The 883454-nt window shown below is 69.2% G+C and carries 851 protein-coding genes, 19 tRNA genes, 2 pseudogenes and 1 riboswitch (2 of these 873 running past the window's edge); of the genes and pseudogenes, 388 read left to right on the top strand and 484 right to left on the bottom strand.

Going from position 1 to position 883454, the window contains the following annotated elements; all coding sequences use genetic code 11:
* The 7 genes from I8E28_RS06740 to I8E28_RS06710 all read left to right on the top strand — a co-directional run.
* A protein-coding gene (locus I8E28_RS06740) for a YdcF family protein (RefSeq protein WP_200787225.1) crosses the window boundary here: on the top strand, positions 1 to 460 show its 3' portion. It extends 311 nt beyond the left edge of the window; the window shows 460 of its 771 coding nt (coding positions 312-771); the start codon falls outside the window, past its left edge; its stop codon occupies positions 458 to 460.
* Between the two features lie 104 nt (positions 461 to 564).
* Complete coding sequence (locus I8E28_RS06735; protein WP_200787224.1) at positions 565 to 1254, top strand: TetR/AcrR family transcriptional regulator; 690 nt, start codon at positions 565 to 567, stop codon at positions 1252 to 1254.
* The gene (locus tag I8E28_RS06730) at positions 1251 to 2414 is read left to right on the top strand and encodes an efflux RND transporter periplasmic adaptor subunit (RefSeq protein WP_200787223.1); all 1164 of its coding nucleotides are present in this window, start codon (positions 1251 to 1253) and stop codon (positions 2412 to 2414) included. Before I8E28_RS06735 ends, I8E28_RS06730 begins: the two co-directional genes overlap by 4 nt.
* A gap of 3 nt (positions 2415 to 2417) precedes the next feature.
* Positions 2418 to 5618 (top strand): efflux RND transporter permease subunit, encoded by a 3201-nt coding sequence (locus I8E28_RS06725; RefSeq protein WP_200787222.1) that lies wholly within the window; start codon positions 2418 to 2420, stop codon positions 5616 to 5618.
* Between the two features lie 17 nt (positions 5619 to 5635).
* The gene (locus I8E28_RS06720; RefSeq protein WP_200787221.1) at positions 5636 to 6325 is read left to right on the top strand and encodes a protein-L-isoaspartate O-methyltransferase family protein; all 690 of its coding nucleotides are present in this window, start codon (positions 5636 to 5638) and stop codon (positions 6323 to 6325) included.
* A 4-nt stretch (positions 6326 to 6329) separates the two neighbouring features.
* Positions 6330 to 6665, top strand: coding sequence for a rhodanese-like domain-containing protein (locus I8E28_RS06715; protein ID WP_200787220.1), 336 nt, complete (start codon positions 6330 to 6332; stop codon positions 6663 to 6665).
* Positions 6666 to 6696: 31 nt separating this feature from the next.
* Positions 6697 to 8034 (top strand): TolC family outer membrane protein, encoded by a 1338-nt coding sequence (locus I8E28_RS06710; RefSeq protein ID WP_200787219.1) that lies wholly within the window; start codon positions 6697 to 6699, stop codon positions 8032 to 8034.
* Here the strand turns inward: I8E28_RS06710 and I8E28_RS06705 are convergent.
* The 3 genes from I8E28_RS06705 to I8E28_RS06695 all read right to left on the bottom strand — a co-directional run bounded on the left by I8E28_RS06705 (position 8024) and on the right by I8E28_RS06695 (position 11916).
* Positions 8024 to 9340, bottom strand: coding sequence for a 3-deoxy-D-manno-octulosonic acid transferase (locus I8E28_RS06705; RefSeq protein WP_239027195.1), 1317 nt, complete (start codon positions 9338 to 9340; stop codon positions 8024 to 8026). The two genes, I8E28_RS06710 and I8E28_RS06705, sit on opposite strands and share 11 nt — an antisense overlap.
* Entirely contained in the window at positions 9340 to 10305 is a 966-nt protein-coding gene (gene waaC / locus I8E28_RS06700; RefSeq protein WP_200787217.1) for a lipopolysaccharide heptosyltransferase I, read from the bottom strand. Before waaC ends, I8E28_RS06705 begins: the two co-directional genes overlap by 1 nt.
* Before the next feature lie 228 nt (positions 10306 to 10533).
* A complete protein-coding gene (locus I8E28_RS06695; protein WP_200787216.1) occupies positions 10534 to 11916 on the bottom strand; it encodes a phosphomannomutase/phosphoglucomutase in 1383 nt (460 codons plus the stop codon).
* 113 nt (positions 11917 to 12029) lie between these two features.
* Between I8E28_RS06695 and I8E28_RS06690 the strand changes: the two genes are divergently transcribed.
* From I8E28_RS06690 to I8E28_RS06635, 12 genes are all read left to right on the top strand, one after another.
* Entirely contained in the window at positions 12030 to 13529 is a 1500-nt protein-coding gene (locus I8E28_RS06690; RefSeq protein WP_239027194.1) for a DNA-3-methyladenine glycosylase 2 family protein, read from the top strand.
* Positions 13526 to 14020, top strand: a complete 495-nt coding sequence (locus I8E28_RS06685; RefSeq protein WP_200787214.1) for a methylated-DNA--[protein]-cysteine S-methyltransferase — start codon at positions 13526 to 13528, stop codon at positions 14018 to 14020. Before I8E28_RS06690 ends, I8E28_RS06685 begins: the two co-directional genes overlap by 4 nt.
* The gene (locus tag I8E28_RS06680; RefSeq protein WP_200787213.1) at positions 14017 to 14940 is read left to right on the top strand and encodes a DMT family transporter; all 924 of its coding nucleotides are present in this window, start codon (positions 14017 to 14019) and stop codon (positions 14938 to 14940) included. The genes I8E28_RS06685 and I8E28_RS06680 overlap by 4 nt, the downstream gene beginning before the upstream one ends.
* A gap of 160 nt (positions 14941 to 15100) precedes the next feature.
* The gene (locus tag I8E28_RS06675; protein ID WP_200787212.1) at positions 15101 to 15382 is read left to right on the top strand and encodes a hypothetical protein; all 282 of its coding nucleotides are present in this window, start codon (positions 15101 to 15103) and stop codon (positions 15380 to 15382) included.
* Positions 15379 to 16869, top strand: a complete 1491-nt coding sequence (locus I8E28_RS06670; RefSeq protein ID WP_200787211.1) for a lipopolysaccharide biosynthesis protein — start codon at positions 15379 to 15381, stop codon at positions 16867 to 16869. The genes I8E28_RS06675 and I8E28_RS06670 overlap by 4 nt, the downstream gene beginning before the upstream one ends.
* Positions 16866 to 18224 carry an O-antigen ligase family protein gene (locus tag I8E28_RS06665; protein ID WP_200787210.1) on the top strand — a complete coding sequence of 453 codons (1359 nt, stop codon included), beginning with the start codon at positions 16866 to 16868 and terminating at the stop codon, positions 18222 to 18224. The genes I8E28_RS06670 and I8E28_RS06665 overlap by 4 nt, the downstream gene beginning before the upstream one ends.
* Positions 18221 to 19189, top strand: a complete 969-nt coding sequence (locus I8E28_RS06660; RefSeq protein WP_200787209.1) for a glycosyltransferase family 2 protein — start codon at positions 18221 to 18223, stop codon at positions 19187 to 19189. The genes I8E28_RS06665 and I8E28_RS06660 overlap by 4 nt, the downstream gene beginning before the upstream one ends.
* The gene (locus I8E28_RS06655; RefSeq protein WP_200787208.1) at positions 19186 to 20256 is read left to right on the top strand and encodes a glycosyltransferase family 2 protein; all 1071 of its coding nucleotides are present in this window, start codon (positions 19186 to 19188) and stop codon (positions 20254 to 20256) included. Before I8E28_RS06660 ends, I8E28_RS06655 begins: the two co-directional genes overlap by 4 nt.
* Positions 20253 to 21446, top strand: coding sequence for a glycosyltransferase family 4 protein (locus I8E28_RS06650; RefSeq protein WP_239027193.1), 1194 nt, complete (start codon positions 20253 to 20255; stop codon positions 21444 to 21446). The genes I8E28_RS06655 and I8E28_RS06650 overlap by 4 nt, the downstream gene beginning before the upstream one ends.
* On the top strand, positions 21443 to 23044 hold the full coding sequence (locus tag I8E28_RS06645; RefSeq protein ID WP_200787207.1) for an FAD-dependent oxidoreductase: 1602 nt from the start codon (positions 21443 to 21445) through the stop codon (positions 23042 to 23044). Before I8E28_RS06650 ends, I8E28_RS06645 begins: the two co-directional genes overlap by 4 nt.
* On the top strand, positions 23041 to 24006 hold the full coding sequence (locus tag I8E28_RS06640) for an NAD-dependent epimerase/dehydratase family protein (RefSeq protein ID WP_200787206.1): 966 nt from the start codon (positions 23041 to 23043) through the stop codon (positions 24004 to 24006). The genes I8E28_RS06645 and I8E28_RS06640 overlap by 4 nt, the downstream gene beginning before the upstream one ends.
* Positions 24007 to 24079: 73 nt before the next feature.
* Entirely contained in the window at positions 24080 to 24964 is an 885-nt protein-coding gene (locus I8E28_RS06635; RefSeq protein WP_200787205.1) for a hypothetical protein, read from the top strand.
* Between the two features lies 1 nt (position 24965).
* Here I8E28_RS06635 and I8E28_RS06630 read toward each other — a convergent pair whose 3' ends face one another.
* On the bottom strand, positions 24966 to 25154 hold the full coding sequence (locus tag I8E28_RS06630) for a hypothetical protein (RefSeq protein WP_200787204.1): 189 nt from the start codon (positions 25152 to 25154) through the stop codon (positions 24966 to 24968).
* 128 nt (positions 25155 to 25282) lie between these two features.
* Here I8E28_RS06630 and dmeF point away from each other — a divergent pair, with 128 nt between their 5' ends.
* Entirely contained in the window at positions 25283 to 26260 is a 978-nt protein-coding gene (gene dmeF, locus I8E28_RS06625) for a CDF family Co(II)/Ni(II) efflux transporter DmeF (protein ID WP_200787203.1), read from the top strand.
* A 10-nt stretch (positions 26261 to 26270) separates the two neighbouring features.
* Here the strand turns inward: dmeF and I8E28_RS06620 are convergent, their stop codons facing one another.
* The 12 genes from I8E28_RS06620 to I8E28_RS06565 all read right to left on the bottom strand — a co-directional run bounded on the left by I8E28_RS06620 (position 26271) and on the right by I8E28_RS06565 (position 39254).
* On the bottom strand, positions 26271 to 27674 hold the full coding sequence (locus I8E28_RS06620; RefSeq protein WP_200787202.1) for a phospholipase D-like domain-containing protein: 1404 nt from the start codon (positions 27672 to 27674) through the stop codon (positions 26271 to 26273).
* A gap of 9 nt (positions 27675 to 27683) precedes the next feature.
* The gene (locus I8E28_RS06615) at positions 27684 to 29114 is read right to left on the bottom strand and encodes a hydroxysqualene dehydroxylase (RefSeq protein ID WP_200787201.1); all 1431 of its coding nucleotides are present in this window, start codon (positions 29112 to 29114) and stop codon (positions 27684 to 27686) included.
* A gap of 138 nt (positions 29115 to 29252) precedes the next feature.
* A complete protein-coding gene (locus I8E28_RS06610; protein ID WP_200787200.1) occupies positions 29253 to 29576 on the bottom strand; it encodes a hypothetical protein in 324 nt (107 codons plus the stop codon).
* A 25-nt stretch (positions 29577 to 29601) separates the two neighbouring features.
* Entirely contained in the window at positions 29602 to 30708 is a 1107-nt protein-coding gene (locus I8E28_RS06605) for a glycosyltransferase family 2 protein (protein ID WP_338050735.1), read from the bottom strand.
* Positions 30709 to 30848: 140 nt separating this feature from the next.
* On the bottom strand, positions 30849 to 31628 hold the full coding sequence (locus tag I8E28_RS06600) for a WecB/TagA/CpsF family glycosyltransferase (RefSeq protein ID WP_200787199.1): 780 nt from the start codon (positions 31626 to 31628) through the stop codon (positions 30849 to 30851).
* Positions 31628 to 32536 carry a chain length determinant protein tyrosine kinase EpsG gene (gene epsG / locus I8E28_RS06595; protein ID WP_200787198.1) on the bottom strand — a complete coding sequence of 303 codons (909 nt, stop codon included), beginning with the start codon at positions 32534 to 32536 and terminating at the stop codon, positions 31628 to 31630. The genes I8E28_RS06600 and epsG overlap by 1 nt, the downstream gene beginning before the upstream one ends.
* Positions 32533 to 33939, bottom strand: a complete 1407-nt coding sequence (gene epsF, locus I8E28_RS06590; protein ID WP_200787197.1) for a chain length determinant protein EpsF — start codon at positions 33937 to 33939, stop codon at positions 32533 to 32535. Before epsF ends, epsG begins: the two co-directional genes overlap by 4 nt.
* Before the next feature lie 20 nt (positions 33940 to 33959).
* Entirely contained in the window at positions 33960 to 34799 is an 840-nt protein-coding gene (gene epsE / locus I8E28_RS06585; protein WP_200787196.1) for a polysaccharide export protein EpsE, read from the bottom strand.
* Between the two features lie 59 nt (positions 34800 to 34858).
* On the bottom strand, positions 34859 to 36184 hold the full coding sequence (locus tag I8E28_RS06580; protein ID WP_200787195.1) for an outer membrane beta-barrel protein: 1326 nt from the start codon (positions 36182 to 36184) through the stop codon (positions 34859 to 34861).
* 93 nt (positions 36185 to 36277) lie between these two features.
* On the bottom strand, positions 36278 to 37738 hold the full coding sequence (locus I8E28_RS06575) for an undecaprenyl-phosphate glucose phosphotransferase (protein WP_200787194.1): 1461 nt from the start codon (positions 37736 to 37738) through the stop codon (positions 36278 to 36280).
* A complete protein-coding gene (gene epsA / locus I8E28_RS06570; protein WP_200787193.1) occupies positions 37731 to 38519 on the bottom strand; it encodes an XrtB/PEP-CTERM-associated transcriptional regulator EpsA in 789 nt (262 codons plus the stop codon). The genes I8E28_RS06575 and epsA overlap by 8 nt, the downstream gene beginning before the upstream one ends.
* A 426-nt stretch (positions 38520 to 38945) precedes the next feature.
* Positions 38946 to 39254 carry a hypothetical protein gene (locus I8E28_RS06565; protein ID WP_200787192.1) on the bottom strand — a complete coding sequence of 103 codons (309 nt, stop codon included), beginning with the start codon at positions 39252 to 39254 and terminating at the stop codon, positions 38946 to 38948.
* A 99-nt stretch (positions 39255 to 39353) separates the two neighbouring features.
* Here I8E28_RS06565 and I8E28_RS06560 point away from each other — a divergent pair, with 99 nt between their 5' ends.
* The gene (locus I8E28_RS06560; protein ID WP_200787191.1) at positions 39354 to 40109 is read left to right on the top strand and encodes a hypothetical protein; all 756 of its coding nucleotides are present in this window, start codon (positions 39354 to 39356) and stop codon (positions 40107 to 40109) included.
* Between the two features lie 163 nt (positions 40110 to 40272).
* Here I8E28_RS06560 and I8E28_RS20835 read toward each other — a convergent pair whose 3' ends face one another.
* The 5 genes from I8E28_RS20835 to I8E28_RS06540 form a co-directional block, all read right to left on the bottom strand.
* Positions 40273 to 40407, bottom strand: a complete 135-nt coding sequence (locus I8E28_RS20835) for a hypothetical protein (RefSeq protein WP_275403451.1) — start codon at positions 40405 to 40407, stop codon at positions 40273 to 40275.
* Positions 40408 to 40423: 16 nt separating this feature from the next.
* Positions 40424 to 40582 carry a hypothetical protein gene (locus I8E28_RS06555; RefSeq protein WP_200787190.1) on the bottom strand — a complete coding sequence of 53 codons (159 nt, stop codon included), beginning with the start codon at positions 40580 to 40582 and terminating at the stop codon, positions 40424 to 40426.
* Positions 40583 to 40584: 2 nt separating this feature from the next.
* Positions 40585 to 40746, bottom strand: a complete 162-nt coding sequence (locus I8E28_RS06550) for a hypothetical protein (protein WP_200787189.1) — start codon at positions 40744 to 40746, stop codon at positions 40585 to 40587.
* 98 nt (positions 40747 to 40844) lie between these two features.
* Positions 40845 to 41126, bottom strand: a complete 282-nt coding sequence (locus tag I8E28_RS06545) for a hypothetical protein (protein WP_200787188.1) — start codon at positions 41124 to 41126, stop codon at positions 40845 to 40847.
* A gap of 73 nt (positions 41127 to 41199) precedes the next feature.
* A complete protein-coding gene (locus I8E28_RS06540) occupies positions 41200 to 41688 on the bottom strand; it encodes a septal ring lytic transglycosylase RlpA family protein (RefSeq protein ID WP_200787187.1) in 489 nt (162 codons plus the stop codon).
* A gap of 152 nt (positions 41689 to 41840) precedes the next feature.
* Between I8E28_RS06540 and I8E28_RS06535 the strand changes: the two genes are divergently transcribed.
* Complete coding sequence (locus I8E28_RS06535; protein ID WP_200787186.1) at positions 41841 to 43244, top strand: MFS transporter; 1404 nt, start codon at positions 41841 to 41843, stop codon at positions 43242 to 43244.
* Positions 43245 to 43311: 67 nt separating this feature from the next.
* On the top strand, positions 43312 to 44760 hold the full coding sequence (locus tag I8E28_RS06530; RefSeq protein WP_200787185.1) for a sensor histidine kinase: 1449 nt from the start codon (positions 43312 to 43314) through the stop codon (positions 44758 to 44760).
* An 8-nt stretch (positions 44761 to 44768) separates the two neighbouring features.
* Here I8E28_RS06530 and I8E28_RS06525 read toward each other — a convergent pair whose 3' ends face one another.
* Positions 44769 to 46001, bottom strand: coding sequence for an MFS transporter (locus tag I8E28_RS06525; RefSeq protein WP_200787184.1), 1233 nt, complete (start codon positions 45999 to 46001; stop codon positions 44769 to 44771).
* A 69-nt stretch (positions 46002 to 46070) separates the two neighbouring features.
* Between I8E28_RS06525 and I8E28_RS06520 the strand changes: the two genes are divergently transcribed.
* Positions 46071 to 47018, top strand: a complete 948-nt coding sequence (locus I8E28_RS06520; protein ID WP_200787183.1) for a hypothetical protein — start codon at positions 46071 to 46073, stop codon at positions 47016 to 47018.
* A gap of 52 nt (positions 47019 to 47070) precedes the next feature.
* Here the strand turns inward: I8E28_RS06520 and I8E28_RS06515 are convergent.
* From I8E28_RS06515 to folC, 9 genes are all read right to left on the bottom strand, one after another.
* Positions 47071 to 47147, bottom strand: a tRNA-Asp gene (locus tag I8E28_RS06515).
* A gap of 83 nt (positions 47148 to 47230) precedes the next feature.
* A tRNA-Glu gene (locus I8E28_RS06510) sits at positions 47231 to 47306 on the bottom strand.
* A 57-nt stretch (positions 47307 to 47363) separates the two neighbouring features.
* Positions 47364 to 47439 (bottom strand) — tRNA-Ala (locus I8E28_RS06505).
* A gap of 35 nt (positions 47440 to 47474) precedes the next feature.
* Positions 47475 to 48857 (bottom strand): glutamate--tRNA ligase, encoded by a 1383-nt coding sequence (gltX, locus tag I8E28_RS06500; RefSeq protein WP_200787182.1) that lies wholly within the window; start codon positions 48855 to 48857, stop codon positions 47475 to 47477.
* The gene (locus I8E28_RS06495; RefSeq protein ID WP_420850238.1) at positions 48854 to 50068 is read right to left on the bottom strand and encodes an O-succinylhomoserine sulfhydrylase; all 1215 of its coding nucleotides are present in this window, start codon (positions 50066 to 50068) and stop codon (positions 48854 to 48856) included. The genes gltX and I8E28_RS06495 overlap by 4 nt, the downstream gene beginning before the upstream one ends.
* A gap of 4 nt (positions 50069 to 50072) precedes the next feature.
* The gene (purF, locus tag I8E28_RS06490) at positions 50073 to 51593 is read right to left on the bottom strand and encodes an amidophosphoribosyltransferase (protein ID WP_200787180.1); all 1521 of its coding nucleotides are present in this window, start codon (positions 51591 to 51593) and stop codon (positions 50073 to 50075) included.
* Between the two features lie 16 nt (positions 51594 to 51609).
* Positions 51610 to 52098: a CvpA family protein gene (locus I8E28_RS06485; RefSeq protein ID WP_200787179.1), complete on the bottom strand. Its 489-nt coding sequence runs from the start codon at positions 52096 to 52098 to the stop codon at positions 51610 to 51612.
* A gap of 3 nt (positions 52099 to 52101) precedes the next feature.
* A complete protein-coding gene (locus I8E28_RS06480; RefSeq protein ID WP_200787178.1) occupies positions 52102 to 52887 on the bottom strand; it encodes an SPOR domain-containing protein in 786 nt (261 codons plus the stop codon).
* 22 nt (positions 52888 to 52909) lie between these two features.
* Positions 52910 to 54199 carry a bifunctional tetrahydrofolate synthase/dihydrofolate synthase gene (gene folC / locus I8E28_RS06475; protein ID WP_200787177.1) on the bottom strand — a complete coding sequence of 430 codons (1290 nt, stop codon included), beginning with the start codon at positions 54197 to 54199 and terminating at the stop codon, positions 52910 to 52912.
* Positions 54200 to 54251: 52 nt separating this feature from the next.
* Between folC and I8E28_RS06470 the strand changes: the two genes are divergently transcribed.
* The 4 genes from I8E28_RS06470 (at position 54252) to argG (ending at position 57177) form a co-directional block, all read left to right on the top strand.
* Positions 54252 to 54602 carry an arsenate reductase gene (locus I8E28_RS06470; RefSeq protein WP_200787176.1) on the top strand — a complete coding sequence of 117 codons (351 nt, stop codon included), beginning with the start codon at positions 54252 to 54254 and terminating at the stop codon, positions 54600 to 54602.
* A 105-nt stretch (positions 54603 to 54707) separates the two neighbouring features.
* Entirely contained in the window at positions 54708 to 55394 is a 687-nt protein-coding gene (locus tag I8E28_RS06465; protein ID WP_200787175.1) for a glycine zipper 2TM domain-containing protein, read from the top strand.
* Between the two features lie 123 nt (positions 55395 to 55517).
* Positions 55518 to 55835, top strand: coding sequence for a pyrimidine/purine nucleoside phosphorylase (ppnP, locus tag I8E28_RS06460; RefSeq protein WP_200787174.1), 318 nt, complete (start codon positions 55518 to 55520; stop codon positions 55833 to 55835).
* A gap of 7 nt (positions 55836 to 55842) precedes the next feature.
* Complete coding sequence (gene argG, locus I8E28_RS06455) at positions 55843 to 57177, top strand: argininosuccinate synthase (protein WP_200787173.1); 1335 nt, start codon at positions 55843 to 55845, stop codon at positions 57175 to 57177.
* Between the two features lie 13 nt (positions 57178 to 57190).
* On the opposite strand, the gene I8E28_RS06450 is transcribed toward argG, so the two are convergent.
* The 3 genes from I8E28_RS06450 to murB all read right to left on the bottom strand — a co-directional run bounded on the left by I8E28_RS06450 (position 57191) and on the right by murB (position 63896).
* Complete coding sequence (locus I8E28_RS06450; RefSeq protein ID WP_200787172.1) at positions 57191 to 60895, bottom strand: translocation/assembly module TamB domain-containing protein; 3705 nt, start codon at positions 60893 to 60895, stop codon at positions 57191 to 57193.
* Positions 60896 to 60906: 11 nt separating this feature from the next.
* Entirely contained in the window at positions 60907 to 62712 is a 1806-nt protein-coding gene (locus I8E28_RS06445) for an autotransporter assembly complex protein TamA (RefSeq protein WP_239027192.1), read from the bottom strand.
* A 119-nt stretch (positions 62713 to 62831) separates the two neighbouring features.
* The gene (gene murB, locus I8E28_RS06440; protein ID WP_200787170.1) at positions 62832 to 63896 is read right to left on the bottom strand and encodes a UDP-N-acetylmuramate dehydrogenase; all 1065 of its coding nucleotides are present in this window, start codon (positions 63894 to 63896) and stop codon (positions 62832 to 62834) included.
* A gap of 44 nt (positions 63897 to 63940) precedes the next feature.
* Here murB and I8E28_RS06435 point away from each other — a divergent pair, with 44 nt between their 5' ends.
* Together I8E28_RS06435 and I8E28_RS06430 are read left to right on the top strand one after the other, a co-directional pair.
* A complete protein-coding gene (locus tag I8E28_RS06435; protein WP_200787169.1) occupies positions 63941 to 64444 on the top strand; it encodes a YajQ family cyclic di-GMP-binding protein in 504 nt (167 codons plus the stop codon).
* Positions 64437 to 65093, top strand: coding sequence for a retropepsin-like aspartic protease family protein (locus I8E28_RS06430; protein WP_420850206.1), 657 nt, complete (start codon positions 64437 to 64439; stop codon positions 65091 to 65093). The genes I8E28_RS06435 and I8E28_RS06430 overlap by 8 nt, the downstream gene beginning before the upstream one ends.
* Before the next feature lie 161 nt (positions 65094 to 65254).
* Here I8E28_RS06430 and plsY read toward each other — a convergent pair whose 3' ends face one another.
* The 3 genes from plsY to I8E28_RS06415 form a co-directional block, all read right to left on the bottom strand.
* Positions 65255 to 65887, bottom strand: a complete 633-nt coding sequence (plsY, locus tag I8E28_RS06425) for a glycerol-3-phosphate 1-O-acyltransferase PlsY (RefSeq protein WP_200787168.1) — start codon at positions 65885 to 65887, stop codon at positions 65255 to 65257.
* Between the two features lie 21 nt (positions 65888 to 65908).
* Positions 65909 to 66400 (bottom strand): aminoacyl-tRNA deacylase, encoded by a 492-nt coding sequence (locus tag I8E28_RS06420; protein ID WP_200787167.1) that lies wholly within the window; start codon positions 66398 to 66400, stop codon positions 65909 to 65911.
* Positions 66401 to 66547: 147 nt separating this feature from the next.
* Positions 66548 to 67609 (bottom strand): aldo/keto reductase, encoded by a 1062-nt coding sequence (locus I8E28_RS06415; RefSeq protein WP_200787166.1) that lies wholly within the window; start codon positions 67607 to 67609, stop codon positions 66548 to 66550.
* 50 nt (positions 67610 to 67659) lie between these two features.
* Between I8E28_RS06415 and I8E28_RS06410 the strand changes: the two genes are divergently transcribed.
* Both I8E28_RS06410 and I8E28_RS06405 read left to right on the top strand, forming a co-directional pair.
* Positions 67660 to 68394, top strand: coding sequence for a DNA-formamidopyrimidine glycosylase family protein (locus tag I8E28_RS06410; RefSeq protein ID WP_200787165.1), 735 nt, complete (start codon positions 67660 to 67662; stop codon positions 68392 to 68394).
* Positions 68395 to 68424: 30 nt separating this feature from the next.
* The gene (locus tag I8E28_RS06405; protein ID WP_200787164.1) at positions 68425 to 69411 is read left to right on the top strand and encodes an NADPH:quinone reductase; all 987 of its coding nucleotides are present in this window, start codon (positions 68425 to 68427) and stop codon (positions 69409 to 69411) included.
* Here the strand turns inward: I8E28_RS06405 and I8E28_RS06400 are convergent.
* The 6 genes from I8E28_RS06400 to I8E28_RS06375 are packed head-to-tail and all read right to left on the bottom strand — an operon-like array spanning position 69408 to position 74880.
* Complete coding sequence (locus I8E28_RS06400) at positions 69408 to 71393, bottom strand: hybrid sensor histidine kinase/response regulator (protein ID WP_200787163.1); 1986 nt, start codon at positions 71391 to 71393, stop codon at positions 69408 to 69410. The genes I8E28_RS06405 and I8E28_RS06400 overlap by 4 nt on opposite strands.
* Positions 71390 to 72235 carry a sensor histidine kinase gene (locus tag I8E28_RS06395; RefSeq protein ID WP_200787162.1) on the bottom strand — a complete coding sequence of 282 codons (846 nt, stop codon included), beginning with the start codon at positions 72233 to 72235 and terminating at the stop codon, positions 71390 to 71392. Before I8E28_RS06395 ends, I8E28_RS06400 begins: the two co-directional genes overlap by 4 nt.
* A 3-nt stretch (positions 72236 to 72238) precedes the next feature.
* Entirely contained in the window at positions 72239 to 73249 is a 1011-nt protein-coding gene (locus I8E28_RS06390) for an ATP-binding SpoIIE family protein phosphatase (RefSeq protein ID WP_200787161.1), read from the bottom strand.
* Positions 73240 to 73644 (bottom strand): anti-sigma regulatory factor, encoded by a 405-nt coding sequence (locus I8E28_RS06385; protein ID WP_200787160.1) that lies wholly within the window; start codon positions 73642 to 73644, stop codon positions 73240 to 73242. Before I8E28_RS06385 ends, I8E28_RS06390 begins: the two co-directional genes overlap by 10 nt.
* Positions 73634 to 74008: an STAS domain-containing protein gene (locus I8E28_RS06380; protein WP_200787159.1), complete on the bottom strand. Its 375-nt coding sequence runs from the start codon at positions 74006 to 74008 to the stop codon at positions 73634 to 73636. Before I8E28_RS06380 ends, I8E28_RS06385 begins: the two co-directional genes overlap by 11 nt.
* Positions 74008 to 74880 carry an STAS domain-containing protein gene (locus I8E28_RS06375; protein WP_200787158.1) on the bottom strand — a complete coding sequence of 291 codons (873 nt, stop codon included), beginning with the start codon at positions 74878 to 74880 and terminating at the stop codon, positions 74008 to 74010. Before I8E28_RS06375 ends, I8E28_RS06380 begins: the two co-directional genes overlap by 1 nt.
* Positions 74881 to 75010: 130 nt before the next feature.
* Between I8E28_RS06375 and I8E28_RS06370 the strand changes: the two genes are divergently transcribed.
* The 3 genes from I8E28_RS06370 to I8E28_RS06360 are packed head-to-tail and all read left to right on the top strand — an operon-like array spanning position 75011 to position 78106.
* Positions 75011 to 75403, top strand: coding sequence for a response regulator (locus I8E28_RS06370; protein ID WP_200787157.1), 393 nt, complete (start codon positions 75011 to 75013; stop codon positions 75401 to 75403).
* Between the two features lie 34 nt (positions 75404 to 75437).
* Positions 75438 to 76502, top strand: a complete 1065-nt coding sequence (locus I8E28_RS06365; RefSeq protein ID WP_200787156.1) for an Ldh family oxidoreductase — start codon at positions 75438 to 75440, stop codon at positions 76500 to 76502.
* Between the two features lie 38 nt (positions 76503 to 76540).
* Entirely contained in the window at positions 76541 to 78106 is a 1566-nt protein-coding gene (locus I8E28_RS06360; RefSeq protein WP_200787155.1) for a UxaA family hydrolase, read from the top strand.
* A 58-nt stretch (positions 78107 to 78164) separates the two neighbouring features.
* Here I8E28_RS06360 and I8E28_RS06355 read toward each other — a convergent pair whose 3' ends face one another.
* Positions 78165 to 78545 (bottom strand): high-potential iron-sulfur protein, encoded by a 381-nt coding sequence (locus I8E28_RS06355; protein WP_200787154.1) that lies wholly within the window; start codon positions 78543 to 78545, stop codon positions 78165 to 78167.
* 99 nt (positions 78546 to 78644) lie between these two features.
* On the opposite strand from I8E28_RS06355, the gene I8E28_RS06350 reads away from it, so the two are divergent.
* The 4 genes from I8E28_RS06350 (at position 78645) to I8E28_RS06335 (ending at position 82404) form a co-directional block, all read left to right on the top strand.
* Positions 78645 to 79847 (top strand): RtcB family protein, encoded by a 1203-nt coding sequence (locus tag I8E28_RS06350; RefSeq protein ID WP_200787153.1) that lies wholly within the window; start codon positions 78645 to 78647, stop codon positions 79845 to 79847.
* A gap of 181 nt (positions 79848 to 80028) precedes the next feature.
* On the top strand, positions 80029 to 80277 hold the full coding sequence (locus I8E28_RS06345; protein WP_200787152.1) for a hypothetical protein: 249 nt from the start codon (positions 80029 to 80031) through the stop codon (positions 80275 to 80277).
* A gap of 73 nt (positions 80278 to 80350) precedes the next feature.
* Positions 80351 to 81874 (top strand): MATE family efflux transporter, encoded by a 1524-nt coding sequence (locus I8E28_RS06340; RefSeq protein ID WP_338050734.1) that lies wholly within the window; start codon positions 80351 to 80353, stop codon positions 81872 to 81874.
* A 92-nt stretch (positions 81875 to 81966) separates the two neighbouring features.
* Complete coding sequence (locus tag I8E28_RS06335; RefSeq protein WP_200787151.1) at positions 81967 to 82404, top strand: hemerythrin domain-containing protein; 438 nt, start codon at positions 81967 to 81969, stop codon at positions 82402 to 82404.
* Positions 82405 to 82506: 102 nt separating this feature from the next.
* Here I8E28_RS06335 and I8E28_RS06330 read toward each other — a convergent pair whose 3' ends face one another.
* Positions 82507 to 84306 carry an acetate--CoA ligase gene (locus I8E28_RS06330; RefSeq protein WP_200787150.1) on the bottom strand — a complete coding sequence of 600 codons (1800 nt, stop codon included), beginning with the start codon at positions 84304 to 84306 and terminating at the stop codon, positions 82507 to 82509.
* Between the two features lie 26 nt (positions 84307 to 84332).
* Here I8E28_RS06330 and I8E28_RS06325 point away from each other — a divergent pair, with 26 nt between their 5' ends.
* The 10 genes from I8E28_RS06325 to I8E28_RS06280 all read left to right on the top strand — a co-directional run bounded on the left by I8E28_RS06325 (position 84333) and on the right by I8E28_RS06280 (position 98736).
* Positions 84333 to 85238 (top strand): alpha/beta fold hydrolase, encoded by a 906-nt coding sequence (locus I8E28_RS06325; protein ID WP_200787149.1) that lies wholly within the window; start codon positions 84333 to 84335, stop codon positions 85236 to 85238.
* Positions 85239 to 85545: 307 nt separating this feature from the next.
* Positions 85546 to 86475 (top strand): SEL1-like repeat protein, encoded by a 930-nt coding sequence (locus I8E28_RS06320; RefSeq protein ID WP_200787148.1) that lies wholly within the window; start codon positions 85546 to 85548, stop codon positions 86473 to 86475.
* 126 nt (positions 86476 to 86601) lie between these two features.
* On the top strand, positions 86602 to 90048 hold the full coding sequence (locus tag I8E28_RS06315; protein WP_200787147.1) for a response regulator: 3447 nt from the start codon (positions 86602 to 86604) through the stop codon (positions 90046 to 90048).
* Entirely contained in the window at positions 90049 to 90882 is an 834-nt protein-coding gene (locus I8E28_RS06310) for a CheR family methyltransferase (protein WP_200787146.1), read from the top strand.
* Positions 90879 to 91475 carry a chemotaxis protein CheB gene (locus I8E28_RS06305; RefSeq protein ID WP_200787145.1) on the top strand — a complete coding sequence of 199 codons (597 nt, stop codon included), beginning with the start codon at positions 90879 to 90881 and terminating at the stop codon, positions 91473 to 91475. Before I8E28_RS06310 ends, I8E28_RS06305 begins: the two co-directional genes overlap by 4 nt.
* Positions 91472 to 92596 (top strand): hybrid sensor histidine kinase/response regulator, encoded by a 1125-nt coding sequence (locus tag I8E28_RS06300; RefSeq protein ID WP_200787144.1) that lies wholly within the window; start codon positions 91472 to 91474, stop codon positions 92594 to 92596. The genes I8E28_RS06305 and I8E28_RS06300 overlap by 4 nt, the downstream gene beginning before the upstream one ends.
* 74 nt (positions 92597 to 92670) lie before the next feature.
* A protein-coding gene (gene prfB / locus I8E28_RS06295) for a peptide chain release factor 2 (RefSeq protein WP_200787143.1) occupies positions 92671 to 93775 on the top strand; the annotation gives its coding sequence in 2 pieces (ribosomal slippage) (positions 92671 to 92751 and positions 92753 to 93775; 1104 coding nt in all).
* 10 nt (positions 93776 to 93785) lie between these two features.
* Positions 93786 to 96425: an aminopeptidase N gene (gene pepN, locus I8E28_RS06290; RefSeq protein WP_200787142.1), complete on the top strand. Its 2640-nt coding sequence runs from the start codon at positions 93786 to 93788 to the stop codon at positions 96423 to 96425.
* 11 nt (positions 96426 to 96436) lie between these two features.
* Positions 96437 to 97696, top strand: a complete 1260-nt coding sequence (locus tag I8E28_RS06285; RefSeq protein ID WP_200787141.1) for a 6-phosphofructokinase — start codon at positions 96437 to 96439, stop codon at positions 97694 to 97696.
* Between the two features lie 26 nt (positions 97697 to 97722).
* Entirely contained in the window at positions 97723 to 98736 is a 1014-nt protein-coding gene (locus I8E28_RS06280) for a class 1 fructose-bisphosphatase (protein WP_200787140.1), read from the top strand.
* Positions 98737 to 98865: 129 nt separating this feature from the next.
* Here the strand turns inward: I8E28_RS06280 and I8E28_RS06275 are convergent, their stop codons facing one another.
* The 6 genes from I8E28_RS06275 to I8E28_RS06250 all read right to left on the bottom strand — a co-directional run bounded on the left by I8E28_RS06275 (position 98866) and on the right by I8E28_RS06250 (position 103658).
* The gene (locus tag I8E28_RS06275; protein WP_200787139.1) at positions 98866 to 99192 is read right to left on the bottom strand and encodes a 2Fe-2S iron-sulfur cluster-binding protein; all 327 of its coding nucleotides are present in this window, start codon (positions 99190 to 99192) and stop codon (positions 98866 to 98868) included.
* A complete protein-coding gene (locus I8E28_RS06270) occupies positions 99189 to 99887 on the bottom strand; it encodes a pseudouridine synthase (RefSeq protein WP_338050733.1) in 699 nt (232 codons plus the stop codon). The genes I8E28_RS06275 and I8E28_RS06270 overlap by 4 nt, the downstream gene beginning before the upstream one ends.
* Positions 99888 to 99918: 31 nt before the next feature.
* On the bottom strand, positions 99919 to 100386 hold the full coding sequence (locus I8E28_RS06265) for a hypothetical protein (RefSeq protein ID WP_200787137.1): 468 nt from the start codon (positions 100384 to 100386) through the stop codon (positions 99919 to 99921).
* A gap of 175 nt (positions 100387 to 100561) precedes the next feature.
* The gene (locus I8E28_RS06260; RefSeq protein WP_200787136.1) at positions 100562 to 101551 is read right to left on the bottom strand and encodes a DUF1839 family protein; all 990 of its coding nucleotides are present in this window, start codon (positions 101549 to 101551) and stop codon (positions 100562 to 100564) included.
* Between the two features lie 17 nt (positions 101552 to 101568).
* Positions 101569 to 102486: an amino acid--[acyl-carrier-protein] ligase gene (locus I8E28_RS06255; RefSeq protein WP_200787135.1), complete on the bottom strand. Its 918-nt coding sequence runs from the start codon at positions 102484 to 102486 to the stop codon at positions 101569 to 101571.
* Complete coding sequence (locus I8E28_RS06250; protein WP_200787134.1) at positions 102486 to 103658, bottom strand: acyl-CoA dehydrogenase family protein; 1173 nt, start codon at positions 103656 to 103658, stop codon at positions 102486 to 102488. The genes I8E28_RS06255 and I8E28_RS06250 overlap by 1 nt, the downstream gene beginning before the upstream one ends.
* An 82-nt stretch (positions 103659 to 103740) precedes the next feature.
* Between I8E28_RS06250 and acpS the strand changes: the two genes are divergently transcribed.
* From acpS to I8E28_RS06225, 5 genes are all read left to right on the top strand, one after another.
* Complete coding sequence (acpS, locus tag I8E28_RS06245; protein ID WP_200787133.1) at positions 103741 to 104196, top strand: holo-ACP synthase; 456 nt, start codon at positions 103741 to 103743, stop codon at positions 104194 to 104196.
* Positions 104197 to 104211: 15 nt separating this feature from the next.
* Positions 104212 to 104469 carry an acyl carrier protein gene (locus tag I8E28_RS06240; protein ID WP_200787132.1) on the top strand — a complete coding sequence of 86 codons (258 nt, stop codon included), beginning with the start codon at positions 104212 to 104214 and terminating at the stop codon, positions 104467 to 104469.
* 8 nt (positions 104470 to 104477) lie between these two features.
* Complete coding sequence (locus I8E28_RS06235) at positions 104478 to 106982, top strand: glycoside hydrolase family 2 protein (protein ID WP_200787131.1); 2505 nt, start codon at positions 104478 to 104480, stop codon at positions 106980 to 106982.
* Entirely contained in the window at positions 106979 to 108793 is a 1815-nt protein-coding gene (locus I8E28_RS06230; RefSeq protein WP_200787130.1) for an alpha/beta fold hydrolase, read from the top strand. The genes I8E28_RS06235 and I8E28_RS06230 overlap by 4 nt, the downstream gene beginning before the upstream one ends.
* A 15-nt stretch (positions 108794 to 108808) precedes the next feature.
* A tRNA-Thr gene (locus tag I8E28_RS06225) sits at positions 108809 to 108884 on the top strand.
* A gap of 70 nt (positions 108885 to 108954) precedes the next feature.
* On the opposite strand, the gene I8E28_RS06220 is transcribed toward I8E28_RS06225, so the two are convergent.
* Positions 108955 to 109569: a DUF1326 domain-containing protein gene (locus tag I8E28_RS06220; RefSeq protein WP_200787129.1), complete on the bottom strand. Its 615-nt coding sequence runs from the start codon at positions 109567 to 109569 to the stop codon at positions 108955 to 108957.
* A 158-nt stretch (positions 109570 to 109727) separates the two neighbouring features.
* On the opposite strand from I8E28_RS06220, the gene I8E28_RS06215 reads away from it, so the two are divergent.
* Positions 109728 to 110519 (top strand): DUF2182 domain-containing protein, encoded by a 792-nt coding sequence (locus tag I8E28_RS06215; RefSeq protein WP_200787128.1) that lies wholly within the window; start codon positions 109728 to 109730, stop codon positions 110517 to 110519.
* A 31-nt stretch (positions 110520 to 110550) separates the two neighbouring features.
* On the opposite strand, the gene I8E28_RS06210 is transcribed toward I8E28_RS06215, so the two are convergent.
* A complete protein-coding gene (locus I8E28_RS06210; RefSeq protein WP_200787127.1) occupies positions 110551 to 111333 on the bottom strand; it encodes a PAS domain S-box protein in 783 nt (260 codons plus the stop codon).
* Positions 111334 to 111452: 119 nt separating this feature from the next.
* Here I8E28_RS06210 and I8E28_RS06205 point away from each other — a divergent pair, with 119 nt between their 5' ends.
* Positions 111453 to 111845, top strand: coding sequence for a hypothetical protein (locus I8E28_RS06205; RefSeq protein WP_200787126.1), 393 nt, complete (start codon positions 111453 to 111455; stop codon positions 111843 to 111845).
* Between the two features lie 129 nt (positions 111846 to 111974).
* Here I8E28_RS06205 and I8E28_RS06200 read toward each other — a convergent pair whose 3' ends face one another.
* Positions 111975 to 112262, bottom strand: coding sequence for a hypothetical protein (locus I8E28_RS06200; RefSeq protein WP_200787125.1), 288 nt, complete (start codon positions 112260 to 112262; stop codon positions 111975 to 111977).
* 208 nt (positions 112263 to 112470) lie between these two features.
* On the opposite strand from I8E28_RS06200, the gene I8E28_RS06195 reads away from it, so the two are divergent.
* The 4 genes from I8E28_RS06195 (at position 112471) to I8E28_RS06180 (ending at position 115648) form a co-directional block, all read left to right on the top strand.
* Positions 112471 to 112608: a DUF3096 domain-containing protein gene (locus tag I8E28_RS06195; RefSeq protein ID WP_200787124.1), complete on the top strand. Its 138-nt coding sequence runs from the start codon at positions 112471 to 112473 to the stop codon at positions 112606 to 112608.
* Between the two features lie 207 nt (positions 112609 to 112815).
* The gene (locus I8E28_RS06190; protein WP_200787123.1) at positions 112816 to 113661 is read left to right on the top strand and encodes a class I SAM-dependent methyltransferase; all 846 of its coding nucleotides are present in this window, start codon (positions 112816 to 112818) and stop codon (positions 113659 to 113661) included.
* Positions 113662 to 113786: 125 nt separating this feature from the next.
* The gene (locus tag I8E28_RS06185) at positions 113787 to 114929 is read left to right on the top strand and encodes an SGNH/GDSL hydrolase family protein (RefSeq protein ID WP_239027191.1); all 1143 of its coding nucleotides are present in this window, start codon (positions 113787 to 113789) and stop codon (positions 114927 to 114929) included.
* A 23-nt stretch (positions 114930 to 114952) separates the two neighbouring features.
* Complete coding sequence (locus I8E28_RS06180) at positions 114953 to 115648, top strand: OmpW/AlkL family protein (RefSeq protein ID WP_200787122.1); 696 nt, start codon at positions 114953 to 114955, stop codon at positions 115646 to 115648.
* 64 nt (positions 115649 to 115712) lie between these two features.
* Here the strand turns inward: I8E28_RS06180 and I8E28_RS06175 are convergent, their stop codons facing one another.
* From I8E28_RS06175 to I8E28_RS06165, 3 genes are read right to left on the bottom strand one after another with little or no spacing between them, the layout of a single operon-like run.
* Positions 115713 to 116816 carry a response regulator gene (locus tag I8E28_RS06175; protein WP_200787121.1) on the bottom strand — a complete coding sequence of 368 codons (1104 nt, stop codon included), beginning with the start codon at positions 116814 to 116816 and terminating at the stop codon, positions 115713 to 115715.
* Complete coding sequence (locus I8E28_RS06170) at positions 116813 to 117565, bottom strand: SapC family protein (protein WP_200787120.1); 753 nt, start codon at positions 117563 to 117565, stop codon at positions 116813 to 116815. The genes I8E28_RS06175 and I8E28_RS06170 overlap by 4 nt, the downstream gene beginning before the upstream one ends.
* Positions 117562 to 118869, bottom strand: coding sequence for a hemolysin family protein (locus I8E28_RS06165; RefSeq protein WP_200787119.1), 1308 nt, complete (start codon positions 118867 to 118869; stop codon positions 117562 to 117564). Before I8E28_RS06165 ends, I8E28_RS06170 begins: the two co-directional genes overlap by 4 nt.
* A 25-nt stretch (positions 118870 to 118894) precedes the next feature.
* Here I8E28_RS06165 and I8E28_RS06160 point away from each other — a divergent pair, with 25 nt between their 5' ends.
* Entirely contained in the window at positions 118895 to 119731 is an 837-nt protein-coding gene (locus I8E28_RS06160) for a symmetrical bis(5'-nucleosyl)-tetraphosphatase (RefSeq protein ID WP_200787118.1), read from the top strand.
* Positions 119732 to 119771: 40 nt separating this feature from the next.
* On the opposite strand, the gene I8E28_RS06155 is transcribed toward I8E28_RS06160, so the two are convergent.
* Positions 119772 to 121220 carry a DEAD/DEAH box helicase gene (locus tag I8E28_RS06155; protein ID WP_200787117.1) on the bottom strand — a complete coding sequence of 483 codons (1449 nt, stop codon included), beginning with the start codon at positions 121218 to 121220 and terminating at the stop codon, positions 119772 to 119774.
* Positions 121221 to 121289: 69 nt separating this feature from the next.
* Positions 121290 to 122162, bottom strand: a complete 873-nt coding sequence (gene ypfJ / locus I8E28_RS06150; RefSeq protein WP_200787116.1) for a KPN_02809 family neutral zinc metallopeptidase — start codon at positions 122160 to 122162, stop codon at positions 121290 to 121292.
* Positions 122163 to 122187: 25 nt separating this feature from the next.
* Between ypfJ and pcp the strand changes: the two genes are divergently transcribed.
* Genes pcp through I8E28_RS06115 form a run of 7 tightly spaced genes read left to right on the top strand, consistent with a single transcriptional unit; the run spans position 122188 to position 127934 of the window.
* Complete coding sequence (pcp, locus tag I8E28_RS06145) at positions 122188 to 122856, top strand: pyroglutamyl-peptidase I (protein WP_200787115.1); 669 nt, start codon at positions 122188 to 122190, stop codon at positions 122854 to 122856.
* Between the two features lie 49 nt (positions 122857 to 122905).
* Positions 122906 to 123757: a 3',5'-nucleoside bisphosphate phosphatase gene (locus I8E28_RS06140; protein WP_200787114.1), complete on the top strand. Its 852-nt coding sequence runs from the start codon at positions 122906 to 122908 to the stop codon at positions 123755 to 123757.
* Positions 123754 to 124659: an EamA family transporter gene (locus I8E28_RS06135; protein WP_200787113.1), complete on the top strand. Its 906-nt coding sequence runs from the start codon at positions 123754 to 123756 to the stop codon at positions 124657 to 124659. Before I8E28_RS06140 ends, I8E28_RS06135 begins: the two co-directional genes overlap by 4 nt.
* Position 124660: 1 nt before the next feature.
* Complete coding sequence (locus I8E28_RS06130) at positions 124661 to 125296, top strand: L-threonylcarbamoyladenylate synthase (RefSeq protein ID WP_200787112.1); 636 nt, start codon at positions 124661 to 124663, stop codon at positions 125294 to 125296.
* A 25-nt stretch (positions 125297 to 125321) separates the two neighbouring features.
* Complete coding sequence (locus tag I8E28_RS06125; RefSeq protein WP_200787111.1) at positions 125322 to 125990, top strand: site-2 protease family protein; 669 nt, start codon at positions 125322 to 125324, stop codon at positions 125988 to 125990.
* A gap of 2 nt (positions 125991 to 125992) precedes the next feature.
* Positions 125993 to 127279: a tryptophan--tRNA ligase gene (locus I8E28_RS06120; protein ID WP_200787110.1), complete on the top strand. Its 1287-nt coding sequence runs from the start codon at positions 125993 to 125995 to the stop codon at positions 127277 to 127279.
* Positions 127280 to 127325: 46 nt separating this feature from the next.
* Positions 127326 to 127934, top strand: a complete 609-nt coding sequence (locus I8E28_RS06115) for a response regulator transcription factor (protein ID WP_200787109.1) — start codon at positions 127326 to 127328, stop codon at positions 127932 to 127934.
* A gap of 12 nt (positions 127935 to 127946) precedes the next feature.
* Here I8E28_RS06115 and I8E28_RS20920 read toward each other — a convergent pair whose 3' ends face one another.
* Together I8E28_RS20920 and rpoN are read right to left on the bottom strand one after the other, a co-directional pair.
* Positions 127947 to 129434: an ATP-binding protein gene (locus tag I8E28_RS20920; protein WP_200787108.1), complete on the bottom strand. Its 1488-nt coding sequence runs from the start codon at positions 129432 to 129434 to the stop codon at positions 127947 to 127949.
* Positions 129435 to 129456: 22 nt separating this feature from the next.
* Positions 129457 to 130836 (bottom strand): RNA polymerase factor sigma-54, encoded by a 1380-nt coding sequence (rpoN, locus tag I8E28_RS06105; protein WP_200787107.1) that lies wholly within the window; start codon positions 130834 to 130836, stop codon positions 129457 to 129459.
* 162 nt (positions 130837 to 130998) lie between these two features.
* On the opposite strand from rpoN, the gene I8E28_RS06100 reads away from it, so the two are divergent.
* Entirely contained in the window at positions 130999 to 131361 is a 363-nt protein-coding gene (locus I8E28_RS06100; protein ID WP_200787106.1) for a hypothetical protein, read from the top strand.
* Entirely contained in the window at positions 131333 to 132658 is a 1326-nt protein-coding gene (locus I8E28_RS06095; RefSeq protein WP_200787105.1) for a sigma-54-dependent transcriptional regulator, read from the top strand. The genes I8E28_RS06100 and I8E28_RS06095 overlap by 29 nt, the downstream gene beginning before the upstream one ends.
* A gap of 12 nt (positions 132659 to 132670) precedes the next feature.
* Here the strand turns inward: I8E28_RS06095 and I8E28_RS06090 are convergent, their stop codons facing one another.
* Positions 132671 to 134251: an amidase gene (locus I8E28_RS06090; protein WP_200787104.1), complete on the bottom strand. Its 1581-nt coding sequence runs from the start codon at positions 134249 to 134251 to the stop codon at positions 132671 to 132673.
* An 84-nt stretch (positions 134252 to 134335) separates the two neighbouring features.
* The gene (locus I8E28_RS06085; protein WP_200787103.1) at positions 134336 to 134620 is read right to left on the bottom strand and encodes a hypothetical protein; all 285 of its coding nucleotides are present in this window, start codon (positions 134618 to 134620) and stop codon (positions 134336 to 134338) included.
* A gap of 198 nt (positions 134621 to 134818) precedes the next feature.
* Between I8E28_RS06085 and I8E28_RS06080 the strand changes: the two genes are divergently transcribed.
* The 3 genes from I8E28_RS06080 to ku all read left to right on the top strand — a co-directional run bounded on the left by I8E28_RS06080 (position 134819) and on the right by ku (position 136517).
* On the top strand, positions 134819 to 135043 hold the full coding sequence (locus I8E28_RS06080) for a KGG domain-containing protein (RefSeq protein ID WP_200787102.1): 225 nt from the start codon (positions 134819 to 134821) through the stop codon (positions 135041 to 135043).
* Between the two features lie 99 nt (positions 135044 to 135142).
* Positions 135143 to 135433 (top strand): hypothetical protein, encoded by a 291-nt coding sequence (locus I8E28_RS06075; protein WP_200787101.1) that lies wholly within the window; start codon positions 135143 to 135145, stop codon positions 135431 to 135433.
* A 106-nt stretch (positions 135434 to 135539) separates the two neighbouring features.
* Positions 135540 to 136517 carry a non-homologous end joining protein Ku gene (gene ku / locus I8E28_RS06070; RefSeq protein ID WP_200787100.1) on the top strand — a complete coding sequence of 326 codons (978 nt, stop codon included), beginning with the start codon at positions 135540 to 135542 and terminating at the stop codon, positions 136515 to 136517.
* Positions 136518 to 136583: 66 nt separating this feature from the next.
* Here the strand turns inward: ku and I8E28_RS06065 are convergent, their stop codons facing one another.
* Positions 136584 to 136811 carry a hypothetical protein gene (locus I8E28_RS06065; protein WP_200787099.1) on the bottom strand — a complete coding sequence of 76 codons (228 nt, stop codon included), beginning with the start codon at positions 136809 to 136811 and terminating at the stop codon, positions 136584 to 136586.
* A gap of 233 nt (positions 136812 to 137044) precedes the next feature.
* On the opposite strand from I8E28_RS06065, the gene I8E28_RS06060 reads away from it, so the two are divergent.
* The 3 genes from I8E28_RS06060 (at position 137045) to I8E28_RS06050 (ending at position 139870) form a co-directional block, all read left to right on the top strand.
* Entirely contained in the window at positions 137045 to 137425 is a 381-nt protein-coding gene (locus tag I8E28_RS06060; protein WP_200787098.1) for a TraR/DksA family transcriptional regulator, read from the top strand.
* A gap of 244 nt (positions 137426 to 137669) precedes the next feature.
* Positions 137670 to 138557, top strand: a complete 888-nt coding sequence (locus I8E28_RS06055) for a universal stress protein (RefSeq protein ID WP_200787097.1) — start codon at positions 137670 to 137672, stop codon at positions 138555 to 138557.
* 47 nt (positions 138558 to 138604) lie between these two features.
* Positions 138605 to 139870, top strand: a complete 1266-nt coding sequence (locus I8E28_RS06050; RefSeq protein ID WP_200787096.1) for an MFS transporter — start codon at positions 138605 to 138607, stop codon at positions 139868 to 139870.
* Positions 139871 to 139888: 18 nt separating this feature from the next.
* On the opposite strand, the gene I8E28_RS06045 is transcribed toward I8E28_RS06050, so the two are convergent.
* The 11 genes from I8E28_RS06045 to I8E28_RS05995 form a co-directional block, all read right to left on the bottom strand.
* Positions 139889 to 140440, bottom strand: coding sequence for an acyloxyacyl hydrolase (locus tag I8E28_RS06045; RefSeq protein WP_200787095.1), 552 nt, complete (start codon positions 140438 to 140440; stop codon positions 139889 to 139891).
* A gap of 416 nt (positions 140441 to 140856) precedes the next feature.
* On the bottom strand, positions 140857 to 141465 hold the full coding sequence (locus I8E28_RS06040) for an SRPBCC family protein (protein ID WP_200787094.1): 609 nt from the start codon (positions 141463 to 141465) through the stop codon (positions 140857 to 140859).
* A 16-nt stretch (positions 141466 to 141481) separates the two neighbouring features.
* Positions 141482 to 142444: a Bug family tripartite tricarboxylate transporter substrate binding protein gene (locus I8E28_RS06035; RefSeq protein ID WP_200787093.1), complete on the bottom strand. Its 963-nt coding sequence runs from the start codon at positions 142442 to 142444 to the stop codon at positions 141482 to 141484.
* A gap of 24 nt (positions 142445 to 142468) precedes the next feature.
* Positions 142469 to 143506 (bottom strand): 2,5-dihydroxypyridine 5,6-dioxygenase NicX family protein, encoded by a 1038-nt coding sequence (locus I8E28_RS06030; protein ID WP_200787092.1) that lies wholly within the window; start codon positions 143504 to 143506, stop codon positions 142469 to 142471.
* A complete protein-coding gene (locus tag I8E28_RS06025; RefSeq protein WP_200787091.1) occupies positions 143503 to 144330 on the bottom strand; it encodes an alpha/beta fold hydrolase in 828 nt (275 codons plus the stop codon). Before I8E28_RS06025 ends, I8E28_RS06030 begins: the two co-directional genes overlap by 4 nt.
* Positions 144327 to 146630 carry a xanthine dehydrogenase family protein molybdopterin-binding subunit gene (locus tag I8E28_RS06020; RefSeq protein WP_200787090.1) on the bottom strand — a complete coding sequence of 768 codons (2304 nt, stop codon included), beginning with the start codon at positions 146628 to 146630 and terminating at the stop codon, positions 144327 to 144329. The genes I8E28_RS06025 and I8E28_RS06020 overlap by 4 nt, the downstream gene beginning before the upstream one ends.
* Positions 146631 to 146665: 35 nt before the next feature.
* The gene (locus I8E28_RS06015; RefSeq protein WP_200787089.1) at positions 146666 to 147172 is read right to left on the bottom strand and encodes a (2Fe-2S)-binding protein; all 507 of its coding nucleotides are present in this window, start codon (positions 147170 to 147172) and stop codon (positions 146666 to 146668) included.
* A complete protein-coding gene (locus I8E28_RS06010) occupies positions 147169 to 148056 on the bottom strand; it encodes an FAD binding domain-containing protein (protein ID WP_200787088.1) in 888 nt (295 codons plus the stop codon). The genes I8E28_RS06015 and I8E28_RS06010 overlap by 4 nt, the downstream gene beginning before the upstream one ends.
* Before the next feature lie 13 nt (positions 148057 to 148069).
* Positions 148070 to 149269: an FAD-dependent monooxygenase gene (locus tag I8E28_RS06005; RefSeq protein WP_200787087.1), complete on the bottom strand. Its 1200-nt coding sequence runs from the start codon at positions 149267 to 149269 to the stop codon at positions 148070 to 148072.
* On the bottom strand, positions 149266 to 149967 hold the full coding sequence (locus I8E28_RS06000) for an isochorismatase family protein (RefSeq protein ID WP_200787086.1): 702 nt from the start codon (positions 149965 to 149967) through the stop codon (positions 149266 to 149268). Before I8E28_RS06000 ends, I8E28_RS06005 begins: the two co-directional genes overlap by 4 nt.
* 33 nt (positions 149968 to 150000) lie before the next feature.
* Positions 150001 to 151062, bottom strand: coding sequence for a tripartite tricarboxylate transporter substrate binding protein (locus tag I8E28_RS05995; protein WP_200787085.1), 1062 nt, complete (start codon positions 151060 to 151062; stop codon positions 150001 to 150003).
* Between the two features lie 31 nt (positions 151063 to 151093).
* Here I8E28_RS05995 and I8E28_RS05990 point away from each other — a divergent pair, with 31 nt between their 5' ends.
* Complete coding sequence (locus I8E28_RS05990; protein ID WP_200787084.1) at positions 151094 to 151795, top strand: IclR family transcriptional regulator; 702 nt, start codon at positions 151094 to 151096, stop codon at positions 151793 to 151795.
* 266 nt (positions 151796 to 152061) lie between these two features.
* On the opposite strand, the gene I8E28_RS05985 is transcribed toward I8E28_RS05990, so the two are convergent.
* Together I8E28_RS05985 and I8E28_RS05980 are read right to left on the bottom strand one after the other, a co-directional pair.
* Positions 152062 to 153258 (bottom strand): ABC transporter substrate-binding protein, encoded by a 1197-nt coding sequence (locus I8E28_RS05985; RefSeq protein ID WP_200787083.1) that lies wholly within the window; start codon positions 153256 to 153258, stop codon positions 152062 to 152064.
* A 113-nt stretch (positions 153259 to 153371) separates the two neighbouring features.
* Complete coding sequence (locus I8E28_RS05980) at positions 153372 to 154331, bottom strand: LysR family transcriptional regulator (RefSeq protein ID WP_200787082.1); 960 nt, start codon at positions 154329 to 154331, stop codon at positions 153372 to 153374.
* A 190-nt stretch (positions 154332 to 154521) separates the two neighbouring features.
* On the opposite strand from I8E28_RS05980, the gene I8E28_RS20915 reads away from it, so the two are divergent.
* The 5 genes from I8E28_RS20915 to I8E28_RS05955 are packed head-to-tail and all read left to right on the top strand — an operon-like array spanning position 154522 to position 158427.
* A complete protein-coding gene (locus tag I8E28_RS20915) occupies positions 154522 to 155385 on the top strand; it encodes a carboxymuconolactone decarboxylase family protein (RefSeq protein ID WP_200787081.1) in 864 nt (287 codons plus the stop codon).
* Between the two features lie 13 nt (positions 155386 to 155398).
* Positions 155399 to 155779 carry a cupin domain-containing protein gene (locus tag I8E28_RS05970; RefSeq protein WP_200787080.1) on the top strand — a complete coding sequence of 127 codons (381 nt, stop codon included), beginning with the start codon at positions 155399 to 155401 and terminating at the stop codon, positions 155777 to 155779.
* A gap of 10 nt (positions 155780 to 155789) precedes the next feature.
* Positions 155790 to 156197, top strand: coding sequence for an AraC family ligand binding domain-containing protein (locus I8E28_RS05965; protein WP_200787079.1), 408 nt, complete (start codon positions 155790 to 155792; stop codon positions 156195 to 156197).
* Positions 156198 to 156232: 35 nt separating this feature from the next.
* Positions 156233 to 157864, top strand: coding sequence for an FAD-dependent oxidoreductase (locus I8E28_RS05960; protein WP_200787078.1), 1632 nt, complete (start codon positions 156233 to 156235; stop codon positions 157862 to 157864).
* Positions 157861 to 158427: an SRPBCC family protein gene (locus I8E28_RS05955; RefSeq protein WP_200787077.1), complete on the top strand. Its 567-nt coding sequence runs from the start codon at positions 157861 to 157863 to the stop codon at positions 158425 to 158427. The genes I8E28_RS05960 and I8E28_RS05955 overlap by 4 nt, the downstream gene beginning before the upstream one ends.
* A gap of 25 nt (positions 158428 to 158452) precedes the next feature.
* Here the strand turns inward: I8E28_RS05955 and I8E28_RS05950 are convergent, their stop codons facing one another.
* From I8E28_RS05950 to I8E28_RS05930, 5 genes are all read right to left on the bottom strand, one after another.
* Positions 158453 to 159256, bottom strand: coding sequence for an FCD domain-containing protein (locus tag I8E28_RS05950; protein WP_200787076.1), 804 nt, complete (start codon positions 159254 to 159256; stop codon positions 158453 to 158455).
* Between the two features lie 15 nt (positions 159257 to 159271).
* Positions 159272 to 160537 (bottom strand): TRAP transporter large permease, encoded by a 1266-nt coding sequence (locus I8E28_RS05945; RefSeq protein WP_200787075.1) that lies wholly within the window; start codon positions 160535 to 160537, stop codon positions 159272 to 159274.
* An 8-nt stretch (positions 160538 to 160545) separates the two neighbouring features.
* Positions 160546 to 161073 (bottom strand): TRAP transporter small permease, encoded by a 528-nt coding sequence (locus tag I8E28_RS05940; protein WP_200787074.1) that lies wholly within the window; start codon positions 161071 to 161073, stop codon positions 160546 to 160548.
* 106 nt (positions 161074 to 161179) lie between these two features.
* On the bottom strand, positions 161180 to 162091 hold the full coding sequence (dctP, locus tag I8E28_RS05935) for a TRAP transporter substrate-binding protein DctP (RefSeq protein ID WP_239027331.1): 912 nt from the start codon (positions 162089 to 162091) through the stop codon (positions 161180 to 161182).
* A gap of 115 nt (positions 162092 to 162206) precedes the next feature.
* Positions 162207 to 162995 carry an HpcH/HpaI aldolase family protein gene (locus I8E28_RS05930; protein ID WP_200787072.1) on the bottom strand — a complete coding sequence of 263 codons (789 nt, stop codon included), beginning with the start codon at positions 162993 to 162995 and terminating at the stop codon, positions 162207 to 162209.
* 132 nt (positions 162996 to 163127) lie between these two features.
* On the opposite strand from I8E28_RS05930, the gene I8E28_RS05925 reads away from it, so the two are divergent.
* From I8E28_RS05925 to I8E28_RS05885, 9 genes and pseudogenes are all read left to right on the top strand, one after another.
* Positions 163128 to 164150: an asparaginase gene (locus I8E28_RS05925; protein ID WP_200787071.1), complete on the top strand. Its 1023-nt coding sequence runs from the start codon at positions 163128 to 163130 to the stop codon at positions 164148 to 164150.
* Positions 164151 to 164153: 3 nt separating this feature from the next.
* Entirely contained in the window at positions 164154 to 165335 is a 1182-nt protein-coding gene (locus tag I8E28_RS05920) for a CaiB/BaiF CoA transferase family protein (RefSeq protein ID WP_200787070.1), read from the top strand.
* Between the two features lie 10 nt (positions 165336 to 165345).
* Positions 165346 to 165498, top strand: a pseudogene (locus I8E28_RS20625) (aldolase/citrate lyase family protein); the annotation flags it as partial.
* Positions 165499 to 166023: 525 nt separating this feature from the next.
* Positions 166024 to 166962 carry a DUF4007 family protein gene (locus tag I8E28_RS05910; RefSeq protein ID WP_239027189.1) on the top strand — a complete coding sequence of 313 codons (939 nt, stop codon included), beginning with the start codon at positions 166024 to 166026 and terminating at the stop codon, positions 166960 to 166962.
* Positions 166955 to 170296 carry an ATP-binding protein gene (locus I8E28_RS05905; RefSeq protein ID WP_200787068.1) on the top strand — a complete coding sequence of 1114 codons (3342 nt, stop codon included), beginning with the start codon at positions 166955 to 166957 and terminating at the stop codon, positions 170294 to 170296. Before I8E28_RS05910 ends, I8E28_RS05905 begins: the two co-directional genes overlap by 8 nt.
* Positions 170289 to 171134 carry a phosphoadenosine phosphosulfate reductase family protein gene (locus I8E28_RS05900; RefSeq protein WP_200787067.1) on the top strand — a complete coding sequence of 282 codons (846 nt, stop codon included), beginning with the start codon at positions 170289 to 170291 and terminating at the stop codon, positions 171132 to 171134. The genes I8E28_RS05905 and I8E28_RS05900 overlap by 8 nt, the downstream gene beginning before the upstream one ends.
* A gap of 65 nt (positions 171135 to 171199) precedes the next feature.
* A complete protein-coding gene (locus I8E28_RS05895; protein WP_200787066.1) occupies positions 171200 to 173560 on the top strand; it encodes a sensor histidine kinase in 2361 nt (786 codons plus the stop codon).
* Entirely contained in the window at positions 173560 to 175608 is a 2049-nt protein-coding gene (locus I8E28_RS05890; protein WP_200787065.1) for a hypothetical protein, read from the top strand. The genes I8E28_RS05895 and I8E28_RS05890 overlap by 1 nt, the downstream gene beginning before the upstream one ends.
* A 23-nt stretch (positions 175609 to 175631) precedes the next feature.
* Positions 175632 to 178238 carry a type I restriction enzyme HsdR N-terminal domain-containing protein gene (locus I8E28_RS05885; RefSeq protein ID WP_200787064.1) on the top strand — a complete coding sequence of 869 codons (2607 nt, stop codon included), beginning with the start codon at positions 175632 to 175634 and terminating at the stop codon, positions 178236 to 178238.
* A 13-nt stretch (positions 178239 to 178251) separates the two neighbouring features.
* On the opposite strand, the gene I8E28_RS05880 is transcribed toward I8E28_RS05885, so the two are convergent.
* The 7 genes from I8E28_RS05880 to I8E28_RS05850 all read right to left on the bottom strand — a co-directional run bounded on the left by I8E28_RS05880 (position 178252) and on the right by I8E28_RS05850 (position 191940).
* Complete coding sequence (locus tag I8E28_RS05880) at positions 178252 to 183678, bottom strand: FtsK/SpoIIIE domain-containing protein (RefSeq protein WP_200787063.1); 5427 nt, start codon at positions 183676 to 183678, stop codon at positions 178252 to 178254.
* Positions 183678 to 185204: a methylation-associated defense system protein MAD7 family protein gene (locus I8E28_RS05875; protein ID WP_200787062.1), complete on the bottom strand. Its 1527-nt coding sequence runs from the start codon at positions 185202 to 185204 to the stop codon at positions 183678 to 183680. Before I8E28_RS05875 ends, I8E28_RS05880 begins: the two co-directional genes overlap by 1 nt.
* Positions 185201 to 187093: a hypothetical protein gene (locus I8E28_RS05870; protein WP_200787061.1), complete on the bottom strand. Its 1893-nt coding sequence runs from the start codon at positions 187091 to 187093 to the stop codon at positions 185201 to 185203. Before I8E28_RS05870 ends, I8E28_RS05875 begins: the two co-directional genes overlap by 4 nt.
* Positions 187094 to 187479: 386 nt before the next feature.
* Positions 187480 to 188352, bottom strand: a complete 873-nt coding sequence (locus I8E28_RS05865) for a hypothetical protein (protein WP_200787060.1) — start codon at positions 188350 to 188352, stop codon at positions 187480 to 187482.
* 311 nt (positions 188353 to 188663) lie between these two features.
* Complete coding sequence (locus I8E28_RS05860) at positions 188664 to 189611, bottom strand: GIY-YIG nuclease family protein (RefSeq protein WP_200787059.1); 948 nt, start codon at positions 189609 to 189611, stop codon at positions 188664 to 188666.
* A 178-nt stretch (positions 189612 to 189789) separates the two neighbouring features.
* Entirely contained in the window at positions 189790 to 190548 is a 759-nt protein-coding gene (locus tag I8E28_RS05855; protein WP_200787058.1) for a hypothetical protein, read from the bottom strand.
* Between the two features lie 108 nt (positions 190549 to 190656).
* Entirely contained in the window at positions 190657 to 191940 is a 1284-nt protein-coding gene (locus I8E28_RS05850) for a hypothetical protein (protein ID WP_200787057.1), read from the bottom strand.
* A gap of 397 nt (positions 191941 to 192337) precedes the next feature.
* Here I8E28_RS05850 and I8E28_RS05845 point away from each other — a divergent pair, with 397 nt between their 5' ends.
* The gene (locus tag I8E28_RS05845; RefSeq protein ID WP_200787056.1) at positions 192338 to 192580 is read left to right on the top strand and encodes a hypothetical protein; all 243 of its coding nucleotides are present in this window, start codon (positions 192338 to 192340) and stop codon (positions 192578 to 192580) included.
* Between the two features lie 42 nt (positions 192581 to 192622).
* Here I8E28_RS05845 and I8E28_RS05840 read toward each other — a convergent pair whose 3' ends face one another.
* The 10 genes from I8E28_RS05840 to serS form a co-directional block, all read right to left on the bottom strand.
* Positions 192623 to 193354, bottom strand: coding sequence for a hypothetical protein (locus tag I8E28_RS05840; RefSeq protein ID WP_200787055.1), 732 nt, complete (start codon positions 193352 to 193354; stop codon positions 192623 to 192625).
* A 509-nt stretch (positions 193355 to 193863) separates the two neighbouring features.
* Positions 193864 to 194262: a hypothetical protein gene (locus tag I8E28_RS05835; protein ID WP_200787054.1), complete on the bottom strand. Its 399-nt coding sequence runs from the start codon at positions 194260 to 194262 to the stop codon at positions 193864 to 193866.
* A 276-nt stretch (positions 194263 to 194538) separates the two neighbouring features.
* The gene (locus I8E28_RS05830; RefSeq protein WP_200787053.1) at positions 194539 to 194901 is read right to left on the bottom strand and encodes a YdaU family protein; all 363 of its coding nucleotides are present in this window, start codon (positions 194899 to 194901) and stop codon (positions 194539 to 194541) included.
* Complete coding sequence (locus I8E28_RS20910) at positions 194894 to 195730, bottom strand: toprim domain-containing protein (RefSeq protein ID WP_200787052.1); 837 nt, start codon at positions 195728 to 195730, stop codon at positions 194894 to 194896. Before I8E28_RS20910 ends, I8E28_RS05830 begins: the two co-directional genes overlap by 8 nt.
* Entirely contained in the window at positions 195727 to 197199 is a 1473-nt protein-coding gene (locus I8E28_RS05820) for a DEAD/DEAH box helicase (protein WP_200787051.1), read from the bottom strand. Before I8E28_RS05820 ends, I8E28_RS20910 begins: the two co-directional genes overlap by 4 nt.
* A complete protein-coding gene (locus I8E28_RS05815; protein ID WP_200787050.1) occupies positions 197186 to 197914 on the bottom strand; it encodes a ParB N-terminal domain-containing protein in 729 nt (242 codons plus the stop codon). The genes I8E28_RS05820 and I8E28_RS05815 overlap by 14 nt, the downstream gene beginning before the upstream one ends.
* 2 nt (positions 197915 to 197916) lie before the next feature.
* A complete protein-coding gene (locus I8E28_RS05810; protein ID WP_200787049.1) occupies positions 197917 to 198186 on the bottom strand; it encodes a helix-turn-helix transcriptional regulator in 270 nt (89 codons plus the stop codon).
* 289 nt (positions 198187 to 198475) lie between these two features.
* Positions 198476 to 199663: a tyrosine-type recombinase/integrase gene (locus I8E28_RS05805; RefSeq protein ID WP_239027188.1), complete on the bottom strand. Its 1188-nt coding sequence runs from the start codon at positions 199661 to 199663 to the stop codon at positions 198476 to 198478.
* A 150-nt stretch (positions 199664 to 199813) separates the two neighbouring features.
* Positions 199814 to 199904 (bottom strand) — tRNA-Ser (locus I8E28_RS05800).
* A 53-nt stretch (positions 199905 to 199957) separates the two neighbouring features.
* The gene (serS, locus tag I8E28_RS05795) at positions 199958 to 201268 is read right to left on the bottom strand and encodes a serine--tRNA ligase (RefSeq protein ID WP_200787048.1); all 1311 of its coding nucleotides are present in this window, start codon (positions 201266 to 201268) and stop codon (positions 199958 to 199960) included.
* A 168-nt stretch (positions 201269 to 201436) separates the two neighbouring features.
* Here serS and I8E28_RS05790 point away from each other — a divergent pair, with 168 nt between their 5' ends.
* Both I8E28_RS05790 and I8E28_RS05785 read left to right on the top strand, forming a co-directional pair.
* Positions 201437 to 202609 carry an L-lactate dehydrogenase gene (locus I8E28_RS05790; protein ID WP_200787047.1) on the top strand — a complete coding sequence of 391 codons (1173 nt, stop codon included), beginning with the start codon at positions 201437 to 201439 and terminating at the stop codon, positions 202607 to 202609.
* Position 202610: 1 nt separating this feature from the next.
* Positions 202611 to 203429, top strand: a complete 819-nt coding sequence (locus I8E28_RS05785; RefSeq protein ID WP_200787046.1) for a 2-keto-4-pentenoate hydratase — start codon at positions 202611 to 202613, stop codon at positions 203427 to 203429.
* Between the two features lie 12 nt (positions 203430 to 203441).
* Here I8E28_RS05785 and I8E28_RS05780 read toward each other — a convergent pair whose 3' ends face one another.
* From I8E28_RS05780 to I8E28_RS05770, 3 genes are read right to left on the bottom strand one after another with little or no spacing between them, the layout of a single operon-like run.
* The gene (locus I8E28_RS05780) at positions 203442 to 203789 is read right to left on the bottom strand and encodes a GFA family protein (protein WP_200787045.1); all 348 of its coding nucleotides are present in this window, start codon (positions 203787 to 203789) and stop codon (positions 203442 to 203444) included.
* A 55-nt stretch (positions 203790 to 203844) separates the two neighbouring features.
* Positions 203845 to 204294 (bottom strand): RrF2 family transcriptional regulator, encoded by a 450-nt coding sequence (locus I8E28_RS05775; RefSeq protein WP_200787044.1) that lies wholly within the window; start codon positions 204292 to 204294, stop codon positions 203845 to 203847.
* An 11-nt stretch (positions 204295 to 204305) separates the two neighbouring features.
* On the bottom strand, positions 204306 to 204731 hold the full coding sequence (locus I8E28_RS05770) for a group III truncated hemoglobin (RefSeq protein WP_200787043.1): 426 nt from the start codon (positions 204729 to 204731) through the stop codon (positions 204306 to 204308).
* A 158-nt stretch (positions 204732 to 204889) separates the two neighbouring features.
* Here I8E28_RS05770 and I8E28_RS05765 point away from each other — a divergent pair, with 158 nt between their 5' ends.
* The 3 genes from I8E28_RS05765 (at position 204890) to I8E28_RS05755 (ending at position 207625) form a co-directional block, all read left to right on the top strand.
* Positions 204890 to 206074, top strand: a complete 1185-nt coding sequence (locus I8E28_RS05765) for a Y-family DNA polymerase (protein ID WP_200790311.1) — start codon at positions 204890 to 204892, stop codon at positions 206072 to 206074.
* Between the two features lie 148 nt (positions 206075 to 206222).
* Positions 206223 to 207329: a hypothetical protein gene (locus I8E28_RS05760; RefSeq protein WP_200787042.1), complete on the top strand. Its 1107-nt coding sequence runs from the start codon at positions 206223 to 206225 to the stop codon at positions 207327 to 207329.
* Positions 207330 to 207331: 2 nt separating this feature from the next.
* Positions 207332 to 207625: a hypothetical protein gene (locus tag I8E28_RS05755; RefSeq protein WP_200787041.1), complete on the top strand. Its 294-nt coding sequence runs from the start codon at positions 207332 to 207334 to the stop codon at positions 207623 to 207625.
* On the opposite strand, the gene queF is transcribed toward I8E28_RS05755, so the two are convergent.
* The 4 genes from queF to I8E28_RS05735 are packed head-to-tail and all read right to left on the bottom strand — an operon-like array spanning position 207593 to position 210533.
* Entirely contained in the window at positions 207593 to 208438 is an 846-nt protein-coding gene (queF, locus tag I8E28_RS05750) for an NADPH-dependent 7-cyano-7-deazaguanine reductase QueF (RefSeq protein ID WP_200787040.1), read from the bottom strand. The two genes, I8E28_RS05755 and queF, sit on opposite strands and share 33 nt — an antisense overlap.
* A complete protein-coding gene (locus tag I8E28_RS05745) occupies positions 208435 to 209325 on the bottom strand; it encodes an alpha/beta fold hydrolase (protein ID WP_200787039.1) in 891 nt (296 codons plus the stop codon). The genes queF and I8E28_RS05745 overlap by 4 nt, the downstream gene beginning before the upstream one ends.
* Before the next feature lie 13 nt (positions 209326 to 209338).
* A complete protein-coding gene (locus I8E28_RS05740) occupies positions 209339 to 210199 on the bottom strand; it encodes a 2OG-Fe(II) oxygenase (RefSeq protein WP_200787038.1) in 861 nt (286 codons plus the stop codon).
* A 58-nt stretch (positions 210200 to 210257) separates the two neighbouring features.
* Positions 210258 to 210533, bottom strand: a complete 276-nt coding sequence (locus I8E28_RS05735) for a hypothetical protein (protein WP_200787037.1) — start codon at positions 210531 to 210533, stop codon at positions 210258 to 210260.
* Positions 210534 to 210594: 61 nt separating this feature from the next.
* Between I8E28_RS05735 and hemA the strand changes: the two genes are divergently transcribed.
* The 5 genes from hemA to I8E28_RS05710 all read left to right on the top strand — a co-directional run bounded on the left by hemA (position 210595) and on the right by I8E28_RS05710 (position 215398).
* A complete protein-coding gene (gene hemA / locus I8E28_RS05730; RefSeq protein WP_200787036.1) occupies positions 210595 to 211866 on the top strand; it encodes a glutamyl-tRNA reductase in 1272 nt (423 codons plus the stop codon).
* Between the two features lie 75 nt (positions 211867 to 211941).
* Complete coding sequence (gene prfA, locus I8E28_RS05725) at positions 211942 to 213039, top strand: peptide chain release factor 1 (RefSeq protein WP_200787035.1); 1098 nt, start codon at positions 211942 to 211944, stop codon at positions 213037 to 213039.
* Positions 213036 to 213863, top strand: coding sequence for a peptide chain release factor N(5)-glutamine methyltransferase (prmC, locus tag I8E28_RS05720; protein ID WP_200787034.1), 828 nt, complete (start codon positions 213036 to 213038; stop codon positions 213861 to 213863). Before prfA ends, prmC begins: the two co-directional genes overlap by 4 nt.
* A 44-nt stretch (positions 213864 to 213907) precedes the next feature.
* Positions 213908 to 214240 (top strand): Grx4 family monothiol glutaredoxin, encoded by a 333-nt coding sequence (gene grxD / locus I8E28_RS05715; RefSeq protein WP_200787033.1) that lies wholly within the window; start codon positions 213908 to 213910, stop codon positions 214238 to 214240.
* 162 nt (positions 214241 to 214402) lie between these two features.
* Positions 214403 to 215398 carry an AAA family ATPase gene (locus tag I8E28_RS05710; RefSeq protein WP_200787032.1) on the top strand — a complete coding sequence of 332 codons (996 nt, stop codon included), beginning with the start codon at positions 214403 to 214405 and terminating at the stop codon, positions 215396 to 215398.
* 6 nt (positions 215399 to 215404) lie between these two features.
* Here the strand turns inward: I8E28_RS05710 and I8E28_RS05705 are convergent, their stop codons facing one another.
* Both I8E28_RS05705 and I8E28_RS05700 read right to left on the bottom strand, forming a co-directional pair.
* Positions 215405 to 216058 (bottom strand): lytic transglycosylase domain-containing protein, encoded by a 654-nt coding sequence (locus tag I8E28_RS05705; protein WP_420850237.1) that lies wholly within the window; start codon positions 216056 to 216058, stop codon positions 215405 to 215407.
* Positions 216058 to 217803 carry a proline--tRNA ligase gene (locus tag I8E28_RS05700; RefSeq protein ID WP_200787030.1) on the bottom strand — a complete coding sequence of 582 codons (1746 nt, stop codon included), beginning with the start codon at positions 217801 to 217803 and terminating at the stop codon, positions 216058 to 216060. The genes I8E28_RS05705 and I8E28_RS05700 overlap by 1 nt, the downstream gene beginning before the upstream one ends.
* Before the next feature lie 89 nt (positions 217804 to 217892).
* Here I8E28_RS05700 and I8E28_RS05695 point away from each other — a divergent pair, with 89 nt between their 5' ends.
* Together I8E28_RS05695 and I8E28_RS05690 are read left to right on the top strand one after the other, a co-directional pair.
* Complete coding sequence (locus tag I8E28_RS05695; protein WP_200787029.1) at positions 217893 to 218549, top strand: RNA pyrophosphohydrolase; 657 nt, start codon at positions 217893 to 217895, stop codon at positions 218547 to 218549.
* Entirely contained in the window at positions 218539 to 219051 is a 513-nt protein-coding gene (locus tag I8E28_RS05690; RefSeq protein ID WP_200787028.1) for a CNP1-like family protein, read from the top strand. Before I8E28_RS05695 ends, I8E28_RS05690 begins: the two co-directional genes overlap by 11 nt.
* On the opposite strand, the gene proB is transcribed toward I8E28_RS05690, so the two are convergent.
* The 4 genes from proB to rplU all read right to left on the bottom strand — a co-directional run bounded on the left by proB (position 219048) and on the right by rplU (position 221910).
* Positions 219048 to 220181, bottom strand: coding sequence for a glutamate 5-kinase (gene proB, locus I8E28_RS05685; protein WP_200787027.1), 1134 nt, complete (start codon positions 220179 to 220181; stop codon positions 219048 to 219050). The genes I8E28_RS05690 and proB overlap by 4 nt on opposite strands.
* 2 nt (positions 220182 to 220183) lie before the next feature.
* Entirely contained in the window at positions 220184 to 221263 is a 1080-nt protein-coding gene (gene cgtA / locus I8E28_RS05680; RefSeq protein WP_200787026.1) for an Obg family GTPase CgtA, read from the bottom strand.
* 62 nt (positions 221264 to 221325) lie between these two features.
* A complete protein-coding gene (gene rpmA, locus I8E28_RS05675) occupies positions 221326 to 221586 on the bottom strand; it encodes a 50S ribosomal protein L27 (protein WP_200787025.1) in 261 nt (86 codons plus the stop codon).
* A gap of 12 nt (positions 221587 to 221598) precedes the next feature.
* Positions 221599 to 221910: a 50S ribosomal protein L21 gene (gene rplU / locus I8E28_RS05670; protein ID WP_200787024.1), complete on the bottom strand. Its 312-nt coding sequence runs from the start codon at positions 221908 to 221910 to the stop codon at positions 221599 to 221601.
* 211 nt (positions 221911 to 222121) lie between these two features.
* Between rplU and I8E28_RS05665 the strand changes: the two genes are divergently transcribed.
* The 8 genes from I8E28_RS05665 (at position 222122) to I8E28_RS05635 (ending at position 228769) form a co-directional block, all read left to right on the top strand.
* On the top strand, positions 222122 to 223051 hold the full coding sequence (locus I8E28_RS05665; RefSeq protein WP_200790310.1) for a polyprenyl synthetase family protein: 930 nt from the start codon (positions 222122 to 222124) through the stop codon (positions 223049 to 223051).
* Positions 223052 to 223080: 29 nt separating this feature from the next.
* A tRNA-Pro gene (locus I8E28_RS05660) sits at positions 223081 to 223157 on the top strand.
* Between the two features lie 156 nt (positions 223158 to 223313).
* Entirely contained in the window at positions 223314 to 225056 is a 1743-nt protein-coding gene (pilB, locus tag I8E28_RS05655; RefSeq protein ID WP_200790309.1) for a type IV-A pilus assembly ATPase PilB, read from the top strand.
* A gap of 38 nt (positions 225057 to 225094) precedes the next feature.
* Complete coding sequence (locus I8E28_RS05650; protein WP_200787023.1) at positions 225095 to 226315, top strand: type II secretion system F family protein; 1221 nt, start codon at positions 225095 to 225097, stop codon at positions 226313 to 226315.
* Entirely contained in the window at positions 226315 to 227154 is an 840-nt protein-coding gene (locus I8E28_RS20615) for a prepilin peptidase (protein WP_239027187.1), read from the top strand. The genes I8E28_RS05650 and I8E28_RS20615 overlap by 1 nt, the downstream gene beginning before the upstream one ends.
* Positions 227155 to 227165: 11 nt before the next feature.
* Positions 227166 to 227762 (top strand): dephospho-CoA kinase, encoded by a 597-nt coding sequence (gene coaE, locus I8E28_RS20610; protein WP_338050729.1) that lies wholly within the window; start codon positions 227166 to 227168, stop codon positions 227760 to 227762.
* Positions 227763 to 227798: 36 nt separating this feature from the next.
* Positions 227799 to 228554: a cell division protein ZapD gene (zapD, locus tag I8E28_RS05640; RefSeq protein WP_200787021.1), complete on the top strand. Its 756-nt coding sequence runs from the start codon at positions 227799 to 227801 to the stop codon at positions 228552 to 228554.
* A gap of 8 nt (positions 228555 to 228562) precedes the next feature.
* Positions 228563 to 228769: a DNA gyrase inhibitor YacG gene (locus I8E28_RS05635; RefSeq protein ID WP_200787020.1), complete on the top strand. Its 207-nt coding sequence runs from the start codon at positions 228563 to 228565 to the stop codon at positions 228767 to 228769.
* 3 nt (positions 228770 to 228772) lie between these two features.
* Here I8E28_RS05635 and I8E28_RS05630 read toward each other — a convergent pair whose 3' ends face one another.
* The 6 genes and pseudogenes from I8E28_RS05630 to I8E28_RS05610 all read right to left on the bottom strand — a co-directional run bounded on the left by I8E28_RS05630 (position 228773) and on the right by I8E28_RS05610 (position 233295).
* Positions 228773 to 229252, bottom strand: coding sequence for an NUDIX domain-containing protein (locus I8E28_RS05630; protein WP_200787019.1), 480 nt, complete (start codon positions 229250 to 229252; stop codon positions 228773 to 228775).
* Positions 229249 to 230121, bottom strand: coding sequence for an ATP-binding protein (locus I8E28_RS05625; protein WP_200787018.1), 873 nt, complete (start codon positions 230119 to 230121; stop codon positions 229249 to 229251). The genes I8E28_RS05630 and I8E28_RS05625 overlap by 4 nt, the downstream gene beginning before the upstream one ends.
* Positions 230118 to 231344: a bifunctional glutamate N-acetyltransferase/amino-acid acetyltransferase ArgJ gene (gene argJ, locus I8E28_RS05620; RefSeq protein WP_200787017.1), complete on the bottom strand. Its 1227-nt coding sequence runs from the start codon at positions 231342 to 231344 to the stop codon at positions 230118 to 230120. Before argJ ends, I8E28_RS05625 begins: the two co-directional genes overlap by 4 nt.
* Positions 231345 to 231372: 28 nt before the next feature.
* Complete coding sequence (locus I8E28_RS20905; RefSeq protein WP_338050819.1) at positions 231373 to 231810, bottom strand: rhodanese-like domain-containing protein; 438 nt, start codon at positions 231808 to 231810, stop codon at positions 231373 to 231375.
* A pseudogene (locus I8E28_RS20900) lies at positions 231805 to 232488 on the bottom strand (MBL fold metallo-hydrolase); the annotation flags it as partial. The pseudogene I8E28_RS20900 and the gene I8E28_RS20905, both read right to left, overlap by 6 nt.
* Before the next feature lie 15 nt (positions 232489 to 232503).
* Positions 232504 to 233295, bottom strand: coding sequence for a fumarylacetoacetate hydrolase family protein (locus tag I8E28_RS05610; protein ID WP_200787015.1), 792 nt, complete (start codon positions 233293 to 233295; stop codon positions 232504 to 232506).
* 173 nt (positions 233296 to 233468) lie between these two features.
* Between I8E28_RS05610 and I8E28_RS05605 the strand changes: the two genes are divergently transcribed.
* The 11 genes from I8E28_RS05605 to I8E28_RS05555 all read left to right on the top strand — a co-directional run bounded on the left by I8E28_RS05605 (position 233469) and on the right by I8E28_RS05555 (position 246973).
* Entirely contained in the window at positions 233469 to 234614 is a 1146-nt protein-coding gene (locus I8E28_RS05605; protein ID WP_200787014.1) for a TRAP transporter substrate-binding protein, read from the top strand.
* 78 nt (positions 234615 to 234692) lie between these two features.
* Complete coding sequence (locus tag I8E28_RS05600; protein ID WP_200787013.1) at positions 234693 to 235346, top strand: TRAP transporter small permease subunit; 654 nt, start codon at positions 234693 to 234695, stop codon at positions 235344 to 235346.
* Complete coding sequence (locus tag I8E28_RS05595; RefSeq protein WP_207794004.1) at positions 235343 to 237370, top strand: TRAP transporter large permease subunit; 2028 nt, start codon at positions 235343 to 235345, stop codon at positions 237368 to 237370. Before I8E28_RS05600 ends, I8E28_RS05595 begins: the two co-directional genes overlap by 4 nt.
* A gap of 88 nt (positions 237371 to 237458) precedes the next feature.
* Positions 237459 to 237824, top strand: a complete 366-nt coding sequence (locus I8E28_RS05590; protein ID WP_200787012.1) for a PA2779 family protein — start codon at positions 237459 to 237461, stop codon at positions 237822 to 237824.
* Between the two features lie 126 nt (positions 237825 to 237950).
* Positions 237951 to 241244 carry a fused isobutyryl-CoA mutase/GTPase IcmF gene (icmF, locus tag I8E28_RS05585; RefSeq protein WP_200787011.1) on the top strand — a complete coding sequence of 1098 codons (3294 nt, stop codon included), beginning with the start codon at positions 237951 to 237953 and terminating at the stop codon, positions 241242 to 241244.
* A 180-nt stretch (positions 241245 to 241424) separates the two neighbouring features.
* A complete protein-coding gene (locus tag I8E28_RS05580) occupies positions 241425 to 242198 on the top strand; it encodes an ABC transporter ATP-binding protein (protein ID WP_200787010.1) in 774 nt (257 codons plus the stop codon).
* Between the two features lie 2 nt (positions 242199 to 242200).
* A complete protein-coding gene (locus I8E28_RS05575) occupies positions 242201 to 242908 on the top strand; it encodes an ABC transporter ATP-binding protein (RefSeq protein WP_200787009.1) in 708 nt (235 codons plus the stop codon).
* 34 nt (positions 242909 to 242942) lie between these two features.
* Entirely contained in the window at positions 242943 to 244145 is a 1203-nt protein-coding gene (locus tag I8E28_RS05570) for an ABC transporter substrate-binding protein (RefSeq protein WP_200787008.1), read from the top strand.
* Between the two features lie 68 nt (positions 244146 to 244213).
* Complete coding sequence (locus tag I8E28_RS05565) at positions 244214 to 245098, top strand: branched-chain amino acid ABC transporter permease (protein ID WP_200787007.1); 885 nt, start codon at positions 244214 to 244216, stop codon at positions 245096 to 245098.
* A gap of 84 nt (positions 245099 to 245182) precedes the next feature.
* Positions 245183 to 246124, top strand: coding sequence for a branched-chain amino acid ABC transporter permease (locus tag I8E28_RS05560; protein ID WP_200790307.1), 942 nt, complete (start codon positions 245183 to 245185; stop codon positions 246122 to 246124).
* 75 nt (positions 246125 to 246199) lie between these two features.
* Positions 246200 to 246973, top strand: a complete 774-nt coding sequence (locus I8E28_RS05555; RefSeq protein WP_200787006.1) for an SDR family oxidoreductase — start codon at positions 246200 to 246202, stop codon at positions 246971 to 246973.
* Positions 246974 to 247003: 30 nt separating this feature from the next.
* Here the strand turns inward: I8E28_RS05555 and I8E28_RS05550 are convergent, their stop codons facing one another.
* From I8E28_RS05550 to I8E28_RS05520, 7 genes are all read right to left on the bottom strand, one after another.
* On the bottom strand, positions 247004 to 247888 hold the full coding sequence (locus tag I8E28_RS05550) for a carbohydrate kinase family protein (RefSeq protein WP_200787005.1): 885 nt from the start codon (positions 247886 to 247888) through the stop codon (positions 247004 to 247006).
* 22 nt (positions 247889 to 247910) lie between these two features.
* On the bottom strand, positions 247911 to 248969 hold the full coding sequence (locus I8E28_RS05545) for a DUF3426 domain-containing protein (RefSeq protein ID WP_200787004.1): 1059 nt from the start codon (positions 248967 to 248969) through the stop codon (positions 247911 to 247913).
* 37 nt (positions 248970 to 249006) lie between these two features.
* Positions 249007 to 249888, bottom strand: a complete 882-nt coding sequence (gene prmA / locus I8E28_RS05540; protein WP_200787003.1) for a 50S ribosomal protein L11 methyltransferase — start codon at positions 249886 to 249888, stop codon at positions 249007 to 249009.
* 7 nt (positions 249889 to 249895) lie between these two features.
* On the bottom strand, positions 249896 to 251245 hold the full coding sequence (gene accC, locus I8E28_RS05535; RefSeq protein WP_200787002.1) for an acetyl-CoA carboxylase biotin carboxylase subunit: 1350 nt from the start codon (positions 251243 to 251245) through the stop codon (positions 249896 to 249898).
* Between the two features lie 19 nt (positions 251246 to 251264).
* The gene (accB, locus tag I8E28_RS05530; protein ID WP_200787001.1) at positions 251265 to 251723 is read right to left on the bottom strand and encodes an acetyl-CoA carboxylase biotin carboxyl carrier protein; all 459 of its coding nucleotides are present in this window, start codon (positions 251721 to 251723) and stop codon (positions 251265 to 251267) included.
* A 127-nt stretch (positions 251724 to 251850) separates the two neighbouring features.
* The gene (locus tag I8E28_RS05525; protein ID WP_200787000.1) at positions 251851 to 252402 is read right to left on the bottom strand and encodes a TlpA family protein disulfide reductase; all 552 of its coding nucleotides are present in this window, start codon (positions 252400 to 252402) and stop codon (positions 251851 to 251853) included.
* Complete coding sequence (locus I8E28_RS05520; protein WP_200786999.1) at positions 252395 to 252991, bottom strand: hypothetical protein; 597 nt, start codon at positions 252989 to 252991, stop codon at positions 252395 to 252397. Before I8E28_RS05520 ends, I8E28_RS05525 begins: the two co-directional genes overlap by 8 nt.
* Positions 252992 to 253073: 82 nt before the next feature.
* Here I8E28_RS05520 and mpl point away from each other — a divergent pair, with 82 nt between their 5' ends.
* A complete protein-coding gene (gene mpl / locus I8E28_RS05515; protein ID WP_200786998.1) occupies positions 253074 to 254450 on the top strand; it encodes a UDP-N-acetylmuramate:L-alanyl-gamma-D-glutamyl-meso-diaminopimelate ligase in 1377 nt (458 codons plus the stop codon).
* 541 nt (positions 254451 to 254991) lie between these two features.
* Here the strand turns inward: mpl and I8E28_RS05510 are convergent.
* Both I8E28_RS05510 and I8E28_RS05505 read right to left on the bottom strand, forming a co-directional pair.
* Positions 254992 to 255993 (bottom strand): phosphatidate cytidylyltransferase, encoded by a 1002-nt coding sequence (locus I8E28_RS05510; RefSeq protein WP_200786997.1) that lies wholly within the window; start codon positions 255991 to 255993, stop codon positions 254992 to 254994.
* A complete protein-coding gene (locus I8E28_RS05505) occupies positions 255993 to 256604 on the bottom strand; it encodes a lysophospholipid acyltransferase family protein (protein ID WP_200786996.1) in 612 nt (203 codons plus the stop codon). The genes I8E28_RS05510 and I8E28_RS05505 overlap by 1 nt, the downstream gene beginning before the upstream one ends.
* A 96-nt stretch (positions 256605 to 256700) precedes the next feature.
* Here I8E28_RS05505 and I8E28_RS05500 point away from each other — a divergent pair, with 96 nt between their 5' ends.
* Positions 256701 to 257525: a CAP domain-containing protein gene (locus I8E28_RS05500; protein WP_200786995.1), complete on the top strand. Its 825-nt coding sequence runs from the start codon at positions 256701 to 256703 to the stop codon at positions 257523 to 257525.
* Here the strand turns inward: I8E28_RS05500 and I8E28_RS05495 are convergent.
* Genes I8E28_RS05495 through I8E28_RS05475 form a run of 5 tightly spaced genes read right to left on the bottom strand, consistent with a single transcriptional unit; the run spans position 257517 to position 262627 of the window.
* Positions 257517 to 258266: a transglycosylase domain-containing protein gene (locus I8E28_RS05495; protein ID WP_200786994.1), complete on the bottom strand. Its 750-nt coding sequence runs from the start codon at positions 258264 to 258266 to the stop codon at positions 257517 to 257519. The genes I8E28_RS05500 and I8E28_RS05495 overlap by 9 nt on opposite strands.
* Positions 258263 to 259111 (bottom strand): shikimate dehydrogenase, encoded by an 849-nt coding sequence (gene aroE, locus I8E28_RS05490; RefSeq protein WP_200786993.1) that lies wholly within the window; start codon positions 259109 to 259111, stop codon positions 258263 to 258265. The genes I8E28_RS05495 and aroE overlap by 4 nt, the downstream gene beginning before the upstream one ends.
* On the bottom strand, positions 259108 to 259959 hold the full coding sequence (locus I8E28_RS05485) for an energy transducer TonB (protein WP_200790306.1): 852 nt from the start codon (positions 259957 to 259959) through the stop codon (positions 259108 to 259110). The genes aroE and I8E28_RS05485 overlap by 4 nt, the downstream gene beginning before the upstream one ends.
* 2 nt (positions 259960 to 259961) lie before the next feature.
* A complete protein-coding gene (locus tag I8E28_RS05480) occupies positions 259962 to 262013 on the bottom strand; it encodes a ribonuclease catalytic domain-containing protein (protein WP_200786992.1) in 2052 nt (683 codons plus the stop codon).
* 23 nt (positions 262014 to 262036) lie between these two features.
* Positions 262037 to 262627, bottom strand: a complete 591-nt coding sequence (locus tag I8E28_RS05475) for a YqiA/YcfP family alpha/beta fold hydrolase (protein ID WP_200786991.1) — start codon at positions 262625 to 262627, stop codon at positions 262037 to 262039.
* 308 nt (positions 262628 to 262935) lie between these two features.
* Between I8E28_RS05475 and I8E28_RS05470 the strand changes: the two genes are divergently transcribed.
* Together I8E28_RS05470 and I8E28_RS05465 are read left to right on the top strand one after the other, a co-directional pair.
* Positions 262936 to 264687 carry a hybrid sensor histidine kinase/response regulator gene (locus I8E28_RS05470; protein ID WP_200786990.1) on the top strand — a complete coding sequence of 584 codons (1752 nt, stop codon included), beginning with the start codon at positions 262936 to 262938 and terminating at the stop codon, positions 264685 to 264687.
* On the top strand, positions 264688 to 270795 hold the full coding sequence (locus tag I8E28_RS05465; RefSeq protein ID WP_200786989.1) for a GMC family oxidoreductase N-terminal domain-containing protein: 6108 nt from the start codon (positions 264688 to 264690) through the stop codon (positions 270793 to 270795). It begins immediately after the preceding gene.
* Here the strand turns inward: I8E28_RS05465 and I8E28_RS05460 are convergent.
* Positions 270785 to 271471: a response regulator gene (locus tag I8E28_RS05460; protein WP_200786988.1), complete on the bottom strand. Its 687-nt coding sequence runs from the start codon at positions 271469 to 271471 to the stop codon at positions 270785 to 270787. The genes I8E28_RS05465 and I8E28_RS05460 overlap by 11 nt on opposite strands.
* A gap of 135 nt (positions 271472 to 271606) precedes the next feature.
* Here I8E28_RS05460 and rodA point away from each other — a divergent pair, with 135 nt between their 5' ends.
* The 7 genes from rodA (at position 271607) to I8E28_RS05425 (ending at position 282604) form a co-directional block, all read left to right on the top strand.
* Complete coding sequence (rodA, locus tag I8E28_RS05455; protein ID WP_200786987.1) at positions 271607 to 272761, top strand: rod shape-determining protein RodA; 1155 nt, start codon at positions 271607 to 271609, stop codon at positions 272759 to 272761.
* A 95-nt stretch (positions 272762 to 272856) separates the two neighbouring features.
* Entirely contained in the window at positions 272857 to 273717 is an 861-nt protein-coding gene (locus I8E28_RS05450; protein WP_338050727.1) for an NAD(P)-dependent oxidoreductase, read from the top strand.
* Positions 273717 to 275783, top strand: coding sequence for a protein kinase domain-containing protein (locus tag I8E28_RS05445; protein ID WP_200786985.1), 2067 nt, complete (start codon positions 273717 to 273719; stop codon positions 275781 to 275783). The genes I8E28_RS05450 and I8E28_RS05445 overlap by 1 nt, the downstream gene beginning before the upstream one ends.
* 37 nt (positions 275784 to 275820) lie before the next feature.
* Positions 275821 to 277281 carry a metalloprotease TldD gene (gene tldD / locus I8E28_RS05440; RefSeq protein ID WP_200786984.1) on the top strand — a complete coding sequence of 487 codons (1461 nt, stop codon included), beginning with the start codon at positions 275821 to 275823 and terminating at the stop codon, positions 277279 to 277281.
* 307 nt (positions 277282 to 277588) lie between these two features.
* Positions 277589 to 278716, top strand: a complete 1128-nt coding sequence (locus tag I8E28_RS05435; RefSeq protein ID WP_200786983.1) for a 3-deoxy-7-phosphoheptulonate synthase — start codon at positions 277589 to 277591, stop codon at positions 278714 to 278716.
* Between the two features lie 99 nt (positions 278717 to 278815).
* The gene (locus I8E28_RS05430; RefSeq protein WP_200786982.1) at positions 278816 to 279850 is read left to right on the top strand and encodes a hypothetical protein; all 1035 of its coding nucleotides are present in this window, start codon (positions 278816 to 278818) and stop codon (positions 279848 to 279850) included.
* Between the two features lie 120 nt (positions 279851 to 279970).
* Positions 279971 to 282604, top strand: coding sequence for a M1 family metallopeptidase (locus tag I8E28_RS05425; RefSeq protein WP_200786981.1), 2634 nt, complete (start codon positions 279971 to 279973; stop codon positions 282602 to 282604).
* Positions 282605 to 282723: 119 nt separating this feature from the next.
* On the opposite strand, the gene I8E28_RS05420 is transcribed toward I8E28_RS05425, so the two are convergent.
* From I8E28_RS05420 to I8E28_RS05390, 7 genes are all read right to left on the bottom strand, one after another.
* Positions 282724 to 283119: a hypothetical protein gene (locus I8E28_RS05420; protein WP_200786980.1), complete on the bottom strand. Its 396-nt coding sequence runs from the start codon at positions 283117 to 283119 to the stop codon at positions 282724 to 282726.
* The gene (locus tag I8E28_RS05415) at positions 283116 to 284102 is read right to left on the bottom strand and encodes a formate dehydrogenase subunit gamma (protein WP_200786979.1); all 987 of its coding nucleotides are present in this window, start codon (positions 284100 to 284102) and stop codon (positions 283116 to 283118) included. Before I8E28_RS05415 ends, I8E28_RS05420 begins: the two co-directional genes overlap by 4 nt.
* On the bottom strand, positions 284099 to 284332 hold the full coding sequence (locus I8E28_RS05410; RefSeq protein WP_200786978.1) for a hypothetical protein: 234 nt from the start codon (positions 284330 to 284332) through the stop codon (positions 284099 to 284101). The genes I8E28_RS05415 and I8E28_RS05410 overlap by 4 nt, the downstream gene beginning before the upstream one ends.
* Entirely contained in the window at positions 284329 to 285009 is a 681-nt protein-coding gene (fdh3B, locus tag I8E28_RS05405; RefSeq protein WP_239027186.1) for a formate dehydrogenase FDH3 subunit beta, read from the bottom strand. The genes I8E28_RS05410 and fdh3B overlap by 4 nt, the downstream gene beginning before the upstream one ends.
* A gap of 1 nt (position 285010) precedes the next feature.
* On the bottom strand, positions 285011 to 287842 hold the full coding sequence (locus tag I8E28_RS05400; protein ID WP_200790304.1) for a molybdopterin-dependent oxidoreductase: 2832 nt from the start codon (positions 287840 to 287842) through the stop codon (positions 285011 to 285013).
* Positions 287843 to 287906: 64 nt separating this feature from the next.
* Positions 287907 to 288116: a formate dehydrogenase gene (locus tag I8E28_RS05395; RefSeq protein WP_200786977.1), complete on the bottom strand. Its 210-nt coding sequence runs from the start codon at positions 288114 to 288116 to the stop codon at positions 287907 to 287909.
* The gene (locus I8E28_RS05390) at positions 288113 to 288718 is read right to left on the bottom strand and encodes a TorD/DmsD family molecular chaperone (protein ID WP_200786976.1); all 606 of its coding nucleotides are present in this window, start codon (positions 288716 to 288718) and stop codon (positions 288113 to 288115) included. The genes I8E28_RS05395 and I8E28_RS05390 overlap by 4 nt, the downstream gene beginning before the upstream one ends.
* Before the next feature lie 186 nt (positions 288719 to 288904).
* Here I8E28_RS05390 and I8E28_RS05385 point away from each other — a divergent pair, with 186 nt between their 5' ends.
* Together I8E28_RS05385 and I8E28_RS05380 are read left to right on the top strand one after the other, a co-directional pair.
* Positions 288905 to 289426 carry a hypothetical protein gene (locus I8E28_RS05385; protein ID WP_200786975.1) on the top strand — a complete coding sequence of 174 codons (522 nt, stop codon included), beginning with the start codon at positions 288905 to 288907 and terminating at the stop codon, positions 289424 to 289426.
* Between the two features lie 194 nt (positions 289427 to 289620).
* Positions 289621 to 290871: a glutamate carboxypeptidase gene (locus I8E28_RS05380; protein ID WP_200786974.1), complete on the top strand. Its 1251-nt coding sequence runs from the start codon at positions 289621 to 289623 to the stop codon at positions 290869 to 290871.
* 74 nt (positions 290872 to 290945) lie between these two features.
* Here the strand turns inward: I8E28_RS05380 and I8E28_RS05375 are convergent, their stop codons facing one another.
* Positions 290946 to 291452, bottom strand: coding sequence for a hypothetical protein (locus I8E28_RS05375; RefSeq protein ID WP_200790303.1), 507 nt, complete (start codon positions 291450 to 291452; stop codon positions 290946 to 290948).
* A gap of 176 nt (positions 291453 to 291628) precedes the next feature.
* Between I8E28_RS05375 and I8E28_RS05370 the strand changes: the two genes are divergently transcribed.
* The 4 genes from I8E28_RS05370 to I8E28_RS05355 are packed head-to-tail and all read left to right on the top strand — an operon-like array spanning position 291629 to position 294404.
* Positions 291629 to 292180, top strand: a complete 552-nt coding sequence (locus I8E28_RS05370; RefSeq protein ID WP_200786973.1) for a cytochrome b — start codon at positions 291629 to 291631, stop codon at positions 292178 to 292180.
* Positions 292177 to 293106, top strand: a complete 930-nt coding sequence (locus I8E28_RS05365; protein WP_239027185.1) for a beta-propeller fold lactonase family protein — start codon at positions 292177 to 292179, stop codon at positions 293104 to 293106. Before I8E28_RS05370 ends, I8E28_RS05365 begins: the two co-directional genes overlap by 4 nt.
* Positions 293107 to 293145: 39 nt before the next feature.
* Positions 293146 to 294066, top strand: coding sequence for a DnaJ C-terminal domain-containing protein (locus tag I8E28_RS05360; RefSeq protein ID WP_200786972.1), 921 nt, complete (start codon positions 293146 to 293148; stop codon positions 294064 to 294066).
* Positions 294063 to 294404 (top strand): chaperone modulator CbpM, encoded by a 342-nt coding sequence (locus I8E28_RS05355; RefSeq protein WP_200786971.1) that lies wholly within the window; start codon positions 294063 to 294065, stop codon positions 294402 to 294404. Before I8E28_RS05360 ends, I8E28_RS05355 begins: the two co-directional genes overlap by 4 nt.
* Positions 294405 to 294418: 14 nt before the next feature.
* Here I8E28_RS05355 and I8E28_RS05350 read toward each other — a convergent pair whose 3' ends face one another.
* Positions 294419 to 296569, bottom strand: a complete 2151-nt coding sequence (locus tag I8E28_RS05350) for a TonB-dependent receptor family protein (RefSeq protein ID WP_200786970.1) — start codon at positions 296567 to 296569, stop codon at positions 294419 to 294421.
* A 90-nt stretch (positions 296570 to 296659) separates the two neighbouring features.
* Between I8E28_RS05350 and I8E28_RS05345 the strand changes: the two genes are divergently transcribed.
* Positions 296660 to 297766, top strand: a complete 1107-nt coding sequence (locus I8E28_RS05345) for a helix-turn-helix domain-containing protein (RefSeq protein ID WP_200786969.1) — start codon at positions 296660 to 296662, stop codon at positions 297764 to 297766.
* Between the two features lie 12 nt (positions 297767 to 297778).
* Here the strand turns inward: I8E28_RS05345 and I8E28_RS05340 are convergent, their stop codons facing one another.
* From I8E28_RS05340 to I8E28_RS05310, 7 genes are all read right to left on the bottom strand, one after another.
* On the bottom strand, positions 297779 to 298060 hold the full coding sequence (locus I8E28_RS05340; protein WP_200786968.1) for a hypothetical protein: 282 nt from the start codon (positions 298058 to 298060) through the stop codon (positions 297779 to 297781).
* A gap of 143 nt (positions 298061 to 298203) precedes the next feature.
* A complete protein-coding gene (locus I8E28_RS05335; RefSeq protein ID WP_200786967.1) occupies positions 298204 to 299181 on the bottom strand; it encodes a Bug family tripartite tricarboxylate transporter substrate binding protein in 978 nt (325 codons plus the stop codon).
* A gap of 94 nt (positions 299182 to 299275) precedes the next feature.
* On the bottom strand, positions 299276 to 300046 hold the full coding sequence (locus tag I8E28_RS05330) for a CPBP family intramembrane glutamic endopeptidase (RefSeq protein ID WP_200786966.1): 771 nt from the start codon (positions 300044 to 300046) through the stop codon (positions 299276 to 299278).
* 37 nt (positions 300047 to 300083) lie between these two features.
* Positions 300084 to 300251 (bottom strand): hypothetical protein, encoded by a 168-nt coding sequence (locus tag I8E28_RS05325; protein WP_200786965.1) that lies wholly within the window; start codon positions 300249 to 300251, stop codon positions 300084 to 300086.
* A gap of 174 nt (positions 300252 to 300425) precedes the next feature.
* A complete protein-coding gene (locus tag I8E28_RS05320) occupies positions 300426 to 300593 on the bottom strand; it encodes a hypothetical protein (protein ID WP_200786964.1) in 168 nt (55 codons plus the stop codon).
* Positions 300594 to 300773: 180 nt separating this feature from the next.
* On the bottom strand, positions 300774 to 302909 hold the full coding sequence (locus tag I8E28_RS05315; protein WP_200786963.1) for a peptidase domain-containing ABC transporter: 2136 nt from the start codon (positions 302907 to 302909) through the stop codon (positions 300774 to 300776).
* Positions 302909 to 304162, bottom strand: a complete 1254-nt coding sequence (locus tag I8E28_RS05310) for an HlyD family secretion protein (protein ID WP_200786962.1) — start codon at positions 304160 to 304162, stop codon at positions 302909 to 302911. Before I8E28_RS05310 ends, I8E28_RS05315 begins: the two co-directional genes overlap by 1 nt.
* 299 nt (positions 304163 to 304461) lie before the next feature.
* On the opposite strand from I8E28_RS05310, the gene I8E28_RS05305 reads away from it, so the two are divergent.
* The 5 genes from I8E28_RS05305 to I8E28_RS05285 all read left to right on the top strand — a co-directional run bounded on the left by I8E28_RS05305 (position 304462) and on the right by I8E28_RS05285 (position 309692).
* A complete protein-coding gene (locus I8E28_RS05305; protein WP_200786961.1) occupies positions 304462 to 305754 on the top strand; it encodes a M20/M25/M40 family metallo-hydrolase in 1293 nt (430 codons plus the stop codon).
* 260 nt (positions 305755 to 306014) lie between these two features.
* Positions 306015 to 306425, top strand: a complete 411-nt coding sequence (locus I8E28_RS05300) for a DUF2844 domain-containing protein (protein WP_200786960.1) — start codon at positions 306015 to 306017, stop codon at positions 306423 to 306425.
* Entirely contained in the window at positions 306422 to 307654 is a 1233-nt protein-coding gene (locus I8E28_RS05295) for a DUF3443 family protein (RefSeq protein ID WP_200786959.1), read from the top strand. The genes I8E28_RS05300 and I8E28_RS05295 overlap by 4 nt, the downstream gene beginning before the upstream one ends.
* Before the next feature lie 101 nt (positions 307655 to 307755).
* Positions 307756 to 309018, top strand: coding sequence for a PQQ-dependent sugar dehydrogenase (locus I8E28_RS05290; protein WP_239027184.1), 1263 nt, complete (start codon positions 307756 to 307758; stop codon positions 309016 to 309018).
* Positions 309019 to 309020: 2 nt separating this feature from the next.
* Positions 309021 to 309692, top strand: coding sequence for a c-type cytochrome (locus I8E28_RS05285; protein ID WP_200786958.1), 672 nt, complete (start codon positions 309021 to 309023; stop codon positions 309690 to 309692).
* A 108-nt stretch (positions 309693 to 309800) separates the two neighbouring features.
* Here the strand turns inward: I8E28_RS05285 and I8E28_RS05280 are convergent, their stop codons facing one another.
* The 10 genes from I8E28_RS05280 to I8E28_RS05235 all read right to left on the bottom strand — a co-directional run bounded on the left by I8E28_RS05280 (position 309801) and on the right by I8E28_RS05235 (position 320129).
* A complete protein-coding gene (locus I8E28_RS05280) occupies positions 309801 to 310208 on the bottom strand; it encodes a VOC family protein (protein WP_200786957.1) in 408 nt (135 codons plus the stop codon).
* Positions 310209 to 310408: 200 nt separating this feature from the next.
* A complete protein-coding gene (locus tag I8E28_RS05275; RefSeq protein WP_338050726.1) occupies positions 310409 to 310912 on the bottom strand; it encodes an ureidoglycolate lyase in 504 nt (167 codons plus the stop codon).
* 2 nt (positions 310913 to 310914) lie between these two features.
* Entirely contained in the window at positions 310915 to 311445 is a 531-nt protein-coding gene (locus I8E28_RS05270) for a histidine kinase (RefSeq protein WP_200786956.1), read from the bottom strand.
* Between the two features lie 137 nt (positions 311446 to 311582).
* On the bottom strand, positions 311583 to 312317 hold the full coding sequence (locus tag I8E28_RS05265) for an ABC transporter ATP-binding protein (protein ID WP_200786955.1): 735 nt from the start codon (positions 312315 to 312317) through the stop codon (positions 311583 to 311585).
* The gene (locus I8E28_RS05260; protein WP_200786954.1) at positions 312314 to 313066 is read right to left on the bottom strand and encodes an ABC transporter ATP-binding protein; all 753 of its coding nucleotides are present in this window, start codon (positions 313064 to 313066) and stop codon (positions 312314 to 312316) included. The genes I8E28_RS05265 and I8E28_RS05260 overlap by 4 nt, the downstream gene beginning before the upstream one ends.
* A complete protein-coding gene (locus I8E28_RS05255) occupies positions 313063 to 314010 on the bottom strand; it encodes a branched-chain amino acid ABC transporter permease (protein WP_338050725.1) in 948 nt (315 codons plus the stop codon). Before I8E28_RS05255 ends, I8E28_RS05260 begins: the two co-directional genes overlap by 4 nt.
* Positions 314007 to 314903: a branched-chain amino acid ABC transporter permease gene (locus I8E28_RS05250; RefSeq protein WP_239027183.1), complete on the bottom strand. Its 897-nt coding sequence runs from the start codon at positions 314901 to 314903 to the stop codon at positions 314007 to 314009. The genes I8E28_RS05255 and I8E28_RS05250 overlap by 4 nt, the downstream gene beginning before the upstream one ends.
* A 12-nt stretch (positions 314904 to 314915) precedes the next feature.
* Entirely contained in the window at positions 314916 to 316130 is a 1215-nt protein-coding gene (locus I8E28_RS05245; protein ID WP_200786953.1) for an ABC transporter substrate-binding protein, read from the bottom strand.
* A 561-nt stretch (positions 316131 to 316691) separates the two neighbouring features.
* Positions 316692 to 318758: a FecR family protein gene (locus tag I8E28_RS05240; protein WP_200786952.1), complete on the bottom strand. Its 2067-nt coding sequence runs from the start codon at positions 318756 to 318758 to the stop codon at positions 316692 to 316694.
* A gap of 9 nt (positions 318759 to 318767) precedes the next feature.
* The gene (locus I8E28_RS05235) at positions 318768 to 320129 is read right to left on the bottom strand and encodes a tetratricopeptide repeat protein (protein WP_200786951.1); all 1362 of its coding nucleotides are present in this window, start codon (positions 320127 to 320129) and stop codon (positions 318768 to 318770) included.
* Positions 320130 to 320357: 228 nt separating this feature from the next.
* On the opposite strand from I8E28_RS05235, the gene I8E28_RS05230 reads away from it, so the two are divergent.
* Complete coding sequence (locus tag I8E28_RS05230) at positions 320358 to 320732, top strand: H-NS histone family protein (RefSeq protein ID WP_200786950.1); 375 nt, start codon at positions 320358 to 320360, stop codon at positions 320730 to 320732.
* Between the two features lie 123 nt (positions 320733 to 320855).
* On the opposite strand, the gene I8E28_RS05225 is transcribed toward I8E28_RS05230, so the two are convergent.
* The 6 genes from I8E28_RS05225 to I8E28_RS05200 form a co-directional block, all read right to left on the bottom strand.
* Positions 320856 to 321653, bottom strand: a complete 798-nt coding sequence (locus I8E28_RS05225; RefSeq protein ID WP_200786949.1) for a WecB/TagA/CpsF family glycosyltransferase — start codon at positions 321651 to 321653, stop codon at positions 320856 to 320858.
* Positions 321654 to 321655: 2 nt separating this feature from the next.
* Positions 321656 to 322213, bottom strand: a complete 558-nt coding sequence (locus I8E28_RS05220; protein ID WP_200786948.1) for an NUDIX domain-containing protein — start codon at positions 322211 to 322213, stop codon at positions 321656 to 321658.
* A 21-nt stretch (positions 322214 to 322234) separates the two neighbouring features.
* A complete protein-coding gene (locus I8E28_RS05215; RefSeq protein WP_239027182.1) occupies positions 322235 to 324493 on the bottom strand; it encodes a polysaccharide biosynthesis tyrosine autokinase in 2259 nt (752 codons plus the stop codon).
* A gap of 11 nt (positions 324494 to 324504) precedes the next feature.
* Positions 324505 to 324939 carry a low molecular weight protein-tyrosine-phosphatase gene (locus I8E28_RS05210; RefSeq protein ID WP_200786947.1) on the bottom strand — a complete coding sequence of 145 codons (435 nt, stop codon included), beginning with the start codon at positions 324937 to 324939 and terminating at the stop codon, positions 324505 to 324507.
* Positions 324939 to 326102 (bottom strand): polysaccharide biosynthesis/export family protein, encoded by a 1164-nt coding sequence (locus tag I8E28_RS05205; RefSeq protein ID WP_200786946.1) that lies wholly within the window; start codon positions 326100 to 326102, stop codon positions 324939 to 324941. Before I8E28_RS05205 ends, I8E28_RS05210 begins: the two co-directional genes overlap by 1 nt.
* Positions 326103 to 326264: 162 nt before the next feature.
* Entirely contained in the window at positions 326265 to 328523 is a 2259-nt protein-coding gene (locus I8E28_RS05200; protein WP_200786945.1) for a YjbH domain-containing protein, read from the bottom strand.
* Between the two features lie 134 nt (positions 328524 to 328657).
* On the opposite strand from I8E28_RS05200, the gene I8E28_RS05195 reads away from it, so the two are divergent.
* The gene (locus I8E28_RS05195) at positions 328658 to 329230 is read left to right on the top strand and encodes a hypothetical protein (RefSeq protein ID WP_200786944.1); all 573 of its coding nucleotides are present in this window, start codon (positions 328658 to 328660) and stop codon (positions 329228 to 329230) included.
* Between the two features lie 246 nt (positions 329231 to 329476).
* Here I8E28_RS05195 and I8E28_RS05190 read toward each other — a convergent pair.
* Positions 329477 to 329563: transfer RNA gene (locus I8E28_RS05190), tRNA-Leu, on the bottom strand.
* A gap of 42 nt (positions 329564 to 329605) precedes the next feature.
* Here I8E28_RS05190 and cysM point away from each other — a divergent pair.
* Positions 329606 to 330517 carry a cysteine synthase CysM gene (cysM, locus tag I8E28_RS05185; protein WP_200786943.1) on the top strand — a complete coding sequence of 304 codons (912 nt, stop codon included), beginning with the start codon at positions 329606 to 329608 and terminating at the stop codon, positions 330515 to 330517.
* A gap of 14 nt (positions 330518 to 330531) precedes the next feature.
* On the opposite strand, the gene I8E28_RS05180 is transcribed toward cysM, so the two are convergent.
* The 12 genes from I8E28_RS05180 to I8E28_RS05125 all read right to left on the bottom strand — a co-directional run bounded on the left by I8E28_RS05180 (position 330532) and on the right by I8E28_RS05125 (position 344263).
* Positions 330532 to 331704, bottom strand: coding sequence for a glycosyltransferase family 4 protein (locus I8E28_RS05180; protein ID WP_200786942.1), 1173 nt, complete (start codon positions 331702 to 331704; stop codon positions 330532 to 330534).
* Between the two features lie 6 nt (positions 331705 to 331710).
* A complete protein-coding gene (locus tag I8E28_RS05175; protein ID WP_200786941.1) occupies positions 331711 to 332787 on the bottom strand; it encodes an acyltransferase family protein in 1077 nt (358 codons plus the stop codon).
* The gene (locus tag I8E28_RS05170; RefSeq protein WP_200786940.1) at positions 332784 to 333914 is read right to left on the bottom strand and encodes an O-antigen ligase family protein; all 1131 of its coding nucleotides are present in this window, start codon (positions 333912 to 333914) and stop codon (positions 332784 to 332786) included. Before I8E28_RS05170 ends, I8E28_RS05175 begins: the two co-directional genes overlap by 4 nt.
* A gap of 58 nt (positions 333915 to 333972) precedes the next feature.
* Complete coding sequence (locus I8E28_RS05165; protein ID WP_200786939.1) at positions 333973 to 334977, bottom strand: glycosyltransferase; 1005 nt, start codon at positions 334975 to 334977, stop codon at positions 333973 to 333975.
* 236 nt (positions 334978 to 335213) lie between these two features.
* The gene (locus I8E28_RS05160) at positions 335214 to 336518 is read right to left on the bottom strand and encodes a polysaccharide pyruvyl transferase family protein (protein WP_200786938.1); all 1305 of its coding nucleotides are present in this window, start codon (positions 336516 to 336518) and stop codon (positions 335214 to 335216) included.
* A gap of 8 nt (positions 336519 to 336526) precedes the next feature.
* Complete coding sequence (locus I8E28_RS20985) at positions 336527 to 337378, bottom strand: glycosyltransferase (protein WP_420850236.1); 852 nt, start codon at positions 337376 to 337378, stop codon at positions 336527 to 336529.
* A gap of 301 nt (positions 337379 to 337679) precedes the next feature.
* Positions 337680 to 338939, bottom strand: coding sequence for a lipopolysaccharide biosynthesis protein (locus tag I8E28_RS05150; protein WP_200786936.1), 1260 nt, complete (start codon positions 338937 to 338939; stop codon positions 337680 to 337682).
* 179 nt (positions 338940 to 339118) lie between these two features.
* Positions 339119 to 340246 (bottom strand): GDP-mannose 4,6-dehydratase, encoded by a 1128-nt coding sequence (gene gmd / locus I8E28_RS05145; RefSeq protein WP_200786935.1) that lies wholly within the window; start codon positions 340244 to 340246, stop codon positions 339119 to 339121.
* 78 nt (positions 340247 to 340324) lie between these two features.
* Entirely contained in the window at positions 340325 to 341023 is a 699-nt protein-coding gene (locus I8E28_RS05140) for a sugar transferase (protein WP_200786934.1), read from the bottom strand.
* Between the two features lie 175 nt (positions 341024 to 341198).
* Positions 341199 to 341756 (bottom strand): dTDP-4-dehydrorhamnose 3,5-epimerase, encoded by a 558-nt coding sequence (rfbC, locus tag I8E28_RS05135; RefSeq protein ID WP_200786933.1) that lies wholly within the window; start codon positions 341754 to 341756, stop codon positions 341199 to 341201.
* Positions 341753 to 342661 (bottom strand): dTDP-4-dehydrorhamnose reductase, encoded by a 909-nt coding sequence (rfbD, locus tag I8E28_RS05130; protein ID WP_200786932.1) that lies wholly within the window; start codon positions 342659 to 342661, stop codon positions 341753 to 341755. The genes rfbC and rfbD overlap by 4 nt, the downstream gene beginning before the upstream one ends.
* Positions 342662 to 342811: 150 nt before the next feature.
* Positions 342812 to 344263, bottom strand: a complete 1452-nt coding sequence (locus I8E28_RS05125) for a mannose-1-phosphate guanylyltransferase/mannose-6-phosphate isomerase (protein ID WP_200786931.1) — start codon at positions 344261 to 344263, stop codon at positions 342812 to 342814.
* Positions 344264 to 344707: 444 nt separating this feature from the next.
* On the opposite strand from I8E28_RS05125, the gene I8E28_RS20605 reads away from it, so the two are divergent.
* Positions 344708 to 345589 (top strand): S1C family serine protease, encoded by an 882-nt coding sequence (locus I8E28_RS20605; RefSeq protein ID WP_338050724.1) that lies wholly within the window; start codon positions 344708 to 344710, stop codon positions 345587 to 345589.
* On the opposite strand, the gene galE is transcribed toward I8E28_RS20605, so the two are convergent.
* Positions 345586 to 346605 carry a UDP-glucose 4-epimerase GalE gene (gene galE / locus I8E28_RS05115; protein WP_200786929.1) on the bottom strand — a complete coding sequence of 340 codons (1020 nt, stop codon included), beginning with the start codon at positions 346603 to 346605 and terminating at the stop codon, positions 345586 to 345588. The genes I8E28_RS20605 and galE overlap by 4 nt on opposite strands.
* A 205-nt stretch (positions 346606 to 346810) precedes the next feature.
* Positions 346811 to 347104 carry a GIY-YIG nuclease family protein gene (locus I8E28_RS05110; protein ID WP_200786928.1) on the bottom strand — a complete coding sequence of 98 codons (294 nt, stop codon included), beginning with the start codon at positions 347102 to 347104 and terminating at the stop codon, positions 346811 to 346813.
* 455 nt (positions 347105 to 347559) lie between these two features.
* Between I8E28_RS05110 and fcl the strand changes: the two genes are divergently transcribed.
* From fcl to rfbB, 5 genes are all read left to right on the top strand, one after another.
* Positions 347560 to 348531, top strand: a complete 972-nt coding sequence (fcl, locus tag I8E28_RS05105) for a GDP-L-fucose synthase (protein ID WP_200786927.1) — start codon at positions 347560 to 347562, stop codon at positions 348529 to 348531.
* A 230-nt stretch (positions 348532 to 348761) separates the two neighbouring features.
* The gene (locus tag I8E28_RS05100; RefSeq protein ID WP_200786926.1) at positions 348762 to 349928 is read left to right on the top strand and encodes a nucleotide sugar dehydrogenase; all 1167 of its coding nucleotides are present in this window, start codon (positions 348762 to 348764) and stop codon (positions 349926 to 349928) included.
* Positions 349929 to 349979: 51 nt separating this feature from the next.
* Complete coding sequence (locus I8E28_RS05095; protein ID WP_200786925.1) at positions 349980 to 350996, top strand: acyltransferase; 1017 nt, start codon at positions 349980 to 349982, stop codon at positions 350994 to 350996.
* 82 nt (positions 350997 to 351078) lie between these two features.
* Complete coding sequence (locus I8E28_RS05090; protein ID WP_200786924.1) at positions 351079 to 352134, top strand: acyltransferase family protein; 1056 nt, start codon at positions 351079 to 351081, stop codon at positions 352132 to 352134.
* A 17-nt stretch (positions 352135 to 352151) separates the two neighbouring features.
* A complete protein-coding gene (gene rfbB / locus I8E28_RS05085) occupies positions 352152 to 353207 on the top strand; it encodes a dTDP-glucose 4,6-dehydratase (RefSeq protein ID WP_200786923.1) in 1056 nt (351 codons plus the stop codon).
* 6 nt (positions 353208 to 353213) lie between these two features.
* Here rfbB and I8E28_RS05080 read toward each other — a convergent pair whose 3' ends face one another.
* From I8E28_RS05080 to I8E28_RS20895, 6 genes are read right to left on the bottom strand one after another with little or no spacing between them, the layout of a single operon-like run.
* Positions 353214 to 354317, bottom strand: a complete 1104-nt coding sequence (locus I8E28_RS05080; protein WP_200786922.1) for a glycosyltransferase family 4 protein — start codon at positions 354315 to 354317, stop codon at positions 353214 to 353216.
* On the bottom strand, positions 354314 to 355444 hold the full coding sequence (gene wecB, locus I8E28_RS05075) for a non-hydrolyzing UDP-N-acetylglucosamine 2-epimerase (RefSeq protein WP_239027181.1): 1131 nt from the start codon (positions 355442 to 355444) through the stop codon (positions 354314 to 354316). Before wecB ends, I8E28_RS05080 begins: the two co-directional genes overlap by 4 nt.
* Positions 355437 to 356447, bottom strand: a complete 1011-nt coding sequence (locus I8E28_RS05070; protein ID WP_200786921.1) for a polysaccharide biosynthesis protein — start codon at positions 356445 to 356447, stop codon at positions 355437 to 355439. The genes wecB and I8E28_RS05070 overlap by 8 nt, the downstream gene beginning before the upstream one ends.
* An 18-nt stretch (positions 356448 to 356465) precedes the next feature.
* Positions 356466 to 357326 carry a dTDP-4-dehydrorhamnose reductase family protein gene (locus I8E28_RS05065; RefSeq protein ID WP_200786920.1) on the bottom strand — a complete coding sequence of 287 codons (861 nt, stop codon included), beginning with the start codon at positions 357324 to 357326 and terminating at the stop codon, positions 356466 to 356468.
* Positions 357327 to 357376: 50 nt separating this feature from the next.
* Positions 357377 to 358594: a glycosyltransferase family 4 protein gene (locus tag I8E28_RS05060; RefSeq protein WP_200786919.1), complete on the bottom strand. Its 1218-nt coding sequence runs from the start codon at positions 358592 to 358594 to the stop codon at positions 357377 to 357379.
* The gene (locus I8E28_RS20895) at positions 358591 to 359676 is read right to left on the bottom strand and encodes a glycosyltransferase (RefSeq protein WP_200786918.1); all 1086 of its coding nucleotides are present in this window, start codon (positions 359674 to 359676) and stop codon (positions 358591 to 358593) included. Before I8E28_RS20895 ends, I8E28_RS05060 begins: the two co-directional genes overlap by 4 nt.
* A gap of 52 nt (positions 359677 to 359728) precedes the next feature.
* On the opposite strand from I8E28_RS20895, the gene I8E28_RS05050 reads away from it, so the two are divergent.
* On the top strand, positions 359729 to 361435 hold the full coding sequence (locus I8E28_RS05050) for a hypothetical protein (RefSeq protein WP_200786917.1): 1707 nt from the start codon (positions 359729 to 359731) through the stop codon (positions 361433 to 361435).
* A 39-nt stretch (positions 361436 to 361474) separates the two neighbouring features.
* Here the strand turns inward: I8E28_RS05050 and I8E28_RS05045 are convergent, their stop codons facing one another.
* The 16 genes from I8E28_RS05045 to I8E28_RS04970 all read right to left on the bottom strand — a co-directional run bounded on the left by I8E28_RS05045 (position 361475) and on the right by I8E28_RS04970 (position 376067).
* The gene (locus I8E28_RS05045) at positions 361475 to 362290 is read right to left on the bottom strand and encodes a 2OG-Fe(II) oxygenase (RefSeq protein WP_200786916.1); all 816 of its coding nucleotides are present in this window, start codon (positions 362288 to 362290) and stop codon (positions 361475 to 361477) included.
* Positions 362291 to 362375: 85 nt separating this feature from the next.
* Positions 362376 to 363734 carry an oligosaccharide flippase family protein gene (locus tag I8E28_RS05040; RefSeq protein WP_200786915.1) on the bottom strand — a complete coding sequence of 453 codons (1359 nt, stop codon included), beginning with the start codon at positions 363732 to 363734 and terminating at the stop codon, positions 362376 to 362378.
* Positions 363735 to 363773: 39 nt separating this feature from the next.
* Positions 363774 to 365129 (bottom strand): hypothetical protein, encoded by a 1356-nt coding sequence (locus tag I8E28_RS05035; protein ID WP_200786914.1) that lies wholly within the window; start codon positions 365127 to 365129, stop codon positions 363774 to 363776.
* Positions 365130 to 365135: 6 nt separating this feature from the next.
* Positions 365136 to 366062 (bottom strand): glycosyltransferase, encoded by a 927-nt coding sequence (locus I8E28_RS05030; protein ID WP_200786913.1) that lies wholly within the window; start codon positions 366060 to 366062, stop codon positions 365136 to 365138.
* Positions 366062 to 366907: a GumC domain-containing protein gene (locus I8E28_RS05025; protein WP_200786911.1), complete on the bottom strand. Its 846-nt coding sequence runs from the start codon at positions 366905 to 366907 to the stop codon at positions 366062 to 366064. Before I8E28_RS05025 ends, I8E28_RS05030 begins: the two co-directional genes overlap by 1 nt.
* Before the next feature lie 91 nt (positions 366908 to 366998).
* Positions 366999 to 368147, bottom strand: coding sequence for a dTDP-4-amino-4,6-dideoxygalactose transaminase (rffA, locus tag I8E28_RS05020; RefSeq protein ID WP_200786909.1), 1149 nt, complete (start codon positions 368145 to 368147; stop codon positions 366999 to 367001).
* The gene (locus tag I8E28_RS05015; RefSeq protein WP_200786907.1) at positions 368144 to 368590 is read right to left on the bottom strand and encodes a GtrA family protein; all 447 of its coding nucleotides are present in this window, start codon (positions 368588 to 368590) and stop codon (positions 368144 to 368146) included. Before I8E28_RS05015 ends, rffA begins: the two co-directional genes overlap by 4 nt.
* 1 nt (position 368591) lies before the next feature.
* On the bottom strand, positions 368592 to 370148 hold the full coding sequence (locus tag I8E28_RS05010; protein ID WP_200786905.1) for an amino acid adenylation domain-containing protein: 1557 nt from the start codon (positions 370146 to 370148) through the stop codon (positions 368592 to 368594).
* Positions 370148 to 370927: a GNAT family N-acetyltransferase gene (locus I8E28_RS05005; RefSeq protein WP_200786903.1), complete on the bottom strand. Its 780-nt coding sequence runs from the start codon at positions 370925 to 370927 to the stop codon at positions 370148 to 370150. Before I8E28_RS05005 ends, I8E28_RS05010 begins: the two co-directional genes overlap by 1 nt.
* A complete protein-coding gene (locus tag I8E28_RS05000; protein WP_200786901.1) occupies positions 370908 to 371648 on the bottom strand; it encodes an SDR family NAD(P)-dependent oxidoreductase in 741 nt (246 codons plus the stop codon). Before I8E28_RS05000 ends, I8E28_RS05005 begins: the two co-directional genes overlap by 20 nt.
* Positions 371638 to 371877, bottom strand: a complete 240-nt coding sequence (locus I8E28_RS04995) for an acyl carrier protein (protein ID WP_200786899.1) — start codon at positions 371875 to 371877, stop codon at positions 371638 to 371640. Before I8E28_RS04995 ends, I8E28_RS05000 begins: the two co-directional genes overlap by 11 nt.
* A 1-nt stretch (position 371878) precedes the next feature.
* On the bottom strand, positions 371879 to 372544 hold the full coding sequence (locus tag I8E28_RS04990) for an acetyltransferase (protein WP_200786897.1): 666 nt from the start codon (positions 372542 to 372544) through the stop codon (positions 371879 to 371881).
* On the bottom strand, positions 372541 to 373494 hold the full coding sequence (locus I8E28_RS04985) for a glycoside hydrolase family protein (RefSeq protein WP_200786895.1): 954 nt from the start codon (positions 373492 to 373494) through the stop codon (positions 372541 to 372543). Before I8E28_RS04985 ends, I8E28_RS04990 begins: the two co-directional genes overlap by 4 nt.
* Positions 373491 to 374465 (bottom strand): class I SAM-dependent methyltransferase, encoded by a 975-nt coding sequence (locus I8E28_RS04980; RefSeq protein WP_200786893.1) that lies wholly within the window; start codon positions 374463 to 374465, stop codon positions 373491 to 373493. The genes I8E28_RS04985 and I8E28_RS04980 overlap by 4 nt, the downstream gene beginning before the upstream one ends.
* On the bottom strand, positions 374462 to 375157 hold the full coding sequence (locus I8E28_RS04975) for a class I SAM-dependent methyltransferase (protein ID WP_200786891.1): 696 nt from the start codon (positions 375155 to 375157) through the stop codon (positions 374462 to 374464). Before I8E28_RS04975 ends, I8E28_RS04980 begins: the two co-directional genes overlap by 4 nt.
* Positions 375132 to 376067, bottom strand: coding sequence for a glycosyltransferase family 2 protein (locus I8E28_RS04970; RefSeq protein ID WP_200786889.1), 936 nt, complete (start codon positions 376065 to 376067; stop codon positions 375132 to 375134). Before I8E28_RS04970 ends, I8E28_RS04975 begins: the two co-directional genes overlap by 26 nt.
* Positions 376068 to 376201: 134 nt before the next feature.
* Between I8E28_RS04970 and I8E28_RS04965 the strand changes: the two genes are divergently transcribed.
* Positions 376202 to 376897 (top strand): WbqC family protein, encoded by a 696-nt coding sequence (locus tag I8E28_RS04965; protein ID WP_200786887.1) that lies wholly within the window; start codon positions 376202 to 376204, stop codon positions 376895 to 376897.
* Entirely contained in the window at positions 376894 to 378540 is a 1647-nt protein-coding gene (locus I8E28_RS04960; RefSeq protein ID WP_200786885.1) for a hypothetical protein, read from the top strand. The genes I8E28_RS04965 and I8E28_RS04960 overlap by 4 nt, the downstream gene beginning before the upstream one ends.
* Positions 378541 to 378547: 7 nt before the next feature.
* Here I8E28_RS04960 and rfbA read toward each other — a convergent pair whose 3' ends face one another.
* Positions 378548 to 379432: a glucose-1-phosphate thymidylyltransferase RfbA gene (rfbA, locus tag I8E28_RS04955; protein WP_200786883.1), complete on the bottom strand. Its 885-nt coding sequence runs from the start codon at positions 379430 to 379432 to the stop codon at positions 378548 to 378550.
* 19 nt (positions 379433 to 379451) lie between these two features.
* A complete protein-coding gene (locus I8E28_RS04950) occupies positions 379452 to 381437 on the bottom strand; it encodes an SDR family oxidoreductase (RefSeq protein WP_200786881.1) in 1986 nt (661 codons plus the stop codon).
* 272 nt (positions 381438 to 381709) lie between these two features.
* Here I8E28_RS04950 and I8E28_RS04945 point away from each other — a divergent pair, with 272 nt between their 5' ends.
* The 5 genes from I8E28_RS04945 to I8E28_RS04925 all read left to right on the top strand — a co-directional run bounded on the left by I8E28_RS04945 (position 381710) and on the right by I8E28_RS04925 (position 385522).
* Positions 381710 to 382240: a phasin family protein gene (locus tag I8E28_RS04945; protein ID WP_200786879.1), complete on the top strand. Its 531-nt coding sequence runs from the start codon at positions 381710 to 381712 to the stop codon at positions 382238 to 382240.
* A gap of 115 nt (positions 382241 to 382355) precedes the next feature.
* On the top strand, positions 382356 to 383540 hold the full coding sequence (locus I8E28_RS04940; RefSeq protein WP_200786876.1) for a patatin-like phospholipase family protein: 1185 nt from the start codon (positions 382356 to 382358) through the stop codon (positions 383538 to 383540).
* A gap of 1 nt (position 383541) precedes the next feature.
* Entirely contained in the window at positions 383542 to 384207 is a 666-nt protein-coding gene (locus I8E28_RS04935) for a TetR/AcrR family transcriptional regulator (protein ID WP_200786874.1), read from the top strand.
* A 19-nt stretch (positions 384208 to 384226) separates the two neighbouring features.
* Positions 384227 to 385000: a tetratricopeptide repeat protein gene (locus tag I8E28_RS04930; protein WP_200786873.1), complete on the top strand. Its 774-nt coding sequence runs from the start codon at positions 384227 to 384229 to the stop codon at positions 384998 to 385000.
* 63 nt (positions 385001 to 385063) lie between these two features.
* Positions 385064 to 385522, top strand: a complete 459-nt coding sequence (locus I8E28_RS04925) for a hemerythrin domain-containing protein (protein WP_200786871.1) — start codon at positions 385064 to 385066, stop codon at positions 385520 to 385522.
* Positions 385523 to 385633: 111 nt separating this feature from the next.
* Here I8E28_RS04925 and I8E28_RS04920 read toward each other — a convergent pair whose 3' ends face one another.
* Positions 385634 to 387151: a wax ester/triacylglycerol synthase family O-acyltransferase gene (locus I8E28_RS04920; protein WP_420850204.1), complete on the bottom strand. Its 1518-nt coding sequence runs from the start codon at positions 387149 to 387151 to the stop codon at positions 385634 to 385636.
* Positions 387152 to 387237: 86 nt separating this feature from the next.
* Here I8E28_RS04920 and I8E28_RS04915 point away from each other — a divergent pair, with 86 nt between their 5' ends.
* Complete coding sequence (locus tag I8E28_RS04915; protein ID WP_200786869.1) at positions 387238 to 387489, top strand: acyl-CoA-binding protein; 252 nt, start codon at positions 387238 to 387240, stop codon at positions 387487 to 387489.
* Between the two features lie 126 nt (positions 387490 to 387615).
* Here I8E28_RS04915 and I8E28_RS04910 read toward each other — a convergent pair whose 3' ends face one another.
* The 4 genes from I8E28_RS04910 to I8E28_RS04895 are packed head-to-tail and all read right to left on the bottom strand — an operon-like array spanning position 387616 to position 392299.
* Positions 387616 to 388809: a CaiB/BaiF CoA transferase family protein gene (locus I8E28_RS04910; protein ID WP_200786867.1), complete on the bottom strand. Its 1194-nt coding sequence runs from the start codon at positions 388807 to 388809 to the stop codon at positions 387616 to 387618.
* Between the two features lies 1 nt (position 388810).
* Entirely contained in the window at positions 388811 to 389179 is a 369-nt protein-coding gene (locus I8E28_RS04905) for a polyhydroxyalkanoic acid system family protein (protein WP_200786864.1), read from the bottom strand.
* Positions 389172 to 390272: an aminopeptidase gene (locus I8E28_RS04900; RefSeq protein ID WP_420850203.1), complete on the bottom strand. Its 1101-nt coding sequence runs from the start codon at positions 390270 to 390272 to the stop codon at positions 389172 to 389174. The genes I8E28_RS04905 and I8E28_RS04900 overlap by 8 nt, the downstream gene beginning before the upstream one ends.
* The gene (locus I8E28_RS04895) at positions 390269 to 392299 is read right to left on the bottom strand and encodes a molybdopterin-containing oxidoreductase family protein (protein WP_420850235.1); all 2031 of its coding nucleotides are present in this window, start codon (positions 392297 to 392299) and stop codon (positions 390269 to 390271) included. Before I8E28_RS04895 ends, I8E28_RS04900 begins: the two co-directional genes overlap by 4 nt.
* Before the next feature lie 105 nt (positions 392300 to 392404).
* On the opposite strand from I8E28_RS04895, the gene I8E28_RS04890 reads away from it, so the two are divergent.
* Positions 392405 to 393538, top strand: coding sequence for an ABC transporter substrate-binding protein (locus I8E28_RS04890; protein ID WP_200786862.1), 1134 nt, complete (start codon positions 392405 to 392407; stop codon positions 393536 to 393538).
* A 142-nt stretch (positions 393539 to 393680) separates the two neighbouring features.
* Positions 393681 to 394025, top strand: coding sequence for a hypothetical protein (locus I8E28_RS04885; RefSeq protein ID WP_200786860.1), 345 nt, complete (start codon positions 393681 to 393683; stop codon positions 394023 to 394025).
* Positions 394026 to 394156: 131 nt separating this feature from the next.
* Here I8E28_RS04885 and argE read toward each other — a convergent pair whose 3' ends face one another.
* Complete coding sequence (gene argE, locus I8E28_RS04880; RefSeq protein ID WP_200786858.1) at positions 394157 to 395332, bottom strand: acetylornithine deacetylase; 1176 nt, start codon at positions 395330 to 395332, stop codon at positions 394157 to 394159.
* 81 nt (positions 395333 to 395413) lie between these two features.
* On the opposite strand from argE, the gene I8E28_RS04875 reads away from it, so the two are divergent.
* Positions 395414 to 396601: a M20 aminoacylase family protein gene (locus I8E28_RS04875; RefSeq protein WP_200786856.1), complete on the top strand. Its 1188-nt coding sequence runs from the start codon at positions 395414 to 395416 to the stop codon at positions 396599 to 396601.
* Between the two features lie 93 nt (positions 396602 to 396694).
* The gene (locus tag I8E28_RS04870) at positions 396695 to 397786 is read left to right on the top strand and encodes a M14 family metallopeptidase (protein WP_200786854.1); all 1092 of its coding nucleotides are present in this window, start codon (positions 396695 to 396697) and stop codon (positions 397784 to 397786) included.
* Here the strand turns inward: I8E28_RS04870 and I8E28_RS04865 are convergent, their stop codons facing one another.
* Positions 397787 to 399112: an MFS family transporter gene (locus I8E28_RS04865; protein ID WP_200786852.1), complete on the bottom strand. Its 1326-nt coding sequence runs from the start codon at positions 399110 to 399112 to the stop codon at positions 397787 to 397789.
* Positions 399113 to 399340: 228 nt separating this feature from the next.
* Between I8E28_RS04865 and I8E28_RS04860 the strand changes: the two genes are divergently transcribed.
* Both I8E28_RS04860 and I8E28_RS04855 read left to right on the top strand, forming a co-directional pair.
* The gene (locus I8E28_RS04860) at positions 399341 to 400513 is read left to right on the top strand and encodes a GGDEF domain-containing protein (RefSeq protein WP_200786850.1); all 1173 of its coding nucleotides are present in this window, start codon (positions 399341 to 399343) and stop codon (positions 400511 to 400513) included.
* Positions 400514 to 400576: 63 nt separating this feature from the next.
* The gene (locus I8E28_RS04855) at positions 400577 to 400783 is read left to right on the top strand and encodes a DUF6494 family protein (protein ID WP_200786846.1); all 207 of its coding nucleotides are present in this window, start codon (positions 400577 to 400579) and stop codon (positions 400781 to 400783) included.
* Positions 400784 to 400789: 6 nt separating this feature from the next.
* On the opposite strand, the gene I8E28_RS04850 is transcribed toward I8E28_RS04855, so the two are convergent.
* The 5 genes from I8E28_RS04850 to I8E28_RS20590 form a co-directional block, all read right to left on the bottom strand.
* Positions 400790 to 401818, bottom strand: a complete 1029-nt coding sequence (locus I8E28_RS04850; protein ID WP_200786844.1) for an AI-2E family transporter — start codon at positions 401816 to 401818, stop codon at positions 400790 to 400792.
* A gap of 139 nt (positions 401819 to 401957) precedes the next feature.
* Positions 401958 to 402902 (bottom strand): hypothetical protein, encoded by a 945-nt coding sequence (locus I8E28_RS04845; RefSeq protein WP_200786842.1) that lies wholly within the window; start codon positions 402900 to 402902, stop codon positions 401958 to 401960.
* Complete coding sequence (locus I8E28_RS04840) at positions 402902 to 404812, bottom strand: S9 family peptidase (protein WP_200786840.1); 1911 nt, start codon at positions 404810 to 404812, stop codon at positions 402902 to 402904. The genes I8E28_RS04845 and I8E28_RS04840 overlap by 1 nt, the downstream gene beginning before the upstream one ends.
* Positions 404813 to 404855: 43 nt before the next feature.
* Complete coding sequence (locus I8E28_RS04835) at positions 404856 to 406070, bottom strand: NAD(P)/FAD-dependent oxidoreductase (protein WP_338050722.1); 1215 nt, start codon at positions 406068 to 406070, stop codon at positions 404856 to 404858.
* 23 nt (positions 406071 to 406093) lie between these two features.
* The gene (locus tag I8E28_RS20590; protein ID WP_239027180.1) at positions 406094 to 408325 is read right to left on the bottom strand and encodes a hypothetical protein; all 2232 of its coding nucleotides are present in this window, start codon (positions 408323 to 408325) and stop codon (positions 406094 to 406096) included.
* Positions 408326 to 408448: 123 nt separating this feature from the next.
* On the opposite strand from I8E28_RS20590, the gene I8E28_RS04830 reads away from it, so the two are divergent.
* On the top strand, positions 408449 to 409138 hold the full coding sequence (locus I8E28_RS04830) for a haloacid dehalogenase type II (protein ID WP_200786836.1): 690 nt from the start codon (positions 408449 to 408451) through the stop codon (positions 409136 to 409138).
* Positions 409139 to 409312: 174 nt separating this feature from the next.
* On the opposite strand, the gene I8E28_RS04825 is transcribed toward I8E28_RS04830, so the two are convergent.
* The 3 genes from I8E28_RS04825 to oxc all read right to left on the bottom strand — a co-directional run bounded on the left by I8E28_RS04825 (position 409313) and on the right by oxc (position 414603).
* Positions 409313 to 411439, bottom strand: a complete 2127-nt coding sequence (locus I8E28_RS04825; protein ID WP_200786834.1) for an acetate--CoA ligase family protein — start codon at positions 411437 to 411439, stop codon at positions 409313 to 409315.
* Positions 411440 to 411587: 148 nt separating this feature from the next.
* Positions 411588 to 412835: a formyl-CoA transferase gene (gene frc / locus I8E28_RS04820; RefSeq protein WP_200786832.1), complete on the bottom strand. Its 1248-nt coding sequence runs from the start codon at positions 412833 to 412835 to the stop codon at positions 411588 to 411590.
* Positions 412836 to 412878: 43 nt separating this feature from the next.
* Positions 412879 to 414603, bottom strand: coding sequence for an oxalyl-CoA decarboxylase (oxc, locus tag I8E28_RS04815; RefSeq protein ID WP_200786830.1), 1725 nt, complete (start codon positions 414601 to 414603; stop codon positions 412879 to 412881).
* Between the two features lie 164 nt (positions 414604 to 414767).
* Between oxc and I8E28_RS04810 the strand changes: the two genes are divergently transcribed.
* Together I8E28_RS04810 and I8E28_RS04805 are read left to right on the top strand one after the other, a co-directional pair.
* The gene (locus I8E28_RS04810; protein ID WP_200790292.1) at positions 414768 to 415376 is read left to right on the top strand and encodes a Crp/Fnr family transcriptional regulator; all 609 of its coding nucleotides are present in this window, start codon (positions 414768 to 414770) and stop codon (positions 415374 to 415376) included.
* Between the two features lie 112 nt (positions 415377 to 415488).
* A complete protein-coding gene (locus tag I8E28_RS04805) occupies positions 415489 to 416235 on the top strand; it encodes a sulfite exporter TauE/SafE family protein (RefSeq protein WP_200786828.1) in 747 nt (248 codons plus the stop codon).
* A gap of 189 nt (positions 416236 to 416424) precedes the next feature.
* Here the strand turns inward: I8E28_RS04805 and I8E28_RS04800 are convergent, their stop codons facing one another.
* Positions 416425 to 416685, bottom strand: coding sequence for an HAD family hydrolase (locus I8E28_RS04800; protein WP_200786826.1), 261 nt, complete (start codon positions 416683 to 416685; stop codon positions 416425 to 416427).
* A gap of 104 nt (positions 416686 to 416789) precedes the next feature.
* Between I8E28_RS04800 and I8E28_RS04795 the strand changes: the two genes are divergently transcribed.
* The 4 genes from I8E28_RS04795 to I8E28_RS04780 all read left to right on the top strand — a co-directional run bounded on the left by I8E28_RS04795 (position 416790) and on the right by I8E28_RS04780 (position 421341).
* A complete protein-coding gene (locus I8E28_RS04795; RefSeq protein ID WP_200786824.1) occupies positions 416790 to 417740 on the top strand; it encodes a LysR family transcriptional regulator in 951 nt (316 codons plus the stop codon).
* Positions 417741 to 417792: 52 nt separating this feature from the next.
* Positions 417793 to 418452 (top strand): response regulator, encoded by a 660-nt coding sequence (locus I8E28_RS04790; RefSeq protein WP_200786822.1) that lies wholly within the window; start codon positions 417793 to 417795, stop codon positions 418450 to 418452.
* Positions 418449 to 419816 (top strand): ATP-binding protein, encoded by a 1368-nt coding sequence (locus I8E28_RS04785; protein WP_200786820.1) that lies wholly within the window; start codon positions 418449 to 418451, stop codon positions 419814 to 419816. Before I8E28_RS04790 ends, I8E28_RS04785 begins: the two co-directional genes overlap by 4 nt.
* A gap of 67 nt (positions 419817 to 419883) precedes the next feature.
* Complete coding sequence (locus tag I8E28_RS04780; RefSeq protein ID WP_200786818.1) at positions 419884 to 421341, top strand: DegQ family serine endoprotease; 1458 nt, start codon at positions 419884 to 419886, stop codon at positions 421339 to 421341.
* Between the two features lie 14 nt (positions 421342 to 421355).
* On the opposite strand, the gene I8E28_RS04775 is transcribed toward I8E28_RS04780, so the two are convergent.
* The gene (locus I8E28_RS04775) at positions 421356 to 422279 is read right to left on the bottom strand and encodes a methionyl-tRNA formyltransferase (RefSeq protein ID WP_200786816.1); all 924 of its coding nucleotides are present in this window, start codon (positions 422277 to 422279) and stop codon (positions 421356 to 421358) included.
* Between the two features lie 24 nt (positions 422280 to 422303).
* Here I8E28_RS04775 and I8E28_RS04770 point away from each other — a divergent pair, with 24 nt between their 5' ends.
* Positions 422304 to 422507, top strand: a complete 204-nt coding sequence (locus I8E28_RS04770) for a hypothetical protein (RefSeq protein WP_200786813.1) — start codon at positions 422304 to 422306, stop codon at positions 422505 to 422507.
* Positions 422504 to 423976, top strand: coding sequence for an ABC transporter permease/substrate-binding protein (locus I8E28_RS04765; protein WP_200786810.1), 1473 nt, complete (start codon positions 422504 to 422506; stop codon positions 423974 to 423976). Before I8E28_RS04770 ends, I8E28_RS04765 begins: the two co-directional genes overlap by 4 nt.
* 35 nt (positions 423977 to 424011) lie before the next feature.
* Here the strand turns inward: I8E28_RS04765 and I8E28_RS04760 are convergent, their stop codons facing one another.
* Entirely contained in the window at positions 424012 to 424665 is a 654-nt protein-coding gene (locus I8E28_RS04760; protein WP_200786807.1) for a DUF3313 family protein, read from the bottom strand.
* 189 nt (positions 424666 to 424854) lie between these two features.
* Between I8E28_RS04760 and I8E28_RS04755 the strand changes: the two genes are divergently transcribed.
* From I8E28_RS04755 to I8E28_RS04740, 4 genes are all read left to right on the top strand, one after another.
* Entirely contained in the window at positions 424855 to 425415 is a 561-nt protein-coding gene (locus I8E28_RS04755; RefSeq protein ID WP_200786805.1) for a type 1 glutamine amidotransferase domain-containing protein, read from the top strand.
* Positions 425416 to 425446: 31 nt separating this feature from the next.
* Positions 425447 to 426019 carry a flavin reductase family protein gene (locus I8E28_RS04750; RefSeq protein WP_200786802.1) on the top strand — a complete coding sequence of 191 codons (573 nt, stop codon included), beginning with the start codon at positions 425447 to 425449 and terminating at the stop codon, positions 426017 to 426019.
* Between the two features lie 103 nt (positions 426020 to 426122).
* Complete coding sequence (locus I8E28_RS04745) at positions 426123 to 426464, top strand: hypothetical protein (protein WP_200786799.1); 342 nt, start codon at positions 426123 to 426125, stop codon at positions 426462 to 426464.
* A 62-nt stretch (positions 426465 to 426526) separates the two neighbouring features.
* Positions 426527 to 426745, top strand: coding sequence for a hypothetical protein (locus I8E28_RS04740; protein ID WP_200786796.1), 219 nt, complete (start codon positions 426527 to 426529; stop codon positions 426743 to 426745).
* On the opposite strand, the gene I8E28_RS04735 is transcribed toward I8E28_RS04740, so the two are convergent.
* Entirely contained in the window at positions 426742 to 426999 is a 258-nt protein-coding gene (locus I8E28_RS04735; RefSeq protein ID WP_200786793.1) for a DUF3297 family protein, read from the bottom strand. The two genes, I8E28_RS04740 and I8E28_RS04735, sit on opposite strands and share 4 nt — an antisense overlap.
* A 92-nt stretch (positions 427000 to 427091) precedes the next feature.
* On the opposite strand from I8E28_RS04735, the gene I8E28_RS04730 reads away from it, so the two are divergent.
* Positions 427092 to 427541 carry a hypothetical protein gene (locus I8E28_RS04730; protein WP_200786790.1) on the top strand — a complete coding sequence of 150 codons (450 nt, stop codon included), beginning with the start codon at positions 427092 to 427094 and terminating at the stop codon, positions 427539 to 427541.
* On the opposite strand, the gene I8E28_RS04725 is transcribed toward I8E28_RS04730, so the two are convergent.
* The gene (locus I8E28_RS04725; RefSeq protein ID WP_200786787.1) at positions 427538 to 428578 is read right to left on the bottom strand and encodes an adenosine deaminase; all 1041 of its coding nucleotides are present in this window, start codon (positions 428576 to 428578) and stop codon (positions 427538 to 427540) included. The genes I8E28_RS04730 and I8E28_RS04725 overlap by 4 nt on opposite strands.
* A gap of 94 nt (positions 428579 to 428672) precedes the next feature.
* Between I8E28_RS04725 and I8E28_RS04720 the strand changes: the two genes are divergently transcribed.
* From I8E28_RS04720 to I8E28_RS04710, 3 genes are all read left to right on the top strand, one after another.
* Positions 428673 to 429026, top strand: coding sequence for a hypothetical protein (locus I8E28_RS04720; protein WP_200786784.1), 354 nt, complete (start codon positions 428673 to 428675; stop codon positions 429024 to 429026).
* A 14-nt stretch (positions 429027 to 429040) separates the two neighbouring features.
* The gene (locus I8E28_RS04715; RefSeq protein ID WP_200786781.1) at positions 429041 to 429460 is read left to right on the top strand and encodes a hypothetical protein; all 420 of its coding nucleotides are present in this window, start codon (positions 429041 to 429043) and stop codon (positions 429458 to 429460) included.
* A gap of 370 nt (positions 429461 to 429830) precedes the next feature.
* Positions 429831 to 432914: a S8 family serine peptidase gene (locus I8E28_RS04710; protein ID WP_200786778.1), complete on the top strand. Its 3084-nt coding sequence runs from the start codon at positions 429831 to 429833 to the stop codon at positions 432912 to 432914.
* A 59-nt stretch (positions 432915 to 432973) separates the two neighbouring features.
* On the opposite strand, the gene I8E28_RS04705 is transcribed toward I8E28_RS04710, so the two are convergent.
* The 5 genes from I8E28_RS04705 to I8E28_RS04685 all read right to left on the bottom strand — a co-directional run bounded on the left by I8E28_RS04705 (position 432974) and on the right by I8E28_RS04685 (position 438286).
* Entirely contained in the window at positions 432974 to 433342 is a 369-nt protein-coding gene (locus tag I8E28_RS04705; RefSeq protein ID WP_200786775.1) for a hypothetical protein, read from the bottom strand.
* A 90-nt stretch (positions 433343 to 433432) separates the two neighbouring features.
* Positions 433433 to 434602: a BMP family ABC transporter substrate-binding protein gene (locus I8E28_RS04700; protein ID WP_200786772.1), complete on the bottom strand. Its 1170-nt coding sequence runs from the start codon at positions 434600 to 434602 to the stop codon at positions 433433 to 433435.
* Positions 434603 to 434643: 41 nt separating this feature from the next.
* A complete protein-coding gene (locus I8E28_RS04695) occupies positions 434644 to 435564 on the bottom strand; it encodes an ABC transporter permease (RefSeq protein WP_200786769.1) in 921 nt (306 codons plus the stop codon).
* Complete coding sequence (locus I8E28_RS04690) at positions 435564 to 436625, bottom strand: ABC transporter permease (protein WP_200786766.1); 1062 nt, start codon at positions 436623 to 436625, stop codon at positions 435564 to 435566. Before I8E28_RS04690 ends, I8E28_RS04695 begins: the two co-directional genes overlap by 1 nt.
* Positions 436622 to 438286, bottom strand: coding sequence for an ABC transporter ATP-binding protein (locus I8E28_RS04685; protein WP_200786764.1), 1665 nt, complete (start codon positions 438284 to 438286; stop codon positions 436622 to 436624). Before I8E28_RS04685 ends, I8E28_RS04690 begins: the two co-directional genes overlap by 4 nt.
* Before the next feature lie 6 nt (positions 438287 to 438292).
* Here I8E28_RS04685 and xdhA point away from each other — a divergent pair, with 6 nt between their 5' ends.
* The 3 genes from xdhA to I8E28_RS04670 are packed head-to-tail and all read left to right on the top strand — an operon-like array spanning position 438293 to position 442500.
* Entirely contained in the window at positions 438293 to 439747 is a 1455-nt protein-coding gene (gene xdhA, locus I8E28_RS04680) for a xanthine dehydrogenase small subunit (RefSeq protein WP_200786761.1), read from the top strand.
* Positions 439744 to 442134, top strand: coding sequence for a xanthine dehydrogenase molybdopterin binding subunit (gene xdhB, locus I8E28_RS04675; RefSeq protein WP_200786758.1), 2391 nt, complete (start codon positions 439744 to 439746; stop codon positions 442132 to 442134). The genes xdhA and xdhB overlap by 4 nt, the downstream gene beginning before the upstream one ends.
* 36 nt (positions 442135 to 442170) lie before the next feature.
* On the top strand, positions 442171 to 442500 hold the full coding sequence (locus I8E28_RS04670) for a hypothetical protein (protein ID WP_200786755.1): 330 nt from the start codon (positions 442171 to 442173) through the stop codon (positions 442498 to 442500).
* A 10-nt stretch (positions 442501 to 442510) separates the two neighbouring features.
* Here I8E28_RS04670 and I8E28_RS04665 read toward each other — a convergent pair whose 3' ends face one another.
* Positions 442511 to 442708: a hypothetical protein gene (locus tag I8E28_RS04665; protein ID WP_200786752.1), complete on the bottom strand. Its 198-nt coding sequence runs from the start codon at positions 442706 to 442708 to the stop codon at positions 442511 to 442513.
* A gap of 112 nt (positions 442709 to 442820) precedes the next feature.
* Positions 442821 to 443108 (bottom strand): hypothetical protein, encoded by a 288-nt coding sequence (locus I8E28_RS04660; protein ID WP_200786749.1) that lies wholly within the window; start codon positions 443106 to 443108, stop codon positions 442821 to 442823.
* A 209-nt stretch (positions 443109 to 443317) separates the two neighbouring features.
* Between I8E28_RS04660 and I8E28_RS04655 the strand changes: the two genes are divergently transcribed.
* Entirely contained in the window at positions 443318 to 443686 is a 369-nt protein-coding gene (locus tag I8E28_RS04655; RefSeq protein ID WP_200786746.1) for a hypothetical protein, read from the top strand.
* A gap of 37 nt (positions 443687 to 443723) precedes the next feature.
* Positions 443724 to 443975 carry a hypothetical protein gene (locus tag I8E28_RS04650; RefSeq protein WP_200786743.1) on the top strand — a complete coding sequence of 84 codons (252 nt, stop codon included), beginning with the start codon at positions 443724 to 443726 and terminating at the stop codon, positions 443973 to 443975.
* A gap of 7 nt (positions 443976 to 443982) precedes the next feature.
* Here the strand turns inward: I8E28_RS04650 and I8E28_RS04645 are convergent, their stop codons facing one another.
* Positions 443983 to 445128 carry a S9 family peptidase gene (locus tag I8E28_RS04645; RefSeq protein ID WP_200786740.1) on the bottom strand — a complete coding sequence of 382 codons (1146 nt, stop codon included), beginning with the start codon at positions 445126 to 445128 and terminating at the stop codon, positions 443983 to 443985.
* Between the two features lie 107 nt (positions 445129 to 445235).
* Entirely contained in the window at positions 445236 to 447353 is a 2118-nt protein-coding gene (locus tag I8E28_RS04640; RefSeq protein WP_200786737.1) for a hypothetical protein, read from the bottom strand.
* A gap of 146 nt (positions 447354 to 447499) precedes the next feature.
* On the opposite strand from I8E28_RS04640, the gene I8E28_RS04635 reads away from it, so the two are divergent.
* Positions 447500 to 449218, top strand: a complete 1719-nt coding sequence (locus I8E28_RS04635) for an MFS transporter (RefSeq protein WP_200786733.1) — start codon at positions 447500 to 447502, stop codon at positions 449216 to 449218.
* Positions 449215 to 449625, top strand: coding sequence for an acyl-CoA thioesterase (locus I8E28_RS04630; RefSeq protein WP_200786730.1), 411 nt, complete (start codon positions 449215 to 449217; stop codon positions 449623 to 449625). The genes I8E28_RS04635 and I8E28_RS04630 overlap by 4 nt, the downstream gene beginning before the upstream one ends.
* A gap of 10 nt (positions 449626 to 449635) precedes the next feature.
* Here I8E28_RS04630 and rsgA read toward each other — a convergent pair whose 3' ends face one another.
* The 5 genes from rsgA to I8E28_RS04605 form a co-directional block, all read right to left on the bottom strand.
* Complete coding sequence (gene rsgA / locus I8E28_RS04625) at positions 449636 to 450697, bottom strand: ribosome small subunit-dependent GTPase A (protein ID WP_200786727.1); 1062 nt, start codon at positions 450695 to 450697, stop codon at positions 449636 to 449638.
* A 252-nt stretch (positions 450698 to 450949) separates the two neighbouring features.
* On the bottom strand, positions 450950 to 451369 hold the full coding sequence (locus I8E28_RS04620; RefSeq protein ID WP_200786725.1) for a response regulator: 420 nt from the start codon (positions 451367 to 451369) through the stop codon (positions 450950 to 450952).
* Between the two features lie 107 nt (positions 451370 to 451476).
* A complete protein-coding gene (locus I8E28_RS04615) occupies positions 451477 to 452817 on the bottom strand; it encodes a glycerate kinase type-2 family protein (RefSeq protein ID WP_200786722.1) in 1341 nt (446 codons plus the stop codon).
* Positions 452814 to 453230, bottom strand: coding sequence for a secondary thiamine-phosphate synthase enzyme YjbQ (locus tag I8E28_RS04610; RefSeq protein WP_200786719.1), 417 nt, complete (start codon positions 453228 to 453230; stop codon positions 452814 to 452816). The genes I8E28_RS04615 and I8E28_RS04610 overlap by 4 nt, the downstream gene beginning before the upstream one ends.
* Positions 453231 to 453267: 37 nt before the next feature.
* A complete protein-coding gene (locus I8E28_RS04605) occupies positions 453268 to 453459 on the bottom strand; it encodes a hypothetical protein (RefSeq protein WP_200786716.1) in 192 nt (63 codons plus the stop codon).
* A gap of 90 nt (positions 453460 to 453549) precedes the next feature.
* On the opposite strand from I8E28_RS04605, the gene I8E28_RS04600 reads away from it, so the two are divergent.
* The gene (locus tag I8E28_RS04600; RefSeq protein WP_200786713.1) at positions 453550 to 454485 is read left to right on the top strand and encodes a M14 family metallopeptidase; all 936 of its coding nucleotides are present in this window, start codon (positions 453550 to 453552) and stop codon (positions 454483 to 454485) included.
* Between the two features lie 15 nt (positions 454486 to 454500).
* Here the strand turns inward: I8E28_RS04600 and I8E28_RS04595 are convergent, their stop codons facing one another.
* Together I8E28_RS04595 and I8E28_RS04590 are read right to left on the bottom strand one after the other, a co-directional pair.
* On the bottom strand, positions 454501 to 454749 hold the full coding sequence (locus I8E28_RS04595) for a hypothetical protein (protein WP_200786710.1): 249 nt from the start codon (positions 454747 to 454749) through the stop codon (positions 454501 to 454503).
* Positions 454750 to 454856: 107 nt separating this feature from the next.
* Positions 454857 to 456011 carry an MFS transporter gene (locus I8E28_RS04590; RefSeq protein ID WP_207794003.1) on the bottom strand — a complete coding sequence of 385 codons (1155 nt, stop codon included), beginning with the start codon at positions 456009 to 456011 and terminating at the stop codon, positions 454857 to 454859.
* 164 nt (positions 456012 to 456175) lie between these two features.
* On the opposite strand from I8E28_RS04590, the gene I8E28_RS04585 reads away from it, so the two are divergent.
* A complete protein-coding gene (locus tag I8E28_RS04585) occupies positions 456176 to 457510 on the top strand; it encodes a tetratricopeptide repeat protein (protein WP_200786707.1) in 1335 nt (444 codons plus the stop codon).
* Between the two features lie 27 nt (positions 457511 to 457537).
* Here the strand turns inward: I8E28_RS04585 and I8E28_RS04580 are convergent, their stop codons facing one another.
* Genes I8E28_RS04580 through xdhC form a run of 3 tightly spaced genes read right to left on the bottom strand, consistent with a single transcriptional unit; the run spans position 457538 to position 460257 of the window.
* Positions 457538 to 458281: a phytanoyl-CoA dioxygenase family protein gene (locus I8E28_RS04580; RefSeq protein ID WP_200786704.1), complete on the bottom strand. Its 744-nt coding sequence runs from the start codon at positions 458279 to 458281 to the stop codon at positions 457538 to 457540.
* Positions 458278 to 459480 carry a urate hydroxylase PuuD gene (locus I8E28_RS04575; protein WP_200786699.1) on the bottom strand — a complete coding sequence of 401 codons (1203 nt, stop codon included), beginning with the start codon at positions 459478 to 459480 and terminating at the stop codon, positions 458278 to 458280. Before I8E28_RS04575 ends, I8E28_RS04580 begins: the two co-directional genes overlap by 4 nt.
* A gap of 3 nt (positions 459481 to 459483) precedes the next feature.
* Entirely contained in the window at positions 459484 to 460257 is a 774-nt protein-coding gene (gene xdhC, locus I8E28_RS04570; protein WP_200786696.1) for a xanthine dehydrogenase accessory protein XdhC, read from the bottom strand.
* A gap of 134 nt (positions 460258 to 460391) precedes the next feature.
* Here xdhC and I8E28_RS04565 point away from each other — a divergent pair, with 134 nt between their 5' ends.
* Positions 460392 to 460907 (top strand): hypothetical protein, encoded by a 516-nt coding sequence (locus I8E28_RS04565; protein WP_200786693.1) that lies wholly within the window; start codon positions 460392 to 460394, stop codon positions 460905 to 460907.
* Between the two features lie 2 nt (positions 460908 to 460909).
* Here the strand turns inward: I8E28_RS04565 and uraH are convergent, their stop codons facing one another.
* Positions 460910 to 461263 (bottom strand): hydroxyisourate hydrolase, encoded by a 354-nt coding sequence (gene uraH / locus I8E28_RS04560; RefSeq protein ID WP_200786690.1) that lies wholly within the window; start codon positions 461261 to 461263, stop codon positions 460910 to 460912.
* Between the two features lie 60 nt (positions 461264 to 461323).
* Between uraH and puuE the strand changes: the two genes are divergently transcribed.
* The 3 genes from puuE to I8E28_RS04545 are packed head-to-tail and all read left to right on the top strand — an operon-like array spanning position 461324 to position 465322.
* A complete protein-coding gene (gene puuE / locus I8E28_RS04555; protein WP_200786687.1) occupies positions 461324 to 462304 on the top strand; it encodes an allantoinase PuuE in 981 nt (326 codons plus the stop codon).
* Positions 462305 to 462306: 2 nt separating this feature from the next.
* Positions 462307 to 464082 (top strand): 2-oxo-4-hydroxy-4-carboxy-5-ureidoimidazoline decarboxylase, encoded by a 1776-nt coding sequence (gene uraD, locus I8E28_RS04550; protein WP_200786684.1) that lies wholly within the window; start codon positions 462307 to 462309, stop codon positions 464080 to 464082.
* A complete protein-coding gene (locus I8E28_RS04545; protein WP_200786682.1) occupies positions 464075 to 465322 on the top strand; it encodes a M20/M25/M40 family metallo-hydrolase in 1248 nt (415 codons plus the stop codon). Before uraD ends, I8E28_RS04545 begins: the two co-directional genes overlap by 8 nt.
* A gap of 49 nt (positions 465323 to 465371) precedes the next feature.
* Here the strand turns inward: I8E28_RS04545 and I8E28_RS04540 are convergent, their stop codons facing one another.
* Positions 465372 to 465638, bottom strand: coding sequence for a GlsB/YeaQ/YmgE family stress response membrane protein (locus tag I8E28_RS04540; protein ID WP_200786679.1), 267 nt, complete (start codon positions 465636 to 465638; stop codon positions 465372 to 465374).
* A 350-nt stretch (positions 465639 to 465988) separates the two neighbouring features.
* Between I8E28_RS04540 and I8E28_RS04535 the strand changes: the two genes are divergently transcribed.
* The 5 genes from I8E28_RS04535 (at position 465989) to I8E28_RS04515 (ending at position 470514) form a co-directional block, all read left to right on the top strand.
* Positions 465989 to 466489 carry a hypothetical protein gene (locus I8E28_RS04535; RefSeq protein WP_200786676.1) on the top strand — a complete coding sequence of 167 codons (501 nt, stop codon included), beginning with the start codon at positions 465989 to 465991 and terminating at the stop codon, positions 466487 to 466489.
* A 115-nt stretch (positions 466490 to 466604) separates the two neighbouring features.
* Entirely contained in the window at positions 466605 to 466835 is a 231-nt protein-coding gene (locus I8E28_RS04530) for a hypothetical protein (RefSeq protein WP_200786673.1), read from the top strand.
* A gap of 221 nt (positions 466836 to 467056) precedes the next feature.
* Positions 467057 to 468205 carry a glycosyltransferase gene (locus I8E28_RS04525; RefSeq protein WP_200786670.1) on the top strand — a complete coding sequence of 383 codons (1149 nt, stop codon included), beginning with the start codon at positions 467057 to 467059 and terminating at the stop codon, positions 468203 to 468205.
* 20 nt (positions 468206 to 468225) lie between these two features.
* Positions 468226 to 468852 (top strand): hemerythrin domain-containing protein, encoded by a 627-nt coding sequence (locus I8E28_RS04520; protein ID WP_200786667.1) that lies wholly within the window; start codon positions 468226 to 468228, stop codon positions 468850 to 468852.
* A gap of 75 nt (positions 468853 to 468927) precedes the next feature.
* Positions 468928 to 470514: a hypothetical protein gene (locus I8E28_RS04515; RefSeq protein WP_200786664.1), complete on the top strand. Its 1587-nt coding sequence runs from the start codon at positions 468928 to 468930 to the stop codon at positions 470512 to 470514.
* 15 nt (positions 470515 to 470529) lie between these two features.
* On the opposite strand, the gene I8E28_RS04510 is transcribed toward I8E28_RS04515, so the two are convergent.
* Positions 470530 to 470617: transfer RNA gene (locus I8E28_RS04510), tRNA-Ser, on the bottom strand.
* Positions 470618 to 470698: 81 nt separating this feature from the next.
* Here I8E28_RS04510 and I8E28_RS04505 point away from each other — a divergent pair.
* Positions 470699 to 471025: a hypothetical protein gene (locus tag I8E28_RS04505; RefSeq protein WP_200786661.1), complete on the top strand. Its 327-nt coding sequence runs from the start codon at positions 470699 to 470701 to the stop codon at positions 471023 to 471025.
* Here I8E28_RS04505 and hemW read toward each other — a convergent pair whose 3' ends face one another.
* From hemW to I8E28_RS04480, 5 genes are read right to left on the bottom strand one after another with little or no spacing between them, the layout of a single operon-like run.
* Positions 471026 to 472201: a radical SAM family heme chaperone HemW gene (hemW, locus tag I8E28_RS04500; RefSeq protein WP_200790288.1), complete on the bottom strand. Its 1176-nt coding sequence runs from the start codon at positions 472199 to 472201 to the stop codon at positions 471026 to 471028.
* 14 nt (positions 472202 to 472215) lie between these two features.
* Positions 472216 to 472821: an RdgB/HAM1 family non-canonical purine NTP pyrophosphatase gene (gene rdgB / locus I8E28_RS04495; protein WP_200786659.1), complete on the bottom strand. Its 606-nt coding sequence runs from the start codon at positions 472819 to 472821 to the stop codon at positions 472216 to 472218.
* Positions 472822 to 472854: 33 nt separating this feature from the next.
* Complete coding sequence (rph, locus tag I8E28_RS04490; RefSeq protein WP_200786657.1) at positions 472855 to 473580, bottom strand: ribonuclease PH; 726 nt, start codon at positions 473578 to 473580, stop codon at positions 472855 to 472857.
* Between the two features lie 11 nt (positions 473581 to 473591).
* Positions 473592 to 474494 (bottom strand): PP2C family protein-serine/threonine phosphatase, encoded by a 903-nt coding sequence (locus I8E28_RS04485; protein WP_200786655.1) that lies wholly within the window; start codon positions 474492 to 474494, stop codon positions 473592 to 473594.
* A 10-nt stretch (positions 474495 to 474504) separates the two neighbouring features.
* A complete protein-coding gene (locus I8E28_RS04480) occupies positions 474505 to 475503 on the bottom strand; it encodes a serine/threonine protein kinase (RefSeq protein WP_200786653.1) in 999 nt (332 codons plus the stop codon).
* Positions 475504 to 475568: 65 nt separating this feature from the next.
* Between I8E28_RS04480 and I8E28_RS04475 the strand changes: the two genes are divergently transcribed.
* The 4 genes from I8E28_RS04475 (at position 475569) to I8E28_RS04460 (ending at position 479756) form a co-directional block, all read left to right on the top strand.
* On the top strand, positions 475569 to 476483 hold the full coding sequence (locus I8E28_RS04475; protein WP_200786651.1) for a YicC/YloC family endoribonuclease: 915 nt from the start codon (positions 475569 to 475571) through the stop codon (positions 476481 to 476483).
* 2 nt (positions 476484 to 476485) lie between these two features.
* On the top strand, positions 476486 to 477106 hold the full coding sequence (gene gmk / locus I8E28_RS04470) for a guanylate kinase (RefSeq protein WP_200786649.1): 621 nt from the start codon (positions 476486 to 476488) through the stop codon (positions 477104 to 477106).
* Positions 477107 to 477128: 22 nt separating this feature from the next.
* A complete protein-coding gene (gene rpoZ / locus I8E28_RS04465; RefSeq protein WP_027101973.1) occupies positions 477129 to 477332 on the top strand; it encodes a DNA-directed RNA polymerase subunit omega in 204 nt (67 codons plus the stop codon).
* Between the two features lie 159 nt (positions 477333 to 477491).
* Positions 477492 to 479756, top strand: coding sequence for a RelA/SpoT family protein (locus tag I8E28_RS04460; RefSeq protein WP_338050817.1), 2265 nt, complete (start codon positions 477492 to 477494; stop codon positions 479754 to 479756).
* Here I8E28_RS04460 and greB read toward each other — a convergent pair.
* Positions 479745 to 480302: a transcription elongation factor GreB gene (gene greB, locus I8E28_RS04455; RefSeq protein WP_200786647.1), complete on the bottom strand. Its 558-nt coding sequence runs from the start codon at positions 480300 to 480302 to the stop codon at positions 479745 to 479747. The genes I8E28_RS04460 and greB overlap by 12 nt on opposite strands.
* Positions 480303 to 480461: 159 nt before the next feature.
* On the opposite strand from greB, the gene I8E28_RS04450 reads away from it, so the two are divergent.
* The gene (locus I8E28_RS04450; RefSeq protein ID WP_200786645.1) at positions 480462 to 481199 is read left to right on the top strand and encodes a hypothetical protein; all 738 of its coding nucleotides are present in this window, start codon (positions 480462 to 480464) and stop codon (positions 481197 to 481199) included.
* 6 nt (positions 481200 to 481205) lie between these two features.
* Here the strand turns inward: I8E28_RS04450 and I8E28_RS04445 are convergent, their stop codons facing one another.
* The gene (locus I8E28_RS04445; protein WP_200786629.1) at positions 481206 to 483632 is read right to left on the bottom strand and encodes a bifunctional diguanylate cyclase/phosphodiesterase; all 2427 of its coding nucleotides are present in this window, start codon (positions 483630 to 483632) and stop codon (positions 481206 to 481208) included.
* Between the two features lie 157 nt (positions 483633 to 483789).
* Here I8E28_RS04445 and I8E28_RS04440 point away from each other — a divergent pair, with 157 nt between their 5' ends.
* On the top strand, positions 483790 to 484197 hold the full coding sequence (locus tag I8E28_RS04440; protein WP_338050720.1) for a response regulator: 408 nt from the start codon (positions 483790 to 483792) through the stop codon (positions 484195 to 484197).
* Between the two features lie 7 nt (positions 484198 to 484204).
* Here the strand turns inward: I8E28_RS04440 and I8E28_RS04435 are convergent, their stop codons facing one another.
* The 3 genes from I8E28_RS04435 to I8E28_RS04425 form a co-directional block, all read right to left on the bottom strand.
* Complete coding sequence (locus I8E28_RS04435) at positions 484205 to 486064, bottom strand: putative bifunctional diguanylate cyclase/phosphodiesterase (protein ID WP_200786627.1); 1860 nt, start codon at positions 486062 to 486064, stop codon at positions 484205 to 484207.
* A 181-nt stretch (positions 486065 to 486245) separates the two neighbouring features.
* A tRNA-Arg gene (locus I8E28_RS04430) sits at positions 486246 to 486322 on the bottom strand.
* A gap of 42 nt (positions 486323 to 486364) precedes the next feature.
* Positions 486365 to 486901, bottom strand: a complete 537-nt coding sequence (locus I8E28_RS04425; RefSeq protein WP_200786625.1) for a hypothetical protein — start codon at positions 486899 to 486901, stop codon at positions 486365 to 486367.
* 167 nt (positions 486902 to 487068) lie between these two features.
* Here I8E28_RS04425 and I8E28_RS04420 point away from each other — a divergent pair, with 167 nt between their 5' ends.
* Positions 487069 to 487443, top strand: coding sequence for a hypothetical protein (locus tag I8E28_RS04420; RefSeq protein ID WP_200786623.1), 375 nt, complete (start codon positions 487069 to 487071; stop codon positions 487441 to 487443).
* Between the two features lie 33 nt (positions 487444 to 487476).
* Here I8E28_RS04420 and I8E28_RS04415 read toward each other — a convergent pair whose 3' ends face one another.
* The 3 genes from I8E28_RS04415 to hrcA form a co-directional block, all read right to left on the bottom strand.
* Entirely contained in the window at positions 487477 to 487881 is a 405-nt protein-coding gene (locus I8E28_RS04415; protein ID WP_200786621.1) for a hypothetical protein, read from the bottom strand.
* 220 nt (positions 487882 to 488101) lie between these two features.
* Positions 488102 to 488178: transfer RNA gene (locus I8E28_RS04410), tRNA-Ile, on the bottom strand.
* Positions 488179 to 488273: 95 nt separating this feature from the next.
* Entirely contained in the window at positions 488274 to 489278 is a 1005-nt protein-coding gene (gene hrcA / locus I8E28_RS04405) for a heat-inducible transcriptional repressor HrcA (protein ID WP_200790282.1), read from the bottom strand.
* 45 nt (positions 489279 to 489323) lie between these two features.
* Here hrcA and I8E28_RS04400 point away from each other — a divergent pair, with 45 nt between their 5' ends.
* From I8E28_RS04400 to rapZ, 3 genes are read left to right on the top strand one after another with little or no spacing between them, the layout of a single operon-like run.
* The gene (locus I8E28_RS04400; RefSeq protein ID WP_200786619.1) at positions 489324 to 490220 is read left to right on the top strand and encodes an NAD kinase; all 897 of its coding nucleotides are present in this window, start codon (positions 489324 to 489326) and stop codon (positions 490218 to 490220) included.
* On the top strand, positions 490217 to 491869 hold the full coding sequence (gene recN / locus I8E28_RS04395) for a DNA repair protein RecN (RefSeq protein ID WP_200786617.1): 1653 nt from the start codon (positions 490217 to 490219) through the stop codon (positions 491867 to 491869). The genes I8E28_RS04400 and recN overlap by 4 nt, the downstream gene beginning before the upstream one ends.
* On the top strand, positions 491866 to 492747 hold the full coding sequence (rapZ, locus tag I8E28_RS04390; RefSeq protein ID WP_200786615.1) for an RNase adapter RapZ: 882 nt from the start codon (positions 491866 to 491868) through the stop codon (positions 492745 to 492747). The genes recN and rapZ overlap by 4 nt, the downstream gene beginning before the upstream one ends.
* Here rapZ and mutY read toward each other — a convergent pair.
* Genes mutY through mutM form a run of 3 tightly spaced genes read right to left on the bottom strand, consistent with a single transcriptional unit; the run spans position 492744 to position 496608 of the window.
* Positions 492744 to 493781 (bottom strand): A/G-specific adenine glycosylase, encoded by a 1038-nt coding sequence (mutY, locus tag I8E28_RS04385; protein WP_200786614.1) that lies wholly within the window; start codon positions 493779 to 493781, stop codon positions 492744 to 492746. The genes rapZ and mutY overlap by 4 nt on opposite strands.
* Positions 493778 to 495742 (bottom strand): dynamin family protein, encoded by a 1965-nt coding sequence (locus I8E28_RS04380; RefSeq protein ID WP_200786613.1) that lies wholly within the window; start codon positions 495740 to 495742, stop codon positions 493778 to 493780. Before I8E28_RS04380 ends, mutY begins: the two co-directional genes overlap by 4 nt.
* Positions 495743 to 495792: 50 nt before the next feature.
* Positions 495793 to 496608, bottom strand: coding sequence for a bifunctional DNA-formamidopyrimidine glycosylase/DNA-(apurinic or apyrimidinic site) lyase (mutM, locus tag I8E28_RS04375; RefSeq protein ID WP_200786612.1), 816 nt, complete (start codon positions 496606 to 496608; stop codon positions 495793 to 495795).
* A 38-nt stretch (positions 496609 to 496646) separates the two neighbouring features.
* Here mutM and I8E28_RS04370 point away from each other — a divergent pair, with 38 nt between their 5' ends.
* The 8 genes from I8E28_RS04370 (at position 496647) to I8E28_RS04335 (ending at position 502942) form a co-directional block, all read left to right on the top strand.
* Entirely contained in the window at positions 496647 to 498383 is a 1737-nt protein-coding gene (locus I8E28_RS04370) for a tetratricopeptide repeat protein (RefSeq protein ID WP_200786611.1), read from the top strand.
* Positions 498380 to 498865, top strand: coding sequence for an outer membrane lipoprotein LolB (locus tag I8E28_RS04365; RefSeq protein ID WP_200786610.1), 486 nt, complete (start codon positions 498380 to 498382; stop codon positions 498863 to 498865). The genes I8E28_RS04370 and I8E28_RS04365 overlap by 4 nt, the downstream gene beginning before the upstream one ends.
* Complete coding sequence (gene ispE / locus I8E28_RS04360; protein ID WP_200786609.1) at positions 498865 to 499719, top strand: 4-(cytidine 5'-diphospho)-2-C-methyl-D-erythritol kinase; 855 nt, start codon at positions 498865 to 498867, stop codon at positions 499717 to 499719. Before I8E28_RS04365 ends, ispE begins: the two co-directional genes overlap by 1 nt.
* A 34-nt stretch (positions 499720 to 499753) precedes the next feature.
* Positions 499754 to 499830 (top strand) — tRNA-Gln (locus tag I8E28_RS04355).
* Positions 499831 to 499931: 101 nt separating this feature from the next.
* On the top strand, positions 499932 to 500909 hold the full coding sequence (locus tag I8E28_RS04350; RefSeq protein ID WP_200786608.1) for a ribose-phosphate pyrophosphokinase: 978 nt from the start codon (positions 499932 to 499934) through the stop codon (positions 500907 to 500909).
* Positions 500910 to 501011: 102 nt separating this feature from the next.
* Positions 501012 to 501695: a 50S ribosomal protein L25/general stress protein Ctc gene (locus I8E28_RS04345; protein WP_200790279.1), complete on the top strand. Its 684-nt coding sequence runs from the start codon at positions 501012 to 501014 to the stop codon at positions 501693 to 501695.
* Positions 501696 to 501810: 115 nt separating this feature from the next.
* Positions 501811 to 502419: an aminoacyl-tRNA hydrolase gene (gene pth, locus I8E28_RS04340; RefSeq protein ID WP_200786607.1), complete on the top strand. Its 609-nt coding sequence runs from the start codon at positions 501811 to 501813 to the stop codon at positions 502417 to 502419.
* Between the two features lie 31 nt (positions 502420 to 502450).
* Entirely contained in the window at positions 502451 to 502942 is a 492-nt protein-coding gene (locus tag I8E28_RS04335; protein ID WP_200786606.1) for a hypothetical protein, read from the top strand.
* Here the strand turns inward: I8E28_RS04335 and I8E28_RS04330 are convergent.
* On the bottom strand, positions 502939 to 503226 hold the full coding sequence (locus tag I8E28_RS04330) for a YfhL family 4Fe-4S dicluster ferredoxin (RefSeq protein WP_200786605.1): 288 nt from the start codon (positions 503224 to 503226) through the stop codon (positions 502939 to 502941). The genes I8E28_RS04335 and I8E28_RS04330 overlap by 4 nt on opposite strands.
* 57 nt (positions 503227 to 503283) lie before the next feature.
* On the opposite strand from I8E28_RS04330, the gene I8E28_RS04325 reads away from it, so the two are divergent.
* The 7 genes from I8E28_RS04325 to I8E28_RS04295 are packed head-to-tail and all read left to right on the top strand — an operon-like array spanning position 503284 to position 510566.
* Complete coding sequence (locus I8E28_RS04325) at positions 503284 to 504234, top strand: ABC transporter permease (RefSeq protein WP_200786604.1); 951 nt, start codon at positions 503284 to 503286, stop codon at positions 504232 to 504234.
* Positions 504231 to 505103 carry an ABC transporter permease gene (locus tag I8E28_RS04320; protein ID WP_338050719.1) on the top strand — a complete coding sequence of 291 codons (873 nt, stop codon included), beginning with the start codon at positions 504231 to 504233 and terminating at the stop codon, positions 505101 to 505103. The genes I8E28_RS04325 and I8E28_RS04320 overlap by 4 nt, the downstream gene beginning before the upstream one ends.
* Positions 505104 to 505107: 4 nt before the next feature.
* Positions 505108 to 506100, top strand: coding sequence for an ABC transporter ATP-binding protein (locus I8E28_RS04315; RefSeq protein ID WP_200786603.1), 993 nt, complete (start codon positions 505108 to 505110; stop codon positions 506098 to 506100).
* On the top strand, positions 506097 to 506879 hold the full coding sequence (locus I8E28_RS04310) for an ATP-binding cassette domain-containing protein (protein ID WP_200786602.1): 783 nt from the start codon (positions 506097 to 506099) through the stop codon (positions 506877 to 506879). The genes I8E28_RS04315 and I8E28_RS04310 overlap by 4 nt, the downstream gene beginning before the upstream one ends.
* Positions 506880 to 506923: 44 nt before the next feature.
* Entirely contained in the window at positions 506924 to 508414 is a 1491-nt protein-coding gene (locus I8E28_RS04305; protein WP_200786601.1) for an ABC transporter substrate-binding protein, read from the top strand.
* 13 nt (positions 508415 to 508427) lie between these two features.
* A complete protein-coding gene (locus tag I8E28_RS04300; RefSeq protein WP_200786600.1) occupies positions 508428 to 509867 on the top strand; it encodes an amidase in 1440 nt (479 codons plus the stop codon).
* A gap of 15 nt (positions 509868 to 509882) precedes the next feature.
* Positions 509883 to 510566: an alpha/beta fold hydrolase gene (locus I8E28_RS04295; protein ID WP_200786599.1), complete on the top strand. Its 684-nt coding sequence runs from the start codon at positions 509883 to 509885 to the stop codon at positions 510564 to 510566.
* Here I8E28_RS04295 and coaD read toward each other — a convergent pair.
* The 4 genes from coaD to I8E28_RS04275 all read right to left on the bottom strand — a co-directional run bounded on the left by coaD (position 510563) and on the right by I8E28_RS04275 (position 514675).
* Positions 510563 to 511069, bottom strand: a complete 507-nt coding sequence (coaD, locus tag I8E28_RS04290) for a pantetheine-phosphate adenylyltransferase (protein ID WP_200786598.1) — start codon at positions 511067 to 511069, stop codon at positions 510563 to 510565. The two genes, I8E28_RS04295 and coaD, sit on opposite strands and share 4 nt — an antisense overlap.
* A gap of 24 nt (positions 511070 to 511093) precedes the next feature.
* Positions 511094 to 511693: a 16S rRNA (guanine(966)-N(2))-methyltransferase RsmD gene (gene rsmD, locus I8E28_RS04285; protein WP_200786597.1), complete on the bottom strand. Its 600-nt coding sequence runs from the start codon at positions 511691 to 511693 to the stop codon at positions 511094 to 511096.
* Positions 511694 to 511868: 175 nt separating this feature from the next.
* Positions 511869 to 513221 carry a M16 family metallopeptidase gene (locus I8E28_RS04280; protein ID WP_200786596.1) on the bottom strand — a complete coding sequence of 451 codons (1353 nt, stop codon included), beginning with the start codon at positions 513219 to 513221 and terminating at the stop codon, positions 511869 to 511871.
* Positions 513222 to 513232: 11 nt separating this feature from the next.
* Positions 513233 to 514675 carry a M16 family metallopeptidase gene (locus I8E28_RS04275; protein ID WP_200786595.1) on the bottom strand — a complete coding sequence of 481 codons (1443 nt, stop codon included), beginning with the start codon at positions 514673 to 514675 and terminating at the stop codon, positions 513233 to 513235.
* A gap of 30 nt (positions 514676 to 514705) precedes the next feature.
* Between I8E28_RS04275 and ftsY the strand changes: the two genes are divergently transcribed.
* The gene (gene ftsY, locus I8E28_RS04270; protein WP_200786594.1) at positions 514706 to 515881 is read left to right on the top strand and encodes a signal recognition particle-docking protein FtsY; all 1176 of its coding nucleotides are present in this window, start codon (positions 514706 to 514708) and stop codon (positions 515879 to 515881) included.
* Here ftsY and senA read toward each other — a convergent pair.
* Complete coding sequence (gene senA, locus I8E28_RS04265; protein WP_200786593.1) at positions 515844 to 517040, bottom strand: selenoneine synthase SenA; 1197 nt, start codon at positions 517038 to 517040, stop codon at positions 515844 to 515846. The genes ftsY and senA overlap by 38 nt on opposite strands.
* On the opposite strand from senA, the gene senB reads away from it, so the two are divergent.
* Complete coding sequence (gene senB / locus I8E28_RS04260) at positions 517025 to 518014, top strand: selenoneine biosynthesis selenosugar synthase SenB (RefSeq protein ID WP_338050718.1); 990 nt, start codon at positions 517025 to 517027, stop codon at positions 518012 to 518014. The two genes, senA and senB, sit on opposite strands and share 16 nt — an antisense overlap.
* Positions 518011 to 519078: a selenide, water dikinase SelD gene (gene selD / locus I8E28_RS04255; RefSeq protein ID WP_200786592.1), complete on the top strand. Its 1068-nt coding sequence runs from the start codon at positions 518011 to 518013 to the stop codon at positions 519076 to 519078. The genes senB and selD overlap by 4 nt, the downstream gene beginning before the upstream one ends.
* Here selD and cutA read toward each other — a convergent pair.
* Positions 519046 to 519402, bottom strand: coding sequence for a divalent-cation tolerance protein CutA (gene cutA / locus I8E28_RS04250; protein WP_200786591.1), 357 nt, complete (start codon positions 519400 to 519402; stop codon positions 519046 to 519048). The two genes, selD and cutA, sit on opposite strands and share 33 nt — an antisense overlap.
* Before the next feature lie 50 nt (positions 519403 to 519452).
* Between cutA and I8E28_RS04245 the strand changes: the two genes are divergently transcribed.
* The 4 genes from I8E28_RS04245 to I8E28_RS04230 all read left to right on the top strand — a co-directional run bounded on the left by I8E28_RS04245 (position 519453) and on the right by I8E28_RS04230 (position 523855).
* On the top strand, positions 519453 to 519911 hold the full coding sequence (locus I8E28_RS04245; RefSeq protein ID WP_200786590.1) for an Mpo1 family 2-hydroxy fatty acid dioxygenase: 459 nt from the start codon (positions 519453 to 519455) through the stop codon (positions 519909 to 519911).
* Positions 519912 to 520052: 141 nt separating this feature from the next.
* Positions 520053 to 520982 (top strand): RNA polymerase sigma factor RpoH, encoded by a 930-nt coding sequence (gene rpoH, locus I8E28_RS04240; RefSeq protein ID WP_200786589.1) that lies wholly within the window; start codon positions 520053 to 520055, stop codon positions 520980 to 520982.
* A 94-nt stretch (positions 520983 to 521076) separates the two neighbouring features.
* Positions 521077 to 522798 carry a 7TM diverse intracellular signaling domain-containing protein gene (locus I8E28_RS04235; protein ID WP_200786588.1) on the top strand — a complete coding sequence of 574 codons (1722 nt, stop codon included), beginning with the start codon at positions 521077 to 521079 and terminating at the stop codon, positions 522796 to 522798.
* Between the two features lie 46 nt (positions 522799 to 522844).
* Complete coding sequence (locus tag I8E28_RS04230) at positions 522845 to 523855, top strand: Bug family tripartite tricarboxylate transporter substrate binding protein (RefSeq protein ID WP_200786587.1); 1011 nt, start codon at positions 522845 to 522847, stop codon at positions 523853 to 523855.
* Here the strand turns inward: I8E28_RS04230 and I8E28_RS04225 are convergent.
* Genes I8E28_RS04225 through I8E28_RS04200 form a run of 6 tightly spaced genes read right to left on the bottom strand, consistent with a single transcriptional unit; the run spans position 523842 to position 528673 of the window.
* Positions 523842 to 524681 (bottom strand): HEAT repeat domain-containing protein, encoded by an 840-nt coding sequence (locus I8E28_RS04225; RefSeq protein WP_338050717.1) that lies wholly within the window; start codon positions 524679 to 524681, stop codon positions 523842 to 523844. The genes I8E28_RS04230 and I8E28_RS04225 overlap by 14 nt on opposite strands.
* 5 nt (positions 524682 to 524686) lie before the next feature.
* On the bottom strand, positions 524687 to 525283 hold the full coding sequence (locus I8E28_RS04220) for an SCO family protein (RefSeq protein ID WP_200786586.1): 597 nt from the start codon (positions 525281 to 525283) through the stop codon (positions 524687 to 524689).
* Between the two features lie 10 nt (positions 525284 to 525293).
* Positions 525294 to 526160: a heme o synthase gene (gene cyoE / locus I8E28_RS04215; protein WP_200786585.1), complete on the bottom strand. Its 867-nt coding sequence runs from the start codon at positions 526158 to 526160 to the stop codon at positions 525294 to 525296.
* Entirely contained in the window at positions 526157 to 527299 is a 1143-nt protein-coding gene (locus I8E28_RS04210; protein WP_200786584.1) for a COX15/CtaA family protein, read from the bottom strand. The genes cyoE and I8E28_RS04210 overlap by 4 nt, the downstream gene beginning before the upstream one ends.
* Entirely contained in the window at positions 527296 to 528003 is a 708-nt protein-coding gene (locus I8E28_RS04205; RefSeq protein ID WP_200786583.1) for a hypothetical protein, read from the bottom strand. Before I8E28_RS04205 ends, I8E28_RS04210 begins: the two co-directional genes overlap by 4 nt.
* A complete protein-coding gene (locus tag I8E28_RS04200) occupies positions 527960 to 528673 on the bottom strand; it encodes an SURF1 family protein (protein ID WP_200786582.1) in 714 nt (237 codons plus the stop codon). The genes I8E28_RS04205 and I8E28_RS04200 overlap by 44 nt, the downstream gene beginning before the upstream one ends.
* Positions 528674 to 528697: 24 nt before the next feature.
* On the opposite strand from I8E28_RS04200, the gene I8E28_RS04195 reads away from it, so the two are divergent.
* Positions 528698 to 528919, top strand: coding sequence for a twin transmembrane helix small protein (locus tag I8E28_RS04195; protein WP_200786581.1), 222 nt, complete (start codon positions 528698 to 528700; stop codon positions 528917 to 528919).
* Positions 528920 to 528989: 70 nt separating this feature from the next.
* Here I8E28_RS04195 and I8E28_RS04190 read toward each other — a convergent pair whose 3' ends face one another.
* The 7 genes from I8E28_RS04190 to I8E28_RS04165 are packed head-to-tail and all read right to left on the bottom strand — an operon-like array spanning position 528990 to position 535021.
* On the bottom strand, positions 528990 to 529871 hold the full coding sequence (locus tag I8E28_RS04190) for a cytochrome c oxidase subunit 3 (protein ID WP_200786580.1): 882 nt from the start codon (positions 529869 to 529871) through the stop codon (positions 528990 to 528992).
* A gap of 40 nt (positions 529872 to 529911) precedes the next feature.
* Positions 529912 to 530502, bottom strand: coding sequence for a cytochrome c oxidase assembly protein (locus I8E28_RS04185; RefSeq protein ID WP_200786579.1), 591 nt, complete (start codon positions 530500 to 530502; stop codon positions 529912 to 529914).
* Between the two features lie 4 nt (positions 530503 to 530506).
* The gene (locus I8E28_RS20585) at positions 530507 to 530620 is read right to left on the bottom strand and encodes a cytochrome oxidase small assembly protein (RefSeq protein ID WP_239027178.1); all 114 of its coding nucleotides are present in this window, start codon (positions 530618 to 530620) and stop codon (positions 530507 to 530509) included.
* A gap of 21 nt (positions 530621 to 530641) precedes the next feature.
* Entirely contained in the window at positions 530642 to 532339 is a 1698-nt protein-coding gene (gene ctaD / locus I8E28_RS04180) for a cytochrome c oxidase subunit I (protein WP_200786578.1), read from the bottom strand.
* 34 nt (positions 532340 to 532373) lie between these two features.
* Entirely contained in the window at positions 532374 to 533537 is a 1164-nt protein-coding gene (gene coxB, locus I8E28_RS04175) for a cytochrome c oxidase subunit II (RefSeq protein ID WP_200786577.1), read from the bottom strand.
* Positions 533538 to 533584: 47 nt separating this feature from the next.
* Positions 533585 to 534067: a DUF2244 domain-containing protein gene (locus I8E28_RS04170; RefSeq protein WP_200786576.1), complete on the bottom strand. Its 483-nt coding sequence runs from the start codon at positions 534065 to 534067 to the stop codon at positions 533585 to 533587.
* A gap of 51 nt (positions 534068 to 534118) precedes the next feature.
* A complete protein-coding gene (locus tag I8E28_RS04165) occupies positions 534119 to 535021 on the bottom strand; it encodes a methyltransferase domain-containing protein (protein ID WP_338050716.1) in 903 nt (300 codons plus the stop codon).
* 24 nt (positions 535022 to 535045) lie between these two features.
* On the opposite strand from I8E28_RS04165, the gene I8E28_RS04160 reads away from it, so the two are divergent.
* Together I8E28_RS04160 and I8E28_RS04155 are read left to right on the top strand one after the other, a co-directional pair.
* Entirely contained in the window at positions 535046 to 535744 is a 699-nt protein-coding gene (locus I8E28_RS04160) for a ComF family protein (protein ID WP_200786574.1), read from the top strand.
* Between the two features lie 2 nt (positions 535745 to 535746).
* Positions 535747 to 536217, top strand: a complete 471-nt coding sequence (locus I8E28_RS04155; protein ID WP_200786573.1) for a tRNA (cytidine(34)-2'-O)-methyltransferase — start codon at positions 535747 to 535749, stop codon at positions 536215 to 536217.
* Positions 536218 to 536220: 3 nt separating this feature from the next.
* On the opposite strand, the gene I8E28_RS04150 is transcribed toward I8E28_RS04155, so the two are convergent.
* A complete protein-coding gene (locus I8E28_RS04150) occupies positions 536221 to 536676 on the bottom strand; it encodes a MaoC family dehydratase (RefSeq protein WP_200786572.1) in 456 nt (151 codons plus the stop codon).
* A gap of 29 nt (positions 536677 to 536705) precedes the next feature.
* Positions 536706 to 537323 (bottom strand): ParA family protein, encoded by a 618-nt coding sequence (locus I8E28_RS04145; protein ID WP_200786571.1) that lies wholly within the window; start codon positions 537321 to 537323, stop codon positions 536706 to 536708.
* A 56-nt stretch (positions 537324 to 537379) separates the two neighbouring features.
* On the opposite strand from I8E28_RS04145, the gene kefF reads away from it, so the two are divergent.
* Together kefF and kefC are read left to right on the top strand one after the other, a co-directional pair.
* Positions 537380 to 538009, top strand: coding sequence for a glutathione-regulated potassium-efflux system oxidoreductase KefF (gene kefF / locus I8E28_RS04140; protein WP_200786570.1), 630 nt, complete (start codon positions 537380 to 537382; stop codon positions 538007 to 538009).
* The gene (gene kefC / locus I8E28_RS04135; protein ID WP_200786569.1) at positions 538009 to 539850 is read left to right on the top strand and encodes a glutathione-regulated potassium-efflux system protein KefC; all 1842 of its coding nucleotides are present in this window, start codon (positions 538009 to 538011) and stop codon (positions 539848 to 539850) included. The genes kefF and kefC overlap by 1 nt, the downstream gene beginning before the upstream one ends.
* 105 nt (positions 539851 to 539955) lie before the next feature.
* On the opposite strand, the gene I8E28_RS04130 is transcribed toward kefC, so the two are convergent.
* Complete coding sequence (locus I8E28_RS04130) at positions 539956 to 540714, bottom strand: sulfite exporter TauE/SafE family protein (RefSeq protein ID WP_200786568.1); 759 nt, start codon at positions 540712 to 540714, stop codon at positions 539956 to 539958.
* Positions 540715 to 540725: 11 nt separating this feature from the next.
* Positions 540726 to 541991, bottom strand: coding sequence for a serine hydrolase domain-containing protein (locus I8E28_RS04125; protein WP_200786567.1), 1266 nt, complete (start codon positions 541989 to 541991; stop codon positions 540726 to 540728).
* 81 nt (positions 541992 to 542072) lie between these two features.
* On the opposite strand from I8E28_RS04125, the gene I8E28_RS04120 reads away from it, so the two are divergent.
* Positions 542073 to 542540, top strand: coding sequence for a YybH family protein (locus I8E28_RS04120; RefSeq protein ID WP_200786566.1), 468 nt, complete (start codon positions 542073 to 542075; stop codon positions 542538 to 542540).
* Between the two features lie 169 nt (positions 542541 to 542709).
* Here the strand turns inward: I8E28_RS04120 and I8E28_RS04115 are convergent, their stop codons facing one another.
* From I8E28_RS04115 to I8E28_RS04105, 3 genes are all read right to left on the bottom strand, one after another.
* The gene (locus I8E28_RS04115) at positions 542710 to 543156 is read right to left on the bottom strand and encodes an SRPBCC family protein (RefSeq protein WP_200786565.1); all 447 of its coding nucleotides are present in this window, start codon (positions 543154 to 543156) and stop codon (positions 542710 to 542712) included.
* A 28-nt stretch (positions 543157 to 543184) separates the two neighbouring features.
* Entirely contained in the window at positions 543185 to 543535 is a 351-nt protein-coding gene (locus I8E28_RS04110) for a DUF1304 domain-containing protein (RefSeq protein ID WP_200786564.1), read from the bottom strand.
* Between the two features lie 65 nt (positions 543536 to 543600).
* Positions 543601 to 543903: a hypothetical protein gene (locus I8E28_RS04105; protein WP_200786563.1), complete on the bottom strand. Its 303-nt coding sequence runs from the start codon at positions 543901 to 543903 to the stop codon at positions 543601 to 543603.
* 78 nt (positions 543904 to 543981) lie between these two features.
* On the opposite strand from I8E28_RS04105, the gene I8E28_RS04100 reads away from it, so the two are divergent.
* The 3 genes from I8E28_RS04100 to pcaF are packed head-to-tail and all read left to right on the top strand — an operon-like array spanning position 543982 to position 546553.
* A complete protein-coding gene (locus tag I8E28_RS04100; RefSeq protein WP_200786562.1) occupies positions 543982 to 544683 on the top strand; it encodes a 3-oxoacid CoA-transferase subunit A in 702 nt (233 codons plus the stop codon).
* Positions 544683 to 545327: a 3-oxoacid CoA-transferase subunit B gene (locus tag I8E28_RS04095; protein WP_200786561.1), complete on the top strand. Its 645-nt coding sequence runs from the start codon at positions 544683 to 544685 to the stop codon at positions 545325 to 545327. Before I8E28_RS04100 ends, I8E28_RS04095 begins: the two co-directional genes overlap by 1 nt.
* Positions 545328 to 545344: 17 nt before the next feature.
* Positions 545345 to 546553: a 3-oxoadipyl-CoA thiolase gene (gene pcaF, locus I8E28_RS04090; protein WP_200786560.1), complete on the top strand. Its 1209-nt coding sequence runs from the start codon at positions 545345 to 545347 to the stop codon at positions 546551 to 546553.
* A 101-nt stretch (positions 546554 to 546654) separates the two neighbouring features.
* Here the strand turns inward: pcaF and I8E28_RS04085 are convergent, their stop codons facing one another.
* From I8E28_RS04085 to I8E28_RS04070, 4 genes are read right to left on the bottom strand one after another with little or no spacing between them, the layout of a single operon-like run.
* The gene (locus tag I8E28_RS04085) at positions 546655 to 547386 is read right to left on the bottom strand and encodes a ribonuclease activity regulator RraA (protein ID WP_420850234.1); all 732 of its coding nucleotides are present in this window, start codon (positions 547384 to 547386) and stop codon (positions 546655 to 546657) included.
* Between the two features lie 30 nt (positions 547387 to 547416).
* A complete protein-coding gene (locus I8E28_RS04080; RefSeq protein WP_200786559.1) occupies positions 547417 to 548349 on the bottom strand; it encodes a dihydrodipicolinate synthase family protein in 933 nt (310 codons plus the stop codon).
* A 20-nt stretch (positions 548350 to 548369) separates the two neighbouring features.
* Complete coding sequence (locus tag I8E28_RS04075) at positions 548370 to 550403, bottom strand: TRAP transporter permease (RefSeq protein ID WP_200786558.1); 2034 nt, start codon at positions 550401 to 550403, stop codon at positions 548370 to 548372.
* Between the two features lie 7 nt (positions 550404 to 550410).
* Entirely contained in the window at positions 550411 to 551367 is a 957-nt protein-coding gene (locus tag I8E28_RS04070) for a TAXI family TRAP transporter solute-binding subunit (RefSeq protein ID WP_338050715.1), read from the bottom strand.
* A gap of 143 nt (positions 551368 to 551510) precedes the next feature.
* On the opposite strand from I8E28_RS04070, the gene I8E28_RS04065 reads away from it, so the two are divergent.
* Both I8E28_RS04065 and I8E28_RS04060 read left to right on the top strand, forming a co-directional pair.
* Complete coding sequence (locus I8E28_RS04065) at positions 551511 to 553250, top strand: IlvD/Edd family dehydratase (protein WP_200786556.1); 1740 nt, start codon at positions 551511 to 551513, stop codon at positions 553248 to 553250.
* 12 nt (positions 553251 to 553262) lie between these two features.
* On the top strand, positions 553263 to 553697 hold the full coding sequence (locus I8E28_RS04060) for a DUF1841 family protein (RefSeq protein ID WP_200786555.1): 435 nt from the start codon (positions 553263 to 553265) through the stop codon (positions 553695 to 553697).
* Positions 553698 to 553755: 58 nt separating this feature from the next.
* On the opposite strand, the gene I8E28_RS04055 is transcribed toward I8E28_RS04060, so the two are convergent.
* On the bottom strand, positions 553756 to 554475 hold the full coding sequence (locus I8E28_RS04055; protein WP_200786554.1) for a c-type cytochrome: 720 nt from the start codon (positions 554473 to 554475) through the stop codon (positions 553756 to 553758).
* A gap of 91 nt (positions 554476 to 554566) precedes the next feature.
* Between I8E28_RS04055 and I8E28_RS04050 the strand changes: the two genes are divergently transcribed.
* The 4 genes from I8E28_RS04050 to I8E28_RS04035 are packed head-to-tail and all read left to right on the top strand — an operon-like array spanning position 554567 to position 558141.
* Positions 554567 to 555409, top strand: coding sequence for an AAA family ATPase (locus tag I8E28_RS04050; protein ID WP_200786553.1), 843 nt, complete (start codon positions 554567 to 554569; stop codon positions 555407 to 555409).
* Positions 555409 to 556002 carry a GNAT family N-acetyltransferase gene (locus I8E28_RS04045; protein ID WP_200786552.1) on the top strand — a complete coding sequence of 198 codons (594 nt, stop codon included), beginning with the start codon at positions 555409 to 555411 and terminating at the stop codon, positions 556000 to 556002. Before I8E28_RS04050 ends, I8E28_RS04045 begins: the two co-directional genes overlap by 1 nt.
* Positions 555999 to 556943 carry a CPBP family intramembrane glutamic endopeptidase gene (locus I8E28_RS04040; protein WP_200786551.1) on the top strand — a complete coding sequence of 315 codons (945 nt, stop codon included), beginning with the start codon at positions 555999 to 556001 and terminating at the stop codon, positions 556941 to 556943. The genes I8E28_RS04045 and I8E28_RS04040 overlap by 4 nt, the downstream gene beginning before the upstream one ends.
* Positions 556944 to 556950: 7 nt before the next feature.
* Positions 556951 to 558141 carry a vWA domain-containing protein gene (locus tag I8E28_RS04035; RefSeq protein ID WP_200786550.1) on the top strand — a complete coding sequence of 397 codons (1191 nt, stop codon included), beginning with the start codon at positions 556951 to 556953 and terminating at the stop codon, positions 558139 to 558141.
* A 180-nt stretch (positions 558142 to 558321) separates the two neighbouring features.
* Here the strand turns inward: I8E28_RS04035 and I8E28_RS04030 are convergent.
* Positions 558322 to 558396, bottom strand: a tRNA-Arg gene (locus I8E28_RS04030).
* A 122-nt stretch (positions 558397 to 558518) separates the two neighbouring features.
* On the opposite strand from I8E28_RS04030, the gene I8E28_RS04025 reads away from it, so the two are divergent.
* The 3 genes from I8E28_RS04025 to I8E28_RS04015 all read left to right on the top strand — a co-directional run bounded on the left by I8E28_RS04025 (position 558519) and on the right by I8E28_RS04015 (position 560233).
* Positions 558519 to 559289, top strand: a complete 771-nt coding sequence (locus I8E28_RS04025) for a CPBP family intramembrane glutamic endopeptidase (RefSeq protein WP_200786549.1) — start codon at positions 558519 to 558521, stop codon at positions 559287 to 559289.
* Between the two features lie 66 nt (positions 559290 to 559355).
* Positions 559356 to 559547, top strand: a complete 192-nt coding sequence (locus I8E28_RS04020) for a DUF3606 domain-containing protein (protein WP_200786548.1) — start codon at positions 559356 to 559358, stop codon at positions 559545 to 559547.
* A gap of 452 nt (positions 559548 to 559999) precedes the next feature.
* Positions 560000 to 560233: a hypothetical protein gene (locus I8E28_RS04015; RefSeq protein ID WP_200786547.1), complete on the top strand. Its 234-nt coding sequence runs from the start codon at positions 560000 to 560002 to the stop codon at positions 560231 to 560233.
* Between the two features lie 16 nt (positions 560234 to 560249).
* On the opposite strand, the gene I8E28_RS04010 is transcribed toward I8E28_RS04015, so the two are convergent.
* Genes I8E28_RS04010 through I8E28_RS03985 form a run of 6 tightly spaced genes read right to left on the bottom strand, consistent with a single transcriptional unit; the run spans position 560250 to position 564732 of the window.
* The gene (locus I8E28_RS04010) at positions 560250 to 560984 is read right to left on the bottom strand and encodes a lysophospholipid acyltransferase family protein (RefSeq protein ID WP_200786546.1); all 735 of its coding nucleotides are present in this window, start codon (positions 560982 to 560984) and stop codon (positions 560250 to 560252) included.
* Positions 560981 to 562267, bottom strand: a complete 1287-nt coding sequence (locus I8E28_RS04005) for a dihydroorotase (protein ID WP_200786545.1) — start codon at positions 562265 to 562267, stop codon at positions 560981 to 560983. Before I8E28_RS04005 ends, I8E28_RS04010 begins: the two co-directional genes overlap by 4 nt.
* On the bottom strand, positions 562264 to 563232 hold the full coding sequence (locus tag I8E28_RS04000; RefSeq protein WP_200786544.1) for an aspartate carbamoyltransferase catalytic subunit: 969 nt from the start codon (positions 563230 to 563232) through the stop codon (positions 562264 to 562266). Before I8E28_RS04000 ends, I8E28_RS04005 begins: the two co-directional genes overlap by 4 nt.
* Positions 563232 to 563723, bottom strand: coding sequence for a bifunctional pyr operon transcriptional regulator/uracil phosphoribosyltransferase PyrR (gene pyrR, locus I8E28_RS03995; protein WP_200786543.1), 492 nt, complete (start codon positions 563721 to 563723; stop codon positions 563232 to 563234). The genes I8E28_RS04000 and pyrR overlap by 1 nt, the downstream gene beginning before the upstream one ends.
* Positions 563720 to 564139: a Holliday junction resolvase RuvX gene (gene ruvX / locus I8E28_RS03990; RefSeq protein ID WP_200786542.1), complete on the bottom strand. Its 420-nt coding sequence runs from the start codon at positions 564137 to 564139 to the stop codon at positions 563720 to 563722. Before ruvX ends, pyrR begins: the two co-directional genes overlap by 4 nt.
* Positions 564136 to 564732: a YqgE/AlgH family protein gene (locus I8E28_RS03985; protein WP_200786541.1), complete on the bottom strand. Its 597-nt coding sequence runs from the start codon at positions 564730 to 564732 to the stop codon at positions 564136 to 564138. Before I8E28_RS03985 ends, ruvX begins: the two co-directional genes overlap by 4 nt.
* Positions 564733 to 564751: 19 nt before the next feature.
* Between I8E28_RS03985 and I8E28_RS03980 the strand changes: the two genes are divergently transcribed.
* Positions 564752 to 566242, top strand: a complete 1491-nt coding sequence (locus I8E28_RS03980) for a cryptochrome/photolyase family protein (RefSeq protein WP_200786540.1) — start codon at positions 564752 to 564754, stop codon at positions 566240 to 566242.
* Positions 566243 to 566365: 123 nt separating this feature from the next.
* On the opposite strand, the gene I8E28_RS03975 is transcribed toward I8E28_RS03980, so the two are convergent.
* The 6 genes from I8E28_RS03975 to I8E28_RS03950 all read right to left on the bottom strand — a co-directional run bounded on the left by I8E28_RS03975 (position 566366) and on the right by I8E28_RS03950 (position 576251).
* Positions 566366 to 572341, bottom strand: coding sequence for a hybrid sensor histidine kinase/response regulator (locus I8E28_RS03975; protein WP_200786539.1), 5976 nt, complete (start codon positions 572339 to 572341; stop codon positions 566366 to 566368).
* Between the two features lie 51 nt (positions 572342 to 572392).
* Positions 572393 to 574669, bottom strand: a complete 2277-nt coding sequence (locus I8E28_RS03970; protein ID WP_239027176.1) for a methyl-accepting chemotaxis protein — start codon at positions 574667 to 574669, stop codon at positions 572393 to 572395.
* 25 nt (positions 574670 to 574694) lie between these two features.
* Entirely contained in the window at positions 574695 to 575225 is a 531-nt protein-coding gene (locus I8E28_RS03965; RefSeq protein WP_200786538.1) for a chemotaxis protein CheW, read from the bottom strand.
* A 16-nt stretch (positions 575226 to 575241) separates the two neighbouring features.
* A complete protein-coding gene (locus I8E28_RS03960) occupies positions 575242 to 575607 on the bottom strand; it encodes a response regulator transcription factor (RefSeq protein ID WP_200786537.1) in 366 nt (121 codons plus the stop codon).
* 35 nt (positions 575608 to 575642) lie between these two features.
* A complete protein-coding gene (locus I8E28_RS03955) occupies positions 575643 to 576032 on the bottom strand; it encodes a response regulator (protein WP_200786536.1) in 390 nt (129 codons plus the stop codon).
* A 66-nt stretch (positions 576033 to 576098) separates the two neighbouring features.
* On the bottom strand, positions 576099 to 576251 hold the full coding sequence (locus I8E28_RS03950) for a rubredoxin (RefSeq protein ID WP_200786535.1): 153 nt from the start codon (positions 576249 to 576251) through the stop codon (positions 576099 to 576101).
* Positions 576252 to 576364: 113 nt separating this feature from the next.
* Here I8E28_RS03950 and thiD point away from each other — a divergent pair, with 113 nt between their 5' ends.
* Together thiD and hemL are read left to right on the top strand one after the other, a co-directional pair.
* Positions 576365 to 577297: a bifunctional hydroxymethylpyrimidine kinase/phosphomethylpyrimidine kinase gene (thiD, locus tag I8E28_RS03945; RefSeq protein ID WP_200786534.1), complete on the top strand. Its 933-nt coding sequence runs from the start codon at positions 576365 to 576367 to the stop codon at positions 577295 to 577297.
* Positions 577281 to 578588: a glutamate-1-semialdehyde 2,1-aminomutase gene (gene hemL, locus I8E28_RS03940; RefSeq protein ID WP_200786533.1), complete on the top strand. Its 1308-nt coding sequence runs from the start codon at positions 577281 to 577283 to the stop codon at positions 578586 to 578588. Before thiD ends, hemL begins: the two co-directional genes overlap by 17 nt.
* A 152-nt stretch (positions 578589 to 578740) precedes the next feature.
* Here hemL and purH read toward each other — a convergent pair whose 3' ends face one another.
* The 3 genes from purH to dusB are packed head-to-tail and all read right to left on the bottom strand — an operon-like array spanning position 578741 to position 581614.
* Positions 578741 to 580333: a bifunctional phosphoribosylaminoimidazolecarboxamide formyltransferase/IMP cyclohydrolase gene (gene purH, locus I8E28_RS03935; protein WP_200786532.1), complete on the bottom strand. Its 1593-nt coding sequence runs from the start codon at positions 580331 to 580333 to the stop codon at positions 578741 to 578743.
* Positions 580334 to 580337: 4 nt separating this feature from the next.
* A complete protein-coding gene (locus I8E28_RS03930) occupies positions 580338 to 580577 on the bottom strand; it encodes a Fis family transcriptional regulator (RefSeq protein WP_200786531.1) in 240 nt (79 codons plus the stop codon).
* The gene (gene dusB, locus I8E28_RS03925) at positions 580574 to 581614 is read right to left on the bottom strand and encodes a tRNA dihydrouridine synthase DusB (RefSeq protein ID WP_200786530.1); all 1041 of its coding nucleotides are present in this window, start codon (positions 581612 to 581614) and stop codon (positions 580574 to 580576) included. The genes I8E28_RS03930 and dusB overlap by 4 nt, the downstream gene beginning before the upstream one ends.
* A gap of 131 nt (positions 581615 to 581745) precedes the next feature.
* Here dusB and I8E28_RS03920 point away from each other — a divergent pair, with 131 nt between their 5' ends.
* Positions 581746 to 582237, top strand: a complete 492-nt coding sequence (locus I8E28_RS03920) for a YqaA family protein (protein ID WP_200786529.1) — start codon at positions 581746 to 581748, stop codon at positions 582235 to 582237.
* A 15-nt stretch (positions 582238 to 582252) separates the two neighbouring features.
* Here I8E28_RS03920 and ychF read toward each other — a convergent pair whose 3' ends face one another.
* Entirely contained in the window at positions 582253 to 583347 is a 1095-nt protein-coding gene (gene ychF, locus I8E28_RS03915; protein WP_200786528.1) for a redox-regulated ATPase YchF, read from the bottom strand.
* Between the two features lie 64 nt (positions 583348 to 583411).
* On the opposite strand from ychF, the gene I8E28_RS03910 reads away from it, so the two are divergent.
* Entirely contained in the window at positions 583412 to 585157 is a 1746-nt protein-coding gene (locus I8E28_RS03910; protein ID WP_200786527.1) for a sensor domain-containing diguanylate cyclase, read from the top strand.
* On the opposite strand, the gene I8E28_RS03905 is transcribed toward I8E28_RS03910, so the two are convergent.
* Positions 585154 to 586017 carry an MOSC domain-containing protein gene (locus I8E28_RS03905; protein WP_200786526.1) on the bottom strand — a complete coding sequence of 288 codons (864 nt, stop codon included), beginning with the start codon at positions 586015 to 586017 and terminating at the stop codon, positions 585154 to 585156. The two genes, I8E28_RS03910 and I8E28_RS03905, sit on opposite strands and share 4 nt — an antisense overlap.
* 77 nt (positions 586018 to 586094) lie before the next feature.
* Here I8E28_RS03905 and I8E28_RS03900 point away from each other — a divergent pair, with 77 nt between their 5' ends.
* Genes I8E28_RS03900 through I8E28_RS03885 form a run of 4 tightly spaced genes read left to right on the top strand, consistent with a single transcriptional unit; the run spans position 586095 to position 590802 of the window.
* Positions 586095 to 587204, top strand: coding sequence for an FAD-dependent monooxygenase (locus I8E28_RS03900; protein WP_200786525.1), 1110 nt, complete (start codon positions 586095 to 586097; stop codon positions 587202 to 587204).
* Between the two features lie 24 nt (positions 587205 to 587228).
* Complete coding sequence (locus I8E28_RS03895) at positions 587229 to 587951, top strand: DsbC family protein (RefSeq protein WP_200786524.1); 723 nt, start codon at positions 587229 to 587231, stop codon at positions 587949 to 587951.
* Complete coding sequence (locus I8E28_RS03890; protein WP_200786523.1) at positions 587948 to 589714, top strand: M61 family metallopeptidase; 1767 nt, start codon at positions 587948 to 587950, stop codon at positions 589712 to 589714. The genes I8E28_RS03895 and I8E28_RS03890 overlap by 4 nt, the downstream gene beginning before the upstream one ends.
* Positions 589696 to 590802, top strand: a complete 1107-nt coding sequence (locus I8E28_RS03885; protein ID WP_200786522.1) for a DUF3108 domain-containing protein — start codon at positions 589696 to 589698, stop codon at positions 590800 to 590802. Before I8E28_RS03890 ends, I8E28_RS03885 begins: the two co-directional genes overlap by 19 nt.
* A gap of 9 nt (positions 590803 to 590811) precedes the next feature.
* Here I8E28_RS03885 and paaK read toward each other — a convergent pair whose 3' ends face one another.
* From paaK to I8E28_RS03870, 3 genes are read right to left on the bottom strand one after another with little or no spacing between them, the layout of a single operon-like run.
* Positions 590812 to 592107: a phenylacetate--CoA ligase PaaK gene (paaK, locus tag I8E28_RS03880; RefSeq protein WP_200786521.1), complete on the bottom strand. Its 1296-nt coding sequence runs from the start codon at positions 592105 to 592107 to the stop codon at positions 590812 to 590814.
* On the bottom strand, positions 592104 to 592535 hold the full coding sequence (gene paaI / locus I8E28_RS03875) for a hydroxyphenylacetyl-CoA thioesterase PaaI (RefSeq protein WP_200786520.1): 432 nt from the start codon (positions 592533 to 592535) through the stop codon (positions 592104 to 592106). Before paaI ends, paaK begins: the two co-directional genes overlap by 4 nt.
* The gene (locus tag I8E28_RS03870) at positions 592535 to 593338 is read right to left on the bottom strand and encodes an enoyl-CoA hydratase-related protein (protein ID WP_200786519.1); all 804 of its coding nucleotides are present in this window, start codon (positions 593336 to 593338) and stop codon (positions 592535 to 592537) included. The genes paaI and I8E28_RS03870 overlap by 1 nt, the downstream gene beginning before the upstream one ends.
* A gap of 105 nt (positions 593339 to 593443) precedes the next feature.
* Here I8E28_RS03870 and I8E28_RS03865 point away from each other — a divergent pair, with 105 nt between their 5' ends.
* Entirely contained in the window at positions 593444 to 594223 is a 780-nt protein-coding gene (locus I8E28_RS03865) for an enoyl-CoA hydratase (RefSeq protein ID WP_200786518.1), read from the top strand.
* A gap of 10 nt (positions 594224 to 594233) precedes the next feature.
* Here the strand turns inward: I8E28_RS03865 and I8E28_RS03860 are convergent, their stop codons facing one another.
* Both I8E28_RS03860 and I8E28_RS03855 read right to left on the bottom strand, forming a co-directional pair.
* On the bottom strand, positions 594234 to 595271 hold the full coding sequence (locus I8E28_RS03860) for a hypothetical protein (RefSeq protein WP_200786517.1): 1038 nt from the start codon (positions 595269 to 595271) through the stop codon (positions 594234 to 594236).
* Complete coding sequence (locus I8E28_RS03855) at positions 595268 to 595882, bottom strand: sigma-70 family RNA polymerase sigma factor (protein WP_200786516.1); 615 nt, start codon at positions 595880 to 595882, stop codon at positions 595268 to 595270. Before I8E28_RS03855 ends, I8E28_RS03860 begins: the two co-directional genes overlap by 4 nt.
* Before the next feature lie 123 nt (positions 595883 to 596005).
* Between I8E28_RS03855 and I8E28_RS03850 the strand changes: the two genes are divergently transcribed.
* A complete protein-coding gene (locus I8E28_RS03850; protein WP_200786515.1) occupies positions 596006 to 597457 on the top strand; it encodes a vWA domain-containing protein in 1452 nt (483 codons plus the stop codon).
* A gap of 29 nt (positions 597458 to 597486) precedes the next feature.
* Positions 597487 to 597563: transfer RNA gene (locus tag I8E28_RS03845), tRNA-Met, on the top strand.
* Between the two features lie 42 nt (positions 597564 to 597605).
* Here the strand turns inward: I8E28_RS03845 and I8E28_RS03840 are convergent.
* Positions 597606 to 598763, bottom strand: a complete 1158-nt coding sequence (locus I8E28_RS03840) for a tetratricopeptide repeat protein (protein ID WP_200786514.1) — start codon at positions 598761 to 598763, stop codon at positions 597606 to 597608.
* 84 nt (positions 598764 to 598847) lie between these two features.
* On the opposite strand from I8E28_RS03840, the gene I8E28_RS03835 reads away from it, so the two are divergent.
* Both I8E28_RS03835 and miaB read left to right on the top strand, forming a co-directional pair.
* Complete coding sequence (locus tag I8E28_RS03835; RefSeq protein ID WP_200786513.1) at positions 598848 to 599243, top strand: hypothetical protein; 396 nt, start codon at positions 598848 to 598850, stop codon at positions 599241 to 599243.
* A gap of 5 nt (positions 599244 to 599248) precedes the next feature.
* On the top strand, positions 599249 to 600586 hold the full coding sequence (miaB, locus tag I8E28_RS03830) for a tRNA (N6-isopentenyl adenosine(37)-C2)-methylthiotransferase MiaB (RefSeq protein WP_200786512.1): 1338 nt from the start codon (positions 599249 to 599251) through the stop codon (positions 600584 to 600586).
* Between the two features lie 18 nt (positions 600587 to 600604).
* On the opposite strand, the gene I8E28_RS03825 is transcribed toward miaB, so the two are convergent.
* From I8E28_RS03825 to ffh, 3 genes are all read right to left on the bottom strand, one after another.
* A complete protein-coding gene (locus I8E28_RS03825) occupies positions 600605 to 601567 on the bottom strand; it encodes a Bug family tripartite tricarboxylate transporter substrate binding protein (RefSeq protein WP_200786511.1) in 963 nt (320 codons plus the stop codon).
* 13 nt (positions 601568 to 601580) lie between these two features.
* Positions 601581 to 602774 (bottom strand): M20 aminoacylase family protein, encoded by a 1194-nt coding sequence (locus tag I8E28_RS03820; protein WP_200786510.1) that lies wholly within the window; start codon positions 602772 to 602774, stop codon positions 601581 to 601583.
* 141 nt (positions 602775 to 602915) lie between these two features.
* A complete protein-coding gene (ffh, locus tag I8E28_RS03815; RefSeq protein WP_200786509.1) occupies positions 602916 to 604286 on the bottom strand; it encodes a signal recognition particle protein in 1371 nt (456 codons plus the stop codon).
* Between the two features lie 79 nt (positions 604287 to 604365).
* Here ffh and I8E28_RS03810 point away from each other — a divergent pair, with 79 nt between their 5' ends.
* The 9 genes from I8E28_RS03810 (at position 604366) to I8E28_RS03770 (ending at position 615267) form a co-directional block, all read left to right on the top strand.
* Entirely contained in the window at positions 604366 to 605157 is a 792-nt protein-coding gene (locus tag I8E28_RS03810) for a cytochrome C assembly family protein (protein WP_200786508.1), read from the top strand.
* 1 nt (position 605158) lies between these two features.
* Positions 605159 to 605401 carry a PP0621 family protein gene (locus I8E28_RS03805; protein ID WP_200786507.1) on the top strand — a complete coding sequence of 81 codons (243 nt, stop codon included), beginning with the start codon at positions 605159 to 605161 and terminating at the stop codon, positions 605399 to 605401.
* 2 nt (positions 605402 to 605403) lie between these two features.
* Positions 605404 to 607095, top strand: coding sequence for a sensor histidine kinase (locus I8E28_RS03800; protein WP_338050816.1), 1692 nt, complete (start codon positions 605404 to 605406; stop codon positions 607093 to 607095).
* Positions 607092 to 608582, top strand: a complete 1491-nt coding sequence (locus I8E28_RS03795) for a sigma 54-interacting transcriptional regulator (protein ID WP_200786505.1) — start codon at positions 607092 to 607094, stop codon at positions 608580 to 608582. The genes I8E28_RS03800 and I8E28_RS03795 overlap by 4 nt, the downstream gene beginning before the upstream one ends.
* On the top strand, positions 608563 to 609141 hold the full coding sequence (gene ampD / locus I8E28_RS03790; protein ID WP_200786504.1) for a 1,6-anhydro-N-acetylmuramyl-L-alanine amidase AmpD: 579 nt from the start codon (positions 608563 to 608565) through the stop codon (positions 609139 to 609141). The genes I8E28_RS03795 and ampD overlap by 20 nt, the downstream gene beginning before the upstream one ends.
* Before the next feature lie 399 nt (positions 609142 to 609540).
* Positions 609541 to 612468, top strand: a complete 2928-nt coding sequence (locus I8E28_RS03785; protein WP_200786503.1) for a ribonucleoside-diphosphate reductase subunit alpha — start codon at positions 609541 to 609543, stop codon at positions 612466 to 612468.
* A gap of 144 nt (positions 612469 to 612612) precedes the next feature.
* A complete protein-coding gene (locus tag I8E28_RS03780; RefSeq protein ID WP_200786502.1) occupies positions 612613 to 613824 on the top strand; it encodes a ribonucleotide-diphosphate reductase subunit beta in 1212 nt (403 codons plus the stop codon).
* 192 nt (positions 613825 to 614016) lie between these two features.
* A complete protein-coding gene (locus tag I8E28_RS03775) occupies positions 614017 to 614544 on the top strand; it encodes a histone H1-like DNA-binding protein (protein WP_200786501.1) in 528 nt (175 codons plus the stop codon).
* Positions 614545 to 614673: 129 nt separating this feature from the next.
* Positions 614674 to 615267: an alpha-ketoglutarate-dependent dioxygenase AlkB gene (locus tag I8E28_RS03770; protein WP_200786500.1), complete on the top strand. Its 594-nt coding sequence runs from the start codon at positions 614674 to 614676 to the stop codon at positions 615265 to 615267.
* Here the strand turns inward: I8E28_RS03770 and I8E28_RS03765 are convergent.
* From I8E28_RS03765 to I8E28_RS03755, 3 genes are read right to left on the bottom strand one after another with little or no spacing between them, the layout of a single operon-like run.
* Positions 615264 to 615905: a hypothetical protein gene (locus tag I8E28_RS03765; protein ID WP_200786499.1), complete on the bottom strand. Its 642-nt coding sequence runs from the start codon at positions 615903 to 615905 to the stop codon at positions 615264 to 615266. The two genes, I8E28_RS03770 and I8E28_RS03765, sit on opposite strands and share 4 nt — an antisense overlap.
* Positions 615902 to 616879, bottom strand: coding sequence for an MlaD family protein (locus I8E28_RS03760; protein ID WP_200786498.1), 978 nt, complete (start codon positions 616877 to 616879; stop codon positions 615902 to 615904). Before I8E28_RS03760 ends, I8E28_RS03765 begins: the two co-directional genes overlap by 4 nt.
* A complete protein-coding gene (locus I8E28_RS03755) occupies positions 616879 to 617682 on the bottom strand; it encodes an MlaE family ABC transporter permease (protein WP_200786497.1) in 804 nt (267 codons plus the stop codon). The genes I8E28_RS03760 and I8E28_RS03755 overlap by 1 nt, the downstream gene beginning before the upstream one ends.
* Positions 617683 to 617754: 72 nt before the next feature.
* Between I8E28_RS03755 and gorA the strand changes: the two genes are divergently transcribed.
* Positions 617755 to 619122 carry a glutathione-disulfide reductase gene (gorA, locus tag I8E28_RS03750; RefSeq protein WP_200786496.1) on the top strand — a complete coding sequence of 456 codons (1368 nt, stop codon included), beginning with the start codon at positions 617755 to 617757 and terminating at the stop codon, positions 619120 to 619122.
* Between the two features lie 78 nt (positions 619123 to 619200).
* Here gorA and I8E28_RS03745 read toward each other — a convergent pair whose 3' ends face one another.
* A complete protein-coding gene (locus I8E28_RS03745) occupies positions 619201 to 619464 on the bottom strand; it encodes a hypothetical protein (RefSeq protein ID WP_200786495.1) in 264 nt (87 codons plus the stop codon).
* A 161-nt stretch (positions 619465 to 619625) separates the two neighbouring features.
* On the opposite strand from I8E28_RS03745, the gene I8E28_RS03740 reads away from it, so the two are divergent.
* On the top strand, positions 619626 to 621128 hold the full coding sequence (locus tag I8E28_RS03740; RefSeq protein ID WP_200786494.1) for an AMP nucleosidase: 1503 nt from the start codon (positions 619626 to 619628) through the stop codon (positions 621126 to 621128).
* Positions 621129 to 621131: 3 nt separating this feature from the next.
* On the opposite strand, the gene asd is transcribed toward I8E28_RS03740, so the two are convergent.
* A complete protein-coding gene (gene asd, locus I8E28_RS03735; RefSeq protein ID WP_200786493.1) occupies positions 621132 to 621995 on the bottom strand; it encodes an archaetidylserine decarboxylase in 864 nt (287 codons plus the stop codon).
* Positions 621996 to 622063: 68 nt separating this feature from the next.
* Between asd and I8E28_RS03730 the strand changes: the two genes are divergently transcribed.
* Genes I8E28_RS03730 through I8E28_RS03715 form a run of 4 tightly spaced genes read left to right on the top strand, consistent with a single transcriptional unit; the run spans position 622064 to position 625600 of the window.
* A complete protein-coding gene (locus I8E28_RS03730) occupies positions 622064 to 622993 on the top strand; it encodes an ATP-binding cassette domain-containing protein (RefSeq protein ID WP_338050714.1) in 930 nt (309 codons plus the stop codon).
* Positions 622993 to 623790, top strand: coding sequence for an ABC transporter permease (locus I8E28_RS03725; protein WP_200786492.1), 798 nt, complete (start codon positions 622993 to 622995; stop codon positions 623788 to 623790). The genes I8E28_RS03730 and I8E28_RS03725 overlap by 1 nt, the downstream gene beginning before the upstream one ends.
* Positions 623787 to 624272: a hypothetical protein gene (locus I8E28_RS03720; protein WP_200786491.1), complete on the top strand. Its 486-nt coding sequence runs from the start codon at positions 623787 to 623789 to the stop codon at positions 624270 to 624272. The genes I8E28_RS03725 and I8E28_RS03720 overlap by 4 nt, the downstream gene beginning before the upstream one ends.
* Entirely contained in the window at positions 624269 to 625600 is a 1332-nt protein-coding gene (locus I8E28_RS03715) for a GAF domain-containing protein (RefSeq protein WP_200786490.1), read from the top strand. The genes I8E28_RS03720 and I8E28_RS03715 overlap by 4 nt, the downstream gene beginning before the upstream one ends.
* Here the strand turns inward: I8E28_RS03715 and I8E28_RS03710 are convergent.
* Positions 625597 to 626331: a hemerythrin domain-containing protein gene (locus I8E28_RS03710; RefSeq protein ID WP_200786489.1), complete on the bottom strand. Its 735-nt coding sequence runs from the start codon at positions 626329 to 626331 to the stop codon at positions 625597 to 625599. The genes I8E28_RS03715 and I8E28_RS03710 overlap by 4 nt on opposite strands.
* A gap of 208 nt (positions 626332 to 626539) precedes the next feature.
* On the opposite strand from I8E28_RS03710, the gene I8E28_RS03705 reads away from it, so the two are divergent.
* The 4 genes from I8E28_RS03705 to I8E28_RS03690 are packed head-to-tail and all read left to right on the top strand — an operon-like array spanning position 626540 to position 629587.
* On the top strand, positions 626540 to 626992 hold the full coding sequence (locus I8E28_RS03705) for a MarR family winged helix-turn-helix transcriptional regulator (protein ID WP_200786488.1): 453 nt from the start codon (positions 626540 to 626542) through the stop codon (positions 626990 to 626992).
* 32 nt (positions 626993 to 627024) lie between these two features.
* Entirely contained in the window at positions 627025 to 627441 is a 417-nt protein-coding gene (locus I8E28_RS03700; RefSeq protein ID WP_200786487.1) for an organic hydroperoxide resistance protein, read from the top strand.
* A 9-nt stretch (positions 627442 to 627450) separates the two neighbouring features.
* Positions 627451 to 628533 (top strand): DUF2855 family protein, encoded by a 1083-nt coding sequence (locus I8E28_RS03695; RefSeq protein ID WP_200786486.1) that lies wholly within the window; start codon positions 627451 to 627453, stop codon positions 628531 to 628533.
* Positions 628534 to 628576: 43 nt separating this feature from the next.
* Positions 628577 to 629587 (top strand): serine/threonine protein kinase, encoded by a 1011-nt coding sequence (locus I8E28_RS03690; protein ID WP_200786485.1) that lies wholly within the window; start codon positions 628577 to 628579, stop codon positions 629585 to 629587.
* Between the two features lie 13 nt (positions 629588 to 629600).
* Here I8E28_RS03690 and I8E28_RS03685 read toward each other — a convergent pair whose 3' ends face one another.
* The 12 genes from I8E28_RS03685 to I8E28_RS03630 all read right to left on the bottom strand — a co-directional run bounded on the left by I8E28_RS03685 (position 629601) and on the right by I8E28_RS03630 (position 645224).
* Positions 629601 to 630794 (bottom strand): FAD-dependent oxidoreductase, encoded by a 1194-nt coding sequence (locus I8E28_RS03685; protein WP_200786484.1) that lies wholly within the window; start codon positions 630792 to 630794, stop codon positions 629601 to 629603.
* Complete coding sequence (locus I8E28_RS03680; RefSeq protein ID WP_420850202.1) at positions 630778 to 632067, bottom strand: glycosyltransferase family 4 protein; 1290 nt, start codon at positions 632065 to 632067, stop codon at positions 630778 to 630780. The genes I8E28_RS03685 and I8E28_RS03680 overlap by 17 nt, the downstream gene beginning before the upstream one ends.
* A 247-nt stretch (positions 632068 to 632314) precedes the next feature.
* Positions 632315 to 633562, bottom strand: a complete 1248-nt coding sequence (locus I8E28_RS03675; RefSeq protein WP_200786482.1) for a right-handed parallel beta-helix repeat-containing protein — start codon at positions 633560 to 633562, stop codon at positions 632315 to 632317.
* Positions 633563 to 633720: 158 nt separating this feature from the next.
* Positions 633721 to 635070, bottom strand: a complete 1350-nt coding sequence (locus tag I8E28_RS20830) for a right-handed parallel beta-helix repeat-containing protein (RefSeq protein WP_200786481.1) — start codon at positions 635068 to 635070, stop codon at positions 633721 to 633723.
* 411 nt (positions 635071 to 635481) lie between these two features.
* Positions 635482 to 636579 carry a right-handed parallel beta-helix repeat-containing protein gene (locus tag I8E28_RS03665; protein ID WP_200786480.1) on the bottom strand — a complete coding sequence of 366 codons (1098 nt, stop codon included), beginning with the start codon at positions 636577 to 636579 and terminating at the stop codon, positions 635482 to 635484.
* A 40-nt stretch (positions 636580 to 636619) separates the two neighbouring features.
* A complete protein-coding gene (locus I8E28_RS03660) occupies positions 636620 to 637933 on the bottom strand; it encodes a hypothetical protein (RefSeq protein ID WP_200786479.1) in 1314 nt (437 codons plus the stop codon).
* Positions 637920 to 639218, bottom strand: coding sequence for an oligosaccharide flippase family protein (locus I8E28_RS03655; protein ID WP_200786478.1), 1299 nt, complete (start codon positions 639216 to 639218; stop codon positions 637920 to 637922). The genes I8E28_RS03660 and I8E28_RS03655 overlap by 14 nt, the downstream gene beginning before the upstream one ends.
* Positions 639219 to 639221: 3 nt before the next feature.
* Positions 639222 to 640121 carry a polysaccharide biosynthesis tyrosine autokinase gene (locus I8E28_RS03650; protein WP_200786477.1) on the bottom strand — a complete coding sequence of 300 codons (900 nt, stop codon included), beginning with the start codon at positions 640119 to 640121 and terminating at the stop codon, positions 639222 to 639224.
* Positions 640122 to 640126: 5 nt separating this feature from the next.
* The gene (locus I8E28_RS03645; protein WP_200786476.1) at positions 640127 to 641536 is read right to left on the bottom strand and encodes a hypothetical protein; all 1410 of its coding nucleotides are present in this window, start codon (positions 641534 to 641536) and stop codon (positions 640127 to 640129) included.
* 30 nt (positions 641537 to 641566) lie between these two features.
* On the bottom strand, positions 641567 to 642670 hold the full coding sequence (locus I8E28_RS03640) for a glycosyltransferase family 4 protein (RefSeq protein WP_200786475.1): 1104 nt from the start codon (positions 642668 to 642670) through the stop codon (positions 641567 to 641569).
* Positions 642671 to 642802: 132 nt separating this feature from the next.
* Positions 642803 to 643666, bottom strand: coding sequence for a glycosyltransferase family 2 protein (locus I8E28_RS03635; RefSeq protein ID WP_200786474.1), 864 nt, complete (start codon positions 643664 to 643666; stop codon positions 642803 to 642805).
* Positions 643659 to 645224: a glucosamine inositolphosphorylceramide transferase family protein gene (locus I8E28_RS03630; protein WP_200786473.1), complete on the bottom strand. Its 1566-nt coding sequence runs from the start codon at positions 645222 to 645224 to the stop codon at positions 643659 to 643661. The genes I8E28_RS03635 and I8E28_RS03630 overlap by 8 nt, the downstream gene beginning before the upstream one ends.
* Positions 645225 to 645305: 81 nt before the next feature.
* Here I8E28_RS03630 and I8E28_RS03625 point away from each other — a divergent pair, with 81 nt between their 5' ends.
* Complete coding sequence (locus I8E28_RS03625; RefSeq protein WP_200786472.1) at positions 645306 to 646463, top strand: glycosyltransferase; 1158 nt, start codon at positions 645306 to 645308, stop codon at positions 646461 to 646463.
* Between the two features lie 50 nt (positions 646464 to 646513).
* Here the strand turns inward: I8E28_RS03625 and I8E28_RS03620 are convergent, their stop codons facing one another.
* From I8E28_RS03620 to I8E28_RS03610, 3 genes are read right to left on the bottom strand one after another with little or no spacing between them, the layout of a single operon-like run.
* A complete protein-coding gene (locus I8E28_RS03620; RefSeq protein WP_200786471.1) occupies positions 646514 to 647554 on the bottom strand; it encodes a GNAT family N-acetyltransferase in 1041 nt (346 codons plus the stop codon).
* Between the two features lie 4 nt (positions 647555 to 647558).
* A complete protein-coding gene (locus I8E28_RS03615; RefSeq protein ID WP_200786470.1) occupies positions 647559 to 648974 on the bottom strand; it encodes an undecaprenyl-phosphate glucose phosphotransferase in 1416 nt (471 codons plus the stop codon).
* Complete coding sequence (locus I8E28_RS03610; protein ID WP_200786469.1) at positions 648971 to 649123, bottom strand: hypothetical protein; 153 nt, start codon at positions 649121 to 649123, stop codon at positions 648971 to 648973. The genes I8E28_RS03615 and I8E28_RS03610 overlap by 4 nt, the downstream gene beginning before the upstream one ends.
* Before the next feature lie 236 nt (positions 649124 to 649359).
* Here I8E28_RS03610 and I8E28_RS03605 point away from each other — a divergent pair, with 236 nt between their 5' ends.
* Positions 649360 to 650913, top strand: coding sequence for a mannose-1-phosphate guanylyltransferase/mannose-6-phosphate isomerase (locus I8E28_RS03605; protein ID WP_200786468.1), 1554 nt, complete (start codon positions 649360 to 649362; stop codon positions 650911 to 650913).
* A 13-nt stretch (positions 650914 to 650926) separates the two neighbouring features.
* On the opposite strand, the gene I8E28_RS03600 is transcribed toward I8E28_RS03605, so the two are convergent.
* Together I8E28_RS03600 and I8E28_RS03595 are read right to left on the bottom strand one after the other, a co-directional pair.
* Positions 650927 to 651244, bottom strand: coding sequence for a hypothetical protein (locus tag I8E28_RS03600; protein ID WP_200786467.1), 318 nt, complete (start codon positions 651242 to 651244; stop codon positions 650927 to 650929).
* Between the two features lie 47 nt (positions 651245 to 651291).
* A complete protein-coding gene (locus tag I8E28_RS03595) occupies positions 651292 to 652167 on the bottom strand; it encodes a fumarylacetoacetate hydrolase family protein (RefSeq protein ID WP_200786466.1) in 876 nt (291 codons plus the stop codon).
* 67 nt (positions 652168 to 652234) lie between these two features.
* Between I8E28_RS03595 and I8E28_RS03590 the strand changes: the two genes are divergently transcribed.
* From I8E28_RS03590 to I8E28_RS03580, 3 genes are read left to right on the top strand one after another with little or no spacing between them, the layout of a single operon-like run.
* Entirely contained in the window at positions 652235 to 653200 is a 966-nt protein-coding gene (locus I8E28_RS03590) for a tripartite tricarboxylate transporter substrate binding protein (RefSeq protein WP_200786465.1), read from the top strand.
* Positions 653201 to 653219: 19 nt separating this feature from the next.
* Entirely contained in the window at positions 653220 to 654194 is a 975-nt protein-coding gene (locus tag I8E28_RS03585; protein ID WP_200786464.1) for a tripartite tricarboxylate transporter substrate binding protein, read from the top strand.
* Positions 654191 to 654895 carry a molybdate ABC transporter substrate-binding protein gene (locus I8E28_RS03580; RefSeq protein WP_239027175.1) on the top strand — a complete coding sequence of 235 codons (705 nt, stop codon included), beginning with the start codon at positions 654191 to 654193 and terminating at the stop codon, positions 654893 to 654895. The genes I8E28_RS03585 and I8E28_RS03580 overlap by 4 nt, the downstream gene beginning before the upstream one ends.
* Here I8E28_RS03580 and htpG read toward each other — a convergent pair.
* Positions 654892 to 656805, bottom strand: coding sequence for a molecular chaperone HtpG (gene htpG / locus I8E28_RS03575; protein ID WP_200786463.1), 1914 nt, complete (start codon positions 656803 to 656805; stop codon positions 654892 to 654894). The genes I8E28_RS03580 and htpG overlap by 4 nt on opposite strands.
* A 229-nt stretch (positions 656806 to 657034) precedes the next feature.
* Between htpG and I8E28_RS03570 the strand changes: the two genes are divergently transcribed.
* Positions 657035 to 657271, top strand: a complete 237-nt coding sequence (locus I8E28_RS03570; RefSeq protein ID WP_200786462.1) for a hypothetical protein — start codon at positions 657035 to 657037, stop codon at positions 657269 to 657271.
* 15 nt (positions 657272 to 657286) lie between these two features.
* On the opposite strand, the gene I8E28_RS03565 is transcribed toward I8E28_RS03570, so the two are convergent.
* Both I8E28_RS03565 and I8E28_RS03560 read right to left on the bottom strand, forming a co-directional pair.
* A complete protein-coding gene (locus tag I8E28_RS03565; protein WP_200786461.1) occupies positions 657287 to 658687 on the bottom strand; it encodes an ATP-binding protein in 1401 nt (466 codons plus the stop codon).
* Positions 658687 to 659367: a response regulator gene (locus I8E28_RS03560; protein ID WP_200786460.1), complete on the bottom strand. Its 681-nt coding sequence runs from the start codon at positions 659365 to 659367 to the stop codon at positions 658687 to 658689. The genes I8E28_RS03565 and I8E28_RS03560 overlap by 1 nt, the downstream gene beginning before the upstream one ends.
* Before the next feature lie 386 nt (positions 659368 to 659753).
* Between I8E28_RS03560 and I8E28_RS03555 the strand changes: the two genes are divergently transcribed.
* The 5 genes from I8E28_RS03555 (at position 659754) to I8E28_RS03535 (ending at position 664348) form a co-directional block, all read left to right on the top strand.
* Positions 659754 to 660260 carry a Csu type fimbrial protein gene (locus I8E28_RS03555; protein ID WP_200786459.1) on the top strand — a complete coding sequence of 169 codons (507 nt, stop codon included), beginning with the start codon at positions 659754 to 659756 and terminating at the stop codon, positions 660258 to 660260.
* Between the two features lie 123 nt (positions 660261 to 660383).
* Entirely contained in the window at positions 660384 to 660779 is a 396-nt protein-coding gene (locus tag I8E28_RS03550; RefSeq protein WP_200786458.1) for a spore coat protein U domain-containing protein, read from the top strand.
* Positions 660776 to 661528, top strand: a complete 753-nt coding sequence (locus I8E28_RS03545) for a fimbrial biogenesis chaperone (protein WP_200786457.1) — start codon at positions 660776 to 660778, stop codon at positions 661526 to 661528. The genes I8E28_RS03550 and I8E28_RS03545 overlap by 4 nt, the downstream gene beginning before the upstream one ends.
* A 17-nt stretch (positions 661529 to 661545) precedes the next feature.
* The gene (locus I8E28_RS03540) at positions 661546 to 663879 is read left to right on the top strand and encodes a fimbria/pilus outer membrane usher protein (protein ID WP_200786456.1); all 2334 of its coding nucleotides are present in this window, start codon (positions 661546 to 661548) and stop codon (positions 663877 to 663879) included.
* Entirely contained in the window at positions 663860 to 664348 is a 489-nt protein-coding gene (locus I8E28_RS03535) for a Csu type fimbrial protein (protein WP_275403450.1), read from the top strand. The genes I8E28_RS03540 and I8E28_RS03535 overlap by 20 nt, the downstream gene beginning before the upstream one ends.
* 106 nt (positions 664349 to 664454) lie before the next feature.
* Here the strand turns inward: I8E28_RS03535 and I8E28_RS03530 are convergent, their stop codons facing one another.
* Both I8E28_RS03530 and I8E28_RS03525 read right to left on the bottom strand, forming a co-directional pair.
* Positions 664455 to 665228: a pseudouridine synthase gene (locus tag I8E28_RS03530; RefSeq protein ID WP_200786454.1), complete on the bottom strand. Its 774-nt coding sequence runs from the start codon at positions 665226 to 665228 to the stop codon at positions 664455 to 664457.
* The gene (locus I8E28_RS03525; protein ID WP_200786453.1) at positions 665218 to 665961 is read right to left on the bottom strand and encodes a Crp/Fnr family transcriptional regulator; all 744 of its coding nucleotides are present in this window, start codon (positions 665959 to 665961) and stop codon (positions 665218 to 665220) included. The genes I8E28_RS03530 and I8E28_RS03525 overlap by 11 nt, the downstream gene beginning before the upstream one ends.
* 104 nt (positions 665962 to 666065) lie before the next feature.
* On the opposite strand from I8E28_RS03525, the gene I8E28_RS03520 reads away from it, so the two are divergent.
* The 9 genes from I8E28_RS03520 (at position 666066) to I8E28_RS03480 (ending at position 676723) form a co-directional block, all read left to right on the top strand.
* Positions 666066 to 668012 carry an AMP-dependent synthetase/ligase gene (locus tag I8E28_RS03520; RefSeq protein WP_200786452.1) on the top strand — a complete coding sequence of 649 codons (1947 nt, stop codon included), beginning with the start codon at positions 666066 to 666068 and terminating at the stop codon, positions 668010 to 668012.
* A gap of 2 nt (positions 668013 to 668014) precedes the next feature.
* Positions 668015 to 668851, top strand: a complete 837-nt coding sequence (locus I8E28_RS03515) for an ABC transporter ATP-binding protein (RefSeq protein ID WP_420850233.1) — start codon at positions 668015 to 668017, stop codon at positions 668849 to 668851.
* 11 nt (positions 668852 to 668862) lie between these two features.
* Positions 668863 to 669792: a branched-chain amino acid ABC transporter permease gene (locus I8E28_RS03510; RefSeq protein WP_200786451.1), complete on the top strand. Its 930-nt coding sequence runs from the start codon at positions 668863 to 668865 to the stop codon at positions 669790 to 669792.
* An 11-nt stretch (positions 669793 to 669803) separates the two neighbouring features.
* Entirely contained in the window at positions 669804 to 670880 is a 1077-nt protein-coding gene (locus tag I8E28_RS03505) for a branched-chain amino acid ABC transporter permease (protein WP_200786450.1), read from the top strand.
* Between the two features lie 91 nt (positions 670881 to 670971).
* The gene (locus I8E28_RS03500) at positions 670972 to 672294 is read left to right on the top strand and encodes an ABC transporter substrate-binding protein (RefSeq protein WP_200786449.1); all 1323 of its coding nucleotides are present in this window, start codon (positions 670972 to 670974) and stop codon (positions 672292 to 672294) included.
* A gap of 73 nt (positions 672295 to 672367) precedes the next feature.
* On the top strand, positions 672368 to 673231 hold the full coding sequence (locus tag I8E28_RS03495; protein WP_239027174.1) for an ABC transporter ATP-binding protein: 864 nt from the start codon (positions 672368 to 672370) through the stop codon (positions 673229 to 673231).
* A gap of 11 nt (positions 673232 to 673242) precedes the next feature.
* Complete coding sequence (locus I8E28_RS03490; protein ID WP_200786448.1) at positions 673243 to 674490, top strand: phenylacetate--CoA ligase family protein; 1248 nt, start codon at positions 673243 to 673245, stop codon at positions 674488 to 674490.
* Positions 674491 to 674598: 108 nt separating this feature from the next.
* Entirely contained in the window at positions 674599 to 675588 is a 990-nt protein-coding gene (locus I8E28_RS03485) for a tripartite tricarboxylate transporter substrate-binding protein (protein ID WP_200786447.1), read from the top strand.
* A gap of 136 nt (positions 675589 to 675724) precedes the next feature.
* Positions 675725 to 676723, top strand: a complete 999-nt coding sequence (locus I8E28_RS03480) for a Bug family tripartite tricarboxylate transporter substrate binding protein (RefSeq protein ID WP_200786446.1) — start codon at positions 675725 to 675727, stop codon at positions 676721 to 676723.
* A 130-nt stretch (positions 676724 to 676853) separates the two neighbouring features.
* Here I8E28_RS03480 and I8E28_RS03475 read toward each other — a convergent pair whose 3' ends face one another.
* Together I8E28_RS03475 and I8E28_RS03470 are read right to left on the bottom strand one after the other, a co-directional pair.
* Positions 676854 to 677177 (bottom strand): DUF1840 domain-containing protein, encoded by a 324-nt coding sequence (locus I8E28_RS03475; RefSeq protein ID WP_200786445.1) that lies wholly within the window; start codon positions 677175 to 677177, stop codon positions 676854 to 676856.
* Positions 677177 to 678442 (bottom strand): class I SAM-dependent methyltransferase, encoded by a 1266-nt coding sequence (locus I8E28_RS03470; RefSeq protein ID WP_200786444.1) that lies wholly within the window; start codon positions 678440 to 678442, stop codon positions 677177 to 677179. Before I8E28_RS03470 ends, I8E28_RS03475 begins: the two co-directional genes overlap by 1 nt.
* A gap of 136 nt (positions 678443 to 678578) precedes the next feature.
* Between I8E28_RS03470 and I8E28_RS03465 the strand changes: the two genes are divergently transcribed.
* The 4 genes from I8E28_RS03465 to I8E28_RS03450 are packed head-to-tail and all read left to right on the top strand — an operon-like array spanning position 678579 to position 682863.
* Positions 678579 to 679058: a MarR family winged helix-turn-helix transcriptional regulator gene (locus I8E28_RS03465; protein WP_200786443.1), complete on the top strand. Its 480-nt coding sequence runs from the start codon at positions 678579 to 678581 to the stop codon at positions 679056 to 679058.
* 14 nt (positions 679059 to 679072) lie between these two features.
* Complete coding sequence (locus tag I8E28_RS03460) at positions 679073 to 680701, top strand: AMP-binding protein (protein WP_200786442.1); 1629 nt, start codon at positions 679073 to 679075, stop codon at positions 680699 to 680701.
* A 48-nt stretch (positions 680702 to 680749) separates the two neighbouring features.
* Entirely contained in the window at positions 680750 to 681967 is a 1218-nt protein-coding gene (gene gspF, locus I8E28_RS03455) for a type II secretion system inner membrane protein GspF (RefSeq protein ID WP_200786441.1), read from the top strand.
* Positions 681967 to 682863 carry a 5'-nucleotidase gene (locus tag I8E28_RS03450; RefSeq protein WP_200786440.1) on the top strand — a complete coding sequence of 299 codons (897 nt, stop codon included), beginning with the start codon at positions 681967 to 681969 and terminating at the stop codon, positions 682861 to 682863. The genes gspF and I8E28_RS03450 overlap by 1 nt, the downstream gene beginning before the upstream one ends.
* On the opposite strand, the gene I8E28_RS03445 is transcribed toward I8E28_RS03450, so the two are convergent.
* Entirely contained in the window at positions 682864 to 683805 is a 942-nt protein-coding gene (locus I8E28_RS03445) for a DMT family transporter (RefSeq protein ID WP_200786439.1), read from the bottom strand.
* Between the two features lie 90 nt (positions 683806 to 683895).
* Positions 683896 to 684044: riboswitch (FMN riboswitch) on the top strand.
* A 110-nt stretch (positions 684045 to 684154) separates the two neighbouring features.
* Here I8E28_RS03445 and ribB point away from each other — a divergent pair.
* On the top strand, positions 684155 to 684817 hold the full coding sequence (gene ribB, locus I8E28_RS03440) for a 3,4-dihydroxy-2-butanone-4-phosphate synthase (RefSeq protein ID WP_200786438.1): 663 nt from the start codon (positions 684155 to 684157) through the stop codon (positions 684815 to 684817).
* Here ribB and I8E28_RS03435 read toward each other — a convergent pair.
* The 5 genes from I8E28_RS03435 to I8E28_RS03415 form a co-directional block, all read right to left on the bottom strand.
* On the bottom strand, positions 684798 to 686444 hold the full coding sequence (locus I8E28_RS03435; RefSeq protein ID WP_200786437.1) for an autotransporter outer membrane beta-barrel domain-containing protein: 1647 nt from the start codon (positions 686442 to 686444) through the stop codon (positions 684798 to 684800). The two genes, ribB and I8E28_RS03435, sit on opposite strands and share 20 nt — an antisense overlap.
* An 11-nt stretch (positions 686445 to 686455) precedes the next feature.
* On the bottom strand, positions 686456 to 692062 hold the full coding sequence (locus I8E28_RS03430; protein WP_200786436.1) for a DUF11 domain-containing protein: 5607 nt from the start codon (positions 692060 to 692062) through the stop codon (positions 686456 to 686458).
* A gap of 7 nt (positions 692063 to 692069) precedes the next feature.
* On the bottom strand, positions 692070 to 693281 hold the full coding sequence (locus tag I8E28_RS03425) for a hypothetical protein (protein ID WP_200786435.1): 1212 nt from the start codon (positions 693279 to 693281) through the stop codon (positions 692070 to 692072).
* A 229-nt stretch (positions 693282 to 693510) separates the two neighbouring features.
* Positions 693511 to 694014, bottom strand: coding sequence for a DUF11 domain-containing protein (locus I8E28_RS03420; RefSeq protein ID WP_200786434.1), 504 nt, complete (start codon positions 694012 to 694014; stop codon positions 693511 to 693513).
* Between the two features lie 26 nt (positions 694015 to 694040).
* Positions 694041 to 694997 carry a DUF11 domain-containing protein gene (locus I8E28_RS03415; RefSeq protein ID WP_200786433.1) on the bottom strand — a complete coding sequence of 319 codons (957 nt, stop codon included), beginning with the start codon at positions 694995 to 694997 and terminating at the stop codon, positions 694041 to 694043.
* Between the two features lie 590 nt (positions 694998 to 695587).
* Here I8E28_RS03415 and I8E28_RS03410 point away from each other — a divergent pair.
* Together I8E28_RS03410 and groL are read left to right on the top strand one after the other, a co-directional pair.
* On the top strand, positions 695588 to 695881 hold the full coding sequence (locus I8E28_RS03410; RefSeq protein WP_200786432.1) for a co-chaperone GroES: 294 nt from the start codon (positions 695588 to 695590) through the stop codon (positions 695879 to 695881).
* 36 nt (positions 695882 to 695917) lie between these two features.
* The gene (groL, locus tag I8E28_RS03405) at positions 695918 to 697561 is read left to right on the top strand and encodes a chaperonin GroEL (protein ID WP_200786431.1); all 1644 of its coding nucleotides are present in this window, start codon (positions 695918 to 695920) and stop codon (positions 697559 to 697561) included.
* Between the two features lie 87 nt (positions 697562 to 697648).
* Here groL and pgi read toward each other — a convergent pair whose 3' ends face one another.
* On the bottom strand, positions 697649 to 699199 hold the full coding sequence (gene pgi / locus I8E28_RS03400) for a glucose-6-phosphate isomerase (RefSeq protein WP_200786430.1): 1551 nt from the start codon (positions 699197 to 699199) through the stop codon (positions 697649 to 697651).
* Between the two features lie 2 nt (positions 699200 to 699201).
* Positions 699202 to 700149 (bottom strand): transaldolase, encoded by a 948-nt coding sequence (gene tal / locus I8E28_RS03395; RefSeq protein WP_200786429.1) that lies wholly within the window; start codon positions 700147 to 700149, stop codon positions 699202 to 699204.
* 95 nt (positions 700150 to 700244) lie between these two features.
* On the opposite strand from tal, the gene zwf reads away from it, so the two are divergent.
* Entirely contained in the window at positions 700245 to 701699 is a 1455-nt protein-coding gene (gene zwf, locus I8E28_RS03390; RefSeq protein ID WP_200786428.1) for a glucose-6-phosphate dehydrogenase, read from the top strand.
* A 10-nt stretch (positions 701700 to 701709) separates the two neighbouring features.
* Here the strand turns inward: zwf and I8E28_RS03385 are convergent, their stop codons facing one another.
* From I8E28_RS03385 to I8E28_RS03350, 8 genes are all read right to left on the bottom strand, one after another.
* Entirely contained in the window at positions 701710 to 702708 is a 999-nt protein-coding gene (locus tag I8E28_RS03385) for an ABC transporter ATP-binding protein (protein WP_200786427.1), read from the bottom strand.
* The gene (locus I8E28_RS03380; RefSeq protein ID WP_200786426.1) at positions 702705 to 703691 is read right to left on the bottom strand and encodes an ABC transporter ATP-binding protein; all 987 of its coding nucleotides are present in this window, start codon (positions 703689 to 703691) and stop codon (positions 702705 to 702707) included. The genes I8E28_RS03385 and I8E28_RS03380 overlap by 4 nt, the downstream gene beginning before the upstream one ends.
* On the bottom strand, positions 703688 to 704599 hold the full coding sequence (locus I8E28_RS03375) for an ABC transporter permease (RefSeq protein ID WP_200786425.1): 912 nt from the start codon (positions 704597 to 704599) through the stop codon (positions 703688 to 703690). Before I8E28_RS03375 ends, I8E28_RS03380 begins: the two co-directional genes overlap by 4 nt.
* Positions 704600 to 704652: 53 nt before the next feature.
* Complete coding sequence (locus tag I8E28_RS03370) at positions 704653 to 706230, bottom strand: ABC transporter substrate-binding protein (protein ID WP_200786424.1); 1578 nt, start codon at positions 706228 to 706230, stop codon at positions 704653 to 704655.
* Between the two features lie 28 nt (positions 706231 to 706258).
* Positions 706259 to 707485, bottom strand: a complete 1227-nt coding sequence (locus I8E28_RS03365) for a M20 aminoacylase family protein (protein WP_200786423.1) — start codon at positions 707483 to 707485, stop codon at positions 706259 to 706261.
* On the bottom strand, positions 707485 to 708465 hold the full coding sequence (locus I8E28_RS03360; protein WP_200786422.1) for an ABC transporter permease: 981 nt from the start codon (positions 708463 to 708465) through the stop codon (positions 707485 to 707487). Before I8E28_RS03360 ends, I8E28_RS03365 begins: the two co-directional genes overlap by 1 nt.
* Before the next feature lie 75 nt (positions 708466 to 708540).
* Positions 708541 to 709146: a DUF3047 domain-containing protein gene (locus I8E28_RS03355; RefSeq protein WP_420850201.1), complete on the bottom strand. Its 606-nt coding sequence runs from the start codon at positions 709144 to 709146 to the stop codon at positions 708541 to 708543.
* 256 nt (positions 709147 to 709402) lie between these two features.
* Positions 709403 to 710605, bottom strand: coding sequence for a porin (locus I8E28_RS03350; RefSeq protein WP_200786420.1), 1203 nt, complete (start codon positions 710603 to 710605; stop codon positions 709403 to 709405).
* A 285-nt stretch (positions 710606 to 710890) separates the two neighbouring features.
* Here I8E28_RS03350 and coq7 point away from each other — a divergent pair, with 285 nt between their 5' ends.
* Positions 710891 to 711508, top strand: coding sequence for a 2-polyprenyl-3-methyl-6-methoxy-1,4-benzoquinone monooxygenase (gene coq7, locus I8E28_RS03345; protein WP_200786419.1), 618 nt, complete (start codon positions 710891 to 710893; stop codon positions 711506 to 711508).
* A 1-nt stretch (position 711509) separates the two neighbouring features.
* On the opposite strand, the gene I8E28_RS03340 is transcribed toward coq7, so the two are convergent.
* Positions 711510 to 711959 carry an OsmC family protein gene (locus I8E28_RS03340; protein ID WP_200786418.1) on the bottom strand — a complete coding sequence of 150 codons (450 nt, stop codon included), beginning with the start codon at positions 711957 to 711959 and terminating at the stop codon, positions 711510 to 711512.
* A gap of 203 nt (positions 711960 to 712162) precedes the next feature.
* On the opposite strand from I8E28_RS03340, the gene ilvA reads away from it, so the two are divergent.
* Complete coding sequence (gene ilvA / locus I8E28_RS03335; RefSeq protein WP_200786417.1) at positions 712163 to 713707, top strand: threonine ammonia-lyase, biosynthetic; 1545 nt, start codon at positions 712163 to 712165, stop codon at positions 713705 to 713707.
* A gap of 4 nt (positions 713708 to 713711) precedes the next feature.
* Here the strand turns inward: ilvA and I8E28_RS03330 are convergent, their stop codons facing one another.
* Positions 713712 to 714167, bottom strand: coding sequence for a type II secretion system protein N (locus tag I8E28_RS03330; protein WP_200786416.1), 456 nt, complete (start codon positions 714165 to 714167; stop codon positions 713712 to 713714).
* A gap of 39 nt (positions 714168 to 714206) precedes the next feature.
* On the opposite strand from I8E28_RS03330, the gene gspG reads away from it, so the two are divergent.
* The 10 genes from gspG to I8E28_RS03280 are packed head-to-tail and all read left to right on the top strand — an operon-like array spanning position 714207 to position 723196.
* Positions 714207 to 714644, top strand: a complete 438-nt coding sequence (gene gspG, locus I8E28_RS03325; RefSeq protein WP_200786415.1) for a type II secretion system major pseudopilin GspG — start codon at positions 714207 to 714209, stop codon at positions 714642 to 714644.
* Between the two features lie 16 nt (positions 714645 to 714660).
* A complete protein-coding gene (locus tag I8E28_RS03320) occupies positions 714661 to 715095 on the top strand; it encodes a pilus assembly FimT family protein (RefSeq protein WP_200786414.1) in 435 nt (144 codons plus the stop codon).
* Positions 715092 to 715448 carry a type II secretion system minor pseudopilin GspI gene (gene gspI / locus I8E28_RS03315; protein WP_200786413.1) on the top strand — a complete coding sequence of 119 codons (357 nt, stop codon included), beginning with the start codon at positions 715092 to 715094 and terminating at the stop codon, positions 715446 to 715448. The genes I8E28_RS03320 and gspI overlap by 4 nt, the downstream gene beginning before the upstream one ends.
* On the top strand, positions 715448 to 716149 hold the full coding sequence (locus I8E28_RS03310) for a PulJ/GspJ family protein (protein ID WP_200786412.1): 702 nt from the start codon (positions 715448 to 715450) through the stop codon (positions 716147 to 716149). The genes gspI and I8E28_RS03310 overlap by 1 nt, the downstream gene beginning before the upstream one ends.
* Positions 716146 to 717105 carry a type II secretion system minor pseudopilin GspK gene (gene gspK / locus I8E28_RS03305; protein ID WP_200786411.1) on the top strand — a complete coding sequence of 320 codons (960 nt, stop codon included), beginning with the start codon at positions 716146 to 716148 and terminating at the stop codon, positions 717103 to 717105. Before I8E28_RS03310 ends, gspK begins: the two co-directional genes overlap by 4 nt.
* A 40-nt stretch (positions 717106 to 717145) precedes the next feature.
* The gene (gspL, locus tag I8E28_RS03300) at positions 717146 to 718348 is read left to right on the top strand and encodes a type II secretion system protein GspL (protein WP_200786410.1); all 1203 of its coding nucleotides are present in this window, start codon (positions 717146 to 717148) and stop codon (positions 718346 to 718348) included.
* Positions 718349 to 718353: 5 nt separating this feature from the next.
* Positions 718354 to 718827, top strand: a complete 474-nt coding sequence (gene gspM / locus I8E28_RS03295) for a type II secretion system protein GspM (protein WP_239027173.1) — start codon at positions 718354 to 718356, stop codon at positions 718825 to 718827.
* Between the two features lie 16 nt (positions 718828 to 718843).
* The gene (gspN, locus tag I8E28_RS03290; RefSeq protein ID WP_200786408.1) at positions 718844 to 719641 is read left to right on the top strand and encodes a type II secretion system protein N; all 798 of its coding nucleotides are present in this window, start codon (positions 718844 to 718846) and stop codon (positions 719639 to 719641) included.
* 5 nt (positions 719642 to 719646) lie between these two features.
* Entirely contained in the window at positions 719647 to 721803 is a 2157-nt protein-coding gene (gspD, locus tag I8E28_RS03285; protein WP_200786407.1) for a type II secretion system secretin GspD, read from the top strand.
* A 4-nt stretch (positions 721804 to 721807) separates the two neighbouring features.
* The gene (locus tag I8E28_RS03280) at positions 721808 to 723196 is read left to right on the top strand and encodes a GspE/PulE family protein (RefSeq protein WP_200786406.1); all 1389 of its coding nucleotides are present in this window, start codon (positions 721808 to 721810) and stop codon (positions 723194 to 723196) included.
* On the opposite strand, the gene I8E28_RS03275 is transcribed toward I8E28_RS03280, so the two are convergent.
* Positions 723193 to 723396, bottom strand: a complete 204-nt coding sequence (locus I8E28_RS03275; protein WP_200786405.1) for a hypothetical protein — start codon at positions 723394 to 723396, stop codon at positions 723193 to 723195. The genes I8E28_RS03280 and I8E28_RS03275 overlap by 4 nt on opposite strands.
* Before the next feature lie 81 nt (positions 723397 to 723477).
* The gene (locus tag I8E28_RS03270; protein ID WP_200786404.1) at positions 723478 to 724179 is read right to left on the bottom strand and encodes a haloacid dehalogenase type II; all 702 of its coding nucleotides are present in this window, start codon (positions 724177 to 724179) and stop codon (positions 723478 to 723480) included.
* 173 nt (positions 724180 to 724352) lie between these two features.
* Here I8E28_RS03270 and I8E28_RS03265 point away from each other — a divergent pair, with 173 nt between their 5' ends.
* Positions 724353 to 724895, top strand: a complete 543-nt coding sequence (locus tag I8E28_RS03265) for a porin family protein (RefSeq protein ID WP_200786403.1) — start codon at positions 724353 to 724355, stop codon at positions 724893 to 724895.
* A gap of 272 nt (positions 724896 to 725167) precedes the next feature.
* On the top strand, positions 725168 to 725761 hold the full coding sequence (locus tag I8E28_RS03260) for a porin family protein (protein ID WP_200786402.1): 594 nt from the start codon (positions 725168 to 725170) through the stop codon (positions 725759 to 725761).
* Positions 725762 to 725837: 76 nt separating this feature from the next.
* On the opposite strand, the gene I8E28_RS03255 is transcribed toward I8E28_RS03260, so the two are convergent.
* The 30 genes from I8E28_RS03255 to trpE form a co-directional block, all read right to left on the bottom strand.
* On the bottom strand, positions 725838 to 726230 hold the full coding sequence (locus I8E28_RS03255) for a nuclear transport factor 2 family protein (RefSeq protein ID WP_200786401.1): 393 nt from the start codon (positions 726228 to 726230) through the stop codon (positions 725838 to 725840).
* 72 nt (positions 726231 to 726302) lie between these two features.
* Positions 726303 to 726378, bottom strand: a tRNA-Gly gene (locus I8E28_RS03250).
* A 53-nt stretch (positions 726379 to 726431) separates the two neighbouring features.
* Positions 726432 to 726507: transfer RNA gene (locus I8E28_RS03245), tRNA-Phe, on the bottom strand.
* A gap of 41 nt (positions 726508 to 726548) precedes the next feature.
* Complete coding sequence (locus I8E28_RS03240; RefSeq protein WP_200786400.1) at positions 726549 to 727253, bottom strand: response regulator; 705 nt, start codon at positions 727251 to 727253, stop codon at positions 726549 to 726551.
* A 30-nt stretch (positions 727254 to 727283) separates the two neighbouring features.
* Positions 727284 to 729572 carry a sensor histidine kinase gene (locus tag I8E28_RS03235; RefSeq protein WP_338050712.1) on the bottom strand — a complete coding sequence of 763 codons (2289 nt, stop codon included), beginning with the start codon at positions 729570 to 729572 and terminating at the stop codon, positions 727284 to 727286.
* Entirely contained in the window at positions 729569 to 730126 is a 558-nt protein-coding gene (locus I8E28_RS03230; RefSeq protein WP_338050711.1) for a DUF4390 domain-containing protein, read from the bottom strand. Before I8E28_RS03230 ends, I8E28_RS03235 begins: the two co-directional genes overlap by 4 nt.
* Before the next feature lie 22 nt (positions 730127 to 730148).
* Positions 730149 to 731471, bottom strand: coding sequence for a 16S rRNA (cytosine(967)-C(5))-methyltransferase RsmB (gene rsmB, locus I8E28_RS03225; protein WP_200786399.1), 1323 nt, complete (start codon positions 731469 to 731471; stop codon positions 730149 to 730151).
* A gap of 7 nt (positions 731472 to 731478) precedes the next feature.
* On the bottom strand, positions 731479 to 732135 hold the full coding sequence (locus I8E28_RS03220; protein ID WP_200786398.1) for a peroxiredoxin: 657 nt from the start codon (positions 732133 to 732135) through the stop codon (positions 731479 to 731481).
* Positions 732136 to 732195: 60 nt separating this feature from the next.
* Positions 732196 to 732768, bottom strand: coding sequence for a LemA family protein (locus I8E28_RS03215; protein WP_200786397.1), 573 nt, complete (start codon positions 732766 to 732768; stop codon positions 732196 to 732198).
* Between the two features lie 80 nt (positions 732769 to 732848).
* Positions 732849 to 737069, bottom strand: a complete 4221-nt coding sequence (gene rpoC, locus I8E28_RS03210; RefSeq protein WP_200786396.1) for a DNA-directed RNA polymerase subunit beta' — start codon at positions 737067 to 737069, stop codon at positions 732849 to 732851.
* A gap of 19 nt (positions 737070 to 737088) precedes the next feature.
* Positions 737089 to 741201 (bottom strand): DNA-directed RNA polymerase subunit beta, encoded by a 4113-nt coding sequence (gene rpoB / locus I8E28_RS03205; RefSeq protein WP_200786395.1) that lies wholly within the window; start codon positions 741199 to 741201, stop codon positions 737089 to 737091.
* A gap of 283 nt (positions 741202 to 741484) precedes the next feature.
* Positions 741485 to 741865 (bottom strand): 50S ribosomal protein L7/L12, encoded by a 381-nt coding sequence (gene rplL, locus I8E28_RS03200; RefSeq protein ID WP_200786394.1) that lies wholly within the window; start codon positions 741863 to 741865, stop codon positions 741485 to 741487.
* A 42-nt stretch (positions 741866 to 741907) separates the two neighbouring features.
* Positions 741908 to 742408 carry a 50S ribosomal protein L10 gene (gene rplJ, locus I8E28_RS03195; RefSeq protein WP_200786393.1) on the bottom strand — a complete coding sequence of 167 codons (501 nt, stop codon included), beginning with the start codon at positions 742406 to 742408 and terminating at the stop codon, positions 741908 to 741910.
* A 244-nt stretch (positions 742409 to 742652) separates the two neighbouring features.
* Positions 742653 to 743354, bottom strand: a complete 702-nt coding sequence (gene rplA, locus I8E28_RS03190) for a 50S ribosomal protein L1 (RefSeq protein ID WP_200786392.1) — start codon at positions 743352 to 743354, stop codon at positions 742653 to 742655.
* On the bottom strand, positions 743355 to 743786 hold the full coding sequence (gene rplK, locus I8E28_RS03185; protein ID WP_200786391.1) for a 50S ribosomal protein L11: 432 nt from the start codon (positions 743784 to 743786) through the stop codon (positions 743355 to 743357).
* A gap of 116 nt (positions 743787 to 743902) precedes the next feature.
* Positions 743903 to 744496: a transcription termination/antitermination protein NusG gene (gene nusG, locus I8E28_RS03180; RefSeq protein WP_200786390.1), complete on the bottom strand. Its 594-nt coding sequence runs from the start codon at positions 744494 to 744496 to the stop codon at positions 743903 to 743905.
* On the bottom strand, positions 744497 to 744880 hold the full coding sequence (gene secE / locus I8E28_RS03175) for a preprotein translocase subunit SecE (protein ID WP_200786389.1): 384 nt from the start codon (positions 744878 to 744880) through the stop codon (positions 744497 to 744499). It abuts the gene before it with no gap.
* A 98-nt stretch (positions 744881 to 744978) separates the two neighbouring features.
* A tRNA-Trp gene (locus I8E28_RS03170) sits at positions 744979 to 745054 on the bottom strand.
* Positions 745055 to 745070: 16 nt separating this feature from the next.
* On the bottom strand, positions 745071 to 746261 hold the full coding sequence (gene tuf, locus I8E28_RS03165) for an elongation factor Tu (RefSeq protein WP_200786388.1): 1191 nt from the start codon (positions 746259 to 746261) through the stop codon (positions 745071 to 745073).
* Between the two features lie 41 nt (positions 746262 to 746302).
* Positions 746303 to 746377 (bottom strand) — tRNA-Thr (locus I8E28_RS03160).
* A 53-nt stretch (positions 746378 to 746430) separates the two neighbouring features.
* Positions 746431 to 746504, bottom strand: a tRNA-Gly gene (locus I8E28_RS03155).
* Positions 746505 to 746615: 111 nt separating this feature from the next.
* Positions 746616 to 746701 (bottom strand) — tRNA-Tyr (locus I8E28_RS03150).
* 65 nt (positions 746702 to 746766) lie between these two features.
* A complete protein-coding gene (locus I8E28_RS03145) occupies positions 746767 to 747528 on the bottom strand; it encodes a uracil-DNA glycosylase (protein ID WP_420850200.1) in 762 nt (253 codons plus the stop codon).
* Positions 747529 to 747530: 2 nt separating this feature from the next.
* Complete coding sequence (gene trpC, locus I8E28_RS03140) at positions 747531 to 748322, bottom strand: indole-3-glycerol phosphate synthase TrpC (protein WP_200786387.1); 792 nt, start codon at positions 748320 to 748322, stop codon at positions 747531 to 747533.
* Between the two features lie 2 nt (positions 748323 to 748324).
* On the bottom strand, positions 748325 to 749356 hold the full coding sequence (trpD, locus tag I8E28_RS03135; RefSeq protein ID WP_200786386.1) for an anthranilate phosphoribosyltransferase: 1032 nt from the start codon (positions 749354 to 749356) through the stop codon (positions 748325 to 748327).
* 14 nt (positions 749357 to 749370) lie between these two features.
* The gene (locus tag I8E28_RS03130; protein WP_200786385.1) at positions 749371 to 750018 is read right to left on the bottom strand and encodes a LysE family translocator; all 648 of its coding nucleotides are present in this window, start codon (positions 750016 to 750018) and stop codon (positions 749371 to 749373) included.
* Between the two features lie 2 nt (positions 750019 to 750020).
* The gene (ltaE, locus tag I8E28_RS03125) at positions 750021 to 751067 is read right to left on the bottom strand and encodes a low-specificity L-threonine aldolase (RefSeq protein WP_200786384.1); all 1047 of its coding nucleotides are present in this window, start codon (positions 751065 to 751067) and stop codon (positions 750021 to 750023) included.
* Entirely contained in the window at positions 751064 to 751636 is a 573-nt protein-coding gene (locus tag I8E28_RS03120) for an aminodeoxychorismate/anthranilate synthase component II (protein WP_200786383.1), read from the bottom strand. Before I8E28_RS03120 ends, ltaE begins: the two co-directional genes overlap by 4 nt.
* Positions 751633 to 752055 carry a GxxExxY protein gene (locus tag I8E28_RS03115; protein WP_200786382.1) on the bottom strand — a complete coding sequence of 141 codons (423 nt, stop codon included), beginning with the start codon at positions 752053 to 752055 and terminating at the stop codon, positions 751633 to 751635. The genes I8E28_RS03120 and I8E28_RS03115 overlap by 4 nt, the downstream gene beginning before the upstream one ends.
* Positions 752052 to 753551, bottom strand: coding sequence for an anthranilate synthase component I (trpE, locus tag I8E28_RS03110; RefSeq protein WP_200786381.1), 1500 nt, complete (start codon positions 753549 to 753551; stop codon positions 752052 to 752054). The genes I8E28_RS03115 and trpE overlap by 4 nt, the downstream gene beginning before the upstream one ends.
* 289 nt (positions 753552 to 753840) lie before the next feature.
* Between trpE and I8E28_RS03105 the strand changes: the two genes are divergently transcribed.
* On the top strand, positions 753841 to 754419 hold the full coding sequence (locus I8E28_RS03105; protein WP_200786380.1) for a chalcone isomerase family protein: 579 nt from the start codon (positions 753841 to 753843) through the stop codon (positions 754417 to 754419).
* Positions 754420 to 754429: 10 nt separating this feature from the next.
* Here I8E28_RS03105 and I8E28_RS03100 read toward each other — a convergent pair whose 3' ends face one another.
* The gene (locus I8E28_RS03100; protein WP_200786379.1) at positions 754430 to 756586 is read right to left on the bottom strand and encodes a catalase; all 2157 of its coding nucleotides are present in this window, start codon (positions 756584 to 756586) and stop codon (positions 754430 to 754432) included.
* A 380-nt stretch (positions 756587 to 756966) separates the two neighbouring features.
* On the opposite strand from I8E28_RS03100, the gene I8E28_RS03095 reads away from it, so the two are divergent.
* Positions 756967 to 757278, top strand: a complete 312-nt coding sequence (locus I8E28_RS03095; protein ID WP_200786378.1) for a hypothetical protein — start codon at positions 756967 to 756969, stop codon at positions 757276 to 757278.
* A gap of 7 nt (positions 757279 to 757285) precedes the next feature.
* Here the strand turns inward: I8E28_RS03095 and rpe are convergent, their stop codons facing one another.
* The gene (gene rpe, locus I8E28_RS03090) at positions 757286 to 757966 is read right to left on the bottom strand and encodes a ribulose-phosphate 3-epimerase (RefSeq protein WP_200786377.1); all 681 of its coding nucleotides are present in this window, start codon (positions 757964 to 757966) and stop codon (positions 757286 to 757288) included.
* Between the two features lie 41 nt (positions 757967 to 758007).
* Between rpe and apaG the strand changes: the two genes are divergently transcribed.
* The 11 genes from apaG to I8E28_RS03035 all read left to right on the top strand — a co-directional run bounded on the left by apaG (position 758008) and on the right by I8E28_RS03035 (position 766987).
* Entirely contained in the window at positions 758008 to 758388 is a 381-nt protein-coding gene (gene apaG / locus I8E28_RS03085; protein ID WP_200786376.1) for a Co2+/Mg2+ efflux protein ApaG, read from the top strand.
* Positions 758389 to 758485: 97 nt separating this feature from the next.
* Positions 758486 to 759721 (top strand): cation:proton antiporter domain-containing protein, encoded by a 1236-nt coding sequence (locus I8E28_RS03080; protein ID WP_200786375.1) that lies wholly within the window; start codon positions 758486 to 758488, stop codon positions 759719 to 759721.
* On the top strand, positions 759714 to 760892 hold the full coding sequence (locus I8E28_RS03075; protein ID WP_200786374.1) for a YbdK family carboxylate-amine ligase: 1179 nt from the start codon (positions 759714 to 759716) through the stop codon (positions 760890 to 760892). The genes I8E28_RS03080 and I8E28_RS03075 overlap by 8 nt, the downstream gene beginning before the upstream one ends.
* Positions 760893 to 760994: 102 nt before the next feature.
* On the top strand, positions 760995 to 761252 hold the full coding sequence (locus I8E28_RS03070; RefSeq protein WP_338050710.1) for a GlsB/YeaQ/YmgE family stress response membrane protein: 258 nt from the start codon (positions 760995 to 760997) through the stop codon (positions 761250 to 761252).
* A gap of 36 nt (positions 761253 to 761288) precedes the next feature.
* On the top strand, positions 761289 to 762263 hold the full coding sequence (thiL, locus tag I8E28_RS03065) for a thiamine-phosphate kinase (RefSeq protein WP_200786372.1): 975 nt from the start codon (positions 761289 to 761291) through the stop codon (positions 762261 to 762263).
* A gap of 47 nt (positions 762264 to 762310) precedes the next feature.
* Positions 762311 to 762808 (top strand): thermonuclease family protein, encoded by a 498-nt coding sequence (locus I8E28_RS03060; protein ID WP_200786371.1) that lies wholly within the window; start codon positions 762311 to 762313, stop codon positions 762806 to 762808.
* A 26-nt stretch (positions 762809 to 762834) separates the two neighbouring features.
* Positions 762835 to 763755: a LysR family transcriptional regulator gene (locus I8E28_RS03055; protein ID WP_200786370.1), complete on the top strand. Its 921-nt coding sequence runs from the start codon at positions 762835 to 762837 to the stop codon at positions 763753 to 763755.
* Entirely contained in the window at positions 763752 to 764279 is a 528-nt protein-coding gene (locus I8E28_RS03050) for a phosphatidylglycerophosphatase A (RefSeq protein WP_200786369.1), read from the top strand. Before I8E28_RS03055 ends, I8E28_RS03050 begins: the two co-directional genes overlap by 4 nt.
* Entirely contained in the window at positions 764276 to 764767 is a 492-nt protein-coding gene (locus I8E28_RS03045; RefSeq protein WP_200786368.1) for a CinA family protein, read from the top strand. Before I8E28_RS03050 ends, I8E28_RS03045 begins: the two co-directional genes overlap by 4 nt.
* 76 nt (positions 764768 to 764843) lie before the next feature.
* Positions 764844 to 766451, top strand: a complete 1608-nt coding sequence (locus tag I8E28_RS03040) for an FMN-binding glutamate synthase family protein (protein ID WP_200786367.1) — start codon at positions 764844 to 764846, stop codon at positions 766449 to 766451.
* A gap of 50 nt (positions 766452 to 766501) precedes the next feature.
* Positions 766502 to 766987, top strand: a complete 486-nt coding sequence (locus tag I8E28_RS03035; protein ID WP_200786366.1) for a hypothetical protein — start codon at positions 766502 to 766504, stop codon at positions 766985 to 766987.
* Between the two features lie 27 nt (positions 766988 to 767014).
* On the opposite strand, the gene I8E28_RS03030 is transcribed toward I8E28_RS03035, so the two are convergent.
* The 9 genes from I8E28_RS03030 to argS all read right to left on the bottom strand — a co-directional run bounded on the left by I8E28_RS03030 (position 767015) and on the right by argS (position 775517).
* Positions 767015 to 767770, bottom strand: a complete 756-nt coding sequence (locus I8E28_RS03030; protein ID WP_200786365.1) for a YecA/YgfB family protein — start codon at positions 767768 to 767770, stop codon at positions 767015 to 767017.
* Positions 767767 to 768192: a putative toxin-antitoxin system toxin component, PIN family gene (locus I8E28_RS03025; RefSeq protein ID WP_200786364.1), complete on the bottom strand. Its 426-nt coding sequence runs from the start codon at positions 768190 to 768192 to the stop codon at positions 767767 to 767769. The genes I8E28_RS03030 and I8E28_RS03025 overlap by 4 nt, the downstream gene beginning before the upstream one ends.
* A 1-nt stretch (position 768193) precedes the next feature.
* On the bottom strand, positions 768194 to 769405 hold the full coding sequence (locus I8E28_RS03020) for a THUMP domain-containing class I SAM-dependent RNA methyltransferase (RefSeq protein WP_338050709.1): 1212 nt from the start codon (positions 769403 to 769405) through the stop codon (positions 768194 to 768196).
* The gene (locus I8E28_RS03015; protein WP_200786363.1) at positions 769406 to 770959 is read right to left on the bottom strand and encodes an RNA polymerase factor sigma-54; all 1554 of its coding nucleotides are present in this window, start codon (positions 770957 to 770959) and stop codon (positions 769406 to 769408) included.
* An 18-nt stretch (positions 770960 to 770977) separates the two neighbouring features.
* The gene (gene lptB / locus I8E28_RS03010; protein ID WP_200790238.1) at positions 770978 to 771766 is read right to left on the bottom strand and encodes an LPS export ABC transporter ATP-binding protein; all 789 of its coding nucleotides are present in this window, start codon (positions 771764 to 771766) and stop codon (positions 770978 to 770980) included.
* A 2-nt stretch (positions 771767 to 771768) separates the two neighbouring features.
* Positions 771769 to 772407: a lipopolysaccharide transport periplasmic protein LptA gene (gene lptA / locus I8E28_RS03005; RefSeq protein ID WP_200786362.1), complete on the bottom strand. Its 639-nt coding sequence runs from the start codon at positions 772405 to 772407 to the stop codon at positions 771769 to 771771.
* A gap of 103 nt (positions 772408 to 772510) precedes the next feature.
* Positions 772511 to 773161 carry a DsbA family protein gene (locus I8E28_RS03000; protein ID WP_200790235.1) on the bottom strand — a complete coding sequence of 217 codons (651 nt, stop codon included), beginning with the start codon at positions 773159 to 773161 and terminating at the stop codon, positions 772511 to 772513.
* Positions 773162 to 773217: 56 nt separating this feature from the next.
* A complete protein-coding gene (locus I8E28_RS02995; protein ID WP_200786361.1) occupies positions 773218 to 773832 on the bottom strand; it encodes an SPOR domain-containing protein in 615 nt (204 codons plus the stop codon).
* Positions 773833 to 773843: 11 nt separating this feature from the next.
* On the bottom strand, positions 773844 to 775517 hold the full coding sequence (gene argS, locus I8E28_RS02990) for an arginine--tRNA ligase (protein ID WP_200786360.1): 1674 nt from the start codon (positions 775515 to 775517) through the stop codon (positions 773844 to 773846).
* Positions 775518 to 775665: 148 nt separating this feature from the next.
* On the opposite strand from argS, the gene I8E28_RS02985 reads away from it, so the two are divergent.
* Complete coding sequence (locus tag I8E28_RS02985) at positions 775666 to 775869, top strand: PsiF family protein (protein ID WP_200786359.1); 204 nt, start codon at positions 775666 to 775668, stop codon at positions 775867 to 775869.
* Between the two features lie 24 nt (positions 775870 to 775893).
* Here I8E28_RS02985 and I8E28_RS02980 read toward each other — a convergent pair whose 3' ends face one another.
* On the bottom strand, positions 775894 to 776352 hold the full coding sequence (locus tag I8E28_RS02980; RefSeq protein WP_200786358.1) for a DUF2214 family protein: 459 nt from the start codon (positions 776350 to 776352) through the stop codon (positions 775894 to 775896).
* Position 776353: 1 nt separating this feature from the next.
* Positions 776354 to 777415, bottom strand: a complete 1062-nt coding sequence (locus tag I8E28_RS02975; RefSeq protein ID WP_200786357.1) for a LysR family transcriptional regulator — start codon at positions 777413 to 777415, stop codon at positions 776354 to 776356.
* A 269-nt stretch (positions 777416 to 777684) separates the two neighbouring features.
* On the opposite strand from I8E28_RS02975, the gene I8E28_RS02970 reads away from it, so the two are divergent.
* Entirely contained in the window at positions 777685 to 779907 is a 2223-nt protein-coding gene (locus I8E28_RS02970) for a malate synthase G (protein WP_200786356.1), read from the top strand.
* A 125-nt stretch (positions 779908 to 780032) separates the two neighbouring features.
* A complete protein-coding gene (locus tag I8E28_RS02965) occupies positions 780033 to 782363 on the top strand; it encodes a DUF1631 family protein (RefSeq protein WP_200786355.1) in 2331 nt (776 codons plus the stop codon).
* Here I8E28_RS02965 and I8E28_RS02960 read toward each other — a convergent pair whose 3' ends face one another.
* The 3 genes from I8E28_RS02960 to I8E28_RS02950 are packed head-to-tail and all read right to left on the bottom strand — an operon-like array spanning position 782364 to position 784085.
* Positions 782364 to 783032, bottom strand: a complete 669-nt coding sequence (locus I8E28_RS02960; RefSeq protein ID WP_200786354.1) for a glutathione S-transferase N-terminal domain-containing protein — start codon at positions 783030 to 783032, stop codon at positions 782364 to 782366.
* Entirely contained in the window at positions 783025 to 783639 is a 615-nt protein-coding gene (gene gstA / locus I8E28_RS02955) for a glutathione transferase GstA (protein ID WP_200786353.1), read from the bottom strand. The genes I8E28_RS02960 and gstA overlap by 8 nt, the downstream gene beginning before the upstream one ends.
* 29 nt (positions 783640 to 783668) lie before the next feature.
* Positions 783669 to 784085 carry a DoxX family protein gene (locus tag I8E28_RS02950; RefSeq protein WP_200786352.1) on the bottom strand — a complete coding sequence of 139 codons (417 nt, stop codon included), beginning with the start codon at positions 784083 to 784085 and terminating at the stop codon, positions 783669 to 783671.
* A 68-nt stretch (positions 784086 to 784153) separates the two neighbouring features.
* Here I8E28_RS02950 and I8E28_RS02945 point away from each other — a divergent pair, with 68 nt between their 5' ends.
* The 4 genes from I8E28_RS02945 to I8E28_RS02930 are packed head-to-tail and all read left to right on the top strand — an operon-like array spanning position 784154 to position 787496.
* Positions 784154 to 785041: a LysR family transcriptional regulator gene (locus I8E28_RS02945; RefSeq protein ID WP_200786351.1), complete on the top strand. Its 888-nt coding sequence runs from the start codon at positions 784154 to 784156 to the stop codon at positions 785039 to 785041.
* 9 nt (positions 785042 to 785050) lie between these two features.
* Complete coding sequence (locus tag I8E28_RS02940; RefSeq protein ID WP_200786350.1) at positions 785051 to 785263, top strand: cysteine-rich CWC family protein; 213 nt, start codon at positions 785051 to 785053, stop codon at positions 785261 to 785263.
* Positions 785260 to 786726, top strand: coding sequence for an MFS transporter (locus I8E28_RS02935; protein ID WP_338050708.1), 1467 nt, complete (start codon positions 785260 to 785262; stop codon positions 786724 to 786726). Before I8E28_RS02940 ends, I8E28_RS02935 begins: the two co-directional genes overlap by 4 nt.
* Positions 786727 to 786734: 8 nt before the next feature.
* Positions 786735 to 787496 (top strand): class II glutamine amidotransferase, encoded by a 762-nt coding sequence (locus I8E28_RS02930; protein WP_200786349.1) that lies wholly within the window; start codon positions 786735 to 786737, stop codon positions 787494 to 787496.
* Here I8E28_RS02930 and ltnD read toward each other — a convergent pair.
* The 3 genes from ltnD to I8E28_RS02915 are packed head-to-tail and all read right to left on the bottom strand — an operon-like array spanning position 787493 to position 790059.
* Positions 787493 to 788383: an L-threonate dehydrogenase gene (ltnD, locus tag I8E28_RS02925; protein ID WP_200786348.1), complete on the bottom strand. Its 891-nt coding sequence runs from the start codon at positions 788381 to 788383 to the stop codon at positions 787493 to 787495. The two genes, I8E28_RS02930 and ltnD, sit on opposite strands and share 4 nt — an antisense overlap.
* Before the next feature lie 13 nt (positions 788384 to 788396).
* Positions 788397 to 789353 carry a glutathione synthase gene (gene gshB / locus I8E28_RS02920; RefSeq protein WP_200786347.1) on the bottom strand — a complete coding sequence of 319 codons (957 nt, stop codon included), beginning with the start codon at positions 789351 to 789353 and terminating at the stop codon, positions 788397 to 788399.
* A 1-nt stretch (position 789354) separates the two neighbouring features.
* Positions 789355 to 790059, bottom strand: a complete 705-nt coding sequence (locus I8E28_RS02915) for a glutathione S-transferase N-terminal domain-containing protein (RefSeq protein WP_200786346.1) — start codon at positions 790057 to 790059, stop codon at positions 789355 to 789357.
* Between the two features lie 144 nt (positions 790060 to 790203).
* On the opposite strand from I8E28_RS02915, the gene I8E28_RS02910 reads away from it, so the two are divergent.
* Positions 790204 to 791085: an amino acid ABC transporter substrate-binding protein gene (locus I8E28_RS02910; RefSeq protein WP_200786345.1), complete on the top strand. Its 882-nt coding sequence runs from the start codon at positions 790204 to 790206 to the stop codon at positions 791083 to 791085.
* Between the two features lie 107 nt (positions 791086 to 791192).
* Here the strand turns inward: I8E28_RS02910 and I8E28_RS02905 are convergent, their stop codons facing one another.
* From I8E28_RS02905 to I8E28_RS02845, 13 genes are all read right to left on the bottom strand, one after another.
* The gene (locus tag I8E28_RS02905; protein WP_200786344.1) at positions 791193 to 793061 is read right to left on the bottom strand and encodes a KUP/HAK/KT family potassium transporter; all 1869 of its coding nucleotides are present in this window, start codon (positions 793059 to 793061) and stop codon (positions 791193 to 791195) included.
* A gap of 142 nt (positions 793062 to 793203) precedes the next feature.
* The gene (gene gshA, locus I8E28_RS02900; protein WP_200786343.1) at positions 793204 to 794499 is read right to left on the bottom strand and encodes a glutamate--cysteine ligase; all 1296 of its coding nucleotides are present in this window, start codon (positions 794497 to 794499) and stop codon (positions 793204 to 793206) included.
* 107 nt (positions 794500 to 794606) lie between these two features.
* Positions 794607 to 795620 (bottom strand): DUF6352 family protein, encoded by a 1014-nt coding sequence (locus I8E28_RS02895; RefSeq protein WP_207794000.1) that lies wholly within the window; start codon positions 795618 to 795620, stop codon positions 794607 to 794609.
* Positions 795620 to 796900: a glutamate-5-semialdehyde dehydrogenase gene (locus I8E28_RS02890; protein WP_200786342.1), complete on the bottom strand. Its 1281-nt coding sequence runs from the start codon at positions 796898 to 796900 to the stop codon at positions 795620 to 795622. Before I8E28_RS02890 ends, I8E28_RS02895 begins: the two co-directional genes overlap by 1 nt.
* The gene (gene holA, locus I8E28_RS02885; RefSeq protein ID WP_200786341.1) at positions 796897 to 797985 is read right to left on the bottom strand and encodes a DNA polymerase III subunit delta; all 1089 of its coding nucleotides are present in this window, start codon (positions 797983 to 797985) and stop codon (positions 796897 to 796899) included. The genes I8E28_RS02890 and holA overlap by 4 nt, the downstream gene beginning before the upstream one ends.
* A 27-nt stretch (positions 797986 to 798012) precedes the next feature.
* Positions 798013 to 799245, bottom strand: coding sequence for an ornithine--oxo-acid transaminase (rocD, locus tag I8E28_RS02880; protein WP_200786340.1), 1233 nt, complete (start codon positions 799243 to 799245; stop codon positions 798013 to 798015).
* A 140-nt stretch (positions 799246 to 799385) separates the two neighbouring features.
* The gene (locus I8E28_RS02875; protein WP_200786339.1) at positions 799386 to 799868 is read right to left on the bottom strand and encodes an Lrp/AsnC family transcriptional regulator; all 483 of its coding nucleotides are present in this window, start codon (positions 799866 to 799868) and stop codon (positions 799386 to 799388) included.
* 4 nt (positions 799869 to 799872) lie between these two features.
* Positions 799873 to 800364, bottom strand: coding sequence for an LPS-assembly lipoprotein LptE (locus I8E28_RS02870; RefSeq protein ID WP_200786338.1), 492 nt, complete (start codon positions 800362 to 800364; stop codon positions 799873 to 799875).
* 2 nt (positions 800365 to 800366) lie between these two features.
* Complete coding sequence (gene leuS / locus I8E28_RS02865) at positions 800367 to 803006, bottom strand: leucine--tRNA ligase (protein WP_200786337.1); 2640 nt, start codon at positions 803004 to 803006, stop codon at positions 800367 to 800369.
* Positions 803007 to 803040: 34 nt separating this feature from the next.
* Positions 803041 to 803460, bottom strand: a complete 420-nt coding sequence (locus tag I8E28_RS02860) for a biopolymer transporter ExbD (RefSeq protein ID WP_200786336.1) — start codon at positions 803458 to 803460, stop codon at positions 803041 to 803043.
* Between the two features lies 1 nt (position 803461).
* A complete protein-coding gene (locus I8E28_RS02855; protein WP_200786335.1) occupies positions 803462 to 804112 on the bottom strand; it encodes a MotA/TolQ/ExbB proton channel family protein in 651 nt (216 codons plus the stop codon).
* Positions 804113 to 804155: 43 nt separating this feature from the next.
* Complete coding sequence (dapB, locus tag I8E28_RS02850; RefSeq protein WP_200786334.1) at positions 804156 to 804956, bottom strand: 4-hydroxy-tetrahydrodipicolinate reductase; 801 nt, start codon at positions 804954 to 804956, stop codon at positions 804156 to 804158.
* A gap of 5 nt (positions 804957 to 804961) precedes the next feature.
* The gene (locus tag I8E28_RS02845; RefSeq protein WP_200786333.1) at positions 804962 to 805507 is read right to left on the bottom strand and encodes an outer membrane protein assembly factor BamE; all 546 of its coding nucleotides are present in this window, start codon (positions 805505 to 805507) and stop codon (positions 804962 to 804964) included.
* Positions 805508 to 805583: 76 nt separating this feature from the next.
* On the opposite strand from I8E28_RS02845, the gene fur reads away from it, so the two are divergent.
* Complete coding sequence (gene fur / locus I8E28_RS02840; protein ID WP_200786332.1) at positions 805584 to 806024, top strand: ferric iron uptake transcriptional regulator; 441 nt, start codon at positions 805584 to 805586, stop codon at positions 806022 to 806024.
* Positions 806025 to 806043: 19 nt separating this feature from the next.
* Here the strand turns inward: fur and hprK are convergent, their stop codons facing one another.
* From hprK to I8E28_RS02815, 5 genes are all read right to left on the bottom strand, one after another.
* A complete protein-coding gene (hprK, locus tag I8E28_RS02835) occupies positions 806044 to 806994 on the bottom strand; it encodes an HPr(Ser) kinase/phosphatase (protein WP_200786331.1) in 951 nt (316 codons plus the stop codon).
* Between the two features lie 16 nt (positions 806995 to 807010).
* Positions 807011 to 807478: a PTS sugar transporter subunit IIA gene (locus I8E28_RS02830; protein WP_200786330.1), complete on the bottom strand. Its 468-nt coding sequence runs from the start codon at positions 807476 to 807478 to the stop codon at positions 807011 to 807013.
* A gap of 136 nt (positions 807479 to 807614) precedes the next feature.
* Positions 807615 to 807944: a ribosome hibernation-promoting factor, HPF/YfiA family gene (hpf, locus tag I8E28_RS02825; RefSeq protein WP_200786329.1), complete on the bottom strand. Its 330-nt coding sequence runs from the start codon at positions 807942 to 807944 to the stop codon at positions 807615 to 807617.
* 202 nt (positions 807945 to 808146) lie between these two features.
* The gene (locus I8E28_RS02820) at positions 808147 to 808323 is read right to left on the bottom strand and encodes a hypothetical protein (protein ID WP_200786328.1); all 177 of its coding nucleotides are present in this window, start codon (positions 808321 to 808323) and stop codon (positions 808147 to 808149) included.
* 24 nt (positions 808324 to 808347) lie between these two features.
* Positions 808348 to 808536, bottom strand: a complete 189-nt coding sequence (locus I8E28_RS02815; protein WP_200786327.1) for a hypothetical protein — start codon at positions 808534 to 808536, stop codon at positions 808348 to 808350.
* Between the two features lie 171 nt (positions 808537 to 808707).
* Here I8E28_RS02815 and I8E28_RS02810 point away from each other — a divergent pair, with 171 nt between their 5' ends.
* From I8E28_RS02810 to corA, 3 genes are all read left to right on the top strand, one after another.
* Positions 808708 to 809307, top strand: a complete 600-nt coding sequence (locus tag I8E28_RS02810) for a cysteine hydrolase family protein (RefSeq protein WP_200786326.1) — start codon at positions 808708 to 808710, stop codon at positions 809305 to 809307.
* Positions 809308 to 809353: 46 nt separating this feature from the next.
* The gene (locus I8E28_RS02805; RefSeq protein WP_239027172.1) at positions 809354 to 810556 is read left to right on the top strand and encodes a patatin-like phospholipase family protein; all 1203 of its coding nucleotides are present in this window, start codon (positions 809354 to 809356) and stop codon (positions 810554 to 810556) included.
* 131 nt (positions 810557 to 810687) lie between these two features.
* On the top strand, positions 810688 to 811677 hold the full coding sequence (gene corA / locus I8E28_RS02800; protein ID WP_200786325.1) for a magnesium/cobalt transporter CorA: 990 nt from the start codon (positions 810688 to 810690) through the stop codon (positions 811675 to 811677).
* Between the two features lie 4 nt (positions 811678 to 811681).
* Here corA and I8E28_RS02795 read toward each other — a convergent pair whose 3' ends face one another.
* From I8E28_RS02795 to I8E28_RS02745, 11 genes are all read right to left on the bottom strand, one after another.
* Positions 811682 to 813265, bottom strand: a complete 1584-nt coding sequence (locus I8E28_RS02795) for an NAD(P)-binding protein (RefSeq protein WP_200786324.1) — start codon at positions 813263 to 813265, stop codon at positions 811682 to 811684.
* Positions 813262 to 814761 carry a polyamine aminopropyltransferase gene (locus tag I8E28_RS02790; RefSeq protein ID WP_200790224.1) on the bottom strand — a complete coding sequence of 500 codons (1500 nt, stop codon included), beginning with the start codon at positions 814759 to 814761 and terminating at the stop codon, positions 813262 to 813264. Before I8E28_RS02790 ends, I8E28_RS02795 begins: the two co-directional genes overlap by 4 nt.
* Before the next feature lie 43 nt (positions 814762 to 814804).
* Positions 814805 to 815023, bottom strand: coding sequence for a DUF350 domain-containing protein (locus tag I8E28_RS02785; protein ID WP_200786323.1), 219 nt, complete (start codon positions 815021 to 815023; stop codon positions 814805 to 814807).
* Between the two features lie 37 nt (positions 815024 to 815060).
* Positions 815061 to 816557: a DUF4178 domain-containing protein gene (locus I8E28_RS02780; RefSeq protein WP_200786322.1), complete on the bottom strand. Its 1497-nt coding sequence runs from the start codon at positions 816555 to 816557 to the stop codon at positions 815061 to 815063.
* A 37-nt stretch (positions 816558 to 816594) separates the two neighbouring features.
* On the bottom strand, positions 816595 to 817632 hold the full coding sequence (locus tag I8E28_RS02775) for an SPFH domain-containing protein (protein ID WP_200786321.1): 1038 nt from the start codon (positions 817630 to 817632) through the stop codon (positions 816595 to 816597).
* Positions 817633 to 817691: 59 nt separating this feature from the next.
* On the bottom strand, positions 817692 to 818063 hold the full coding sequence (locus tag I8E28_RS02770) for an S-adenosylmethionine decarboxylase (RefSeq protein WP_200786320.1): 372 nt from the start codon (positions 818061 to 818063) through the stop codon (positions 817692 to 817694).
* Positions 818064 to 818065: 2 nt separating this feature from the next.
* Positions 818066 to 818764, bottom strand: coding sequence for a 5'-methylthioadenosine/adenosylhomocysteine nucleosidase (locus I8E28_RS02765; protein WP_200786319.1), 699 nt, complete (start codon positions 818762 to 818764; stop codon positions 818066 to 818068).
* Positions 818765 to 818799: 35 nt separating this feature from the next.
* Positions 818800 to 819834, bottom strand: coding sequence for a S41 family peptidase (locus I8E28_RS02760; RefSeq protein WP_200786318.1), 1035 nt, complete (start codon positions 819832 to 819834; stop codon positions 818800 to 818802).
* Positions 819835 to 819906: 72 nt separating this feature from the next.
* Positions 819907 to 820596, bottom strand: a complete 690-nt coding sequence (locus I8E28_RS02755) for a Vgb family protein (RefSeq protein ID WP_200786317.1) — start codon at positions 820594 to 820596, stop codon at positions 819907 to 819909.
* 43 nt (positions 820597 to 820639) lie between these two features.
* A complete protein-coding gene (locus I8E28_RS02750) occupies positions 820640 to 821860 on the bottom strand; it encodes a helix-turn-helix domain-containing protein (RefSeq protein ID WP_200786316.1) in 1221 nt (406 codons plus the stop codon).
* Positions 821861 to 821910: 50 nt separating this feature from the next.
* Positions 821911 to 822333: a GFA family protein gene (locus I8E28_RS02745; protein ID WP_200786315.1), complete on the bottom strand. Its 423-nt coding sequence runs from the start codon at positions 822331 to 822333 to the stop codon at positions 821911 to 821913.
* A 218-nt stretch (positions 822334 to 822551) separates the two neighbouring features.
* Between I8E28_RS02745 and I8E28_RS02740 the strand changes: the two genes are divergently transcribed.
* Positions 822552 to 822908 carry a DUF1428 domain-containing protein gene (locus I8E28_RS02740; protein WP_200786314.1) on the top strand — a complete coding sequence of 119 codons (357 nt, stop codon included), beginning with the start codon at positions 822552 to 822554 and terminating at the stop codon, positions 822906 to 822908.
* Entirely contained in the window at positions 822908 to 823297 is a 390-nt protein-coding gene (locus I8E28_RS02735; protein WP_200786313.1) for a VOC family protein, read from the top strand. Before I8E28_RS02740 ends, I8E28_RS02735 begins: the two co-directional genes overlap by 1 nt.
* 86 nt (positions 823298 to 823383) lie before the next feature.
* Here I8E28_RS02735 and I8E28_RS02730 read toward each other — a convergent pair whose 3' ends face one another.
* The 3 genes from I8E28_RS02730 to I8E28_RS02720 are packed head-to-tail and all read right to left on the bottom strand — an operon-like array spanning position 823384 to position 828118.
* Positions 823384 to 825060 carry a long-chain-fatty-acid--CoA ligase gene (locus I8E28_RS02730; protein WP_200786312.1) on the bottom strand — a complete coding sequence of 559 codons (1677 nt, stop codon included), beginning with the start codon at positions 825058 to 825060 and terminating at the stop codon, positions 823384 to 823386.
* Between the two features lie 47 nt (positions 825061 to 825107).
* Positions 825108 to 826520, bottom strand: a complete 1413-nt coding sequence (gene pntB, locus I8E28_RS02725) for a Re/Si-specific NAD(P)(+) transhydrogenase subunit beta (protein WP_200786311.1) — start codon at positions 826518 to 826520, stop codon at positions 825108 to 825110.
* Positions 826521 to 826537: 17 nt separating this feature from the next.
* Entirely contained in the window at positions 826538 to 828118 is a 1581-nt protein-coding gene (locus tag I8E28_RS02720) for a Re/Si-specific NAD(P)(+) transhydrogenase subunit alpha (protein WP_200786310.1), read from the bottom strand.
* A 107-nt stretch (positions 828119 to 828225) separates the two neighbouring features.
* Here I8E28_RS02720 and I8E28_RS02715 point away from each other — a divergent pair, with 107 nt between their 5' ends.
* Both I8E28_RS02715 and I8E28_RS02710 read left to right on the top strand, forming a co-directional pair.
* A complete protein-coding gene (locus tag I8E28_RS02715; RefSeq protein ID WP_200786309.1) occupies positions 828226 to 829332 on the top strand; it encodes a metallophosphoesterase in 1107 nt (368 codons plus the stop codon).
* A 91-nt stretch (positions 829333 to 829423) separates the two neighbouring features.
* A complete protein-coding gene (locus tag I8E28_RS02710) occupies positions 829424 to 830146 on the top strand; it encodes a hypothetical protein (protein ID WP_200786308.1) in 723 nt (240 codons plus the stop codon).
* On the opposite strand, the gene I8E28_RS02705 is transcribed toward I8E28_RS02710, so the two are convergent.
* Entirely contained in the window at positions 830143 to 830667 is a 525-nt protein-coding gene (locus I8E28_RS02705; RefSeq protein ID WP_200786307.1) for a diguanylate cyclase, read from the bottom strand. The genes I8E28_RS02710 and I8E28_RS02705 overlap by 4 nt on opposite strands.
* Before the next feature lie 62 nt (positions 830668 to 830729).
* Here I8E28_RS02705 and I8E28_RS02700 point away from each other — a divergent pair, with 62 nt between their 5' ends.
* Positions 830730 to 831200 (top strand): NUDIX hydrolase, encoded by a 471-nt coding sequence (locus tag I8E28_RS02700; RefSeq protein WP_200786306.1) that lies wholly within the window; start codon positions 830730 to 830732, stop codon positions 831198 to 831200.
* A gap of 40 nt (positions 831201 to 831240) precedes the next feature.
* Here the strand turns inward: I8E28_RS02700 and I8E28_RS02695 are convergent, their stop codons facing one another.
* The 5 genes from I8E28_RS02695 to I8E28_RS02675 are packed head-to-tail and all read right to left on the bottom strand — an operon-like array spanning position 831241 to position 836555.
* Positions 831241 to 832200: a Bug family tripartite tricarboxylate transporter substrate binding protein gene (locus tag I8E28_RS02695; protein WP_200786305.1), complete on the bottom strand. Its 960-nt coding sequence runs from the start codon at positions 832198 to 832200 to the stop codon at positions 831241 to 831243.
* A gap of 25 nt (positions 832201 to 832225) precedes the next feature.
* Entirely contained in the window at positions 832226 to 833008 is a 783-nt protein-coding gene (locus I8E28_RS02690) for a class II aldolase/adducin family protein (protein ID WP_200786304.1), read from the bottom strand.
* A gap of 11 nt (positions 833009 to 833019) precedes the next feature.
* Positions 833020 to 834165 (bottom strand): tricarballylate utilization 4Fe-4S protein TcuB, encoded by a 1146-nt coding sequence (gene tcuB / locus I8E28_RS02685; RefSeq protein WP_200786303.1) that lies wholly within the window; start codon positions 834163 to 834165, stop codon positions 833020 to 833022.
* Complete coding sequence (tcuA, locus tag I8E28_RS02680; protein ID WP_200786302.1) at positions 834152 to 835558, bottom strand: FAD-dependent tricarballylate dehydrogenase TcuA; 1407 nt, start codon at positions 835556 to 835558, stop codon at positions 834152 to 834154. The genes tcuB and tcuA overlap by 14 nt, the downstream gene beginning before the upstream one ends.
* 58 nt (positions 835559 to 835616) lie before the next feature.
* Positions 835617 to 836555, bottom strand: coding sequence for a LysR family transcriptional regulator (locus tag I8E28_RS02675; RefSeq protein WP_200786301.1), 939 nt, complete (start codon positions 836553 to 836555; stop codon positions 835617 to 835619).
* Positions 836556 to 836642: 87 nt separating this feature from the next.
* Between I8E28_RS02675 and mnmA the strand changes: the two genes are divergently transcribed.
* Positions 836643 to 837773 (top strand): tRNA 2-thiouridine(34) synthase MnmA, encoded by a 1131-nt coding sequence (gene mnmA / locus I8E28_RS02670; protein ID WP_200786300.1) that lies wholly within the window; start codon positions 836643 to 836645, stop codon positions 837771 to 837773.
* Here the strand turns inward: mnmA and I8E28_RS02665 are convergent.
* The 4 genes from I8E28_RS02665 to I8E28_RS02650 are packed head-to-tail and all read right to left on the bottom strand — an operon-like array spanning position 837770 to position 840672.
* Positions 837770 to 838435: a hypothetical protein gene (locus I8E28_RS02665; RefSeq protein WP_200786299.1), complete on the bottom strand. Its 666-nt coding sequence runs from the start codon at positions 838433 to 838435 to the stop codon at positions 837770 to 837772. The genes mnmA and I8E28_RS02665 overlap by 4 nt on opposite strands.
* 47 nt (positions 838436 to 838482) lie before the next feature.
* The gene (locus I8E28_RS02660) at positions 838483 to 838929 is read right to left on the bottom strand and encodes a hypothetical protein (RefSeq protein WP_200786298.1); all 447 of its coding nucleotides are present in this window, start codon (positions 838927 to 838929) and stop codon (positions 838483 to 838485) included.
* A gap of 5 nt (positions 838930 to 838934) precedes the next feature.
* Complete coding sequence (gene ssb / locus I8E28_RS02655; protein WP_200786297.1) at positions 838935 to 839426, bottom strand: single-stranded DNA-binding protein; 492 nt, start codon at positions 839424 to 839426, stop codon at positions 838935 to 838937.
* 37 nt (positions 839427 to 839463) lie between these two features.
* Positions 839464 to 840672, bottom strand: coding sequence for an MFS transporter (locus I8E28_RS02650; protein ID WP_200790221.1), 1209 nt, complete (start codon positions 840670 to 840672; stop codon positions 839464 to 839466).
* A gap of 163 nt (positions 840673 to 840835) precedes the next feature.
* Between I8E28_RS02650 and uvrA the strand changes: the two genes are divergently transcribed.
* A complete protein-coding gene (gene uvrA / locus I8E28_RS02645; protein WP_200786296.1) occupies positions 840836 to 843814 on the top strand; it encodes an excinuclease ABC subunit UvrA in 2979 nt (992 codons plus the stop codon).
* On the opposite strand, the gene I8E28_RS02640 is transcribed toward uvrA, so the two are convergent.
* Entirely contained in the window at positions 843798 to 844376 is a 579-nt protein-coding gene (locus I8E28_RS02640) for a carboxymuconolactone decarboxylase family protein (RefSeq protein ID WP_200786295.1), read from the bottom strand. The two genes, uvrA and I8E28_RS02640, sit on opposite strands and share 17 nt — an antisense overlap.
* A 68-nt stretch (positions 844377 to 844444) precedes the next feature.
* Between I8E28_RS02640 and I8E28_RS02635 the strand changes: the two genes are divergently transcribed.
* Positions 844445 to 844780 (top strand): winged helix-turn-helix transcriptional regulator, encoded by a 336-nt coding sequence (locus I8E28_RS02635; protein WP_200786294.1) that lies wholly within the window; start codon positions 844445 to 844447, stop codon positions 844778 to 844780.
* Positions 844781 to 844847: 67 nt separating this feature from the next.
* Positions 844848 to 845048: a DUF3606 domain-containing protein gene (locus tag I8E28_RS02630; protein WP_200786293.1), complete on the top strand. Its 201-nt coding sequence runs from the start codon at positions 844848 to 844850 to the stop codon at positions 845046 to 845048.
* A gap of 97 nt (positions 845049 to 845145) precedes the next feature.
* On the opposite strand, the gene pyrF is transcribed toward I8E28_RS02630, so the two are convergent.
* A complete protein-coding gene (gene pyrF, locus I8E28_RS02625) occupies positions 845146 to 845970 on the bottom strand; it encodes an orotidine-5'-phosphate decarboxylase (RefSeq protein ID WP_200786292.1) in 825 nt (274 codons plus the stop codon).
* Between the two features lie 36 nt (positions 845971 to 846006).
* Between pyrF and I8E28_RS02620 the strand changes: the two genes are divergently transcribed.
* Entirely contained in the window at positions 846007 to 846891 is an 885-nt protein-coding gene (locus I8E28_RS02620; RefSeq protein ID WP_200786291.1) for a DMT family transporter, read from the top strand.
* Positions 846892 to 847000: 109 nt separating this feature from the next.
* Here I8E28_RS02620 and I8E28_RS02615 read toward each other — a convergent pair whose 3' ends face one another.
* Positions 847001 to 847834 (bottom strand): M48 family metallopeptidase, encoded by an 834-nt coding sequence (locus I8E28_RS02615; protein ID WP_200786290.1) that lies wholly within the window; start codon positions 847832 to 847834, stop codon positions 847001 to 847003.
* 110 nt (positions 847835 to 847944) lie between these two features.
* Here I8E28_RS02615 and I8E28_RS02610 point away from each other — a divergent pair, with 110 nt between their 5' ends.
* Complete coding sequence (locus tag I8E28_RS02610; protein WP_200786289.1) at positions 847945 to 849243, top strand: AmpG family muropeptide MFS transporter; 1299 nt, start codon at positions 847945 to 847947, stop codon at positions 849241 to 849243.
* A gap of 3 nt (positions 849244 to 849246) precedes the next feature.
* On the opposite strand, the gene I8E28_RS02605 is transcribed toward I8E28_RS02610, so the two are convergent.
* On the bottom strand, positions 849247 to 850701 hold the full coding sequence (locus tag I8E28_RS02605; protein WP_200786288.1) for a class I adenylate-forming enzyme family protein: 1455 nt from the start codon (positions 850699 to 850701) through the stop codon (positions 849247 to 849249).
* A 66-nt stretch (positions 850702 to 850767) separates the two neighbouring features.
* Here I8E28_RS02605 and I8E28_RS02600 point away from each other — a divergent pair, with 66 nt between their 5' ends.
* From I8E28_RS02600 to I8E28_RS02590, 3 genes are read left to right on the top strand one after another with little or no spacing between them, the layout of a single operon-like run.
* Entirely contained in the window at positions 850768 to 851496 is a 729-nt protein-coding gene (locus I8E28_RS02600; RefSeq protein ID WP_200786287.1) for a response regulator, read from the top strand.
* On the top strand, positions 851492 to 852658 hold the full coding sequence (locus I8E28_RS02595; RefSeq protein ID WP_420850232.1) for a sensor histidine kinase: 1167 nt from the start codon (positions 851492 to 851494) through the stop codon (positions 852656 to 852658). Before I8E28_RS02600 ends, I8E28_RS02595 begins: the two co-directional genes overlap by 5 nt.
* 38 nt (positions 852659 to 852696) lie before the next feature.
* Entirely contained in the window at positions 852697 to 853215 is a 519-nt protein-coding gene (locus tag I8E28_RS02590) for a GAF domain-containing protein (protein WP_200786286.1), read from the top strand.
* Between the two features lie 4 nt (positions 853216 to 853219).
* Here I8E28_RS02590 and I8E28_RS02585 read toward each other — a convergent pair whose 3' ends face one another.
* The gene (locus I8E28_RS02585) at positions 853220 to 853378 is read right to left on the bottom strand and encodes a hypothetical protein (RefSeq protein ID WP_200786285.1); all 159 of its coding nucleotides are present in this window, start codon (positions 853376 to 853378) and stop codon (positions 853220 to 853222) included.
* Positions 853379 to 853580: 202 nt separating this feature from the next.
* Between I8E28_RS02585 and I8E28_RS02580 the strand changes: the two genes are divergently transcribed.
* A complete protein-coding gene (locus tag I8E28_RS02580; RefSeq protein WP_200786284.1) occupies positions 853581 to 853871 on the top strand; it encodes a hypothetical protein in 291 nt (96 codons plus the stop codon).
* A gap of 103 nt (positions 853872 to 853974) precedes the next feature.
* Here I8E28_RS02580 and I8E28_RS02575 read toward each other — a convergent pair whose 3' ends face one another.
* Genes I8E28_RS02575 through I8E28_RS02565 form a run of 3 tightly spaced genes read right to left on the bottom strand, consistent with a single transcriptional unit; the run spans position 853975 to position 856534 of the window.
* Positions 853975 to 854706, bottom strand: a complete 732-nt coding sequence (locus tag I8E28_RS02575; protein ID WP_239027170.1) for a hypothetical protein — start codon at positions 854704 to 854706, stop codon at positions 853975 to 853977.
* Between the two features lie 18 nt (positions 854707 to 854724).
* Positions 854725 to 855336, bottom strand: a complete 612-nt coding sequence (locus tag I8E28_RS02570) for a carboxymuconolactone decarboxylase family protein (protein WP_200786283.1) — start codon at positions 855334 to 855336, stop codon at positions 854725 to 854727.
* Entirely contained in the window at positions 855326 to 856534 is a 1209-nt protein-coding gene (locus tag I8E28_RS02565) for a YbfB/YjiJ family MFS transporter (protein ID WP_200786282.1), read from the bottom strand. The genes I8E28_RS02570 and I8E28_RS02565 overlap by 11 nt, the downstream gene beginning before the upstream one ends.
* A 66-nt stretch (positions 856535 to 856600) precedes the next feature.
* Between I8E28_RS02565 and I8E28_RS02560 the strand changes: the two genes are divergently transcribed.
* The gene (locus I8E28_RS02560; RefSeq protein WP_200786281.1) at positions 856601 to 857461 is read left to right on the top strand and encodes a LysR family transcriptional regulator; all 861 of its coding nucleotides are present in this window, start codon (positions 856601 to 856603) and stop codon (positions 857459 to 857461) included.
* On the opposite strand, the gene waaF is transcribed toward I8E28_RS02560, so the two are convergent.
* From waaF to I8E28_RS02530, 6 genes are all read right to left on the bottom strand, one after another.
* A complete protein-coding gene (waaF, locus tag I8E28_RS02555; protein WP_200786280.1) occupies positions 857440 to 858450 on the bottom strand; it encodes a lipopolysaccharide heptosyltransferase II in 1011 nt (336 codons plus the stop codon). The genes I8E28_RS02560 and waaF overlap by 22 nt on opposite strands.
* Positions 858451 to 858539: 89 nt before the next feature.
* Positions 858540 to 858749 (bottom strand): zinc-finger domain-containing protein, encoded by a 210-nt coding sequence (locus tag I8E28_RS02550; RefSeq protein WP_200790213.1) that lies wholly within the window; start codon positions 858747 to 858749, stop codon positions 858540 to 858542.
* A 17-nt stretch (positions 858750 to 858766) separates the two neighbouring features.
* On the bottom strand, positions 858767 to 859702 hold the full coding sequence (locus I8E28_RS02545; protein ID WP_200786279.1) for a branched-chain amino acid transaminase: 936 nt from the start codon (positions 859700 to 859702) through the stop codon (positions 858767 to 858769).
* 49 nt (positions 859703 to 859751) lie between these two features.
* On the bottom strand, positions 859752 to 860180 hold the full coding sequence (locus I8E28_RS02540) for a glycerate kinase (protein WP_200786278.1): 429 nt from the start codon (positions 860178 to 860180) through the stop codon (positions 859752 to 859754).
* 20 nt (positions 860181 to 860200) lie between these two features.
* Positions 860201 to 861574, bottom strand: coding sequence for a DNA repair protein RadA (radA, locus tag I8E28_RS02535; RefSeq protein WP_200786277.1), 1374 nt, complete (start codon positions 861572 to 861574; stop codon positions 860201 to 860203).
* A gap of 115 nt (positions 861575 to 861689) precedes the next feature.
* Entirely contained in the window at positions 861690 to 862412 is a 723-nt protein-coding gene (locus I8E28_RS02530) for a DUF1223 domain-containing protein (protein ID WP_200786276.1), read from the bottom strand.
* A 115-nt stretch (positions 862413 to 862527) separates the two neighbouring features.
* Between I8E28_RS02530 and hpaR the strand changes: the two genes are divergently transcribed.
* The 11 genes from hpaR to I8E28_RS02475 all read left to right on the top strand — a co-directional run bounded on the left by hpaR (position 862528) and on the right by I8E28_RS02475 (position 871596).
* The gene (gene hpaR / locus I8E28_RS02525; protein WP_200786275.1) at positions 862528 to 863010 is read left to right on the top strand and encodes a homoprotocatechuate degradation operon regulator HpaR; all 483 of its coding nucleotides are present in this window, start codon (positions 862528 to 862530) and stop codon (positions 863008 to 863010) included.
* Positions 863007 to 863609 (top strand): fumarylacetoacetate hydrolase family protein, encoded by a 603-nt coding sequence (locus I8E28_RS02520; RefSeq protein WP_200786274.1) that lies wholly within the window; start codon positions 863007 to 863009, stop codon positions 863607 to 863609. Before hpaR ends, I8E28_RS02520 begins: the two co-directional genes overlap by 4 nt.
* Complete coding sequence (locus I8E28_RS02515) at positions 863606 to 864352, top strand: fumarylacetoacetate hydrolase family protein (RefSeq protein ID WP_200786273.1); 747 nt, start codon at positions 863606 to 863608, stop codon at positions 864350 to 864352. The genes I8E28_RS02520 and I8E28_RS02515 overlap by 4 nt, the downstream gene beginning before the upstream one ends.
* 4 nt (positions 864353 to 864356) lie before the next feature.
* Entirely contained in the window at positions 864357 to 865814 is a 1458-nt protein-coding gene (hpaE, locus tag I8E28_RS02510; protein ID WP_200786272.1) for a 5-carboxymethyl-2-hydroxymuconate semialdehyde dehydrogenase, read from the top strand.
* A 139-nt stretch (positions 865815 to 865953) separates the two neighbouring features.
* The gene (hpaD, locus tag I8E28_RS02505) at positions 865954 to 866880 is read left to right on the top strand and encodes a 3,4-dihydroxyphenylacetate 2,3-dioxygenase (protein ID WP_200786271.1); all 927 of its coding nucleotides are present in this window, start codon (positions 865954 to 865956) and stop codon (positions 866878 to 866880) included.
* Between the two features lie 4 nt (positions 866881 to 866884).
* Positions 866885 to 867289, top strand: coding sequence for a 5-carboxymethyl-2-hydroxymuconate isomerase (locus tag I8E28_RS02500; protein ID WP_200786270.1), 405 nt, complete (start codon positions 866885 to 866887; stop codon positions 867287 to 867289).
* 11 nt (positions 867290 to 867300) lie between these two features.
* Entirely contained in the window at positions 867301 to 868098 is a 798-nt protein-coding gene (hpaH, locus tag I8E28_RS02495; RefSeq protein WP_200790211.1) for a 2-oxo-hept-4-ene-1,7-dioate hydratase, read from the top strand.
* A 10-nt stretch (positions 868099 to 868108) separates the two neighbouring features.
* Complete coding sequence (locus tag I8E28_RS02490) at positions 868109 to 868915, top strand: HpcH/HpaI aldolase family protein (RefSeq protein WP_200786269.1); 807 nt, start codon at positions 868109 to 868111, stop codon at positions 868913 to 868915.
* 20 nt (positions 868916 to 868935) lie between these two features.
* Positions 868936 to 869706, top strand: coding sequence for a class II aldolase/adducin family protein (locus I8E28_RS02485; RefSeq protein WP_200786268.1), 771 nt, complete (start codon positions 868936 to 868938; stop codon positions 869704 to 869706).
* Positions 869703 to 870677 carry a 2-dehydropantoate 2-reductase gene (locus I8E28_RS02480; RefSeq protein WP_200786267.1) on the top strand — a complete coding sequence of 325 codons (975 nt, stop codon included), beginning with the start codon at positions 869703 to 869705 and terminating at the stop codon, positions 870675 to 870677. The genes I8E28_RS02485 and I8E28_RS02480 overlap by 4 nt, the downstream gene beginning before the upstream one ends.
* A gap of 1 nt (position 870678) precedes the next feature.
* Entirely contained in the window at positions 870679 to 871596 is a 918-nt protein-coding gene (locus I8E28_RS02475; RefSeq protein ID WP_200786266.1) for a DMT family transporter, read from the top strand.
* An 88-nt stretch (positions 871597 to 871684) separates the two neighbouring features.
* Here I8E28_RS02475 and alr read toward each other — a convergent pair whose 3' ends face one another.
* Entirely contained in the window at positions 871685 to 872779 is a 1095-nt protein-coding gene (gene alr / locus I8E28_RS02470) for an alanine racemase (RefSeq protein WP_200786265.1), read from the bottom strand.
* Positions 872780 to 872906: 127 nt separating this feature from the next.
* On the opposite strand from alr, the gene lplT reads away from it, so the two are divergent.
* From lplT to I8E28_RS02455, 3 genes are read left to right on the top strand one after another with little or no spacing between them, the layout of a single operon-like run.
* Positions 872907 to 874196, top strand: a complete 1290-nt coding sequence (gene lplT, locus I8E28_RS02465; protein WP_200786264.1) for a lysophospholipid transporter LplT — start codon at positions 872907 to 872909, stop codon at positions 874194 to 874196.
* Positions 874183 to 875097, top strand: coding sequence for a DMT family transporter (locus tag I8E28_RS02460; RefSeq protein ID WP_200786263.1), 915 nt, complete (start codon positions 874183 to 874185; stop codon positions 875095 to 875097). The genes lplT and I8E28_RS02460 overlap by 14 nt, the downstream gene beginning before the upstream one ends.
* Complete coding sequence (locus I8E28_RS02455; RefSeq protein ID WP_200786262.1) at positions 875094 to 875579, top strand: glutathione peroxidase; 486 nt, start codon at positions 875094 to 875096, stop codon at positions 875577 to 875579. Before I8E28_RS02460 ends, I8E28_RS02455 begins: the two co-directional genes overlap by 4 nt.
* Positions 875580 to 875585: 6 nt before the next feature.
* Here I8E28_RS02455 and I8E28_RS02450 read toward each other — a convergent pair whose 3' ends face one another.
* The 4 genes from I8E28_RS02450 to I8E28_RS02435 all read right to left on the bottom strand — a co-directional run bounded on the left by I8E28_RS02450 (position 875586) and on the right by I8E28_RS02435 (position 879468).
* Positions 875586 to 876101 carry a phasin family protein gene (locus I8E28_RS02450; RefSeq protein ID WP_200786261.1) on the bottom strand — a complete coding sequence of 172 codons (516 nt, stop codon included), beginning with the start codon at positions 876099 to 876101 and terminating at the stop codon, positions 875586 to 875588.
* Between the two features lie 68 nt (positions 876102 to 876169).
* Complete coding sequence (gene glcF / locus I8E28_RS02445; RefSeq protein WP_200786260.1) at positions 876170 to 877402, bottom strand: glycolate oxidase subunit GlcF; 1233 nt, start codon at positions 877400 to 877402, stop codon at positions 876170 to 876172.
* A 1-nt stretch (position 877403) separates the two neighbouring features.
* The gene (gene glcE, locus I8E28_RS02440) at positions 877404 to 878489 is read right to left on the bottom strand and encodes a glycolate oxidase subunit GlcE (RefSeq protein ID WP_200786259.1); all 1086 of its coding nucleotides are present in this window, start codon (positions 878487 to 878489) and stop codon (positions 877404 to 877406) included.
* A gap of 37 nt (positions 878490 to 878526) precedes the next feature.
* Positions 878527 to 879468, bottom strand: a complete 942-nt coding sequence (locus I8E28_RS02435; protein WP_200786258.1) for an SMP-30/gluconolactonase/LRE family protein — start codon at positions 879466 to 879468, stop codon at positions 878527 to 878529.
* Between the two features lie 61 nt (positions 879469 to 879529).
* On the opposite strand from I8E28_RS02435, the gene I8E28_RS02430 reads away from it, so the two are divergent.
* Positions 879530 to 880207, top strand: coding sequence for a hypothetical protein (locus I8E28_RS02430; RefSeq protein WP_200786257.1), 678 nt, complete (start codon positions 879530 to 879532; stop codon positions 880205 to 880207).
* A 92-nt stretch (positions 880208 to 880299) separates the two neighbouring features.
* On the opposite strand, the gene I8E28_RS02425 is transcribed toward I8E28_RS02430, so the two are convergent.
* The 3 genes from I8E28_RS02425 to I8E28_RS02415 are packed head-to-tail and all read right to left on the bottom strand — an operon-like array spanning position 880300 to position 882970.
* Positions 880300 to 881808, bottom strand: coding sequence for an ammonium transporter (locus I8E28_RS02425; RefSeq protein ID WP_200786256.1), 1509 nt, complete (start codon positions 881806 to 881808; stop codon positions 880300 to 880302).
* 28 nt (positions 881809 to 881836) lie between these two features.
* The gene (gene glnK / locus I8E28_RS02420; protein WP_200786255.1) at positions 881837 to 882175 is read right to left on the bottom strand and encodes a P-II family nitrogen regulator; all 339 of its coding nucleotides are present in this window, start codon (positions 882173 to 882175) and stop codon (positions 881837 to 881839) included.
* Positions 882176 to 882199: 24 nt separating this feature from the next.
* Complete coding sequence (locus I8E28_RS02415; RefSeq protein ID WP_200786254.1) at positions 882200 to 882970, bottom strand: TorF family putative porin; 771 nt, start codon at positions 882968 to 882970, stop codon at positions 882200 to 882202.
* A 210-nt stretch (positions 882971 to 883180) separates the two neighbouring features.
* On the opposite strand from I8E28_RS02415, the gene I8E28_RS02410 reads away from it, so the two are divergent.
* On the top strand, positions 883181 to 883454 hold the 5' end (the start) of the coding sequence (locus I8E28_RS02410) for a YifB family Mg chelatase-like AAA ATPase (protein WP_200786253.1). It continues 1250 nt past the right edge of the window; the window shows 274 of its 1524 coding nt (coding positions 1-274); the start codon lies at positions 883181 to 883183; its stop codon lies off the right edge, out of view.

The raw sequence follows: 883454 nt of genomic DNA, 5'->3' as shown, positions 1-883454 counted from the left end.
CGGCTACCTGTTGGCGCGCCTGCGCTACGGCGCCCGGCTGGCGCGCTCGAGCGGCAAGCCCCTGGCGTTTTCGGGCGGCATCGGCTGGGCGTCGATCGGCGGCGACATCGCCCCCGAAGGCGACGCGGCCCGGGCCGCCCTGCAGCGGGACTTCGGCATCACCCCGCGCTGGGTGGACGGCGAGTCGCGCGACACGCATGAGAACGCCCAGCGCAGCTGGGAGCTCCTCCAGCCCGCGGGCGTGCGCCGCATCGCGCTGGTCACGCATGCCTGGCACATGCCGCGCGCGCAGCGCGAATTCGAGCGTGCCGGGTTCGAAGTGGTGCCGGCGCCGACCGGGTTCCTGACCCCGCAGATGCGGCCCCTCCTCCTGTGGATTCCCTCGGGCGAGGGACTGGCCGATTCGCGGATCGTGCTGCGCGAAGCGCTCGGCCTGCTGGTGCAACGCCAGCCACTTTGAGCCCCTGAGCGGAAGCGTCCGCTCACATGCGGCCGCCTGTCTTGACCATCGAATCGGGTGGCGGGTACATTACTAACCAGTCAGTCAGTAGATAGGCAGGACCGATGGCTTCGACCAAACCCCTGAGCCGGCCCGCGGACGCCGACGAGCCGGCTGCCCGCCGCGAGCGGCGCAAGGAAGCACGTCCCGGCGAACTGCTGGATGCGGCGCTGGACCTGTTCGTCGAGAAGGGCTTCGCTGCCACGCGCTCCGAGGAAGTCGCGGCACGTGCTGGCGTGTCCAAGGGCACGCTGTTCCTCTACTTCCCCAGCAAGGAAGAACTGTTCAAGGCCGTCGTGCGCGAGAACATCTCCGGCCGCTTCGGCGAGTGGCAGGACGAATTCGAGAAGTTCGAGGGCACGTCCGCCGAGATGGTGCGCTACTGCATGCGCGTCTGGTGGGAGCGCATCGGCGCCACCCGCGCATCGGGCATCACCAAGCTGATGATCAGCGAGGCGCGCAACTTCCCCGAGCTCGCCGCCTTCTACCAGCAGGAAGTGATCCGCCCGGGCACCGAGTTGATCCGGCGCATCCTGCAGCGAGGCGTCGACAGCGGCGAGTTCCGCCCGCTGGACGTCGACAACTCCGTTTACTCCATCGTCGCGCCGATCGTGTTCCTGATCATGATGAAGCACTCGCTCGGGCCCTGCTCGCCGCAGGACTACCAGCTGGACCCGCTGCGCTACATCGAGGCGATGGCCGACAACCTGCTGTCGGGCGTCTGCGCCCGGCCCGCGCAGGAGCAGCGCCGATGACTCGGTCCCGCAAGTGGTTGCTGGCGGTCCTCGTCGTCGGCCTGGTGGTCGTGTTCCTCGGCTGGCGCGCCATCGGCGCGCGCAAGGCGCGCGAGGCGGCAGCACCCGCGGCCGCTGCGAAGGCCGAGGTCGTCGTCGAACTCGCGCAGACCGACGTCGTGCGCGCGCAGGAGCTCGAGCTCACCACCGGCGTGCCGGTGTCCGGCTCGCTGCGTGCCGTGAACAGCGCCGCCGTCAAGGCGCGCGTGGCCGGCGAACTGCAGGGCCTGACGGTGCGCGAAGGCGACGTCGTCAAGGCCGGCCAGGTGCTGGCGCGCATCGACCCCACCGAATCGCAGGGGCGCCTGCGCCAGGCGCAGCAGCAGGCCGACGCGGCCAAGGCGCAGATCGAGATCGCGCAGCGCCAGTACGACAACAACAAGGCGCTGGTCGACCAGGGCTTCATCTCCAGGACGGCGCTCGACACCTCGCTGGACAACCTCAACGCCGCGAAGGCCACGTACCAGGCTTCCACCGCCGCGGCGGACGTCGCGCGCAAGACGCTGGACGACACCGTCCTGCGCGCGCCCATCGACGGCGTCGTGTCGCAGCGCGTGGCACAGCCGGGCGAGCGCGTCGGCATCGACGCCAAGGTGCTGGACATCGTCGACCTGCGCCGCCTCGAGCTCGAAGCGACGCTGGGCGCCGCCGACTCGGTGCAGCTGCAGGCCGGCCAGGCCGCGCAGCTGAAGGTGGAAGGCCTCGAGCGCCCCGTGCCGGCGCGCGTCGCGCGCATCAACCCGAGCGCGCAGGCGGGCAGCCGCAGCGTGCTGGCCTACCTGTCCATCGACGACCCCGCCGGCCTGCGGCAGGGCCTGTTCGCGCAAGGGCGCGTGCTGACCGGCGCGACGAAGGCGACGGCCGTTCCCCTCGCCGCCATCCGCGCCGACAAGCCGTCGCCGTACGTGCAGGTCGTCGAAGGCGGCCGCGTCGTGCACAAAGCCGTGCAGCAAGGCGCGCGCGGCGAGGCCGCGAACGAAACGTGGGTCGCCGTCGACGGCGTGCCCGCGGGGACCACCGTGCTGAAGGGCCACCTGGGCCAGCTGCGCGAAGGCACCGCGGTGCGCTTCACCGGCGGCACCACCGCCGCGCCCGCGGCTTCCGGCGCGAAGGCAGCCTGACCCATGTGGTTCACCCGCGTCAGCCTGAAGAACCCGGTGTTCGCCACCATGGTGATGCTGGCGCTGGTGGTGCTCGGGCTGTTCTCGCTGCAGCGCCTGAACGTCGACCAGTTCCCCAACATCGACTTCCCGGTCGTGGTCGTGCAGACCGAGTACCCGGGCGCGTCGCCCGAGGTGGTCGAGAGCGAGGTGACGCGCAAGGTCGAGGAAGCCGTCAACTCCATCGCGGGCATCGACTCGCTGACCTCGCGCACCTACGACGGCCTGTCGGTCGTGATCCTGCAGTTCCAGCTGCACATCGACGGGCGCAAGGCGGCCGAGGACGTGCGCGAGAAGGTCGCCGCCATCCGGCCGCTGTTCCGCACCGAGGTGAAGGAGCCGCGCGTACTGCGCTTCGACCCGTCGGCGCGCGCCGTGTGGTCGGTCGCGGTGCTGCCGGACGCGAAAGCGACCAGGCCGATGAGCGCGGTGGAGCTCACCAACTGGGCCGACCAGGTGCTCAAGAAGCGGCTGGAGAACGTGCGCGGCGTCGGCTCCGTCACGCTGGTGGGCGGCAGCAAGCGCGAGGTGAACATCTACCTGGACCCGCAGGCGCTGGAAGCCTTCGGCATCACGCCCGACCAGGTCGCGACGGCGGTGCGCAACGAAAGCCAGGACCTGCCCGTCGGCGCGGTGCGCTCGCTGGCGCAGGAACGCGTCGTGCAGGTCGATGCCCGCATGCAGCGGCCGGAGGAATTCGGCAAGCTGATCGTCGCCCGCCGCAACGGGGCCCCCGTGCGCCTGGAGCAGGTCGCGCGCGTCAACGACGGCCCGCAGGAAGTCGACAGCCTGGCCCTCTACAACGGCCAGCGCACGCTGCTGCTGTCGGTGCAGAAGGCGCAGGACGAGAACACGATCGCGGTGATCGACGGCCTGAAGGCCACGGTCGCCGAGATGCAGGCGCAGCTGCCGCCGGGGGTGCGGCTGGAACAGATCCAGGACGGCTCGCGGCCGATCCGCGTCGCGGTGGAGAACGTGCGCCGCACGCTGATCGAGGGCGCGATCCTCACCGTGCTGATCGTGTTCCTGTTCCTGAACTCCTGGCGTTCGACCGTCATCACCGGCCTGACGCTGCCCATCGCGCTGATCGGCACCTTCCTGTTCATGAACTGGTTCGGGTTCACGGTCAACATGATCACGCTGATGGCGCTGTCGCTGTGCGTGGGCCTGCTGATCGACGACGCCATCGTGGTGCGCGAGAACATCGTGCGCCACGTGCAGATGGGCAAGACGCCCTGGCAGGCCTCGCTGGACGGCACGCAGGAGATCGGGCTGGCGGTGCTGGCCACCACCTTCTCCATCGTCGCCGTGTTCCTGCCGATCGGGTTCATGCAGGGGATCATCGGCAAGTTCTTCCACGAGTTCGGCATCACCATCGTGGCCGCCGTGCTGATCTCGATGTTCGTGAGCTTCACGCTCGACCCGATGCTGTCGTCGGTGTGGCACGACCCCGAGATCGAGGCGCACGGCAAGCCGCGCGGCAACTCCCTGTACGACCGCACCATCGGCCGCGTCACCGGCTGGTTCGACCGCGCGACCGAGTCGATGGCCGAGGGCTACCAGTCGCTGCTGCGCTGGGCGCTGGGCCACAAGCTCACGACCGTGCTCGTGGCCACCGGCATCTTCGTCGCCAGCGTCTTCATGGTGCCGCTGCTGGGCACCGAGTTCGTGCCGAAGGCCGACTTCTCCGAGACCAGCGTCAGCTTCTACACGCCGATGGATTCCTCGCTGGAGCTGACCGAGAGCAAGGCGCGCCAGGTCGAATCGATCATTCGCGAGTTCCCCGAGGTGCGCTACACGCTGTCGACCATCAACACCGGCAACGCGGCCGGCAAGATGTACGCATCGATCTACGTGCGCCTGGTGGACCGCAAGGACCGCGCGCGCAGCGTCGACCAGATGTCGGGCGTGCTGCGCCAGCGGCTGCAGCAGGTCCCCGGCATCACCGTCACCCACGTCGGCCTGCTCGACGCCGTCGGTGGCAACAAGCAGGTGGAGTTCTCGCTCCAGGGTCCGGACCAGAAGGAGCTGGAGCGCATCGCCCGCACGGTGATGGACCGCATCCGCGGCATCCCCGGCCTGGTCGACCTCGATTCCAGCGCCAAGCCGGCCAAGCCGACGGTGCAGGTGCAACTGCGGCGTGACGCCGCCTCGGACCTGGGCCTGTCCGTGGGCCAGGTCGGCAGCGCGCTGCGCACGCTGGTCGCGGGCCAGACCGTGGCCACATGGCGCGCCCCGGACGACCAGACCTACGACGTCAACGTGCGCCTCGCGCCCGAGGCGCGCACGTCGCCGCAACAGCTGGAACGCGTGCCCTTCGCCGTCGGCACCAACCCGGATGGCAGCATGCGCATCGTGCGCCTGAACCAGGTGGCGGACGTGCGCGACGGCACCGGCGCCAACCAGATCAACCGGCGCGACCTCACGCGCGAAGTCGCCATCAACGGCAACGCCGCCGGCCGCGGGGCGGGCGAGATCTCCGCGGACATCAAGCGCAGGGTGGAGGAAGTGGGCCTGCCCCCGGGCTACCGCTGGCAGTTCAGCGGCTCGGCCAAGAACATGGCGGAGTCGTTCGGCTACGCGGTGTCGGCGCTCGTGATGGCCGTGATCTTCATCTACATGATCCTGGCCAGCCAGTTCAAGAGCTTCCTGCAGCCGCTGGCGCTGATGACGTCGCTGCCGCTGACCCTGATCGGCGTCGTGCTGGCGCTGATGGCGTTCGGCTCCACGCTGTCGATGTTCTCCATCATCGGCATCGTGATGCTCATGGGCCTGGTGACCAAGAACGCCATCCTGCTGGTGGACTTCGCCATCCGCATGCGCGAGGAGGGGATGGAACGTGCCGAGGCGCTGCTGCTGGCCGCCCGCGTGCGCCTGCGCCCGATCCTGATGACCACGCTGGCGATGATCTTCGGCATGGTCCCGCTCGCCTTCGCCCTGAGCGAGGGATCGGAGCAGCGCGCCCCCATGGGGCAGGCCGTGATCGGCGGCGTCATCACCTCCTCGCTGCTGACGCTGGTGGTCGTGCCGGTCGTCTACTGCTACCTGGACGACCTCGCCGCCTGGGCGAACCGCAAGCGCCGCCGGCCGGCCGCGGCCCCCACCTCGGGAGGCGGTGGCCCATCCGGGGCCGTGCCCGCTTCTAAAATGGACGGTTTGTCCTGAACGCCACGCGCACCGCCATGAGCAGCCAGCCTTCCATCGACCAGCTCCGCTTCAACATGATCGAGCAGCAGATCCGCCCCTGGGACGTGCTCGACCTGGAGATCCTGGACCTCCTGTCCGTCGTCAAGCGCGAGGAGTTCGTGCCGCCGCACCACAGGGGGCTGGCCTTCGCGGACATGATGATCCCGCTGCGCGGCACCCTGGAGGACGGGATGCGCACCGGCCAGGTGATGCTGGAGCCCAAGATGGAGGCTCGGCTGCTGCAGGAGGTCTCGCCGAAGCGGCACGAGAAGGTGCTGGAGGTGGGCACCGGCTCCGGCTACATGGCCGCCCTGCTGGGCGCCCGCGCCCAGCGCGTGGTCAGCCTGGAGATCGAACCGGAGCTGGCCCGCATGGCGCGCGAGAACCTGCAGCGCGCCGGCGTGCGCAACGTGGAAGTGCGCGAGGCGGACGGCTCCCGCGGGCTGGCCGCGGAAGGCCCGTTCGACGTCATCGTGCTGTCCGGGTCGGTCGCGGAAGTGCCGGCGGCGCTGGTGCAGCAGCTGAAGGTCGGCGGCCGTCTGGTGACGATCGTCGGCGACGACCCCGTGATGCGCGCCACGCTGGTCACGCGCACCGGCGACACCACCACCACGACGGCGCAGCGCTGGGACACCATGGCCCCGCGCCTGCTGCACTTCCCGGCCCCCTCCCGCTTCAAGTTCTGAGCCCATGATCGACCAGGTCCGCCCGTCCGATGTCGATGCCTGGCTGGCGGCCCAGGGCGGCGACGGTGTCGTCCTCGACGTCCGCGAGCCCGCCGAACTGCAGGCGGCCGCCGTGCAGCCTGGCCCCTTCCACGTGCTGTCCATCCCCATGGGCGACGTTCCGTCGCAAATCAGTCGACTGGACCCGGACCAGCCCATAGCATGCTTGTGCCATCACGGCGCCCGCAGCATGCGGGTGGCCATGTTCCTGGCGCAGAACGGCTTCACCCGCGTGGCCAACATCGCGGGCGGCATCGATGCCTGGTCGCGCGAGCGCGACCCCTCGGTGCCGAGGTACTGAACGACAACGACACACGACAGACGGAGAAGGCATGAAATCGAAGCGGCTCGTTCCCCTCGCGGCAGCCATCGCCGCGGCCCTGTCCGCCGCGCCGGCCTCGGCCCAGAGCCTGCTGGCGCTGTACGAGGCGGCACGCGGCCAGGACGCCGCATGGCAATCGGCCAAGGCGCAGTACGACGCCAACCTCGCCCGGGCCGACCAGGCGCGCGCCGCGATCCTGCCCTCGGCCAGCCTGTCGTCCAGCTATTCGCGCTCGCATTCGGACATCGGCGGCATCCCCACGGGCCCCGGCAACCCGAACGCCTACAACACGTTCAACACCACGCTCACCGCCACCCAGCCCCTGTACCGGCCCGCCAACTGGGCGACCTACGAACAGGGCAAGCGACAGGTGCAGCTGGCCGAGGCGCAGCTGACCGGCGCGCAGCAGGACCTGATCGTGCGCGTCAGCCAGGCCTACTTCGACGTGCTGGCGGCGCAGGACACGCTGGAATTCGTCAAGGCGCAGAAGGCCGCCGTCGGCGAGCAGCTGGCCAGCGCCAAGCGCAACTTCGAGGTCGGCACCGCCACCATCACCGACACGCGCGAGGCGCAGGCCCGCTACGACCTGGGCAACGCCCAGGAGATCGCGGCCGAGAACGACCTGCGCGTCAAGAAGCTCGCGCTGGAGTCGCTGGTCGGCCAGAAGAACGTGCAGCCGGTCTCGGTCGCCGCGCCGCTGCAGCTGGCACCGCCGGAGCCGGCCGATCCCGAGGCGTGGGTGGCGCTGGCCGACAACGCCAACCCCACCATCCAGGTCGCGCGCACGAACCTCGAGATCGCCAAGCTGGAAACCGACAAGGCCAAGGCCGGCCACAAGCCGACCCTGGACGCGCAGGCCAGCTACACCAACCTGCACAACATCGGCGGCTCCTCGGGCAGCAACCTGGGCACGCAGCCGCGCGTGGCCACGGCCGGCGTCGTGCTGACGGTGCCGCTGTTCGCCGGCTTCGCGACCCAGAACCGCGTGCGCGAGACCCTGTCGCTGGAACAGAAGGCCGAAGCGGACCTGGACAACGCGCGCCGCACGGTGGCGCAGGCCACCCGCGCCGCGTACCTCGGGCTCGTCTCCGGCCAGGGCCAGGTGCGCGCGCTGGAAGCCGCCGAGGCGTCCAGCCAGAGCGCGCTCGACGCCAACCGCCTGGGGTACCAGGTCGGCGTGCGCATCAACATCGACGTGCTGAACGCGCAGAGCCAGCTGTACCAGACCAAGCGCGATCTCGCGCAGGCCCGCTACAACGTGCTGCTCGGCCAGCTCAAGCTGCGGCAGGCCAACGGGACGCTGGTGCCCGAAGACCTCGCGCGCCTGAACGCGCTGCTCACGAAGTAAGCCGGCGCCCCTGCCGCCGCAGCAGCGCGAGGATCGCGTCCGCGGTCTTCGCCGCCGCGCCGCGGTGCGCCTGCGCGAAGCGGGTGGCGTTCGCCACCACCTCGCCGCGCCGGGCGGGGTCGGCCACCAGGGCCTGCGCGGCGCGCACCCCCTCCTCCATCGTCGCCACGCGGACCGCCCCGCCCTCGGCCTGCGCGCGCTCGGCCGCCTCGGCGAAGTTGAAGGTGTGCGGCCCCATCACGACCGGGCAGCCGCAAGCCGCCGCTTCGATCAGGTTCTGGCCACCCAAGGGGAGGAAGCTGCCGCCCAGCAGCGCAACGTCCGCCAGGCCGTAGTACAGCGGCATCTCGCCGAGCGAATCGCCGATCCAGAGGTCCGCGTCCGGTGGGCCGCCGGCACCCCACGCGCTGCGGCGCGCGACGCGGAAGCCCGCCTGCTGCGCGAGTTGCGCCACTTCGTCGAAGCGCTGCGGATGGCGCGGCACGAGCAGCCAGCGGGCCGCGGCGGCTTCGCCATCCGTGGCGCGGCGCGCGAAGCCGGCGCCGGACAACTCGCGTTGCGCCGCCAGGATGCGCAGCAGCTCGGCCTCCTCGCCTTCGCGCGAGCTGGCGAACATGATGACCGGCGCGGCCGAGCGGGCGCGCCAGTCGCGGCCCTGCTGCAGCAGCGCGGCGTCGGGCTCGGCATCGAACTTGAGGTTGCCGTAGACGCCGCTCACCTGCGCGCCCGCGCGGCCGAGGCGCTGCGCATCGGCTTGCGTCTGCGCCCACACGGCGCCGAGCGACCCATAGGCAGCGCGCGAGAGGCGCTGCAGGCGCAGCGTCTTGCGCAGCGACTGCTCCGACAGGCGCGCGTTCGCCAGCAGCAGCGGCACGCCTTCGCGCTCGCACGCGTCCGCCAGGTTGGGCCAGACCTCGGTCTCCATCAGCACGCCGGCGGCGGGGCGGAAGTGGGCGAGGAAGCGCGCCACCGCGTGCGGCGTGTCCCAGGGCAGCCAGGCCTGCTGGTCGCCTTCGCGCAGCAGGCGCGATCCCTCTTCCCGGCCGGTCGCCGTGCCGTGCGTGAGCAGCACGCGCAGCGCCGGATCGCGCTCGCGCAGCGCGGCCAGCAGGATGCCGGCGGCACGCGTTTCGCCGAGCGACACCGCATGGATCCACAGAGCGCCGGGCGTGGCCGGCTGGTCGTAGCGGCCGAAGCGTTCGTCGACCGCGACCAGGTAGCCAGGCTCGGCCGCGCCGCGCCGGCGCAGCTTGCTGCGCAACAGCGGTTGCGCGCCGCGCATCACGAGCGAGTAGAGCTTGCGCATCACGCCGCTCCCCGCACGGCCAGCCAGGCGTTCCATACCGCGTCGAGCGACGGCGCCGGCTGCGCGTACACGCTGCGCTGGTGCGGCGCCGACGGCCCGGTGCGCCAGGCCGTGTCGAAGTTGTAGACCTGCACGTGCGGCAGGTCGAGGGCGACGGCGATGTGCGACAGGCCGCTGTCGACGCCGATCACGCCGGCGCACGCGGCCAGGCGATCCGTCAGCGCGCCCAGGTCCATGCGCGGCCACACCTGCGCGGCGGGCCCGATCGCGGCGGCGATGGCCTCGCTGCGCGCGAGCTCGGCGTCGCTGCCGTGCGGCAGGCCGATGGCGTGGCCCTGCTCGACGAGGCACCGGCCGAGCGCGATCCAGTGCTCCTGCGGCCAGCACTTGTCCTCGCGCGAGGTGCCGTGCACGAAGGCGACCTCGGCCGCGCGGCGAGACGTCGGCGCCGCGCGCAGGCCGAAGCGAAGGGGCGACGGCATTCCATAGTCGAAGGCTGCGGCGCACAGGAGGCGCGACCGCGTGACGGCATCGGTGCGCGGCGTGATCGGGACCGCGACGTCGGCCACCCAGCGCGTCGGCGCTTCCCAGCCGGCACCATCGGTGCGGTTGCCGAGCGCGAAGCGCCGCCCCGATTCGCTGGTGCGCGCTGCACGGGCCACGAGCGCCGACTTGGTCAGCCCTTGCAGGTCGAGCACCGCGTCATAGCGCGTGGCCCGCAGTGCCTTGCGAAAGGTGCGCCACTCCGCCCGCGTCTCCGCAGCCAGCGGCGACCGCGCCCAGCGCCGCAACTCGCACGGGATGACCAGCGACACGCCCTCGCAGCGCTCCACCAGCGGCGCGAACGCCCGCTCGACGACCCAATCCACCTGCACGCCCGGCACGCAGGCCAGCACGTCCTGCACCGCCGGCATGGCATGAACCACGTCCCCGAGCGAGGACAGCTTGACGATCAGGACTCTCACTGGGCGGGCATTGTCGCCGCAGTCGCCTGCCGGGGACCCATGCGGCGGTGCGGGATGAAGGACAGGGGGCGCTTCGCGCGGCTCAACGCAGAGGACGCAGAGAGGGGACAGAGAACACAGAGAAGACAGGACAGGAAGGAATCAAGTCGTTCCCTCTGCGTCCTCTGTCTTCCCTCTGCGTCCTCTGCGTTGGAAGGTGCCAGCGGCGCGCAGCGCGCCGCGCACGACTCAGTGGGCCGCCGCGCCGATCTTGGCGTCGGGCTTCACGGACCGCAGCAGCTCCAGCATCTCCTTCTCGATGCGGTGCAGCGCTTCTTCGGTGTGGCCCTCGAAGCGCAGCACCAGCACGGGCGTGGTGTTCGACGCGCGGACCAGGCCGAAGCCGTCGGGCCAGTCGACGCGGACGCCGTCGATGGTGGACACCTCGGCGGGCTTGGCGAAGTTGGCCTTGGCCATCAGCTCGGCGACCAGGCGGTGCGGCTCGCCTTCGGCGCACTGCACGTTCAGCTCCGGCGTCGAGAAGCTGGTGGGCAGGCCGTCCAGCACGGCGCTCGGATCCTGCTCGCGCGACAGGATCTCCAGCAGGCGGCAGCCGGCGTAGGTGCCGTCGTCGAAGCCGTACCAGCGCTCCTTGAAGAACACGTGGCCGCTCATCTCGCCCCCCAGCGGCGCGCCGACTTCCTTCATCTTCGCCTTGATCAGCGAATGCCCCGTCTTGAACATCAGCGGCTGGCCGCCGGCTTCGCGGATGGCCGGCGCGAGGCGTTGCGTGCACTTGACGTCGAACAGGATGGTGCCGCCCGGCACGCGCGACAGCACGTCGCGCGCGAACAGCATGATCTGGCGGTCCGGGTAGATGGTGTTGCCGTCCTTGGTGACGATGCCCAGCCGGTCGCCGTCGCCGTCGAACGCGAGGCCCAGTTCCGCGCCGCTCGTCTTCAGCGCCTCGACCAGGTCGCGCAGGTTCTCGGGCTTGCTCGGGTCCGGGTGGTGGTTCGGGAAGTTGCCGTCGACCTCGCTGAACAGCTCGATCACTTCGCAGCCGAGCGCGCGGAAGATGCCGGGCGCCGATGCGCCGGCCACGCCGTTGCCGCAGTCGACGACGATCTTCATCGGCCGCGCGAGCTTGATGTCGCCCACGATGCGATCGCGGTACGGTTGCAGGATGTTCACGTTGCGGACCTTGCCGCCGCCCTGGGTGCTCCAGTCCTCCTGCTCCATCGTGCGGCGCAGGTCCTGGATTTCCTCGCCGTAGATGGCGCGGCCCTTGAGGACCATCTTGAAGCCGTTGTAGTCCTTCGGGTTGTGGCTGCCGGTCACCTGGATGCCGCTCTGGCACAGCGTCGACGCGGCGAAATAGAGCATGGGCGTCGTGCAGACACCGACGTCGATCACGTCGACGCCGGCGGACGTGAGGCCGCGCACGAGGGCGGCCGACAGCGACGGGCCGGACAGGCGGCCGTCGCGCCCCACCGCGACCGTGGTTTCGCCTTCCGCCAGCGCGGCCGTGCCGAACGCGCGGCCCAGCCCTTCGGCCACCTGTTCCGTGAGCGTGCTGGGCACGATGCCGCGGACGTCGTAGGCCTTGAAGATCGAAGCGGAGACTTGCATGTTCTGGGACTTCCCTGAGGTGCTGCGGAGGACCCGCATTCTAGGAGCGGCGGGTCGGGGCACAGGTCCGGAAACGGCGAGTCTCCATGGTCGCGTTCTCTATGATCCGGGGCATGCGATCCGACACCGAAGCGCTCCAGCCCGACGCCTGCTACCTGGCGCTGAAGGCACGCGACGCGCGCTTCGACGGCTTCTTCTTCACCGGCGTGACGTCCACCGGCATCTACTGCCGCCCGGTGTGCCGCGTGCGCACGCCCAAGCGCGAGAACTGCCGCTTCTTCCCCAGCGCCGCGCAGGCCGAGCGCGCCGGCTTCCGCCCCTGCCTGCGCTGCCGGCCGGAGCTGGCGCCCCACGCACCGCGCTGGTCGATCCAGGACGCCACCGAACTGCTCGCGCAACAGGCCGCTCGCCTGCTCGACGAGCCGGAAGCGTGGCCCGACGCGACGCCCACGGTCGAGCAGCTCGCACGCCGGCTCGGCGTGAGCGGCCGCCACCTGCGGCGCCTGTTCGAGGCGCGCCTGGGCGTGTCGCCGCTGCAGTACCTGCAGACGCGGCGGCTGCTCACGGCGAAACAGTTGCTCGCGGACACGGACTTGCCGATCACGCAGGTGGCCCTCGCGAGCGGCTTCGCGAGCCTGCGCCGCTTCAACGCGGCCTTCGTGCAGCACTACGGCCTGAGCCCGAGCGGCGTGCGGCGCGAGGGCGGTCGGCGCGGCGGCGGCGCGCTGGTGCGCCTGGCGTACCGCCCGCCGTACGACGTCGACGCGATGCTCGGGTTCTTCCGTGCGCGCGCGATCGACGGCGTCGAGCTCGTCGAAGGCCGCCGCCTCGCACGGACGCTCGCGATCGACACCGCGGGCACCACGCTGCGCGGCTGGATCTCGACTGAATTCGATGCCGACGCGCCGCACGTCATGCTGCAGGTGAGCGACTCGCTGCGGCCCGTGCTGCCGCTGGTGATCCGCCGCGTGCGGGCCATGCTCGACCTGGACGCGGACCCGGTCGCCATCGACGCCGTGCTGCACGAAAGCTTCCCCTGCTGCGAGGGCCTGCGCGTGCCGGGCACCGCGGCCGGCGACGAAGTCGCGATCCGGGCGGTGCTCGGGCAACAGATCACGGTCGCCGCCGCACGCACGCTGGCGCGCCGACTCGCGGAGCGTTTCGGCGAACCGGTGGAGACGCCGATTCCCGGGCTGCACCGCCTGTTCCCCCATGCACGCGTGCTCGCACAAGCGAGCGGTGACGACCTGGGGCAACTGGGCATCGTGCGGCAGCGGCAGGCGGCGATCGTCGCCATCGCGAAGGCGGTGGCCACGGGCGACCTGCGGCTGCACGCCGGCGCCGAAGTCACGCCGACGCTGGACAAGCTGCGCGCCCTGCCCGGCATCGGCGACTGGACGGCGCAGTACATCGCGATGCGCGCGCTGCGCTGGCCCGACGCGTTCCCGTCCGGCGACATCGCGCTGCAGAAGGCATTGGGCGTCACGCCCGGGACGCGCGCGGCGCGCGATGCGCAAGCGGCCTCGCTCGCATGGACCCCGTGGCGCAGTTACGCCGTGATCCGCGCGTGGTCACGTGGCGTCACGCCGACACAACGGAAGGCAACAGCATGAAACACATCTCCAGCCTGGTCGCGGCGCGCCACGCGAGCGCCCTGGGCGACATCCTGCTCGCGGCCTCGCCGCGTGGTCTCGCGGGCCTGTGGTTCGACGGCCAGAAGCACCAACCCGACAGCGCGGCGTGGCCACTGCAGCCCTCGCACCCCGTGCTCGTGCAAGCGATGCGGCAACTCGACGAGTACTTCGCGGGCCGACGCACGCAGTTCGACCTGCCGCTGGACTTGCAGGCGGGCACCGCGTTCCAGCAGGGCGTGTGGCGCGCGCTGCTGGCGATCCCGCATGGCGCGCACTGCACGTACGGCGCGCTCGCGCAGCGCATCGATGCGGTTCGCGCGGTGCGCGCGGTGGGCGCCGCCGTGGGCCGCAACCCGCTGAGCATCGTCGTGCCCTGCCACCGCGTGCTGGGCAGCACGGGCGCGCTCACCGGGTACGCGGGCGGGCTGGAGCGCAAGACGGCGCTGCTGCGGCTGGAAGGCGTGCTTTGACGGGGCGTGCGCGCGGCCCGCGCGCGTGGGTCGTCGACTTCCTGCTGCTCGCCGCGATCTGGGGCGGCTCGTTCCTGTTCATCCGCCTCGGCGTGGTCGAGTTCGGGCCGCTGGCCACCGCGTTCATGCGCGTGGCCATCGCGTCGGCCTTCCTGCTGCCGCTCGTGGCGTGGAAGGGCCGGGCGGGCGACCTGGTCGCCCACTGGAAGAGCATCTTCGCCATCGGCGTCTTCAATTCGGCGCTGCCGTTCGCGCTGTACTCGTTCGCGCTGACTTCGATCGCCACCGGGCTGTCCGCCATCCTGAACGCGACCGTGCCGCTGTTCGGCGCGCTCGTCGCGTGGGGCTGGCTGCGCGAGCGTCCGGCTCCGTGGCGCGCGGCCGGCCTGGCGATCGGCTTCGCCGGCGTCGCGCTGCTCGCCGGCGACAAGGCCGACTTCCACTCGCGCGGGCAAGCGCTGCCGACCGGCTGGGCCGTCCTGCTGTGCCTGTTCGCCACCTTGTCGTATGGCGTCGCCGCGAGCGCGGCGAAGAAGTACCTGTCCGGCCGGCCGGCGCTCGTCACCGCGGCGGGCAGCCAGCTGGGCGCGCTGGTCGCCCTCGCTCCCTTCGCATGGTGGAGCTGGCCGGCTGCGTTGCCGGGCCTGCGCGCGTGGCTCGCCCTGGTCGCGCTGGGCGTGCTGTGCACCGGCGTCGCGTACATCCTGTATTTCCGGCTCATCGAGGAAGCGGGACCGTCGCGCGCGCTCGCGGTCACGTTCGTGGTGCCGGTGTTCGCCGTGCTCTACGGCGTGCTGTTCCTGGACGAGGCGGTGACCGGCTGGATGCTCTTCTGCGCCGCGATCATCGTCGCGGGCACGGCGCTGTCCACCGGCCTGGTGCAGCCCCGCGCGAGCGCGGCCGCGCGGCGCAACGCCTGACGCACGCGGCCTGGCCGCGCACCGGGCAATCCCCTCTAGCCCCTTCGGGCCATGGCCCCCCTGGCGGCCGTAACGCCTGCGCGCGCCCCCCTGTTTGAGAATGGTCCGCATCGCCAGCCGCCACCTCACAACGATGCCCCGACTCCTTCCAGCGATCCTGTTGTCCGCCGGTCTGCAGTCCGCACTCGCGGCCGCACCCGCCACCGCGGCGGCCGCCCCGGCGACCGCCGCGCGCTCCGAAGCCATCGTGCAGGCCCAGTTGCTGGTGCCCACCGATCCCGCCCCGTCCATGGGACGCGGCGGCACGGCCGTCGCCGCCAAGGGCGGCACCAAGTCCGAAATCCATGGCGAGGAAGATCGCGGCGTCGGCGGGATGCTGCTGGCCGCGCTCGCGCTGATGACCGGCATCGCCGTGCGGCGCTGGGGCATGGGACAGCAATGAGCGGTCCGGCGCTGCGATCGCTGGCCGAGCGCGCGTTCAAGTGGAGCGCCGCGACCACCGCCGGCCGCTTCCTGCTGCAGCTGCTGGCGCAGATCACGCTCGCGCGCCTGCTCGGTCCCGACAACTACGGCGTGTACGGCATCGGCATGGTGGTGCTCACCTTCGCCGGCTTCCTGTCGGGCAACAGCTTCAGCTACATCCTCATGCTGCAGAAGCAGGTCGACGACCAGGACGTGCGTTTCGCGTTCACCTGGCAGGTCGTGATGGGCCTGGCGTGCGCCGGCGCCATCGCCGCCTGCGCGCCGTTCGTGGCCGGCTTCTTCGGCGATGCGCGCGTCGCCCCGATGCTGCTGTGGATGGCCGCCACCTGCCTGCTGATGGCGCTGGCGGGACCCGCGACCTGCCTGCTGCAGCGTGACCTCAACTTCCGCGCGCTGGGCCTGATCCAGCTGGCCGGCTACGCGGCCGGCTACCTGGGCGTCGGCGTGCCGCTCGCGCTGTCCGGCTGGGGCTTCCAGGCGCTCGGCGCGGCGTGCCTCGTGCAGGCGGCCGTGGTGCTGGTGGGCACGTTCCTCGTGCGCCGCCATCCGGTGCGCCCGCTGTGGCGCCACCACCTGGCGTCCGACACCTTCGATACCGGCCGCACCGTGTTCACGACCAACCTCGTGAACTGGCTGCTGACCAACGTCGACCGGCTCGTGATCGGCCGCGTGCTCAACGCGCATGCCGTCGGCCTGTTCAGCGTCGCCTGGAACCTGGCGTCGATCCCGCACACGCTGCTGACCACCGCGATGCAGCCGACGTTCCTCGCCGCCGGCGCGCGCATGCAGGATGACCCGAAGCGGCTCGGCCAGGCCTGGCTGACGATCCTGGCCTGCCTCTTCGTGATCGTGCTGCCCGCCTCGGTCGTGATGGCGCTGCTCGCCGGCGACCTCGTGCACCTGCTGTACGGGCCCGCGTGGCAGGAAGCCGGCTGGGTGATGGCGGTCCTGTTCCTCTGCGTGCCCGCATTCGCGGCGCTGAACCTGTCGACGCCGGTGCTGTGGAACACCGGCCGCAAGCATCTCGAAGCGCGCCGGCAACTGCCGCTGCTGCTGCTGGCCGTGCCGCTGTGGTGGTTCGCGGCGCAGGACGGCATCCGCGCGGTGGCGCTGGCGTCGGCGCTGGTCGTGCACCTGCGCGCCGGCGTGATCCTCGCCACCGGCATGCGTGCCGTCGGCTTGCGGCTGCACGAAGTGGCCGGCCTGGCCGGCCGCGGCATCGCGCTCGCGACCCTGTGCGCCGGCGCCGTGCTGCTCGGCCGCGAGGCCGTCGCGTGGGCGCACCAGCCGGTGGCCACGCTGTTCGCGGGCGGCTGCGTCGCCCTGCTCGCCGCGGTGGGCATCGTCGCCTTGCGCCCTCAGGTGCTCGGCCGCGAGGCCCACGCGGTCCTGTCCCGCTTCGTGCCCGGCATCCGGGTGCAGTGGGCGACGGAGGCACAACCATGATCCGCTGGCGCACCGGCCCCGGCTTCCTGTTCCTGCTGTTCCCCGCGATGCTGGCGCTGGCCGGCCTCGACGTGCTGCTGTCCGGCCGCGACCTCACGCAGGCCTTCCTCGACCTCGAGCGCGAGACGCAGGCGTTCGGCGAGGCCACGCGCAACCCGATCCTGGCCTGGACGCAGCGTGGCGTGTCGCTGCTGCTGATCGCCGCCTCGCTCGAGCGCATCACGACGCACTTCATGCAGTCGCGGCCGCTGCCGTCGGTGGTGCTCACCGGCACCTTCCTGTTCTACTGGTTCACCGGCGTGCTGGCCCCGGGCCTGCTCGGCGCGCATCCGCAGCTCACGCACGAATACGGCTACTCGCTGCTCCTGGGCTTCGCCGCGACGCTGACGATGGCGGACGACCGCGAGCGCATCCTCACCGCCTCGCGCAACGGGCTGTTCGTCTTCATGCTGGCCGGCATCGTGCTGGTGCCCTGGAACCCGGCCCTGGTCCTCGACGCGTCCTATTCGCAGGGCCTGCTGCCCGGCGTGCCGCGCTTCGGCGGCCTGGCCGCGCACCCGGTGAGCATGGGCATGCTGGCGCAGACGGCGCTGCTGCTGCTGTGGGCGCGGCCGCTGCAGCGCCGCTGGCTCACCATGCTGTGCTGGCTGCTCGGGCTGACGGTGCTGTTCTTCGCGCAATCGAAGACGGCGTGGCTCGCGTTCCTGATCAGCGCGGCCTGCATGGTGGTGGTGCGCAACACCGCCGACTCGATCGAGCGCCTGGGCGACGTCCGCCACAACTCGTTCGGCGTGCTGATGCTGTTCGGCGTCGTCGTCGCCGTCGTCGGCGCGCTGCTGGCGGTGCTGGTGTTCGACCTGCCCGACGTGATCGCTGATTTCTTCGGCACGGGCCAGGGCGCGCAGCTCGCGAGCCTCACCGGGCGCGACCGCATCTGGACGGTGGCGCTGGAGGAGTGGAGCAACAACCCGGTGTTCGGCTACGGCCCGACGATCTGGGATTCGGAATACCGCAACGCGATCGGCATGCCGTTCGCCGTGCACGGCCACAACCAGTTCATCGACGCGCTCGCGCGCACCGGCACCATCGGCACCTTCGGCCTGGTCGCCTGGTTCGTCACGCTGATGGTGCTGTCGTTCCGCTACGCCAAGGCCACCCGCGGCCTGTCGCTCGCCATGTTCCTCACGCTGGCCCTCATGTGCGTCAGCGAAGTGCCGCTGCTGCTGGCCGGCTACGGCACCGACGTCTTCACCCACATGCTGCTGGTCGTGACCGTCGCGGCCGCCGCCTCCGAGCGGCGCCGCAACGTCATCGCGGCCGACCTGTACGAACCCGTCATCCGGACCGCCGCATGAACTTCTCGGTCGTCGTCCCGCTGTACAACAAGGCGCCCTACGTGGCCGCCGCCGTTCGGTCCGCGCTGGACCAGACCCTGCGACCCCTGGAGGTGATCGTCATCGACGACGGTTCCACCGACGGCGGCGCGGAGGTCGTGCATGCGATCGGCGACCCACGCGTGCGCCTCATCCGCCAGCCCAATCGCGGCGTCTCCTTCGCGCGCAACCTGGGCATCGGCCTGGCGCGCGGCGACTGGGTCGCGTTCCTCGACGCCGACGACTGGTACCACCCGGAGATGCTGTCGTCGCTGCAGCAGGCCGCCGCCGCCGTGCCCGAGGCCGGCATGCTGGGCGCCGGTTTCCGGCGCGTGCCGCCGGCGTTCGACGGCACCTACGCGCCCTGGTCGGTGGCCGACACCTTCTTCGAGGTCGAGGTGGTCGAGGACCTGCGCACGCGCTGGATGCGCTCGGCCCCCTTCTGCACCAGCAGCGTCGCGATCCGCACGGACCTGCTGTGCGCGCTGCAGCCGGCGTTCGAGACCGCCGATTCGATCGGCGAGGACCTGGACCTGTGGTTCCGCGTCGCCGACCTCACGCCGGTGGCGCTCGTCAACGCGCCCTGCGCCGCGGTGCGCGTGCTGCCCGACAGCCTGTCGACCAAGCAGGCGCCCGCCGCGCTGCCGGCCTACCTCGAACGCATGGAGCGGCGCGCGCTCGCCGGCGAGATCCCGGCCAGGCATCGCCGCTCGGCGATCCGCTTCGTCGCCCAGATGCAGGTCACGCTCGCGCGCGAGGCGCTGGATGTGCGCAACCGCCGGCTCGCGCTGCACTGGCTCTGGCGCGCGCGCCGCATCGGCGGCAGCCGCCGCTGGCTGCTCACCGCGCTGATGGCGCTGTGCATGCCCGCGCAGGTCGCGGGCCACTGGCAGCGCTGGCGCTTGCGCAGCGCCGAGCTGTTCTCCCCTGAAGGACCTTCCGCATGAGCACCCCCACGCGGCCCTGCCGCGTCTCCATCGTCATCAAGGCGCTCAACGAGGAGCGCAACGTCGCCGCGGCCATCGAGAGCTGCCTGGCCGCGCTGCGCAACATCGAAGGCGAGGTGGTGCTGGCCGACTCGCATTCCACCGACGGCACCGTGCGCGAAGCCTCGCGCTATCCCGTGCGCGTCGTGCGCCTGGCCGATCCGGCACAACGCAGCTGCGGCGCCGGCCCGCAACTGGGCTACCAGCATGCGCTGGGCGAGTACATCTACATCCTGGACGGCGACATGAAGCTGGTGCCCGGCTTCCTGGAGCAGGCGCTGTCCTTCCTGGCCCAGCATCCGGAAATCGCGGGCGTCGGCGGCCGCGTCGTCGAGCTGAACCAGGAGAGCCTCGAGTACCGCGAGCGCGGCGAGCGCAGCTTGAAGCTGGAAGCGCACCGCCTGCCCGGGCAGGTCGACCGGCTCGATGGCGGCGGCCTCTACCGCCGCCGTGCGATCGAGGAGGCCGGCTGGCTCTCCGACCGCAACCTGCACAGCTACGAGGAGTTCGACCTCGCCACGCGCCTGCGCGCGCGCGGCTGGAAGCTGTGGCGCCTGCCCTTCGACGCGGTGACCCACTACGGCCACGACGCGCCGCCCTACCAGCTGCTGAAGCGCCGCTGGCGCAGCCGCTACGCCTGCGGGCCCGGCGAGCTGGTGCGCGCGTCGCTCGGCCAGCCGCACTTCAAGCTCGTCGTGCGCGGCCTGCGCGAATTGCGCCTGTACGTCGCCGTCGTCGCCTGGTGGCTGGTGCTGCTGTCGACGCCGCTGTGGCCGCTGCCCATTGCCCAGCGTGCCGTCTCGTTCGCGCTGCTCGCCGCCGCGCCGCTCCTGGCGATGGCGTGGCGCAAGCGCTCGTGGACGCGCGCCCTGTATTCCGTCGTCTCGTGGAACGTGAACAGCGCCGGCCTCGTGCGCGGCCTGCTGGCGCCGCGCATCGCGCCGTCCGGGCGCATCGCCAGCGAGGTGCTGCACGAGCCCATCGAGGCCGACGAGGTCGATCGCAAGGAAAGGAACATCGCGCAATGACGACACCGCTTGAGGGCGCCGGCTCGCTGGACGCCACTCACCCGGGACTGGCCGCGATGCATGCGCCGGCGGGCTCGATCGCCCAGCCGCAGGCGCAGGCACGCCGCCGCTTCATCTACGTGGCCGGCCCCAACACGCCGATGGGCGGGGGCATGTGGAAGGTCGCGCAATACCTCGTGGACGCGCAGCCGCAGGGCGAGCCCGTGCTGCGCATGCTGGAAACGCGCGGCCCCGGCCGGGCGCTGCTGTCGCCGCTGTACCTGGCCCGCGCGATCGGCGCCATCGCCCGCGGCCGCTGGCGCAAGGAGCTCGCCGGCGTCCACGTCAACGTCGCCGAGCGCCTGAGCCTGGTGCGCAAGGGCGTGCTGATGGGCGCGTGCCGCCTGCTGGGCGTGCCCGTGGTGCTGCACCTGCATGCGGCGCAACTGCCGCAGACGTACGCGCGCCTGCCCGGCGTCGGCAAGCTGCTGGTGCGCTGGATGTTCTCGTTGCCGCAAAGCTGCGTCGTGCTCGGTCGCACCGCCGCGGATTTCGTCGCGGGCGAACTGCGCGTGCCGGCCGACCGGATCGAAGTGGTGATCAATGGCGTGCCGTCCCCCGCCGTGCCGCGGCGCACCGGCGAGCGCGCCGTGCCGCACGTCGTGTTCCTGGGCAACCTGTCCGAACGCAAGGGCGTGCCCGACCTGCTGCAGGCGCTGACGCATCCCGCGCTGGCGCACCGCCGCCTGCGCGTGTCGCTAGCCGGTGGCGGCGACGTGGAGGCGTTCCGCACCATGGCCACCGAGCTGGGCGTGCAGGACCGCGTGGAGTTCCTCGGCTGGGCGGGGCCCGAGCTCGTGGGCAAGCTGCTGGCCGATGCCGACGTGATGGTGCTGCCCTCGCACGACGAAGGCCTGCCGCTCGCGATCCTCGAATCGCTTGCGCACGGCGTCGCCGTCGTCTGCACGCCGGTCGGCGAGATCCCGAACGTGCTGCTGAACGGCCGCCACGCCTGGTTCGTCGAGCCCGGCAACCCGGCCAGCATCGCGCGCGGGCTGGCGCAGGTCCTAGGCGAGCCGTCGATGCGCGAGCGCCTCGAGCGCGAGGGCCGCGCGCTGTACGACGCCGAGTTCTCGCTGCCGCGCTTCGCGTCCGCGATCGCGCGCGTGCACGAACGCCACTTCGGCCTGTCCGCGGCCCCGAGGCCATGATCGAGTCCGCCGACCGGGTGCCGCGCGGCACCACGGTGCCGGCGGACGTGTGCGTGGTCGGCGCCGGCGCGGCGGGAATTCCCCTTGCGCTCTCGCTCTCCGGCAAGGGCCTCTCGGTCGTGCTGCTCGAAGCCGGTGCCGGTCCGCACGATGCCGGGGCGCAGGCGCTGTACGCAGGCGATCTCGCGCGACCCGGCAAGCACCTGCGACCGGACCGCGGACGCCGCCGTGGGCTCGGCGGCACGACGCAGGCCTGGGACGGCACCTGCATGCCGCTGGACCCGATCGATCTCGAGCGGCGCGCCCATGTGCCGCACAGCGGCTGGCCGATCTCGTGGGACGGCCTGCAGCCCTGGTACGCGCGCGCGAGCCCGTGGCTGGAGACGGGCCGCTTCGGCACCACCGTGCCGGGGCCGCTGCTCGACGGGCTCGACGATCGCCTGGTGGATGCGCAGCGCCTGGAGCAGCTGTCGTGCCCCACGGACCTGGGCCGCCGCTACCGAGCGCGGCTCGCCGCCGCCTCCGACCTGCGGGTGCTCACGGGGGCGCATGCACTGGGCGTGCGACTGCATCCCGACGGCCGCCGCGTGCAAGCCGTGCCATGCGCGACGCTGCGTGGCCATCGCTTCCAGGTCGAAGCGCGCGCCGTGGTGCTCGCCGCGGGCGGGCTGGAAACCGCGCGGCTGCTGCTGCAGCCCGACGACGTGGTGCCGGCGGGCATCGGCAACGCTTTCGACCAGGTCGGCCGCTACTACCAATGCCAGCTGCGCGGGCGGGTCGCGTGGCTCGTCACGCGGGGGGCGGTCCGGGCCGGCCATGAACTGGCCGTGGACGGCGTGCCGACGCGCCGGCGCATGGCGATCGCCGCTTCGGCACAGCGGGCCGAAGGACTGCTGAATGCGTCGTTCTGGCTGCAGCCGCCCGACGCCGCCGACCCGTCGCATGGCGATCCCTGGCGATCGCTGCGGCACCTGGCCACCCATCTTTTCGACCCGGCCGCGGCGCCGGCCCTGCCGCAACACCTGCGCAACGTGCGCAGCGGCGCCGCCTGGGCGCACGCGTGGCAGGCGGCGCGCGAGCGGCTGCAGCACGCGCGGCGCTGGCCGGTGTCGCGCGAGGACGCGAACCGCCATGCGCTGTGGGTCCAGGCCGAGCAGCAGCCGCTGCCCTCAAGCCGGGTGCTGCTCGCGGATGATCGCGACGCGCTCGGCCTGCGCAAGCTGCGCGTCGACTGGCGGCACTGCCTGGCCGATGTCGCGTCGGTGCACCGCGGCCTGCTGCAACTGGCGTCCGAGCTGGGGCGCGCCCGTGCAGGACGGCTGGAGGTCGACGAGGACTTCGGCGACGTGCTGCTGCCGGTCACCGGCACCCACGCGGGCACGGCGCGCATGGGGCGCGACCCGCACACCAGCGTGGTCGATCCCGACGGGCGGGTGCATGGCGTGCAGGACCTGTACGTCGCCGGCAGCGCCGTGTTCCCCACCTGCGGGCAGGCGGACCCGACGCTGACGATCGTCGCGTTGTCGCTGCGGCTCGCCGACCATCTCGCGCGCCGCCTGCAGCCGCGCCGCGCGGCGGCACTGGAGTTGTTCGCATGAACGTCGTCATGCTCGGCGGTGCGACGCCGGCCGGCGCGCGGCTGGCGTCGCTGCTGCGCGACTCGGGCTGGGCGCGGCCCGTGCTGCTGCGGCCGCACGACCCGGGCATGGAAGAAGCCTTCGCGGGGGCGGATGCCGTGGTCGACTGCAGCGGCAGCCCGCGCGCGGCGCTCGCGCGGCGCGTCGAGTGGATGCAGGCCTGCCTCGCTGCCAAGCGCCCCCGGCTCGTGGTCCTGGGCAGCGCGCGCGTCTATGGCTCCTTGCGGGGTCGTGTCGACGAGGCCTCGCCCTGGCCGCGCACGGCGGAGGCCGAGGTGCGCGGCTGGCGCGCGGTGGAAGGCGCGGCGCGCGCGTGCGCGGCCGCAGGCGGCCAAGTGGTGGTGCTTCGCGCGGGACCGCTCTGGGGCAATGGCTTGCCGCTCGTGCGTCGCCTGGCCACGGCCTTGCGCGAGCGCCGCCTGGGCGACCTGGGCGCGCACGGCGACGGCTGGAGCAACCTGGTGCCGGTCGACGACGCCTGCCTGGCGATCATCCGCGCGCTGCAACTGCCGCTGCAGCGCGGCGACTGGCGCTGCTACAACCTGGCGGCACCGGACAGCCCGCGCTGGAACGACCTGTTCCTCGACCTGGCCTTGGGCATCGGCGCGACGCCGGTGCCGCGCATCGCCGCCTGGCGCATCGCCGCGGAGCAGTGGATCGCCACCCCGCTGCTCGACGCCTTGCGCGGGATGGCGCCGCGGGACGACTCGGAGCTGCCCCAGGCGATTTCGCGGCCGGAAGCGGCCGCCTGGCGGCTGCAGCAGCGGGTGGACGCCAGCGCGGCGACCAACGAGCTGCGGCTGGACTGGACTCCGTACCCCTCCGTGCTGGCGGACGTGGCGGCGTGGGAGGTGCGGCAGCACGGCCTGGAGCGGCTGCGCCGCGCCGGAGTCGCGGGGCACCCGGCACGCCGCGGCCTCTGAGGCGGCCCTCCCCCATTCGGGGGGCTGGGCAAGGTTTCGGGTCCGTCGTTACACTGAGTTTCTGGTTGTAACAATGACTGGCTCGTCGCCCATTCCCGACGGATTCCCCGCCGCGCTCACGGGGAGGATCCAGGCCATCGTCGATGCGACGTTGAGCCTGGTGCCCCGCATCGCCCGCCTCCCGGACATGCTGGACACGCAGCTGCTCCACGGCGAGGCGTCCGCCCTGCTGCGCGCCCTGCAGGACATGCACCACGCGGTGGGTGGCGCCGAGCCGGAAACGCCGGCCTCGCTCTGGCGGCGCACCTGGCCGTTCCGCAGCAAGCAATCCGCGACCCTCCTGCGCGACCGGCTCGACGAGGCGCTTCGCACCGAGGCCCCGTTGGCCTCGCACGTGCAGGCCTTGCGTGCATCGCATGCCGCGCAGCAGCAGGCTGCCCAGCACTCGCTCGCCCGGCTGGAGCGCACGCGGGCCGAGATCGATCCGCGCGTGCGGCAGGCGCAGGACCTGCTCGCCGAGCTGTGGGACACCTTGCGCCCGCAACGGCCCGACCCCGAGGACCAGGAGTCGCTGCACCTGCTGCGGATGCTGCTGGCCGACGTCGACCGCCAGCGGGTCGCGTTGCAACGGCTCGAAGGCTTGTGCGTCGCCGCGGCCGATGCGGGGCGCTTCGGCCAGCTCGTGCTCGCGGGGCGCGAAGTCGTGCTGGAGCTGCTCGGCGACGCGTTCGACGCGGCCTGGCGCGATTGGCGCGGCAAGGTCGAGCCGCTCGCGCGCGCGGACCGCGGCGCGCAGGACGTGCTCGAAGGCTCGGAGCAGGCGATCGTGGCGCGCGCCGCGCTGCTGCGCGACATCGACAAGGTGCGCATCGCGTGCACGCGCCTGCAGATCGACGAGCAGGCGTTCGCGCAGGCGCTCGTCCACCTGCGCGAGCAGCTCGCGCCGTTCGCGCAGTAGCCTAGTGCTCGCCGAGCGGGCGGCCGAAGAAACCGGAGTCGGCCTCGAAGTCGCTGTCGCGGAACGGTTCGCCCGCGGGCAGCTCGGCGCCGCCGCGGCCGAACCAGGCCTCGACCAGGCGCGCGAAGCGGCCGGCGGGCTTCACCGCGGCGGCTTCGTGAATGGACGGATCGGTGTCGTGTGCATCCATGGTGTGTGGCTTCCTCTGCATCCATCAGGCCACGCGCGCACAAGCTCGGCTGTAGGAGAACGTCCCTGCCGCCCTCCGGCCATTGGCGCGAGCGCGCCCGCCCGCTCTGGGACAATCGTGCGGACGCCATGAGCAGCACGCAAACCGCCGCACCGCAGGGCGCGCCCTGCACCCACCGCCACGAGTTCCACGCCGGCAACGACGCCGCCGAACGCAGCACGCGCACCGTGTTGTGGGTGACGCTCGTGACGATGGTCGGCGAGATCACGGCCGGCTGGTGGTTCAACTCGATGGCCGTGCTGGCCGACGGCTGGCACATGAGCTCGCACGCGCTGGCGATCGGGCTGTCGGTCGTCGCATACACGACCGCGCGCCGCTACGCGAGCGACGAGCGCTTCGCCTTCGGCACCTGGAAGATCGAGGTGCTGGCGGCGTTCACCAGCGCGATCCTGCTCGTCGTCGTGGCCGCATTGATGCTGCTCGGGTCGGTCGAGCGGCTGCTGGAGCCGCAATCGATCCACTACCCGCAAGCACTCACGGTCGCGGTCATCGGCCTGCTCGTCAACCTCGCCTGCGCCGTGATCCTCGGGCGCACGCACCATGGGCACGACCACGGGCACGCACACGAGCACGAGGACGACCACGACCATGCGCACCACGACGCCCACCGGCATGCGCACGGCGAGGACCTCAACCTGCGCTCGGCCTACGTACACGTCGCCACCGACGCCGCGACGTCGGTGCTGGCCGTCGGGGCGCTGCTGGGAGGCTGGCTCTGGGGCTGGGCCTGGCTCGACCCGCTGATGGGCGTCGTCGGTGCGGTGCTGGTGGCGTGGTGGGCCCGTGGCCTGGTCGGCGAAACCGGCAAGGTGCTGCTGGACCGCGAGATGGACCACGCGATCGTGCAGGAGATCCGGCAAGCGGTGGAAACGACGCAGGACCGCGTCACCGACCTGCACGTGTGGCGCGTCGGGCGCAACGTCTATGCGTGCGCGATGACGTTGCTCACCTCCGCACCCGCGCTGGAAGCCGCCGAGGTGCGCGACCGGCTGGCCGGCCATCCCGAGGTCGTGCACTCCACCATCGAGATCCACCGCGCGGCTTGAGGCCGCCAGCTCACAGCTGGAACGTCAGCCAGCGCAGCAGGCCCTCGCCGACCTGGCGCAACGCGCCGACGCGCGGCGGATGGAATGCATGGGCGTGCGATCGCCAGTGCTCCGCGCGCGCGGCGAACTGCCGCACCGCCGCCTCGCCGTAGAACGCGACCATCAGCTCGTAGTTGAGGAAGAGGCTGCGCTGGTCGAGGTTGGCGGAGCCGGCCAGCGCCACGGCCCCGTCGACGACGAAGAGCTTGGCGTGCAGCATCTGCGGATACAGCCACACGCGCGCGCCGGCGTCGACCAGGTCGCGCAGCGCCGCGGGGCGCGCGAGATCGGCCAGGCGGTGGTTGGATCGCCGCGGCAACACGATGTCGACGGCGACGCCGCGCCGCGCGGCCAGCGTGAACGCCATCAGCAGCGCCGGCTCGGGCACGAAGTACGGCGTGACCGCGACGATGCGCTCCTTCGCGCTGAAGCACGCGTCGATCAGCAGCTGGTACAGCGTGTCCTCGACCTGGTCGGGGCCGCTCGGGATCCACTGCACGAGCGAGTCCTGGCCGTCGGCCGGCGCCTCCAGCAGCTGCAGCCGCGCCGGCTCGTTGCGCGCCAGCGCCCAGTCGGCCTCGAACTGGCGCACCGCCTGCTGCGCGAGCGGCCCGCGCAGGTCGAAGCTCAGGTCCTCCCACGCCGGCTGGCGGCGACCCTCGACGAAGTACTCGGATGCCAGGTTGCGTCCGCCGCACCACAGGTGCTCGCCATCGGCGACCGCGACCTTGCGGTGGTTGCGCAGGTTCACGCGGCCGCGCAAGGGGGTCGTCGACCACGGCTGCACGAACATCCGCAGTTCCACGCCGGCGCGCTGCAGGGAGCGCAGCGACGGGATGCCGCCGAGGAAGCGGCCGACGCCATCGACCATCAACCGCACCCGCACGCCTTGCGCGGCGCGTGCCGCCAGCAGTTGGGCGACGCGCTCGCCGACCACGTCGCGCCCGACGAGGAAGGTGCTGACGTCCAGCGTGCGCTGGGCGCTCGCGATCACGGCTTCCAGCCGCTCCAGCGCCTCGTGGCCGTCCGCGTGCACGTGGAGGTCCTCGCTCGCGACCGGGGGCGGCAGTCCCAGCGCGACGGCCAGGGCCTGGAAGCGGCCGGCGGGCGTCGCGCGATGCGCGGCATCGGCCTCGTGCCGGCGCAAGGCGCCGCGCCGCGGCTCGCGCACCGTCTTGCGGTTGCCGAACACCAGGAACAGCGGCAGCGCGACATAGGGCAGCAGCGCGAGAGCGATCACCCAGCCGATCGCCGCCGAGGGGTGGCGGCGCTGCCGCGTGCCGAGCGACAGCGCCGAATACAGCAGCAGTGAGAGCAGCACCACCGCCGTGTGCAGCGTCAGCCACTCCGTCGGACTGAAGATGGACGCCCGCATGGCGCGAGCTTACGTCGCGGCCGCCCGCCGGCGCAGCACCCCCGGAAGGCCGTAGGTCTCCGGCGCCTCCTTCGCGATCGAGGTCGGCCGCCCCATGTCCGCCAGCACGCCTTCGGCCGCCAGCGCGCCCGAGCGCGCGGCGCTCTCCATGGAGCAAGGCAGCGCCGTGTCGGTCCAGTCGCCCGCGATCCAGGCGCCGGGCAGCGCGGTGGCGTTGCCCGGCCGCAGCAGCTCGGTGCCGGGACGCGGTTGCGGCACCGCCATCGCGATGCGGTGCACGCGCGTGTGCAGCACGCGCGCCTGGCGGGCCTGCGGCGCGAACTGCTCGATCTCGCGCATCGTGTGCTCCACGATGCGCTCATCGCTCCATTCGGCGCGCGACTGCGGGCCGATGGCGTTGCACGCGATCACCGACCCGCGGCTGCCAAGCGCGGGCCGGATGTTGGCCAGGTCGTAGAAATCCGTGTTGAGGTTCTGCACCGACCAGGTCCGCGCCCAGAAGCGCTCGCGGGTCACGCGGCGGTCGAACCAGACGTACGTGCTCTGGTACGGCGCCGGCCGGAAGTAGCTCGCGGTGGTGGCCAGGCCTTGCAGCGCGTCCGTCTCGGCGGCGACGCCGGCCAGGTCGTGCGGCGGCAAGGCGAGCACGCAGCGCGGAGCTTCGAGCAGGTGGCCGTCGGCCGTCTCCACGCCGGCAAAGCGGCCGTCGCCGTCCAGGCGCAGGCGCCGCACGCGTGCGCCGAACAGCACCTGCCCGCCCGAGCGCACCACGGCGCGGCAGGCGCCCGGGGCATACAGCGAGGCGAGCGCGACCTTGGGGAAGCCGAAGTACCAGCCGCTACGTCCCAGCATCAGGCGGAACACGCGCAGCGCCGCGGCGCCGGAGCACTGCTCCAGCGACACGTTCAGCAACGCCAGCATCGCCGAGCGCCAGAACCAGTCGATCGCGCGCGGCCGCACGCCCATCGCGCGCAGCATCGCCAGCGCGTCGTCGCCGTCGAACTCGCGCAGGCGCTGCTCGTCCAGCCGCGCCGCGCGCCACGCCAGCCGCATGTGGGACCACGCATCGGGAATCGACAACCGCGTGAGCGCGCGCGGCGCGAGCGGCAAGCCGTGCAGCGGCGGCGTCCAGCCGCACACCGGCATGCGCAGCGCGCCCTTCGCATCCAGCAGCGTGATCAGGCGCCGGTCCTGCCAGAGCACCTGGTCGTCGGTGCCCAGGCGCTGGAGCATGGCGAGGAAGTTGCGGTGCTCGCTGGTGATCACGTGCGGGCCGATGTCGACCTGCAGGCCGGTGGTCTCGTCCGTCCAGCTCGACGCCCGCCCGCCCGGCATCGGCGCCGCCTCGAGCACCGTCACGCGCAGGCCCGCATCCGCCAGCGCCAGTGCGCAGCGCAACCCGGCGACGCCAGCGCCGGCGACGATGACATCGGCGGTCATGGGGCGGGAGAAGGTCCGGGCGGCACGCGAGCAGCGTAACGGCTGTGCCACCCGCGCGGCTGCCTCAGCAGCGACGGCTGGCGTCAGCGGGGCTTGATGGGTTGTGTTGTTGCACGTGCCGGGTGCGGCGCCACGCACTCAACCTTGCCAGACGCCATACCCAGCGCGACGGAGCGCGATCGCGAGTTCGACTTCCATGCTGCGGGCTTCGTCGTACGTCATGGGGTTGTAGCGGTCGTACAGGCCGGGCAGCAGGCGCAAGCCCCATTGCTGGACGTAGCGGTTGGCCTGGATGCCGGCCTTGTGCTTGTCGAAGCGCACGTCGGGATCGAGCCCCGTCATGCCGACGTACACCAGCGGCTTGCCCGGTTCGTGGTCCGGGTTGGCGCGGCGGAAGCGGGCCGCGTTCCACACCCGGTCGTCGAGTTGCACGACGTAGACGTGGTAGTGCGGCCGCCCCATCGCCGCATCGTAGCGGCGCGCGCAATCAGGCCGTGCCGGCGGAAGCGCCTTCGGGCGGCAGCGGGCTGGCGCGGGTGCGGTCCATGTAGCCGCGCACCAGGCTGCCGGGCCACGACAGGATCATGAACGCCGTGAACCACCAGCGCTTGGTCCGGACGATGCGGCGCGCGGCCCACAGCCAGCGCAGCGCCGCGAGGCGCTCGCCGCGTACCACCGCGTGGCGCGCCATGTCGATCTTCATCTGCGAGATGTAGACCAGGGCCGAGCGCGCCCGGTGCGCGGGCAGCGAGCCGGACCGCACCCGCTCGCGCATGCGTTCGACCCACGGCGGCAGCTCGCGCGGATCGTGCCTGGCGCTCAGGCTGCCGCCCACTTCGGTGCGGTACGCCGCCAGCGGCGCGTGCACGAGCGCGATGGGGCTGCGCTCGCCGACGCGGAACCACAGGTCCAGGTCCTCGCCGAAGGACTCGCCCGGCGGGAAGCAGGGCTGCATGCGGTCCAGCAGCGAGCGGCGCACCGCCACGGACCCGGTGAACAGCGTCGGCCCCTGCATCCAGCGCGTGGGCAGGTCGTTGATGCGCTCGACGGGGACGTCGCCGTCGGGCACTTGCCAGGCCAGCGGCGCGGCCATCGCCTGCGCGTCGGTAAAGGTGACGAAGCGGGAGGCGACCACGTCCGCATCGGGCGCCGCCTGCTGCGCGCGCCGCAGCTGCTCGAGATAGCGCGGGTGGTGCCAGTCGTCGGCGTCCAGGAACGCGACCCATTCACCGCGCGCCAGCGAGATGCCCAGGTTGCGCGCGACGGAGACGCCGGCGTTGGCCTGGCGCACCAGACGCACGCGCGGGTCCTGGATCGCGGCAACGAGGTCCGGGCCTTCGTCGCGCGAGCCGTCGTCGACGACGATCACCTCGAAGTCCGGATCGGTCTGCGCGAGCACCGACCCCAGCGTCGCCATCACGTAGCGCGCCTTGTCGTGCAACGGGATCACGATGGAGAAGTGCACGGGCGCGCGCGGCCCGGCGTCGCGGCGCGGGCGCTCCGCGGGACCGGGCGAGCCGCCCGCGGGCGACGCGGGCGTGAACGTGGCAGCGAAACGGGACGTCGATGGGTTCATGCGGAGCAGGTCGATCACGTGCCAGAGCATCGCCGTGAACGCGCCGGGCGGGAATGGCCCGCCCGGGCTAAGGTTGAGTCGCGTGGAACGGCAGGAAGCGCCGCAGGACGGAGCAAGTGCAATGCCCGAAGCGGCGCGCGGCCAGTGCGCCGGCCACGTCATGCCACGGCCGGCCAGCCGTGGCGCCAGCTGCGCTCCGCGATGTCGAGCGCGCGCCGCAGGAACCGCGGGTTGCCGCGCACGTAGCGGTCCCACAGGCGCCGCGGCTCGCGGCACAGGCGGAACGCCCACTCGAGGCCGTGCTCGCGCATCCAGGTGGGTGCGCGCGGCACCTTGCCGCCGAGGAAGTCGATGATCGCGCCGCCGCACACGATGAGGCACGGCGAGCCGAGCGCGCCGCGCAGGGCCATCGCAACCTCTTCCTGCCGCGGCATGCCCATGCCGAGGACGATCAGCCGCGGACGGTGGCGCGCCGCGAGGCGGATGTACTCCACCGTGTCCATGAAGCCGTCGGCGGTGATGACGTCGCTGCGCGGCGCGAGCTGCGCGAGCACCTCGTCGCGCGCGTGCGACAGCCACGGATCCCGCGTGCCGAACAACGCGATCGGCTCGCCGTCGGCGCGCTGCAGCAGCTTGGGGATCAGGTCGGTCCCGTTGAGGTTCTGCCCCGGCACCTGGTTGCACACGCGCATCAGCATGGCCATCCCGATGCCGTCGCGCACCACCACGTCGGCCGACATCAGTGAGTTGAAGAACGCGGGCGACTCGGCGACCGTGTTCATGGCGTGCGCGTTGACGAACGCGAGCACGCGCGCCTCGCCCGGCCGCAGCAGCCAGTCCAGCAGCTGGTCCTCGCCGCGCGGCGTGTGCACGCGCGCCATCGAACGCACCAGCTGGTACCAGCGCAGCTGCCAGTCGCGAGCAGCCGCGGGCGCCATCACGCCACCGCCCCGGCCCCGTTGAGGACCGCACCGACGACGCTGACGCCGAATTCGCGCAAATCCTCAGACAGCTTGATCACGCGCGGCATCGAGCTGCGGTCCCGGCAGGTGACCATCAGCGCGGCGCCGGCGCGCGCGGCGACGGTGCCCGCATCGGCCCACGCGCTCGCGGCCGGCGTGTCGACGAGGATGACCTCGTACATGCCGCGCAGCGACTGCACGAGGCGCTGGAACGCGGGACGCGACAGCAGCTCCTGCGGGTTCGGCGGCAGCACGCCCGCGGGCAGGACCGTGAGGCCCGGCAGCTGCGGGATGTCGCACATCACCTCGGCGCCGGCGCGGCCGGCCAGCAGCGCCGACAGCCCCACCTTGCCGGGCAGGCCGAAGATGCGGTGCTGGCGCGGCTTGCGCAGGTCGGCGTCGATGACCAGCGTGCGCTTGCCCATCTGCGAGAACAGCACGGCGAGGTTGGCCGTGATGTAGCTGCGGCCTTCGCCCGAGCCTGGGCTGACGATGGCCAGCGCCGACTGGTCGCTGCCGTTCTCGAACCAGCGCAGCATCAGCTGCGCGCGCAGGCTGCGCAGGTGCTCCACCGCCGGGCTGTCCGGCTCGTAGGCGGCCACCAGGTCCTTGCCCAGGCCGGCGTCGGGCGAGATGCTCGCCTGGCCGAACTGGCGGGCGAGCGCCTGGCGCACGTCCTCGTCGGTGAGCAGCCCCATGGAGATGCCCGCCTCGCCGAACGGCAGGCCGACCTTCTTCTGGTACTCGTGGATCTTCTCGGCCTCGTCGCCGGTGATGCGGCCGGCTTCCACCAGCAGCGCCCCGATGGGCATGCTGGCTTCGCGCGCGGGGCCGACGACGTCGAGGTCGCGGTGCAGGGGAAGGATCTGCGTGTTGTTGCTCATGCGTAGCTCCCGCGGTAGCCGAGCGCCGGGCGGGCCGGCGCATGCGCCAGCCGCGCCAGCGATGCCTTGCCGTCGTGCGCGGGCACGGTCGCCAGGATCGGCAGGTGGGTGGCCATGGCCAGGTCGTCGACCGAGCGCACGCGGCGGTTGATCAGCTCGAGCAGCAGCGCACCGGCCAGTGCCAGCAGGAAGCCGGCGACGGCGGCGACGATCAGCGCGAGCTTCATCGTCGGGCCCTTCTGCTCCAGCGGTTCGATGGCGGTGGCCAGTCGCTGGATGTTGGTCTGGTTGGACAGCGCCTGCAGCTTGGACTGCGACGCGCGCTCGCTGACGGCTTCGTACGCCTTCTGGGCGGCATCGAGGTCGCGGCGCAGCACGTTGAGCTCGTCGCGGAACTTGTTGAACTGCATCACGCGGGCGCGCTGCGCGTTCACGGCGCCCATCAGCTCGCGTTCGCGCGCCTTGGTGACCTGGTAGGACGTCTCGATCGAGCTGCCGATGCTGCCGGTCTCGGCGCCCAGGCGCGAGCGCATGGCGCGCAGTTCGTCCTGCATGCGGATCATCTGCGGGTGGCGCGCGCCGAGATTGGCGCTGGCTTCCTGGATGCGCGCTTCCTGCCGCGCGATGTCGGCCTTCAGGCTGTTGATCAGCGGGCTGGCCATGGTCTCGGCGACGCTGCCGGCGGCGGCGTTGCGCTTGTTGGCGACGTCGGTGAGCTGGCCCTGCACCAGGGTCAGTTGCGACGACAGCTCGTTCAGGCGCTGCGTCTCCATGTCGGCGCCGTCGGCGCTGATGACGCCGGTGCGCTGCTGGTACTGCGTCAGGCGTTCCTGCGCCTGCTCCAGGCGGTCACGCGCGAACTTCAATTGCTCGTCGAACCACGCCGAGTACTTGCGGGCCGGATCGGTCTTGATGTCCAGCGCGGTATCCAGGTAGGCCTGCGCGAACGCGTTGGCCACGTTGGCCGCCTGCTGCGGGCTGCGGCCGGTCCACGAGATGTTGATGATGTTGGACTCGCGCGCGGGCTTGACGTCCAGGCCGGCCTGCAGGTCGCTGGCCAGCCAGGCCTTCACGCTGCCGCGGCCGCCGGTGGCCCTCTGCCAGCCTTCGGTGGCCTTGGGGTCCTTGTCCATGCCGAGCATCTCGACGACGCGCTCGGCGACCCGGTCGCTGCGGGCGATGTCGATCTGCGTGGCCATGTACGAGGCCGGCACGATCGGCTGGTAGTTGGGCTGGGCGAGCGGGTCCGGGTTGCGGACGTCGACCAGGATCGGCGCGCGCGCCGTGTAGTACGCGGGGCGCAGCAGCACCCATGCGAGCGCGAGGGCGACGGTGCCGAGGAAGATCCCGAGGACGAGCATGCGGCGCGCTCGCAGGATCGCGAAGAATTGGGACAGGTTCATGGCGAAGCCTCCTTACTGCTTCAGAACAGGCTTTCGCGGACGAAGATGACGTCGTTGGGCATCACCGGGTCGCTCAGGCGAGCGTCGGCTTCCACCTTCTTGCCGTCAGGCGTGGTGCGGGTGACCTTCAACCGGTTGAGGCTGCCGCGCGGGGTCGGGCCGCCGCCTTGCGCGATGGCCTGCTGCACGGTCATGCCGCGCTCGATGCGGTACGGTCCGGGCTTCTGCGCCTCGCCGTAGATGTAGTAGACGGGCGCCTTGTTGACGAACAGCGTGTCGCCGCCCTGCACCAGGATGTCGTCCTGGCCGCGCTGGTTCAGGAACAGCGCGGGAATGTCGATGACCTTGCGGAACGGCTGGCCGCTGCGCGTGCCGGTGACGATCAGCGTGTCGTCGCCCATGGGCGTGACGCCGCCGGCCGCCGCGAGCAGGTCGCTGACGCGCGTGTTGGTCGTCTCCAGCGGGAACCGCCCCGGCTTCTGCACCTGGCCCAGGACGGACACCTGGTTGCCGCGCACCTGCAGCAGGACGATGTTCACCTGCGGCTGGCGCAGGAAGTTGCCGCTCTTGAGCGCCGAGGCGATCTTCTTCTCGGCGTCGCCGATCGTGGTGCCGCCCAATTGGACGTTCCCGATCAGCGGGTAGTTGATCGTGCCCTGCTCGGACACGCGTGTCTCGACGGTCAGGTCGGGGTTCTGGTAGACCTGCACCCGGATCTGGTCACCGGGTCCCAGCCTGTAATCGGCGCTGGCGGTTTGGGCCCCGCCGGCGCCTCCCCCTCCCGGGTCGGGCTGGGCCGCCGCCAGAGCGGCCCAGGTGGTGATCAGGAACAACCCGATCCATCGAAACACGAACTTCATTTCTCTCTCCCTTCAATGACCTGCGGTCTGGCGCCGCATGGCCGGGGAGCCGCCGGAACCTAGATGTTCAGCTTGACGGCCAGCCCGACCACGTTGGCGCGGTAATTGAAAATCGGCACCGACGACGAGCGCTTCTCGTTGCGGTACTGCGCGGACACACCCACGGTGCGCCACGGCTGCCAGTCGAGGCCCAGGGCCACGACATCGAACTTGTCGCCGCGGCCGACGTCGATCGTCGCGCCGCCGACGTCCACCCACTTGCGGTTCTCGTGCTCGACGCGCGCGCTCAGGGCGGTCTGCGTCGTGATGCGCCACACCGGGCCGACGAACACGCGGTCGCTCTCGACGTGGCCGCCGCTGCCGAGCAGGTAGCTGCCCAGGTCGCGCGAGTAGCCGGCGACCAGGCGCGTCTTGGCGGTGGCATCCCACGTCACGCCCAGCGAGCCGATGGCGCCGTCGAAGTTGCGCGCGGACGCGCCTTCGTGTTCGCGGCGCAGGTTGCCGATGGTCGCGTCGACCGCCGTGATGGGCGACACCGCCCAGTGCACGGCCAGCGTGACTTCGTCGTCCTTGAACTTGGGCGCCAGCGCGTTGTTGTAGTCGCCGTCGCCGTGGCGGTAGCGCGCCGTGACGGTGGAGCCGCGGGCCGATTCGTACTGCACGCCCACGCGGCCGCTGGTCACGTCGGGGTTCCCGTCCCACGCGGTGGGGTCGGTGCTGCGCGAGGCCGTGTGCTGGATGCCGGCGAGCAGGCGGTAGCTGGCGCCGATCTTGTAGCGGCCCTCGACCAGCTCGTTGCTCTCGGTGCGGCGGTTCAGCGCGCTCACCAGGCCGTTGGCGGTGACGTCGCGGAACTGCCGGCGCTCGGCGCTGGCGACGCCGTCCAGGACGTTGCCCACCGCCCAGTACCAGGCCGCCGAGTAGTTCAGCGTCGTGTAGTTGGTGTCCAGCTTGTCGAAGCGGTAGTGGTCCGCCGCGACGTCCAGCACCACGCGCTGCAGGCTGTAGCGCTTGTTGAAGCGCAGGCCCACGCCGACCGAGGTGATGGTGTCGGAGATCTCGCCGGTGTTCACGCGGCTGACGTTGCTGTCACGCTCGACGCCCGCCGATGCGCGGAAACGCAGGCCTTCGCGGTCGCCTTCCAGCGGCAGCGCGGTGGTCGGCGGGAACGGCTGCGAGATCGACTGCGCGGGCGACATGGGCACGCTCATGCCCTGGCCCATGGGGATGGCCATCGACTGGCCAGCGGGTTGCGCCGCTGATTCGCCGGGTTGGCCGCCGGGGGACTGCAGCGTGGTCTGCGCATGCGCGCCCATCGCGGGCAGCAGGCAGGCCGCGGCCGCGGCGGTGGCGGTGAGCAGGGGCCGGAAGGACGGTTTCTTCATTTGGTGTTCACTCTCGCGAGGCACCCGCGCTCCCGAAGACTTGCATCGTTGCGCGCAGGCTACGGGCGGACAATGGCTCATTCGCGCTAGTGCTCAATAAGCCGCTCCGTCCTTGAACACCAGCCGGATGGTCCTCCAGATGATGTAGAGGTCCAGCCGCAGGGACCAGTTTCGCAGATAGTCGAGGTCGCAGCGAATACGCGCTTCCATCTTTTCCAGCGAGTCGGTTTCCCCGCGATAGCCGTTCACCTGGGCCCAGCCCGTGATCCCGGGTTTGACCTTATGGCGGATCATGTAGCTCTTGATCAACGGCCGGTAGAACTCGTTGTGCGCCACCGCATGCGGGCGCGGCCCGACGATGCTCATCCGCCCCTGCAGCACGTTGACGAACTGCGGAAGCTCATCCATCGACGTGCGGCGCAGGAAGGCGCCCAGCCGGGTGACGCGCGCGTCGTCCTTGCGCGCCTGGGTCACCACCGGTCCGTCCTCGGTCACCGTCATCGAGCGGAACTTGTAGACGATGATTTCCTGGCCCCAGACGCCGTAGCGGCGCTGGCGGAAGATCACCGGCCCCGGCGACGACAGCTTGACCGCGGCGGCGATCGCCACCAGCAGCGGCGACAGCAGTAGCAGGATTGCAACAGACAGGACCACGTCGCTCACCCGCTTGAGGACCGCGTTGGGCCCGCGGAACGGCGTCTCGCACACCGAGATCACGGGCAGGCCGCAGACGGAGTCCGTGCGTCCCTGGATCAGGTCCGTCACGAACATGTCCGGCACGAAGTAGACCGACGCCGTCGTGTCCTTGAGGGCGTCGAGCAGCTGCTTGATGCGCGGCTGCGACGCCATCGGCAGCGACAGGTACACCAGGTGCACGCGATTGCGCTTCACGTAGTCGGCGATCTCGTGGATGCGCCCCAGCATGCGGTGCCGGCGGCCGTGGATGCGGTCGGGCGTGCGGTCGTCGAAGAAGCCCAGGAGCTCGACGCCCGTGTAGTGCGCCATCGCCAGCCGGTCCGCCAGCGAGCCGCCCTGCTCGTTCATGCCGACCACCACCGCGCGCAGCGGCGGGCCCTGCAGCCGGACGATGTGCGGCGCGGCCTGCCGCAGTCCCCAGTGCGCGAGCAGTTGCGCGACCGGCGCGAACCACAGCCAGTGCAGCACGACGTCGCGCGAGAAGTCGTCGAGGTGGCCGGTGGCATAGCCCATGGCCAGCAGCAGGCCGCAGGTCCAGGCCCAGGCGAGCACGGTGTCGGACACCACACGCGCCGGCGACGCGCGCAGTTGCGGGCGGCCGGGATAGGCCAGCGCGAACGCGAGCACCGACACGACCAGCCAGCTGGGCGTGATGGAGCCTTCGATCACCCACACGATGGCCCACAGCGCCAGCACGGTCGCGAGCGGCTCGACGAACGCCTCGCACGAGCGCAACAGCCGGCTGTGGCTGAAGACGGCCGGCCCGGGCAGCGCCGGGGCCGGGGGAGGCGCGGCGCTGCTTGCCGCCGCCGTGGTCCCGGCGGCCGCGAGCACGCGCTCGGCTTGCGTCTCAGGCATACGTCGCCATCCGGGTCAGCTTGGCCACGGCCTGGGCGCGATTGCTCACGTCCAGCTTGCTGAAGATGCTCTTCATGTGGTTCTTCACCGTGAACTCGCTGATGTGCAGGATGCAGCCGATCTCGGGGTTGGTCTTGCCCATCGCGACCCAGACCATGATCTGGCGCTCGCGCTCGGACAGCTGGCCCAGGCGGACCACCAGCTGCTCGACCTGGCAGCGCTCGGCGCCGGGCTGGCGCATCGGCGCCGGCGGCATGCGGCGCAGCGCGGAATCGATGAAGGGCACCAGCAGCTTCAGCGCGCCGGCGCCGCCTTGCGGGGCCACGCCCGAGGTCAGCGCGGCGAAGACACGTTCGCCGCCCAGGCGCACGTCACCGACGCCATGGACGAGCGCGGTGTGCATGCCCGGCACGCCGGGGGACGGCGCCCAGCCCTGCCCGGCCTCGCCGAGCAGTTGGCCGCAGCCGGAGATGTCGAGCTGGCAGGGCTGCGACTGCGCGGCGACCCAGCAATCGCGGAAGTAGCCCACCAGCGGCGCGATGCGGGCCGGCGGGCACAGGTGCGTGCGCAGGCCCGGCAGGCTGGAAATGATGTCGTACTGCAGCTCGCCATTGCGGAAGTCGCCCCACCCCACCACCATGATCTGGTGAGGCAGCCACTGCTGCACCTCGCCCTGCAGCCAGCGCCACAGGTCCGCATGCGTGCGCAACTGGGCGCCCATGCCAGCGATCTTCAAAAACTGCACCGGATCGACATCCGGCAACGCCAGCGACGTGCTCATGCTGCTCTCCCTGGCCGCCGGTTGACGGCCTACAACTCTGGAAACATTTGTTGCGGCACCGGTTGCGTGCCGCGTGTGACAAGCGTTCTCGGACGGCAACGGCGTGTAATGCGCGTCGCTTGCGTGCCACGCTCGGCTTGCGTCGCCTTCCGCGTTGGTGCAAGCCCCGTGCTTCGCTGTGTCTCGCCGTTGAACTTCTGCCATGGCGTTGATGGTGTGAAAAATGGACATGCCCGCGAGGTAGGTTGCACACGCCGCTTCCTGTCGGTACCGGCCCACCTTCGTGTCCGGCAATTCCGACACGGCATCACGTAACCGCGCGTGCACCGTGCAGCACGTTGCAAGCGCGTGCGTCCAAACGTTCGTGGGTGAGCAGGAAGTCACACGGCCGAGGCAGGCCGTGCACTCACTTGCGCGAGGAGGAGGTCAGAAGCGCGGGAGGTCGGCCAGGCGGCGGCCGGGGCGCCCGTCGTCGAGCGCGAGCGCCTCGACGCCTTCGGGCAGGACGTCGACCTTGACCTCGGGCCCGGCCTGCAGCCCGCCCGCGTCATCGGGGAACACGCTGATCACGGTGTCGCCCTCGACCAGGCGGTCGACGACCTCGGTCACGCGCGTCGGCACGGGACGCAGGTCCCAGCGACGCGCGCTCGGGTCCATGAGGCCCATCATGGCCTCGACGACTTGCGAGCCGGCGTAGCGCAGCGCGGTGATCCCGAAGGTGGCTCTCTCTGCCATGGCGCGGATTGTGGTTGGGTGAGCCGGGCTGCCGATCAGGCAACGGCCACTTCCTGCGTGGGAGGCTGCCTACGGTCGCGGCGTAAACTGCCCCTCCCCATGGACGCCCTGCCCGCAACGCAGCCTGCCCCGCCCGCGATCGGCGCCGTGCACGCGCGCCGCCTGCGCGAGGTGTACCGCTCGGCCGGCTGGCCGTGCCAGGACTTGCTCGAGGTGGAGCTGCTGGCCGCGGGCCTGCTCGAGCGCATCGTCGCCTCCAGTGGCCACGAGTGCATGCGCGTGACCGATGCCGGCCTGGCCCTCATCGCCGCCGGCGCGCAGCGCAACCGCGCGCGGCTGTCGGCGCACGAAGCGCTGGTGGAGCGCGTCGCACGCGAGATGGTCCGCGCCGGCCGCGTCGCCTGGCGCAACCTCACGTTGCGCGCGCTCGTGCCCGGGACCGCACCGGAGGATCCGCCGCAGTGGTGCATGTGCCGGCCGGACGTCTTCTCGATCCGCAATACGTCGGTGGCCGAGTACGTCGAGCCGGTGGTGCACGAAGTGAAGGTGCGCCGCAGCGACCTGCTCGCCGACCTGCGGCAAGCGGCCAAGCGGGCGTCGTATCTCGATCTCGGCGAGTGCTGGTACGTGCTGGGGTGCGATGCGCGAGGCCGTGCGATCGCTTCGCCGGACGAAGTGCCCGAAGGCTGCGGGGTGCTGGTGCTCGAAGGCGAGCGGCTCGTCGTCGCACGCAACGCGGCCCGCGCCCGCCGCGCGGCCCTGCCCTTCGGCGTGTGGATGGCGCTCGCGAAGTCCACGCCGGTGGCGGGCTTCGACGAGGACGCGCAAGGGTTGCTGGCCGCGAACGACGGCTAGCGCACGCGCTTCGCGCGCCGCTACTGCTTGGGATGTTCCGAGTGGCCTTCGTCAGGCTCCGGCGGATGCGAACGATCCGGGTCCTTCGGCGGGTGCCGCGGCTCCGGGTCCGCCGGCTTGGGCGGCTCCGGCAGGTCGGGCTCTGGCGTCGGGGTCCCGGGGGTCATCCCTGCGGCGTGTCGCGCGCCTTCGCGCGCTCCTCGTCCTCGTCGTCGTCGGCCGCCGGCGTGGGGATGTCGTCCTCGATCCAGAGATCGGGCTCCTCTCGCTCGAGACCGGGGGGCAGGGGATGTTGCATGGGGACTCCGGTTGCTTCAGATCGGGGGCGGCCGGCCGACCGGCTCCTCGGGTTCGGCGGCCGGTGGCATCGGTCCGAACTCGGGTTCGACGGGCAGGTGGCTGGAATTGGGGGCGCCGGTGTCCTGCGCCTCGTCGTCCTCGGGGGCTTCGGGCGGCAGGTGGTGCGTGGCCATGGTCAGAAATCGCTCTTGTCGGGCAGCACCGGCGGCGGCGCTGCATCTCGCTCGTTCGCGGGCCCGGTGGTCCCGGCCACGGCAGGCGGCGAACAGCCGTCGTCCAGCTGCGGCGCGGCGGGCTGCACGGGGTGCAGGCTGGGATCGACCTGGTACGGGATCATGCTGGCCTCCTCGCGGGACGCCCATGGTCCCGCGCTCGACGAACCCTGCCCTTCGGCCGCGATGCCAAGCCCCTGTCGGTGCAGGCCGACGCGTCGCGTCAGGTGCTCTCTTCCTCTTCGCGCTGCTCTTCGGCCTCGCGGCGCACGATCCGGCTCGGGTCGTGCGTGAAGGGCATGTGCGGCAGCCCGATCAGCGACTGCAGGACCGCGTGCGCGCGGTCCATGTCGGCGCCGATCATCGCCAGCGCGACTTCATGCCCGGGCTCTTCCTGGGCGACCTTGAGGTAGGCGGCGCGCAGGCGCTGGTAGTCCTCCTCGGCACGGGACAACTCGGTCTGGGCCGCGAGGATCTTCGCGTAGTCGGAACGGCGCAAGCGCATGCACGGATGCTAGGAAGCGGCAGAGCCGGAGGGTGTAGGACAAAGGTGCGAGGCCGCGCAGGCCAAGGCTGGGTCAGGGCGGCGTCGAGGCGTCGCCCACCTTCACGCTGCCGGCGTCCGGCTGCGGCACTTCCAGCGGCACGACCTCCACGGTCGCGAGTCCCTGCTTCGGCTCGAGGCCGATGTCCTTCGCGCTGGCTGGCGACAGGTCGACGATGCGGCCGCCGACATACGGCCCGCGGTCCTCGATCGTGACGACGGTGCTCTTGCCGTTCTCGAGGTTCGTCACGAGGGCCTTCGTGCCCAGCGGCAGCGTCCTGCTGGCCGCGTTGTCGTCGTTCGGGTTCATCGGCTTGCCGTTGGCCATCTTGCGGCCGTTGAACATCTTGGCGTAGAAGGACGCCTTGCCGACTTGGCGCTTCGGCACCTTTGGCGCCGCCTTCTTCTTCGCGGACGCCGCGGGCGGGTCGCGCGCGTCCTGCCGCTCGGGCGCCGCGGTCGCGGGCCAGGCGAGGAAGGCCGCGAGCAGCGCGGCCAGCAAGGGCGTGGGGGATCGTCGCATTCCTGTTCTCCCTGCCCGCACGCGTGGAAACCAACGGCCGGGCATGCAGGAACTTTGGGCCGCATCCGTGGGCGGGAGTGTCCGGACGCGCCGCACGGTCGCGTAGGAACCCCCGGCTCTGCCATCGCCACGCACGGCATACTGCCGCCCCGATGCCCGCTGCCACCCCATCCGCCGGCCTGCCCACCCCGCAACGCTGGTACGCGATGGCCACCATCCTGCTGGGCATCGCGCTGTCGGTGATCGACTCGACCGTGGTCAACCTCGCGCTGCCGGGGATGGTGCGCGACTTCCACGCGAGCGCCTCCGCCGGCGTCTGGGTCGTCAATGCGTACCAGCTCGCCACGCTCGTGCTGCTGCTGCCGCTGGCGCACCTGGGCGAGCGCTGGACCTACCGCCGCGTGTACCTCGGCGGCGCGATCGTGTTCACGGCCGCCTCGGCGCTCTGCGCGATGGCCGATTCGCTGTGGCTGCTCGCTGCCGCACGCGCCCTGCAAGGCGCCGGCGCGGCCGGCATCATGGCCGTCAACGCCGCGCTGGTGCGGATGACGTACCCGCCCGAGCACCTGGGGCGCGGCATCGCGATCAACTCGATCACCGTGGCGACGGCATCGGTGGCCGGCCCGGTCGTCGCGGCGGCCATCCTGTCGGTTGCGTCGTGGCCCTGGCTGTTCCTCGTCAACCTTCCGCTCGGCATCGTGCTGGTGCTGCTCGGGAGGCGGGTGCTGCCGTGCAATGAGGTGCGCCGGGGAGCTTCGGAGGTGTCGCCGCTGGACGTCGTGCTCAACGGCTCCATGTTCGTGCTGCTGTTCCTCGGCGCCGACCTGCTCGGCGCGTCCGTGCGCGGCTCCGACGGAGACGCCGGCGCGGCGCGGTGGGGCGCGATGTTGCTGGCGGCCTGCATCGCGGTCGGCATCGTGCACGTGCGGCGGCAGCGCAGCCGCACGCATCCGCTGCTGCCGATCGACCTGCTGCGCATCCCGGTCTTCCGCTTGTCGATGGCGACGTCGGTCTGCGCGTTCGCGGCGCAGATGTCGGCCACCATCGCCCTGCCCTTCCTGTTCCTCGAGGCCTGGAACCTCGCACCGTCGCAAGCGGGCCTGCTGATGGCGTGCTGGCCGCTGGGCGTCATCGTCGCCGCGATGCAGGCGGGCCGGATGATCGGCCGCTGGCATGACGGGCTGCTCGGCGCGCTCGGGCTCGCCATCCTCGCGTCCGGCCTGGCACTGATGGCGATCACGGCAGCCGGTTCGTCGCCGCAACAGGCGTGGTGGCGCCTGGCGCTGTGCGGCATCGGCTTCGGGCTGTTCCAGTCGCCCAACAACCACACGATCATCACCAGCGCGCCGCCCCAGCGCGCCGGCGCCGCGAGCGGCATGCTGGGGACCGCGCGCCTCACCGGGCAGTCCACCGGCGCCGCGCTGCTGGCGCTGGTCTACGCGATCACGAGCGCGCGCGAGCACGGCGGCGCGTCGATGGCGCTGTCGCTCGCCGCAGGGCTGGCGGCCGTCGCCGCGGTGTTCAGCGCCCTGCGGATCCGCACGACGCGCCACTGAGGCGCGTCACACCTGGCAGCACTGGCGCTGGCTCAGCCGTGCTACGCTGGCCCGACCCCGGTCGACCATGCAGCGCTTCTACCAGCTCGCCGACAGTGCCCCGGTGCTCATGTGGCAGAACGACGCCACCGGCATGGTGTTCCTGAACGAGGAGTACGTGCGCTTCTGCGGGTGCGCACGCGATGCCCTGCTGGGCATGGGCTGGACCGGCCTGCTGCACCCCGACTCCGGCGACTACCTGCGTGCGTACGAACAGGCGTGGGCCAGCCAGTCACGCTTCGACGCCGAAGTGCGCATGCGGCGCCACGACGGCCAGTACCGCTGGCTGCATTCGGTCGGGCTGCCGCACTTCCAGGACGGCGCGTTCGCCGGCTACATCGGCTGCTCGTTCGACATCACCGACACCAGGTCGGCTGCGGACCGGCTGCGGCGCCAGCAGGAGTGGTTCACCGACGTCGCCAACACGATCCCCACGATCATCTGGGTGAGCGATGCGGCGGGGGCGACGACGTTCGTCTCGCGCCAGTGGTACCAGGCGACCGGGCAGTCCGATGACCAGGGGTTGGGCTGGGGCTGGCTGGACGCCACCCACCCCGACGACCGCCACCGGGCGCAGGAAGCGTTCCGCCGCGCGCAGGAGGACCGGGCGGGCTTTCGCTTCGAATGCCGGCTGCGTGCCGCCGACGGCAGCTACCGCTGGGTGATCGACGCGGGCGAGCCGCGCTTCACGCCCGACGGCGAGTTCCGCGGCCACGCCGGGACGATCTTCGACATCACCGACCGCAAGCTCGCCGAAGGGCTGCGCGAAGTGGCGCTGCGCGAGCTGCGCGCGGCGGCGCTGCGCAAGGACGAATTCATCGCGGCGCTCGCGCACGAGTTGCGCAACCCGCTGTCGCCGATCGCGACCGGCGGCGAGATCCTCAAGCGCACGTCCGGCGACACGCAGCAGGTGCTCAAGGTCGGCGAAGTGATCGGGCGCCAGGTCGCGCACATGCGCCGCCTGCTCGACGAACTGCTGGACGTGGCGCGCATCACGCGCGAGAAGATGGACCTGCAGCGCGTCCGCATCGACCTCGTGCAGCTGGTGCAGCAGGTGGTGGCGGACCACCGCCTCGCCGCGGCGCAGGGCGGCATCCGCTTCGACGCCGACCTGCCCGGGCAGCCGCTGCTGGTCGACGCCGACGCGGTGCGCATCGCGCAGGGGCTCTCCAACTACATGCACAACGCCGCGAAGTTCGCGCGCAGCCACGCGGTGGTGCGGCTGCGCAGCGATGGCGCGATGGCGATCGTCGAAGTCGAGGACGACGGTCCGGGCCTCCCACCGGACTTGCTGGCCAAGCTGTTCCAGCCGTTCGAGCAGGGGCGGCAGGACCTCGCGCGCTCGATGGGCGGCCTGGGCCTGGGCCTGGCCATCACCAAGGGCATCGTCGAATTGCACGGTGGCCGCGTGGGCGCGAGCAGTCGAGCCGAAGGCGCCGGCGCGCAGTTCTTCTTCGAGTTGCCGCTCGCGACCTGAGGCGTCGCTCAGGCGGCCTTGCCCTGCGGCGCCCCCGACGGCTCGCGCCGCGCGGGCGCCGGCGTCGCAGGCAACTGGCTCACCACCAGCAGCGTGAGGATCGAGGTGGCCGTCATCACCCCGAGCAGCGCCGCGAAGCCGGCCTGCTTGACGACCGGCCCGATCAGCCAGACCGCGATGGAGCTCGCGCTGAACGACACCGCCAGCCGCATGCCGGAGACGCGCGAACGCGCGCTGTCGTCGACGAAGCGCACGATCATCGCGTCGGTGAACGGGATGGCACCGAAGATCGCGGCCATGAACAGGAACTGCACGGCATAGAACATCCAGCCGTGCGACACGATCGACAGGGCGAGCACGGCCGCCTGGAAGCAGACGATGCCGAGATACAGCGCCTTGAGCGGCACGCGGTCGATCAGGTGTCCCACGACCAGTTGCGTGAGCGACGCGGCGGCGTAGACCGCGGCCAGCAGCGCACCGATGCGCGCGGGGTCCTGCGAGATGTCGCGCAGCCGGTCCGCCAGCAGTTCGTAGTTGCTGTTGGTGGAGAAGTTGAACAGCAGGCTGCCGCTGCTGGCCGCGACGGTCATCACGAGCAGCAGCCTGGCCAGCGTGACGCCGGGCGGCAGCGCCGCGTTGCCGGCCTTCTTTCTGGCCGGGGCCGCCTGCTCGCGCGTGGCGAGCAGCGCGAACGCGCAGCCGAAGGCGATGCACAACGCGCCGGGCACGGCGAACGCCATGCGCCAGCCCAGGTACTTCACGAGCAGGCCGGTGGTGATGGCAGCCACCGCGATCCCGAGGTTGCCCACCAGCCCGTTGATGCCGATCGTCCAGCCGGGCCGCGTCGCACCCTGCACCAGCATCGGGATGCCGACCGGGTGGTAGATCGACGCGAAGCAGCCCATCACCGCCAGCGCCAGCGCCATCTGCAACGGCGACTGCGTGGCGCTGACCAGCAGCGCCGCGGCACCCATGCCGAAGAAGAACACCACCATCATCTTGCGGCGGCCCCAGTGGTCGCCCAGCCGGCCGGCGGGCAACGAACCGATGCCGAAGAAGAAGAACGCGGCCACGCCGTAGGGCATCAGGTCCTCCCAGCGCGCCATGCCGAATTCGCCGGCGATGCTGGTCACCGCCGTCGCGAAGATGAGCAGGAACATGTGGTCGATGGCATGGCCGATGTTCAGCAGCCACTGGGTGGCCGCCGAATTGCGGGCTGTGGTCGGGTGGGTCGCGTCCATGGCCGGATTCTCGGCGCGGCCGTGCTGGCCGCCAAGCGACGGACTGCCATCCATCCACGGATTTCCGCCATGTCCGGTCCGGCGTCCTCCAAACGGCCGTGGACGCCCGGCGCCGGCGCGCGCACGCTCGCGGCCACGTTGCATGGAGGTGCGGGCATGGCGGACATCAAGCTCGAAGTGATCTCGACCACGACCTGGGCAGGCTCGGGCAACGGCAACCAGGTGCCGGTGACGAACTACTCGCGCGTGTACCTGGCGCAGGGCGATTCGTGGTTTTCGCTCGGCGCGGTCCCGCCGTGGGCGACGACCAACGTGCTGGAAGGCATCTGGCTGAAGGATCGCCGGCTGGCGGTCGACTGCGGCTACCCGGGCCGCACGCTGGCGCACATGGTCGATCGCGTGACGGACCCCACGTTCGACCAGCTGCTGGCCGGCAAACTGGCCTGGCCGTGGGACGGGCTGCTGATGTCCGGCGGCGGCAACGACCTGATCGATGCACTCGGCGTCGAACCGCACCACGAGCGCGAGGTGCGCCTGCTGCGGCGCCAGGACGAGTGGGGCAGCGGTTCCTCGGCCTCGCGCTACGTGTGCGAGGAAGGCTGGACGACCTTCCGCGGGCACATGCTGGCGGTGCTCGACGTGCTGCTGGCGCGGCGCGACGCCAGCAGGAACCCGGCCATGCCGGTCTACCTGCACACGTACGACCAGGTGACGCCCCGCTTCGCGCCCGCAGGTGCCGGCAAGGGACCCTGGCTCGCACCCGCGCTGAAGGCGTATGGCATTCCCCCGGACGACTGGAACCCGGTCGCCGACGAACTGATCGAGCGGCTGCGGCAGCTGTGGCTGGGCGCCGCCGGCCCGGCGCGCAACGTCCACGTGATCGACACCGTCGGCACGCTGCGGCGCGCCGATCCGGGCACCAAGGGCAACAGCAACGACTGGGAGAACGAGATCCACCCGAACAAGCACGGCTATGGCCTGCTCGGCGAGAAGTGGCGCGAGGTGCTGGACCCCTGAGCGAGGGGCAAAGGAAAGGGGCCAGTCCTTGCGAACTGGCCCCTTGAAGACTTGGCGGAGTGGACGGGACTCGAACCCGCGACCCCCGGCGTGACAGGCCGGTATTCTAACCAACTGAACTACCACTCCGCGTCGGTGCGGCGTTTCCCGGGTGCGATGACCGAGGCAAGTGCCTGCTACTTGTTTGCCGCAAATCCCGTTGCCGGGAATCTTGGCGACCCTACGGGGATTCGAACCCCGGTACTCACCGTGAAAGGGTGATGTCCTAGGCCTCTAGACGATAGGGTCGTAACCTTGGACTCGGCGTGCTACGCGCGCCTTCCGAATTTTCCGTCGACACCTTGCTGGTGGAGGTAAGCGGGATCGAACCGCTGACCTCTTGCATGCCATGCAAGCGCTCTCCCAGCTGAGCTATACCCCCGCTTGGTGCCGAGCCTTGAATTCTACAACAGATTTTCAGGCCGCCGAGAGGCGTTGCAGCACCACGTCCCTCGGCATCGCCTCGAGCACGGCGTCGAGCGACGGCGTCTGCGCCGTGCCGAGCACCAGCACGCGCACCGGCATCGCCAGTTGCGGCATCTTGAGGCCCGTGGCACGCAGCACTTCCTTCAGGCTCTCCGAAATCGCGCCCTTCTCCCAGGCGACCGTCTCGAGCATCTTCGCGAGCATGCTGATCGCAGGACGCACGCCATCGGTGAGGTGCTTGGCGCGTTCCTCGTCGCTGGCCTGCACGGGCACGTAGAACCGCGCCACCCAGTCGGCCAGCGCGATGGTGGTGTCGCAGCGGTCCTTGAGCAGCCCGCAGATGCGCGGCAGCCGCTCGTCCGCGGCAATGCCGCGCGCCTGCAGGCGCGGCAGCACCAGCGGCGCCAGGTCCGCATCGGGCATCGCCTTCAGGTGCTGGGCATTGACCCAGCGCAGCTTGGCCTCGTCGAACTGCGCGGCGCTCCTGCCCAGGTGGTCCAGGTCGAACCACTGCAGGAACTGCTCGCGCGAGAAGATCTCGTCGTCGCCGTGCGACCAGCCCAGGCGCGCGAGGTAGTTCACCACCGCGTCCGCCAGGAAGCCCTCGTCGCGGAACTGCGTGACGGGCTTGGCGCCGTTGCGCTTGCTCATCTTCTCGCCGCGCTCGTTCAGCACCGTGGGCAGGTGCGCGAACACCGGCGGCTCCTGGCCGAGCGCGCGGAACATGTTGATCTGGCGCGGCGTGTTGTTCACGTGGTCGTCGCCGCGGATCACGTGCGTGATGCCCATGTCGATGTCGTCGACCACGACGCAGAAGTTGTACGTCGGCGTGCCGTCGGGCCGCGCGATGACGAGGTCGTCGAGTTCCTCGTTGCTGATCTCGATGCGGCCCTTGACCTTGTCGTCCCAGGCGACGATGCCATTGGAGGGATTGCGGAAGCGCAGCACCGGCTGCACGCCTTCGGGCACCGGCGGCAGCTGCTTGCCGGGCTCGGGCCGCCAGGTGCCGTCGTAGCGCGGCTTCTCCTTGTTGGCCATCTGCCGCTCGCGCAGCGCGTCGAGGTCCGCGACGCTCATGTAGCACGGATACACGAGCCCCTTGTCCTGCATCTCGCGCAGCACCTGCTTGTAGCGGTCCATGCGCTGCATCTGGTAGTACGGGCCCTCGTCGTGGTCCAGCCCCAGCCACGCCATGCCTTCGAGGATGACGTCGACCGCGGCCTGCGACGAGCGTTCCAGGTCGGTGTCCTCGATGCGCAGGATGAAGGTGCCGCCCTGCGAGCGCGCGAACGCCCACGGGTACAGCGCCGAGCGGATGTTGCCGAGATGGATGAAGCCCGTCGGCGACGGGGCGAAGCGGGTTCTGACGGTCACGTGAGCTGGTCCAGGCCGCGCAGCAGGTCGGCCTTCAGGTCGTCGATGTGTTCCAGGCCGACCGCGAGGCGGACCAGGCCCTGGCCGATGCCGGCCGCCTGGCGCTGCTGCTCGGTGAGGCGGCCGTGCGAAGTGGTGGCGGAGTGGCTGATGATGGTCTTGGTGTCGCCGAGGTTGGTGGCGATGCTCATGACCTGAGCGCTGTCGATCACGCGGAAGGCGTTGGCGCGCAGCGACTCGGGGTCCGTGCCCTTGACGTCGAACGACAGCACGGCGCCGCCCAGCCCGGACTGCTGGCGCATGGCGAGCTCATGCTGCTGGTGCGATGCGAGACCGGGGTAGTACACGCGCGTCACGCCCGGGTGCGCTTCGAGGAAGCGCGCGACGTCGAGCGCATTGGCGCACTGCGCTCGCATGCGGATGCCCAGCGTCTCCAGCCCCTTGAGCACCACCCACGCGTTGAACGGCGCCAGCGTCATGCCGGCCGTGCGCACGATGGGCGCGAACACGTCGTGGATCAACTTCGCGGGGCCGCACAGCGCGCCGGCCATCACGCGGCCCTGCCCGTCCAGGTACTTGGTGCCCGAGTGCATCACGAGGTCGGCGCCGAGTTCCGTCGGCCGCTGCAGCGCAGGCGAGCAGAAGCAGTTGTCGACCGTGAGCAGCGCCCCCGCTTCATGCGCGACGTCGGCCAGCGCCTTGATGTCGCACACCTCGGTCAGCGGATTGGTCGGGGTCTCGGCGAACAGCAGCCTGGTGTTGGGACGGATCGCCTTCTTCCACTCGCCCAGGTCCGTCTGCGACACGAACGTGGACTCGACGCCGAACTTGCCGAACTCCTTCGCGAAGAGATTGAGCGTCGAGCCGAACACCGATCGCGAACACACGACGTGGTCGCCCGCCTTCAGCAGCCCCATGCCCAGCAGCAGGATGGCGGCCATGCCGGTCGACGTGCCGATGGCGGCCTCCGTGCCTTCCATCGCGGCCAAACGCTGCTCGAACGTGGTGACGGTGGGGTTCGACGTGCGACCGTACGTGTAGCCCTCCTGCGGGCTGGCGAAGCGCTCGGCCGAGGTCTGCGCGTCCGGCTGCACGAAGCCGCTGGTGAGGTACAGCGCCTCGCTGTTCTCGCCCCACTGGCTGGGCGGCAGCCCCGCGCGCACCGCGAGCGTGTCGCGGTGCAGGCCGGGCGGCAGGGACTTCTTCTCGATCACGTCACGCTTCCTGTGCGTTGGGCAAGGCCAGCCGGCCGGACGTCTCGTCGAGCGGGTCTTCCTGGCCGATGCGCGCTTCGTTGATCTTCGCGATGTCGTCGGGGTTGATGTCGCCGGTGACGTACACGCCGTCGAAACAGGATGCATCGAAGCCGTCGAGCCTGGTGAAGCCGGCGCCCTGCGCGGCCGCGACGGCACGCTTCATGCCCTCGACGTCCTGGTAGATCAGCGCGTCGCAGCCGATGATCTCGCGCACTTCCTCGACCGTGCGGCCATGCGCGACCAGTTCGCTGGCCGTCGGCATGTCGATGCCGTACACGTTCGGGTAGCGCACCGGCGGCGCGGCACTGGCGAGGTAGACCTTCTTCGCGCCGGCGTCGCGCGCCATCTGCACGATCTCGCGGCTGGTGGTGCCGCGCACGATCGAGTCGTCCACCAGCAGCACGTTGCGGCCCCTGAACTCGCTGGCGATCGCGTTGAGCTTCTGGCGCACCGACTTCTTGCGCACCGCCTGGCCCGGCATGATGAACGTGCGGCCGACATAGCGGTTCTTCACGAACGCCTCGCGGTACGGCAGGCCCAGCAGGTGCGCGAGCTGCGTGGCGCTGGGACGGCTGGATTCCGGGATCGGGATCACGACGTCGATCTCGTTGGGCGGCACGGTGGAGATCACGCGCTTGGCGAGCGTCTCGCCCAGGTTCAGGCGCGCCTGGTACACCGAGATGCCGTCCAGCATCGAGTCCGGCCGCGCGAGGTACACGTATTCGAAGATGCAGGGCTGCAGCTTGGGGTCCTGCGCGCACTGGCGCGTGTGCACCGTGCCTGCCAGGTCGATGAACACCGCCTCGCCCGGCGCGACGTGGCGCTCGAACTGGTGGCCCGTGCCTTCCAGCGTCACCGTCTCGCTGGCCACCATCACGGTGCCGTCGGCGCCGCGTCCCATCGATAGCGGGCGGATGCCGTGCGGGTCACGGAACGCCAGCACGCCATGGCCGGCCAGTAGCGCGATCACCGCGTACGAGCCGCGCAGGCGCTTGTGCACGTTGGCCACGGCGTTGAACACGTCGTCCACCTGCAGTTGCACGCCGCGCGTCGTGCGCTCCAGTTCGTGCGCCAGCACGTTGAGCAGCACCTCGGAGTCGCTCTCGGTGTTGATGTGGCGGTGGTCGGTGGAGAACAGCTCGGCCTTGAGCGCGTGCGCGTTGGTGAGGTTGCCGTTGTGCACCAGCACGATGCCGAACGGCGCGTTGACGTAGAACGGCTGCGCCTCTTCCTCGTTGTACGCGTTGCCGGCTGTCGGGTAGCGCACCTGGCCCAGGCCGCTGTTGCCCGGCAGGCCGCGCATGTTGCGGGTGCGGAAGACGTCGCGCACCATGCCCTTGGCCTTGTGCATGAAGAACTTGCGGCCCAGCTGCGTGACGATGCCGGCCGCGTCCTGGCCGCGGTGCTGCAGCAGCAGCAGCGCGTCGTAGATCAGCTGGTTGACGGGCGCGCCACTGACGACGCCGACGATTCCACACATGGCCTGTCCGCCTTCCTTAGCCCGGCAGGTACTGCCCGAATTCCTCGGGCACCACCGGTTTCAATCCCTTGAGCGCCGTCGTCGAAACGCCGGCCCCCACCGATTCGGTCCACCACGCATCCCTGCGCAGCGGCGTCATGTTGACCACCACCGCCAGCGCCAGCAACAGCACCGTGCCGCGCACCAGCCCGAACGCCGCGCCCAGCGCGCGGTCCACCGGCCGCAGCCCGGCGGCCTCCACCAGCCGCCGCATCGCCCAGGCCACCAGGCCACCCGCGAACACCGCCGCCACGAACACCGCGGCGAACCCCGCGGCGTAGTGCAGCGGTTCGCTGCTGGTGCCCAGCGGCAGCCACGCGCCGACGGTGGGTGCCAGCCACTGTGCCAGCACGAAGGCCGTGATCCAGCTCAGCACCGAAAGCACCTCGTACACCAGGCCGCGCAGCAGGCCCAGCAGCAAGGAGACCAGCAGCACGGCGATGAACACCCAGTCGAGTGCCGCCATGCGCTACAGCGTGAGGATGGCCGCGGGCAGCTCGAGGTCCTTGATCCGGCCGGCGGCCTTGTCCGCCTCGGCCCGCGTCGCGAACGGACCGACGCGAACGCGGATGCGCTTGCCGTCCCTGGTTTCGGCGACGTGCGTGTACGTCTTCAGCCCGGCCTTCTCGACCTTCAGCCGCGTCTCGCGCGCCTTCGAGGCATCCGCGAACGCGCCGACCTGCACGACATAGCGGCCTTCGGCGGCCGTTTCCTGCGGCGCGGCCTGCACGGGCTTGCCTTCCAGCAGCGCCTGCGCGCGTGCGGAGTCGGCGGGTTTCGGTTGCGGCGTCGCGGGCTTGTCCGCCGGCTTCTCGACCGGGGCCGGGGCCGCCTTCGCAACTTGCTCGGCCTTCGGCGCTTCACGCACCGGGCCGCTCGCGGCCTGCTTGGCCGGCGCAGGAGCCGCAGCGACCGAAGCCGTGGGCGCTGCCCGCGAGGCCGCGGCGGTCGCGCGCGACGCTGCCGGGGCCGGCGCGTCTTCCTGTTCCACGATGGCGCCCTGCGCGCGGGGCGCGGGCGGCGGCGGCAAGGGCTTGACCTTGGCGCGGTCCGGGATCTCGATCGGGATATCGACCGCCACCGGGCGCGGCTGCGTGTCGAACAGAAGGGGGAAGCCCACGATGCCGAGCAGCACCAGGATGGCGGCGCCGATCAAGCGGTGCCGCGCGCGGCGACGCAGGGCTTCGACGCTTTCGGGTTGGCCCGTCGCGGCCGGCGCCTCGTCGGCACCCTTGCGGAACTTGAAGAAGGCCATGCTGCGTGTCGCGGGTCGGGGATCAGGAGCCCAGGTGCTTGGCCTGGAGGCGGGGCAGTCCGCCCTGCAGCACGCCACCCACCGTGTAGAACGATCCGAACACGAGGATTCTATCAGTCGGGCTTGCTTGCTCGACCGCGGCGCGCAGGGCGGCCTCGGGGTTGGCGTGGGTGCGCGACGACACGTCCTTGCGGGTCGTCTGCGACCGCCACAGGGCCTCCAGAGACGCTGCCGACGCGGCGCGCGCCGTCGGCAGGTCGCAGAAGTACCAGCGGTCGACCAGCGGGTCCATCTTGCGCAGCATCGGCCCGAGGTCCTTGTCGCCCATCGCGCCGAACACCGCGTGCGTCGTCGGGTAGAAGCCCATCGCGTCGAGGTTGGCCGCCAGCGCCGCCACCGAATGCGGGTTGTGGGCGACGTCCAGCACCAGCGTCGGCTGGCCCGGGACGATCTGGAAGCGGCCGGGCAGTTCGACCATCGACAGGCCGTTGCGCACGGCCTGCGCCGTGACCGGGATGCGATCGCGCAGTGCGGTCAGCGCCGCCAGCACGCCCGACGCGTTCACCAGCTGGTTCGCACCGCGCAGGCCCGGATAGGCCAGGCCGGCATAGCGCCGCCCGCGGCCCGCCCACGACCACTGCTGTTTGTCGCCCTGGAAGTTGTAGTCGCGGCCCACCAGCCACAGGTCGGCGCCGATCGCCTCGGCGGCCTCGACCACGCTGCGCGGCGGCACCGGGTCGCTGACGATCGCCGGCTTGCCCGCGCGCAGGATGCCCGCCTTCTCGCGCCCGATCGCCTCGCGGTCGGGGCCGAGGAACTCCTGGTGGTCCAGGTCGATGCTGGTGATCACCGCGCAGTCGGTGTCGATGATGTTGGTCGCATCGAGCCGGCCGCCGAGGCCGACCTCCAGGATCACCGCATCGAGGTTTGCCGCGGCCAGGCACGAGAGGATGGCGAGCGTCGTGAACTCGAAGTACGTCAATTGCACGTCCTGGCGTGCGGCTTCGACGCTTTCGAAATGCGGCAGCAGCACGTCGGCCTGCACCACTTCGCCGAGCAGCCGGCAGCGTTCCTCGAAGCGCACCAGGTGCGGCGACGTGTACAGCCCCGTGCGCCAGCCCGCCTGCCCCAGGATCGCTTCCAGCATCGCGCAGGTCGAACCCTTGCCGTTGGTGCCGGCCACCGTGATGACGGGGCACGCGAACGCGAGCTGCATGCGTTGCGCCACTTCGCGAACCCGATCGAGGCCGAGCGCGATCGTCTTCGGGTGCAGCCGCTCGCAATGCGCAAGCCAGTCGTCCAGCGTGTCCATGCCTGCATTGTCTCCGCGCGCCGGACGTCCAGCCCGGCTAGCATCTGCCCCCATGGCGATCACCCTCTACGGCATCCCGAACTGCGACACTGTCAAGAAGGCCCGGGCCTGGCTCGATGGGCAAGGCACCTCGCATGCCTTCCACGACTTCAAGAAGGCCGGCGTGCCCGCCGATCGCCTGGAGCAATGGGCCGATGCGGTGGGCTGGGAGAAATTGCTGAACCGGCAAGGAACGACGTGGCGCAAGCTCGATCCGGCCTTGCAGGCGACGGCCGCTGACCGGGCCGGGGCGCTGCGGCTGATGCGCGAGCAGCCCAGCGTGATCAAGCGGCCGGTGGTGGAGTGGCCGGGGCGGACGACGGTCGGATTCGACCCGCAGGTGTGGAGTAATTTGCAGAGCTAGGGCCTGCCGGCGGTTTTTTACGCCGCCTTTACCGGCCATTCAGCTTTGGCTCAGCGCGCCTGCCTAAAATTGAGGCATTCCGAGCTGGAACGCGAGGTTTGCACCATGAAGAAAACCATCCTGATCTCCCTCCTTGGCCTGGGCGCCGTCGGCGCCGCGCAGGCGCAGGACATCGTCGGGCGCGTCATTTCGAGCACGCCCGTCGTGCAGCAGGTCGCCGTGCCGCGGCAGGTCTGCACCAACCAGCCGGTGGCCATCGAGCAGCCCAAGAGCGGCGCCGGTGCCGCGATGGGCGCCATCGCCGGCGGCGTCATCGGCAACCAGGTCGGCCACGGCGGCGGCCGGGCGCTGGCCACCATGGCGGGCCTGATCGGCGGCGCGGTGCTGGGCAACAACATCGAAGGCGGCGGCGGCACCACGGTGCAGAACCAGCAGCAGTGCACGACGCAGACCTTCTACGAGAACCGCACGTCCAGCTGGAACGTCACCTACGAATACGCCGGCCGGCAGTACACGGTGAACATGCCGTACGACCCGGGCCCGACCATCCGCCTGCAGGTCACGCCGGTGGGCTCCAACGAGACGATGGACGCGCCGCAGGTCGTGGCCGCCGCGCCCGCCGCCGTGATGAGCACGACGACCGTCGTGCCCGCCGCGCCGGTCTACTACGCCGCCCCGGCGCCGGTCTACTACGCCGCGCCGGTCGTGCGCCCGTACTACTACCCGCCGGTCTCGCTGAGCCTGGGCTACGTCTACCACGGTGGCGGCGGCCACCATCGCCACTGGCGCTGAAGCGGCACGCTGCGCGCGTCGGCCACGAAGGGCGGGACCTCCCGCCCTTTTTTCTTGCCCGCGCCGCGGAAGGCTGCCGAAGGGCTCGGCCTAGAATCACGGGTTTTCCCCGAGCCCTCTCCCATGACCACCGAAACCCTGGCCGGCGCCAGCGTGAGCACGCGCGCCAACGTGTACTTCGACGGCAAATGCGTGAGCCACAGCGTGACGCTGGCGGACGGCACGAAGAAGTCGGTCGGCGTGATCCTGCCGGCCACGCTGACGTTCAACACCGGCGCGCCGGAGATCATGGAATGCACCGGCGGCTCGTGCGACTACAAGCTGGCCGGCAGCACCGAGTGGCGCAAGTCGTCGGCGGGCGAGAAGTTCTCGGTGCCGGCGAACTCCTCGTTCGAGATCCGCGTCAGCGAGCCGTACCACTACATCTGCCACTTCGGCTGAAGCACCCATGGCAACCATCCTCGAACATTTGCCCGCCGGCCAGAAGGTCGGCATCGCCTTCTCCGGCGGCCTGGACACCAGCGCGGCGCTGCACTGGATGCGGCTCAAGGGCGGGATCCCCTACGCGTACACCGCCAACCTGGGCCAGCCCGACGAACCGGACTACGACGAGATCCCGCGCAAGGCGATGCTGTACGGCGCCGAGAAGGCGCGCCTGATCGACTGCCGCCAGCAGCTGGCGCACGAGGGCATCGCGGCGCTGCAGGCGGGCGCGTTCCACATCTCCACCGCGGGCATCACCTACTTCAACACGACGCCGCTGGGCCGCGCCGTGACCGGCACGATGCTGGTGTCGGCGATGAAGGAGGACGACGTCCACATCTGGGGCGACGGCAGCACCTTCAAGGGCAACGACATCGAGCGCTTCTACCGCTACGGGCTGCTCACCAACCCCTCGCTGAAGGTCTACAAGCCCTGGCTGGACCAGGCCTTCATCGACGAACTCGGTGGCCGCGCGGAGATGAGCGCGTTCATGGCCAAGGCCGGCTTCGCCTACAAGATGTCGGCCGAGAAGGCGTACAGCACCGACAGCAACATGCTGGGCGCGACGCACGAGGCCAAGGACCTGGAGCACCTCGACTCCGGCATCCGCATCGTGAACCCGATCATGGGCAGCGCGTTCTGGAAGCAGGACGTCGAGGTCAAGCCGGAAGAAGTGCGCGTGCGCTTCGAGGACGGCCAGCCGGTCGCCCTGAACGGCCGCGAGTTCGCCAGCGCCGTCGACCTGTTCCTGGAAGCCAACCGCATCGGTGGCCGCCACGGCCTGGGCATGAGCGACCAGATCGAGAACCGCATCATCGAAGCCAAGAGCCGCGGCATCTACGAAGCCCCTGGCATGGCGCTGCTGTTCATCGCCTATGAACGCCTGGTCACCGGCATCCACAACGAGGACACGATCGAGCAGTACCGCGACAACGGCCGCAAGCTGGGCCGCCTGCTGTACCAGGGCCGCTGGTTCGACCCGCAGGCGATCATGTTGCGCGAAGCCGCGCAACGCTGGGTGGCCCGCGCGATCACCGGCGAGGTGACGCTGGAACTGCGCCGCGGCAACGACTACTCGATCCTCAACACCGAGTCGCCCAACCTCACCTACCAGCCCGAGCGGCTGACGATGGAAAAGGGCGAGTCCATGTTCTCCCCGCGCGACCGCATCGGCCAACTGACCATGCGCAACCTCGACATCGTCGACACGCGCGACAAGCTCGGCGTGTACAGCAAGGCCGGCCTGCTGTCCCTGGGCGGTGGCGCACCGCTGCCGCAGCTGAACGACGAGAAGTCCTGAAGACGGACTGACTTCAGTCGTACGAGAAAGTGACGATCAGGTCGACCGCGGCGCGTTCGCCGGCTGACGCGCGGACGGTCACGCGGCGCGAGAGGTCGTAGTAGACGGACAAGGTTCCGACGGCTCCCGACAGGCTGCGCTCGTACGCGGCGTACAGGTTGCGGCCCAGGCGCTTGCCCAGCGTCACCGCGGGACCTTCGGCGCCGGCGCGGCTCACGGACAGTTCGTCCAGGCCGACGATGCCCGCGACGCCCTTGCCGTCGCCGCGATGCGCGCGGCTCGCGAGCAAGGCGACGGCCGCTTGTTGCAGCAAGGCAGTCTCCGCACCACCACTGGCCGACGCGCGGCCCAGCACCAGCCAGGACAGCGTCTCGGCTTCGCTCAGCTGCGGCTCGGAGTACAGCCGCACGAACGGCGCCTGCGCGCTGCCAGTGATCTGCACGCCCGCCTTCTGGCCACCCGCCAGCCGCGGCCGCAGCGCGAGGACGTCGAGCGCCGGGTTGTCCATCGGGCCGGTGAAGCGCAGCACGCCGCGCTCGATGCCCAGGTCCTGCCCGTACGCGCGGTACTCGCCGCCGATCGTGCGGATGCTGCCGACCAGGCGCGGTTCGGCCAGCGAGTCGCCGGCGATGTTGAGCGTGCCTGCCAGGCGCGTCTCGATGCCGCGGCCGCGCACGCGGAAGTCGCGCCCGAAGTCGAGCGTGACCGCCAGTTGCACCGGCCGCCCCTTCGGCGCGTCGCCCTGCGGCTTCACCTTGCCAAGCGTCACGCCCTGCGGCAGGTTGCGCACCACCACGTCGTCCCCCAGCTTCGGCGCCGCCTCGTCGGGCAACTCGATGCGCGCACGGTCGACGTGCAATGCGCCGCGCACCTGCGCGCCAGCCGCATCCATCGACGCCGTCAGCTGGCCGGACACGGTCAGGTCGCGGTCGCTGCGCGAACTCACGTGCAGGTGGTCGAGGTCGAGCACCACGCGCGCCTGCACGCCGTCGCGGCTCCAGCCGCCCTCGCCCGAGCCGGTCACGACGCCGCCGTCGGTGCCCGGCCCCTGCAGCCGCACCTGCTCGACCAGCAGGCGGCGCCCCTCGAGCCGCGCGCGCAGCATGCCGTCCTGCAGCGAGATGCCGTCGACCACCGAACGCAACGCGAGGTCGTCGGCGTGCAAGGTGCCACTCAGCTGGGGATCGCCGCGTGTGCCGGCCACCGCGACGTCGGCGGCGAGCGAACCGCGCAGGCGCCAGCCGGGGGGCGCCAGCAGCGACCACACGCCCAGGCGCGGCAGTTGCGCGCGCACCGCGCCGGACAGCGGCGCGGCCTCGGGCCACGCCCAGCCCTCGTTCGTGCGCGACAGGCGCGTCTGCAGCCGCGCGTCCGCGGTGCCCGCGCGTTCCGAATCCCAGCGCAGCGTCAGCGTCACCGCGTCGCCTTCGCTGTCCAGCGCCAGCCGCGCCTCGCGCACGCCGGCCTGCACGCGGGTGCTGGTGCCGTCGGTCGCTTCCGCGCGCACGGAGACATCGCCGCTGCGCCGCGCAAGTTGTGCCCGCAAGCGCAGCACCTCGCCGAGTTGCGCGTCCCACTGGCCATCGAAGACGAGGTCGCCTGCAAGTGCGGTCCCGGCAAGCTGGGGGCCGCCGAGCAACTCCGCCCACGCGAGTGGCAGGCCAGTCACCCGGCCCGCACTGCGCAGCTGGCCCGGCCGCCATCGCACAGGCTCCCACGCGACCTGCGCCTGCGTCGGCGGCGTGCTCGGCGCCTGCAGCACCGCTTCGCCGGCGCCCGTCTCCAGCTGGCCAGCCGACCAGCGCCAGTCGACCGCCTTCCGCACGTCGACGCGCCACGGCCCCGTGCCGACCGCCGGATCGCGCAGCACGGCGGCCAGGCTGGACAGCTCGCCCTGGAAGGTCCCCGCGTTGCGGCGGCCCGCGCGCGCAACCAGGTCGACGGTCGCCTGCCGCGCGCCCCACTGGCCTTGCGCCTTGGCGTCGAGCCGCGCGTCGGCCAGGCGTCCATCGAGCTTGGCACCGAGGTCTTTCACCGACCACGTCTCGGGCGTCGCCTCGGCGGGCTGCAGCGTGGGGATGGAAGCCATCGCCTGCACCGTCGGGTCCTCCCAGCCGCCTTGCCAGGCCAGCTGGAGTTCGCCCCGCCCTGCAAGCGCCGGTGCGCCCGTGACCGCCTGCGGCACCATCGGCAGCCGCGCCAGCCAGCGCTGCGCCTGCCGGATGTCCGGCAGCGACAACTTGACCGTGCCGCCGCCTTGGGCGCGCGCGACCGAGCCGACGCCACGCGCGCGCAGGCCGGGTGCTTCGAGGTCGACGCGGCCTCGGCCCGTGGCGCTGCCCAGGTGCAGGTCGACGCCGGCATCGAGCTTCGCGTCGGCCGTGCGCACCTCGAGCACGGGCAGCGCGAGTTCCTGCCCTGCCCAGCGGCCCTTCGCGCGCAGCGAGCGCAACTCGAGCGCGCCGACCGCGGCGGCGAGTTCGGAGCCGGCCTTGCGCACCGGCCCGCCACGCGCCGCCAGGTCGGCATCGAACGCGATCGCCGTGCCCTGCCCGCGCAACGACACGCGGCCGGCAATCGGCACGGGCGCCATCGCGGTGTGGATCGCCGCGGGGTCGACGCCGTCCAGCCTGCCGTCGACCTTCCACGCGTCCTGCCCTTCCCACGCGCCCTGCGCGACGACGCGGCCGCCGCCGACCTCGGCTTCGAGGTCGCGCACCAGCACGCGCGTGGCGCCACGCCACTCGCCTTCGACGCGCACGCGCGAGGCGGGGATGCGGTGCTGGTCCCACGGTCCGACGAGCGCGTTGCGCAGGTCCGCGTTCAGCGCCCATGCACCGGCCGCGCGCGGTGCCGCGGCCACTTCGCCCGACAGCAGCATGTGCGGCAGCTGCGGCCACAACGCGCCCGCATCGAAGCCCTCGAGATCGGCGCGCGCCGCGGCGACGGGCGAGTCGGCCCAAGGCGTCACGCGCGCCGTCGCGTCGGCGCGCATCGCGGGCGCCGCGCTGCCCGCCGTGCCTGCGATCCGCAGCCGCACATCGAACCCTGCCAACGGGCCGTTGGCCTGGGCATCGAACGTGACCGGCACCGGCTGCGCCGCCCCGGGCACGGGCGCGGCGATGCGTCCCTGCAGGTCCGCCTTGAGGCGCATGTCGCCATCGCCGCCCACGCGCACGTCACCCCGGTACTGGCCGTCGTAGGCGTGCGCGTTGCGCAGCACGACGTGGTGCTCGCGCCGGTCGTACGCGTACGAGCCCGCGAGATTGCGCACGTCGACCGGCATCGACCCTGCAACGTCGATGCGGCCGATGGCGATGTCGTCGACGGCCACCGGCCACGGCAGCGCCAGCGAGGTGGGCGGCGGCGACTTGCCTTCCTTGGGCGGCCGCTTGTCGTCCACGCGCAGCGACGCCGCGCGCAGGTGGTCCAGGTGCACCTTGCGATGCAGCAGCTCCAGCGGCTGCCACGCGACGTCGACGTCGCGCGCCTCGACCGCGAGCCCGTCCTGCGACCACGCGAGACGATCCGCCAGCACGCCGCGGCGCAGCGAGCCGCGCACGTTCTCCGCCACCAGCGGCTGCCGCTTCGCGACCTGTTCAAGCGCCCAGCGCGCCGACCCTTCGCTGCCGGTCCACACCCACGCCGCGCCCAGCAGCACCAGCAGCAGGCCCACCAGGACGGCGATGGTTCCGAGCACCCAGCGCAGGACCCGCACGTGCACGTCCTTCAGAAGGTGCTGCTCAGCGTCAGGTGCAGCCGGAAGCTGTGCACCTTCACGCCGTACGCCAGGTCCGCCTGCAGCGGCCCCAACGGGCTCTTGTAGCGGACGCCGGTGCCCACGCCCCACCAGGGCCGCAGCCGATCGACCTGGTCGGCGACCGCCCCGCCGTCGATGAACAGAGCGTGCTCGAAATTCGTCTCGACGCCGCCGCGGCGGATAGGCCGCTGCCACTCGACGCTGCCCACCGCCATGTAGCGGCCCGGCACGACGACGCCGTTGTCGCGGACGACGCCGATCTCGCGCAGCCCGTAGCCGCGCACGGTCGTGTCGCCGCCGGTGCGGAACAGCTGCGTGGCCGGAACGCGCGCACGGTCCGGTGCGAGCACGGCGCCCGCTTCGCCGCGCCACTGGATGCGGCTGTCTTCCAGCGGCTGGATCTTCAGCGCCCGCACCACCGTGCGCTGGAACGGGCTCTTGCTGCCCACCAGCGTCAGGCCGCCGCCGACCTCCAGCCCGAGCGAGTGGCCGCGCGTCGGATACGGCAGGCGGTCGAAGTAGCGGCCGGCCCAGATGTAGTTGGCGCTGATCGCGGTGCCGTCGCCGGTGTCCTCCACGGGCGCGACGCCGCCTTCGGCCTGCACGCTCGCGCGGTCGAACTGCAGGTAGATGTTGCGGTCGAAGTTGTCGTCGTTCTTCGTGCGGCCCACGCGAAGGCGCTGCCCGTGCGTGACGAGCAGGCCGTCGTCCAGCCGCTCGACGCGCGCCGACACGCCCCAGCGCCACAGGTCCTCGCCCGGGACCGCCTGCAGCTCGGTTTCGAGGAAAGGCGTCTTGCGTTCGAGTTGCAGGCGCGTGACGGCACGCCAGTCGATCCACGGCAGCCGGTTGTGCGTGTATTCGGCGGTGGCGCGCGGCCCGCTGTCGGTGGAGAAGCCGAGGCCCAGCACCACCTTGTGCAGCCGCGCCTCGCGCACGTTCACCTGCACCGGCGCCGCGGCCGGGTCCGACGTGGGATCGACGGTGATGTAGGCCGAGTCGTAGTAGCCGCTGCCCACCAGCCGCAGCTGCGCGCGCTGGATCTGGTCCTGGTCGTAGACCGTGCCGGGCGGCAGGCGCGCCAGCCGAGGCACCAGCACCGGGTCGTAGCGCCGCGCGCCGGTGACCTGGATCTCGCCGAGGCGGAACGAGGGACCGGAGTCCAGCCTCAGGCCCAGGCGCGCGCGCTGCGTGCCCGCATCGACGTCCGCGAGGCTGAGGCCCACCTTGCCCGCCGGATAGCGGCGCGCGACCAGTTCGCGCAAGGCGCCGGTCTTGGCGTCGTCCCATGCATCCTGCGTCCAGCGCCGGCCCTTGGGCAGCGCCCAGCGTTCGCGGATGCGCTGCCGCTGCGCGATGGCGTCGGAAGCGGTCGAGCCCGCGATGTCGCCGTCGAACGTGATGTCGACCGCGTCCACCAGGGTCGGGGGGCCAGGCGCGACGTCGACCACGACGCGCGGCGGCATCGCACCGTTGTCGCGGCGGATTTCCAGTTGCGGCGAGAAATACCCCAGCGTGCCGAGCAGTTCGCGGGCGTCGCGCTCGGCCAGCGTGATCAGCCGCGCGAGTTCGGCTTCGTCGAGGTCGCGCACCTCCCGGAAGCGCTGCAGCTCCAGGTGGCGCTGCAGCAGCTCGCGCACGTTGCGGTCGGGGCTGCGGACTTCGAGCGTGAAGGACGGCATGGGCGCCGCGGTGTTCTGCGCGATCGCGGCGCCCGCCAGCAGGCAGGCGCCGAGCACCACCACGCGTCGCGCCAGCCCGCGCCAGCCCCCCATCGCCATCCACCTTTCGCCGTCGTGCGTCCCCGGCGGACGCCACCGCGAATCATGCTGAGTCCACCGGCTCAGCCGCGTAGGTCCGCGCCGACAGCACGGTCGCGCTGGCAGGCGGAAGCTCAGACGACGACGGGTTCCGGCTCGAGCCGGATGCCGAAGCGCTCGTAGACGCTGGTCTGGATGGCGCGCGCGAGCGTCACCACTTCGCCGCCGGTGGCGCCGCCGCGGTTGACGAGCACCAGCGCCTGCTTCTCGTAGACGCCGGCGTTGCCCACCGACTTGCCCTTCCAGCCGCAGGCGTCGATCAGCCAGCCCGCCGCCAGCTTCACGCTGCCGTCGGGCATCGGGTAATGCACGATGCCCGGCTCGCGGGCGATGATGTCCGTGCACTGCTCGGGCGTGACGGTGGGGTTCTTGAAGAAGCTGCCGGCGTTGCCGATCACGCGCGGGTCGGGCAGCTTGTTGCTGCGGATGGCGCAGACCCAGTCGAACACCTGGCGCGCCGACGGCTCGCGGATGCCCGACTCGGCGATCTTGCGCTGCAGGTCGGCGTACTCGAGCACCGGCTTCCACGGCTTGGGCAGCCGCAGCCGCACCCGCAGGATCAGCGCCCGGCCCGCCAGGCCCATGCCGCGCACGGGCAGCGCGGGGTCCTCGTCGTCGTCCGGCGGCGGGTGCTTGAAGACCGAATCGCGGTAGCCGAACGCGCATTGCGTGGCGTCCAGCGTGAAGACGCGGCCGGTGCGCAGGTCGACCGCATCGAGCGATTCGAAGCGATCCTGCAGTTCCACCCCGTAGGCGCCGACGTTCTGCACCGGGGAGGCGCCCACGGTGCCGGGGATCAGCGCCATGTTCTCGAGGCCGGGGAAGCCGTGCTCCAGCGTCCAGGCGACGGTGTCGTGCCAGTTCTCGCCGGCGCCCACTTCGACGACCGTGGCGCGCGGGCCGTCGTCGATGACGCGGCGGCCGGCGATCTCGACCTTGAGCACGAGCGGGCGCACGTCGCCGGTCAGCACGATGTTGCTGCCGCCGCCCAGGACGAACTTGGGCCGTTCCGCCAGGGCGGGGTCGGCCAGCAGCCGCGCCACGTCGGCTTCGCTGCGCACGCGCACCAGCTCGCGCGCCTTGGCGACGATGCCGAAGCTGTTGTGCGGCGCGAGGGAGACGTTCTGCTCCACGAACATGGGACAATTGTGGCGCAAGCGAGCCTTGGAGGGAGAACCTGGAAATGCCGTCATTCGACACTGTCTGCGAGCCGAACATGGTCGAAGTCCGCAACGCGGTCGACAACACGGCCAAGGAGATCGCGACGCGCTTCGACTTCAAGGGCACGTCGGCCGCCATCGAGTTGAAGGAGAAGGAGATCACGTTGCATGGCGACGCCGATTTCCAGCTCGGGCAGGTGCTCGACATCCTGATGAACAAGATGGCCAAGCCGGACTCCAAGGGCAATCCGAGGCTCGATCCTCGATTCCTGGACAAGGGCAAGATCGAGAAGGTCGGCGGCGACAAGGTCAAGCAGGTCGTGAAGGTCCGCTCCGGCATCGAGTCCGAGCACGCCAAGAAGGTGCAGAAGCTCATCAAGGACAGCAAGCTGAAGCTGCAGGCGTCCATCCAGGGTGACGCGGTGCGCGTCACCGGCGCGAAGCGCGACGACCTGCAAGCCGCGATGGCGCTGATCCGCAAGGACATCAGCGACCTGCCGCTGACGTTCGACAACTTCCGTGATTGATCGCCCCCTGCGCCGCGTCGCGGCGGGCCTGGTGCTGCTGCTGGCCGGCAGCGCGTGGGCCGAATCCGTCGCCCTGCAGGGCATGCTGGGCAACCGCGCGCTCCTGATCGTCAATGGTGGCACGCCGAAGGCGGTGGCGCCCGGCGACACGCACCAGGGCGTCAAGGTCATCTCCACCCAAGGCGACCAGGCCGTGCTGGAAAGCGGCGGCAAGCGGTACACGCTGCGCGTCGGCGAGGCGCCCTCGAGCGTCGGCGCCGGCGATGCCGGCGGCCCGTCCGGCCGCAAGATCGTGCTGAACGCGGGCACCGGCGGCCACTTCATGTCCGATGGCGCCATCAACGGCAAGCCGGCGTACTTCATGGTGGACACGGGCGCTTCCGTCGTGAGCCTGGGCTCCGGCGACGCCGAGCGCCTGGGCATCGACTACAAGTCCGGCCAGCCGGTGCGCCTGTCCACGGCCAACGGCACCTCCATGGGCTGGCGCATCCTGCTGGCGAGCGTGCGCATCGGCGACGTCGAAGTGAGCAATGTCGACGCCGTCGTCGGCCAGGCGCCGATGCCCTACATCCTCCTGGGCAACAGCTTCCTCACCCGCTTCCAGATGCGCCGCGACAACGACCAGCTGGTTCTCGAGCGGCGGTTCTAGAAGACAGAGGTCCGAACTCCCTAACGCAGAGGACACGGAGCAAGCGCAGAGGACGCAGAAGAAATTTCTTATTCTTCTTCGGTTTCTGCGATCTCTGCGCTTGCTGTGCGACCTCCGCGTTAGGGAGTCCGCCTTCGACAGCCGCGCCAGCGCGGCGCGAATCAGGACTGCTTCTTCGACCCGAGCTTCGACTCGGTTCCCGCCACCAGCCGCTTGATGTTTTCGCGGTGGCGCCATGCGAGCAGCAGCGCCATGGCGGCGAGCGCCAGGGCGACGGGGGTTTCGGCGTACCACTGCAGACGGTGGCCGAACAGGTAGTACGCCGGCGCGAACACCGCGGCGACCAGCGATGCGAGCGAGGAGTAGCGGAAGAAGAACGCGATGGCCAGCCACGTCAGGCCGGTCGCGACGCCCAGCAGCCAGTGGATGCCGAACACCGCGCCGATGAAGGTCGCGACGCCCTTGCCGCCCTGGAAGCGGAAGAACACGGGATACAGGTGGCCGAGGAAAGCGCCCAGTGCCACGAGGGCCACCGTGCCTTCGTCCAGGCCATACGGCCTGCCCCAGGCCCGCACGGCCAGCACGGGCAGCAGGCCCTTGCAGGCATCGAGCAGCAGCGTCGTGATGGCGGCCGCCTTGCTGCCGGAGCGCAGCACGTTGGTCGCCCCGGGGTTCTTGCTGCCGAAGGTGCGCGGGTCGGACAGGCCCATCGCGCGGCTGACGATCACCGCGAAGGCGAGTGATCCGACGAGGTAGGCGGCGATGGCGGCGAGGGTCGGATAAAGCGTGTCCACGGCTGCGGATTCTGCCCGAGCTCAGCCGTCGAGCGCGCAGTGCACCGGCGTGGCGCCGAGCACGTCGACCAGCACCTTCGGCTCGATGCCCACCAGGAAGCCGCGGCGGCCGCCATTGATGCAGATGCGAGGCAGGCCCAGGATGGTTTCCTCGACGTAGACCGGCATCTCCTTGCGCGTGCCGAACGGCGACGTGCCACCCACGAGATAGCCGCTGTGCCGGTTCGCGACTTCCGGCTTGCAGGGCTCGATCGACTTCGCGCCGACCTGCCGCGCGAGGTTCTTGGTGGACACCTTGCGGTTGCCGTGCATCAGCACCAGCAACGGCCGCGCCTTCTCGTCCTCCATCACCAGCGTCTTGACCACCGAGAACGGGTCGAAGCCCAGCACCTGCGCGCTGTGCTCCGCGCCGCCATGTTCGACGTACTCGTACGGGTGCTCGGTGAAGTCCACCCCGCACGCCCTGAGTCGCGCGGTGGCGGGTGTTTCGCTGACGTGGTCCTTCTTGGCCATGTGCCCGATCATGCCTCGAGAAAGACGGACTACCGAACGCAGAGGACGCAGAGCAAGCGCAGAGGACACAGAAGAATCAAGGATATTTACTTTTCCTTCTGCGATCTCTGCGCTTGCCCTGCGCCCTCTGCGTTCGGATGTCCGCCGTCAATTCGCCGGGTCGCGCACTTCCCAGCGGATCTTGTCGATCGCGGCCAGCAATTCGGGCGACAGCGTCGTGCCCCAGGCGTCCAGGTTCTCGTCCAGCTGCGCCAATGTGCGCACGCCGATGATCGTGCTGGCCACCTGCCACTTCGTGTAGCAGAAGGCCAGCGCCATGCGCGCGGGCGCCAGGCCGTGCTCGCGCGCCAACTGGTTGTAGCGGCGCGCGGCGGCCAGCGCCTCGGGCCGGCCCCAGCGGCCGCCTCGCACGGACTCGAACTTGCCGATGCGCGCGTCGCGCGGTGTCTGCGGGCCGTCGATGCCGGCCTCGTCGTACTTGCCCGTGAGCAGGCCGAAGCCGAGCGGCGAATACGCGAGCAGCGAGACGTCCAGGCGCTTCATCGTCTCGTCGAGGCCGTTCTCCAGGAAGCGGCTCACCAGGCAGTAGACGTTCTGCACGGTGGCGATGCGCGGCAGGCCGTGCTGCTCCGCCAGCCGCACGAATTCGTGCACGCCGTACGGCGTCTCGTTGGACACGCCGACGTGCCGCACCTTGCCCTCGCGCACCAGCCGCTGCATCGCTTCCAGCTGCTCGTGGATGGAGGTCTGCGAGCGCTCCTTGGCCGGGTCGTAGTACAGGCTCCCGAACATCGGCGTGTTGCGCTCCGGCCAGTGGATCTGGTACAGGTCGATGGTGTCCACCTGCAGGCGCCGCAGCGAACCTTCGCAGGAGCGGACGATGTCCTGCGCGGTCATGCCGGCGCCTTCGCGCACCCAGGGCATGCCGCGCGACGGACCGGCGACCTTGGTGGCGAGCACGACCTTGCCGCGCGCGGATGGATTCTTCGCGAACCAGCGGCCGATGATCGACTCCGTGGCGCCGTAGGTCTCGCGGCGGGCAGGCACCGAGTACATCTCCGCGGTGTCGATGAAGTTGATGCCGCGCTCCAGGGCGCGATCGAGGATGGCGTGGGCGTCGGCTTCGGCGACCTGCTCGCCGAAGGTCATGGTGCCGAGGCAGATGGGCGTGACGCGAAGGTCGCTGGTGCCGAGCTGGACGAGGTTCATGCGCTGCAGACTGACAAAAGGGGCCGCAAGGGGCTGGGCAGGATAGCCGAATGCCCGAAGGCCCCTCGCTCGTCATCCTGCGCGACGCCGCCCGCGTCTTCGAAGGCAAGCGCATCCTGCGCGTCGAGGGCAACACCAAGCTCGACAAGGACCTCCTGCGCGGCCGCACCATCCAGTCGATCCGCAGCTGGGGCAAGCACTTCCTGGTGGAACTGCCCACGGTGGCGTTGCGCATCCACCTGCTGATGTTCGGCAGCTACTGCATCGACAGCCGCAAGGACAAGCCGCTGCGGATCGGCCTCGGCTTCGCGCAGGGCCGCGAGCTCAACTTCTACAGCTGCGCGGCGCGGCTGGAGGAGATCCCGATCGACCTGCTGTACGACTGGAGCGCGGACGTGATGTCCGAGCACTGGGACCCGCACCAGGCGCGCGACCGGCTGCTGTCGCTGCCGGACATGTACGCCTGCGACGCGCTGCTGGACCAGTCCCTGTTCGCGGGCGTCGGCAACATCATCAAGAACGAGGTGCTGTTCCGCATCCGCGTGCACCCGCTGTCCCTCGTGGGGGCTCTGCCATCGGCCAAGCTGGACGAGCTGGTGCGCGAGGCGCGCAACTACAGCTTCGACTTCCTCGAATGGAAGAAGCAGTTCGTGCTGCGCAAGCACTGGCTCGCGCACACCAAGCGCACCTGCCCGCGCTGCGACATTCCCTTCCACAAGGGACACCTGGGCGTGAGCGACCGCCGCAGCTTCTGGTGCGAGCGCTGCCAGCTGCTCTACGAGTGAGGGGCTCGCGGGCCGCCTACACTGGTCCGCATGCAAGCCGCCTTCTACGAACGCACCGGCCCGGCCCGCGAGGTGCTGCAGGTCGCCGACTTCCCCACCCCCGAGCCCGCGGCCGGCGAAGTGCGCGTGCGCGTGCTCTGGTCCGGCGTGAACCCGTCGGACGTCAAGTCGCGCGCGGGGCTGCGCAATCCGGCCATGCCGTTCCCGCGCGTGATCCCGCACAGCGACGGCATGGGCGTCGTCGATGCAGTCGGCGCGAAGGTTCCGGCTTCGCGCGTAGGGCAGCGGGTGTGGCTTTGGAACGCCGCCTGGGGGCGCGCGCACGGCACCGCGTGCGAGTTCGTGTGCCTGCCGCAGGAGCAGGCCGTGCCACTGCCGGAAGGCGTCGCCGATGAAACCGGCGCCTGCATGGGCATTCCCGGGCTGACGGCCCTGCACGCGGTGTTGATGGACGGCGGCGTGGCGGGCAAGACCGTGCTCGTGGCGGGTGGTGCCGGCGCGGTGGGCCACTACGCCGTGCAGATGGCCAGCCAGCTGGGTGCCGCACGCGTGATCACGTCCGTGAGCACCGAGGCCAAGGCGGCCCTCGCGCGCGAGGCAGGTGCCGATGACGTCGTCCTGTACAAGGACGAGCCGCTGGCCCGGCGTGTCCTGGACCTCACGGGCGGCCGCGGCGTCGACCGCGTGATCGAACTCGATCTCGCCGCCAATGCCGCCGCCAACCTGGAATTGCTCAAGCCCGGTGGCGAGTGCGTCGTCTACGGCAGCGGCGCGCCGCAGATGCAGTTGCCGTTCTTCCCGCTGATCGCGAAGAACCTGCAGCTGAAGTTCTTCATCGTGTACCACCTCGCGCCCACGGATCGCGAGCGCGCCGTCGGGACGCTCACGCAGTTGCTGGCGCGCGGCCGCCTGCGACACAACATCGCGGCTCGCCTGCCGCTGGCGGAAATCGCCCGCGCGCACGAACTCGTCGAGCGCGGCGAGGCGGTCGGGAACGTCGTGCTGCGCGCAGCCTAGCCGCCGCGCGCAGCCTGCACGGCCTCGGCGATGGCGACGACCAGCGCGTGCGGGTTCAGCGGCTTGGCCAGGTGCTGGTGGAAGCCGGCCTCGAGCGCGCGCTCACGGTCCTCGGGCCGCGCGAAGGCCGTCAGGGCGACAGCCGGCAGCGGCGCCCGGCCGACCGACACCTGCATCTGCCGCAGCTCGCGCAACAGGTCGTAGCCGTCTCGCTGCGGCAGGCCGATGTCGCTGACGAGGACATCGGGCCAGGCCGCGCGGGCCGACTGCACGGCGCTCTCGAAATCACCGGCCAGGCGCACGCTGGCGCCGCGGTCCGCCAGCACCACCGACAGCATCTCGCTGGCATCGGCATCGTCCTCGACGACGAGCACGGTCAGGCCCTCCAGCGGGCGCTCGTCGCCCGCGAGCGGCGCCGGCGCGCTGGCGACGCCGGCGCGATCGTCCTCCGCGCGCGGCACCGTGACCGGGATGTCGACGGTGAACGTCGTTCCGTGGCCCGGGCCTGCGCTCGCCGCCGCCACCGTGCCGCCGTGCAGTTCCGCCAGCTGGCGCACGATCGACAGGCCCAGGCCCAGGCCGCTGTGAACGCGGCTGCCCGGCGACTGCGCCTGCGAGAAGCGGTCGAACAGCCGCTCGAGGAATTCGGCGCGGATGCCCTGGCCGTAGTCGCGCACCTGCAGCCGCAGCAGCCCGTCGTCGCGGCGCAGCGTGACGTCGATGGCGCCGCCGCGATGCGAGAACTTGATGGCGTTGGTCATCAGGTTCCAAAGGATCTGCTGGTAGCGCGCCGAGTCCAGCCACGCCGGCCCCCAACCGTCGTCGATGTCGACGTTCAGCTGCAGCTGCTTCTCGTCGATGCTCTGGCGCAGCGAGCCGAGCGCGGAAGACACGATGTCCACCGGGTCGACCTCCTCGCGCTCGAGCGTCATCTTCCCGGAGTTGATGCGCGAGACGTCCAGGATGTCCGAGATGATGCGCGCCTGCGCCTTCACGTTGCGCTCGATCGCCTCCAGGCCGCGCTGGGCTTCGGGGGTGGGCTGGCGGCGCATGAGGATGGCGACCCAGCCGATGATCGCGTTCAGCGGCGTGCGCAGCTCGTGCGACAGCACCGCGATGAAATCGTCCTTGGTGCGGCTGTGGCGCTCGGCCACGGCCCGCGCCGCCTGTTCACGCTCGAGCAGGTCGCGCCGGCGCTCCTCGAGCTGCTCCCGTTCCGAGGCGTCGGCAGCGATCGCGATGCGCAAGCCCGGTTCGACGTGGGCCGACATCGTCCAGTCCAGCAGGATGGACTCGCCGTCGCCACGCCGCAGCGGGAAGCGACCTTCCCACGCCCCGCGCTGCGCCGAGTGGCCGGTCATCTCGCGCTGCGCTTCGTCGCGCCACTCCGCCGGCGCGCGATCGGCCAGCGCGTGCCCGATCAGGTCGCCGGCGCGGCAGGCCAGCAACTGCAGCATCGCGGGGTTCGCGTCCTGCACGTGCCCGTCGGTGTCGAGCACCGCGATGCCCACCGGCGCGTTGTCGTAGATGGCGCGCAGGCGTGACTCGCTGCGGCGCAGGCCTTCTTCCGCCACCCGTGCGCGCACCAGCGCTTGCAAGGTGGCCACGAGGATGGCCGGCTCGACCGGGTGCACCAGGTACGCATCGGCGCCGGCTTCGAGGCCCGCAACGCGGTCCTCGTTGCGCGTGAACTCGGCGGAGAGATGGACCACCGGCAGCGCGCTGGTCAGCGGGTTGGCGCGCAACTCGCGGCAGACGTCGAACCCGCTCATGTCGGGCAGGTGCACGTCGAGCACCACGGCGGAGACGCCGCGCTGGGCTTCCTCGAGCGCACCGGCGCCGCTCTGCGCCTCGCGCGTGCGGAAGCCGGCGGAGGCGAGCACGCGCGTGGTGGTGTAGCGCGTGGCGGGGTTGTCGTCGACCACCAGCACTTCGTGCGCGGAGCGGTCGATCGACGCGGCGATCACCTTCGCGTCGATCATGGCGGCGGCGGTGCGGCTCCTTGCAGGACGGCAGGAATCGTGACGCTGAACGTCGACCCGTGGCCGGGCTCGCTCTCCAGGCTGACGGTGCCGCCCAGCAGCTCCGCCAGCTTCTTGCTCAACGACAGGCCCAGGCCGGTGCCGCGCAGCTTCTTCTGCATCGGCGAGTTGACCTGCGTGAAGTCCTCGAACAGCGTGGGCTGGTACTCCGGCGCGATGCCGATGCCGGTGTCCGTGACGCTGAAGGTGACGTGCCCCTCACCGTGGCGGCGCACCGCCACGCGCACCTCGCCCTTGTGCGTGAACTTCAGCGCGTTGGAGATGAAGTTGCGCAGCACCTGCGACAGCTTGCGGTCGTCGGTGTACAGCTTGGGCACGTCCCCGGGTTCCTCGAACACGAGGTTCACGTCCGGGTTCGTCAGCACCGGCTTGAACATGCCGCGCAGGGCCGAGAACAGGTCGACCATCTCGAACCACGCCGGCGAGATCTCGACTCGGCCGGCCTCCACCTTGGCCAGGTCCAGCAGGTCGTCCACCATTTCGGCGAACTCGGTGGCCTGCTGCTGGATGAACAGGACCTGCTTCTCCTGCTCGCTGGTCAGCGGCCCGTCGACGCGGTCCAGCAGCAGCCGCGTGAGGCTGCGGATCGAGCTGATGGGCGTGCGGAACTCGTGGCTCATGTAGGCCAGGAACCGGCTCTTGAGCTCGGTGGCCTGGCGCAACTGCTCGGCCTGGGCGTCGAGTTCCGCGTACAGCGCCACGACGCCGCGGTTGGTCTCGTCGAGTTCGGCCTGCAGCGACTCCAGCTGCTGGCGCAGTGCTTCGGCGTCAAGGTCGGCCATGGCTCACATTCTGCGCCGCAGGACGGCGACGGTCGCGTCGTCGCGGCCGCGCGAGTGGTCGCGGAACAGCAGCGCCGCGGCGAGCGTCGGGTCGCGCCCGAGCACCGGCAGCACCACCTCCGGCGCCCAGCGCGTGCCGATGCCGTCGGAGTGCACGATGATCATCGCGTGCTGCGGCCAGTCCTGCTCGATCGGTTCGGGCCGGCGCATCTGCAGCCCGGCGGTGCCGTGCTGCATCAGCATGCTGCGGTCGTAGGCACCGGACACCACGCGCACCGACACGTTGCCCGCGCCGCACGAGCGCAGGCGCGACGTGGACGCATCGGCGCGCAGCAGCGTCACCGCCGCGCCGCGCGTGCTGCGCAGGCGGAGGTGCATCTTCTCCAGCATCTGCGTCACGTCGCGCGCCGCCTCGGCCGCGAACACGTCGATGGCGGCAGCCGACGCTTCGGCCGCGTCGAAGCCATGGCCCAGGCCGTCGACCACCGCCAACGTGGCGGAAGGGTCGGCCATCGCCGCGGCCCAGGCGTCGCCGCACACCAGCTCGCCGGTCTTGGGAACCGAGACGGCGCCGACTTCGAGCGCTCCCGCCGCCTTGGGGCCAGCCTCGCGCGCCAGGCGTGCCACGATGACCGTGCCGCCCGGCACGGACGAATGCAGGTCGAAGTCGCGCGCCATGCGGCGCACGGTGCCGAGGCCGGCACCCAGCGACCCACCGGTCGAAAAGCCGTCGCCCATGCTGCGCGCGATGTCGGCCATCCCGGGGCCGTGGTCGATGGAGATCGCCTCCACTTCGCCGGCCTGCTCGCGCACGGCCAGCAGCAGCGTGCCGCGCTGCGCGTGGCGGATGAGGTTGGTGCCGAGCTCCGTGACCACGATGGCCAGCTGGCCCGTCTTGACCTCGTCGAAGCCGGCCCGCATGGCCAGCGTGACCGCGTGCCGGCGCGCTTCGCCGACCCGCGAGATGTCCTCCATCGGGAACGCCGAATGGTGCGAGCTGCGGATCACTTCCATCGGGTGATGGTCACGCACGTGCCCTTGCCCGGTTCCGAGCGCAGGCTGAACTCGTGCACGAGACGCTTGCTGCCCGGCAGCCCCAGGCCCATGCCGCCGCCGGAGGTCCAGCCGTCGGTGAGCGCCAGGTTGACGTCGGCGATGCCGGGCCCTTCGTCCTCGAAGTCCAGCCGCAGGCCGCGCCGCAGGCCGTCCTCGATGGTGGCCCAGCGCATGCGCCCGCCGCCACCGTGCACGACGGTGTTGCGCGACAGCTCGCTGGCCGCCGTGATCATCTTGGTCTGGTCGACCAGGGAGAACTTCAGCGCCACGGTGAGCTGGCGCACCACCTGCCGGCTGGCGACGATGTCCGCCTCGGTGCGCAGCGGCAGTTCGCCGTTGGGTTCAGCGGCCAAGGACACGCTCCCGGCGCGCCTTGGCCAGCAGGGCCATGCCGCGCTCGACGTCGAGCGCGGTGCGCACGCCTTCCAGGGAGAGGCCGAGCTCCACCAGCGTGATCGCCACCGCTGGCTGCATGCCGACGACGACGGTGGTGGCGTCCAGGATGCGGGCGATGCCCGAGATGCCGGCCAGCATGCGGCCGACGAACGAGTCGACGATTTCCAGCGCGGAGATGTCGATCAGCACGCCGTGCGCGCCGGTGGTGGAGATCTTGGCGGCCAGGTCGTCCTGCAGCGCGAGCGCCGTCTGGTCTTCCATGTCCACCTGGATCGTCACCAGGAGGGTGTCCCCCATGCGGAGGATCGGGATTTTGTTCATCAGCTGGCGAGCGCCCTGCGTTCAGTGACGCCGTCGCGCGTGATGCGGTAGCCGGTCTGCGCCAGCGCCATCGCCAGCGCGTCGGCCAGGCTCGACTTGGACGCGATGCCCTGCAGGTCGATGCCCAGGTGCACGATGGTCTGCGCGATCTGCGGCCGGATGCCGCTGATGATGCATTCGGCGCCCATCAGGCGGATGGCGCTGACGGTCTTGAGCAGGTGCTGCGCGACCAGGGTGTCGACGGTCGGCACGCCGGTGATGTCGATGATGGCCAGCTCGGCGCCGGTCTCGACGATGCGCTCCAGCAGCGCTTCCATCACGAGCTGGGTGCGCTGCGAATCGAGCGTGCCGATCATCGGCACGGCGAGCACGCCGTCCCACAGCTTGATCACCGGGGTGGACAGCTCCAGCAGTTCCTGCTGCTGGCGGCGGATGATCTCCTCGCGCGTGCGCTGGTAGGTCGTCACCGTCCACTGCGCCATGTTGTCCACGAGCAGGGACGACGACCACATCGCGGCCATCGCCAGCTGCGGGTCGTTGGCATGCACGCGCTGCATGCCCATGAAGAGCGGGCGCTTGAACGCCAGCACGAACGCGCTGGTGTCGCCGGCCGTCTGGCCCTGCGCCACGCGCGAGCGGGACAGCGCCTCGAGCGCGCCGCGGAGGTCGGCCCAGGCGGGGCCGTCCAGGGATTCGGTCGATCCGCCGGCCTGCAGCCCCGAGCGCACCGCGCGCAAGAGCTCCCCGGCTTCGGATTGCATGGATTGCAGGCTGCCGCCCGATTGCGCGCCGGCCTGTTGCAGCCAGTCTTTCATCACCTGGTCGCTCGCCTGCGCCAGCAGGGCCGCCAGTGCCTCGTTCTCTCGGGCCATAGCCTCTCTCCTCTTTTTTCGGACGAAAGGATCGATTCTTCGTGCCGCGGATGAGGCCGTCTGTAGGACGGTGCCGACAAACTCGACCGGACCGGTCGCGTTCGGTCCAGCCGCCCCCATAATGGGCCGGATGCAATGGCGCGCCAACCACAGTGTCCTCGTCGTCGACGACAACGACGCCGGCCGCTATGCCATCAGCCATGCATTGCGCACTGCCGGCTTTCGTACGGTGGAAGCCCGCTCCGGCGCCCAGGCACTGGAACTCGCCGGCTACGTGTCGGCCGTCGTGCTCGACGTGCACCTGCCCGACGTGCATGGCTTCGAGGTCTGCCGCCTGATCCGCGAGCGCGAGCCCAACGTGCCGGTGGTGCACGTGTCCGCCGTGTACGTCGAGGAACCGTCCCGCGCCGCCGGCCTGGCCGCTGGCGCCGCCGCCTACTTCGTGCGGCCGGTCGACCCCGCGGCGCTCACCCACATGCTGGAACACGTCCTTGGCCGGGACGACGAGGCGCCGCTGCATTGAGCGCCCCCCCGGCGCCCGCACGGCCGGTGTCCCGATGACGACCGCCAGCCCCGCGCGATTCGACGCGACCGAGCTCGAACGCTTCGCCACCCTCCTCCTGCGCCACGCCGGGCTCGACGACGACAAGGCCGGCGCCGTCGGCAGCGTCCTCGTCGAAGGCGACCTCCTGGGCCACGACACCCACGGCCTGCAGTTGCTGCCCACGTACCTCGCCGAACTGGAGGCCGGGCGCATGACCGCCACCGGCGAACCGGACGTGCTGGCGGATGCCGGCGTGGTGCAGGCCTGGGACGGCAAGCGGCTACCGGGGCCGTGGCTCACGCTGCGCGCGATCGACGTCGCAACGCGCTCCGCCCGGACCCACGGCACGGGCATCGTGAACATCCGCCGCAGCCACCACATCGCCGCCCTCGCCCCGTATGCGCGCCGGGTCGCCGAACAAGGCCTGCTGCTCCAGCTGATGTCCTCGGCACCCGCGGGCGGCAGCGTCGCCCCGTTCGGCGGCACCAAGGCGCTCTTCTCGCCCAGCCCGATCGGCGTCGGCATCCCGACCACCGGCGCGCCCGTGCTGGTCGACGTGTCGACGTCCATCACCACCAACGGGCTCACCGGCCGGCTCGCGCGCGAAGGCCGCAAGCTGCCCGGCGCCTGGCTGATCGACGAGCACGGCGCGCCCACCGACGACCCGGCGGTGCTGGTCGCGCCACGCACCGGCACCATCCTGCCGCTCGGTGGCACCGACACCGGCCACAAGGGCTACGGGCTGTCGCTGATGGTGGAAGCGTTCACGGCGGGCCTCGCCGGCCAGGGCCGCTCGGACCCCGGCGCGCGCTGGGGCGCCACCGTGTTCGTGCAGGTGCTCGACCCCGCCTTCTTCAACGGCGAGGACGCGCTGCGCGAGCAGATGGACTGGATCGCGCAGCAGTGCCGCGCGAACCCGCCGGTGCGCGACGGCGCGCCGGTGCGGCTGCCGGGCGAGCGCGCGCAGCAGTTGCTGGCGGCGCAGCGCGCGCAGGGCGTCGAGATTGCCGCGCCCGTGCTGGACGCGCTGGCCCCGTGGGCGCAGCGCGCCGGCGTCACGTTGCCGGCGACGCGCTGAGCCGGCCCCATCGTCGAGGAACCAGGAGTCGAAGCCGAATGAACACCACCGCCGTCGCCGAAGCGCCGCCCGTGAAGCTGATGAAGGGGCCGGTGATCCGCCTGCATGCCGACGACAACGTGGTCGTCGCGCGCGTCGACGTGCCGATCGGCCTGCGCGTGGACAGTGAAGGATTCACCACCCGCAGCCAGGTGCCCGCCGGCTACAAGATCGCCGCCCGCGCGATCCGCAAGGGCGAACCGATCCTGAAGTACGCGGTCACCGTCGGCTTCGCGAACGCGGACATCGAGCCCGGCACGATGGTCCACAGCCACAACACCGAGTTCCGCGAGTTCGACCGCGACTACGCGCACGCCAGCCAGTACAAGCCGGTGCAGCTGCTGCCCGAGCACGAGCGCGCCACCTTCCAGGGCTACGTGCGCCCGGACGGCCGCGTGGGCACGCGCAACTTCATCGGCATCCTGGCGACGGTCAACTGCTCGGCGACGGTGGTCAAGAAGATCGCCGAGTGGTTCACGCCCGAGCGGCTGGCCGAGTACCCGAACGTGGACGGTGTCGTCGCCTTCGCGCACGGCATCGGCTGCGGCATGGAGATGACCGGCGAGCCGATGCAGATGCTGCGCCGGACGATGGCCGGCTACGCGCGCCATCCCAACCTGGCGGGTGCGCTCGTCATCGGCCTGGGCTGCGAGCGCAACCAGCTGCGCGGCCTGATGGAAGAACAGGGCCTGGAAGCCGGCCCCAACCTGCACACCTTCGTGATGCAGGAAACGGGCGGCACGCGCAAGACCATCGAAGCAGGCGTCGAAGCCGTCAAGGCGCTGCTGCCCGAAGCGAACAAGGTGCGCCGCCAGACCGTGTCGGCCAGCCACCTGACCGTCGGCCTGCAGTGCGGTGGCTCCGATGGCTTCTCGTCCATCACCGCCAACCCGGCGCTGGGCGCGGCTGTCGACATCCTCGCGCGCCACGGCGGCACCGGCATCCTGTCGGAGACGCCCGAGATCTACGGTGTCGAGCACACGCTCACGCGCCGCGCTGCCAGCCGCGAGGTCGGCGAGAAGCTGGTCGAGCGCATCCGCTGGTGGAAGGAGGAGTACTCCGTCGGCCGCGACGTGCAGATCAACGGCAAGGTGAGCCCCGGCAACCAGATGGGCGGCCTGGCCAACATCTTCGAGAAGTCACTCGGGTCGTCGATGAAGGGCGGCACGGGTCCGCTGATGGCCGTGTACCGCTACGCCGAGCCGGTGACCACCAAGGGCTTCGTGTTCATGGACACGCCCGGCTTCGACCCGGTGTCGGCCACGGGGCAGATCGCCGGCGGCGCGAACCTGATCGCGTTCACCACCGGCCGCGGCTCGATGTTCGGCTCCAAGCCGGCGCCTTGCATCAAGCTGGCGACCAACACGCCGATGTTCAGCCGCCTCGAGGAGGACATGGACATCAACTGCGGCGAGATCCTCGACGGCACCGCCACGCTGCAGGAGATGGGCCAGCGCATCTTCGAGCTGTTCCTGCGCACTGCGTCGGGCGAGCGCTCCAAGAGCGAGCTGCTCGGCCTGGGCGACCACGAGTTCGTGCCCTGGCAGGTCGGCGTGATGAGCTGATGGCTCGCGCGGCAGCCAGCCGCGCAAGCCTCGGTTCGATCAGCTGCGATCGACCAGCTCAGGCCTTCTTCACCCACGAATTGCACCAGCCTTCGGCGGCGACGAGCTTGCCGCCGAACACCGCGCACGGGCCTTCCTTGGCGGACGCCGCACCCGAATACAGCTGGCATCCGTTGCACTTCTGGTCGTTCGCGTGCTTCGGGAATTTCTTCTTGTCCGCCTGGGTGGTGTTCTCCACGTAGCCGAGTGCGGCTGCCTGCGGGTCCTTGGGGTCGACCTTCTGCTGCGCATGCGCGCCGTTCGACGCGGCCACGGCGCCGCCGGCAATGACTTGGAAGAGGAAGACGCGACGATTGCTGTCCACGGCGATCTCCTTGGGTTCGATGCAGGCATCCTGCCGCGGGTCGGCCCACGCGGTGGACTCGGCCGTGCGAAACATTCGCACTGAATTGGTGTACGCGCCGCTCGTTCCTGGTCTGTCATTCCGGTTTTCGCCGAAATGACATCCGGACATTCAGACAATCACAATGAGAACGCCATGGAACTCATGAAGAACGTCCAGGCCTGGACCGAAGGCGTCGAGGTCGAGTGGGACGCGATGCAGCAGATCCGCAACATCGCGGGCCTGCCGATCCTGGCCGGCCACGTCGCGGTGATGCCCGACGTGCACCTCGGCAAGGGCGCGACGGTGGGCACCGTCATCCCGACCCGCAGCGCAATCATCCCGGCCGCGGTCGGCGTCGACATCGGCTGCGGCATGTGCGCGGTGCGCACCGAACTGCGTGGCGACGCGCTGCCCGACAGCCTGGCCAAGGTGCGCTCGACGATCGAAGCTGCCGTGCCGGTCGGGTTCGACCTGCACGCCAAGGAGCCGAACCCGACCAACGAAGGCCCGCACGGCCGCGACCTGCGTGCGCGCATGCAGGCGCTGTACTCGCGCTTCGAGCAGCTGGGCATCCTGGCGGTCCTGGGGCGGCTCGACGCGCGCCGCATCTGGCGCCAGCTGGGCACGCTGGGCGGCGGCAACCACTTCATCGAACTGTGCCTCGACGAGGGCGGCGTGGTGTGGGTGATGCTGCACTCGGGCTCGCGCAACATCGGCAAGACGATCGGTGAAGCCGCGATCGGCATGGCGCGCGAAGCCGCGCACCGCGCCGGCATCGGCCTGCCCGACAAGGACCTCGCCTGGCTGAACGAAGGCACGCCGGAGTTCGCGCAGTACGTCGAGGCCCTGCAATGGGCACAGGACTACGCTGCGCTCAACCGCGAGCTGATGCTGTTCCGCGTGATGAACGCGCTGCGCGACACGCTGGGCGCCGAAGTCGCCGCGACCACGCAGGTGGTGAACTGCCACCACAACTACGCGACGGTCGAGGACCACTTCGGCTCCAAGGTGTGGATCACCCGCAAGGGCGCCGTCAGCGCACGCGAAGGCCAGCTCGGGATCATCCCGGGCTCGATGGGGACGCGCAGCTACATCGTGCGCGGCAAGGGCAATCCGCTGGCGTACTGCTCGTGCAGCCACGGCGCGGGCCGCCGCATGTCGCGCGGCGCCGCCAAGCGGCTGTTCGACCTGGAGGCGCTCGCGTCGCAGACCCGCGGCGTGGAATGCCGCAAGGACGCCGGGGTGCTCGACGAGATCCCCGGCGCCTACAAGGACATCGACACGGTGATGGCCGCGCAGGCCGAGCTCGTCGACGTCGTGCACACGCTCAAGCAGGTCCTCTGCGTGAAGGGTTGACCCCGCGTGGGAGCGAAGGCCCCGCCGCCCCGCGGCAGGGGCTTTCTTCTTTCCTGCATCGCACCCGCCGTGAAGCGCATGCGGCAGAGGCAGGCGTCCTACAGCGAGTGTCGCAAGCTCGGCACTGCCGGCCCCATGCACCGGCCAGAAGATGCGCTCCTCTTTCAGGCAGGGAGCAACAATGGACGAAGCCGATCTCGCGTTCGATTCCGAGCAGCGGTACCTGACGCAGGCGCTGGCCGCGCAACGCCGCCGCTACGGCACGCTGAAGGCCACCGGCGCGTGCCACTTCTGCGACAACACCGAAGGCCTCGGGGACCGCCTGTTCTGCGACAGCGACTGCGCCGCGGACTGGGAGTACGAGACCTCGCTGCGCAAGAAGCTGGGGCTCGGCGGCGGCTCCGACGAGGTGGCGCCCATCACCCACTGACGCCACCGCGTCCGCCCGGTGGGCGCGGCGTTTTCCGACGCGGCGGGCTCGCGTGCCGCCGCATCGTGCGCTGATGCGCACCACGACCAGCAGCCGCGGGATGCCGCGTCCTTCGGCCACCACCCGCGCCGCGCCCCGCGATCTCACCCAGGGCCCCATCCCCCGCACCCTTGCTGCGTTCGCGCTGCCGGTGCTCGGCGCGAACGTGCTGCAGTCGCTGAACGGGTCCGTCAACGCGATCTGGATCGGCAACCTCCTCGGCGAAGCGGCGCTCACCGCGACGTCGAACGCGAATCTCGTCCTGTTCCTGCTGCTCGGGTCGGTGTTCGGCATGGCCATGGCGGCGACCATCCTCGTCGGGCAGGCGGTCGGTGCCCGCGACATCGCTCGTGCCAAGTGCGTGGTCGGCACGGGCACGACGTTCTTCCTGGCGCTGTCGACGCTGGTGGCCATCGCGGGCGGGGTGCTGACGCCGTTCATCCTGCATGCGCTGGGCACGCCTGCGGCGGCGTTCGACTTCGGCGTGCAGTACCTGCGCGTGATCTTCATCGCGGTGCCGGTGATGAACGCCTTCGCGTTCACGATGGCGGTGCTGCGCGGCGCCGGCGATGCCCGCACGCCGTTCCTTTTCATGGCCGTGTCGGTCGGGCTGGACATCGCTCTCAACCCGCTGCTGATCAGGGGCGTGGGTCCTGTGCCGCCCATGGGCATCGCGGGCTCGGCGATGTCCACGCTTGTCGCGCAGGTGGCCAGCCTGGGGTTGCTGCTCGTGCTGCTGCACCGCCGGCACCATCCCCTGCTGCCCGGGCGCCACGAACTGCGGCACTACCGCCCGCGGCCCGCCCTGCTGCGCGCGATCGTCGTCAAGGGCGTGCCGATGGGCCTGCAGATGATCGTGATCTCCGCGGCGGCACTGGCGCTGATGGGGCTGGTGAACGGGTTCGGCGTCGAGACGGCGGCCGCGTACGGCGTGGCCGCCCAGCTGTGGACCTATGTGCAGATGCCGGCGCTGGCGATCGGCGCCGCGGTGTCGTCGATGGCGGCGCAAAACATCGGCGCCAATCGCTGGGACCGCGTCGGCCGGATCGCGGGCACGGGGGTGGCGTTCAACCTCGCGCTCACGGGCCTGCTCGCGGCGCTGCTGTATGTCGCCGACCGGCTTGTGCTCGGCCTGTTCCTGCCGGCCGGCAGCCCCGCGATCGCGATCGCGGTGCACATCAACGACGTCGCGTGCTGGTCGTTCGTGCTGTTCGGCATCACGATCGTGTTGTTCGGCGTGGTGCGCGCGGCCGGGGCGGTGATGCCGCCGCTGCTGGTCCTCGTCGTGTCGCTGCTGCTCGTGCGCGTGCCGTTCGCCTGGCTGATGCGCGAGCGCTGGGGCGCGGACGCGATCTGGTGGAGCTTCCCGCTCGCCGCGGCGATGTCGGCGGCGCTCGCCTTCGCGTACTACCGGCTCGGCCGTTGGCGGCAGGCGGGGCTGGTGCGCGAGGAGCCGGCGACGGGCACGGCGGCTGACACGGGCGTGTCGGCCCCGTCGATGGACAGCGAACCGTTGTACGAAGCGGCCGAGCCAGCGCCGGCTCGCGCCACGCCGTAGGCGAGCGACTACGCGAGGCTCCGGTGTGCGCGGCTGCATCGCGCACTGTGTGCCGCGTAGCGTTGGAGCCTTCCAACACGAGAGGACCTTCCATGCCCGCCAACGACGACGCGATCGATCTGCTCGACGACGACCACAAGCAGGTCGAGCGCCTGTTCCAGCAGTACAAGGCCGCGCACGACGCCTCGCGCAAGCGCATGCTCGCCGCGCAGATCTGCCAGGAGCTCACCGTGCACACGCGGATCGAGGAAGAGGTGTTCTACCCCGCGTTCCGCCAGGCGACCGGCGACCAGCAGATCGTGGAGCACTCGACGCACGAGCATCGCGAGGCGATGGACCTGGTTCACCGCATCGAGCAGGCGCAGGTCGACGACAAGCTGATGCTGGAACTCGAGGACGCGGTGCTGCACCACGTCAACGACGAGCGCGAGAAGATGTTCCCCGAGGCGCGCAAGGCCAAGGGACTGGACCTGGCCGCGCTCGCGCAGCAACTGCAGCGGCGCAAGTCGGAGCTGATGGCGCACGCCTGACACAGCGGAAGTTGTCATTCCGGCGAAGGCCGGAATCCATGCTGGATCGAGCGTGGACTGCGGGTCACGCCCGCAATGACAATGGCTGCGCGACTGCCAGGTTCATCGGGCCTTTGCCCGCTCTTCCTCGCGCAGCCGAAGCACCCGCCGCTGCACCTTGCCCGTGGTGGTCATGGGCAGCGCCTCGATGAACTCGATCTCCTTCGGGTACTCGTAGGGCGCAAGCTTGCCCTTCACGTGCTGCTGCAGCTCGGCGACCAGCTTGTCGCCCGGCAGGTGGCCGGGCGCGAGCACGACGTACGCCTTCACGAGCGCGCCGCGTTCCGCGTCGGGCTTGGGCACGACGGCTGCGTTCGCGACCGCCGGGTGCTTCACCAGGCAGTTCTCGATCTCGCTCGGACCGATGCGGTACCCCGCGGCCTTGAAGACGTCGTCGGCGCGGCCCTGGTACCAGAGGTAGCCGTCGGCATCGCGCGTGGCGAGGTCGCCGGTGCGGCACCAGTCGCCGGTGTACTTGCGGCCGGTGGCGCCTTCGTTGCGCCAGTAGCCGAGGAAGAAGATCGGGTCCGGGTCGCCGTGCACGTCGTAGCGGTTCACCGCCACGTCGCCCGGCACGCCGACGTCGCACTCGTTGCCGTCGTCGTCGATCACCGCCACCCGGTGGCCCGGATACGGCCGCCCCATGCTGCCCGGCCGCGCCGGCCAGCCGACGCCGCCCTGCGTCCTGCCGTTCATGCTGCAGTTGCCGACGACGTAGTTGATCTCGGTCTGGCCGAACATCTCGTTGACGACCACGCCCAGCTGGTCGCGACAGTACGCGAACACCGCGTCGCCCACCGCCTCGCCCGCGCTCATGATCGCCTGCAGCTTCAGGCGGAACTGCTTTCGCGGCTGCGGGAAGGCCTTCATCATGGCCTTGAGCGCGGTCGGGAACAGGAAGGTGTGCGTCACGCCGTGGTCCTGCATCAGCGTGAACGCGAGCTCGGGGCTGAAGCGCTGGTTGCAGGCGACGATGGGACGGCCGAAGTAGAGGGAGGGCAGGAGCGCGTCCATCAAACCACCCGTCCAGGCCCAGTCTGCTGGCGACCAGAACACTGACGTGTTCTGGTGGTCGCCAGCGCTGGGCGCTTGGCCCGTACTGACGCCCGCCCCCTCCCCGGCCCTCCCCCTCACGGGGGGGGGAGCCAAGACAACACCCTCGCCTGGGTCAAACCCAAACCAGTTCTGGCTGCACACGAACCCCGGCAGGTTGCCGACCATGGCCCGGTGCGGAATCAGCGCGCCCTTCGGCGGCCCCGTGGTGCCGCTCGTGTAGATCAACACCGCGCCGTCGTCGGCCTTGGTCTTCGCCGCCGTGAACGCACCCGGATACCGGGCGAGTTCCACCGACCAATCCAGGTCGGCCTGCAACGCCGCGGCGCCGACGCCGATCACGGTGCGCACCTTCGGGCACGCGGCGCGCACCGACTGCAGGTTGGCGATCGAGCTCTCGTCGCAGATGGCGACGGCGGCTTCGCTGTCCTGCAGCCGGTACTCCAGCGCCTCGGGCCCGAACAGCATCGACAGCGGCATCGCGATGGCGCCGCACTGGAAGATCGCCATGTAGGCGACGGCCGTCTCGAACCGCTGCGGCATCACCAGCGCCACGCGGTCGCCGCGCCGCACGCCCAGCGACACCAGGACGTGCGACAGGCGATCGGCCTGCGCCTGCAGTTGGGCGAACGTCAGCGCGCCGCCGCCGTGCATCCGCACCGCGATGCGCGACGCGCCGTCGGCGCCTTTCGCCCAGCGCGTGCAGCACACCTGCGCGATGTTGAACTGCGCCGGCACCGACCAGCGGAAGCCCGCATGCATGCGCGCGTGGTGGTCGGCCTGCTTGTCGCTGCCTTGACTGACGCCCATCGACTCGCCCTCCTAAGATCGGGGCAATGTACCAACCCGTCCGCCCCTCGCGCAGCGAGTTTGTCCCGATCCGCCGCCTTCGCTACCACGTGCGCGTGTGGGGCGAGCCCGGCGCGGGCAAGGTGCCGCTGGTGCTGGTGCACGGCTGGATGGACGTCGCCGCCTCGTGGCAGTTCATGGTCGATGCGTTCTCGCGCGACCACTACGTCATCGCGCCCGACTGGCGCGGCTACGGGCAGACCGAGTCGCCCGTCGCCGACAACTACTGGTTCCCGGACTACCTCGCCGACCTCGACTTCCTGCTGGACCACTACGCGGGCGACCAGCCCGTCGATCTCGTGGGCCACAGCATGGGCGGCAACGTCGCGATGCTCTACACGGGCGCGCGGCCGCAGCGTGTGCGGCGGCTGGTCAACCTCGAAGGCTTCGGCATGCCGGCCACGCGCCCGTCGCAGGCGCCGGGGCGCTACGGCAAGTGGATGGACGAGCTGAAGGCGCTGTACCGCCACGAGCTCGACCTGAAGACCTATGACGACGCCGACGGCGTCGCGCGCCGCCTGATGAAGACCAACCGCCGCCTGTCCCAGGACAAGGCGGACTGGCTGGCGCGGTCCTGGGCGCGGCAGGCCGACGACGGCCGCTGGCACATCCTGGGCGACCCGGCGCACAAGATCACCAACGCCAGCCTCTTCCGTGTCGACGAGGTGCTGGAGCTCTACCGCCGCATCGCCTGCCCGACGCTGTGGGTGGAAGCCAGCGACGACAGCCTGACGCAGTGGTGGCAGGGCAAGTTCACCCTGGCCGAGTTCCACGAACGCCTGCAAGCCGTGCCCCAGCTGGAAAAGGCCCAGCTGCCCGACAGTGGCCACATGCTCCACCACGACCAGCCCCAGCTGCTGGCCGAGCTGATCGAGCGGTTCATCGACCGCTGAGGTTGCGCGCTGTCGCGCTGGAGCGCTGCGCGGCTGGCCCAACACAGAGGGCTCAGAGGCCGGAGAGAGGACACAGAAAACCTCGGGAACGGTCCTCTGCGGCCTCTTCCCATGGGCTCTGCGGCCTCTGCGTTGAAGAGTCCAAGCGCGCAGCGCCGCCGGCAACGAACTGCTGAGCGTTCCCCCAGAGCCTCAACCACGCGTAAAAAGTCGCATTTGTCCGACTGAGACGTCGGACTGAAGGTCTTCCATGGCGTAGGAGCACTCCTACCCATAGACTTCCTGCTCAACGGAGAGGTGACCCGTAATGAGCAGGAAGTTGTTTGCACTGCTGCTGGCAGTGCTGCTCAGCCCTTGCGCCGCATTCGCCGCGGATGAGACGCAGGAAGGACTGGCGACCCTCTGGGAGTCCCTGTGGCACCAGAGCGGCACCCCCACCCGCATCGTGCGGTGGGAAAACGAGATCCGCATGCGGATGACGGGCGTCGACCTGCCCCAGCACCGCGACTACATCCTGAAGGCGCTGCGCACCGTCACCGACGAGGCGGGTGTCAAGCTGGTGGACGTGTCCGACCAGCCCAACGCCGAGCAGCTGGCCAATTTCAAGCTCGAGGTGGTGCCCAACACCGCGCTCGAGGACAACCAGCCCTGCGTGACGTACCTGGACTTCCGCACGGAAGACAAGGTCGACACGGCGACCATGCAGATGCGCAGCAAGGACGTGTACCGCTGCGCGTACCACGAGTCCATGCACCTGATGGGCGTGCGGGGCCACCCGGCCGGCAAGACCGTGCTGAGCTACTTCCCGGTCAAGGTCGACGGCCTGCTGCCGCTGGACCGCGTGATGCTGCGCGCCTGGTACTCGCCGAAGATGAAGGGCGGCATGACGCCGTTCGAAGCGCTGGGCGTGCTCTCGGACGAGCTGGTCGCTTCGCTGCCGGCTCCGGACCGTGACATCGCGGCGCAGACCCGCAATGCCTTCTTCACGCAGACGCTGGACTCGATGCAGGCGTACGCGGCCGGCCGTGGCGACATCCCCGCGATCCTGAAGCGCTCGGGCAAGTCCACCGAGGATGGCATCCGCCGCGGCCGCAGCGAGATGAGCTACTTCCTGGGCGTGGCGTACTTCGAAGGCGCGGTCGCGCCGGCCGACCAGAAGCAGGCGCTTGCGTGGTTCGAGCGTGCCGCCAGCGCCGGCAACCGCCGCGCGCAGTCGTATCTCGCCGGGCCGCGCTAAGCGCGTCCCATCCCCCGAAGAGCCGCGCGTCCTGCGCGGCTTTTCACTTTCCGGCCTTGCTGTCGAGCTCGCTGCTGTCGAGCCTTGCGGCACACTGGCCGGTTCCGCCTGAACCCCAGCAGTCCCGTGATCCACGCCACCACCCGATTCCGCCGCATCCTGGTGCGCAACGTCGTGTTGCCGCTGGGGATCGCGGTGCTCAGCGCCGCCTCGTTCATCGGCCTGATCGCCTACATCGTGGGCGAGCAGCGCTGGGCCGAACGCAGCGACGAAGTCATCGCGCGCACCTACGCGGTCGTCAAGCTCGACCTCGACATGGAAACGAGCGTGCGCGGCTTCCTGCTGGCCGGCAACCCCGCTTTCCTCGATCCGTACGAAGTGGCCGGCGCCTCGCTCGAAGCCGAGCGCCATCGCCTGCGCGAGCTGGTGGCGGACAACCCCATGCAGGCCGAGCGCGTCGACCGCATCGGCGCGCTGCAGGCGCGCTGGGACGAGTACGCCGCGGCGCAGATCGCGGCCAAGCGCGCGCACCAGGACGAGCAGGTCGGCGTGCGCGCGAACGAAGGCAGGCGGCTCAAGGACGCGGTGCGCGCCGCGTTCGACGACCTGCTGGAGGCCGAGCGCCGCCTGAAGGACCAGCGCAGTGCCGACGTGCGGCGCACGACGCTGGTCGGCGTCGCAGGCTTCGCGACGCTGCTGCTGGTCGTCGGCGGCCTGCTCGCGTGGCGCGGCCGCTCCGACCTGCTGCAGCTTTCGGACGACTTCGGCGGCGCGCTCGCCGAGCGGCAGCGCCATGCGGACGTGTTGCAGGCGGAGGCCTGGTTGCGCGAGGCGCAGACCGGGCTGTCGTCCCGCCTGGCCGGCGAGCGTGAGCTCGCGCGGGTGGCCCACGCCGGTCTCGATGCGATCGTCGAACACGCCGGCGCCGTCGTCGGCGCGCTCTACGTGCCGCAGCCCGAAGGCGGCTTCCGCCGCCTCGCGACCTGGGGCTGGTCGCAGGGCGGCGGCGATGCCTCGGTGCCCGCCGACCGCCTGCTGGTCGCCGAGGCGGCGCAGCGCTCCGGCCCGATCCGGCTCGACGAGGTTCCGCCCGGCTACCTGCGCGTCGCGACCGGCGTGGCGGAAGGCGACACCGCGTCGGCGATCGTCGCGCCCGTGCGCCACGAAGGACGCCTCGCGGGCGTGCTGGAGTTCGGCTTCCTGCGTGGGCTGCAACCACGCGACGTGGAACTCGCGCAGGTCTGCGGCCCCATCCTCGGCGCCGCCATCGAGGCCGCGCAGCTGCGCGAGAAGCTGCAGGAGATGCTGCACGAGACGCAGCAGCTCAACGAGGAGCTGCAGGTGCAGCAGGAGGAACTGCGCACCGCGAACGAGGAGCTGGAAGAGCAGTCGCGCGCGCTGGAGGAATCGCAGGTCAACCTGGAGAACCAGCAGGCCGAACTGGAGCAGACCAACCAGCAGCTCGCCGAACAGGCCCAGGCGCTGGAGGAACAGCGCGACGCCGTGCGGGCGGCGCACCGGGAACTGGAGCGCCGCGCGGAGGACCTGCAGCGCGCGAGCCGCTACAAGTCCGAGTTCCTCGCCAATATGTCGCACGAGCTGCGCACGCCGCTCAACAGCTCGCTGATCCTGGCGCGCCTGCTGGCCGACAACGAGCGCGGCAACCTGGACGCCGAGCAGGTGAAGTTCGCCGAGTCGATCTACTCCGCCGGCAACGACCTGCTCACGCTGATCAACGACATCCTGGACATCGCCAAGGTCGAGGCCGGCAAGCTGGAGCTGCGGCCCGAGACGACCGCCGTGCCGGCCATCGTGCAGACGCTGCGCGGCATGTTCACCCCGCTGGCGGAGGACAAGGGGCTGGCCCTCGCCTTCGAGATCGACCCGGCGGCGCCCGCCACGCTGTTCACCGATCGCCAGCGCGTCGAGCAGGTGCTGCGCAACCTGCTGTCCAACGGCCTCAAGTTCACCGAACGCGGCAGCGTGTCGCTGCGCATTTCCGCGGCCGGCGCCGACCGCGTGCGCTTCGACGTGCGCGACAGCGGCATCGGCATCGACCCGGCGCAGCACGACCTGATCTTCGAAGCCTTCCAGCAAGCCGACGGCACCATCAGCCGGCGCTATGGCGGTACCGGCCTGGGCCTCTCGATTTCGCGCGACCTCGCCCGCATGCTGGGCGGCGACCTCACCGTCGCCAGCGCGCCCGGCCAGGGCAGCACCTTCAGCCTCGAACTGCCGGTGCAACTGGCGGTCGCGCCGGCCGCGCCGCCACCGCTGCCCATGGCCGCACGCGGCCCGTCGGCGCCGATCGCGTCGTCCGCGCCGCTGCCCTCGCAGCCGCCCGCCGTCCCGGCCTTTCCGGACGACCGCGACGAGCATGCCGACGGCCGCCGCACCGTGCTGCTGGTCGAGGACGACCGCGTGTTCGCGCGCATCCTGTACGACCTCGCGCACGAACTGGGCTTCCGCTGCGTGGTCGCGCACCAGGCCGAGGACGGCATCGCACTGGCTCGCGCCCAGCGGCCGGATGCGGTGCTGCTGGACATGCGGCTGCCGGACGGCACCGGCCTGATGGTGCTGCAGCGGCTGAAGGACGACCCCGCCACGCGCCACCTGCCGGTGCACATCCTGTCGGTCGAGGACCAGTCGGAGACGGCGTTGCAGCTGGGCGCGATCGGCTACGCGACCAAGCCGGCCACGCGCGAGCAATTGCGCGACGTTTTCGGCCGGCTGGAAACCAAGCTCAGCCAGAAGGTCAAGCGCGTGCTGGTGGTGGAGGACGACCCGCGCCAGCGCGAGAGCATGGCGCGCCTGATCGGCGACGAGGACGTGCAGATCACGCAGGCGGCCAGCGGCGCGGAGGCGCTGCAGGCGCTGGCCGAAGGCGTGTACGACTGCATGGTGATCGACCTCGTGCTGCCGGACATGGGCGGCCAGGAACTGCTGCGGCGCATGGCCTCGGGCGAGAGCCGTTCGTTCCCGCCGGTGGTGGTCTACACCGGCCGCAACCTGAGCCGCGAGGAAGAGGCGGAGCTGCTGCGCTACTCGCGCTCGATCATCATCAAGGGCGCGCGCTCGCCCGAGCGGCTGCTGGACGAGGTCACGCTGTTCCTGCACCGCGTCGAGGCCGACCTGTCCGCCGAACGCCAGCGCATGCTGCGCACCGCGCGCAGCCGCGAGAAGGCGTTCGAGTCGCGGCGCATCCTGGTCGTCGACGACGACGTGCGCAACATCTTCGCGTTGACGAGCGCGCTGGAACACAAGGGCGCGGAAGTGCTCGCGGCCCGCAACGGCGTCGAGGCACTGGACCAGCTGTCGAAGAACGACGACATCGACGTGGTCCTGATGGACGTCATGATGCCGGAGATGGATGGCTACACCGCGATGCGCGAGATCCGCCGCAATCCGGCCTGGCAGAAGCTGCCGGTGATCGCGATCACCGCCAAGGCGATGAAGGACGACCAGGAGCGCTGCCTGGCCGCGGGGGCCAACGACTACCTCGCCAAGCCGATCGAACTCGACCGCCTGTTCTCGCTGATCCGCGTGTGGATGCCCAAGCTGGAAAGGCTCTGAGTGGTCCGGGGCGACGTCGCGGACATCGAGATCCGCCTGCTGGTGGAAGCGCTGTACCTGCGCTACGCCCACGACTTCCGCGACTACTCGCGGGCCTCGCTGCGCCGGCGCGTGCTGCACGCCTGCGAGCGCATGGACCAGCCGACGGTCTCGGCGCTGCAGGAGAAGGTGCTGCACGACGAGTCGGCGTTCACGGAGCTCCTGCAGTACCTGACGGTGCCGGTCAGCGAGATGTTCCGCGACCCGGACTACTACCTCGCCGTGCGAGAACACGTCGTGCCGATCCTGCGTACCTACCCCTCGCTGAAGGTGTGGGTCGCCGGCTGCAGCACGGGCGAGGAGGCGTACTCGCTCGCGATCCTGCTGCACGAGGAGGGGCTGCTCGAGCGCACGCTGCTCTATGCCACCGACATCAACCCGCGCTCGCTGGAGCGCGCCCGCCAGGGCGTGTTCCCGCTCGACGCGATGAAGGGCTACACGGCCAACTACCAGCGCGCCGGCGGCCGCGAAGGCCTGGCCGCGTACTACACGGCCGGCTACGACCGCGCGATCTTCCAGCGCGAGCTGCGCCAGCGCATCACCTTCGCCGACCACAGCCTGGCCACCGACAGCGTGTTCGCCGAGACGCAATTCGTCTCCTGCCGCAACGTGCTGATCTACTTCAACCGCCCGCTGCAGGACCGCGCGCTCGGCCTGTTCCGCGAGTCGCTGGTGCACCGCGGCTTCCTGGGCCTGGGCAGCAAGGAGACGCTGGAGTTCTCGTCGCACGCCCGCGGCTTCGAAGCCGTCGCGCAGCGCGAGCGCCTCTACCGCAAGGTGGGAGGCACCACGTGAGGACCTCGCTGCCTGCGCGCCTTCGCACCGACATCGACGCCGTGCTGGTCGGGGCATCGGCCGGCGGGCTCGACGCCTTGCTGCAGTTGCTCGCCGGCATCGACCCGGCGCTGCGCGTGCCGCTGGTCGTGGTGCTGCACCTGCCGGCGGACCACGACAGCCTGCTGCCCGACATCTTCGGCAGCCGCATGGGGTTGCTGGCGCGCGAAGCGCGCGCCGGTGCGCCCCTCCACAAGGGCATGGTCCACATCGCCCCGCCCGGCTACCACCTGCTGGTGGAACCGGACGGCACCTTCGGCCTCAGCATGGACTCGCCGGTCCACTGGTCGCGGCCCTCGATCGACGTCCTGTTCGAATCGGCGGCCCATGCGCTGGGCCCGCGCCTGGCCGGCATCGTGCTGACCGGCGCCAACCACGACGGCGCCGCCGGCCTGCGTGCCATCGGCGCCGCCGGTGGCATGACCGTCGTGCAGGACCCGCACGACGCTTCCCATGCGACGATGCCGCAAGCGGCCCTGGCTGCGGCCCGGCCCGACTTCGTGCTGCCGCTCGCCGACATCCGCACGCTGCTGCACCAACTGATGCATCCATGAGCCTCCAAGACACGACCGACGCCAAGGTCCTGCTGGTCGACGACCTGCAGGAGAACCTCACCGCGCTGCAGGCGCTGGTGCGCGCGCCCGGCCGCACGGTGCTGTGCGCCACCAGCGGCGAGGAGGCACTCGCGCTGATGCTGGACCACGACTTCGCCGTCGCCATCCTCGACGTGCAGATGCCCGGCATGGACGGCTTCGAACTGGCCGAACTGATGCGCGGCACCGAGCGCACGCGCCACATCCCGATCGTCTTCGTCAGCGCCGCGGGCCGCGAACTGAACTACGCCTTCCGCGGCTACGACACCGGCGCGGTCGATTTCCTGCACAAGCCGCTCGAGCCGCAGATGGTGCGCAGCAAGGTCTCCGTGTTCGTGGACCTGTTCCGCCAGCGGCAGCGCCTGCTGCACATGCAGGCCGACCTCGAGCGGGCAGTGCGCATGCGCGACGACTTCCTGTCCATGGTGTCGCACGAACTGCGCAACCCGCTGAACACGCTGTACCTGCAAGCGCAGCTGCGCAGCCGGATGGCCGAAGCCGGCAAGCTCCCCGACGTGGCGGGCTTCGCGCAGATGGCGGGCCGCGACCAGCAGCAGATCCAGAGCATGATCCGCCTGCTCGACGACATGCTGGACGCCACCCGCGTGCGCACCGGCAAGCTCACGGTGAAGCTGGAACCGATGGACCTGGCCCACGTCGCGCGCCACACGGTCGATTCCATGCAGGAGCCGGCGCGTGCGGCCGGCACCCCGCTGGCACTGCAGGCGCCCGACACCCTGCCCCTCTTCGGCGACGCCCAGCGCCTGCAGCAGGTGCTGACCAACCTGCTCACGAACGCCGTCCGTTACGGCGAGGCCAAGCCCGTGCAGGTGCGGCTGTGGACCGAGGGCGAGCACGCGGTGCTGGCCGTGCGCGACCAGGGCCCGGGCATCTCGCCGCCCGAGCAGGAGCGCATCTTCGAACAGTTCGAGCGCGGCGACGCCGCCGGCCAGGTCGCCGGCCTCGGCCTCGGCCTGTTCATCAGCCGCCAGATCGTCCAGGCCCACGGCGGCCGGATCGAACTGCGCAGCACGCCGGGACAAGGCGCCGAATTCCGAGTGCGCCTCCCGCTGCCGCGGTAAAACCAAGACTCCGCCTCTAGCAGCGCGGGACGCGCGCCATGCGAAAATCACCGGTTTCCCGAAAGAAAGAAACCATGGACGCAGAACGCATCAACGCCATCGGCACCCAGCTGACCGACCTGCAGCGGCGGGCCGTGGATCTCCGGAGGTATCTTTGACTTCGATGCCAAGTCGGAGCGTCTGAGGACCGTCACCGCCGCGCTCGAAGACCCGGCGGTCTGGAACGACCCGAAGAAGGCCCAGGAACTGGGCCGGGAAAAGAAGCAGCTGGACGACATCGTCCTCGTGCTGCGCGACCTCGACCGCGAGCTGTCGGACAACCTCGAGCTCTACGAGATGAGCAAGGAGGACGGCGACGAAGCCGGCCTGCAGACCATCGAGGCCGAGGGCGCCAAGCTCACGAAGATCGTCGAGGGCCTCGAGTTCCGCCGAATGTTCAACCAGCCGGCGGACCCCAACAACTGCTTCCTGGACCTGCAGGCCGGGGCCGGCGGCACGGAAGCGTGCGACTGGGCCAGCATGCTGATGCGCCAGTACCTGAAGTACGCCGAGCGCAAGGGCTTCAAGGCCACCGTCGAGGACGAGACGCCCGGCGACACCGCGGGCATCAAGGGCGCCACGATCAAGATCGAGGGCGAGTACGCCTTCGGCCTGCTGCGCACCGAGACCGGCGTGCACCGCCTGGTGCGCAAGTCGCCGTTCGACTCGTCCGGCGGGCGCCACACCAGCTTCGCCAGCGTGTTCGTCTACCCGGAGATCGACGACTCGATCGAGATCGACATCAACCCGGCCGACGTGCGCACCGACACCTACCGCGCATCCGGCGCCGGCGGCCAGCACATCAACAAGACAGATTCGGCGGTGCGCCTGACGCACATCCCGACCGGCATCGTGGTGCAGTGCCAGGACAGCCGCAGCCAGCACTCGAACCGGGACGTCGCGTGGCGCCGCCTGCGCTCGCGCCTGTACGACTTCGAAATGCGCAAGCGCATGGAAGAGCAGCAGAAGCTGGAAGCGACCAAGACCGACGTCGGCTGGGGCCACCAGATCCGCAGCTACGTGCTGGACCAGAGCCGCATCAAGGACCTGCGTACCAACGTCGAGATCTCCAACACCCAGAAGGTGCTGGACGGCGACCTCGACGCTTTCATCGAAGCCTCGCTGAAGCAAGGCGTCTGAGGAGACCACCATGTTGAGAGAAGGCCAGAACGCCGTCATCTACCGCGCGGATTACCAGCCGCCGGCCTACTGGATCGACACCGTCGATCTCTGCTTCGACCTGGACCCGGCCAAGACCCGCGTCCTGAACAAGATGAAGGTGCGCCGCAACCCGCAGGTCGCGCCGCAACCGCTCAAGCTGGATGGCGACGAGCTGAACCTCGCGCGCGTGCTGGTCAATGGCCAGGGCACCTCCTTCAAGATGGAAGGCGACCGCCTGGTGCTGGAGAACCTGCCGGAGGGCGACGCACCCTTCGACCTGGAGATCTTCACCACCTGCGCGCCGGCGAAGAACAGCAAGCTGATGGGCCTGTACACCAGCAACGACTCGTTCTTCACCCAGTGCGAGGCCGAGGGCTTCCGCCGCATCACCTATTTCCTGGACCGTCCGGACGTGATGGCCAGCTACACGGTGACGCTGCGCGCCGACAAGCAGAAGTACCCGGTGCTGCTGTCCAACGGCAACCTGGTGGACCAGGGCGACCTGGACGACGGCCGCCACTTCGCCAAGTGGGTCGACCCGCACCGCAAGCCCAGCTACCTGTTCGCGCTGGTCGCGGGCCAGCTGGTGTGCCGCGAGCAGAAGATCACCTCGCGCTCGGGCAACGACCACCTGCTGCAGGTGTACGTGCGCGCCGGCGACCTGGACAAGACCGAGCACGCGATGAACTCGCTGATCGCATCCGTCGCCTGGGACGAGGCGCGCTTCGGCCTGCCGCTGGACCTGGAGCGCTTCATGATCGTCGCCACCAGCGACTTCAACATGGGCGCGATGGAGAACAAGGGCCTGAACATCTTCAACACGAAGTACGTTCTCGCCTCGCAGGCCACGGCCACCGACACCGACTTCATGAACATCGAGTCCGTCGTCGGCCACGAGTACTTCCACAACTGGTCGGGCAACCGCGTCACCTGCCGCGACTGGTTCCAGCTGTCGCTGAAGGAAGGCCTCACCGTCTTCCGCGACCAGGAGTTCAGCCAGGACCTGGCCGGCGAGGCCAGCGCGCGCGCCGTCAAGCGCATCGAGGACGTGCGCGTGCTGCGCACCGCGCAGTTCCCCGAGGACGCGGGCCCGATGGCGCACCCGGTGCGCCCCGAGCAGTACCTGGAGATCAACAACTTCTACACGGTCACCGTCTACGAGAAGGGTGCCGAGGTCGTGCGCATGCAGCAGACCCTGGTCGGCCGCGAAGGCTTCGAGAAGGGCCTGGCGCAGTACTTCCAGCGCCACGACGGCCAGGCCGTGACCTGCGACGACTTCGCGCAGGCGATCGCCGACGCCAACCCGGGCAGCCATCTGGCCAACAACCTCGAGCAGTTCAAGCGCTGGTACAGCCAGGCCGGCACGCCGCGCGTGAAGGCCACGACTCGCTTCGAGAACGGCACGTACGAGATCACGCTGTCGCAGTCCTGCCCGCCCACGCCGGGCCAGGCGGCGAAGGAACCGTTCGTGATCCCGGTCGCCTGGGGCCTGGTCGGCGCCGACGGCCGCGAGGTCGCCGGCGGCATGCAGGTGATGACCCAGGCCACCGAGACCATCCGCGTCGACGGCCTGGCGTCGGAACCGGTGCCATCGCTGCTGCGCGGCTTCTCCGCGCCGGTGGTGCTGGAGTGGGATGCGACCGATGCGCAACTGCTGGCGCTGCTGGAGCACGACACCGACCCGTTCAACCGGTGGGAAGCGGCCCAGCGCCTGGGCGTGCGCCGCATGCTGGACGCCATCCGCGGCAGCGGCGCGATCACGCTCGACGACGCGTACCTGCAGGCGATGCGCAGCATCCTGCGCCACCCGAAGCTGGACGCGGCGTTCAAGGAGCTGGTGCTCACGCTGCCTGCCGAGACTTATGTCTCCGAGCAGCTGGACGAAGTCGACCCGCAGCGCGTGCACGCCGTGCGCGAGTCGCTGCGCGAGCAGCTCGCCAGCGCGCTGGCCGGGGACTGGGCCTGGGCCTACGAAGAGCACAAGGAGAACGGCGCCTACCGTCCGGACCACGTGTCCGCCGGCCGCCGCGCGCTCGCCGGCCTGGCGCTCACGCACTTGTGCATCGCGGCGCGTTCGAGCGGCGACACGGTGTGGCCGGGCAAGGCCTACCAGCGCTTCAAGGACGCGTCGAACATGACGGACCGCTTCAACGCGCTGTCCGCGCTGGTGGTCAGCGGCCACGAGCTGTCGCGCCCGGCGCTGGACAGGTTCCACGGCATGTTCCGCGGCGAGGCCCTGGTGCTGGACAAGTGGTTCGCGCTGCAGGCCGGCGCGCCCGACCGCGGCGGCAACGTGCTGCCGGTCGTGCGTTCGCTGATGCAGCACCCCGACTTCAACCTGCGCAACCCGAACCGCGCCCGCAGCCTGATCTTCAGCTACTGCAGCGCGAACCCGGGTGCGTTCCACCGCGCGGATGCCGCCGGCTACGTGTTCTGGGGCGACCGCGTCCTGGAGCTCGACGGCGTCAACCCACAGGTCGCGGCCCGCCTCGCGCGCGCGATGGACCGCTGGCGCAAGCTGGCCGAGCCGATGCGCAGCGCCGCGCGCGAAGCCATCGCGCGCGTCGCGGCCAAGCCGGACCTGTCCAACGACGTGCGGGAAGTCGTGACGCGCGCCCTGGCCGACTGAGGGGCGGGGCAATGGCGGCGAAACGCAACGCTTTCTACGCCCAGTCCGGCGGCGTCACCGCCGTCATCAACGCCAGCGCGTGCGGCGTGATCGAGACCGCACGCGCGAACAAGGACCGTATCGGCAAGGTCTACGCGGGCCGCAACGGCATCCTCGGCGCCCTCGCCGAGGACCTGATCGACACCGGCAAGGAGAGCGCGTCCGCCATCGCCATGCTGCGATCGACGCCCTCCGGCGCGTTCGGGTCCTGCCGCTACAAGCTCAAGTCGCTGGAAGCGAACCGGCGCGAGTACGAGCGGCTGATCGAGGTGTTCCGAGCGCACGACATCGGCTACTTCTTCTACAACGGCGGCGGCGATTCGGCCGACACCTGCTTCAAGGTGAGCCAGCTGTCGGCCACCATGGGCTATCCGCTGCAGGCCATCCACGTGCCCAAGACGGTGGACAACGACCTGCCGATCACCGACTGCTGCCCGGGCTTCGGCTCCGTCGCCAAATACGTCGCCGTGTCCGCGCTGGAAGCGTCGTTCGACGTGCGCTCGATGGCCAAGACCTCCACCAAGGTGTTCGTCATGGAGGTGATGGGCCGCCACGCCGGCTGGATCGCGGCGGCCGGCGGCCTCGTCGAGGACGAAGGCATCCCGGTCGTCATCCTCTTCCCCGAAGTCGAGTTCGACCAGAAGAAGTTCACCGCGCGCGTCGAAGCGCTGGTGAAGAAACATGGCTTCTGCACCGTCGTCGTCTCCGAGGGCTGCCACAACGCCGACGGCACCTTCCTGGCGGAGCAAGGCACGAAGGACGCCTTCGGCCATGCTCAGCTGGGCGGCGCCGCGCCCGTCGTCGCGGGCATGGTGAAGGACGCGCTCGGCTACAAGTTCCACTGGGCCGTCGCCGACTACCTGCAGCGCGCCGCGCGCCACATCGCGTCGGCCACCGACGTCAAGCAGGCCTACGAAGTCGGCGCCGCCGCGGTGAAGTTGGCGCTGAAGGGCCACAACTCGGTGATGCCGACCATCGAGCGCACCAGCGACTCGCCCTACCGCTACCGCATCGGCATGGCCCCGCTCGACCAGGTCGCCAACGTCGAGAAGCCGATGCCGCGCAAGTTCATCACCGCCGACGGCTTCGGCATCACCGAAGCCTGCAAACGCTACCTGCGCCCGCTGATCCAGGGCGAGGACGCGCCGAAGTACAGGAACGGCCTGCCCGTCTATGCCACGCTGAAGAACGTGCCCGTGCCGCGCAAGCTGCCGGCGTTCGACATGCGCTGACCCCTTCCCGTTTCCACGAGCATTCGATGCCCACCAAGATCTCCCTCACCCGCTACCTCGTCGAGCAGCAACGCGTCGACGGCCGCATCCCCGGCGACCTGCGCCTGCTGCTCGAAGTGGTGGCCCGTGCCTGCAAGGGCATCAGCCACGCCGTCACCAAGGGCGCGCTGGCCGGCGTGCTCGGCACCGCCGGCAGCGAGAACGTGCAGGGCGAGGTCCAGAAGAAGCTGGACATCATCGCCAACGAGGTGCTGATCGAGGCCAACGAATGGGGCGGCCACCTGGCCGCGATGGCGAGCGAGGAGATGGACAGCATCTACCTGGTGCCCAACCGCTATCCGCAGGGCGAGTACCTGCTGCTGTTCGATCCGCTGGACGGCTCGTCCAACATCGACGTCAACGTGAGCATCGGCACCATCTTCTCGGTGCTGAAGAAGCCCGAAGGTTCGCCCGGCGTGAGCGAACAGGACTTCCTGCAGGCCGGCGCGAAGCAGGTGGCCGCGGGCTACTGCATCTACGGCCCGCAGACCACGCTGGCGCTCACCGTGGGCGACGGCGTCGCGGTGTTCACGCTCGATGCCGACCAGGGCTCGTTCGTGCTCACGCAGGAGCAGGTGCGCATTCCCGAGGACACGAAGGAATTCGCGATCAACATGTCCAACATGCGGCACTGGGACGCGCCGGTGAAACGCTACGTGGACGAGTGCCTGGCCGGCAGGGACGGCCCGCGCGGCAAGGACTTCAACATGCGCTGGGTCGCCTCGATGGTGGCCGACGTGCACCGCATCCTCACGCGCGGCGGCATCTTCCTGTACCCCTGGGACAAGCGCGAGCCGGACAAGCCCGGCAAGCTGCGCCTGATGTACGAAGCCAACCCCATGTCCTGGCTGGTCGAGCAGGCCGGCGGCGCCGCCACCAACGGCCGCGAGCGCATCCTCGACCTGAAGCCGGGGAAGCTGCACGAGCGCGTGGCGGTGGTGCTGGGCTCGAGGAACGAGGTGGAGCGCGTCACGCGGTACCACCTCGAGGCGCGGAAGTAATCCGTCCCCTCGCGAGGGAGGGCCCCCGCTTCGTCGTCCCCGCGGAGGCGGGGACCGATCGCTTCCATCGGTCGACGAAGAAAGGCGGAAGCGGTGGATTCCCGCCTTCACGGGAATGACGGAGGTCGCTCAGTACTGCGTGTCCGGCACCTGCACCGTGAGCTCGGGCAGGTCGTCGCCCGCCACCAACTGGCAGCTCAGGCGGCTGCCGGGACGACGCTCCGCGGCGGCGTAATCGAGCATGCCGAGTTCATCCTCGGTCGGCGGCGGCAGCGACGCCACCTGGTCGTCGCGAACGTAGACATGGCAGGTCGCGCAAGTCAGTGCGCCGCCGCATTCCGCCTCGATGCCTTCGATGCCCGCGCGCAGCGCCGCGCGCATCACCGATTCGCCGTTCCTGGCTTGCACGGTGGCCAGCGTCGCGCCCGAAGGGGAGAGGAAGGTGATGCTCGTCATGGGCTGCCATCGTAGGGGATGCCGAGCGACCGCCACTCCGGACCGGGCCCCGCCTCCACGCGCAACGTCCCCGGCAGCTCGATGCTGCAGGCATGCAGCCACAGCCGCTGCGTGCCCAGCCACGCCCCGACGGCGCGGTTGTGCGCGCCCTTGCCGTGTGTGGTGTCGCCCACCAGCGGATGCGCGATGTGCTTGAAGTGGCGCCGGATCTGGTGGCGGCGGCCGGTCAGCGGCTCGGCCTCGACCAGCGCATAGCGGCTGGTCGGGTGCCGGCCATCGACGCTGAAGTCCCACTCGTGGCATGCGAGACGGAGGTAGCGAGTGACCGCCGCCAACCGGACCTGGCCGGTCGACGGCAACTCGGGATCGCGCGCGAGCGGCTGGTCGATGACACCCTGCTCCGCCGGCCAGCCGCGCACCAGCGCGACGTAGCGCTTGCGCACTTCACCTCCTTCGAACGCTGCGCCCCATTGCCGCGCTGCCTCGACGTGTCGCGCGAACAGCAGCACGCCGCTGGTGCCCTTGTCGAGCCGGTGCAGGGGGTACAGCTTCTGGGCCAGTTGGCCTTCCAGCAGTCCGAGCGCCGTGCGGTCCTCGTGCGCGTCGAGTGCGCTCGGGTGCACGAGCAAACCGGGCGGCTTGTCGATGGCCGCCAGGTCGGCGTCGAGATGCAGCAGGCGCAGGTTCGCGGTCACGCCGCGATCTTGCACCAGCGCCAAACGCAGCTCAGCGCCGCGGCAGCGTCGGCCAGGCCGCGACCTCGACGTGGTGCCAGTCGCGCTCGGGCAGCCGGCGCAGGAAGGCGTCGAGCGCGACCAGCGCGCCATGCCGGCGCGCCCACTCGACCTGCTCGCGCAGCCGCAGGCGCTTGAGGAACTCGGATGTGCGCGCCCATTCGAGCACGTCGACGGGCGGGGGCGGTGGATCGCCATCCTGCGCGGCACGCAGCCCGCGGAGCATCCGGTGGATGCGTCCCCACACCTCCGGGACGGGGCAGACGCGGTCGTTGAGCCGGGCCGTCTGCATCACGTCGTCGACCTGCAGCGTGACGCGATGCAGCTTCGACGAGCGCCGCGGCACCTCGCGGCGGCGGGCGCGCGCCCGGGCCTCGACAGCTTCCGAGCAGGCGTCGAACTCGCGCCACGCGAGTTCGCTCGCATCCTCGCGGACCTCGGGCAATGGGCCGCGGTCCATCCACGCCCATGGAAAGGCGTGCTCCCGGCTCCATGCGAACTGCTGCACGGCGATCCATCCCTTGTGCGCCGGACGTCGGCGCGTTGGAACGGATGCTCGGCCTTGGCGTGGCTCGTGTGTGTTGCGCGGGTGTCGTGCACCGCGTGCAAATGCATCGCCGGTAACCGGCTATGGCTCAGGCGTCGCCGAGCAGCGGCTGCAGCACCGCAATGCCGCGCTCCCAGTCGCTCGCCATGCCCTGCAACAGCTCGTCCGCGCCGAGCGCGCGGCGCGCGTTGACCGCGCGCGCGCCCTTCAGGATCAGCGTCTTGTTGGCCGTGCCGATCGCCTCGAAGTGCGGCGCGGCCTCGCCGAGTTCCGGATAGCCCTGCGTCGCCATCCAGCGCAAGTGCGCGCCGAGCAGCTCGAACGCCGCGCCGGCCTGGCGCACGCTCGCGAACGCCCACTGGTGGTAGTGCGCGAGGCCCGCTTCGTGCATGGCCGGCATGTCGCTCTCGATCCGGGCGGCGAAGCGCGAGAACGGGTTGCTGCGCGGCCGCCACGCGAAGTGCTGGCGGAGGAGGTCGAACGCGAGGTCCGACAGGTCGGATGCGTTGCGGCGCACGAGCCGGTCGATGCGAACCACCTCGGCGAACAGCGGCAGGAACGCCGGATCCGGCGGCGCGTCCAGGCGGAACAGCTGCCGGAAGTCCTCGCCCTGCAACTCGAAATAGCCGGCGTTGTGGAAGTACCCGAGCCGCTCGTTCGCGAGGTCCAGGTCCGCCATCAGGATGGTGGTCTTGGTGTGCGAGCGGCGGTAGTCGGTGCCCGCGGTGTCGGGCAGCCAGAACGCATCGGACTCGGTGCTGATCAACTTGCCGGCCGCGAGGTGCTCCTTGGCGTGCTCGATCAGCGGACGCCACACGGTGAGCTCCTGCACGTCCACGCCGTACAGGCTGCGCAACTCCTCGGGCGGTGGCTTGAAGAAGGTCCACTGGTCGCCTTCGAAGTCCACCGCGACGGTGAACGGCAACAGCGCCAGCGGCTCGAGGCCCAGCGTGTGCAGGAACCCGATCCACAGGTCGGCGTAGCAGTTCTTCTCCGGCCACGCGGCAGCTTCGCCGTGCAGCGGGTGCCGGCGGTAGCTCTCGGGCGTCAGCCCGGGCAGGACGGCGATCGATGGCATGGACATGGTCCCGGGCGTCACCTCGGCCACAGTTGGTCGCGCACCTTTGCCGGCCAGTCGGCCACGTCGTAGCCGTGCGCCTTGATCAGCGCCAGCGTCACGCGCTCGAGGCCGAAGCCCAGGCAGGCGGTATGCGCCACGGCGTCTTCCGACGTGCGGATGCCGAACTTGGAGCTGAAGTGGTCCTGGTGCCAGTTGAACGAGCAGATCGCCGTCGGCTTCTCGCGCGAGATCACCGGGCACAGGATCTCGAACTTGAGGCGCTGGTCGACCTGGTTGGCGGCCATCATCTTGCCGGCGCGGCCGAAGAAGGGATCGGACGCGACGTCGCTCTGCACCGGCAGGCCCAGGCCTTCCAGCAGCGTGAGGCCGCGCTGCAGCCAGGCGTCGCGCCACGCGACCACGTCCTCGGGCTTGCCCACGCGGATGTACTCGCGCATGCGGAAGTGCTGCAGCCGCGTCGGCTCGTCCGACGGCTCATGCCGGAACACCCAGCCGAGCACCGTGACCAGGCGGCCGCCCTGCGGCAGCAGGCCGCTGAAGGTCGGGTAGACCGGGTAGCACGCGGCCGGGGTCAGCATCACGTCGGTGGGCGACAGCATGTCTTCCCAGCGCTCGCCCGCATGCACCTTGGCCGACAGCTCGCGCGCCTGCTTGTCAGTGCCCATGAAGCTGTGCACCGAGCCGGCCAGCTGCGGGAAGTTGTCCATGTAGCCGACCTTCTCGATCATGGCGCGGGCCAGGACCGGCGGGAACGTCAGCTCCTGCGCGCCGTCGTCGGCCGCGATGCGCTTCACCAGCGCGTCGAAGCGCTGCAGGATGTCCTCGAACACCGGGCCGCGCCCGTACGCGCCCTTGATGCCGGTCGGCACGATCAGGCCGTGCTCGACCAGTTGCTCGGCGAAACCCTCGATGTCGTAGGTCCGCGTGTCCATCAAACCAGCTCCTTGGTCACGAGGAGCATCGACGCGTTCTTGGCGCCGATGCGTTCGTTGGAAATCATGAGCGAGCCCGACAGGGCATCGCGGTAGTGGCGGCCGAGGCTGAACGGGCTGTCGTTCTTGTAGCCGAGGATGCCGACGATCTGCAGCGCGCGGTGCACGATCTGCGGCGCGGCTTCCGAGCTCGCGATCTTCAGGTTGTTCAGCCGCAGCGCCCAGCCCATGCCGGCCAGCGGCTCGCGCTCGTCGCCCAGCGCATCGAAGTCGCGCGCGGCCGACACCCAGTTCTGCTTCATCACCTGCAACTGCACGAGCACTTCGGCAAGGCGGTTCGCCGTCGGCGGCGTGGTGCCCGGGTTCTGGCGCGCCTGGCCCCGCACGAAGTTGGCGGCCTTGTTGACCGCACCCGCCGCGATGCCCCACCACAGCGAGGCCCACAGGATGTGCGAGTACGGCACCATGGTCTGCGCCGAGATGTCCGCGTACGGCACCGGCAGCACCTGCTCTTCGGCACCGTGCGATTCGAGCTTGAAGCCGGGGCTGCACGTGCCGCGCATGCCCAGCGTGTCCCAGGACGTGGTCTGCGACAGCGTGCAGTCCTCGCGCTTGACGAGCACCAGCACCTGGTCGCTGCGCGCGGCGTCCTCGTCCTTGCGGCAGGTCACCAGGATGGCGTCCGAGTGCGCGCAGTACGAACCCGTCGTCGCGTCCTTGTCGAGCTGGAAGCCGCCGTTGCTGCGGCGGACCGCGCAGATGCTCGAGCGTGTGTCGCCGAAAGTACCGTTCTCCGACGTCATCGACGCCAGCAGGTATTGGCGCTTGACGAGATCGCGCAGGTAGCCGCGGAAGTAGTCGCTCTCCATGCCGTGGCGCGCGATGCACGCCAGCTGGATGTAGTGCATCGCCAGCACCATGGCGCTGGAACCGCACGACTGGCCCAGGGTCGAGCACAGTTGCGCGAGCTCCTCCATCGTGCAGCCGGCACCGCCGAGCTCGCGCGGCACAGCGGCCGACAACACGTGGTACTCGCGCAGCGCCGCCAGTGTCTCGATCGGGAAGCGTGCCTTCGCGTCGACGTCGGCGGCCTGCGGTGCGGCCACGTCCGTGGCGACCTTGCGCACCGCGTCGATGAGTTCGGCGAAACGTGGCGCCGAATCGCAGTCCATCTGGTTGTTCCTCCCATGCGGCGAATGATGCGAGGGACAATAGCACTGCCGTTTCGCGCCGTGGGGCGGCCAAGGGCCCGAATTGCACAGCCAGCAACTCATCCAATCACTGTCGAGCCAAATGCCTGCACGGCCGTCGGGCGTTGTCCGACTCGGCATCGACCTCGTGCACATCCCGCGCATCGAGCAGTCGCTCGCCGAGTTCGGGAATGCATTTGCCCGAAAGTTGTTCGCGGATGGCGAGATCGCGTACTGCGAAGGGTCGCCGCACGATCGGGCGCAGCGCTATGCGGCGCGCTTCGCGGCCAAGGAAGCCGCGATCAAGGCGCTTGCGTTGTCCGAGGCCGGAATCTCCTGGCGCGACATCGAAGTGGTGCGCGCGGACGACGGCGCGTGCTCGCTGGAACTGCATGGACGCGTGCTTTCGATTGCGCGCGAACAGCGCATCGCGCGCTGCATAGTCTGTTTGAGCCATGACGGCGAGTACGCCGCGGCGGTGGTTGCGGCACTGTCCGACACGGCAGAGCCACCCCCCTGACCAGAATGCGGCGGCATGACAACCCTGACTGATGCCGAAACCGCAATCCGCCGCGTCCTGCGTGACCATGGCCGCCTGGGTGTCGATCCGGACAAGCTCGCGGTCGACACGGACCTGTACCAGTCCGGCATGACGTCGCACGCGAGCGTCAACGTGATGCTCGCGCTCGAAGGCGAGTTCGACGTGGAGTTTCCCGACCACATGCTCAAGCGCAACGTGTTCCGCAGCATCGGCTCGATCGAGCGCGCGCTGCGCGAGCTGATCGCCGCCTGAGCGCCGCCATGCGCGCGGCGGCCCTGGCCCCGTTCGCGCGCGAGCCCCTGGCCGCGCGATGGCGGATGCGCGCCACGCCGCCGGGGGAGCCGGTGCACGACGACAACGGCGGCTGGATCGAGATCCGCGAGCCGAAGACCGTCGCCGCTTGCCTGCGCGATGCCGGCCGCTGGTCGATCGATGGCGCCGCGCGCGACTTCGATGCCGAGGACTGGTGGTTCGAAGCACGTTTCGACGCGCCCCCGGAAGGGCTGGACACCTTGTGCTTCGACGGCCTCGCAACGCTCGCGCAGGTCTCGCTCAACGGCGCATCCATCCTGGACAGCCAGTCCATGTTCCTCGCCCACCGCGTGCCGGTGCGCGATCACCTGAAACCTCGGGACAACCTGCTGGCGATGCGCTTCGCCGCGCTCGCGCCGGAACTGGCGCGCCGCCGCCCGCGCCCGCGCTGGCGCACGCCCATGGTCGCGCACCAGCAACTGCGGTGGCTGCGCACGACGCTGCTCGGTCGCACGCCGGGCTGGTCGCCGCCGGTCGCGCCGGTCGGGCCGTGGCGCCCCATCGTGTGGGGATCGGAGCTTCGCCATCGCTTGGCCAACGGCCTCGACGGGACGCGCGGCTGGTGCGACCTGCGGGTCGATGCGCCGGAGGGCTGGCTCAAGGACCTCGATGCGGCGGAACTCGTGCTGATCGATCGCCATGGGCATGAGCACGTGGCACCACTCTCCGCATCGGCCGACGGCGCTGGCGCGCGCGTCACGATCGCCGAGCCGGCGCTCTGGTGGCCGCACACGCATGGCGAGCCGGTGCTCTATCGCGCGCAGCTGCGGTTGCAGGGACGCGACGGCTCGCGGGCCGGCGTGCCGCTCGGGCGCGTGGGCTTCCGCAGCATCGCGATCGACCAGGCCGATGGCGGCTTCACACTGCGTGTCAACGGCGAACGCGTGTTCTGCCGTGGCGGTGGCTGGACGCCGCTGGATCCGGTCAGCCTGCGCTCCTCGCGCGACCAGTGCCGCGCCGCCCTCGAACAGTTGCGGAGTGCGGGCGCCAACATGCTGCGGCTGGCCGGGACGCTGGTGGAAGAGGAGCCGCCTTTCTACGAGCTGTGCGACGAGCTGGGGCTGCTGGTCTGGCACGACTTCCAGTTCGCGAGCATGGATTACCCGTTCGGCGATGCCGCGTTCGCCGCGCTTGCGGAGCGTGAGGTGCGCGAGCAGGCGCAGCGGCTCGGTTCGCATGCGTGCGTCGCGGTGCTGTGCGGCAACAGCGAGGTCGAGCAGCAGGCCGCGATGTGGGGCGTGCCGCGCGAGCAGTGGCGCATGCCCTTCTTCGACGAAACGGCCGCGCGCCTGTGCGAAGAGTTCGCGCCCGGGGCCGCGTACTGGCCTTCGAGCGCGCACGGGGGCTCGTTCCCGCACGTCGCCGATGCAGGCACCACCTCGTACTACGGCGTCGGCGCCTACGAGCGTCCGATCGCGGACGCGCGGCGCAGCAACTTGCGCTTCGCCACCGAGTGCCTGGCCTTCGCCTGCATCCCGGATGACGCGGCCCTCGCGCGCATGCCGGGCGGGCTGGCCACGCGCGCGCACCACCCCGCCTGGAAATCGCGTTCGCCGCGCGACCTGGGTGCCGGCTGGGACTTCGACGACGTGCGTGACCACTACGTGCGCGAACTGTTCGGCGAGGACCCGATGCGGTTGCGGCATGCCGACCACGACCGCTACCTAGCGCTGGGCCGCTGCGCGATCGCCGAGGTGATGGGCGCGGCGTACGCCGAGTGGCGCCGCGCGAACAGCGCTTGCGGCGGCGCCTTGCTGCTGCAGCTGCGCGACTTCTGGGCGGGCGCGGGCTGGGGCGTGCTGGACGAGACCGGCGCGCCCAAGTCCGCCTTCCATGCGCTGCGCCGGGTGTGGGCGCCGCTCGCGGTCGCCGTCACCGACGAGGGCGGCAACGGACTCGTCGCCCATGCGACCAACGATGGAGCGCAAGCGCTCGACGTCCGGCTGGTGCTGGAAGCGTGGCGCGACGGCGACGTGCGCATCGCCGAGGGTGAGAAGGCGCTACGACTTCCCGGGCGCACCGCAACCGCGGTGCCCCTGCTCGACTTGCTGGACCACTTCATGGACTTGAACCACGCCTGGCGCTTCGGCCCGCCGGCCTGCGAGCTGCTCCGCGTGCGGCTGCTCGATCGCGAGGGCGCCGAACTCTCGCGCGCCGTGCACTTCCCGCTCGGCATCGGGCCGCTCGCCGCGGCTCGCCGTCGCGACCTCGGCCTCGAAGGCTCGCTGCAACGCATCGACGACACGCACGCGAGGCTGGCGCTGGCCACGCGCGAGTGGGCCGTCGGCGTGCACCTGGACCTCCCGGGCTGGCGCGCAAGCGACGACCACTTCCACCTGGTGCCGGGCGAATCGCGCGTGGTGCAACTGGAACGCGTCGCTCCTCATGCCGATCTCGCAGGCACCGTGCATGCGCTGAACCTTGCCGGCTCGCTGCCGCTGGAGGCCGCATGACCACGCACGTCCCCGCCCTTCCCCCCGTCGCGCTGACGTTCGACGCCGCGGGCGACTGGTGCTTCGGCTGGTACCACCCACCGGCGCTGCCGTGGCGCGACATGGCCATCGTGCTGTGCCCGCCCATGGGGCACGAAGCGGTGTGCAGCTACCCGACGCAGGTGCAACTGGCGACCACGCTGGCCGAGGCAGGCTTCCCCGTGTTCCGGTTCGACTACCACGGCACCGGCGATTCCAGCGGCGATGGCATGGACGCCGCGCGCGTGAACGCGTGGGTCGACAGCACGGTCGCTGCCATTGAGCAGGCACGCCGCCATTCGCAGGCGCAATCGGTCGCGCTGCTGGGGATCCGGCTGGGCGCCACGTTCGCGCTGGAAGCCGCCGCGCGCGAAGGCGGCGTCGACAGCCTGCTGCTGTGGGCGCCATGCGCGAGCGGCAAGGCTTTCGTGCGCGAGATGCGCGCGGCCGGCGTGCAGGATGACGAAGGCATGCTGCATGCGATGGGCGAGCGCTACACGGCGCCGACGCTCGTGGAGTTGCAGGCGCTCGATCCGGCGAAGGCCGCCACGACGGCACCGGCACGCCGCGCGCTGGTGATCGGCCGCGACGACCTGTCGGCCGAAGGCCCGCTGCCGAAGTCGCTGCGCGCGCTCGGCATGGACGTCGACTACCGCGTGCTGCCGGGCTATGCGGCGATGGTCGACGAGCCGCGGGCGGGTGTGCTCGACGCGGCGACGCTGCGCGAAATTGAAAACTGGTTCGCTTCCTCGCCGGCGGCGCGCGTCCGCGCGGATGTCGTCGCGCCACCGGTCGAAGATCCTTGCTGGAGGCAAAGCGGCCCGGTCCGCGAGTCCCTGGTGCGCTGCGGTGCCGGTGGCTCGCTGGTCGGCGTGGTCACCGAACCCGCGGAGGGCCGCGCGAACGACCGCGCCGGCCAGACCGGGCTGCTGCTGCTCAACGTCGGCGGCAACTATCGCGTCGGCCCGCACCGCGTGTACGTGGGGCTCGCGCGCACGCTGGCTGCCGCGGGGCATGCGGTGCTGCGCCTGGACATCGCCGGCATCGGCGACAGCCCGGCCGCGTCGGGGCAGAAGGCCGGCACGCTGTACGAGCGGGCATCGGCGCAGGACGTGCGCGCCGCCATCGACGCGCTGGCGCAGCGTGGCTGCCGCGAGTTCGTGCTGCTGGGCATCTGCTCGGGCTCCTACCTGGCGTTCCAGACGGCGCTGGTGGACGAGCGCGCCGACGGCGTGGTCCTCATGAACTCGCGCCTGCTCGAGTGGACACCCGGCAAGCCCGGCGACACCTGGCAGTCGTCGATGCAGCAGTACGCCAAGTCCAGCGACTACTACCGTCGCGCGCTGTTCACCGCCGAGGCCTGGCGCAAGCTGCTGCGCGGCCAGGTGGACGTGCGGCTGATCGCGACCCGCATGCTGTCCCTGGCAACGGCGCGCCTGGCGCGCGCGCTGTCGTTCGGCGGCCACGAGGAATCCCTGCTGCGCAAGATGCGGCGCCTGTGCGCGCGGGGCACCGACGTGCTGATGCTGGTGTCCGAGGCCGACGACGGTCGCGACTACGTCGAGTTCCACTTCGGCCCCTCGGGCCGCCGCATGCGCGCGCACCCGAACTTCCGCATGGCCTACGTTCCGGACGCCGACCACACCTTCTCGCGGCCGGGCAACCGCGAGCACGTCGCGCGCGAGTTGCTGCGGCACCTGGCGCAGCGGCCGCTGCCCGCCCGCCGGCACCCCGCCACCCCCGAGCCGCCCGCGTCCGTCCTGGAGGAAGCGACCCCCTCGACCCCGCTATAATCGCGGGCTTCGCGTGCCGGAGTAGCTCAGTCGGTAGAGCAGCTCATTCGTAATGAGAAGGTCGGGGGTTCGATTCCTCTCTCCGGCACCACGACGACAAAGAAAGCCCGCTACGGAATCCGTAGCGGGCTTTTCCGTTTCCGGACGGCGCCAGTTGGTCCTCAGCCCTGCCACGCGAACGGCGCGAAGTGCCCGTTGCGGGTGCCCGTCACGTCTTCCCAGTCGACGCCGAACGCGTGGAACTTGCTGCGCGTCGCTTTCGCCAGCGACAGGCGCGAGTTGATCGGGTGCGCCACGTTGTCGATGGCGATGGCCTGTCCCGGCTGCACCATGCTTTCGAGGCCCTCGCAGGCCTGGTCCACGAGTTCGCCCGCCGTGAGCGAGAACTTCAGGCCGTCCTGCGTGAACCGGATCGGCCGCTTCTCGATGCCGGCGACCTTGCCGACCAGCGGAGCGAGCGCGGCCATGGGACCCCCCGCCTCGCCGGTCGCGATGGTGCGGATCGCATCCACCTGCTGGTCACTGGCCTTGTCGTCGACGATCAGGCCCACGGTCATGTTCCCCTGGCCCATCGGGCCGGGCGAATGCAGCATCACGACGAAGCACACGCCGTCGAGCTTCACCCCGTCCTTGCTGCCCTCGTCGATCCGCAGCGCCACCGCCGCTTCGCAGGCCCCTTCCGTGGGCTGCGCCGCCAGGTTGGACCAGATGCAGGGGCACAGCATCGTGCAGTTGCAGGTCTCCATGTACTGCCCCTTGATCTTCCAGCTGGCCATGTCCGTGCTCCTTCGGATGCCGCGACGAAGTGCAAGTTAGGCCGGGACGGCCTCCAGTTCAAACGCAACTTGTAACCCGCAGGCTTTGACAGCGCGGCCGCTGCGGACCATCTTGATGCAGCCCGCGCCGCGCTTGCGCGGGCAGGAGGGACGCACCGATGCTGCAGCACTCCGGTTCCGCCGCTGGCGCTTCGCCGCGCTTCGCCGATCTCGTGTCGGACCAGCCGGCGCGCGTGCTCGCGTTGCTCGGCACCAGCGTCGCGGGCTGGGCCTTCCTGGCCTGGCTCGCCCTGGACATGCACGGCGCGTTTGCCCAGCTCACCATGCCCATGTCGGCCGCCTGGGAAGCGGCAAACGTGCTCGCCGCGTGGGCCATGTGGTCCGTGATGATGGTCGCGATGATGTTGCCGGCGGCGCTGCCCATGCTGCTCACGTTCGGCCAGGTGGCGCGGCGCAACGGCGAGCCGGTCCGCGCCTGGGCCTTCGGCGCCGCGTATGTGCTGGTCTGGCTCGGCTTCGGCGCCGCAGGCACCGCGGCGCAGTGGGCCTTGCAGGGACTCGCATGGGTGGACCCGATGGCGTTGAGCGCGTCGCCGCCGCTCACGGCCGCGCTGCTCGTGCTGGCCGGCATCTACCAGTTCTCGCCGCTCAAGCGCGCGTGCCTGCGATCCTGCCGAACGCCGCTGGGGTTCCTGCTCGGCGAATGGCGGCCCGGCGTCGCCGGCGCGTTCGTGATGGGGCTGCGCCACGGCATGCTCTGCCTGGGCTGCTGCTGGGCACTGATGCTGCTGCTGTTCGTCGGCGGCGTGATGAACTTGGCGTGGGTGGCCGCGCTGGCGGTCGCGGTCGCGGTGGAGAAGCTCGCGCCCGGTGGGCATCGCATTGCGACGCTGCTCGGCCTGGCCCTGCTGGCCGCAGGGGTCATCAAGCTCGTGGCGCTCGGGACATGAGCAGGCCCGGACGGCCGGGCTGGTCGACGCCCTAGGGCAAGACGTCGATGTCTTCGTAGAACCGGTAGCCGACGCCGCGCATGGTGGCCACCGGAAGCTTCACGCCGGCCTGCTCCTGCACCTTGCGGCGCAGCCTGCGCATCTGCGTGTCGAGGCGGCGCTGGTCGTACTGCAGGTAGTCCTCGCCCAGGGCTGCGACGATCTCCCGCCGGCGCACGCAGTTGCCGCCCCTGGCAAGCGCCAGCAGGACGGTGTAATCCTGGGCGGACAGCGGGATCGCCGACAGTCCCGGCGCGACCAGCCGCGGCGGCGACCCATGGAGCGTCCACCGCCCGGCGGCGCCCGCCGCTTCCAGCGTTTCCGCCATGACCTCGGCCTGCCGCCGGTGGGTGACGTCACGCGCGACGGCCACCCGGACCCCGTCCTTCGGCGACCAGCGGGCCGACCACATGATGTGCACGAGCCGGCCGTCCTTGCGCACGTACCGGTTCTCGAAGTGCCGCTGGAGGTAGCCGCCCATGATCCGCTCGACGGCCTGCAGGGTCCGCGGCCGATCCAGCTCGTACACGAACTGGATCATCGGCTTGCCGCGCATCTCTTCCGGCCGGTAGCCGAAGATGGATTCGCACGCGCCCTCGATCGAGAGGAAGCGCCCTTGCGGGTCGACGATGCAGATGGCGTCGAGCAGCAGGTCCGTGAGGTCGGCGCTCGCCGGGCTTGCAGCGGCGCCAGGGCCGGGGTCCACGGGCCGGCAGGGGCCCGTATCGGTCAAGGGTGCTTGCGCGCCCGCTTCGCTGGCATTGGTCGAATTCATGCCGCCGTGCCTCGAAATTCCCCCGCCTGGCGGCTCTGCCGGCGCTCAGGTTTGCTCAGTCTTCCGTCCCCGATCCTGCCTAGCATACCGCGCAGCCAGGGAAGCCAATTTTGATGGGGATGGAGACTCGTACGATCGACAACGCGCATCCGGTTCCCGCCAGGCCCCGCGCCTGGTTCGGCGATACGGCCTCGCCCGCCGACCGCGCGGGCCTCCTGGACTTCGGGCCCCTTCCTGCGCGCACCTCGCTGGTGAAACCGCGGCCCGAGCCCCGGGACGATGCGCAAGTCCTCGCGCTCCTCGAGGGGCTTGCGCCGCGCGTGCCATCCAGTCCGGCGCCGTACCGGGTCGGGGTCCTCGACGACCAAGGCGAGGTCTACCGCGAGGTCTGGCTGCACGGCATGTACGAGGCCCTGGTCTTCACCGCGCGCATGAACGCCCTCGGGTTCCGCCAGGAGGCGTGCGCGCCAGGCCCGGACGGCGAGTACGACGGTGCGTTCTCGAAGCCCTGAGAGCCACGCCCCGACGAAGTCCGGGACCGGCATGAGTTCCGGGACGACGGAGAAGGCGCCCTTGGCGCATGAGGGCGCGTCCTGCGCGCCGGAGGTGGATCCCGGAAAGCGGAAGCCCGCTGCCGCCGCTCAGAGCGGCGCGGGCGATGTGCTCGCCAGGAACGGCGGCGGTTCCTCGACGGGGGGCCGGCGGCGCTGGAACGGCATGGGATCCAGCCGGCCAAAGGCCTCGCGGCGCAGCAGTTCGTCGAACAAGGTGTCCGCCGCGCCGCGCATTTCGCGGGCCCAGCTGGCGACTTGCGCCGCGGTCACGCCCGTCGGCGGGTCACCGATCGCCATCTCGGCCAGCAGGGCGGCCTGGTGCGCGCGCTCCCATTGGGCGAGCAGGCGCAGGTCGGAGTGCTTGAGGATGGTCATGGGCGAACTGAAACCACAGGTTACACGTTTGTAACGCCTTGTGCGTGCCGGACGCGGCGCCGTCCTACAGCAGGGCTTGGCGCACGTTGCCAGCCGGCCCGGCAGGCGGCACTTCCGCACGGTGCTTCGGGTGGCCTGCTGACAGCCGAGGCAGCGAGGGGCCGGGACGATGGCGCCAGGCGGCGACGGCCGCCGAGGGAAAACGACGATGAACCTCACCACCCACATCGGGCCGGTCGCCGCGCTCGTGGCCGGCGTGCTGATCCTGCTGATGCCGCGCCTCTTGAACTTCATCGTGGCGATCTACCTGATCGTCATCGGCGCGGTCGGCCTGTTCGGCCGCTAGGCGCCGGCGCGGCTCCCGCGTCCATCTCGCGCGCCAAGCGCGCGCCCGCGCAGGCATGCCGAATGCCACCGCCGGTGACGCCCCCGAACAGGCCTTGCCGACGGCACCTCTGCCGCTACCGCTGGACACGCGCACGCCGCGGCGCACGGGAATGTTGGTGCGCCCGCGGCGTTGATCCTGTGCGGGCGGCGCCCGAAGGGAGGCGACATGCACGAGGTGGCGAAGGTGGCGGCCGGGGTGCCGAGGTTCGACCCGGACCGCGTCAACCGGCGCACCTGGCAGCGGCGCGGCACGGTGGCCACGTACCGCAACCTGCATGGCTGGACCGACCCCGGCGAACAGGCCGCGATCGGGTCCGTCGCGGCGCGGGTGCGCGGCGAGCCGATCCTCGACATCGGCGTCGGCGCGGGCCGCACCACCGACCTGCTGCGCCCGATCAGCCCGTTGTACGTGGGCATCGACTACACGCCGGAGATGGTGACCGCGTGCCGCATCGCGCACCCGGGCGTGCGCTTCCAGCAGATGGACGCCCGCGACCTGGCCACCTTCGACGACGGCGCGTTCGCGCTCGCTGTCTTCTCGTTCAACGGCATCGACTCGGTCCCCGCCGGCGACCGGGCGAAGGTGCTGGCCGAAGTGCACCGGGTGCTGCGGCCCGGCGGCTTGTTCGTCGTGTCCTCGCACAACCGCGAAGGCCCGGGCGTGCACGAGCGCCCGGCGCTGCACGTGCCCTTCAGCCCGAACCCGCTGCGCCTCGGGTGGCGCGTGCTGCGGTCGCTGTCGTCGATGCCGCGCAGCTGGGCCAACCACCTGCGCCTGCGCGCGGCGAACGAGGAGCACGACACGTGGGCGCTGCGCAATTGCGGCGCCCACGACTTCGGGCTGCTCGTGGTCTACACCACGAGGGCGCAGCAGGAGCGCGAGCTGGCGCAGGCCGGCTTCGAGGTGGAAGCGACCTTCGGCAACCTCGGGCCGCACCCATTGCGGGAGGGCGACGACACCAGCGGCATCTGGTGGTTCCACCACGTCGCCCGCAAGCCCGCGCCGCACTGACCGCGCGCTGACCACGCCGCCCCGGGCGGCCTCGCACAAACCCTCAGACGGGCCGCCTTGCGCGGCCCTTATGCTGTGCCCGCTCAAACGAACGACCGTTCTTTTTTTCCATCCAGAGGTACAGCATGCAATTGAAGATGACCCGCCGTGCGCTGGCGCTCACCGCGTTTGCCGCGGCCGCGCTGGTCACGGCTTGCGGTGGCGGCGGCGGCAGTGCGACGCCCGCCAAGCAATCGATCAGCCGCCTGATCGTCGCGGGGGACAGCCTGGCCGACGTCGGCACCTTCGGTGCCAAGTTCACCGTGCAGAACGCCGCCAGCCCGCAGGCGGGGTACCCGATCTATCCGGAGATCGTGGGCGCGAACTTCGGCTTGTCGGGACAGTGCCCCTTCTTCGCATCGACCAACGGCACGGCGTTCACGACGCGCGCGGGTTGCACGAACTACGCCGTCGGCGATTCGGCCATCGCCAACCCCGCGGCCAAGGGCGGCACGGCGGCGCCGTTCTCGGTGCCGATGCAGCTGGCCACCGCGCTGCAGGTTGCCGGCGGGGCATGGACCCCGACGGACCTGATCCTGGTCGACGGCGGCGGCAATGACGCGCGCGACCTGATCACCGCGTACCTCGGCCTCGCCGGCGGCGCCGCGGGCCTGGCCGCGTACCAGACCTTCCTCGCGCAGGTGCTTCCGCCGGCCACCATCGCGGCGACTCTGCCGCAACCGAACGGTCCGGCCATCGCGGCCGGCCTGTACATGACCGCGCTGGCCGACTCGTACTACAACACCCTCAAGACGACGCTGCTCGACAAGGGCGCCACGCACGTCGCCGTGCTGGACATGCCGGACGTGTCGCTCACACCGCGCTTCAAGGCCGTGCTCGGCCAGGTGGCCACCGCGCAGGGCGACGCCGCTGCCGCGACGCTGCAAGCCGCGATCCGTACCTGGATCTCCGCCTTCAACACGGAACTGGCCAACAAGGTGGCGGGCGACGCACGCGTCGCGATCGTCCCCTTCTATGCCGACTTCACGGACGAAGTGGCCAACCCGGCCGCCTACGCGCTGACGAACGTCACCACGCCCGTGTGCCCGGCCGTCGGCTTCCCGGCCAGCTGCCTGGACACGACGCTCAATGCCGCGCCGCCGGCGGGCGCCGCGGCGGGCTGGTTCAGCACCTACGCCTTCGCGGACGGCTTCCACCCGACGCCGTTCGGCCACCGGCTGCTGGCCGCCTCGATCAGCCGCGCCCTCGCTCGCGCCGGCTGGCTGTGACCCTCTCGCGCAAGGACACCAAGATGCATCAAGCCAAGAACTTCGCGCGCACCGCGCTCGCCCTCCTCCTGGCCGCCGGCGCGGCGGCCGCCAACGCGCAATCGTCGTCCTGGATGGACGGCCGCTGGATGGTCAGCATCGGCGGCGCGCAGATCAAGCCGAACGTCTCCAGCGGCGCGCTGTCGGCGCCTTCCGCGCCCAACACGCGGATCGACGTCGAGGCCGACACGCAGGCCGTCGTGAGCATCACGCGGCTGCTCGACGACCACTGGTCGATCGAGGTGCCGATCGGCGCCGGCTTCAAGCACAAGATCATCGGCGCCGGCGGCATCGCGGGCGTGGGCCAGATCGGTTCGGTGCGCGCGCTGCCCGTCACCGTGTTCGGCCAGTACCGCTTCCTGTCGCCCAACGACCGGATCCGTCCCTACGTGATGGGCGGCCTGACCTACGCGTACTTCCAGCACGAGCGTGGCAGCGCCGCGCTCAGCGCGCTGAACCCGCTGAACCCGGTCGGCGGCAGCACGGGCCTGTCGATCGACTCCAAGCTGGCCCTGTCGGCCGGCCTGGGCGTGACGGCCTTCTTCACCGACAAGTACTTCTTCGACGCCCAGTGGGCGCGCACCTTCCTGAAGACGAAGGCCACGCTGTCGACCGGCCAGACCATCGACGCCAAGCTGAACCCGGACCTGCTCAAGCTGTCGATCGGCATGCGGTTCTGAAGCCGCCCTGCTAACGATCGAATCCCCGCCGCGGCGGGGATTTTTCTTTGCGGGCTCCGGGAAGCTAGGGCTGCCGCGGCCGCAGCAGTTCGACGGCCGCGCCGCCCAGGTCGGGCAACGCGCCACTGCGGCGGCCCGTGAGCGCCGCCCCGTCCGACAGCAAACCGACGCTGGCTTCCGGCGCCACCACCGGCCAGGCCTGCTGCTGCGCGAACGAGCGCAGCGCCTGCAGCCGCTGCAAGGTGGCGCCGGGCACCGGCGCGACGCCGGCGTCACCGTGCAGTGGATCCTGCAGCCGCACCAGCGCGAGCGGCCCGATGTCCATCGCCACCGCCAGTTGCGGCGCATCGCCGGTCTCGCCACCCAGCAAGGCGCCGATGGCGGACTGCAACGCCCACGCGGCGCGCAGCGGCCGCAGCAACTCGGGCTGGCCCTTCCTGGTCGGCGGGAACACCGCGAGCACGTCCTCCCCGTGCGGCAGCACGTGCACGGCCCCGAACAGGTACAGCGCGTCGCTGGCCGCTTCGTGGGCGCGGCGCAGCAGGTCCGCCCCGCCGGCGCGGCCGCTGCCCTCGTGCTCCAGCACCGAGTAGACGTCCGCCAGCAGCACGGTCGCGACGTCGAAGTCGAGCGCCACGCCGGCGTCGATGCCCGCCTTCCAGCGCGCGTTGAGCTCCTGCAGCAATTGCGATTCGTAGCGCGCGGCAAGTTGCTCGCGCTGCTCGGCCAGCGCTTCGTCCACGCCCAGGCGCACGGTGCCGGCGATGGCATCGTGCTGCGTGCGCCGGCGTTCCAGCAGCGAGTGCACCGCCTCCAGCAGCTCGGGCGGCTCGAAGGGCTTGAGCAGGTAGTCGTCGGCGCCGGTGGTCATGCCGGTGCGCACCTGCGCGCGGCCCGACAGGGACGTGAGCAGGATGACGGGCGTGGTGCACAGCCCCGCGTCGGCGCGCACCGCGGCGACGAACTGGTAGCCATTCATGCCGGGCATGACGACGTCGCAGACGACGAGCTCGGGCGGCTGCTCCAGCGCGAGCCGCAGGCCCTCGGCGCCGTCGGACGCCTCGCGCAGCTGGTGCCCCGCTTCCGACAGCACCAGCGCGGCCACCGCCCGCTGGTGCGGGTCGTCGTCGATCAGCAGGATCGCGGCCACGGCGTGCCCCGCGTTCACGCCCCGGGTTGCGGCGCCGGCGACATCGTGGCGCCGCCGCGCTCGCCGATGCGTTGCACCAGGCGCTGGAGGTTGGACAGCGACAGCAGGTGCATCGACACCAGGTGCAGCTCGCCGGTGCGGAACAGCGACAACACCGTCTCGTCGGGCAATTCCTGCAGCTTCTTCTCGTCGACGATCAACAGCCCGGCCACGGTGAACGTGCGGCCGTCGACGAGGTCGGCGCGCGCGCTCATCTCCACCAGCAGGCCGGCTTCCTCGAGCTTGCGGCAGAACGCCTGCGTGCGCTGGTGTTCGGCCTGGTAGCGCTGCAGGAAGTCGAGCGCGTTCTGCAGGAAGGGCGTGTTGGCGCCCTTGTCGTCGAAGAGCGGTTCGCCTTCCTGCTCGTTGAGGCCAGCGAAGGCTTCGTCGACGGCGACGCCCATCTGGCCGCCGCCGAGCTCGGCCAGCACGAACGGATAGCGGCGCACGAACGCAGGCACGTACGCCGCGGTCCAGCGATCCTGCGCGTCGAGGTACAGGTTCTCCTGGTGTCGCAGTCCCAGCACCACGACGGGCGTGACGTGGCCGCCGGCCTGCCGCGTGAAGACGATCGCGTAGTCCTTGCAGGCCTCGTTGAATTCGACGCCCGTCAGCACCAGCGAATTGGCGCGGCGCGCGAAGCCGAACCCGTTGCCCGGCTTGATGCGGCGCCTGCGGTGCGTGTCCCGGTTCAGCAGCACCGGCTTGTCGTAATAGAGCTGGGTCATCCTCGTTCCTCCGCGGTCGGCGCCGGCCCCATGGGCGCGGCCAGCACCTTGTCGATGCGGCGCCCGTCGAGGTCCACCACCTCGAACAGCCAGTCGCCGCACTCGATCTTCTCACCCACGGTGGGCAGGTGGCCCGACACGGCCAGCAGCAGGCCCGCGACCGTGTTGTAGCGGCCGCGGTCCTCCTCGGGCAATTCGCGGATCGCCAGCCTTGCCTTGAGCTCCGCGACGGGCATCAGCCCATCCAGGAGCCAGGAGCCGTCGTCGCGCGGGGTCGCCCACGCCTCGGTGTTGGCTTCGGGCCGCAGCTCGCCGGTGATCGCTTCCAGCAGGTCGCGCGGCGTGACCAGGCCCTGCACCACGCCGTATTCGTCGACCACGAACACGATGCGCTGCGAGCGGCTGCGGAACTGCTCCAGCAATTCCATCGCGCTGAGCGTTTCGGGCAGGAACGCCGCCGGGATCGCATGGGCCTCGACGGTACCCTCGTGCTGCGGCCCGAGCGCGAGCAGCCGCGCCACGCTGACGACGCCGACCACGTCGTCGAGCGATCCGCGGCACACCGGGTACCAGGAGTGCGCACCGTCGCCGCCCGCGCGCAGCAGGCATTCGGCCACGGTGGCCGTCGCGTCGAACCACACCAGGTCGGTGCGCGGAACCATCAGCGATGCGAGCGAACGATCGTCGAGACGGAACACGTTGCGCACCAGCCGGTGTTCCTGCTCCTCGATGACGCCGGCATCGACGCCTTCCTCGAGGCTGTGCTGGATCTCCTCCTCGGTCACCATGCGCACGCGGCCGGTGTCGATCTGCAGCAGCTTGAGCACCGCTTGCGTGGTGGCGGACAGCAGCTTGACGAACGGGCCGGCGGCGCGCGCCATCCACGCCATCGGCCGCGAGATCGAGCGCGAGACCTGCTCGGGATAGAGCTGGCCGATGCGCTTGGGCACCAGCTCGCCGAAGATGATCGTGACGAAGGTGATGAGCACCACCACGATGGCGGTGGCCGCGATGCCGGCGGCGCCCTCGCCGATGCCGAAGCCGACCAGCCAGGCCGTGAGCTTCGCGCTGAAGGCGGCCTCGCCGACGATGCCGTTGAGCATCCCGATCGAGGTGATGCCGACCTGCACCGTCGACAGGAACTGCGTGGGGTGTTCGAGCAGGCGCAGCGCAGTCGCGGCGCCCTTGTCCCCCTCTTCCGCGTTCGCAAGGAGGATCGCCCGGCGGCTGGAGGCGAGGGCGAGTTCGGACATCGCGAACACGCCATTGAGCACCGTCAACAGCGCGATCAGCAGAAAATCCATGGCCCTCGGGGAGAATCCGACACGAATGGCACTGTATCTGATCGGGGATGTGCAAGGCTGCGACGAGCCGCTCGCGCGGCTGCTGCGGCACGTGGACTTCTCCCCCAGCCGCGACCACCTCTACCTGCTAGGCGACCTCGTGAACCGCGGGCCCGCGTCCGCGCAGGTGTTGCGGCGCCTCATGGCGCTCGACGGGTCGGCGCAGTGTCTCCTGGGCAACCACGACCTGAGCCTGCTCGCGATCTCGCAAGGCGTGCGGGCTGCGCGCCCGGGCGACACGATCGATTCGGTGCTCGGTGCACCGGACCGCGACGCGCTGCTGCACTGGCTGCGCCACCAACGCATGGCGCTGCACGCGCACGGCGTGCTGATGCTGCACGGCGGCGTGCTGCCGCAGTGGGACGTCGCGCAGGTGCTCTCGCTCGCCGGCGAAGTCGAATCGGCGCTGCGTTCGCCGGGGCACGCCGACTTCTTCCGCGAGATGTACGGCAACCTGCCCGACGCGTGGAGCGACGACCTGCAAGGCGCCGACCGCCTGCGCGTGATCGTCAACGCGCTCACGCGCCTGCGCTTCTGCACGCCCGGCGGCGTGATGCACCTGAAGGCGTCGGGCCGCCTCGATGAAGCCCCGCCCAGCACGCTGGCGTGGTTCGACGTCCCCGGGCGCCGCACCGCCGGCGCGCCGGTGGCGTTCGGGCACTGGTCGCAACTCGGGCTGCTGCTTCGCGACGACCTGATCGCGCTCGACACGGGCTGCGTGTGGGGCGGCTGCCTGAGCGCGCTGCGCTTCGATCCCGTCACGGGATCACGCGAAGTGGTGCAGGTGAAGTGCCCGCAGGCGCAGGAGCCTGGCGGGGACTAGGCGCCACAACGGAATCGCGAAGCGATTTCGTCGTGAACGCCTATTGCGGCGTCTTGAACAGCGCCGCGACTTTGCGCTTGGCGCTCTTGATGTTCGACGACACCTTGCTGGGCGCGGCCTTCTTGTCGCCTTCCCAGGCCGGCTGGACGTCTTCCGCCGGCGGCTCGTAGGGCTGGGCGAAGAACGGGTCGGCGGGCGCCTGCGCGGGCGCGTAGCGAGGCGGCTCGTCACGTCGCGGCGCGCGCGTGCGCTCGCGCTGCGAGTCCATCGCGTCGCGCTCGTCCCCCGTCTCGCCGCGATCGCGCCAGGTGCGGCGACCGTCGTTGATGCGGCCGCGCGGGCGCTCGTCGTCCCACTCGATCGCCTCGAGGTCGATCTTCTTCTTCAGCAGCTTCTCGAGGTCGGCGACCAGGCGCGCGTCGCTGTTCGACACCAGCGTCACCGCCAGGCCCGATGCGCCGGCGCGGCCCGTGCGTCCGATGCGGTGCACGTAGTCCTCGGCGTTGAACGGCACGTCGAAGTTGAAGACGGCGGGCACGTCCTTGATGTCCAGGCCGCGCGCGGCGACGTCGGTGGCCACCAGCAGGTCGACTTCACCCGCCTTGAACGCGGCCAGCGACTTCAGGCGCTCGTCCTGCGACTTGTCGCCGTGCATCGCGGTGGCCTTGAGGCCGTCGCGCTCCAGCGAACGCGCCAGGCGTGCGCACCCGAGCTTGCTGTTGACGAACACGAACGCCTGGCTGATGCCGCGCTGGCGCACGATCTGCTTGACCGCGCGCCGCTTGTCGTCGTCGCTCACGCTGTAGAAGTGCTGCTCCACGGTCGACGCGGTCGCGTTCGGCCGCGACACCTCGACGACCACCGGGTCCTTCAGGTAGCTGTTGGCCAGCCGCTTGATCTCGGGCGAGAAGGTGGCGGAGAACAGCAGCGTGGTGCGCTGCTTGGGCAGGTACGACAGGATGCGCTGCAGGTCGGGCAGGAAGCCGATGTCCAGCATGCGGTCGGCCTCGTCGAGCACGACGTACTCGACCTGGTTGAGCACCGCGTTCTTGGCCTCGATGTGGTCCAGCAGCCGGCCGGGCGTGGCGACCAGGATTTCGACGCCACGTTTCAGCTCGGCCGTCTGCGGCTTCATGTCGATGCCGCCGAACACGACCGTGCTGCGCAGGTTGGTGTGCTTGGCGTACAGCTTGACCTGCTGGGCCACCTGGTCCGCGAGTTCGCGCGTGGGCAGCAGCACCAGCGCGCGCACGGGGTGGCGCGCGGGGGACGTGGAGGTGTTCTCGTGCTTGAGCAGGCGCTGCAGGAGCGGGAGCGAGAAGGCGGCCGTCTTGCCGGTGCCGGTCTGGGCGGCGCCCATCACGTCACGGCCGGTGAGCACCACGGGGATCGCCTGCGCCTGGATCGGCGTCATCTGCTCGTAGCCCATGTCGGCCACGGCGCGCGCCAGCGGCTCAGCCAGCGACAGGTTGGAGAAGGATGCAGTCATCAACCGCGTATTGTCCCACGCGGGGCTGCGAGGCCGGCTTGGGGCGGATTTGACCCCGCGGTCGCGCTGTTACAGCGACTGCGCGCTGAAGGTATCGCAGGACTTCACGCTGCCGCTCTGCCACCCGGTGTTGAACCAGCGCTGGCGCTGCGCGCTGCTGCCGTGCGTGAAGCTTTCCGGGACCACGGCGCGGCCGGCGGAGCGCTGCAGCGTGTCGTCCCCGATCTTCTGGGCGGCGTTCAGCGCCGCTTCGATGTCGCCCGGGTCCAGCCAGCCCTTGGACTCCTGCGAGTGGTGCGCCCAGACGCCCGCGAAGCAGTCCGCCTGCAATTCCAGCCGCACGCTCATCGCATTGCCCTGCGCCTGGCTGCCGCGCGCCCGCTGCTGGTCGACGCGGTCGGAGATGCCCAGCAGGTGCTGCACGTGGTGGCCGACCTCGTGCGCGATCACGTACGCCTGCGCGAACTCGCCGGGCGCGCCCAGGCGCTCGCGCAGCGTCCGGTAGAACGACAGGTCGATGTACACCTTCTGGTCGGCCGGGCAGTAGAACGGCCCCATGGCGGCCTGGCCCGACCCGCACCCCGTCCGGATCGCACCGTCGTACAGCGCCAGCTTGGGCGGCTGGTAGCGCGCGCCACCCTGCGCGAACACCTGGGTCCAGACCTGCTCGGTGTTGGCCAGCACCACCGACACGAACTGTGCGGTCTTGTCATTCGCGGGCGGCTGGTGGGCCTGCTGTTGCTGCACGGGCGCTGGCCCGCCGCCACTGAGCAGGCCCAGGATCGTCAACGGATTGATCCCGAAGATGGCGCCGCCGACCAGCGCGATGACGATCGCGCCGATGCTCAGGCCGCCACCGAGGCGGAATCCGCCCCCACCGCCCCCGCCGGAGCCGCGGTAGTCCTCGACGTTGCCCGATCCTTGTTCGCCTTCCCAGCGCATGGCTCACCTCCGCTACAGTGAGCCGATGCTAAGCGCCCGCCCCGAGCGCCCTGTCGGCCAACCCCGCATCCTGCTCACCGGGTTCGACCCGTTCGGCGGCCAGCCCGTCAATCCCAGCTGGCTGGCCGTGCAGGCGCTCGACGGCCGCGAGCTGGACGGCCACGTCGTCGTCGCCGCCCAGCTGCCCACCCGGTTCGGCCAGTCGCTCCACGTCCTGCGGGAGCTGCTGGGCCAGCACCGGCCGGCGCTGGTCGTCTGCACCGGGCAGGCCGGCGGCCGGGCGGCCATCTCGCTGGAGCGCGTCGCGATCAACGTCAACGACGCCCGCATCCCGGACAACGCCGGCGCCCAGCCGGTCGACACGCCGGTGGTGGAAGGCGGGCCGGCGGCGTATTTCACGACCTTGCCCATCAAGGCGATGCTGGCCGCGCTGCTGGCCGAAGGCATCCGCGGCGACGTGTCGCAGACGGCCGGCACCTTCGTGTGCAACCACGTGTTCTACGGCCTGATGCACCTGCTGGCGCAGCCCGCCTGGGCCGGTACGCGAGGCGGCCTGGTGCACGTGCCCTGGCTGCCGCAGCAGGGCGCGCCCTCGATGACGCTGGAGCAGCTGGCGCGCGGCCTCGAAGTCGCCCTCCGTTGCGCGCTGCGCACCAGCGCCGACCTGCGCCTGGCGGCCGGCGCGCTGAACTGACCAGGACCCTCGCCGGCTCGCGTTGCGCGCCCTGAGCGACAATCGAGGGGTGCCCATCCTGAACGCCGACCTGCACTGCCATTCCGTGGTGTCCGACGGCACGCTCACGCCCGAGGCACTGGCGGCGCGTGCCGCCGCCAATGGGGTCGAGCTGTGGGCGCTCACCGACCACGACGAGATCGGCGGCCAGCAGCGCGCCATGGCGGCGGCGCATGCGCATGGCATGAAGTACCTCACGGGCACCGAGATCTCGGTGACCTTCGCGAGCGAGACGGTGCACATCGTCGGCCTGGGCTTCGACGCCGAGGACCCGCGCATGCACGAAGGCCTGCAGGCCACGCGGGGGGGCCGCGGCGCCCGCGCGCAGGAGATGAGCGCGCAGCTCGAGAAGGTCGGCATCCGCGGCGCCTACGAAGGCGCGCTGAAGTACGTCGGCAACCCCGAGCTGATCTCGCGCACCCACTTCGCGCGCTTCCTGGTCGAGACCGGCGTCTGCAAGGACACCAGCGAAGTGTTCCGCCGGTACCTCACCGACGGCAAGCCGGGCTTCGTGCCGCACCGCTGGGCGTCGCTGAAGGACGCGGTGCGCTGGATCAGCGAAGCCGGCGGCGCCGCCGTCATCGCGCACCCGGCCCGCTACCGCTTCACGGCGACCGAGGAATACGCGCTGTTCACCGAATTCAAGGCGCACGGCGGCCGTGGCGTGGAAGTGGTGACCGGCAGCCACACCGCGGCCGAGGCGATGCGCTACGCCGACACCGCGCGCGAGTTCGGCCTGGCCGCCTCGCGCGGCAGCGACTTCCACAGCCCCGACGAGAGCCACACCGATCTCGGCCAGCTGCCCTTCCTGCCGGGCGAGCTCACGCCGGTGTGGGAGCTGCTCGCCGACCGCATCCGGTGACGGCGGCGCCGCGCGGCAAGCATGGCTTGCTGGGCATCCTGCTCGTGCTGGGCGCCTGCGCCTGCTTCTCCGCCCTCGACACCACCACCAAGGCGGTCAGCCCCTTGGTGCCGCTGCTGATGGCCCTGTGGTTCCGCTACGCGTTCCAGGCCGTCGCCACGACCGCCGTCGTGCTGCCCTGGCGCGGCTGGACCGTGCTGCGCACGCGGCACCTGCCGTTCCAGGTGCTGCGCGGCCTGTTGCTGCTCACCAGCAGCCTGCTGGCGTTCACCAGCCTGCGCTACATGCCGGTGGGCGAATTCACGGCGATCGTGATGATGGCGCCGCTGGCGGTCACGCTGCTGGCCGCCACGGTGCTGAAGGAACACGTCTCCGCATTGCGCTGGTCGCTGGTGGCCGGCGGCTTTGCCGGGACGCTGGTGATCATCCGCCCCGGCGGCGAGACGTTCAGCTGGGCGATGTTGCTGCCGCTGGGGCTGGTGGTGAGCAATGCCTGGTTCCAGGTGCTCACCAGCAAGCTGGCCCGCACCGAGGACCCGGTCACGATGCACCTGTACACCGGCTGGGTGGGCACGCTCGTTGCCTCGTTGACGCTGCCGTTCGCGTGGGCCCCCGTGCAGGGCGCCTGGCTGTGGGCAGGCCTCTGTTTCATGGGACTGATGGGCACCGTCGGGCACTTCTTCCTGATCCTCGCGTTCCGCAATGCGCCGGCAGCGACGCTGACGCCCTACCTGTACGCGCAGATCGCCTTCTCGATGCTGGGCGGGCTGCTGGTGTTCGACCACGTGCCGGACGGCCCCTCGCTGTTCGGGATGGCGCTGATCGCGGTGTGCGGCGCCGCGGGCGCCTGGCTCACGCTGCACGAGGCGCGCCGCGCGACGCCGCAGGTCGCGAAGGCCTGACATGGCGCAGTACTTCGAACTGCATCCGCAGAACCCGCAGCCCCGGCTCCTGAAGCAGGCCGTGGCGCTGCTGGAGCAAGGCGGCCTGCTGGCGGTGCCCACCGATTCGAGCTACGCCCTCGCCTGCCACCTGGACGACAAGGCAGCCGCCGACCGCCTGCGCCAGGTGCGCGGCGTCGACGAGAAGCACCACCTGACGCTGCTGTGCCGCGACCTGAGCGAGCTGGCGAACTACGCGCGCGTGGACAACAAGCAGTACCGGCTGCTCAAGCTCGCGACGCCCGGGCCCTTCACATTCATCCTCGACGCGACGCGCGAGGTGCCGCGCCGCCTGAGCCACCCGCAGCGCAAGACCATCGGCCTGCGCGTCCCCGATCACCCCGTGCTGCAGCAACTGCTGGAGCTGCATGGCGGCGCGCTGCTCGCCACGACGCTGATCCCGCGCGGCGAGGACGAACCGCTGAACGACGCGCAGGACATCCGCCAGCGGTACGAGAAGCTGGTGGCCGGCGTGGTCGATGCCGGCGCCTGCCCGCTGGAGCCCACGACGGTGATCGACATGACCGCCATGGACACGGGCGGCGAGCCGGTGGTGACCCGGCTCGGGCGAGGCGATCCGGCGCGGCTCGGGTTGTGACACCCCGTTCTGGGACAATCCCGGGGTGAACATCGACAGCTTGATGCAGGCCATCGCCGTCTACGCGATCCCGGTCCTGTTTGCCATCACCATCCACGAGGCCGCGCACGGGTACGTCGCGCGCCATTTCGGCGACCCGACGGCGGCCATGATGGGCCGCGTGACGTTGGATCCCTTCAAGCACGTGGACCCGGTCGGGACCATCGCGATGCCGCTGCTGCTGTACTTCGCGACGGCCGGCGCGTTCCTCTTCGGGTATGCGAAACCGGTGCCGGTGAACTTCGCCAACCTGCGGCGGCCGCGGCGCGACAGCGTGCTGGTGGCCCTGGCGGGCCCGGCGTCCAATTTCGTGCAGGCCTTGCTGTGGGGCATCGTGCTGACGCTGATGTTCGCCTTCGAGGCCGAATCCACGTTCTTCCTCAGCATGGCCAAGGCCGGCGTGCTGGTGAACCTGGTGATGTGCGCCTTCAACCTGTTCCCGCTGCCGCCGCTGGACGGCGGCCGCATCGTGGCCGGGCTGCTGCCGCCGCGGGCCGCGTGGGCCTACAGCCGCATCGAGCCGTACGGGTTCTTCATCGTCATGGCGCTGGTCATCTTCCGCATCGTCGGCGACTACTGGCTCAACCCGCTGCTGACGGTGGGCTACTTCTCGATCAACGCGCTGCTCACGCCGCTGCGCGCCGTCCTCTCGTGACCATGGCTGCCCCGATCCGCTACCTCACCGGCATCACCACCAGCGGCACGCCGCACATCGGCAACTACGTCGGCGCGCTGCGGCCCGCGGTGGAAGCCAGCCGCCGCCCCGGCACCGAGAACTTCTACTTCCTGGCCGACTACCACGCGCTGATCAAGTGCGAGGACCCGCTGCGCGTGCAGCGCTCGACGTTGGAAATCGCCGCGTGCTGGCTCGCGATCGGGCTCGATCCGCGGCAGGTGCACTTCTACAGGCAGTCGGACATCCCCGAGATTCCCGAACTGACCTGGCTGCTCACCTGCGTGACCGGCAAGGGCCTGCTCAATCGCGCCCACGCGTACAAGGCGCAGGTGGACAAGAACCGCGCGGCCAACGTCGACCAGGACGCCGATGTGACCGCCGGCCTGTTCATGTACCCGGTGCTGATGGCCGCCGACATCCTGATGTTCAAGGCGCACAAGATCCCGGTGGGCCGCGACCAGGTGCAGCACATCGAGATGGCGCGCGACATCGCGTCCAGCTTCAACCACCTCTATGGCGAGCACCTCGTGCTGCCGGAAGCCGAGATCGACGAGACCGTCGCCCTGCTGCCCGGCACCGACGGCCGCAAGATGAGCAAGAGCTACGACAACGTGCTGCCGCTGTTCGCGCCGCGCGAGCAGCTGCGCAAGCAGATCGCGTCGATCGTCACCGACTCGCGCGCGCCCGGCGAGCCCAAGCCGGTCGAAGGCAGCGCGCTGTTCCAGATCTACGAAGCCTTCGCGTCGGCGGAAGAGACCGCGCAACTGCGCCAGGCCTACGCCGACGGCATCTCCTGGGCCGACGCCAAGCAGGTGCTGTTCGAGCGCATCGACCGCGAGATCGCACCCATGCGCGAGCGCTACGACCAGCTGATGGCGAACCCGCAGGAGATCGAACGCATCCTGCAGGATGGCGCACGCCGCGTGCGCGAACTGGCCACGCCGCTGATGCTGGAACTGCGCCGCGCCGTGGGGCTGCGCAGCCTCGCCGACGTCGCCCAGGGCGGCAAGAAGGCCAAGGCCAAGGCGGCCCTGCCCTCGTTCAAGCAGTACCGCGAGGCCGACGGCAGGCACTACTTCAAGTTCGTCGACGCCGCCGGCGCGCTGCTGCTGCAAAGCAGCGGCTTCGACTCGCCGCAGGACGCCGGCCGCGCGGTCGCGCGCCTGAAGCAGGACGGGCTCGAAGCGGTGCGTAGCCAGGTGCACGTCGCCCCGGGCACGGACGAAGCCGCGGTGGCCGCCGCACTGCAGCAGCTGTCGGCCTCCTGAACGGCCAGAGGCGGCCCGCTGGACTTGCGGGTATGCTTGCCGCGCCATGAAGCCCACGCCGCATCCCGCCACGCTCTACGTGATCGACGACCACCCGCTGATGCGCGAGGCGGTGGTGATGCTCCTGCGCCGCATGCGGCCCGGCGCCAACGTGATCGAGCTCGATCGCATCGGCGGCATGGAAGCCGCCGTCCGCCAGCACGGCGCCCCGGACCTGATCTGCCTGGACCTGAAGCTGCCCGACACGACCGGCACGTCGGGCGTGCACGAGATGAAGAACCGCTTCCCGGACGCGCCGCTCGCGGTGCTGTCCGCGTCGCCCGCCGCGGATGCGGAGGAGCAGTGCATCGAGGCCGGCGCCGACATCTACATCGAGAAGTCCTCCGGCGCCCAGGAGATCGGCAACGCGTTGCGCGCGCTGCTGTCCACCGACGGCAGCTTCGAGGAACTGGCGCCCACCGACAGCAAGCTGTCCAAGCGGCAGAAGCAGCTGATCGTGATGCTGGACCGCGGACTGTCGAATCGCGAGATCGCCGACGAACTGGGCATCAGCGAGCACACGGTGAAGGTGCACCTGTGGCGCCTGTTCCGCCGCCTGGGCGTCAAGAGCCGCACCCAGACCATCCACTACGCCCGCACGCACGGGCTGCTGTGAGCCGGTAGGCCGCTAGGCCGTGGAAGCGGCCGCCGGCGGTGGCGCACCGCTGGCGTCGTCCAGCACCTGGGCCTCCAGGAACTCCACCGACCCTTGCTTCAGCCGGTCGACCGTCGACGTCGCGCGCGCCGCGGCATCGCGCGGATCGGTCGGGTGCACCAGCACGCGGAACACCGTGCCGCGGCCCGGCCGCGAGGCCAGCTGCAGGGGGTGGCCCAGGATGTGGCACAGGCGGCCGACGATGTACAGGCCCAGGCCGAAGCCGTCCTCGGTGCCGGCGTGGCCCGGCACCTTGTAGAACTCGCGGAAGATCTCGTGCTGGTGCGCCGGCGCGATGCCGACGCCGGTGTCCCACACCTCGATGCGCGCGCCGCCCGGCGTCATGCGCGCGGCGACCAGCACGCCGCCCGCATGCGTGTACTTGACCGCGTTGGAGATCAGGTTGCCGGCGATGCGCTGCAGCAGGATGGGATCGGACGTCACGGTGCCCGGCACCGCATGCACGCGGAACTCCAGCCCCTTGGCTTCGGCCAGCGGCCGGTAGTGCAGTTCCAGGTCGTGCAGCAGCTTGTCCAGGCGCAGCGTCTCGACGTTCAGCTTGATCTTGCCGGAGTCCAGCCGCACAAGGTCGAACAGCGAGTCGAACAGTGCGTTCACGGCCTTGGTCGACTCGACGATCTTGGGCGCGATCTCGTGCACCAGCTCGGGCTCGCTGCCCAGCCAGTCGGCGTACAGCCCCAGCGCGTGCACCGGCTGGCGGATGTCGTGCGCCGCACTGGCGAGGAACCGGTTCTTGATCTCCACCGCGTCCAGCGCGGCGGTCGTCTGCCGCCGCAGCGAGTCGATCAGCTGCTCGTTGCGGTACTGCAGCTCGTAGTTCTTGCGCAGCGTCTCGTGCTGGCGCAGGCCCGCCTGGCGCAGCACCTGCCAGAAGATCAGCAGCAGGATCACCATCCAGGCGTGCTGCACGCGCGGCACGTAGCCGAAGTCGCCGACGATGCGCCACGCCATCACGCCGATCACCGTCAGCGCCAGCGCATCGAGGTACTGGCGCATCGTCTGCAGGTGGCCGCACAGCGTGATCAGCGCGAACATCGCCAGGCCCGCCAGCACCAGCCAGCAGACGAACTGCTCGGCCACCGGCGCGCGCTCGTAGAACAGCAACGCGCTGGCGCCCCAGGTCACCGCGGTCGCCGGCCAGACCAGCGACCACCGGCGCAGGAAGGCCACCTGCGCGCCGGGGCCGCCGCGCGCGACGTGGCGGACGTACTGCCGCAAGGCGGCGAAGCGCACGCCCGCGACCGTCGCCGTCGCCGCGGCCCACGCCACCAGCGCCACGCGCGAAACGTCCTGCCAGAGGATCACGAGCAGCACCGGGATCAGCAGCACGCCGACGGTCTGCGTGTTGCGCTGCGTGCGCAGCAGCTCGCGGGCGAGCTCGCCCTCGACCCATCTCGCTTCGGCGGGCGAGGTCGCGTCGGGGGCGATGGCGGGCTTCACGCCCGGATGATAGGCGGCGGGCTCAGGTCGCCCGGTGGGCCATCCGGCGGCGGCGGTCCGCGGGCTCGATGCGCAGCAGCTGCCGGTACTTGGTGACGGTGCGGCGCGCCACCTGCAGGCCCTGCACCGACAGCTCGCGGGCGATGTCGACGTCGGACAGCGGCTGGTGCGGCGGCTCGGCGGCGATCAGCTCCTGGATCAGGCCGCGGATCGCCGTCGGCGACGCTTCGCCGCCGCTGGCGGTCGCCAGCCCGCGCGAGAAGAAGTACTTCAGCTCGAAGACGCCGCACGGCGTGGCCATGAACTTGTTGCTGGTGACGCGCGAGACGGTCGACTCGTGCACCCCGACTTCCTCGGCGATCTCGCGCAGCGCCAGCGGCTTCATCGCCATCGCTCCGTAGGCGAGGAAGCGGTGCTGCCGCCGCAGGATCGCCTGCGCGACGGCGAGGATGGTCGAGAAGCGCTGCTCCACGTTGCGCACCGTCCAGCGCGCTTCCTGCAGGTGGGCGCCGAGCTCCGCGTGCTCGCTGCTGCGGTGGCGGCGGAACAGGTCGGCGTAGCTGTGGTTCAGCCGGACCCGGGGCACCACCGCCTCGTTCAGGACCGCGGCCCACTGCCCGCGCACCAGCCGCACGATGACGTCCGGCGTCACGTACGAGATCGAAGGCATGCCGAAGCGCCAGCCCGGCCGCGGGTCCAGCCGGCGGATCGCGCTGCATGCCGCCTCGATCTCCGCCAGCGACACGCCCAGCCGGCGCGCCATCGCGGGCTGGTCGCGGTTGGCCAGGCACTGCACGCACTCGCGCAGGATGCGCAGGGCGATCGCGCGCTTGCGCTCGCACGCGATGGCGGGCAACTGCAGCCGAAGGCATTCGATGACGTCGCGCGCGCCGACCCCGGCGGGCTCGAGCGACTGCACGCGGCGCAGGGCGACGGTCAGCTCCTCCGGTTCAGGTGGCGGGTCGAGCGGCACGGACGACGCGACCTCCTCCAGCGGCACGCGCAGGTAGCCGTCGTCGTCCAGCGACTCCACCACCGCGGCGGCGAGCGTCCAGTCGCGCGCGGGCAGCGGCAACAGGTTCAGTTGCTGGGTGAGGTGCTCGGCCAGCGTCGCGTGCGCGGCCAGCGTGTCGAACACGCCGTCGACGTCGACCACGCGTGAACGCGCCACGGGCTCGCCCAACCACGCGCTGGCAACGAGCGGGTCGGCCTCCGGTGCGCTGTCGGGGATCGCGACCGGCGCTTCGGCCTCGGCTTCGTCCGCTTCCAGGAAGGGATTGCTGTCCAGCGCGTCGCGCACGACGCGCGAGAAGTCGAGCGAGGACATCTGCAGCAGGCGCACGGCGCGTTGCAGGCGTGGCGACAGCGTGGTCTGCAGCTGCGGGCCGAGCTGCAGGCTCATGGATTGCAAATGACTTCTCCTCGGTGGCAGTCCGGCGTTTGGAAATTCGTGCCCGGCGCTGGTGGAGGCAGGGTAGGCATGGCCGTGCAGCCAGTGTTCGGCTATTTGTAAATCTTGCGAGCGGCCGGGGACACCGCCACCGCCGCGCACTACGCTGCGCGCATGAATCCCATCGCCGACAGCGACGTGCGCGAGCGCGAAGGCGCCCTCGCCCAGTTCGGGCACGAAGCCCGCAATGCCCTCAACGCGATGACCGCCGCGCTGGCGGTGCTCGAGCTGGTCCCGCCCGGCAGTGGCGAGGCGCTCGAGGCGCAGCAGGTGATGGCCCGGCAGGTCGCGCGGCTGCGAGCAATCGTCGAGCAGGAGCTGGCGCGCAGAAGCCCAGCGTTGCCCCATTCGTTGGACGCATTGCCTGCCGTTACACGCACGCGCGGCCGTGGGTGGAATGATCAGCCCGGCTTTCGCAACTGCCCAGCAGGCATCACCGAGGAGAGGAATGGGCCACGCTCTGATCGTCGAGGATGACGCCGACGCCGCGCGCATGGTCGCGCAGCTGGTCGCCAGCCACGGCTTTTCGGCTGCCACCGCGCAGTCGCTGGGCGAGGCGCGCCGGCAGATGGCGTTGCAGCAGCCGGACGTCGTGCTGCTGGACCTCAAGCTGCCCGATGGCGACGGCATGGCCTTGCTGGACGACACCGACCTGCTCGGCGATTCGGACGTCGTGCTGATGACGGGACACGCCAGCCTGGAGACCTCCATCCGCGCGCTGCGCGCCGGCGCCGTGGATTACCTCGTGAAGCCGGTCAGCCCGGGACAGCTGCAGGGCATCCTGGCGCGCGTCACCAAGCCGGCGCCCGATGGCACCGCGCTGCGCGCGGTGCGCGAGCAGGCCGAACGCGCGGGCCGGTTCGGCCACCTGGTTGGCCGGTCGGCGCCGATGTTGCAGGTCTACGAGCAGGTCGCGCGCGTGGCGGCGACGTCGATGGCGGTGTTCGTCACCGGCGAGAGCGGCACCGGCAAGGAACTGGTGGCGCGCAGCGTGCATGACATGAGCAAGCGGCGCGGCAAGCCCTTCCTCGCTGTCAACTGCGGCGCGATCTCGCCCAACCTGATCGAGAGCGAAATCTTCGGCCACGAGAAGGGCAGCTTCACCGGCGCCGAGCGGCAGCACCACGGCTTCTTCGAGCGCGCCCACGGCGGCACGCTGTTCCTGGACGAGATCACCGAGATGGCGCCCGCGCTGCAGGTCAAGCTGCTGCGTGTGCTGGAGACCGGCACCTTCATGCGCGTGGGTTCGACGACGCCGATCGCGACCGATGTGCGCATCGTCACCGCGTCCAACCGCGATCCGCTCGCGGCGGTGGCGGATGGCCGCTTCCGCGAGGACCTGCTGTACCGGCTGAATGTCTTCCCGATCGAGCTGCCGCCCCTGCGCGAGCGCAAGGACGACCTGCCCTTGCTCGCGCGCCACTTCCTGACCGAGATCCACCGGCGCGAAGGCACGCGGCGCAGCCTCACGCCGGAGGCACTCGCGCAACTGGCGCAGCACGCTTGGCCGGGCAACGTGCGCGAGTTGCGCAACGTCCTGCAGCGCGCCTGGGTGATGAGCGACGGCCCGGAGATCACGGAGCGCTGGCTGCCGCGTGCCGTCACGGCACCGACGGCCAAAGCGTCGGTGCCGATCCCGCTGGGCACGCCGCTGGCGGAGGTGGAACGCCTTGTTGCCGCGGCAACGCTGGACCATTTCCAGCAGGACGCAGCCCGCGCCGCAGCCGCGCTGGGCATCAGCCCCCGCACGCTCGCGGGGAAGCTGAAGGGCTAGAAGCCCGAGCTCCTAGTGCATCAGGGGCCGGCGCGGGCTCGCGGGCAGCGCCGGCGCGAACCGGTGCCGCGTGCCCTGCTCGTAGGCATGCGCCAGCTGCAGCAGCTTGCCCTCGGTCCACGCCGTTCCGACGAAGCTCAGGCCCACCGGCAGGCCGGCCGCGTCGCCCATCGGCACCGTGATCGACGGATAGCCAGCGACCGCGGCCGGCGTCGAACTCGAGCCGCCATACGAATCCCCGTTGACGTGGTCGGTGAGCCAGGCCGGCCCCGTGGTCGGCGCGACGATGGCGTCGAGCCGCTGCGCCTGCAGCACCTTGTCGATGCCTTCGCGCGCCAGGCGGCGCGCCTTCGACGCCGCATCGAGGTAGGCCTTGTCGGTGAGCGCGCCCTTGGCCTGCGCCTTCTCGAACAGTTCCTGGCCGAAGAACGCCATCTCGCGGTCGGCGTTGCGTTCGTTGAAGGCGATCACGTCGGCCAGCGTGCGCACGGGGACGCCGGTGCGCGTCGCCAGGTACTTCGCCATGCCGTCCTTCAGTTCGTAGAGGAGCACGTCGAGTTCCTCCTCGTCGTAGTCGCCGATCGAGCCGAAGTCCGCAGGGTCCACCAGCTCGGCGCCGAGGCGCTTGAGGTCGCGCAGCGCCTGCTCGAACAAGCGGTCGGCGTGCGTGCTGTAGCCGGTCACCCGCTTGCGCGCGACGCCGATGCGCATGCCCTTCAAGCCGTCGGCCTTGAGGAACGCGCGGTAGTCGGGTTCGATGCGGGCCGCGACGGTGGCCGGATCGCGCGGGTCGGGGCCGGCCAGCACGTTCAGCAGCACCGCCGCGTCGGCGACGCTGCGCGTCATCGGGCCCGCCGTGTCCTGCGAGACGGAGATGGGGATGATCCCGCTGCGGCTCACGAGGCCGACGGTCGGCTTCATGCCGACCAGGCCCGACACGCTGCTCGGGCACACGATGGAGCCGTCGGTTTCGGTCCCCACGCCCAGCGGTGCGTAGCCGGCGGCAATCGCGACACCTGTGCCCGAGCTCGACCCGCACGGGTTGCGTCCGGGGCCGTAGGGATTGACGGTCTGGCCGCCACGCGCGCTCCAGCCGCTGCTGGACTTGCCCGAGCGGATGTTGGCCCACTCGGACAGGTTGGTCTTGCCGAGCACGACGGCGCCGGCTTCGCGCAAGCGCCGCACGAGGAAGGCGTCCTGCGCTGCCGGCGCATCGATGAGCGCCAAAGATCCTGCGCTGGTGAGCATGCGGTCGCCCGTGTCGATGTTGTCCTTGAGCAGCACCGGGATGCCGTGCAGCGGACCGCGCACGCGACCGGCGCGGCGCTCGCGGTCGCGCTCCTGCGCGATCGCCAGCGCATCCGGGTTGACTTCGATGACGGCATGCAGCCCATCGGGACCGGTGTCATGGCGCGCGATGCGGGCGAGCCCGTCCCGCGTGAGTTGCTCCGCGCTGAGCTGGCCCGTGGCCATGCGGGCCTGCAACTCGGCGACAGTGGGTTCGGCGGCAGCCTCGCGGCCTTGCGCCCCGGCAGGGACGCAAGCCAGCAATGCGAGGACCGGGAGGAGGCGAAGGAGGAAGCGAGGTGGCATGGTGCGGGGTGGATGGTGCCAGCCCGCGATGGTAGAGGCAGGCCGGCGCGGCGTCGGCTCGCCGCACCGGCCCGTGAAAACGGATCAGGCCATCTTGCGCGCGCGCTCCGGGGCGGCGAACGCCGTGCGCTCGCAGGTGACCGCCGGGCGCATGTCGGCCGCCGTCAGCGAGCTGCGGTGCCCCACGACCGTGACGGCGGGCAGCGTCACCGCGACGTGTTCACGCGCGGGCTGCCACCCGTTGCCCGGGCCGGCCGTCATCCAGGCCGCGACGACCATCGCGACCACCCCCGCGGCAACGGCGGCGCGCGTGGCGCGCTGCACGCCCGGGTGGCGATCGAAGGCAGAGGGCTCGTAGCGTTGGTGCATGGTGGACTCCGTGGGGTGTGGCGGCTCGGTGGAATGGACTGTAGGCAGCGCCCACCGGCGCCGCGACGGCCATGCGACAGGCTGCGTCCGCGGGCGACGAATTGCGCCGGACGCGGATGGAATGGATGGGCCTGCGCGGCCGTGGGCATGCGCATTGCCTGCATCGGGTCCGACCTTCCGCCCCTGAAAGGACATGCCATGGCCACACAAGACTCCAACCCGCAGAAGCAGGATGGCGGCGCGCCCAAGCGCAGCCTGCGCGGATTCGCCGCGATGGACCCGCAACGCCAGCGCGAGATCGCCAGCCTCGGCGGCCGGGCCGCGCACCAGAGCGGGCACGCGCACGAATTCACGACCGAGGAAGCGCGCGCGGCCGGCAAGAAGCGGCACGCCAGCCGCGGCGCCGGCGGCGGCTCGAAGTGAGCGCTGGTGCGAACGGGCCACGCGCGTAGGGAGCCGCGCGCCCCGTCCCGCGCCCACCGACTACACGTGCGGCGGCACGCGGCCACCAGCATGCAGTGCATGGACCGCTTGCCGCCGCCACCGACCTTGCAGGACGCCAGCCGCGCGCTGTGGCTGGCGACGCTGTCGCTGATGACGGCGTTCATGCAGACGCAGGCGCCGGCGCACCGGCTGCTGATGGCGCGCCGCATCGCACGCAACTTCGCCACGCTGCGCGAGCAGGAGTGCTTCAGCGCGGACTGCCGCAACCGCTTCGCGCGCCTGGGCGCGCACTGGCAGCGCATCGCCGACCGCCTGCAGGGCACGCCGCCGCGCTGGCGCGTGCTGCTGCAACGGCTGGGCCTCACCTGAACCGGGGGCGGATGTCCGCAGGCACCTACGCCGCGCCACGCGCGGTGCCGACAGGGCGCGCTTGCCGGCATTCGCAAACTCGGCTGCAACTTCGCGGGCATTCGACATGGCAACTCACAAGGGCCTCGCACCCACGTCCACCCGCACCCTGTGGAAGGGTGCGATCACGTTCGGCCTGGTGCACATCCCCATCGGCCTGTACTCGGCCACGGCCGAGAGCGGCATCGACTTCGACTGGCTCGACAAGCGCACGATGGACCCGGTCGGCTACAAGCGCGTCAACAAGAAGACGGGCAAGGAGATCGACAAGGACGACATCGTCAAGGGCGTGAAGGTCGAGGGCGGCGAGTACGTGGTCGTGTCGCCCGAGGAGATCCAGAAGGCATACCCGCGCACCACGCAGACGATCGAGATCGAGGCCTTCATCGACGCCGACGAGGTGCCGTTCGTCTACCTGGAGCGGCCCTACTTCGTCGGCCCCGTGAACAAGGGCGACAAGGTCTATGCGCTGCTGCGCGAGGCGCTGAAGAAGTCCGGCAAGGTCGGCATCGCCAAGGTGGTCATCCAGACCAAGCAGCACCTGGCGGTCGTCATCCCCTGCGGTCCCGCGCTCGTGCTGAACCTGCTGCGCTGGGGCGGCGAGATCCGCTCGTGGGAAGACCTGCGGCTGCCACCTGCCGATGCGAAGGCCGCGGGCGTGAAGGACGCCGAGCTCAAGATGGCGATGCAGCTGATCGAAGGCATGAGCGGCCACTGGAGCGCCGACGAGTTCCGCGACTCCTTCCGCGAGGAGATCATGAAGCTGGTCGAGAGCAAGGCCAACGCGGGCGAGACGGAGCACGTCACGCCGGTCGAGAAGGCCGCTGCGGGCGAGACCAACGTGGTCGACCTCACCGAACTGCTCAAGCGCAGCCTGCAAGGCGGTGGCCGCGGCGCGCCGTCGCGCAGCGCGGCGCCCGCCAGGCCGCACGCCAAGCGTGCGAAGGAACCCGAGCGCGCGGTCGCCGCGAAGGAGAAGCCGGCGGCGAAGAAGGCCGCCGCGAAGAAGACGGCCGCCAAGACGCGCTCGCGCCGGGCGGCGTGACGCGGTCAAGCGAACCAAAAAAAAAAAGCCCCGGCAGTGCCGGGGCTCATGATCGGCTGGACCGGATCAGGCGCTGGGCGAATTGCTATCCGACGCGGCGCGGGCTTCGGCCGCACGGCGGGTGCGCACTTCGACGCTGCGGCGGGCGGCCGCGCGGGCCTCCTCGCGCGAGAACTGGTGGGCACGGCCGGCGGCGTGCGCGGTGCGGCCACCGAGGGCAGCAACCTGGCGCATCTTGTCGGCGTCGAGAAGGGCAAAACCGCGCTTGCGAGGGGTATCCGAGGGTTGGGTCATCGTGGGCTCCTGGTGAAAGGTTGCCCATCCTTGGGGAAGCTCAGCGGCCTTCGTGTAGGACGGCGCGCCGTCGCCCCGTCGGCAGCCTTCCTCACCAGCCCAACGGCTGAGGCGCCGCGCCGGAATGAGAACTTTCCGAGGATGAGTTGGCCAGTCGGCCGCCCTCGAGCAACTCCCGTAACAGCGTTTTCGGACTGCCGCCGCACAGCTTGCGGGCTGCCCAGAATGGGCCGATGAACGACGCAAGCACCAAGGAATTCTCCGACCTGCTGGCGGCGCGCGAAGCGGACTTGCAGGACAGCCTGCGCGGCCTGCGCGACGAGCTCGCTGCGCCCGACGCGGGCACGGGCGCCGTGCGCGATTCGGTGGAGGACGGCGACGCGCGGATGATGGCCAGCATCGACCTGGCCCACGTGCACCGGCTGGAGGACGAGCTGCGCGAGGTGCGGCAGGCGCGTGGCCGGCTGCTGCAGGGCGACTACGGCCGCTGCGAAACGTGTGACGAGGACATTCCCATCGAGCGCCTGCGCGCGCGGCCCGAAGCGCGCTTCTGCCTGCGCCACGAGGAGGAGTGGGAGAAGGCGCATCCGGCTGGTGCGCCGATGCAGGCCTGACGCGCGTCGCGCAGCACCGGGCCAAGCTGCACGCAAGCATTCTGGCAAGGGCCTCGGGGCCATTGCGCGCGTTCGCGTGCGCGTGGCCTAGACTGCCCGCGTGACGACCCTTTCCTTCCTCCCGGCCAAGCGCGCTCGCGGCGCACTTCCCTGAGCCCGGCGCCGGACTTCCCGGCGTCGGGCCCACCGCCCGCGTCCGATCTTCGCCCGGCACCCGCCGGGCCTCGGTCCCCAGGAGGAAGTCATGTCCCGTCCCATCCCCGGCGACGTCCAGCGCGCCGCCCACGTCCTCGCCATCTGCGATGCATCGCCCGCTGCGCTGAACGCGGCCTGGCGCGCCGCGCTCGTCGCGCGTGACTTGCGCGTGCCGCTGCACGTGGTGCACGCCACCGCCGACAACCGCAGCACCGCCCCCTTGCCGCGCGTGGCGGCCTTCCTGCACGAAGCCGCCGAACGCTGCGCCGTTCGCGTGGAGCCGATCCCCGCGCAAGCCGACCCGGTCGAGCAGTGCGTGCCGCTGGCGTGCGGCGGCCTGGTCGTGCTGCCGACCACGCACGGCAACCCGCTGGCGGAGTGGCTGATGGGCGGCCCGGCCGAACGCCTCATTCGCCTCGTGCGCGCGCCGGTGCTGGTGGTCAAGCAGCAGGCCCGCGTCGGCTACCGCCGCGTGCTGGTGGCCGTGGACCTGCAGCAGTCCAGCGAGCACCTGGTGACGCAGGCGTCCGTGCTGGCGCGCGGGCCGCTTTCATCCTTCCACGCGCTCGCGCCGGGCGAGGAGATCGCGCTGCGCGAACTCGATGCACCGCCGGCGGTGCTGCGTGCGCACCGCCGCACCGTCGCCGCACGCGCGTACCAGAAGATGAAGCAGCTGCTGCCGGGCGCCCCCGTCACGCCCATCGTCACGTTCGGCGGCGCCGCGGACAGCATCCTCGCCGGCGAGACCGCCCAGCAATCGGAGCTGGTCGTGATCGGCAAGCGCCGCCGCGGCCTGCTCGCGGACTTCCTGCTCGGGAGCGTGACCCGGCAGGTGCTCGCGCGATCGGAAGCGGACGTGCTCGTTCTGCCGCTGCCGCCTGCGGCTGGCAGCGCGGTGGTGGGCGCTGCAACACGGGGACCGTCGCTGCAAGGGTGACGAGTGCTGCGCGGATGGGTCCTGCACGGCGTGCGGGACAATCCGGCATGGACTCAGTTTCTCGCGACGCCCCGCGCTGGTATTTCGGCTGGAACATCGTCGCGGCGGGCGCCTTGCTCACGCTGCTGACGGTGGGCATGCGCATGAGCATCGGGCCGTTCTTCCTGCCGCTGGCGCAGGACCTCGGCTTCAGCCGCAGCCTGCTGGCCTCCATCGTCGCGGTCGGCATGCTGGTCTACGGCCTCGCGATGCCTGTGGCCGCGGCCCTCATCCAGCGCCGCGGCACGCCCTTCGTGCTGCTCAGCGGCATCGCGATGGTCGTGGTGGCCACCATCTGGACGCTGTTCGCGCGCGATGCCGTGAGCTTCCTGCTGGCGTTCGGCGTGCTGCTGTCGGTAGGCCTGGCCTTCACCGGGCCGGTCGCGGTGACGCCAGTGATCAGCGCGTGGTTCGAGCAGCGGCGCGGCATGGCGCTGCTCTTCCTGTCCACCGGCTCGATGGCGGGCATGGCCGTGATGACGCCGGCGCTGTCGCTGCTGATCCACCACTTCGGCTGGCAGGTGGCGCTGGCCTCGTTCGCCGTCGCCTTCACGCTGCTCGCGGTGCCGATGGCGGTGTTCGTCGTGCGCGACGATGCGCCGGAGCACAAGGACCTGCCCGCCGGGGCGGCGCGCGGCCCTGCGCGAGTTGCGCCCTTGGGCCATCTGTCGGTGGCTGCAGCGATGCGCACGCAGGTGTTCATGGTGGTGTCGCTCGGCTTGTTCACCTGCGGCTTCAGCATGAACCTGCTGGGCACGCATGGCATGCCGATGCTGATGGACCACGGCTTCGATGCCGGCACCAGCTCGCTGGGCATCGGCCTGATCGGGGCGGTGGCGATCGGCGGCACGATGATCCTGGGCCGCCTGGCCGACCGCATGGCGCGCAAGCACCTGCTGGCGGCGATCTACCTGGTGCGCGGGCTCGGTTTCTTCGCACTGATCGTGGTCGGCACGCACTTCGAGCTGTACGCGGCCGGCGTCGTCGGCGGCCTCGTGTGGGCCGGCAGCATCGCGCTGTCGTCCGCGATCCTGGCCGACGTCTACGGCGTGCGCCTCGTCGGCGTGCTGTACGGCTGGTCGTACGTCGGCCACCAGGTCGGCGGGATGATCAGCTCGTGGCTCGGAGGCTGGGGGTTCGATCGCTGGGGCACGCACTGGCCGGCGTTCGGGACGGCAGGGGCGCTGTTGCTGGCTGCCTCGGGCGTTGTCATGCTGATGTTGCCGGGGCGCGGCAAGCAGGTGCCGCCTGGGGTGGCGGTGCCGGCGCAGTGACCGCCGCTGGTCGCTGCTTCAGAAGGAAGTGGCGTAGCGGACCTGCACGCCGTTCAGGCCTGGATTCGGCTTGCGCAGGCCGCCGTTGGACACGTGCGTGAGGCGCAGGCCGATCTCGTGGGATTGCGTCGGGCCGAACGACACGCCAGCGCCGAGCACGTCTTCGAAGTTCCAGCGGCTCGCCATGTGAGAGGCGCCGCGCACGTACTGGCGGTCGAACAGGCTCAGGCCGATGCCGGCTTCGAGAAAGAAGCTGCGGTCGGACGGCCTGATGCGGACGACGGGAACCAGTGAGAGCTGCGAGACAGTGCCTTCCCGATCGCGGGCGGTCCTGAGCGAGGCCAGCCCGAGTTCGAGTTGCAGATTGAAGCGGGCGGTGTCCAGGCGGCGTTCCCAGTCGGTGTTCCAGATGAGTCGTGCGGCGACTGTGGGCGTGTGGGTCTGGGTGGTGCCGAGGGCGAGGGAGATGGCGTCGGGGGCGAGCACCTGACCCTGGGCGGCGCAGGACAAGGTGGCTGCGGCGAGGCTGCAAAGCCACTGCTTGGTTTCAGATCGCCTGTCCACCCGCATGACAGCGCGATTGAACACCGGCAGGAGGGATTGCGCTCGCAGTTGCTCGCGTCCCTTCGGGACCACCTTCGGCGTCCACCTGCGCGCCGTCGCGCTGAGGCGAGCGAACCCTCTGCCGAGGGAGCTACATCCCTCGGTAGTATTGGGCGCCTAAGTACTTGCAAGTTGCAGACTGGGTTCATCCTCCCCGGGCAGTGTGCACAGTCCGAGGCGTACAAGTAGGTGCAGATCCTGCAAAAACGACCGGATCAGATCGGGAGCATGGGGCTTTGCGGGCCGCTAGTCGGACTAGGGCTGCTTCTTGGAGAGTTCAGCGGCGCGGCACATGCGTGCGGTGCTGAGGCGATGGGCCGCGCAGGGCTAGCGGAAAACGCACCCTGGGGTGCCGCCACTTCCGCCAGGGACTGGGCAGCCGGTCAGCGAAATGCAACAACCGAGAAGATGCCGAGCACGATGAGCAGCCCAATGCCGGCTGGGAGGACCAGGCGCCGCACGCGACTGTTGGCGGCGATGGCTGCGGGTTCACCTGACGCTGCGGACACTGCCGGCGATTCGGCTGGCGCCGGCTCTGGCATCTCCGCCGTGAGCGCGGCTTCGAAATCTCGAAAGAAATTTTCCGCCATCATCCGGGCCGTGGCGTCGACAAGCCGGGCGCCCACCTGGGCGATCTTGCCGCCAACCGTTGCAGTTGCCCGGTAGTTGAGGCGGGTTGCCTGCGGCCCTTCGGCGGCCACGCGCACTTGCGCGGAACCCTTGCCGAAGCCGGCCACCCCGCCTTGTCCTTCGAACTGGAGGGTGTAGCCCTCCAGCGGCACCACGTCACTGAGTCGCACCTTGCCCTTGAACTTCGCGTTCACCGGGCCCACGCGCAAGGCAAGCAGGGCTACGAAGCCCTCCTCCCCGTCACGCTCGAGTGATTCGCAGCCAGGGATGCTGCGCCGGAGCATCTCCGGATCGTTCAGCGCCTGCCAGGTGCGCTCGAGGGAAGCCGGGATGAGCCGGTCCCCCGTGAGTTCCATTGCCATGCGACCAGGGCTCCGCTCAGTCGATCTTGATGTTGGCGCGCTGCGCTGCCGCCGTGTAGCGTGCGATCTCCGACTTCAGCATCGCCCCTGTTTCTGCCGGGCTGATGCCGGACGGCGTGATGCCAAGCTTTTCGATCTGTTGTTGCACCTCCGGCTGCGCCAGCACGGCGGCAATCTCGCGGTGCAACTTCTCGATCACGGGCTGCGGCGTGCCGGCACGGGCGAACAGGCCGACGAACACGTCCACCTTGAAGCCCGGCAGGCCGGATTCGGCGAGCGTCGGGATGTCCGGGAAGATCTTCGAGCGGGTGGCCGAGGTGATGGCCAGCGGGCGCACCTTCTTTGCTTCGATCAGCGACTTCACCGGCGCAACGTCGGCCACGAGCAGGTCGATCTCTCCGCCCAGGATCGCGGACACCGCAGGCGCGCTGCCCTTGTAGGGCACGAACTGCATGGACGTGCCGGCCTGCTGGTTGAACAGCTCGCCGGTCAACTGGAACAGCACGCCGGCACCGCCGTAGTTCAGGGCGCCGGGGTTGGCCTTGGCTCGATCGATGAGCTCGCGCGCGTTTTTCACCGGTAGGTCCAGCTTGCTGCTGAACACGATGGGATAGGTCCCGAGGACGGTGATCGGGGCGTAGTCCTTGACCGGGTCGTACGGCAGCTTCGCCTGCACGGCCGGGTTGATCGCCATCGCGCCGCTCGCGCCGATGAGCAACGTGTAGCCGTCCGCAGCCGCGTTCTTCACGTTCGTGTTCGCGATGGCGCCGCTGGCGCCGGGAACGTTGTCGACCACCACGGGCTGCCCCAGGCGCTGCGAGAGCGGCGTCGCCACGATGCGGGCCAGGATGTCCGTGCCGCCGCCCGGCGCGAAGCCGACGACGAACTTGATGGGCCGGTTCGGGTAGTTGTCCTGGGCAAGCGCCGGGGCGGTGGCGAGCAGGGAAAGCAGCGCCAGCAAGGCGGATCGCATCTTCATCGGTTCACTCCTTCGTGTGGTGGGTCAGCGCGCAATCTTCATGTCCGCATGCACGACGTCGCCGTCGCGCAGGATTTCCACGTCGTCCAGCCAGAGGCTGCAACGGCGCATCGGCAAGTCCATGTGGCAAGCCGTGTCGTTGGTGCCACCCAGCTCCAGGTTGGGGCCGGTGGAGAACAGGACGTTGCCGTAGAAGGAGAGCGCATTCATCACGTGCTCCTGCGGCAACTCGCGAGTGGCCGAGAACTGGTACCAGCGCGCACGCTCGTTGAGCCCCCAGCCGATGTGCGAGATGGCGAATGCGCGGGGGTCCGCGAAGCTGTTCATGTAGTCCCGGATCAGCTCCGCGTCCATCCCGTCACCGCTGATGTCGGTGATGGAGCCGTCGCGCACGGTCAGGACCACCCGTGACTGCACGAACTGCTTGAAGGCCGCGATGATGTCGCCCGGCTGCAGCACCACCGTTCCGTCCACTTGGCCATCGTTGCCCTGCGTGAATGCGAAGCCCGAGGGGAGGTGGTCCCAGCGCCCCGGCTGGTCGGTGTATCCGTACTCGGAGATGACCGGGTACTGGCCCAGCGCATACCGCATGTCAGTGCCTGCCCGGGACGTGAAGCGCAGCTCCGACGCGCCTTCCAGCAGCTGTTTCGCCCGGTCGACGCGCCTGCGCAAATCCTCGGTCGGGAACATCTGCTTGATGACATGCAGGGGCTCCATCACCCGCAGGATGCGGGCACCGGCCGCCTGGATCTCCGCCTGCTCCCGCGAGAAGAGCAAGCCCACCAGGTCGATCACCATGTCGGCCGACTTGAGCGTTCGCATGGCCAGGTCGTTGCCAACCAGGGGATGGCGTCCTTGCACGCCGACCGCGTTCTGCTGGGACCGGGTGACGTTCACGTTGAGCGCCTGTGCACCCAACTGCCCCGCAGCGACCATGAAAGCTTGCGCGTACTCGGCCTTCTCGTCCCCGGCGCTGAGCACCGCCAGCACCTGGCCGGGCCCGATCCGGCACAACTCCAATTCCTTCCGGAACAACGTGAGCAGTTCGGCATCGAGTTTCATTGCACTCTCCTGTGATCGTCTGGCAAAGCAACTCCGAGCGCCGAAGCCAGCGCGGCGCAGAAGCCGCCGAAATCGTCCACCTGCATCTGGTGGCCAGCGTTGGGCAGGCGGGCAACCTGCAGCGTTGGTTGCAAGTGCAGCATCTCGCGCACGTCTTCGTCGGACACCACGCCGCCGCGACCTGCGCAGACGAGGCTCAGGGGCACGCGTGCCGATGCGATGTCCGAGAACATGTCCTCCCCATGGAAGTCGTCGTAGGCGACATGCACCGCCCGCTCATCGCAGGTGGCCAGCCACTCCGCCCGCAGCAGCAGCAGGTCTTCCGGCCACGGCGGCTGGTCGGGCCGGCGCAGCAGTTCCTCGGCTTCCCCGCGATGCGCTGCGCGAACGGCGTTCAGCGTGCGCTCGATCGGGACCGGGTACGGCCGGCGGCCTGGGCCGCTGGTGGGAGGATCGAGCAGCACGATCTTCGTCATCGATGCAGACGGGCTGTTGCCAGCCCGGGCAGCGATCCTGGCCCCCATGGAGTGGCCGACGAGGACGTACGCCCCCAGCCCGAGCGCGCGGGCGAATTCGAGAACGTCGTGTGCGCACGCATCGACGCCGTAGTCCAGGTGCGGCCCAGCTTCCGACAGCCCGCGGCCCCGCACGTCCAGCAGGTAGCAGTCGTGCGTGAGGCCAAGCCAGCGTCCGACCCGGTCCCACAGGGCCGCGGGGCTGACGATGCCGGGCACGAGGACAACGGCGGGCCCTTGGCCGCCATAGCGCAGGTAGTGCTGGCGGATATCGTTCGCTCGGACGTGCTTGCCGTGGAGGAACGTCACCGCGCGACTCCGGTGCCGCCTGCACGGCTCTGGCGCAGGCTGCGCGCAAGGTTGTCCAGGGACATGGGCAGGCGGGTGACGGAGACGCCGAACTGCGCCAGTGCATTCGACACCGCGTTCGCCAGCGCTCCGCCGGTCCCGATGATTCCGCCTTCGCCGGCTCCCTTGACGCCGAGCGGATTGGAAGGCGAGGGGCACAGCTCGAGCGTCAGTGCGTCGACGTTCTCGAAGTCGGTGCTGCTGGGCAGCAGGTAATCCGCGAACGTGCCGGTGATGAGCTGGCCGCTTTCGTCGTACTTGAATTCGTCGAGGAAGGTGCCGCCGAGGCCCTGCACCGCCGCTCCCACCGTCTGGCCGTGGACGATCATCGGATTGATCATCCGGCCCACATCCTCCACGCACAGGTACTTCTCGACGCGCACCTGCGCCGTGGCGGGATCGACGCTCACGTGGGCCAGGTGCACCCCGAACGTGTAGGTCAGGCGGTTGCTCTCGAAAGACGCCGAGACGCCCACCAGTCCGTGGTCTGCAGGACCACAATCCGGCAGGCCGGAAGCGAGCTGCGCCAGCGTGGCAACCGTCTGCCCGTCCGCCTCCCGGACGACACGGCCTGCATCCCACTTCAAGGAGGTCGCTGGCGTGCCGGTCAGTTGACCGGCGCGGGCCAGCAACGCCTCCCGCATCTTCTGCGCCACGGCGACGACCGCGCTGCCGCCCATGACGGCGGAACGGCTGTGATACGCGCCGAACCCCTGCGCCAGGTGCGTGGTGCTCCCGTGGTGCACGCGGATTCCCTCGCACGGGATGCCGAGCGACTCGGCCAGCACCTGCGCCATGACGGTCTCGTGTCCTTGGCCAGCGGACGACGAACCCACGAAGAGGTCGAATCCGCCACCGTGGCGCAGTTCGAGCCGCGCGTGCTCGCCGGGGCCGCCGCCGGTGGACTCGGGAGCGCACGCCATGCCGATGCCGTGCCAACGGCCGTCGACACACCTCCCGTTCAATGCCGTGAGGTCATCGAACCCGAAATGGGCCAGCGCCCGGTCGAAGACCGCCGGGAAATCGCCTGAGTCGTACACCGTCGCGGGCTGGCCCGGCACCAGGGCTCCGGCGTCGTAAGGCATCTGGTCGGCGCGGATCAGGTTGCGACGGCGGAACTCGGCGGGATCAATGCCCAGTTCTCGCGCGGCGATGTCGATCAACCGCTCACGGAAGAAGGCGGACTCGTAGCGTCCGGGCCCCCGGTAGGTGCCGGCGGGGGTCTTGTTCGTGATGACCGCGCGCACCTCGAAGCCCAGATGATCGATCGCGTACGGGCCTTGCAGGAACTGAGTTCCCTTGCCGGGCATCACCCCGGGGTTGGTTCGCACGTAGGCGCCCAGGTCCGCGACGACCTTGCCGCGCATCCCGGTGATCACGCCCCCCGCGTCCACGGCGATCTCCAGCTCGCAGTGCATCTCGCGCGAGTGGTTCGTCGCCATCAGGTTTTCGCGACGGTCCTCGATCCACTTGACCGGCCGGCCCACGTGGAACGAGGCGAAGGGAATGAGGAAGTCTTCCGGGTAGAAGTCGCCGCGCACCCCGAAGCTGCCCCCGACGTCGACCTCGATCAGGTCGACGGCAGCAGGCGACAGTTGCAGCATGTCCGCCAGGATCGCGCGGTTGGCGAACGGCACCTTCCCCGCACCCCACACCTTGAGATGTTTCGCGACGGGATCCCATTCAGCGACCAGGCCGCGGGTTTCCAGCGGCACGGCGCTGTGGCGGTGCACGTAGAAGGTTTCCTTGCGCGTGTAGTGCGCATCCCGGAAAGCCCGGGCAACATCGCCGCGGCCGACCTCGTACGCACTCGCAACATTGGTGCCCTGCTGTTCATGCACGACGGCACCACCTGCCATGGCTGCGTGGGCATCGACCACGGCATCGAGGCTGTCGTAGTCCACGAACACCATCTCCGCCGCATCTTCGGCGACGTACCGATCGTCCGCCAGGACGACCGCCACCGGCTCGCCGACGTACCGCACGACGTCCGACGCCAGCGGCACCTGCAGGAACTTCTCCATGCCGGGCAAGGGGCAGGTGCGCTGCGGGATCGGCTTCGCGAACTTGCGGATGTCGGCGAAGGTGATGACGGCCACCACCCCGGGCAGTTCCAGGGCGGCCGACGCGTCGATGCCCAGGATGCGCGCATGCGCCATGGGGCTGCGAATGACGACCGCGTGCAGCATGTCCGGACGGCGCACGTCGTCCACGTAGCAGCCTCGGCCGGTCAGGAAGCGGAAGTCTTCCTGGCGCTCCATGGCGGAGCCGATCGCGTGCCTGTTCTCTTCGGCTCTCACTTCGGCTCTCCCGCGCCCTGCGCGCCGCCGTCGTTGCGGGCCTCGGCCGTCGCCAGGATCGCGTCGACAATCGGGATGTAGCCCGTGCAGCGGCACAGGTTGCCCGAGATGGCTTCGCGGACCTCCTCGCGGGAAGGGCACGGGCACTCCCGCAGGAAAGCATGAGCGGTGGTCAGCATGCCTGGCGTGCAGAAGCCGCATTGCAAGGCATGGTGTCGGCGGAAGTTCGCCTGCAGGTCGGTCAGTGCGCCCTCCGGCGCCAGCCCTTCGACCGTGACAACGTCGGCACCGTCCACCTGCACAGCGAACATCAGGCATGCGCGCACGGAGTCGCCATTGAGCAGCACGGTGCACGCGCCGCACACTCCATGCTCGCAGCCCAGGTGCGTGCCCGTGAGATCCAGGTGTTCCCGCAGGAAGTCCGCAAGCGTCAGGCGCGGCTCGACGGTTCCCTCGACGTTGGCGCCGTTCACTTGGAGCTGGATGCGGACCATGTCGTTCATCGGATGGATTCCTGCGTCGGCGCAGCCATGGCTGCGGCCTGTTTCAACACACGCGCTGTCATCGTCTCGACGAGTTCCAGGCGGTACTCGGCGCTTGCGTGGTGGTCGCTGAGCGGCGAGATCGAATGGCGGGCGGCCTTGGCCACGCGTGCAACTGCGTCCTCGGTGACAGGACCTCCGACCAGCTCGGCTGCAGCCGCGACGAGTTGCGGCCGCTCGCTCGCGGCGAAGATGACGCACCGGGCGGCCGTGCACCGCTGGTTCGCATCGATGTCGAGCGTGCACATGGCGCCGGTGATGGCGAAGTCGCCCAGCCGCCGCGAGACTTCCTCGAAGCCCCAACGGCGCGTGGCAGGCCAGGCGGGAAACTCGATCTCCCGAATGAGCTCGCCGGGCCGCAGTGCTGTCGTGTAGACGCCGAGCGGGAACTCGGCGGCGGGGATCCGCCGCTCGGCCGACGCGCTCGCCACCACGATCGTGGCGTCCAGCGCCATGCACAGCGCCGGCCATTCGGCCGCCGGGTCCGCGTGTGCCAGGCTCCCGCCGATGGTTCCACGGTTGCGGATTTGCGGATGCGCGACCCGCCGCATGACCGCGGGCACGATCGGCAGGTGCCGCTGCATCAGCGGGTCCCGCTCGAAGTCGGCGTGTCGCGTCATCGCACCTGCTGCCAGCGCACCGCTCGGCAGTCGACGGATGCCGCGAAGGCTGGTGATGCGACGCAGGTCGAGCAATCGGCCCGGATTGGCCAGCCGCAGGTTCAGCGCCGGGATCAGGCTCTGCCCGCCGGCCAGCACCCGCGCGTCGTCGCCACTCTCACGCAGCCGTTGGAGCGCTTCTTCCAGGCTGGCCGGTGCTTCGTAGTCGAATCGTGGTGGTTTCATCGCGGCACTGCCGTCAGAACGGGACGTTCACTGCGTCGTAGCGGAACAACCAGTCGTATCGCTCGCGGATGCGCGCCGGATCCCATTCCGCCGACGTGTACTGGTCAGCCTGGACCGGGTCTTCCAACTGCGGGTTGTGGAAGCGCTGGAGGTTCTCGGCCGACTTGTTCACGATGCGGGTCGTGCGGTCCACGCGGGCTTGTTCGTAGCGGAGGAGCGCTTGCGCGGGGGTACTCGCGCCGGCGTCCAGTGCGCGTGCAAGGACCATGCCGTCCTCGATGGCCATATTGGCGCCTTGCGCCAGGTAAGGCAGCGTGGAGTGGCAGGCATCTCCCAGCAGCGTGACTCGCCCGCTGCTCCACGCCTGCAGCGGCGGCCGCAGGAACAGCGCCCATTTGAACGGCGTAGTGATGTTGCGGATCATCAACTGCACGTCAGGATGCCAGCCGCGGTAGTCAGCAGCGCACTCCTCGATGGTCCCCGGCTCGGTCCACGACTCCACCTGCCAGTCATCGCGCTCCACGTGGCCGACGAAGTTGAGCAGCCTGCCGGAGCGCACCGGGTAGGTGATGATGTGGCCGTGCGGGCCGATCCAGTTGGCGCCGACGGGTCGGCGAAGGTGTTCCGGCAATTGCTCGATCGGGACCATGCCGCGCCAGCACATGCCGCCCGTGAAGCGCGCCTGCGCGTCGCCTGCCAGCTGCCGACGGATCCGCGAGTGCAGGCCATCGGCGCCGACCAGCACGTCGCCCACCGCGGTGCGACCATCTTCCATCGTGAGCTCGACCTGTTCCCCCAGGTCGCGATAGGAGACACCTCGGGAAGCGACGTGCACGGAACCCGGCTTGAGGGCGACGACCCGATCCAGCAGGATGCGGTGCAGGTCAGCCCGGTGCATGAGGTAGTACGGCACGCCGTAACGCTCCACGCACTCGGAGCCGAGGTCGAACAACGGGGTCATCTTGCCCGTGCTCCAGATGCGCACTTCCTTCGCCGACGCGGCGACACCGAGCCGCGCCAGCTCGTCCGCCAGCCCGAGTGCGTGCAGCACCTTGACGCCATTGGGCCCGAGCTGGACACCCGCGCCGATTTCCCGCAGTTCCGTCGCCTGCTCGAAGACTTCGACATCGAAGCCCCGCTGGAGCAGGGCTAGCGCGGCTGTGAGCCCGCCGATCCCGGCCCCCGAAATCAGGACTTTCAGGCGGTCGTTCATCCCACCTCCTTCAGGTACGCAGCCGACTTCTGGACCAAGGCGATCGCGGATTCGAGCGGCATCACGTCGGCGTACTTGCTGTCCATGTCGAACAGGTTCACCGCGTGTGAAGCTTGCGAGCGGTCGAACACGCACTCTTGCGGAACGACGACCCGGAAGCCGAACGACGAGCCGTCCACGACCGTGGCACGGACGCAGCCGCTCGTGGTGGTGCCCACCACGAACAGGGTCGACACGCCGCGGTCCAGCAGGTAGCTGATGAGAGGTGTGCCGAAGAAGGCGCTGGCATGCTGCTTTGGCACGAGGATCTCGCCGTCGCGCGGTGCGACTTCTTCGACGAACTCATAGCCGCGCGGCGGGATCGACATCACCGCGGGCGCCTTGTCGGCCCAGCGGCCGCCGTCGTAGGAGCGCTTGGGCGCCACATGCGGAAACAGCACCGGCAGTCCTGCGATGCGGAAGGCCTCGAGCAGCGCGCGGATGTGCGGAATGGCTCGCCAGCCATGTTCGCCGCAGCTGGTGGGGTACTCGCGGATGGCCTCTTCGATCGGCATCGGCTCCCGTCCCACGGATCGGTACTGGACGTCGATGACGAGCAGCGCGGCCTTGCCAGGGCGGCTGGCCTTGCGCCCCAGGCCGATCGCCTGGTACAGGTCGATCTCGTTCTGGGGGACCACGCGCGCCCAAGGTGACTTCATCGCTCCGCTCCCGTCTTCTTCGTTCTGCACTGCTTACTTGTCCAGGGTGATGCGCGCGTCGGTGATGACGCGGCGATAGGCTTGCGCGGTACTGCGCATGAATTCCTCGAAGGCAGCCGGTGTCGAGCCGGCCGGTTCGAGGCCGGTCGCCAGCAGGCGATTGCGGAACTCGGGCTGCGCGAAAGCGCGTGCCACGTCCTGCTGCACGCGGTCGGCGATCTCGGCCGGCGTGCCTTTCGGTGCCACCAAGCCGTACCAGGAATCGGAGACGACAGATGGCATGCCAAGTTCGGTGAAGCTGGGCACGCTGGGCAGGAGCTGCGATCGCTTCGGCTGCGCGATGGCCAGCGCGACGATCTTCCCGTCCTTGATGAGGGGCAGCGCCTCGGGGAGGTTGGCGAAGTTGAGTTGCACCTGGCCCGACGCGACGTCGGCCAGAGCGGGACCTTGGCCCCGGTAGGGAACGTGCACCGCGTCGATGTTCGCCGCCCGCTTGAGCATCTCGCCCGCCAGATGGGACATCGTGCCGTTGCCGCCGGACGAGTAGCTCAACGTCCCCGGCTTCTCCTTGGCGAAGCGTTGCATGTCGGCGATCGACTTGTACGGCGCCGCCGCGTTCGCGACGAGAACATGGGGCACGGACCCGAGGAGCGTCACGGGAACGAAGTCCGCGAATGCGTCGTAGGGCATGTCGTTGCGCAGGACCGTGTTGGCCACGAAGCTGTTCGCGACCGCGATCAACGTGTAGCCGTCCGGCAGTGTCTTCGCCCCGGCCGCGATCCCGATGATTCCGCCCGCGCCGCTTCGGTTGTCCACGACGACGGCCTGCTTCCAGCGGTCGCCCAGCTGCTGCGCCACTTGGCGCACCAGCACGTCCAGCGTCGCGCCTGCGGGGAACGGAACTATGACGCTGACGGTGCGGCCCGGATATCCGCTGCCTTGCGCGAAGGCGCGCCCGTTGGCAGCAGCGGCCCAGGCGGACAGCAGTCCAAGAAGTGCCCGGCGGCGGGTGGAAGACGGAAAGCCTGGAGACATGAGCAGACCTCGATCAACAAGAACAGAATGCGATTCTGCACAGCAGAATTCGGATGTCAAGGGACATGTGGCACTGATAATCCAGCCCGCTATGAGTGAAAAGTCCGAGGGGGTCGCAGCGGTCGAGAGGGCATTGAGCATCCTCAATGCCTTTGATATGCAGGAGCAGACACTCACCCTGCACCAACTGGCCGAGCGGACCGGCCTCTACAAGAGCACGATCCTCCGGCTGCTCGCCTCCCTGGTGCGCTTTGGCTGCATCGAGCAGTTGCCGGACTCGAGCTACCGCCTCGGCTTCACCGTCATGCACTGGGGCAGCATCTACCGCAGTTCCCTGCGGCTCGAGGACCACGTCGTGCCTGCGCTGAACACGCTCGTGGAGGAGACGGGGGAAGGTGCTTCCTATTTCCGCCGCGAAGGCGAGGTGCGTCTGTGCCTGTTCCGCGTCGATCCACGCAGGGCAGTGCGAGACCACATCTACGCCGGCCAGGTCCTGCCCCTGCACCAAGGTGCTGCGGGACGGGCCCTCGTCGAGTTCGAAGGCGATCCGGCCACCTGGCCGAAAGAGCGGGTCATCGTGACGATCGGCGAACGTGAGCCGGACATCGCAGCGGTCGCGGCACCAGTCTTCGCCAGCGGTGACAAGGTGATTGGCGCGGTGGCCGTCTCAGGACCGGCGAGTCGTTTCACACCGAAGGTGCTCCCCCAGTTCACCAGGGCGGTGCTCAGTGCGGCAGAGCAACTATCCGCCCGCTTAGGTGGACGCGTAAGCCTCTATAGAAGGACTGCCTGATCACTGTTTCATCGCCGCAGTCACGAGCGACTTCAGCTTCTGCGGAATGCGAGCGAGAAGATCGAGTATCGGCTGGTGACTTCCTCGACGGCACGGTCACCGGCCTGGCGCTGGCCTACCTGCCGGATCGGGCGACTCCTGCCGCAGCGAGGCTTCGGGCGGCGGCGGTGAAAGCGTGCACACCGTAGCCAGCACGGCCGCCACAAAAAGAGCCGGCGAAGGCCCGGCTCTTCACGCCAGAAGGGCTGAACCCGCCACCCGAACCCTTACTTCCACAGGGCGCACTTCGACTCGGCCTTGGTAGTGAACGCCTTGTCGCCCGGGACACGCTGGACCACCTTGTAGTAGTCCCACGGATACTTCGATTCAGCCGGGGTCTTCACCTGCATCAAGTACATCTCGTGCAGCATGCGGCCGTCCTCGCGGATGATGCCCCCCTTGGCATACATGTCGTTGATGGGCGTCGACTTCATGGCCGCCATGACCTTGTCGCCATTGTCCGAGCCGGCCTTCTCCACCGCATTCAGGTAGTGCCGCGCCGCGGAATACTGCGCGGCTTGGGTGCCGGCCGGCATCTTCTTCATCTTCTCGTAAAAGCGCTTCGACCATGCGCGCGACTCGGGCGTGAGGTCCCAGTACCAGTTGTCAGTCAGGTACATGCCGCCCGCCGTCTGCAGGCCGATCGCGTGCACGTCGCCGATGAACAGCAGCAGGCCGGCGAGCTTGGTGTTCTTGGTCAGCCCGAACTCCTTCGCCGTCTTGATGGCATTGACCGAATCGGTCCCGGCGTTCGCGAGGGCGAGCACCTGCGCCTTGGAGGCCTGCGCCGTGAGCAGCAGCGACGAGAAGTCCGGCAAGTTGGCGGGGTGGCGGCTCACGCCGGCGACGCTTCCGCCGTTGGCCTTCAGCACTGCGGCCGTGTCATTGACCGTAGAGGCGCCGAACGCCGTGTCGAGCGCGAGGAAGTACCACGACTTCAGGCCCTGGTTGACGAGCGCGCTGCCGCCCACCTTCGCGAGGGACACGGTGTCATACGCGTAGTGCACGGTGTAGGGGGTGCATTCCTCGTTGGTGATGCGCGAGCTACCTGCGCCGTTTGCGATCAGCGGGATCTTCTTCTCGGCCGCGACACGCGCCATCCCGAGCACCGCGGCGGAGGCGCCGCCCGCGAACACGACGTCGAGGCCCTGGGTGTCGATCCATTCGCGCAGCTTCGCTACCGCGATGTCGCTCTTGTTCTGGTGGTCCGCCGTGAGAAACACGATGTTCTTGCCGGCGACCGTGCCGCCTGCGTCGGCGATGGCCATGCGGATCGCTTCGGCGCCACCCATGCCGTCAACGTCGATGTAGGGGCCAGACAGGTCCGTGATCAGGCCGATCTTGATCGTGTCATCCGAGATCTGGGCGGTGGCCTGGGAAGCAGCCGCGGCCAGGACGGTCGCGGCGATGATGGATTTGCGCATGGCTTGTCTCCTGCTTTAACACCGCAGGCAGTTTAGGGAGCACGCCGTCGCAGGGCCAATATCAAATGGCCGTACCAGCTATAAACAAAACTGATAGCGCGAAGATTCTCGCCTCAGGGCGCCTGCGATCGGCGACCGTTGCGGGCCCGCCCCTCGGCGCCGATCAGGCGGGCCGTCCAGTCGCCGGCGCGCACGCGGCTCGTGATCTCCTGGCGCAGCAGGCCGAGCACGATGCTGGCGGCGGGCGTCAGCGGGCGCACGCTGGATTGGCACACCATCACCTGCCAGCTGAGGGCGGGGTTGACGATGGGCAGCGCCAGGACGTCCCCCGCACGCACGGCGGTGTCCACGGAGCCTTGCGGCAGGATCGCTGTGCCCACCCCCGCGCGCGCGAGCTCGATCATGAGCGAGGTGGAATCGATCTCGACCACCTCCGCCTCCTTCAGGTTGAGCCCGTCGACGAGGTCGCGGATGACGTGCGGTCGGTGCGGAAGAATGAGTGGCTTCGCGCCGAGGTCCGACGCATCGAACAGGGCACGGTTCTTGCGCCGCCCGCGCGCCACTATCGCGAACAGGTCCTCGACCAGCAGCGGCTCGCTGGTGAGCAGCTTGCCGGTGCGCGGCTCGAACAGCACCGCGAGATCGAGGCTGCCGCTGATCAGCCACTCGTGCAGCAGGGCGCTGAACCCCTCCACCACCCGCACCGACACGCCGGGGTAGGAGGCGCGCAGCTCGTCGAGGAAACGGGGCGAGATGAAGCGCGTGGAAGGCACGGGGAGCCCCACGCTCACCGTGCCGGTCACGCCGGTGCTACTGGTACGTACCTTGAAGTCATGCCTCAGCTGTTCGAAGTCCGCCAGCAGCTCGTGACAGCGCTCCAGGAAGGCCGCACCGTCGGCCGTGAGTTCCACGCCGTGCCCGTGCCGATGGAACAGCTTGGTGTCCAGTTCCTCTTCGAGCAGCCGCATCTGCCGGCTGAGCGCAGGTTGGCTGACGTAGAGGAAGGCCGCCGCCTTGGTATAGCTGCGCAGCTCAGCGATGTGGACGAAGGTCTTGATCTGGCGCAGGTCCATGGGCTCAGGACGGTTGATCAGCGCAGGTTATATCAGGTGGCAGAACTTGGTATTGGTCTTGTGCCGATGCGCTCCGTACAGTCCGCTCGCGTGTGCCGCACATGCCGCGCACCCACCCAGCAACCAGAAAGCGAGGACACCCGTGGCAGTCCAGAAACCCAAAACAGAAATGGTGGCATCGGGCCATCACGTGCACAGCCTCTACGTCGGCCAGTTCGATCCCGAGCAGATCCAGAAACCCCACGTTACCGCCCGTCGCATGCACGCGGAAGGCTTCAGCGCCGAGTTCCTCGACGAGGCACTCGAGCAGGTGCAGTACCCGCTGTTCGGCCGCTGGGGCCTGATCGGCGAGAAGGGCGGCAACGACATCTATGCGGACCGCTGCAGCGTCTACATCTTCGGCCAGTACTACGGGCGCGACGGCCTCGACCTGAAGACCCGCGGCCTGCTCGTCGTTTCCGCACTCAGCGTGCTGCTGCGCGAAGGCGTGCTCCCCACCTGGACGAACGCGTGCCGCAACCTGGGCTGGAGCGAAGACCAGCTGAAGGAACTCGGCGCCCTCGTGTCGCACATTGGCGGTTTTCCGGTGTCGCGCGGCGCGCTGATGATGATGGACGAGGTGTTCGAGAAGCGCCGCGCCATCACCGGCGAGCCGGTGGAGAGCCGCGTGTCCGCCGAGACCCGACCCGACCTGTACGAGGCCGCTTGCCACATGGCCGAGCGCCTCTTCGGCCAGCGCGACGGCGACTTCGACGACCTCCCGCTGCCCGCCGGCGACCCGTTCCGCAAGGAAATGGTCACCTGGGTGTTTGGCTACCTGTTCACCGAGCGCTCGCTGATCCCGGTGCGCGCCAAGGTGCTCGCGGTGATCGCCATGTGCGCGGCCCTCGGCCGCACGCCGATGGCACGCCGCTGGATGGGTGCCGCCCGGCGCATCGGCTGCTCACGCGTCGAAGTGCAGGAAACGATCATCACCGCCGCTCTGTATGGCGGATGGCCGTCGGCGCGCGAAGCGCTGGGCGCGCTGGCCGAAACCTGGCCCCTACAAGCGTGAAGGAGGAGACCCCATGGCAATGAAAACCTGTGCCCGCAACGCCGCCAAGGACGGCAGCGACTTCGCGCCGGGGCTGCGCGAATTCTTCCAGTACCGCGACACCGGCATCCGCGACGCGACTGGCGGCATGTACGCCGCGCACGTGATCCGCGCCGTGCCGGGTAAGGACCCCGTGCCGCAGTGGCACACCCACGCGTGCGGCTTCCAGCTGTTCTTCGTGCTGAAGGGCTGGGTCGAATTCGAGTACGAGGACATCGGCGTCGTGCGCCTGGAGACCGGCGGCTCGGCCTTCCAGCCGCCCGGCGTGCGCCACCGCGAGCTGCGTCACAGCCCGGACCTCGAGGTGCTGGAAATTGTCTCCCCGGCCGGCTTCACGACGGCCCTCGCGGAATAGGCACGCCCCCATGACCACCATGCATGACTGGAACCTCCTGCCGCGGGAGTTCGTGCGCAAGGGCATCGAGCGCTGCGGCTTCCGCGGCGAGGACGCGATCCTCGTGATGAACTGGATCTCGCCGGACATCGCAGTGCGGCCGCATACGCACACGTTCGAGCAATTGGTGGTCTGTGTGCAGGGCCAGTTCCGCTACCACGTGGGCGACGAGGTGTTCCACATGACGCCTGGCTGCATGCTGCGCGTGCCGCCGCACACGCTGCACCACGTGGAGCCGGTGGGCGACGAAGTGGCCCTGAATCTCGACATCTTCGCCCCGCTGCGGGCGGACTATGCGCACCTAGTGGAGTACCAGCGCGCGGAGTTCACCACGCCCGGCCCGGCACCCGCCCGACCTGAACACGTTCCGCAATCATGAAAAATCCACCCACCGAATGGAACCACCGCGCCGACGTGGTGGTCGTCGGCTCCGGTGCCGCCGGCCTCACGGCGGCCATTCTGGCCCACGACAGCGGCGCCAAGGTGCTGATCGTCGAGCGCACCGGTCGCATCGGCGGCACGACCGCCGTCTCCGGCGGCGGCATCTGGATCCCGCTCAACCACCACATGGGCGTGCTGGAGTTCTCCGACACGCGCGAGGACGCACTGGAGTACTGCCGGCGGCAGGCGATGGGCAGGGTGGACGAAGCCCTTATCCGGACCTTCGTCGACACCGCCGCGCCGATGATCCGCTACCTCGAGGACCACACGCCGCTGACCTTCCGGGCGATGACGACGACGGACTACCAACCGGAAGTCCCGGGGGGACGCATGGGTGGCCGCTCGATCGAGCCGCAGCCTTTCGACACCCGGGTGCTCGGCGAGTGGCAGTCGCGGGTGCGCCCGCCCAGTGCCTTCGCGTTCCCGATCACCCGCCAGGAGGCGCTGGGAGAGTACGACGCGTTCTTCCGCCCTTGGCAGATCCCGCAGGAACTCGCGGCGGAGCGCATGATGAACGGCATCGTGACGCTCGGTCAGGCGCTTGTCGCCGGGCTGCTCAAGGCGGTGCTCGACCGCAATATCCCGATCCTGTTCGACACACGGGGCCGCAAGCTCGTGGTCGAGAGCGGCCGGGTCACCGGCCTGCTGGCGGAAGGTGCGGACCGTGCCCCAATCGCGATCGGCGCCTCGCGTGGCCTCGTGCTGGCAACCGCGGGCTTCGAGTGGAATCGGCGCCTGCAGGCGCAGTTCCTCCAGGCGCCGATCGAAAACCCCAACACGCCGCCGTTCAACGAGGGCGACGGTCTGATGATGGCCATGGAAGTCGGCGCCGACCTAGCGAACATGGCGGAGGTGTGGCATTTCCCGTCGCTGATGATCCCCGGCGAGTCGTACGAAGGGCATCCCCTCAGCCGCGCGCTCCTGTCCGAGCGCAACGGGCCGCACGTGATCTGGGTGAACGCCAAGGGCAAGCGCTTCGCCAACGAGGCGGCCAACTACAACTCGCTCGGCCGTCAACTGCAGGAGATGCAGACCGGCCATCCGGAGGCAGCAAACCTGCCGGCCTGGGCCATCCTGGACCACCAGTTCCGCTCGCGCTACGTGGTGGGCACCACCATGCCGGAGGACCCGGACCCGCAGTGGCTCGTGAAGGCGGACACGCTCGAAGCGCTGGCAGCGAAGACCGGCATCGACGCGCGGCAGCTCGCGGCGACGGTTGCGCGCTGGAACGGGTTCGTGCAGAAGGGGGTGGATGAGGACTTCGGCAAGGGCCAGAGTCGCTATGACCGTTCGCAGGGCGATCGTGAGGCTGCGCTGCCGAACCTTGGCTCGATCGAGAAACCGCCCTTCTACGCCGTGCGCGTGACGACGGGCGCGCTCGGCACCAAGGGCGGGCCGCGCACGAACGAGAATGCGCAGGTGCTCGACGTACGCGGCCAGCCCATCCCCGGCCTGTATGCGGCAGGCAACGTCGCGGCGAGCATCACCGGGCCAGGCTACTACGGCCGCGGCGCCACCTTGGGGCCGGGCATGACTTTCGGCTACATCGCGGGCCGTACCGCAGCGCGTGACACGGATGCGGCGACGCTGGGAGGCTCGCGATGATCGGCGCGGAACGCGAAATCCGGGTCGCGTGCAGCCAGGCGGACACGTGGCAGTTCGTGCAGGACATCGGCAACTGGGCCGCCCAGATGCCGGGCTACCATTCGCACCAGGAGGTGGACGCCGACGCCTCGGTCTGGACCCTCAATGTGGATATGGGCGCGTTCTCGCGCGCCGTCGTCGTCGAAGTCAACGTGCAACGCTGGGCGCCGCCCGCCGAGGTGGACTTCACGATGAAGGGGCGGTTCGAGCCGTTCCATGGCCGCGGGAGCTTCCGCTCGAGGCCCTGCAACGGGGGCACAGCAATCGCACTGCGACTTGAGACGGAGGTGACTGGCTCGATGAGCAAGGTGCTCACCGCGATGGCCACGCCGGTGCTGAACCGGGTGGCGGACCAGTTTGCGGCGAACCTGCAAGGTGCGCTCGGCGGCGCTGCCACCGTGCCGGCATCGCCAGTGCCCACAGCAGCCGAAATGCCGCACGACGCAGCGAGCGGCCCTGCGGCTGGAGGCCTGCTGGCCTGCGCGCGTCGCCTGCTCGAAGCCTGGCGCCGGCGCGCCGTCTGAAGGTACGGGCCGGCAGAGCCAACTCCTAGCCACGGGAGGTTGCATTACGTGTCGGACGTGTGCGACGGGTGGGCTCGGCCTTGCCAAGCTCAGCAGTCCGGGGCCGCAATCCGAGCATCGACGCGACGTCTTCCCCGCTAAAGGCGAACTCCGTCGACTTCTCATGCGGCCGGAAAAGCGCGGACAGCAGCCTCGCGGTGACAGCCTGGATGTTTTCCCTAGCCAGTGACTCCGCCTGATCGGCCTGACCATCCAGCATCGCATCGCACAGCGGCAGAAGGTTGCTGGCGATGGTAGGTGAAAGGTCGGAAGTCAGCGCGCTAACCCTCAGGTAGCGGTCGATCCTCTCGGAGACCTCTTCGACCCACGTGGCCAAGCGCCCGTTGCCACTGGCTCGAGCGACTGCAAGCTTGAACTCACGGCTTTGCGTCAGGTACCGCGTGACGGACTTGGCATTGTTGCGGTCGTATCCGGCGGAGTAGCGCTTGCGCGCGAGCTCGATGACAGCCGGATCCAGCCGGCCGGTCGCCAGCCGGTACGCCGGCGGCTCGGTCAACAGCCGCAACTGCGTGAGCTCAAGAGCGTCCTTGATGTCGAGGGGCGCCACCCGGTAGCCGTACCTCGGCACGGCCGACACCAAGCCGTCGTGCGACAGCCGCAGCAATGCGGCGCGGACCGCGGCCTTGCCCATGTCGAGAAGCTGCGTGAGTTCAGGTTCGCTGACGGAGCTGCCGGGGGGCAGCTCGCAGTCAACGATCATGCGGCGCAGGTGGCGATACGCCTGCTCGCCTTGGGTCAACTCACCGTTTTCGACAATCTTCAGGGCCACGCTTCTCGATGCTCTCTAGATACTTCCCAGCACCCGGGGCAGGTACAGGACGATGTCGGGCACCATCATGCACACAATGCCGACCAGCACCAAGGGCATGATGAAGATCAGGAGCCACTTGTTTGCTTCTGACGGCTTGGCGTTCACCAGGCGCGCTGACACGTAGATGCTCACGGCCACGGGCGGCGACATTCCCGCGATCACGCAGTTCAGCGTCAGCACGATGCCGTAGACGATCGGGTCTATGCCCATGGCCGACACGACGGGCAGGAACACCGGTGTCGTGATCACGATGATCGGCAGCGCCTCCAGCACTATTCCCAAGACTAGGATGATGACCTGGATGATGATGAACACCACGATCGCCGAGTCTGAGATGCCCTTCAGCCAAGTCGCGACGAGCTCGGGAAACTGCGACACCGTCACGAGCCAGGCGAAAGAGGCCGACATGGCCAGGACGATCAGGATCGCTCCGCTCATCAGCGCAGTCTTTACCAGTGCGTCGTAAAAGCGCGCCCACGTGAGTTCCCCGTACACCACGCTCGCCAGGACCATCGCCAGCAGAACGCCAAGGGCAGCGGATTCCGTCGCCGTGAACAGGCCGCTGAAGATGCCGCCCATCACGACAACCGGAAGCATCAATGGCGGGATTGCGCTGACGAAGCTGCTCCACAACTCGCCGGCGGGCGCCTTGCGGCGCTCTCCGAAGCCGTAGTGCCACGACAGCCCCATGGCGAAGGCGGCGATGAGGAAGGTGACGAGCAGGCCGGGGATGATGGTGCCGAAGAACAGGCCGCCGATCGATACGTTCCCGATCAGGCCGTAGATGATCAACGGCACGCTGGGCGGGATCAGCACGCCCAATCCGCCTGCGGCAGCTATAAGGGAGACGATGAAACCCTTGGGATAGCGCTGGCGCACGAGTTCGGGCCCGAACACGCTGCCGATCGCCGCGATCGCGGCGATGCCCGATCCGGACACCGCACCGAACATGGCGGAAGCGGACACTTCAGCCGCTGCCATGCCGCCGGGCAGACGCCCCAGCACCGCGTTGGCGAACCGCATCAAGCGGTGCGTGCTGCCATGCTCCATGAGGTAGCCGACCAGCACGAACAGCGGCAAGGCCAACATCGGGAAGGAACCCACGCCCGAGATCGCGCGCTGGACGATGACTTCGGCCGGAAACACGCCTTGCTGCAGGATCACCAACAAGGTAGCGATGCCGAGTGCGAAGCCCACCGGCACGGCGAAGAAGAGAAGGCCCAGCAGAGAGCCGGTCAACGTACCAATCACATTCCCACCTCTTCCAGTTCGGGCTGCCGAGACAGCACTTGGCCTTTCTCGCCACACACCATGAAAATCAGGGACTGCAGGGAGACGATCGCAAAGCCTATAGGCGCCCCGAGATAGCCGTAGCCGACAGGCGCTTCCAGCGAAATCGAAATCTTGCGCATCGAGTAGAGCGCGAACTCCGCGCTCGCCCACGCAGCCCAGGCCGCGAACACGAGCACCACCGCGTCCACCGCGAACGTCAACACCTTTCGTGGCGTGTCAGGCAGCAGGGACGGCAGGAAGTCAACGACTAGGTGCTCGCGCCGGCCCCAGGCGATGGCCGTTCCCAAAAAGCACAGGTAGACCATCAGGTACTGGCACACCTCTTCGATCCAGAAAAGCGGCTCGCCGATCTGCCGCAGGCCGACCTGCGCGATCAGCATGACCGAGAATGCCACGATGGTGGCCGCACAGATGGCGCACAGGCCTGTATCAAGGCCGGCGAGAACGGCAGCGCCGACCCGCCCGGAGACGTTTTGTGTCATCGATTTTCCGAAGAGAGGCACCGGCCTCTGACTGCGTAAATTGAAGGCGTCCGGCCTCGCCGGACGCCTTGCACTGCCGCTCGGACCGCGCGCAAGTGCAGGTGCCTTACTTGGCAGTGCCGTCCCGGACTTGGCGGGCGATCGCCATCCACTCGGCGCCGAAGATCGGTTCGGCGGTCTTCCAGACCGGATCGGTGGCTTCCCGGAACGCCTTGACGTCCACGTTGGTGACCTGCACGCCCTTGGCCTTGAGGAACTTGACCTGCTCGGCCTCCTCGCTCGCGATGAGCGCGCGTTGCTCCACGCGTGCCGCGTAGAACTCGTCGCGCAGCGCGGCGCGCTGCTTCTCGTTCAGAGCGTCGTACCACTTCTTCGACACCACGATCGGGATCGCGCTCCAGATGTGGCCCGAGAAGCTGAGGTGCTTCTGCACGGTGTACAGACTGGCGCTGGTGATCAGCCCCACCGGGTTCTCCTGTCCATCCACCACGCCCTGTTGCAGGGCCTGGTACAGCTCCGTGAAGGGCATCGGGATCGCCGAAGCCTTGAGCTGGCGGAACATCTCCAGGCGGATCTTGCTTTCGGCAGAGCGGAAGCGCAGGCCGGACATGTCCTTCGGCGTAACGATCGGGCGCTTGCTGTTAGTGAAGTGGCGGAAGCCATTTTCCCAGTAAGCCAGCACCTTGAAGCCATGCTGCTCCGCGAGCTTGCCCACCTCCTCGCCGAGCTTGCCATCCATGGCCTTATAGGCGGCCTGGCGGTCGGCGAACATGAAGGGCAGTTCCTCGATGCCGAACTTCGCGTTGTAGCCCTGCAGCACCGAGATGCCGCCTGCGGCCGAGCCCTGCACGGCGCCTCGGGCGACTTGGTCGAGGGCCTCAAGGTCGCCGCCGAGCGTGCCGCCCACATACAGTTCCATCTTGAGGTGAAGGTCAGGCCGCGCGTTGATCTTGGCGGCCACCTTCTTCAGCATGGTGCTGACCGGGTGCTGTTCCGGCGTGACGGACGCGACGCGCATCACCACAGGCGATTGCGCGAGCGCGGGCGCCGCGTGGAACGCAGAGGCCGCTGCGACAGCGGCCAGCAGGGTTCTGATGAACTTCATAGATGTCTCCGGTAATGTGGATTGGTGGTCAGCGCAGGTTCACGGCCGCGGCCACGCTGCGGTAGGTGTCGGCGAGAACGAAGCGGTCGCCGGTCAACGCGATGAAGCGGGCGCCCTGCCCGCGCAGCCTCTCGACGCCGGCGCGGATCGGCGCGGCCTCGGATTCGAAGATGACACCCAGCACGTCGACGCCGTTGGCCAACGCTAGCTGGTTCATTTCGGCCTGCTTGCGCACGACCTCGGGGTGCTTGTGGTCGCCGGCATAGCCCAGCGACATGCTCAGGTCGAACTGGCCGACGCCAACCACGTTCAGGCCCTCGACGGCGACGATCTCTGCGAAGTTGTCGACGCCAGCCTTGGTCTCGACCAGTGCGACGACCATGATGTTCTTCTCCGCCCAAGCGGTGGAGGTCTGCCAATCGACGATGCCGTGGCCGGTGGAACGCACGCAAGGGCAGGCGCCGCGGGTCCCGTTGGGCGCGTAGCGGGTCGACGCAATGACTTCGCGTAGCTGCTCGGCCGACTCCACGTTCGGCACGATGATGCCGACCGCGCCGGCGTCCAGCACTTTCAGCACCGTCGCGCGCGAGGCCTCCGGGATGCGCACGAAGGGCGCGGTGCCGCAGCTCTCCGCGGCTCGGATCATGTTCGCGGCCGATTCGATCCCGAAGGTGCCGTGCTCCATGTCGATGATCACGAAGTCCAGGCCAGCGCCGGCCGCGATCTCGCAGTTCTCCGGGCTGTTGTTTTGGATGAAGGTGCCATAGGCGACATTTCGCTTGTCAAAAGCTTCGAACACAGGGTTGGGGGGCAGCATGGACCGTTCTCCTTCGACTTGTGACCCATCATAGAAAGGTCTGTGACATGTCAGTGACCGGGTTTGTCCGGTAAACGAACGACGTACACGCGCGGTGGCTTTGCGCCAGGACGCTGCCTATGATCCGCGCCCATGAACAGTCGAACCATCACGAAGCCGCGCGTGACGCTGCTGGCGCTCGGCGGCACTATTGCCACCGCGCCCGGCGATCAGGGCGGTGTGACGCCCAAGCTGACGGGCGAGATGCTGGTCGCTGGCGTGCCCGCCCTCCGGGATATCGCCGACATCGAAGCGAGCACCTTCCGCCAACTACCCAGCCCTCACCTGCGATACGAGGACATCGAGGCGCTTGCCGTCGCAATCGTGCAAGCCCGAGACGAGGGCGCCACGGGCGTAGTCATCACGCAAGGAACGGACACGATCGAGGAAACGGCGTTTGCGCTCGACCTGCTTCTACCGCCGGGTGAGATGCCCGTAGTTGTGACGGGCGCGATGCGCAATCCGACCCTCGCCGGCGCCGACGGCCCGGCCAACCTCCTGGCTGCGGTGCAGGTGTGCACCAGCGACGCCGCGCGCGGCCTGGGATGCGTCGTCGTTTCCAACGACGAGATCCATGCAGCGCGTTTCGTGCGCAAGACCCACACCAGCAGCACCGCCACTTTCTCGTCGCCGACGGCGGGCCCGATCGGCTGGGTGATCGAAGACACGGTCCGCATCGCGCTGCTGCCAACGAAGACACCTCCACTGCAGCTGCCAGGCCCGGTGCGCGATGCGCGCGTTGCGCTCGTGGCGGTAGCTATGGGAGACGACGACACTGTCGTGAACGCAATGCGAAGCACCAGCATCGATGGCATGGTAGTCATGGCGCTCGGCGGCGGCCACGTGCCGGCCACGACGGCCGCAGCGCTGGAAGACATGGCACGGGGGATCCCCGTTGTGTTCGCCTCGCGCACCGGCGCTGGCGAAATCCTGTCGCGGACCTATGGATTCCCGGGCAGCGAGATCGACCTGCAACGCCGCGGGCTGGTCCGCGCGGGCTGGCTCGACGCGCTGAAGGCTAAGGTCCTACTCACCCTGCTTTTGCGGCACGGCGTGACTGACCGGCAGCGTATCGCCGACGTGTTCGCCCTCTGGGGCGGCGAGCCGCGACGCTGAGCCATGACCCGACCTCTCGACAACATCACCGTCGTCTCGCTGGAACATGCCATCGCGGCGCCGTTCTGCACGCGCCAGCTCGCTGACCTGGGCGCGCGCGTAGTCAAGGTGGAGCGGCCCGGCGGAGGCGACTTCGCCCGCGCCTACGACCAGCGGGCCAACGGCCTGTCGTCGCACTTCACGTGGGTCAATCGCTCCAAGGAAAGCCTCACGCTGGATCTCAAGCAGCCCGCTGCGCTTGCGGTACTTAAGGACCTGCTGGCCGGAGCCGACGTCTTGGTACAGAACCTGGCGCCTGGCGGCGCGGCGCGAATGGGTCTCGGCTTCGAGGAACTCCATTCGGCATTCCCGCGTTTGATCGTCTGCGACATCTCCGGCTACGGGAACGATGGCCCGTACCGGGACAAGAAGGCCTACGACCTCCTGATTCAGAGCGAGGCCGGATACCTGTCCGTGACGGGGACGCCCGACGAACCTTGCAAGTCTGGTAATTCGATCGCTGACATTGCTGCAGGCATGTACGCCTACACGAGCATCCTCGCCGCCCTCCTGCAGCGCCAGCAGACGGGGCAGGGGTCGCACATCGATGTGTCGATGCTCGAGTGCCTTGCCGAGTGGATGGGCTTTCCCATGTACTACGCGTATGACGGCGCGCCGCCGCCGCCACGCAGCGGCGCCTCTCACGCGACGATTTATCCGTACGGCCCTTTCCAAGCTGGCGATGGAAAGTCCGTCATGCTGGGCCTCCAGAACGAGCGCGAGTGGAAGGCGTTTTGCGAGCACGTCTTGCTGCGCCCGACGCTGGCCCAGAGCCCGCTGTATTGCAGCAATGCCCAGCGCAACGAGAACCGCGCGGCCTTGCGGTCGCTGATCCTGGAGGAGTTCGGCAAGCTCACCGCGGCCGGTGTGATCGAGCGCCTCGAGCGCGCGAAGATCGCGAACGCGCAGGTCAACACGATGGCCGACCTGTGGTCGCACCCGCAGCTAAAGGCTCGAGGGCGACTGGGCCAGGTAAACACCTCGGTGGGGCCGATCGCGGCGCTACTGCCGCCGGGGCGCAACAACAGCTTCGAGTACCGCATGGACTCGATCCCAGCTGTGGGGGAGCACACGCAGGCCATCCTGCACGAGCTTGGACGTAGTGACGATGACATCGCGGCGCTGCGGCGGCAGCACGCGATCTGAGGCCCCGAGCATGGCTTCTTCGCGTCTTCCCCGTTCGTACCTATTCGTGCCGGGCGACCGGCCGGAGCGCCTCGCAAAGGCATGCGCAAGCGGCGCTGATGCGGTGATCGTCGATCTCGAGGACGCAGTTGCTCCGAGGCAGAAGGTCGCCGCGCGAGCAGCGCAGTACCCCGATAGCCGCTGTCTCGATACCCCGATTCGTACCCCGATAAGGTGCTGGACCGTCATGGACGTCCGTGGACCTCAGAAGACATAAAGCCCTGATTTCTCAGGGCTTTATGCTGCTTGGGGGACTTCGATGGACCCCTGTGGACAGGGTCCTTGGCGGAGCAGGAGTCCGCCATAGCCGCAATGACGCAGCCGAAAATCCGCCCTGCACGTCTGAATACCCAACAAACCACCCCACGACATCGCACGCGACCGGCGCGCAATTGGTGGAGAGATACGCTCCTAGGCACAGCATTCAGTGAGCCACAATACTGTATTTAAATACAGTAACTCCGACCGTGAACGCTGCGCTGCATGGCTGAGCCGCTTTGCCTGAGCCGCTAAGAAGGCGACCTCCCAATCGTGAGATGAAACCGCCGCAGCGTTTTCCCGGTTGAGCTCGCTATGGTGTGTCTCTACGATGCTGCACGCGTCTGCACTGCTCCTCAGCTGCACTCCCTGGAGGGATTCATCCAGTAAGATGCCGAAGATGAGGAGAAAAAAACCTGCCGAAGGTGGTCCCGTGGCGCATTTCGCTGGCCACGAGACGTTCCCACTTCGGCAGATGTGGCTTAAAAAGGCCTTTGACCAAGCCATTGATGGCGTAGTGAAGCGTTCGGCCTTTGCCGACGAGTCCGCCATCGCCGAATTCGGCGTCGGCAAAAACATGGTCGCGGCGATCAGGCATTGGGCCCTGGCTTGCGACGTGATTCGAGAGCCTGACGGCAACGCCGATTACCCACTCACCGAGAACGGGCGGCTCATCTTCGCTGACGACGGCTACGACCCGTACGCCGAGCACCCAACAACCGCGTGGTATTGCCATTGGTGTTTGGCTGGCCGCGGCACGCGCGCGACCACCTGGTATTGGCTTTTCAATCACGTGGTGGGTCCCACCTTCACGCGCGATGAATTGGAGGAGCCGCTGGCTGACTACGCCAAGAGCATCGACGCTAACCGCCGCCTGTCTCCGGCCACATTTTCGCGAGACATCGACACGTGCATCCGGGGTTATGCGCCGCGCGCCTCGGGCACCTCTCCCGAGGAATTCGCCGAGCCCATGCTCGCCGAATTGGGCCTCATCTACGAGGAGAAGAAGGGGCACTTCGCCTTTCGGCGGGGGCCCAAGGCGACATTGAGCGACGGCATGTTCGCGTTCGCCCTCGTTGACTTCTGGGACAAGACGGCAAAGGGGCAGAGCTCCTTGGCATTCGAGACCATCGCCTACGGCGATGGCTCGCCTGGGCGCGTTTTCAAGCTTGACGAGGAGTCGGTGGCCGACAGGCTCATGGGGCTCGCCGAGCTCACGCGCGATGCGCTCATTTGGACCGACACCGCGGGCCTGCGCCAAGTCATGCGCGACCCCGCACGGGGGGCGAGGCTGTCCGATCGCATGTTGAAGCGGGCCTACCATGGCTAAGCAGCACGACGCTCCTCTCTCAGACTTCGTCAGCCTCTCGCGGCTGTATCAGCGCTCAATACGCATCGACGTCGATTTGGGGCGCACCGACGCTCTCGACGGATATGTCTGCCATGCGACCTCGCGCGCGGCGTTGGAGAGCATGGCCACGCAGCTCTCGCAGAGCAATCAGAGGGCCTTCACCCTTACGGGACCTTTCGGCGGAGGCAAGTCGTCGCTGGCCGTGGCGCTCGCTAGCGCTCTCTCCGATTCCAAGTCCGTTCGTCAAAAGGCCCGCGACCTACTCAGAGCCTCCGAGATCCGCGCTTTCGACACCGCGTTCGCGTGCCGGCGCAGTTGGCTCGTCGTTCCGGTTGTCGGCAAGAGAGGCAGCGTCGTCGAGGAGCTCACAAAGGCGCTGCATGAGGCGCGGGGCGCGCGAGGCGAGCCGAAGAAGCTCACCCCCACAGCCTTGATCGATCAAATCTGCGACCTGGCGGATTCCCGTGAGTGGGACGGCGTGCTCGTGCTCATCGACGAAATGGGCAAGTTTCTCGAAGCCTCGGCCCTCGAGCTCGGCGACGACGTTAACTTCTACCAAGATTTGGCCGAACGCGTCGGCCGCATCAAAGGGAAAGCCGTCGTCGTCGGCATCTTGCATCAAGCCTTCGCGCAATATGCGAAGCGCCTTGGCGCCGAGGCGCGCGAGGGCTGGACGAAAGTCCAAGGCCGTTTCGCCGACATCCCTCTCGTTGCCGCGAGCGACGAGGTCGTTGAGCTCATTGGCCGGGCGATTGTCGCTAAGAGGCGAGAGGGCCTGGGCGATCCGGCCGCCGCGGCCATCGCGGCATCCATCCGCTCTCGCAGGCCCGCGGTGGGTCCGAAATTCGCCGAGAGCCTCTCCAAATGCGCCCCGCTGCATCCGGCCATGGCGGCGTTGCTGGGGCCGATCTCCAAACGGCAGTTTGGGCAGAACGAACGCAGCGTATTTGGCTTTCTGGCGTCCGTCGAGCCCCACGGCTTCCGCTCCTATCTGCAGGCGACGCCCGCAAAGGACCTGCGTTGGTATCGCCCTGACGACTACTGGGACTACCTAAGGGCCAACTTGGAGCCCGCGATCCTCGCTTCCCCCGACGGCCACCGTTGGGCGCAGGCGGTCGAAGCCGTAGAGCGGGCAGAAGCGAAGAGTGGAGACAAGCTCCACGTCGCGTTGATCAAGAACGTGGCGGTCATCGACCTCTTCCGCAATGGCTCCGGGTTGGCTGCTGAGCTCGATGTGCTCGCCGCGATCTTCTCTGACGTGCCCAGGGAGCGAGTCGACGCCGCTCTCTCCGAGCTCGCCGCGATGCGCGTGCTCTTGTTCAAAAAGCACATTTCGGCCTGGTCCGTTTTCGAGGGCAGCGACTTTGACATCGAAGCCGCCATCTCGCAAACCCGCGCCGCGCAGCCTGCGCTGGATTTCGGCCTGCTCTCGAGCCTGGCGAATCTGCACCCAGTCGTCGCCAAACGGCACTACCACGACACCGGCACGATGAGGTGGATGAACGTGGCCCTGTGCCGCCTGGGAGAGGCCCCGCGGCTCGCCGACAACTTCGCACCAACGCGCGGCGAGTTTGGAACTTTCTTGCTGGCGCTGCCTGACAAAAGCGCGGACTTCAAGGGCTCGTCTCGGCATGCCGCGCAGCACGCTCGGCTTCGACCTTGGCCGGTCGTCGTGGGCGTCCCGCCGAACTTCGCAAAGATCGAGGAGCTTGGCTCCGAGCTCGTGGCTCTGCAACAAGTGCAAGCGCGACATGAGCTTCAGGGCGACCCCGTCGCTCGTCGCGAGGTGCATGCCAGGCTCGCGGAAGTGAGATCGAGCCTTCAAGAGGAGTTGCGCTCCGGAATCCTCAATGCTCGCTGGCAGTTTGGCGCCGAGCCGGCTGAGACTGGACTAAAACTATCCAGAATCGCTTCGAAGCTAGCCGACGATCTCTACGAACAGTCGCCCAGCGTGTGGAGCGAACTGGTGAACCGGGCGGAGCCGTCGAGCAACAGCGTGAAGGCGCGTCGCGACCTGATTCACAAGATGCTGTCACACGAAGCCGTGGAAAACCTCGGTATCGAGCGCTTTCCGGCCGAGCGGGGCCTGTACGTCGCCTTGCTAGGCCATCCGAAGCTTCACGTGCGAGCGCCAGATGGCAACTGGAAGTTTGCCGCGCCCCGCGAGGATGACGAATCCGCCAGCTTCAAAGGCCTCTGGGACGCGACCCGAACGCTCCTCGGCGACTCCGCTGCTCGGGTATCGGCGACCGACATCCACAAGCTTTGGGCTGCCCCTCCGATTGGCATGCGAGCCGGGATCATGCCGGTCTACCTGACCGCCTTCCTGCTCGCCAACAAGGGCAATCTCGCGCTCTACAAGGATGGCATTTTCATCCCCGAGCTCACCGAGGCAGACCTTGACGAATATCTGCAGGACGAGAGCCGCTTCTCGCTGCGCTGGATTGTCATCGACGAGCAGAAGACCGCGATCCTCGAAGGCGTGGCGAAGGTTCTCTCTGAGCTTGGGGCCACTCCTGAGTCGATGGACCCGCTGGAGGCCGCGCGTGGACTCGTCGCGCTCGTCTTCTCGCTACCCGCCTGGTCGCAGCGCACGACCCGCGTGGGCGCGAAGGCGCGCGCCGTGCGCGACACGCTGCTCAAGGCGAGCGATCCGCATAAGGTGTTGTTCGTCGACCTGCCGGCCGCGCTCGATGGCCAAGTGGGAGCCCAATTCGTCGAGGAGCTCAGGGCGCCGGTCGCCGAGCTCGTTGGTGCTTACGACCAGCTGTTGCTGGGCATCGAAGAGGCCATGCTGGCGGAGCTCGACGCTTCGCGCAACGACTTGGCGAGCCTGCGCGCGCGAGCCGCCATGCTCGAGGGCGTGAGTGGCGATCTTCGGCAAGAAGCGTTCTGCGCACGCTTAGCCAAGCATGACGGCAGTCGGGCGAGCATCGAAGGCATTCTGAGCCTCGCAGCCAACAAGCCTCCGCGCGATTGGAACGACCGTGACATCGACGCGGCGAGCCTCGATATCGCCCAGGCGGCTTTGCGGTTCCGGCGAGACGAGGCCTTTGTGGCCGTGAAAGGGCGCAAGCCCAAGACCGACGCGTTCGCGGTCGTGTTTGGCGCCGGCCCCGATACACGCACGCTTTCTCGCGCGTTCGCCGTCTCGGACAAGCACGCGCCGAAGGTGGACGAGCTCGTCGACAAGCTCGTCGCCGACCTAACCTCGCAAGGACTGCGGACCGAGTTGCTGCTGGCTGCCCTGGCGAAGACCGGCATGCGACTAAGCGAGAAAGACATCAACGACAGGAGCTCGACCCATGGCTGAGAAGCATGTGCTCGGAATCTCCGGAGGACGCGATAGCGCGGCTCTGGCCGTCTACGTACGGCAGCATCGGCCGGAGCTGGACGTCGACTACTTTTTCACGGACACCGGTAAGGAGCTGCCGGAGGTCTACGAGTTTCTGGGCCGGCTCGAAGGCTTCCTTGGCAAGCCGATCGCGAGGCTCAATCCGCGCCGTGACTTTGACTTCTGGCTGCGCGAATACAACCATTTCCTGCCCTCGCCGCAGACGCGCTGGTGTACCAAACAGTTGAAGCTCGCCCCATTCGAGCAGTGGATCAAGCCGATGCTCGCCGCGGGCGACAAGGTGACGACCTACGTGGCCATCCGCTCGGACGAGGACTACCGTGAGGGCTACAGCGCCAAGCATCCGAACCTGACGGTGAGCCTGCCCTTCCGCGAGGCAGGGATCGACAAGAAGGGGGTGCATGACATCCTGGAATCGTCTGGCGTCGGCCTGCCGAAGTACTACGACTGGCGCTCGCGCAGCGGGTGCACGTTCTGCTTCTTCCAACAGAAGATCGAGTGGGTGCGGTTGAAGGAACGCCATCCCGAGGCTTTCGAGGAGGCCAAGAGCTACGAAAAGAACGCCATCGAGCATGGCTCACCGTTTACTTGGTCCAAGGGGGAGCCGCTCGACGAACTCGAAAAGCCAGCGCGAGTCATTCAGATCGTTGCGGACTACGATCGCCGCAGGCAACGCGAATTGGCGCGCCGACCCGTGAATCCGCTGCGCCCCGCGGAGCTGCAGCGGTGCGAAGACCTCGACGAACTCTTTGGCGAGGACGAAGGCGGCGGAGCTTGCGTCGTGTGTCACAAGTAGCCCTCGAGATCGGATCCCAGAGATGCGCGCCTTCGACCTCAGCGACCTAGAGCCGGAGAACGTCCATGTCGTTTAAGGTCACCGCGCGCACGATCCTGGAGCTCGGATCCGAACTTATCAGTTCGGACATCATCGCCTTCTACGAGCTGATCAAAAACGGATTCGATGCGGGAACCAAGGACGGAGTCGACATCCGCTTCAACATTGTCATCCGCCGCAACTCATACCTTGATCTTCGACGCAAAGCCCTTGCCAAGCCCTCGTCGCCGAGTGAAATCGCCGCGCAGGCCTTGAATTCCCTGAATGTCGACGCGCCCATTGAAGCGCTTGACCTGGCCAAGGCGTTGCTTCACGAACCCGCCAGCGGCGAAGAGCTCGCGGACGCGCTTGATCGCATTTATGAGATGAGCCACATCGTGGTCAGCGACACCGGCTCGGGCATGTCCGCCGCCGATTTGAACAACAATTTCTTGGTCATCGGCACGGCATCGCGAAAACGCGAGGTCGACAAGGCACTTCGAGCCGGCGAGTCGAAGACGCCCTTCCTTGGGGAGAAAGGGATCGGGCGCCTTTCGGCCATGCGGCTCGGAGACTCTCTCCGAGTCGAGACGGCCAAGGCGGGCGACAGCCACCTCCACACTCTCGACATCGATTGGTCGGACTTCGCGCGAATCGACGCGATGCTGGCCGACATCGATATCCGCCCCGAGCGCGGCGATGTCGTCGAGCCCCCGGGCTGGTCTGGGACGCGAATCATCATCGGAAAGCTGGCCGAGGACTGGACTGCCGAACGCGTCAAGCGGATGGCCGACTACGACTTCTCACGCTTGACGGACCCATTTGTCGATCCCAAGAAGCGCCCGCGAATCGCTCTCCATTGGAATGGAGAGCGCGTGACCATTCCATGGATGCAGAAGGCGCTCATCCAAGGCGCGCACGTTTCCGCCGAAGGCGCATACACGCTGGTGGACGGGAGGCCCCAGCTTGCCTGCGAGATAACGATAAGGAACCTTGGATTCCCTCATCCAGTCGAGTCCGACAGCTATGTCGTTTCGGCCGAAGACCTCGAATCGGCTGTGATTGGCACGTCGCGGGAAATCCCTGAAAGCGCTCTCGCCTCGCTCGGCCCGTTCGCTTTTCAGGTCCATTGGTATAACCGACGCCTTCTCACCTCCATGGACGGAATCGGGGATCTGCGTGCGGTCCGAGAACAGCAGCAGCGCTGGTCTGGGATCTTGTTGTATCGAGATGGTTTCCGCGTCTTCCCTTATGGAGAAGACGAAGACGACTGGCTCGCCTTGGACCGCAAAGCGCTGGCCCGGACCGGCTACACGCTCAACAAAGCGCAGTTTGTCGGCAAGGTGGAAATCTCGCGCGTTGCCAATGCCGCCCTGGTCGATCAGACCAATCGCGAAGGACTGCGCGAAACGCCCGAGCAGCAGGTGTTCCTGGGCGTCATGCAATACGTGATTCAAGACTTGCTCTTCAAGTCGATGAAGAACGTCGAAAGGCAATACAAAGGGCAGAAGGTCGATCTCAGCGACGCCAAGACCGAGGTTGCTAGTTTGGATGCTCGCGCGAGAGGCGCTCTTTCGAAGCTTCGACAGCTCGCTCCCAAAGGCGATCCCTCTGTCGAAGAGCTGCAACAGACGCTTTTCGAATTCTCCGAGTTTGCGGAGCGCGCCCGTCAACGCATCGAGGAAGTGGAGCAGGAGAGCCGCCAGATGATCGAGATGGCCGGCGTCGGCCTCATGGTTGAAGTGGTGGCGCACGAACTTGCGCGAGCCTCGGAGAACGCTTTGGAGAACCTCGAGGCCTTACGAGCGAAGAACGTCCCCGAGGACGTGAAGGCCAAACTGGATTCCCTGCGAGCGCAGATGAAAAGCCTCGGGAAGAGAATCAGAGTGCTCGATCCTCTCAGCGTTTCTGGGCGGCAGCGCGTGGAAACGTTCGACCTTCGCGAACTGGTCGTGAACACCTTGGAAGCTCACCAGGCGCAGTTCGAGCGGCACAGGATATCAGTCAAACTTTCCGCGCCTGACGATGCTGTCAATGTGAGAACGGTCAAGGGCATGGTTGTTCAAATTCTCGAGAATTTGATCTCGAATTCCAAGTATTGGCTTGATGTGGGCGCGGGAAAGCAAGCCGGGAAGAAGTCCACGATTTCCATCGCGCTGTTGCCCTCGCCTCCGACTATCGTTTTCGAGGACAACGGCCCCGGCATCGCCCAAGAAAATCGAGAGCGCGTTTTCCGATCCTTCTTTTCGCTCAAAGAGAAGTCGAAGCGCCGCGGCCTCGGACTCTTCATTGCGCGCGAGTGCGCCAACTACATGGGCGGGGCGCTTACTCTAGACGCCAACCCCGGCAATCCAAACGGTCGACTCAATCGCTTTACGCTTGAGTTGCCATTGAACACGACGAAGTAATGGCCGAACTCACGGAAATTCTTGTGGCGGGCAAGGTTTCGCGCGCGCTGATCGTCGACGATGCATTCGACGAGGTTCCTCGCGCCGACGACCTCTCTATCGACGGCGAGCAATGGACGCAATTCTTCGACGATCTCAGCGACGCCGACGAAACGGCGCTGAACGCCGTCTTTCCCGCATTCGCGGAATCCGAAGCGGAAGATCTCCAGAAGTCCGACGGTTTTGTGGCTTGCCTTTGGGCCAACAAGGCAACGATTGCCCCAGGGCGCTGCGAGGCGCTCTTCGCCCGTTATGTCGCAGACATGCAGGCCGACGTTGCGCATCTCCGCGCTCTGAGAGGGCTACTGGAGGCTTCTGGCCTGGCATGCAAAGAAGTTGGGCGTGAATTTGGAGCAGCGGTCGCTGACGCCGACATCATCTTCATGGACCTTTACCTCTGCTCCGCCCAGCGCCCGGAAGACATAAAGGTTTCAATCGAGGGCCTTACGAGCGCAATCGCCGAACGCAGGACAAGCCCCCCGCTTGTGGTTCTCATGTCCCGAAGTTCACGGCTGGAAGAGAAGCGCGCGGAATTCCGTGACAGGACCAAGCTCTTCGAGAGCACATTCCGGATTCTGCGGAAGGCGGACATCCAACTGAATGGTGTAGTCCAGAGAGTTCTCGGGCGCTTGGCGACGCACTATCAAAACTCTCTCCGCCTTTCAGAGTTTGTTTGCGCCTGGGAGGACGGGCTCGACGCGGCGAGAAACCGGACTACGAAGCTCATTCGAAAGCTCGGCTTGTCCGACCTCGCGCAGATCCAACACTTGCTGCTCTCCGCTGAAGGCGAGCCGATGGGCAGCTACTTGGTCGATGTTCTCGACAAAGTCCTCCAACACGAGATCGAGGCCAACGCGAGCATTATTGATACCGCGCTCGCATTGAACAAGCTGGACGTCTCCAAGGTTCCCGCTCCACTCGTCCCAGGCGCGAGCGACCTTTTGGAGTTCGTCGAGCACTCCCTCTTTCACAATCGCGCTCGATTGAAGCTTCCGGGCGCCATCGATTCCTGCGTTTCCTTTGGCGACGTGCTCCGACGCAAGCCGCCTGCGCCCGCGGTGGCCCAGGCTCCGGTTGCGCCGGAAGGCGCCATACCCATCGCCTTGCCTGAGATTCAGGGCGACATGGTGATGGCGGTCCTGAGCCCCGCGTGCGACTTGCAGCGCAATCAGTTGAAGCGCGTTCTGCTGCTTGTCGGCGAGCTGCTTGTTTTGAAGCCGGAAGCTTGGAGCGCCAAGATTGATGGCGCGAAGACACCCGTGTTCGACTTGGGCGACGGAATCCGGCGTAGCATCAAGTGGGACGTGAAGCACGTTCTGATGCTCACGCATGCTGAACTGAACGACCTTCTGACTTCCGCCCAGCCGACTTTTGAGAAGGTTGGACGGTTGCGCGACCTGCACGCGCTGGAAATTCAGCAGAAGCTTCTGTCGTCGATGGGACGCGTTGGGTTGGCGGCACCCATGCCGGCGACGCGAGCGGTGAGGATTCACGCCTTCACTGTCGGCACCGACAAGAAGCTCGTCGACCTGAATGTGGGATCTCTCGCAGACGGCGCGGTTTGCTTCATCGGCAGGACCTCCGATGGCGAGAAGGCTCAGGAGAGACTGATCCTCACCGAGCGCGCGTGCGAAGACATTTGCCGCGCGATCGACCAGGTCGCTGCTGATGCGGTGCATGAGCGGTCCCGAGACATCCTAAAGACCATTCAGAAGTCTAGCGTCCTGTATGAGACGCTGGAGCAGGGCCTTGTTGTCCCAAATTTTGGTGCTGAGAACTTTATCGAATTCAAATCCAGCGGCGCCGTCACGCAGGGATTGATCGCACGAAACAAGAAGCAGATCGAGTCGCTCACGATCGCGGGCAAGGACCTGATTCATTCGGGTCTTGTGCTCATCGCATACGATGGCCCAGGCGATGCTGCGCCTCCTGCCGAAGTAGACGCCCCTGGGCAAGGTGCGGACGGCAGGGCCGCGGGCAATCAAGGGGCGCCGCCGGCGGCAGCGTAGACCGGTGGAGCTTCATTCGATCCATGCGAGAAGTGGAGATGCAAGCGCTTAGGTCCGAAGACGACATCCGAGCGAAGGTCGTGGTGCCTTGGTTGCTTGCGCACGGGTTCCCGATTGCAGCGTTGTCCATCGAGTTCTCATTTCGCATTCGGCTTGGCAGATCCGTCTTGGGGGTCAGCGGCGGAGCAACGTCTCGTCACCAAAGTAAGGCGATCCACTCTCCCCGTGCTGATGTCCTTGTTCGCAATGATCGTGGCGACAATTTGCTGATCGTTGAAGTCAAGGCGCCCGGCGAGCCACTTGACGACCGAGCGCGAGATCAAGGCATCTCCTATGCCAGATGCATCGCGGAAGGAAACATCGCTCCCTACGTGGTGTTGACCAACGGCGAGAGCACTCGTGTTTTTGACAGCATTTCGAGGCTAGAGCTCGGTCGGGACGTGCGACTGAGCGACGCTTGCAGTTCCAGGACTTTCTACGTCACGCCGGACGAACTCTCGCTCAGGGCAGAAGCTCTCGAGGCGCTTATATCGTTTTCGCCGGAGAACCTGATGGCGTTCTGCGATGCGCAGGCGCGCTTCCGCATGAAGCCGTTGCTCGGCGAAGGAGTCGACTCGGACAAAAAATTCATTCCCGAACTCTTTGTGGAGAGGGAGGACATTGCGTTTCGCCTCGCCGATGCGCTCGACGTCAAAGGCCATCGCGTCACCCTGCTGACAGGGCATCCGCAAGTTGGAAAAACCAATGTCGTTTGCCACGCCGTTCTCAATCGGCTTGCCGCCGGGCAACCTTGCCTCTTCTATCCTGCCATGGGATTGCAGAAGTCACTGTTGGCCGAGCTCGCGCACGACTTCGAATGGGAGTTTTCCGGAGCATCGGACACCTACAGCCAGTTGGCGCGCAAATTGAACAATGTCTTGCAGCGAGCGAACAAGAGGCTGACCATCTTTATTGATGGTTTGAACGAGACAAGCGTTCAGCTCGCGCGCGCGATCGACGCCGACTGCAGCCGAGTTTCCGGCGATCGCGTCCAGATCGTGATCTCGTTCACCCACAGCTCGGCGCCAAGAATACTCAGAGATGCTGGTGGAAACTCTTCCTATCTTGCCGAGGAGGCTGGCATTTCCGCTCACGGCGCAAATCTGATTGCCCTTGACCCCGAGGCAGCCGTCAGGACGAACGACTGGAATCTCATTCACGTGAGCCGATACTCCCCCGAAGAACGCGATCGGGCATATGAGGTTTACGCGTCCGCGTATCGAGTGACCGTTCCAAAGAAGTCTCACAAGAAGACACGCGATCCTTACGTGCTTGGCATCGCGATGCGGGAATACCGGGGAGGACAGCTACCCGATTCATTGGACGAGCCGAGCCTTCTCCGACGTTTCCTCGACAGCAAGATGGGACGCGCCGTCGGTTTAGAGGAATACAACATTCCTCTTTGCCTGCGGGAGCTCGGAAGGGAAATGATTCGCGCTGGCGCGCCAGTGCCTATAGAGGCCCTCTGCCGGATATGGTCGCATCCGATAGCTCAAAAGATTCCGAGCGGCTTCTTCGAGTCTGCACTGTTGATGACCGAGGTGGACGCGCACGGTCAACTGTCAGTGGACTTTTACTACGGGCGTGAGAGGGACTATGTCATCGCCTGCATGGCGCAAGAGTGGCCGGAGAAACTGCGGGCCCACGACGACATGGAGGCGGAGTTCTCCGCCTCCGTTGCGACTTGCGCCGGAAGCGACGCCTTAGCCTGGTTCTTGCGGCAACCAGCCCATGTGGAGATGTTGGCGGCGCTCCCCGGGGGCGTTCCGATCTACTCGGATCCTCGCGTGCGGCGAACCTTGCTGTCGTCATTGTGCGAATACACGTCGACGCAGGGCGTCGAAGTCCGGGAAGTGCTTCGCTTCGCAGTGACCAGCGCAATGAACGATCCAGACAATCTTGCCCGCATTGAAGCGGTCAAGCTGGTGGCGATGGCCTCCGACGAACCCAATGATCTGGCGTCTGTGCTCGGACATGATTCGTCACTGAGTGATCTCATTGAGGCCATTCTCGGCATCGGCGAAGAGTTTCCATTCAAGGCGGAGGACGCGGGCCAAGTCGTGCTGGACGCGCTCCGAACCTTGCATTGGGACTTTGGCGACTCAGACGATGACGGGACTTCTCTGATAAGCCACATCTTGATTGGTCTTAGCGAGCACCCTGCGGCGAACGTTCGCAAGGAAGCAAACACCTGTCTCGGCTACGCGGCGCCTTTTGCGTTTGTGCAGAGTCTTGCTGAGAAGATCGCGCGGCAGTCGGAACACATACGCCAAGACAACTTTGGTGAATTCGCGGAAGGGATCAGAAATGCCGCTGGCGAATTGAGCGAGTCCTACTACGGCAGCATGTGTCCAGGAGCGCTTGAGGCCATCTTGGAAAATCCCGACTACCAAGCTGACGAATACCTCAAGATGAGTCGCGCCCTCGGTCCCATCATTGCCGTTTTTGGCGGAATTGACGGCACCGACACCTTTCAGTCAATCTTGGAAGACCTCGGTCGAGGCTTGTCCGAGGCGACGGACGCCGCGCCAAATGTCTCCTATGTCGACACGCGCACCCTTCCTTTGCGTTTTGAAGACGAAGGCAAGTAGATCCTGCCGTACCTCATTCAACGCCAGAGTCCGCAGCGATCGCCGCGACAGCGGCTGCGATGTCGTCGTCGCTCAGGAACGGCGCTTGCGCGTAGACGAGCCCTTGCTCCCCATTGAGCTTCGCGGCGAGGTGCCCGCGTCCGAGCAGGAGCTCCGCTCCAGGCCTGTCGAGCGCGATCTTGGAAGTCGCCTCGCTGGCCACTTTCAGAATGAGGCGGTTCCCCATGTTCTCGCGCAGCTGCATCGGCATGACGTCCTTGTCGGGACGTTGCGCGGCGAAGATCAGATGGATGCCTGCCGCGCGCGCCTTAACCCCGAGCCTCTGAACGGCCGCGCCGACCGCCTGCTTGTAGCCGTCCTCAAGCATCCAGTCCGCGAACTCGTCGTGCACGGCAAAGAGCATCGGCAACCGTTCCTCCGGCTGCGACTTGGAGTTGTAGGTCGAGAGGTCACGCGCGCGCGCCGCGGCGAAGCGCCGATACCGGCTCTCCATCTCCTCGACGAGCTCCTCCAGAAGCTGCGTCGCGCGCTCGCGCGTCGTCACGATCGGCTCGCGCATGTGCGGGAGCGCTTCGAGCGCCGCGTAGTCGACTCCCATCTTGGGATCGATGAGCGCGATCTTGGCGAGCTGCGGAGTGTTCGTCGCCGCGATGTCGAGCATTAGCGCCTGGATCAACACGGACTTGCCGCTGCCCGTCGCACCGGCGACGAGCGAGTGGGGCTCGTGAGACGAGAGGCCCCCGAACTCGCCGCCCAGATTCAGGTAGAGGATCGAGCCGTTGATCTCCTGCAGGCCCAGCACAAACGACGTATTGATGCCCGCCGCGTTCCGGTTGATCGAGCGCCTGGCCCAGAGCTCCCAGAGGGAAACCGACTGCCGCTTTTCGCCCGCGACAGTCAAGACGATCTCTCCGGGCTTGGGCTGCACCGTCACAAGCTTGATGGCGTGGGTGGTGAGCAGCTGCGTGCGCTTGGCTTCAATGTCCTCGACCCGCAGTCGGTCGGATCCCGCCAGGCGCACGAGGCAGCCGTTGGGCGTTAGGCGCGTTCCCAAAATCGCCGCTTGCAGCCCGTAGCTGTTCAGCGCCGTCTTGAGCTTGCGAGTGATCTCCTCGGCCCATTCACCGCGCTCGTCGGCGCGCCCTTGGATGGCCGCAGACTTGTCGGCGACCAGCGCTCCGAGCTCCTCGCCCGCCCACCCATGCTGCGCGTCGGCAGGCGTCGCGACAGCCGGAGTCGAAGACGGCTCTTGCGGCGCCGGCGCCGGGGCAATCGCTTGCAGGGGCGGGGCGGCCCCGCCATCCGGCTTCGGAGCAGGCGGCGATCCGCCGTTCGCCGGTCTGTCCTCCGATGGCGGCAACCCGTTTGGAGGCGTGAGCCGCTCGATCATCGCGGTCCACGACACGCGCGCCGCGGGCGGCTTCGCGTCGCAATCGAGCCAAGGCATCATCGGGCCCAGAAGGGCTCTAACCGCCTCGGGCGCGGCTTTCAGCGCGTAGCCTTCGACGAGACCGCGAAGTTCGGGGCGCTCGAAGACTTCTTGCCAAGCCTGCACGCCGTCGGCTTGTTCGAGCAGGATTTGCTCGGACTTGAAGTTGTTCGTCGGGTCGGGGGTGTGCACGAAGATGTGCGAGTAGCCGCGAAGCGAAATGCGCGCCTCGCCCTCGCGCAGGCTCGATCGCGCGCGCTCCAGCAAATCCGAACAGCCCGCGGGCACGTCCGCATCGACGAGAAGATCGGCCAGCCGCGCGAGCCAGACGTCGCGGTCGAGACGGCTCGGGTCGCCGAACAATGCGGAGCGGAACGTGGAGAGCGTGGCCATGAGCTGTGCCTTCGAGGACCGGCGCGCCTCCGCCGCCCCGTCCGCGCCGACATACTTGGATTCCACGATCGCGATGTGCAGATGCGGGACGCCGTCGCGCTCCTCGACGCAGAGGCCCAGCAAGTCGGCGATCCGGCTCTCGCGCTGCGCGAGCCACGTGGCGTAGTCGTCCAGAAGGAAGAAGACGGTGAATGCGGGACGCGAGCCGCCTCCGGCCAGGTTGCGCAGTTCGCTCTCGAGCAAGTGTCGGCTAAGCACCAGCCCGAGCATCTCGCCGGTGGACACGCCGCGCTTGGCGGCTCTGAGCACGATGTCGCCTGAGATGGAGAGCGCGTCCTTCTTGATGCGCTCGGCGAGCTCGTCGAGGGCATCGTCCGGGCCGGGGAAGGCGAGCTCAGAGAGACGCCTGCGGGCCAAGACCCCCAGCAGGCGCAGCTCGGACGTCGAGCTGACGATCATGTTGCGGCCGTTGGTGCTCCCGCGCCGGTAGCGGACCACCGTGACGCCATTGGCCTGCAACTGGCGCTTGTCGAGGAGCTCGTCGTAGGTCGCGACCCACTCCGCGAGGTTGTGCGCATCGTCGAGCGTCGTCTTCAATGCCTCGTTCTGGAGCGAGATGCGCCTGGCCGGGAGCAGGTATTCCCCCTCGACGGCGTCCTTCTGCCGCACCACTGACGCGACGCTCGACATGTAAGCCCATCCGGAGGCGGTCTGCATGGGGCACGCCAGGAAAGTCGTCGATTTGAGCTCGTTCTCGCCCGAAACGCTTCGGTATGACCAACGGGAGGGCGCGTGCTCGAGGCTCGGCCTCTCGTTGACCCAGCCGATCTTGATCCAGTCGATGCCCGCAGTGCGCGAGACGACGTCGTGCAGGAAGGCGATGTCGTAGGGCCGGAAAGAGCCGGCCTCGCGCGGGGGCGTCGCGGAGGCGGGAACCACAGAAATCCGCAGCTTCGACATGAACGTGTCGGAAGTCTCGCTGACCACGGGGAGGTCTGGATCGTCGCCAGCCTTGCTCACGAGCTCCGCGTAGACGCGCCTAAGCTTCGCGGGGTCGCGGTGCCGAACCGAAACGCCGCATTGGAAGTCCTCCTGCGCCTGCTCGCTCGAGAGTTCGCGGACCACGGCCAGCGGCAGCTCCGCCGCGTCGGCGTTGTAGAGGACCACGTTCAGGTTGTCAGCCTCGTGCGGTTGGAGCCCGACGTAACGAGACAGCAGCTCGCGGACCTGCCTGGCCGCGCCGCTGGGATCAACGTCGGTCAACGTGTCGTCGTCGCCGCGGACGGGGAGCTCCAAGAGGCTGTAGCCGTTCACCGTGCTGCTCTCCGCGACGAGCCTGGGCTCGCCGTTGCGCGAGATGCACGCGACTTCTGGATAGAACGGGTGCGCCAGCTCCTCGAAAAATTCGCGGAAGAAGATGTGCCGGTCCCCGAAGAGGACGTCGCGCCCGCCGAGCATGTGGGTGACCAGCCCCGCCGCGCGCCGGGACTTCACCGCCAGCGCCTTCATGCGCTCCGGGTGCCAGGGCGGGACGATCAGGCACGGCTGCTCGCCGACGACCTTTACGGTTCCGACGGAGAGCACCTCGGCAACAAGCTTCGATCTGCAGACGTCGCCTCGCGCCTGGATGGCGAGCACTTTAAGGAGCACAGCGAAGGACTCCGCCTGGCGCATGACGGCTTCGCCGTGAAGGCCCGTGGAGACGAAGTCCTCTAACGCCTTGTTGTAATCCTCCTCGAACGTCTTCCACACGGCGCGAATCAAATCGCGCTGCTCGGTGGTGATCTTTCCCTGCTCGTGCAGCTCGTCGATCCGGCGCTTGATCTCGGCGCGAAGGCTGCGCATCTTGGCGGGAGCCGGCACGAGGGACCCCGCGTCGCGCTGGAAGGTCGCCTCGAGCGTGTTGGTGTCGGAGAGCGAAACGCTCTGCACGCCGCCCTTCTTGCTCACCATGCGGCGGGGCACTTCGGTGCACGCCACACCGCCTTTCTCCAACAACCGCTCCATGTCCTCGACGAGCGACAAGCCGATAGCGTCGGGCTTGTAGGACCAGACGAGCTGCGTCTTCTCGACGACCTGCTCGGCCTCGCCGGAGCCCTCGATCAGCGAGACCTCGAATTTGATCTGGACGGAGTTGCGGGCCAGCGACGTGACCTGCTTCGGCTTGTCCTTGCGCACGCGCTGCTCGGCGGCGAAGAAGTCGGGATAGCGGAAGAGCGGATCGGGCAAGTCGGCAGTGCCCATGCGCTCCACCTTCCAGTCGGCCTTGGCGCCGAGCAGCTCCTTCAGGCCTCGATACATCGCGCCGAAATACGCGCCTACGTCGTGGTTGAATCGCTCGCGCCACTCCTTGCGGCCCTTGCTAACCGTGAATCGCAGGAAGCGCTCGTTGTCGGAGGCGGACGCCCCCGCGACGAGCGTGTGGGCCGCCTCGACCACACCTTGCAAGAAGTCCGAGCACTCGATTGGCTTGCCGAAGATCACCTTCTCCCACCGGGCGTTGAGCTTCGGGTCGTCCCGCTCCATGTGCCTGCGGTGGAGGTCGTAGAACTCCTCGTCGTCCTCGTTCCAGTCGGACCTGCGCTCCCGGGCCTTCAAATCCTCGAGGTGCTTGCGCCATTTCTCTTCGAGCGCGTTGGGCTCGGAGCAGTCGTGGGCGAAGAAGTAGAGGGTGGCCTCGGCGAGCCCGAGCTGCTTCTCGCGTGGCTTCTCGAAGATGTGGTGGACGCCGTCGGCTTCCCATTCGAGCTCCGCGAGGTCGGCCGCACTTTGTTCGTCCGAGCTCGGCGCGTTGATGAACGCGGCGACCACTGGTAGCGCCGCCGGCTGGATGCGCGCCTCGTTTTCAGCAAAGCGCTCGCGCATCTCATCGGGGTCGACCGGCTGCCCGGTGTGCCGCATCCGGCGCAGCAGAGGCGCCCTGTTCACGAACAGCTTCTCGAACGCCTTCTTCCACGGCGTCACAGCGACCCCGTAGGTCTTCGGGTTAGAGAAGAAGGACGTGTCGCGTGGCAGCGCGACTCGCGGGAGCGCCCAGCCGATCGCGTCGCGGATCGGTCGGCCGTAAGCCGGGCTCGACGCCTCGGCGATCTTGGCGCAGAACTCGCCGAGCTGGATCAGCGAGAGGTCGACAACGGAGACGAGCCCGCGAAGCGCCGACTCGAAAACTTGCCGGTCCTCGGGCGTGGGCGCCATCGTGGCCACGTGGCACGTGGCCTCCACCCAAGCCTTCTCGTGCGCGCGAAGCTCCTTCGCGCCCAGAGCGGTGACGTGCTGCAACGTGTCGGCCTGGTTCTGCTCGGTGCCGTTGGCCGTGAGCAGTCCCGACTTCGTCGTCCCAGCGTTGCGAATGAAGCCCGCGTTCCGATCGGTGAGCACGCGCGCCGGCAGGCCTTGCCCGACGACGAGCGACTCGGGAATCTTGACGTCGACGGCGGCTTCCAGCGCGGGGTTGCCTAGCACCTCCCAGACGACGGCCGCGATCTGCTCGGGCGAGAGTTTGTCGAGGCGGAACATCGCCGCGGATTCGGAGCCCGTCCCGTCATCCTGCCTGGCGTCGGCCAAGCGCTCGGCGAGGATAGTCGCCGCGACCCTGCCGATGATCTTGTTCGCCAACATCAGTGCTCACCTCCGGTCGCGAAGGGGTTCTCAACGAACGAGCAGGAGTCCGAGAGCCTGCGAACGAGGCCGAGCCCTGCCAGGCGCGCCTCCAGATTCGCACGGTTGTCGCTCAGCGCCTCCTGGTCGACGAGCTTCTCGCTCACCAGGCGCGCTCCCTCCACGTCCCCAATCACCAGCCCGTAGCGCACCTTCGCCTCGGCCAGGAACTCGTCGAACTGCATCCGGTCCTCCACGATGGCCAGCACGATGGATTTGAGCAAGCGGTCGTTTGGCGCGTAGCGCGTGCGCCGAGACAGGCGCCGCGAGCTCAGGCCGATCGCGCGCGACCACGCCGCATGGATCTTCTCGAAGTGCTGCTCGTGGCGGGAGAGCGCCTTCTCGACCAACTGCGCTAGAAGCTGGTCGCCGTCTTTGTTCAGCGCGTCGGGGTCGTCGCCGCCGTCCTCGGGCGGCCACTGGAACAGCGAGCGAAGGACCGCCGCGCACTCGCCCTTCGGATCGCTGGACGCGAGCGCCGCCGCCCATTCCGGCGCCAGGCGCGCCGACTCCACCGCGACGCGCACGGCGGCCGGCGAATAGCCCTGGTTAGCGACATAGGACTCCGCCGAGAGCGCGCGCACCTTCGTGCGCTCGCGCGAGACAATCTCGCAGACGATCTCCACAGGCTGGGCGTCGCCGGACGCCGCCTTGCCGCGCTCCAAGAAATACAGCAGCAGGTTGAGCCCGGTGATGGCGATCAGGTGCTCGAGCGCGTCGTAGACCGGCATGTCGCGGGCGAGGATCGCGAGCCAGTCGTCACAGAGCCGATCGAATCGCTCGAGCGAAGCGTGGGGCAGGTATCCGACAGGCCTGGGCTCGTTGGCTCGCTCCGGCGCTCCCTGCAACGCCCGCACGAGCTTGTTCATGGGAAGCGACGCATCGAACAGCCGCTCGACCAGCTTCTTACCCAGCTCCGGCCCGCGCTTCGAGCGCGAAAGCATCAGATACAGAATCTCGCCCGTGCGGGCGAAGAAGCGCCGGTCATTGGACGCCGCGCCTTTGGCGTCGATGCGCAAGTCCTCGTAGAGCGCGTCGGGACCGAACGGGAAGACGAACTTCGAGCTCCATCGCTTGTTGCTGCGGGCTTCGAACGAGGACGAGCGCAGCAGCTCAATGGCCCGAGCGAAGTGCTCAAATTCGCCAAAGCTCTGGCGCAGATAGCCCAAGTCGAAGCCGCCGAGCCCTTCGGCGTCTTTGGCGAACCGCTCCGACCACAGGACCCACTTCTCGGCGTCAGCGATCTCGCGCTCCCGGATGGACTCCACAAATGGGTTGTTGAAGAGGAGCGCACGAAGCCTGATCTGCCGCTGGGGCTGATAGCGCGGCGGGGCATCTCTTTCGATGCACAGCGGGCTCATAGTGTTCGAACCCAACACGGTGAGGAATTCGAGCACTGTCAGATGGGGCAGCTGCTCGTCGTAGAGGCGATGGCCCCAGATGTGCTCGTCCACCGTGAAGTCGACGTCTTTGATCTTCGGCCTCATTGACCCGTCCTCACGGTAACGGGCTTGGAGTAGCCATGCCCGCTTGATTCGACCTCGATGAAACGCAGCGTCAACGCGTCGCCTTGCCCCTCGTCGTCGTCGGAGTTGAGCTTCTTAGCGAGTTCCGCTTTGCGCAGCAGCTTGGCTTTGAAGGCGAGCATGTCCTCGAGGCACTCGTTGGAGAAGCTTCCCGGCAGCGCGCCGTCTGCGACGCGCGAGAGAAACTCGAACCGGATCGGTGTGAGCGCAAAGCTCGCCGAGTGCTCGTCGCCCGCGAGGAGAGCGACATCGATGAGCGCGCGACCTGAGACCGCATCGAGCATCACCTTCATGCCAACGCCTCCCGAGCGCCTCGCCGCCGCCTCGGTGTCGCACAGCACGCTGATGCGCGACTGCGTGAAGCCGCCGGAGCTCGCCACGAAAAGCTTGTCGGTGTTCTCGATCAAGAGGCCCGTCATCACGCGGTTGAGGCCGCGAACGAGCCGGGAACGCGTCGACTCGGAGATCGCGCGGCCAGCGGACAGCGCCGCCATCGTGTCGAGGTAATCCCCGGCGAAGCGGAAAGCGGTGAGTGACCAATACCGGTAGTGCGGGTCGTCGCCAGGCAGCGTGAAATACAGCCGTCTGCGTTGGGAGTGGATGCGCCGGAGGAAGGCTCCCGCTCCCCCGTCGACCCGCGCGCCCTCCTCGCCTTCGAGGTAGCGTTGGAGCTCCGAGAGGAAGCTCGGCGTCGCACCGTAGACTTGATCGGCCCCCACGAGGCGCGCGAACGGCTCCTGAAGGTTAGGGTCGTCCGCCCCGTAGATCAGAAGCCCGTCTACGCCGTTGGTGGTCTCCGCGCCGACCCCAAAAGCGGCGAGCGCGCGAAACACCGGCTTGCTCGACGCCCTGCGCCCCAGGTTCGCGCCGAAGACGTTGTCATAGATGCTCGCGCGCTCGGTAGCTGACCGCTGCTGAATCTTGGGCACCTCAGCACAGGTCATGAGGCCTTCCTTCGCGTCTGGGTGGCCAAGAACCATGTTCGAGGCCAGCGCGAGTAGATCGCGCACGGGTAAGCGAACGCCATTGAGGCGGGAGACCTCCACCAGATTCGCGAGCCGCAAGCGAACGCGCCCACCGTCGCCGGCCCCGAGCATCCGGTTTCGGTTTTCAAAGATTGGGCAGACGCGCCCCTCGCCATGCCACTCGCACTGCGAGCACTTCTCCCATTCGGGATGCGACGAGACGGCCGTCAGCACCTCTTCGGCCGCCTGGCCGCGGCTCTGGCGACTCAGATCGAACAGCGCGAGCCGCTCCGGCGCAGCGCTCCGTTGCAGAAACGCATCCTGGATAGGAACCCGCAATGGGTGCGCTCGGCCTTGACGCCGGCCGCAGTCCCGTAGACGTTCGAGCACCTGCCCGTGATTGGCGACGAGAACGACGAACCGGCGATCTTCGGCTCCGAGGACCGATTGCTCGAGAAGCCCGAGCACAGCATCGCTCTCCTGCTCATTCAGCTCGGTCAGGTCTTTGACGAAGACGGCGACCCGGCCGCCGCCTAGGGCAAGCTCCTTGACGGGGCCGCGCTTTTCGGCCCAGTCGGCATCGGAGCCGCCCAAATGGATCCAAAGGCTCCGGCAGTGATAGGTCTTGCCGTCGCCCGCGGTGCCCGCGATGAGCGCCGATCCGGGTAAACCCGAGTCCGCCCACGCGAGAATCCGCACGAGCTCGGGACTAGGAAGCTTGATTGGGGCGACTTTCGCCTTTCGCAGGGCGTCCACCGTGTATTCGTCGAACAGCGTGGTGTTCGAGGGTGTCGGTCCGTATGAGCGCAGGAAACGAACCCAGCTGCTGGCCGGCGCGGCGGCTTGAGCGGGCGTATCCGGCGAAGCCGGCGAGGCGCTGGTCATGCAGTTCTCCGTGAACAACCGGAGGGCAAGACAAGCCCTCCCTCTTTGACCCGACGTCTGCGCGTCGTAGCTCAGGCATTATTGCCGATGGGGTTATTCAGTCAAAGCGCCGGTTCGCGATCGGGAGTTCGGGAGATCGCCAGGAGATGTTCGTCCCAACACATCTAGCGGGATCGGCACCCCGACGTCGACGGGCCAATCGTCGTTACTCGTGTGTGACTCTGACAAGTCTGACTTACGCCAGCTAGGAGGAAAGTTGGGCCGTAACGCACCGCGATTCGATCCACATGCACGGCCCGGAGATCCTTCCGCCGTGAAGGGCCAGCGGATTTACAGTCCGTGGGCTAGTCGAGGGCAGTCGTATCTCCGTTGGCACAGTGCTCTCTCTACTTCTGCACCACCTGCACGCCGACCTCCCAATGCGGGACGGCGGCGAGTGCCTGCTGCACGGGAGCGACAAACTGCTGACTGGCGACTTGAACGTACAACAGTTGGATACGTACTCGTTCGTGATCTTGCTCAAGGCTAATAGGAAGCACTTCTTCGCCTCTCACCATCTTAGTGTCCACAGCCGAGGAGCCCGGCAGCCGCTTAACAAGTAGGCGGACTTCCTGCTGCTTGCTGTATCTCAATGGCAAGAAGAACGCGCCCGCGCGATTTATCCTAGGCGGGATTAAGTTCTTTGCGAAACGTCGCAGACCTACTTCGCGAAGCTTCGCGAATGGATGATCGTTCTGGACGTCTTCGCCAGCGTAGGCTACGCGGCGCAATTCGCTGCGGTCGAAAATTGGCTCCACGTGAAGGTTCATGCGGACCGGACCAAATCGCCGCCCCCACAGTTCCGGCGACGGAACTCCTTCACTGAGGGACAACGAGAACATGTCCCGCGCAAGTGCGTCTAAGACCCGCTCTCCTCGCTCATTTGTAGCCAAGTATCCGTCCAGCTCGAACTGGCGCGCGAAAAGCTCGAGCTCGCCCCAACGAACCTGCTTAGCGACCGCATGGAGCCATATTTCACGGCTATCAATGATCTTCTGGAATGCAGCCAAGTCAGTGTGGTGGCCGTATATGCCAGCAGGTTGGCGCGGGAAGCAGATGTCCCAAATCTGATCACCTAGGATCTCCTTCCCGTCAGGAATTTCGGTGATCGCCTGACCAACAATCAATCGATCGAAATCAAACGAAGCAGCCCACGGAAGGGCGCCGAGCTCTTCACGGAACACACTTCCGATTGAAGCGGGGATGTCGCTGTTCGTCATCTTGCGAATCATACGGTCAGCTGTTCCCGCACCTAGCGGCGAATGAATCCGCCGGGCGTCGGCATCGCGGCTAAGAAGGTACTAGCATCAAAGCGCGTAAGTGCCTGGCAGCAGATCTTCGCTCTTTGCGCGCTCGCCCAAAACATGTCCGGGCTTCGGACAACATCCACTCTTAACCGAGTCGGGCGTAATTCGGGCGAGTCACCGTTTTCCGGATGCGCTCCGCCGTGGCACGCCGGTCCGCGACTTTCAGGCGCCTGAGCGGCGGGATATCGTGCTGCGGATCGCGTGCGTGCCCCGGGGGCTGCGCACTACGCTGCCTTGCGCGCTGGCGCGGCTTTGCGGGGTGCCGTCTTCTTTGCGGGCGTCTTTTTGCGCACGGACTTACCGGCATCGGCCTTCCTTTCGGCGTTCATTGCAAGGCTCCTACCAATCTTCTCCATCTTGAAATTGAGCAGGTCGTTCGGGAAGGCCCGAATCAGCAGTGCCTCAAAATCATCGAGCAAGGGCTCGGCCACTTCGTACGCACTGAAGTAGGCCGCGAGCTCGTGCAGCTTGCGCGGCGTGTCCACCGGTTGACGCAGCTTCTCCGATGCTGGCTTGTATTCGACGTTGTTCGTCGGGTGGCGGACGGCCGAAATCTTCTGGGCGGCACGCGGCCGGTTGAACGCGCTGTGCATCTCCTTCCAGATCGACTGCCTTTGGGCTTGGCCCACGTAGAGCGCCTTGCCGCGCGAGTCGTAGAAGACGTACAGGCCATTGACCGACTGCAATTCGGCGGAAAGCCCGAGGCGCATTTTTCCCGCGCCCGGCTCCGAATTGAACACGGCGTACGACTTCTTGCGCAGTTTGCGCTCAATCGGGAAGAACTCAATGATCGGCCGGAAGGCGCTGGAATGGGCTTCAGCAGTTGCCTGCGCCCTTGCCTTTTTCACGATCTCGGCGACCTGGCGCGGCGTCATGGCGTGCCGCCGCGCCTTCCAGTTCACGAACGTCTGCTGTGTCAAACCCAATGAGGTGGACAGCGCGCGATCCGTTGTCACGGCAAGCAGTCGCTTGAGCTCTTTCAGCAGGTCGACGGGCTTCACGGCAAGCGCCGCTCGCGAAGCAACGATGCGGGCCATCGTCAGCTCGCTGATATCGCCGGCCTTCATCTGGCTCACTTGCACCGGCAGCTTGCCGACAATAGCCGCGAGCTGCTGGTTGCTCGTGCTCTTCGTGATTCGTGCGAGCTCGGAAAAGAATATCTGCCCGTTCATTCGTGTCCTCCCTCCAAGGCGATTTTTGTACGCGGCTCAGCCTGAGTCAAAGGTATTGTTCGAACTCGGATCCATAGAGCAACGCCGCTTTCTAAGCGACTCTCGACGCCGCTGGCTCGCAATCCGGCGGTGGAGAGGGGCGGCTGGGCGGGGCAAAACCCCGCGCGTCGAAGGTAGCCTAGACCGGTTCGAGAGAAAGCTTTGAGTGCCGCACGTCCGCTTGAAGTCCATAACGAGCAGCGACGAGAGTGACTAAGTTACTGAACCATTTCGGTGCCTCAGGTGAAATGACAACACTTCGCAATAGCTTCGGAACAGAGATGGGAACAGGAATGCCAGTCTCTAACACTGCATCTTGGGCGTCGTCGAGCGACCGATCCAGTATCACGCGCACCTCTTTTTCAAAAGCATATGCCGTCGTCTTGTACGAGAAAACACGCGAGTACGGCTTGATGTTCAATTTTGGGTCTCGCCAATGCTTCACATATTCCACTCTCTCTATGCGCAAGTGGTACGGCAACAGCTGGCTTTCAAGAGCTTCCTTCAGCCTGCCTACGGTTGTAGTCAGCGCGACAGCGCAGGGCGATTGGCCATAGATCTTCCACATAGCCATGCTGTCGTCACGACCGTTGTGCCAGCAGTTGACGAAGACGCGGCGACGGAGCTCCTTCTTGAAGGATTCGTAGGTGTAGTCGATCTTGTTCGAAAGGTACGCGCTTTCGATCGCATCACGCAGGGAGTGCGTAAACGCACCCTCAAACTTGTCTTCGAACTGGTCGCCTCGACAGAAGAAAAGTGCTTTCGTCTCCAAAAAATCAAGGAAGCGCGCAGTGTCAACATAACGCCAGAGAACGTCTGCGTCCTTTAGCTTGTCAGAGACAGCAACCTTCCCCTTCTGCGAGAAGAAAGCATTCGTACGTTTGTGAACGATGATCATTAGCTTCCCAGGACACAAGAGTCGGGCACGTGAACGGAGATCCGATACGCAAATAGATGCCCAGTTTACGAGAGCAGCTGAGCCATGGGACCAGCAACGCGCGGAACCTCAATCCGTAGGTTTGTCCGTGGCCGGCCACCATGGCGGTGGCCAGCTTTGCCAGCTGGGCACGGTGAGCACCTCCGTAAGCTGCTCGTCCAATGGAGAGCCCTCGGCCAGCTCCTCCCTTACCACGGACAACCAGACCTTCAAGCGATCTCCGTAAGGCTCGTTTAGCTCACTCGCATACCGATCCAGGTGACTCAGAAACCTCTCCAAGCGCTGCATCCGCTCGTGGGTTTCAGCCATCGAGAAGGCGTGCTTTAACTGCTCCGCACGGGACTCCGCCACCCTCCTCGCGGCCTCACGTCGCTCTGCTTCTCGCTTCACCGTTTCTTCAGCCGCTTTCCGCTCCGTGCGAAATAGAGGCTGTAGGCTCGCCAACTCGATCATCCTTTCCGCGATCTCACCGAGCCTCGCCTCCAGCTTCTCGACGCTCCCCTGCCACTCCGCACGTGCACGGTGTTCTGTGCCGGTCCATTTCAGGGTGTACTTGCCGCTCGGTACAGTCTCGTACGTCTGGTAAGGCGCATACCCTCGCTCTTTTGTCAGCTTAGCGATCTGCTCTGGACTTAAAGGGACGCGCCGGTACCCCTCGGTGAGTTCGATCTGGAAAACCTCGTCCTTCAAGGTCGCGACGATCCCGGCCGGCTTTTCTTCTCGGTAGCGGCCGGTCCCCATCGCCTCTCTTCGAGAGATCTTGAATCCTGCCGCCTCTAAGGCTTCAAACAGGCCCGCATGGAAGCGCAGTACCCAGTCAATGCAGTCCAGTGAGCAAGTGACGTTCACGCAGCCCTTGTGGAAAAGCCGGTAGCGCCCGTGATCTGCGTGAGGCGGGCGATCCTCCTCTTTCGCTAGGCCCCATTCTCCTGGGCGGCGGCGTTCCCACTTCCGCTCCAAACTTGGAATGCGCTCGCAATAGCGGCTGGTGAACCGAATCAACGGGTGGGCGCCTTCGAGCGTGTCGGGCATCGAGACGCGCACCGGCGTTTTGGTTGGCTGCGCATGCTCTTCTAGCCACCGCTTCTGCGTGTCACGATCTTTCTCTGCTCGTGCACGCTCCTCTGCCGATGTGATCGCGAGCGCTACTTCGGTGTCCTTTTCAGGACTAGGCAACCTGGGCCTTTCGAGCTTGTGCCCGGCCTGAAGCCTCGCCCAATAGCCTCGCGGAGGTGTTGGAATCGCGTGTCTCCGGCATGCCTTCGCGAGAGCGACATCCGATATGCCAAGCTCCTTGGAGATTTTGGTGATCGGCGTCGCCCAGACTTTCTCGTAGAGCTCGCATCTCTTCATGGCTTCGCATGATTACGCGAAGCCCAGCCGTGCGCAACCGGCAGTGTTCCGCTCCGTAGGTCCAGCAGTCAGACTTGACTCGAACATTCGCGGTTACTCTCGTCTAAGCAGCGACGAGGAGGTCGTATGGACGAGCTGCTTGCGAGTGTGTTTACCCACAGCATCGATCGGTCAGAACAGTTCTGCGCTCCGTCCATTGGCACGTTTCGGCCTTGAAGATTCGGTTCGTTGGGTAAGTGAATGGGTGACCGGCTTTCGACTTACGCCTGTTAAAGCGCAGCGCAATCGTATAGCGGAGGGAATGTCCGCCGTGAGTTCCATGCTCCGCGCGCATGCGCCCTCACCTCGGGATTCCCGGGCCGAGCTCAGCACACTGTTTGCCGGGGAGAATCGCTGGGTGAGCGACCAGCTTCTGCGACTCAAGACCCTCCAAGCGTATGGAGCAGAGCGTGAGCACGTCTTTCCCTCGAAGACGTCTTTGGCATGGTTCCTGCGCCAACACAAGCCAGCCCTCATCCAGGCTGGCGCACTGCTGATGATCACCGGCCGGTGGTTTGTCGACCCTGAAAAGTTTGACGACTACGTCATATCCGAAGGCCGCTCGGCGGCAGCGCGGCATGACCGAGAGCCTGGTGAATGATGACTCCGCGGCCCGCCGCTCGTGCGCTCGTGCGCCGGGGCCCTAAGAGGGTCTCAGGCGCTCCTCAAACCGTCGGCGCAATTCCTCGAATTTGCGATCAATATCCTCCTGAGTCATCGGTTGCGGGGTTGGCGCTGGAATCGGGTTGTCGGCCGGTTTCAATCCGTAGGCCTGCCGCTCCAAGGCGATCACTTGTTGCATCGCTGTTGCGAGGTCGCGCAGCGCTCCGGCATGCGCGGCCAAGCTAATCGCGTGGAGCATTGACCGCCTGCGCCGCGGCGTCGGGTCTCGTTCAGTTTCCTCGATGACCATCTGCTGGAGCAGGTCTCGGTTTTCGGCGGCAATGCCAATGAGATCGCCGAACTGCTCGATCAGAGTCCGGGCACGATGCAGTCGCACGCGCTGCTCGCGCACGACCTCAACCACTGCTCTACTGGCAAGACCGGTGATCTCGTCTTCTTGCCTCGTGGTTCGCGTTTGCGTAACTGTCCTCGCGCGCGCGTGAGCGGTGCGCACACCAGCGAGCACGTGGGCTTCGCTCTTTCCTGGATCGGCGGCCAGAATCTCCCTGGCGCGCTCCATGACTCGCGCTTTCAGGTCTCGCGTCCAGGGAGCGGCACGCCCCTCCGCGTCCACCGCATTCTTCGCCCATTTGCGTACGGCAGCCTCGCTGACCCGGTGCTTGCTAGCGATGCATCGAACCGACAGCACACCGGCACGGTAGTCCGCTTCGATGCTCTGCAACACGCGCAGTTCAACACGCTGGTTAGCCATCGGAACGCACCTTCCCCCGCGCGCTGCGGGCTCGCCTCACGTCCTCACGAACTTCCACTGCTTCCCAGCCGGCGCGCTGCGCGAGCACCCGGCAAGCCTCCGCGGCTGCGCGCAAGGCGTAGCGCCTGGCGCAAACCGGCCGGATGGGCGCGGAAGCCCGCCATGCCGTTTCATCCCACGCAGCCGCAGAAGTGCCGTCTGCCCGAGCCGCCAGATGTCGGCGCGTGGCTTGCTCTCGGGCTTCGGGTGGAATGCCAACGACCTTGAAACCGTAGTGGCAGCCTTCAACCGGCGGGGCCTCACCGGTGTCATCGTCGAAAAGAGTATTCACTACGCTTTATCCTCCGGCTCCTTGCACGCACGGCCGCACCTCGATTTCGACCGCGTAGGTGCCGCGGCGCGCGGGGCGCCGCTGCGCGTAGATCCACGTGACGCGCGGGTCGGAGTCGGCGACCTTCAGCCAGTCAGCAACGCCATCGCGTGTGGCCTTCAGACTTCCTTGCAGGTTGTCACCATCCAGGTCCATCGCGCCTAGACGCGTCATCGTTACCGAGCACGGCAGCACCCCGGCGCCACATGAAATGAGCGCCCAGTACGTGCTCTCCCTGTGGACCTTGGCGCGCCGCGCTCGCGCTGCCCAGTGGCAGCGCGCATTCGGTTCGCTGATCGTCTTGATCGGAACCAGCACCCTGATCATCGCCATCCTCCAGCAGGCTTGCAGTAGCCGGAGGGGATCCGGAAAACGTTTTCGCTTCTCGGACGGCGCCCAGCGTGACGCCGCCTTCAGAAGCGTACGTCACCTTCAGGCCCGGGAACACCTCACGATATTCATCGACCAGCTTGGCGACGGTTGGCATGCGTGCGCGGTTGCGCGACTTGATCGCAGTAGTGTTGATTTCATTCTTCATGGCCGGTATTCAGATGAGCGTTAGCGAATCTGGTGAAGGTGAAGGTGAAGATGAAGGTGCATGCTCCGCGGGATGCGAGAGGCGACTGCGACTTCTTGCAACCGCAATCGGCGGCGAATGCGATCGCAAGCCAGGGACTTGTGTGCCGCGCTGCGGTCGCAATGCAGCCGAATTGCCTCACCCATGCGGTCGCGCTCTGATCGCAGTGCGTCTGGCATGCGGTCGCAATGCGGCTGCCATCGAATGCGTTAGTTGTTCGGTAGCTGCGGAAGCGGGTCACTTTCCGTCGTCCCCTTGGACGTGGCGCCACTTCGCCTTCGCACCGACCGTACCGGCGCGCGACTTGCGCTCGGTGTTCGCGCGCGCCTTCTCCCACTCCCGCCGGACCCGTTTTTGCAGCCACTTGCCGCCGCCAACTTCGAAGAAACGCTGCAGTCGAGGCCGTGCTCGATCCCATTGCGCCTTCGACAATCGCGTAATTCGTCGCAATGCCTCCGGGTCATCGTCGAGCGCGCCACCCTCTTGCCATGCCGCAAGGATCAACAGCAGGTACGCTCCGTGCTCCTCCGTCGTGAGGTCCATGGTGTCCCGCAGGTAGTCCGCCGGGTAGAAGGGCATCCACGTGTCGTGCTTAGCCATGGCGCCCCCTGAGCTGTTGAATCGTTTCGCGGAGCGCCTGCGAGCACTCGAATAGCGACACCGCCTGATGGAAGTCGTTGAAGTCCTGACCTGGCGTGGGTGGCACGAAGTAGGGCCATCCGGTCTCAATCGCGGCACGCTGCCCCACCCCCGACTCATCGTTGTCCGCGACGACGAGGCCTGGTTGCATATGTGATGCGACACGTTTGAGGTTGCCCGCGCTGAAGCAGACAACCACGCGATAGCGTTCACGCAGCGCCCTCAGTGCCGCCTGGCACGACAGACCTGTTGCGTAGCCTTCGCACAGCACCGGCGGACCGCCGCTGTCGAACGTGAATGTGGCCCCAGCCACCTGCTGGCCGCGCAAGAAGCGCTTGTCGCCGTTCTCGCTGATGAGCTGGCAGCCGACAAGTCCCCGGTCGGCGTACATGGGCACCACCAGCAGGCAGACGCCGTTCGTGACCCAGACGTTCACGAGAGTGTCCGGAAAGCCTTTGCGTGCCAGGTATGGGTGCGTGGCGCGTGAGCACCGGCTCACGATCTTGGCCGCGAGTTCAGCAGCCGCGGCCCTGTCCTCGGCGAGCCTGTCCTCAATGGCCCGCCGGTCGAAGGGGACCGCGCCCGGCCGCTGGCTTACTTCACCCCGCCACAACGCGGGACGCGACATGGTGGCGTGGTTCTGGGCAAAACCGTAGTCGCCCATCAAACGGACGGCACCGTTCTTCAGCCTCGGATGATCGACGGTCGGCAGCCGGCGCCATTCGCCCAGGGGTGGGTCGGCGTCGATGATGATCCCGAAGCTGCGGGCGAACTCAACAAAGGTCGTCACGCGATCCTCCGTCGCTTCGCCCACGCGATGTCGCGCGATGTCACCCAGCGGCGACACTCCGGCGTGGGAGGCCGCTGCACGTCCTCCAGGCCGGTCGGCCACTCGTTGAACTTCTCGTGGTACTTCGCGAGCGCCCAGCGCCGCGGATCCTCGCGCCTTCGCTCCTCGGCGATCGTCAGCAGCCCGCTCCACCAAGCCTGGCGCGCCTCGCGAGGTACGGCCGACCGCAGTTCATGCATCTCGCCCGGCGTGGTGATCACATCGCAGCGCCGCTCGCGCACGTGGCCGCAGTTGGGGCACGTGTCCCCGAATAACGGCCAGAGATGCCCGCATGACGAGCAGAACGACTCCTGCTTCTCGGCGGCCGTCGGTTCGCGCAGTGGCCGCTCCACGTCTTCTCGGAGACGGTCCACGCCGTTGGCATAGATTTCCTCCCAGGCAGTTCGGAAGCGCACGAAGTTGCCGGAGTGGTCCAGCCACAGCGCGAATGGCTTGCCGCCGCAGGCGCGCATGACACGCCCGAGTTGCTGGACGTGAGCCGACAGGGATTTCTTGAACGGGCGCGCCGAGATGCCGATCATCACGTCCGGGACATCGAACCCCTTGGTCAGGATGTCGCAGGCGATCAAGCCATGGACGCGCGAATCAGGCTTCCGGAACTCCTCGATTGCCGCGTGGTTGAACTCCGTCGTGTCCCGGTAGCTGATCGCGACGAAGTTGTAGCCAGCCTCGGAGAACTGTCGGGCGAGGTCCCTCCCATGGGTCACGTTGGCGCAGAAGACGATCGTCTTGCGCGGCCCGCCGAAGACCTCATGCGTCTTCTTGATCCACTCTTGCACGATGTCACCGGTGATCCGCATGCCGCGCGCGGCAGCAGCAGCGGGAGTCCACTCGCCGCGACTGGTCTGCGCGCCGCTCATTTCGATTTCCTTGGCGACAAACACGCGAATGGATGCGAGGTAGCCGCGCGCGACCAACTCCTGGGTCGTGGCGCCGCACACCACGTGGGAATAGGTCTGCGACAAGCCTCGCGTGAACGGCGTGGCCGTTAGCCCGATCGTGCAAACGTCGGGGTTCGCTCCGATGAACTCGCGCATCATCCGGCGCTGGGCATGGCACTCGTCGACGATCAGCAAGTCGACACTCGGCAAGCTCCCGCGCTTCTCCAGCGTCTGGGCGCTGCAGATCTGGATCTGCTCGTGGGGCCGATAACGCCAGTGACCCGCCTGTAGAACGCCGTGGTCGACCTGGTACTTCGCAAGCCGCTGGCTCGTCTGGTCACACAAGATGATCCGGTCGAGGACCATGGCGGCCCGCCGACCGCGCCGCGTGGCAGCGACCATCAGTTCGATGGCCACCTCCGTCTTGCCGCCGGCGGTCGGCAAGTAAAGGATCTGGGCCTTGTGGCCGCTGCGCACACCGCCGCGCAGTTCTTCGAGCGTGGCTTGCTGGTAGTCACGCATTTTCATCGGCATCCTCCGCGCCGATCCGACGCTCGGGCGCACCCCGCAGCGTCGCCAGTTCACTGGCCATCCGATCACGCTCGACGGTGACGGCCTCGAGGAGATCCGTCAGTTCCCTATTGCGTTGCCGCAGCGCGGCGATCTCCTTGGCCGTTGAGCGCGAAGACACCCGTTTGGTCAGGGCAGGCGCCACTCCTCCGGTCGCGTCAGTGCACTCGCGTGTCCGCCGCAAACGCAGTTCACTGGCCGCCTTGCTGGCGGACATTTCCCCCGTTCGGACCTTTTCGGCGAGTGGCGTGCTGATCACCTTCTTCACGTCGGTAATCGTGCGAACGCTGGTGGCAGCCTCCTTGGCCATCTCGGCGCTCGTGGTCAGATCGGAAGTCGCTTCCGATTTACATTGCCCCTTACGGTGCCACGCCTTGCAGGCCACAACGGCGTAGGCACGCTGAGACGGAGACAACTGCTTGCGCCGGTGCAAGTTGTTCGAGAGCACGTACGACCCGGGGTCGATCCCCATGTACTGCTCAACCTCGAGCTTGCGTCCGAGCGCGGCGCAGGCCCTAGCACGGTGCCAGCCGTCGAGGACCATTCCGTCGAGCAGGATGACTGGCCACCGCTGGCCGTTCTTCTCGATGTCGCTCTTGAAATGCTCGAACTGCTCCGGCGACATGTCGGGGAACGCTTCACTGAGCGGATGCCTCTTGAGCTCCTGGTCCATGGCTACCGCCCCTTCGCCTTGCACCGCCGGGGATCACTCGAACGGGTGTCACGCAGCCAGGCGCGCACCTCACCGACATTCCAGGCCGTGATCCGCCCCGCGAGCCTGTGGGGCTGCGGGAATGCACGACGCGCGACCAGGCGCCAGAGCGTCGGGCTGCTGAATGGCAAAACGGGTGCGGCGGCAGTGCGACGGCGACTGCGAACGAGGTCAGCTTCGCGAACGAACGCGTCGTCCGAGAGTTTGTCGAAGTCAATGGGCTTGTGTTCCATGGCATCTCGCAATGAGGCGAAGCGAGATGCTAGGAAGGCCCGGGGTGCGCGGCGGAGCGCGCGGCAGGGGCGTGCAGCAGCTAAACGAGAGAAATATCCTGAAAAATCAGAGGCTTACGGCTACTGAGCGCTTGGGCGGCCGAATGCACCGACGGCGGCGAGAGCGCGTGCGAGACAGCCGCCTAAGTGCTTGATTTATCGCGCAGTTCTAGCCGGTTGATCGCAATTTACGACGCCCGAGATCCGCTGCAACTGCATGTCGTACACGAAGAACATCACGCGGTCGCGTTCAGCTCGAAAGCGCGCCGCCGTTGCCCAGGAAGGCTGCCCAGTCGGCCAAGAGCTTGCGCCTTTGCTCCAGCAAGTCACCGCGTCGGTACGCAGCTTCCACCTTGTCGCCAATCGTGTGTGCCAGCGACATCTCCACTGCCTCGCGCGAGTACTGCGTGCGCTCCGTAGCCCAGTCCTTGAAGCTCGAGCGAAAGCCGTGCGGCACTCCGTCGACCTTCATGCGCCGTATCACGGCCACCAGCGTCATGTCACTCAGGAGCTTCTTTTTCGGAGACGGGAAGACCAGGGCAGTGCCCTCCACCCGGGGCAGGGCGGTCAGCAGGGCAACCGCGGCATCCGACAGTGGCACGCGGTGTTCCTTGCCCGCCTTCATCCGCCCGGCGGGCACGGTCCAGAGTTTTTGGCCCAGATCGATCTCAGGCCATGTCGCGCCGCGGACCTCGCCCGACCGAGCGGCGGTCAAGACGGCGAGTTCCAGGGCGCGTGCGCCAATGCCCGATTGAAGCTTCAGCGCTGAATAGAAGGCAGGTACCTCGTCCAACGCCAGCGCCTTGTGGTGCTTCACCTGAGCAACTTTGCCCGGCGTCGGCAGCAGCTTGTCCATGTGCCCGCGCCAACGCGCCGGGTTCGGGCCTTGCCTGTAGTGCTGCACGGTCGCCCAGTCCAAGATCTGCTCGATGCGTCCGCGCACACGAGTTGCCGTCTCGGTCTTCACCGTCCAGATCGGCTTGAGCACGGCTAGCACCTGCGTCACACCGACGTCAGAGACCAGCAGCTTGCCGATGTGCGGGTACGCGTAGGTCTTGAGGGTGCTGGTCCACTGCGCCGCATGCTTGGTGTTGCGCCACTCGGCGGACTTCGCGTCGATGAACTCGGTTGCGCACTGCTCGAAGGTCTTGTGAGACGCTTGTTTCGCGAGTAGCGCGCTCTTCGCCTCCCGGCGCACGAGGATAGGATCAACCCCCTTGTCGATGAGGTCGCGCGCCTCGCGCGCCTTTTGACGGGCGAGGGCCAGGTCGACGTCGGGGTAGCCGCCCAAGCCCATGTCGCGCCGTCGGCTGCCGATGCGCGCTCGGAGCACCCAGGACCGCGCTCCGGTGTCCGACACTTGGAGCGCGAGGCCGGCGACTCCGCCGACCACGTAGTGACCTGGCTTCGTCAGCCGACGCACGGCTAGCGGTGACATCTCAACAGCTTTTCGCGGCATGGCGGCACCCAACTTCGTACCCAACCAAGATCGTGCAATTATGAGCGATGTCCTGAGATGACCTGAAGTGACAAACCTCCTGTTTCCCAATGAAAAAGCCCCTCGAGGGGGCTTCTTGCGTGGGGCGTCTGGCGGAGCAGGAGGGATTCGAACCCTCGATACGGGAGAACCGTATACCGGATTTCGAGTCCGGCGCATTCGACCACTCTGCCACCGCTCCTGAATTCGGTTCGCGTGGTGCGAAGCCGCTCATTCTAGCGCAGCCGGGACGGCTCAGGGGCGCAGGACCGCGGTCCCGCCCAGGTAGGGGCGCAGCGCCTCGGGCACGGTAACCGAGCCGTCGGCGTTCTGGTAGTTCTCGAGCACGGCCACCAGCGTGCGGCCGACCGCGAGGCCGGACCCGTTGAGCGTGTGGACGAGCTCGTTCTTGCCCTGCGCGGTCTTGAAGCGCGCCTGCAGCCGTCGGGCCTGGTAGGCCTCGCAGTTGGAGCAGGAGCTGATCTCGCGGTAGGTGTCCTGCGCGGGCAGCCAGACCTCCAGGTCGTAGGTCTTGGCGGCGCCGGCGCCCATGTCGCCGGTGCACAGCAGCATCACGCGGTAGGGCAGCCCGAGCTTCTGCAGGATCTTCTCGGCGTGCCCGACCATCTGGTCCAGCGCCTCGTAGCTGCGCTCGGGGTGCGCCACCTGGACCATCTCGACCTTGTCGAACTGGTGCTGGCGGATCATGCCGCGCGTGTCGCGGCCGGCGCTGCCCGCCTCGGAGCGGAAGCACGGCGTGTGGGCGGTCAGCCGCAGCGGCAATTGCGATTCGGCCAGCACCTCGTCGCGCACGAAGTTGGTGAGCGTCACCTCGCTGGTGGGGATCAGGTACAGCGCCTGCTTGTCCTCGTCGCCCAGGCCCTCCTGGCCGCCCTTGCTGACGGCGAACAGGTCGGCCTCGAACTTGGGCAGCTGCCCGGTGCCGCGCAGCGTCGCCGCGTTGACGATGTAGGGCGTGTAGCACTCGGTGTAGCCGTGCTCCTGCGTGTGCGTGTCGAGCATGAACTGCGCGAGCGCACGGTGCAGCCGGGCGATCTGGCCGCGCATCGCGGTGAAGCGCGCGCCGCTCAATTTCACGCCGGTGTCGAAGTCCAGCCCGAGCGGGGTGCCGATGTCGACGTGGTCCTTCACCGGGAAGTCGAACTTGCGCGGCTCGCCCCAGCGGCGCTGCTCCACGTTGCCCGACTCGTCGGAGCCGACCGGCGCGCTTTCGTGCGGCAGGTTGGGAAGGCCCAGGAGCATGTCCTGCATCTCGGGCTGCAACGCTTCGAGGCGCTGCGCCGAGCGCTCGAGCTCCTCCTTGATGGAGGCCACTTCGGCCATCACCGCGTCGGTGCTCTCGCCCTTGGACTTGAGCTGCCCGATCTGCTTGGACAGCGCATTGCGCCGCGCCTGCAGCTCTTCGGTGCGCACCTGGATGGTCTTGCGCTCCGCTTCGAGCGACTTGAACTTCGCCACGTCGAGGAAGGGCTGCGGCGACTTGCGCGTCTCCAGGCGGGCGACGACCTCGTCGAGGTCCTTGCGTAGCAGGCTGATGTCGAGCATCGGGTGATTTTATTCGGCGGCCGATGCGGCGCTGGTGCAGCGTGGCCCGGCCCGTTCGCGCCGGGCGCCGTGGCAAGATGAGCAAAATTCGACCGCCCGCGAAGAAAGCTCAATCGGCCGGCGCGCTGCGCGCCTTAGCATCGGCGGCGACGAGGAGAACCCAGCACCGTGCCCGTGACCACCAACATCGAAGACCTGCGCGTCCTCGCCAAGCGCCGCGTGCCGCGCATGTTCTACGACTACGCCGACTCGGGTTCGTGGACCGAGAGCACCTACCGGGCGAACGAGCAGGACTTCAACCGCATCCTCTTTCGCCAGCGCGTGGCCGTGAACATGGAACCGCGCAGCACCCAGTCGACGATGGTCGGCCAGCCGGTCGCGATGCCGGTGGCGATCGCGCCAACCGGGCTGACCGGCATGCAGCACGCCGACGGCGAGATCCTCGCCGCGCGCGCCGCGAGGAAGTTCGGCATCCCGTTCACGCTGTCGACGATGAGCGTGTGCTCCATCGAGGACGTCGCGGCGGGCACCGACAACCATCCGTTCTGGTTCCAGCTGTACGTGATGCGCGACCGCGACTTCATCGCGCGCCTGATCGACCGTGCCAAGGCGGCCAACTGCTCCGCGCTGGTGCTGACGCTGGACCTGCAGATCCTCGGCCAGCGCCACAAGGACATCAAGAACGGCCTGTCGGTGCCGCCGAAGCCGACGATCCCCAACATCCTCAACCTCATGACCAAGCCGCGCTGGTGCCTGGGCATGCTGGGCACGCGCCGCCACAACTTCGGCAACATCTTCGGCCACGTGAAGGGCGTCGAGAACCTGGGCTCGCTGGCGGAATGGACCTCCAAGCAATTCGACCCCACGCTGTCGTGGGCCGACGTCGAGTGGGTCAAGCAGCGCTGGGGCGGCAAGCTGATCCTCAAGGGCATCCAGGACGTCGAGGACGCGCGGCTCGCCGTCGACTCCGGCGCCGACGCGCTGGTCGTGTCCAACCACGGCGGGCGCCAGCTCGATGGCGCGCCCTCTTCCATCTCCGCGCTGCCGGAGATCGTGCAGGAAGTGGGCAACCGCATCGAGGTGCACATGGACGGCGGCATCCGCTCGGGCCAGCACGTGCTCAAGGCGGTGGCGCTGGGTGCCAAGGGCACCTACATCGGCCGCGCGATGCTGTACGGCCTGGGCGCGATGGGCGAAGCGGGCGTGACGCGCACGCTGGAGATCATCCACCGCGAACTCGAACTGTCGATGGCCTTCTGCGGCCGCACCGACGTCGCCAGCGTGGACACGTCCATCCTGCTGCCAGGCAGCTACCCGACCGGCACGCCGCGGGGGTACTGAGATGGTCGCGCGCGCGCTCGACGCCATCGCGAACGAGATGCGCCAGGCGCAGGACGACGTCCGCCAGGTCGCGCCGCTGACCAGCACGCATCCGGGCTTCTCGCTGGAGCACGCCTACACGGTCGCCGACCGCGTGCACCATGAACGCCTGGCCGCCGGCGCGCAGCCGCGGGGGCGCAAGATCGGTTTCACCAACCGCGCGATCTGGCCCGAGTACGGCGTGCACCACCCGATCTGGGGCCACGTGTACGCGCACACGCTGCGCGGTCCCGGCATGGCCGACCTCGACGTCACGGTGTCGCACTTCGCCGAGCCGCGGCTGGAGCCGGAGATCGCGCTGTGCCTGCGCAGTGCGCCGCGCGCGGGCCTGGCGATCCGCGATCTCGCCGGCTGCATCGACTGGGTCGCGCCAGCGTTCGAAGTCGTGCAGTCGCATTTCCCGCACTGGAAGTTCCAGGCGGCGGACACCATCGCCGACGGCGGCCTGCACGGCGCCCTCATCGTGGGCGAGACGGTGCCGCTGGCGAGCATCGGCACCGATGCGGAACTCGCTCTCGCGGCGGTCGAAGTCGAACTGCACCGCGACGGACAGCTGGTCGAGGTCGGCCGCGGCGCCAATGCGCTGGGCAGCCCGCTCGCAGCGCTGGCCCACTTGGTGGACCTGCTGGCGAAGCAACCCGCGTTGCCACCCTTGCGGGCAGGCGAGATCGTGACGACGGGAACGCTGACCGCGGCTTACCCGGTGCGCGCCGGCGAAGCGTGGACGATGCAGCCGCGGCATCCCGCGCTGAAGCCGCTCACGCTGCGCTTCAGGGACTGAAGCGGCGCCGCCTCACTTCGAGCGGCCGTCGTACTCCATCACCGGCACCGACGCGAGATCGATGCCCTCGATGCAGCGCACGTTCACCGCGACCATCTCGTTGCCCTTCGGGTCCTTGCCCTCGGCGTAAGGATGCATGCCGCAGGTCTTGCAGAAGCGGTGCCGGATCAGGTGCTTGTTGAACAGGTAGGTCGCCGCGTTGGCGTCGTCCGTCAGCAGCTTCGATTGCGCCTTCGGCACGAACCAGAGCAGCGATCCCTTGCGCTGGCAGATCGAGCAGTTGCAGGAGATCGCCTGGTCGATGGTGCCTTCGACCTCGATGGCGACGTTGCCGCAATGGCAGCTGGAACGGTAGGTCATGGAGCCTCCTGGACGCGGTGCGCGATTCTGGCACCCGCACCGGGGCGGTGGCGAGTCAGGCCGCCTTGACGAGCCGCCACAGGCGCACGGGCTTGAGCGCCGTCAGCGGTTGCGGCAACACGTCGGCCAGCGTGTGCTGGTCGAGGTGCTCCATGAAGCGCTGCAACGCATCGCCCATCACGCCGGCGAGCACGCAATCACCGGTGAGCGTGCAAGTGTTGGCCGTCGCGAAGCATTCGACGAGGGCGAAGTCAGGTTCCATCGTGCGCACGACGGCTCCCAGCGGGATCTCCGCCGCCGGCTTGGCCAGGCGGATGCCCCCGCCCTTGCCGCGCACCGTCCGCAGCCAGCCCGCCAGCGCGAGCTGGTGCGTGATCTTCATCAGGTGCGTCTCGGACAGGCGGTAGGCCGCCGCCACCTCCGCGATCGTGCACAGGCGCTCGTCGCGCTGGCCCACGTAGACCAGCAGCCGGATGGCGCAGTCGGTCATGTGCGCGAGCCGCATGGGGAGCCTGCTCAGGCCGCCCGAGCGGCCGGTGCAGCGAGGTTGGCGGACTCGGTGAGCGTGTCCATGCCGCGGCTCATCTGGTAGCCGTACCAGAGGCTCTGCGCGATGCGGTGCGCCAGTTCGTTGGCACGTTCGCGCATCGGCGCATTCGGCAGGCTGGCGGTGGTTTCCGCGAACAGCGCCAGCCAGCGCTGGAACAGGTCCGCCGACAACCCTGGGAGCGCGATGTGCTTGGGCATCGGCGTGCCGCGGAAGCGCGCGGTGCCGCGAAGCGCACCGGACCAGAAGTCGACCATCTTCGCCAGGTGCGGGCCCCAGTCGCCGATGTGGCGATCGAAGACGGGGCCGAGCACGGCATCGCTGCGCACCCGCCCGTAGAAACCATGGACCAGGGCGTGCACCTCGTCTTCGGTGCAGAGATCAGGATCGGGCATGCCGCGATTTTAAGATGAGCCAACGGCTCATCTTTCAGTGCACCCGCGTCGCGTGCGGGAATCGGTCACGTTCCCACGCCGACCGCCGCGAGGCGCCCCGTCGATGCCGCGACAATTGCGCCGTGACCGCCCCCAAGCGCCGCATCGCCCACCTGGACATGGACGCCTTCTTCGCGTCGGTGGAGTTGCTGCGCTATCCGCAGCTCAAGGGCCTGCCGGTGGTGATCGGCGGCGGACGCCGGCGCGTCGACGAGATGGTGCGCGAGCGCTTCTCGGACCGGCCGCTCTCCGAGATCCCGGCCGGCGCCTTTCCGCTGCTCAAGGACTACGTCGGCCGCGGCGTGATCACCACCGCCACCTACCCCGCGCGCCAGTTCGGCGTCGGCTCCGCGATGGGCATGATGAAGGCGGCGCGCCTGTGCCCGCAGGCCATCGTGCTGCCGGCCGATTTCGACGAGGTGCGGCGCCTGTCGCGCGCGTTCAAGGCCGTCATCCGCGACATCGCGCCGGTGGTCGAGGACCGCGGGATCGACGAGGTCTACATCGACTTCACCGACGTCCCCGGCGGCCAGCGCGAAGGTGGTCGCGTGCTGGCACGCCTGATCCAGAAATCGATCTTCGAGGCGACGCGCCTGACCTGCTCGATCGGCGTGGCGCCGAACAAGCTGCTCGCCAAGATGGCCAGCGAGTTCAACAAGCCCAATGGCATCTCGATCGTCCACGAGGACGACCTGCAATCGCGCATCTGGCCGCTGGCCGTGCGCAAGATCAACGGCATCGGGCCGAAGGCGGAAGCCAAGCTGCTGCGCCTGCACGTGCACACCATCGGCGACCTCGCGGCGCAGGACCCTGAATGGCTGGTCGACAACTTCGGCCAGTCCACCGGGCGCTGGATGCACAACGTGGCGTGGGGCCGCGACGACCGGCCGGTGGTCACCGAGAGCGAGCCGGTCTCCATGAGCCGCGAGACCACCTTCGATCGCGATCTGCATGCGGTGCGCGACCGCGCGGAACTCGGCGCGATCTTCACCGACCTGTGCGAGCGCGTCGCCGACGACCTGCGCCGCAAGGGCTACGTCGGCAAGACGATCGGCATCAAGCTGCGCTACGACGATTTCCGCACCGCGACGCGAGACCACACGCTCGAGCACTTCACCGACGACGCGAAGGCGATCCGCCGTGTCGCCGGGTTGTGCCTCAAGCGCGTGCCGCTCGACCGCAAGCTGCGGCTGCTCGGCGTTCGCGTGGGCAAGCTCGCCCGCGCGGGCAGCACCGAGGCAACTGCCGTGGCAGCGCCGTTGCGCGTCGAGGAACACACGCCCGACCTGTTCCAGGCCGGCTGAGGTGCGTGGCTCGTCCGCGAGGGCGGTGTCCGGGCAGCGGCGACAGCATGCCCTTGCGCGCTCCTACTGGTCCGACCGGGGGAGGCCTACACCCAGGCACTCGGGCGACGCCTACCTTGGATGCACGTCGCCGCCCCGCGAGACCGCCATGCGTGCCGCCCAACGTTCCCCCCTGCTCCGCCCCTCCCACCTGCTCGCGCTGGCGCTGGCCTGGCCGGCCCTGCTGCCTCTGCCCGCGCACCCTCAGCAAACCGCTGCGGCATCGCCAGTCGTCGACAGCCTCGAGGTCAACGCCGACGCCGGGCTGACCCAGGGCTCGACGCTCGACTTCACCGTCCGAGGCACGCCGCGTGCGCAAGCGCGGGTGCAGCTGGTGGGCAGTGGCATCTCGATCGCGCTGCACGAGCGAGCGCCCGGGCTGTACACGGGGCGCTACACGCTAGGCCGCGCCGACCGCATCGACGTGTCGCAGCCGATCCAGGCCACCTTGCGGGCGAACGGCCGCATGGTGATTTCCAAGTTCGACTTCCCCGGCAGCTTCCAGGCGCTGCGCGGCGCGGCGCCGGCGCAAGCGGCCCAGGCCACGCCGCCACGCATCGACACGTTCGGTGCCGACCCGGTCGCATCGCTCCAGCCCGGATCCGAACTGCGGTTCGTCGTCGACGGCACGCCGGGAGCGCGCGCCAGCGTCAGCGTCCCCGGGATCGCGGACGCGCTGCCGCTGCGCGAAGGCCGCCCGGGCCACTACGTCGGCCGCTACACGCTGCGCACGACGGACAGCGTGCAATCCGGACCGATCGTCGCGACGCTTCGCCAGGGCGATGTCGTGTCGTCGGCGCAGCTGTCCGGTCCGCTGGTGGCCTCGGCGTCGCCGACGACCACGCTGGGCGCCGCATCGACGACCGTCGTGCCCGTCGTCGTGCCGGCGACCACCCCCTTGTCCCTGCAGGTGCTCAGTCCCGCCGCCGGCACGACGGTCGAGAGTTCGAGCGTGCTGGTGCGGGGACGCACGACGCCGTTCGCCACGGTGCACGCGCAGGTGCATGCCATCGCGCCGGCACCCGCGGGCCGCGCGACCGTGGCGCTGCCCGTGACGCAGCAGCGTGTGCAGGCCGACGCGAACGGAAATTTCAGTTTCGGGCTCGGCGCCCAGGCCGTGCCGCCAGGCGCGCGGCTGGACGTGCAGCTGGAAGCATCGCAAGGCGCGCAGTCGACCCCGGTGCAGCGGCTGGAGCTCTACCAACGCCAGGGCTGACCATGACTCTCGACGACCTCCAACACATCAAGCGCTGGCATGCCGGCCACCGCACGACCCACCCGCTGGAATACCAGCTGTGGGACCTGATGCTCATGCTGTGGATCGCAGGCTGCATCGGCTGGCTGCCGGTGTTCGCCTGTGGCGCGCTGTGGATGGCGCCGCTGTGCCTGCTCGGCATGTCGGCGCCGGACCTCTACACGGCGTGGCGCTTCCGGGCGCACCGGCTGCAGCGGCTGCGCTGCGACTGGGTCTGCGCCAAGTCACTGCCGCGCCGTGCGCACGTTCGCCGGTAGGGCGGCCGGGTGGCTGGTGCGGTACGGGTTGATGTCCAGCCCGCCGCGGCGCGTGTAGCGCGCGTAGACCGCCAGCCTGGTCGGGCGGCAGTGCCGCCGGATGTCCATGAAGATGCGTTCCACGCACTGCTCGTGGAACTCGTTGTGGTTGCGGAAGCTCACCAGGTAGCGCAGCAACTGGCCATGGTCGATCTGCGGTCCCGCATAGCGGATCTGCACGCTGCCCCAGTCGGGCTGGCCCGTCACGAGGCAATTGCTCTTGAGCAGGTTGCTCACCACCACTTCCTCGACCGGCTGCTCGTCGAAGACGGCACGCAGCAGGTCCGGCCGCGGCGTGTAGTCCGTGCATTCGATGTCGAGCCGGTCCAGGTTGATGCCATCGAGCTCGTGCACCTGCTGCTGGTCGAACAGCTCCGGCAGGAGCAGGCGCACGCCGATGCTGCCCGTGCGGCCGCTGCCCCGCCATGCCGCTTCGGCCAGATCGGCCCGCACGCGCGCCAGGACTTCGTCGCCGGAGGCGAACTGCGAATTGGTGAAGCTGTTCAGGTACAGCTTGAACGACTTGCTCTCGACAAGGTTCGGCGTCTCGCACGGCACGGTGACCTGCGCGATCGCGACGACGGGGCGCCCGCGGGGCGTGAGCCAGCTCAGCTCGTAGGCCGTCCACAGGTCGGCGCCGAAGAACGGCGGCTGCGCGGTGATGCCCAGTTCCTCGCGCTTGGCCGCGCGCGGGATGGGGTACAGCAGCGTCGGGTCGTACTGGTCGCGGTACGGGGCAGGCTTGCCCAGCAGCGACTGCTCGGGAGAGTTCATCCCCCGCGAGTCTGCCGCAGGTGCGGCACGATCGCCTGCAGCAGCAGATCGACCACCCCGGGCGGCAGGTCATGGCCCATGCCGTGCAGCGCCACGAGCCGCGCATGCGGAATGCGGCGCGCCGTGTCCTCGCCGCAGGCGAACGGCACCAGCGGATCGTCGCGGCCGTGGATGACCAGCGTCGGCACGCGCATGGTGGCCAGCTCGCGCGCACGCTTGCTGTCCGCGACCACCGCAGCCATCTGCCGCTGGGTGCCGGCGGGCCGGTAGGCGCGTCGCACGGCCGCACGGACCCGTTCGCGCACCACGACTTCGTCGTGCGGATAAGCGGGACTGGCGATCAGCCGCAGCAGCGCCATCGTGTGGTCGACCACCGCGTCCTCGGAACTGTCCTTCGGCCGCGCAAGCAACGCGCGCAGCACCGGCGGTTTCGGGCCGGGCAGGAAGCGGGCGCCGCTGGAACTCATGATGCTCGTGAGCGACTGGATGCGGTCCGGGGCTGCGAGCGCCATCCGCTGGGCGATCATGCCGCCCATGCTCATGCCGACGACGTGGGCGCGCTCGATCTTCAGGGCGTCGAGCACGCCGAAGGCGTCGTTCGCCATGTCGGCCAGCGTGTACGGCGCGCGCACGCGCAGGCCGAAGCGATGCCGGATCGATTCGACCACCAGGTTCGGGACGCCGAGTTCGTCGAAGGACTGTGACAGCCCCACGTCACGGTTGTCGAAGCGGACGACGCGGAAGCCCGCGTCCCAGAGCCCCTGGATGAAGGCGGCCGGCCAGGCAACCAGTTGCATGCCGAGGCCCATCACGAGCAGCACGGCCGGACGCCGGGCGTCGCCCGTGTCCTCGGCTTCGATGGTGATGCCGTTGGCCTGCAGCCTCATGCGGGGCGGGCGCTCATTCGAAGCGCCGCTCGCGCATCCACTTGGTGGCGATCCACTTCTCGCCGGCCAGCACCGGCGCGCCGCCGTGCAACGTCTTGGTCGACGGGTGCGCGCGTTCGTAGCTGAAGAACACGGCGTGCCCGCGCTTGGGATAGACCTCGAGGTGCGCGTCGGGGAAGGTCGTGCCGCCGCCCTTTTCCGGCTCGGCGAGGTAGATCACGATGGTGCCCACCCGCTGGCCACCGCGCTTGAGGATGGTCGGCGTGCCCGGCTCGTTGGGGTCGAAGTAGTCGTAATGCGGCTTGTACTCGGCGCCCGGGCGGTAGTGCAGCACCTGCAGGCCCTCGCCGTTCTCCACCGGCCAGTTCACCAGCTTGGCCAGGCGCGCCTCGATGCGCGTGACCAGCTCGTTCTCGCCACGCTGGAAGAACATGCCGTTGCTGGTGCGGTCCTCGTTGACCTCCTCGCCGCCGGTCTTGGTGGCGACGGTGAGCGAGCGCGCCATGCGCGGCTTGGCCAGCGCGATCAGCTTGTCGCACTCGTCGTCCGACAGCACGCCGCCGAAGACGACCACGCGCGGGTTGTACTGGTTCTGCACCACGTACACCTTGCGGTCGCCGGCGTCGATGTACAGCGGCGATTCGTCCAGCTTCGGTTCGGGCACCGGCACCGCCGGGGCCAGCCCCTGCTGCACGGCCTGCGCGTTCAAGTGCTCACGCAGGGTGCTTTCCATCGCTTCGACCGCGACGTCGTTGTCCCACCCGGACGCCATCATCGAGCGCAGCACGGCTTCGGCCGGGTGGCCGGCCTGTGCCTGCTCCACGATCCACTTGCGAAGCTCCGGGGTGATCTGCTGCTGCGTCTTCGTCGTCATGGGTCCATTGTGCGATGGAACGGCGGCGCTTCGGGGCTGGCGAGCTCAGCCATGGCCTTCAGCGCCAGGCCCGCAAGGAAAGCCACTGCGCGGTGGCCGTGGCCATCACGAGCGTGAAGTAAGTCGCCATCTTGCCGTCGCGGCCGAACCACCACAGCCCGCCACCGAGCACCGCCGCGCCCACTGCCAGCAGCAGCACGCACTGCACCCACCACGGGAAGGCCGGCGTGGCCCGCCGCAAGAGCACCTTGGTGCCGGTCGGCAGCAGGACGGCCAGGAACAGGGCCGGGGCGAGCAGGCCCATGGCGTGCAGCAGGAAATCGGTGGGGCCCATCGGGAAGGGGTTTGATCCAGCGTAAGTGCTTGTGGGAGCGGCGAATTTTATAATCGCCCCCATGGCCGTCTGGGCATTGGGCATCAACCACACCACCGCGCCGGTCGACCTGCGCGGCCGGTTCGCGTTCGCCCTCGACCAGGTGCAGCCGACGCTGGCCGCGATGCGGCAGAGTTTCCTGGGCCAGGTCTCCCGCCAGCCCGAGGCCGCCATCCTGTCGACGTGCAACCGCACGGAGATCTATTGCGCCGGCCCGCAGCACGACCTGGACCCGACCATCGAGTGGCTGGCGCGGTCCGGCGGCGTGCCGGCGGCGACGCTGAAGTCGCATGCCTACGTGCTGCGAGACGGGCAGGCGGCGCGCCACGCGTTCCGCGTCGCCAGCGGGCTCGACTCGATGGTGCTGGGCGAAGCGCAGATCCTGGGCCAGATGAAGGACTTCGTGCGCGCGGCCGACGAAGCCGGCGCGCTCGGCACCACGCTCAACCAGCTGTTCCAGCGCTCCTTCGCGGTGGCGAAGGAAGTGCGCTCGGCCACCGAGATCGGCGCGCATTCCATCAGCATGGCCGCAGCGGCGGTCCGCCTGGCCGGCCAGTTGTTCGAGGACCTGCGCAAGACCAAGGTGCTGTTCGTCGGCGCGGGCGAGATGATCGAGCTGGCCGCGACGCACTTCGCCGCCAAGGAGCCGGCTGCCATCGCCATCGCCAACCGGACGCTGGAGCGCGGCGAGAAGCTCGCGGCGCGCTTCGGCGGCCAGGTGATGCGGCTGTCGGACCTGCCGGCCCGCCTGCATGAATTCGACATCGTGGTGTCCTCCACGGCCAGCACGCTGCCGATCATCGGGCTGGGCGCCGTCGAGCGCGCGGTGAAGGCGCGCAAGCACCGCCCGATGTTCATGGTGGACCTCGCCGTGCCGCGCGACATCGAGCCCGAGGTCAAGCAGCTCGAAGACGTCTACCTGTACACGGTGGACGACCTCGCGCACGTCGTCCAGGCCGGGCACGCGCACCGCCAGGCGGCCGTCGCCCAGGCCGAAGCCATCATCGACGCCGGCGTGCAGAGCTTCATGCACTGGCTGGACCAGCGCCACGCCGTGCCGCTGATCCAGCAGCTGCAGGCGCAGACAGACGAGTGGCGCGCTGCCGAACTGGCCCGCGCGCGCAAGCTGCTGGCCCGCGGCGAAGATCCCGAAGCGGTGATGGAAGCGCTGTCGCGCGGCCTCACCCAGAAGATGCTGCACGGCGCCCTGGCCGAACTGCATGCCGGCGACGCGGCGGCGCGCGAGCGCGCCACCGACGCGATCGAGCACTTCTTCCTGCGCAAGTCGCGTTAGCGGCGCACGTGCGCCCACGTGCGCCGCGCCGCGGTGCACGCCCCACCCCACGTCCGTCCCGACCCGAGCCGCCCCTTGAAGCCCTTCCTCCGCCAGCAACTCGAACGCTATCCGGTCCGCCTGCAGGAACTCGACTTTTTCCTGCAGCAGCCGGAGGTCGCGCAGGACATGGACCGCCTGCGTGCGCTCACGCGCGAGCACTCGGAGGTGAGCGTGGTCGCGGGCCTGTTCGAACGGTTCCGCGCGCGCGAGGCGCAGCTCGCCGATGCCCGCGTGATGCTGGACGACCCCGACATGGCCGACATGGCACGGGAAGAAGTCGCCGCGATCGAGGACGAACTGCCGCGGCTGGAAGACGAGCTGCAGAAGCTGCTGCTGCCCAAGGACCCCGACGACGTGCGCAACACGTTCCTGGAAATCCGCGCCGGCACCGGCGGCGACGAGTCGGCGCTGTTCGCCGGCGACCTGCTGCGCATGTACACGAAGTACGCCGACCGCCAGGGCTGGCGCATCGAGATCGTCAGCGAGAGCGAAGGCGAGGTCGGTGGCTACAAGGAAGTCGTCCTGCGCGTCGTCGGCGATGGCGTCTACGGCAAGCTGAAGTTCGAATCCGGCGGCCACCGCGTGCAGCGCGTGCCGGCGACGGAGACGCAGGGGCGTATCCACACGAGCGCGTGCACCGTCGCCGCCTTGCCCGAGCCCGACGAAGCACAAGCCGTGCAGATCAACCCGGCCGACCTGCGCATCGACACCTTTCGCGCCAGCGGCGCGGGCGGCCAACATATCAACAAGACCGATTCGGCCGTGCGCATCACGCACATCCCGACCGGCATCGTCGCGGAGTGCCAGGACGACCGCAGCCAGCACCGCAACAAGGCCAAGGCGCTGCAGGTGCTGGCCGCGCGCATCCGCGAGAAGGAGCGCGCCGAACGCGCCGCGAAGGAAGCCGCGACGCGCAAGGGCCTGATCGGCAGCGGCGACCGCAGTGACCGCATCCGCACCTACAACTTCCCGCAAGGGCGAGTGACCGACCACCGCATCAACCTGACGCTCTACAAGCTCGCGATGGTGATGGAAGGGGAATTGGACGAACTGGTGGAAGCGCTGCTGCTGGCGCGCAAGGCCGAGCAGCTCGAGGAGCTGGAGATCGGCCTCGGGGCCCCGGCCGCATGACACTCGCCCAGCTGCTCGCGCAGGCGACGGCGCTCGGGCTGGAGCGCCTCGATGCGCAATTGCTGCTGCTGCAGGCGCTGGGCCGCGACGGCTCCGAGCGCGCCTGGCTGCTCGCGCATGACACCGACGCCGTCGACGCCGACGTGCGGGCGCGCTGCGAAGCCGCGTGGCATCGGCGCCTCGCGGGCGAGCCGCTGGCGTACATCGTGGGCCACAAGGAATTCCACGGCCTCGATCTCGCCGTCGATGCGCGCGTGCTGGTGCCCCGGCCGGACACGGAGACGCTGGTGGATTGGGCACTCGAGGTGATGGCTGGCCGGCCTTCGCCGCGCGTGGTGGACCTCGGCACCGGCAGCGGCGCGATCGCGGTGGCGCTCAAGCACCGCTGCGCGCCAGCGCACGTGGTCGCGGTGGATCGCAGCGAGGAAGCGCTGGCGGTGGCGAAGGCGAATGGCGATCGCCTGGGGCTCGACGTGGAGTGGCGCCGCGGCGACTGGCTCGCCGGCCTGGCCGGACCGTTCGACGTGATCGTGAGCAATCCGCCCTACATCGCCGACGGCGACCCGCACCTGCCGGCGCTGCGGCACGAGCCTCGGGCCGCACTGGCTGCCGGACCGGACGGGCTGGACGACCTGCGGCACCTCGCCTCGCAGGCGCCCGCCCTGCTCGCCCCCGGCGGCTGGCTCTTGCTCGAGCATGGCTGGGACCAGGCCGACGCGGTGCGCGGCCTGCTCCAGGCCGCCGGCCTGGTAGCGGTCGCATCCCGGCGGGACCTCGCGGGCATCGAGCGCTGCTCCGGCGGGCAACGGCCCGAAGTCCGATAATCGAGGCAGTGAAACGTGGCGCCGTGCCACGGCAGGAGATTCGAATGAGCGACGTGCAGCAACGCATCGACCAGCTGGTCAAGGGCAGCGAAGTGCTGCTGTTCATGAAGGGCAGCGCCAGCTTCCCCATGTGCGGCTTCTCGGGCCGCGCGATCCAGATCCTCAAGGCCTGCGGCGTCGACCCGAAGACGGTCACCACCGTGAACGTGCTGGAGGACGACGAGATCCGCCAGGGCATCAAGGACTACAGCAACTGGCCCACCATCCCGCAGCTGTACGTGAAGGGCGAGTTCGTCGGCGGCTCGGACATCATGATGGAGATGTACCAGTCGGGCGAACTGCAGCAGGTGCTGGGCACCAACGCCGCCCAGGGCTGAAGCCCGTTAGCAGCCGCGCCCTGCGGCTGCCACTGGCGGGCGCCACGTGCGCTCCGCCACGCGACGCGGCAAATTGCTGACAGTCGCATGCGGCTGCGGCCTCATCCGGTTGAACTCACTCGCGCTCTATGCTGGAATGACCCAGCAGGTCAAGGAGAGTGCATGGACAGCCGCAGTCTGGTGCCCCATCAACCATCCTCGTTCAAGCTTCCGATCGCGAACTTGCGCAATGTGTTCCGCCCGCACGAGGTGGAGCGCAAGCTCGCCAAGCTCCCCGGCAAGGACCACGAGTCGCTGCGCACGACCTACGAGCGCATGCTCGAGCGCGGGCCGGAACGCTTCCAGGTCAAGCCGTGCGGCGTCCCCGACATGGCGACGCTCTACGACGAGTTGCCCAACTTCACCGACGCGCTGGACGACGTGAAGCGCCACGTGGCGCTGGCGCAGGATTCGCGCGACGGACTCGAGGTCACGCCGATGCTGCTGCTCGGCCCGCCCGGCATCGGGAAAACCCACTTCGCGCGCAAGCTCGCCGACCTGCTGGGCACCGGCATGAACCTGGTGCCGATGTCGTCGATGACCGCGGGCTGGCTGCTGTCGGGCGCCTCGTCGCAGTGGAAAGGCGCCAAGCCCGGCAAGGTGTTCGAGGCGCTGGTCGAAGGCCAGTACGCCAACCCGGTGATCGTGGTGGACGAGATCGACAAGGCGGCCGCCGATGCGCAGTACGACCCGCTCGGCTCGCTCTACAGCCTGCTGGAGCATGACACCGCGCAGAGTTTCATCGACGAATTCGCCGAAGTCGCCATCGACGCCAGCCAGGTGATCTGGATCCTCACCGCCAACGACGAGCGCAGCATCCCCGAGCCGATCCTCAATCGCATGAACGTTTTCGAGATCGAGGCGCCGTCGTTCGAGGCGGCGCGGCAGATCGCGCGCAACCTGTACCGGTCGATCCGCGGCGAGCACGGCTGGGGCAGCCGTTTCGACCCGGAACCGGCCGACGACCTGCTCGACGCGCTGGCCGAACTCGCGCCGCGCGAGATGCGCCGTGCGCTGATGACGGGGTTCGGCAATGCGCGCCTGGACCAGCGCGGGACCATCGCAGTCGAGGATTTGCCCAAGGCCCAGGCGAAGGGCCGCATGGGCTTCGTGCAGTAGGTCCGGCTAGGGGCCGCCGCGCCTGGGGGCCGCTTCGTTCGGCGAGCCGGGGTCGTCCCACAGCCACGCCTTGCGCGCACCGAGGACCGCGTTCGGGTACTGCGGCTTGCCGCGGCTGCCGTTGTAGCGGCCCAGCGCCATGAACAGGTCGCCGCGTTCGCGCTCGAGGTAGTGGCGCAGGATCACGCAGCCGAACCGCAGGTTGGTCTGCATGTGGAACAGCTTGCCCGCGTCGCCATCGCCGATCAGGCGCGCCCAGAACGGCATCACCTGCATGTAGCCGCGCGCCCCGGCAGAGGACACTGCGTACTTGCGAAAGCCGCTCTCGACCTGGATCAGGCCGAGCACCATCGACGTCTCGAGCCCCGCTCGGCGCGACTCGTACCAGACCGTCTGCAGGAATTCCTTGCGCTCCTGCCAGTCGACCTTGCGGCGCGACAGGCGCGGGCTCATCGCGCCGAGCCAGCGCAGGTACGACAGGCGCGCCTCGGTCGACGCGAATTCGGGAACGGGAGGCGCGGATTTCGCGATGGCGGAGCTGAGCGCCGATCGCACCGAGTCGGCCAGCGGCTCCTCGACCTGCGCGCCCGCGTGGGCGGGCTGCCAACGCAGGGCCGCGACGCCGGCGGCCGCGACCGGCCACCACGCGCGGCGCGTGATCACGCCTGCACGCGGCCGCGCAGGAAGGCCGAAGCCTCGGCGACCGGCACCTTGGTGGCCGCGGCGTCGCGGCGGTGCTGGTATTCGAGCTGGCCTTCCTTCAGGCCGCGGTCGGACACGACGATGCGATGCGGCACGCCGATCAATTCCCAGTCCGCGAACATGGCGCCGGGGCGCTCGCCACGATCGTCGAGGATGACGTCGACGCCGGCCGCGACGAGGTCGTCGTGCAGCTTCTCGGCCGCGGCCTTGACCTCGGCGCTGCGGTCCATGCCGATCGGGCACACGGCGATGGTGAACGGCGCGATGGCGTCGGGCCAGATGATCCCGCGATCGTCGTTGTTCTGCTCGATGGCGGCGGCGGGCAGGCGCGTGATGCCGATGCCATAGCAGCCCATCTCCATCAGCTGCGGCTTGCCGCTCTCGTCGAGGAACGTGGCGTTCATCGGCTTGCTGTACTTGGTGCCGAGGTAGAACACGTGGCCGACTTCGATGCCGCGCTCGATGGCGAGCTTGCCCTTGCCGTCCGGCGACAGGTCGCCTTCGACGACGTTGCGCAGGTCGGCCACGGCGAACGGCTCGGGCAGGTCACGGCCCCAGTTCACGCCGGTGGTGTGGAAGCCTTCCTCGTTGGCGCCGCACACCCAGTCCGCCATCACGGCGACTTCGCGATCGGCGACGACGTTCAAAGGCTTCTTCAGCCCGATGGGGCCCAGGTAGCCGGGCGGCGTGCCGAAGTGGTCGACGATCTCGGCGTTGGTCGCGAAGCGGAAGCCGGCGTCGAGGCCCGGCACCTTGCCGACCTTGATCTCGTTCATGTCATGGTCGCCACGCAACAGCAGCAGCCACAGTTGCGACTTCACGATCTCGCCCGCTTCGTTCAGCTGGTCGGTCGCGAGCACCAGCGACTTCACCGTGCGCTGCAGCGGGATGCCGAGCAGTTGCGCGACGTCGGCGCACGTGCTCTTGCCCGGCGTGGGCACTTTCTGCATCGGTTGCGTTGCAGCGGGGCGCGAGCCTTGCGGCGCGAGCGCTTCGGCCTTCTCGATGTTGGCCGCGTAGTCGCTGTCGGGGCAATAGATGATGGCGTCTTCGCCCGTCGCGGCGATGACCTGGAATTCCTCGGACAGGTCACCGCCGATGGCGCCGCTGTCGGCCGCGACGGCGCGGTAGCGCAGGCCGAAGCGGTCGAAGATGGCGCGGTACGCCTTGGCCATCGTGGCGTAGCTGGCTTTCGCGGACGCGGGGTCGCGATCGAAGCTGTACGCGTCCTTCATGATGAATTCGCGGCTGCGCATCACGCCAAAGCGCGGCCGGCGCTCGTCACGGAACTTGGTCTGGATGTGGTACAGGTTGCGCGGCAACTGCTTGTAGCTGCGCAGCTCCTGCCGCGCGACGTCGGTCACCACTTCCTCGCTGGTCGGCTGCACGATGTAGTCGCGGTCGTGGCGATCCTTCACGCGCATCAGCTCCGGGCCCATCTTCGACCAGCGACCGGTTTCCTGCCACACCTCGGCGGGCTGGATGACGGGCATCAGCATCTCGACGGCCCCGGCGCGATTCATCTCCTCGCGCACGATCGCCTCGATCTTGCGCACGACGCGCAGGCCCATCGGCATCCAGCTGTAGATGCCGGCGCCCAGCTTCTTGACCATGCCGGCGCGCATCATCAATTGGTGGCTGACCACCTCGGCATCGGCGGGCGCTTCCTTGAGCGTGGAGATCAGGAACTGGGAGGCTTTCATCGGGGGAGGGGGGAAGACCTGCTGAGCTTCTTGGTGCGCACGCAATGCGGCGTGCATAATGGGCTCAGTCCAAAAATTTGGGGTTGATTATGCTTGACCGGGACGGCTTCAGGCCCAACGTCGGCATCATCCTGCTCAACCAGAAAAACCAGGTGTTCTGGGGCAAGCGAATCCGCACCCACAGCTGGCAATTTCCGCAAGGCGGGATCGATCGCGGAGAGACGCCCGAACAGGCGATGTACCGCGAGCTGCACGAGGAGGTCGGGCTCAAGCCGGACCACGTTCGCATCCTGGCGCGCACGCGCGACTGGCTGCGGTACGAGGTTCCCGACCGCTACATCCGCCGCGACGCGCGCGGCCACTACAAGGGCCAGAAGCAGATCTGGTACCTGCTGCAACTCACGGCGCAGGACTGGAACCTGAACCTGCGCGCCACCAACCATCCCGAGTTCGACGCCTGGCGCTGGAACGACTACTGGGTCCCGCTGGACGTGGTGGTCGAGTTCAAGCGCGGGGTGTACGAGATGGCGCTGACCGAGCTCGCGCGCTACGTGCCGCGGCATGACCACCGCAATCGCTACCTGCGCAGCGGCATGCGTTCGCGCGACGGGACCCATCACCACGAAGCGCCCGCCGACACCCACGCGCCGCCGCCGTTCGAACTGCCGCCCGGCGCGACGTTCGAGCCCGACCCGCAGTCCGCACTGAAGACGCCACGACCGCAGGACGGCAATCGTGCGCGCTGACGTGTGGGTGCTGGCGCTGGCGCTCGCCGCCGGCGCAGCGCAGGCGCAATTGCTGCCACAGGATCCGGACTGGAAGGAAGTGGAGGCGCCGCCTCCGCCGGCCGTACGCACGCAAGGCTTGATCCCGCTCGACATGGGCCGCGGCACCGAACTGCGCTGGGGCGTGGATCCGCAGTCCATCAGCATCGGCCCTGATCGTGTCGTCCGCTACGTCGTCGTGGCGCAAGGCCAGGACGGCGCGCTGAACGCCATCTACGAAGGCCTCAAGTGCAGCACCGGTGAAGTGCGCGTGTACGCGCGCCATGCGCGTGACGGCCAGTGGGTCCCCTCGAAGTCGGCGGACTGGCAGCGCTTGCTCGGCAATGCCGCACACCGGCACACCCTCGCGATCGGTCGCGGTGGCGCGTGCATCGGCGAAGGCGCCAACTTCTCGGCCGCGCAGATCGCGCGCGACCTGGCCGCCAACGTCGACGACCAGTTCCGGAGCGAGATTCGCCGCTAGCGCGTGACCACGAGGTTGGTGCGATGGATCATCTCGGGCTCGGCCATGTAGCCGAGCAACCGCTCGATCTCCGCCGACGGCCTGCGGCACAACAGGCGCGCTTCGGCGCTCGCATAGTTCGCCAGCCCGCGCGCGATTTCCCGGCCTGACGGATCGCGCACCGCGATGACGTCGCCGCGCGAGAACTCGCCGTCGACAGCGGTCATGCCGATCGGCAGCAGGCTCTTGCCCTCGCCCACCAGCTTGGCGACCGCACCCTCGTCCACCAGCACCGCGCCGCGCAGTTGCAGGTGGTCGGCGATCCAGCGCTTGCGCGCCTGCTCCTTCTGCGTCGGCGCGACGAGCAGCGTGCCGATCGATTCGCCACGCGCCAGGCGCAGCAGCGCGTCCGGCTCGCGCCCCCAGGCGATCACCGTGGACGCGCCCGAACGCGCGGCGCGTTTGGCGGCGAGGATCTTGGTGATCATCCCGCCCCTGCCGATGCTGGAGCCGGCACCGCCGGCCATCGCTTCGAGTTCGGCTTCACCAGCACGCGCGACGTGCACGAACTTCGCGGCCGGGTCCTTGCGCGGGTCGGCCGTGTACAGGCCTTTCTGGTCGGTGAGGATCACCAGCACGTCGGCCTCGACGAGGTTGGCGACGAGGGCACCCAAGGTGTCGTTGTCGCCGAACTTGATCTCGTCGTTGACGACCGTGTCGTTCTCGTTGATCACCGGCAACACGCGCAGCGCGAGCAGCGTGAGCAACGTCGAGCGCGCATTGAGGTAGCGCTCGCGATCCGCGAGGTCCGCATGCGTGAGCAGCACTTGCGCGGAGCGCAGGCCGTTCTCGCGCAGCTTGGTCTCGTACATCTGCGCGAGGCCCATCTGGCCCACCGCCGCCGCCGCCTGCAATTCGTTCAGTTCCTGCGGGCGCGTCGCCCAGCCGAGGCGCTTCATGCCCTCGGCGATGGCGCCGCTGGACACCATGATCACGTCGCGCCCGTCCTGCGCGAGCGCGGCAAGCTGCCGGCACCACTCGCCGATGGCGGCCTCGTCGAGGCCGCGGCCTTCGTTGGTGACCAGGCTGGAGCCGACCTTGACGACGATGCGCCGCGCGTGGCGCAGCACGTCCTGGGCCGCGGCGTCCATGCTCACGCGCCGTCGCCGCCGCCCGCCTCGGCGAAGCGGGGATCGACCGGGCCGCTGGGCGGCTGCTCGGCGACCTGGCGCGCATGCACGTGCTCGTACACGGCGCGCACGAGTTCCTCGCAGCCTTGTCGCGTGAGGGCGGAGATCTCGAAGACCGGGCCCTTGTAGCGCATGCGCTTGACGAAGTCCTTGACGCGCGCCTCGCGCTCGTCCTCGGGGACCATGTCCAGCTTGTTCAGCACGAGCCAGCGCGGCTTGTCGTACAGCGACTGGTCGTACTTCTTCAGCTCGCCGACGATGGCCTTGGCCTGCGCGACCGGATCGACGCCGTCGAACGGCGCGAAGTCCACGAGGTGCAGCAGCAGGCGGGTGCGCTGCAGGTGGCGCAGGAACTGGTGGCCCAGGCCCGCGCCTTCAGCGGCACCTTCGATCAACCCCGGGACGTCGGCCACCACGAAGCTCTGCTCGGGGCCGACGCGCACCACGCCCAGGTTGGGGTGCAGCGTGGTGAACGGGTAGTCGGCGATCTTCGGGCGAGCGTTGGAGATCGACGCGATCAGCGTCGACTTGCCCGCGTTGGGCATGCCCAGCAGGCCGACGTCGGCGAGCACCTTCAGTTCGAGCTTCAGGTTCTTCTTCTCGCCCGGCCAGCCGGGCGTCTTCTGCCGCGGCGCCCGGTTGATCGAGCTCTTGAACCGCATGTTGCCGAAGCCGCCGTCGCCCCCCTTGGCGATCATGATCTTCTCGCCCGGCTGCAGCAGTTCGTACAGCACCTCGCCGGTCTCGGCGTCGGTGATGATGGTGCCCACCGGCATCTTCAGCACGATGTCGCCGCCCATGGCGCCGAACATGTCCGAGCCCATGCCGTGCTCGCCGCGGCCGGCCTCGTGGCGCCGCGAGTAGCGGTAATCGACCAGCGTGTTGAGGTTCGGGTCGGCCAGTGCCCACACGTGGCCGCCGCGCCCGCCGTCACCACCGTTGGGCCCGCCGAATTCCTTGTACTTCTCGTGGCGGAACGACACGCAGCCGTTCCCCCCGTCGCCGGCGGCGACGTCGATGAAGGCTTCGTCGACGAATTTCATGGGTATCGAAATGACGAAGCCCCGAGCAAGTCGGGGCTTCGGACCTGCGGGAAGAGGTTACCTCAAGCCGCCGGGGTGACGCTCACGACATGCTTGTTCAGCGAGCCCTTGACCGCGAACGACACGTGGCCGTCGACCAGCGCGAACAGCGTGTGGTCCTTGCCGATGCCGACGTTGGTGCCGGGGTGGAACTTGGTGCCGCGCTGGCGCACGATGATGGAACCGGCGCTGATCAGCTCGCCGCCGAACGCCTTGACGCCCAGCATCTTCGGCTGCGAATCGCGGCCGTTGCGGGTTGAGCCGCCGCCTTTTTTCTGTGCCATGTCAACTGCTCCTTACGAGGCGATGGCGCCGATCTGCAGTTCGGTGAACTGCTGGCGGTGCCCCTGGTGCTTCTGATAGTGCTTGCGGCGACGCATCTTGAAGATGCGCACCTTGTCGTGCTTGCCGTGGGCGACCACGGTCGCCTTGACCGTTGCGCCGGACACCAGGGGAGTGCCGATCTTCAGGTCGCCGCCGGTTCCGACAGCGAGCACCTGATCCAGCACGATTTCCTGGCCAACGTCCGCAGCAATCTGTTCTACCTTGATCTTTTCGCCGGTGGCAACGCGATACTGCTTGCCGCCGGTTTTTATGACCGCGTACATGTGGACCTCTCGAAAGTGGGAGTTCCCCGGACGGATTTCCGGAGAGCCCAAGACTATACCATGGTTGGCGATCACTAACAAGCCAGCCCTGCCAGGCACCCGGGACGGCACCACCCCCTTCCTATAATCCGACGCCCTCACTGCTGTCCCCTCCCCTCCCTTGACCGCCTCCGCCAGCGCCGCATCGGTGCTCTCCCTTATCGCCGACGACATGAACGAGGTGGACGCGGTGATCGCCCGGCGGCTGGACTCGGGCGTGCCGCTGGTGGCCCAGGTGTCGCGCTACATCATCTCGGCCGGCGGCAAGCGCCTGCGCCCGGCCCTGCTGCTCCTGATCAGCGCCGCGCTGGGCTGCCGCAGCGACCAGCGCTTCAACCTCGCCGCCGTCGTCGAGTTCATCCACACCGCGACGCTGCTGCACGACGACGTGGTCGACGAGTCGACCCTGCGCCGCGGGCGCGCCACCGCGAACGAGAGCTTCGGCAACCCGGCGAGCGTGCTGGTGGGCGACTTCCTCTACTCGCGCGCGTTCCAGATGATGCTGGACGCGGGCGACATGCGCGTCATGGCGATCCTGGCCGACGCCACCAACGTGATCGCCGAGGGCGAGGTGCTGCAACTGATGAACATGCACGACGCTTCACTGGATGAAGCGGGCTACCTGCGCGTCATCCGCTCCAAGACCGCGAAGCTGTTCGAAGCCAGCGCGCGCCTGGGTGCCGTGCTGGCCAAGGCGCCACCCGCACTGGAAGAAGCGTGCGCCGGCTACGGCCAGGCGATGGGGACGGCATTCCAGGTGATCGACGACGTGCTCGATTACGACGGCGACGCGCACGAGATGGGCAAGAATCTCGGCGACGACTTGCGTGAAGGAAAAGCGACGCTGCCGCTGATCGCCGCGATGGAGCGTGGCACGGCCCAACAGCGCGACACCATTCGCACCGCCATCGAGAACGGCGCGGTCGACCAGCTCGATGCCATCGTGTCGATCGTGCGCGAAACGGGGGCCCTGGAGGTCACGCGCGCAGCGGCGGCGGCGGAGGCGCAACGCGCGATCGACTGCGCCCGCCAACTTCCCGTGAATTCCTATGCCGAGGGTTTGGTACAATTGGCGGCTCAATTGCTGCAGCGTCGCAACTGACAACGTTTCGACGCTCCCGCGCGGCAAATCGGGGTGTAGCTTAGCCTGGTAGAGCGCTACGTTCGGGACGTAGAGGCCGGAGGTTCGAATCCTCTCACCCCGACCAGTTTTTTCCCTCTCGCGTGATTTCCTGCGCCCGCAGGCCGACACGCGTTAGCGGCCAATACCACACTGAAGATTTACAGCTGAGCCCGGTTGGGCGATGATCAGCTGGACGCTTTCCGGACACTCCGGATGCGTGTGAATGCCCGCTAACACCACGATGGCTGCCGTCGATTCCGCTGCTGTAGAAGCCCCGTCGCTGGCCCTCCCCGGCCTGGCGCGCGCCCTGGTGTCGGCCGGCAAGCTGGGGCAGAAGTCTGCCGAGGACCTGTACCGCAAGGCGCAGGCCAGCCGCACCAGCTTCATCGCCGAACTCACCGGCTCGGGCGCCGTCTCCGCCGCCGACCTGGCCCACACGATGTCGTCGGCGTTCGGCGCGCCGCTGCTGGACCTGGAAGCCATCGACATCCAGCGCCTGCCCAAGGGCCTGCTGGACCAGAAGATCTGCCAGGACTACCGCGTGGTGGTCCTGTCCAAGCGCAACAACCGCCTGATCGTCGCGACCGCCGACCCGTCGGACCAGGAAGCGGCCGAGAAGATCAAGTTCGCGACCCAGATGGGCGTGGACTGGATCATCGCGGAGTGGGACAAGCTCACGAAGCTGGTCGAGTCCAACGCCACCACCGCCTCCGAGGCGATGGACAGCATCATCGGCGACGACTTCGAGTTCGACGAGGAATCGGTCGAATCGTCGGTGGTCGACGAGGAGAGCAAGGGCGCCGGCGGCTCCGAGGTCGAGGACGCCCCGGTCGTCAAGTTCCTGCACAAGATGCTGCTGGACGCGTTCGGCATGCGCGCGTCCGACCTGCACTTCGAGCCCTACGAGCACACCTACCGCGTGCGCTTCCGCATCGACGGCGAACTGCGCGAGATCGCGTCGCCGCCGGTGGCCATCAAGGACAAGCTGGCCTCGCGCATCAAGGTCATCTCGCGGATGGACATCTCCGAGAAGCGCGTGCCGCAGGACGGGCGGATGAAGCTCAAGGTCGGCCCGGACCGGGTGATCGACTTCCGCGTCAGCACGCTGCCCACGCTCTTCGGCGAGAAGATCGTGATCCGTATCCTGGACCCCAGCAGCGCCAAGCTCGGCATCGAGGCGCTCGGCTATGAACCGGAAGAAAAGGAGCGGCTGCTCACGGCGGTCGGCCGCCCCTACGGCATGGTGCTGGTCACCGGCCCGACCGGTTCGGGCAAGACGGTGTCGCTGTACACCTGCCTGAACATCCTGAACAAGCCGGGCGTGAACATCTCGACGGCCGAAGACCCGTCCGAAATCAACCTGCCCGGCGTCAACCAGGTCAACGTCAACGACAAGGCCGGCCTCACGTTCGCCGCCGCGCTCAAGTCATTCCTGCGCCAGGACCCGGACGTCATCATGGTCGGCGAAATCCGCGACCTCGAAACCGCCGACATCGCCATCAAGGCGGCGCAGACGGGCCACCTGGTGCTGTCCACGCTGCACACGAACGACGCGCCCACCACGCTCACGCGGATGCGCAACATGGGCATCGCGCCGTTCAACATCGCATCCAGCGTGATCCTGATCACCGCGCAGCGCCTCGCGCGGCGCCTGTGCCCCAATTGCAAGCAGCCGGCGGACATTCCGCACGAGACGCTGCTGGACGCCGGCTTCAAGGACGAAGAAGTCGACGGCACCTGGACGCCCTACCGCCCCGTGGGCTGCAGCATGTGCAACAACGGGTACAAGGGGCGGGTCGGCATCTACCAGGTGATGCCGATCAGCGACGAGATCCAGCGCATCATCCTGCGCGATGGCAGTTCGATGGAAATCGCCGCGCAGGCCGAGGCCGAAGGCGTTCGCAGCCTCCGGAAATCGGGACTGCACAAAGTGCGGCTGGGCGTGACCTCGCTCGAGGAAGTGCTCGGTTGCACCAACGAATAGACAAGCCTCAACAGGCAGGACGAGAGGAGTAGCCCTTCATGGCCACCGCAGCGACCACGACGAAGGTGACGGAGTACGTCTACGAATGGGAAGGCCGCGACCGCAACGGCAAGACCGTGCGCGGCGAGACCCGCGCCGCGGGCGAGAACCAGGTCCAGGCGTCCCTGCGCCGGCAGGGCGTCACGCCGACCAAGATCAAGAAGCGCAAGATGCGCTCGGGCCAGAAGATCAAGCCCAAGGACATCGCGATCTTCACCCGCCAGCTGGCGACCATGATGAAGGCCGGCGTGCCGCTGCTGCAGGCCTTCGACATCGTCGGCCGCGGCAACGCCAACGCCAGCGTCACCAAGCTGCTCAACGACATCCGCACCGACGTCGAGACCGGGACGTCGCTGTCGGCCGCGTTCCGCAAGTACCCGCTGTACTTCGACAACCTGTACTGCAACCTGGTCGAGGCCGGTGAAGCGGCCGGTATTCTCGAGACGCTGCTGGACCGCCTGGCGGTCTACATGGAGAAGACCGAGGGCATCAAGTCCAAGATCAAGTCGGCGCTGATGTACCCCATCGCGGTGGTGGTGGTCGCGTTCGTCGTCGTCTCGGTCATCATGATCTTCGTGATCCCGGCCTTCAAGCAGGTGTTCTCGTCTTTCGGCGCCGACCTGCCCGCGCCCACGCTGTTCGTCATCGCGCTGAGCGAGTTCTTCGTCGCCTACTGGTACATCATCTTCGGTGGGCTGGGAGGGGGCTTCTACTTCTTCATGCAGGCCTGGAAGCGCAACGAGAAGGTCCAGGTCTTCATGGACCGCCTGATGCTCAAGCTGCCCGTGTTCGGCGAGCTGGTCTACAAGTCGGTCATCGCCCGCTGGACCCGCACGCTGTCCACCATGTTCGCCGCCGGCGTCCCGCTGGTCGAGGCGCTGGACTCCGTGGGCGGCGCGTCCGGCAACCACATCTACCTGATGGCCACGCAGAAGATCCAGCAGGAGGTGTCCACCGGGACCAGCCTGACCGTGGCAATGCAGAACGCGAACGTGTTCCCCAGCATGGTCCTGCAGATGTGCGCGATCGGCGAGGAATCCGGTTCCATCGACCACATGCTGGGCAAGGCCGCTGACTTCTACGAGGCCGAGATCGACGACATGGTGGCGGGCCTGTCCAGCCTGATGGAGCCGATCATCATCGTGTTCCTGGGCACCATCATCGGTGGCATCGTCGTGTCGATGTACCTGCCGATCTTCAAGCTGGGCCAAGTCGTCTGATGGGTGACGCGGTGCTGGACGCCGCCCTGGCAGGCGTCTTCGGGCTGCTGGTCGGCAGCTTCCTCAACGTCGTCATCTACCGGCTGCCGAAGATCCTCGAGCGCCAGTGGGCGGCCGAGTGCGCCGACCTCGCGGGCCAGGAACCCGAGCCGCAGGAACCTTTCAACCTGATGGTGCCGCGCTCGCGATGCCGCGAGTGCGGCCACGAGATCCGCTGGTACGAGAACGTGCCGGTTCTCAGCTGGCTCGTGCTGCGCGGCAAGTGCTCGGCCTGCGGCACCTCCATCGGCGTCCGCTACCCCGTCGTCGAGCTCGCCACCGGCCTGCTGTTCGCCTGGTGCGTCGCCGCATGGGGCTTGACTCCCACCGGCATCGCCTGGTGCGGGTTCTCCGCCGCGCTGCTGGCGCTAGCCTTGATCGACTGGGACACCACGCTGCTGCCCGACGTCATCACCCAGCCGCTGCTCTGGGCCGGCCTGATCGCGGCTGCGCTCGGATGGATCCCGACCTCGCTGCAGCAATCGCTGTGGGGCGCCATCGCGGGCTATATGTCGCTCTGGCTGATCTACCACCTGTTCCGTCTCGCGACGGGCAAGGAAGGCATGGGCCACGGCGACTTCAAGCTGTTCGCCGCGCTCGGCGCCTGGTTCGGCCTGCCGGCGCTGATCCCGATCATCCTGGTGTCCTCGGTCATCGGCGCCGTGATCGGCATCGCGCTCAAGTTCGCCAGCCGGCTGCGCGAAGGCGGCTACGTGCCGTTCGGCCCGTTCCTAGCGGGCGCGGGCTTCGCCTGCCTGATCGTCGGACCGGCGGCCCTGCAGCGCGCCATCGGCCTGTAGCGGGGACCACGGTGCGCATCGGGCTCACCGGCGGCATCGGCAGCGGCAAGAGCACCGTGCTCGCGATGCTGCGCGACCTCGGCGCGGCCACCATCGACGCGGACGCGATCTCGCGCGCGACCACGGCCTCCGGCGGTGCGGCGATCCCGCCGATCGCGAAGCACTTCGGCGCCGACTTCATCACCGCGGATGGCGCGCTCGACCGCGACCGCATGCGCGTGCACGTGTACGCGCACCCGGCGGCGCGGCGCGAACTCGAAGCCATCATCCATCCGCTGGTGGGCGCCGAGTCGGAGCGCCAGGTGCAGGCAGCGCTGGCGGCCGGCCGGCGCACGATCGTGTTCGACGTCCCGCTGCTCGTCGAATCGGGCCGCTGGCGGCAGCAGGTCGACCGCGTCGTCGTCGTCGATTGCTCGCCGGTCACGCAGGTCGCGCGCGTGCGCGAGCGCAGCGGCCTCGATGCCGCGCAGGTCGAAGCGATCATCGCCGCGCAGGCGCCGCGCGGGCTACGCCTGCAGGCCGCCGACGTCGTGATCCACAACGACGGCATCGGCCTCGACGCGCTGCGCGCGCAGGTCGAGTCGATCGCGCGCACCTTCGGGCTATGATGCGCCGTCCCTTGACGCCCCGCCGAAGCCTCGAGCGTGATCCTCTACGAATACCCGTTCAACGAACGCATCCGCACGTACCTGCGCCTGGAGCACCTGTTCCGGCGTCTCGCTGAACTGGTGCCTCGCGAACGCGCGATCGACCACCACTACGCGCTGGCCACGATCTTCGAGGTGATGGACGTCGCCGCGCGCGCGGATCTCAAGACCGACGCGATGAAGGATCTCGAGAAGCAGAAGGCCGTGCTCAACGGGTACCGCGGCAATCCCGGCGTCGAGGAGGCGGTGCTCGACGAAGTGATCGCCAAGCTCGACGCCTGCTTCTCCGCCCTCAATGGCCTGCCGGGCAAGGCCGGCCAGTCGCTCACCGACAACGAGTGGCTCATGGGCATCCGCAGCCGCATCGGCATCCCCGGCGGCACCTGCGAATTCGACCTGCCCGGCTATTACGCCTGGCAGCAGCTGGACGCCGCCACGAGGCAGGCCGACCTGGGCCGCTGGGCTCGGCCGCTGGGGCCGCTCGCCGAATCCGTGCACCTCTTGCTGCGCCTGTTGCGCGATTCGGGCACGCCGCAGAAAGTGATCGCCGCCAACGGGCAGTTCCAGCAGGCGTTGCCGCAGGGTCGCACGTTCCAGCTGCTGCGGCTGCGCATCGACCCCGCGCGACGGCTCGTGCCCGAGATCAGCGGCAACCGGCTGATGGTGTCGGTGCGCTTGATGCGCCAGGAGGCATCGGACAAGCTGGTGGCGCACGGCGACAGCGCCGAGTTCGAACTGACCCTCTGCTCCTGAAGTTGTCCATGGCGCAAGGAACGCCGCCCCGGCGCATCGTCAAGTGCCCGCAATGCGGCGGGCCCAGCGTGTACGGCCCCGACAATCCCTTCCGGCCGTTCTGCAGCGAGCGCTGCAAGAACATCGACCTGGGTGCCTGGGCGAACGAGGAATTCCGCGTCCCCGACGAATCGCCGCCCGACGACCAGCCGTTCGGCGATCCCAAGCTGCAGTAACCGTCAGCCCACGTGGGTCGCGCCGTCGAATCCGCGCTCCTCGGCGAACCAGCGCAGCACGGGGACTGTCCCCGGCAGCACCGGCTGCACCCGCACCGGCAACGCCTGCCACGCGAACGACTGGCCTTCGTGCATGTGCAGGCCGCCCGTCCACTCATGGACCTTGCAGAAGTTCAGGCGCACCAGCGCATGCGGGTAGTCGACCAGTTCGACGCGCCACGGATGCACGGCACCGATCACGATGCCGATTTCCTCTTGCAGTTCGCGCCGCAGCGCCTGCTCGATCGTCTCGCCGGCCTCGACCTTGCCGCCGGGGAACTCCCAGTAGCCGGCGTAGACCTTGCCCTCGGGCCGGCTGGTGAGCAGGAAGGTGCCGTCGTCGCGGACGAGCACGCCCACGGCCACTTCGACCACGGCACGGTCGGGACCGCCTTCGCGCGGCCGGTCACCGTCAGCCACGAGCACGCGTGGCGCGCCGCTCATGCCGCGTGCCGCCCGGCCCAGTCGCGCGCGAACTGGTAGGCGACGCGTCCACTGCGCGAGCCGCGCTCCAGCGCCCAGACCAGCGACTCCGCGCGCGCGGCCTCGATGCTGGCGGCGGGCACGCCGAACGACGAGAGCCACTGCGCCGTGATGGCGAGGTACTCGTCCTGGCTGAACGGATAGAAGCTCACCCACAGGCCGAAGCGCTCGGACAGCGAGATCTTCTCCTCGACCACTTCGCCCGGATGCACCTCGCCGTCGGCGGTGTGCGTGTACGTGAGGTTCTCCTTCATGTACTCGGGCAGCAGGTGGCGGCGGTTGCTGGTCGCGTAGACCAGCACGTTCGGCGACGCGGCGGCCACGGACCCGTCGAGGATCGACTTGAGCGCCTTGTAGCCGGCTTCGCCTTCCTCGAAGCTCAGGTCGTCGCAGAAGACGATGAACTTCTCCGGCCGCGGTGCGACCAGGTCGACGATGTCCGGCAGGTCCACCAGGTCGGCCTTGTCGACCTCGACCAGGCGCAGGCCGCGCGCGGCGTATTCGTTCAGGCAGGCCTTGATCAGGGACGACTTGCCCGTGCCGCGGGCGCCAGTCAGCAGCACGTTGTTGGCCGGCTGGCCAGCGACGAACTGCTCGGTGTTGCGGACGATGCGCTCCTTCTGCGCGTCGATCTCCTTCAGGTCGTCCAGGTGGATCGATGCCACGTGGCGCACCGGCTCCATTGCGCCGTGGCCGGAGGAGCGCTTGCGGTAGCGCCACGCGATGGCGCCTTCCCAATGCGGCGCGCCCAGCGGCCGCGGCAGCACGGCCTCGAGCCGGTCCAGCAGCCGGTTGGCACGCACCAGCAGGTCGTCGAGGCGGTCGTTCATGAGCGGTAGTCGGCGTTGATGCTCACGTAGTCGTGGCTGAAGTCGCAGGTCCACACCGTGTCGGTGGCGGTGCCGCGGCCCAGCCCGACGCGCACGACGATCTCGCCCTGCTTCATCACGCGCTGGCCGTCCTCCTCGCGGTACGAGGAGTTGCGGCCGCCGCGCACGGCCACGTGCACGTCGTCCAGCCACAGGTCGATGCGCGACTGGTCCAGGTCCTCGATGCCGGCATAGCCGACCGCGGCCAGGATGCGGCCGAGGTTGGGGTCGCTGGCGAAGAACGCCGTCTTCACGAGCGGCGAGTGCGCGATCGCATAGGCGACCTGGCGACACTCGGCGGCATCGCGCCCGCCTTCGACGCGCACCTCGATGAACTTGGTGGCGCCCTCGCCGTCGCGCACGATCGCGTGCGCGAGCTGGCGCGCGACGCGCTGCATCGCCTCGAACAGTGCGCGGCCATCGGGCGAATCGAGCGCCGTCACGGGCGCGTGCCCAGCCTTGTTGGTCGCGATGACGACAAACGAATCATTGGTCGATGTATCGCCGTCCACGGTGACGCGGTTGAACGAGCGTTCGGCCAGCGCGAACGCCAGGCCTTGCATCACCGAAGGATCGACGCACGCGTCAGTGGCCAGGAAGCCGAGCATGGTGGCCATGTTCGGCCGGATCATTCCCGCGCCCTTGCTGATCCCGGTGACGGTCACTTCGTGGCCACCCACCTGCGCGGTCGTGCTGAACGCCTTGGCCACGGTGTCGGTGGTCATGATGCCTTCGGCCGCACGCAACCAGTTGTCGGCCTTTGCATCGGCCAGCGCCGCCGGCAGCCCCGCCTCGATGCGGTCGAGCGGCAGTGGCTCCATGATGACGCCGGTGGAGAACGGCAGCACCTGCTGCGGCGCGATGTCCAGGTGGCGCGCCATCGCGATGCAGGTCGCCCGCGCGCGCACCAGGCCATCTTCGCCCGTGCCGGCGTTCGCGTTGCCCGTGTTGATCACGATCGCGCGGATGTCGCCGCTGCCCACGTGGTCGCGGCACACCTGCACGGGCGCGGCGCAGAACCGGTTGCGCGTGAACACCGCGCCGACCGAAGCACCGGGCTCCAGCAGCATCACGGTGAGGTCCTTGCGGTTCGCCTTGCGGATGCCCGCTTCGGCCACGCCGATGGTGAGGCCGCGCACGGGCTTCAGGTCGCCCGGGCGCGGGGCGTGGAGATTCACTGCCATGGGGAGTTTTGTCCAGGAAAACGAAAAATCAGTTCTGGCGCCACGGCAGGCCGCGGTGCCGCCAGCCGCCCTTGCGGCCGCGGTGCCCGTGCTCGTCGGGATCGCCTTCGAAGCCTTCGAGGATGTTGTACGCCTCGAAGCCCAGTTCAGTCGCGCGGCGGGCCGCCGCGATGGAGCGCACGCCGCTGCGGCACAGCAGCACGGCCTTCTTGCCCTGAGGGACGGCAGCGCGCAGGCCCTCGTCGAACGCGGGATTGATCGCCATGCCCGGCCACTGCTTCCACGCGAGCGGCACGGCGCCGGGCACGAACCCGACCCACTCCCGCTCCGCGTCGCTGCGCACGTCGACGAGCACGGCCTCGCCTTCCTGCCACCAGTCGTGCGCGAGCTGCGGGGATACGTCGCCCGCGTAGCCGGTCGCGGCGCGGGGTGCATCCGTGGTCGCCCCGCCGGCATCGTGGCGCAAGCCCGAGGACTGGTTGGCCGGCACGGCTTCGTCGAGGCGGCGCGGCTTGGGCAGGTGCAGGGAATCCATCGTCGCGATGAATTCTGCCAGCGTCTTCCCCGCGACCCGGGCGTTGCCCGCCTTCTCCGCGCCGATGGTGGAATGCGAGCGCCCGTTGTAGTCATGCGCGGGCCACACCACGGTGTCGTCCGGCAGCGCGAACAGCACCTCGGTGATGCTGCGATACAGCTGCGCGGCGCTGCCGGACTGGAAGTCGGTGCGCCCGCAACCGTTCACCAGCAGCGTGTCGCCGGTGAACACGTGGCCGCGCCACAGGTAGCTCATGCTGCCGGCCGTGTGGCCCGGCGTGTGCAGCGCACGCAAGGTCTCGCCGCCGAACCGAAGCGTGTCCCCATCCTGGAGTTGCACGCTGGCGGTGCCTATGTGGCACCCCGCAGGTGCGGCGGTGCGCGCGCCGGCGTGTTCGGCCAGCAGGCCGGCGCTGGTGATGTGGTCGGCGTGTGCGTGCGTCTCCACCGTCCAGGCCAGGCGCAGGCCGTGCTGCTGGAGCACGGCGAGGTCGCGTTCGATCTGCTCGTCGACCGGGTCGATGATCAGTGCATCGCCCGTGGCCGGGTCGGCCAGCACGTAGGTGTACGTGCTGGAGGCGGGATCGAACAGCTGCAGCGGCTGGTCCATCCCGCCACACTACGCCTAGACGATCTTGACGCTCAAGTTCGGCAGCTTGTCGATGTGCATCTCGATCACGTCGCCGCGCACCACGGGGCCGACGTTTTCCGGCGTGCCGGAATAGATGATGTCGCCGGGGAACAACTCGTTGGCCTGCGACAGGTTGGCGATCTGCTCGGCCACCGACCAGATCATCTGGTTGAGGTTGGCGTTCTGCTTGGTCTGGCCGTTGACCTTCAGCCAGATCGCGCCGTCCTTGAAGTGGCCGATCTGCCCGGCCTTGTGCACGGCGCCGATCACGGCCGAGTGGTCGAAGCTCTTGCCGATCTCCCACGGCTTCTTCTGGTCGCCCATGCCACGCTGCAGGTCGCGGCGCGTCATGTCCAGGCCCAGGGTGTAGCCGTACACATGGTCCAGCGCCTGGGCGACCGGGATGTCCTTGCCGCCACGGCCCAGCACCGCGACCAGCTCGGCTTCGTAGTGGTAGTTCTTGGTCAGCGTCGGATAGGGATGGTTGCCCACCGTGCCTGCCGGCACGTACTGGATGGCGTCGGTCGGCTTCTGGAAGAAGAACGGCGGTTCGCGATCCGGGTTGGATCCCATCTCGATCGAGTGCGCGCGATAGTTGCGGCCGATGCAGTAGATGCGACGGATGGGCACGACCTCGTCACTGCCGACCACGGGCAGCGTGACCGCAGGCACGTTGAAGGCCACGCGGCCGCCCCCTGTTGGGGCGCCGCCGGCCGTGCTGGCACAGCCTGCGAGGGCGGTGCCCGCCGCGGCAGCCGCGCCGCCGAAAAATGACCTGCGATCCATGGAATGTCTCCTTGCTTCTTTCGTTGGTGTGGCCGCCGCGAAACGCGCGGCGAGGAGGGGAATCCCGTTGGTGTAAACCCCCTAGCCTCGACCGGACAGCCACCCCAAAGATAGCGTGCTAACGAGCCTGATTCAACCGCCAAGCCAAGCCAAGTCCACACAAAGGAGACACCATGAAGGATGCCAAGAGTTCCCGCCGCGGCCTGCTGAAGGGTGCCGCGATCGCCGCCGGTGCGATGTCGGCGCCGATGGTGGCGCGCGCGCAGCAGACCACCTCGTTCCGGTTCCAGAGCACCTGGCCGGCCAAGGACATCTTCCACGAGTACGCCCTCGACTTCGCCAAGAAGGTGAACGACATGGCGGGCAACCGCCTGAAGATCGAGGTGCTGCCTTCCGGCGCCGTGGTGCCGGCATTCCAGCTGCTCGAAGCGGTCAACAAGGGCACGCTCGATGGCGGCCACGGCGTGGTCGCGTACCACTATGGCAAGCAGGCCGCCCTGGCCCTGTGGGGCTCGGGCCCGGCGTACGGCATGGACCCGAACATGGTGCTGGCGTGGCACTACTACGGCGGCGGCAAGGCGCTGCTGGAAGAGATCTACAAGTCCATCAACATGGACGTGGTGTCGTACCTGTATGGCCCGCAGTACTGCCAGCCGCTCGGCTGGTTCAAGAAGCCGATCTCGAGCGCGGCGCAGTTCAAGGGCCTGAAGTTCCGCACCGTGGGCCTGTCGGTGGACATCTTCACGGAACTGGGCGCCGCGGTGAACCCGCTGCCCGGCAGCGAGATCGTCCCCGCGCTGGATCGCGGCCTGATCGACGCGGCGGAATTCAACAACGCCACCTCGGACCGCCTCCTCGGCTTCCCGGACGTTGCCAAGAATTGCATGCTGCAAAGCTTCCACCAGAGCGGCGAGCAGTTCGAGATCCTGTTCAACAAGACCAAGTACAACGCGCTGCCGCAGGAGCTCAAGTCCATCATCGACTACGCGGTCCAGGCGGCCAGCGCCGACATGAGCTGGAAGGCCATCGACCGCAACTCGAAGGACTACCTCGAGCTCAAGACCAAGGAGAAGATCAACTTCTACAAGACGCCCGATTCCGTGCTGCGCGCGCAGCTGGACGCGTGGGACAAGGTCATCGCCCGCAAGATGACCGACAACCCGATGTTCAAGAAGGTGCTCGATTCGCAGCGCACGTTCGCCGAGCGCGCCACGCAGTGGCAGAACGACTACCTGGTCGACTACAAAATGGCGTCCGCCCGCTACTTCGGTGGCAAGGGCGGCCAGCCAGCCAAGGGCGCGCAACCGAAGAAGTCCTGATCCGTCGGCCGTCCGGCCGGCCAGCCGCGCGGGCAGCCCGCCGGCTGGCCTTTTTTCTGTCGAGAGGGTTGAGCAGTCATGTCAATCGAGAAGGTCCTGAGAGGCGTCGAGTCCTTCAGCACGTGGGTCGGCAAGGGGTTCGCGTGGCTCATCGTCGTGCTGATGCTCGTCGTCTGCGGCGAGGTGTTCAAGCGCTACCTGCTGAACATGCCGACGGCATGGGTGTTCGACGTCAACAACATGCTCTACGGCACGCTGTTCATGATGTGCGGCGCCTACGCGCTGGCGCATGACGCGCACGTGCGCGGCGACTTCCTGTACGGCAGCATGCCCCCGCGCCGCCAGGCGGCGCTGGACCTGGTGCTGTACATCATCTTCTTCCTGCCAGGCATCCTCGCGCTGACATGGGCCGGCTGGGTGTACTTCGGCGACTCGCTGTCGATCCGGGAGACCACCTTCAACGCGACCCCGCTGCCGATCTACCCGTTCAAGTTCTTCATCCCGGTCGCCGGGGCCATCGTGCTGCTGCAGGGCATCTCCGAGATCGTCCGCTGCCTCGTGTGCCTCAAGACCGGCCGCTGGACCGACCGGCTGGAGGACGCGGAGGAGATCGACGTCGTCGAACAGCAGCTTTCGAGCAGCACCTACGTCGACGACCAGGCTCGCCAGGAGGCGATCGCCAAGGCCAAGACCATCGACGAGGCGGCGCGCCAGCGCATGGGGCAGGAATGAACGCGCTTTTTCCCTTCATCAGCGACGCGGCCCTCGGGCTGACGATGCTCGTCCTGATCGTCGTCGTCATCATGCTGGGCTTTCCCACGGCGTTCACGCTGATGGGCCTGGGCATCGTCTTCGGCTGGGTCGCGTTCTACGACCCGAACGTCCACTTCTGGGGCAACCGCATCTTCGACCTGATGGTGCAGCGCGCGTTCGGCGCGATGAACAACGAGACGCTCCTGTCGATCCCGTTGTTCGTGCTCATGGGATACGTGATGGAACGGGGCGCGCTGGTGGACAAGATGTTCTACAGCGTCCAACTCGCGTTCCGGCGCCTGCCGGGGTCGCTCGCGGTCACCACGCTCATCATCTGCACGTTCTGGGGCATCGCCTCCGGCCTGGTCGGCGCGGTGGTGGTGCTGATGGGCGTCATCGCCATGCGGCCGATGCTCAACGCGGGTTACGACACCCGCCTGGCTGCCGGCGTGATTACCGCCGGCGGCACCCTGGGTATCCTCATCCCACCCTCGGTGATGATCATCGTGTACGCGGCCGTCGCCGGCCAGTCGGTGGTGAAGCTGTACGCGGCGGCGATGTTCCCCGGCTTCTTCCTGTCGCTGCTGTACCTCACCTACATCATCGGCTGGGTGCTGATCAACCCGAAGGTGGCGCCGAAGCTGCCGCCCGAGCAGATGAAAGTGCCCATCCCGGCGTGGCTGCAGCACGTGTCCTCGTCCTACTCGCGGCGCATCCTGCCGGCGCTCGCCACCGCGGTCGTGTCGCCCGCGCGCGCCCAGGCCGTTCCTGCCGGCGCCGAGCCCGTCACCCGCGGCAAGCTGCTGGGCAGCTTGGTCACCGCCCTGGTGCCGCTGATCCTCACCCTCGTCGTGCTGGGCACGACGTGGTGGTACGTGGTCATCTACTCGCAGAAGGTGGAGGCTCCGTTCGAGGCCGCCCCCGTAGCCACCAGTTCCGCGGAAGTGCCGGCGGCTCCAGGTGGGTTGCAGGAGCCGGCGGCATCCGGCGGCCTGGGTGAACCGCCCTCCTCGGGTGGCGTGCAGGAACCTCCGTCCAGCGGCGTGCAGGAACCACCCTCCGAAGGCGTGCAGGAGCCCCCTCGCGCAGGTGGTGTGCAGGAGCCGCCGCAGGCTTCCGGCGGCGTCCAGGAACCACCCGGTGCCGGCGGCGTGAGCGAGCCGCCTGGCGCGGTGGCCAACGAAGAAGGCCCGCCCACGCGGCTTGGCCAGGCCCCGACGGCGGCAGGGCCCGTCGGTGTCCCGGACGCCTTCTACATCGGTTTCGCCATCGCCTGCGCGGCCGCCGTGCTCATGCTCGGGTGGTACTACTGGAAATTCGACGCGGAGCAGTTCGAGATCCTGCGGATGCTGACCAACTCGGTCATGCCGCTGGGCATCCTGACGTTCGTCGTGCTGGCGGTCATCCTGTTCGGCATCACGACGGCCACGGAGTCCGCGGGGGTCGGGGCCGCGGGCGCCTTCCTCATGGCGTGGCAGGCGAAGACGCTCACGTGGGAGAAGATCAAGCAGGCGGTGTTCCTGACCGCGAAGACGACCGCGATGGTGTGCTGGCTGTTCGTCGGCTCGGCCATCTTCTCGGCCGTGTTCGCCATCCTGGGCGGGCAGGCGATGGTCGAGCAGTGGGTGCTCAGCATGGACCTGAGTCCGGTGCAGTTCCTGCTGGTCTCCCAGGCCATCATCTTCATCCTGGGCTGGCCGCTGGAGTGGACCGAGATCATCGTGATCTTCGTGCCCATCTTCCTGCCGCTGCTGCAGCACTTCAACATCGACCCGATGCTGTGGGGCGTGCTGGTGTTCGTGAACCTGCAGGCGGCCTTCCTGTCGCCGCCGGTCGCCATGTCGGCCTTCTACCTGAAGGGCGTGTCGCCCTCGCACGTGACGATCAACCAGATCTTCGCGGGGATGATGCCGTACATGCTCATCGTGATCGTCTGCATGGTGTTCATGTACATCTGGCCGGGCCTCACGCTCTGGCTGCCCAGGTTCCTGTACGGCGGTTGAGCTGCGCGGCAGGCCGCCGTGGGCCCGGTGCCCCACGGCCGGCCCGGCCGCTGCTAGATTGGTCTTCCGATCCACCTGGAGACCCGCCATGCCCATCCCGTCCCAGCGCCTGCGGCGCGCCGGCACCTGCCTGGCCGCAGCCCTCGCCCTGCACGCGCCCCTCGCGGGCGCCGGCATGCTGCCGGCCGAAGCCGCCATCGCGGCATCGCCATCGCCCGCCGACCAGGACCGCGCCAAGGTGCGCGCGTTCCTCGAACGCAGCACGGTGCAGGAGCGGCTGGTCGCGCTCGGCGTCACGGGCCTCGACGCGCCGGCCCGCGTGGACGCGATGACGGAGCAGGAAGTGCATGCGCTCGCCGGACGCATCGACGCGTTGCCGGCCGGCGGCGCCCTCAGCGACCGCGACATCATCCTCATCCTGCTGGTGACCTTGCTGCTGGTCGTCGTGCTCTGAGGCGTGGCGGCCGCGCCCGGCAACGGGCCGGCCCCTTCGATTGACGTTGACGTAAACGTCAATTAAGCTGGCGGCCGCCGACCTCCCCTGCGCGCCGCCGCGTGCGCGCCCCCGAAAGACACCCCAATGACCGACCTGTCCGCCGAGTTCAAGGCGCTCGCCGAGTACCGTCCCACGCACAAGGTGCGCTTCGTCACCGCGGCGAGCCTGTTCGACGGCCACGACGCGGCCATCAATATCATGCGGCGCATCCTGCAGGGCATGGGCGCCGAGGTGATCCACCTCGGCCACAACCGCAGCGTCGACGAAGTCGTGACCGCCGCCCTGCAGGAAGACGTGCAGGGAATCGCCGTGAGCTCCTACCAGGGCGGCCACGTCGAGTACTTCAAGTACATGGTCGACCTGCTGCGCAAGCGCGGCGGCGAGCACATCCAGGTCTTCGGCGGCGGCGGCGGCGTGATCGTGCCGGCCGAAATCCGCGAGCTGCACGACTACGGCGTCACCCGCATCTACAGCCCCGAGGACGGCCAGCGCATGGGCCTGCAGGGAATGATCGGCGAGATGGTGATGCGCTGCGACAAGGACCTGAGCACGCTCGCGCCGAAGGACCCGGCCGCCATCGAAGGCCATGCCGACGCGAACTGGCGCGCCCTGTCCCAGCTGATCACGGCGCTGGAGAACGGCTCCGCGCCCGACGCGCTGGTGCGGCAGCTGCGCCAACGCGCGACCTCGCGCAAGGTGCCGGTGGTGGGCATCACGGGCACCGGCGGGGCCGGCAAGTCCTCGCTGACCGACGAACTGATCCGCCGCATCCGCCTGGACCAGGACGATCGCCTGCACGTGGCCGTGATCTCCATCGACCCGTCGCGCCGCAAGAGCGGCGGCGCGCTGCTGGGCGACCGCATCCGCATGAACGCCATCGGCCCCTGGCAGCAGGGCCCGCGCGTCTTCATGCGCTCGCTCGCGACGCGCGACTTCGGCAGCGAAATCTCGAAGGCGCTGCCGGACGTCATCGCCGCCTGCAAGGCCGCGGGCTTCGACCTGGTCGTCGTCGAGACGTCGGGCATCGGCCAGGGCGACGCCGCCATCGTGCCGCTCGTGGACGTGCCGATGTACGTCATGACGCCGGAGTTCGGTGCCGCCAGCCAGCTCGAGAAGATCGACATGCTCGACTTCGCCGAGTTCGTCGCGATCAACAAGTTCGACCGCAAGGGCGCCGCTGACGCGCTGCGCGACGTCGCCAAGCAGGTCCAGCGCAACCGCGAGGCGTTCGGCAAGCGGCCGGAGGAGATGCCGGTGTTCGGCACCATGGCCGCGCGCTTCAACGACGACGGTGTCACCGCCCTATACCAGGCGCTGAAGCCGCGCCTGCAGGCGCTCGGACTCGCCCTGGAAGGCGGCCGGCTGCCGGCGGCCAGCGTGCGCCACAGCACCAACCAGACGCCCGTCGTGCCGCCCGCGCGGGCGCGCTACCTGGCCGAGATCAGCGAAACGGTACGCGGCTACAAGAAGCGCGCCCGCGAGCAGGCGAAGCTGGCCCGCGAGATCCAGCAGCTGCAGGCCGCCGCGCGCATGCTCAAGATCGACAAGCCCGATCGCGCGCCGGCCGCCGAGGCCGCGCTCGACCTGGCCGGCAAGCGCAAGGCGCAGATGGACCGCGACGCGCTGCACCTGCTGCAGCAGTGGCCTGACATGCGCAAGGCGTACGCGGGCGACGAGTACGTCGTGAAGATCCGCGACAGGGAAATCCGCACCGCCCTCACGACCAAGACGCTCTCGGGCACCACGGTGCGCAAGGTGTCGCTGCCGCAGTACGAGGACCACGGCGAGATCCTGCAGTGGCTGATGCTGGAGAACGTGCCGGGCAGCTTCCCGTACACGGCCGGCGTGTTCGCCTTCAAGCGCGAGAACGAGGACCCCACCCGCATGTTCGCGGGCGAAGGCGATCCGTTCCGCACCAACCGCCGCTTCAAGCTGCTGTCCGAGGGCATGCCGGCCAAGCGGTTGTCGACGGCGTTCGACTCGGTCACGCTGTACGGCAACGAGCCGGACCTGCGCCCCGACATCTACGGCAAGGTCGGCAACTCCGGCGTGTCCATCGCGACGCTGGACGACATGAAGGTGCTGTACTCGGGCTTCGACCTGTGCAACCCGAGCACCTCGGTGTCGATGACGATCAACGGCCCGGCGCCGTCGATCCTGGCGATGTTCATGAACACCGCCATCGACCAGCAGCTGGAGAAGTTCAAGGCCGACAACGGCCGCGAGCCGACGCCCACCGAAGCCGCCAAGGTGCGCGAATGGGTGCTGGCCAACGTGCGCGGCACGGTGCAGGCGGACATCCTGAAGGAAGACCAGGGCCAGAACACCTGTATCTTCTCGACCGAGTTCTCGCTGAAGGTGATGGGCGACATCCAGGAGTACTTCGTCCACCACAACGTGCGCAACTTCTATTCGGTGTCGATCTCCGGGTACCACATCGCCGAGGCGGGGGCCAACCCGATCTCGCAGCTGGCGTTCACGCTGTCCAACGGGTTCACCTTCGTCGAGGCCTATCTCGCGCGCGGGATGCACATCGACGACTTCGCGCCCAACCTGTCGTTCTTCTTCTCCAACGGCATGGACCCGGAGTACACGGTGATGGGCCGGGTGGCGCGCCGCATCTGGGCGGTGGCGATGAAGGAGAAGTACGGCGCCAACGAGCGCAGCCAGAAGCTCAAGTACCACATCCAGACGTCCGGCCGCTCGCTGCACGCGCAGGAGATCCAGTTCAACGACATCCGCACGACGCTGCAGGCGCTGATCGCGATCTACGACAACTGCAACTCGCTGCACACCAACGCGTTCGACGAGGCGATCACGACGCCGACCGAGGACAGCGTGCGCCGTGCGATGGCCATCCAGCTCATCATCAACCGCGAGTGGGGCCTGGCGAAGAACGAGAATCCGAACCAGGGCGCCTTCATCATCGACGAGCTCACGGAACTGGTGGAAGAGGCGGTGCTGGCCGAGTTCGAGCGCATTTCCGAGCGCGGCGGTGTGCTCGGCGCCATGGAGACCGGCTACCAGCGCGGCCGCATCCAGGACGAGTCGATGGGCTACGAGATGCTCAAGCACACGGGCGAGCTGCCGATCATCGGCGTCAACACCTTCCGCAACCCGCACGGCGACCCGATCCCCGAGAAGCTCGAGCTGGCGCGCTCGACCGAGGAGGAGAAGCAGGGCCAGCTGCGCCGCCTGCAGGACTTCCACGCCAGCCATGCCGCCGAGGCACCGGCCATGCTGCAGCGCCTCAAGGACGCCGTCATCGAGAACCGCAACGTGTTCGACGTGCTGATGGACGCGGTGCGGGTGTGCTCGCTGGGCCAGATCACCAGCGCCCTGTTCGAGGTGGGCGGGCAGTACCGCCGCAATATGTGACGCGGCGCCGGGCAGCTCTGCCTGCCTGCCGTCAGCCCCCGGACAGCCACGCGCCGGGGCGCGCGGGGATCGCCACGCAGAACTACCTAGGGGGTTCCCCCGTTCCGCAGTGCAGCACGGGTTCCTAGGATCGCGGGTTCCGGCGTGCCCGAGCGCATGCCAAGAAGGAGTGCGCGCGCCTTGTCCGCTGAGATCATCCTCGAGACCCGTGGACTCACGAAGGAGTTCAAGGGCTTCGTCGCCGTCAACAACGTCGACCTCACGGTGCGGCGTGGCGACATCCATGCGCTGATCGGCCCCAACGGGGCCGGCAAGACGACCTTCTTCAACCTGCTGACCAAGTTCCTGCCGCCCACCCGCGGCACGATCACCTACCAGGGCCAGGACATCACGAACGAGAAGCCGGCGCAGACCGCGCGCCGCGGCATCGTGCGCTCGTTCCAGATCTCGGCCGTGTTCCCGCACATGACGGTGCTGGAGAACGTCCGCGCCGCCCTGCAGCGCAACCTGGGCACGTCGTTCCACTTCTGGAAGCCGGAAAAGTCGCTGTTCCACCTGCACGACCGTGCGATGCAGCTGCTGCGCGACGTCGACCTGCAGGACTTCGCGCAGGAACTGACCGTCAACCTGCCCTACGGCCGCAAGCGCGCGCTCGAGCTGGCGACCACCATGGCGCTGGAGCCGGACCTGATGCTGCTGGACGAGCCCACGCAGGGCATGGGGCACGAGGACGTGCACCGCGTCACCGAGCTGATCAAGAAGGTGTCGGCCGGCCGCACCATCCTGATGGTCGAGCACAACATGAACGTCGTCTCGTCCATCGCCGACCGCATCACCGTGCTCCAGCGCGGTGCGGTGATCGCCGACGGCCCGTATTCGGAAGTCTCGAAGAACCCCCAGGTGATCGAAGCCTACATGGGTGCCACGGACGCCGAATTGCAGGGCGCCCACTGATCATGGCTACCAACGAAACCCTGCGCATCGAGAACCTCAACGCCTGGTACGGCGAGTCGCACGTGCTGCACGGCGTCAACATGCACGTGGGCGAAGGCGAAGTGGTCGCGCTGCTGGGCCGCAATGGCGCCGGCCGCACCACCACCATGCGCGCCATCGTCGGCCTGACCGGCAAGCGCACCGGATCGATCCGCATCGCCGGCAAGGAAGCCATCTCGCTGGCGGCGCACAAGGTGGCTCGCCTCGGCGTGGGCTACTGCCCCGAGGAACGCGGCATCTTCGCCAGCCTGTCGGCCGAAGAGAACCTGATGCTGCCGCCCAGCGTGGCCGCCGGCGGCATGGGCATCGACGAGATCTACGGCATGTTCCCCAACCTCAAGGAACGCGCCTCCAGCCCCGGCACCCGGCTGTCCGGCGGCGAGCAGCAGATGCTGGCCGTGGCGCGCATCCTGCGCACCGGCGCGCGGCTGCTGCTGCTGGACGAGATCTCGGAAGGCCTCGCCCCCGTCATCGTGCAGAAGCTCGCGGAGATGATCCGCACGCTCAAGGCCAAGGGCTACACGATCGTGCTCGTCGAGCAGAACTTCCGGTTCGCCGCGCCGCTGGCCGACCGCTTCTACGTGATGGAGCACGGCAAGATTGTGCGCGAATTCGCCCAACACCAGCTGCAGGACAACATGTCCATGCTGCAGGAGTACCTCGGCGTCTAGGCGGCGCCGGATTTTTTCCACCAAGGAGACGTTCATGAAGATCAAGACGCTAGTCGCTGCGATGGCCCTGGGCCTGGGCAGCTATGCCGCCACGGCGCAGAACAACGCGGGTCCCGTCCGCATCGGCTTCATCACCGACATGTCCAGCCTGTACGCCGACATCGACGGCCCCGCGGGCGCCGAGATGGTCAAGTGGGCGGTGCAGGACTTCGGCGGCAAGGTGCTGAACCGCCCGATCGAGGTGCTGACGGCCGACCACCAGAACAAGGCCGACGTCGCCGCATCCAAGGCGCGCGAGTGGATCGACAGCCAGAACCTGGCCATGCTGATCGGCGGCACCAGCTCGGGCACCAACCTGGCGATGGCCGGCGTCACCAAGGAGAAGAAGCGTCCCTTCATCTCCATCGGTGCCGGCTCCGCGCGCCTGACCAACGAGGACTGCTCGCCCTACACCATCCACTACGCCTACGACACCGTCGCGCTGGCGAAGGTGGGCGGCAGCGCCCTGGTCAAGGCCGGCGCCAAGAAGTGGTACTTCCTGACCGCCGACTACGCCTTCGGCCACTCGCTGGAAGCGGACGCCACCAACGTGGTCAAGGCCAACGGCGGCACGGTCGTCGGCTCGGTCAAGCACCCGCTGAACGCCTCGGACTTCTCGTCCTTCCTGCTGCAGGCGCAAGGCTCCAAGGCCGACATCCTGGCCATGGCCAACGCCGGCGGCGACTTCGTCAACGCGATGAAGGCCGCCAAGGAGTTCGGCATCACCAAGCAGATGAAGGTGGCCGGCCTCCTGGTGTTCATCAACGACGTGCACTCCGTGGGCGTCAAGAACGCCGAGGGCCTGCAGGTCGCCGACAGCTGGTACTGGAACCAGGACGACGAGTCGCGCAAGTTCGCCAAGCGCTTCTTCGACAAGTTCAAGCGCATGCCGTCCAGCCTGCAGGCTGCCGACTACTCGGCGACCATGAACTACCTGAAGGCAGTGCAGAAGGTCGGCACCACGGACGCCGACAAGGTGAACGGCGAACTGCGTTCGATGAAGTACAACGACTTCTATCACAAGAACGCGACGGTTCGCGCCGACGGCCGGATGATGCACGACATGTACCTGTTCCAGGTCAAGGCGGCCAAGGACTCCAACACCCCTTGGGACTACTACAAGCTCGTGGCCAAGGTGCCCGGCGACCAGGCGTTCACGACGCCCGCCGAGTCCAAGTGCACGCTGCTGAAGAAGTGATCCAGGCGCGAGCCTGAAACCGCGGTGGGCGGCATCCCCGCCCACCGCACGAGCAACACACGCCCCCAATGGAAATCTTCGGCATTCCCCACCAGGCCTTCCTCGGCCAGCTGATGCTGGGCCTGGTCAACGGCGCCTTCTACGCGATGCTCAGCCTCGGGCTGGCGGTCATCTTCGGCCTGCTGGACATCGTGAACTTCGCGCACGGGGCGCTGTACATGGTCGGGGCCTTCGCGGCCTGGATCATGCTTGACAGCTGGGGCGTCAATTACTGGTGGGCGCTGCTGCTGGCGCCCCTGCTCGTCGGCGTGCTCGGCGTGATCGTCGAGCGCCTGTTCCTCAAGCGGCTGTACGGGCTGGACCCGTTGTACGGCCTGCTGCTGACCTTCGGCCTGTCCCTCATCCTCGAGGGCGTGTTCCGCCGCCAGTACGGCGTGTCCGGCCAGTCCTATGCGGTGCCCGAGCTGCTGGAGGGCGCCACCAATCTCGGCTTCATGATCCTCCCGAACTACCGGGCCTGGGTCATCTTCGCCTCCATCGCCATCTGCCTGGTGACGTGGTACGTCATCGAGCGCACGCGGCTGGGCGCCTACCTGCGCGCCGGCACCGAGAACGCCAAGCTCGTGCAGGCATTCGGGGTCAACGTGCCGCTGATGGTGAGCCTCACCTATGGCGCTGGGGCCGCCCTCGCCGGCCTAGCTGGCGTGCTCGCCGCGCCCGTGATCCAGGTGACGCCGCTCATGGGCTCCAACCTGATCATCGTGGTGTTCGCGGTGGTCGTGATCGGCGGCATGGGCTCCATCCTGGGCTCGGTCATCACCGGCCTGGGCCTGGGCGTCGTCGAGGGCTTCACCCGCGTCTTCTATCCGGAAGCGTCCAACATCGTCGTCTTCGTCATCATGGCGATCGTCCTCATGCTGCGGCCGGCCGGCCTGTTCGGCAAGGAAGCCTGAATGTCCACGCCTTCCAACGTTTCACCCGTCGGCGACCTCGCCGCCGACACGCCCACCGCCGCGGCCGATGTGCACGGCGGCGGCATGGGCAAGGCCGTGCGCCTGACCTACCTGGCGCTGCTGGTGCTGGCGCTCGTCGCGCCGATGATCGGGCTGTACCCGGTCTTCGTGATGAAGCTGCTTTGCTTCGCGCTGTTCGCCTGCGCGTTCAACCTGCTGCTCGGGTTCACCGGGCTGCTGTCGTTCGGCCATGCCGCGTTCTTCGGCTTCGCCGCGTACGTCACGGGCTGGTTCGTGAAGGCGCAGGGCTGGACCCCCGAACTCGGCGTACTGGCCGGCGTCGTCGCCGCGGGCCTGCTGGGCCTCGTCTTCGGCCTGGTGGCCATCCGCCGGCAGGGCATCTACTTCGCCATGATCACGCTGGCGCTGTCGCAGATGGTCTTCTTCCTCTGCCTGCAGGCCCCGTTCACGGGCGGCGAGGACGGCCTCCAGGGCGTGTTCCGCGGCAAGCTGTTCGGCCTCTTCCCGCTGGTCGACGATACGGTCATGTACTACATCGTGCTGGCGGTGTTCCTGGCCTGCTTCCTGGGCATCTTGCGCATCGTCACCTCGCCGTTCGGCCAGGTGCTCAAGATGATCCGCGAGAACGAGCCGCGCGCCATCTCGCTGGGCTACCAGGTCGACCGCTACAAGCTGCTCGCCTTCGTGCTGTCCTCGTCGCTGGCCGGCCTGGCCGGCTCGATGAAGACGCTGGTGATGAAGTTCGCCACGCTGTCCGACGTGCACTGGTCCATGTCCGGCGAGGTCATCCTGATGTCGCTGCTGGGCGGCGTCGGCACCTTCTTCGGCCCGGTGCTCGGGGCCGGCATCGTCATCGGCCTGCAGGACACGCTGGCCGACAAGGTCGGCGAGTGGGTGACGGTCATCATCGGCGTCATCTTCGTGCTGTGCGTGCTCGCGTTCCGCAAGGGCATCGTGGGCGAGCTGCTCGCCTGGCGCGAGCGCCGTCGCGCCCGCAAGTCCTGAAGAGCCTGTCGTCCAGGTGATTGGCAGGCGGCCGGCCCTGGCCTACGCTGCCGCCATCCACCCTGGAGACAGCGCATGCAAGACCTCTTTTCCCTCGCGGGCCGCGTGGCCCTGGTCACCGGCGGTTCGCGCGGCATCGGCCGCATGATCGCCACCGGCTTCCTGCAGCACGGCGCGAAACGCGTCTACATCACCGCCCGCAAGGCCGAGGCCTGCGAACAGACCGCGCGCGAGCTGTCGTCGCTGGGCGAGTGCATCCCGCTGCCGGCGGACGTGTCGACGGTTGAAGCCTGCCAGGCGCTGGCCGCCGAGGTCGGCCGGCGCGAGCAGGCGCTCGACATCCTGGTGAACAACGCCGGCGCCGCGTGGGGCGAGCCGTTCGACACCTTCCCCGAAAAGGGCTGGGACAAGGTCGTCGACCTGAACATGAAGACGCCCTTCTTCCTCACCCAGGCGCTGCACGCGCAGCTCAAGGCCGGGGCCAGCGCGCAGCGGCCCGCCAAGGTGATCAACATCGCGTCGATCGACGGCATCTCGGTCAACCCGTGGGAGACCTACTCGTACGCGGCGAGCAAGGCGGGCCTGATCCACCTGACCAAGCGCATGGCGCTGCGCCTGGCGCAGGACCACATCGTGGCCAGCGGCATCGCGCCCGGGCCGTTCGCGTCCGAGATGAACAAGCAGGCGCGCGACCACGCCGACGAAGTGAGCCAGCGCGTGCCGGCCGGGCGCATCGGCACCGACGAGGACATGGCGGGCGCCGCGATCTTCCTGGCGGCGCGCTCGGGCGATTACGTCGTCGGCGAGACGCTCGTGGTCGACGGCGGCGTCAGCTTCGCCCGCGGCTGACCGACGCGCCGCATCGGCGGCGCGCCTGGCTCAGAGGGTCCAGTTCTGCGGGCCGCGCGAGGCCACCTTCGCGGCCCCGACCTTGTTGCCCAGCTCGGCGCAGCGCACCAGGTCCCAGCCCTGCTCCAGCCCGTGCAGCAGCGCGCCGCGCCAGGCGTCGCCGCAGCCGGTGGGATCGACGACGGCCGCGGCCTTGACGCCCGCGACGTGCGTCATCTGCCCGCCCACCCAGACCTCGCAACCTTCGGCGCCCAGCGTCACGACGACGCCGCCGCGCACCTGGCGCGAAATGTCCGCCGCCGAGAGGCCCGTGCGCTCGGACAGCATCTTGCCTTCGTAGTCGTTGACCGTGACCCAGGTCGCCTGCGAGATGAAGGCGCGCAGTTCCTCGCCGTTGAACATCGGCAGGCCCTGGCCCGGGTCGAACACGAACGGGATGCCGGCGGCCTGGAACTGGTGCGCGTGCTGCACCATCGCGTCACGGCCGTCGGGCGAGACGATGCCGATGCGGATGTCGGGACGCGCAGTGACCTTCGTGACGTGCGCCTGCATCATCGCGCCGGGGTGGAAGGCGGTGATCTGGTTGTTGTCCAGGTCCGTCATGATCATCGCCTGCGCGGTGTACGTGCCTTCGACCTGCCGCACGAACTCTGTGCTGATGCCCAGCGTCTCGAGACGCTGCAGGTACTCGCCCCCATCGCTGCCCAGCGTCGCCATCGGCAGGGGCTCGCCGCCGAGTTGCCTGAGCGCGTACGCGATGTTGCCGGCGCAGCCGCCGAAGTCGCGGCGCAGGGCGGGCACGAGGAACGAGACGTTCAGGATGTGTAACTGGTCCGGCAGGATCTGCTGCGCGAAACGTCCCTCGAAAGTCATGATGGTGTCGAACGCGAGCGATCCGCAGATGACGGCTGCCATGGGGGTCCTGTTGGATTGAAAGTCAGGGATAGAAGGCGAGCAGGCGGTAGCCGGCGATGCGGTTGCCGCCCGCCGGTGGCGTGACCGCCAGCGTGAGCGAGGTGGACCAGTCGGCCGACGGCCCCAGCGTGTCGGCGGCGGCGCCCAGCTCGCGCGCCGTGAGCACGCGCCGCAGCACGGGCTGGTCCTGCCCGTCGGTCAGCGTGAGTTCCACCGCCGGCACGGCGACGGGTTGCGTGGACTGGTTCTTCAGCGTCACGCTCAGGCGGTAGATGTCCTGGCGCACGCGCGAGAAGGCGCTGTTGTCGATCACGAGGGCGTCGATGCGGTGCGGCGGCCCGAGCTTGCAGTGCGCGACCTCGCACAGGCGCTCCAGCCACGGCTTCCATTCGGGGTGCTGCACGGCCAGGCGATCGCGGTCGTGCACGGCGACTTGCGCGGCCAGCAAGGCTGCGAGGCCGATGGCCAGCAGCAGCAGCGCCACGCGCACCAGCGGCCGTTTCCAGAACAGCTGGCGGCGCGCCTGCTCCACGAAGCCGACGCCGTCCAGTTCAGGATCGTCCAGCCGCGGTGGCTCCTCGTCGTCATCCTCCTCGACGAAGGGACGCGAAGCGCGCGCTTCGGACAGGACGGAATCGACTTGCGCCGCATAGGCCGGTTCGTGCTCGAGGCCGGCGGGACGCGTCGCGTCGGCCGGGGATTGCGAGGGGCGGAAGGCGGGCGAAGCTTGCTCGCTGTCGTCGTCGGCCGCGGCGGGCGGATGCGCACTCGTGGCGAAAGCAGGCGGCAGCGATGCCGCGAAGTCGTCGGCGGGCGGGGGCGCGCCAGGAGCTTGCTGCGCGCCGGCGTCCGCGATCGAATCGCCAGCCTCGTTGGCGGCGGCCGGTCCGGGCAACGCCTGGGGTTCCGTGTCCGTCGCCAAGGGCGCAGAGTCGTCCTCGGTCGCGGCCTGCAGGTGCGTGGTGGCGTCGAAGACTTCCGAGCAGTGGCCGCACCGCACCCAGCCGTCCGAAATCTTCAGCTGGTCGGGCACCACCCTGAACAGGGTGCCGCAGGCCGGGCACCCGGTGATCATGCTCATGGGTCCGGGATTGTAGAAGGCCGCCGGCGCCAGCCTCCTAGCGTGATCCCGTCATCAGGATCCAGCCGTCCTCGCTGTCTGACACTTCGAGCCGGAGGTACGGCGCATACGCGGCCTTCAGTTCGTCGGCCTGGCGCTCGAGGATGCCGGCCAGCACCAGCGAGCCAGCCGGCTTCACGTGCCCGCACAGCAGCGGTGCGAGCATCTTGAGCGGCGTGGCCAGGATGTTGGCCAGCACCGTGTCGTACTCGCCCTGCGCCAGCTCGGGCAGGCCGACGCGCAACGTGACGCCGTTGGCTTGCGCATTGTCCTGCGTCGCGCGCACCGCCGCTTCGTCGATGTCGACCGCGTCGACCACGGCGGCGCCGAACTTCGCCGCGCCGATCGCGAGGATGCCGGAGCCGCAGCCGTAATCGAGCACGCGCTGGCCGGCCAGCGAGCGCCTGGCGGTCCAGCGCAGGCACATGCGGGTGGTCGGGTGCGTGCCGGTTCCGAACGCCAGGCCGGGATCGAGCCGGATCACTTCGCGCGCAGCGGCGGGCGGCTCGTGCCACGTGGGCACGATCCAGAACTCGGGCGTGATCTCGACCGGCGCGAACTGCGATTGCGTCAGGCGCACCCAGTCCTGGTCGGGCACCTGCTCGATGCCGAGGACCCGGCCGCCTTCGAAGAAGTCCTGCGCGATGAGCAGGCGCGCGGCGTCTTCGGCCTGCGCCTGCCGCGCGAACAGCGCGAGCACGCGCGAGCGCTGCCAGCCTTCCTTGGGCGGCGGCATGCCGGGCTCGCCGAACAGCGCCTGCTCGGCCTCGGTGTGCGCGTCCGCGTCCTCGACGGAGACGCTGAGCGCGTCCAGCGCTTCGAGCGCGTCGCCGACCGCCTCGACCTGGTCCTCGCCGCAGAGGAGGCGCAGCTCGAACATCGGGGGCCTAGCGCTTGCGCTGCGACATCCACTGCTCGAGGTAGTGGATGTTGGTGCCGCCGTCGCAGAACTTGGCGTCCACCATCAGCTCGCGGTGCAGCGGGATGTTGGTGTGGATGCCTTCGACGACGGTCTCGAGCAGCGCGGTGCGCATGCGCGCCAGCGCCTCTTCGCGCGTGTCCCCGTGCACGATGATCTTGCCGATCATCGAGTCGTAGTTGGGCGGCACGAAGTAGTTGTTGTAGACGTGCGAGTCGACGCGCACGCCGGGGCCGCCGGGCGGGTGCCAGAGCGTGATGCGGCCGGGCGACGGCACGAACGTGTACGCGTTCTCGGCGTTGATGCGGCACTCGATGGCGTGGCCGCGGATCTGGATGTCGCGCTGCGTGAACGGCAGCTTCTCGCCGGCGGCCACCAGGATCTGCTGCTTGACGATGTCGACGCCCGTGATCAGCTCGGTGACCGGGTGCTCGACCTGCACGCGCGTGTTCATCTCGATGAAATAGAACTCGCCGTTCTCGTACAGGAACTCGAACGTGCCCGCGCCGCGGTAGCCGATCTTCTTGCAGGCCGCCGCGCAGCGCTCGCCGATCTTGTCGATCAATTTGCGCGGGATGCCCGGCGCCGGGCCTTCCTCGATGATCTTCTGGTGGCGCCGCTGCATCGAGCAGTCGCGCTCGCCCAGGTACACGGCATTGCGGTGCTTGTCGGCCAGCACCTGGATCTCGATGTGCCGCGGGTTCTGGAGGAATTTCTCCATGTACACCGCCGGATTGCCGAACGCCGCACCGGCCTCGGCCTTCGTCATCTGCACCGCGTTGACCAGGGCGGCCTCGGTGTGCACGACGCGCATGCCGCGGCCGCCGCCGCCGCCGGCCGCCTTGATGATCACGGGGTAGCCGACTGCCCGCGCGGTGCGCCGGATCAGTGCGGGGTCATCCGGCAGTTCACCTTCGGAGCCGGGCACGCAGGGCACGCCGGCCTTGATCATGGCCTGCTTGGCCGAGACCTTGTCGCCCATGATCCGGATCGAATCGGGCGTCGGGCCGATGAACTGGAAGCCGCTCTTCTCGACCCGCTCGGCGAAGTCCGCGTTCTCGGACAGGAAGCCGTAGCCGGGGTGGATGGCCTCGGCGTCGGTCACTTCGGCCGCCGAGATGATGGCCGGCATGTTGAGGTAGCTCTGGGGCGACGGCGCCGGGCCGATGCACACCGCTTCCTCGGCGAGCTTGACGTACTTGGCTTCGCGGTCGGCCTCGGAATAGACCATCACCGCCTTGATGCCCAGCTCGCGGCAGGCCCGCTGGATCCGCAGGGCGATTTCACCGCGGTTCGCGATCAGGATCTTCTTGAACATGCGTTCGGTCAGTGGGCGTTCACTCGATGATGAACAGCGGCTGGCCGTATTCCACTGCCTGACCGTTCTCGCACAGGATCTGGGTGACCGTGCCGCCCTTGTCGGCTTCGATCTCGTTGAGGATCTTCATCGCCTCGATGATGCAGACCGTGTCGCCGGCCTTCACCTGGGTGCCGATCTCCACGAACGACTTTGCGCCCGGGCTGGACGCACGGTAGAACGTGCCCACCATCGGCGACTTGACGGCATGGCCGGCCGGCACTTCCGCGACGGGTGCCGGCGCGGCGACGGAAGCAGCGGCGGCAACGGGTGCGGCCGCCGGGGCGAGGGCCGGTGCGGCGACCGAGCCGGCCTGCTGCACGACGGCGCCGCCGCCCTTGACGATCCGGACCTTGCCTTCCGCTTCGGTGATTTCGAGTTCGGAGACGTTCGATTCCGACACCAGGTCGATCAACGTCTTGAGTTTGCGCAAGTCCATGGAGACTCCAGCGTCCTGTGACAAAGTTCGCGAATGTACCGCAAAAAGAAGCCAACTCAGCTTTTCTTTCGCGATCTCCAGCGAATGCCGCGGAGCGCGGGAGAGTGTGGCAAAGGCGCGGGGCGCCTCAGGCGGCGCCGGCCCAGGCCTGCAGGTCGGACGCGGACAACCGTCCCATTCTACGCTCGCGCACGTTGCCGCCCGCGTCCAGGACGACCGTGAACGGAAGGCCGCCCGCGCTGTTGCCCAGCGATTTGGCCAGCTCGGTGCCTTCCAGCCCGGCCAGGCCGATCGGGTAGCGCACCGGCGTGCGGGCCAGGAACTGCCGCACCGCGCTTGGTTGGTCGATCGCCAAGCCCAGCACTTGCCAGCCGTTGGCGGCATGTTCACCGGCGAAGCGGTCCAGAAGTGGCATCTCCTCCACGCACGGCGGGCACCACGTGGCCCAGAAGTTGACCAGCAGGCGCTTGCCGCGCAGGGACTCCATCGTCACGGTGCCACCGGTCGGAGTCGCGAAGGACGCCTGCCACAAGGCCTGCACCGCGGCCGGCGAGGACCCGGCTGGACGCAGCGTCCACCACGCCGCGCCGGCGCCCGCGAGCGCCGCCACCGCGCCGACGCCAACCGTCAATGCCGCGCGCCGCTTGCCGGGGTCCTTCGGTGCTTCGACGTCAGTCATCCCCGCCCTCCGCCAGCAGCGCGGCGACGGACGCCCGGTCGCCGCGTGGGGAGCGGCCCTTCGCATCGGGCTTGAGCGCGCCGCGCAGGTCGTCGTGGTCGTGGATCAGGAGGTGCACCCCCACATCTTCGCCCAGCCCGGGGCAGCGGCTGGAAATGCTCAGGGCTTCGACCGGCTGGCCGTTGAAGCCGGTCACCGTGCGCGGCTCGTAGTCGACAGCGTGGTCGATGAGCGCGATCTCGGCGGACTTGGGGTCGTCGCAGAACAGCTGCAGGTAGATATCGGACAGGCGCGTCGCGGTGCCGTGCCACACGGCCCCGGCCAGGTGCGGCCTGAACTCGGCGAGCCGGTCCATCCAGGTCAGGGCCAGTTCGCGCAGCGCGCGCAGTTCGCCCGGCTGCGTGTCGGCGCAGAACAGGTCGATGTACTCGCGCACGGCGTCCTCGACCGCGTCGTTGTCGGGCAGCGCCGCGCGCGTGGGCAAGCCCAGTTGCTTGACCGCGCGGCGCTTGGCCGGCCCGTACTCGAGGCCTTCCTCCACCACCATCCGCGCGGCTGTCGCCGCGATCTCTGCCTGCACTGCTTCCATCGCGCGGGCATTGTGCCCCCCGGCGTCGTTCGCAGGCGTCGGACCGCGTGGGTGCCCGCAAAGTGCCACGGATAATCGACCGATGCACATCCACATCCTGGGCATCTGCGGCACGTTCATGGGCGGTGTCGCGGCCCTGGCCCGCGAAGCCGGGCACAAGGTGACCGGCTGCGACGCCGGCGTCTACCCGCCGATGAGCGACCAGCTGCGCGAGCTCGGCATCGAACTGGTGGAGGGCTACGGCGCCGACCAGATGGCGTTCAACCCCGACGTCTGGGTGATCGGCAACGTGGTTTCGCGGGCCCGGCAGCCCGATGGCCGCCCGCGGTATCCGCTGATGGAAGCCATCCTCGAAAGCGGCGCGCGCTACACCAGCGGTCCGCAATGGCTGGCCGAGCACGTGCTGCAGGGCCGCCACGTGCTGGCGGTCGCCGGCACCCACGGCAAGACCACCACCACGTCGATGCTCACCTGGGTGCTCGAGCAGGCCGGCCTGCAGCCGGGCTTCCTGGTCGGTGGCGTGCCGCTGAACTTCGGCCGCTCCGCGCGCCTGGGCAGCGGGAAGTGTTTCGTCATCGAGGCCGACGAGTACGACACCGCGTTCTTCGACAAGCGCAGCAAGTTCGTGCACTACCGCCCGCGCACCGCGGTCCTGAACAACCTCGAGTTCGACCACGCGGACATCTTCGACGACCTGGCCGCCATCGAGCGCCAGTTCCACCACCTCGTGCGCACCGTGCCTGCGAGCGGCCGCGTCGTGGTCAACGGCGTCGAGGAGAGCCTGGACCGCGTGCTGCACCAGGGCTGCTGGAGCGAGGTGCGCAGCTTCGGCGCCGCCGTCAGCGACTTCACCGCCGAGGGCGATCCAAGCACGTTCGACGTGCTGCAGCGTGGCGAACGCGTCGGCCGCGTGGCCTGGGACCTGAGCGGCACGCACAACCAGCTCAATGCCCTGGCTGCAATCGCGGCCGCGGATCACGTCGGCGTGTCGCCCGCGAAAGCCGCCGAAGCGCTCGGCTCGTTCCAGAACGTGCGGCGCCGCATGGAGCTGCGCGGCGAGTCCGGCGGCGTGAAGGTCTACGACGATTTCGCGCACCACCCCACCGCGATCCGCACCACGCTCGATGGTTTGCGACGCAAGCTGGGCACCGGCGGCGGCCGCATCCTCGCGGTGTTCGAGCCGCGCAGCAACACGATGAAGCTTGGCGCGATGAAGGCGCAGCTGCCCTGGAGCCTGGAGCAGGCCGAACTGTCCTTCTGCCACTCCGGCGGCCTGGGCTGGGACGCCCGCGAAGCGCTCGCGCCGCTGGGCGACAAGGCGCAGGTCGGCGACACCATCGACGAGGTCGTGCGCCAGGTCGTTGCCGCCGCGCGCACCGGCGATCACGTCGTCTGCATGAGCAACGGCGGCTTCGGCGGCATCCACGAGCGGTTGCTCGAGGCGCTGGCAAAGCGCTAACGACCGTCGTCCGCGAAGGCGGGGACCCATTCCCGACCTTCGTCATTCCGGCGAACGCCGGAATCCATGCTCGTACCTGCACCGTGCCTGCTCGCGCGAGCCGGCGAGCGCATCAGGCGGCGCCTGCCGGGTCCTCATGCTCCGTCTCTCCGTTGCGCGGCCTCTCGCTGGCGCGAGCGCCTCTGCGAACAGTCGCGCTGTGCTTGGCGGGCGCGGGGCCGCGCGGTCCGAACTCGCTGTGCGCTGACGCGCACTGCTCAAACAGGGCCCGCGAGTCAGTAGGCAGCTAAAGAGGTTTGCTCCCGCTGGTCGCGCCCAGGCCCCGCGCCCGCGCGCATCACTCGACCATCGAAAATCGGACCCGGCAGGCACCGCCTGACGCGCTCGCCGGATCGCGCTTCGCTCGCGCCCTCTTCCACCACGCTCCGCGACGGGCGCCGTGGAGGACATTCGTCCAACGGAGTGCACCTCGGCGCGAGCCCGGAACCAGTGGCGCGTATGCAGAGATGGATTCCGGCTTTCGCCGGAATGACATAGCGGGCTACACCCCGAAGTACCACCGCACCGAGTGGAAGAACACCGGCGCGGCGAAACACAGCGCGTCGACCCGATCGAGCAGGCCGTTGGCGCCGGTCACCGACGCACGGTGCCCCCACGCGGGCACGCCGCGATCGCGCTTGAGGGCCTTCATCACCAGGTGGCCAAGCGAACCGGCGGCGCAGGCGATGAACGCCATCGCCACGGCCTGCCCCGGCGCGAACGGCGTGATGAAGGTGAGCGCGCCGCCGGCCATGCTGCCCACCGCCATGCCCAGGAGCCAGCTGGTCCAGTGGAAGCTGCGGCTGACGGTCGGGATGCTCGGCGGCCGTTGCGAGCGGCGCGCCAGCAGGTGCTGCACGACCATGCAGGTCTGCACGACGAACACGACGAAGAACACCAGGAACGCGCCCTTGCCGACGTAGTTGCGCTGCGGGAAGTCCAGCAGCAGCAGCGCCGGCACGTGGCTCATGCCGTAGACGCACACCACGATGCCCCACTGCAGCTTGGCGTTGCGCTCCAGAAAGCGCTGCGTGTCACCACCCAACGCGCTCACCAGCGGGATGGCGAGGAACACGTAGACGGGGATGAAGACGGTGAAGAGGTCGAAGTGGCGCGTGGCCGCCAGCCAGAACTGCACCGGCAGCACGACGAAGAACGCCAGCACCAGGCTGCGGTGGTCGCCGCGCCGCGTGGGTGACAGCGTGATGAACTCGCGCAGCGCGAAGAAGGCGATCGCGGCGAACAGCAGCGTGGCGACGACGTGTCCAGCGGCCCAGCCGATCCAGAAGATCACCACCATCACCCACGAGGTGCCCAGCAGTCGGCGGAAGTCCGCGAGCTCCTCGTGCCACTTCGGATCTTTCGCGCGTCCCTCGGTGCGGAACGTCATCAGGAACGCGCCGACGCTGATCACCACCAGCAGGCCGAACACGATGAAGAACAGCGCCGCGACCTGCTCGGTGGGGGTGAGGGTGCGCAGGAAATGGTAGAAGTCGCGCAGCATCAGGCGTCCCGCAGCGCGACGACCGCGGCCCTCGCGCGGTCGAGAAAAGCGCGGCGCTCCTCGCCGGGTTCCAGCTTCACCGGCGCGCCGAACGTCACCGAACAGAGGATCGGCACCGGCACCACCTCGCCCTTGGGCATCACGCGCTGGATGTTGTCGATCCACGCCGGCACGAGAACGACGTCGGGAAAGCGAAGAGCCAGGTTGTAGAGGCCGGCCTTGAACGGCTGCGGCTCCTCGGCGTGGCCGCGCGTGCCTTCGGGGAACAGGATGATCGAGTCGCCGTTCTCCAGCGCCTGCACCAGCGGCTCCAGCGGATCCTGCTCGCCGGTGCGCGCGCGGTCGACGTAGACGGCGTTGAACACGGCCGTCGTGATCCACTGCCGCAGCCGCGACTTGGTCCAGTAGTCCCTGGCGGCGATCGGCCGCGTGATGGAACGCAGTTCCTGCGGCAGCGCCGCCCAGATCATCACCAGGTCTGCGTGGCTCTGGTGGTTGGCGAAATAGATGCGCTGCTCCGCCTTGGGCGGGCATCCGTACCAGCGGGCCTGGGCGCCCGTGAGCACGCGCACCAGCCCCAGCAGGAACAGGCTCATGGCCTTCGCGAGCATGGCGGCGATGATAAGCGGGCACGGATGAGGCACATCTGCTTGCGCGTGATGCGCCGTGCCACCCACCGGCTGCCGCCGCCTCCCTATGCTGGACCGATGCGCCTCCTGCTCTTGCTCATCCTCGCCGTCCTCGCGGCGAGTGCCCGCGCCGACGAAGCCTTCGACGCCGTGCTGCAAGCCCGGCGCCAATGCGCTGCCTCCGCCCCACCCTTGCAGCGCAATGCGCAGCTCGACGACGCCGCACGGCGACTCGCCGACGGTACGCGGCTTCCCGACGCCCTGAAGGCCAGCGGCTACCGCGCGCTGCGCAGCTTCGAGTGGCAGTTGTCCGGCTACCCGAACGCGCAGGCCGTCGCACGCGAACTCGGCAGCCGGCATTGCAGCCAGCTCGGCACGCAAGGCCTGGCGGAAGCAGGCGTGCACCGCGCCGGCAAATCATGGTGGGTGATCGCCGCGGTGCCCTTCGCACCGCCGGCAGCCGCGCAATCCGGCGACGTCGCCGGGCGGGTGCTGGCGCTCGTGAACCAGGCACGCACCCAATCGCGCCGTTGCGGCAGCCGCTCGTTCGGGCCCGCCAATGCCTTGCGGCTCGACCCGGCGCTGGGGCGCGCGGCGCTCGTGCATGCCCAGGCGATGGCGCAAGGCAATTTCCTCGCGCACGAGGGCCGCGACGGCAGCACGCCGGCCGAACGCGCGACGAAGGCGGGCTACGACTGGCGCAGCGTCGGCGAGAACGTCGCGTCGGGGCAGACGACCCCCGAGCGCGTGGTGCAGGACTGGCTGGAGAGCCCCGAGCACTGCGCCAACATCATGGACCCGGGCTACATGCACATGGGCGTGGCGTTCGCCGTCGACCGCGGCAGCGAAGGCGGCATCTACTGGGCGCAGGAATTCGGCCGCCCCTGGTCCGCCTCAAGGTAGGTCGGCGTGGCGCATGCGGCCGGCGATCACGCCGGCGCGATGGGCGACGTAGCCCGAGTTCGGCCGCTTCTCGAAGTAGCGCGGTCGCGGCAGCATCACGGCGAGCCGCGCAGCTTCGTACGGCGTCAGCTGGCTGGCGTGCTTGCGCCAGTAGTGCTGCGCGGCAGCCTCGGCACCGAAGACACCCTCACCCCATTCGACGTTGTTCAGGTAGATCTCGAGGATGCGCTGCTTGGTCAGCAAGGCTTCGAGCGCGTACGCGAGCACGAACTCCTGCCCCTTGCGCAGCAACGTGCGCTCGCCCGACAGCAGCAGGTTCTTGGCGAGCTGCTGCGTGATGGTGGAGCCGCCGACGATCTTGGGCGCGCGCGCAGGCCGCAGTTGCGACTGGATCGCGCCCGCGCGCGAGCCGCGGCGCGCGGCCTGCTCCTGCGCCTTCTGGTTCTTCTCCCAGGCCTTCTCCAGCGCTTCCCAGTCGACGCCGTCGTGGTTGACGAAGTCGTCGTCCTCGGACGCGATCACCGCGCGCTTGAGGTGGTCGGAGATGCGCTCGTACGGCACCCACTCCTGCCGCCAGGGCAGGCGGCCTTTCTCGGTCGCGATGCGGAACGCTTCGGAGCGCTGGAACGTGGTCGATTGCGGATCGACCACGACCGCCAGCGCAATGCGCGCGACGAAGAACAGTTGCAGGCCGATGCCCGCCAGCACCACCAGCAGCAGCCAGCGCCAGAGGCCCTTCACGCCGCACCCTCCGCGGCCAGCAGCGCGCGCAATTCAGCGAGAACGGGCCCCGCCGGCGGCCGCACGCCGCGCCAGAGGAAGAACGATTCCGCAGCCTGCTCCACCAGCATGCCCAGCCCGTCGCGACCGATCGCCCCGTGCGCTTGCGCCCAGGCGAGGAAGGGCGCTGCCGCCGCCCCGTACATCATGTCGTAGGCCAGCTTGCCGCTGCGAAGCGCGTCGGCAGGCACCGGGATCGCACCGCCCGCGAGGCTGGCGGCCGTCGCATTCACGACGATGTCGAACGCGGTGCCGGGCCGGTCCAGCGGCACGACCTGCAGGCGCACGCCGCAGCGCGTCGCGAGCGCCGCGTGCTGAGCGCGCAGGGCTTCCGCCTTGTCGCGCGTGCGGTTCGCGACGACGACTTCGGCAGGCCGCTGCTCGAGCAGCGGGCCCAGCACGCCGGCCGCCGCGCCACCCGCGCCGACCAGCAGCACGCGCTGGCCCGCGATCGCGACGCCCGCCTGCTGCACGATGTCGCACACGAGTCCGACGCCGTCGGTGTTGTCGCCGATCACGCGCGCGCCATCGAAGCGCAACGTGTTGCAGGCGCCCGCCAGTTGCGCGCGCGGCGACAGCTCGTCGGCGAGCCGGGCCGCTTCGAACTTGAACGGCAGCGTGACGTTGCAGCCGCGGCCGCCCGCGTCGCGGAACGCGCCCACCGTGGCGGCGAAGCCATCGAGCGGGGCGGGCAAGCGTTCGTAGGTGATCGCCTGGCCCGTGAGCTCGGCGAAGCGCGCGTGGATCCAGGGCGAGCGGCTGTGGGCGACCGGCTGGCCCACGACGGCGTAGCGCTCGGCGGTCATCGGCTCGTGAGCTTGGTCTCGAGCGTCTCGTCGCGGGTGAACTTGAAGCGCGAGACGACCACGATCTGGTCGGCGCGGCGGCGCATGGCGTCGTTGAAGCGGCCGAACGGGCCGGCGGCCTTGGCGATGGTCTGCGCGCGGCGGTCCAGCGTCATGTTGCCGGAGCTCTCGACGATCTCCGTGTCGAGCACGCGGCCGTCGTAGTTGACGGTGACGATCATCGTCAGCTCGCCATACAGCTTGCGCCCGGCCATTTCCGGGAAGTTCTGCGTGCCGCGATCCTCGATGCGCCGGCGCAGCGCGTCGTAGTAGACGGCGTACACCTCCTCGCGCGTGGCGGGGCTGATGTAGCGCTTCTTCGGGCGCGCGTTCTCTTCGTTGATGCGGCGCTCGATCTCGGCCAGCAGCTTCACCAGCTGGCGGCGGCGCTCCTCGCGCTGCTGCGAAGCAGGGCTGCTGCTCGGCTGCGAAGGGTCCGGGGGCGGCATCGCGGCCAGCATCTGCCGGACCTGCGCCAGCATGAGCATCTGCTGCTCCTGCATGGATTCAATGCGCTTCTGCGAGTCCTCGACATCCTCGCCGACCGCGCTCAGCGCGGAAGGCGGCAGCGGGGAGGTGGCACGCTTGCGATCGGCGGCTTCCCCCCCGCCGGCCAGCGAGGCCTGGGCGATGGCCTGCGCCTTGTCCGCCTTCTCGTTGCTGCGCGCGTTGACCAGCACGACTTCCAGCGGCGTGTCCTGGAACACGCGATTGAAGCCCTCGGGGTCGACGATGCGGACGGCCAGCAGGCCCGCATGGACCGCGACCGAGGCGCCGATGGCGATCTGCAGGGTGCTGAACTGCTTCAGGTTCACGAGGCCGGATTATCCGACGCATTGTCGGGTTCGGCGCCTTCCGTGACGTCGACGGCGATCGCAATCGGCCCGGCCACGGGTTCTTCGTCCTCGGTGTCGTCTGGGGCCGACACGTCCGCCGCGAGGTCCAGGCGCTCGATCACGGTCCCGGAGACTTCCAGCGTGATGTCGTCGATGGCGCCCAGGCGCACGCGCACGTGGCTGCCGCGCGGCAGGGCGTCGGTGCCCAGCACCGGCAGCACCAGCGGCAGGTCGTCGGCGCGCACCAGGCCTTCGCGGAAGACGGTTCCGACCAGTTCCTGCATCCCGTGCTGGCGCAGGTAGCGCAGCGTCCAGAAGCGCTCCATCGCGGCCTGGTACCCGTTGTACGCGGTGTACGCGGCGTCGAAGCTGGAGATGACGGACAGCAGCTCCGCGTCCTTCGGCTTGAACGGCGCCGCCAGGGCGGCGGTGCGCCCATGGCGCGCGGCCGCGATGATCTGCCACTGGTTGACCAGGTCCGTGTAGCGGCGCAGCGGCGACGTGCTCCAGGCATACGCCTTCACGCCGATGCCCGCATGCGGCAAGGCCCGGGTGCCCATGCGCACCTTCATGCCCGGGGCCAGGCTGGCCTGGCTGCGGTAGATGCCGGGCACGCCCAGCTCCCCGAGCCACAGGCCCCAGGTGCTGTTCGCCAGGATCATCGCCTCGGCCACCATCAGGTCCAGCGGCGCGCCGCGCCGGCGCACGCCGATCTCGACCTGCTCGCTGCCATCGGGCTCGGCGCCATCATGGCCCACCAGGCGGAACGTGTAGTCGGGCCGATTGAAGGTTTCGGGCTTGCCGCGCACCACCTCGCGCTGCGCCTTCAGGTGCTGCGCCAGGCGCCACAGGAATCCGAGCTCCTGCTGCAGCGAAGCCGCCGGCTCCGGCACCGGTGCCGCGGGCGCGGCGCCAGCCAGCCACTCCTCCGTGACGAACGCATCGAGCTTGTCGTGCCGCAGGTTGGCCACGATCGGCACGCGCTCCAGGCGCGTCGATGATTCGCGCACCTCCAGCGTCGCCTCGTCGAGGACGAGATACAGCGACACCGCCGGGCAGTCGCAGCCTTCCTGCAAGGTGTACGCTTGCACGACGTCGTCGGGCAGCATCGTGATCTTGTGGCCCGGCATGTACACGGTGGACAGCCGCTGGCGCGCGACCTGGTCCAGCGGCGAGCCCGGCGCGATGGCGAGCCCCGGCGCGGCGATGTGGATGCCCAGCGTGACGGTGCCGGTGCCCAGGCCTTGCAGCGACAGCGCATCGTCGATCTCGGTGGTCGCCGAGTCGTCGATGGAGAACGCGCGCACCGTCGCCTGCGGCAGGTCGGCCGGTGCCGGCGGCGCCTGCAGCGCCGGAAAGTCCGTGCCCTTGGGGAAGTGCTCGAACAGGAAGCGCTTCCAGTGGAACTGGTAGGGCGAGTCGATCGCGCCCGCATCCTGCAGCAACGCCAGTGGCGCCTTGTGCGCCAGGCGCGACGCCTCGACGACGGCCTTGTATTCGGGCCCGTTCTTGTCCGGCTTGAACAGGATGCGATAGAGCTGGTCGCGGATCGGCGCCGGGCAGCTGCCTTTCGCGAGGTCCTGCGCCCACGTGTCGATCTGCGCCTGCACCTGCTTCTTGCGCTCGATGGCGGCCAGCGCCTGCTGCAGGATCTCGGCCGGCGCCTTGCGGAAGCGACCCTTGCCGGAGCGACGGAAGTAGTGCGGCGCGTCGAACAGCCGCAGCAGCATCGCGGCGCGCTGCTCCAGGCTGGGATTGGCGCTGAAATACTCCCGGGCGAGGTCGTCGAAGCCGAATTCCTCCCCGGGCGCGAACTCCCAGGCCAGATCCAGCTCGATCTCCGCGGCGATGGCCTGCGCGGCGGGCAACAGTTGGGCGGGTTGCGGCTTGTCGAAGCGCAGCAGCAGGTTGGCTGCCTTGACCTTCACCCGCTTGCCGGACTCCAGCTCCACCTGCGCGGACGATTCGGCCTCGGACAGGATGCGGCCGGCCAGGTGCTTGCCGGCCTCCTCGAACAATGCATACATCGGCGCGATTGTCCCACGCGCCCTCAGCGCGACAGGCCGGCGAAGTCCATCACGTCCTGCAGGTGCGCCGCCTCGAAATCCGACAGCGCGTGGTCGCCGCCTTCGAGCAGGTCGATGCGTGCGCCGGCGTACCGCGCGGTCATCTCGCGCCAGTCCAGCACCTCGTCGCCCTTGGCGATCACGGCGAAGTAGCGCGACGGGTCGCGCAGCGGTCCCGGGTCCAGCGCGCGCAGCTCGTCGATGAAGGACGGCTCGAAGAAAAAGTGCTGCGACGGGTCGTGCCAGGCCGCGTGTTCGCCGATGTGCCGCGCGAGGTCGCGCGCCGGATGCACCGCCGGATTCAGCACCACGGCGCGGCAGGCGGTCGCCTCGGCCACGCAGGTGGCGTAGAAGCCGCCGAGCGACGAGCCGATCACGGCCATCGTCTCGCGCGGCCAGGCCGCGATGCCGTCCATGACCAGCGCCATCGCCTCGCGCGGCGACGGCGGCAGCTGCGGGCACCACCAGTGCAGCCGGGGCGCCTGCCGCTGGACGTGCGCCGCGACGATGCGCGCCTTGGTCGACTGCGGCGAGGAACGAAAACCGTGGAGGTAAAGCAGGTGCGTGAGGGCCACGCCCGCATCCTGCCGGAAAAAAAAGAAGCCCCGCCGGCGTTGCCAGCGGGGCCAGTCACGGGCAGGCGTGCCGACCTGCCCTTGCTCCGGGACGGGACGGCACCGCCCTCGCCCCCGAACTCCCCCGCTCTCCCTGGCCCCGACGGTAATTCGGCGGCGCGCGTCCGTGATCGCCCAGATGGTCGAAGCCGCGCGCCGGGATGTTCGCTACCTTGTTGGCCGCAAGCGACGCGCCCCCGGGCGAAGCCGGATTGCAATCGCGCGCCCCTTCCGCACACTGCCGGGTTGGTCGAGGGGAAGGAACGAGAATGGACACGCCCTCCAGGGCTGCATCGACGGTCGTTGCCGACGAGATGGTCGTGCGCAGCGTGGGCATCCTGCTGCGGCAGACCCGCGCCGGGGCGACGGCGCTCGGGCTGCTGTGCGGCCTGTACGGCGTCATCCTCGTTCCCGCGGTCGGCTGGCTCGCCTACCTCGGCTGGTACGCCGTGCTGGTGGCCAGCCTGGTCGCGCGCCAGGTCTATTTCTCCCGGCTTGCCGCCACCCGGGGCCCGACGCGCGAGACGCTGCGGCACGTGGCGATCTGGACCACCATCACCGGCTGCCTGCCTTCGGCCTGCATCCCGATGTTCGTTCAGTCGCTGTCGCTGGCCGACGTCGGCGTGCTGACGGTGACGACGCTCGGCACGCTGGCCGCCGCCGTGGCCGTCATCGGCGTGCAGCCCCGCCTGTACGCCTTCTACCTGGTCACCAGCCTCGCGTTCGCGTACACCGGTTGGCTGTGGCACGCCGGCCCCAACGAGCGCGTGATGATCGGCCTGGCGATGGTGATGGGCGGCTTCATGCTGCAACGCGCGGTGTGGACCTACTACCAGCAGCTGCGCGAGAACGTCGAGATCACGGCGCACAACGCCGAACTGGTGGAGCAGCTGCGCACCTCGCTCGAGCGCGAGCAGGACATCCGGCGCGCGCGCTCGCGTTTCCTCGGCGCTGCCAGCCACGACCTGCGCCAGCCCGTGCAGGCGCTGCTGTTCCTGGCGGACATCTTCCGCCGCTCGAGTGACGGTGCCCGCCGCGAGCAGATCGCGCAGCAGATCGTGCGCACCGGCGAATCGATCGACACCATGTTCCGGCACCTGGTCGATTTCGCGCAGATCGACGCCGGCACGATGAAGGCCAACCTGCAGCCGGTGCAGCTGCCGCGGCTGGTGCAGGCCACCGTGTCCGGCTTCGGCGAAAAGTGCGCGGCCAAGGGCCTGCACTTCCGGCTGGAGGTCGAGCCCGAAGGCGCGGTCACCGCCGACCCGGTGCTGCTGGAGCGCCTGCTGCGCAACTTCCTGGACAACGCCTGCAAGTATTCGCTGCAAGGCGAGATCACGCTGCGCATCCACGCCATCGGCGACCACCTGGAGATCGAGGTCGTCGACCAGGGCGTGGGCATGGACGACGAGGATCTCGCGCTGGTCTGGAACGCCTTCCAGCGCGGCCGCTCGGCCAGCCGCGCGGAAGCCGAAGGCATCGGCCTGGGCCTGGCGATCTGCCGCCACATGGCCGACCTGATGGGCACCGAGTTGCAACTGGCTTCCCGGCCTGGCCAGGGCACGCGCGTGACGCTGCGCCTGCCCCTGCTGCGGAACGACAGCGCGTCGCCGGGTCCCGGTCGCTCGCAGCAGCAGCTGGCGCTGCAGGGCCGCGTCATCGCACTCGTCGAGAACGACCGGCTAGCGCGCGAGGCGCTGTCCGCGTGGCTGCGCGAAGCCGGCGCCATCGTCGCCAGCGGCAGCGACCTCGCCGGCGTGCAGCAGGCGCTGCGGCAAGTCGGCGGAGCGCTGCACTGCGTGATCGCCGACTACCGGCTCACGAATGGCAACGGCATGGACGTGATCCGGGCACTGCGCGCGCAGCACGGCCCGGTGCCGGCCCTGGTCGTCTCGGGCGAGCCCAACCTGCACGACCTGGCGCTGGAGGTGCCCTGCCTCCAGAAGCCGGTGGCGCCCGACAAGCTGCTCGAACACCTGCGGCGCATCCTGCCCGGCGCGCCAGCCACCGTGGAGGCCTGAATGGACCCGCGTCCCGGGATGCAGCAACCCCTGTCGATCCCGTGGCGCGACTGGCTGCGCAGCAGCGACTGGAACGGCAAGGACTACACCGGCGAGCCGATCGACGCCATCATCATCGGTTCGGGCTATGGCGGCAGCGTCGCGGCGCTGCGGCTGGTGGAGAAGGGGTACCGCACGCTGCTGCTGGAACGCGGCAGCGAATTCCTGGCCGGCGAATTCCCGAACGACTTCTCGCAGCTGCCCAAGTCGCTGCGCGTGAACATCCCGCTGCGCGAGCAGCCGGTCGGCCGCGCCGCGGGCCTGGTCGAAGTGCATGTGGGGCAAGGCTTCGTCGCCCTGGGCGGCAACGGGCTCGGGGGCGGCAGCCTCATCAACGCGGGTGTCGCGATGCGGCCGGACACCGATGTCTTCCAGCAGCCCCAGTGGCCCGCGGCGATCCGCAACGAGGCGGAATCGATGCAGCCGTGGCTCGACAAGGCGCACGAGGCGCTGGGCGCCGAACGCTGGCCCGACCTGCCCGATGGCCGCAGGTTGCGCAAGACGGAGGCGCTCGAACGGCTTGCCGCTCCCCTCGGCGGCCGCGTGGAGGCGGTCGACGTCACGATCGATCCGCAGCGCTGCATCCGCTGCGGCGACTGCGCGTCGGGCTGCAACGTGCCGGGCGCCAAGAAGACGCTCGCGGCCACGTACCTGGCCCAGGCGATGAAGAGCGGCCTGCTCACGATCGTCACCCAGGCCGAGGTCTACGACTTCCAGCCTTCGCACGGCTGGGCCGGCTTCCACTGGGAAGTCCACGCCTTCGCCACCGAGGCGCAGCAGCACTTCGTGGCGACGCGCGAAGTCGTGCAGGACAAGTCGCCCTCCGCGACGCATCGCACGGTCCATGCGCCGAAGCTGTTCGTGTGCGCCGGCACCATCGGCAGCACGCAGCTGCTGCAACGTTCACAGGCGCGCTCCGGCAACAAGCTGCAGTTCTCGTCGATGCTCGGCCAGCGCTTGTCCGGCAACGGCGACAGCCTCGGCTGGGCGGTCGACGAACCATCGCTGGTCTCGAGCCACGGCCGCGGCACGGCCCGGCCGGCGGAGGAAATGGCGAAGGCCAGGCAGGGGCGGCCCTACGACGTCGACCTGCTCGTCGGCCCGACCATCACGGCGGCGCTGCGGGTGCGTGGCGGTGACACGGCCCCGTCCAGGATCAACCCGCCGCCATTGCACGAACGGCTGGTGGTCGAGGACGGCGCGATCCCGCGCGCCATCGCGCAACTCGCCCGCGAACTGCTGGCGACCGCGCACACGCTGCGCCAGCTGGACGACTGGTCGTTCCGCAAGCCGGTGTACCGGGGTGCGGAACTGGAAGACCCGCTGGCGGCCAGCGCGGTCCGCGCACAGCATGGACAGGTGCTTCTCACGATGGGCCACGACGGCTCGCCGGGGCGACTCGTGTGGCTGGAAGACACGGATCGCACGGCACCGTACCTGCTCGACGCCAAGGACCTCGACGGCTATGACGCGCAGAAGAAGGCGTTCGGGCGGCTTGGCACGCGGTACGTGCAGAACCCGGTCTGGGAGCCGCTGCCCCGATCCGCAACCGAACTCATGAGCGGCGCCGACGTGCCCGCGTCCGTGACCACCGTGCACCCGCTTGGCGGATGCGTGATGGGCGACTCGGTGGAGACCGGCGTCGTCGACGACTGCGGACGCGTCCGGGTGCGCGACCCGGGATGTCCAGCGCTGTTGGCACCATCGGTGGTCACCGCCTCGGTCATGCCCGAGATCCACGGGAAAGACGAGGCCGAAGCGGCGCGGGCGAAGGAACGCGAACAGCATCGGCTGCGCGCACGTCCGCACTACTACAACGGCCTCTACGTTCTCGACGGCTCGATCGTTCCCACGGCGCTCGGCTGCAATCCGCTGCTGACCATCACGGCGCTCGCGGAACGCGCCCTCGCGGACCTGGGGAAGAACGTGAAGCCCCGCCACGCTGTCGATGCGCAGCGATCGGCCGAGCGCCCGGTCACGCCGCCCGCCGTGACCGACGTCGCGATCGCCGCCAGCCTGCGCGAAACGCTGCTGGCGCGCGGACTGCAGTTGCCACCCGGGCTCGCGCAGACATTCGGGCACGTGAGATTGGCGGCTCGCTTCGAGGCCGCCTTCCCGTCCGACGACCTGCTGCGCAGCATGACGCGCGCGCAGCACGGCTTCCCGGTCGAGGGCCGCCTGCTGCTCGGTCCTGAGCTCGCCGATCCGGAGAAACCGCCGGTCACGTACACCATCCATCCGGAGCGCTCGTCCTTCCACTTCCTGCCGGCGGGACACGCGAGCAGCGGCTGGTGGCCGGCGATATCGACGTTCTTCCAAGCCGTCCCCGTGGCCATCTACGTGGGGGCCCTGGCGCTGGCCTACCTGGTGCGTGTGCGCCCCGGGCCACGGACGATGGCCTTTGTCGGCTTCTACCTGCTGCCGCTGCCCCTCATGCGCAGCCTGCTCACCTGGTGGGTGCTGCGCGGCGAGCGTGACCTTGCCGAGGGCGGCATGTCGAACGTCAAGGGCCAGTTCTGGCATTGGGTCGCCAGCATGCTGCGCCAGATGACGCACGCGAGCGAGAAGCGCGTGATGCGCTACCGCGTGCACCTGCTGCTCGACGATCCCGCGACGCACCCGCAGTGGCCGCGCGAACTCACGATGCACGCGCACAAGCGTGTCACCTACCGCGCCAGCCTGCGGCAGGTGCTTGCGTGGATGTGCAAGCGCGAACACACCGCCATCGACGGCAGTCCCGAGACCGTGCCGATCCGGCCGACGTTCTGGGAACAGGCGATGGACGCGCAGGTGCGGCTGGTCGCCGGCGGCCGCACCATGGCCCGCGCCGTGTTCCGGATGGGCATGGAGAACCTCCTGGCGGCTGGCACCCGCAAGGGCACCGTGCCCCCGGCGCTGACGCTCGGGCCGGCCGGCGACACCACCACCGGCCTGCTCGCGGCAGCCAGCTATCCCCTGCTGTTCCTGCGCTTCGGCCTGAAGACGCGCCTGTTCGACTTCCGCCTGCCGGCCTATTCCAACCTGCCCGTCAGCGAGACGCTCGACGCGCAGCAGAACGCGCTACGCCAGGGCGTGGTGCCGGACGTGCTCTGGGTGAAAGCCAAGCGCGGCAACTCGTCGAGCGACACGGGGCTGGAGTCCACGGCGGATGTGGAGCTGCCGCTGCTTCGCTACAAGCGTCCGGAGGGCATCCCGGAAGTCGTCGCCGGCAAGTGGAACGGCCGGCCGGTCGCACGCGCGAAGTCCATCCTGCTGCTGCACGCGTTCGGGCAGTCGAGCTTCACCTTCACCTTCCAGGGCGAAAGCCGCAACCTGGCCGAGACGCTGTACGACGCCGGCTACGAGGTGTGGGTGCTGGACAGCCGCATGTCGACCCGCGCGCGCGCGAATCGCGAGCCGTCCACCGTCGACCAGCTCGCGCTGCACGACATTCCCGCGGCGGTCGAGAAGATCCTGCACTGCCTCGCGAGCGACCTGCCGGAGGAGAAGAAGACCGGCCCGTTGCAGATCGCCGCTTTCGCGCACTGCATCGGCTCGGCCGCGCTGTGGATGTCGGTGCTGGCCGGCAAGCTGACGCATGGGGACAAGTCGCCCGGGCAGTGCTCGCCGCAGTTGCCCAAGTTGTCGCACGTGGTCTTCAGCCAGCTGCATCCGTGGGTGGTCGGCGGGCGGGTGCCGCAGTCCAAGACCTGGCTGCCGGCGATGCTGTCCAAGCTCGGTCTCGACACCATCCCGTTCGCGGTCCGTGGCCGCCAGGACGGCCTGGTGGCGCAACTGGTGGATCGCTTCTTCGCCAGCATGCCTTCGCCCGCAGCCGAGCGCGCCAGCCTCGAAGGCCACGACGACGCGGTGGCGACCATGCGCCGCATCCGCTACATCGACGCGCAGCTGTACCGGCAGGACCACCTCGACGACCGCACGCGCTCGGCGATGAACCGCCTGTTCGGCGACGCCAACCTGCGCCTGTTCGGGCACGCGCGCCGCTTCATCGACCACGAGCGGCTGGTGAACGAGAACGGCGTCAACCAGTACGTGACGCCCTACAACATGGAGTGCCACCTGGGGCTGCCGATCCAACTGCTGCACGGTGAGGACAACGAGCTGTTCGACGTCGCCGGCGCCCAGCTGACCTTCGAGAAGGTCGGTGAGCTGTATCGGGACCTGCAGCAGACGTTCTCCAGGTCGCTCGACGGGAAAGGCATCGGCTTCCTGCGCATCCCGCGCTACGGGCACCTGGACGTGCTGATCGGCCGCCACGCGCACCAGCACGTGTTCCCGGCGGTCGTCGATTTCCTGCAGCGCGTCCATGCGACGCCCGACATCGTGGCCGTCCCGAAGCCTGCCGACGGCTACGTCGTGCGGCCGCCGCTGCTCGGCCCCTTCATCGGCTGGACCCGGCGCGACGCGAAGGGCAAGCTGGTCGTGCGAATCAGCTTCGCCGTCGACGAGGGCCGGCGCACCTGGGATTGCAAGGCGCAGAACATCTACCTGCGTTGCAAGCGCGGCGCCGTCTACGAGACCGCGAACGACGTGCGGGTGCGGCCGGTGGACGTCAACGACCCGTACCGCTTCGTCGTCATCGATGCCACGTTCGACCAGGACCCCAGGACGGAAGATTGGCAACTGCTGCTGGTCGGCAGGACGCGCGGCGCCGACCGGGTGGCCGGCGTCGAGGCGCTGGACCTCACAGGCCCCGAGCCCCCCCGGCTGCCGGACTCCGCGATCGCGACGTTCCTCGCCACCGTCACGCACGAACCGGACGAACCCGTCATCCCGCCGCTGTTCACCACGGCGTGGGACTACGACCGGTCGTTTTTCACCTTGCCCCAGACGTGCTGGAACACCCTCGGCCACGACAACGCCGTCACGCTGGCCGTCGCCAGCTGCCGCTATCCCGGCCTCGGCCTGGATGCGGACCGGGCCGACCGCCCGCTGCAGGACTTCCTCGCCGACCCCCGCGTCGAGGAGGCCGCCTTCGCGATGCTGCTCGGCGACCAGATCTACGCCGACGCCACCGCGGGCCTCGTCGACCCGCTCAGCCCGCTCGAGCGCTACTTCGAGCGGCACAAGGATGCCTTCGCGCGCGGCGCACTGGGCGCGCTGGCCGCGCGCATGCCGGTCTACATGGCGGCCGACGACCACGAATGGGGCGACAACTACCCGTCGGCCGCGCCGCTGACGAAGCGGCCCTGGCCCCGGTGGAGGGAGGCGTCGGGCGATGACCGCTTCGGCGACACCGACGAGAGCGCCTTCGAGGCGGCTGCCCGTGCCGTGCGGGATTTCCAGCGCCTGCAAGCGCCTTGGGACTTCGGCACGGCACCCCAAGTGCTGGGCGGTGATTCCAGGAGAGACGCGACGCCCTTCCTCGGCGACTACCACTTCGAGCACGGCTGCGCGAGCTTCTACGTGCTGGACTCGCGCTCCCGCCGCTCGCGCAACGATTCCAGGATCGTTCCGGACCTGGACGCGCTGCAGCGCTGGCTGCTGGATCCGGCGCAGTCCAGGGGCCTGGTGGTGATCGCCAGCGGCTCCGTCGTGCTGCCGGGCCTGCGCCCCAACGCGGACCCGGCCGACGTCGGCCCCCCCGACACCTGGCAATATGCGCCGGACCAGCGCGCCGCGCTGCTGGACCTGCTGGTGCAACACGCGCGCGGCCGCTTCGTGCTGCTGTCCGGCGACTACCACGTGAGCGGGATGGTGGACCTGCTGCGCGGGGATGAGCACGTCGGCTGCGCCGTCGTCTCGCCGCCGCTGTACGCCCCGCTGGTGTATGCCAACAGCGCGCCGGACACGGTCTACGTGGAGGAGCAGGTCACCCTGCCGTCGGGTGAACTGCGCATGCGGGTGCGCCCCGGCGGCGAGTTCGCCCGCGGATCCGGCGTCGGCCTGCTCACGCTCGAGCCCGGCCACGCGCCGGCGCTGCTCGCCGCCGTGCGCTACCACCGCAAGCTGTGGGTGTGGGAGGAAGGCCGGTCGGTCGAGCACGACACCGACGGACCGGCCACCGAGGTCCACGCCCTCGTCGCAGCCACTCGGCCGGCCGCGCCGCTGGCGCCGGCTACGCCCTGAGCGGCACCGGCGTCGCGCCGACTTCCAGGTCGCGGATGCCGATGCCGGCGCGCGCGAGCGCGTAGACGGCTTCGGTGCGGCTGGACACGACCAGCGCGTCGAAGATGTGCGACACGTGCGTCTTCACCGTGGCATCGGACAGGTTCAGGTCGCGCGCGATCACCTTGTTCGGCTTGCCCTGCACGATGCCCAGCAGCACCTGGCGCTGGCGCTCGGTCAGCCGTGCGCCCAGCTTGGCCCAGGCGTCGTGCTGCGCGGGATTGGCCGGCACGTCGACGCTCAGGCTGCTGGGCGGCAGGAAAACGCCGCCGGCCAGCACCAGTTGCAGCGCCGACGGCAGCATGTCGATGGGCGCCGACTTCGGCACGAAGCCGTAGGCGCCCAAATCCACGCATTCGCGCACGGTGCGCGGGTCCTCGTTGGCCGACAGCACCAGCACCGGGATGTCCGGGCGGCGGGTGCGCATGGTGCGCAGGGCCTCGACGCCCTGCGAGCCGGGCATGTTCAGGTCCAGGATGATCAATTCGGCCGCCAGCCCGGCGTCCAGCTTCTCCAGCGCAGCGCCCACGCTGCCGCACTCGCTGACTTCCAGGTCCTGGCCCGCATCGTGCAGCGTGTGCACGATGCCGCTGCGGTACAGGGGGTGGTCGTCGACCACGAGGATCTTCATCGGCATGGGGCTTCCCTGGAAGGCTGGGTCGGGGCATCTTAAGCGGAGCCCCCGCGGACACGAGTCCGTCCTTTGGCGGACCCGCCATTCCGGACGGAATGCACAGGGGCGTGGCTCGCCGCGGCGGGATAATGGCCGCCTATGTCCGCCGTCTTCGAGAAGCCGCCGCTCTGGCAGCGCGCTGCGCCCATGTTCCAGGGCTTCGACGGCCCGCTCGCCTTCGCCATCTTCCTGCTCGCCTGCACCGGGCTGACCGCGATGTATTCGGTGGGCTTCGACTTCAGCGGCCGCTTCACCGACCACGCGCGCAACATGCTGCTGGCCGGCATGATCATGTTCGTGGTGGCCCAGGTGCCGCCGCAGCGCCTCATGAGCCTCGCCGTGCCGCTGTACACGCTCGGGGTGGCGCTGCTGATCGCGGTGGCCATCTTCGGCATCACCAAGAAGGGCGCCAGGCGCTGGATCAACGTCGGGGTGGTCATCCAGCCGAGCGAGATCCTGAAGATCGCCATGCCGCTGATGCTGGCCTGGTGGTTCCAGAAGCGCGAAGGCCAGTTGCGGCCGCTGGACTACGCCGTCGCCGGGCTGCTGCTGCTGGTGCCGGTGGGCCTGATCATGAAGCAGCCGGACCTGGGCACCTCGATGCTGGTGCTGGCCGCGGGCCTGGCCGTCATCTTCTTCGCCGGCCTGTCCTGGAAGCTGATCGTCCCCCCGGTCGTCATCGGGCTGATCGGGCTGGTCCTGGTCATCGCTTTCGAGCCGCAGCTGTGCGCGGAGGGCAACCGCTGGCCGGTGCTGCACGACTACCAGCAGCAGCGCATCTGCACCCTGCTGGACCCCAGCAAGGACCCGCTGGGCAAGGGCTTCCACATCATCCAGGGGATGATCGCCATCGGCTCGGGCGGCTTCCTCGGCAAGGGGTTCATGCAGGGGACCCAGACGCACCTGGAGTTCATCCCCGAGCGCACCACCGACTTCATCTTCGCCGCCTATTCCGAGGAGTTCGGCCTGGCCGGCAACCTGCTGCTGATCGCCGGCTTCAGCTTCCTGATCCTGCGCGGGCTGGCCATCGCGCTGGAGGCGTCGACCCTGTTCTCGCGGCTGATGGCGGGCGCCATCACCATGAGTTTCTTCGTCTACGCGTTCGTCAACATGGGCATGGTCAGCGGCATCCTGCCGGTGGTGGGCGTGCCCCTGCCCTTCGTCAGCTACGGCGGCACGGCCATGGTGACCCTGGGCCTGAGCCTGGGCATCCTGATGTCGATCGCCAAGGCCAAGCGGCTCGTGCAGAGTTGATGAGCATCGACGGGCCGCCCCTGGATGCGAACGCCCCCTCGGGGGGCAGCGAGCCACAGGCAGTGGGGGAGCGTGGGGGCTCACAGTGCGACACCGTGGGCATCGTCGGCGTCGGGAACATGGGCGGCGGCATGGCCGGCCGCCTGTTGTCCCTCGGCTGGGCGGTGCAGGCCTGCGACCTGGTCGAAGCGAAGGTGCAGGCGCTGGTCGCCGCGGGTGCGCAAGCTGCGGCCAGTCCCGCGGCGGCAGCGCAAGGCGCCACCGCCCTGATCGTTTGCGTCGTCGATGCGTCCCAAGCCGACGATGTGCTGTTCGGCGCCCAAGGTGCGGCGGGCACGCTGCAGGCCGGCACGCCGGTTCTCCTCTGCCCCACCATCGCCCCTGAGGACACCGAGCGCCTCGCCGCGCGGCTCGACGCCCTGGGCCTGCTGCCGATCGACTCCCCGATGTCCGGCGGGCCGCAACGCGCGCTCGAGGGCAGCATGAGCCTGATGGTCGCGTGCAGCGACGCGGCCGCCGATCGCGCCGGGCCCTTGCTCCAGGCGCTGAGCAGCAAGGTGTTCCGGGTCGGCACGCGCTGCGGCGATGGTGCACGGACCAAGCTGGTGAACAACCTGCTGGCCGGCATCAACCTGGTCGGCGCGGCCGAAGCCATCGCAATGGCCGAGCGGCTGGGCCTGGACGCACGCCGGACGCTGGACGTGATCGAGCAGTCCAGCGGCCAGAGCTGGATCGGCTCGGACCGCATGCGTCGCGCGCTCGAGGGCGATTACGAACCGCGAGCCCACGTCACGCTGCTGCAGAAGGACACGCGCCTGGCGGTCGAAGCCGCCACCCGAGCCGGCTTCCAGGGCCCTTTGGGCAGCGCTGCACGCGACGTGTTCGCGCAAGCTGCCGACGCCGGCCTGGCGCAGCAGGACGACGCGGCGGTGCTGCAAGTGATCCGGGCCGCGTGATGACCACCGTGCTGGTCGTCGAGGACGACGACGCTATCCGCAACAACATCGCGCGCCTGCTCAAGCTCGAGGGCTACGACGTGGTGCCGGCCATCGACGGCGTCGCCGCGCTGGAGAAGGTGCGCGAGGTGCGGCCGGACGTCGTCATCTCCGACATCAGCATGCCGCAGATGGATGGCTTCGCGCTGCTGGAAGCGATCCGTGCCGACGCCACGATCGCCTCCACGCCCGTCATGCTGCTCACCGCGCTGGACGACCGCGCCAGCATGCGGCGCGGCATGACGGCCGGCGCCGATGACTACCTGGCCAAGCCGTTCACGCGCATCGAGTTGCTGGAAGGACTCACCGGCCTGCTGAAGAAGAAGGTGCGGCTGGAGCAGAGCATCGAGCAGGCGGTCAGCGCGCACGAATCGGGCCTGCGGCAGGCGTTCGCGGAGAGCCTCGCGGGCCGCAAGCCCGCCGATCGCTTCGGGCTGGAAACGCCGCAGGGCGCCGTCGCCGAAGCCACGCTGCACGCCACCGTGCTGGTGGCCGACATCCGCAACTTCACCAGCCTGGCCGAACGGCTGGGCGCGCCGGAAGTGACGGAATTGCTCACCGGCTGGTTCGAGCGCATCACCGTGCAGGGCCTGCGCCACGGCGGCGCGCACCTGAAGTTCCTGGGCGACAGCCTGGTGGCGCTGTTCCCCGACGCACCGGGCGCACCGGCCTCGAGCAGCGGCGCCCGCCGCGCGATCGCGGCGGCGCTGGACATGGCGCTGGCGGCGCACGACTTCCGCGGGTGGGTCGAGCACCGGTTCCCGCAGCGCGCGCTGCCGCCGTTCGCCATCGGCATCGGCCTGCACACGGGGCCGGTGACGCTGTACCGCGAGGCGTCCAGCAACGAATCGACCGCCGTCGGCGAAACCGTCAACATCGCGGCCCGCGTCGAGGCCGCGAGCAAGGAACTCGGCTGGACCGTCGCCGCCACAGTCGACGTGCTGCAGCTGGCCGGCGAAGGCGTGGCGACGCGGGCGATGACTTCGCTCGAAGTGCGCAAGGCCACCTTCGTCGACGCCGCCGAGATCACCGGCATCGCGGCCGACGTGTCCGGAGCGACCGGCGAAGCGCAACGCAGCGAGGAGCTCGCCGCTGCACTGCAGGTGAATTCCGAGATCACCGCTCGCGCCGTCAAGGGCGCGTTGCAGTCGCGGCTGGCCACGCTGAAGACGCACCGCTTCGCGCCCGGCGAAGAGCCGTTGCGCCTGCGCGGCTATCGCCTCACGCGCAAGATCGGCTCTGGCGGCATGACCGATGTCTATCTCGCCGAGCGCGACGACGACGGGTTGCACGTCGTGCTCAAGGTGCTCGACGCGAGCGGCAAGAACGCCGCCGAGCACCTCACGCGCTTCATCCAGGAGTACGCGCTGCTGTCGCAGGTGCAGCACCCGCACGTCGTGCGCATCCACGACCAGGGCTTCACCGACGACCACGCCTACATCGCGATGGAGTACTTCCCGGCCGGCGACCTGCGCACCGAGCTCTCGGGAGGCATGTCGCAGGACCGCGTGCTCGACGTGCTGGAGCAGCTGGCCCAAGCGCTGCAGGCGATCCACGCGCACGGCATCGTGCACCGCGATTTGAAACCCGAGAACGTGATGCGCCGCGCCGACGGCAGCGTCGCGCTGGCGGACTTCGGCATCGCCAAGTCGATGCTGGGCGGCGAGAACTTCGCGCTCACCACCACGCAGCACGGCGACATCCTCGGCACGCCGTACTACCTGAGCCCGGAGCAAGCCGGCGGCCACGCGATCACGCCGGCGTCGGACCTGTACACCCTGGGGGTGATGCTCTACGAGATGCTCACGGGCGAGCGCCCCTATCGCGCCGATGCGCTCGAGCAGTTGCTCGCGCTGCACCTCAACGCACCCGTGCCGAAGCTGCCTCCCGAGCACGCCGTGTTCCAGCCGGTGCTGGACCACCTGATGGCCAAGGACCCGGCCGAGCGGTTCTCCAGCGCGGCCGTCGTGCTGGCGGAACTGGGCCAGCGCCAGCTCTTGCGCACGTTGCAGCCCAAGCTCCAGTAGAGCTGGGGGCCACCGGGCGGCCCCCTAGAATCCGTCGATGATCTCCCGCGAACCCACCATCGAGCGGCTGGCCACCGCCCAGCAGCTGTTGCTCGAGCCGTTCGGCCTCGACGAAACCCACCTTTCGCGCGCGCTGGCCGAGATCCAGGCGCACCAGGTCGACGACGCGGACCTCTACTTCCAGTACACGCGCAGCGAGGGCTGGAGCCTCGAGGAAGGCATCGTCAAGACCGGCAGCTTCAGCATCGACCAGGGTGTCGGCGTGCGTGCGGTCAGCGGCGAGAAGACCGCCTTCGCCTATTCCGACGACATCTCCGAAGCGTCGCTGCTCGACGCCGCGCGCACTGTGCGTGCCATCGGCGCCGCGTCGCGCGGCGGCCGCGTGAAGGTGCCCTCGCGCAACGTGGCCTCGAGCCGCTCGCTGTACCCCGCGCTCGATCCGATCGCCACGCTCGACAGCACGGCCAAGGTCAAGCTGCTCGAGCGCGTCGAGCAGATGGCGCGCAAGAAGGACAGCAAGATCCGCCAGGTGATGGCCGGCCTCGCCGCCGAGTGGGACGTCGTGATGGTCGCGCGCGCCGATGGCACGCTGGCTGCCGACGTGCGTCCGCTGGTGCGCCTGTCGGTCACCGTGATCGCCGAGCACAAGGGCCGCCGCGAAGTCGGCAGCAGCGGCGGTGGCGGCCGCTTCGGCCTGGCCTACTTCGACGACGCGCGCCTGCAGGACTACGTGGACGACGCGGTGAAGGCGGCGCTGACGAACCTCGAAGCGCGTCCCGCTCCCGCCGGCGAGATGGTCGTCGTGCTCGGCCCCGGCTGGCCCGGCATCCTGCTGCACGAGGCGATCGGCCACGGCCTGGAAGGCGACTTCAACCGCAAGGGCTCGAGCGCGTTCTCCGGCCGCGTCGGCCAGCGCGTCGCCGCGCCCGGCGTGACGGTGCTCGACGACGGCACCATCGCCGATCGCCGCGGCTCGCTCAACGTCGACGACGAAGGCAACCCGAGCCAGCGCACCGTGCTGATCGAGGACGGCATCCTGCGCGGCTACATCCAGGACTCGCTCAATGCGCGCCTGATGGGCGTCAAGCCCACCGGCAACGGCCGCCGCGAGAGCTATGCGCACATCCCGATGCCGCGCATGACCAACACGTACATGCTCGGCGGCGACAAGGCCCCCGAGGAGATCGTGGCCAGCATCAGGAAGGGCCTGTACGCCACCAACTTCGGCGGCGGCCAGGTCGACATCACGTCCGGCAAGTTCGTGTTTTCCGCGAGCGAGGCCTACTGGGTCGAGAACGGCAAGATCCAGTACCCCGTCAAGGGCGCCACCCTGGTCGGCAACGGCCCCGACGCCCTGACCCGCGTGACCATGATCGGCGACGACATGCAGCTGGACACCGGCGTCGGCACCTGCGGCAAGGAAGGCCAGAGCGTCCCGGTCGGCGTCGGCCAACCCACGCTGCGCATCGACGGCCTGACGGTCGGCGGAACAGCGTAGTTCCCCCTTTGTCATTCTGGCGAAAGCCGGAATCCATCCTCGTTCGACCCCGAGTGCTGCTCGCGCGAGCCGGCGAGTGCCGCAGGCGGTGCCTGCCGGGGTCTCATTCGGCAGTGGATGGCGTGTGCTAGCATCCCAACCATGCGCAAGCAGTCCGTGTTCTTCTTTGGCTTCTACTGGTTCTCCGGCCCCGGCGGTCGAGAGCTCTAGGCGCACGCGAAGAACACGCACAGAGACTCCCAAACCGCCGGGCACCCCCCGGCGGTTTTTTTTTCGCCCTTCGAATCCTGTCCACCGGAGATCCACGATGACCGTCCCGTCCACCACCGCCACCGAGGCCTGGTATGCGCGTCCGCCCTTTGACAAGACCAGCGAGACCGACGACGAACGCATCAAGGACATCACCGTGTTGCCGCCCCCCGAACACCTGATCCGCTTCTTCCCGATCCGCGGCACCGCGGTCGAATCGCTGATCCAGCAGACGCGGCGGCGCATCCACAACATCATGGCGGGCGAGGACGACCGGCTGCTGGTCGTCATCGGCCCCTGCTCCATCCACGACCCCGGCGCCGCGCTCGACTACGCGCGCAAGCTGAAGGAGCTGCGTGCGAAGTACGCGGACTCGCTGGAGATCGTGATGCGTGTCTATTTCGAGAAGCCGCGCACCACGGTCGGCTGGAAGGGCCTGATCAACGACCCTTACCTGGACGAGAGCTACCGCATCGACGAAGGCCTGCGCATCGCGCGCCAGCTGCTGATCGAGATCAACCGCCTGGGCCTGCCGGCGGGCAGCGAGTTCCTCGACGTGATCTCGCCGCAGTACATCGGCGACCTGATCGCGTGGGGCGCGATCGGCGCGCGCACGACGGAAAGCCAGGTGCACCGCGAACTCGCGTCGGGCCTGTCGGCGCCCATCGGCTTCAAGAACGGCACCGACGGCAACATCCGCATCGCCACCGATGCCATCCAGGCCGCGGCGCGCGGCCACCACTTCCTGTCGGTGCACAAGAACGGCCAGGTCGCCATCGTGCAGACCAACGGCAACCGCGACTGCCACGTGATCCTGCGCGGCGGCAAGGCGCCCAACTACGACGCTGCCAGCGTCGCCACGGCCTGCCGCGAACTGGAAGCCAGCAAGCTGAACCCGCGCCTGATGGTCGACTGCAGCCATGCCAACAGCAGCAAGCAGCATGACAAGCAGCTGGACGTCGCGCGCGACATCGCCGGGCAGATCGCCGGCGGGTCGCGCAGCGTGTTCGGCGTGATGGTCGAAAGCCATTTGCAAGCCGGCGCCCAGAAATTCACCCCCGGAAAAGACGACCCGACCCGCCTGGAGTACGGCAAGAGCATTACTGACGCCTGCCTGGGGTGGTCCGATTCCACGGAACTGCTGGAGGTGCTGTCGCGTGCCGTCCACGCGCGCCGCGCCACCTGAAAGGGTGATGCAACATTTCTTTACGTCATGGTTGGGCTTCGCTAGAGTGGCCGGTCGGCTGTCGCGCATGCAGTTCCGTGCGACGGCCGCCCGAACCCCATGGCCCTGGAAATCCCGTCCCTTCGCATCGGCCTGATCGGCTTTTCGCAGCAGCAGCAGGACGCGCTGCACGAATCGCTGAACGAGGACACCGCCACGCGGCAGGCGTGGGAGTTCGCGCCCGCGCAGGAAGCGGACGCGCTGTGGATCAACGGCGCCCGCACCCAGTTGCTGCCCGAAGGCCTGTTGCGCGTGGCCTCCGGCATCCCCTCGGGCCGCTCGACCCAGCTGGACCCGTCCAGCCTGAACCGGCCGGCGGCCTATGCCGCGCCGCTGCCGCGCGCGTTCCAGCCGGACATCGTGTTCAACCTCGATCCCGGCAGCGTGGCCGGCGTGCTGCGCAAGTTCGAGCAGCTGCTGCGGCCGCAGATCGCGCAGTTCTGCCTGGCTTCGCAGATCCTCGAACAGGAATCGGCGCTCGGCTCGGGCGTGTACCGCGTCGAGCGGCCGCGTGACGGCGCGCTGATCGCGGTGGTCGACCTGCGCGGCGACGTCGGCGTGTTCACCAGCGCCTCCGCCGTCGACTTCGACAATGCGATGTGGACCGCGCTCGCGCAGCGCACGCCCGACCAGATCCCGGCCCACTTCTTCCGCTGCAGCCTGTCGCGCCTGATGTGGGAGTACGCGCTGCGCACCACGCGCGACGTGCTGCCGCGCCGCTACCGCAGCGACATGCTGTACTTCCGCCGCCCGCCGCGCCTGCCGCAGCGCCTGCTGCAGGACTCGCACCTGCTGCTGCTGCGCGAGCTGGCGACCGCGCCGGGCACGATGCCCGAGCTGCAGGACCGCACCGGCATCGAGGCCAGCCGCATCGCCGCCGACCTGGGGGCCCTGTACCTGGTGGGCGCCATCACCTCCAACCCGAAGCGGGCCGCGCCCATCGCCAGCCTGCCCTCGGAGGAGGAGATCGGATCGTCCACGCACAGCGTCATGCCGGCCTCGCGCCACGACGATTCGCACCTGCCGCCCATCCTGCGCCAGCGCGGCAGCCGCAGCGACCGCACGGCCCCCGCGCCACTGCAACTCGACCAGTAGCGAACCGGGCTTGCTGCCCACGGGAATGCCCTGAGCCGTGCGCCGCGCGTGCTCTTGCATGATCGCGCCGCCCGCGCCACGAGCGCGGCGCACCTCCGACGTCACTCCCGGGCACCACCCTTGCACCACGCCGTCCACGCCACGCAGGCGCGCCTCGCCGCGCCGCTTCGACTCCTCCGCTCCTTCATCGCCATCGTCCTGCTGGCCGCGGCGCTGCCAGCGACAGCGGCCGACCGCACACCGCCCGAGATGCGGCTCGGCGATGACGTGAAGCCGACCGCGTACGCACTCACGCTGCGCATCGACCCGCGCACCGAGCCGTTCACCGGCCGCGTCGCGATCGACGTCGACCTGGCGCGTCCGCTCGACTTCTTCTGGGTGCACGGCACGCGCCTGGCCGTCACGCGTGCGGTGCTCGAGACCTCCGCCGGCGAGATTGCTGCCACGGCGTCGGCGGCGGGCGAGGACTTCATCGGCGTGCAGTTGCAGCGCCAGGCGCCCGCGGGACTTGCAGTGCTGCGCATGGAGTTCAACGGTCGCCTGTCGTCGACGGCGTCGCGCGGGCTGTTCCGGCAGCAAGACCTCGGCGAGTGGTACGCGTTCAGCCAGTTCGAAGCGACCAACGCACGCCGCGCCTTCCCGTCCTTCGACGAGCCGCATTGGAAGACGCCATGGACCTTGACGCTGGAAGTGCCCCGGGGCGACAAGGCCGTGTCCAACACGCCGGAAGCGGCGCGCACGACCGTCGATGCGCAGTGGGACGCCGTGCGGTTCGCGACCACCAGGCCGCTGCCCAGCTACCTGGTCGCGCTCGGCGTCGGCCCGTTCGAGATCGTCGACGGCGGCCGCGCGGGCCGGCAGCAGACGCCGCTGCGCTACGTGGTGCCCAAGGGCCGTGCGGGCGAGGTGGGCTTCGCGCGCGAAGCCACGCCGCGCCTGCTGGCGATGCTGGAGGACTATTTCGGCATCGCGTACCCGTTCGAGAAGCTGGACAGCATGGCCATCCCCATCACCCTGAGCTTCGGGGCGATGGAGAACCCGGGGCTGATCACGTACCGCGCGAACTTCCTCATCGCACCGGCCGAGCGCGAGGACGATCGCTTCCGGCAGACGTACGCCAGCATCGGCGCGCACGAGATGGCGCACCAGTGGTTCGGCGACCTGGTGACCATGCGCTGGTGGGACGACATCTGGCTGAACGAATCGTTCGCCACCTGGATGGCCGACAAGATCCGCAGCAGCTTCGATCCGGCGTGGGAGAGCGGGCTGCGCCGCGAAGCGAGCCGCCAGGAGGCGTTCGAGGCCGACCGCCTGCCCAGCACGCGCCAGGTACGCCAGCCCGTGCGCACGCGCGACGACCTGGCCACCGCCTTCGACCGCATCACCTACAGCAAGGGCGGCGCGTTGCTGCGCATGTACGAGCAACGCGTGGGCGAGGTGGCCTTTCGCGACGGCGTGCGGCGCTACCTCGCGCAGCACGCGTACGGCAACGCCACCGCGGAGGACTTCTTCGCCGCGATCGGCGCGACCGACCCGGCCGTGGCACGCAGCTTCAGCGGCTTCGTGCACCAGCCGGGGCTGCCGCTCGTGGACGTGCAGCTCGATTGCGATGCGCACGTGCCACTGCTGCGGCTGCGGCAGCAGCGCTTCCTGCCGGGCCTGCGCGAGACGACGCCGCAGGCCTGGGAATTGCCCGTGTGCGTGCGCACCGACGCCGGCGAGAGTTGCACGCTGCTGAAGGAACAGCGCGGCACGATGGCCCCGCCCGGCCGCCTGTCGAACTGCCCGGCGTGGGTGCTGCCCAATCCCGCCGGCACCGGCTACTACCTCACGCGGCTGCAGCCCGGTGCACTCGCCAAGCTCGCCGCCGCTCCGCTGCAACCGCTCGAAGCCGTCGCGCTCGTACGCGAGCAGACCTACCTGGCCGCGTCCGGCGCCGTGCCGCTCGACGAGTTGCTGCCCCTGCTGGCGGCCCTGGCCCGTGACCCGCGCGCGCAAGTGCTGGCGGCTGTCGCCGAGGCGGCGCACTCCCTGCACCCCGCCCTCTTCACGCCGCCGCAACGCGCGCAGTGGCCGGCCTGGGTGCGCGAGCACTTCGGTGCCGCGGCGCGACACATCGGCTGGCTGCCACGCGACAGCGACACCGACGCCGATCGCAAGCTGCGCCTCGCCCTGCTGCCGCTGGTGACGCTCGAGGGACAGGACCCCGAGTTGTCGGGGCAAGCGCGCCAGCTCGCGCGAGCCTGGCTCGGCGGCGACCGCAAGGCGCTGCGCGGCCAATGGCGCGAGCCGCTGCACGCTGCTGCGCGCGCCGGCGACGATGCGTTCGTCGACCAGGTGCTGGGTGTCCTGCGTGACACACGCGAACTCAAGGTCCGCGAGGACCTGTGGGGCACGCTCGCCTACCTGCCCGACGACCGCCTGCTCGCACGTGCGTTCGATGCCGCGCTGGCGCCTGGCGTCGACTTGCGCGAGTCGATGGAGCTGTTTTCCGAAGCGGCCTGGCAGCCGCAGGCGGCGCCTGCCGTGCTGCGCTTCTTCGCCGCCCACCAGGCCGAGTTGGCACAGCGCGTCCCGGACGAAATGCAGGGCCGCTTCCCGAGCCTGCATGCGAACGTCTGCACGCCGCAAGAGCGGGCCGAGGTCGCCAGGCTGTACGGCCCCGGATCGCCGACGGTGCCCGGCCGCCCCCGCCGGCTGGCGCTCGCGCTGGAGGAGATCGACGTGTGCCTGCGGGCGCGGGGCGCGCACTGACGGTACGTCGTCGGGGCTCGATGTCGTCATTCCCGCGAAGGCGGGAATCATCGCGTTCGCCTTGCTCGGACGTGAACATGGAAGCGATGGGTCCCCGCCTCCGCGGGGACGACGGGAGATTACTTCTGCCCCGCCTTGTCCGGCGCATCCGAGCGCACGCCGGGCGGCTGGGGCTGCACGCCGGTCTTGACGTCCTCGCTGGCAGGCGCGGTGCCCGCCTTCTCGCTGCGCACTGGCGGCGGAGGCACGTTCGCCGTCGGCTGCTGGCCCAGTGCGCCGCCAAGTGCCGTGCCTCCAGTGTTGCCACCCGACCCCTGCGGAATGCCCGGCGTGCCGGCCGGCCCGCTGGTGCCCGCCTTCTCGTCTTCCGGGCTGGCGGCGATCACCTCGCCGCTGGTCTTGCCGCCCGCGGCGATGTGGCCCGGCGCTTTCGTCTGCACGACACCGTCCACCTTCGCGCCGCCGCGATCGCATGCGGCGAGCAGCAGCACGGCCAGCAACACGACCGGCCTCATCGCTGCGTCCTTTCCAGCCACAGCGCGTGGTGCTCGCGCGCCCAGCCTTCGTCGACCGTGCCTTCGCGCATCGCGTCGTACGCGCCCGGCGTGCCCACGGTGCCGATGTAGATGTGCCCCAGGGCGGCCGCCATGTACAGCGCGCCGGCGCCGAGGTGCAGGTAGTTGGCGATCTGCAGCAGGTAGCGCGTCTGGTCGGCAATCACGAAGTCCAGCACCAGTCCGGTGACGGACATCACCAGCCCCAGCAGCACCACGCCGCCCCAGAACCACGCCTTCTCGCCGGCGTTGAAATACGGCGCCGGCGGATGCCGCTCGCGCGACAGCAGCCCGCCCGCGGTGCGGACCCAGTGCCAGTCGGCGCGCTCGAAGAAGTTGTGGTGCACGAAGGTCGCGAACATCACCAGGGTGCACAGCACGAAGAACGGCCCGGCGACGTTGTGCACGTACTTCGAGATGACCGCGATCCACGAGAACGCGTCGTGGCCGATCAAGGGGATCAGCAGCTTCTTGCCGAACAGGATCAGCAGCCCGGTCACCGCCAGCACGATGAAGCTGATCGCCGTCGTCCAGTGCACCCAGCGCTGCCAGCGCGAGAAGCGCACCAGGCGCCGACCCGTCTGCGGCGGCTCCTCCGCCTTCACGCCCAGGCCCCACAAGCCCAGCACCGCCAGCGATGCCAGCAGCAGGATCGTGCCGGCCGCCAGTGCCAGCGGGCCGTTGCGGATGGTGCGCCACGTGTTGCCGCCGCGTTGCAGGATGACGTTGGACTCCGGGTCGCGCCCGATCGGAACGATCCAGTGCCGGTCCATGTGCTGCCGGCCGGACGCGAAGTCCTGCAGGCCGGGTTCGGGGTAGCCCTGCTCCTGCTGCAGGATGGTCTGCTCCTCGGCATAAGCGGGAACGGCGTCCTTGTCGGGAACCGCCGCCGTCGTCACCGCGCACATGACCAGCAGCAGGAGCGACGCCAGAAGGCGTTTCATGGCGCGCCTCCCTTCTCGGGCGTGCGGTTGTATTCGTTCTGGCGCTGGTTGCGGTTGTTGATGGCCGCGTACCACGCGAGCCGGTCGTTGCCGAACAGCGCGTGCGGGCGCAGGTCGTCGGGCTTGCCATCGAACGCGCCGTGCCGCCACGGCTCGTGCTGCTCCACTTCCAGGCAGCCGGCCAGCAGCGACGCGGCGGCCAGCAGCAGGGCGATGCGCGCGGCGGTCATGTCGGCAGCTTCCCCGGCTTGTTCTGCGTGTCGTTCGGGACCTGGTTCTCGCGCGGGCCGTCGCCCTTGTTGGTGATGCTGCCGCGCTTGCCGGGGTTGTAGGCCAGGTCCCAGCCCCACAGCTCGGGCCCGTAGCCGCGCGTCTCGACCCGGTGCTTGTAGATCTCGGCGATCACGTTCGCGTCGCCGCCCAGCAGCGCCTTGGTGCCGCACTGCTCGGCGCACACGGGCAGCTTGCCTTCGGCCAGCCGGTTGCGCCCGTACTTGCGGAACTCGTCGGCCGACGTGTCCGGCTCCGGCCCGCCGGCGCAGAAGGTGCACTTGTCCATCTTGCCGCGGTGGTTGAACGCGCCGGTCTGCGGGAACTGCGGCGCGCCGAACGGGCACGCGTAGTAGCAGTAGCCGCAGCCGATGCACATGTCCTTGTCGTGCAGCACCACGCCGTCTTCCGTGTGATAGAAGCAATCGACCGGGCACACCGCCATGCACGGCGCGTCGGTGCAGTGCATGCAGGCGACCGAGATCGATTTCTCGCCCGGCTCGCCGTCGCCGATGGTCACCACGCGGCGCCGGTTGACGCCCCAGGGCGTCTCGTTCTCGTTCTTGCACGACGTCACGCAGCCCATGCAGTCGATGCAGCGCTCCGTGTCGCAGATGAACTTCATGCGTGCGGCCATGTCACGCCCCCTTGCCCAATCCGCCATGGAACGGTGCCAGCCGGCAGAGCGACACCTTGGTCTCCTGCATCATGGTCACCACGTCGTAGCCGTAGGTCCAGCCGGTGTTGGCCGCTTCGCCCAGCACGATCGGGGCGGCGCCCTTGGGGTAGTTCTTGCGCTGGTCCTCGCCCATCCACCAGCCACCGAAGTGGTAGGGCATCCACACCAGCCCCTGCGGCACGCGCGGCGTGACGTAGGCCTGGATCTTCAGCCGGGCGCCGGAAGGCGTTTCCACCCAGACGAAGTCCCTGGTCTTCACCGGCAGCTGCGCGGCGTCGAGCGGATTGATCTCCACGAACATCGCCTGCTGCAGCTCGGCCAGCCACGGGTTGGACCGCGTCTCGTCACCACCGCCTTCGTACTCGACCAGCCGGCCCGAGGTCATGATCAGCGGGAACTGCCGGCTGAAGTCCACGGCCTGCAGCGACTTGAACAGCGTCGGCAGGCGCCAGAGCGTCCGGCGGTCGTCGTAGGTCGGGAAGCGCGCCACCAGGTCACGGCGCGGCGACATCAGCGGCTCGCGGTGCACCGGCACCGGGTCGGGGAAGTTCCACACCGAAGCGCGTGACCGCGCATTGCCGAACGGCGCGCAGCCGTGCGCGATGCTCACGCGGATGATCCCGCCCGACGCATCGGTCTTCCAGTTCTTGCCTTCGGCCTGCGCCTGCTCCTCCGGCGTGAGGTCGCCCCACCAGCCCAGCTTCTTCAGCAGGACGTAGTCGAACTCCGGGTAGCCGGTGTCGATCTCGCTACCCTTGTTCGTGCTGCCGTCCGGCGCGAGCAGCGGCACGCCGTCGTGCTCCACGCCCCAGTTGGCGCGGAACGGCAGGCCGCCGTCGGCCACCGTCTTGTGCAGGTCGTACAGGATCGGCGTGCCGGGATGCTTGATCTCCGGCGTGCCCCAGCACGGCCACGGCAGGCCGTAGAAATCGCCCTTGCACGGACCCGCCTCGGCGCGCAGCGTGGTCGGGTTGAAGTCGCCCTTGTGCTCCATGTGCAGCTTCAGCCGCTCGGGCGAGCAACCGGTGTAGCCGATGGTCCAGCAGGTGCGGTTGATCTCGCGCAGGATGTCCTCGATGACCGGCTCGTCCTGCACCACCTTGATGTTCCTGCACAGCTCCTCGTGGAAGCCGAACTTGCGGGCGAAGCGGTACATGATCTCCTGGTCGGTCTTCGACTCGAAGATCGGCTGGATCACGCGCTCGCGCCACTGGATCGAGCGGTTGGACGCCGTCACGCTGCCTTGCGTCTCGAACTGCGTCGCCGCCGGCAGCAGGTACACGCCGTCCTTGCGCCCGTGCATCGCCGCCGTCATCGTCGGGTACGGGTCGATCACCACCAGCAGGTCCAGCTTCTGCATCGCCAGCCGCATGTCGGGCAGGCGCGTCTGGCTGTTGGGCGCGTGGCCCCAGTACACGACGGCGCGCACGTTGCTGGGCTGGTCGATGTCCTCGTTGCGCTCCAGTACCGCGTCGAACCAGCGCGACACCGTGGTTCCGGGCTTCTCCATCAGCTCCTTGGAGCCGAAGCGCTTGAGCAGCCAGTCGTAGTCCACGCCCCAGGCCGTGCAGAAGTGCTTCCACGCGCCCTCGGCGATGCCGTAGTAGCCGGGCAGCGAATCCGGGTTGGGGCCGACGTCGGTGGCGCCCTGCACGTTGTCGTGGCCGCGGTAGATGTTGGCACCGCCGCCCTGGATGCCGATGTTGCCCAGCGCCAGCTGCAGGATGCACAGCGCCCGCACGTTGGCCGTACCGACGTGGTGCTGCGTGATGCCCATGCACCAGACCACCGACGACGGCCGGTTCTTCGCCAGCATCTCGGCCGCCTTGTAGACCGTCTCCTCCGGCACGCCAGTGACGTTGCTCACGACGTCGGGGGTCCACTTGGCCACTTCCTTGCGCACATCGTCCATGCCGTAGGTTCGATCCTCGATGTACTTCCTGTCCTCCCAGCCGTTGGCGAAGATGTGCCAGAGAACGCCCCAGGTGAAGGCGATGTCGGTGCCGGGACGGATGCGCACGTAGTGGTGCGCGAAGCGGGCGGTGCGCGTGAACCGCGGGTCGACCACGATCATCTTGGCGCCCAGTTCCTTGGCGTGCAGGAAGTGCAGCATGGAGATCGGGTGCGCCTCGGCCGGGTTGGAGCCGATGAACAGCACGGCCTTGCTGAAGTGCAGGTCGTTGAACGAATTGGTCATCGCGCCATAGCCGAAGGTCTGAGCGACGCCGGCGACCGTGGTGGAGTGGCAGATGCGCGCCTGGTGGTCGGTGTTGTTCGAGCCGAACATGGACACGAACTTGCGCAGCAGGTACGACTGCTCGTTGTTGTGCTTGCTCGACCCGATCCAGAAAATCGAGTCCGGGCCCGCCTGCTCGCGCATCTGCAGCAACCTGCCGCCGACTTCCTCGATCGCCTGGCCCCAGGTGATGCGCTGGTACTCGCCGTTGACCAGCTTCATCGGGTAGCGCAGCCGGTGCTCGCCGTGGCCGTGCTCGCGCACCGACGCGCCCTTGGCGCAGTGCGCGCCCATGTTGATCGGCGAATCGAACGCGGTGTCCTGGCGCACCCACACGCCGTTCTCGACCACCGCCTCCACCGAGCAGCCGACCGAGCAGTGGCTGCACACAGTGTGCTTGACCTCGCGCACGACCTTGGCCGGCGCCTGTGTCTGGTCGGCAGCCTGCACCACCGAGTCCTTGCCGGGCGCGAGCACGGCGGCCGCCCCGGCCAGGCCAGCGTTGCGCAGGAACGCGCGCCGGCTTGGCAGCGGGGGCACTTTCAGCGAGCGCAGGAACTGCGGCCGCGGCGCCGCGGCAGACTCCGCGCGCCGCTTCGTGAGCACGGGCACGGAACCCTCAGAACCGCGCGAGGCGGTAGTAGCGGCGCACGTGCTCGCTCTCGGTGTAGCCGCGCTGGCGCTGGCCGTCGCCCTCGCCGAGCCTGGGCGTCGAGTCGCGCTGGACTGCCGCAGCAGGCAGCGCCGAGACGGCAGCCGCTGCGGCGGTGGTGCCCGCGACGCGGCCGAGCACCTGGCGGCGGGACGTGGGACGGGACGGTGCAGTCATGCGGTCGTTTCTCCTTGCACCAGTGCCTCGTCCTCGGACGCGAGGAACGCCGTCGCGAAGGCCGCCGCGGCCGCGTACAGGCCCGCGCGCGGATGCTCGGCGATGTCGGCGAGGCACCTGCTTGCCCATGGCAAGACATGTGCCCGCAGGAACTGCGCCTGGGTTTCGACGGGCTCGCCGCGCAGGATCAGCTGCTGCATGGTCTCGCACAGCGCGCCCAGGTGGTCTTCCGTTTCGCGCGCGTCCTTCGCGCGTTGCAGGCCGAGCTCGCGCAGGTCGCTACGCAAGTCGGCGAGCGAAGTGTTCATCAGCGCCCCGTCGCGGTACCAGGAAGCGTAGGGATTGATCGCCGGCGTGCCCGGCGCGATGAACAGGGCGGCGTGCGCGTCGTGCAGCGCCTGCGGACCGGCGCGGCTGGCAGCCACCAGGCCCGACCACGTCAGCGACAGCGGGTCGTGCGCGTCGCCACCGACGTCGACGGATGCAAGCCATCCCAGCGGAACCTGCTGCGGCCGCAGGAGCAGGCGCGCGAGCAAGCCATAGATCGACGAGCGCGCCGCATCCTCGTCGCTGGTGTCCTGCAGCCCGGGGTCGGCAAGCATCGAACCAGCATAGACAGCACGCGCGAGGGCGTGGGGCTCTGCAGGCCAGTTTTTTCCGCACGAGGCACGCCCGACGCACGCAGGGTTTTCCCGCGCCACCGCCCCTCGAGGGGAACCAGTGCGGCAGAGATGGGCTCGGACTTCCACCGATTTCCATTTGTCCCCATTCATTCGAGGCGAGAACCCGTGCACACAGACACCCCGGCCGCGCCCGCGCGCCGCACCCATCCCATCGCCGGCGTGCTGGCGGGCCTCGTCGGCGGCTGCGCCTACCTGCTGGCGCAACTCGCCTTTGCCGCCACGGTGCTCGGCGGCACCGGCTGGGAGCCGCTGGAACGCATCTCCGCCATGCTGCTGGGCGAACAGTTCCTGCCGGTCACCGGCGACGTGAACCTCACCATCGCGGGCTTCGCGCTGCTGATCCACTTCGCGTTCTCCATGGTCTTCGGCCGCATCGTGGACGTCGTGGTGCGCGGCGGCGCCTTGCCGTTCGCGCTGGGAGCTGGCGTCCTGTTGGGCCTGGCGCTGTACGGACTCGACTACTGGCTGGTCGCACCGCTCGCGTTTCCCTGGTTCGACGGCGCGCGGGGCGTGACGACCGTGCTGGACCATGCCGCGTTCGGTGCCATCACGGCGGCGGCGTACGTCGCGTTGCGCAGCCGCTGGCAGGTCGAAGCGCCCGACACGCCGGCCTTGCAGGGGCGTTGAGCGCACCGAAAGAAAAAAGAAAGGCTCCCGGCAGGCACATGCCGGGAGCCCCGAAGTGAACGTCAACGGTCTGAATGTTGGGACGTTCGCTGGCCACTCTAGACGGGCCGCGTGGTGCGTGGGTGTCGTGCCTGTCAAGAGTTGTAAAGCGCAGGCCTATGATTGGCGCCCTTCCTGATCCCCGCCTGACCCGCATGACGCCTCGCCCGCTTCTCCTCGCCCTCTCCTTTGCATTCGCCTCGACGGCCGCCGTCGCCGCGCGCGACGACGCGCTGTTCGCCGCCGCCTCGGCCGCGCAACCCGCGCTCGTCGACACGGTGAAGGAGCTGGTGCTCCTCGAATCGGGCACGCGCGACCCGGCCGGCATCGCGAAGGTCGCCGACGTGCTGCAGAAGCGGCTGGACGGCCTCGGCGCGAAGGTCGACCGTCGCGCCACGACGGGTGGCAACGGCAGCGACGTCGTCGTCGGCCAATGGACCGGCACCGGCAAGCGCCGCATCCTGCTGATGGCGCACATGGACACCGTGTACCCCACCGGCATCCTGCAAACGCAGCCGCTCAAGCAGGACGGCAACCGTCTCTACGGCCCCGGCATCGCCGACGACAAGGGCGGGATCGCCGTCATCCTTCACAGCGTCGACATCCTGCACAAGCGCGGCTGGAAGGACTACGCGACGCTCACAGTTCTGTTCAATGGCGACGAGGAGTCGGGGTCGCTCGGCTCGTCCGCGGCGATCGTCGAACTGGCGGGGCAACACGACGTGGTGCTGTCGTTCGAACCGACCGCGGCCAACGTGCCGGGCGGCGGCGAAGGCGTGCTGCTGTCCGCCGCCGGCGCGGGCGCGGCCGTGCTGGACGTCAAGGGCAAGGCTTCGCACGCCGGCGCCGCACCGGACGCGGGACGCAACGCGCTCACGGAAGCGGCGTGGCAGATGCTGCAGACGGAGACGCTCGCCAGGGACATTCCCGGCGCGCAACTCAATTGGACGCAGCTGGTCACCGGCACGATCCCGAACCAGATTCCCGAGTCGGCACGCGCGACCGCCGATGTGCGCCTGACGCGCAAGGACGCGGCCGAGAAGCTGCGCGTCGCGCTCGAGCAGAAGGTCGCCGCCGGCAAGCACATCGCCGACACGCAGTCCACGATCACGCTCACCGTCGGCCGCCCGCCGTTCGAACGCAACGAGCGCACCGACGCGCTCGGCAAGGTGGCGCAGGAGGTGTATGCGGAACTCGGCGACAAGCCGCTGCGCGTGTACCCCGGCACCGGTGGTGCCACCGATGCCGGCTATGCGCAGCAACCCGGCAATGCGGCGGTGCTGGAGAGCCTGGGCCTGCCGGGGGCGGGGTACCACGCGCGGGATGAATACATCGAGCTGGATTCGATTCCGCGGCGGGTGTACCTGGCGTGTCGCATGCTGATGCGCATCGGGCAGGGGAGCTAGGCGTTTGTCATTGCGGGCTTGACCCGCAATCGACGTTTCCGGCGTTCGCCGGACTGACAGCCTTCCTGGTCGACTCACTGCTCCAGCTTCTTGTCCTCCTCCTTCGCCTGCCGCATCGCCTCCGGCTCCAGCCGCTCCGCCGGCACGTTGAGCCGCACGAACCAGCCCCACGCGGCGAGCACGAGCGCGGTGCCGGCGAGCAGCGCGCCGGCATAGAGCAGCTTCTCCAGCCCCTCGTGCACGGCCTTGAAGGTGGCGACGACGCCTTCGATCGCCAACGCGACCACCACGACGACGAGGAAACGCGACAGGAAGCGCCGCACGCGCGTCGGGGCGCTCACGTGCACGTCGCGGATCACTTCCTCCTCGGCGATGGTCTGCGCGATCTGCAGTGCGACGACGGCGGCGGCCAGCAGGCCGACGGCTTCGATGACGGTTTGCGCCGCTTCGGCATCGAGGCCTTCCTGCACCGCCTGCCAGCCCGTGACCGCGGCGCACGCGAGCAGGATGACGCCGGCCAGCGCGAACAGCACCGCCATCGCGCCCTGCAGGGTGGCGAAGACGAGGATGACGGCATGCATCCCGCGCGATGACTGCTGTTCCGATGTCTTGCGCTTGCGATCGTCCATGGATCGGGCTCCCTTTGGCGCAAGCTACACATGGGGGCCGACGCAATGCGTAGGACTGAGCAGCGAGGTGGGTGCACTGTCGCGTTGCGGCGCCCCACGGCAAGCGCGAGCGCACCTACGATGCGCCCATGCACGCCACGCCCGATCGGTACACACGCACCGCCATTGCCCTGCATTGGCTGGTCGCGCTGGGCGTGCTCGCGCAAGTCGCGCTCGGCTGGTGGATGCTCGACATCCCCAAGGAGCCGCCGGGGCTGCGCGCCGGCTGGTTCAACCTGCACAAGTCGATCGGCCTGACGCTCGGGCTGCTGGTGCTCGCGCGGCTTGCCTGGCGCGCGCGCCATCCCGCGCCGGCGCTGGCCGGCGTCGCACCCTGGCAGCGCCACGCCTCGCGCACCGTGCATGCGTTGCTCTACATGTGCCTGCTGGTGCAGCCGCTGTCGGGCCTGTTCGGCTCGCTGTTCACGCGCTACCCGATCAAGTACTTCGGCATGACGCTGCCGGCTTGGAACCACGAGTGGGCCGCCGGCAAGGAAGCGATGGCTGCGCTGCATCTCGCGTCGGCGTGGCTGCTGATGGCGCTGGTCGCGCTGCACGTCGCGGCGGCGGTGTGGCACCTGGTGCGCCGCGACGGCATCGCGCAACGGATGCTGTGGCACAGGAAGGAGCACGCCGCATGAAGTGGTGGGTCGCAGTGGTCGCGCTGGTCGCGGCGTGCGCGCAGGCGGCGCCATTCGCCTACGTGCCCAACGAGCGCTCGGGCAGCATCAGCATCATCGACACCGAGACCGACCAGGTCGCGCAGACGATCGCCGTCGGCGGCAAGCCGCGCGGCATCGGCGCGGCGCCCGACGGCAGCAAGCTGTACGTGAGCGACCAGGCCACGGGCGCGCTGCAGGTCATCGACATCGCTACGCGCCAGCGCGTCGCCGAGGTGCGCCTGGGCGATTCGCCGGAAGGCGTCTACGTGGCCGCGGAGGGCAGCCGCATCGCGATCGCGCTGGAGGAAGCGAACACCGTCGCGCTGGTCGATGCCGGCTCGCGGCAGGTGACGCGCGTGCGCACCGTCGGCAAGAACCCGGAGCACGCCGTGTTCTCGCCCGACGGCCGCTGGGTGTTCGTCGGCGCCGAGGACGGCGCGCAGGTCGACGTGGTCGACGTGGCGACAGCCAAGGTGGACGGCAGCATCGCCGTCGGCCGCCGGCCGCGGGGCATCGCCTTCAGCCCGGACGGGCACCGCGCGTACGTCGCCTGCGAGCTCGATTCGATGCTGTACGTGATCGACGTGCCGCAGCGGCGCGTGCTGCAGTCGGTGAAAGCGGGTGAGTTCTCCAATGGCGTCGTCGTCAGCCAGGACGGCAGCCGGGTGTACGTCTCGAGCGGGCGCGGCGGCAGCGTGACCGCGTTCGAGACGAAGACGATGGAGCCGCTGGCCACCATCGCCGTCGGCCAGCGTCCGTGGAACATGGCGCTCACGCCCGATGGCGGGAAACTGTACGTCGCGAACGGGCGATCGAATACCGTGTCCGTGATCGACACCAAGGCGCTGAAGAAGGTGAAGGACGTCCCGGTGGGCGAAGGCCCTTGGGGGGTGGTGATCCGCTGAGCTTGCCGGCGTGACCGCTGGTGCCTAGAGTCGGTCAACGTGAAATACAAGGACTACTACGCGGCGCTGGAAGTCCCGCGCGACGCCGACGCGGACGCGATCAGGAAGGCCTACCGGCGGCTTGCCCGCAAGTACCACCCGGACGTCTCGAAGGAGTCCGAGGCCGAAGCACGCTTCAAGGACATCGCCGAGGCGTACGAGACGCTCAAGGACCCGGAGAAGCGCGCCGCGTACGACGCGCTCGGCCAGCGCCGCGCCGGCGAGGAGTTCACGGCCCCGGGTGACTGGCGCGACCACTTCGACTTCGGCGACCCGGGCGGCGGCAGGTTCGAGGACATCGACCTCGCCGACCTGCTCGATGCGCTCGGCCGTGGGCGCCACGCGCGCGGCGGCCCGCGGCAAGCGGTGCCCCGGCGCGGCCAGGACCACGACATCGTGGCCGACCTGCCGCTGCGCGACGCGCACCGCGGCACGACCTTGCACCTGGCGCTGCAGCGGCCCGAGGGTCCGCAGACGCTGGAGGTCACGGTGCCGCCGGGCGTCACCGACGGCCAGAAGCTGCGCCTGCGCGGCCAGGGCGGCAAGGGCCGCAACGGCGGCGAGGCCGGCGACATCTACGTGCACCTGCGGCTGCAGCCGGACCCGCATTACCGCGTCGCAGGCAAGGACCTGTACTTCGACCTGGCGCTGTCGCCCTGGGAAGCCGCGCTCGGCGCGGAGGTCCACGTGCCCACGCTGGACGGCGACGTGGTGCTGAAGGTGCCGGCGGGCGCGCACTCGGCGCAGAAGCTGCGGCTGCGTGGACGCGGCCTTGGCGCCGCCACGGCGCGCGGCGACCTGTACGCCGTGGTGCACATCGACGTGCCGCGCACGCTGACGGCGCGCGAGCGCGAGCTGTTCGAGGCGCTCGCGAAGGAAAGCCGCTTCCACCCACGACCGAGCAAGGAGGCGCAGCCATGAGGGGCGCGACGGAGCACCTGGTGCCGGCGGACGGGCGCAAGCTGTCGCCGCAGGAATTCGCCGACACGGCGGGGCTGAGCGAAGGCGAACTGCACGAACTGGAGGAGTACCAGCTCCTGCGGCCCGACCAGCTGGACCTCTCGTGGGCGCTGGCGGTGCGCGAGGCGACGCGGCTGCGCGCGGATTTCGACCTCGACCTGTTCGCCACCGGCCTGCTGGCCGGCTACATCCGCCGCGTCCACGAGCTGCAGGACCAACTCCAGCAGCAGCGCGCCCACACGCCGGCGCGCACGACGTACACGGAGGTGTCGTACACGGAGGTGCGGGTGGGGCGGTGAGGGCCGCCCGCCGCTCACAGCTTCAACGACGCAGTCACCCCCAGCAGCCACGTCCGCCCCGGCCCCGGCTCGAAGTAGCGGCCGTTCCCCTCGTTGACGATCGCCGAGCCGACGAACTGCCGGTCGGTGGCGTTGTCCACGCGCACGAACTCGCGCAACGTCCAGCGCCCGCTCTTCTGCTCCAGCGTCGCGCGCAAGGCGAGTTGCGTCGATGCACCCACTTCATCCGTGTTGCGATCGTCGACCGCCATGCGCCCCTGGTGACGCACTTCGGCCGCCACGCCCAGACCCCACGGCTTGTGCGCCCACGCGAGTTCGCCGTACAGCGACGCTCGCGGAATGCCCGGGAGGCGGTTGCCCGCGGCGACGGGAAGCGCCGGCACCGCACAGGGCGCGGGGCCGCAGGTGAGGAACGCATCCTGGTACACGGCGCGCAGCTGCGTGGCCGACAGCAGCGTCGACCAGCCGCCGCGCCACTGCGCCGCATGCGACAACTCCACGCCTTGCCGCAACGTGCGCCCCGCGTTGCGGAAGGTGCTGCGCCCGCCGGTGTTGGACAGCACGGCGATCTCGTCGCTGGTGCGCGCTTCGAACAGCGCGAAGTTCAGCCGCCCCGCTTCGCCGAACTCCGTCTTCACGCCAGCCTCCACCTGCCGGCTGCGCGCAGGCTGCAAGGCGAAGTTGAGGCCGGCGCCGCCCTGGCGGTACGACAGCTCATTCAGCGTCGGCGTCTCGAAGCCGCGCCCCGCCGACGCGTACAGATTGGTCGTCGGGCTCGCGCGCCACACGACGCCCAGCACCGGCGTGGTCGCACCGAAGCGCACCGCGCCGCTGTCGTCGCCGTTGGCCAGGTAGCGGTCGCCCGATTCGAAACGGATCGACGAATGCCGCAGGCCCGCGGTGAGCGACCAGCGCTCGAAGTTCCAGACGCCCTGTGCATACTGGTCGAAGGTGCGCGCCGTGTTGCGCTCGTCACGGCGCAGCGCGCCACGCACGCCCAGTACCTGCGCCGCGCCGCTGCCGATGAAGTTCTGGAAGCCTTGCCGGTTCTCGCGCAGCTGCTCGCCCGTCAAGCCGACGGTCAGCGCCAACGGCACGTCGAGCGCGCGCGTGCGAAGGGTCCACTGCGCATCGAGGCCGCTGAAACTGCGGTCCAGGTCGATGACGCCGCCCGGGCTGGTCGGCGCCGCCTGCGTGCCGACCGGGATCGACTGGAACTGCACGGTGGACCGTGTGCCGGTCCAGCCGGTGACCTTGAGCGACTGCGCGGACGACAAGCGCTGTTCGAAGATCGCACCGACCTGCGACTGCCCCACCGTCTTGCGCGTGTCGAACTGCGTGGCTGCCGCGGTGGCCTGCCGCGGGTTCGCCTGCAGCTCGGCACGCGTGAGCCCCAACGGGTCCTGCGCATCCGGGATGTGCACGTGGTTGGCCACGACGCTCAGGCGCGTGTCCTCGTTGAGCGTCCACTTCAGCTTGGCGTTGAGCGCGTCGCGGCGCGCCGCACTGTGCGGCCTTGCACCGTCGGTGTCGAAGCGGCTGGCGCCCACGTTGTATTGCAGCGCGCCCTGCTGGCCCGACGCGCGCAGCGTCGTGCGCTGCACGCCGTCGGCACCGACCGCGCCGCCCGCTTCGAGCACGGTGTCCGGCCCGCCATCGGCAGTGATGAGATTGATCACGCCGCCGGACGCATTGCCGTACAGCGCCGAGAACGGCCCGCGCAGCACCTCCAGCCGATCCGCCGTCAGCAGGTCGAAGTGCGACACCTGCCCCTGGCCGTCGGGCGCCGTCGCGGGAATGCCGTCGGTGTACAGCCGCAGCCCCCGCACGCCGAACGTGGACCGCGCGCCATAGCCGCGGATCGACACCTGCAGGTCCTGCGCGTAGTTCTGCCGATTCAGCGCCGTCACGCCCGGCGCGCGCACGAGCGACTCGGACACGTTGACGCCGAGTTGGCCATCGCGCAGCGCCGCGCCGCCGATCACGTCGATCGATGCCGGCGTGTCGAATGCCAGCTGCGGCACGCCCGGCGTGACCGTCACCGTGACTGGCCGCAGCACGACCGCATCGGCGGCTTCAGTCGCTTCTTGTGCATGCAAGCACGGCGCCAGTGCGAGCAGGGTGGCGGCGAGCGACGGTGCACGGGCGAAGGATGGCTGGGGCATGTTGCTCGGGTATTGTGTCCGTGCCACAGTGGGCGCGGGTGCCGTGCAGGCGATTCTGCGCGCGCCAGCCCAACCAGCCAAGGAGACGACATGCTGCACGAAGCGGCCCGGCTGCAGTCCATCCAGCGCGCCCGGCAAGCGGTGCTGGCCGAGCAACGCTCGCCCACGGATGGGATGGTCGCCGCAGGGACGGGCCCGCGCTGGATCGAGCAATCGTGGCGCCGCTGCCTGGCCATGGGCCAGCGGCCCGCCCAGCGCGTCGCCTTCGACGTGCTGCCCGAGCAGGCGCGCCGCCGCACAGAAGACGCCAACCATGCACTGCTGCAGGCCGCCCGCCCTGTGATGTCGCGGCTGGCCCGCGCGATCGCGGGCACGCGCTACTTCGCCATCCTCACCGACGCGCACGGCACGGTCGTCGGCGTCGACGGCCTCATCGACCGCAGCGACCGGCGCGCCAGCCTCATCACGCGCGTCGGCGTGGACCTGTCCGAGCGCGCGGTGGGCACGACCGCCATCGGCGCCGCGCTCGCCGAGCGACACCCCGTGTGGCTGCATCGCGGCGAACACTTCTTCGACGACACCAGTTGCTACAGCTGCGCGGGCGCGCCGCTGTTCGGGCCCGAAGGCGGCAGCGTTGGCATGCTGGACCTGACCGGCATCGACGCCGCCGAGCGGCCCGAGCTCAAGCACCTCGTGCAGCAGGCGGCGCACGGCATCGAGGACGCGCTGCTGCTCGCGCGCCCGCATGCGCTGCTGCTGCGCCTCAACTGGCCGGGCTGCGACTTCGGCTCGGACCACCAGGGACTGGTGGCGGTGGACCGCGACGGCTGGATCGTCGGTAGCAACGGTGCCGCGCGCGAGATGCTGGCGGCGCCCGCGCTGCAGCCGCGCGTGCATTGCAGCGAGGTGCTGGCGTGCGCGTGGGAATCGTTGTTCGATGCCGCGGACCAAGAACGCGCGATCGAAGTGCCGCTGTGGTCGGGCCTGACGGTGCAGGTGCTGGCGCAGGGCGCGGGCGCCGAACTGCGCGCAGCCCCCGCGGCCGTGGGCCAGAAGCTGCCGCTGAAGGACCTGGAGACGGAGTTGATCAGGCAGGCGGTGCGCGACGCCAAGGGCAACGTCGCCAAGGCCGCGCAGCAGCTGGGCATCAGCCGCGCGACGGTGTACCGCAAGCTGGGCCAGCGCAACACGCGCTGACCTACCGCGCCGTCACGCGTCCTGCGGCAGTGGCTGCGTGGGCTCGGATGCGCGGTGGTGCACCGCATCCAGGGCGCGGCGCCAACCGCGCGGCAGGTAGCGTCCGATCATGCCGACCACCAGGTGCAGCGCTTGCTGCTCATCCTGCCGCATCTGCAACACGCGCGCGACGTGCAGCAGGTCCGGCCCCGCGCCGTCGGGCTGCTCCTCGAGCAGGATGCGCAATTCATGCTCCCAGTAGCGCGCGCGATCGTCGGCCGACCGCCAGATGGTGAGCAAGGTGTCGAGTGTCATCGCCGCGCATTCTGGGAGCGCATGCTGACGGCTACCCGACTGGGTCCAGCCCATCGTTTTCCGCGCCACACGATGCGCGAGCTGCGCACCGTCGAGGCAGCAGCGTGACAGCGCGCGGCACGGGCCGCGCGCTGCCACGGCGCTCAGTCGAGCGAGATCTTCTGGTCGCGAATCAGCTTGTGCCAGCGCGTGACCTCGTCCTTGATCAGGTCCGCGTACGCCTGCGGCGTGCTGGCCACCGGCTCGATGCCGAAGTCCACCAGCTTCTGGCGGATGGCCGGCGTGTTGATCGCCGCGGCCACCTGCTTCTGCAGCGTGTTGACCACGTCGGCCGGCGTGCCCGCGGGCGCGACCAGGCCGACCTGCGCGGCGGCTTCGACGTTCTTGAACCCGAGCTCGGCGAACGTCGGCACGTCGGGCAGCTGCGGCAGGCGCGTGGGGTTGGCCACCGCCAGCGCGCGGACTTTGCCGCCCTTGATGAAGCCGGCGCCGGCGGCCAGATCGACCATCATCACCGGGATCTGGCCGCCGGCCAGGTCCGTCAGTGCCGGCGCCGCGCCGCGGTACGGCACGTGGACCATGTTGAGGCCGGCGCTCACCTTCAGCAGCTCCATCGCCAGGTGGTGCGGGCTGCCCGCGCCAGCGGAGCCGTAGTTGGTGGTGCGGCCCTTGGCCTTGGCGATGAAGTCCTTCGCGTCCTTGGCGTCCGTGCCGGGACCGGCGACCAGGATCATCGGGAACTTGCCCATGAGCGTGACCGGCACCAGCTCGGTCTGCGGGTTGTAGGTGAGCTTGGAGTACAGCGCGGTGTTGAACACCATCGTGCCGTTGTCCGCCGACAAGATCGTGTAGCCGTCGGCCGGCGCGCGCGCCACTTCCGACGCCGCGATCGCGGTGTTGCCCCCCGGCTTGTTGTCCACAAGCACGGGCTGGCCGACCAGCGTGGACAGCTGCTGCCCGATGGTGCGCGCCAGGAAGTCCGAGCCACCGCCCGCCGGATACGGCACGAGCCAGCGGATCGGCTTGGACGGGTAGGTGGCGGGCTGGGAGAAGGCGGTGCCGGTGGCGGCGGCGAGGGCCGCGAAAGCGAGCGCAGAGGTCAGGTGGCGGCGGGTAAGCATCACGTCTCCTTGTTGTGGGAGGGGAGATCGTATGCGAGGCGGGGCGGCTGGCGTCCAGACGCGCTCGAGCGCATCTGGCTGCGCAGCGTTGAAATCAGCCCGGGGCCGGACCGGATTCCGAAATTCGAGTACTTCGGTCGCGAACTCGCACACCTGCGAACGTCGTCCAAGCCAGCGCGACGAGAACTCCAAGGAAGAACACGGGGAGAAGCATCAACTCACTAGAGTGCCCTCTCGAGGCTGCTTCGAGCCACGGAATCTCTGAGTAGCTAAGAACGGTCAAGCCATTGCCCAACATATGGGCGATCACGTTCAACGAGAGGTTCATGGAATACTCAAACAGGAGGCAAGAATTGACCATGTAGATCAACCGCGCTTCTAAGCTGAGTGCATTGCTGGGCGCGTGAGCAATCGAAAACAATATCGCGACAACGGCAGTCGCCAGAGGCAGCTTCAACTTAGTTCGAAGCGACGAGAACAGAAATCCCACGAAGAGGATCTCTTCCGACAAAGGACCAAGAACCCCGGCTGCGAGCAAGTATTGGAGTCCCGGCCTCGCGCTTTCTTCAACGGGCGAACCACTATGGGCGCTGAGGATGACGCTGACGTTCAAGGCCGCAGTCGCAAAGCCGAGAATCAGACACTTGGCAATCGCGCTTGGCGCTGGAGGGGACTTGGGAAATGCCCGCAGGCCTGCCGAGAAGAGCATCCCGACACCAATCAGCAAAAGCAGCATTGGGAGCAGCAGCGTCGCGACTTCCGCCGGAGCACCGAATTGCTTCGCTGCTCCAGCCCCAAAGCTGGCGAAGAGGAAACACAACGTCGTCGCAAGGACGGCTTTGATGGGACCGATTGGCTGGGCCATGCTCAGAGAGAAAAAAGGGGGCTTTTGCCCCCTTGGATCACCGGCACTCGGTGGTCGCCGTACATGCGACGTCGACGATCGCATCGATCAGCGCATTCTGGATGTCGCCGACCATTCCGAGCAGGCCGATGAGGTCCTGTCCCCACTCCGTGAGCGTCCTACCACCACTGACTTGCTCGACTTCTTGCATGTTCAGTTCTTGCATCGCTATCTCCTAGAAGGTTGAGAGAAGACGAGCACCGAAGGAAGATGCTCGCCATGGTAGTCCGCAGTCCAGCCGCAGACAAAGCCATCTTCGGAAGCTGTTGCGCGGACGGCATCCGTTCCCTGGAGGAAGCGGCTGCGAGGCCTCATCCAACAGGAGAGGCTGCCGATCCGGCTAGACCGCCCAGTCCAGCGGGTTCGGGTTGTCGTACTCGCCGGCCGCGCGCGAGCCCGCCTGGATGTCACTGAGGACGTTGGCGTTGTAGGGAGCAGGCGGCGTGTAGTAATAGAACGCCAGGCCACCGGCGACCTGCTCCACTTCGGCGCAATCCAGTTCTTGCATTGCAATCTCCTTGGTTGGTTCGAACACCGACGCAGTGTTCGCTTTCACTGTGTGGCGACGGTGTGCAGCCTGGCATCCACGAGGCGGACGATGAGGTGCCCAAAGAGGGGGAGACGGAAGCGATGGATCCCCGCCTTCGCGGGGATGACGGAGGAGGTGCGGAATGACGGCCTCGAGCCCTCAAGCCGCCGCGGCCACGTGCTGCTGGAAGTCACGCACCACCCTGCCCTGCTGCAGGACGACGACACGCTGCGCCATCGCGATGGTGTCGGGGCGGTGGGCGACGATGATGCGGGTCAGGGCGATCTGCTTGATGGCGGCGTTCACGAGCTGCTCGTTGGCGACGTCCAGGTGGCTGGTGGCTTCATCGAGCACCAGCACCTGCGGCTGCTTGTACAAGGCCCGCGCCAGCAGGATGCGCTGGCGCTGCCCGCCCGACAACCCGGCGCCGCCGTCGCCCACTAGCGTGGAGTACGCCATCGGCATCGCGCTGATATCGGCGTGCAGCGCGGCGAGTTGCGCGCAGGCGTGGATGCGCTGCAGCTCGGGTGACGGATCGAAGAAAGCGATGTTGTCGGCGATGGTGCCGGTGAACAGCTGGTCGTCCTGCATGACGGTGCCGACGCGATCACGGTGACGCACCAGCCCGTAGCGGCGCAGCGGCCGGCCGTCGACGAGCACCTGGCCTTCGGTGGGCTCGATCAGCCCGAGCAGCACTTTCACGAGCGTCGTCTTGCCGCATCCGGACGCGCCCGCGATCGCGAGGCAATCGCCCGGTTCGATGCGCAGCGACACGCCTTGCAGCACCGGCGGCTCGCCGTCGGCGTAGCGGAAGCCCACGTCGCGCAACTCGATGCTGGGCGGCCGATCGTCCTGCACGGCTTCGTCCGGGCCGTGCGCCGGCTCCGGCGGTTCCAGCAGCACATCGGCCAGGCGTTCCGCATGCAGGCGCAGCATGCGGAACTCGAAGATGCGGTCGACGAGCGCAGTCACGCGCTGGGTGAACTGGTCCTTGAACCCGGTGTACGCGAACAGCATGCCGACGGTGAACCGCGCGTCCAGCACCGCCAGCGCGGCGAGCCAGATGACGGCGATGCGCTCGCCGCCGAACAGCAATGCCTGCGCGCCCTGGTGCGTGATGGTGAGGCGGGCGATGCGCAGGTCGGCGTTGAACTGCTCGGCCAGCATGTTCATCCAGCCGGTGCGGCGGCTGTCGGCGCGGTTGAACAGGCGGACCGCCTGCGCGCCACGCACGGATTCGAGGAAGTGGGTCTGCTGCTTGGCGGAAGCAACGATCTGGTCGGCGGTCGCACCGCGAAGCGCGGTGAACAGCAGCGAGCGCAAGGCGGCGTACACGGCGACGACGCCGATCGACACCATGGTGAGGGGGACGCTGTACTGCAGCATCAGCAGCAAGGTGGTGGTGACCAGCAGGCCATCGAGCACCGCCTCCACGCTCTGGGTGGTCAGCGTGCGCTGCACGGTCTGCAGCGAGCCGAAGCGCGACACCACGTCGCCCACGTGCCGCTTCTCGAACCACGACAGCGGCAGTTGCAGCAGGTGCGCGAACGCGTTGCCCAGCCACTGGAAGTTGAAGCTCGTGGTCAGCACGGTGGCCAGCCACGAGCGAACCGCGCCGACGCCGGCCTGCAGCAGCACCAGCAGGATGAACCCGGTGCCCAGCACCGTGACCAGGTCGCGATCGGCGCTGACCAGCGCCTCGTCGATCACCCACTGCAGGTAGAACGGCCCGAGCAGCGCGCACAGCTGCAGCGCGGCCGCAAGTGCCAGCACCTGCAGCAACCCGCGCCGCAGGCCGACGACGCGGCCCACCAGGCTGCGCAGGCGAACGCGCTGGCGCTCGTCGCGCTGCTCGAATCCGGCCGCCGGCACCAATTCGACGGCGACGCCCGTGAAGCGGCGCGACACCTCCTGCATCGGGATCGTTCGTTCGCCCACTGCAGGATCGTGGATCACCACCGTGCCCGCCTTCACCGACTTCAGCACGACGAAGTGCTGCATGTCCCAATGCAGCACGCAGGGAAGCCGCAACTGGCCGAGGTGGTCGATGTCCAGCTTCAGCGGCCGCGCCTGCAGGTGCAGGCGCTCGGCCATCGACAGCAGCGTGCGCAACGTGGTGCCTTTGAGCGAGACGGCGAACCGCTGCCGCATCGCACCGACGTCCAGCCGGTGCCCCCAGTAGCTGGCGACCATCGCCAGGCACACCAGGCCGCACTCCGCCGCTTCGGACTGGCGCAGGACGGGCAACCGCCGGCTGTCGAAGAAGCGCAGCCCCAGCACGCCCACGCCTTGCATCACACCCGCCCCGTGACGGCGTACAGCGGATCGAGCAGCCACTCGAGGAGCCGCCGCTCCTCCAGCAACACGCTGGCGTCCAGCAACGCACCGGGACGCAGCGGTTGCGGCGCGCCGTACACATCGACCACTTGCCGCTCCAGGCGCACGCGGACGCGGTAGACCGGTTCCGCCCCCGGTGGCAGCACACCGGCCAGCGCGACCTCGTCGGCCTTCAGCGCGCTGCGCGCCACTTCGCGCACCGTGCCGCGCGCCTGCCCGAACTTCTGGTACGCGAAGGCCTGGTAGCGCAGCAGCACCGGCATGCCGGTGCGGATGAACCCCGCCGCGCGTGACGGCGCGTAGAGCTCCGCCTCCAGCTGCGAGCCGGCGGGCAGCAGCGAAGCGAGCACCTGGTGCGCCGCGATCGACTGGCCCGGCTGTGCCGTCACGGCCGCGATGGTGCCGTCGGCTGGTGCGCGCACGGCGAGTTCGCGCCGCGCTTCGTTCTCCACCAGGTCCTGCTGCAGTGCGGCCAGGGCCCGCAGCGTCGCCTGCTCGTCGCGGCGCGATTGCGCCTGCACGTCGCGCAACTCGGCCTGCACGGCCAGCAAGTCGCGCTGCATGCTGCCCCGCGCTCGCTGCAGATCGGCCAGCCGCTGCTGCTGGTCCAGCAGGTCCGCCTGCTTGTCGTGCACCTGCGCACCGGAGACGAAGTCCGCTGCGGCCAGTCGCTCGTAGCGCTGCAGTGCCTGCAGCGCGAGATCCGCGCGGCGCTGCTGCAAGCCGTGCTGGGCGACGAGCCGATCCAGATCGGCGGCAAGCGCCTGCGCGCGCGCCTCGAGCGCCTGCATCCTCTGCGCACTTTGACGCACCTGCTCCGCGCGTTCGGCGGCGACGCTGTCCTGGCGCTTGCGCAGAAGCTCGCTGACGTGCCGCTCGGCACTGCCGCTGGCGCTGTCCTCGCGCTCGTTGGAGATCACGAACAGCAGCTCGCCCGCACGGACGGCCTGCCCTTCCTCGACCGCGCGGCGGACGATCACGCCCGTCGACGGTGCGACCAGCCGCACCAGCCCGTCCGATGGCAGCAGCACGCCCGTGACCTGCGCCTTGCGCGTGTAGCTGGCCAGCACGACGAAGGCGACGATGGCCAGCGCAACGAGGCACGTCGTCGCCACGACCACCGCCTGCGCCTTCGAGCGCGTGAGCAGCACCTGCCCCGGTGCGGCCTGGCCGGCGTACGCGACGGCGTCGGCGCGGAACAGCGGGCGCATGGGGGTCAGAGCAGGTCGGGTTTCGGTTCGCCGGAGGGGCCGGGCGGGGGCGACCAGCAGCTGGTGCCGCCGGAGACGGCGTCGAGTTCGGCGGGGGTGAGGTCATGCATGGAGGGCTCCGCGGTGAGGGAGTGGGCAGCGTATTGACGCCGGCAGCGAACGGCATCCGCCAACTAAGTGGCCAGCGCCCTCCAGTCGATGGATTCCGGCTTCCGCCGGAATGACAACTCCTTCAGAACCGGCGCCGCGCAACCATCGCCCGCGCTACGATCCCCGCTCCATCCCAACGCAGACCAGACATGCGCCTCACTCCCCTCGCCCTGCTCCTCGCCGCGTCCTTCCTCGCCAGCGCGCCCGCCACGGCCGCCCAGCGCGACGACCGCATCGCCGCGCTCGCCACGCAGCACAAGCAGCCCTTCCTCGACGACCTGCGCGACTTCGTCAACATCGAGTCGGGCAGCCGCGACCGCGAAGGCCTGGACAAGCTGTCGGACCTGATCGCCGGCAAGTTCCGCGCGCTGGGCGCGCAGGTGGAGTTGATCGAGCCGGGCAGCCCCGCCAGCCCCGACGTCTACAAGATGGGCGACACGCCCGACAAGCTGGGGCGCATGGTGCGCGCCACCTTCAAGGGCACCGGCAAGGGCAAGGTCATGCTGATCGCCCACATGGACACCGTGTACCTCAAGGGCATGCTGGCCAAGCAGCCGTTCCGCATCGAGGGCGACAAGGCGTACGGCCTGGGCATCGCCGACGACAAGCAGGGCGTCGCGGTCATCCTGCACGTGATGACGATGCTCAAGGACCTGGGCTTCAAGGACTACGACACCGTCACGGTGCTGGTCAACGGCGACGAGGAGATCAGCTCGCCCGGCTCGCGCGCCATGTTCCAGAAGCTGGCCGCCGAGCACGACTTCGTGCTGTCGCACGAGGGCACCAGCATCAAGGAAGACAAGCTGTCGCTGGCCACCGCCGGCATCGGCTCGTTCAACCTGCGCGTCAAGGGCAAGGCCTCGCACGCCGGCGCCGCGCCCGAGCAGGGCATCAACGCGCTGTACGAGCTGTCGCACCAGGTGCTGCAGCTGCGCGACCTGTCGGACCCGAGCACCGGCCTCAAGATGAACTGGACCATCTCGCAGTCCGGCACCAACCGCAACGTGATCCCGGCCGACGCCACCGCGACCGCCGACGTCCGCGTGATCAAGATCGCCGACTTCGACCGCATCGAGAAGACGGTGCAGGAGCGCGTGAAGAAGCAGCTGGTGCCCGATGCCAAGGTGGAGATCCAGTTCGAGCGTCGCCGCCCGCCGCTGGAAGCCAACCCCGGCTCGCTGGCACTGGCCAAGCACGCGCAGGCCGTCTACGGGGAGCTGGGTCGCAAGCTGGCGGCCGACGACCAGGTTTCCGGTGGTGGGACCGACGCCGCGTTCGCGGGCATTCCGGGCAAGGCCGGTGTCGTCGAGCGCTTCGGCCTGCAAGGCTTCGGCGCGCATTCGAACGATGCCGAGTACGTGCTGATCGATTCGATCGAGCCGCGGCTGTACCTGGTGACGCGGCTGGTCATGGATATCGGCAAGGGTGTGTTGAAGCGCTGAACGAGCGCTCACTCCGTCGTCCCCGCGGAGGCGGGGACCCATCGCTTCCCTTCAACACCCGATGAAAGCGGAAGCGGCACTGCACGCGGGAGCGGTGGATTCCCGCCTTCGCGGGAATGACGAAAAGTGCGCCGCCGCACAGATCCCATGACACCTGCTGCCGCCCAGCAGGACATCTGTCCCTGCTGAGCCAGCGCGGCCCGGCGCACCATCCCTGCAAACGGCGCGGTCCTGCACGACGCGCCGGCAGGGAGGCTCCTATGCCGACAAGGTGCACGCTGTTCGTCTGCCTCACGCTGCTCGCCGCGCCCGCGTGGGGTTCGGTGCAGGAGCAGCGGCCACCCACGCTGGGCGCGAAGTCGCGGGCACCGTACACGCAGGCGGTGCAGGTGCTGCCGTCGGGCACGCGCGTGGTGCACTACATCGACCGCCGCGGCATCGTGTTCGCGGTCGCGTGGTCCGGCCCCTACCTGCCGGAGCTGCAGGCGATGCTGGGCCAGCACTACCTGGCGCTGGTCGATGCCCAGTCACGCAGCAGCCTGCACGCGCCGATCGTCGTGCGCACGCGCGACGTGGTGATCGCCTCCGGTGGCGGGGCCGGCGCCTTCACGGGCCGCGCCTGGCTGCCGGGACGGCTGCCCGCCTCGTTCGACCCGAGGGACCTGCCATGAAGCGCCTGCTACGCGTCGGCGTGTCGATCGCCTGCGCACTCGTGCTCGCCGCGTGCGGCGGCGGCGGTGGCGGCGGGTCCGCAACGAAGACAGTGGAACCCGTCTTTGCGGGCGTCGCACCGTTGTCGGCCCCGACCAATGCACCCACGGGCTTCGGCCCGACGCCCACCGCCGCGGCCAACGTGCTGCCGGTGGTGGTCGATCGCGGCATCCGCGGCACCGCCTTCAACGCGCCGTTCGTGACGGTCACCGTCTGCGTGCCGGGCGGTACCTGCGCGGACATCGACCACGTGATCGTCGACACCGCGTCGGCAGGCCTGCGCCTGAATGCGAGCGCCTTGCCTGCGACACTGGCGTTGCCGGAAGCCGCGACCACCGATGGCAGCGCTGCGGCGCAGTGCATGAAGTTCCTCGGCGGCTTCACCTGGGGATCGGTGCGGCGCGCCGACGTGCAGTTGGCGGGGCAACGCATCGCCTCCATGCCGGTGCACGTGATGGCCGACACCGATGCGCGCTTCGCCACGATCCCTTCCGGTTGCTCGAGCGCCGGCGCTAATCTCGCGAATCGCCTCGACGCCAAAGGCATCCTGGGCGTGGGCATGTCGCGCCAGGACTGCGGCTCGTCCTGCGTCACCAGCGCCGCGCCGGCGATGTACTACGGCTGCGGTGCGTCGGGCTGCGCGCCGGCGACGGTCCCGCTCGCGTCGCAGGTGACGAACCCGGTGACGCTGCTGGCCGCGCACAACAACGGCGTCGCGCTGATGTTGCAGCAGGTGCCGCAGGGCGGCGCGGCGACCGTCGGCGGTGCGCTGGTGCTGGGCATCGGCACCGATGCCAACAACCAGCTGGGCAGCGCACGCCTGCTGGCGCCCGATCGCAGCGGCCAGGTCAGCGTGACGCTGAAGGGCCGCAGCCTGCCCGCGTACATCGACAGCGGCAGCAACGCGCTGCTGTTCCCCGACACCGAGCTGCCCAAGTGCGGCGAGCTGTTCTGCCCCGCGCAGCCGACTGCGCTCGACGTGCGGCTGCGATCACCAGCGGGCGTGGAGCAGGCGATGAGTTTCACGGTCGAGAGCGCGCCCACGTGGGGCGCCGCAGCGGCGACGATCGCCGCGCCGTGGGAGAACGAGACGCTGTGGGGCCTGCCGTTCTTCTTCGGCCGCACCGTGTTCGTGGCGATCAAGGATGCGCCGACACCGGCGGGCAACGGGCCGTTCTGGGCTTTCTGAAGCGACAGGGAGCTCTACCGTGCGGCGCAAATCCTGACAGTTGCGCAGCTTCATTCCACCTGACCACAATGGTTCGCCCCTCCGGGGCAAAGGAGACAGACATGGCGATGAAGAAGATCCAGGCCGGCATCGCGTTCGCGGTGCTGGCGTGCGTGGGCTCGCCCGCCCCCGCGCAACCGCTGCCCGCCGGCACGCCGGCCGTCCCGGCGTCCGGCACCCCGCCCGGCGCCACCGCGAGCACCGAGGAACCCGGCTGGGCCAAGGGCCGGCCGAAGAGCGACGAGGCGCAGAAGATGGCGCCCGTCCCCGCGTTCCCGATTCCCACCGCGCCCGACAAGCTGCCCACCAGCAAGTTCAAGCTGCCACCGGGCTTCAAGGCCGAGACCTGGGCCTCGGGCGTGCTCGACGCGCGCGAGCTGCGCCAGGGCGCCAAGGGCAACATCTTCGTCAGCTCGCTGTTCGTGGCGAACAAGGTCTATGCAATTGCCGAGCAGGGTGAGCGCAAGCCCAAGGTGATCATCGACAACATGCCGCTGGCCACGGGCATCGCGTTCCACAAGGGCAGCCTGTACGTGGGCACCAACACCAAGCTCATGCGCTACGACAACGTCGAGGACAACCTGGACAAGCTGGGCGAGCCCAAGGTGCTGTACGACAAGCTGCCCGGCGGCACCGACCACAGCTGGAAGTACTTCCGCATCAAGGACGACAAGCTGTACTTCAACATCGGCGCGCCATGCAACATCTGCGACCCGGGCGAGTACGCGAAGATCTACCGCATGAACCTCGATGGCAGCAACGTCGAGACCATCGCCTCCGGCGTGCGCAACACGGTGGGCTTCGACTTCGACCCGAAGACGGGCGACCTCTGGTTCACCGACAACGGGCGCGACTGGTTGAGCGAGGAGCTGCCGAACGACGAACTCAATCGCGTGCCCAAGGCCCAGTTCGGGAAGCTCCACTTCGGCTACCCGTTCTGCCACCAGGGCAGCATCCCCGACCCCGAGTTCGGCTGGGGCAAGTCGTGCGCCGATTACGCCAAGCCCGCCGCGCTGCTGGGCCCGCATGCCGGCTCGCTGGGCCTGACCTTCTACCAGGGCAAGATGTTCCCGGCGAAGTACCGCGGCGCGATGTTCATCGCGCGCCACGGCCCGTGGAACCGCACCAAGAAGTACGCCGACATCCAGGTCGCCATCCCCGACGGCAAGGGCGGTGCGAAGCTGGAGACGTTCATGACGGGCTTCGTCGAGAACAACAGCTACCTCGGGCGGCCGGTCGACTTCCTGGTGATGAAGGACGGCTCGCTGCTGGTCAGCGACGACCACGCCGGCGCCATCTACCGCATCAGCTACACCGGAAAGTGACGATGCGCATCTGGGCCGCGGCCATTGCGGCTTGCCTCGCGGCGCTGGCGGTGGCGTCTCTGCCGCCATCGGCCGGTGCGCAGTCGAAGCCCGCCGCGAAGAAGGCCAGCGCGCCGGCGGCGAAGGCCGCGCCGGCGAAGGTGGACTACGCGCAGCGCTTCGCGGCGCAGTGCGCGGCCTGCCACGGCGCCAACGGGCGCAGCGACATGGCCGGCGTGCCGGTGCTCGCCGGCCAGCCGTCGCTGTACGCGATCACGCAGCTGTTCCTGTTTCGCGAAGGCCGGCGCAACAACGAAGCGATGACGGCCGTCGGCAAGACGCTCACCGACGACGACATGCGTGGCTTCGCCGACCACATCGGCACTCTGCCTCCGGTGCCTCCGCCGCCGGCGGCCGACGTCGATGCGGCCCGCATGGCCAAGGGCAAGGCGCTGGCCGAGCAGCACAAGTGCGTCTTCTGCCACGGCGCCGCGCTCGACGGCGGCCAGCAGGTGCCGCGCATCGGCGGCCAGAAGGAGGACTACCTGCGCGCCAGCCTGCGCGGCTTCAAGGACGGCACCCGGCCCGCGTACACGCAGGCGATGGTTTCCGCGGTGAGCCAGGTGCCGGTGGAGGACCTGGACACGCTGGCGTACTACGCGTCGCGGTTCACACCCGCTGCGCCAGCCAAGTGACCAAGCTGACCTGCCTCGTCGTCCCCGCGGAGGCGGGGACCCATCGCTTCCATGATGCGCTGTGATGAAGGCGGAAGCGGTGGATTCCCGCCTTCGCGGGAATGACGGCTACGCCTGCTGTGAACCCGCCGGATCCATCCACACCGTCGCCCACAGGTGGCCGTCCGGGTCGGCCAGGTCGCGCGAATACATGAAGCCGTGGTCCTCGGCCGGGTTGGCATCGGCGCGCCCGCCATGCGCCGCGGCGGCGGCCTGCATCGCATCGACCGCCTCGCGGCTGTCGATCGCCAGCGACAGCATGTGCCCCGCCGTGCCCGCCGGCGGCAGCGGCTTGTCGGTGAACGTGCGCCAGCGCGGCAGCGAGACCAGCATCACCTGGATCGCCTCGCTCCAGCTCATCGCGGCGCCGGTGCCGTCGCTGAGCTTGGGATTCGGCTCGAACCCCAGCGCCTTGTAGAAGGCGACGGACGCCTGCAGGTCGCGCACCGGCAGGCTGATGAAGATCGTCTTGGTCATGGGCTCATCCTCGGGTTGGGTCGGGGCCGCGGCTGCGGTCCTGTCCCTATGACGAATGAGTGGGGGCGAAATCGACAAGGCGGAGAAGACGGAAGCGATGGAGTCCCGCTCCCGCCTTCGCGGGGGCAGAGCCTGGTCTCGCGGGAATGACGAAGGCCCCGTCGTCCCCGCGGAGGCGGGGACCCATCGCTTTCACGAAGCTACGCCTTCACCCAAACACCCGCTTCGAGCAGCGAGTGCTCCTCGCAATCGTCATCGTCCGCGTGCCGGTCGATCACGAGGAAATCGCCGCCGTCATCGAGCGCGATCAGGGGGTGGTGCCAGGTGCCGGCGGCGTAGTTCACGCCCTGCCCTTCACTCGCCATGAAGCAGCGCAACTGCTCCCGCGTGGGCGCGGGCCCGGGAGGCGCGATGACCACCAGGAACCGCTGCGGCGGATATGGGATGAACGCTTGGCTGCCGCGCAGGTGCCGTTCGACCAGCCGCAGCTGGAACGGCATCGGCCTCGGCTTGGCGCGAAACAGGCTCAGCATCGCCTGTCCGCCGTCGCGGCCCACATCGAGGCGAGCCAGCGCGTCGAAACGCTGCGCGAATCCTTCGTTGATCGTGCGGGGCGCGGCGCCGCGGCCGGCTTCGATGACGTCGCCGAAGGGCGCGAACGCTCGCGCCTCCAGCGGTTCCACCGTGAGCCAGTGCTGACCCACCGTCAGTTCTCGGTGCCCGCCGGCGCTTGCGACAGGCGCTCGCCCAGCCACTGCGCCGCGAGCCGCAGCCGCGCGAGGTCGTTCGGAGTGGCGCTGGACTGCACTTCTTCGCTGAACGCGCACAGCATCCCGTAGACCGCGCCATTGGCCAGCGTGATCGGCGTGCTGATGTGCGTGCCGATCTGGATGTCGACCTGCGGCACGGCGCCGGACTCGATCCACTCGCGCGCGTCGAGCACGAACTCGGGCATGCGGCCGGTGGCGACGCTGTAGCACCAGGTCTCTTCCAGCGGCGCCTCGTCGCCGTTGCGGAGCACCGTGTGGCCGGGCGCTTCCTCGACCAGCTCGATGATGCGGTGGCCGCCGTCGAAGCGCGACACGAAGATCACATCCTGGCCGATGCGGTCGCGCAGCAAGCCCAGCGCCTTGATCGCGTCCGGATCCTTCAGCGGATCACCCGGTGCGCCGAGCAGCTGCGCCACTTGCCGATCCAGTTCGTCGGGGGCGGTGGTGGGGGTGTCGGGGCGGGACATGGCGAACCATCTTAGCGAGGGAGGCTGTTGAGGTGGGGCGGTTCCCGTCATTCCCGCGGAGGCCGGAATCCACCGCTTCCGCCTTCATCGAGGTCCGCAGATGGAAGCGATGGGTCCCCGGCTTCGCGGGGACGACGTCAAAAATCCAGCCCCAGCCACTCCTGCACCTGCCGGTGCAGATCCCCCTGGAACTCGGACGACGCACCTTCGGCGGTGATTCGCCCCAAGCTCAGCACGCACACGCGATCGGACATGCGCACCACGCGTCGCACGTTGTGGTCGATCAAGAGGATGCCCATGCCGGACGACGCGAACTTCTCGATCCAGGTGAACACTTCCTCCGAGATGCGCGGCGATAAACCGATGCTGGGTTCGTCGACCAGGCACAGCTTGGGCTGCTGCAGCCAGGCCTTGCCGAACTCCAGCTGCTTCTGCTGGCCGCCCGACAAACTGCCGGCCGCCTGCGAGCGCTTCTCGTGCAGCGCCGGGAACTGCGCGTACACGTCGTCCAGGCGCTGCTTCAGCACGCTGCCGAACTTCGCGCGGCGGCCCAGCAGGGGCAGCGTGAGGTTGTCCTCGACGGACAGATACGGGAACAGGCTCGACTCCTGCGGGATGCAGCAGATGCCCAGGTCGATCAGCTTGTGCGGCGCGACGCCGGAGACGTCGTTGCCTTCGAAGGTGACACTGCCGGACTTCGGCGCGAGGAAGCCGCAGATCGTCTTCACCAGGGTCGACTTGCCGGCGCCGTTCAGGCCGATCAGCCCGGTGACCTGCCCGGCGTCGACGCGCAGCGAAATCTCGCGCAGCACATCGATGTCCTGCGCGTAGCCGGCGGTGACGCCGCGCATCTCGAGCAAGGGCCCGCTCATGCGTGGTCCCCGTACGCGAGCGACTCGTCGCCCGCATGCGTCTCGCCCAGGTACGCCTCGATCACGTCGTGGTTGCTCAGCACGTCGCGCGTGGCGCCGGACGCGATGACCTTGCCGGCGTTCATGCACACGGCGCGGTCGCACAAATCGACCACCACCGGCATGTCGTGGCTCACCAGCAGGAACGTCGCACCCTGCTCATGGCGGGCGCGGATGAACTTGGCCATCACCTCGCGCATCACCGGGTGCACGGCCGCGAACGGCTCGTCCAGCATCGCGATGACCGGCGGCTCGATGAAGCACATGCCGAACTCGAGCAGCTTGCGCTGGCCGCCCGACAACTGGCCCGCGTCCAGGTGCTGCACCGGGCCGAGCGTGAGCTCCTCGATCAACGACTGCGCGCGCTTCATGGCTTCGGCTTCCGCGAGGCCGCGCGCCATGCCGGCGGTGAGCAGGTTGTCCAACGCGCTGGTGCGCGTGAACACGCGCGTCATCTGGAACATGCGCAGCACGCCCTGCTGCGCCAGCTTGTCCGGACGCATCGACGTGATGTCGCGGTCCTGCATCGTCACCTGGCCGGCGTCGGCGGGCAGGAAGCCCGAGAGCATGTTCAGGACCGTGGTCTTGCCGGAGCCGTTGGGGCCGATCAGGCCGAGGATCTCGCCCTGGCGCACCTCGAAGCTCACGTCGTTGACGGCGGCGACGCCGCCGAATGCCTTCGACAGATTGCGGATGGTGAGCAGGCTCATGCGCGCTTGCCCTTCAGCCGGTCCAGCATCAGGCCCCACAGCCCGCCCGGCACGTAGCGCGCGAACAGGATCACCAGCAGCGCGAACACGATCACCTGCCAGTTGCCGAAGCTGCGCAACCACTCGGAGCCCAGGTACACCAGCAGCGCGCCGACGATGGAGCCGGTGAGCGAGGCCATGCCGCCGATCACCACCATCGACAGCACCAGGCCGGTCTGCTGCAGCAACCCCAGTTCCGGGCTCACCAGCTGGCTGAAGGTGCCGTACAGCGACCCCGCCAACCCGCACAGCGCGCACGAGATGCAGAAGACGATCATCTTCACGCGCACGACGTTGATGCCGCGGCTTTCGGCGCCCACCGGGTCGTCACGCACCGCGGTCATGAAGCGGCCCAGCTTGCTGCGCAGCATCGCGTACAGCAGCACCAGCACCACCACCAGCGCGGCGAGGAAGATGTAGTAGTAGCCGAGGCGGCTGTCCGTCAGCGTCGCGACGTGCATGCCCTGGTCGCCACGCGTGAATTCGTGCGAGTTGCCGACGACCACGCGCGCGATCTCGGCGAAGGCCAGCGTCGTCAGCGACAGGTACGGGCCACTCAACCTGAGCACCAGCTTGCCCAGGACCAGGCCGAACAACGCGGTGGAAATGATCGCGGCCGGGATGCCGATGAACAGCGGCACCTTCAGGTAGAAGTCCAGCAGCGCCGTCGTGTAGCCGCCCAGCATCGCGAATGCGGCGGGCGCCAGCGAGAACTGGCCGGTGTAGCCGGCGAGCGCATTCCACGCCAGCGACAGGATCGCGAAATAAACACTCACCAGGATGATGCCCTGCGCGTACGGCCCCTGCACCACCAGCGGCAGCACGGCGAGCACCACGCACACGAGCACGGCGATGCGCATGTCGAACGCGAGCCGGTCGCGCCACAGCGGTCCGGGACCGATCACAGCTCGCGCCCTTTCTCGCCGAACAGGCCTTGCGGGCGCAGCAGCAGCACCAGCACGAGGATGGCGAGGCCGAACGCATCACGGTAGTCGTACGAGCCGTAGACCGAGAAGAACGCCTCGCTGACGCCCAGGATCATCGCGGCCAGCATCGCGCCCCACACCGAGCCCATGCCGCCGAGCACCACGATCACGTACGACTTGATCGCCGGGAACGCGCCGACGTCGGGCGACGGGTTGACCATCGGCGCCAGCAGCGCGCCCGACAGCGCGGCCAGCATGCCGGAGATGGCGAAGATCAGCGCCGTCGTGCGCGTGGCGTCGATGCCCGCGAGCGACGCGCCCAGGCGGTTCTGCGCCACCGCCTGGATCTGCTTGCCCCAGACCGACCGCTTCAGGAACACGGCCAGCCCGCCCATGATCAACAGCGCGACGACTGCGGCGATTGCCTTCTGGCCCGTGAGCATCACGGGACCGAGCGCGAAGCGGCTGGTCTCGATGAGCGAGGGCCCCTTGTACGAGTACGGCCCGACGATCTTGTCGACCAGGTTGATCAGCAGCAGCGACAGCCCGAAGGTGACGACGACCGCGTACTCGTCCTTCATGAAGCCCCAGCTGGCATAGCCCCGGTACAGCGGGCGCATCAGCAGGCGTTCGACGATCCAGCCGAGCGCGGCGCCGGCCAGCGCCGCGCAGGGCAGCGCGATCCAAGGGGAGACTTCGAACTTCAGGGCGACCAGCACGTACGTGTACGCGCCGACCATGAAGAACTCGCCGTGGGCGAAGTTCACGATCTTCAGCACGCCGAAGATCATGGCCAGGCCCACGGCCATCAGCGCATAGAAGCAGCCGTAGATCAGCCCGTTGGCGAGCAGGTCGAGCGAGAGAAGCAGCAAACTACGCGGCGATCACTTGGGACGGACGATCTTGCTCGTGTCGAACTTCTGGCCGGGCGCCTGCAGCATCACGGTCTGGCCGACCGGCTGCTTGATCTCCGTGACCTCGTAGTTGACGTACGGGATGTCCAGCCACTGCTGGTAGCCGAAGCCTTCCTTGGTCGAGAAGTTGCTCACGCCGCGCAGGCTGTCGAACTTCATCGTGCGCATCGCCTGCGCCAGCTTGTCCGGCTCGGTGCTCTTGGCGCTCTTGATGCCTTCGAGCACCAGGTGCAGCGAGTCGGCGGCCTGCAGCACCAGGCGGTTGATGTCGGCGCCGGTGCGCTTCTTGTATTCGGCCGCGATGTCCTTGGCCAGCTGCGTCTGCGGCATGGCGGGGTGGTACAGCGCGAAGGACAGCAGGTGCTTGCCGCCTTCCTTCACGTTCTGCCAGAAGTCCGGGTAGTCGACCAGGCCGCCACCGTCGTACAGCAGCGTCTTGGCCGAGGGTGCGACGCCCTGCTCGTACGCCTGGTTCATCACGATGTAGGCTGCGGGCGGCAGCATCGACATGACGATGACGTCGGGCGGGTTGGCGCGCAGCGGGAGCATCACCGCGGTGAAGTCCTTGCTGGAGCGGTCCAGCGTCTCGTACTTGTAGTCGATGTTGGGCGCCTTCTGCTTGAGCAGCTCGCCCGTGAGCTTGGCCTGGCCGATGCCGTAGTCGGTGTTCTCGGCGAAGGCGACGACCTTCTTCACGCCCATCGCGGCCAGCGTGGTCGCCATCGACGACGACACCAGCGTGTTGTACGGCGAGGTGTTGAACACCTCGGGGTAGCCGCGCTTGCGCACGTCGTCGGACCAGCAGTTGGTGTTGACGTACGGCACCTTGTAGCGGTGCGCGACCTCGATCTCGGCCAGGCACACCGAGCTCTGGTGGCCGCCGGCGAGCGCGACGACCTTGTCGTTGGTGATCAGCTTCTCGGTGGCCGCGCGGCCCTTCTCCGGGATGCCCTGGTTGTCCTCGTACAGGACCTTGACCTGCCGCCCGAGGATGCCGCCCTTGGCGTTGACCATGTCCTTGAGGATTTCCATCCCGTCCTTGACCTGCGTGCCCTGCACGACGGACCCGGGCGGCGATTGCGTGATGCTCGCGCCGATGAGGATGGGGGGATCGGCGGCTAAGGCCGGGAACGTCGCCAGTGCGGTGCCGATGGCGATGAGCGTGCGCAGGGTCCGGATGTCCATGGTGGTCAGTCCTCGTTGGTCACCGGGCGAATTTAGCGGGCTGGTGCCAAGGCGTGTAGCCATTGGCGGTCGGTGAAAACCCGTTGGCGGAAAGCAATCGGAATGCTTTTAGCTTGCTAACACCCCGTATGGCGCATTGCTGTGCTGCGGAGAATTCCCGTGCGGCGCTGCGCGCCTTTGTGTGGACTGCGGGTCAAGCCCGCAATGACAAGCCCACTTCGTCGCCCCCGCGAAGGCGGGGACCATTTCACTCGGCAGTGAAGGAAGACGGAAGCGATGGATTCCCGCCTTCGCGGGAATGACGGGACGGTGCGGACGACGGGCCCTCCTCCGTGGTCCCCGCGAAGGCGGGGACCCACCGCTTTCACTCGGCTGTGGAGAAAGAGGGAGGCGGTGGATTCCCGCCTTCGCGGGAATGACGGGACGGTGCGGATGACGGGCCCTCCTCCGTCGTCCCGCGGAGGCGGGGACCCATCGCTTTCACTCGGCTGTGGAGGAAGAGGGAAGCGGTGGATTCCCGCCTTCGCGGGAATGACGGGAGGGCGCGCGGGAATGACGGGATTAGCGCTTGAACCCCGCCACGCCCGAGACCCCGTTGCCCACGCCATTGGCGCCGGCGCTCGGGCCGAAGCCGGCCGTGAACGCGACGCCCGCGCCTTCGGCATTCGGGCCGGCGAAGAAGCCGCCGTACGAGCCGTTCGGCGTGCCGACGCCCAGGTTGCACGGCCCCGAGCACGTCACCGAGTTGAAGCCGGCGGAGAAGCGGTTCGAGGTCGGGCTGAAGCCGGTGGAGCCACTCATCTGGTACACGTTGGTACCGCTCGGGCTGGGCGACGCCGAGACGTTCATGTTCAGCGACAGCGTGCGGTTGACCATGTCGGCCTGCAGCGTGGCGCTGTTGAGGACGGCATTAGGCGTCAGCACGGACCCGGCCAGGTTGAAGTTCAACACGCCGAGCGACGCCGGCAGGAACGGCGACGCATCGCCGGTGATCCACGGCTGCTGCGAGTTGTTGCCCGGCTGGAACGTGTTGTATTGCGAGTCGGTGAAGGTCGCCTTGGTTGCCGCCGTCGTGCCGTTGGTCCAACGTCCCCACACCAGGTTGCCGGCTTCCGGTGCCGAGCCGACGATGGTGTTGGTGGCACCGCCGGCCGAGCCCCGCACCGCACCCAGCTCGAGGCCGAATTCGGTGAGACGCCCGGACGCATCGGCCTTGGCGCCCCAGTAGGAGGACGACCGCGCACTGGCGCCGCCGCCCAGCGTGGGCACGATGAGGGCGGCCGCCGTGTTGTTCGGCGGGTCCTGCTGCGTGAGCGGCGCCGTGAAGCTGCCGCTGCCGCCGTCGGGCGTCGCCAGGCTGACGGAGAGCGTGGCCTGCGACCCCGAGATGGTGCCGGACAACGACAGCTGGTTGACGAAGCCCGGCGTGCCCGACGGGCTGCAGTCGTTGCACGCGAACGAGCCGGCGTTCTGCGGGAAGTCGGACAGGTTGTAGGTGCCGCTGAAGGTGACCTGGTTGCCGACGATCGAAACCGGCGCGCCGCTCAGCTGGATGGGGATGGCGACGTTGAAGACGCCGCCGTCCGACAGCTTGAAGACGGCCTGCGCCGTCGCGCGCTTGACGGTGTAGTTGACGCCGATCGTCAGGTCGCCTTCGATGACCGTCGGGCACGGACCCGGCGAGCAGGACACCTGGAAGTTCATCGGGCCCGCAAGGCGGTAGTACGCCGTGCCGGCCGTCGGCGCCAGCAGCGTGTCGACGACGGGCGTGCTCGTGACCTGGAAGGCCGGCGCAGCGGACGTGGCGAAGGTGGTCACCGGTGCGCTGGCGACGACGATGGCGGCGCTGTCGCCGGTGGCGGCGCTCGCAGCGCTCGCGGTGGTGCCGGTTGCCGTGCTCGCGCTGCCGGTGCTGCTGTCACCCGAGCCCGCCGCGACGGCCGTCGACAGCGCGGCCCCCGTGTCGCTGCCGGCACTGGCCGTGCGCGTCGTGGTCGACGGCCTGGCGCTGGCCTGCTGGCGCAGTTGCGGGAAGGTGGTGGTGCGCACCGGCGGCAAGGCGGCATCGCGCGCGTACGCGGACTGGCCGGCGACCAGGGGCAGTTCGCCCGCTTGCGTGGTGAGCACGCCCGCGCCTTCGCTGAACGCGACGCTGGTGCCGGGCAGGAACTCGCCCTGCAGCGTGGTGCAGTCCTGGCAGACCGTGAAGCCGGTGCCGCGGATGCCGATGGTGGCCGTCGCGGTGGTGAGCTTGTAGCCGCTGTTGTTGATCTTGCCGATCTGGCCCGTGACCGTGCGCAAGCCGCCCTTGAGCAGCGACATCGCCACGCGCTGCGCGGTGGCGGCCACCCCGTCGTACGCGTACTCGGCCACCTGGAACCGCGAGTCCGGCCCGAGGGCGACGATGGAGTCGTCGGTGAAGCGCAACTGCGCGGTGCCGCCGGTGCCCACGTTCAGCACGTCGCCGGACTGGATGGGATCGCCGACGTTGGCCGGCACGGTGACGAGGTTGCGTTCGATGGTGACCGCGCCGTTGGCGGCGATGACGCGCCCGGCGGCTTCCTGGGCCGAAGCCAGCCCGGGCACGAAGGTGGCGAGCGCCAGGAGCAGCGTGATGAGGGACCGCATGGGGAACTCCTACTTGAACTCGTAGCGCGCCTTGAGCGCGAACACGTTGCGCGGGAACGCGTAGACGTCGGCGTTGGACCGGTTCCTGGACAGCTGCGCCTCGGCGCGGAACGACAGGTGGCGCGACCACAGGTACGTGAGGCCCAGGTCGATGGCGTGGAAGCGGTCGCGGCGGCTGTCGGGCGAGGTGAAGAAGTCCTCGCCGTGGTACTTGCTCTGCTGGTACGAGTAGCCCACCAGCACGCCCCACTTGGGCAGCGGCGACAGGTTGAGCGACGCGCTGGCGCCCAGCGTGCGCGGCACCAGTTCATCGTGGCCGGTGCGCGAGCGCTGGTCGCCCATGTTCAGGGCCAGCGTGAGCAGCGGGCTCCATGCCGTGGCCCACGTGCGCTTGTAGACGGCGCTGATGCCGGTGAAGTCGGCGTCGCGCGCGCTGTTGTCCACCAGCGTGCTGATGCCGTCGGCGATGCTTTCCGTGGTGCCGTAGTTGAAGCGCGCGTACTGCCCGCCGAGGGTCAGCGACTGCGTGTCGTCGATGCGCTGCTGCCATTCGACCGACACGCTGTTGGCGCGCCGGAAGTTGCGCGAGCCGACGGTGACCAGCCCGTAGCCCAGGCCGGCGCGCAGCACGCCCTGGTCGTGCAGCAGGGACACGCCACCGGCGATGTTGTAGTTGCCGACTTCGAACTGGTGGGTGTCGCCGTCGTTGTGGAACCGGCGCTCGCCCTGGCCCTGCACGAACAGCAGCACGCCGGGGGCGATCGGGTGGTTGTAGGCGACGCCGGCAGCGGCCGACGCGAAGCCGGACGCGGTCCTCATGCTGCTTTCGGCCAGGGGCTGCACGCCGAAGCCGGGGATGAAGACGTTGGCCTGCGCGGGACCGGCATTGACGTTGCTGTCACGCCCGACGCCCAGTTCGACGAACGCGCTGGTGGTGGGCGTGTTGCGCGACGCGCGGGTGCGGATGGCGTCCAGGTAGCGGTCGACGGCGACGGCCACCTCGGGCGGCGGCGAGCTCTTGGCGATGTCGTCGAACTCGGTGCGCGCTCGGGCGTCCTCCCCCAGCAGGAAGTAGCCTCGCGCGAGCAGCAGGCGCGCCGTGCCGTCGTTGGGGGCGGCGAGCAGGTAGCGCTCGAGGGCCAGCACGCCTTCGGCGACGTGCCCGGCCTGGATGGCCGCGGCGCCGAAGAACAGGTCGAAGCCGGGCTGGCCCAGCAACTCCGGATGCTTCTTGCCCAGCGCGTAGGCCTCGGCGGCCTTCCCCGCTTCGGTGAGCGACTTGACGTCGTCCGCAGATGCCGCTTGCGTGGCAAGCGGCAGGCAAAGCACCGACACGGAAGCAATGCGCTTCCACCAGCATGTAATCACCATGACCCCTCCGTCCTCTCGGCATGGTGGCATGCACACGCGAGGCGGGTCAATTCATCCGGAAGGCGGATTGGCTGAAAGATGCATCCACCCCCGCGAATGAGGGGGCTGCCCCGTCGTCCCCGCGAAGGCGGGGACCCACCGCTTTCCGGTGGTTCCTCGCGGCAGACCGATAGATCAATTGCCGACGGAATGGCTCCCCCATAATTCACTATCTATCCGGAGGGCCTCATGACCACTTACCGCGAATTGCAAGAACAAGCCGAAAAGCTTTTGGCCGACGCGCAGCAGCGCGCCCAGCAACTCCTGGGCGAAGCCGAATCGATCCGCGTCAAGGAACGCCAGGACAACCTGGAGCTGGCGCGCTCGCTGATCAAGGAATACGGCTACACGGCCAAGGAATTGGGCATGGGCGGCAGCGGCGGCGGCGGCGGCGTGTCATCCGCCAAAGGCCGCCAGAGCCGCAGCAAGGCCGCGCAAGCGCAGAAAGTCGTGAAGTACCGCGGCCCGAATGGCGAGACCTGGGGCGGCGGGCGTGGGCGCAAGCCGGGTTGGGTGCAGGCCCTGCTGGCGCAGGGGAAGGATCTGGAGCAGTACCGGGTCTAACCCCAGCCTTGTCTTTCCGGCGAAAGCCGGAATCCATGCTCGATCACCCATGGATTTCGGGTCAAGCCCGCAATGACAACGCCGCCCCCGACTTGTCATTCCGGCGAAGGCCGGAATCCATGCTCAGTTAGCGCGCTGCTCTTGCTCGATGTCCACCGCGGTCGACTTGCGCGACCCAGTCAACTTGCCCATCGCCACGTAGTACAGGAACGCGGTGTTCGTCACCAGATAGCGCTTCCAAAGGCGCTTCGGGTCGGTGACCAGGCGATGTAGCCACTCGAGCCCGCTACGTTGCATCCACTCCGGCGCACGGCTGATCACGCCGGCATGGAAAGCAAATGCGGCACCGACGCCGAGCATCACCGCCTTGATGCGGCCCTGGTGCTCGATGATGAAGCGCTCCTGCTTCGGGCAGCCCAGCGCGACCCACACCGTCCCGGCGCCCGACTTGTTGATCATGTCGACGATCCCGGCATCTTCTTCCGCGGTGAGTTCGCGAAACGGCGGCGAGTAGGTGTGCACGGTGAGGTCGGGGTGCTCCGCCTTCAGCTTCGCGGTCAGCTTGTCCAGCGTTTCCGGCGTGCTGCCATAGAGAAACACCGACTCGCGGCGTCCGTTCGCAAGCCGCAGGTAGCTCTCCATCACGTCCGGTCCGCTGACGCGCGTCTGGTTCGGATACCCAGCTTGCCGAACGAGGCGCGCCACGGGTGAACCATCCGGCAGGCACAGATCTGCCTTGCGCAAGCACGTAGCGAACTCAGGCTCCATGCGGGCCGTCGTGACGACGTGAACGTTGCAGAAGAAGACCGAGCGCGACTCACGCCCTTCAGCCCAAGCCGAGATCTGTTCCAGCGCGGCGTCGAACGAACCGACAGCGATGGGTGTGTCCAGGACTGCTACACGGGCGCTGTTTGCGAGCATTCTCAATCAACTTTCTTGTCTGAACTTGCCGGACTGCTTCGCGGCCAGTCCATGAACTGCGGTTCGTGCCCGCGCCTGCGCAGCCACTCCGCCATTGCGTATCCCGTGCCTGCAGGCCAGCACCGCACATCGGCCGGCTCGTACAACCGGTACTCCGCCAATTCGGGAGACAAGCGAACGTCGCCCGTCGCTTTCACGCCGTACGCGATGATCACTTGGTTCATGCGCTGGAAGTCCCAGACACCGAGCAGCGATGTCTCGAGCACGTCGAGGTTCGTCTCTTCCTTGACCTCGCGCACGGCGCCCTGCTCGGGAGCCTCACCAGCTTCCATGAAGCCGGTGATCAACGCGAACATCTTCCCTTGCCAGGCGGCATTACGCGCGAGCAGGACCTTGCCCTGGTACTCGACCACTGCCGCCAGGACAGGCGTCGGATTGTTCCAGTGGGTCCAGCCGCAGGCAGGGCAGCGAAGGCGTTCCTTGGGACCACCGTCCTCGGCCTGCGTGATCGCCTGCAGCGCCGTCGCGCAGCTGGGGCAAAACTTGTACGACTGCTGCACGGCTGCTCCCGACTGTTGGAGTCAGTTGGTCGAACCGTACTTGTAGTTGTAATTGGCGTAGTTGTACGTGCCGTACTTGTAGCCGTACTTGCCGTAGTGGCGCTGCGAGAGATCCAGCGCGTTGAACAGCACGCCAGTGGGCGCCTTGCCAGCATGGAGCAGCCGCCGTGCGCTCTCGTGCAGATCGCCGACATACGTTTGACCCGCGCGGGCGACCAGGAACAGCGCGCCGGCCATGTTGGCGATCGAGAGCGTGTCCGCGGCGACCAGAACGGGAGCGCTGTCGATGATGACCAAGTCGTAATCAGCCGAGAGGGATTCGATCAGCGAGCCGAACGCGGAGCTCACGAGCAATTCCGCTGGGTTGGGGGGCAGCGTGCCCGTCGGGATGACGTCCAGGTTTGGCAGGACAGCGCGGCGGATTGCCTGTTCCTTCGTCACACCGCCCGTGATCAGCTCGGACAGCCCGCCTTCGCGCGCGATGCCGAAGTACTGGTTCAAGTGACCCTTGCGAATGTCGGCGTCGATCAGCAGGACGCGCTTCCCAGCGCTGGCCATGACCGCTGCGAAGTTGGCGGAGACGAAGCTCTTGCCCACGCCGGGCGTACCACCCGTAATGAGCACGCGATTGTTGGTGGACTCCAGCATCGCGAACTGAAGCGCAGTCCGAAGGCTGCGAAGCGCTTCGATTGCGACGTCGCGCGGTGCCGTCTCGGCAAGAATGTGGCGCCCGGGAGCTTTCTGGGCCACGAGCGCGGCCATGCTTTCCTGCGCAGAGCTCAACGGAATCGTGCTGTACACACTCAGCCCAGTTTGGGCCTCGATCTCCTGCGGACTCCGCACGCCCCGGAAGAAAGCTGCCCTGGCGAGCGCAATCAGAATGCCGCCCAAAACGCCGATGGCGAGAGCCATCGCCACCACGACAGACTTTTTGGGGCGGACCGGAACCTCCGCAACGACCGCCGCATCGATCAGGCGCACGTTGCCGACCTTCCCTTCACGCACCAGCTGAAGCTGCAGGGCGCTATTACGCAACTGCTGATAGAGCTCGTTGTTGACCTTCACGTCGCGCTCAAGGCGGAAAGCGTCTTGCTGCACGAGCGGAAGGTTCTTCACGCGAGAATTCAGGGCAGCGATTTGTGCGTTGAAACCGCCGATCTGCGCGTCCAACGTCTTAACAGTCGGATGCTCAGGCGTGAAGCGAGAAATCAGCTCGCGACGCTTCTGCTGCGCCTCCAGCAGCTTGCTTTGCAGATCGACGGTCTGGCCCAGCGCAAGCTTCGCTTCTTCGTCCAGCGCCACCGTGCCCTGCTTGTTGCGGTACTTGTTGTACGTCTCCTCCGCCTGCTCCAATTGCTTCTTGAACTGGGGAAGCTGGATGTCGAGGAATGCGAGCGTCTTCTCCGCCTCAGCGGACTTGCGGTCCACGTTTTGTCGAACGTACTCCTCGCCAATGGTGTTCAAGACCAAGGCGAGTCGCGCCTGGTTGTTGTCCTGCAGGGAAACGTCTATCACACCCGACTGGCGGCCTTTTTCCGAGAGCTTGAGCCTGTCCTGCAAGCGCTCCACGGTTTCTTGTCTCGATGAACGTTGAAGCTCGAAGACAGCGCCCGGTTTCCCCTCGAGTTCCGCCACGGTCAAGGCGAAAGGTGCGCCAAAGACCTGCGCCTTGAGGGATTCACCAACGACACCCTGCAGAGGCTTCGCGAGATCCTCATTCCGCAGTTCGTACTTGCCGCCACCCAGAACAATCAGGGTGAAGGGAGTGTCTTCCAGCGATGGGGTCACTTCGAATTCACTGACCTGGATCCGTTCCGTTCCGGTCGTCCAACCGAACATCATCGGATTCGACAACTCAGTCGCCCGACGCGACAGCCAGTTGCCGACCACCGGCAATCGCTTAGGCCGCGCCGAGATATGGATGAGCGTCTTGTCGACAGCGCGTCCGACGATCATCCGCGATCGGATGATCTCCATCTCCGCCGTTGCTGGCGTCTTGACGTCAAACAGGCTCGCCGCCTCACCCAGGACGCTCTTGGCGGATGTCTGCGAGTCCTCGACCTGGATCAGGAGGTTCGACTCGTAGACAGGCGTGGCCAAGTACGCATAAGCCAGACCTGCAGCAAGCGCGAGCGCCGAAATGGCGCCAACTAGCTTGCGACTGTCGACGATGATGTCCCAGTACTCGAGCAGATTGACTTCATCGCCGTCATCGGCGGTCTGCTGCGGCGCGGGCTGCTGCATCACCAGGTTGGGCTGGAATTGGAGTGGCGCATTCATGGCTGCCTCCCTCATTGAATTTGTCGGATGCGGGGAAGCCATTCCGCGATCCCGGCCTTCAGCACGGCGAGCGAGGAGCGGAATGCAGCTTCCGGTTGCCGGTACGGGTCCGGCACGTCCTGGTTGATGAAGCGGCCGATGCGAAACACCCGGCCACGTACTTGCGGATAGAACCCCTCGACGCGCGCGCGCTGCTCGTCGTCCATGACGAACACCACGTCCGCAGCCATGCACAGGTCACGAGTGACCTGGACAGCACGATGGGAACGAATGTCGATCCCCTCTTCCTGCATCAGCTTCACGGCCGTGTCGTCTGCGGGGCGACCGATCAGGGCGCCCAGGCCTGCACTGCGGACCTGCACTTCCGGCAGCGCCTTGGCCAGCAACGCCTCGGCCATGGGGCTGCGGCAGATGTTGCCTTCGCAGAGAACGACGATGCTGTTCATCAGCGAAGGGCGCTGGCGCCCTGGTTCAAGGCCGACGCACTCGGCAGGATGAGGCTCACGATGCGGTTCCAGTTCACCAGCGGCACCGGGTCGATGTAGACCACGTCGCGCGGGCGAAGAGCGAAGGTCTCGGCCAATGCAAGTGCCGTCGGCGATGCCGCATCGAGATGAAAGACTGCCGGCGAATTGCCTTGTGCCGTGTTCCGGATCACGTAGATCTGGCGGGTATTGGCGGTCGTGAGGTTTGCGCCGCCCACTTCACCCAGAGCTTCATTCAGGGTGAGACGTCCGTTGCGCATCACGACGGCAGATTGCTTGGTGACTTCGCCCATGACGAACACCTTGCTGTCCTCTCGGCTGCGAACCGTCACCAAGTCGCCGCTCTCGAGAATGATGTCGTTCGCGTTGAATCCGAGGTCCTGCAACTGCAGCAGGTCGATCGGGGTCGTCTGGTTGCCACGGGTCAGCGTCACCGAAGACCGGTCGCCGGCCGGCGTGATGCCGCCAGCGCGATTGATTGCTTCCGGCAACGTCATCGGGACGTCCGTGAAGATCTGCGCCCCCGGGTTCTTGACTTCGCCGTCCACGTACGCGCGTCTGCTGCGGAACGAGGTGATCCGCACCGTCACCTGCGGGTCTTTGATGTACTTGGCGAGCCTGCCTCGAATCTGGTCCGTGGCTTCGTTTTCCGTCAGGCCCGCAACCTTCACGCGACCGATGAAGGGGAAGGAAATCTGTCCATCCGCGCCGACGATGAAGCCAGGAGCGCTGGTGATCCCGGTCGGGTCGGCCTGCTGCGAGATGACAGCGCCTGCATTCGGCAGCAATTCGGGGTGGTCATAGACGATGACGCCGATGATGTCGCTGGGGCCGATCGTGTAGGGCTTCGGCGCACCGAACAGCCGACGCACATCGGCAGACACTTCCTTGGGCCTCGCCTGCACCTGCGCTTGCACGAGAGCAGGCGTGATGGGAGTGACGACGCCCTGCGGCGGATTGTTCGCATCGCCCGGCACGTACTGCCCCAGGGTGATGCTCGTGCGCGACTTGGGATCGGCATAGTCGAAGCCAGGCGCGGTGACCACGGCACAACCCTGCAGAACCAACAGCAACAGCACAGCGCCACCTGCTCGGAAGGTGGCGCTCAGACGCGAAATGGGCATCCCCAAGTCCTCGGTATCGTTCTTGTTACAAATTGAAGCCAGCCGAACTTTAGCCTACTCATCGGGGTTTCCCTAGAGCAGGGACTCACTTGCGCGGCACTCTGCGGCAATGTGCGCACAAGTTCATGGCAGTGGCGTGGAGTGCCACTGCTTACGAGTCCATTAGCGGGCGGCGTCGCGAATGCGGCGGAGGTTGTCCTCGAAGTACGCCAAGCCGGACCGGTCCGAGTTGAAGACGGCGTTCAGGTCAGGCGTTGGCGGCAACTCGGCGCGGCCCCGGCGGATCGGATTGCTGCCGCTCTCTCTCACGGTGGTTTCCCTCCCGATCGCAAAGCGAGATGTGCCACCAACCTGCAGGTGAGGCAAAGGCTGCCAATCACGACGTGGGCCGATCGGAATCGACAACTCCAATCCGACAAGCTGACGCGCCGGATTGCCGTCCGTGGTCGTGCGCTTGTAGAAGACGCTCACCGCCGTGTCCGCAAACCATTGGCGCAGCCCGACGCGGAGGCCACGGTCGTTGTTCATGAATTGGCCGGCAGTCGCCTCGAGGTCGGTGCGCGTCGCCATGACGCTGTACCGATAGCTACCAATCACGGGCATGGCACGCCGGACGCCGCCCAGGGGACCCAGGCCGCCCATGTACTCGTTGTTGCGGAGGGCACCGGCCATCGCAGACAGGCGATGTCGGCCTTCACCCGGCTCCCACCGTAGCTCGGCGAGTGCGCCGTCATAGAAACGGCCAACCCGCCCCGCCGTGACTTGCGCCGTGACCGCCCCAGGACTCCAACGTTGGTCCTGCGCACCCGTTAGCCATCGCTCCACGGGCACGCGGGTCGTCTGCGTGAACGCCAGGCGCTCGATGCCAGAGCGCACGCGCTGCTCGCCGAAGACGCCTTCGGGTTCGTAGTTCCGCGACTGGTCGATCGGCACGTCGACAGCGCCTTCGACGCTCGCACCGGCCCACAGTGGGAGCTGCGCCTTGATGTTCGCGCCCACGGAGGCATCGAACGCACCGAACTCGGTGCCCGAATTGGTGCGCACCACGGGACTGATGGACACCCGCAGCGTCTGCCAGCCCGGGTTCTGCCGCTGCACCAGCCACACGGCACCGTCGTGAATGTCGCGCAAAGGCTGCGAGCCGGGCGTCGACAGCTGCCCCGCGGTACAGGTGTTGGACGGCTGCTCGATCCATTCGCGCAGGCAGTCGGCCTGGCCGGTCACCGCCACCAACGGCACCTGCCGCACCGTCAGCACCAACCGGTAACCCGACCTGGACTCGCTCAAGTTGCGCGCGACCACGCCTAGCGCTACGCCGAGTGCATCGGCCGAATTCCACTGCCAGCTGCCGTTCTCGACACGGACCGCCACCATGCCATCGGCGGTACGCCCCACCCAGATGTCCTGCAGCCCCTTCGCTTGCAGTGCGTTGGCGAGCGCCTGCAACTGCGCATCAGACGGTGACGCCGCGGCGCCGCCCGGCGCAGCCCCGTCGTTCCCGCGGAGGCGGGAACGCACCGCTTCCTTCTTGTCATCCCCCTGAACGCGGGGGTCCAGCGCTTCTGCCTTCTTCGATTCCGTACCCGGACTCGACAAGCCCGCTCGGGCCTCATAGCTTGGCTCCCGCCTCTGTCCTTCCTGCAGCGGCAGCAAAGGAGCCTTGTCTCGCCCAGGCATCGCCGGCACCTTGTACAGCGGAACCGTGAGCGCGGCGTTCCACCACGTGCGCTGCGTGAGCGGCGACCGGTTCAGTGATGCATTGACACCCGCAGACACCCCCCAGCCCTCGGGCAGCCAGGCTTGAGGCGCGAACACGCGGGCTCCTGCCCACGCCTTGCCATCGCTGTATTCCACGTGCGCCCGCAGCAAGGGCATCGGCTGCCAAGCGAGCGAAGCGAATGCACCGGACAGGGGCGACGCCGATCCATTGATCCCTCGCCCGCTGCGCTTCGCCAAGCCGCCGCTGGCCTGGAACGGACCGGTGTCGTACGTGAGGACGCCGTAGTAGCTGCGGAAGTAGGTGACCGAGCCGCCGACGTCGGTGATGCCCACAGCCGCATTCCAGCGGCCGGCAGTGTCGAGGCCGATGCCGAACTTTCCAGAAGCTGACAGGTCGCGGGCGCCGCAACCGCCGGCGGAAAAAAAGCAGTTGTCGTGCAGGGAGTTGGTCGCGAGACGCCCCGCCACTTCCATGTTGGGGAGCAATCCGACGCCGAGCGCGAGGTTGTGGCCACTGGTGTTCCGCGCGATGCCGGACACCTGGTTCTCATAGCTGGTGCCCAGGTTGCCCCAGGACAGCAAGCCGGCCGTCGGCGTGATGCCTAGTCCGGAAAAACCCGCGCCGGTCAGCGTGGTGTCGACGGCGAGTGCGGGAGATGCCACGAAAGCCGCGGCGATGGGGAGCAGGAGGCGGGCGCGCATGAAGGGTGCGAATGGTACAGACGCGGTCCACTTGTGCGGGAATTGCCGAGGGCGTGGCTTTCCGGCTATTTACGATCTGTGACATGCCGTGTACGCTCGCCCACTTGCTTATCCAAACAGTGGGGAACGAGGGTATGAAGAGCATCTGGAAACTGGCCGCCGTGGTGGCGGTCGCAACGCTGGCTTCCTGCGGCGGTGGCGGTGGCGACGACGCGCCGACGACCCTTGTGGCCGCCAGCGACACCAGCCTGTCCGTGAATCCGACGACCGGCGCCGCGCTGGTGACGGCAGTGACCGGCCAAGCGTTCACGTTCACGGGCGGCGCAGCCCCCCTGGGCACGACGGCTGCAACGACGGTCACCCTCAACGGCGGAGCCGCTCCCACGTTCGCCATTGCGGAGGGCAACAATTCGGCCACCGGCAACCTGCAGTTCGGCTCCTGCATCTTCGTAGTGACCACTTCGAGCTTCCCGGCGTCGCACGCGCTGGCGACCGGCAAGACGGTCACCGTCAACCCGTGCAACCTGAACGTCGCCACGGCTGGGGCTGTCGCGAACGGCGTGGCCACGAGCCGTAGCGTGGCCCTGGTCCTTGGCGCCGCGTCGTCTGTCGGCGCCTCAGTGACGGTCGGCGTCAACCCGGGCGGAGCTCTGACGCTCAACGGGAACATCGTCACGACCGTGACGCTGAAGCCAGTGACCGGCTAAAGCATTGGGTGGCGATCCCACCCGTGATGTAGAAAAGGCCCGCGTCAGCGGGCCTTTCGCTTTCCGGGTGCGGTGATTTCCTACGCGGTGGCGCGATTCCGGCCGAGCTTGAGGAATGGCTGAGCCTTACTTTCCGCCTGCCACCCCGAGCCCAAAGTGGCATCGGGGTCGATCTTGGTTGCGGCCCCAGCCATGGAGGTTCTTCGCCCGGCTGCAAGCCGGGCGTCTTTTTTGTGGTCGCGGGGATGGTGCCGGAGGCCGGAATCGAACCGGCACGGTGTTGCCACCGGCAGATTTTGAGTCTGCTGCGTCTACCGATTTCGCCACTCCGGCAGCGTTGGGATCGCAGGATTTCGATTGTGGCACAGTGCCTGCATGAAGCCCGGCACCTACCCCACTATTGAAGACGCAGTTGGCAAGACTCCACTCGTCGCACTGCAGCGCATTGGCGCAATCGAGAACAAGGCGCGGGGCAATGTCATCCTCGGCAAGCTCGAAGGCAACAACCCTGCAGGATCCGTGAAGGATCGCCCGGCCTTGTCGATGATCCGGCGCGCCGAAGAACGCGGCGAGATCAAGCCCGGTGACACGCTCATCGAGGCGACGTCAGGCAACACGGGTATCGCGCTCGCGATGGCAGCTGCCATCAAGGGCTACCGCATGGTTCTGATCATGCCGGAGGACCTCTCTATTGAGCGCGCGCAAACCATGAAGGCATTCGGCGCCGAACTGGTGCTCACGCCAAAGAGCGGCGGCATGGAGTACGCGCGCGACCTGGCCGAGAACATGCAGCGAGAAGGCAAGGGGCGCGTGCTCGACCAGTTTGCCAACTCCGACAATCCCCGCATCCACTATGAGACGACGGGTCCTGAGCTATGGGAGCAGACAGGCGGGCGCATTACACATTTCGTCAGTGCGATGGGGACCACCGGCACCATCACTGGCGTGTCACGGTTCCTGAAGGAGAAGAACCCCAAGGTGCGCATCATCGGTGCGCAGCCCAGCGAGGGTTCACGCATCCCGGGCATTCGCAAATGGCCCGAGGAGTACCTGCCGAAGATCTATGACCCGTCGGCCGTTGACGAGCAGGTCTCTGTAAGCCAATCCAACGCCGAGGAGATGTGCCGCCGACTCGCGCGAGAGGAGGGAATTTTCGCTGGTATCTCTGCGGCGGGAGCCTGCTGGGTCGCGCAGCAAATCTCTGCAAAGTCGAAGGAAGCGACGATTGTGTTTGTCATTTGTGATCGCGGCGACCGGTATCTGTCCACCGGCGTTTTCCCGGCTTAGCCTCACGCGCAAGACTAGATCTCGCTACCCGCCGTTGCGGTCGCGCTGATTGCACGCACATAGATCCGTTCTAGCAGAATCAGATTCCGCTCGGGAGAGAACTCCCTCTCGTACTTCGCACGGGCGTTTTCGCCCATACGCTCCATCGCGACAGGATTTTCCGTAGCCCAGCGAAGCTTAGAGGCTAGATCTTCCGCATCGCCGGCCACGAATAGCAGCCCTGTCACTCCATGTTCGACGAGGGTGGCCAAAGATCCTAGATTGCTTGCGATGATTGGCAATCCAAGTGAGTACGCCTCGACAAGGACCATCGGTAGCCCTTCGAACCAAAGACTTGGCAAGACGAGCGCTCTCGCTCTCAGCATTTCCTCGGCAAGCTCCTCAGAACCTATCCGCCCGAGGTGCGTCAAGCCCGAGCTCGATACATCAGCAACCAGCGGACCATCTCCGGCGACCCGGATTTCCTCACCTCGGAACTCTTTGGCCGCTTTGAGCATCACGTCGATGCCCTTCTCTTCGCTCAATCTTCCGGCAAAGAGAAACCCACGACGTTGTTGCGAAATCTGCGATTTCGAACGACGCAGAACGAAGTTGGGCTTGCACGTCAGTTTGTCTGCAGGAAGCCCCCAAGCTTGGAACTTGAGAGCGGAAAATTCGGTCAGCGCGATGAAGACGCTCACTTTTTTCTTCCACGTACCGATTCGCCTGTGGACATAGATCATCAACGCAAGAAGAAGCGAAGCACTGAATGAGCCGCGGTACACACGCTTGGCGACTGCCCACCAAGGACCATCAATCACGCTTTTCTCTTCAATCCGTCCGTCATGCATTAGCAGCGCGGTCGGGCAAATAATGCGGAAATTATGAAGCGTGAAAACTACAGGGACTTTATTCGCGCTGCAGGCGTAAAAGACAGAAGGAGATATCTGAGGGAAAAAATTATGAACATGAACCACATCTGGTTTGAACGTTCTCAAGATGCGGCGAATACGTATGTAAACCGGGATTGAGAACACCACACCTACGGCACTGACAAGCTTCGCGAACGCCCCCATCAGTACATTGTTATCTGTGGAAAATAGCTCGAGCTCATGTCCGGCTTCCCGGAGAAGCGCCGCCTCAGATTCAACAACAACATCTTCGCCGCCCCGCTGCTGATATTTGTTATGAACGATCAAAATCCTCATGGTATCTCAGACACCAGTTGCCGTCAGTGCGACTCGACACCGACGGGATTTCCGATATTGTTCTAATGGACCCTCGACGAATCTAATCAACGCCAATGAAGTCAGCACGACAAGCACAATAACGAACGTTTTGAAAAGAACGTCCCGCATCGGGAAGATCGAAGCGCCTAGCGAAATGACCAACATGTGAGACACATAGATCGGATAGGACAGATCACCGAGGCGGCGGTCCCACTCCCAATTCTTGGTAACTGAAAACAGCACCGGAAGCGCGAACAACACACCGGTCGTGACAATGGGACTAAGGAAGAAAAGCCGTCCACCCAAACCTACGCGACCTACATTCGTAGCCACAAAAATGAGTAAGGCAGCGAATACATGCAACCACATCGAAACGCTTCGTTTCGAAGCCAGATAGGCGATCGCTCCCGCCACAAAGAAGAGCAACTCAGAAGGGAAGAACCGATAGGACCAAGGATCAAAGCGGAGCCCAAACGTCCCCGCTATAAATAGGCGCAGGAAAAAAGAGCCGACAAGCGCGGCAAACAGGATTCGCGGCCCGCACCGCAAGAGCAGCGGTGCAAACAAGTAGAAATAGACTTCAACGGAAAGCGACCATGCTTGGGGAATGAGCAGGTACTGCCAAAGTTGCAGCGATTCAGCAGCGAAATCCGAAGTGAACCGCAGGCCGCTAGTCCCGTCAACCGTTAGAAAATGTACCGCGTCTTGCCCAACAAGAACCACTTGCGAAAGACAGATCAGAAGCATCGCGGAGAATGGTAAGTCTGAGGGACTATGCCATCTCAGATGGGGCTTCAGTCCCGCCGACGTCAACACTAAAGCAAATAGAGCGCAAGCTAAGAAAGTTGGAGCGAGTCGCCAAACACGGCCGAGGTAGAACTCGATATTGCTGTCTGAACCCATGTACTTCGTGTTCAGCACGAGCGCCATATAAAACCCAGAAATCATGAAAAAAATCTGGACGGCGGCGTCGGCCGGAAAAATGGTGAACGGAAGTATCTCACCATGAACAAGCACAACAGCGAGAGCAAGAAAAACACGTAAACACCCCACCACATTCACCTTATTTCTTGTCGCCGAAAGAAGCCGTAAGCCGCACCTGCGCAGATCCACGTCGCCAGGGCGAGATTGGGACTATTCAGCACGGGATTGAAGGCAACAGTTGGTAGTGCGCACCATGCGCAACATGAAAGCACATGAAGCCAAGCCCGGTCCGATCGTCTGATAGTCGTCTTTTGCGTCGTGATTGAACGACGCCAATGGGAGAAGAAGCCGAGGTAGATCGCTAACCACAGGGCGAATGCCAAAAGGCCGCCGTTGCCAAGAATGTCTAGTGGATCACTGTGCGTCGGCAACACCTGCGTACTTACATCGACCTCATAATCCCCGAATTCTTGGGTTGAAGCGTCGGCGAAACCTGCGCCAACGATTGGCGACTGCAAAAACTTCAGCCAGGCGCGCTCGTACATTACGGACCGGTATTCGACATTACCTGTCGGCAGTCCCTCCCCGGTTCCCCTAACTGTGACTGCCGCCAGGGCGACAAAGAGTACGGTGGCAACGAGCGCGAACCATCCAAGCGCCTTACCAGCCATCGACAGGCGAGAAGTCAAGCGCACCATCTCGACGATCATGATGTAGAGCAATGAACATCCCGCCACCAGATAAGCCGTGTTTTTCGCTGAGACAACTGCCACAGCCCCGATGAGGATTAACGCAGCAAGTTGGAACAGAACGACCTTCGATCGAAAGTAGAAAAAGACCAAGGGGCCGATTACGAGATGCTCTCGGGCGTGAAAGAGGCCAGGCTCCCCCGTCACCAATTGGAGGGATGCCATCATGACTGCTCCAAGTACATAGGCCCCCCCCAACGTTCGAAGCACGGTAAGTGGAGAGTTTGTGCGTTCAACAATCCAAGCCATTACCGGATATGCAAGAAGGTATATGCCCAAGGTGAGAAACGTGTTTTGCACGTCGCGTGCGAACCGCGCGTAAAACGCTCCCACAAGCACATACAAGCCCAAACCAAGGGCGGCCTTGGCGCTCAGATTTCCGTGGGGCCGGATTGCCGCAGCGCTGTAGTTTGATCTCAGACGGCTTGCCAGTGACAACCATAGTCCGCCGGTCACCACTAGGAATAGTCCAGGCACATGCTTGAGCAGCGGAGTGAACTCCAACAGCACGCGCATCGGGTCGAGTGCCCAAAAGAGCACAAGCCCGAGACTACTGGCCAGGACCAGCCTGAGTTTAGTCAACGAAGTTCCTCACGGGTCGCCGATATTTCAATCTCTGCTCAATCAAACGATAGAGACTCGACACTTGGCGAGCCCATGACAACTCAGTTGCTCGATTCCTCGCTCCGAGGGAACATGACTCTCGGAGCTGTGGTTGGTTGCACAAATCAGCTAGCGCTTTGGAGAGATCACCAACGATTTGCTCGAACGTCCGATTTCTTGCTTCGATAACACGTCCAGTTAAATCATTCGCAAAATACTTGGGCCCTCCCAAGCTCAGACAAACTACTGGCAGGCCATGTGAGAGTGCCTCAGTGATGACGTTCCCGCTTGAGTCGTGAAGACTGGTGAAGAGGAAAATGTCCGAAGCGTTGTAATACTTGTCGACTTCCTGACGACTCACAGCGCCTTCGAAGACTACTTGGTCGCGCAAACCAAGATCTAAGGCAAGTTGCTCAAGCCCTCGGCGGTGCGGGCCGTCTCCTACCAGTCGAAATCGGAAGGCTATGCCGTGCCGCTTTAGGTCGGCCAAAGCATGAAGGCTAATATGCAGCCCTTTCAGTCCGACGAGACGGCCGACATAGAGGATCGTCATCGGTCGTTGACTCTGAATCGAGCTTCGTGCGGGCTTCACTTCCGCGCCGATCTCAGCATGCACTACCGCTCTTCCTTGGTGAGCAGCCGGGATGCAGGCGCGCGTCTCCTCGGTCTTGCACGCAATCAAAAAAGTTCTAGAGATCAACAGGCGCCATAGTGGGTCAAGTCGTGCCGAATGTATACCGACGGCTCTCGCAATTTCGAAAACCTTGGACTTCAGCGGCAGACCACGAAGCAGACCGAGCGGCGTTCTTTCGCCGCCACCGACCGGGCCAAATACGAGTGGCACACGCAGGAGTGCGAGAAAACTCGGATATCGAAATGTGCCCCAGGTGATGTGGTGAACAACATCAAACGTCGTTCCCATGCAGAGCTTGCGTGCCTTGAAGAAGGCACCCAATTGCCATGCAACATAGTACAAGCGAGAATTCAAAGAACCTGGCTTTCGCCGCACGCCAAGAGCCGGGGGCTCGAAGTAGACGACTGACAAGTTCGCCAGCGGCCTCGCACTCAGCTCATTTTCAATTTGGGCGCGAAAGAACGGATGTGTGAGAACGGTTACTTGATAGACCTGCGAAAGCTCCCTCGCCCACCGCCACCCAACACCGGGCTCCGAGCCAAGGATTGGTGAGCAGCCATACGCTGAAAGAAGAACCCTCACGCCGCGTCCTCACTGAGAACGTCACCGACCAAGTCGCTCAGGTCTTTGCGCATCTGAGCTACGCGATCGTCAATCTTTCTTTTGACGTCCGTGCGCGATTCGGCGAGCTCCGTGACCTTTGATGTCAAATCAGACGCTTCCAGATGCGAGATATCAAGGACATGCTCACTCATGCCGAGCTCTGCCATAACTCCTTCAGTTTTAAAGCCCTGATATCGAATTGCGACTACGGGGCAGCTTGCAACCGCAGCCAAGATGCAGGAATGAAGTCGCGTGCCGATCAGCACTCGACAACGGCCATAGAGGTAGCTAAGTTGCTCGGGCGCGAGGTCGTCTACTACTGTCCGAACGGGCACATCACGCGCTTCGAGTGCGTCCGAGATCCTCTTGAGAAGATCAAGATCGCTTTCACCATGGTGCCGCACCGTGACCTGCGGGAAGAGAGCGACTCTGAATCCATGCGCCCGGTGCAGTTGCACGCAAGCCTCGATGATCTGAGTCTCGTAGTTCCGTCGGGCCGCTGCTACATCAGGGCTCCCAGGAAAATACCAGTTCACGACAGTCACTCCGATCCAATCTCCATCGTCCAAGAATGCGAACTTCTCGGAGTAGTTTGCCGGTTCACGTGGTTCTATCAAGAACGCAAAATCCGGAGCGAGTACCAATTTTGACGCGGTATTGCCATGCATGAGCCTTTGAGCAAGTTCTAATGACAGGCGCTCCCGTACCACTACCAACTCGCACTTTCTGAGCGCCTTGGCAACCATCCGCCCCGGCAAACCATCAGGCAGCGGACCCAAGCTCTGACCCATGATGACCACTCGCTTGCCTTGCTGTGCACTTTGGTGGATAGAAGACAGCACTCGCCAGAGGTAGAGCACCCCCCTCAATCCACCTTGGTCGCTATAAATGTACTGACCACCTTTCAGCAAAACTAAGTCAGACTGTTGAATCAACTCATTCGACCTATTTCGAAGGAATTTCGTTGGTCCAAGAATGAGATTCAGGTAGTGCTTGCCGGAGTCACGAAGCAAACGTGCGGCTGCTAGCACGTTCCTAAGCGCTGAGTGAGCGGCGTCATCGATGTATGGCGACGGAATGCTGTGCGAGCAGACTTCATCCACATGTCCCGCGATGTGTCTGTGATGGAAACTGAAGTTCGGGTCGGATGCCGCGTATACCGAATGCAAGTAGATTTGAACGTGAGGCGCGTTTGACTTCAAGGCTTTGACCGTCGCAAGAACGATCGCCAAATCCCCTTTGTTCGAATCCGAGTATGCGTGCAGGACTGAAATTTTCATGGTCGAACTCAATCGTGGAACAGAGGCCAAACGCTCTCTTCAAAGGCCCTTAGAGACGTGGCTTGTGAGAACTGGCTTAGCGAACGGGCCCACCTTGTTCGATTAGTTCCGAGCTCGACACTCATTTGGTCGATTGCAGTGGCGAGAGCCGACGGGCAGTCAGTATTAATGACGATCCCCAAGTCGTACGTTCGGGCTCGATATCCAACCAGCCCATGTGAACACGCGATCACAGGCACGCTAGAAGCGCAGCTGCGAGGTAGGACTCCACTACTAGCAGTGAAGCTCTTCGCATATGGCAGAAGAGTGACGTCAGCAGCAGCAAAAACGTAAGGCAGTTCGCCCTCTTCCACGAATCGGTCGAGATGGACGATTTGCGCCGGAAACTTCGCTTTCAGAGCCAGCAATCGTGGCTTGAACTCCTCTTTGATGTTGCCGACTATGAAGAGCTTCCGGCCACTATCACGTAACGCCCTTTCACTGGCCGCCAATACCAGCGGAAACCCTTTGCGTGCATCTTGAAAACCGATTGTGAGTGCCACAAAGTCTTCTTCCGAGAAGCCAAACCGAGCTCGCGCCTCCGACCGAAGTTCCGCATTGAACAAGCCAAACCAAGGATCGGGAACGATGTGGACAGGCTGCCCCGCAATGCGGGTACCTCGTAGACGCTCGTCGAAAACAACCAACTCTCCGGACGTTCGGGAAAGTGCGATTGAGGTCGCTGCGCGGTTCAGGTGGTCGTGAAAGCCCCTGCCATCCGCCCACACTCGGTATTTGAAGGCAACCACTCGCCGCGCTGCGATTCGCCAACTTGTGCGCTTTGCGAATGCAAGCGGAACCAAGTACTCATCTAGCGCCATGAAAACTACATCTGCGCCAGGGTTCAGTTCACATGCACTCGCTATTGCCTGGGTAACCTGCACGAACTCAGCTCTCGAAAGTTTCTTGTTCCATGCCCCTCCTAAGCATGTATCTGCGCACAGTATGTGAACTTGTGGAATAGAAAGAATTCCGAGTTGAACCGCGTGATCAGTTCGATAGTCTCTGCGTGTGACGATCACTATTGGACGCTGGGAGTGACACCGCACCACATGAATGACGTTCGCTAGAACTTGTAGTCGACTCCCACGAAAGATGGGCTCAACTAGAATCAGCGCGCGCTCAGTCACGGACGCTCTCGCTTGCGACCTGTTCCCGCAGAGTGAAGACGACGTTTGCTCCTTGCGCAATCGCCGGAAGAGCCGCTGCTAGAACATAGCCAACGGCAGCTCCCCACACCCCGAATTTGTGAACAAGCGCGACCCCGATGGTCATTGAGAATGCCGCGCCGAGTGAATTTCCGATGAAGATCCATTTAGTCGCCCGCAATGCCAATCCGATTGCATTGCCAATCGCCGATATCACGTATGCGAGGTGTGCAAGTGACATTAGGGCGAGTAGAGGAGCAGCGGCTGCGTACTTTCCGCCGTAGAGTGTCTCAATCAGAAGTGCCGACGATGAAATAAGCACCACGAGGATCAGTAGTGACGTAGCGGCGTAAATCCATACGTTCCGGAACATGAACTTGGCGAGCTCGCGCGGACCCCCATCATTGAGCACAGCGGACGCACGTGTAGGCAGATAGTTGCCAATCGCCGTTCTCAAAACATTCAGAACGTTGAGCAAGGAATTTGCTACGAAGAAGTCAGCCAAGCCTTCTGCCTTATAACCTTCGAGCAAGAACGGATACGCCTGAGTAGAGGTCCAAAATACCAGTTGGCTATACACAACCCACTTTGCGAATTTCCAATGTTCAACAAAGGTTGCGCGTAGGGCACCTGCCGTAACGTTTTGGCGACGCCTTCCCAGCGACAGAACGAGCGGAAGTGCTCCAGCGATCGCACATGCGATTAGTACTTCGAAACCGGAATCCCTGCGGGCATTTCCGCTGCTTGATAGCGAGGCAAGAAGTGCGAGTTGCAGGCAGTAGGTAAGGCAGCTCCATAGCGTAGCTGCACGGAAGTTCCGGACTGTGTACAGGTAGCGCCGAAATATTTCTTGTATACCGAGGATCAGCAGCAGGGCGGCTGTTGCCCCGAGCACGAACACATCTGGGAAGAATGCAGCGCTCGCAGCGATTAACACGCAGCAACCCGCGGGCGTGCACAGCCACAACAATTGCAGGACGGTCTTGTATCTTCTCAGGAGGGCCTCAGGCTGCTCTGTCGCCCCGAGAACTGCCAATGGCTGGGCGAGCAATGCTCGTTCAAAGGACAAGATGAATTGAACCGAGAGCAGGGCCAAGGAATAGGTTGCAAATCCATTCTTCGTCAGCACGTATGCAGCGATCAAAGAAGTGCAGAAGCTCCCGCCTGAGACGATTAGCTGATCAGCGATTGCCCATACCGGCGACCCTGTCGTGCTGAGGTGCAGCTTAAGCAATGCGAGCCTTACGAACGCTATTCAGCTAACAAAAACAAATGAGATGCAGCCGATCACGACCGGTCGTAGGGAGGCTCTGTTGAACTTGCCAAGCGGCAAGCATTTGCCGCTTGGCAAGCAGGAGCATTGACGCGGAAGTCGCTGCCGGCAGCGGATATTCCATCTGCTCCGAGCCGCGCTCACTCTTGGCTAACCGCCACCTTAAACCCATGCGTCTTCAGCAGCGCATGTTTCTTGGCGGCTTCAAGGTCGCTGGCGATCATCTCGTCGATCATCTGGTCCAGCGTGATCTGCGGGGTCCAACCCAACTTCTCCTTGGCCTTCGTCGGATCGCCCAGCAGGGTCTCGACTTCGGCCGGCCGGAAGTAGCGCGGGTCGATCCGCACGATGGTCTGGCCGGCCTTCACACCGGGCGCCTTGTCGCCAGTCACCGAGGCCACGACGCCGACTTCCTCGACGCCCTTGCCTTCGAACTTCAGGGTGATGCCCAAACGGGCGGCGCTACGGGCGATGAACTCACGCACGCTGACCTGCACGCCCGTGGCGATGACGAAGTCCTCGGGCTGGTCCTGCTGCAGCATCATCCACTGCATGCGCACATAGTCCATCGCGTGGCCCCAGTCGCGCAGCGAGTCGATGTTGCCCATGAACAGGCACTCGTCCAGCCCCTGCGCGATGTTGGCCAGGCCGCGCGTCACCTTGCGGGTGACGAACGTTTCGCCGCGGCGCGGGCTCTCGTGGTTGAACAGGATGCCGTTGCAGGCATACATGCCGTATGACTCGCGGTAGTTCACCGTGATCCAGTACGCGTACATCTTGGCCACCGCGTACGGGCTGCGCGGGTAGAAGGGCGTGGTCTCCTTCTGCGGCGTCTCCTGCACCAGCCCGTACAGCTCGGACGTGCTGGCCTGGTAGAAGCGGGTCTTCTTCTCCAGCCCCAGGATGCGGATGGCTTCCAGCAGGCGCAGCGTGCCCATCGCATCGACGTCGGCCGTGTACTCAGGCGACTCGAAGCTCACGGCCACGTGGCTCTGGGCGCCCAGGTTGTAGATCTCGTCCGGCTGGGTCTGCTGGATGATGCGGATCAGGTTGCTGGTGTCCGTGAGGTCGCCGTAGTGCAGCACGAAGTGCGGGTGGTGCACGTGCGGGTCTTCGTAGATGTGGTCCACGCGCTGGGTGTTGAACAGGCTGGCGCGGCGCTTGATGCCGTGCACGATGTAGCCCTTCTTCAGCAGGAATTCGGCGAGGTAGCTGCCGTCCTGGCCGGTCACGCCGGTGATCAGGGCGACCTTCGGTGTGGTGGTCATGGTTCGTTTATCCCAGAGAATCAAAAGCAGACGCGGCCGGAGAACCGGCCGCTCGAAATTCGCCGTTGGCGCGTGAGCTCAGTGGGCGTCGTTTGCGCCCAAAACAACGCGGATCGTTTTGAAGAAGATGAAGAAGTCACCCCAGGGCGAAAGGGTCTCGACGTATTTCGCATCGAGTTCCACTCGCTGACGATACGTCAGCCGATTTCGGCCCGAGACTTGCCACAGGCCCGTCAGCCCCGGCTTGACGGCGCAGTAATGGTGCCAATACACGCCATACCGATCGCGCTGCTGCGGCATGCAGGGGCGCGGGCCCACCAGGCTCATGTCGCCCTTCAGCACGTTCCAGAACTGCGGCAATTCGTCGAGACTTGTGCGACGAATGAACTGGCCGAACGCCGTGACGCGAGGATCCTTTTCGATCTTCTGGTATCGCTGCCAGCGCAGCTTGGCCTCGGGATCGCTGTCCAGGAATGACGTGAGCAGGTCGTCCGAGTCGACGCGCATCGACCTGAACTTGTAGAAATCAAAACTGCGCCCTCCACGCCCAGCCCGTTTCTGGACGTAGAAAATCGGCCCCGGCGAACTCAGCCACACGCCTGCCGCAATTACGAGGAAGCACGGCAAACCACCGATCAAGAAGAACGCCGCTCCGAGAACGTCCACCGCACGCTTCGTCGCGCGCAACCACAGCGGCAGGGTGATGTGGGCGACACGATGCTCCAACGGCAGTGGAGTGGTCAGCTCACCCTCTCCAGAAACTTCAGTTCTCAGCATTCCCCGCCCAGCCTTCTAGTATTGCTTGTGACCGCCACGCCTGTAACCAAACGTTGAGCCATGTATCGTAGTTTGACTTGGCTCAGGACACAACTCAGCTCAGGGCTGAGAAGTGATCCGCCGTGAGCTTCTTCACGACAACGCGTCGGGTAGATAGGTACAAAAGCATTTCTTGTCACTCGTAATGCATGGCCCGTGCCAGCGGCAGCCCGGCGCGGTCCTTCTGGGACAGCAAGGGTTGCTGCGAGCCGGTGTCAGGCAGGCGCCAGTCGACGCCGATGGCCGGGTCGTCCCACGCCAGGCAGTGCTCGTCCTGCGGGGCGTAGTAGTCCGTGGCCTTGTACAGGACGTCCGCCGTCTCGCTCAGGACCACGAAGCCATGAGCGAATCCCGGCGGGATCCACATCTGGGTGAAATTGTCGCCGGAAAGTTCGTGTGCCACCCATCGCCCGAATGTGGGGGATGAACGGCGCAGGTCCACCGCGACATCGACCACGCGCCCGTGGGCCACGCGCACCAGCTTGCCCTGGGGATGGTGCAACTGGTAGTGCAGGCCGCGCAGCACGCCGCGGGCGGACCGGGAGTGGTTGTCCTGCACGAAGGTGACGTCGACGCCCGTCGCCTCACGGAACGCGCGGGCGTTGAAGCTCTCGACGAAGAAGCCGCGGGGGTCGCCGAAAACCGTGGGCTCCAGCAGAAGCACGTCGGGGATGGCGCTCGGCGTCACCTTCATGGGCGGTCTCCTGCATACGCTTCGACCAGCATGCGCCGCACGCCGGCCTGCCAGTGCGGCAGCACCAGGCCCGTGGCTTCGCGCAGGCGCGACGTGTCCAGCCGCGAATTCAAGGGGCGGCGCGCGGCGGTGGCGTATTGCGATGACGGCACGGGCACGACCGCATCGGGGCCGATGCGCAGCGACAGCCCAACGCGCTGCACCTCGTGCAGCACGAACTGCGCATAGGCATGCCAGCTGGTCGCCCCGGCCGCGGCGGCATGGAACAGGCCACGCCAGGGTGCGCCGCCCCGGATGCCACGCACAAGGTGCGCCGTGATGTCGGCCAGCAAGTCGGCGCCGGTGGGTGCACCCACTTGGTCGTCGACGACTTGCAGCTGGTCACGATCGCGCGCGAGGCGGACCATGGTCTTTGCGAAGTTGTTGCCGCGCGCGCCGTACACCCAGCTGGTGCGCAGCACCACTGCGCGTGGGCAGCCTTCCAGCACCAGCCGCTCGCCCTCGAGCTTGGTGGCGCCGTAGACGTTCAGCGGCCCGGCCGCGTCGGTCTCTTGCCAGGGGCGGTCGCCGCTGCCGTCGAACACGTAGTCGGTCGAGTAGTGCACCAGCAGCGCACCCAGCGAACGGGCCTCGCGCGCGATGACGCACGGCGTGGCGGCATTGACGAGCCGCGCGGTGGCGGCGTCGGTCTCGGCCTTGTCGACGGCGGTGTAGGCAGCGGCATTGACGATGACGTCGGGCTGCACGGCGCGCACGGTGGCGGCGACGGCGTCCGGCGCGCTGAAGTCACCACGCAGGTCGCCCTCGCCGGCGGCGTCGATCGCCACCAGCTCGCCCAAGGCGGCCAGGCTGCGTTGCAGCTCCCAGCCCACTTGGCCGTTGCAGCCGAAGAGGAGGATCTTCATGCGAAGTCCTTCGTCATTCCCGCGAGCCCGTATCCGTCATTCCCGCGGAGGCGGGAATCCATCGCTTCCGGGAGCGAGGGAGATGGAAGCGATGGGTCCCCGCCTTCGCGGGGACGACGGAGTGGACCACTGCCTCCGTCATTTCGGGCCTCAGCCGGCCTGCTTCTTGGTGGCGGCTTCGCCGATCGGAACGACACGGCCGTACTGGTCGTCCATGCGCACGATGTCGTCTTCGCCCAGGTAGCTGCCGCTTTGCACTTCGATCATCTCCAGCGGCGTCTTGCCGGGGTTGTGCAGGCGGTGCACTTCACCCAAGGGGATGTACGTCGACTGGTTCTCGGACACCAGGTAGGTGTCCTTGCCGCGAGTGACTTCTGCGGTGCCCTTCACGACGATCCAATGCTCGGCGCGGTGGTAATGCTTCTGCAAGCTGAGGGCGGCGCCGGGCTTGACCACGATGCGCTTGACCTGGAAGCGCGGGCCGCTGTCCACGCTGTCGTACGAGCCCCACGGGCGCAGCACCTTGCGGTGCATCGCGGCTTGCGAGGTGCCGCGCCTTTCCAGCTCGGGCACGACCATCTTGACCAGCTCGGCCTGGCCGCGGCGGGTGACCAGCAGCGCGTCGGGTGTGTCGACGATCAGGAGGTCGTCGACACCGACGGCCACCACGCAGCGCTGGGGCGCATAGATGTAGTTGTTGTTCGCCTTGATGGCGACGCCCTCGCCTTCGATGCGGTTGCCCGCCTCGTCGGGTTCCACCATATCGGCCACAGCGTTCCAGCTGCCGACGTCACTCCACAGCGCGTTGAACGGGAACACCGCCAGGTCGCCATGCCGCTCCATCACGGCGTAGTCGATGCTTTCGGAGCGGCAGGCTTCCAGCGCCTCGGCACCGGGACGCAGGAAGTCGGCGTCGCGCTTCGACGTGGCAATGGCCTCGCGGCACTTTTCGAGGATGTCGGGGGCGTGCTCCTGCATGGCGGCGATCAGCGTCCCCGCGGAGCACAGGAAGATGCCGGCATTCCAGAGCACCTGGCCACCCAGCAGCAGTTCCTGGGCGCGCTCGGCGTTCGGCTTTTCGATGAAGCGCTCGACCGCATGGCCGCCTGCGGGCCGGGCCGCGCCACGCTGGATGTAGCCATAGCCGGTGGCCGGAAAGGTGGGATTCACGCCGAACGTGACCATGGCGCCGGACCTGGCCGTCGCAGCGGCGCCTTGCACCATCTGCGCGAAGGCCGCCGTGTCCGGGATGTGGTGGTCGGAGGGGCAGAACAGCAGCAGTTGCTCGGGGGAGCTCGCCTCCAGCGCTGCCAGCGTCATGGCGGCCGCCGTGTTGCGGGCCACGGGCTCCAGCAGGATGGTGCCGGCCATCCTGGCCTCCTGCAGCGCCTCGCGCAGCATGAAGCGGTGGTCTTCGGCCCCCACCAGGATGGCGCCCAAGCGAGCATCGGCGAGCATGGCCACGCGCTCCAGCGTCAGGGCCAGCAGGCTCTTGCCCTCGATCAGGGGGACGAATTGCTTCGGGAAGGCCTTGCGCGACAGTGGCCACAGCCGAGTGCCGGAGCCGCCGCAAAGGATGACAGGTTGGATCTTGGCGGACACGGTTTTCGCTCGGGAATGCACTGTTCTGGTGAGCCAATGATGCTAACCCAACGGCTCGCAAATTCCGAGCCCGCGCGGCAGACCGATGGATGAGATCATCCCCCCCGAACGAGGGTGTCACGGCCGTGTGACGGATTTGCCGAATTGCATGTGCGGCTGATCGGCTTGCCGGGGGATGGGCTTGCGCGCATCCTGAGGCGTCGCGTTTGCAGGAGGCTTGCCATGTTTCCTCTTGGTTTTGCTCCCTCCCCTTCCGGGGGAGGGTCGGGGTGGGGGCGCTCCGAGGCCTCCCCTGCCCTCCCCCGGAGGGGGAGGGAGTTTCTTTGGGTGCTGGCCGCGGTGTGCTTCCTGATCGGCGCTCCCGCTGTCGCCGCGACCCCCGATTCCTTACAGCAGGATGCCGCCATCCAATCCCTCAACCGCGCCTATTCCGCAGTCGTGGGTGTGGAAGTGCAGGCCGTCGACGGCTCGCGCTCGGCCGAGACGCTGGGGCAGCAGCGCAGCGGGTCGGGCGTCGTCATTGGCGCCGACGGCCTTGTGCTCACCATCGGGTACCTGATGCTGGAGGCCGACACCATCCAGGTGGTGACGCAGGATCGCCGCACCCTCCCGGCGCGGGCGGTCGCCTATGACCAGGCAACCGGCTTCGGGCTGGTCAAGACGCTCCTGCCCTTGCGCGGCATCGCGCCGGCCCCCCTGGGCTCTGTGGCGGACGTGCGGCCTGGTGACGCGGTGCTCGCGGCCACGGGCGGCGAGGACGGCGACATCGACATGGCGCGCGTGGTCGACAAACGCCCGTTCACCGGCTACTGGGAATACGCGATCGATGTCGCGCTGTTCACGTCACCGCCGATCGACAACCACAGCGGGGCGGCGGTGTTCAACCAGCGCGGCGAGCTGCTGGGCATCGGCAGCCTGTTCGTGGGCGATGCCACCGGGAACGGGCGGCGCTTGCCGGGGAACATGTTCGTGCCGGTGGATTTGCTCAAACCCATCCTCTCGGAGATGCAGCAGACCGGCAGCACGCGCGCGAGCCGGCGGCCATGGCTGGGGCTCACGTCCAGCGAGGCGCAGGGCCGCGTCGAGGTCGTGCGCGTGAGCAAGGACAGCCCCGCCGAGCAGGTCGGCATGAAGGCCGGCGACGTCGTGCTGGCCGTCGAGGGGCAGCGCGTGGCGACGCTGGAGGAGTTCTACAAGACGCTGTGGGCGCGCGGCACGCCCGATGCGGACCTGACGCTGACGGTGCTGCAGGGACCGGACGTGAAGAACATCCGCGTCAAGCCCGTGGACCGCACTACCACGATCAAGAAGCCACCGGGGATCTAGCCCTTCTGGCGCGCGTGCTGCTGCCACCGCCAGGCGTCGGCGCACATCTCGTCGATGCCGAAGCGGGCTGACCAGCCCAGTTCACGCTGGGCTTTCGATGCGTCCGCCCAGCACGAGGCCGCATCCCCGGGGCGGCGGTCGACGATCTTGTAGGGGATCGGCTGGCCGCTCGCCTTCTCGAACGCGCGAATCATCTCGATCACGCTGAAGCCGCGGCCGGTGCCGAGGTTGATGGCGTGCCATCCCTCGGCCTTCGCGCAGTAGTCCAGCGCGTTCAAGTGCCCGGCGGCGAGATCCTGGACGTGGATGTAGTCGCGCACGCCCGTGCCGTCCGGCGTCTCGTAGTCGCCCCCGAAGACCTGCACGAGCGGCAGCTGGCCCGTGGCCACTCGGGCGACGAAGGGCATGAGGTTGTTCGGGATGTCCTTCGGGTCCTCGCCGATCAGGCCGCTGGGATGCGCGCCGCACGGGTTGAAGTAGCGCAGGCACACCACGCGCCACGTCGGGTCGGACGCGCACAGGTCCGACAGGATTTCCTCCACGTGCAACTTGCTGCGTCCGTAGGGATTCAGCGCGGACGTGGGATGGGATTCGTCGATCGGCAGCCGCTGCGGACTGCCGTACACCGTGGCGCTGGAACTGAACACCAGTTGCCTCGTGCCCGCGCGGTGCATGGCCCCGAGCAGCGCAATCGTGCCGGCCACGTTGTTCTCGAAGTAGAGCAACGGCTTGGCGACCGACTCGCCCACGGCCTTCAGCCCGGCGAAGTGGATCACGGCCTGGCACTGGTGCTGCTCGAGCACCGAGTGGACCAGCTCCGCGTCGCGCACGTCCCCTTGGACAAAGGTCGGACGCCGCCCGCTGATCGTCGCGATGCGCTCGACGACGTCGGCCGTGCTGTTGCTCAGGTTGTCGAGAAGGACGACGTCCCAGCCCGCTTCGAGCAGGGCGATGCAGGTGTGGCTTCCGATGTAGCCGGCTCCGCCGGTCAAGAGTGCGCAAGGGGGACGAGACATGCGGCGATTGTGCCGGTGTGGTCACCTCTTCCGTCTTTGTTGGAAGCGCTCTTTCGCGTCATTCCCGCGCTTTCCGTCATCCCCGCGCACAGGTCCGTCATTCCCGCGAAGGCGGGAATCCATCGCGTCCGCCTTCCATGCGGCCTCCATGAAAGCGATGGGTCCCCGCCTCCGCGGGGACGACGGACCTGCGCGCGGGGGGTTCTCAAAGAATCTCCTCGTACAAATCCCGCCACTCCGGATTCACCTCCCGCACCAGCCGCAGCTTCCACGCCCGGTTCCACCCCTTCAGTCGCTTCTCCCGCGTAATCGCCGACTCCATCGTCTCGTGCACCTCGTACCAGACCAACCTTGTGACGCCATACGCGTCCGAGAACCCCGGGACGCAATGGTTGCGGTGCTGCCAGATGCGCTGCGGCAAGTCGGAGGTCACGCCGATGTAGAGCGTGCCGCACACGCCACTGGCGAGGATGTAGACGGCGGGGTGGCGCTCGCGCATGCGGCACAGTAGGCCCGCCCGCGGCAGTCGGCGTCCGTTGACCGCAGGACGACCGCCCTTCCCGCCCATCTCCGTCATCCGCGCCCATCCCCGTCATTCCCGCGGAGGCGGGAATCCATCGCTTCCGCCTTCATCCCAGCCCGTCATGGAAGCGGTGGGTCCCCGCCTCCGCGGGAACGACGGAGCGGCGGCGACGCGTCATCCGGCCCATCTCCGCAACCCCGCTCATCTCCGCATCCCCGCCGATCTCCGTCATTCCCGCGGAGGCGGGAATCCATCGCTTCCGCCTTCATCCCAGCCTGTTATGAAAGCGGTGGGTCCCCGCCTCCGCGGGGACGACGGTTCCTCCCCCACTCATGGAGAACAACACGGAAGCGGTGGATTCCCGCCTTCGCGGGAATGACGAGGCCTGTCCGCAGGGACGCGGGTCTGTGCCATCCGATAATCCGCAGTTCATGTCCCATCCCAAGATTTACGTCGCCGGCCACCGCGGCATGGTCGGTTCGGCCATCGTGCGGCAGCTGCTCGCCGCCGGCCACCCGCAGGATCGCCTCGTCACCCGCACCCACGCGGAGCTGGACCTCACGGACCAGGCCGCGGTGCGCGCCTTCTTCCAGCAGGAGAAGCCGGATCAGGTGTACCTGGCCGCCGCGCGCGTGGGCGGCATCCACGCCAACAACACCTACCCGGCCGACTTCATCTGGGACAACCTGATGATGGAAGCCAACATCATCGATGCCGCGTTCCGCTCGGGCGTGCACAAACTGCTGTTCCTGGGCTCCAGCTGCATCTACCCGAAGATGGCGCCGCAGCCGATGCGCGAGGACGCGCTGCTGACGGGCACGCTGGAATCGACCAACGAGCCGTACGCCATCGCGAAGATCGCCGGCATCAAGCTGTGCGAGAGCTTCAACCGCCAGCACGGTGTCGACTACCGCAGCGTGATGCCGACCAACCTGTACGGGCCGGGCGACAACTACCACCCCGAGAACTCGCACGTGATCCCGGCGCTGCTCCGCCGCTTCCACGAAGCGAAGCAGGCCAACGCAGAGAAGGTCGTGATCTGGGGAAGCGGCACGCCGCGCCGCGAGTTCCTCTACGTCGACGACATGGCGTCGGCCAGCGTGCACGTCATGAACCTGGACGCAGGCACGTACGCGAAGCACACGCAGCCGATGCTGAGCCACATCAACGTGGGCTTCGGCGACGACCTGACGATCCTGGACCTGGCCGAGGCGGTCGCGAAGACCGTGGGCTACGCAGGCGGCATCGAGACGGACCCGACCAAGCCCGATGGCACGCCGCGCAAGCTGATGGACAGCTCGCGCCTGCAGTCGCTGGGATGGTCGGCCAAGGTGTCGCTGGCCGAGGGGCTGCAGCTGGCGTACCAGGATTTCCTGAAGGCGGGCAGCGCGGTTCGGGGCTGATCCTGCGGCGCTACCGCGCCTTCGTGTGGATTGCGGGTCAAGCCCGCAATGACAGCTCCCCGGTTTGTCATTCCGGCGAACGCCGGAATCATGCTTGTGGCGGGGGCCGGAATCCATGCCAGTGCAGCACAGCAACGCCAGCGCGCAAGGCGGCCTCAGCCACGCGGTGTGCGCCCTGCGAGCAAGCGCACTCCTAGAATGCCTCGCTTCCAGGCAGCAGAGGGGATCCGATGAGAGTCGCCGTCGCGGGCATGGGCTATGTGGGCCTGTCCAGTGCTTGTTTGCTCACCCCGCACCACCAGGTGATGGCTGTCGACGTCAATGCCTCGCGTGTGGCCCAGATCAATGCTCGCGACTGTCCATTCGACGACGTCGAGCTGACGCGGTTTCTCGCTGACTCCAGCAAACTGTTCGAGGCAACCACGGATTGGAAGACGGCCTACAGCCACGCCGACTTCGTCATCGTCGCCACGCCGACCAACTTCGACCCGGTGACACACAAGTTCGACACCCGGTCCGTGGAAAACGTGATCCGTGACGTGCGCAGCGTGAACCCCGCGGCCGTCATCGTCATCAAGTCGACCATCCCGGTCGGCTTCACCGACCGCATCAACGCCGGCATCGGCGCCGGCCAGGTGATCTTCTCGCCGGAGTTCCTGCGCGAAGGCAAGGCGCTGCACGACAACCTGCATCCGTCGCGCATCGTGGTCGGTGACATGACCCAACGCGGCGCGCAGTTCGCCGAGATGCTGCGCAGCGCGGCGGTGAAGCCGGACGTGCCGGTGCTGCTGACGACGTCGGCGGAAGCGGAAGCCATCAAGCTGTTCGCCAACACCTACCTCGCCATGCGCGTGGCGTACTTCAACGAGGTGGACAGCTACGCGCTGATGCACGGGCTGGACACGCGCCGCATCATCGACGGCGTGTCGATGGACCCGCGCATCGGGGCGCACTACAACAACCCGTCCTTCGGCTACGGCGGCTACTGCCTGCCGAAGGACACCAAGCAGCTGCTGGCCAACTACGACCAGGTGCCGCAGAACCTCATCCGCGCCATCGTCGATTCGAATTCGACGCGCAAGGACTTCATCGCCGAGCAGGTGGTGCGCCGCAACCCGGGCGTCGTGGGCATCTACCGGCTGGTGATGAAGGCGGGGTCGGACAACTGGCGCTCGTCGTCCATCCAGGGCGTGATGAAGCGCATCAAGGCCAAGGGCATCGAGGTCGTGGTGTACGAGCCCGCGCTGCCGGACAAGGAGTTCTTCCGCTCGCGCGTCGTGCGCGACCTGGAAGCGTTCAAGCGCGAGTGCGACGTGATCATCGCCAACCGCCGCGCGCCGGAACTCGCGGACGTGGAGCACAAGATCTTCACGCGGGACTTGTTCGGCAGCGACTGACGGAAGCCGCTCCCATGGCCTCACAATCGGGGCCATCGAGGAGTGAGGGGAATGGACCGCAGGATCAGCCTGCTGCGCGTGCTCGCATGCTTCATGGTCATCCAGCTGCATGTGTCCGCGGAGCTTTATGCCCGTTGGGGCGCCCCCGCATGGTGGGCAGGCAATGTCTACGACTCGCTGACGCGCGCGTGCGTGCCGCTGTTCTTCATGCTGGCGGGCGCGACCTTGCTGCGGCGGGACGAGCCGTTGCCGGATTTCGTGCGGAAACGCGCGGTGCGGATCCTTCCGCCCTTGCTGTTCTGGTCCGCGTTCTACCTCTGGTGGCTCTGGTTCAACGGCGCGTTTCCCGCCGATTGGCGCATGGCGCGCATGCTGGTGTCCGGGCCGGTGATGTTCCACCTGTGGTACTTCTACGCGCTGCTGGGCGTGTATGCCACCGTGCCGCTGCTGCGCAAGTTCTACCTGCACGGAAGTCGTGGCGAACACCTGGCGTTCATCGCCGTGTGGCTGCTCGCGGCGTCCATTGTGCCGACCGCACGCGACCTCTGGAACGGCACGACCTGCGCCGGTGGCCTCGATCCCGGTGGCATCCTGTCCGTCTACCACCTCGAGTACTTCGCCGGCTACCCCGGGTTCCTCGTGCTCGGCGCGATGCTGGCGGACCGGCCCTGGAACCGCGGCGCCGCAGCCCTGTCGTACGTGGCAGCCTCGTGCGCCATCATGGCCGCCAGCTACCTGGTCTCCAGGCGTGCCGGCGCCCCTTGCGAGTACTTCTTCGTCTACCTCTCGCCGCTGGTCATCCTGGCGGCCGCAGGCCTGTTCTCGTTCGTCCTCGCGGGTGCCCCGGCGCCGGCATCCAGGATGCTCGGCACGCTGGCCGACTGCTCGCTGGGCGTCTACGGCCTGCACGTCTTCATCATCGATCCCGTGTTCCGCCGCTTCGGCTGGGCGCCTCCGCCGGGAGAACCCTGGTTGACCGCGCCCCTGGTGGCCGCGGGCGTGTTCCTCGTTGCGTTCGCGGTGGTGTGGGTCGTGCGCCTCGTCCCCCCGGCCAGGCGCTTCGTGTGAGCGGCCAGCCTTCGCGCTTGCCGTGCCCCATGCCGCGGCAAAGTGCTTTGCTAGACTGCGCGCCCGCAAAGGTGGAAGGGTGATGCAGCTGCAGGAAGACCGGATCGCGTGGGTCGACACTCTCCGCTGCCTCGGCATGTGGGCGGTGTACATCGGCCACTTCGGCGACCTGGCGGGGAAGCTCTACCCCTTCGTCTTCCTCTTCCACGTGCCGCTGTTCTTCTTCGCCGCGGGCTTCTTCGTCCGCGACCACGAAACGCTGCCTGCACTGGTGGTCCGGCTGGTCCGCCGGCTGCTCCTTCCCTACGTGTTCTTCGCGCTGCTCTACGCCGCCGTCCTGGCGCTGTTCTACAACTGGACGTGGGTGAACCTGCAGGACGCGCTGCTCGCCTTCAGCCAGGGCATCCGCAACCAGATCCCGGCAGGATCGCTGTGGTTCCTGCTGTGCCTGTTCGTGGTCGCCGTCGCCTACGGCATCGTGCTTCGCCTGACACGACGCCGCGTCGTCAGCTGGGTGTTCGCGGGGGCCTGCTTCCTCGTGTCCCGGCACGGCCTTGCCTTCGACCCGCTGTCGACACCGCAGTGGTTCTTCAATGCGGACAGCGCCTTGTACTTTGTGGGCTGGTATGCGCTGGGACATGCCTTGTTCCCGTGGCTCAGGCTGGCCGCCGGGCAGCGCTGGTTCGACGTGCTCGCCGTGGCCGGTGTGGCCGGAGCGGCGTTCCTGTACTTCAACGGGACGAGCGACGTCGAAGCGCTGCTGGCGGCCATCCCTCCCGGGCGGCGCCATGCGCTGGCGCAAACCATCCTGGCCGCCCTGGTGGTCGCCTGCTGCCTCCTGGCGGCCGTCGGGGTGGCACGCGCGCTGCAACACATCCCGGTGACGAGGTGGCTCGGGACGCGCACGCTGTCGCTCTGCGGCGCCGAGGACCTCACGAAGCTGGTCGCTTCGCAAGTGCTGCTGGCCGTCGGCCTGAAGCTGCAATTGATCCACCCCCTGGGCGTCGTGCTCTGGTCCCTGGCCTGCCTGGTGCTGGCTGGCGGGCTGAGCGACCTGCTCGCGCGGTTCGCGCCGCGGTGGTCCGGGCTGCGCACGGACGCGAGGCCGCCAACGGTGTCCGCCGTCGCGTCGGCCTGAACCGCTAGCATCCCACCATGCTCCTAGTCACCGGCGGTTGCGGCTTCATCGGGTCGGCCTTCATTCTCGAATGGCTCGCCCAAGGCGACGAGCCCGTCCTGAACCTGGACCTGCTGACGTACGCAGGGCATCCAGGCAACCTGCAGTCACTCGCCCAGGACGCCCGGTACACCTTCGTGCGGGGGGACATCGCCGATGTGGACCTGGTCACCGGCTTGCTGCAGGAACACCAGCCGCGCGCCATCGTCCATTTCGCGGCCGAGAGCCACGTGGACCGGTCCATCCACGGACCCGAGGCCTTCATCCACACCAACGTGATCGGCACCACGCACTTGCTGCAGGCCGCCCGCGCCCATCTCGATCGCCATCCACAACTGCGCGACCGGTTCCGGTTCCTGAACGTGTCCACCGACGAAGTCTTCGGCTCGCTCCAGCCGGGCGAGGCGGCGTTCTCGGAAGACCACCCTTACCGGCCGAACAGCCCGTACTCCGCGTCCAAGGCCGCAGCCGACCAGTTCGCCCGCGCATGGCACCACACGTACGGCTTGCCGGTGATCACGACGAACTGCTCGAACAACTACGGCCCGAGGCAGTTCCCCGAGAAGCTGATCCCGCTGATGATCCACAACGCGCTGGCGGGCAAGCCCCTGCCGGTGTACGGCGACGGCCAGCAGGTGCGCGACTGGCTGCACGTCAACGACCATTGCGCCGCCTTGCGCGCGGTGCTGGATCGCGGCCGGCTCGGCGCCACCTACAACATCGGCGGGCGGTCCGAGCGCGCCAACCTGGATGTCGTGCGCACCGTCTGCGCGACGCTGGACGAGTTGCGCCCGCTGCCCGCGGGCCGGCACGACGCCCTGATCCAGCATGTGCAGGACAGGCCAGGCCACGACCGGCGCTACGCGATCGACGACACCCGCATCAGCACGGAACTGGGCTGGAAACCGGTGGTGCGGTTCGAGCAGGGGCTGCGCGACACGATCGAGTGGTACCTGGCCCACCAGGACTGGGTGCAATCGGTGACCAGTGGCGCGTACCGCCGCTGGGTGGAGCAGCAGTACCCTGCGCTGTGACGCGCTTCAGCGCCGCAGCCAGCGCGGCACGCGGAAGCGCACGATGCTCACGTACATGTAGATGTACGACACCGCGAACAGCAGGCAGAAGCACTTGAGCACGAAGCTGTTCTGCCAGAACAGCACGGCAGGCACCACCGTCAGCAGCGTGAAGCCCCACAGGTACGGCGAGGTGCGGTTGTTGCGCATCAGCATGCGCCGCGTGTCGTCGTCGTGGAACACCTCGCGCACGATGCGCCGGTAGATCAGCTGGTGGAAATGCAGGGCGTCGGCCATGCTGGGCGACTGGCCGCGCGCGGCCTTCCGGTAGATGGAGAAGATGACTTCCCACACCGGGTAGATCAGCAGCAGCATCGGGAACCAGGGCGACACCTCGCCATGCCGCTGCACCAGCATCACGCTGGCGATCGCGATGACGACCCCCCACAGGTAGGCGCCGCCGTCGCCCGCGAAGATCAGGCCACGCGGATAGTTCCAGAGCAGGAATCCCGTGGTGGCGCCCGCGAGGCAAAGCACCAGGGCGGCGAGCTGGCGGTCGCCCACCTGCAAGGCCACGTGGGCGATGGCCAGGCACACCAGCAATGCCACCGTGCCGGCGAGCCCGTTGTAGCCGTCGATCAGGTTGAACGCATGCGGCAACCCGCAGATGGCGAAGACGACGAAGGCCATGCCGAGCACGCTCCACGCCCGCAGCCACGAGTCGATGGCCTGGACGTCGACGCGCACCAGGCGCAGGTCGAGCAACCAGAGCGCCAGCAGCCCCGACAGCGCCGTGAGCGCGAGCCGCCAGCGCACGGGGAGGCTCTGGGTCACGTCCTCATAGGCGCCACCCAGGACCGCGGGCAGGAGCACGGCGAGCACCAACAGCGCCTCGCTGATGCTGATGCGGACGTTGAACGGGTCCCCTGCGTAATAGCCGGCCCCGGCCACCAGCAGGCCCGCGGCCAGGCCCCCGAGCACAGCGACACCACCGATGCGCGGCACGTGGCCGGCATGGAACCGCTGCGGCATGTCCTCGGCGTAGCGGCGTGAGTGCGAACGCGCGCCCCGGATCAGGAACAGCGCCAGGATCACGCTGACGAACGCCGCGACGCCGATCAGCGCAATCATTGCCGCCAGACCCTGCGTTGCACGAAGTCCGTGTAGCTGAGGATGATGCGCAGGACCTTGTCGGACACGTTGTCCGCGGCGTAGTCACGCACCAGGTGCAGCTGCCGCTGCTTGCCGCGCGCCTGGTCCTCCAGCACCGCCAGCGCCTGCAGCACGCGCGCGGGTTCCAGGCCCGTGAACATCACGGCAGCTTCCTGGAAGCCTTCGGGCCGCTCGTGCACCTCGCGCAGGTTCACGGCCGGGAAGTTCAGGATGGAGGATTCCTCGGTGATGGTGCCGCTGTCGGACAGCACGGCGCGCGCGTCCTGCTGCAGCCGCACGTAGTCGAGGAACCCGAACGGCTTGTGGAACTGCACGTTCGCATGCGCCTGCAGCCCCGCCGCTTCCATGCGCTTGCGCGTGCGCGGGTGCACCGAGACGACCACCGGCAACCCGTAGGTGGCCGCGACGGTGTCCAGCACCTTGAACAGGCGCGCCAGGTTCTCCGGCGCGTCGACGTTTTCCTCGCGGTGCGAGCTGACGACGAAGTAGCGCCCCGGCTCGAGCCCGAGCCGGGCATGCACGCCGGACGCCTGGATGCCGGGCTGGTAGTGGTCGAGCACTTCGCGCATCGGGCTGCCGGTGCAGATCACCTGCTCGGGCGGCAAGCCCTCGCGCAACAGGTAGTCGCGCGCGATCTCGCTGTACGTGAGGTTGATGTCGCTGGTGTGGTCGACGATGCGCCGGTTGATCTCCTCCGGCACCCGGAAGTCGAAGCAGCGGTTGCCGGCCTCCATGTGGAAGATGGGGATCTTGCGGCGCTTGGCGGCGATGGCGGCCAGGCAGCTGTTGGTGTCGCCCAGCAGCAGCACCGCCTCCGGCTTGTACTTCTCCAGCTGGACGTCGGCGGCCATGATCACCTTGCCGATCGTCTCGGCCGCCGTGCTGCCGGCGGCTTCCATGAAGGCGTCGGGCTTGCGGATGCCCAGGTCGCTGAAGAAGACTTCGTTCAGCTCGTAGTCGTAGTTCTGCCCCGTGTGGACCAGCGTGTGGTCGCAGTACTGGTCCAGCTTGGCGATGGTGCGCGACAGGCGAATGATCTCGGGCCGGGTGCCCACGATCGTCATCACCTTCATCCGGTCAGCCATTGACGGCCTCGCGAATGATGTCCAGCTTCATCAGCGTTTCCTTGACCTGCGGGACGCTCAGCCGTTGCGTGTTGTGCGACGTGTAGTCGTCCAGCTGCGAGATCTCGGTCTCGCCTTCGACGAAGTACTTGTTGTAGTTCAGGTCGCGTGAGTCCGCCGGGATGCGGTAGTAGCCCCCGAGGTCCTCGGAGCGCGCCATCTCCTCGCGCGACACCAGCGACTCATACAGCTTCTCGCCGTGGCGGGTGCCGATCACCTTGACCTGGCTGGGCCCGCCGAGCAGCTCCTTCATGGCCTGCGCGAGGTCGCCGACGGTGGAGGCCGGCGCCTTCTGCACGAAGATGTCGCCGGGGCGCGCGTTGTTGAACGCGTACAGCACCAGGTCGACCGACTCCTCCAGCGACATCAGGAAACGCGTCATCGACGGATCCGTGACCGTCAGGTCCTTGCCCGCGCGCAGCTGCTCCAGGAACAGCGGAATCACCGAGCCGCGCGATGCCATCACGTTGCCGTAGCGGGTGGCGCACAGCACGGTCCTGGCGGGATCGCACAGCCGCGACTTGGCGACCATCACCTTTTCCATCATCGCCTTGGACATGCCCATGGCGTTGATCGGGTACACGGCCTTGTCGGTGCTCAACACGACGCAGCGCTGCACGCCGTTCTCGATGGCCGCGCGCATGACGTTCTCGGCGCCGATGACGTTGGTGCGCACGGCCTCCATCGGGTAGAACTCGCACGAGGGCACCTGCTTGAGGGCCGCCGCGTGGAACACGTAGTCCACGCCGCGCAGCGCGTCGCGCACCGAGTCGTAGTCGCGCACGTCGCCGATGTAGAACTTGACCTTGTCGTTGCGAAGCCGGATGCGCATGTCCTCCTGCTTCTTCTCGTCGCGGCTGAAGACGCGGATCTCGGCGAAGTCGGAATGGATGAAGCGCTGGAGGACGGCGTTGCCGAACGAGCCGGTGCCGCCGGTGATCAGGAGGGTCTTGTCTTTGAACATGGAATCAGCCAACGTGGTTCAGCGGAAGTCCGCCATGCGCTGCACGAGCTCCGGCCAGGCGGCAGGCTGCCAGCCGGTGGCGCGGCGAAAACGCGAGGAATCCAGGGAGCGGTCGATCACCAGCTTGTCGTCGGGCACGATCGTCGTGTCGCGGCCATAGGCCTTGCCCACCAGCTGGAGCAGCGTGTACTTGTCGATCGGTGCCGCCGAGACGTGCCACAGGCCGCGCAGGTCCTTGTTCGGCAGCACGTGGTCGCGGATCACGGTGGCCAGTTCGACCGTCGGCAGGCCGGAGAACACCGCCTTGGTGAACCCCTTCACCGTTCCTTGCTGCGCCAGGAACCAGCCCACCAGCCCGTGCGAGCTGTCGCCCAGCTCGTGGCCGATGATCGACGTGCGCAGCGTGATGGCGTTCGGGTAGTCGACTTCGCCCAGCAACTTGGAGCGGCCGTACAGGTCCTGCGCGTCAGGCGGGTCCGATTCGACATAGCCGCCCTGGCGGCCGGTGAACACGCAGTCCGTGCTCACGTGGACGAGACGCGCCCCCGCCACGTCGCACAGCCGCGCCAGGCGATGCGGCAGCATGGCGTTGACGGGAATGGCGGCCAGCGGGTCGTCGGCTTCGGCCAGCTGCTTGACCAGCCCGATGCAGTTGATGACGGCCTGCGGGCGCACCTTGGCGACGACCGCGGCCAGCTGGTCCGGGTTGTCGACGTCGATGCCCGGGACGAGCCGCGGTTGCAGCTCCGCCGGCAGGCGGCGGGCGGCGCCGGCGAGCGACCGCGCCGACCCGAACACCTGGTAGCGCGGGTCGGCGTGCAGCACGCGAAGGACGGCATTGCCGAGCATGCCGGTGGAACCCAGCACGAGAACGTTCATGGTTTGAGACTCCCCGTCGCCGCGCTGGTGCACGGGCGACCCACCAGCGATTATCGCCGACCCGCTTTCAGCTGATCCATGCGGCGGGCCAGCCTTTCGGCGAGGTGCCGGGGGTCGAAATGATTCAGGTAGTAACGGCGGCCGGATGCACCGAGTTCGGCCCGTTCCGCGTCGGAGGCTGCATGCAGGCGTTGGATGGCTGCCGCCAATGCCGCCGCATCTTCGGCGTCGCAAACGAATCCGGCCCCGCTGTCGCGCACGATCGCGGCGCCTTCGCCGTCGAGGCACGCGACGATCGGGCGGCCGGCGGCCAGGTAGGTCTGCACCTTGCTGGGCACTGTCTGCGCGAGGATCGGCTCGCGCGCCAGGGTCACCAGCAGGGCCGAGGCGCGCTGCATCAACGAGGGCATGGCCTCCGTGGGGAACTTGCCCGGCAGGTGGACGTTCGACAATCCGCGTCGCGCCACCTCCTCCTGCAGCCATGCGGAGCGGCTGCCGGAGCCCACGAGGACGATGCGCAGGTCGCGCAGTGACTGCAGGCGCTCGGCCGCGTCCAGGATCGTGGGCAGCGCCTGCACCGTGCCCAGGTTGCCCGCGAAGACGACGTTGAAAGCGCCCGACTCCAGCGGCACCTCGGGCACGTCCGCACGCGGTGCGCCATCCGGTTCGCCGGGGTTGGGGTGGTATTCCACGGGCGTGCGGCCAGCCATCGCCCGCACCGGCGCCTCGAATGCATGCGACTGCACGAGCAGCAGGTCGGAGCGCCGGTAGATCCACCGCACGACCAGTGCCACGGCCGCGAGCGCGCGGCGATTGCGCACGAAGCCCGTGACCCGCAGGCTTTCCGGCCACAGGTCCTGGACCCAGACGACCAGGGGTGCGCGCTTGAGCACCTTGAGCACGACGCCGGCGATCGCCTGCAGGATGGGGGACGTGCCGTAGACGAAGACGACGTCGAAGCGCTGCCCGCGCAGGACCCAGGGGCCGAGAACGCAGGCGGACAGCAGGAACGACAAGTAGTTGGCTGCCAGGCGCACGGCGCCGCCACGCGCACGCGGCACCAGGGGAACCCGATGGATCGTGATCCGGTCGCGCTGTTCGCGCCGGACTTCCCCTGCGCGGTAGCCTGGGTAGATGCTGCCCTCGGGGTAGTTCGGCTGCCCGGTGAGGACCGTCACTTGGCATCCTGCGTCGACCAGGTCGGAAGCGACCTGGTTGATGCGGAACGACTCGGGCCAGAAATGCTGGCTGAGGATCAGCACCCTCATGCGGCCAGCAGCCTCCGCACCACGCTGGCGGCCGACTCGACCTGGATGCCGCCGGCCTGACCTTGCTGGAGGAAGCGCTGCACGGCATCGGCGATGGAGCGCGCCGACTCCGGATCGAACGTCTGGGCCGGCGCGCACACGTCGCGCACGAAATCGCGTTCGGCGGCCAGGACGGGGACCTGGTGGGCGGTGGCTTCCAGCAGCGGCAGGCCGAAGGTTTCCGCGCGCGACGCGAACAACAAGGCGCTGCTGCCGCGCATCGTGTCGAGCACCTGCGCGCGGGTCAGGCGCCCGAGGTTGGTGACGGCCGCCAACGAGCGCAGCTGCGGGCACTCGCGGGCGAGCAGCTCCTCTTCCTCGGGACGCAGCGTGAGCTGCAGACGCGCCGTGCAGCCGCGGTCCTGCAGCAGGGACCAGGCCTGGACCAGCGTGGCGTGGTTCTTGTGGCCGACCAGTTCGGCGGGATAGAAAAAGGTCGCCACGCCGCCGGTGTACGGCGGATTCGCCGAGAGCGGCGTCCGCGCCAGGGCCTCGAACAGCTCGTCGTCGACGAAGGGGACGACCTCGATGCGGGCGGCGGGGAATCGGCGGCGAAGGGCGGCTTCCATCGCGGGGGTCTGCACCCACAATGCATCGCAATGGCGCACGCCGCGCGCGAACCAGAAGCGCTCGATCGCGATACGCAATCGCGTCAGCGGTGCATAGCGGATGCCGCGGTGCGCGCCCACGAAATGCGGTGCCTGGACGAAGCACACGACACGCACGCCCCTGGCTGGCGCGCGCAGCGGCGGCAGGCCGTTGAAGCAGAAGAGGACATCTCCCGCCGATGCGCCGCGCGCCAGCGAGTGCACGGCGCGCACGCGCCCGAGCAGGCTGCGGCGGACGGCTACGTGGGGAATGCCTTCGGTCACCACCGGATCGAGCCGGGCATCGACGGCCGCCTGCTTCCAGGCCCCGCGGCCCGCGCGCAGCAGCGCGCGCAGCAACACGAGCCCGCCGCCGATGTGGATGCCGAAGGCGCTGAGCAGGAGGGTCGGCCCGCTTGTCGCGGGGCGGACCGGTGAGGGATCGTTGGGGGTCACGTGACGGGGCGCGATTCTATCGAGCCGGCGCATCGGGATAATCGCGCGGCCCATGCAGCGCCCGCTCCCATCCCCTCCCGCAACGTCTCCACGCACCGGCCGCGCCCTGGAGCGGGCGTCGCTCGTGGCGGCCGTGGCGCTCGCGCTTGCGACGGTGGTGCTCGTGCTGGACAGGTTGCGCTACGGCGTGGACTTCACCGACGAAGCCTTCTACACGGCGCTGCCCTTCCGCCTCGCGATGGGGGCGGTGCCCTTTCGCGACGAAAACAGCCTGGGGCTGCTCGCCGGCTTCTTCGGCTTGCCCGTCGTCCAGGCTTCCTTGTGGTGGCATGGATCCACCGAGGGGCTGATGCTGGTGATGCGGCATTCGCACCTGGCATTCACGGCAGCCGTCGGTGGGGTGGTGTGGTTCGCTGCCCGCCACTGGGTCGGGCCCGCATCGGCGCTGGCGGTCGCGGCGGTGGCCCTCACGTTCTCGCCCTTCACCATCCACGGCCTGAGCTACAACACGCTGGCGTGCGGGTTCCTGACGATGGCCTTGTTCCTCGCGGCTCGCGCCCGGCAGGCGCCCGCCACGGGCCGCTGGTTCACGATCGGCGTGCTGCTCGCCCTGGCGTCCGCGGTCTACCCGACGCTCGCGGTGGGCGCAGTGGCCTTCGTGGCCATCAGCTTCGTGCCGCGTCCCCCCTGGACCCTCCGCCGGCCGCTGTTGCGACTGCTCGCCGGTGGCCTCGCCGTCATTGCGGCGGTGTCGCTCCTGGTCGTTGCCGTCGGGATGGAGAGCGTGCGGGAAGTCGCCGCGTACATGTCCGCATTCCAGGCACAAGGCGGCGGTGCCGGCAAGCTGGTGCGCGTCGCTGCCGACTTCGTCCGACTCACGCCACAGCTGGGTGCCCTGGTCGCGAGCGCATTCATTGCCGCGTGTTTCGCGCGGCTCGACGCACGCCTGCTCGGCGCCGCACTGGTCCTCGTCTGCGCCGTGCTCTGGCAGATGATCGAAGGGGCCAACGGCACCTCGACGCTGTACATCGTGACGGCCGTGGCCGTGATCGCGCCGCTGCTGGCGCCGGCCGCCGGCGACCGGGAGACCGTGCGTGCGCTGATGCGCGGCATCTGGTGGCCGTCGATCACCTGCGCGTTGATCACCGGCTGGTCCAGCAGCAACGGCGCCACCAATGCATCGATCGGGGCTTTTCCCGCAGCGTTGTGCACGCTGCTGTTCCTGCAGATGGCGTGGCGCCGCAGCGCCGCGCATGGCGTGGCCTTCGACGTCGTGTCGCGGGTCGGCGCGCTCGCTGCGCCGGCGCTGCTCGGTGCGGTCCTGCTGACCGGCGATGCGAAGGACTACTACGGCGATCCGGCGCAGCGCCAGGCCCTCACGCAGCGCGTGACATGGGGTCCCTACAAGGGCCTCTTCACCACGCCCGAGCGGGCACGCGCGCTGGAGGAATTCCGGGTGAAGGTGCTGCCGCAAGTGCGAAGCGATGACCGGCCCGTGGTGTTCGATGCACTTCCGGGCGGCTACCTGCTGTTCGGGCTGCCGGCCGCCACGAACTCGGTGTGGCTCCCACCTGCGGGCCCCGGCGTGGATCGGTCGTTGACGGTCGGCTACTGGGACCGGCGAATGGCCCCGACCATCGCGTTCATCACGCCGAAGACCGCGCGGTCCGGCGACCCGCTGCTCGAGATCCTCGCGCGCCGTGGCTTCGAACCGACTGCGAAGGTCGAACTGGGGACCCTGCTGCGCCGCAAGGATTGATGAAAGGGCGCCGCGGTGGGTACGCCCCCGCCCCGGCTCTCAGTCCGGCTTGCCGCGACGCGCCAGCTTGAGCAATGCTGGGGGCACCCACTCGCGCAGGTGAGCACGTATCGGCGTGCTGATCTTCTCGCCAGGGCGCGCCAGGAACACCGTGTTGTGGACGTCGCCGCGCTCTTCCTCCGGGCGGCCGTTGGAGTAGTAGTACAGCGCGATGGATTTGCGCGTGCGGCCGGGCGGGCACAGCAGCGGTTCGGGCACGCCGTGCCACGAGCGCTCGTCGGTGTTGAAGATCACGAGGCGGTTGGCGAGCGGCAGGATGCGGTGAGTGCGCTCGCGCAGGTTCTCGCGGTCCCCCTCCCACAACTCGAGGTGGCCGTTCCACTCTTCCTGCCAGTCCTCGTTGAGGTAAAGCAGCACGTTCAACCGGCGGTCAAGCTTCCACTTGGCGTGGAAGTTGTAGTCGATGTGCACCTTGAGGTGCCCGCCGGGCAGCGTCTGGTGCATGCCGCCGCCAAACAGGTGCGGGTCCGGCACGATGCCTTCGATGCCCGTGAGCTTCTCCAGGAACTTGACGAACGTCGAGGAGTTGAACGCGTTGATGATTCCGCGCACGGTGGGCGGCATCTGCAGTTCCGAGGTGGACTGCAGCTTGTCCTTCTCGGCGGGCGCGCGGTAGCGCAGCCACGCATGGTCCTCGGGGCCGGGGAAATCGCGAACGAGTTCGGCGATGATCTCCGGCGCCAGGAAGTCGTCGAACACGATGTGGGGGAACGGCTTGGCGTGCTGGTACTCGGTCGCGCGCAACGCCAGCGAGTCCATTTTCTCCAGCGGCAAAAGGTCTTCCAGCTGCTTCATGCGAATTCCGGTCTCCATCAACCCGACAGTTTAAGGGCGGCCGGAAGTCCCCCGCCCCACCACCCGTAGCCCTTGGCCGCAGCGTTCAGGACGACAGGCCCATGTCGCGCACCGCCCACAGGAGCAGGCACGAGGCCACAGCCAGCGCCAGCATTGCCGGCACGCCAATGCCTTGGCGCCGGTCCGCCAGTCGGCGCCGCAAGAGCCAGCGCACGACGGCAGCATCCAGCAACAGTCGGACGGAAAACACGCCCGCTGCCCCCAGGGTGCCGAACGCCGGCACCGCCAACAACAGGCCGGCGCTCAGGGTCACCAGGTTGATCGCCTGCAAGTAGGCACCTTCGCGGACGCCGCCGCTGACCTGCAACAGGGTGAAATTCACCTGTGACAAGGTGTTCACGCCGAGGCCGACCGCCATCACCTGCATCGGCAGCACGAACGCGGGGTCGAACGAACCGCGCAGCCAAAGGCGCAGCAGGGGCTCGCCGAAGGCGATGAGGATCAGCGACGGCAGCACGCCACCTGCAAGCATCCAGATCGCAATCTGGCGCACTACGCGCCGCGCGGTCTCGGGCGCATCCGCGGCAGCACTGGCCAGCCGCGGCGTGGCGGCGGAGATCACCGCGCCAGCGGAGATCCAGGCCTTGGTCACCACCTCCTGTGCAACAGCGTACTGACCGACCATCGTGGCGGAACCGAGCGCGCCGAGCACGAACCGGTCGAGATAGGCGAGCAACATGGAGAGCAGGTTGGTGGCCCCGATCCAGCCGGCCGTGCGCACGAACAGCGGGCCCAGCCGCGCGCGTTCCTCGCGGCCCATCGGCGCACGCAGGTCGGCGTCCGTGAAGTGGCCGCACATCACGAGGAACAGCAGCAGCGCGATCGCGCGGGTGAGAAGGAGGCTGACCGCGGCAGCCGTCAGGCTGTTGTGCACCTGCAGGGCCAGCAATGGACCCAGGAAGATGGCCGCCGCCGCGGGGCCGCGGATGACGTTGACCTGCAGGAACCGCTCCTGCGACTCCAGCACCGCGCGCGGGGCCTGCATCAGCAGCGTCAGTCCCGCCGAGAAGAACACCAGCAACGTCGACCATGCAAGGTCGGCCGGCGAAGCCTGGGCGGCGGGGGGCCACTCGGCGAGGACCCCTGCCACGGGAATGCCGACGAGAGCAATGCCCAGCGCGATCCATGCGCTGTAGCGGACGCCGACCTTGTAGGGCCGCCGCCAGGCGCCACGCTTCGCGAACTCGGGCTCGAAGGACAGCAGCACGATCGCGCGCGCGATGCCGAGGTCGGCGAGCCCGAAGAAGAACAGCGCCGCCACCTGCAGCGAGAACGTGCCGAACCCCGCCACCCCAAGCTTGTCGATCAGCAGCGGGACGGCGACCAGAGCGGCCAGCGAGGGCAGCACCGTCCCGAAGACGTTGCTGCTGATGTTGCGGAACACGGGTGGAGGGAAGGCGCTGTCGGCGAGAGCCGGGCGACTCTAGCACGCAGGGTGCGGTGGCCCTTGCGCGTCGGCCAGGGGAGCCTGCCCGGGGCGGCCGACACGTTCGCGCGTTGTCAGCAGCACCGAGATGGCGAGGATGAAGAACGCTGCGCAGGTCTCCGCGGTCTGGAACACCTGGTTGTTGGCCGGCACGTAATAGAACAGGACCAGCATCAGCCACGCCAGCACGACCCACGCGGGCCCCGCACCCTGCAGAGCACGCCCCCACGCCAGGCCTAGCAGCCAGCCAAATGCGGCCAGCACGAGCAGTGTTCCGCCGAATCCGACGTCCGAGGCGAGCCAGGGATAGATCGAATGCCACAGACCCTGCATCGGCCAGCCATGCACCTCCTCCAGCAGTCCAGGCAGCGATCGCTGGGTGAAGAAGTCCGTGTTGAACAGCGCGTCGGCATTGCGCGCCAGGAACATCGAGTGCCCTGCGCCCAGCGTGCTCTCGTGATCGATGTCCATCGTGAGCGACGTCGCGTAGTAGCCCTGGCCGAGGTAACGCGTCAGCGATTCCCAGATGATCCGCTGCGCTTCGCCGAGATGGAGCGACAGGCCCTCGTCGCGGCGCGCGTAGATCAGCTCCGAGCCCGTGTTGAAGACGCCCAATTCCCCGACGCCGCCTTCGCGCTGCGCCTGGCCGGCGCCGAAGAAGGCCAGGAACAGCGCAAAGACGAGACCGATGGCCAGCAGCACCGTACGGCGCGACACGATCGCCTTCAGCGTGCCGGTGCGGATGCCCAGCCACACCAGCCACGGCGCCGTCACGGCGAAGTCGGCGATGCCCTTGTTGGTCCCGGTGGCGATGTACATCGCGAGGTGGAACGCGCAGCCCGCCAGGCAGGCAATGCGCAAGGCCGTTGACAGCGTCCCCCAGTAGACGATGGTCAGGGGCAGCAGCCCGACGAGCAAGGGCGCCAGCAGGATACGCACGTATTCGACGGCCACGTACGGATTGCCGCCCGCGAGCCGTTCGAAGTTCTGGTTGTAGACCTCCCCGGCGTTGGTGATGCCAGCGATGACATCGGGGATCGGCAGCCCCGTGCGCGAGAGCGATGTCGGGACGACCAGCAGCAGGGTGACGAACGCGGCGGCGCGCAGGAACCCTTGCGGCGCGTCAGGCGAGGCGCGCACGGGTTCCACGCCCTGCACGCGGTCCCAGGACCAGAAGTAGCCCGCCGCCATGGCGGCCTGCGCAAGCAGCAGGTAGGCCGCGAGGGCATCGGGATGGGCGGGTTGCCAGGGCCAGGGCCCCCAGAAGAACAGGACGACGGAGCCGAGCAGGTACAGCTGGAAGAACGCCAGCGGCGCCAGCCAGAGACCTCGCGACAGCGCGTTCGAGCCCATGCGCCCTCAGCCGCGGAAGACCGATCGCAGCTTCGCGGCCGCCGCGCGCGCCGGCTTGCTGGCGACGTTGCGCAGCAGGCGCAGCTTGTAGCGCGTCGCGGCGAGCGGCGGATGCAGCTGCACCGCCTCGGCATAGAGCTGGCGGCCGCGGCGCCAGTCGCCGGAACGGAAACGGTTGCGCGCGAGCAGGAGGTGCGCGTGGCCGTAGGCCTCGTCCTCGCGCGCGCGGATGGCCGGTGGCACGTCCGGGCGCGCGAAGTAGCCGTCGAGCACGAGGAGGTATTCGCGCGACTGCTCCTCGGACACTTCCTTGTACGACAGCGACTGCGGGTGGAAGCGGTAGCCGGCCAGCGTCTCGGGCACGAACTCGATGCGCCCGCGGGTGGCCAGGCGCATCCAGAACTCGCGATCCGGCGCCAGCCGCAGTTCCGGGCGCCAGCCGCCGACGGCCTCGAACGCGTCACGCCGGAACACCGCGCCCGGCCCGATGTAGCACTCCTGCTCCACCACCAGCTGCGCGAGGTCGAAGGGACGGCACACGTTGCGCTTGATCACCTTCGATCGATCATCGATCAGGTCGCAGTCGGGGAAGACGCAGGCCAGCGAGGGGTCGGCCTCGAGGCGGTCCACCAGCTTGCGCAGCGCGCCGGGGTACAGCACGTCGTCGGAACTGAGGTAGGCCAGGTACTTGCCGTTGGCGCGGCCCCAGCCCTTGTTGAGGGTGCGCACCTGGCCCATGTTGGCCTGCCGCTCGCCCTGGATGCGGCCGGCATAGCGGGCCATCACGTCGGGGGTCTCGTCCTTCGAGCCGTCGTCGATGACCTGGTACTCGAGCGGCACGTCCTGCGCGAGCACGCTGTCGATCGTCTCGGCCAGGTAGCGGCCCTGGTTGTAGGCCGGCGTGACCATCGTCAGCACCGGAGCGTCCGCCATCACCGGGCGGGTCCCCCGAAGTACCGCCGCAACTTGGCGTCGACGACCGGGTCGCTGCGTGCGGCTTCGAGGCGGCGCCGCATGACCACCACCAGGGCGAGCACGGCGAATGCTCCCAGCGCCGCCTTGATCGCGGTGGACACCGGCCGCGGCCCGGACGGCAGGTCCGGCAACGTCGGCGGCTGCCGCACGACATCGGGCGGCAAGCCGAGCATGCGGCGCTGCACGGCCTGCAAGGTGGAGAACAGCTTGTCGGCGGTCTCGGCGAGGTCGGCCAGGCGCAGCCGCACGTCCGCGGGAGCCCGCTCGGGATCGGCGAAGCGGCGCGCCAGCGCCTCCGTCGCGCCGTTCACGTTCGCGAGGTTGGCCTTGGTCGCCGCGGCGCGGGCCTGCAGTTCCATCGCCTCACGCTCGCCGGGCAGCGTCGTCTTGAACCAGGCGGCGAGGACGACGTTCGCGAGCTTCTGCGCTGCCTCGGGCGTCGGGCCATCCGCTTCCAGCCGCACGAGTCCTTCCTTGCTGACGGCAGCGCTCACCTGGCGCGCGGCGGTCTCGGTGTCACCGCTGACCAGATTGCTGGCCAGGACCGCTTCGAGCACGGAAGGCGCCTTCATCATCGCCGCTGCCTGGGCTGGGGTGATGGAACTGTCCTTCTGGTCGTTCACGGAGATCGAGACGATCGCCACGCTGGTGAATTTCTTCGCGGCGGCGTTCAGGATGCCGAACGCGATCGCGCCGACGACGATCGGGACCAGCACCAGCACCTTCCAGTGGTCGAGCAGCGCGAGCCCGTAGTCGATCAGGCCCACATGGCGTTCGGGCGAGGAGTGGTTGTCTGTTTGCATCTGCGGCTGGAGGTGGACGCGCAGGGCTGGCGGGGACCCCTTGTCGCGCGGGGCAGAAGCATACACGGCACGCGCCGCGCGCCTCGGCGCTTCAGGCGCCGGCGCGAAGCAGGTTCGTGACGGACTCCACCACCCGCTGCTGCAGGCCTTCGTCGAGGCCAAGCCAGAGCGGCAGGCGCACGAGGCGTTCGGACTGGCGGTCGGTCACCTCCATCGAACCATGCACGCGACCGTAACGGACGCCGCCGGGCGAGGAATGCAACGGCACGTAATGGAAGACGGAGTTGATGCCGGCGCGCTTCAAGGACGCGAGCACCGCCTGGCGGTCCACGCCTGCGGCCAGCAGCACGTAATACATGTGCGCGTTGTGCTCGCAGTGCGGCGGCACGACGGGGCGCCGCAGCAGGCCCTGGCGCTCCAGCGGCGCGAGCCAGTCGTGGTACCGCTGCCAGATGCGAAGGCGTTCGTCCGTGATCGCCCTCGCCTGCTCCAGCTGCGCCCAGAGGAATGCCGCGATCAGCTCGCCGGGCAGGAACGACGAGCCCACTTCCTGCCAGGTGTACTTGTCGACCTCGCCGCGGAAGAAGCGGCTGCGGTCGGTGCCCTTCTCGCGGATGATCTCGGCGCGCTGGGCCAGCGCGGGGTCGTTCACCAGCAGCGCGCCGCCCTCGCCGCTGATCACGTTCTTGGTCTCGTGGAAGCTGTACGCGCCCAGGTCGCCGATGGCGCCCAGCGCCCGGCCCTTGTAGCGCGCCATCACGCCCTGCGCTGCGTCCTCGACCACGCGCAGGCCATGGCGGCGCGCGATGTCCAGCAGCGTGTCCATCTCGCACGCGACGCCGGCGTAGTGCACCGGCACGATGGCGCGCGTGCGGGGGGTGATCGCCGCCTCGACCAGGCGCTCGTCGAGGTTCAGCGTGTCCTCGCGGATGTCGACGAACACCGGCACCGCGCCGCGCAGTACGAACGCGTTGGCGGTCGACACGAAGGTGTACGAAGGCAGGATCACCTCGTCGCCCGGCTGCACGTCCAGCAGCAGCGCCGCCATCTCGAGCGCCGCGGTGCACGAATGCGTCAGCAGTGCCTTGGCGCAGCCGCTTTGCTGCTCGATCCAGCGGTGGCAATGCTTGGTGAAGGGGCCGTCGCCGGCGAGCATGTGCCCGGCCTTGGCCTGGATGATGTACTCCAGCTCCTTGCCGGTCATGTACGGCCGGTTGAACTGGATGGGGTCTTGGCTCACTCGGCGCTCCCGTGGCGGACATTGCGAAGGGCGGCCGCCGTGCGTGGGTCGGGCGCGCCGCGGAACACCCAGAGACGGTACAGCACGAACAGGAACGCGCCGACCACGAAGATGGCCACGAACTGCACCAGCTGGTGGGGCATGCCCAGCCGGTCGACGAACACGTACAGCAAGGCCAGGTTCAACCCATAGCCGAACGCATGCGCCACCAGGTAGCGGGCCAGGCCCCGCCCATGGCCGCCCGCGTAGTTGAAGGCATAGCGCGCGTGCCCCGTGTAGCCCATGACGATGCCGATCGGGTACAGCAGCGTGACGGCGAGCTTGGGCTCGACCCACAGCGCCACGACCAGGTAGATGCCATAGCCCAGCAGGTTGGTGGCGACGCCGACCACGCCGAAGCGCGCGAGCTGCCACAGCCGGGGATGGCGTTCGGCCAGGCGCACGTCAGCCCCCCAGCGACGCGCGCAACTGCTGGCGGTCGATCTTGCCGTTCGGGTTGGTGGGCAGGCTGTCCATCACGACGAGCCGGCTGGGCACCATGTAGTCGGGCACCAGGCCCGCCAGCTGCTTGAGCAGCGCCTTGTCGTCGGTGCCCGCGGGCGCCGCGACGAAGCCGACCAGCTTGCCGTAGGCGGCATTCCGCGCACGCTGGTAGACCACCGCCGCTCGCCCGACGGGCTGCAGCTTGGCCAGCGCATGCTCGATCTCCTCGAGCTCGATGCGGTAGCCCATGTGCTTGACCTGGTTGTCCTTGCGGCCGGTGAAGTGCAGCAACCCCTGCGCGTCCTCGCGCACCAGGTCGCCGGTGCGGTACATGCGCTTGCCCCAGCGGCGCGGCTCCTGCAGCGTGCTGAACGCCGCGGCCGTGCGCTCGGGCTCGTTGTAGTAGCCGGAAGCCACGTTGGGCCCGATCAGGCACAGCTCGCCTTCCAGCGCCTCGCGGCCGGCGTCGTCCTCGATGCGGTAATCGAAGTTGGCGTTCAGCCGACCCAGCGGGGGCAGCCCGCCCGCGTCGGCGAGGTCGCGCTCGGTGACCTCGTAGGCGCTGCAGATGCAGGTGCACTCGGTCGGGCCGTACACGTTCACGAGCCGCGCCTGCGCACCGTAGAGGGCGTGCAGCTTGCGCAACTCCACCTTCGGGTAGCCCTCGCCGCCGAAGGAGAAGGCGCGCACCGTGCCGAGCACGCCGGGCCGCAACGCCTTCATCGCGGTGAGGTAGATCAGCAGCGAAGGCACGCAGAACCACACCGTGCACGCCATGCGGTCCACATGCGCGACGAGGTCGTACGGCTTGGCGAGCAGGTCGCGCGGCACCGGGCTGAGCGACGCGCCCGCGAACAGCGCGACGTAGAAGTCGAACACCGAGTTGTCGAAGTACATCGGGCTCAGGTTCGCGAAGTTGTCGTCCGGCGTGACCGCGAAACACTCGCGCCCCCACGGGATGAAGTGCAGCACGTTCTGGTGCGTCACCGCCACGCCCTTGGGAACGCCGGTGGAGCCGGACGTGAACATGACGTACGCGATCGTGGCGCCGTCGACAGCGCGCATGCGTTCGCGCTGGACCGCCCGCGCCTGCTCGTCGACCGCCGGCAGGATGGCTTCGTCCAGCAGCACCGCGTCGCAACCGTGCGCAGCCGCGAGCTCGCGCATCGCCGGCGCATCGGCGGGATCGTCATGGAACAGGACGGCCGGACGCGCGATGCCCAGGATGCCGGCCAGGCGCGGCACCGGCGAGCCGACGTCGAGGTTCACGTACGGCAGCCCGAGGCGCAGCGCGGCGAGCATGAGGGCGTACGACAGCGGGCGCTTGGTGTGCCCGATGGCGATGGCGTCGCCGGCGCGGCAGCCGCGCTGCAGCAGCAGTTGCGCCAGGCGCTCGGACTGCGAGAACAGCTCGCCGAAGGTGACGGTTGCGCCGTCGTAGCGCAGCGCGGGACGGTCGCGGTGCATCGCGGCGACTTCCTCGAAGGCGGTGCCCAGGTTGTAGTGGTAGGCCTGCATCAGCTTGCGCGCGGGATCGTGAAGAAGACGTACGGATTGCCGGCGGGCTGGAAGCCCAGCGCCCGCGCCAGCGCCACCGACCCTGCATTGTTGGTGAAGCAATCCCACAGCGGCTCGACGCCACGGCTGCGCGCATGCCGGACGAAGGCTGCGGCGGCGTGCCGGCCCGCGCCCTGGCGGCGCGCATCGGGAACGGTGACCACGTCGATCTCGGCGCGGCCGCCGGCGACCGCGGCGGCGTAGCAAAGCGCAGCGGGGACGCCGTCGCGCGACACCAGGACGGCCAGGGCGCCGCGCAGGAAGTCGTCGGCCGTGCGCCAGAAGCGGCCGAGCACGCCGAATGCGGCGTCCATCGCATCGAGCGTGGCGGCGGTCACCGGCACGGCCTCGAAGCCTTCGCCATCGGGAACAGGCGCGACGGCGGCGGGCAGCACGTAGCGTTGCCGTTCGGAGCGCAGCGGCTCCCCCGCGGCGCCGGCGAGGAATGGCGGCACCCAGGGGGTGTACAGGCGCACCTTGGCCGGCGCGAAGTCGCGTTGCTCGAGCAGCCGCCGCTGAAGCACGGCGCCGAAACCGGTCGACGGGGTGCCGATCACCTGCGCGAAGCCGAACGCATGCTCCACGTAGGCGCACCGGCCTGGCTGCTGCGGGTCGGGCAGCACCACGCCGTCCTGGGTGCCGGACAGCACGGCGGCCACGAGGGGAAAGAAGGAAGCATCGGAGCGGTAGCGCGCGGAGAGCGCCTGCGCCGCGCCGGCGTCAGAGGGTGAGCCCGCCATCGACCTGCAGCACGGCGCCGTTCATGAAGTCGTTCTCGATCGCCGAGGCCACCGCGCGGGCCACGTCGACGGGCTCGCCCAGCCGGCGCAGGGGCGTGTTGGCCTGGATGTGCTTCAGCGTGGCCTCGCTCAGCGCACGCCGCGTGGAGTCGGTGCCGATGAACCCGGGCGCAACTGCATTGCAGCGGATGCTCCAGCGGCCCAGTTCCTTGGCCAGCGCCGACGTCATCGCGTTGACGCCCGCCTTGGCGGCCGAGTACGCCACCTGCCCCTCGTTGCCGGTGGCGCTGATCGAGCTGATGTTGACGACCGCGCCACGGGTGCGACGCCGCACCATCTGCTCGACGACCGCCGAGGTGACGATGAACACCGACGTCATGTTGACGCGGATGCAGTCCTCGAAGCGCCCGAGGTCGTGCATCAGCGACGCCGGATTCATCATGTTCACGAACGGCTCGCTCATGATCACACCGGCGTTGTTCACCAGGATGTCGATGCGGCCGTGCTGCTGCGCGATGGCCTCGGCCGCCGCCTTCACTTGCGCGGCGTCGGTGACGTCGAGCCGGCACGGCTGCAGCGGAGCCGGCAGCCGCGCGAGCGCCGCCTCATCGCGGTCGGCCGCGACCACCGTCGCCCCGGCCTGCGCCAGGTGCGTGGCGATGGCCAGGCCCAGGCCTTGCGCGGCGCCGGTGACGACCGCGATGGCGCCCTCAAGCTTCAAGGGCGACCCCCTTGTCGCGGAGCACGTCGACGATGCCGCGCACGGTCAGCATGCGGATGATGTCCGGCATGTCCAGGGCAATGTCGTACTCCCGCTCGACCGTCAGCACCAGGTCCATCTGCTTGAGCGAGTCCCAGGTCCCGACGTCGGCGCGCTCCAGCCCGATGTGGATGTCGGCCGGTCGCATGTCGAAGACCTCGGCGAGGATGCCGGCGAGACGCTTGTCCATCTTAGTTTCCAAAATGCTTGACGTAGTCGTTGGCGCTGAACCGCACCGGCTCGGCCGAGCGCGCGAGATGCACGGTGTCCGGCTTGGTGTCGCGCGTGATGAGTGCGCCGGCGCCGATGATGTTGTGGTCCGCCACCTTGATCTTGTTGACGATGGTCGCGCCGACGCCGACGAAGGTGTGGTGCTCCACGACCGCCTGCCCCGACACCACCGTGCCCGCCGCCACCCAGCAGTGGTCGCCGACCGTGGAGTGGTGCGCGAGCGTGACGTTGGACCACACCATCGTGTCGCGGCCGACCGTGGCCAGCGGCTCGACGATCGCCCCGGGCAGCACGATGCTGCCTTCGCCCACCTCTCCGAAGACGCGCGCGTCCGGGTGCACGTAGGTCTCGAGGGTGTAGCCCTGACCGCGCAGGCGCTCGAACATGGAGGCCCGCGTGCGATTCAGGTCGTCGTAGCCCATCGCCATCAGGATGCGGCAGCTGCCCGGTGCATGCGCGGCCTGCAGTTGCGACAGCGGGACGCAGGGCACGTCGCGCACGCTGCCGCCAGCGGCGTAGGCATCGTCCACGGTCGTGGCGATGACCGAGTAGCGGCTGTCGCGGCGCAGGTACGTGAGCAGGACTTCGGCGGTGACCGCGTTGCCGGCCAGGATCAGCGGAGTCATGGGGCCTCCTCCAGCACGGCCAGGCCGAACCCGGCCTGGCCATAGTTGTTGCCGTTGTACAGCATGTACATCCGCCCGCCGTGCGTGAACACGTACGGGTAGCACACCATCTCGCTGTCCCAGCCGTCGGCGGCAACGTCGATGCCGGCGAGGTGGTCGTGGCGGTGCCACTGGCGACCATCGACCGACCACGCGTAGCCGATGCGGTAGGCGTCGACGGTGGCGGTGGCGCGGTGCGCGAACCACATGTGCAGCACGCCGTCCTGCTCGAACACCGTGGGCCGGCCGAAGGCGTACTCGTAGTCGTCGGCGAAGGGCAGCACCATGCCCGGCTGCGAGACCCACTGCACGCCGTCACGCGACTCGGCCAGGTGGATGCCGTAATAGTGCTTCCAGCCGGTGGCCGTCTTCTCCCAGCGCAGGCCGGAGTTGTACCAGGTGCGCCAGCGGTCGCCCTCGACGTGGAAGGCGGTGGCGGCGGCGAACAGCGGGTTGTCCTTGTCGCGCCCCAGCACCGGGCCGGCGAACTCGCGCGTGAGCGTGAGCGCACGCGGATCCAGCACGGCGCGGCCGGTGTCGCAGATCCAGAAGGTGTCGGGCAGGTTCTGCCAGCCGACGTAGTACAGGTACACGCGGCCGCCGTGCGGGACCAGGCAGACGCTGATGACGCCGTCGCAGTCGAAATAGCCGGGGGCCCCCGGCGACAGCGCCAGCTTCGGCTCGCCCTGCAGCGTCATCGTTCCATCACGCACAAGGGCGCGCTGGAGGAACACGTGCGAGTGGCGCTTTGCATCGCGGCGGGTGAAGGCGACCACGAAGGTGTCACCCTCCACGTGCACCGCACACGGATGCGAGCCGTGCGTCCAGTCGCCCGACGGCGTGAACAGCCGGCCGCGCTTGGCCCACGGGAACGGCCGCCCCGCGTCGACGAACGCCTTCAGCGAAGTCACGGCTCCAGCCCGCCGCGCAGCAGCGACTCCAGGAATTCGACCCGGCTGAGCCCGCGGCGCGCGGCCTCCTGGTACAGCTTGTCGCGCAGGGCCGGATCGATGCCCTCGAGCTGGCCGAAGTAGCGGGTGCGGATGCTCCCGCCACGCGTGCCCACGTGCGGCACGTCGATGTCGATGGCGGGAGGCGCCTCGGCAACGTCGAAAGCGATCACCCAGAAGCACTGGCCCAGCTCCCAGGTCAGCTCGACGCCGGTCGCCACCGCGGGCAGGTGGCGCAGCGGCACCTCGCAGGCGTACAGGGCGTTGTTGCGCACCAGCATGCGTCCGTAGTCCGTGTCCCGCAGCCACGGCGCGACGCCTTCGTCGCCGATGACGACGCGGCCGCCGGGCCGCACCACGCGCGCCATTTCGGCCATGCCGCGGGCGATGTCCGGGAACAGGTTGATGCCCCCGAAGTGGTACGCGGCATCGAACCAGCCGTCGGCGAACGGCAGGTTGGTGGCATCGCTGACGGAGAACGTGAGGCGCAGGTCGGCCGTCTGCAGTGCGCGGTGGCGCTGCTCGCCCGCCAGCAGCATCTCCTGCGCGAAATCCTGGGCGTGGATGTCGCCGCGGCCCTGCAAGGCGCGCGCGAGGTACGGCAGGTCGTTGCCGGCACCGGCGCCGGTGACGAGGACCCGCAGTCCCGGACGCAACGCCAGCCGCCGCACCAGGTTCTCGCGCAGCGTCGCTTCGTCGCTGCGGAAGGTGTTGAAGACCCAACGCAGCGCGTTGTCGTGGACCTCGGCCGCGTTCTGGGCCGCGTACTCGTTCGCCCCGGGCGGCTCCTTGGCGAACACAGGCACCTGCGTGCCGGGCGCGAAGGGGAACTCGTGGCCTTGCGGGCAGGCCAGGCCGGCCGCGGACGGCGCCAGCGGAGCGTGGTCGCACCCGGGATGGGGGCAGCGGTAGACGGGCGCGGCTTGGCTCATTGCTTGTGGCAGGCGACCCAGAACACGCGTTCCGTGATGCCGTAGTAGTCGTTGTCGGCGGCGCCGAAGGAGAAGCGGTGGAACCACGGCGCGAGCGCCTGCTGGACCTGCCCGCTGCTGGAGAACGCCTGCAGGCGGTAGCCGTTGCGGTTGTTGTACGGGTCGCCGGCGACGCGGAACGAGCCGTCGTCCAGGCGCTGCGCCTCGCGGAAGATGTAGGAAGCCGCGTTGGCCACCGAGGCGATGAGCACGCCGCCCGGGCGCAGCACCCGCGCGTACTCGGCCATGTTGTCGGCGAACGATTCGCCCTCGTCGCAGTAGTAGCAGCAGTGGCAGGCCAGGATGCAGTCGAAGTGGCCGTCGTCCCAAGGGATGCTGCTGTTGCGGCCCACGCGCAGGTCGGCGCGCTGGCCCAGGCGCTGCAGCCGCGCGCTGGTCTGGTCGACGATGCCCTGGGTGATCTCGATGCCGGCGACGTCGAAGCCCTGGTCGCACAGGAAGGTCGTGTTGCGCCCGTCGCCGAACGCGACGTCCAGCACGCGGTCGCCCACGCGGGGCCGGTCGAACGTCAGCCCGGGATACGACGCCAGGAAGGTGCGGACCACGAATTCCGTGGGATACACCTTGGCGCCCTGCCGGGCCGCGTAGAACTGCTCGTAGCTGGAGTCAATGGGACGTTCTGGATTGGCCATGGATTGCGCGCACGATGGTGTAGGGCCGCTGCTTGGTCTCGGAGAAGATCTTGGACAGGTAGATGCCGATGATGCCGACGAAGGAGATGGTCAGCCCGCCGAGGATCCAGATCGACACCATCACCGATGTCCAGCCATCCACCACCTCCGAGAACACCAGCCGGTTCACCACCAGCTTGCCCGCATAGGCGAGGCTGATGGTGAAGATCACCATGCCGACGTAGAAGATGATGCGCAGCGGCACCTCGCTGAAGGACGTGATCGCGTTGACCGCGTGCTCGAGCTTGCGGCCCAGGTTGTAGGTGGTGTCGCTGCCCGTCAGCTTGCGCACCTGGATCTCGGACTGCCGGAAGCCGGTGATCACCCACAGGCAGGAGATCACCACCTCGCGCTCGCGGTGCTGCAGCAGCGCCTGCACGTAGCGGCGGGTCATCAGCCGCGCGGTGACGATGTTGCGCGGGTGCTCGATGTTGGTGAGCCAGTTGAAGACCGAGTAGTAGACCTCGCCGCTCCAGCGCTCGAACCACTGGCCCTTGCGCTCCTGCTGGCGGCCGTACACGACGTCGCTGCCCTGCTCCTGCATCACGCGCGAGAACGCGGCGAGCCACTCGGGCTCCTCCTCGAGGTCGCTGTCGATCAGGAAGATGCGGTCGCCGCGCGCATGCTCCAGCCCCGTCATCATCGCCTTGTGGTGGCCGAAGTTGCGGGACAGGTCGACCACCACCACGTGCGCGTCGGACTCGGCCAGCCGGACCGCGACGTCGATGCTGTCGTCCGGCGAGCCGTCGTTGACCAACACGATCTCGTAGTCGTCGCCCACCAGGGCGCGGGCGGCCTCGCCGGCGCGGCGATGGAACTCCGCCAGGTGCGGCGCCGACTTGTACAGGGTCGCGACGATCGATAGCTGCATGGTTGTGTGCGTCCCGGCCGCGGCGGGCCAGTGCCCCTCCCATGCCGGCCGGCCCGGCGAGCCCTGAACTGTACCTTGGGCGCCCCAGCACCCATGCGGCTCCGCGGTCACGCCGTGTGACAATCCGCCGCGCCATGAGTCGCCGCGTCGCCATCGTGCAGTCCAACTACCTGCCCTGGAAGGGGTACTTCGACCTGATGGCGTCGGTCGACGAGTTCGTGCTCTACGACGACGTGCAGTACACGCGGCGCGACTGGCGCAACCGCAACCAGATCAAGACGCCGCAGGGCCTGCAATGGCTGACCGTGCCGGTGAAGGTGAAGGGCAAGTACACGCAGGCGATCCGCGACACCGGGATCGACCTCGGGACGCCCTGGGCGGCGGACCACCTGAAGGCCATCGCCCTGAACTACCGGCGGGCGCCGCACTTCGGCGACGTGATGCCCTGGCTGGAAGGCCTCTATGCGGACCTGCCGCCGATGCTGTCGCAGCTCAATGAGCGCCTGTTGCGCGCCATCGCCGCGCGGCTGGACCTGTCCACCCGGTTGACGGACAGCTCGCAGTACCGCCTCGAGGGCGACAAGTCCGAGCGGCTCGCCTCGATTGCGCAGCAGGCCGGCGCCTCCGTGTACGTCTCCGGCCCCGCCGCCCGCAGCTACCTGGACGAATCCGTGTTCCACGCGCGGGGCATGACCGTGGAATGGTTCGACTACAGCGGGTATGCCGAGTATCCGCAGCTGTGGGGCGACTTCGTCCATGCGGTGAGCGTGGTGGACCTGCTCCTGAACTGCGGCCCGGACGCATCGCGCTTCCTGAAGCACGCCCGATGACGGGTGGCACGCTGGCGGGCAGCGGGAGCGCGCAGGCGTCTATCGTCACGCCACGCACGACGCCGCAACAGGCGGCAGCCTTCCTGCTGTCCTCGCTGTTGTTCGTGGCGCTGCTGTGGTCGGTGTTCCCGCCGCGCTGGGACACGAACGACGACGTCGCCATGGCGATGGTCGCGCACGGCTTCGGCGGTGCCGACCATCCTTCGGCGCAACTGGTGTTCTCCAACATTGCCTGGGGCACGCTCGTGTCGGCGCTGGGCATGCCGGGCGGGCTGCCCGGCTACACCCTCGCGACCTTCGCGACCGTGGGTCTCGCCGGGGGCGTGCTGCTGTGGGCCGCGTGGGCGGCGGGGCTCGGGCTCAGGGGCGTGATCGGGGTGGCGGGCCTGTTCCTGGTGCGCGCGACGCTGTTTCCGCAGTTCACCGTCGGGGCCGGGCTGCTGGTCGTGGCCGGCTGTGCATGCCTCGCGTGGTACCCGCGCACGCGATCCCCTGCCCTGCTGGCGTTCGGGGCCGCCCTGGTGTTCGGCAGTTTCATCGTGCGTCGCGAGGAGTGCCTGCTGGTGCTCGCGGCGCTGGTCCCGATCCTGCCGTCGCGCACGCTCGTGCGTGACGGGCGGGCGCGCGTCGCGGGCGCACTCTTGCTGGCGGCGTTGGCCGGGGTCACCGCCTGGGACGCCGCGTCGTACCGGCAGCCCGCCTGGGAGCGCTTCAACGACCTCAACCCCGCCCGCGCCGCGTTCACCGACTACGGCCGCTCCGAGTTGCTAAAGGCGCGCCCCGAGATCCTGGCCCGCCACGGCCTGTCCCTCAACGACGTCGACCTCATCAGGGGCTGGTTCTTCGCCGACCCGGTGCTGGTGGAGCCCAACCGGTTGCGGGAGGTGGTGCGTGAGCTGGGCGAGGTACCGCACCTGAAGGAGGACCTGGGCAACGCCTGGCAGGCCGTGGCGACCCTGGGCCATCCCGACCTGGCCTGGCTGCTGTACGCGGCGTTGTTGTCGGCGTTGCTGTTCCCCAGCTGGCGTCTCGCGGCGGCATGGGCGTTGTGCCTGCTGGGACTGGCCGCGATCGGCTATGCCGGCCGGCCAGGAGTGCTGCGCATCTACGTGCCATTGCTGGGCGCCCTCGCCTTCGCGCCTTTCATGCGACAGGCCGTCGCCACCCGGGCTCCCTGGGCCGGTCGGTTCCGGCGGTGGATGGCCGGGGCAGGCCTTGCCGTGATCGCCGCCTTCCATGCGCACGACGTCCACGAGCAGTGGGCGCGCATGGCGCCGCTGGCGATCGAGGCGCGGCAGGAACTCGCCGACTTCCCCCGCGAGACCGTGGTGGTGTGGGGCGACGCCTTCCCCTTCGAGGAGGCCTACGCGCCCCTCGTGCGCCAGGGGCAGGACGGCCCACGCCTGTACGGGCTGGGCACCTTCACCTACGCCCCCTTCGGTGTCTCCGTGGCCGAGGCCGCCCGCGGGCGCGACATGCTGTCACTGCTCAAGGGCGATGAAGGGGTGCTGCTGCTGGCGCGCGACCGCGACATCGACCGACTGGCCATCTATTGCGTGGAGCACCACCACAGGCGGCTCGAGACGCAGTCGGTGCGCACGTATTCGTTCGGGCGGTTGCGGCGCGTGTGGTGTCGCGCCTGAACCCGCTTCAGCGGTGCGGGTCGCGCAGCAGGCTGCGCAAGTAGGCGCCGTACCCGCTCTTGGCCAGCGGCTGCGCCAACCGTTCGAGTTGCGCATCGTCGATGAAGCCGTTGCGCCAGGCGATCTCCTCGGGGCAGGCGATCTTCAGGCCCTGGCGGTGTTCGAGCGTGGCGATGAACTGGCCGGCCTCCAGCAGGCTGTCGTGCGTTCCCGTGTCCAGCCAGGCGTAGCCGCGGTGCAGGACCTGCACCCCGAGCTGGTCGCGGACGAGGTAGTCACGGATCACGTCGATGATCTCCAGTTCGCCGCGCGCGCTGGGGCGGATGGAGCGCGCGATGTCGACCACGCCGCCGTCGCAGAAGTACAGGCCGGTGACCGCGAAGTTGCTGCGCGGCTGCGCGGGCTTCTCCTCGACGCTCACCGCCCGTCCGTTGTTGTCGAAGGCGACCACGCCATAGCGCTGGGCATCCTGCACGTGGTAGGCGAACACCGTCGCCCCCTCGGCGCGCGAGTTCGCGGCGGCGAGCACCTCGCCCAGGTGGTGGCCGTAGAAGATGTTGTCGCCCAATACGAGGGCACTGGGTGCGCCGGCGAGGAACTGCTCGGCGATGAGGAAGGCCTGCGCGAGGCCGTCGGGACGCTCCTGGACCGCGTACTGCAGGGACAGGCCCCACTGCGAGCCGTCACCCAGCAGCTGCTCGAAGCGCGGCGTGTCCTGCGGCGTGCTGATCACCAGCACGTCGCGGATGCCCGCCAGCATCAGCGTGGTGAGCGGGTAGTACACCATCGGCTTGTCGTACACGGGCAGGAGCTGCTTGCTCACGGCCAGCGTGGCCGGGTGCAGCCGGGTGCCGGAGCCACCGGCGAGGATGATGCCCTTGCGCTTGTGCATGCGGGCGATCATAGGCGGCTCAGAAATGGATCCCGCGCATCATCTGCTGCATCGCGATCGCCTCCGCCGACAGCTGCGGCTTGGCGCCCTTGTCCCCTTTGGCGGCCGATGAATCCGGGAACATGCGGAAGCTGGTGTTCATCACGATCTGCGCGACGCGCGGCGCCAGCGCGTGCAGCACCTCGCCGGTGACGCCCAGGCGGGTGGCGATGCGCACCGGCTTGCGGATGCAGGCCTGCGCGATCATGTCGCCGGCTTCCTCCGGCGACAGCGTCGGCACGTTGTTGTAGATCTGCGTGGGCGCGATCATCGGCGTGCGCACCAGCGGCATGTTGATGGTCGTGAAGGTCACGCCCTGGTCGGCGAACTCGCTGGCGGCGCAACGCGTCCACGCATCCAGCGCCGCCTTGCTGGCCACGTAGGCCGAAAAACGCGGCGCGTTGGTCAGCACGCCGATCGAGCTGATGTTGACGACGTGGCCCCTGCGCTTGGCCACCATGCCGGGCAGCAGGCCCATGGTCACGCGCAGGCAGCCGAAGTAATTGAGCTGCATCGTGCGCTCGAAGTCGTGGAAGCGGTCGTAGCTCGACTCGACCGCCCGGCGGATCGAGCGGCCGGCGTTGTTGACCAGGAAGTCGACGCCACGATGGGTGTCGACCAGCACCTTCACGAAGCGGTCGACGTCGTCCATGTCGGACAGGTCGACCGGGTAGGCCACGAAGGTGTAGCCCTTGCCCTCGGCTTCCCTGCAGGCTTCGTCCAGCTTGTCCTGGTCGCGGCCGCAGATGATGGTCGTCGCGCCCGCTTCGGCGAACTTGTGCGCCGCGGCCAGGCCGATGCCCGAGGAGCCGCCCGTGACCAGCACCACCTTGCCGCCGACCGTGCCCTTGAGCGAGCGGTCGATGTGCAGGTCGGGGTCGAGATAGCGCTCCCAGTAGTCCCAGAGGCGCCACGCGTAGTCGTCCAGCTTCGGGCACGCGATGCCCGTGCCCTTGAGCGCCGCCAGCGTCTCGCGGCAGTCGAAGCGCGTCGGGTAGTTGACGAAGGTGAGCATGTCCTCGGGCAGGCCCAGGTCCTTCATCACCGCGTTGCGGATGCGGCGCACCGGTGCCAGCGCCATCAGGCCCTTCTTCACGCCGCGCGGGATGAACCCCAGCAGCGCCGCGTTGACGAACAGGCTCATCTTCGGCGCGTGCGCCGCGCGCGAGAAGATGTCCAGCACGTCGCCCACGCGGTAGCCGATCGGGTCGACGAGGTGGTAGCACTTGCCTTCGGTCTTCGGCAGGTGGCTGATGTGGTCCAGCGCGGCGACGACGAAATCGACCGGCACGATGTTCACCCGCCCGCCCTCGAGGCCCACCGACGGCATCCACGGCGGCAGGATCTGCCGCAGGCGCTGGATCAATTTGAAGAAGTAGTACGGGCCGTCGATCTTGTCCATCTCGCCCGTCTGCGAGTCGCCCACCACCATCGCGGGGCGGTACACGGTCCACGCGCCCTGGTACTCCGTACGCACGATCTTCTCGCTCTCGTGCTTGGTCATGAAGTACGGGTGGTCGATGTTCTCGGCCTCGTCGAACATGTCCTCGCGGAACACGCCTTCGTACAGGCCCGCGGCCGCGATCGACGACACGTGGTGGAAATGCCTGGCGCCCACGGCCTGCGCGAACTGCACGACGTGGCGCGTGCCTTCGACGTTCACCGCGACCTGGCTCTCCTCGTCCGCCGCGAGGTCGTACACGGCGGCGAGGTGGTACAGGTGGTCGATCTTGCCCTTCAGCGCCTTCGCATCCGCGGCCGACACCCCCAGGCCTTCGGCCGTCAGGTCGCCGTACACCGGCAGCGCGCGGTCGGCGCCTTCGCCCCACGACTCGCGCAGCTCCGCGACCTTGCCTTCGCTTTCCTTGCGCAGCAGGAAGTGCACCACCGCGCCTTCGCGTGCGAGCAGCTTGCGAACGAGGCGCTTGCCGATGAACCCGGTGGCGCCGGTGACGAAGTAGTGCATGGACCCTCCCGCGTGTGCGTGCTGGCGGGCATTCTTGCGCAACGCAGCATGGCGGGAAGTGCGAGAAAACCCCGCCCAGACCGTCATTCCCGCGGAGGCGGGAATCCATCGCTTCCTCCTTCGACCAATGCAGGAGATGGAAGCGCTGGGTCCCCGCCTCCGCGGGCACGACGGAGAGGTTCTAGTGGTCCCGCCCTACCCGCTCGCTCCCTTCCGCCCCTACGATCCCCCCACGGCCCGGCGCGTCGCCGGCCGCCTTCAGGAGTGCACCCATGGTCAAGAAGATGCAACGTGGCGCCGCGACGGGCGCGGACGACACGACGAAGAAGGGCGCCGGCAACGCGCAGTTCGCCGAGACCGTCAAGGAATCGGCCAGCCAGATCTGGCTCGCGGGGCTGGGGGCGTTCGGCAAGGCGCAGGCCGAAGGCGGCAAGGTGTTCGAGGCGCTGGTGCGCGAAGGCATGTCGCTGCAGCGGCGCACGCAATCGGCGGCGGAAGAGAAGCTGTCGGAGGCGACCACGCGCATGGCCAGCATGGCCGGCGACCTGTCGTCCAAGGCCTCGGGCCAGTGGGACAAGCTGGAGACCATCTTCGAGGAGCGCGTTTCGCGCGCCCTGAACAAGCTGGGCGTGCCGTCGGCGCAGGACGTCGACGCGCTGATCGCGCGCATCGACGACCTCCATCGCGAAGTCGCCAAGCTGAACGCGAAGGGCGGCCGCACCGCCGCGAAGACCCCGCGCCCCACCGCGGGCAAGAAGGCCCCGGCCAAGAAGCGCAGCACCGCCCGCAAGTCCGCCGCGTGATCGGTCGTCATTGCGGGCTTGACCCGCAATCCACACGAAGGGACGCGAGCCCCGCATGGATGCCGGCTCCCGCCGGAATGACAGTGACCGGATCCCCGCCCTACACTGCAAGCTCATGAGCAAGACGAGCACGCCACGCATCGCGCTGGCGCTGGCGGGCGGCGGTCCCCTCGGCGCGATCTTCGAGATCGGCGCGCTGTGCGCGCTGGAGGAGGCGCTGGACGGCATCGCCCTCGAGAAGCTGGACCACTACGTCGGCATCTCCGCGGGCGGCTTCCTCGCCGCGGCGCTGGCCAACGGCATGCCGCCGCGCGAGCTGTGCGCGTCGTTCATCGAGAACCGCGGTGACAGCGAGGTGTTCGACCCCGCATGGCTGATGGTGCCGGCGTTCGGCGAGTTCCTGCGCCGCTCGCTGAAGATTCCCGCGGTGGCCACCGCCGCCGTGTGGCGCACCTTCGTCCGCCGCAAGCCGATCACGCACGTGCTGGAGCAGCTCGGCCCGCTGCTGCCCACCGGCCTGTTCTCGAGCGAGGAGATCGACCGGCGCCTGGCGCGCGTGTTCACGCAGCCAGGCCGCACCAACGATTTTCGCGAACTGCGCACGCGGCTCACGCTCGTCGCGACCGACCTGGACACGGGCGACGCCGCGCCGTTCGGCGAATCCGGCTGGGACGACGTGCCGATTTCGCGCGCCGTGCAGGCCAGCGCGGCGTTGCCCGGCCTGTTCCCGCCGGTGCGCATCGGCGACAAGCATTTCGTCGACGGCGCGCTGAGCAAGACGATGCACGCGTCGGTGGCGCTGGCGCGCGGCGTCGACCTGATGTTGTGCATCAACCCGCTGGTGTCGTTCGATGCCACGGGCGCGGGCGGCGCGATCCCGCGGCTGGTCGACGGCGGGCTGCCGGCGGTCCTGGGCCAGGCGTTGCGCACCATGATCCGCTCGCGGCTCGAGCTGGGCATGAAGCAGTACCAGCGCGCCTACCCGGACACCGACATGGTGTTGATCGAGCCCGACCCGCGCGATGCGCGGTGGTACATGGCGAACACCTTCAGCTACCGCCAGCGGCGCGAGCTCGCCGAGCACGCGTACCAGCACACGCGGTCCGTCCTGCTGTCGCAGCACGGCGCGCTCGCCACCAGGTTCGCGCGCCACGGCCTCACGCTGCGCGAGGACGTGCTGCGCGAGCGCCGCGTGCTGGTCACGCCGACGCGCGCGCCGCGGCGGCTGCAGCAATCGATCTCGACGTTGCGCGCCACGCTGGACGACCTGGGCCGGCAGGTCCGGTCCGAGGCGGCCTGACATGGCGCGCAAGCCCCCCAGGCGCACCGCCGAGCGCATCCTGGAGGTCACGCTCGACCTGTTCAACCGCTTCGGCGAGCCGAACGTCTCGACGACGCTGATCTCCGCCGAGCTGAACATCAGCCCCGGCAACCTCTACTACCACTACCCGGCCAAGGACGAACTGGTCAACACGCTGTTCGACCGCTACGAGCAGGCGCTCACGCAATTGCTCAACGCGGCCGACGACGTGCGCAATGTCGAGGACGCCTGGTTCTTCCTGCACACGCTGTTCGAGCTGATCTGGCAGTACCGCTTCCTGTACCGCGACCTCAACGACCTGCTGTCGCGCAACCGGCGGCTGGAGACGCACTTCCAGTGGGTGCTCAGGAACAAGACGCGAGCGGTGCGCGCGGTCCTCGACGGGATGAGCCGGTCGGGCGCGGTGAAGATCGATTCGCGCGAGGCGGAGCCGACGGCCACCAGCATGGTGGTGGTGCTCACCTACTGGCTCAGCTACGAGTACGTGCGCGACCCGCGCCGCGCGCTGGAGCCGGGGAGCGCGCAAGCGGCCTTGCTGCGTGGCGCGCACCACGTCCTGCATCTGCTGGTACCCTATCTCGAAGCGGGCCAGCGCCAGCACCTCCTGCGCCTCGCAGGGGCCTACGGCGACCCGGCACCGCAGTAGCACGACAAAGGAGACAAGCGTGGCCCGCTGGGCTTCGTTCCCGCACGCCGGCGAGTTCGATCTCGACACCGACGAGGTGCAGCGTCGATGGACGCGGCTGCACGCGGGCGATGCCGAGCCGCTGCCGCAAAGCGCGGCGGTGCTGGAGGCCTGGCGCCTGTTCCACCGCGGGGAATTCCAGCAGGCCGCCGAAGCCGGCGCGCGCGCCGGCGGTCCCGGCGAACTGGCCGCCATCAAGGCCACCTGCATCCACGCCAGCTACCTCGAGAACAAGGAGAAGGCGCGGCTCGAGCTGTTCCTCGACGCCTCGCACCGGGCCGAGGCGTATGCGCGCCGCGAGCCGTCATGCGCGAATGCGTGGGCCCTGCACGGCTACGCGCTGGGCCGCTACAGCCAGGGCATCAGCGTCGCCAAGGCGCTGGCGCAGGGCCTGGGCGGCAAGGTCAAGGAATCGCTGGAACGCGCCATCCAGCTGCAGCCGCGGCACGCCGACGCGCACATCGCGCTGGCGACGTTCCATGCGGAAGTGATCGACAAGGTCGGCTCGCTGATCGGCGGCATGACCTACGGCGCGAAGAAGGACACCGGCCTGAAGCTGTTCGAGGAAGGCCTGCGCCTGAACCCGAACTCGATCATCGGCCTGGTGGAATACGCCAACGGGCTCGTCATGCTCGAAGGCGCCTCGCGCATGGCCGATGCCACCGCGCTGTACGAACGCGCGACGTCGATCGCGCCGATGGATGCGGCGGAGCGCCTGAACGTCACGCTCGCGCAGGCCGAACTGGCGGATTAGCCGGGCGGAAGGCGCGGCTGGCGCCTACACCTCGCGGACGAGCGGCCCCGCAGACTCGCCGCCATGGACATCTTCCAAGCCCTGCTGCAGAGCCACGAGCGCCAACGCGCGATCTGCCAACGCCTGCTCGACGGCGTCGGCGAACCCACCGAACGCAAGCGCGCCCTGGACGAACTCAAGATCGAGATGGCGGCCCACGAGACCGCCGAGGAGCGCGCGTTCTACGTGCCCCTCATCGAGCACGACGACACCGTCGACGCCGCCCGCCACGGCATCTCGGAACACCACGAGATGGACGAGATGGTCGAGGACCTCGAGAAGGCCGGCGAGGGCTCGGCCGAATGGCTGGAGGCGCTGGGCAAGCTGGTGCACAAGGTGCACCACCACCTGGACGAGGAGGAGCAGAAGTTCTTCCCGCAGGCGAAGAAGGTGCTGGACAAGGACCAGCAGCAATCGCTGGGCGAGCTGTACCTGCAGGAGCACGGGCGGCTGGAGTTGAAGGAAGAGCAGGCGGCGCAGTAGCTCCGCCCTCCCTGGGGAGCGGTCCCGTCATTCCCGCGAAGGCGGGAATCGCTCCCGCCTTGAAGCCCTTCGTGGAAGCGATGGGTGCCCGCCTGCGCGGGGACGACGAACCTACTCGCCCCAGGGCAGCATCAGCGTCACCAGCGCCAGGCGATCGAACTCCGGCGTGAACCCGTCGATGATCTCCTGCGGCCGAGGGCACAGGGCGGCGTCGGCAATGAGGCCGAACTGCACACGCCCGCCGTAGCTGAGGATGGACACGCCCAGGCCGATGTTGCCGGACTGCGGCACCCAGAACATCACGTCCTGCAGCGTCGAGCCCAGGATCTTCAGCTTCTCGCGCGGCCCCGGCACATTGGTCATCACGGCGGTGGTCTTCTTGCCGAACAGGTCCAGGATCGCGTCCTGCACCGGCTTGATCACCAGCCCCGACAGCGTGAGCACCAGGAAGGCGAGCATCGGCTGCGTGCTGCCTTTCAGCTGGTCCATGCGGCGGCGCACTTCGTAGACGCGCTCGATCGGGTTCTCGACACCCACCGGCAGCACCAGCGGCACCAGGCCGAAGCGGTTGCCCAGCTTGTGCGCCTGGTCCAGCGGGCGCAGGTTGACCGGCACCATCGCCCGGATGTCCATGCCCGTCGTGTCGTCGCCATGGCGCCGCAGGTACTGGCCGATGGCGCCGGCCACGCACGACAACAGCACGTCGTTGATCGAGCAGTTGAGCGCCTTGCTCACCGCCCGCACGTGATCGAGCGGCAGTGGCTCGCACCACGCGACGTGCTTCTTGCCCGCCGGCTGGCCCTTCAGCCGCGTCGTCGCGTCGTCGGGCATCAGCAGCAGCGCGGCGGCGTCGCTGAGCACCTGGTAGGCGAGCCTGGCGGCCTCCAGCGTGCCGTCGACGCCCTTGTGCGGCTCCATCAGCAACTTCAGCGATGCGGCGGCGCCGTCGCCCGCGGCATCGAGCGCCTTGACGGCCACTTCGGTGATCGGCTTGACGAGCGTGTGGCCGATCCAGTCGTCGTCACGTTCCTCGCGACGCTCTTGCCGCGCAGGCGGCGCCGCCGTGCCGCCGTCGACCATCGACAGCATGACCGAGATCAGCGCGATGCCGTCTGCGATGCAGTGGTGGATGCGCGCGATGAGGGCGCTGCCGCCGTCATGGTCCTCGACCAGGTGAAACTGCCACAGCGGGTGCCCGCGATCGAGGGGCTGCATCGCAAGTTCACCGACGCGCGCTTGCAGTGCGGCCTGCCCGCTGCCGCCCTTGCGCGTGCGCGGCAGCTTCTCGCGCACGACGTGCCGGTGGATGTCGAACGCGCGGTCCTCGACCCACGTCGCGCCCGCCGCGTCCTCGACCACCTTCTGCCGGAAGCGCGCGTACTGCACGAGGCGCTCCTGCACGCGCGCGCACAGCTGGTCGTAGTCGACGCGGGGCTCGAGCGTCCACACGCCCATGATCATCATCAGGTTGTGGTCGGAGTCCATACGCAGCCAGGCCGTGTCGACCTTGGTCATGCGCTCGCCCGCGAGCCCCAGCATCGAGCCCGCCGCACGCGTGGCCTGGCGCGCCGCACGGCGCATGCGCGGCGCCGCTTCGGCGGCGGCCTGGCGGGCGATGCGGGTGACCATGGCTGTCCTCGTCGTCTGGGGGCGGACCCTATTGTGGGCAGGGGGCGGCGCTTAAGATACCGCGAACTTTCCCGAGAGGACCCGCCATGCCGCTGCAAGACGACTTCGACGCCGCCGTCGCCAACTCCAAGAAGCTCGCCGAGCGTCCCGACAACACGACGCTGCTGAAGATCTACGGCCTGTACAAGCAGGCGACGGTGGGCGACAACACGGAGAAGAAGCCCGGCTTCGGCGACATGGTCGGCCGCGCCAAGTGGGACGCCTGGAACGCCTGCAAGGGCACGTCGCAGGACGATGCCAAGCAGCAGTACGTCGACCTGATCCAGTCGTTGTCCTGACGCGTTCCCGTCATTCCCGCGAAGGCGGGAATCCATCGCTTCCGCTTCTGGCAGCGCTGATGGAAGCGATGGGTCCCCGCCCCCGCCTTCGCGGGGGCAGAGCCTAGTCCCGCGGGGACGACGAAGCTAGACGACCCCGCGCGCCTTCAGCGCGGCGATCTGTTCCTCGGTGAGCCCGACTTCCCGCAGCACCGCCTCCGTGTCCTGCCCCAGGTCCGGCGCGTTCCGCCTGTGCGAACCAGGCGTGCGGGACAGCTTGGGCACGACGCCGGGCACCGCGACGTGAGTGCCGTCGGGGAGCGTCACTGCTTCCAGCATGCCGCGCGCGCGGTAGTGCGGGTCGGCGGCGATGTCGGCGACCGTGTAGATCTTTCCCGCGGGCACGTGCGCGGCATCGAGCGCGGCGAGCGCGTCGTCGACGGAGCGCTGCGCCGTCCAGGCGCCGATGGCGGCGTCGAGTTCCTCGACGCGGGCGACGCGGCCGGTGTTGTCCTGCAGGCCGGGATCGGCGCCGAGGTCGGGGCGGCCGATCGCCGCCATCAGGCGCCGGAAGATGCTGTCGCCATTGCCCGCCACCAGCACGTAGCCGGCATCCGCGCACTTGTACGCATTGGTCGGCGCGATGCCGGGCAACGCACTGCCTGCGGGTTGGCGCACGACCCCGAACGCGCTGTATTCGGGCAGCAGGCTTTCCATGCAGTTGAAGACGGCCTCGTACAGCGCGACGTCGATCACCTGCCCGCGCCCGCTCTTCTGCCGCTCGTGCAAGGCCATCAGGATCCCGATGACACCGTGCAGCGCGGCGAGCGTGTCCCCGATCGACACACCCACGCGCACCGGCACGCGGCCCGGTTCGGCCGTGAGGTGCCTCAGGCCACCCATCGCTTCGGCGACGACGCCGAAGCCCGGGCGATCGCGGTACGGCCCGGTCTGGCCGTAGCCGCTGATGCGCAGCACGACGAGCCGCGGATTGCTTTCGAGCAACGACTCGGGCGCGAGCCCCCAGCCTTCCAGCGCGCCGGGACGGAAGTTCTCCACCAGCACGTCGGCTTCCTGCGCGAGGCGCCGCACCACGTCCTGCGCCTGCGGGTCCTTCAGGTCCAGCGTCAGCGAGCGCTTGTTGCGCGACTGCACCTGCCACCACACGGAGGTGCCGTCCTTGAGCAGGCGCCACTTGCGCAGCGGGTCGCCCGTGCCGGGCGGCTCCACCTTGATCACGTCGGCGCCGAAGTCGGCTAGCGTCTTGGCCGCGAACGGGCCGGCGATCAGCTGGCCGAGTTCCAGCACCTTGAGGCCGGCGAGCGGGCCCGGGGTCGCCATCTCAGGCCTTGCGCGCCTTGGGCTTGGCGCCCTTGCCCGACGCCTTGGCCACGGCCTTGTCGAACGCCGCGTGCGGATCGTCCTGCGCCAGCAGTTCGTCGAGGTTCTTCGTGATCTCGGCCTCGATGCGGTCCTTGAACGCGCCCAGCAGGAAGCCCAGGCGCGCTTCCAGCTCGAACTTGCTGCCGGTCACCTTCAGCTCGCCGTTGACGCCCGAGCGGGTGAAGGTCACGAGGTCGGACGACTTGCCCTCCTCGTAGGTGCAGTCCATGTCGAGCTTCGCCTCCGCCGTCTCCGCCCACTTGAACGCGAGTTCCCGCGCCTTGGCCAGGCCCAGCTTGTGCGCGCGTTCGATGTGGATGTCAGGCATGGGCGTTCTCCTTGTCCTTCAGGAACAGATGGCGTTCGGCCTTGGGCAGCTTCGCCAGCCGCCGCGCTTCATCATAGAAGCGGGTCCAGTCGCCACCGACCGAGGCGAACAGCGCCTCGAAGCCGGGCACCAGTTCGTCGTACGTCGCCTGCGCGCCGAACGACGCGTTGTTGGCCTCCGCCACCCACTGGTCGGTGAGGCGCAGGCGGTTCGGGTCGAGGTTCCAGCCGTCGCGCAACTGGCGGTAGCCGGCGCGGAAGTTCGCCAGGATCTCCTGCTTGCGCTTCTCGCGGGCGACCGGGTCCGGATGCGTCTCGTACAGGGATTGCAGGTCGCGGCGCGTGGCCTGCGTCAACGCGCGGAACTGCAGCCGCCGGCCGTTGTAGACGACGTAATCGGCGCGGGCCTTCTCGCTGGCCTGCGTGTCCAGCCAACGCCGCACGCCCAGGCGTTCGACGGCGGTGGCGAACGACTCGTTGAACATCGAGTCGTCCTTGGCGTACACGACCTGGTGCGCCAGCTCGTGGAACACCAGCCGCGCGAGCTCGCCCTCGGGGTAGTAGATGAAGGTGTTGAGCAGCGGGTCACCGCCGGCCCAGTTCATCCAGCCCAGCGTGGAATACGCGGGCACGGGGTACGCCGCCGACTCCATGCCTTCCGCCGCCAGCCGGGCCGCTTCGGCGCGCGCCTCCTTCTCGTCGAAGTAGCCGCGGTAGGTGATGCAGCCGGTGATAGGGAAACACCAGGTCTTGAGCTTGAGCGAATCGGGCGGCGCGGCGACGACGTTCCAGATCACCGCGCTGCGGTGCAGGTCGGCATAGCGGCGATAGCTGGGGTTGTCGGGCAGCTGGAGGTCATGCGACGCGAACTCGCGGATCCGCTGGCTCAGCTCCAGTTGCTTGCGCAGCCGCTCTGGCGAGGTGTCGTCGGCGATCACTTCGCGCACCGGCCGCGCGGCGTTCATCACGCGCAGGTGGCCGCCTGCCGACTGCAGGTAGTAGCCGATGTTGCTGCAGCCCGTGAGCGCGAGCGCGAAGGTCGCCAGCACCATCGTGCCGGCGAGCGAGGACCCGACCACCCAGCGCTTGCTCACGCGGCCTGCACTTCCACCAGGCAGTCGTAGAACACCGGCCCGTTGCCCATGTCGGTCAGCTTCTGGCTGGTGAGCTCGTTGACGTTGGTCTGCCGCAGGCCGTCCTTGCGCCACCAGATGCCCAGCCCGTTGACGACGCCGGGGCGCGCGCGCTCGGTGACTTCGGCCTTGCAGTGGTATTCGCCGCGATCGTTGAAGACGCGCACGACGCTGCCCGTCGCGAGGCCGCGCGACTGGGCGTCGACCGGGTGGATCTCCAGGAACGGCTCGCGCTCGATGTCGCGCAGGCTCTGCAGGTTGACGAAGGTCGAATTGAGGAAGTTGCGCGCGGGCGGCGAGATCATCGCCAGCGGGTACGCGGCCGACGATCCCGCCGGTTCGTGGTTGGGCACGTGGTCGGGCAGCCCATCGAAGCCCTGGCGCGCGAGTTCCGCGCTGAAGAACTCGCACTTGCCGGATGCGGTCGGGAAGCGCCCGTGCGCGAACGGCGCGTCGGGAATATGCAGCGGCGCGAAGCCCTTGGCCAGCAGTTCCTCGAAGTCGACACGGTCCCCGAAGGCCTGGCGGCACATGTGCTCGTCGCTGTCGGCGAAGCACGGGTCGTCGAAGCCCATGCGGCGCGCGAGCTCGCGGAAGATCTCCGAGTTCGGCTTGCATTCGCCCACGGGCGCGATCGCCGGGCGGTTCAGCATCACGTCGGTATGGCCGTACGTGGTGTGGACGTCCCAGTGTTCCAGCTGCGTCGTCGCGGGCAGGATGTAGTCGGCGTAGTCGGCGGTGTCGGTCCGGAACTGCTCGAGGACGACGGTGAACAGGTCCTCGCGCGAGAAGCCGCGCACCACCTTGCCCGAGTCCGGCGCCACGGCCACCGGGTTGCAGTTGTAGACGACCATCGCTTCGACCTGCGGGCCGAAGGACGGCGACGACGGCCGCAGCAGGTCGTCGCCGACCTGCACCATGTTCAGCGTGCGCGGCCTGCGGCCCGCGAGCAGGTCGGGCCGACGCAGCGCCGCGCCGTCGACCGGGAACCAGCCGGACGACGACAGCAGCACGCCGCCGGCGCGATGCCGCCATGCGCCCGTCAGCGCGGGCAGGCACGCGATGGCGCGCGCCGCGTTGCCGCCGCCGCGCACGCGCTGCATGCCGTAGTTCAGGCGGATCGCCGCGGGCCTGGTGGTGCCGTACAGGCGCGCGAAGTCGCGGATCTGCTGCGCGGGAATGCCACACACGGCGGCCGCCCGCTCGGGCGACCAGCGCAGCGCGCGTTCACGCAGCGCGTCCCAGCCAAGCGTGTGCTGCGCGAGGTAGTCGTGGTCCAGCCAGTCGTTGACGACCAGTTCGTGCATCACCGCGAGCGCCAGCGCCGCGTCGGTGCCCGGCAGGAGCTGCAGGTGGTCGTGGCACTTCTGCGCCGTTTCGGTGCGGCGCGGGTCGATGCACACCAGCCGCGCGCCCTGCCGCTTGGCTTCCTGCGCCAGGCGCCAGAAATGCACCGTGCTGGTGATCGAGTTGCTGCCCCACAGCACGATCAGCTTCGCTTCGGTGAAGAACTCCACCTTCATGCCGACCTTGCCGCCCAGCGTGTGGGTCAGCCCCGCGGCGCCTGCGCTGGCGCAGATGGTGCGATCGAGCAGCGACGCGCCCAGCTTGTGGAAGAAGCGGCCGGCCATGCCTTCGCCCTGCACCAGTCCCATCGTGCCGCAGTAGCTGTAGGGCAGGATGGCCTGCGGATCGCGCTCGCCGATCGCCTTCAGCCGGGCTGCGATGTCGTCGAGCGCCTGGTCCCAGGTGACGCGCTCGAAGCGGCCCGATCCCTTCGGGCCGACGCGCTTGAGCGGATGCAGCAGGCGGTCGGCGTGGTAGGTGCGCTCGGTGTAACGGGACACCTTCGCGCACAGCACGCCGTCGGTCGACGGATGGTCGGGATTGCCGTGCACCTTCACCGCCACGCCGTCCTGGACCGTGGTGACGAGGGAACACGTGTCGGGACAATCGTGCGGACAGGCGCCCAAAACCTGGCCGTTCACGGTCCCGCTAGGGGGAATGCCGATGGGCAAGCTCAACTTTGTTCCTATGCTGTCGGGCAGCGCGGCCGCTGTCTGGGCCGCGGACGAGACCCGAAAGGCATCCCCATGAACACCCTCCGCCGCCGCTGGCTGCAAGCCGCCATGGTAGCCGCCCTCGCCGGCGCAAGCGCGGTCGCGCACGCCCAGGACGGCGTGACCAAGTCCAGCCTGGTGCTCGGCCAGTCGCTTGCGCTCACCGGCCCCGGTTCGGCGCTGGCGGGGCCGTTCCACACCGGCGCCAAGCTCTACTTCGACAAGGTCAACGCGGCCGGCGGCGTCAACGGCCGCCAGGTCGAGCTGGTCACGCTGGACGATCACGGCAACGCCGCCACCGCGGCCGCCAACACGAAGAAGCTGCTGCAACAAGGCGTGCTCGCGCTGTTCGGCTACTACGGTTCACCGCAGGTCGCCGCCTCGTACCCGCTGGTGAAGGACACCGACGTGCTGCTGTTCGCGCCGGCGGCGGGCGCCGACGAGCTCCGCGGCGCCAACTACGCCAACGTGTACTCGCTGCGCCCCGGCTATTCGGAAGAAGCCGCCGCGATCACGAAGCACGCCGAAACGCTGGGCGCCCGCAAGCTCGCCATCCTCTACGGCGGCGACGGCGAGTCGCTGGCCGCGCTCGACGCGGCCGAGCGCACCATGACCGGCCTGGGCGCCAACCTGGTGTCCAAGCAGATGCTGGCCTCGGGCGCCGTGGCCGGCACCGTCGACAAGACGCTGGCGGCCAATCCGGAATCGGTGCTGGTGATCAACGACGCGTCCGCCGCCGCCGGCGCGGTGCGCGACCTGCGCGAGAAGGGCTTCCGCGGCCCGATCTACGGCTTCTCGAACACCGGCGAGAAGCTGCTCGCCGAGCAGCTGGGCCCGACGGGTGCCGGCGTCGTCGTCGTGCGGGTCGTCCCCAAGAGCGACAGCGCCAAGATCGCGGTCGTGCGCGAGCTCACGGCCGATGCCCAGGCCGCCAAGGCCGGCGCGCCGAACGTCTACATGCTCGAGGGCTACCTGGCCGCGAAGGCGTTCGTCGAAGCCGCCAGGCGCATGCCGCGCGACGCCGGCCGCGCCAAGCTGCGCAAGGCCGTCGAGAGCCTGGACGACGTCAACCTCGGCGGGTTCCGCGTGCACTTCGCGGATGCGCGCGTGGCGTCGAAGATGGTGGAACTGAGCCTCATCGATTCCCAGGGCCGCGTGCGCGAGTAAGCGCCGCCGCGCCTCCTACGGCTGGGTCGGCAGCGCACGCAACTGCGTGTAGGAACTGCCCAAGACCCATTCCCACGCTCCCACGGCGGATGGCGCGCACGGAATACTGCGCGTCATCCACTTGCACACACAGGGAGCTCACATGAACCGCATCCTCGCCGGCGGCATCGCCGCCGCCATCGCCCTCGTCGTCGGGGCCGCGCAAGCGCAGACCGCCGACAAGCCCGCCGCGCCCGAGACCGGCAACCGCCCGATGCAGACCGGCGTGAGCGAAACGAACGGCAGCAAGCCCGCCATCGTCGAGCGCGCCGAGAACTCGCGTCCGGCCCAGGCCACCAAACGCGTCGCCAAGAAGACCGGCAAGGCCGCCAAGAACGCCGGCCACAAGACCGCCGACGCCATGCGCCGGACCGGCAAGTCGGTCGAGAGCCACCTGCCCGACACGAAGGCCAGCGGCGCTTCGGCGGACACCGCGACCCGCCCGTAAAGGCGGACACCCGAACGCAGAGGACGCAGAGCAAGCGCAGAGAACGCAGAACAGAACGATGAAGGAATCCTTTGATTCCTTCTGCGACCTCTGCGCTCGCTCCGTGACCTCTGCGTTAGGGAGTTCTGTCTTCAGCCAATCTCGCGCGCGCTTGCCAACCCGCGCAGGAACGCCTCGCAGCGAGCCAGTTGCGCCAGCTCGACGTATTCGTCGGGCTGGTGCGCCTGCACGATGCTGCCGGGGCCGCAGACCACGGTCGGGATGCCGGCGTTCTTGAACAGGCCGGCTTCGGTCCCGAACGCGACCAGCGTGGTGCGGCGCTCGCCGGCCAGGCGCTGGGCGAGCTGCGTGACGGCGTCGCCGGCGGATCCGAGGAAGCTCGGGATCTCGCAGATGGTCTCGAACGAGAAGCCCGTGTCCGGCGCGACCTGCTTCATCGCGGGCTCGAGCGAGCGCGCGTAGTCGACCACCTGCGCCTGCATCGCGCGCGCGTCGGCCGTGGGCAGGTCGCGGAATTCGTAGCGGAACTCGGCGTCGCGCGGCACGACGTTGTCGGCGATGCCGCCGTGAAACTGGCCGACGCTCGCCGTGGAGTACGGCACGTCGAAACCTTCGTAGCGCGGCTCCTCGCGCTGGAAGCGGTCCGCCATGTCGCGCACGTGGCCGACCACGCGCGCGGCCATCTCGATCGCATTCACCGACTGCGGCGTCAGCGACGAATGCGCCTCCTTGCCGCGCACGCAGCACTTGTAGCGGTACACGCCCTTGTGCGCGATGGCGGGCACCATGCTGGTGGGCTCGCCGATGACGCACGCCAGCGGGCGGATGCCCGCGTCGCGCATGTCGGCGATGAGCTCGCGCACGCCGAAGCAGCCGACCTCCTCGTCGTAGCTGAACGCGAGGTGGATCGCGAACGGCGCGTCGCTGGCCAGGAAGCTGTCGGCCTGTGCCAACGCGATCGCGATGAAGCTCTTCATGTCGGCCGAGCCGCGGCCGTGCAGGCGGCCGTCCTTCACCTCGGCGCCCAGCGGATCGGTGGTCCAGTCCTGCCCGTCCCACGGCACGGTGTCAGTGTGGCCCGAGACGATCACGCCGGCCGGCTTGCCTTCGCCCAGGGTGGCGAACAGGTTGGCCTTGGTCCTGTCGGCATTGAAGGTCAACCGGGAGGTGACGCCCAGCCGCGCCAGGTGGTCGCGCGCGAAGTGGATGAGCTCGAGGTTGCTGTTGGCGCTGACCGTGTTCATGCGAACCAAGGTTTGCGCCAGCTCCAGCGCGCGCGGCGACAAGGCCGTGGATTCCTGCGTCATGGCACGATTCTCGCGGAGAACCCCCGAGGCGCACCGCGCGCCGCCCGGCTAGACTGGCCCGATCCTTCCCCGGCAATTCCCATGAACGTCCTTGATTCCATCGTCACCCAGGCTGCCTCCATCACCGCCCTGCGCCGCGACATCCACGCGCATCCGGAACTGTGCTTCGAAGAGGTGCGCACCGCCGACCTCGTGGCCGCCAAGCTCACCGAATGGGGCATCCCCGTGCACCGCGGCATGGGCAAGACCGGCGTCGTCGGCATCATCAGGAACGGAACCAGCGACCGCGCCATCGGCCTGCGCGCCGACATGGACGCGCTGCCGATGCAGGAGTTCAACACCTTCGAGCATGCGAGCAAGCACCCCGGCCGCATGCACGCGTGCGGCCACGACGGGCACGTCGCGATGCTGCTGGCGGCCGCGCAGCACTTCGCAAAGCAACGCACCTTCGACGGCACCGTCTACGTGATCTTCCAGCCGGCGGAAGAAGGCGGCGGCGGCGCGCGCGAGATGATCCGCGACGGCCTGTTCGACAAGTTCCCGATGGAAGCGGTGTTCGGCATGCACAACTGGCCGGGCCCGCAGGCCGGCCGCTTCGCCGTCAGCCCGGGGCCGGTGATGGCATCGTCGAACGAATTCAGGATCACCATCCGCGGCAAGGGCAGCCATGCCGCGCTGCCGCACATGGGCATCGACCCGGTGCCGGTCGCGTGCCAGATGGTGCAGGCCTTCCAGACCATCATCAGCCGCAACAAGAAGCCGATCGACGCCGGCGTGATCTCGGTGACGATGATCCATGCGGGCGAAGCCACCAACGTCGTGCCCGACAGCTGCGAGCTGCAGGGCACGGTGCGCACCTTCACGCTGGAAGTGCTGGACCTGATCGAGCGCCGCATGAAGCAGGTGGCCGAGAACATCTGCGCCGCGCACGAGGCGGTGTGCGAGTTCGAGTTCGTGCGCAACTACCCGCCGACCGTCAATTCGCAGAAGGAAGCCGAGTTCGCGCGCCAGGTGATGGCCTCCATCGTCGGCGAGCAGAACGTCGACGTGCAGGAGCCCACCATGGGCGCCGAGGACTTCGCGTACATGCTGCAGGCCAAGCCGGGCGCGTACTGCTTCATCGCCAACGGCACCGGCGACCACCGCCAGATCGGCCACGGTGGCGGCCCCTGCACGCTGCACAACCCGAGCTACGACTTCAACGATGAATTGATTCCGTTGGGGGCGACGTATTGGGTGCGGCTGGCGGAGGCCTGGCTGGCCAAGTAATCGTCATCCCCGCGAAGGCGGGGATCCACCGCTTCCCAACCCCCTGAAATCGGAAGCGATGGGTCCCCGCCTGCGCGGTGACGACGACGCCCGATGCTCGACACCGCCTTCTCCTCCACCTACGCCGAAGCGCGGCAGAAGTTCATCGCCGCGGCGCAGGCGGCCGGGTTGCTGGTCGAATCGAAGCTGCATCCCGAGCGCGGTTCGCAGGGCGAAGACCTCGCGATGGACGTCGCGCGGGACGGCGACCCCAGCGCGTCCAAGCTGCTGGTGCTGAGCAGCGCCTGCCATGGCGTGGAAGGCTTCTGCGGCAGCGGCATCCAGGTCGCCGCCCTGCGCGACGACGCCTGGCGGCAGGCTGCGCGCGATCGCGGCGTCGCGGTGCTGTACGTGCATGCGCTCAACCCGTACGGCTTCTCGCACCTGCGGCGCACGACGCACGAGAACGTCGACCTCAATCGCAACTTCCACGACTTCTCGCAGCCGCTGCCGGCCAACCCCGGTTACGGCGAACTGCATCCGCTGCTGTTCCCCGACCAGTGGCCGCCCGACGCCGGCAACGAGCAGCAGGTCCAGGCCTGGATCGCGCGCAACGGCCAGGCCGCGTTCCAGGCGGCGGCCAGCAGCGGGCAGCACGAGTTCCCGCGCGGCATGTACTTCGGCGGCACCGAGGCGACCTGGAGCAACCGCACGCTGCGCGAAGTGCTGTCGACCCACGGGCGCCGCGCCGGCCGGCTCGCCTGGATCGACTTCCACACGGGGCTTGGCCCAGACGGCGTCGGCGAGCGCATCTACGCAGGTCCCGACGAGCCCACGCAATTGGCGCGCGCCCGCGCGTGGTGGGACGGCGGTGGCCGCACGCCGGTGACGTCGATCTACGACGGCTCGTCGACGTCCGCGAAGCTCACCGGGATGATGTGGTCCGCCGCGCCGCAGGAATGCCCGCAGGCGCAGTACACCGGCATCGCGCTGGAGTACGGCACGCAGCCGTTGTTGCAGGTGCTGCAGGCCTTGCGTGCCGAGCACTGGCTGCACCAGCACCCGGACGCCCCTGCCGACGTGGCCAAGCAGATCAAGCAGCAGATGCGCGATGCGTTCTACACGGACACGCCCGAGTGGCGCGCGCGCATCTGGCAGCAGGCCCGCGAGGCGATGCTGCAGGCGGTGGACAGCCTGGCGTCCTGATCAGTGCTCGTGCCGCAGGTAGCTCGGCACCCGCGGAATGCGCAGGCTGACGAGGAAGGCGATCGCCATCATCACCGTCACGTACCAGTAGAACAGCGACTCGTGGCCCAGGCTCTTGAGGCCCAGGGCCACGTACTCGGCCGTGCCGCCGAACAGCGCGTTGGCGATCGCATAGGCGAACCCGACGCCCATCGCGCGCACTTCCGGCGGGAACAGTTCGGACTTCACGATGCCGCTGACCGAGGTGTAGAAGCTCACGATCGCCAACGCCAGCAGGATCAGCGCGCCGGCCGCGACCGGGCTGTCGACGCCCTGCAGCGCGGTGAAGATCGGCACCGTCGCCAGCATGCCGAGGCCGCCGAACAGCAGCATGTTGTTGCGCCGCCCGATGCGGTCCGACAGCGCGCCGAACGCGGGCTGCAGGCACATGAAGATGAACAGGCACACCGTCATCACGTTGCTGGCCGTCTTCACCGACATGCCGGCCGAATTGACCAGGTACTTCTGCATGTAGGTGGTGAACGTGTAGAAGATCAGCGAGCCGCCGGCCGTGTAGCCGATGACCGTGAGGAACGCGGCGCGGTGGTGGCGCAGCACGCCGCGGATGGTGCCGGCCTCGCGGTTGGCACGTGACTGGTCGGTGGACGTCTCGTGCAGCGTGCGCCGCAGCAGCAACGCCATCACGGCCGCGATCGCGCCGACGACGAAGGGGATGCGCCAGCCCCAGGCCTTCAGCTCGGCGTCGTCGAGCACCTGCTGCAGCAGGACGATGACCAGCACCGCCAGCAGCTGGCCGCCGATCAGGGTGACGTACTGGAACGAGGACAGGAACCCGCGCATGCCGCGCAGCGCGACTTCGCTCATGTACGTCGCCGCGGTGCCGTACTCGCCGCCGACCGACAGGCCCTGCAGCAGGCGGGCGACCAGCAGCAGCGCCGGCGCCCAGGCGCCGATCGACGCGTAGGTGGGGACGGCCGCGATCATCAGCGAGCCGAGGCACATCAGCACCACAGAGGCCAGCATCGCCGTGCGGCGGCCGCGCCGGTCGGCGATGCGGCCGAAGAGCCAGCCGCCGATGGGCCGCATCAGGAAGCCCGCGGCGAACACGCCCGCCGTGTTGAGCAGCTGGGCCGTCGGGTCGGACTTGGGGAAGAACGCGGGCGCGAAGTAGATCGCGCCGAAGGCGTAGACGTAGAAGTCGAACCACTCGACCAGGTTGCCCGACGAGGCAGCCACGATGGCGAAGATGCGGCGGCGCTTCTCCTCGGCGGTGTAGTGGGGCGGCGCGTCGGTGGACGCTGGCGCATTGGCGGTGGTGGCGATCACGATGTCCCGGGGTTGGCAATCGGCGTGCCACGGCGGCGCGACCCAAGGCGCACCGCGCACGCGCCTTGCCGCCGGGTGAATCGGAGCGTGGCGTCACGCCCGGTTCGGGTTTGCATGCAAACACGATGCCGCACGGCGCAGCTAGACTCGCCGCCGTGCAGTCCACGCCTTTCCCACAGCTTCCCGTCCCTCCCACGGTGACCACCACCCGGCGATAGGAGCCCTGTGATGCAGGTCGCAGGACCGTGGCTCCTCGGGGCCGCCACCGGTGTGCTGGTGCTGCTCGCGCTCCTGAGCGCCATCACCGCGATCGCATTGCGCGAGCGCGCGCTGCACGTGCACGCTGCGGCCTGCGCGCTGGCCGCACTCACCGCGAATGCGGAACCCCTCGCGCTGACAGCCCTCGCACCGGCCGGACTGGTCGGGGTCATGGCCATGGCCGCCATGCACGCGCGCGGCCTGGCCACGCAGATCGGGGCGTTCCGTCCACACCGGCGCGCGATGTCGGCCGTGGCCGTCGTGCTGGCGCTGCTGGCGTTCGTGGACGTGCCCGCGGCGCAGCGCTGGCTGCTGCTGCCGGCCGCCGCGATCCTGCTCGCCCTCGACGCGACCGTCCTTGCGCGCGTGTGGGACGACGGCCGGCCCTGGGCGCAGCTGGTGGCGCTGGGCCAGGCGGCACTGCTGGGTGCCGCGACGTGGATGGGCCTGTCGCCGGATTGGATGGCGCACCACCTGCTGCTGGGCGCCGCGCTCGCTGCCTGGGCCCTGTGCGTGTTCGTCGCCACCGCCTGGCGCAGCCGCCTGCAGGGCGAGCGCCGCTGGCAGCTCGCCACCGCACGCCACGAGGACCCGATCACCCGGCTGGCGAGCGAGCGCGTGCTCGACGAGCGCGCGCAGGCCGCGCGGACGCTGATGCGCCGGTTCGGCCATCCGACGTCGGTGCTGCTGCTGCACGCCGACGAGCTCGATCGCATCGCGGAGCGGCTCGGTCCGCGCGCGGCGGAGGCAGCGGCGCTGGAAGCGGGGCTGCGCTTGCGCATGGCGCTGGGCCGTGCCGACGTCGCGTCGCGGGTCGGCGATTGGCGCTTCGCCGTGCTGTCCGAGGGGGCCTCGCCGCAGGAGGTGGCCGCGCAACTCGCCGGGCGCATCCTGGTGGCCGGGCTCAAGCGGCCCCTGCACAACGTGGACGGCGTGTTCCTGCACTTCCGGGTCGTGGTCGCGCCGCTGCCGCTGGACGACACGCCCACCGAGGCGCTGCTGGCCCGGCTGGGCCAGCACCTCGACGAGGCGGTGCGGCGCGGCCGCGACCGCCGCATCCACGTGCTCGATGACCCGCATGCGCCCACCGTGCCGGCGGCGCTGCCGAGCAACGGCAGCAGCGCGCCCGTGGACACCCACTGACGCCGATGCCGGCCGGGCCCGCCTCGTGCATCATGGCCGCTTCACTCGTACTAGCGGAATGCCATGGACGACGAGACCTTCAACATCAGCCTGCGCAAGTTCCTCAAGATGGTCGGCGTGAGCTCGCAGCGCGAGATCGAGCAGGCAGTGGCCAAGGCGCTGCAGGCCAACGCCATCCGCGGCAGCGAGAGCTTCCCGGCCACGATGACCCTGCGCATCCAGGGCCTGCAGCTGCACGTCACGTTCGACGGCGAGATCCGGCTGGAGTAGCGCCGCTCAGGCGGCGATCGCGGGCGTGTCCCCGAACTGGCGGAACACCCAGGCGCAATAGATGGGCGCGGCCGCGACGCCCGGCAGCCCGAACGCCGCTTCCATCACCAGCAGCGCCGCCAGCAGCACCGGCGCGGGGACGTTCGTTCGCGCGCCGACGAAGTGCGCGTTGAGGAAGTACTCGAGCTTGTGCACCGCGACCAGGAACACGAGCGACGCGGCGGCGGCGCCCGCGGAGACCGTCAACGCCGCCAGCAGGATCGCGGCGTTGGAGGCCAGGTTGCCGACGATCGGGATGAAGGCCGCCACCAGCGTGAAGGCCACCAGCGTCCAGGCGAGCGGGACGTGCACGCCCGCCAGCGGCAGTGCGACCAGCAGGTAGCCGCCCGTCAGCACCGTGTTCACGACCGCGATGCGCAGCTGCGCGCCGACGAAGCGGCTGAAGGCGCCCACCAGGTTGCGCCAGCACGCGCCCACCTCCGCCATCCACGCGGCGGGCAGCACCGGCCGGCGTTGCGCCGAGGCCAGCAGGCCGATGATCAGCCCCACGAGGGCCTGCGCGGACAGGCGCAGCACCTCGTGGCCCCAGTGCTGCACGTGGTGCGCATTGCCGCGCAGCCAGTGCGCGATGACGCGCTGCAGGTCGTCGACGGACGCGGGGAGCCGCTCCGCGAGCCACGCGGGCAGCGCGCCCTGCAGCCGCTCGAGCGTGTCGGCCAGCAGGTTGAGCAAGCCGGGCAGGCCGTGCGGCGCCCACAGCGAGTGCACGGCGAGGATCGCGCCCGCGACCAGCAGCACGACCACCGCAATGGTCAGCAGGAGCGCCGCCAGGCCATGGCGACGGTGCGGCCAGCGCCTGCACATCGTCGCTTCGAACTGCGCGTGGAGCGCCTGCACGGCCAGCGTGCAGACGAGGGCGACGAACAGGCCGAGGTGCAGCGCGAGCAGGAGCGCGGCGAGCACCGCGAGGGCGGTGCCGCGCCGGGGGACGATCGCAGGTGCCTCGTCTTCTGCCGATCCCGCGCGGGTGGTCATGCAAGGAACGTAGCGCGGGCGCCCGCGCGCGCCGTCGCGCTGTCGCGCATTCGGGCGTAGGAAGGCCACCTCGTCGATGCCGGCGCTGCTCACCCTCGGGCTGACCCTCGACTGACGTCCGCTGGCGGTGCCTTCAGGCTCAGCGCAGGAAGAAGTCGACGTCCTTCTCGTCCATGGCGCGCCGCGCTCGCGTCACCAGGGCGGGGAGGCGGTCGATGTCTTGCGCCGCGATGCCGCCCAGCGCAAGCCACGCGCGCACATGGGCTTCACGCGAGCCTGCGCACAGGCCGGCACCGAGGCATTCCATGTGCATCACCGCGTCGTAGTCGCACGACAGGCCGTCGCGGCAGGCAGCCAAGGCGATCGCGCTGCCGGACAGCACTTCGTCGACCTGTGCAGCATCCAGCGGCTGGCCTTCTCCGGGCGCATCGCCGCTGGATTCGTGCGCTGCGGACGCGCGTCTTGCCGTCCGCAGGAGCAACACCTGCAAGTGCGGATCGCCGAGGTCCAGGATGCGCACGACGGCTGCCCGCACCCGGTCACGGTCGCCGGCAGCCAGGGCCTCGCCGAATCCGCGTTCGGCATTCACCAGGGGATCGCTGCCGTCGCGCGACTGCAGCACGGCGCGCTCGAACAGGCGGTGTGCTTCGCGGCCCTGGAACGACGCACAGCGGCGGACGGCCGCATCGGCCACGCGCATCTGGTCCGCGGAGACGGTGCCGGTCAACTCGATCACCCGGCGGATGGCGGCGTCCATCGTGGCGTGGTCGGCACCGGAGCAATTCTGCAGCGCGATACGGGCATAGAACAAGCCGCCGTCGCCCGGGCGCTGCATCGCCTCGAGCACGAACTGGCGGACGTCGGTGGCTCTTGCGTAGGCGGCAGCGAGGCTCGTGCGTGGCACTTGCGTGGCGACCGGCCGCGACTCGTCCGGCGTCCCCTGGGGCGCGATGCCCACCCGCGCGGCGACCGCCAGCGCGCGCGGCACGAGCCGCGCCGGCTCGTGGTCGATCGCCGGCTCCCAAAGCAAAACGGCGGCAGCCGCCGCCACGAGGGCCGCGCCTGCCGCCGCTTGCCGGAGCATCACTGCCCCGCCGCAGTGCCCGGCTTCCCCTTCAGGTGCTGGGCGAGGAACTTCTCCATCGCCTCGTAGAAGTCGAAGCGGTTCTCCTCGTTGGAGAAGCCGTGGCCTTCGTTGTCCTTCACCATGTACTGGACCTCGACGCCGCGCTTCTTCAGCGCGTCGACCATCTGGTCGCTCTCGGCCTTGTTGACGCGCGGGTCCTTGGCGCCCTGGGCGATGAACAGCGGCGTCTTGATCTTGTCGACGTGGAACACGGGCGACGCGGCCGTCAGCTGCGCCTTGTCCTTCTCCGGGTCGCCGACCATCTCGTGCATCATGGCCAGGTAGGGCTTCCAGTACGGCGGGATCGTGTTCAGGAACGTCAGCAGGTTGGACACGCCCACGTAGTCGACCGCGGCCGCGTACAGGTCGGGCGTGAACGTGATGCCCGCCAGCGTCGTGTAGCCGCCGTAGCTGCCGCCGTAGATGGCGACGCGCTTCGGGTCGGCGATGCCCTCCTTCACCAGCCACTGCACGCCGTCGGTGACGTCGTCCTGCATGGTGCGGCCCCACTGCTTGAACGAGGCTTCCCAGAACTTGCGGCCGTAGCCGACCGAGCCGCGGAAGTTGGGCTGGAACACGGCGAAGCCGCGGTTGGCCAGGAACTGCACTTCCGGGTTGAAGCGCCACTGGTCACGCGCCCAGGGGCCGCCGTGCGGGTTGACGACCACCGGCAGGTTCTTCGCGGGCACGCCCTTGGGCACCGTGAGGTAGCCCTGGATCGTCAGGCCATCGCGCGAGGTGTAGCTCACCGGCTTCATCTCGGCGAGCTCGGACTCGGGCAGCCACGGCGACACGTCGGCCAGCTGCGTGAGCTGCTTGCTCGCGACGTCGTACAGGTAGCGCTTGCCGCGCGTGCGGTCGCTGGTGGTCGCAACGATGAACTTGGACTCGGCGCGGTCCGTCGAGGTGAGGGTCACCTCGTAGCCCGGCAGGCGCTTCTCCAGGTCGCGCACGATGCCCTCGATGAACGGGTCGAGGTACTTGCGCTCGGTCTTCCACGTCACGTAGCGGATGGTGGTCAGCACCTTGCGCTTGCGCGAGTAGTTCAGCCCGGACACGTCCACGTCCGGGTGCTCGAACAGTATCTCGCCTTCCCTGGCCGTGGCGGGGTCGAACTTGAAGATCGCCGTCTTGTCGCGACCCCGGTTGGAGGCGACGTACAGCTGCTTGTCGTCGAACGTGAAGAACAGCGGGTCGACGCTCTCGCGGAAGTTGGTCGTCAGCAGCGGCCTGAACGGCTGGTCTTCCTTGTCGCGGTACAGCAGCGTGGTGTTGACGCCGTCGGTGGCGACGGCCGCGCGCAGCTGGCCGGCATGGTCGGTCTGCCAGCCGGTGATGTTGCCGGGGTTCTGCGCGATCAGCTTCTCTTCGCCGGTGCGCACGTTCACGCGGAACACGTCGAACACGCGCGGGTCGCGGCGGTTGTTGGACACGATCACGTGGTCCGGGTCGTCGTACAGGTCGTCGACGATGTTGGCCTTGACCTTCTCGCCCGGCGTCAGGTCCTTCAGGTCACCGCCCTTCAGGTCGACCGACACGACGTGGAAGTTCTCGTCGCCGCCGAAGTCCTTCACGTACAGGATGCGGTTGCCCTTCCAGAAGTAGCCCGCGATGTCGCGTGCCGTTTCCGAGGTCACCCGCACCGTCTCGCCGCCGCCGATGGGGCGCACGAACACGTTCAGGCGGCGCTCGTACGGCGCGACCCACGACAGGTATTTCCCGTCGTCGGAGACCTGGTGGCCGGCCTGCTCGGGGTTGCGGAAGAAGTCGCGCAACGGGATGGGGCGCGCGGCCTGCGTGGCGGTGCCGGTGGCGCAGGCCGTGAGGGCGATGGCGGTGGCCACGCCCAGCAAGCGAAGAAGCTTCATGACAGGAATCCTCCAGTCTCCCTCGTGGGGAGTGCGGCGGATTCTAGGCGCCGCGTCCCGCCACGCCCTCCCCGAGCAGCGCGTCGGCGATGCGGCGCGCGGTGGGAAGCGAGTCCGTCAGCCCCAGGTGGCCGTGGCCGGTGGCGATCCACAGGCCCGGATGGTTCGACACCGTCCCGACCACCGGCACGGAATTCGGCATGCAGGGTCGGTGCCCCATCCAGGTCGTCGTGGCACGCCCCTCCAGGGCCGGGAACGCTTCGCGGGCGATGCGGTCCAGCACGGCGGCACGCGTTGGATCGGGCGGCGCGCGCAGGCCGGCGATCTCCACCGTGCCGCCCACGCGCAGGCCGCCTTCCATCGGCGTGACGAACACCTTGCGGTCGGTGAGCACGACCGTGCGCGACACCACGTCACGCACGTCCGTGTACTGCACGTGGTAGCCGCGCTGGCTCTCGAGCGCGAGGTGGATGCCTAGCGGCGCGACCAACTGGTTCGACCACGCACCGGCCGCGACGATCGCGTGCGTGAAGGGCTCGCCGGCGGCGCCGCGCAACGTCCAGCCGCCCGCGCGGCTCTCGAGCCGCTGCACGTCGGCTTGCACGACACGGCCGCCGTTCGCGGCGAACGCGCGCGCCATCGCCTGCACGTAGCGGAACGGCTCGACGATCGTCGCGTGGTCGGCCAGGAACATCGCGACCTGGTAGCGCGCGGGCGCATCCGGCTCCAGGGCCTCGATGCCGGCCCGATCGAGCCGCTCGGCGCGCACGCCGTGCGCTTCGCGCAGCCGCCACGCGCCCGCGTCCTTCGCCAGCGAGGCGTCGTCGATGTACAGGTGCAGGTGGCCACGGCGCAGGAACAGCCCGGGCACGCCGAGTTCGCGGGCCATCGCCTCGTGCATGTCCACGGCGCCGGCGTGCAACGCGGCGAGTTGCTTCGCGGCCTGCTCGACCCGATGCGGCCGCGCGGACGCGACGAACTGCAGCAGCCACGGTGCCGCGCGCGGCAGGTAGCGCAGCGGCAGGCGCAACGGGCTTTCGGGATCGAGCAGCATCGAAGGCACGGACGCCAGCACGCCGGGCATCGCCAGGGGCGCGACCGAGCTGACGCTGATCGCGCCGGAGTTGCCGAAGCTGCAACCGTTGCCGGGCTCGTCGCGGTCGACGAGCGCCACGTCGGCGCCGCGTTTCCGGAGTTCGTATGCGATAGCGGTGCCGACGATGCCGGCGCCGAGGACGGCGATGCGGGGGGAAGTCACAGGCCCGATTGTCGACGCACGGCTCAGGGGCGCGTGCGTGTCTGCCGCGCAGCCTCGGTGAAGAAGAACCAGCGCTTCAGGTGGCGGAACGCGCGCTGCCCGAGCACGCGCGTCTCCGGCGTGACGCAGCCACCGCGCGAGGAGCGCACCAGCATGCGCAGCGCCACGGGCAGGTCCAGGTCGAACGGATGCGTGTCGGCCCAGGCCAGCACCTGGCCCGCGAGCCATGTCGTGGCGTCCGGGGTCGCGGCCAGCACGCGGGACTCGTCCGCCCACGCGCGGCGCTGCTGCGCGTCGAGGAACGCCGGTGGCGCGGGCGGCGCGGGCAGGGGATCGGCGTGCCAGTAGCGCCCTTCGGGCAGGCTGCACCACCAGTTCTCGCGATTGCCGTCTTCCCGCAGCCGCGGATGCATGTTGGGCAGTGCCAGCTCGGCCGGATCCTTCGTGTACGCGACCTGGCGCCCGAGCGATCCCAGGACGCCGGGTTGGGTCGCGAGGAACACGGCGGCGCGTTGCCGCCGGGCAGCGTCGTTCGTTTCGGTCTCGAGAGCGCGCAACTGCGAGGCGTGCGCCGGGAACCTGGCCTGCATGTCCGCGGACAGGTCGCGCAGCACCTCGCCGCGCCCGAGCACCACCGCCCGGGTCCAGACGACGCCGAGCAGCTGGCGCCGCAACGGTTCCGGCACCTTCGGGCTGCGGAGCAGCTCATGCAACGCCGACAACGGCAGCGCGCGATTGAGCACGTCCGCCCCGTCGGCATCCACGACCGGCATGACGCCCGCGTCGAGGACCTCCGCTTCCGGCGACTGCACCGGCTCGCGATACGCCCACGCACCCAGTTCCCCCGCATCTGCCGCATCCGCAAGCACGAGCGCCTTGATGCGATTGCGGTCCATGGTCGACAACCCATTGCCGGCCAGCAGCGCGCGTGCCGATGCGGCGGCGACGCGGCGATCGCGTGCCAGCCGAATGCGGTGGTACTGCACCGTCAGGAAGCCGGGAGACCCCGGGGCAACAGCCTGCTCGAGTCGTTCGACGGGCACGAGGTCCTGTGGCGTGGCGGCCTGCAAGAGTGCGACGAGCGATGCGTCGTCGGACGCGCCCGCGTCGTCGACGACCGCGGCGCCGGCGCTGCGGAAGGCGTCCAGCCAGCGGGCGAAGCTGGGGCGGCCTTCACCACTGACCGTGCCCGCGAGCTTGGGGTCGAAGTCGCGCAGGTCCTGGCCGACGTCTTCATCGAGCGCCGGCGCGCTGAGCCGCGCGTCGATCTCCGCGACCACGGGCTCGGGCTCGAGCTTCAGCCGCACGCGCTGCAACAGGCGGGCGGCATCGTGCCGCTGCGCCGCCGGCAACGACGGCACGGCCAGTTGGGCGACGAGCAGCGCCCGCGCGCGTTGCAGCGCGGGCGTGGCGTCGTCGCGTTCGCTGACGGTCGCTTGCCGGAGCCAGGCCCGCGCCGCGAGGTACCGCCCCCATCCCTGCCAGGGCGAACCGGCATCGTGGGCGATCGCCGTGAAGGCGCGCGCGGCGTGTTCGTAGCGGCCGGCATAGAAGTGCGCGGCGGCGACCTGGTAAGCGCGGTCCTTGCGCAGCCACGCCGGCGCGTCCCGCCGCACGGCCGCAGGTTGTTCCGCCGAGGAGCTGAAACACAGGCCGAGCACGAGGTCCTGGGCCTTCACCCAATCGTGCACGGAGGGATCGCCGGCCCCGTGCGCCCGCACGCGCTCGGCCAAGGTGGCCGCAGCGGTGCGGAACGCATCGGGATTGCAGTTCGGCAGCGCGTAGTCCAGGTAGCCGAGCGCCGTCTCGCCGCGGGCGACTTTCGGCGGCGTGGGAAGGGCCGCCGAAAGTCGCGCGTCCGCCCAGGCCTGCTGCGCCGCGGCCATGGCCGCATCGCGCTGCCTTTCCTGTGCGCAGGGATCGAAGGGGCGCAGCCGCTCGATATCGCGTGCTTCCAGCGGGAGCCCGGCCAGGCGGCGCCATGCGATGAAGAGCAGGACGTGGTCGTACTCGGGCCGCAGGATGCCGAGGTCGCCGGCCGCGAAGCGGGCCCAGGTGCGGTCGGACCATGCCTGCGGCGAGAACACGCCGTTGTGGCCGTCGAACGTGCAGCTCCTTGCGGGCGCCGGCTGCTCGCTGGCTGCCTGCGCACCGAACGTGGAGACGACGAAGGCAGCGGTGGCCGCCAGCTTGCGCCATGCGGCGCCACGCCGGTGGGAGTGCATCGGGATCGGGAAACCGGGTTGCAGGTGCATGGCGCCAGGATCGCAGTGTGCCTCGTCGGCCGTGCGAAGCCCCCGCGGCGGCTGCGTGAAGTCCGCGTGAAGCGCGTGGCGATCGTGCAGCTTGCCGCAGCGGCCCGGACTTACAGTGCACGGATGGAACCACCACGCGCCGTCCTCTTCGACGCCTATGGCACCTTGTTCGACGTGTACAGCATCGGCCGGCTCGCGGAACAGCTGTTCCCCGGACAAGGCGCGGCGCTGTCGGTGCTCTGGCGCGACAAGCAGATCGAGTACACGCGGCTGGTGACCACCAGCAACGACGGCGCGCCGTACCGGCCGTTCTGGGACCTCACCCGCGCCAGCCTGCGCTGGGCCTGCAAGCGGCTTGCGCTCGATCTCACGCCGGAGCGCGAAGAGCGGTTGATGGACCAGTACCGCCATCTGACGGCGTTCGAGGACAGCCTGGACGTGCTGCGGTCGCTGAAGGCGCGCGGCATCACGACCGGCATCCTGAGCAACGGCGATCCGCCGATGCTGGACAGCGCGATCCGCAGCGCGGGCCTGGCGGGCCTGCTCGATCACGTTCTCAGCGTCGACGCGGTCCGCAAGTACAAGACCCACCCGGCGGCGTACGCCCTGGGCACCCGGGCCACCGGGCTCGACGCGAACCGGATCCTGTTCGTCAGCAGCAACGCCTGGGACGCGCTGGCGGCGACCTGGTACGGCTACCGCACGTTCTGGGTCAACCGCCAGCAGCTCCCGTTCGAGGAGCTGGGCACGCAGCCGACGGCGACGGGCTCCACGCTGCGCGACGTCCTCGGGCTGTTCGAGCCCGCGTCCTGAACGCCGCGGGACGCAGCGTCAGCCGGCCTTCGGCCGGTGCAGGGCGCACAGCGCTGGTATGAAGTCGGGGACAAGAAAAAGCCGCGCTTGCGCGCGGCTTCTTCATTCAGTGCGGGCCTTGCGGCCCTGTGCGCGTTGCGCTGGGTCCCCGCCTGCGCGGGGATGACGGTGCTTTCAGAGCAGGCCGGCGGCGCGGGCCCACTGGTACTTGGCGCCCAGCACTTCGACGGGGAGTTCCGTCGAGTACGCGTACGCGGGGATGCCGTTCTCGTACAGGTACTGCGCGGCCTCTTCCACTTCGACGTCGCCGGCGAGCGAAGCCACCACGGGCTTGACCTTGCCCTTGGCCTTCATCTCGTTGACCACCTGCACCATGTTCTTCGCGAACACCATGGGCGGCGTCACGATGGTGTGCCAATAACCCAGGATCAGCGCGTGCACGCGGTCGTCTTCCAGGCCGAGCTTCACCGTGTTGACGTACGTGATGGGCGGCTCGCCGCCGGTGATGTCCACGGGGTTGCCGGCCGCGCCGAACGGCGGGATGAACTTGCGGAAGGCCGCGTCCAGGTCGTCGGGCATCGGCTTGAGCAGCTTCAGGCCGTTGTCGACGCAGGCGTCGGACAGCAGCACGCCGGAGCCGCCGGCGCCGGTGATGATCACCACGTTCTCGCCCTTGGGGGTCGGCAGGATCGGCACGCCGCGCGACAGCTCGAGCATCTGGCGCAGGCTGCGGGCGCGGATGACGCCGGCTTGCTTGAGCACGTCCTCGTAGATCTTGTCGGTGCCGGCGACCGCGCCGGTGTGCGACGCGGCGGCCGCGGCGCCCATGGCGGTGCGGCCCGCCTTGAGCATGATCACCGGCTTCTTCTTCGAGACGCGCTTGGCGACTTCGGCGAACGCGCGGCCGTCCTTCAGGTCTTCCGCGTGCTGGGCGATCACCTTGGTGTTCTCGTCCTGCTCGAAGAACAGCAGCAGGTCGTCCTCGTCGATGTCCGACTTGTTGCCGAGGCCCACGATCGCCGACACGCCCATCTTGGCGCTGCGCGAGAAGCCGATGATGGCCATGCCGATGCCGCCGGACTGCGACGACAGGGCCGTGGAACCCTTCACGTCATAGGCGGTGCAGAACGTGGCGCACAGGTTCGAGGGCGTGTAGTAGAAGCCGTAGATGTTCGGCCCCATCAGGCGGATGTTGTACTCGCGCCCGATGCGCTGCAGCTCCTCCTGGCCTTCGATGTTGCCGGTCTCGCCGAAGCCCGAGGGGATCAGGATCGCGCCGGCGATCTTCTTCTCGCCGCATTCCTTCAGCGCGCTGGCGACGAACTTGGCGGGCACCGCGAACACAGCGGTGTCGATCTCGTCGGGCACGTCCTTGACGCTCTTGAACGCCTTGACGCCCATCACTTCGGCGTCCTTCGGGTTGATCGGATAGATCTTGCCCTTGTAGCCGCCGTTGATCAGGTTCTTCATCACCGAGTTGCCGATCTTGCCGGCCTCGTTGGAAGCGCCGATCACCGCCACCGCCTTGGGCTTCATGATGCGGTTCATCGACGTGACCACGTCCTTCTCGTCCGGGCGGTAGCGCGCGGGCTTGGGCGTGAAGTTGACGACGATGCGCACGTCCGCCGCGATGGCGCCTTCGGGGGACGCGAACACCGGGTTCAGGTCCATCTCGGCGATTTCGGGGAAGTCGGTGACCAGCTGGCTGACGCGCACGATCAGGTTCGTCAGCGCTTCGCGGTTGACGCCCTTGGCGCCGCGCACACCCTTGAGGATCTCGGCGGCCTGGATGCCGTCGAGCATGGACTCGGCGTCCTGCTGGGTCGCCGGCGCCAGGCGGAACGTGACGTCCTTGAGCACCTCGACCAGCACGCCGCCCATGCCGAAGGCCACCAGCTTGCCGAAGCTGTCGTCGGACATGGTGCCGACCAGCACTTCGGTGCCGCCCTTGATCATCTGCTGCACCTGCACGCCGACGATCTTCGCGTCGGCCTTGTACTTCCTGGCGTTGGCGATGATCTGCTCGTAGGCCTTGGTGGCTTCATCGGCGCTCTTGACGCCCACCACCACGCCGCCCGCTTCGGTCTTGTGCAGGATGTCCGGCGAGACGATCTTCATGACGACGGGAAAGCCCATCGACGACGCCATCTTCGACGCGTCGGCCGCGCTGGAGGCGACGCCTTCCTGCGGCACGCTGATGCCGTACGCATCGCAGATCAACTTGCCTTCCGGCGCGGTCAGCGAATCTCGGCCTTCCTTCTTGACGGCGTCGAGGATCTGGCGAACCTTGTTCTTGTCCATGCTTGTCTCCTTGTCGGGACGGTGAAATTCAGAATTCAGAACTCCCTAACGCAGAAGGAAGACAGAAGACGCGCAGAAGTCACAGAAAGATTGCTGGATCTCTTCTGCGATTTCTGCGCTTGTTCTGCGATTTCTGCGTTCCGGGCTGTTAGATGACTTTGGATTCGCGCAGCGCGGCGATGTCGGACGAGCTGTAACCCAGCTGCGCCAGCACTTCCTCGGTGTGTTCGCCCAGCAGCGGCGAGCGGGTGACCTCGGTGACGCTGTCGGACAGCTTGATCGGGTTGCCGACGGTCAGGTACTTGCCGCGCTTCGGATGGTCGACTTCCACCACCGTGCCGGTGGCGCGCAGCGACGGCTCCTCGGCGATTTCCTTCATCGACAGGATCGGGCCGCAGGGGATGTCGTACTTGTTCAGGATCTCCATCGCCTCGAACTTCGTCTTCGTCTTGGTCCACTCCTCGATGCGCGAGAAGATGGTCTTCAGGTGCGGCAGGCGGGCCTTGGGCGTGGAGTAGCTCGGGTCGGTGATCCAGGTCTCCTCGCCGATCACCTTGCAGATCGATTCCCAGACCGGCGCCTGGGTGATGAAGTAGATGTAGGCGTTGGGGTCGTGCTGCCAGCCCTTGCACTTCAGGATCCAGCCCGGCTGGCCGCCGCCCGAGGCGTTGCCCGCGCGCGGCACGGCTTCCTGGAATTCCTTGTCGGGGTACTGCGGGTACTCCTGCAACACCTTGGTGCGGTCCAGGCGCTGCTGGTCGCGCAGCTTGACGCGGCACAGGTTCAGCACGGCGTCCTGCATGGCCGCCAGCACCTTCTGGCCGCGGCCGGTCTTCTCGCGCTGGAACAGCGCGGTGACGATGCCCAGCGCCAGGTGCAGGCCGGTGCCCGAGTCGCCGATCTGCGCGCCGGTGACCAGCGGCGGGCCGTCGTCGAAGCCGGTGGTGGACGCGGCGCCGCCGGCGCACTGGGCCACGTTCTCGTACACCTTGCAGTCTTCGTACGGGCCGGGGCCGAAGCCCTTGACCGACGCCATGATCATGCGCGGGTTGATCTTCTGGATGTTCTCCCAGGAGAAGCCCATGCGGTCGAGCGCGCCGGGGGCGAAGTTCTCCACCAGCACGTCGCATTCCTTGATCAGGCGCGTCAGGATCTCCTTGCCTTTCGGATCCTTAGTGTTGATCGTGATCGACCGCTTGTTGTGGTTCAGCATCGTGAAGTAGAGGCTGTCCACGCCGTCGATGTCGCGCAGCTGCCCGCGCGTGGCGTCGCCCTCGCCCGCCTTCTCGACCTTGATCACGTCGGCGCCGAACCAGGCCAGCAGCTGGGTGCAGGTCGGGCCGGACTGGACGTGCGTGAAGTCGAGGATCTTGACGCCATCAAGTGCCTTGCTCATTTGCTTTGTGCTCTCTCGAAGTTGAAAAAACTGCGGTCGGCCCTCAGGCCGCCTTCTTCTTGGCCAGGGTCGGGTTCAGGCTGGTGATGCGGCCGCTCTCGGTGCCGGCGTTCTCGTCGATCATCGCGTTGATCAACGTCGGCTTGCGCGATGCCACGGCTTCGTCGAGCGCCTTCTTCAGCTCTTCCGGCGTCTTCGCCGTCACGCCGACGCCGCCGAACGCTTCCATCATCAGATCGTAGCGCGCGTTCTTCACGAACTGCGTGGGGGCCATTGCATCGCCCAGCGGGTTGACGTCGGTGCCCTTGTAGATGCCGTTGTTGTTCATCACGACGACGCACACCGGCAGGTTGTAGCGGCAGATGGTTTCCACCTCCATGCCGCTGAAGCCGAACGCACTGTCGCCTTCGACGGCGATGACCTGCTCGCCGGTGACGGCGGCCGCCACGGCGAAGCCCATGCCGATGCCCATGATGCCCCACGTGCCCACGTCCAGGCGGCGGCGCGGCTCGTACATGTCGACGATGGAGCGCGTGAAGTCCAGCGCGTTGGCGCCTTCGTTCACGAGGTAGGCCTTGGGGTTGTCCTTGATCGTGTTGCGGATCACGGACAGCGCGCTGTGGAAGTTCATCGGCGACGGGTTCTTCGCCAGCGTCTCCGCCATCTTGGTCAGGTTCTTGTCCTTGCGCTCCGCGATGGCGCCGGTCCAGTCCGCGGGCGGCTTGCCCCAGCCCGAGCCCATGGCGTTGTTCAGCGCGGTGATGCACGAACCGATGTCACCGACGACCGGCGCGGCGACGGCCAGGTTGCTGTCGGCCTCGATCGGCGAGATGTCGACCTGGATGAACTGCTGCTTGCCGGTCTCCTTGGAGGAGCCCGCCCCCCAGGTCTTGCCCTTGCCGTGCGACAGCAGCCAGTTCAGGCGCGCGCCCACCAGCATCACGACGTCGGCTTCGGCCAGCACGTACGAGCGCGCGGCGGACGCCGACTGCGCGTGCGTGTCGGGCAGCAGGCCCTTGGCCATCGACATCGGCAGGTAGGGGATGCCGCTCTTCTCGATGAAGGCCTTGATCTCCTGGTCGGCGCGCGCGTACGCCGCGCCCTTGCCCAGGATGACCAGCGGCTTCTTCGCGTTCTTGAGCAGCTCGACGGCGCGCTGCACCGCTTCCGGCGCCGGGATCTGCTTCGGCGCGGCGTCGACGACCTTGATCAGCGACTTCTTGCCCGAGTCGGCGGGAAGCGACTGCGTGAACAGCTTGGCCGGCAGGTCCAGGTAGACGCCACCGGGGCGGCCGGACACCGCGGTGCGGATGGCGCGCGCGAAACCGACGCCGATGTCCTCGGCGTGCAGCACGCGGTAGGCGCCCTTGCACAGCGGCTTGGCGATGGCGAGCTGGTCCATCTCCTCGTAGTCGCCCTGCTGCAGGTCGACGATCTCGCGCTCGCTGGAGCCGGAGATCAGGATCATCGGAAAGCAGTTGGTCGTCGCGTTCGCGAGCGACGTCAGGCCGTTCAGGAAGCCGGGGGCCGACACCGTCAGGCACACGCCGGGCTTGCCGGTGATGAAGCCGTGCGCGGCGGCGGCATTGCCGGCGTGCTGCTCGTGCCGGAACGAGTAGACCTTGATGCCCGCGGCCTGCGCCTTGCGCGTGAGGTCGGTGATCGGGATGCCCGGGAGCGTGTAGATCGTGTCCAGGCCGTTGATCTTCATGGCCTCGATCACGAGCTCGAAGGCGTCGATGGTGTCGGTGGACTGGGTGTCCGTCATGGGGGTCCTCGGGGGAGAAAAGGGGGAAGGGAAGCTGCGGGCTATCATAGAAATCGCCCCAGTCGCCCACGATTGACCGCGATCAAGTTTCCGGGATGACCCCATCGGGGTTTTTCTGAAACTTGACTGCGGTCAACCGTCCCGCTCCACGCATGAACGTCCCCCTGCATCTGATCGAAGAGCATCCCGAGCGCAACGTCATCCGTGTGCAGCTCGCGCAGAACGTGCTCCTCAAGGGCATGACCGCGCAGCAGATGGTGGAACTGGAGCCGCAACTGCAGGTGGTGGACGCGCCCAAGGGCCACTGGCTGCTGCACCAGGGCGTGCACGAGATGGAGCAGTACTTCATCCTCGACGGCATCCTCAAGCGCGTGGTCAGCAACCCCGCGGGCAAGCAGATGATCCTGCGCTTCGCGGCCGAGGGCGAGATGGAGACCAGCTACGCCGCGTGGCGGCTGGGCACGCCCGCCCCGTACAGCGTGGTGGGCGTGACGCGCACGCGCGTGGCCAAGCTGCCGCTGCGCGACTGGGTGGCCTTCATCGAGCGCCACCCGGCGCTGAAGCAGGCCTTCGAGTACTCGGTGATGCACCACATGAGCGACATCATGGCGCACACCATCACGCTGCACCTGCTGGACGCGCCCGGCCGCGTGCAGCGCTTCATGCGCAAGCACGCCGACCTGTTCGACCGCATCCCCAAGAAGGAACTCGCGAGCTACCTCAACCTGAGCGCGGAGACGCTCAGCCGGTTGAAGGCGAAGGGCAAGATCTGACTTCGCTCCGTCGTCCCCGCGGAGGCGGGGACCCATCGCTTTCCACGCGCCCTGCCATGAAGGCGGAAGCGGTGGATTCCCGCCTTTGCGGGAATGACAGGCGAGGTCCCGCATGACCCCCACCCTCCTCGCGATCGTGGCCGCCTCGTTCTTCGTCGCCGGCACGGTCAAGGGCATCACGGGCATGGGGTTGCCGCTGGTGGGCATGGGGCTGCTGAGCCTGGCGATGCCGCCGGTGACCGCGGCCAGCCTGATGATCGCGCCGGCGCTCGTGACCAACGTGCTCCAGTGCCTGGGGCCGCACTTCCGCCGCCTCGCGCTGCTGCTCGGCCCCTTGTGGATCGGCGTGTTCATCGGCTGCTGGTTCACGCCGTTCCCGTCGCTGACCGATGGCGGCTCGGTCGTGCGGATCCTGCTGGGCGTCGTGCTGATCGCGTACAGCGCCTATGGCCTCGCCCGTCCGACGTTCAAGCTGCACCTGCATGGCGGCCCTCGCACGGTCGCCGTGACGTCGGTCGTCGGCCTGACCACGGGGATGATGACCGCGGCCACGGGCATCAACATCTTCCCGATGACGATCTTCCTGCAGGCGCTCGGCTTCGAGCGCGAGGAGATGATCCAGGCGCTGGGCCTGTCGTTCACGGTCTGCACGATCGCGCTCGCCGTGTCCCTCGGCTGGCACGCTGCCAGCGGCACCTGGAGCACCGCCGCCGGCTGGATCGCCCTGGTCGCCGCCTTCGCGGGGGTCGGCGTCGGCAACCTGCTGCGCGCCCGCATCGAACCCGCCGTGTTCCGGCGAATGCTGTTCGCGCTGTTCGGGTTGCTGGGAATCGCGATGATCGCGAAGGAACTCGCTTAGCGGCTCGTGCGGCCGCCTCGCGGCGACCTGTCGAAAGCGGACTCCCTAACGCAGAAGTCGCAGAGCAAGCGCAGAGGTCGCAGAAGGAAACCAATCAAATGGTCTCTCTTCTGCGACTTCTGTATGGAACTTCTGCGTCCTCTGCGTTAGGGAGTCCGCCTCCAGGCCGCCGGCAGGCGGCCGCGTCGCTCAGTGCCGCCGCAACTGCGACTCGCAGCGCTGGCGGGCGGCTTCGATCGCGTTGACCAGGAACTCGGGTTCGTATGCCCGCAGCAGGTGCGGGTGTTCGCGCTCGAGGTAGGTGCGCACGCCGTCGGGGCCGGCGGGTAGCGTCGCGCAGGTCGCGCGGTCCCAGGTCCAGGGCAGGCCCAGTTCCTCGAAAGCGCTGTTGTAGGCCTGCCGCGTGCGGTCGGCATCGGTGTCGGGGTGCTGGGCCAGGACTGCAGCCATCACGGTCTCCTTGCAGGTGTTCGACCGGAATCTAGGCGCCGGCGGCCATAAAGAACAATGAAATGATCTGATCGCTCCGACAAGCGATCTGTTATGGTTTGCGGATGCGCAACGCGACCTTGCGGCAACTGAAGGTGTTCGAGGCGGTCGCCCGCCACCTGAGCTTCTCGCGCGCGGCCGAGGAGCTGCACCTCACCCAGCCGGCGGTGTCCGCGCAGGTGCGCGCGCTCGAAGGCCACGCCGGCGCCCCGCTCTTCGAACAGCTCGGCAAGAAGGTGCATCTCACCGCGGCCGGCGAACAACTCGTGCTGTCCACGCGCGCCATCCTGGGCAGCGTGCAGGAAGCCGAAGAGGCACTGGCCGCCTTCCGCGGCGTGCGCGGCGGCCCGCTGCGTGTCAGCGTGATCAGCGCGGGCGACTACTTCTTCCCGCGCCTGCTGGTCGAGTTCGCGGCGCGGCATGCCGGCATCCGGCTGGACTTCCACGTCTGCAACCGCGAGGAACTGCTCGACCGCCTCGAGCACAACGCGACCGACCTCGCGGTGATGGCACGTCCGCCGGAGAGCGGCGACATGGTGGCCGAGCCGTTCGCGCCGCACCCCTACGTCGTCATCGCCAGCCCGCGCCACCCGCTGGCCGGCAAGCGCCGCATCCCGATGGACCGCGTGCTCGGCGAGCCCTTCATCGTGCGGGAGCGCGGCTCCGACACCTGGAACTCGATGCAGGACGCGTTCGGCGAGCGGCTGGAGCAGGTGCACGTCTCGATGGAGATCAAGAGCACCGAGACCATCAAGCAGGCCGTGATGGCCGGCATGGGCCTGGGCTTCCTGTCCGCGCACACGGTCAGCCGCGAACTGCGCTCGGGCGAGATCGTGGTGCTGGACGTGCGCGGCCTCCCGCTGCCGCTGCACTGGTACGTCGTGCACCGGCGCGGCAAGCGGCTGGCGCCGGTGGCGGCAGCGTTCCGGGAGTTCCTGCTGCAGGAAGGCGCGCAGCAGGTCGCGCGGGCGCTGGAGCCGCCGCGCAAGCGGGCTGCCACGGCGGCGAGCCGCTGAGTTCGCTGGCCTTAAGCCGGGCTTCAGCCGCCGCCAGCAAAATCGGGCTCCCATGCGCCTGCTGCTGGTCGAAGACGACGCCATGATCGGTGAAGCGGTGCTCGACGCGCTGCGCGCCGAGCACTACGCCGTGGACTGGGTGCGCGACGGCGCCATGGCCGAGACGGCGCTCGCGACGGCCAGCTACGACCTCGTGCTGCTCGACCTGGGCCTGCCCAGGCGCGACGGGCTGCAGGTGCTGCGCGACCTGCGCGCGCGCAAGCTCACCGTGCCCGTGCTGGTGGCCACCGCGCGCGACGCCGTCGGCGATCGCATCGCCGGCCTCGACGCCGGCGCCGACGACTACGTCGTCAAGCCCTACGACACGCACGAGCTGCTTGCCCGCATCCGCGCCCTCTTGCGCCGCAGCGCCGGCCACGGCGAGCCGGTGTTCAGCCACAAGGGCGTCACGCTCGATCCCGCCACCCACGTTGCCACCGTGAACGGTGACCCCGTGAAGCTGTCGGCGCGCGAGTGGGCGGTGCTGGAGCCACTGATCGCGCGGCCCGGCGTCGTGTTCTCGCGCGCGCAGCTGGAAGAGAAGCTGTACGGCTGGAAGGACGAGGTCAGCAGCAACGCGGTCGAGGTCTACATCCACGGGCTGCGCAAGAAGCTCGGCGCCGACCTGATCCAGACCGTGCGCGGGCTGGGCTACGTGGTGCCGCGCGAATGAAAGCGGCAACGTCGCTGCGGCGCCAGCTGCTGTGGTTCGTGCTGGCCGCCATCGCGCTGGTGTCGGTGCTGCAGGCCGGGACCGCCTACCGCAGCGCGCTGGCGCAGGCCGATGCGCTGTTCGACGAGCACTTGCGCGAGATCGCGCGATCGATCCACGAAGGCGCGCCGCCGCGCTCGCTGGACCTGCAGGTGCAGATCTGGACGCCCGACGGCATCGAGGTGTTCCGCTCCACCGGGCCAGCCATGCCGTCGCAGGCACTGCTCGGTTTTTCCGACGTCACGATCTCGGGCACGCATTGGCGCGTGTACGCAGTGCAGACGCCCGAACACACGGTGCAGGTTGCGCAGAATCGCGACGTGCGCGAGGCACGTGCGCGCGCCCTCGCCTGGCGCGCGATCCTGCCGATCGCCCTGCTCACGCCGCTGCTGATGGCGGCGGTCTGGTGGCTGATCACGAGCGCGCTGGCGCCGGTCGAACGCATGCGGCGCCAGGTCGCCACGCGTCCCGCGGACGACCTGTCGGCGCTGTCCGAGGCCGGCCTGCCGCAGGAGGTGCAGCCGCTGGTGCATGAGTTGAACCTGCTGTTCGGACGCGTGCGGCTCGCGTTCGACGCGCAGCGGCACTTCGTCGCCGATGCGGCGCATGAACTGCGGTCACCGCTCGCCGCGTTGAAGCTGCAGGCCCAGGCGCTGCGGCGTGCCGGCGATGACGCGCAGCGCGAAGCGGCGCTGCAGCGCCTGGAAGGCGGCATCGAGCGCGGCATCCGGCTGGTGAGCCAGATGCTGGTGCTCGCACGGGTCGAAGGCACTGGCGCCGATGCGACGACAGACCTCCCGTTGCAGCAACTCGCGCGCGACGTGGTCACCGAGTTGTTGCCGCAGGCCACGTCGCGCCGCATCGACCTGGGCCTCGTCACCGACCAGGATGTGCGCGTGCGCGGCGAGCGCGACGCCTTGCACATCCTGCTGCGCAACCTGCTGGAGAACGCGGTGAAGTACACGCCGGAAGGTGGCCGCGTGGACTTGTCGCTGCACCAGGACGCGGGCAGCGTGCGTGTCGTGGTGGAAGACAGCGGGCCGGGCATCCCGGTGGAGGAGCGCGGGCGCGTGTTCGACCGGTTCCATCGGGGCGACGACACGACCGCGCCCGGCAGTGGCCTGGGGTTGGCGATCGTGCGGACGATCGCGCAGCGGCATGGGGGAACGGTGGCGCTGGGGCAGTCGGAGCGGCTGAGGGGATTGCGGGTGGAGGTGCGGTTCTCGCTGCACCCTTCGTCGTCCCCGCGGCGGCGGGGACCCACCGCTTCCGTCGGGAACCGCAATGAGGAGGGAAGCGATGGATTCCCGCCTTCGCGGGAATGACGGAAAGCGCCTTAAGCACCACCTAAGGCCCGCAGCGCAAAGTGCCTCCATCGCAATGGAGGACCCCATGAGCACCAACTTCCCGTCCAAGGCCGCACCGCTGGTGCTGGCCATCGCCGCCGCCGGTTTCGGCGGCGCCGTCGGCAACGAACTGCTGCAGCACCGCGCCCACGCGCAGAACGCGCCGGCGCCGGCCGCGGTCGCGCCGGTGGCCGCCAGCACGGTGCCGGACTTCGCCCGCATCACCGAGCGCTACGGCCCCGCGGTCGTCAACATCAGCGTCAACGGCGTGCGCAAGACCTCGGCGGTGGATGACGACGACGACGAGGGCATCGGCGACCCGCTGGAGCTGTTCCGCCGCTTCCAGCAAGGCCCCGGCGCCATGCGTCCGCGTGAAGTGCCGATCCGCGGCCTGGGCAGCGGCTTCATCGTCAGCCCGGACGGCGTGATCCTCACCAATGCGCACGTGGTCAAGGGCGCGAGCGAAGTGACCGTCAAGCTCACCGACCGGCGCGAGTACCGCGCCAAGGTGCTGGGCAGCGACGCGCAGACCGACGTCGCGGTGCTGAAGATCGAGGCGAAGAACCTGCCCGTCGTGCAACTGGGCGACGTCAAGGCGCTGCGCGCCGGCGAGTGGGTCGCGGCCATCGGCTCGCCGTTCGGCTTCGAGAACACGGTGACGGCCGGCGTGGTCAGCGCCAAGGGCCGCAGCCTGCCGCAGGAAGGCGGCGTGCCCTTCATCCAGACCGACGTCGCGGTGAACCCCGGCAACTCGGGTGGCCCGCTGTTCAACGCCCGCGGCGAGGTGATCGGCATCAACTCGCAGATCTACAGCCAGTCGGGCGGCTACCAGGGCGTGTCGTTCGCGATCCCGATCGACGTCGCGCAGCGCGTGCAGCAGCAGATCGTCGCCACCGGCAAGGTGCAGCACGCGCGGCTGGGCGTCTCGGTGCAGGAAGTGAACCAGGCGATGGCGGATGCCTTCCACCTGGACAAGCCGGAAGGCGCGCTGGTCGCCAACGTGCAGAAGGGCAGCCCGGCGGACAAGGCCGGCCTGAAGTCGGGCGACGTGATCCGGGCGGTGAACGGCCAGCCGGTCGTCGCGTCCGGGGACCTGCCGGCGCTGATCGGCGCCGCGAAGCCGGGCGACAAGGTCGACCTGAAGGTCGTGCGCCAGGGCAAGGCGGTGGACCTCGCCGCGACGCTGGCCACCAGCAACGAGAAGGTGGCGAAGGCCGACGACAGCGGCGGTGCCGCCTCGCAAGGCCGGCTGGGACTGGCGCTGCGACCTCTCGACCGTGACGAGCAGCAGCAGGTCGGCGCCGCCGGCCTGCTGGTGGAAGACGTCACCGGCGCCGCCGCCCGCGCTGGCGTGCAGCCGGGCGACGTGGTGCTGGCCGTCAACGGCACGCCCGCGAAGTCGATCGAGCAGGTGCGCGGCGTGGTCGCGAAGTCCGACAAGTCGGTCGCGCTGCTGATCCAGCGCGGCGAGGACAAGATCTTCGTGCCCGTTCGCCTCGGCTGAGGCCCGGGGGCGCCTCAGGCGCCGTGCGGCTGGAGCCCCACGCCGCGGGCCCAGTCGCCGGCGCCCATCTTCTTGCCGTCCCCGGCGCGCACGCGCATGACTTCGATGAAGCCGCCGTGCGCGTTGAACACGATCGACGTGTCCGTGACGCGGGCGACGGTGCCGGCGGGGCCGCCGACCTCGCCGTGCGTGGCGAGCGGGCGCTTGCGGCAGTCGAACAGGCGCAGCTTCGTGCCACCCACCATCGTCCACGCGCCCGGCGCCGGGTTGCAGGCTCGGATCACGTTGTAGGCGACGTCCACGTGCTGCGCCCAGGGCACCTGGGCGGTCTCGTCGGTCATCCAGCCTTCGTAGCTGCCGCCGTCGACGAGCTGTGACTGCGCGCGCGCTTCGCCGCGCTGCACCTGGCCGGCCACGGTGAGCAGCGCTTCGATGCCCTTGGGGAACAGCTGGTCGAAGTACAGCTCGCCCAGCGTCTCGTCCGGGCCGATGTCCACCGGCACCTGCAGCAGCACCGGGCCTTCGTCCAGGCCCTCGGTGGGCCGGAAGATCGTCAGGCCGGTGTGGCGGGCGCCGCTGGCGATCGCCCAGCTGATGGCCGACGGGCCGCGGTGGCGCGGCAGCAGCGAGGGGTGGTACTGGATCGCGCCCTGGCGCGGGATCGACAGCAGCGAGTCGGGCGCGAACTGCAGCACGTAGGCCATCACCAGCAGGTCGGGGTCGAGCGCCTCGAAAGCCTCGTGCGCCTCCGGGCTGCGCAGGCTCCTGAACTGGTGGACGGGGATGTCGCGCCCGGTGGCGGCGACCTTGAGCGGGTCGGGCTTGGCGCCGGGCTTCTCGGGGGCGCAGACGGCCGCCACCACGGTGAATCCCTTGTCGCAGAAGGCCTCCAGGGCCGCGCGGCCGAAGTCGTTCTGGCCCATGATGACGATTCGCATCCGCCGATGCTAACAATCCCGACCATGGAACCCACCAGACGCCTGCGCGCCGGCCAGTCGATCACGCCCGAGGAGTTCGACGAACTCTCCGACGACCAGCTGCTGCGCCTCATCCCCAAGGCCTACCGCGACGCCTTCCCCGGCAAGGAAGGCTGCGCCGACGGCTACTTCTACCTGCACGACGGCACCGCCTGGAGCTTCTACAAGGGCGGGTTCCTGGACGAATGAGGCGAGCCCGCGCAGTCCTCGCCCTGGCCTTCGCGCTGTTCGCGGGCCACGCCGCCGCGCAGCAGGTGGCGGTCGGCTCCAAGCGCTTCACCGAGAGCTACGTGCTGGGCGAGGTCGCGCGCCAGGTGCTGCAGGACGCCGGCGTGCCGGCCGTGCACAAGGCGGGCCTGGGCAACACCACCGTGCTGGAACAGGCGCTGGCCACCGGGGCCATCGACCTGTACCCCGAGTACACCGGCACCATCGTGCGCGAGCTGCTGCACCGCGACGAGGCCGCGCCGTCGCTGGAGCAGCTCAATGCGTGGCTCGCGCCGCGCGGGCTGAAGGCTGCCGTTCCCCTGGGCTTCAACAACAGCTACGCGCTGGCGATGCGCGAGGACCAGGCGCACCGGCTGGGCATCGCGACGATCAGCGACCTCGCGCGGGCCGGCGGCACCTTGCGCCTGGGCCTCTCGCACGAATTCCTCGAACGCGCCGACGGCTGGCGCGCACTGCAACGGGCCTACGCCTTGCCGCAGCAGGCGGGCCGCGGCGTCGACCACGGGCTCGCCTACGAGGCGCTGGCGAACGGGCAGGTGGACGTGGTCGATGCGTACACCACCGATGCGCAGATCGCCCGCTTGCAGTTGCGCGTGCTGCGCGACGACCGCCGGTTCTTCCCGCGCTACGACGCGGTCTTGCTGATGCGCGCCGCCGTCGACGAGCGCCCGTTGGCCGCGGCGCTCACCAACCGCATCGACGAAACGACGATGCAGCGGCTGAACGCGCGGGTGGAGATCGACGGCCGCACGTTCGAGCAGGCCGCGCGCGAGTTCCTCGCGCCTTCCGGCGCCGCCGAACCGTCGTCCGCGCGCCCCGGCTTCATCGACCGCCTGCTCGCGCCCGACCTGGGCCGGCTGCTCGGCGAGCACCTGGTGCTCGTGTTCGCGTCGCTGGCCATCGCGATCGCCATCGGCGTGCCGCTCGGGATCGTCGCGCACCGGCGCCCCACCCTCGAGGGACCGGTGATGGCGGCGGTCGGCGTGCTGCAGCCGATCCCGTCGCTGGCGCTGCTGGCCTTCCTGATCGCGCTGCTCGGGCGCATCGGCTTCGTGCCGGCGCTCGTGGCGCTGGCGATCTACGCGCTGCTGCCGATCGTGCGCAACACGCACGCGGGCCTGGCTTCGCTGCCGCCGGGGCAGCGCGAAGCGGGTCTCGCCCTGGGCCTGCGCGATGGGCAGGTGCTGCGCTCGATCGAGCTGCCGCTTGCGCTGCCGACGCTGTTCGCCGGCATCAAGACCGCTGCCGTGCTGAACGTCGGCACCGCGACCGTCGCCACGTTCATCGGCGCGGGCGGCCTCGGTGAGCGCATCGTCGCCGGCCTCGCGGTGAACGACACCAGCCTGATGCTGGCCGGCGCGGTGCCGGCGGCGTTGCTCGCGCTGGTGCTGCAGGCCGCGTTCGGCCTGCTGGAGCGCCGGCTGCGCTAGGAGCCTGGGGACCCGTCCCTCTGCCGCCCAGGCTCCTAACGCGCGCCGGCGACGAACTCGCGCACCGTGCGCCCCCAGTTCGCCGCGACCGACTCGACGTCCGACACCACGCGCTGCGGATCGCTGATGCGCACCCGGCGCGCGCCGGACCGCAGTTCCTCCCAATCGCCCAGGCGCGCGAGCACCTCGCCGGTGGAGGCATCGGAGAGTTCGACGACCAGCGATGCTTCGCCGCTGGACGTGGTCAGCACGCGCGACCGGCCGGGCAGCCGCGTGCCGATGTCGCCGAGGTACAGGTCCACGACGCGCGGCTTGACACGCAGGACCCGGGGAGCGGGCTGGTCAGTGGGCTGGAGCGTCCCGCGCTGCAGTTCATCGGCGAACGCGCGCTGCACCCATTGGGCGACTTCGCTGCGCACACGCTCGCGCTCGGTGGCATCGACGCGCAGCAGGCTGCCGGCGCGGTACGGCTGCCAGTCGGCGCGGAAGTCGACGTCCACCGGCTCCAGCAGGAGGCGGTCGTAGCCGGCCAGCGAGGCGCCAGGCCGCACGTAGGCGAAGTTGAACACAGGGGCCCGCACACGCTGCAGGCCTTGCGCCGCGACGGCCTGCTCGAGGCTGGCGGGCGCGCCCGCGATGGCAGGGAAGGCGACGAGCGCCGCCGCCAGGACGAAGGGAGTGCGGAACATGGCCGAGGTCCTTTCGCGGTGCCGTGAGGCAAGCCGCCAATCCAATATAGCCCTGCACTTGGCGCATCGCAGGCTGTGCAGTGGCCGAACGGCCCGCCCGGCAGGTCCTACCGGCGGCGGCCGAGGCGGCCGACAGCGCAGCGCCCGGATGCGTCGTACCTTGGGTCCATCCACGAACGGAGAACACCCATGGCGAATTCCACGGACCTCGGCGGCTGCAAGGTCGCCATCCTTGCCCTCGACGGCTTCGAGCAGGTCGAGCTCACCGAACCGCGGCGTGCGCTGCAGGACGCCGGCGCCACGGCCGAGATCGTCTCGGCCAAGCCGGGCGAGATCCAGGGGTTCAACCACGACAAGCCCGCCGACAAGTTCAAGGTCGACGCGACGCTCGACCGCGCGAAGCCGGACGACTACGACGCGGTGCTTTTGCCCGGCGGCGTGATGAACGGCGACACGCTGCGCATCAACCCGCACGCGCAGAAGTTCGTGCAGGCGATGCAGCAGGCCGGCAAGCCGATCGCGGTGATCTGCCACGGCGGCTGGCTGCTCGTCTCGTCCGGGCTGGTGAAGGGCCGCCACATGACCAGCTGGCCCACGCTGCAGGACGACATCCGCAACGCGGGCGGCCAGTGGAGCGACGAGCCGGTGGTGCGCGACGCCAACTGGGTGTCCAGCCGCAAGCCGGACGACATCCCGCAGTTCAACGCCGCGATGCTGGAGTTGCTCGGCAGCCGCGTGGCCGCGCACTGACCAGGATGGCGGGCCGAACGACAAGCCCGCCATGCCCTTCCAGCCCGTCGCCCTCCACCACGCCAGCCGTCTCGTCACGCACGGACCGACCGTGCTGGTGACGAGCGCGCTCGGCAGCCGCCGCAACATCATGGCGGCCGCCTGGTCGATGCCGGTGGAATTCACGCCGCCGCGCATCGCGGTGGTGATCGACAAGAAGACGTTCACGCGCGAACTCGTCGCGGCCAGCGGCGCGTTCGGCCTGTGCATTCCGGGGACGGCGCTGGCCGACCTCACCTATGCCGTCGGCAGCGCGAGCGGTCGCGATGAGGACAAGTTCGCGCGCTACGGCATCGACGCGGCGAAGGGACCGGTGCTCGGCATGCCCGTGCTCGAACACGGCTGCGCGGCGTGGCTCGAGTGCCGGCTGATCCCCGAGCGGCACACCGAAGACGCCTACGACACCTGCTTCGCCGAGGTCGTCTCGGCCGCGGCCGATCCGCGCATCTTCGCCAACGGCCGCTGGAACTTCGCGGCCGGCAACGAGGATGTGCAGACGATCCACCACCTCGGCGGCGGCTTGTTCGTGCGCGCGGGCGGCACCGTGCAGGCGAAGGCGCTGTGACGGCACCACCGCATGTCGCGCAAAAGCAGCCATTGAAACGTCCTGTCACTGCAAGGTCGCGCTGGCAAGCTGGGGTTCAGCATTTCGCCGCGACACTGCCGGCATGAAACTCGCCGCCCTGATCGCGCTCAGCGCCGCAGCCATCACCTTCTCGTCGACCGCGCTCGCCGACGACCACGGCCATGGCCATGGCAAGCACCACAAGCATGGACACACCGAGGTGTACTGGGACGGCCACTGCAAGGTGGAGCGCAAGTGGAAGGGCAACGGCGACTACAAGGAGAAGCGCAAGTGCGACCACCATGCGCATGCCCCGGCTCCCGTCGTCATCCAGCAGCCCGTGGTCGTCCAGCAGCCCGTGGTCGTCCAGCAGCCCGTCGTGGTGCAGCAGCCCGTGGCTGTCGAACCCGGGCTCGTGATCCACGGGACCGTCCGCGTCAAGTAGCCGCCCGGCCCGATCGGGCCAGTGGTCCGGGGTTGCGCGCTCGCCAGAATGCGCAAACGCCCATGCACACCGCTCCCGACCAGGCCCTCTCGATCGCGTGCGCGTCGGCGCAGGCGCACGGCTGGGCGCCCGAGGACCTCGCGGTGGCGATCTCGCTGGTGCCCGACGAGGCGTCGGGCCAGTGGCGGGTGAAGTTCACGGCGCGCGACCCCGCGGTCGTCCGCGCCGCCACGGTGCTGGTCGACGACCGCACCCAGCAGGTGAACTGGCTGCCGGCCTAGCGGTAGAAGGGCTCGACGGTGCCCTTGATCTTGATCAGCAGCGGCTGGCCGCGGCGGTCGACGGTCTTGCCAGCGGGCACGCGGATCCAGCCTTCGCTGATGCAGTACTCCTCGACGTCGTGGCGCTCCTTGCCGTTGAAGCGGATGCCGACGTCGCGCTCGAACACGGCGGCCACGTGGTGCGGGCTGCGCGGGTCGACGGACAGGCGGTCCGGCAGCGGCGGGGGCGTGGACGTGGATTGCTGGTCTTCCATGGGCTCCATTGTGCAGAAACGGTCGCGCTCGTCCGGATGCAGTTCGCAACGACGGCACCCCGCATGGCCCAACGGCCTGCAACATGCGGGCCGTGACGAAAGACATCCCCAACGCTGACCTCATCCGCGCCGTCCTCGACGGCCAGGTGGTGCAGGTCACGCCCGGCGGCGACCACGCCTGGACCGACATGGATCCGGCGATCGCCGTGTCGACGCTCGTGCGCGCGGCGTCCGGCCTGCGCTTTCGCCTCAAGCCGCGGTCCGTGATCGCGTGGATCCCGCTGCTGCGCACGCCCGAAGGCCTGGTGCCCGGCGCGCCCGTGCCGACCCGCGAGGAGATTCCCGCGCACCTGCCGGAAGGCCCGGTGGCGCGCGTGCTGCGCCTGGAGTTCGACGCCTACAGCGGCGAGCCGGCGGGCGTGCGCGCAGTCGATGCGGGGCCCGAGCGCGCCAGCGAGCGCGGCCAGCGCCCCAGTGAGCGGCCAAGCGACCGCTTCAGCGAACCCGATCTGCCGCCCGCGCCCGAAGACCTGCGCATCTAGGCGAAGCGCGCGAAGGCGGCGTCGAGCTGCTCGCGCCAGCGCTTCTTCTGGCCCGCGTCGGCGAAGCTGGCCTCGAAGCTGTTGGCCGCCAGCGTGTACGCCTGCGCCGCCGTGAGGCCCGTGGCCGCGAACGTCTGCAGGAAGTTGTCGTTCACGTAGCCGCCGAAGTAGGCCGGGTCGTCCGAGTTCACGGTGACCACCAGGCCGGCGTCGAGCAGCGCGCGGATGTTGTGCTGGTCCAGGCTCGGGAACACGCACAGCTTCAGGTTGGACAGCGGGCACACGGTGAGCGGGATGCGGTCCCTGGCCAGGCGCTGCATCAGCTGCGGGTCCTTGCTGGATTGCACGCCGTGGTCCACGCGCTCGACCTTCAGCAGGTCCAGCGCTGTCCACACGTACTCGGGCGGCCCCTCTTCGCCCGCATGCGCCACGAGGTGCAGGCCGAGTTCCCGGCAGCGCGCGAACACGCGCGCGAATTTCTCCGGCGGGTGGCCGACTTCGCTGGAGTCGAGGCCGACGCCGATGAACTTGTCCCGGAACGGCAGCGCCTGCTCCAGCGTCGCGAACGCGTCCTCTTCGGACAGGTGGCGCAGGAAGCACAGGATCAGCGATGCATCGACGCCCAGCTCGGTGCCCGCGCGCACGCAGGCCGAATGCAGGCCCTCGATGACGACCTGCATCGCCACGCCGCGCGCCGTGTGCGTCTGCGGATCGAAGAACAGCTCCGCATGGACGACGTTGTCGGCCTTGGCCTTCTGCAGGTACGCCCACGCCATGTCGTGGAAGTCCTGCTGCGTGATGAGGACGCTGGCGCCGGCGTAGTAGATGTCCAGGAAGCTTTGCAGGTTGGTGAAGGCGTAGGCCTGGCGCAGCTCCTCGACGCTCGCGTACGGGATCGCCACGCCGTTGCGCTGGCTCATCGCGAAGATGAGCTCGGGCTCGAGCGAGCCCTCGATGTGCATGTGGAGCTCGGCCTTGGGCATCGCGCGCAGCAACTCGGGCAGGCGCTCGGCGGGAATGGACGGAACGGAAGACATGGCGGCGAGTATCGCGCGGCCCCGGGACATTCCACCCATTCCACTCGCGGCGGCGAAGGCGCCGAATCGCGGTCCCGACCAACCGGAGATCGCCATGGCACCCAACCTCATCCTTTTCGCCTGGAACCGCTCGCTGCCCGGCCGCGAATCGCTCAGCGCGCAGCACTTCCAGGACTTCGGCAAGTACCTCGCGAGCCAGCAGGCCGCCGGCGCGATCGCGGGCTTCGAGCCCGTGTTCCTGGAACCGACCGCCGGCAGCGTCAACGGTTTCTTCATGATCCGCGGCGAGCCCGGGAAGCTGGCGCAGCTCACCGCGTCCCCGGAGTGGGCGCAGCACCAGGCGCGGGCGATGATGCACCTCGATGGCATGCAGTTGCTGCGCGGCGTCAGCGGCGCCGCGGTGCAGGAACAGATGGCGATCTGGACCAACGCCATCCCGCGGCAGTAGCCAGGAGACGAGCCATGAAGACCATCAGCAGCTGGTTCTTCCGGCTGGCGGTGCTGTACCTGCTGGCCGGCGTGACCCTGGGCATCGGCATGGCCGCGAGCCATGACCACGGAATGATGCCGGTGCATGCGCACCTGAACCTCCTCGGCTGGGTGTCGATGGCGCTGTTCGGCACCTTCTACCGGCTGTGGCCGGAGGCGGCGGACACGAAGCTGGCGCGCATTCACTTCTGGAGCTACGTGCCGGCGCACTTCGTGCAGATGGCGACGCTGGCGATGCTGTTCCGGGGCATGGCGTCGATCGAGCCGGTGGTGGCCGCGGCCTCCATCGTGGTGGGCCTGTCGATCGCGTGCTTCGCCGTGCTCGTGTGGCGGTACGCCGCCACGACGGCGCCGGCGCAAGGGTCGGCGACGGCGCGGCCCGCAGCGGCGTGAGAACGTGAAGGCCCGCCCGGCGGCGGGCCTTCACGAAGCCGGTGATGCCCGGCGCGCCGGCGAAGCACGTCTTCGCCGGCGCCCTCCTCCACGCACGACACGCATCGCGGCCTGCGCCGCAGCGCGGCCGTGGGGGACTCCAAGGGAAAACGAGAACGCCGCCCAAGGTGCGTGCATCGGTGCACGCGTGGCAGCGGCGATTGTCGCGTTGGAAGCCCGCGATTCCTGCTGTTGCCCCTCTTGACGAGCCATGTGGCGCGCGCGCGAAATGGCTGAGCCATCGCGCGCCCACCGGCACTGCGATGGCGCCGAGATCCCATCAGCAAACGCCGCGCGCGCCATGAACACGCCGGCATCAGGAGATCACCCGATGCGACTTCCCACCCTTCCACGTTCGCTGGCGCTCGCGCCTGCGCTCGCGGTGCTGCTCGCCGCCTGCGGCGGCGGCGCGTCCGGGCCCGACCCGGCCGTCGCGCAGGCACCCGCCCAGCTGGCCACGGCCGTCCAGGCCACGCAACTGAAGTCGGCCGCCCAGCCGCAGGCGCCCGTTGCCGACACTGCGTCGGCGGCGGCCACCCCGGTGGCGACCTACGGCGACGACGGCGGCAGGCGGCGCGGCTCGGCCGTGCCGGCCGCGCGGCGCACCAACAGCATCTACATCGTCGAGATGGATGCCGCGCCGGTGACGCGCTACGACGGCAGCATCAAGGGGTTGCAAGCCACCAGGCCGGGGAAGGGAAAGAAGATCGATCCCGACGCGCCCGCGGTGGTCGGGTACATGGGGTACCTGGCGGGACGGCATGACGCGGCGCTGCGCGGTGTCGGCAACGCCAGGAAGGTCTACGACTACGGCTACGTGTTCGACGGGTTCGCCGCCGAACTGAGCGATGCGCAGGCGCAGCAACTTGCCGCCACCAAGGGCGTGCTGGCGGTGACCAAGGACGAACTGCGCAAGATGGACACGAACAGCACGCCGGCCTTCCTCGGGCTGTCGGGTGACAACGGCCTGTGGACGCGCACGGGCGCCAAGGGCGAAGGCGTGGTCGTGGGCATCGTCGACTCGGGCATCTGGCCGGAGTCGGCCAGCTTCGGCGACCGCACCGGCGTCAACGGCAACGCGACGCAGGACGGCAAGCTGGGCTACCAGCAGATCCCCGGCTGGCACGGCAAGTGCACGCCCGGCGACCAGTTCGCCGCGAGCAATTGCAACCAGAAGGTCATTGGCGCGCGTTGGTACAACGCAGGATGGGGCGGGGACGCCGGCATCCGCGAACTGTTCCCCGAGGAGTTCATCTCGCCGCGTGATTGGGGCGGGCACGGCTCGCACACGGCCAGCACCGCGGCAGGCAACAGCAATGTTCCTGCCGGGCCAGGCATCTTCACCAGCGGCATGGCGCCTCGCGCCCGCATCGCCGTCTACAAGGTCTGCTGGTCCGTCGAGCCGGACGGCGGCTGCTTCGGCTCGGACAGCATCGCGGCCATCGACCAGGCCGTGGCCGACGGCGTCGACGTCATCAACTTCTCCATCAGCGGCACCAGCACCAATTTCCGCGACGGCGTGGAAATCGCGTTCCTGAACGCCGCCGATGCCGGCGTGTTCGTCGCTGCGTCCGCCGGCAACAGCGGGCCGACCACGCAAACGGTCGCGCACCCCAGCCCCTGGGTCACCACGGTCGCGGCGGGCGCCACCAAGCGGCCGACCGTCGCCGAACTGGTCCTCGGCAACGGCGCCACCTACACGGGCAGTTCGGGGACGCAGGGCTCCGCTTCCGGATCGATCGTCAATTCCACGGCGGTGGCCGATGCCACCAAGGCTGCGGACGCTGCACGCCTCTGCTTCTCGTCGGCATGGCCCGGCGGCCCCGGCCTGAACCCGGCCCTCGTGAGCGGGAAGATCGTCGTCTGCGAACGCGGCACCAACGATCGCGTGGACAAGAGCCGCGCGGTCAAGGAAGCCGGCGGCGTCGGCATGGTGCTCGTGAACGTCGATCCCGCCACCGACTCGCTGGTGGCGGACGTCCACTCCGTGCCGACCGTGCACCTGCCGGTGGCCAACCGCGTCGCGATCGAGTCCTACGCGGCCAGCATGGGCGCCACGGCATCGATCAGCCCGTCGCACCCGGACATGAGCGTCGTCGTGCCGACCACCGCCGACTTCTCCTCGCGCGGCCCGCTGCGCGCATCGGCCAGCCTGCTGAAGCCGGACATCATGGGTCCGGGCGTCGACGTCCTCGCCACGGTCGCGCCCCCGGGCAACGGTGGTGCGAACTTCGCGCTGTACAGCGGCACCTCGATGGCCAGCCCGCACATCGCCGGCATCGCCGCGCTGTTCAAGGAGATCCAGCCGACGTGGTCGCCGATGATGATCAAGTCGGCGCTGATGACCACCGCCTACGATACCGGCGACACCGGCATCACGGATGCGACCCGCATCTTCCGCCAGGGCGCGGGGTTCGTGCAGCCGAACGCGGCCACCGACCCGGGCCTGGTGTTCGACTCCAGCTTCGCGGACTGGCTGGGATTCCTGTGCGGCACGCAGCTGCCGGTGTCGTTCTGCACCAGCGCCAACGTGCCGGTGATCGCCCCGTCGGACTTCAACTCGCCGTCGATCGCCCTCGGTGCATTGGCCGGCGTGCAGACCGTCACCAGGCGGGTCACCAACGTGGGCAAGTCCAGCGCGACGTACACGGCATCGTCGGCGGGACTCACGGGAGTCACCGTCTCCATGACGCCGGCATCGTTGTCCATCGGCCCGGGCCAGACGAAGGACATCACGCTGCGGTTCGCGCGGACATCGGCCAACCTGAATGCCTTCACGGGCGGCCAGCTCACGCTGACCGACGGCAAGCACAACGTGAGAGTGCCCGTGGTCGCCCGGCCGGTCGCGCTGGGGGCCCCTGCCGAAGCGACGGGGAGCTATCCGGTGACCTTCGGCTATGACGGCGCGTTCACGGTGCAGCCCCGTGGCCTCGTGGCATCGACCAGGTCCACCGGGACCATCGCCACGAATGCGGTCAAGGACTTCAACTTCACGATGCCGGCGGGGGTGACGTACCTGCGTTTCTCGCTGTTCGACGCGGACGTGGCCGCCGGGACCGACCTCGACCTGGAGGTCTACTTCAACGGCGCCCTGGTCGGTGCGAGCGGTGGGCCGACGGCGGCCGAAGAGGTGAACTTCACCGGCGTGCCCGCGAACGCCGTCCTGACCGTGCGGGTGGTCGGATTCGCAACCCCTGCCGCCGGCACCAACTTCACGCTGCACAGCTGGATCCTCGATGGGACGAGCGCCGGCAACATGACGGTGTCCGCGCCCGCGACCGCCACGACCGGCGGGACGGGGACCGTGACGGTGGGCACATCGGGCCTCGCGAGCGGCACCAGGTACCTGGGTTCCGTCGTGTATGGAGGTGGGGCAAGCCTGCCCGCACCGACCATCATCCGCATCGACAACTAGCTGGAAGCCGCCTAGGGCGGCCAAGCAGCAAGCCCGGGCTGGTCCCGGGCTTTTTTTCGTCAGTCGCGTCCCGAAGGGAGCGGGTCCTGCGCGCGCCCCGCCGGGCAGGCGAGGAAGCCGCCGCGGCGGCTCGCGTGGTAGTCCAGCGCATGGCCGCCCGCTTCGACCTGGATGCGCCAGCCCGGCACCAGCGCCTGCGTGGCCAGCACGCCAGGCCGCGGGCACCCCAGCGATCCGTCGCGCCACGTCACGCTGTCCACCTTCAGCACGCGCACCTGCGAGGCCGCGACGTTCGAGCGCCGCGCGGCATCGGCGCGCACGGTGTCCAGCAGCTCGCGCGCTTCGGGCACGACGGGCTCGGACGACGCGCAGGCATGCAGCAGGGGCAGCACGAGCAGGCAGGCGTGCGAGAGGCGAGAACGGGACATACGGGCAGTCTAGGCCCGTCGTCAATGAACAGGCCGCCCGGAGGCGGCCTGTTCATGCATGGTTCCCGGCCTGCGCCGGGATGACATCGCTTATTTCTTGTCGCCGCCCGGCACCTTGCCTTCGACGCCCTTGACGTAGAAGTTGATGCCGCCCAGGAACTTGTCGTCGGCGACGGCGTCCTTGGCCAGCACTTCCTTGCCTGCGTTGTCCGCGATCGGGCCCTTCCAGATCGAGAAGCTGCCGTCCTTCAGGCCGGCCTTGACCGACTCGAGCTTCTTCTTCGCGTCTTCGGGCACGTCCGCGGCGACCGACACGAAGTCGATGGCGCCTTCCTTGACGCCCCACCAGATCTTGTCCGGCGACGCCTTCCAGGTCTTCTCGAGCACGTCACGCGTGGTCTTGACGTAGTACGGACCCCAGTTGATGACGGCCGAGCCCAGGTGCGCCTTGGGACCGTAGGACGTCATGTCGCTGTCCCAGCCGAAGGCACGCTTGCCCATCTTCTCGGCGGTCTGCAGCACGGCCGACGAATCGGTGTTCTGCATCAGGATGTCGGCGCCGCCGTTGATCAGCGACGTGGCCGCGGCGGTTTCGTTGGGGGGATCGAACCACTTGCCGACCCACACGACGCGGGTCTTGACCTTCGGGTTCACCGACTGCGCGCCCAGCGTGAAGCTGTTGATGTTGCGCACCACCTCGGGAATCGGCACCGAGCCGACCACGCCCAGCGTGTTGGACTTGGTCATCGCGCCCGCGATCACGCCGGCCATGTACGCGCCTTCGTAGGTGCGGCTGTCGTACGTGTTCAGGTTCGGGCCGGTCTTGTAGCCGGTGGCGTGCTCGAACGTCACGTCCTTGAACTCGCCGGCGACCTTCACCATCGGGTCCATGTAGCCGAAGGTGGTGCCGAACACCAGCTTGTTGCCCTGCTGCGCCATGTCGCGGATCACGCGCTCGGCGTCGGCGGACTCGGGCACGTTCTCGACGAAGGAGGTCTGGACCTTGTCGCCGAATTCCTTCTCGACCGCCTTGCGGCCGTTGTCGTGCGCGAAGGTCCAGCCGCCGTCGCCGACGGGGCCGACGTAGGCGAACGCGATCTTCAGCGGCTCGGCCTTGGCGGCCGGTGCGGATGCGGGCGCGGCGGCGGTGGGCGCGGGCGCCGGCGCGGCCTCGTCCTTCTTGCCGCAGGCCACGAGGGCGCTGGCCGCCAGCGCGGACAGGGCCGCCGCCTGCAGCAGCGATCGTTTCTTCAGGTCCATCGTGATATTCCTCTGAGAGTGCGTGAGCGCGGGAGCCCGGATTATGAGCCGGGGTAAAACGGCCGGCCAAGCGACGCCGGCATGTTGGCGCGAATCCACGCGGGGTTGCGGGAGATCAGCGCCAGCACGGCGATCGTCGCGATGTAGGGCAGCATGGCCAGGAACTGCGTCGCCACCTCGACGCCGACGCCCTGCAGGTGGAACTGCAGCATGGTCACGCCGCCGAACAGGTAGGCCCCAAGCAGGACCCGTGCCGGGCGCCAGGTCGCGAAGGTCGTCAGCGCCAGCGCGATCCAGCCGCGGCCGGCCACCATGCCTTCCACCCACAGCGGCGTGTAGACGACGATGAGGTAGGCACCGGCGAGGCCACACAGCGACCCGCCCGCCACCACGGCCGCGAAGCGGATCCAGCGAACGCGGTAGCCCAGCGCGTGGGCGGACTCGGGCGACTCGCCCACCGACCGCAGCACCAGCCCCAGGCGCGAGCGCCAGAGGAACCAGACAAGGAACACCGCCAGCGCGATGGCCACGTAGACCAGCGGGTGCTGGCGGAACAGCGCGGGGCCGAGCACGGGGATGTCGCCGAGCACGGGGATGGAGAAGTGCGGCCGCTCGGGCAGCTTCTCCTGCACGTACTTGATGCCCGCGAAGGCCGAGAAGCCGCCGCCGAAGAGGCTGAGCGCCAGCCCCGCTGCGTACTGGTTGGTGTTGAGCCAGATGACCAGCACGCCGAGCACCGCGGCCATCAGGGCGCCTGCAGCCATGCCGGCCGCGAAGCCAAGCCAGTCGCTGCCCGTGTGCACCACCGTGACGAAGCCCGCGAGCGCGGCGCACAGCATGATGCCTTCCGCCCCGAGGTTGACGACGCCGGCCTTCTCGTTGATCAACAAGCCCAGCGCCGCCAGCGCCAGGATGGTGCCCGCGTTGAGCGTGGCCGCGATGAGGAGTGCGTAGCTGTCCATCACGCCGCCCTCCCGAAGCGGACACGGTAGGCGATCAGCGTGTCGCACGCGAGCAGGGTGAACAGCAGCAAGCCCTGGAAGACGCCGGTCAGCGACTTGGGCAGGCCCAGGCGCGACTGGGCGAGTTCGCCGCCGATGTAGAACACGCTCATGAGGATCGCGGACAGCACCATCCCCACGGGATGCAGGCGGCCGACGAAGGCCACGATGATCGCGGCGAAGCCATAGCCGGCCGGCACGTACGGCGTCAGCTGGCCGATGGGGCCGGCCACTTCCAGCGCACCGGCCAGGCCCGCCGCACCGCCCGACACCAGCAACGCGAGCCACAGCGCTCGTCGCGACGAGAAGCCCGCGTAGCGCGCCGCCGCCGGTGCGAGGCCGCCCACCTGCTGCGCGAAACCCGCGCGGGTGCGGAACAGGAACACCCACAGCGCCGCGGCGCCGGCCAGCGCCAGCAGCAAGCCGATGCTCACGCGCGAGCCGGTGAACAGGCGCGGGATCTGCGTGACGGCCTCGAAGCTGCGCGTCTGCGGGAAGTTGTAGCCGCCCGGGTCCTTCCAAGGGCCGACCACCAGGTAGTACAGCAACTGCTCGGCGACGTAGACCAGCATCAGGCTCACGAGGATTTCGTTGGCGTTGAAGCGGTCACGCAGCGCCGCGGTGACGCTCGCCCACGCCATGCCCCCGACCACCCCTGCGAGGAGGATCGCGACGACGATCCAGCGGCCCGTGTCCTTGCCCGCGAGCAAGGCGACGCCGCCGGCGACGATGGCGCCGACGATGAACTGGCCCTCGGCGCCGATGTTCCAGACGTTGGAGCGGAAGCACACGGCCAGCCCCAGCGCGATCAGCAGCAGCGGCGTGGCCTTCACGGCGAGTTCGCCGATCGCATAGCCGGACTTCACCGGCTCCCAGAAGAACACCTGCAGCGCGCGCACCGGGTCCTTCCCCAGCGCCGTGAACAGCACGACGCCGATCAGCACCGTGAGCAGCAGCGCGAGCACCGGGGAGCCGATGCTCCAGAAGCGCGAGGTTTCGGGACGGACTTCGAGGCGGATCATGCGGTCGCCTCCTCGTCCGCCGGCTCCCACAGCCCGCTCATCCACTCGCCGATCTTCCCGACGGTGGCCTCGCGCCGCGGCATCGACGGCGACAGCCGTCCCTTGGCGATCACGTGCAGCCGGTCGCTCACCTCGAACAATTCCTCCAGCTCCTCGCTCACCACGAGCACCGCACAGCCTGCGTCGCGCAGTTGCAGGATCTCGGCGCGGATCTGCGCCGCGGCGCCGACGTCCACGCCCCAGGTCGGCTGCGAGATCACCAGCAGCCGCGGCTTGGCGGAGATCTCGCGGCCGACGATGAATTTCTGCAGGTTGCCGCCGGACAGCGAGCGCGCCGCCGCGTGCGGGCCGCCCGCCTTGACGTTGAAGCGCTGGATCAGGTTCTGCGCCTGCGTGCGCAGCGCGCGCACGTCGATCCAGCCCGAGCGGCCGACCGCATCCGTCCTCGTGAGCAGCAGGTTCTGCGCGAGCGGCAGCGACGGCACGGCGCCGCGGCCCAGGCGTTCTTCCGGAACGAAATGCAGTCCGAGCTGACGGCGGCGCGCAGGGCCGAGGCGGCCGGCGCCCTGCCCGGCGACGCGGATCGCGTCGGCCGGCGCGCGCGTGTCTTCGCCGGAGACGGCAGCCATCAGTTCGCGTTGGCCGTTGCCGGACACGCCCGCGATGCCCACGACTTCCCCCGCGCGCACGTCGAACGCGACGTCGTGCAGGTCGACGCCGAACGGCGACTCGCGCTCCAGCGACAGGCCGCGCACCTGCAGCACGACGTCGCCGGGCTGGCGGTCGTGGTGCTGCAGCTGCGGTGGCTCGGCGCCGATCATCATCCGCGACAGCGACGCGTTGCTCTCCTGGCGCGGGTCGCACTCGCCGGTCACCTTGCCGCCGCGCAGCACCGTGCAGGCGTCGCACAGCGCGCGGATCTCGTGCAGCTTGTGGCTGATATACAGGATGCTGCAGCCCTGCGCCGCCAGCTGGCGCAGCACGATGAACAGCTTGTCGACCGCTTGCGGCGTCAGCACCGAGGTCGGCTCGTCCAGAATCAGGAGCTGCGGGTCGGTGAGCAGCGCGCGGATGATTTCGACCCGCTGCATCTCGCCCACCGACAGCGTGTGCACGGGCCGCGACGGATCGACCGGCAGGCCGTACTCGGCGGCCTTGGCCTCGATGCGGCGCGCCACTTCCGCCAGCTTCAGGTGCTTGTCCAGGCCCAGCCAGACGTTCTCGGCCACCGTGAGCGTGTCGAACAGGCTGAAGTGCTGGAACACCATGCTGATGCCGAGCGCGCGCGCCTCCTGCGGATTGCGCACCTGCACCGGCTGGCCGTTCCAGAGCACCTGGCCGGCGTCGGGACGCACCGAGCCGTAGATGACCTTCATCAACGTGGACTTGCCGGCACCGTTCTCGCCCAGCACGGCATGCGTCTGGCCGGGCAGCACGGACAGCGAGATGCCGTCGTTGGCGACGACGGCCGGGTAGCGCTTGGTGATGCCTTGCAGCTGCAGGCGGGGGGCCGCGGCGGATGGCTGCTTCGGGCGGGCGGTCACCACGTCGGTGTCGCCACGCGCGTGGCGGTCGTGGTACTGTGGTCTCTCATCTGCGGGGCGGCTTCGCTTCCAGGTGGCAGGGCCCTTGCCTCCGGCGCCGGCCTCTCGTCCGACCATCGCTCCATGCACTCCCAGACGATCCGATTCATCCGCCGAGGCGAGCTGGTCTCGCTGGGCAATGTACCACCCGCGCGCACCCTGCTCGAGGTGCTGCGCGAGGACCTCGGCTGCACCGGCACCAAGGAAGGCTGCGGTGAAGGCGACTGCGGCGCCTGCACCGTCGTGCTCGGCGAAGCGGTCGACGGCCGCCTGCAGTACCGCGCCGTCAACAGCTGCATCAAGCTCGCGCATTCCGTCGATGGGCTGGCCGTGTGGACCGTGGAAGACCTCGCCGGGCCGGACGGCACGTTGCACCCCGCGCAGGAAGCCATGGTCCGCTGCCACGGTTCGCAATGCGGCTTCTGCACGCCGGGCTTCGTGATGAGCCTGTTCGGCGTGTACCAGAACTACGTCTGCCAGGGCAAGCCGGTGACGCGCGAGCTGGCGCAGTCGGCGCTGTCGGGCAACCTGTGCAGGTGCACGGGGTACCGGCCGATCCTGGACGCGGCGGTGGAGATGGCGGCGGTGCCGAAAGTCGGAGTGGATGAGGCGAAGGTGCTGGCGCAACTCGCCCAGCTCCGCGGCTCCCACGAGGCGGCGGGCTACATGGCCCCCGACTCCCTCGACGAGCTCCTCTCGCTGCGCGCCGCGCACCCCGATGCCCAGGTCGTCGCCGGCTGCACCGACGTCGGGCTGTGGGTCACCAAGCAGCACCGCGAGTTCGCCCAGGTGCTGGACGTGACGCGCGCCCGCGAGTTGCGCCGCATCGAGCAGCATCCTTCGCACATCGTGATCGGCGCGGCGGTCTCGCTGTCCGACGCGTACGACGCGCTGGTGCAGGACCGGCCGCAACTGCGCAGCTTCGCCGAGCGCTTTGCCGGCCTGCCGGTGCGCAACGCCGGCACGCTCGGCGGCAACGTCGCCAACGGTTCGCCGATCGGCGACTCGATGCCGTTGCTGATCGCGCGGGGGGCCCGGATCGTGCTGCTGCGCCAGGGCGGCCAGCGGGAACTCCCGCTGGAAGACTTCTACACGGGCTACCGGCGCAACGTGCTCGCACCCGACGAACTCGTCGGCTCGGTCCTGGTGCCTCGGCCGCAGCCGGGCGAGTTGCTGCGTGCGTACAAGATCTCCAAGCGATTCGAAGACGACATCTCCGCCGTCTGCCTGGTCATCCGCATGGAGCTCGAGGCCGGGCGCGTGGCGAGCATCGGCATCGGCGCGGGCGGCGTGGCGGCGACGCCGGTGCGCGCACGCCAGGCCGAGGCCGCGCTGCTCGGGCAGCCGTGGACGGAGGACACCGCTCGCGCCGCGGCCGAGGCGTTGCGCGCCGAGTTCCAGCCGATCAGCGACATGCGGGCGTCGGCGGCTTACCGCCAACAGGTGCTCGGCAACCTGGTGCAGCGGTTCTGGCTGGAGAGCCAGGGCGCGCGCGGCATCAACCTGGAACGGATCGCGATCGGCGAGGTGGCCGCATGAACGCACGCGAAGGCGAATTCACGGCAGCCACGGGCGGTGGGCCCGCCGGGGCCGCCGATGCCGGCGAGCGCAACCTCGCGCCCGGCACGCAGTCGCCGCACGCGCCGACCGCGACACAACCCGCCGCGGGCCGCGCCCTGCCGCACGAAAGCGCGCGCGCGCAGGTCGCCGGCACGGCGACCTACGTCGACGACATCCCCGAGGTGCGCGGCACGCTGCACGCCGCGCCCATCCTGTCGACGGTCGCGCACGGCCTGCTGCGCGGCGTCGACGCCGAAGCGGCGCGGGCGATGCCCGGCGTGCGCGGCGTCCTGTTCGCCGAGGACATTCCGGGCGATCCGGTGCTGGCCACCTTCGTGCACGACGAGCCCGTGTTCGCGCGCGACAAGGTCGAACACGTCGGCCAGGTGATCGGCCTGGTCGTCGCCGACACCGTGATGCAGGCGCGCCGCGCCGCCCGCGCCGTCCAGGTCGACATCGAGCCCCTGCCCGCGGTGCTGGACGTGCGCGAGGCGCATGCGAAGCAAAGCTACGTGCTGCCGCCGGTGACGGTGCGTCGCGGCGAGCCCGAGCAGGCGCTTGCAGCGGCGAGGCACCAGCTGCAGGGCCAGCTGGAAGTCGGCGGCCAGGAACACTTCTACCTGGAAGGCCAGGTGGCGTACGCGGTCCCGATGGAGCAGGACCAGTGGCACGTGTACTCCAGCACGCAACACCCCGCGGAGGTGCAGCACTGGGTCGCGCACGCGCTCGGGCTCGAGAACAACGCCGTGACGGTCGAGTGCCGGCGCATGGGCGGCGGGTTCGGCGGCAAGGAAACCCAAGCGGGCCACATGGCCGTGTGGGCGGCACTGGCCGCCCACAAGCTGCGGCGCCCGGTGAAGCTGCGGCTGGACCGCGACGACGATTTCCTCGTCACCGGCAAGCGGCACCCGTTCGCCTACGACTGGGAAGCGGGCTTCGACGACACCGGCCGCCTCACGGGACTGAAGGTCGCGATGCTGGCCAATTGCGGCTTCTCGGCCGACCTGTCCGGCCCGGTCGCGGACCGCGCGATCTTCCACACCGACAACGCCTACTACCTCGGCGACGTCGAGATCCGCTCGTACCGCTGCAAGACCAACACGCAGAGCCACACCGCATTCCGCGGCTTCGGCGGCCCGCAGGGCGTGATCCTCATCGAGGCGATCCTGGGCGAGATCGCGCGCCACCTCGGGCTCGATCCGCTCGACGTGCGCAAGGCCAACCTGTACGGCGTCGAAGACCGCAACGTCACGCACTACCGGATGAAGGTCGAGGACAACATCCTCGACCCGCTCATCACGCAACTGGAGGCGTCGTCGCGTTACCGCGAGCGTCGCGCCGAGATCGCGCGCTGGAACGCGAAGAGCCCGGTCATCAAGCGCGGCCTCGCCATCACGCCGATCAAGTTCGGCATCAGCTTCACCGCCACCTTCTTCAACCAGGCCGGCGCGCTGGTGCACGTGTTCACCGACGGCAGCGTGCAGGTCAACCACGGCGGCACCGAGATGGGCCAGGGCCTGCACACCAAGATCATGCAGGTGGTGGCCGACGAACTCGGCGTGCCGTTCGAGCGCGTGCGCTGCACCGCGACGGAGACCGGGAAGGTTCCCAACGCATCGGCGACGGCCGCGTCCAGCGGGACCGACCTCAACGGCCGCGCGGCGCAGTTCGCGGCGCGCAACGTGCGCGACAACCTGGCCGCGTTCGTCGCCGGCCTCGACGGCTGCGGCGCCGGCGCCGTGAGCTTCCGCGGCGGCCAGGTGATCTCGCCGAAGACCACCCGCGGCTTCGACGAAGTGGTCAAGTCCGCGTACGCCAACCGCATCCAGCTGTGGAGCGACGGCTTCTACCGCACGCCCAAGATCCACTACGACAAGGTCACGCTGACCGGCCGGCCGTTCTATTACTTCGCCTACGGCGCGGCGTGCAGCGAGGTGGCCATCGACACGCTGACCGGCGAGAACCGGGTGCTGGCGGTGGACATCCTGCACGACGTGGGCACTTCGCTGAACCCGGCCATCGACCTCGGCCAGATCGAGGGCGGCTTCATCCAGGGCATCGGCTGGCTCACCACGGAGCAGCTGGTCTGGAACGACAAGGGCCTGTTGGCGACGCATGCGCCGAGCACGTACAAGATCCCGACCGCGGGCGACCTGCCGCCGCACTTCCAGGTGCGGCTCTGGCACGAGGGCAACCGCGAGGACAACGTCGGCGGCAGCAAGGCGGTGGGCGAGCCGCCCTTCATGCTTGCCATCAGCGTGTGGGAAGCCCTGCGCGACGCGGTAGCGGCGGCCCGTGGCGACGGGCTCGCGCCGCTGGTCGCCCCGGCGACGGCCGAGAACGTCCTGCGGTCATTGCACGGCTGAGCTCCACGTTCGCGCCGCGCACGCCAGAATGGCTGCATGCGCGTGTTCTGCACCCCGCTCCTGTTCTGGGCCGACGGCATGACCGTGACGCCCCGGCTGGTGGTCGTGCATCCGCGCGTGCGTGGCGACGCGGGACTGCTGGCGCATGAAGCGGTGCATTGCCGCCAGATGCGCGAGGTCGGGATGCTGCGGTTCTGGTGGTGGTATTTCACCAACCCGGCGTTCCGCACCTGGGCCGAAGTGGAGGCCTACCGGGTGTCGCTGTGCCACCAGCCGCATGCGCTGCGGCATTTCGCGCGGACGCTGGTGAGGGGCTACCTGCTGCCGCTGGACGAGCAGCAGGCGGTGGCTCTGCTCGCGCCTTAGGAGCAGGCTGCTAGACGAACGTCAGCACCAGCCAGGTCGCGGCGCCCCACAGGGCCAGCGACAGGCCGCCACCGATCCAGAACGCAGGGCTCATCAGCAGGCCGGGGCCGTCAGTCGCCACCTCGGGCGCTTCGTGCGACCAGGGTCCCCAGCCGCTGCCTGGCAGGACGTTGGGGAACAGGGCGGGATCGAGGTGGGGGTGGCGCATCGTTCGACTCCATGGGGAATCGGGTGTGATGCTGCGCACCCCGCGGGGCGCGCCGTGTAGGAGCGGACGCGGTCACGGCCCCGGACGCCGTCGCGTCGCGGCGCGCGAAGCGTCAGTCGGGCACTTGCTCGCCGCGCGCCAGGCGCAGGCCGCTGCCGAGGGACCACACGCCCCAGCACACCAGCATCGCGGCCGCCGTGTAGCCGGCGGGGCTCTCCGGCACCCACCACGTGGGCCAGCCGGGGAAGCGGTCGGCCAGCAGCGCCGGCCGGCTGCCGTCGGGCGCCAGCTGCGCGAGGCCGCCCAGGAGCAGGCCGAACCCGCCGGAGAAGAACATCGCGAGCCCGCCCTGCACCAGGCGGCGCGGCGTGCGGGCGAACCACGGGGTCGAGAGTTGCATCAGCTCATCATCCGCGCGGATGGGCCATCTGCCCGTCGCGAGCGCTTCCGTGGCCGTGCAAAGCAGCGTGGGCGTGCATCGCCCACGCGCGTGATGCGCAGCATCCACACTGGCTCAGCTGTCAGCGGCCGGCGGTGTCGCCGTCGTCCCGCCGTCCTACGCGCCGCCGGCTGAGCCACGGCGACGATGGCGGCCCACAGGGAGACCCCATGAGTCCAGCGCAAACGATGGCGGTGCCGCGGAAGCCGCCCATGGCGATGCAGGCGCCGTACCGGCCCAGCGCCTACCGGCTGCTGTGGAGCCGGATCCGCCGCTTCTTCCCGCCCCATGCCGAAGTCCTGCAGACGCCCGGCGGCGCCCTGGAGATCACCTGGTGCCTGACCGGCGGGCGCGGCTCGCGTTACGCGACCCCTGTGCTCGTCCGGCTGGAACGCGCCTGGGTAGCCGACGTCGAGTCCGCGGACGACTGGGGCCGCGGCGTGATGGCGAACCGCGCCGCCGAGACCGTGCGCCGGGGCATGTTCGGCTACGAGCCCGAAGCGCCGCTGCCGCAGGCGCGGGTGATCGTCGTCGGTTGACCGCGGTGTTGGCCGCACGCCGCACTTGGAGCCCGTGATGGACGTTTCCGCCCGCTTCGACACCACCCACCCCTTCCCCCTGTCGAGCCAGCTGCCGCATGATTCCGGGATGCGGCGCGACGAGACCTTCCACGACAGCGATTTCGACTGGGACGCGCTGACCGCGCGCCTGCCGATGCGCGTCACGGAGCGGCCGCCGAGCGAGATGAACCGGCTGGCCTGGATCGTCCTGCTGCTGCTGGTCTTCTGCCCGCCGCTGGGCTACGTGCTCGCCACCCTCTGGTACTAGCACGCGCCTACAGCGCGCGCATCCACTCCGCCATTTCGTCCGCGACCTGTGCGACCAGCTCCGGCTGGCCGGCGAGGTAGTGCGTGCCGCCGCGCACGTCGACGTTGCGGATGCGATCGCCGCCCGCGGCCAGCCACGCGTCGCGCGTGCTCGGGAACGTCGACTGGTCCGCCGTGTACGTGTGCAGCAGTACCGGCACGCTCGTGCGCGCCAGGTTGGCGGGACCGTCGGCTCGACTCGACGTCGACCACTGCGACAGGAACGCGGCCAGCGACGTGACGCGCCCCATCTGGCTCGCGGCCGCATTCACCGCTCGCGCGCCTTGGGCGCCAGCGGCCCACACGCTGCCCACGGCGCGGTCGTTCGCATCCAGCGCGAGATCGAGGAAGCGCGGGTCCGCATGCGTGCGGTGGATGACGAACACCTGGTCGCGCGGCGCGCCCGGCACCTTCACGCGCCGCAGCAGCGCGAGCCGCTCTCGCACCCAGGTCTCGATGCGCCCAAGGCGCGCCAGTTGCGCGGCGCGATAGCGCTCGAGGAAGGCCGGCGCGTACGGCGGGCCATTGCGCTCGTCGTACATGTCCAGGTCGAAGTTGGCCGAGATCGGGTCGTCCTCGTCGAACACCGACGGGTCGATCCAGTGCCGCATCAGGTGCGGGCGGCCCTCGTGCGCGGCGCACAGCGCCAGGCCCTGCACCGGCGGCAAGTCCTGCGGTGAGAGGCCGGCAGGCTCGCCGCCCGGCAGCGTGTCGATGTCCATGTGCTCGGCCTGCGCCTGGTAGAAGGCCGCGAGCGCGGCACCGCCGGAGTTGCCGACGAGCACGATGCGCTCGTAGCCCTGGTCGCGAAGGAACCGCACGCCGCCGCCCAAGTCCTGCAGCACGCGCTCCATCAGCAGCAGCGTGTCGTTGCCCGCGTAGCGCGAGTTCAGCCCGAGGCAGGCGACGCCGCGCGCGGCCAATGGCTGCAGCAGGTAGTGCCCCATGAAGTTGCTCGTCGGGTGCATCACGAGCGCGGCCACGCCGCGCGGCGCCTCGGCACGATGCAACGCACCGTAGATGCGTGGACGCAGCTGCTGCAGGCCGGACTGGCTGTCGAACGCGGCGCCCGGCAGGACGTCGATGGTGGCGAGTTCGGCGGACGGTGCGCTCATGGCGGCATTGTCGGGGAGGGGCCGTGGAATGAAAAAGGGCGCCGTGCCCCCCGGGGGGCACGGCGCCCGATCGGCTGTCCGGCGTCGCCGCCGGATCGCCTACGCGGTCAGTTCCACTGGAAGACCGACGACTTGGAGGTGCCGTCCGTCGTGCGGTAGTTGAACTTCACCTGGCGCGTGGGCGGATTGCCGACCGTCATGGCAGGCACGGCATACGTGAGGGTCGCGGACGTCGCGCCGGGGGCGATGGCCACGTTCGGCCCATAGCTGCCGACGCCGTCGATCGTCGCGCCGACGTTGAGCATCTGCTGCGCGGCCGGGTTCTGCACCCAGTCCAGCTCCAGTGCCGACTGCGCACCCGCGAAGGCGCCATTCGGGTCGAGGGCGGCGATCGTCTTGGGACCCGCCGCGTTCCAGGGCAGGTTCACCATCACGGTGGCAGGCACGGCGTCGTTCAGGAACGTCTTGGTCAGCGTGTACAGCGGGGCCGTGTCCGTACCGTAGAACAGTTCCACCTTGTAGCGCGCGCCCTTGACCATCTTGCTGATGTCGAACCCTTCGAGCGGCTGCGCCCACAGCAGGCTGTTGGGGTTGGACACGACCGTGGTCGCAGCGGAACCGGTCACGCCCATGGTCCGTTGGAGCCAGACCAGCGGACAGTTGGTCGTGGTGTTGTTGCCGCACAGGGCACCGGTCGTCAGGCTGCCGTTCTTGCTGAACAGGTCCATGCTTGGCACGGCCGAGTTGGGCGAGACCTTGAATACCAGCCCGCTGCCGGCGGCGCCGTTGCCGGGCAGCCCAGGGCCGGACACGCGTGCGGCTGCCAGCGTGGAACCGTTGCCGGGGTGGACGCTGCCCGGGCCCTTGGCGTTGACGCCCACCAAGAACCCGACCTGGAAAGTGCTGGGCTTGGTCGTGTTGGCGGGATTCAGCTGCTCCACGCGCCGCATGATCATGTTGGTCGTGACGTCCACCGGCTGCTGGTTGCCCACCAGCCACCAGTCGGTCGGCCGGGTGGCCGACGCGGTGCCGGGCAGCTTCGCCGCCAGCGTGATCGTGCTGCCGGGGTTGCCCTTCGAGTCGATGTAGCGGATGTTCATCACCGCGCGGTCGTAGGCCTCGAACGAGTCCGGCGCGGCGGTTGCCGACTTCGGATAGAAGGCCATGATCTCCGGGACGCTGAAGGTCGCGCCGGTCATCTGCTCGCTGGTCAGGATGCCGTAGAACTGCTGGCCGGCCGAGTAGCCGTTGTGCAGGTAGTCGATGTGGCCGGCGTTCGAGGCGTCGGAGACGAAGTCCTCGCAGGCCTCGCCGACCTGGTCGACCTCGGGGCCGCCTTCCGTCGACGGGCGGTCGACGACGTTCAGGGCGCGCTGCGCGACCGGCAGGGCGAAGCAGGCGGTGAACTTGGCGGCGGCGATCTGCGCTGCCTGCGACAGCGAGGAGACACCCGGGTCCGGGGCGGCGACCGTCGTGCCCGACGTGGTCGCGGTGGCCAGCGGCACCGGGGTCGGGTTGTCGATCGTGGTCAGCGCCAGCTTGCCGCTGGCGGGGTCCGTGACGACCTTCACCACGTCCAGCACCAGGTCGGCGGTGTTGCCCGTGCCGGCGGCGGTGGCGGCCGTGATCGACGTGGCGAACGGGTCGTAGCCGGCGGGGGCGTTGATGCTCGCGAGCACCGGGGCCAGCTGCGCCACCACGTTGTCGGTGACGGCCTTCAGGGCCGCGGCGTCGACGGTCTTGCCGTTCACCACGCTCATCGCGTTGCCGTCGGCGGCGAGCTGGGCAACGATGGCGGTCGTCAGCGGCGTCGCGTTCACCGTGAGCGCCGCGCCCGGTGCGGGCGTGACGGTGGAGACGCTCACCAGCGCCGGCGAGTTGCCGGTGGGGTCGGTGACGACGATGAAGAACGGCGCCACCTTGCCCGTCTTGAGAGTGCAGGTGTAGCTGCCGAGGCCGTTGGTGGTGATGCCGGTTTCGACGCAGGGCGACTCGCCCGTGGAATCCGTGATGGTGACCTTGGCGTTCGGGAGCGCAGCGCCCGTCGCGGCCACGCCGGTCAGGACCGCCGCGGCGGCGGCGGGGGCGGGTGCGGGCGCGGCAGGCGCCGGCGCGGGAGCCGGGGCGCCTGCCACCGTCTCGTCGCCGTCACTGCCGCCGCAGCCGGCGGCCATCAGGACCGTGCTCGCAACCAATGCATTGAGCCAAATCGATTTACTTTTCATGGAACGACGTCTCCTACAGGGCAAAAAGTGCCGCGCGAGTGTCCACGGCGCGAGAATCGCGGACTACTCCCCGTTTGGGGGATGGACGCCGTTGCGCGGCACTCGCGGCTGCCTTCCGTGCGGTCCCGGTACGATCGGGCATGCGCATGCCCAACCTGCTCGCCAGCCGCCGCGGCCGCCTGGCCGCGTTCTTCCTGCTGTACGTCACGGAAGGCATTCCGCTCGGCTTCGCCGCCACCGCGATCGCCACCCAGCTGCGCCGCCAGGGCGTCGGCCCGGCGGAGATCGGCGCCTTCGTCGGCGCGTTCTACCTGCCGTGGGCGTTCAAGTGGGCGTTCGGCCCCTTCGTCGACGTGTTCCGCTCCAAGCGCTTCGGCCACCGGCGCGGCTGGATCCTGCTGACGCAGGTCGTGATGGCGCTGACGCTGGTGGTGCTCGTGGGCGTGCCGCTGCCGGCCGGCCTGGCGCTGTTCACCGGCATCCTGCTGGTCCACAACACCTTCGCCGCCACGATGGACGTGGCGATCGACTCGCTCGCGGTCAACACGCTCAGCGAGGACGAGCGCGGGCTGGCCAACGGGCTGATGTTCGCCGGCGCCGCGATCGGCCAGGCGGTCGGCGGCAGCGGCGTGCTGTTCCTCGTGCCCTACATCGGCTTCCCGGCGACGTTCTTCTTCGTCGCCGGCTGCATCGCCGCGGTCACTGTGTTCGTCGTGCTGCCGCTGCGCGAGCCGGTCGTCGAAGGCGTGCTGCATGTCGCGATGTCGATGCGCGACAAGTGGCGCCAGGCCACCGGCGAGATGAAGGCGTTCGCGGTCGCCTCGTTCCGCTCCTTCGTCGGCACCCGCGGCGCGCTCAACGGCGTGTTCTTCTCGCTGCTGCCCGCTGGCGCGATGGCGCTGGGCCTCGCGCTGCAATCCAACCTGGCGGTGGAAGTCGGCATGGCCGACGACGAGGTCGGCGCGCTCAACCTCTGGACCAACGTCATCTCGGCCGCCTGCATGGTCATCGGCGGCTGGCTGTCGGACAAGCTGGGGCGGCGGCCGACGCTGGCCGTCTACCTCGCGGGCATGAGCCTGCCGGTGCTGTGGCTGATGTGGTTCCTGCAGCAACACGGCTACGACATGCCGCGCGCCCCCGGCGGCGCGCCGATGCCCGAGCTGATTCGCGCGCTGTGGATCTCGTCGCTCTGGTACGCCGTGTTCCAGGGCCTGATGTACGGCACGCGCTCGGCCATCATGATGGACATCACGAACCCGCGCGTGGCGGCCACGCAGTTCACGGCCTACATGGCCATGATGAACCTGGCCATCGCCATCGCCGCCCAGTGGCAGGGCATCGCGGTCGAGGCCTGGGGCTACCAGATGACGTTGCTGGTCGATGCCATCACCGGCCCGCTGTGCATCCTGCTGTTGCCGTCGATGAAGCGGCCGCTGGTGTTCAGCGACGAACTCGCCTCGCGGCGGGCGCGCGCCTGCGCCATCGGCCTGGGCGTGGCGTGCCTGGCCTGGGTGCCGTACTGGGCGATGCACGACCTGGCCGGTGCGGCGCAACCGATCTTCGCCGTGTTCTTCACGCTGGTCTTCGTGGCGTCCGCGCTGTTCCTGCTGGCCGGCCGCGAAGTGCTCGCGGACAGCGCCGGCGTGTGGCGCCGCGCCGCGCTGTGGCTCGCGCCGCTGCTGCTGGCGATGTACGCGCGCCGCTGGCTGGGCAACCTGTCCGGCGTGCCGGCGCTGCATGCGGTGGCCGAAGCGCTGGTGTATGCGATCCCGCTGGCCGGCGGCGTCGTGCTGCTCGGGCTGGCGACGAGGCACTGGCCGCTGCAGGCGCCTGCCGAAGAACTGCAGGCGGCGAAGGCGGCATGAAGGAAGTCGCGTACGAGGTGCGGGTCGAGTTCGGCGATTGCGACCCGGCCCGCATCGTCTGGTTCCCGAACTTCTTCCGCTGGATCGACGCGGCCTCGCGCCACTTCTTCATCGCCTGCGGCGTGCCCACCTGGACGGAGACCGAGCGCACGCTGGGCGTGATCGGCACGCCGCTGGTGGACACGCACGCACGCTTCGTCAAGACCGCCACCTACGGCGACGTCCTGCAGCTGCACACCTCGATCGCCGAATGGCGCAACAAGAGCTTCGTGCAGCGCTACCGCGTGATGCGCGGCGACGACCTGCTGATGGAGTGCGAGGAGGTCCGCATCTTCGCCGGCCGCCGCGACGACGGCAGCATCTTCGCGATGCCGCCGCCGCCCTCGATCCGCGCGCTCTGCGAGTGAGTCGCACGCGTCAGCGCCGCTTCTCGCGCGTGCGCTCGCTGCCGGCCTTGCCGATCGCCTTCCACTTGCGGCGCAGCGCGATGCGCTCCAGTGGCGTGCTCTCGCCGCGCTGCGCGTCGCGCAGCAGCTTGCGGTAGTTCGACAACCGGTCCGCGGCCACGGCCGCACGCACCGCGCAGCCCGGCTCGCCGTCATGCCGGCAATCGCGGAAGCGGCAGCCGCCCGCGAGAGCTTCCACGTCGTCGAACGTCGCCGCCAGCGAGGCGGCGTCCGCATCGGGACGCCAGGTGCGCAGCCCCGGCGTGTCGATGATGCAGGCGCCGCCCGTGCAGAAGTGCAGCGAGCGCGCGGTGGTCGTGTGCTTGCCGCGGCCGTCGCCCTGCCGCACGCCGCCCGTCGATTGCACGTCGTCGCCGATCAGCGTGTTGGTCAGCGTGGACTTTCCCGCGCCCGAAGCGCCGAGCAGGACCAGCGTCTGGCCTTCGCCCAGCCACGACCACAGCGCGACGCGCGCGCTGTCGCTGGTGCCGTCGACCGCCACGACCGGCACGGACGCCGGCAGGCGATGCCGCAGTTCGTCGACGCGTTGCGCGCCGTGCGCTGCGATGTCGGCCTTGGTGAGCACGACGACCGGCGCGACGCCGGCGGCGCGCACGGTGGCGATGTAGCGCTCGGCACGGCGCGGGTTGAAGTCCAGGTCCAGCCCCATCACCAGCAACGCGGTGTCCACGTTGCTGGCCAGCTGCTGGCGGCGGCCGTCGTTGGCCCGGCGCGCGATCTGCGTCACCGGGTCGAGCCGTTCATGGACCCACCACGCCCCGTGGTCGTCGGGACCGGCGAGGACCCAGTCGCCCACGGTGGGTGGCGCGTCGCGCGCCTGCAGCACGGCGTGCAGGCGGTGGGTGGGACGGGCGAGGTGGTCCTCGTGGCCGTCGTGCAGGGTCAGGCAGTCGCGCTGCGTCTCGGTGACGCGCGCGAGGCGCAGGCCGGGCGGGATGCCCTCCGCGCCGAGGCGGGAGACGATGGCCTGGGACAGGCCGATCCCCCGCAGGGAGTCGAAATCGATGTGCATGGTGCTCGAGTCATGTCGGTTCCAGTGCGCGCGCAAAAGCACGCGCGCACGACAGCCGCGCGCATCAGGCGCGTGGCACGAAGGGGGTTGGAAGCCGGCCGCTGCTGCGGCGCTCGGGCACTCGGGAAGGAAAGGAAGGAGAGTGCGGGGACCGCTTCAGGCAGCCGACAGGAAGAGGGCAAGATCTTTTTGCATGGTCACTCTCCTGGAGGTTGAAGGGACGCGCAGTGTGTCACGGCGCCCCGCGCGCGGTCAATGCGTGCGTTGTCGCGTGTCGACACAGGACGGCCGGTCGGTGAGCGTGCCGCTGCGGTAGCGCTCGAGGAACACGCGCAGCTGGCGGTAGTCCTCCTTCGAGATCGCATCGACCGCGCCCATCGCGCGGCACTTCTCGGCGACCGCGGGCGTCGCGAAGTCGCTGAAGACGACGATCTGCGGCGGGTCGCGGCGCTTGCGCATCTGGTTGAGCACCGCGAAGCCGGAGCCTTCGCGCAGCATCAGGTCGAGGATGACGAGGTCGCAGTCGGAAGGCCGGTCGTGCAGCCACTGCTGCGCCTGCAATTCGGTCGGGCAGCTGCCGACGACGTCGAAGCCGCCGATGAGTTGCAGCGACTCCAGGATCAGTTCATGCGACGCCTTGACGTCTTCGACCACCAGTACGCGAATACCCAATTTGCAATGCTCCTGCTCGACGTGGCGCCAAGCGGGACCTGCAGAGCCTGGGCGACGTGCCGTTTTTACGACGGGACACGCGTGCCGTCTGTCAGCCCGGTCCTACGTCAGGGAATGAGCAGTGCGCGGAAGTCGTTGACGTTGGTTTGCGTCGGACCGGTGATCACCAGCGCATCGAGCGCGGCAAAGAAGCCGTACGCATCGTTGCGTTGCAGGTGGTCGTCGATGCGCAGCCCCGCTGCGGCTGCACGTTGCAGCGTGTCCGGCGCGACGAAGGCGCCGGCGTTGTCCTCCACGCCGTCGATGCCGTCGGTGTCGGCCGCCAGCGCCCACACGCCGGCTTGCCCTTGCAGCGCATGCGCGAGACCCAGGCAGAACTCGCCGGCGCGGCCGCCGCGCCCGCGCGGCGTGCCCTCGGGTTGCTTGCGCACCGTGACCGTCGTCTCGCCACCGGACAGGATCACGCACGGGCGCCGGAACGGTTGGCCGCGCCGGGCGACCGCGCGCGCGAGCGCCGCATGGACCTTGCCGACCTCGCGCGATTCGCCTTCCAGGTCGTCGCCGAGGATGTGCGCGTCGATGCCGGCCGAGCGTGCGAGCGCCGCCGCCGCTTCGAGCGACTGCTGCGGCGTCGCGACCAGGTGCACCTCGTGGCCGGCGAACACGTCATCACCGGGCTTGGGCGTCTCCAGCGCGCCCTGCTCCAGCAGGCTCATCACCGCGCCCGGCACGTCGATGCCGTAGCGCTGCAGGATCGCGACCGCGTCCGCGCAGCTGCTCGCATCGGGCACGGTCGGGCCGCTGGCGATCACCGACGGGTCGTCGCCGGGGACGTCGCTGATCGTGAGCGTGACCACGCGCGCCGGATGGCAGGCCGCGGCCAGACGCCCGCCCTTGACGCGCGACAGGTGCTTGCGCACGCAGTTCATCTCGCCGATGGTCGCGCCCGACAGCAGCAGCTCGCGGTTGATGCGCTGCTTGTCCTCCAGCGTGAGCCCTTCTGCCGGCGCGACCAGCAATGCGGAGCCACCGCCGGAAATCAGGAACAGGACCAGGTCGTCGGCGGTGAGGCCGTGCGCGAGCTGCAGGATGCGTTGCGTTGCGTGCAGGCCGGCCGCATCGGGCACGGGATGCGCCGCCTCGACCACTTCGATGCGCTTCGGGAGGCCGTCCGGGCGCGGCGGCACGTGCCCGTAGCGCGTGATGACCAGCCCCGACAGCGGCGCGTCCGCGGGCCACAGCGCTTCGACCGCCTGCGCCATCGCGGCACCGGCCTTGCCGGCGCCGAGCACCAGCGTGCGGCCGGGCGGCGCCTTGGGAAGGAAGCCACCGAGCGTGTGCAGCGGCAGCGCGCGCCGCACGGCCGCGGCATAGAGCGCCTCGAGGAAGGCGCGTGGGTCGCGCGCTGGATCGGGCAGCGTCGCGGGTTCGAGGGAAGTGATGTTCATTCGCCCAGCACGGTGATGACGATGGTGCGCCGTTGCGCCCCGGCCCGATGCTCCCACAAGAACAGGCCTTGCCACGTGCCCAGCCGCAGGCGGCCGTCGCCGACGGGAAGCGTCAGCGATTCGCCGGTCAGCACGGTGCGCGCGTGCGCGGCCATGTCGTCCGGACCTTCCGTGTCGTGGCGGTACGCGGGGTCGCCGTCCGGCGCGGCCCGCGACAGCACGGTCTCGAGGTCACGCCGCACATCGGGGTCGGCGTTCTCCGTGACCACCAACGAGCAGCTGGTGTGTTGCACGAACACGTGCGCGATGCCGCAGCGGATGCCCGATGCGGCGACCGCGCCCTGCACGTCCGCGGTGATGTCGCGCGTGCCGCGTCCGCGGGTGGCGATCTCGAGGGTGGCCTGGTGGGGCATCGGCCGCATTCTGCGCCGATGCGTGGGGCCGCCCGGGTCAGCGCGCCGGCTTGTCGTCGTCGCGCGAGGGCTTCGAGGTGGGCAGCGTCCGCTCGATCACCTTGTCATCGGGAACGTCGTGCGGACCGGGGCCGTCGGGCATGCCGGTGACGCCGTCGTCGGCGGCGGGAGACAGGCCGTCGTCGCGGGCGGGGTCCTGGACGTCGGGCGTGCGGGGAGTGGCAGTCATGGCAGGCTCTCCTGGGGGCGTCGCCGCCAGCATTGCACCGCGCCGAGAGCGGCGGCTGTAGGACGCCTTCGCGGCAAGTGACAATCGCGCATGACCGCGAACCCGCTGCTCGACCTGCTGCCCCGCGACCTCTCGGCCTACCGCGCCGGCAACACGGGCATCGACTACGTCCACCGCTTCGACTCGGGCCGTCCCGGCCCGCACGTGCTGGTGAACGCCCTCACCCACGGCAACGAGTTCTGCGGGATGGTCGCCGCGTGCGACCTGCTGGACCGTGGCGTGCGGCCGCTGCGCGGGGTGCTCACCGTGAGCTTCGCCAACGTGGCGGCCTACGAAACGTTCGACCCGGAGCGCCCGTTCGCGAGCCGGCAGCTCGTGCACAACCTCAACCGCGTGTGGTCCGCCGGGCAGCTCGAAGGCAGCGAGGACAGCCCGGAGCTGCGCCGCGCGCGCGAACTGCGCCCGATCGTCGCCGCCGCCGACCACATCCTCGACCTGCATTCGACGGCGCAGGACGTCGAGCCGTTCTGGGTCTACCCCGCGCGCAGCGCCAACGAGCAGGTCGCGCTGGCGATCGGCGAGCCGTCGGTGCACCTGGTGATGCCCTCGGGCTTGGGCTCGGGCACGCCGCTGATCCAGCATGGCCGGCACGGCCTGGCCGATGCCGGCGCCGGCGCGGCGCTGGTCGCGGAATGCGGCGGCCACTTTCGCCGCGCGACCGGCGAGCTGGCCGTTCGCGTGACGCAGCATTTCCTCGCCTTCTACGGCCTCATCGACGGCGCCGTCGCGCCGGACCCGAAACCCGCGCAGCGCCGCTTCGAACTGCTGCGCACGTACGTGATCCGCACGCCCGAGTACCGCTTTGCGCGGACGGTGCGGGGCTTCGAGACGTTCGCCGCCGGCGAACTGATCGCGACCGATGGCGACGAGGAGATCCGCGCGCCGGAGGACTGCACGATCCTGATGCCGGCGCGCGAGCCCGTCGTCGGCAAGGAAGGCGTCTACATCGCGCGGGCGATGCAGTAGGCCCGGGCCCGCGCCTCAGTTGCGCTTGATTCCGCCCCCGATCGGCGTCCAGCGCATCACCTGGCTCAGCCGGTGGCGCCCGTGCGCCGCGCGGGCGACCAGCGTCGCGCCGAGGAAGGTGCCGAGCGTGCGGACGGCCAGCGACGGATGCTTGCGGGTGAGCATCCAGGCGGCGATGCCGCCCACCAGGTCGACCATGTGCTCGCCCGGAAACAGCGGCCGCGGGTTGTCGAATCGTTCGATGGGATCGGGTGTGTCGGTCATGGGAATGGGTCGCGATGAACGCGTCGACCGTAGCCGACCGCTCCCGTGCCGCGGTGCGGCTGCCGGCGCGCAAGGCCGTCAGCGGAAGCCGATGGCCGCCGCCGGGTTCAGCGGGCGAAGGCCCGTCGCGCGCACGCCGCCACCACGGCAGCGAACACGATCACGACGCCCATCCCGACTGTGAGCGAGTGCGCTTCGGCGATGAAGCCGATCACGGGCGGTCCGGCCATCAGGCCCGTGTACCCCACCGACGAGACGGCGGCGATGCCATGCGCCGCCGCGATGCCGGGCAGCTGCCCGGCGGCACTGAACAGCACGGGCACGATGTTCGCGAAGCCCAGCCCCACCAGGGCGAAGCCGGCGAGCGCGGCGGCCGGATGCGGAATGGCGAGCGCCATGGCCATGCCGGCCGCACCGAGCAGGCCACTGGCACGCAGCAGCGGCACGGGCGCGACACGCGCGCGGACCCAGTCGCCGCCGAAGCGGCCGGCGGCCATCGCACCACTGAAGCAGGCATAGCCCAGGCTCGCGACGTCGGTACGCGTGCCGAGCTCCTGGCGCAGGTACAGCACGCTCCAGTCGTACATGGCGCCCTCGGCGACGAGCCCCATCCCCGCCATCAGCCCGAGCAGCAGCAGCGGCCCGCGCGGCAGGCTCAAGGGAACGCGCTCTGCCCCGGCATCGCGCGCTTCGCGCAGCATCGCGCGGCTGGCGAGCAGTGACAGCGCAACCAGCACGATGGCGCTGCCCGCCAGGTGCGCGGCGGGCTCGACGCCCGTTGCCGCCAGCGCGCTCCAGGCGCCCGCGCCGACCATGCCGCCGAGGCTGAACATGCCGTGGAACCCGCTCATCAGCGGGCGTCCCGCGAGTCGCTCGATCGAGGTCGCCTCGTCATTGATCGCGACGTCGAACAGCGCCGCCGCCGCGCCATAGGCCAGCATGAGGACCAGCAAGACGCCATAGGCCGCCGGCGTGAGCAGGTTGCCGATGGCGCACGCGCACAACACCGCCACCAGCGGCACAACGCGGCCCGGCGCATGGCGTGCGAGCACGCGGCCGGCCTGCAACAGCGCGCCCACGGAGCCGGCACCGCTGGCGAGCAGCGCGATCGCGATCGCCTGTTCGCCGAGCGCGTAATGCGTCTTCAGGCTCGGCACGTGCACGCCGAGCGTCGCGAACAGCGCGCCGGCGACGAAGAACTGGACACGCAAGGCCCGCGTGGCTCCGCGCAACGCCTGCGAGGGGTCGGTGCAGGTCCGCATCCGCGGAGGCTGCCATGGAAGCGCGCGCTGCCGGCGTAGGCGCTCGCTGCGTTCCAGTGCTGCCCGCGCATCCGACGTGTGCCCCACACGACCCGCGAGAGCTGACAGGTCAGGCGCGGTCGCTGCGGCGCGTGCGCAACAGGACCGCGGCTAAGCTCGACCGCATGGACCACCCCTCGTTCGCGCGCCGCGCCCTTCGTGCGGTTCCCTTGTTCACCGCGATGTGCCTGGCCGCATGCCTGGCGCATGCGGCCCCCGACCCCTACTCGTCCACGCTGCCGTCCCCGCCGGTGGCCAGCCACGACGACGCCGACGTGCCCGTCGACACCAGCTTCGACACGCGTCCGCCGGCCATGGTGCTCAAGGCCGCCATCGCGATGATCGACACCGAGGACTTGGGCGTGCAGAAACAGGCCAAAGTCCTGCTCGAGCGCCTGCTGCGCCGGGACCCGAAGCAGCCCCAGGCCTACCTGGAACTGGCGCGCATCGCCATGAAGACGAACTGGGGGCCGCAGGGACTGCGCGAAGCAGAAGCTCTGATCCGGTCCGCGCTGCAGGTGCAGCCGGGCTTCCAGAACGCGACCATCCTCCTGGGCTACGTGCACGCCAACCAGGGCCGCCATCGCGAGGCGGAAGCGCTGTACAAGGAAGCGGCGCGCACGCCCACGACCAACCTGTGGCTGTGGACGAACTGGGGCGAACTGCTCGCCAGCCAGGGCCGCGAGCCGGAAGCGATCGCGATGTACCGCAAGGCCCTCGTGGGCGGCCCGACGCGCGACGCGAACGACCGCGCACGGCAACACGCCTACGACCGCCTGCTCGCCATCCACCGCGGCCGCAGCGACCTGGATGCGGCGGAGCCGCTCCTGCGCCAGCGCGTGGCCGACTATCCGGACGGCCCTTGCACGTCGCTGTCCCTCGCGCGATTCCTCGTCGCGCAGCGCGGCGACGCGGCGGGCGCCGAGGCCGTCCTGCGCACGATGAAGCCGGTCCACTGCGAGCAGGGCGAGGGCCGCATGATCATGGCGCTGGTGCGCTACATGGACTGGTCGACGGCGCCTGGGCCGCGCCGCGCGGAGGCGCTGCGCATGGCACGCGTCGAGATGCCCGTGGGCCCGCGCCTCTTCCAGCTGCTCGCGGAGACGGACCGCACGATCGAGGTCGCGCGGCAGCTCGTTCGCGCGGGCGAGGACATCTCGGCCCAGGACAACCGCCAGATGGACGCACTGGCGTATGCACTGGCCGAGCACGACGCGGGTGCCGCGCGGCGCCTGCTCGCCGCCGGTGCGCGCGCCGACGCGCTGGTCGGGCCGGAAAAGATGCCGCTCGCCCTGCTGCCCGTGCTGGTGGGCGACCCGGCCGGCATCGAGGTGATGAAGCGCGCCGGCGTGGACTACCGGCAGCTGCGCTTCCGCGGCATGACCGCCGCCGAGATCGCGCGCGACGCCGGTGACGCCGCGGTGCAGAAGGCGCTCGCGACCGGGCCGAGCCGGATCTGACGCTGCGTCGGTCCGCCAGAGGACCCGTCAGAGGAACGCCGCGCGCGGGCTGAGCGACAGGCGCTCCAGCGCCACGCAGCGCATGTCCAAGCCGGCGACGCCGAACTGCACGACAAGGAGTTCGCGGTCGTGTGCGCTGCGGTTCGGGTCGCCGCCATGCAGCACCCTCGGATGCACCGCGAGCGCGTCGCCTGCCACCAGCGCCGGGCAGGGACCCGATGGCTCGGGCGGCCGGCTGTCCGCATGGCGATGCGATCGGGCAACCACGCGCGTTGCGCCGTTGCGCTCGTCGGTCGCCTGCAGCGCCACGAGCAGCCGGAGCATCCGGCCGTCGGCCGGCGCCATGTAGGTGTTCTCCGCATCACGGTGCCACGCGAGCCCGGGGCCGACGCCTGCGGGTTTGCGCGTGAGGTTGCAGAAATGGAACCGGACCTCGTCGTCGTTGCAGCGCAGCAATCGCGCCGCGGCCCGCCACAAGGCTTCCTGCGAGAGCACGCGGAGGAAGCGTTCGTCGAGGGCAAGCAGGTCACCGACGATGTACGGCTCGTCGCGCCAGGCTTGGGGATCGACACCCGGATTGCGCGCCGGACGGCGGCGCGCATCGTCGCCGATGCTCACGCTGGCGGCGCGCACGTCGTCGTCGCCCGAACGATGCCGCGCGGTGAGGTCTGCTGCCGCAGCACGTGCGAGCTCGACATGGGTGGGATCCAGGACCCGCTCGACGACGCAATAGCCCAGGTCCTCGAACGCAGCGAGGTCGACGGCGGTCACTCCACCTTCGCCCCGTCGCGGAACCATTGGCCGATCGTCGCGCGCTCGGCTTCGGTGATGCCGGTCGCGTTGTTCAGCGGCATGAGCCTGGCGATCACGGCCTGCTGGTAGACCGCCGGCGCGTGCTGCTTCAGGCCTTCCGGCGTGTCGAGGCGCACGTTCTTCATCTGCACCTGCGCGCCGTGGCACAAGGCGCAGCGCTGCTCGACGATCGTGCGGACCTGCGCGTAGCCGACCTGCTTCGGCGCATCGGCCTGCGCGGGTTGCGGCGCCGGCACCAGCCAGGCGGCCACGGCGGCAATGACGACGGCGCCGCCGATCGCGTACGGAACCGGGTTGGGGTTGCGCCCCAGCTTCCATCCATGCCGCAGCACGAAGAACTGCCGGATCGCCGCGCCCGCGGCCATCAGCAGCACCAGCACGATCCAGTTGCGCGGGTGCGACCACAGGAAGCTGTAGTGGTTGGACAGCATCGCCAGCAGCACCGGCAGCGTGAAGTAGGTGTTGTGCACGCTGCGCTGCTTGCCGCGCCGGCCGTGGATCGGATCCACCGGCTGCCCCTCTCGCAGGGCCGCGACCATCTTGCGCTGGCCGGGGATGATCCACATGCCGACGTTGGCGGTCATCGACGTCGCGATCGTCGCGCCGACCAGCAGGAACGCGGCGCGTCCGGGGAACAGGCGGCAGGCGACGTAAGCCGTCGCGACCACCAGCAGCGCGACGAGCACGCCGACGATGCGGTCGTCGCTGTCCTCGCGATCGCCGAACAGGCGGCACGCGCCGTCGTACAGCAGCCAGAACACGACCAGCATCCCGATCGCCGTGCCGACTGCGGCCGCGGGGGGCCAGTCGACGAGCGACTTGTCGACGAGATACGTGCCGGCATTCCACAGGTACGACACCGTCAGCAGGCCGAAGCCGGACATCCAGGTCCAGTAGCTCTCCCAGTAGAACCAGTGCAGGTGCTCGGGCAACTTCGGCGGCGCGAGCGCGAACTTCACCGGGTGGTAGAAGCCGCCGCCGTGCACGGCCCACAGCTCGCCGGACACGCCTTGCTGCTTCAGCGCTTCATCCTTCGGCGGCGTCAAACTGGAATCGAGAAAGACGAAATAGAACGAGGACCCGACCCACGCGATCGCGGTGATCACGTGCAGCCACCGCAGCAGCAGGTTGGCCCAGTCGAGAAAGTAGGCGTCCATGGATCAGGGATGAAGCGTTCGTTGTTGCAGGAGCTGGGCGACCGCCGCCGCGGCGATGACGGCGGGCTCCTTGCCGATGATGCCCGGGACGCCGATGGGGCAGGTGATGCCGGCGTGTTCCGCCGCGTCGAAGCCGCGGGCCTCGAGCCGGTGGCGGAACGCGGCCCACTTGCTCTTGCTGCCGATCAGCCCCACGAACGGCAGGTCGCGGCGTTCGCGCCGGCGTTGCAGGCAGGCGGCGACGATGTCGAGGTCCTCGGCATGGCTGAAGCTCATGACGAGGACCAGGCTGCCGGGTGCCAGGTCGCGCACCGCTGCCTGCACCGGATCGGAGTGTTCGCATAGCACGTTGGCGGGCAACGCGGACGGAAAGACGCCGTCCCGGCTGTCGATCCAGGTGAGCGCGAAAGGCAGGTCCGCGCAGGCGCGCACGATCGCATGGCCGACGTGGCCGCCGCCGAACAACGCCACGGGTTGCGCGCGCGGCTGCAGCCTGGCGGTCGCGGCTGCAGCCTGGCTCGCGTGCAGGCGCTCGAAGCGCAAGTGCACGACCCCGCCGCAGCACTGCCCGAGGCTGGGTCCCAGCGCATAACGGCGCGTGAAAGGCTCCGCGGGATGCGCAAGCAAATCGCGCGCGACGCCGATCGCGTCGAACTCGAGCTGCCCGCCGCCGACGGTGCCGGTGAAGCCTTGCAAGTCGACGACCATCCACGCGCCGGGCTCGCGCGGCCCCGAGCCGTCGACCACCTGCACGGTGACCAGCACCACGGCGTCCATCACGACACCCCGCCTCTTGTCTGTGACACGCGGCAACAGGCGAGCTGAGCCGTAAGCAAACCCATCAGGAGTTTCACGCTCGCGGTGGCCGAGCCGCGAACGGATGATCGCCGCGCAGAAGAGGAGGAGTTGTCATGCACCCGAAATTCCGGCGCCACCGCGCGCTGCTCATTCCCGCGGCGATGGCCAGCTTGCTGGTGGCCTGCGGCAGCCCGCCGCCCTCCATCCCCGAGGCCACGCAGCCGCCGGTCGTCACGGCCCCACCTGCGCCCGAGCCGGTCGTCGAAGCGCCGGTGGGCAAGGTGCGGCCGTCGGTGGCGAGCACGCCCCGCGCTTACCGGCAGGACGCGGCATCGCACCTGTACGGACTGAACAAGGAGCGCATCTACCACGGCCGCATGCCGCCGCTGCTGTACGCGATCGGCGTGCTGCAGGTGGAAGTCGATCGCCACGGCGAGGTCAAACGGCTGGACTGGATGCGCGCGCCGCGCCATGCGCCCGAAGTCATCGCCGAGATCGAACGCACGGTGCGCGCTGCGGCGCCCTTCCCTGCCCCGGCTCGCATGGGCAAGGTCGTCTACACGGACACCTGGCTGTGGCACAAGAGCGGCCGCTTCCAGCTGGACACGCTCACCGAAGGGCAGGACTGAGTTCACGAGCCCCGGTAGGTCGAGTAGCTCCACGGGCTCACGAGCAACGGTACGTGGTAGTGCTCGGCCGGCCGGGCGATGCCGAAGTCCAGCTGCACGCGGTCGAGGAACGGCGGGTCCGGCAACTCGACGCCGCGTGAACGGAAGTAGCCGGCGACGTCGAACACGAGGCGGTACGTCCCCGGCTGCAACTCGCCATCCTTCAGCAGCGGCCCGTCGGGATTGCGGCCGTCGGCGTTGAGCACCAGGCGCCGCAACAGCGCCGGCTGGCCGTCGCGCACCGCATGCAGTTCCACCGCCATGCCCGCGGCGGGCGCGCCGTGCATCGTGTCCAGGACGTGGGTGCTCAGGCCCATGCGATCTCTCCGTCGTCTTGCGGTGCAGTCTATACACTCGGCGCACACCGCACCCGGCCCATGACCCGCAGCAGCTACGACAGCACGGCCCCCTACCCGCGTGACCTCGCCGGCTACGGCCCCAACCCGCCGCACGCGCGCTGGCCCGGCGGCGCCCGCATCGCGCTGCAGTTCGTCCTGAACTACGAGGAAGGCGGCGAGAACAGCGTGCTGCACGGCGATCGCGGGTCCGAGCAGTTCCTCAGCGAGATGTTCAACCCGGCGTCGTACCCGGCCCGGCATCTCTCGATGGAGGGCATCTACGAATACGGCTCGCGCGTGGGCGTGTGGCGGCTGCTGCGCGAGTTCGAACGCCGCCAGTTGCCGCTCACGGTGTTCGGCGTCGGCATGGCACTGCAGCGCAGCCCCGAAGTGACGGCGGCGTTCGTCGAGCTGGGCCACGAGATCGCGTCGCACGGCTGGCGCTGGATCCACTACCAGGACGTCGACGAGGCCACCGAGCGCGAGCACCTGCAACTGGCCGTGCGCGCGATCGAGGAGCTCACGGGCCAGAAGCACGGCAGCCCGGGCTTCATCCACGGCGCCGGCTGGTACACCGGCCGCGACAGCCCCAACACGCGCCGGCTCGTGGTGGACCACGGCGGCTTTGCCTACGACAGCGACTACTACGGCGACGACCTGCCGTTCTGGATGCGCGTGCGCAAGAGCGATGGCAGCGTGGTGCCGCACCTAGTGGTGCCGTACACGCTCGACGCCAACGACATGCGCTTCTCGCTGCCGCAAGGGTTCTCGCAGTCGGACGACTTCTTCACCTACCTGCGCGACACCTTCGACGCGCTGTACGCCGAAGGCGATCCGGCCGGCCCGGACCGGCCGAAGATGATGAGCGTCGGCATGCACTGCCGCCTGCTCGGGCGGCCGGGGCGCATCGTCGCGTTGCAGAAATTCCTCGACCACGTCGCGCGGCACGACGACGTGTGGGTCTGCCGCCGCATCGACATCGCGCGCCACTGGCAGCAGGCGCATCCCTTCGAAGGCTGAGCATGGCGTTGACCCTCCACCAGCTGAACGCGGCGTCGCCCGCCGAGGCGGCCCGGCTGCTCGACGGCCTGTACGAGAACTCGCCGTGGATCGCGCAAGCGGCGCTGGCGCAACGGCCGTTCCGTTCGCTGGCGCAGTTGAAGCAGCAGATGGCCGCCGTCGTGCGCGACGCCGGCGCCGAGCGGCAACTCACGCTGCTGCGTGCGCACCCCGAACTCGCGGGCAAGGCGATGGTGGGCGACCAGCTGACGCCGGAGTCCACGGGCGAACAGACGCGCGCCGGCCTCACCGCGTGCACGCCGGAGGAATTCGGGCGCATCCAGGAGCTCAACGCCGCCTACAACGCGAAGTTCGGCTTCCCCTTCGTCCTCGCGGTGCGCGGGCCGCGTGGCACGGGCCTGTCGCGCGCCGAGATCATCGCGACCTTCGAGCGCCGGCTCGAGAACCCGCCGGACGTCGAGCGCGCGGAAGCGCTGCGCAACGTGCATCGCATCGCCGAAGTCAGGCTGCAGGACAAGTTCGGCACCACGCCGTCCGAGGGCGAGTGGGTGTGGGACGCGCTGGAACGGCTGGCGAAGCACAGCGACCCGGGCTTCGCGGAAAGCGGCCAGCTCACGGTCACCTATCTCACCGACGCACACCGCGCCGCCGCGGCGCAGGTCGAACGGGACATGCGCGACGCCGGCTTCGACGAGGTCGCGGTCGATGCGGTCGGCAACGTCGTCGGCATCTACCACGGCACCGATCGCGCGGCGCGGCGGCTGCTCACCGGCTCGCACTACGACACGGTGCGCAACGGCGGCAAGTACGACGGCCGCCTGGGCATCTACGTGCCGGTCGCTTGCGTCCGTTCGCTCGTGGCGCAAGGCCGCCGCTTGCCGCACGGCCTCGAGGTCGTCGCGTTCGCCGAGGAAGAGGGCCAGCGCTACAAGGCGACTTTCCTCGGGTCCGGCGCGCTCATCGGCGCGTTCGACCCCGCCTGGCTGGACCAGCGCGACGCCGATGGCACAACGATGCGCGAAGCGATGCAGCACGCCGGCCTGCCGGGCACGCTGGAAGCGATCCACGCACTGCGCCGCGACCCGTCACGCTATCTCGGCTTCGTCGAGGTGCACATCGAGCAAGGCCCGGTGCTCAACGAACTGGACCTGCCGCTGGGCATCGTCACGTCGATCAACGGCGGCGTGCGCTATGCGTGCGAGGCGATCGGCATGGCCAGCCATGCGGGCACGACGCCGATGGACCGGCGCCGCGATGCGGCCGTCGCGGTGGCGGAACTCGCGTTGTACGTGGAGCGCCGCGCGGCACAGGACGGCGACTCGGTCGGCACCATCGGCATCCTGAACGTGCCGGGCGGTTCGACCAACGTCGTGCCGGGCCGCTGCCAGTTCACGCTCGACCTGCGCGCCCCGACCGACCCGCAGCGCGATGCCCTGGTGGCCGACGTGTTCGCGGAGCTCGATGCGATCTGCGCGCGCCGCGGCGTGCGCTGCACGCGCGAGCTGACGATGCGCGCCGCCGCCGCGCCCAGCGACGCGGCCTGGCAGTCCCGCTGGGAACGCGCGGTGGAGTCGCTGGGCGTGCCCGTGCACCGCATGCCGAGTGGCGCGGGCCACGATGCGATGAAGCTGCACGAGGTGATGCCGCAGGCGATGCTGTTCGTGCGCGGCCAGAACGCGGGCATCAGCCACAACCCGCTGGAAAGCACGACCGCGGACGACATCCAGCTCGCGGTGGAGGCCTACCTGCACCTGCTGGACCATCTTGCCGATGACTGACCACGACCGCCTCGACGCATGGATCGACGCGCATTTCGACGAGGAGGTGCGCTTCCTGCAGGAGCTGGTGCGCCTGCCCACCGACACGCCGCCGGGTGACAACGCGCCGCATGCGCAGCGCACGGCGCAACTGCTGCAGGCTTTCGGCTTCGACGCCGAGAAGCATCCGGTGCCGGAAGCGGACGTCCGCGCGAGCGGCCTGCAGTCGATCACCAACCTGGTCGTGCGCCGTCGCTACGGCGAAGGCCCTGTCGTCGCGCTCAACGCGCACGGCGACGTGGTCCCGCCCGGCGACGGCTGGACCCGTGATCCGTACGGCGGCGAAGTGGCCGAGGGCTTCCTGTATGGCCGTGCGGCGGCCGTGAGCAAGAGCGACTTCGCCACCTACAGCTTCGCGACGCGCGCGCTCGAATCGCTTGGCGCGTCCCTGCGCGGCGGCATCGAACTGCATTTCACGTACGACGAGGAGTTCGGCGGCGAACTGGGTCCCGGCTGGTTGCTGCGGCAAGGCATCACGCGGCCGGACCTGCTGCTCGCCGCCGGTTTCAGCCACCAGGTGGTGGTGGCGCACAACGGCTGCCTGCAGCTGGAAGTCACGGTCCACGGCCAGATGAGCCACGCCGCGATCCCCGACAGCGGCACCGACGCCCTGCAGGGCGCGACGCACATCCTGCAGGCGCTGTACGCGCTCAATCGCGAGTACCTGCAGGTGCGCTCACGCATCGAGGGCATCACGCATCCGTACCTGAATGTCGGCCTCATCGCCGGTGGCACCAACACCAACGTCGTGCCGGGCAAGGTGGTGCTCAAGCTCGATCGCCGCATGATCCCCGAGGAGGATCCTGTCGCAGTCGAAGCATCGCTTCGCGCCAGCATCGACGCCGCGGTGCGCAGCTACGACCCGCCGCGCGGCGGCAAGGACGTGCGCGTCGAGGTGCGCCGGCTGCTGCTGGCGCGCGCGATGGTGCCGCTCAAGGGCGGCGCGCCTCTCGTGCAGTCGCTGCAACGGCATGCGCAGGCCATCTTCGGCGAGCCGGTGCCCGCGGTGGGCACGCCGCTCTACACGGACGTGCGGCTGTACACCGAAGCCGGCATTCCCGGCGTGATCTACGGGGCAGGCCCGCGCACGGTGCTGGAGTCGAACGCGAAGCGTGCCGATGAGCGCCTCGCGCTAGAGGACCTGCGCGGCGCCACGAAGGTGGTCGCGCGCACATTGCTGGACCTGCTGCGCGCCCCATGAAAAAAGCCGGGCAGAGCCCGGCTTTTCCACCCTTTCACCGAACCCGTGCTCAGCGCACGCGGCCGCGACGGAACAGGTTGACGATGGCCAGCAGGATGACCGCGCCGACCAGCGACACCAGGACCGAGCCGATGCTGATGCCGTCATTGATGGTGCCCACGCCGACCATCGGCGAGATGAGCCAGCCGCCCAGGAAGGCGCCCACGATGCCCACGATGACGTTCAGCAGGATGCCCTGCTGGCCGTCGGTGCGCATGACCAGGCTGGCGAGCCAGCCGACGATTCCACCCACGATCAACCAAATCAGAAAACCCATGATGCACTCCTTGATGCCGCAAGCGGCGTGTTGTCGAAAGTGGCCCGGAGCCCGGGAGGCCCCGACCCCCTGCCACCCCTAACCGGCAGCCGGTGCGATGGACTATGGTCGGGCCTGCATAGCGCAGGCGTAGTCGCCCGCACAGCGCGCCCGTGCGGGGCCATCCAGACGGCGCGTCAGACAACCCCTACTCCCGCCGAGCCTGGCGCTCCACCGTGGCGCGCAGGTGTGCCAGCACCGTCCTACCGCCGCGCGTGGCGTGCGCAACGGCGCATGCTGCCGGTCCTCCGGCACCGGCGGCCGTGGTCGTCTTCCTAGACTTCGCCATCGAATCGCGAAGGAGAACAACCGTGACCAGGTTCCACGCCCCGCACGTGCGCAAGCCGGTGCTGTCGTTCGGTGCCGTGGCGCTGCTGGCGATGACCGCAGCGACGGCGCAGGTGGCCGGCGCCCCCGGCGACACCGGCATCGACACCTCCGGCAACTACCGGCTCGAAGTGCAGGCCTGCAACAGCGGCCGCACGCAGGAAGACCGCGACACCTGCCTGCGCGAAGCGCGCAACGCGCGCGCCGACAAGCAGCGCGGCACGCTCGACAAGGGCGCCGACTATCGCGGCAACGCGCTGGCCCGCTGCACCCCGCTCGCCGGCGAAGAGAAGGCAGCGTGCGAAGCACGCGTGATGGGCTATGGCGACGCCAGCGGCAGCGTGGCGTCCGGCGGCGTGCTGCGGCAGGTCGAGACGGTCGTCGTGCCTCCCGGCCAGACCGACGTCACCATCGAGCCCAGGACGGACGATCCTGTCATCCTGGTCCCGACCGAGCCGTCGCCGCGGACGGGCAGCCCGCAGTAACAGGCGGTTCTGTCGCCCCGCACCTACACACGCCTGCTGCGTTCGCACTAGCCTGCGCTGTGTTGGCATGCGCCTTGCGCGCGTGCCCGACCACGACCCGCAGGAGTAGTACCCGATGAGCGAGAACGAGCCGACGCAGGGACCGGAGGCCGACCCGGCACCCCACGCACGCCATGGCTACCGCAACGAAGTGAACTGGGAAGGCGGCAGCGGCCGCCAGCCGTACACCAACCAGCGCTCCGGCGTGCCCAGTCCCGGCGCCGCGCACGAGACCCCCGAAGGCAACCGCGGCCAGCGCTCCGGCGTGACGCAGCAGCAGGTCGAGCAGACCAAGTCGCGGCCCTGAGCCGCGCGCGGCAACGACCTCGCGACCACGCGCCCGGCATGCGCGCATGCCGGGCGCGTGCACGTGCGCTCGATGCGTGCCTGCGCACGCGTGGTGCTCGGAAAGCGCAGGCAAAACCGCCTTGTTCCTACAGGGAGATTCCTTGCTCCTCGGCATGATCGTCCGGCGTCGCGCCACCGAAGCGCCCCGAACACACCACCGAAAGCCAGGAGTCCTCCCCCATGCAAACGCTCATCGTCTTCTCGCACCTGCGCTGGAACTTCGTCTACCAGCGCCCGCAGCACATCCTGTCGCGGCTCGCGTCGCGCTGGCGCGTGGTGTTCATCGAGGAGCCGATGCTGGGTGAAGCCGAACAGCGCCTGGAGAAATTTTCGCCCGCCGACGGCGTGCAGGTCTGGCGCCCGCACGTGTCGGGCTCGGCGCCCGGCTTCCACGACGAGCACATCTCGGTGCTGCAGGACTTCATCGCCGATGCGATCCGCCAGGAGCGCATCGAGGACTACTGGATCTGGTTCTACACGCCGATGGCGGTGCCGCTGGCCGCCGAGCTCGACCCGCGCGGCATCGTGTACGACTGCATGGACGAGCTCGCCCTGTTCAAGCACGCACCCAAGCAGTTGCTGCCGCGCGAGAACGTGCTGTTCAAGGAGGCGGACCTGGTGTTCACCGGCGGCCCGAGCCTCTACAACGCGAAGAAGGGGCGTCACCCGAGCGTGCACTGCTTCCCCAGCAGCGTCGACGCCGGGCACTTCAAGAAGGGCACCAGCGACCACGCGCTGCAGGCCGCGCTGCCGCGCCCGCGCCTGGGCTACTGCGGCGTGATCGACGAGCGGATCAACATGGACCTGGTCGACGCGATGGCCAGGGCGCACCCCGAGTGGCAGATCGTCATGGTCGGGCCGGTCGTGAAGATCGACCCGAACGGGCTGCCGCGGCACGCGAACATCCACTGGCTGGGGCAGCAGGGCTATGCCGACCTGCCCGCGTTCATCAACGGATGGGACGTGTGCCTCATGCCGTTCGCGCTGAACGAAGCCACGCGCTTCATCAGCCCGACCAAGATGCTCGAGTACATGGCTTGCGGGCGCCCGTCGGTGAGCACGTCCATCCGCGACGTCGTCGAGCCGTACGGCCACGTGGTATCGATCGCCGACACGCCCGAGGACTACATCGCCGCGTGCGAATCGATCCTCGCGCGCACGCCCGAGCAGCGTGCGCGGCATGCCGACGAGCTCGCGCAGGCGATCGCCCGCACGTCCTGGGACAAGACGGCCCAGGCGATGGCGGACCTGATCGAAGCCGCGGACCGCGCCGGTGAAGTCGATGAATCGGCCGAAGAGGACGCGGACCTCGACGCCAAGGTCGCGTGAGCGAACGCAAGGAGAACCCCATGACCACGATGCTCGGAAAGATGTCGCCGTCGATCACCAGCATGATCCGCATGGACCACACGCACGTGCTGGCCGCGTTCCACCAGTACCAGGTGGACACGCCGGCACGCGTGAAGAAGGGCCTGGTGGACAACATCTGCCTGGCGCTCGAGGTCCATGCGCAGCTGGAGGAGGAAATCTTCTATCCGGCGATGCGCGAGGTGTCGCCCGACGAGACGCTGGACAAGGCCAAGCCCGAACACGACGAGATGCGCGACCTGATCGCCCGGCTGCGCGCGCTGCAGCCGACTGATCCCGCGTTCGACACCACGCTGTTCGAGCTGATGCGCACCGTGATGCACCACGTGGCCGACGAGGAGACGCAGCTGCTGCCCAAGGCGGAGCGCCTGCTCGCCGGCCAGCTATCGGAGATGGGCGCGCGCATGACCAAGCGTCGCCTGCAGCTGCTCGGCCCGCGCAGCGGCGAACTGGCCGGCAGCATGGCGCGTTCGATGAGCACCGGCACCATGTTCGCGGCGGCGGGGGCGCTCGCAGCCGCCGGCGGCATCCTGCTCGCGCGCCGCGCTTCGGCGCCCTCGCAGGGCGGCCGCACAGCGTGGCTGAACCCCGGACGCTGGGGCCATTGACACCCGCTGGCCGCCGAAGCGGCCTCGGTTCATTGCGGGTCCCCTGAGACGCCGGCGCGGACGTATGCTGCCGGCATGACGCCCACGATCGCCTTCCGTTGGTGGCGGCCTGCCTTGGCGGCCGCCGTTCTCGCCTTTGCCGCCTGTGGCGGTGGAGGGGGCGGCGGGGACGGCGGCGGCGCGACCGCACCACCGCCCGGCGCCGCTCCCGGGCCGGAAGTGAATGGTCCGCCGTGGCTCTCGTTCGGCCATGACGCGCAGCACACGGCCGTCGCCGCGATCGCGACGCAGGACCTGAACCGCATCGCGTGGAGCACGCCGGTCGACGAGGTGCCGCAGTACCAGACGAACGGCTCGCTGCTGGCCCATTACGGCTCGCCGGTGATCAGCGGGCGCAACACCGTCGTGGTCCCCGTGAAGACCGGCGCCGCCGGCGGGTTCCGGGTCGAGGGCCGTTCGGGCGGCACCGGCGCGCTGCTGTGGTCGCTGGCGAGCGACTACGTCGCGCCTGCCAGCCAGTGGTTCCCGAGCTTCAACGCGACGATCACGCCCGCGGGCCGCGTCGTGATTCCCGGCGCGGGCGGCAAGGTCGTCGTGCGCGAGAGCGCCGACGACGCGACTTCGGCGACCCAGTCGTTGGCCTTCTACGGAGCGCAGCCCGACCCGGCGCTGGACGGCAGCGTGTTCATCGACACGCCGGTCACGAGCGATGCGCAAGGCAACCTGTTCTTCGGCTTCCTGGTCACCGGCGCCAATGCGCAGGGCCTGGTGGGCGGCATCGCCCGCATCGATGCGAACGGGACCGGCCGCTGGATCTCCGCGGCCACCGCGGCTGCGGACCCGGCGATCGTGAAGGCGGCCATGAACAGCGCGCCGGCGCTGTCGCCCGATGGCTCGACGCTGTACGTCGCGGTGAACGCCGCGGCGCAGGCTGGTGTCACGCAGAAGGGCTACCTGCTCGCGCTGGACAGCACGACGCTGGCGGTGAAGGGAAGAGCCGCGCTGGTGGATCCGGCGACCGGCTTGCCGGCCCGCGTGAGCGACACCGCGACGTCGTCGCCGGTCGTGGGGCCGGACGGCCACGTCTACTTCGGCGTCCTGGAAAGCACGTTCGGCCAGCACAACGCGCGCGGCTGGCTGCTGCACTTCGACGCAACGCTCGCGACGCAGTCCGTGCCCGGCGGCTTCGGCTGGGACGTGACGCCCTCGCTGGTGCCCGCGAGCATGGTGCCCTCGTACACGGGGCCGTCCAGCTACCTGCTGGCGCTCAAGTACAACGATTACGCCGGCGTGGGGACCGGCACCGGGCAGAACGAACTCGCCGTGATCGATCCGTCGGCCACGCAGATCGACCCGATCTCGGGCCGCACGATCATGCGCGAGGTGCTCAAGATCCTGTCGCCGACGCTGGCGGCCGGCGGGCCTGCTGGCGCGCGCGAGGAGTGGTGCATCAACACGATGGCGGTCGACCCGGCCACGCGGTCCATCCTGGCCAACAACGAGGACGGCATCCTCTACCGCTGGAACCTGGCGACCAACACCTTCAGCCAGCAGATCCAGCTGAACTCCGGGCTCGGCCAGGCGTACACGCCGACCGCGGTCGGTGCGGACGGCGCCGTCTATGCCGTAAGCAATGCGCGGCTGTACGCGGTGGTGCGCTGAGGCGGGGAAGCCGGCTGGCGGAGACTGTGAGATTCGAACTCACGGGCCCTTGCGGGCCGGCGGTTTTCAAGACCGCTGGGTTAAACCGCTCCCCCAAGTCTCCGGCCGCGTGGATTGTAGGAGCCGCCAGCACACCCGCTGCCGTCGAGCTTGGCATTCGCCAACCGTCGGGCACAATGACTGCGTGAGCTACCACGACACGTTGCGGGACGCGCTCGACCAAGGCCTGCCGCTGGGGAAGGCCCTCGAGTTCCTGCGTGCCAACGGGGCGTCGCCGGCCGAGGCCGCGTCCGCGGTCGAGTCCGCCACCGGGCTGTCGGCCGACGATGCCCGCGAAGCGGTCGCCCGGTCGCGCGCCTGGAGCGGTCCGCGCTCGGGCGTGCACCTCCATGCGGGCCAGCGCGAGTGGTACGGCGCCATCGGCCAGCACGGCCGATCCGGCCAGGGCTCCGCGAGCGTCCTGCCGCACCTCGGGCGGCCGCCGCAGGGCAACGCCCACGCCGCGCGCTGATCAGGCGGGCAGGAACAGCGACTGCAGGTCGCTGAGGAAATCGAAGCCGCGCTCGGTCGGGCGCACCCACCCCGCATCGCGCACCAGCAGTCCCTTGCGCTCGCCTTCCGCCAGTGCGCCCTCGATGGCCGACAGCGGCTGCCCGGTGCGCTCGAAGAACGACTGCAGCGCGAAGCCGCCCTTGAGTCGCAAGGCGTTCAGCATGAACTCGAACGGCAGCTGCGCGCGCGGCACTTCCTCGTCCTGCGCGATCGCGCGGCCGGCCAGCGCGTTCTGCATGTACAGCTGTGGCTCGCGGTAGCGGATCTGGCGCACGACGCGATGCGGGAAGCTCAGCTTGCCGTGCGCGCCCGCACCCAGCCCGAGGTAGTCGCCGAACTCCCAGTAGTTCAGGTTGTGCCTGCAGCCGTGGCCGGGCTTGGCGTATGCGGAAACCTCGTAGCGCTGCAGGCCCGCGGCGCCCGTCATCTCCGTGATGCGATCGAGCATCGCGTACGCGACGTCGTCCTCGGGCACCTGCGGCGGGAACTTGGCGAAGACCGTGTTCGGCTCGATGGTCAGGTGGTACACCGACAGGTGCGGCGGCATCAACGCGAGCGCCTGCGTGAGGTCCTGTTCCAGCGCCGCGATGTCCTGCCCCGGCAAGGCGTACATCAGGTCGAGGTTGAAGGTCTCGAACGCGGTCGCGGCTTCCTCGGCGGCGGCGATAGCCTGCGCTCGATCGTGCACGCGGCCCAGCGCCTTCAGCCGCTGGTCGTCGAAGCTTTGCACGCCGATGGACAGGCGCGTGATGCCGGCGTCGCGGTAGCCGCGGAAGCGGTCCTTCTCGAACGTGCCCGGGTTCGCCTCCAGCGTGATCTCGCACAGCGGCTCCAGCTTGAGCCGCGCGCGCAGGTCGCTCACCAGGCGGGCAATGGCGTCCGGCGAGAACAGGCTGGGGGTGCCGCCGCCGATGAAGATGCTGTGCACCGTGCGGCCCCACACCAGCGGCAGTGACGCCTCGAGGTCCGCCAGCACCGCGTCGAGGTAGCGCTGCTGCGGCACGTCGCCGCGCAGCTCGTGCGAGTTGAAGTCGCAGTACGGGCACTTGCGCAGGCACCACGGCAGGTGCACGTACACCGACAGCGGCGGCAACGCGGGCAGTTGCAGCAGCCCGGGCCGAAGGTAGCGGTCCATGTCCAGCGTGGCGCTCACAGCCAGCGCTCCCGGATCAGGTCGACCATCTGGCGCGCGGCCTGGCCGCGGTGGCTGTTCGCGTTCTTCATCTCCGGCGGCAGTTCCGCGAACGTCTTGCCGAAGCGCGGGATGAACATCACGGGATCGAATCCGAACCCGTGCTCGCCGCGCGGCGCTTCGGTGACCTCGCCCACGGCGCGGCCGACGGCCACCAGCGGCTCGGGATCCTGCGGCGAACGCACGCCCACCAGCGTGCTCACGAGCGCGGCGCGGCGGTTGCCGATGCCGCGCATCTGCTCGAGCAGCGCCTTCACGTTGTTGTCATCGCCCTTCGGGTAGCCGAACTGCGTCGCGTAATACGCGGTGTCGACCCCGGGCAGGCCGCCGAACGCGTCGACGCAAAGGCCCGCGTCATCCGCCAGCGCCGGCAAGCCGCTGTGCTGCGCAGCGTGCCGCGCCTTGGCGAGCGCGTTCTCGAGAAAGGTGCGGAACGGCTCCTCGGCTTCCGGGATGCCGAGGTCGGCCTGCCGCACCAGTTCGACGCCGAGCGGCGCGAACATCGCCTGCAGCTCGGCGAGCTTGCCGCGGTTGTTGGAGGCGAGGACGATGCGGGACACCATGGACCCGCGATTGTCGCCGCCAAGGCGACGACCTCAGGCGGCCAAGGCTTTGGACTGCATCGAGACCAGCTCGGCGATGCCCTGCTCGGCCAGGCGCAGCAGCTGGTCCATCTCGGCGCGCGTGAACGCGACGCCCTCGGCCGTGCCCTGAACTTCCACGTAGTGGCCCGCGCCGGTCATCACGACGTTCATGTCGGTGTCGCAGTCCACGTCCTCGACGTACTCGAGGTCCAGAAGCGGCGTGCCTTCGACGATGCCGACGGAAATGGCGGCGACGGGGCCGGTGATCGGCGAGTGCGCGAGCTTGCCAGTGGTCATCAGCTTGGTCACGGCGTCCTGCGCGGCGACGAAGGCGCCGGTGATCGCGGCCGTGCGCGTGCCGCCGTCGGCCTGCAGCACGTCGCAGTCGAGGTGGATGGTGCGCTCGCCCAGCTTCTTCAGGTCGAACACGGCGCGCAGCGAGCGGCCGATGAGGCGCTGGATCTCCTGCGTGCGGCCGCTCTGCTTGCCGCGCGCCGCTTCGCGGTCACCGCGCGTGTGGGTGGCGCGCGGCAGCATGCCGTATTCGGCCGTGACCCAGCCTTCGCCGGAACCGCGCTTGTGCGGCGGCACCTTCTCCTCGACGGAGGCGGTGCACAGCACGCGGGTCTGGCCGAACTCGATCAGGACCGAGCCCTCGGCATGGATGGTGAAGCCGCGCGTGATGCGCACGGGACGAAGCTGGTCGGCGGCGCGACCGCCGGTTCTCTGGAAAGCCATGGGGCGGGACTTTATCCCTTGCGCGCGGCCGAGCGCTTGATCGCCTCGTTGATTTCGGCGATGGAGCGCTCGATGGCTGCGTCGTCCAGGTCGTCGATCAGCGTGTCCATCACGCCCGCCTGGATCGTGGAGGCGAACACGCCGTCGGAGATGCTGTCGGTGGACACGCCATGCGTGGACTCGAAGACGTCAGGCGTCTCCCACTCGAGGGCCAGCACCGTGACGTTGTCGCTGCCGGGGCCGCCGTTGCGCAGCGCCAGTTCCACCAGGTCGGGCACCGCGTCATGGACGGTCTTGGTGCTCAGCTCGCGCACGATGTCCTGGTCGGTGACCGAGCTCCAGAGCCCGTCGGAGCACAGGAGCATCTTGTCGCCCTGCTGCAGCGTGATGGGGCCGGTGACGTCGAACACCGGCTTGGTGGGAGAGCCCAGGCAGGTGAACAGGATGTTGCGGTTGACCTGCTGCATGCGAATGACGCCGGCGCTGGCCTGCTCGATGTACGAGTGGTCGCGCGTGCGCGTCAGCAGCTCGCCTTCGCGCACGACGTACAGCCGCGAGTCGCCGCAGTGCACCCAGGTGGCCGACGTGCCCTGCAGGATGCAGGCCACCAGCGTGGTGCGCGGCGTGTCCAGCATGCCCTTCTCGCCCGCGTAGCGGATGATCTGGTGGTGCGCGGCCATCAGGGCCACGGTGAGGAATTCGGTGGGGTCGCGCACGACGGGACGCGCTTCCTTCTGGTACAGCGCCGAGACGGTCTGCAGCGCCAGCTGCGCGGCGACCTCGCCCTCGGGGTGGCCGCCCATGCCATCGGCGAGCGCGAACAGCCCGGACTCCCGCGTGTAGCAGTAGCCCATGCGGTCTTCGTTCTTTTCGCGGCCGCCCTTGCGGCTGGTCTGGAAGACGGAGAACTTCATGGTGCCCCCGTTACTTGGTCTTCACGCCGGCGCCGGTGGTCTTGCGGCGTCCGTCGGCGACCATGTTGTCGAACTGCAGCCGCATCTTCTCGCCCACCGACAGCTTGGTGTAGCGGCGCTCGCCTTCGCGGCTGAGTTCCTTCTGCAGCGCGAAGACCGATTGCGGGCGCGACAGCGGATCGAGCGACATGCACCACTCCACCACCTCGATCAGGTTGTCCGAGTAGATACCGCGCAGGCGCGAGAGCGCGAGCGCGAGCCGGTCCTTCTCGAGGCGCTGCGGCGCGTCGTTGGGCGGGTAGCCCTGCATGCAGGCGTAGATGCATGCGCCGATGGCGTAGATGTCGGTCCACGGCCCCATCGACGAATCGCGGCGGTACATCTCCGGCGCGGCGAAGCCGGGCGTGTACATCGGGCGGATGAAGTTGCCTTCCTTGGACAGCACTTCGCGCGCGGCGCCGAAATCGATCATCACCGCCTTGTTGTCGTCGGTGATGAAGATGTTGGCCGGCTTGATGTCCAGGTGCAGCATCTTGTGCTGGTGCACGATGCGCAGGCCGCGCAGGATCTCGTCGAACAGCGAGCGAATGGTCGACTCGCGGAAGACCTTCTGCTTCTTCAGTTCGCGCGCGGTGATGATGAAGTCCTGCAGGGTCGCCCCCTCCAGGTAGTTCATCACCATGTAGACGGTCTCGTTCTCGCGGAAGAAGTTCAGCACGCTGACGACCGAGGCGTGCGAGATCTGCGCGAGCGAGCGGCCTTCCTCGAAGAAGGACTTCAGGCCGAGGCGGTACAGGGAGAGTTTTTCGGGCTGCACCTGCGGCAGCAATTCGCCGGGCGCGCGGCCGGCGAGCGAAGCGGGGAGGTATTCCTTGATCGCGACCTGCTGGCCTTCGTTGTCCACGGCCAGGTACACGACGCCGAAGCCGCCGGCCGAAAGCTTGCGCACGACGCGGTAGCCACCGATGACGGTGTCGGGCGGCAGGGGCGCTGGCTTGACCTTTGACATAATTTCCAGGCGAGGCCCGACTGTGCCCCGGTTATCCTCGTTCCCGCAACACCCCCTGAGAGTCGATGCCAGTTTACAGCATGACCGGCTACGCCAGCGGCCAACACAGCCTGGCGCAAGCCGCGCCTGGCAATGATTTGCGGGCCGGCCAGGCCCGCGTCGGCCTCGAGATCCGGTCCGTCAACAGCCGCTTCCTGGACCTCACGTTCAAGCTGTCGGAGGACCTGCGCCAGCACGAACCCGCCCTGCGCGAGCTGCTGCAGTCGCGCCTGAAGCGCGGCAAGGTCGAACTGCGCGCCGGCGTGGAGACCACGGCCGGCGACACCGTCCGCGAGCCTTCCGCCCGCGTGCTGCAGCGCCTGTCGGCGGTGCAGGACATGGTGCGCAGCTGGCTGCCCGATGCGCGCGCGCTGAGCGTCGCGGACGCCCTGCGGCTGGGCGCCGCGGAAGACACGCAGGTGTTGGATTTCGGCGAACCCCTGCTCGCCTTGGCGCGCAAGACGGTCGACGACCTGGTCGCCGCCCGCGAGCGCGAGGGCGCGCGGCTGGCCGAGATGCTGCTCGGCCACCTGCGCCAATTGCGCGAACTCGCCAAGCAGGCGGCGCCCCTCGTGCCGCAGCTGGTCGAGCAGCAACGCGCCCGTTTCCTGGAGCGCTGGAACGAGGCGATGGGCCTGGCCGAAGGCACCGCCACCCCCGAGGCCGCGCAGGACCGCGCGCTGACCGAGGCCACCGCTTTCGCGATCCGCATCGACGTGGCCGAGGAACTCACGCGCCTGGCGGCGCACCTCGACGAGATCGAGCGGCTGGTGAAGAAGGGCGGCGAAGCCGGCAAGCGCCTGGACTTCCTGATCCAGGAACTGCATCGCGAGGCCAACACCCTGGGCTCGAAGTCCGCGGCGCTGGAACTGACCCGCATCTCGGTCGACATGAAGGTGCTGGTCGAGCAGATGCGCGAGCAAGTGCAGAACATCGAGTGACCATGGACTACCCCGGCAACCTGTTCGTCGTCGCCGCCCCCAGCGGCGCCGGCAAGTCCAGCCTGGTCAAGGCGCTGATGGAGCTGGACAAGCAGGTCCAGCCCTCCGTCTCGCACACCACCCGCCCGCCGCGCGGGCAGGAGGTGCACGGGCGCGAGTACTTCTTCGTGTCGGCCGAGGAATTCGACCGGATGGTGCTGGATTCGGCCTTCGTCGAGTGGGCGAACGTGCACGGGCATCGCTACGGCACGTCCAAGGCGGGGATCGAGGAGCGCATCGCGCAAGGCGCCGACGTGATCCTGGAGATCGACTTCCAGGGCGCGCTCCAGATCAAGCGCATCTTCGCCAACGCGGTGCTGGTGTTCATCCTGCCTCCCAGCTGGGAGGAACTGCGCTCGCGCCTGCAGCGGCGAGGCGAGGACTCCGCCGACACCATCGAGCTGCGGCTGGCCAACGCCGCCGAGGAGGTGGCCCAGGCCCCCAACTTCGACTTCGTTATAATCAACGAACTCTTTGAGCGAGCGCTGTTCGACCTGAAGGCGATCGTTCATGCCCAGCGGCTGAAGTTTTCCGCCCAGCGCCGGGCCCGGGCCGCGACTTTCCAGGCCCTGCACATCCCCTGATTTCCCCAGCGAGGTACCCGCCATGGCACGCATCACCGTCGAAGATTGCCTCGAGAAGATCCCGAACCGCTTCCAGCTGGTGCTGGCCGCGACGTATCGCGCGCGCATGCTCAGCCAGGGCCACGCGCCCAAGATCGAGAGCAAGAACAAGCCGGGGGTCACCGCCCTGCGCGAGATCGCCGAAGGCAAGGTCGGTCTCGAGATGCTGAAGAAAGTGCCCGGCTAAGCGAAGCGTGCCGGGCATCCTGACGAAAGTCAGGATCTCGACGCACAAGCGGAGCCTTCCCGGAAGGTTTCCGCACGGATACAAGCACCGCGCCGCGGTGCTTTTTCGTTGGCGCTCGCACCACTGCGGCCCTGCGGCTACAGTGAGGGCGTGAGTGCCGTGATTCCCACCTCGACGGGGCAGCCCGCCGGCCGCAAGGCCCCGGTCGTTCCCACCCCCGCCGCGGCCAATGCGGCGGCGGCGAGCTTCGCCGCGCTCACGGCCAAGCTGGACTACCTGGACCCCGCCGACATCGAGCAGGTGCGCCAGGCCTACCGCTTCGCGGACGAGGCGCACCTGGGGCAGATCCGCGCCTCGGGCGAGCCGTACATCACGCACCCGATCGCCGTCGCGGCGCGATGCGCGGAGTGGAAGCTCGACGCCCAGGCCCTGATGGCGGCCCTGCTGCACGACGCCATCGAGGACTGCGGCGTCACCAAGCCGCAATTGATCGAGCGCTTCGGCGCCGCCGTCGCCGAACTGGTCGACGGGCTGACCAAGCTGGACAAGCTGCAGTTCAACACGCGCGAGGAAAGCCAGGCCGAGTCCTTCCGCAAGATGCTGCTGGCGATGGCGCGCGACGTGCGCGTCATCCTGATCAAGCTGGCCGACCGCACCCACAACATGCGCACGCTGGACGACGTCCCGCGCGAGAAGTGGGGCCGCACGTCGCGCGAGACGCTGGACATCTACGCGCCGATCGCGCACCGCCTGGGCCTGAATGCCACCTACCGCGAACTGCAGGAGCTGGCGTTCCGCCACCTGCAGCCGTGGCGCCATGGGGTCCTGGACAAGGCCGTGCAGAAGGCGCGCAGCCGCCGCCGCGACCTGATCCAGAAGGTGCAGCGCGAGGTGGAGCAGGCGTTCGAGCAGGCGGGGATGAAGGTGCGCATCGCCGGGCGCGAGAAGACGCTCTATTCCATCTACCGGAAGATGGACGAGAAGCACCTGTCGTTCGCCCAGGTCACGGACATCTACGGCTTCCGCGTCATCGTGCCGTCGATCACCGACTGCTACACGGCGCTGGGCGTGCTGCACCAGATGTACAAGCCGGTGCCCGGCCGCTTCAAGGACCACATCGCGATCCCCAAGGTCAACGGCTACCAGTCGCTCCACACCACGCTCGTCGGTCCGTCGGGTGTCAACGTGGAATTCCAGATGCGCACCGAGGCCATGCACGTGGTGGCCGAGTCTGGCGTCGCCGCGCACTGGCTGTACAAGGCCAGCCACCCCGAGAGCGACAACTCCGAGCGCCTGGGCACCAAGTGGCTGCAGTCGCTGCTGGACATCCAGCACGAGACCCGCGACGCCGCGGAGTTCTGGGACCACGTCAAGATCGACCTGTTCCCCGATGCGGTCTACGTGTTCACGCCCAAGAGCCAGATCATGGCGATGCCGCGCGGCGCCACGGTCGTCGACTTCGCTTATTCGATCCACAGCGACGTGGGCGACCGCACGGTCGCCGCCAAGATCAACGGCGTGCAGGTGCCGCTGCGCACGGAGCTGAAGAACGGCGACGTCATCGAGGTGGTCACGGCGGCGGTGTCGACGCCCAACCCGGCGTGGCTCGGGTTCGTGCGCACCGGCCGGGCGCGCTCGAAGATCCGTCACCACCTCAAGACGCTGGCGCAGGCCGAGTCGCAGGAGCTGGGCGAGAAGCTGCTGTCGCAGGCGCTGCGGGCCGAGGGCATCAAGCAGTTGCCTCCCGAGGACGGCGACAACGCCGCGCTGTGGGACAAGCTGCTGCGCTTCACCGGCAACCGCACGCGGCAGGAACTGCTCACGGACCTGGGCCTGGGCAAGCGCATTGCCGGCATCGTTGCGAAGCGGCTGATGACGCTGATGGCCGAACGGGGCCAGAAGCCCGACGCCCTCCTGATCACGCGCGAGCGCTTCACGGCGCACGAGAACGTGTCGCAAGGGTCGGTGGTGCTCGATGGCAGCGAGAACGCGTCGGTGCAGTTCGCCGCCTGCTGCCGCCCCATCCCCGGCGATCCCATCGTGGGCTACCTGGGGCGCGGCGAGGGGCTGGTCGTGCACCTGGACGACTGCGCGGTGGCGCGCCGCCTGCAGCACAAGGACGCGGAGCGCTTCATCGGCGTCGACTGGTCGGACGAGCCGGTGCGGCCGTTCGAGGCCGGCGTGCTGGTCACCGTGCAGAACTCCAAGGGCGTGCTGGCCCGCGTGGCGTCCGCGTTGGCGAGCGTCGAGGCGGACATCACGCACGTGGACATGGACGACGAGCGCGCGCAGGACGCCACCGACCTGCGCTTCCTGATCGCCGTGCGCGATCGCGTGCACCTGGACGCGGTGATGCGCACGCTCAAGCGCACGCCGTCCGTGATGCGCGCGCAGCGGCTGCGCGCGGGACGCTCAGCCGCCTGACGGCGCCGGGTAGCGCACCTCCAGCACGTCGATCTCCTGCGTGCCGGCGGGGGTGACCAGTTTCACGGCGTCGCCTTCGTTCGCCTTCAGCAACGCCCGCGCGATGGGCGAGATCCAGCTCACCTGCCCCTGCAGGCTGTCGGCCTCGTCGATGCCGACGATGGTGATCGTGCGCTCGTCGCCCGATTCCTCCGCGTACGTCACGGTCGCGCCGAAGAACACCTGCGACTTGCCGTGGTGGGCCGAGGGATCGGTGACCTCCGCGATCTCGAGCCGCTTGGTGAGGAAGCGGATCCGGCGGTCGATTTCGCGCAGGCGCTTCTTGCCGTAAAGGTAGTCGCCGTTCTCGGAGCGGTCGCCGTTGCTGGCCGCCCAATGCACGACCTCCACGACCTGGGGCCGCTCTTCGTCGATCAAGTGCAGCAACTCGCCGCGCAGGCGCGCGTAGCCCTCCGGCGTGATGTAGTTGCGCCCGCCCGCAGGCAGCGGTGCGGCGACGTCCTCCTCGTCCTCGGTGTCGGTCTCGCGCGTGAACGCCTTGCTCATGGTGCAAGGATAGCGGCGCGGGCCGCGTGCGGTCGCGCCAGAGCCCTCCTACAGCCCGCACGGTCATCTGCTGACGACGGCCGAGCCGTCCGACCCGAACAATCGGCCGCACATGAAGCGAGCAGCGACCACGCGCCGTGGCGCGGTGTGGGCACGGCCATGAGGCTCACGACCCAATCCGCGGACACGGGCATGCAACAGGCGTCGACCAAGCGGCCGCGCAACAACGCGGAAGCGGCGCGCTACGGCGTGCTGCGCCGGCTCGCCCCTGCCCTCAAGCACGACATGGTCGTCAACCTGCAGGCCGTCGCGATGATGGCCGAGGTGATGGGCGCCAAGCTCGAAAAGGGCACGCCCTCCCCCGCCGAGTTCGAGGCCAGCATCGCTCGCATGAACCGTCTCGCGCGGGAAGGCGTGGCCGCCTGCCTGAAAGTCGCCGCGTGGATCTCGCCGTCCGAGGACGAGACGGTGCGGCTGCGCGACGGCATCGAGGAATGCGTGTCGCTGCTGCGCAGCAGCTTCAACTTCCGCGGCTGCACGCTGGCCAACGACGTGCCCGATTCCGACCTGGAGGTGTCGCGCGTGGCGGTGCGCCACCTGGTCGCCGCCTCGCTGCTGTCGCTGGCCGACGCGGCCGGCAAGCCCGCCGATCTCGTGATCTCCGCCGAGGTGTCTCCCGGTTTTGCCGTCGTGACGGTGCGCTGCACGTTGCGCCCCGAAGAGGACGGCGCCGTGGACGCGCTGGCGGTGCAGCCGGGCTACCGCGTGGTGGACTGGGCGGACGTGCAGGCGCTGGCCGTGGCCGAAGGCGTCGAGCTGTTCCGCACCGAGAACCAGATCGTCATGCGCGTGCCGCGCATGGTGCCCAACGGTCCGCTCCAGATCGCGCCGCTCTGACCGCGCTCAGGCCGGAACCATCTCGGCCGAGCGGTCGATGAACGCCTCCAGCTCGTCGATGGGCAGCGGCTTGCAGAACAGGTAGCCCTGGAACGAATAGCAGCCCTGCTTCTCCAGGAAGTCACGCTGCTCCTCCGTCTCCACCCCCTCGGCGATCACGTCGAGATGCAGGCTCTGCGCGAGCCCGATCACGGTCTTCGCAATGGCAGCGTCGTTGGCATCCGTCAGGATGTCCTTGACGAACTCGCGGTCGATCTTCAGCTGGTCCAGCGGCAGGCGCTTCAGGTACGACAGCGAGGAGTAGCCGATGCCGAAATCGTCGAGTGACAGCGCGACCCCCATGTCCTTGAGGCTGCCCATCTTGGCGATCGTGACGTCGATGCCGTCGGCCAGCAGGCTCTCCGTGAGTTCGAGCTTCAGCTTGTTGGGCTGGATGTCCCATTGGCGGATCACCTGCAGGACCTCGTCGACGAACTCGGGGTGGCGGAACTGCCGCACGCTGACGTTGACGGCGATGCTCAGGTGGCGCCGGTCGGGCCGGCGCGCCCAGGCTGCGAGCTGCGCGCAGGCAGCGTCGAGCACCCAGCGGCCGATCGGGATGATCAGCGACGTCTCCTCGGCGGCGGGGATGAACTGGTCCGGGGGCACCATGCCGCGCTGCGGATGCAGCCAGCGCAGCAGCGCTTCGACGCCGATCATTTGGCCGTCGACGCCCACCTGCGGCTGGTAGTCGATGCGGAACTGGTTCTCGCGCCAGGCCTGCCGCAGGTCCGAGGACAGCGCCGCATTCGCGCTGACCACCGCCTGCATCTCGGGATCGAAGAAGCACACCGTGTTGCGGCCCGCGCGCTTGGCCTGGTACATCGCCAGGTCGGCTTGCTTGAGCAGCTCGCTCACCGTGCGGTCGCTCTTGCCGAACAGCGTCACGCCGATGCTGCAGGTGCTGTGGTGCAGGTAGCCCGGCAGCACATAGGGCTCGCCCAGGGCGGCCAGGATGCGGTCGGCCACCGCCCGCGCACCGGTGGCGGGATCGAAGGGCTTGTCGCCGCGGTTCTCCAGCAGGATCACGAACTCGTCGCCGCCCAGCCGGGCGACGGTGTCGCCCTTGGCCACGCACGAGCGCAGGCGCTCGGCCACCAGCTGCAGCAGCATGTCGCCCTTCTGGTGGCCCAGCGTGTCGTTCAGGACCTTGAAGTTGTCGAGGTCGATGAACATCAGCGCGCCTTCGCGCGGCCGCGCCGGATCGGCGAGTGCGGCGTGCAGGCGGTCCATCAGCAGCTGCCGGTTCGGCAGCTTGGTGAGCGCGTCGTAGAAGGCCAGGTGCTGGATCTTCTCCTCGGCCAGCTTGCGCTCGGTGACGTCGCGGCCGACGGCCACCCAGTGCGTGAGCTTGCGCTCGCGGTCCCACACGGGCGACACATCGAGGTCGACCCAGTAGGGTTCGCCGTTCTTGCGGTAGTTGATCAGGTCGACGCGGGCCGGCCGCCACTCTTCCATCGCGGCGCGGATCTGGTCCAGCGCGCGGCGCTGCGTGTTGGGGCCCTGCAGGAGGCGCGGGCTGCGGCCGATCACTTCCTCGCGGTCGTAGCCGGTGCGACGCTCGAACGCTTCGTTGACGAACACGATGCGGGGACCGGGCTCGCCGAAGGGGCCGGCCTCCGTGATGATCACGATGTCGTTCAGGCGCGAGATGCTGCCTTCGAGCAAGCGCAGTTGCTCCTGTGACTTGCGGCGCGCGGACACATCCGACAGGTGGATCGCCATGCCCCCGGCGAACGCGACGCCGCGCACTTCGAGCCAGCGCGACAGGCGCGCATCGAGCTCCTCGAATTCGAACGGCTTCGAGGCCGCGATCGCCGAACGGAACTGCTCCTCGACGCGCAGGCGAACGGTCTTCTGGAACGAATTCCACAGGCGCCGCCCCATCAGCTGCCGGCTATCCGTGCCCAGGAGTTCCTCGGCCCGCTCGTTGAGCGACGTGAACGCACCATTGCGGTCGACCGTGGCGAATGCATCACCGCCCAGAGACGCGCCCATGCGCATCAACGTCCCGGGCCGGCCGGGAGGCGCGATTTCCTGCATGGCGCCCTGCACGCCAACGATGGCGCCGTCCGCGTCGCGCATGGCTTGCCCGAGTGCACGCACCCACACGCGCTTGCCGTCGAGGCGCACGACCTGCACCTCCTGGTCGAACGGCGCGCCGCTGGCCGCGCACTCGCGCAGCAGCGGCTCGAGCTTCGCGCGGTCCTCGGGCGCGACGTGTTCGAGCGCATGGCCGGGTGCGTAGCCCGGGGGAGCGGCGTGTATCGCGGCGAGACGGTCGGTCCAGGTCACGCGGCCCGTGGCCGTGCCGAGCCGCCAGACGCCAAGCGCCGCGGCCTGCTCGAGCATGGAGACGAGGTCGGCGTCCTGCGCCAGGTCGTTGCTGTGCATGTGGTCAGGCAATGGGGCACAGGCCCACTGGAATGGTACGGCCGCCGGCATCCCCCAGCGGTAGGCGTGGTCCTACTCGGGGTCGGGTGCGCCGGCCGACGGGAACACGAAAGGCCGCGCTTAGAGTCCCTACGGCTGAATCACCTGTGGACGGTCCGTGCCTGCCTGCCTGCGAGCCTACGTTGTCGAGGACAACGCGACGATCCGCGAGAACCTCGCCGGCACGCTGGAGGAGCTCACCTGCGTGAGAGTGGCCGGCGGTTCCGCCGGCGAGGACGAGGCCGGCCGCTGGCTCGCCGATCCCGATCATGCGTGGGACATCGTGATCGTCGACCTGTTCCTCAAGAACGGCAGCGGCATCGGCCTCCTGCAGCGCATCCACCGCCGGGTGCCGCAGCAGCGCGTGGTGGTGTTCAGCAACTACGTGAATGCGAGCGTGCGCAAGCGGTGCGCGCAGCTGGGCGTGGATGCGGTGTTCGACAAGTCCACCGAGATCGATGCGCTGGTCGATTACTGCGCGCGCCTGTGCGCGCTGGTCGCGGCGGCGCAGCCGACGCAGGCCTGACCCGGCGTCAGCCGAGGATGCCGTCACGGCGCAGCAGGGCCGCGAGACGGTCCGCGGGCACCGGTTCGCTGTAGAGGAATCCCTGCGCGACGTCGCAGCGCAGCTTCTTCAACTCGCGCGCCTGCTCCCGCGTCTCGACGCCCTCGGCCACGACCTTCAGGTGCAGGTTGTGCGCGAGGTTGATGCAGGTGCCCACGAGGCCACGGTAGGCCGGGTCGGCGGCGATCTTGTCGACGAAGGACCGGTCGATCTTCACCTCGTCGATCGGCAGCGTGACGATGTAGGCGAGCGACGAGTAGCCGGTACCGAAGTCGTCGATCGCGACCGGCACGCCGAGCGCGCGCACCTGGCGCAGGACGTCGATCGCCTGTTCCATGTTGCCGATCAGGACCGTCTCCGTGACCTCGATGCCCAGCGCGGCCGAGTCCCCGCCGAGAGCCGCGAGCGCTTCGCCGAGGTCGCGCACCAGGTCGCCATGGCGCAGCTGCGCGGCCGCGACGTTGACTGCGATGCGGGGCGCGCGCAACCCGGCGCCGGTCCAGCGTTTCCAGTCGGCGACCGCGCGCGTGAGGATCTGCCGGCCGACTTCGCGCACGAGCCCGGTGGCCTCGAGCGCCGGAACGAACGCGGACGGCGGCACCAGGCCGCGCTCCGGATGCATCCAGCGCACCAGCGCCTCGACGCCGACGATGCGGCCGGTGGCGAGGTCCACCTTCGGCTGGTAGTGGTTGACGAACTCGTTGTGCTCCAGGGCGGCGCGCAGCTGCGGCTCGAGGCGGTAGTGCGCGCTGGCGCGCGCGTCGACCGACTTGTCGAAGAAGGCCGCCGGCTCGTCGCGCTCGATGGCCAGTTGCAGCGCCGCGTCGGCGGACTGCACGATTTCGTCCAGCGTCTTGCCGTCGGCCGGAAACGCGGCCGACCCGATGTGGACCGGGCACACGAGGTTCAACCCGTTCACCTCGTAGGGAGCCTGCAGGTGCCGCGCCAGCCGGGGCGCGTGCTGCAAGGCGAATTCCGCGCGGTCCATGCCCGGGAAGAACAGCACGAACAGCCCGCGCTTCACGTGCGCGATGAGCGCGTGGCCGTCGACGAGGCCCCGAAGGCGCGTCGCGGCCTGCGCGATCAGTGCATCCGCCACGCGGAAGCCGTGCGCCGAATTCAGGTGGCTGAGCGAACGCAGCCGCACGAAGCACACCAGGCCGTCGCGCGGGTGCTGGCCCTCGAACTGGCCCTCGAAGTGCGTCCAGTTGGGCAGGCCCGTGAGGCGGTCGGTCTGGGTGGCGACACGCAGGTCGCGGCGCAGCGAGAGTTGCGAGGCGATCGTCGCCGCGATCGTCTCCAGCATGCCTTTCTGCGCACCCGACAGCACGCGCGGGCGCCCATCCATCACGCACAGCGTGCCGACGGGCGTTCCCTGGCCGATGTGGAGCGGGGCGCCGGCGTAATAGGCAACACGCGGTCGGGAAATCAGCCGACCGGCGTCGAACCAGCCGAGCGCGGCCGTGTCCTGCACCTCGAACACGCCTTCGTCGGCGAGGATCGCGCGCGCGCACAGCGAGGCGTCGCGCGGGATGGGCAGGGATGCGATGCCGTGCGGCGACGTGTACGACACGCTGGACGCGTCGACCAGGCCCAAGGCGGCCATGGGCGCGTCGCACACCTGGGCGGCGAGTTGCACCAGCGATTGCAGTTCGCGGGTGCCGGGCGAGTCGAGGAGGTCGAGCGTGCGCAGCTTGGCCAGTCGTGCCGCTTCGTCCGCGGGGAGGGGTGCGACCGGCGCACCTGCCAGCGCTTGCCAGCCGGCCGGCTGGACGGGCGCCCGGACCGGACGCTCCAGCGCGCGTCGCAGCAGCGGCGCGAGGTCCATCACGGCTGCACCTCGCAGCGCGTGGGGGGACGGGGGCTCGAACGGGTCAGCACGGCTGGGCCACTGTAAGAAGGTGGCTCAGCCATTGCGTGTCATCCACCCAGCGGTCCGGATGTCGGACGCCGCTGACGCAAGGGCAAGAAAAAAGGCCAGTGCGGATGGCACTGGCCTTTTTCGTTTGTGGTGCGGCTGGCAGGATTCGAACCCACGACCCCTTGGTTCGTAGCCAAGTACTCTATCCAACTGAGCTACAGCCGCGAAGCCCGCAAGTATACCAGACCGGCAGCCCGGCTCTGCGGCTCACCCGTGGAGGGGGTGCGTGGGCTGGAAATCGGGTTCGGGCGCGGCGGCCTCGTCGCGCGAGGCGAGCAGCCGATCCAGCTCTTCCCGGGCGCGCACGGGCGCCGCAGGGCGTTGAGCCGAACCAGCCGCATCGGCCCAGGTGGACGGGTCGGGCAGCGAGGGCCGCGGCACGCCATCGGGCCACTCATACTGCCAGGAGAAGCCGCGCAGCCAGGTGCGCGCGAGCGGGTCGACCGCCAGCAGGCGCTGCTCGAGGTCGTCCTGGAAGGCGATGGCGTGGCGCAGCAGGCGCTCGTCCCAGTGCTGCACGACCAGCCGCACGTGCAGGGGCGCGCCTGGGACCGGCATCTCGATGGCTTCGACGCCGATCCAGTGCACGGGGATGCCGTTGCGAATGAGGCTCTGCCGCAGCGCGAGCCGCAACAGTTCGCGGCGCATGTCGGTGGGCGGTTGCGACTGCGACGGGCGCGGTGTCGCCCCCTGCGTCTTGCGTGAACCGCCGCCTGCTTCCTTGTCCTTGCCGAACAGCCCCATCGTGCCCTCCGCCGGTGACCGGTCTGCAACCACTATAGGCCTGCCGTCGCGCCGCGCCTATCCCCCGATGGGCTCGCGTTGCGGGAGTGCACCGTCGTGGCGCGTTGCGGCGTTCCTACATGGCCGGTTGGGCGGCCTGCCTAGAGTCGGACGCACAGGAGAACTGCATGGCGAACGCAAAAGGACACCTGAAGCTCACCGGCGACACCCACCTGCCCGATGCGGAAAGCGATCTCGCGATCGAGGAAGGCGCCTCCAGTCTGGCGCGGCTCGCGCGTGAGCGCACGCAACCCGGCCGCGCCAACACGGTGCGTCGCGCCGGGCTGCTGCGCGATCAGGACGACGCGACCTCAGACGACGGGACGGCCGCGCAAGCAGTGGAGGACGCAGGCGACGCGGCGATGCCGTCAGCGGACGCCGCAGGGCCGATGGCGACGGCGTGCAGGCAACCGGCGAAGACCGCCACGGCGTCTTCGGCTTGGGGACCCATCGCGCTGGGCGTCGCCGGCGCGTGGCTGCTGTTGAAGCTGTTGCGGAGCTAGGCTGGGCTCGCGCTCCAGCGTGGGCATGCGTCGTCAGTGCGCCGGCCGGTGCATCTGGACGCCGTCCATGTGCGCGACGAGCGCGTACGCGAATCCGGCCGCCACCAGAACGAAGATGGCGACGTTCAGCCAGCCCATCGGGAATGAGTCCGGCTGGAACTGGCGCACCACCGCCACGACCAGCGCCAGCCCGGATCCGACCAGGTTGCCGAAGGCGACCGGGCGCAACGCGTCCTCGGCCATGACGCGGCTGACGCCCCAGTCGATGGCGGCCAGCCCGAGCAGGAATGCGCCATACAACTGGCTGTTGTAGACACCCGTCGAGTTCATCGGCTGGGCGCCGTACATGGCCACGAGATCGTTCGGCACGAGCAGCAGCAGCGCGCCGAAGATCGCGGCAACGATGGCCGTGGCCTTGAAGATCGCAGAGTTGGACATGGACATCTCCTTCCCCACCGTGCGAACGATGCCGTCGCCCGTGGGTCGACGGCGGCATCTGCATTGGACGCCTGCCCCGGCCCGCTTGTCGCCGCCACGAATGGAAAACGCGGCAACGAGGTGTGGGTGACTGCGGTCACGCACGACGACTCGGGGTGGCGTGCTTTGGGGGGAGAAGACACGACTCTGGGGCCGCGTCTGGCCTGCATGGAGGCAGGTTTGGTAGGGCGTGCTGGACTTGAACCAGCGACCAAGGGATTATGAGTCCCCTGCTCTGACCAACTGAGCTAACGCCCCACGCGAGGCATTGTAGGGAGCGAGGGGTCGAGGACGATGGATCCCGGCCTTCGCCGGGATGACGGCACTGCGCGCCAGCGTGCCGCTCGCCTCCGTCACTTCTGGTGGCTGAGCGCGTTGGTCACCAGCTTGGCGGTGATGTCCACGATCTGGATCATCCGGTCGTAGGGCATGCGCGTGGGGCCGATGACGCCCAGCGTGCCGACCACTTGGCCATCGACCTCGTACGGCGCGCTGACCACCGACAGTTCCTCGAACGGCACGACCTGGCTTTCGCCGCCGATGAAGATGCGCACGCCTTCCGCCTGGCTGGAGATGTCCAGGAGGCGCATCAACTGGGTCTTCTGCTCGAACAGCTCGAACGCCTTGCGCAGGTGCGACATGTCGCTGGAGAAGTCGGTGACCGAGAGCAGGTTGCGCTCCCCCGAGATGACGACTTCGTCCTGCGCCTGCGTGAGCGCCTCGCTGCTGGCGTCGACGGCGGTCTGCATCAGCTGCACGATCTCGCCGCGCAATTGGTCGACCTCGGCCTTCAGCCGCTCGCGCACCTGCTCGATGGCCAGCCCCGCGTAGTGCGTGTTGATGTAGTTGGACGCCTCGACCAGCTGCTGCTGCGTGTAGTCGACCTGCGTGAACACCACCCGGTTCTGCACGTCGCCCTCCGGCGACACGATGATGACCAGGAAGCGCCGTTCGGACAGGCGCAGGAATTCGATGTGCCGGAACACCGAGCTGCGCCGCGGGGCCAACACCACGCCGACGAACTGCGACAGGTTGGACAGCAGCTGGGCCGCGTTGGCGATCACGCGCTGCGGCTGGTCGGGCGGCAGGCTGGGCGCGTTGAACTGCTCGCGCTGCACGGTGAGCATCGTGTCGACGAACAACCGGTAACCGCGAGCGGTGGGAATACGCCCCGCGGACGTGTGGGGACTGGCGATGAGACCCAGTTCCTCCAGGTCCGACATCACATTGCGGATCGTCGCGGGAGACAGCTCCAGGCCCGACGCCCGGGACAGCGTGCGCGACCCGACGGGCTGGCCCTCGGCGATGTACCGCTCGACCAACGTCTTCAACAACAGCTTGGCACGTTCATCGAGCATATGGCGCAGGCTTTGCATTCATTTTAATGATGTAATTTGCCCAACATGAAGACCCTGTTCCGCCAGGTTGCGCTGATCGGCAAATACAACGCCGTCGCCGGCGGGGCCGCCGCGGCCAGCAGCCGCGCCGCGCTGGACGACATCGCCCGCTATCTCGCGGCCGAAGGCTGCCAGGTCTTCATCGAACACGACACCGCCTCCACCTCCGGCATCACAGGCTACCCGGTGCTCGACGTGCCAGGCATTGGCGCGCAGTGCGACCTGGGCCTGGTGATCGGCGGCGACGGCACGATGCTGGGCATCGGCCGGCAACTGGCGCGGTTCGGTGTCCCCCTGATCGGCATCAACCAGGGCCGCCTGGGCTTCATCACCGACATCCCGTTGGACGGCTACCGCCAGGTGCTCGGGCCAATGCTGCAGGGCGAGCACGAGGAAGACCGCCGCGCGCTGATGGAAGCCTGCGTGATGCGGGAAGGCCAATGCGTGTTCCGCGCGCTGGCGATGAACGATGTCGTCGTGAACCGTGGTGCGACGTCGGGCATGGTCGAACTGCGCGTCGAGATCGATGGCCGCTTCGTCGCCAACCAGCGCGCCGATGGCCTCATCGTGGCCACGCCGACCGGGTCGACGGCCTATGCGCTGTCCGCCGGCGGGCCGCTGCTGCACCCGGCCAATCCGGCCGTCGTGCTGGTGCCCATCGCGCCGCACACGTTGTCCAACCGCCCCATCGTGCTGCCCGACGACGGCGAGATCGCCATCGAACTGGTGGCGGGCCGCGACGCCAGCGCCAACTTCGACATGCAATCACTGGCATCGCTGCTGCACGGCGACCGCGTGCTGGTGCGCCGCTCGGAGCACCAGGCCCGCTTCCTCCACCCGCGCGGCTGGACCTACTTCGACACGCTGCGCAAGAAGCTGCACTGGTACGAGGGCGGGTCGTGAGCCTCAAGCGCATCCTGCTGCGCGATTTCGTGATCGTGCGCGAACTCGAGCTGGACCTGGGCGCCGGCTTCACCGTGCTCACCGGCGAGACCGGCGCGGGCAAGTCCATCCTCGTCGACGCCCTGCAGCTCGCGCTGGGGGCGCGCGCCGATGCCGGCGTGGTGCGCGAAGGCGCATCGCGCGCGGAAATCGCGGCGGAATTCGATGCACGCCCCGCGCTGGGGCCCTGGCTGGAGGAAGCCGGCTTCGAAGCCGGCGACTTCCTGCTGCTGCGCCGGAGCATCGACTCGCAGGGCAAGAGCCGTGCGTGGATCAACGGCAGCCCCGCCACCGCCACGCAGTTGCGCGAACTGGGCGAGCGCCTGGTCGACATCCATGGCCAGCACGCGTGGCAAAGCCTCACGCGCGCCGACGCGGTGCGCGACCTGCTCGACGCCTATGCGGGCGTCTCTTCGCAAACCTTGCAGCAGCCCTGGGACGCGTGGCGCCAGGCGCAGAAGGCCCTGGCCGACGCGCGCCAGGCGCAAGACACCTTGCAGCGCGAACGCGAACGCCTGGCTTGGCAGATCAGCGAGGTCGACAAGCTCGCACCCGGCAACGACGAGTGGGACGAGCTCAACGCCAGCCACACGCGCCTGTCGCACGCGCAGGCGCTGCTCGACGCGGCGCAGGCGGCGATCGACGCGCTCGAGGCCGACGAAGGCGGTGCGTCCGCCCTCCTCGCCCGCGCGCAGGACGCGTTGCAGGGACAGGAGCACCTGGAGCCGGAATTCCGCGCCATCGCCGAAGTGCTGGGCTCCAGCCTCGCGCAGGCGCAGGATGCCGCGCATTCCCTGCAAGCCTATCTGCGCAAGACCGACCTGGATCCGCAGCGGCTCGCCGAACTCGACGAACGCATGGGCCTGTGGGTGTCGCTGTCGCGTCGCTACAAGCGCCAACCCGCCGACCTGCCGGCCCTGCTCGCGGGCTGGAAGGACGAACTCGCGCGCCTCGACGCCGCCGCCGACCTCGCCGCCCTCGAAGCGGCCGAGAAGAAGAACGCGCAGGCCTACATGGCCGCCGCCACGCAGCTGTCGAAGGCACGTGCGAAGGCCGCGCCGCAATTGGCCAAGGCCATCACCCAGGCCATGCAGGGCCTCGGCATGCAGGGCGGGCGGTTCGACGTGCAGGTGCAAACGCTCGCGCAACCCTCCGCATCGGGCCTGGACGAGATCACCTTCCTCGTCGCCGGCCATCCGGGTGCGACTCCGCGTCCAGTGGGCAAGGTCGCTTCGGGCGGTGAGCTGTCGCGCATCGCGCTGGCGATCGCCGTCACCACCAGCCAGCTGGGCGCCGCACAGACGCTGATCTTCGATGAGGTCGATGCGGGCGTCGGGGGCGCAGTCGCCGAGACCGTCGGCCGCCTGATGAAGCAGCTCGGCCGCGACCGCCAGGTGCTCGCGGTCACGCACCTGCCGCAGGTGGCTTCCTGCGCCGACCATCATCTCGTCGTGGCGAAGAAGTCGGACAAGGCCGGCACGACGAGTTCCGTCGCGCCGGTCGAGGGCGAGCAGCGCGTGGCCGAAGTCGCGCGCATGCTCGGTGGTGAACGCCTCTCCGGCACCACGCTCGCGCACGCAAAGGAAATGCTGGGCAGCGGCGCGCCATGAGCATCGACCTGATCCTCATCACCGGCATGTCGGGGTCCGGCAAGTCGGTGGCGCTGCGCGCGCTGGAAGATGCGGGCTACTACTGCGTGGACAACCTGCCGCCGGAACTGCTGCTGTCGTTCATCGAACTGGAGAAGCAGATGGCGGCCGGCAAGCCGGTGGCGATCGCCATGGACGTGCGCAGCGCCGCGTCGCTGCCCATCGTGCCCAAGCAGCTGCGCGAGTTGCGCGGCGAGGGCATGCACATCCGCTCGCTGTTCCTCGACTCCACCACCGACACGCTGGTGCGCCGTTTTTCTGAAACGCGGCGGCGCCACCCGCTCTCGCAGCAGGTCGCCGACGAACGCGACCCGCTGCTGCGCCAGCGAGCACTGGTCGACGCCATCGAGCTCGAACGCGAACTGCTCGCCGACCTGCGCGAGCAGGCGCACGTCATCGACAGCAGCACGATCCGTCCCGCGCAACTGCAGGCGCAGGTCAAGGCGCTGCTGGCGGCACCGGCCAGCCAGCTGACGCTGGTGTTCGAGTCGTTCGCCTTCAAGCGCGGCATCCCCGTCGATGCCGACTACATGTTCGACGTGCGCATGCTGCCCAATCCGCACTACGAACCGTCGCTGCGCGACCTGACGGGGATGGACGCTCCGGTGGCCGGGTTCCTCGCGCAGCAGCCGAGCGTGGAAGCCATGTACACGGACATCGAGCGCTTCCTGCAGACCTGGCTCGAGCCGCTCGCGTTGGACCAACGCAGCTACGTCACCGTGGCCATCGGTTGCACCGGCGGCCAGCACCGGTCGGTCTACCTCGTCGAGCGCCTGGCCAAGGCCTTCGGCAGCCGCTGGACGACGCTCAAGCGGCACCGCGAGCTGGAAAAAGGCTAGCCTTCGAGCAGCTTGCGCACGGGCGCGGGCAATCCGAGGCTGGTCCAATCACCGGCGCCGAACCAGCCCCCTTCCGCTTCCCGCTTCAGCGCCTTGCGCGGGACCACCGCGCGCACGGGGTGCAGGTGCAAGTCCTTGTGCGTGAGCACGTGCGTGAACGCGGGCACATCGGTCAGGCGCGCGCGCGCAGGTGCATCGACGGCCTGATCCAACGCGTCACGCGTCTCGAACATGGGCAGGCAGTACAGCCCGCCCCACACACCGGTCGACGGACGCTTCTCCAGCCAGATGGCGCCGTCGCGGTCGCGGGCCTCCAGCAACCAGAGTGATTGCGCGCTGCGCTTCAGCTTGCGCGTCTTCACGGGATAGCTCTCCGGCTGGCCCTGCTGCCGCGCGACACAAGTGGTCTGCAACGGGCAGAGCAGGCAATGCGGATTGCGGACCAGGCACACGGTCGCACCGAGGTCCATCAGCCCCTGCGTGTACGCCGGCATGTCCGCCGCCTTCGCAGGCACGAGCGCATTGGCGAGGTCCCACAAACGGCGTTCGCTGGCGGCGCTGGCGAGGTCCTCGCCGAACCCCAGCGTGCGCGCGAGCACGCGCTTGACGTTGCCATCCAGGATCGCGGTGCGCTCGCCGAAGCAGAAGGCCGCGATCGCCGCGGCCGTCGAGCGGCCGATACCGGGCAGCTGCTGCAGGCCTTCGCTCGTCGCCGGGAAGCGGCCGCCATGGTCCGCGACAACGGCTTGCGCGCACCGATGCAGGTTGCGGGCGCGGCTGTAGTACCCCAGGCCACTCCACAGCCCCAGCACGTCGTCGACCGGCGCGGCGGCCAGCGCGGCGACGTCCGGGAAGCGTTGCAGGAATCGTTCGTAGTAGCCCAGCACGACGGACACCTGCGTCTGCTGCAGCATGATTTCGGACAGCCACACGCGATACGGATCGCGCGTGCCTTGCCAGGGAAGTCGGTGCCGGCCATGGGCACGCTGCCAGCGCACCACCTGCCCGGCGATGCCGCCGGACGCCGACGTCATGCGCGCTGGAGTTCGGGCTGGGCGCCTTCGGCGGCCAGCGCGGCCGGCGGCGCGAGGAGGTGGCCCGTCAGCTCGCCGAGCTTGGCTTCGAGCTCGTCGATCGAAGCCTCTTGCGACTGGATCTCGCCGATGCGGTCGTCGAGGCCGGACGCGGCCTGCTGGATGCGTTCGATCGCCTCGATGCGGCGCGTGAAGTTGCGGCGGCGTTCGCGCAGCTGGGCGTCGAGTTGCGCGGCCGCGGCCTTGTTCCACAGCTCGACCTCGCCGAGCGCGGATTCGTACACGACGCGCAGCCGGGTCGCGAGCGCGCGCACCAGGCGGTCGGCGAATTCGGGTTGCGCCAGGCGCAGCGCATTGCCCACGCCCAGGTACTGCGAGTGGCTGCGCTCGACGACGTCGAGGTCGCGCTCGTAGCGCGCGAACTCGGGCTCCTTCGGCGGCTGCAGCGAGAACCCGTACTCGGCGTTCAGCTGGCGGAAGGTGCCGGTCAGCATCGACTGGATCTCGCCGCTGGTGGTCTGAGCCTTGCGCAGGCCCTCGCGCAGGCGATCGAACGTGAGCGAGTACGCGCGGCGCACGCCGATCTTGATGCCGGGCTGCCGCAACTGGTCGGTCAGTTCCTGCATCTCCTTCTTCATGGTCGCCGTGCCGAGCAGGTTGAACACTTCGCGCAGCAGCTTCAGGTGCACCGAGCGCACCGCGTGGATCTTGGCGCCGCTGACGTCGAAGTCGCGTTGCTCCTGCTCGATGCGCAGGCGCATGTGCCGGATGACCGAGGTGTTCTTGCCGCGCAGCCCCTTGAGCTCGATCATCTGCTCGGCCAGGTCGCGGCGGCGGATGTTGAGGGCGCGGGCGGCCTCGGTGCGCAGCTCGGTGATGTTGGTGGCGATGGCACCGCGCAGGATGCGCTGGCGCTGGCCCATGACGCCTTCGCTGAGCGCCTTCTCCAGCACGGGCAGCTGGCTGGCGGCCAGCAGCTGCGCGTCGTTGTTGACCTTGGCGACCAGGCCCTTCTGGGCCGACACGGGGATCACGCGATCGCGCGCGACCCCAAGCACTTCGGCCGACGTGGAGCGCTGGCGGTCGATCTGCGCCTGCACCTGCGTGGGCGTGCTCAGCGAGTCCCACATGGTGTCGATCTTGTTCAGGACCACCAGGTGCGAGGCGCCGTCCTCGGTGTCCGTGATCAGGTGGTCCTTCCAGATCGCGAGGTCGGACTTGGTCACGCCGGTGTCGGCGGCCAGGATGAACACGACTGCGTGCGCCTGCGGGATCAGGTTGACCGTCAGCTCGGGCTCAGCGCCGATGGCGTTCAGGCCCGGGGTGTCGAGGATGACGAGGCCCTGCTTGAGCAGCGGGTGCGCGATGTTGATCAGCGCGTGGCGCCACTTCGGGATCTCGATCGTGCCGTCGGGCGCGGGCAGTGGGTTGTCCTCGGGCGTGTCGTCGTGCCAGAAGCCCAGCGCGCGCGCCTCGTCCTTGCTGACGCGGCGCACTTCGGACACCTTCTCGAACGCCTGCGCGAGCTGCGCGGAGTCGTTGACGTCGAGGTCGACGCGGGTCCACTTCTCGGGCGCCAGGCGCCATTCCATCAGCGGCTGCGGCTGCAGGCGCGTCTCGATGGGCAGCAGGCGCAGGCAGGGCGGGACTTCGGCGTCGTAGCCCAGCTCGGTCGGGCACATGGTCGTTCGGCCGGCGCTGGCGGGCATGATGCGGCGCTTGTAGCCGGCGAAGAAGATCGAGTTGATCAACTCCGACTTGCCGCGCGAGAACTCGGCGACGAAGGCCACCATGACCTTGTCCGAACGGACCTGCGATTCGAGGCGCTTCAGGCGCTCCTCGATCGCGGCGTCGAGCAGGTCATGGTCCTTCAACCACTCGGACAGGAGCTTCAAGCGCAGCGCGAACTCGCGGCGCCATGCGCCGTGCTGGTCGAACTGTTCGTTGAAGGAAGTACCCACTGAGCCCCCGTTAGCCCAGCCGACTATAGCAGCCCACCCCTCCGCACGGATCAGCTTTTCTGGCAGTGCGGGCAGTAGAACGTTGCGCGCTGGCCCTGCCGGATGGCACGAATTGGCGTCCCGCAAGTCCGGCACGGCTGGCCGGCCCGGCCGTAGACCATCGCCTCGAGCTGGAAGTAGCCGGACTCGCCGTACGCATTGGAAAAGTCGCGCAGCGTGCTGCCGCCCTTGGCGACCGCCTTGGCCAGCACTTCCCGGATGGCCGCATGCAGCTTGCGCGCCCGCGGCTTGGTGAGCCGGGACGCGCTCAGTGTCGGCCGGATGCCTGCGAGGAACAGTGCCTCCGACGCATAGATGTTGCCGACGCCCACGACCACGTCGCCCGCAAGCAGGACCTGCTTGACCGGCGCGCGCCGCTTGCGCAGCGCGGCGTGGAACGCGGCATCGTCGAACGCGTCCCCGAGCGGCTCGACGCCCAGCGTGCCCAGCAGCTTGGCGGCCTCGCCCGCGTCCTCGTGCGTCGCGTACACCACGGCCCCGAACCGGCGTGGGTCGTTCAGGCGCAGCACGCCGTGGTCCGTGACGAGATCGAAGTGGTCGTGCGGCCCCGCGTCGGGCTGGTGGACGGCGAAGGACAGGCTGCCCGACATGCCCAGGTGCAGCAGCAGGACCCCGTCGTCGAGATCGAGCAGCAGGTACTTGCCGCGGCGGCGCACCTGCCGCACCCGGCGGCCGACCAGCTGGTCCGGCACGCAGCCGAGGGGCCAGCGCAAGGGCTTGCCCAGCCGCACGTCGCGGATGGTGGCGCCGGCGATCCGGTCGGCAAAACTGAGGCGCGTGACCTCGACTTCGGGCAATTCGGGCATGGCGCCGCCGGCTAGGGTGCGCGAATTATGATGGCCCGATGAAGCTCCCCTTCCGGCTGCTCCCGGCCGCCCTGCTGCTGGCGGCCTTCGCCAACGCCAGCTTCGCGCAGACGGCTCCCGATGCCGAAGAGCCCGCTGCCAAGCCCAGCGCCCTCGACGCCGAACTGTTCTACGAGTTGCTGCTCGGCGAGATGACCGCGCGCGGGGACGAGCCTGCGGCCGGCTTCCAGCTGGTGATGAACGCGGCGCGCAAGACCAACGATCCCGCGCTGTACCAGCGAGCCGTCGAGATCGCCTTCCAGAGCCGCAACGGCGACGCCGCGCTGCAGGCCGCGCGGGCGTGGCGCCAGGCGCACCCGGATTCGCGCGAGGCCAACCGCTACGTGCTGCAGATCCTGCTCGCGCTCAACCGCGTCACCGAAAGCGCCGAGCCGCTGCGAGCCGACATCGCGCTGGCCGCGCCGAAGGACCGCAATGTGGCCCTCGGCCTGGTGCCCCGGCTGTACTCCCGCGTCAGCGACAAGAAGCTCGCTGCCAACGTCGTCGAGCAGGCCCTGGCCGATGCGATCGCGCAACCCGCGACTGGCGCGGCCGCCTGGACGACGATCGGGCGCGTGCGCCTCGCCGCCGGCGACACGGCCAGCGCGCTCGACGCGGCGCGGCGTGCGCAGGCGGTCGACGCGCGATCGGATTACCCGGCGCTGCTCGCGCTGGAACTGATGGACCCCAAGGTCCCGCAGGCCGAACCGCTGGTGCGCAAGTACCTCGAAGGCAAGCCCTTGCCCGAGCTGCGGCTGGGCTACGCCCGCGCCTTGCTGGAAGCGCAACGGGTCGGGGAAGCGCGCTACCAGCTGCAGCAAGTGGTCACCGACAAGCCCGAGCTCGCGGAGGCCTGGCTGGCGCTCGGCACCCTGCAGGCTCAGGAAAACCAGCTCGCGCCGGCGGAGACGTCGCTGAAGCGTTACGTGCAGATCGCGCAGGCGCAGCGCAGCGGTGAGGACCGAACCCGCGGCCTCGCGCAGGCATACATGGGCCTGGCGCAGATCGCCGAGAAACGCCGCGACTTCGCGGGCGCGACGGCCTGGCTCGACAAGATCGACAACACGCAGGACCTGATGGGCGCGCAGCTTCGCCGTGCCTCCATCCTGGCCGCGCAGGGCAAGCTGGAAGAAGGCCGCAAGCTGATTCGCGCGCTGCCCGAGCGCGGCCCGAACGACGCGCGGCTGAAGCTCAGCGCGGAAGTGCAACTGCTGCGCGATCGCAAGCAGTACCGCGCGGCCTACGACCTTCTCGGCCGGGCGGTGGCCAAGGATGCCCGCGACGTGGACCTGATGTACGACCAGGCCATGCTCGCCGAGAAGTTGAACGACGTGCCGGCGATGGAGCGGCTGCTGCGCCAGGTGATTGCGATCCGCCCCGACTACCACCACGCGTACAACGCACTGGGCTACTCGCTCGCGGATCGCGGGCAGCGCCTGCCCGAAGCGAAGCAGTTGATCCAGAAGGCCATCGAACTCGCGCCGAACGACCCCTTCATCAGCGACAGCCTGGGCTGGGTCGAGTTCCGCATGGGCAACAAGGCGGAGGCCCTGCGCATCCTCGAAGCCGCCTACAAGCTGCGCCCCGATGCCGACATCGCCGCCCACCTGGGCGAGGTGTTGTGGAGCAACGGCCAGCGCGATCGCGCGCAGTCGGTGTGGCGCGAGGGCCTGCTGCTGTCGCCGGACAACGAAGCGTTGCAGGAGACGTTCAAGCGCCTGCGCGTCAAGCCATGAAGCGCCGCGGCGCCATCGCCGCCGCGGCGGCCGCGCTGCTGCTCGCGGCATGCGCCGGCCCCCAGCGTGTCGCTGCGCCGGGCGAATCGATTCGCACCGGGCGGCTCGCGCTGGCCGTCGAGGACCGTCCCTCGCAATCGTTCTCTGCCGGCTTCGAACTGCGAGGCCGCCCCGAGGCCGGCGAACTGTCGCTGTTCAATCCGCTCGGCGGCACCATCGCCGTGCTGCAGTGGCAACCCGGCCGTGCCGTCCTCGACACGCAAGGACGCGACAAGCAGTCGTACCCGTCGCTCGATGCGATGGTGGAGCACGTGACCGGCGCGCCCTTGCCCGTCGCCGCGCTCTTCGATTGGCTCGACGGACGCGCGACACCGGTGCCCGGCTGGGAGCCGGACCTCACCGCGCTGGCCCACGGCCGTGTCCGCGCACGTCGATCGGCACCGCCTCCCGCCGCCGACCTGCGCCTCGTGCTGGACCGCTGATGCAGGCCCTGTACGACCTGCCGGCGCCCGCCAAGCTCAACCTCTTCCTGCACGTCACTGGCCGCCGCGAGGACGGCCACCACCTGCTGCAGTCGGTGTTCGTGCCGCTTGACTGGCATGACGTGCTGCACGTCGAGCTGAGACCCGCGGGCGCGCCGACCCGCAGGGACATCGGGCAGCCGGTGCCCGACGACGACCTTGTGCTCCGCGCGGCGCGCGCGCTCCAGGCCGCCACCGGCACGACCGCCGGCGCGCACATCACGCTGGACAAGCGCCTGCCTGCCCAAGCCGGGCTCGGCGGAGGCTCGTCGGACGCGGCGACCTGCCTGCTCGCCCTCAACCGGCTGTGGAACACAAGGCTGACCCTCGCGCAGCTCTGCGAGATCGGATTGAAGCTCGGCGCCGACGTGCCGTTCTTCCTGGCCGGCCGGCCCGCATGGGTCGAAGGCATCGGCGAGCGCATCACGGCGGTGGCCGTCCCGGCCACGCGATTCCTTGTGGTCAAGCCGCCCGAGGGACTCGAGACTGCGGCGATCTTCCGGCACCCGGCGCTTCGCCGTGACAGCGAGCCTGCTATACTCTCGGGCTTTGCTGCAGAACCGCTGCAATTCGGTCGCAATGACCTGCAGCCGGTGGCCGAGCAGATCTGTCCGCAAGTGTCCCAGGCGCTCGCCTGGCTGGCTGGACAGGGTCTCGCGGGCCGCATGAGCGGGTCGGGCAGTGCGGTGTTCGCGCCGCTTCCAGCCGGGCGGGTCCCGGCCGGCAAGCCGCCCGGATGGGAGCACTGGATCGTGCGGGAATGCAGCAGCATGGAGGCCCATCCCCTGGTGGGTTGGGCCCCCAGCGACGAATGATGGTGGCACGCTGATCGCAGCGGGCCTCCTGTGTAGGGGAGTCGCCAAGTTGGTTAAGGCACCGGATTTTGATTCCGGCATGCGAGGGTTCGAGTCCTTCCTCCCCTGCCAAAGATTTCGGGTCGTGGCCCGGTCCAGGCCCGCGCCGCACCGCGCGGGCATCGACGAACAACAGGTGTCCGACCTTCCTTCCTGAACGCTGGGTCCATCGCATGCAGGCGCTCCCGCATCCCGACTTCATGGTGTTCACCGGCAACGCCAACCCGGCGCTGGCCGCCGAGATCGCGGAGCACCTCGGCATCTCGCTCGGCGCCGCCAGCGTGGGCCGCTTCTCCGACGGCGAAGTGACGGTGGAGATCAACACCAACGTCCGCGCCCGCGACGTGTTCGTCGTGCAGTCCACCTGCGCGCCGACCAACGAGAACCTGATGGAGCTGATGATCATGGTCGACGCGCTCAAGCGCGCCTCGGCCGAGCGCATCAGCGCCGTGATCCCGTACTTCGGCTATGCCCGCCAGGACCGCCGCCCGCGCAGCTCGCGGGTGCCGATCTCGGCCAAGGTGGTGGCCAACCTGCTGCAGACGGTGGGCGTCTCGCGCGTCCTGACCATGGACCTGCACGCCGACCAGATCCAGGGCTTCTTCGACATCCCGGTCGACAACATCTATGCGTCGCCGGTGCTGCTGCACGACGTGCGCTCGAAGAACTACGAGAACCTGATCGTGGTGTCGCCGGACGTCGGCGGCGTGGTGCGGGCCCGGGCGCTGGCCAAGCAGCTGGGCACGGACCTCGCCATCATCGACAAGCGCCGCCCGAAGGCCAACGTGTCGGAAGTGATGCACGTCATCGGCGAGATCGACGGCCGCAACTGCGTGATCATGGACGACATGATCGACACCGCCGGCACGCTGGTGAAGGCGGCCGAGGTGCTGAAGGAACGAGGCGCCAAGAAGGTCTACGCGTATTGCACGCACCCGATCTTCTCCGGCCCCGCCATCGAGCGCATCGCCAAGGGCAACGCGCTCGACGAAGTGGTGGTGACCAACACCATCCCGCTGTCCGAAGCCGCCCGCGGCTGCAGCAAGATCCGCCAGCTCACCGTGGCGCCGCTGATCGCCGAGACGATCCAGCGCATCGCCAAGGGCGAGTCGGTGATGAGTTTGTTCTCCGAACAGGAAAACCTGTTCTGAGACCCGCGTGGCGTTCGCGCCGCGCACCAAGCCGCCCTCCACGGAGGGCAATGTGAAACCGGCAGCACACTGGTCGCGGTGGCCGCCGAACTGGAGATCGTCATGAAATTCGTCGCTTTCGAGCGCGCCAAGCAGGGAACGGGTGCGAGCCGCCGTCTGCGCAATACCGGCAAGACCCCCGGCATCGTCTACGGTGGCGAAGGCCAGCCGCAGCTGATCGAGCTGGACCACAACGCGCTGTGGCACGCCCTGAAGAAGGAAACGTTCCACTCCACCATCCTCGAGATGGACCTGGGCGGCAACACCAGCAAGGTCCTGCTGCGTGACGTGCAGTACCACCCGTTCAAGCCGCTGGTGCAGCACATCGACTTCCAGCGCGTCGACGCCAAGACCAAGCTGCACATGAAGGTGCCGTTCCACTACGTGAACGCCGAGGAATCGCAAGCCGTCAAGTTCGAGCACTGCGTGGTCAACCACGTCATGTCCGAGCTGGACGTCTCGTGCCTGCCGGGTGACCTGCCCGAATTCATCGAGGTCGACCTGTCCGGCCTGAAGAAGGGCCAGTCGCTGCACCTGTCCGAGATCAAGCTGCCCAAGGGCGTGACCCCGGTGCTGCACGGCAAGAAGGATCCCGTGCTGGTGTCCGCCGTCGTGACCGGTGCTGGTGCCGAGGAAACCCCTGCCGCCGACGCCCCCGCCGCCGCGCCCGCCGCGGATGCGAAGGCCGCGCCCGCGAAGGACGCCAAGGCTGCCGCTCCCGCCAAGGACGCCAAGGCCAAGAAGTAAGCCCCTCCAGCTGGAGGAACAAGGGCCCGCGATCTGCGGGCCCTTTTCATTTCGCCCGCAGATTGCGGGCTTCCCTGCCCTTCGGGACGCGACCCGTTGCGCATAGGATCGGACCATGATCAAGCTGTTCGTCGGCCTGGGCAATCCGGGCTCCGAGTACGAGTCCACGCGGCACAACGCCGGTTTCTGGTGGGTCGACGCGCTCGCGCGCGAGTGGAAGCTGCACCTCGCGATGGACAAGGGCTACCAGGGCCTCGTCGCGCGCGGCAACGTGCAGGGCAAGACCGTGTGGCTCCTCGAGCCGCAGACCTTCATGAACCTGTCCGGCCGCTCCGTGGGCGCCCTGGCGCGCTTCTTCAAGATCGCGCCGGAGGAAGTGCTGGTCGTGCACGACGAACTGGACGTCGCCCCGGGCGATGCGAAGCTCAAGTTCGGCGGCGGCCATGCGGGCCACAACGGGCTGCGCGACATCCACGCCCAGCTGGGCACCGGCGACTACTGGCGCCTGCGCATCGGCATCGGGCACCCCGGCGACAAGAACGAAGTCGCCAACTGGGTGCTGAAGAAGCCCGCGCCCGAGCAGCGGGAAGCCATCGAGGCGTGCGTCACGCGCACGCTGCAGGCCGCGCCGCTGCTGCTCGCGGGCGAGATGGACAAGGCGACACAGCTCGTCCACACCAGCAAGCCGCCGCGGCCGAAACCGCCACGACCGCCGCAGGCCTGACCCACTGGCTGGCGGGAAAGGGAGGAGATCCATGCACCCCGCACGCAGCATCGCAGTCCTGCTGGCCGCCATCGCGGCGGCCGCCTCGGCGCACGCGCAGACGATCTGGCGTTGTGCCGACGGCTATTCGCAGCAGCCCTGTCCAGGCGGCACCGCGCTGCCACCTGCACCGCCGGCCCCCGCTGTCCCCGCTCGCGCGGGCGAATCGGTCGGCGAGCGCGACCGCCGCCTGGCCGACACCCTCGAGCGCGAACGGCTGCAGCGCGAAGCCCAGGCGCAAGCGACGCCCTCCCTCTACGTGCCCGCAGCCGCCACGGAGCCGATGGAAGGCTACAAGTCCCCCGAGAAGAAGGCGACGCGCAAGCTCGATGTGTTCACGGCGTCGGTGCCCGGCTCGGGCAAGAAGCAGGCCGGCAAGGACAAGGGCAAGGCGGGTTCCGCCAAGGCCGGGCCACCGGCGATGGGCGCGGCGAGCGCCAAGGAAGCCGGCGGCAGGCCGGCCAGGAAGAAAGAGAAGGGCTAGGAGCCCGGCGCGCCACCATCGGGCGGCGTGCCGCCCTTGGCCGCCGTGAGCCGCCGGTACTTCTGCCAGAGCGTCTCGCGGTCCTCGACGTGCTTCGGGTCCACCGGGATGCACGCCACCGGGCACACCTGCACGCACTGCGGCTGGTCGAAGTGGCCGACGCACTCGGTGCACTTGCCCGGGTCGATCTGGTAGATCTCGGGGCCGAGGAAGATGGCCTCGTTCGGGCACTCCGGCTCGCACACGTCGCAGTTGATGCACTCGTCGGTGATCATCAATGCCATCGTGGGTGTCCTCGCCGCGTGTCTTGCCAGTGGGTGATCTGGCATTATCCCCGCGGCATGAGCGTCTTCCTGGTCAAGCGCCTGATCACCCTCGCGGCGACGCTGGCAGGCACTTCGCTCGTGGTGTTCCTGGTGCTCGAAATCCTGCCCGGCAATGCCGCGCAGATCCTGATGGGGCCGGACGCCTCGCCCGAAGCCGTGCAGGCCCTCGCTGCCCGGCTCGGCCTGGACCAGCCCGCCACCGGTCGCTACCTGCACTGGCTTGCGGGCCTGTTCACCGGGGACCTCGGCACCAGCTACGCGTACAGCAGCCCGGTGTCGGAGCTCATCGCCGAACGGCTGACGTTGACGGTTCCGCTGGCGGTGCTAGCGATGGCGTTGACCACGGTCATCGCGCTGGCAGCAGGCGTGTATGCGGCCTCGCGGCACAACAAGGCCGGTGACCTCGGCGTGATGGCGCTGTCGCAAGCCGGCATCGCGATCCCGAACTTCTGGTTCGCCATCCTGCTGATCCTGGTGTTCTCGGTGCACCTGCGCTGGTTCTCGGCGGTGGGCTTCCCGGGGTGGGAAGAAGGCGTGTGGCCGGCCTTGCAGTCCCTGCTGCTGCCCGCGGTCTCCCTTGCCGTCGTGCAGTCCGCGATCCTCGCTCGCATCACGCGCTCGGCCGTGCTGGACGTGCTGCGCGAGGACTTCGTGCGCACGGCGCGGGCCAAGGGCCTGTCGCGCCGCGCGACCCTGTGGGGCCACGTGCTGCGCAATGCGATGATTCCGGTCATCACGGTCATGGGCCTGCAGTTCGCGGAGCTGCTGGCCGGCACCATCGTGGTCGAGACGGTGTTCAACCTGCCCGGCCTGGGACGCCTGATCTTCCAGTCGATCGCCAACCGCGACCTCGTCGTGGTGCGCAACTGCGTGATGCTGCTCGCCGCCATGGTGGTGATCGTGAACTTCGTCGTCGACGTGCTGTACGCGGCGATCGACCCGCGCGTGAAGGCGGCCACCCTGTGAGCGCGGTGCTGCCGCTGGAAGTCGCGCCGCCCGCCCCCGGGTTCTGGCGGCGCGCGCTGCGCCATCACAGCTTCGTCGCCGGCGCGGTACTCACGTCGATGGTCCTGCTTGCCGCGCTGCTCTCGTTCGCGTGGACGCCGTTCCCGCCGCTGGACATCGACATGGACAGCCGCTTGCTCCCGCCCGGCGGGCCCCACTGGCTCGGCACGGATCCCTACGGGCGCGACGAGTTGTCGCTGCTGCTGCTGGGTGCACGCTCGTCGATCGTGGTGGGCGTCGTCGCGGTCGGCATCGGACTGACGCTGGGAGCGTTGCTCGGCCTGCTTGCGTCCGCGCTGCGCGGCTGGGTCGAGGAAGTGACGATGCGCCTGGCGGACTTCGGTTTCGCGTTCCCCGCGCTGCTGTCCGCGATCATGCTCACGGCCGTGTTCGGCCCGGGGATGGTGATCGCGATGGTCGCGATCGGCCTCTACAACGTCCCGACGTTCGCGCGGGTGACACGCGCATCGGCCAACGCGGTCTGGAGCCGCGACTTCGTGCTGGCCGCGCGCGCCTGCGGCAAGGGGCGGCTGGCGATCACGCTGGAGCACGTGCTGCCCAACGTCGCGTCCGTGCTGGTGGTGCAGGCGACCATCCGCTTCGCCATCGCGATCCTCGCGGAAGCCGCCCTCGCCTTCCTGGGCCTGGGCACGCAGCCGCCGCAGCCTTCGTGGGGCCGCATGCTGAGCGAAGCGCAGACGCTGATGGGCCAGGCCTGGTGGCTCGCGCTGTTTCCCGGGCTCGCGATCGCCGTCACCGTGCTGGGCCTGAACCTGCTGGGCGACGGCCTGCGCGACCTGCTGGATCCGCGCCTGGCGCGCGACCGCTGACCGGATGCCGTTGCTCGACGTCAGCGACCTGTCCATCACGCTGCGCACGCAGCGCGGCCCGGCGCGCGCGGTGCGAGATGTGTCGTTCACGCTCGATCGCGGCGAAACCGCCGGCCTGGTGGGCGAATCCGGCAGCGGCAAGACCTTGACCGCGCTGGCCCTGCTCGGCCTGCTGCCCGAAGGCGCCCAGGTGACTGGCAGCATCCGGCTCGAGGGCGAAGAACTCGTTGGCGCCTCGGAGGACCGCCTGTGCGACCTGCGCGGCAACCGCATCGCGATGGTGTTCCAGGAGCCGATGACCGCGCTCAACCCGGTGCACCCGGTCGGCCGGCAAGTCGCCGAGCCACTGCGGGCGCACAAGGGGCTGGACGCCGCCGCTGCGCGCAAGGAAGTGATTGCCCTTCTCGACCGCGTCGGCATTGCGGAAGCCGCTCGGCGCGTCGACCAGTACCCGCACCAGTTCTCCGGCGGGCAGCGGCAACGCATCACCATCGCGATGGCGCTGGCCTGCGGGCCGGACCTGCTCGTGGCGGACGAACCGACCACCGCGCTGGACGTCATGGTGCAGCAGCAGATCCTCGGGCTCGTGCGCGAGCTGGTGCGGGAACGCGGGATGGCCTTGCTGCTCGTGTCGCACAACCTCGGCGTGATCGCCGACAACGCCGCCCGCACGATGGTGATGTACGGCGGCTCCGTGGTGGAGAGCGGACCGACGCGCGACGTGTTCGCGCGCCCGCGCATGCCGTACACATTGGGCCTGGTGGCCGCACGGCCGCGGCTCACCACGCAGCAACTGGACCGCCTGCCCACGATCGCGGGCACGGTGCCCGACCTCGCCGACCTGCCGGCCGGATGCCCGTTCGCGGGGCGGTGCCGGTACACCGTCGACGCGTGCTTCGTGACGTCCCCGCCGCCCGAGATCGTTGGCCCCTCCCACGTGGCGCGCTGCATCCGGCTCGACGCGGTGCAAGCCGACTTGCAAGGGGCGCCCGCATGAGCGCCCCGCTGCTGCAGGTCGAGCGCCTCGTGCGCGAGTACACGCTGCCGCGCGAGAAGCTGTTCACTCCGCCCGGTCTCGTGCGCGCGCTCGACGGCGTCGACCTGCGCATCAACGCGGGCCGCAGCCTTGGCATCGTCGGCGAGTCGGGCTCGGGCAAGTCCACGCTGGCGCGCCTCGTGATGGCGCTGGACCGGCCCACGTCCGGTCGCGTGCTGTTCGACGGCCGCGACCTGCACGCGATGCCCAGCGGCGACTTGCGGCAGGCGCGACGCGACTTCCAGATGGTGTTCCAGGACCCGTACGGCTCGCTGGATCCTCGCCAGACCGTGGCGCGCATCGTGGACGAACCGCTCGCGGCCCTGACCGATGCGACAAGGGACGCGCGCCGCGAACGCGTGGCTGCGGCGATCGAGTCCGTCGGACTGCGCCGCGCCGACATGGACAAGTACCCGCACGAGTTCTCCGGCGGCCAGCGCCAGCGCATCGCGATCGCGCGCGCCATCGTCACGCGTCCGCGTCTCGTCGTCGCCGACGAGCCGGTCAGCGCGCTCGACGTGTCCGTGCAGGCGCAGATGCTCAACCTGATGAGCGACCTGCAGCAGGCCTTCGGTGTCACCTACCTGCTGATCAGCCACGACCTCTCGGTGGTGCAGCACCTTTGCGACGACGTCGCGGTGCTCTGGCGCGGCCGCATCGTCGAACAGGGGCCGCCGTCGACGCTGTTCGCGTCGCCGCGGCATCCGTACACGCAAGCGCTGGTCGCCGCCGCCCTATGATCGTCGCGTGCCGCGGGGAGCGGCCGCACGAGGAAACCAGAGCCATGTTCAATCGCCGTACCGTCCTCGGCTCCGCCGCACTGGCGGGCCTGCCCCTGGCCTTGCCGCGGCTCGCGCAGGCCCAGCGCCGCAAGGACACGCTCGTGCTCGCGATGGCGCTCGAGCCCTCGCCCGGGCTCGATCCCACCGGCGGCGCCGCGTCGTCGATCGCCGAGGTCACGCTCTACAGCGTCTACGAGACCCTGACGAAGATCCACCAGGACGGCAGCGTGAAGCCGCTGCTGGCCGAGAGCTGGGAGGTCTCGCCCGACCTCACCACCTATACCTTCCGGCTGCGCAAGGGCGTGAAGTTCCACAACGGCGAGCCGTTCAACGCGCACGCCGTCAAGTTCTCGTTCGACCGCGCCGGCGGCGAAGGGAGCACCAACAAGGACAGGCGCACCTTCGCCAGCATCACCACGAGGGTCATCGACGACCACACGGTCGTGCTGCTGACGAAGGAGATCGACCCCGATTTCCCGTTCCTGCTCGGGCAGGCGACGGCGATCATCGTGGAGCCCAAGAGCGCCCCGACGAATGCGACGCAGCCGGTCGGCACCGGTCCGTTCCGTCTTGAGAACTGGGCGCGCGGTGTGTCCGTCACGCTGGTCCGATGGGACGGCTACCGCAACGCCGCCGGCATCCCCTTGCGGCGCGCCACCTTCCGCTTCATCCCGGACCCGGCTGCGCAGGCCGCGGCGCTGCTCGCCGGTGACGTCGACGTGTTCGCGCGCGTGACGCCGCGCAGCGTGCCGCAGTTCAAGGACAACCCGCGCTTCCAGCTGCTGGTGGGCGCGTCGCGCGCCAAGACCATCCTGGCGATGAACAACAAGCGCAAGCCGCTGGACGACGTGCGCGTCCGCCGCGCCATCGCCGCCGCCATCGACCGCAAGGCCGTGATCCAGGGCGCGGCCGAGGGCTACGGCGTGCCGATCGGCAGCCATTACGTGCCGGGCGCGCTGGGGTACGTCGACACGACGGGCATCAATCCCTACGACCCCGCCAAGGCGACGGCGCTGCTGAAGGAAGCTGGTGTCACGGGGCTGGACCTCACCATCACCCTGCCGCCGACGCCGTATGCGCGCCAGGGCGGCGAGGTCATCGCTGCGATGCTGTCTCGGGTCGGCATTCGCGCGAAGCTGCAGAACGTCGAATGGGCGCAGTGGCTGTCGGGTGTGTACGGCAACAGGAACTACGACATGACGATCATTTCGCACGTCGAGCCGTTCGACCTCGGCAACTTCGCCAAGCCGGACTACTACTGGAACTACCAGAGCCCGAAGTTCGACGATCTCTACGACCGCATCCGCAAGACGCAGAAGCCCGCCGACCGCGCGCGGCTGCTCGGTGAAGCACAGCGCCTGGTCGCGCAGGACTGCGTGCACGCGTTCCTGTACCAGCCGCAATGGGTCACCGTCGCGAACCGCAACGTCAAGGGGCTGTGGAAGGACATGCCGATCTTCGTCAACGACCTGTCGGCCCTGTCCTGGGCCTGAGCGGCGCACGCGCATGACGAACCCGACCACCCGCCGCGCGCTGCACGAACTGGATGCGACGGAACTCGTCGCCGGCTACCGCCGCCGCGACTTCTCGCCGGTCGAAGTCACCCGTGCGGTGCTCGGCCATGTCGAGCGCTGGGAGCGCCACCTGCAGGCGCTGTACCTGCACCGGCCCGATCGCGCACTGGAGCAGGCGCGCGCGAGCGAGGCGCGCTGGCTGCGTGGGGAACCGCTGGGGCCGATCGACGGCGTGCCGCTCACGATCAAGGAAAACGTCGCCACGCAGGGCGACGCCACGCCACTGGGGACCGCCGCGGTGGATCTCGTGCCGGCCCCGGCCGACGCACCGCCGGCGGCGCGCGTGCGCGAGAGCGGTGGCGTGCTGCTCGCGAAAACCACCATGCCCGACTACGGGATGCTGTCCTCGGGCGTGTCGAGTTTCCATCCGCTCACGCGCAATCCCTGGAACCTGGCGCGCACACCCGGCGGGTCGAGCTCCGGAGCAGCGGCCGCGGCTGCCGCCGGCTACGGTCCGCTGCACATCGGCACCGACATCGGCGGCTCGCTGCGACTGCCTGCCCACTGGTGCGGCGTCTTCACGCTCAAGCCGAGCCTGGGCCGCATTCCGATCGATCCGCCGTACACCGGTCGTGCCGCGGGACCGATCACGCGAACCGTTGCCGATGCGGCCTTGTTCATGCAGGTGCTTGCGCGGCCCGATCCCCGCGACAGCATGTCCTTGCCCGCGCACGACATCGCGTGGACCGAGCTGGAGCGCGGGACCGACCGGCTGCGTGGCCTGCGTGTCGGCTTGCTGCTCGATGCGGGCTGCGGCCTGCCGGTCGACCCGCAGATCCGCGCCGCCGTCGAAGCGGCCGCGCGCTTGTTCGAGCAAGCCGGCGCGATCGTGCAGCCGATGCAGCCCTTCTTCACGCGCGAGATGCTCGACGGCATGGACCGGTTCTGGCGCATGCGGTCGTACACGGATCTGTGCACGCTGCCGCCCGAGCGGCGCGAGGCCGTGCTGCCCTTCATCCGCAGCTGGGCCGACAGCGCCGCGGGGCTGAGCGGCGACGCGGTGTTCCGCGCGGCGAGCCAGTTCCACGCCACGCGCCTCGCCACCGTCGCCGCGTGCCGCGCGTTCGACTACGTGCTTTCGCCCACGTCGCCCGTGCCCGCGTTCGCCGCCGAACTGCCTTCGCCCACGAACGACCCTCTGCGTCCGCTGGAGCACATCGCGTTCACGGTTCCCTTCAACATGTCCGAGCAGCCCGCGGCCACCATCCGCTGCGGCACCACCAGCGACGGCCTGCCGATCGGGCTGCAGATCGCGGGACAGCGCTTCGACGACCTCGGCGTCCTGCAGGTGGCGCGCGCGTTCGAACTGCTGCGCGGTCCGCAGCCCGCGTGGCCCCAGCCGCCGTCCGAAGCGCTCGACCATGTGGACTGAGGCGCGCGCCGCCGCATGACGCTGGTCCTGCTGCCGGGGCTCGCCTGCGATGCCGACATGTGGCGCGAGCAACTCCGCGCGCTTGCTCGCTGGAACCCCATCGTCACCGACGTCCACACGCGTTACGGCAGCATCGAGGAAATGGGGGCTGCCCTGCTGGCCCGGCATCACGGCCCGCTCGTGCTCTGTGGCGCGTCACTGGGCGGCATCGTCGCGATGGAAGTGGTGCGCCAGGCGCCGCACCGCATCCGGGGGCTGGCCCTCCTCGGCACGACGGCAAGGCCCGAAGACGGCGCCAGCGGCGCGGCCCGGGACAAGGCGATCGCGCTGTTCGAGCACGGAGACGCCGCTTCCTTGATCGCGCCCAACGCCGCGGCCGCCTTCCACGCCGTCGACGGCGCGCTGCTGAAGCGGTACCTGGACGCCGTGCTGCATGCCGGTGCAAAGCAACTCGCGCGGCAGAACCGGGCGGTGCTCGCGCGCCGGGACGCGCGGTTGCACCTTCCGTCGGTGCGCTGCCCGACGCTCGTGGTGTGTGGTGAGGACGACCAGCTCACGCCGCCGGTGCTGTCGCGGGAGATCGCCGGCCTGGTGCCTGGCGCGCAGCTGGTGTTGGTGCCGCGATGCGGCCACATGCTGACGATGGAGCAACCGGCCGCCGTGAACGCCGCATTGAGCGGCTGGCTCGAAAAGATCTAGGCGCGCCCGAGGCTGCGGACCTTGTCCGCCAGCCGCTGCGCCACGAGCGGCGAAACGAACTTGTCGACCTCGCCGCCCAGCACCGCGATTTCGCGCACGAAGGTGCTGCTGATGAACTGGTACTTGTCGCTGGGCGTCAGGAACACCGTCTCGACGTCGGGCATCAGGCTGCGGTTCATGCCCGCGAGCTGGAATTCGTAGTCGAAGTCTGTCACCGCCCGCAGGCCTCGCACGACGGCACGGCTGCCGCGCGCCAGCACGAAGTCGCGCAAGAGCCCGGAATAGCTCGCGACCTCGACGCCGGGGTATCGACTGCCCACTTCCTGGCACAACTCGATGCGCTCGGCCAGCGTGAACATCGTCTTCTTGTGGTGGCCGGCCGCCACCGCGATGATCACTTTCTCGAACAGCTGCGTGGCGCGGCGCACGACGTCCTCGTGGCCCAGCGTCAGCGGGTCGAAGGTGCCGGGGTAGACGGCGATGACGGGGGTCTGGGCGGCCATGGCGAACGGGTGGTTGCGCGCCGATTATGCGGCGGGCGCCTGCGCGCGCCGCAGCAGGTGCGCGTGCACCGCGCCGGCCTTCAGGTAGCGAACGACCTCCAGGCCCTGGGCCTGCGCCGCGGCTTCACCGTACGCATGCGGCGCTTCCAGGTACAGCCAGCCTTGGTCGGCCAGCGCGGGCACCGCCGCGGCGATGGCCTTGTCGGACAGCCCGGCCTCGAAGGGCGGATCGAGGAACACGAGGTCGACGCCGGTGCCGGCTGCGTCCTTCAGCACCGTCAGGCCGTTGGCCCGTCGCACCTCGACCGCATCGGCCTGCAGCTTCGACCGCAGCGAACGCAAGGTCGTGACCAGGTCCGGGTCCTGCTCCACCAGCAGCACCTGCGCGGCGCCGCGCGACGCGGCTTCGAAGCCGAGCGCGCCGGTTCCGGCGAAGGCGTCGATGCAGCGCCAGCCGTCGAGGTCCTGCCCGAGCCAGTTGAACAAGGTCTCGCGCACCCGGTCGGGCGTCGGCCGCAGGCCGGGCTTGTCGGCCACCGGCAGGCGGGTGCGCTTCCACTGGCCGCCGATGATGCGCACCTCGTGCGCGGCGAGAGTCGTGGGACGTGCGCGCTTCGGACGCATCAGGCAAAAAAACGGCGCAGGCCGGGAGGCGCTGCGCCGTTCGAGTGGGTTGTTGTCGTGTGGGCCGGGGTTTTGGCGCCCCGGGTGAAAACCTGTGTGACAGCAGGAGCGCGCATTGTTGGGCCGCCGAGGGCGAGCTCGACCATGCGCCCTGTCAGGACTGACAGGCCCCGCATCAGCGCGCCGCGGTCGTGGGCGCCGCGCCCACCGTCACCGTCACCATGCGATCGGGCTGCAGCTTGCGCGCCATCGCCTGCCGCACCTCGGCCAGCGTGACCTTCTCGATCTGCTGCGTCCAGGTGTCCAGGTAGTTCAGCGGGAGGCCGTACCAGGCGATGGCCGCGACGTTGTCCAGCAGCTTGCGGTTGCTGTCGATGCGCAGCGCGAACCCGCCGATCAGGTTGTCCTTGGCGGCCTTCATCTCCTCGGCGGTCGGACCCTTGGCCACGTAGTCGGCCACCACGTCGCGCGCGATCTTGATGGCCTGCGCGGCCTGGTCGGGCCGCGTTTGCAGCCCCAACGTGAAGGCGCCGGCGTGCATCCCCGGCGCGAAGTAGCTGTACGCGCTGTACGCCAGCCCGCGCTTTTCGCGCACCTCGTCGGACAGGCGCGACACGAGGCCGCTGCCGCCCAGGATGTAGTTGCCGACCAGCAGCGGGAAATAGTCCGGGTCGCTGCGCTTGTAGCCGGGCTGGCCGATGAACACGTGGGCCTGGGCGGACTGGAACGGGATGGCGTTCACCGCGGGCGCGGCCAGCGCAGACACCTCGGGCACCGGCGGCAGTGCCGGACAGGCGCCGTTTTGCGGCAGGCGGGCGAGCAGGCGCTGCACCAGCGTGTCCGCCTGGGCGCGGTCCACGTTGCCGACGACGCTGACCTTGGCGCGGCACGGCATCACGTGCGCGGCGTGGAAAGCGCGCAGGTCCTCGACGCCGATCGCGGCCAGCGATTCCACCGTCGGCTCGTAGCCGTACGGATGGGTGCCGAACACCGCCTTGTTGAATGCCTTGGCCGCCACGGTGCCCGGGCGCGTGTCGGCTTCCTTGATCGCGTTGCTGATGCGATCGCGCTCGCGCGCCCACACGTCCGCCGGATACGAGGGCTCGGCGAGCTGGCGCGATGCGAGCAGGACGGCCTGGTCCAGCAGCTTGGGATCGGTGAGCGAGCGCAGCGAAAAGCTCATGCGGTCTTCGCTCGCGTCGCCGCCGAAGCCGGCGCCGAGGTCGGCCCACGCTTCACCGAGCTGGTTCTCGTCCAGCGCCGGCTGGTTGCCGGCGGCGCGCACGCCCTTGCTCGTCATCGCGGCGCTGACGCTGGCCAGGCCCGACTTCGTGGCCGGGTCGCGGCGGCTGCCGCCGTCGAATTCGATCCGGACGTCGACCATCGGGATGGTCTTGCTTTCGACGAGGTAGACCTGCGCGCCGCTGGCCTGCTTCCAGTTCTGGATCGGCAGCGCGGCCAGCGCGGGCGCGCTGGCGAGGAACCCGGCGGCCAGGAGGCCGAGGAGGCGGAAGGAGATCTTGTGCATGGAGATGGGGTTCAGTCGCGCACGCCCGTCGGCTTGGCGCGGGGGCGGGCATTGGGGTCGCGCGGCAGCGGGCGCAGCACGCCGATGGTGAGCTGGTCGTCGCCGAAGTACTTCGCGGCGACGGCCTGGACCTGCGCGGCGGTGACGCCCTTGAGCCGGTCGATGATGCGGTCGCCCGCGTCCAGCGGCAGCTCCTGCGCCCACAGGCGGCCGAGTTCGTTCGCCTGGTTGAACACCGAGTCCTGCTTGTAGACCTGGCCGGCGATCCACTGCGTCTTCACGCGCTGCAGCTCGGCTTCGCTGACGCCCTCGCGCGCGATGCGGGCGACTTCGCCGCGCAGCGCGGCCTCGACCTGCTCCGTCGTCTTGCCGGGCGCCGGGATGCCGTCGAGCGTGAACAGCTGTGGCCCGCGGCCCCACAGGCCATTGTCCGAGCCGGCACCGTCGGCGACGCGATCGGGGCCCTGGGTCAGCCCGCGATCGAGGCGCGCACCCGCGTAGCCATCGAGCACCGCGGACAGCACCGTGAGCGCCACCGCATCGTCGGCTTCCGGCGAAGCATCGAAGCTGCGCAACTGCGGCACCTTGAACGACAGCGCGACGTACGACTGTTCGGCGGGCGCCTTGTGCTCGACGCGGCGGATGCCGGCCTGCGCCGGCTCGACCTGCGGCTTGCGCGCGGGCGCGGCACGCGCGGGAATCGACCCGTAGTGCTTCTGCGCGAGCTGGAACACCTTCTGCGGATCGACGTCGCCGGCGACGACGACGGCTGCATTGCCGGGCACGTACCAGCGCTTGTAGAACTCGCGCAGGTCGTCCGGCTTCATCGCGTCGAGGTCGTTCATCCAGCCGACCACGGGGCGACGGTACGGCGAGGCGAGGTACGTCACGCCGCTGATCACTTCGTAGAGCGCCGAACGGGGGTTGTCCTCCACGCGCCAGCGGCGCTCTTCCTTCACCACCTCGATTTCGCGCTTGAACTCGTCGTCGGACCACTTGTTGTGCTGGAAGCGGTCGGCCTCCAGCGCCATCACGTCCTCGAGCCGCTGCGACGGGATCTGCTGGTAGTAGCCGGTGTAGTCGCGCGTGGTGAACGCGTTCTCGCGCCCGCCCATCGCGGCGACGCGCTTGGAGAACTCGCCCACGCCGAGCTTGTCCGTGCCCTTGAAGAGCATGTGCTCGAGCGCGTGCGCCAGGCCGCTGTAGCCGTCGACCTCGTCCATGCCGCCCACGCGCACCCAAACCATGTGCGCGGCCGTCGGCGCGCGGTGGTCGGGCTTGACGATGAGCGTCATGCCGTTGGCCAGCTGGTAGCGGTGCACGAGCGCGCCGGAGGCGGTCTTGATCACCGTCGGCGCGGCTGCGGGGGCTGGTGTTTGTGCGCGGACCGGCACGCCGGTGCACAGCAGCGCCGCGAAGGTCGCGGCAACCGCGAGGCGGAGGGGGTGTTTCATAGAATGGGCCGCATTCTAGAAACGCTTTCAATGTTCAGCTTCTTCCGCAGAAAACCGGCCGCCACCCCCGCTCCCGCGCCGGTCCCCGCGGCTCCCGTCCAGGACCTCACCCCGGCTGCGACAACGGCTCCCACGGCCGCTCCAGCACCGCAGGTCACCGCACCGCCGCCCACTGCTGCCCCGCAGGTCGGCGCGCCATTGCCGACGGCTGCGCCCCCCGCACCGGCGCAAGGCGGCGGACTGATCGGCAGCGCGCTCGTGCGGCCGATGGACGTGCCCGTCGCCCCCACGGCCACCCCCGCGCCCGAGCGGCAACGCTGGCTGGACCGTTTGTCCCAGGGGCTGCGCAAGACCGGATCGAACATCGCCGAGGTCTTCACCGGCGGGCAGATCGACGACAACCTGTACGAGGAACTCGAGACCGCGCTGCTGCTCGCCGACACCGGCGTGAAGGCGACGCAGCACCTGCTCGACGAAGTGAAGCGCAAGGTGGCCTCCACCGGCGCGACGCGCCCGGTGCAGGTGAAGAACATCCTGTCGGAATCGCTCGCGCAGTTGCTCAAGCCGCTGGAGAAGACACTGGTGATCGGCGCGCAGCAGCCGACGGTGATCATGGTCGCCGGGGTGAACGGCGCGGGCAAGACGACCTCGATCGGCAAGCTCACCAAGCACCTCGCCGACGAAGGCGCGTCGGTGCTGCTTGCGGCTGCCGACACGTTCCGCGCCGCGGCGCGCGAGCAGCTCGCCGTCTGGGCCGATCGCAACACGGTGGAGATCGTGTCGCAGGAAGGCGGCGATCCCGCGGCGGTGAGTTTCGACGCCGTCAGTGCGGGACGTGCACGCGGCAAGGATGTCGTGATCGTCGACACCGCGGGCCGACTGCCCACGCAGCTGCACCTGATGGAGGAGCTGCGCAAGATCAAGCGCGTGGTGCAGAAGGCGCAGGCCGATGCGCCGCACGAGGTGCTGCTCGTGATCGACGGCAACACGGGCCAGAACGCGCTGGCGCAGGTCAAGGCGTTCGATTCGGCGCTGGGCCTGACGGGCCTGGTCGTGACCAAGCTCGATGGCACCGCCAAGGGCGGCGTTCTCGCCGCCATCGCGCAGGAGCAGCCGATCCCGGTCTACTTCATCGGCGTCGGCGAGAAGCTGGAAGACCTGGAGACCTTCAACGCGCGCGAGTTCGCGCAGGCGCTGCTGGGTTGATGGCGCAGGTGCGGAAGCCCGCGAAGATGTCGGTGCGGCCGGGTTCGAAGAAGTTGCGATAGCGCGGATGCGCAAGCCACGGCGACGTGGCCGCGCACGCACCGCGCAACACCAGCCGGCTGCCGAACCAGGGTTGCGAGTAGTCGCGGTAGGGATGCGCTTCGAACGCCGGGTAGGGCTCGAATGGCGACGCAGTCCATTCCCAGGCGTGGCCCCACTGGAACCGGGGCTGCGTGAGGGCAGCGCACTCCCACTCGGCTTCCGTCGGCAAGCGGCGCCCGGCCCAGCGGCACCACGCTTGCGCCTCGTGCGCACTCAGGTGCAACGCGGCATCGGCACCACGCGGAAAAGCCGGTCGCGCGCCCCGCTGCTGCTGCGCCCACTGCCAGCCTTCGGGCGTCCACCAGCGCGGTTCGGCGTAGCCGCCCGCGTCGACGAACGCGCCGAACCGGTCCCAGCTCACGGGCGCGGCGTCGATGCGGAACGGCGAGAACGCCACCTCATGAGCGGCCAGTTCGTTGTCGAAGCAGAAGCCGTCGCCTGCGCCACCTAGCCGGAAGGACTGCGCCGGCACATCCATCTCGCCCTCGACGACCGGCGCGGCCTTGAGTCCGGGCACCCCGAATCCGAGCGTCCGCGCCATGTAGCACGCCGCCTCGGCATGCATCGCCTCGTGCAGGGCGACGAGGCGGAAGAAGTACAGGTCGTCGTGCGTCGCATTCGGCGGCAGCGCGTCGAGGTGCGACAACGTGGCCTCGAGCGTGCTCGCCAGCCAGCGCCGCACCTCGCCGATCGGCGGCAGCGGCAAGGCCCAGCGCGTTGCATGCGCCACGCGGCTGGAATCGAACATGGCATCTGCTGCAGCCAGCGTCGCTGGCGGACGCTCGTGGTCCGGATCCGCGCGGTGGCCAAGGCCTCGTTTCCGATTGCGCGCGATCCACCACTCCTGGAACCACGCGACGTGGCCCAGTTCCCAGCGGGGCGGGTTCAGCCCCGGATCGTGCGGGATGGCAAGTTGCGGGCCGAGCGCCTCGACGTAGGTGTCCGCCACCGCCAGCGTGCGCGTGCGGATGTCAAGCAAGGCTTCGCGCACGTCATCGCGCGTGCCTCGCCTCAGCCGCTCGGCGGCGCTATAAACCACGGGTGCCTCGTCCCTCATCGGTGGTCATCGTAAGTCCCGCGCTGGCCGCCGCCAACAACGGCAATTGGCAGACCGCCAGCCGCTGGGCAAGGTGGCTGCGCGGCACGGGGCGGGTCCGGATCACCGACCGCTGGCCCGACGGGAACGAGGCCGATGACGAGGTGATGCTGGCACTGCACGCGGTGCGCTCGGCCTCGGCGCTGGCTGCGTGGTCGGCGCAAGGGCGCGGCGGCGTCGGCTTGGTCCTGACGGGCACCGACCTCTATGGCGACTTCGCGGGCCACCCGGATCGCGATCCCTCCCTTCAGCGCGCCGACCGCCTGGTGGTGCTGCAGGCCGAAGGGCCGGACGCGCTGCCCGCGCCGCTGCGCGCGAAGACGCGCGTCATCTACCAGTCCGTGCCGCCGCGCGTGGCCCGGCCCAAGACATCGCGCCGCCTTTGCATCGCGGTGGTCGGCCACCTGAGGAGCGTGAAGGCTCCCGAAGTCGTGTTCGACGCGGCGCTGCGGCTGCGCGACGACCCGGCGATCCAGTGGCGCCACGTCGGGGAGGCCGACGCGTCCTGGCGGCAACAGGTGCAGGAAGTGCAGGCCCGCTGTCCCGGCTACCGCTGGCTCGGCCCGCTCGCGCACGGTGACGCGCGGCGGCTGATCCAGCACGCGCACGTCCTGGTGCATCCAAGCCATGCCGAGGGCGGCGCGCACGTGGTGATGGAAGCGGCGTGCAGCGGCACACCGGTGCTGGCCAGCCGCATCCCCGGCAACGTCGGCATGCTGGGCGCGGCGTACGGCGGGTACTTTCCGCCGGGCGACAGTGCTGCACTCGCCGCGCTGCTGCGACGCTGCCGCGACGAGCAGCTGTCGCAAGACCCCGAAGCCGGGCTGCTGGCCCGGCTGCGCGCACAATGCGCCCTCCGCGCGCGCCTGTTCGAGCCGGCGGCCGAATGCGCCGCGGTGCGCGCCCTGGTGCAAGAGCTGCAGGATTGCCGATGAACGCCCCACTTCCCCCCTCCGCGGCCGAGCCGCGCCTGACCTCCCTCTCGCACGGCGGCGGCTGCGGCTGCAAGATCGCGCCCGGCGTGCTGTCCGAGATCCTCAAGGGGTCGGCGTCGCTGCCCATCCCGCCGGAGCTGCTGGTGGGCATCGAGACCGCCGACGATGCCGCCGTCTACAAGCTCAACGACGAGCAGGCACTGATCGCGACCACCGACTTCTTCATGCCGATCGTCGACGACCCCTTCGACTTCGGGCGCATCGCGGCGACCAACGCCATCTCGGACGTGTACGCGATGGGCGGCAAGCCGATCCTCGCGCTGGCGCTCGTCGGCATGCCGATCAACGTGCTGTCCACCACCACCATCGGCCGCATCCTCGAAGGCGGCGCGTCGGTGTGCCGTGATGCGGGTATCCCGATCGCGGGCGGCCACACCATCGATTCCGTCGAGCCGATCTACGGGCTGGTGGCGCTCGGCCTGGTGCATCCGTCGCGCGTCCGGCGCAACGCGGATGCACGGGCCGGCGACGTGCTCGTGCTCGGCAAGCCGCTGGGCGTCGGCGTCCTGTCGGCCGCCCTGAAGAAGGAAGCGCTGGATGCCGACGGCTACGCGCGCATGCTGGCGACCACGACCAAGCTGAACACGCCCGGTCCCGACCTTGCGGCGCTGGAAGGCGTGCATGCGCTGACCGACGTCACCGGCTTCGGCCTTGCGGGCCACGCGCTGGAACTGGCGCGCGGCGCGCGCCTGCCGGTGACCCTCGAGTGGTCCAAGGTGCCGGTGCTGCATGGCGTGCGGGAGCTCGCGGCGCGCGGCTTCGTCACCGGCGCCTCGGGCCGCAACTGGGCAGGCTACGGCGCCGACGTCACGCTGCCGGCCGGCTTCGAGGACGTGGACCAGGCCCTGCTCAGCGATCCGCAGACCAGCGGCGGCTTGCTGGTGTCGTGCGCCCCGTCGGCCGTCGACCGCGTGCTGGATGTCTTCCGCACCCACGGCTTCGGGCAGGCGGCCGTCGTCGGCGAGGTCGGCTCAGCCGGCGCCGCGCGGCTCACCATTCGCTGAGCCGCCGGTCTCCGCGCGCACCCAGGCGGCGTACCCGGGACTGGCGTCCCACGCCTGCCACAGCAGTTGCGGCAGCTCGTAGGGATGCGCGCCGCGCAGCCAGGCCAGCAATCCCTCGAGAGCGCCGGCCGACGTCTTGAAGACCAGCCGCCATTCGGGCTCCGCATGCAAGGCGCCGTCCCAGCGGTAGTGGGACTCGATGCGTTCGACCTGGGCGCAGGCCGCCAGCCGGCGCTCGACGGCGGCGCCCGCGAGGCGGCGGGCCTGGGCCTCGTCGCCGACCGTCGTCAGGACGCTGTAGACCATGGATTCACGCGCTGGCATTGGTGCACACTCCGCCTTGCATTCTTCCCCAGATCCGCCAGGAGACGTCCATGCAGACCGCCACCGAAGCCAGCGCCGCCGCCCCGCGCCGTGTCGACGCGCTGCTGGCGCACTACGCCGAGAGCCACCGGAACCCGCGCAACGAAGCGATCCACTGCGTGGCGATCCCGCTGATCATGCTCAGCCTCATCGGGCTGCTGTACGCGGTGCATCCGTGGGTGGCCTATGCCTTCATCCTGGCCAGCATGGTCTATTACGTGCGGCTGTCGGCCGTATTCCTGGTGACCATGGCACTGCTCTCGCTGCTGGGCATCGTGGCCGTGCAGGCCATGGGCGATCACGTGCTGCCGATCTCGGCCGCGATCTTCGTCGTGGCGTGGATCGCCCAGTTCGTGGGGCACAAGATCGAGGGCAGGAAACCTTCCTTCTTCGAGGACCTCCAATACCTCTGGGTCGGGCCGTTGTTCGTGCTCGCGCTGCTCTTCCGCAAGCTGGGCATCCGTTGGTGAGCTCAGGCTCACTTCTTCGGGAAGTCGCTCCGAGCTGAGCGCTTCGCGCTCTCTTAGCCCGGGATTAGCCGGGAACTCCAGGCTTAGCACTCCCTCAAACCGAGTGCTAATATGACATCCATGACACAAGGAACCCTGGGCATGACTGCTTCCACTTCCGCTCCCGGCGCCCTCACGCTGGCGAGCCCCTGGGCGGTCGTTCCTTCGCTCGGCAACCTCGACGCGTACATCTCGGCCGTGAACCGGCTGCCGATGCTGACGCCCGAGGAGGAGAGCGAATTCGCCCGCCGGTACCGCGACCACGACGACCTCGAAGCCGCCGGGAAGCTGGTGCTGTCGCACCTGCGCCTGGTGGTGGCCGTCTCGCGCAAGTACCTGGGCTACGGCCTGCCGCACGGCGACCTGATCCAGGAAGGCAACATCGGCCTGATGAAGGCCGTCAAGCGCTTCGACCCCGAGCAGGGCGTGCGCCTGGTGAGCTACGCGCTGCACTGGATCAAGGCCGAGATCCACGAGTACATCCTGAAGAACTGGCGCATGGTCAAGGTCGCGACGACCAAGGCCCAGCGCAAGCTGTTCTTCAACCTGCGCTCGATGAAGCAGGGCTTCAAGGACGACGCCGGCGCGCAGACGCACCGCGACACGCTGACCGACGCGCAGATCGACGTGATGGCGCGCGAGCTGAACGTCAAGCGCGAGGAAGTCGCCGAGATGGAAACGCGGATGTCCGGTGGCGACGTGGTGCTGGACCCGTCCCCCTCGGACGACGGCGAGGAGGCCTACGGCCCCATCGCGTACCTGGCCGACGCCACGCAGGAACCGACCGCGGTTCTGGAGTCGCGCCAGCGCGATGCCATGGCGACCGACGGTGTCGCCGCCGCGCTGGAGCAGCTGGATGCGCGCAGCCGCCGTATCGTCGAGGAGCGCTGGCTGAAGGTGAACGACGACGGCTCCGGCGGCATGACGCTGCACGAGCTGGCCGCCGAGTACGGCGTGTCCGCCGAGCGCATCCGCCAGATCGAGTCGGCCGCGATGAAGAAGATGCGCAAGGCGCTGGCTTCCTACGCCTGACGCGTTGCTTCTTCCCTGAAAAGCCCGGTCCGCCGGGCTTTTTCTTTTGTCCCACTACGCACGTCGCTGGTGCGCGGGAGGGAGAATCGCGCCCGTGGTCCAGCTCGTTGCCCGATCGTGCCTGCTGTTGCTGTGGTTGTGGTCCTGCATCGCCCCTGCAGCCGCGCAGGCGCCGCCCATCGCGACAGCCTTCGTCCTGGAAGCCGGGCAACCGGACGCCATGCTCGAGCAGCACGCCCAGTACTGGCTGGAGCACGACGGCAAGCTCGACATCCAGGCTGTCGTCGCCGCCGGGGAGTCCCTGCCGTGGGCGCCGATGGCCACGGGCCAGCAATACCGCATCGACGCCGGCGCACTGTGGATCCGGTTCGACGCCGTCGTCCGCGACAACGAGAGCTGGTACGTGGTGGTGCAGTCCTCCGGCATCGACCGCGTGCAGCTGTTCCGGCAGCGGCCGAACGGGCACTGGATCGTCGAGGAGGCCGGTGACACACGCCCGGTCTCGCAATGGCCGGTGCCCGGCCGCGTCCCGACCTTCGACCTGCCGCCGGGCCGTGGCGAGGTCGAGCGCTTCTGGCTGCGCATCGAGCACCAGCGCGTGGACTTCGCAGCGCCCATCCGGCTGACCAGCCAGTCCCGGCTGTTCGCCGCCCGCGAGACGGAGCAGTTCCTGTTCGGCGCGTACTTCGGCATCTCGGTGCTGCTCGCGCTGGTGGCGGTCTTCAACGCCGTGGGGTTCCGCGACCGCGTGTTCGCGATCTATGCGGTGTACCTGGTCACGTTCACGCTGGGACAGGCCGCGTACATGGGCGTGGGCGCGCAGCACCTGTGGGATCCATGGCTCACCTTCAACGCGCACTCGACCTTCGTGCTGCCCGCGCTGTCCGTGCCGGCGGCGCTGTGGTTCGTGCAGCGCGTGACCGAGCCGGCGCGCTTCTCCCGCCGGCTGAACCAGTTCGTGTTCCTGCTGATCGGCGTGCTGCTCGCCGTCGCCCTGCTCGAGGTCGTGCTGCCCTCGCGCGGCATCCTCGAGCTGCGGCTCGCGCTCACCGGCCTCTCGCTGGCGCTGGTGGCGGTGCTGATCGGGTTCGTGTGGACGAAGGCCGACGACCCGGACATCCGCATCATCGCGCTGGGCTTCGTGCCGGTGATGGTGATGGCGCTGTTCCCGATCCTGCGCGGCATCAACCTGATCCCCAACAGCATCTTCACGCGCTACGGCCTCGCCATGGGCGCGGCGGTCGAGATGCCGATCCTGTTCTATGCGCTCAGCCGGCGTGGCAGCCGCCGCCGCGAGGCCCAGCTGCGCGCGTCGGCCCTGCCGCGCACCGACGCGCTCACCGGCCTGGCCGACCGCCGCAGCCTGCTGCAGCGCCTCGAGGCGACGCTCACGCGGGCGCGCCACCAGCGGCATCCCTGCGCGCTCGTGGTGGCCAAGCTGGCCAACTACGACTTCATCGCCTCCCAGCACGGCCGTGACACGTTGGACCGCGCGCTGGTGGTCACCGCCTCGCACATGCGCCGTGCCGCGACGGACGTCGACCTGGCCGCTCGCGCGGGCGAGCGCGAGTTCGCACTGCTGATCGAAGGCCCCACCACGGCGGACCAGGCGTCCTCGCGCGCGCAGCAGATCGTGGCCAGCGGGCTGCGCAGCAGCCGGGCCCTGCCGACGGACCTCACGTTGCGGCTGCTCGTCGTGGTCGCGATGCTGCCTGACCAGCAACCCGACGCCGAGTCCAGCCTGCAGTGGGTGCTCGGCGCGCTGGCGGCCATCCGCCCGGATTCGCGCAAGCAGATCCGCTCGCTCAACTTCTGAAGCGCGTTGGGTAGCATCGGTGCCCGCCCCGCGCGCAGGACCACCCATGACGACCTCCCCTTCCCTTGCGGCGCTCACGCGCCGTTCCGCCCTGTCCCTGGCAGCCGCGGCCGCCGCGCCTGCCTTCGCGCAGAAGACGAAGACAGACGCGACCGCTGCATGGCCCCGCAAGCCCCTGCGCGTGCTGGTCGGCTTCCCCGGCGGGTCCACGCCCGACCTGGTCGCGCGCACGATCGCCGAGCCGCTGTCGAAGGCGCTCGGCCAGCCGGTCATCGTCGACAACAAGCCCGGCGCCGGCGGCAACATCGCTGCCGACATGATCGCCAAGGCCAACGACGACCACACGATCGGGGTCCTGATCAACGGCAACATGACGATCGCCAAGCTGCTCAACCCGGCGACGCCGTTCGACCCGGTCAAGGATCTCGCGCCCGTCAGCCTGATCGGCACCGCGCCGCTGCTGCTCGCCGCGCCGGCCAGCGCGCCCGGCACCAATGCGCAGGACTTCTTCGCCGCCGCCAAGGCCGCCGGCAACAAGTGGAGCTACGGCTCGCCGGGTGTCGGCACCGTCGGCCACATCGGGATGGAGTTGCTGAAGTCGCGCACCGGCATCGATCCGGTGCACGTGCCCTACCCGGGCAATCCGCAGGTGATCAACGCCATGATCTCCGGGCAGATCCAGCTGGCGCTGCTGCCCCCGGGGCTCGCGGCCGCGCAGATCCGCGCAGGCAAGCTGAAGGCGATCGGCGTCACGTCGACCGGGCGCAGTTCGCTGGTGCCGGAGTACCCGAGCCTCGACGAAGGCGGCGTGACGCGCGGCTTCCAGCTGGAGATCTGGAATGCGGCCGCCGCGCCGCGATCGATGCCCAAGGCGGTCGTCGACCGGCTCGCCGCGCTGATCACCGCCATCGTGCGCACGCCGGAAGTGCGGCAGAAGCTGTTCCAGCAAGGCTGGCAGGTGGCGGGCACCTCGCCCGAAGGCTTGGCCAACCGCGTGAAGGCCGACACCGCGCTGCTCGGCGGCATCATCCAGTCGCGCGGCATCAAAGCCGAGTGAGCTCCGTCAGGGCCTGCTTCTTCCGCACCGTGCGCAACGCGCGCCGCACCAGCGACGTGGTCTCCGCGGTGGGCGACTCGAGCAGCCAGCGGCCACAAGTCGCCTGCACCCACTCCGGGTGCGTACGGCTCGCGTCGTTGAGCCAGTTGGCGACCGAGTTGCGCACGTAGAGGCTCGGGTCCGACTTCAGCGGCTCCAGCAGCTGCAGTGCCAGCCAGGGCTGCGCCTTGAGCGTCTTCAGCGGCGCGCACCACACGCCGTGCGGCCGAGTGAGCTCGCTCGCGAAGCGGCGCACGTTCGCGTCGCCGTCATGCACCCACGGCAGCAGCAGCGTCACGGCGCCTTCCACGTCTCGCCCCACCTCTTCGCGCACGGCCATCCAGGCCATCTCGCGCACGCCGAAGTGCGGATCCGTGGCAAAGCGGCGCACCGACTGCAGCGCCTCCGGCAGCGCGAGTCCCGAGAACGCGATCCACTGCGCCGCCCACGAGCGCGCGACGTCGCTCGGATGGGTCGCGAGCGCGTGCGCGATGCGGTCGCGGTCCTCGCGCTCCGCGGCCAGGTCGTACAAGGCGCGCGCGACGTGCATGTGCCGGCGCATGGGCGGGAACACGCCGAGCATGGCGAGCGTGTCCTGCAGCCGCTCCGCCTGGGCGTCCAGCCCGACCTGCAGCGCGACGTTGCGCGCCAGCCGCGGCAGGTCGATCGCGAGGAGTTCGTTGAGATGGACGGTGGGCACCAGCCCATCGTTCAGCGCCTCCAGCACCTCGGCCGGGATCAGCGCGATGCGCGCGGCCCCCTTGCGTTGCAGGAGGTGCTGGACCACGGCCCTCAGGCGCTGGCGAGCAGCAGCTTGAGGTCGCTGGCCAGCGCCTGCGCACCGCTGCCGTAACGCGTGTACAGCCGCAGGCGGCCTTGCGGGTCGAACACGAAGCTGGCGGCCGTGTGGTCCATGGTGTAGGTGCCCGGCGCCTTGCCTTCGACCTTCTTGAAGTAGACCTTGAAGTCCTTCGCGACCGCGGCGGCCTGCTCCGGCGTCCCGCGCAGCGCGACGAAATCGGGCCCGAAGTTGGCGACGTACTGCTTGAGCACTTCGGGCGTGTCGCGCTCCGGGTCGACCGTGATGAAGATGCCCTGCACCTTCTGGCCGTCCGGGCCGAGCAGCTTCTTGGCTTCGGCGATCTCCGCCAGCGTCGTCGGGCAGACGTCCGGGCACTGCGTGTAGCCGAAGAAGACCACGACCGCCTTGCCGCGGAAGTCGGCCAGGCTGCGCGGCTTGCCGTCCACGTCGGGCAGCTGGAAGTCCTTCGCGTAGTCCGCGCCGGTGAGATCGACGGCGGAGAACTGCGGCTTGCGGTCGCCGCACGCGGCGATCAGGCCCGGCACCGAGCCGGCGGCGATCAGTTGCAGGAGGCGGCGGCGGTCCATGGGGGGCACCTCAGATGTAGTGGTCCACCAGCAGCGCCGCGAACAGCACGCTCAGGTGGACCAGGGAGAAGCGGAAGGTCTTGCGCGCGAGCGCGTCGGAGTAGTCGCGCCAGAGCCGGAAGCCATGCCAGGTGAATGCCGCACTGAGCACGACGGCCGCGGCGAGATACAGCCACGAGCTCATGCCGATCGCGAACGGCAGCAGGCAGGCCGCGAACAGCACCAGCGTGTACAGCAGGATCTGCAGCCGCGTGAACTCGCTGCCGTGCGTGACCGGCAGCATCGGCAGGCCGGACTTGCGGTAGTCCTCGACCCGGTATAGCGCCAGCGCCCAGAAGTGCGGCGGCGTCCAGAGAAAGATGATGAGGAACAGCACCAGCGCCTCGGGACCGACGTCGCCGCGCATCGCGGCCCAGCCCAGCACCGGCGGCATGGCACCGGACGCGCCGCCGATCACGATGTTCTGCGGCGTGCGCGGCTTGAGCACCACCGTGTAGATGACCGCGTAGCCGACGAAGGTGGCGAAGGTGAGCCACATCGTCAGCGGGTTCACCGTGACGAACAGGATCGCCGAGCCGATCGCGCACAGCGCGATGGAAAACAGCAGCGTCTGCGTGTCCGACAGTTCGCCTTTCGCGGTCGGGCGCCACGCGGTGCGGCGCATCTTCGCGTCGATCCCCTTCTCGATCAGGCAGTTGAAGGCGGCCGCTGCGCCGGCCACCAGCCAGATGCCGAACGAGGCGAAGGCCGCGATGCGCACGTCGTCCCACGTGGGCACGCCGGGGACCGCGAGAACCATGCCGATCAAGGCGCAGAACACGATCAGCTGGATGACGCGCGGCTTGGTGAGCGCGTAAAACTGCTCGAAGCGGGTCATGGGCGCACCCCCTCGTGGGCCGGCAGGGGCGCGTCGACGCGCAGGCGCCTCGAAGCCGTCTCGCACAGCGACCACGCGAGGACGACGACCAGCGCCGCGGCGCCTCCGGTGTGCGCCAGCGCCGCCACCAGCGGCCACCCGAGCACCACGTTCGACAGGCCGCTGGCAAATTGCCACGACGCCAGGCCCGCGAGCAGGCGCGCCTGCAGCGGCAGGACGCGCCACGCGCGCCACGCGAGCAGGGCCAGCAGGCCGAACACGCCGTACGCGGACAGCCGGTGCGTGTAATGGATCGCGGTCAGTGCGGCGAAGCCGAGCAACTCGCCGTTGCCGGTGCGGCCAAGCGGGCGCCACAGTTCGAACGCCTGCTGGAAATCCATGTCGGGCCACCAGCGGCCGTGGCAGGAAGGGAAGTCGGTGCACGCCAGCACCGCGTAGTTGGTGCTGACCCAGCCGCCCAGGGCGACCTGCATCCAGACCGCGGCCGTCGTGAGCACCAGCAGCAGCCGCAGTCCGGGCGCGATCTCGCGCCGGTGTCCTGCGCCTTCCGCCTGCCGGTAGCTCACGGCCTGCCGCACGAGCAGCGCGAGCAGCACGAGCCCGCCGAGCAGGTGCAGGGTGACGATCACCGGCTGCAGCTTGAGCGTGACCGTGAACGCGCCGAAAGCACCTTGCACGCACACCCACACGAGCGTCGCCGTGGGCCACCACGGGTCGACCGGCAGGTGCTCCCTGCGGCGCAGCAGCCACGTCGCGGCGGCCAGCGTGGTGATCAGCACGCCGACGCCGGTGGCGAAGTAGCGATGCAGCATCTCGATCCAGGCCTTGGTGTGCGTCACCGGGCCGGTCGGCATCGCGGCCTGGGCCGCGCTGATCTCCTCGTGCGCACCGAAGGGCGACGCGCTCGCATAGCAGCCCGGCCAGTCGGGGCAGCCCAGGCCCGAATCGGTGAGCCGCGTGAACGCGCCGAACAGCACGAGGTCGAAGGTGAGGAAGAGCGTGAGCACCGTGAGCGCGCGCAGCCGGTGCACCGGTCGTGTCCCGCGGTGCCGCAGCCACAGCCATGCGACCGGGCCGCAGGCGACGACGGCGCCCAGCAGCATCACGCGCGTGAGCGGCGCGAGGTCGACGAGGTTCATTGCGCCCGCCCCGGCTTGTCCCAGCCGGCCGATGCGCGCATCAGCCGCTCCAGGTCCTTGCGCACCTTCGCCGCGCCGGCGCGGTCCGGGCCGGGCGGGAATCGCATCATCCAGTGGCCCATCGGGTCGATGACGTACAGGTGGTCCTCGAGCGCCTTGCCCTCGGCGGGCTGCAGCCATTGCGCCAGCTGCTCGCGCGGCAGGCGCAGCACGGTGCCCTGCGTCACCGCGGGCTTGAGCGCGTCTCGCACCGGCGCCTGGTCGTCGACCAGCCACACCCAGTCGATCCGGTCCTTGTCCTTGCCCAGGCTTTCGCGCAGTTGCCGCTGCAGGTACAGGTGGTTCTCGCACGCGGCGTTGCAGGCCCCGCCCGCGACGCTCACCAGCAGCCACTGCCCCTGCAGTTGCTGCAAGGGCAGCGGTTGGCCTTCGAGCGTCTGCGCGGTGAGTGCGGGCATCGCGCGCTGGGGCTCGACCAGGTCGCCGAAGTTGCGGCGGCCTTCGGGGCGGACGACGTAGTAGGTGAAGTAGGACGCGATGACCGGCGCGGCGCAGATCAGCATCACGAAGAGCATCTTCATGCGCCCGCGCGCGGTCCTCTGCGCGTCCTCGACCTCGCGCGGCCCCGGCAACGCGTGGACCGTGAGGTCCAGCGGCTCGTCAGCGCGCCCGGCGGCGGGGTTGGATGAACTGGAACCAGGCATAGAGGCAGGCGATGAGGGCGGACAGCGCCCACCACTGGACGGCATATCCGTAATTGGTCTCGGGACCGCGGCCGCCGGTCACCGGCCAGTCGCGCGACAGGCCTTCCGACGCGGCGCCGGTCTGCTGCACCGACACCGGCAGCAGCTTCAGCCCGGTCTCGGCCGCGAAGGCGTCGATGTCGAGATTTTGCCGGATGGGCCCGGTGGACGGCGGGCCGGGCTGGTACAGCCGTGAAGGGGGCGGGGCGATGCGGCCCGCGACGTCGACGGCCCCATCGGGTGTGCGCACCGGCGGCAGTTGCTCGCGGCGCTCGAAGTTGCGGGGCGCGAAACCGCGCTGCACGAGCACGGCGCGGTCGCTGCCTTCCAGCAGCAGCGGCGTGACGACGTAGAAGCCGACCCGCGCGCCCATCTGGCGGTTGTCGAGGAAGACCGTGTGGGCGGCGTCCCAGCGGCCTCGCAGCCGCACCGGCCGATGCACCAGCGACAGCGCGTCCGGGCGCAGCATCGCGTCCTGCGGCAACGGCGGGCTCGTCCGCGCCGCCTCGATGGCTTGCTGCAGCGCCTCCTTCTGGTGGGCACGGCCGAGCTGCCACTGGCCCAGCGCGAACGTCACCGCGATGCCCGTGGTGGCCGCGGCGGTCACCAGCCAGAAACGCAACGCGGTCATGCCGGCGCTCCGATAATGGGACGCATGAAAGTGCTCGTCGCCCTCGCGTTCGTCGCCATCCTCGGCAGCCTCGGCTCGGCCCTGTGGTTCATGATGCGCGACGGCCAGGACGGCAAGGCGAAGACCAGCAACATGGCCCGCGCACTGGCGTTCCGCGTCGGCTTCTCGGTCCTGCTGTTCGTCTGCATCCTCGTCGCCTGGAAGCTCGGCTACATCCAGCCCACCGGCATCCCGGCCGGACAGTGACCCGCGCCCCTGGCGGGGCTCCCAAAGGACAAGGCGCCCCGTGGGGCGCCTTGTGTCGTTCCGTCAGGCGTCAGAGCCAGTACACCAGCGTGTACAGCCCCAGCCAGACCACGTCCACGAAGTGCCAGTACCAGGCCGCGCCCTCGAAGCCGAAATGGCGCTCGGGCGTGAAGTGGCCGGCCATCAGGCGCAGCGTGATGAACAGCAGCATCAGCATGCCGACGATCACGTGGAAGCCGTGGAAGCCGGTCAGCATGAAGAACGTGGAGCCGTAGGCGCCCGACGTGAGCTTCAGGTTCAGCTCGCTGTAGGCGTGGAAGTACTCGTAACCCTGCACGCAGACGAACGTGAAGCCCAGCAGCACGGTGATCCACATCCAGAGGATGGTCTGGGCCCGGTGGCCGGCGCGCAGCGCGTGGTGCGCGATGGTCAGCGTGACGCCGGACGTCAGCAGCAGCGCCGTGTTGATCGTCGGCAGCCAGAACGGCGTCATGGTCTGGAACGGCTCGACGATGCCGGCGGGGGACGCGGTGGCGCCAGCGGCCATGCTGGGCCACACGGCCTTGAAGTCGGGCCACAGCAGCGCGTTGTCCAGGCTGCCCAGCGCCGGCACCGAGTGCGAGCGCATCCACCACAGCGCGGTGAAGAACGCGCCGAAGAACATCACTTCCGAGAAGATGAACCAGCTCATGCTCCAGCGGAACGAGAGGTCGATCTTGCGGCTGTACTGGCCGCCCTCGCTCTCGCGGATCGAATCGCGGAACCACTGGAACAGCACGCCGAACAGCCACAGCATGCCGAACAGGACCGACCACTTGCCCCAGCCGTGCCCGTTGATCCACTGGGACGCACCCAGGATCACGAAGAACAGGCCGAAGGCCGCGAAGGACGGATGCCGCGAGGGGTGCGGCACGAAGTAATAGGGCGTGGTGCCGCTGGCGGTGGTGCTCATGGGATCTCCTGCTTTCCTCTCGATTCTTTCGTGTGCGTGCTCAGCCCGCTTCGCCGCCGCGCGACGGCGCCGCCGCGGTGGGGGCCGGCGGCGTCCCCGCGCCGACCTCGAAGAAGGTGTACGACAACGTGATGGTGGTCACGTCCTTCGACAGCTTGGGGTCGATGACGAACGCCACCGGCCACTGCTTCTTCTCGCCCGGCTCCAGCGTGTACTGGTTGAAGCAGAAGCACTCGACCTTGTTGAAGTGCGAGGCGGCCTGCCGCGGCGCGTAGCTGGGGATGGCCTGCGCCGACATGCGGCGCGGCTGCACGTTCTGGAACTCGTACATCACGGTGGCGAGTTCGCCGGGGTGCACCTGGATGGAGGCGACCGCGGGCTTGAACTGCCAGGGGCCGCGCGCGTTGGCGTCGAATTCGACGGTGATCGTGCGCGCGGTGTCCACCTGCGAGTTGGCCGGGGCGCGCGAGGCGCCCGGGACCTGCGTCTCGCCGAGCGCCAGGATGTTGATGCCCGTGAGCTCGCAGATGTGCTTGTAGATCGGGATCAGCGCGTAGCCGAAGGCGAACATGCCGGCCGCGACCACGGCCAGCTTGCCCACCATCTTCACGTTGGCGTCGCGTCGTCCCATGCTCTCAGCCGTGCAGGAACACCATGCGGACCATGAAGCCGACGAAGAAGACGAGCACCACCGACGCCAGGATCCAGGCCAGGCGGCGGTTGGCTTTCTTCTGCTCCTCGGTCGGCATGGCGCGTCCCTGCTCGTTCCGTCAGTGGGCGATGGCGCCCGGCGCGGCGTTCGGGTTCACGCTGGAGGGCAGCGCGTCGAGCACGCGGGTGGCGCTGGCGTCCAGCTTGGGCGGCACCTCGAACGTGTGGAACGGCGCCGGCGACGGCACTTCCCACTCCAGGCCTTCGGCGCCCTTGCCGTCGGCGTCGTTCCAGGGGCGCTGGCCCGCGGCGGCGCCCTGGCCGCGCATCACGGGCAGCACGACGAAGATGAAGAAGTACACCTGCGACAGGCCGAACCAGAAGGCGCCGACCGAGGCGATCCAGTTGAAGTCGGCGAACTGCATCGGGTAGTCGGCGTAGCGGCGGGGCATGCCGGCCAGCCCGAGGAAGTGCATCGGGAAGAAGGTCAGGTTGAACGAGAGCAGCGACGACCAGAAGTGGATCTTGCCGCGCGTCTCGTTGTACATGACGCCCGTCCACTTGGGCGCCCAGTAGTAGAAGCCGGCGAACAGCGCGTACAGCGAACCGGCCACCAGCACGTAGTGGAAGTGCGCCACGACGTAGTAGGTGTCCTGCAGCAGCAGGTCGACCGGGGCCATCGCCAGGATCAGGCCGGTGAAGCCGCCCATCGTGAACACGAAGATGAAGCCGACGGCGAACAGCATCGGGGTCTCGAAGGTCATCGAGCCCTGCCACATGGTGGCGATCCAGTTGAAGATCTTCACGGCCGTGGGCACCGCGATCAGCATGGTCGCGTACATGAAGAACAGCTGGCCGGTCACCGGCATGCCGGTCGTGAACATGTGGTGTGCCCACACGATGAACGACAGGATGGCGATCGAGCTGGTCGCGTACACCATCGAGGCGTAGCCGAACAGGCGCTTGCGCGAGAAGGCGGGCACGACCTGGCTGATGATGCCGAAGGCCGGCAGGATCATGATGTAGACCTCGGGGTGGCCGAAGAACCAGAAGATGTGCTGGTACATCACCGGGTCGCCGCCGCCCGCCGGGTTGAAGAACGTGGTGCCGAAGTGGCGGTCCGTCAGCGTCATCGTGATGGCGCCGGCCAGCACGGGCATCACCGCGATCAGCAGGTAGGCCGTGATCAGCCAGGTCCACGCGAACATCGGCATCTTCATCAGCGTCATGCCGGGGGCGCGCATGTTGAGGATGGTCACGATGATGTTGATCGAGCCCATGATCGAGCTGGCGCCCATGATGTGCATCGCGAAGATGCCGGCGTCCATCGACGGGCCCATCTGCAGCGTCAGCGGCGCGTAGAGCGTCCAGCCCGCAGCGGGGGCGCCACCGGGCATGAAGAACGAACCCACCAGCATCAGAGCGGCCGGGATCAGCAGCCAGAAGCTGAAGTTGTTCATGCGCGCGAACGCCATGTCCGACGCGCCGATCTGCAGCGGGATCATCCAGTTCGCGAAGCCCACGAACGCCGGCATGATGGCGCCGAACACCATGATCAGGCCGTGCATCGTGGTGAACTGGTTGAACAGCTCGGGGTTCACCAGTTGCAGCCCCGGGTACATCAGCTCGGCGCGGATGCCCATCGCCAGCAGCCCGCCCACCATCAGCATGGTGAACGAGAACAGCAGGTACAGCGTGCCGATGTCCTTGTGGTTGGTCGCGTAGACCCAGCGGCGCCAGCCGGTGGGCGCGCCGTGGTGGTCGTGCTCGTGCCCGTGGTCGCCCGCGTGGCCGTGGGTGGGGAGGACTGCGCTCATGGCTTGCTCTCTTCCTTGGTTCCTGTCCGCGCGGTCACTTGCCGCGCTGCGCCAGCACTTCCGACGGCTGGACGACCTGGCCCGTCTTGTTGGACCAGCTGTTCTTCGTGTAGCTGATGACGGCGGCGATGTCGGTGTCCGACAGCTGCTGCCAGGCCGGCATGGCATTGCGGCCGTGCAGCACGACCTGGATCTGCTTGCTCTTGTCGGCGTCCTGCACGATGGGCGAGCCGTCGAGGGCCTTGATCGGGCCGGCGCCCTTGCCGTTGGCCTGGTGGCAGGCGGCGCAGTTCGCGCCGTAGACCTTCTCGCCGCGCGCGACGATGTCGGCCAGCTGCCAGACCTTGTTCGGGTCGTCCTGCTTGGCGGCCATCTTCTTCTGCTGGTCGCCCACCCAGGCGGTGTACTCCTGCGCCGAGACCACCTTCACGTGGATCGGCATGTAGGCGTGCTCCTTGCCGCACAGCTCGTAGCACTGGCCGTAGAAGTCGCCGGTCTTCTCGCTGCGGAACCAGGTGTCGCGCACGAAGCCCGGGATGGCGTCCTGCTTGACGCCGAAGGCCGGCACGCCCCACGCGTGGATCACGTCGTTGGCCGTGGTGATGATGCGCACCTTCTTGTTGACCGGCACCACCAGCGGGTTGTCGACCTTGAGCAGGTAGTTGTCCGGCACGTCGCCCTTGGCGCCCGCGTTGGAGATCTCGCGGTGCGTGGCGTCCAGCGTGGACAGGAACGACAGGCCGGCGCCTTCGCCGTTCAGGTAGTCGTAGCCCCACTTCCACTGGTAGCCGGTGGCCTTGATGGTCAGGTCGGAGTTGCTGGTGTCCTTGGACGCGACCAGCACCTTGGTGGCGGGCAGCGCCATGCCGATGACGATCAGGAACGGGATGACGGTCCACACCACTTCCACCGTCACCGACTCGTGGAAGTTGGCCGGCTTGTGGCCGACCGACTTGCGGTGCTTGAAGATGGAATAGAACATCACCGCGAACACGGCGATGAAGATCACGGTGCACGTGATCAGCATGAACCAGTGGAGCCAGCCCTGCTCGACCGCGATGCGGGTGGCCGCCGTGTGCAGGTTGAGCTGGCGGACCGCGGGACCGCCCGGCAGGTCGTTGACGGCATGGGCGGCGCCGGCGCCGGCGGCCGAGGCCGCGATGGCCGCCAGGCGGGCCAGGGTCGAAAGGCTCTTCATCTTGGTCTTCAAGGTTCCGGTTACTCGTTCGATTCGTCTTCGGCGCCTCAGCGCGCCCCGCCCCACTCGCGCAGCGCGCTGCGCAATTCCTGCGCCAGCAGCGGCCGCAACTCGGGCCGCACGTAGCGGCCCACGCTGACCGAGCGCCCGCGGCCGGACACCTCGATCAGCGACCGGTCGCCGGTGCGCGGCTCGACGCGCACCCACGACGGGTCGAACTCGGCGCGCTGCACCTGGCCGCCGCTTTCCAGTTCGACCACCAGCCGGCGGCCTTGCAGGGAAATGCGCTCACCGTCGGCCGCGTGCCGCGCGTAGAGCAGGAAGGCCACCCCGATCGCGCCCAGTTCCAGCCAGGCGAACGGCAGGATCAGGGTCGCGCCGTGCTGCCAGAAGAAGGCGCCGATGCCCAGCGACACCACGCACAGCGAGGCATAGAACCAGCCCAGCTGCGCCGGAGTGACGGAACAATTGCGCTTCAGGAACCAGACGATGTTCTGGCCCTGGACTGTCGCAAATCGAAAAACCGGCATCGACGGTGGCGCTCACAAATCAACCGGGCATTGTACCGGTGTTGATCTGCCTCAATCGGCCTGGCCCGACGATTTGCCCGCGCGGCCGCCCTGCAATGCACGCCGCATGTCGTCCAGGGACACGCTGCTGCGGGGCGCCACCGGCATCCGCGGCGCCGGCTTCAGCGCGTGGCCGTAGACGATCTCGAAGGTGAGCGCCAGCCGGCCGTCGGGGCCGGCCAGCCGCGCCGCGAGCTCTGCCTCGAGCGCCCGCCGCCAGCCGCGCCCGCGCAGGGCCGGGAAGCGGCCGGGGTGCACATTGGCCCCCATGCTTCGCAGCTCGTGCAGCATCCGGCCGGCATCGGCCCAGGTCAGCGTGATGCGCTCCATGTCCATGACGGGCTCGGCGAACCCGGCACCGACCAGCATGTCGCCCCAGTCGTGCATGTCGGTGAAGTCGGGGCCGGCGGGTCCCCAGCCAAGGTCCGCGTAGGCCTGGCGCAGCTCGCGGATCGTGTCCGGGCCGAAGCAGGACACCATCAGGAAGCCGTCGACGGCCAGGGCGCGGTGCCATTGCGCCATCGACGCCTGCGGGTCGGGCTCGAAGTGCAGCGCCATGTTCGACCAGACCATCTGCATCGACCCGTCCGGCACCGTGGTGGCGAACTCGCGGCGCGCGCCCCAGCGCTTCCACCATGGCGGCGCGAGCAGTTCACGCGCCCTGGGCAGCAGGTCCGCCGTCTCGACGATGGTGCCGTGCGCTTGCGGATACCGCTGCTCGAGCAGGCCCTGCGCCTCGGTGCCGCCGCGCACGGCGCCCCAGTGCGCCCACGCTGACGGCGCCAGGCGGATCCACTGCAGGCGCTCGGCCATGCGGCGCGCCACTTCCTCGTGCAGCCACGGCGCGCGCGGCTCGGCCTCGCGCTGCCAGTGGCGAACCGCGGTGGGGTCGAGGGTTGGGGGAGGCGAAGCCACGGAGCCGGGCAGTATATTGAGCCGATGTGGGCGCAGCTGCTGGGCACGATGGCGCGGGCGGCGCCCGCTCGTTGCGACGTCTGCCATGCGTGGCCCTCGCAACCGGTGTGCGCCGCGTGCAGCGCGCGCTTCTCCGCCCCGGTTCCACGCTGCCGCACCTGCGCCCTCGCGGTGCCCGCCGGCATCGAGCACTGCGGCCGCTGCCTGCGCCAGCCCCCGCCTCTTGCCGACTGCATCGCCGCCGTGAGCTATGGCTACCCGTGGGCTGGCCTGGTCGCCCGCTTCAAGTTCTCCGGCGGCGCGGGCTGGGCCAGCACGTTCGCCCCCTTGATGCTCGCGGCGCCCGGCGCGGCCGAGGTGCTCGCCGCGTCCGATCTCGTCGTCCCGATGCCGCTGTCGCGAGAGCGGCTCGCCGCGCGTGGCTACAACCAGGCGCACGAACTCGCGCGGCGCCTGTCGCCGCGGCGCGCCGACGCGGCGCTCGCCCTGCGCGTTCGCGACACGGCGCCGCAGGTGCAGCTGGCCTACGGCGACCGGCAAGCCAACGTGCGGCACGCGTTCGCGATCGAGCCGGCGCGTGCGCAGGAAGTCCGCGGCGCGCAGGTGCTGCTCGTCGACGACGTGCTGACGACGGGTGCTTCGCTGTTCGCGCTGGCACAAGTGATGCGCGAAGCCGGCGCGGCGCAGGTGCGCGCGATCGTCTTTGCGCGCACGGAGGAGTGAGCTTGTTCCGCATCGTCCTGGTCCATCCCGAGATCCCGCCGAACACCGGCAACGTCATCCGCCTGGCGGCCAACACCGGTTGCGAGCTGCACCTGGTGGAGCCGCTGGGCTTCTCGATGGAGGACAAGCTGATGAAGCGCGCCGGGCTCGATTACCACGAGTACGCCGACGTGCGCCGGCATGCGGACTGGAACGCGCTGGTGCGCGCGCTGCAGCCGGACCCGCACCGCCTGTTCGCGATGACCACCCGCGGCACGCGTGCCGTGCACGAGGTGCGGTTCCAGCCGGGCGACTGCTTCGTGTTCGGCAGCGAATCGAGTGGCCTGCCGCCGGAACTGCGGGAGAGCTTTGCGCCCGAGCAGCGCCTGCGCCTGCCGATGCGGGCGGGCCAGCGCAGCCTCAACCTGTCGAACGCGGTCGCGGTGACCGTGTTCGAGGCCTGGCGGCAGAACGGGTTCGGCGGAGCGACCTAGCGCTCAGGGGTAGCGCAGGCCGATCGACTCGGCGATGCACACGGGCTTGTCGCCGCCCTCGCGCTCGACGAGCACCTTCCAGGTCATCTGCATGCCGCCGCGGTCGATGGGTTCGCAGGACAGCAGCGTCATGCGCGCGCGCAGGCGACTGCCCACCGGCACCGGCGACGTGAAGCGCACCTTGTTCAGGCCGTAGTTCACGCCCATGCGCGCGCCCTCGATCGCGATGGCGGTCTCGAAGAACTTCGGCAGCAGCGACAGGGTGAGGAAGCCATGCGCAATCGGCCCGCCGAAGGGGCCGGCCCTGGCCTTGTCCACGTCGACGTGGATCCACTGGTGGTCGCCCGTCGCGTCGGCGAACAGGTTGACCTGCTCCTGCGTAATGGTGATCCAGTCGCTGGTCGCGACTTCCTGGCCGACCAGCGAGGGGACTTCGGCAAGCGAGGCGATGGTTCTCATGCCGGCACTCTAAGCGGCAGCCGCCCGGCTCAGCTGTCGAGCCAGCGACAAAGCCCGGCCCACTGCTGCAGGTCGCGCTCGACGCGGCCCGGCGCGACGTCGAACAGCGTCAGCCCGCGTGCGGCCAGGTACACATAGTTCTGCGTAGGCCGCAACTCGCCCAGCAGCGGCAGCCCCAGCCCCTTCACGAACGACTGGAACTGGTCGGCCGCGAGCGTGCGGCCGTCGACGCGGATGCCCACCAGCGCCACCTGCAGGCCGGACGCCTTGCGCTGCTCGGCCAGTTCGTCGAGGAAGGCGCGGGTGGCGAAGATGTCGAACACGCTGGGCGCGAGCGGCACGACCACCTTGTTGGCCGAGTGCAGCAGGTCGCGCAGCTGCTTGCCGTGCAGCCCGGCGGGCGTGTCGAGGACGACGTGGGTGGTGCCCTTGGGCGGCTTGGCGACGTGGCCTTCGCCGACTTCCCAGCTGCTGACGGGCCGGGCGGCGGGCGGACGCAGGTTCAGCCACAGCCGGCTGGACTGCTGCCGGTCGGCATCGCCGAGCATCACGGACCGCCCCTTGCTGGCGTAATAGCCCGCGATGTTGGTGGCGAGGGTGGATTTCCCGACGCCTCCCTTGGGGTTGGCAACGACCACGACTGGCATGGAGCACCTCCGTCCTCGGCCGCGGGACCACGGCCGCTTTACGCTATGGTAACGGCATGGATGAGCGCCCCGCAGCAGCCCCCGGCCCCTACGTGCTCGCGGCGCACCCCAACTGGCGGGAATCGCGCGTGAACCGCCGGCTGCTGGAAGCGGCACGCTCCGTGCCGGGCGTGGCGGTGCAGGACCTCTACGCCACCTATCCCGACTACGACATCGACGTCCCCGCCGAGCAGGCGCGCACCGCTGCCTGCAACCTGCTGGTGCTGCTGCATCCGGTCCAGTGGTACTCGATGCCGGCGCTGCTCAAGCTGTGGCTGGACGAGGTGCTGACGCACGGCTGGGCGTACGGCCACCAGGGCACCGCGCTGCAGGGCAAGGACCTGTGGCTCGTGGCGACGACCGGCGGCCCCGAAGCCTCGTACCACCCGCAGGGCTACAACCGCTACTTCTTCGACGCCTTCCTGCCGCCCTATGAACAGACGGCGGCCCTGTGCGGCATGCGCTTCCTGCCGCCGCTGGTGCTGCACGGCGCGCACCGCTCCAGCGCGCAGGAGGTGGACGACCACGTGGCCGTGTTCGCCGACCGGTTGCGCAGCTACCCGGCCTGGCCCGAGCTCGAGGACCTCGCCACTTGCATCGCCTGCGAGGTACCCGAAAGCGACCGGCCGGTGGGCGAGGAGCACTGATGGAACACGCCCCCGCCTGGCTGTCCAACAGCCTGATCTACCTGGGCGCCGCCGTGCTGGCAGTGCCCATCGCGCGCGCGCTGGGCCTGGGCGCGATCCTGGGTTACCTGGCCGCCGGCATCGCCATCGGGCCTTGGGGACTGCGGCTGGTGGGCAACGTGCAGGACGTGCTGCACTTCGCCGAATTCGGCGTGGTGCTGATGCTGTTCCTGGTCGGCCTGGAGCTGGAACCGCGGCGGCTGTGGACCATGCGCGGCTCCATCTTCGGCTGGGGCGCCATGCAATACCTCGGCTCGGCGACGCTGCTGGCGGCGATCGCCATCGCCCTGGGCATGGACTGGCGTCTGGCGCTCGCCGCGGGGCTTGCGCTCGGCGACTCGTCGACCGCGACAGCGCTGCGCGCCCTGGGCGACCGCAACCTGCTGCCCACGACCTCGGGCCAGACCTCGCTGAGCGTGCTGCTGCTGCAGGACGTGGCCGCCATCCCCGTGCTGGCCTTGCTGCCGCTGCTCGCGGCCACCGGCACCGCCGAAGGCAGCGGCTGGATCGGCGCCGCCAAGGCCGTGGGCGTGGTCGCCGCCATCATCCTGGGCGGCCGCCTGCTGCTGCGCCCCACCCTGCGCTGGATCGCCAAGAGCGACTCGCCCGAAATCTTCACCGCGGCCGCGCTGCTGCTGGTGGTGGCGACCGCGGCGCTGATGCAGCTGGTCGGCTTGTCGATGGCGCTGGGCGCATTCCTGGCCGGCGTGCTGCTGGCGGAGAGCGAATACCGGCGCGAGCTGGAAACGGACCTGGAGCCGTTCAAGGGACTGTTGCTGGGCCTGTTCTTCATCGCCATCGGCATGTCGATCGACTTCGCCGTCGTCCTGGAGCAACCGCTTCGCATCGCGGCCATCGTCGCCGGCTTCCTCGCCACCAAGGCGCTGGTGCTGTGGGTCATGGCCCGGCTGATCCCCGTGCCGAAGGGTGAGCGTCCGCTGTTCATCGTGCTGCTGGCCCAGGGCGGCGAGGTCGGCTTCGTGGTGCTCCAGGCGGCGTCGGGCGCGCGCCTGGTCGACCCGCAGACGGCGTCGGTGCTCGTGGCCGCGATCACGCTGTCCATGCTGCTGACGCCGCTGTTGCTGCTGGTGGCCGACCGCTGGACCGCGCGCAATGGCCGTGCGAACAAGCGCGAACTCGACGAACTGGACCAGCCGCAGCACGCGCCGGTGATCATCGCGGGCTTCGGCCGCTACGGGCAGATCATCGGCCGCCTCATGGATGCCAACGGCATCGCGTCCACCGTGCTGGACCACGACGCCGACATGATCGAGGCGGCCCGGGCGTTCGGCTACGAAGTGTTCTACGGCGACGCCACGCGGCTGGACCTGCTGCGCATGGCCGGCGCGCGGGACGCGAAGGTGCTGGTGGTGGCGGTGGACGACCCGAAGCAGTCGCTCAAGATCGTCGACCTCGCGCGCGAGAACTTCCCGCACCTGCAGCTGGTGGTGCGGGCACGTGACGTGACGCACTGGAACGAACTGCGCGATCGCGGCGTGATGCACGTCGAGCGCGAGGTGTTCGAGTCGAGCGTGCGCAGCGGGCGCACCGTGCTCGAGATGCTCGGCGAGGCGCCGCACGAGGCGCGGCGGCTGGCGATGCGGTTCCGCCGCGCGAACCTGGAGCTGTTCGAGCGCATGTACCCGCACCACAAGGACCGCTCGAAGATGATCGCCGTGGTCAAGCAGGGCCGCCGGCAGTTCGAGGAGCAGATGGCCAGCGAACGCGCCGACATGCAGCGCCGCCGCGCCACGGGCGTCGACCGCAAGCCCGGCTGGGACGACGAGCGGCGGTCCTCCTAGTGCGCGGCGCATGCGCGCCGCCTCGTGAACATCCTCGACGCGGCGCGCCTTCCGCTCTTCTGCGTCCTCTGCGTTGAAGCCGCGCGCAAGCGCGTTCGAGCGAGGTCAGGCGATGAATCCGTCCCAGGCCAGCTTGACCCCGGTCAGCAGCATGCCCAGGTAGATCAGGCGGTAGAACAGCGTCGGCTGGATGCGGTGGGCCAGGCGCACGCCGATCCAGACGCCGACGGGGGCGAGCGGCATCAGGGCCAGCGACGTGGCGAGGTTGCGCATGTCCAGCAGCCCGAGCCAGGCGTACGGGACCCACTTGCTCAGGTTCACCATGAAGAAGAACGCGGCCATCGTCGCCGTGAACACCAGCGGCGGCAGCCGCATCGGGATCACGTACGCGTTCACCGGCGGGCCGCCGGCGTGTGCCACGAAACTGGTGAAGCCCGACGTGACGGTGAGCAGCGCGCCCGCCCAGCGGGGCGGGTGCGGGCTGTCGGGGCGCGGCGGGAACGCAAGGCGCTGCGCGAGGAACAGCAACGTGAACACGCCGACGATGCCCGCGACGGTGCGCGCATCGAGGTAATGGAACGACAGCGTGCCGACGACGGTGCCCACCAGGCCCATGGGCACCAGGAAGCGCACCAGCTTCCAGTCGAAGTGGTGGCGGAAGGCGGCCAGCCCCAGCACATCCATCACGAACAGGATCGGCATGAAGATCGCCGCGGCCTGCGGCACCGGGCAGGCCAGCGCCATCAGCGGCACCGCCAGCGAGCCGAAGCCTGCCCCGAAGCCGCTCTTGCTGATGCCCATCAGCAGGACGGCCGGGATCGCCACGGCGTAGAAAGAGGGATCGGTGATGAGCGGGAACTGCAAGCCCGCGATTGTCACCGCCCGCGCAACAGCCCGGCGAGTGCGCGGAATTGCGCCAGCGTGATCGGGTCGTTGCCCGAGTTGGCGGCGACGGGATGGGAGCCGAAGCGCGCAATGACCATCTCCGCGCCGGGCGCGACGTAGATACGCTGGCCGTGGATGCCGCGCGCCTCGAACGTGCCGTGCTCGTCGTGCGCCACCCACCACATGCTGCGGTACGAGTAGCCGGGCAGCAGTGCGTAGCCCGCCTTGGCGAATTTCGCGGGATCGCTGCCGCGCGCGATGTCCGCGACCACGGCCGCCGGCACCACCTGCTTGCCATTGAAAGCCCCGTCGCAGCGCATCGCTTCGCCGAAGCGTGCGAGGTCGCGCAGCGCCGCCGACATCCCGCCGCCGCCCATGGGGACACCGATCGGATCCACGGTGAAGTACGCGTCCTGCTCGCAACCCAGCGGCGCCCAGAGCCGCTCGGACAGCATGCGCGCCAGCGAAAGGCCCGTCGCGCGTTTCATCACCCAGCACAGCACTTCGGTGTTGACGGTCTTGTACGAGATCGCCTCGCCGTGCGCGCCGTCCTTGCGGATCGTCGCCAGGTACTCGTAGAAGTTGCCGGGGCCGTCGTACCCCGGCGGCCGCGCCATCGTGCCGCCCGCGCGCGAGTAGGCCCACACGTCGGCCGCCGAGTCGGCATACGCCTCCGAGTACGCGGCGCCGACCTGCATGTCCATCACCTGCCGCAACGTCGCGTCTTCCCAGGCCGTGCCGCGCATCTCCGGCAGCCAGTGCGCGATGGGCCGGCGTTCGTCCACCACGCCCTCGTGCACCAGCATCGCGGCCAGCGTGCAGGCGTAGGACTTGGTGACCGAGAAGCAGCTGTGCGGCACGTGCGCCTGCAGCTCGCCGATGTAGCGCTCGTACACGATGCGGCCCCGGTGCAGGACGACGATGCCGTCGGTGTAGGTGTCGGCCAGCGCGTCCTGCCACTGCATGCGGCGGCCTTGAAGATCGTCGAAGGCCAGTGCTTCGATGTCGCCGGCGAGATCCTCGCGTGCGAACGTGCTCGGGCCGCCGTCGCCGCGCCAGACGTTCACCGTCGGCAGGAACTCGCGCGTGTGGCACAGCGTCCAGCGGATCTGCGGGAAGCCAAGCAGCGCCTGCTTGCCGAATTCGATGCGGCGATCCGCGGGCGGTGGCGAGCCCTGCATCCAGCCCAGGGCCTTCGGGTCCGAGGCGCGGCCATCGGGGTAGGTCCTGCCGTCGAACGTGAGCGTGCCTGCCATGCGGTCTCCTGCCGGGTGAAGCGCCGCAGGCTAGGGGCGGCGCGGATTGCCGTCAACCGAGATCGATGGCTAGGATGCGCCATGTTCCTGCACCGCCTCGCCTTCGTCCTGCCCGCCCTTGCGCTCGTCGCGTGCGCCGCGCCCATGGCCCCCGCGGGCTCGATCGACCAGTCAGCCGCGTCCGCCGAACTGCGCGCCGCGGAGACTGCGTTCGCCGCCAGCATGGCGCGTCGCGACCTCGCGGCGTTCAGCGCCCTGGTGGCGGACGACGCGGTGTTCATCAACGGCGGCCAGGCGTTGCACGGCAAGGCCCGCATCCTCGAACACTGGAAGCGCTTCTTCGACGGCCCGCAGGCACCCTTCAGCTGGAAGCCGGAGACGGCCGAAGCCAACCTGCTCGGGACGATGGGCTACACGCGCGGGCCGGTTACGTCGCCCGAAGGCAAGGTGGTCGCGCATTTCCACTCGACGTGGCGCCGGCAGCCCGACGGCCAGTGGCGCGTCGTGTTCGACAACGGCGATCGGGCCTGCGACTGCGCGAAGCCCTAGGACGGCGGCGCTCGCGCGCCCGGATCTCGACGCAGAGGACGCAGAGAGAAGAAGAGAGGACGCGGAGGAGACAAGGATTCCCTTCTGTTCGTCTTCCTCTGCGTCCTCTCTCCTCCTCTGTGCCCTCTGCGTCGGGACAGCCAGCCGAGCGCAGCGAAGGCGCTCGCCGTCAGCCCGGGATGTCGGGCTCGACCAGCGCGGCCAACTGCAGCAGCGATTCCTGCCAGCCCAGGTAGCACATCTCCAGCGGGATCGCCGCCGGGATGTTGGACTGCGCCACCGTGAGCTCGGTCCCGCCCATCACCGGCCGCAGCCGCACGTCCACCTCCAGCACGCCGGGCAGGTTCGGGTCGTCGAATTCGTCGGTGTAGCGGATGCGCTCGTGCGGCTTGAGTTCGAGGTAGCTGCCGTGGAACGAGTGGCCGTTGCCAGTGCCGAAGTTGTGGAACGACATGCGGAACGTGCCGCCGACACGGGCATCCAGCTGGTGCACGGAGCAGGTGAACCCGTGCGGCGGCAGCCACTTGGCCAGCGCCATCGGCTCGAGGAACGCGCGGTACAGCTTCTCGGGCGTGGTGCGCAGCACGCGGTGGATGCGGACGGTGCGATCGGTCATGCGCGCCATCATGCGCCACGAGGAGGCGCTAGGTCCAGCCGAGCAGCGCCAACCCGATGGCCGCCGGCAGCGCCTGGATGAAGAGGATCTTGCGGCTGGCGGTGAAGCCACCGTACAGGCCGGCGACCAACACGCAGGCCAGGAAGAAGGCCTTGATGGCCATTCCCTGCGGCCCGGCCAGCAGTCCCCACACCAGGCCTGCGGCGAGGAAGCCGTTGTACAGCCCCTGGTTGGCCGCGAGCACCTTCGAGGCCTGCGCCTGTTCGAGCGTCTGGCCGAACGCGCGCAGTCCGGCCGGCCTGGTCCACAGGAACATCTCCAGCACCATGAAGTACGCGTGCAAGGCGGCCACGATGCCGATCACGATGTTCGCTGCCATGCGCTGCTCCTGCGGTTGGGTTGGCGCATCGTAGCCCGTCCGTGCACGGGCACCAAGGCGCCGCGTCAGCCCGCAGCGGCGTGGTGCCAGCGCGATTCGGGCAGCTGCGCCAGGTACGCATGCACCGGCGCGATGGCGCCGTGCTCCGCGGCCCACGCGAGGTGGACGCGCAGCCGCTCGCGCTTGTCGTCGTCGCTGGTGGCGTCCCAGGCCGCCAGCACCAGCGGTGACGGCGGGATCGCGCCGTACATGTCGCTGCGCCGATCCGGCAGCAATTCGTACAGCGCACACCACGCGTCCGGCAGCGGGCACACGCGGCCGTCCTGTCGCGCCAGGGCGAGGGCGGCGTCGAGCGAAGGCAGCAGCATCGGGCGCGAATGATGCCGCACGCCGTGGGGTGGCCGCGGTCAGCGGACAATGGTGGCCATGCATTCCCGGAGACACCCGTGATCGACAAGATCGCCGCGACCGTGGCGGAAGCGATCGGCGACGTCGCCGACGGCGCGACGGTGATGATCGGCGGCTTCGGCACCGCCGGCATCCCGTCCGAGCTGGTCGAAGGCCTGATCGCGCAGGGCGCGCGCGACCTCGCCATCGTCAACAACAACGCCGGCAACGGCGAGCACGGCATCGCCGCGCTGCTCAAGGCCGGCCGCGTGCGCAAGGTCACCTGCAGCTTCCCGCGCCAGGCCGACAGCCACGTGTTCGACGCGCTGTACCGAAGCGGCCAGGTCGAACTCGAACTGGTGCCGCAAGGCAACCTGGCCGAGCGCATCCGCGCCGCCGGGGCCGGCATCGGTGGCTTCTTCACGCCCACCGGCGCGGGCACCGAGCTCGCCAAGGGCAAGGAGACGCGCGTGATCGACGGTCGCCTGCACGTCTACGAGACGCCGATCCATGCCGACCTCGCATTAGTCAAGGCCGAGCGCGGCGACCGCTGGGGCAACCTCACCTACCGCATGGCCGCGCGCAACTTCGGCCCGGTGATGGCGATGGCGGCGAAGAAGACCGTGGCCAGCGTGCACGAGATCGTGGAGCTGGGCACGCTGGATCCGGAGGCGATCGTCACGCCGGGCATCTTCGTCACCCGCATCGTGCGCATCGCCCGCAGTGCGACGCGCGCCGGTGGCTTCAAGGAGGCTGCGTGATGGCGTACCAGCGACGCACGAAAGAGCAACTCGCGCAGCGCGTGGCGCAGGACATCCAGGACGGCGCCTACGTCAACCTGGGCATCGGCATGCCGACGCTCGTGGCCAACCACCTGCCCGCCGGGCGCGAGGTCGTCCTGCACAGCGAGAACGGCATCCTCGGCATGGGACCGGCGCCCGCCGCCGGCGATGAGGACTACGACCTGATCAACGCGGGCAAGCAGCCGGTGACGCTCAAGCCCGGCGCCGCGTTCTTCCACCACGCCGACAGCTTCGCGATGATGCGCGGCGGGCACATCGACCTGTGCGTGCTCGGCGCGTTCCAGGTGTCCGCCACCGGCGACCTGGCGAACTGGCACACCGGCGAAGCCGACGCGATCCCCGCCGTCGGCGGCGCGATGGACCTCGCGACGGGGGCGCGCCAGACCTGGGTGATGATGGACCTGCTCACCAGGGACGGCCGCAGCAAGCTGGTCGAGCGCTGCACCTATCCGCTCACCGGCGTCGCGTGCGTCAAGCGCGTGTACACCGACCTGGGCACCTTCGCCTGCACGCCGCGCGGCCTGCAGCTCATCGACGTCGTCGAGGGCCTGTCGCGCGCGGAACTGGAAACCCTCACCGGCCTGCCGATCATGGCGGCCTGATTCCGGAGACCTTCACGATGACTTCCCGCCAAGCCTTCATCTGCGACGCCGTCCGCACGCCCTTCGGGCGCTACGGCGGCGCGCTCTCGTCCGTGCGCACCGACGACCTCGGCGCGATCCCGATCAAGGCGCTGATGGCGCGCAACGGCAAGGTCGACTGGCAGGCCGTCGACGACGTCCTCTACGGCTGCGCCAACCAGGCCGGCGAGGACAACCGCAACGTCGCGCGCATGGCCAGCCTGCTGGCGGGCCTGCCGATCGACGTGCCCGGCGCGACCATCAACCGCCTGTGCGGCTCGGGCCTGGACGCCGTCGGCACGGCCGCGCGTGCCATCAAGGCCGGCGAGGCGCACCTGCTGATCGCCGGCGGCGTCGAGAGCATGAGCCGAGCGCCCTTCGTCATGCCCAAGGCCGAGTCGGCCTTCTCGCGCGCGAACGCGGTGTACGACACCACCATCGGCTGGCGCTTCGTCAACAAGCTGATGAAGGAGCAGTACGGCATCGACTCGATGCCGGAAACCGCGGAGAACGTCGCCCGGGACTACGGCATCGAGCGCGAGGCACAGGATCGCATGGCACTCGCCTCGCAGCTGAAGGCGGTGGCCGCGCAGAAAGCGGGCGTCTTCGACGGCGAAATCACGCCCGTGACGATCCCGCAGAAGAAGGGCGATCCGGTCGTGGTGAACAAGGACGAGCATCCCCGCGAGACATCGCTGGAGTCGCTGGCGAAGCTCAAGGGCGTGGTCAAGCCCGATGGCAGCGTGACCGCGGGCAATGCCAGTGGCGTCAACGATGGCTCCTGCGCGCTGTTGATCGCCGACGAAGGCACGGCCGCGCGCCACGGCCTCACGCCTCGGGCGCGCATCGTCGGCATGGCCACCGCCGGCGTGCCGCCGCGCATCATGGGCATGGGCCCCGCGCCGGCCACGCGCAAGGTGCTGCAGCTCACCGGCGTGACGCTGGAACAGATCGACGTGATCGAGCTCAATGAAGCCTTCGCGGCGCAGGGCCTCGCGGTGCTGCGCGACCTGGGCCTGAAGGACGACGACGCGCGCGTGAACCCGAACGGCGGCGCGATCGCGCTGGGACACCCGCTCGGCGCGTCGGGCGCGCGCCTGGCGACGACGGCGGTGAACCAGTTGCACCGAACCGGCGGCCGCTACGCGCTGTGCACGATGTGCATCGGCGTCGGGCAAGGGATCGCGGTCATCCTCGAGCGGGTCTGACCGCTTTCGTCATTCCCGCGGAGGCGGGAATCCATTGCTTCCGCTTTGGCGGCCCGCGGAAGTGGAAGCGATGGGTCCCCGCCTTCGCGGGGACGACGGAATTACTTCTTCGCCTTGAACGCCTCGTAGCGGGCCTTGTTCTCCGCGTTGGGCGGGTACAGGCCGGGCAGCGAAGCGCCCTTGTTCACCTCGTCCATGATCCAGCCCTCGAGCCGTTCCTGCTCGGGGGCTTCCTGCAGCACGTGATCGAGCAGCGCGGCGGGGATCAGCACCGCGCCGTCGTCGTCGCACACCATCACGTCGCCGGGGAACACGGCCACGCCACCGCAGGCGATCGGCTGCTGCCAGGCGACGAAGGTCAGGCTCGTCACCGAAGCCGGCGCCGCTGCGCCGCTGCACCACAGCGGCAGGTTGGTGCCCAGCACGCCGTGCAAGTCGCGCACGACGCCGTCCGTGACCAGCGCCGTGATGCCGCGCTTGGCCATGCGCGCGCACAGGATGTCGCCGAAGATGCCGGCGTCCTGCACGCCCATCGCGTCGACCACCGTGATGCACCCGGCAGGCATGTCCTCGATGGCGGCGCGCGTGGAGATCGGCGAGCCCCACGACTCCGGCGTCGCGAGGTCCTCGCGCGCGGGCACGAAGCGCAGCGTGAACGCGCGGCCCACCAGGCGTGGGCCGCCGGTGCGGACGGGACGCGCGCCGCGCAGCCACACGTTGCGCAAGCCCTTCTTCAGGAGCACGGTCGTGATGGTGGCAGTGGTGACCTTCGACAGGGTCTCGACCACCTGGGGGTCGAGCTCCATGGTCGCGGGCGCGGGAACGGGCGGCATGGCCATGCGAAAAACTCCGGAGATGAAAGGTCAGCCCAGCTCGCGCAGGCGCTGGTCCTGCCGGCGCACCAGGCGATCGAGGTCGGCGACGTCCTGGGCCGACAGCTTGGGCCCGGGCTTGCGGATGAAGGGCGAGGCGATGGCGCCGCGCTGGTGCAGCAGGTGCTTGCGCACCGCCAGGCCGATGCCGGCCTGCTGCTCGTACTTGGCCAGCGGCAGGTAGGCGTCGAAGACGTCGTGCGCGCGCTCGACGTCGCCGCGCGCATGCGCCGCGACCACGTCGACCATCATCTCCGGGTACGCGAAGCCGGTCATCGCGCCATCGGCGCCGCGCGAGAGCTCCTCGGGCAGGAACAGGCCGCCACCGTTGCCGGTGAGGATGGATACGCGGCGCACGTCGCCCCTGTCGCTGGCGGCGCGGATGGCCGACAGCTTGTTCAGCCCCGGCCAGTCCTCGTGCTTGAGCATCACGCAGTGCGGCGCATTCTTCATGATGCGCAGTTCGACGGACGCCGACATCTGCACGCCGGTGGCGACCGGATGGTCCTGGAGGCACCACGGCACCGCGCCCAGCGTTTCGCCGACCATGTCGAAGTACGACACGATCTGGTCGTCGGTGCGCATCGTGGACGGCGGCGCGACCATCACGCCCGATGCACCGAGGTCCATCACGGCCTTGGTCAACTCGCCCATCGCGGCAAAGCCCGGCGAGGACACGCCGACGACGATGGGCACCCTGCCTTGCACGCGCTGCACGACCTGCCGCGTGAACGTGCGCGACTCCTCGGCGGTGAGCTTGGTGGCCTCGCCCATGATCCCGAGGATGGTCAGGCCGGTGACGCCGCGCTCGAGGCAGAAGTCCACCATGCGGTCGGTGCTCGCGAGGTCGAGCGCGCCGCTGTCGGTGAACGGGGTGACGGTGATGAGGTAGACGCCCTTGGCGGACGTGTCGAAGCGATGCATGGACTGCCTCGTGAACTGCTTCAGGCGGGCTGCAACTGCGGCCGCAGCACCTGCATGGCGAGCGCGATGACCACCAGCACGATGCCGGCGACGTCGGCCACCCAGCCCGGGTAGGCCAGCAGGAAGCCGGCGACGATCAGCATGACGCGTTCGAACGTGGTCGCACGGCGCAGGGCCCAGCCCTGGAAGCCGGCGGCCAGCGCGGCGATGCCGATCGCGCAGGTGATGGTCACTTCGGCGATGGACCACCAGTTGGCATTGGCCAGCGCCTTGGTGGATCCCATCAGCAGCAGGCCTTGCCCGCTGGGGTCGAGGACGAACATGAACGGCACCAGGAAGGCCGGCACGGTGTACTTCCAGCACTGCATGGTCGTCTTGTACGGGTCGCCGCCGGTGATGGCCGCCGCCGCGAACGGCGACAGCGCCGTCGGTGGCGACACTTCGGACAGCACCGCGTAATAGAAGATGAACATGTGCGCGGCGAACTCGGGCACGCCCAGCTTGGTAAGCGCGGGCGCGGCGATGACGGCGCAGATGATGTACGAGGCCGTGACGGGCACGGCCAGGCCGATGATCCACACGACCAGCGACGTGAAGATGGCCGTCAGCAGCAGCGAGCCGCCCGCGTACGCGATCACGATGGAGCTGAACTTCAGGCCCAGGCCCGTGAGCGTGACGACGCCCACGATCAGGCCGGCGCCGGCGCAGGTGGCGGCGACGTTGAGCACGCCGATGGAACCGCCTTCCATCGCCTTCATGAACGGCGTCTGCAGGAAGCGGCGCGCCAGGCCGGGCCCGCGGAAGAAGTCGCGCGGGATCAGCGCGGTGTCGCTGCGCAGGAAGCTGGTGGCCACCGACACGACCGTGGCCCAGAACACCGACAGCACCGGGGAGAAGCCCCAGAGCATGAAGACGATGATGGAGACCAGCGAGAGGAAGTGGAACCAGTACTTCTTCGTCAGGTTCCAGACCGTGTCGACCTTCTCGAAGGTCGTCTCGTGCATGCCGAACTTGCGCGCGTCGATCTCGACCATCAGGAACAGCGCGAAGTAGAAGAGCAGCGTGGGGATGCACGCCATCAACAGCACGTCGAGGTACGAGATCTTCAGGAACTCGGCGATCAGGAACGCGGCCGCACCCAGCACGGGCGGCGAGATGATGGCGCCCAGGCCGCCCGCGGCCAGCAGGCCCCCGGCGGCGTTTTTCTCGTAGCCGACCTTGGCGAGCATCGGGTACGCGACCGAGCCCAGCGTGACGGTGGTCGCCACGCCCGAGCCCGACGGGCCGCCAAGCAGGAACGACGCCAGCACCACGGTGCGGCCTGCGCCGGTGGGCTTGCCGCCCATCGCCGAGAACGAGAAGTCGATGTAGAACTTGCCGGCGCCCGAATACTGCAGGAAGGCGCCGAAGATCGTGAACAGGATGATCAGCGAGGACGAGACGTCGACGGCCGAGCCGAAGACGCCTTCCAGCGTCATGTACATGAAGCCGACCAGCCGGTCGACCTCGTAACCCTTGTGGGTCCACGGCGCCGGCAGGTACTCACCACCGAGCGCGTAGGCGAGGAACAGGCAGCAGATGAACGGCATGATCCAGCCGGCCGTGCGCCGCATCGCTTCCAGGATCAGCGCGATCATGACGACGCCGAACGCGACGTCCCACGGCAGGGGCGACGTGTTGCGGTCCATCATGTCGTCGCCACCCTGGATCAGGTAGTAGACGCTCGCGATGGCGAGCGCGGCGGCGATCCAGTCCCACCACATGATGCGGTGGCGCCAGCGCTGCGCGACCGGGAACACCATGAAGCACAGCGCCAGCACGAACGCCACGTGCACGGGGCGCAGGGTCTGCGTCGGCACGATGGCGTAAGCCGTGTACAGGTGGAACACCGACATGGCCACCGCGGCCAGCGTGACGAAGGTGGCCAGCCAGCCTTTCAGCTTGTTGGCCGCGCCCTCCTCCTGCTCGATGTATTCCTCGGCCTTCTGCAAGGCCGTCGCGCTGACGGCTTCGCTGAGGCCGACTTTCTCTGCGGTGGTGTCGGGATCTTTCATTCGCGGGTCAGTTCAGCTTGACGCCCTTTTCCGCCATGTACTTGATGGCACCCGGGTGCCACGGCACCGGGGTCGCGTCCTTCTTCTGGTTCTCCAGCTTGATGTTCTCGGCTTCCTTGTGGACCGCCACGATGTCGGCCTTGTGGTCGAAGATCGCCTTGACGATGTTGTAGGCCGTCTTCTCGTCCATGCTCTCGTTGGCCACCAGGATGTTCTGGACCGTGGCCTGGTGGTTGTCGGCGTCCATGCCCTTGTAGACGCTCTTGGGGATCACGTCCTCGACGTACAGGTTGCCGTACTTCTTGTTCATGGCCGCCACCAGGTTGGCGTGGTCGACCATCTTGATCTTGGTGCCGGGCGTGCTGGCCAGGTCGGACACGGCGGCGGTCGGCAGGCCGCCGACCCAGAAGAAGGCGTCGATCTTGCCGTCCTTGATGGCGTTGACCGATTCGGCGGCGCCCAGGCGCTCGCGCTTCAGGTCCTTGTCCTTGTCCATGCCGGCGGCCTCGATCAGGCGGAAGGCCATCACTTCGGTGGCGCTGCCCGGCGAGCCGGTGGACACGCGCTTGCCCTTGAGGTCGGCGAAGCTGTTGATGCCGCGGCCCTCGACCGTCACGACGTGCATGCGGTTCGGATACAGGATGGCCAGCGTGCGCAGCGGCACCTTGTGGCCCTTGAACTTGTCCTCGCCCTTGAGCGCGTCCTGCGCGGCGTCGCTCATGGAGAAGCCGACGTAGGGCTTGCCGCTGTTGATCAGCTTCAGGTTGTCGACCGAGCCGCCGGTCACCTCGGCGGTGGCCTGCATGCCCGGCACGTACTTGGACAGCACGGCCGCGATGCCGCCGCCCATGGGGTAGTACACGCCGCCGGTGCCACCGGTGGCGACCGAGATGTTCTGGGCCATCGAGGCCCCGGATGCGATGGCCAGGAAGGCCACCAGCATGAGTCGAAGGATCTGCTTCACGCTCGTCTCCATGTCGATGTGCCCGCACCCCGCGGGCAGCGGCCGCCATCTTGCGCCCGGACTGCGTTGGCATGCCTCCTGATCAACCCGAACGTGCGGCCCTTCGCTGGTGCATCATCGGTGCCGACTACAACGTTCGCAGCATGTCCAAGCCCGACGACACCAAGCCCACCCCACCCACCGGCCTGCGCAAGGGGCTGACCAGCTACGGCGACGAGGGTTTCTCGCTGTTCCTGCGCACCGCCTTCATCAAGGGCGGCGGCTACACCCGGGCTGCGCTGGACCGCCCCGTCATCGGCATCACGCAGACGGCCAGCGGCTACAACCCCTGCCACGGCAACATGCCCCAGCTGCTGGAGGCCGTGCGGCGCGGCGTGATGCTCGCCGGCGGGCTGCCGATGGAGTTCCCGACCATCTCGCTGCACGAGAGCTTCGCATCGCCCACCAGCATGTACCTGCGCAACCTGATGGCGATGGACACCGAGGAGATGCTGCGCGCGCAGCCGATGGACGCGGTGGTCCTCATCGGCGGCTGCGACAAGACCGTGCCCGCGCAGCTGATGGGCGCTGCGTCCGCCGGACTGCCCGCCATCCAGCTGATCACCGGATCGATGCTGACCGGCTCGCACCGCGGCGAAACCGTCGGTGCCTGCACGGACTGCCGCCGCTACTGGGCCAAGTTCCGAGCCAGCGAGATCGATGCGCAGGAAGTCGAGGACGTGAACGACCAGCTCGTGCCCAGCGTGGGCACCTGCTCGGTGATGGGCACCGCCAGCACGATGGCCTGCATCGCCGAGGCGCTGGGCATGACGGTGCCCGGCGGCGCGAGCCCGCCGGCCGTGACGGCGGACCGCATGCGCGTGGCCGAAGCCACCGGCACCACGGCCGTGCAGCTCGCGCGCGAGAAGCTGACGATCGACCGCATCCTCACGCCGCAGGCGTTCGAGAACGCGATGCGCGTGCTGCTGGCCATCGGCGGTTCGACGAATGCGATCGTGCACCTGGCGGCCATCGCCGGCCGCCTCGGCTACGAGCTGGACCTGCGTGGCCTCGACCGCCTCGGCCGCGAGACACCGGTGCTGCTGGACCTCAAGCCGACCGGCCAGCATTACATGGAGCATTTCCACGCCGCCGGTGGCATGGCGACGCTGCTGCGCGAACTCAAGCCGCTGCTGCATCTGGATGCGATGACCGTTACCGGCCGCACGCTGGGTGAGGAACTCGACGCCGCGGGTCCCGGCTTCGCGCAGGACGTGGTGAAGACGCGCGCGAACCCGATCCATGCGCAGGGCAGCGTCGCGGTGCTGTGGGGCAACCTCGCGCCCGGCGGCGCCATCGTCAAGCAGTCCGCGGCCGATCCGCGGCTGATGGAACATGAAGGGCGGGCCGTCGTCTTCGAGAACGCGGCCGACCTCGCGGCGCGCCTCGACGATCCGGCGCTCGACGTCACCGCCGACGACGTGCTGGTGCTCAAGCGCATCGGCCCCAAGGGCCACCCGGGCATGCCGGAAGCGGGCTACCTGCCGATTCCGAAGAAGCTGGCGCAGCAAGGCGTGAAGGACATGCTGCGCATCAGCGACGGCCGCATGAGCGGCACGGCGTTCGGCTCCATCGTGCTGCACGTGACGCCCGAAGCGGCGATCGGCGGGCCGCTCGCGTGGGTGCGCAATGGCGATCGCATCCGCATCAGCCTGTCGCGGCGCGAGCTCGCGCTGCTGGTCAGCGACGAGGAACTCGCCGCGCGCCGCGCCGCCGAACCGGTCGTGCCGCCGACGGCCGAGCGCGGCTACCGCAAGCTGTTCCTCGACACGGTGACGCAGGCCGACCGTGGCGTGGATTTCGATTTCCTCGCCAGCGCCACCAGGCGCGGCAGCGTGCCCTGACAGAATCGGGCGATGTTCAATCCCTCCCAGCAGGACGTCCGCCGCTTCTTCACCGGGGTGCGCGCCAAGCAGCGCGCGGGCCAGCCGATGGACGCGCTCGAGACGCTCGCCGGCCAGTGGCTGCAGGAGCACCCCGAATACGACCCCGACCTGGCCGACGGCGACGCGGCGCTGCAGAAGGTCTACGACGGCAGCGACGGCCGCAGCAACCCCTTCCTGCACCTGGCGATGCACCTGTCGGTGAGCGAGCAGTGCTCCATCGACCAGCCGCGCGGCATCCGCCAGGCCGTCGAACTGCTGGCGGCGCGCCGCGGCTCGCTGCACGACGCCCACCACGAGGCGATGGAGTGCCTGGGGCAGATGCTGTGGGACAGCCAGCGCTCGGGCCGGCCGCCCGACGGCGACGCATACGTCGCGTGCGTGCAGCGGCGGGCGACCAAGGACTGAGCCGCCCATGAAAAAGGCCCGCGTCCGCGGGCCTTTCGTCATTCCGTGAGGCGCTGCCTCACTCGTGCTTGTGGAAGCGGCTTTCCGGCACCGTCTTCACGTCGCCCTGGATCGAGCCGAGGTACTGCGCGATGGACTTCAGTTCGGCGTTGCTGAACTGCTTGGCGATGGCGCCCATGATCGCGTTGTTGCGGCCGACCGCGGCGTTGTTGTCGGTCTTGTACTGCTTCAGCGCGACGAACAGGTAGTCGGCATGCTGGCCGCCGATCTTCGGGTAGTTCGGGGCGATCGGCTTGGAGAAGTTGGCGCCGTGGCAGGACACGCAGTTGGCCTTCTGCAGCAGCGCGGCCACTTGCGGGCTGGGCTCGTCGCCCGGCTTGTCGGCCAGCTTGGTGCCGCCTTCCAGGCCCAGCTTGCTGTAGTAGGCCGCGATGTCCTTGATGTCCTGGTCGGACAGCGCGTCGGCGATGCCGCGCATGGTCGGGTGCTTGCGCTCGCCGCCCTTGTACGCGTGGAGCGCCGCTTCGATGTAGCCGGCGTTCTGGCCCGCGATCATCGGCACCTTGTGCACCTCGGGGAACGAGGCCTGGTAGCCGATGATGTTGTGGCAGCCCAGGCACATCGCGATCTTGGCCTGCAGCGAGGCCGGGCCGGCGGGGGCGTTACCAGGGGCTTGGGACTGGGGCGCCTGCGGCGCGGCGGGGGTCGCCTGCGCGTGCGCGAAATTGGTCGCCGAAGCGACAAACAGGGCCAGGAGCGTGGACAGCAGCTTGTTCATTTTGCGCGCACAATCGACGAGCGTCGTTTCTGACGAAGATCAACCAACCATTATAGGGTCCGGGCCTCAGCGGTCCGCGGTCCCCGTCCCGATGAAATTCCAAGGCTCCCAGAACTACGTCGCCACCCAGGACCTGATGCTGGCGGTGAACGCCGCGATCGCCCTCAAGCGGCCGCTGCTGGTCAAGGGCGAGCCGGGCACCGGCAAGACGATGCTGGCCGAGGAAGTGGCGCAGGCGCTGGACCTGCCGCTGCTGCAGTGGCACGTGAAATCCACCACCAAGGCGCAGCAGGGCCTGTACGAGTACGACGCGGTGAGCCGCCTGCGCGATTCGCAGCTGGGCGACGAGCGCGTCAAGGACATCCACAACTACATCGTCAAGGGCGTGCTGTGGCAGGCGTTCACGGCCGACCAGCCGGTGGCGCTGCTGATCGACGAGATCGACAAGGCGGACATCGAATTCCCGAACGACCTGCTGCGCGAGCTGGATCGGATGGAGTTCTACGTCTACGAGACGCGCGAGCTGGTGAAGGCCAAGCACCGGCCGCTGGTGTTCATCACCTCCAACAACGAGAAGGAGCTGCCCGACGCCTTCCTGCGCCGCTGCTTCTTCCACTACATCAAGTTCCCCGACGCCGACACGATGCGCTCCATCGTCGACGTGCACTTCCCGGACCTGAAGAAGGAGCTGCTGACGGCGGCGATGAAGACCTTCTACGACGTGCGCAACCTGCCCGGCCTGAAGAAGAAGCCCAGCACGTCGGAGCTGCTCGACTGGCTCAAGCTGCTGGTCGCCGAGGACATCCCGCTGGAGGCGCTGCAAAGCAAGGACGACAAGGTCGCCGTGCCGCCGCTGGTGGGTGCGCTGCTGAAGAACGAACAGGACGTCACGCTGTTCGAGAAGCTGGTGTTCATGCAGCGGAACAACCGCTGATGCACAAGCCCGAACCCGTCACGCTCGAACGCGGCCCGGTGCGGCTGCTGCCCATGGCGCGCGACCACGCGCCGGCGCTCGCCGCCGCGGCGCGCGATGGCGACCTGTGGACGCTGCGGGTGACGTCGGTCCCGGCGCCCGGCGAGGAACAGGCTTACGTCGACACCGCGCTCAAAGGCTACGCCGACGGCCACATGCTGCCCTTCGTGGTGCAGGACACCGCCAGCGGCCGCGTCCTGGGCTCGACCCGGTACCACGACATCGTGCCCGCGGTGGAGCGGCTGGAGATCGGCTACACCTGGTACGCCAGGAGCATGCAGCGTTCGCACGTGAACACCACCTGCAAGCTGCTGCTGATGACGCACGCCTTCGAGACGCTCGGCGCGAAGCTGGTGGGCTGGCGCACCGACAACTACAACTTCGCCAGCCAGAAGGCGATCGAGCGCCTGGGCGCGCGCAAGGACGGCGTGCTGCGCCACCATGCGCTGCGCCGCGACGGCACCGTGCGCGACACCGTCATGTACAGCCTCTCGGCAGGCGAATGGCCCGAGGTGAAGGCGCACCTCTCCTACCAGTTGGAACGATCCCGATGAGCACCGCCGCCCTCGCCTTCCGCACGCCCGCCGATACGCCGGCGTGGCAGCGCCGGTTCCTGTATTCACCGCCGGCGCGCATCGTCCTGACGCTGCTGCTGATCGCGGCACTCGGCTTCGTCCTGTTCATGCCGCTGAAGGTGCTCGGCTGGGTCGGCCCTGACGCGGCCCGTGCGCAGGGCATCGTCGGCGCGCTGCTCCTGTACGTGCTGCCGTCGATCGCGGCGTACCTGCTGGCGGCGCGGTGGATCGAACGGCGTCGGCCCAGGGAGCTCCTGCGCGGCCGCGACCTGCCGCGCGACCTGGCGATCGGCATCGCGTGCGGCGCGGCGTACATCAGTGCGTGCGCCGGCGCCCTGTGGCTGGCTGGCGCCTACCGCGTGGTCGAAGTGCGCACCGACATCCCGTTCGCCGGCACGCTGCTCGTCGCGGGCGTCGGCGCCGCGGTGTTCGAGGAAATCGTGTTCCGCGGCGTGCTGTTCCGCATCATCGAGGAAGGGCTGGGCACGGCGGCCGCGCTGCTCGCTTCCGCGCTCCTGTTCGGCTTCGTGCACATCACCAACCCTGGCGCCACCGTCTGGAGTTCGGTGGCCATCGCCATCGAAGCCGGGCTGCTGCTGGGCATGGCGTACCAGGTCACGCGCTCGCTGCCGCTGTGCATGGGCATCCATGCGGCGTGGAACTTCACCCAGGGCAGCGTCTACGGCTCGCCCATCTCGGGCCTGCCGACCAAGAACTCGTGGCTCGTCCCGCAGTTCAGCGGGCCGGACTGGCTCACCGGCGGGTCGTTCGGGTTCGAAGCGTCGGTCGTCGCGGCGGCCATCGGCCTGGCGGCGGCCATCGCCCTGCTTGTGGTGGCCCAGCGGCGGGGCACCCTCGTCCCCTGGCGCCCCAACCGCGCGCAGCCGGCCTACCATGGCGTGGAGGCCCCGGCCGCCTGAGCCCGCCATGCTGATCGATTTCTTCTACACGCTGCGCAGCGCGAAGCTGCCGGTCTCCGTCAAGGAGTACCTGGCGCTGCTGGAGGCCGTGCAGGCCGGCGTGGTCGGCCCGGTGAGCGACGGCGCCTACTCGCTCGACGACTTCTACTACCTGGCGCGCACGGCGTTGGTGAAGGACGAGAAGCACTACGACAAGTTCGACCGCGCGTTCGCGGCGTACTTCAAGGGCGTGGAACTGCTGGCGGACTTCACCAAGGACGTCCCGCTCGAGTGGCTGCGCAAGAACCTCGAGCTGGAGCTCTCGCCCGAGGAGAAGGCCAAGATCGAGAAGATGGGCTGGGACGAGCTGATGGAGACGCTGAAGAAGCGTTTCGAGGAGCAGAAGGACCGGCACGAGGGCGGCAGCAAGATGATCGGCACCGGCGGCACTTCGCCGTTCGGCGCCTACGGCTTCAACCCGCAGGGCATCCGCATCGGCCAGGACAAGTCGCGCAACCGCAGCGCGGTGAAGGTCTGGGACCAGCGCCAGTACAAGGACTACGACGACACCCAGGAGCTGGGCACGCGCAACATCAAGGTGGCGCTGCGCCGGCTGCGCAAGTTCGCGCGCCAGGGCGCGGAGGAAGAACTGGACCTGGACGACACCATCAAGTCCACCGCCGCGAACGCCGGGTACCTGGACATCAAGATGGTGCCGGAGCGGCACAACAACGTGAAGGTGCTGCTGCTGATGGACGTCGGCGGCACGATGGACGAACACATCCACCGCGTCGAGGAAATGTTCTCGGCCGCCAAGAGCGAGTTCAAGCACCTGGAGTTCTATTACTTCCACAACTGCGTCTACGACTTCATGTGGAAGAACAACCGCCGCCGCTTCAGCGAGAAGTTCGCGACCTGGGACATCATCCGCAAGTACAACAAGGACTACAAGCTGGTGTTCGTCGGCGACGCGACGATGAGCCCCTACGAGATCCTGCAGCCGGGCGGCAGCGTCGAATACAACAACGAGGAAGCCGGCGCCGAGTGGCTGCAACGCCTGACCAACGCCTTCCCCAAGTTCGCGTGGATCAACCCCGAGCCGCAAGGCGTGTGGCAGTACCGCCAGTCGATCTCGGTGATCCAGCAGCTGATGAACCAGCGGATGTACCCCCTGACCATCAAAGGCCTCGAAGAGGCCATGCGCCTGCTGTCCAAATAGCGCACGCCCTGCTCCCTCTCCCCCTCAGGGGAGAGGGTTGGGGTGAGGGGGTTCCTGATGCGCCCAAAGGGCCCGAGGCTCGCCAGAGCCTCGAGAGCCCCTCGGGGGAGAGGGCTGGGGTGAGGGGGTTCCTGTTTCTCCCCCGACAGTCGGGGGCGCCGCGACGCGGAGCGTCGCAGCTGGCGCCCCCGACAGGAATCGAACCTGTATCTAGCGCTTAGGAGGCGCTCGTTCTATCCATTGAACTACGGCGGCGGCGCGCGCCATTGTAGGCGGCGTCCACGGTCCGTCGTGCAGCCCGGCAGCCTGTCGCACCGGATGGCGCCTCGTCGCCCGGCCGTCGCGCCGTGGCGCCACGGCGGGCACAGTGCGCGGCCATGCAATCCCTCCGCCGCCTCGCCGACCGCCACCCCGTCGCCCTCGCCATCGGGTTCGCTGCACTGCAGTTCGCGCTGACCGCCGCCATCCTCCTGGGCGGCCGGGCGGCCTTGCCGCCGCACGCTTTCGGCGCCGTCAAGCTCACGGCGTTCGCATCGACCATCGTGCTGCCGCTCGTGCTGGCGCACGCCTTGGGGCTGTGGCGCTCGCTCGGCCTCGAACCATCGAGAGTCCGTCCGGCGCCGGTGTTCCTGGCGGGCCTCGTGCTGGTGGCGATGAACCTGTCCTGCGGCCCGCGCGCGGAGGTGCTGGCGCAATGGCCGACCGACCTGGCCGTGCAGTTCTTCAACGCGTTCGGCGAGGAGCTGCTGTTTCGCGGCGTGATCTTCGCGCTGCTGCTCAGGCTGCCCGTGTGGCAGGCGCTGTTGCTGAACAGCGTGCTGTTCGGCGGCATGCACCTGCTGCACGGCTTCATGGGCCTGGCCTGGCCCGAGGCGCTGCAACGCGCGGGCCTGACGATGCTGGGCGGCGCGCTGTTCACGGCGGTGCGGTATCGCAGCGGCAGCCTGTGGCTCGCGATCGCTCTGCACATGGCCCTCAACCTCTCGGTCATGTACAACGACCTCGCCGCGGTCGCCGGAGCATCGGCATTGGCCTTCGCGCACTGGTTCACCCCCACGCTCGAAACCGCGATCGCGGCGTGGGTCGCCTGGTCGATGCGCCGTCCGGCCGCGCGTGCGCATGCGCTGCCTTCTGGCGTGGGCTGTTGAAATTCACCGTCACGCGGCGGCGCGCCGGGCGGCGATGGTCGAGGCTTCAAGACCCAGGAGTCCCACATGGCAACCAGCAAGAAATCCTCCGCCAGCTCGCGCGGCCGCGCGCAGGACCGCTCGCGTGTCGCGGGCGGCCAGCAGCACGAAGTGCGCTACGAGGCGAAGAAGACCGGCGCCAGCGCCACCGACGTCAAGCGCGCGGTGAAGAGCGCGGGCAACTCGCGCAGCAAGGTCGAGCGCGAACTGAAGAAGTAAGCGGCGCGCGGCGTCGCTGCGTGATGCGACGCCGGGCCAAGCTGTCAGCGCAAGCTCAGCTTGGCCCGCTACAAACGCGGGATGCGGTTGCACCCATGCAATTGCCCGGCCCCGCAGTACGTCCGCGAGCACCGCACGCCGTGGATGCGATGGTTGTTGCCGTCGCAGCGCCTGTGGTCCTGCACCCACTGCGGCGTGCGTTTCCTGGCCAGCAAGGCCGCGGTCGCCGCGTTGCCGGGCGGCGCGGGTACCACACGACACACTGCGTCGGCCGCGCAAGGATTCCGCTGAGGCAGGCAAAAACGCCTGCACTTGATGCGGCGCAACGAGTCCCCGCCCAAGGCTGGGGCATCAGCGGCGTCCTACAGACACGCCAGGTCACCGGACTACTCTGTGCGCAACCCGTGCCGCAGTCATGCGTCGGCGGGCGCCCATTGCGAGAGAGGTGACCCATGACTCCTGCCGAGTACCGCATCGAAAGCAGCCACCCCATCGCCAGCCTGTTCCTGCCTGAGCCGGGATCGCAGCACTACTACGTGCGCGACCGCGCGCTGGCCATTGCCGTGGCTGCCAAGGCAACCACCTTGCCGGGCGGCGAGGAGATCCGCGTGGTGCACGTGCCCACCGGCGAGATCGTGTTCCGCAAACCCACCGTCAGCCGACTGGAATCGGACTACGACGCCTGAGCCAGCCTGACGCGGCCTAGCGACGCAGGTCCAGCACGGCCTCGCGCAGGTCCACCGCCCAGCTGCGGCGGTCGCGCCCGTCGGCGCGTTGCGTTGCGCCGAAGTGCACGACGGCCGTCACCGCAGGACCGCTGAGCGTGCGCCACAGCGACGTGAACAGCGTGTCGTCCCCCACGTAGCAAGGCGTCAGGCTCGGGCGCCCCGTCGTCGAGTCGACGAAGCTCAGCGCCACCGGCTGCACCGGCGCGTCGACCGAGATGGCAGGTTGCACCAGGTTGCCGTGGAACGGCAGCAGGTCGATGCCGTCGCTGGTCGTGCCTTCGGGAAAGACGGCGAGCACGTCGCCGCCGCGCAGGCTCTCGGCCATGTGGTGCACGACGCGCAGCGCATCGCGACGCGACGCGCGCTCGATGTACAGCGTGCCGGCGCCGGTCGCCAGCGCGCCGATCAACGGCCAGTGGCGCACCTCGCTCTTGGACACGAAGCGGCAGTAGCGCGCCGCGTGCAGCACCAGGATGTCGAGCCAGGAGATGTGGTTGGCCACCAGCAGCATGGGGCCGTGTTGCGCGGGCTCGCCGCGCACCTGCAGGCCGATGCCCAGCACGCCGAGCATGCCGCGCGCCCAGGCGGTGACGCATGCCTCGCGTTCAAGCGGCGAGAGCCGCGGGAAGACGAAGGTGATGGTCCACCAGCCGCGCAGCGCCTGCGCGAGCGCGCCCGCCAGTCGCGTGGCGGCGCGCAGTGCGCTCATGCCGCCGCTCGGTCGCCCCAGACCAGGTCGCCGTCCACCAGCGTGCAGCGCACGCGGCCGGCCACTTCGTAGCCCGAGAACGGCGTGTGCTTCCCCTGGCTGCGCAGCGCGGCCGGCTCGACCACCCACTGCGCGCCCGGATCGACGACGCACAGGTCGGCGGCGGCGCCTTCGCGCAGGCGGCCGACGTCCTTCATGCCGAGCACGCGTGCGGGTTCGCTGGTGAGCACCGCGATCGCGCGCGCCAGGCCCGCGCCGCCGTCCTGCGCCCACTTCAGCGCCAGCGGCAGCAGCAATTCCAGCCCGGTCGCACCCGGCTCGGCCTCGCCGAACGGCAGGGTCTTCGCGTCCTCGTCGACCGGCGTGTGGTCGGACACCAGCGCGTCGATCGTGCCGTCGGCCAGGCCTGCGCGCAGTGCATCACGATCGCGCTGCTGGCGCAGCGGCGGCGACAGGCGCGCGCGGCTGTCGAAGTAGCCGATGTCGGCATCCGTCAGGTGCAGCGAGTTGATGCTCACGTCGCACGTGATGGGCAGCCCCTGCTGCTTGGCCTGGCGCACCAGCGCGACGCCATCGGCGCTGCTCAGGCGGCACAGGTGCACGCGCGCGCCGGTGGCGCGCACCAGTTCGAAGATCGTGTGCAGCGCGATGGTCTCCGCCGCCACGGGCACGCCGGGCAGGCCGAGGCGCGTGGCAAGCGGGCCGCTGGCCGCGACGCCCTTGCCCAGCCAGGGATCCTGCGGCCGCAGCCAGGCGGTGAAGCCGTACGTCGACGCGTACTGCAGCGCCCGCTGCAGGACCTGCGTGTTGGCCAGCGGCACTTCGGCCTGGCTGAAGCCGACGCAGCCCGCTTCCGCCAGTTCCGCCATCTCGGTGAGCACCTCGCCCGCCAGCCCGCGCGTGAGCGCGCCGAGCGGGAACACGCGCGCGCGATGCAGTTTCTCGGCGCGCATGCGCAGCATCTCGACCAGGCCGGGCTCGTCCAGCACCGGGTCGGTGTCGGGCAGGCAGACGACGCTGGTGACACCGCCCGCGACCGCGGCTTCCATCTCCGACTCGAGCATGCCGGCGTGTTCGTGGCCGGGTTCGCGAAGACGCGTCGCGAGGTCGACGAAGCCCGGGACCACCAGGCAGCCCTTCGCATCGATCACGCGATCGGCCTGGAAGCCGTCCGGAGCGCGCCCGACTCCCGCGATGCGCCCGGCATCGACGGCGACGTCGCCCACCGCGTCATGGCTGCTGGCCGGGTCGAGCACGCGGCCGTTCTGGATCAGGATCTTCATCTGGTGTTCTCGTGGCTGGACACGATGCCCATGACGGCCATGCGCACGGCGATGCCGAAGGTGACCTGCGGCAGGATGACGGCCTGCTTGCCGTCGACGACCGCCGAGTCGATTTCCACGCCCCGGTTGATCGGCCCGGGGTGCATCACGATGCAGTCCGGCTTGGCCAGTTGCAGCTTGGCCGGCGTGAGGCCGAAGTTCTTGAAGAATTCCTGCGAGGACGGCAGCAGCGCGCCGCTCATGCGCTCGTTCTGCAGCCGCAGCATGATGATCACGTCGCAGCCGCGGATGCCCTCTTCCAGCGTGTGGCAGACCCGCACGCCCATCTGCGCCATGTCGCCGGGCACCAGCGTCTTCGGGCCGACCACGCGCACTTCGGCGCAGCCCAGGGTCGTGAGCGCGTGGATGTCGGAGCGTGCGACGCGCGAATGCAGCACGTCGCCGACGATGGCCACCGTGAGGTTGCTGAAGTCCTTCTTGTAGTGGCGGATCGTGTACATGTCGAGCAGCCCCTGGGTGGGGTGCGCATGCCTTCCGTCACCGGCGTTGATCACGTGCACGTGCGGCGCGACGTGCTGCGCGATCAGGTAGGGAGCGCCGGACTCGCTGTGCCGCACGACGAAGATGTCGGCCGCCATCGCCGACAGGTTGGCGATGGTGTCCAGCAGCGACTCGCCCTTGCTGGCCGACGAGCGCGCGATGTCCAGGTTGATCACGTCGGCCGACAGGCGCGTCGCGGCGATCTCGAAGGTGGTGCGCGTGCGCGTGCTGTTCTCGAAGAACAGGTTGAACACGCTCTTGCCGCGCAGCAGCGGCACCTTCTTGACCTCGCGGTCGTTGACGCTGACGAACTGCGACGCGGTGTCGAGGATGTGCGTCAGGATCTCGCGCGGCAGGCCCTCGATCGACAGCAGGTGGACCAGCTCGCCGTTCTTGTTCAATTGCGGGTTGCGCTTGTGGAGCATCAGGTCACCTGGAAGTCGAAGCGGCCGTCGTCGCCGCGCGCCAGCTGCAGCGACTGCGTGTCGGGCAGCACCACGCGTGCGGCGGCGAAGTCGGCCTGCACCGGCAACTCGCGCCCGCCGCGGTCCACCAGCACCGCGAGCTTCACGCTGGCCGGCCGGCCGTGGTCGAACAGCTCGTTGAGCACCGCGCGGATCGTGCGGCCGGTGTACAGCACGTCGTCGAGCAGCACGATGTGCGCGCCGTTCACGTCGAAGGGAATGTCGGTCTGCGCCGCGTAGGCCAGGCCGCGTTTCGCGAAGTCGTCGCGGTGCATCGCCGACGAGATGACGCCGGCGCGGCCTTCGATCCGCAGCTCGCGCTGCAGGTGCTCGGCCAGCCAGGCGCCGCCCGACGTGATGCCCACCAGCCGGCCGCTGCTGCCCAGCAGCGGGGCCACGCCGCGCGCGAGTTCGCGCACCAGCGCTTCGGCGTCCAGCCGCAGATCGCTCATTCCAAGCTCCTCAAGAATTGCTCCAGGATGATGCACGCGGCGCCGGCATCGGCATCCGCCGCGCCGGCGGACAGCGCCTCGGTGGTGCTGTACCGCTCGTCCACCTCGTACACCGGCAGCTTCGCCCGCGCCGCGAGCTGCCGCCCGAAGCGGCGTGCGCGGGCCGTATTGTCGTGGCTCGCGCCGTCGGGATGAAACGGGACCCCGACCACCAGCGCATCCGGTTGCCACTGCTGCACGCGCTGCATCGCCGCGTCCAGGCGCGCCTGCGTGCCTTCGGCCTTGATCGTGGCTTGTGGCGTCGCGGTGCGCAGCAGGCGGTTGCCCACGGCGACGCCGGTGCGCTTGGCCCCGAAATCAAAAGCAAGAAAAGTGGTGAAGTGGCGCGGGACTTGGGGGAGAGCCGGAAGGCTCATGCGTGCCCCGCCTCCGGCGACAGCATCCAGGCCTGCAGGCCCAGCAGCGACAGCGCGCGGTCGTAACGCTCTTCGATCGGCGTGTCGAAGATGATGGCCGGGTCGGCGTCGACCGTCAGCCAGCTGTTTTCGGCCAGCTCGGATTCCAGCTGGCCTTCGCCCCAGGCCGAGTAGCCGAGCGACACCAGCACCTTGCGCGGGCCGGCGCCGGTGGACATGGCCTCGAGCACGTCCTTGGACGTGGTCATTTCCAGCCCGCCGGGGATGGTCATGGTGGAGGCGTACACGGACTCTTCCGGCTTCACTTCGCCGGCGACGGCCTCATGCAGGACGAAGCCGCGCTCGGTCTGCACCGGGCCGCCCTGGAACACGGGCGTGGCAGCGAGGTCGTCGCGGTCGAGCGGCAGGTCGACCTTCTCGAACAGGCCCTTGAGGCTGATGTCGCTGGGCTTGTTGATCATGATGCCGAGCGCGCCACGCGGGCTGTGCTCGCACAGGTAGATGACGCTCTTCGCGAACGAGGCATCCGCCAGCCCCGGCATCGCGATCAGGAAATGATGCGTCAGGTTGATGGTGGATTCACCGCCGGGCATGATGCGATTTTACGCCCGCATGGACAAACCGTATGCCGCGGGCCTGGCCTGGTTCCGCCGCGACCTGCGCGCCCATGACCAGGCCGCCCTCCACCACGCCCTGCGCCACTGCCGCCAGGTGCACGCGGCCTTCCTGTTCGACACCGACATCCTCGAAGCGCTGCCGCGGCGCGACCGGCGGGTGGAGTTCATCCGTGAGTCGCTCGTCCAGCTGGACGTGGCGCTTCGGCTCCTCGGCGGTTCACCCCGCCACGGCCTCATCGTCGTGCACGGCCGTGCCCGGGAGGAAATCCCGCGGCTGGCGCGGCAACTGGGCGTGCAGGCGGTGTTCGCCAACCACGACGACGAGCCGGCGGCGATCGTGCGCGATGCCAAGGTGCGCGGTGCGCTGGCGGACATCGGCATTGCCCTGCACGACGGCAAGGATCACGTGGTCTTCGGCCGCCGCGAAGTGCTGACGCAGGCGGGCACGCCCTACTCGGTCTTCACGCCCTACAAGAAGGCCTGGCTCGCGAAGGTGGACGACTTCTACCTGCGCGCGTACCCGATCGAGCGCCACGCCAGCGCGCTCGCGCCGCGCCCTGAGGCGCTCGCATGCGACGCCCCCTCCCTGCAGGATCTCGGCTTCGAGGTCACCAACCTGAAGGACCTGGCGATCCCCGTCGGCACTGCGGGCGGGAAGGCGCTGTTCGACGACTTCCTGCAGCGCATCGACCACTACGGATCCGCGCGCGACTTCCCGGCCGTGAAGGGACCCAGCTACCTGAGCGTGCACCTGCGCTTCGGCACCGTGTCGATCCGCGACCTGGCGCGCCAAGCGCAGGCACTCGCATCGCGCGGCAACGAAGGCGCCGCGACGTGGCTGGGCGAGCTGGTCTGGCGCGACTTCTACATGCAGGTGCTGGCGAACTTCCCGCACGTGGCCGACGAGCACGGGCAGGGCCACAGCTTCCGCCGCGAGTACGACCGCGTGCACTTCGACCACTCCGCGAAAGGCAAGGCCTTGTTCAAGGCCTGGTGCGAGGGCCGCACGGGCTACCCGCTGGTCGACGCGGCGATGCTGCAGCTCAACACGACCGGCTACATGCACAACCGCCTGCGCATGGTCACCGCCAGCTTCCTGTGCAAGACGCTCGGCGTCGACTGGCGCTGGGGCGAGCGCTACTTCGCCGTGCAGCTGAACGACTACGACCTGGCGGCCAACAACGGCGGCTGGCAATGGGCCGCCTCGTGCGGCACCGACGCGCAGCCCTACTTCCGCATCTTCAACCCGGTAACCCAGAGCCGCCGCTTCGATCCGGAGGGCAAGTTCATCACGCGCTACCTGCCGCAACTGGCTGCGTTGCCGCCCCCCGTGCTGCATGCGCCGTGGACGGCCCGTCCAGTCGACCTGGAGGCCGCCGGTTTCGTGCTGGGCCGCGACTACCCGATGCCCGTCGTCGACCAGGACGAAGGCCGCGCGCGGGCGCTGGAGCGCTATGCGGTCGTGAAGACCGCGAAGGCGGACTGACGCCGTCGTCATTCCCGCGGAGGCGGGAATCCATCGCTTCCCTCTGATCCCTCGGGAAGGGGCGGGAGCGGTGGGTCCCGCCTTCGCGGGGACGACGGTCGGGGGCGCTACCTAGCGAGGCGATTACGCCGGCTGCACCGCCTGCTCGGCATAGTGCTTCACCAGGCTGAGCAGTTCCTCTTCCGAGTAAGGCTTGCCCAGGTAGTGGTTCACGCCCAGTTCGCGCGCGTGCTCCTTGTGCTTCTCGGCGATGCGCGACGTGATCATCACGATCGGCAGCGTGGTCCAGCGCTGGTCGGCGCGGATGTTGCGCGCCAGGTCGAAGCCGTCCATGCGCGGCATTTCGATGTCGGACAGCACGACCGCCGGGCGTTCGTCGGCCAGGCGCTCGAGCGCCTGGAGGCCGTCGGCGGCGAGCGCGACGCGGTAGCCTTCGCGCTGCAGCAGGCGCTGCGTCACACGGCGGACGGTGATCGAGTCGTCGACCACCAGCACCAGCGGGATCTGCGGCACCAGCGGCGCCATCGTCATGACGACCGGCGCACCGCCGGTGCTGGCTTCCAGCACCTCGGGCTGCGCCTTGTCGGCCGACATCAGGCGGGCCTGGTCGCCGTACACGGCGGACAGCGCCACCGGGTTGTAGATCAGGACCACCGCCCCCGACGCGAGCACCGTCATGCCGGCCAGGCCGGGCAGGCGCGCGAGCTGCGGGCCGAGGTTCTTCACCACCACTTCCTGGTTGCCCAGCACTTCGTCGACGTGCACCGCGACGCGCTGCGCAGCGGAGCGGAAGACGATGACGGGCAGCGTCTTGCCTTGCGGCTCGTTGGTGCGCGGCGACGCCTGCAGCAGCGCGCCCGACCAGAAGAACGGCAGCTTCTCGCCGGCGAAGTCGAAGGTGCCGCTGTTGTAGGCCTGCTCGACGTCTCTGGACGGCGCGCGGCGCACGATCTCGATCAGGTTGGCCGGCACGCCCACCGTGAGCTTGCCGCTGCGGATCATCACGACCTGCGTTACCGCAGTGGTCAGCGGCAGCACCAGGCGGAAGCTGGTGCCCCGGCCGGCCTGCGTGCTGGTTTCGATGCGGCCGCCCAGCGCGTTCACTTCCGAACGCACGACATCCATGCCGATGCCACGGCCCGACAGTTCGGTGACCTGCGCGGCGGTGGAGAAGCCGGGCATGAAGATCAGGTTGGCCGCTTCCGCCTCGGACAGCGGCTGGTCGGCGCTGATCATCCCCTGCTGCAGCGCCTTGTCGCGGATGCGCGCCAGGTCGAGGCCGGCGCCGTCGTCGCGGAATTCCACCGAGACGTCGTTGCCTTCCTGGCCCAGGCTGATGAGGATGGTGCCCGTTGCGTCCTTGCCGGCGGCGGTGCGCGTGCCCGGGTCCTCGACCCCGTGGGCCACGCAGTTGCGCAGCAGGTGCTCGAACGCGGGCGTCATGCGGTCCAGCACGCCGCGGTCCATTTCGATGGAGCCGCCGCTGATGTCCAGCTTGACCTGCTTGCCGGTCTCCTTGGAGGCCAGGCGCACGACGCGGTACAGGCGGTCCGAGATCGCCTCGAATTCGACCATCCGCGTGCGCAGCAGGTCGCGCTGCAGTTCACGCGTCTGGCGTGCCTGCGCGATCAGGTCGTCTTCGGTCGCTTCGACCGCGCGCTGGATCGTGCGCTGCACGGTGGCGACGTCGTTGACCGACTCGGCCATCATGCGGGTGAGTTCCTGCACGCGCGTGAAGCGGTCGAACTCCAGCGGGTCGAAGCCCGACGCGGTGTCCTTGGCCTGCGCCATGCGCGACTGCATCTGCGACTCGGCCTGCAGCTCGATGTCGCGCAGCTGGGTGCGCAGGCGGTCGAGGTTGCCCGTGAGGTCGCCGAGCGCGCCGCGCAGCGTCTTCAGCTCGTTCTCGAGGCGCGAGCGGGTGATCATCACCTCGCCGGCCTGGTTCATCAGGCGCTCCAGCAGCTGCGAGCGCACGCGCACGGCCTGGCCGGGGGCGCGCGGCACGATCGCTTGCGCCGGCGCAGGTGCCACCACCAGCGGCATGCGGGCCACTTCCACGCCCGGCAGCCTGACGGGTTCCTGCGGCGACGCGGGCGCGGCGGCAACCGGAGCAGCTTGCGCGGGCTCGGGTTGCGGCACCACTTCCGGCTCGGGCGCATTGGCGCGTGCCGCCACCTGCTCGAAGCGGGACTGGATGTGGTCGAAGCGTTGCAGCAGCGGGTCGACCTGCGCGCCGGTGCTTTCCGCCGGCAGCACTTCCACCGCCGATTCCATGCGGTGCGCCATCTCGCCCAGGCGCAGCGCGCCGGCCAGGCGGGCACTGCCCTTGAGCGTGTGCAGGGCGCGCAGCACCATGTCGCGCGCACTGCGGTCACCCTGCGCCCACGCGCGCAGCGCGGCGCCGAGCGACGGCAGCAGTTCGGCGGCCTCTTCCTCGAAGATCGGGAACAGGTCCGGGTCGATGGCGTCGGCGACGTCGATGTCGTCGTCCCCGTCTTCCTTCTCCATCACCGTCGTCGCGGGCTGGCTCGAGGGCAGCGACTGGAACGCGACGAACTGCGCCGCGGAGGGCGCTGCCGCAACGGGCTCCACCGGCGCGACGACCGGCTGGACCGGTTCGACCGGCAGTTGCGTGCCGGTGATGCCGCCCAGCGTGCTGTCCAGGTCGCCGGGGCCGGAGTCGCGCAGGTCCGGTCGCTTGGGCAGCTTCAGCTGCTCGAGCGCATGCAGGTCGCGCAGCACCGCGCCATCGGGCTCCTTCAGGAAGCCGGCGGCGAACTGGTGCAGCAGGCGGCGGATTTCCTCCGCGGCCTGCACGAACGCGCGGCCATGCTGGGGCGTGCCGTAGGCAAGCGTCTGCGCGTGCTGCAGCGACGCCTCGAGCGCGCGGGCGATCTCGGACAGCACGTGGAAGCCGACGGTGGCGGAGCTGCCACCCAGCGCATGCGCCAGGCCGACGGCCGAGTCCGGGATCGCGCGATTGAGTTCCAGCGCCCACTCGGCCAGCTCGGTGGCCAGGCGGCGGGACCACTCGTCCGCTTCGTTCAGGTAGACGTTGTAGAGCGGAATGCCGATGCGCAGGTCGCCGATCACCTTGACCTGGTCGTCGGAGGCCACGGGCTCGTTCGCCGCCGGCTGCGCGGTGGACGCCGCCACTTGCGCGACCACCTGAGGAGCCACCGGCACGTCAACCGGCGCGGGCTGCGCGATCTCGGCCAGGCTGCCGAAGTCGATGGTTTCGACTTGCGGCGGCTCCGCGGGCGCAGCAGCGGGGGCGGCTGCACCGAAGGCGGCATCGAAGTCGAAGTCGGCGGGCAGTTCGGTCGCCTGCACGTCGAGCGCGGGTGGCGCGTCGACAGCGGGCGCAGCATCGAACGCCGGCAGATCGAACGACGGCATCTCCGCGGCGGGCGCGACGTCGAGCGAGGCAGCCGGCACTTCGGCGATAGCGGGCGCGACCGGTGCCGCGGGCACGTCGAGCGTGAATTCGGGGAAGGCGTCGAGCGCCGGCGCAGCCGTTTCGACGACCACCGGCGCGGGCTGGACAGGCAGTTCGAGCGCGGGAGCTTCGAGCGCAGGAGCTTCGATGGCCGGCGCTTCCGGCTGGACCGGCGCGGCTTCCACCACCCCAGGCGCCGCGACGGCGGGCGCGCTGCCCGGCAGCGACAGCGGCACGAGGCGGCCTTCCGTGCGCAGCGCGTCGGCCGGAACGCGGAACATGGACGCCTTCCACTCGCCCGCGGTCTTGCCGGCGATGTCCTCGACCCAGCGGCCGAAGCCCTTCATCGCCGCGGTGGCCAGCGTGCGAAGGTCTTCGCTGGCCGGCTTCTGGTCGGCCAGCCAGGTGTTGAGCACCTGCTCCAGCGCCCAGCCGGCTTCGCCGAACTCGTTCAGCCCCACCATGCGCGAGCTGCCCTTGAGCGTGTGGAACGCGCGGCGCAGCGTCGTCAGTTCACCGACATCGGACGGCGCGGTGGCCAGCGTGTCGAGGGCGGCCAGGCCATTGCCCACGACTTCGCGGGCTTCCTCCAGGAAGATCTCCAGCAGTTCGGCGTCGGGTTCTTCCGTGATCACCACCGGTGCGGACACCGGGACGGCGGGCGCGGGCGCAGCAGTAACCGGGGCGGCGGCCACGGGCGCGGGCGCAGGCTTCGCCGCCGCGGCTTGCGCGGCGACGGCTTGCGCCGCGATGGCGGCCAGGTCGTCGCGACGGCCGATGCCGATGGTGGGTTCCTCGTCGTGCGCAGCCGCTGCGACGACGGGTGCTGCCGGTGCCGCCGGCGCCGCCGGTGCTGCCGTGGCGACCGGTGCGGGAGCTTCGACGCCGGCGGCCGGCACGTGCGGCTCGGCGACGCGGCCCATGAGCGGACGCAGTTCGCCGGACTGCGCGTTGTAGACGAACAGCTTCTTCGCCAGCGTGGGCTGGTAATTCAGCATGTCGATCAGGAAGCCGAGGGCGCCCAGGTTGTTGCCCAGCTTCTCGAACGTCGCCGCCGATTCGTCGTCGAGCTCGGACAGCAGGATGGTCTCGACCGTCTCGCGCATGCGGGCGACGGCCTGCGTCGCCTGGTCCAGGCCCAGCACGGACAGCACGCCGCGCATCTGCAGCAGGTGCGTGGGGGCGTTCTTCAGCGGGCCTTTGTCCTGCGGGTTGCGGAAGAAGGCGTCGAGCACCTTCTCCAGCTCGCCCAGCGTGCCGCGCAGTTCGCCGACGACGCTGCCCATGGTCTGGCGGTCGCTGACCTTGCGGTACAGCTCCTCCATCCAGTGCTCGAGCGCCTGCGCCTGGCCGCCCTGGCGGACCTGGTCGAGGCGTTCGGCAAGCCGCTGCGTACGAACGGCGAGTTGCGCGTCGGCCGGATCGAGGTCCTGGAAGGCGGCCTCGAGGTACAGCACCGCGGTGGCGACTTCCATCGCGACTTCGGTGCGCGGCGGCTGGCCGCTGCGCACGACGCCGTCGACGGCGGCGCTGAGCGCCTGCGCGAGCGGGGTGCTCGGCGGATGCAGCTTGGTGAGCGAATCGCTGATGGCGTGGAACTGCTCGCCCGCGGCCTTGACCTTGGTGGCGTCACCGCCGGACAGCGCGGTCCAGGTGTCCTTCGCCGCGTTGATGCGCTTGCGCGCCTGCGTCAGCAGTGCGGGGTCGAAGCGGCCGAACTGCGGCTTCGCATAGTCGACCGGCTTGAAGCGCTGCAGTCCATAAGCGGCACGCACGCCGGCCAGCGACGGCGCGTCGGCGGCTTGCGCCGGCACGGCCTGCGCGCAGAAGAACAGCAGGTCCTGCGCCAGGCGATCGGACACGCCCATCTCGCCTTTGGCGAGCGACGCGTACTGCACCAGCACGCGCGAGGCGGCGCGCTTGACGAACAGGTCGCCGGGCAGCAGCCCGCGCGCGACGGCTTCGAAGTAGCCGGCTGCGAGCTTCCAGAAGATCTTGGGCTGGCGCGCCGTCTGCGACGCGGCCAGGCCGAGGCAGCACTGCGCGAGATCGGCCGCCGCGGCGGCGTCGGCCGCCTTGACGATCTTGAGCACCGCCTGGTCCATGCGCGAGCGCACCGCGGCGTCGTACGCCAGCGCCTGCGCGACCGCCGGCGTCTCGGGCTCGGCCCAGCGCCAGTCGTAGGGCCACAGGTCGGCCGGGTGGATGCGCTCGCTGCCCGCGAGCTCCTGCACGTCCTTGTATTGCGGGAACAGCGCGACCGGCGAGGTGGGCTTGCCCAGCAGGACGCCTTCGAGGAATTCGGTCAGCGCGAAACCTGCGCGCTCGACCTTCGCCGCGGCGGGTTCGACGCACAGCTCGGGCCGCTCGACGAACTTCTGCACCACCGTTTCCATGGCGCGCAGCACCTGCGCGGGAGCGCCCATGCCGACCATCTCGAGCGCACCGACCGCCTGGTGCAGTTGCTGGCGCGCGATGCGCAGCTGGCCGGCGTCGACCGACGCCATGTCGGAGCCGCGCGCGAGCCCGGCGTCGCGCACGAACCGCCGCAGCGCGCCGGAGGCGGCTTCGAGCGACTTGCGCAGTTCGTCGAGCACCCAGGCCAGGGGGCCGAGGTCGTTCGTCGCCAGGTCGAGATCGTTGTCTTGGGCTTGCATGCGGAAACTCTGGCTGGAGCGGTCGGCTGGCGGGTGCGCGCCGGCGCCGCCTTATGCGATCTTGAACCGCGCAACCGACTGGCGCAGTTCCTCGGCCATGCGCGAGAGCTCGCGCACCTGTTGCGCCGTGGAGCGGGTGCCTTCGCCGGTCTGTTCCGTCACGGCGAAGATGTGCTGGATGTTGCCGGCCACCACGTTGGCGGACTCGGCTTCCTTCACCGCGGACTGCGAGATCTGTTCGATCAGCTCGGCGAGGCGGCGCGACACCTGGTCGATCTCGGTCAGCGCGGTGCCGGCGTTGTCGGACAGCTTGGCCCCTTCCACCACGCCCTGCGTCGAGCGTTCCATGGCGGCCACCGCGTCCTGCGTGTCGGTCTGGATGGCCTTCACCAGCGCCGAGATCTGGCGCGTGGCGTCTGCCGAGCGTTCGGCGAGGCGCTGCACTTCTTCCGCGACCACCGAGAAGCCGCGGCCGGCTTCACCGGCCGACGCGGCCTGGATGGCGGCGTTGAGGGCCAGCACGTTCGTCTGTTCGGTGATGTCGGAAATCAGTTCGGTGATTTCGCCGATCTCCTGCGACGACTCGCCCAGGCGCTTGATCCGCTTGGACGTTTCCTGGATCTGGTCGCGGATGGAGTTCATGCCGCCGATGGCGTTCTGCACGGCCGCGAGGCCCGACTCGGCAGCCTGCAGCGACTGGCGCGCCACCTGGGCCGATTCCTGCGCCTGGCCGGCCACCGTGTTGATGCGGCCCGCCATGTCGAGCACCGACTGGCCGGTTTCGCGGATCTCGCGCAGCTGCTCGGTCGATGCGGCCAGCAGCTCGGTGGAGGTCGATTCCACCTGCGCCGTGGTCTGCGCGACCTTGGTGGCCGTGTTCTGCACGTTGCCCACCAGCTGGCGAAGTTCTTCCACCGTGTAGTTCACCGAGTCGGCGATGGCGCCGGTGATGTCCTCGGTCACGGTCGCTTCCTGCGTCAGGTCGCCTTCGGCCACCGTCTGCAGTTCGTTCATCAGGCGAAGAATGGCGGCTTGGTTGGCGTCGTTGACGCGCTTGGCTTCCTGCTCCTGGCGCTCGGCTTCGTGGCGCTGCGATTCGGCCACTTCCTGGCGGCGGCGGCTGTCCTGCAGCTGCACGTAGGCCAGGCCGATCGAGCAGCCGATGGCGGCGAGCGCGGCGGCGAACAGCGCCAGCAGCGCGCCCACGCCCAGGCCGGTCTGGTTCGACAGGTTGATCTGCAGCGTCTCCAGGGCGCCGCGCAGCTTCTCGCTGTCCGAGATGATGGTCGCCTGCGCTTCACGCGCGGACACCAGGCCCTGCAGGTTCGACAGGATGGCGCCGGCCTGCGCACGCGTCAGTTCGTAGACCTTCAGCAGCGCCTCCAGGCGCTCGCGGATCTGCGGGTCCTTGCTGGCGGCCATGCGCAGCTCGGGGCTGCCGTCCAGCATCGCCTGCGCGATTTCCTTGAACGAGTTCAGGTCCTTGCCGAGCAGGAACACCGCCTCGGGCGACAGGCCCTCGTTCAGCGTCATGAATTCGTTGGCCGACTTGCCGATGCGCTGGGTCAGCATCACCAGCTGGCCCGAAGCGGAGATTTCCGCCGGCGAGGCGTTCTGCTGCAACTTGAGCGAGGCGATCGTCTCGGCGATCTCCAGCAGGTCGGACGACTGGCGGTTGATGGTGCGGAGCGCCGAACCCACCTGCGTCAGGATCTTCTGCTGCGCAATCACGGTGGCGGCGTTCTTCTCCGCGCGCTCCATCAGCGGCACGACCTTGTCGATGTCGGGCTGGAAGACGTCCTGCACGGGCTTGAGGCGCAGTTCGTCGTCGCCGGCCTTCAGGCCGCGCACCGAACGCGCCAGCACCGCGGCGCTGTCCTTCACCTCGGGGAAGGCCGTCGCGCTGCCCACCAGGGCCTGCGACACCGACTTGGCGAGGCGCTGCGACTGCATCAGCGAGTCACCGGTCGCCTTCACCTGCAGCGCGACCCGGTTGGCCGAGTTGTAGGCGTAGTACGCGACGCCGGCCAGCACCACCAGCGACCCAGCCAGCAGGCCGAACAGGATGCGCTGGTGCGCCGTGATCGAGCGCTCGCCGAGGAACGGGATGCGCAGCAGCTGCGCCTGGTCCAGTTGCACCGGCGAGTCGATCGAGTCCGGATCGTCCACGGTGTCGGGCGCGGCCATCATGCCGGTGCGGTTGGCCGCGTCCATCGTGCTGCCGGACAAGTCGGCGGTGGAGGCCTCCGGCGCCGCGAGGCTGAGCTCGCCGCTGTTCTCGCCGTCGGGCGACTTCTTGGAGAAGAGGTTCTTCAGGCTGAAGGACATGGATGCAAAGCCTTCCGGGAAAGCGTCAAGCGCTGATGCTCAGGAACTGGGGTTGTTGCGACAGGGCCTGCAGGTCGATTTCCTGCCACGAGACGCCGGCGGCGTCCGTGAAGCCCCGGCCGAAGAACGCAGGGGCGTCCGCGGGCCGTTCGGTGGTAGCGGTGAAGGTGTCGGCGCCTCGCAGGCCTGCGAGGCGGTCGATCAGCAGCGCGCAGTTGACTTCGAGCGCGGCCCCGAGGGCGACCAGGCGCGATTCGGCGCGATGCGCTTCGGTGCGCGGCGCGGTCGCACGCCCGCTGACGAAGGACGCGAAGTCGACCACGCCATAGAGCCCGCCGCGCAGGTTGGCGACGCCCAGGTACCAGGCCTGGGTGTAGGGCACGTGCTGCGTGCTGGCGAAAGGGAAGATCTCGCCGGCCTGCGCGAGGGGGAACAGGTACTTCGCGCCGCCGGATTCCACCGCCAGCCACGAAGCCTGTACCCCTTCGGTCCGTGCCGCCTGCAGGCGGTTGGCGAGCCGGGTCTGGAGTTCTCGCAGCGCTTCGCGGTTGGCCATGGGGACTGCGGGCCGATCAGCCCAGGGCCTTGATCTTGGCCATCAGCTCGTCGGCGTCGACCGGCTTGGTGATGTAGTCGCGCGCGCCCTGCCGCATGCCCCAGACGCGGTCCGTCTCCTGGTTCTTGCTCGTGCACATGATGATGGGCACGTCCTGGTACAGGGGGTCGCGGGTGATGGCGCGCGTGAGCTGGAAGCCGTTCTGGCCGGGCATCACCACGTCCATCAGGATCAGGTCGGGCTTGCCCTCGCCGAGGCGGCGGAACGCGTCGTCGGCGTTCTCGGCCGTGCGGACCGCGAAGCCGTTCTTTTGCAGCAGGTCGGTCATGAACATCAGCTCGGTCTTGGAATCATCGACCACGAGCACGTTGTGGATCGCCATTTCGATCGCTCCTGTCTATCTTTTCGTGTTGTGGTTCACGCCGACGGCGCGGCGGCGCCGAACTGCTGCACGGTCTGCAGCAGCTGGTCCTTCGTGAACGGTTTCGTGAGGTAGTCCTGCGAGCCGACCATGCGGCCGCGGGCCTTGTCGAAGACGCCGTCCTTGGACGACAGCATCACGACGGGAACGGAGGCGAACTTGGCGTTGCGCTTGATGATCGCGCAGGTCTGGTACCCATCCAGCCGCGGCATCAGGATGTCGCAGAAGATCAGGTTCGGCTCGTAGTCATTGACCTTGGCGAGCGCGTCGAAGCCATCTTCGGCCAGCATGACCTCGTGGCCGCCCTGCTTCAGGAAAATTTCGGCGCTGCGGCGGATCGTGTTGCTGTCATCGATCACCAGCACCTTGAGCGCGGAAGTGCTCACGTGACGCTGCTCCTCATTTTGTAACTGCAGGCCCCGCGGCACTCGTGGTGCCAGGCGACGCCTCCCTCAGATCTGCACCATCTCGAAGTCTTCCTTGCGGGCCCCGCACTCGGGGCAGGTCCAGTTCATCGGAACCTGCTCCCACGGAGTCCCGGGCGGGATGCCGTGGTCCGGCGCACCCGCGGCTTCGTCATAGATCCACCCGCAAATCAGGCACATCCAAGTCTTTGCTTCAGTCACAGCTTAAAGGGGAGTCGAATAGAATGCAACGATTGTATCTAGGGCACCTGCGGCAGTTCCGCACACCGTCGACGCCTGGATGATTCAGGCTCATGACAAACCCCACTCCCACCGATGCGACGACGCCGTCCGGCGAAGAGGACGACGCGAGCCCCGCGTGCGTGATGGTGTTCAACGCCAGTGACCCGAGCGGCGCCGGCGGACTCTCCGCGGACATCACCGCCATCGCATCGGTCGGCGCGCATGCGCTGCCCGTGGTCACCGGCGCGTACGCACGCGACACCGCGCAGGTGATGGACCACTTCGCGTTCGACGACGAAGCCGTCGCCGAGCAGGCGCGCACGATCCTCGAGGACACGCCCGCGCAGGTGATCAAGGTCGGCTTCGTCGGCAGCCCCGAAGCGGTGAGCGCCATCGCCGGCATCGCGGCCGACTACTCGGAAGTGCCGCTCATCGCCTACATGCCCAACCTGTCGTGGTGGGACGACTCGCAGATCGATTTGTACCTGGATGCCTTCCGCGAACTGATGCTGCCGCAGACCACGGTGCTGGTCGGCAACCACAGCACGCTGTGGCGCTGGCTGCTGCCCGACTGGCCCGGCGACCGCAGCCCGGGCGCGCGCGACATCGCCAAGGCCGCCTCCGAGATGGGCGTGCCCTACACCTTCGTGACGGGCATTCCCTGCCCCGACCAGTTCCTCGACAACGTGCTCGCGACGCCGCAATCCGTGCTGGCGAGCGAGCGCTTCGAGCGCTTCGAGGCAGTCTTCTCCGGCGCCGGCGACACGCTCTCGGCCGCGCTGGCCGCGCTGGTCGCCAGCGGCAGCGACCTTGCGGCCGCCGCGGGCGAAGCGCTGTCGTACCTCGATCGCTGCCTGGACGCGGGCTTCCGCCCCGGCATGGGCAACGTGATCCCCGACCGCCTGTTCTGGGCCCAGCCCGACACGGATCCGGGCGAACTCACGGACGAGGAAGCGCAGGCGCTCCAGGTGCTCGACATGCCCGCCCATGACACCAAGCACTGACCGCAACACCGAACTCTTCGACCGCGCGCGGAAGATCATCCCCGGCGGGGTGAACTCGCCCGTGCGCGCGTTCCGCGCCGTCGGCGGCACGCCACGCTTCGTGCAGCGCGCGCAGGGCCCGTACTTCTGGGACGCCGCCGGCCAGCGCTACATCGACTACATCGGCTCCTGGGGTCCGATGATCCTGGGCCACGGCCATCCCGCCGTCGTCGAAGCCGTCACGCGCGCCGCGCGCGACGGCTTCTCGTTCGGCGCGCCGACCGAGCGCGAGATCGAGCTGGCCGAAGCCATCGCGTCCCTGATGCCCGGGCTCGAGATGGTGCGGCTCGTGAGCTCGGGCACGGAAGCGGCGATGAGCGCGCTGCGGCTGGCGCGCGGCGCCACCGGCCGCAGCAAGATCCTCAAGTTCGAAGGCTGCTACCACGGCCACGCGGACGCCCTGCTGGTCAAGGCCGGCTCGGGCCTCGCGACGTTCGGCAACCCGACCTCCGCCGGCGTGCCGCCGGAAGTCGTGCAGCACACGCTGGTGCTCGAATACAACAACGTCGCGCAACTCGAGGAAGCCTTCGCGCTGCACGGCAAGGATCTCGCCTGCCTGGTCATCGAGCCGATCGCCGGCAACATGAACTTCGTGCGCGCGGACACCGCGTTCATGCGCCGCTGCCGCGAGCTGTGCACGCAGCACGGCGCGCTGCTGGTGTTCGACGAGGTGATGACCGGCTTTCGCGTCGGCCTCGGCGGCGCGCAGGCGCACTACGCATCGCTGATCCCGGGCTTCCGCCCCGACATGACGGTGCTGGGCAAGGTGATCGGCGGCGGCATGCCGCTGGCCGCCTTCGGTGGCCCGCGGTCGATCATGGAGCAGCTCGCGCCGCTCGGCCCCGTGTACCAGGCCGGCACGCTGTCCGGCAACCCGGTCGCCACCGCGTGCGGCCTGGCGACGCTGGCGGAAGTGCGCAAGCCCGGCTTCTACGAAGCGCTCACCGCCAAGACACGCGGCCTCATGGAAGGCCTCTCGGCCGCAGCGGAGCAAGCCGGCGTGCCGTTCCGCGCCGACAGCGAAGGCGGCATGTTCGGCTTCTTCCTGCTGCCCGAGCTGCCGCGCAACTACAGCCAGGTCATGAAGACCGACGGCAGCCGCTTCAACAAGCTGTTCCACGGCCTGCTGGACCGCGGCGTGTACATCGCTCCCGCTCTGTACGAAGCCGGCTTCGTCAGTGCCGCCCACACCCAGGAAGACCTGGAGACCACCATCGCGGCCGCCGCCGAGGTGTTCCAGCTGATCGCCTGATCGGCAAGTCGAAGAACTCCCAAACGCAGAAGGCGCAGAAGAGCGCGGAAGTCACGGAAGAATCCTTCTAGAAGGTTTTCTTCTGCGTCCTCTGCGCTCTTCTGCGTCCTCTGCGTTTGGGAGTCCGCTTTCGGCAGCGCCGCCAGGCGCGGCTAGTGTCGGAAGTGCCGCACCCCGGTGAACACCATCGCGATGCCGCGCTCGTTGGCGGCGTCGATGACTTCCTGGTCTCGCATGCTGCCGCCCGGCTGGGCGACGCAGGTCGCGCCCGCGTCGACGACCACGTCGAGGCCGTCGCGGAACGGGAAGAACGCGTCGCTGGCCACCACCGTGCCCTGCATCGACAGCTTGGCGTTCCCGGCCTTGATGCTGGCGATGCGCGCCGAGTCGATGCGGCTCATCTGCCCGGCGCCGACGCCGATCGTCATGCCGCCCTTGCAGAAGACGATCGCGTTGGACTTCACGTACTTGGCGACCTTCCACGCGAACAGCAGGTCCTGCAGCTCGGCCGCGGTCGGCTGCTTCGTCGTGACGACCTTCAGCTCGGCGACGGTCAGCTCGCGGTTGTCGGCGGTCTGCATCAGCAGGCCGGAGCCGACGCGCTTGGCGTCGACCGCGTTGCGGCCGTTGTCCCAGTCGCTCGCGCCGCCCGGCGGCAACGCGATCTCCAGCACGCGCACGTTCGCCTTGGCCTTGAACACCTCCAGCGCCTCGGGCGTGAAGCCCGGCGCCATCAGCACCTCGACGAACTGCTTCGACACGGCCTGCGCCGCCGCGAGGTCGACCGCACGGTTGAACGCGATGATCCCGCCGAACGCGGACGTCGGGTCGGTCTGGAACGCCTTCGAATAGGCCTCGAGCGGATCCTTGCCGAGCGCCACGCCGCAGGGATTGGCGTGCTTGACGATCACGCACGCCGGCGTGTCGAAGCTCTTGACGCATTCCCACGCCGCGTCGGCGTCGGCGATGTTGTTGTACGAGAGCTCCTTGCCCTGCAGCTGCCTCGCCGTCACGAGCGAGCCGGGCGCGGGATACAGGTCGCGGTAGAACGCGGCCTGCTGGTGCGGGTTCTCGCCGTAGCGCAGGTCCTGCACCTTCACGAAGCGACCGTTGGACTGGCCGCCGAACAGCGAGCGTTGCGGCGCCTGGCCGGGCTGCACCGCGTCGAACTCGATGGCGGACAGGTAGTCGCTGATGGCGCCGTCGTAGTCGGCGATGCGGTTGAACGCGGTGACGGCGAGCCCGAAGCGCGTCTTGTCCGACAGCTTGCGGTTCGCGCGCAGCTCCTCGAGCACGGGGCCGTACTGCGCCGCGTCGGTGAGCACGCCGACGTCCTTCCAGTTCTTGGCCGCGCTGCGCACCATGGCCGGGCCGCCGATGTCGATGTTCTCGATCGCGTCCTCGAGCGTGCAACCGGGCTTGGCGACGGTCGCCTCGAACGGGTACAGGTTGACCACGAGCAGGTCGATCGTGTCGATGCCGTGTTGCTTCAGCGCCGCCACGTGCGCGGGCACGTCGCGGCGGGCGAGCAGGCCGCCATGCACCTTGGGATGCAGCGTCTTGACCCGGCCGTCGAGCATCTCGGGGAAGCCCGTGACCTCGGCCACCTCGGTGACGGGCAGGCCCGCGTCCTGCAGCAGCCTGGCGGTGCCGCCGGTGGAGATGAGGCCGATGCCCAGCGCGCGCAGGCCACGCGCGAAATCGACGATGCCGGCCTTGTCGGAAACGGAAAGCAGTGCGTTCATGGTGTCAGCCCTTGAGCAGCTTGTGCTCGAGCAGCTTCTTGCGCAGCGTGTTGCGATTGAGGCCCAGCCACTCGGCTGCGCGCGACTGGTTCTGGTCCGCCTGGGCCATCACGACCTCCAGCAGCGGCTTCTCGACCACCTTCACCAGCATGTCGTACATGCCGTCGGGCTCGGTCCCGCGCAGGTCCCGGAAGTAGCCCTCCAGGCTGTTGCGCACGCACTCCTCGATCTGTTTCTTGCTCATGCTTCTTGTTCTGTCGTGTGTTCGTCCGGCTGCACCGCCGCGGCGGGCAACCGGTCCTGGCGCGCCTCGAGCCCGTCGAAGAACGCTCCCACGGCGCGCCACTGCGCGTCCGCCTCCTCGATCGCGTTCATGTCCGACCGGAACGCCTCGCCGCCGGGCAGCCCGCGCACGTACCAGCCGATGTGCTTGCGCGCGCTGCGCACGCCCGTGAATTCGCCGTAGAGCGCGTAGTGGTCCTGCAGGTGGTCCTGCAGCAGCCGCTTGACCTCGGCCACCAGCGGCGGCGCGAGCGGCTCGCCGGTGGCGAGCTCGTGCACGACCTCGCGGAAGATCCACGGCCGGCCCTGCGCCGCGCGGCCGATCATCACGGCGTCGGCACCGGTGTGCGCAAGCACCTCACGGGCCTTGGCCGGCGAATCGATGTCGCCGTTGGCGACCACCGGGATGCGCACCGCGTCCTTGACCGCGGCGATGGTGTCGTATTCCGCGAAGCCCTTGTAGCCCTGCTCGCGCGTGCGGCCGTGCACCGTCAGCAGCTGCACGCCCGCGTCCTCGAACGCGCGCGCCAGGCGCACCGCGTTGCGGTGCTCCGCGTCCCAGCCGGTGCGCATCTTGAGCGTGACCGGCACGCCACGCGGCTCGCACGCAGCGACCACCGCGCTGGCGATGGCGAGCGCCAGCGGCTCGTCCTGCATCAGCGCCGAGCCGGCCCACTTGTTGCACACCTTCTTGGCCGGGCAGCCCATGTTGATGTCGATGATCTGCGCGCCGCGATCGATGTTGTACGCGGCGGCATCCGCCATCTCCGCCGCCTCGGTGCCCGCGATCTGCACGGCGACCGGGCCCGGCTCGCCCTCGTGGTTGGCGCGGCGCGAGGTCTTCAGGCTGTTCCACAGCTCGCGGCGTGACGTGACCATCTCGCTCACCGCATGGCCCGCGCCCAGGCGCCTGCACAACTGCCGGAACGGACGGTCCGTCACGCCCGCCATCGGCGCGACGAACACGTGGTTCGCCAGGGTGTACGGGCCGATGCGCATGGGAAAGGGGAGGAAACGGGCTGCTGAAAAATGAGGCACGATTGTATGCGCCCGAAGCACCCCGCCGACCCGGCCGCACTGCGTATCCGCCTACAGGTTCACACCTCTTGACGCGCGTAACATGCGCGCGCATGCCGGATTGGCTCGTCGCTTTGCTTGGCGCCCTCGCGCTCCCGAAGTTCGGGCTCACCACGCTTTTCGTGGTCGCGTTCGTGTCGGCCACGTTGTTGCCGCTCGGGTCGGAACCCGCGCTCTTCGGCCTCGTCTCGCTCAACCCCGGGCTGCTCTGGCCCGCGATCGTCGTCGCGACCATCGGCAACACGCTCGGCGGCATGTTCGACTGGTGGCTCGGTTACGAGGCGCACCACGTGATCGACAAGTGGCGCCATTCGTCGACGCACGTGAAGGCGATCGACTGGCTGCAGCGCCTCGGGCCCCGGGCCTGCTTCTTCGCGTTCCTTCCCGCCGTGGGCGATCCGCTGTGCGCGGTGGCGGGCTGGCTGCGCATGCCGTTCTGGCAATGCAGCGCGTGGATGCTGGTGGGCAAGTTCCTGCGCTACGTCACGATGACGTACGCGCTGCTCTACGCCTTCCCGAACATGCCCGCGTGGCTGGCCGGCTGACGCCGGGCCGAGCCCTCACACGTTGAAGAGGAAGTTCATCACGTCGCCGTCCTGGACGACGTACTCCTTGCCTTCGCTGCGCATGCGGCCGGCGTCCTTGGCGCCCTGCTCGCCGCCGTGCTTCACGAAGTCCTCGAACGCGATCGTCTGCGCGCGGATGAAGCCACGCTCGAAGTCGGTGTGGATCACGCCCGCGGCCTGCGGCGCGGTGGCGCCGATGCGCACGGTCCACGCGCGCACTTCCTTCTCGCCGGCGGTGAAGTAGGTCTGCAGGCCGAGCAGCTTGAAGGCCGCGCGGATCAGGCGGTTCAGGCCCGGCTCCTCCTGGCCGATCTCGGCGAGGAACATCTGCTTGTCCTCGTCGCTCATGTCGGCCATCTCGGATTCGATCTTGGCGCAGATGGCCACCACGGGCGCGCCCTGCGCCTGCGCGTAAGCGCGCAGCTTGTCCAGCAGCGGGTTGCCCTCGAAGCCGTTCTCGTCGACGTTGGCGACGAACATCGCCGGCTTGGCGGTGATCAGGAACAGCGGCTTGAGCAGCGCGCGCTCCTCGTCGCTGAACTCCAGCGTGCGCACCGGCTGGCCCTGGTCGAGCGCGGCCTGCACCCTGGTGAGCACGGCGACCAGCTTGGCCGCTTCCTTGTCGTTGCCGGACTTGGCGGCCTTGGTGTAGCGCGCCAGGCTCTTCTCCACCGTGCCGAGGTCCGCGAGGCACAGCTCGGTCTGGATCACCTCGATGTCGGCGACCGGGTCGACGCGGCCGGCGACGTGGATCACGTTGGAGTCCTCGAAGCAGCGCACGACGTTGACGATGGCGTCGGTCTCGCGGATGTGCGCGAGGAACTGGTTGCCCAGGCCTTCGCCCTTGCTCGCGCCGGCGACGAGGCCGGCGATGTCCACGAACTCGACAATAGCCGGTACGATGCGCTCCGGCTGGACGATGCCGGCCAGCTTCGACAGCCGCGGATCCGGCAGTTCAACGATGCCGACATTCGGCTCGATGGTGCAGAAAGGGTAGTTCTCGGCGGCGATTCCCGCCTTGGTGAGGGCATTGAACAGGGTCGACTTGCCCACGTTGGGCAGGCCCACGATGCCGCACTTCAAGCTCATGGCAGTTCCAGACAGACAAGCCGGTCAGTGTATGCCAAGGCCCCTCGCGGCCTTCGCGTGCCGCATGGCCCTGCTGCTCTGGGCCGCCCTGCTGCTGGCGCCGCCGGCGGCGGCGCAACCGGTCACGCTGCGCGACGGCGACGAGGTGCTGCTGGTCGACGGCGTCGCGACGCGCTGGCTCGACGAGCGGGGGACGGCGACGCTGGACGACGTGCTGCGCACTCCGCACCGCTTCGGGCACGGCGACGCCGGCCAGATCGCGCCGCTCGCGCCCGGCAACGCGCTGTGGCTGCGCCTGCGGCTGCAGCGTGCCGCCGACGCGCACCAGCAATGGCTGCTCGCCTGGGGCGACCCGCTCATCGACCGCCTCGAGGTCTGGCAGATGGAGGGCCGCAGCTGGCGCATGCAGGTGGCCGGCGACACCATCGCCGTGGACCAGTGGCCGGAGCGCGGCCGCTATCCGGTGTTCCGCCTGGCGCTGCCCGCCGGCGAGGCGCGTGACGTGTACATCCGCGTGCGCAGCCAGACGCCCACCAGCCTGCCGCTGCACCTGTCCACCGACGGCGAGCATGCGCAACGCGTGCAGCTGGAAACGCTCGGCCTCGGCGCCATCTTCGGCGCGCTGCTGCTCCTGGTGGCGGCCTGCATCGCGCAGAGCATCGCGTACCGCGACCGCGCCTACGGCTGGTACGCCGCGTATGCGGGCATCACCACGCTGTGCCTGGTCGCCTACACCGGCGTGGCGGCCCACCTGCTGTGGCCCACGGGCGGCCCGTGGCCCGACCTGGCCTCGGGCACGCTGGCGTTCCTGGGCATGGGCGCCGCCATCCTGTTCGTGCGCCGCCTGCTGGGCGTGGCCGCGCGCCATCCGGTGCTCGATCGCGCCACCTACCTGGGCGGCTGGCTCGGCCTGCCGCTCGCCGTCGCGTACCTGCTGGTGCCGCGCGCCCCGGGCCTGCAGGTGCTGTCCGCCTACTTCGCCGCCGGCCTGGCGATGAACGTCACGGCCGCGTGGCTCGCCTGCCGGCGCGGGGACATCGTCGGCCGGTGGGTCCTCGCCGCCTTCGTGCCGCTCGCGCTGGCCATCACGCTCTTCTGCATCCGCATGCTCGGCTGGCTGCCGATCAACTTCTTCACCCAGTACGCATCGCTGCTGGCCGTGGTCGCCGAAGTGCCGCTGCTGCTGGTGGCGCTGTCCATCCGCTCGCGCGACCGCCACGGCGCGCAGATCCGCGCGCAGGCGCTCTCCAGCCAGGACGCGCTGACCGGCTTGCTGTCGCCGCACCTGTTCCAGGACCGCCTGCTGCAGGTCGTGATGCGGGCACGCCGCGACAAGGCCGAAGCGGCGATCGTGTTCGTCGACCTGGTGAACCATGCGCGCATCCGGCAGGTGCACGGCCAGGCGGTGGCCGACCAGAGCCTGCTGCGAAGCGTGCTCAAGCTGCGCCGCGTCGTGCGCGACGTGGACACGGTCGGCCGGGTCGGCGAGGCGCGTTTCGGCCTGATCCTCGAGGGCGTGTCGGCACGCAGCGCCGTGACCCACCGCGCCGCGCGGCTGATCGCGTCGGGGCTGATGCCGCTGCCCGGACTGAAACCCGAAGTCACGCTGCACTTCCACATCGCCGCCGTGCTGCTGAACGAGCGCGCCGTGGAGCCGGCCACGGTCGCGGACGACCTGGGCGCCCTGCTTGCTTCGATGTCACCGCGCACCCGGCGCCCGATCCGCTTCCTGGATGCGGACAACACGCAGCCGGTGCCGCTGGACACCGACAGCGAACTGCCGTCCGAGCTGTCGGTGCGGCAGGCCTAGTCGAACTGCCAGCCGCCGGTCACCGCCTGCCCGACGCGCAGCAACTGCCCGTCGCCTTCCAGCACGATCGCGTTCATCCCGAAGGTGACGGCGCCCTTCATGCGCGCATCGCTGCGGTAGCCCTGCAGCGCGTCCGACACGGAGGTGCCGCGTTCGGCGGTCACCGGGTCGATGTCGGGGATGGGGCAGCGCACGCAGGGCTTGACCATGCGCAGCCGCACGGCGCCATCGGCCGCCACCACGAAGTCGCCGACCCGATCCTCGTCGTGCGGCTCGCCGCCGGCCAGCACGATGTTCGGACGGAAGCGCTCGATGCCGACCGGCGCGTGGCCGCGCGCTGCGAGCCGCTCGTTCAATTGCGCCAGCGCGGCTTCGCCCAGCACCAGCAACGGGTAGCCGTCGCTGAACTGGTTCGGCGCCTCGACGCCGCCCGTCCATTTCATGTTGGACAGCCGACGGTGCTCCGGCTCGAACCGCACGAGCCGCAGCTTCTGGCCGAGGAAATCGGTGAACCACTGCGCCGCGACGTCGCCCATGTCCCACGCCGGCACCTCGTCGTCCCACACGCGCACCCGCGCGGGACTTTCGACCGCATCGACCTGCAGGTGCAAGGCCAGCATGCCCGGCGCGCGCAGCACGACTTCGTGGTGCTTCAACTGCGTGCGCACCAGCGCGAGCCTCGGCAGTTCGCGCTGCGTCACGCCGACGCCCGCGGCGTCGACGACCATCCAGGCGCGGTCGAGGTCGAGCCCGGCTTCGGTGAGCAGGGCCTCGGGCACCTCGACACCGGCGCAGGACTTGACGGGGTAGACGAACAGCCGCGCGATGCGGGCCTGGAACTCGGGAACGGCTGCGGACATGGATGGACGGGCGAACTCGACCGACGGATTGTGCCAAGCGCGGCCGGGCGGCCCGCCCCGGCGCTTAAAATTTGCGCATGGCCACTGTGCTGGACGTCTGCATTCGCGGCGGGGGAATCGTCGGTCGCACGCTGGCCCTGCTGCTCGCGGGCGAGCGCCTGCGCGTCGGCCTGGTCGAGCGGCCCGCCGCCGCGCAGGGTGCGGACGTTCGCGCCTACGCGCTCAACGCCGCCTCGCGCCAACTGCTCGAATCCGTGCGCGGCTGGCCCGACGAGGGCCATGCGACGCCGGTGCGCGGCATGGAAGTGCATGGCGACGATGGCGCGACGGTGCACTTCCATCCCACCGGCGGCGCGCCGGCGCTGGCGTGGATCGTCGACGTCGCCGCGCTGGAATCCAGGCTCGCCGAGGCGGTCCGGTTCCAGCCGCTGGTCACCGTGCTGCAGGAGCCCGCGGTCGCGCCGCTGACGGTTGTCTGCGAAGGCAAGGCCAGCAGCACGCGCGAGGAATTCGGCGTGGCCTACGACGTGCGCCCCTATGGGCAGCATGCGGTCGCCGCGCGGCTGGCGTGCGAACGTCCGCACGGCCATGTGGCCCGGCAGTGGTTCGCCAACGGCGAAGTGCTGGCGCTGCTGCCCCTGGGCGGCCAGACCACCGCCGAGGGCAGCGACAGCGTCGCCCTCGTGTGGTCCGTGGCGCAGGCGCGCAGCGCCGAACTGCTCGCGGCCACCCCGGACGATTTCGCCGCCCGGTTGCAGGTCGCCTGCCACGGCGCGCTCGGCACGATGCGGCTGGAGAGCGACCGCGCCGCGTGGCCGCTGCAGGTCGCGCGCGCCGACCGCTGGGTCGGCCCCGGCTGGGCGCTGGCGGGCGATGCCGCGCACAGCGTGCATCCGCTGGCGGGCCAGGGCCTGAACCTCGGCCTCGCCGATGCCCGGGCGCTCGCGCAGGTCTTGCACGAGCGGGAATACTGGCGGCCCGTCGGCGACGCGAAGCTGCTGCGCCGCTACGAACGCACCCGCAAGGGCGACGTGCTCGCGATGGGCACTGTCACCGACGGGCTGCAGCAACTGTTCGCGCAGGACCACCCCACGTGGTCGGCGCTGCGCCAATGGGGCTTGCGCGGTTTCGACGCGAGCGGCCCCCTCAAGGACTGGGTGGTGCGGCAGGCCGCCGGACGCCTGTGACCACCACCCCTAGACTGGATCGACATGAAGAGCACCACCTCCCTCGCGCGCACCGCGCTGGCCCTCGCCCTGGCGCTGGCCGCTTCCGTCGCGGGGGCGCAGGAAGCGACCATCCGCAAGAACCTGTCCGAGCGGCTGCCCATGATGGGCACCATCGACGAAGTGACGAAGTCGCCGATGCCCGGCATCTTCGAAGTGCGCGTGGGCACCGACCTGTACTACACCGACGCGGACGGCAGCTACGTGCTGCACGGCCAGCTGGTCGACGCCAAGCAGCGCCGCAACCTCACCGAGGAACGCATCGCCAAGCTGACCGCCATCGACTTCGACAAGCTGCCGACCAAGGACGCGTTCCAGATCGTGCGCGGCAACGGCAAGCGCAAGCTGGCGCTGTTCGAGGACCCGAACTGCGGCTACTGCAAGCGCTTCGAGCGCGACCTGCAGAAAGTCGACAACGTCACCATCCACGTGTTCCTGTACCCGATCCTCGGTCCCGACTCGGCGAAGAAGTCCGAGCAGCTGTGGTGCGCCAAGGACCGCGCCAAGGCCTGGCAGGACCACATGGTCCGCGACCTGCCGATCAAGGGCGACGGCTCGTGCGACACGCAGGCGCTCGCGCGCAACGTCGAACTGGGCCGCCGCCACCAGGTGACCGGCACACCGACGCTGGTGTTCCCCGACGGCCGCCGCGTGCCCGGCGCCATCGGCGCCGCGGACGTCGAGAAGCTGCTGGCCGAAGCCAAGTGAGCCCGCGAGCGCAGCAGCAGGCCGCGTCCGGCGCGCGCCTGCATTACCGCGTCGAGGCCGCCGACCTCCACGCGCACCTGTTCCACGTCACGCTCACGATCGAGCAGCCGCAGGCCGGCCAGGTCGTGTCGCTGCCGGTGTGGATCCCGGGCAGCTACCTGGTGCGCGAGTTCGCCAAGAACCTGCAGCGCCTGGTCGCGCGCCAGGACGGCCGCGCCGTGCCGCTGCAGCAGCTGGACAAGTGCACGTGGCAGGCCGACTGCGTGCCCAGCAGCCCGCTGGTCCTGTCCTGCGAGGTGTACGCCTTCGACAACTCGGTGCGCACCGCGTGGCTGGACGGCCGCCGCGGCTTCTTCAACGGCACCAGCCTGTGCCTGCGTGTGCATGGCCAGGAGGCGCGGCCCCACATCCTCGAACTGGTCTCGCCGCGCCCCGGCTGGGAAGCAGCCACCGGGCTGACGCCACTGCGCGTGGGCAAGCGCGGCTTCGGCCTGTACCAGGCCGACACCTACGACGAACTGGTCGACTGCCCGGTGGAGATGGGCACGTTCTGGAGCACCGAGTTCAAGGCCTGCGGCGTGCCGCACCGGCTGGTCGTCGCCGGCGCCGCCGAATCCTTCGACGGCGCCCGGTTCGCGGCCGACGTGCAGAAGATCTGCGACGCCGAGATCCGCTTCTGGCACGACCGCAAGAAGCCGCACTTCAAGTCCTACCTGTTCCTGCTCAATGCCGTCGACGACGGCTACGGCGGCCTCGAGCACCGCAATTCGACGGCGCTGATCGCGGCGCGCCGCGACCTGCCGCGGCTGGGCGAGCAACGCGCGTCCGACGGCTACGTCACGCTGCTGGGGCTGGTGTCGCACGAGTACTTCCACACCTGGAACGTCAAGCAGTTGCGACCGGCGGAGTTCGCGCGCTACGACTACACGCAGGAGAACTACACGCAGCTGCTGTGGTTCTTCGAGGGCTTCACCAGCTACTACGACGACCTGCTGCTGCGCCGCGCCGGCCTCATCGACGACGCGGCCTACGTGCGGCTGTTGAACAAGACCATCAACCAGGTGCTGCAGACGCCCGGCCGCGAAGTGCAGGCCGTCGCGCAGGCCAGCTTCGACGCCTGGGTGAAGTACTACCGGCAGGACGAGAACACGCCGAACGCCACGGTCAGCTACTACACCAAGGGTGCGCTGGTGGCGCTGTGTTTCGACCTGACGCTGCGCGCTGAAGGCCACACGACGCTCGACGACGTGATGCGCACGCTGTGGCAGCGGTGCAAGGGCGGGCCGATGACGGAAGCGGACTTCGCCGCCGTGCTGCGCGAGCTCGGAGGACGCAGCTTCGCGCGCGAGATCGCCGCCTGGGTGCACGGCACGCGCGAGCTGCCGCTGGCGGACCTGCTGCAGAAGCAGGGCATCTTCGCGCTCGACGAACCCGCCCAGTGGCAACAGCGCCTGGGCGTGCGCAGCGAGGACTCGGGCGGCAGCGTGCGCCTGAAGACGGTGCTGCGCGGCGGCGCCGCCGAGCAGGCCGGCATGGCCGCCGGCGACGAGTGGATCGGCATCGAAGTCGCGGGCGAATCCTGGCGCCTGTCGAAGATGGACGACCTGCCGCTGTACGTCGGCCACCACCGCCGCGTGATCGCGCTCGTTGCGCGCGACCGCCGCATCCTGCGGCTGGAACTGCACCTGCCCGCCGCGGCCACCACCTGGCGGCTGGTCCTGCGCGACGCGGCGCAGGCGCAGGCATGGCTCGCGCCGGCCTGACGGCGCGGACGCGCCGCGTCCTGCTCGTCATCGTGGTCGCGGTGCTGCTCGGGCACGTGGCCGTCCTGCAATGGGCGGCCACGCTGCCCTCGCCCCGCAGCATTCTCAAGACGATGGCGCCGCCGATGTACACGCGGCTGATCACGCCGGCCGCGCCGGCCCCGATCGCGGCCCCTCCGGCACAAGTGAAGAAGCCCCGCCGCAAACCGCGGTCCGAGCCACTGCAGGCCGCGGCACCGGAAGCCGTCGCCAGCGCGCCGCAGACCGTCGCGAGCGCGCCCGAAGCGGTGGCCAGTGCGCCCGAGCCTGCGGCGTCGGAGACAAAGGTCGCCGACCAGGAGCAGGTCGCACCACCCGAGACCGCCGCATCGGCTCCGACACCAGCCGCGTCTGCGGTCGCGACCGCTGCTTCGGCACCGGCAAGCGCTCCCGTCGCGTCTTCACCTGCCGACAGCTGGCCACCCGACACGCGCCTGCGCTACCACCTGAGCGGCACCTACCGCGGCGGGCCGCTGTACGGGTCGGCGCGCGTGCTGTGGCAGCGCACCGGCACCGACTACCAGGCGCGGGTCGAGGTCGACGTGACGCCGTTCGCGAAGTTCTCGATGACCAGCCAGGGCGACATCGAGGAAGCGACGCTGCTGCCGCGCGCCTACGAGGAATCCACGAACGGCCGCCTCCGCACCGTGCGCTTCGGTGCGCGCGAGGTGATGCTGGCCGACGGCCGCACCTTCCCGCGGCCGCCGGCGGTGCAGGACACCGCCAGCCAGTTCGTCGAACTGAGCCATCGCTTCGCGACCGGCCGCGAGCCGCTGGAGGTGGGCAAGCCGGTCGTGTTCTGGATGGCGCGGCCGGGCGGCGTCGACGAGTGGACCTACGACGTGATCGGCCGCGACACGCTGCGCACGGCGCTGGGCCCCGTCGACGCGTTCCACCTGCGGCCGCGCATGATCGCCAGCCCGCGCGGCAACTTCCTGATGGACATCTGGTACGCGCCGTCGCTGCAGTACCTGCCGGTGCGCATCCTCGTGCGCAACGGCAGCGACGCCGAGATCGACCTGCTGGTCGAAGCCGTCGACCAGCGCTGACGCGCGACCTCAGCGCCGCTGGTCGACGACGCGCTTGGCCTTGCCCATGCTGCGCTCGACGCCACCGGCCGGGCGCAGTTCCACCCGGATGCTGGTGCCCACGTAGGTCTTGACGTCGTGCACGAGGCGCTCGGCGTCGGCCCTGGCCTCGTCGCTGTCCGGCGTGAGCCCCGCCCGCGCCTCGACGACGACCGTGAGGCAGTCCAGCGGCCCTTCGCGCGTGAGGACGCACTGGTAGTGCGGTGCCAGCGCGGCGCGCTGGCAAATGAGTTCCTCGATCTGCGTCGGGAACACGTTGACCCCGCGCACGATCATCATGTCGTCGCTGCGGCCGGTGATCTTCTCCATCCGGCGCATGGTGCGCGCCGTGCCGGGCAAGAGCCGCGTGAGGTCACGCGTGCGGTAGCGGATGACCGGGAGCGCTTCCTTGGTCAGGCTGGTGAACACCAGCTCGCCCGGCTCACCGTCGGGCAGCACGCGGCCGGTTTCGGGATCGATGATTTCGGGATAGAAGTGGTCTTCCCAGATGGTCGGGCCGTCCTTGGTCTCGACGCACTCGTTGGCGACGCCGGGACCCATCACTTCGGACAGGCCGTAGATGTCGACCGCGTCGATGCCCATGCGCTGCTCGATCTGCAGCCGCATGTCGTTGGTCCAGGGCTCGGCGCCGAAGATGCCGATGCGCAGGCTGCTCTCGCGCGGGTCCAGCCCCTGGCGCTCGAATTCGTCGGCGATCGCCAGCATGTAGCTGGGCGTGACCATGATGATGTCGGGACGGAAGTCGGCGATCAGCTGCACCTGGCGCTCGGTCTGGCCGCCGCCGAACGGCACCACGGTGAGCCCCAGCTTCTCGGCGCCGTAGTGCGCGCCCAGGCCGCCGGTGAACAGGCCGTAGCCATAGCTCACGTGCACCAGGTCGCCGGGACGCGCGCCGCTGGCGCGGATGCTGCGCGCCACCAGCTTCGCCCAGGTCTCGATGTCGCCGGCGGTGTAGCCGACGACGGTGGGCTTGCCCGTCGTGCCGCTGGACGCGTGGATGCGCACGCACTGCGAGCGCGGCACCGCGAACATGCCGAACGGGTAGCTGTCGCGCAGGTCGGCCTTGGTGGTGAACGGGAAACTGGCCAGGTCCTCGAGCGATCGGCAGTCGTCCGGATGCACGCCGGCCGCATCGAACTTGGCGCGGTACACGGGCGAGTTGGCGTACGCATGCGCCAGCGTCTGCCGCAGGCGCTTGAGCTGCAGCCCGCGCAGTTCGTCGACGCTGGCCTTTTCGATCGGTTCGAGGGGGAACTTGTCCATCATGGCTCCTGGATCACGTGGCCGTGGATCTGCGCGCTCTTGCCGCGGAACACCGCGACGACCTCCCCGCGCTGGTTGGTCACCGTCATGTCGTACACGCCGTGGCGGCCCTGCAGCACGCGCTCGACGCCTTCGCAGGTGAGCACGTCGCCGGGCTGGCCGGGCTTGAGGAACTCGATGCTGCAGCCCGCCGCCACGGTGGACTTGTTGCGGCTGTTGCAGGCGAACGCGAAGGTCGAATCGGCGAGCGTGAAGATGAAGCCGCCATGGCAGATCCCGTGGCCGTTGAGGTGGCGCTCGTCGATCGCCATGCGCATCACCGCGCGGCCGGGTTCGCACGCGAGCAGTTCCATGCCCATGGTCTCGCGCGAGGCACGGTCGTTGGCGAACATCGCCTCGCCGACACGGGCGGCCAGATCCCGCTCCGACATCACTCGCCCTTGAAGGCCGGCGGGCGCTTCTCGAGGAACGCCTTCACGCCCTCGATGTAGTCGTGCGTGCGGCCGAGCGCGGACTGCGTGTCGCGCTCCAGGTCCAGCTGCGTGTCGAGATCGTTGGCGGCGGCGGCGCGCACCAGTTGCCGCGTCGCGACAAGCGCCTTGGTGGGCATGGTCGACAGGCGCGTGGCCAGGGCGACGGCCGCTTCGACGACGTCCTGCCCCTGCGGCGCGACGTCCCAGATCATTCCCCACTCCTTCGCGTCCGCGGCGGAGAGCTTGTCGCCCAGCATCGCGCAGCCCATGGCGCGCGCGACGCCGAGCTTCTTCACGAGGAACCAGGTGCCGCCCGCATCGGGGATGAGGCCGATCTTGCTGAAGGCTTGGATGAAGGTGGCTTCCGGCGCCGCGATCGCGAGGTCGCAGGTCATTGCGAGCGACGCGCCCGCACCGGCGGCGACGCCGTTGATCGCGGCGATGGTGGGCACGCGCAGCTGCATCAGCTTGCGCACCGTCGGGTTGAACGCCTTGTCGATGATCGGGCCGGGATTGGCGCGCTCGACGAGGTTCGGGCCTTCCGCGAAATCGAACTCGGACAGGTCCGCGCCCGCGCAGAAGCCGCGCCCCGCGCCGGTGATGACGGCGGCGCGGATGGCGGGCTCGGCCTCGATGCGGTCCAGCGCGGCCCAGAGCTCCTGGTGCATCGCGCGCGTGAAGCTGTTGAGGGACTTGGGGCGGTTCAGCGTGACCAGCGCGACCGCGCCGCGCTGCTCGAACAGGACGTTGGGTTCACTCATCGCAAGGCTCTCCTGCCGCCGACTCTAGCAGCGCGCCGCAGGCGCATCGACGGTGCTTGCCCTTGGCCCCCCGCCATAATCCAACGCCTTGCAGCAGGAGGACCCATGGCGTACGAAACCCTCACCACGCGCGTCGAAGCCGGCCAGGTCGGCGTGATCGCGCTGAACCGGCCCAAGCAGCTCAACGCGCTGAACGACCAGCTCATGGACGAGCTGGGCACGGCGCTCAAGGCCTTCGACGCCGACGACGCGATCGGCTGCATCGTGCTGACCGGCAGCGACAAGGCGTTCGCCGCCGGCGCCGACATCTCCGTGATGGTCAAGTACGAGTTCGCCGACGTCTACAAGACCGAGTACATCAGCCGCAACTGGGAGACGATCCGCAGCATCCGCAAGCCGGTGATCGGCGCGGTCGCCGGCTTCGCGCTCGGCGGTGGCTGCGAGCTGGCCATGATGTGCGACATCGTCATCGCGGCCGAGAACGCGAAGTTCGGCCAGCCCGAGATCAAGATCGGCATCATCCCCGGCGCCGGCGGCACGCAGCGCCTGCCTCGCGCGGTGGGCAAGTCCAAGGCGATGGACATGGTGCTGACCGCCCGCATGATGGATGCGCAGGAAGCCGAACGCAGCGGGCTCGTCAGCCGTGTCGTGCCGGTCGAGAAGTTGATGGACGAAGCACTCGCGACCGCCATCACCATCTGCGGCATGCCGCGCCTCGCGGCCATGGCGGCCAAGGAGTCGGTGAACCGTGCGTTCGAATCGCCGCTGTCCGACGGGATCCTGTTCGAGCGCCGCCTGTTCCACGCGCTGTTCTCCACGCGCGACCAGGAGGAAGGCATGGAAGCCTTCCTGGCCAAGCGGCCGGCCAGGTTCACCAACAGCTGATCGCGCGCGCTTAGCGCGCCACCAGGTCGCGCAACGCCGCGAGTTGCGCGACTTCGGGGCGCCACGTCACGGCCGGCTGCCCGGCGGGCTGCCACGTGGCCGTCGACTCGCCGAGCCACAGCTGTCCCACGGTGCGCGTCTGCTCCAGCAACGTGAGTTGCACGAGCGTGCGCGCAGGCGCGGCGCCGGCCGGTTCGCGCGGCGCCTTCAGCAAGGCGTCGATCGCCGCCGCCAGCGCGTCGGCCTGCGGGCGCGCGAGCGTCACCACGCGCGAGCCGGCTTCGATGCGGATCGTGTCCCACGCCGGCATTGCTGACGAGGTGGGGCTTGCGGCGGCCGCCGTCGTGGGGGCCTCGCTGCGGCGCGCGAACCTGGCGGGCGGCGACGCTGCGGCTGGAGCTTGCGGGACCGGCACGAAGGCGGGCGCCACCTGCATCGCGGCCGGCGGTGGGGGCGGCACGACCGCACGCGCGCTGGGTGCGGCCTCGGCGCGGCGCTCGGCTTGCGCGCGCGACGCGGAAGCCTTCTCGGCAGCCGCGTCCTCGCGGCGACCTTCCGCTTCGCGCGCGCGCTCCGTCTCGCTCGCGCGCATCGGCGCGGACCGCTGCGGAGCCACGACTGCAGGCGCTCGTGCGGGTCCCGGTGCGGGTGCAGGTGCGGGTGCGGGTGCAGGTGCAGGTGCAGGTGCAGGCGCAGGCGCAGGCGCAGCAGGCGCCTGTTGCTCGACGCTGGATGGCGAAGGTGCAGGCGGCGCCGCCGCCGGCACCGGCGGGCGCTCGACCGCGATCTCGTCGTGCGGCAACTCGCCGCCCCCGCGCCACAGCAAGGTGACGAAGCCCGCGAGCAACACCGTCGCAAACGCCGCGTTCCACGGCATGCGGCCTTCGCCTCCCAGCAGCGTCGCCCACCACGGCGTGCGCGCGGGCTTCGCGACCGCGCGGCGCGCGGCATCGCGGATGGCGGCGCGGACCGCAGCCGGCACGGCCGCGTCCGCATCCGGCGCGCTCGCGAGCGCTTTCTCGAAGCGCGCATCGCGCAGCGAGTTCATGCCGCCCGCTCCAGAACGACGAGGTAGCCCTGCATGCAGCCACGCAGCTTCTGCAGCGCGTAGCGCAGGCGGCTCTTGGCCGTCTCGAACGGCAGTCCCAGATGGCGCGCGAGCTCCTCGACCGACGCGCCATCCTCGTGGTGCAGCAGGAAGGCGGCGCGCTGTGCCGCGGGCAATGCGTCCAGGCAATCGAGCAGCTGGCGGCCGGCGGCGCGCCAGAACGCCTCGTCCTCGCTCGACGGATGCCGCGCATCGAGCGTGGCAGCGAGCCAGTCGAGCGGATCGCTGCCGTCGTCGGGCGCGTCCGGCACGACCTCGCGGCCGCTGACGCGCAGGCGGTCCATCGCCACGTTGTGCGCGATGGTGAACGCCCACGTGCGCCAGCGCGCGCCCTGCGGGCGGAAGCTCGCGCGCGCCGCGACGATGCGCAGCCAGGTGTCCTGGAACACCTCGTCCGCCTGCGCCGCCAGCGCGCTGCCCAGCACGCGCCGCACGAACCGCAGCAAGGCGGACTCGTGGCGTGCGTACAGGGTGTCGAAGGCGACCGGGTCGCCGCCGGCGTAGGCGAGCATCAGCTCCTCGTCGGTCAGGTCGCGGTGGGCGCCGGGCATGGCGGGATTCTCACACCACGTTCCACGGGGCACGCCGCGGTTCGGGGTTAACGGCAGGCGACGAAATCAACCCCGTCGGGCGACGGGGCCCGTATCACTCGGCACCACAACCTGGAGCCCCCGATGCCCGCCTTCCGCCGCGCCGCCCTCTTCGTCGCCCTGCTCGCCGCCACCGGCACCGCTTTCCCCGCGCCGCCCTGGCCCGAGCCGCGCACCGCCACGCTGCCGGCCCCCACATGGCAGATGCGCACGAGTCCGGATTTCCAGGCGCCGTCGGCCACCGATTGTGTGCGCCCGGTGACGATGCGCGAGGTGCCGGGACGCGCGCCGGGCGACGAGCAACGTGGCGGCTGGCCGGAGCCGGTCGCGCGCGCGTCCGTCCTGCCTGCGCCGATGCACGCGGAGCGAGGTCGTGCGGAAGCCGAAGCGGCCTCCCGCGCGGACTTCGCGTCGAAGGCCCGGGAAGCGGCGCCCACCGCGCCACCCCCGCCCCCGGCGGCCTACGAGCGCCGGCCGGTGCCGCAACTGCAGCCGCAGGAAGGGCCTGTCACCGCCGGCGTGGTCGACGACAACGGCGACTTCTCGGCCTACCTTGCATTCCGCGACCGCACGCAGGTGACGCACCGGGCGCGCGACGTGCGCGAGCGGCACCTGCTGGTGGTGCGCGATCCGGGCGGGCGCGGCGTGCCGGATGCCGAGGTCGCGATCCAGGCGCCCAGCGGCGCCGCCACGTGGGCGCGCACGGACACCGCGGGCCGCGTGTGGATCCACCCGGATGCGTTCGATCCCGAGCGGTCCGGTCGCTACGAGGTCAGCGTCCGCAAGCAGGGCCGCGAGGCGAGCGCCTCGCTGCGGCGCGGCCAGAAGAGCGCCGTCGAGGTCACGCTGGACGTGCAGGCGGCCGTGCCGCGCGCCCGGCTCGACCTGCTGTTCCTGGTGGACGCGACCGGCTCCATGGGCGACGAGATCGGCAAGCTCAAGGCCACGCTGCGGACCATCGTCGGCGAGGTCGCGGCGCTGCCCAGCCGGCCGGACGTCTGCCTGGGCCTGGTGGCCTACCGCGACAAGGGCGACGACTTCCTGCTGCGCAGCTTCGATTTCACGAACGATTCGCAGCAGTTCCTGGCCAGCGCGCTCGGGCCGTTGCGAGCGCAGGGCGGCGGCGACTATCCGGAGGCGATGAACGAGGCGCTGCACGAGGCCGTGCACAAGATGAGCTGGCGCGGCGACGGCGCGACACGGCTGGTGGTGCTGCTGGCGGATGCGCCGCCGCACCTCGACTATGGCGGGCCGCGCTACGACGACGACATGCTGGCCGCGCTGGGCAAGGGCATCAAGGTGTTCGGCGTCGGCGCCAGCGGGCTGGACCGGCAGGGCGAGTTCATCCAGCGCCAGATCGCCCAGTACACGGGTGGCCGCTTCGTCTTCCTGACCTACGCGGACGCGCGCCACCCCGGCAGCGGGCCGGGCCGCGAGACGGCGCACGACGTGAACAATTACTCGGTGGACACGCTGGACCGGCTGGTGGTGCGGCTGGTGTCCGAGGAGCTGGCGCCGCTGGCGCCCTCCCCTTGAGCGCCGCGCCCCGCTATAATCACGGGCTCGGCGCTTTAGCTCAGTCGGTTAGAGCGATGGAATCATAATCCACAGGTCCGCGGTTCGAGTCCGTGAAGCGCCACCAACACAGCCCGCTGCAGTGCCTGCAGCGGGCTTTTTTTCGCCCTCACTGGACGCCGAGCTGCTTGCGGACCTTGCCGGCCATGCGGGCACCGCCCTCGATGGCGTCCAGCTGCGCCAGTTGCTGCCGCGCCTTGGCGGATTCGCCCAGTCGCGCATAGGCCAGCGCCAGCCAGCCGTGCACCTCGCCGAAGCCGGCGGTGAGTTGCTGGGCGTGCTCGAGGGCGTCGACGGCCTGCCGGTTGCGGCCGGCCGCCAGCTCGTCCAGGCCCAGCGCGATCCAGTGGTACGGGTCGGCGTCCTCCGCGCTGCGCAACTGCTGGGCCACGACCTGCGCTTCGGCGTCGCGGTGCTGCGCGACGAGCACCCGCCGCAGGGCGGCCAGCGCCACGTCGGGCCGGTCGCTGAGCACCACGGCATGGCGCAGCAGTGCCTCGGCTTCCGCCAGCAGGCCGCGCTGCTCGAGCAGCACGGCCAGGTTGCTCTGCGCGGCGCCGTACTCGGGGTCGGCGGCGATGGCTGCGCGGTAGTGCGCGTACGCGCGCGGCGCGTCGCCGGCGGCCAGCGCCTGCCCGCCCAGGTTGTTGTGGAAGCGCGCCACCATGCCGCGCTCGTCCAGCGCGTGGCCCAGCTCGCCGCCGGTCAGCTGCGGCTCGAAGTCGAGCATCGCCACCTGCGTGCGCATCATGTCCTGCATGGTGTCGTTGCGCAGGTGCACGGCGACGTTCACGTGCCGGTTGACGAAGTCGACGCCGGAGCGGCGCTCGTAGATGGCGGGCACGCGCACTTCCTGCATCTGCGCGTTCAGGCCCATGGCGCGGGCGGACGCATAAGTGAGCAGGGTGAGCGACAGGCAGTCGCCGCGCTTGGCGGCCCAGGTCTGGGCGGCGTCGGTGGACGTCGGCGCGCCGTAGGTGAACGCGCGGCGGTCCGGGCCGTACAGCAGGTCCAGCAGCGCGATCAGGCGCGCCTTGTGCGAGACGGTGCGCATGCGTTCGCGTGCGATCGAAGCCGCCAGGTCCGGCGGCAGCGCGAACAGCACGGCGGGGTCCACCGATGGCAGCTGCGTCATCGCATAAGCCTGGTCGCCGCGCGCGAGCGCGGGCTGCAAGTCGGGCAGTGCCGCGGGCAGCGGCCTGGTGGCGCAGCCCGCCAGCAACAGCAGCGCGAAGACGGCGGGAAGCGTGAGGCGTAGGAGGCGCATGGCACGACCGTTCTAGCCCCGCCGGCGGGGCGCGTCAATGGCGGCTTCTACAATCGGGCCTTCTTCAGCCTCTGGATCCACACCATGAACCGCTGGACCCGGGCCGCCGCCGCGGCCCTGCTCTGCCTCGCCGCCTCCCTGCCCGCTGCCGCGCAGGCCTTGCGCCAGATCCCCACCGATGTCCGGCCCGCCAGGATGGAGGTGAGTGCCACGCCGCCCGTCATCGCGCTGGACGGCAAGCCCGACCGGCTCTCGCCCGGTGCGCGCATCCGCGACACGAACAACCTGCAGGTGCTGTCGGGCACGCTCGCCGGCGCCACCGTCCCCGTCGTCTACCGCCGCGATGCCGGCGGCCAGGTGCACGAGGTCTGGATCCTCACGCCGGACGAATACGCACAGGTCGCCAATGGACCCGACGGCGAAGGGGGCCTGGACGGTTTCCTGCGCATGGTCGGCATGATCCTGGGCAAGCGGAAGTGAGCGCCATGAAAAAGGTCTTCATCAAGACGTTCGGCTGCCAGATGAACGAGTACGACTCGGACAAGATGGCCGACGTGCTGCACGCCGCGCAGGGCTACGAAGCCACCAACGACCCGGAGCAGGCCGACCTGATCCTGTTCAACACCTGCTCGGTGCGCGAGAAGGCGCAGGAGAAGGTGTTCAGCGACCTCGGGCGCGTGAAGCACCTGAAGGACAAGGGCGTGCTGATCGGTGTCGGCGGCTGCGTCGCCAGCCAGGAAGGCGCGGCCATCATCGAGCGCGCGCCCTACGTGGACGTGGTGTTCGGCCCGCAGACGCTGCACCGGCTGCCCGACATGCTGGCGGCGCGCAACACGCAGGGCCGGCCGCAGGTCGACATCCGTTTCCCCGAGATCGAGAAGTTCGACCACCTGCCGCCGGCGCGCGTCGAAGGCGCCACCGCGTTCGTCTCCATCATGGAAGGCTGCAGCAAGTACTGCAGCTACTGCGTCGTGCCGTATACGCGTGGCGAGGAAGTGTCGCGCCCTCTGGACGACGTGCTGGCCGAGGTGGCGGAACTCGCCGACCAGGGCGTGCGCGAAGTGACGCTGCTCGGCCAGAACGTGAATGCGTTCCGCGGCCGCATGGGCGACACGGCGGAGATCGCCGACTTCGCGCTGCTGATCGAGTACGTGGCCGGGATCCCGGGCATCGAGCGCATCCGCTACACGACCAGCCACCCCAACGAGTTCACGCAGCGCCTGGTGGACGTGTACGGCAAGGTGCCGCAGCTGGTGAGCCACCTGCACCTGCCGGTGCAGCACGGCAGCGACCGCATCCTGATGGCGATGAAGCGTGGCTACACCGCCATGGAATACAAGAGCATCGTGCGCAAGCTGCGCGCGGTGCGGCCGGAGATCTCGCTGTCCACCGACTTCATCGTCGGCTTCCCGGGCGAGACCGAGGACGACTTCGGCAAGCTGATGAAGCTGGTCGAGGACGTCGGCTACGACGCGAGCTTCTCGTTCATCTTCAGCCCGCGCCCCGGCACGCCGGCCGCCGCCCTGCACGACGACACGCCGCATGAAGTCAAGCTGCGCCGGCTGCAGCACCTGCAGGCGGTCCTGGAGGAGAACATGCGCCGCATCAGCGCCAGCCGCGTGGGCACCGTGCAGCGCATCCTGGTGGAAGGCCCTTCGCGCAAGGACCCGAACGAGCTGATGGGCCGCACCGCCTGCAACCGCATCGTGAACTTCGCCGGCGACAAGCGCCTGGTGGGCCACATGGTGGACGTGACCATCACGCAGGCGCTGCCGCACTCGCTGCGAGGCGAGGTGCCGGTGCGCCAGGCCGTCGCGGCCTGACACGCCGGCGCGCGCGCATCACTCGATGCGCGCGCCCGACGCCTTCACCAGCGCGCCGGCCTGCTCGAAGTCGTCCTTCAGCAGCTTGTTGAACTGGTCGACCGACTGGTTGCCGGCGACTTCCACGCCCAGGTTGGCCAGGCGCTGCTGCACCGCCGGGTCCTGCAGCACCTTGTTCATCGCGGCGTTCAGCTTGTCGGCTTCGGCCTTCGGCATGGTCGACGGTGCGAGCACGCCGATCCACGAGTCGAACTTGTAGCCGGCCACGCCGGACTCGGCGACGGTGGGCAGGTCGGGCATGAACTTGGACCGCTGCGTGCCGGTGTAGGCCAGGATCTTCATGCGCGGGTCGTTCTTGAAACCGGTGACGCCCACCAGCGACGACGTCACGCCCTGCACGCGGCCCGCGAGCACCTCGTTCACCGCGTCGCCGGTCGACTTCATCGGCACGTGCTGCATCTGCAGCCCCGCCTTGGCGAGGAAGTACGCCATGCCCAGGTGCGTGGCGCTGCCGTTGCCGGCCGACGCGTAATTGAGCTTGCCCGGCTGCGACTTGACCAGCTTGACGTAGTCGGCGAGCGTGTTGACGCCCAGGTTGCCCGGCGCGGCGATCACGTAGCCGGAGTTGCCGATGTTGGCGATGCCGGTGAAGTTCCTGATCGGGTCGTAGTCCAGCTTGCTGTACAGGTGGCCGGCGAGCGTGTGGCTCGCCGCCGCCAGCACCAGCGTGTTGTTGTCGGTCGACTTGGCCACCTGCGAGGTGCCCACGGTGCCGCCGGCGCCAGGCCGGTTCTCGACGATGACCGAGGCGCCGAGCGCCTGGCCGAGCTCGGCGTTGAAGGTGCGCGCGACCGTGTCCTGCACGGCGCCGGGGCCGTAGGGCACGACGATGCGGATGACGCGCTGCGCCGAAGCGGGCAGCACCACGGCGCCCACGCTGAGCGCGAGCAGGACGCGAAGGGCATTGCGGCGGAAGGACATGCGGGGACTCTCCTCAGGGTTGCGCGAGCCAGCGCTGTGCGAGCCGCACGAAATAGCTGGCGCCGACGGGGATGATCTCGTCGTTGAAGTCGAACGACGTGTTGTGGATGATGCAAGGACCGGGCCCGTGGTCCGGCAGGCGGTGGCCGCCGTCGCCGTTGCCGATGAACGCGTAGCAACCCGGCCGCGCGCGCAGCATGTGGGCGAAGTCCTCGGCGCCCATGACCGCGGGGAAGTCGTCCTGCACCCGGTCGGCGCCCACCACCTCGCGCATCACGTCGGCGGCGAACCGCGCTTCCTTCTCATGGTTCACCACCGGCGGCGACGCACGGCGGAAGGTCACCTCGGCGCGGCAGCCGTGCGCCGCCGCGATGCCATCGGCCAGCCGGCGCAGGCCCGTTTCGATCGCATCGGTCGCTTCGACCGAGAAGGTGCGCACCGTGCCGCCGACCCAGGCCAGGTCGGGGATCACGTTGGGCGCATCGGAGCCCTGCAGCTGCGTGACGGCGAGCAAGGCGCGTTCGGTCGATGGCACCACGCGCGGCAGTAGGGACTGCAGTTGCTGCGCCAGGTCGATCACCGCGCCGACCGGGTCGATGCCGGTGTGCGGCAGCGAGGCGTGCGTGCCGCGGCCGTGCAGCGTGGCGCGCCAGGTGTTGCTCGACGCCATGAGCGCGCCGTGGTTCAGCGCGAAGTCGCCGACCTGGCCGGTGACGAAGTTGTGCAGCGCGAAGACGGCCTCGCAGGGGAAGCGCTCGAACAGGCCGTCCTCGATCATCTTCAGCGCGCCCGCCTTGCCCATCTCCTCCGCCGGCTGGAAGATGAAGTTCACCGTGCCGTTGAAGTCCTTGCTGCGCGACAGGTGCCACGCCGCGGCCAGCAGCATGGTCGTGTGGCCGTCGTGCCCGCAGGCATGCATGCGGCCGTCATGCGTGGAGCGATGCGGGAACTGGTTCTCTTCCTGCAGCGGCAGGGCGTCGAGGTCGGCGCGCAGCCCGATCGTGCGCTTGCCCTCGCCGCAGCGCAGGACGCCCACGACGCCGGTGCCGGCGATGCCGGTGTGCACTTCGAGGCCCCACTCCCGCAGGAGGTCGGCGACGAGCCTGGAGGTGCGGTGCTCCTCGAAGCCGAGTTCAGGATGGCGGTGGATGTCGCGGCGCAGCTGGACGAAGCGCGAAATGTCCGCGAAGGAGTCGACGAGATTCATGGCGGCCGAGGATACGGCAACCGATGTCCATCAATCGTCGCGATGGACAAACCTCAACGATCCGCTCCCTCTCCCCCTCGGGGGAGAGGGCTGGGGTGAGGGGGTTCGTGATGCCGGCGCGACCGCCTGATCCCGAAGGGATCAGAAAGGGAGTTTCGGCGGCATCCCGCCCTTGCCGCCGCCCATCCGCTTCATCAGCTTCATCAGGCCGCCGCCCTTCATCTTCTTCATCATTCCCTGCATCTGCTCGAACTCGTTGAGCAGGCGGTTGACTTCCTGCACCTGCACGCCGGCGCCGGCGGCGATGCGGCGCTTGCGGGTGGCCTTGATGATCTCGGGCTTGCGGCGCTCCTGCAGCGTCATGCTGCAGATGATCCCTTCTTTGCGGCGGATGTCCTTCTCGGCCTTGTCCATGTCGACAGCGCCCGCCTTGGCCTGCACCTGGCTGGGCATCTTGTCCATCAGCGCCGACAGGCCGCCCATCTGCTTCATCTGGCGGATCTGGTCGAGGAAGTCGTTGAGGTCGAAGCCCTCGCCGCTCTTGACCTTGGCCGCGAGCTTCTGCGCGGCCGCGACGTCGACGTTGGCGGTGACCTGCTCGACCAGGGCGACGATGTCGCCCATGCCGAGGATGCGCCCCGCGTGCCGCTCGGCGTCGAACACCTCCAGGCCGTCGATCTTTTCGGACACGCCCGCGAACTTGATCGGCGCCCCGGTGATTTGCCGCACCGACAACGCGGCGCCGCCGCGCGAGTCCCCGTCCAGCTTGGTCAGCACGATGCCGGTCAGCGGCAGCGCGTCCTTGAAGGCCTTGGCGGTGTTGACTGCGTCCTGGCCCTGCATCGCGTCGACGACGAACAGCGTCTCCACCGGCTTGAGCGCTGCGTGCAGTTCGCGGATCTCCTTCATCATCGCCTCGTCGATCGCGAGGCGGCCGGCGGTGTCGACCAGCAGGACGTCGAAGTACTGCTTGCGCGCGTAGTCGACGGCCGCGTTGGCGATGTCCAGCGGCTTCTGGTCGGGCGAGCTCGGGAACCACTCGGCGCCGGCCTGCTTCGTCACCGTCTTCAGCTGCTCGATGGCGGCGGGACGGTAGACGTCGCCGGACACCGTCAGCACCTTCTTCTTGCGCTTCTCGATCAGGTGCTTGGCCAGCTTGGCCGTGGTGGTCGTCTTGCCCGCGCCCTGCAGGCCGGCCATGAGGATGATCGCGGGCGGCTGGGTCGCCAGGTTGATGTCCGAGATGCCCTCGCCCATCGTCGTGACGAGCTCGCGGTGGACGATGCCCACCAGCGCCTGGCCCGGGTTGAGCGAACCGATCACTTCCTGGCCGAGCGCCTTGTCCTTCACGCGGGCGACGAAGTCGCGCACGACCGGCAGCGCGACGTCGGCCTCGAGCAGCGCCATGCGCACCTCGCGCAGCATGTCCTGCACGTTGGCGTCGGTGATGCGCGCCTGGCCGCGCATTTCCTTGACCAGGCGGGAGAGTTTGTCGGAGAGGGCGGAGGCCATGGGAGGGGGTCGCAAGGACGGGCGTCGGCATGCCCGTCACGGAAGAGCGGATGCAGTGCAGGCACTACACTGCGGATCCATGATTCTAGCCAGTGGGTCCACCGTCGGCGCGGTCCTGTCGCTGGCCGCGGCCGGCGCGTACGGGCTGCTCGCGGCCGGCGCCCATCGGCTGGGCCAGCGCGATGCGCGCTGGGTGCTGCTGCTGGCCTGGTTGCTGCACGCGCTGGCGCTGGGCTGGGCCCTGCTGGGCGACGCGCCGCGCTTCGGGTTCGCGCCCGCCCTGTCGATCACCGCGTGGCTCGTGCTCACCGTGTATGCGATCGAGCGGGAGATGTTCCCGCAGTTGCCGGCGCGCTGGGCGCTGTCCGGCCTCGGCGCGCTGACGGTCCTGCTCGCGTGGACGTACCCGGGCACGCCGCTGCACGTCTCCGCTTCACCGCTGCTGCCTTTGCACCTGGCGCTCGGTGTCGCGTCGTACGGGCTGTTCGCCGCCGCGGCGGTCCACGCCTGGCTCATGCGCCGCGCGGAGCACGCGATCCGGCTCGGTGCCGACCCGCGCACCGGCATTCCGCTGCTGACGCTCGAGCGCCTGACCTTCCGTTTCGCGTCCGCCGGCTTCGTCGTCCTGTCGGCCACGCTGCTGGCCGGCATCGTCTTCCGCGAATCGCTGGGCGCCTGGCGCTGGGACCACAAGACGGTGTTCTCGGTGCTCGCCTGGGCCGCGTTCGCGGTCCTGCTGCTCGGCCGCGCGCGCTTCGGCTGGCGCGGCCGCCGCGCGGTGCAGGTCCTCTACACCGGCTCGTTGTTCCTGTTGCTCGCCTACGTCGGATCGCGCTTCGTGCTCGAAGTGCTGCTGCACCGCCCCGCCTGACATGAAGTTCCTGTTGCTCGTCCTGGTCCTCGTGGTCGCCTACGCCGTCTGGCGAAGTTCGCGCGAGCGCGAGCGCGCGGAGCACGCGCCCGCGCCACCCAAGGCGCCGCGCCAGCCCGCGCTGCCGCAGGACATGGTCAGCTGCCCGGTGTGCGGCCTGCACCTGCCGCGCGACGAGGCGCTGGCCGGCGCCAGCGGCCGCCTGTACTGCGGCCCCGACCACCGCCGGATCGGCGGCAATTGACGGTGGCCCGCGCGCTGCAAGCCCCCGGCGCGCCGCTCACGGCGGGCGAGGAGTCCGCGTTCACCCGCCTGTGGTTCGGCTTCGCGACCGCCCGCGTCGTCATCGGCCTCGTGCTGGTCGGCCTGCTGGTGGGGCTGCGGGCCATGAACGGCCCGTGGACGATCTCCACCTGGGTGCTGGGCATGTGCGTCACGTACGCGCTGGCCGCCATCGCCGCGCGGCTGCTGCTGCGCCCGGTTGAGCCGGGACGCACGTTCGACCCGCAATGGGTGTCCAGCATCGGCATCGACATCGTCGTGTTCTCCGCGCTGCAGCTGCTGCAGGCCGGCAACATGTATTTCGCGCCGCTGTTCGCGGTCCCCGTGCTGATGGCGGCGGTGCTCGGCTCCACGCTGCTTGCGCTGGGAACGGCCGCGGCGGCGGCACTGCTGCTGCTGGCGGACGCCTGGGTGCTCTCGCTGCAGACGCCGTCCGAACTCGCGCAGCGGTTCCTGCAGGCCGGCCTGACGGGGATCGGGTTCTTCGTGCTCGCCTTCCTCGCCCACCAGCTCGCGCTGCGGCTGTCGCGGGAGGAAGAGGCCGCGCGCGCCGGGCGCAAGGCCGCGCACATGCAGGCGCAGGTCAACCAGCTGGTCATGGACACGCTGGGCGACGGCGTGCTGGTGGTCGACGCCAGCGCGCAAGTGCACGCGGCCAACCCGGCGGCGCAGGAGTTGCTTGGGCCGGGGCTGTTCGCGCCCGGCGGCGGCCTGGCATGGCTGCTGGCCGAACCGGGCTGGAAGCCGCTGGTGGACCTGGCGCGCCGCACGTTCGAGACCCGCGCGACGCAGGGCGCCGACGTCGCGATCGACCTGGGTGGCGGCGTCGTGCGGCAGGTGCAGGCCCGCACGCGGCTGTCCGGCATCGACGGCGACGCGCTGTGCGTGATGTTCCTGCAGGACCTGCGCCAGCTCGAGGCGCGGCTGCGCACCGAGCGGCTGGCCGCGATGGGCCGCATGTCCACGGCGGTCGCGCACGAGATCCGCAATCCGCTGGCTGCGATCACGCAGGCCAACGAGCTGCTGGAAGAGGACCTCCGCGAGCCCGGCCACCGCCAGCTCAGTGCCCTCGTGCGGCAGAACGCGCAGCGGCTCGGCCGCATCGTCGAGGAGATCCTGGACGTCGCGCGCGTGCCGCACCAGGCGAACGGCGCCGCCTCGCCCGCGCTCGACCTGGACGCCGAGGTGTGGTCCACCGCGGACGACTGGATCCGGCAGCACCGCTGCGACGACCGGGTGCAGCTCGTGTTCGAGGCCCGCGGCGCGGCCGCCGTCTTCGAGGCCGACCACCTGCGGCGCGTGCTCGTGAACCTGCTGGACAACGCGCTGCGCTACGCGTCGGAGCAGCCCGGCGCTATCCAGGTCGTCACCGAAGGCGGCGAGTGCCCGACGCTGACGGTGTGGAGCGACGGCGACGCGCTGGACCCCACGGTGGAACGGCACCTGTTCGAACCGTTCTTCTCCTCCCAGAGCCGCTCCAGCGGCCTGGGCCTGTACATCTGCCGCGAACTGTGCGAGCGGCACGGTGCCAGCATCGGCTACCGGCGCGGGCCGGCGCCTTCCAGCGGCGGCGGCAACGGCAATGCGTTCTTCGTGGCGTTTCGCACGCCACCGCGCCTTGCCCCCGCGGCCCCCTTTGCCACAATCGGCGCGTGAGCCAGCCCTCCGCCCCTTCCGCGCCGCAGGTGCTCGTCGTCGACGACGAGCCCGACCTGCGCACCCTGTACGAACTGACCTTGTTGCGCGAGGGCTACCGCGTCGACGCCGCCGCGACGCTGGAGGACGGCTGGCAGCAACTGCAGGACCGGCCGTTCGACGTCGTGATCACCGACATGCGCCTGCCGGACGGCATGGGCCTGGAACTGCTGCAGCGCATGCAGGCGCAGCAGCGGCCCGAGCGCTGCATCGTGATGACCGCGTACGGCTCGGCGGAGAACGCGGTCGAGGCGCTGAAGGCCGGCGCCTTCGACTACCTCACCAAGCCGGTCGACCTGCGCCAGTTCCGCAACGTGGTCGCTTCGGCGATCCTGGAGCGCAACAACGGCACGCCCCGCGCGCCGCGCCCCAATGGCGCCGCCATGAAGGAGCGGCCCTCGGGTGCCGCGCAATCGGCGCTCGACCGGATGGTGGGCCAGTCCGCGCCTATGCTGCAGGTCAAGGACCGCATTTCGAAGGTCGCGCGCAGCATGGCGCCGGTGCTGGTGCGCGGCGAATCGGGCACCGGCAAGGAACTGGCGGCGCGCGCGCTGCATGCGTGCAGCCACCGCGGCGAGGGCCCCTTCGTGACGGTGAACTGCGGCGCCATCCCCGAATCGCTGCTGGAAGCCGAGTTCTTCGGCGCCCGCAAGGGGTCGTACACCGGCGCCACCGCCGATCGCGAAGGGTATTTCCAGGCCGCCCAGGGCGGCACGCTGTTCCTCGACGAGATCGGCGACCTGCCGCTGCCGATGCAATCGAAGCTGCTGCGCGCCATCCAGGAGCGGCAGGTGCGCGCCATCGGCTCGACGCAGGAAGACGCGGTCGACGTGCGCATCGTCAGCGCCACGCACCGCGACCTGGCCGCCGACGTCGCGTCGGGCCGCTTCCGCCAGGACCTCTATTACCGGCTCAACGTGATCGAGCTCGTGATGCCGCCGCTACGCGAGCGCCGCGAGGACCTGCCGGCGCTGTGCGAAGCGCTGCTGGGACGCATCGCGCAGGACTCGGGCATGCCGGTGCCGGTGCTGTCTCCGGCCGTGCTGGACGAACTGGCGCAGCAGCCGCTGCCGGGCAACGTGCGCGAACTGGAGAACCTGCTGCACCGCGCCGCCGCGCTGTCCGACGGCCAGGTGCTGCAGATCGACGCCGCGCTGTCGGCCAGCCCGGAATCGCCGGTTCCTCCTTCCGCGGCACCCGCCGCGACGGCAGCCCCCATCGCGCCGGCGCCAGCGCCGGCGGCGGGCGACATGCCGTCCGACCTGCAGGCCTACCTGGACCAGCAGGAGCGCGAGATCCTCGTGCGCGCGCTGCAGGAGACCGGCTTCAACCGTACCGCCGCCGCGCAGCGCCTGGGCCTGAGCCTGCGGCAGATCCGCTACCGCATCGCGCGCCTGGGCATCGCCGCGCCCGGCGGCGAGGAAGCCAATGACAACGGCGCCGCCTGACGACGCGCTCTGGTCCGGCGGCTGGTACCGCTTCGCGCGCCGGCTCGACTCGCCGAACTTCGGTCCCCGTCCGGCGGACGCCGTCGTCGACCTCGTGCTGCTGCATTCGATCAGCCTGCCGCCCGGGCAGTACGGCGGCGACGAGGTGCAGCGCCTGTTCACCAACACGCTGGACTGGGGCGCGCACCCCTACTTCCGCACCATCGAGGGCATGCAGGTGTCGTCGCATTTCTACGTGCGCCGCGGCGGCGAGCTGTGGCAGTTCGTCAGCTGCGACGACCGCGCCTGGCACGCAGGCGCATCGCATTGGCGCGGGCGCGACAACTGCAACGACTTTTCCGTCGGCATCGAGCTCGAGGGCCTCGAGGGCGGCGCGTTCGAGGACGCGCAATACGAAGCCGTGACGGATTTGTGCGCGGCGCTGGCGCAGCGCTACGCGATCCGCCACGTCGCGGGCCACGAACACGTGGCGCCGGGGCGCAAGCAGGACCCCGGCGCGGGCTTCGACTGGCCGCGCCTGCGTGCAAGCCTCGCCTGGGACACCTCGGTTTTTCCCTAATCGCACGGCCGTTGTTGCCCGAGCGCGACCACTACATCTAGTGGCTTGTGGCCGGCTCCGACGCTAGCTATAGTGGGCTGCACACGAACGAGGAGTAATGCATGGCTGCACGTGCGAAGGTCCATCCGACGAACGACACGATCGAAGGCGCACCGCGCCCGCACGCCACGCAGCTCAACCACGCGCAGCACTGAGCACGCGTGACCGAATGCGTGTCGCATGCGCCACGCGCGGCCATCCACCCACCGGATGTCCACACCTTGTGCACCGTCAGCCCACCGGTTGACCACTACATCTAGTGCTTGCACCGATCGCGGACGCTACCTATAGTGGTTCGACGACGGGAAGCCAGTACACTTCCGCCCTCCCGAGAGACAACACCCCGCAAGAAGGACCTCCATGCAAACTGCCCAGAGCATCACCAGCACGACCGCCGCCACGATGGCCGCCCCGTCCGCCGCGACGGGCTCCGTGCAGGGCACGCAGCTGCCGCTGACCCAGTACCAGATCATTCGCCGCAACGGCTCGGTGGTGCCGTTCGCGCCGGACAAGATCGCGATCGCGATGATGAAGGCGTTCCTGGCCGTGCACGGCACGCAGGGCGCCGCGTCGGCCAGCGTGCGCGAGACCGTCGAGGCCCTCACGCAGTCCGTCGTGCGCGCGCTGGTGCGTTCGCGCCCGGGCGGCGGCACGTTCCACATCGAGGACGTGCAGGACGCCGTCGAACTCGGCCTGATGCGCAGCGGCCAGCACGACGTCGCCCGCGCCTACGTGCTGTACCGCGAGCGCCGCTCGCAGGAGCGCGCCAAGCAGGGCACGCCCGCCGTGGTCGAAGCCCCCGTGCTGCACGTCACCGACGGCGGCCAGCGCATCCCGATGGACATGGGCCAGTTGCAGGGGCTGATCGAGAACGCCTGCGCCGGCCTGTCGGCCGACGTCAAGCCGGACCCGATCGTCGCCGAGACGATGCGCAACCTGTACGACGGCGTGCCGATCGACGAGGTCTACAAGGCCTCCATCCTGGCCGCGCGCACGCTGATCGAGAAGGACCCCGACTACACCTACGCCACCGCGCGCCTGCTGCTGCACACGATCTTCAAGGAAGTGCTCGGCCAGGACGTCTCGCCCGCCGCCGCGGCCCAGGCCTACGCCGACTACTTCCCCGGCTTCATCAAGAAGGGCGTCGACGCCGAGCTGCTCAACCCCGACCTGCTGCAGTTCGACCTGCGCCGCCTGGGCGCCGCGCTCAAGCCCGAGCGCGACCTGAAGTTCGACTACCTCGGCCTGCAGACGCTGTACGACCGCTACTTCCTGCACGTGCGCAAGACCCGCATCGAGCTGCCGCAGGCGTTCTTCATGCGCGTGGCCATGGGCCTGTCGCTCAACGAGATCGACCGCGAGGCGCGCGCCATCGAGTTCTACGAGGTGCTGTCCTCGTTCGACTTCATGTCGTCCACGCCGACGCTGTTCAACAGCGGCACGCTGCGCAGCCAGCTGTCCTCGTGCTACCTGACGACCGTGCCGGACGACCTGGACGGCATCTACGAGTCGATCAAGGAAAACGCGCTGCTGTCCAAATTCGCCGGCGGCCTGGGCAACGACTGGACCCGCGTGCGCGCGCTGGGCTCGCACATCAAGGGCACCAATGGGGAATCGCAGGGCGTCGTGCCGTTCCTGAAGGTCGTCAACGACACCGCCGTGGCGGTCAACCAGGGCGGCAAGCGCAAGGGCGCGGTCTGCACGTACCTGGAGTCCTGGCACCTGGACATCGAGGAATTCCTCGAGCTGCGCAAGAACACCGGCGACGACCGCCGCCGCACGCACGACATGAACACGGCCAACTGGATCCCGGACCTGTTCATGCGCCGCGTGATGGAAAAGGGCGAGTGGACCCTGTTCTCCCCCTCCAACGTGCCCGACCTGCACGACAAGTTCGGTGCCGAGTTCGAGAAGGCCTACGTCGCCTACGAGGAGAAGGCCAGGCGCGGCGAGATCAAGCCGAGCAAGACCGTGGCGGCCACCGACATGTGGCGCAAGATGCTCTCGATGCTGTTCGAGACCGGCCATCCCTGGATCACGTTCAAGGACGCCTGCAACGTGCGCTCGCCGCAGCAGCACGTCGGCGTGGTGCACTCGTCCAACCTGTGCACCGAGATCACGCTGAACACCAGCGACACCGAGACCGCGGTCTGCAACCTCGGCTCGGTCAACATGGTGCAGCACCTGAAGGACGGCGCCATCGACCACGACAAGCTCAAGCGCACGGTGCAGGTCGCCATGCGCATGCTGGACAACGTGATCGACATCAACTACTACGCGGTCAAGAAGGCGCGTGATTCCAACCTGCGCCACCGCCCGGTCGGCCTGGGGATCATGGGCTTCCAGGACGCGCTGTACGAACTGCGCATCCCGTACGCGTCGCAGGACGCCGTGGACTTCGCCGACAAGTCGATGGAAGCGGTCTGCTACCACGCCTACTGGGCATCGACCGAGCTGGCCCGGGAACGCGGCCGCTATTCCAGCTACAGGGGCTCGCTGTGGGACAAGGGCATCCTGCCGCCCGACACGCTGGACCTGCTGGCAGGCGCCCGCGGCGGCTACGTCGAGGTGGACCGCTCGGCCACGCTGGACTGGGACGCGCTGCGCAAGAAGATCGCGGCCGACGGCATGCGCAACAGCAACTGCATCGCCATCGCGCCGACGGCCACCATCTCCAACATCATCGGCGTCGACGCGTCCATCGAGCCGTGCTTCGGCAACCTGTCGGTCAAGTCCAACCTGTCCGGCGAGTTCACCGTCATCAACCACTACCTGGTGCGCGACCTCAAGCGCCTGGGCCTGTGGGACGACGTGATGGTCATGGACCTGAAGCACTTCGACGGTTCGCTGCGCCCGATCGACCGCGTGCCGCAGGACGTCAAGGCGCTGTACGCGACGGCGTTCGAGGTCGAGCCGGTGTGGCTGGTGGAAGCCGCCGCGCGCCGCCAGAAGTGGATCGACCAGGCGCAGTCGCTGAACATCTACATGGCCGGCGCATCGGGCAAGAAGCTGGACGACACCTACAAGCTCGCGTGGCTGCGCGGCCTGAAGACCACGTACTACCTGCGCACGATCAGCGCCACGCACGCCGAGAAGTCGACGGTGCAGTCGGGCCGCCTCAACGCGGTGTCCAACGGCGCCGGTGGTGGCCTCTCCGCGGCACCGGCCGGTGGTGCCTCCGCGCTCGAAGCGGCGGCGGCCGCCGCGCAGGCGCAGATGGACGCGACGCCGGCCACCGACATCAAGTTCTGCGCGATCGACGATCCCGGCTGCGAGGCCTGCCAGTGATCACGACGCAGGATTGAACGAAGTACGTGTCGGCGTTCTCCGACAGGACGCCGATGCGAATGAACAACACAATCGCGCCGTGATGTGAACGGACACTTTGCAACGCACATCACGGCTCGCGATAATCCGAGCACTGGAAGACACATGCTGACCTGGGACGACGAAGTCAAGCCCACACCGCCGACTCCCGCGAACAGCGGTTCACCCTGGAACCGCGAGGCGCCCCTTTCATCCCCGCAGCCTGCGCTGCAGCCCGCCGCCTCCTCCATCGCCCCGATCCGCACGCTCGACGACGGCGCCACCGTGCCGCCGCAACCCGCGCGTGCCGTGACCAGCGCGCGCCGCGTCAACGCGGCCGACAAGCGCATCATCAACGGCCAGACGGACGTCAACCAGCTGGTGCCGTTCAAGTACAAGTGGGCCTGGGAGAAGTACCTCGCCACCTGCGCCAACCACTGGATGCCGCAGGAAGTGAACATGACGCGCGACATCGCGTTGTGGAAGGACCCCAACGGCCTGACCGAGGACGAGCGCCGCATCATCAAGCGCAACCTCGGCTTCTTCGTCACCGCCGACTCGCTGGCCGCCAACAACATCGTACTGGGCACCTACCGCCACATCACGGCGCCCGAGTGCCGCCAGTTCCTGCTGCGCCAGGCGTTCGAGGAAGCGATCCACACCCACGCGTACCAGTACATCGTGGAATCGCTCGGCCTGGACGAGTCCGAGATCTTCAACGCGTACAACGAGGTCCAGTCCATCCGCGACAAGGACCAGTTCCTGATCCCCTTCATCGAGGCGATCATGGACCCCGACTTCCACACCGGCACGCCGGAAGCCGACCAGACGCTGCTCAAGTCGCTGATCGTCTTCGCCTGCCTGATGGAAGGCCTGTTCTTCTACGTCGGCTTCACGCAGATCCTGGCGCTGGGCCGGCAGAACAAGATGACGGGTGCTGCCGAGCAGTACCAGTACATCCTGCGGGACGAGTCGATGCACTGCAACTTCGGCATCGACCTGATCAACCAGCTGAAGCTGGAGAACCCGCACCTGTGGACGGCCGACTTCAAGGCCGAGATCAAGGGCCTGTTCCAGAAGGCCGTCGAACTCGAATACCGCTATGCCGAGGACACCATGCCGCGTGGCGTGCTGGGCCTCAATGCATCCATGTTCAAGGGCTACCTGCGCTACATCGCCAACCGGCGCGCCACGCAGATCGGCCTGGAAGCGCTGTTCCCCAACGAGGAGAACCCCTTCCCCTGGATGAGTGAAATGATCGACCTGAAGAAAGAGCGCAACTTCTTCGAAACCCGCGTGATCGAGTACCAGTCGGGTGGCGCGCTTTCCTGGGATTGAAGGCAACTGCGTAGTTTGGTTTTTTGAGATTCGCCCGCACCGGCGACCGGCCACAAGAGCCGGCGCCGTGCGGGTCACGGTGTTCATGGCGCTGGGCCCAGGCCCAACCCCATGGATCGCTGGCCAGCCACCAACAAGGCTGCCAGTGCTTCTTTCGTTGATGTTGATGTCAACTTGAACAGGAGAATGGAAATGGCAACTGCGAAGAAAGCCGCCGCGAAGAAATCCACCGCGCGCAAGTCGGCCGCCAAGAAGGCGCCGGCGAAGAAGGCCACGGCCCGCAAGACCACCGCCAAGAAGGCTCCGGCCAAGAAGGCGGCGGCCAAGAAGGCCCCGGCGCGCAAGGTCGCGGCGAAGAAGGCACCGGCCCGCAAGGCCGCTGCCAAGAAGACCACGGCGAAGAAGACGGCGGCGAAGAAGACCACCGCGAAGAAGGCGACGGCCAAGAAGACCACCGCCAAGCGCGCCGCGAAGAAGACCACCGCCAAGAAGGCTGCCAAGAAGGCGCCTGCGAAAAAGAAGGCTGCGCGAAAGGCCCCTGCGAAGAAGGCCGCGAAAGCGCCTGCGAAGAAGGCTGCGAAGAAAGCGCCTGCGAAAAAGGCCGCGAAAGCGCCTGCTGCCAAGCCGGCTGCAGCGCCCGCTGCCGCGGCCGCTCCGGCTGCGCAGACCACGCTGAACCCGCAGGCCGCCTGGCCCTTCCCCACGGCTTCCAAGCCCTGAGGAGCGCACCGGACGGGCGTTCGCGCCCGCTCCGGTGGCGGTTGAAGTTCAAACGCCGGGTTCGCCCGGCGTTTTTCATTCCGGCGCCGTCCTGCACGCGCGCCACACCGGTGCGTCCACACTGCCGGCATGCCCACCCTGCAGCCCGACCTATTCGGCGCGCCGCCTCCCGCGCTGCCCGAGGGCATGCGCTACGAGGAAGGCTTCCTGGACCCGGGCGAAGAGCAGGCGCTGCTGCGCGAGATCGAGGCGCTGCCGCTCGCGCCCATGCAGTACCAGGGCTTCACGGCGCTGCGCCGCGTCGTGAGCTACGGCGGGCAGTACGACTTCAGCGCGCAACGGCTGCACGACGCACCGCCGTTGCCCGGCTGGCTGCGCCCCTTGCGTGAAAGGGCCGCACGCTGGGCCGGGCTGTCGGCGGACGATTTCACGCAGGCGCTGGTCGCGGAGTACCGGCCCGGCACGCCGCTCGGCTGGCACCGCGACGTGCCGGATTTCGAGGACGTGGTGGGCATCTCGCTGCTCGCGGACGCGGTGATGCGGTTCCGCCCGTATCCGCCACGCCAACCCGCATCGCGCGCCGAGGTGATGAAGCTGGTGGTGGTGCCGCGCTCGATCTACCTGCTGCGCGGCCCCGCGCGCTGGGCCTGGCAGCACAGCGTGTCGCCGACCAAGGCCTTGCGTTACTCGATCACGCTGCGCACGCCCTCGCGCCGGCGCTAGCGCGTGGCGCCGTCGGAAGCGAGCGCGATGCGGCGGCGCAGGCGCAACGCTCCCTCCGTGTCGCCCGCCTGCTCGGCCAGCTTCAGCTGCGCGCCGAGCCACGCGAGCAGCGCCCGTCGCCAGCCCTGCGCCGACGCAGTGTCCGCCGCCACCTGCAGCAACTGCGGCGTGCCACGGCCGCTGCGCATGACGACACCGGCCGCCACCAGCCGCGCGAGCGGATCGGCGATCTCGGCGACGGCCGCAGCATCGCCGCGCGCGGCCACCGCACGATGGTGCGCGGGCAGTTGGTCGGCCGGCGCCTGCTGCCCGGCCAGGTAGGCGGCGTACGCGCGCTCGGGCGCCGCGGCGTCGGCCTGCAGCGGCTCGAACCCCGTGCACGGCTCGAACGCGAGCGTGGCGACCTGCAGCGCGCAGCGCGTGAGTTCCGCCCGCGCGACCAGCGTCGGCTGGCCGGTGGCGGCCAGCGCATCGCGCGCGCGCCTGAATTCCGCGTCCGCAGCGCGCGAAGCACCCGCGAGGTACGCCTGCTCGTAGCGCTCGAGCGCGCCGTGCGCCTCGACCTGCCAGTCGGGCGCGACGGGCTTGTTGCCGCAGCCCGCCAGCAGCACGGCGAACGCCGCCACCCAGGCCCTCATGGCACCTTCACCTCGGTGTCGCGCGCGAACGGCCACTTGCGGTTGATCTCGTTGATCAGCGCGTCGATCTTGCGCAGGTTGGCCTCGACCTCGCCGCGCAGCGCGCCCAGGTCCTCGGTCGCCGTCTTGACGTTGGAGCCGACGCCCTGCGCCTCGACGAGCACCGCGTCCAGCTTCTTCAGGCTGCCGCGCGTGTCGGCCAGCAGGCCATTGAGCTGGTTGACGGTGCCGCGCGCATCGCGCACCAGGCCGTCGGGGCCGAACACCTGGGTGTCGGCGTGCGAGGCCACCGATTCCAGGCGCGCCAGCAGCGCATTGGTGCGGTCGAGGGTCGCGAGCAGGCGCTTGGCGTCCTGGTCGTTGCCCAGCAGCACGCCCAGCACACCTTGCGGGCCCTTCAGCCTGTCCGTCACCGCCTGCACGTTGGCCAGGCTGTTGCGCAGCGCCGCGTCCTGCGCCGTGATCTGCGTGATGTTCTCCAGCATCTCCCGTGCAGCCGTGACGACGCGCGGGATCTCGGCGCTGGCGTCGCCGCGCAATACCTGGCGCTCGGCGCCGTCGGCCAGCAGCGGATCGGTCAGCATGCCGGTGAACGCACGCAGGGCCGGCGCGCCGACCAGGCCGCGCTCGAGCGTGAACACGCTGCTGGTGCGCAGCCAGTGCGCATCCTTGCTCGCGACGTCGATCAGCAGCCGGGCGTCGCCCTTCGGGTCCAGCTCCAGCTGGCGCACGCGCCCGATCGGGAAGCCGGAGAAGGTCAGGTCCATGCCGACGTACACGCCCTCGGCGTTGTCGGTGGTCAGCACCAGGCGCTGCGTGGCCTCGAAGGCGCCTCTCGCGTACAGCAGGTACAGCACCGACGCGCCGATCAGCACGACGGTGAAGGCGAGCAGCAGCCGCGCCTTGAGCGCGAGGTTGCGCACCGGGGCTGCGCCACCGGGTTCCGAATCCTGCAGGGGCGTTTCGCGCTCCATCAGTAGTAATTGCCCACCAGTGACAGGCCCTCCAGCAACAGCAGCACCGCGAACATGCGCACCAGGCCCTGCAGCGCCGCGTGCTCGCGCGACGCGTGCGGGCCCGTTTGCTGCATGCCCGACACCATCGGGATGAAGGCGACGGCGGCACTGAACAGCAGCGTCTTCAGCACGAAGATCAGCGACACGGACGGCGTGAACACGTGGCCGAACATGCGCGTGTACGCGGGCAGCCCGGCCAGCCGCGCGCCATACACCGCGAGATACGCGAGCGTCGTCGCGACAATGCAGCTGAGCGCCGCCAGCGTGATGGTGGCGAACACGCCCGCCAGCACCCGCGGCAGCACCTCCTCGACGACCGGATCGCGCCCCTGCGCCTCCATCGCGCGGAAGTGGCCCCGCAGCCGCATCTCCGCCAGCGCGGCGCCGTTCGGGATCGTGCAGCGCAGCGCGACGAACAGTGCGGCCGTCAGCGGGATCAGCTCCAGCACGAGCACACGAACGACCATTTCCAGGGCGTACTGCGACAGGCCGTAGCTCTGGGCGGTGACGACCACGATGCGGGTGATGACCAGCGTCAGCAGCGCCGCCAGCAGGGTGAAGCCGGGAAGGATCGGCGCCGTGTCCAGCCAGGCATGGCGCGCGAGCGCGGCGCGCATGGACCGGTGCCCCCAGCTCGAAGGCGTGAGCGCGAGCACCGCGACGATGAAACCGAACTGCAGCCGGCTCCACGCCTGCCGGCACCACTGCAAGAGCAGGAGGCCGGCTTGCGGGGGCGGCTGGCGGAGCGGTGCCGTCGACATGCGGCGCATGATAGCGGCGCGGCTGCAAGAGTTCGCGCCCGCGCGCGACCCATCGGCAGCTAGGAGACGGAAGTGAGCCATCCCCACCAGTTCGACCTCTTCGTCATCGGCGGCGGCAGCGGCGGCGTGCGTGCCGCGCGCTGGGCCGCGCAGCGCGGTGCCCGCGTCGCGCTCGCCGAGGCGGCCGCGCTTGGCGGCACCTGCGTCAATGTCGGCTGCATCCCGAAGAAGCTTTATAGCTATGCGGCCCACTACGCGCACGACCTGCGCGACGCCGCCGGGTTCGGCTGGCAACTGAAGCCGCCTGGATTCGACTGGTCGGTGCTGAAGGCCAACCGCGCGCGCGAGATCCTGCGGCTCAACGGCATCTACGAGCAGTTGCTGCTCGGCGCCGGCGTGCAGGTGGTGCGCGGCTGGGCGAGCCTGGCCGATGCGCACACGGTGCACGTGCAGTCCGCGGGTGGCCTCGAGACGTTCACGGCGCGCCATATCCTGCTGGCGACCGGCGGCACGCCGGTGGTGCCGGAGGTCGCGGGCGCCGAACTGGGCGTGAGCTCCGACGCGATGTTCGACCTGGACCCGTTCCCGCGCCGCCTGGTGGTGGTCGGCGGCGGCTACATCGCCTGCGAGTTCGCTTCGATCTTCCACTCGCTGGGCGCGAAGGTGCACCTGCTGTACCGCGGCGAGCAGGTGCTGCGCGGGTTCGACGACGACGTGCGCCAGTTCGTCGCCACGCACTTCCTGCGCGAGGGCATCGACCTGCGCCTGGGCATGGAGGCGGTCTCGCTCGCGCGCGGGGCGGGCGGCATCGACGTCGCGCTGCAGGACGGCACCACGCTGCAGGCGGACACGGTGCTGTTCGCCACCGGGCGCGTGCCGAACGTCAGCGGCCTGGGGCTGGAGGACGCCGGCGTCGAGCAAGGCAGGAACGGCGCGATCGTCGTCGACCGCCACTACCGCACCTCGGTGCCCTCGATCCATGCGGTGGGCGACGTCACGGCGCGCGTGCAGCTCACGCCGGTGGCGCTGGGCGAGGCGATGGCGGTCGTCGACCACCTGTTCGGCGAAGGGCGGCGCGTGCTGGATTACGAGATCATCCCGACCGCGGTGTTCACGCACCCGAACGTGGGGACGGCGGGCCTGACGGAGCGGCAGGCCCGCGAGCGGTTCGGCAAGGTCACGGTGTTCCGGACCGACTTCAAGCCCTTGCGCCACACGCTCACCGAGAACCCGGAGCGCTGCCTGATGAAGCTGGTGGTCGACGCCAACAGCGACCGCGTGGTGGGCCTGCACATGGTGGGACCGGACGCCGGCGAGATCGTGCAGGGCTTCGCCGTCGCGATGCGGGCGGGGGCCACCAAGGCGCTGTTCGACTCCACACTGGGCATCCACCCGACGATCGCCGAGGAGTTCGTCACCCTGCGCGAGCCGGTGCGCTGACGCCCGCCCATGAAAAACGCCGGCCACCCTCGCGGGTGCCGGCGCCGTTCGAATCTCCCTGATTCGTGCCGTTGCCTGTCAGTTGTACGAGCGGCCGTACGCGCGGGTCAGCGGCGCCGGTTTGGCCTCTTCTTCCGGAGGCAGGTAGATGGTGGTGCGGTCGATCTTGGAGTCGTAAGCGGCGAGTTCGGCGCTGGCGCTGCGGATCACGGCCCGGTCCAGCGGGTGGCATTGGCGTTGCGAGAGCTTCGAGAGCTGTTCGGACTTTTCCACCGTCTCCCGCACCGCCGCCGGATCCATCATGAGGGCGAAGGGATTCGAGGCGAACGCTGCTGTCGTCATGGGTCTCACTCCTGAAGTTCTGGGTTCGTTGTCAACGCCATGAACTCTCGCCGCTGGGTCAAATTTGTAACGTCAGGTCAGTTCGTTACGCTTTGTAGGACGCTGGCGCACCGTAGCGCAGGCGGTCGGGCACGGACGGCGCGCGCTGCACAATCCACGCCATGGCCTTCACGCCGCCGCCCTCCGAACCCACTCGCCACACCGACCCGCAAGCCGCGCTCGAGCAGGTGCGCAGCATCTACAACGGGCAGATCGACCACCTGCGCCGGGCCATGCACCGCTTCGTCGCGGGCGAGACGCTGCCCGGCCACGTGCGGGCGTTCTATCCGTACGTCCGCATCCGCACCGAGTCGGCGGTGCCGCAGGAACTGCTCGAGAACCTGGGCCTGAGCTACGGTTTCGTGGCGGGCTCCGGCTGCTTCGAGACCACGCTCACGCGCCCCGATCTCTACGCGAACTACTACCTCGAACAGTTCCGGCTGCTGCGGCAAAGCCACGGCGTCGACCTCGAAGTGGGCGTGAGCGCCGAACCGATCCCGGTGCACTTCTCGTTCGCGGAGAACGACCACATCGAAGGCACGTTGCCGCCGCAGCGGCGCGCGATGCTGCGCGACCTGTTCGACCTGCCCGACCTGCACGGCATGGACGACGGCATCGCCAACGGCACGGCGCGCTGGGGCGCCGACGATCCGCTGCCGCTGTCGCTGTTCACCGCCTCGCGCGTCGACTACTCGCTGCACCGCCTGCGCCACTACACCGGCACGGCGCCCGAGTGGTTCCAGAACTTCGTCCTGTTCACCAACTACCAGTTCTACATCGACGAATTCGTGCGCCTCGGGCACGAGGCGATGGCCGATGCGAATGGCGACTACACGGCGTTCGTGGAGCCGGGCAACCTGGTGACGCGCCGCGCGGGGCTGCCTGCCGACACGCCCGGCGTGCCGCCGGTGGGCGGACTGCCGCCGCCGCGGTTGCCGCAGATGCCGGCGTACCACCTGATCCGCCCGGACCACACCGGCATCACCATGGTGAACATCGGCGTCGGGCCGGCCAATGCCAAGACCATCACCGACCACATCGCGGTGCTGCGCCCGCATGCGTGGCTGATGCTGGGGCACTGCGCGGGCCTGCGCAGCAGCCAGCAACTCGGGGACTACGTGCTGGCGCATGCGTACATGCGCGAGGACCACGTGCTGGACGAGGAACTGCCGCTGTGGGTGCCGATCCCCGCGCTGGCGGAAATCCAGCTCGCGCTGGAGAAGGCGGTGGCCGAAGTGACCGGCATGCGCGACGGCGAGCTCAAACGCATCATGCGCACCGGCACCGTCGCCAGCACCGACAACCGCAACTGGGAACTGCTGCCGGGCAACGAGCCGCAGCGCCGCTTCAGCCAGAGCCGCGCTGTCGCCCTGGACATGGAAAGCGCCACCATCGCCGCCAACGGCTTCCGCTTCCGCGTGCCCTACGGCACCTTGCTGTGCGTGAGCGACAAGCCGCTGCACGGCGAGATCAAGCTGCCCGGCATGGCCAACCAGTTCTACCGCGAGCGCGTCGACCAGCACCTGCGCATCGGCATGCGCGCGATCGAGATCCTGCGCGCCGGCGGCAGCCAGCGGCTGCACAGCCGCAAGCTGCGCGCCTTCGACGAAGTGGCCTTCCAGTAAGGCCTAGAGCGGGCTGGCGCCGCCGGCCACCATGCCCATCGCCTCGCCGAGGCGCACGGGCTTGGTCGGTGCCCAATCGGCGTTGAAGGTGACGACGTCCTTCGGGAACAGCATCACGACGGTGGAGCCGAGCAGGAAGCGGCCCATCTCTTCGCCCTTGCGCAGCACGATCTCGCGGTCCGCGTAGTCCCAGCTGCGCACTTCGCCCGGGCGCGGCGGGTTCACTACGCCGTGCCACACGGTGGCCATGCTGCCGACGATCGTCGCGCCGACCAGCACGTTGACGAACGGGCCGAACGCCGTGTCGAACACGCACACGACGCGTTCGTTGCGCGCGAACAGGCCCGGCACGTGGCGCGCCGTCAGCGGGTTGACCGAGAACAGCTCGCCCGGCACGTAGACCATGCGGCGCAGGCGGCCCTCGCAGGGCATGTGGATGCGGTGGTAGTCCTTGGGCGCGAGGTACAGCGTCGCGAAGTGGCCGTGGTCGAACCGGCGCGCCAGGTCCGCGTCGCCCGCGAGCAGCGCCGTCGTCGAATAACTGTGGCCCTTGGCCTGGAAGATCTGGTCGTGCTCGATCGGCCCGAACTGGCTGATCGCCGCGTCCACCGGGCACACGAGGTCGGCGTCCGCGAGGGGCCGGGCGCCTTCGCGCAAGGGCCGGGTGAAGAACTCGTTGAAGGTCGGATAGCTCTCGATGCGCGGTTCGGCCGCCTCGGCCATGTTCACGCCGTAGTGCGCGACGAAGCGCCGGATGATCGCGTGCGTGACGGAGCCGCCGCGCCAGCCCGCCAGCTTGCCTGCGGCGACGGTGAGGAGGGTCTTGGGCAGCAGGTACTGCGTGCGGATGGCCAGTGGTGGGAACAAGTCGGGCTTTCGGTGAGCGAAAAATTCTAGCGGGCGGCCGCCGGCGCGGGCTGCGACACAATGCGCGCGTGAGCCCGGCCCCGCTCTTCGACGCCCGCAACCTGCGCAAGCGCTACGGCGACACGGTCGTCGTCGACGACCTGTCGTTCCAGATCGGGCCGGGCGAATGCCTGGGCGTCATCGGACCCAACGGCGCCGGCAAGACGACCACCATCCGCATGGGCCTGGGCCTCACGGCGCCCGACGCCGGCAGCATCACGGCCTTCGGCCTGCCGATGCCGCAGGAAGCGCTCAAGATCAAGGCGCAGGTCGGCGTGGTCAGCCAGTTCGACTCGCTCGACCCGGACTTCACCTGCGCGGAGAACCTGCTGGTGTACGGCCGCTACTTCGGGCTGCGCGACGCCGATGTGCTCGCGCGCATCCCGCAGCTGCTGGAATTCGCGTCGCTCACGCACAAGGCGCAGGCCAAGCCCGGCGAGCTGTCCGGCGGCATGCGCCGGCGGCTGTCGCTGGCGCGCGCTCTCGTCAACGAACCCAAGCTGCTGCTGCTCGACGAGCCGACCACGGGCCTGGACCCACAGGCGCGGCACCTGATGTGGGAGCGGCTGCAGTTGCTGCTGCAGCAGGGCAAGTCGATCCTGCTGACCACGCACTTCATGGACGAGGCCGAGCGCCTGTGCTCGCGCCTGCTGGTCATCGACCACGGCCGCAAGATCGCCGAGGGCACGCCGCGCGCCCTGATCGCCGAGCACCTGGAGCCCGACGTGGTCGAGGCCTACGGCCAGGGCGCGCTCGCACTCGCGGAAGACAAGTGCTTGCGCGCGCTCGCGGGCCGCGTCGAGTTGAGCGGCGAAACGGTCTTCTTCTACACGCAGGATGCCGGCCCGCTGCTGCACGCCCTGGCGCAGCACGCCGGCCTGCGGACGCTGCACCGCCCCGCGAACCTGGAGGACCTGTTCCTCAAGGTCACGGGCCGGCAGATCCGGGAGGACGGCTGATGGCCGACGGCATCTGGCGCATCCCCGACCTGTCCGGCCGCTGGTGGCCGGTGTTCCAGCGCAACCTGCTGGTGTGGCGCAAGCTCGCCGTGCCCAGCCTGCTGGGCAACATCGCCGAGCCGCTGATGTGGCTGCTGGCGTTCGGCTACGGCATGGGCGCGCTGGTGGGCGAGGTCGACCTGCACGGCCAGCGCGTGCCCTACATCGTGTTCCTGGCCAGCGGCTCCATCTGCATGAGTTCGATGAACGCGGCGTCGTTCGAGGCGCTCTACTCCGCGTTCTCGCGCATGCACGTGCAGAAGACCTGGGACGGCATCATGAATGCGCCCGTCACGCTGGACAACGTGGTGCTGGCCGAGATGCTGTGGGCCGGCTTCAAGGCGATCTTCACCGTCACCGCCATCCTGGTCGTCATGCTCGCGCTCGGCATCAGCCACTCGCCCAAGCTGGCCGTCGCCTGGCTGATCCTGCTGGGTGCCGGGGTGACGTTCTCGTGCATCGCACTGATCTTCAACGCGCTGGCGAACGGCTACGACTTCTTCACCTACTACTTCACCCTCTTCCTCACGCCGATGATGTTCCTGTCGGGCGTGTTCTTCCCGCGCTCGCAGCTGCCCGGGCCGCTGCGCATCGCCTCCGACTGGCTGCCGCTCACCAACGCGGTCGAACTCGTGCGGCCGCTGTTCATGGACCAGTGGCCGGCCGCGCCGGGACGCAGCCTGCTCGTCCTCGCTGCCTATGCGATCGGTGCGTTCTGGGTCGCGCTGGCGCTGACGCGGCGGAGGTTCCGCACATGACAGGCGCGCTGCCCGCTCCGTTGCTGGAGATGATGCGCCGCGGCGTGTCGGTCAACGTCGCGTCGCGCGACGCGGCGCTGCGGCCCAGCCTGATGCGCGCGATGGCCAGCGAGGTCAGCGTCGACGGGCGCCGGATCACGCTGTTCCTGGCGCGCAGCCAGTCGGCGCAGCTGCTGCAGGATGTCGCGTCCACCGGCCGGCTGGCCGTTGTCTTCAGCGAGCCCGCGACGCACCTCAGCGTGCAGGTCAAGGCGATGGCCGCGCAACTGCGTCCCGCCACCGAAGCAGACCGGCCGGTCCTCGAGCGCTACCTGGCGTCGATGGAGATCGAGCTGTCGCGCGTTCGCATCCCCGCGGAGCTCACGCGCGCCCTGCTCGCCTGGCGGCTCGACGACCTGGTCGCCGTCACCTTCACGCCGCACGAGGCCTACGACCAGACGCCGGGCGCGAAGTCCGGCAACCTGCTGGCAGGTGCTGCATGACCGCGCGCCCGACCCTTCGCGAACTGCGCGCCTGCCTCGAAGGCGCGGTGCCCGCGGTCCTCGCCACCTGCGACGCCGACGGCGTGCCCAACGTCGCCTACCTCTCGCAGGTGTTCTACGTCGACGAGCGTCACGTCGCGCTGTCCTTCCAGTTCTTCAACAAGACCCGGCGCAACATCCTCGCCAACCCGCACGCGACGGTGATGCTGATCCACCCCCGCACCGGCGGCATGTACCGGCTGCACATCCGCTACCTGCGCACCGAGAGCGAGGGCGCGCTGTTCGAGCGCATGAAGGCGCAGCTGGCCGGCATCGCGTCGCATTCGGGCATGGACGGCGTGTTCAAGCTGCTCGGCTCCGACGTCTACGAGGTCGAGCGTGCGGAACAGGTGCCGGGCCAGCCGGTGCCGCTGCCGCCGCGGCCCGAAGGCCGCATCGCGGCCCTGCGCACGTGCGCTGAAGCCATCGCGCGCAGCACGACGCTGGAGGATGCACTTTCGGCAGTGCTGGCCACGCTGTCCGACGGCCTGGCGATGCCGCACGCGATGGTGCTGATGCACGATGCCGCGGCGGATCGCCTCTACACGGTCGCGAGCTGCGGCTATGCGACGTCGGGCGTCGGTTCGGAGTTGAAGGTCGGCCAGGGCGTGATCGGCGTCGCGGCGCGCGAACGCACGCCGGTGCGCATCTCGCACCTGACCAGCGCCGCGGCGTACACGCAGGCGATGCGCGGCGCCCTCGCGCCAGAGGACGAGCCGGGCACCGAGATTCCCTATCCGGGCTTGCGCGAGCCGCACAGCCAACTCGCCGTCCCCGTGCTGTCGCAAGGCCGACTGCTGGGCGTGCTGTTCGTCGAAGGGCCGCACGACCTGCAGTTCGGCTACGAGGAAGAGGACGTGCTGGTCACCATCGCCAGCCACCTCGGCGCGGCCATCGACCTGCTGCAGGTGGCGCCGGACGCCGAGCCCGAGGTCCCACGCGGCACGCCGGCGTCCACCGAAGCGGGCACCGCGCTGCAGGTGCGCCACTTCGCCGCCAACGACAGCCTGTTCCTGGGCGACCAGTACCTGATCAAGGGCGTGGCCGGCGCGATCCTGTGGAAGCTGGTGCGCGACCACGCGTCCACGGGCCGCACCGAGTTCAGCAACCGCGAGCTGCGGCTCGATCCGGCGCTGCGCCTGCCCGAGGTCAGCGACAACCTCGAGGCCCGGTTGCTGCTGCTGCAGCGGCGGCTGCAGGAGCACGGCAGCGACCTGCGCATCGAGCGCACGGGCCGCGGCCGCTTCCGCTTGCAGGTCGCAAGGCCGCTGAAACTGGTCGAGGCTTAGCCGACGACGAGGCCGGGCACGGCGTCGATGCCCAGCCCGCGCGCCAGTTGCGCCCACTCGCCCGCCGACAGGTGCGGGCGCACCAGGTCGATGACGGCAGCGAACGCCGGCGGCGGTGCCTTGGCCTGCATGTCCGCCATCACGGCGAGACGTTCCGCCGGACGCAGCGCCGGCAACATCCAGCGCGCCACGACCATCATCTCCTGCGGCGGGATGCTCGCGACCAGCGCGTCGTGCAACGCGACCAACTCGGCGTCGGTGTAGCGCGCCCAGAGCACCGCGTTGTGCGCGGTCTCCTCGACGTCCATGTGGCGGAAGTTCTCGCCCACGAAGACGGCCAGCGCGCGGTAGAGCGCGTGCGCGGCATGCGGGCGTTGCTCGGCCGGCAGCGTGGGCAGCGCGCGAGCGGCCTGCTGCACGCGGTCGATCTCCGCCCCGTGGTGCTCGTGGTCGTGCGCGATGGCGGCGCTCGCGCCGGTGGCGCGCGCCTCGAGCGCGGGATGGACGAAGGCGTTCTCGTGGCCGAGGTGCGAGCGGCAGAAGTCCATCAGCCCGGCGACCTGGCCGCAGGCGCGCTGCAGGGCTTCGTCATCGCCCGTGTCCACGCGGCCCAGCGCGAGCAGCGTGTCGGTCATGAAGGCCCGCAGGGCCTTGTGGATGCTGGCGTAGAGGTCGAAGCGCGGCTGCGCGGCCGCGGCGACGCTTTGGTATTCCTGGGTATCGATCTTCATGGGAGGTTCCTTGGAGTGGCGTCGCTTCGATCGGCGACGGGGTGGATCCTAGGAACCACGTCGAAGGACCGCTCTGAAGAATCGCTTACCGGAACCTTCAGCAAACCTTAAGCGGCGGCGGACGTGAACTGCATCACGCGCCGGATGGTTCCGGGTCTTCCCGGCCCATCAATTGCACGCAATTGAATTTGACGCTAAGATTCGCCGCATGCCGCGCAGCCCCGCGATCCCCCCCGACCAGGCCCTGCGCCTGGAGCACCAGGTCTGCTTCGCCTTGTACTCCGCCTCCCTCGCGATGACCAAGCTCTACAAGCCCTGGCTCGACGGGCTGGGGCTGACCTATCCGCAGTACATCGCCATGCTCGTGCTGTGGGAGCAGGACGGCCTGTCGGTGAAGGAACTGGGCGAGCGCCTGTTCCTCGACTCGGGCACGCTCACGCCCCTTCTGAAGCGCCTCGAAGCCGCGGGCCTCGTCACGCGGCTGCGCGCCACCGACGACGAACGCCGGGTGCTCGTGCGCCTGACCGCCGCCGGCCGCCGCCTGCGTTCGCGCGCCGAAGCCATCCCGAGTTGCATCGTCGAGGCCGCGCAATGCCCGCTGCCCGAGCTGGTGCAGCTCACCCGGCAGATCCGGTCGCTGCGCGACCGGCTCGCCGCCTGATCCCGTCCCCTCCTCCACCCTGAAAGGCAACCATGAACAAGCTCGACAAAGTGCTCTACACCGCCCGCGCCCACACCACCGGCGGCCGCGAAGGCCAATCGCGCACCGACGACGGCCGGCTGGACGTGCAGCTCTCGTCGCCCGGCGGCGCCGGCACCGGCACCAACCCCGAGCAGCTGTTCGCCGCCGGCTACTCGGCGTGCTTCATCGGCGCGATGAAGGCGGTCGCCGCCAAGCAGAAGATCACGCTGCCGCAGGACCTGTCGGTCGATGCCGAAGTGGACCTCGGCCCGGTCGGCCAGGCCTACGGCATCGCGGTGCGCATGAACATCCACCTGCCCGGCATGGACACCGCCAGCGCCCGCCAGCTCGTCGACACGGCGCACCAGGTGTGCCCGTACTCGAACGCGACGCGCGGCAACATCGACGTGCAGTTGAACGTCGGCTGACGCGGTCCCATGCCGACCACGCTGCTCATTCGCAAGGACCGCCTCGCCGACACCCGCCTGCGCGAGGCGCCGGACACGCCGTTGGCCGAAGGCCAGGTGCGCGTCGCGCCCGAGACGCTGGCCCTGACGGCGAACAACGTCACCTACGCGGCCTTCGGTGAGCAGATGGACTACTGGCGTTTCTATCCGTCGGGCGAGGACGGCTGGGGCATCGTGCCGGCGTGGGGTTTCGGCCGCGTGGTGCAGTCGCTGCATCCGGGCGTGGCGGTGGGCGAGCGGCTCTATGGCTACTGGCCGCTCGCGAGCACCGCCGTACTGCAGCCCGATCGCCTGTCGGCCGCAGGCTTTCGCGAGGGGTCGCCGCACCGCGCGCAACTGCACGGTGTCTACAACCAGTACCAGCGCTGCTGCTCCGACCCGTTCTACGCTGCCGACAGCGAGCGCGAGCAGGCGGTGCTGCGGCCGCTGTTCGCCACGTCCTGGCTGATCGAGGACTTCCTGGCGGACAACGGCTTCTTCGGCGCCAAGCGCATCCTGCTGTCCAGCGCGTCGAGCAAGACGGCCTACGGCACGGCCTTCTTCCTCGCCCGCCGTTCCGGCCTCGACGTGGTCGGGCTGACGTCGCCGCGCAATGTCGCGTTCTGCGAGGGCCTGGGCTGCTACTCGCGTGTCCTCACCTACGACGCACTGGACACCCTCCCGGCCGGCGAGCCCAGCGTGTACGTCGACTTCTCCGGCGATGCGCCGTTCCGCCGCCGCCTGCACGAGCGCTTCCAGGAGTCGCTGAAGCACAGCGCGGCCGTGGGCGCCACGCACGTCGGGCATCTCGGCGGGGCCAAGGGCCTGGCCGGACCGCCCGCGACCCTGTTCTTCGCACCTGCGCAAAGCGCCAAGCGCGCCGAGGACTGGGGCGGCGCCGGGTTCCAGTTGCGTCTCGTCGCGGGCTGGCAGGACTTCCTCGGCCATGTGCGCGCGAAGCAGTGGCTCACGCTGCGCACGCACGCCGGCCCGCAGGCCGCCGCGACGCAGTGGCAGGCGATGGTCGCCGGCCAGGTCGACCCGCGCGAAGGCCACCTGCTCGCCTGGCGCTAGGGCCACTCGCCTCGGCGGCGCGCGCCCGCAGGACAATGCGCGCATGGCCTCCACGCATCCATACGACGAACTGACCCCGGACACCGTGCTCGACGCGCTGGCCACCGTCGGCCTGCATGGCGACGGCCGCCTGTTCGCGCTGAGCTCCTACGAGAACCGCGTGTACCAGGTGCAGCTCGAGGATGCGGTGCAGGGCCACGCCGAGGTGGTGGTGAAGTTCTACCGCCCGCAGCGCTGGAGCGACGACGCGATCCGCGAAGAGCACGCGTTCGCGGCGGAGCTCGTCGAAGGCGAAGTGCCGGTGGTCGCGCCGCTGGAGCTCGAAGGCGCGACGCTGCACCACCACGCCGGCTTCGCGTTCAGCGTGAGCCCGCGGCGCGGCGGCCGCCTGCCGGAGCTCGACGACCTCGACGTGCTGGAATGGATCGGGCGCTTCCTCGCGCGCATCCACACCGTCGGCGCGCGCGCGCCATTTCGCCACCGCCCGCAACTGGACCTGCGCAGCTTCGGCACCGACTCGCGCGAGTGGCTGCTGGCGCACGAGGCGATCCCGCTGGACGTGCAGGCGGAATGGACTCGGGTGTGCGACGCCGCGCTGGACAAGGCCTCGACACTGCTCGGTGGCGTGGACGGAACGTACGCCGGCCAATTCCGGTTGCTGCGCGTCCATGGCGACTGCCATCCCGGCAACATCCTGTGGACGCCCGATGCCGGGCCGCACTTCGTCGACCTGGACGATGCGCGCACGGCGCCCGCGGTGCAGGACCTCTGGATGCTGCTGTCCGGCGAACGCGCGCAGCGGCAGCGCCAGCTGGGCGCGCTGCTGGACGGCTACGAGCAGGTGCGCGACTTCGACCGCGCCGAACTCGTGCTGCTCGAGCCCTTGCGCACGCTGCGGCTGGTGCACTACAGCGCGTGGCTCGCGCGTCGCTGGGACGACCCCGCGTTCCCCGCCGCCTTTCCGTGGTTCGGCTCCAGCGACTACTGGAAGGGCCAGATCCAGATCCTGGAGGACCAGCTGGAAGCGATGGACGAGCCGCCGCTGGTGGCCTAGGAGCGTCGCGTTTTCATGCAGCTTGCCGCTGCGGCCTGCGCACCGCACTGCGCACGGCGCGGGCGGCCCCCTTCGTGATGCGACTCCATCGGCGCATGCCCGGTGCCAGCCCGACGTCGATCGAGTCCGAGCGCAGGCTGAAGGCCTTGCGCATCGAGAACTGGTCGCACGCGGCCTTCACCGGATCGCGGTAGAACGACGCGAGCTTGTCCACGCCCATCCCCGGCGTGCGCATCCACTCGGGAACGTGGACGTTGCACAGGATGTCGACGTCGGTGAAGACCTTGTTGGTGCCCGTGCCGGCGGCCGGGCACGAGGTGGCGAACGCATCGCCGACCAGCACGACGCCGGGCAGCAGGCACCCGTGCGACTCGTACAGGTCCGCGGGACGCACCTTCACCGGCCCCACCACCTCGATGGGACCGATGACGCGCCGCAGCCCTGGCAGGGTCCTGTGCAACGTCGCCTCAGGTTGTTCGCGCACGTCGCGGAGCCAGGGATCGGCCGCTTCGCGATAGGCGAACAGGTTCGCCCGCATCGCGCCCGGGACCGGGAACAGCGTGAAGTAGGCGCAGCGGTCGCCGGGCCGCTCGCCGTAGTACGTCAGCGCCGGGAAGCCGAACGTGCCTCCGTGCTGCGGGCGGACGTCGAAGGCGATGGTGACGGAATGGCAGCGGCTCACGTCCTTGCGCACGATGCCCAGCCCGTTGCGCAGGCCGCTGTTGAGCCCGTTCGCGATGACGGCGAGGCGCGCCCGCACGGTCTCGCCGGTGGACAGCAGCAGGGCCTGCTGCTGCTCGCCGTTGGCGATCGCCGTGACCTTGCCCGCCACCCGTCGCACCCCTGCCGGGATCGTGGCGCGGACCCGGTTCACCAGCGTGTCGTAGGGAATGCCGTACTGCGTTTCCGCGTGCTTCTCGATGAAGCGGCCGAAACGCGGGACCCAGATGCTGGCGTAGCGCGACGCGGCGGGCAGCACCATCCCGGCCAGCCCGGTGCGCTCCAGGGTCGCGACCTGCGAGGCATCCAGCTTCTCGCAGCGCAGGTCGGGCGGGTACACGGCGTGCGGGTCGATGAGCACGACCTCGAACCCCTTGCGCGCCAGCACCGCCGCGATGGCGGAGCCGGCCAGGCCTCCACCGGCGATGGCGACGTCCGCGACGTGCGCGTCCCCAGCCGGCGCGGATGGCTCATCCGAGGGAGTCATGGGGTGCTCCGCGGCGCAACACCGCCCGCGCGGGCCGCGGTCGGCCCGCTGCGAGCCGGAACGGCTGGAGGTTCACCGGGAAAGCCGCGCCTGTGGAAGCCGCCGCGCCTTCGGGCGACGGGGCAGCGGCCGCGCGCACCGGTTGCTCATGCCGGGCAAGGGCCTCGTCCACCACGCGGCGGAAGGCACTGCGGAACGCGCCCACCGAAAACCGCTCGGCGTTCGCGCGGCAATGCAGGGCCTGGATCTGGTGGCCCGCGGCTTCGAAGCGGCCGACGGCCGCCACCACCGAAGCCGGCGTCTGCGCGTCGAAGAGCACGCCGGTCGGGGTGCCGCTGCCGCCGAGAGTCCGCACGGTCTCGCGCGCGCCGCCGCGCCCGAACGCGATCACCGGCGTGCCGCAGGCCTGCGCCTCGACCAGCGTGATGCCGAAGTCCTCTTCCGCGGCGAAGACGAAGGCCCGCGCCCGCTGCATGTGCTCACGCAAGCGGTCAAACGGCAGGTGCCCGACCAGCTCGATGTTGGGATGCCCGGCCGCCAGCTTGCGGCAGCGCTGCAGGTCCGGCCCCTCGCCGGCCACGACGAGGCGGCGCGCCGGCATGTGCGTGAAGGCTTCGACCAGCAGCGGCATCTTCTTGTACGGCACCATGCGGGCCGCCGCGAAGTAGTAGTCGTCCTTGTCCGCGCGCAGCGCGAACGCATCCACGTCGACCGGCGGGTACACGACGGTGCTCTCGCGCCCGTAGGTCTTGCGCACGCGGTGCGCCACGAAGGCCGAGTTGGCGATGAAGACGTCCACGCCCGGACCGGTGCGGAAGTCCCACATCCGCAGGTAGTGCAGCATGACCCGCGCGAGCAGGCCGGCGGGGCCATGCGCGAGCCCGGCTTCGCGCAGGTACTGGTGCTGCAGGTCCGTGGCATAGCGCATCGGGCTGTGCACGTAGCTGACGTGGAGCTGGTTGGGCCCGGTGAGCACGCCCTTGGCGACCGCGTGGCTGCTGGAGAGCACCAGGTCGTAGCCGCTCAGGTCCAGCTGCTCGACCGCCAGGGGCATCAAGGCCAGGTAATGGCGGAACCGCCGGCGTGCGAACGGAAGGTGCTGGATGAAGGTCGTGTGCACGGGCCGGCCGCCGAGGAAGGCACGCTGCCGGTCCGGCAGCACGTCGACGACGCCGAACACATCCGCCTGCGGGAACAGCTGCAGCATCTGCTCGACGACACGCTCCGACCCCGCGTAGGTGTCGAACCACTCGTGGACGATGGCGACCTTCACGCGACCACCCCGGATGCACGGCCCGCGCGCACCCACAGTTGCATCGACATTCGGAACACTCCCGCCGGCGTTGGATGGCACCCATGCTAGTCGGTGGTGTCGCGCTGCACATCCCAGCTTTGACACGCGCGCGCCGGGCGGTGCCCCGGGACATTTGTCCCGCGGGGGCACCCAGCCGGAGGCAAAAAAAAGCCGGCAGGTCACCCTGCCGGCCGGTCGACGCGCCGCAGCGCGCAGCGGTCGCGTTTCAGGGGGCCACGTAGCCCACCGGCCCGCCCGCGTACGGCACGACGACGGCACCCGGCGTGGAGATGGTCGTCGCCGGATTGGCGCCGGCGATCTGGTTTCCTTCGGCACGCAGGTTGGTCACCATGGAGCCGTAGGCACGGATGCCGTTCTGGCCCTGCTGGTTGATCGCGTTGGCGAGGATCACGACGTTGTTGACCGCCGCGCCGCCATCGCTGTAGACCAGCACGCCACCGTGGCTGGTGGTGGTGCTGCCGCAGTTGTTCATGGTGTTGCGCTGCAGGGTGACGGTGTCCACGCCCTTGCTGTCGTAGCCCGCTTCCTGGGCGACGTACATGCATGCGTACTGCGGGTTGTTCTCCAGCAGGTTGTTCTCGTACACCACGTTCTTGCCGCCCACGATGCTCATGTTGCGGCCCCAGCGGTTGCCACGCACGATGTTGTTCCGCGCGGTGACGTTGTTGACGTAGTTCGCGTCGTAGCCGTAGCTCACCACCGCGATGCCGTCGTCGCCGCTGTTCTCGATGACGTTGCCCGTCACCGTCATCGCGTTGGCGCCATCGGTCATGTGGATCGAATCGGCCAGCGAATTGGTGATGTGGTTGTTGGAGATCGTGCCGCGCGTGGCGTTCTTGGCTGTCTGGATGCTGGCGGCGGGCGCGCCATCGATCGTCACGCTGTCGATCAGGAAATCGGAAGCGCCCATGATGGTGATCTTGGTGCTCTCCCACGCGGACTGGCGCCCTGGTGCGGCAGCGCCGGTGAGCTTCACGCTCGTCACGCTCGGGCCGGTGCCGGACATGAAGATCGATGCCTGCTGGTAATTCGTGGCGAACAGCACCGAGCTCGGGCCGTTGCCGGCGATCCTGGCGCTGTCCAGCTTGATGACCGTGCCGAAGTTGCACTGGCCCGACGGGATCAGCAGCGCCACGCCCTTGGCCTTGGTGTCGGCGATGCCGCGCGAGATCGCCGCGCTGTTGTCGGTGCGGCCGTCACACACGCCACCGTAGTCCGCGAGGCTGATGCCGGCGGCTGCCGGTGCGGGCGCAGGAGCAGTCGCCGGGGCCGGCGCGGACGGCAAGGGAGCCGCCGATGTCACGGAGGGAGCGAGCGCGTCGGGCGTCGCCCCGGAGGCGGCCGCACCGGCGACGCCGGCGTCGCCGCCACCACCGCCGCCGCAACCGGCCAGGACGGCCGCGAGGAGTGCCGGCAGGGCGAGGTGGCGCGTGGGCGTGGGAATGCGTTGCATGGTCTGCATCTCTCGTTCGTGGGGGGAAGACGCAGCCGGGCACGTCGTGCCGGCTGCTTTCATTCAGGGTCGGGCGGCAAGCGCCCGGACGGTGCCCGTCAGGCCTCCCGGCGTGGCCGGCATTGCGCCGGCGGCCGGGAGTGCCCGGGCGAGGAGACTCAGGGGGCCACGTAGCCCACCGTGCCGCTGGTGTACGCGGTCACGACGGCGCCAGGCGTGGAGATCGTCGTGGCGGGGTTGGCGCCGGCGATCTTGTTGTTCTCCACACGCAGGCCGGTCACCATGGAGCCGTAGGCACGGATGCCGTTCTGGCCGTTCTGGTTGATCGCGTTGTTCAGCACACGGACGTTGTTGACCGCGGCGCCGCCATCGCTGTAGACCAGCACGCCGCCGTGGCCGGTGGTGGTGCTGCCGCAGTTGTTCATGGTGTTGCGCTGCAGGGTCGCGGTGTCCACGCCCTTGCTGTTGTAGCCCGCTTCCTGCGCCACGTACATGCACGCGTACTGCGGGTTGTTCTCCAGCAGGTTGTTCTCGTACACCACGGTCTTGCCGCCCACGATGCTCATGTTGCGGCCCCAGCGGTTGCCACGCACGATGTTGTTGCGCGCCGTGATGTTGTTGACGTAGTTCACGTCGTAGCCGTAGCTCACCACCGCGATGCCGTCGTCGCCGCTGTTCTCGATCACGTTGCCCGTCACCGTCATGTAGCTGGCGCCGTCGGTCATGTGGATCGAGTCGGCCAGCGAGTTGGTGATGTGGTTGTTCGAGATCGTGCCGCGCGTGGCGTTCTTGGCCGTCTGGATGCTGGCGGCCGGCGCCTTGTCGATCGTGACGCTGTCGATGACGAAATCGGACGCACCCATGATCGTGATCTTGGTGCTCTCCCAGGCGGACTGGCGGCCCGGTGCCGACGCGCCGGTCAGCTTCACGTTCGTCACGCTCGGGCGGGTGCCGTACATGAAGATCGACGCTTGCTGGTAGTTGGTGGCGTACAGCACCGAGGTCGGGCCGTTGCCGGCGATCTTGGCGCTGTCCAGCTTGATGACCGTGCCGAAGTTGCACTGGCCCGACGGGATCAGCAGCGCCACGCCCTTGGCCTTGGTGTCGGCGATACCGCGCGAGATCGCCGCGCTGTTGTCGGTGCGGCCGTCGCAGACGCCACCGTAGTTGGTCAGGCTGATGCCCGCGGGAGCCGGTGCCGGGGCCGGTGCGGGAGCAGGTGCCGGTGCCGGTGCCGGTGCGGGAGCAGGCGCAGGTGCCGGTGCGGGGGCAGGTGCCGGAGCCGGTGCGGGAGCAGGTGCAGGCGCGGGAGCCGGAGCCGGTGCCGGTGCCGGGGCGGGCGCAGGCGCCGGAGCCGGCGCTTCCGGCTTGTTCTTCTTCTGCTGGCCAGGAGCGTTGGGATTGGCCGCCAGCAGCTCGGCTTCGAGCGCGGCCTGGTCGGCGCTGGCCACGTCGACGGCGGCGTCACTGCCACCACCGCCACCGCAGCCGGCCAGGACGGCGGCCATCAGCGCGGAAAGGACGAGGCGGGATTGGAAAGAAGATTGCTGTTGCGAGGAGTACTGCATTGTCGCCACTGTTGAGATCGGAAGCCGGACGGTACCGACGACGGCCGAGCTACGTGTAAGCGAGCTGGGCAATCTGTGTCGAACGACAGAGGGCGCATAGCCTCGATCCCGCAGCTGAGCCTTGGAAATGGATGAGGCTCGGCAGCTCGTCCGGGGTATGTACGTCACAACATCGAACACAACCGGAGGGCGCTCCAAAACGGGGCACGCGAAGTGCTCGCCGCTCGAGCTGCGCCGCTTGGCGCACGCCATCCCGGACGATGGGGATTTCCGCGCAGGAATACTGAGCGCAACGTCCGCGTCACGCTCGTGCGTGAGCGTGACGGGCCGGGCGCCGTCAGGGCCGCGCGATCAGGGCCGGGGGCTGCGCCCGACCGGCCCACCGGCGTACGGAACGACCCGTACCGCGGGGTCCCGGACGTCGACCGCCCGCCACCCGCCGCTGACGCGGTTGGCCTCCAGCACCAGGTCGACGGCCGGGCCCCGCACGCGGATGCCCGCGAGGCGCGGGCCGCGGACGTCGTTGTCGCGCAGGGTGATGGCGCGGTTGGGCTCCTGCCCGTCGCTGAAGACCATGATGGCCCCGTGACCGCTGAGCAGGCCGCCGCAGTTGTCCAGCGTGTTGCGCCGCGCTTGCACGTCGCGCGCGGCCCGCGTGGGCAGGTCGCCGCCCTCCTGCGCGATGTACAGGCAGGCGCGGCCGGCCTCGTTGTCCTGCAGCAGGTTGTCCTCGTACAGCACGTGCTCGCCGCCGACCACGCTCATGTTGCGGCCCCAGCGGTTGTGCCGCACGACGTTCCCGCGGGCCGTGATGTGGCTCACGGGGACCGGATCCGCGCGGTAGCTGACCACCGCGATGCCGTCGTCGCCGGAGAACTCGACGAGGTTGTCCTCCACGAGGATCTCGCTCGCGCCGGCCGTCAGGTGGATGCCGTCGGAGAGCGTGTTGCGCACCACGTTGCCGGTGATCCGTCCGCGCCTGGTGCCGCGCGCGGTCTGGATGCCGGCCGCGGCGGCGCCTTCGATGGTCACGTGGTCGATCACGAAGTCGTTCGCGCCGAACAAGGTGATCCGCGTCATCTCCCACGCGGACTGGCGCGACGGCGCAGCGGCTCCCGCGAGCCGCAGGTTCGACACGCGCGGCGCGTGGCCCGACATGAAGATCGCCGAGCGGCGCCAGTCCAGCGCGTGCAGGACGGAGGCCGGCCCCGAGCCCGCCAGGGTCGTGCCGTCGACGCGGATCACGTCCGCGTAAGCGCAACGGCGTTCGGGAACGAGCACCGGCACGCGCAGCTCCTTGGCGCGTGCGAGCGCGCGCGCCAGCGCCGGGCCGTCGTCGGTCACGCCATCGCAGGCGGCGCCCTCCTCGACCAGCCGCACGGCCTGCGCGACAGGCCACGGCGCCTCGGGTCCATCCGAGGCCTGGCCGCCGACGGCGATCGTGGCCATCACGCCCAGCAGGACCCGGCGGACGTGGTGGCCTGGCCGCTCACGCTGCAGGCCGGTGGTCCGCTTGGCGGACCAGGCGCGGCGGGCTGAAGGCATTGCAGGCCCAGAGCACGGCCAGGACGATGACGGCGCCCAGGACCCAGACGAAGAACCGCGAGGTGCCCCAGTAGCAGTACCGGAAGCTCTCGAAGATGGCGAGCAGGACCGAGGGGTACAGCATGACGGCGCCGAGCCCGCCGCGCCGGTAGCGCGCGTACAGCAGGCCGCCGGCGAACATCGCCAGCGCGAAGAACAGCATGCCGCCGGCCACCCCCAGGTCCACCACGACGGCGGCGAAGCTCGAGGGCGAGTTGAACTCGGGGTCGGCGTAGCGCCGCAGGAAGAAGTTGTCCGTCGTCTCGCTGGTGGCGCCCACGACCTGCGCGAACCGCGCCCCGATGTCCATCGGGAACGTGTACAGCCACGTGAGCACGTGCTCGAACTTGCCCGTCGGCCAGTCGGTGGTCGCCAGCATGCCGGCGCCGTTGTTCAGCGCCGTGAAGTAGTAGCTCACGAAGCGGCCGAGGGCGAAGTCCCAGAACGCGAGCCGGTCCTGGTAGTACGGCCAGCTGCGGAAGTACTCCGCCACCGCGAAGAACAGGAACACGCCCGGCAACGCCGCGTAGGGCCCGAGGCGGTACAGCAGGCGCCGCACGGCTTGCTTCGGGGTCGGCGCCGGCAGCCCGAGCAGCAGCGCGAGCGCCAGCGGGATCAGCGCCTCCGGCACCGCCAGGCGCTCGGCCCAGACGTAGGCGCGCAGGAACGTGAACAGCAGCAAAACGGCCGACAGTGCGAGCAGCGTGGCCTGCCGCACCTTGCGCACGAACACGAGATAGCCGGCGAGCGAGAAGAACAGCGGGGCGAGATTCACCAGCGAGGTGACGCCGACCACCCGGCCGATTTCCTCGCGCTCGGGCTGCACGGCGCCCGTGAGCACGGCCAGCAGCATCGCCGGATCCAGCAGCAGCGACCGGTACCAGAAGACGTAGGTGGCGAGCACCACCACACCCAGCCCGTTGGCGGCGCGCACGAGCTGCTCGTCGGGACATTGCAGCACCGTGCGCGGCTGCAGGTTCTCGCCCAGCCACGCGCCCAGCGCCGACACCAGCACCAGGCCGAAGCAGAGGAACACATAGGACGCCGACAGGTAGCTTCTCGAACGCAGCGCCAATCCGGTGAGGTCGCTGTCGCCGGCCCAGAACACCAGCAGCAGCATCGGCATCACGAACAGCAGGTGCAGGGCGGAAGGTCGCGTCCACCAGGGCAGTGCGCCGGCCCCGGCCGGGATCGCGCGGCGGGCGTCAACTTCCTGCATGCCGCCTCGCGATCGCCCGCAGGCCGACGCCGGCCGCGAACGCCACCCACGCGTCCGAGGCGAGCAGGGCCCACCCGAAACCGGTCGGGGACCTGGGATCGAACCACAGCAGCAGGCCGAAGAAGAGCGCCGCCGACAGCAGAGCGATGAGGACGTACGCGCGTTCCCGGTGGAACAGCACGAGGCACTGGTTGCCGAACAGCATCCCGGCCATGCAGACGGGCAGCCCCAGCCCGACGAGGGCCGTCATCGTGACGGCCGCCGCCGGCGTGTGCGCGGTGCCGTACGCGAAGCCGGCGATCTCCTCGGCATGGAAGCTGACCAGCAGGCCGACCGCCACGCTGCAGGCCATCAGCATGTAGAACAGGCTGCGCCCGAAGCGGACCGCGGCGCCGGGCTCGGCCATCAGCGCGCTCAGCCGCACGTAGCCGAGTTGCCCCAGCGGCGTGAGGATCGCCAGGCCCGCGGCCCGGACCCGCAGCGCGATGTTCGCCGCGCCGGTCACCACCGGGTCGCCTACCGCACCCAGGACCGCGATCCCGCCGTTCGCGACCGACGCGACGCTGAGGTTGCCGATCACGACCGTGCCGCCGCTGCGGAACAGGGCCCGCAACTGCTGCATGTCGATGCGCGGCCGCCCGAGCAGGCGCAGGTGCCGCATCACCAGCCACCCCGCCACCGCGCCCGACCAGGCCACGAAGGCGTAGACCCACATCGCGAGCGTCAGGTCGTCGTGCGTCGTCACGGTGCGCAGCAGCAGCACCACGCCGGCGATGCGCGACACGATGGCGACGCAGGCCGCCGCCCACATCAGTTCCAGCGAGCGCAGGTACCAGCTGGGCTCGAGCGCGAAGGCGAGCATGTAGAACACCATCGCGTACGACATCGGGCCCTCGGCCGGATTCCGCGTTGCCAGCAGGATGGGCAGCACCAGCGCGCAGGTGGGCAGGCAGATGAGCAGCTTGGCGAAGGTCACGTTCCACAGCACCTGCATCGGCCGCGCGCGCCAGCGGGCGGAGTGCACCTCGCGCACGCCGATGGAATCGAAGCCGAACTCCACGAGCATGCAGAGGAACGCCGTCAGGGCCGTGTAGAAGGCCACCGTCCCGTATTGCGACGGCCCGAGGTTGCGCGCACAGACGATCGCGAAGATGACCGGGAACGAATAGACCGCGCACTGCGCCGCGCCCAACGCGACGACCTTGGCGGCGGTGTTCGAGAAACGCGGCAGCGGACCGGTCGTGCCTGCTGCCGGGGGGCCGTCCATGCTCGTGCGCGCGTCCATCGCTCAGTGTTCGTTGAGGACGACGCCCGCCACTGCCGTCGACCCCTTGCCCAGCGAGTCCACGAGGTGCTGCAGGGCGTCCATGCGCGCGGCCTGGGGCCGTGCGACGACCAGCGCCGCACCGGCGCCGGCGGCCGCGATCCGGGGCTCGCTGCCTTGCGAGGACGCCGAGGTGTCGATCACCACGTGGTCGAACTTGGCCAGCGACTCTTCGACCAGGGCCTGGAACGCGGCGCGGTGCAGCAGTTCGGCCGGATTCGGCGGCGTCGCGCCGGCGCCGAGCAGCACCAGGCCCGGGACCGGCGAAGGCTGCATCGCGAACTCGGGCGCGAGCCGGCCGGAGAGCACGTGGCTGAGCCCCACCATGTCGTGCACCCGGAACAGTTCGTGCTGGCGCGGCGCGCGCAGGTCGGCATCGATCAACAGGGTGCGGCCGCCGAGTTGCGCGAAGGCGATGGCCAGGTTGGCCGCCACGTAGCTGCGGCCGTCGCCGCGCTCGGGGCTGACGACGGCGAGCGCCCGCGGGGTCTTGCCATCCAGCACGCCGGTGAGCAGTTCCGTGCGCAGTTCGCGGAAGCCCTGGGCGTCGTCGCCGAGCGGGTCGCAGGCGCAGACGAGTTCGCTGTCGAGCGCGGGCGCCTCGCGGAGGTACGGGTAGCCGAACTGCTGCGCGAGCGCTTCGAAAACGTCGTCCTCCGACACCAGCCCCATCGCCACGGCGATCTCGCCGAAGCGGCCGCCGCGCTGGCGCTGGTGCCGCAGCACGCGGTCGATGCTGGTCGGCTCCAGCCCCTTGGACTGGGCGAGGATCTGCCCGATCAGCCGGTCGCGCTTGAGCTGCACGACCTGGTCGTCGTGGTTGCTGCTCAATGCAGCGCTCAGGGTCATGGGACTGGTCTGCATGGCGGTTACTCGGTGAGGAGGGCGGGACCCGGGCGCACGAACAGCAGCCGGCCCGGCGCCGCACTGCGGGGCTTGCGGCGGCCCAGGACGGTGAGCACCGGCTGGCCGATCGCGAGCACTTCGTCCTTGGCGCGCAGGCGCCGGTCGCGCCGCTCGGCGATCCAGATGCCCAGCAGGGCGAGCAGCAGGCCGACGACGGCGCCGACCGACGCCTTGCCCGCCAGGGACGCGGAGCTGGCCAGCAGCGGCACCGTGGCGGTCTTCAGGACGGAGATGGTGACCTGCGGCGCGCTCTTCTCCAGCGTGGTCTTGTTCAGGCGCTCGACGACGGCGTCGAACGCGCGGCGGGCCACGTCGACCTCGTTCTGCAGCAGCTTGGCCTCGTCGCGCAGCGCCTTGCGCTCGAGCACCCTCTTGCGCTGGTCCTCCAGCGCCTTGGTCCGCTCCGCCAGCTGGCTGGTGAGCACCTTGCTGCTGCCCTCCAGGGCCGTGGCGGCGCGGCGCTTGGCGGCCTCGAGCCGCTGCGTGATGCCGGCGGTGACCGCACGCGACTCGATGACCATCGGATGGCGGTCGCCCAGGCGCTCCAGCAATTCGTTCTGCTTGGCTTCCTGGACCGACAGGGCCGCGGCCAGCGCGCCCACGGTGGTGTCCTTGAGGACCTCCTCCATGCGGTCCGGGCTGGCCGCCGCCTCGCTGCGGCGGCGCTGGGCTTCGCCCGCCTTCGCCTGCAGGCCCACGACCTGCGCGCTGAGGTCGGCCAGGCGGGCATCCTCCACGTCCATCTTCTCGTCCATGGTGGTGATGCCGTTGCGACGCTGGAACTCCGAGGCGCGCTGCTGCGCCTCGTACAGGCGGTTGCGCAGTTGCTGCGTGCGCTCGTCGAAGAACGAGTTGTACTGGCGTGCCGGCTCCAGCCGCAGGTCCTTGGACGTGTCGATGTAGGCCTTGACCAGCGCGTTCACGAACGCCGCGGACAGGCGCGGGTCGGGCGAGGTGTGCGACACGTGCAGCACGCGCGACTCGCGCGTCGGCCGGATGTCCGTGCCCCGCTGCAGCTCCTCGACGGCCCAGGCGTCGAAGTCGCCTCGCGCGCCGGTCTGCCGCTGCCAGCTTTCGCGCAGCTTCTTCTGCACCGGCTCGCCCAACGCCTGGAATGCGGCGGACACGACGCGCGCGCTGCGGATCACGTCGGCTTCGGTCGTGATGCGGCTGGGAAGATTCGCGCCCGGCAAGCTCACGCCGGCGATCGGGTCGAGGTTCTCCTCCTCGATCAGGATCTCGGAAGACGCGAGGTAGCGGTTGGGCATCAGCAGCGACGCGCCAACGACGATGAGCAGCACGGCGGCGACCCAGATAGCGAGCGCCACGCGCCAACGGTAGCGAAGAGCGAGGAAGAAGTGCTGGATCGTCATGGCATGCATCCGGTGGACTAGCGGCCGGGCTCAGGTGGGGTGCGGCTGGTGCGCCGTCGCGGGGGACGCGGTGCGGCGGACGTGGTCGAGCAGGGCGTGCGCCTGCACGCTCCATCGCAGCGGGTCGGTCCGGCGCCGCCCGGCGGCGGCAAGGCGCGCCCGCTCGGTCTCGTCCGTCGCCACCGCGGCGATCACGGACGCCATCTGCGAGGTGTCGTCGGGGTCGAAGTAGGTGGCGGCCGCGCCGCACACCTCCGGGATCGACGCCGCGTGCGAGGCCAGCACGGGACAGCCCGTGCGCATCGCCTCCAGCGGCGGCAGGCCGAACCCTTCGTAGCGCGACGGGAACACGAACACGGCAGCGTGCTGCAGCAGGCCGAGCAGCTGCTCGTCGCTCACGTAGCCGGCGTAGTGGATGTTCCCCGCCCGCTGCCTGTCGCCTTCGTCGCGGAACACGCGCGGCGCGCGGCCCCCGGCGACGACGAGCCGCAGGCGTGCCAGCCGCGGATCCGCCATCGCGGCCTCCAGCATGGCGATGTTCTTGTTCGGGTGCAGGCTGCCGATGGCCAGCACGTACGGCGTCCCGCGCAGCCCGAGCGTGTCGACGACGGCCGGGTCGGGCTGGATCCGGTCGACGTGGTCGACGGCGCCACCGACGACTTCGATGTCGCGCGGCGCGACGTGCAGGGCCGCCGCGAGACGTGCCCGGGAGAACTCCGACACCGTGACGACATGGGCGCCGCTGGCCGCCAGGGCCCGGTGCACGAAGCGGTACCAGGCCACGAACGTCCGTCCGTAGCCCCCGGGCGAGTCGAACACGGCGGCGTCATGGATGACGACCGTGCGCTGCCGGCAGAGGATCGGCGCGAGGTTGCACAGGCACAGCAAGGGGCGGCCCGCGGCGTACCAGGGCAGCTGCAATTGCTCCCAGGCGTGGCCGGCGCCGGTGCCGCGGAAGGTCTGCCGGATGCGGCGCAGTTCGAGCCGCTCCGCACCGGGCGGGCAGACCAGTTCGACGTCGATGTCATGGGGTCCCTCGGCATCGAGCGCGCGGACGATTTCCCGCGCATAGCGCTGCACCCCGGTCGTTCGCTGGGTCAGGAACCGTCCGTTGATGGCGATGCCTTTGGGCAAACCGATCTCCCTTCATGGCTCTGTACGCAGGCGGGCAGTGCCACTGCCGACCCGTCCGAATGCATTGGAGTCGCTTTGCCGCGCGGGCAGAAGTGAGCTTTGTCCCGCCTGCCATAGGACAAACCGTGGCCGTCACTTCGCCCGCCAGCCGGCGAGGTAGCCGCGCACCTGTTCGGCTCCGCAGCGGCGGTACCAGGGATCCCGGCGGACCGTGCCCAGCAGGACCTTGACGAGCGACTTGGCCAGCGCGAACCAGAGGAACCAGGCCGGGTAGCTGTTCTTCTTCAGCACGCGGCCGAACCCGGGCGCGTAGGCCCGCGTGCGCTTGACGGTCTCGGCGTCGTAGGTGGCCGTCTTCACCGGATGGAACACCACCACGTCGGGCGTGTAGTCGATGGCGAAGCCGGCACGCAGCGCGCGGATCAGGAAATCCGTTTCCTCGCCCGAGCCGTAGATGGTGCCGGCGCCGACGCCGAGTTCCTCGTCGAACGTGGGCACCGCATCGAAGACGCGCCGGCGCGCGAAGATGGTGAACGAGATCGCGCAGCGCCACACGTTCAGGTAGCCCACCTTGCGCGGCGTCTCCGGCCACGCCCTTTCCTGCCGGCCGTCGCCGTCGCAGGACCTGCCGCAGACGAGGTCCGCGTCGCAGTGGTCGAACGCGTCGAGCACGCGGGCCAGCAGGTCCGCCGGGTACCAGCAGTCGTCGTCCGGGAAGCCGACGATGCTGCCGCGCGCCTGGCGCAGCCCGCGGTTCCTCGCGCGCGACAACCCCGGCGGCGACTTGATGACCACGACCGGGATGTCCATCGGGACGCTGCGCAGCACCTGCCCGACGCGATCGTCCTCGTTCTGGTCCACGATGACCAGTTCCACATCGCGGCAGGTCTGGCAGGCGAGCGAGCGCAGGAACCGGCCGAGTTCCTCGGTGCGCCCCTTCGTGCCCAGCACCAGGCTCACCAGCGGCGCGGCGCCGCGCATCGGCTTCTCACTCATGGCGGACCGCCATCCGCGCGTCCGGCTGCGGCCCGAGGCCGAGCCGCTTGCGCGCCTTGTAGCGCAGCACCCAGGGGTTGACCCACTCGCGCTTGGCGTCGACCAGCGTGCGCTCGCCCCAGGCCGACAGCGTGTGGACGCCGTGCGGGTTGAGGGTGCCGGCGCCCGGGCGGATGAACTCCACGGTCGACTCCCGGTACTCGGTCGGGGTGCAGACCTCGATGCGGTTGAGCGCCACCGCGCCGCCGTAGGTTCGCGAGCAATCCTGGCCGGGCCGGATCAGGTCGCCGCCGCGCCGGAACACGGTGCCTGCGGGCCGCGACGAGCGCGCGTCGATCTTGACCGGGTTCAGCGGATGCCGGCGCCACGGCCCGGTGATGTGCTCCGCCCACGCGAGGCACAGGCTGTCGTGCACGCCGAACCGCGCATCGGAATACGCGATCCACAGCAGGCCGCCGTGCCGGAAGAGCGTCGCATCGGCGGCCTGCACGCCGTCGAGTGCGGTGCACGCGGGCTGCCAGGCGCCCGTGGCCGGCTCGAGCCGATGGATGACGACCTTGCCCGCGGCGCCGGACTCCGGGATGCACCAGGTGGCGCCGTCGTGCTCGAACAGGAAGGGATACGACAGGTGGCCCGGCACGGCCATCGGCACCTGGCGCTCCGCCTTCACCTGCCCGCAGCCCTCGTCCAGGGTCAGTTCCTTCAGCACCCCGGTCGGCTGGTCGTGCACCACTTCCTCGCACAGCAGGCGGCCGGGGTCGCCGGGCACGCCGAACGGGTCGGCCCAGTAGCGAGAGGGCTCGCGCGGCCCGAGCCAGCGCACCGCGTGGCGCAGGTCCGCGCTGCACACTTCCTCGATGGGCTTGTCGATGACTCCCAGCATCCAGGATTCGCTGACCGTCCAGGCGCGCCACTGGTCGACGGCCTGCAGCAAGCCCGCGTACGCCAGCGCGACGCCGGGCGCGAGTGCAGCGGGCCGCACGCCCGGTGTCCACGGATGCGCGGCCTCGTCGCGGCCCTGCAGCGCCGCCGCGGGCAGGCACGCGGCGACCTGCAGCAGGCGGTCCAGGCTCGCGGCGTAGCGGCCGCGCGCGACTTGCGGATGGGCGACGCGCAACGCGGTCCTGCCGTCGCGCACGAGGAAGACGGCGGCGTCGGCTTGCCGGCGCGCGATCTCCTCGAGGAACGCGTAAGGCGCGCCGACGCTGCGGCCGTCGCGTTGCCGCAGCGTCCAGATGCCGCGCCGGAAGCGCTGCGGCCCCGACGCGGGCGTCGGGCCGGCGTCCACCACCAGGTCGACGTCATCCGCGCGGCACGCGGCGAGCGCGGCTCGCGCGCTGGTCACCCGTTGCACTTCCAGGCCGGAAGCATTGCGCCGCAGGGCGGGCACCTTCTCCGCGAGCCGCGCCCAGTCCTCGGGCGCCTGCGCGGAAGGCACGGCATACACACGCACGTCGGCCGAGCGGGCCAGGTCGCCGGCCAGCTGCACCTGCCAGGCGGGCGGCTCGGCGCCGTCGATGATGAGCCCGATCCGGGTCGGGTCAGGAGACGCGTTCATGGCCAGACCCTCCCTTGCGGCCCGCGGTTACCGCGTATGCTCGATCGGCACGCAGCACCCCCCAATGGAGCGCCTTGCCGGATGAGCGTTGAACTGCGCGGAACCCCCAACGACCTGGCCGACCGGGGCTCCGTGGCCCTGTACGTGCCGGCGCTGGACCGAGGGGGCGCCGAGACGGTCATGCTGCGGCTGGCGGCGGGGTTCGCACGGCGCGGCATCAAGACCTGGCTGGTGGTGCACGACAAGTCGGGCGCATTGCTGCAGGAGGCGCCGGGCGAGGTGCGAGTCGTCGACCTGCAGGTCTCCCCAGGCTGCACGCTGCTGTCGGCCAACACCGGTGCGATCCGCCCGCTCGCCGCGTTCCTCCGCAAGCAGCATCCCGACGTGCTCATGACACCCTTCCCGCACGCGAACCTCGTCGCACTGGCGGCGCGCCGGCTCGCCGGTGCCTCCACGCGCGTGGTCGTGAGCGAACACTCGCCGCTGGACCGCGCGCTGTCCGGCCACCGCCGCTGGCGACGCGTCGTGCTGCAGTCCCTGATCGGCCGCGCTTATCCGCGGGCATCGGCGATCGTCGCGGTATCCGAAGGCGTGAAGCGATCGCTGGTCGCGCTGGGCGTTCCGGGCGAGCGCATCGACATCCTGCCCAACCCGGTGCTGCCCGAACAGTTCTGGGGCATGGCCGCGGAACCCGTGGAGCACCCATGGTTCCAGGACCGCTCGCGGCCGGTGGTGATCGGCGTGGGACGCCTGGAGCCGGTGAAGGATTTCGCGACCTTGCTGCGGGCCTTCGCGCGCATCCGGAACGCGACGGGGTCGCGCCTCGTCCTGGTGGGCGACGGACGCGAGCGCGCCGCACTGGAGGCCCTGGCCGTCGAGCTCGAAATCGCGGACGACGTGTGGCTGGCGGGATTCCAGGCCAAGCCCGCCGCGTTCGTCGCCAAGAGCCGCGTGCTGGTGTCGTCCTCGCGCTTCGAAGGCGCCCCGCTGGTCGTGATCGAGGCGCTGGCGTGCGGCTGCCCTGTCGTGGCGACGATGAATCCCGGCGCCATCGAGATGCTGGAGGACGGCCGCTACGGACGCCTGGTGCCGATCGGCGACCCCGACGCGATGGCCGCTGCCATCCGCGACGTGCTGCAGCAACCGCCGGACCCCGCACCCGGACGGCAGCACGCCGCCCGCTTCACCGTGCAGCACAGCGTCGACCGCTACCTCGCGCTGTTCGACGGGCTGTGCTGAAGAGGACGTGACGCCGGCGCGCCGGTGATCGCGGTGAGTCGACATGGCCGTCACACGCTGCGGGCGCGATGCGCCACGGGCTTCAGGCGCCGGCCGAACGGGCTGTCGACCAGTGTCCGGGCTGCGTGGTAGGCGGCCAGGGTGAGGGAGGCCGCGGGCGTCGAGCGCGTGAACGCGCCCTCCGCGAGCGGGGTCGGATGGTCGGCGAACATCTGTTTGTACGCCTCGTCTCCACGGCCCAGGTCGAGCAGTCGGCAACCCTGTTCGGCGGCGGCCGCCGCGGTGAACATCAGTTGCTGCAGCCCGGGCGAGTACCTTGCCAGCGCGGGCTCGTAGACGGAGAGCCAGCCGTGCCAGATCTCCTCCGACCGCAAGCCCAGGTTCGCCGCCGCCAGCTGGTCGCCGGCGTAGAGCACCGCGAGGCGGCCGCCGAAATGCGGCAGCTGGTGCTGGCGGACACGGTCCAGGAGGTCGCACACCCAGCGCAGTTCCAGCACGTTCTCCGCACCGGTGCGGCGGTACTGGTCGAACTTCAGGCGCAGCACCGTCGCGAACGTGCGCGGGTCGCGGTCGTCGTCGACGTAGCGCAGCGGAGCGGTGCGGGCCAGCTTGCGGTGCTTGCGCTCGTACACGCGCAGGGTGCCGGGGTGCTCGTCGTGGCGCCCGGCCTTGTAGGCGTCGAAGCCGCGCGACAGGTCCAGCGCCAGCGAGTCGTGCCGCTTCACGCCGGTGGAAGGCGCCTGCTCCCCGCAAAGGTTGTAGAAGCGCCAGCAGGACAGCCCGGCGGCGCGCAGCAGGTCCGGCCAGCGCCAGCGCGTGCCGGGCGCGCACACCATGCCGTGGTGGTCCGAGAGCATGCGGCCGACCGGCGCGCCGATGCTCCAGCGCGACTGGTACGGGAGCAGGCCCACGATGCTGTCGCCCTCCTCCAGGACGGCCACGCGCACGTCGGTGCAGACCTCGCCCACCGCGAGCGTGAACTCGGGGCAGAAGAACGGGCTCGCGAGGGCCGGGTTGGAGCGCTGCAGCGCGAGCCAGCGGGCGCGCATGCCGGCATCGACCTCCCGCGTGTGGATGACGGAGATCTTCATGCGCTCAATACGCCATCATGTCCCCGCGCACCAGCATCACCGCGGTGCGCCAGAGGATGCGGATGTCCAGGCTCAGGCTCCAGGACTGCAGGTAGGCGATGTCGTACTCGGTGCGCTTGCGCATCGATGACAGGTCGTTGCCGCCGCGCGCGCCGTGCACCTGCGCCCAGCCGGTGATGCCCGGCTTGACCTTGTGGCGCAGCATGTAGCCGGTGATCAGCTTGCGGTACTGCTCGTTCACCGCGATCGCGTGCGGCCGCGGCCCGACCAGGCTCATGCTGCCCGCAAGCACGTTCAGGATCTGCGGCAGCTCGTCGAGCGACGTGCGGCGCAGGGAGCGGCCCAGCGGGGTGACGCGCGGGTCCTCGCGGGTCACCTGCGTGTACGTGGTGTCGCCGTCCTCCATCACGCGCATGGTCCGGAACTTCAGCACGCTGATCTCGCGCCCGTCGAGGCCGAAGCGGCGCTGCTTGAAGATCGCGGGCCCGGGCGATGTCGCCTTGACGGCCAGCGCGATGACCGCCATCACGGGCAGCAGAAAGGGCAGCAGCGCGATCGTCACCACCAGGTCCAGCGCACGCTTCATGCCGGCGGCGCTGCCCTGCAACGGCGTGTCGCACACGGACAGCATCGGCAGGCCGGCGACGGTGGCGACGCGGCCCTGGATCATGCGGGCGACAAACACGTCGGGCACGAAGAACACCGAGGCCGTGGTGTCCTGCAGCTGCTCGAGCAGCGCCAGCACGCGCGGCTGCCGCGTCATCGGGATGGTCAGGTAGATGACGTTGATGCCGTGCGTGCGCGTGAGTTCGCCGATGTCGGAGAAGCCGCCGAGCACGCGCTCGGACGCCGTCCGCGCCACGCGTTCGAGCGAGCGGTCCTCGACGTAGCCGACCAGCCGCTGGCCCTCGGCCTCGCCGCTGGTGATCAGGCGCGACAGCCGCAGCGCGACGTCGTTGATGCCGACGATGAGGACGCCGTCCTGCTTGTAGAGGTGCCGGCCCAGGTACGGCGCGACCGAGGGGGAGAACGCGTGCGCGCCGAATAACGCGAACAGGGACAGCCCGGCCCAGCCCAGCACGGCGCTTCCCTCCACCAGGGGCGGCTCGCCAGGGAACACCAGCCCGAGCGCCCCGGCGACCAGCAGCACCGACAGCAGCGCGAGCCCCCAGTGCTTGACCAGCTGCCACGCGATCTCGCCCGACATGCGGCGGAACGGCGCACGGCCCGCCGGCGCGCTCACCATCAGCACGATCAGCACCACGATCAGGTCGTTGCGTCCGAAGGGCATCGCGAACAGCCCGACCGCCGCGAGGTAGCTGGCCGCGAGCAGCACGCGGTCGATGAGCGAGGTGACGAACCCCCACTGCCCCTCGTCCGGCATCAGGCGGGACGGGAGCTGGTCCAGGTAGATCTTCATCGCGCGTCTTGGCCGGTGGCGCGCTGGTGGGGCACGGACTGGCGGCGCAGGTCGGCCTTCACCGCGGGCTCCTGCTGGGCGCGGACGCGCGGCAGCGCCAGGCTGGCCGCGCCGGCGGCGAGTCCCATCGTGAAGGTTCGTCGTTCCATGGTCCGTGCTCCTGCCCTTGCGGCGCGGTGGCCGATGCATGGATTGGATTTCGCGGACGGCCGCGCCGAAAGGGCACTTTGTCCCACGCGGCGCGTGACAAGCACCCCGCCCCGTCGCATCCCTGTGCGTGCCGGGACACATGCACTACGCGAGACGGTTGCTTGGTCCCTGCCCTGCGGACCCACCCGCGCCTACGCTGGGCCCACGGAGCCGCGGGGCTTCACGGGAGAAATCGATGCTTCAGCCAGTCGTTCTCTGCGGCGGATCCGGGACCCGCCTGTGGCCGGTGTCGCGCAAGGCGTTCCCCAAGCAGTTCGCCGAGCTGGTCGGTGGGCGCAGCCTGCTGGCCATGACGCTCGAGCGGGTGGCGCCACTGGCCGGGCCGCAGGGCGATCTGATTTGCGTCGGCGCGGCCGAGCACCACTTCCTGCTCGGCGATGCGGTCGCCGGAGCCGGCTGCCGCGCGACAGTGATCCTGGAGCCGTGCCAGCGCAGCACGGCCGCCGCGATGGCGCTGGCCGCGCTGCAGGCGCAGGACCCGGAACAGCTGCAGCTGTTCTGCCCGGCCGACCACCACATCCCCGATGCCGAGGCCTTCCGCGCCATGGTCGAACGCGCCGAGGTCACCGCGCTGGCAGGCGCCATCGTGGTCTTCGGCGTGGCGCCCACCTTCGCCAGCACCGCCTACGGCTACATCGAGCGTGGCGCGCCGCATGCGTACGGCGGCCACCGGGTGGTGCGCTTCGTCGAGAAGCCGACGGCGGAGCGTGCCCAGCAGTTGCTGCGCGGCGGGCACGTGGACTGGAACGCCGGCATCTTCCTGTGCCGCGCCGACGTCCTGCTCGATGCGATGGAGCGCCACGCACCGGACATCCTCGCGTCCTGCCGCGACGCGATGCGCGACGCGCAGCGCGGCACCGGCGTCGTGCGGCCCCGCGCGGTGCCGCTGCAGGGATGCCGCAGCGAGAGCATCGATGTGGCGGTCATGCAGCGCCATGCCGGCCTGGTCGTGCTGCCGTTCGAGGGCGCGTGGAGCGACGTCGGCAGCTGGGACGCCGTGGCCGGCATCCGCCCGCACGACGAGCGCGGCAACTGCGTCGAGGGGCAGGGCCTGGCGGCCGCCGGCGCGCAGGGCACCTACATCCACGCGCCGCACCGGCGGGTGGTCGCGCTGGGCACCAACGACCTCGTGATCGTCGACACCCCCGACGCGGTGCTGGTCGCCGACCGCTCGGCCGCCGAAGCGGTCAAGGGCCTGGTGCACGAGCTGGAGCGGCGCGGCGATGCGCAGGCCGTCGAGCATCGCAAGGTGCAGCGGCCCTGGGGCTACTTCGACAGCATGGAGCGGCGGCCGGGCTACCAGGTCAAGCGACTGTGCGTGAAACCCCTGGGGTTGCTGAGCCTGCAGTTGCACCGGCACCGGTCCGAGCATTGGGTGGTGGTGCGCGGCGTGGCCGAAGCCACCGTCGGCACGCGCACCGTGGTGCTGCGCGAGAACGAGTCCATCGACATCCCGGCGGGGACGCTGCACCGACTGCACAACCCGGGCGCGACGCCGCTGGAAGTGATCGAGGTGCAGACCGGTGACTACCTGGGCGAGGACGACATCGTTCGGGTCGACGACGCCTACGGCCGGCCGATCTCGGGCATCCCGACGCGTGAACCGGTGCCGGCCATGGGGCGCGACGCAGCGCCCAGCGTGCTGCGCGTGCTGCCGACGACGCCGCCGCTGCCCAACGGCGAACTGCACGCCCAGGCGAGCGACACGATGCCGGGCCGGCCCAAGTAGGCCGCTGCGCTGTTCAGCGTTTCGCGTTGGGGTCGTACAGCACGGTGCCCGTGCCCACGCCGACACCGGCGCTGACGGGGCCATTGCCGACCGGCACGCTGGCGCCGACGCCGACGCCGCCGCTCACCACGCCGCCCTGGTTCACGCCGACGCCGACGCCCACCGGGCCGACGCCGGTGCCCACGCCCACGGACAGGCCGCCGGTTCCACCGCCGATGCCGACCGAGACGGGGCCGACGGGAATGGACAGGCCCGCGCCGACCCCGGTGTTGGCACAGCCGGCCAACGCCACCGCGGCGGCGGCGAGCACGATCGCACGCAGGGCTTGCATGCGGGCATTGTCGGGTGCGCCCCGGCCCGCAGGTGTGAACGGATGCTTCAGCGGACCGGGTTCTCGATGACGCCGATGCCGTCGATCTCCATCTTCACGACATCGCCGGGCTGCAGGTACTTTGGCGGCTTGAAGCCGATGCCCACGCCCACCGGCGTGCCGGTGGCGATGATGTCGCCGGGGTACAGCGTGATGCCGGCCGACAGCGTCTCGATCAGCGTCGGCACGTCGAAGATGAGGTCGGGCGTGACGGCGTCCTGGCGCAGTTCGCCGTTGACCCAGGTGCGCACGCGCGTGTTGGTGCCGTCGCACTCGTCGGCCGTGACGAGCCACGGGCCCATCGGGCAGAAGGTGTCGAACGACTTGCCCAGCAGCCACTGCAGGTGGCGCTGCTGCCAGTCGCGCGCGGTGACGTCGTTGACGACCGTGTAGCCCCACACGTGCGACAGCGCGTCCTGCTTGCGGATGCCCTTGCCGCCCTTGCCGATGATGACCGTGAGTTCGACTTCGTAGTCGATGGCGGTCGACACCTCCTTCGGCACCACGATGGCATCGGTCGGGCCGATCACCGACTCGGGCACCTTGGTGAAGAAGATCGGCACCGACGGGATGTCGCCGCCGGCCTTGGCGCTGCTGTCGAAGCCGCTGCCGGCGAATTCCTTCGCGTGCGCGTGGTAGTTCTTGCCGACGCAGAAGATGTTGCGGCGCGGGCGCGGAATGGGCGCGGTGAGCTGGATGGCGTCGATGGCGACCGGCGCGCCGGTGGCGGGCATGGGCCGGCCCTGCGCCTGCAGTTCGACGACGGCCAGGGCGCCCAGCGCGGCGGCTTCGGGAGGCAGGTCCAGGGGCAGCACGCTCTGCAGGTCGGAAGCGACGATGCCGACGCGGGGCTGGCCACGGTCGAGGTAGGCGGCGATCTTCATCGGGAAAACTCTCTTCGGTGGGGGTCGGGGAACGTTGCATGCTAACGCCATCCAAGGAGACCACCGAATGCAACGTCGCACCGCCATCGCCGCGGTCGCGCTGGCCACCGCCAGCGCGACCGTCTTCGCGCAGGCCTTTCCCACCAAGCCCATCACCATGATCGTGCCGTTCCCGGCCGGCGGCCTGGCCGACATCGTCGGCCGCCCCGTGGCGGACGCCATGGGACGCGAGCTGGGCCAGCCCGTCATCGTCGAGAACAAGGGCGGCGCCGGCGGCGGCATCGGCATGGCGCAAGCCGCCAAGGCCCCGGCCGACGGCTACACGATCCTGATGGCGCTGGCCTCGTACAGCGTGCTGCCCGAAGCCGACGCCATCATCGGCCGCTCGCCGATGTACAGCTTCCAGCAGCTGCGCCCGATCGCGCGCTTCACCGCCGACCCGACGGTGCTGGCGGTGCGTGCCGACGCGCCGTGGAAGACGGTGAAGGACTTCGTCGAGGACGCGAAGAAGCGCCCTGGCGCCATCAACTACGGCTCGTCCGGCAACTACGGGACGATGCACGTGCCGATGGAGATCCTGGCGCAGAGCGCCGGCATCAAGATGACGCACGTGCCCTTCACCGGCGCCGCGCCGGCGGTCGTCGCGCTGCTGGGCGGCCAGATCGACGCCGTGTCGTCGGGTCCCGCGACGGTGTTGCAGCACGTCAAGTCCGGCAAGCTGCGCGTGCTGGCGCACTGGGGCCACGGCAAGCTCGATGCGATGCCCGACGTGCCGGCGCTCAAGGACGCGGGCTACAACGCCGAATACGCGCAGTGGTCGGGCCTGTTCGTGCCCGCCAACGTGCCGGAGCCGGTCGTGCAGCGCCTGCGCGCCGCCGCCCGCGCGGCCGGTGCCGACACGAAAGTCAAGGAGGTGATCGGCAACGCCGGCAGCCCCGTGATGTTCCAGGACACGCCGGACTTCGAGAAGTACGTGCAGTCCGACGTGCGCCGCATGTCCGAGGTGGTCAAGAAGATCGGCAAGGTGGAGTGATCCACGCGAGGAGACCACGATGCGCCTGACGCTGCTGAAACACCTGCTGTTCGCCGCCGCCGGCGCAGCGCTGGTCCTCCCCGCCGCCGCGCAGACCTCCTGGCCGGCCCGCCCGGTGAAGGTCATCGTTCCGTACGCCACCGGCGGCCCGGCGGACATCTACGCGCGCTTCATCGCGCAGCGGCTGGGCGACAGCCTCGGGCAACCTTTCGTGGTCGACAACAAGCCGGGAGCGGGCGCCGTGATCGGCACCGACCTGGCGGCGAAGGCGCCGGCGGATGGCTACACGCTGCTGCTGATGTCCAACACGCACACGGTCAACGAGACGCTGGTGCCGAACAAGCCGTACCAGCTGACGCGCGACTTCGTGGGCGTGGCGCCGATCAACGCGTCCGACCTCGTGCTGGTGGCGCACCCGTCGGTGCCGGCGTCCAACGTGCAGCAGCTGCTCAAGCTGGCCAAGGACCAGCCCGGCAAGCTGAACTACGCGTCGTCCGGGACGGGCACGCCGTACCACATGGCCGGCGAGCTGTTCAAGAGCATGAGCGGCACGGCCATCGTGCACGTGCCCTACAAGGGCAGTTCGGGCGCGCGCACCGACGTCATCGGCGGCCAGGTGCAGCTGATGTTCGACGCGGTCACGACCATGACCGAGCAGGTCAAGGGCGGCAAGGTGAAGGCGATCGCGACGACCGGCAGGAAACGATCGACAGTGCTGCCCGACGTGCCCACGGTCGACGAGTCCGGCGTGCCGGGCTACGAAGCCACCATCTGGCTGGGCGTGCTGGCACCCAAGGGCACCCCGGCGGACGTCGTCGCCAAGCTCAATGCGGCGATCAGCAAGATCACCAGTTCGCCGGACGTGCAGCAGGAATGGGCACGCCAGGGCGCGACGGCGATGGTCATGAGCCCGACCGCCTTCGACAAGTACATCCAGGACGACATCGCCAAGTGGGCGAAGGTCATCCAGGGCGCCAACATCAAGGCCGAATGACGATGCGCCCGGTGCGCGTGCTCAGCGGCGGCGCCGCCCAAGGACTGGTGCGCGCGCTCGAGCCGCAGCTGCGCGAGCGCGGGCTGTCGGTCGGCGGCCACTTCGGCGCGGTCGGCGCCATGCGCGACAAGTTGCTGGCCGGCGAGCCGTGCGACCTCCTGATCCTCACGCAGGCGCTGGTCGACGAACTCGAGCAGCAGGGCCACGTGCGCGCAGGGGCCGCGCGGCCCGTGGGGCGCGTGCGCACCGGCGTCGGCGTTCCCGCCGGCGAGCCGCTGCCGCAGGTGCAGACGTCGCAGCAGCTCGCGCAGGTGCTGCGCGGCGCGACCGCGGTCTACATCCCCGACGCGGTGAAGTCGACGGCGGGCGTGCACATGATGAAGGTGTTCCGCGGCCTGGGCCTGGACCAGGAACTCGCCGCGCGGATCCGCGCGTTCCCGAATGGCGCCACCGCGATGCGCGAGATGGCCGCCAGCGGCGACCGGCGCGCGATCGGCTGCACGCAAGTCACGGAGATCCTCGACACGCCCGGCGTGCAGCTCGCGGGTGGGCTGCCCCGCGAGCACGAACTCGCGACTGTCTACACGGCAGCCGTCACGACGAGCGCGAACGATCCGGATGCGGCGCTGCAGGTCGCGGGCCTGCTGGTGTCGAAGGAAGCCGCGGCGCAGCGCAGCGCGGCGGGTTTCGACCCCCTTTAAGCCAGCAGCGCGTTCACGCGCTTGACGTACGCTGCCGGGTCGTCCGGCATCCCGCCTTCCGCGAGCATCGCCTGGTCGAACAGGATGTGCGCCAGGTCGTGGAAGTGCACCGAGCCTTCGAGCTTCTTCACCAGCGCGTGGTCGGGGTTCACTTCGAGCACCGGCTTGGTCTCGGGCACCTTCTGCCCGGCCTGCTTGAGCAGGCGCGAGAGCTGCAGGCTCATGCCGCCGTCGCTGACGACCAGGCACGCAGGCGAATCGACCAGGCGGCTGGTGACGCGCACGTCCTCGACCTTGTCCTTCAGCGCGTCCTTCAGCTTCGCGAGCACCGGCTTGAAGGCTTCGGCGGCTTCCTCGGCCTTCTTCTTTTCTTCCTCGTCCTGCAGCTTGCCCAGGTCGACCGCGCCCTTGGCGACCGATTGCAGCGGCGTGCCGTCGAAGTCCTGCAGGTAGTTCAGCGCCCACTCGTCGACGCGGTCCGTCATGAGCAGCACCTCGAGGCCCTTCTTGCGGAACACCTCGAGCTGCGGGCTGTTCTTCGCCGCTGCCAGCGTGTCGGCGGTGATGTAGTAGATGGCGTCCTGGCCGTCCTTCATCCGCGCCTTGTAGTCGGCGAGAGAAACCACCTGCTCGTCGGACTGCGTGGACGCGAAGCGCAGCAGCCTGGCCAGCCGCTCGCGATTGGCGAAGTCCTCGCCCAGGCCTTCCTTGAGCACCGCGCCGAACCCGGACCAGAAGGTCGCGTACTTGGCCTTCTCCTCCGCGGAGGCGGCCTCGTCCTTCTCCAGTTTCGCCAGGTCCTCCAGCATCGACAGCACGCGCTTGGTGCTGCCTTCGCGGATCGCCTTCACGTCGCGGCTTTCCTGCAGCAGTTCGCGGCTGACGTTGAGCGGCAGGTCCGCCGAATCGATGACGCCGCGCACGAAGCGCAGGTACGTGGGCAGCAGCGCCTGCGCGTCGTCCATGATGAAGACGCGCTTGACGTACAGCTTCACGCCCGCGGGCTTGTCGCGGTTCCACAGGTCGAACGGCGCATGCGCGGGGATGTACAGCAGCTGCGTGTATTCGGTGCTGCCTTCGACGCGGTTGTGGCTCCAGGTGAGCGGGTCCTCGTGGTCGTGCGAAGCCTGCTTGTAGAAGGCCTTGTACTGTTCGTCGGTGACGTCCTTCTTCGGCCGCGACCACAGGGCGCTGGCCTGGTTGACGGTCTCCCACTCGTCGGTGAGGACCATCTCGCCGCCCTTGCCCTCCTCGCCTTCCTTCCATTCCTCCTTGCGCATGAGGATCGGCAGCGAGATGTGGTCGGAGTACTTCGCAATGATCGACTTGAGCTTCCAGGTGGAGAGGAACTCGGTGGCGTCATCGCGCACGTGCAGGATCACGCTGGTGCCGCGCTGGGCACGCGTGATCGGCTCCACTTCGAACGCGCCCGTGCCGGTGCTGGACCAGCGCACGCCCTGGTCGTGCGGCAGGCCGGCGCGGCGCGATTCCACCGTGATGCGATCGGCGACGATGAAGCCGGAATAGAAGCCGACGCCGAACTGGCCGATCAGCTGCGCGTCGGCCTTCTGGTCGCCCGACAGCTTGCCCATGAACTCGCGCGTGCCGCTCTTGGCGATGGTGCCGAGGTTGTCGATGGCTTCCTGCTGCGACAGGCCGATGCCGTTGTCGCTGATGGTGATCGTGCGCGCGTCGCTGTCGAAGGCGATGCGCACCTCGAGGTTCGGGGCGTCCTCGTACAGCGCGCCGTCGTTCAGCGCCTCGAAACGCAGCTTGTCGCACGCGTCCGAAGCGTTGGACACGAGCTCGCGAACGAAGATCTCGCGGTTGGAATAAAGCGAGTGGGTGACCAGGTGCAGCAGCTGGGCGACCTCGGCCTGGAAGGACAGGGTTTGCTTGGGATCGGACATGGTTGTGGGTGTCGGAAGTGCCGGAACAGCGCCGTCGATGTGGGGATCGTGGACGTGCATTTCAAGCGTCGCGGCGGGCGAGCGGCGGATTGTGCCGGTGGCGCGAGGCCACAGCCGGCGCCGGCGCGCGTGAAATAAGTCGCCGGACGGCGCGCCGGGTCCGCCTCCCTGCGGTTGCGAGGCACTGACAGGTGGTTACAGTCGCTCGTCCCCAGCTCTGCCGCGGCGAATGTCCTTCCAGCTCTCACTCCCTGCCAGCCTGCCTTCCCCCGACACGCCACACACGCTCGCGTCCCTGAGCCTCGGCGCGCCGGGCACGTTGACGGTGGAAGTGCTCAACCGGGAGCAGCGGGTCGCGCTCGCGCAGCGGGCGCATTGCAGGCTGGGAAGCAGCCGCGAGACGTCGGCCGCCACACGGCACGCCGTCGCCTTGACGCTCACACCGTCCCTGACTTTCACCGCCTGAAGCGGCGCGTTCGCCTCAGGACGCCAGGGCCGGTTCGCTGCCCAGGCGCGGGGCCGCTGCCGATGCCAGCAGCGGCTCGATGCGGGCCACGAGGCCGCTGCGGTCCGTGCGGTTGCGCAGGACGATGCGCAGGCCGCAGCGCTGCGCCGCGTTCTGTGCGATCGACAGGCCCAGGCCGCTGCCGCGCGCAGTGGTGCCGGGCACGCGGAAGAAGCGGTCGAACACCCGCGGCAACTGGTCCGGCGGGATGCCCGGGCCGGTGTCCACCACCTCGATGACCGGGCCGGCGGCGCTGCCGGCCAGGCGCACGTCGACGACGCCGCCTTCCGGCGTGTAGCGCAGTGCGTTCTCGATCAGGTTGTCGAGCACGCTGCGCAGGTCGCCGGCACCGCAACGCAGGACCGCCGACTTGCGCGCCGACTCGTCGACCACCAGCCCCAGGTCGATGCCGCGCTGGTCGGCCAGCGCGATCAGGCCGTCCACGCTCTGGTGCACCTGCGCCTGCAGATCGATGGTCACCGGCGCCTCCGGCGTGGCGCCCTCGTTGCGCGACATCTTCAGCAGCTGGTCGACCAGGCGCTGGGCGCGGCTGACGCCCGCCTCCAGCTGCGAGAAGCTTTGCTGGCAGGCGCCGGACGGCAGGTCACGACGTACGTTCTCCAGCTGCAGGGCCACCGCAGTGATCGGCGTGCGCAGTTCGTGCGCCGCGTCCTGCATGAAGCGGCGCTTCTGCGCGATCGCCTCGCGCAGGCGCGCCAGCAGCGCGTTGAAGGACCCCACGAGCGGCGCGATCTCCGACGGCACGCGTGTGAGCGGCAGGTCGTCCAGCGTGTTGACGTCCTGGCGGGCCAGCTGCTCGCCGACCGCGTGGATCTCGCGCGACAGCTTGCCGGCCACGCCCCACAGGATCAGCAGCGCCAGCGGCAACAGGATCATCACAGGTGCGATCGCGGCGCCGGCGCGCTCGACCGCGAGCTTGCGGCGGAAGTCGCCGCTTTGCAGCACCTGCACCTGCTTGCCGGTGATGGGGGAGGCCGTGGTGACGACGCGCCACAGCTTGCCGTCCAGCGCCACGTCGCTGAAGCCCGGACGCGGGGCAAGCGGCACTGCCACGTCGGGCAGCGAGCTCGCATCGAGGCGGCCGTCGGGCGTCCAGACCTGCGCGATGTAGACGCCCCAGCTGTGCACGCGCTCGGGGTCGGCCTTGCGCAGGGAGACATGCTCCTCCTGCAGCGCGATGGACTGCGCGAGCTGCTCCATCTGCTCGTCCATGAACTGGCCGACCATGCGGTTGTAGGTCCAGTACGAGAGCGCGGCGGACGCGGCGCCCACGAGCAGGAACAGCGGCACCAGCCACAGGAGCAGCGCCCGGCGCAGCGAGCACATGGGGCCGGCGGGCAGGACGTGCCAGCGCATCACGCGCCCTCCCGCGTGCCCTGGCCGGCGGCCACGCGCCAGCCGAGGCCCCGCACGTTGCGGATGGCATCCGGACCGAGCTTGCGGCGCATGCCGTGGATCAACACGTCGACCGCGTTGCTGCTCACCTCTTCGCCCCACCCGTAGATGCGGCTTTCGAGCTGGTCGCGCGAGAGGATCGCGCCGGGGCGTTCGAGCAGGGCGTGCAGCAGCGCGAACTCGCGCGCCGACAGCTGCGCGCGCTCGCCGTCGACGAGCACCTCGCGCGTGGTCAGGTCCAGCTGCAGGGCGTCGGTGCCGATGATCGAATGCGCCGCGCCGTCGCGGCGGCGGATGACGGCGCGCATGCGCGCGAGCAGCTCGCGGAATTCGTAGGGCTTGACCAGGTAGTCGTCGGCGCCGACATCGAGCCCCGTGATGCGGTCGTCGATGCCGTCGCGCGCGGTCAGCACGATCACCGGCGTGTGGTCGCCGCGGCTGCGCGCGGTGCGCAGCACGTCGATGCCGTCCTTGCGCGGCAACCCCAGGTCCAGCAACACGCACGCGTAGCCGCCATCGGCCATAGCGCTCTGCGCGAGCTCGCCCTCCTTGACCCAGTCGACCGACCAGCCGTTGGCCTCCAGCGCCTTCTGCAGGCTGTGGCCGATCATTTCGTCGTCCTCGACCAGCAGGGCGCGCATCAGCGGACCCCCGCCCGGAGGGCGCGGATGACAGGGGACGAGTGGCGGTTCGGCATGGCAAGGCTTCCGGTGCCGCAAGGCTACAGAACCACAGTTAGGCCCGGGTTAGGCGACGGCCGGACAGGGTGAAGCGACGAAAGGACCGAAAAGTGCCGCTCATCGTCGCCCGTCAGCCGCACACCGGCGCCGACACATTACAAACGGTTGCATGTGTGTCACAAACGGCATCGAAAGTCCCGGTTCAACGTGCAACTCCTTGATCCGCGTGACTTTCTTCATTGCGTGGCTGAGCAACAGGGAGTTACAGTCAACCATCCCTAGGGAATTTGCTTAAGCCTTAAAGGCCAGCGACCAAGGGCTTAACCAACCTCCACAGGAGTTCTTCCATGAAGTCTCTGAAGTTTGCCCGCCTCGCCGCCATCGCGGCTGTTGCCACCCTGTCGACCGCTGCGTTCGCCGGCGACACCGCCACCCTGAATGTGCAGGCGTCCGTGACCGGGACCTGCAAGCTGTACGCCGACAGCAGCGCCACTGCCGTGACCGCACCGTTCTCGATGGACTTCGGCGCCATCGATCCGCTGGGCACCGCGGACGCGACCAAGTCGACGACCGTCTACTTCAAGTGCAGCAAGGGCACCAGCGGCGTGACCTTCGCGGTCGGTGGCACCACCGACGGCTCCGCGGGCTACAGCGATTCGCTCACTGGAGCAGGTGGTGCCGCAGGTACCACGCTTCCGTTCAGCATCACCTGGGCCACGCCGACCACGTTCAACGGTTTCGGCGTTGCGCCGCAGACGATCACGCTGAACGGCAAGATCCTCAAGACTGACTACGCGATTGCCAACGCCGGCACGTACTCCAAGACGGGCGTCACGCTCGCCATCAACCCCTAAGCAAGGCAGCGCCGCCACCGCGGCGCACCACCGATCATGGACGCGCGTCGCCCAGGGAGATTGCTGTGCCTTGCCTTCGCGCTGCTTTCAGGCGCGTCGGCTTGGGCCGGCAGTTCCGCGTCCTTGACGGTCTCGGCGTCGATCTCGTCGAAGAGCAACTGCAAGTTCTCGACGATCGCGCCGGCGACCATCTCGCTGGCCATCAACCCGACGAATACGCTGCCCGTCTCGGGATCCGTCGTCTGGTCGTTCAAGTGCGCCGGGTCGGCCGATCCAGCGGTCTACGTGGTCTCGGCGAGCAATGGCGCGAACTTCTTCAACGGCGAGCGCCGAATGAAGCACGCGACGACGGCGACCGAGTTCCTGCCGTACTCGCTCGGCTTCACGCCCTCGTCAGGTTCCGCGGCCAAGAACGCCGTGGTGAACGTCACGATCACCGCCACGGTCGCGCCGGCCGCGTATACATCCGCGTTGGTGGGCCTTTACTCGGATACAGTGCAGATCAGCTTGGATCCTTGAGTACCCACCTGATGATCACGCGCCGTCCGGCCTGGACCGCTCTCGCGCTCGCGTCCTGCGTTCTTGCTTCCCCGGGCGTCGGCGCCGCCGACTTCTCGGTCAGCCCCATCCGCGCCGAACTGGGCCCGTCGTCGCCGAGCGAGACCATCACGGTCACGAATCACAGCCCGGGCCGCCTGCGCGTGTCGGTCAAGCTGATGGCGTGGACCCAGGACGCCGAGGGCAAGGACGTCTACACGGACAGCAGCGACCTCATCTACTTCCCGCGCCAGATGGATATCGACAAGGAGTCGCGCAAGATCGTCCGCGTCGGCGCGAAGTCGCCCCCCGATCGGGTCGAGCGCGCATACCGCCTGTTCATCGAGGAAATGCCGGACCCGCTGGACCTGCCCGGCCGGCCCAGCGTCAATTTCGTTTTCCGCTTCGGCGTGCCGATCTTCGTCCCGCCCCCGGACGGCAAGCCGTCGCTCGACGTGCAGGCGCCAACGTTGGCGAAGGGCAAGGTCGTCCTGCCCGTGCGCAACGACAGCAATGCGCACGTCCGCCTCACGAAGATCAACGTGAGTGACGGCGCGGGCTTGTCCATCGACGCCAACGGGTGGTACTCGCTCGCCGGGACGCAACGGACCTACACCGTCGACATCCCGCCGGAAGCCTGCAGGAAGGCCAGGTCGCTCCTGGTCACCGCGGAGGGTCCCGCGGCCAAGTTCGAACGCCGGCTCGACGTCGATCCGGCCAACTGCTCCTGAGGAGCCGTTCGGCAAGGATGCGACCCTGGGCCCGCGGCAAGCACGGATTCCTGCTCGCATGCCTGCTGGCATTCGCCACCTGTCCGCATGCCGCGCCAGCGCCTCCGCAGGGCGGCGAGGAAGCGCTGCTGACGATCGAGGTCAACGGCGTGCGCCGCGGCGAGTTCCTCGTCATCAAGAAAGGCGACAACTACTGGTTGTCGCCAGCCGACGTCGGCCGCCTGCAGGTCCAGTCGGGCCCGCCAGCAGGCGCGTCGCACGTCAGCCTGCGTGAACTCGGGGCCGAGTCGATCGCGTTCGACGACGGGGAATTGCTGGTGCGCGTGCGATTCCCGGACGCATTGCTGGCCCCCAACCGGGTGGACCTGACCCCGCGCGGCCCGGCGGTCCGGCTTTCCGATCCAGCCACGAGCCTGATCCTCTCCTACCGGCTGTCGAACCGCACGTTGGGCGAAGACCGGCAGACGACCCTGCTCACCGACACCAACGTCCGCGTCGGCCCCTTGCTGCTACGGCAGGAAAACCGCCTGGACATCGGGGCGGCCGGCAAGTCGATGGCTCGTGGCCGCACGCAGTTGATCTTCGAGCAACACGAGGCCTCGCGGCGCTGGGTGGCCGGCGACGTCGTCTCGGGCGCGGGAGGCTACGGCAGCGCCATCACCGGGGCCGGGCTGCTCGTGACGAAGATCTGGAACATGGACCCGAACGCCCTGCGCGCGCCGCGGGCGAGCGTGCAGGCCTCGACAGCGCTGCCGGCCGAAGTGGAGGTGAGCGTCGATGGCAGCCCCGTCTACAGGGGCAACGTCGCTCCAGGCCCGATCGACATCGGCAACCTGCAGTCCGCGGGTGGCCAGCGGAACGTGAGGGTCACGGTGACCGACATCGCCGGCAGGCGCCAGGTGATCGACCAGCCCTTCTTTTTCACGGAAACCGCCCTGGCGGAAGGCGTCCACGACTACCTGTACTTTGTCGGCCGGCGCTCGGAGCTGGCCGCCGACAACCGCTGGGTGTACCGGGAGCCCGCCGCGCAGGCCGTGCACCGGTACGGCGTCACCGACGCACTGACCGTTTCCGCTGGTGGCGAGGCGAGCCGGGACTTCGCGACGGTCGGAGCCGGGCTGGCACTGCGGCTGGACCGTTTTGGCCTGGTCTCCCTCGATGCTTTGGGCAACCGGGACCGGGTCACGCGGCGAGCCCGCCGCGGCTGGTCGGCGCAATACCAGTTCCAGACCCCGCACGTCGCGTGGCTGGCCGGCGTGCGGCGCTTCGATGCAGGGTTCCGGTCCTTCGTTGCGGACAGTTCCATCTTTCCCACGACCGAGTACCGCGCGGCCCTGGTGGTGCCATGGCGGAACCTCTCCTGGGGCGTCGACTGGACGCGTGCCACCTCGGCGCTGGAGACGCGCACCATGGCCTCGTTGCGGGTCACGAGCAGCTTCTCGAGCCGGTCGTCACTGAGCGCGGAATTGAGGCACAGCTCCAGCGGCGGGCGCACGATCAACTCCGTGGGCGTGATCTGGCGGCACTATCTCGACGGCCTCGACTGGGTCGGCGGGACCTTCGATGCAAGTCCGGGCACGCAAGCGGCTGGATTCGAGGTCGGCCGGCAACTGCCCCAGTCGGAAGGGTTCGGCTATCGCGCTGCCGTCACCAACATCAACCTGCCCGCGGGCGAGTCACGCACGGCGTCGCTCGGCGGAACCGTCAACCTGAAGCCGTTCGCCGTCGACGCGACGGTGATTGCCCAGTCACCCGGGGGTGGACTGAGCTACTCGGAGCTCGGCGTGAGCGGGGCACTGGTCGCGATCGATGGCGAGGTCGCCGCCACGCGGCAGGTGGGAGACAGTTTCGTCCTCGCGAAGCTGGGGGTGCCACAGGCCGGCGTGCAGGTGTCCCTGAACAACCAGGTGCAGGGGACGACGGATGCGAACGGCCGCGTGATCCTTCCCCGGGTTGCGGCCTACGACCGGCAGGAAGTGTCCGTGAACGACAAGCAACTCGCCTTGACCTACCAGCTCGATCGCCGCGCGCTCCCGATTGCACCGCCGCTGCGCAGCGGAGTGGTCGTCGACTTCAATGCGAGGCGGCTGCACGCCATCGCGGGTCGCGCATGGCTCTCGAAGGCGTCCGGAAGGGAAGCGATTGCAAGCAGATCGTGGACAATGAACGGACCCGCTGGCGAGGTGACGGTGGAGACTGACTCCACGGGCGAGTTCTACATCGAGAGGGCCGAACCGGGGACATACGTCGGCAAGCTGCGCACGGAGAGTGCGGAAGTGACCTGCCGTTTCTCCGTGCCGGCATCGGACGAGCCTGTCGTCGAACTTGCCAATGGGGCGACCTGTGAATAGTCGGATCGCATTCCTCCTTCTCGCGCTCGTCGCCGGGCCGGCTGCCGCCGACAGCACGTGCAGGATCACGAGCCTCGTGGGACTGAACTTCGGCGTCTACGACCCGTTCGCCACCGTGGCTCGTGACACGCAGGCCTCGGTCGGACTGACCTGCAGCCGCGTCGGCGGCCCGCAGAACAACACGATCACGCTCGCGCTGAGCGCGGGCGCGCATGGCACCAGCACGGCCGACCGGCGGCTCGCCGGAAGCGGCGTTCCGACAACGATCTCGTACAACCTCTATCGCGACAGCGGGCGAACCTTCATCTGGGGCAACACGCCTGGCGTCGATGCGGCCACGGAGCTCATTTCGGTTCCGAACAACGGGTCCGCCAGCACGACCGTCGTGATCTATGGCCGCATCCCGGCCAACCAGGACGTGTACGTGGGCAGCTACGCCGACCAGGTCACCCTGACCGTCACGCCGTGACGAAGGCGACCTGCGGGTCGGCCCGGAGTTCAAGCCATCGTGGCAAGGGCAACCGGCAGTGCATAGACACCCGGCACGGTCTCGGGATCGAAGTGGATGCGAAGCATCAGAACCGCTCCCCCTCGCCCAGATACCGCCACATCCCCTGCGGCAACTGCCCCAGCGCAACACCACCGATGCGCACGCGCTTGAGCCCCACGACCCTGAGCCCCACCAGTTCGCACATCCGGCGGATCTGGCGCTTCTTGCCTTCCTTCAGCACGAAGCGCAGCTGCTCGGGGTTCTGCCAGTCCACGCGGGCCGGCTTCAACGCCTTGCCATCGAGCGACAGGCCGTGCCGCAGCCTCTGCAATTGCGCAGCGGGAAAGGCCCCCTGCACGCCGCGTGCGACGGCGCCGTACTCGACCCGCACGAGGTACTCCTTCTCGATGTCGGAGTCCTCGCCGATCAACTGCCGCGCCACGCGGCCGTCCTGCGTCAGCACGAGCAGGCCGGTGGAATCGATGTCGAGGCGACCGGCCGGCGCCAGGCCGCGCAGCTGCTCGCGGGCGAAGCGCACGCGCGACGGGTCGCCGCTCCAGTGCGTGCGCGGTTGCACCAGCGTCACGGCCGGCTGGTAGCCGTCCTCGGCCTGGCCGCTGACGTAGCCGATCGGCTTGTGCAGCAGGATCGTGACCTGCTGGCGCTGCTGGCCTTCCGCGCGGCGGTCGACCTCGATGCGGTCGGCTTCGGTGACCTGCAGGCCCATCGGCGCGACTTCGCCGTTGACGCGCACCCAGCCGCGCTCGATCCAGGCGTCGGCCTCGCGCCGCGAGCACAGGCCGAGGTCGGCCATGCGCTTGTTCAATCGGACGGTGGAAGGTGGCGCGTCAGGCGGCATGCGCCGATTGTGCGGGCGTGGCCGGGCCGCTTCGCAGCGCGGCGAGGTCGAGGATGCGCAGGCCGCCGTACTCGACGCGAATCGCCCCTTGCGCCTGCAGCGCGGACAAGGCCTCGTTCACGCGCTGGCGCGACAAGCCGACGAGGTACGCCAGTTCCTGCTGCGTGATGCGCAGCACCTCGCCGACGCCCGGATACAGCACGGGATTGAAGAGCGCCGCCAGGCTGCGCGCCACGCGCACGTCGGGGTTGGCCATGCGGTCGATCTCGCGCGCGGCGATGAACTGCGCCAGCCGCTCGTTGAGCTGGTTCATCACGAAGCGGTTGAACCCGATCGAGTGGTCCAGCAGCCAATGGAAGGTGTCGACCGGCAGGCCGGCGACGACGCTGTTGCGCAGCGGCTGGATGTTGTAGCGGTACACCTCCCGCTTGAGCGCCGTGCCCTCGCCGAACCAGCCGCCGGGCGGCACGCCGGTGAATGTCACCTGCTGGCCCTGCGAGGTGTCCGTGCTCATCTTGAGCAGCCCCTCGATGACGCCGAACCAGTAGGTCACAGGCCGGCCCACGCGGCAGACGAAGTCGCCGGGGCGGGCATCGCCGACGGTGATGTCGCCAACAGCGCGCTCGCGCTCGCTGGCCGACAGCAGCTCCAGCCACGGCACGCCCTGCAGCTCGGCGGCCGTGGGGGCGCGCTTGCGCTGGTGCAGCGGGGGTTCGGAGCGGACAGCGTGCATGCGGGTAATTCCGTTGAGGGGAATCCCGCAAATTGTCATTGCAAAGACACGTCGACGTCAAAGTGGATGCGACCATGCGCGCGACTTTCACCGGACCTGGAGCCATGGACACCACCTTCCCGCGCCTGATGCTGCAGCACGCCGCCCAGCGCCCCGGCGCAGCCGCCATGCGCGAGAAGGAATACGGCATCTGGCAGACGCTCACCTGGGCCGACTTGGCGAAGACGGCCGAGCACCTCGCGTGCGGCCTGCACCAGGCGGGACTGCGGCGCGGCGAGCACATGGTCGTCATCGGCGCCAACCGCCCCCGGCTGTACGCCACCATGCTGGCCATCCAGTCCCTCGGCGCGATCCCCGTCCCGCTGTACCAGGATGCGGTGGCCGCCGAATGCGCCTTCCCGATCAACAACGCCGAAGTGCGGATGGCGATCGTCGAGGACCAGGAGCAGGTCGACAAGCTGCTCGAGGTCCGCGAGCAGTGCCCGCAACTGCAGTCGATCTGGTACGACGACCCGCGTGGGCTGCGCAATTACGGCGATCCGGGCCTGGCCTCCCTCGACAGCCTGCTCGACGCCGGGCGGCAGTTCGCGGCGCAGCAACCCGGCTTCTTCCGCGCCCAGGTCGACAGCGTCTCACCCGACGACGTGGCTGCCTTGTTCTTCACGTCCGGCACCACCGGCAACCCGAAGGGCGTCGTGCACAGCCACCGCACGCTGCTCGATCGCGCGCGGGCCGGCGCCGACTTCGACCGCCTCACCGAGCACGAGGAAGTGCTGGCGTACCTGCCGCCGGCCTGGGTGGGGCAGAACATCTTCAGCTATGCGATGTGGCTCGCCTGCGGCTACATCGTCAACTGCCCCGAGTCGGGCAGCACGGTGATGATCGACCTGAAGGAAATCGGGCCGACCTACTACTTCGCGCCGCCGCGTGTCTTCGAAGGCCTGCTGACCACCGTGATGATCCGCATGGAAGATGCGGGCGCGATCAAGCGCGGCATGTTCCATTCGTTCATGGCGCTGGCACGCCGCGTCGGGCCCGCGCTGCGCGACGGACAGAGCGTCGGCGCATTGGACCGGCTGCTCTACAAGCTGGGCGACGTGCTGGTGTACGGCCCCCTGCGCAACAACCTGGGCTTCTCGCGCGTGCGCGTCGCGTACACCGCCGGCGAGGCCATCGGCCCGGACCTGTTCACCTTCTACCGCTCGATCGGCATCAACCTGAAGCAGCTGTACGGCTCCACGGAGACCGCGGTGTTCGTCTGCCTGCAGCCCGATGACCAGGTGCGTGCCGATACGGTCGGCGTGCCGATCCAGGGCGTGGAGATCAAGGTGGCCGTGAACGGCGAGATCCTGGTGCGCTCGCCCGGCCTGCTCAAGGGCTACTACAAGAACGACCAGGCCACCAGCGAGGTGCTGACCAACGACGGCTGGTACCACACCAGCGACGCCGGCTTCATCGACGCGCAGGGCCACCTGAAGATCATCGACCGCGTCAAGGACGTCGGCCGCATCGTGGGCGGCTCCAACGACGGCGCGATGTTCGCGCCCAAGTACGTGGAGAACAAGCTGAAGTTCTTCCCGTACATCAAGGAAGCGGTGGCCTACGGCGATGGCCGCGACCGCGTCTGCGTGATGGTCAACATCGACTTCGACGCCGTGGGCAACTGGGCCGAGCGGCGCAACCTGCCCTACGCCGGCTACACCGACCTCGCGCAGAAGCCCGAGGTGTACGAGCTGGTCAAGGAGTGCGTGGAGAAGGTCAACGCCGACCTCGCGGCCGACGACAAGCTGGCCGGCTCGCAGGTCAGCCGCTTCCTCATCCTGCACAAGGAACTGGACGCCGACGACGGCGAGCTCACGCGCACCAACAAGGTCCGCCGTGGCTTCATCGCCGGCAAGTACCAGGTGCTGGTCGACGCGCTCTACGGCGGCCAGCAGGAGCAGTACATCGAGACGCAGGTGAAGTTCGAGGACGGCCGCACCGGCGTGGTCAGCGCCACGTTGCGCATCGTCGACGCCCGCACCTTCCCTGCCGTGAAGGCGGCCGCATGAACATGATGACCGACGCCGCCGTCCTGTCCGACCCCGCCGCGCAAGCGCCCCGCGGTGCGCAGCGCCGCCTGGGCGAGGTGATCCTCGACGTCCGCAACATCTCGCTGGCGTTCGGCGGCGTGAAGGCGCTGACCGACATCTCCTTCGACGTCCGCGAGCACGAGATCCGCGCCATCATCGGCCCCAACGGCGCCGGCAAGAGCTCGATGCTCAACTGCATCAACGGCGTCTACCAGCCGCAGCAGGGCACCATCACCTTCCGCGGCAAGACCTTCGCCCACATGAAGAGCCGGCAGGTGGCGCAGATGGGCATCGCGCGCACGTTCCAGAACCTCGCGCTGTTCAAGGGCATGAGCGTGCTGGACAACATCATGACCGGCCGCAACCTGCGGATCAAAAGCAACCTGCTGCTGCAGGCCCTGCGCATCGGTCCCGCGGAACGCGAGGAAATCCGCCATCGCGAGTTCGTCGAGCGGATCATCGATTTCCTCGAGATCCAGGCGTACCGCAAGACGCCCGTCGGCCAGCTGCCGTACGGCCTGCAAAAGCGCGTCGACCTGGGCCGCGCGCTGGCGATGGAGCCGCAGGTGCTGCTGCTCGACGAGCCCATGGCCGGCATGAACGTCGAGGAGAAGCAGGACATGTGCCGCTTCATCCTGGACGTGAACGACGAATTCGGCACCACCGTGGTCCTGATCGAGCACGACATGGGCGTGGTGATGGACATCAGCGACCGCGTCGTGGTGCTGGACTACGGCCGCAAGATCGGTGACGGCGCGCCCGACGAGGTGCGCCAGAACCCCGACGTCATCAAGGCCTACCTGGGCACGGCCCATTAAAGAGAACTGACATGGGCTTCTTCCTCGAAACCCTGCTGGGCGGCCTGATGGCCGGCATGCTCTACGCGCTGGTGGCGCTCGGCTTCGTGCTGATCTTCAAGGCGTCGGGCGTCTTCAACTTCGCGCAGGGCGCGATGGTGCTGTTCGCCGCGCTGGCGATGGCGCGCTTCTCCGAATGGCTGCCGGCGTGGACCGGGTTGCAGAACCCGATCGTGGCCAACGTGCTCGCTTTCATCATCGCCGGCGTCATCATGTTCGGCGTCGCGTGGCTGGTCGAATGGCTTGTGCTGCGCCGCCTGGTCAACCAGGAAGGCGCCACGCTCCTGATGGCCACGCTGGGCATCGCGTACTTCCTCGAAGGCCTGGGCCAGACGCTGTTCGGCAACAGCATCTACAAGATCGACATCGGCATGCCCAAGGACCCGGTCATCGCGTTCGAGTCGACCTTCCAGGGCGGCATCCTGGTCAACAAGGAAGACCTGATCGCCGCCGCCATCGCGGCCGCGCTGGTGGCGGTGCTGAGCCTGTTCTTCCAGAAGACGTCCACCGGCCGCGCGCTGCGTGCCGTCGCCGATGACCACCAGGCCGCGCAATCGATCGGCATCCCGCTCGAGCGCATCTGGGTCATCGTGTGGTGCGTCGCCGGCGTCGTGGCGCTGGTCGCCGGGATGATCTGGGGCAGCAAGCTGGGCGTGCAGTTCTCGCTGGCGACGGTGGCCTTGCGCGCGCTGCCCGTCGTCATCCTGGGCGGCCTCACCTCGGTGCCGGGCGCCATCATCGGCGGGCTGATCATCGGCGTGGGCGAGAAGCTCTCGGAGGTCTACATCGGCCCGATGGTCGGCGGCGGCATCGAGATCTGGTTCGCCTACGTGCTCGCCCTCGGGTTCCTGCTGTTCCGGCCGCAAGGCCTGTTCGGCGAGAAGATCATCGATCGCGTCTGAGGAACTGACCGATGCTTTACAGGGAAAACGGCCAGTTCAAGACGACGTACCGCGCCGACCAGCAGATCTTCCCGATCCTGCAGGACCGGCTGTTCATCGGCCTGCTGCTGGTGGTCGCCTTCGTCGTGGTGCCCGGCCTGGCCAGCGACTACATGTTCCGCGCCATCCTGATCCCGTTCCTGATCATGGCGCTGGCCGCGCTGGGCGTGAACATCCTGGTCGGCTACTGCGGCCAGATCTCGCTCGGCTCCGGCGCGTTCATGGCCGTGGGCGCGTACGGCGCCTACAACTTCTTCGTCCGCATCCCGGAAATGCCGCTGGTCCCCGCCATCCTGCTGGGCGGCCTGTGCGCCACCGCGTTCGGCATCCTGTTCGGCCTGCCCAGCCTGCGCGTGCGCGGCCTCTATCTGGCGGTCGCGACGCTGGCGGCGCAGTTCTTCGCCGACTGGATGTTCCTGCGCATCAAGTGGCTCCTGAACGATTCACCGTCGGGCCAGGTGTCCGTCGGCAGCCTGCAGGTGTTCGGATTTCCGATCGACAGCGCCGTCAGCAGGTATTGGTTCTGCCTCGCCATCCTGGCGGTCATGGCGCTGCTGGCCAAGAACCTGGTGCGCAGCGCGATCGGCCGCGAATGGATGGCGATCCGCGACATGGACGTGGCTGCCGCCGTGATCGGCATCCGCCCGATGTACGCCAAGCTCAGCGCGTTCGCCGTCAGCTCGTTCATCATCGGCGTGGCCGGCGCGCTGTGGGCGTTCGTCTACCTCGGGGCCTGGGAGTCGGCCGCCTTCTCCGTCGACCTGTCCTTCCGCCTGCTGTTCATGGTGATCATCGGCGGCCTCGGCTCGATCATGGGCGCGTTCTTCGGCGCCGGGTTCATCGTGGTGCTGCCCATCTTCCTGAACCAGCTGCTGCCGCCGCTGTTCGCCGCGTTCGGCATGGAGATCTCCACCGCCGGCCTGTCGCACGCGGAGTTGATGATCTTCGGCGCGCTGATCGTCTGGTTCCTGGTCGTCGAGCCCCACGGCCTGGCGCGCCTGTGGTCCACCGGCAAGCAGAAGCTGCGCCTGTGGCCATTCCCGCATTGACCACTGCTCGCAAGTCCCGATGCACATCGATCCGCTTGCGGCGCCCACTCACGCTCCCACCGTTCGCTTCACACCCCTGAAGGAGACAACCATGAAAGCAAGACGCATCCTCCTGGCCAGCCTGTTGGCCGGGGCCGCGCTGGCAACCGCAGCGCCGGCCGCCTTCGCGCAGGCCAAGGAGCAGTTCTTCCCGCTGCTGTCGTACCGCACCGGCCCGTACGCGCCGAACGGCACGCCCTGGGCCAACGGCAAGCAGGACTACCTGAAGATGATCAACGCCCGCGATGGCGGCATCAACGGCGTCAAGCTCACCTGGGAAGAATGCGAGACCGGCTACGCCACCGACCGCGGCGTCGAGTGCTACGAGCGCCTCAAGAGCCGCCCGGGCATGACGCTGTTCGATCCGCAGGCCACCGGCATCACGTTCGCGCTGACCGAGAAAGTCGCCAACGACAAGATCCCGCTGATCACGCTCGGCTACGGCCTGTCGGTCGCGCAGGACGGCATGGCCTTCCCCTGGAACTTCCCCCTCATGGGCAGCTACTGGACCGGCGCCGACGTGCTGATCCAGCACATCGCCAAGAAGGAGAACGGCAACCTCAAGGGCAAGAAGATCGCACTGGTCTACCACGACTCCGCGTTCGGCAAGGAGCCGATCCCGTTGCTGCAGGAGCGTGCGCGCATGCAGGGCTTCGACCTGTCGCTGATCCCCGTGACGGCTCCCGGCGTCGAGCAGAAGGCCGCCTGGTTGCAGGTGCGCCAGCAGCGTCCCGACTACGTGCTGCTCTGGGGCTGGGGCGTGATGAACTCCACCGCGCTGAAGGAAGCGCAGGCCACCGGCTACCCGCGCGACAAGATGTACGGCGTGTGGTGGGCGGGCGCGGAACCGGACGTCAAGGACGTCGGCGAGGGCGCCAAGGGCTACAACGCGCTCAACCTCAACAGCTCGGGCACGCAGCCCAAGGTGATCCAGGACATCCTGAAGTACGTGCACGACAAGGGCCAGGGCACGGGGCCCAAGGATGAAGTGGGCCAGGTGCTGTACACGCGCGGCGTGATCATCCAGGCGCTGGGCGTCGAGGCCGTGCGCCGCGCGCAGGAGCGTTACGGCAAGGGCAAGGTGATGACGCCCACGCAGATCCGCTGGGGCCTGGAGAACCTGAACCTGGACGACAAGAAGCTCGCGCAACTGGGCCTGACCGGCGTCATCCGCCCGCTGTCGACCAGCTGCTCCGACCACATGGGCTCGACGTGGGTGCGCGTGCAGACCTGGGACGGCAAGAAGTGGAACGTCGGCAACGACTGGTACCAGGCCGACGAGTCGATCATCAAGCCGATGGTCCGTTCAGGCGCCGAGAAGTACCTTGCGGACAAGAAGCTCCAGCGTCGCGCCGTCGGCGACTGCCAGTCTTGATCTGAGCGCTTTGGCGGCCCGCAAGGGCCGCCAAACGAAAGGGCGCGTCCCTTTCGTTTGGCGAAAGCAAGGCATGAACCAAGCTCCTGAAACGGTCATCGTCGACGACGACGCATCGCCGCAAGACCGCCGCACGCGCAGCATCGTGCTGAACGTCAACGGCATCGAGGTCATCTACAACCACGTGATCCTGGTGCTCAAGGGCGTCTCGCTGCAGGTGCCCGAAGGCGGCATCGTGGCGCTGCTGGGCGGCAACGGCGCGGGCAAGACCACCACGCTGCGCGCGATCTCCAACCTGCTCCGCGGCGAGCGCGGCGAAGTCACCAAGGGCTCGATCGAGTTGCGCGGCGAGCGCATCGAGAACCTGTCGCCGGCCGACCTCGTGCGCCGCGGCGTGGTGCAGGTGATGGAGGGCCGGCACTGCTTCGCCCACCTGACGATCGAGGAGAACCTGCTCACGGGCGCGTACACGCGCTCCGGCAAGGCGGAAGTCGCGGCCAGCCTGGAGAAGGTCTACGCGTATTTCCCGCGCCTGAAGACACGGCGCGGCTCGCAGGCGGCGTACACGTCCGGCGGCGAGCAGCAGATGTGCGCCATCGGCCGCGCGCTGATGGCCAATCCGACGATGGTGCTGCTCGACGAACCGTCGATGGGCCTCGCGCCGCAGATCGTCGAGGAAGTGTTCGAGATCGTGAAGGACCTCAACGCCAAGGAAGGCACCACCTTCCTGCTGGCCGAGCAGAACACGAACATGGCGCTGAAGTACGCCGACTACGGCTACATCCTCGAGAGCGGCCGCATCGTGATGGACGGCCCGGCCGCGGACCTGGCGGCCAACGAGGACGTCAAGGAGTTCTACCTGGGCGTGGGCGGCGGCGAGCGCAAGAGCTTCCGCGAGGTCAAGAGCTACAAGCGCCGCAAGCGCTGGCTCGCGTGAGGGAGCGCGGCATGGCCGACCACTTCGACGCCCTCGAAACCCGCACCCCCGCGCAACGCGAAGCCGAGCTGCTGCGCGCCCTGCCCGCGCAGGTGGCGCACGCGCAGCGCTCCAGCGCGGCGTACCAGCAAGTGCTCGCCGGCGTCGACGCCGCCGGCATCGACTCGCGCAGCGCGCTCGCGCGGTTGCCCGTCGTGCGCAAGCACGAACTGCTGGAGCGCCAGCGGGCCGCCATCGGGCGCGATCCCTTCGGCGGCTTCTCGGCCATCGTGCGCGGCCCGGCGATGCCGCACGTGTTCTCCTCGCCCGGCCCGATCTACGAACCGGAAGGCGCGGCGCGCGACTACTGGCGCGCCGGCCGCGCGATGTTCGCCGCGGGCTTTCGCGCCGGCGACCTGGTGCACAACGCGTTCAGCTACCACATGACGCCGGGCGCGTTCATCATGGAATCGGGCGCGCACGCGGTGGGCTGCAGCGTGTTCCCGGCCGGCGTCGGCCAGACCGAGCAGCAGTTGCAGGCCATCGCCGAACTGCGGCCCGACGGCTATGCGGGCACGCCGAGCTTCCTGCGCATCCTGCTGGAGAAGGCGGAAGAAGCGAAGGCGGACGTGTCCAGCCTGAAGAAGGCACTCACCGGCGGCGAGGCCCTGCCGCCCAGCCTGCGCGACTGGTTCGCGCAGCGTGGCGTCGACGTCTACCAGAGCTACGCGACGGCCGACCTCGGCCTGATCGCTTACGAAACCGCCGCGCGCGAAGGTCTCGTCATCGACGAAGGGGTCATCGTCGAGATCGTCCGGCCCGGCACGGGGGAACCCGTCGCGGAAGGCGAAGTCGGCGAGGTGGTCGTCACCACGCTGAACCCCGACTACCCGCTGGTGCGCTTCGGCACCGGCGACCTCTCCGCGGTCCTGCCCGGCACCTGCCGCACCGGCCGCACGAACATGCGCATCAAGGGCTGGCTCGGCCGTGCCGACCAGACGACCAAGGTGCGCGGCATGTTCGTGCACCCCGGCCAGGTGGCCGACATCGCGCGCCGGTTCCCGGAGGTCGTGCGGGCTCGCCTGGTGGTCAGCGGCGAGATGGCCAACGACGCCATGACGCTGCGAGTCGAAGCGCGCACACGCCCCGAGGGCCTGGATGCGCGCATCGCCGAAGCCATCCGTGACGTGACCAAGCTGCGTGGAGACGTCGAGTTGCTCGACCCGGGCAGCCTGCCGAACGACGGCAAGGTGATCGAGGACGCCCGCAGCTACCGCTGAGGCTGCCTGGCCCCCGGAGCCCGGGTGAACCCGGTACGTAGTTCCCTTGATGGCAAGGCGGGAGCCCGCCCCTACCATCCGCCCATTTCCCTGCAGGAGAGCTTTCCCATGAAAACCATGATCAAGACCGTGGCAGCCGCCGCCCTGGCGACGCTCGCACTCGGCGCACAAGCACAGGCCGCGTTCCCCGGCGACAAGCCGATCACCATCGTCGTGCCGTTCTCGGCCGGCGGCCCCACCGACCGCGTCGCGCGTGACCTCGCCGAAGCCATGCGCAAGCCCCTGGGCGGCGTGAGCATCGTCGTCGACAACGCCGCCGGTGCCGGCGGCTCGATCGGCGCCAACAAGGTCGCCAAGTCCGCCGCCGACGGCCACACGCTGCTGCTCCACCACATCGGCATGGCCACCATGCCGGGCCTGTACCGCAAGCTGCCCTTCAGCGTGGAGAACGACTTCGAGTACCTGGGCATGGTCAACGACGTGCCCATGACCCTGATCGGCAAGCCCAGCCTGCCGGCCAACAACTTCAAGGAACTCACGGCCTGGATCGGCCAGAACAAGGGCCAGATCAACCTGGCCAACGCCGGCATCGGCGCGGCGTCGCACCTGTGCGGCCTGCTGTTCCAGAACGCGCTGCAGACGCAGATGACGACTGTTCCTTACAAGGGCACCGGCCCGGCGATGACCGACCTGATCGGCGGCCAGGTCGACCTGATGTGCGACCAGACCACCAACACCACGTCGCAGATCGAAGGCAAGAAGGTCAAGGCCTTCGCGGTCACCACCAGCAAGCGCCTGACCACCCCGGCCCTGAAGGACCTGCCCACGATGCAGGAAGCCGGCGTGAAGAACTTCGAAGTGACGATCTGGCACGGCCTGTACGCGCCCAAGGGCACGCCGGCGGATGTCACGAAGAAGCTCAATGACGCACTGAAGGTCGCGCTCAAGGATCCGGACTTCATCAAGAAGCAGGAAGGGCTGGGCGCCGTCGTCGTGAGCGACAAGCGCGTCGAGCAGGCCGAGCACAAGAAGTTCGTGGCCGCCGAGATCGCCAAGTGGAGCCCGATCATCAAGGCTGCGGGCGTCTACGCGGACTGATGAACCAGGGCGCACGCGTCCAACAGGCCGCCTCCGGGCGGCCTTTTGCTTGGCTGCTCCGGCCCCTGGCCGCCGGCCAACCCCCACGCTGCACCGACATCGTCGCGGCGCTCACCGAAACCCCCAGGAGACATCCATGACCAAGCACTTCCTGTCCCGCCGCCACCTGCTGGCTCTTGCCGCCGCCACCGCGGTCGCCTTGCCGGCCGCCGCGCAGTCCAACTACCCGTCGAAGCCGGTGCGCATCGTCGTGCCGTTCGCGCCGGGCGGCACCACCGACATCCTCGCGCGCGCGACGGCCAACGAATTGAGCAAGGCCTTCGGCCAGCAGTTCGTCGTCGACAACAAGGGGGGCGCCGGCGGCAACATCGGCGCCGCCGAGGTCGCCCGCGCCGCACCGGACGGCTACACGCTGCTCATGGGCACGGTGGGCACGCACTCGATCAACAAGTGGCTGTACTCGAAGATGTCGTTCGACCCGCAGAAGGACTTCGTGCCGATCACGATGGTGGCCGGCGTGCCGAACGTGATGGTGGTCAACGCGGAGAAGGCGAAGGCGCGCAACATCAACACGGTCGAGGACTTCATCAAGCTCGCCAAGGCCAACCCGGGCAAGCTGAACATGGCGTCCAGCGGCAACGGCACGTCGATCCACCTGGCCGGCGAGTTGTTCAAGACCATGACCGGCACCTACATGACGCACTTCCCGTTCACCGGCTCCGGCCCGGCGCTGCTGAGCCTGGTGTCCGGCGACATGGACGTCATGTTCGACAACCTGCCGTCGTCGATGCAGTTGATCAAGGCCGGCAAGCTCAAGGCGCTGGCCGTCACCAGCGCGCAGCCCTCGCAGGCGCTGCCAGGCGTGCCGACGGTGGAACAGGCGGGCCACCTGAAGGGCTTCGAGGCGAGTTCGTGGTTCGGCCTGTTCGGCCCCGCCGGCATGCCGCCCGAGATCGCCGACCGCATCCAGCAGGCAGTGGCCAAGGCCCTGTCCTCGCCGGAGATGAAGGAAAAGCTGCTGCTGCAGGGCGCCATCCCCAGCGGCAGCACGCCGCAGCAGTTTGCGACTTTCATCGAAGCCGAGAACCGCAAGTGGCAGCCGGTGGTGAAGGCGAGCGGGGCAAAGGTCGACTGAGGTCGACCGCCCCCCCCCGCTCGTCCCGGCGAAAGCCGGGACCTCGACAAAGATCATGGGCGCCCGTTGGAGGCGCCCATTTTTCTTTCGCGAACCAGCATGGATTCCGGCCTTCGCCGGAATGACAGCCTTACACGCCCCAGACGATCTCCTTGCCGGCGGCGGAGCAGCGCTTGAGCATGTCGATGAAGGGCATCGCGCGCTGGCGCAGCGAGACTTCGCCGAACGTCGGTGGCGCCTGGCCGGCAGCCTTCGCCTCGTCGACGGCGGCCTTCTGCTCGGCTTCTTCCTGCTCGATGGCGCGTTCCAGTGCCGCGATGGCGGCGGGCATCTGGTCGGGTTCGATGATCCCCTTCGGGCCGGGATCCTTGCCGATCACCTGCAGCACGCGCCGGCCGTTGGGCTCCAGCATGATCAGGTCACCAGCGGCCTTGCTCTTGAACTTGAACAGCATCAGCGCTCGTAGATGTACTCGCGGTTGAACGGGTACGCGGATTGTGCGCCACGCAGGGCGCCCGTCTGGGGCCGGCCGTCCGGCCGCGAGGCCAGCAGCTGGTGCAGCGAGAGCCAGCCCTGCTCGAAGCTCATCGCGCAGCCCGCGAGGTAGAGCCGGTACGCGCGCAGCACCTTGGCCGCGTCGCGCGCGCGGCCCGTCGTCTCGAGCACGCGCTGCGCCTCGGGCAGCTGCTCTTCCAGCGCATCGGACCAGGCCCACAGCGTGCGTGCGTAGTGCGGCCGCAGGTTCTCCGCGTCGAGCATCTCGAGGTCGGCCAGCGCCATCTCGCGCAGCACGTGGCTCGCATGCAGCAACTCGCCGCCGGGGAAGATGTACTTGCCGATGAAGTCGCCCATGCCGGCGCCCAGCTGGGTGGTGTTGACGCCGCCGGCGGTGATACCGTGGTTCATCACCAGGCCGCCCGGCTTGAGCAGGCGGCGGATCTTCCCGAAGTAGACGTGCATGTTCGCGCGCCCGACGTGCTCGAACATGCCGACCGAGGCGATCTTGTCGAATGCCCGCGACTCGTCGAGCTCGCGGTAGTCGCGCAGCTCCATCCGGACCCGGCCCTGCAGCCGTTTCGACTCGATCAGGCGGTTGACGTGCGCATGCTGGTTCTTCGACAGCGTGATGCCCGTGGCGTCGACGCCGTAGTGCTCCGCCGCCCATAGCAGGAGGCCGCCCCAGCCGGCTCCCACGTCGAGGAAGCGCTCCCCCGGACGCAGCATCAGCTTGCGGCAGATGTGGTCGAGCTTCGACTCCTGGGCTTGGGCGAGCGACATGCCCGGGTCGCGGTAGTACGCGCACGAATACACACGATGCGGGTCGAGCCACAGCGCGTAGAAATCGTCCGAGACGTCGTAGTGGAACTGGACCTGCTCGGCGTCCTTCTGCGGCGAGTGCTGCGCGAGCGAGCGTGCGCGGCGCAGCATGTCGCTCCACCAGCTGGTGTCGCTGGCCACCGGGCTGCCGGGCAGCAGGTGCGCCGCCGCCGCCATCAGGTCGCGCATGCGGCCCTCGAAGCCGACCCGCCCTTCCACGATGTCCTCGCCCAGCTTGCCGATCTGCCCGGCGGCCAGGACCGCGAGGCTGCCCCAGTCGTGGAAGGTGAGGACGACGTCCGCGGAGCTGCGGCCGACGCGCTGGCCGCCGGGGATCTCCAGCGCCAGTCCCACCGGAAGCGCCTCGAGCTGCGGCGCGAGCTTGCGCAACAGGAAGTCCATGGACCGATTCTTGTGAGCGGCGGTGCCGCCCGTCAATGGACGAGGTTGTAGGACACCGCCGCAAGCTGCGTTGCCATTGAGCGGCAGATGCTTCAGGCTTAAACTATTTAGGTCCCCACGACCTGCCCTTTCCGCCATGGACATGGAAGCCCGCGCGCACAGCGAGCACCCCGAGGCCCTGCGCCTGTGGCTGCGCCTGCTCACCTGCACCCAGCTGGTCGAAAAGGACGTGCGTGGGCGGCTGCGGGAGCGGTTCGACACCACCCTGCCCCGCTTCGACCTGATGGCCCAGCTGGAACGCGCGCCCGACGGCCTGAAGATGATCGAGCTGTCGCGCCGCATGATGGTCACCGGCGGCAACGTCACCGGCATCACCGACCAGCTCGCGCGCGAGGGGCTGGTCGACCGCGTCGCCGTCGAGGACGATCGGCGCGCCTACCGCGTCCGGCTCACGCCGAAGGGGCGCAAGCTGTTCCACGAGATGGCGCAGCAGCACGAACAGTGGATCGTCGACGCGTTCGCCGCGCTGTCCGAGCGCGAGCTGGCCACCTTGCACCGCCTGCTGGGCAAGGTGAAGCAGCACGCCGGCCAGCGCGCGGCCGCGCCCACCGAATGACCCAGGAGACCCCGATGTCCGCCCAGACCGACCGCTTCGTGCACGACCGCCTGCCGCCGCGCGCGCAGTGGCCCGAGCTTCGCTACGACCTGCCCGAGCTGCGCCTCGCCGGCCGCGCCAATCTTGTCGAGGAGTTGCTCGACAAGGCCACGGCCAAGGGCTGGGGCGATCGCCCGATGCTGCGCTCGCCCAGGGAGACGCTGACGTACGCGCAGGCGCGCGAGCGCGTCGACCGCATCGCGCGCGTGCTGCGGGAGGACCTCGGGCTGCAACCCGGCAACCGCGTGCTGCTGCGCGGCGGCAACTCGATCGGCCTGGCGCTGGCCTGGCTGGCGACGGTGAAGGCGGGCCTGATCGCGGTGGCCACCATGCCGCTGCTGCGCGCCAAGGAACTGGGCGACATCATCGACAAGTCGCAACCGGTCGCCGCGCTGTGCGACGCGAAGTTGCTCGACGAATTGCAGAAGGCTTGCGCGGACCGCCCCGGCGTGCGCGTGCTGGTGCCGTTCAACACCGACAAGCCGGATTCGATGGAATCGCGCGCGGCATCGAAGGCCGCGGACTTCGCGCCCTGCCCCACCAGCGCGGACGACATCGCGCTGCTGGCCTTCACGTCCGGCACCACGGGCAAGCCGAAGGCCGCCGTGCACTCGCACCGCGACGTGCTGGCGGCGTGCGAGGCGTGGCCGCGCCACGTGCTGCGCGCGACGCCGGACGACATCGTGGTCGGCTCGCCGCCGCTGGCCTTCACCTTCGGCCTCGGTGGGCTGCTCGTGTTCCCGATGTGGGCCGGCGCCTCGGTGTACTTCGGTGACGGGCCGTACACGCCCGAAGCGCTGGTGCGCACCATCAACGACATCGGCGCCACCATCTGCTACACGGCGCCCACTTTCTACCGGCAGATGGCACCGTTCGCTCGCGAGCTGGGCGTCGGCCGCCTGCGTCTCTGCGTGAGCGCGGGCGAAGGCCTGCCTGACGCGACTCGCCAGCTGTGGAAACAGGCGAGCGGCATCGAGATGCTGGACGGCATCGGCGCCACCGAGATGTTCCACATCTTCATCTCGTCCGCGGGGGCCGAGGTGCGGCCCGGCGCGATCGGCAAGGTGGTGCCCGGCTACCAGGCCAAGGTCGTCGACGACGAGGGTCGTGAGGTGCCCAACGGCACCGTGGGCAAGCTCGCGGTCATCGGACCGACGGGGTGCAAGTACCTGGACGACGCGCGCCAGGCGGGCTACGTGAAGGACGGCTGGAACCACCCGGGCGATGCGTTCATGCAGGACGCCGACGGCTACTTCTTCTACCAGGCACGCACGGACGACATGATCATCACGGCCGGCTACAACGTCGGCGGGCCCGAGGTCGAGGACGCGCTGCTGCGCCACCCCGCGGTCGCCGAGTGCGGCGTCGTCGGCAAGCCCGACGAGGAGCGCGGGATGATCGTCAAGGCGTTCTGCGTGCTCAAGGCCGGGCACGAGCCCGGCGAGGCGATGGTGCGCACGCTGCAGGAGCACGTGAAGGCCAGCATCGCGCCCTACAAGTACCCGCGCGAGATCGAGTTCGTCGCCAGCCTGCCGCGCACGGAGACGGGCAAGCTGCAGCGGTTCAAGCTGCGGCAGCAGGTGCAGCAGCAGTCCACCGCCTGAACGGCCCGGCGCCACCGCCGCGCTGCACGCGCGGCCATAATCCGGCGCATGCCTGCGTACACCTTCGAGGCCCTGGATGCCCAGGGCCAGACCCGGCGCGGCGTGCTGGAGGCCGACACGGCCAAGGCCGCGCGCGGGCAGTTGCGCGCGCAGTCGCTCATCCCGATGCAGGTGCAGCCGGTGGGCGGCGACTCGGCGCCGGGCACCGCGGGGTCGCGCTGGAAGCGGCGCGTGTTCGGCGGCACCGGCCTCACCGTCTGGACCCGCCAATTGGCGGGCCTGGTCGGGTCCGGCCTGCAGCTCGAGCGTGCCCTGACCGCGCTGGCCGAAGAAGCCGACCGCGACGAGGAACGGCAACTGGTCGCCGCGCTGCGCGCCGAGGTCAATGCCGGCTCGACGTTCGCGTCCGCGCTGTCGCATTACCCGCGCGAGTTCTCGGACATCTACATCGCCGTCGTCGGCGCCGGCGAACAGGGCGGCCACCTCGGCATGGTGCTGGAGCGCCTGGCCGACGACCTGGAGAACCAGCAGGCGCTGCGGGCGCGCCTGATCGGCGCGGCGCTGTATCCCGCGATCGTGACGCTGGTCGCGCTGTTCATCGTGGTGTTCCTCGTCACCTACGTGGTGCCGCAGGTGGCCAGCGTGTTCGCCGGCACCAAGCGCGCGCTGCCGTTCCTGACCGTCGCGATGTTGGCGATCAGCGCCTTCGTGCGGAACTGGTGGTGGCTGCTCGCGGTGGTGATCGCCGGTGGCGTGACGGCCTTGCGGCTGATGCTGCGCAATGCCGGCTTCCGCGAACGCTTCGATGCAGCCTGGCTGGAACTGCCGCTGGTGGGCCGGCTCTCGCGCGGCTACAACAGCGCGCAGTTCGGCAGCACGCTGGCGATGCTGACGGCCGCGGGCGTGCCGATCCTGCGCGCGCTGCAGGCGGCTGCGCAAACGCTCGGCAACCGGGCCATGCGCGCCGACGCCCTCGACGCGATTGTGCTCGTGCGTGAAGGCGCGCCGCTCGCCTCGGCGCTGGCGCAGAAGAAGCGCTTCCCCGGGCTGCTGCCGATGTTCGCCCGCCTGGGCGAGCAGACCGGCCAGTTGCCGCAGATGCTGCAGCGCGCCGCGCAGCAGCTGGGCAACGAGGTGCAGCGCCGCGCGATGGCGCTGGCGACCATCCTCGAGCCGCTGCTGATCGTCGGCATGGGCTTGATCGTCATGCTGATCGTGCTGGCCGTGCTGCTGCCGATCATCCAGCTGAACCAGTGGGTCCGCTGATGAGCGTGTTCACCGACGACAAGCTGGTGGTGGCCATCTCGTCGCGCGCGCTGTTCGACTTCGAGGAAGAAAACCGCATCTTCGAAAGCGGCAATCCGCAGGCGTACATGGCCGCGCAGCTGGAGCGCCTGGAGCAACCGGCCCGGCCGGGCATCGCGTTCTCGCTGGTGCGCAAGCTGCTCGCGTTCAACGACGCCAGCACGGAGCGCGTCGAGGTGGTCATCCTGTCGCGCAACGATCCGGTGTCCGGCATGCGCGTGTTCCGCTCCGGCCGCGCCAACGAGATCCGCATCGAGCGCGGCGTGTTCACGCAGGGCCGCTCGCCGTTCCGCTACCTCAAGCCGTTGCAGGCCAAGTTGTTCCTGTCCGCCAACGCGGACGATGTGCGCGAGGCGCTCGCGGCCGGTTTCCCGGCGGCGCGCGTGTTGATGGAATCGGTGCTCGCCGGCGACAACTACCCGAACGAGGTGCGCATCGCCTTCGACGGCGACGCCGTGCTGTTCTCCGACCAGGCCGAGCGCGTGTTCCAGGACGGCGGCCTCGACGCCTTCCAGCGCCACGAGAGCGAGAAGGCGCTGCAGCCCCTGCCCGATGGGCCGTTCAAGCCGTTCCTGCAGGCGCTGCACCGGTTGCAGGCCAGCGGCACGCCGGCGATGAAGATCCGCACCGCGCTGGTCACGGCGCGCAGCGCGCCCGCGCACGAACGCGCCATCCGCACGCTGATGCACTGGAACATCCACGTCGACGAGGCGATGTTCCTGGGCGGGCTGCCCAAGGGCGAGTTCCTGCGCGAGTTCGAGCCCGACTTCTTCTTCGACGACCAGACGCGGCACGTCGACCAGGCGGCGCGGCACGTCCCGGCCGGCCACGTCGCCGGCGGCATCACCAACGGGTGATCAGGCCGGCGCGCGGCCGCGCGCTTCGCGCCGCGCGATCCACACCGTCGACGCGCAGATCACCACGCCGCCGATGAGCGTGGAGTTGGGCGGCGTGTCGCCGAACGCCAGCCAGCCCACCAGCGCGGCCCACACCAGGTCGAGGAACTTCACCGATTGCGTCGCGGAGATGTCGGCGGCCGCGTAGGAGCGCGTCAGGCAGTAGTGCGCACTGCTGCCCAGCAGCCCGCAGAGCAGGTACAGCAGCCATTGCGACGCGCTCGGCCACACCCAGTGCGTCAAGGCGAACGGCAGGCTGAGCAACGCCACGCTGATCGACTGCCACAGCACGATCACTTCCGGCCGTTCGTAGCGCGTGAGCGCCTTGGTCATGAGGAACGAGGCCGCGAACACTGGTGACGACGCGAGCATCACGAGCGTGTAGTAGCCGCCGCCACCCGTGAGTTGGGGCGCCACCACCAGCAACACGCCACCGAAGCCGATCGCCGCCGCCAGCCAGCGCTGCCAGCGCATCGGTTCCTTGAACACCAGCACCGCGCCGAGCATGATGAAGATCGGCGTCGTGAAGCCGATCGCCGTGATGTCGGCGACCGTGATGAAGGGCACCGCGGCGAACCACAGCAGCAAGCCCAGCGTGTGCACGCCGCCGCGCGTGAACTGGCCGACGACGTTCTTCGGCCAGTACGAACGCAGGCCGCTGCGCGCGACCAGCGGCAGCATCACGACCAGCCCCATCACGTAGCGCAGGCATTGGGTCTCGTGGGTGCCGAGCGTGATCGACAAGCCACGCATCACCGTGTTGAGCACCACGAAGAGGAAACCGGACAGGCCCGACCACATCAAGGCGCGGACCGCACCGTCCAGGCGCGAGAAGCGCCACTGCACGACCGCCGCGCGGCGCGCCAGCAGGTTCCTGTCGGCAACGCGACCACGACTTCCCATGCCCGGCACTATAGGTGCGGGCGCGCAGTGACGACGAAAGTCGTCGTGACGCACGCGTGACTGCGCACGCCGTGCGTTGGCCTAGCATGGGGGCGTCTTCAGGGCGGGGTGGAAGTCCCCACCGGCGGTAGGTGGCGAAAGCCACGAGCCCGCGAGCGCCCGCGACGCGAGTCGCAGGGTCAGCAGACCCGGTCGAATGCCGGGGCCGACGGTCACAGTCCGGATGGAAGAAGATTCGCGTGCGCGCCGCAGGGTGCGCGCGTGATGGCTGCCGCACGCACGTCCGCGCGCGGGTGGCGGCGTTCCCGCAAGCCTTGAAGCGTTTTTGTCCACCAACAGGAGCGTTTCAATGACAGTCCTTTCCCCCTCCCCCGCCGCGATCGACCTCGCGCCGATGCCGGCCGTGCTCGACGCGGTGCGGTCCGGCCGCCCCGTGCTCGTGATGGACGACGCCGGCCGCGAGAACGAGGCCGACCTCGTGTGCGCCGCGGAACTCGTCACGCCCGAAGCCATGGCGATGCTGATCCGCGAAGGCAGCGGCATCGTGTGCCTGTGCCTGCTGCCGGACAAGGCCGGCGCGCTCAAGCTGCGGCCGATGGTCGAAGTCAACCGCTCGCGTTATGCGACGGCGTTCACGCAATCGATCGAGGCGTCGCACGGCGTGACCACCGGCGTCTCCGCCATCGACCGGGTGCAGACCATCCAGTGCGCGCTTCGCTCGACGCTGGAGAACAGCGAGATCGTCAGCCCCGGGCACGTGTTCCCGCTGGTCGCGCGCCCGGGCGGCGTGCTCGAGCGGGAGGGTCACACCGAAGCGTCCGTCGACCTCGCGCGGCTGGCCGGCTTGCAACCGGCCGCGGTGCTGTGCGAACTGATGAATCCCGACGGCAGCATGGCGCGTGGGCCGGAGGTGGCCGCGTTCGCGCAGCGGCATGGGATGCCGGTGACCACGGTGCAGGCGATCGTGGAGTGGCGGAGACGGAACCCGCGCGCTATTGCAGCAGCACGTTGAAGTTCAGCGTGAAACTGCTGTTCGCCGCCATCCGGCCCTTGGGCTTGGCGCGGACGTTGGTGATGTTGGCCGCGTAGCAGCCGGGGGGCTGCGTGCCCGAGGCACCGACGAAGGTCCATGTCGGCGTCGCCGTCCAGGCGGCGCCGTTGTTCGACGAGTACTGCACGTCGGCAGCGACGAGGCTCAACCCGCTCGCGCCGGCGGCCAGGCTCACCGGCGCGCCGACGGCCGTGCAATTGGTCGCGCCGGTCGAAAGCTGGTAGTACAGGTAGGTCCTGGCCGGGATCGCGTCGTCCACCTGCAGCGTGTCGGCGTCCACCTTGCCGACGGTGTCGCTGTTCGTGATCGCGATGCTGTACTGGGCCACCGAGCCGGGGATGGACAGGGCGTTGGCCACCAGCCCGCGCACCGGGTCGCTGATGGCGGACACCGTCTTCTTCGTCGACAGGCTGGGGTAGTAGATGGTGTCCGAGTCGATCGCGGAGTTGGACGCACCGCCGACGGTGGACGTCGCCGTGTTCACGATCTGGCTGCCGGCGGCAGGCACCCAGGTCGCCGTGCTCGTCCCGGTGGAGGTGTACTTGCCGCTCACCGTGAACGTGAGCGTGCTGGCGTTGGACATGTTGTTGACCGTGACGCCGGACGCGAACGTCGAAGTGGTGACGGCGGGGCAGGACACGCTGCCCGCGGCCGAGCAACTCACGCTGCTGACCGACAGGCCCGTGATGCTCGGGTCCTTGATCACCTGCGACGCGATGTTGGCGCCGGTCGTGTTGGCCACGGTGATGGTGTACGTGGTCGTGTCGCCGACGCTCACGCTGCTGACGCCGTTGGTCTTGGCCACGACGGGCAGCGCGACGACGTCGACTTCCGCCAGCGTGCCGCTGGGCGCGTTGCACTTGGACTTGGTGCCGGGCACGGCGTCGTTCGGCGACGTGCAGGCGTTGCCGGCGAGCTGGGACCAGGACACCACGAAGGGGACGTTGAGCTTCCCGGTGCTCGTGGCCCCGTTCGCGGTGCACGGGATCGGCACGTCGTAGACGACGAAGGTGGCGGTGCCGGTGTTGGTCGCAGCCCCGGTGGCCGCAGCGTAGGCTGCCGAGGGGATCGTGCCGTTCCCGTCGCCGCAGTAAGCACCCGTCGAGTTGTTCAGGTTGAGGAACGGCGACGGGACCGTCCCGGCGCCGAAGGGATTCGGGATCGTGCCACCGGTGGCGGCATTGCGCGGAAGGATCGACACCGTGCACGACTGGGCCCCGCCGCCGGAGCGAAGCAATTGCGGATTGCCGCCGTCTTCGGCAAGGAAGATGCCGATGTCATAGCGGTCGGGTTGAGAGAACTGCACCGTCACGTTGAGGTTGGCGACGATGTTGGTTCCGCCGACACAGCCTGCGCCCGTGAGCAGGTTCGCCTGCGGCGTCACGTTCACGCCCGGGTAGTAGTTGCGGTTGATGGAGATCTGCGTGATCGAGACGTCGTTCGCATTGCAGGTCAGGTCGCTGCCGAACCGGTCGCCAGCGCAGTTGGCGCCGTGGATCACCTGCTGCGCGAAGGCGCCGGTTCCGGCGAGCGATAGCAGCAGGAGGAGCACCAACCTGCGGAGGCACTTCTGGAAGGGAGTGGTCACGGAATCCATGGTCACCTGGCTTGCAGGGCGGCAGCCGCCCCGCGGTCGTTGAGGTCGAAGGTGTCCTGGTCGAACTTCGCGCGGATGTTCAGGTACAGGCCCTTCGCACGGTATTCGGCGCCGGCGAAGTCGGCGTCCCAGAAGCCCTGGGCATTCCAGCCCACGCTCACCCAGGTGTTGGTGGCCAGCCGGTAGCCGACCGACAGGCCCAGGTGGTAGCTGCGGGTTTGGGTCGCCCACGAATGCAGCACGCCGGCGTGCAGGCCCACGTCGATCTTCGGCGTGACGTCGTAGCGGGCCTCGATGCCGGCCAGGTCGGTGTAGCCGCTGGCGGTGAAGTCCTGCAGCATCTCGCGCACGTACTTGGCGCTGTACTGCACCGCGACCTGCGTGCGTGCATTCGCCTTCCAGTTGGCGTTGAAGTTGTTGATCAACTTGCGCGTGAACAGCTGGCCCGCCAAGGTGCCGCCCTGGGTGGATTCCTGCACGTACTCCAGCCGGTCCAGCCACATCCACGAGCCTTGGTCGGGGCGATGGGCGTACGACAACCGGCCCAGCAGGCGGTTGGTGGTGCCCTCGAGCACCGCGCGCTGCCCGGTCCACTGCAGGCCGGCGGCCACGGTGTCGCCATCGGCCAGCCGGCGCTGCGCGCCGAGCAGCAAGTTCAGCTTCTTGTCGATGTCGCTGGTGCGCCATTCGACGCGTCCCGAGCCGCTCCAGTCGCCGTTGCGGTAGGCCAGGCCGGTCGTGATCGCGGTGAAGTCGGCGGCGACCAGGCCATAGCCGCTGGCCGGCGCGGTGCCCGACGGGATCGACGCGGCCGGCGAGTTCGCCCGCACCACGCCGGACGCGGGGATCTGGCCGGTGCCGAGCGGATCCGCCGGCACGTTGCCGCGCAGCGTCCGCGTCTGCTCGATGCCGGCGTCGGCGGTCCATTGGTCGTTCAGCCGCAGGCGCTGCACCAGCCCCATGCTGGCGTACAGGCGGTCGGCGTCGAGCGTGCCCTGGCTGCCTACGCTGCCCTTCACCTCGGCACCTTCCCACGCGTGCGTGCGAAGGCCGACGCTGGTGGTCATGATCCGAACGCCCTCGCCCTGCGCGAGTTCGTGCTGCGCCGTGAGGGTCGTGCCCGGCGTCACCTTGTAGTCGGCGCCCAGCACGAGGCGGTCGGGATAGGCCGCGGTGCTGCTGGTGCCCTGCTGGCCCAGGCCGAGGTCGGTGCTGGCGCGCAGCACCAGGCGCTGCTCCATGGCTTCGTAAGCGACGCCCAGCGTCGCTTGCTGCGTCGACGACCCGGCGCCCTGCCCATCCGATTCCTTGATCGCGCGCGCACCGGCCTGCAACTTCAGATGGTCCGCCGCGGCCCACTGTGCGCGGCCTTCGACGACGTCGCGCGCAGCGCCCCTGGCGAGGTCCTGCTGGCGCGACGCCTCGCCCTGCACCTGCACGGTCTCGGTGGCGTTCGCGCGGCCTTCGGCGCCGACGCTGCGCAGGCCCTGCGCGGCGACCGACTGCTGACCGAGCCCGAAGCCGGTCTGCTGCTCGCGCGCATAGGCGCGCCAGGCCGTCTTGCCGTCATCGTGCACCACTTCCGCGACGTAGGCGGTGCCGCCCTGCGAACCCAGGTCGCCTTGCGCCGTGCTCTTGGCGATTTCCAGCCTGGCCTTGGTGCTGTCGTCGATGCGCAGCGTCGCGTCCGCCGCGGTCAGCGTGCCTTCGCGGCCCAGGTTGCCTTCGTGGATGCGCGTCGCGCCGACCACCAGCTGCCCGGTGGCTTGCAGCGACACGCGGCCGCCATAGGTCCACGCCTCGCCGACGCCGCCTTCGGTCTCGTACTCGGCGATGAGCAGCTGCGGGTTCGATTCCGCGTCACGCGAGTTGAGCGGCTCGCGCAACTGCACCGTGCCCAGCGCGTAGTCGATCTGGTAATCCAGCCAGGGCGTCAGTGCGCGCGTGGCCACCACGCGGTCGGACTGGAAGCGGTCGCGCACCTCGATGCGCAACCGGTCGGAGTTCATGACGATGTTGCGGGCGCGCAGGCGGTAGAGGCCGGACGTGCCGTCGCCCTGGATCTCGTCCTTCAGGAAGCCTTGTCCGGTGCGAGTGGCGAAGGCGGTGTAGGCCGCGCGGTCGCCCTTGTATTCGGACTTGAGGCCGTTGACGACGCGCGTGTAGCGCCCGAGCTCGGTCACGGTGAGGCCGGTGTCGAAGTCGCCGAACAGCAGGTAGAACTGCTTCTTCTCGATCTTCAGGTAGAGGTTGCGGATGCTGGCGGCATCGTACTGCTGCGACGTCGCATCGCCGTACAGGGTGTAGTAGCGGTTCGGGTCGATGGCCTGGCGCAGCGCGGCATTGCTGCCCGTGCCGCGCTCCTTCGCGCTGTCGTACGCCGCGGTCAGCAGGTACTCGCCCTTGATCATGCCCTTGGCGTAGAACGCCACGCGGTCCTGGTCGAACAGCTGGTCGGCGGCACCGGCATCCTGCAGTGCCTCCATGCGGCCCGACAGCTTCTTGTGGCCGACCGTACCTTCCGCGAAGCCGACGAGCACCCAGTCGCGGCCGGGCGACTGCAGCCACGCACGCACGTCCGCCGTGCGGCCGTTGGCGAACTCGAAGTGAAGCACGGCCTCGCCGGTCTGGCCGGTCGGCTGCAGCGGGATCAGCGCGACGCCGTTCTCGCCGATCTCGTAGCGCGCGCGCCCACCGAGCTGCCCCGCGAGCGGCTCGCGCTGGATCGCATCGGCGGCCTGCTGCGGCGCGAAGGGCGCGTCGATGCTGAATTCGCCGATCGCGCCGCGGCGCACCGGCTTGCCGCGCGCGTCAAGGAAGCGCACCGCCACCACGGGCGAGGTGCGGCCGTCCGCGATCAACCTGGATGACGCTTCGTCGACTTCGGCACGCGTGGGACTGACGCCGTAGTGGATGGTGCGCGACTCACGCAGGACGACCTGGCCCGCGGGGTTGTGCACGACCACCTCGAGCACGTTCTCGCCGTTGCGCAGGTCGACCGAGCGCCAGTTCGACAGCGCGACCGCGCCGGTCGGGCTGAGCAGCGTTCCTTCGTAGCGCATCGGGTCGGCGGCGACGCCGTTGACGCGCAGCTCGATCGTGTCGCGGCCGCCATGCTTGACCGCCACCTTCACGATCGGCAGCGCGGGCGAGAAGTCGGCCTTGGGGTGCAGCCACTCGACGCGGTCGTCCGCCGCGGCCAGCCACTTGTCGTCGTAGGGCAATTGTTCGATCAGCGCCGGCGCGGCCGCGGCCTTCGCATCGCCCGCAGCAGTCCCGGCAACGACGCTCGCGGTGGCCTTCGCCGCGCCCGGCAGCGTGGCCGGCAGTGCACCGCACTCGCTGGCCTGCGTCGCATTTGCAGCCAGGGACAAAGGCGCCAGCGCGACCAGCGCGCCGCCTGCGGGCTGCGCGCGCACCGACAGCTTGAGCGCGCCCGGCTTGTCGTCCAGCAGGCGCAGCGCAAGGCGCTTCTGCCAGCGCGCCGGCTGGGCGGGCAGGCGCACGACGACGAAGCCGTCCTCGACCTGCACGCTCGTCGAAGGAAGTCCATCGAGCAGCGCCGAGGCGGGGTCGACCTTGGCGCCGGAGGGCAGCACCACGGTGGCGGTCACGGCTTCCTGCGCGATCGTCGAGCCCAGCGCCACTTCGACGTCACGGCCATGGCGACGCACTTCCTGGCGCAGGCAGCTCGCCACGGTGGCGAAGCGGAAGTCGGCGCGCCACAGCGTGCCGCCGCGGACGTTCACGAACTGGCTGAAGTCGCGGCCGCCGGTGCGGCTGTTGTCCTCGCACGAGCGCAGCTGCATGCCTTGCGGCAGCGTGGTCGTGTCGACCTGCACCACGTGCGTGCCGGGGCGCAGGTTCTCGACGTGCCAGCGGCCCTCGACATCGGTCAGCACGAAAGTGCCGTCCTGCAGCAGCACGCGCACGCCGGCGAGCGCGTGGCGCGACGAAGGGTCCTGGGCATCGGCCTCGCACGATGCCGCCACCGTCACTTGGCCGGCGAGGATGGCGCGGCTTCGATTGAGGTCGTCCTGGACCGTCACGGTCGCACTGGACGTGTTCGAGCTGATGCGGCCCACGATCTGCGCGATGTTCTGCGCCGGGCCGACCTTCGCCGACGGACCGATCGCCGCCACGTAGCGCAGCGTCGCCGCGCCCTTGGCCTGCAGGGTGCCGAGCGAGAACAGCAGCGTGCGGCCGTCGCCGGCGACCACCGGGTCCGCGAGCGGCTTGTCGTTCAGGCGCGCCGACCCCGGCATGTAGCGAAAACCGGGCGGGAGGCGGTCCTGCAGTTGCACGCCGGGGAGCGGCTGGTCGCTCGACGTGGACAGCGCCACCGAATACGGCACGAAATCGCCCAGCGAGGCGACGGCCTTGCCGACGGTTTTCGTGAGGTCGATCGTGCCCAGCGGACCCGGGTCCAGCGGCACGTCCGCTTCGACCGGCGGGCCGGGCAGCACCATGAACTGGCCGCCGCGCGAGATGCCGCTCAGTTGGTAAGGCGCGTTGGGCAGCTGCTGGAGTGCAGCATCCGCGACTTGCGATGGGAAGCGGTACCCGAGCGTCGGCTGGATCTCGAGGCGATAGGTGCCGGGGGCGCTGACGCGCGGGAACTGGTAGCGGCCGGGGCCGAGCACGTAGACCGTGCCGCCGCTATCGGTCACGGTGCTGCCCGTGACGACGGTGGACGGGAAGATGCTGACGCCGTCGTCGCCACGCACTTGGGCCGGCGAGCCGGTGACGACGTCCACCAGCGTGACGCGCACGCCGTCGATCGGCTGGCCCGTGCTGGAGTCGAACACCAGGCCCAAGGGGTCGACGAGCGCGACGCTGGTCGCGACGGCGCTGGTGCCGGCCTGCACGTAGGTGGCGGTGAGTTTCTCGTTCGACTTGGCCTGCAGCGTGCAGTTGCCCGGCTGCGCGGCGCCGGCGGCCAGCGGGATGTAGCCGAGGAACACGCCGGTCGACGGGCCGGTCTCGACCAGCCTCAGCGTCTCGTTGTCTCCCGACGGCGTGCTGACGACGACCGTGATGGTCTCGACGGCCAGCGGGTCCGAGTTGGCGGAGTAATCCGTCACCTGCACGAACGCCACGTCGCGGCCCGAGTAGGCGTTGGCCGGCGCGAACAGGTAGCTGCCGGGCACGTTCAGCGACCCCACGCCCGGGACGGATGGATTGCCTTGCTGCACCCAGCCGCCACCGCTCGCCATGCAGCCGGTGACGGGCAGCGGCCGGCTGGTCGCGCCCGCCGCGGTCGCCTGCGGCAGGTTGGGCGCGTAGGTCAGGAACTGGATCGCCGCCGGGGTTCCGGCCGCGGTTGTCACCGTCACGCTGCCGGACGTCGCGATGGGCGTGCCGCCCACGTCGTACGACGCGGTCGCGGTGTTGGTGATCTGCGTGTTCGGCGGCAGCGCGGCGCGTGCGACCGAAGTGGCGAGGAAGAAAAAGAGAACGAGGGCCGGCAGCAGCCAGGCTTGGGCGTGCGCGCACAAGGCGCGCACGCCCAAGCCTGCTGGCACGAAGTCCAGCAGGCCCGGGGCGCCGGCCCGGCCGCGGCAAGCCGCGGCGCGGGTGGCGCTCGACGTCGACCGGAGTGACGTCATCCCGCGATCACTTGATGATCACGTTGTAGGTGGCGCTGATCGTCTCGCCGGGCAGCAGTTCGCCCACGACGTGGCTGCTTTCGGCCGGCAGCATCGTTGCCCACGGAATGGTCAGCGTCGGGGTCGTGTAGACGGCGTTGATGAACTTGACGCCGCCCGGGAACGAAGCGCGCGTGCCGCCCGACAGTTCCAGCTTCACGTAGTTGCCGGCGCTGGTCGCCGCGCCCGCGCCCGTGGGCGCCGTCGTCGCCGCACAAGCAGGCGCGCTGGCGACGTTGGCGCCCGTGATCAGCTCCGTGTCGAACGTGACCTTCGTCGTGTCCAGCGTGTCGCTCAGGTTGGTCAGGATGGCCGAGACCGGGGCGGTGTTGGAGTTAGCGATCGAGACCGTGTACTGGATGTACGCACCCGGGATGCTCTTCGGGGCGTAGCCGGCGTCGATGGCGCCGCCAGCCGGATCGCACAGGGTCTTGAAGATCTTGGCGACCGTCAGCGCCGCAGTCTGGATGCGGTAGGCGCTGCGGGCGGAGTAGTCACCGCCACGCGCGGCGTCATCCGAACCGGCACCGTCCGCGAACACCGTGTCGACGACAGTGCTCGTGTTGGTGTTCGATTCCACCGCGATCGCGCCGCCGGCGGCGATGTAAGCCACCGCCTTGAGCGACACCACCGATGCGTCGGTATTCACGAGCGCAACGCCGCCTGCCTTGGTCGTCGGGATCGTGCACGAGGCATACACCGTCGACGTGCCGTCGGGCGCGACGTTGGTGATGCGGTACGTGTTCGCCAGCGGGCCCACGGGCAGCGGCGCGTTGGCCGTGTCGGTGATCGTGCAGCTGCTTGCGTCGAACGAGTCCGTGTAGGTGGTGCCGCCGCCGCCGCCCAGGAGCACGGTGCCGGACGTGGCGACCTGCGTGGTGGACAGGACGATGTCCTGCGTGCTGTTGCCGCTGTTCGTCACGACGAACGTCAGGGTGTGCGTGCCACCAGGGACCGCGCTCACCGCCGTGTTGTTGTTCGTGGTCACGAGCAGGTTGATCTTGTTGTCGACCTTGAAGGTGGTCGGCGTGCAGGTGCTGGTGTTGTTGCCGCCAGGCGCCGAGCAGATCGACGACTGCGCCGTGCCGCCGACGGAGTACGTCAGGGTGGCGGAGTTGTTGATGTCGGTGCCGGCGGCTGTGCCCGCAGCCTGCGCCGAAGCGAGGAAGCCCGCCGCCATCAGGAGCGCGGCTCCTGTGCGGACGAGCGTTTGACGAAAGGAAGTCATTTCAGGTGGTCCTGTTGCATCGTTGATTGGTGAAAGAAAGCTCGAGGGAAGGAGATGTGCGAACGCTGCCTCGCAGGCGGCGCACCCTGGGTGGGATCGCGTGGGGGGCCACAGCCGCCTTTGCGGAACGGGGCGATGGCGGCAGCGCCGCGCGAGGTACCGAGCGCTTGCACGGCGGTCTTCAGTTGACCGTCACGCGGAAGCCGACGCTGGACTCCTTGCCCGGGGCGAGTTCGCCGCGGTAGGTCCAGCGCACGTGGGTGAACTCGGAGAGGCCGGCCGCGCGCTCCTTGCCGTCGGCGCCACGCACCTTGACCTTGTCGGCCGGCGCGTAGGTCTTGCCGCCGTCCGCCGAGAACGCGACGTCGGTGTTGTCGCCGAACGCGCTGCCGCCCACCAGCGTGGTGCTGGCCGGGATCGGGTTGTTGATCACGATGTTGCCGGCGGGCTTGGCGCCGACGTTCTTGAACGTCGAGGTGTAGATCACCTCGGTGCCCGGCGCGGCCTTCTGCGCCGGCATGCGCTTCTTCTCCACCTTGCCGTCGGTGGCCTTGGTGGTGGTTTCGATTTCCGCGACGTTGCGCAGCTCGATCGAGCCGGGCTTGGCCGCGGTGCCCTGGGCGTGCGCCATGCCGGCGCACGCGACCGCGAGGGCCAGGCAGGTGGTGGTGATGAGGCTTCGCATGGGAGCTCCTTTGGGGGTTGGTTCGGTCAATTGACCGTGGCTTTGAACTCGATCGCGCGCGTCTGCGGCGCGGTCAGGGAAGGAAGCACGGTGCGGACCGTGCCGGCGGAGAAACTGCTGTCGTCGCCATCGGCGCCATCGGTGCGCGCGATGCCGTCGACGGTGATGCTTCCTGGGACGAAGGTGAGCGTCGCCGGGAGCGGGTCGGCCACGACGATGTTGTTCGCGGTGCCGTTGCCGGTCGCGGTGACCTGCAGGCGGTACGTGAGCACGGCGCCGGTCATCACGCGCTGGCCGCCGGCGGGATCGGCGATCGCGACCACCGACTTGCCGATGCCGACAGCGACGACGGACACCAGGTAGATGCCCGGCGCGGCGGAGAAGGCGCCATTGGCCCCGACGATGCTGGCGATTCCGTTCTGCACGCCCACCTGCGTGCCCGGCGGCGTGCCGGGAGGAACCTGGCTCGAACGCGCTTGCAGCGAAGCGCGCGCCATGGCGCCGGTGGTGAACCCGGGCGGAATGTTGCTGGCCAGGTAGGCGATGCGGCTCGCGTCCGCGGCGAGGACCGGGTCGTTGGTGCCGGGGAGGTAGGGGATGTCGGCGTTCGGACCGGTGGCCTGGAACCCGGGCTGCGCGCCGCTTTCGAGCCAGATCGCGCCGGCGGGCGCGTCGAGCGGGTCGAACTGGTCGCCCGCCAGCGCGTTGTCGCGCCAGAGCGCGAACGTGTCGGTGCCGTTGCCCGTGTTGGTGACGGCGAAGGTCAGGGGCCGGATCGCGTCCGGCGAATTCACCGGCGCCGGCGTGCTGTCCTGCCAGGTGGTGCGCACCGACAGCACGCGGGCGACGACCACGGGGATCGCGCTCGCGAACTGGGTCGCCGGCGTTCCGTTGTAGGTGTAGGAGATGACGGCGGTGTTCGGGATCTGCGTCCCGGCCGGCGTGCCTGCGGCCCAGGCGTGGCTAGCCAGCAGGGCCAGCACTGCGAATGCCAGCCTTGTCGCCAGCCCAGCCAGCCCCCGCGCGGCAACCGCCGTCGCCGAATCCGTCGACACTGTTCAGCCCCCGAATCATCTCGTTCCCGCCTCTTGGCGGGTCCCTGCACGACGACGAACTCGGTGAGCTGACCCTGGGGAGGGCGAAAACTACTACGGTCGCGTTACGGCAGAGGCAGTAAACCATCTCGCTACGGCCGGGCTCAGGAAATGAATACCAAACTCCGCCATAGCGTCATGCGAACGTGTGCCCACCACGGAACTGTTGCTTGGCGCGGACGCCCCAAGGATCGGCTCTTGTTACGGATGTGCTACATCTGATACAGATGGTAACTTCTACGACTGCCCCGTAGCTGACCTAGGGTTACCACTCATCGCGGGGGTCTGGCCGTTGAGCGGGCCGATAGCGCGTGGTCCGACAACGTCGGGGGGTTGAAACCGACACGGGATGCCCTATCATTAGCACTCGCAGGAGTTGAGTGCTAGCAGATGAGCTGGCGCGCCTCCCCAGCTACCCGGGCGCTCCAGAGTGGGCGCCCTTTGTTGTCCACCCGCCTTAGCAAGACCAAGGAGATGCAATGAAGCTTCGTCCCCTGCACGATCGCGTGATCGTCAAGCGCCTCGAGAACGAAACCAAGACGGCGTCCGGGATCGTCATCCCCGACAACGCCGCCGAGAAGCCGGACCAGGGCGAAGTCCTGGCCGTCGGCCCGGGCAAGCGCAACGAGAAGAACGGCGACTTCATCGCCCTGAACATCAAGGTCGGTGACCGCGTCCTCTTCGGCAAGTACAGCGGCCAGACCGTCAAGGTCGATGGCGACGAGCTCCTCGTCATGAAGGAAGACGACCTGTTCGCGGTCGTCGAGAAGTAAATCAACCTCCTTTCACACTGAATCCGGAGTCAAGACATGGCAGCAAAAGACGTTGTTTTCGGCGGTGACGCACGCGCCCGCATGGTCGAGGGCGTGAACATCCTGGCCAACGCCGTCAAGGTGACCCTGGGCCCGAAGGGCCGCAACGTGGTCCTCGAGCGCTCGTTCGGCGCCCCCACCGTCACCAAGGACGGTGTCTCGGTCGCCAAGGAGATCGAGCTCAAGGACAAGCTCATGAACATGGGCGCCCAGATGGTCAAGGAAGTCGCTTCCAAGACCAGCGACAACGCCGGTGACGGCACCACCACCGCGACGGTGCTGGCGCAAGCGATCATCCGCGAGGGCATGAAGTACGTGGCCGCGGGCATGAACCCGATGGACCTGAAGCGCGGCATCGACAAGGCGGTGATCGCCCTGACCGAGCAGCTGAAGAAGGCGTCCAAGCCGACCACGACCTCCAAGGAGATCGCCCAGGTCGGTTCGATCTCGGCCAACAGCGACGAGTCGATCGGCAAGATCATCGCCGACGCGATGGACAAGGTCGGCAAGGAAGGCGTCATCACCGTCGAAGACGGCAAGTCGCTCGACAACGAGCTGGACGTCGTCGAAGGCATGCAGTTCGACCGCGGCTACCTGTCGCCCTACTTCATCAACAACCCGGAAAAGCAATCCGCGCTGCTGGACAACCCCTTCGTGCTCCTGTACGACAAGAAGGTGTCGAGCATCCGTGACCTGCTCCCCGTGCTGGAGCAGGTTGCCAAGGCTTCGCGTCCGCTGCTGATCATCGCGGAAGAAGTCGAAGGCGAAGCGCTGGCGACCCTGGTGGTCAACACCATCCGCGGCATCCTGAAGGTCGTCGCCGTCAAGGCGCCCGGCTTCGGTGACCGTCGCAAGGCCATGCTGGAAGACATCGCCATCCTGACCGGCGGCAAGGTGATTTCGGAAGAAGTCGGCCTGACGCTCGAGAAGGTGACGCTGGCCGACCTGGGCCAGGCCAAGCGCATCGAAGTGGGCAAGGAAAACACCACCATCATCGACGGCGCCGGCGCCGCTGCCGACATCGAAGCGCGCGTCAAGCAGATCCGCGTGCAGATCGAGGAAGCGACCAGCGACTACGACCGCGAGAAGCTGCAAGAGCGCGTGGCCAAGCTGGCCGGCGGCGTTGCGGTGATCAAGGTCGGTGCCGCGACCGAAGTCGAGATGAAGGAGAAGAAGGCCCGCGTGGAAGACGCGCTGCACGCCACCCGTGCGGCCGTCGAGGAAGGCATCGTCGCCGGCGGCGGCGTGGCCCTCCTGCGCGCCAAGCAGGCAGCCGGCGAGATCAAGGGTGCCAACCCCGACCAGGACGCCGGCATCAAGCTGGTGCTCAAGGCCATCGAGGCGCCCCTGCGCGAGATCGTCGGCAACGCCGGTGGCGAGCCCAGCGTGGTGATCAACGCCGTGCTGAACGGCAAGGGCAACTACGGCTTCAACGCCGCCAACGACACCTACGGCGACATGATCGAGATGGGCATCCTGGATCCCACCAAGGTCACGCGCACTGCGCTGCAGAACGCCGCGTCCGTCGCGTCGCTGATGCTGACGACCGAAGCCATGGTCGCCGAGGCGCCGAAGGAAGAAGCTCCGGCCGCCGGCGGTGGCATGGGCGGCATGGGTGGCATGGGCGGCATGGACATGTAAGGTCCGCCGCGCACCGGGAGCTTCGGCTCCCAGCCGCGCAAAGCAAAAAGGCCGGGAGCGATCCCGGCCTTTTTTTTTCGTGCTGCGTCAGCGATGACGCAGGTGCTGCACCAAGGCGGCGGTCGACGCATCGAGGCCCGCCACGTCACCGGTGGCGAGGCGTGGCGCGAGGTCCTTCGCCAGCACCTTGCCGAGTTCGACGCCCCACTGGTCGAAGCTGTTGATGCCCCAGATCGCGCCGGCGGTGAATACGCGGTGCTCGTACATCGCGACCAGCGCGCCGAAGGTGCGCGGGTCGAGCCGGTCCAGCAGCAGCATCGTGCTCGGCCGGTTGCCCGGGAAGTGCTTGTGGCCGCCCGGGTCCTGCTTGCCTTGCATCAGCGCCTGCGCCTGCGCGAGCACGTTGGCCAGCAGCTGGTCGTGGTGCCCTTCGAGCGTGTGCGCCGCCTTGCGCACCGCGATGAATTCCACCGGAATCACGTCCGTGCCCTGGTGCAGCATCTGGAAGTACGCGTGCTGCCCGTTGGTGCCGGGTTCGCCCCACACCACCGGCGAGGTGCCGTACGGCACTTCGCGGCCGTCGCGATCGACGCGCTTGCCGTTGCTCTCCATCTCCAGCTGCTGCAGGTACGCAGGCAGGCGCCGCAAGGCACTGTGGTACGGCGCGACGCTGCGGCTGGTGAAGCGGTGGAAGTCCCGGTACCAGATGTCGAGCAACGCGAGCCGCACCGGCAGGTTGCGCTCCAAGGGCGCCATGCGGAAGTGCTCGTCCATCGCGTGCGCGCCGGCGAGCAGGTCGCGAAAGCGATCGGCACCGATCGCGATCGCGATCGGCAGCCCGATGGCGGACCACATCGAATAGCGGCCCCCGACCCAGTCCCAGAACCCGAACGTGCGGTCGATGCCGAATTCCTTCGCGGCGGCGACGTTGGTCGTGAGGGCGGCGAAGTGGCGCGCGACGTCCTTGCCGCCATTGGCGGTGAACCACTGTCGCGCCGAACGGGCGTTGGTCATCGTCTCGAGCGTGGTGAACGTCTTCGACGCGACCAGGAACAGCGTGTTCTGCGGCTCCAGGTGGCGCAGCACGGCGGCAAGTTCGTGGCCGTCGATGTTGGAGACGAAGTGGAACCGCTTGCCGGGAACGGCGAATTCGTCGAGCGCGATGGTCGCCATCTGCGGTCCGAGGTCGGAGCCACCGATGCCGATGTTGACGACGTCGGTGATCGCCGCGTCGTTGCGCACCGAGTCTGCGTAGGCCAGCATGGCATCAAGCGTCCCGTGCACCTGCGCGAGCTCGGCCGCGGGTCCCTTCGCGCCGCGCGGGGCACGCAGCAGCACGTGCAGCACGGAGCGGCCCTCGGTCGCATTGACCTTCTCGCCCGCGAACATCGCGTCGCGCTGCGCTTCCAGGCCGCAGTCGCGCGCGAGTTGCAGCAGCAGGTCTTCGACCTGCGCATCGACGAGATTCTTCGAGAGGTCGGCATGCACGCCCCCGGCGTCGAGCGTGAAGCGCTCCACGCGCGACGGATCGTCACGCAGCGCAGCGCGGACGTCGAACGACGAACCGTGCGCCTCGAAGGCTTGCCGCAAGGATTGCCAGGCAGGAGTGGCGTCGCAACGACGCGGAGTGCTGGCCATGCTCACGCCTCCTTCATCAGCTTCTCGAGCTTGACGGCGTCGGCGACGAACGCGCGGATGCCTTCCGCGAGCTTCTCGGTCGCCATCGCATCCTCGTTGAGCGCGAAGCGGAAGCCGGCCTCGTCGTAATTCACCGGCTCGATGGTCGCGGCCTTCGCTTCCTGCGGATCGAGCGCACGCTCCACCCCCGCATCGCTCGTGGCCAGTTGCGCCAGCAGCTCGGGGCTGATGGTGAGCAGGTCGCAGCCGGCAAGCGCCAGCACCTGCCCCGTGTTGCGGAAGCTCGCGCCCATCACCTCGGTCTGGATGCCGAAGTGCTTGTAGTAGCGGTAGATCTGCCGCACCGACTTCACGCCGGGATCGTTGGGGCCGGCGTTCGCCGCTTCGTCCCACGAGGAACCGGCCGACTTCTTGTACCAGTCGTAGATGCGGCCCACGAACGGCGAGATCAGCTGCACCTTCGCCTGCCCGCAGGCGATCGCCTGGCAGAACGAGAACAGCAGCGTGAGGTTGGTGTGGATGCCCCGGCGCTCCAGCTGCTCGGCGGCCTGGATGCCTTCCCACGTCGCCGCCACCTTGATCAGCACGCGATCGACGGGCACGCCGGCGCCTTGGTACATCTCGACGATGCGTTCGGCTCGCGTGACGCTGGCGTTGGTGTCGAAGCTCAGCCGGGCGTCGACTTCGGTCGACACGCGGCCCGGGATGATCGACAGGATCTCGGTCCCGAAGCGCACCAGCAGCCGGTCCATCGCTTCGTCGATCGGCTTGCCGCGGCACTGCGCCATCACCTCCTTGAGCAAGGGTGCGTAGTCGGGCTTCTGCACCGCCTTGAGGATGAGCGAGGGATTGGTGGTCGCGTCCTGCGGCTGGAATTGCGCGAGCTGGCGGAAGTCCCCCGTGTCCGCCACCACCGTCGTGTGGCGCTTGAGCGCCTCGAGTTGGTTCATGCGGCAATTATGGGCGGCGCACCTGCTCATCCGCAGTGGGCCGACAGGGCCATCCGGGCGCCGCTAAAGTACGCGGTCCTTCCCGCAAGGCACCCATGAGTTTCGACCTCGTCCTCTTCGGCGGCACCGGCGACCTGGCCTGGCGCAAGCTGATGCCGGCCCTGTTCCAGGCCTTCCGCCACGGCACCCTGCCGGCCGAGGGCCGCATCCTCGGCATCGCGCGCGACAACTTGTCCGACGACGCGTTCCGCCAGCTGATCCACCAGCGATTCGAGCAGGTGGACCTCGCCAAGCGCCCGAGCCCGGAGGAGTTCGACCGCTTCGCGCAGCTGCTGCAGTTCCAGCGCCTGGACCTGTCCAAGCCCGGTGACTACGAGCAACTCAAGAAGCGGCTGGGAGAGCGCAGCGCGGACGTCGTCGTGATGTACCTCGCCACCGCGCCGAACCTGTTCACCACGGTGTGCGAGCAGCTCGCAGCGGCCGGCCTGAACACGCCGGCCACGCGCATCGTGCTGGAGAAGCCGCTCGGGCACGACCTGCAATCGAATCGTTCGATCAACGAGACGGTGCGGCGCGGCTTCGACGAGACGCAGATCTTCCGCATCGACCATTACCTGGGCAAGCCGGCGGTGCAGAACCTGTTCGCGCTGCGCTTCGGCAATGCGCTGTTCGAGCCGCTGTGGCGGCGGGAAAACATCGCCAACATCCAGATCAGCATCGGCGAGGACCTGGGCGTCGAGAAGCGCGGCTCGTTCTACGACAGCACCGGCGCGTTGCGCGACATGGTGCAGAACCACGCCCTGCAGCTCCTTTGTGCGATGGCGATGGAGCCGCCGATCAGCGCCGACGCTGACGCGATCCGCGACGAGAAGCTGAAGGTGCTGCGTTCGCTGCGTCCCTGGACGCCGGAAGCCATCAACCAGTTCGCCGTCCGCGGCCAGTACGGGCCCGGCACCGTCGGTGGCGAGCAAGTGCCCGGCTACCGCCAGGAACCCGGCGTCTCGCCCGAAAGCACCACCGAGACCTTCGTCGCCCTGCGCGCCGTGATCGCCAACTGGCGCTGGGCCGGCGTGCCGTTCTACATCCGCACCGGCAAGCGGCTCGCGGCGCGCGACGCGCACATCGTCGTCAACTTCCGCGCCGCGCCGCACGCGATCTTCCGCACGCCATTGGGCGCGGCCAACCGCCTCGTGATCAGCCTGCAGCCGCGCGACGGCCTGCAGCTGCACCTGCTGGCGCAGGGACAGGAGACGCGGCGCGGCGCGCAGTCGCTGGCGCCCGTGCACCTGGACCTGGACTTCGATCGCCGCTTCGGGTCCGAGCGTGTCGGCGCGTACGAGCGCCTGCTGCTCGACGTGCTCGACGGCCGCCTGAACCTCTTCGTGCGCGCCGACGAACAGGAAGCGGCCTGGCGGTGGGTGGAGCCGTTGCTGGATGCCTGGCAGGGCAACGATGCGGACCTGCGCACCTACGCCGCCGGCAGTTGGGGGCCCAGCGCGTCCAGCGCCATGATCGCGCGCGACGGCTTCTACTGGAGCGAAGAGCAGTAGCGCGGGCGCGCTAGATCCGGCCTTCTTCGACCGCGTGGCAAGCGACGCGGACGCCGCCGATGGACAGCAGGGCCGGCCGCTCGACGCGGCAGCGATCGTTGGCGTGCGGGCAGCGCGGGTTGAACGCGCAGCCGGCCGGCGGGTTCAGCGGATTGGGCACCTCACCTTGCACCGGCGTGCGCGCGCGGCCCGTCTGGTGCATCTTCGGGATCGCGTCGAGCAGCATGCGCGTGTACGGATGCCGCGGGTCGCCGAACAGCTGGTGCTTGCCGGCGAGTTCGACGATGCGGCCCAGGTACATCACGCCGACCTGGTCGCTCACATGCCGCACGACGGCCAGGTTGTGCGAGATGAACAGGTAGGTGAGGCCCTGCCGGCGCTGCAGGTCCTTCATGATGTTCAGCACCTGCGCCTGCACGCTCACGTCCAGTGCGCTCGTGGGTTCGTCGGCGACCAGGAACTCCGGGTGCGTGGCCAGCGCGCGCGCGATCGAGATGCGCTGCCGCTGGCCACCGGAGAACTGGTGCGCGTACTTGGCCATGTCCGCGGGCGACAGTCCAACGTCCTGCAGCAGCTGGCCGACGCGCTCGCGCAACGCATCGCCAGACGCGAGGCCGTGTTCGCGCAGCGGCTCGGCGACGATGTCCTCCACCTTCCAGCGCGGGTTGAGGCTCGCGTACGGGTCCTGGAAGATCATCTGGATGCGCCGGCGCAGCTGCCGCGACTCGCGCCCGCGGTACGCGGCATGCAGCGGCATGCCGTCGAACTGCGCATCGCCGCGGCTCGGCTCGTACAGGCCGACCAGCAGGCGGGCGACCGTGCTCTTGCCGCAGCCCGACTCCCCCACCAGCGCCAGTGTCTGGCCGCGCTCGATGTCGAAGCTCACGCCGTCCACCGCGTGCAGCAACTGGCGCGGCTTGCGCTCGAGGACGCGGTTGAGCCAGGGCGGAGAGACGTCGAACGTCTTCGCCAGGTCGCGCACCTGCAGCAGCGGCACGGTGTCACTCATGCGGATGCCCCGCCGTGCGCGTCGTGCAGCCAGCACGCGGCGCGAGTCGCGCCGGCCTGCAGGAGCTCGGGCCGTTCGCGGTGGCACCGGTCGAACGCGCGCGGGCAGCGCGGGTGGTAGGCGCAACCCGGCGGGATGGCGGTCAGTCGCGGCATCGCGCCGTCGATCTGCGCCAGCCGCTCGCGATCGCTGTCCATGTCGGGAATCGATGCCATCAGGCCCATCGTGTACGGATGCGCCGGCTGGTGGATCACTTCGTGCACCGGACCGATCTCGGCAATGCGGCCCGCATACATGACGGCGACGCGGTCGCACGTCTCGGCGATGACGCCCATGTCGTGCGTGATCAGCATGACCGCCGCCCCGCGATCACGGCACACGCGCTGCAGCAGCTGGATGATCTGCGCCTGGATCGACACGTCGAGCGCCGTCGTCGGTTCGTCGGCGACGATCAGCTTCGGCTCGGCCGCCAGTGCCAGGGCGATGACGACGCGCTGGCGCATGCCGCCGGAGAACTGGTGCGGGAAGTGGTCGATGCGTTGCGCCGCGGCGGGGATGCCGGTGTCCTCGAGCAGCTGGATGGCGCGGCGCCGCGCTTCGGCCGCATTCACTGGCAGATGCGCCTGGATCGTCTCGACCAGCTGCCGCCCGATGCTGTACAGCGGATTCAGCGAGGTGAGCGGGTCCTGGAAGATGGCGCCGATCTTGCGGCCGCGGACATGCCGCATGCGTGCGGGCGGCAGGTCGTCGATGCGCTGGCCTTCCAGCAGGACTTGTCCACTGGCAATGCGCCCCGGCGGTTCCAGCAGGCCGATGATCGATGCGCCGGTCAGGCTCTTGCCCGCACCCGACTCGCCCACGACGCCCAGGATCTCGCCCGGCGCGATCGAGAAGGACACCTGGTCGAGCGCGCGCACGGTGCCACGCCGCCCGGGAAATTCGACCACCAGGTCGCGCACTTCGAGGAGGGGTGCACCCGTCATTGCAGCCTCGGGTTGAGTGCGTCGCGCAACCAGTCGCCGAGCAGGTTCACGGACATGGCGACCAGCACGAGCATGAGGCCGGGGAAGAAGAAGATCCACCACTCGCCGGAGCCGAGGTAGTCGCTGCCGACCCGGATCAAGGTGCCGAGCGACGGCTGCGTGGGCGGCACGCCGACGCCGAGGAAGGACAGCGTCGCCTCGGTAATGATGGCCGTGGCCACCTGGATGGTGGCCAGCACGAGGACGGGGCCCGTGACGTTGGGCAGCACGTGCCGCCACATGATACGCATCGGGGCGACGCCGGTGACGCGGGCGGCCTGCACGTATTCCTTGCCGCGTTCGACCATGGTCGAGCCGCGGACCGTGCGGGCGTACTGCACCCAGCCCGTCATCGAGATCGAGAGGATCAGCACGCCGAAGGCCACCGTGTTCGGCGCGTTGGGAAAGAGCGCGCGGCCGACGCCTGCGATCAGCAGCGCCACCAGGATCGCCGGGAAGCTGAGCATGACGTCGCACAGGCGCATGAGAAAGCCATCGACCCAGCCGCCGACGAAGCCGGCCAGCAGTCCGACCGCGACGCCGACGACCATCGACAGCAGCACGGACACGAGGCCGACGGCCAGCGAGATGCGCGCGCCGAACATGAGCACCGAGAGGATGTCGCGGCCCTGGTCGTCGGTTCCCAGCAAGTACCTGGCGGAGCCTTCCGGCGACCAGGCGGGCGGCAGCCGGGCGTCCGACAGCACCAGCGTCGTCAGATCGAACGGGTTGTGCGGCGCGACCCAGTTGGCGAAGGTGGCGCAGAACACGCACCCGAACGCGATCACCGCCGCGACCATGGCGACGGGGGAAGTGCGGAAGCTGTAGCCGATGTCGCTGTCGAACCAGCGAGCGAGCGTGCGTTTCATCAGGAGGGTGAAGCGCCGCGGGGGCCGGAGCCCCGCGCGGCGGGATCAGCGGCTTACTTCTTGACGGTGATCCACTTGTAGTCGAGGTAGTTGTCGCCGCGCTGGACAACGGTGACCTTCTTGTTCACGCCCCAGGCCAGCGACTGCTGGTGCAGCGGGATGTGCCCGATGTCGTCCTGGTGGATCTGGAACGCCTGGCGGATCATCGCCGTGCGCTTGGCCTTGTCCGTCTCGGACTGCACCGCGCGGGTGATCTTGTCGAACTCCTGGTTGCAGTACGTGCCCAGGTTGAACTGCCCCGCGCCCTTGTCGTCGGGGCACGCCATGATGGCGTTCATCGTGTTGTGCGCGTCGTAGGTGGTGGGGGTCCAGCCCAGCAGGTAGAAGCTGGTGTCGCGGCGCAGGATCTTCGGGAAGTACGTGCCCTTGGTCTCCGCGGCCAGGTTGATCTTCACGCCGATGCGCGACAGGTTCTGCGCCACCGCCTGGCAGATGCGCGCGTCGTTGACGTAGCGGTCGTTCGGGCAGTTCATCGTGACCTCGAAGCCTTGCGGATAGCCGGCGTCGGCCATCAGCTTCTTGGCTGCATCCGGGTCGTACGGCAGCCGCTTGTTCTGGTCCTGGGCGAAGCCGTTGACGCCGGGGCCCACCATGAGGGCGGTGGGCAGCGACGCGTTGCGCATCACGGTCTTCTTGATGCCTTCGATGTCGATGGCCTGGTAGAAGGCCTGGCGCACGCGCTTGTCCTTGAACGGGTTCTTGCCCTTGACGCTGGAGTACAGCAGCTCGTCGCGCTTCTGGTCCATGCCCAGGAAGATCGTGCGCAGTTCCGGGGCCACCAGCGCCTTGGCACCGGCCGAGGCATTCACGCGGTCGATGTCCTGCACCGGCACCGGCTCCATGACGTCGATCTCGCCCGACAGCAAGGCGGCGACGCGGGTCGCGTCATTGCCGATCGGCGTGAACACGACTTCCTGCACGTTGCCTTCGATCTTCCCCCAGTAGTTGCCGTTGCGCACGAATGTCGTGCGCACGTTCGGCTGGCGCTCGCGCAGGCGGTACGGGCCGGTGCCGTTGGCGCGGAACGAGGCGGCGTTCTCGATGCCCTTGCGGCGGTCCACGGGCTTGGTGGCCTGGTTCTCCTCGCACCACTTCTTGCTCATGATGTAGGTGCTGGTGAGCTGCTCGGGCAGGATCGGGAACGGCGCCTTCGTCTCGATGTCGATGACGAAGTCGTTGACCTTGCGCACTTCCTTGATGTCGTTGGTGTTGGACTTCATGTCCGACCCGTCGACCTGCGTGCGCGCCAGCGAGAACAGCACGTCGTCCGCCGTGAACGGCTTGCCGTCGTGGAACTGCACGTTCTTGCGCAGCTCGAAGCGCCACACCGTCGGCGAGACCTGCTTCCACGACGTCGCGAGCGCCGGCGCCAGCGTCAGGTCCTTGTTGCGGCCCACGAGCCCTTCGTACACGTTGCTGGTGACGCTCAGCTGCACGGTTTCGTTCAGCGAATGGGGATCCATCGACAGCGCGTCACCCTGGTTGGCGATGCGCACCGTCTGCGCACCGGCGCCGGCGGTGAACGCCAGCAGGATGGCGGCTTGGATCAGGCTCTTCTTGTAAGTCGTCATGGTCGCTCCAGAGTGGAAGGGTCGCGGGTCACGCCGCCGCGAGCGGCATGGCTTGCTCGATGAGGCCCGCGTGCAGCGCGGAGCCGAGAGGGAGGATGTCATCGTTGAAGTCGTAGCGGCTGTTGTGCAGCATGCAGCTGCCCTCGCCACCCTGCCCGATGCGCAGGTACGCGCCCGGCTTGACCTGCAGCATGAACGAGAAGTCTTCCGCCCCCATGCTCGGTTCGAGGTCGCGCACGACGTGGTCGGGACCCACCAGCGATTCGGCGACATCGGCGGCGAACGCAGCCTCGTTGGCGCTGTTGCGGGTGGCGGGGTAGACGCGTTCGTACTTCACGGTGGCCGTGGCGCCAAAGCCGAGGGCGACGGCGGTGCACAGCTCGGTGAGACGCGTCTCGACCAGCTCCTGCACGTCGGACGTGAACGTGCGAACGGTGCCCACCAAGACCGCCTTGCCCGGAATGACGCTCATCGCGTGCACGTCGCCGGCCTGCATCGCGCACAGGCTCACGACTGCGCCGTCGACGGGACGCACGTTGCGCGACACGATGGACTGCGAGGCCGTGATGATGTGCGCCGCCACGAGCACCGGGTCGACGGCGAGGTACGGGTGCGCGCCGTGGCCGCCTTTGCCGGTGACCTCGATGGTGACCTTGTCGGCCGCCGCCATCATCGGCCCGGGGTTGAGGCCAATGGTGCCCGGCTTCAGTCCGGGCCAGTTGTGCATCGCGTACACGGCCTCGACCGGGAAGCGGTCGAACAGGCCGTCCTCGATCATGGCCTTCGCGCCGGCGAAGCCCTCTTCGCCCGGCTGGAAGATCAGCACCGCGGTGCCGTCGAAGTTGCGCGTTTCGGCCAGGTAGCGCGCGGCACCCACCAGCATGGCGGTGTGGCCGTCGTGCCCGCATCCGTGCATCAGTCCGGGTTTGGCGGAGCGCCACGCGAACTCGTTGGTCTCCGACATCGTGAGCGCGTCCATGTCCGCGCGCAGCCCCACCATGCGCCCGCTCGCGGTGCTGCGGCCCTTGATGACGCCAACCACGCCCGTCTTGCCGATCGCGGCATGGATCTCGTCGACGCCACACGCCTTCAGCGCCTCGGTCACGCGACGGGCCGTGTAGACCTCCTCGAATCCGATCTCCGGATGCGCGTGCAGGTCGCGGCGGAACGCCGTGAGCTCCGGATGGAAGCGCGCGATGTGCGCGAAGGGGCGTCCGTTGGCCTTCAGGCGGCCGTTGCCGACGGCGGCGAGCATCAGTGCCCCCGGGCGCCGGACAGGCGCAGGCGCGGATCGACCGCCAGGTACAGCAGGTCGACCACGAGGTTGATGACGACGAAGATCAGCGAAATGAGGCACAGGTACGCGGCCATGATCGGGATGTCCGCGAACTTCACCGCATCGATGAACAGCAGCCCCATGCCCGGCCACTGGAACACCTGCTCGGTGATGATGGCGAAGGCGATCAGGCCGCCCAGCTGCAGGCCGGTGATCGTCATCACCGGCACCAGCGTGTTCTTCAGCGCGTGGCCGAAGTGGATGGCGCGGTCGGACAGCCCGCGCGCGCGCGCGAACTTGATGTAGTCGGTGCGCAGCACTTCCAGCATCTCCGAACGGACCAGCCGCATCACAAGCGTCAACTGGAAGATCGCCAGCGTGAGCGCGGGGAGCACCAGGTGCATCCAGCCATCGCGCGTGAGGAAGCCGGTGGTCCACCAGCCGAGCTGCATCGTCTCGCCGCGGCCGAAACTCGGGAACCAGCCGAGCATCACGGCAAACACCAGGATCAGCAGGATGCCGATCAGGAAGGTCGGCAGCGAGACGCCGAGCAGCGACAGCATCATGAACGCCTGGCTGAGGAAGGTGCCGCGGCGCAGGGCCGCATAGACACCCATCGGGATGCCGATCGCCAGGGCCAGCACCGCGGCGACGAGCGCCAGTTCGAACGTCGCCGGGAACCGTTCCGCGAGCAGGCGGGACACCTTGGCGCCCTGGCGCAGGCTCAGGCCGAATTCACCCTGCACGGCATTCACGAGGAAGTGCCCGAACTGCACGAAGAAGGGTTGGTCGAGCCCGAGGTCCGCGCGCAACTGGCGGATCTGGTCGGGACGCGCGTCCTGGCCCAGCAGGAACACGACGGGATCACCGACGTACTGGAACAGCAGGAACGCGATGAACGCCACCGCGACCATGACGATCACGGCCTGCAGCAGGCGTCGAAGGATGAAGGCGAGCATCGCGGCGGTGAACTCGGGCCATGCTAGCAGAGCAAGCCACGGGCCACCCCCGGGGAAACAACGGAGGACCGAGGCTCAGCGCGGGGCGCTCGTGGTCACGCGCACCGGCCCGTACCACGCCTTCGTGGCGGACCGCGTGTTGTCGCTGTCCGTCATGATCGCGATGCCGACGAGAGCACCGGGCGCTTCGCCGAAGGCTCGTTCGAAGTCCGCACGGATGTCGCGCTCGTAATCGAGCCACTGGTTCAGCCGTCCCGGTCCGGACTCGAGCACCATCTTGCGGATGCGATCGGTGCGCGGGCTGGTCACCACCGTGCCCGGCGGACGCTTGTTGCACCACACGTACATGAGGGTCGCGTACGGCATCTCCTCGCCGGTGACGGCGCGCATCAATTCGGAGAGCATGGCGTCGCGCGCGGAAAACCTGGACCGGTCGCCCTCGAACGCGAGGATCACGCGCACCGGCGAGTCGTCCGAATCCTTGCGACCGACGTCCGCGTCCGCGATCAGTTGCGGCACCTTCCAGGAAAAGCGGAGGCGATCGAGATCCGCCGGGTCGATGCGCACGCGATGGCGCAGCACGCTTGCCGCGGAGTCGGACTTCGCCAGGAGCGCCTCGCGGCCGTCCTCGCGGCCGGGTGCAAAGAGCACCGCCGCCTTGCCTGGCAGCCGCTGGTGCACCCATTGCGCATCGGGTTCGGCTTCGGCACCTGAACCCAGTCGTGATGCCTGCCCCCATGCCGATTCCGTCCAGGAGCTCGGCTCCCGCGGGGTCGTGGCGCACCCGGCCACCAACAGCGCGATCAACGCGGCAGGCAGAGGAAGGCGAAAGCGGGCGGGCAACAGCGTCATCGAACTTCGGGTTCCATAAAAAAAGCCGCCCGAAGGCGGCTTTCAAGTTTCTTTTGTTGGCAGGCCGGTTGCCCGGCCGCTGTCATCAGAAGCTGTGGCGGATGCCCAGGTCGTAACCCGTGGACGAACCGTTCAGCACCGGGGAGCCGGCGCCGCCGGTGACCGGCTGGGAAGCGAAGCCGGCCACGCCGTTGCTGTTGCTCACGCGAGCGTACGTCGTGTAGATCGCCGTGCGCTTGGACAGGTTGTGCACGTAGCCCAGGGCGTACTTGCGAGCGCGCGGGTCGGTGCCGCTGGTCGGGATGTCCGTGGTGTACTGCGCCACGGAAGCCTTGATCAGGCCAGCGCCCACCGGCATCGTCGCACCGATCATGTAGCCACGGCCTTCGAAGGAACCGACGGCGGAGTTCATGCTGTCGCGCGACACGACGCCCATCAGCTTGGCGACGCCGAAGTCGAACGAACCACCCAGGTTGGTCTGGCGGATGTTGCCCAGGACCTGGCCGGTGGCCGGCGTGGCGAGCGCCGATGCCGTCGCAGCAGCGACCGGCACGGTGCCGTACGTCGTGCGCGACGTCGCGATCGCCACGTTGAACGGGCCAGCGGCGTAACCGAGGCGCAGGCCCCAGCCGTTGCCGTCGCCGCTGTTCGCAGCCGTCGACACGTTCTCGCCACGGTAGTACTGCGCCTGGCCGTAGATGCCACCCAGGTTGCTGGGCAGCAGGTAGCCGATGGAGTTCGAAGCGCGGACCGAGGTCGGGTTCAGGGACACCGAGCTCAGCAGCAGCTGCGCGCCGACACCCACGGTGCCGTACGGGTCGAACACGTTCAGGTTGTAGAACTGCGGGGTGTAGTCACGGCCGAGGCGGATCTCACCGAAACCACCAGCCAGCGACACCGTCGAACGACGGTTGAACATCAGGCCTTGCTGGCCAGGACGCACGCCGGACGCGGCAACGGTGCGAGCCGTCGTGGAGGTCGGGTCGAGGGCGACGGGAGCCAGGAACTGGTTGTTGGCGCTGCCAGCTTGGCCGGTGCCGTCGTCGTTGTTGACGCCGGCTTCGAGCCAGAACTGGGCGGACATGCCACCACCCAGGTCTTCCACGCCGCGGAAGCCCAGGCGGGAGCTGCTCTCACCGGAGTTGTGCAGGCGGGTCACCGCGCCGCCAGTGCCGTTGTCGATGCGCTGGATCGTGGCGTCGACGACACCGAAGATGGTGACGGAGGACTGAGCAGAGGCGGCGCCGGCAGCGGCCAGCACAGCCAGAGCAATCAGAGTCTTCTTCATTGCGAGTTTCTCCAAGGTTAAACAGAGGGCTCCGGTGCGATGGGCTCACGTCATGCAGGCACTCATGTGCTCCCGCCAGATCCCCGGGCCAACCTCCTTTTGGGAAGTTGTTGCTATTGCACCAGAGGGGCCGCCCGCGACGCAAAGTATTTAGGCGCGCAGGCAGCGATTCGTTGCACAAGGGCAACATGGCCCAATGGATGAGTGGAACCTGCGCAACAGGCCATTTTTCGATGGCGACGGCCCCCGACCCACGATCGAAGGACGGCTCCCTACACTCCACGCATGGACCGTCTTCTCGGCGCCGCCGACAGCGCGCTTCGCACCCTTTTCGCACCGGCCCGCGCCACCCGCCCGGCGCCCGCGGCATCCGGGCCAGAGAAAGTGCTCACTCCCGTGGAGCGCCGCGAATCGGCTGCCCTGATGCGCGTCAACCATGTGGGCGAAATCTGCGCGCAGGCGCTATACACGGCGCAGGCCGCCGCGACCCGTGACGAAGCGCTGCGCCGCCACTTCGAACACGCCGCTCGCGAGGAGACGGATCACCTGGCCTGGACACGGGTTCGGCTCGACGACCTGCAGTCGCGCCCTTCGCTGCTCAATCCCGTCTGGTACGCGGGCGCGTTCGCGCTCGGGCTGGTGGCCGGACGGCTCGGAGACCGGGTCAGCCTGGGGTTCGTCGTCGAGACGGAACGCCAGGTGGAAGCCCACCTGGATGGGCACCTCGAGCGGCTGCCCGCAGCGGACGGCACGTCGCGCGCGATCGTCATCCAGATGAAGGCGGACGAGGCGTCGCACGCAGCTGCCGCGTTGGCTCGCGGAGGCGCTGAGTTGCCCGGCGTGGTGAAGTCGCTGATGCGCGCCGCCGCCAAGGTGATGACGACGACCGCGCACTACGTCTGATTCAGGCTTCGCGCACCTCGAAACTGGTCGTGATCTCGGCCGTGCGCGCCAGCATCGCCGTGGCCGAGCAGTACTTTTCATGGCTCATCGCCACGGCCCGCTCCACCGCCGGCGCGGGAACGCCCTTCCCGGTCACGGTGAAGTGCATGTGGATCTTCGTGAAGACCTTCGGGTCCTCGCCGGCCCGGTCGGCTTCCAGCTTGACGGTGCAACCGGTGACCGCGTGTCGTCCGCGCTTGAGGATCAGCACGACGTCGTAGGCGGTGCAGCCGCCGGTGCCGGCGAGAACCGTTTCCATGGGCCGCGGCGCCTGGTTGCGCCCGCCGTTCTCGGGGCGCGCCTCGTCCACCGCGCCGTCCATTGTGAGCACATGCCCACTTCCCGTTTCGGCCACGAATCCCATGGCGGAGCGGGTCCCGGCGGCGCCGGTCCAGCTGACGGTGCATTCCATCGCAAGGTCCTTTCCTGTCCTGCTTGCTGCATTGCAACAAGCAGGCGTTATACTGGCGGCAAGCATAGCGACGACGCTGTGCCCCGCTTGTCTCCTCCACCTCTCGTTTGGTGGATTCGGCCTCCGGCCCGCAAGGACCGGGGGCCTTTTTCCATCTGCGCGAGCGCGACCGTGCGGCGAGCGCCGCCTATGATTTCCCGACGATGACGAAGTCGCTGAAGCCCGCCGATTACCTCAAGAAGATCCTGACGGCCAAGGTCTACGACGTCGCCATCGAGTCGCCGCTGGAGCCCGCCAAGGCGCTCAGCCGCCGGCTGCACAACAAGGTGCTGCTCAAGCGCGAGGACCAGCAGCCCGTCTTCAGCTTCAAATTGCGCGGCGCCTACAACAAGATGGCGCACCTGTCCGCCGACGAGCTGCAGCGCGGCGTGATCTGCGCGTCCGCGGGCAACCACGCGCAGGGCGTCGCGATGGCGGCCCACCGGCTGGGCTCGCACGCCACCATCGTGATGCCCGTCACCACGCCGCACGTGAAGGTCGACGCGGTTCGCGCGCTCGGCGGCGAGGTCGTCCTGCATGGCGACAGCTACTCGGACGCGTACACGCACGCCGTCGAACTGCGCGACCAGGCCGGACTGACGTTCATCCATCCATTCGACGACCCCGAAGTGATTGCAGGCCAGGGGACCATCGCGATGGAGATCCTGCGGCAGCAGCAAGGGCCGCTGCATGCGGTGTTCGTCGCCGTCGGCGGCGGCGGCCTGATCTCGGGCGTGGCCAACTACATCAAGGCCGTGCGGCCCGACGTGAAGGTGATCGGCGTGCAGATGGCCGATTCCGACGCGATGCTGCAATCGGTGCGGGCGAAGAAGCGCGTGCAGCTGGCCGACGTCGGCCTGTTCTCGGACGGCACGGCGGTCAAGCTGGTCGGCGAGGAGACGTTCCGCGTCGCACGCGAGCTCGTCGACGACTTCATCACCGTGGACACCGACGCCGTGTGCGCGGCCATCAAGGACGTCTTCGCCGACACGCGCAGCATCGTCGAACCCGCGGGCGCGCTCGCCGTGGCGGCGATCAAGCAGTACGTCGCACAGCACAAGACACGTGGCGAGACCTACGCCGCCATCCTGTGCGGCGCGAACATGAACTTCGACCGCCTGCGCTTCGTCGCGGAACGGGCCGAGGTCGGCGAGGAACGCGAGGCGCTGTTCGCCGTCACCATCCCCGAGGAGCGCGGCAGCTTCCGTCGCTTCTGCGAACTGGTGGGCACCCTGCCCGGCGGGGCGCGCAACGTCACCGAATTCAACTACCGCATCAGCGACGCCAGGCAGGCGCACGTGTTCGTCGGCCTGACGACGCACGGCAAGGGCGAGTCGTCACGCATCGCATCGACGTTCACCCGCCACGGCTTCGAGGCCCTGGACCTCACGCACGACGAACTGGCCAAGGAACACGTACGGCACATGGTCGGCGGCCACTCGCCACTGGCGCACGACGAGCGCCTGCTGCGCATCGTGTTTCCCGAGCGGCCGGGCGCGTTGCTGCGCTTCCTCTCGCACATGCGGCCCAGCTGGAACATCTCGCTGTTCCACTACCGCAACCAGGGCGCGGACTATGGGCGCATCCTGGTGGGCATGCAGGTGCCGCACGCCGACGACGCGGCATTCCGGTCGTTCCTGGACACCCTCGGCTATCCGTACGTGGAAGAGACGAACAACCCCGTGTACCGGTTGTTCCTGCGCAGCTGAGCGCTCAGCGTTGCGCGGCGCCGGGCGCCGGCATCTCGAGCGTCGCGACTTCGGCGCCCCCATCCGCTTTGGCCAGCACCGCACGACGCGGCGCCACCGACTGCAGCACGATGCCTTCGTCGACCACCGCGCCGACGCGGTACGGCTTGGCGGGACGTCCTTCGACGATGATGAGCGCTGCGCCGTGGCGGCTGGCGTCCGACACGACGCCCACCAGCTGGTAGCGGGACGCAGCAGGCGCCGCCGCAACCGACGTCGCCCCTCCGGCGCCCTGGCCGAGCAAGCGCGCGATCGCCGCGGCGTCGGGCGCCGGCTGCCGGACCGCCACGGGCGGGGCCGCAGAGGCGCGCGAACTGCCACCCACTTTCAAGCCCCAGTACACCGCGCTGGCGGCGGCCGCAGCCCACAGCACGAACGTCGCCGCTCGCACGGTCCAGTTCGCGTCCCTCGTCGTTGCCATGCGGCCATTATCATTGATCGATTTCGCATGAATCACCCAATGCAACTCTTCAATTCCACACGCCGGCGCATGCAACGCGGCTTCACGCTCATCGAACTGATGGTGGTGCTGGTGATCATCGGCGTGCTGGCCGCGCTGATCGTGCCCAACGTCCTGGACCGCGCCGACGATGCGCGCGTGACCGCGGCGCGCACCGACGTCAACAACATCATGACGGCGCTGAAGTACTACAAGTTGGACAACCAGCGCTATCCGACGGCCGAACAGGGACTGCAGGCGCTCGTCACCCGCCCCGCCGCGGCGCCCGTGCCGCCGAACTGGAAGCCGTACCTCGAGAAGCTGCCGAACGACCCGTGGGGCCGGCCGTACCAATACCTCAGCCCCGGCGTGAAGGGCGAGGTCGACGTGATGTCGCTCGGCGCCGACGGCCAGCAGGGCGGCGAGGGCCGCAATGCCGATATCGGGTCCTGGCAATAGGCATCCCCGCGTCGTGATGCGCCTGCCGCTACAGCGCGGCTTCACCCTGATCGAGTTGCTGGTGGTGGTGGCGATCATCGCCTTCGCCACCGCCGGCGTGAGCTTCGCGCTGCGCGACACGGCGGCATCGCAACTCGAACGCGAGGCGCAGCGCCTGTCCGCGCTGTTCGAGTCGGCGCGCGCGCAGTCGCGCACGGCCGGCGTGGCCATCATCTGGCAACCGGCCGAAGGCGGCTTCCGCTTCCAGGGTGCGCGCGCCGGCACCTTGCCGGAGCAGTGGTTGAGCGACACGACGGTGCTGGTCCAGGGCGGCCCGGTCCTGCTCGGGCCCGAGCCGGTGATCCCGCGGCAAGCCGTCGTGCTCGGCTCCACGACCGCACCGGAGCGCACGCTGCGCGTGGAGACCGACGGCCTGCGGCCGTTCGCGGTCGCGAGCGACGGACAGCCATGACGCGCGCCCGCGGCTTCACGCTGATCGAGGTCCTCGTCGCGCTGGCGATCGTCGCGATCGCGCTCGCGGCCGGCATGCAGGCTACGCAATCGCTGGCGAACAACGCACAACGGCAGTCCGACGTGCTGCTGGCGCAGTTGTGCGCCGAGAACGAACTCGTGCGCGTGCGGCTCGCGCGCCAGATGCCGCCGGTGGGCGAGCAGCGCCTGGGTTGCCGCCAGGGCCAGCAGGACTTCGTGGTGGCGCTCACCGTCGCACCGACGCCGAACCCGAACTTCCGCCGCGTCGACGCCCAGGTCTTCGACGCCGCCAACCCGGTGCTGCGCGTGTCCACCATCGTGGGGCGGTACTGATGCGGCGCATTCGCGGCTTCACGCTGGTCGAACTGCTCGTGGCGCTGTTCGTGATGGCGCTTGTCGCCGTCCTCAGCTGGCGCGGGCTCGACGGCATGGTGCGCGCGCACGAAGGCATGCAGCAGCGGCAGGACCAGGTGCAGGCGCTCCAGGTCGGCATGGACCAGTGGAACGCCGACCTCGATGCGATGGTGGAGTTGCCGCAGTCCACCGCGATCGACTGGAACGGCCGCGTGCTGCGCCTGACCCGTGCGTCGCCGGGCGGGGGCACCGCGGGCGTCGTCGTGGTCGGGTGGGCGCGGCGCGTGGGCCCGGAGGGTTCACGCTGGACGCGGTGGGCGTCCCCCCCGGTGACCACGCGTGGCGACCTCGACGCGGCCTGGCGCCGCGCCGACGACTGGGCGGCCGGCAATTCCGTGGCCGGGACGGCGAGTGAAGTGGCCGTCGCCGGTCTCGCGGACTGGCAGGTCTTCTTCTTCCGGCGCGATGCGTGGACCAACCCGCAATCGAGCGATGCGACGCAGGTCACGCCCCCGGCCACTCCGGGATCCGGCCCCACCCCGCCCGTCGAGGCCGGATTGAAGAAGGGCGCAATCCCGGACGGCGTTCGCATCGTGCTCACGCTGGCCTCGCAGCAAGCCATCACCGGCGACCTCACGCGGGACTGGGTCAACCCGACGCGTGGCGGAGGCAGGTCATGAAACGCAACCAACGCGGGGCCGCGCTGCTCGTGGCGATGCTCACGGTGACGCTGGTCGCCACGTTCGCCGCGACCGCCATGTGGCAGCAGTGGCGCAACGCGGAGGTCGAGGACGCCGAGCGCACCCGCATCCAGGCCGGCTGGGTGCTGACCGGTGCGCTGGACTGGGCGCGCCTGATCCTGGGCGAGGACAGCACCACCATCGACCACCTCTCCGAGCCCTGGGCAGTTCCGCTCGAGGAGGCACGCCTGTCCACGTTCCTGGCCGCCGACCGGTCGGGCGGCGACATCACGGGCACCGACGCCGAAAACGTGTTCCTCTCGGGGACCATCAGCGACCAGCAGGCCTTGCTCAACCTTGGCAATCTGGTCGTCGGGGGCAGCGTCAACGAGGCGGGGATGCGCAGCTTCCAGCGCCTGTTCTCGCTGCTCGGCCTGCCGCAGTCGGACCTGAACCGGCTCGCCGAGAACCTGCGCTTCGCCAGCGACATCGCGACCGACAACCAGTCGGCGCCGCAGGCGCCGCTCGCGCCGCGCAAGGTCGACCAGCTCACGTGGCTCGGCATCTCCCAAGCGACGGTCAGCGCGCTGCAACCCTACGTGACGCTCTTGCCACGCACCACGCAGGTCAACATCAACACGGCCCCGCCCGAGGTGTTGTATGCGGTGATCGACTCATTCACGCTCGCCGACGCGCAGGAGCTGGTGGCCATGCGCTCGGCCACCCCGTTCCGTACCGGGACCGACATCCTGCGAAAGATCCCCAAGCTGCCGAGCGGTGCCCTGCTGGGCGTCAACTCGCAGTTCTTCGAGGTGCGCGGCCGGCTGCGGCTGGACCAGCTCGTGGTCGAGGAGCGCTCGCTGGTGCAGCGCGACGGTCCCCGCCAGGTGCGCACGCTCTGGCGCGAACGGACGCTTCCGCAGCTCGGCACGGCGACTCCGGCGACGAGCCGATGACCCACGGTTGGGTTTCGCGCTTCCTACAATGCCCGATTCCATGAGTTCGCTCATCGTCCTTTTGCCGCGCTCGAACGCCACGTCGAGCACCGAATTCCACGCGTTGCTCGCCGACGGCCGGGGTGCGTTTGCGCAACCCGTGCAGGCTTCGCTGCTGCCGGCGCCCAGCGGCACCGGCAGCGAGGTGATCGCCGTCGTGCCCGCCTCGAAGCTGTCGTGGCATCTGGTCGACCTGCCTCGCGGCACCGGCCCGCGAACGCCGCGCCTGCGCGCCATCCTCGAGGGGCTGCTGGAAGATCGCCTGCTGGACGATCCCGCCGACCTGCACCTCGCGCTTGCACCCGGCGCCGCCGCGGAGGGCAAGAGCTGGGTCGCCGCCTGCGAGCGTGCGTGGTTGCGCGACGCGCTGCAGGTCCTCGAGGCGGCCGGCCGGCCCGCCAACCGCATCGTTCCGGAATTCACGCCCGAAGGCACGCCGGCGCTCTATGCCGTCGGCACGCCGGAGGATCCGCAGCTGGTGTGCACCAGCTTCGACGGCGTGTTGGTCCTGCCGCTCGCGGCGGCCTCGCTGCCCTTGCTGCCCACGCTGCCCGAGGACACGCAAGTGCTGGCAGAACCCGCGGTGGCCAGCGCGGCCGAACAGGTGCTGCAGCACCAGCCGCAGCTGCTGCCGCAATCGGACCGCCTGCGCGCCGCGACGCGCACGAAATGGGACCTCGCCCAACTCGAATTCGCGACCACGGGCCGCGCACGCACGCTGAAGAAGTTGTCCGTCGGCTGGGCCGACCTGCTGCGCTCGCCGCAGTGGCGGCCCGCTCGCTGGGGCGCGGTTGCCCTGGTCCTCGTGCAGCTGGTGGGCCTCAACGCCTGGGCGTGGAAGGAGCGCAGCGCGCTTGCCGGCAAGCAGGAAGAGCAGCGCACGATCCTCAAGCAGTCGTTCCCGCAGATCACGTACACCGAGAACGCGCCGCTGCAGATGGAGCGCAACCTCGCGCAGCTGCGCCAGTCGGCCGGCGGGCTGTCCGGCCGCGACCTCGAAGCGATGCTCGGCGCGCTCGCGGGCGCCGTGCCGGCCGGCAAGTCACCGGCAGGCCTCGAATACAGCGCAGGCGAGCTGCGCGTGCGTGGCCTCGTGAAGGGTGACGCGGAGGCGCAGCCGGTCATCCAGGCCTTGCGGCGCCAGGGCTACGTCGCCACCGTGCAGGGCGACGCCTTGACCGTGCGCCCGGAGGGCCAGCCATGAGCGCCATGTCCACCCTTCGCGCACGCTGGCAAGGCATGGCCGCGCGCGAACGCACGCTCGTCACTGGCGCCGTCGCACTCGTCGTCCTCGCCCTTCTCTGGTGGCTGGCAGTGGCGCCGGCGCTCGCGGTGCTGCGTTCGGCCGAGCCGCAACACCGCGCGCTGGACGAACAACTGGGCCGCATGCGCGGGCTGCAGCAGCAGGTGCGAACGCTGCAGTCGCAACCCAAGCTCGGCCCCGACGAAGCCTTGCGTGCGATCGAGGAATCGGTGCGCCAGCGACTGGGCACCAGCGCGCGCATCAGCGTCGCCGGCGAGCGGGTGACGATCACGCTCACCGGCACTCCGCCGGACGCGCTGGCGGGCTGGCTCGGCCAGGCCCGCGTCAACGCTCGCGTGCTGCCGACCGACGTGCGCCTGACCCGTGGCGCCTCGGGCGGCTGGGACGGCACCCTCGTGCTGGCGCTGCCGGCGCGCTGAGGCGAAGAAGAGCACCGTGGCACGCCTGCAGCGTCCCCTGTCGATTCCGCGCGCGCCCTGGCGCTGGGCAGCGGCAGGCCTCGCGTGTGGCGTCGTTCTGGCCACGGTGGTGTTCGCACCCGCACGCTGGCTCGCATCGCGCGTGCAAGCGTCGACGCAGGGGCAGGTGCAGCTCGTCGAGCCGCGCGGCACGGTCTGGAATGGAACGGCGCAACTCGTGTTGACGGGCGGTGCGGGCAGCAGTGACGCGGTGTCGCTCCCGGGTCGCGTGGAATGGCATCTGGCACCGGCCTGGGCCGGTGTCAACGTTCGCTTCGCTGCCCCGTGCTGCACGCCGCAGCCGCTGCAGGGGCGCGTCACCTGGGGCTGGAACCGCACGCGGGTGCAGGTGGCCGACGGCCACAGCACCTGGCCTGCCGCCTTGCTCACGGGACTGGGCACACCCTGGAACACGATGCAGATCGAAGGCGACCTGGCCCTGCAGACGCGCGGCCTGGCGCTGGAATGGATCGCGGGCCGGCTGTCGGTGGACGGCCAGGCCGAACTGACCGCCGCCGACGTCGCATCGCGGCTGGCCACGGTGCGCCCGATGGGCAGCTATCGCGTCTCTCTCGCCGGCGGCGCCGCGCCCGGCCTGCAACTGACCACGCTCGATGGCCCGCTGCAATTGCGCGGTTCGGGCCAGTGGGTGGGCGGCCGCCTGCGCTTCGCCGGTGAAGCCAGCGCGGCGCCGGACCGCGAGGCGGCGCTCGGGAACCTGCTGAACATCATCGGCCGCCGCCAGGGCGCGCGCTCCATCATCACGATAGGCTGAACGACATGAACTTCCGACCTGCCTTGTTGTCCCTGCTGGCCGCCGCCGCCCTCGGCGCGGCCGGAGCCGCGCAGGCGCAGGCCCAGCGTGCCTCCCGCGCGCCGGTGACCCTGAACTTCGCCAACGCCGAGATCGAGGCTGTCGCGCGCACGATGGCGGCGATCACCGGCCGCAACATCGTCGTCGACCCGCGGGTGAAGGGCACCATGACGCTGAACACGGAGCGGCCGGTGCCGCCGCAGCGCGCGTTCGACCAGTTCGTCGCGACGCTTCGCCTGTCCGGCTTCACCGTCGTCGACGCGGGCGGCCTGCTCAAGGTGGTGCCGGAAGCCGACGCCAAGCTGCAGGGCGGCGTGGTGTCGATCGGCTCGCCGCCTTCGGGCTCGCAGCTGGTGACGCAGATCTTCCGCCTCAACTACGAGACCGCGAACAACCTGGTGCCGATCCTGCGGCCGCTGATCTCGCCGAACAACACGATCAACGTGAACCCGGGCACCAACTCGCTCGTGATCACCGACTACGCGGACAACCTGCAGCGCATCGGCCGCATCATCTCCGCGCTCGACACGTCCAACGCCACGGACGTCGAGATGATCCCGCTGAAGAACGCGCTGGCGTCGGACATCGCGCCCGTCGTGCAACGGCTGGTCGACACCGGCGGTGGCCCCGTCACGCCGGTTGCAGGCCAGGGACAGGCGGACACGTCGTTCCGCACGACGGTGGTCGCGGAACCGCGCAGCAACAGCCTGATCGTGCGCGCGGCGAACCCCGCCCGCCTGAACCTCGTGCGCACGCTCGTCGAGCGCATCGACCAGCCCACGTCGCAGAACGCGGCCGGCAACATCTACGTGGTCTACCTGAAGCACGCGGAGGCGACGCGCCTGGCGACCACGCTGCGCGCCGCTCTCGCGGCAATTCCGCAGACCGGTTCGAACGTCGGGCCGGGCGCGAACGTGGCGGGTGGCGGCTTCCAGACGGCGGCGCAGAACACGGTCCCCGTCGCGGCGGGCGGGACGTCGGGCACGGGCGGCATGTCCAACCTCGCCGCGGCGGCTGCGCAACCGGCGGCGCAGGTGCAGACCGGCGGCCAAATCCAGGCCGACCCGGCGACCAACTCGCTGATCATCACTGCGCCCGAGCCGCAGTACCGCCAGCTGCGCGCCGTCATCGACCGGCTGGACCAGCGCCGCGCGCAGGTGTTCGTCGAAAGCTTGATCGTCGAAGTGAACGCGAACAAGGCCGCCGAGTTCGGCGTGCAGTGGCAGACGATCCTGGGCGACACCAACAGCAGCCGCGTCGGCGTGCTGGGCACCAACTTCACCATCGGCGGCCAGAACATCATCTCGCTCGCCACGCAGCCCGGCGGCGCCACGTCGCCGACGCTGCCCTCGCCCGGCATCAACATCGGCCAGGTGCGCAAGATCGGGAGCAACTACGTGCTCGGCGCGCTGGCCCGGTTCCTGGAGTCCAACGCCGACGGCAACGTGCTGTCGACGCCCAACCTGCTGACGCTGGACAACGAGGAAGCGCGCATCGTCATCGGCCAGAACGTGCCCTTCGTCACCGGCCAGTTCACCAACACCGGCGCGACCAACGGCGCAGTGAACCCGTTCCAGACCATCGAGCGGCGCGACGTCGGCATCACGCTGCGCGTGCGCCCGCAGATCAGCGAGAACGGCACCGTGAAGATGCAGATCTTCCAGGAGGTGTCCAACGTCGACCAGACCTCGGTCAATTCGGCGACGGGCCTGATCACCAACAAGCGGTCGATCGAGTCGAACGTGCTGGTGGACGACGGCGCGATCATCATGCTCGGTGGCCTGCTGCAGGACGAGTACGCCGGCAACCAGCAGAAGGTGCCCGGCCTGGGCGACGTCCCCTTGCTCGGCAACCTGTTCAAGGCCGAGACCCGCAGCCGCAACAAGAGCAACCTGATGGTGTTCCTGCGGCCGGTGGTGCTGCGCGATGCGGCCCAGGCCGACGAGCTCTCGCTGGATCGCTACGACCTGATGCGGCTCAAGCAGGAAGGCGCGCAGCCCGTGCCCAGCATCCTGACGCCGATCAACTCCGCGCCGGTGGCGCCGGTCCACACCCAGCCGACGACGCCGGCGCCGGTGCAGGCGCCGCCGACGTCGCAGGAATTTTCGCCCCCGGGACGCTGACGCGATGCGCTATCCCCTTCCGTACGGCTACGCCCGCACGCACCAGCTGCTGCTGGAGGACGACGGCGAGGCGGTGACGCTCTGGCATGCGGGTGCGCCCGCGCCATCGGCGTGGAGCGAAGTGCTGCGCAAGTTCCAGGTTCGCAGCGTGCAGCAGCTGGACCCGCCGGCCCTCGCGCAGCGCATCAGCGCCGCCTATGCGCAAGGCGAGTCCAACGCCGCCACCGTCGTGAGCGAAGTGCAGAACGACGCCGACCTGTCGCGCATCATGCAGGAGCTGCCGGCGGTGGAAGACCTGCTGGAGACCAGCGACGACGCGCCGATCATCCGCATGCTCAACGCGCTGCTCACGCAGGCCGCGCGCGACGGCGCCAGCGACATCCACATCGAGCCCTATGAGCGGCATTCGTCCGTGCGCTTCCGGGTCGACGGGCGGCTGCGCGAAGTGGTGCAGCCCAATCGCGCCCTGCACGCGGCACTGATCTCGCGCTTGAAGATCATGGCTGACCTGGATATCGCGGAGAAGCGCCTGCCGCAGGACGGCCGCATCTCGCTGCGCATCGGCACGCGGGCGGTGGACGTGCGCGTGTCGACGCTGCCGAGCGCGCATGGCGAGCGCGCCGTGCTGCGCCTGCTGGACAAGAGCGAGAACAAGCTCAGCCTCGAGTCGGTGGGCATGACCGGCGACACGCTGCAGCGCTTCCTGAGCCTGATCACGCAGCCGCACGGGATCATCCTCGTGACCGGCCCCACCGGTTCCGGCAAGACCACCACGCTGTATGCCGCGCTGTCGCGCATGGACGCGGGCAGCAGCAACATCATGACGGTGGAGAACCCGATCGAGTACGAGCTGCCGGGCATCGGGCAGACGCAGGTGAACGAGCGCATCGAGCTGGACTTCGCCAAGGCGCTGCGCGCCATCCTGCGGCAGGACCCCGACATCATCATGATCGGCGAGATCCGCGACCAGGAAACGGCGCAGATCGCGATCCAGGCCTCGCTCACCGGCCACCTGGTGCTCGCGACCCTGCACACCAACGACGCCGCCAGTGCCGTCACGCGCCTGACCGACATGGGCGTCGAGCCGTTCCTGCTCAGCTCATCGCTGCTGGGCGTGCAGGCACAGCGGCTCGTGCGCAAGCTGTGCTCGCACTGCCACGGCCCGGGCTGCGAGGAGTGCGGCCACACCGGCTACCAGGGCCGCACCGGCATCTTCGAGCTGATGGTCGTCAACGACGAGATCCGCGCCATGATCCACAACCGCGCCTCCGAAGCCGAGGTGCGCGAAGCCGCGCAACGCGCGGGCATGACGCTGATGCGGGACGACGGCGAACGCCTCGTGCGCGAGGGCATCACCTCGCGCGAGGAACTGTTGCGCGTCACGCGCGACTAGCGCACCCGCTCCGGCTCGTGCGGCCGGCCCGGCAACTCGACGGGCGGCGGCGTGCGGCCACCTTCCGAAGGCGGTGCCTTCGGCTTGTCGTCGCCGGGCTGCGGGTCCGGGTTCGTGCCGGGCGGCACCGACTCGGGCGCCGGCACGTCGTGCGCTTTCACCGCGTCGCCCGGCGTCCACATCGGTTCAGGGGAAGACATGCAGGCATCCTGCGATGGCGTGCCGGTCGCGGCGTTCGGCGATCGGCGGGGTTGCCTGTCGGTGCACGCCGACACTGCAGCTCAGGCGCCGAGCTTGTCCGCCAGCTCGGCGAAGTCGCGGCAGTGCAGGTCGTTGCCGGCACGCGGCGACACATCCTTGGGTCGCGCCGCGCCGAACTCCAGCGGCCGCTCGATGTAGGCCGTGCGCAAGCCGCACGCACGCGCGCCCTCGAGGTCGTCGTGGTGGGCGGCCACGAGCATCACCCGCGACGGCTGCAGGTCGAACGTCGAAGCGACGCCGAGATAGGTGGCTGGGTCGGGCTTGTACGCGCGGAACACTTCGGCCGACAGGATGCAGTCCCATGGCAAGCCTGCGCGCTTGGCCATGTCGGCGAGCAGCCCGATGTTGCCGTTCGACAGGGTGCACAGCGTGAAGCGCGTGCGCAGCCGGTGCAGCGCGGCGACGACGTCCGGCCAGGGATCCAGCCGATGCCACACGCGATTGAGGTGCGCGCGCTCGTCTTCGCCCAGGTCGCCCAAGCCGAAGCGCGGCGCGATGTCATCGAGGATCAAACGATGCAGGTCGTCGATGCGCGTCCACCCGAGTTCGCCTCGCGCCACGCGCGCCATCGCGGGCCGATAGCCTTCACGCCAGGCGAGCGCGAAGCCGTCCGCGTCCACCTGTGGATACGCGGCGCGCACTTCACGCACGATGCTCCCGTGCCAGTCGACGACGGTGCCGAAGACATCGAACGCGAGGACCTGGGGCGTGGGCTCGAGCATCGGCGCAGTTTAGGCGCACGCGCTTCAGCTGCCGGTCGAGTCGCATGCAGCCGACGGTCTCGTAAACGACTTGTGAAGTTGCTTGCCCCTGCGCCGAACCGCTGTCTAGACTGAGCTCGACCCGTCAGTCGATTCGAACGTCCGTCGAACTCTCTCACCCCAAAGGGACACAGATGACCAAGACAATCGCCCTAATCGCCTCCGCTGTCCTATTGCTCGCTGGCGCCGCCCAAGCGCAGACCGGCTTTCGAGCCCCGAGCGGCACCAGCCCGCTGTACGGCGAACTCGGCTACACCTGGATGAAGTTCAAGGTTGACGGCGGCCCGGATTTCGATACCGGCTTCGTGCGCGGCATCATCGGCTACGACTTTCACCCGGGTTTCGCAGGTGAGCTGATGGTTGCGGGCGGCACGCAGAAGGACACTCAATTCGGCACGACCGTCGACCCACGCAGTGCCATCGGCATTTACCTGAAGCCCAAGGCCAATTTCGGCAACTTCGAGGTGTACGGCCGGCTGGGCTGGACGCAGGTGCGCATCCGCGCCTCCGACGCCACCGGCACGGAGTCGGGCAAGGACAACGACTTCTCGTACGGCCTCGGCGCGAACTTCGCATTCGCCCCGCGCTGGTATGCAGGCGCCGACTGGATGCGCTACACGAAGAAGGACGGCGTGACGTCCGAGGGCCCGACCCTCAGCGTCGGCTACCGCTTCTGATCTCCGCCACGTCCGAAGGCCCCCGCCGCTGGCCTTCTTTGATGGCATAGCCCAAAAGGCAACGCCCCAGGCTGCGAGGTGCTGGGGCGTTTGCTTTGGTGGCATCCAAATTTCGGCGCGCCCCTCACCCATTGGTCGTGGACCGTCGCGCCGACCACACGGATTTGCGCCAACGCCGGCTGAAGCGCTTGCTTCGCTACCGTGCGTCTCCCTAGACTCGACAGCGGCTCAAGAGGAGTCGCTCTCACACACTTTGGATGGGGATTAAAGACATGAAGAAATGCATCGCCTTCGCGGCCGCAGCGGCCGCCCTCCTGATCGCCGGCGGCGCGCAAGCGCAGGCTCGCACCGCTGCCAGCCCGCTGTACGGTGAACTCGGCTACACCCAGCTCAAGCTCAGCGGCGAGGGCCTGAGCGTCAAGCCGAACATGATTCGCGGCATCGTGGGCTACGACTTCCACCCGAATTTCGCCGTGGAAGGCATGCTGGCCTTCGGCGCCGGCGACGACAGCCAGACGTTCACCGAGTCTGCCGGCGGCACCACGGCCACGGGCACGGTCAACCTGAAGGTGCAGAACGCCTACGGCGTGTACCTGAAGCCGAAGGCCGACCTCGGCGCTGTGGAACTGTTCGGCCGCCTGGGCTACACGCACGCCCGCGTCAAGGGCAGCGAAGTCATCACCGTGAACGGCGCCCTGTTCAGCTCGGACAGCGCCACCGACAGCGACGGCGGCTTCTCGTACGGCCTCGGCGCGAACTGGAAGTTCACGCCCAACGCGTACGTCGGCGTCGATTACATGCACTACTACAAGAAGGACGGCGTGAAGGCCGAAGGCTTCACGGTCGGCGTCGGCTTCCGCTTCTAAGCAGCAGCGCGTCACGCATGAAAAAGCCCGCCATCGGCGGGCTTTTCTTTTGGCGTGGGTGGCCTCACGGAAGGCGCTACGCGCCTGCGCGCGGAGGCAGCGGCGGGCGGTTCTTCCGGTACGAGTTCTTCACCGCGATCTTGCCGTCACGGAAGGTGAACACGTCGCATCCCTTGACCTCCACCCAACTGCCGTCCGCCTGGGTGCCGGTGAACGTCCACTCCGACACCCCGCGGTCGCCGCAGACGAAGTGGCGTGGCGACCGCCATTGCGCATCAGGGAAGGTTGCCCAGACCGCGCAGAAGGCCGCCCGGACGGCTTCTCGCCCGATGGCCGCGGTCCCGCAAACGTCCGGCCCGGCTGACGCTTCGAACACGCAGTCCGGCGCCATGAACTCCATGAGGGCATCGGCGTCATGGCGGTTCCAGGCCTCGGCGAATGCCTGCAGGTCGTCAACGGTGATTGGCATGGTGGACTCCGGCGATCGTGCAAGCCTAGTGCGCGCAGTGCGTGGCGCAAAGGCGTCGTGGCATCGAATCACTGGAGCGGGAAAAGAGTCTCGAACTCTCGACCTCAACCTTGGCAAGGTTGCGCTCTACCAACTGAGCTATTCCCGCGGAGTCCCGAAGAAAAAGCCCCGGATCTTGCGATCAAGGGCTTCCCTTGAATCTGGTGGCCTGGGGCGGAATCGAACCACCGACACGCGGATTTTCAATCCGCTGCTCTACCAACTGAGCTACCGGGCCGTGAGCCGGCAATTATAGCGTAGGCCCTCGGGCCTCCCGCCTCAACCGCCGGCAGATCGCTTGCCGCGCGACAGGTCGACGCCGAGTTGCTTGAGCTTGCGATACAGGTGCGTGCGTTCCAGGCCGGTCTTCTCGGCCACGCGCGTCATCGAGCCGCCTTCCTTGGCGAGGTGGAATTCGAAGTAGCTCTTCTCGAATTCGTCGCGCGCGTCGCGCAGCGGCTTGTCCAGCTCGAAAGTCTGGCGCGCCTGCGGGCCGATGTCCATCGGCGGCGGGATCTGCTGGCCGCCGGTCATGGCGGCTTCGACGGTGAGTTCCTGCACCGGCACCGGCGGCGACGTGACGTAGCCGGGACCCGGCTTGCGCACGCCCTGCGGGGCCTGGTCGCGATGCAGCGCGGCCTCGACGGCCTTGAGCAGCTTCTGCATCGTGATCGGCTTCTCGAGGAAGGACTGCGCGCCGATCTTGGTTGCTTCCACCGCGGTCTCGATGGTGGCGTGGCCACTCATCATGATCACCGGCATCGTGAGCATCCCGGTGCTGGACCATTCCTTGAGCAGCGTCACGCCGTCCGTGTCGGGCATCCAGATGTCCAGCAGCACGAGGTCGGGGCGCGACTTCGCGCGCGCGGCTCGCGCCTGCGCGGCGTTGTTGGCCAACTCGACGTTGTGGCCCTCGTCATTCAGGATTTCCGACAGCAGGTCGCGGATGCCGAGTTCGTCGTCGACGACCAGGATGTTTGCCATGTGTTCTTCGGTTGGGCGGACGCAGTGTTGCTATGCCGCAACTGCGAATGATAGCGACACTTGGGCGCCAACGATGGTGCCGTCGTCCACCCGGTTCTTGACGTCCACGCGGGCACCATGCTCATCGGCGATCTTCTTGACGACCGCCAGTCCCAGCCCGGTCCCCTTCTCCTTCGTCGTGACGTAGGGTTCGAAGGCCCGCTTGAGGATGTGCTCGGGGAAGCCGGTGCCGCTGTCCAGCACGGCCAGGCGCACGCGGCGGTTCGTCTCGTTCCATTGCGTGCGGATCACCACCTCGCGTCCTTCGCGCCCTTCCGAGGCGTCCTGCGCGTTCTGCAGCAGGTTGTGGATCACCTGCCGGAGCTGGTGCGCGTCGCCCAGGATGTGGGGGCAATGGGGATCGAGCTCGGCATGCACGGGCACCGTGCCAGTGCCTGCTTCGCCTTCGCGCGCGTAGAGGTTCAGCACGTCCGTCACGAGCGCGTTCAGGTCGATCGGCTTGAGTTCGGCCGCCGGCAGGCGCGCATAGTCGCGGAACTCGTTGACCAGCCGCTTCATGGCGTCGACCTGGTCGACGATGGTCTGCACCGACTTGTTGAGGATGGCGCGCTCGGGATCGGCCACCTTGCCGCCCAGCTTGTACGCAAGCCGCTCGGCCGACAGCTGGATCGGCGTCAGCGGGTTCTTGATCTCGTGCGCCAGGCGTCGCGCCACCTCGCCCCAGGCCTGCACGCGCTGGGCCGACACGACCTCGGAGATGTCGTCGAACACGAGCAGGCGGGCGGACCGGCCGGGCACGTCCGAGGGCATCTCGGCGCCGCGCGCGACAAGCGTGATGGCGTTGTTGCCCGTCGGCAGGCCAGGCGCGGACGCATTGAGCTCGAACGATTGCTGCCAGTGGTCCAGGCCGTGCTGGCGGCGTTCGTTGATGAAATCCTCGAACTGCGCCTGCACCGCGGCGCCGAACGATTCCAGCCCCTCGACGTCCGTCAGCAGCTTGCCCTCGTGCGCCGCGAGCGGAACACGCAGGATGCGCGTCGCGCCCGGGTTGGCGGTCTCGATGCGTCCCTGGTCGTCGAGCACGATGACGCCGGCCGTGAGGTTGTCCAGGATGGTCTGCAGGTGCGCGCGCGCCGCGTTCACCTGCGCCATGCTCTGTTCGACCGCGCCGCGCGCATCGGCGAGCTGCTGCGTCATCTCGGCGAACGACCGCGTGAGGCCGCCGAGTTCGTCCTTGCCCTGCAACACCGGCTTGGGCGACAGGTCGCCGGCGGCCACCTCGCGCACGCCCGCAGCCAACAGAAGCAAGGGCCGCGCGAGCTGGTTGCCCAGCAGCACCGCCAGCAGGATGGCACCGAAGACCGACAGGAAGAGGCTCAGGGTGAGCGTGCCGATGTACATGCGGCGCAGGCCTTGCCGCGCGAGCGCTCGCTCCTGGTACTCGCGATAAGCTTCCTGCACGGCGATCGCGTTCCCCACCAGCGTTGGCGGCAGGCTTTGCGTGACCTGCAGGATGCGCGGCTCCGAAGTGAGGGTCAGGCCTGCGCCGGGCACCACGGCCATCGCCTTGATGCGCGCGTTGCCCGTCGTCATCGCGTTGGGCTCTTCGAGTCCCTCGATGATCGCGATCGACCGCTGACTGCGCACCATGCGCACCTGCTGCGCCGTGGGACGCTCGGGGTTGAGCTGGAACCGCGACTGCCCAGCGCTGGCGATCAGCTGGTTGGCGCCGCTCCACAGGATCACGTCGTTGGCCGACAGCGGTTCGCGCAGGCGCTCCAGCGCCAGGGGGGCCGACGAATCGGGTGTCTCGGCGAGCAGCGCCGCCGAAGCGCGCGTCTTGTTCGCGAGGTCGTTGGCCAGCGTGTCGAGCGTGGAACGGCCGAGGTTCAAGCCGGCGTCGAGGGCGCCTTCGACCTTCACGTCGAACCAGCTCTCGATCGATCGCGACACGAACTGGTACGACACGATGTAGATCAGCAGGCCCGGCATGAAGCCGACCAGCGCGAAGATCATCGCCAGCTTCACCAGCAACCGGCTGCCGAACTTGCCGCGCCGCACGCGCGACGTGAGCCGCACCGCGACCCAGGCGATCACCAGCAGCAGCATGCCGGCCACCACCACGTTCACCGCGAACAGGCGGCCGTAGTTGCGCTCGTACAGCTCGCGGTTGCCGGTCGCCTGCGTGAGCAGGAACATCAGCACGATCGCGATCGCGACCATGACGGCTGCGCCCACGAGCAGCGCCCAGCGGACCGCGCGCGTGCTGCCGAAGTTGGGCTTCTTCGGCGGCGGCAGCGGGGCGGCCGGCGTGCTCACCTCGCCGTCTCGACTGCCAGCCGCTGGGTGCGCGCGGCGCTGATGCTCCAGTCGGCATGCCCGACCGCGCCGATCTGGAACGGCCGCGGCAACTGCGACACGTCCAGCCGGTACCGGAAGTCGACGCTGTACTTCGCGTCGGTCTCGAGCTCGCCCAGGTCGGCGATCTTCCAGCGGGCGATGTGCTTGATCGCCTCGATCGCTTCCTCCTGCGTCTCGAAGGACTGGCCGAGCGCCAGCCCCGTGGCGCCGATGGGTTGCGACGACACCTGCAGGCGCCAACGACGCGTGAGCGGCTGGAACGACAGGCGCATGTGGCGCTGCGCGCTCGCCACCTGCTTGTCGTACCAGTACCACCGGTCGCGCAGCAGGGTGGCTTCGGCCACGAAGAACATCGGGATGCCCTTGTGCAGGGCGTCATCGATCACCGCGGGCATGTCGAAGCGCACGCTGGCGCTCAACAGCACGCCCTCGTCCGCGCGCTCCAGCCGCAGTTGGGTGACTTCGCCAGTGTCGGCCCGGGCCAGGCCGAGCACGAGCGCCAGCACCAGCACGAGAACGGCCCGGAAGGCCGCCTCAAACCCCGTCCCGCGCCTTGTCGAGCAGCGCGTAATAGAACCCGTCGTGGTCACCGAGTCGATTGTCCGGGACCGGCCCGTCCTTTCCGGGGCTTCCGGGAAGCAAATGGCCAGGCGCGGGCCGCAATCGCGCCGCGCTGTTGTTTGCAACAAACGCTCGCGCCTGGGCGTCGCCTTCGGCGCGGAACACCGAGCAAGTGCAGTACAGCAGCCGCCCGCCGGGCCGCACGAGCGGCCACAGCGCCTGCAACAGCCGCTGCTGCTGGGCGGCCAGTTGCGGCAGGTCGGTGGCCCGCCGAAGCCAGCGCACGTCGGGGTGGCGCCGCACGATGCCCGAGGCCGTGCAGGGCGCGTCCAGCAGCACGCCGTCGAAGGGCCGGCCGTCCCACCACGCCTTCACGTCGTTGGCATCGGCCGTGATCACGTCGGCTCGCAGCCCCAGCCGCTCCAGCGTCTCGCCGATCCTGCGCGCGCGCACGGGATCGATCTCGAGGGCCGTGACGTCCGCATCGGCAGATTCCAGCAGGTGCGCCGTCTTGCCACCCGGCGCCGCACAGGCATCGAGCAGGCGCAGGCGGGGTCCCGCGGGCTCGAGTCCGTCGAGCAGCAAGGGCGTGGCCTCCTGCGCGGCGGCGTCCTGCACCGAGAGCCGGCCCTCGGCGAACCCGGGCAGTTGCTCGACCGGGCGAGGTTGTCCCAGTTGCAAGCCGGCATTGCCGACCCGCGTGGCCGAGAGGCCCTGCGCCTGCAGGTCGGCGAGCACTTCCTCGCGGCTGGCCCGCCGCACGTTCACGCGCAGCGTCATCGGCGGTGGCCGGTTGTTGGCGGCCAGCACCTGCTCCCAGTGCTGCCGATGGTCGCGCCGCACCTGGTCGATCCACCAGCGCGGGTGGTTCCAGAGCGCCACCGGGTCCTTGTCCGTGGCCGCCACGAGCGCATCGCGCTCGCGAAGGAAGCGGCGCAGGCACGCGTTGACGAACGAAGACTGCGCGCGCGTGCCTTCGCCGCGCTTGGCCGCTTCCACGGCCTGGTCGACCAGCGTGAAGGGCGTGTACGGCGCGTCGGCCTCGCGCCAACACAGCGCCAGCGCGGTGCACAGCAGCGCATCGGCCAGCGGCGGCGGCGCGCGGCGCGCGAGCTGGCGGCGCAGCGCCTCGGCGCGACCGAGTTCGCGCAACGCGGCGAACGCAAGCGCCTGCGCGCCCGGGCGCACTTCGCGGTCGATGCGCGCGATGGCCGGCGTCGCGGACTCGCCCGCGCGCACGGCCGCCAGAACGGAAGCGGCAGCCTGAAGCTGCCGCCAGAGGGGGACTGCAGTCAACGCGCGGTCAGGTGCCGGGCTGCTTGGTCACGCGCAGGTACGGGCGCGGCGCCTTCCAGCCTTGCGGGAACAGCTTCTTCGCTTCCTCGTCCGACACCGAGCCCGCGATGATGACGTCGTCGCCCTGCTTCCAGTTGGCCGGCGTCGCGACGCGATGCTTGGCGGTCATCTGGATCGAGTCGAGCGCCCGCAGGATCTCGTCGAAGTTGCGGCCGGTGGTCATCGGGTAGACCAGCATCAGCTTGATCTTCTTGTCCGGCCCGATGACGAACACCGCGCGCACCGTCTGGTTGGTGGTCGCCGTGCGGCCGTCCGACGCGACTTCCTCCGCCGGCAGCATGTTGTACAGCTTGGAGACCTGCAGGTCGGTGTCGCCGATGATCGGGTAGTTGACCTTGCACGACTGGGTCTCCTCGATGTCGCCGATCCACTTCGTGTGGTCGTCCACCGGGTCGACCGACAGCGCGATCAGCTTCGCGTTGCGCTTGGCGAACTGGTCCTCGATGCGCGCCATGTAGCCCAGCTCGGTGGTGCACACCGGGGTGAAGTCCTTCGGGTGCGAGAACAGGATCGCGTACTGGTCGCCGATCCACTGGTGGAAATCGATCTTGCCGTGCGTCGTGTTGGCCGTGAAGTTCGGCGCGATGTCGTTGATCCGGAGCATGTGCTTCTCCTGCTGGTGAAAGGCCGGGGTGAGGATGATGCGGCGGCGCCCAAGCCCCCGTCAAACGAGGGGACCTTTGGGCGCCGGCATCGGCGGCAGCGGCACGCCGGCCCGGAAGCCGAACAGCCACGCGAGCAACGCGGCCGGGAACTGGGCGATGGCGGCGTTGTACTGCTCGACCGCGCGGCCGAAGCGCTCGGCGGCGGCGATGCATTGCAGGGTGATCTGGCCGCGTCGCGACACCAGCGTGTCGGGCAGGCGGGGGCCGGCCAGGTCGTGCGCGTCGTCACGCTCGGCGCGTTCCCACGCGACCGCGAGGACGGACTGCGCCGCGCCGAGCGCTTCGATGCGATCGGGATCGAGCGGCCGCTGGCGCGCCAGCGCGAGCGTGGCGCGCAGCTGGCCGGCGGCGCCTTGCAGCCCGCCCCAGAACGAGGCCTGTGCGCCGTCGAAGATGCTCTCGGGCTCCTCGCCCACGACGGCCTCGACCAGTTCGGCCTGCCGCTGCAGCTGCGCGTCCAGTTCGGCGAACGACGTGTTCGCCTCGCCGCGCAGGCGCACGAGGCGGTTGTAGGCGCCGACGGCCCAGAACACGAGCACGGCGGCGACGATCCAGGTGACGGAGATCGGCATGGGCAATGAAAAAGGCGCCCCACTCCGCGAGGAATGGGGCGCCCGAGTCTAGCGAAGCGCGATCGCTCGCGCCCCGGCGATCACTCGCCGGTGCCTTCGGCGGTCTCCGTCGAAGCTTCGGCGCCGATGCCGGCCAGTTCGGCCGCTTCGGCTTCGGCGATGGCGCGGCGCTCGGCCTCGTCCATCTGGTCCTTCGCCTTGCGCGCGACGTGGTACGCCATGCCGGTGCCCGCGGGAATCAGGCGGCCGACGATGACGTTTTCCTTCAGGCCGCGCAGCTCGTCGCGCTTGCCCATGATCGCCGCCTCGGTCAGCACGCGCGTGGTTTCCTGGAAGGACGCCGCGGAGATGAACGAGTCGGTCGACAGCGAAGCCTTCGTGATGCCCAGCAGCAGGTTGCTGTACGTCGCCGGGATCTTGCCCTCGGACCGCAGGCGGTCGTTGGTGTCCAGCATCTCGGAGCGCTCGACCTGCTCGCCGCCGATGTAGCCGGACTCGCCGGAGTTCTCGACGACCACGCGACGCAGCATCTGGCGAACGATCACCTCGATGTGCTTGTCGTTGATCTTCACGCCCTGGAGGCGGTAGACGTCCTGGACCTCGTCGACGATGTAGCGCGCGAGTTCCTCCATGCCCAGCAGGCGCAGGATGTCCTGCGGGTCGGCCGGGCCGTCCACCACGCTTTCGCCCTTGTTCACCACCTGGCCCTCGTGCACCAGGATGTTCTTCTCCTTGGGCACCAGCTCCTCGTGGACGCCGCCTTCCGGATCGGTGATCTGCAGGCGGATCTTGCCCTTGGTCTCCTTGCCGAACGACACCGTGCCGGTCATTTCGGCCAGCAGGCCCTTGTCCTTGGGCGAACGGGCTTCGAACAGTTCCGCCACGCGCGGCAGGCCGCCCGTGATGTCACGCGTCTTCTGGCCTTCGATGGGGATGCGGGCCAGCACTTCGCCGGGGGCGACGTCCTGGGCATCGCGCACCTGGATCAGCGCGCCGACCTGGAAGCCGATCGTCACCGAGTGGTCGGTGCCGGGGATCTTGACCTCGCCACCGCTGGCGTCGATCAGCTTGACCTGCGGGCGCACGACCTTGGCCGAGCCGCGGCGCTTCGGGTCGATCACGACCAGCGTCGACAGGCCGGTCACTTCGTCGACCTGCTTGGCGACCGTCAGGCCCTCTTCCACGTTCTCGAACTTCGTCTTGCCGGCGAATTCCGTGATGATGGGTCGGGTCAGCGGGTCCCAGTTCGCCAGGATGGTGCCGGCCTTGACCTGCTGGTCGGCCTTCACCGCCAGCGTCGCACCGTACGGCACCTTGTGGCGCTCGCGCTCGCGGCCGTGCTCGTCATGGATGACGATCTCGCCGGAGCGGGCGATCACCACCAGCTCGCCCTTGCCGTTGGTCACGTAGCGCATCGTGCTGTTGAAGCCGATCACGCCGTTGGACTTGGCTTCCACGCTCGAGGCGATGGCGGCGCGCGAGGCGGCACCACCGATGTGGAACGTGCGCATCGTCAGCTGCGTGCCGGGTTCGCCGATCGACTGCGCGGCAATGACGCCGACCGCTTCGCCGACGTTCACCAGCCCGCCGCGGCCGAGGTCGCGGCCGTAGCAGCGGGCGCACAGGCCGAAGCGCGTGGCGCAGGTCAGCGCGGTGCGCACCTTCACCTCGTCGACGCCGACGGACTCGAGCTCCTCGATCGCGTCCTCGTCCAGCATGTTGCCGGCCGGCACGATGGTCTGGCGGCTTTCCGGGTGCACCACGTCCTCGGCCGCGGTGCGGCCCAGGATGCGATCCCTCAGGGACTCGATGACTTCACCGCCCTCGACGATGGCGCGCATCAGCGAGCCTTCCGAGGTGCCGCAATCGACTTCGGTCACGACCAGGTCCTGCGTCACGTCGACCAGGCGGCGCGTCAGGTAGCCCGAGTTCGCGGTCTTCAGCGCCGTGTCCGCGAGGCCCTTGCGGGCGCCGTGGGTGGAGATGAAGTACTGCAGCACGTTCAGGCCTTCGCGGAAGTTGGCCGTGATCGGCGTCTCGATGATCGAGCCGTCCGGCTTGGCCATCAGGCCGCGCATGCCCGCCAGCTGGCGGATCTGGGCGGCGGAACCGCGGGCACCCGAGTCGGCCATCATGTAGATGGAGTTGAACGACTCCTGCTCCACTTCCTTGCCGTGGCGGTCGGTCGTCTTTTCCTTGGCCAGCTGGGCCATCATGACCTTCGACACTTCGTCGCCGGCCTTGCCCCAGATGTCCACGACCTTGTTGTAGCGCTCGCCGGCGGTGACGAGGCCCGAGACGTACTGCTGCTCGATCTCCTTCACTTCCTTCTCGGCGCGGCCGATGATGTCGGCCTTCTGCGGCGGCACCAGCATGTCGTCGATGGCGATCGAGATGCCGGCCTTGGTCGCCAGGCGGAAGCCGTTCTGCAGCAGCTTGTCCGCGAAGACCACCGTCTCCTTCAGGCCGCAGCGGCGGAAGGAAGCGTTGATCAGGCGGCTGATCTCCTTCTTCTTGAGCGCCTTGTTCAGGTTGGAGAACGGCAGGCCCTTGGGAAGGATCTCGGACAGCAGCGCGCGGCCGACGGTCGTGTCCACCAGCGAGGTGGAGGGCACGAATTCGCCGGTGGCCTTGTCCTTGTTCCACTCGGTCAGGCGCACGCTGATCTTGGCAGTCAGCTCGACCTGGCCGGCGTCGAGGGCGCGGATGACTTCACCGACGTCGGAGAAGATCATGCCTTCGCCCTTGGCGTTGATGCGCTCGCGGGTCGTGTAGTACAGGCCCAGCACCACGTCCTGCGACGGCACGATGGACGGCTCGCCGTTGGCGGGGAACAGCACGTTGTTCGAAGCCAGCATCAGCGTGCGGGCTTCCATCTGCGCTTCCACCGACAGCGGCACGTGGACGGCCATCTGGTCGCCGTCGAAGTCGGCGTTGAACGCCGCGCAGACGAGCGGGTGCAGCTGGATCGCCTTGCCTTCGATCAGGATCGGCTCGAACGCCTGGATGCCCAGGCGGTGCAGCGTCGGGGCGCGGTTCAGCAGGACGGGGTGCTCCTTGATCACCTCTTCCAGGATGTCCCACACCACCGGCGTGCCGCTCTCGACTTCCTTCTTAGCGGCCTTGATGGTGGTGGCGATGCCCATCGCCTCCAGGCGCGAGAAGATGAACGGCTTGAACAGCTCCAGCGCCATCAGCTTGGGCAGGCCGCACTGGTGCAACTTGAGGGTCGGGCCCACGGTGATGACCGAACGGCCCGAGTAGTCGACGCGCTTGCCCAGCAGGTTCTGGCGGAAGCGGCCGCTCTTGCCCTTGATCATGTCGGCCAGGGACTTGAGCGCGCGCTTGTTCGCGCCCGTCATGGCCTTGCCACGGCGGCCGTTGTCCAGCAGCGAGTCCACCGCCTCCTGCAGCATCCGCTTCTCGTTGCGCGCGATGATTTCCGGCGCCTTGAGTTCGAGCAGGCGCTTCAGGCGCGAGTTGCGGTTGATGACGCGACGGTACAGGTCGTTCAGGTCGGAGGTCGCGAAGCGGCCGCCGTCCAGCGGCACCAGCGGACGCAGGTCCGGCGGCAGCACGGGCAGCACTTCCATGACCATCCACTCGGGCTTCATGCCCGACTTCTTGAACGCCTCGAGCACCTTCAGGCGCTTGGCGTTCTTCTTGACCTTCACTTCCGAGCCGGTCAGGTCGCCGCGCAGCTTCTCGATCTCGATGTCGAGGTCGATGCCTTCGAGCAGGTCCTTGATGCCTTCGGCGCCCATCTTGGCGATGAACTCGTCACCGTATTCCTTGCGCTTGGCGTCGTAGTCGTCCTCGGACATGATCCCGAACTTCTTCAGCGGGGTCATGCCGGGGTCGGTGATGACGTACGCCTCGAAGTACAGCACGCGCTCGATGTCGCGCAGCGTCATGTCGAGCACCAGGCCCAGGCGGGACGGCAGCGACTTCAGGAACCAGATGTGCGCGCAGGGCGCGGCCAGGTCGATGTGGCCCATGCGCTCCCGGCGCACCTTGGTCTGGGTCACTTCGACGCCGCACTTCTCGCAGATCACCCCGCGGTGCTTCAGGCGCTTGTACTTGCCGCACAGGCACTCGTAGTCCTTGATCGGGCCGAAGATCTTGGCGCAGAACAGGCCATCGCGCTCCGGCTTGAAGGTGCGGTAGTTGATGGTTTCCGGCTTCTTGACTTCGCCGAAGGACCACGAGCGGATCTTCTCCGGCGAGGCGATGCCGATGCGGATGGCATCGAAATGCTCGTCCGGGGTGAACTGCTTGAACAGGTCGAGGAGGGATTTCATGTGTCTTCCTTGCCCCTAATTAAGAACGCTCGAGTTCCATGTCCAGGCCCAGGGAGCGGATCTCCTTGACCAGGACGTTGAACGACTCCGGCATGCCGGCTTCGATGGCGTGCTCGCCCTTGACGATGGACTCGTACACCTTGGTGCGGCCCTGCACGTCGTCGGACTTGACGGTGAGCATTTCCTGCAGCGTGTACGACGCGCCGTAGGCTTCCAGCGCCCACACTTCCATCTCGCCGAAGCGCTGGCCGCCGAATTGCGCCTTGCCGCCCAGCGGCTGCTGGGTGACCAGGCTGTACGGGCCCGTGGAGCGGGCGTGCATCTTGTCGTCCACCAGGTGGTGCAGCTTCAGCACGTGCATGTAGCCGACGGTGACCGGGCGGTCGAACTGCTCGCCGGTGCGGCCGTCGAACAGGTGCGCCTGCGTGCGGGTGGCCGTCAGGCCCTTGGTCTTGGCGACGTCCTCGGGGAACGCCAGATGCAGCATCGAGCGGATTTCCTTCTCGGCCGCGCCGTCGAACACCGGGGTGGCGAAGGGCACGCCCTTGGTCAGCTCGGTGGCCATCTCGATGACCTGCTCGTCGGAGAGCTCGGAGAGGTTCTCCTTGGTGCCCGAGGCGTTGTACAGCCCGTCGAGGAACTTGCGCAGGTCGGCCATGCGGGCCTGCTGCTGCAGCATGTCGCCGATGCGCTGGCCGATGCCCTTGGCCGCCCAGCCCAGGTGCACTTCCAGCACCTGGCCCACGTTCATGCGCGAAGGCACGCCCAGCGGGTTGAGCACGATGTCGCACGGCGTGCCGTCGGCCATGTAGGGCATGTCCTCGACCGGGACGATCTTGGACACGACACCCTTGTTGCCGTGGCGGCCGGCCATCTTGTCGCCGGGCTGCAGGCGACGCTTGACGGCCAGGTACACCTTGACCATCTTCAGCACGCCGGCGGGCAGCTCGTCGCCCTGCGTCAGCTTCTTGCGCTTTTCCTCGAACGCGAGGTCGAAGCTGTGGCGCTGCTGCTCGATCGAGTTCTTGATCGACTCGAGCTGCGCGGCCACGTCGTCGTCGGCCGGGCGGACGTCGAACCAGTGGTACTTCTCGATCGACTGCAGGTACTCGCGGTCGATCTTGGTGCCCTTGGCCAGCTTCTGCGGGCCGCCGTTGGCGACCTTTCCGTTCAGCAGCTTCTCGATGCGGTCGAACGCGTCGGCCTCGACGATGCGCAGCTGGTCGTTCAGGTCCAGGCGAAAGCGCTTGAGCTCGTCGTCGATGATCTGCTGGGCGCGCTTGTCACGCTGGATGCCTTCGCGGGTGAACACCTGCACGTCGATCACCGTGCCTTGCGAGCCCTGGTCCACGCGCAGCGAGGTGTCCTTCACGTCCGAAGCCTTCTCGCCGAAGATCGCGCGCAGCAGCTTCTCTTCCGGCGTCAGCGTGGTCTCGCCCTTCGGCGTGACCTTGCCCACCAGCACGTCGCCGGGCATGACTTCCGCGCCGACGTAGATGATCCCGGACTCGTCCAGGCGGTTGAGCTGCTGTTCCGACAGGTTCGGGATGTCGCGGGTGATTTCCTCCGGCCCGAGCTTCGTGTCGCGCGCCATGACCACCAGTTCCTCGATGTGGATCGAGGTGTAGCGGTCGTCGGCGACGACGCGCTCGGAGATCAGGATCGAGTCCTCGAAGTTGTAGCCGTTCCAGGGCATGAACGCGACCAGCATGTTCTGGCCGAGCGCGAGCTCGCCCAGGTCGGTCGACGCACCGTCGGCCACGACGTCGCCCTTGGCGATCTTGTCGCCGCGCTTGACGATCGGGCGCTGGTGGATGTTCGTGTTCTGGTTGGAACGCTGGTACTTGATCAGGTTGTAGATGTCGACGCCGACTTCACCGGCTTGCGCCTCGTCGTCGTTGACACGCACCACGATGCGGGTGGCGTCGACGTAGTCGACCACGCCGCCGCGGTTGGCCGTGACCACCGTGCCGGAGTCGACCGCCGACACGCGCTCGATGCCCGTGCCGACGAACGCCTTCTCGGGACGCAGCACCGGCACCGCCTGGCGTTGCATGTTGGCGCCCATCAGCGCGCGGTTCGCGTCGTCGTGCTCCAGGAACGGCACCAGCGAGGCGGCGACGGACACGATCTGCGCCGGCGACACGTCCATGTACTGGATGCGGTCGGCCGACACCAGGATCGATTCGCCGCGTTCGCGCGCCGACACCAGTTCGCCGGTCAGGCGGCCCTGCTCGTCGAGCGCCGCGTTCGCCTGCGCGATGACGTACTTGCCTTCCTCGATGGCCGACAGGTAGTCGATCTCCATCGTGACCTTGCCGTCCACCACGCGGCGGTACGGCGTCTCGATGAAGCCGTACTCGTTCAGGCGGGCGTACAGGGCCAGCGAGTTGATCAGGCCGATGTTCGGGCCTTCCGGCGTCTCGATCGGGCACACGCGGCCGTAGTGCGTGACGTGCACGTCGCGCACTTCGAAGCCGGCGCGTTCGCGCGTCAGGCCACCCGGGCCGAGCGCGGAGACGCGACGCTTGTGCGTGATCTCGGACAGCGGGTTGGTCTGGTCCATGAACTGCGACAGCTGCGACGCGCCGAAGAACTCCTTGAGCGCCGCGGAAATCGGCTTGGAGTTGATCAGGTCGTGCGGCATCAGCGGCTCTTGCTCGGCCTGGCCCAGGCGCTCCTTGACCGCCTTCTCGATGCGGGCGAGGCCGGTGCGGTACTGGTTCTCGGCCAGTTCGCCGACGCAGCGCACGCGGCGGTTGCCCAGGTGGTCGATGTCGTCGACCTCGCCTCGGCCGTTGCGCAGGTCCACCAGGATCTTGACCACGGCGAGGATGTCGTCGTTGGTCAGGACCATCGGGCCCGTGGTCTCTTCACGGCCGATCTTGGCGTTGAACTTCATGCGGCCCACGCGCGACAGGTCGTACGTGTCCGGGTTGTAGAACAGGCGCTGGAACAGGGCCTGCACCGCGTCCTCGGTCGGCGGCTCGCCGGGGCGCATCATGCGGTAGATGGCGACGCGGGCGGCGAACTCGTCGACCGTCTCGTCCATGCGCAGCGTCTGGCTGATGTACGGGCCCTGGTCCAGCTCGTTCGTGTAGATGCACTGGATCTCCTGCACGCCAGCGGCGCGCAGCTTCTTCAGCAGGGCTTCGGTCAGTTCGTCGTTGGCCTTGGCGATGATCTCGCCGGTGTCCTGGTCGACGATGTTGCGCGCCACCACGCGGCCGACGAGGAAGTCCTCGGGCACGGAGATGTGGGTGGTGCCGGACTGCTCCAGCTCGCGCGTGTGGCGCGCCGTGACGCGCTTGTCCTTGGCGACGACGACCTTGCCCGACTTGTCGGTGATGTCGAAGCGCGCGACTTCGCCGCGCAGGCGCTCGGAGACGAACTCCAGCTGCGCGCCGCTGTCCATCAGACGGAAGTTGTCGTTGACGAAGAAGTTCGCCAGGATCGATTCCGGGTTCAGGCCGATGGCCTTCAGCAGGATCGTCACCGGCATCTTGCGGCGGCGGTCGACGCGGAAGTACAGGATGTCCTTCGGGTCGAACTCGAAGTCCAGCCACGAGCCGCGGTACGGGATGATCCGGGCCGAGAACAGCAGCTTGCCCGAGCTGTGCGTCTTGCCCTTGTCGTGTTCGAAGAACACGCCGGGCGAGCGGTGCAGCTGCGAGACGATCACGCGCTCGGTGCCGTTGATGATGAACGAGCCCTTGTCGGTCATCAGGGGCACCTCGCCCATGTAGACCTCCTGCTCCTTCACTTCCTTGACCACCTTGCTCTGCGGGGTCGAGGACTCGCGGTCGTAGATGATCAGTTGCACCTTGGCGCGCACGGCCGAGGCGAAGGTGAGGCCACGGGTCTGGCACTCGCGCACGTCGAACGCGGGCTTGGCCAGGTTGTATTCGATGAACTTCATCTCCACGAACCCGTTGTGGGAGACGATCGGGAACGCGGCGTCGAAGGCGGCCTGCAGGCCCTCGGTGGTGCGTTTCTGCGGCGCAACGTCGGCCTGCAGGAATGCCGTGTACGCATCCTTCTGCATCTGCAGCAGGTACGGAACTTCGAGCACGCTGTCACGCTTGCCGAAACTCTTGCGGATACGCTTGCGTTCGGTATAGGAATAAGCCATGAGATCTCCGGGCAATTGAGCTCTTGCGCAACTGTCGCGTCGGTGCCCCCGGGCATGGGGCACGACGGGCTTGGTGGGTTGGCCACTACCAACCATGGCGGACGGCCGCGCATTGCACGCGGCCCGAACCAAGGCGTCTCCTGCAGTCGGGACAGAAGACACTCGAAAACACTGGGGAACCGCGTATTGTCCCAGCGCTTTCGGGTGCGTTCACGCAACCCGTTTAGAAGCACCAAAGGCTGGAGGCCCTTTCGGGCTCTCCAGCCTCCGGTCCAGGGGCGAATTACTTGAGTTCGACCTTGGCGCCGGCTTCTTCCAGCTTCTTCTTGGCGGCGTCGGCGTCGGCCTTGGCGATGCCTTCCTTGACGGGCTTCGGCGCGCCGTCCACCAGGTCCTTGGCTTCCTTGAGGCCCAGGCCGGTGATTTCGCGCACGGCCTTGATGACCGACACCTTGTTGGCGCCGGCTTCCAGCAGCATCACGGTGAATTCGGTCTTCTCTTCGGCGGCGGCAGCGGCGCCAGCACCGGCACCACCGGCGGCCGGGGCGGCCATCGCGGCGGCGGACACGCCGAACTTCTCTTCGATCGCCTTGACCAGGTCGTTGAGTTCCATGACGGACATGCTGTCCAGCGCCGTCAGGAATGCGTCTTTGTCGAATGCCATGTTGATTTCCTAGATGAAATGGTTGCGAACGGGGGCGCTGCCTCAGGCAGCCGCCGCCTCTTCCTTCTTCTTCGCCAGCGCGCCCAGCACCACGGCCGTACGCGACATCGGCGACATCAGCAGCCCGCAAAGCTGGGCCAGCAGCACTTCCTTCGACGGGATGCTGGCCAGTTGCTTGACGCCGTTGACGTCCAGGGCCTTGCCCGCGAACGCACCACCGCGAATGACCAGCTTGTCGTTGGTCTTCGCGAAATCGGCCACCACTTTCGCGGCGGCCACGGCGTCCACGGAAAACCCGTAGATCAGCGGGCCGGACATTTGGTCGCTGACGACGTCGAACTGGCTCCCGGCGACAGCACGGCGGGCCAGGGTGTTCTTCAGAACACTCAGGTTCACGCCCTTGCTGCGCGCTTCGGAGCGCAGTTTGGTCATGTCAGCCACCGTGATGCCGCGGTATTCCGCCATCACCAGCGTTTGAGCTTTTGCGGCGAGGCCGGTGACCTCATCGATCACCGCTTGCTTCTCACTGCGATTCAGACTCAAGGTTGACTCCTTCCATATGCGGCACCGGGATCTCTCCTGGGACCGCGCCTGCTATCAGCGACCAACCTCGAGGAAACGCAACGCATTCCATCTCGGCGGGATCGCCATCTGCGCTGGGTGCCGGCCTTGCGGCCGTCGATTGAGCGGTTGCCCGCCCCAGCGGTCCTGGATGGCCTGCCGCCGCTTGCGCGGCCGCAGCCCACCACACCGGCCCACCCTCGCGGGCGGACCGGAATTCCTTGCCTCAGGCCTGCGCCGTCAGCGACTGGATGTCCACGCGGACGCCCAGGCCCATGGTCGACGAGACCGCGACCTTGCGCAGGTACACGCCCTTGCTCGACGCCGGCTTGGACTTGTTCAGCGCGTCGATCAGTGCCGCCAGGTTGCCCTGCAGCTTGTCGGCGTCGAACGAGCGGCGGCCGATGGTGGCGTGCACGATGCCCGCCTTGTCGACGCGGAACTGCACCTGGCCGGCCTTGGCGTTCTTCACCGCCGTGGCGACGTCCGGGGTCACCGTGCCGACCTTCGGGTTCGGCATCAGGCCGCGCGGGCCGAGGATCTGGCCCAGCGTGCCGACCACGCGCATCGCGTCGGGGGCGGCGATCACCACGTCGAACGGCATGTCGCCGGCCTTCACGCGGGCGGCCAGGTCGTCCATGCCGACGATGTCGGCACCGGCGGCCTTGGCTTCCTCGGCCTTGGCGCCCTGGGCGAACACGGCGACGCGCTTGGTCTTGCCGGTGCCGTTGGGCAGCACGACGGCGCCGCGGACGACCTGGTCGGACTTCTTGGCGTCGATGCCCAGCTGCACGGCCACGTCGATGGATTCATCGAACTTGGCGGTGGCCGCTTCCTTGACGATCGTGATCGCGTCGGTCAGCGGGTACAGCTTGTTGCTGTCGACCTTGCCCTCGAGGGCTTTCTGCTTCTTGGTCAGCTTGGTCATTTACACGCCCTCCACGGTGATGCCCATCGAACGAGCCGAGCCGGCCAGCGTCTTGATGGCGGCGTCGACGTCGGCGGCGTTCATGTCCTTCAGCTTGGTCTTGGCGATCTCTTCCAGCTGCGCGCGGGTGATCTTGCCGACCTTGTCGCTGTGCGGCTTGGACGAGCCCTTGTCGATCTTCACGGCCTTCTTGATCAGGACGGTCGCGGGCGGCGTCTTGATGATGAAGGTGAAGCTCTTGTCCGCGTACGCGGTGATCACGACGGGCAGCGGCAGGCCCGGCTCGACACCCTGGGTCTGCGCGTTGAACGCCTTGCAGAACTCCATGATGTTGAGGCCGCGCTGGCCCAGCGCGGGACCGATGGGGGGCGACGGGTTGGCCTTGCCAGCTGGCACTTGCAGCTTGACGAAGCCGACGATCTTCTTTGCCATGTCTAGTCTTCCTTGCGGGTGATAGCGCCTTGGTCTCGCGACCTCGGCTCCCCGGGGTTAACGGCTCTGCTGAATCCGATCCGCGCCGAGCCGGCGAGCGCGAACCATCCTTCCGCTCAAGTCTTCTCGACTTGCGAGAACTCGAGCTCGACCGGCGTCGCGCGACCGAAGATGGTCACCGACACGCGGACCTTGCTCTTTTCGTAGTTGACTTCCTCGACCGTGCCGTTGAAGTCGGTGAACGGGCCGTCCTTGACTCGCACGTACTCGCCCACCACGAATTCGACCTTGTGGCGCGGCTTCTCGACGCCCTCTTCCATCTGGCCGAGGATCTTGGCGACCTCGTCCTCGGAGATCGGAGCCGGGCGGTTCTTGGCGCCGCCGACGAAGCCGGTCACCTTGTTGGTGTGCTTGACCAGGTGCCAGGTGTCGTCGTCCATCACCATCTGCACCAGCACGTAGCCGGGGTAGAAGCGGCGCTGCGACGTCTTCTTCTGGCCGTTCTTGATCTCGACCACTTCCTCGGTCGGGACCATGATCTCGCCGAACTTGTCTTCCATGCCCGAGCGCACGATGCGCTCGCGGATGTTGCGCTCGACGGCCTTTTCCATGCCCGAGTACGCGTGCACGACGTACCAGCGCAGGTCGGGGTTGACCGGCTTGGCGGGCGTCTCAGGGGCGCCGGTGTCGGTGGTGTCGGTGTCGCTCATTCAATGCTTCCAGCCCAGGACCAGGTCGTACAGCACCCACTCCAGGGTCTTGTCGGTGGCGAACAGGAACAGCGCCATGACCACCACGAATCCGAACACGTACAGAGTCATCTGCAGCGACTCCTTGCGGGTCGGCCAGACGACCTTCTTGACTTCCTTCCAGGCGTCGCGGCCGAAGGCGGCCAGTTCCTTGCCCGCCTCGGCGGTCATGAACACGACGAACGCCGCGGCCAGGCCGAGCACCAGCGCGCCCCATTGCGCGACCGCGCCCTGGCGGCCCAGGAGGTAGAACGCCGCCAGCGCGCCGATCACCAGGGCGATCGCGACGCCGAGCTTGGCCTTGTCGGCGCCCGTGCTGACGGTTTCAACTTGCGTAGTGGCCATGAAAAGGCGTGTTCCTGCTTGTCTTTTGCCACCGCCTACAGACGGTGAAGCCCGTCACGCGGACGGGCTTGGTTCTTTCGCTTCGGGTGCCACCGTGGTGGCAGGGGCAGAGGGAATCGAACCCCCAACCTTCGGTTTTGGAGACCGACGCTCTGCCAATTGAGCTATACCCCTCCGCGGCCTTGCGGCCTTATTCCATGATCTTGGCGACGACGCCGGCGCCCACCGTCTTGCCACCCTCGCGGATGGCGAAGCGCAGGCCTTCTTCCATGGCGATCGGGGCGATCAGCTTGACGGTGATCGTCACGTTGTCACCCGGCATCACCATTTCCTTGTCCTTCGGCAGCTCGATCGCACCGGTGACGTCGGTGGTGCGGAAGTAGAACTGCGGACGGTAGTTGTTGAAGAACGGCGTGTGGCGGCCGCCCTCGTCCTTGCTCAGCACGTACACCTCGGCGGTGAAGTGCGTGTGCGGCTTGATGGAGCCCGGCTTGCACAGCACCTGGCCGCGCTCGACTTCCTCGCGCTTGGTGCCGCGCAGCAGGATGCCGACGTTGTCGCCAGCCTGGCCCTGGTCCAGCAGCTTGCGGAACATCTCCACGCCGGTGCAGGTGGTCTTGAGCGTCGCCTTCAGGCCCACGATCTCGATTTCCTCGCCGACCTTGACCACGCCACGCTCGACGCGACCGGTCACCACGGTGCCGCGGCCGGAGATGGAGAACACGTCTTCCACCGGCATCAGGAACGCACCGTCCACCGCGCGCTCGGGCGTGGGGATGTAGGTGTCCAGCGCATCAGCCAGCTTCATGATGGCCTGCTCGCCCAGCTCGCCCTTGTCGCCTTCCAGCGCCAGCTTGGCCGAGCCCTTGATGATCGGGGTGTCGTCACCGGGGAAGTCGTACTTGGACAGCAGCTCGCGCACCTCCATCTCGACCAGCTCCAGCAGCTCGGCGTCGTCCACCATGTCAGCCTTGTTCAGGAACACGATGATGTAGGGAACGCCCACCTGGCGCGACAGCAGGATGTGCTCGCGCGTCTGCGGCATCGGGCCGTCGGCGGCGGAGACCACCAGGATCGCGCCGTCCATCTGGGCGGCGCCGGTGATCATGTTCTTGACGTAGTCGGCGTGGCCCGGGCAGTCCACGTGCGCGTAGTGGCGGTTCTGCGTCTCGTACTCGACGTGCGCCGTGTTGATCGTGATGCCGCGCGCCTTTTCTTCGGGAGCCGCGTCGATCTGGTCGTAGGCCTTGGCTTCGCCGCCGAACTTGGTCGACAGCACCGTCGTGATCGCCGCCGTCAGCGTGGTCTTGCCATGGTCCACGTGGCCGATCGTGCCGACGTTCACGTGCGGCTTGGTCCGCTCGAACTTACCTTTTGCCATTTCTTCGCCTTCCGAAAAAGAAAGATGACTTCAACGATGCCTGGTGCCCTTGGCGGGAATCGGACCCGCGACCTCTCCCTTACCAAGGGAGTGCTCTACCACTGAGCCACAAGGGCGAAAACCGCGGCCCCCGAAGGAGCCTTCAATATTCCTGTGCCGGACGACCGGTTGGAGCGGGAGACGGGAATCGAACCCGCGTCATTAGCTTGGAAGGCTAAGGTTCTGCCATTGAACTACTCCCGCATCGGGCGCAATCCACGAGCCCCTGGCGGAACCGGCGGCCACCGGCCCCACGGTCTTCCCTTCAGCTACCACTCGATCGTCACTTGCTCGCCGCCGACCTCTTGCGAGGCCTGGTGGAGGAGGCTGGATTCGAACCAGCGTAGGCGTAAGCCAACAGATTTACAGTCTGCCCCCTTTAGCCACTCGGGCACCCCTCCGGCGAACCCGGGACTATACCACGTTCCCAGCGAAAAAGACCAGCCGCCGGCGCGCCGCGCGCCCATCAGTCCGGGCGCGGTGGGTCGAAGAAGCCGGGGTGCCCGCGCTCGGCCAGCCACTGCCGCGCACGCCCGAAGTGGCCGCAGCCCAGGAACGGCACGGGCGGCCGCGCTGCCGACAGCGGCGACGGGTGGTTGGCCTGCAGCAGCAGCGCCTCGCGGCCGTGCGCCGCAGCCGTCGCTTCGACCAGCCCGGCCTTGGCCTGCGCATGCGCGCCCCACAGCAGGTAAACGCACGGCGACACCCGCGCCGCCACTTGGGCCAGCAAGGCGTCGGTCAGCTGTTCCCAGCCCTTGCGGGCATGGCTGGCGGGCGACGCTTCCTCGACCGTCAGCACCGCGTTGAGCATCAGCACGCCGCGCTGGGCCCAGGACATCAGCGAACCACTGCCCGGCAGCGGCCCCGGCGCGTCGCACAGCAGTTCCTTGAAGATGTTGCGCAGCGAGGGCGGGACCTTGACGCCCTGCGGCACCGAGAACGCCAGGCCCTCGGCCTGTCCGGCGCCGTGGTACGGGTCCTGGCCGAGGATGACCGCATGCACGGCGTCGAGCGGCGTCGTCTCCAGCGCCCGCAGCGGCCGCGGCGGGAAGATCACGGCGCCGGCCTCGATGCGCGACCGCAGGAACGCGCTCAGGTCACGCCCAGCCGGGCTGGCGAAGAAACCGCGCACGACAGGCTCCCAACCGGCTGCCAGTTGCAGCGCTTCGGTGTCCCACTCGCGCAGGCGCGGCGGTCCGGCGTCGTCGAGCAGCGAAGCTTGCGCCACGCTCAGCCGAACAGGGCTGCGAGCGCCGCGCCCGGATCGTCGGCGCGCATGAACGCTTCGCCGACGAGGAACGCGTGCACGCCGACTTCGCGCATCCGGCGCACGTCGGCCGGTTGCAGGATTCCCGACTCCGTGACCAGCAGCCGATCGGCCGGCACGTCCTTCAGCAGCCCGAGCGTGGTGTCCAGCGACACCTCGAAGGTGCGCAGGTTCCGGTTGTTGACACCCACCAGCGGCGTCCTGAGCTGGAGCGCCCGCTGCAGTTCCTCGCCGTCGTGCACCTCGACCAGCACCGCCATGTCGAGGCTGCGTGCAATCGATTCCAGCTCGGCCATCTGCGCGTCGTCGAGGCAGGCGGCGATCAGCAGGATGCAGTCGGCACCCATCGCGCGTGACTCGTAGACCTGGTACGCATCGACGATGAAGTCCTTGCGCAGCACCGGCAGGTCGCACGAGGCGCGGGCCATCTTCAGGAAGTCGGGCTGGCCCTGGAAGAACTGCCGGTCCGTGAGCACCGACAGGCACGCCGCACCATGCTCGGCATAGCTCTGCGCGATGTCGGCCGGGATGAAGTCCTCGCGCAGCACGCCCTTGCTGGGGCTGGCCTTCTTGATCTCGGCGATCACGGCACTGCGGCCCGCGGCGATCTTGTCCCGCAGCGCGCCGGCGAAGTCGCGCGTCAGCACGCGGCTTTCCGCGTCGAAGCGGATCGCCTCGAGCGAGACCTTCTTCTTCGCCGCCGCGATCTCCTCGCGCTTGACGGCGACGATCTTGTCCAGGATGTCGGCCGCCATCGTCACCCCGCCAGCCGCTTGGTGGCGGCCACGAACTGGTCCAGGCGCGCCTTCGCGGCGCCGCTGTCCAACGCCTCGCGCGCCCGCGCAATGCCGGCGGCGATGTCGGGCGCGACGTTCGCCGCATACAGCGCCACGCCTGCGTTGAACACCACGATGTCGCGTGCCGCGCCCTTCTCGCCTTGCAGCACGCCCAGCAGCATGGCGCGCGACTGCTCGACGCTCTCGACCTTGAGCGCGCGGTTGCTCGCCATCGGCAGCGCGAAGTCCTCGGGATGCAGCTCGTACTCGGTCACCTGGCCGTCCTTCAGCTCGCCCACCAGCGTGGCGGCGCCCAGGCTCACCTCGTCCATGCCGTCGCGGCCGTAGACCACGATGGCGTGCTCGGCGCCGAGGCGCTGCAGCGCGCGCACCTGGATGCCGACCAGGTCGGGATGGAACACGCCCATCAGGATGTTCGGTGCCGACGCCGGATTGGTCAGCGGCCCGAGGATGTTGAAGATGGTGCGCACGCCGAGTTCCTTGCGCACCGGCGCGACGTTCTTCATCGCCGGGTGGTGGTTCGGCGCGAACATGAAGCCGATGCCCGTCTCGTCGATGCAGCGCGCGATGGCGTCGGGCTTGAGGTTGATGTCCGCGCCCAGGCTTTCCAGCACGTCGGCGCTGCCGGACTTGCTGCTGACGCTGCGCCCGCCGTGCTTGCTCACCTTCGCGCCCGCGGCCGCCGCGACGAACATCGAGCAGGTCGAGATGTTGAACGTGTGCGAGCCGTCGCCACCGGTGCCGACGATGTCGACCAGGTGGCGGCGGTCGGCGACCTGCACCTTGGTGGAGAACTCGCGCATCACCTCCGCGGCGGCGGTGATCTCGCCGATGGTTTCCTTCTTCACGCGCAGCCCGGTGATCAGCGCGGCGGTCATGACGGGCGACAGCTCGCCGCTCATGATCAGCCGCACGATCTTGAGCATCTCGTCGTGGAAGATCTCGCGGTGCTCGATCGTGCGCTGCAGCGCTTCCTGGGGGCTGATGGACATGGCGATCTCCTCGGTCAGCGGGATGGGGTGTCGGTGAGCGCCAGCCGCAGGCCGAACGCGATGAACAGGGCGCCGGCGGCGCGATCGAGCCAGTGCATGCCGCGCTGCACGGCGCCGTGGCGCGCCATCCAGGCCGCGGCGATCGCCCAGCCAGCATTGACGGGAATGCTGTTGGCGTTGAACAGCGCCCCCAGCAGCAGGAAGGTGACCGCTTCGTTGCCGCTGCCCGGCGTGATGAACTGCGGCACGAAGGCGAGGAAGAAGATCGCCACCTTCGGGTTGAGCACGTTGGTCCAGAAGCCGCCGACGAACACCTGCCCCAGCGTCTTGCGTGCCGCCGTGCGCGCGACAGCGGCGAGATCCTGCGTGCCCTGCGGCTTGGCGCGCAGCAGCTTGATGCCGACCCACGCCAGGTAGGCTGCGCCGGCCCACTTCAGTGCGCCGAAAGCCAGCGCCGACGTGGCGAGCAGCGCACTGACGCCGATCGCGGCCGCCGTCACGTGCACGAAGCAGCCGGCGGTGATGCCCAGCCCCGCGACGACGCCGGCGCGCGCACCCGCCCGCAGCGAGTTCGTCACGATGTAGAGCACGTCCGGCCCCGGCGTGAGGTTCAGCAGCCAGCCGGCGGCGATGAACAGGAGCAGGTGCTGCGCGTCCGGCATGCTCAGGCCCGGAAGAAGCCGCGGATGGCGGTGATGGCGCGCTCGACGCCCGCGTCGTCGACGTCGAGGTGCGTGACGAAGCGCAGGCGGTACAGCCCGGTCGCAAGCACGCCTTCGCGCTGGAGGTGCGCGAGCAGTTCGGCCGAGCGTTCGCGTGCGGCGCCGGTGAGGTCCACGAACAGGATGTTGGTGTCCGGCGCTTGCACCTGCAGTCCTTCGATGCCGGCCAGCCCCTCGGCCAGGCGCCGCGCGCGCGCATGGTCCTGCGCCAGGCGATCGACGTGGCGGTCCAGCGCATGCAGCGCCGCGGCGGCCAGCACGCCGGCCTGCCGCATCGCACCGCCGGCCATCTTGCGCACCCGCCGCGCCCGCGCGATCAACTCGTCGGATCCGCACAGCACCGATCCCGCCGGCGTGCCCAGCCCCTTGCTGAAGCACACCGAGACCGAGTCGAACAGGGCGGCGATACGGCGTGCCTCGGCCAACGGCGTGGAACCGTTCGCCGCGGATTGCGCCACCGCGGCATTGAACAGCCGCGCGCCATCGAGGTGGCGGCCCAGGCCACGCGCCTTGGCCAACTGCGTCGCCTGTTCCATCCACGCCATCGGCATCACCTGGCCGCCCAGCGTGTCCTCGAGCGCCAGCAGCCGCGTGCGCGCGAAGTGCGGATCGTCAGGCTTGATCGCGGCTTCGATCGCGGCCAGCGGCAAGGTGCCGTCCGGCGCATGGTCCAGCGGCTGCGGCTGGATGCTGCCGAACACCGCGCCGCCGCCGCCTTCCCAGCGGTAGCAGTGCTGCATCTGGCCGACGATGTACTCGTCGCCGCGCTGGCAGTGCGCCAGCAGCGCGCACAGGTTCGATTGCGTGCCGGTGGGCACGAACAGCGCCGCCTCGAACCCGAGCAGGCCCGCGAGCCTGTCCTGCAAGGCGTTGACCGTCGGGTCGTCGCCGAACACGTCGTCGCCCAGCGGCGCCGACAGCATCGCGTCGCGCATCGCGGCGGTCGGGCGCGTGACGGTGTCGCTGCGCAGGTCGACGACTGGAGTCATGGCTTTTGATCGAGAAAGTTTTTGAGCATCGCGTGCCCATGCTCGGTGAGGATCGATTCCGGGTGGAACTGCACGCCCTGGATCGGCAACTCCTTGTGCCGCACGCCCATGATCTCGCCGTCGTCGGTCCAGGCCGTGCGATCCAGCTCCGGCGGGCAGGCCTCGCGCTCGATCGCGAGCGAGTGGTAGCGGTTGACCGTGAAGCGTTCGGGCAGGCCGGCGAACACGCCTTGGCGTGTCGTCGTGATCTCGCTGGTCTTGCCGTGCATCAACTGCGCCGCCCGCGCGATCTTGCCGCCGAAGGCCGCGCCGATGCTCTGGTGGCCCAGGCACACGCCCAGGATCGGCAGCTTGCCGGCGAAGTGACGGATGGCCTCGACCGAGATGCCGGCTTCCGCCGGCGAACACGGCCCCGGCGAGATCACCAGGCGATCCGGGGCGCGCTGCTCGATGCCGGCGATGCCGATCTCGTCGTTGCGGAATACCTCCACCTGCGCCCCCAGCTCGCCGAAGTACTGCACCAGGTTGTAGGTGAAGCTGTCGTAGTTGTCGACCATCAGGAGCTTCATAGCTTGTTCACCACCCGCAGGACGGCCTTGGTCAAGGGCATCTCGTTGAAGTCGATCACCAGGCCCAGGTTCATGCCGGCCAGCCGCACGTGCGACTGCAGCTGGCCGCGGCGCGCCTCGACCGGCAACGACGAGGACTTCAGCTCGAGGATGACGGCATCCTCGACGACGAAGTCGGCGCGGAACGCGACCCCGACGTCCTGGCCCTTGTAGGACGCGGCGATCGGCACGTCGCGCGCGAACTGCAGGCCACGGGCCCGCAATTCCACGGCCAGGGCGGATGCGTAGACGCTGTCGAGAAGGCCGGTCCCCAGTTCGCGCTGCACCTCGACGGCGGCGCCGATGATCTCGTGGCTGAAATCCCGCGAGCCGTCGCCGGCGGTGCGCGCCCTTGGTGCGTCGGGTGCTCCGGGGTTCATTCCAGCCCCTCTTCCACCAGCTCCGACGCGCGCAACAACGCGCGCGCCTTGGCTTCGGTTTCCTTCCATTCCAGCTCCGGGACGGAATCGGCGACGACGCCCGCCGCGGCCTGCACGTACAACGTCTGGTCTTTCACGATGCCGGTCCGGATCGCGATCGCGACGTCCATGTCCCCGGCGTACGAGAGATAGCCGCACGCACCGCCGTACAGGCCGCGCTTGCTCGGCTCCAGCTGGTCGATCAGTTCCATCGCATGCACCTTCGGCGCGCCGGTCAACGTGCCGGCCGGGAAGGTCGCGCGCAGGACGTCCATGTTGCTCATGCCGTCCTGCAGGGTGCCTTCGACGTTGCTCACGATGTGCATCACGTGGCTGTACCGCTCGACGGCAAAGGCTTCGGTCACCTTCACGCTGCCGACCTTGGCGATGCGGCCGATGTCGTTGCGGGCCAGGTCGATCAGCATGACGTGCTCGGCGCGCTCCTTCGGGTCGTTCACCAGCTCCTGCTCCACCGCCTTGTCCTGCTCCGGCGTGGCGCCGCGCGGGCGCGTGCCGGCCAGCGGGCGAATGGTGATCTTCTGGCCTTCGGGCACCTGCTCCTGGCGCACCAGGATCTCCGGCGACGCGCCGACGACGTGGAAGTCGCCGAAGTCGTAGTAGTACATGTAGGGGCTCGGGTTCAGCGAGCGCAGCGCGCGGTACAGCGACAGCGGCGATTCCGTGTAGCGCTTCTTGATCCGCTGGCCCACCTGCACCTGCATGAAGTCGCCGGCGGCAATCAGCTCCTTGGCCCGCTCGACCGCCTTCAGGTAGTCGGCCTTGGCGAACTCGCGCTCTGCCGGGAATGACTGCGTCTGGCGCACCTGCGGCGCGCTGACCGAGTAGCGCAGTTGCTCCTTCAGCTCGCGCAGGCGGCGCTTGCCGTTGGCATAGGCCTCCTGCTTGCCGGGATCGGCATAGACGATCAGGTACAGCTTGCCGGACAGGTTGTCGATGACCGCGAGCTCCTCGCATTGCAGCAGCAGGATGTCGGGGCAGCCCAGCGTGTCGGGCGGGCAGCTGGCCTGCAGCTTCTTCTCGATGTGGCGCACCACGTCGTAGCCGAAGTAGCCGGCCAGGCCGCCGCAGAACCGCGGCAGGCCGGGCCGCAGGGCGACCTTGAAGCGCTGCTGGTACGCGTGCACGAAGTCCAGCGGATTGCCCTGCGCGCGCTCGACGACCTCGCCCTCGGTGACCACCTCGGTCACTGCATCGGCGCCGAAGCCGGTGGCGCGCAGCAGCGTGCGGGCAGGCAAGCCGATGAAGCTGTAGCGGCCGAAGCGCTCGCCGCCCACGACCGATTCAAGGAGGAAGCTGTGGCGGCCGGTGCCCTTGCCATGCGCAAGCTTCAGGTACAGCGACAGCGGGGTTTCGAGGTCGGCGAAGGCCTCCGCGATCAGGGGGATGCGGTTGAAGCCCTGCAGCGCGAGGCTGCGGAATTCGAGTTCGGTGATCAAGGGTGAGCCTCCACAAGCTCGTGCGGCACAGGCCGCGGTCCTCAAGGAATGTCCCCGGCGGGGACGCGGGGCACGGGCTGCCCCGTGCAGTCAGGAACGCACGCGCGCAGGCTGTCGCCAGGGCCAGGCTCCCCGGTCCGAGCAACCTGTGATGGTGGTGCGGTGGATGAACATCGGCGGCCAGTGTAGCAAACGGCCTACGGACGCTCGCAAACCCGAAGGCCAGGCGTCGGCTGGACTCTGCAACAATTCGATACATGCCGGCCTCGCCGGCGACAGGAGACGTGTGATGTGGAAGAAAGGCTTGGCAGCCTGCGCGCTGCTGCTCGCCATGGTCGCGGCGCATGCCGAAGTGGTCTTGTCCGGCGTGAAGTACGACGAGGCGCTCGACCTCAAGGGCAACAAGCTGGTGCTCAATGGCGCCGGCATCCGCTTCAAGGCCATCTTCAAGGTCTACACGGCCGGCCTGTACCTGCCGAAGAAGGCCGGCACGCCCGAGGAAGTGCTGTCCATGCCCGGCGCCAAGAGCATGCGCGTGGTGATGCTGCGCGACATCGACTCCAGCGAACTAGGCAAGCTGTTCGCCCGCGGCATGGAGGACAACATGGAGAGGGCGCAGTTCTCCAAGCTCGTGCCCGGCGTCATGCGCATGAGCCAGCTGTTCAGCGACATCAAGGGCCTCAAGGCCGGCGAGGGCTTCACGCTCGACTGGATCCCGGGCACCGGTGCCGTCGTCAGCGTCAAGGGCGTCCAGCAGGGCGAGCCGTTCAAGGAACCCGAGTTCTTCAACGCCATCCTGCGCATCTGGCTGGGCCACGCCCCCGCCGACTGGAAGCTGAAGGAAGCCCTGCTGGGCAAGCCGGCCTGATCGCAGCCGGCTAGGCCGGCACCGCCTCCCACTGCGGCCGCACCCAGTGGCGGTGCCGCGCGATCGCCGCGATGAACTCCTGCGCCATCGGCACCCGGGTCGCGGGGTCCCCGGATCCGACCAGCACGCCCGACGGCGGGGTGCTGGCCAAGTCCAGGCCGACGGGCCGCAGCAGGTCGGCGGCCGGGCCGATCAGGCAGATCGGCTTGCAGTGCCGGTACGCCTCCAGGATGAAGTGCACCGCGCTGCCGCTCTTGAGCAGCGCCTGAACGTGCGCCGCGCCGCCGGGCACCAGCACGGCGTCGAACAGCACCGACGACGTCGTCGCGAAGCAGCAGTCCACCGGCAGCTGCTGGCCCGACGACGTGCTCACCACGCCCAGGGCCGAGGCCACCACCTTCGTGACCGCGCCGGCGTCGTGCAAGGCCTGCTGGATGATCTTCAGCGCGCCGATCTCCACGCCCGGCGCCGCGAGCACGGCGACGCGCCGCGACGTGATCGCATGGCCCTGCGGCGCATCGATGCTGAGCGACGGCGATGCCTCCATCGGCAGCTTGCCGCGCGCGGCGCGAAAGCCGGCGCGCCCGGCCGCGGCCTTGGCATCGGGCGCCTCGATCGCCAGCGGCTCGCCCACCTTGCGGGCCAGCTTGGCGTCGACGTGCGCCAGGTTGTCGACCACGCGCTGGCGCACGGCCTTCGATTCCACCTTCGCCAGCTCGTGCTGGAAGGCGCAGACGATGTGCTCCTTCTCCGCCGCGCTCTGGCTGTTCCAGAACAGGGTCGCCTGCGAGAAGTGGTCGTCGAAGCTCTCGCTGCGGCGCCGCACCGTTTCGCCCTGCAGTGCGTCGGCCTGGCCCTGGAAGCCCTGCTGCCCGCCGTCGACACGGAACTCGGCGCCGGTGGCCAGCGTGCTCGGCTCGTAGTTCACCGCGCCGCGCGGCACGGTGAAGCGGTGGCGGCCGTCGCGATGCAGGTTGTGCACGGCACACAGCGGCCGGTTGATCGGCAGTTCCTGGTGGTTCGGGCCGCCCAGGCGCCCGATCTGCGCGTCGCCGTACGCGAACAGGCGTCCCTGCAGCAACGGGTCGGGCGTGATGTCGATGCCGGGCACCACGTGGCCGGGGTGAAAGGCCACCTGCTCGGTCTCGGCGAAGAAGTTGTCCGGGTTGCGGTTCAGCACCAGCTTGCCCACCGGCTGCACCGGCACCAGCTCCTCGGGGATGAGCTTGGTGGGATCCAGCAGGTCGAAGCCGAGCGACTGCGCGCGCGACTCCTCCACCAGCTGCACGCCCAGCTCCCACTCGGGGAATTGGTTGCGCCCGATCGCTTCCCACAGGTCGCGGCGCAGGAAGTCCGGGTCCTGGCCCGCGATCCGGCGCGCTTCCTCCGCGCACAGCGCGTGGCGTCCCAGCTTGGGCTTCCAGTGGAACTTGGCGTAGTGCACCGTGCCGTGCGCGTTGACAAGGCGGTAGGTGTGCACGCCGAAGCCGTCCATCATGCGCAGGCTGCGCGGCAGCGCACGATCGGACATCAGCCACAGCAGCGCATGCGTCGTCTCGGGCATCAGCGAGACGAAGTCCCAGAACGTGTCGTGCGCGCTCGACGCCTGCGGCATGCCGTGGTGCGGCTCGGGCTTGAGCGCGTGCACCAGGTCCGGGAACTTCATCGCGTCCTGGATGAAGAAGATGGGGAAGCTCGCGCCGACGAGGTCGAAGTTGCCCTCGCGCGTGTAGAACTTGACGGCGAAGCCGCGCAGGTCGCGCACGGTGTCGGCCGACCCGCGCTCGCCCGCGAAATTGGAAAAGCGCACGAACACGGGCGTGCGCAGGCCGGGCTCCTGCAGGAAATCGGCACTGGTGGACTGGCCCAGCGACTTCGACAGCTCGAAGTAGCCGTGCGCGCCCGCGCCGCGCGCGTTGACGACGCGCTCCGGGATGCGTTCGTGGTCGAAACGTGCGAGCTTCTCCAGCAGCAGGAAGTCCGACAGCACCGTCGGCCCGCGCGCGCCGGCGCGCAGCGAGTTGTGGTTGTCGTTGACGACGAGGCCCTCGCCGGTGGTGAGCACCGGTTCGGCCTGCTGGGTGAAGCCCTCGAGCTGTTTCTGCTTGGCGGCCGCGCCATCGCCGGCCTTGGTCTTGCGCTGCGCGTCCGTCTTGGACTGGGGCATGGAGGCTCCTGGTGCCGCGCCTCGTGGCAGCGCGGTTCTCGTCGTCAGGCGTCCAGGTCGAGGGCGGCTTCGATCGTGTTGGCGACCAGCTTGAGCGCGACGGCGGCAGCGGCGAACGCGGCGCACCACACCAGCCATTCGGGAAGCGCGGTGATCACGTCCATGGCAGCACCTTTTCTGAAGCAGACCTCGATGGAGCAGCCAGCGTACCTAGCTCATGGGGACACGACCGTAGCCCGGCAGCGGGGCGCGGTGTCCGACGCTGCAGGCGCACCGCGTAGGACGCGGCCGACAGGCTCCACGGTCTGCAAGCGCCGCCTGTGTCCTACCCATGCCGAGGCTGCGCGGCACGACCATGGCCCCAACAGCAGGAGCACCGCATGACACGTGAACGCATGGGCAACCCGCCCGACACCGGCCTGGGCGGCGACCACCCGGATCCGGGCCAGGGTGGCGACACCCAGATGGCCCAAGGCGAAACCCAGCATGGCGTGCCGCGCATGCCGCACGAGCGCGACAGCTCGGCGGACAGCCAGGCAAGTGCGGAGCCGTCGCAGGACCGCATCGGGCGCGCGGCGAAGAAGGATGCGGATCGCGGCGTCGCCGACACGACCAAGGGCGCCGAGCTCGACGCCACCTACGACAAGCTGCGCGAGGACCTGCCCGACGGGCAGAAGAAATTCCGGCCCTGAGGCCGCTTCAGCGCAGCGCGGCGCGCATGGCGTCGATCACGCCCTTGTAGTCGGGCTTGCCGAAGATCGCGCTGCCCGCCACGAACGTGTCGGCGCCGGCGGCGGCGACACGCGCGATGTTGTCCGCCTTGATGCCGCCGTCGACTTCGAGCCGGATGTCCTTGCCGCACGCATCGATGCGCTTGCGGGCCTGTTCCACCTTGCGCAGCGCCGAGTCGATGAAGCCTTGGCCGCCGAACCCCGGGTTGACGCTCATGATGAGCACCAGGTCGATGTCGTCGATCAACCAGTCGAGCACGTCGAGCGGCGTCGCCGGATTGAACACCAGGCCGGCCTTCACGCCGCGGGCCTTGATGGCCTGCACGCTGCGGTGCGCATGCGCGGACGCGTCGGGGTGGAAGCTGATGTAGTCGGCACCGGCTTCGGCGAACGCCTGCGCGATCGCATCGACCGGCTGCACCATCAGGTGGACGTCGATCGGCGCTGCGGTCCCGTCCGGCTTCTTCGCGTGCGGCTTGAGCGCGGAACACACCATCGGCCCGAACGTCAGGTTCGGCACGTAGTGGTTGTCCATCACGTCGAAGTGGATCCAGTCGGCGCCGGCGGCCAGCACGTTGCGGACCTCCTCGCCGAGCCGGGCGAAGTCCGCCGAGAGGATGGACGGTGCGATCAGGGGCCGTGCGCTCATGCCCGCATTCTCGCAAATGGCGCATTCGGTACCATCCGCCGATGGCCAAGTACCAGTTCCGCGTCGAGGTGCAACCGCAGCACCTTCCCGATCAGTCGGACCCGGCCGCCGGGATCTGGACCTTCGCGTACGAGATCACGATCACCAACACCGGCGAGGTCGCCGCGCAGCTGATCTCGCGCCACTGGATCATCAGCGACGCCAACGGCGAGCAGGAAGAGGTCAAGGGCCTGGGCGTGGTCGGACACCAGCCGCTGCTGCAGCCCGGGCAGTCGTTCCAGTATTCCAGCGGCGCGCGGCTGCGCACGCCCACCGGCACGATGCACGGCAGCTACTTCTGCGTCGCCGAGGACGGCGAGCGCTTCGAGGTGGAGATCGCGCCTTTCCTGCTGGACGACGGCTCGCACCGGGTCCTGCACTGAGCGTGGCCTGCGCAGCGGGCGCACATCGGCTGTTCAGCGCGTTGTCCTACAGGATGAGGCAGGGCCGCCGTCTAGAGTGCGCCGCGAGTCCTCAGCCATGACCGACCTGACCGCCACCTGGGCCGCCTGGCTCACGCCTTCGGCCGGGCTGCCGACGGTCCAGTGGTCGCTGCTGCTGGCGCTCGCCGCCGCGGCAGGCCACCTGGTGCACCGGTACATGGCGCTGCCCAAGATCGTGGGCTACAGCGCGATCGGTGCGATGGCCGGGCTGGCCGGGTTCAGCGGCGTCGCCTGGCCGCTGCAAGGGCCGGTCCTCTTCTTCGTCGAACTGTGCGTGTCCATCGTGCTGTTCGAGACCGGTGGGCGCATCGCGTTGCGCTGGTTCCGTCACAACCCGATGGTGCTGCTGCAAAGCGTGCTCGAAGCCGCCCTCACCTACGCGGCGGTCTACGCCGCCTTGCGCTGGTTCGAGGTGCGCCCCTCGGTCGCCGACGCGCTCGCGCTGGTCGCGATGGCGTCGTCGCCGGCGGTCCTCAGCCGGGTCGTTGCGGACGTGCGCGCGGCCGGCCCGGTCACCGAGCGCGCGCTCGTGCTCACCACGCTCGGCGCGTTCTACGCCATCGCTCTCGTCGCGGCGCGCGTCGGCATGCTGCAGCGGGAGGACACGCACTGGTTGCAGCTGCTGCAACCGGTCGGCGTGGTGCTCGGCGTGTCCGTGCTGGCGGGCGCGGGCATCGCCGTCGTGCTGCGGCTCGCGCTGCGCTTCATGAATCCGGCCAGCGAGAACACCTCGATCCTGCTGCTGGCCACCATCGCGGCGGGCACCGCGCTCGCCTCGCCGCTCGGTGGATCGGCACCGTTGTCGGCGTTGCTCGCCGGCCTGCTGCTCAAGCAGTTCCACCCGCGGCCGTGGTCGTGGCCGCGCCAGTTCGGCACCGCCGCTTCGCTGCTGGTCATGCTCGGCTTCGTCGTCGTCGCCCTGGTGGCCGCGCAGCAGCCCTGGGACCCCATGCTCTCGACCACGGTGCTGGCGCTGCTCGGCGCGCGCGGCGTCGCCAAGGTCGGTGGCGTGCTGCTCGGCAACCCGGGCAGCGGGACCAGCTGGCGGCAGGCGCTGCTCACCGGCGTGGCGCTGTCGCCGATGGCGTCGCTGGGGCTGCTGCTGGTGTCGCAACTCTCGGCGGCCGCGATCTTCACGGGCCCGCAGATCGCCGCCATCGGCCTGCCGGCCATCCTCGTGCTCGAGGGGGTCGGCGCGATCTTCGCCACGTACGTGCTGCACCGCGCGCGAGAGAGTTCCGAGGGCACCGTCACCGGGGGCATCCATGCCTGAGCCCGCGCCGCCCGACGTCACGCCCGCCGGCGACGACCCGAACGCGCTGCCGGTGCTCGAGCCGTTCCGGGCCTCGGAGCCACTGACGATCGGCGTCGAGCTCGAGCTGCAGCTGGTCAACACGCACGACTACGACCTCGCGCCCTTCTCGGACGAGATGCTGCGGCTGATGAGCCGCATCGACCTGCCGGGCGCGGTCGTGCCCGAAATGACTTCCAGCATGATCGAGGTGTCCACCGGCGTGTGCCGCTCGCATGCGCAGGTGCGCGAGGAGCTCGAGCAGTTGCGCTCCGCGCTCGTGCGCAGCGCGGACCGGTTGAACATCGCCGTCGTCGGTGGCGGCACGCACCCGTTCCAGCAGTGGCACCGGCAGCGCATCTACGACAAGCCACGCTTTCGCGAGCTGTCCGAGCTGTACGGCTACCTGTCCAAGCAGTTCACCGTGTTCGGCCAGCACGTGCACGTCGGCTGCCACGACGCCGACGCCGCGCTGCTGATGCTGCACCGCATGTCGCGCTACATCCCGCACTTCGTCGCGCTGTCGGCGTCGTCGCCCTTCGTGCAGGGACAGGACACGCAGTTCGACTCGGCGCGCCTCAACTCCGTCGCCGCCTTCCCGATGTCGGGCCGCGCCCCGTTCACGCTGTCCTGGGACGGCTTCCGGGACTTCTTCTCCCGCAGCACGCGCACCGGCGTCGTGCGCAGCATGAAGGACTTCTACTGGGACATCCGCCCCAAGCCGGAGTACGGGACGATCGAGATCCGCGTGTTCGACACGCCGCTGACCGCGTCGCGCGCCGCGGCGCTGGCGGGCTTCGTGCAGGCGCTGGCGGCCTGGCTGCTGCACGAGCAGCCGTTCGTTCCGCGCGAGGAGGACTACATGGTCTACACGTACAACCGCTTCCAGGCCTGCCGCTTCGGGCTGGAGGCGGTGTACGTCGACCCGGTCAGCGGCCGGCACCAGCCCTTGCGCGAGCACATCCTGCAAACGCTCGCCGTGGTGGCGCCGCATGCGCGCGACGTCGGCGCGTCCGAAGCCATCGAGCAGCTCGCCGAGGCGACGCGCGCCGGCGTCAACGATGCGCGCTGGTTGAGGCAGAAGCAGGGCGCCGAGCGCCTGCTCGCCGAAGTCGTCCGCCAGGCCTCGCTGCGGTTCCAGCAGGCGGCTTGACTGGTTCCGGCGCGGCGTGGCGCCACCGTCCTACAGGTGGAACGGCCCCGCTTTCGAAGAATGGTCCGACCGCACCACTTGACGGTGCCAGGAGACTCTCACGTGTCCATCATCGGAACCATCGTCGTCGGCTTCATCGTCGGCCTCATCGCGCGTGCCCTGAAGCCGGGCAACGACCGCATGGGCCTCATCATGACCACCCTGCTGGGCATCGCCGGCGCGTTCATCGCGCGCTACGCGGGCCAGGCCATGGGCTGGTACACGGCAGGCGAACCCGCCGGCTGGATCGCCTCCGTCATCGGCGCCATCGTGCTGCTGGTGATCTATGGCCTGGTGGCCGGCCGCTCGCGCCGCCTGTGATCGCGCCCGGCGGCCGCGGGCTATGCTCGCGGCCGCATGGGTGAATTCGAGCTGATCGACCGCTACTTCCGGCGCACCGCGGCTTCGCCGCAGGTCGCGCTGGGCGTCGGCGACGACTGCGCACTGCTGCAGCCCACGCCGGGCCGCCAGCTCGCCGTCTCGACCGACCTGCTGCTGGAGGGGCGGCACTTCTTCCCCGGCGCGGACCCACGCGCCCTGGGCCACAAGGCCCTCGCCGTCAACCTGAGCGACCTGGCTGCCTGCGGCGCCCGGCCGCTGGCGTTCACGCTCGCGCTGGCGCTGCCCGCGGTCGACGAAACCTGGCTGGCCGGCTTGTCGCAAGGCCTGCTTGCGCTGGCCGACGCGAGCGGCTGCGCGCTCGTCGGCGGCGACACGACGCGCGGTCCGCTGGCGATCGGCATCACGGTGTTCGGCGAAGTCGAACCCGGCAAGGCGTTGCTGCGCTCGGGCGCACGCGCCGGCGACGACCTCTACGTGAGCGGCTCGCTGGGCGATGCGCGCCTGGCGCTCGAGGCGCTGCAAGGACGCATCGAGCTGCCGCCTGGGCTGCTGGCAAGCGCACGGCAGCGGCTCGACACGCCGCAGCCGCGGCTCGCGCTCGGGCAGGCGCTCGCGGGCGTGGCGACGGCGGCGATCGACGTCAGCGACGGCTTGCTGGGTGACCTCGGCCATGTGCTGAAGCAATCGAACGTCGGCGCGACGGTCGACACCCTTGCGGCGCTGCCGCTGCTCGACAACCTGCAAGCAGCACGCGCTGCGGGCGTGGACGAGTCGCTGCTGCTGCAGTGCGTGCTCGCCGGCGGCGACGATTACGAGCTCGCGTTCACGGCGCTTCCTTCGCACCGCGATGCGGTGGCGACCGCAGCGAAGGCAACGAACACGCGCGTGACGCGCATCGGCTCGATCGATTCGCAGCCCGGCGTGCGGCTGCTGGGCGCCGGCGGGCAGCCGGTGCACGGCCGCTTCGCCTCCTTCGATCACTTCGCGTGACCGTCGCCCGGTGTCGGTGGCCGCACGCCCGGCCGCGTTGGCTGGACATGCGCCTTCTTCTCGCCTTGATCCTCGCGTTCGCGCTCACTGGCGTGGCGGAAGCCAAGGCGCCGCGCACCTTCACCGGCACGGTCACCTCGGTCGTCGATGGCGACACGGTCTGGGTGCGGCCGTCCTGGGGCGGCGCAGCGATCGAGATCCGCGTGCAGGGCATCGACGCGCCCGAAACCTGCCAGGCCTGGGGCGGGCAGGCGAAGGACGCCTTGCGCCAGCACCTCCTGCGCAAGCCCGTGACAGTGCAGGACATCGGGCGTGACATGTACGGGCGGCACCTCGCGCGGCTCGCGCGCGATGGCGAAGACGTCGGTGCCTGGATGGTCTACAACGGGCTGGCCTGGGCTGGACGCTGGCGCGGACGTGCGGGACCGTACGCCAGGCTGCAAACGCAGGCGGTGCACGCGCGGCGTGGCTTGTGGTCGCAGCCGGCGACGGAGCCCTGGCGTTTCCGGCGGCAGCACGGCGGCTGCCCCCGTCCCGCGCGCTGAAGACCCGCGCGGCTACCATTGCCCCGATGCGCGCGCTCGCCTTCGACGACCTGCTGCTGTTCGCCCGCGTGGCCGAGCTGGGCAGCCTGTCGGCCGTCGCGCGCGAACGCGATGCGCCGGTCAGCCAGGTGTCGCGTTCGCTCTCGCGCATCGAAAAGGCGTGCGGCGCGCAGCTCGTGAATCGCTCGACCCATGGCCTGTCGCTCACCGCGGAAGGCCAGACCTTCTTCGGCTACAGCCGGCGCGTGCTGGGCACGCTGGACGAGCTCGAAGGCGAGTTCACGGCCACGTCACGCGAAGCCAGCGGCCTGGTGCGCGTGGCCGCGAGCACCGCGGTGGCGCACTACCACCTCGTCCCCAGCCTGCCCGGGCTGGCCGAGCGCCACCCGAGGCTGCGCATCGAACTGGAAGTCGGCGACCGCATGGCCGACATGGCGCGCGACGGCATCGACATCGCGATCCGCAGCACGCACACGCCGCCGGAAACGTTCGTGGCGCGCCAGATCGGCACCCACGGCCGCGCGCTGTATGCGGCGCGTTCGTACGCCGCCCGCCGCGGGCTGCCGGCGCATCCCGACCAGCTGCGCGACCACCCGTTGGTCACCAATGTCGCGGTGCCCGCGCTCAACCAGTGGCCCTTCCTCGTCGACGGCCGCGAAGTGATCCACGCGGCGGACGGCCACTGGCGCACCAACGACACCAACATGGCGGCATCGATGGTGCTGCAGGGCCTGGGCATCGGCCGCCTCGCGACCATCGTCGGCGACGAGCTGGTGCGCCAGCAGCGCCTGGTGGCGGTGCTGGCGGCGTACGTGGACGCGCAGGCCTTCCCGGTCCATGCCGTCACGGCCGCGGGACGCCAACGGCTGCCGAAGATCCGCGCCTGCATCGACTACTGGGCCGAGTGGTTCGCGCCGACGCGGCGGCGCAAGGCGGTGGCCGCGTGACCACCGACGCGTTGCAGGCCGCGCCCGTCGCGCGGCCCACCCTGCGCTTCCTGTTCTCGCATCCGGCGCATTTCCTTGCCCTGGGTTGCGGCTCCGGGATGAGCCCCATCGCGCCCGGCACCGTCGGCACCTTCTGGGCCTGGGCCGCGTACCTGGTGCTCGCCAGCTGGTGCAGCCCCGCCACCATCGGCTGGGTGCTGCTCGCGCTGCTGGTCGTCGGCTGGTGGTCCAGCACGGTCGCGGCCAGGCGCCTGCGCGTGCTCGACCCGGGCTGGATCGTCGTCGACGAGGTCGTCGCGTTCTGGATCGTGCTGTGGCTGTGGATGCCCGCGTCGTTCTGGGGGCAGCTGGTGGCTTTCGCGCTGTTCCGGTTCTTCGACGCCGTGAAGCCCGGGCCGGTGCGCTGGGCCGACAACCTGTTCCACGGCTTCGGCTGGCGCGGCGGGCTGGGCATCATGCTCGACGACCTGGTGGCGGCGTTCTGCACGCTGCTGGTGCTGGCTCTCTGGAGGACGATCGCATGACGGCATCGACGCACGCGCTGGCAGCGCAAGTCGCCGAGGCGCTGCTCGCGCGCGGCTGGATGCTGGCCACCGCCGAGAGCTGCACCGGCGGCATGATCGCCGCCGCCTGCACCGACCTGGCCGGTTCCAGCCAGTGGTTCGAGCGCGGGTTCGTCACGTACTCGAATGCGGCCAAGAGCGATTCGCTCGGGGTCGATGCCGGCGCGATCGAGACGCACGGCGCCGTCAGCGAAGTCGTCGCGCGCGCGATGGCCTTCGGTGCCGTGCGGCACTCGCAGGCACAGGTGGGCGTCGCCGTCACCGGCATCGCCGGCCCCACCGGAGGCAGCGTGGACAAGCCGGTGGGCACGGTGTGGTTCGGCTTCTGCGTCGACGGCCGCCTGTCCAGCGAGTTGCGCCGGTTCGACGGCGATCGCGCGGCCATCCGCCAGGCGACGGTGCAGCACGCGCTCACGCGCATGCTGGAGCTGGTGCAGGCCACCGGTTAACCCTTGGCGCGGCGCCGGAGACGCCGTGTAGGATGCCCCGCGAAGCCGGGACGCCAGTTCTCTGAGGAGGGGACGCATGCTGCACCTTCGCTACACCACGTTCGCGCTATGCGTCGCGGCGCTTGCCGCGAGCCTCGCCGAACTCACGTGGCATCCCGGGCCGTGGCCGGCGGTGTTCGCGCTGCTGTTCGCGGCGCTCGCGCTCACCGGCGTGCGCGACCTGCGCCAGGCGCGCCACGCGATCCTGCGCAACTACCCCGTCATCGGCCACCTGCGTTTCCTGCTGGAATACGTGCGGCCCGAGATCCGCCAGTACTTCCTGGAGGGCGACACCGAAGCGGCGCCGTTCTCGCGCGCGCAGCGCTCGCTGGTGTACCAGCGCGCCAAGGGCGAGCCGGACAACCGGCCGTTCGGCACCCAGCTGGACGTCGGCCAGAACGGCTACGAGTGGATCAACCATTCGGTCGCGCCGAGCGTCATCGCGTCGTCCGACTTCCGCGTGACCATCGGCGAGGGCCGCGCGCAGCCCTACGACGCCAGCGTGTTCAACATCTCGGCGATGAGTTTCGGCTCGCTGTCGGCCAACGCGATCCTGGCGCTGAACCAGGGCGCCAGGCTCGGGCGCTTCGCGCACGACACCGGCGAGGGCTCCATCTCCGCCCACCACCGCACGAACGGTGGCGACCTGATCTGGGAGATCGGTTCGGGCTACTTCGGCTGCCGCGACGGGCAAGGCGGCTTCGACGAGCAGCGCTTCGTCGCCAATGCCACCGACCCGCAGGTGCGCATGGTCGAGATCAAGTTGAGCCAGGGCGCCAAGCCGGGGCACGGCGGCATCCTGCCCGGCGCGAAGGTCACCCCCGAGATCGCGGACGCGCGCGGCGTGCCGGTGGGCCTCGACTGCATCTCGCCGTCGTCGCACAGCGCGTTCCGCACGCCGGTGGAGCTGCTGGCCTTCGTCGACCGGCTGCGCACGCTGTCGGGAGGCAAGCCGACCGGTTTCAAGTTCTGCGTCGGCCATCCCTGGGAATGGTTCGGCATCGTGCGCGCGATGCTGGAGACCGGCATCACGCCGGACTTCATCGTCGTCGACGGCGCCGAAGGCGGCACCGGGGCGGCGCCGGTGGAATTCAGCGACCACGTCGGGGCGCCGCTGCAGGAGGGCCTGCTGCTGGTGCACGGCACGCTGGTGGGCGCCGGCCTGCGCGACCGCATCCGCATCGGCTGCGCCGGCAAGGTGATCACCGGCTTCGACATCGCGCGGATGATGGCGTTGGGCGCCGACTGGTGCAACGCGGCGCGCGGTTTCATGATGGCGCTCGGCTGCATCCAGGCGCAGGCGTGCCACACGGGCAAGTGTCCGACCGGCGTAACGACCCAGGACCCTGTGCGCCAGCGCGCGCTGGTCGTGCCCGACAAGGCGCAGCGCGTCTTCAACTTCCACCGCCAGACGCTGCATGCGTTGCGCGACCTGGTGCAGGCGGCGGGCCTGCAGCATCCACGCGAGATCACGGCGCACCACATCGTCCGGCGCATCAGCGATACGGAGGTGCGGCTGCTCGCCAACCTCATCCTGCAGGTGCCGGCCGGCGCCTTGCTGGGCCGCGACGTCGACAAGCTCCACAACGTCTTCCGCGTGTACTGGCCGCAGTCGCGCGCCGACCGGTTCGCCCCCGCCGGTTGACAGGGTTGCGCCGCTGCCCGGGCCCGGCGGCACGCGTTAGCATCCCGGCCATGAAGACGAAACTCCTCCTCTCCCTCGTGGCAGCCGCCACCCTGGCCGCCACGTCCCTGCCTGCTGCGGCACAGGCCCAGCCCGGCCGCAAGGTCAACCGCGACGAACTGCGCAAGTGCCTGAACGACGGCGACGCGCTGCGCGCGCGCAGCGACGCCCTCAAGGCGGCCGCCGAGAAGGCACGCCCCAAGCAGGAAGAACTGCAGGCCGAGCGGACCGCGATCGAGGACGAGATCAAGCGCCAGGAAAGCGCGACCAACCAGAGCATGGGCATCGCCACCGGCAACCCGCGCGAGCGCCTCGAGCGCCGCAAGCGCATGTACGAAGCGAAGGTCCAGGACGTGAAGGCTGAAACCGACAAGCTCAACGGCGAGGCGGACCAGCTGAAGGCGGATCTCGCGAAGTACAACGAGGGCTGCAGCGGCATCACCTACGACAAGGAAGACCGCGAGGCGATCGAGAAGGAACGCGGCTCGAAGAAGTGATCGCCCGGGGCCCCTGGGAGCAGGCTCCTAAGCCCCGTGGCACTTCTTGTATTTCTTCCCGCTGCCGCAGGGGCACGGGTCGTTGCGGCCCGGCTCCGGCGCCTTGCGCACCGCGGCCACGCGCGGCCCCAGGCTCTTCCACAGCTGCCGCAGGTCGTACACCGCCCACACCGCCTCGCCGTAGAGCGACAAGCGCTCCTCGCTGACGCTGGGCGGCCCATCCTCCACGTGCATCGACACCGCCGGCACGCCGGTGTCCGGCGCCGCGAGGTCCTCGACCGCGCCGAGCGCGTCCTCCAGCATCGACGCCGCATCGCGGTCGCGCGGCGGCGCCCAGTCGTCCGGCCAGCTGCGCACCGCATGCAGGAAGCCGTGCGCCCAGGTCTCGCCGAACGACGGCAACGTGGCCGGGTCCTCGTCGCCGCGCTCGCCCTCGGGCAAGGCCAGCACCGCGCCGCGCACGTCCAGCATCTCCGGCTGGTAGGACCGCTCGTCCTCCAGCGTCTCGACTTCGGCGTCCAGCGCGTGCTGCACCTCGTGCCAGCGGCGGCGCCAGCGCCAGACGAACTCCATCTGCTCCATCGGGCGGAAGGCCGGGCCGAGCAGGACGGGCCAGTACTCCTCGGGCGGGATCGGGCGGCGGCAGCACACCAGCGCCGCGAGGAAGCCCTCGCAGAACTCCCAGTCGGGCGTGTGCGGCTCGGTGTCGCGCAGCGCATCGAGCACCGCGTCCTGCGCGTCGTAGTCGTCGGGGCCGAGCGGCTGCTCGTCGCGGTCGGTCATGCGGGAAGGGGATCCGGGATCCAGGTGGTGGTGACGTCCACGCCCAGGCGCTGCAGGCGCCTGCGCATCGACAGCACGGCGCGGTCCTTGGACAGCAGCAGCGCGCGGTGGGTCACGGCGAGGTCGATGAACTTCTGGTCGTCGGCGTCGCGGCAGGTCGGAGGCACCTTCGACGGCGACGCCACGTGTTCGACGCAGGCGTCGAACGCCGCGAGCACGGCATCGGGCTCGCGCTCGTGGAACTGCAGGCGGGCCGCGAGGTGCGGGTAGGCGAGCACGCGCTGCAGTTCCTCGCGCATCGCCGCCGTCACGATCCAGCGGTGCCGGCCCGCGTGCAGCGCCTGGCGCAGCGGCGCCGCCGCGGCGTCGGCGAAGACGAACAGGTCCAGCACGATGTTGGTGTCGAGCACGAGCGGGCGCACGTCAGCCTTCCGACGGCGCACGCGTGCGGGCCGAGCCCGCGACCATGTCGAAGCGGAACAGGCGGCACTCGATCGGCCCGTTCCACATCGGCACGCGGCGCGACTCCTTCAGCCGCATCCGCGACGGCAGCTTGAGGTCGGGCGTCAGCACCCAGGCCGTCCAGCCGGCGAAGTTCCGTTTCCAGTGCGTCGCGAGTTCGACGAAGAAGTCGGCGCCGTCGTCGGCCTGCGCGCGCTCGCGGCCGCGCTGCGTGCGGCCCGCCACGCCGGCCGTGCCGATGCGCTCGCCGTAGGGCGGGTTGAGCATCAGCACGCCGGGGACGTCCGAGGGCGGCATGCGCTGCAGCGCATCGCCGCCACGCAGCTGCACGGCGTCGGCCACGCCGGCGCGCTGCGCGTTGCGCTGCGCGAAGTCGACCATGCGGAAGGCCACGTCGCTGCCGAACACCGGTGCGGCCGGCGTACGGCGCGCGGCACGCGCTTGCGCCAGCAGGTCGGCCCAGGCTCGAGGCTCGTGCGGCCGCAGGTGCTCGAAGGCGAAGCGACGCTGCAGCCCCGGCGGGATGCCGCAGGCGATTTGAGCGGCCTCGATGGCGATCGTCCCGCTGCCGCAGCACGGGTCGTACAAGGGCACGTCGCCGGTCCAGCCGCTGGCGGCCAGCATCGCGGCCGCGAGGGTCTCCTTCAGCGGCGCCTCACCCTTGTCCTCGCGCCAGCCGCGCTTGAACAGCGGCTCGCCGGAGGTGTCGATCGACAGCGTGCAGTGCGTCGCGCCCAGGTGCGCATACACGCGTGCATGCGGCCGCTGCGTGTCCACGCTCGGGCGCTCGCCGGCGCGGTCGCGGAAGCGGTCGGCGATCGCATCCTTGATGCGCAAGGCGGCGAAATTCAGGCTGCGCAGCGGGCTCGCATGCGACGTCACTTCCACCTTGAACGTCTGCTTGGTCGTGAACCACTCCTCCCACGCCACGGACTGCCCGAGCGCGTAAAGGTCGTCCTCGCGGGCATACGGGCCGTGCGCGAGCTGCACGAGCACGCGCTGCGCGAGCCGGCTGTGCAGGTTCAGCAGCTGCACTTCGCGCCAGCCGCCGCGCAAGTGCACGCCACCGCGCCCGGGCATGACGTGCGCGAGGCCGGTGATGGCGCCCACCTCGTGGGCGAGCAGCTCCTCGGCGCCACCGGCACAAGGAAGGAACAGGGATTGGTCACGCACTCAGAGGGCCTTGCGAAGGTTGGCGGGCGCGATGCGCAGCGCCTCGCGGTATTTGGCGACGGTGCGGCGCGCGCATTCGATCCCCTGCTCCTTGAGCATCTCCGAGATCTGGCTGTCCGACAGGGGCTTCTTCAGGTCTTCCGCGGCGACGAACTGCTTGATCAGCGCCCGCACCGCGGTGGACGACGCATTGCCGCCGGTCTCGGTGCCCAGCGCGGAGCCGAAGAAGTACTTCAGCTCGTAGGTGCCGAACGGCGTCGCCATGTACTTGGCCGTGGTCACCCGCGAGATCGTCGACTCGTGCAAGCCGAGTTCGTCGGCGATCTCGCGCAGCACCAGGGGCCGCATCGCGAGCTCGCCGTGCACGAAGAAGTTCTTCTGCCGCTCCACGATCGCATTGGACACGCGCAGGATGGTGTCGAAGCGTTGCTGGATGTTCTTGATGAACCAGCGCGCCTCCTGCAGGCGCTGCTGCAGCGCCTGGTGCCCCTCGCCGCGGTGCGCCTTCAGCGCGCTGGCGTAGACGTCGTGCACGCGCAGCCGCGGCATCACGTCGGGATTGAGCTGCACGCGGAAGCGGAACTGGCTGGCGCGGCCGACCTTCGTGACCAGCACGTCGGGCACGACGATGTTGCGCTCGACGTTGACGAAGCGGCGCCCGGGCTTGGGCTCCAGCCGCGCGATCAGGCCGATCGCTGCCTTGATGCGCGCTTCGGTCTCGCCGCACAACGCCGCCAGCCGCTTGACGTCGCGCCGCGCGAGCAGGTCCATCGGGTGGCGGCAGATCGCCAGAGCGGCGCCGCAGGCTTCGTCCTGCCTGGCGCCCAGCGCCCGCAACTGCAGGGCCAGGCACTCGCCGAGGCTGCGCGCGCCGACGCCGGCCGGCTCCAGATGCTGCAGCAGGTGGAGGGCCACCGTGAAGCGGTGCACCAGCTCTTCCTGCTGCTCCAGATCGTCGGGCGCGAGGCTGGCGGCGAGGTCCTCGAGCGAATCCTCCAGGTAGCCATCGTCGTTGAGCGATTCGATGAGGAACCGCAATGCGGCGCGGTCCTCCTCGGGCAGGCGCAGCGACAGCGCCTGCCGGTGCAGGTGGTCCTGCAGCGATTCGTGGCCGCGCGCGAGGTCCGCGGCGTCGACGTCGCCATCGCCCTCGCCCTGCTTGCCGCGCGCCTGCGCGTCGACGCCCCATTCGGCGTCGTCCGGGACCATCTCCGTGCTGCCGTCGCCGTCCCAGTCGCCGGGTTCGCTCTCGGGCGCCGCGCCGTCGCCATCCCCCGCGTCGGCGGTGGCGGCCAGGCGATCGGGCGGCGACGGAACGTCCGGCGCCGCCATCGGCTCGCCGTCGTCAGCCGCCGGCGTGTCGGCGCGGTCGAGGCCGAACTCCTCGCGCGCGGCCTCCTCCTGCGTGATCTCCAGGAACGGGTTGTCGCCCAGCATCTGCTCGACTTCCTGCGCGAGCTCGAGCGTCGACAGCTGCAGCAGGCGGATCGACTGCTGCAGCTGCGGCGTCAGCGCCAGGTGCTGCGAGACGCGAAGCGAAAGACCCTGCTTCATGGGACTGCGGCCGCCGCGTCACATGCGGAAGTGTTCGCCGAGGTAGACCCGCCGCACGTCCGCGTTGTTGACGATGTCCGCCGGCGTTCCCTGCGCCAGCACCTCGCCGTCGCTGATGATGTACGCGTGGTCGCAGATGCCCAGCGTCTCGCGCACGTTGTGGTCGGTGATCAGCACGCCGATGCCGCGCGACTTGAGGAAGCCGATGATTCGCTGGATCTCGATCACCGCGATCGGGTCGATGCCCGCGAACGGTTCGTCCAGCAGGATGAAGCGCGGCTGCGTCGCGAGCGCGCGCGCGATCTCGACCCGGCGCCGCTCGCCGCCCGACAGCGCCAGCGCGGGCGAGTCGCGCAGGTGGTCGACCCGCAGGTCCTGCAGCAGCGCCGTCAAGCGCTCCTCGATCGCCTCGTGCGAGAGCGGCTTGCCGTCGGGGTCATGCTGCAGCTCGAGCACCGCGCGCACGTTGTCGGCGACGTTGAGCTTGCGGAAGATCGACGCTTCCTGCGGCAGGTACGACAGCCCCAGCCGCGAGCGGCGGTGGATCGGCATGTGCTCCACCGGCTGGCCGTCGATCGAGATCTCGCCGGCGTCGGCGCGCACCAGGCCGACGATCATGTAGAACGACGTCGTCTTGCCCGCGCCGTTGGGGCCCAGCAGGCCGACGACCTCACCCTTGTCGACGCCGAGCGAGACGTCCTTGACCACCTTGCGGCTGCCGTAGGTCTTCTGCAGGTGGCGCGCTTCGAGCCGGCTGCGTGCCGGCGTCGCGGCCGCGCCGGTCTCGGCGACGGCCCCGGACTCGATCCTCACTTGGGCTCCCCCGACAGGCCGGGGCTGGGCTTGAGCTGCGCCGGCGGGACCTGCGGGTTGCGCACGGCGGCGCGCGGGGCGCTGCCTGCCGCCGCGGGCGCGGAGGCGCCGTCGCGCGGCGCGAGCACCGCGCGGACGCGGCCGCCGGGGCGCGGCGACGCCGGGCCGCCGTCGACGGTGAACACGTCGGTGGTGTTCTCGTAGGTGATCAGGCTGCCGGTCATCTCGTCGGCGATCTGCGTGCCGCGCAGGCGGCGCATCTCGGCGTTGTCGATGAACTTCACGCGATCAGCCTTGCCGTCGTAGTCGATCGTCTTGCCCTCGCCCTCGATCCACTCGTCCAGGCCTTCGCGCTTCTGCCGGTAGAAGGCGCGCGTGCCCGGCGCGGCGGTCACGACGCCGTACTGGTAGCCGTCCGGATCCTGCCGCACCTCCAGGCGTGCGCCACGGATGAGGATCGTGCCCTTGGTGAGCACGACGCGGCCGGTGAAGACGCTGACCTGGCGCAGGTCGTCGTAGCGCAGCGCGTCGGCCTCGACGTTCATCGGCTTGTCGCGGTCGGCCTTCTCGGCGCTGGCCGCCAGTGGCAACAGGAGGCAGGACGCCAAAACGACGGGCAGCAGGGTGGGTTTCATAACGGCATGAATCTTGCTCGACCCATTGTAGCGAGCGCCCTTTCCGGGGCTCGCAAAAAAGCCCGCTGTCGCGGGCTTTGCTTGACTCGCGTGGAGGAGTCCTTCAGCGGGACTTGCGCGCTTCGCCGACCAGGAACTCGACCACCTGCAGCGCGCGGCCCATGTTGCCGGACAGGGTGCCGTCGGTGTACCAGCGGCCGGCCACACCCAGCGCGGGCACGCCCTCGACCTGGAACCCATCCTGCAGCTGCGTGGCCTTGCGGGCCTTGGCCGACACGGAGAAGGAGTTGTAGGTCTCCTTGAACTTGGCCTGGTCCAGGCCGTTCTTGGCGGCCCAGGCGAGGATTTCCGGTTCCTTGGCCAGCGATTCGCGCGCGCCGTGGATCGCCTGGAACACCTTGCCGTGCAGTTCGTCGACCTTGCCCAGCGCCTCGAGCGTGTAGTACAGGCGCTGCTGGGGCACGAAGTCGTCGCGGAACGCCACCGGCACCCGGCGCAGCACCACGTCCGGCGGCAGCTTCCTGGTCCAGGCGGCCAGCTGCGGCTCGAACGCGTTGCAGTGCGGGCAGCTGTACCAGAAGAATTCGACCACCTCGATCTTGCCGGCCGGCACGTCCTGCGGCACGCGCTTGTCGAGGGTGCGGTACTCGTGGCCGTCCTCGGGCTTCTTCTGGGCGAAGGCCAGGCCGGGCAGGCCCAGGCCCGCCGCGGCGGCGAGGCAGGCGGTGCCCGCGGTGAATTCACGTCGATTGATCACGGATGCTCTCCTTGAGCTCTTCAGAGCGATGCGGCCCGGGTTGGTTCCCGCCTTCAGCGCTGCACGCGCACCAGCGCGGTCTCGATGCCGCCGGCGGCGTCGAGCTTGTCCTTCGCGCGGTCGGCGTCGTCCTTGCGGTCGAACGGCCCCACGCGCACGCGGAACACGGTGCGGCCGGACTGTTCGCGTTCGGTGACCTTGGCCTCGATCCCCATCAGCGACAGCTTGGCGCGCTGCGCCTCGGCATCTTCGGTACTGCGGAAGGCACCGGTCTGGACGAAATAGAGGAACGGTTCGGCCGCGCCGGCACCGGTGCCGGCCTTGGCGGCGGCGAATTCACCGAGCGGGTCGGCGGACGACCGCGGGGCGGGCGCCGATGCGGACGGGCGCGCCGGGGGCGCGTTGCCCGCGGCGGGCGCGGAGCCGGCGACCGCAGGCGCGGGCGGCAGCGGCTTGGCCGGGTTCCGGCCGTACAGCGGCGCGTTCGGGTCCCAGTCCTTGTTCTTCTTCTGCTCGGCGGCCTCCTGCTCGGGAGTGCGGCCCTGGTTCTTGCTCAGGAAGGGCACCGGCACCTTGGTCACGTACACGGCCACCGCCAACGCGGCGGCCAGGCCCAGCACGATGCCGATGACGATGCCGACGAGGGTGTTGCCCCGCTGTCTGTTCATGGAATGGATGCTCACATCTTGTCCGGTGCGCCCACGCCCAGCATCGCCAGGCCGTTGCGCAGCACCTGCGCCGTCGCGGCGACGAGCGCGAGGCGCGCGCGCCGTACGGGCTCGTCATCCACGAGGATGCGCTCGGCATCATAGTAGGAGTGGTACGCGCTCGCGAGGTCGCGCAGGTAGAACGTCACGTCGTGCGGCGCGAAATCGGTCGCGGCGGCGGCGAGCATCTCGGGGTATTTCGCCAGTTGCAGCATCAGCGCCTGCGCCGGCGCGCTGTCCAGCGGCGCCAGGTCGGCCTGCGCCAGCGTGGCGGCGTCGCCGCCCCACGCCGCGAGCACGGAGCGGATGCGCGCATGCGCGTACTGCACGTAGTACACGGGGTTGTCGTTGTTCTGCGCCAGCGCCAGGTCGACGTCGAACGTGTACTCGGTGTCGGGCTTGCGCGAGAGCAGGAAGAACCGCACCGCATCCTTGCTGGTCCACTCGACCAGGTCACGCAGCGTCACGTAGCTGCCGGCGCGCTTGGAGATCTTCACCTCCTCGCCGCCGCGCATCACGCGCACCATGGTGTGCAGCACGTAGTCCGGGAATCCCTGCGGAATGCCGGCGCCCACCGCCTGCAGCCCGGCGCGCACGCGCGCGATGGTGCCGTGGTGGTCGGTGCCCTGGATGTTCACCGCCTTGTGGAAGCCGCGCTCGAACTTCGTGACGTGGTACGCCACGTCGGGCACGAAGTAGGTGTACGTGCCGTCGGACTTGCGCATCACGCGGTCCTTGTCGTCACCGTACTCGGTGGTGCGCAGCCACAGCGCGCCGTCCTGCTCGTAGGTCTTGCCCGCGGCAACGAGGCGCTTGACCGTGTCCTCGACGCGCCCCTGCGTGTACAGGCTGGACTCGAGGTAGTAGTTGTCGAAGCGCACCTGGAACGCCTTCAGGTCCAGGTCCTGCTCGTGGCGCAGGTAGGCCACGGCGAACTGGCGGATGCCGTCGAAGTCCTCGGCGTCGCCGCTGGCGGTGAACTCGCGGTCATCGGCCTTGACCGTCTTCTTCGCGAGGAAGTCGTTGGCGATGTCCTGGATGTAGTCGCCGTTGTAGGCCGCCTCGGGCCACTGGGCGTCGCCCGGCTTGATGCCCTTGGCGCGCAGCTGCGTCGACCTGGCGAGCGTCTCGATCTGCACGCCGGCGTCGTTGTAATAGAACTCGCGGTGGACGTCCCAGCCTTGCGACGCGTACAGGTTGCAGATCGCATCGCCGAGCGCGGCCTGGCGGCCATGGCCCACATGCAGCGGGCCGGTGGGATTGGCCGAGACGAACTCCACCATCATCTTCTGGCCATTGCGCGCGCACACGCCGTACGCATCGCCGGCCTCGAGCACTTCGCGCACCGTCTGCTGCTTGGCCGCGGGCTTCAGGCGGATGTTGAGGAAGCCGGGGCCGGCGATCTCCATCGCGTCGACCCAGCGCTGGAAAGCGGGCGCCTGCTGCAGGTCGGCCTTGAGCGATTCGGCGACCTGGCGCGGATTGAGCTTGAGCGGCTTGGCCAGTTGCAAGGCCGCCGTCACCGCCAGGTCGCCGTGCGCGGCGGCCTTGGGGGATTCGAACGCGGCCTTGGCGCCGGCGCCGGGCGACAGCTTGTCGAGCCCGGCCGCGAGCGCGGCGAGCAGGTCGTCTTTCACGAGGAGCATCGGGGGATTCTAAGAAACCGCCCGGTCCACGCCGGCGACACGGTCCGTCGGCAGGTCTGGGGAGCCTCCCCTGCGACTTCAGGACGCGCGCGGCGCGGGTGCGGCTCTACAACCCGCTTCCCATCCACTCGTTGCCCCGGGAGGCACCATGCGCACCATCGTCACCCTCACGTTCGTCCTCGCCGCGTTCGCGGCCGGCGCCAGCCACGCCGCCAGCGACCGCAAGCCCGCGGACGCGCAACCCGCGCAGCACTCGCGCATGAAGGACTGCAGCGCCGGCGCCAAGGCCAAGGGCCTGAAGGGCGACGAGCGCAAGGCGTTCATGAGCGACTGCCTCAAGAAGAAGGACTGAGGCCGCCCAGCGCGGCCGGCCGCGTCAGCCGCCGAAGCCGAAGCCACGCGCCAGGAAGGCGGCGGGCAGCGGGATCAGCGGCAGGATGTGCCCGGCCCGCATCACCAGCTTGCGCACGCGGCGGATCTCCGCTTCGTCGGGCAGCGTGCCCTGCGCGCGCAACGCGACGCGCCAGCGCGCCATCGCGCGGCTGGCGACTATCGACAACGCGGCCATCAGCAGGAACATCAGCACCTTGGCGTGCAGCAGCCAGTTGGCGGCGTAGAACGCCGGCGGCTTGGCGCCCCACAGCAAGCGGATCACGCCGGTCACCAGCACCGCGCCCATCGCGATCCAGTAGATGCGGTCGACGGTGCCGAGCCGCTCGACGACCTTCGCGTTGAGCCACTCGGGCCGGCACAGCGCGGCCTGGCTGGTGAGGAACACGACGACCGTGAGGATCGCCGCGATGTGGAGGTATTGGAGGATCGCGTCGGTGGTCATGTCAGGCGCCGCGCCAAAACTCGGGCCGGCTGAACTGTTGCTTCAGGAATTCGATCCACAGGCGCACGCGCACCGGCAGGTGCTTGCGCTGCGGGAACACGGCGTAGATGCCGTTGGGTGGCGCCGCGAACGGCGCGAGCACTTCCACCAGCCGGCCCGAGGCGATCTCGGCTTCCACTTCCCAGGTGCTGCGCCACGCGATGCCGTAGCCCTGCAGGCACCAGTCGTGCAGCACCTGGCCGTCGGAACAGGCGAGCGGACCGTTGGGGCGCAGGTGGACCACCTCGTGGCCGTTCTCCGCCTCTTCGGCACCCCTCGAGCGCGCGGCTGAACGGGTGGCGCCAGCGTCCGTGAGGACGCTTTCGATGTTCCGCCCTTGGGCGGTCCGCGGAACGCCGTCGTCCGCAAGGACGACTTCCTTGTGCCGCCCTTGGGCGATTCGCGGAACGCGAAACGCCCACCCGCGCACTTGGGACGCGTCGCTCGACAGCGTCAGGCAGTCGAAGCGCGACAGGTCGTTCGGGTGCTCCGGCGTGCCGTGCTTGCGCAGGTACTCGGGGGTGGCCACGCACAGGCGCCGGTTGTCCGCCAGCCGCATGCTCACCAGCGACGAATCGGACAGGTCGCCCACGCGCACCGCGCAGTCGTAGCCCTCGCCCGCGAGGTCGACGACGCGATCGCTGAGGTTGAGCGAGATCGTCACGTCCTTGTGCTGCTCGCGAAAGCGCGGCACCAGCGGCGCGACATGGCGGCGGCCGAAGCCCGCAGGCGCCGTGACGCGCAGGTGACCGCTGGCCTTAACGCCGCCGGCACTGACGCTGGCTTCGGCGTTGGCGATGTCGGCCAGCAGCCGCTGGCAGTCCTCGAGGAAGGCGCTGCCTTCATGGGTCAGTGTCAGCCGCCGCGTGGTGCGCACCAGCAGCTTCACGCCCAGCCGTTCTTCCAGTGCGTCGAGCCGGCGACCCATGATCGCCGGTGCCACGCCTTCCGCTTTCGCCGCCGCGGTGAGGCTGCCGCGGGTGGCGACCGACACGAAGGATTCCAGCTGCTTCAGCTTGTCCATGGAGGCGTTGATTATGCGCACGCAGGTCAAGAATCGTGGGCGTGAGAACCTCAATTACCGTTGAGTTCTATGGAAGATCGGTTCGAACACTGCGCCACGTGAGCCAGGTTTGGCCCTGCGGCAGGCTCCGCAACCCATCCATTAGGTGCAGCGAAGTTCAGAATCAATTCACTGCAGCGCCTCTAAAGCAGGGCTCCGGGTTGGAATACAGTCACGCGCTGCGCGCGGACCACCGCGCCGCCCTGTCTCGCAACGCATTGGAGTCCCGCATGACCGCCCGCACGTCCGTCCACCGCCTCGAGGTCGCCACCGAGCTGTACCGCTTCATCGAAGACCAGGTCCTTCCCGGGACCGGCGTCGACAGCGCGGCCTTCTGGAAGGGCTTCGATGCCGTCGTGCACGACCTGGCCCCGAAGAACATGGCGCTGCTGGCCGAGCGCGACCGCCTGCAGGCCGAGCTCGATCGCTGGCACAAGGCCAATCCGGGCCCGATCCGCGACGCCTCGGCGTACCGCAAGTTCCTGGAGGACATCGGCTACCTCGCGCCGCATCCGAAAGGCGCGAAGACGACCACGACCAACGTCGACGCGGAACTCGCGCTGCAGGCCGGCCCGCAACTGGTGGTGCCGATCCTGAATGCGCGCTACGCGCTGAACGCGGCCAACGCGCGCTGGGGCTCGCTCTACGACGCGCTGTACGGCACCGACGCCATCCCGGAAACCGGGGGCGCGGAAAAGGGTCCGGGCTACAACGAAGTGCGTGGCGCCAAGGTGATCGCCTACGCGCGCCAGGTGCTGGACGAAGCCGCGCCGCTGGCGTCCGGCTCGCACAAGGACGCGACGGCGTACCGCGTCGAAGGCGGCCAGCTGGGCGTCGCTTTGCGCGGTGGTGCCACGACCGGCCTGAAGGACCCCGCCAAGTTCATCGGCTACCGCGGCGACGCGGCGGCACCCAGCTCGGTCCTGCTGCGCAACCACGGCATCCACCTGGACATCCTCATCGACCGCAACTCGCCGATCGGCAGCACCGACGCGGCCGGCGTGAGCGACGTGGTGCTGGAAGCGGCGCTGTCGACCATCATGGACCTCGAGGATTCCGTGGCCGTGGTCGACGCGCAGGACAAGGTGCTCGCGTATGCCAACTGGCTCGGCATCCTCAAGGGCACGCTCACCGAGCAGGTCAGCAAGGGCGGGAAGACGTTCACCCGCGGCCTCAACAAGGACCGCGAATACACGGCGCCCGCCGGCGGCAAGGTGGTGCTGCACGGCCGCTCGCTGCTGTTCGTGCGCAACGTCGGCCACCTGATGACCAACCCCGCGATCCTGTGGGATGGCGGCAAGGAAATCCCTGAAGGCATCCTCGACGCGATGGTGACGACCGCCATCTCGATCCACGACCTGAAGAAGGGCGGCGCAGCATCGGGAAGCGTCGCCTCGCACGGCGACGCGGGAATCCGCAACTCGCGCACCGGCTCGGTCTACATCGTCAAACCGAAGATGCATGGCCCGGCGGAAGCGGCCTTTGCCGATGAACTCTTCACGCGCGTCGAAACGGTGCTGGGGCTGCCTGCGAACACGGTGAAGCTGGGCATCATGGACGAGGAGCGCCGCACCAGCGTCAACCTGCAGGCCTGCATCGCGGCGTCGCCCGCGCGGGTCGCCTTCATCAACACCGGCTTCCTCGATCGCACCGGCGACGAGATCCACACCGCGATGCACGCGGGCCCGATGATCCGCAAGGGCGAGATGAAGGCCACGCCGTGGATCCAGGCCTACGAACGCAGCAACGTGCTGGTCGGCCTGGCCTGCGGCCTGCGTGGCCGCGCGCAGATCGGCAAGGGCATGTGGGCGATGCCCGACCTGATGGCGGCGATGCTGGAACAGAAGATCGCGCACCCGAAGGCCGGCGCCAACACCGCGTGGGTGCCTTCACCCACCGCCGCGACGCTGCACGCCCTGCACTACCACCGCGTCGACGTCGCGGCCGTGCAGCGCGAGATGGAGTCGATCGACGCCGACGCCGAGCGCGAGAAGCTGCTCGCGGGCCTGCTCACCGTGCCGGTCGCGGAGAAGCCGACCTGGTCGACCGAGGAGCGCCAGCAGGAGCTGGACAACAACGTGCAGGGCATCCTGGGCTACGTCGTGCGCTGGATCGACCAGGGCGTGGGCTGCTCCAAAGTGCCGGACATCCACAACGTCGGCCTGATGGAAGACCGCGCGACGCTGCGCATCTCCAGCCAGCACATCGCCAACTGGCTGCAGCACGGCATCGTCACCGAGGACCAGGTGCGCGAGACCTTCCGCCGCATGGCCGCGGTCGTCGACAAGCAGAACGCCGGTGATCCTCTCTACAAGCCGATGGCGGGCAACTGGGAGACGTCGTACGCGTTCCGCGCCGCGCAGGACCTCGTGTTCAAGGGCAAGGAGCAGCCGTCCGGCTACACCGAGCCGCTGCTGCACGCGTGGCGCCTGCGTGTGAAGAGCGAGGCCTGATCCGCTTTTCGTCGCCGCCACGACAGCGGCCACGCGCGAGTCGTAAGGCTTGTCACCAAACGCTTCGAACTGCTGGGCCCGCAGCTGGAACACATCGGTAGCTGCCTAGACTGCCAAGCGCAGCCATGGCCGCTTTCCCGCCCCTCGTCCGTTCCAGCATCGAAGAAGCCATCGCGCGTGCCCCCGCGCTGCTGGAGCGCGCGCTCGACCACGCAGCCGCCGCCCTGGAGGAAGCCGCCGAAAGCGGCGCCGTGTTCCAACGCCGTGACTGGCGCGACGCCGCCCAGGAACTGCGTACCGGCCGCAGCGCCTGGCTGCGCGATTTCGCCCCCCAACTGCGACAAGTGCTCCAGCAGGACCACGCCCCCCGCGGCCCGCGCATCCATCCTTCGACGCTGACGCTGGTCGACGACGACACGGTGCAGCAGAGCATCGAGAGCTCCCGCCTCGCGCAAGCCATCGCGGGGACCCTCGAGCAGCCGCTGGCCGAACTCGATGCGGTCATGAGCGCGGCGCTCGGACTCGAGGCCATCACGCCGGAAGCGAATCCGCTGCAGCCGGAGCGCTTCACGACGGCGTTGCGCAACGTGCTGGCGACCGATGCCGCGCCGGGCCGCACCGGCCTGTGGATGCGGCACATGGCGCGCCCGGTCGGCGACGACCTCGTGGCCATCTACAAGGCCGCTTCGAAATCCTTGCAACGCGCAGGCGTGCGCGCTGCGGGCTATCGCCTCGTCACGGGCGCGGCACCGCTGATGCGCGAGTCGCAGCCGCTGCCCCTCGAACGCGAGTCGAGGGCAGCACCCCTCGAACCCGCCTCCCGCCCCTCGCCTTTACAGGGTGCTGCGCCGCCTGCACCCACGCCGAGCGGCATCGGCCGCTGGCTCGGCCGCGCGCTCGAAGCCATGCCGGGGCCGCTGCTGCGCGACTTCCTCAACGGCACCTCGGGTCCGAGGCTGCCGGCACGCCAGCTGCTGGACTCCAGCTGGGATGACTGGGTAGCGCAGGAACTGGCGCAACTCGAGGCGAGCGAGGACGAAGCCCCGCCGCTGCCCGTCCAGGACGAGCAGCGTCACGCGCACCTTCCGCCCCTGGAGCGGCCCGCGCGTGTGGTGGGCACCGGCACGGCGCTGCGGCCGGAGGACTGGGGCCGCTACGCCGCGCCGCGCCAGCGCTCGATCGCACGTTCGCAGGCCAGGCGGCAGGCGCGCGAGGTGGGACAGGTCGTCGGCGTCGAGGTGGTGCGGCAACTCGTCGAGGAAGTCGCCCGCGACCGCCGGCTGCCGGCCCCGGTGCGCGAAGCCATCGTCGCGCTGGAGCCCGCGCTCGCGCGCATGGCGCTGCACGCGCCGCGCTTCTTCGGCCAGCAGGACCACCCGGCCCGCCAGCTGGTCGAGGCCGTCGCCGAGCGCAGCCTGCGCTTCAACGACGAATGGGACGACGGCTTCCGCGGGTTCCTGGCGCCGGTGCGGGCGTCCTTCAACGCGCTGAACGGCGCCGACGCGGCGGATGGCGAGACGCTGTTCTCGCAGTCGCTGCAGCGGTTGCGCGCCGACTGGTCCCGCGCGGACGAGGCGGCCGTGCAGCGCCAGGACCAGGTGATGCAGGCGGTGCGCTTCGCCGAGCAGCGCCAGGCCGAAGCCGGCCGCATCGCGTGGGACCTCAGCCACCGCAGCGACCTGGACGGCGCGCCGGCGCTGGTGCAGGACTTCCTGTTCGGTCCCTGGGCGCTGGTGCTCGCGCATGCGCGCCTCGCCGCGCCGGCGGGACAGGTCGATCCTGGCGGCTATCTGGCCGCGATCACGGACTTGTTGTGGAGCGTCAAGCCGGCCGCGACGCTGAAGGACCCCGCCCGTGCGTTCGAGCTGATCCCGCGCGTGATGCTCAAGTTGCGCGAGGGCCTGCTGTCGGTGGGCCATCCCGACGAGGAGACGGCGCAGTTCTTCGCCGGGCTGGAGCAGCTGCACCGGCCGGTGCTGAAGCTGCGTGCCCGCTTGCGCAAGCAGGCACTGCCGCCGCCCATCGAGCCGTCGCCCGAACTCGCGCAACGGCTGGCGCCCGCGCAGCCTCGCAAGCCGGCCGCACGCGCGGACCTCTGGCTGGCGCCGCGGGAAGTGCGCGCGCTCGGCTTCGAGGAAGCGCCCGGCAGCGTGCCCTTGGCCGCGGACGGCGCGGGCCCGCAGCGCGGCGAGGCGCTGGTCGACGCGATCGCCCAAGGCGCCTGGGTCGACCTGTTCGCCAAGGGCCGCTGGCGGCGCGCCCGCCTCGTGTGGGCCGGCTCGCGCCGGTCGCTCTTCATGTTCGCCAGCGATGGCGGCGAGCCGCATTCGATGAGCCGCCGCAGCCTGCTGCGGCTGGTGCAGAACGGCCACCTGCGCCTGGTCGACGCCCACCCGGTCGTGCAGCGCGCGCTCGATGCGCTGTCGACGGCGCAGGCGCAGCCACTCGCCGCCTGATCAGGCCTGCATGCGGCGCGACAGCTCGCTGCCGCGCGCGAGCAGGAACTCGCGTAGTCGCTGCGGGTAGTCGGGCGACACCGCTTCGCGCACGGACGCGCGCTGCGCGAGGGCGACGCTCCAGGCACGCACGTGAGGCGTGGCGTCGAACCAGCCGGTGTCGCCGACGGCTTCGAACGTGTCGAAGTAGCGGAACACGGGTGCGAACACCGCGTCGACGATGCCGAAGGCTTCACCCGCGAACCACGGTCCTTGCGCATCGAGCGCCGCTTCGAGTTGCGCGAAGCGTTGGAGCAGCGCCTCACGCCGCGCCTGCAACGCCGCCGCATCGGGCGCCGTGTAGTACGCCCAGACCGAGTTCAGCACCTGCGAGCCGAACTCCATCCAGCCGCGATGCCACGCGCGTTCCAGGGCATCCGCGGGATGCAGCCGCGGCGCAAGCGTCTCGTCCAGGTACTCGCAGATCACGGCCGACTCGAACACCGGTTCGTCGCGGACCAGCAGCACCGGCGTCTTGCCCAGCGGCGAGATGGCGGTGAACCAGGCCGGCTTGTCGGCCAGGTCCACCCAGCGCCGCTCGAACGGCACGCCTTTCTCGCGCAGGACGATCGCCGCGCGCTGCACATAGGGGCAAAGCGCGTGGCTGACCAGCACCAGCGTGTCAGGCACGGACCAGTCCTTCGGCGACGAGCGCCTCGTGCACGGCCGGCCGCGCCTCGACGCGCTGCAGGTACGCCTGCACGTTCGGGTAGGCCTTGAGCGACATGCCGATCATCGGCGCCCAGCGGGCGATGGTGAACGCGTAGGCGTCCGCGACGCTGAAGCGATCGCCCACGAGCCACTCGCGACCGGCCAGGCGCGAGTCCAGGTCGCCCAGGCGCAGCGCGATCCTGGCCTGCACCGCCTTGCGCGTGGAGTCGGCGGTCTCCTTGTGGAACAGCCAGGGGCTGAAGGCCTTGTGCAGTTCGCTGGAGATGAACGTGAGCCACTGCAGCACCTCGAAGCGCTCGCGGCTGCCGAAGGCGGGAATCAGGCCGCTGGCGGGCGCGCTGTCGGCGACGTGCTGCAGCAGCGCGGCGACTTCGGTGTGGCGGCTGCCGTCCTCGAGTTCGAGCACGGGCACGTAGCCGCGCGGATTCACGGCGCGGAAGTCACCGCCGTCGGCGACGCGGGCGGCTTCGGTGTCGACCTTGGCCAGCGTGAACGGCAGGTCCGATTCGCGCAGCGCGATGTGGACGGCCAGCGAGCAGTAGGCGGGCGAGAAATAGAGCTTCATCGTGGTTCTCCTTGGGGTGGTGGAAGGGATCAGGCGGGAACGAGGACAGCGCTGCGGCGTGCGGCGAACGCGCCGTCGCCGAGCAGCCAGTGCGCCAGCGATGCGGCGAGCAGGAACACCGGGTACTCCCATCCGCCGTTGGGCGCGGTGAACACCCAGCCGTTGGGGAAGTGCACCCACGCGGCGACGGCGAGGATGGGCGACAGCAGCAGCGAGACCTGGCGGCCGTAGAAGCCGGCGAGGATCGCGACGCCGCCGAGGATTTCGGCGGCGACGACCGGGTACACGAGCACGCCGGGCAGGCCGACGGAGATGAAGAACTTGGAGGCGCCCGGCAGCGTGAACACCAGCACCTTGAGCAGGGCGTGGCTGATCCACATCGCGCCGAGCGCGACGCGCAGCACGGTGCCGGCGGCCGGCACGGAGGGAGGGCAAGAGGAGGTCATGGAGGAGGTCCTTGTGGGTAGGGAGCCCGGACTGTAGGATTGCGTCGTCGCAACGAAAATAGGCGCACATGAAAGCATCGATTGCGCGCACGCAATACCAACCGACAGCCGCCGACCTGCAGGTGGTGCTGGCCCTCGTGCGCGGCGGCACGCTGGCGGAAGCCGCGGCGCGCAGCGGCAGCGACCCGTCCACGGTGTTCCGCGCGCTGCAGCGCATCGAGCGCGAGCTGGGCCACCGCCTGTTCGAGCGCACCCGCCAGGGCTACCTGGCCACGGACACGGCGCTGGAGGTCGCACGCCACGCCGAGCGCATCGAGGCCGAACTCGAAGCCGCGCGCGCCGCGGCGACCGGTGCCGCGGGCACGGTCACCGGTCGCGTGCGCCTGACGACGACCGACTCGGTGCTGCGCGGCCTGGTGCTGCCGACCTTGCCGGCGCTGGTGCGCGAACATCCGCTGCTGCAGCTGGAAGTGCAGGCGAACAACGCCCTGCTGAACCTGACCAAGCGCGATGCCGACGTGGCGCTGCGGGCGACCCCGCGCCCGCCCGAGCACCTGGTCGGCCGCGATCTGGGGCAGATCCGCTTCGTCGTCGCCGGCCTGCGCGGCTCGCGCACGCAGCGCGCGCTGGAGGCGCAGGACTGGATCGCGCCGGACGAAGCGATGCCCGAGCATCCGAGCGTGCGCTGGCGCAAGCGTGCGTATCCGAAGCTGGCGCCGCGCGTGCTGGCCGACGGCATCGTGGGAGTCGTCGACGCGATTCGAAGCGGCGCGGGGATCGGCGTCGTGCCGCAGTTCATGCTCGAGGTGGAACCGCAGTTGAAGGCGCTGACCGATCCGCTCGAAGGCTGCGAGTCCACGCTGTGGCTGCTCGCGCATCCGGAGTCGCGCCACTTGCGCCGCATCGCCGCCGTGTACCAGCACCTGGCCGACACCATCCGCCTGCCCGGGCGCTAGACTGCCCCGATGCCCGCCGACCTGCCCGACCCGTCGCGTTGCCCACTGTGCGGCGGCCCGAACGGCTGCGCCATGCACGAGCAACGCGAGCTGTGCCGCTCGCTGGATCCGTGCTGGTGCACGCGGGCCACCTTCACCGCCGAGCTGCTCGCGCGCGTTCCCGAAACCGCGCACCACCGCGCCTGCATCTGCGCCGCCTGTGCGGCGTCCCCCGCCCGGTGAACGGCGCCAGCAGTGCGCAGGCGCTGGGCCAGCGCTGGGGTCCGCGCTACCGCTGGTACCTGCTCCTGTCGCTGATGGTCGGCACGATGGCCTCGATCATGTCGTCGACCATCGTGAACGTCGCGATCCCCGACATGAGCCACCACTTCGGCCTGGGCCAGGAGCGCGCGCAGTGGGTCAGCAGCGGCTTCATGGTGTCGTCCACCGTCGGCATGCTGGTCACGCCCTGGGTGCTGGCCCGCTTCGGCTACCGGACGACGTATGTCGCGACGATGCTGCTGCTGATGGCCGGCGGCATCGGCGGCGGCGTCGCGACGGCGTTCTGGATGGTGCTGGGCGCGCGCGTGGCCGAGGGCCTCGCCGCCGGCATCGTGCAGCCGATTCCCGCGATCGTGATGCTGCGCGCCTTCGAGCCCAGCGACCAGGGCCGCGCGAGCGGCCTGTTCGGCATGGGCGTGGTGCTGGCGCCCGCGATCGGCCCCAGCATCGGCGGCCTGCTGGTCGACTGGTTCGGCTGGCGCTCGATCTTCTTCATGGTGGTGCCGTTCTGCATCGCCTCCATCGCGCTGGCCTACATCTTCGTGCCGACCAGCGCGCCGGGCGGCGGCGACGCCCAGCGCGGGTCGCAGCTGGACTGGCGCGGCCTGGTGCTGGCCGCCGGCGGCACGCTGTGCCTGCTGAACGGGCTCGTGGAACTGCACAACGCGTCGCACGCGCAGGCCTTCCTGCTGCTGGCAGCCGCGGTGCTGGCACTGGTCGCCTTCATCTGGTGGCAGCGCCGCGCGGTGGCCACCGGCCGCGAACCGCTGATGAACCTGGCGCTGTTCGGCTACCGGACCTACGCGATGGGCAGCATCGTGGCCTTCATCTACGGCACGGCCCTGTTCGGCTCGACCTACCTGCTGCCGGTGTTCATGCAGCTGGGCCTGAAGCTGCCGGCGTCGCAGGCCGGCACCATCCTGTTCCCCGCGGGCCTCGTGCTCGCGTTCACCATCGGCGGCGTCGGGCGTCTGGTGCGCCGCGTGCCGACCTACGTGCTGGTGACCATCGGGCTGGTGCTGCTGGCGCTGTCGTTCGCGCTGATGCCGACCGTGGGGCTGGCCACGCCGCTGGCCGTGCTGGTCGCGTGGGCCATCGTGGGCCGCATCGGGCTGGGCTTCATCCTGCCGTCGCTCAACCTCGGCGCCATGCGGCCGCTGCACAAGGGCCTGATCCCGCACGGGGCGAGCGCCATCAACTTCCTGCGCATGCTGGGCGGTGCGGCCGGCGTGAGCCTGTGCGCCATCGTGCTCGAGTGGCGCGTCGCGGCGCACGGCGACTCGTTCGCGAATCCGGACACCAGCCCGGCGCGCCTGGCGGCGTTCCACGAATCGTTCTTCCTGCTTGCGGGCTTGTGCGCGCTGGCCGTGATCGCGGCGTGGCAGTTGCGCGACCCGCCCCGGCCGGACAGCGCCGACGAATAATCCTTGCCATGTGCCAACTGCTCGGGATGAACTGCAACACGCCCACGGACGTGACGTTCAGCTTCTCAGGGTTCGCGCAGCGCGGTGGCCGCACCGACCACCACGCCGACGGCTGGGGCATCGCCTTCTTCGAGGGCCGCGGGCTGCGCCACTTCGTCGACCACCAGCCGGCGTCGCAGTCGCCCGTGGCCGAACTGATCCGCCGCTATCCCATCCAGAGCCGCAACGTCGTCGCGCACATCCGCAAGGCGACCCAGGGCGAGATCTCGCTGGAGAACTGCCACCCGTTCGTGCGGGAACTGTGGGGGCGCTACTGGGTGTTCGCGCACAACGGCGACCTGAAGGACTACCAGCCGCGGCTGCACGCCGCCTTCCGCCCGGTCGGCAGCACCGACAGCGAACGCGCGTTCTGCTGGCTGATGCAGGAACTGCAGAAGTCGCATGCGGGCGTGCCGAGCGTTCGTGAACTGACGCTCACCCTGCGCGAGCTGGCACCCCAGATCGCGAAGCACGGCCCGTTCAACTTCCTGCTGTCCAACGGCGAGGCGCTGTGGGCGCACTGCGCGACCAACCTGTTCTACGTCGAGCGCAAGCATCCGTTCGCGCATGCGACGCTGGCGGACGAGGACCTGTCGGTCAACTTCGCGCAGCACACCACGCCGCAGGACCGGGTGGCCGTGGTGGTGACGGCGCCGCTGACGACCGACGAGGCGTGGACGCAGATGCAGCCGGGGGAGCTGCGCGTGTTCGTCGACGGCGCGATGCTCTAGGAAGCCTTCTTCGGCAGCTCGATGCCGGGGAAGATCTTGATCACGGCGCTGTCGTCCTCGCGGCCATGGCCAGCCGCCGAAGCCTGCAGGAACATCTGGTGCGCGGCGGCCGACAGCGGCAGCGGGAATTTCGCCGCGCGCGCCGTGTCCAGCACGAGCCCCAGGTCCTTCACGAAGATGTCGACCGCCGACAGCGGCGTGTAGTCGCCGGCCAACACGTGGGCCATGCGGTTCTCGAACATCCAGCTGTTGCCCGCGCTGTGCGTGATCACTTCGTACAGCGCGGCGGCATCGACGCCCTCGCGCAGGCCCAGCGCCATCGCTTCCGCCGCGGCGGCGATGTGCACGCCGGCGAGCAGCTGGTTGATGATCTTGACCTTGCTGCCGTTGCCGGCGCGATCGCCCAGCTTGTAGACATTGGCGGCCATCGCCTTCAGGACGTCACCGGCCTTCTCGTAGGCCTGCGGCCGGCCCGCTGTCATCATCGTCATCTGGCCACTGGCCGCCTTCGCGGCGCCACCGGAGATCGGTGCATCGAGATACAGCAGCCCCATCGCCTCCAGCCGCTGCTCGAGCGCCACCGACCAGTTCGGGTCGACCGTGGAACACATGACGAACAGGCTGCCCGGGCGCATCGCGGCCGCCGCGCCGTTCGCGCCGAACAGCACCTCCTCCGTCTGTGCGGCGTTGACGACGACGCTGATGACGATGTCGCACGCCTTCGCGACGTCGGCGGGCGAGCTGCACGCAGTGCCACCTTCGGCGGCGAATGCCTGCACCGCGTCGGGGCGTACGTCGTGCACGTGCACCGCGTAGCCGCCGCGGCGCAGCGACTGCGCCATGCCGCGGCCCATGGCGCCGAGTCCGATCAAGCCGACCTTCTGCATCTCGCCTCCTCCTTCAGCGCAGCGCCGCTTCAAGCGCGTCGACGAACATCGCGGGCACGTCGAAGCCGGCCTGCTGCGTGATCTCCTGGAAGCAGGTCGGGCTGGTGACGTTGATCTCGGTGAGGAAGTCGCCGATCACGTCCAGGCCGACGAGCAGCAGCCCGCGCGCCGCGAGCACCGGGCCGAGCGCTTCGGCAATCTCGCGGTCGCGCGCCGACAGCGGCTGCGCCACACCCTTGCCGCCGGCCGCCAGGTTGCCGCGGATCTCGCTGCCCTGCGGGATGCGAGCCAGGCTGAAGGGCACCGGCTTGCCGCCGATCACGAGCACGCGCTTGTCGCCCTGCGCGATCTCGGGCACGAACTTCTGCACCATCAGTGTCGTCGTGCCGTTGCGGTTCAGCGTTTCGGTGATGGAGCCGAGGTTCAGGCCGTCGGGACCGACGCGGAAGATGCCCATGCCGCCCATGCCGTCGAGGGGCTTGAGGATGATCTCGCGATGCTCGGCGTGGAAGCGCCGCACCTCCTCGGGGTCGCGCGTCACCAGGGTGGGGCTGGTGAACTGCGGGAACTCCATGATCGCGAGCTTCTCCGGGTGGTCGCGCAGCGCGCGCGGGCTGTTGAAGACGCGCGCGCCTTCACGCTCGGCCTGCTCCAGCAGGTGCGTCGCGTAGAAGTACTCGCTGTCGAACGGCGGGTCCTTGCGCATCAGCACGGCGTCGAAGGCGCGCAGGTCGACGCGGCGCGTGCCGGTCACCTCGAACCAGGCCTTGCCCTCGCCGCCGGTCAGGCGGATGTCGCGCACCTCGGCGTGCACCCGGCCACCGGATCGCCAGGCGAGGTGGCGCGGCTCGCAAGCGGCAATGCGATGCCCGCGGCGCTGCGCCTCGCGCATCATCGAGAAGGTGGTGTCCTTGGAGATCTTGAAGACCTCCAGCGGGTCGGCGACGAACAGCAGCGTGCGGCCGGTCATGTCAGGGCGCCTTCGGGATGGTCAGGCCGCGCTCCACGGCGGGGCGCGCGAGGAAAGCGTCGAGCGCGCGCCGGACGTTCCGGAAGCCGTCGAATCCCACCAAGTCGCCGGCGCCGTAGAAGCCGGCCAGGTTGCGGATCCACGGGAAGCTGGCGATGTCGGCGATCGTGTACTCGTCGCCGGCGATCCACTTGTTCGTCGCCAGCTGCTTGTCGAGCACGCCGAGCAGGCGCTTCGATTCGGCGACGTAGCGGTCGCGCGGCCGCTTGTCCTCGAAGTCCTTGCCGGCGAATTTGTGGAAGAACCCCACCTGCCCGAACATCGGGCCGATGCCGCCCATCTGGAACATCACCCACTGCAGCGTGTGCCAGCGCGCGGCTTCGTCCCTGGGCAGCAGCTTCCCGGTCTTGTTGGCCAGGTAGACCAGGATCGCCCCGGATTCGAACAGGGCCAGCGGGCGCCCGCCCGGGCCGTGCGGGTCGATGATGGCCGGGATCTTGTTGTTCGGATTGAGCGACAGGAACTCGGGCGAGGTCTGCTCGTCCCTGGCGAAGTCGACCCGGTGCACTTCGTAGGGCACGCCGGTTTCTTCCAGCGCGATCGACACCTTGACCCCGTTGGGCGTGGGCAGCGAGTACAGCTGCAGCCGGTCGGGGTGGGTGGCGGGCCACTTGCGGGTGATGGGGAAGTCGGAAAGGGAGGTCATGGGGGGGCACCGTAGCAGCTTCCGGGCAGCCCTGCGGCGCCTCCGGGTTGACGGCAGTGGCGGCGGCCCGGCGCGGCTGCCACACTCCGGGCACGCGGCATGCTTGGGTGCCGGCGTCCCTTTCCACCTCACGAGGAGCTCCCGATGAAGATGAAAACCCTGGTGCCGCTGGCCCTCGCCCTGGCCGCCGTCGGCGCAAGCGCGCAGGACACCCTGAAGAAGGTCGCGGACAGCGGCAAGATCACGCTGGCCTACCGCGAGTCGTCCGTCCCGTTCAGCTACCTGGCCGGCCCCGGCAAGCCGGTGGGCATGATGGTCGAGATCTCCGAGGCCATCGCCGCCGAGGTCAAGAAGGCCACCAACAAGCCGAACATCGAGATCGCGTGGCAGGCGGTCACGTCGCAGAACCGCATCCCGCTGCTGACCAACGGCACGATCGACCTGGAGTGCGGCTCCACCACCAACAACACCGCGCGCGGCAAGGACGTCGCGTTCGCGATCAACCACTTCTACACCGGCACGAAGCTGCTGGTGAAGAAGAATTCGGGCGTGAAGGACTTCGCCGACCTGAAGGGCAAGACGGTCGCGACCACCGCGGGCACGACCAACTTCCAGGTGCTGCGCAAGTACAACCAGGACAAGAACCTGGACATGAACATCATCACCGGCAAGGACCACGACGACTCCAAGCTGCTGGTCGAGAGCGGCCGCGCCGTCGCCTTCGGCATGGACGACATCCTGCTGTACGGCCTGAAGGCCAACGACAAGAACCCGGCCGACTGGGACGTGGTCGGCGAGGCGCTGCAGGTCGAGCCCTATGCCTGCATGCTGCGCAAGGACGATCCCCAGTTCAAGCAGCTGGTGGACCGCGTGATCGGCGGCATGATGAAGAGCGGCGAGTTCGAGAAGCTCTACGCCAAGTGGTTCACGTCGCCGATCCCGCCCAAGAACCAGAACCTGCAGGTGCCGATGGCTCCGGAACTGAAGAAGAACCTCACCGACCTCAGCGACAAGCCGGCCACCTGAGCCGACTTCGTCGGCGAAGGTGGCCGCCCCGGCGAAGGCCGGGGCCCACGACCGACACGAAAAAAGGGGCGCCTCTGGCGCCCCTTTCCCTTTGCGCTGTTCGCCCCTCAAATTTCGATCTTCGACCCGAGTTCGACGACCGCGTTGTTCGGCAATTTCAGGAAATCCGCCGCCGCGCTCGCGTTGTGGTGCATCTGCGCGAACAGCTTCTCCCGCCAGGGCGCCATGCCGCCGCCCATGGTGGGCACCACCACGTCGCGCGAGAGGAAGTAGCTGGTCGTCATCGGCGTGATCTCGCACCCGCGTCCGCGCATGTGCTCCAGCGCGCGCGGGACGTCGAAGTCGTTCTTGAAGCCATAGTGGATCACCACCTGCCAGCAGTTGTGGCCGAGGGACTCCACTTCCAGCCGCTTGCCCAGCCCGATCCACGGCACCTCGTGGCTGCGCACCGTGACGAACAGGTTGTGCTCGTGCAGCACCTTGTTGTGCTTCAGGTTGTGCAGCATCGCGTTGGGCACCGTGCCGGGTTCGGCCGTGAGGAACACGGCCGTGCCCTCGACGCGCGAGGGCGGGCTGACGAACACCGACTCGAGGAAGCTTTGCAGGTCGATGGCGTCGGTGCGCAGCTTCTCGTTGAGCATCGCCCGGCCCTGCTTCCAGGTCATCATCAGCGTGAACACGCAGCCGCCGATCAGCAGCGGGAACCAGCCGCCATGGAACAGCTTGAGCATGTTCGAGGCGAAGAAGGTGAGGTCGACGACGAAGAACCAGCCGGTCGCCAGCACGCACAGCCACAACGGGTACTTCCAGCCGTAGCGGATCACGAAGAAGGTCAGCGTCGTGGTGATCAGCATGTCCAGCGTCACCGCGATGCCGTAGGCGGCCGCCAGGTTGCTGGAAGAGCGGAACAGAACCACCGCCAGCACGATGGCGATGAACAGGCCCCAGTTCACGAACGGGATGTAGATCTGCCCGGTCTCCCGGACGCTTGTGTGCTCGACGTTCAGGCGCGGCAGGTAGCCCAGTTGCATCGCCTGCTTGGTGACGCTGAAGGCGCCGGTGATGAGCGCCTGCGAGGCGATCACCGTCGCGACGGTGGCCAGCACCACGAGCGGAACCAGCGCCCAGTCGGGCGCCATCAGGTAGAAGGGGTTCTTCACGGCCTCGGGCTGCGCCAGCAGCAGCGCCCCCTGGCCGAAGTAGTTCAGCGTGAGCGCGGGCATCACCACCGAGAACCAGGCCAGCCGGATCGGCTTCTTGCCGAAGTGGCCGAGATCGGCATACAGGGCCTCGGCACCGGTGACGCACAGGACGACCGCGCCCAGGATGATGAAGGTCGTGCCGGGGTTGCGCCACATGAAGCCCAGCGCATGGTGCGGGCTGAGCGCCACCAGGATCTCCGGGTGGCGCGCGATGTGGGACACACCCAGGACTGCCAGCACCAGGAACCACAGCAGGGTCACCGGCCCGAAGAACTTGCCGACGTCGCCGGTGCCGTTCTTCTGGAAAAAGAACAGGACGAACAGGATCAGGAGCGTGAGGGGGATGACGTATTGCGTGAACCGCGGAGACACGACCTCCAGGCCCTCGACCGCCGACAGCACGGAGATGGCCGGGGTGATGACGCCGTCGCCGTAGAACAGGGAAGTGCCGAAGATGCCGACGGCCAGCAGCACCCTGCGCAGCCCCGGCCTGTCCTTCACCGTCTGCGAGGCCAGCGCCAGCATCGCGATCAGCCCCCCCTCCCCGTTGTTGTCGGCCCGCAGAACGAGCACGACGTACTTGAGCGAGACGATGACCGTCAGCGTCCAGAAGAAGATCGACAGGATCCCGTAGACGTTGTCGGTCGTGAAGGGAACGTGGCCGGAGCCGAACACCTCCTTGACCGCGTACAGGACGCTGGTGCCGATGTCCCCGTAGACGACGCCGATGGCGCCCAGGGTCAATGCGGCAAGTGGGGATTTCGAGCTTTGCACGAAGGGCCCCGTCTTGGCGCCGAAGTCCGGTCATCCCGGTCTCGGTCGGCGGCGGGGTTGGGTCCTTGGAAGGGCGCTATTGTGCGCCCGCCCGGGCGCCCGGCAGCGGCGATGTTGCAGCGCAACAACTCGCCGCGCGCGGTCAGTCGTAGGTCTCGGCTTCGGGGTCGGTGGCTTCCAGCTCGTAGCTGGCGGCCAGCATGGCCAGGCGGCCGATGACGCCGTACATGTAGAACCGGTTCGGCGCGCTGGCGCCTGGCTTCTCGCCCGGCTGAGGCAAGCGCGTACTCTCCGCGAAAGCCAGTGGCACGAAGCCCGCGCCGGGCGCGTTGAGGTTCTCGTCGATGCCGCGCTCCGGGTGGACGCGGTAGAAGCCGCCGACCACGTAGCGGTCCATCATGTAGACCACGGGTTCGGCCACGGCATCGTGCATGCGCTCGTACGTCTGCACGCCTTCCTGGATGATGACGTCGGTGACCGCCTGGCCGTCCTTGACGACGGCCATCTTGTTCCTGGTGCGACGGCTCAGCTGTTCGAGGTCCTTGGCGTCCCGCACGGTCATGATGCCCATGCCGTAGGTGCCGTTGTCCGCCTTCACGATCACGAACGGCTTCTCGTTGATGCCGTAGTCCTTGTACTTGCGGCGGATCTTCGAGAGCAGCGCGTCGACGTTCTCGGTCAGGCACTCCATGCCCGCGCCTTCGCCGAAGTCGATCTCGCCGCACTTGTTGAACATCGGGTTGATCAGCCACGGGTCGATGCCCAGCATCTTGCCGAAGCGCTTGGCGACTTCCTCGTAGCTCTGGAAGTGCCGGCTCTTGCGCCGCACCGACCAGCCTGCGTGCAACGGCGGCAGCAGGTACTGCTCGTGCAGGTCCTCCAGGATGCCCGGTGGGCCCGCCGAGAGGTCGTTGTTCAGCAGGATGGTGCAGGGGTCGAAGTCCTTCAGCCCCAGGCGGTACTGGCTGCGCACCACCGGCTCCAGCACGATCGATTCGCCCGTGGGCAGCTGGATCGTGGTCGGCTCGGTGATCTCGGAGTTGATCGAGCCGATGCGCACGTTCAGGCCGGCCATGTGGAAGATGCGCTTGAGCTGCAGCACGTTTGCCAGGTAGAACGTGTTGCGCGTGTGGTTCTCCGGGATCACCAGCAGGTTGCGCGCTTCCGGGCAGATCTTCTCGATCGCCGCCATCGCCGCCTGCACCGCCAGCGGCAGCATCTCGGGCGTCAGGTTGTTCCAGCCGCCCGGGAACAGGTTGGTGTCCACCGGCGCCAGCTTGAAGCCGGCATTGCGCACGTCCACCGAGCAGTAGAACGGCGGCGTGTGCTCCATCCACTCGAGCCGGAACCAGCGCTCGATGGCGGGCATCGATTCGAGGATGCGCTGCTCGAGTTCGTTGATGGGGCCGCTCAGGGCCGTGACGAGGTGGGGGACCATTGCCGATTCCGGCCTTTCGGGCGTTAGATTTCCGACTGGGATTGTAGGAATCTGGCGGCGGACGTGCCCAATGCAAGAGCCAAGCCCCGACGCCGGCCGGCCCCGGCTCAGCCGTGGCGCGCCAGCGGCAGGTTCAGCAGGAGGTTTTGCGGCTTCAGGCGCAGCCGCTGGTTGTCGTCCATCGCCATGGCCAGGTACACCGGGTGGCCGGCCACCTGCGGCAGCACCACGCGCGGGTCGACGAAATCGAGGCGGAACAGGCACAACATGCGCCGTCCCTGCGCGTCGTCCACCTCCCCGCCCTGGTACAGGGTGTTGAGGACCGCGGTGGCCTGCGCGTCCAGGCCCACGTGCCACACCCACTGGTCCTCGTCGATCTCGCCTTCCGGGCGCACGGTCACATCGGTCCCGAGGAAGTGGCGCACCCAGCGCTCGATCACCTGGCACAGCGCGGCCAGCGCCGGCTGGCCATGGTTCAACGCGACGACCAGGTCGTGCGCCTCGCTGCGCTCCCAGTACGCGTCGGCGTTGTCCGCGCCCAGCACGTCCAGTTCGGCGGTGCGGGGCGAGGCGCCGGCCTGTCGCAGCAGCGCGATGACGTCCACCGTGTCGGCCTGGGCGCGGCGCTCCACGGTTTCATGGTCCGCCGCCATCACCTGGCCGTCCTGGATCGCGATGCGCTGCGTGCGGAACAACATCTCCGCGGCGCGCGCCTGCATCGGCGTGGCGTCCTCGGCCAGCACGTGCCGCAGCAGCACCTGGGTGAGCAGGTGCACCAGCACCGGCGGCACGTCGACGTCGCCGCGGAACAGCTGCACGTAGCTGCCTTCGAGCGTGGGCCGCGCGAGCAGCCGATCACGAAAGCGCAACCAGACTTCGTAGTTGGCGCGCGCATCGGCGTCGGCCAGGACCAGCAGCCTGGCCGCGTCCACGGCCTGCCGTGGCTGCTGCAGCAGCGACTCGTGGAGGCCACGTTCGGCGGCGCAGGACTCGGGCACCGGCGCGAGCTCGGGCCGCAACAGCAGGTGCCGCAGGAAGTCGTCCGTGACCTGCAGTTGCCCGTCGGGGCCGGCCCGCAGCGTGCGCCAGCCGCAGCTCGGCCAGTAGTCCGGCACGGGCATCACCGGCGCAGTTCGCCCTGCCCGAGCACGACCCACTTCAGCGACGTCAGGCCTTCGAGACCCACCGGGCCGCGGGCGTGGAACTTGTCGGTGCTGATGCCGATTTCGGCGCCGAGGCCGAATTCGAAGCCGTCGGCGAAGCGGGTGCTCGCGTTGACCATCACGCTGGCCGAGTCGACCTCGCGCAGGAAGCGCTGCGCATGCACGTGGTCGCGGGTGAGGATCGCGTCCGTGTGGTGGCTGCCGTAGCGGTTGATGTGCTCGATGGCGGCGTCGAGGCCGTCGACCACCTTGATCGCGATGACGGGCGCGAGGTATTCCTCGGCCCAGTCCTGCTCGGTCGCGTCGACCACCTGCGCGCCGGCGACTGTCGCCAGCAGCGCCTTGGCGCGCGCATCGCAGCGCATCTCCACGCCCTTGGCCGCGAACACTGCGCCGATGCGCGGGAGGAATTGCGCGGCGACGCCTTCGGCCACCAGCAGGCCCTCGGCCGCGTTGCAGGGGCTGTACTTCTGCGTCTTCGCGTTGTCGGTGACGGCAACGGCCATGTCGAGATCGCACGGATCGTCGACATACACATGGCAGTTGCCGTCCAGGTGCTTGATGACCGGCACCTTCGCATCGCGGCTGATGCGCTCGATCAGGCCCTTGCCGCCGCGCGGGATCACCACGTCGACGAACTGCGGCATCGTGATCAGCTGGCCGACGGCTTCGCGGTCGGTGGTCTGCACCAGCTGCACGGCGTCCTCGGGCAGGCCGCCTTCGACCAACGCCTCGCGCACCAGGCGCGCCAGTGCCTTGTTGGATTCGATCGCTTCCGAGCCGCCGCGCAGGATGCAGGCGTTGCCGCTCTTGATCGACAGGCTCGCGGCCTCGATCGTCACGTTCGGGCGGCTCTCGAAGATCATGCCGAACACGCCGAGCGGCACGCGCATGCGGCCGACGCGGATGCCGCTCGGTTGCTGCGTCATGCCGCTGATCTCGCCGACGATATCGGGCATGGCGGCGAGCTGCTCGCAGCCTTCGGCCAGCGTGTCCAGGATCTTCGGCGTGAGCTTCAGGCGATCGACCATCGGCGCGGCGAGGCCGGCCGCAGTGGCGCGCTCGATGTCCTTGGCGTTCTCGGCCTGCAAGGCCGCGCCGCTGCTGCGCAACCGGGCCGCGATCGCGCGCAGCACGGCGTTCTTCTGCGCCGCGCTGGCCCCGGACATGCGCGCGCTCGCCTGGCGGGCTTGCACCCCCAGCGATTGCATGTACTCGGCGACGTTCAGCGCATTCACGCGGCCATTCTCCCACCCTGGTTCCGCTGGGCCTGCGGGGCGGCGCATTCCTGGCACAGCTGCATGGCCAGGCGTTGCAGCGCCTGCCAGCCGTCGGTGGGCCAGCCCGGCGCCTTGAGTCCCTTGACGATGCCGTCGACGACGTGCGCGCCGTGCAGCAGGTTGGCGAGCGAGGTGGCCGACAGCCGCGGCAGCACGCGTTCGAACAGGCGTTCCTTCAGGCCCCACACGCGCTGCTCGCGCAGGGCGATCGGCAGCGGGCGGCCTTCACCCATCGCATCCTTCACGCGCTTGAGCGCGCGGATGTCCTCGGCCAGCGTGTAGTGCACCAGCACCTCGGCCTCGCCTTCGGCCTGCAGGCCGTCGAGCATGCGCTGCACACGCGCGGCTTGCCCGCCCAGCACCGCTTCCGACAGCTTGAAGACGTCGTAGCGCGCGACGTTCAGCACCGCGCTCTCGACCTGCTCGAACGACAGCTCGCCTGCCGGGTACAGCAGCGCGAGCTTCTGGATCTCCTGGTGCGCCGCCAGCAGGTTGCCTTCGACGCGGTCGGCGAAGAACTGAAGCGTGCGCTGGCCTTCCTCGCCCGCCACGACGCGCTGGCCGTTCACGGCCATGCGTTGCGCGATCCACTGCGGCAGCGCGTTGCGCTCGACCGGGTCGAGCTGGATGGTCAGGCCGTTGGTTTCCAGCGCGCCGAACCAGGCGCCGCTGCGCGTCATCTTGTCCAGCCGCGGCAACAGCACGAGGGTCAGCGTGGAGTCGTTGCCCTGCGCGCTCTCGGCGAGCTGCTGCAAGGCGGCGCTGCCTTCCTTGCCCGGCTTGCCGGAGGGAATGCGCACTTCGAGGATCTGGCGTTCGGCAAAGAGGCTGAGGGACCCGCCCGCCGCGAGCACCGCACTCCAGTCGAAGTGCGCACCGGCGACGGTATGGACGGTGCGTTCGGTGTACCCCTGCGTCCGCGCCGCCGCGCGGATCGCGTCGGCGGCCTCCTGCACCAGCAGCGGTTCGTCGCCGTGCAAGGTGTAGAGGGAACGCAGGCCCTTGGCGAGATGGGCGGACAGCTGGGCGGCGGCAAGCTGCATGGCGCCCATTGTAGGGATTGCGCCTTCTCAGGTCCGCGCTTCGGCGAGCACCTCCGCGAAGATCCCCACGGCCTTGTCGATCAGGGCCGTCGTGATCGTCAGCGGCGGCGCGAAGCGGATCACGGTCTCGTGCGTCTCCTTCGACAGCACGCCGCGCTCGGCCATCTTCTCGACGATGCGGCGGGCGCTGCCCAGCGCCGGGTCGATGTCGACGCCGATCCACAGGCCGCGGCCGCGCACGTCGCGCACCAGCGGGCCGGCCTGGCGCTGCACCTCGCGCAGGCGCTCCATCAGGTACGGGCCGATCTCCGCCGCGCGCTCGACGAGGCGTTCCTCTTCCAGCACGCGCAGGCCTTCCAGCGCCACCGCCGCCGCCAGCGCGTTGCCGCCGAACGTGGAGCCGTGGCTGCCAGGCGTGAACACGTCCATCACCGGCGCGTCGGCCAGCACGGCGCTGACGGGCAGCAGCCCGCCGCCCAGCGCCTTGCCCAGGATCAGCGCGTCGGGGCGGATGCCTTCGTGCTCGAAGGCGAACCACTTGCCCGTGCGGCCCAGGCCGGCTTGCACTTCATCGTCGACCAGCAGCACCTTGTTCTGCGTGCACCAGTCGCGCAGCTCACGGAAGAATCCCGCGGGCGGCACGATCACGCCCGCCTCGCCCTGGATCGGCTCGACCAGCACGGCGCAGGTGTTAGCGGTCGCGGCCGCGCGGATGCTGTCCATGCTGCCGAAATCGAAATGGTGGAACCCCGGCGTGAACGGGCCGAAGCCGGCCTTGTAGTCCTCTTCGGTCGAGAAGCTGATGACGGTGTTGGTGCGGCCGTGGAAGTTGCCGCGCGCGACCAGGATCTCGGCCTGCCCGTCGGCGATGCCCTTGGCGCGGTAGCCCCAGCGGCGCGCCAGCTTGATCGCGGTCTCGACCGCTTCGGCGCCGGTGTTCATCGGCAACGCGCGGTCGAAGCCGGCGATCGAGCACAGCTTCTCGAGGAAGGGGCCGAGCGTGTTGCTGTGGTACGCCCTCGAGGTGACCGCCACCTTCTGCAGCTGGCGCGTGGCCGCCGCGACGACGCGCGGATGCAGGTGCCCGTGGCTCACCGCGGAATACGCGCCCATCATGTCGATGTACTCACGCCCCTGCACGTCCCACACGAGGCAGTCGAGAGCGCGGTCGACGACGACGGGCACCGGGTGGTAGTTGCGCGCGCCGTAGCGTTGCTCCAGCCCGATGAACGCCTGGGTGGTGCCTTCCTTGATGTGCATGTCGTGCTCCCTTCGCAGTCGTTGCAATGGCACAGCCATTGTTCGCCGCATCGCGCTGCAAAGGGCGCGGTTCGAAGGGGCGGGCACTGCCGATACCGGCAGACAGGAAGGGGGCGAGCTTCCGAAACGGAAGTGCGAACTCAACCGGGAACCGAGACGCGCGGAACCGTGAACCCGGTGAATTCCTTGATCGTCTGCAGCTCGATGTTGCTGACGATCTTCTCGATGCCCAGCGCCGCCTCGTCCAGCCAGCCGTTGATGAGGCGGTGGTAGTCGTCCAGCGTGGGGCAGGAGATGCGCACCAGGTAGTCGTAGCGGCCGCTGACGATCCAGCAGGCGACCACTTCGCTCGCGGTCGCCATGCGCCGCTCGAACCGCTGCACGGATGCCTGCCGCTGGTCCTTCAGCGCGATTTCGGCGAACACGCTGACGTGCTCGCCGAGGGCGTTGCGCCTGACCAGCGCGCGGTAGCCCTCGATGACGCCGCGTTCCTCAAGACGACGAACGCGATTGAGCGTTGCGCGCGCCGACAGGTGGATGGCCTCGGACAGCGACTGCACCGTCGCGCGGCCGTCGCGCTGCAGCATCTCCAGCAGCTTGAGGTCGGCGCGGTCCAGGTCCATCCGCTCAGATCTGCTTGACGGCGGCCAGGCGCCGCATCAACTGCTGCACGAGGTCGCGCTGCATGTCGCGGTACAGGAGGGCCTCCTCGGCTTCCTTGGCGAGCACGGCCGATTCGTTGAAGCTGACGTCGCGCTGCTGCTGCAGCTCGGTCTGCGGGATCAGCTCGCGCCCCTGCGGTGTCCGCAGGCGGAACTTCAGGCGGCTGCGCAGCTGGAATTCGCGCACCTGGCCCGAAGCGTTGATGCCCACCACGACCTTCTCCTGCGAGTTCTCGAGGACGTCCAGGATGACCTGCGCATCGTTCACGTTGGCGCCGATCGGCAGCACCTTGACGTTGGGCACCGATGCGAGCGTGCGGCGCAATTCGGTCGCGACACCGCCGCTGGCGGGCAGCACCATCGTGTTGAAGGCGAACTCGGGCGCGCGCCGCAGCTCGAAGCCGCAGCCGGCCAACGCCAGGGCCCCGGCGCTCGAGAGAAGGAAGCGTCGCTGCATGGTCACACCACCACGTTCACGAGGCGGCCCGGCACCACGATCACCTTCTTGGGCGTCGCGCCGCCGCCGAACTTGGCGAAGCCCTCGCTGGCCAGCGCAGCCTGCTCGATCTGCGCCTTGTCCGCACCGGCCGGCACGAACAGCGAGCCACGCAGCTTGCCGTTGACCTGCAGCATCAGCTCCACCTCGTCCTGTTCCAGCGCCGCCGCATCGACGCGCGGCCAGGGCGCATCGAGCAGGTCGCCGTGCAGCGTGGCGTACCCCAGTTCCTGCCACAGCGCGTGCGCGACGTGCGGGGTGGCCGGGTACAGCGCGCGCAGCAGGATGCCGAAGCCTTCGGCGAGCGCGGCGTCCGCGCCCTCCTCGCCCTCGCCCTTGAAGTCCTCCAGCGCGTTGAGCATCTTCATCGCGCCGGACACAACGGTGTTGTATTGCATGCGGACGTAGTCGTAGTCCACCTGCTTGAGCACCGTGTGCACCTCGCGGCGCAGGGCCTTGGCGGTCTTGCCGAACGACGACGCGGCGCCCAGGCGCTGCACGTGCGTGGGCACCGCGCCCGTGGCCGCCAGCTTGTTCCCGAACGCCCACGTGCGGCGCAGGAACCGGTAGCTGCCTTCCAGTGCGGCGTCGTTCCATTCCAGCGTCGCCTCCGGCGGCGCGGTGAACATCGTGTACAGCCGCGCGGTGTCGGCGCCGTACTTCTCGATCAGGTCCTGCGGGTCGACGCCGTTGTTCTTGGACTTGGACATCGTCGTCCAGCCCTCGTAGGTGACCGGCTGGCCGTCGGACTTCGCCGTTGCGGAGATCACCTTCGAGTGCTCGTCGCGGGCGATGTCCAGGTCGTGCGCCCAGAAGTACTGCTTGCCGGTGGTCGTGCGCGAGAACGCCTCGTTGAGCACCATGCCCTGCGTGAGCAGGCGCGTGAACGGCTCGTCGATCTTCACCAGCCCCAGGTCGCGCATCACCTTGGTCCAGAAGCGCGCGTACAGCAGGTGCAGGATCGCGTGCTCGATGCCGCCGATGTACTGGTCCATCGGCATCCAGTACTGCGCGCCGTCGGCGACCATCACGTCGTCGCGCTTGGGATCGCAGTAGCGCATGAAGTACCAGGCCGAATCGACGAAGGTGTCCATCGTGTCGGTCTCGCGGCGCGAGGGCTTGCCGCACACCGGGCACGAGCAGGCGAGGAAGTCCTCGCGCTTGTTCAGCGGGTTGCCGCTGCCGTCGGGCACGCAGTCCTGCGGCAGGATGACCGGCAGGTCCTTCTCGGGCACCGGCACGGCGCCGTGGTCGGGGCAGTGGATGATCGGGATCGGCGTGCCCCAGTAGCGCTGGCGGCTGACGCCCCAGTCGCGCAGGCGCCAGGTGACCTTCTTCTCGCCCAGGCCCTTCTGCTGCAGGTGGTGCGCGACCGCATTGACCGCTTCCTGGTAGCCGAAGCCGCTGAAGATGTCGGAGTTGATGGTGACGCCGCGCTCCTTGTCGCCGTACCACTCCTGCCAGTGCTTGTAGTCGTAGGTCTCGCCGTCCACGTGCACGACCTGCATGATCGGCAGGTTGTACTTGAGCGCGAACGCGAAGTCGCGCTCGTCGTGGCCCGGCACGCCCATCACCGCGCCGTCGCCATACCCCATGAGCACGTAGTTGCCCACCCAGACGTCGATAGGCTCACCGGTCACCGGATGGAAGATGACCAGCCCCGTCGGCAGGCCTTCCTTTTCCTTCAGCGCGAGTTCGGCTTCGGTGGTGCCGCCCTTCTTGCAGTCCTCGATGAAGGCGGCGAGCTTCGGGTTGGTCCTGGCGGCGTGCGTGGCCAGCGGGTGCTCCGGTGCCACGGCGCAGAACGTCACGCCCATGATGGTGTCGGCGCGGGTCGTGAAGACGTACATCCGGCCGTCGCCGATCAACTGGCCGTCGGCGCCTCGGATGTCGTGCGTGAAGGCGAAGCGCACGCCCTCGCTGCGGCCGATCCAGTTCTCCTGCATCAGCTTCACGCGCTCGGGCCAGCCGGGCAGCTTGTGCTGCACGTGGTCCAGCAGCTCCTGCGCGTAGTCGGTGATCTTCAGGTAGTAGCCGGGAATCTCGCGCTTCTCGACCAGCGCACCGGTGCGCCAGCCCTTGCCGTCGATCACCTGCTCGTTGGCCAGCACGGTCTGGTCGACCGGGTCCCAGTTGACGACCTGGGTCTTGCGGTACGCGATGCCCTTGTCCAGCATCTTCAGGAACAGCCACTGGTTCCACTTGTAGTAGCTGGGATCGCAGGTGGCGACCTCGCGCGACCAGTCGATGGCCAGGCCCATCGACTGCATCTGCTTCTTCATGTACGCGATGTTCTCGTACGTCCACTTCGCGGGCGGCACGCCGTTCTTCAGCGCCGCGTTCTCCGCCGGCAGGCCGAACGCGTCCCAGCCCATGGGCATCAGCACGTTGTACCCGTTCATGCGCAGGTACCGCGCGAGCATGTCGTTGATCGTGTAGTTGCGCACGTGCCCCATGTGCAGCTTGCCGCTGGGATAGGGCAGCATCGAGCAGGCGTAGAACTTCTTCTTGCGGGTGTCCTCGACCACCCGGTAGGCATCGCGCGCCGTCCAGTGCGCCTGCGCCGCGCCTTCGACCTCGAGGTGGTTGTACTTGTCTTGCATGCGCGAGATTCTAGGAGGCGCGCCCCTCCAAGGCTCAGCGGCTGGCCGGTTCCGCGACGAAACCGATGCGGTTGAGCCCGGCCTTCTGCGCCATGCCCATCACCTCGACCACCTTGCCGTAGGCCACGGCCTGGTCGGCGCGCAGCTGGATTTCGGTGTCCGGCGCCTGCCGGCCGGCCTCGGCCAAGCGGTCGGCCAACTGCTGCGGCGTGACCGGCTTGTCGGCCACGAACAGCTGGCCCTTGGGGTCGATGGCGATCGCGATGAATTTGGGCGTGTCGCTGGGCGAGGCGCCCTCGGCGCGCGGCAGGTCCAGCCGCAGGGAGCTGGCCATCAGCGGTGCCGTGATGATCAGGATGACGACCAGCACCAGCATGACGTCCACCAGCGGCGTCACGTTGATGTCGCTGATCGGGCGCGGACCCTCGGTGCGCTCGAGGCGGCCGAAAGCCACTTCAGGCCCCTTGCTGGTGGTGCACGACCAGCTCGCGCAGGTCGCGCGCGAAGCCTTCCAGGTCGGCCTCGATGCGGCCGATGCGGCGGCCGAACACGTTGTAGCCCAGCACCGCGGGGATGGCGACGGCGAGGCCCGCGGCCGTCATGATCAGGGCCTCGCCCACGGGGCCGGCCACCTTGTCGATGCTGATCTGGCCGGCGGCGGCGATGCCGGTGAGCGCGTGGTAGATGCCCCAGACCGTGCCGAGCAGGCCGACGAAGGGCGCGGTCGATCCGACGGTGGCCAGCAGCACCTGGCCGAACTGCAGCTTGTCCAGCACGCCATGCAGCGCGTCGCGCAGCACGCGCGTGAGCTGCTGGCTGCGATCGCCCGCGGCGGCCAGCGAGCCTTCAGGCTGCGCGCGGGTGGCGTCCACCAGGGGCAGCACCAGCGTGTCACGGTCGAAGCCGGCAACGCGGGCACGCGCGTCATCCAGCGAGGCGGCTTGCCAGAAGGCGGCCGTGGACCGGCCGACGTCGCCTGCGGCACGCCGCAGCAGCCACGCCTTCCAGAGGATGACCACCCAGCTGGCGACGGACATCACCAGCAGCAGCAGCGCCACCGTGCGGCCGATCGCGTCGGCCTGGCCGAACAGCTGCATCACGCCCATCGCACGTCCCTCCCCTTGCCGGCCGCTGCCGGCGCCGCCCGGTTCACCGCAGGCCGAGCACGTCGAACATGTCGAACAGGCCCGAGCGCTTGCCGGCCAGGAACCGCACGGCGCGCAAGCTGCCCTGCGCGTACGTGGCGCGGCTGGCGGCGCGGTGCGAGATCTCGATGCGCTCGCCGGTGCCCGCGAACAGCACCGTGTGGTCGCCGACGATGTCGCCGCCGCGCACGGTGGCGAACCCGATGGTGGACGGGTCGCGCTCGCCGGTGACGCCTTCGCGCCCGTACACCGCGCATTCCTTGAGGTCGCGCCCGAGCGCCGCCGCGACCACCTCGCCCATTTTCAGCGCGGTGCCCGAGGGCGCATCCACCTTGTGGCGGTGGTGCGCTTCGATGATCTCGATGTCGTAGCCGGTGGCCAGCGCCTTGGCCGCCGTCTCCAGCAGCTTGAGCGTGACGTTGACGCCCACGCTCATGTTGGGCGCCATGACGATGGCGATGTCGCGCGCGGCGTCGGCGATCTGCGCCTTCTGCGCGTCGGAGAAGCCGGTGGTGCCGATCACCAGGTTGACCTGGCGCTCGCGGCACGCGGCCAGGTGGGCCATCGTGCCCTCGGGGCGGGTGAAGTCGATCAGGACCTGCGCTTTCGTCAGCGCCTGGCGCGGGTCGGAGACGACCGCGATGCCGCTGGCGTGGCCCAGGAAGGCGGCGGCATCGTTGCCGATGGCGGGGCTGGACGCCTGGTCCATCGCCCCTGCGAGCTGGCAGTCGCCCGAGGCGCGGATCGCCTCGATCAGCATCTGGCCCATGCGGCCGGTGGCCCCGGCGACGGCGACCTGGTGCACGGGACTCAGCGCTCGAGCGGCGGGTAGTTGGCCGGCGGCGGCGGCAGGTCCGGCACGGGCGCGGGGGCGGGCGTTCCGGCGGGCTTGACGCCCGCCTTCTGCAGCTGTTCCTCGGTGGCCTCCAGCGGGGGCACCTTGGCGACGCGGCGCTTGTTGATCGTGGCCACGAATTCGACTTCGGCCGGCATCTGGTCGCCTTCCCAGCGCTCCAGGCCCTCGCCCTTGAAGTACAGCGTCAGGCGGCGCTGCTGCTCGGGCACGCCCTGGCGGCGCATCGTGAAGACGTAGTCCCAGCGATCGGCGTGGAAGATGTCGGCGAGCAGCGGCGTGCCGAGCAGTTCACGCACCTGCACGCGGCTCATGCCGGGCTTGAGGGCCTCGACCTGTTCGCGCGACACGAAGTTGCCTTGCACGATCTCGACCTTGTACGGCGTGATCGCATCGGTGACGCGGCGGCTGACCACGCGGTCCACGCTGCCGCAGCCGGCGGCCAGCATGCACGCGGCGAGCAAGGCGCCGGCGGACTTCAGGCTCGGCAGGTTCAGGGGCATGGATCCGGGGGCAGGCGATATGATCGAACGATTGTAGCGGCAGCCCCTGCGCGCTCCTCCGCGCGCACGAGCCCCCATGGCGAACATCGACGAACTGAAAAACACCGGGTTGAAGGCGACGCTGCCGCGCCTGAAGATCCTCGACGTGTTCCACAAGGGCGACCAGCGGCACATGACCGCCGAGGACGTGTTCCGCGTCCTGCTCGAGGAACGCTCCGACATCGGCCTGGCCACCGTCTACCGCGTGCTCACGCAGTTCGAGCAGGCCGGCATCCTGTCACGCAGCCACTTCGAGAGCGGCAAGGCCGTCTACGAACTGAACGAGGGCACGCACCACGACCACATGGTGTGCCTGGATTGCGGGCGGGTCGAGGAGTTCTACGACGCCGAGATCGAGCGGCGCCAGAACGCGGTGGCCAAGGCCAAGGGCTTCGAGATCGCGGACCACGCACTTTCGCTGTACGCGCACTGCACGAAGGACGACTGCCCGCACCGGCCCCGGAAGATCGGGCGCTGACCGGCCCGCGCGCGAGCGCTCAGCCGCCGCGCTCCATCGCCTTGCGATGGCGCTCCACGAATTCGGCGTACGTGTCCACGCCGCGCAGCTGCAGGATGGTGTTGCGCACGGCGGCTTCCACCAGCACGGCGATGTTGCGGCCCGAAGCCACCTGGATGATCACCTTGCGCACCGGCACGCCCAGCACGTCCTGCGTGAGCGGCTCGTAGGGCAGGCGCTCGTAGTCGCGCTCCAGGGTCTCGCGCCGCACCAGGTGCACGATGAGACGCAGACGCATCTTCCGGCGCACCGCGGTCTCGCCGAAGATCGCGCGGATGTCCAGCAGGCCGATGCCGCGCACTTCCAGCAGGTTCTGCAGCAGCTCGGGGCAGCGGCCTTCGATGGTGGTCTGGTTGACGCGGTACAGGTCGACGGCGTCGTCGGCCACCAGGCCGTTGCCGCGCGTGATCAGTTCCAGGCCCAGCTCGCTCTTGCCCAGGCCCGACTCGCCGGTGATCAGCACGCCCAGGCCCAGGATGTCCATGAACACGCCGTGCATCGACGTGCGCTCGGCGAAGTGCTTGGACAGGTAGGCGCGCAGGACGTCGATGACGAAGGCCGACGGCTCCTGCGTGGCGAACATCGGGATCTGGGCCCGCTCGCACATCGACAGCAGCGCGTCGGGCGCGGTCTGCCCGTCCGTGAGCACCAGCACCGGTGGCTCGAGCGTGACGATGCGGGCGATGCGGCGCGCGCAGTCCTCGGGCGACGTGTTGGTGAGGTAGGCCACCTCGCGCTCGCCGATGATCTGCATCCGGTACGGATGGATGTAGTTCAGGTAGCCGACCAGGTCGGCACCCGAGCGCGCGGCGCGCACGGCGACCTCGTCGAAGCGGCGCTCTGACGCGCCGAGTCCGGCGACCCACTCCCACTTCAGCTTGTCGCGATGGTCCTCGAACAGGACATCGGCGCTGACGACGGTGGGCTTCACGCGGCGGGCGTCGGGGCTAGGCCGGCTGGGCGGACTGCCAGTCGGCGATCAGGCGGTGCAGGTCGGGGGCCGAGCCCGCGGCCTTGATCTTCTCGCGCAGCGGCGCATCGGACAGCAGCTCGGCGATCTCGGACAGGATCTCCAGGTGCTTTTGCGTCGCCGCCTCGGGCACCAGCAGGAAGATGAGCAGGCTGACCGGCTGCTCGTCCGGCGCATCGAAGCCGATCGGCTGGGCCAGCTGGAACAGCGCGGCCATGGGCGCCTTCAGGCCCTTGATGCGCCCGTGCGGGATGGCGACGCCGTGGCCCAGGCCGGTCGAGCCGAGGCGTTCGCGCGCGAAGAGGCTGTCGGTGATGAGGGCGCGCGAGAGGCCGTGCAGGTTCTCGAAGAGCAGGCCGGCTTCCTCGAACGCGCGCTTCTTGCTGGTTGCCTCGACGCCGACGAGCACCTGGGCGGCGGGCAGGATGGCTGCGAGGCGGTTCATGCGAGGCGCGATTATGCACCCGCCTCCGGACAAACCCTGAAGCCATGCCAGCGCTGGCAGGGCGGGTGTTGCGCGAATGAAAAGGAGCCCCCAGGGGCTCCATCGCAGGCCGCCCGCTGCACGCGGGCGATGCCGATCACATCAGGCGCTTGGGCGCCGGGTGGTGGTGGTCCTGCAGCCGGGTCTTGTGGCGGCCGACCTGGCGGTCGAGCTTGTCGACCAGCTCGTCGAGCGCCGCGTAAAGGTCCTCGTGCGAACTCTCGGCGAACATGTCGTTGCCCTTGACGTGGATGCGGCACTCGGCCCGTTGTCGTCGTTCCTTTTCCTTCTGCTTCTCCACCGTGAGGAGCACCTTGATGTCAACGACCTGGTCGAAGTGGCGGGTGATGCGATCGAGCTTGGTGGTCACGTAACTGCGCAGCGCGGGGGTGACTTCGAGATGGTGACCGCTGATCGTCAAGTTCATGCAAGACCTCCTGGTGTGCTCGGTGGGGAGTCCCGCCGGAGGACCGGCGGGCGGTGGAGAAGCTTGAACTGCGTTGCGGATCATGATGCGCCCGCACCCCTCGGATTGCAATCGCGACCAACGCATCCGAAACAAAAAAGAAAAGCGGCCCCCAGGCCGCCTTTCACTGGTGGAACGCGGACCGTGCCCGCACCACGATGGATCAGTGCCACTGCCAGGCGGCGGGCTTCGCGTAGTGCGTCCAGTCGCCGTGGCCGCGCATGCGCGGGTGGGCCTGCGCGCCCGGGCGCTCGAGGTTGGCGTGCTCGACGCGATCGCCCTGCGGCTTGTCGCTGGGGACGTCGGAAAAACGGTTGGGGCTCTTGGATTCGGTCAACATGGCGGGCTCTCGGTGGGTGCGGCCTCAGCTGCCGCTGTCGTTGCTCGGGTTGCGGTTGTCAGCGGGGCGGTCGCCGCGCTGCGCGTGGGGGCTCAGGAACGGCCAGGCATGGCCCGGGCGCCGGCTGCGCTGCGGGTCGGCTTGCCTGTCGCCCTGGGCGTTCGGGCGCCAGCTCAGGCGGGCGGCGTTCGGGTCGTTCGCTAGCTGGATCATGGGGACGGCTCCTTGGTCCGTGCAGGCACTGCACCGACGATGGACCGACTCTAGGGACGCGACCTCATCGGCGCTGTCGGACAGGTCGGCCCAGCCATGTAGGACGGTTCCTGCGGTCGGGCCAGCCGGCGGATGGCCCAGCCGTGGCGGCCCGTTGCCCACAATGCCCGCATGCCTTCCACTCCCCGCGGCACGGGCCTGCGCCCAGCGACGTTGCCGACAAGTCAGCGCGTACTTCTGCTGGTCGACTTCATCACCTCGCTCGACTTTCCCGGCGCCGAGAAGCTGGCGCCGAAGGCCCTGGCCGCCGCGCGTGCGACCGCCGCCCTGAAGCGGCGCCTGCATGCCGAAGGCGTGCCCACGATCTATGCCAACGACAACTACGGCGTCTGGCAATCCGACTTCCACAGCCTCGTGTCCACCTGCCTCGGCCTGGAAGGCGAAGCCGGCCAGATCGCGCGGCTTCTGTACCCCCAGGCCGACGACATCACGATCCTCAAGCCGCGCCATTCCGCCTTCTATGCGTCGGCGCTCGAACTGCTGCTCACCGAGATCGGCGCGCGCGAACTCGTGATCTGCGGCCTGGCCACCGACATGTGCGTGCAGCTCACCGCGGCCGACGCCTTCCTGCGTGAATTCAAGGTGTGGGTGCCTGCCGATTGCACGGCCGCGGAGGACGACGAAGCCAAGCAACGCGCGCTCGACTACATGGCCAACGTGTTGAAGTGCGACGTGCAGCCGTCGACGCCCGGGGAGCCGAAGACGGCGTGATGGCGCCGACTCCTCGCGGCGCTACCATCGCCGGCGAGGGGACAGCTTGAGCCTGGGGACGATCATCCATGCGGGACTGGTGCGGCCGGACCGGCCGGTGCATGCGCTCGTCCTCATGGGCGGTGGCGCCCGCACCGCGTACCAGGTCGGCGTGCTCAAGGCGCTCACCGCCATGCTGCGGCTGCAGTCGCCGTTCGAGGAGGACTTCCCGTTCCAGGTGCTGGTGGGCACGTCGGCCGGCGCGATCAATGCGGCGTTCCTGGCCGGCCAGGCGGCGCAGGGCCTCGCTGCCTTCGACCAGCTCTCCGCTTTCTGGTCGCGGCTGCGCAGCCAGGACGTGTACCGGTTGCAGGTGGCGCCCTGGCTGCGGTTCTCGCGCCTGGCGGTGGCGCTGAACCTGTGGACCCGCGCGCGCACCGACGGCGCCATCCTGGACACCATGCCGCTGGTGGACACGCTGCACCGCGCGGTGAACCTGGGCGGCATCGAGGACGCGTTCGAGCAAGGCGCGCTGGACAGCGTCGCGATCACCGGCTCCAGCTACACGACGGGCGTGCACTGGACGTTCTGCCACGCCGGCGAGGACCGCTGGCGCGAACCCTGGAGCCGCCCCGGCCGGCGCTCGGAATTCCAGCCGATCACCATCGAGCACCTGATGGCGTCCAGCGCCATCCCGTTCCTGTTCCCCGCCACGGCGCTGTGGGTGGACGGCCGGCGCGAGTACTTCGGCGACGGCTCGATGCGCCAGGTGTCACCGCTGTCGCCCGCCATGCACCTGGGCGCGCACAAGGTGCTGGTGGTCGGCGTCGGCCAGCCGCAGCGCGCGGGGTTCGCCGGCGGCGAGGCCACGAACGGCGCGCCGGGCATCGGCGCCATCGCCGGCCACGCGATGGCCAGCGTGTTCCACGACACGCTGCAGGCCGACGTCGAGCAGGCGCAGCGCGTCACCCGCACGCTGCAGCAACTGCCGCGCGAGGTCGCTGCGGTGCTGCCCTATCGCAGCGTCGAAGTGATGTCGATCCAGCCGACGCAATCGGTCGACGCGCTGGCGCAGGCGCATGCCCACGAACTGCCCGCCGGCGTGCGCCGCGCGCTCGGTGGCCTGGGCGCCGCCCGCGGTGCCGGCGCGCTCGCCAGCTACCTGCTGTTCGAGCAGGGCTTCGTGCGCGCGCTGATGGCGTTGGGCGAGCAGGACGCGTACGCGCGCAAGGACGAATTGCTGGCTTTCGTCAGCGGCCGCGCGGCATAATCGCGGCCGTCCCAAACCCACCTGAGCAAAGCCTTGGAACCCTACCCGAGTCGGTAGCTTTCAACGCACCTGACCGGCGTTGAAAGCACCCTGCCCAACGCCCGCCAACGAACCAGCAGTCAGGGGCCCGCATGCTCAATATCTTCTCGCTCGCCAACGGCCGTCTCTTCCAGGAGGAGATCGAGTCGCTGGAGGAGCTGTCCCGCTTCCAGCCGATCTGGGTGGACCTCGAGGATCCGACGCCGGAGGAGAAGCGCTGGATCAAGCAGTACTACGGCCTGTCCATCCCCGAGGATGCGATGGACGAGGACATCGAGGAATCGGCCCGTTTCTACGAGGAAGACAACGGCGAGCTGCACATCCGCAGCGACTTCCTGATCGCCGACGACGACGAGCCGCGCGCCGTGCGCGTGGCCTTCATCCTCAACCAGCACAACGAGGCGCTGCGCAGCAAGGGCGTGCTGTTCTCGATCCACGACGAGGACGTCCCTGTGTTCCGGCTGCTGCGCCTGCGCGCGCGGCGCGCACCGGGGCTGATCGAGGACGCGAAGGACGTGCTGCTCAAGCTGTTCGACGCCGATGCCGAATACTCGGCCGACGCGCTCGAGGGCATCTACGACGAGCTGGAGAAAGTGTCCAAGCAGGTGCTGGCCGGCGAAGTGACCGACACGCTGGCCGGCGAGGTGCTGGGCGAAATCGCGCGCCACGAGGACCTGAACGGCCGCATCCGCCGCAACGTGATGGACACGCGGCGCGCGCTCAGCTTCATGATGCGCAGCCGGATGCTCAAGCAGGACCAGTTCGAGGAGGCGCGGCAGATCCTGCGCGACATCGAATCGCTGGACAACCACACGGCGTTCCTGTTCGACAAGATCAACTTCCTGATGGACGCCACCGTCGGCTTCATCAACATCAACCAGAACAAGATCATCAAGATCTTCTCGGTGGCCAGCGTCGCGCTGCTGCCGCCGACGCTGGTGGCCAGCCTGTACGGCATGAACCTGCCCTTCCCCGAGCTGGCGATCCTCGGCCCGGCCAGCTACCCGTTCGTGCTGGTGCTGATGGCGGCCAGTGCGCTGGTGCCCATGTGGTACTTCCGCAAGCGCGGCTGGCTGCGCTGAGCGTTCACGCGACCGCGGTGCGACCCAGACGGCGCGCGGCGGCGACACCGGCGGCGTGTCCCGAAGTGAACGCCTCCTCGAAGACCGAATAGCCGGCCCAGTCGGCGTGGGCGAAGCTCACGCGCGGGCCGTGCAGCGCGACGCCCTGCAGCTGCGCGCGCGTGCCGGGCACCGGGATGCGCATCGCATGGCCGTAGCGCGTGACTTCGACGCGCGTGACCTTGCCGGCGAGGTCCGGATGCGCAGCGCCGAGGTCGTCGATCACCGCGCGATGCCAGTCCTGCCACGACGACTGCAGCAGTGCATGGCGTTGCTGTTCGCCGGGCGCGTGGTACCACGTGAGCACCGTCGGCCCCGGCCGCGGGTCGAGCGCCTGGTGGCGCGCGTCGACGTACCCCAGCCCGCGCGCGCCGTGCACGACGTTGTCCCAGGACGGCGCAGCGCCGGGCCGGTCGGCCAGCGGTTCGCGCAGGTGCAGGTTGGCGACGACCCAGGGTGCGTAGCGCATGGCCCGCGCGGCGCCGACGAGCCAGGCGGGCGGCGACGCCAGCACCCGCGCCGCAATGAAGGCCGGCAGGGCGACCACGACGTGCTTGGCTTCCCAACGCTCCAGCGATCCGCTCGCCGTGTCGATGGCGTCGATGGCCGCGCCATCCTTCGTCGTAGCGACGCGCGCCACCACGCGACGCGGCCGGACCCGCTCGCCACACGCGGCGGCGAGCCGCCGGCTGAGCCATGCATTGCCTTCGGGCCAGGTGAGCACCGCATCGCGGTCACCCTCCTCGCCCGGCGCGTGGAAGCCATGCCGGCTCGCGAAGTAGTGCACGCCCGCCCACGCCGACACCGTGTCGGGCCCGGCGCCATAGTCGTCGCGGCAGCAGTACTCGAGATACCAGCGCAGCAGCGGGTCGTCGAAGCCTTCCGCCGCGAGCCACCGCGTAAACGGCAGCGCGTCGAGGCGCAGGTGCGCGGGCGCGAGCGGCGAGGCACTGACGGGAATCGTGTAGCGCGCTTCTCGCGACAACGCCTCGATGCGGCGCGCGAATCGCGCGTACTGTGCCAGCGTCGCGGCCCCGACGTCCTGCACCGGCAGCAGGCCGTCCTGCCAGTGCCCCTGGAAGAACACCCGCTCCTGCGGGCTGTGGCACAGGTGGCGCTCGTCGTAGCTCCAGCGGCCCGCGACGCGCCGGCGCAGGCCGAGTTCCTCCAGCAGGTCCTGCACGTCGCGCGCCGCATCGCCGGGCACGGGCAGGTAGTGCGCGCCGAGCGGGCAGTCGATGCCGGCGATGCGCGTGCCGCGGCTGTTGCCGCCGCCCTCGTCCTCGAGGTCCAGCAGGACGAAGTCGTCGATGCCGGCCAACCGCAAGGCCCGCGCCGCCGCGAGCCCCGCAACGCCCGCGCCCGCGATCACGACCGACGCGCGGCGCTGCACGACGTCACCGGTCGCGCGTGCATGCCGCAGCAAGTGACCGCGCTCGGGGTGCGTGCCCGTCAACGCGCCCGTCACCTCGGCACGCGGTGCGCAGGCGCCCAGCGGCAGCGACGCCGCGGCAGCGAGCCAGGTGCGCCGCCGCCAGCCGCCGCTCATGGCATCACCTTGCCCCACTCGCGCTCGTAGGTCGTGACCAGCACCTGGTTCGACAACCGGTTCACTTCGGCGGGCACGCGCTGCATGTCGCGCGGGAAGTCGAACAGCAATCCGACGGTCTCGGGCGTGAGGAAACGCAGCCCCGCAGGCAGCGCCTCGGGCAGTCGCCACGGCCGGCGGCTGGCGACGACGAAACCCCATTCGCCGAAGCTGGGCACGTGCGCGTGGTACGGCGTGGCGACGAGCCCCGCCGATTCGATCGTGGTCACCACGGTCCAGAAACTCTGGCGTGCCACCAGCGGCGACGTCGTCTGCACGACCGCGTAACCGGTGGCGGCCAGATGCCGATCCAGCAGTGCGTAGAACGAGTTGGTGTAAAGCTTGCCGATCGCGAAGTTGGTCGGGTCCGGGAAGTCGACGATCACGACGTCGAAGGTTTCGTCGCTGCGTTCCAGCCAGCCGAACGCGTCGGCGTTGACGATGCGCAGCTTCGGCGAGGCCAGCGCGCCGCCATTCAGCCGCGCCAGCGCCGGGTCGGTGGAGAACAGGCGCGTCATGTGCGGGTCGAGTTCCACCAGCGTGACGCTCTCGACGCTCGGGTGCTTGAGCACCTCGCGCACCGCCATGCCGTCGCCGCCACCGAGGATGGCGACCTTGCGCGGCCCGCCGTGCGCGGCCATCACCGGATGCACCAGCGCCTCGTGGTAGCGGTACTCGTCGCGCTCGGCGAACTGCAGGTTGCCGTTGAGGAACAGCCGGTGGCCCGCGCGGCCGTTCGTGACGACGATGCGCTGCCACGCGGAACTCTCGGCGATCACCACGGGGTCCTGGTAGAAGCGGTCCTCCGCCAGCGTCGTGATCGCGTTCGAGCCTGCCATGCCGGCTGCAAGCCCGGCGAGCACCAGCGAGCAAGCAAGGGCGTGCGCGCGCCACAAGCGCAGCTCATGCCGGAACAGCCACAGCGCCCAGACCGCGACGGCCGCGTTGAGCAGCCCGAACAAGAAGCCGGTGCGCACCAGCCCCAGGTGCGGCACGAACAGCAGCGGGAACGCGATCGACACCGCCAGCGCGCCGAGGTAGTCGAACGTGAGCACCTGCGACACGAGGTCCTTCAGCGCCACGTTGCGCTTGAGGATGCGCATCACCAGCGGGATCTCCAGTCCCACCAGCGTGCCGACAACGGCGACCAGCCCGTACAACAGCGGGCGGAATCCACCCGGCACCCAGCCGTTGGCGACGAACAGCAGCGCCGGCATCGCGCCGCCGACGAGCGCCACCAGCAGCTCGATGCGCAGGAAGTGCGCCGGCAGTTGCCGCTCGAGGAACCTGGACAGCCACGAGCCGACGCCCATCGCGAACAGGTAGCTGCCGATGACGGTGGAGAACTGCAGCACCGAATCGCCGAGCACGTACGACGCGAGCGCGCCGGCGGCGAGCTCGTACACGAGCCCGCACGCCGCGACGACGAAGACGGAAGCGAGCAAAGCCACGTCCATGGGACGCGGCCCGGCCCGCGCGGCGGGTGCGTTCACTGCACCCTCAGTGGATGGCTGCGGCGACGATGATGCAGATGCCGAGCGACATCGCGGCGACGACCAGCGCGAGCGCCCGGTTCTGCTTCTCGACGATCTCCAGCCAGAGGTCGTAGGGCGTGAACCTGTCGATGACGATGAAGCTCAGCCAGAAGATGCCGACGCCGATCAGCGCGTACAGGATGGAGCCGAAGACGGCCGCCGGTTTCAGCCAGTCGAAGTCCATGGAGACCTCCGTTGTGGAAAGTGGATCGGCGGGCGCCTCACTTGTGGCCCCCGCCGCTGGAATAGCCGCCGTACGAGCCGCCGCCGGAACGGTAGCGCGAGCCGCCGCCGCGGCGGTCGTCATCCAGCAGGTACAGCAGCACGATGAAGAGCAGGATGCCCAGCAGGATCAGCAGCAGGCAGCCGCAGCCCAGGCCCTTGGACCCGCCCGAAGTCGGGCCGGCATCGCCGCGCTGGAAGTCGCGGCCCTCGCCCTGCAGGTTGAAGGCCTGCGCGACCACGTCGCCGGCCATCGCGTTGCCACTGGACCAGGTGATCTCGCGCGGCGACTGCTCCATCGACAGCAGCAGCGAGCCGCTCGCGAAATCCTTGTTGAACGTCTTCTGCCCGCGCTCGACCGGCCAGTAGAACTCGCCGGCGACGTAGGTCGTCTCGGCCTGGTACGCGTACTTGAGCGAGAACTGCTTGCCCAGGTAGCTGGCCGAGCGGCCGTCCGCCGATAGCTTGGGCGCGCCGGTGGTCGGCCGCACGAGGCTCCAGCCCTCTTCGGAATCGACCAGGAAGGCGAAGCCGCGCTGCGCGTTGTAGAGCAGGTATTCGCTCCAGCCGAACTGCTCGTCGTCGCCAGGCTCCATGCCGACGCGGTGCTGGAAGCCCACCACCTGCCAGGTCAGCGCCTGCAGCTTGCCGACGCGGCCCAGCGGGATGAGCGGCCGAACCGGTTCGTCCTGGATGGCATGGCGCAACTCGCCACCGATGCCCTGCGACACGTCGATCAGGCTCTGGCAGTTGCCGCAGGTGATGCTCTTGGTGGTCTCCAGCTGCACCGACACCGGCGCGCCGCAGTTCGGGCAGTTGAACTGCCGGGCCTTGTCTTCCTTCGCCTGCTCCGCCCGCAGCCCGCGCATCTGCAGGCCCTCGAGCTGCACCTGGTGGCCCCGCAGCACTTCGGGCGGCGTACTGCCCCAGTCGACGGACACCACCTCGCCGTCGGGGCTGCGCAGTTCGACGACCGCGAACGCCTGCCCCAGCGGCGGCAGCTTCGGCAATTCGCCCTGCGCGGACACCAGGCTCGCCTGGTCGTTGCTCGCGACCGTGAACGTCTTGCCCGAGATCGCCGTCGATGCGCCCAGCCGGAACTGCGACGCCGCCGGCGCCTCGCGCCCCAGCTGCGCCGGCAGCATCAGCACGTACGAGCCGTTGTCCTCCGACAGGATGCCGCTGCCGCCGTCGTCGAACGCCGCGTGCCACTCGGCCCACGCGCCGCTGCTGCTCCTGTATTGCAGCCGCCCGACCAGCGTGAACGGCCGATCGCCGAAGCGGCCGGTGGCGAACAGCTGCAGCGGGCTGTAGTCCTCGAAGACCTCGGCCATCTTGCCCAGGCGCTGCAGCGTGTCGCCGCTGCGCACCACGGTGCTGCGGCAGAAACTGCACACCGCGTGCGTCGATTGCGCGCTGAGGAATTCGACGGGTGCGCCACAGCCCGGGCACGGTGCCCGGTAGACGCGCTGCGGTGTGGTGTCCGTCGTGGCCAAGGCGGAACGGGGCCCCCTCCGGCCCCGCGCTACGCGCTCAGGTGAGCTTCTTCAGCAGCTCGGCCTTCTTCGCATCGAACTCTTCCTGCGTGAGGATGCCCTTGGCCTTGAGCTCGCCAAGCTTCTCCAGCGTGGCCATGACGTCGTCCGGTTTCACGTTGGCAGCGGCCGCTGCGGCACCGGCCGGCGCCGGTTGCGCCTGCAGGCCTTGCTGCAGGTTCTGCGCCAACACCTGGCCCAGCGCCACGCCGGCGCCCAGGCCCATCGCGTCGCCGGCGATGCCGCCCCCCCCACCGCCGCCCTTGGCGAACTCCGGGATCGCCTGGCCGGTCTGGTACTGCATGAACTTGCCCATGTCGTTGCCGACCATGCCCATGCCGATCTTCTGGTCGAGGATCTTCTGCAGTTCCTCGGGCAGCGACAGGTTCTGCACCGTCATCTGGTCCAGCTTCAGGCCGATGGCCGCGAACGCCGGCGCGAGTTCGTTGGCGAGGGCCTGCGCGAACGCGGTCTGGTTGGCGGCCAGGTCCAGGAACGGGATGCCGCTGGAAGCAATGGCGTTCGAGATGTGCTGCAGGATCAGCCCGCGCAGTTGGCCATCCAGGTCGGCCACCGTGTACGTGTCGCGCGTCCCCGAGATCTCGGTGTGGAAGAGGCGCGGGTCGGCGACGCGGTAGCTGAAGTTCCCGAACGCGCGCAGGCGCACGGCCCCGAAGTCCTTGTCGCGGATCGTGATCGGCTGCGGCGTGCCCCAGCGCTGGTCGACCTGCTGGCGCGTGCTGAAGAAGTAGACGTCGCTCTTGAACGGCGACTGGAACAGCTTGTCCCAGTTGCGCAGGTACGTCAGGACCGGGATGGTCTGCGTCGTCAGCTTGTACATGCCGGGGCCGAACACGTCGGCCACCTTGCCTTCGTTGACGAACACGGCCATCTGCGACTCGCGCACCGTCAGCGAGGCGCCGTACTGGATCTCCATGTCCTGCATCGGGAACCGCCAGGCCAGCGTGCCGTCGCCGGTCTCGGTCCACTGCAGGATGTCGATGAATTGCTTCTTGATGAAGTCCATCAGCGCCATGGCTTCCTCCTGAACGTGCGAAAAAGGATCGGGCCATGATACCCGCCGCCCCGGCGGATTCAGCCCCCGCGCAGCACCGAGCGCAGCGACGAATGCGCGGGAGCGAACCGGGCGACGACGGCGTCCATCAGCGCGCGCGCCTTGGCCGAATGGTCGGCGCCGAAGTTGCACACGTAGACGTCCGCGGTGACGCCGCGGCGCTCGGGCCAGGTGTGCAGGCACAGGTGCGATTCGGCCAGCAGCACCGTCGCCGTCACCCCGCCGGGACCTTCGGCCGTCCCGGGAAACGTGTGGAACAGGTGCGCCACCGGTTGCAGGCCGGCGTCGCGCACCGCCTGCACGCACCAGGCACCCAGCCGCTCCGCGTCGAGCAACCACGGCAGGTCGCAAGCGCAATCGTGCAGGTCGGCGGTGAGGTGCAACCCGTCCACCGTCAGCCCAGCAGCGCTTGCACGATGGCGGCGGAATGGCGGCTCGCCACGTCGCGCAGGAAGGTGGCGAAGTCCAGGTGCGCCGCGTCGTCGGCGCGGTCGGACACCGTGCGCACGGCGGCGAACGGAACGCCGCAGTCGTGGCACACCTGCGCGATCGCCGCGCCCTCCATGTCCACCGCGAGCGCTTCCGGCAACGCGGCTTGCAGCGCGCGGCTCTCGCTGCTGGTGGCGACGAAGCGGTCGCCGCTCACCACCAGGCCGCGGTGCACGCGCACGCCCGGCAGCGCCTTGGCCGCCGCCTGCGCCAGCCGATCCGACAGCGGCTTGTCCGCCGCGAACGTGCTCGTGCCGTACAGCGGCACCTCGTAGCGAGGGAACAGCGGCGACGCGTCGATGTCGTGCTGCAGGAAGGCGTCGGCGACCACCACGTGCCCGACCTCGACGTCAGGGCCGAGCCCGCCGGCGACGCCCGTGAACACGATCTCGTCGACCGCGAAGCGCTCGATCAGGACTGCAGCGGTCGTGGCCGCCGCGACCTTGCCGATGCGCGACAGCACCACGACGACTTCGCGTCCGTGCAGGTGGCCGACGAAGAACTCGCGGCCGGCCGCGACCTGCCTGGTCTCGTCCGGCATGAGGTCGAGCACGGCCTGCAGCTCTTCCTGCATGGCGGCGACGATGGCGGTGCGGCGGCCCATGCAGGGATTGTCTCTCGCCCGTCAGGCCGCGGCCATCACCAGCGGCCGGTTTCGAGCCAGCGCTGGCAAAGCTGCACGTCCTCGCTGGGGTCCCACGCGGACGGAAGCAGGATGTCCGGGCACACGCCGATGCCATCGATCCGCAGCCCGGGGACGCGGTTCGACAGCGTGGTCGCGTACCAGAGGCGACGGCCCGAGGGCAGCAGGTGCGGCCGCAGGTTCGACGCGTCGAGGTTGCCCGCCGTCCGGCTGCGCCCGACCAGCTTCACGCTGAACGACTGCCGCACCGTGAGCAGGAACTGCTCGCCCGAACTGCCGCAGCGCGCGTCCATCAGGACGAGCACGCGCGCTGGTCGTTTGCGTTCGAGACCGCACGGCATCGCGTGGAGCCAGCCGTCGTCGTATTCCTGCTGTACCCAGCCGCCTTCGCGCCCGAGCCGCATCCGGCGCGTGCTCTCGGCGGTCACGCGCAGGCACTCCGGATCGCCTGGCGCGAAGACGTCGCAGATGGTTTCTTCCGCCTTCAGGTTGACGTCGGTGACAAAGATGCTGTCGCCGATCGACAGCCAGCCGTCGCCCATCAGCCAGGGCAGCAGCGGCACGTACGTGGTGTCGGCGCCGCCATCGTTGCCGCGCACGTCGACGATCCAGTCGGGCCGGCTTTCCAGCATCGGCCGCTGCTCGCGCAGGAGGGTTTCGAGCGGAACGCGTGCACCTGGGAAGAAGGTGGGCAGCGTCAGCAGCGCAGTGGTCGCCGACAGCGGTTCGGCCTTCGGCAGCCGGACCTCGCGCGAGTCGAGGCTCGACGCCGGAGTCGCCGGCTCCAGCGCTTCGACGAACAGGTGGCCGGGCCGCCAAGCACGCAGGTACTCCTGCAGTCGCTTCGCCGCGTCCGGCTCGGTGTCCACACCCGACGCGGCCTCACGCGCGGTGTGAAGCGCTTCATTGCGTGCGCGATGCTCCGATGGACTTGGCGTCGCTTGGAAGCCGGCGTCGTTCGCTTCGAGAAACGCACCGATCGCCTCCAGGTCCTCCAGGTAGGCACGCCGGATGCTCTCGCTTGTCGCCATGGGCCCCTCCGCTGTTTCGGCCCATCGTAGCCGCGCAGCTCGGCACCCGCCCATCCCCCATCCGGCAGGACCTCAGGCCGTCGCCTTCGGCCGCCGCACGGCGCGCACCTTCCCCGTGCCGCCACCGCCGCAATAGAACAGGTTGCCGCCGTCGGACTCGAGGCCGCTCACGTTGGTGCCGGCGGGCATCTGCACCCGCTGCAACACATCGCCGTTCTGCGGGTCGATGCGGCGCAGCTCGCTCTCCTCCGCTTCCCAGGTGCCGTGCCAGAACTCGCCGTCGACCCAGGTGACGCCGGTGACGAAGCGGTTGGACTCGATCGTGCGGCGGATCGCGCCGGTGGCCGGGTCGATCTGGTGGATCTTGCGTCCGCGGTGGTCGCCCACCCACAGGCTCCCTTCGGCCCAGGTCAGGCCCGAGTCGCCGCCCTTGGCCGGTGCCGGGATCGAGGCGAGCACCGCGCCGGTGGCGGCGTCGAGCTTCTCGATGCGCGTCTCGACGATCTGCCACAGGTGCTTGCCGTCGAACGCGGTGCCGGCGTGGCCGGCGTTGTGCAGCGTGCGCGTGACTTCGCCGCTGCGCGGGTCGATGGCCAGCAGCAGCCCGCCGGTGGCGGCCCACACGTGGCTGCCGTCGTAGCTGACGCCGCCGACGCTGGCCGCGCCCGGGAACGGGCCGAATTCGCGCACGATCTCGGCGGGTTGCGGCGCCGGATACGACGCGGGATGCGCAGTGGGTGCGCTGGTGCTGGTGGCTGGCATGTCGGTTCCTTTCGTTCGGTATCGCGAAGGCGATGGAAGGACTCTAGGCACCCGGCAGCGAAGCGGGGAGTAACAAGACTGTCGTGAAATCCACCAGCGGCCGTGCGAGCCAGCGGCGTGCGCGGGCCTGGCCGATCGCGTGCACCTGGCCGTCGGCCTCCAGGTCGGCGATCGCGCGCTGCACCGTGCGCTGGCTCGCGTCGAGTGTGAGCGCCAGCGCGGACGTCGACCACGCCGCGCCGTCCGACAACAAGGCCAGCACCGCGGCCTGCTCGCCCTCGATCGGCGGGGCCAGCACCACCACCTCGTTCGCGGTGCGCGGGCGAAGCACGAAGCCTCGCGGCGTGGATTCGATCGCCGCCATCGGTTGGAGCAGGGCGCGCAGGCGCCCCATCTCGACGCGCAACCGCGCGCGGTGCGTCTCGTCGTGGTGGCGCGTGCGGAACGCGCTCACGATCAGCGCGTCGCGCGCGACGTCTTCGGGCCAGGCCTGCGCCAGCGACGATGCCAGCGAGAACAGGATCGGCCGCCGCGCGAGCGACACCCACGCGCCGCCCGCTGCCAAGCCGCGCCGGCAGGCGTCCAGCACCAGGGCGCCCGAAGCGAGGACGGCTTCCACGTCCGGCAGCGCCAGCGGCTCCGCGCCATCGCGCGACAGGCGGCGTGCCGCGGTCCGCGTGAGCGCGCTGCGCGCTTCGGCCACTTCGGCGATCAAGGCGGGGATGCCCGCGCGGGACGCGGCTCGCGCGGCTTTCTCCAGGGCCGCGGCGGCGACACGCGATTGCAACTGGCGCAGCGCGAGTTCGGCGCGCGCCAGGTCCGCCACGGCGGCCAACGCGGACGGCAGTCCGGCCGCGTCGACGTCGTGGAGCGTGCGCGCGGCATCGGCCAATCGCCCGAGGAGCAGCGCCTGCCGCGCGGCCACCAGCCGCGCCTGCATCGCGTTCGCCGGATCGCCAAGCCGTTCGAGCGTCGCCGCGGCCGCCACGAGTCCGCGCGTGCCGCCGCCCAGGTCGCGCATCGCGAGCGCGACTTCGGCTTCCGCAAGCACGCAGCGTGCGCGCCCGAGCTCCTCGTGGGCGCCGAACGCGCGCGCCGCACGCCGGAGCAACTCGCGAGCACGCGCATGCTCACCGAGTTGCGCCATCGCGATGCCACGCAGTGCGAGCGCGGCTGGATCGTCGCGCAGCGCGACCCGCTGCAGCGCGCCGAGCGGGTCGCCGACTGCCAGCGCCCGGGCCGACGCGGCGATGAGGGCATCCATGCGGCGAGCCTACCGCGCGGCGGCGGTTCGCGCATCGCGACCTGGACCGGTCACCCCGCCGACGGCGGCATGCCGTCGAAGCGCACCAGCCCCGGAGCGACTGCATCCCAGGCCGGCGCACTGCGCGCGTACGTCACGAACTGCGGGCGGTAGACGGTGGTGTCGTCGAGCGCGGCGGCGTGGACGGCGACGAGCTCCGGCGCACCGGGGAACAGCAGGTAGACCGGGGCGCCGCACACGGGGCAGAACGCGTGGCGCTTGATGGTGCCCGCGTCGCCGGCAACCTCCCAGAAGCGAGCGTCACCCGCCAACGTCGCGGTCCTGCGTGTCGCGAACGTGAGGTACGAGCCATGGCCGGTGCCGCTGCGGCGCTGGCAGTCGCGGCACTGGCAATCGACCATGGCCAGCGGCTCGCCGCCGATCTCGAAGCGCACGTTGCCGCACGCACATCCGCCGGTGCAGGTGCCTGGCATAGCAAGTCCTTCCAAAAATCCCGGGCCACGGCGGCCCGTCACGGTGGACTTTAGGGAGGGAACGCCGCGGCGCGTGAGTAACAAGCTTGGCGCGATTGGCCGAGGCCTGCACCTTGTCGAGCTGCCACTCGTTACCTTTGCATGTCGAGACGCCAGCCGCCCGTTCGTCGTACCTTGGACGGCGCGCAATCCAGCGCGCCGCGAACAGGAGAGCTCGCATGAACTATGTCGATGGATTCGTCGTGGCGGTCCCGGCCGCGAAGAAGGACGCGTACCTGGAGCAGGCCAAGCTGGCCGCGCGGGTGTTCAAGGAGTGCGGCGCGCTCGAGGTCGTGGAGTGCTGGGGCGACGACGTGCCGGAAGGCAAGGTCACCTCGTTCACCATGGCCGTGAAGCGCAAGGACGAGGAGGCGGTGGTCTTCTCGTGGGTCAAGTGGCCCTCGAAGGCAGCGCGCGAAGCCGGCATGAAGAAGTTCATGGAGGATCCGCGCATGCAGGACGGGATGAAGAACATGCCGTTCGACGGGCAACGCATGATCTTCGGCGGCTTCCAGGCCATCCTGGAGACGACGTGATGCTGCAGGATTCGCCGCTGTACGCGTACATCCCGGCCAGGGACCTGGCGCGTGCGCGCCGCTTCTACGAAGACAAGGTGGGGCTGCACGCCAAGGAGGAAACCAACGGTGGCGTGGTCTACCAGTTCGGTGGCGGCACGGCCGCGTTCCTGTATCCCACGCCGAACGCGGGCACGTCCCAGGCCAGCCAGGCGTTCTGGTCGGTCGCGGACGTCGATGCGGAGATCCAGGCGCTGGAGGCTCGCGGCGTGCAGTTCGAACACTACGCCGAGCTGCCCGGCGAGCGCAGCCCTCGGGGCGCCCTCATCGCCGGCGGCGCCAAGGCCGCTTGGTTCAAGGACAGCGAAGGCAACATCCTGGCGCTGGTGCAGACCCTGTCGAAGGGCTGAGCGCCGTGGCCGCGCGCATCAGCTGCGCACCGGCGCCGCGACCGCGGCGGTCGGGTTCAGGCGCGGAGCGCGACCCGGCGCTGTGCCTATCTTCTGTCGCGCAGTTCGCGACGCAGAATCTTCCCGACCGGGGTCTTGGGCAGGTCCGTCCGGAACTCGATCACGCGCGGGCGCTTGTAGCCGGTCAGGTTGGCGTGGCAGAAATCGCGCACCTGCTGCTCGGTGAGCTCCGGGTTCTTCTTCACCACCACCAGCTTCACGGCCTCGCCCGTCTTGTCGTCGGGCACGCCGACGACGGCGCACTCCAGCACGCCCTCGAGGTTGGCCACGACTTCCTCGACCTCGTTCGGATAGACGTTGAAGCCCGACACCAGGACCATGTCCTTCTTGCGGTCGACGATCTTGAAGTAGCCGCGCTCGTCCATCACGCCGATGTCGCCGGTCTTGAAGAAGCCGTCGGGCGTCATGACCTTGGCGGTTTCGTCGGGCCGTTGCCAGTAGCCGGCCATCACCTGCGGGCCCCTGATCGCGATCTCGCCCGGCTGGCCCAGCGGCACTTCGACACCGTTGTCGTCCAGGCACTTCATCTCGGTCGACGGCAGCGGCACGCCGATGGTGCCGGTGAACGCCGTGCTGGTCACCGGGTTGCAGCTGGCCGACGGCGAGGTCTCCGACAGGCCGTAGCCCTCGCAGATCGGGCAGCCGGTCTTCTCCAGCCACTTCTGCGCCACCGCGCCCTGCACGGCCATGCCGCCGCCGACAGACACCTTCAGGTTGGACCAGTTCACGTTGCCGAAGTCGGGATGGTTGGCCAGCCCGTTGAACAGCGTGTTGACGGCGGGGAAGCTGTGGAAGGTGTGCTTCGACAGCTCCTTCAGCACCGCCGGCAGGTCACGCGGGTTCGGGATCAGGATGCCTTTGCCGCCCGTGCGCATGCCCAGCATCATGTTCACCGTGAAAGCGAAGATGTGGTACAGCGGCAGCGCCACGACGGCGGTGGGCTGCTCGCCCGCCGGCACCTTGCCCATGACGGGCTGGTTCCAGGCTTCGGACTGCAGCACGTTGGCGATGACGTTGCGATGCAGGAGCACCGCGCCCTTGGACACGCCCGTGGTGCCGCCGGTGTACTGCAGCACCGCGACGTCGTCGGGGCCCACGTCCACGGGCTTGAGCGTGCCGCGCGTGCCCTCGGCCACGGCGCGGTTGAAACGCACCGCTTTCGGCAGGTCGTACGCCGGCACCATCTTCTTGACGTTGCGCACGACGTAGTTGACCAGCGCGCCCTTGAGCAGGCCGAGGCGGTCGCCCATCGACGCCAGCACCACGTGCTGCACCGGCGTGTTGGCGATGCATTGCTGCAGCGTGTGCGCGAAGTTCTCGATGATGACGATGGCCTTCGACCCCGAGTCCTTCAACTGGTGCTCCAGCTCGCGCGGCGTGTACAGCGGGTTGACGTTCACCACCACCAGGCCGGCGCGCAGGATGGCGGCGACCGCGGCCGGGTACTGCGGCACGTTGGGCATCATGATCGCGACGCGATCGCCCCTGGCCAGCCCCAGCCCCTGCAGGTACACGGCCAGCGCACGGCTCTGCGAATCCGTCTCGCGGTACGTCGTGTCCTTGCCCATGAACGAGTACGCCACGCGGTCGGCGTACTTGGAGAAGCTCTCCTCCATCAGCTGCACCAGCGAGCGGTACTGCGACGGGTCGATGTCGGCGGGCACGCCGGGCGGGTAGGCGGCGAGCCAGGGGCGGGCGGTCATGGGGTCGTCTCCTCGATCAATTCGTTCTGTGTGTGCCTGGGCGGGATTCAGGACTTCAGGGCAGCCAGCACTTCGTCCAGCATCTTCTTCGCATCCCCGAACAGCATGCGATTGTTGTCCTTGTAGAACAGCGGATTGTCCACGCCGGCATAGCCCGAGGCCATGCTGCGCTTCATGACGACGGAGTTGCGGGCCTTCCAGACTTCCAGCACCGGCATGCCCGCGATCGGGCTGGACGGATCGTCCTGCGCCGCGGGGTTCACGATGTCGTTCGCGCCGATCACCATCGACACGTCGGTGTCGGGAAAGTCGCCGTTGACCTCGTCCATCTCCAGCACGATGTCGTACGGCACCTTGGCTTCGGCCAGCAGCACGTTCATGTGGCCCGGCATGCGGCCGGCCACCGGGTGGATGCCGAAGCGCACGTTGACGCCCTTGTCGCGCAGCAGCTTGGTGATCTCGAACACCGTGTGCTGCGCCTGCGCCACCGCCATGCCGTAGCCGGGGACGATGACGACGTTCCTGGCTTCACGCAGCAGCTCGGCGGTTTCGACGGCGCTGATCGGCGTGACCTCGCCGGCCGGCTGTGCGCCACCCGCGGCGGCCGGTGCGGTCCCGCCGCCCGACCCGAAGCCGCCCGCGATGACGCTGAGGAAGTTGCGGTTCATCGCGCGGCACATGATGTACGACAGGATCGCGCCCGACGAACCGACCAGCGCGCCGACCACGATCAGCAGGTCGTTGGACAGCATGAAACCGGTCGCCGCCGCGGCCCAGCCGGAATACGAGTTCAGCATCGACACCACCACCGGCATGTCGGCCCCGCCGATGGCCATCACCATGTGCACGCCGAACAGCAGCGCGATGACGGTCATCACCAGCAGCGGCAGCATGCCGGCCCCGATGGAGTCGGCGTGCAGGAACTGGCGGCCGAACGCGATGACGACGATCAGCCCCGCGAGGTTGAGCCAGTGCCGCGCCGGCAGCAGCAGCGGCTTGCCGCCGATCTTCCCGGACAGCTTGCCGAACGCGACGATCGAGCCGGAGAAGGTGATGGCGCCGATCAGGATGCCGACGTAGATCTCCATCTCGTGGATGGCCTTCTCGGCGCCCTCGAACGCGATCGAGGTGTCGACGTAGCTGGCGAAGCCGACCAGGCACGCGGCCAGCCCGACCAGGCTGTGCATCAGCGCGACCAGCTCGGGCATCTGCGTCATCTGCACCTTCTTCGCGGCGACCAGGCCGACGGCGCCGCCGACGACGAGCGCGCCGACGATCCACGGCAGGCCGGCGGCGGTGACGCGCGGGCCGAACACGGTGGCCAGCACCGCGACGGCCATGCCGATCATCCCGAACAGGTTGCCGCGGCGCGCGGTCTCGGGATTGGAGAGCCCGCCCAGGCTCAGGATGAACAGGATGGTGGCGCCGATGTAGGCAACGGTGGCGAGGCTGGAGGACATTCGGGGTCCTTCTTTTCCTATTTGCGGAACATCGCCAGCATGCGGCGCGTGACGGCGAAGCCGCCGAACATGTTGACGGCGGTCAGCGCGAGCGCGAACACCGCCAGGCCCAGGATCAGCTGCGAAGGCCGGCTGGCATCGGCGCCAGTGACCGGCGGCGCCACCTGGATCAGGGCGCCGATGGCGATGATCGAGGAGATCGCGTTGGTCACGCTCATGAGCGGCGTGTGCAGCGACGGCGTCACGTTCCAGATCACCATGTAGCCGACGAAGCAGGCCAGCACGAACACGGTGAAGTGCGCCAGGAACGAGGCCGGCGCATACAGCCCGACCAGCAGGAACAGCAGCGCGCCGACACCGAACACGATGGCCAGCGTCTTTGCCGCCATCGGTTCGCCGGCGCCGTGGCCGTGGCCCTTCGGTGCCGCGACGGCGGCAGCCGCTGGCTTGGGCGGCGGTGCGGGCGGCAGCTTGGGCGGCGGCGCCGGCCAGGTGATCGCGCCGTCCTTGATGACGGTCAGGCCGCGGATCGCGTCGTCGTCCATGTTGACGTTGGCGACGCCATCCTTGGCCTTGCACAGCTCCTCGGCCAGGCGCAGCAGGTTGGTCGAATAGAGCGTGGACGACTGCGTGGCGAGCCGGCTGGCCAGGTCCGTGTAGCCGACGATGGTGACGCCGTGCCGGACGACGGACTGGCCGGGCTCGGTGAGCTCGCAGTTGCCGCCCTGCTCGGCCGCCATGTCGACGATCACGCTGCCGGGGCGCATCGTGCGCACCATCTCGGCCGTGATCAGCTTGGGCGCCGGCCTGCCGGGGATCAGCGCGGTCGTGATGATGATGTCGGCGTCCCGGGCCTGCTGCGCGTACATCGCGCGCTGCGCCTGCTGGAAGCCTTCGCTCATGACCTTGGCGTAGCCGCCGCCGCCCGAGCCTTCCTCCTCGTAGTCGACCTTCACGAACTCGCCGCCGAGCGACTTCACCTGGTCGGCCACTTCGGCCCGCGTGTCGTTGGCGCGCACGATGGCGCCGAGGTTGGCGGCGGTGCCGACGGCCGCGAGCCCCGCGACGCCCGCGCCGGCGATGAACACCTTGGCCGGCGGGATCTTGCCGGCGGCGGTGATCTGGCCGTTGAAGAAGCGGCCGAAGGCGTTGGCTGCCTCGATCACCGCCCGGTAGCCGCTGATGCCCGCCATCGAGGTCAGCGCATCCATCTTCTGCGCGCGCGACAGCTGGCGCGGCAGCGTGTCGATGGCGAGCACGGTGGCCTGGCGCCCGGCCAGCTGCTGCATCAGCTCGGGGTTCTGGGCCGGCCAGACGAAGCCGACCAGCATGCCGCCCTCGCGCAGCAATGCCACTTCATCGGCGGTCGGAGGGCGCACCTTGAACACGATGTCCGAGCGCAGCCACAGCGTGGCGGCGTCCGGTACCACTTCGGCGCCAGCTGCGCGGTACGCGTCGTCGGAGAAATTGGACGCGTCGCCGGCGCCGGCCTGCACCGCGACCTGGAAGCCGAGCTTGAGCAGCTTCTCCACCACCGCGGGCACGGTGGCCACGCGCTTTTCGCCCGGCACCGTCTCGGCCGGCACGCCTATCAGCATGGGGGGTCTCCTCGCTGGCGACGACGTGTCGCTCGGCGGGCAGCTTACCTGAACTGCAGCGTTCGCCTGTTGCAACTCGGGGGGCCAGACCCATGTACCGTGCCTCCATGCGCCTGTTCGTCCTCTCCGCCCTCCTGCACTTCCTCGTCGGCATGCGGCTCGTCCCCCAGCTGCCGGCCTGGGGGATGGCGGCGCTGGGCGCATGGCTGCTCGCGTCCGCGGTGCTGATCCCGTTCGGGCTGACGGCGCGCCGCTGGGCGCGGCCACCACGCTCGGACTGGCTGGCGGCCGCCGGCCTGTTCGCGATGGGCCTGTTCTCCTCGCTGTTCGTTCTCACGCTGCTGCGCGAGGTCGCGCTGCTGGTGAACTGGCTCGCCGGTGGCTGGGCGGACCTGCCGGCCCGGACCGCGGCGTGGGTGCCGCTGCTGGCGCTGGCCATCACGCTGGTCGGCCTGGCCAACACCCGCCGCACCGCGCGGGTGAAGGCGGTCGACGTGCCGATCGCCGGCCTGCCGGCTGCGCTCGAGGGCTTCACCATCGCGCAGATCACCGACCTGCACGTCGGCCCGACGATCCGCGACCGCCACATCCGCCGCATCGTCGAGCGGGTCAACGCGCTGGAAGCCGACGCGGTGGCGATCACCGGCGACATCGTCGACGGCCCGGTGCACGAACTCGGGCCGCACGTCGCGCCGCTCGCCGGCCTGCGGTCGCGCCACGGCAGTTTCTTCGTCACCGGCAACCACGAGTACTACGCGGGCCACGGGCCGTGGATCGAGGAAGTGCGCAGCCTCGGCATCCGCGTGCTGCTGAACGAGCACGTGGTGATCGAGCGCGAAGGGGCGCGGCTCGTGCTGGCCGGCGTGCCCGATTACACGGCGCACCACTTCGAGCGCTCGCATGCGAGTGATCCCGCTGCGGCCCTGGTGGGCGCCCCGGCGGACGCCGCCGCCCGCGTGCTGCTGGCCCACCAGCCGCGCAGCGCGACCGCAGCCGAGCAGGCCGGCTTCGACCTCCAGCTCAGCGGCCACACGCACGGCGGCCAATTCCTGCCGTGGGTGTTCTTCGTGCGCTTCCAGCAGCCGTTCACTGCCGGGCTGCACCGGCTGGGAGGGCTCTGGGTCTACGTCAGCCGCGGAACAGGTTACTGGGGTCCACCGAAGAGGTTCGGCGCGCCGTCGGAAATCACGCGGCTGAGGCTCGTCGCCGCCTGAGCTGTCGCCCGGCTGGGCTGGCCGGATTCCTACAAGGAGGATGGCCGCCGTCCCACGCGGATGAGCTCGGCCGCGCCCGAACACTGGCCGGATGCCACGCCCAGCATTCCTCTCCCAATCACTCACGGGCGCCGCAGCCCACAGCGTCTCCTACCTCGGCGCGGCACGAGCCCGCCGCAAATTCGAACTGTTCTACCCCGACGGCTTCCAGGACGAGACCTACCTGATCGCCGAGCGCGCGCACAAGGAGCGCGCGCACCTCGAATGGCAGGCCGAGCTCGGCCCCGCCGACTTCCGCAAGCTGCTCGCACGCGGCGAGTACCGCGAAATCGCCGACATCGCCATCCGGGTCGAAGGCCGCACGAACCTGCTGTTCTCGTTCGAGAAGATGGCGTTGCGCGACGCGCTGCGCTCGCCGGCCGGCGCGCGGCTGTTCGCGCACGAGCTCTATGCCTTCCTGCACGGCCGCGGCTCGCCGCAGCGCCGCTTCGAGGACTGGGTGCAGGCCGTCGCGGACCTGCCGCAGGGCCGCAGCAAGGTCATGACCTGGCCCGTGGTCACCGTCTTCGGCTTCATCGCGCGGCCGGACAAGCACCTCTTCCTCAAGCCCCGCGTGACGCGCAGGGCGGCCCGTGCCTACGGCTTCGACTTCGGCTATTCGTCCGAGCCGAGCTGGACGGTCTACCGCGGGCTGCAGACGTTCGCGCAGATCATCCGTCGCGACCTGGAGCGCCGCCCCGGCATGCGGGCGCGCGACATGATCGACGTGCAGTCGTTCATCTGGGTGCAGGGCGCGGACGAGTACGACGCCTAGCGCGCCGCGGAGCGGCTCGCGCGCAGGCAGGCCAGCGTCTCCTGCGCCAGCGGCAGCGCGTTGAACAGCGCGACGGCCACCGCGCCCGCCGCCAGCAGCGCGGGCGGCAGCGGCTCGTCCTTCCAGCGCAGGCTCCAGTCGCCCGCGCCGTCCCACGCGATGACGGCGAGCAGCAGCAGCGACACCAGCGGCAACAGCTCCTGGAAGCTGTGGACCATCTGCTCGAACGGACGCACCGCGCGCACGGGCACCGACACGCGCAGGTCCCGCCACACGGTCAGCTCGTGCACCAGGAACATGGCGCCGACGATCGCCAGCACCGCCGCGTTGACCTGCAGCAGCGCCATCCCCAGGACGGCGATGCCGACCTGCACGAACATCAGCTGGTGCAGCAGGTTCTCGCGCAGGCCGCTGGTGCGCTCGATGTGCGTGGCCCGGTGGCACGCCCAGTCCGCGAACCCGCTGGCCACCCAGAGGGGGAACACCACGAACGCGATGAGCAGGCCGGCCGGATGCGCCATGGCGCCATTCTGCGGACGCGCGCGGCGGGCGTGGTGCGGCGCTGCACCGATAATCCGCGCCCATGTCGACCCGCTGGAAACCGAGCGTCACCGTCGCCGCCGTCATCGAACAGGACGGCCGCTTCCTGCTGGTCGAGGAGGAAACGCGCGACGGCCTCAAGCTCAACAACCCGGCGGGCCACCTCGATCCGGGCGAATCGCTGCCGCATGCCTGCGCCCGCGAGGTGCTGGAGGAAACCGCGTTCACCTTCGAGCCGACGCACCTGGTGGGCGTCTACCTGTCGCGCGTGCGCAAACCCGGCGACGACTTCACCTACCTGCGCTTCGCGTTCTGCGGCCGCCTGGGTGACCACGACCCGGCCCGCCAGCTGGACGACGGCATCGTGCGCGCGCTGTGGATGACGCCCGACGAGATCCGCGCCAGCCAGGCGCGGCACCGCAGCCCCTTGCTGCTGCGGTGCGTCGAGGACTACCTGGCGGGCAAGCGCCACCCGCTCGACATGGTCGTCACCGACCCCAGCGTGACCGCCTGATCAGTCGGCCTGGATCCGGGCCCGGCGCACGATGTCGGCCTCACTCGCTGCTGATCTTGCGCTCGCGCACGATGGCGCCCCACTTGTCCGATTCCTTCTTCATGAAGTCGGCCAGCTCGGTGCGGCTGGTGGGGTGCGGCGTGACGCCATGCTTGACCAGCGCGGCCTTGATCTCCGGGTCGTTGAGCACTTTCACGAGTTCCTGGTTCCAGCGGTCCAGGATGGCCGGCGGCACCTTCGACGAGGCGACGAACGCGTACCAGTTCAGGGCCTCGAAGCCTGGGTAGCCCTGCTCCGCGACGGTGGGCACGCTCATCACGATGGCGCGCTGGGCGCCGGTGGTCGCGAGCGCGCGGACGTTGCCGGCCTCGATGTGCGGCAGCGCCGTCGGCGGCGCGGCGAAGTAGCCGGTGAAGCGGCCGGCCAGCAGGTCCGGCATGGCGGCCGAGCCGCCGCGGTAGGGCACGTGCAGCATGTCGGCGCCGATGCGCTTGCCGAACAGCTCGCCGGTCAGGTGCGACGCGGAGCCGGGGCCGGTCGATGCGTAGCTCACGGTGTTGGGCGCCTTCTTCGCCAGCTCGACGAACTCGGCCAGCGTCTTCGGGCCCGTCGCCGCGTTCACCACCAGGATGCTGGGGAAGTACACGCCACCGCTCAGGGGCGCGAGGTCCTTGAACGGGTCGTAGGGCAACTTCATCATGTGCGGCGCGATCGTCAGCGGGCCGATCGAGCCGAGCAGGATCATGGTGCCGTCGCCCGGGCCCTGCGCCACCTGCTGGTGCGCGATGTTGCCGCCGGCGCCGGCCTTGTTCTCGACGATGACCGACTGGCCGATGTTGTCCTGCAGCTTCCTGGCGATGAGGCGCGCGGACGCGTCGGCGGCGCCGCCGGGCGCGAAGCCCACCAGCATCGTCACCGGCTTGGCCGGCGGCCAGGTCTGGGCGTGGGCGAGGCTGCCGGCCGCGAGGGCGAGCAGCAGCAGGGTGCGACGGATCAACATGGGCTTGTCTCCTTGGGGGTCGTGATCATTGCCGGTAACCGGGGTCGTGTCGATCGAGCTTGCGCAGCAGCGCCGGCCACTCCATCACGCCGTAGGGGCGGCGGGTACCGGGCTGGTAGTTGTTCCAGGTCTCTTCCAGCACGTGCTGCGGCACCGCGCGCAGCTTGCTGTTGCAGGACATCGCGGCGATCTGCGAGCGGCAGGCCAGCTCGAGCCGGTGCGTCCAGTTGAAGGCTTCGCCGACGGTGCGGCCGACGACCAGCGCGCCGTGGTTGCGCAGGATCAGCGCCTCGCCCTGGTCCAGGTCGGCGACGAGCGAGGCCTTCTCCTTGTCGTCCAGCACCACGCCCTGGTACTCGTGGTAGCCGATCTTGAGGAAGCGCATCGCCGTCTGCGTGATCGGCAGCAGCCCGCAGTCGAGCGCCGACACCGCCATCGACGCCCAGCTGTGCGTGTGGATCACGCAGGCGACCTCGGGGCGCGCCTCGTGCACGGCACTGTGGATCACGTAGCCCGCCTTGTTGATGTCGTAGTCCAGGGCGCCGAAGTCCGGCTTGGCCAGGATGGTGCCGGCCAGGTCCACCTTCACCAGCGACGACGCCGTGATCTCCTCGTACATCATCCCGTACGCGTTGATCAGGAAGGTGTCCTCGCCCGGCACGCGCATGGAGATGTGGTTGGCCATCATGTCCGACATGCCGTAGAGATCGACCAGCCGGTAGCACGCGGCGAGGTCGATGCGGGCCTGCCACTCGGCGTCGGAGCAGCGGCCTTGCATCGAGGGGATGGACAGGATGCCGGCGCGCATGCGGGACTCCTTCAGTCGTTGCCCAGCGCCAGCGCGCTCGGCATGCGTTTCTCGGTCGTGGACTTCAGCAGCGCGGCGCAGCGGTACATCGCGTGCGCGAACTTGCCGTACGGCAGCGTGAGGAACAGCGCCAGCACCACGCCCAGGTGCATGGCGAGCAACAGGGCCATCGCGCCGGTGTCGCGCCATGCGAGCAGCGCCAGGCCCGTCACGCTGGTGAGCAGCAGCAGCGCGATGAAGCCGCGGTCCATCGGTCGCTGCGCCGGATCGCCGTGCAACGGATGGCGGCGCAGGTTCAGCCACAGCAAGCCCGCCGGTCCCACGAGCAAGCCGATGCCACCGGCAGTGCCCAGGAGCACCGGTGCGCTGGTGAGCGGATACGGCGCCGGGTGGCCGGCGTAATGCATCAGCGTGGCGACGGATGTCGACGCGAAGCACAGCAGGAAGCCGTAGAACGTGAGGTGGTGGAACCGACGGCGCGCGAGCGTGAAGCGGTCGTCCTCCTCGTTGCAGCCGTCGCCGTGGCCGCCGCCGAGGTAGGTCAGCGCCAGGGCGTTGTGCGCGGCTTCCGCGCCGGCGCCCGGCCGGCGGGTGCCCGGCGTGATCTCGCGCCAGAAGCGCGCCGTTCCGATGGCCAACGCGAGGACGGCGTAGGCGAAGGCGACGCCGAACAGGCCGGCCATCAGGCCGTGCGGCAGCACCGCGTAGAAGTTGCCGGCGAGCGGCGCGTGCAGCAGGCCGCCCGTGAGCGCGAGCACCAGCACGAGGAACAGCGCGAGCCCGCCCGCGGTGGCCAGCGCCACCGCCAGCCCGTTGTGCTCGTACAGGCGCCCGAGCGGCGCGGGCCACGCGAAGTGCGCGTAGGTGCGCACCCGCACCTGCGCCATCGCGCGCGGCACGTTGACCGCGAACTCGTGCGGCGGCGCGTACTGGCAGGCGTGCAGGCAGGCGCCGCAGTTGTGGCACAGGTTCGCCAGGTAGTGCACATCGGCGGTCGCGAACTCGAGCCGCCGCGCCATCGCCGGGAACACGGCGCAGAAGCTCTCGCAGTAGCGGCATGCATTGCAGATCTGCATCTGCCGTGCGACCTCGCCTTCCGGAGTCGTCGCGCCCGCGGTGGCGATGGCGTCCGCCACCAGCGCGTCAAGCGTGCGCATGCGCGGCCTCCTCCGGCTCCGCGGCGCGCGCGGCCTGCGTGCCGGCGATGCGGCCGAACGCGGTGCCGATGGTCATGCCGACACCCGCCGTATAGCCGCGGCCCAGCACGTTGCCCGCCATCATCTCGCCGGCGACGAACAGGTTCGGGCTGGGCGCGCCGCCGAAGCGCACCGCCGCCGTCTCGTCGGTGCGCAGGCCGAGGTACGTGAAGGTGATGCCGGGCTTGAGCGCGTAGCCGGTGAACGGCGGCTTGTCGATCGGCAGCGCCCAATGCGTCTTCGGCGGCTGCAGGCCTTCGGTGCGGCAGTCGTCCAGCACGGTGTGGTCGAAGGTGCCGGGCCGGCAGGCGGCGTTGTAGTCGGCCAGCGTCTTCAGGAATGTGGCTTCCGGCAGGTCCAACGCGCGCGCCAGTTCCGGCAACGAATCGGCGCGCACGCCGGGGAACACGGGCGGCATGAAGCGCCCGATCGCCTTGCTGTCGATGATGCAGAAGCCGACCTGTCCCGGCTGCATGGCGACCAGCCGCCCCCAGATCGCATAGCGCTTGGGCCAGAAGTCCTCGCCCTCGTCGTGGAAGCGCACGCCGTCGCGGTTGACCATCACGCCCAGCGAGACGGCGTCGACGCGCGTGCAGATGCCGCCGTCGTACAGCGGAGCGCGGGCGTCGATCGCCACGCAGTGCGCCTGCGTCGGGTCGCCGATGACGTCGGCGCCCGCGTCCATCATGGCCTTGAGCAGCACGCCCTGGTTGAAGCGCGTGCCGCGGATGAGGAAGTTGTCGGCCGGCCACTCGCCTCGCTCGTTCTGCCCCCACGCCTCGCGCAGCCACTGCAGGTTGGATTCGAAGCCGCCGGCCGCCAGCACGCAGCTGCGCGCCTCGAAGCGCTGGCCCTTCGACCGCGCGGCGACGAAGCGGCCGTCCTGCAGTTCGAGGCCATCCACCGGCGTGTCGTAGCGCACCTGCACGCCCAGCCGCTCGGCGCTGCGGTAGTACGCGTTGACCAGCGCCTTGCCGCCGCCCATGAAGAACGCGTTGGTGCGCGATAGGTGCAGCGTGCCGGCCAGCGAGGGCTGGAAGCGCACGCCGTGCCGGCGCATCCAGCCGCGGCAGGAGGCCGACTCGCGGATCACCAGCCGCGCCAGCTTCTCGTCGGTGTTGCCGCCGGTGACCTTGTAGAGGTCCTGCCAGAACTCCTCTTCGGGATAGGCGTCGACCAGCACGTCCTGCGGCGCGTCGTGCATGCAGCGCAGGTTGCGCGTGTGCTGCGAATTGCCGCCGCGCCATTCGCGCGGCGAGGCTTCGAGCAGCAACACGCTGGCGCCGGCCTCGCGCGCCATCAGCGCGGCGCACAGCGCGGCATTGCCGCCGCCAATCACGAGCACATCGACCATCGGGCGGACTCTAGGCGGCGGCGCAGGACCGCGAAAGCAGGTGAATCCCCGGTGGGTATCAGCGCTCGTGATGGCTCAAGCGCGCCCCCTGCCAGCGACCGGCCTGCACCAGGTCGCGCGCGCAACCGGCGAGCACCACGCGCGCCGCAAGCGCCGCCGGCGACAGCTCATCGTCGGAGAGGCTGCACAGCGAGTTCAGGCGGCGCACGCCCGCATCCGTGATCTCCGCCAGGTGGAAGCGCTGCAACGCGTCCGGAAAGCGGCCGATCGCGGCCCACGGTTGCACGGTTCCGCCGAAGCCCTGGTCGACGGCGTCCATCAGCATGGCGAGCGAGTCGATCTCCGCGGCGATCGGCGGGCGCACCTTGGCGCGCGCGAAGGCGGCGTCGACGGTGCTGCGCAAGCCGTGCGGGCCGGTGGGCAGGATCAAGGGCTCGCGCTGCAGGTCCTTCACGCGAACGCGGGCGGGCGCATCCGCCTTCAATCCCTGGCGCGAGCGGATCAGGAACAGTTTTTCCGCCAGCAGCGGCGTGACGCTCCAGCGCCGCGCGGGGTCGGTGTCGAACAGCACGGCCAGGTCGAGCTGGCGCGCGTTGAGCATCTGCGACAGGTGCCCGGACAGGCTTTCGACCATGTGCAACCGCACGTCGGGATGGCGCTTGCGCATGGCGTGCATCAGCGGCACGGCGAGCACGGACGCCGTGGTCGGCGCGAGTCCGACGGTGACGCTGCCCGTCAGGCGCGCCTCCCGCGCTGCACGCGCGGCCTGGTCGGCGTGCCGCAGCACCAACTGCGCTTCGCGGAAGAAGGCCAGGCCGGCCTCGGTGGGCGTCACGCCCTTGCTGCTGCGCTGCAGGAGCCGCGTCGCCAGTTCGCCTTCCAGCCGCCCGACCTGCTGGCTCAGGGCCGACTGCTGCAGCTCGAGGTCCAGCGCCGCGCGGCTGATGCTCCCCAGTTCGACGATGCGGACGAAGTAACGCAGCTGGCGCAGTTCCATGCGGCCGACTCTACTGTGTCGTCCCCGTGCAAGAGGCGGCCCGACCCCACCACGGCGCGGACAACGCGGGCCCGGGATAATCACCCCATGGGCAGCAAACGCGTCGTCGTCGGCTTGAGCGGGGGCGTGGACTCCGCGGTCAGCGCGTGGCTGCTCAAGCAGCAGGGCTGGGACGTCGTCGCCATCTTCATGAAGAACTGGGAGGACGATGACGATGACGAGTACTGCTCGTCGCGCCAGGACTTCATCGACGCCGCCAGCGTCGCCGACGTGATCGGCGTGCCGCTGGAGCACGTCAATTTCGCCGCCGAGTACAAGGACCGCGTCTTCGCCGAGTTCCTGCGCGAGTACGAGGCCGGCCGCACGCCCAACCCGGACGTGCTGTGCAACGCCGAGATCAAGTTCAAGGCGTTCCTCGACCACGCGATGCGCCTGGGCGCGGAAAAGATCGCGACCGGCCACTACGCGCGGGTTCGCGAAGTCGACGGCCGCTTCGAGCTGCTCAAGGGCCTCGACGACACCAAGGACCAGAGCTACTTCCTGCACCGCCTGTCGCAGGCGCAGCTGGCCAAGTCGCTGTTCCCCGTCGGCGAACTGCGCAAGACGGAAGTCCGGCGGCTCGCCACCGAGATCGGCCTGCCGAACGCGAAGAAGAAGGACTCGACCGGCATCTGCTTCATCGGCGAGCGGCCGTTCCGCGAGTTCCTCAACCGCTACATCCGCAAGGAGCCGGGCCCGATCCGCGACGAGCGCGGCCGCGTCATCGGCGAGCACCAGGGGCTGTCGTTCTACACGCTGGGCCAGCGCCAGGGCCTGGGCATCGGCGGCGTCAAGGCCAAGGGGGCCCAGCGCGGCGGCGGCGAGCACGCGCCGTGGTTCGTCGCGCGCAAGGACGTCGCCACCAACACGCTGTGGGTGGTGCAGGGCCACGACCATCCCTGGCTGCTGTCGCCCGCTCTCGATGCGCAGGACGCCAGCTGGATCGCGGGTGCAGCGCCCGCGGCCGGCGAGTACGGCTCGAAGACGCGCTACCGCCAGGCCGATGCGCCCGCGCGCTTGGCGGCCGCGGCCAACGGCGCCTTCCACCTGGACTTCCCGCACGCCCAGTGGGCCGTGACGCCCGGCCAGTCGGCCGTGTTGTATGACGGCGAAGTGTGCCTGGGCGGCGGCGTGATCGATTCGGCGCCGACCACCGTCGCCCGCCACGCGAGCGCCTAGGGCGCTGCGTCGTCGGCGTGCCCGGCGGCACGCTCGCGCGCCCACATCCCCGCGGCACCGGTGCCCATGCCACCCGCGGCGGCGCCGCCACCACCGCCTCCGCCTCCCCTGCCGCCTCTTGCGTCGCCGCCGGCGTTGCGTTTCGCCGAGGAGCCGCCCGGCCGCGCAGGGCCCTGGCTGGGAATCGCCAGGTCCGGCAAGGGATCGAGGTCCAGCACTTCGCGGATGTGCACGCGCAGCGACCGCACCAGCGCCGCGGTCTCGACGCGCTGGCCCGCCACGAGCGCCTGCGCCGCGGCGACGGCCAGCTCCACCTGTTCCGCCGTGCCCAGCAGGATGACGTCGGACAAGGCGGCTTCGACGGCGTCGCGGATGCGCCGGCGCCGGTCCGAGGCGGGCAGCGGCTCGCCCGATTGCGCCAGCTCCCGCAGGTGCGCGGGGTCGACCGCCAGATCGCCGGTGAACGAGCCGCCCAGCGTCTTGTAGGCGGCGATCAGCGTCTTCAGCCGCTCATTGATCTGCCGGTTCTCGCGCTCGCGCTTGCGCTGGATGGTCTGCATGACCACCAGCCGGATGCCCACCATCACCAGCGTCACCAGGACCAGGCCCAGCAAGGTGGAGACCAGCGATTGCCAGGAAGACCAGTCGATGCCGCGCGCCATCGCAGCAGTCTAGGGCGCCTGGACGCCGAGCAGGGACGATGCGGGGCTCAGCGCGGCTTGAGGGCCTGGTCCAGGCGCTTGTCGTCCATGGAGTTGGTGAAGGCCTCGATGGACTTCTGCACCGCCGGGTCGGACACGAGTTCGCGCAAGGCGATCTGGCCGAGCGCCGACGACGCGGAGCGGATGGCCGCGGTGCCGTCCATGCTGACGGCGGACCGCATTTCGGCGGCGCAGTCGTCGGCCATCAGGCGCGTGACCAGCTGGCCGATGGCCGCATCAGCGCTGGCGCGCAGTCCGGGCTGCAGCGGCGCGACCGCCTTGGCTTCCGGATGCTCGCCCATGGACAGCCACATCCAGCGCGCGAGCTGCTTGCGCTCGGCGGCACTGGTGTGCTCGGCGAGGCAGCGGCGGAAGGTGTCGGTGGCGGGACCGGCGACAGCCGGGGCCGCCGCGACGAGCAGCAGCGCCGACAGCGCGAGCGATGGCAGGCGCACGAAGCTCAGAACGGGATGTCGTCGTCCATGTCGTCGAAGCCCGACGACGGCTTGTTGCCGCCCGCCGGCGCGCGCGGCGCGGGCGCAGGGGCGCGAGGCGCCGGGGGGCGCGAGTAGCCACCACCGTCGTCGCCGTCCATCGAGGAGCCGCCGCCCATGCCTTCGCGCTTGCCGAGCATCTTCATCTCGTCGGCGCGGATCTCGGTGGTGTATTTCTCGGCGCCGCTCTGGTCGGTCCACTTGCGGGTGCGCAGGCTGCCCTCGACGTAGACCTGCGAGCCCTTGCGCAGGTACTCGCCGGCGATCTCGGCCAGGCGGTCGTTGAACACCACCCGGTGCCACTCGGTGTGCTCCTTCATCTCGCCGCTCTGCTTGTCCTTCCAGCGCTCGGAGGTGGCGATGGTGACGTTGCACACCCGCCCGCCGCTGGGGAAGGTGCGCATCTCGGGATCCTTCCCGAGGTTGCCGACGATGATGACCTTGTTGACGGATGCCATGGCGGGGTTCCTCTGAATCTGGGGCGATTATGAATGCCTACGTGGCCTGCGCCTCGTCGGCCAGGGCGTCCTCGGGCGTGCGCGTGCGCCCCGGGGCACGCATCGGCCAGGCCACCGCCAGCCACAGCGCCATGAGGGCGGCGCAGGCGGCGAACAGGCCCCGCATCCCAACGTGCTGCACCAGCCAGCCGCCGACCGCCCCACCCGCGAAGAAGCCCAGCGATTGGAGGGTGTTGTAGACGCCCAGGGCGGCGCCGCGCGCGTGCGGCGGCGCGATGCGCGACGCCAGGCTGGGCTGGGTGGCCTCCAGCACGTTGAAGCCGCAGAAGAACAGGAACAGCAGCAGCCCCAGCACCAGCAGGCCGGGCGCGCTGGCGGTCGCCAGCAGCGCGAGCTGCACCAGGCCGACGACGCCGATCGCGGCCAGGAACACGGCGCGCAGGTAGCCGCGGCGCTCCAGCGGGAACAGCGTCGCGCCCATCACCACGAACGACGCCAGCACCGCCGGCAGGTAGACCATCCAGTGGCTGTCCTTGGGCAGGCCGGCTTGCACCAGCAGCGCGGGGACGGCCATCCACATCGCCAGCTGCACCGCGTGCAAGACGAACACGCCCGCGTTCAGGCGCAGCAGCGGGCCATGCGCGAGCACCTCGGACAGCCGCCCGCGCGGCACGTTCTTGTGCACGACCGGCTCGGCCGGCGCCCACCAGCGGATCACCGCCATGCAGGCCAGCGCCAGGACGCCGGTGGCGGCGAACAGGCCCGCCAGGCCCACGCTCGATGCCACCGCGGGCGCGACGACCAGCGACAGCGCGAACGTCAGCCCGATGCTGGCGCCCACCAGCGCCATCGCCTTGGTGCGCACCTCGTCGCGCGTCAGGTCGGCCAGCAGCGCCGTCACCGCGGCGGACACCGCGCCGGCGCCCTGCAGCGCGCGCCCGATCGCCAGCCCATTCAGCGTGGAAGCGAAGGCGGCCACGAAGCTGCCGAAGGCGAACACGGCCAGGCCCAGCACGATCACGCGCTTGCGGCCGAAGCGGTCGGAGGCCAGCCCGTACGGGATCTGCAGGACGCCCTGGGTCAGGCCGTAGATGCCCATGGCCAGCCCGACCAGGCCGGCATCGTCGCCGCCGGGATACCGCCGCGCTTCCAGCGCGAATACCGGCAGCACGAGGAACAGCCCGAGCATGCGGGCGGCGAAGACGACGGCGAGCGAGCCGCTGGCGCGGCGCTCGGCGGGCGTCATGGTCACGGACGGAACGGGGGAGGAGCCGGAAAGCGAAGCCACGGGGGCAGGGGCAGGAGGGGCGCGAAAGCCCGCGATTGTCCGCCATCCGGGCCACCGGCCCGGCGCACTCGGGTTCCCGGCCCAGCCAGGCAGTGGCCGGGCGGCAGCCCGGCGGGGGATAATGCTTGGTTCCCCTCAGGCAACCCCCGACGTGAATTCCTCCCGCGACGCCAAGTTCCTGGACGCCCCGGCCGAAGCATCCGGCGCGGAGGGCCGCTACCTCGGCCGTGCGCTCGAAGCGCAGCGCATCGCCATCCGCGGCGCGCGCACGCACAACCTCAAGAACGTCGACGTCGACCTGCCGCGCAACCAGCTGGTGGTGATCACCGGCTTGTCGGGGTCGGGCAAGTCGTCGCTCGCCTTCGACACGCTGTACGCCGAGGGCCAGCGCCGCTACGTCGAGAGCCTGTCGGCGTACGCGCGGCAGTTCCTGCAGCTGATGGACAAGCCGGACGTGGACCTGATCGAGGGCCTGTCGCCGGCGATCTCCATCGAGCAGAAGGCCACCAGCCACAACCCGCGCTCGACGGTGGGCACCGTCACCGAGATCCACGACTACCTGCGCCTGCTGTTCGCGCGCGCCGGCACGCCCTACTGCCCCAACCACGACATCCCGCTGACCTCGCAGACGGTGTCGCAGATGGTCGACCACGTGCTGGCGCTGCCCGCCGACACCAAGCTGATGGTGCTGGCGCCGATCGCGCGCGAGCGCAAGGGCGAGTTCGAGGACGTGTTCGCGCAGATGCAGGCGCAGGGCTACGTGCGCTTCCGCATCAACGGCAAGGCCTACGAAGCCGAGTCGCTGCCCAAGCTGAAGAAGAACGAGAAGCACGACATCGACGTCGTCATCGACCGCCTGAAGGTGCGCCCCGAAGTGCAGCAGCGCCTGGCCGAGAGCTTCGAGGCCGCGCTGCGCCTGGCCGACGGCCGCGCGATCGCGCTGGAAATGGACAGCGGCGAGGAGCACCTGTTCAACGCCAAGTTCGCCTGCCCGGTGTGCCACTACTCGATCGCCGAGCTCGAGCCGCGGCTGTTCTCGTTCAACTCGCCGGTGGGGGCGTGCCCGGCCTGCGACGGCCTGGGCCACCGCGACTTCTTCGACCCGTCGCGCGTGGTGGGCTTCCCGTCGCTGTCGCTGGCCTCCGGCGCCATCAAGGGCTGGGACCGCCGCAACCCGTACTACTTCAGCCTGCTGGAAAGCGTGGCGAAGCACTACAAGTTCAGCATCGACGAGCCGTTCGAGCAGCTGGACCCGGCGGCGCAGCGCGCGGTGCTGCACGGATCGGGCGAGGAGGACCTGAAGTTCCATTACGTCATGGAGTCGGGCAACTTCGCCGGCAAGAAGGTCACGCGCAAGCACCCGTGGGAAGGCGTGATCCCGAACATGGAACGGCGCTTCCGCGAAACCGACTCGGCGGCCGTGCGCGAGGAGCTGTCGCGCTACCGCAGCCTGCAGCCCTGCCCCGAATGCCAGGGTACGCGGCTGCGCCCGGAAGCGCGCCATGTGCGCATCGGCGAAGCCGGCCAGGCCCGCACGATCCACGAGATCGGGCACGAGACACTGCGCGAGGCGCTGCAGTACTTCCAGCAGCTGCAATTGCACGGTGCCAAGGCCGAGATCGCCGACAAGGTGGTGCGCGAGGTCGCCGCGCGCCTGAAATTCCTCAACGACGTCGGCCTGAACTACCTGAGCCTCGAACGCAGCGCCGACACGCTGTCCGGCGGCGAAGCGCAGCGCATCCGCCTGGCCAGCCAGATCGGATCGGGCCTGACCGGCGTGATGTACGTGCTGGACGAGCCGAGCATCGGCCTGCACCAGCGGGACAACGACCGCCTGATCGGCACGCTGAAGCACCTGCGCGACATCGGCAACAGCGTGCTGGTGGTCGAGCACGACGAGGACATGATCCGCGCCGCCGACCACGTGCTGGACATGGGGCCGGCCGCGGGCGTGCACGGCGGCCGGATCATGGCGCAGGGCACGCCGGCCGACATCGAGGCCAGCGACGCCTCGCTCACCGGCAAGTACCTGTCGGGCCGGCTGAAGATCGCGGTGCCGAAGCAGCGCACGCCCTGGCTGCCGGTCGAAGGCGGCAAGCCGGGCGAGCTGCAGAAGCTGACCATCACGGCGGCGCGCGGCAACAACCTGAAGGACGTGACGGTCGACTTCCCGGTCGGCCTGCTCACCTGCGTGACGGGCGTGTCGGGCTCGGGCAAGTCGACGCTCGTCAACGACACGCTGTATACGGCGGTGGCGCGCGAGCTCTATCGCGCGCACGAGGAACCGGCGCCGCACGACGAGATCGCCGGCATCGAGTACTTCGACAAGGTGATCAACGTCGACCAGTCGCCGATCGGCCGCACGCCGCGCAGCAACCCGGCCACCTACACCGGCCTGTTCACGCCGATCCGCGAACTGATGGCCGAGACGCCGACCGCGAAGGAACGCGGTTATGGCGCCGGCCGCTTCTCGTTCAACGTGCCGGGCGGCCGCTGCGAAGCCTGCCAGGGCGACGGCGTGGTGAAGGTGGAGATGCACTTCCTGCCGGACGTCTACGTGCCGTGCGACGTCTGCAAGGGCGCGCGCTACAACCGCGAGACGCTGGAAGTCCAGTGGAAGGGCCGCAACATCGCGCAGATCCTGGACATGACGGTCGAGGACGCGCACGAATTCCTGAAGGCGCAGCCGGCCATCGCGCGCAAGCTGCAGACGCTGCTGGACGTCGGCCTGTCGTACATCAAGCTGGGCCAGGCGGCCACCACGCTGTCGGGCGGCGAGGCGCAGCGCGTGAAGCTGGCACTGGAGCTGTCCAAGCGGGACACCGGCCGCACGCTCTACATCCTCGACGAACCCACCACCGGGCTGCACTTCGCCGACACCGACCTGCTGCTCAACGTGCTGCGCCAGCTGCGCGACGCAGGCAACACCATCGTCGTCATCGAGCACAACCTGGACGTGATCAAGATCGCCGACTGGGTGATCGACATGGGCCCCGAAGGTGGCGCGGGCGGCGGCATCGTGGTGGCCTTCGGCACGCCGGAGCAGGTCGCGGCGAACCCCGACAGCCACACCGGCAAGTACCTCAAACGCTTGCTGTGACCGGCGGGCCGGGCTGGTAGCGGTCGTACGCCGGCCGCGCGAGCGCCACCTGCATCGCCACGCCGACGTACAGCCCCACGAGCTGCGTCAGCTCGATGAGCATCGGCTCGTCGAACTCGCTGCGTGCCTGCGCGAACACGTCATCGTCGACCCGCAAGGCGACCAGCGCATCGACCAGGCGCATCGCGGCCACTTGCTGCGCATTCCACAGGTTCGCGACCGGTGCCGGGCGGCGGACGTCGTCGATCTGCGCATCGGACAAGCCCATGGGGCGCGAGATCGTCTGCACGTGCAGGTTGAACTCGTAGTCGTTGCGGGCCGCGACGCAGGTGCGCAGGATCACGCACTCACGCAGCGGCCGCTCCAGCACGCCGCGATCGAGCAGGCCGGTCGGGCCGAGCAGGCCACTGTCGACCAGGAAGGCGAACAGGCCTTCGTTGCGCGCGACCGTGGCGAACACCTGCGGCGCGGGCATGCCAGGGCGCAGCAGCTGGCCCATCGCGGCCTGGACCGCCGGCGTGTAAGGCACCTGGGCCGGGGCGATGCGGGGCGTGGATTCCATGGAGAACTCCATTGCTTCTGTTTCAGAAGCACCCATGCTAGCGGCGATTGCTTCTAAAATCAAAGCACATGCCGTTGCCCGCGCGATCCACCCGGGCGTCCGCCAAGGACGCGATCAATGCCGCCCTGGATCTGTTCCACCGGCGCTGGACACTGCGCATCCTGTGGGAGCTGCGTGGCGACCCGCTGACCTTCCGGCAACTGCAGGCCGCGTGCGGCGACCTGTCCGCGTCCGTGCTCAACCAGCGGCTGGCCGAGTTGCGGGAAGCATTGCTGCTCGAGCACAACCCGGCCGCGGGCGGCTATGCCCTGTCCGCACACGGCCGCGAGCTGCTCATCGCTTTCGAGCCGCTGCTGCAGTGGTCGGTGCCGTGGGCGGCCGCGGTGGCGCGCTCGCGCCGCTGAAAGGGCACGCGCCTACACGCGGCGCGCAGGCCGCCCGGTAGCGTCGGCGGGAAGGAAAGGACATCCCATGGCCGAGACCACCGACCGCATCGACCTGAACGACGCCGCTGCCTGCGACCAGTGGGCCCGCAAGCTGGACGCCACGCCCGAGGAACTGAAGGAAGCCGTGCGCGCCGTCGGCGCCAACCCGTCCGATGTCGAGGCACACCTCAAGGGCGTGCGCACGACGACGAATTCGGATCGGGTGAAGGAAGCACTGAAGAAGTAGGTTCCGTCATTCCCGCGAAGGCGGGAATCCATCGCTTCCGTCTTTCTTGAGAGCCTGGATGGAGGCGATGGGGTCCCGCCTCCGCGGGGACGACCAATCAGCGTTTCGCCGCCTTCAGCGCGTCCCGCGTCTTCATCGCCTCGCGCCGCGCCGCGTCGGCGAAGTCATCCCCCGACGACGCGTACAGGATCGCGCGCGACGAATTGACCACGATCGGCGCATCGGCGCGCCACCCGGCGCGCACCGTCGCGGCCGCATCCCCGCCCTGCGCGCCGACCCCGGGAATCAGCAGCGGCAGCTTCGGCGCAAGCGCGCGCACGCGCTCGATCTCCGCTGGATACGTCGCGCCGACCACCAGCCCCAGCTGCCCGTTCGTGTTCCAAGGCCCGCTCGCCAGCCGCGCGACGTGCTCGTACAGCAGCGGCGAGCCGTCGACCGACGCCAGCCGCTGGTTCTGCAGGTCGTCACCCCCCGGGTTCGACGTGCGGCACAGCAGGAACGCGCCCTTGCCTTCGTACTTCAGGTAGGGCTGCACCGAATCGAATCCCATGAAGGGCGACAGCGTGACCGCGTCGGCGCCATAGCGCTCGAACGCTTCCACCGCGTACTGCTCCGCGGTCGAGCCGATGTCGCCGCGCTTGGCGTCGAGGATCACCGGCACGTGCGGCGCGACGCGACGCATGTGGGCGATCAGGCGTTCCAGCTGCTCCTCGGCGCGGTGCGCGGCAAAGTACGCGATCTGCGGCTTGAAGGCGATGGCGAGGTCGGCGGTCGCATCGACGATGCGGGCGCAGAACTCGTGGATCCGCGACGGGTCGCCGCGCATCGCCGCTGGAAATTTCCTCGGCTCGGGGTCCAGCCCGACGCACAGCATCGACGCATTGCGTTGCTGCGCGTCCTGCAGCATCTCCAGGAAGGTCATGAGCCTCGATTCTAAGGAGCCCCACAATCACGGCCCATGCACCGCCTCAGCCGCCAGCAACTCGTCGTCCTGGTCCTGCTCACCGTCGTGTGGGGAATCAACTGGCCCGTGATGAAGCTGGGCGTGACCAGCTACCCGCCGCTCACGTTCCGCGCGCTCTCGATCTGGCTCGGGCTGCCGGTGCTGGCCGGGGCGCTGGTGGTGATGAAGGTGCCGTTCACGATTGCGCGCAAGGACTGGCCGCAGCTGCTGTGGCTGGCGGCCACCAACATGTTCATCTGGCACGCCTGCATCATCCTGGCGGTGCGCTCGCTGTCCAGCGGCCGCGCGGCGATCCTGGGCTACACGATGCCGATCTTCTCGGCGCTGCTCGGCGCGCTGTTCTTCGCCTCGCCGCTCGCGCGCCGTGCATGGCTGGGCGTCGCCGCCGCGGCCCTCGGCGTGGGCCTGCTGCTCTGGTACGAGTTCACGAACCTCGCCGGGCGGCCGGTCGGCGTGATGCTGGCGCTGGTCGCTGCGTCGACCTGGGCACTGGGCACGCAGCTCCTGCGCCGCACGACCATCGACCGCCCCACCCTGACGCTGTCGTTCTGGATGACCGCGATGACCGCCGTCGTCATGAGCGTGCTCGCACTGCTGTTCGAGCGCGAGCAGTGGGCGATGCCGACGGATGCTGCGCTCGGTGCGATCGTCTACAACGCAGTGCTGATCTTCGGCTTCGCGCATGCGGCCTGGTTCTTCCTCGCGCGCACGCTGCCGCCGATCGCGTCGACGCTGAGCGTGATGTTCATCCCGGTGCTGGGCGTGTTCTCCGGCGCGGTGTGGCTGCGCGAAGCGGTGCACTGGCAGGACTGGGCCGCCGTGGTGCTGATGGTGGTCGCGATCGCGTCGGTGCTGCTGCCGGCACGCAAGCCGGCCTAGCTGCGAGGCATCCCCCCTCCCCTTTGCCATTCCGGCGAAAGCCGGAATCCATGCGGGGCGTCCGCCCCTTCGTGTGGATTGCGGGTCAAACCCGCAATGACAAATCCTGTCAGCGGTGCGCGATCGCCTGCTGGTACAGGCCGCGCACCTTCGGGATGTTGTCGCGCAGGCGTTGCAGGCGCTCGGGACCGGACGGGTGCGTCGACATCCAGGCAGGACCGCCGTTGCCGCCCTGCAGCTGGCCCATCTTCTCCCACAGCGACACCGCGGCATCGGGGTTGTAACCCGCGCGGGCGCCGATCTCCAGGCCGACGAGGTCGGCCTCGGTCTCGTCGCCGCGCGACCACTTCAGCGAGATCAGCTGCGCGCCGATGCCCAGCCCCATCTGGCCCAGTTGACCCAGCCCGAGGATCTGCGACAGCACGGACACGGCGACACCGGTCCCCTGCTCCTTGGCGACGCGCGCCCGCGCGTGCTCGCGCAATGCGTGGCCCATCTCGTGGCCGATCACCATCGCCGCTTCGTCCTCGGTCAGCTTCAGCTTCTCGAGCAGGCCGGTGAACACGGCGATCTTGCCGCCCGGCATGCAGAACGCGTTCACGTCCGAGCTGCCGATCAGGTTCACTTCCCAGCGCCAGTTGCGCGCGCGGTCGTTGAAGCGCAGGCCGGCGGGGATCTCGCGCGCGGCGATCGCGCGCAGCTTCTGCAACGAGGCGTTGTTCTCCGGCGCCAGCGCACCCTTCTGCCTGGCCTCGGCCAGCATCTGCGAGTACTGCTGCGCGGACGCGGCCTCGATCTCCTCCGCGGGCACCAGGCCCGCGGCCCGCGACGACTTGCCGACGTCGACCTGCGCCAGCGCGGACTCCGCAGCCGCGGCTCCCGCCACCGCGAGGAAGCCGCGCCGGGACCACGCCGAAGCGCGGGAGAAGCAGAACTGGCACATGAGGGCCATGATACAAACGACGAGCCCCCTCCATGTCAGAGCAAGCCTCCACTCCATCCCAGCCATCGCCTGCATCGACGCAGGCGCCCGCCCGCAAGAGGGGCTCCGCGATGGACGTGCTGCGCGCACTGCGCCGGCCCAAGGTCGCGGTCATGCTCGCGTTGGGTTTTTCGTCCGGCCTGCCCTTCCTGCTGACCGCCAACACGTTCGGCTACTGGCTGCGCGACGAAGGCACCAGCCTGATCGCCATCGGCTTCATCTCCTGGGTCGGCTTCGCGTACGCGTTCAAGGTCTATTGGTCGCCGCTGGTGGACCGCCTCGACGTGCCGCTGCTCGGCCGGCTCGGCCGGCGGCGCGGCTGGATGCTGCTGTGCCAGCTGCTGGTGATCGCGGGCTTGCTGGGCATGGCGGCGGTCGGGGTCAAGGCCGGCCTCGCGGTGATCGGCGCATTCGCGCTGCTCACCGCCTTCGCGAGTGCCACCCAGGACGTGGCCATCGATGCGTGGCGCATCGAGGCCGCCGACGGATCGGAAGAGGTCGGCCTGATGACCGCGGCCGCACAGCTGGGCTACCGCATGGCGCTGCTCGTCACCGATGCCGCCATCATCGCGGCCGCCGCACGCGTCGGCTGGCCGGTGTCGTACACGGCGATGGCGGTGCTGATGGCCATCGGCCTCGTCGCCACCTTCTTCGCGTTCGAGCCGCAGCGCGCCGACCAGGTGCTGCACGAGAAGCCGCCGCTGTGGACGCATCGCGGGCTGGTGGATGCGCTGTTCGGCCCCTTCATCGACTTCTTCCACAAGCACAAGCTCACCGGCCTGCTGATCCTGCTGGCGGTGGCGCTGTACCGCCTGCCCGACTTCATCATGGGCCCGATGTACAACCCGTACTACCACGACCTGGGCATCAGCAAGGACACCGTGGCGGTGGTGCGCGGCTCGTTCGGCCTGGTCGCCACCTTCGTCGGTCTTGCGGCGGCTGGCCTGAGCGCGATCCGCATCGGCCTGTTGCCGACGCTGGTCGTCGGGCTCGTGATCCAGGGCATCGGCACCGCGGCGTTCGCGCTGCTGAGCGTCTGGCCTGGCGACGCCGTGTTCGCCGTCGTGATGTCGCTGGACGCGTTCGCGCAATCGTTCGCCGGCGTCGCGCTGGTCACCTACATGTCCAGCCTCACCAGCCTGGGCTACACGGCGACGCAGTACGCGATGTTGTCGTCCACCTACGCGCTGCTGGGCAAGTTCCTCAAGGGCTTCTCGGGCGCGGCGGTCGACGCGATGACGCCGGTGTACGGCTTGCTCGGTGCGTACTCGATGGCGTTCATCGCGACCGGCCTGACGGCGATCCCGCCGCTGGTGCTGTTCGTCCTGCTGTGGCGGCTGCAGCAGCGGCGCGCCGCGGCCGCAGCCTGAGCATCAGCCGCGTAGGCGCTTCACGAGTTCGTGGCGCTGCACCTTGCCCAAGGCGGTCTTCGGGAGTTGCTCCACGCGGAGCCAATGCCGCGGCAACTTGAAGCGCGCCAGCCGCGCGGCGAGATGCGCGCGCAACTCGTCGTCGCTCGCGCCTGACGCCGGCCGCAACACGACGGCCACCGCCACCGCCTCGCCCCAGTGCGCGTCCGGCAGCCCGAAGGCGGCGCATTCCAGCACCGCCGGATGTTCGCCCAGGACGGCCTCGATCTCGGCCGGGTGGATGTTTTCGCCGCCCGAGATGATCAGGTCCTTGGCGCGGCCGACGATCGTGCACGCGCCGTCGGCGTCGCGCGTCGCGAGGTCGCCGGTGTGGAACCAGCCCTGCGCATCGAGGGCCGGTTCGTCGGGCCAATAGCGCGCGACGACATTCGGCCCGCGCACCCATACCTCGCCGCCTTCGGCCAGTTGCATCTCGACGCCCGGCGCCGGCCAGCCGCACGACCCGACGCGCTGCATCGCCTCCTGCGGCCCGAGCGCGATCGAGAACGGACCGGTCTCGGTGGCGCCGTACACGTTGCACACCGGCACACCGCGGGCGTGGAAGGCGTGCAGCAGCGACGCGGGCAGCAGGCTGGAGCCAGCCCACACCGCGCGCAGGCTGGACAGGTCCGTGTTTGCCCAAGCCGGATGCTCGATGAGCGCCTTCAGCGTCGCCGGCACTTGCAGCGTCAAGGTGGGGCGCTCGCCGGCGATGGCCTGCAAAGTCGCATCCGGCATGAAGCGCGGCTGCAGCAGCACGGTCGCGCCGGCCGACAACGCGGGCAGCGTCTGGATGCACAGCCCGCCGACGTGGAACAGCGGCAGCACGGTGAGCACGCGGTCCCGCGGCGTGATGGCCTGCACTTGGGCGGCGATGCGCATGTTGGCCACCAGGTTCGCTTGCGTGTGCACGGCGGCCTTGGGCCGGCTGGTGGTGCCGGAGGTGAACACCAGCAGGGCCGGTACGCTGGCGGCTGCACGGTCCTCGTCCATCGGATCAACCGCCGCGTCGAGTTCCGCGGTCGCATGCAAGGCATGCGCGCCACCGAGCGCCCTCGCCGCTTCGGCAAAGGCCGCGTCATGCACCAGGCAGCGCGGCGTGCAGGCATCGAGCTGCTGCTGCCATTCCGCGGGCGCCAGCCGGATGTTCAGCGGCAGCAGCATCGCGCCGACACGCGCCAGCGCGAACAGCAGCACCAGCAGCGCGGGGTCGTTCAGCCCCAGCCACGCGACTCGGTCGCCGGCCTGCACGCCCCACTGCCGCGACAGCAACGTGGCGACACGTCGTGCACGCGTGTCGAGCGCCGCATACGTGATGCGCTCGTCGCCGAAGTGCAGCGCCACCGCATCGCCACGCAGGCGCGCCTGCTGCTGCAGCACCTGCGCCAGCGTGCTCGGGTCGGATCCGGCAACGGCCATTTACCTAACTTTACCCGTGGGACAAGCGGCAGCACGGCGCACGCAGGATGCTGGCCGCTCGCTACGATGCCGCCCATGCAGCACCTCCTGATGATCGAAGACGATGCCCGTCTGGCCCAGATGGTGGGCGAATACCTGGAGCGTTCGGGGTTCGGCGTCACGCACGCGCCGGACGCCACCGCGGGCCTTTCCCGCTTGCAGCAACCCGCCGACGGCAAGCTGCCGGACCTGGTCGTGCTCGACCTGATGCTGCCGGACCTCGACGGCCTCGAGGTGTGCCGGCGCATCCGCGCGATGGACGGCGACGTCGCCCGCGTGCCGGTCCTGATGCTCACCGCCAAGGGCGACCCGATGGACCGCGTGGTCGGCCTCGAGCTCGGCGCCGACGACTACCTGCCCAAGCCCTTCGAGCCGCGCGAGCTGCTGGCGCGCATCCGCGCCGTGCTGCGCCGCAAGGGCGAAGGGGCTGCTGCGCCGACGCCGGCGAAGCGCATGCGGTTCGGCTCGCTCGAGATCGACCGCGACGCGCGCACCGTCAGCGTCGGCGGCGAGCCGCGCGAGCTCACCGCCTACCAGTTCGACCTGCTGGTCGCGCTGGCCGAGCGCTCCGGCCGCGTGCTCACGCGCGACCAGATCATGGAAGCGGTTCGCGGCCGCGAGCTGGAAGCGTTCGACCGCTCGATCGACGTGCACATGGGCCGCATCCGCGCCGCGATCGAAGCCGACGTGAAGAACCCCAAGCGCATCCTCACCGTCCGAGGCGTCGGCTACGTGTTCGCGAAACAGCAGGATTGACGTGAGGATCCCGCTGTACATCCGCATCTGGTCCGCGGTCCTGGTATCGGTCGCCGTGCTGACGCTGGCGGCCGGCTGGCTGTTGCACCAGATGGCGGAGGACCAGCGGCCGCAGCCGCGCGACGTGATCATCCGCGGCGGCGACGGCGAGGTGCTGGGCCAGGCTCGGACCAGCCCGGTGCGCGTGCCGGGCCAGGGCGTGGAGTTCCAGGTCGCCATGAACGACGGCCGCGTGGTCACCGTGCAATTGCCGCCGCGCCCGCGCGCGCCGGGCGAGGCGCCGCCGCCGATGCGCGGGCCGTGGGGCCGCGGCAGCACGCCGTGGCTGCTGATGCTGGCCATCGTCGGCTTCGCGGTCGCGATCGCCACCTACCCCATCATCCGCCGCCTCACGCAGCGGCTGGAGCTGGTACGCCGCGGCGTCGAGCGCTGGGGCCAGGGCGACCTTGGCGCGCGGGTCGAGGAAGCCGGCAACGACGAAGTTGCCGTGCTCGCGCGCCGCTTCAACCAGGCGGCCGAGCGCGTCGAGTCCATGGTGCGCAGCCACAAGTCGCTGCTGGCCAACGCGTCGCACGAACTGCGGTCTCCGCTGGCGCGCATCCGCATGGGCCTGGAGCTGATGGAAGGCGCGCCGACGGACTGCCAGCGCCGGGAAATGCTGCGCAACATCGGTGAGCTGGACCAACTCATCGAGGAAATCCTGCTCGCCAGCCGCCTCGACGCGAAGGAGACCGACATCGGCACCTTCGAAGACGTCGACCTTACCGGGCTGGCGGCGGAGGAATGCGCGCGCATCGACGCGGAGCTGGAGGCGTCGGGCGATCTGGTGGTGCGGGGCGTGTCCAAGCTGTTGCGCCGCGCGATCCGCAACCTGCTGGAGAACGCGCGTCGCTACAGCGACGGCCCGATCGACGTGCAGTTGCGCCAGGAAGCCGGCATGGCGATGGTGCGCGTGTGCGATCGCGGTCCCGGCGTGCCGCCGGAGCAGCGCGAGCGCATCTTCGAGCCGTTCTATCGCCTGCCGGGTGCCAGCGAGCGCGAGGGTGGCGTCGGCCTGGGGCTGGCGCTGGTGCGATCGATCGCGCAGCGCCACCACGGCAGCGTGCACTGCGAAGGCCGCGACGGCGGCGGCGCCTGCTTCGTGCTGCGCCTGCCCGCCTGACGCTGGCTCGGCAGGAGGGCGCGGGCTACACTGGAAGCATGCAAACGCCTGCCCGCCACGCGGTCGTGATCGCGGGGGCGCTGCAGCGGGCCGAGGCCCTGTTGGCCGATCACGCACCGCTGCGCCAAGTGCTTGCCGCCCTGACCGCGGCGGTCGAAACCCTCTCCGACGGCGACACCGTCGCTTCCATCCTGGTCCTCGATGCCGAGGGCCTGCTGCGCAACGGCTGCTCGCCGAGCCTGCCGGCCGACTACCTGGACAGGATCGACCGGCTGAAGCCGGACCCGCACGTCGGCACCTGCGCCGCGGCGGCCGCCACGGGGCAGATCGTGCTGACGCCGGACTTCGAAGCCGACGAGAAGTGGACCGAACTGCGTCACCTGCCGATGGCGATCGGCTTCCGCGGCGCCTGGAGCTTCCCGCTGAAGTCGTTGACCGGCGAGGTGATCGGCACGTTCGGGACGTACTTCCGGCAGCGGCGCTCGCCGACGGCGCAGGAGATCGCGGACGTGACCGCGCTCGCGCCCGTCGCCGTCCGCGCGATCGCCGCAGCCTGATCCACTACTCCTTGGTGGCGCGGCTGGCGCGCTGCGACTCGCTCATCTCGCGCTTGCCGTTCGGCTGCTTGTTGCCAGTCGCCTGCCGCGCTGCTTCGGCACGCTGCTGCTGCTTGGGCTGCTGGCGCTTGCTGTTGTCGTTGGAGCGGGACTTCTTGCTCATGCTGCATCGCTGGTCGAGTGGAGGACCGCGCAGCTTCCGGCTCGCGGCCCGATGCGTCTGTCGGGCGCTGCGCGCCGCAGGCGTAGGACATGCCGCGCGAGTCTCGCGACGAGCCACGGCCGGGCAGCTGCCGCCATCGGCTGACAGTCAGGTCGGTGCAGCGCCGAGGACCGCCGCATGGCCACCGTGCCACGCTGCAGCGATGTACTACGTCATCGAAGCGGTGCGCTGGTCGCCCGACGGCAACATCTCGCACGTGCGCTGGCGCGAGGTGGACGCCGACGACGGCGACGTGATCACCAAGTCCGAGCCGAAGGACGTGCAGGTGGTGCACGCCGCGGACACGTGCCGCGAGCACGAGGTCCGCGTGTACGTCCCGGGTCCCATCGGCCGGTTCTTCAAGTTGAAAGCCTGCACGCAGGGCATCGAAGCCGCGGCGGACGAGCACGGCACGCCGCTGCGCGAGCGCATGGCGCACCTGCCGCAGTTCTGACACCCTCCGCGGCGATCCGCTCCTTCAGGCCCGGCGTCACCGCTGCGGCTTCAGCCAGCGGCTCGGCCTCCAGGGCCATGCAGCAGGACCACGCGGCCGGCGTTCACCAGCGCGCCGCGACCGACAGCCGCAGCATGTCCTGGGCGGTGAAGTTCACCTTCGGGTCCCAGGCCGCGCGCAGGGACCAGCGCGGCCAGTCGTAGGTGACGGATGCGCCCAGGCGACGGATGCGCTCGCCATCGACGTCGCCGCGCTTGGCGAGCACGTCGAAGGTGAGCTTTTCGCCGTCGCCGCGATCGACCTTCCAGTTCAGGTGCAAGTGGCGCTGGTCCGGGTGCTCGCGGTTGTCCGCCACGAGGATGACCTGCACCTGCTGGCCGTCGGTGCGATGGCCGGCGGCCAGCATCACCATGTCGTTCGGGTCGAAGTTCAGGTTCACGTAGGGCCGCAGGTTGGTGCGCCCGGCGCCCGCGCCGACGAACCAGGTGTCACCCGCTTCGGCATACAGGCTGCCGCCGCGAAAGCCACCGGAGGCGACCTGCACCGAAGGCTGCACGCGCAGCGGACCGACGTCGAAGAAGCGGTCCCATCCCGCGCGCCACTGCGTCAGCCCGCCGTGGTCCTCCCCGTACCAGCCGATCCACGCGTTGCCGAAGTCGCCCGACCGGCGCAGGTTCAGGTCGAGCGCTCGCGCGTTCGGCTCGCCGCCGCCCGACAGCGTGTACACGCCGGTGGTGAGCTTCCACGGGCGCTCGTCGGCGCGGCCGCTGGGATCTTCCGTCGCTGACGCGCCGGTGGCGGCAAGAAGGGAGACGAGGATCGCGGCACGCAGCATGCCGCGATCATGCCGCAGCTAGGCCGGCCAGGACGGCAGCGGCGCGCCCGCGCTCCTCTGCGCCGGCGTGTGCGCGACGTTCATCAGCCACGACACCATCACGAAGTAGCCGACCAGCGTCACGAGTTCGACCACCGCGGGTTCGCCGAACTGCTCGACCGCGCGCTGGTACGTCGGGTCGCTGAGCCCGTTCGTGTGCAGCAGCTCGTGGCACGCGTCGTAGGCGGTGGCTTCGTCGGTCGCCAGCGGCTGCGGCCGCGCGCCCTGGCGCAGCAGGTCGATCGCCGCGGCACTCACACCGGCCTGGATCGCGAGCGGGGCGTGCATGTGCCATTCGAACTGGTTGCCGACGTGACGCGACGCAGCGCAGATCGCCAGTTCCCGGATGCGTGCCTCGAGGCTGCCCTTGAAGCGCAGGGTCTCGCCCAGCGCGGCGACGCGATCGAGCAACTGCGGCGCACGCAGCAAGGGCAGGAACGGCCCGAACACGCCCTTGCGCGGGCCGTCGATCAAGGCTTGTGCCGCGGCGCGCTGCTCGTCGGTCATCTGCTCGCGCGCGGGGAGCGGCAGGCGCTCGCGCCACGGCGTCGTGCCGCCCTGGCGCAGCGCGGGATCGGTGTCAGCGGACATGGGAAACCTCCGGGAATCGGGACAGGGATACGGCGCGCCAGAGCCAGGCGGCCGTGAGGAAGAGACTCGCCGCACCGGCCTGCAGCGCGAGGTCGAGGCCATGGTCGGGCGTGACGTGCAGCAGCGCGGTCGACAGCAAGGGGCCGACGATCTGGCCGGTGGCAAAGCCCGACGTCATGCGCGCGAGCATGCGTGGCGCATCGTGCGCCGCACGGGCGCGCATTTCCTGCACGCCCGCGAGCGTCGCGACCATGAAGGTGCCGCCCACCAGCAGCGCCGACAGGCCGATGCTCCAGCCGCTCAGCCACACGCTGGGCAGAAGCACGCCGACGCCCATGAGCGCGTGCGAGACAGCCCACACCTGCAGCCGGGACACGCGGCGCAGCACGCGCGCGGCAACGATGGTGGAGATCGCAGCGGTGATGCCGAACACCGGCCACGCGAGCCCGAACAGCCGCGGATCCTGCACCACCGAGCGCGCCATCACCGGCAGGAACGTCGCCGGCAGGATGTAGCCGAAACCGAACACCGCGTAGCACGTGACGAGACCCCAGCCGCCGTCGACCTTTGCAGCCGCTTGCGTGGCTGCCGCCGCGCGCGGCGGTGCCGTCGGCGTGCGCACGCGGCGCAGCACCAGCAGGACGGGCAGCAGCAGCACGCCGGCGAGCGCGGCGAGTTGCAGCCACAGCGCTCCGGCGCTCCAGCCTGCCGCGCCGCCCACGAGGCACTGCAGGCCGGCAAGTGCGATGCCGGTGCCCACGCCCGCGTACAGCGCGCTCGACCACGTGGTGTCGGCGCGCTGCGCCAGCGCGGTCAGGCACCACACGCTGGTGCCGACGAACGCCCAGGCGCTGGCGGCACCGCCGAGGAAGCGCAGCAGCGCCCACCACGCGACCGGACCCGGGATCGCCATCGCACCGGTGAGCAGCACCGTCAGCGCCAGCGCGATGGCCGCGAGCCGCGTGCCGGCCCAGCCAGTGCGCGCCGCCGAGAGCGCACCCAGCAGGTAGCCCGCGTAGTTCGCTGCCGCGATCCAGCCGCCGGCGGCGACGTCCACCTGTCCCTCCTGCAGCATGAGCGGCAGCATGGGCGTGAACGCGAAGCGGCCGATGCCCATCGCGACCGCGAGCGACAGCAGGCCGGCAAGCCCGAGAGCCCAGGTCGGCGGATCCCGGCGCGCGGCGTCCATGGTTGTCATGGCCTCCATTGCAGCCCAGAATGGCCCCGATGCACAAATGAATTTTCGAGAAGGATCGTTCTTCCCATGAGAACCCTCGACCTCGACTCGCTGGAGATCTTCCGTACCGTGGTGCAGGAAGGCGGCATCATCCGCGCCGCCGGGAAGCTCAACCGCGTGCAGTCCAACGTCACCACGCGCATCAAGCAGCTGGAGCAGCGGCTGGGCACGACGCTGTTCCGGCGCCAGGGCCGCAGCATCGTGTTGTCCCCTGAAGGCGAACTGCTGCTGTCGTACACGCAGCGCCTGTTCAGCCTGGCCGACGAAGCCGAGAGCCGCCTCAAGGAAGGCGGGCCGATGGGCGCGTTGCGCATCGGGTCGCTGGAGAGCACCGCCGGCAGCCGGCTGCCGCCGATCCTCTCGCGCTACCACCGGCAGCATCCCGGCGTCGTCGTCGAACTGGCGACGGGCACCACCGCGGCACTGATCCAGCGCGTGAACAACTTCGAACTGGAGGCCGCGTTCGTCTCCGAACCGTTCACCGCGCCCGGCTTGCAGGCGATGAAGGTGTTCGAGGAGGAACTGGTGCTGATCACCGCGAAGGACGTGACCAGCGTGCGGCGCGCCGCGGACCTGGCGGGCTTGACGCTGATCGCGTTCGCCAGCGGCTGCTCGTACCGCAAGCGGGTCGAGGAGTGGCTGGGCACGGCCGCCGTGATGCCGGCGCGCACGATGGAATTCGCGTCGTACCAGGCCATGATCGCGTGCGTCGCCGCGGGCACCGGCTTCGCCATCGTGCCGCGTTCGCTGCTCACCGCGCTGCGCGCGACGCACGACGTGCGCCAGCACGAGTTGCCGGCGCGCGTGCGGCGCAACCACACGCACCTGGTGTGGCACGGCACGCCGTCGTCGGCGCTGGCGCAGCTTCAGGCGCTGCTGGCCGACTGACGCAGCAGCTGCGCGACGCGTTGCGGCGCCACGTCTTCCAGGCAGCGGTGATGCCCCAGCGGGCACTCGCGCTGGAAGCACGGCGCGCAGTCCAGCGGCGGCTGGTACGTGGGGTCGTCCTTCAGCCACACGACCTGCGCGCGATCGTTCAGTGGCGGCGTGTGCAGCGGGCTCGACGAGCCGAACAGCGCGACTTGCGGGACCGCCAGGGCCGCCGCCACGTGCATCAGCCCCGAGTCGTTGCTGGCCATCGCTTGGGCGCCGGCGATCAGCGCGAACGCCTGTTCCAGCTTGGTCTGCCCGGCGAGATTCAAGCAGCGCGCGGACGGCGCGCCCTGCACGATCCGGTCGGCGACCTCGCGGTCCTTGCCCGATCCGAGCAGCACGATCGGCACGTCGAGCGAGGCGGCCAGCGCCGCGTAGTGCTTGTCGGGCCAGCGCTTGGAGGGCCCGAATTCGGCGCCGGGCGCGAACACGACGTAGCCGCGCTCCTGCAGGCCGTGCGCCTGCAGCGCCGCTTCCACTTCGACGCGCGGCACGTGCAGCCGCGGCCGGTCCTGCTCGAGGCCGTCGCGATCGCCCGACAGCGCCGAATAGAACGCCACCATCGGCGGCTTGTTCGCGGGGTTCTTCAGGCGGTGCGTCAGCAACCCGACGCGCGCTTCACCGAGGTAGCCGATGCGCTTGGGGATGCTGGCCAGGAACGGCAGCAACGCGCTCTTGAGCGAGTTGGGCAGCACGTACGCGGCGTCGAAGTGGCCTTCGAGATCACGGGCGAGTCGCCGCCGCGCACCGAACTGCAGGCCGCCATGCTGGAACGGAAACTCGATCACGCGGCCCACTTCCGGCATCGCGCGGTAGACCGGCGCGACCCACGGCACCGCGCCGACGGTGAGGTCCTCGCCGCGGTGCCGCAACCGGCGCAGCAGCGGCTCGGTCATCACCGCATCGCCGATCCATTGCGGGGCGATGACGAGGGAGCGGGTCATGGGTGGAGTTTGTCATTGCGGGCTTGACCCGCAATCCATGCCTGGATCGGCATGGATGCCGGGGCAGGCCCGGCATGACAACGCGTGGTTCAGTGGCCGCCGCCCACGTGCTCACCCGCACGCAACTGGTACACCGTGCCGCAGTACGGGCACTTGGCGGCGCCGCCGCCGTGCGCGATGTCCAGGAACACGCGCGGGTGCGAATTCCAGATCTTCATGCCGGCCATGGGGCTCGGGCAGAAGATGCCGCCGTTGCCATTCAGGTCCTTGGCGCCGATCTCGACCGGGGCGTCCTTCATCTTGGGTGCGTCCATCGTCAGACTTTCGTGAGCCAGTGGGCGTACTTGGGATTGCGGCCATTCACGATGTCGAAGAAGGCCGCCTGGATCTTCTCGGTCACCGGGCCGCGCGAGCCGATGCCCAGCTGCACGCGGTCGAGTTCACGGATCGGCGTGACTTCGGCGGCGGTGCCGGTGAAGAACGCTTCGTCGGCGATGTAGACCTCGTCGCGCGTGATGCGCTTCTGCACGATCTCGATGCCCAGGTCCTTGGCGATGTGGAACACCGTGTTGCGCGTGATGCCGTTCAGCGCACCGGCCGACAGGTCGGGCGTGTAGATCACGCCGTCCTTGACGACGAAGATGTTCTCGCCCGCGCCTTCGCTGACGAAGCCGGTGCTGTCCAGCAGCAGCGCTTCGTCGTAGCCGTCGTCCACCGCTTCCATGTTGGCGAGGATGGAGTTGCTGTAGTTGCTGACCGCCTTGGCCTGCGTCATCGTGATGTTGACGTGGTGGCGGGTGTAGCTGGAGGTCTTGACGCGGATGCCGCGCTGCATGCCCTCTTCGCCCAGGTACGCGCCCCACGGCCAGGCGGCGACCATCAGGTGGATCCTGTTGCCCTTGGGGCTGACGCCCAGCTTCTGCGAGCCGATCCAGGTCAGCGGGCGCAGGTAGCAGCTTTCCAGGTTGTTGGCGCGCACGACCTGCTTCTGCGCCTCGTTGACCTGTTCCTTGCCGAACGGGATCTGCATGCGCAGGATCTTGGCGCTGTTGAACAGGCGGTCGGTGTGTTCCTGCAGGCGGAAGATCGCGGTGCCGTTGGCCGTGTTGTACGCACGGACGCCCTCGAAGGCGCCGCAGCCGTAGTGCAGCGTGTGCGTCAGGACGTGGATCTTGGCTTCGCGCCACTCCACCAGTTCGCCGTCCATCCAGATCTTGCCGTCGCGGTCGGCCATGGAGGGGATGACGCTCATTGCGGTGTTCCTTGCAGTCGGGTGAGCCGGCGATTTTACCGGCCGCCGATCAGGCGGCGGGTGGCTCAGCCGGAGCCTGGGCTGGCGCCTCGGTGGGGCGGTGCAGATCCCACTTGGCCAGCCGGCCGGCGGCGAACTCGCAGGTGACGTGCGACGCCGAGCCGTCGGTCCAGCGGTAGATCTCCGGCTGCGCGTCCTTGTCCGAGAGCTGCTCGCCCAGCGCGCGGGTGAGGCCGATCACGTGCAGCAGCGTCAGGCCGGGCTTGAGGCGGGCGTTGAGCATCACGGCGCTGTCGACGTAGCCGATCGGCCGCTTGGACGCGCGCTTGAGCACCTGCGTGAGCCGGGTGAAGTGCAGCAGCATCCACATCACGATGCCGCCCACCGCCAACGCGACACCGGCCCAGCCGTAGCTGCGCCAGGCAAATGCGACCAGCGCGGCGCCGGCAATGGGGACGAGGATGCGGCTGAAGTTCATGCCGCGATTGTCGGGGATCGCTAAAGCGCCCGAACGACCTCGAGCGCCTCCTCGATGCGGTCGACGGCGTGGATGGTCAGGCCTTCGATGTCGCGGGTGCCTTTCTTGGGTGCGTTCGCGCGCGGCACGATGGCCATCGAGAACCCCAGCTTGGCCGCTTCGCGCAGGCGCTCCTGGCCGCGCGGCGCGGGGCGCACTTCGCCGGCCAGGCCGACTTCGCCGAACGCGATGAACCCCTTGGGCAGCGGCTTGCCGCGCAGCGACGACGTGATCGCCAGCATCACGGCCAGGTCGGCCGCGGGTTCGCTGATGCGCACGCCGCCCACCGCGTTGACGAACACGTCCTGGTCCAGGCAGGCGACGCCGGCGTGCCGGTGCAGCACGGCCAGCAGCATCGCCAGGCGGTCGCGGTCCAGGCCGACCGACAGCCGTCGCGGGCTCGGCCCGCCGGTGTCCACCAGCGCCTGCACCTCCACCAGCATCGGCCGCGTGCCTTCCAGCGTCACCAGCACGCAGCTGCCGGGCACCGGCTCGACGTGCTGCGACAGGAAGATCGCGCTCGGGTTGGCGACGCCCTTGAGGCCCTTGTCGGTCATCGCGAAGACGCCGATCTCATTGACCGCGCCGAAGCGGTTCTTGATGGCGCGCACCAGCCGGAAGCTGGAATGCGTGTCGCCTTCGAAATAGAGCACCGTGTCCACCATGTGCTCCAGCACGCGCGGGCCGGCGAGCGCGCCTTCCTTGGTGACGTGGCCGACCAGCACGATGCAGGTGCCGCTGGCCTTCGCCGCGCGCGTCAGGTGCGCCGCGCACTCGCGCACCTGCGCGACCGAGCCGGGCGCCGACGTGAGCTGGTCGGAATAGACGGTCTGGATCGAATCGATCACCGCCACGGCGGGCTTGAGCTGCTGCAGCGTGCCCAGGATCTTTTCCAGCTGGATCTCGGCCAGCACCTGCACCTGCGAGTTGTCCAGCCCGAGGCGGCGCGAGCGCAGCGCGACCTGCGCGCCCGACTCCTCGCCGGTGACGTACAGCGTGGGCACCTCGGCGCGCTGCAGGCCGTCCAGCGCCTGCAGCAACAGGGTGGACTTGCCGATGCCCGGGTCGCCGCCGATCAGCACCACGCCGCCGTCGACGATGCCGCCGCCGAGCACGCGATCGAGTTCACCGATGCCCGTCGGCGTGCGCGCGACGTCGGCCGCTTCGATGTCGCCCAGCGCGGTAACCGCCTGCGTCGGCGCGAGGGCGGCGAAGCGGTGGCGTTGGCCGGCCGGCGTCTCGGCCACCGTTTCGATGAGGGTGTTCCACGCGCCGCAGCTCGGGCACTTGCCCTGCCACTTGGGCGTCGTGCCGCCGCACTCGGTGCAGCTGTAGGTGGTCTTCTCCTTGGCCATCGCGGGCAGTGTAGGCCACCCCTTCGTCGTCCCCGCGGAGGCGGGGACCCATCGCGTCCTCACATGCGGGAGGAGGCGGAAGCGATGGATTCCCGCCTGCGCGGGAATGACGAGGCTACCCTGCGCACTGCAAACTCACCGCCTGCAACGGCTTCTGCGTCGCCGGGTCGACCACCACCAGGTTCACGGCGCGTGGCGCATCGCCTTGCTTCGGCACCGTGCGCAGCGTCAGCTTCTGCGCGCCGGTGAACGCCGCCGTCGTCACGTACTGCCGCACGACGAAGTCGTGCTGCAGGACCTCGCCGGCGTTCTCGCCCGCCTTCACCTTGCTGGCGTGGCCATGCTCGGTGACGGTCCAGTACGCGCTCCAGCGCTGTCGATCATCCCCGGGCTCGATTTCCGCCTGCACTTCACCCACGACCGACTGCGCGAGGTGGATGCGCGCCTTCGCCGGTTCGCCGCGGGTGAGCAGCGCGGCGTCGTAGTCGCGCCAGTCCTGGCCGTTGCGCACCAGCTGCGGCGTGTAGATCGTCCCGAGGTGGTTTACCGAAGCGAGCTGCTTCTGCCGCTCGGTCCCCGCCGCCAGCGCGAACCGGTCGGCCCACCCCAGCTGGTCCCAGTAGCCGATGTGGAACGCCTGCGCGACCACGCGGCCCTCGGCCGCCGCGCGCTTCAGGCCACTGAGCCAGCGATCGGCCGGCGGGCACGAACTGCAGCCTTCGGACGTGTACAGCTCGATCACGGGCACCAGCTGGGGCCGCGACGTGGCCTCGCAAGTCGCTGCCAGCGCGGGCGCGACAGCGGCAGACAGGGCCAGCGGGAGGATGAGTTGGCGCATGCGTGGCACTCCTTCCATGTCCCCATGGGTCGGGACGAAGCGGCAAGTCTTACAGCCCGGGAGAACACCCGTTGACGGCGGGGCCGGGCCGATGGTTAACATGTTAAATATCGACATGGCCGCGACCACCGCCTTCCGCCACCGCAACCTGCCGCGCCTGCTGCTGCAGGCGCGCGAGGCCGTGATGGCGCACAACCGCCCGCGGCTGCGCGAGCACGGCCTGTCCGACCAGCAGTGGCGCGTGCTGCGCGTGCTGGGCGAGCACGGCACGGTGGAGACCGGCCGCGTCGCGCGCGAGGCCTACATCCTCGGCCCCAGCCTCACCGGCGTGCTGGCGCGCATGGAGCGCGACGGCCTGGTGCGGCGCGAGCGCGACCCCGCGGACCAGCGCCGCACCGTGGTCGAGGCGACCGCGAAAGGCCGCAAGCTCGTGGAGAAGCTGTCCAACACGGTCGAGGCGCACTACCAGTTCATGGAGCAGGCCATGGGCAAGCAGAAACTGGCGCAGCTGTACGCACTGCTCGACGAATTGATCGACCTGGAACAGCCGCAAGTGCAGCACCGGCGCGAGCTGCGCGTGGCGAAGGTGGCGTCATGAACTGGCAGCCGCGCGGAATCGTCTACGGCGTGTTGCTGAACAACCAGCGCGAGGCCGACGCGCTCGCGCCGCGCATGCACGAGAAGCCGTACCAGGGGTCGCCACGCGCGCCGATCCTCTACGTGAAGACGGCCAACACCTTCAGCGCGGAAGGCGCATGGGTGCGCACGCCGCGGCCGGTGGAGATCGGCGCCACCGTCGGCCTGGTGATCGGGGCCGGCGGCGCCGTCGTGCAGCACGTGCTGGTGAACGACTGGACGCTGCCCCACGCGAACTTCTTCCGCCCGCCGGTGAAGTTCAAGTGCCGCGACGGCTTCCTCGGCCTCGGCACGCCCGTCGCGCCGGTCGACATCGCCACGGCGAGCATCGACGTGCTGGTCAATGGCGAGCTGCGCCAGACCGTGCGCTTCGACGCGCTGGTGCGCCCGCCGGCCCGGCTGCTGGCCGACGTCGCCGAGTTCATGACGCTGCGCGAAGGCGACGTGCTGTTGGCCGGCTGCGACGTGGCGCGGCCGCTCGCGCAAGCCGGCGACCGTGTCGAGCTGCGCGGCGGTGCATTGGGCACGCTGGCGCAGCAACTGGTGGAGGAGGACGCATGAGGCACGCCCGCGTCCTGGTCGACGGCAAGCCGCAGCATGCGGTGGAACGCGATCGCGCCTTGCTGCTGGACGACGGCCGCGTGCTCGCCTTCGACGCCGCCACCTGGCTGCCGCCGGTGGAGCCGCTCGAGCGGGCGCGCACGATCCTGGCCCTGGGCCTGAACTACGCCGACCACGCCAAGGAGCTCGCCTTCAAGGCGCCGGAGGAGCCGCTGGTGTTCCTCAAGGGCGAGAACGCGCTCACCGGCCACCGGCAGGTCACGAAGCGCCCGGCCGACGTGAAGTTCATGCACTACGAGTGCGAGCTGGCGGTCGTCATCGGCCGCACGGCGCGCCGCGTCCGCCGCGACGCCGCCTACGACTTCATCGCCGGCTACACGGTGGCCAACGACTACGCCATCCGCGACTACCTCGAGAACTGGTACCGCCCCAACCTGCGCGTGAAGAACCGCGATGCGACGACGCCGCTCGGCCCCTTCCTGGTCGATCGCGACGACGTGCCCGACCCGATGGCACTGCAGCTGCAGACCACCGTCAACGGCGAGATCACGCAGCTGGGCAACACGAAGGACATGATCTTCGACGTGCCGTTCCTGGTCGAGTACTTCAGCAGCTTCATGACGCTGCAGCCGGGCGACCTGATCCTCACCGGCACGCCGGACGGCGTGGTCGACTGCCAGGTGGGCGACGTCGTCGTCACCAGCATCGAGCGCGTCGGCGCCCTCCAGAACACGATTGGATGACCGCATGCGCATCGACCACCTGATCGGCGGCAAGACCGTCCGCGGCAGCGACTACTTCGAAACGGTGAACCCGGCGACCCAGGAGGTGCTGGCCGAAGTCGCCAGCGGCGGTGAACGCGAAGTCGCCGCTGCCGTCGCCGCCGCCAAGGCAGCCTTCCCGACATGGGCCGCCCTGCCCGCGCCGCAACGCGCGAAGCTGATTCGCAAGCTGGGCGAGCTGATCGCGATGCACGTGCCCGAGATCGCACGCACCGAGACCAACGACACCGGCCAGGTGATCGCGCAGACCGGCAAGCAGCTGGTCCCGCGCGCGGCCGACAACTTCCACTACTTCGCCGAGATGTGCGTGCGCGTGGACGGCCACACCTACCCGACCGACACGCACCTGAACTACACGCTGTTCCATCCGGTGGGCGTGTGCGCGCTGATCTCGCCGTGGAACGTGCCGTTCATGACCGCCACGTGGAAGGTGGCGCCCTGCCTCGCGTTCGGCAACACCGCGGTGCTGAAGATGAGCGAGCTGTCGCCGCTGACGGCCGCGCGGCTGGGCGAGCTGGCGCTCGAAGCCGGCATCCCGCCCGGCGTGCTGAACCTCGTGCACGGCTACGGCCGCCAGGCCGGCGAGCCGCTGGTGCGCCACCCCGACGTGCGCGCGATCTCCTTCACCGGCTCCACCGCGACAGGCAACCGCATCGTCAAGGAAGCGGGCCTGAAGAAGTTCAGCATGGAACTGGGCGGCAAGTCGCCGTTCGTGGTCTTCGACGACGCGGACATGGACCGCGCGCTGGACGCCGCGGTGTTCATGATCTTCTCCAACAACGGCGAGCGCTGCACCGCCGGCAGCCGCATCCTGGTGCAGAAGAGCGTGTATGCCGACTTCGCGCGCAAGTTCGCCGAGCGCGCGAAGAAGATCCCGGTCGGCGACCCGCTGGACGACAAGACGATCGTCGGGCCGATGATCTCGCAGGGCCACCTGGCCAAGGTGCGCAGCTACATCGAGCTGGGCCCCAAGGAAGGCGCGACGCTGCTGTGCGGCGGCCTCGATGCGCCGCTGGTGCAGGGCCGCGTGAAGAAGGGCAACTTCGTCGCGCCGACCGTGTTCGCCGACGTCGACAACCGCATGAAGATCGCGCAGGACGAGATCTTCGGGCCGGTGGCGTGCCTGATTCCGTTCACCGACGAAGCGGATGCGATCCGCATTGCCAACGACACGCAGTACGGCTTGTCCAGCTACGTCTGGACCGAGAACATCGGCCGCGCCCATCGCGTGGCCGCGGCCATCGAAGCGGGCATGTGCTTCGTCAACAGCCAGAACGTGCGCGACCTGCGGCAGCCCTTCGGCGGCACCAAGGCGTCCGGCACCGGCCGCGAAGGCGGCACCTGGAGCTACGAGGTGTTCCTCGAACCCAAGAACGTCGCGGTGTCGCTGGGGTCGCACCACATTCCGCATTGGGGGGTGTGATGAAAACAAGAACTCCCAAACGCAGAAGTCACAGAACAGCGCAGAAGTCACAGAACGAATCCATCTTGAAATCTCTTCTGCGACCTCTGCGCTCCTTCTGCGACTTCTGCGTTTGGGGGTCCGCCTTCAGGAGCGCACGATGGGCACACTAGCACTCGCAGCCAAGATCACGCACGTTCCGTCGATGTACCTGTCGGAGCTCGACGGGCCGCGCAAGGGTTCGCGGCAGGATGCGATCGACGGCCACAGGGAGATCGGGCGGCGGTGCCGCGAACTGGGCGTGGACACCATCGTGGTGTTCGACTCGCACTGGCTGGTCAACGCGAACTACCACGTGAACTGCGGCCCGCACTTCCAAGGCCTGTACACCAGCAACGAGCTGCCCCACTTCATCAGCAACATGGCCTACGAGTTCCCGGGCCACCCGGACTTGGGGCGGGTGCTGGCGCGGGTGTGCAACGACTGGAAGGTCGAGACGCTCGCGCACGACCAGACGACGCTGGCGCCGGAGTACGGCACGCTGGTGCCGATGCGCTACATGAACGAGGACCAGCACTTCCGCGTGATCTCGGTGTCGGCGCTGTGCCAGGCGCACTACCTGAACGACAGCGCGCGCCTGGGCTGGGCGATGCGCCGCGCGGTCGAGGACCACTACGACGGCACCGTCGCCTTCTTCGCCAGCGGCTCGCTGTCGCACCGCTTCGCGCAGAACGGCCTGGCGCCGGAGTACGCGTTCAAGGTGTGGAGCCCGTTCCTGGAAGCGCTCGACCACGAGGTCGTGCGCATGTGGCAGGCCGGCGAGTGGCGCCAGTTCTGCGGCATGCTGCCCGAGTACGCGGCCAAGGGCCACGGCGAAGGCTTCATGCACGACACCGCGATGCTGCTGGGCGCACTCGGCTGGTCCGAGTACGACGGCAAGGCGGAAGTCATCACGCCTTACTTCGGCGCTTCGGGCACCGGCCAGGTCAACGCCGTGTTCCCGGTGACGCCGGTGCGCGGCGAGATGATCCCGCGCGCGGTCGCCTCGACCGCCGACGGTTACACCTCCATCGCCACCCGCCTGTGACCCCATGCCGCATTGCGTGATCCTCTACACCCCCAACCTCGAAGCAAAGGCCGAGGTCGGCGCGCTGTGCCGCAAGCTGGCCGACGCGATGCTCACCATCCGCGACGAGGCCGGCAAGCAGGTGTTCCCGACCGGCGGCACACGCGTGCTGGCCTACCCGGCCGCGCACTACGCGGTGGCGGACGGCAAGGACGACTACGGGTTCATGTACCTGAACATCCGCATGGGCGCCGGCCGCAGCCAGGCCGTGCAGCAATGCGCGGGCGACACGCTGCTGCAAGTGGTGAAGGACCACGTCGCGCCCTGGTTCGACAGCGAGCTGGTGGGCATCACGTTGCAGATCGACGAAAGCCCCGGCCAGGTCTACGACGGCAAGCACAGCACGCTGCACCCGCTGTTCAACAGATGAACCACCCCACCATGTTCGACGACGCCCTCGTCCAGCGCCTCGCGCGCGAACTCGACGCCAGCGAGAAGTCGCGCGTCCAGGTCGAGCATTTCTCCAGGCGGCATCCAGGCATGACCATCGAGGATGGCTACGCGGTCTCGCGGGCGTGGGTGGCGATGAAGATCGCGGAAGGCCGGCAGGTGCGCGGGCACAAGATCGGGCTGACCTCGCGCGCGATGCAGCAATCCAGCCAGATCGACGAACCCGACTACGGCACGCTGCTGGACGACATGTTCTTCGAACCCGGCGACATCCCAACCGACCGCTTCATCGCGCCGCGCGTCGAGGTCGAGCTGGCCTTCATCCTCAAGCGCCCGCTGCAAGGCGAAGTGAGCGTCGATGAAGTGCTGGACGCCACCGACTACGTGCAGCCGGCCATCGAGATCATCGATGCGCGCATCGAACAGTTCGACCGCCACACCAAGGCGATGCGCAAGGTGTTCGACACCATCAGCGACAACGCGGCCAACGCCGGGATCATCCTGGGCGGCGAACGCGCCAAGCCGCGCGACGTCGACCTGCCTTGGGTCGGTGCCGTGCTGCGCCAGAACGGCGTGGTCGAAGAGACGGGTCTCGCCGCCGGAGTGCAGGGCCATCCCGCCGTCGGCGTCGCCTGGCTGAGCCGCAAGCTCGCGCCTTGGGGAGAATCGCTGCGGGCCGGCGAAGTCGTCCTCGCCGGTTCGTTCACGCGGCCCGTCGGCGCCAGGCGCGGCGACGAGTTCGATGCCGATTACGGCCCGCTGGGCCGTTTCCAGTTCCGCTTCACCTGAAGGAGCCTCGATGCAGACCCCCATCAACCCGTTCAAGCAGGCCATGCGCGAGAAGCGCGTGCAGTACGGCCTGTGGTCCAGCATGCTGGCGCCGATCCCGACCGAGATCGCCGCGGCGGCCGGCTTCGACTGGCTGCTGCTCGACGGCGAGCATTCGCCCAACTCGCCGCTCAACCTGCTGCAGCAGGCGCAGGTCGTCGCCGGCTATCCGGGCACGCACGCCATCGCGCGCATCCCGATGGGCCATGGCTGGATGGGGCAGGCCTTCATCAAGCAGGTGCTGGACGTGGGTATCCAGACGCTGCTGGTGCCGATGGTCGAGACCGCCGAGCAGGCGCGCGAACTGGTGCGCTGCATGCGTTACGCGCCGGCGGGCATCCGCGGCATGGCGGGTGTGCGGGCGTCGGGCTGGGGCCGCAACGTGAACTACGGCAAGGAAGCCAACGACCAGGTCTGCCTGCTGGTGCAGGCCGAGACGCGCGCGGCGATCGAGAACCTGGACGCCATCGCGGCGGTGGACGGCGTCGACGGCGTGTTCATCGGCCCGGCCGACCTGTCGGCGGCGTACGACCACGTGGGCGATCCGTGGCACCCGGAGATGCTGAAGATCCACGAGGACGCGTTCCGCCGCATCCAGAAGGCCGGCAAGGCGGTGGGCATCCTGACGCTGGAAGAAGACCGCGCCAAGCAGCACGTGCAGATGGGCGCGACCTTCATCGCGGTGGGCACCGACACCAACCTGCTGGTCAAGGGCACCAACGCGCTGGTGAAGGCCTTCAAGGGCACCGCGCAGGCGACGTCCAAGGGCAACTACTGAATCCGGCGAAGGAGACGCGCATGAACGCCGTCCTGCAACCCAAGATGCATCCCGACGAGTGGGCGGCGCGCGTGCAGCTGGCCGCGGCGTACCGCATCTTCGACATGCTCGGCTGGACCGAGATGATCTACAACCACATCACGGTGCGCCTGCCCGACAGCGTCACCGGTGGCGCGAAGCAGTTCCTGATCAACCCGTTCGGGCTGCACTACAGCGAAGTCACCGCCGGCAACCTGCTCAAGATCGACGTGCACGGGCGCAAGCTGGACGACAACCCGTGGCCGGTGAACCCCGCCGGCTTCACCGTGCACTCGGCGATCCACGAGAACATTCCCGACGCGCACTGCGTGATGCACACGCACACCACCAACGGGCTGGCGGTCGCGTGCACGCAGGGCGGGCTGGCGCAGAACAACTTCTACTCGGCGCAGCTGCACGGGTTGGTGGCGTACCACGACTTCGAGGGCATCACGATCCACGACGATGAAACGCCGCGCCTGTTGAAGAACATCGGCGACAAGCCCGCGGTGATCCTGCGCAACCACGGCCTGCTGTCCTGGGGCCGCACGGTGCCGCTCGCGTTCGTGCGGCTGTGGACCCTGCAGCGTGCCTGCGACGTGCAGGTGGCCCAGGCGGCGCTCGGTCCCGCCATTCCCGTGCCGCTGCACGTGGCGGAGAAGACGGTGCAGGACTCGTTCCAGTGGGACCAGAAGTTCGGCGCCGGGCAGGACGTGTTCGATGCCATGACGCGCCTGATGGAAGCCAAGAGCGGGACGAACTACAAGCAATGAAAGTCTGCATCTACGGCGCCGGCGCGATCGGCGGCTGGGTCGGCACGCATCTCGCGCGCGCGGGCCATGAAGTGAGCGTGGTGGCGCGCAATGCGACGCTGGACGCGCTGCAGCTGCACGGGCTGCGGCTGGACGAAGGCGGCACCACGCATTCGGCGCCCGTGCGCTCCAGCAGCGATCCGCGCGAGCTCGGCGTGCAGGACCTGGTGATCGTCGCGGTCAAGGCGCCGGCGATGGCGGACGTGGCCAAGGGCATCGGTCCGCTGATCGGCCCGGAGACCATGGTGATGACCGCCATGAACGGCGTGCCGTGGTGGTTCTTCGAGGGCTTCGGTGGCGAGCTGGCCGGCACGAAGCTGCAGGCGGTCGATCCGGGCGGCAGCATCGCGCGCGCGATTCCCGGCCGGCACATCATCGGCTGCGTCGTGCATGCGAGCTGCTCGCTGCACTCGCCCGGCTACGTCAAGCACCACTTCGGCAACAAGCTGATCGTCGGCGAGCCCTCGGGCGAGAAGACGGCGCGCGTGCGCCGGCTCGTCGAGGCGTTGCAGCAGGCCGGCCACGAGGTGCAGCTGTCCGACCAGATCCAGAAGGACGCCTGGTACAAGCTGTGGGGCAACATGACGATGAACCCGATCAGCGCGTTCACCGGCGCGACGACGGATCGCATGCTGGACGACGAGCTGGTGCGCGCGTTCGTCTCGCGCGTGATGCTCGAGGCCAAGGAGATCGGCGCGCGCATCGGCATCCCGATCGAGCAGACGCCGGAAGACCGCCACGCCGTCACGCGCAAGCTCGGCGCCATGAAGACGTCGATGCTGCAGGACGTGGAAGCGGGCAAGTCCGTGGAGCTGGATGCGCTCGTCACCGTCGTGCGCGAACTGGGGCAACTCACCAAGGTGCCGACGCCCTTCACCGACACGCTGCTCGGCCTGGCGCGGCTGCACGCGCGCGTGCACGGCCTGTACTGAGATGACGGCGGTCCTGCCCGGCCAACGCGCCCTGTCCGGCGCCGCGTTCGCGACGCTGCTGCTGATCGCGGTGATGATGGGCGCCAACCACGTCGCGGCGCGCATCGCCTTCAACAACGGCGTCGACGTCGCGACGGCCGTGGTGTTCCGCAGCACCGTGACGGCGCTGGTGATCATCGCCATCCTCGCGTCGCAGCGGGTGAAGGTCGCCTTCACCGCGCGGCACAAGAAGATGCTGCCGGTCATCGGGCTGCTGATCGGCATCCAGAGCCTGTGCCTCTATTCCGCCGTCGCGCGGCTGCCGGTGGCGCTGGCGCTGCTGGCGTTCAACACCTATCCGATCTGGACTGCGATCTGGTCGGGCATCGTCTACCGCACCAGGCCCGAGAAGGCGATGCTGCTGGCGATGCCGGTGATCCTGTTCGGGCTGGCGCTGGCCCTCGACGTTCTCGGCGCGGCCTCAGGTCTCGGCGCTGCCGGCCAGTGGAGCCGCATCGGCGCCGGCGTCGGCTTCGCGCTGGCGGCAGCCGCCACCTTTGCGCTCGCCTTGGTGCTCACGCAGCACGAAGCCGGCGACGTCGACGGCCGCGTGCGCACCGCCACCACGATGTGCATGGCGTCGCTGGTCGCGCTGGTCACGGTCACGCTGCAAGGCGGCTTCCACCTGCCCACCGCGCCGGCCGGCTGGGGCGGCATTGCGGCGCTCACGTTCCTCTACGGCACCGCCTTCACGATCATGTTCACCGTGCTGCCCAAGCTGGGCGTTGTGGGCAACAGCGCGATCATGAACGTCGAGCCGGTGTTCGCGCTGGTGCTCGGCTGGCTGATCCTGGGCCAGGCGATCGCGCCGATCCAGGTCGTGGGGGCGCTGATCGTGGTGGGGGCGGTGATGGTGCTGGGGATGCGGAAGAAGTCCTGAACCCGTCGTCCCCGCGGAGGCGGGACCCATCGCTTCCATCGAGCTTCTGAATGGACGCGGTGGATTCCCGCCTTCGCGGGAATGACGACTAGGCGACCAGCACCGGCACCCGCGCCGCCAGTGCACACATCAACTCATAGGCCACGGTCCCGCCCGCCCTCGCCACTTCATCGATCGGCTGCACGGTCCCCTTCGGCCCGTTTCCCCACAGCGTCACCTCGCTGCCGATGCGCGCATTCGGCACCGGCGCGAGGTCGACGGTCAGCATGTCCATGCTCACGCGCCCCACCAGCCGCGTCTTCACGCCCTCGACCAGGATCGGCGTGCCGGTCGAACAGTGGCGCGGGTAGCCGTCCGCATACCCACACGCCACGACGCCGATGCGCAGCGGCGCGTCGGCGGTGAAGGTGGATCCGTAGCCCACCGTGTCCCCCGCCTGCAATTGCTGCACCCCGATCAACTTCGACGACAGCGTCATCGTCGGCTGCAACTGCCAGTGGGCGGCGGCGTGCTCGGGGAAGTCGGGCGCGCTGCCGTACACCGCGATGCCGGGGCGCACCCAGTCGGCGCGGACGTTGGCGTCCTGGGCGTGGCGCAGGACGGCGGCGCTGTTGGACAGCGTGCGCTCGCCGGGCAGGTCCTTCGTCGCCTCGGCGAAGACCCGCATCTGGTGCGCCACGCCGCGCGCCGCATCGGAATCGCTGAAGTGCGTCATCAGCGAGATCTCGTCGACCTGCGGCAGCGCGTCCAGCCGCACCCAGGCCGTGCGGAAGGCGGCCGGCGTGAAGCCCAGGCGGTTCATCCCGGAGTTCAATTTGAGGAATACGCGGTGCGGCTGGTGCGTCTTGTGCGCGGCCAGCCAGTCGATCTGCTCCTCGCAGTGCACGGCATGCCACAGGTTCAGCCGCGAACAGAGTTCGAGGTCGCGCGCCTCGAAGGCGCCTTCCAGCAGCAGGATCGGCCCGCGCCAGCCCAGCGCGCGCACGCGCTCGGCCTCGGCCAGGTCCAGCAGTGCGAACCCGTCGGCGCCCCGCAGGCCCTCGTACACGCGCTCGATGCCATGGCCATAGGCGTTGGCCTTGACGATGGCCCACACCTTGGCGTCGGGCGCGGCGCGGCGCATGCGTTCGAGGTTCGCCCGCAGGGCGTCGGGATGGATGGTGGCCTGGATCGGGCGCGGCATTGGGGGGGCGTCGCTGGGGAGGGAACCGCGAGGATTTTGGCATTACACGCGTGATACCCTTCCGCGGTTTGAAGACCGTAGTCCGTCCCCTCGCCGGCCGTCCCGAGCTGGCCCATCCGCCAAGGTCATGAAGCGCGGCTTCTACACGATCATGGCGGCGCAGTTCTTCTCGTCGCTGGCGGACAACGCGCTGTTCGTCGCGGCCGTGGAACTGCTGAAGTCGGGCGGCGCCGCCGAGTGGCAGCGCGCGGCGCTGGTGCCCATGTTCGCGCTGTTCTACGTGGTGCTGGCGCCGTTCGTGGGCGCGTACGCCGACGCGCGGCCCAAGGGCTACGTCATGTTCGTCAGCAACGCGATCAAGGTCGTGGGCTGCCTGATGATGCTGTTCGGCACCCACCCGCTGATGGCGTACGCCATCGTGGGCCTGGGCGCCGCGGCCTACTCGCCGGCCAAGTACGGCATCCTCACCGAGCTGCTGCCCGCGTCGCAGCTGGTCAAGGCCAACGGCTGGATCGAGGGCCTGACCATCGCGTCGATCATCCTGGGCATCCTGCTGGGCGGCCAGCTGGTGGGCCACGCGATGTCCACGCGCCTGCTCGCGTTGGACTTCCCGATCTTCGACACCGGCATCGACACACCGCCCGAAGCGGCCATTGCGGTGGTGATCTTCGTGTACGCGCTGGCGGCCTGGTTCAACACGCGCATCCCCATCACCGGCGTCGAGATGCGCGCGATGCCACGCAACCCGCTGGAGCTCGTGCCCGATTTCTGGTCCTGCAACTCGCGCCTGTGGCGCGACAAGCTGGGCCAGATCTCGCTGGCGACGACGACGCTGTTCTGGGGCGTGTCCGGCAACCTGCGCTACATCATCCTGGCCTGGAGTGCCGCGGCCCTGGGCTACAGCACCACGCAGGCCTCGTCGCTCAGCGGCGTCGTGGCGCTGGGCACCGCGGTCGGCGCCATCGTCGCGTCGGTGCGCATGCGGCTGGACATGGCCACCAGCGTGATGCCGCTGGGCATCGCGATGGGCGTGCTGGTGATCCTGATGAACTTCATCACCAACGTCTGGGTCGCCGCGCCGTTCCTGATCCTGCTGGGCGCGCTGGGCGGCTTCCTCGTCGTGCCAATGAATGCATTGCTGCAGCACCGTGGCCACAACCTGATGGGCGCAGGCCGCTCGATCGCCGTGCAGAACTTCAACGAGCAGGCCTGCATCCTGGGCCTGGGCGCGTTCTACAGCCTGTCGGCGGGCCTGGGCCTGTCCGCCTTCGGCGCGATCACCGCCTTCGGCATCGTGGTCGCCTCCATGATGTGGCTGATCCAGCGCTGGCACGCCAGCAACCTGGTCAAGCACAAGGAAGAAGTCGACCACCTGCTGCGCATCGCGCGCCAAGACCCGGCGCATGGTCCGCATTGAGGGGCGCGTAGCTCCCGCGCTGGCGCTGGTCGCCAACGCCTTCGTCTGGGGCGTGTCGTGGTGGCCGTTCCGCCAGCTGCAGGCGCAGGGCCTGCATCCGCTGTGGGCCACCGCCTTCATCTACGTCGTCGCCATCGCCCTGCTGCTCGCCGTGCAACCGCACGCCTGGCGCGCGTTCGGCTCGCACGGGCAACTGTGGGCGCTGATGCTCGCGGCGGGGATCACCAACGTCGGCTTCAACTGGGCGGTGACCGTCGGCGACGTCGTGCGCGTGGTGCTGCTCTTCTACCTGATGCCGGCATGGAGCGTGCTGCTGGCTTGGCCGCTGCTCGGTGAGCGGCCGACCATGGCGGCGATCGTACGGCTGGCGCTCGCGCTCGTTGGACTGGTGGTGATCCTGCACGAGCCCGGCATGCCACTGCCCGTGCCGCGCGCGCTGCCCGACCTGCTGGCGCTGCTGGGCGGCTTCAGCTTCGCGCTGACCAACATCCTGCTGCGGCGCCTGCAGGACGCGCCGTCCGTGGCGCGGGTCGGCGCGATGTTCACCGGCGGGGCGCTCGCGGCCAGCAGCGCGGCGCTGCTGGGCATGGCGCAGGGTGCGGTGCCGGCGCCTGCCTTGGTCGGTATTGCCGGCACGGCGCTCGCGCTGGTGCTGACGCTCGGGTTCCTGGCCGGCAATGCCTGCCTGCAGTTCGGCGCGTCGCGGCTGCCGGCGCAGACCACCGCGCTGGTCATGCTGTCCGAGGTGCTGTTCGCCAGCGTGTCGTCGGTCCTGCTCGATGCGGCCGAGCTGTCGTCGCGCACCTGGGCCGGCGGCGCGCTCATCGTGGCCGCCGCCGGATGGGCGGCTTGGGCCTCCCCTCGCCAAGGAGACTCCGCGCAGCCACAATCCGCCGCATGAGCACCCTCCACGACTTCCAGGTCCAAGGCATCGACGGCCAGCCGGTGGACCTGAAGCAGTACGCCGGCAAGGTCGTCCTCGTCGTCAACACCGCCAGCGCCTGCGGCTTCACGCCGCAGTTCGGCGGGCTGCAGAAGCTGTACCAGCAGTACGTGGACCGCGGGCTGGTCGTCGTCGGCTTCCCGTGCAACCAGTTCGGTTCGCAGGATCCCGGCAGCAACGACGAGATCGCGCAGTTCTGCGAGCGCAACTACGGCGTCGACTTCCCGATGATGTCCAAGGTGGACGTCAACGGCGACAAGGCGGCGCCGCTGTGGAAGTGGCTGACCACCGAAGCGCCCGGGCTGCTGGGCAGCAAGGCGATCAAGTGGAACTTCACCAAGTTCCTGGTCGGCAAGGACGGCCAGGTCGTCAAGCGCTACGCGCCGCAGGAAGAGCCGGAGAAGCTGGCCAGGGACATCGAGGCCGCCCTGGCCGCCTGACGCACGTCAGTGCGTCTGCTGCGCCTGCTGCGCGGCTTTCAGCGGCGCCGTGAACATCTGCTGGAACGCGTCGGCCATCGGCGCTGCGGCGCTCATGGCGGCGCCCATCATCGCGGCGCCCGGCGACGTGGCCACGCCGTCGTCGGCCGCCTCGCGGGGCGCGCGACGGCGCGCCATCTCGGCCCCCGCCTTGGCCGAGGCCCCCATCAGCTCCTGCCAGTAGCGCATCGCTTCCTGGTACTCGTACAGCAGCAGCGTCGACTGGATCGACACCAGTTCCACCGGGCTGCTGGCCTTGCGGATGTTCTCGGCCGCCTGCGCGTGCAGCAACGCCGCGCGCTGCGCCATGTGCAGCTGGGCCTGCTGCAGCGACTCGGCAGCGCGGAACATCACGCCAAGGGATTCGACAGCAGTGGCCATTTGCTGCCGGCTCGCCTCGGCGAACGCGCCGGTGGTGCCCAAGGCCTGGGTTTCATCGGCATCCGTGGACGCGGTGGACGTGGAACGCTTGGAAGTCGCCATCTGGGTCTCCTGCCGGAGTTGCAATCGACCCAATCTAGGCGCATCGCCACCGGAAGGTGGCTGGGCAATCAACTGTTGCAGGCGAGCGCTTCGTCCAGCACTTCGACCCAATGCCTCACCGGCGTGCCGGTGCCCGACTGCAGGTGCGTGATGCAGCCGATGTTGGCGGATAGCACTGCCACGGGGTCCAGCGCGCCCAGGTGCTCCAGCTTGCGGTCGCGCAGCGACTTGGCGATGTCCGGATGCAGCACCGAGTAGGTGCCGGCCGACCCGCAGCACAGGTGCGATTCGTTGATCGCGACCCGCACGTCGAAGCCCAGCTCGCGCAGGTTGGTCTCCACGCCGCCGCGCAATTTCTGGCCATGCTGCAGCGTGCACGGCGGGTGGTACGCCAGCACGCCCTGGGGCACCTTCACCTGGCCACGCAGCGCGGGCAGCAGGTCGGGCAGCAGTTCGCTCAGGTCGCGCGTGAGCTCGCTGATGCGGCGCGCCTTGTCCGCATACGCGGCGTCGTATTTCAGGTGGTGGCCGTACTCGCGCACCGTGACGCCGCAGCCCGACGCGTTCATCACGATCGCCTCGACCTCGCCGCGTTCGACGGAGGGCCACCAGGCGTCGATGTTGCGGCGCATCTGCGCCAGGCCGCCCTCCTGGTCGTTCAGGTGGAACTTCACGGCGCCGCAGCAGCCTGCTTCGCCGGCGATCCCCGCCTGGATGCCGGCGGCATCGAGCACGCGCGCGGTGGCGGCATTGATGTTCGGCGCCATCGAGGGCTGCACGCAGCCGGCCAGCATCAGCACCTTGCGCGCATGCGTGCGCTGCGGCCACGCGCCGCCGGGGCGCCTGGCCGGCACCTTGTCCTTCAGCACGCCGGGCAGCAGGCCGCGCACCGCTTGCCCGAGCTTCATCGCCGGGCCGAACACGGGCGAGGTGAGGCCTTCCTTGAGCGACCAGCGCAGCGCGCGCGAGCCGGCGCCGCGCGGCACCTTCTCCTCCACGATGCGGCGGCCGATGTCGACCAGGTGCCCGTAGTCGACGCCGCTCGGGCAGGTGCTCTCGCAGTTGCGGCAGGTCAGGCAGCGGTCAAGGTGCAGCTGCGTCTTCTCCGTCGGCTGCTCGCCTTCGAGCACCTGCTTGATCAGGTAGATGCGACCGCGCGGGCCATCGAGCTCGTCGCCCAGCACCTGGTAGGTCGGGCAGGTGGCGGTGCAGAAGCCGCAGTGCACGCACTTGCGCAGGATGGCTTCGGCTTCGCGGCCGGCGTCGGTGCCGGCGAACTCGGGGGACAGGTGGGTCTGCACGTCAGAAATCGGGAAACAGGCGGCCGCGGTTGAAGATGCCGGCGGGGTCGAACTCGCGCTTGAGGTCGCGGTGGATGCGATCGAGCGGCGGCGCCAGCGGGGTGAATCGTTGGACGTCGGTGGCGCCCGCAGCACGAAACAGCGTCGCGTGGCCGCCGGCCTGTTGGGCGACGCGGCGCAGGTGCGCGGCATCGCCTGCATCGGCCGCGACCCAGCGCTGCGCGCCGTGCCAATCCACCAGCGGCGGCTCGGGCAGGTCCAGCACCGGCGCCGTCTGCGGCACCGACAGGCGCCAGAGGTCACGGCCCGCGCGTTCGGTGAACCAGGGCAGCTGCAGGTCGCGGGCGAGGCGCCAGTCGCCTTCGACCTGCGCGTTGTCCTGGCGCTCGCCCCCGAGCGTGCGACACGCTGCTTCCACCGCGGCGTGCGCGCCGCGCAGCCGCAGGAACAGCACGCGTTCGCCGTCGGCGTCAACCCAGTTGCTCGCATTCAACGGCAAGGGCTGGCCGCCCCACGCGTTGAGCCGCTGCAGCGCTTCCTGCTGCGACATCTGGAACTTGAGCGTGGCCTCGGCGACGGGCTTGGGCAGCACCTTGAGGCTGACCTCCACGATCAACCCCAGCGTGCCGAGCGCGCCGGCCATCAACCGCGAGACGTCGTAGCCGGCGACGTTCTTCATCACCGTCCCGCCGAAGCTGAGCAGCTCGCCGCGGCCATTGACCAGCGTCAGCCCGAGCACGTAGTCGCGCACGGAACCGACCGACGCGCGCGCCGGGCCGGACAGGCCCGCGGCCACCATGCCGCCGACCGTGGGCTCGCCGCCGACATGCGGCGGCTCGAACGGCAGGCACTGGCCTTGCGCTGCGAGCTCGGCCTCGAGCACCGACAAGCGCGTGCCGGCACCGACCGTGACGACCAGTTCGCTGGGCTCGTACGCGCGGATGCCGGCGAGGCCGTCGGTGGCGAGGATCTCGCCTTCGAGCCGCTGGCCGTAGAAGTCCTTGCTGCCGCCGCCGCGGATGCGCAGCGGGGTGCCGGCAGCCGAAGCGGCGCGGATGCGGTCGATGCAGGCAGCGAGTCCGTCCATGCACCGATCGTAAGCGGACGGACGAGTGGGCAGGCCGCTAGCCGGCGTGAAGTTCCTGCGGCGCGTCGATGAAGAAATTGACGGGCAGGCCGGGCACGTCGACGCGCAGCGCCACGAGCCGTCCCGACAGCGGGTAACGCGCCAGTTCGTCGTCGCTCCGGTTGCCGGCGCTGGTGACGTAGAGCGTGCGCAGGTCGTCACCGCCGAAGCACGGCATCGTGGGGCACAGGAACGGCGTCGCGAGTTCGCGCAGCACCTGGCCCCCGGGCGACAACTGCAGCAGCCGGCCGCCTTCGTACATCGCACACCAGTAGTTGCCATCGGCGTCCACCGCGGCGCCATCGGGGCGGCCGCCGTAGCCCGGCTGGCCGGGCTGCCAGCCGGCGGGCTTCGCGTCGAAGCGTGCCATCACGCGCTCGTCGCTGAGCGCATTGGTGGCTGCGTCCCAGTGCCACGCGCGGACCACGTGCGCCTGCGTGTCGGTCCAGTACAGCGTGCGCGCATCGGGCGACCACGCGAGACCGTTGGCGGTGGTCACCCCGCCCGCGTTGCGGTCGAAACGCATCGGTGCGGTGCGCGCATCCAGGCTGAACAACTCGCCCGCCGGCGTGTGCTTCGGCTCGAACAGCGTGCCGATCCAGAACCGGCCGACAGGATCGGCCTTGCCGTCGTTGCAGCGCGTCGTTGCCGTGTCGTACGGCGCGGCTTGCAGCAGCTCGAGCGCGCCACCCCATTCATGCGCCCGGAAGATGCCGGTGCGCAGCGCGATCACGAGCCCGCCGCCGCGCACCGGTGCGATGCAGCCGGGCTCGTGCGGCATCGGCCAACTGTCCAGCGAAGCGGTGCGCGGATCGAGGCGGCGCAGCGCGCGCCCCGGGATGTCGACCCAGTACACGCGCCCTTCGTCCGGGTGCCAGTACGGCGATTCGCCGAGCTGGTCGCGGTGCCCGGTCACGGGCTGCCATGGCGGCATCGTCATCGGGCCATTGTGCCGCTCGTGCACCACGGCCGCGCGTGCTGCGCGTACCATCCCCGGCACCTTGAACGAAGCCACCTCATCCATCAGCGCGGCGGAAGCGAACCTGCTGCGCGTCGAAGCGGCGCGTTATGCGCTGCTGCGCCGGCTGGCGTATGCGATCCGGCACCAGCTCGTCATGCACCTGCAGCCGATCGGCATGGTGAACGAAGTGCTGGACCGGCGCCTGCGCGTGCCGCAGCCCGACCTTGCGCAGGTGCGCGAGGGCGTCGGCAAGATCAACACCCTGTCCAAGACCGCCGTGAACGCGTGCCTGGACGTGATCACCTGGCTGGCGCCCGAAGCCGGCGCGACGGTGCCCGCCGAAGCAGGCGTGCAGGAAATCATGGAGCTGCTGCGCAGCAACTTCAGCTTCCGCGGCTTCGCGCTGCTAAGCGAAGTGCAGGCGCTGCCGCAACCGGTGAACAAGGGCGCCGTGCGCCTCGTGCTGCCCGGCGTGCTGCTCGCGCTGTCGGACACCATGGACGCGCCGGCGCAGATCGTGATCTCGGGCCGCACGGGCGAGGACGTCGTGCAGCTGCAGGTGCGCGTCTCCCCGCAACCCGGTGAAGCGCCGCCCGCGCCGCAACTGCCGTATCGCGGCCTGCAATGGGCCGACGTGCTGGCGATGGCGCGATCGGAAGACGTGGACCTCGAGCGCACCGACACCAGCGCCACGCTGACGTTCCCGGTGCTCGAATGAAAAAAGGCCCGCCGAAGCGGGCCGAACATCCAAAGGAGACTCGTTCTCTCTGCCCGGCCCGGCGCTCGCAACGCTGGGCCGGTTTCCCTGGTTTACCGGTTGTAGGCCGTCTCGCCGTGCGACGAGATGTCCAGGCCCTCGCGCTCTTCCTCTTCGCTCACCCGCAGGCCGATCAGCAGGTCGACGATCTTGTAGGCGATGAAGGACACGATGCCCGACAGCACCACGGTGGTCAGCACGCCCTGGAACTGGATCCAGACCTGGCTGGCGATCGAGTAGTCGGCGCTGGCCTTGTTGGCCACGTAGTCGTAGATGCCGGTGCCGCCCAGCGAGGGCGATGCGAACACGCCCGTCAGCAGCGCGCCCAGGATCCCGCCGACACCGTGGACGCCGAACACGTCCAGCGCGTCGTCGGCGCCCAGCAGGCGCTTGAGCCCGTTGACACCCCACAGGCAGACCAAGCCGGCCAGCAGGCCGATCAGGACCGCCCCCATCACGCCGACGAAGCCGCAGGCCGGCGTGATCGCCACCAGGCCGGCGACGGCGCCGGACGCGGCGCCGAGCATCGAGGCCTTGCCCTTGGACAGCGCTTCCCCCGCGATCCACGCCAGCGTCGCGGCGGCCGTGGCCAGCAGCGTGTTGACGAAGGCCAGCGCCGTGACGCCGTTGGCTTCCAGGTTGGAACCGGCGTTGAAGCCGAACCAGCCGACCCACAGCATCGCCGCGCCGACCATGGTCAGCGTCAGGCTGTGCGGGGCGAAAGCTTCCTTGCCGTAGCCGACGCGCTTGCCCACCAGGTAGGCGCCCACCAGGCCGGCGATGCCCGCGTTGATGTGCACCACGGTGCCGCCGGCGAAGTCGAGCGCACCCTTGGCCCACAGCCAGCCCGCGGCGGCGGTCACCGTCTCGAGCGACTTGGCGTCGGTGATCGCGTCCGGGCCGTCCCAGTACCAGACCATGTGCGCCATCGGCAGGTAGCTGAAGGTGAACCACAGCACCACGAACAGCAGCACCGCGGAGAACTTCATGCGCTCGGCGAACGAGCCCACGATCAGCGCGCAGGTGATGGCGGCGAAGGTGGCCTGGAAGGCGACGAAGCTCAGCTCGGGAATGACGACGCCCTTGCTGAAGGTGGCGGCGACCGAGTCAGGAGTGATGCCGGCCAGGAACATCTTGCCGAAGCCGCCGAAGAACGCGCTCCCGCCGGTGAACGCCACGCTGTAGCCGTACAGGGCCCACAGCACGTAGATCAGCGACGTCACCACGAACACCTGCATCAGCACCGACAGCATGTTCTTGCTGCGCACCAGGCCGCCGTAGAACAGTGCCAGGCCGGGGACGGTCATGAAGATGACGAGCGCGGTGGCGATCGTCATCCAGGCCGTGTCGCCCTTGTTGGGGACCACCGCCGGCGCGGCAGCGGAGGCGGCGGCGGGCGCGGAGGCGGCGATTGCCGCGGCAGGCGCTGACGCAGCCGTCGCTGCGGGCGCGGAGGCCGAAGCCTCCGCGGGGGCGGACGCCGCCGGCGCCTGGGCGAGCACGGCCGCCGACCCCGCGAGGAGGCCCAGGCCGAGCGCGAGGGACGCGAATAGCTTTCTCATGGCTGTCTCTCTTGGTGGGGGGAGGGGACTACAGGGCGTCCTGGCCGGTCTCGCCGGTGCGGATGCGCACGACCTGCTCGAGGTCGTAGACGAAGATCTTCCCGTCGCCGATCTTCCCGGTGCGCGCGGCACCTTCGACGGCTTCGATGACGCGCTCGACGAGGTCCTCGCCGACCGCCGCCTCGATCTTCACCTTCGGCAGGAAGTCGACGACGTACTCGGCGCCGCGGTACAGCTCCGTGTGGCCCTTCTGGCGGCCGAAACCTTTCACCTCGGTGACGGTGATGCCCTGCACGCCCATGCCGGACAGTGCCTCGCGCACTTCGTCCAGCTTGAACGGCTTGATGATGGCGGTGACGAGTTTCATCGGTAGTCCTCCAGCGCGGCGCGCTCAGAAGTTCTTCTTGAGGCCGACCACCAGCGCGGGAGCGGCGAGGTCGCGCGAGCCCGAACCGGGGAGCAGGTACGGCGCGTCGAAGTGCTGCTTCCAGTCGGTGCCGACCAGCGCGCCGCTGATGACGAGGCCGTTGACGTCCTTCGCGAGGGTCAGCGACCAGTCGCGGTAGGTATCGAAGTTGCGGATCTTCTGGGCGCCGACGTGCGGCACGAGCGACAGGCCGTTGCCCAGGTCGAAGGTGGCCGACAGGTCGAGGTAGCCGCTGCCCTTGCTGTTGGGCGTGCCGAACAGGTTGGTCAGGCTGTGCGAGTACTTCAGCGTCACGACGCTGACCGTGACGCCGCCGTACAGCTCGAAGGTGTTGGCGTTCTCGCCGGTGATGTTCTTGTACGAGTTGCCGGGGTACCAGTACTGCAGGCCGCCGACGTCGAACGACACCAGGTCGTTGAACGCGCCCTTGTAGCCGCCGTAGACGTCCAGCTCCAGCGGCCCCTTGGCGCTGGCGACGCCGGGGATCGACGAGTCCTTGATCCAGCTGATCGTGGAGCCCCAGGTGCCGAGATAGAAGCCGCTCTTGTGCGCGACGTCGGCGCCGAACTGCAGGGCCGGGTTCTTGCCCGACTGCGAGATGCCGCGGTACCGGTACTCGGTGACCGCGCCGACGTTGTACGAGAGCGCGTAGTCGGGCTCGGGCGCCTTGGTCTGGGCGAACGCCGCACCGGACATCAGCAGCGCGCCGAGCGCGAGGGTGGCCTTCAGTTGCATGGAGTCTCTCCGTCCTCTGGTAGTGAATGGGAATGTTGCGGAAGGGCTTTAGCAGGAGGCGTGCCACCACCGTCTCCACCAGCTGCAGGACGGCCTTGCGCAGGGTGGTTCGTTAGAGGAAGGCGGCGCCCGCGCACCGCGGGCGTGCCCAGGTCGCCCGCCACCGTGCACGGGCACCGCGCATGCACTCAATCAGGGAGGAAAGCCGCCGTGAGCCTTGCTTTGGTGCGCAGCCGCGCGCTGCTGGGCTTGCAGGCGCCGCAGGTCACGGTGGAAGTCCACCTGGCCAACGGCCTGCCCCTGTTCACGCTGGTGGGCCTGGCCGACACCGAGGTCAAGGAGGCGCGCGAGCGGGTTCGCTCGGCTCTCCTGACCTGCGGGTTGGACTTCCCGCACAACAAGCGCATCACGGTGAACCTCGCGCCGGCCGACCTGCCGAAGGACTCGGGTCGCTTCGACCTGCCGATCGCGCTGGGCATCCTGG

Source organism: Ramlibacter algicola, assembly GCF_016641735.1.
Taxonomy (GTDB): Bacteria; Pseudomonadota; Gammaproteobacteria; order Burkholderiales; family Burkholderiaceae_C; genus Ramlibacter; species Ramlibacter algicola.
Note: the sequence above shows the minus strand (reverse complement) of the source record. Positions and strands in the feature narration are given on the sequence as shown.

What these genes read in the sequence shown, in the direction of transcription:
- argG (WP_200787173.1), top strand. Translation starts at nt 55,843, where the DNA reads ATGGCAACCATCCTCGAACATTTGCCCGCCGGCCAGAAGGTCGGCATC.
- I8E28_RS05610 (WP_200787015.1), bottom strand. Translation starts at nt 233,295, where the DNA reads ATGGATCGCAGGTCATTTTTCGGCGGCGCGGCTGCCGCGGCGGGCACC.
- I8E28_RS06170 (WP_200787120.1), bottom strand. Translation starts at nt 117,565, where the DNA reads ATGACCCAGCTCTATTACGACAAGCCGGTGCTGCTGAACCGGGACACG.
- I8E28_RS04540 (WP_200786679.1), bottom strand. Translation starts at nt 465,638, where the DNA reads ATGGGTTTTCTGATTTGGTTGATCGTGGGTGGAATCGTCGGCTGGCTC.
- I8E28_RS06410 (WP_200787165.1), top strand. Translation starts at nt 67,660, where the DNA reads ATGCCCGAAGGCCCCTCGCTCGTCATCCTGCGCGACGCCGCCCGCGTC.
- I8E28_RS04585 (WP_200786707.1), top strand. Translation starts at nt 456,176, where the DNA reads ATGGACCACCCCTCGTTCGCGCGCCGCGCCCTTCGTGCGGTTCCCTTG.
- I8E28_RS04760 (WP_200786807.1), bottom strand. Translation starts at nt 424,665, where the DNA reads ATGTTCCGCACTCCCTTCGTCCTGGCGGCGGCGCTCGTCGCCTTCCCT.
- I8E28_RS06075 (WP_200787101.1), top strand. Translation starts at nt 135,143, where the DNA reads ATGGACCGCTTGCCGCCGCCACCGACCTTGCAGGACGCCAGCCGCGCG.
- I8E28_RS03710 (WP_200786489.1), bottom strand. Translation starts at nt 626,331, where the DNA reads ATGAAGATCGATACCCAGGAATACCAAAGCGTCGCCGCGGCCGCGCAG.
- alr (WP_200786265.1), bottom strand. Translation starts at nt 872,779, where the DNA reads ATGCCGCGCCCGATCCAGGCCACCATCCATCCCGACGCCCTGCGGGCG.
- I8E28_RS03365 (WP_200786423.1), bottom strand. Translation starts at nt 707,485, where the DNA reads ATGCTCGCCGCCGTCGGCAACGGCCGCCTGAAGGCCAACGGACGCCCC.
- I8E28_RS06050 (WP_200787096.1), top strand. Translation starts at nt 138,605, where the DNA reads ATGGACTCAGTTTCTCGCGACGCCCCGCGCTGGTATTTCGGCTGGAAC.
- I8E28_RS02585 (WP_200786285.1), bottom strand. Translation starts at nt 853,378, where the DNA reads ATGAGCAAGAAGTCCCGCTCCAACGACAACAGCAAGCGCCAGCAGCCC.
- I8E28_RS03105 (WP_200786380.1), top strand. Translation starts at nt 753,841, where the DNA reads ATGTGGAAGAAAGGCTTGGCAGCCTGCGCGCTGCTGCTCGCCATGGTC.
- I8E28_RS02450 (WP_200786261.1), bottom strand. Translation starts at nt 876,101, where the DNA reads ATGGCGACTTCCAAGCGTTCCACGTCCACCGCGTCCACGGATGCCGAT.
- I8E28_RS05905 (WP_200787068.1), top strand. Translation starts at nt 166,955, where the DNA reads ATGGCTAAGCAGCACGACGCTCCTCTCTCAGACTTCGTCAGCCTCTCG.
- I8E28_RS02895 (WP_207794000.1), bottom strand. Translation starts at nt 795,620, where the DNA reads ATGCCCGTGCCGGACTACTGGCCGAGCTGCGGCTGGCGCACGCTGCGG.
- I8E28_RS02605 (WP_200786288.1), bottom strand. Translation starts at nt 850,701, where the DNA reads ATGGCCGTTGCCGGATCCGACCCGAGCACGCTGGCGCAGGTGCTGCAG.
- I8E28_RS04330 (WP_200786605.1), bottom strand. Translation starts at nt 503,226, where the DNA reads ATGGCATTGATGATCACCGACGAGTGCATCAACTGCGACGTGTGCGAG.
- I8E28_RS03260 (WP_200786402.1), top strand. Translation starts at nt 725,168, where the DNA reads ATGAAGAAATGCATCGCCTTCGCGGCCGCAGCGGCCGCCCTCCTGATC.
- I8E28_RS04230 (WP_200786587.1), top strand. Translation starts at nt 522,845, where the DNA reads ATGACGACCTCCCCTTCCCTTGCGGCGCTCACGCGCCGTTCCGCCCTG.
- I8E28_RS02650 (WP_200790221.1), bottom strand. Translation starts at nt 840,672, where the DNA reads ATGACGCCCGCCGAGCGCCGCGCCAGCGGCTCGCTCGCCGTCGTCTTC.
- I8E28_RS03595 (WP_200786466.1), bottom strand. Translation starts at nt 652,167, where the DNA reads ATGAAGATCGCCGCCTACCTCGACCGTGGCCAGCCCCGCGTCGGCATC.
- I8E28_RS02910 (WP_200786345.1), top strand. Translation starts at nt 790,204, where the DNA reads ATGAAGATGAAAACCCTGGTGCCGCTGGCCCTCGCCCTGGCCGCCGTC.
- I8E28_RS03310 (WP_200786412.1), top strand. Translation starts at nt 715,448, where the DNA reads ATGCGGCGCATTCGCGGCTTCACGCTGGTCGAACTGCTCGTGGCGCTG.
- I8E28_RS05350 (WP_200786970.1), bottom strand. Translation starts at nt 296,569, where the DNA reads ATGCCCCAGCCATCCTTCGCCCGTGCACCGTCGCTCGCCGCCACCCTG.
- I8E28_RS06260 (WP_200787136.1), bottom strand. Translation starts at nt 101,551, where the DNA reads ATGCCATCGATCGCCGTCCTGCCCGGGCTGACGCCCGAGAGCTACCGC.
- I8E28_RS03490 (WP_200786448.1), top strand. Translation starts at nt 673,243, where the DNA reads ATGGCCGACCACTTCGACGCCCTCGAAACCCGCACCCCCGCGCAACGC.
- pyrF (WP_200786292.1), bottom strand. Translation starts at nt 845,970, where the DNA reads ATGACCTTCCTGGAGATGCTGCAGGACGCGCAGCAACGCAATGCGTCG.
- I8E28_RS05290 (WP_239027184.1), top strand. Translation starts at nt 307,756, where the DNA reads ATGGCGATGAAGAAGATCCAGGCCGGCATCGCGTTCGCGGTGCTGGCG.
- I8E28_RS05755 (WP_200787041.1), top strand. Translation starts at nt 207,332, where the DNA reads ATGACTCTCGACGACCTCCAACACATCAAGCGCTGGCATGCCGGCCAC.
- I8E28_RS05180 (WP_200786942.1), bottom strand. Translation starts at nt 331,704, where the DNA reads ATGAGGATTTTGATCGTTCATAACAAATATCAGCAGCGGGGCGGCGAA.
- I8E28_RS05560 (WP_200790307.1), top strand. Translation starts at nt 245,183, where the DNA reads ATGGGCAAGGCCGTGCGCCTGACCTACCTGGCGCTGCTGGTGCTGGCG.
- I8E28_RS04245 (WP_200786590.1), top strand. Translation starts at nt 519,453, where the DNA reads ATGCAGACCGCCACCGAAGCCAGCGCCGCCGCCCCGCGCCGTGTCGAC.
- selD (WP_200786592.1), top strand. Translation starts at nt 518,011, where the DNA reads ATGAACGCCCCACTTCCCCCCTCCGCGGCCGAGCCGCGCCTGACCTCC.
- I8E28_RS06030 (WP_200787092.1), bottom strand. Translation starts at nt 143,506, where the DNA reads ATGAAACTCGATGCCGAACTGCTCACGTTGTTCCGGAAGGAATTGGAG.
- I8E28_RS04765 (WP_200786810.1), top strand. Translation starts at nt 422,504, where the DNA reads ATGAGGCGAGCCCGCGCAGTCCTCGCCCTGGCCTTCGCGCTGTTCGCG.
- I8E28_RS04805 (WP_200786828.1), top strand. Translation starts at nt 415,489, where the DNA reads ATGACCCCCACCCTCCTCGCGATCGTGGCCGCCTCGTTCTTCGTCGCC.
- gmd (WP_200786935.1), bottom strand. Translation starts at nt 340,246, where the DNA reads ATGACCACCACACCGAAGGTCGCCCTGATCACCGGCGTGACCGGCCAG.
- I8E28_RS03725 (WP_200786492.1), top strand. Translation starts at nt 622,993, where the DNA reads ATGGCCGACGGCATCTGGCGCATCCCCGACCTGTCCGGCCGCTGGTGG.
- rfbB (WP_200786923.1), top strand. Translation starts at nt 352,152, where the DNA reads ATGCTCCTAGTCACCGGCGGTTGCGGCTTCATCGGGTCGGCCTTCATT.
- hpaH (WP_200790211.1), top strand. Translation starts at nt 867,301, where the DNA reads ATGTTCGACGACGCCCTCGTCCAGCGCCTCGCGCGCGAACTCGACGCC.
- cutA (WP_200786591.1), bottom strand. Translation starts at nt 519,402, where the DNA reads ATGCCAGCGCGTGAATCCATGGTCTACAGCGTCCTGACGACGGTCGGC.
- I8E28_RS02940 (WP_200786350.1), top strand. Translation starts at nt 785,051, where the DNA reads ATGCCCGCCGACCTGCCCGACCCGTCGCGTTGCCCACTGTGCGGCGGC.
- I8E28_RS03520 (WP_200786452.1), top strand. Translation starts at nt 666,066, where the DNA reads ATGGACACCACCTTCCCGCGCCTGATGCTGCAGCACGCCGCCCAGCGC.
- I8E28_RS02985 (WP_200786359.1), top strand. Translation starts at nt 775,666, where the DNA reads ATGCGCACCATCGTCACCCTCACGTTCGTCCTCGCCGCGTTCGCGGCC.
- I8E28_RS04740 (WP_200786796.1), top strand. Translation starts at nt 426,527, where the DNA reads ATGCACACCGCTCCCGACCAGGCCCTCTCGATCGCGTGCGCGTCGGCG.
- gspM (WP_239027173.1), top strand. Translation starts at nt 718,354, where the DNA reads ATGTCCACCCTTCGCGCACGCTGGCAAGGCATGGCCGCGCGCGAACGC.
- I8E28_RS04480 (WP_200786653.1), bottom strand. Translation starts at nt 475,503, where the DNA reads ATGTCAAAGGTCAAGCCAGCGCCCCTGCCGCCCGACACCGTCATCGGT.
- gspK (WP_200786411.1), top strand. Translation starts at nt 716,146, where the DNA reads ATGAAACGCAACCAACGCGGGGCCGCGCTGCTCGTGGCGATGCTCACG.
- I8E28_RS03855 (WP_200786516.1), bottom strand. Translation starts at nt 595,882, where the DNA reads ATGCCCGGCGCCCACCGCGACCTGACCGACGAGGAGCTGATGCTCGCC.
- I8E28_RS05970 (WP_200787080.1), top strand. Translation starts at nt 155,399, where the DNA reads ATGGCAATGAAAACCTGTGCCCGCAACGCCGCCAAGGACGGCAGCGAC.
- I8E28_RS04000 (WP_200786544.1), bottom strand. Translation starts at nt 563,232, where the DNA reads ATGCTCCACAAGCGCAACCCGCAATTGAACAAGAACGGCGAGCTGGTC.
- I8E28_RS03350 (WP_200786420.1), bottom strand. Translation starts at nt 710,605, where the DNA reads ATGAAGAAGACTCTGATTGCTCTGGCTGTGCTGGCCGCTGCCGGCGCC.
- I8E28_RS04060 (WP_200786555.1), top strand. Translation starts at nt 553,263, where the DNA reads ATGTTCAATCCCTCCCAGCAGGACGTCCGCCGCTTCTTCACCGGGGTG.
- uvrA (WP_200786296.1), top strand. Translation starts at nt 840,836, where the DNA reads ATGCTTGGTTCCCCTCAGGCAACCCCCGACGTGAATTCCTCCCGCGAC.
- I8E28_RS06010 (WP_200787088.1), bottom strand. Translation starts at nt 148,056, where the DNA reads ATGAAACCACCACGATTCGACTACGAAGCACCGGCCAGCCTGGAAGAA.
- I8E28_RS05365 (WP_239027185.1), top strand. Translation starts at nt 292,177, where the DNA reads ATGAAGTGGTGGGTCGCAGTGGTCGCGCTGGTCGCGGCGTGCGCGCAG.
- I8E28_RS06660 (WP_200787209.1), top strand. Translation starts at nt 18,221, where the DNA reads ATGAACTTCTCGGTCGTCGTCCCGCTGTACAACAAGGCGCCCTACGTG.
- I8E28_RS05390 (WP_200786976.1), bottom strand. Translation starts at nt 288,718, where the DNA reads ATGCTTGCCGACCCCGGGCTGCAGGACACCAGCGACGAGGATGCGGCG.
- I8E28_RS04850 (WP_200786844.1), bottom strand. Translation starts at nt 401,818, where the DNA reads ATGACCACCCGCGCGGGATCGGCAGAAGACGAGGCACCTGCGATCGTC.
- I8E28_RS06390 (WP_200787161.1), bottom strand. Translation starts at nt 73,249, where the DNA reads ATGGAAGTGATCCGCAGCTCGCACCATTCGGCGTTCCCGATGGAGGAC.
- I8E28_RS03485 (WP_200786447.1), top strand. Translation starts at nt 674,599, where the DNA reads ATGAAAACCATGATCAAGACCGTGGCAGCCGCCGCCCTGGCGACGCTC.
- I8E28_RS02640 (WP_200786295.1), bottom strand. Translation starts at nt 844,376, where the DNA reads ATGGAATCCACGCCCCGCATCGCCCCGGCCCAGGTGCCTTACACGCCG.
- I8E28_RS05380 (WP_200786974.1), top strand. Translation starts at nt 289,621, where the DNA reads ATGACGCCTCGCCCGCTTCTCCTCGCCCTCTCCTTTGCATTCGCCTCG.
- I8E28_RS04840 (WP_200786840.1), bottom strand. Translation starts at nt 404,812, where the DNA reads ATGAAGCTTCTTCGCTTGCTGGGCGTGGCCACCGCCATCGCCCTCACG.
- I8E28_RS05510 (WP_200786997.1), bottom strand. Translation starts at nt 255,993, where the DNA reads ATGCTGCGCGACTTCTACCATTTCCTGCGCACCCTCACCCCCACCGAG.
- rpoZ (WP_027101973.1), top strand. Translation starts at nt 477,129, where the DNA reads ATGGCACGCATCACCGTCGAAGATTGCCTCGAGAAGATCCCGAACCGC.
- proB (WP_200787027.1), bottom strand. Translation starts at nt 220,181, where the DNA reads ATGGACGCCGCGGCCCAGGACGTGCTGCGCCACGCGCGGCGCATCGTC.
- I8E28_RS20585 (WP_239027178.1), bottom strand. Translation starts at nt 530,620, where the DNA reads ATGCCGACCGAGGAGCAGAAGAAAGCCAACCGCCGCCTGGCCTGGATC.
- I8E28_RS02845 (WP_200786333.1), bottom strand. Translation starts at nt 805,507, where the DNA reads ATGCCCCTGAACCTGCCGAGCCTGAAGTCCGCCGGCGCCTTGCTCGCC.
- I8E28_RS03360 (WP_200786422.1), bottom strand. Translation starts at nt 708,465, where the DNA reads ATGCTCGCCTTCATCCTTCGACGCCTGCTGCAGGCCGTGATCGTCATG.
- I8E28_RS06420 (WP_200787167.1), bottom strand. Translation starts at nt 66,400, where the DNA reads ATGGCCAAGAAGGACCACGTCAGCGAAACACCCGCCACCGCGCGACTC.
- I8E28_RS03615 (WP_200786470.1), bottom strand. Translation starts at nt 648,974, where the DNA reads ATGAAGATCTACCTGGACCAGCTCCCGTCCCGCCTGATGCCGGACGAG.
- I8E28_RS05050 (WP_200786917.1), top strand. Translation starts at nt 359,729, where the DNA reads ATGCAGCGCCCGCTCCCATCCCCTCCCGCAACGTCTCCACGCACCGGC.
- I8E28_RS05465 (WP_200786989.1), top strand. Translation starts at nt 264,688, where the DNA reads ATGGACCCGCGTCCCGGGATGCAGCAACCCCTGTCGATCCCGTGGCGC.
- I8E28_RS06335 (WP_200787151.1), top strand. Translation starts at nt 81,967, where the DNA reads ATGCCCGCCAACGACGACGCGATCGATCTGCTCGACGACGACCACAAG.
- I8E28_RS03450 (WP_200786440.1), top strand. Translation starts at nt 681,967, where the DNA reads ATGAGCGTGTTCACCGACGACAAGCTGGTGGTGGCCATCTCGTCGCGC.
- I8E28_RS03740 (WP_200786494.1), top strand. Translation starts at nt 619,626, where the DNA reads ATGGCCTTCACGCCGCCGCCCTCCGAACCCACTCGCCACACCGACCCG.
- I8E28_RS05265 (WP_200786955.1), bottom strand. Translation starts at nt 312,317, where the DNA reads ATGAGCGGGCCCTTGCTCGAGATGCGCGGCGTCACCGCCGGCTACGCG.
- cgtA (WP_200787026.1), bottom strand. Translation starts at nt 221,263, where the DNA reads ATGAAATTCGTCGACGAAGCCTTCATCGACGTCGCCGCCGGCGACGGG.
- I8E28_RS05100 (WP_200786926.1), top strand. Translation starts at nt 348,762, where the DNA reads ATGAGAGTCGCCGTCGCGGGCATGGGCTATGTGGGCCTGTCCAGTGCT.
- I8E28_RS03840 (WP_200786514.1), bottom strand. Translation starts at nt 598,763, where the DNA reads ATGCGCCTCCTACGCCTCACGCTTCCCGCCGTCTTCGCGCTGCTGTTG.
- I8E28_RS06435 (WP_200787169.1), top strand. Translation starts at nt 63,941, where the DNA reads ATGCCGTCATTCGACACTGTCTGCGAGCCGAACATGGTCGAAGTCCGC.
- tal (WP_200786429.1), bottom strand. Translation starts at nt 700,149, where the DNA reads ATGAACCAACTCGAGGCGCTCAAGCGCCACACGACGGTGGTGGCGGAC.
- I8E28_RS05605 (WP_200787014.1), top strand. Translation starts at nt 233,469, where the DNA reads ATGAAGGATGCCAAGAGTTCCCGCCGCGGCCTGCTGAAGGGTGCCGCG.
- I8E28_RS02720 (WP_200786310.1), bottom strand. Translation starts at nt 828,118, where the DNA reads ATGCTGATAGGCGTGCCGGCCGAGACGGTGCCGGGCGAAAAGCGCGTG.
- paaK (WP_200786521.1), bottom strand. Translation starts at nt 592,107, where the DNA reads ATGATGGACAAGTTCCCCCTCGAACCGATCGAAAAGGCCAGCGTCGAC.
- ffh (WP_200786509.1), bottom strand. Translation starts at nt 604,286, where the DNA reads ATGGCCTCCGCCCTCTCCGACAAACTCTCCCGCCTGGTCAAGGAAATG.
- I8E28_RS06670 (WP_200787211.1), top strand. Translation starts at nt 15,379, where the DNA reads ATGAGCGGTCCGGCGCTGCGATCGCTGGCCGAGCGCGCGTTCAAGTGG.
- prmA (WP_200787003.1), bottom strand. Translation starts at nt 249,888, where the DNA reads ATGTTCGAGCTGCGCCTCCTCTGCGGCGAGGACCAGGTCGAGGCGGTC.
- I8E28_RS03515 (WP_420850233.1), top strand. Translation starts at nt 668,015, where the DNA reads ATGATGACCGACGCCGCCGTCCTGTCCGACCCCGCCGCGCAAGCGCCC.
- I8E28_RS05920 (WP_200787070.1), top strand. Translation starts at nt 164,154, where the DNA reads ATGACCCGACCTCTCGACAACATCACCGTCGTCTCGCTGGAACATGCC.
- kefC (WP_200786569.1), top strand. Translation starts at nt 538,009, where the DNA reads ATGGAACACGCCCCCGCCTGGCTGTCCAACAGCCTGATCTACCTGGGC.
- I8E28_RS06630 (WP_200787204.1), bottom strand. Translation starts at nt 25,154, where the DNA reads ATGGATGCACACGACACCGATCCGTCCATTCACGAAGCCGCCGCGGTG.
- I8E28_RS06035 (WP_200787093.1), bottom strand. Translation starts at nt 142,444, where the DNA reads ATGAAGATGCGATCCGCCTTGCTGGCGCTGCTTTCCCTGCTCGCCACC.
- xdhB (WP_200786758.1), top strand. Translation starts at nt 439,744, where the DNA reads ATGAACGCACGCGAAGGCGAATTCACGGCAGCCACGGGCGGTGGGCCC.
- I8E28_RS05335 (WP_200786967.1), bottom strand. Translation starts at nt 299,181, where the DNA reads ATGCTTACCCGCCGCCACCTGACCTCTGCGCTCGCTTTCGCGGCCCTC.
- cyoE (WP_200786585.1), bottom strand. Translation starts at nt 526,160, where the DNA reads ATGACCCGCTTCGAGCAGTTTTACGCGCTCACCAAGCCGCGCGTCATC.
- prmC (WP_200787034.1), top strand. Translation starts at nt 213,036, where the DNA reads ATGACACTCGCCCAGCTGCTCGCGCAGGCGACGGCGCTCGGGCTGGAG.
- I8E28_RS02855 (WP_200786335.1), bottom strand. Translation starts at nt 804,112, where the DNA reads ATGGGCGTGATGCAGCTGTTCGGCCAGGCCGACGCGATCGGCCGCACG.
- I8E28_RS05695 (WP_200787029.1), top strand. Translation starts at nt 217,893, where the DNA reads ATGCTTGACCGGGACGGCTTCAGGCCCAACGTCGGCATCATCCTGCTC.
- I8E28_RS02980 (WP_200786358.1), bottom strand. Translation starts at nt 776,352, where the DNA reads ATGACCACCGACGCGATCCTCCAATACCTCCACATCGCGGCGATCCTC.
- I8E28_RS04015 (WP_200786547.1), top strand. Translation starts at nt 560,000, where the DNA reads ATGACTCCTGCCGAGTACCGCATCGAAAGCAGCCACCCCATCGCCAGC.
- rodA (WP_200786987.1), top strand. Translation starts at nt 271,607, where the DNA reads ATGTCCGCCGTCTTCGAGAAGCCGCCGCTCTGGCAGCGCGCTGCGCCC.
- I8E28_RS04885 (WP_200786860.1), top strand. Translation starts at nt 393,681, where the DNA reads ATGAACCGCATCCTCGCCGGCGGCATCGCCGCCGCCATCGCCCTCGTC.
- oxc (WP_200786830.1), bottom strand. Translation starts at nt 414,603, where the DNA reads ATGACGGACACCCAGTCCACCGACACCATCGACGCCTTCGAGCTCGTG.
- I8E28_RS03510 (WP_200786451.1), top strand. Translation starts at nt 668,863, where the DNA reads ATGGGCTTCTTCCTCGAAACCCTGCTGGGCGGCCTGATGGCCGGCATG.
- I8E28_RS04780 (WP_200786818.1), top strand. Translation starts at nt 419,884, where the DNA reads ATGAGCACCAACTTCCCGTCCAAGGCCGCACCGCTGGTGCTGGCCATC.
- I8E28_RS05370 (WP_200786973.1), top strand. Translation starts at nt 291,629, where the DNA reads ATGCACGCCACGCCCGATCGGTACACACGCACCGCCATTGCCCTGCAT.
- epsA (WP_200787193.1), bottom strand. Translation starts at nt 38,519, where the DNA reads ATGAGCACGTCGCTGGCGTTGCCGGATGTCGATCCGGTGCAGTTTTTG.
- kefF (WP_200786570.1), top strand. Translation starts at nt 537,380, where the DNA reads ATGGATGAGCGCCCCGCAGCAGCCCCCGGCCCCTACGTGCTCGCGGCG.
- I8E28_RS05520 (WP_200786999.1), bottom strand. Translation starts at nt 252,991, where the DNA reads ATGGAAGCAGTGCAGGCAGAGATCGCGGCGACAGCCGCGCGGATGGTG.
- I8E28_RS06360 (WP_200787155.1), top strand. Translation starts at nt 76,541, where the DNA reads ATGAACACCACCGCCGTCGCCGAAGCGCCGCCCGTGAAGCTGATGAAG.
- I8E28_RS03950 (WP_200786535.1), bottom strand. Translation starts at nt 576,251, where the DNA reads ATGTGCCTGATTTGCGGGTGGATCTATGACGAAGCCGCGGGTGCGCCG.
- I8E28_RS04275 (WP_200786595.1), bottom strand. Translation starts at nt 514,675, where the DNA reads ATGAAACACCCCCTCCGCCTCGCGGTTGCCGCGACCTTCGCGGCGCTG.
- I8E28_RS05590 (WP_200787012.1), top strand. Translation starts at nt 237,459, where the DNA reads ATGCCCATCCCGTCCCAGCGCCTGCGGCGCGCCGGCACCTGCCTGGCC.
- mutM (WP_200786612.1), bottom strand. Translation starts at nt 496,608, where the DNA reads ATGCCCGAATTGCCCGAAGTCGAGGTCACGCGCCTCAGTTTTGCCGAC.
- I8E28_RS06560 (WP_200787191.1), top strand. Translation starts at nt 39,354, where the DNA reads ATGGACGCCCTGCCCGCAACGCAGCCTGCCCCGCCCGCGATCGGCGCC.
- I8E28_RS06345 (WP_200787152.1), top strand. Translation starts at nt 80,029, where the DNA reads ATGGACGAAGCCGATCTCGCGTTCGATTCCGAGCAGCGGTACCTGACG.
- I8E28_RS05280 (WP_200786957.1), bottom strand. Translation starts at nt 310,208, where the DNA reads ATGACCAAGACGATCTTCATCAGCCTGCCGGTGCGCGACCTGCAGGCG.
- I8E28_RS06685 (WP_200787214.1), top strand. Translation starts at nt 13,526, where the DNA reads ATGAAACACATCTCCAGCCTGGTCGCGGCGCGCCACGCGAGCGCCCTG.
- I8E28_RS03380 (WP_200786426.1), bottom strand. Translation starts at nt 703,691, where the DNA reads ATGACGGGTGCACCCCTCCTCGAAGTGCGCGACCTGGTGGTCGAATTT.
- I8E28_RS06100 (WP_200787106.1), top strand. Translation starts at nt 130,999, where the DNA reads ATGAATCCCATCGCCGACAGCGACGTGCGCGAGCGCGAAGGCGCCCTC.
- ispE (WP_200786609.1), top strand. Translation starts at nt 498,865, where the DNA reads ATGCAGGCCCTGTACGACCTGCCGGCGCCCGCCAAGCTCAACCTCTTC.
- I8E28_RS04185 (WP_200786579.1), bottom strand. Translation starts at nt 530,502, where the DNA reads ATGGGACGACGCGACGCCAACGTGAAGATGGTGGGCAAGCTGGCCGTG.
- I8E28_RS06465 (WP_200787175.1), top strand. Translation starts at nt 54,708, where the DNA reads ATGAAGAAAACCATCCTGATCTCCCTCCTTGGCCTGGGCGCCGTCGGC.
- pepN (WP_200787142.1), top strand. Translation starts at nt 93,786, where the DNA reads ATGTTGAGAGAAGGCCAGAACGCCGTCATCTACCGCGCGGATTACCAG.
- I8E28_RS06210 (WP_200787127.1), bottom strand. Translation starts at nt 111,333, where the DNA reads ATGAATTCGACCAATGCCAGCGAAGCGGGCGCGCAAGCACCCTTGACC.
- I8E28_RS05245 (WP_200786953.1), bottom strand. Translation starts at nt 316,130, where the DNA reads ATGGACATCCGGACCCTGCGCACGCTCATCGCCATCGGCACCGCACTG.
- I8E28_RS05285 (WP_200786958.1), top strand. Translation starts at nt 309,021, where the DNA reads ATGCGCATCTGGGCCGCGGCCATTGCGGCTTGCCTCGCGGCGCTGGCG.
- I8E28_RS06480 (WP_200787178.1), bottom strand. Translation starts at nt 52,887, where the DNA reads ATGGCCTTCTTCAAGTTCCGCAAGGGTGCCGACGAGGCGCCGGCCGCG.
- I8E28_RS03330 (WP_200786416.1), bottom strand. Translation starts at nt 714,167, where the DNA reads ATGGCAACGACGAGGGACGCGAACTGGACCGTGCGAGCGGCGACGTTC.
- I8E28_RS04770 (WP_200786813.1), top strand. Translation starts at nt 422,304, where the DNA reads ATGGAACCCACCAGACGCCTGCGCGCCGGCCAGTCGATCACGCCCGAG.
- I8E28_RS04295 (WP_200786599.1), top strand. Translation starts at nt 509,883, where the DNA reads ATGACGCTGGTCCTGCTGCCGGGGCTCGCCTGCGATGCCGACATGTGG.
- I8E28_RS06250 (WP_200787134.1), bottom strand. Translation starts at nt 103,658, where the DNA reads ATGGACTGCGATTCGGCGCCACGTTTCGCCGAACTCATCGACGCGGTG.
- I8E28_RS05110 (WP_200786928.1), bottom strand. Translation starts at nt 347,104, where the DNA reads ATGCGCGAGCGCCACCCCGCCGTCTACATCCTCGCCAGTGGCGTGTGC.
- I8E28_RS03015 (WP_200786363.1), bottom strand. Translation starts at nt 770,959, where the DNA reads ATGAAGCAGGGTCTTTCGCTTCGCGTCTCGCAGCACCTGGCGCTGACG.
- I8E28_RS05735 (WP_200787037.1), bottom strand. Translation starts at nt 210,533, where the DNA reads ATGGGCCCCACCGATTTCCTGCTGCACGCCATGGGCCTGCTCGCCCCG.
- I8E28_RS04305 (WP_200786601.1), top strand. Translation starts at nt 506,924, where the DNA reads ATGTTCAATCGCCGTACCGTCCTCGGCTCCGCCGCACTGGCGGGCCTG.
- I8E28_RS06710 (WP_200787219.1), top strand. Translation starts at nt 6,697, where the DNA reads ATGAAATCGAAGCGGCTCGTTCCCCTCGCGGCAGCCATCGCCGCGGCC.
- I8E28_RS04565 (WP_200786693.1), top strand. Translation starts at nt 460,392, where the DNA reads ATGCACCCGAAATTCCGGCGCCACCGCGCGCTGCTCATTCCCGCGGCG.
- frc (WP_200786832.1), bottom strand. Translation starts at nt 412,835, where the DNA reads ATGAGCAAGGCACTTGATGGCGTCAAGATCCTCGACTTCACGCACGTC.
- I8E28_RS05430 (WP_200786982.1), top strand. Translation starts at nt 278,816, where the DNA reads ATGGCCCTGGAAATCCCGTCCCTTCGCATCGGCCTGATCGGCTTTTCG.
- I8E28_RS04310 (WP_200786602.1), top strand. Translation starts at nt 506,097, where the DNA reads ATGAGCGCCCCGCTGCTGCAGGTCGAGCGCCTCGTGCGCGAGTACACG.
- I8E28_RS05820 (WP_200787051.1), bottom strand. Translation starts at nt 197,199, where the DNA reads ATGAAAATGCGTGACTACCAGCAAGCCACGCTCGAAGAACTGCGCGGC.
- I8E28_RS03785 (WP_200786503.1), top strand. Translation starts at nt 609,541, where the DNA reads ATGCAAACTGCCCAGAGCATCACCAGCACGACCGCCGCCACGATGGCC.
- I8E28_RS02565 (WP_200786282.1), bottom strand. Translation starts at nt 856,534, where the DNA reads ATGACAACCATGGACGCCGCGCGCCGGGATCCGCCGACCTGGGCTCTC.
- I8E28_RS03040 (WP_200786367.1), top strand. Translation starts at nt 764,844, where the DNA reads ATGCTGCACCTTCGCTACACCACGTTCGCGCTATGCGTCGCGGCGCTT.
- I8E28_RS05625 (WP_200787018.1), bottom strand. Translation starts at nt 230,121, where the DNA reads ATGAACGACCGCCTCGACGACCTGCTGGTGCGTGCCAACCGGCTGCTG.
- I8E28_RS03745 (WP_200786495.1), bottom strand. Translation starts at nt 619,464, where the DNA reads ATGACGACAGCAGCGTTCGCCTCGAATCCCTTCGCCCTCATGATGGAT.
- I8E28_RS05470 (WP_200786990.1), top strand. Translation starts at nt 262,936, where the DNA reads ATGGACACGCCCTCCAGGGCTGCATCGACGGTCGTTGCCGACGAGATG.
- I8E28_RS03240 (WP_200786400.1), bottom strand. Translation starts at nt 727,253, where the DNA reads ATGGCAAACATCCTGGTCGTCGACGACGAACTCGGCATCCGCGACCTG.
- I8E28_RS06365 (WP_200787156.1), top strand. Translation starts at nt 75,438, where the DNA reads ATGACGACCGCCAGCCCCGCGCGATTCGACGCGACCGAGCTCGAACGC.
- icmF (WP_200787011.1), top strand. Translation starts at nt 237,951, where the DNA reads ATGACCGACCTGTCCGCCGAGTTCAAGGCGCTCGCCGAGTACCGTCCC.
- I8E28_RS03780 (WP_200786502.1), top strand. Translation starts at nt 612,613, where the DNA reads ATGCTGACCTGGGACGACGAAGTCAAGCCCACACCGCCGACTCCCGCG.
- I8E28_RS04940 (WP_200786876.1), top strand. Translation starts at nt 382,356, where the DNA reads ATGAGCAAGACGAGCACGCCACGCATCGCGCTGGCGCTGGCGGGCGGC.
- I8E28_RS06205 (WP_200787126.1), top strand. Translation starts at nt 111,453, where the DNA reads ATGGAGACTCGTACGATCGACAACGCGCATCCGGTTCCCGCCAGGCCC.
- I8E28_RS02690 (WP_200786304.1), bottom strand. Translation starts at nt 833,008, where the DNA reads ATGCGCGCCGGCATCCTGTCCATCCCCTCGATGCAAGGCCGCTGCTCC.
- I8E28_RS04645 (WP_200786740.1), bottom strand. Translation starts at nt 445,128, where the DNA reads ATGAGCGCACCGTCCGCCGAACTCGCCACCATCGACGTCCTGCCGGGC.
- I8E28_RS02515 (WP_200786273.1), top strand. Translation starts at nt 863,606, where the DNA reads ATGAGGCACGCCCGCGTCCTGGTCGACGGCAAGCCGCAGCATGCGGTG.
- I8E28_RS05295 (WP_200786959.1), top strand. Translation starts at nt 306,422, where the DNA reads ATGAAGCGCCTGCTACGCGTCGGCGTGTCGATCGCCTGCGCACTCGTG.
- I8E28_RS03630 (WP_200786473.1), bottom strand. Translation starts at nt 645,224, where the DNA reads ATGAACGCGTCTCCTGACCCGACCCGGATCGGGCTCATCATCGACGGC.
- thiD (WP_200786534.1), top strand. Translation starts at nt 576,365, where the DNA reads ATGACAAACCCCACTCCCACCGATGCGACGACGCCGTCCGGCGAAGAG.
- I8E28_RS06055 (WP_200787097.1), top strand. Translation starts at nt 137,670, where the DNA reads ATGTCCCGTCCCATCCCCGGCGACGTCCAGCGCGCCGCCCACGTCCTC.
- I8E28_RS04095 (WP_200786561.1), top strand. Translation starts at nt 544,683, where the DNA reads ATGGCGTACCAGCGACGCACGAAAGAGCAACTCGCGCAGCGCGTGGCG.
- I8E28_RS02755 (WP_200786317.1), bottom strand. Translation starts at nt 820,596, where the DNA reads ATGCCAGCCACCAGCACCAGCGCACCCACTGCGCATCCCGCGTCGTAT.
- I8E28_RS03270 (WP_200786404.1), bottom strand. Translation starts at nt 724,179, where the DNA reads ATGCTCGAGCCCACGCCCCAGGTCCTCGCGTTCGATGTCTTCGGCACC.
- I8E28_RS05210 (WP_200786947.1), bottom strand. Translation starts at nt 324,939, where the DNA reads ATGAACAGCATCGTCGTTCTCTGCGAAGGCAACATCTGCCGCAGCCCC.
- xdhC (WP_200786696.1), bottom strand. Translation starts at nt 460,257, where the DNA reads ATGGACGCCGTGGTGCTGGTCACCGTGCAGGTGGTCGACGGCTCGGGG.
- I8E28_RS03035 (WP_200786366.1), top strand. Translation starts at nt 766,502, where the DNA reads ATGAAGACGAAACTCCTCCTCTCCCTCGTGGCAGCCGCCACCCTGGCC.
- I8E28_RS02425 (WP_200786256.1), bottom strand. Translation starts at nt 881,808, where the DNA reads ATGAGAAAGCTATTCGCGTCCCTCGCGCTCGGCCTGGGCCTCCTCGCG.
- gshA (WP_200786343.1), bottom strand. Translation starts at nt 794,499, where the DNA reads ATGGTCCCCCACCTCGTCACGGCCCTGAGCGGCCCCATCAACGAACTC.
- dmeF (WP_200787203.1), top strand. Translation starts at nt 25,283, where the DNA reads ATGAGCAGCACGCAAACCGCCGCACCGCAGGGCGCGCCCTGCACCCAC.
- I8E28_RS02810 (WP_200786326.1), top strand. Translation starts at nt 808,708, where the DNA reads ATGCCTTCCACTCCCCGCGGCACGGGCCTGCGCCCAGCGACGTTGCCG.
- I8E28_RS03885 (WP_200786522.1), top strand. Translation starts at nt 589,696, where the DNA reads ATGGCTCGCGCCGGCCTGACGGCGCGGACGCGCCGCGTCCTGCTCGTC.
- I8E28_RS03970 (WP_239027176.1), bottom strand. Translation starts at nt 574,669, where the DNA reads ATGTCCTTCAGCCTGAAGAACCTCTTCTCCAAGAAGTCGCCCGACGGC.
- I8E28_RS02520 (WP_200786274.1), top strand. Translation starts at nt 863,007, where the DNA reads ATGAACTGGCAGCCGCGCGGAATCGTCTACGGCGTGTTGCTGAACAAC.
- wecB (WP_239027181.1), bottom strand. Translation starts at nt 355,444, where the DNA reads ATGGCTGACCGGATGAAGGTGATGACGATCGTGGGCACCCGGCCCGAG.
- I8E28_RS05315 (WP_200786963.1), bottom strand. Translation starts at nt 302,909, where the DNA reads ATGCAAGGCGTGGGCGTGCTGGGGCTGCGCTTCTTCGACAGCCGGCGG.
- I8E28_RS04160 (WP_200786574.1), top strand. Translation starts at nt 535,046, where the DNA reads ATGTGGGCGCAGCTGCTGGGCACGATGGCGCGGGCGGCGCCCGCTCGT.
- I8E28_RS03095 (WP_200786378.1), top strand. Translation starts at nt 756,967, where the DNA reads ATGACACGTGAACGCATGGGCAACCCGCCCGACACCGGCCTGGGCGGC.
- I8E28_RS05305 (WP_200786961.1), top strand. Translation starts at nt 304,462, where the DNA reads ATGCGCCTCACTCCCCTCGCCCTGCTCCTCGCCGCGTCCTTCCTCGCC.
- I8E28_RS05875 (WP_200787062.1), bottom strand. Translation starts at nt 185,204, where the DNA reads ATGAGGCCGAAGATCAAAGACGTCGACTTCACGGTGGACGAGCACATC.
- I8E28_RS03445 (WP_200786439.1), bottom strand. Translation starts at nt 683,805, where the DNA reads ATGGGAAGTCGTGGTCGCGTTGCCGACAGGAACCTGCTGGCGCGCCGC.
- I8E28_RS03650 (WP_200786477.1), bottom strand. Translation starts at nt 640,121, where the DNA reads ATGCAGACCAGTCCCATGACCCTGAGCGCTGCATTGAGCAGCAACCAC.
- rplA (WP_200786392.1), bottom strand. Translation starts at nt 743,354, where the DNA reads ATGACCAAGCTGACCAAGAAGCAGAAAGCCCTCGAGGGCAAGGTCGAC.
- I8E28_RS03645 (WP_200786476.1), bottom strand. Translation starts at nt 641,536, where the DNA reads ATGACGATCCAGCACTTCTTCCTCGCTCTTCGCTACCGTTGGCGCGTG.
- I8E28_RS06040 (WP_200787094.1), bottom strand. Translation starts at nt 141,465, where the DNA reads ATGGCAATGGAACTCACGGGGGACCGGCTCATCCCGGCTTCCCTCGAG.
- I8E28_RS05600 (WP_200787013.1), top strand. Translation starts at nt 234,693, where the DNA reads ATGTCAATCGAGAAGGTCCTGAGAGGCGTCGAGTCCTTCAGCACGTGG.
- I8E28_RS04905 (WP_200786864.1), bottom strand. Translation starts at nt 389,179, where the DNA reads ATGCCTGACATCCACATCGAACGCGCGCACAAGCTGGGCCTGGCCAAG.
- epsF (WP_200787197.1), bottom strand. Translation starts at nt 33,939, where the DNA reads ATGAACCTGTCCCAATTCTTCGCGATCCTGCGAGCGCGCCGCATGCTC.
- I8E28_RS04220 (WP_200786586.1), bottom strand. Translation starts at nt 525,283, where the DNA reads ATGGACCGCCGCCGCCTCCTGCAACTGATCGCCGCCGGCTCGGTGCCG.
- I8E28_RS06400 (WP_200787163.1), bottom strand. Translation starts at nt 71,393, where the DNA reads ATGATCGACGCGAAGGTGATCGCCGCGTCGATCGACCGCTCCGCGCAC.
- trpC (WP_200786387.1), bottom strand. Translation starts at nt 748,322, where the DNA reads ATGGCGGCCGACATCCTGGACAAGATCGTCGCCGTCAAGCGCGAGGAG.
- I8E28_RS03495 (WP_239027174.1), top strand. Translation starts at nt 672,368, where the DNA reads ATGAACCAAGCTCCTGAAACGGTCATCGTCGACGACGACGCATCGCCG.
- I8E28_RS20835 (WP_275403451.1), bottom strand. Translation starts at nt 40,407, where the DNA reads ATGCAACATCCCCTGCCCCCCGGTCTCGAGCGAGAGGAGCCCGATCTC.
- I8E28_RS05325 (WP_200786965.1), bottom strand. Translation starts at nt 300,251, where the DNA reads ATGCAAGAACTGAACATGCAAGAAGTCGAGCAAGTCAGTGGTGGTAGG.
- holA (WP_200786341.1), bottom strand. Translation starts at nt 797,985, where the DNA reads ATGCAGCTTGCCGCCGCCCAGCTGTCCGCCCATCTCGCCAAGGGCCTG.
- I8E28_RS06000 (WP_200787086.1), bottom strand. Translation starts at nt 149,967, where the DNA reads ATGAAGTCACCTTGGGCGCGCGTGGTCCCCCAGAACGAGATCGACCTG.
- I8E28_RS02945 (WP_200786351.1), top strand. Translation starts at nt 784,154, where the DNA reads ATGAAAGCATCGATTGCGCGCACGCAATACCAACCGACAGCCGCCGAC.
- pyrR (WP_200786543.1), bottom strand. Translation starts at nt 563,723, where the DNA reads ATGAGCGATCTGCGGCTGGACGCCGAAGCGCTGGTGCGCGAACTCGCG.
- I8E28_RS05860 (WP_200787059.1), bottom strand. Translation starts at nt 189,611, where the DNA reads ATGAACGGGCAGATATTCTTTTCCGAGCTCGCACGAATCACGAAGAGC.
- ychF (WP_200786528.1), bottom strand. Translation starts at nt 583,347, where the DNA reads ATGAGCTTGAAGTGCGGCATCGTGGGCCTGCCCAACGTGGGCAAGTCG.
- I8E28_RS04655 (WP_200786746.1), top strand. Translation starts at nt 443,318, where the DNA reads ATGAGTCCAGCGCAAACGATGGCGGTGCCGCGGAAGCCGCCCATGGCG.
- I8E28_RS04025 (WP_200786549.1), top strand. Translation starts at nt 558,519, where the DNA reads ATGCAATCCCTCCGCCGCCTCGCCGACCGCCACCCCGTCGCCCTCGCC.
- I8E28_RS03600 (WP_200786467.1), bottom strand. Translation starts at nt 651,244, where the DNA reads ATGCAAGCCCTGCGTGCGATCGTGCTCGCCGCCGCCGCGGTGGCGTTG.
- pilB (WP_200790309.1), top strand. Translation starts at nt 223,314, where the DNA reads ATGGCTGCCGTCGATTCCGCTGCTGTAGAAGCCCCGTCGCTGGCCCTC.
- I8E28_RS06405 (WP_200787164.1), top strand. Translation starts at nt 68,425, where the DNA reads ATGCAAGCCGCCTTCTACGAACGCACCGGCCCGGCCCGCGAGGTGCTG.
- I8E28_RS05140 (WP_200786934.1), bottom strand. Translation starts at nt 341,023, where the DNA reads ATGCTGAGAACTGAAGTTTCTGGAGAGGGTGAGCTGACCACTCCACTG.
- I8E28_RS06265 (WP_200787137.1), bottom strand. Translation starts at nt 100,386, where the DNA reads ATGGACCGCGGCCCATTGCCCGAGGTCCGCGAGGATGCGAGCGAACTC.
- I8E28_RS06725 (WP_200787222.1), top strand. Translation starts at nt 2,418, where the DNA reads ATGTGGTTCACCCGCGTCAGCCTGAAGAACCCGGTGTTCGCCACCATG.
- I8E28_RS04750 (WP_200786802.1), top strand. Translation starts at nt 425,447, where the DNA reads ATGCCCTTCCAGCCCGTCGCCCTCCACCACGCCAGCCGTCTCGTCACG.
- I8E28_RS04450 (WP_200786645.1), top strand. Translation starts at nt 480,462, where the DNA reads ATGAGGCTCACGACCCAATCCGCGGACACGGGCATGCAACAGGCGTCG.
- I8E28_RS05415 (WP_200786979.1), bottom strand. Translation starts at nt 284,102, where the DNA reads ATGAAACGCCTTCTGGCGTCGCTCCTGCTGCTGGTCATGTGCGCGGTG.
- I8E28_RS03535 (WP_275403450.1), top strand. Translation starts at nt 663,860, where the DNA reads ATGGGGCGACCTGTGAATAGTCGGATCGCATTCCTCCTTCTCGCGCTC.
- I8E28_RS03375 (WP_200786425.1), bottom strand. Translation starts at nt 704,599, where the DNA reads ATGAAACGCACGCTCGCTCGCTGGTTCGACAGCGACATCGGCTACAGC.
- I8E28_RS03610 (WP_200786469.1), bottom strand. Translation starts at nt 649,123, where the DNA reads ATGGAACGACGAACCTTCACGATGGGACTCGCCGCCGGCGCGGCCAGC.
- I8E28_RS04725 (WP_200786787.1), bottom strand. Translation starts at nt 428,578, where the DNA reads ATGTCTTCCGTTCCGTCCATTCCCGCCGAGCGCCTGCCCGAGTTGCTG.
- I8E28_RS05990 (WP_200787084.1), top strand. Translation starts at nt 151,094, where the DNA reads ATGAGTGAAAAGTCCGAGGGGGTCGCAGCGGTCGAGAGGGCATTGAGC.
- I8E28_RS04975 (WP_200786891.1), bottom strand. Translation starts at nt 375,157, where the DNA reads ATGGCCAATCCAGAACGTCCCATTGACTCCAGCTACGAGCAGTTCTAC.
- I8E28_RS20830 (WP_200786481.1), bottom strand. Translation starts at nt 635,070, where the DNA reads ATGGCCGCCGTCCTGGCCGGCTGCGGTGGCGGTGGTGGCAGTGACGCC.
- I8E28_RS02705 (WP_200786307.1), bottom strand. Translation starts at nt 830,667, where the DNA reads ATGGCGCATCCGGCCGGCCTGCTCATCGCGTTCGTGGTGTTCCCCCTC.
- gshB (WP_200786347.1), bottom strand. Translation starts at nt 789,353, where the DNA reads ATGACCGGCCGCACGCTGCTGTTCGTCGCCGACCCGCTGGAGGTCTTC.
- I8E28_RS02875 (WP_200786339.1), bottom strand. Translation starts at nt 799,868, where the DNA reads ATGGACCTGGACCGCGCCGACCTCAAGCTGCTGGAGATGCTGCAGCGC.
- I8E28_RS02830 (WP_200786330.1), bottom strand. Translation starts at nt 807,478, where the DNA reads ATGAACCGCCTCGCAGCCATCCTGCCCGCCGCCCAGGTGCTCGTCGGC.
- I8E28_RS04630 (WP_200786730.1), top strand. Translation starts at nt 449,215, where the DNA reads ATGAAGGAAGTCGCGTACGAGGTGCGGGTCGAGTTCGGCGATTGCGAC.
- I8E28_RS06415 (WP_200787166.1), bottom strand. Translation starts at nt 67,609, where the DNA reads ATGAACCTCGTCCAGCTCGGCACCAGCGACCTTCGCGTCACGCCCATC.
- queF (WP_200787040.1), bottom strand. Translation starts at nt 208,438, where the DNA reads ATGAACTCTCCCGAGCAGTCGCTGCTGGGCAAGCCTGCCCCGTACCGC.
- apaG (WP_200786376.1), top strand. Translation starts at nt 758,008, where the DNA reads ATGGCCAAGTACCAGTTCCGCGTCGAGGTGCAACCGCAGCACCTTCCC.
- rsgA (WP_200786727.1), bottom strand. Translation starts at nt 450,697, where the DNA reads ATGCACATCGATTTCGACTCCCTGCGGGGGATCGGCCTGTCCCAGGCC.
- I8E28_RS02570 (WP_200786283.1), bottom strand. Translation starts at nt 855,336, where the DNA reads ATGTCCGCTGACACCGATCCCGCGCTGCGCCAGGGCGGCACGACGCCG.
- I8E28_RS04990 (WP_200786897.1), bottom strand. Translation starts at nt 372,544, where the DNA reads ATGACTCCGCTGATCCTGGCCGGCAACGCGGTCACCGCCGAAGTCCTG.
- I8E28_RS04445 (WP_200786629.1), bottom strand. Translation starts at nt 483,632, where the DNA reads ATGCACAGCAACGACCTGGCGCAGGACGCCGACCTCGTCTCCATGCTC.
- tcuB (WP_200786303.1), bottom strand. Translation starts at nt 834,165, where the DNA reads ATGCGCACGCTTGACGCGCTGGTGGCGGACGCCATCGCCACCGCGGGC.
- I8E28_RS03275 (WP_200786405.1), bottom strand. Translation starts at nt 723,396, where the DNA reads ATGTCTTCCCCTGAACCGATGTGGACGCCGGGCGACGCGGTGAAAGCG.
- I8E28_RS06610 (WP_200787200.1), bottom strand. Translation starts at nt 29,576, where the DNA reads ATGGGGCGGCCGCACTACCACGTCTACGTCGTGCAACTCGACGACCGG.
- radA (WP_200786277.1), bottom strand. Translation starts at nt 861,574, where the DNA reads ATGGCCAAGGAGAAGACCACCTACAGCTGCACCGAGTGCGGCGGCACG.
- groL (WP_200786431.1), top strand. Translation starts at nt 695,918, where the DNA reads ATGGCAGCAAAAGACGTTGTTTTCGGCGGTGACGCACGCGCCCGCATG.
- argS (WP_200786360.1), bottom strand. Translation starts at nt 775,517, where the DNA reads ATGCTCCTCGTGAAAGACGACCTGCTCGCCGCGCTCGCGGCCGGGCTC.
- I8E28_RS05770 (WP_200787043.1), bottom strand. Translation starts at nt 204,731, where the DNA reads ATGCCCGATCCTGATCTCTGCACCGAAGACGAGGTGCACGCCCTGGTC.
- murB (WP_200787170.1), bottom strand. Translation starts at nt 63,896, where the DNA reads ATGTTCGTGGAGCAGAACGTCTCCCTCGCGCCGCACAACAGCTTCGGC.
- I8E28_RS03900 (WP_200786525.1), top strand. Translation starts at nt 586,095, where the DNA reads ATGGCCACTGTGCTGGACGTCTGCATTCGCGGCGGGGGAATCGTCGGT.
- I8E28_RS06580 (WP_200787195.1), bottom strand. Translation starts at nt 36,184, where the DNA reads ATGAAGAAACCGTCCTTCCGGCCCCTGCTCACCGCCACCGCCGCGGCC.
- I8E28_RS02545 (WP_200786279.1), bottom strand. Translation starts at nt 859,702, where the DNA reads ATGAGCGTCATCCCCTCCATGGCCGACCGCGACGGCAAGATCTGGATG.
- I8E28_RS06370 (WP_200787157.1), top strand. Translation starts at nt 75,011, where the DNA reads ATGCAATGGCGCGCCAACCACAGTGTCCTCGTCGTCGACGACAACGAC.
- rplL (WP_200786394.1), bottom strand. Translation starts at nt 741,865, where the DNA reads ATGGCATTCGACAAAGACGCATTCCTGACGGCGCTGGACAGCATGTCC.
- ypfJ (WP_200787116.1), bottom strand. Translation starts at nt 122,162, where the DNA reads ATGCGCTGGGAAGGCGAACAAGGATCGGGCAACGTCGAGGACTACCGC.
- I8E28_RS04635 (WP_200786733.1), top strand. Translation starts at nt 447,500, where the DNA reads ATGCCCAACCTGCTCGCCAGCCGCCGCGGCCGCCTGGCCGCGTTCTTC.
- I8E28_RS06690 (WP_239027194.1), top strand. Translation starts at nt 12,030, where the DNA reads ATGCGATCCGACACCGAAGCGCTCCAGCCCGACGCCTGCTACCTGGCG.
- I8E28_RS04300 (WP_200786600.1), top strand. Translation starts at nt 508,428, where the DNA reads ATGACGAACCCGACCACCCGCCGCGCGCTGCACGAACTGGATGCGACG.
- I8E28_RS04690 (WP_200786766.1), bottom strand. Translation starts at nt 436,625, where the DNA reads ATGATCCGCCTCGAAGTCCGTCCCGAAACCTCGCGCTTCTGGAGCATC.
- I8E28_RS04720 (WP_200786784.1), top strand. Translation starts at nt 428,673, where the DNA reads ATGGCACCCAACCTCATCCTTTTCGCCTGGAACCGCTCGCTGCCCGGC.
- I8E28_RS03850 (WP_200786515.1), top strand. Translation starts at nt 596,006, where the DNA reads ATGCCCGCCTTCCGCCGCGCCGCCCTCTTCGTCGCCCTGCTCGCCGCC.
- I8E28_RS06330 (WP_200787150.1), bottom strand. Translation starts at nt 84,306, where the DNA reads ATGGGCGTCAGTCAAGGCAGCGACAAGCAGGCCGACCACCACGCGCGC.
- I8E28_RS05200 (WP_200786945.1), bottom strand. Translation starts at nt 328,523, where the DNA reads ATGCGCGCCCGCCTCCTGCTCCCCATCGCCGCGGCTTTCGTGGCATCT.
- mnmA (WP_200786300.1), top strand. Translation starts at nt 836,643, where the DNA reads ATGGGCAGCAAACGCGTCGTCGTCGGCTTGAGCGGGGGCGTGGACTCC.
- xdhA (WP_200786761.1), top strand. Translation starts at nt 438,293, where the DNA reads ATGCACTCCCAGACGATCCGATTCATCCGCCGAGGCGAGCTGGTCTCG.
- I8E28_RS05880 (WP_200787063.1), bottom strand. Translation starts at nt 183,678, where the DNA reads ATGTTGGCGAACAAGATCATCGGCAGGGTCGCGGCGACTATCCTCGCC.
- I8E28_RS05955 (WP_200787077.1), top strand. Translation starts at nt 157,861, where the DNA reads ATGATCGGCGCGGAACGCGAAATCCGGGTCGCGTGCAGCCAGGCGGAC.
- I8E28_RS04350 (WP_200786608.1), top strand. Translation starts at nt 499,932, where the DNA reads ATGCAGGCGCTCCCGCATCCCGACTTCATGGTGTTCACCGGCAACGCC.
- I8E28_RS04890 (WP_200786862.1), top strand. Translation starts at nt 392,405, where the DNA reads ATGAACACCCTCCGCCGCCGCTGGCTGCAAGCCGCCATGGTAGCCGCC.
- I8E28_RS05965 (WP_200787079.1), top strand. Translation starts at nt 155,790, where the DNA reads ATGACCACCATGCATGACTGGAACCTCCTGCCGCGGGAGTTCGTGCGC.
- I8E28_RS05160 (WP_200786938.1), bottom strand. Translation starts at nt 336,518, where the DNA reads ATGAAAATTTCAGTCCTGCACGCATACTCGGATTCGAACAAAGGGGAT.
- purF (WP_200787180.1), bottom strand. Translation starts at nt 51,593, where the DNA reads ATGTGTGGAATCGTCGGCGTCGTCAGTGGCGCGCCCGTCAACCAGCTG.
- I8E28_RS20985 (WP_420850236.1), bottom strand. Translation starts at nt 337,378, where the DNA reads ATGGCGCTAGATGAGTACTTGGTTCCGCTTGCATTCGCAAAGCGCACA.
- I8E28_RS05215 (WP_239027182.1), bottom strand. Translation starts at nt 324,493, where the DNA reads ATGAATGCGCCACTCCAATTCCAGCCCAACCTGGTGATGCAGCAGCCC.
- I8E28_RS03760 (WP_200786498.1), bottom strand. Translation starts at nt 616,879, where the DNA reads ATGGAGCGCGAAACGCCCCTGCAGGATTCGGAACCCGGTGGCGCAGCC.
- I8E28_RS02630 (WP_200786293.1), top strand. Translation starts at nt 844,848, where the DNA reads ATGGCCGAGACCACCGACCGCATCGACCTGAACGACGCCGCTGCCTGC.
- epsG (WP_200787198.1), bottom strand. Translation starts at nt 32,536, where the DNA reads ATGAGCAACAACACGCAGATCCTTCCCCTGCACCGCGACCTCGACGTC.
- I8E28_RS03700 (WP_200786487.1), top strand. Translation starts at nt 627,025, where the DNA reads ATGAACAAGCTCGACAAAGTGCTCTACACCGCCCGCGCCCACACCACC.
- I8E28_RS06525 (WP_200787184.1), bottom strand. Translation starts at nt 46,001, where the DNA reads ATGGACGCGACCCACCCGACCACAGCCCGCAATTCGGCGGCCACCCAG.
- rpoH (WP_200786589.1), top strand. Translation starts at nt 520,053, where the DNA reads ATGACTGCTTCCACTTCCGCTCCCGGCGCCCTCACGCTGGCGAGCCCC.
- I8E28_RS04425 (WP_200786625.1), bottom strand. Translation starts at nt 486,901, where the DNA reads ATGGGGCTGTTCGGCAAGGACAAGGAAGCAGGCGGCGGTTCACGCAAG.
- I8E28_RS04170 (WP_200786576.1), bottom strand. Translation starts at nt 534,067, where the DNA reads ATGCCGGTTTTTCGATTTGCGACAGTCCAGGGCCAGAACATCGTCTGG.
- I8E28_RS06705 (WP_239027195.1), bottom strand. Translation starts at nt 9,340, where the DNA reads ATGCGCAAGCTCTACTCGCTCGTGATGCGCGGCGCGCAACCGCTGTTG.
- rsmD (WP_200786597.1), bottom strand. Translation starts at nt 511,693, where the DNA reads ATGCGTCCGAAGCGCGCACGTCCCACGACTCTCGCCGCGCACGAGGTG.
- gspF (WP_200786441.1), top strand. Translation starts at nt 680,750, where the DNA reads ATGCCTGCGTACACCTTCGAGGCCCTGGATGCCCAGGGCCAGACCCGG.
- I8E28_RS02600 (WP_200786287.1), top strand. Translation starts at nt 850,768, where the DNA reads ATGCCGCCCATGCAGCACCTCCTGATGATCGAAGACGATGCCCGTCTG.
- I8E28_RS05570 (WP_200787008.1), top strand. Translation starts at nt 242,943, where the DNA reads ATGAAGATCAAGACGCTAGTCGCTGCGATGGCCCTGGGCCTGGGCAGC.
- I8E28_RS04830 (WP_200786836.1), top strand. Translation starts at nt 408,449, where the DNA reads ATGGAACCACCACGCGCCGTCCTCTTCGACGCCTATGGCACCTTGTTC.
- I8E28_RS02700 (WP_200786306.1), top strand. Translation starts at nt 830,730, where the DNA reads ATGTCGACCCGCTGGAAACCGAGCGTCACCGTCGCCGCCGTCATCGAA.
- I8E28_RS03685 (WP_200786484.1), bottom strand. Translation starts at nt 630,794, where the DNA reads ATGACTCCCTCGGATGAGCCATCCGCGCCGGCTGGGGACGCGCACGTC.
- I8E28_RS03045 (WP_200786368.1), top strand. Translation starts at nt 764,276, where the DNA reads ATGACGGCATCGACGCACGCGCTGGCAGCGCAAGTCGCCGAGGCGCTG.
- I8E28_RS03130 (WP_200786385.1), bottom strand. Translation starts at nt 750,018, where the DNA reads ATGCCGGACGCGCAGCACCTGCTCCTGTTCATCGCCGCCGGCTGGCTG.
- I8E28_RS05330 (WP_200786966.1), bottom strand. Translation starts at nt 300,046, where the DNA reads ATGGCCCAGCCAATCGGTCCCATCAAAGCCGTCCTTGCGACGACGTTG.
- I8E28_RS05005 (WP_200786903.1), bottom strand. Translation starts at nt 370,927, where the DNA reads ATGGCGGGCTCACCCTCTGACGCCGGCGCGGCGCAGGCGCTCTCCGCG.
- I8E28_RS05835 (WP_200787054.1), bottom strand. Translation starts at nt 194,262, where the DNA reads ATGAAGAATGAAATCAACACTACTGCGATCAAGTCGCGCAACCGCGCA.
- I8E28_RS04775 (WP_200786816.1), bottom strand. Translation starts at nt 422,279, where the DNA reads ATGCGAATCGTCATCATGGGCCAGAACGACTTCGGCCGCGCGGCCCTG.
- trpD (WP_200786386.1), bottom strand. Translation starts at nt 749,356, where the DNA reads ATGTCCATCAGCCCCCAGGAAGCGCTGCAGCGCACGATCGAGCACCGC.
- I8E28_RS03080 (WP_200786375.1), top strand. Translation starts at nt 758,486, where the DNA reads ATGACCGACCTGACCGCCACCTGGGCCGCCTGGCTCACGCCTTCGGCC.
- I8E28_RS03920 (WP_200786529.1), top strand. Translation starts at nt 581,746, where the DNA reads ATGCCGGATTGGCTCGTCGCTTTGCTTGGCGCCCTCGCGCTCCCGAAG.
- aroE (WP_200786993.1), bottom strand. Translation starts at nt 259,111, where the DNA reads ATGACCGCCGAGCGCTACGCCGTCGTGGGCCAGCCGGTCGCCCACAGC.
- hemW (WP_200790288.1), bottom strand. Translation starts at nt 472,201, where the DNA reads ATGGACCGCTACCTTCGGCCCGGGCTGCTGCAACTGCCCGCGTTGCCG.
- I8E28_RS02530 (WP_200786276.1), bottom strand. Translation starts at nt 862,412, where the DNA reads ATGCGCCAACTCATCCTCCCGCTGGCCCTGTCTGCCGCTGTCGCGCCC.
- I8E28_RS06165 (WP_200787119.1), bottom strand. Translation starts at nt 118,869, where the DNA reads ATGGATTTTCTGCTGATCGCGCTGTTGACGGTGCTCAATGGCGTGTTC.
- I8E28_RS06715 (WP_200787220.1), top strand. Translation starts at nt 6,330, where the DNA reads ATGATCGACCAGGTCCGCCCGTCCGATGTCGATGCCTGGCTGGCGGCC.
- I8E28_RS03965 (WP_200786538.1), bottom strand. Translation starts at nt 575,225, where the DNA reads ATGGCCAACCGCGAAGCGCTGCGAGAACTCCAGACCCGGCTCGCCAAC.
- I8E28_RS04615 (WP_200786722.1), bottom strand. Translation starts at nt 452,817, where the DNA reads ATGAACATCACTTCCCTCGAACCCGCGACGCTGCCCGATCCAGCGCGC.
- greB (WP_200786647.1), bottom strand. Translation starts at nt 480,302, where the DNA reads ATGAGCAAGGCGTTCACGCGCGAGACCGACACCGAGGACGAGGAGGAC.
- I8E28_RS04515 (WP_200786664.1), top strand. Translation starts at nt 468,928, where the DNA reads ATGACGCCCACGATCGCCTTCCGTTGGTGGCGGCCTGCCTTGGCGGCC.
- I8E28_RS03120 (WP_200786383.1), bottom strand. Translation starts at nt 751,636, where the DNA reads ATGAAGCTCCTGATGGTCGACAACTACGACAGCTTCACCTACAACCTG.
- I8E28_RS03765 (WP_200786499.1), bottom strand. Translation starts at nt 615,905, where the DNA reads ATGAGGGCCTGGGTGGCGGCGTTCGCCGTGCTGCTGGCGGGCTGCGGC.
- I8E28_RS02560 (WP_200786281.1), top strand. Translation starts at nt 856,601, where the DNA reads ATGAGAACCCTCGACCTCGACTCGCTGGAGATCTTCCGTACCGTGGTG.
- I8E28_RS05375 (WP_200790303.1), bottom strand. Translation starts at nt 291,452, where the DNA reads ATGCATGCCGTCATCCTCGTCTTCGCCACCCTGCAGGGCGCGATGGCG.
- I8E28_RS02455 (WP_200786262.1), top strand. Translation starts at nt 875,094, where the DNA reads ATGAGCACCCTCCACGACTTCCAGGTCCAAGGCATCGACGGCCAGCCG.
- I8E28_RS05270 (WP_200786956.1), bottom strand. Translation starts at nt 311,445, where the DNA reads ATGTCCCGCCCCGACACCCCCACCACCGCCCCCGACGAACTGGATCGG.
- I8E28_RS06355 (WP_200787154.1), bottom strand. Translation starts at nt 78,545, where the DNA reads ATGTTTCGCACGGCCGAGTCCACCGCGTGGGCCGACCCGCGGCAGGAT.
- hrcA (WP_200790282.1), bottom strand. Translation starts at nt 489,278, where the DNA reads ATGCTCGATGAACGTGCCAAGCTGTTGTTGAAGACGTTGGTCGAGCGG.
- I8E28_RS02675 (WP_200786301.1), bottom strand. Translation starts at nt 836,555, where the DNA reads ATGGAACTGCGCCAGCTGCGTTACTTCGTCCGCATCGTCGAACTGGGG.
- I8E28_RS05885 (WP_200787064.1), top strand. Translation starts at nt 175,632, where the DNA reads ATGCGAGAAGTGGAGATGCAAGCGCTTAGGTCCGAAGACGACATCCGA.
- rplK (WP_200786391.1), bottom strand. Translation starts at nt 743,786, where the DNA reads ATGGCAAAGAAGATCGTCGGCTTCGTCAAGCTGCAAGTGCCAGCTGGC.
- I8E28_RS06320 (WP_200787148.1), top strand. Translation starts at nt 85,546, where the DNA reads ATGAGCAGGAAGTTGTTTGCACTGCTGCTGGCAGTGCTGCTCAGCCCT.
- I8E28_RS06550 (WP_200787189.1), bottom strand. Translation starts at nt 40,746, where the DNA reads ATGATCCCGTACCAGGTCGATCCCAGCCTGCACCCCGTGCAGCCCGCC.
- I8E28_RS03030 (WP_200786365.1), bottom strand. Translation starts at nt 767,770, where the DNA reads ATGACCGACCGCGACGAGCAGCCGCTCGGCCCCGACGACTACGACGCG.
- I8E28_RS05780 (WP_200787045.1), bottom strand. Translation starts at nt 203,789, where the DNA reads ATGACCTACCGTTCCAGCTGCCATTGCGGCAACGTCGCCATCGAGGTC.
- I8E28_RS06065 (WP_200787099.1), bottom strand. Translation starts at nt 136,811, where the DNA reads ATGACCCAACCCTCGGATACCCCTCGCAAGCGCGGTTTTGCCCTTCTC.
- epsE (WP_200787196.1), bottom strand. Translation starts at nt 34,799, where the DNA reads ATGAAGTTCGTGTTTCGATGGATCGGGTTGTTCCTGATCACCACCTGG.
- I8E28_RS03590 (WP_200786465.1), top strand. Translation starts at nt 652,235, where the DNA reads ATGCAACGTCGCACCGCCATCGCCGCGGTCGCGCTGGCCACCGCCAGC.
- I8E28_RS05240 (WP_200786952.1), bottom strand. Translation starts at nt 318,758, where the DNA reads ATGCGGTCCCTCATCACGCTGCTCCTGGCGCTCGCCACCTTCGTGCCC.
- I8E28_RS04705 (WP_200786775.1), bottom strand. Translation starts at nt 433,342, where the DNA reads ATGTCCCGTTCTCGCCTCTCGCACGCCTGCCTGCTCGTGCTGCCCCTG.
- dctP (WP_239027331.1), bottom strand. Translation starts at nt 162,091, where the DNA reads ATGCGCGTCGCGTCCGTCACGCCGGAACAGCACCCGGTCAGCACCATG.
- galE (WP_200786929.1), bottom strand. Translation starts at nt 346,605, where the DNA reads ATGTCTCGTCCCCCTTGCGCACTCTTGACCGGCGGAGCCGGCTACATC.
- rph (WP_200786657.1), bottom strand. Translation starts at nt 473,580, where the DNA reads ATGGCTTTCCAGAGAACCGGCGGTCGCGCCGCCGACCAGCTTCGTCCC.
- I8E28_RS03825 (WP_200786511.1), bottom strand. Translation starts at nt 601,567, where the DNA reads ATGTCCTTCCGCCGCAATGCCCTTCGCGTCCTGCTCGCGCTCAGCGTG.
- uraH (WP_200786690.1), bottom strand. Translation starts at nt 461,263, where the DNA reads ATGGGCCTGAGCACCCACGTCCTGGACACGATGCACGGCGCGCCCGCC.
- I8E28_RS04980 (WP_200786893.1), bottom strand. Translation starts at nt 374,465, where the DNA reads ATGAGCCAAGCCGCGCCCGTCTACCGCTGCCCCCATCCCGGGTGCGAC.
- rpe (WP_200786377.1), bottom strand. Translation starts at nt 757,966, where the DNA reads ATGAGCGCACGGCCCCTGATCGCACCGTCCATCCTCTCGGCGGACTTC.
- I8E28_RS02785 (WP_200786323.1), bottom strand. Translation starts at nt 815,023, where the DNA reads ATGGACTTCGACTGGCTGAAACCGGCGGCCGTCTTCGGCTCCATCCTG.
- I8E28_RS05980 (WP_200787082.1), bottom strand. Translation starts at nt 154,331, where the DNA reads ATGGACCTGCGCCAGATCAAGACCTTCGTCCACATCGCTGAGCTGCGC.
- ppnP (WP_200787174.1), top strand. Translation starts at nt 55,518, where the DNA reads ATGACCACCGAAACCCTGGCCGGCGCCAGCGTGAGCACGCGCGCCAAC.
- I8E28_RS05710 (WP_200787032.1), top strand. Translation starts at nt 214,403, where the DNA reads ATGGACAGCCGCAGTCTGGTGCCCCATCAACCATCCTCGTTCAAGCTT.
- I8E28_RS06020 (WP_200787090.1), bottom strand. Translation starts at nt 146,630, where the DNA reads ATGGAGCGCCAGGAAGACTTCCGCTTCCTGACCGGCCGAGGCTGCTAC.
- I8E28_RS05985 (WP_200787083.1), bottom strand. Translation starts at nt 153,258, where the DNA reads ATGCGCAAATCCATCATCGCCGCGACCGTCCTGGCCGCGGCTGCTTCC.
- I8E28_RS06375 (WP_200787158.1), bottom strand. Translation starts at nt 74,880, where the DNA reads ATGGCCCGAGAGAACGAGGCACTGGCGGCCCTGCTGGCGCAGGCGAGC.
- rapZ (WP_200786615.1), top strand. Translation starts at nt 491,866, where the DNA reads ATGAGCATCGACCTGATCCTCATCACCGGCATGTCGGGGTCCGGCAAG.
- I8E28_RS06575 (WP_200787194.1), bottom strand. Translation starts at nt 37,738, where the DNA reads ATGCCTGAGACGCAAGCCGAGCGCGTGCTCGCGGCCGCCGGGACCACG.
- I8E28_RS06565 (WP_200787192.1), bottom strand. Translation starts at nt 39,254, where the DNA reads ATGGCAGAGAGAGCCACCTTCGGGATCACCGCGCTGCGCTACGCCGGC.
- I8E28_RS06285 (WP_200787141.1), top strand. Translation starts at nt 96,437, where the DNA reads ATGGCGGCGAAACGCAACGCTTTCTACGCCCAGTCCGGCGGCGTCACC.
- I8E28_RS04150 (WP_200786572.1), bottom strand. Translation starts at nt 536,676, where the DNA reads ATGAGAACCATCGCCTCGCTTGCCGAAGTCCCCTCGCTGGTCGGCCAG.
- ftsY (WP_200786594.1), top strand. Translation starts at nt 514,706, where the DNA reads ATGTTCAGCTTCTTCCGCAGAAAACCGGCCGCCACCCCCGCTCCCGCG.
- rdgB (WP_200786659.1), bottom strand. Translation starts at nt 472,821, where the DNA reads ATGGTGTCCCGCATCGTCCTCGCCTCCAACAACCGCGGCAAGCTCGCC.
- I8E28_RS04875 (WP_200786856.1), top strand. Translation starts at nt 395,414, where the DNA reads ATGAACGTCCTTGATTCCATCGTCACCCAGGCTGCCTCCATCACCGCC.
- hpf (WP_200786329.1), bottom strand. Translation starts at nt 807,944, where the DNA reads ATGAACTTGACGATCAGCGGTCACCATCTCGAAGTCACCCCCGCGCTG.
- I8E28_RS04650 (WP_200786743.1), top strand. Translation starts at nt 443,724, where the DNA reads ATGGACGTTTCCGCCCGCTTCGACACCACCCACCCCTTCCCCCTGTCG.
- I8E28_RS05340 (WP_200786968.1), bottom strand. Translation starts at nt 298,060, where the DNA reads ATGACACTCGACACCTTGCTCACCATCTGGCGGTCGGCCGACGATCGC.
- I8E28_RS06730 (WP_200787223.1), top strand. Translation starts at nt 1,251, where the DNA reads ATGACTCGGTCCCGCAAGTGGTTGCTGGCGGTCCTCGTCGTCGGCCTG.
- I8E28_RS04435 (WP_200786627.1), bottom strand. Translation starts at nt 486,064, where the DNA reads ATGGACCTCGCGCCGCTGCTGCGACGCGCGCTGGAGCGTCCGGTCCGG.
- I8E28_RS05445 (WP_200786985.1), top strand. Translation starts at nt 273,717, where the DNA reads ATGACCACCGTGCTGGTCGTCGAGGACGACGACGCTATCCGCAACAAC.
- I8E28_RS04640 (WP_200786737.1), bottom strand. Translation starts at nt 447,353, where the DNA reads ATGAAAAGTAAATCGATTTGGCTCAATGCATTGGTTGCGAGCACGGTC.
- I8E28_RS05855 (WP_200787058.1), bottom strand. Translation starts at nt 190,548, where the DNA reads ATGATCATCGTTCACAAACGTACGAATGCTTTCTTCTCGCAGAAGGGG.
- uraD (WP_200786684.1), top strand. Translation starts at nt 462,307, where the DNA reads ATGGCGTTGACCCTCCACCAGCTGAACGCGGCGTCGCCCGCCGAGGCG.
- miaB (WP_200786512.1), top strand. Translation starts at nt 599,249, where the DNA reads ATGAAAAAGGTCTTCATCAAGACGTTCGGCTGCCAGATGAACGAGTAC.
- fur (WP_200786332.1), top strand. Translation starts at nt 805,584, where the DNA reads ATGGCGAACATCGACGAACTGAAAAACACCGGGTTGAAGGCGACGCTG.
- I8E28_RS04105 (WP_200786563.1), bottom strand. Translation starts at nt 543,903, where the DNA reads ATGCTGCTGCCTTCGCTCGACGCCGCCCTCGCCCTGGCGCGACAGGAC.
- I8E28_RS04700 (WP_200786772.1), bottom strand. Translation starts at nt 434,602, where the DNA reads ATGGACCTGAAGAAACGATCGCTGCTGCAGGCGGCGGCCCTGTCCGCG.
- I8E28_RS05410 (WP_200786978.1), bottom strand. Translation starts at nt 284,332, where the DNA reads ATGACCGCCGCGCGCATCGCCCTGCTGCTGGCCGCCGCGTCGCTGCTG.
- rfbA (WP_200786883.1), bottom strand. Translation starts at nt 379,432, where the DNA reads ATGCACAAGCGCAAGGGCATCATCCTCGCCGGTGGCTCCGGCACCCGG.
- I8E28_RS04800 (WP_200786826.1), bottom strand. Translation starts at nt 416,685, where the DNA reads ATGGCTGCAGTCCTGGCCCAGCACCCCGACACCGATGCCGACCGCACG.
- I8E28_RS02490 (WP_200786269.1), top strand. Translation starts at nt 868,109, where the DNA reads ATGCAGACCCCCATCAACCCGTTCAAGCAGGCCATGCGCGAGAAGCGC.
- I8E28_RS04790 (WP_200786822.1), top strand. Translation starts at nt 417,793, where the DNA reads ATGCGCCTGCTGCTGGTCGAAGACGACGCCATGATCGGTGAAGCGGTG.
- I8E28_RS02775 (WP_200786321.1), bottom strand. Translation starts at nt 817,632, where the DNA reads ATGGCGCTGATGGACTTCATCAAGAAGCAATTCATCGACATCCTGCAG.
- I8E28_RS03860 (WP_200786517.1), bottom strand. Translation starts at nt 595,271, where the DNA reads ATGAACTCGCTGCGCGATGCGCGCTTCGAGAAAGCGCTCGCGAGCGCG.
- I8E28_RS03055 (WP_200786370.1), top strand. Translation starts at nt 762,835, where the DNA reads ATGCGCGCGCTCGCCTTCGACGACCTGCTGCTGTTCGCCCGCGTGGCC.
- I8E28_RS03475 (WP_200786445.1), bottom strand. Translation starts at nt 677,177, where the DNA reads ATGCTGTTCAAGTTCAAGAGCAAGGCCGCTGGTGACCTGATCATGCTG.
- I8E28_RS04665 (WP_200786752.1), bottom strand. Translation starts at nt 442,708, where the DNA reads ATGCGCCACCCCCACCTCGATCCCGCCCTGTTCCCCAACGTCCTGCCA.
- I8E28_RS05865 (WP_200787060.1), bottom strand. Translation starts at nt 188,352, where the DNA reads ATGACGAACAGCGACATCCCCGCTTCAATCGGAAGTGTGTTCCGTGAA.
- htpG (WP_200786463.1), bottom strand. Translation starts at nt 656,805, where the DNA reads ATGTCCGATCCCAAGCAAACCCTGTCCTTCCAGGCCGAGGTCGCCCAG.
- I8E28_RS06085 (WP_200787103.1), bottom strand. Translation starts at nt 134,620, where the DNA reads ATGCACCAACGCTACGAGCCCTCTGCCTTCGATCGCCACCCGGGCGTG.
- I8E28_RS05785 (WP_200787046.1), top strand. Translation starts at nt 202,611, where the DNA reads ATGGTCGCGCGCGCGCTCGACGCCATCGCGAACGAGATGCGCCAGGCG.
- I8E28_RS06735 (WP_200787224.1), top strand. Translation starts at nt 565, where the DNA reads ATGGCTTCGACCAAACCCCTGAGCCGGCCCGCGGACGCCGACGAGCCG.
- I8E28_RS04860 (WP_200786850.1), top strand. Translation starts at nt 399,341, where the DNA reads ATGCAGGTCGCAGGACCGTGGCTCCTCGGGGCCGCCACCGGTGTGCTG.
- I8E28_RS03465 (WP_200786443.1), top strand. Translation starts at nt 678,579, where the DNA reads ATGGACATGGAAGCCCGCGCGCACAGCGAGCACCCCGAGGCCCTGCGC.
- I8E28_RS03370 (WP_200786424.1), bottom strand. Translation starts at nt 706,230, where the DNA reads ATGACGACTTACAAGAAGAGCCTGATCCAAGCCGCCATCCTGCTGGCG.
- I8E28_RS06695 (WP_200787216.1), bottom strand. Translation starts at nt 11,916, where the DNA reads ATGCAAGTCTCCGCTTCGATCTTCAAGGCCTACGACGTCCGCGGCATC.
- coxB (WP_200786577.1), bottom strand. Translation starts at nt 533,537, where the DNA reads ATGAAGAGCCTTTCGACCCTGGCCCGCCTGGCGGCCATCGCGGCCTCG.
- pgi (WP_200786430.1), bottom strand. Translation starts at nt 699,199, where the DNA reads ATGGCCAGCACTCCGCGTCGTTGCGACGCCACTCCTGCCTGGCAATCC.
- mpl (WP_200786998.1), top strand. Translation starts at nt 253,074, where the DNA reads ATGCACATCCACATCCTGGGCATCTGCGGCACGTTCATGGGCGGTGTC.
- I8E28_RS06665 (WP_200787210.1), top strand. Translation starts at nt 16,866, where the DNA reads ATGATCCGCTGGCGCACCGGCCCCGGCTTCCTGTTCCTGCTGTTCCCC.
- I8E28_RS04475 (WP_200786651.1), top strand. Translation starts at nt 475,569, where the DNA reads ATGCCAGTTTACAGCATGACCGGCTACGCCAGCGGCCAACACAGCCTG.
- I8E28_RS05830 (WP_200787053.1), bottom strand. Translation starts at nt 194,901, where the DNA reads ATGGCTAAGCACGACACGTGGATGCCCTTCTACCCGGCGGACTACCTG.
- I8E28_RS06445 (WP_239027192.1), bottom strand. Translation starts at nt 62,712, where the DNA reads ATGGGGGGCTGGCGCGGGCTGGCGCGACGCGTGGTGGTGCTCGGCGCC.
- I8E28_RS04785 (WP_200786820.1), top strand. Translation starts at nt 418,449, where the DNA reads ATGAAAGCGGCAACGTCGCTGCGGCGCCAGCTGCTGTGGTTCGTGCTG.
- I8E28_RS06080 (WP_200787102.1), top strand. Translation starts at nt 134,819, where the DNA reads ATGGCCACACAAGACTCCAACCCGCAGAAGCAGGATGGCGGCGCGCCC.
- I8E28_RS06380 (WP_200787159.1), bottom strand. Translation starts at nt 74,008, where the DNA reads ATGAACAAAATCCCGATCCTCCGCATGGGGGACACCCTCCTGGTGACG.
- I8E28_RS04855 (WP_200786846.1), top strand. Translation starts at nt 400,577, where the DNA reads ATGGACGACGAGACCTTCAACATCAGCCTGCGCAAGTTCCTCAAGATG.
- I8E28_RS06015 (WP_200787089.1), bottom strand. Translation starts at nt 147,172, where the DNA reads ATGAACGACATGGTCCGCATCCAGCTCCAAGTGAACGGCGCCAACGTC.
- I8E28_RS06235 (WP_200787131.1), top strand. Translation starts at nt 104,478, where the DNA reads ATGCGCGCGGCGGCCCTGGCCCCGTTCGCGCGCGAGCCCCTGGCCGCG.
- I8E28_RS05900 (WP_200787067.1), top strand. Translation starts at nt 170,289, where the DNA reads ATGGCTGAGAAGCATGTGCTCGGAATCTCCGGAGGACGCGATAGCGCG.
- I8E28_RS06255 (WP_200787135.1), bottom strand. Translation starts at nt 102,486, where the DNA reads ATGGACACGCGGACCTACGACATCGAGGGTTTCGCCGAGCAACTGGTC.
- I8E28_RS06215 (WP_200787128.1), top strand. Translation starts at nt 109,728, where the DNA reads ATGCTGCAGCACTCCGGTTCCGCCGCTGGCGCTTCGCCGCGCTTCGCC.
- I8E28_RS03715 (WP_200786490.1), top strand. Translation starts at nt 624,269, where the DNA reads ATGACCGCGCGCCCGACCCTTCGCGAACTGCGCGCCTGCCTCGAAGGC.
- I8E28_RS04325 (WP_200786604.1), top strand. Translation starts at nt 503,284, where the DNA reads ATGAGCGTCTTCCTGGTCAAGCGCCTGATCACCCTCGCGGCGACGCTG.
- I8E28_RS02460 (WP_200786263.1), top strand. Translation starts at nt 874,183, where the DNA reads ATGGTCCGCATTGAGGGGCGCGTAGCTCCCGCGCTGGCGCTGGTCGCC.
- I8E28_RS06640 (WP_200787206.1), top strand. Translation starts at nt 23,041, where the DNA reads ATGAACGTCGTCATGCTCGGCGGTGCGACGCCGGCCGGCGCGCGGCTG.
- I8E28_RS04970 (WP_200786889.1), bottom strand. Translation starts at nt 376,067, where the DNA reads ATGCAGCTATCGATCGTCGCGACCCTGTACAAGTCGGCGCCGCACCTG.
- I8E28_RS06340 (WP_338050734.1), top strand. Translation starts at nt 80,351, where the DNA reads ATGCGCACCACGACCAGCAGCCGCGGGATGCCGCGTCCTTCGGCCACC.
- I8E28_RS03480 (WP_200786446.1), top strand. Translation starts at nt 675,725, where the DNA reads ATGACCAAGCACTTCCTGTCCCGCCGCCACCTGCTGGCTCTTGCCGCC.
- I8E28_RS05080 (WP_200786922.1), bottom strand. Translation starts at nt 354,317, where the DNA reads ATGATTGCGCTGATCGGCGTCGCGGCGTTCGTCAGCGTGATCCTGGCG.
- I8E28_RS05435 (WP_200786983.1), top strand. Translation starts at nt 277,589, where the DNA reads ATGACCGTCCCGTCCACCACCGCCACCGAGGCCTGGTATGCGCGTCCG.
- I8E28_RS03755 (WP_200786497.1), bottom strand. Translation starts at nt 617,682, where the DNA reads ATGTCGACGGCACCGCTCCGCCAGCCGCCCCCGCAAGCCGGCCTCCTG.
- tcuA (WP_200786302.1), bottom strand. Translation starts at nt 835,558, where the DNA reads ATGGTCGATGTGCTCGTGATTGGCGGCGGCAATGCCGCGCTGTGCGCC.
- cysM (WP_200786943.1), top strand. Translation starts at nt 329,606, where the DNA reads ATGAAGCCCGGCACCTACCCCACTATTGAAGACGCAGTTGGCAAGACT.
- I8E28_RS03385 (WP_200786427.1), bottom strand. Translation starts at nt 702,708, where the DNA reads ATGAGTGACACCGTGCCGCTGCTGCAGGTGCGCGACCTGGCGAAGACG.
- waaF (WP_200786280.1), bottom strand. Translation starts at nt 858,450, where the DNA reads ATGACCCGCTCCCTCGTCATCGCCCCGCAATGGATCGGCGATGCGGTG.
- I8E28_RS03930 (WP_200786531.1), bottom strand. Translation starts at nt 580,577, where the DNA reads ATGAGCAAGAAACAGATCGAGGAGTGCGTGCGCAACAGCCTGGAGGGC.
- I8E28_RS03910 (WP_200786527.1), top strand. Translation starts at nt 583,412, where the DNA reads ATGGCCCTGCTGCTCTGGGCCGCCCTGCTGCTGGCGCCGCCGGCGGCG.
- I8E28_RS06045 (WP_200787095.1), bottom strand. Translation starts at nt 140,440, where the DNA reads ATGCGGGTGGACAGGCGATCTGAAACCAAGCAGTGGCTTTGCAGCCTC.
- I8E28_RS05940 (WP_200787074.1), bottom strand. Translation starts at nt 161,073, where the DNA reads ATGACACAAAACGTCTCCGGGCGGGTCGGCGCTGCCGTTCTCGCCGGC.
- I8E28_RS02615 (WP_200786290.1), bottom strand. Translation starts at nt 847,834, where the DNA reads ATGTGCCAGTTCTGCTTCTCCCGCGCTTCGGCGTGGTCCCGGCGCGGC.
- I8E28_RS06060 (WP_200787098.1), top strand. Translation starts at nt 137,045, where the DNA reads ATGAACGACGCAAGCACCAAGGAATTCTCCGACCTGCTGGCGGCGCGC.
- I8E28_RS04115 (WP_200786565.1), bottom strand. Translation starts at nt 543,156, where the DNA reads ATGACCGATCGCACCGTCCGCATCCACCGCGTGCTGCGCACCACGCCC.
- I8E28_RS02915 (WP_200786346.1), bottom strand. Translation starts at nt 790,059, where the DNA reads ATGACCTCCCTTTCCGACTTCCCCATCACCCGCAAGTGGCCCGCCACC.
- I8E28_RS05740 (WP_200787038.1), bottom strand. Translation starts at nt 210,199, where the DNA reads ATGACGACGAAGACGCAGCAGCAGATCACCCCGGAGCTTCGCAAGTGG.
- tldD (WP_200786984.1), top strand. Translation starts at nt 275,821, where the DNA reads ATGATCTCCCGCGAACCCACCATCGAGCGGCTGGCCACCGCCCAGCAG.
- I8E28_RS05310 (WP_200786962.1), bottom strand. Translation starts at nt 304,162, where the DNA reads ATGCGCCCGCTGTTCCGCGCCGACGCCGTCGCGTACGCCGGCCAGGCC.
- I8E28_RS04125 (WP_200786567.1), bottom strand. Translation starts at nt 541,991, where the DNA reads ATGGCAGGCACGCTCACGTTCGACGGCAGGACCTACCCCGATGGCCGC.
- I8E28_RS06275 (WP_200787139.1), bottom strand. Translation starts at nt 99,192, where the DNA reads ATGACGAGCATCACCTTCCTCTCCCCTTCGGGCGCGACGCTGGCCACC.
- gmk (WP_200786649.1), top strand. Translation starts at nt 476,486, where the DNA reads ATGGACTACCCCGGCAACCTGTTCGTCGTCGCCGCCCCCAGCGGCGCC.
- I8E28_RS06615 (WP_200787201.1), bottom strand. Translation starts at nt 29,114, where the DNA reads ATGACCGCCGATGTCATCGTCGCCGGCGCTGGCGTCGCCGGGTTGCGC.
- argJ (WP_200787017.1), bottom strand. Translation starts at nt 231,344, where the DNA reads ATGGCAGTGAATCTCCACGCCCCGCGCCCGGGCGACCTGAAGCCCGTG.
- I8E28_RS04365 (WP_200786610.1), top strand. Translation starts at nt 498,380, where the DNA reads ATGAAGCGCCGCGGCGCCATCGCCGCCGCGGCGGCCGCGCTGCTGCTC.
- I8E28_RS06650 (WP_239027193.1), top strand. Translation starts at nt 20,253, where the DNA reads ATGACGACACCGCTTGAGGGCGCCGGCTCGCTGGACGCCACTCACCCG.
- I8E28_RS02710 (WP_200786308.1), top strand. Translation starts at nt 829,424, where the DNA reads ATGCCACGCCCAGCATTCCTCTCCCAATCACTCACGGGCGCCGCAGCC.
- I8E28_RS06300 (WP_200787144.1), top strand. Translation starts at nt 91,472, where the DNA reads ATGAGCCTCCAAGACACGACCGACGCCAAGGTCCTGCTGGTCGACGAC.
- I8E28_RS05765 (WP_200790311.1), top strand. Translation starts at nt 204,890, where the DNA reads ATGGACGCCTTCTTCGCGTCGGTGGAGTTGCTGCGCTATCCGCAGCTC.
- I8E28_RS04710 (WP_200786778.1), top strand. Translation starts at nt 429,831, where the DNA reads ATGCGACTTCCCACCCTTCCACGTTCGCTGGCGCTCGCGCCTGCGCTC.
- hemL (WP_200786533.1), top strand. Translation starts at nt 577,281, where the DNA reads ATGACACCAAGCACTGACCGCAACACCGAACTCTTCGACCGCGCGCGG.
- I8E28_RS03720 (WP_200786491.1), top strand. Translation starts at nt 623,787, where the DNA reads ATGACAGGCGCGCTGCCCGCTCCGTTGCTGGAGATGATGCGCCGCGGC.
- I8E28_RS04050 (WP_200786553.1), top strand. Translation starts at nt 554,567, where the DNA reads ATGAAATTCCAAGGCTCCCAGAACTACGTCGCCACCCAGGACCTGATG.
- I8E28_RS04280 (WP_200786596.1), bottom strand. Translation starts at nt 513,221, where the DNA reads ATGCACAAGATCTCCTTCCGCCTCCTCGGCCTCCTGGCCGCCGGGTTC.
- I8E28_RS03665 (WP_200786480.1), bottom strand. Translation starts at nt 636,579, where the DNA reads ATGGCCACGATCGCCGTCGGCGGCCAGGCCTCGGATGGACCCGAGGCG.
- I8E28_RS05230 (WP_200786950.1), top strand. Translation starts at nt 320,358, where the DNA reads ATGACCACTTACCGCGAATTGCAAGAACAAGCCGAAAAGCTTTTGGCC.
- I8E28_RS03425 (WP_200786435.1), bottom strand. Translation starts at nt 693,281, where the DNA reads ATGGCGGCGGGCTTCCTCGCTTCGGCGCAGGCTGCGGGCACAGCCGCC.
- I8E28_RS04610 (WP_200786719.1), bottom strand. Translation starts at nt 453,230, where the DNA reads ATGCCCCACCAGGCCACCCTCGAGATCGCCACCCGCGGACGCGGCACG.
- I8E28_RS05090 (WP_200786924.1), top strand. Translation starts at nt 351,079, where the DNA reads ATGCAGCTGCAGGAAGACCGGATCGCGTGGGTCGACACTCTCCGCTGC.
- I8E28_RS06120 (WP_200787110.1), top strand. Translation starts at nt 125,993, where the DNA reads ATGGCTGCCCCGATCCGCTACCTCACCGGCATCACCACCAGCGGCACG.
- I8E28_RS04190 (WP_200786580.1), bottom strand. Translation starts at nt 529,871, where the DNA reads ATGAGCACCACCGCCAGCGGCACCACGCCCTATTACTTCGTGCCGCAC.
- I8E28_RS20615 (WP_239027187.1), top strand. Translation starts at nt 226,315, where the DNA reads ATGGGTGACGCGGTGCTGGACGCCGCCCTGGCAGGCGTCTTCGGGCTG.
- I8E28_RS05525 (WP_200787000.1), bottom strand. Translation starts at nt 252,402, where the DNA reads ATGACTGACGTCGAAGCACCGAAGGACCCCGGCAAGCGGCGCGCGGCA.
- rpoB (WP_200786395.1), bottom strand. Translation starts at nt 741,201, where the DNA reads ATGGCTTATTCCTATACCGAACGCAAGCGTATCCGCAAGAGTTTCGGC.
- I8E28_RS02665 (WP_200786299.1), bottom strand. Translation starts at nt 838,435, where the DNA reads ATGGCGCGCGGCATCGACTGGTCTTCCTGGCAATCGCTGGTCTCCACC.
- pcaF (WP_200786560.1), top strand. Translation starts at nt 545,345, where the DNA reads ATGACTTCCCGCCAAGCCTTCATCTGCGACGCCGTCCGCACGCCCTTC.
- I8E28_RS04055 (WP_200786554.1), bottom strand. Translation starts at nt 554,475, where the DNA reads ATGAACAAGCTGCTGTCCACGCTCCTGGCCCTGTTTGTCGCTTCGGCG.
- I8E28_RS03660 (WP_200786479.1), bottom strand. Translation starts at nt 637,933, where the DNA reads ATGCAGGAAGTTGACGCCCGCCGCGCGATCCCGGCCGGGGCCGGCGCA.
- gspL (WP_200786410.1), top strand. Translation starts at nt 717,146, where the DNA reads ATGAGTTCGCTCATCGTCCTTTTGCCGCGCTCGAACGCCACGTCGAGC.
- I8E28_RS04530 (WP_200786673.1), top strand. Translation starts at nt 466,605, where the DNA reads ATGAGCGAGAACGAGCCGACGCAGGGACCGGAGGCCGACCCGGCACCC.
- I8E28_RS03470 (WP_200786444.1), bottom strand. Translation starts at nt 678,442, where the DNA reads ATGGACTTCCTGTTGCGCAAGCTCGCGCCGCAGCTCGAGGCGCTTCCG.
- I8E28_RS04110 (WP_200786564.1), bottom strand. Translation starts at nt 543,535, where the DNA reads ATGGCAGCGAACATCGTGATCGGCATCGTGGCCGCCTTGCACGCGTAC.
- I8E28_RS05460 (WP_200786988.1), bottom strand. Translation starts at nt 271,471, where the DNA reads ATGCCGATGAAGATCCTCGTGGTCGACGACCACCCCCTGTACCGCAGC.
- I8E28_RS04075 (WP_200786558.1), bottom strand. Translation starts at nt 550,403, where the DNA reads ATGAAAGATCCCGACACCACCGCAGAGAAAGTCGGCCTCAGCGAAGCC.
- rpoN (WP_200787107.1), bottom strand. Translation starts at nt 130,836, where the DNA reads ATGAGCCTGCAGCTCGGCCCGCAGCTGCAGACCACGCTGTCGCCACGC.
- I8E28_RS06635 (WP_200787205.1), top strand. Translation starts at nt 24,080, where the DNA reads ATGACTGGCTCGTCGCCCATTCCCGACGGATTCCCCGCCGCGCTCACG.
- I8E28_RS05630 (WP_200787019.1), bottom strand. Translation starts at nt 229,252, where the DNA reads ATGAGCGGCGCGCCACGCGTGCTCGTGGCTGACGGTGACCGGCCGCGC.
- I8E28_RS06230 (WP_200787130.1), top strand. Translation starts at nt 106,979, where the DNA reads ATGACCACGCACGTCCCCGCCCTTCCCCCCGTCGCGCTGACGTTCGAC.
- I8E28_RS03835 (WP_200786513.1), top strand. Translation starts at nt 598,848, where the DNA reads ATGAACCGCTGGACCCGGGCCGCCGCCGCGGCCCTGCTCTGCCTCGCC.
- I8E28_RS05355 (WP_200786971.1), top strand. Translation starts at nt 294,063, where the DNA reads ATGAGGGGCGCGACGGAGCACCTGGTGCCGGCGGACGGGCGCAAGCTG.
- I8E28_RS02435 (WP_200786258.1), bottom strand. Translation starts at nt 879,468, where the DNA reads ATGACGATGCCGCCATGGCAGCCCGTGACCGGGCACCGCGACCAGCTC.
- I8E28_RS02475 (WP_200786266.1), top strand. Translation starts at nt 870,679, where the DNA reads ATGACGGCGGTCCTGCCCGGCCAACGCGCCCTGTCCGGCGCCGCGTTC.
- I8E28_RS03705 (WP_200786488.1), top strand. Translation starts at nt 626,540, where the DNA reads ATGCCGCGCAGCCCCGCGATCCCCCCCGACCAGGCCCTGCGCCTGGAG.
- I8E28_RS03280 (WP_200786406.1), top strand. Translation starts at nt 721,808, where the DNA reads ATGCGCTATCCCCTTCCGTACGGCTACGCCCGCACGCACCAGCTGCTG.
- I8E28_RS05565 (WP_200787007.1), top strand. Translation starts at nt 244,214, where the DNA reads ATGGAAATCTTCGGCATTCCCCACCAGGCCTTCCTCGGCCAGCTGATG.
- I8E28_RS02930 (WP_200786349.1), top strand. Translation starts at nt 786,735, where the DNA reads ATGTGCCAACTGCTCGGGATGAACTGCAACACGCCCACGGACGTGACG.
- serS (WP_200787048.1), bottom strand. Translation starts at nt 201,268, where the DNA reads ATGCTCGACATCAGCCTGCTACGCAAGGACCTCGACGAGGTCGTCGCC.
- I8E28_RS05805 (WP_239027188.1), bottom strand. Translation starts at nt 199,663, where the DNA reads ATGTCACCGCTAGCCGTGCGTCGGCTGACGAAGCCAGGTCACTACGTG.
- lptA (WP_200786362.1), bottom strand. Translation starts at nt 772,407, where the DNA reads ATGAAACCCACCCTGCTGCCCGTCGTTTTGGCGTCCTGCCTCCTGTTG.
- ribB (WP_200786438.1), top strand. Translation starts at nt 684,155, where the DNA reads ATGACAGTCCTTTCCCCCTCCCCCGCCGCGATCGACCTCGCGCCGATG.
- I8E28_RS05870 (WP_200787061.1), bottom strand. Translation starts at nt 187,093, where the DNA reads ATGACCAGCGCCTCGCCGGCTTCGCCGGATACGCCCGCTCAAGCCGCC.
- I8E28_RS06220 (WP_200787129.1), bottom strand. Translation starts at nt 109,569, where the DNA reads ATGGCCAGCTGGAAGATCAAGGGGCAGTACATGGAGACCTGCAACTGC.
- mutY (WP_200786614.1), bottom strand. Translation starts at nt 493,781, where the DNA reads ATGACGTCGGCGTCCGGCGGCATCGCCGGGCAGGTGGTGCGCTGGCAG.
- I8E28_RS02750 (WP_200786316.1), bottom strand. Translation starts at nt 821,860, where the DNA reads ATGGATGCCCTCATCGCCGCGTCGGCCCGGGCGCTGGCAGTCGGCGAC.
- ampD (WP_200786504.1), top strand. Translation starts at nt 608,563, where the DNA reads ATGACAACGGCGCCGCCTGACGACGCGCTCTGGTCCGGCGGCTGGTAC.
- I8E28_RS03585 (WP_200786464.1), top strand. Translation starts at nt 653,220, where the DNA reads ATGCGCCTGACGCTGCTGAAACACCTGCTGTTCGCCGCCGCCGGCGCA.
- I8E28_RS05840 (WP_200787055.1), bottom strand. Translation starts at nt 193,354, where the DNA reads ATGGCTAACCAGCGTGTTGAACTGCGCGTGTTGCAGAGCATCGAAGCG.
- I8E28_RS04020 (WP_200786548.1), top strand. Translation starts at nt 559,356, where the DNA reads ATGGCAACCAGCAAGAAATCCTCCGCCAGCTCGCGCGGCCGCGCGCAG.
- I8E28_RS04925 (WP_200786871.1), top strand. Translation starts at nt 385,064, where the DNA reads ATGGACATCTTCCAAGCCCTGCTGCAGAGCCACGAGCGCCAACGCGCG.
- I8E28_RS06545 (WP_200787188.1), bottom strand. Translation starts at nt 41,126, where the DNA reads ATGCGCTTGCGCCGTTCCGACTACGCGAAGATCCTCGCGGCCCAGACC.
- ruvX (WP_200786542.1), bottom strand. Translation starts at nt 564,139, where the DNA reads ATGAGCCTTCCGGCTCTCCCCCAAGTCCCGCGCCACTTCACCACTTTT.
- I8E28_RS06325 (WP_200787149.1), top strand. Translation starts at nt 84,333, where the DNA reads ATGTACCAACCCGTCCGCCCCTCGCGCAGCGAGTTTGTCCCGATCCGC.
- gstA (WP_200786353.1), bottom strand. Translation starts at nt 783,639, where the DNA reads ATGAAGCTCTATTTCTCGCCCGCCTACTGCTCGCTGGCCGTCCACATC.
- I8E28_RS06005 (WP_200787087.1), bottom strand. Translation starts at nt 149,269, where the DNA reads ATGAACGACCGCCTGAAAGTCCTGATTTCGGGGGCCGGGATCGGCGGG.
- I8E28_RS03570 (WP_200786462.1), top strand. Translation starts at nt 657,035, where the DNA reads ATGTCCTTCCAGCTCTCACTCCCTGCCAGCCTGCCTTCCCCCGACACG.
- I8E28_RS05925 (WP_200787071.1), top strand. Translation starts at nt 163,128, where the DNA reads ATGAACAGTCGAACCATCACGAAGCCGCGCGTGACGCTGCTGGCGCTC.
- I8E28_RS03985 (WP_200786541.1), bottom strand. Translation starts at nt 564,732, where the DNA reads ATGCCCGGCGGTGAATCCACCATCAACCTGACGCATCATTTCCTGATC.
- I8E28_RS06540 (WP_200787187.1), bottom strand. Translation starts at nt 41,688, where the DNA reads ATGCGACGATCCCCCACGCCCTTGCTGGCCGCGCTGCTCGCGGCCTTC.
- I8E28_RS03215 (WP_200786397.1), bottom strand. Translation starts at nt 732,768, where the DNA reads ATGCCGATCTCCGTCACCTGGATCGTCGCCGCCGTGCTCGTGTTCTGG.
- tuf (WP_200786388.1), bottom strand. Translation starts at nt 746,261, where the DNA reads ATGGCAAAAGGTAAGTTCGAGCGGACCAAGCCGCACGTGAACGTCGGC.
- I8E28_RS04205 (WP_200786583.1), bottom strand. Translation starts at nt 528,003, where the DNA reads ATGCCTGGTTCCAGTTCATCCAACCCCGCCGCCGGGCGCGCTGACGAG.
- I8E28_RS04210 (WP_200786584.1), bottom strand. Translation starts at nt 527,299, where the DNA reads ATGAACCTCGTCGACCTCGCGCCGCTCACGCGCGTGATGCTGCTGGGC.
- I8E28_RS03975 (WP_200786539.1), bottom strand. Translation starts at nt 572,341, where the DNA reads ATGCAAGCCCAAGACAACGATCTCGACCTGGCGACGAACGACCTCGGC.
- I8E28_RS06470 (WP_200787176.1), top strand. Translation starts at nt 54,252, where the DNA reads ATGGCGATCACCCTCTACGGCATCCCGAACTGCGACACTGTCAAGAAG.
- glnK (WP_200786255.1), bottom strand. Translation starts at nt 882,175, where the DNA reads ATGAAACTCGTCACCGCCATCATCAAGCCGTTCAAGCTGGACGAAGTG.
- I8E28_RS05650 (WP_200787023.1), top strand. Translation starts at nt 225,095, where the DNA reads ATGGCCACCGCAGCGACCACGACGAAGGTGACGGAGTACGTCTACGAA.
- I8E28_RS03980 (WP_200786540.1), top strand. Translation starts at nt 564,752, where the DNA reads ATGGACAAACCGTATGCCGCGGGCCTGGCCTGGTTCCGCCGCGACCTG.
- I8E28_RS03655 (WP_200786478.1), bottom strand. Translation starts at nt 639,218, where the DNA reads ATGGACGCGCGCACGAGCATGGACGGCCCCCCGGCAGCAGGCACGACC.
- I8E28_RS06160 (WP_200787118.1), top strand. Translation starts at nt 118,895, where the DNA reads ATGGCACTGTATCTGATCGGGGATGTGCAAGGCTGCGACGAGCCGCTC.
- I8E28_RS04085 (WP_420850234.1), bottom strand. Translation starts at nt 547,386, where the DNA reads ATGCCGCCCGTTCCCGCGCCCGCGACCATGGAGCTCGACCCCCAGGTG.
- I8E28_RS03075 (WP_200786374.1), top strand. Translation starts at nt 759,714, where the DNA reads ATGCCTGAGCCCGCGCCGCCCGACGTCACGCCCGCCGGCGACGACCCG.
- purH (WP_200786532.1), bottom strand. Translation starts at nt 580,333, where the DNA reads ATGAACGCACTGCTTTCCGTTTCCGACAAGGCCGGCATCGTCGATTTC.
- I8E28_RS02730 (WP_200786312.1), bottom strand. Translation starts at nt 825,060, where the DNA reads ATGACCGCCCGCCCCTGGCTCGCCGCCTACCCGCCCGGCGTGCCCGCC.
- I8E28_RS05850 (WP_200787057.1), bottom strand. Translation starts at nt 191,940, where the DNA reads ATGAAGAGATGCGAGCTCTACGAGAAAGTCTGGGCGACGCCGATCACC.
- gspD (WP_200786407.1), top strand. Translation starts at nt 719,647, where the DNA reads ATGAACTTCCGACCTGCCTTGTTGTCCCTGCTGGCCGCCGCCGCCCTC.
- corA (WP_200786325.1), top strand. Translation starts at nt 810,688, where the DNA reads ATGCTCAATATCTTCTCGCTCGCCAACGGCCGTCTCTTCCAGGAGGAG.
- I8E28_RS04595 (WP_200786710.1), bottom strand. Translation starts at nt 454,749, where the DNA reads ATGACCGACACACCCGATCCCATCGAACGATTCGACAACCCGCGGCCG.
- I8E28_RS03605 (WP_200786468.1), top strand. Translation starts at nt 649,360, where the DNA reads ATGCTTCAGCCAGTCGTTCTCTGCGGCGGATCCGGGACCCGCCTGTGG.
- I8E28_RS05395 (WP_200786977.1), bottom strand. Translation starts at nt 288,116, where the DNA reads ATGACTGCACCGTCCCGTCCCACGTCCCGCCGCCAGGTGCTCGGCCGC.
- I8E28_RS03525 (WP_200786453.1), bottom strand. Translation starts at nt 665,961, where the DNA reads ATGCACGCTGTCCGCTCCGAACCCCCGCTGCACCAGCGCAAGCGCGCC.
- I8E28_RS06395 (WP_200787162.1), bottom strand. Translation starts at nt 72,235, where the DNA reads ATGGCCGACCTTGACGCCGAAGCACTGCGCCAGCAGCTGGAGTCGCTG.
- I8E28_RS02415 (WP_200786254.1), bottom strand. Translation starts at nt 882,970, where the DNA reads ATGCAACTGAAGGCCACCCTCGCGCTCGGCGCGCTGCTGATGTCCGGT.
- I8E28_RS05745 (WP_200787039.1), bottom strand. Translation starts at nt 209,325, where the DNA reads ATGAGGCTGCAGGCCAACGGCATCACCATCGAAGCCGAGGACACGGGC.
- I8E28_RS03870 (WP_200786519.1), bottom strand. Translation starts at nt 593,338, where the DNA reads ATGAGTGAACCCAACGTCCTGTTCGAGCAGCGCGGCGCGGTCGCGCTG.
- I8E28_RS03635 (WP_200786474.1), bottom strand. Translation starts at nt 643,666, where the DNA reads ATGAGTGAGAAGCCGATGCGCGGCGCCGCGCCGCTGGTGAGCCTGGTG.
- I8E28_RS04415 (WP_200786621.1), bottom strand. Translation starts at nt 487,881, where the DNA reads ATGTCCAACTCTGCGATCTTCAAGGCCACGGCCATCGTTGCCGCGATC.
- I8E28_RS05890 (WP_200787065.1), top strand. Translation starts at nt 173,560, where the DNA reads ATGGCCGAACTCACGGAAATTCTTGTGGCGGGCAAGGTTTCGCGCGCG.
- I8E28_RS02965 (WP_200786355.1), top strand. Translation starts at nt 780,033, where the DNA reads ATGGCCGCTTTCCCGCCCCTCGTCCGTTCCAGCATCGAAGAAGCCATC.
- I8E28_RS04010 (WP_200786546.1), bottom strand. Translation starts at nt 560,984, where the DNA reads ATGAGCGCACTGCGCGCCGCCACGCGACTGGCGGGCGCGCTCGCGCAG.
- I8E28_RS04965 (WP_200786887.1), top strand. Translation starts at nt 376,202, where the DNA reads ATGAGTCGCCGCGTCGCCATCGTGCAGTCCAACTACCTGCCCTGGAAG.
- I8E28_RS05665 (WP_200790310.1), top strand. Translation starts at nt 222,122, where the DNA reads ATGAACGAGGTGGACGCGGTGATCGCCCGGCGGCTGGACTCGGGCGTG.
- I8E28_RS05195 (WP_200786944.1), top strand. Translation starts at nt 328,658, where the DNA reads ATGAAGAGCATCTGGAAACTGGCCGCCGTGGTGGCGGTCGCAACGCTG.
- I8E28_RS02760 (WP_200786318.1), bottom strand. Translation starts at nt 819,834, where the DNA reads ATGGCGACAAGCGAGAGCATCCGGCGTGCCTACCTGGAGGACCTGGAG.
- I8E28_RS05480 (WP_200786992.1), bottom strand. Translation starts at nt 262,013, where the DNA reads ATGTATGCATTGTTCGAGGAGGCCGGCAAGCACCTGGCCGGCCGCATC.
- I8E28_RS03905 (WP_200786526.1), bottom strand. Translation starts at nt 586,017, where the DNA reads ATGTCCGCAGCCGTTCCCGAGTTCCAGGCCCGCATCGCGCGGCTGTTC.
- I8E28_RS02740 (WP_200786314.1), top strand. Translation starts at nt 822,552, where the DNA reads ATGAACTATGTCGATGGATTCGTCGTGGCGGTCCCGGCCGCGAAGAAG.
- I8E28_RS03770 (WP_200786500.1), top strand. Translation starts at nt 614,674, where the DNA reads ATGCCCACCCTGCAGCCCGACCTATTCGGCGCGCCGCCTCCCGCGCTG.
- I8E28_RS04950 (WP_200786881.1), bottom strand. Translation starts at nt 381,437, where the DNA reads ATGCACTACTTCGTCACCGGCGCCACCGGGTTCATCGGCAAGCGCCTC.
- I8E28_RS05575 (WP_200787009.1), top strand. Translation starts at nt 242,201, where the DNA reads ATGGCTACCAACGAAACCCTGCGCATCGAGAACCTCAACGCCTGGTAC.
- accC (WP_200787002.1), bottom strand. Translation starts at nt 251,245, where the DNA reads ATGTTCAAGAAGATCCTGATCGCGAACCGCGGTGAAATCGCCCTGCGG.
- I8E28_RS03820 (WP_200786510.1), bottom strand. Translation starts at nt 602,774, where the DNA reads ATGAATCTCGTCGACTCCTTCGCGGACATTTCGCGCTTCGTCCAGCTG.
- I8E28_RS03960 (WP_200786537.1), bottom strand. Translation starts at nt 575,607, where the DNA reads ATGGCGATCCACAACGTGCTCGTGGTCGATGATTCCAAGACCGAGCTG.
- I8E28_RS03805 (WP_200786507.1), top strand. Translation starts at nt 605,159, where the DNA reads ATGAAGTTCCTGTTGCTCGTCCTGGTCCTCGTGGTCGCCTACGCCGTC.
- rfbC (WP_200786933.1), bottom strand. Translation starts at nt 341,756, where the DNA reads ATGAAGGTGACGCCGAGCGCCATCCCCGACGTGCTTCTGCTGGAGCCC.
- I8E28_RS03895 (WP_200786524.1), top strand. Translation starts at nt 587,229, where the DNA reads ATGAAGAGCACCACCTCCCTCGCGCGCACCGCGCTGGCCCTCGCCCTG.
- I8E28_RS04045 (WP_200786552.1), top strand. Translation starts at nt 555,409, where the DNA reads ATGCACAAGCCCGAACCCGTCACGCTCGAACGCGGCCCGGTGCGGCTG.
- rpoC (WP_200786396.1), bottom strand. Translation starts at nt 737,069, where the DNA reads ATGAAATCCCTCCTCGACCTGTTCAAGCAGTTCACCCCGGACGAGCAT.
- I8E28_RS02745 (WP_200786315.1), bottom strand. Translation starts at nt 822,333, where the DNA reads ATGCCAGGCACCTGCACCGGCGGATGTGCGTGCGGCAACGTGCGCTTC.
- I8E28_RS05550 (WP_200787005.1), bottom strand. Translation starts at nt 247,888, where the DNA reads ATGGCAGCCGTCATCTGCGGATCGCTCGCGTTCGACACCATCATGACT.
- rplU (WP_200787024.1), bottom strand. Translation starts at nt 221,910, where the DNA reads ATGTACGCGGTCATAAAAACCGGCGGCAAGCAGTATCGCGTTGCCACC.
- I8E28_RS03560 (WP_200786460.1), bottom strand. Translation starts at nt 659,367, where the DNA reads ATGCGCGCCCTGCTGGTCGAGGACGACGAAATGATCGGCCACAGCCTG.
- glcE (WP_200786259.1), bottom strand. Translation starts at nt 878,489, where the DNA reads ATGGACGGACTCGCTGCCTGCATCGACCGCATCCGCGCCGCTTCGGCT.
- rocD (WP_200786340.1), bottom strand. Translation starts at nt 799,245, where the DNA reads ATGCACATCAAGGAAGGCACCACCCAGGCGTTCATCGGGCTGGAGCAA.
- I8E28_RS02575 (WP_239027170.1), bottom strand. Translation starts at nt 854,706, where the DNA reads ATGCTGCGTGCCGCGATCCTCGTCTCCCTTCTTGCCGCCACCGGCGCG.
- I8E28_RS02795 (WP_200786324.1), bottom strand. Translation starts at nt 813,265, where the DNA reads ATGAGCGGCGGCTGGCGGCGGCGCACCTGGCTCGCTGCCGCGGCGTCG.
- I8E28_RS02970 (WP_200786356.1), top strand. Translation starts at nt 777,685, where the DNA reads ATGACCGCCCGCACGTCCGTCCACCGCCTCGAGGTCGCCACCGAGCTG.
- I8E28_RS05775 (WP_200787044.1), bottom strand. Translation starts at nt 204,294, where the DNA reads ATGCGGCTCGCGCACATGACCGACTGCGCCATCCGGCTGCTGGTCTAC.
- accB (WP_200787001.1), bottom strand. Translation starts at nt 251,723, where the DNA reads ATGGACTTGCGCAAACTCAAGACGTTGATCGACCTGGTGTCGGAATCG.
- I8E28_RS05910 (WP_239027189.1), top strand. Translation starts at nt 166,024, where the DNA reads ATGCCGAAGATGAGGAGAAAAAAACCTGCCGAAGGTGGTCCCGTGGCG.
- I8E28_RS05070 (WP_200786921.1), bottom strand. Translation starts at nt 356,447, where the DNA reads ATGTTCAAAGACAAGACCCTCCTGATCACCGGCGGCACCGGCTCGTTC.
- pth (WP_200786607.1), top strand. Translation starts at nt 501,811, where the DNA reads ATGATCAAGCTGTTCGTCGGCCTGGGCAATCCGGGCTCCGAGTACGAG.
- hemA (WP_200787036.1), top strand. Translation starts at nt 210,595, where the DNA reads ATGGCCGTCTGGGCATTGGGCATCAACCACACCACCGCGCCGGTCGAC.
- I8E28_RS03775 (WP_200786501.1), top strand. Translation starts at nt 614,017, where the DNA reads ATGGCAACTGCGAAGAAAGCCGCCGCGAAGAAATCCACCGCGCGCAAG.
- I8E28_RS05760 (WP_200787042.1), top strand. Translation starts at nt 206,223, where the DNA reads ATGCGTGCCGCCCAACGTTCCCCCCTGCTCCGCCCCTCCCACCTGCTC.
- I8E28_RS03865 (WP_200786518.1), top strand. Translation starts at nt 593,444, where the DNA reads ATGGCGTACGAAACCCTCACCACGCGCGTCGAAGCCGGCCAGGTCGGC.
- I8E28_RS04755 (WP_200786805.1), top strand. Translation starts at nt 424,855, where the DNA reads ATGGCGAATTCCACGGACCTCGGCGGCTGCAAGGTCGCCATCCTTGCC.
- I8E28_RS06090 (WP_200787104.1), bottom strand. Translation starts at nt 134,251, where the DNA reads ATGCCACCTCGCTTCCTCCTTCGCCTCCTCCCGGTCCTCGCATTGCTG.
- I8E28_RS02695 (WP_200786305.1), bottom strand. Translation starts at nt 832,200, where the DNA reads ATGTTGATCCGTCGCACCCTGCTGCTGCTCGCCCTCGCGGCCGGCAGC.
- I8E28_RS04845 (WP_200786842.1), bottom strand. Translation starts at nt 402,902, where the DNA reads ATGCTCCGGCAAGCGGCGGCAGGCGCGGCCCTCGTGGCGGCGGCTGCC.
- I8E28_RS06115 (WP_200787109.1), top strand. Translation starts at nt 127,326, where the DNA reads ATGAAGCCCACGCCGCATCCCGCCACGCTCTACGTGATCGACGACCAC.
- rfbD (WP_200786932.1), bottom strand. Translation starts at nt 342,661, where the DNA reads ATGAAGATCCTCCTCTTCGGCTGCAACGGCCAAGTGGGCTGGGAGCTG.
- I8E28_RS02715 (WP_200786309.1), top strand. Translation starts at nt 828,226, where the DNA reads ATGCGCCTGTTCGTCCTCTCCGCCCTCCTGCACTTCCTCGTCGGCATG.
- I8E28_RS03410 (WP_200786432.1), top strand. Translation starts at nt 695,588, where the DNA reads ATGAAGCTTCGTCCCCTGCACGATCGCGTGATCGTCAAGCGCCTCGAG.
- I8E28_RS04575 (WP_200786699.1), bottom strand. Translation starts at nt 459,480, where the DNA reads ATGGACGCCTACTTTCTCGACTGGGCCAACCTGCTGCTGCGGTGGCTG.
- senA (WP_200786593.1), bottom strand. Translation starts at nt 517,040, where the DNA reads ATGAGGGACGAGGCACCCGTGGTTTATAGCGCCGCCGAGCGGCTGAGG.
- I8E28_RS03505 (WP_200786450.1), top strand. Translation starts at nt 669,804, where the DNA reads ATGCTTTACAGGGAAAACGGCCAGTTCAAGACGACGTACCGCGCCGAC.
- I8E28_RS03420 (WP_200786434.1), bottom strand. Translation starts at nt 694,014, where the DNA reads ATGCGAAGCCTCATCACCACCACCTGCCTGGCCCTCGCGGTCGCGTGC.
- I8E28_RS02480 (WP_200786267.1), top strand. Translation starts at nt 869,703, where the DNA reads ATGAAAGTCTGCATCTACGGCGCCGGCGCGATCGGCGGCTGGGTCGGC.
- I8E28_RS05700 (WP_200787030.1), bottom strand. Translation starts at nt 217,803, where the DNA reads ATGAAAGCCTCCCAGTTCCTGATCTCCACGCTCAAGGAAGCGCCCGCC.
- I8E28_RS04605 (WP_200786716.1), bottom strand. Translation starts at nt 453,459, where the DNA reads ATGACTGCCACTCCCCGCACGCCCGACGTCCAGGACCCCGCCCGCGAC.
- I8E28_RS02580 (WP_200786284.1), top strand. Translation starts at nt 853,581, where the DNA reads ATGTACTACGTCATCGAAGCGGTGCGCTGGTCGCCCGACGGCAACATC.
- I8E28_RS06645 (WP_200787207.1), top strand. Translation starts at nt 21,443, where the DNA reads ATGATCGAGTCCGCCGACCGGGTGCCGCGCGGCACCACGGTGCCGGCG.
- I8E28_RS06180 (WP_200787122.1), top strand. Translation starts at nt 114,953, where the DNA reads ATGCATCAAGCCAAGAACTTCGCGCGCACCGCGCTCGCCCTCCTCCTG.
- I8E28_RS04995 (WP_200786899.1), bottom strand. Translation starts at nt 371,877, where the DNA reads ATGGACAAGCGTCTCGCCGGCATCCTCGCCGAGGTCTTCGACATGCGA.
- paaI (WP_200786520.1), bottom strand. Translation starts at nt 592,535, where the DNA reads ATGTCGGAGCGGGATCTGGCCGCCCGTGTCGGCGAGGCGATGTTCGCC.
- I8E28_RS02815 (WP_200786327.1), bottom strand. Translation starts at nt 808,536, where the DNA reads ATGATCCAGCTAGCGAACGACCCGAACGCCGCCCGCCTGAGCTGGCGC.
- I8E28_RS02735 (WP_200786313.1), top strand. Translation starts at nt 822,908, where the DNA reads ATGCTGCAGGATTCGCCGCTGTACGCGTACATCCCGGCCAGGGACCTG.
- I8E28_RS03625 (WP_200786472.1), top strand. Translation starts at nt 645,306, where the DNA reads ATGAGCGTTGAACTGCGCGGAACCCCCAACGACCTGGCCGACCGGGGC.
- I8E28_RS03430 (WP_200786436.1), bottom strand. Translation starts at nt 692,062, where the DNA reads ATGACGTCACTCCGGTCGACGTCGAGCGCCACCCGCGCCGCGGCTTGC.
- I8E28_RS04545 (WP_200786682.1), top strand. Translation starts at nt 464,075, where the DNA reads ATGACTGACCACGACCGCCTCGACGCATGGATCGACGCGCATTTCGAC.
- I8E28_RS04735 (WP_200786793.1), bottom strand. Translation starts at nt 426,999, where the DNA reads ATGGAAGACCAGCAATCCACGTCCACGCCCCCGCCGCTGCCGGACCGC.
- I8E28_RS06620 (WP_200787202.1), bottom strand. Translation starts at nt 27,674, where the DNA reads ATGCGGGCGTCCATCTTCAGTCCGACGGAGTGGCTGACGCTGCACACG.
- I8E28_RS03100 (WP_200786379.1), bottom strand. Translation starts at nt 756,586, where the DNA reads ATGCCCCAGTCCAAGACGGACGCGCAGCGCAAGACCAAGGCCGGCGAT.
- I8E28_RS04660 (WP_200786749.1), bottom strand. Translation starts at nt 443,108, where the DNA reads ATGCAACTCTCGACCCCGTGGTTCGCCCGCACGCCGCGCCGCCTGGTG.
- I8E28_RS06520 (WP_200787183.1), top strand. Translation starts at nt 46,071, where the DNA reads ATGTCCGGTCCGGCGTCCTCCAAACGGCCGTGGACGCCCGGCGCCGGC.
- I8E28_RS04745 (WP_200786799.1), top strand. Translation starts at nt 426,123, where the DNA reads ATGAAACTCGCCGCCCTGATCGCGCTCAGCGCCGCAGCCATCACCTTC.
- I8E28_RS03320 (WP_200786414.1), top strand. Translation starts at nt 714,661, where the DNA reads ATGCGCCTGCCGCTACAGCGCGGCTTCACCCTGATCGAGTTGCTGGTG.
- I8E28_RS05260 (WP_200786954.1), bottom strand. Translation starts at nt 313,066, where the DNA reads ATGAGCCTGCTCACCATCCGCAATCTGTCGAAGGCATTCGGCGGCGTC.
- I8E28_RS04685 (WP_200786764.1), bottom strand. Translation starts at nt 438,286, where the DNA reads ATGGTCGGACGAGAGGCCGGCGCCGGAGGCAAGGGCCCTGCCACCTGG.
- ctaD (WP_200786578.1), bottom strand. Translation starts at nt 532,339, where the DNA reads ATGAGCGCAGTCCTCCCCACCCACGGCCACGCGGGCGACCACGGGCAC.
- ilvA (WP_200786417.1), top strand. Translation starts at nt 712,163, where the DNA reads ATGACGAAGTCGCTGAAGCCCGCCGATTACCTCAAGAAGATCCTGACG.
- I8E28_RS05035 (WP_200786914.1), bottom strand. Translation starts at nt 365,129, where the DNA reads ATGGGCTCGAACGCGCTGTCGCGAGGTCTCTGGCTGGCGCCGCTGGCG.
- I8E28_RS02550 (WP_200790213.1), bottom strand. Translation starts at nt 858,749, where the DNA reads ATGAAGGACGCCCCGGTCGAGATCGGCGCCAAGGACCTGAATGGCAAC.
- I8E28_RS03690 (WP_200786485.1), top strand. Translation starts at nt 628,577, where the DNA reads ATGGCCTCCACGCATCCATACGACGAACTGACCCCGGACACCGTGCTC.
- I8E28_RS03500 (WP_200786449.1), top strand. Translation starts at nt 670,972, where the DNA reads ATGAAAGCAAGACGCATCCTCCTGGCCAGCCTGTTGGCCGGGGCCGCG.
- I8E28_RS02610 (WP_200786289.1), top strand. Translation starts at nt 847,945, where the DNA reads ATGGACGTGCTGCGCGCACTGCGCCGGCCCAAGGTCGCGGTCATGCTC.
- ltaE (WP_200786384.1), bottom strand. Translation starts at nt 751,067, where the DNA reads ATGACTCCAGTCGTCGACCTGCGCAGCGACACCGTCACGCGCCCGACC.
- I8E28_RS05505 (WP_200786996.1), bottom strand. Translation starts at nt 256,604, where the DNA reads ATGCTCGCGAAGGCCATGAGCCTGTTCCTGCTGGGGCTGGTGCGCGTG.
- I8E28_RS04420 (WP_200786623.1), top strand. Translation starts at nt 487,069, where the DNA reads ATGGCGAACGCAAAAGGACACCTGAAGCTCACCGGCGACACCCACCTG.
- I8E28_RS05345 (WP_200786969.1), top strand. Translation starts at nt 296,660, where the DNA reads ATGCTGCACGAAGCGGCCCGGCTGCAGTCCATCCAGCGCGCCCGGCAA.
- I8E28_RS03810 (WP_200786508.1), top strand. Translation starts at nt 604,366, where the DNA reads ATGATTCTAGCCAGTGGGTCCACCGTCGGCGCGGTCCTGTCGCTGGCC.
- I8E28_RS03255 (WP_200786401.1), bottom strand. Translation starts at nt 726,230, where the DNA reads ATGCCAATCACCGTTGACGACCTGCAGGCATTCGCCGAGGCCTGGAAC.
- grxD (WP_200787033.1), top strand. Translation starts at nt 213,908, where the DNA reads ATGAGCGACGTGCAGCAACGCATCGACCAGCTGGTCAAGGGCAGCGAA.
- I8E28_RS04695 (WP_200786769.1), bottom strand. Translation starts at nt 435,564, where the DNA reads ATGGACAGCTACGCACTCCTCATCGCGGCCACGCTCAACGCGGGCACC.
- I8E28_RS05095 (WP_200786925.1), top strand. Translation starts at nt 349,980, where the DNA reads ATGGACCGCAGGATCAGCCTGCTGCGCGTGCTCGCATGCTTCATGGTC.
- I8E28_RS04915 (WP_200786869.1), top strand. Translation starts at nt 387,238, where the DNA reads ATGCCGCTGCAAGACGACTTCGACGCCGCCGTCGCCAACTCCAAGAAG.
- I8E28_RS04715 (WP_200786781.1), top strand. Translation starts at nt 429,041, where the DNA reads ATGAAGACCATCAGCAGCTGGTTCTTCCGGCTGGCGGTGCTGTACCTG.
- I8E28_RS06350 (WP_200787153.1), top strand. Translation starts at nt 78,645, where the DNA reads ATGGAACTCATGAAGAACGTCCAGGCCTGGACCGAAGGCGTCGAGGTC.
- I8E28_RS02765 (WP_200786319.1), bottom strand. Translation starts at nt 818,764, where the DNA reads ATGGGCCGCCGCACCGCCATCGTCGCCGCCATGCAGGAAGAGCTGCAG.
- I8E28_RS05045 (WP_200786916.1), bottom strand. Translation starts at nt 362,290, where the DNA reads ATGAAGCAGCTGGAAGACCTTTTGCCGCTGGAGAAAATGGACTCGCTG.
- zwf (WP_200786428.1), top strand. Translation starts at nt 700,245, where the DNA reads ATGAGTTTCGACCTCGTCCTCTTCGGCGGCACCGGCGACCTGGCCTGG.
- I8E28_RS04960 (WP_200786885.1), top strand. Translation starts at nt 376,894, where the DNA reads ATGACGGGTGGCACGCTGGCGGGCAGCGGGAGCGCGCAGGCGTCTATC.
- I8E28_RS06185 (WP_239027191.1), top strand. Translation starts at nt 113,787, where the DNA reads ATGCAATTGAAGATGACCCGCCGTGCGCTGGCGCTCACCGCGTTTGCC.
- I8E28_RS04935 (WP_200786874.1), top strand. Translation starts at nt 383,542, where the DNA reads ATGGCGCGCAAGCCCCCCAGGCGCACCGCCGAGCGCATCCTGGAGGTC.
- leuS (WP_200786337.1), bottom strand. Translation starts at nt 803,006, where the DNA reads ATGCAAGACAAGTACAACCACCTCGAGGTCGAAGGCGCGGCGCAGGCG.
- pcp (WP_200787115.1), top strand. Translation starts at nt 122,188, where the DNA reads ATGCTAAGCGCCCGCCCCGAGCGCCCTGTCGGCCAACCCCGCATCCTG.
- I8E28_RS02620 (WP_200786291.1), top strand. Translation starts at nt 846,007, where the DNA reads ATGCACCGCCTCAGCCGCCAGCAACTCGTCGTCCTGGTCCTGCTCACC.
- I8E28_RS06240 (WP_200787132.1), top strand. Translation starts at nt 104,212, where the DNA reads ATGACAACCCTGACTGATGCCGAAACCGCAATCCGCCGCGTCCTGCGT.
- I8E28_RS03340 (WP_200786418.1), bottom strand. Translation starts at nt 711,959, where the DNA reads ATGGAATGCACCGTCAGCTGGACCGGCGCCGCCGGGACCCGCTCCGCC.
- I8E28_RS05030 (WP_200786913.1), bottom strand. Translation starts at nt 366,062, where the DNA reads ATGGCGGACGCTCCGGTGCTGACGATGGTCACGCCGGCCTACAACCAG.
- I8E28_RS04920 (WP_420850204.1), bottom strand. Translation starts at nt 387,151, where the DNA reads ATGGTCACCCGCATCGCCCGCCAGGCCGCCGCCGAAGCGGCGCCGCGC.
- secE (WP_200786389.1), bottom strand. Translation starts at nt 744,880, where the DNA reads ATGGCCACTACGCAAGTTGAAACCGTCAGCACGGGCGCCGACAAGGCC.
- I8E28_RS05545 (WP_200787004.1), bottom strand. Translation starts at nt 248,969, where the DNA reads ATGAGCATGATCACCGGGTGCCCGGCCTGCGGCACCCTGTTCAGGGTG.
- I8E28_RS04080 (WP_200786559.1), bottom strand. Translation starts at nt 548,349, where the DNA reads ATGCATCGCTTCGACACGTCCGCCAAGGGCGTCTACCTCATCACCGTC.
- I8E28_RS04345 (WP_200790279.1), top strand. Translation starts at nt 501,012, where the DNA reads ATGAAATTCGTCGCTTTCGAGCGCGCCAAGCAGGGAACGGGTGCGAGC.
- I8E28_RS04520 (WP_200786667.1), top strand. Translation starts at nt 468,226, where the DNA reads ATGACCACGATGCTCGGAAAGATGTCGCCGTCGATCACCAGCATGATC.
- I8E28_RS04795 (WP_200786824.1), top strand. Translation starts at nt 416,790, where the DNA reads ATGCGCAACGCGACCTTGCGGCAACTGAAGGTGTTCGAGGCGGTCGCC.
- I8E28_RS03460 (WP_200786442.1), top strand. Translation starts at nt 679,073, where the DNA reads ATGTCCGCCCAGACCGACCGCTTCGTGCACGACCGCCTGCCGCCGCGC.
- coaD (WP_200786598.1), bottom strand. Translation starts at nt 511,069, where the DNA reads ATGGCCGCCCAGACCCCCGTCATCGCCGTCTACCCCGGCACCTTCGAC.
- I8E28_RS03265 (WP_200786403.1), top strand. Translation starts at nt 724,353, where the DNA reads ATGACCAAGACAATCGCCCTAATCGCCTCCGCTGTCCTATTGCTCGCT.
- I8E28_RS02995 (WP_200786361.1), bottom strand. Translation starts at nt 773,832, where the DNA reads ATGAACAGACAGCGGGGCAACACCCTCGTCGGCATCGTCATCGGCATC.
- coq7 (WP_200786419.1), top strand. Translation starts at nt 710,891, where the DNA reads ATGGACCGTCTTCTCGGCGCCGCCGACAGCGCGCTTCGCACCCTTTTC.
- I8E28_RS02820 (WP_200786328.1), bottom strand. Translation starts at nt 808,323, where the DNA reads ATGTTGACCGAATCCAAGAGCCCCAACCGTTTTTCCGACGTCCCCAGC.
- I8E28_RS06600 (WP_200787199.1), bottom strand. Translation starts at nt 31,628, where the DNA reads ATGGCGCCCGCGGCTGCTCGCGACTGGCAGCTGCGCTGGTACCAGCTG.
- I8E28_RS03220 (WP_200786398.1), bottom strand. Translation starts at nt 732,135, where the DNA reads ATGCTCCGGATCAACGACATCGCGCCGAACTTCACGGCCAACACGACG.
- I8E28_RS04600 (WP_200786713.1), top strand. Translation starts at nt 453,550, where the DNA reads ATGACCGCGAACCCGCTGCTCGACCTGCTGCCCCGCGACCTCTCGGCC.
- I8E28_RS06720 (WP_200787221.1), top strand. Translation starts at nt 5,636, where the DNA reads ATGAGCAGCCAGCCTTCCATCGACCAGCTCCGCTTCAACATGATCGAG.
- puuE (WP_200786687.1), top strand. Translation starts at nt 461,324, where the DNA reads ATGACCCGCAGCAGCTACGACAGCACGGCCCCCTACCCGCGTGACCTC.
- I8E28_RS06095 (WP_200787105.1), top strand. Translation starts at nt 131,333, where the DNA reads ATGGGCCACGCTCTGATCGTCGAGGATGACGCCGACGCCGCGCGCATG.
- I8E28_RS04670 (WP_200786755.1), top strand. Translation starts at nt 442,171, where the DNA reads ATGCGCGTGTTCTGCACCCCGCTCCTGTTCTGGGCCGACGGCATGACC.
- I8E28_RS02975 (WP_200786357.1), bottom strand. Translation starts at nt 777,415, where the DNA reads ATGGACAAGCTGAAGCAGCTGGAATCCTTCGTGTCGGTCGCCACCCGC.
- I8E28_RS04065 (WP_200786556.1), top strand. Translation starts at nt 551,511, where the DNA reads ATGTCCAAGCCCGACGACACCAAGCCCACCCCACCCACCGGCCTGCGC.
- gspG (WP_200786415.1), top strand. Translation starts at nt 714,207, where the DNA reads ATGCAACTCTTCAATTCCACACGCCGGCGCATGCAACGCGGCTTCACG.
- I8E28_RS05815 (WP_200787050.1), bottom strand. Translation starts at nt 197,914, where the DNA reads ATGGACCAGGAGCTCAAGAGGCATCCGCTCAGTGAAGCGTTCCCCGAC.
- I8E28_RS04485 (WP_200786655.1), bottom strand. Translation starts at nt 474,494, where the DNA reads ATGAAGTTCTCCGTCTTCCAGACCAGCCGCAAGGGCGGCCGCGAAAAG.
- hpaR (WP_200786275.1), top strand. Translation starts at nt 862,528, where the DNA reads ATGGCCGCGACCACCGCCTTCCGCCACCGCAACCTGCCGCGCCTGCTG.
- I8E28_RS05205 (WP_200786946.1), bottom strand. Translation starts at nt 326,102, where the DNA reads ATGCCCATTTCGCGTCTGAGCGCCACCTTCCGAGCAGGTGGCGCTGTG.
- ssb (WP_200786297.1), bottom strand. Translation starts at nt 839,426, where the DNA reads ATGGCATCCGTCAACAAGGTCATCATCGTCGGCAACCTCGGGAAGGAT.
- I8E28_RS04400 (WP_200786619.1), top strand. Translation starts at nt 489,324, where the DNA reads ATGAAGACCCTGTTCCGCCAGGTTGCGCTGATCGGCAAATACAACGCC.
- I8E28_RS05595 (WP_207794004.1), top strand. Translation starts at nt 235,343, where the DNA reads ATGAACGCGCTTTTTCCCTTCATCAGCGACGCGGCCCTCGGGCTGACG.
- I8E28_RS04145 (WP_200786571.1), bottom strand. Translation starts at nt 537,323, where the DNA reads ATGCCAGTCGTGGTCGTTGCCAACCCCAAGGGAGGCGTCGGGAAATCC.
- I8E28_RS03675 (WP_200786482.1), bottom strand. Translation starts at nt 633,562, where the DNA reads ATGCAACGCATTCCCACGCCCACGCGCCACCTCGCCCTGCCGGCACTC.
- I8E28_RS05420 (WP_200786980.1), bottom strand. Translation starts at nt 283,119, where the DNA reads ATGAGGCCGGTCGTGTTGCTGGCCGTGCTGCTGCTCGCCGCATGCGAT.
- I8E28_RS05320 (WP_200786964.1), bottom strand. Translation starts at nt 300,593, where the DNA reads ATGCAAGAACTGGATTGCGCCGAAGTGGAGCAGGTCGCCGGTGGCCTG.
- I8E28_RS06190 (WP_200787123.1), top strand. Translation starts at nt 112,816, where the DNA reads ATGCACGAGGTGGCGAAGGTGGCGGCCGGGGTGCCGAGGTTCGACCCG.
- I8E28_RS04525 (WP_200786670.1), top strand. Translation starts at nt 467,057, where the DNA reads ATGCAAACGCTCATCGTCTTCTCGCACCTGCGCTGGAACTTCGTCTAC.
- I8E28_RS06155 (WP_200787117.1), bottom strand. Translation starts at nt 121,220, where the DNA reads ATGACTGCATCCTTCTCCAACCTGTCGCTGGCTGAGCCGCTGGCGCGC.
- I8E28_RS04910 (WP_200786867.1), bottom strand. Translation starts at nt 388,809, where the DNA reads ATGGCGACCCCGGGCCCGCTCGCCGGCCTCAAGGTGCTGGAACTCGGC.
- I8E28_RS20590 (WP_239027180.1), bottom strand. Translation starts at nt 408,325, where the DNA reads ATGCACCTGCAACCCGGTTTCCCGATCCCGATGCACTCCCACCGGCGT.
- I8E28_RS05010 (WP_200786905.1), bottom strand. Translation starts at nt 370,148, where the DNA reads ATGCAGGCCTACCACTACAACCTGGGCACCGCCTTCGAGGAAGTCGCC.
- I8E28_RS03115 (WP_200786382.1), bottom strand. Translation starts at nt 752,055, where the DNA reads ATGAACCCCGGAGCACCCGACGCACCAAGGGCGCGCACCGCCGGCGAC.
- I8E28_RS04040 (WP_200786551.1), top strand. Translation starts at nt 555,999, where the DNA reads ATGAGCACCGCCGCCCTCGCCTTCCGCACGCCCGCCGATACGCCGGCG.
- I8E28_RS02485 (WP_200786268.1), top strand. Translation starts at nt 868,936, where the DNA reads ATGAACGCCGTCCTGCAACCCAAGATGCATCCCGACGAGTGGGCGGCG.
- I8E28_RS04870 (WP_200786854.1), top strand. Translation starts at nt 396,695, where the DNA reads ATGCTCGACACCGCCTTCTCCTCCACCTACGCCGAAGCGCGGCAGAAG.
- I8E28_RS05300 (WP_200786960.1), top strand. Translation starts at nt 306,015, where the DNA reads ATGCCGACAAGGTGCACGCTGTTCGTCTGCCTCACGCTGCTCGCCGCG.
- I8E28_RS05810 (WP_200787049.1), bottom strand. Translation starts at nt 198,186, where the DNA reads ATGGAACACAAGCCCATTGACTTCGACAAACTCTCGGACGACGCGTTC.
- I8E28_RS06655 (WP_200787208.1), top strand. Translation starts at nt 19,186, where the DNA reads ATGAGCACCCCCACGCGGCCCTGCCGCGTCTCCATCGTCATCAAGGCG.
- I8E28_RS02790 (WP_200790224.1), bottom strand. Translation starts at nt 814,761, where the DNA reads ATGGACGTGGCTTTGCTCGCTTCCGTCTTCGTCGTCGCGGCGTGCGGG.
- I8E28_RS02950 (WP_200786352.1), bottom strand. Translation starts at nt 784,085, where the DNA reads ATGACCTCCTCTTGCCCTCCCTCCGTGCCGGCCGCCGGCACCGTGCTG.
- I8E28_RS06485 (WP_200787179.1), bottom strand. Translation starts at nt 52,098, where the DNA reads ATGGCGGCACTCGACTGGGTGTTCATCGCCGTGCTGCTGGTCTCCTTG.
- rpmA (WP_200787025.1), bottom strand. Translation starts at nt 221,586, where the DNA reads ATGGCACAGAAAAAAGGCGGCGGCTCAACCCGCAACGGCCGCGATTCG.
- I8E28_RS05025 (WP_200786911.1), bottom strand. Translation starts at nt 366,907, where the DNA reads ATGCAAACAGACAACCACTCCTCGCCCGAACGCCATGTGGGCCTGATC.
- I8E28_RS04195 (WP_200786581.1), top strand. Translation starts at nt 528,698, where the DNA reads ATGAAAGTGCTCGTCGCCCTCGCGTTCGTCGCCATCCTCGGCAGCCTC.
- argE (WP_200786858.1), bottom strand. Translation starts at nt 395,332, where the DNA reads ATGACGCAGGAATCCACGGCCTTGTCGCCGCGCGCGCTGGAGCTGGCG.
- gspI (WP_200786413.1), top strand. Translation starts at nt 715,092, where the DNA reads ATGACGCGCGCCCGCGGCTTCACGCTGATCGAGGTCCTCGTCGCGCTG.
- I8E28_RS05225 (WP_200786949.1), bottom strand. Translation starts at nt 321,653, where the DNA reads ATGCTCGCAAACAGCGCCCGTGTAGCAGTCCTGGACACACCCATCGCT.
- pntB (WP_200786311.1), bottom strand. Translation starts at nt 826,520, where the DNA reads ATGTCCTCCAGCCTCGCCACCGTTGCCTACATCGGCGCCACCATCCTG.
- I8E28_RS04825 (WP_200786834.1), bottom strand. Translation starts at nt 411,439, where the DNA reads ATGGACAAGAACAAGGTTCGCCAGATCCTCGACGCCGTCAAGAAGGAA.
- hpaD (WP_200786271.1), top strand. Translation starts at nt 865,954, where the DNA reads ATGGGCACACTAGCACTCGCAGCCAAGATCACGCACGTTCCGTCGATG.
- I8E28_RS06530 (WP_200787185.1), top strand. Translation starts at nt 43,312, where the DNA reads ATGCAGCGCTTCTACCAGCTCGCCGACAGTGCCCCGGTGCTCATGTGG.
- I8E28_RS05555 (WP_200787006.1), top strand. Translation starts at nt 246,200, where the DNA reads ATGCAAGACCTCTTTTCCCTCGCGGGCCGCGTGGCCCTGGTCACCGGC.
- I8E28_RS03530 (WP_200786454.1), bottom strand. Translation starts at nt 665,228, where the DNA reads ATGCCGCCTGACGCGCCACCTTCCACCGTCCGATTGAACAAGCGCATG.
- I8E28_RS04005 (WP_200786545.1), bottom strand. Translation starts at nt 562,267, where the DNA reads ATGAAGATCCTGATCCAGAACGGCCGCGTGCTCGACCCGGCCAGCAGC.
- I8E28_RS04370 (WP_200786611.1), top strand. Translation starts at nt 496,647, where the DNA reads ATGAAGCTCCCCTTCCGGCTGCTCCCGGCCGCCCTGCTGCTGGCGGCC.
- hpaE (WP_200786272.1), top strand. Translation starts at nt 864,357, where the DNA reads ATGCGCATCGACCACCTGATCGGCGGCAAGACCGTCCGCGGCAGCGAC.
- I8E28_RS06130 (WP_200787112.1), top strand. Translation starts at nt 124,661, where the DNA reads ATGGCGCAGTACTTCGAACTGCATCCGCAGAACCCGCAGCCCCGGCTC.
- I8E28_RS03565 (WP_200786461.1), bottom strand. Translation starts at nt 658,687, where the DNA reads ATGCGCTGGCACGTCCTGCCCGCCGGCCCCATGTGCTCGCTGCGCCGG.
- I8E28_RS03695 (WP_200786486.1), top strand. Translation starts at nt 627,451, where the DNA reads ATGCCGACCACGCTGCTCATTCGCAAGGACCGCCTCGCCGACACCCGC.
- nusG (WP_200786390.1), bottom strand. Translation starts at nt 744,496, where the DNA reads ATGAGCGACACCGACACCACCGACACCGGCGCCCCTGAGACGCCCGCC.
- ku (WP_200787100.1), top strand. Translation starts at nt 135,540, where the DNA reads ATGGCAACTCACAAGGGCCTCGCACCCACGTCCACCCGCACCCTGTGG.
- I8E28_RS05170 (WP_200786940.1), bottom strand. Translation starts at nt 333,914, where the DNA reads ATGCGCGTGCTGTTGGAGTTCACTCCGCTGCTCAAGCATGTGCCTGGA.
- fcl (WP_200786927.1), top strand. Translation starts at nt 347,560, where the DNA reads ATGTCCCATCCCAAGATTTACGTCGCCGGCCACCGCGGCATGGTCGGT.
- I8E28_RS04945 (WP_200786879.1), top strand. Translation starts at nt 381,710, where the DNA reads ATGGTCAAGAAGATGCAACGTGGCGCCGCGACGGGCGCGGACGACACG.
- thiL (WP_200786372.1), top strand. Translation starts at nt 761,289, where the DNA reads ATGGGTGAATTCGAGCTGATCGACCGCTACTTCCGGCGCACCGCGGCT.
- I8E28_RS02500 (WP_200786270.1), top strand. Translation starts at nt 866,885, where the DNA reads ATGCCGCATTGCGTGATCCTCTACACCCCCAACCTCGAAGCAAAGGCC.
- I8E28_RS03620 (WP_200786471.1), bottom strand. Translation starts at nt 647,554, where the DNA reads ATGAAGATCTCCGTCATCCACACGCGGGAGGTCGATGCCGGCATGCGC.
- I8E28_RS06535 (WP_200787186.1), top strand. Translation starts at nt 41,841, where the DNA reads ATGCCCGCTGCCACCCCATCCGCCGGCCTGCCCACCCCGCAACGCTGG.
- I8E28_RS04315 (WP_200786603.1), top strand. Translation starts at nt 505,108, where the DNA reads ATGCCGTTGCTCGACGTCAGCGACCTGTCCATCACGCTGCGCACGCAG.
- I8E28_RS06195 (WP_200787124.1), top strand. Translation starts at nt 112,471, where the DNA reads ATGAACCTCACCACCCACATCGGGCCGGTCGCCGCGCTCGTGGCCGGC.
- I8E28_RS05235 (WP_200786951.1), bottom strand. Translation starts at nt 320,129, where the DNA reads ATGGTGATTACATGCTGGTGGAAGCGCATTGCTTCCGTGTCGGTGCTT.
- folC (WP_200787177.1), bottom strand. Translation starts at nt 54,199, where the DNA reads ATGGACACGCTGGACGACTGGCTTGCGCATTGCGAGCGGCTGCACCCG.
- I8E28_RS03540 (WP_200786456.1), top strand. Translation starts at nt 661,546, where the DNA reads ATGCGACCCTGGGCCCGCGGCAAGCACGGATTCCTGCTCGCATGCCTG.
- I8E28_RS06280 (WP_200787140.1), top strand. Translation starts at nt 97,723, where the DNA reads ATGCCCACCAAGATCTCCCTCACCCGCTACCTCGTCGAGCAGCAACGC.
- I8E28_RS04590 (WP_207794003.1), bottom strand. Translation starts at nt 456,011, where the DNA reads ATGCGGACCTGCACCGACCCCTCGCAGGCGTTGCGCGGAGCCACGCGG.
- I8E28_RS05060 (WP_200786919.1), bottom strand. Translation starts at nt 358,594, where the DNA reads ATGAGGGTGCTGATCCTCAGCCAGCATTTCTGGCCCGAGTCGTTCCGC.
- I8E28_RS05635 (WP_200787020.1), top strand. Translation starts at nt 228,563, where the DNA reads ATGGCGCAAGGAACGCCGCCCCGGCGCATCGTCAAGTGCCCGCAATGC.
- I8E28_RS04120 (WP_200786566.1), top strand. Translation starts at nt 542,073, where the DNA reads ATGTTCCTGCACCGCCTCGCCTTCGTCCTGCCCGCCCTTGCGCTCGTC.
- I8E28_RS02590 (WP_200786286.1), top strand. Translation starts at nt 852,697, where the DNA reads ATGCAAACGCCTGCCCGCCACGCGGTCGTGATCGCGGGGGCGCTGCAG.
- ltnD (WP_200786348.1), bottom strand. Translation starts at nt 788,383, where the DNA reads ATGCAGAAGGTCGGCTTGATCGGACTCGGCGCCATGGGCCGCGGCATG.
- I8E28_RS05895 (WP_200787066.1), top strand. Translation starts at nt 171,200, where the DNA reads ATGTCGTTTAAGGTCACCGCGCGCACGATCCTGGAGCTCGGATCCGAA.
- fdh3B (WP_239027186.1), bottom strand. Translation starts at nt 285,009, where the DNA reads ATGGCCGCACGCATGAAGTTCATCTGCGACACGGAGCGCTGCATCGAC.
- I8E28_RS03060 (WP_200786371.1), top strand. Translation starts at nt 762,311, where the DNA reads ATGCGCCTTCTTCTCGCCTTGATCCTCGCGTTCGCGCTCACTGGCGTG.
- I8E28_RS03555 (WP_200786459.1), top strand. Translation starts at nt 659,754, where the DNA reads ATGAAGTCTCTGAAGTTTGCCCGCCTCGCCGCCATCGCGGCTGTTGCC.
- I8E28_RS06200 (WP_200787125.1), bottom strand. Translation starts at nt 112,262, where the DNA reads ATGACCATCCTCAAGCACTCCGACCTGCGCCTGCTCGCCCAATGGGAG.
- I8E28_RS05930 (WP_200787072.1), bottom strand. Translation starts at nt 162,995, where the DNA reads ATGCTGCCCCCCAACCCTGTGTTCGAAGCTTTTGACAAGCGAAATGTC.
- I8E28_RS06555 (WP_200787190.1), bottom strand. Translation starts at nt 40,582, where the DNA reads ATGGCCACGCACCACCTGCCGCCCGAAGCCCCCGAGGACGACGAGGCG.
- I8E28_RS04200 (WP_200786582.1), bottom strand. Translation starts at nt 528,673, where the DNA reads ATGACCGCGTTGCGTTTCTGGCTGGTGACCGCCGCGGCCACCACGGGC.
- lplT (WP_200786264.1), top strand. Translation starts at nt 872,907, where the DNA reads ATGAAGCGCGGCTTCTACACGATCATGGCGGCGCAGTTCTTCTCGTCG.
- dusB (WP_200786530.1), bottom strand. Translation starts at nt 581,614, where the DNA reads ATGCGCATCGGCCCGTACACCCTGGCGAACCACGTGTTCGTCGCGCCG.
- I8E28_RS05065 (WP_200786920.1), bottom strand. Translation starts at nt 357,326, where the DNA reads ATGAACGTTCTCGTGCTGGGTTCCACCGGCATGCTCGGCAATGCCGTC.
- I8E28_RS02540 (WP_200786278.1), bottom strand. Translation starts at nt 860,180, where the DNA reads ATGAACTTCAGCCGCATCCTCGTCCCCATTGCCGGCGCCGCGCTGGTC.
- I8E28_RS02870 (WP_200786338.1), bottom strand. Translation starts at nt 800,364, where the DNA reads ATGCAGCGACGCTTCCTTCTCTCGAGCGCCGGGGCCCTGGCGTTGGCC.
- I8E28_RS02635 (WP_200786294.1), top strand. Translation starts at nt 844,445, where the DNA reads ATGCCGTTGCCCGCGCGATCCACCCGGGCGTCCGCCAAGGACGCGATC.
- I8E28_RS03580 (WP_239027175.1), top strand. Translation starts at nt 654,191, where the DNA reads ATGACGATGCGCCCGGTGCGCGTGCTCAGCGGCGGCGCCGCCCAAGGA.
- I8E28_RS05500 (WP_200786995.1), top strand. Translation starts at nt 256,701, where the DNA reads ATGCGCCTCCTGCTCTTGCTCATCCTCGCCGTCCTCGCGGCGAGTGCC.
- I8E28_RS04035 (WP_200786550.1), top strand. Translation starts at nt 556,951, where the DNA reads ATGCTGATCGATTTCTTCTACACGCTGCGCAGCGCGAAGCTGCCGGTC.
- I8E28_RS04335 (WP_200786606.1), top strand. Translation starts at nt 502,451, where the DNA reads ATGCACCCCGCACGCAGCATCGCAGTCCTGCTGGCCGCCATCGCGGCG.